Annotated in this window: 794 protein-coding genes, 1 tRNA gene, 24 pseudogenes and 2 riboswitches (2 of these 821 running past the window's edge); of the genes and pseudogenes, 386 read left to right on the forward strand and 433 right to left on the reverse strand. The window is 60.1% G+C overall.

Annotated elements, in window-relative coordinates; all coding sequences use genetic code 11:
• Positions 1–487: the end of an efflux RND transporter periplasmic adaptor subunit gene (locus P2T68_RS17390; RefSeq protein WP_277379717.1), read on the forward strand. 635 nt of this gene lie to the left of the window's left edge; only the last 487 of its 1,122 coding nucleotides appear in the window; its start codon lies beyond the left edge, outside the window; it ends in the stop codon at positions 485–487.
• Positions 484–3,570 (forward strand): efflux RND transporter permease subunit, encoded by a 3,087-nt coding sequence (locus P2T68_RS17395; RefSeq protein WP_024075689.1) that lies wholly within the window; start codon positions 484–486, stop codon positions 3,568–3,570. The genes P2T68_RS17390 and P2T68_RS17395 overlap by 4 nt, the downstream gene beginning before the upstream one ends.
• Positions 3,571–3,918: 348 nt before the next feature.
• Here the strand turns inward: P2T68_RS17395 and P2T68_RS17400 are convergent, their stop codons facing one another.
• The 5 genes from P2T68_RS17400 to P2T68_RS17420 all read right to left on the reverse strand — a co-directional run bounded on the left by P2T68_RS17400 (position 3,919) and on the right by P2T68_RS17420 (position 8,217).
• Positions 3,919–4,407, reverse strand: a complete 489-nt coding sequence (locus tag P2T68_RS17400) for a PaaI family thioesterase (protein WP_024075688.1) — start codon at positions 4,405–4,407, stop codon at positions 3,919–3,921.
• Positions 4,408–4,486: 79 nt separating this feature from the next.
• Positions 4,487–6,052, reverse strand: a complete 1,566-nt coding sequence (locus tag P2T68_RS17405; RefSeq protein WP_277379718.1) for a DHA2 family efflux MFS transporter permease subunit — start codon at positions 6,050–6,052, stop codon at positions 4,487–4,489.
• Positions 6,049–7,158, reverse strand: a complete 1,110-nt coding sequence (locus P2T68_RS17410; RefSeq protein ID WP_277379719.1) for an HlyD family secretion protein — start codon at positions 7,156–7,158, stop codon at positions 6,049–6,051. The genes P2T68_RS17405 and P2T68_RS17410 overlap by 4 nt, the downstream gene beginning before the upstream one ends.
• 22 nt (positions 7,159–7,180) lie before the next feature.
• On the reverse strand, positions 7,181–7,702 hold the full coding sequence (locus P2T68_RS17415; protein ID WP_024075685.1) for a helix-turn-helix domain-containing protein: 522 nt from the start codon (positions 7,700–7,702) through the stop codon (positions 7,181–7,183).
• A gap of 428 nt (positions 7,703–8,130) precedes the next feature.
• Positions 8,131–8,217 (reverse strand) — tRNA-Leu (locus tag P2T68_RS17420).
• A 224-nt stretch (positions 8,218–8,441) separates the two neighbouring features.
• Between P2T68_RS17420 and P2T68_RS17425 the strand changes: the two genes are divergently transcribed.
• The gene (locus tag P2T68_RS17425; RefSeq protein WP_069076046.1) at positions 8,442–8,918 is read left to right on the forward strand and encodes a hypothetical protein; all 477 of its coding nucleotides are present in this window, start codon (positions 8,442–8,444) and stop codon (positions 8,916–8,918) included.
• Positions 8,919–8,966: 48 nt separating this feature from the next.
• On the opposite strand, the gene deoC is transcribed toward P2T68_RS17425, so the two are convergent.
• Positions 8,967–9,647, reverse strand: coding sequence for a deoxyribose-phosphate aldolase (gene deoC / locus P2T68_RS17430; RefSeq protein ID WP_024075684.1), 681 nt, complete (start codon positions 9,645–9,647; stop codon positions 8,967–8,969).
• A gap of 142 nt (positions 9,648–9,789) precedes the next feature.
• Here deoC and deoR point away from each other — a divergent pair, with 142 nt between their 5' ends.
• The 10 genes from deoR (at position 9,790) to P2T68_RS17480 (ending at position 19,589) form a co-directional block, all read left to right on the forward strand.
• Entirely contained in the window at positions 9,790–10,548 is a 759-nt protein-coding gene (deoR, locus tag P2T68_RS17435) for a DNA-binding transcriptional repressor DeoR (RefSeq protein ID WP_277379720.1), read from the forward strand.
• Between the two features lie 154 nt (positions 10,549–10,702).
• Positions 10,703–11,677: a substrate-binding domain-containing protein gene (locus tag P2T68_RS17440; protein ID WP_024075682.1), complete on the forward strand. Its 975-nt coding sequence runs from the start codon at positions 10,703–10,705 to the stop codon at positions 11,675–11,677.
• 42 nt (positions 11,678–11,719) lie between these two features.
• Positions 11,720–12,736, forward strand: coding sequence for a galactitol-1-phosphate 5-dehydrogenase (locus tag P2T68_RS17445; RefSeq protein WP_024075681.1), 1,017 nt, complete (start codon positions 11,720–11,722; stop codon positions 12,734–12,736).
• A gap of 99 nt (positions 12,737–12,835) precedes the next feature.
• Complete coding sequence (locus tag P2T68_RS17450; protein WP_024075680.1) at positions 12,836–14,356, forward strand: FGGY-family carbohydrate kinase; 1,521 nt, start codon at positions 12,836–12,838, stop codon at positions 14,354–14,356.
• Complete coding sequence (locus P2T68_RS17455; RefSeq protein WP_277379721.1) at positions 14,353–15,339, forward strand: sugar-binding domain-containing protein; 987 nt, start codon at positions 14,353–14,355, stop codon at positions 15,337–15,339. Before P2T68_RS17450 ends, P2T68_RS17455 begins: the two co-directional genes overlap by 4 nt.
• A complete protein-coding gene (locus P2T68_RS17460) occupies positions 15,332–16,819 on the forward strand; it encodes a sugar ABC transporter ATP-binding protein (RefSeq protein ID WP_102624644.1) in 1,488 nt (495 codons plus the stop codon). The genes P2T68_RS17455 and P2T68_RS17460 overlap by 8 nt, the downstream gene beginning before the upstream one ends.
• Before the next feature lie 20 nt (positions 16,820–16,839).
• Positions 16,840–17,868, forward strand: a complete 1,029-nt coding sequence (locus P2T68_RS17465; protein WP_024075677.1) for an ABC transporter permease — start codon at positions 16,840–16,842, stop codon at positions 17,866–17,868.
• An 11-nt stretch (positions 17,869–17,879) separates the two neighbouring features.
• Entirely contained in the window at positions 17,880–18,554 is a 675-nt protein-coding gene (locus P2T68_RS17470; RefSeq protein WP_024075676.1) for an HAD-IA family hydrolase, read from the forward strand.
• A 93-nt stretch (positions 18,555–18,647) separates the two neighbouring features.
• Positions 18,648–18,839, forward strand: coding sequence for a hypothetical protein (locus tag P2T68_RS17475; protein ID WP_041160947.1), 192 nt, complete (start codon positions 18,648–18,650; stop codon positions 18,837–18,839).
• Between the two features lie 291 nt (positions 18,840–19,130).
• Complete coding sequence (locus P2T68_RS17480; RefSeq protein ID WP_102624642.1) at positions 19,131–19,589, forward strand: GFA family protein; 459 nt, start codon at positions 19,131–19,133, stop codon at positions 19,587–19,589.
• Between the two features lie 2 nt (positions 19,590–19,591).
• On the opposite strand, the gene P2T68_RS17485 is transcribed toward P2T68_RS17480, so the two are convergent.
• From P2T68_RS17485 to P2T68_RS17535, 11 genes are all read right to left on the reverse strand, one after another.
• Positions 19,592–20,119: a DinB family protein gene (locus P2T68_RS17485; RefSeq protein ID WP_277379722.1), complete on the reverse strand. Its 528-nt coding sequence runs from the start codon at positions 20,117–20,119 to the stop codon at positions 19,592–19,594.
• Between the two features lie 102 nt (positions 20,120–20,221).
• A complete protein-coding gene (locus P2T68_RS17490) occupies positions 20,222–21,043 on the reverse strand; it encodes a hypothetical protein (RefSeq protein ID WP_193689360.1) in 822 nt (273 codons plus the stop codon).
• Positions 21,044–21,061: 18 nt separating this feature from the next.
• A complete protein-coding gene (locus P2T68_RS17495) occupies positions 21,062–21,409 on the reverse strand; it encodes a DUF2493 domain-containing protein (protein WP_024075671.1) in 348 nt (115 codons plus the stop codon).
• Between the two features lie 77 nt (positions 21,410–21,486).
• Positions 21,487–24,201 carry a magnesium-translocating P-type ATPase gene (gene mgtA, locus P2T68_RS17500; protein WP_041160946.1) on the reverse strand — a complete coding sequence of 905 codons (2,715 nt, stop codon included), beginning with the start codon at positions 24,199–24,201 and terminating at the stop codon, positions 21,487–21,489.
• Positions 24,202–24,436: 235 nt separating this feature from the next.
• The gene (locus tag P2T68_RS17505; RefSeq protein WP_081329196.1) at positions 24,437–24,730 is read right to left on the reverse strand and encodes a hypothetical protein; all 294 of its coding nucleotides are present in this window, start codon (positions 24,728–24,730) and stop codon (positions 24,437–24,439) included.
• Positions 24,731–25,048: 318 nt separating this feature from the next.
• Positions 25,049–25,660 carry a LysE family transporter gene (locus tag P2T68_RS17510; protein ID WP_024075668.1) on the reverse strand — a complete coding sequence of 204 codons (612 nt, stop codon included), beginning with the start codon at positions 25,658–25,660 and terminating at the stop codon, positions 25,049–25,051.
• A 76-nt stretch (positions 25,661–25,736) separates the two neighbouring features.
• A complete protein-coding gene (locus P2T68_RS17515; protein ID WP_069076042.1) occupies positions 25,737–26,528 on the reverse strand; it encodes an AraC family transcriptional regulator in 792 nt (263 codons plus the stop codon).
• 50 nt (positions 26,529–26,578) lie between these two features.
• Positions 26,579–27,265: an arsenical resistance protein ArsH gene (gene arsH / locus P2T68_RS17520; protein ID WP_024075666.1), complete on the reverse strand. Its 687-nt coding sequence runs from the start codon at positions 27,263–27,265 to the stop codon at positions 26,579–26,581.
• Between the two features lie 12 nt (positions 27,266–27,277).
• The gene (locus P2T68_RS17525; protein ID WP_024075665.1) at positions 27,278–27,748 is read right to left on the reverse strand and encodes an arsenate reductase ArsC; all 471 of its coding nucleotides are present in this window, start codon (positions 27,746–27,748) and stop codon (positions 27,278–27,280) included.
• Positions 27,749–27,760: 12 nt separating this feature from the next.
• The gene (locus tag P2T68_RS17530) at positions 27,761–29,044 is read right to left on the reverse strand and encodes an arsenic transporter (RefSeq protein ID WP_024075664.1); all 1,284 of its coding nucleotides are present in this window, start codon (positions 29,042–29,044) and stop codon (positions 27,761–27,763) included.
• Between the two features lie 19 nt (positions 29,045–29,063).
• Entirely contained in the window at positions 29,064–29,420 is a 357-nt protein-coding gene (locus tag P2T68_RS17535) for a metalloregulator ArsR/SmtB family transcription factor (RefSeq protein ID WP_024075663.1), read from the reverse strand.
• Between the two features lie 174 nt (positions 29,421–29,594).
• Here P2T68_RS17535 and P2T68_RS17540 point away from each other — a divergent pair, with 174 nt between their 5' ends.
• The 4 genes from P2T68_RS17540 to P2T68_RS17555 all read left to right on the forward strand — a co-directional run bounded on the left by P2T68_RS17540 (position 29,595) and on the right by P2T68_RS17555 (position 33,415).
• Positions 29,595–29,810 (forward strand): hypothetical protein, encoded by a 216-nt coding sequence (locus P2T68_RS17540; RefSeq protein ID WP_024075662.1) that lies wholly within the window; start codon positions 29,595–29,597, stop codon positions 29,808–29,810.
• A 145-nt stretch (positions 29,811–29,955) separates the two neighbouring features.
• A complete protein-coding gene (locus P2T68_RS17545) occupies positions 29,956–32,307 on the forward strand; it encodes a DUF6543 domain-containing protein (protein ID WP_277379723.1) in 2,352 nt (783 codons plus the stop codon).
• A gap of 104 nt (positions 32,308–32,411) precedes the next feature.
• Positions 32,412–33,107, forward strand: coding sequence for an AzlC family ABC transporter permease (locus P2T68_RS17550; protein ID WP_277379724.1), 696 nt, complete (start codon positions 32,412–32,414; stop codon positions 33,105–33,107).
• A complete protein-coding gene (locus P2T68_RS17555) occupies positions 33,104–33,415 on the forward strand; it encodes an AzlD domain-containing protein (protein WP_024075659.1) in 312 nt (103 codons plus the stop codon). Before P2T68_RS17550 ends, P2T68_RS17555 begins: the two co-directional genes overlap by 4 nt.
• 274 nt (positions 33,416–33,689) lie before the next feature.
• On the opposite strand, the gene P2T68_RS17560 is transcribed toward P2T68_RS17555, so the two are convergent.
• Together P2T68_RS17560 and P2T68_RS17565 are read right to left on the reverse strand one after the other, a co-directional pair.
• On the reverse strand, positions 33,690–34,715 hold the full coding sequence (locus tag P2T68_RS17560) for an IS110 family transposase (RefSeq protein ID WP_024074122.1): 1,026 nt from the start codon (positions 34,713–34,715) through the stop codon (positions 33,690–33,692).
• Positions 34,716–34,948: 233 nt separating this feature from the next.
• Positions 34,949–35,188 carry a hypothetical protein gene (locus P2T68_RS17565; protein ID WP_024075658.1) on the reverse strand — a complete coding sequence of 80 codons (240 nt, stop codon included), beginning with the start codon at positions 35,186–35,188 and terminating at the stop codon, positions 34,949–34,951.
• 109 nt (positions 35,189–35,297) lie between these two features.
• On the opposite strand from P2T68_RS17565, the gene P2T68_RS17570 reads away from it, so the two are divergent.
• Positions 35,298–35,651 carry a hypothetical protein gene (locus tag P2T68_RS17570; RefSeq protein ID WP_024075657.1) on the forward strand — a complete coding sequence of 118 codons (354 nt, stop codon included), beginning with the start codon at positions 35,298–35,300 and terminating at the stop codon, positions 35,649–35,651.
• A 154-nt stretch (positions 35,652–35,805) separates the two neighbouring features.
• Here the strand turns inward: P2T68_RS17570 and P2T68_RS17575 are convergent, their stop codons facing one another.
• The 11 genes from P2T68_RS17575 to P2T68_RS17625 all read right to left on the reverse strand — a co-directional run bounded on the left by P2T68_RS17575 (position 35,806) and on the right by P2T68_RS17625 (position 45,658).
• Positions 35,806–36,510, reverse strand: coding sequence for a YoaK family protein (locus P2T68_RS17575; RefSeq protein WP_024075656.1), 705 nt, complete (start codon positions 36,508–36,510; stop codon positions 35,806–35,808).
• A gap of 69 nt (positions 36,511–36,579) precedes the next feature.
• Positions 36,580–38,202: an ABC-F family ATP-binding cassette domain-containing protein gene (locus P2T68_RS17580; RefSeq protein WP_277379725.1), complete on the reverse strand. Its 1,623-nt coding sequence runs from the start codon at positions 38,200–38,202 to the stop codon at positions 36,580–36,582.
• Between the two features lie 123 nt (positions 38,203–38,325).
• Positions 38,326–39,375 carry a DNA topoisomerase IB gene (locus P2T68_RS17585; protein ID WP_024075654.1) on the reverse strand — a complete coding sequence of 350 codons (1,050 nt, stop codon included), beginning with the start codon at positions 39,373–39,375 and terminating at the stop codon, positions 38,326–38,328.
• A gap of 79 nt (positions 39,376–39,454) precedes the next feature.
• On the reverse strand, positions 39,455–40,534 hold the full coding sequence (modC, locus tag P2T68_RS17590; RefSeq protein WP_069077399.1) for a molybdenum ABC transporter ATP-binding protein: 1,080 nt from the start codon (positions 40,532–40,534) through the stop codon (positions 39,455–39,457).
• Between the two features lie 5 nt (positions 40,535–40,539).
• Complete coding sequence (gene modB / locus P2T68_RS17595; RefSeq protein ID WP_069076039.1) at positions 40,540–41,220, reverse strand: molybdate ABC transporter permease subunit; 681 nt, start codon at positions 41,218–41,220, stop codon at positions 40,540–40,542.
• Complete coding sequence (modA, locus tag P2T68_RS17600) at positions 41,221–41,988, reverse strand: molybdate ABC transporter substrate-binding protein (protein ID WP_024075651.1); 768 nt, start codon at positions 41,986–41,988, stop codon at positions 41,221–41,223. It lies immediately after the preceding gene.
• Positions 41,989–42,106: 118 nt separating this feature from the next.
• A complete protein-coding gene (locus P2T68_RS17605) occupies positions 42,107–43,165 on the reverse strand; it encodes a nitronate monooxygenase (protein ID WP_069076038.1) in 1,059 nt (352 codons plus the stop codon).
• A gap of 201 nt (positions 43,166–43,366) precedes the next feature.
• Positions 43,367–44,419, reverse strand: a complete 1,053-nt coding sequence (gene ada / locus P2T68_RS17610; protein WP_277379726.1) for a bifunctional DNA-binding transcriptional regulator/O6-methylguanine-DNA methyltransferase Ada — start codon at positions 44,417–44,419, stop codon at positions 43,367–43,369.
• Positions 44,420–44,494: 75 nt separating this feature from the next.
• Entirely contained in the window at positions 44,495–45,160 is a 666-nt protein-coding gene (gene alkB, locus P2T68_RS17615) for a DNA oxidative demethylase AlkB (protein ID WP_069076037.1), read from the reverse strand.
• A 4-nt stretch (positions 45,161–45,164) separates the two neighbouring features.
• Positions 45,165–45,329 carry a hypothetical protein gene (locus P2T68_RS17620; protein WP_168232635.1) on the reverse strand — a complete coding sequence of 55 codons (165 nt, stop codon included), beginning with the start codon at positions 45,327–45,329 and terminating at the stop codon, positions 45,165–45,167.
• 26 nt (positions 45,330–45,355) lie between these two features.
• Positions 45,356–45,658 carry a DUF1883 domain-containing protein gene (locus P2T68_RS17625; protein ID WP_024075646.1) on the reverse strand — a complete coding sequence of 101 codons (303 nt, stop codon included), beginning with the start codon at positions 45,656–45,658 and terminating at the stop codon, positions 45,356–45,358.
• Positions 45,659–45,870: 212 nt separating this feature from the next.
• On the opposite strand from P2T68_RS17625, the gene P2T68_RS17630 reads away from it, so the two are divergent.
• On the forward strand, positions 45,871–46,221 hold the full coding sequence (locus tag P2T68_RS17630; protein WP_024075645.1) for a hypothetical protein: 351 nt from the start codon (positions 45,871–45,873) through the stop codon (positions 46,219–46,221).
• A 304-nt stretch (positions 46,222–46,525) separates the two neighbouring features.
• Positions 46,526–46,756 (forward strand): hypothetical protein, encoded by a 231-nt coding sequence (locus P2T68_RS17635; RefSeq protein ID WP_069076036.1) that lies wholly within the window; start codon positions 46,526–46,528, stop codon positions 46,754–46,756.
• An 11-nt stretch (positions 46,757–46,767) separates the two neighbouring features.
• Here the strand turns inward: P2T68_RS17635 and P2T68_RS17640 are convergent, their stop codons facing one another.
• Together P2T68_RS17640 and P2T68_RS17645 are read right to left on the reverse strand one after the other, a co-directional pair.
• The gene (locus P2T68_RS17640; RefSeq protein ID WP_024075349.1) at positions 46,768–47,049 is read right to left on the reverse strand and encodes a hypothetical protein; all 282 of its coding nucleotides are present in this window, start codon (positions 47,047–47,049) and stop codon (positions 46,768–46,770) included.
• Between the two features lie 143 nt (positions 47,050–47,192).
• Positions 47,193–47,378 (reverse strand): hypothetical protein, encoded by a 186-nt coding sequence (locus P2T68_RS17645; RefSeq protein WP_016969599.1) that lies wholly within the window; start codon positions 47,376–47,378, stop codon positions 47,193–47,195.
• Positions 47,379–47,687: 309 nt separating this feature from the next.
• Between P2T68_RS17645 and galU the strand changes: the two genes are divergently transcribed.
• On the forward strand, positions 47,688–48,527 hold the full coding sequence (gene galU, locus P2T68_RS17650) for a UTP--glucose-1-phosphate uridylyltransferase GalU (RefSeq protein ID WP_003212579.1): 840 nt from the start codon (positions 47,688–47,690) through the stop codon (positions 48,525–48,527).
• Positions 48,528–48,645: 118 nt separating this feature from the next.
• Entirely contained in the window at positions 48,646–50,004 is a 1,359-nt protein-coding gene (gorA, locus tag P2T68_RS17655) for a glutathione-disulfide reductase (protein WP_277377949.1), read from the forward strand.
• On the opposite strand, the gene P2T68_RS17660 is transcribed toward gorA, so the two are convergent.
• Positions 50,005–51,012 (reverse strand): DNA-binding protein, encoded by a 1,008-nt coding sequence (locus P2T68_RS17660; RefSeq protein ID WP_024075351.1) that lies wholly within the window; start codon positions 51,010–51,012, stop codon positions 50,005–50,007.
• 170 nt (positions 51,013–51,182) lie between these two features.
• Here P2T68_RS17660 and P2T68_RS17665 point away from each other — a divergent pair, with 170 nt between their 5' ends.
• The 3 genes from P2T68_RS17665 (at position 51,183) to ahpF (ending at position 54,504) form a co-directional block, all read left to right on the forward strand.
• Positions 51,183–52,115: a site-specific integrase gene (locus P2T68_RS17665; RefSeq protein WP_024075352.1), complete on the forward strand. Its 933-nt coding sequence runs from the start codon at positions 51,183–51,185 to the stop codon at positions 52,113–52,115.
• Between the two features lie 133 nt (positions 52,116–52,248).
• Positions 52,249–52,812, forward strand: a complete 564-nt coding sequence (gene ahpC / locus P2T68_RS17670; protein WP_003173835.1) for an alkyl hydroperoxide reductase subunit C — start codon at positions 52,249–52,251, stop codon at positions 52,810–52,812.
• Positions 52,813–52,938: 126 nt separating this feature from the next.
• Positions 52,939–54,504 (forward strand): alkyl hydroperoxide reductase subunit F, encoded by a 1,566-nt coding sequence (ahpF, locus tag P2T68_RS17675; protein WP_069076033.1) that lies wholly within the window; start codon positions 52,939–52,941, stop codon positions 54,502–54,504.
• 51 nt (positions 54,505–54,555) lie between these two features.
• Here ahpF and gloA read toward each other — a convergent pair whose 3' ends face one another.
• Positions 54,556–55,077 carry a lactoylglutathione lyase gene (gene gloA, locus P2T68_RS17680; protein WP_024075354.1) on the reverse strand — a complete coding sequence of 174 codons (522 nt, stop codon included), beginning with the start codon at positions 55,075–55,077 and terminating at the stop codon, positions 54,556–54,558.
• Positions 55,078–55,276: 199 nt separating this feature from the next.
• Between gloA and P2T68_RS17685 the strand changes: the two genes are divergently transcribed.
• Positions 55,277–55,813 (forward strand): DUF4946 domain-containing protein, encoded by a 537-nt coding sequence (locus P2T68_RS17685; RefSeq protein WP_069076032.1) that lies wholly within the window; start codon positions 55,277–55,279, stop codon positions 55,811–55,813.
• 109 nt (positions 55,814–55,922) lie between these two features.
• On the opposite strand, the gene P2T68_RS17690 is transcribed toward P2T68_RS17685, so the two are convergent.
• From P2T68_RS17690 to P2T68_RS17700, 3 genes are all read right to left on the reverse strand, one after another.
• Positions 55,923–56,288: a histone-like nucleoid-structuring protein, MvaT/MvaU family gene (locus P2T68_RS17690; protein WP_024075356.1), complete on the reverse strand. Its 366-nt coding sequence runs from the start codon at positions 56,286–56,288 to the stop codon at positions 55,923–55,925.
• Positions 56,289–56,486: 198 nt separating this feature from the next.
• Complete coding sequence (locus P2T68_RS17695; RefSeq protein WP_277377951.1) at positions 56,487–58,028, reverse strand: EAL domain-containing protein; 1,542 nt, start codon at positions 58,026–58,028, stop codon at positions 56,487–56,489.
• Positions 58,029–58,075: 47 nt separating this feature from the next.
• Entirely contained in the window at positions 58,076–58,987 is a 912-nt protein-coding gene (locus P2T68_RS17700) for a LysR family transcriptional regulator (protein ID WP_024075358.1), read from the reverse strand.
• Positions 58,988–59,064: 77 nt separating this feature from the next.
• On the opposite strand from P2T68_RS17700, the gene P2T68_RS17705 reads away from it, so the two are divergent.
• Both P2T68_RS17705 and hppD read left to right on the forward strand, forming a co-directional pair.
• Positions 59,065–59,988, forward strand: a complete 924-nt coding sequence (locus P2T68_RS17705) for a DMT family transporter (protein WP_277377952.1) — start codon at positions 59,065–59,067, stop codon at positions 59,986–59,988.
• 245 nt (positions 59,989–60,233) lie between these two features.
• The gene (hppD, locus tag P2T68_RS17710) at positions 60,234–61,310 is read left to right on the forward strand and encodes a 4-hydroxyphenylpyruvate dioxygenase (RefSeq protein ID WP_024075360.1); all 1,077 of its coding nucleotides are present in this window, start codon (positions 60,234–60,236) and stop codon (positions 61,308–61,310) included.
• 55 nt (positions 61,311–61,365) lie between these two features.
• On the opposite strand, the gene rarD is transcribed toward hppD, so the two are convergent.
• Positions 61,366–62,247 carry an EamA family transporter RarD gene (gene rarD, locus P2T68_RS17715; protein ID WP_102623395.1) on the reverse strand — a complete coding sequence of 294 codons (882 nt, stop codon included), beginning with the start codon at positions 62,245–62,247 and terminating at the stop codon, positions 61,366–61,368.
• 134 nt (positions 62,248–62,381) lie between these two features.
• Between rarD and P2T68_RS17720 the strand changes: the two genes are divergently transcribed.
• Positions 62,382–62,858 (forward strand): Lrp/AsnC family transcriptional regulator, encoded by a 477-nt coding sequence (locus P2T68_RS17720; RefSeq protein ID WP_024075362.1) that lies wholly within the window; start codon positions 62,382–62,384, stop codon positions 62,856–62,858.
• 34 nt (positions 62,859–62,892) lie between these two features.
• Here P2T68_RS17720 and P2T68_RS17725 read toward each other — a convergent pair whose 3' ends face one another.
• Positions 62,893–63,903, reverse strand: a complete 1,011-nt coding sequence (locus tag P2T68_RS17725; RefSeq protein ID WP_168232640.1) for an aldo/keto reductase — start codon at positions 63,901–63,903, stop codon at positions 62,893–62,895.
• A gap of 81 nt (positions 63,904–63,984) precedes the next feature.
• Positions 63,985–64,887 carry a LysR family transcriptional regulator gene (locus P2T68_RS17730; protein WP_024075364.1) on the reverse strand — a complete coding sequence of 301 codons (903 nt, stop codon included), beginning with the start codon at positions 64,885–64,887 and terminating at the stop codon, positions 63,985–63,987.
• Positions 64,888–64,988: 101 nt separating this feature from the next.
• On the opposite strand from P2T68_RS17730, the gene P2T68_RS17735 reads away from it, so the two are divergent.
• On the forward strand, positions 64,989–65,693 hold the full coding sequence (locus P2T68_RS17735) for an SDR family oxidoreductase (RefSeq protein ID WP_069076028.1): 705 nt from the start codon (positions 64,989–64,991) through the stop codon (positions 65,691–65,693).
• Between the two features lie 157 nt (positions 65,694–65,850).
• Here the strand turns inward: P2T68_RS17735 and P2T68_RS17740 are convergent, their stop codons facing one another.
• The gene (locus tag P2T68_RS17740; protein ID WP_024075366.1) at positions 65,851–67,161 is read right to left on the reverse strand and encodes an MFS transporter; all 1,311 of its coding nucleotides are present in this window, start codon (positions 67,159–67,161) and stop codon (positions 65,851–65,853) included.
• 173 nt (positions 67,162–67,334) lie between these two features.
• Between P2T68_RS17740 and P2T68_RS17745 the strand changes: the two genes are divergently transcribed.
• From P2T68_RS17745 to P2T68_RS17755, 3 genes are all read left to right on the forward strand, one after another.
• The gene (locus P2T68_RS17745; protein WP_024075367.1) at positions 67,335–68,441 is read left to right on the forward strand and encodes a sugar diacid recognition domain-containing protein; all 1,107 of its coding nucleotides are present in this window, start codon (positions 67,335–67,337) and stop codon (positions 68,439–68,441) included.
• Positions 68,442–68,532: 91 nt separating this feature from the next.
• Positions 68,533–69,678: a glycerate kinase gene (locus P2T68_RS17750; protein WP_277377953.1), complete on the forward strand. Its 1,146-nt coding sequence runs from the start codon at positions 68,533–68,535 to the stop codon at positions 69,676–69,678.
• Positions 69,679–69,727: 49 nt separating this feature from the next.
• Positions 69,728–70,240, forward strand: coding sequence for a GNAT family N-acetyltransferase (locus P2T68_RS17755; protein WP_277377954.1), 513 nt, complete (start codon positions 69,728–69,730; stop codon positions 70,238–70,240).
• On the opposite strand, the gene P2T68_RS17760 is transcribed toward P2T68_RS17755, so the two are convergent.
• The 3 genes from P2T68_RS17760 to ccoN form a co-directional block, all read right to left on the reverse strand.
• Positions 70,237–70,929 carry an aspartate/glutamate racemase family protein gene (locus P2T68_RS17760; protein ID WP_069076026.1) on the reverse strand — a complete coding sequence of 231 codons (693 nt, stop codon included), beginning with the start codon at positions 70,927–70,929 and terminating at the stop codon, positions 70,237–70,239. The genes P2T68_RS17755 and P2T68_RS17760 overlap by 4 nt on opposite strands.
• A gap of 90 nt (positions 70,930–71,019) precedes the next feature.
• Positions 71,020–71,229: a cbb3-type cytochrome c oxidase subunit 3 gene (locus tag P2T68_RS17765; RefSeq protein ID WP_277377955.1), complete on the reverse strand. Its 210-nt coding sequence runs from the start codon at positions 71,227–71,229 to the stop codon at positions 71,020–71,022.
• Between the two features lies 1 nt (position 71,230).
• Positions 71,231–72,658: a cytochrome-c oxidase, cbb3-type subunit I gene (ccoN, locus tag P2T68_RS17770; protein ID WP_193689353.1), complete on the reverse strand. Its 1,428-nt coding sequence runs from the start codon at positions 72,656–72,658 to the stop codon at positions 71,231–71,233.
• Positions 72,659–72,895: 237 nt separating this feature from the next.
• On the opposite strand from ccoN, the gene P2T68_RS17775 reads away from it, so the two are divergent.
• The 4 genes from P2T68_RS17775 to P2T68_RS17790 all read left to right on the forward strand — a co-directional run bounded on the left by P2T68_RS17775 (position 72,896) and on the right by P2T68_RS17790 (position 76,343).
• The gene (locus P2T68_RS17775) at positions 72,896–74,560 is read left to right on the forward strand and encodes a nitrite/sulfite reductase (protein WP_150055673.1); all 1,665 of its coding nucleotides are present in this window, start codon (positions 72,896–72,898) and stop codon (positions 74,558–74,560) included.
• A complete protein-coding gene (locus P2T68_RS17780) occupies positions 74,557–75,021 on the forward strand; it encodes a DUF934 domain-containing protein (RefSeq protein ID WP_024075374.1) in 465 nt (154 codons plus the stop codon). Before P2T68_RS17775 ends, P2T68_RS17780 begins: the two co-directional genes overlap by 4 nt.
• Positions 75,022–75,104: 83 nt before the next feature.
• On the forward strand, positions 75,105–75,599 hold the full coding sequence (locus P2T68_RS17785; protein WP_024075375.1) for a hypothetical protein: 495 nt from the start codon (positions 75,105–75,107) through the stop codon (positions 75,597–75,599).
• Positions 75,600–75,671: 72 nt separating this feature from the next.
• A complete protein-coding gene (locus P2T68_RS17790; protein WP_024075376.1) occupies positions 75,672–76,343 on the forward strand; it encodes a DUF3313 domain-containing protein in 672 nt (223 codons plus the stop codon).
• A gap of 12 nt (positions 76,344–76,355) precedes the next feature.
• Here the strand turns inward: P2T68_RS17790 and P2T68_RS17795 are convergent, their stop codons facing one another.
• Both P2T68_RS17795 and P2T68_RS17800 read right to left on the reverse strand, forming a co-directional pair.
• On the reverse strand, positions 76,356–77,756 hold the full coding sequence (locus P2T68_RS17795) for a DUF1254 domain-containing protein (RefSeq protein WP_024075377.1): 1,401 nt from the start codon (positions 77,754–77,756) through the stop codon (positions 76,356–76,358).
• A 229-nt stretch (positions 77,757–77,985) separates the two neighbouring features.
• Positions 77,986–78,351, reverse strand: coding sequence for a response regulator (locus P2T68_RS17800; protein WP_155766399.1), 366 nt, complete (start codon positions 78,349–78,351; stop codon positions 77,986–77,988).
• Positions 78,352–78,648: 297 nt separating this feature from the next.
• Here P2T68_RS17800 and P2T68_RS17805 point away from each other — a divergent pair, with 297 nt between their 5' ends.
• The 5 genes from P2T68_RS17805 to P2T68_RS17825 all read left to right on the forward strand — a co-directional run bounded on the left by P2T68_RS17805 (position 78,649) and on the right by P2T68_RS17825 (position 85,216).
• Positions 78,649–82,146 carry a response regulator gene (locus tag P2T68_RS17805; protein ID WP_069076022.1) on the forward strand — a complete coding sequence of 1,166 codons (3,498 nt, stop codon included), beginning with the start codon at positions 78,649–78,651 and terminating at the stop codon, positions 82,144–82,146.
• 15 nt (positions 82,147–82,161) lie between these two features.
• Positions 82,162–82,977 carry a protein-glutamate O-methyltransferase CheR gene (locus P2T68_RS17810; protein ID WP_041161203.1) on the forward strand — a complete coding sequence of 272 codons (816 nt, stop codon included), beginning with the start codon at positions 82,162–82,164 and terminating at the stop codon, positions 82,975–82,977.
• On the forward strand, positions 82,974–83,573 hold the full coding sequence (locus P2T68_RS17815) for a chemotaxis protein CheB (protein ID WP_150055676.1): 600 nt from the start codon (positions 82,974–82,976) through the stop codon (positions 83,571–83,573). The genes P2T68_RS17810 and P2T68_RS17815 overlap by 4 nt, the downstream gene beginning before the upstream one ends.
• Positions 83,567–84,760, forward strand: a complete 1,194-nt coding sequence (locus P2T68_RS17820) for a hybrid sensor histidine kinase/response regulator (RefSeq protein ID WP_024075382.1) — start codon at positions 83,567–83,569, stop codon at positions 84,758–84,760. The genes P2T68_RS17815 and P2T68_RS17820 overlap by 7 nt, the downstream gene beginning before the upstream one ends.
• 78 nt (positions 84,761–84,838) lie before the next feature.
• Positions 84,839–85,216 carry a response regulator gene (locus P2T68_RS17825; protein WP_003217591.1) on the forward strand — a complete coding sequence of 126 codons (378 nt, stop codon included), beginning with the start codon at positions 84,839–84,841 and terminating at the stop codon, positions 85,214–85,216.
• 89 nt (positions 85,217–85,305) lie between these two features.
• Here the strand turns inward: P2T68_RS17825 and P2T68_RS17830 are convergent, their stop codons facing one another.
• From P2T68_RS17830 to P2T68_RS17845, 4 genes are all read right to left on the reverse strand, one after another.
• On the reverse strand, positions 85,306–86,976 hold the full coding sequence (locus P2T68_RS17830; RefSeq protein WP_024075383.1) for an ATP-binding protein: 1,671 nt from the start codon (positions 86,974–86,976) through the stop codon (positions 85,306–85,308).
• Positions 86,976–88,475: an ATPase domain-containing protein gene (locus P2T68_RS17835; protein WP_041161204.1), complete on the reverse strand. Its 1,500-nt coding sequence runs from the start codon at positions 88,473–88,475 to the stop codon at positions 86,976–86,978. Before P2T68_RS17835 ends, P2T68_RS17830 begins: the two co-directional genes overlap by 1 nt.
• Positions 88,476–88,611: 136 nt before the next feature.
• A complete protein-coding gene (locus tag P2T68_RS17840) occupies positions 88,612–89,670 on the reverse strand; it encodes a tetratricopeptide repeat protein (RefSeq protein WP_024075385.1) in 1,059 nt (352 codons plus the stop codon).
• 76 nt (positions 89,671–89,746) lie between these two features.
• Entirely contained in the window at positions 89,747–90,640 is an 894-nt protein-coding gene (locus P2T68_RS17845; protein ID WP_168232647.1) for a bestrophin family protein, read from the reverse strand.
• 230 nt (positions 90,641–90,870) lie between these two features.
• Here P2T68_RS17845 and P2T68_RS17850 point away from each other — a divergent pair, with 230 nt between their 5' ends.
• The 5 genes from P2T68_RS17850 to P2T68_RS17870 are packed head-to-tail and all read left to right on the forward strand — an operon-like array spanning position 90,871 to position 96,432.
• On the forward strand, positions 90,871–92,520 hold the full coding sequence (locus P2T68_RS17850; protein WP_168232648.1) for an AMP-binding protein: 1,650 nt from the start codon (positions 90,871–90,873) through the stop codon (positions 92,518–92,520).
• A 22-nt stretch (positions 92,521–92,542) separates the two neighbouring features.
• Positions 92,543–93,310 (forward strand): SDR family NAD(P)-dependent oxidoreductase, encoded by a 768-nt coding sequence (locus P2T68_RS17855; RefSeq protein ID WP_150055681.1) that lies wholly within the window; start codon positions 92,543–92,545, stop codon positions 93,308–93,310.
• A 12-nt stretch (positions 93,311–93,322) separates the two neighbouring features.
• Complete coding sequence (locus P2T68_RS17860) at positions 93,323–94,507, forward strand: acetyl-CoA C-acyltransferase (protein WP_168232649.1); 1,185 nt, start codon at positions 93,323–93,325, stop codon at positions 94,505–94,507.
• A gap of 12 nt (positions 94,508–94,519) precedes the next feature.
• On the forward strand, positions 94,520–95,647 hold the full coding sequence (locus tag P2T68_RS17865; protein ID WP_168232650.1) for an acyl-CoA dehydrogenase: 1,128 nt from the start codon (positions 94,520–94,522) through the stop codon (positions 95,645–95,647).
• 11 nt (positions 95,648–95,658) lie between these two features.
• Positions 95,659–96,432, forward strand: a complete 774-nt coding sequence (locus tag P2T68_RS17870; RefSeq protein WP_069076019.1) for an enoyl-CoA hydratase — start codon at positions 95,659–95,661, stop codon at positions 96,430–96,432.
• Positions 96,433–96,770: 338 nt separating this feature from the next.
• Here the strand turns inward: P2T68_RS17870 and P2T68_RS17875 are convergent, their stop codons facing one another.
• The 16 genes from P2T68_RS17875 to arnC form a co-directional block, all read right to left on the reverse strand.
• On the reverse strand, positions 96,771–97,922 hold the full coding sequence (locus P2T68_RS17875) for an acyl-CoA dehydrogenase family protein (RefSeq protein WP_024075393.1): 1,152 nt from the start codon (positions 97,920–97,922) through the stop codon (positions 96,771–96,773).
• A gap of 3 nt (positions 97,923–97,925) precedes the next feature.
• Positions 97,926–99,029 (reverse strand): enoyl-CoA hydratase/isomerase family protein, encoded by a 1,104-nt coding sequence (locus tag P2T68_RS17880; RefSeq protein WP_024075394.1) that lies wholly within the window; start codon positions 99,027–99,029, stop codon positions 97,926–97,928.
• 134 nt (positions 99,030–99,163) lie between these two features.
• Positions 99,164–100,009, reverse strand: coding sequence for an alpha/beta hydrolase (locus P2T68_RS17885; RefSeq protein ID WP_024075395.1), 846 nt, complete (start codon positions 100,007–100,009; stop codon positions 99,164–99,166).
• On the reverse strand, positions 100,006–100,407 hold the full coding sequence (locus P2T68_RS17890) for a RidA family protein (protein ID WP_024075396.1): 402 nt from the start codon (positions 100,405–100,407) through the stop codon (positions 100,006–100,008). The genes P2T68_RS17885 and P2T68_RS17890 overlap by 4 nt, the downstream gene beginning before the upstream one ends.
• Before the next feature lie 2 nt (positions 100,408–100,409).
• On the reverse strand, positions 100,410–101,627 hold the full coding sequence (locus P2T68_RS17895; RefSeq protein WP_277377957.1) for a cytochrome P450: 1,218 nt from the start codon (positions 101,625–101,627) through the stop codon (positions 100,410–100,412).
• Positions 101,628–101,629: 2 nt separating this feature from the next.
• A complete protein-coding gene (locus P2T68_RS17900) occupies positions 101,630–103,231 on the reverse strand; it encodes an acyl-CoA dehydrogenase family protein (protein WP_277377959.1) in 1,602 nt (533 codons plus the stop codon).
• 263 nt (positions 103,232–103,494) lie between these two features.
• Positions 103,495–104,205 (reverse strand): HPP family protein, encoded by a 711-nt coding sequence (locus P2T68_RS17905; RefSeq protein ID WP_024075399.1) that lies wholly within the window; start codon positions 104,203–104,205, stop codon positions 103,495–103,497.
• Between the two features lie 165 nt (positions 104,206–104,370).
• A complete protein-coding gene (locus P2T68_RS17910) occupies positions 104,371–104,622 on the reverse strand; it encodes a type VI secretion system contractile sheath small subunit (protein WP_081329281.1) in 252 nt (83 codons plus the stop codon).
• Between the two features lie 213 nt (positions 104,623–104,835).
• Positions 104,836–106,458, reverse strand: a complete 1,623-nt coding sequence (locus tag P2T68_RS17915; protein WP_168232652.1) for a glycosyltransferase family 39 protein — start codon at positions 106,456–106,458, stop codon at positions 104,836–104,838.
• A gap of 3 nt (positions 106,459–106,461) precedes the next feature.
• A complete protein-coding gene (locus tag P2T68_RS17920; RefSeq protein WP_024075402.1) occupies positions 106,462–107,841 on the reverse strand; it encodes a UDP-glucose/GDP-mannose dehydrogenase family protein in 1,380 nt (459 codons plus the stop codon).
• A complete protein-coding gene (arnF, locus tag P2T68_RS17925; protein WP_024075403.1) occupies positions 107,838–108,239 on the reverse strand; it encodes a 4-amino-4-deoxy-L-arabinose-phosphoundecaprenol flippase subunit ArnF in 402 nt (133 codons plus the stop codon). Before arnF ends, P2T68_RS17920 begins: the two co-directional genes overlap by 4 nt.
• Positions 108,236–108,583, reverse strand: coding sequence for a 4-amino-4-deoxy-L-arabinose-phosphoundecaprenol flippase subunit ArnE (arnE, locus tag P2T68_RS17930; protein WP_024075404.1), 348 nt, complete (start codon positions 108,581–108,583; stop codon positions 108,236–108,238). The genes arnF and arnE overlap by 4 nt, the downstream gene beginning before the upstream one ends.
• Positions 108,580–110,235 (reverse strand): lipid IV(A) 4-amino-4-deoxy-L-arabinosyltransferase, encoded by a 1,656-nt coding sequence (gene arnT / locus P2T68_RS17935; protein WP_277377960.1) that lies wholly within the window; start codon positions 110,233–110,235, stop codon positions 108,580–108,582. The genes arnE and arnT overlap by 4 nt, the downstream gene beginning before the upstream one ends.
• Positions 110,232–111,116 carry a 4-deoxy-4-formamido-L-arabinose-phosphoundecaprenol deformylase gene (gene arnD, locus P2T68_RS17940; protein WP_024075406.1) on the reverse strand — a complete coding sequence of 295 codons (885 nt, stop codon included), beginning with the start codon at positions 111,114–111,116 and terminating at the stop codon, positions 110,232–110,234. Before arnD ends, arnT begins: the two co-directional genes overlap by 4 nt.
• Positions 111,116–113,107: a bifunctional UDP-4-amino-4-deoxy-L-arabinose formyltransferase/UDP-glucuronic acid oxidase ArnA gene (gene arnA, locus P2T68_RS17945; RefSeq protein ID WP_024075407.1), complete on the reverse strand. Its 1,992-nt coding sequence runs from the start codon at positions 113,105–113,107 to the stop codon at positions 111,116–111,118. Before arnA ends, arnD begins: the two co-directional genes overlap by 1 nt.
• Entirely contained in the window at positions 113,104–114,141 is a 1,038-nt protein-coding gene (gene arnC / locus P2T68_RS17950) for an undecaprenyl-phosphate 4-deoxy-4-formamido-L-arabinose transferase (protein WP_024075408.1), read from the reverse strand. The genes arnA and arnC overlap by 4 nt, the downstream gene beginning before the upstream one ends.
• A 493-nt stretch (positions 114,142–114,634) precedes the next feature.
• On the opposite strand from arnC, the gene P2T68_RS17955 reads away from it, so the two are divergent.
• Both P2T68_RS17955 and P2T68_RS17960 read left to right on the forward strand, forming a co-directional pair.
• A complete protein-coding gene (locus P2T68_RS17955; protein ID WP_024075409.1) occupies positions 114,635–115,453 on the forward strand; it encodes a hypothetical protein in 819 nt (272 codons plus the stop codon).
• A gap of 107 nt (positions 115,454–115,560) precedes the next feature.
• Positions 115,561–116,475, forward strand: a complete 915-nt coding sequence (locus P2T68_RS17960; protein ID WP_024075410.1) for a tyrosine-type recombinase/integrase — start codon at positions 115,561–115,563, stop codon at positions 116,473–116,475.
• Positions 116,476–116,540: 65 nt separating this feature from the next.
• On the opposite strand, the gene P2T68_RS17965 is transcribed toward P2T68_RS17960, so the two are convergent.
• Positions 116,541–117,398: an SDR family oxidoreductase gene (locus P2T68_RS17965; protein WP_277377961.1), complete on the reverse strand. Its 858-nt coding sequence runs from the start codon at positions 117,396–117,398 to the stop codon at positions 116,541–116,543.
• 93 nt (positions 117,399–117,491) lie between these two features.
• A complete protein-coding gene (locus tag P2T68_RS17970) occupies positions 117,492–118,703 on the reverse strand; it encodes a multidrug effflux MFS transporter (RefSeq protein WP_168232655.1) in 1,212 nt (403 codons plus the stop codon).
• A 200-nt stretch (positions 118,704–118,903) separates the two neighbouring features.
• Here P2T68_RS17970 and P2T68_RS17975 point away from each other — a divergent pair, with 200 nt between their 5' ends.
• Positions 118,904–120,517, forward strand: a complete 1,614-nt coding sequence (locus tag P2T68_RS17975) for a methyl-accepting chemotaxis protein (RefSeq protein ID WP_041161205.1) — start codon at positions 118,904–118,906, stop codon at positions 120,515–120,517.
• Positions 120,518–120,581: 64 nt separating this feature from the next.
• Here the strand turns inward: P2T68_RS17975 and P2T68_RS17980 are convergent, their stop codons facing one another.
• Positions 120,582–120,950 (reverse strand): helix-turn-helix domain-containing protein, encoded by a 369-nt coding sequence (locus P2T68_RS17980; protein WP_024075414.1) that lies wholly within the window; start codon positions 120,948–120,950, stop codon positions 120,582–120,584.
• A gap of 98 nt (positions 120,951–121,048) precedes the next feature.
• On the opposite strand from P2T68_RS17980, the gene P2T68_RS17985 reads away from it, so the two are divergent.
• The 3 genes from P2T68_RS17985 (at position 121,049) to P2T68_RS17995 (ending at position 124,924) form a co-directional block, all read left to right on the forward strand.
• Positions 121,049–121,798: a glucose 1-dehydrogenase gene (locus P2T68_RS17985; RefSeq protein ID WP_041161206.1), complete on the forward strand. Its 750-nt coding sequence runs from the start codon at positions 121,049–121,051 to the stop codon at positions 121,796–121,798.
• A 428-nt stretch (positions 121,799–122,226) separates the two neighbouring features.
• Entirely contained in the window at positions 122,227–123,354 is a 1,128-nt protein-coding gene (locus tag P2T68_RS17990) for an integrase (protein ID WP_073663301.1), read from the forward strand.
• A 277-nt stretch (positions 123,355–123,631) separates the two neighbouring features.
• Positions 123,632–124,924: an integrase gene (locus tag P2T68_RS17995; protein ID WP_028688854.1), complete on the forward strand. Its 1,293-nt coding sequence runs from the start codon at positions 123,632–123,634 to the stop codon at positions 124,922–124,924.
• A gap of 778 nt (positions 124,925–125,702) precedes the next feature.
• Here the strand turns inward: P2T68_RS17995 and P2T68_RS18000 are convergent.
• Together P2T68_RS18000 and salA are read right to left on the reverse strand one after the other, a co-directional pair.
• Positions 125,703–127,049 carry an aromatic acid/H+ symport family MFS transporter gene (locus P2T68_RS18000; protein ID WP_023629719.1) on the reverse strand — a complete coding sequence of 449 codons (1,347 nt, stop codon included), beginning with the start codon at positions 127,047–127,049 and terminating at the stop codon, positions 125,703–125,705.
• 73 nt (positions 127,050–127,122) lie between these two features.
• Positions 127,123–128,412, reverse strand: coding sequence for a salicylate 1-monooxygenase (gene salA / locus P2T68_RS18005; RefSeq protein ID WP_024075419.1), 1,290 nt, complete (start codon positions 128,410–128,412; stop codon positions 127,123–127,125).
• Between the two features lie 127 nt (positions 128,413–128,539).
• Here salA and P2T68_RS18010 point away from each other — a divergent pair, with 127 nt between their 5' ends.
• Positions 128,540–129,442: a LysR family transcriptional regulator gene (locus P2T68_RS18010; RefSeq protein WP_023629248.1), complete on the forward strand. Its 903-nt coding sequence runs from the start codon at positions 128,540–128,542 to the stop codon at positions 129,440–129,442.
• Between the two features lie 73 nt (positions 129,443–129,515).
• On the opposite strand, the gene P2T68_RS18015 is transcribed toward P2T68_RS18010, so the two are convergent.
• Together P2T68_RS18015 and P2T68_RS18020 are read right to left on the reverse strand one after the other, a co-directional pair.
• Positions 129,516–129,743 carry a DUF2790 domain-containing protein gene (locus P2T68_RS18015; RefSeq protein ID WP_023629249.1) on the reverse strand — a complete coding sequence of 76 codons (228 nt, stop codon included), beginning with the start codon at positions 129,741–129,743 and terminating at the stop codon, positions 129,516–129,518.
• A 156-nt stretch (positions 129,744–129,899) separates the two neighbouring features.
• Positions 129,900–130,835 (reverse strand): LysR family transcriptional regulator, encoded by a 936-nt coding sequence (locus P2T68_RS18020; RefSeq protein ID WP_023629250.1) that lies wholly within the window; start codon positions 130,833–130,835, stop codon positions 129,900–129,902.
• Between the two features lie 147 nt (positions 130,836–130,982).
• Here P2T68_RS18020 and P2T68_RS18025 point away from each other — a divergent pair, with 147 nt between their 5' ends.
• The gene (locus tag P2T68_RS18025) at positions 130,983–132,044 is read left to right on the forward strand and encodes an HlyD family secretion protein (RefSeq protein WP_023663266.1); all 1,062 of its coding nucleotides are present in this window, start codon (positions 130,983–130,985) and stop codon (positions 132,042–132,044) included.
• Positions 132,034–133,110, forward strand: coding sequence for a DUF2955 domain-containing protein (locus tag P2T68_RS18030; protein ID WP_078451698.1), 1,077 nt, complete (start codon positions 132,034–132,036; stop codon positions 133,108–133,110). Before P2T68_RS18025 ends, P2T68_RS18030 begins: the two co-directional genes overlap by 11 nt.
• Positions 133,111–133,332: 222 nt before the next feature.
• On the opposite strand, the gene P2T68_RS18035 is transcribed toward P2T68_RS18030, so the two are convergent.
• From P2T68_RS18035 to glaH, 10 genes and pseudogenes are all read right to left on the reverse strand, one after another.
• A complete protein-coding gene (locus P2T68_RS18035) occupies positions 133,333–134,784 on the reverse strand; it encodes an aldehyde dehydrogenase (protein WP_023630205.1) in 1,452 nt (483 codons plus the stop codon).
• A gap of 368 nt (positions 134,785–135,152) precedes the next feature.
• Positions 135,153–136,067, reverse strand: coding sequence for a methyl-accepting chemotaxis protein (locus P2T68_RS18040; protein ID WP_024075420.1), 915 nt, complete (start codon positions 136,065–136,067; stop codon positions 135,153–135,155).
• Positions 136,068–136,084: 17 nt separating this feature from the next.
• Positions 136,085–136,801 (reverse strand): ABC transporter ATP-binding protein, encoded by a 717-nt coding sequence (locus P2T68_RS18045; RefSeq protein ID WP_024075421.1) that lies wholly within the window; start codon positions 136,799–136,801, stop codon positions 136,085–136,087.
• The gene (locus P2T68_RS18050; RefSeq protein WP_023048108.1) at positions 136,801–137,559 is read right to left on the reverse strand and encodes an ABC transporter ATP-binding protein; all 759 of its coding nucleotides are present in this window, start codon (positions 137,557–137,559) and stop codon (positions 136,801–136,803) included. The genes P2T68_RS18045 and P2T68_RS18050 overlap by 1 nt, the downstream gene beginning before the upstream one ends.
• Entirely contained in the window at positions 137,556–138,464 is a 909-nt protein-coding gene (locus P2T68_RS18055) for a branched-chain amino acid ABC transporter permease (RefSeq protein ID WP_023048107.1), read from the reverse strand. The genes P2T68_RS18050 and P2T68_RS18055 overlap by 4 nt, the downstream gene beginning before the upstream one ends.
• A gap of 26 nt (positions 138,465–138,490) precedes the next feature.
• Positions 138,491–138,802: pseudogene (locus P2T68_RS18060) on the reverse strand (endonuclease); the annotation flags it as partial.
• 786 nt (positions 138,803–139,588) lie between these two features.
• Entirely contained in the window at positions 139,589–141,040 is a 1,452-nt protein-coding gene (gene gabD / locus P2T68_RS18065) for an NADP-dependent succinate-semialdehyde dehydrogenase (RefSeq protein WP_024075423.1), read from the reverse strand.
• A 109-nt stretch (positions 141,041–141,149) separates the two neighbouring features.
• On the reverse strand, positions 141,150–142,517 hold the full coding sequence (locus P2T68_RS18070) for an aspartate aminotransferase family protein (RefSeq protein WP_023048105.1): 1,368 nt from the start codon (positions 142,515–142,517) through the stop codon (positions 141,150–141,152).
• A gap of 238 nt (positions 142,518–142,755) precedes the next feature.
• Positions 142,756–143,985 (reverse strand): L-2-hydroxyglutarate oxidase, encoded by a 1,230-nt coding sequence (lhgO, locus tag P2T68_RS18075; RefSeq protein ID WP_023048104.1) that lies wholly within the window; start codon positions 143,983–143,985, stop codon positions 142,756–142,758.
• An 84-nt stretch (positions 143,986–144,069) separates the two neighbouring features.
• Positions 144,070–145,047 (reverse strand): glutarate dioxygenase GlaH, encoded by a 978-nt coding sequence (gene glaH, locus P2T68_RS18080; protein ID WP_023628647.1) that lies wholly within the window; start codon positions 145,045–145,047, stop codon positions 144,070–144,072.
• A 192-nt stretch (positions 145,048–145,239) separates the two neighbouring features.
• On the opposite strand from glaH, the gene csiR reads away from it, so the two are divergent.
• Positions 145,240–145,959 carry a DNA-binding transcriptional regulator CsiR gene (gene csiR / locus P2T68_RS18085; protein ID WP_023048102.1) on the forward strand — a complete coding sequence of 240 codons (720 nt, stop codon included), beginning with the start codon at positions 145,240–145,242 and terminating at the stop codon, positions 145,957–145,959.
• 377 nt (positions 145,960–146,336) lie between these two features.
• Here csiR and P2T68_RS18090 read toward each other — a convergent pair whose 3' ends face one another.
• The 12 genes from P2T68_RS18090 to P2T68_RS18145 all read right to left on the reverse strand — a co-directional run bounded on the left by P2T68_RS18090 (position 146,337) and on the right by P2T68_RS18145 (position 163,346).
• The gene (locus P2T68_RS18090) at positions 146,337–147,296 is read right to left on the reverse strand and encodes a helix-turn-helix domain-containing protein (RefSeq protein WP_033902870.1); all 960 of its coding nucleotides are present in this window, start codon (positions 147,294–147,296) and stop codon (positions 146,337–146,339) included.
• Between the two features lie 97 nt (positions 147,297–147,393).
• Positions 147,394–149,484, reverse strand: a complete 2,091-nt coding sequence (locus P2T68_RS18095) for a hydantoinase/oxoprolinase family protein (protein WP_033902869.1) — start codon at positions 149,482–149,484, stop codon at positions 147,394–147,396.
• A 35-nt stretch (positions 149,485–149,519) separates the two neighbouring features.
• Complete coding sequence (locus P2T68_RS18100; protein WP_033902868.1) at positions 149,520–151,265, reverse strand: hydantoinase B/oxoprolinase family protein; 1,746 nt, start codon at positions 151,263–151,265, stop codon at positions 149,520–149,522.
• A 300-nt stretch (positions 151,266–151,565) separates the two neighbouring features.
• On the reverse strand, positions 151,566–152,939 hold the full coding sequence (gene ltrA / locus P2T68_RS18105) for a group II intron reverse transcriptase/maturase (protein WP_049950174.1): 1,374 nt from the start codon (positions 152,937–152,939) through the stop codon (positions 151,566–151,568).
• 499 nt (positions 152,940–153,438) lie between these two features.
• Entirely contained in the window at positions 153,439–154,611 is a 1,173-nt protein-coding gene (locus P2T68_RS18110; RefSeq protein ID WP_031637015.1) for a porin, read from the reverse strand.
• A gap of 153 nt (positions 154,612–154,764) precedes the next feature.
• Complete coding sequence (locus P2T68_RS18115) at positions 154,765–156,126, reverse strand: allantoin permease (RefSeq protein ID WP_033902867.1); 1,362 nt, start codon at positions 156,124–156,126, stop codon at positions 154,765–154,767.
• 646 nt (positions 156,127–156,772) lie between these two features.
• Positions 156,773–157,717 (reverse strand): FAD-binding protein, encoded by a 945-nt coding sequence (locus tag P2T68_RS18120; protein WP_023662939.1) that lies wholly within the window; start codon positions 157,715–157,717, stop codon positions 156,773–156,775.
• Positions 157,718–158,482 (reverse strand): electron transfer flavoprotein subunit beta/FixA family protein, encoded by a 765-nt coding sequence (locus P2T68_RS18125; RefSeq protein ID WP_023048095.1) that lies wholly within the window; start codon positions 158,480–158,482, stop codon positions 157,718–157,720.
• Positions 158,483–158,538: 56 nt separating this feature from the next.
• Positions 158,539–159,777 (reverse strand): CaiB/BaiF CoA-transferase family protein, encoded by a 1,239-nt coding sequence (locus tag P2T68_RS18130; protein WP_023048094.1) that lies wholly within the window; start codon positions 159,775–159,777, stop codon positions 158,539–158,541.
• 26 nt (positions 159,778–159,803) lie between these two features.
• The gene (locus P2T68_RS18135; RefSeq protein WP_023048093.1) at positions 159,804–161,006 is read right to left on the reverse strand and encodes a 3-oxoadipyl-CoA thiolase; all 1,203 of its coding nucleotides are present in this window, start codon (positions 161,004–161,006) and stop codon (positions 159,804–159,806) included.
• 9 nt (positions 161,007–161,015) lie between these two features.
• Positions 161,016–162,557 (reverse strand): 3-hydroxyacyl-CoA dehydrogenase, encoded by a 1,542-nt coding sequence (locus P2T68_RS18140; protein WP_023048092.1) that lies wholly within the window; start codon positions 162,555–162,557, stop codon positions 161,016–161,018.
• 3 nt (positions 162,558–162,560) lie between these two features.
• Positions 162,561–163,346: an enoyl-CoA hydratase gene (locus P2T68_RS18145; protein ID WP_023628973.1), complete on the reverse strand. Its 786-nt coding sequence runs from the start codon at positions 163,344–163,346 to the stop codon at positions 162,561–162,563.
• A 236-nt stretch (positions 163,347–163,582) separates the two neighbouring features.
• Here P2T68_RS18145 and P2T68_RS18150 point away from each other — a divergent pair, with 236 nt between their 5' ends.
• From P2T68_RS18150 to P2T68_RS18165, 4 genes and pseudogenes are all read left to right on the forward strand, one after another.
• On the forward strand, positions 163,583–164,449 hold the full coding sequence (locus P2T68_RS18150; protein WP_023048090.1) for an IclR family transcriptional regulator: 867 nt from the start codon (positions 163,583–163,585) through the stop codon (positions 164,447–164,449).
• 61 nt (positions 164,450–164,510) lie between these two features.
• The gene (locus P2T68_RS18155; RefSeq protein WP_023048089.1) at positions 164,511–165,665 is read left to right on the forward strand and encodes an acyl-CoA dehydrogenase family protein; all 1,155 of its coding nucleotides are present in this window, start codon (positions 164,511–164,513) and stop codon (positions 165,663–165,665) included.
• 214 nt (positions 165,666–165,879) lie between these two features.
• Positions 165,880–166,335, forward strand: a pseudogene (locus P2T68_RS18160) (IS5 family transposase); the annotation flags it as partial.
• A gap of 233 nt (positions 166,336–166,568) precedes the next feature.
• On the forward strand, positions 166,569–166,766 hold the full coding sequence (locus P2T68_RS18165) for a 4-oxalocrotonate tautomerase family protein (protein ID WP_023048087.1): 198 nt from the start codon (positions 166,569–166,571) through the stop codon (positions 166,764–166,766).
• Between the two features lie 39 nt (positions 166,767–166,805).
• Here P2T68_RS18165 and P2T68_RS18170 read toward each other — a convergent pair whose 3' ends face one another.
• Positions 166,806–167,750, reverse strand: a complete 945-nt coding sequence (locus tag P2T68_RS18170; RefSeq protein ID WP_023048086.1) for a LysR family transcriptional regulator — start codon at positions 167,748–167,750, stop codon at positions 166,806–166,808.
• A gap of 88 nt (positions 167,751–167,838) precedes the next feature.
• On the opposite strand from P2T68_RS18170, the pseudogene P2T68_RS18175 reads away from it, so the two are divergent.
• From P2T68_RS18175 to P2T68_RS18185, 3 genes and pseudogenes are all read left to right on the forward strand, one after another.
• Positions 167,839–168,483 (forward strand): annotated as a pseudogene (locus P2T68_RS18175) (NAD(P)-binding domain-containing protein); the annotation flags it as partial.
• Positions 168,484–168,566: 83 nt separating this feature from the next.
• Entirely contained in the window at positions 168,567–168,971 is a 405-nt protein-coding gene (locus P2T68_RS18180) for a DoxX family protein (protein ID WP_023048084.1), read from the forward strand.
• Between the two features lie 291 nt (positions 168,972–169,262).
• Positions 169,263–169,437: pseudogene (locus P2T68_RS18185) on the forward strand (transposase); the annotation flags it as partial.
• Between the two features lie 308 nt (positions 169,438–169,745).
• Here the strand turns inward: P2T68_RS18185 and P2T68_RS18190 are convergent.
• Positions 169,746–170,540 (reverse strand): SDR family NAD(P)-dependent oxidoreductase, encoded by a 795-nt coding sequence (locus P2T68_RS18190; protein ID WP_023628975.1) that lies wholly within the window; start codon positions 170,538–170,540, stop codon positions 169,746–169,748.
• Positions 170,541–170,634: 94 nt separating this feature from the next.
• On the reverse strand, positions 170,635–170,991 hold the full coding sequence (locus P2T68_RS18195) for an antibiotic biosynthesis monooxygenase (RefSeq protein WP_023048080.1): 357 nt from the start codon (positions 170,989–170,991) through the stop codon (positions 170,635–170,637).
• Positions 170,992–171,153: 162 nt separating this feature from the next.
• Here P2T68_RS18195 and P2T68_RS18200 point away from each other — a divergent pair, with 162 nt between their 5' ends.
• The 5 genes from P2T68_RS18200 (at position 171,154) to P2T68_RS18220 (ending at position 174,636) form a co-directional block, all read left to right on the forward strand.
• A complete protein-coding gene (locus P2T68_RS18200) occupies positions 171,154–172,053 on the forward strand; it encodes a LysR substrate-binding domain-containing protein (RefSeq protein ID WP_023048079.1) in 900 nt (299 codons plus the stop codon).
• A gap of 462 nt (positions 172,054–172,515) precedes the next feature.
• Positions 172,516–173,331: a class III extradiol ring-cleavage dioxygenase gene (locus tag P2T68_RS18205; protein ID WP_023048078.1), complete on the forward strand. Its 816-nt coding sequence runs from the start codon at positions 172,516–172,518 to the stop codon at positions 173,329–173,331.
• Positions 173,328–173,999, forward strand: a complete 672-nt coding sequence (locus P2T68_RS18210; protein ID WP_023048077.1) for a hypothetical protein — start codon at positions 173,328–173,330, stop codon at positions 173,997–173,999. Before P2T68_RS18205 ends, P2T68_RS18210 begins: the two co-directional genes overlap by 4 nt.
• Positions 174,000–174,008: 9 nt before the next feature.
• Positions 174,009–174,341 carry an ArsR family transcriptional regulator gene (locus P2T68_RS18215; protein ID WP_223194054.1) on the forward strand — a complete coding sequence of 111 codons (333 nt, stop codon included), beginning with the start codon at positions 174,009–174,011 and terminating at the stop codon, positions 174,339–174,341.
• A gap of 10 nt (positions 174,342–174,351) precedes the next feature.
• Entirely contained in the window at positions 174,352–174,636 is a 285-nt protein-coding gene (locus P2T68_RS18220) for a LysR family transcriptional regulator (RefSeq protein WP_071576115.1), read from the forward strand.
• A gap of 298 nt (positions 174,637–174,934) precedes the next feature.
• Here the strand turns inward: P2T68_RS18220 and P2T68_RS18225 are convergent, their stop codons facing one another.
• Positions 174,935–175,924: a tyrosine-type recombinase/integrase gene (locus P2T68_RS18225; RefSeq protein WP_023628979.1), complete on the reverse strand. Its 990-nt coding sequence runs from the start codon at positions 175,922–175,924 to the stop codon at positions 174,935–174,937.
• Positions 175,925–176,041: 117 nt separating this feature from the next.
• On the opposite strand from P2T68_RS18225, the gene P2T68_RS18230 reads away from it, so the two are divergent.
• Positions 176,042–177,160: a site-specific integrase gene (locus P2T68_RS18230; protein ID WP_028688847.1), complete on the forward strand. Its 1,119-nt coding sequence runs from the start codon at positions 176,042–176,044 to the stop codon at positions 177,158–177,160.
• Between the two features lie 329 nt (positions 177,161–177,489).
• Here P2T68_RS18230 and P2T68_RS18235 read toward each other — a convergent pair whose 3' ends face one another.
• From P2T68_RS18235 to P2T68_RS18250, 4 genes and pseudogenes are all read right to left on the reverse strand, one after another.
• A complete protein-coding gene (locus P2T68_RS18235) occupies positions 177,490–177,723 on the reverse strand; it encodes a hypothetical protein (RefSeq protein WP_023048074.1) in 234 nt (77 codons plus the stop codon).
• 232 nt (positions 177,724–177,955) lie between these two features.
• On the reverse strand, positions 177,956–179,200 hold the full coding sequence (locus P2T68_RS18240) for an ATP-binding protein (protein WP_023628980.1): 1,245 nt from the start codon (positions 179,198–179,200) through the stop codon (positions 177,956–177,958).
• 148 nt (positions 179,201–179,348) lie between these two features.
• Positions 179,349–179,641 (reverse strand): annotated as a pseudogene (locus P2T68_RS18245) (hypothetical protein).
• 401 nt (positions 179,642–180,042) lie between these two features.
• On the reverse strand, positions 180,043–180,480 hold the full coding sequence (locus P2T68_RS18250; RefSeq protein WP_023628983.1) for a hypothetical protein: 438 nt from the start codon (positions 180,478–180,480) through the stop codon (positions 180,043–180,045).
• A gap of 82 nt (positions 180,481–180,562) precedes the next feature.
• Between P2T68_RS18250 and P2T68_RS18255 the strand changes: the two genes are divergently transcribed.
• On the forward strand, positions 180,563–180,853 hold the full coding sequence (locus P2T68_RS18255; RefSeq protein WP_023628984.1) for a helix-turn-helix transcriptional regulator: 291 nt from the start codon (positions 180,563–180,565) through the stop codon (positions 180,851–180,853).
• 897 nt (positions 180,854–181,750) lie between these two features.
• Here the strand turns inward: P2T68_RS18255 and P2T68_RS18260 are convergent.
• The 10 genes and pseudogenes from P2T68_RS18260 to P2T68_RS18305 all read right to left on the reverse strand — a co-directional run bounded on the left by P2T68_RS18260 (position 181,751) and on the right by P2T68_RS18305 (position 190,488).
• Positions 181,751–182,068, reverse strand: coding sequence for a DUF3325 family protein (locus P2T68_RS18260; RefSeq protein WP_024075430.1), 318 nt, complete (start codon positions 182,066–182,068; stop codon positions 181,751–181,753).
• A 72-nt stretch (positions 182,069–182,140) separates the two neighbouring features.
• Positions 182,141–183,676: an IS66 family transposase gene (locus P2T68_RS18265; protein WP_033902866.1), complete on the reverse strand. Its 1,536-nt coding sequence runs from the start codon at positions 183,674–183,676 to the stop codon at positions 182,141–182,143.
• 63 nt (positions 183,677–183,739) lie between these two features.
• Positions 183,740–184,075 (reverse strand): IS66 family insertion sequence element accessory protein TnpB, encoded by a 336-nt coding sequence (gene tnpB, locus P2T68_RS18270; RefSeq protein ID WP_033902865.1) that lies wholly within the window; start codon positions 184,073–184,075, stop codon positions 183,740–183,742.
• Positions 184,072–184,392 carry a transposase gene (locus tag P2T68_RS18275; RefSeq protein ID WP_071576116.1) on the reverse strand — a complete coding sequence of 107 codons (321 nt, stop codon included), beginning with the start codon at positions 184,390–184,392 and terminating at the stop codon, positions 184,072–184,074. Before P2T68_RS18275 ends, tnpB begins: the two co-directional genes overlap by 4 nt.
• Before the next feature lie 163 nt (positions 184,393–184,555).
• Positions 184,556–185,386: a PepSY-associated TM helix domain-containing protein gene (locus P2T68_RS18280; RefSeq protein ID WP_196448527.1), complete on the reverse strand. Its 831-nt coding sequence runs from the start codon at positions 185,384–185,386 to the stop codon at positions 184,556–184,558.
• A 38-nt stretch (positions 185,387–185,424) separates the two neighbouring features.
• Positions 185,425–185,532, reverse strand: a pseudogene (locus P2T68_RS18285) (PepSY-associated TM helix domain-containing protein); the annotation flags it as partial.
• Positions 185,525–185,914 carry a PepSY-associated TM helix domain-containing protein gene (locus P2T68_RS18290; RefSeq protein ID WP_090515957.1) on the reverse strand — a complete coding sequence of 130 codons (390 nt, stop codon included), beginning with the start codon at positions 185,912–185,914 and terminating at the stop codon, positions 185,525–185,527. The pseudogene P2T68_RS18285 and the gene P2T68_RS18290, both read right to left, overlap by 8 nt.
• Positions 185,915–186,192: 278 nt before the next feature.
• Positions 186,193–186,369: pseudogene (locus tag P2T68_RS18295) on the reverse strand (TonB-dependent receptor); the annotation flags it as partial.
• 1,444 nt (positions 186,370–187,813) lie between these two features.
• Positions 187,814–188,674 carry a TniB family NTP-binding protein gene (locus tag P2T68_RS18300; protein ID WP_024075431.1) on the reverse strand — a complete coding sequence of 287 codons (861 nt, stop codon included), beginning with the start codon at positions 188,672–188,674 and terminating at the stop codon, positions 187,814–187,816.
• Positions 188,671–190,488, reverse strand: coding sequence for a Mu transposase C-terminal domain-containing protein (locus P2T68_RS18305; protein ID WP_024075432.1), 1,818 nt, complete (start codon positions 190,486–190,488; stop codon positions 188,671–188,673). Before P2T68_RS18305 ends, P2T68_RS18300 begins: the two co-directional genes overlap by 4 nt.
• A 324-nt stretch (positions 190,489–190,812) precedes the next feature.
• On the opposite strand from P2T68_RS18305, the gene P2T68_RS18310 reads away from it, so the two are divergent.
• Both P2T68_RS18310 and P2T68_RS18315 read left to right on the forward strand, forming a co-directional pair.
• Positions 190,813–191,793 (forward strand): site-specific integrase, encoded by a 981-nt coding sequence (locus P2T68_RS18310; RefSeq protein ID WP_277377965.1) that lies wholly within the window; start codon positions 190,813–190,815, stop codon positions 191,791–191,793.
• 76 nt (positions 191,794–191,869) lie between these two features.
• A complete protein-coding gene (locus tag P2T68_RS18315; RefSeq protein ID WP_277377967.1) occupies positions 191,870–192,598 on the forward strand; it encodes a hypothetical protein in 729 nt (242 codons plus the stop codon).
• A gap of 97 nt (positions 192,599–192,695) precedes the next feature.
• On the opposite strand, the gene P2T68_RS18320 is transcribed toward P2T68_RS18315, so the two are convergent.
• From P2T68_RS18320 to P2T68_RS18345, 6 genes are all read right to left on the reverse strand, one after another.
• Positions 192,696–194,777, reverse strand: a complete 2,082-nt coding sequence (locus tag P2T68_RS18320; RefSeq protein WP_277377969.1) for a hypothetical protein — start codon at positions 194,775–194,777, stop codon at positions 192,696–192,698.
• 251 nt (positions 194,778–195,028) lie between these two features.
• Positions 195,029–196,447, reverse strand: coding sequence for an aldehyde dehydrogenase family protein (locus P2T68_RS18325; protein ID WP_277377970.1), 1,419 nt, complete (start codon positions 196,445–196,447; stop codon positions 195,029–195,031).
• 248 nt (positions 196,448–196,695) lie between these two features.
• Positions 196,696–197,472: an alpha/beta hydrolase gene (locus P2T68_RS18330; protein ID WP_024075434.1), complete on the reverse strand. Its 777-nt coding sequence runs from the start codon at positions 197,470–197,472 to the stop codon at positions 196,696–196,698.
• 24 nt (positions 197,473–197,496) lie between these two features.
• Positions 197,497–198,006 (reverse strand): cytochrome P460 family protein, encoded by a 510-nt coding sequence (locus P2T68_RS18335; RefSeq protein ID WP_024075435.1) that lies wholly within the window; start codon positions 198,004–198,006, stop codon positions 197,497–197,499.
• A 24-nt stretch (positions 198,007–198,030) separates the two neighbouring features.
• The gene (locus tag P2T68_RS18340) at positions 198,031–199,104 is read right to left on the reverse strand and encodes an alpha/beta hydrolase (protein WP_024075436.1); all 1,074 of its coding nucleotides are present in this window, start codon (positions 199,102–199,104) and stop codon (positions 198,031–198,033) included.
• A gap of 63 nt (positions 199,105–199,167) precedes the next feature.
• Positions 199,168–200,535 (reverse strand): epoxide hydrolase family protein, encoded by a 1,368-nt coding sequence (locus tag P2T68_RS18345; RefSeq protein ID WP_024075437.1) that lies wholly within the window; start codon positions 200,533–200,535, stop codon positions 199,168–199,170.
• 676 nt (positions 200,536–201,211) lie between these two features.
• On the opposite strand from P2T68_RS18345, the gene P2T68_RS18350 reads away from it, so the two are divergent.
• Positions 201,212–201,400, forward strand: coding sequence for a ribbon-helix-helix domain-containing protein (locus P2T68_RS18350; RefSeq protein ID WP_024075438.1), 189 nt, complete (start codon positions 201,212–201,214; stop codon positions 201,398–201,400).
• Between the two features lie 14 nt (positions 201,401–201,414).
• Here the strand turns inward: P2T68_RS18350 and P2T68_RS18355 are convergent, their stop codons facing one another.
• Positions 201,415–203,082: a SulP family inorganic anion transporter gene (locus tag P2T68_RS18355; RefSeq protein WP_277377971.1), complete on the reverse strand. Its 1,668-nt coding sequence runs from the start codon at positions 203,080–203,082 to the stop codon at positions 201,415–201,417.
• A gap of 176 nt (positions 203,083–203,258) precedes the next feature.
• On the opposite strand from P2T68_RS18355, the gene P2T68_RS18360 reads away from it, so the two are divergent.
• Positions 203,259–203,489 carry a hypothetical protein gene (locus tag P2T68_RS18360; RefSeq protein ID WP_041160937.1) on the forward strand — a complete coding sequence of 77 codons (231 nt, stop codon included), beginning with the start codon at positions 203,259–203,261 and terminating at the stop codon, positions 203,487–203,489.
• Positions 203,490–203,628: 139 nt separating this feature from the next.
• On the opposite strand, the gene valS is transcribed toward P2T68_RS18360, so the two are convergent.
• The 6 genes from valS to P2T68_RS18390 form a co-directional block, all read right to left on the reverse strand.
• On the reverse strand, positions 203,629–206,196 hold the full coding sequence (valS, locus tag P2T68_RS18365) for a valine--tRNA ligase (RefSeq protein ID WP_277377972.1): 2,568 nt from the start codon (positions 206,194–206,196) through the stop codon (positions 203,629–203,631).
• A gap of 121 nt (positions 206,197–206,317) precedes the next feature.
• Positions 206,318–207,139, reverse strand: a complete 822-nt coding sequence (gene nfsA / locus P2T68_RS18370; protein ID WP_277377973.1) for an oxygen-insensitive NADPH nitroreductase — start codon at positions 207,137–207,139, stop codon at positions 206,318–206,320.
• A 130-nt stretch (positions 207,140–207,269) separates the two neighbouring features.
• Positions 207,270–208,118 (reverse strand): alpha/beta hydrolase, encoded by an 849-nt coding sequence (locus tag P2T68_RS18375; protein ID WP_069075961.1) that lies wholly within the window; start codon positions 208,116–208,118, stop codon positions 207,270–207,272.
• Between the two features lie 12 nt (positions 208,119–208,130).
• The gene (locus P2T68_RS18380; protein WP_069075960.1) at positions 208,131–209,423 is read right to left on the reverse strand and encodes an FAD-binding oxidoreductase; all 1,293 of its coding nucleotides are present in this window, start codon (positions 209,421–209,423) and stop codon (positions 208,131–208,133) included.
• Between the two features lie 57 nt (positions 209,424–209,480).
• Complete coding sequence (locus P2T68_RS18385; protein ID WP_024075444.1) at positions 209,481–209,903, reverse strand: RidA family protein; 423 nt, start codon at positions 209,901–209,903, stop codon at positions 209,481–209,483.
• Positions 209,904–209,938: 35 nt separating this feature from the next.
• Positions 209,939–211,078: a tyramine oxidase subunit B gene (locus P2T68_RS18390; RefSeq protein ID WP_024075445.1), complete on the reverse strand. Its 1,140-nt coding sequence runs from the start codon at positions 211,076–211,078 to the stop codon at positions 209,939–209,941.
• A 186-nt stretch (positions 211,079–211,264) separates the two neighbouring features.
• Here P2T68_RS18390 and P2T68_RS18395 point away from each other — a divergent pair, with 186 nt between their 5' ends.
• The 6 genes from P2T68_RS18395 to P2T68_RS18420 all read left to right on the forward strand — a co-directional run bounded on the left by P2T68_RS18395 (position 211,265) and on the right by P2T68_RS18420 (position 215,604).
• Entirely contained in the window at positions 211,265–212,092 is an 828-nt protein-coding gene (locus tag P2T68_RS18395) for a helix-turn-helix domain-containing protein (RefSeq protein WP_024075446.1), read from the forward strand.
• Positions 212,093–212,238: 146 nt separating this feature from the next.
• Positions 212,239–212,985 (forward strand): response regulator, encoded by a 747-nt coding sequence (locus P2T68_RS18400; protein ID WP_024075447.1) that lies wholly within the window; start codon positions 212,239–212,241, stop codon positions 212,983–212,985.
• The gene (locus P2T68_RS18405) at positions 212,982–214,058 is read left to right on the forward strand and encodes an ATP-binding protein (protein WP_277377974.1); all 1,077 of its coding nucleotides are present in this window, start codon (positions 212,982–212,984) and stop codon (positions 214,056–214,058) included. The genes P2T68_RS18400 and P2T68_RS18405 overlap by 4 nt, the downstream gene beginning before the upstream one ends.
• A gap of 24 nt (positions 214,059–214,082) precedes the next feature.
• Positions 214,083–214,292: a hypothetical protein gene (locus P2T68_RS18410; RefSeq protein WP_240968681.1), complete on the forward strand. Its 210-nt coding sequence runs from the start codon at positions 214,083–214,085 to the stop codon at positions 214,290–214,292.
• Between the two features lie 20 nt (positions 214,293–214,312).
• A complete protein-coding gene (locus P2T68_RS18415; protein WP_024075450.1) occupies positions 214,313–214,711 on the forward strand; it encodes a hypothetical protein in 399 nt (132 codons plus the stop codon).
• Positions 214,684–215,604 (forward strand): ABC transporter six-transmembrane domain-containing protein, encoded by a 921-nt coding sequence (locus tag P2T68_RS18420; RefSeq protein ID WP_024075451.1) that lies wholly within the window; start codon positions 214,684–214,686, stop codon positions 215,602–215,604. The genes P2T68_RS18415 and P2T68_RS18420 overlap by 28 nt, the downstream gene beginning before the upstream one ends.
• Positions 215,605–215,616: 12 nt before the next feature.
• Here the strand turns inward: P2T68_RS18420 and P2T68_RS18425 are convergent, their stop codons facing one another.
• The 9 genes from P2T68_RS18425 to P2T68_RS18465 form a co-directional block, all read right to left on the reverse strand.
• On the reverse strand, positions 215,617–216,558 hold the full coding sequence (locus P2T68_RS18425) for a helix-turn-helix domain-containing protein (RefSeq protein ID WP_069075958.1): 942 nt from the start codon (positions 216,556–216,558) through the stop codon (positions 215,617–215,619).
• A gap of 77 nt (positions 216,559–216,635) precedes the next feature.
• The gene (locus P2T68_RS18430; RefSeq protein WP_277377975.1) at positions 216,636–217,415 is read right to left on the reverse strand and encodes a fumarylacetoacetate hydrolase family protein; all 780 of its coding nucleotides are present in this window, start codon (positions 217,413–217,415) and stop codon (positions 216,636–216,638) included.
• Positions 217,412–219,019: a bifunctional 3-(3-hydroxy-phenyl)propionate/3-hydroxycinnamic acid hydroxylase gene (locus P2T68_RS18435; RefSeq protein WP_024075454.1), complete on the reverse strand. Its 1,608-nt coding sequence runs from the start codon at positions 219,017–219,019 to the stop codon at positions 217,412–217,414. Before P2T68_RS18435 ends, P2T68_RS18430 begins: the two co-directional genes overlap by 4 nt.
• A gap of 61 nt (positions 219,020–219,080) precedes the next feature.
• Entirely contained in the window at positions 219,081–219,683 is a 603-nt protein-coding gene (locus P2T68_RS18440; RefSeq protein ID WP_024075455.1) for an amino acid synthesis family protein, read from the reverse strand.
• Between the two features lie 14 nt (positions 219,684–219,697).
• The gene (locus P2T68_RS18445) at positions 219,698–220,156 is read right to left on the reverse strand and encodes a VOC family protein (RefSeq protein WP_024075456.1); all 459 of its coding nucleotides are present in this window, start codon (positions 220,154–220,156) and stop codon (positions 219,698–219,700) included.
• An 11-nt stretch (positions 220,157–220,167) separates the two neighbouring features.
• Positions 220,168–221,208 (reverse strand): YCF48-related protein, encoded by a 1,041-nt coding sequence (locus P2T68_RS18450; RefSeq protein WP_277377976.1) that lies wholly within the window; start codon positions 221,206–221,208, stop codon positions 220,168–220,170.
• Positions 221,209–221,220: 12 nt separating this feature from the next.
• Complete coding sequence (locus P2T68_RS18455; protein WP_024075458.1) at positions 221,221–222,015, reverse strand: SDR family oxidoreductase; 795 nt, start codon at positions 222,013–222,015, stop codon at positions 221,221–221,223.
• Positions 222,016–222,042: 27 nt separating this feature from the next.
• Positions 222,043–223,533: an aldehyde dehydrogenase family protein gene (locus tag P2T68_RS18460; protein ID WP_024075459.1), complete on the reverse strand. Its 1,491-nt coding sequence runs from the start codon at positions 223,531–223,533 to the stop codon at positions 222,043–222,045.
• Positions 223,534–223,544: 11 nt separating this feature from the next.
• Positions 223,545–225,086, reverse strand: coding sequence for an acetolactate synthase large subunit (locus tag P2T68_RS18465; RefSeq protein WP_024075460.1), 1,542 nt, complete (start codon positions 225,084–225,086; stop codon positions 223,545–223,547).
• A 248-nt stretch (positions 225,087–225,334) separates the two neighbouring features.
• On the opposite strand from P2T68_RS18465, the gene P2T68_RS18470 reads away from it, so the two are divergent.
• The gene (locus P2T68_RS18470; protein WP_024075461.1) at positions 225,335–226,093 is read left to right on the forward strand and encodes an IclR family transcriptional regulator; all 759 of its coding nucleotides are present in this window, start codon (positions 225,335–225,337) and stop codon (positions 226,091–226,093) included.
• A gap of 10 nt (positions 226,094–226,103) precedes the next feature.
• Here the strand turns inward: P2T68_RS18470 and P2T68_RS18475 are convergent, their stop codons facing one another.
• The 3 genes from P2T68_RS18475 to P2T68_RS18485 all read right to left on the reverse strand — a co-directional run bounded on the left by P2T68_RS18475 (position 226,104) and on the right by P2T68_RS18485 (position 230,390).
• Positions 226,104–227,429, reverse strand: a complete 1,326-nt coding sequence (locus P2T68_RS18475) for a hypothetical protein (RefSeq protein ID WP_024075462.1) — start codon at positions 227,427–227,429, stop codon at positions 226,104–226,106.
• A 3-nt stretch (positions 227,430–227,432) separates the two neighbouring features.
• Entirely contained in the window at positions 227,433–228,863 is a 1,431-nt protein-coding gene (locus tag P2T68_RS18480) for an aldehyde dehydrogenase family protein (RefSeq protein WP_277377979.1), read from the reverse strand.
• Between the two features lie 78 nt (positions 228,864–228,941).
• Complete coding sequence (locus P2T68_RS18485; protein WP_193689332.1) at positions 228,942–230,390, reverse strand: APC family permease; 1,449 nt, start codon at positions 230,388–230,390, stop codon at positions 228,942–228,944.
• A 343-nt stretch (positions 230,391–230,733) separates the two neighbouring features.
• Between P2T68_RS18485 and P2T68_RS18490 the strand changes: the two genes are divergently transcribed.
• Positions 230,734–232,785 (forward strand): methyl-accepting chemotaxis protein, encoded by a 2,052-nt coding sequence (locus tag P2T68_RS18490; protein ID WP_277377980.1) that lies wholly within the window; start codon positions 230,734–230,736, stop codon positions 232,783–232,785.
• 64 nt (positions 232,786–232,849) lie between these two features.
• The gene (locus P2T68_RS18495) at positions 232,850–234,343 is read left to right on the forward strand and encodes an MFS transporter (RefSeq protein ID WP_069076068.1); all 1,494 of its coding nucleotides are present in this window, start codon (positions 232,850–232,852) and stop codon (positions 234,341–234,343) included.
• Here P2T68_RS18495 and P2T68_RS18500 read toward each other — a convergent pair.
• Both P2T68_RS18500 and P2T68_RS18505 read right to left on the reverse strand, forming a co-directional pair.
• Positions 234,340–235,788 (reverse strand): APC family permease, encoded by a 1,449-nt coding sequence (locus P2T68_RS18500; RefSeq protein ID WP_024075467.1) that lies wholly within the window; start codon positions 235,786–235,788, stop codon positions 234,340–234,342. The genes P2T68_RS18495 and P2T68_RS18500 overlap by 4 nt on opposite strands.
• A gap of 222 nt (positions 235,789–236,010) precedes the next feature.
• Complete coding sequence (locus P2T68_RS18505) at positions 236,011–236,985, reverse strand: helix-turn-helix domain-containing protein (protein WP_024075468.1); 975 nt, start codon at positions 236,983–236,985, stop codon at positions 236,011–236,013.
• Between the two features lie 192 nt (positions 236,986–237,177).
• Here P2T68_RS18505 and P2T68_RS18510 point away from each other — a divergent pair, with 192 nt between their 5' ends.
• From P2T68_RS18510 to P2T68_RS18520, 3 genes are all read left to right on the forward strand, one after another.
• Complete coding sequence (locus P2T68_RS18510; RefSeq protein WP_069076116.1) at positions 237,178–238,554, forward strand: aspartate aminotransferase family protein; 1,377 nt, start codon at positions 237,178–237,180, stop codon at positions 238,552–238,554.
• Positions 238,555–238,581: 27 nt separating this feature from the next.
• Complete coding sequence (locus tag P2T68_RS18515) at positions 238,582–240,036, forward strand: aldehyde dehydrogenase family protein (RefSeq protein WP_024075470.1); 1,455 nt, start codon at positions 238,582–238,584, stop codon at positions 240,034–240,036.
• 82 nt (positions 240,037–240,118) lie between these two features.
• Positions 240,119–240,682 (forward strand): cytochrome b, encoded by a 564-nt coding sequence (locus P2T68_RS18520; protein ID WP_024075471.1) that lies wholly within the window; start codon positions 240,119–240,121, stop codon positions 240,680–240,682.
• 65 nt (positions 240,683–240,747) lie between these two features.
• On the opposite strand, the gene P2T68_RS18525 is transcribed toward P2T68_RS18520, so the two are convergent.
• A complete protein-coding gene (locus tag P2T68_RS18525) occupies positions 240,748–242,085 on the reverse strand; it encodes a hypothetical protein (protein WP_069076114.1) in 1,338 nt (445 codons plus the stop codon).
• Between the two features lie 237 nt (positions 242,086–242,322).
• Here P2T68_RS18525 and P2T68_RS18530 point away from each other — a divergent pair, with 237 nt between their 5' ends.
• The 12 genes from P2T68_RS18530 to P2T68_RS18585 all read left to right on the forward strand — a co-directional run bounded on the left by P2T68_RS18530 (position 242,323) and on the right by P2T68_RS18585 (position 251,524).
• Positions 242,323–242,715, forward strand: a complete 393-nt coding sequence (locus P2T68_RS18530; protein ID WP_069076113.1) for a DUF6152 family protein — start codon at positions 242,323–242,325, stop codon at positions 242,713–242,715.
• Between the two features lie 64 nt (positions 242,716–242,779).
• Positions 242,780–243,562 (forward strand): hypothetical protein, encoded by a 783-nt coding sequence (locus tag P2T68_RS18535; RefSeq protein ID WP_069076112.1) that lies wholly within the window; start codon positions 242,780–242,782, stop codon positions 243,560–243,562.
• A 35-nt stretch (positions 243,563–243,597) separates the two neighbouring features.
• Positions 243,598–245,088 carry an alpha/beta hydrolase domain-containing protein gene (locus P2T68_RS18540; protein ID WP_081329199.1) on the forward strand — a complete coding sequence of 497 codons (1,491 nt, stop codon included), beginning with the start codon at positions 243,598–243,600 and terminating at the stop codon, positions 245,086–245,088.
• A 21-nt stretch (positions 245,089–245,109) separates the two neighbouring features.
• Entirely contained in the window at positions 245,110–245,601 is a 492-nt protein-coding gene (locus tag P2T68_RS18545) for a DUF6644 family protein (RefSeq protein WP_277377983.1), read from the forward strand.
• A gap of 32 nt (positions 245,602–245,633) precedes the next feature.
• Positions 245,634–246,122, forward strand: a complete 489-nt coding sequence (locus P2T68_RS18550; protein WP_069076110.1) for a DUF6644 family protein — start codon at positions 245,634–245,636, stop codon at positions 246,120–246,122.
• On the forward strand, positions 246,122–246,826 hold the full coding sequence (locus tag P2T68_RS18555; protein ID WP_150294557.1) for a hypothetical protein: 705 nt from the start codon (positions 246,122–246,124) through the stop codon (positions 246,824–246,826). Before P2T68_RS18550 ends, P2T68_RS18555 begins: the two co-directional genes overlap by 1 nt.
• Positions 246,823–247,755 (forward strand): zinc ABC transporter substrate-binding protein, encoded by a 933-nt coding sequence (locus P2T68_RS18560; protein WP_277377984.1) that lies wholly within the window; start codon positions 246,823–246,825, stop codon positions 247,753–247,755. Before P2T68_RS18555 ends, P2T68_RS18560 begins: the two co-directional genes overlap by 4 nt.
• 23 nt (positions 247,756–247,778) lie before the next feature.
• Positions 247,779–248,459, forward strand: a complete 681-nt coding sequence (locus P2T68_RS18565) for a metal ABC transporter ATP-binding protein (protein ID WP_223817865.1) — start codon at positions 247,779–247,781, stop codon at positions 248,457–248,459.
• Positions 248,456–249,361, forward strand: coding sequence for a metal ABC transporter permease (locus tag P2T68_RS18570; protein ID WP_069076106.1), 906 nt, complete (start codon positions 248,456–248,458; stop codon positions 249,359–249,361). Before P2T68_RS18565 ends, P2T68_RS18570 begins: the two co-directional genes overlap by 4 nt.
• On the forward strand, positions 249,358–250,338 hold the full coding sequence (locus tag P2T68_RS18575) for a metal ABC transporter substrate-binding protein (protein WP_223817866.1): 981 nt from the start codon (positions 249,358–249,360) through the stop codon (positions 250,336–250,338). The genes P2T68_RS18570 and P2T68_RS18575 overlap by 4 nt, the downstream gene beginning before the upstream one ends.
• A 29-nt stretch (positions 250,339–250,367) precedes the next feature.
• Positions 250,368–250,691 (forward strand): hypothetical protein, encoded by a 324-nt coding sequence (locus P2T68_RS18580; protein WP_277377985.1) that lies wholly within the window; start codon positions 250,368–250,370, stop codon positions 250,689–250,691.
• Positions 250,692–250,699: 8 nt separating this feature from the next.
• Positions 250,700–251,524 (forward strand): DUF4198 domain-containing protein, encoded by an 825-nt coding sequence (locus P2T68_RS18585; RefSeq protein WP_069077404.1) that lies wholly within the window; start codon positions 250,700–250,702, stop codon positions 251,522–251,524.
• Between the two features lie 112 nt (positions 251,525–251,636).
• Here the strand turns inward: P2T68_RS18585 and flgG are convergent, their stop codons facing one another.
• The 3 genes from flgG to P2T68_RS18600 form a co-directional block, all read right to left on the reverse strand.
• Positions 251,637–252,422, reverse strand: a complete 786-nt coding sequence (gene flgG, locus P2T68_RS18590; protein ID WP_024075475.1) for a flagellar basal-body rod protein FlgG — start codon at positions 252,420–252,422, stop codon at positions 251,637–251,639.
• 80 nt (positions 252,423–252,502) lie between these two features.
• Positions 252,503–253,819 carry a flagellar hook protein FlgE gene (flgE, locus tag P2T68_RS18595; RefSeq protein ID WP_277377986.1) on the reverse strand — a complete coding sequence of 439 codons (1,317 nt, stop codon included), beginning with the start codon at positions 253,817–253,819 and terminating at the stop codon, positions 252,503–252,505.
• Between the two features lie 169 nt (positions 253,820–253,988).
• Entirely contained in the window at positions 253,989–254,615 is a 627-nt protein-coding gene (locus tag P2T68_RS18600; RefSeq protein ID WP_277377987.1) for a dTMP kinase, read from the reverse strand.
• A 297-nt stretch (positions 254,616–254,912) separates the two neighbouring features.
• Between P2T68_RS18600 and P2T68_RS18605 the strand changes: the two genes are divergently transcribed.
• The 6 genes from P2T68_RS18605 to P2T68_RS18630 all read left to right on the forward strand — a co-directional run bounded on the left by P2T68_RS18605 (position 254,913) and on the right by P2T68_RS18630 (position 261,669).
• Entirely contained in the window at positions 254,913–255,764 is an 852-nt protein-coding gene (locus tag P2T68_RS18605; protein ID WP_193689328.1) for a TIM barrel protein, read from the forward strand.
• Between the two features lie 13 nt (positions 255,765–255,777).
• Positions 255,778–256,830: a 2-oxoglutarate and iron-dependent oxygenase domain-containing protein gene (locus tag P2T68_RS18610; RefSeq protein WP_277377988.1), complete on the forward strand. Its 1,053-nt coding sequence runs from the start codon at positions 255,778–255,780 to the stop codon at positions 256,828–256,830.
• Between the two features lie 77 nt (positions 256,831–256,907).
• The gene (locus tag P2T68_RS18615; protein WP_102623401.1) at positions 256,908–257,711 is read left to right on the forward strand and encodes an ABC transporter substrate-binding protein; all 804 of its coding nucleotides are present in this window, start codon (positions 256,908–256,910) and stop codon (positions 257,709–257,711) included.
• Positions 257,712–257,826: 115 nt separating this feature from the next.
• Positions 257,827–259,335, forward strand: coding sequence for an amino acid ABC transporter permease/ATP-binding protein (locus P2T68_RS18620; protein ID WP_277377989.1), 1,509 nt, complete (start codon positions 257,827–257,829; stop codon positions 259,333–259,335).
• Between the two features lie 224 nt (positions 259,336–259,559).
• Positions 259,560–261,050, forward strand: coding sequence for an arginine-ornithine antiporter (gene arcD, locus P2T68_RS18625; RefSeq protein ID WP_168232674.1), 1,491 nt, complete (start codon positions 259,560–259,562; stop codon positions 261,048–261,050).
• Positions 261,051–261,126: 76 nt separating this feature from the next.
• Entirely contained in the window at positions 261,127–261,669 is a 543-nt protein-coding gene (locus tag P2T68_RS18630; RefSeq protein WP_024075483.1) for an Hsp20/alpha crystallin family protein, read from the forward strand.
• 87 nt (positions 261,670–261,756) lie between these two features.
• On the opposite strand, the gene P2T68_RS18635 is transcribed toward P2T68_RS18630, so the two are convergent.
• The 7 genes from P2T68_RS18635 to P2T68_RS18665 all read right to left on the reverse strand — a co-directional run bounded on the left by P2T68_RS18635 (position 261,757) and on the right by P2T68_RS18665 (position 268,914).
• Complete coding sequence (locus tag P2T68_RS18635) at positions 261,757–262,938, reverse strand: ABC transporter permease (RefSeq protein WP_256581233.1); 1,182 nt, start codon at positions 262,936–262,938, stop codon at positions 261,757–261,759.
• Positions 262,896–264,383 carry an efflux transporter outer membrane subunit gene (locus P2T68_RS18640; protein ID WP_277377990.1) on the reverse strand — a complete coding sequence of 496 codons (1,488 nt, stop codon included), beginning with the start codon at positions 264,381–264,383 and terminating at the stop codon, positions 262,896–262,898. The genes P2T68_RS18635 and P2T68_RS18640 overlap by 43 nt, the downstream gene beginning before the upstream one ends.
• Positions 264,383–265,270: a biotin/lipoyl-binding protein gene (locus tag P2T68_RS18645; protein WP_024075486.1), complete on the reverse strand. Its 888-nt coding sequence runs from the start codon at positions 265,268–265,270 to the stop codon at positions 264,383–264,385. The genes P2T68_RS18640 and P2T68_RS18645 overlap by 1 nt, the downstream gene beginning before the upstream one ends.
• Entirely contained in the window at positions 265,267–265,986 is a 720-nt protein-coding gene (locus P2T68_RS18650) for an ABC transporter ATP-binding protein (RefSeq protein ID WP_024075487.1), read from the reverse strand. Before P2T68_RS18650 ends, P2T68_RS18645 begins: the two co-directional genes overlap by 4 nt.
• Before the next feature lie 115 nt (positions 265,987–266,101).
• Complete coding sequence (locus tag P2T68_RS18655) at positions 266,102–266,356, reverse strand: Lpp/OprI family alanine-zipper lipoprotein (RefSeq protein WP_024075488.1); 255 nt, start codon at positions 266,354–266,356, stop codon at positions 266,102–266,104.
• A gap of 102 nt (positions 266,357–266,458) precedes the next feature.
• Complete coding sequence (polX, locus tag P2T68_RS18660; protein ID WP_277377991.1) at positions 266,459–268,279, reverse strand: DNA polymerase/3'-5' exonuclease PolX; 1,821 nt, start codon at positions 268,277–268,279, stop codon at positions 266,459–266,461.
• Positions 268,276–268,914, reverse strand: a complete 639-nt coding sequence (locus P2T68_RS18665) for a c-type cytochrome (protein WP_277377992.1) — start codon at positions 268,912–268,914, stop codon at positions 268,276–268,278. Before P2T68_RS18665 ends, polX begins: the two co-directional genes overlap by 4 nt.
• Before the next feature lie 141 nt (positions 268,915–269,055).
• Here P2T68_RS18665 and P2T68_RS18670 point away from each other — a divergent pair, with 141 nt between their 5' ends.
• Complete coding sequence (locus P2T68_RS18670; protein ID WP_081329198.1) at positions 269,056–270,423, forward strand: erythromycin esterase family protein; 1,368 nt, start codon at positions 269,056–269,058, stop codon at positions 270,421–270,423.
• Between the two features lie 17 nt (positions 270,424–270,440).
• Here P2T68_RS18670 and P2T68_RS18675 read toward each other — a convergent pair whose 3' ends face one another.
• From P2T68_RS18675 to groL, 5 genes are all read right to left on the reverse strand, one after another.
• Positions 270,441–271,148 (reverse strand): phosphoribosyltransferase, encoded by a 708-nt coding sequence (locus tag P2T68_RS18675; protein ID WP_277377993.1) that lies wholly within the window; start codon positions 271,146–271,148, stop codon positions 270,441–270,443.
• Between the two features lie 57 nt (positions 271,149–271,205).
• On the reverse strand, positions 271,206–272,090 hold the full coding sequence (locus tag P2T68_RS18680) for a universal stress protein (RefSeq protein ID WP_069076095.1): 885 nt from the start codon (positions 272,088–272,090) through the stop codon (positions 271,206–271,208).
• Between the two features lie 114 nt (positions 272,091–272,204).
• Positions 272,205–272,744 (reverse strand): Spy/CpxP family protein refolding chaperone, encoded by a 540-nt coding sequence (locus tag P2T68_RS18685; protein ID WP_306661580.1) that lies wholly within the window; start codon positions 272,742–272,744, stop codon positions 272,205–272,207.
• A 191-nt stretch (positions 272,745–272,935) separates the two neighbouring features.
• Positions 272,936–273,493 carry a nitroreductase gene (locus tag P2T68_RS18690; protein WP_069076093.1) on the reverse strand — a complete coding sequence of 186 codons (558 nt, stop codon included), beginning with the start codon at positions 273,491–273,493 and terminating at the stop codon, positions 272,936–272,938.
• Between the two features lie 92 nt (positions 273,494–273,585).
• Positions 273,586–275,205: a chaperonin GroEL gene (gene groL / locus P2T68_RS18695; RefSeq protein WP_168232679.1), complete on the reverse strand. Its 1,620-nt coding sequence runs from the start codon at positions 275,203–275,205 to the stop codon at positions 273,586–273,588.
• 244 nt (positions 275,206–275,449) lie between these two features.
• On the opposite strand from groL, the gene P2T68_RS18700 reads away from it, so the two are divergent.
• Positions 275,450–275,947 (forward strand): BCAM0308 family protein, encoded by a 498-nt coding sequence (locus tag P2T68_RS18700; RefSeq protein WP_024075497.1) that lies wholly within the window; start codon positions 275,450–275,452, stop codon positions 275,945–275,947.
• Between the two features lie 11 nt (positions 275,948–275,958).
• Here the strand turns inward: P2T68_RS18700 and mgtA (P2T68_RS18705) are convergent, their stop codons facing one another.
• The gene (mgtA, locus tag P2T68_RS18705) at positions 275,959–279,546 is read right to left on the reverse strand and encodes a magnesium-translocating P-type ATPase (protein ID WP_024075498.1); all 3,588 of its coding nucleotides are present in this window, start codon (positions 279,544–279,546) and stop codon (positions 275,959–275,961) included.
• Between the two features lie 232 nt (positions 279,547–279,778).
• On the opposite strand from mgtA (P2T68_RS18705), the gene P2T68_RS18710 reads away from it, so the two are divergent.
• Positions 279,779–280,348: a GNAT family N-acetyltransferase gene (locus P2T68_RS18710; RefSeq protein ID WP_024075499.1), complete on the forward strand. Its 570-nt coding sequence runs from the start codon at positions 279,779–279,781 to the stop codon at positions 280,346–280,348.
• On the opposite strand, the gene P2T68_RS18715 is transcribed toward P2T68_RS18710, so the two are convergent.
• From P2T68_RS18715 to P2T68_RS18750, 8 genes are all read right to left on the reverse strand, one after another.
• On the reverse strand, positions 280,326–282,056 hold the full coding sequence (locus P2T68_RS18715; protein WP_277377994.1) for an HAD-IIB family hydrolase: 1,731 nt from the start codon (positions 282,054–282,056) through the stop codon (positions 280,326–280,328). The genes P2T68_RS18710 and P2T68_RS18715 overlap by 23 nt on opposite strands.
• 76 nt (positions 282,057–282,132) lie before the next feature.
• Positions 282,133–282,831 carry a dienelactone hydrolase family protein gene (locus P2T68_RS18720; protein ID WP_277377995.1) on the reverse strand — a complete coding sequence of 233 codons (699 nt, stop codon included), beginning with the start codon at positions 282,829–282,831 and terminating at the stop codon, positions 282,133–282,135.
• A gap of 178 nt (positions 282,832–283,009) precedes the next feature.
• Complete coding sequence (locus P2T68_RS18725; protein WP_168232682.1) at positions 283,010–284,116, reverse strand: NAD(P)H-hydrate epimerase; 1,107 nt, start codon at positions 284,114–284,116, stop codon at positions 283,010–283,012.
• A gap of 14 nt (positions 284,117–284,130) precedes the next feature.
• Positions 284,131–285,165, reverse strand: coding sequence for an alcohol dehydrogenase AdhP (gene adhP, locus P2T68_RS18730; protein ID WP_024075503.1), 1,035 nt, complete (start codon positions 285,163–285,165; stop codon positions 284,131–284,133).
• 64 nt (positions 285,166–285,229) lie between these two features.
• The gene (locus P2T68_RS18735; RefSeq protein WP_277377996.1) at positions 285,230–286,666 is read right to left on the reverse strand and encodes an NAD(P)(+) transhydrogenase (Re/Si-specific) subunit beta; all 1,437 of its coding nucleotides are present in this window, start codon (positions 286,664–286,666) and stop codon (positions 285,230–285,232) included.
• 9 nt (positions 286,667–286,675) lie between these two features.
• Positions 286,676–287,017 carry an NAD(P) transhydrogenase subunit alpha gene (locus P2T68_RS18740; protein ID WP_024075505.1) on the reverse strand — a complete coding sequence of 114 codons (342 nt, stop codon included), beginning with the start codon at positions 287,015–287,017 and terminating at the stop codon, positions 286,676–286,678.
• Positions 287,014–288,150 carry an NAD(P) transhydrogenase subunit alpha gene (locus P2T68_RS18745; RefSeq protein ID WP_024075506.1) on the reverse strand — a complete coding sequence of 379 codons (1,137 nt, stop codon included), beginning with the start codon at positions 288,148–288,150 and terminating at the stop codon, positions 287,014–287,016. Before P2T68_RS18745 ends, P2T68_RS18740 begins: the two co-directional genes overlap by 4 nt.
• 63 nt (positions 288,151–288,213) lie before the next feature.
• Positions 288,214–289,596 (reverse strand): NAD-dependent succinate-semialdehyde dehydrogenase, encoded by a 1,383-nt coding sequence (locus P2T68_RS18750; RefSeq protein ID WP_277377997.1) that lies wholly within the window; start codon positions 289,594–289,596, stop codon positions 288,214–288,216.
• A gap of 398 nt (positions 289,597–289,994) precedes the next feature.
• Here P2T68_RS18750 and P2T68_RS18755 point away from each other — a divergent pair, with 398 nt between their 5' ends.
• Positions 289,995–291,848, forward strand: coding sequence for a response regulator (locus tag P2T68_RS18755; RefSeq protein ID WP_277377998.1), 1,854 nt, complete (start codon positions 289,995–289,997; stop codon positions 291,846–291,848).
• A 411-nt stretch (positions 291,849–292,259) separates the two neighbouring features.
• Here the strand turns inward: P2T68_RS18755 and P2T68_RS18760 are convergent, their stop codons facing one another.
• The 3 genes from P2T68_RS18760 to P2T68_RS18770 form a co-directional block, all read right to left on the reverse strand.
• Complete coding sequence (locus P2T68_RS18760) at positions 292,260–292,949, reverse strand: BON domain-containing protein (RefSeq protein ID WP_024075509.1); 690 nt, start codon at positions 292,947–292,949, stop codon at positions 292,260–292,262.
• A 121-nt stretch (positions 292,950–293,070) separates the two neighbouring features.
• The gene (locus P2T68_RS18765) at positions 293,071–294,453 is read right to left on the reverse strand and encodes an MBL fold metallo-hydrolase (protein ID WP_069076084.1); all 1,383 of its coding nucleotides are present in this window, start codon (positions 294,451–294,453) and stop codon (positions 293,071–293,073) included.
• 35 nt (positions 294,454–294,488) lie between these two features.
• The gene (locus P2T68_RS18770; protein ID WP_024075511.1) at positions 294,489–295,409 is read right to left on the reverse strand and encodes a universal stress protein; all 921 of its coding nucleotides are present in this window, start codon (positions 295,407–295,409) and stop codon (positions 294,489–294,491) included.
• Positions 295,410–295,704: 295 nt separating this feature from the next.
• Between P2T68_RS18770 and P2T68_RS18775 the strand changes: the two genes are divergently transcribed.
• From P2T68_RS18775 to P2T68_RS18785, 3 genes are all read left to right on the forward strand, one after another.
• A complete protein-coding gene (locus tag P2T68_RS18775) occupies positions 295,705–296,352 on the forward strand; it encodes a BON domain-containing protein (protein ID WP_024075512.1) in 648 nt (215 codons plus the stop codon).
• A gap of 79 nt (positions 296,353–296,431) precedes the next feature.
• Positions 296,432–298,273 (forward strand): ATP-dependent zinc metalloprotease FtsH, encoded by a 1,842-nt coding sequence (gene ftsH, locus P2T68_RS18780; RefSeq protein ID WP_193689314.1) that lies wholly within the window; start codon positions 296,432–296,434, stop codon positions 298,271–298,273.
• A gap of 8 nt (positions 298,274–298,281) precedes the next feature.
• Positions 298,282–298,707: a potassium channel family protein gene (locus tag P2T68_RS18785; RefSeq protein ID WP_024075514.1), complete on the forward strand. Its 426-nt coding sequence runs from the start codon at positions 298,282–298,284 to the stop codon at positions 298,705–298,707.
• A gap of 11 nt (positions 298,708–298,718) precedes the next feature.
• Here P2T68_RS18785 and P2T68_RS18790 read toward each other — a convergent pair whose 3' ends face one another.
• On the reverse strand, positions 298,719–301,088 hold the full coding sequence (locus P2T68_RS18790) for a phosphoketolase family protein (RefSeq protein WP_069076081.1): 2,370 nt from the start codon (positions 301,086–301,088) through the stop codon (positions 298,719–298,721).
• 261 nt (positions 301,089–301,349) lie between these two features.
• On the opposite strand from P2T68_RS18790, the gene fnr (P2T68_RS18795) reads away from it, so the two are divergent.
• Together fnr (P2T68_RS18795) and P2T68_RS18800 are read left to right on the forward strand one after the other, a co-directional pair.
• On the forward strand, positions 301,350–302,090 hold the full coding sequence (gene fnr / locus P2T68_RS18795; protein WP_041161215.1) for a fumarate/nitrate reduction transcriptional regulator Fnr: 741 nt from the start codon (positions 301,350–301,352) through the stop codon (positions 302,088–302,090).
• 15 nt (positions 302,091–302,105) lie between these two features.
• Positions 302,106–303,089: a zinc-dependent alcohol dehydrogenase family protein gene (locus P2T68_RS18800; RefSeq protein WP_024075517.1), complete on the forward strand. Its 984-nt coding sequence runs from the start codon at positions 302,106–302,108 to the stop codon at positions 303,087–303,089.
• 38 nt (positions 303,090–303,127) lie between these two features.
• Here P2T68_RS18800 and P2T68_RS18805 read toward each other — a convergent pair whose 3' ends face one another.
• The 3 genes from P2T68_RS18805 to P2T68_RS18815 form a co-directional block, all read right to left on the reverse strand.
• Entirely contained in the window at positions 303,128–303,382 is a 255-nt protein-coding gene (locus P2T68_RS18805; RefSeq protein ID WP_277377999.1) for an Lpp/OprI family alanine-zipper lipoprotein, read from the reverse strand.
• 106 nt (positions 303,383–303,488) lie between these two features.
• Complete coding sequence (locus tag P2T68_RS18810; protein ID WP_069076078.1) at positions 303,489–304,409, reverse strand: universal stress protein; 921 nt, start codon at positions 304,407–304,409, stop codon at positions 303,489–303,491.
• A gap of 47 nt (positions 304,410–304,456) precedes the next feature.
• The gene (locus P2T68_RS18815; protein WP_277378001.1) at positions 304,457–305,371 is read right to left on the reverse strand and encodes a universal stress protein; all 915 of its coding nucleotides are present in this window, start codon (positions 305,369–305,371) and stop codon (positions 304,457–304,459) included.
• A 210-nt stretch (positions 305,372–305,581) separates the two neighbouring features.
• On the opposite strand from P2T68_RS18815, the gene P2T68_RS18820 reads away from it, so the two are divergent.
• Positions 305,582–306,484: a GGDEF domain-containing protein gene (locus P2T68_RS18820; protein ID WP_024075521.1), complete on the forward strand. Its 903-nt coding sequence runs from the start codon at positions 305,582–305,584 to the stop codon at positions 306,482–306,484.
• A gap of 9 nt (positions 306,485–306,493) precedes the next feature.
• Here the strand turns inward: P2T68_RS18820 and P2T68_RS18825 are convergent, their stop codons facing one another.
• Positions 306,494–307,450: a class I SAM-dependent methyltransferase gene (locus tag P2T68_RS18825; RefSeq protein WP_069076077.1), complete on the reverse strand. Its 957-nt coding sequence runs from the start codon at positions 307,448–307,450 to the stop codon at positions 306,494–306,496.
• Between the two features lie 113 nt (positions 307,451–307,563).
• Here P2T68_RS18825 and P2T68_RS18830 point away from each other — a divergent pair, with 113 nt between their 5' ends.
• The 10 genes from P2T68_RS18830 (at position 307,564) to P2T68_RS18875 (ending at position 319,456) form a co-directional block, all read left to right on the forward strand.
• Positions 307,564–308,373 (forward strand): ABC transporter permease, encoded by an 810-nt coding sequence (locus P2T68_RS18830; protein ID WP_223817893.1) that lies wholly within the window; start codon positions 307,564–307,566, stop codon positions 308,371–308,373.
• Complete coding sequence (locus P2T68_RS18835; protein ID WP_277378003.1) at positions 308,363–309,619, forward strand: ABC transporter ATP-binding protein; 1,257 nt, start codon at positions 308,363–308,365, stop codon at positions 309,617–309,619. Before P2T68_RS18830 ends, P2T68_RS18835 begins: the two co-directional genes overlap by 11 nt.
• A gap of 17 nt (positions 309,620–309,636) precedes the next feature.
• Positions 309,637–310,923, forward strand: coding sequence for a polysaccharide pyruvyl transferase family protein (locus P2T68_RS18840; protein ID WP_277378004.1), 1,287 nt, complete (start codon positions 309,637–309,639; stop codon positions 310,921–310,923).
• A complete protein-coding gene (locus P2T68_RS18845) occupies positions 310,920–311,645 on the forward strand; it encodes a 2OG-Fe(II) oxygenase (protein WP_277378005.1) in 726 nt (241 codons plus the stop codon). The genes P2T68_RS18840 and P2T68_RS18845 overlap by 4 nt, the downstream gene beginning before the upstream one ends.
• Complete coding sequence (locus P2T68_RS18850) at positions 311,587–313,686, forward strand: glycosyltransferase (protein ID WP_277378006.1); 2,100 nt, start codon at positions 311,587–311,589, stop codon at positions 313,684–313,686. Before P2T68_RS18845 ends, P2T68_RS18850 begins: the two co-directional genes overlap by 59 nt.
• 4 nt (positions 313,687–313,690) lie before the next feature.
• Positions 313,691–314,803 carry a UDP-N-acetylglucosamine 2-epimerase (non-hydrolyzing) gene (gene wecB, locus P2T68_RS18855; RefSeq protein ID WP_277378007.1) on the forward strand — a complete coding sequence of 371 codons (1,113 nt, stop codon included), beginning with the start codon at positions 313,691–313,693 and terminating at the stop codon, positions 314,801–314,803.
• Positions 314,794–315,888, forward strand: coding sequence for a glycosyltransferase (locus P2T68_RS18860; RefSeq protein ID WP_277378008.1), 1,095 nt, complete (start codon positions 314,794–314,796; stop codon positions 315,886–315,888). Before wecB ends, P2T68_RS18860 begins: the two co-directional genes overlap by 10 nt.
• 48 nt (positions 315,889–315,936) lie before the next feature.
• The gene (locus P2T68_RS18865; RefSeq protein ID WP_277378009.1) at positions 315,937–316,902 is read left to right on the forward strand and encodes a glycosyltransferase family 2 protein; all 966 of its coding nucleotides are present in this window, start codon (positions 315,937–315,939) and stop codon (positions 316,900–316,902) included.
• A gap of 1 nt (position 316,903) precedes the next feature.
• Positions 316,904–317,758: an NAD(P)-dependent oxidoreductase gene (locus P2T68_RS18870; RefSeq protein ID WP_277378010.1), complete on the forward strand. Its 855-nt coding sequence runs from the start codon at positions 316,904–316,906 to the stop codon at positions 317,756–317,758.
• 375 nt (positions 317,759–318,133) lie between these two features.
• A complete protein-coding gene (locus P2T68_RS18875; protein WP_024075532.1) occupies positions 318,134–319,456 on the forward strand; it encodes an OprD family porin in 1,323 nt (440 codons plus the stop codon).
• A gap of 48 nt (positions 319,457–319,504) precedes the next feature.
• Here P2T68_RS18875 and P2T68_RS18880 read toward each other — a convergent pair whose 3' ends face one another.
• Together P2T68_RS18880 and P2T68_RS18885 are read right to left on the reverse strand one after the other, a co-directional pair.
• Positions 319,505–320,860, reverse strand: coding sequence for a PAS domain-containing methyl-accepting chemotaxis protein (locus P2T68_RS18880; RefSeq protein WP_024075533.1), 1,356 nt, complete (start codon positions 320,858–320,860; stop codon positions 319,505–319,507).
• Positions 320,861–320,984: 124 nt separating this feature from the next.
• A complete protein-coding gene (locus tag P2T68_RS18885; RefSeq protein WP_024075534.1) occupies positions 320,985–321,473 on the reverse strand; it encodes a helix-turn-helix domain-containing protein in 489 nt (162 codons plus the stop codon).
• A gap of 107 nt (positions 321,474–321,580) precedes the next feature.
• On the opposite strand from P2T68_RS18885, the gene fabF reads away from it, so the two are divergent.
• The 3 genes from fabF (at position 321,581) to P2T68_RS18900 (ending at position 325,362) form a co-directional block, all read left to right on the forward strand.
• Complete coding sequence (gene fabF / locus P2T68_RS18890; RefSeq protein WP_277378011.1) at positions 321,581–322,849, forward strand: beta-ketoacyl-ACP synthase II; 1,269 nt, start codon at positions 321,581–321,583, stop codon at positions 322,847–322,849.
• A gap of 72 nt (positions 322,850–322,921) precedes the next feature.
• Complete coding sequence (locus P2T68_RS18895) at positions 322,922–323,302, forward strand: RidA family protein (RefSeq protein ID WP_024075536.1); 381 nt, start codon at positions 322,922–322,924, stop codon at positions 323,300–323,302.
• An 80-nt stretch (positions 323,303–323,382) separates the two neighbouring features.
• A complete protein-coding gene (locus P2T68_RS18900) occupies positions 323,383–325,362 on the forward strand; it encodes a U32 family peptidase (protein WP_024075537.1) in 1,980 nt (659 codons plus the stop codon).
• On the opposite strand, the gene P2T68_RS18905 is transcribed toward P2T68_RS18900, so the two are convergent.
• Positions 325,340–326,242 carry a DMT family transporter gene (locus P2T68_RS18905; RefSeq protein ID WP_102623324.1) on the reverse strand — a complete coding sequence of 301 codons (903 nt, stop codon included), beginning with the start codon at positions 326,240–326,242 and terminating at the stop codon, positions 325,340–325,342. The two genes, P2T68_RS18900 and P2T68_RS18905, sit on opposite strands and share 23 nt — an antisense overlap.
• A 109-nt stretch (positions 326,243–326,351) precedes the next feature.
• Here P2T68_RS18905 and P2T68_RS18910 point away from each other — a divergent pair, with 109 nt between their 5' ends.
• Both P2T68_RS18910 and P2T68_RS18915 read left to right on the forward strand, forming a co-directional pair.
• Positions 326,352–326,795: an Lrp/AsnC family transcriptional regulator gene (locus tag P2T68_RS18910; protein WP_024075539.1), complete on the forward strand. Its 444-nt coding sequence runs from the start codon at positions 326,352–326,354 to the stop codon at positions 326,793–326,795.
• Positions 326,796–327,201: 406 nt separating this feature from the next.
• Complete coding sequence (locus P2T68_RS18915; protein ID WP_024075540.1) at positions 327,202–327,660, forward strand: transposase; 459 nt, start codon at positions 327,202–327,204, stop codon at positions 327,658–327,660.
• A gap of 209 nt (positions 327,661–327,869) precedes the next feature.
• On the opposite strand, the gene xylB (P2T68_RS18920) is transcribed toward P2T68_RS18915, so the two are convergent.
• The 6 genes from xylB (P2T68_RS18920) to P2T68_RS18945 form a co-directional block, all read right to left on the reverse strand.
• Positions 327,870–329,330 carry a xylulokinase gene (xylB, locus tag P2T68_RS18920; protein ID WP_277378013.1) on the reverse strand — a complete coding sequence of 487 codons (1,461 nt, stop codon included), beginning with the start codon at positions 329,328–329,330 and terminating at the stop codon, positions 327,870–327,872.
• 16 nt (positions 329,331–329,346) lie between these two features.
• Positions 329,347–330,339, reverse strand: coding sequence for a LacI family DNA-binding transcriptional regulator (locus P2T68_RS18925; RefSeq protein WP_024075542.1), 993 nt, complete (start codon positions 330,337–330,339; stop codon positions 329,347–329,349).
• A gap of 21 nt (positions 330,340–330,360) precedes the next feature.
• On the reverse strand, positions 330,361–331,293 hold the full coding sequence (locus P2T68_RS18930) for an ABC transporter substrate-binding protein (protein ID WP_024075543.1): 933 nt from the start codon (positions 331,291–331,293) through the stop codon (positions 330,361–330,363).
• Between the two features lie 34 nt (positions 331,294–331,327).
• Positions 331,328–332,296, reverse strand: a complete 969-nt coding sequence (locus tag P2T68_RS18935; RefSeq protein ID WP_093235470.1) for a hypothetical protein — start codon at positions 332,294–332,296, stop codon at positions 331,328–331,330.
• Positions 332,297–332,309: 13 nt separating this feature from the next.
• The gene (locus P2T68_RS18940) at positions 332,310–333,842 is read right to left on the reverse strand and encodes a sugar ABC transporter ATP-binding protein (protein WP_024075545.1); all 1,533 of its coding nucleotides are present in this window, start codon (positions 333,840–333,842) and stop codon (positions 332,310–332,312) included.
• A gap of 154 nt (positions 333,843–333,996) precedes the next feature.
• Complete coding sequence (locus P2T68_RS18945) at positions 333,997–334,548, reverse strand: cytochrome b (RefSeq protein WP_024075546.1); 552 nt, start codon at positions 334,546–334,548, stop codon at positions 333,997–333,999.
• A gap of 181 nt (positions 334,549–334,729) precedes the next feature.
• On the opposite strand from P2T68_RS18945, the gene P2T68_RS18950 reads away from it, so the two are divergent.
• From P2T68_RS18950 to P2T68_RS18980, 7 genes are read left to right on the forward strand one after another with little or no spacing between them, the layout of a single operon-like run.
• Positions 334,730–335,407 (forward strand): thermostable hemolysin, encoded by a 678-nt coding sequence (locus P2T68_RS18950; RefSeq protein ID WP_024075547.1) that lies wholly within the window; start codon positions 334,730–334,732, stop codon positions 335,405–335,407.
• Entirely contained in the window at positions 335,397–336,875 is a 1,479-nt protein-coding gene (locus P2T68_RS18955; protein ID WP_277378014.1) for an AMP-binding protein, read from the forward strand. The genes P2T68_RS18950 and P2T68_RS18955 overlap by 11 nt, the downstream gene beginning before the upstream one ends.
• Positions 336,872–337,546 (forward strand): iron-containing redox enzyme family protein, encoded by a 675-nt coding sequence (locus tag P2T68_RS18960; RefSeq protein ID WP_024075549.1) that lies wholly within the window; start codon positions 336,872–336,874, stop codon positions 337,544–337,546. Before P2T68_RS18955 ends, P2T68_RS18960 begins: the two co-directional genes overlap by 4 nt.
• Positions 337,533–338,342 carry an SDR family oxidoreductase gene (locus P2T68_RS18965; protein WP_069076123.1) on the forward strand — a complete coding sequence of 270 codons (810 nt, stop codon included), beginning with the start codon at positions 337,533–337,535 and terminating at the stop codon, positions 338,340–338,342. Before P2T68_RS18960 ends, P2T68_RS18965 begins: the two co-directional genes overlap by 14 nt.
• Positions 338,339–338,983 carry a tetratricopeptide repeat protein gene (locus P2T68_RS18970; RefSeq protein ID WP_069076122.1) on the forward strand — a complete coding sequence of 215 codons (645 nt, stop codon included), beginning with the start codon at positions 338,339–338,341 and terminating at the stop codon, positions 338,981–338,983. Before P2T68_RS18965 ends, P2T68_RS18970 begins: the two co-directional genes overlap by 4 nt.
• An 11-nt stretch (positions 338,984–338,994) precedes the next feature.
• The gene (locus P2T68_RS18975) at positions 338,995–339,657 is read left to right on the forward strand and encodes a response regulator (RefSeq protein WP_024075552.1); all 663 of its coding nucleotides are present in this window, start codon (positions 338,995–338,997) and stop codon (positions 339,655–339,657) included.
• Positions 339,654–341,033, forward strand: coding sequence for an ATP-binding protein (locus P2T68_RS18980; RefSeq protein WP_277378015.1), 1,380 nt, complete (start codon positions 339,654–339,656; stop codon positions 341,031–341,033). Before P2T68_RS18975 ends, P2T68_RS18980 begins: the two co-directional genes overlap by 4 nt.
• Here the strand turns inward: P2T68_RS18980 and P2T68_RS18985 are convergent.
• The 3 genes from P2T68_RS18985 to P2T68_RS18995 are packed head-to-tail and all read right to left on the reverse strand — an operon-like array spanning position 341,026 to position 343,581.
• On the reverse strand, positions 341,026–342,264 hold the full coding sequence (locus tag P2T68_RS18985) for an MgtC/SapB family protein (protein ID WP_168232704.1): 1,239 nt from the start codon (positions 342,262–342,264) through the stop codon (positions 341,026–341,028). The two genes, P2T68_RS18980 and P2T68_RS18985, sit on opposite strands and share 8 nt — an antisense overlap.
• A complete protein-coding gene (locus tag P2T68_RS18990) occupies positions 342,261–342,476 on the reverse strand; it encodes a hypothetical protein (protein ID WP_069076120.1) in 216 nt (71 codons plus the stop codon). Before P2T68_RS18990 ends, P2T68_RS18985 begins: the two co-directional genes overlap by 4 nt.
• Before the next feature lie 31 nt (positions 342,477–342,507).
• The gene (locus P2T68_RS18995; protein WP_277378016.1) at positions 342,508–343,581 is read right to left on the reverse strand and encodes an NAD(P)-dependent alcohol dehydrogenase; all 1,074 of its coding nucleotides are present in this window, start codon (positions 343,579–343,581) and stop codon (positions 342,508–342,510) included.
• 242 nt (positions 343,582–343,823) lie between these two features.
• Between P2T68_RS18995 and P2T68_RS19000 the strand changes: the two genes are divergently transcribed.
• The 3 genes from P2T68_RS19000 to P2T68_RS19010 all read left to right on the forward strand — a co-directional run bounded on the left by P2T68_RS19000 (position 343,824) and on the right by P2T68_RS19010 (position 346,368).
• A complete protein-coding gene (locus tag P2T68_RS19000; RefSeq protein WP_069076119.1) occupies positions 343,824–344,747 on the forward strand; it encodes a universal stress protein in 924 nt (307 codons plus the stop codon).
• A gap of 205 nt (positions 344,748–344,952) precedes the next feature.
• Entirely contained in the window at positions 344,953–345,702 is a 750-nt protein-coding gene (fnr, locus tag P2T68_RS19005) for a fumarate/nitrate reduction transcriptional regulator Fnr (RefSeq protein WP_277378017.1), read from the forward strand.
• A 99-nt stretch (positions 345,703–345,801) separates the two neighbouring features.
• On the forward strand, positions 345,802–346,368 hold the full coding sequence (locus P2T68_RS19010; protein WP_168232705.1) for a GNAT family N-acetyltransferase: 567 nt from the start codon (positions 345,802–345,804) through the stop codon (positions 346,366–346,368).
• A 71-nt stretch (positions 346,369–346,439) separates the two neighbouring features.
• On the opposite strand, the gene P2T68_RS19015 is transcribed toward P2T68_RS19010, so the two are convergent.
• Positions 346,440–347,438 carry a succinylglutamate desuccinylase/aspartoacylase family protein gene (locus P2T68_RS19015; RefSeq protein WP_168232706.1) on the reverse strand — a complete coding sequence of 333 codons (999 nt, stop codon included), beginning with the start codon at positions 347,436–347,438 and terminating at the stop codon, positions 346,440–346,442.
• 518 nt (positions 347,439–347,956) lie between these two features.
• Here P2T68_RS19015 and P2T68_RS19020 point away from each other — a divergent pair.
• A pseudogene (locus P2T68_RS19020) lies at positions 347,957–348,496 on the forward strand (TetR family transcriptional regulator C-terminal domain-containing protein); the annotation flags it as partial.
• Here P2T68_RS19020 and P2T68_RS19025 read toward each other — a convergent pair.
• From P2T68_RS19025 to P2T68_RS19055, 7 genes are all read right to left on the reverse strand, one after another.
• A complete protein-coding gene (locus tag P2T68_RS19025; protein WP_277378018.1) occupies positions 348,452–349,450 on the reverse strand; it encodes a DMT family transporter in 999 nt (332 codons plus the stop codon). The pseudogene P2T68_RS19020 and the gene P2T68_RS19025 sit on opposite strands and share 45 nt — an antisense overlap.
• Positions 349,447–350,145, reverse strand: coding sequence for an ABC transporter permease subunit (locus P2T68_RS19030; protein WP_024075563.1), 699 nt, complete (start codon positions 350,143–350,145; stop codon positions 349,447–349,449). The genes P2T68_RS19025 and P2T68_RS19030 overlap by 4 nt, the downstream gene beginning before the upstream one ends.
• 7 nt (positions 350,146–350,152) lie before the next feature.
• Positions 350,153–350,857, reverse strand: a complete 705-nt coding sequence (locus tag P2T68_RS19035) for an ABC transporter permease subunit (protein WP_024075564.1) — start codon at positions 350,855–350,857, stop codon at positions 350,153–350,155.
• Positions 350,857–351,711 carry a transporter substrate-binding domain-containing protein gene (locus tag P2T68_RS19040; protein ID WP_277378019.1) on the reverse strand — a complete coding sequence of 285 codons (855 nt, stop codon included), beginning with the start codon at positions 351,709–351,711 and terminating at the stop codon, positions 350,857–350,859. The genes P2T68_RS19035 and P2T68_RS19040 overlap by 1 nt, the downstream gene beginning before the upstream one ends.
• A gap of 22 nt (positions 351,712–351,733) precedes the next feature.
• Positions 351,734–353,728, reverse strand: a complete 1,995-nt coding sequence (locus P2T68_RS19045; protein WP_277378020.1) for an aminotransferase class I/II-fold pyridoxal phosphate-dependent enzyme — start codon at positions 353,726–353,728, stop codon at positions 351,734–351,736.
• Between the two features lie 242 nt (positions 353,729–353,970).
• Positions 353,971–354,135 (reverse strand): hypothetical protein, encoded by a 165-nt coding sequence (locus P2T68_RS19050; RefSeq protein ID WP_193689294.1) that lies wholly within the window; start codon positions 354,133–354,135, stop codon positions 353,971–353,973.
• Positions 354,136–354,269: 134 nt separating this feature from the next.
• A complete protein-coding gene (locus P2T68_RS19055) occupies positions 354,270–354,815 on the reverse strand; it encodes a hypothetical protein (protein WP_024075569.1) in 546 nt (181 codons plus the stop codon).
• 676 nt (positions 354,816–355,491) lie between these two features.
• On the opposite strand from P2T68_RS19055, the gene P2T68_RS19060 reads away from it, so the two are divergent.
• Entirely contained in the window at positions 355,492–356,901 is a 1,410-nt protein-coding gene (locus P2T68_RS19060; RefSeq protein WP_024075570.1) for a circularly permuted type 2 ATP-grasp protein, read from the forward strand.
• 2 nt (positions 356,902–356,903) lie between these two features.
• Complete coding sequence (locus P2T68_RS19065) at positions 356,904–357,854, forward strand: alpha-E domain-containing protein (protein WP_065941447.1); 951 nt, start codon at positions 356,904–356,906, stop codon at positions 357,852–357,854.
• Positions 357,855–358,173: 319 nt separating this feature from the next.
• On the opposite strand, the gene P2T68_RS19070 is transcribed toward P2T68_RS19065, so the two are convergent.
• Positions 358,174–361,071 (reverse strand): hypothetical protein, encoded by a 2,898-nt coding sequence (locus P2T68_RS19070; RefSeq protein ID WP_277378021.1) that lies wholly within the window; start codon positions 361,069–361,071, stop codon positions 358,174–358,176.
• Positions 361,072–361,339: 268 nt separating this feature from the next.
• Here P2T68_RS19070 and P2T68_RS19075 point away from each other — a divergent pair, with 268 nt between their 5' ends.
• Complete coding sequence (locus tag P2T68_RS19075) at positions 361,340–361,486, forward strand: hypothetical protein (protein WP_024075573.1); 147 nt, start codon at positions 361,340–361,342, stop codon at positions 361,484–361,486.
• 320 nt (positions 361,487–361,806) lie between these two features.
• Here the strand turns inward: P2T68_RS19075 and P2T68_RS19080 are convergent, their stop codons facing one another.
• A complete protein-coding gene (locus P2T68_RS19080; protein WP_277378022.1) occupies positions 361,807–365,472 on the reverse strand; it encodes a hypothetical protein in 3,666 nt (1,221 codons plus the stop codon).
• Positions 365,473–365,740: 268 nt separating this feature from the next.
• Between P2T68_RS19080 and P2T68_RS19085 the strand changes: the two genes are divergently transcribed.
• Entirely contained in the window at positions 365,741–367,252 is a 1,512-nt protein-coding gene (locus P2T68_RS19085) for a hypothetical protein (RefSeq protein WP_277378023.1), read from the forward strand.
• Between the two features lie 139 nt (positions 367,253–367,391).
• On the opposite strand, the gene P2T68_RS19090 is transcribed toward P2T68_RS19085, so the two are convergent.
• The gene (locus P2T68_RS19090) at positions 367,392–369,644 is read right to left on the reverse strand and encodes an ATP-dependent DNA helicase (protein ID WP_277378024.1); all 2,253 of its coding nucleotides are present in this window, start codon (positions 369,642–369,644) and stop codon (positions 367,392–367,394) included.
• Positions 369,641–371,290: a VRR-NUC domain-containing protein gene (locus P2T68_RS19095; RefSeq protein WP_277378025.1), complete on the reverse strand. Its 1,650-nt coding sequence runs from the start codon at positions 371,288–371,290 to the stop codon at positions 369,641–369,643. The genes P2T68_RS19090 and P2T68_RS19095 overlap by 4 nt, the downstream gene beginning before the upstream one ends.
• 187 nt (positions 371,291–371,477) lie before the next feature.
• On the opposite strand from P2T68_RS19095, the gene P2T68_RS19100 reads away from it, so the two are divergent.
• Entirely contained in the window at positions 371,478–371,702 is a 225-nt protein-coding gene (locus P2T68_RS19100; RefSeq protein ID WP_024075578.1) for a YgdI/YgdR family lipoprotein, read from the forward strand.
• A 513-nt stretch (positions 371,703–372,215) separates the two neighbouring features.
• On the opposite strand, the gene P2T68_RS19105 is transcribed toward P2T68_RS19100, so the two are convergent.
• The 8 genes from P2T68_RS19105 to P2T68_RS19140 all read right to left on the reverse strand — a co-directional run bounded on the left by P2T68_RS19105 (position 372,216) and on the right by P2T68_RS19140 (position 382,943).
• A complete protein-coding gene (locus P2T68_RS19105) occupies positions 372,216–373,640 on the reverse strand; it encodes a lipase (protein ID WP_277378026.1) in 1,425 nt (474 codons plus the stop codon).
• Between the two features lie 40 nt (positions 373,641–373,680).
• Positions 373,681–375,018 carry a TolC family outer membrane protein gene (locus P2T68_RS19110; protein ID WP_069076144.1) on the reverse strand — a complete coding sequence of 446 codons (1,338 nt, stop codon included), beginning with the start codon at positions 375,016–375,018 and terminating at the stop codon, positions 373,681–373,683.
• A gap of 2 nt (positions 375,019–375,020) precedes the next feature.
• A complete protein-coding gene (locus tag P2T68_RS19115) occupies positions 375,021–376,313 on the reverse strand; it encodes an HlyD family type I secretion periplasmic adaptor subunit (RefSeq protein ID WP_277378027.1) in 1,293 nt (430 codons plus the stop codon).
• A 97-nt stretch (positions 376,314–376,410) separates the two neighbouring features.
• Positions 376,411–378,138, reverse strand: coding sequence for a type I secretion system permease/ATPase (locus P2T68_RS19120; protein WP_150294456.1), 1,728 nt, complete (start codon positions 378,136–378,138; stop codon positions 376,411–376,413).
• 103 nt (positions 378,139–378,241) lie between these two features.
• Positions 378,242–378,610, reverse strand: a complete 369-nt coding sequence (locus P2T68_RS19125; protein ID WP_024075584.1) for a protease inhibitor Inh/omp19 family protein — start codon at positions 378,608–378,610, stop codon at positions 378,242–378,244.
• 49 nt (positions 378,611–378,659) lie between these two features.
• Entirely contained in the window at positions 378,660–380,093 is a 1,434-nt protein-coding gene (locus P2T68_RS19130) for a serralysin family metalloprotease (RefSeq protein ID WP_024075585.1), read from the reverse strand.
• 372 nt (positions 380,094–380,465) lie between these two features.
• Positions 380,466–381,569 (reverse strand): P1 family peptidase, encoded by a 1,104-nt coding sequence (locus P2T68_RS19135; protein WP_102625458.1) that lies wholly within the window; start codon positions 381,567–381,569, stop codon positions 380,466–380,468.
• 9 nt (positions 381,570–381,578) lie between these two features.
• On the reverse strand, positions 381,579–382,943 hold the full coding sequence (locus tag P2T68_RS19140; RefSeq protein ID WP_102625457.1) for an APC family permease: 1,365 nt from the start codon (positions 382,941–382,943) through the stop codon (positions 381,579–381,581).
• Positions 382,944–383,143: 200 nt separating this feature from the next.
• Between P2T68_RS19140 and P2T68_RS19145 the strand changes: the two genes are divergently transcribed.
• The gene (locus tag P2T68_RS19145; RefSeq protein ID WP_069076140.1) at positions 383,144–383,929 is read left to right on the forward strand and encodes a helix-turn-helix transcriptional regulator; all 786 of its coding nucleotides are present in this window, start codon (positions 383,144–383,146) and stop codon (positions 383,927–383,929) included.
• A gap of 483 nt (positions 383,930–384,412) precedes the next feature.
• Here P2T68_RS19145 and P2T68_RS19150 read toward each other — a convergent pair whose 3' ends face one another.
• Genes P2T68_RS19150 through P2T68_RS19165 form a run of 4 tightly spaced genes read right to left on the reverse strand, consistent with a single transcriptional unit; the run spans position 384,413 to position 388,186 of the window.
• Positions 384,413–385,492: a polyamine ABC transporter substrate-binding protein gene (locus P2T68_RS19150; protein ID WP_277378029.1), complete on the reverse strand. Its 1,080-nt coding sequence runs from the start codon at positions 385,490–385,492 to the stop codon at positions 384,413–384,415.
• Positions 385,493–385,552: 60 nt separating this feature from the next.
• Positions 385,553–385,894, reverse strand: coding sequence for a cupin domain-containing protein (locus P2T68_RS19155; RefSeq protein WP_193689287.1), 342 nt, complete (start codon positions 385,892–385,894; stop codon positions 385,553–385,555).
• Positions 385,895–385,920: 26 nt separating this feature from the next.
• The gene (locus P2T68_RS19160; protein WP_193689286.1) at positions 385,921–387,327 is read right to left on the reverse strand and encodes an FAD-binding oxidoreductase; all 1,407 of its coding nucleotides are present in this window, start codon (positions 387,325–387,327) and stop codon (positions 385,921–385,923) included.
• A 49-nt stretch (positions 387,328–387,376) separates the two neighbouring features.
• Positions 387,377–388,186, reverse strand: coding sequence for a helix-turn-helix domain-containing protein (locus tag P2T68_RS19165; protein ID WP_024075592.1), 810 nt, complete (start codon positions 388,184–388,186; stop codon positions 387,377–387,379).
• Positions 388,187–388,442: 256 nt separating this feature from the next.
• Between P2T68_RS19165 and P2T68_RS19170 the strand changes: the two genes are divergently transcribed.
• Positions 388,443–388,715, forward strand: a complete 273-nt coding sequence (locus P2T68_RS19170; protein WP_024075593.1) for a DUF1652 domain-containing protein — start codon at positions 388,443–388,445, stop codon at positions 388,713–388,715.
• A gap of 72 nt (positions 388,716–388,787) precedes the next feature.
• Here the strand turns inward: P2T68_RS19170 and P2T68_RS19175 are convergent, their stop codons facing one another.
• Complete coding sequence (locus P2T68_RS19175) at positions 388,788–391,235, reverse strand: UvrD-helicase domain-containing protein (protein ID WP_277378030.1); 2,448 nt, start codon at positions 391,233–391,235, stop codon at positions 388,788–388,790.
• A 218-nt stretch (positions 391,236–391,453) separates the two neighbouring features.
• On the opposite strand from P2T68_RS19175, the gene P2T68_RS19180 reads away from it, so the two are divergent.
• A complete protein-coding gene (locus P2T68_RS19180) occupies positions 391,454–392,149 on the forward strand; it encodes a pirin family protein (protein ID WP_069076137.1) in 696 nt (231 codons plus the stop codon).
• 480 nt (positions 392,150–392,629) lie between these two features.
• Here the strand turns inward: P2T68_RS19180 and pgm are convergent, their stop codons facing one another.
• The 4 genes from pgm to P2T68_RS19200 all read right to left on the reverse strand — a co-directional run bounded on the left by pgm (position 392,630) and on the right by P2T68_RS19200 (position 398,965).
• Positions 392,630–394,273, reverse strand: a complete 1,644-nt coding sequence (gene pgm, locus P2T68_RS19185) for a phosphoglucomutase (alpha-D-glucose-1,6-bisphosphate-dependent) (RefSeq protein WP_168232723.1) — start codon at positions 394,271–394,273, stop codon at positions 392,630–392,632.
• Between the two features lie 106 nt (positions 394,274–394,379).
• Positions 394,380–395,786 carry a PLP-dependent aminotransferase family protein gene (locus P2T68_RS19190; protein ID WP_277378031.1) on the reverse strand — a complete coding sequence of 469 codons (1,407 nt, stop codon included), beginning with the start codon at positions 395,784–395,786 and terminating at the stop codon, positions 394,380–394,382.
• 36 nt (positions 395,787–395,822) lie between these two features.
• On the reverse strand, positions 395,823–397,238 hold the full coding sequence (locus P2T68_RS19195; RefSeq protein ID WP_277378032.1) for a hypothetical protein: 1,416 nt from the start codon (positions 397,236–397,238) through the stop codon (positions 395,823–395,825).
• Between the two features lie 713 nt (positions 397,239–397,951).
• Entirely contained in the window at positions 397,952–398,965 is a 1,014-nt protein-coding gene (locus P2T68_RS19200; protein ID WP_024075599.1) for a zinc-dependent alcohol dehydrogenase family protein, read from the reverse strand.
• Positions 398,966–399,231: 266 nt separating this feature from the next.
• Between P2T68_RS19200 and P2T68_RS19205 the strand changes: the two genes are divergently transcribed.
• The 3 genes and pseudogenes from P2T68_RS19205 to P2T68_RS19215 all read left to right on the forward strand — a co-directional run.
• Positions 399,232–400,146, forward strand: a complete 915-nt coding sequence (locus P2T68_RS19205; RefSeq protein WP_276193086.1) for a LysR substrate-binding domain-containing protein — start codon at positions 399,232–399,234, stop codon at positions 400,144–400,146.
• Positions 400,147–400,299: 153 nt separating this feature from the next.
• Positions 400,300–401,568, forward strand: a complete 1,269-nt coding sequence (locus P2T68_RS19210) for an integrase arm-type DNA-binding domain-containing protein (RefSeq protein WP_277378033.1) — start codon at positions 400,300–400,302, stop codon at positions 401,566–401,568.
• Positions 401,569–401,595: 27 nt separating this feature from the next.
• Positions 401,596–401,835 (forward strand): annotated as a pseudogene (locus tag P2T68_RS19215) (integrase); the annotation flags it as partial.
• Between the two features lie 528 nt (positions 401,836–402,363).
• Here the strand turns inward: P2T68_RS19215 and P2T68_RS19220 are convergent.
• The 10 genes from P2T68_RS19220 to P2T68_RS19265 all read right to left on the reverse strand — a co-directional run bounded on the left by P2T68_RS19220 (position 402,364) and on the right by P2T68_RS19265 (position 412,775).
• Positions 402,364–403,347 (reverse strand): GlxA family transcriptional regulator, encoded by a 984-nt coding sequence (locus P2T68_RS19220; protein ID WP_277379759.1) that lies wholly within the window; start codon positions 403,345–403,347, stop codon positions 402,364–402,366.
• A 135-nt stretch (positions 403,348–403,482) separates the two neighbouring features.
• Positions 403,483–404,481 carry a 4-hydroxyproline epimerase gene (locus P2T68_RS19225; protein WP_277378034.1) on the reverse strand — a complete coding sequence of 333 codons (999 nt, stop codon included), beginning with the start codon at positions 404,479–404,481 and terminating at the stop codon, positions 403,483–403,485.
• 12 nt (positions 404,482–404,493) lie between these two features.
• Positions 404,494–405,345, reverse strand: coding sequence for an ABC transporter permease subunit (locus P2T68_RS19230; protein WP_277378035.1), 852 nt, complete (start codon positions 405,343–405,345; stop codon positions 404,494–404,496).
• Positions 405,342–406,190, reverse strand: coding sequence for an ABC transporter permease subunit (locus P2T68_RS19235; protein WP_277378036.1), 849 nt, complete (start codon positions 406,188–406,190; stop codon positions 405,342–405,344). Before P2T68_RS19235 ends, P2T68_RS19230 begins: the two co-directional genes overlap by 4 nt.
• Positions 406,187–407,305, reverse strand: a complete 1,119-nt coding sequence (locus P2T68_RS19240) for a glycine betaine/L-proline ABC transporter ATP-binding protein (protein WP_277378037.1) — start codon at positions 407,303–407,305, stop codon at positions 406,187–406,189. Before P2T68_RS19240 ends, P2T68_RS19235 begins: the two co-directional genes overlap by 4 nt.
• Positions 407,306–407,379: 74 nt before the next feature.
• Positions 407,380–408,228, reverse strand: a complete 849-nt coding sequence (locus P2T68_RS19245) for a glycine betaine ABC transporter substrate-binding protein (protein WP_277378038.1) — start codon at positions 408,226–408,228, stop codon at positions 407,380–407,382.
• A gap of 72 nt (positions 408,229–408,300) precedes the next feature.
• Entirely contained in the window at positions 408,301–409,647 is a 1,347-nt protein-coding gene (locus P2T68_RS19250) for an FAD-binding oxidoreductase (protein WP_277378039.1), read from the reverse strand.
• Positions 409,644–411,161, reverse strand: a complete 1,518-nt coding sequence (locus P2T68_RS19255) for an aldehyde dehydrogenase (protein WP_277378040.1) — start codon at positions 411,159–411,161, stop codon at positions 409,644–409,646. The genes P2T68_RS19250 and P2T68_RS19255 overlap by 4 nt, the downstream gene beginning before the upstream one ends.
• Positions 411,154–412,065 (reverse strand): dihydrodipicolinate synthase family protein, encoded by a 912-nt coding sequence (locus tag P2T68_RS19260; protein WP_277378041.1) that lies wholly within the window; start codon positions 412,063–412,065, stop codon positions 411,154–411,156. Before P2T68_RS19260 ends, P2T68_RS19255 begins: the two co-directional genes overlap by 8 nt.
• Complete coding sequence (locus P2T68_RS19265) at positions 412,062–412,775, reverse strand: GntR family transcriptional regulator (RefSeq protein WP_277378042.1); 714 nt, start codon at positions 412,773–412,775, stop codon at positions 412,062–412,064. The genes P2T68_RS19260 and P2T68_RS19265 overlap by 4 nt, the downstream gene beginning before the upstream one ends.
• Before the next feature lie 428 nt (positions 412,776–413,203).
• Here P2T68_RS19265 and P2T68_RS19270 point away from each other — a divergent pair, with 428 nt between their 5' ends.
• Complete coding sequence (locus P2T68_RS19270; protein WP_277378043.1) at positions 413,204–413,350, forward strand: hypothetical protein; 147 nt, start codon at positions 413,204–413,206, stop codon at positions 413,348–413,350.
• Positions 413,287–413,853: pseudogene (locus tag P2T68_RS19275) on the forward strand (MFS transporter); the annotation flags it as partial. The gene P2T68_RS19270 and the pseudogene P2T68_RS19275, both read left to right, overlap by 64 nt.
• A 297-nt stretch (positions 413,854–414,150) precedes the next feature.
• Here P2T68_RS19275 and P2T68_RS19280 read toward each other — a convergent pair.
• From P2T68_RS19280 to P2T68_RS19330, 11 genes are all read right to left on the reverse strand, one after another.
• On the reverse strand, positions 414,151–414,453 hold the full coding sequence (locus P2T68_RS19280; protein ID WP_277378044.1) for a Dabb family protein: 303 nt from the start codon (positions 414,451–414,453) through the stop codon (positions 414,151–414,153).
• A 36-nt stretch (positions 414,454–414,489) separates the two neighbouring features.
• Positions 414,490–415,680: a multiple monosaccharide ABC transporter permease gene (mmsB, locus tag P2T68_RS19285; RefSeq protein WP_277378045.1), complete on the reverse strand. Its 1,191-nt coding sequence runs from the start codon at positions 415,678–415,680 to the stop codon at positions 414,490–414,492.
• Positions 415,677–417,212, reverse strand: coding sequence for a multiple monosaccharide ABC transporter ATP-binding protein (mmsA, locus tag P2T68_RS19290; protein ID WP_277378046.1), 1,536 nt, complete (start codon positions 417,210–417,212; stop codon positions 415,677–415,679). Before mmsA ends, mmsB begins: the two co-directional genes overlap by 4 nt.
• A 39-nt stretch (positions 417,213–417,251) precedes the next feature.
• Positions 417,252–418,322 carry a multiple monosaccharide ABC transporter substrate-binding protein gene (gene chvE / locus P2T68_RS19295; protein WP_277378047.1) on the reverse strand — a complete coding sequence of 357 codons (1,071 nt, stop codon included), beginning with the start codon at positions 418,320–418,322 and terminating at the stop codon, positions 417,252–417,254.
• A 105-nt stretch (positions 418,323–418,427) separates the two neighbouring features.
• The gene (locus tag P2T68_RS19300; protein ID WP_277379760.1) at positions 418,428–419,555 is read right to left on the reverse strand and encodes a Gfo/Idh/MocA family oxidoreductase; all 1,128 of its coding nucleotides are present in this window, start codon (positions 419,553–419,555) and stop codon (positions 418,428–418,430) included.
• 12 nt (positions 419,556–419,567) lie between these two features.
• Positions 419,568–420,563 carry an inositol 2-dehydrogenase gene (iolG, locus tag P2T68_RS19305; protein ID WP_277378048.1) on the reverse strand — a complete coding sequence of 332 codons (996 nt, stop codon included), beginning with the start codon at positions 420,561–420,563 and terminating at the stop codon, positions 419,568–419,570.
• 68 nt (positions 420,564–420,631) lie between these two features.
• Positions 420,632–421,504 (reverse strand): sugar phosphate isomerase/epimerase, encoded by an 873-nt coding sequence (locus P2T68_RS19310; RefSeq protein ID WP_277378049.1) that lies wholly within the window; start codon positions 421,502–421,504, stop codon positions 420,632–420,634.
• Positions 421,505–421,555: 51 nt separating this feature from the next.
• Positions 421,556–422,452, reverse strand: a complete 897-nt coding sequence (locus P2T68_RS19315; RefSeq protein WP_277378050.1) for an intradiol ring-cleavage dioxygenase — start codon at positions 422,450–422,452, stop codon at positions 421,556–421,558.
• A 78-nt stretch (positions 422,453–422,530) separates the two neighbouring features.
• Positions 422,531–423,964 (reverse strand): sugar porter family MFS transporter, encoded by a 1,434-nt coding sequence (locus P2T68_RS19320; RefSeq protein ID WP_277378051.1) that lies wholly within the window; start codon positions 423,962–423,964, stop codon positions 422,531–422,533.
• Between the two features lie 167 nt (positions 423,965–424,131).
• Positions 424,132–425,469, reverse strand: coding sequence for a carbohydrate porin (locus P2T68_RS19325; protein ID WP_277378052.1), 1,338 nt, complete (start codon positions 425,467–425,469; stop codon positions 424,132–424,134).
• Between the two features lie 219 nt (positions 425,470–425,688).
• Positions 425,689–426,603, reverse strand: coding sequence for a LysR family transcriptional regulator (locus P2T68_RS19330; RefSeq protein WP_277378053.1), 915 nt, complete (start codon positions 426,601–426,603; stop codon positions 425,689–425,691).
• A 171-nt stretch (positions 426,604–426,774) separates the two neighbouring features.
• On the opposite strand from P2T68_RS19330, the gene P2T68_RS19335 reads away from it, so the two are divergent.
• From P2T68_RS19335 to P2T68_RS19345, 3 genes are read left to right on the forward strand one after another with little or no spacing between them, the layout of a single operon-like run.
• A complete protein-coding gene (locus P2T68_RS19335) occupies positions 426,775–427,620 on the forward strand; it encodes a dioxygenase (RefSeq protein ID WP_277378054.1) in 846 nt (281 codons plus the stop codon).
• A gap of 39 nt (positions 427,621–427,659) precedes the next feature.
• Positions 427,660–428,046: a nuclear transport factor 2 family protein gene (locus tag P2T68_RS19340; protein ID WP_277378055.1), complete on the forward strand. Its 387-nt coding sequence runs from the start codon at positions 427,660–427,662 to the stop codon at positions 428,044–428,046.
• A gap of 31 nt (positions 428,047–428,077) precedes the next feature.
• On the forward strand, positions 428,078–429,145 hold the full coding sequence (locus P2T68_RS19345) for a maleylacetate reductase (protein WP_277378056.1): 1,068 nt from the start codon (positions 428,078–428,080) through the stop codon (positions 429,143–429,145).
• Positions 429,146–429,171: 26 nt separating this feature from the next.
• Here P2T68_RS19345 and P2T68_RS19350 read toward each other — a convergent pair whose 3' ends face one another.
• Entirely contained in the window at positions 429,172–430,197 is a 1,026-nt protein-coding gene (locus tag P2T68_RS19350; protein ID WP_277378057.1) for a LacI family DNA-binding transcriptional regulator, read from the reverse strand.
• A 122-nt stretch (positions 430,198–430,319) separates the two neighbouring features.
• Here P2T68_RS19350 and P2T68_RS19355 point away from each other — a divergent pair, with 122 nt between their 5' ends.
• From P2T68_RS19355 to P2T68_RS19365, 3 genes are read left to right on the forward strand one after another with little or no spacing between them, the layout of a single operon-like run.
• Positions 430,320–431,168, forward strand: coding sequence for an SDR family oxidoreductase (locus P2T68_RS19355; RefSeq protein ID WP_277378058.1), 849 nt, complete (start codon positions 430,320–430,322; stop codon positions 431,166–431,168).
• A complete protein-coding gene (locus tag P2T68_RS19360) occupies positions 431,165–432,322 on the forward strand; it encodes a phytanoyl-CoA dioxygenase family protein (RefSeq protein WP_277378059.1) in 1,158 nt (385 codons plus the stop codon). The genes P2T68_RS19355 and P2T68_RS19360 overlap by 4 nt, the downstream gene beginning before the upstream one ends.
• 48 nt (positions 432,323–432,370) lie before the next feature.
• Positions 432,371–433,294, forward strand: a complete 924-nt coding sequence (locus tag P2T68_RS19365) for a sugar ABC transporter substrate-binding protein (protein WP_277378060.1) — start codon at positions 432,371–432,373, stop codon at positions 433,292–433,294.
• A gap of 177 nt (positions 433,295–433,471) precedes the next feature.
• On the opposite strand, the gene P2T68_RS19370 is transcribed toward P2T68_RS19365, so the two are convergent.
• From P2T68_RS19370 to P2T68_RS19380, 3 genes are all read right to left on the reverse strand, one after another.
• Complete coding sequence (locus P2T68_RS19370) at positions 433,472–434,128, reverse strand: hypothetical protein (protein ID WP_277378061.1); 657 nt, start codon at positions 434,126–434,128, stop codon at positions 433,472–433,474.
• A gap of 341 nt (positions 434,129–434,469) precedes the next feature.
• Complete coding sequence (locus tag P2T68_RS19375; protein ID WP_277378062.1) at positions 434,470–435,792, reverse strand: MFS transporter; 1,323 nt, start codon at positions 435,790–435,792, stop codon at positions 434,470–434,472.
• 87 nt (positions 435,793–435,879) lie between these two features.
• Positions 435,880–437,379 (reverse strand): CoA-acylating methylmalonate-semialdehyde dehydrogenase, encoded by a 1,500-nt coding sequence (locus P2T68_RS19380; RefSeq protein WP_277378063.1) that lies wholly within the window; start codon positions 437,377–437,379, stop codon positions 435,880–435,882.
• A 133-nt stretch (positions 437,380–437,512) separates the two neighbouring features.
• Here P2T68_RS19380 and P2T68_RS19385 point away from each other — a divergent pair, with 133 nt between their 5' ends.
• Positions 437,513–438,457 carry a LysR family transcriptional regulator gene (locus tag P2T68_RS19385; RefSeq protein ID WP_177103698.1) on the forward strand — a complete coding sequence of 315 codons (945 nt, stop codon included), beginning with the start codon at positions 437,513–437,515 and terminating at the stop codon, positions 438,455–438,457.
• A 95-nt stretch (positions 438,458–438,552) separates the two neighbouring features.
• Here P2T68_RS19385 and P2T68_RS19390 read toward each other — a convergent pair whose 3' ends face one another.
• The 3 genes from P2T68_RS19390 to iolD all read right to left on the reverse strand — a co-directional run bounded on the left by P2T68_RS19390 (position 438,553) and on the right by iolD (position 442,851).
• The gene (locus P2T68_RS19390; RefSeq protein ID WP_277378064.1) at positions 438,553–439,914 is read right to left on the reverse strand and encodes a carbohydrate porin; all 1,362 of its coding nucleotides are present in this window, start codon (positions 439,912–439,914) and stop codon (positions 438,553–438,555) included.
• A gap of 170 nt (positions 439,915–440,084) precedes the next feature.
• The gene (iolE, locus tag P2T68_RS19395) at positions 440,085–440,978 is read right to left on the reverse strand and encodes a myo-inosose-2 dehydratase (protein WP_277378065.1); all 894 of its coding nucleotides are present in this window, start codon (positions 440,976–440,978) and stop codon (positions 440,085–440,087) included.
• Position 440,979: 1 nt separating this feature from the next.
• Complete coding sequence (iolD, locus tag P2T68_RS19400; protein ID WP_277378066.1) at positions 440,980–442,851, reverse strand: 3D-(3,5/4)-trihydroxycyclohexane-1,2-dione acylhydrolase (decyclizing); 1,872 nt, start codon at positions 442,849–442,851, stop codon at positions 440,980–440,982.
• A gap of 261 nt (positions 442,852–443,112) precedes the next feature.
• Between iolD and P2T68_RS19405 the strand changes: the two genes are divergently transcribed.
• From P2T68_RS19405 to P2T68_RS19420, 4 genes are all read left to right on the forward strand, one after another.
• Positions 443,113–444,543, forward strand: coding sequence for an NAD-dependent succinate-semialdehyde dehydrogenase (locus P2T68_RS19405; protein ID WP_277378067.1), 1,431 nt, complete (start codon positions 443,113–443,115; stop codon positions 444,541–444,543).
• Between the two features lie 12 nt (positions 444,544–444,555).
• The gene (locus P2T68_RS19410) at positions 444,556–445,368 is read left to right on the forward strand and encodes an aldolase/citrate lyase family protein (RefSeq protein WP_277378068.1); all 813 of its coding nucleotides are present in this window, start codon (positions 444,556–444,558) and stop codon (positions 445,366–445,368) included.
• Positions 445,368–446,357, forward strand: coding sequence for a hydroxyacid dehydrogenase (locus P2T68_RS19415; protein ID WP_277378069.1), 990 nt, complete (start codon positions 445,368–445,370; stop codon positions 446,355–446,357). The genes P2T68_RS19410 and P2T68_RS19415 overlap by 1 nt, the downstream gene beginning before the upstream one ends.
• A 159-nt stretch (positions 446,358–446,516) precedes the next feature.
• Positions 446,517–447,386, forward strand: coding sequence for a MurR/RpiR family transcriptional regulator (locus tag P2T68_RS19420; protein ID WP_277378070.1), 870 nt, complete (start codon positions 446,517–446,519; stop codon positions 447,384–447,386).
• A 99-nt stretch (positions 447,387–447,485) separates the two neighbouring features.
• Here P2T68_RS19420 and P2T68_RS19425 read toward each other — a convergent pair whose 3' ends face one another.
• The 4 genes from P2T68_RS19425 to iolG (P2T68_RS19440) all read right to left on the reverse strand — a co-directional run bounded on the left by P2T68_RS19425 (position 447,486) and on the right by iolG (P2T68_RS19440) (position 452,223).
• Entirely contained in the window at positions 447,486–448,532 is a 1,047-nt protein-coding gene (locus P2T68_RS19425; RefSeq protein ID WP_277378071.1) for an ABC transporter permease, read from the reverse strand.
• Positions 448,529–450,028 (reverse strand): sugar ABC transporter ATP-binding protein, encoded by a 1,500-nt coding sequence (locus tag P2T68_RS19430; RefSeq protein WP_277378072.1) that lies wholly within the window; start codon positions 450,026–450,028, stop codon positions 448,529–448,531. The genes P2T68_RS19425 and P2T68_RS19430 overlap by 4 nt, the downstream gene beginning before the upstream one ends.
• A 21-nt stretch (positions 450,029–450,049) precedes the next feature.
• Complete coding sequence (locus tag P2T68_RS19435; protein WP_177103708.1) at positions 450,050–451,102, reverse strand: sugar ABC transporter substrate-binding protein; 1,053 nt, start codon at positions 451,100–451,102, stop codon at positions 450,050–450,052.
• A gap of 110 nt (positions 451,103–451,212) precedes the next feature.
• Complete coding sequence (iolG, locus tag P2T68_RS19440) at positions 451,213–452,223, reverse strand: inositol 2-dehydrogenase (RefSeq protein WP_152739849.1); 1,011 nt, start codon at positions 452,221–452,223, stop codon at positions 451,213–451,215.
• A 140-nt stretch (positions 452,224–452,363) separates the two neighbouring features.
• Here iolG (P2T68_RS19440) and P2T68_RS19445 point away from each other — a divergent pair, with 140 nt between their 5' ends.
• Entirely contained in the window at positions 452,364–453,182 is an 819-nt protein-coding gene (locus P2T68_RS19445; RefSeq protein ID WP_277378073.1) for an SDR family oxidoreductase, read from the forward strand.
• Between the two features lie 73 nt (positions 453,183–453,255).
• On the opposite strand, the gene P2T68_RS19450 is transcribed toward P2T68_RS19445, so the two are convergent.
• Positions 453,256–454,281 (reverse strand): LacI family DNA-binding transcriptional regulator, encoded by a 1,026-nt coding sequence (locus P2T68_RS19450; RefSeq protein ID WP_277378074.1) that lies wholly within the window; start codon positions 454,279–454,281, stop codon positions 453,256–453,258.
• A gap of 197 nt (positions 454,282–454,478) precedes the next feature.
• On the opposite strand from P2T68_RS19450, the gene P2T68_RS19455 reads away from it, so the two are divergent.
• Together P2T68_RS19455 and P2T68_RS19460 are read left to right on the forward strand one after the other, a co-directional pair.
• On the forward strand, positions 454,479–455,507 hold the full coding sequence (locus tag P2T68_RS19455) for a Gfo/Idh/MocA family oxidoreductase (protein ID WP_277378075.1): 1,029 nt from the start codon (positions 454,479–454,481) through the stop codon (positions 455,505–455,507).
• Positions 455,504–456,358, forward strand: a pseudogene (locus P2T68_RS19460) (sugar phosphate isomerase/epimerase); the annotation flags it as partial. The gene P2T68_RS19455 and the pseudogene P2T68_RS19460, both read left to right, overlap by 4 nt.
• Here P2T68_RS19460 and P2T68_RS19465 read toward each other — a convergent pair.
• From P2T68_RS19465 to P2T68_RS19475, 3 genes are all read right to left on the reverse strand, one after another.
• Complete coding sequence (locus P2T68_RS19465) at positions 456,269–457,564, reverse strand: aromatic acid/H+ symport family MFS transporter (RefSeq protein ID WP_277378076.1); 1,296 nt, start codon at positions 457,562–457,564, stop codon at positions 456,269–456,271. The pseudogene P2T68_RS19460 and the gene P2T68_RS19465 sit on opposite strands and share 90 nt — an antisense overlap.
• Positions 457,565–458,234: 670 nt before the next feature.
• Positions 458,235–458,750, reverse strand: a complete 516-nt coding sequence (locus P2T68_RS19470; RefSeq protein WP_277378077.1) for a DUF4405 domain-containing protein — start codon at positions 458,748–458,750, stop codon at positions 458,235–458,237.
• A 182-nt stretch (positions 458,751–458,932) separates the two neighbouring features.
• Positions 458,933–459,829, reverse strand: coding sequence for a LysR substrate-binding domain-containing protein (locus tag P2T68_RS19475; protein ID WP_277378078.1), 897 nt, complete (start codon positions 459,827–459,829; stop codon positions 458,933–458,935).
• Between the two features lie 148 nt (positions 459,830–459,977).
• On the opposite strand from P2T68_RS19475, the gene P2T68_RS19480 reads away from it, so the two are divergent.
• From P2T68_RS19480 to P2T68_RS19520, 9 genes are all read left to right on the forward strand, one after another.
• Positions 459,978–460,763: a fumarylacetoacetate hydrolase family protein gene (locus P2T68_RS19480; protein ID WP_277379761.1), complete on the forward strand. Its 786-nt coding sequence runs from the start codon at positions 459,978–459,980 to the stop codon at positions 460,761–460,763.
• 13 nt (positions 460,764–460,776) lie between these two features.
• Positions 460,777–461,565 carry a 2-oxo-3-hexenedioate decarboxylase gene (gene dmpH / locus P2T68_RS19485; protein WP_010562994.1) on the forward strand — a complete coding sequence of 263 codons (789 nt, stop codon included), beginning with the start codon at positions 460,777–460,779 and terminating at the stop codon, positions 461,563–461,565.
• Positions 461,566–461,583: 18 nt separating this feature from the next.
• Positions 461,584–461,775: a 2-hydroxymuconate tautomerase family protein gene (locus P2T68_RS19490; RefSeq protein WP_010562995.1), complete on the forward strand. Its 192-nt coding sequence runs from the start codon at positions 461,584–461,586 to the stop codon at positions 461,773–461,775.
• A gap of 45 nt (positions 461,776–461,820) precedes the next feature.
• Positions 461,821–462,768: an acetaldehyde dehydrogenase (acetylating) gene (locus P2T68_RS19495; protein ID WP_277378079.1), complete on the forward strand. Its 948-nt coding sequence runs from the start codon at positions 461,821–461,823 to the stop codon at positions 462,766–462,768.
• On the forward strand, positions 462,768–463,064 hold the full coding sequence (locus P2T68_RS19500) for a 2Fe-2S iron-sulfur cluster-binding protein (protein ID WP_010562997.1): 297 nt from the start codon (positions 462,768–462,770) through the stop codon (positions 463,062–463,064). Before P2T68_RS19495 ends, P2T68_RS19500 begins: the two co-directional genes overlap by 1 nt.
• A 49-nt stretch (positions 463,065–463,113) precedes the next feature.
• Positions 463,114–464,037 (forward strand): catechol 2,3-dioxygenase, encoded by a 924-nt coding sequence (locus P2T68_RS19505; RefSeq protein ID WP_010562998.1) that lies wholly within the window; start codon positions 463,114–463,116, stop codon positions 464,035–464,037.
• A gap of 19 nt (positions 464,038–464,056) precedes the next feature.
• Complete coding sequence (gene dmpG / locus P2T68_RS19510) at positions 464,057–465,082, forward strand: 4-hydroxy-2-oxovalerate aldolase (protein ID WP_042946414.1); 1,026 nt, start codon at positions 464,057–464,059, stop codon at positions 465,080–465,082.
• A gap of 20 nt (positions 465,083–465,102) precedes the next feature.
• Entirely contained in the window at positions 465,103–466,227 is a 1,125-nt protein-coding gene (locus tag P2T68_RS19515) for a hypothetical protein (protein ID WP_010563000.1), read from the forward strand.
• Positions 466,228–466,319: 92 nt separating this feature from the next.
• Positions 466,320–467,207 carry a transporter gene (locus P2T68_RS19520; protein ID WP_277378080.1) on the forward strand — a complete coding sequence of 296 codons (888 nt, stop codon included), beginning with the start codon at positions 466,320–466,322 and terminating at the stop codon, positions 467,205–467,207.
• A 729-nt stretch (positions 467,208–467,936) separates the two neighbouring features.
• Here the strand turns inward: P2T68_RS19520 and P2T68_RS19525 are convergent.
• From P2T68_RS19525 to P2T68_RS19585, 13 genes and pseudogenes are all read right to left on the reverse strand, one after another.
• Positions 467,937–469,860, reverse strand: a pseudogene (locus tag P2T68_RS19525) (methyl-accepting chemotaxis protein).
• Between the two features lie 33 nt (positions 469,861–469,893).
• On the reverse strand, positions 469,894–470,979 hold the full coding sequence (locus P2T68_RS19530; protein ID WP_277378081.1) for an aromatic ring-hydroxylating dioxygenase subunit alpha: 1,086 nt from the start codon (positions 470,977–470,979) through the stop codon (positions 469,894–469,896).
• An 11-nt stretch (positions 470,980–470,990) separates the two neighbouring features.
• Entirely contained in the window at positions 470,991–471,941 is a 951-nt protein-coding gene (locus P2T68_RS19535; protein WP_277378082.1) for a PDR/VanB family oxidoreductase, read from the reverse strand.
• Between the two features lie 10 nt (positions 471,942–471,951).
• Positions 471,952–473,304, reverse strand: coding sequence for an OprD family porin (locus P2T68_RS19540; RefSeq protein WP_277378083.1), 1,353 nt, complete (start codon positions 473,302–473,304; stop codon positions 471,952–471,954).
• Positions 473,305–473,425: 121 nt separating this feature from the next.
• Entirely contained in the window at positions 473,426–474,778 is a 1,353-nt protein-coding gene (locus P2T68_RS19545; protein WP_277378084.1) for an aromatic acid/H+ symport family MFS transporter, read from the reverse strand.
• Between the two features lie 54 nt (positions 474,779–474,832).
• On the reverse strand, positions 474,833–475,870 hold the full coding sequence (gene dmpG / locus P2T68_RS19550; RefSeq protein WP_277378085.1) for a 4-hydroxy-2-oxovalerate aldolase: 1,038 nt from the start codon (positions 475,868–475,870) through the stop codon (positions 474,833–474,835).
• Between the two features lie 10 nt (positions 475,871–475,880).
• Positions 475,881–476,813 (reverse strand): acetaldehyde dehydrogenase (acetylating), encoded by a 933-nt coding sequence (locus P2T68_RS19555; RefSeq protein ID WP_277378086.1) that lies wholly within the window; start codon positions 476,811–476,813, stop codon positions 475,881–475,883.
• Position 476,814: 1 nt separating this feature from the next.
• Complete coding sequence (locus P2T68_RS19560) at positions 476,815–477,006, reverse strand: 2-hydroxymuconate tautomerase (RefSeq protein ID WP_277378087.1); 192 nt, start codon at positions 477,004–477,006, stop codon at positions 476,815–476,817.
• A gap of 10 nt (positions 477,007–477,016) precedes the next feature.
• Complete coding sequence (dmpH, locus tag P2T68_RS19565) at positions 477,017–477,817, reverse strand: 2-oxo-3-hexenedioate decarboxylase (protein ID WP_277378088.1); 801 nt, start codon at positions 477,815–477,817, stop codon at positions 477,017–477,019.
• Positions 477,818–477,829: 12 nt separating this feature from the next.
• On the reverse strand, positions 477,830–478,606 hold the full coding sequence (gene dmpE, locus P2T68_RS19570) for a 2-oxopent-4-enoate hydratase (protein WP_277378089.1): 777 nt from the start codon (positions 478,604–478,606) through the stop codon (positions 477,830–477,832).
• A gap of 8 nt (positions 478,607–478,614) precedes the next feature.
• Positions 478,615–480,072, reverse strand: a complete 1,458-nt coding sequence (locus P2T68_RS19575) for a 2-hydroxymuconic semialdehyde dehydrogenase (RefSeq protein WP_277378090.1) — start codon at positions 480,070–480,072, stop codon at positions 478,615–478,617.
• Positions 480,073–480,074: 2 nt separating this feature from the next.
• On the reverse strand, positions 480,075–480,773 hold the full coding sequence (locus P2T68_RS19580; protein ID WP_277378091.1) for a class II aldolase/adducin family protein: 699 nt from the start codon (positions 480,771–480,773) through the stop codon (positions 480,075–480,077).
• Positions 480,770–481,633 carry a VOC family protein gene (locus tag P2T68_RS19585; protein WP_277378092.1) on the reverse strand — a complete coding sequence of 288 codons (864 nt, stop codon included), beginning with the start codon at positions 481,631–481,633 and terminating at the stop codon, positions 480,770–480,772. Before P2T68_RS19585 ends, P2T68_RS19580 begins: the two co-directional genes overlap by 4 nt.
• Positions 481,634–481,739: 106 nt before the next feature.
• Here P2T68_RS19585 and P2T68_RS19590 point away from each other — a divergent pair, with 106 nt between their 5' ends.
• The gene (locus P2T68_RS19590; protein ID WP_277378093.1) at positions 481,740–482,636 is read left to right on the forward strand and encodes a LysR family transcriptional regulator; all 897 of its coding nucleotides are present in this window, start codon (positions 481,740–481,742) and stop codon (positions 482,634–482,636) included.
• A gap of 221 nt (positions 482,637–482,857) precedes the next feature.
• Here P2T68_RS19590 and P2T68_RS19595 read toward each other — a convergent pair whose 3' ends face one another.
• Positions 482,858–483,157: a hypothetical protein gene (locus tag P2T68_RS19595; protein ID WP_277378094.1), complete on the reverse strand. Its 300-nt coding sequence runs from the start codon at positions 483,155–483,157 to the stop codon at positions 482,858–482,860.
• A gap of 16 nt (positions 483,158–483,173) precedes the next feature.
• Entirely contained in the window at positions 483,174–483,941 is a 768-nt protein-coding gene (locus P2T68_RS19600) for a hypothetical protein (protein WP_277378095.1), read from the reverse strand.
• A gap of 583 nt (positions 483,942–484,524) precedes the next feature.
• Here P2T68_RS19600 and P2T68_RS19605 point away from each other — a divergent pair.
• The 11 genes from P2T68_RS19605 to P2T68_RS19655 all read left to right on the forward strand — a co-directional run bounded on the left by P2T68_RS19605 (position 484,525) and on the right by P2T68_RS19655 (position 494,260).
• Positions 484,525–485,274, forward strand: a complete 750-nt coding sequence (locus P2T68_RS19605; protein ID WP_277378096.1) for a hypothetical protein — start codon at positions 484,525–484,527, stop codon at positions 485,272–485,274.
• A 112-nt stretch (positions 485,275–485,386) separates the two neighbouring features.
• Positions 485,387–485,617 (forward strand): AlpA family phage regulatory protein, encoded by a 231-nt coding sequence (locus P2T68_RS19610; RefSeq protein WP_277378097.1) that lies wholly within the window; start codon positions 485,387–485,389, stop codon positions 485,615–485,617.
• A 4-nt stretch (positions 485,618–485,621) separates the two neighbouring features.
• Positions 485,622–486,464 (forward strand): ParA family protein, encoded by an 843-nt coding sequence (locus tag P2T68_RS19615; RefSeq protein WP_277378098.1) that lies wholly within the window; start codon positions 485,622–485,624, stop codon positions 486,462–486,464.
• A gap of 82 nt (positions 486,465–486,546) precedes the next feature.
• The gene (locus P2T68_RS19620) at positions 486,547–486,756 is read left to right on the forward strand and encodes a hypothetical protein (RefSeq protein WP_277378099.1); all 210 of its coding nucleotides are present in this window, start codon (positions 486,547–486,549) and stop codon (positions 486,754–486,756) included.
• A 14-nt stretch (positions 486,757–486,770) separates the two neighbouring features.
• Positions 486,771–488,357: a ParB family protein gene (locus P2T68_RS19625; protein ID WP_277378100.1), complete on the forward strand. Its 1,587-nt coding sequence runs from the start codon at positions 486,771–486,773 to the stop codon at positions 488,355–488,357.
• Positions 488,354–488,902, forward strand: a complete 549-nt coding sequence (locus tag P2T68_RS19630; protein WP_277378101.1) for a DUF2857 domain-containing protein — start codon at positions 488,354–488,356, stop codon at positions 488,900–488,902. The genes P2T68_RS19625 and P2T68_RS19630 overlap by 4 nt, the downstream gene beginning before the upstream one ends.
• Positions 488,899–490,089, forward strand: a complete 1,191-nt coding sequence (locus P2T68_RS19635) for an STY4528 family pathogenicity island replication protein (RefSeq protein ID WP_277378102.1) — start codon at positions 488,899–488,901, stop codon at positions 490,087–490,089. The genes P2T68_RS19630 and P2T68_RS19635 overlap by 4 nt, the downstream gene beginning before the upstream one ends.
• 241 nt (positions 490,090–490,330) lie before the next feature.
• A complete protein-coding gene (locus tag P2T68_RS19640) occupies positions 490,331–491,086 on the forward strand; it encodes a PFL_4669 family integrating conjugative element protein (protein ID WP_277378103.1) in 756 nt (251 codons plus the stop codon).
• Entirely contained in the window at positions 491,083–491,601 is a 519-nt protein-coding gene (locus tag P2T68_RS19645) for a DUF3158 family protein (protein ID WP_277378104.1), read from the forward strand. Before P2T68_RS19640 ends, P2T68_RS19645 begins: the two co-directional genes overlap by 4 nt.
• Positions 491,598–492,047, forward strand: a complete 450-nt coding sequence (locus tag P2T68_RS19650; RefSeq protein ID WP_277378105.1) for a single-stranded DNA-binding protein — start codon at positions 491,598–491,600, stop codon at positions 492,045–492,047. The genes P2T68_RS19645 and P2T68_RS19650 overlap by 4 nt, the downstream gene beginning before the upstream one ends.
• A 245-nt stretch (positions 492,048–492,292) precedes the next feature.
• Complete coding sequence (locus P2T68_RS19655) at positions 492,293–494,260, forward strand: DNA topoisomerase III (RefSeq protein WP_277378106.1); 1,968 nt, start codon at positions 492,293–492,295, stop codon at positions 494,258–494,260.
• A gap of 44 nt (positions 494,261–494,304) precedes the next feature.
• Here P2T68_RS19655 and P2T68_RS19660 read toward each other — a convergent pair whose 3' ends face one another.
• On the reverse strand, positions 494,305–494,562 hold the full coding sequence (locus P2T68_RS19660; protein ID WP_133076199.1) for a hypothetical protein: 258 nt from the start codon (positions 494,560–494,562) through the stop codon (positions 494,305–494,307).
• A gap of 209 nt (positions 494,563–494,771) precedes the next feature.
• Here P2T68_RS19660 and P2T68_RS19665 point away from each other — a divergent pair, with 209 nt between their 5' ends.
• The 12 genes from P2T68_RS19665 (at position 494,772) to P2T68_RS19720 (ending at position 504,346) form a co-directional block, all read left to right on the forward strand.
• Complete coding sequence (locus P2T68_RS19665; protein WP_277378107.1) at positions 494,772–495,113, forward strand: helix-turn-helix transcriptional regulator; 342 nt, start codon at positions 494,772–494,774, stop codon at positions 495,111–495,113.
• Between the two features lie 904 nt (positions 495,114–496,017).
• On the forward strand, positions 496,018–496,599 hold the full coding sequence (locus P2T68_RS19670) for an STY4534 family ICE replication protein (protein WP_277378108.1): 582 nt from the start codon (positions 496,018–496,020) through the stop codon (positions 496,597–496,599).
• A gap of 71 nt (positions 496,600–496,670) precedes the next feature.
• Positions 496,671–496,928, forward strand: coding sequence for a hypothetical protein (locus P2T68_RS19675; RefSeq protein WP_277378109.1), 258 nt, complete (start codon positions 496,671–496,673; stop codon positions 496,926–496,928).
• A 100-nt stretch (positions 496,929–497,028) separates the two neighbouring features.
• A complete protein-coding gene (gene radC, locus P2T68_RS19680; RefSeq protein WP_277378110.1) occupies positions 497,029–497,523 on the forward strand; it encodes a DNA repair protein RadC in 495 nt (164 codons plus the stop codon).
• A gap of 52 nt (positions 497,524–497,575) precedes the next feature.
• On the forward strand, positions 497,576–498,322 hold the full coding sequence (locus P2T68_RS19685) for an ABC transporter substrate-binding protein (protein WP_277378111.1): 747 nt from the start codon (positions 497,576–497,578) through the stop codon (positions 498,320–498,322).
• 106 nt (positions 498,323–498,428) lie between these two features.
• On the forward strand, positions 498,429–498,971 hold the full coding sequence (locus P2T68_RS19690) for a PilL N-terminal domain-containing protein (protein ID WP_277378112.1): 543 nt from the start codon (positions 498,429–498,431) through the stop codon (positions 498,969–498,971).
• A complete protein-coding gene (locus P2T68_RS19695; protein WP_277378113.1) occupies positions 498,968–499,639 on the forward strand; it encodes a chemotaxis protein in 672 nt (223 codons plus the stop codon). The genes P2T68_RS19690 and P2T68_RS19695 overlap by 4 nt, the downstream gene beginning before the upstream one ends.
• A 9-nt stretch (positions 499,640–499,648) precedes the next feature.
• A complete protein-coding gene (locus P2T68_RS19700) occupies positions 499,649–500,368 on the forward strand; it encodes a TIGR03759 family integrating conjugative element protein (RefSeq protein ID WP_277378114.1) in 720 nt (239 codons plus the stop codon).
• Positions 500,350–500,898 carry a lytic transglycosylase gene (locus tag P2T68_RS19705; RefSeq protein WP_277378115.1) on the forward strand — a complete coding sequence of 183 codons (549 nt, stop codon included), beginning with the start codon at positions 500,350–500,352 and terminating at the stop codon, positions 500,896–500,898. The genes P2T68_RS19700 and P2T68_RS19705 overlap by 19 nt, the downstream gene beginning before the upstream one ends.
• On the forward strand, positions 500,895–501,410 hold the full coding sequence (locus P2T68_RS19710; protein WP_277378116.1) for an integrating conjugative element protein: 516 nt from the start codon (positions 500,895–500,897) through the stop codon (positions 501,408–501,410). The genes P2T68_RS19705 and P2T68_RS19710 overlap by 4 nt, the downstream gene beginning before the upstream one ends.
• 8 nt (positions 501,411–501,418) lie before the next feature.
• The gene (gene traD, locus P2T68_RS19715) at positions 501,419–503,524 is read left to right on the forward strand and encodes a type IV conjugative transfer system coupling protein TraD (protein WP_277378117.1); all 2,106 of its coding nucleotides are present in this window, start codon (positions 501,419–501,421) and stop codon (positions 503,522–503,524) included.
• Positions 503,525–503,614: 90 nt separating this feature from the next.
• A complete protein-coding gene (locus P2T68_RS19720; RefSeq protein WP_277378118.1) occupies positions 503,615–504,346 on the forward strand; it encodes a TIGR03747 family integrating conjugative element membrane protein in 732 nt (243 codons plus the stop codon).
• 272 nt (positions 504,347–504,618) lie between these two features.
• On the opposite strand, the gene P2T68_RS19725 is transcribed toward P2T68_RS19720, so the two are convergent.
• The 12 genes from P2T68_RS19725 to nac all read right to left on the reverse strand — a co-directional run bounded on the left by P2T68_RS19725 (position 504,619) and on the right by nac (position 514,273).
• A complete protein-coding gene (locus P2T68_RS19725) occupies positions 504,619–505,452 on the reverse strand; it encodes an ABC transporter substrate-binding protein (protein ID WP_277378119.1) in 834 nt (277 codons plus the stop codon).
• A 59-nt stretch (positions 505,453–505,511) separates the two neighbouring features.
• On the reverse strand, positions 505,512–506,240 hold the full coding sequence (locus P2T68_RS19730; RefSeq protein WP_169899070.1) for an amino acid ABC transporter ATP-binding protein: 729 nt from the start codon (positions 506,238–506,240) through the stop codon (positions 505,512–505,514).
• A 23-nt stretch (positions 506,241–506,263) separates the two neighbouring features.
• On the reverse strand, positions 506,264–507,007 hold the full coding sequence (locus tag P2T68_RS19735) for an amino acid ABC transporter permease (RefSeq protein WP_053138766.1): 744 nt from the start codon (positions 507,005–507,007) through the stop codon (positions 506,264–506,266).
• A gap of 6 nt (positions 507,008–507,013) precedes the next feature.
• A complete protein-coding gene (locus P2T68_RS19740) occupies positions 507,014–507,715 on the reverse strand; it encodes an amino acid ABC transporter permease (RefSeq protein ID WP_065940245.1) in 702 nt (233 codons plus the stop codon).
• Positions 507,716–507,824: 109 nt separating this feature from the next.
• On the reverse strand, positions 507,825–508,577 hold the full coding sequence (locus P2T68_RS19745) for an SDR family oxidoreductase (protein ID WP_053138772.1): 753 nt from the start codon (positions 508,575–508,577) through the stop codon (positions 507,825–507,827).
• A 93-nt stretch (positions 508,578–508,670) separates the two neighbouring features.
• A complete protein-coding gene (locus P2T68_RS19750; RefSeq protein WP_277378120.1) occupies positions 508,671–509,444 on the reverse strand; it encodes a 5-oxoprolinase subunit PxpA in 774 nt (257 codons plus the stop codon).
• The gene (locus P2T68_RS19755; RefSeq protein ID WP_277378121.1) at positions 509,441–509,833 is read right to left on the reverse strand and encodes a hypothetical protein; all 393 of its coding nucleotides are present in this window, start codon (positions 509,831–509,833) and stop codon (positions 509,441–509,443) included. Before P2T68_RS19755 ends, P2T68_RS19750 begins: the two co-directional genes overlap by 4 nt.
• Positions 509,830–510,804, reverse strand: a complete 975-nt coding sequence (locus tag P2T68_RS19760) for a biotin-dependent carboxyltransferase family protein (RefSeq protein WP_277378122.1) — start codon at positions 510,802–510,804, stop codon at positions 509,830–509,832. The genes P2T68_RS19755 and P2T68_RS19760 overlap by 4 nt, the downstream gene beginning before the upstream one ends.
• Complete coding sequence (pxpB, locus tag P2T68_RS19765; RefSeq protein ID WP_277378123.1) at positions 510,801–511,457, reverse strand: 5-oxoprolinase subunit PxpB; 657 nt, start codon at positions 511,455–511,457, stop codon at positions 510,801–510,803. Before pxpB ends, P2T68_RS19760 begins: the two co-directional genes overlap by 4 nt.
• Complete coding sequence (gene accC / locus P2T68_RS19770; protein WP_277378124.1) at positions 511,454–512,806, reverse strand: acetyl-CoA carboxylase biotin carboxylase subunit; 1,353 nt, start codon at positions 512,804–512,806, stop codon at positions 511,454–511,456. The genes pxpB and accC overlap by 4 nt, the downstream gene beginning before the upstream one ends.
• 33 nt (positions 512,807–512,839) lie before the next feature.
• Positions 512,840–513,253, reverse strand: coding sequence for an acetyl-CoA carboxylase biotin carboxyl carrier protein subunit (locus P2T68_RS19775; RefSeq protein WP_223013657.1), 414 nt, complete (start codon positions 513,251–513,253; stop codon positions 512,840–512,842).
• 114 nt (positions 513,254–513,367) lie between these two features.
• Positions 513,368–514,273 (reverse strand): nitrogen assimilation transcriptional regulator NAC, encoded by a 906-nt coding sequence (nac, locus tag P2T68_RS19780; RefSeq protein WP_277378125.1) that lies wholly within the window; start codon positions 514,271–514,273, stop codon positions 513,368–513,370.
• Between the two features lie 294 nt (positions 514,274–514,567).
• On the opposite strand from nac, the gene P2T68_RS19785 reads away from it, so the two are divergent.
• The 12 genes from P2T68_RS19785 (at position 514,568) to P2T68_RS19840 (ending at position 526,485) form a co-directional block, all read left to right on the forward strand.
• Entirely contained in the window at positions 514,568–515,776 is a 1,209-nt protein-coding gene (locus tag P2T68_RS19785; protein ID WP_277378126.1) for an aspartate transaminase, read from the forward strand.
• Positions 515,777–515,785: 9 nt separating this feature from the next.
• Positions 515,786–517,336, forward strand: coding sequence for an MFS transporter (locus tag P2T68_RS19790; RefSeq protein WP_277378127.1), 1,551 nt, complete (start codon positions 515,786–515,788; stop codon positions 517,334–517,336).
• Between the two features lie 63 nt (positions 517,337–517,399).
• Positions 517,400–518,731 carry an OprD family porin gene (locus tag P2T68_RS19795; RefSeq protein WP_277378128.1) on the forward strand — a complete coding sequence of 444 codons (1,332 nt, stop codon included), beginning with the start codon at positions 517,400–517,402 and terminating at the stop codon, positions 518,729–518,731.
• A gap of 286 nt (positions 518,732–519,017) precedes the next feature.
• A complete protein-coding gene (locus tag P2T68_RS19800) occupies positions 519,018–519,353 on the forward strand; it encodes an RAQPRD family integrative conjugative element protein (RefSeq protein WP_277378129.1) in 336 nt (111 codons plus the stop codon).
• Positions 519,350–519,589 carry a TIGR03758 family integrating conjugative element protein gene (locus P2T68_RS19805; RefSeq protein ID WP_277378130.1) on the forward strand — a complete coding sequence of 80 codons (240 nt, stop codon included), beginning with the start codon at positions 519,350–519,352 and terminating at the stop codon, positions 519,587–519,589. Before P2T68_RS19800 ends, P2T68_RS19805 begins: the two co-directional genes overlap by 4 nt.
• Positions 519,590–519,606: 17 nt before the next feature.
• Positions 519,607–519,978, forward strand: a complete 372-nt coding sequence (locus P2T68_RS19810; protein WP_277378131.1) for a TIGR03745 family integrating conjugative element membrane protein — start codon at positions 519,607–519,609, stop codon at positions 519,976–519,978.
• 7 nt (positions 519,979–519,985) lie between these two features.
• Positions 519,986–520,399, forward strand: coding sequence for a TIGR03750 family conjugal transfer protein (locus tag P2T68_RS19815; RefSeq protein ID WP_277378133.1), 414 nt, complete (start codon positions 519,986–519,988; stop codon positions 520,397–520,399).
• Positions 520,396–521,037, forward strand: coding sequence for a PFL_4703 family integrating conjugative element protein (locus P2T68_RS19820; RefSeq protein ID WP_277378134.1), 642 nt, complete (start codon positions 520,396–520,398; stop codon positions 521,035–521,037). Before P2T68_RS19815 ends, P2T68_RS19820 begins: the two co-directional genes overlap by 4 nt.
• Positions 521,034–521,846, forward strand: a complete 813-nt coding sequence (locus P2T68_RS19825) for a TIGR03749 family integrating conjugative element protein (RefSeq protein WP_277378136.1) — start codon at positions 521,034–521,036, stop codon at positions 521,844–521,846. Before P2T68_RS19820 ends, P2T68_RS19825 begins: the two co-directional genes overlap by 4 nt.
• Positions 521,836–523,353, forward strand: coding sequence for a TIGR03752 family integrating conjugative element protein (locus tag P2T68_RS19830; RefSeq protein WP_277378137.1), 1,518 nt, complete (start codon positions 521,836–521,838; stop codon positions 523,351–523,353). The genes P2T68_RS19825 and P2T68_RS19830 overlap by 11 nt, the downstream gene beginning before the upstream one ends.
• Positions 523,316–523,732: a TIGR03751 family conjugal transfer lipoprotein gene (locus P2T68_RS19835; RefSeq protein WP_277378138.1), complete on the forward strand. Its 417-nt coding sequence runs from the start codon at positions 523,316–523,318 to the stop codon at positions 523,730–523,732. Before P2T68_RS19830 ends, P2T68_RS19835 begins: the two co-directional genes overlap by 38 nt.
• Positions 523,732–526,485, forward strand: a complete 2,754-nt coding sequence (locus tag P2T68_RS19840; RefSeq protein WP_277378139.1) for a conjugative transfer ATPase — start codon at positions 523,732–523,734, stop codon at positions 526,483–526,485. Before P2T68_RS19835 ends, P2T68_RS19840 begins: the two co-directional genes overlap by 1 nt.
• A gap of 35 nt (positions 526,486–526,520) precedes the next feature.
• Here P2T68_RS19840 and P2T68_RS19845 read toward each other — a convergent pair whose 3' ends face one another.
• The 3 genes from P2T68_RS19845 to P2T68_RS19855 form a co-directional block, all read right to left on the reverse strand.
• The gene (locus P2T68_RS19845) at positions 526,521–527,255 is read right to left on the reverse strand and encodes a zeta toxin family protein (RefSeq protein ID WP_277378140.1); all 735 of its coding nucleotides are present in this window, start codon (positions 527,253–527,255) and stop codon (positions 526,521–526,523) included.
• On the reverse strand, positions 527,252–527,500 hold the full coding sequence (locus P2T68_RS19850; RefSeq protein ID WP_277378141.1) for a hypothetical protein: 249 nt from the start codon (positions 527,498–527,500) through the stop codon (positions 527,252–527,254). Before P2T68_RS19850 ends, P2T68_RS19845 begins: the two co-directional genes overlap by 4 nt.
• Positions 527,501–527,773: 273 nt before the next feature.
• Positions 527,774–528,031 (reverse strand): LasR-specific antiactivator QslA, encoded by a 258-nt coding sequence (locus P2T68_RS19855; protein WP_277378142.1) that lies wholly within the window; start codon positions 528,029–528,031, stop codon positions 527,774–527,776.
• Positions 528,032–528,200: 169 nt separating this feature from the next.
• Between P2T68_RS19855 and P2T68_RS19860 the strand changes: the two genes are divergently transcribed.
• From P2T68_RS19860 to P2T68_RS19880, 5 genes are all read left to right on the forward strand, one after another.
• A complete protein-coding gene (locus tag P2T68_RS19860; RefSeq protein WP_277378143.1) occupies positions 528,201–528,455 on the forward strand; it encodes a helix-turn-helix transcriptional regulator in 255 nt (84 codons plus the stop codon).
• Between the two features lie 105 nt (positions 528,456–528,560).
• On the forward strand, positions 528,561–529,517 hold the full coding sequence (locus P2T68_RS19865) for a TIGR03756 family integrating conjugative element protein (protein WP_277378144.1): 957 nt from the start codon (positions 528,561–528,563) through the stop codon (positions 529,515–529,517).
• Entirely contained in the window at positions 529,514–530,896 is a 1,383-nt protein-coding gene (locus tag P2T68_RS19870; protein ID WP_277378145.1) for an integrating conjugative element protein, read from the forward strand. The genes P2T68_RS19865 and P2T68_RS19870 overlap by 4 nt, the downstream gene beginning before the upstream one ends.
• A gap of 3 nt (positions 530,897–530,899) precedes the next feature.
• Complete coding sequence (locus P2T68_RS19875; protein ID WP_277378146.1) at positions 530,900–531,208, forward strand: hypothetical protein; 309 nt, start codon at positions 530,900–530,902, stop codon at positions 531,206–531,208.
• Between the two features lie 10 nt (positions 531,209–531,218).
• Positions 531,219–532,760 (forward strand): conjugal transfer protein TraG N-terminal domain-containing protein, encoded by a 1,542-nt coding sequence (locus tag P2T68_RS19880; RefSeq protein WP_277378147.1) that lies wholly within the window; start codon positions 531,219–531,221, stop codon positions 532,758–532,760.
• Here the strand turns inward: P2T68_RS19880 and P2T68_RS19885 are convergent.
• A complete protein-coding gene (locus P2T68_RS19885) occupies positions 532,749–533,147 on the reverse strand; it encodes a DUF3742 family protein (RefSeq protein WP_277378148.1) in 399 nt (132 codons plus the stop codon). The genes P2T68_RS19880 and P2T68_RS19885 overlap by 12 nt on opposite strands.
• Positions 533,148–533,602: 455 nt before the next feature.
• Between P2T68_RS19885 and P2T68_RS19890 the strand changes: the two genes are divergently transcribed.
• Together P2T68_RS19890 and P2T68_RS19895 are read left to right on the forward strand one after the other, a co-directional pair.
• Positions 533,603–533,932, forward strand: coding sequence for a hypothetical protein (locus tag P2T68_RS19890; protein ID WP_277378149.1), 330 nt, complete (start codon positions 533,603–533,605; stop codon positions 533,930–533,932).
• A gap of 131 nt (positions 533,933–534,063) precedes the next feature.
• Positions 534,064–535,023: pseudogene (locus P2T68_RS19895) on the forward strand (zincin-like metallopeptidase domain-containing protein).
• A 129-nt stretch (positions 535,024–535,152) separates the two neighbouring features.
• On the opposite strand, the gene P2T68_RS19900 reads toward P2T68_RS19895, so the two are convergent.
• Entirely contained in the window at positions 535,153–535,350 is a 198-nt protein-coding gene (locus tag P2T68_RS19900) for a hypothetical protein (protein ID WP_007901093.1), read from the reverse strand.
• Positions 535,351–535,571: 221 nt separating this feature from the next.
• Here P2T68_RS19900 and mobH point away from each other — a divergent pair, with 221 nt between their 5' ends.
• Together mobH and P2T68_RS19910 are read left to right on the forward strand one after the other, a co-directional pair.
• Positions 535,572–537,296 (forward strand): MobH family relaxase, encoded by a 1,725-nt coding sequence (gene mobH / locus P2T68_RS19905; RefSeq protein ID WP_277379762.1) that lies wholly within the window; start codon positions 535,572–535,574, stop codon positions 537,294–537,296.
• A 34-nt stretch (positions 537,297–537,330) separates the two neighbouring features.
• Positions 537,331–537,447: pseudogene (locus tag P2T68_RS19910) on the forward strand (integrase); the annotation flags it as partial.
• A 295-nt stretch (positions 537,448–537,742) separates the two neighbouring features.
• Here P2T68_RS19910 and P2T68_RS19915 read toward each other — a convergent pair.
• Positions 537,743–538,695, reverse strand: a pseudogene (locus tag P2T68_RS19915) (IS630 family transposase); the annotation flags it as partial.
• A gap of 634 nt (positions 538,696–539,329) precedes the next feature.
• On the opposite strand from P2T68_RS19915, the gene P2T68_RS19920 reads away from it, so the two are divergent.
• Positions 539,330–539,635: a hypothetical protein gene (locus tag P2T68_RS19920; protein ID WP_262050565.1), complete on the forward strand. Its 306-nt coding sequence runs from the start codon at positions 539,330–539,332 to the stop codon at positions 539,633–539,635.
• Positions 539,636–539,830: 195 nt separating this feature from the next.
• Positions 539,831–540,175, forward strand: a complete 345-nt coding sequence (locus tag P2T68_RS19925) for a hypothetical protein (RefSeq protein WP_277378151.1) — start codon at positions 539,831–539,833, stop codon at positions 540,173–540,175.
• 91 nt (positions 540,176–540,266) lie between these two features.
• Here the strand turns inward: P2T68_RS19925 and P2T68_RS19930 are convergent, their stop codons facing one another.
• The 5 genes from P2T68_RS19930 to P2T68_RS19950 all read right to left on the reverse strand — a co-directional run bounded on the left by P2T68_RS19930 (position 540,267) and on the right by P2T68_RS19950 (position 551,098).
• Positions 540,267–543,017: a fimbria/pilus outer membrane usher protein gene (locus P2T68_RS19930; RefSeq protein WP_277378152.1), complete on the reverse strand. Its 2,751-nt coding sequence runs from the start codon at positions 543,015–543,017 to the stop codon at positions 540,267–540,269.
• Between the two features lie 117 nt (positions 543,018–543,134).
• Complete coding sequence (locus P2T68_RS19935) at positions 543,135–543,896, reverse strand: molecular chaperone (protein WP_277378153.1); 762 nt, start codon at positions 543,894–543,896, stop codon at positions 543,135–543,137.
• 66 nt (positions 543,897–543,962) lie between these two features.
• Positions 543,963–544,580: a fimbrial protein gene (locus tag P2T68_RS19940; RefSeq protein WP_262050561.1), complete on the reverse strand. Its 618-nt coding sequence runs from the start codon at positions 544,578–544,580 to the stop codon at positions 543,963–543,965.
• A gap of 227 nt (positions 544,581–544,807) precedes the next feature.
• Complete coding sequence (locus P2T68_RS19945) at positions 544,808–548,251, reverse strand: hybrid sensor histidine kinase/response regulator (protein ID WP_277378154.1); 3,444 nt, start codon at positions 548,249–548,251, stop codon at positions 544,808–544,810.
• Positions 548,252–548,326: 75 nt separating this feature from the next.
• Positions 548,327–551,098, reverse strand: a complete 2,772-nt coding sequence (locus P2T68_RS19950) for a hybrid sensor histidine kinase/response regulator (RefSeq protein WP_277378155.1) — start codon at positions 551,096–551,098, stop codon at positions 548,327–548,329.
• Between the two features lie 246 nt (positions 551,099–551,344).
• On the opposite strand from P2T68_RS19950, the gene P2T68_RS19955 reads away from it, so the two are divergent.
• Complete coding sequence (locus P2T68_RS19955) at positions 551,345–552,022, forward strand: response regulator transcription factor (protein ID WP_277378156.1); 678 nt, start codon at positions 551,345–551,347, stop codon at positions 552,020–552,022.
• On the opposite strand, the gene P2T68_RS19960 is transcribed toward P2T68_RS19955, so the two are convergent.
• From P2T68_RS19960 to P2T68_RS19970, 3 genes are all read right to left on the reverse strand, one after another.
• On the reverse strand, positions 551,959–552,963 hold the full coding sequence (locus P2T68_RS19960) for an EAL domain-containing protein (protein ID WP_277378157.1): 1,005 nt from the start codon (positions 552,961–552,963) through the stop codon (positions 551,959–551,961). The genes P2T68_RS19955 and P2T68_RS19960 overlap by 64 nt on opposite strands.
• A gap of 68 nt (positions 552,964–553,031) precedes the next feature.
• The gene (locus P2T68_RS19965; protein WP_019818564.1) at positions 553,032–554,060 is read right to left on the reverse strand and encodes an IS30 family transposase; all 1,029 of its coding nucleotides are present in this window, start codon (positions 554,058–554,060) and stop codon (positions 553,032–553,034) included.
• Between the two features lie 85 nt (positions 554,061–554,145).
• The gene (locus P2T68_RS19970) at positions 554,146–554,820 is read right to left on the reverse strand and encodes a response regulator transcription factor (protein WP_277378158.1); all 675 of its coding nucleotides are present in this window, start codon (positions 554,818–554,820) and stop codon (positions 554,146–554,148) included.
• A 279-nt stretch (positions 554,821–555,099) separates the two neighbouring features.
• Between P2T68_RS19970 and P2T68_RS19975 the strand changes: the two genes are divergently transcribed.
• The 3 genes from P2T68_RS19975 (at position 555,100) to P2T68_RS19985 (ending at position 558,446) form a co-directional block, all read left to right on the forward strand.
• Positions 555,100–555,930 (forward strand): hypothetical protein, encoded by an 831-nt coding sequence (locus tag P2T68_RS19975; RefSeq protein WP_277378159.1) that lies wholly within the window; start codon positions 555,100–555,102, stop codon positions 555,928–555,930.
• 22 nt (positions 555,931–555,952) lie between these two features.
• The gene (locus P2T68_RS19980) at positions 555,953–557,023 is read left to right on the forward strand and encodes a linear amide C-N hydrolase (RefSeq protein WP_277378160.1); all 1,071 of its coding nucleotides are present in this window, start codon (positions 555,953–555,955) and stop codon (positions 557,021–557,023) included.
• A 184-nt stretch (positions 557,024–557,207) separates the two neighbouring features.
• Entirely contained in the window at positions 557,208–558,446 is a 1,239-nt protein-coding gene (locus tag P2T68_RS19985) for a fimbrial protein (RefSeq protein ID WP_277378161.1), read from the forward strand.
• A gap of 197 nt (positions 558,447–558,643) precedes the next feature.
• On the opposite strand, the pseudogene P2T68_RS19990 reads toward P2T68_RS19985, so the two are convergent.
• A pseudogene (locus P2T68_RS19990) lies at positions 558,644–559,710 on the reverse strand (HAMP domain-containing methyl-accepting chemotaxis protein); the annotation flags it as partial.
• 21 nt (positions 559,711–559,731) lie between these two features.
• On the opposite strand from P2T68_RS19990, the pseudogene P2T68_RS19995 reads away from it, so the two are divergent.
• Positions 559,732–559,896: pseudogene (locus P2T68_RS19995) on the forward strand (transposase domain-containing protein); the annotation flags it as partial.
• A gap of 456 nt (positions 559,897–560,352) precedes the next feature.
• Here P2T68_RS19995 and P2T68_RS20000 read toward each other — a convergent pair.
• Entirely contained in the window at positions 560,353–560,628 is a 276-nt protein-coding gene (locus tag P2T68_RS20000) for a hypothetical protein (RefSeq protein WP_003397615.1), read from the reverse strand.
• Between the two features lie 185 nt (positions 560,629–560,813).
• Between P2T68_RS20000 and P2T68_RS20005 the strand changes: the two are divergent.
• Positions 560,814–560,930, forward strand: a pseudogene (locus P2T68_RS20005) (transposase domain-containing protein); the annotation flags it as partial.
• A 47-nt stretch (positions 560,931–560,977) separates the two neighbouring features.
• The gene (locus P2T68_RS20010) at positions 560,978–561,331 is read left to right on the forward strand and encodes a gamma-glutamylcyclotransferase family protein (protein WP_277378162.1); all 354 of its coding nucleotides are present in this window, start codon (positions 560,978–560,980) and stop codon (positions 561,329–561,331) included.
• A 314-nt stretch (positions 561,332–561,645) separates the two neighbouring features.
• Here the strand turns inward: P2T68_RS20010 and P2T68_RS20015 are convergent, their stop codons facing one another.
• Genes P2T68_RS20015 through galB form a run of 3 tightly spaced genes read right to left on the reverse strand, consistent with a single transcriptional unit; the run spans position 561,646 to position 564,184 of the window.
• A complete protein-coding gene (locus P2T68_RS20015; RefSeq protein WP_277378163.1) occupies positions 561,646–562,734 on the reverse strand; it encodes a 4-oxalomesaconate tautomerase in 1,089 nt (362 codons plus the stop codon).
• Between the two features lie 2 nt (positions 562,735–562,736).
• Positions 562,737–563,453 carry a 4-carboxy-4-hydroxy-2-oxoadipate aldolase/oxaloacetate decarboxylase gene (locus P2T68_RS20020; protein ID WP_277378164.1) on the reverse strand — a complete coding sequence of 239 codons (717 nt, stop codon included), beginning with the start codon at positions 563,451–563,453 and terminating at the stop codon, positions 562,737–562,739.
• Positions 563,450–564,184: a 4-oxalmesaconate hydratase gene (gene galB / locus P2T68_RS20025; protein ID WP_277378165.1), complete on the reverse strand. Its 735-nt coding sequence runs from the start codon at positions 564,182–564,184 to the stop codon at positions 563,450–563,452. Before galB ends, P2T68_RS20020 begins: the two co-directional genes overlap by 4 nt.
• A gap of 156 nt (positions 564,185–564,340) precedes the next feature.
• Between galB and P2T68_RS20030 the strand changes: the two genes are divergently transcribed.
• Positions 564,341–565,576, forward strand: coding sequence for a LysR family transcriptional regulator (locus tag P2T68_RS20030; RefSeq protein WP_277378166.1), 1,236 nt, complete (start codon positions 564,341–564,343; stop codon positions 565,574–565,576).
• Here P2T68_RS20030 and P2T68_RS20035 read toward each other — a convergent pair.
• From P2T68_RS20035 to P2T68_RS20065, 7 genes are all read right to left on the reverse strand, one after another.
• On the reverse strand, positions 565,551–566,798 hold the full coding sequence (locus tag P2T68_RS20035; protein ID WP_277378167.1) for an OprD family porin: 1,248 nt from the start codon (positions 566,796–566,798) through the stop codon (positions 565,551–565,553). The two genes, P2T68_RS20030 and P2T68_RS20035, sit on opposite strands and share 26 nt — an antisense overlap.
• A gap of 121 nt (positions 566,799–566,919) precedes the next feature.
• Positions 566,920–568,182: a gallate dioxygenase gene (locus P2T68_RS20040; protein ID WP_277378168.1), complete on the reverse strand. Its 1,263-nt coding sequence runs from the start codon at positions 568,180–568,182 to the stop codon at positions 566,920–566,922.
• A gap of 23 nt (positions 568,183–568,205) precedes the next feature.
• Positions 568,206–569,543 carry an aromatic acid/H+ symport family MFS transporter gene (locus P2T68_RS20045; protein ID WP_277378169.1) on the reverse strand — a complete coding sequence of 446 codons (1,338 nt, stop codon included), beginning with the start codon at positions 569,541–569,543 and terminating at the stop codon, positions 568,206–568,208.
• A gap of 281 nt (positions 569,544–569,824) precedes the next feature.
• Positions 569,825–571,105 carry an ABC transporter substrate-binding protein gene (locus P2T68_RS20050; protein WP_277378170.1) on the reverse strand — a complete coding sequence of 427 codons (1,281 nt, stop codon included), beginning with the start codon at positions 571,103–571,105 and terminating at the stop codon, positions 569,825–569,827.
• 58 nt (positions 571,106–571,163) lie between these two features.
• Positions 571,164–572,432, reverse strand: a complete 1,269-nt coding sequence (locus P2T68_RS20055) for a DUF1479 domain-containing protein (RefSeq protein WP_277378171.1) — start codon at positions 572,430–572,432, stop codon at positions 571,164–571,166.
• A 148-nt stretch (positions 572,433–572,580) separates the two neighbouring features.
• Positions 572,581–573,453, reverse strand: a complete 873-nt coding sequence (locus tag P2T68_RS20060) for an AraC family transcriptional regulator (protein ID WP_277378172.1) — start codon at positions 573,451–573,453, stop codon at positions 572,581–572,583.
• A gap of 79 nt (positions 573,454–573,532) precedes the next feature.
• Entirely contained in the window at positions 573,533–574,318 is a 786-nt protein-coding gene (locus tag P2T68_RS20065; RefSeq protein WP_277378173.1) for an NAD(P)H-dependent oxidoreductase, read from the reverse strand.
• Between the two features lie 137 nt (positions 574,319–574,455).
• Here P2T68_RS20065 and P2T68_RS20070 point away from each other — a divergent pair, with 137 nt between their 5' ends.
• The 9 genes from P2T68_RS20070 to P2T68_RS20110 all read left to right on the forward strand — a co-directional run bounded on the left by P2T68_RS20070 (position 574,456) and on the right by P2T68_RS20110 (position 582,908).
• Positions 574,456–575,427: a LysR substrate-binding domain-containing protein gene (locus P2T68_RS20070; protein WP_277378175.1), complete on the forward strand. Its 972-nt coding sequence runs from the start codon at positions 574,456–574,458 to the stop codon at positions 575,425–575,427.
• 213 nt (positions 575,428–575,640) lie between these two features.
• The gene (locus P2T68_RS20075; RefSeq protein ID WP_277378176.1) at positions 575,641–576,630 is read left to right on the forward strand and encodes an aldo/keto reductase; all 990 of its coding nucleotides are present in this window, start codon (positions 575,641–575,643) and stop codon (positions 576,628–576,630) included.
• A complete protein-coding gene (locus P2T68_RS20080; RefSeq protein ID WP_277378177.1) occupies positions 576,627–577,217 on the forward strand; it encodes a flavodoxin in 591 nt (196 codons plus the stop codon). Before P2T68_RS20075 ends, P2T68_RS20080 begins: the two co-directional genes overlap by 4 nt.
• 24 nt (positions 577,218–577,241) lie before the next feature.
• Positions 577,242–578,234: an aldo/keto reductase gene (locus tag P2T68_RS20085; RefSeq protein ID WP_277378178.1), complete on the forward strand. Its 993-nt coding sequence runs from the start codon at positions 577,242–577,244 to the stop codon at positions 578,232–578,234.
• A gap of 60 nt (positions 578,235–578,294) precedes the next feature.
• Positions 578,295–578,762 (forward strand): cupin domain-containing protein, encoded by a 468-nt coding sequence (locus P2T68_RS20090; RefSeq protein WP_277378179.1) that lies wholly within the window; start codon positions 578,295–578,297, stop codon positions 578,760–578,762.
• A gap of 226 nt (positions 578,763–578,988) precedes the next feature.
• On the forward strand, positions 578,989–579,765 hold the full coding sequence (locus P2T68_RS20095) for a carboxymuconolactone decarboxylase family protein (protein ID WP_277378180.1): 777 nt from the start codon (positions 578,989–578,991) through the stop codon (positions 579,763–579,765).
• Positions 579,766–579,886: 121 nt separating this feature from the next.
• Positions 579,887–580,831, forward strand: coding sequence for an alpha/beta fold hydrolase (locus P2T68_RS20100; RefSeq protein WP_277379763.1), 945 nt, complete (start codon positions 579,887–579,889; stop codon positions 580,829–580,831).
• 50 nt (positions 580,832–580,881) lie between these two features.
• Positions 580,882–581,934 (forward strand): alpha/beta hydrolase, encoded by a 1,053-nt coding sequence (locus P2T68_RS20105; protein WP_277378181.1) that lies wholly within the window; start codon positions 580,882–580,884, stop codon positions 581,932–581,934.
• Between the two features lie 80 nt (positions 581,935–582,014).
• The gene (locus P2T68_RS20110; protein WP_277378182.1) at positions 582,015–582,908 is read left to right on the forward strand and encodes a LysR family transcriptional regulator; all 894 of its coding nucleotides are present in this window, start codon (positions 582,015–582,017) and stop codon (positions 582,906–582,908) included.
• Between the two features lie 293 nt (positions 582,909–583,201).
• Here the strand turns inward: P2T68_RS20110 and P2T68_RS20115 are convergent, their stop codons facing one another.
• Positions 583,202–583,657 (reverse strand): Lrp/AsnC family transcriptional regulator, encoded by a 456-nt coding sequence (locus P2T68_RS20115; RefSeq protein ID WP_277378183.1) that lies wholly within the window; start codon positions 583,655–583,657, stop codon positions 583,202–583,204.
• 139 nt (positions 583,658–583,796) lie between these two features.
• Between P2T68_RS20115 and P2T68_RS20120 the strand changes: the two genes are divergently transcribed.
• The 3 genes from P2T68_RS20120 to P2T68_RS20130 are packed head-to-tail and all read left to right on the forward strand — an operon-like array spanning position 583,797 to position 585,731.
• Positions 583,797–584,411, forward strand: a complete 615-nt coding sequence (locus P2T68_RS20120) for a LysE family translocator (protein WP_277378184.1) — start codon at positions 583,797–583,799, stop codon at positions 584,409–584,411.
• A gap of 14 nt (positions 584,412–584,425) precedes the next feature.
• On the forward strand, positions 584,426–585,259 hold the full coding sequence (panB, locus tag P2T68_RS20125) for a 3-methyl-2-oxobutanoate hydroxymethyltransferase (protein WP_277378185.1): 834 nt from the start codon (positions 584,426–584,428) through the stop codon (positions 585,257–585,259).
• A gap of 16 nt (positions 585,260–585,275) precedes the next feature.
• Positions 585,276–585,731 (forward strand): MaoC family dehydratase, encoded by a 456-nt coding sequence (locus P2T68_RS20130; protein ID WP_277378186.1) that lies wholly within the window; start codon positions 585,276–585,278, stop codon positions 585,729–585,731.
• A 375-nt stretch (positions 585,732–586,106) separates the two neighbouring features.
• On the opposite strand, the gene P2T68_RS20135 is transcribed toward P2T68_RS20130, so the two are convergent.
• Both P2T68_RS20135 and P2T68_RS20140 read right to left on the reverse strand, forming a co-directional pair.
• Positions 586,107–588,029: an ATP-binding protein gene (locus P2T68_RS20135; RefSeq protein WP_277378187.1), complete on the reverse strand. Its 1,923-nt coding sequence runs from the start codon at positions 588,027–588,029 to the stop codon at positions 586,107–586,109.
• A 343-nt stretch (positions 588,030–588,372) separates the two neighbouring features.
• Positions 588,373–589,647 (reverse strand): hypothetical protein, encoded by a 1,275-nt coding sequence (locus P2T68_RS20140; protein ID WP_277378188.1) that lies wholly within the window; start codon positions 589,645–589,647, stop codon positions 588,373–588,375.
• On the opposite strand from P2T68_RS20140, the gene P2T68_RS20145 reads away from it, so the two are divergent.
• From P2T68_RS20145 to P2T68_RS20155, 3 genes and pseudogenes are all read left to right on the forward strand, one after another.
• Positions 589,646–590,796, forward strand: a protein-coding gene (locus P2T68_RS20145) for an IS3 family transposase (protein ID WP_277378190.1) whose coding sequence is annotated in 2 segments (ribosomal slippage) — positions 589,646–589,880 and positions 589,880–590,796 — 1,152 coding nt in all. Because the reading frame shifts where the segments join, the coding sequence is not laid out codon by codon here. The genes P2T68_RS20140 and P2T68_RS20145 overlap by 2 nt on opposite strands.
• A 21-nt stretch (positions 590,797–590,817) precedes the next feature.
• Positions 590,818–591,417, forward strand: a pseudogene (locus P2T68_RS20150) (DEAD/DEAH box helicase); the annotation flags it as partial.
• Between the two features lie 345 nt (positions 591,418–591,762).
• Positions 591,763–592,370, forward strand: a pseudogene (locus P2T68_RS20155) (IS21 family transposase); the annotation flags it as partial.
• Between the two features lie 53 nt (positions 592,371–592,423).
• Here P2T68_RS20155 and P2T68_RS20160 read toward each other — a convergent pair.
• Positions 592,424–593,230 carry a helix-turn-helix domain-containing protein gene (locus P2T68_RS20160; protein ID WP_277378192.1) on the reverse strand — a complete coding sequence of 269 codons (807 nt, stop codon included), beginning with the start codon at positions 593,228–593,230 and terminating at the stop codon, positions 592,424–592,426.
• Between the two features lie 118 nt (positions 593,231–593,348).
• On the opposite strand from P2T68_RS20160, the gene P2T68_RS20165 reads away from it, so the two are divergent.
• The gene (locus tag P2T68_RS20165) at positions 593,349–593,708 is read left to right on the forward strand and encodes a hypothetical protein (RefSeq protein WP_055137773.1); all 360 of its coding nucleotides are present in this window, start codon (positions 593,349–593,351) and stop codon (positions 593,706–593,708) included.
• Positions 593,709–593,754: 46 nt separating this feature from the next.
• On the opposite strand, the pseudogene P2T68_RS20170 reads toward P2T68_RS20165, so the two are convergent.
• Positions 593,755–593,949: pseudogene (locus P2T68_RS20170) on the reverse strand (transposase domain-containing protein); the annotation flags it as partial.
• A 74-nt stretch (positions 593,950–594,023) separates the two neighbouring features.
• Positions 594,024–594,974 carry a DUF6516 family protein gene (locus P2T68_RS20175; RefSeq protein ID WP_277378193.1) on the reverse strand — a complete coding sequence of 317 codons (951 nt, stop codon included), beginning with the start codon at positions 594,972–594,974 and terminating at the stop codon, positions 594,024–594,026.
• Between the two features lie 592 nt (positions 594,975–595,566).
• Here P2T68_RS20175 and P2T68_RS20180 point away from each other — a divergent pair.
• Positions 595,567–595,857 carry a type II toxin-antitoxin system ParD family antitoxin gene (locus P2T68_RS20180; protein ID WP_027605753.1) on the forward strand — a complete coding sequence of 97 codons (291 nt, stop codon included), beginning with the start codon at positions 595,567–595,569 and terminating at the stop codon, positions 595,855–595,857.
• A gap of 2 nt (positions 595,858–595,859) precedes the next feature.
• Positions 595,860–596,216: a type II toxin-antitoxin system RelE/ParE family toxin gene (locus P2T68_RS20185; protein WP_277378194.1), complete on the forward strand. Its 357-nt coding sequence runs from the start codon at positions 595,860–595,862 to the stop codon at positions 596,214–596,216.
• 599 nt (positions 596,217–596,815) lie between these two features.
• On the opposite strand, the gene P2T68_RS20190 is transcribed toward P2T68_RS20185, so the two are convergent.
• The 3 genes from P2T68_RS20190 to P2T68_RS20200 are packed head-to-tail and all read right to left on the reverse strand — an operon-like array spanning position 596,816 to position 598,403.
• Positions 596,816–597,883 (reverse strand): SAVED domain-containing protein, encoded by a 1,068-nt coding sequence (locus P2T68_RS20190; protein WP_024075601.1) that lies wholly within the window; start codon positions 597,881–597,883, stop codon positions 596,816–596,818.
• Positions 597,883–598,146, reverse strand: a complete 264-nt coding sequence (locus P2T68_RS20195; RefSeq protein WP_227496797.1) for a Mov34/MPN/PAD-1 family protein — start codon at positions 598,144–598,146, stop codon at positions 597,883–597,885. Before P2T68_RS20195 ends, P2T68_RS20190 begins: the two co-directional genes overlap by 1 nt.
• Positions 598,143–598,403 carry a hypothetical protein gene (locus P2T68_RS20200; protein WP_236645983.1) on the reverse strand — a complete coding sequence of 87 codons (261 nt, stop codon included), beginning with the start codon at positions 598,401–598,403 and terminating at the stop codon, positions 598,143–598,145. The genes P2T68_RS20195 and P2T68_RS20200 overlap by 4 nt, the downstream gene beginning before the upstream one ends.
• A gap of 353 nt (positions 598,404–598,756) precedes the next feature.
• Here P2T68_RS20200 and P2T68_RS20205 point away from each other — a divergent pair, with 353 nt between their 5' ends.
• From P2T68_RS20205 to P2T68_RS20220, 4 genes are read left to right on the forward strand one after another with little or no spacing between them, the layout of a single operon-like run.
• Positions 598,757–600,013, forward strand: a complete 1,257-nt coding sequence (locus tag P2T68_RS20205) for a hypothetical protein (RefSeq protein WP_017530618.1) — start codon at positions 598,757–598,759, stop codon at positions 600,011–600,013.
• On the forward strand, positions 600,010–601,926 hold the full coding sequence (locus P2T68_RS20210; RefSeq protein ID WP_017530617.1) for a caspase family protein: 1,917 nt from the start codon (positions 600,010–600,012) through the stop codon (positions 601,924–601,926). The genes P2T68_RS20205 and P2T68_RS20210 overlap by 4 nt, the downstream gene beginning before the upstream one ends.
• Before the next feature lie 11 nt (positions 601,927–601,937).
• Positions 601,938–602,918 carry a MoxR family ATPase gene (locus tag P2T68_RS20215; protein ID WP_017530616.1) on the forward strand — a complete coding sequence of 327 codons (981 nt, stop codon included), beginning with the start codon at positions 601,938–601,940 and terminating at the stop codon, positions 602,916–602,918.
• Positions 602,919–602,925: 7 nt separating this feature from the next.
• On the forward strand, positions 602,926–606,534 hold the full coding sequence (locus P2T68_RS20220) for a response regulator (protein WP_024075602.1): 3,609 nt from the start codon (positions 602,926–602,928) through the stop codon (positions 606,532–606,534).
• A gap of 872 nt (positions 606,535–607,406) precedes the next feature.
• Here the strand turns inward: P2T68_RS20220 and P2T68_RS20225 are convergent.
• Positions 607,407–607,517 (reverse strand): annotated as a pseudogene (locus tag P2T68_RS20225) (glutathione S-transferase); the annotation flags it as partial.
• A gap of 278 nt (positions 607,518–607,795) precedes the next feature.
• Between P2T68_RS20225 and P2T68_RS20230 the strand changes: the two are divergent.
• The 3 genes from P2T68_RS20230 to P2T68_RS20240 are packed head-to-tail and all read left to right on the forward strand — an operon-like array spanning position 607,796 to position 613,723.
• Positions 607,796–610,216 (forward strand): TerB N-terminal domain-containing protein, encoded by a 2,421-nt coding sequence (locus P2T68_RS20230; RefSeq protein WP_277378196.1) that lies wholly within the window; start codon positions 607,796–607,798, stop codon positions 610,214–610,216.
• Positions 610,213–611,508 (forward strand): ATP-binding protein, encoded by a 1,296-nt coding sequence (locus tag P2T68_RS20235; RefSeq protein ID WP_277378197.1) that lies wholly within the window; start codon positions 610,213–610,215, stop codon positions 611,506–611,508. The genes P2T68_RS20230 and P2T68_RS20235 overlap by 4 nt, the downstream gene beginning before the upstream one ends.
• Before the next feature lie 43 nt (positions 611,509–611,551).
• Positions 611,552–613,723, forward strand: coding sequence for a DEAD/DEAH box helicase (locus tag P2T68_RS20240; RefSeq protein ID WP_277379764.1), 2,172 nt, complete (start codon positions 611,552–611,554; stop codon positions 613,721–613,723).
• 77 nt (positions 613,724–613,800) lie between these two features.
• On the opposite strand, the gene P2T68_RS20245 is transcribed toward P2T68_RS20240, so the two are convergent.
• From P2T68_RS20245 to P2T68_RS20265, 5 genes are all read right to left on the reverse strand, one after another.
• A complete protein-coding gene (locus tag P2T68_RS20245; protein ID WP_277378198.1) occupies positions 613,801–614,841 on the reverse strand; it encodes a hypothetical protein in 1,041 nt (346 codons plus the stop codon).
• Positions 614,841–616,325, reverse strand: coding sequence for a hypothetical protein (locus tag P2T68_RS20250; protein ID WP_277378199.1), 1,485 nt, complete (start codon positions 616,323–616,325; stop codon positions 614,841–614,843). The genes P2T68_RS20245 and P2T68_RS20250 overlap by 1 nt, the downstream gene beginning before the upstream one ends.
• The gene (locus P2T68_RS20255; RefSeq protein WP_024075608.1) at positions 616,326–617,132 is read right to left on the reverse strand and encodes a hypothetical protein; all 807 of its coding nucleotides are present in this window, start codon (positions 617,130–617,132) and stop codon (positions 616,326–616,328) included. It abuts the gene before it with no gap.
• 10 nt (positions 617,133–617,142) lie between these two features.
• Entirely contained in the window at positions 617,143–618,576 is a 1,434-nt protein-coding gene (locus tag P2T68_RS20260) for a hypothetical protein (RefSeq protein WP_277378201.1), read from the reverse strand.
• A gap of 855 nt (positions 618,577–619,431) precedes the next feature.
• Positions 619,432–619,872: a hotdog fold domain-containing protein gene (locus P2T68_RS20265; RefSeq protein ID WP_024075610.1), complete on the reverse strand. Its 441-nt coding sequence runs from the start codon at positions 619,870–619,872 to the stop codon at positions 619,432–619,434.
• A 162-nt stretch (positions 619,873–620,034) separates the two neighbouring features.
• Here P2T68_RS20265 and P2T68_RS20270 point away from each other — a divergent pair, with 162 nt between their 5' ends.
• Positions 620,035–620,655 (forward strand): TetR/AcrR family transcriptional regulator, encoded by a 621-nt coding sequence (locus P2T68_RS20270; protein WP_069075952.1) that lies wholly within the window; start codon positions 620,035–620,037, stop codon positions 620,653–620,655.
• Between the two features lie 6 nt (positions 620,656–620,661).
• Here the strand turns inward: P2T68_RS20270 and P2T68_RS20275 are convergent, their stop codons facing one another.
• On the reverse strand, positions 620,662–621,456 hold the full coding sequence (locus tag P2T68_RS20275) for an SDR family oxidoreductase (protein ID WP_069075951.1): 795 nt from the start codon (positions 621,454–621,456) through the stop codon (positions 620,662–620,664).
• A 394-nt stretch (positions 621,457–621,850) separates the two neighbouring features.
• On the opposite strand from P2T68_RS20275, the gene P2T68_RS20280 reads away from it, so the two are divergent.
• From P2T68_RS20280 to P2T68_RS20295, 4 genes are all read left to right on the forward strand, one after another.
• The gene (locus P2T68_RS20280; RefSeq protein ID WP_024075613.1) at positions 621,851–622,786 is read left to right on the forward strand and encodes a LysR family transcriptional regulator; all 936 of its coding nucleotides are present in this window, start codon (positions 621,851–621,853) and stop codon (positions 622,784–622,786) included.
• A gap of 171 nt (positions 622,787–622,957) precedes the next feature.
• Entirely contained in the window at positions 622,958–624,409 is a 1,452-nt protein-coding gene (gene tcuA / locus P2T68_RS20285) for an FAD-dependent tricarballylate dehydrogenase TcuA (protein ID WP_277378202.1), read from the forward strand.
• A complete protein-coding gene (gene tcuB / locus P2T68_RS20290; protein ID WP_277378203.1) occupies positions 624,396–625,553 on the forward strand; it encodes a tricarballylate utilization 4Fe-4S protein TcuB in 1,158 nt (385 codons plus the stop codon). The genes tcuA and tcuB overlap by 14 nt, the downstream gene beginning before the upstream one ends.
• A 47-nt stretch (positions 625,554–625,600) precedes the next feature.
• Positions 625,601–626,899 (forward strand): MFS transporter, encoded by a 1,299-nt coding sequence (locus P2T68_RS20295; protein ID WP_041160944.1) that lies wholly within the window; start codon positions 625,601–625,603, stop codon positions 626,897–626,899.
• 96 nt (positions 626,900–626,995) lie between these two features.
• On the opposite strand, the gene P2T68_RS20300 is transcribed toward P2T68_RS20295, so the two are convergent.
• The 5 genes from P2T68_RS20300 to P2T68_RS20320 form a co-directional block, all read right to left on the reverse strand.
• The gene (locus P2T68_RS20300; protein ID WP_024075617.1) at positions 626,996–628,669 is read right to left on the reverse strand and encodes a methyl-accepting chemotaxis protein; all 1,674 of its coding nucleotides are present in this window, start codon (positions 628,667–628,669) and stop codon (positions 626,996–626,998) included.
• A gap of 81 nt (positions 628,670–628,750) precedes the next feature.
• A complete protein-coding gene (locus P2T68_RS20305) occupies positions 628,751–630,004 on the reverse strand; it encodes an OprD family porin (protein WP_024075618.1) in 1,254 nt (417 codons plus the stop codon).
• A 93-nt stretch (positions 630,005–630,097) separates the two neighbouring features.
• A complete protein-coding gene (locus P2T68_RS20310; protein ID WP_024075619.1) occupies positions 630,098–631,402 on the reverse strand; it encodes a citrate:proton symporter in 1,305 nt (434 codons plus the stop codon).
• 141 nt (positions 631,403–631,543) lie between these two features.
• Entirely contained in the window at positions 631,544–632,869 is a 1,326-nt protein-coding gene (locus P2T68_RS20315) for a dicarboxylate/amino acid:cation symporter (RefSeq protein WP_069075946.1), read from the reverse strand.
• A gap of 43 nt (positions 632,870–632,912) precedes the next feature.
• Positions 632,913–633,995, reverse strand: coding sequence for a 4-oxalomesaconate tautomerase (locus P2T68_RS20320; protein WP_024075621.1), 1,083 nt, complete (start codon positions 633,993–633,995; stop codon positions 632,913–632,915).
• A gap of 167 nt (positions 633,996–634,162) precedes the next feature.
• On the opposite strand from P2T68_RS20320, the gene P2T68_RS20325 reads away from it, so the two are divergent.
• Positions 634,163–635,053, forward strand: a complete 891-nt coding sequence (locus tag P2T68_RS20325; protein ID WP_024075622.1) for a LysR family transcriptional regulator — start codon at positions 634,163–634,165, stop codon at positions 635,051–635,053.
• A 135-nt stretch (positions 635,054–635,188) separates the two neighbouring features.
• On the opposite strand, the gene P2T68_RS20330 is transcribed toward P2T68_RS20325, so the two are convergent.
• From P2T68_RS20330 to P2T68_RS20345, 4 genes are read right to left on the reverse strand one after another with little or no spacing between them, the layout of a single operon-like run.
• Complete coding sequence (locus tag P2T68_RS20330; protein ID WP_277378204.1) at positions 635,189–637,561, reverse strand: hypothetical protein; 2,373 nt, start codon at positions 637,559–637,561, stop codon at positions 635,189–635,191.
• A gap of 51 nt (positions 637,562–637,612) precedes the next feature.
• The gene (locus P2T68_RS20335; RefSeq protein WP_069075944.1) at positions 637,613–638,362 is read right to left on the reverse strand and encodes an ABC transporter permease; all 750 of its coding nucleotides are present in this window, start codon (positions 638,360–638,362) and stop codon (positions 637,613–637,615) included.
• A 13-nt stretch (positions 638,363–638,375) separates the two neighbouring features.
• Positions 638,376–639,377 (reverse strand): ABC transporter substrate-binding protein, encoded by a 1,002-nt coding sequence (locus tag P2T68_RS20340; RefSeq protein WP_069075943.1) that lies wholly within the window; start codon positions 639,375–639,377, stop codon positions 638,376–638,378.
• Complete coding sequence (locus P2T68_RS20345; protein ID WP_150054803.1) at positions 639,374–640,216, reverse strand: ABC transporter ATP-binding protein; 843 nt, start codon at positions 640,214–640,216, stop codon at positions 639,374–639,376. The genes P2T68_RS20340 and P2T68_RS20345 overlap by 4 nt, the downstream gene beginning before the upstream one ends.
• A 136-nt stretch (positions 640,217–640,352) precedes the next feature.
• Here P2T68_RS20345 and P2T68_RS20350 point away from each other — a divergent pair, with 136 nt between their 5' ends.
• A complete protein-coding gene (locus P2T68_RS20350; RefSeq protein ID WP_102624524.1) occupies positions 640,353–641,096 on the forward strand; it encodes a GntR family transcriptional regulator in 744 nt (247 codons plus the stop codon).
• A gap of 56 nt (positions 641,097–641,152) precedes the next feature.
• Here P2T68_RS20350 and pqqA read toward each other — a convergent pair whose 3' ends face one another.
• Together pqqA and hpaR (P2T68_RS20360) are read right to left on the reverse strand one after the other, a co-directional pair.
• Entirely contained in the window at positions 641,153–641,224 is a 72-nt protein-coding gene (gene pqqA, locus P2T68_RS20355) for a pyrroloquinoline quinone precursor peptide PqqA (protein WP_081329280.1), read from the reverse strand.
• Positions 641,225–641,338: 114 nt separating this feature from the next.
• Complete coding sequence (gene hpaR / locus P2T68_RS20360; protein WP_024075628.1) at positions 641,339–641,761, reverse strand: homoprotocatechuate degradation operon regulator HpaR; 423 nt, start codon at positions 641,759–641,761, stop codon at positions 641,339–641,341.
• A gap of 212 nt (positions 641,762–641,973) precedes the next feature.
• Here hpaR (P2T68_RS20360) and P2T68_RS20365 point away from each other — a divergent pair, with 212 nt between their 5' ends.
• Positions 641,974–643,230: an OprD family porin gene (locus P2T68_RS20365; RefSeq protein ID WP_024075629.1), complete on the forward strand. Its 1,257-nt coding sequence runs from the start codon at positions 641,974–641,976 to the stop codon at positions 643,228–643,230.
• Between the two features lie 111 nt (positions 643,231–643,341).
• On the opposite strand, the gene hpaA is transcribed toward P2T68_RS20365, so the two are convergent.
• Entirely contained in the window at positions 643,342–644,232 is an 891-nt protein-coding gene (gene hpaA, locus P2T68_RS20370; RefSeq protein ID WP_024075630.1) for a 4-hydroxyphenylacetate catabolism regulatory protein HpaA, read from the reverse strand.
• A 193-nt stretch (positions 644,233–644,425) separates the two neighbouring features.
• Between hpaA and P2T68_RS20375 the strand changes: the two genes are divergently transcribed.
• The 8 genes from P2T68_RS20375 (at position 644,426) to hpaI (ending at position 651,723) form a co-directional block, all read left to right on the forward strand.
• The gene (locus P2T68_RS20375; RefSeq protein WP_069075941.1) at positions 644,426–645,091 is read left to right on the forward strand and encodes a fumarylacetoacetate hydrolase family protein; all 666 of its coding nucleotides are present in this window, start codon (positions 644,426–644,428) and stop codon (positions 645,089–645,091) included.
• Positions 645,088–645,858 (forward strand): fumarylacetoacetate hydrolase family protein, encoded by a 771-nt coding sequence (locus P2T68_RS20380; RefSeq protein ID WP_150056290.1) that lies wholly within the window; start codon positions 645,088–645,090, stop codon positions 645,856–645,858. The genes P2T68_RS20375 and P2T68_RS20380 overlap by 4 nt, the downstream gene beginning before the upstream one ends.
• Positions 645,859–645,863: 5 nt before the next feature.
• Entirely contained in the window at positions 645,864–647,324 is a 1,461-nt protein-coding gene (gene hpaE, locus P2T68_RS20385; protein WP_150056289.1) for a 5-carboxymethyl-2-hydroxymuconate semialdehyde dehydrogenase, read from the forward strand.
• 148 nt (positions 647,325–647,472) lie between these two features.
• A complete protein-coding gene (hpaD, locus tag P2T68_RS20390; RefSeq protein WP_024075634.1) occupies positions 647,473–648,330 on the forward strand; it encodes a 3,4-dihydroxyphenylacetate 2,3-dioxygenase in 858 nt (285 codons plus the stop codon).
• Between the two features lie 14 nt (positions 648,331–648,344).
• On the forward strand, positions 648,345–648,737 hold the full coding sequence (locus P2T68_RS20395) for a 5-carboxymethyl-2-hydroxymuconate Delta-isomerase (protein WP_024075635.1): 393 nt from the start codon (positions 648,345–648,347) through the stop codon (positions 648,735–648,737).
• 48 nt (positions 648,738–648,785) lie between these two features.
• Positions 648,786–650,090 carry an MFS transporter gene (locus P2T68_RS20400; protein WP_024075636.1) on the forward strand — a complete coding sequence of 435 codons (1,305 nt, stop codon included), beginning with the start codon at positions 648,786–648,788 and terminating at the stop codon, positions 650,088–650,090.
• A gap of 12 nt (positions 650,091–650,102) precedes the next feature.
• Positions 650,103–650,906, forward strand: coding sequence for a 2-oxo-hept-4-ene-1,7-dioate hydratase (hpaH, locus tag P2T68_RS20405; protein ID WP_024075637.1), 804 nt, complete (start codon positions 650,103–650,105; stop codon positions 650,904–650,906).
• Positions 650,907–650,922: 16 nt separating this feature from the next.
• Positions 650,923–651,723 (forward strand): 4-hydroxy-2-oxoheptanedioate aldolase, encoded by an 801-nt coding sequence (gene hpaI / locus P2T68_RS20410; protein WP_102624519.1) that lies wholly within the window; start codon positions 650,923–650,925, stop codon positions 651,721–651,723.
• Positions 651,724–651,776: 53 nt separating this feature from the next.
• Here the strand turns inward: hpaI and hpaR (P2T68_RS20415) are convergent, their stop codons facing one another.
• From hpaR (P2T68_RS20415) to P2T68_RS20430, 4 genes are all read right to left on the reverse strand, one after another.
• Positions 651,777–652,199, reverse strand: coding sequence for a homoprotocatechuate degradation operon regulator HpaR (gene hpaR / locus P2T68_RS20415; protein WP_024075639.1), 423 nt, complete (start codon positions 652,197–652,199; stop codon positions 651,777–651,779).
• A 439-nt stretch (positions 652,200–652,638) separates the two neighbouring features.
• Positions 652,639–653,601, reverse strand: coding sequence for a transcriptional regulator FeaR (gene feaR / locus P2T68_RS20420; RefSeq protein ID WP_277378206.1), 963 nt, complete (start codon positions 653,599–653,601; stop codon positions 652,639–652,641).
• A 119-nt stretch (positions 653,602–653,720) separates the two neighbouring features.
• Complete coding sequence (locus tag P2T68_RS20425; protein ID WP_193690701.1) at positions 653,721–654,293, reverse strand: DUF3156 family protein; 573 nt, start codon at positions 654,291–654,293, stop codon at positions 653,721–653,723.
• Positions 654,274–655,773: an APC family permease gene (locus P2T68_RS20430; RefSeq protein ID WP_102625746.1), complete on the reverse strand. Its 1,500-nt coding sequence runs from the start codon at positions 655,771–655,773 to the stop codon at positions 654,274–654,276. Before P2T68_RS20430 ends, P2T68_RS20425 begins: the two co-directional genes overlap by 20 nt.
• Before the next feature lie 293 nt (positions 655,774–656,066).
• On the opposite strand from P2T68_RS20430, the gene P2T68_RS20435 reads away from it, so the two are divergent.
• Entirely contained in the window at positions 656,067–657,395 is a 1,329-nt protein-coding gene (locus tag P2T68_RS20435; protein ID WP_069075935.1) for a hypothetical protein, read from the forward strand.
• Between the two features lie 39 nt (positions 657,396–657,434).
• Here P2T68_RS20435 and P2T68_RS20440 read toward each other — a convergent pair whose 3' ends face one another.
• The gene (locus tag P2T68_RS20440; RefSeq protein WP_277378207.1) at positions 657,435–658,406 is read right to left on the reverse strand and encodes a methyl-accepting chemotaxis protein; all 972 of its coding nucleotides are present in this window, start codon (positions 658,404–658,406) and stop codon (positions 657,435–657,437) included.
• A gap of 364 nt (positions 658,407–658,770) precedes the next feature.
• Complete coding sequence (locus tag P2T68_RS20445; protein WP_024074122.1) at positions 658,771–659,796, reverse strand: IS110 family transposase; 1,026 nt, start codon at positions 659,794–659,796, stop codon at positions 658,771–658,773.
• A gap of 267 nt (positions 659,797–660,063) precedes the next feature.
• On the opposite strand from P2T68_RS20445, the gene P2T68_RS20450 reads away from it, so the two are divergent.
• The 4 genes from P2T68_RS20450 to P2T68_RS20465 all read left to right on the forward strand — a co-directional run bounded on the left by P2T68_RS20450 (position 660,064) and on the right by P2T68_RS20465 (position 664,381).
• Entirely contained in the window at positions 660,064–661,041 is a 978-nt protein-coding gene (locus P2T68_RS20450) for a helix-turn-helix transcriptional regulator (RefSeq protein ID WP_024075347.1), read from the forward strand.
• 132 nt (positions 661,042–661,173) lie between these two features.
• The gene (locus tag P2T68_RS20455; protein ID WP_173903841.1) at positions 661,174–662,055 is read left to right on the forward strand and encodes a transporter; all 882 of its coding nucleotides are present in this window, start codon (positions 661,174–661,176) and stop codon (positions 662,053–662,055) included.
• Between the two features lie 22 nt (positions 662,056–662,077).
• The gene (locus P2T68_RS20460; RefSeq protein WP_277378208.1) at positions 662,078–663,241 is read left to right on the forward strand and encodes an MFS transporter; all 1,164 of its coding nucleotides are present in this window, start codon (positions 662,078–662,080) and stop codon (positions 663,239–663,241) included.
• A 33-nt stretch (positions 663,242–663,274) separates the two neighbouring features.
• Positions 663,275–664,381 carry a class II histone deacetylase gene (locus P2T68_RS20465; RefSeq protein ID WP_277378209.1) on the forward strand — a complete coding sequence of 369 codons (1,107 nt, stop codon included), beginning with the start codon at positions 663,275–663,277 and terminating at the stop codon, positions 664,379–664,381.
• A gap of 128 nt (positions 664,382–664,509) precedes the next feature.
• On the opposite strand, the gene P2T68_RS20470 is transcribed toward P2T68_RS20465, so the two are convergent.
• Entirely contained in the window at positions 664,510–665,451 is a 942-nt protein-coding gene (locus tag P2T68_RS20470; protein WP_024075343.1) for a p-hydroxyphenylacetate 3-hydroxylase reductase component, read from the reverse strand.
• Between the two features lie 65 nt (positions 665,452–665,516).
• A complete protein-coding gene (locus tag P2T68_RS20475) occupies positions 665,517–666,686 on the reverse strand; it encodes a p-hydroxyphenylacetate 3-hydroxylase oxygenase component (RefSeq protein WP_069075902.1) in 1,170 nt (389 codons plus the stop codon).
• A 272-nt stretch (positions 666,687–666,958) separates the two neighbouring features.
• Between P2T68_RS20475 and P2T68_RS20480 the strand changes: the two genes are divergently transcribed.
• Positions 666,959–668,446, forward strand: a complete 1,488-nt coding sequence (locus tag P2T68_RS20480) for an aldehyde dehydrogenase family protein (protein WP_277378210.1) — start codon at positions 666,959–666,961, stop codon at positions 668,444–668,446.
• 44 nt (positions 668,447–668,490) lie between these two features.
• On the opposite strand, the gene P2T68_RS20485 is transcribed toward P2T68_RS20480, so the two are convergent.
• The 3 genes from P2T68_RS20485 to feaR (P2T68_RS20495) form a co-directional block, all read right to left on the reverse strand.
• A complete protein-coding gene (locus tag P2T68_RS20485; protein WP_277378211.1) occupies positions 668,491–669,345 on the reverse strand; it encodes a transporter in 855 nt (284 codons plus the stop codon).
• Positions 669,346–669,432: 87 nt separating this feature from the next.
• On the reverse strand, positions 669,433–671,547 hold the full coding sequence (locus P2T68_RS20490) for a PQQ-dependent dehydrogenase, methanol/ethanol family (protein WP_277378212.1): 2,115 nt from the start codon (positions 671,545–671,547) through the stop codon (positions 669,433–669,435).
• Positions 671,548–671,677: 130 nt separating this feature from the next.
• Positions 671,678–672,619 carry a transcriptional regulator FeaR gene (gene feaR, locus P2T68_RS20495; protein WP_024075338.1) on the reverse strand — a complete coding sequence of 314 codons (942 nt, stop codon included), beginning with the start codon at positions 672,617–672,619 and terminating at the stop codon, positions 671,678–671,680.
• Between the two features lie 333 nt (positions 672,620–672,952).
• Here feaR (P2T68_RS20495) and P2T68_RS20500 point away from each other — a divergent pair, with 333 nt between their 5' ends.
• The 5 genes from P2T68_RS20500 to P2T68_RS20520 all read left to right on the forward strand — a co-directional run bounded on the left by P2T68_RS20500 (position 672,953) and on the right by P2T68_RS20520 (position 680,533).
• A complete protein-coding gene (locus P2T68_RS20500; RefSeq protein ID WP_168233236.1) occupies positions 672,953–675,385 on the forward strand; it encodes a TonB-dependent receptor in 2,433 nt (810 codons plus the stop codon).
• A gap of 62 nt (positions 675,386–675,447) precedes the next feature.
• A complete protein-coding gene (locus P2T68_RS20505) occupies positions 675,448–677,061 on the forward strand; it encodes an ABC transporter substrate-binding protein (protein ID WP_069075904.1) in 1,614 nt (537 codons plus the stop codon).
• Positions 677,058–678,008 carry an ABC transporter permease gene (locus P2T68_RS20510; RefSeq protein WP_024075335.1) on the forward strand — a complete coding sequence of 317 codons (951 nt, stop codon included), beginning with the start codon at positions 677,058–677,060 and terminating at the stop codon, positions 678,006–678,008. Before P2T68_RS20505 ends, P2T68_RS20510 begins: the two co-directional genes overlap by 4 nt.
• 3 nt (positions 678,009–678,011) lie before the next feature.
• Positions 678,012–678,905 carry an ABC transporter permease gene (locus P2T68_RS20515; protein ID WP_024075334.1) on the forward strand — a complete coding sequence of 298 codons (894 nt, stop codon included), beginning with the start codon at positions 678,012–678,014 and terminating at the stop codon, positions 678,903–678,905.
• A complete protein-coding gene (locus P2T68_RS20520) occupies positions 678,902–680,533 on the forward strand; it encodes an ABC transporter ATP-binding protein (protein ID WP_277378213.1) in 1,632 nt (543 codons plus the stop codon). Before P2T68_RS20515 ends, P2T68_RS20520 begins: the two co-directional genes overlap by 4 nt.
• Positions 680,534–680,542: 9 nt before the next feature.
• Here P2T68_RS20520 and P2T68_RS20525 read toward each other — a convergent pair whose 3' ends face one another.
• Complete coding sequence (locus P2T68_RS20525) at positions 680,543–681,883, reverse strand: ABC transporter substrate-binding protein (RefSeq protein ID WP_173903842.1); 1,341 nt, start codon at positions 681,881–681,883, stop codon at positions 680,543–680,545.
• A 324-nt stretch (positions 681,884–682,207) separates the two neighbouring features.
• Here P2T68_RS20525 and P2T68_RS20530 point away from each other — a divergent pair, with 324 nt between their 5' ends.
• Positions 682,208–682,726: a sterol desaturase family protein gene (locus P2T68_RS20530; RefSeq protein ID WP_024075331.1), complete on the forward strand. Its 519-nt coding sequence runs from the start codon at positions 682,208–682,210 to the stop codon at positions 682,724–682,726.
• A 260-nt stretch (positions 682,727–682,986) separates the two neighbouring features.
• On the opposite strand, the gene P2T68_RS20535 is transcribed toward P2T68_RS20530, so the two are convergent.
• The 6 genes from P2T68_RS20535 to P2T68_RS20560 all read right to left on the reverse strand — a co-directional run bounded on the left by P2T68_RS20535 (position 682,987) and on the right by P2T68_RS20560 (position 690,047).
• On the reverse strand, positions 682,987–684,126 hold the full coding sequence (locus tag P2T68_RS20535; protein WP_024075330.1) for an FAD-binding oxidoreductase: 1,140 nt from the start codon (positions 684,124–684,126) through the stop codon (positions 682,987–682,989).
• The gene (locus P2T68_RS20540; protein WP_277378214.1) at positions 684,119–685,741 is read right to left on the reverse strand and encodes a methionine--tRNA ligase; all 1,623 of its coding nucleotides are present in this window, start codon (positions 685,739–685,741) and stop codon (positions 684,119–684,121) included. The genes P2T68_RS20535 and P2T68_RS20540 overlap by 8 nt, the downstream gene beginning before the upstream one ends.
• Positions 685,742–685,745: 4 nt before the next feature.
• Positions 685,746–686,870 (reverse strand): FAD-binding oxidoreductase, encoded by a 1,125-nt coding sequence (locus tag P2T68_RS20545; RefSeq protein ID WP_227496877.1) that lies wholly within the window; start codon positions 686,868–686,870, stop codon positions 685,746–685,748.
• Positions 686,867–687,220 (reverse strand): cupin domain-containing protein, encoded by a 354-nt coding sequence (locus P2T68_RS20550; protein WP_041160931.1) that lies wholly within the window; start codon positions 687,218–687,220, stop codon positions 686,867–686,869. Before P2T68_RS20550 ends, P2T68_RS20545 begins: the two co-directional genes overlap by 4 nt.
• 16 nt (positions 687,221–687,236) lie before the next feature.
• Positions 687,237–688,577 carry a SidA/IucD/PvdA family monooxygenase gene (locus P2T68_RS20555; RefSeq protein WP_206379763.1) on the reverse strand — a complete coding sequence of 447 codons (1,341 nt, stop codon included), beginning with the start codon at positions 688,575–688,577 and terminating at the stop codon, positions 687,237–687,239.
• 96 nt (positions 688,578–688,673) lie between these two features.
• The gene (locus tag P2T68_RS20560) at positions 688,674–690,047 is read right to left on the reverse strand and encodes an MFS transporter (RefSeq protein ID WP_024075326.1); all 1,374 of its coding nucleotides are present in this window, start codon (positions 690,045–690,047) and stop codon (positions 688,674–688,676) included.
• A gap of 139 nt (positions 690,048–690,186) precedes the next feature.
• Between P2T68_RS20560 and P2T68_RS20565 the strand changes: the two genes are divergently transcribed.
• A complete protein-coding gene (locus P2T68_RS20565; protein WP_024075325.1) occupies positions 690,187–690,948 on the forward strand; it encodes a helix-turn-helix transcriptional regulator in 762 nt (253 codons plus the stop codon).
• Here the strand turns inward: P2T68_RS20565 and P2T68_RS20570 are convergent.
• The 5 genes from P2T68_RS20570 to P2T68_RS20590 form a co-directional block, all read right to left on the reverse strand.
• Positions 690,923–691,588: a glutathione S-transferase family protein gene (locus P2T68_RS20570; protein WP_024075324.1), complete on the reverse strand. Its 666-nt coding sequence runs from the start codon at positions 691,586–691,588 to the stop codon at positions 690,923–690,925. The genes P2T68_RS20565 and P2T68_RS20570 overlap by 26 nt on opposite strands.
• On the reverse strand, positions 691,585–693,054 hold the full coding sequence (locus P2T68_RS20575; RefSeq protein ID WP_277378215.1) for an FAD/NAD(P)-binding protein: 1,470 nt from the start codon (positions 693,052–693,054) through the stop codon (positions 691,585–691,587). The genes P2T68_RS20570 and P2T68_RS20575 overlap by 4 nt, the downstream gene beginning before the upstream one ends.
• Positions 693,051–693,485, reverse strand: coding sequence for a nuclear transport factor 2 family protein (locus P2T68_RS20580; RefSeq protein ID WP_024075322.1), 435 nt, complete (start codon positions 693,483–693,485; stop codon positions 693,051–693,053). The genes P2T68_RS20575 and P2T68_RS20580 overlap by 4 nt, the downstream gene beginning before the upstream one ends.
• Positions 693,486–693,596: 111 nt before the next feature.
• Positions 693,597–694,139: an ester cyclase gene (locus tag P2T68_RS20585; RefSeq protein WP_193690660.1), complete on the reverse strand. Its 543-nt coding sequence runs from the start codon at positions 694,137–694,139 to the stop codon at positions 693,597–693,599.
• 28 nt (positions 694,140–694,167) lie between these two features.
• A complete protein-coding gene (locus P2T68_RS20590) occupies positions 694,168–695,172 on the reverse strand; it encodes a polysaccharide deacetylase family protein (RefSeq protein WP_150053776.1) in 1,005 nt (334 codons plus the stop codon).
• Positions 695,173–695,273: 101 nt separating this feature from the next.
• On the opposite strand from P2T68_RS20590, the gene P2T68_RS20595 reads away from it, so the two are divergent.
• The 5 genes from P2T68_RS20595 (at position 695,274) to P2T68_RS20615 (ending at position 702,891) form a co-directional block, all read left to right on the forward strand.
• Positions 695,274–696,170: a LysR family transcriptional regulator gene (locus P2T68_RS20595; protein WP_069075913.1), complete on the forward strand. Its 897-nt coding sequence runs from the start codon at positions 695,274–695,276 to the stop codon at positions 696,168–696,170.
• A gap of 204 nt (positions 696,171–696,374) precedes the next feature.
• On the forward strand, positions 696,375–697,616 hold the full coding sequence (gene mexE, locus P2T68_RS20600; RefSeq protein WP_024075318.1) for a multidrug efflux RND transporter periplasmic adaptor subunit MexE: 1,242 nt from the start codon (positions 696,375–696,377) through the stop codon (positions 697,614–697,616).
• Between the two features lie 15 nt (positions 697,617–697,631).
• Entirely contained in the window at positions 697,632–700,811 is a 3,180-nt protein-coding gene (locus P2T68_RS20605; RefSeq protein WP_024075317.1) for an efflux RND transporter permease subunit, read from the forward strand.
• A complete protein-coding gene (locus P2T68_RS20610) occupies positions 700,808–702,223 on the forward strand; it encodes a TolC family protein (RefSeq protein WP_024075316.1) in 1,416 nt (471 codons plus the stop codon). The genes P2T68_RS20605 and P2T68_RS20610 overlap by 4 nt, the downstream gene beginning before the upstream one ends.
• A 140-nt stretch (positions 702,224–702,363) precedes the next feature.
• Positions 702,364–702,891, forward strand: a complete 528-nt coding sequence (locus P2T68_RS20615; protein ID WP_041160930.1) for a hypothetical protein — start codon at positions 702,364–702,366, stop codon at positions 702,889–702,891.
• A 323-nt stretch (positions 702,892–703,214) separates the two neighbouring features.
• Here the strand turns inward: P2T68_RS20615 and P2T68_RS20620 are convergent, their stop codons facing one another.
• The gene (locus tag P2T68_RS20620; RefSeq protein WP_277378217.1) at positions 703,215–704,237 is read right to left on the reverse strand and encodes an AraC family transcriptional regulator; all 1,023 of its coding nucleotides are present in this window, start codon (positions 704,235–704,237) and stop codon (positions 703,215–703,217) included.
• Positions 704,238–704,404: 167 nt separating this feature from the next.
• Here P2T68_RS20620 and efeU point away from each other — a divergent pair, with 167 nt between their 5' ends.
• Genes efeU through efeO (P2T68_RS20640) form a run of 4 tightly spaced genes read left to right on the forward strand, consistent with a single transcriptional unit; the run spans position 704,405 to position 708,631 of the window.
• Positions 704,405–705,250 carry an iron uptake transporter permease EfeU gene (gene efeU / locus P2T68_RS20625; RefSeq protein WP_024075313.1) on the forward strand — a complete coding sequence of 282 codons (846 nt, stop codon included), beginning with the start codon at positions 704,405–704,407 and terminating at the stop codon, positions 705,248–705,250.
• Positions 705,251–705,260: 10 nt separating this feature from the next.
• Entirely contained in the window at positions 705,261–706,463 is a 1,203-nt protein-coding gene (efeO, locus tag P2T68_RS20630) for an iron uptake system protein EfeO (RefSeq protein ID WP_277378221.1), read from the forward strand.
• A 14-nt stretch (positions 706,464–706,477) separates the two neighbouring features.
• Positions 706,478–707,785 (forward strand): iron uptake transporter deferrochelatase/peroxidase subunit, encoded by a 1,308-nt coding sequence (gene efeB, locus P2T68_RS20635; RefSeq protein ID WP_150294139.1) that lies wholly within the window; start codon positions 706,478–706,480, stop codon positions 707,783–707,785.
• Between the two features lie 27 nt (positions 707,786–707,812).
• Entirely contained in the window at positions 707,813–708,631 is an 819-nt protein-coding gene (efeO, locus tag P2T68_RS20640; protein ID WP_277378222.1) for an iron uptake system protein EfeO, read from the forward strand.
• A 55-nt stretch (positions 708,632–708,686) separates the two neighbouring features.
• On the opposite strand, the gene P2T68_RS20645 is transcribed toward efeO (P2T68_RS20640), so the two are convergent.
• Together P2T68_RS20645 and pssA are read right to left on the reverse strand one after the other, a co-directional pair.
• Complete coding sequence (locus P2T68_RS20645; RefSeq protein WP_277378223.1) at positions 708,687–712,079, reverse strand: hypothetical protein; 3,393 nt, start codon at positions 712,077–712,079, stop codon at positions 708,687–708,689.
• Positions 712,080–712,175: 96 nt separating this feature from the next.
• Positions 712,176–713,519 carry a CDP-diacylglycerol--serine O-phosphatidyltransferase gene (pssA, locus tag P2T68_RS20650; protein WP_277378224.1) on the reverse strand — a complete coding sequence of 448 codons (1,344 nt, stop codon included), beginning with the start codon at positions 713,517–713,519 and terminating at the stop codon, positions 712,176–712,178.
• A 124-nt stretch (positions 713,520–713,643) separates the two neighbouring features.
• Between pssA and P2T68_RS20655 the strand changes: the two genes are divergently transcribed.
• Together P2T68_RS20655 and P2T68_RS20660 are read left to right on the forward strand one after the other, a co-directional pair.
• The gene (locus tag P2T68_RS20655; protein WP_024075307.1) at positions 713,644–714,207 is read left to right on the forward strand and encodes a TetR/AcrR family transcriptional regulator; all 564 of its coding nucleotides are present in this window, start codon (positions 713,644–713,646) and stop codon (positions 714,205–714,207) included.
• A 42-nt stretch (positions 714,208–714,249) separates the two neighbouring features.
• A complete protein-coding gene (locus P2T68_RS20660; protein ID WP_168233222.1) occupies positions 714,250–714,729 on the forward strand; it encodes a nuclear transport factor 2 family protein in 480 nt (159 codons plus the stop codon).
• 202 nt (positions 714,730–714,931) lie between these two features.
• Here P2T68_RS20660 and P2T68_RS20665 read toward each other — a convergent pair whose 3' ends face one another.
• A complete protein-coding gene (locus tag P2T68_RS20665) occupies positions 714,932–716,089 on the reverse strand; it encodes a PQQ-dependent sugar dehydrogenase (protein ID WP_102623846.1) in 1,158 nt (385 codons plus the stop codon).
• Positions 716,090–716,111: 22 nt separating this feature from the next.
• Positions 716,112–716,429 carry a hypothetical protein gene (locus tag P2T68_RS20670; protein WP_024075304.1) on the reverse strand — a complete coding sequence of 106 codons (318 nt, stop codon included), beginning with the start codon at positions 716,427–716,429 and terminating at the stop codon, positions 716,112–716,114.
• Positions 716,430–716,612: 183 nt separating this feature from the next.
• Between P2T68_RS20670 and P2T68_RS20675 the strand changes: the two genes are divergently transcribed.
• Positions 716,613–717,464 (forward strand): Ku protein, encoded by an 852-nt coding sequence (locus tag P2T68_RS20675; protein ID WP_024075303.1) that lies wholly within the window; start codon positions 716,613–716,615, stop codon positions 717,462–717,464.
• A gap of 26 nt (positions 717,465–717,490) precedes the next feature.
• On the forward strand, positions 717,491–719,995 hold the full coding sequence (ligD, locus tag P2T68_RS20680; RefSeq protein ID WP_277378225.1) for a DNA ligase D: 2,505 nt from the start codon (positions 717,491–717,493) through the stop codon (positions 719,993–719,995).
• Positions 719,996–720,012: 17 nt separating this feature from the next.
• On the opposite strand, the gene lpxO is transcribed toward ligD, so the two are convergent.
• A complete protein-coding gene (gene lpxO, locus P2T68_RS20685) occupies positions 720,013–720,912 on the reverse strand; it encodes a lipid A hydroxylase LpxO (protein WP_024075301.1) in 900 nt (299 codons plus the stop codon).
• A 341-nt stretch (positions 720,913–721,253) separates the two neighbouring features.
• Between lpxO and P2T68_RS20690 the strand changes: the two genes are divergently transcribed.
• Entirely contained in the window at positions 721,254–721,640 is a 387-nt protein-coding gene (locus P2T68_RS20690; RefSeq protein WP_277378226.1) for a TIGR03067 domain-containing protein, read from the forward strand.
• Between the two features lie 138 nt (positions 721,641–721,778).
• Here the strand turns inward: P2T68_RS20690 and P2T68_RS20695 are convergent, their stop codons facing one another.
• Positions 721,779–722,591: a class I SAM-dependent methyltransferase gene (locus P2T68_RS20695; protein ID WP_024075298.1), complete on the reverse strand. Its 813-nt coding sequence runs from the start codon at positions 722,589–722,591 to the stop codon at positions 721,779–721,781.
• A gap of 155 nt (positions 722,592–722,746) precedes the next feature.
• On the opposite strand from P2T68_RS20695, the gene P2T68_RS20700 reads away from it, so the two are divergent.
• From P2T68_RS20700 to P2T68_RS20710, 3 genes are all read left to right on the forward strand, one after another.
• Positions 722,747–723,985 (forward strand): MFS transporter, encoded by a 1,239-nt coding sequence (locus tag P2T68_RS20700; protein ID WP_150294121.1) that lies wholly within the window; start codon positions 722,747–722,749, stop codon positions 723,983–723,985.
• Between the two features lie 142 nt (positions 723,986–724,127).
• On the forward strand, positions 724,128–725,714 hold the full coding sequence (locus P2T68_RS20705; RefSeq protein WP_024075225.1) for an ABC-F family ATPase: 1,587 nt from the start codon (positions 724,128–724,130) through the stop codon (positions 725,712–725,714).
• A 318-nt stretch (positions 725,715–726,032) separates the two neighbouring features.
• Positions 726,033–727,208 (forward strand): MFS transporter, encoded by a 1,176-nt coding sequence (locus tag P2T68_RS20710; protein ID WP_277378227.1) that lies wholly within the window; start codon positions 726,033–726,035, stop codon positions 727,206–727,208.
• On the opposite strand, the gene P2T68_RS20715 is transcribed toward P2T68_RS20710, so the two are convergent.
• Positions 727,202–728,239 carry a dienelactone hydrolase gene (locus P2T68_RS20715; RefSeq protein ID WP_024075223.1) on the reverse strand — a complete coding sequence of 346 codons (1,038 nt, stop codon included), beginning with the start codon at positions 728,237–728,239 and terminating at the stop codon, positions 727,202–727,204. The genes P2T68_RS20710 and P2T68_RS20715 overlap by 7 nt on opposite strands.
• Before the next feature lie 241 nt (positions 728,240–728,480).
• Entirely contained in the window at positions 728,481–729,092 is a 612-nt protein-coding gene (locus P2T68_RS20720) for an FMN-dependent NADH-azoreductase (RefSeq protein ID WP_024075222.1), read from the reverse strand.
• 124 nt (positions 729,093–729,216) lie between these two features.
• Between P2T68_RS20720 and P2T68_RS20725 the strand changes: the two genes are divergently transcribed.
• Both P2T68_RS20725 and P2T68_RS20730 read left to right on the forward strand, forming a co-directional pair.
• Entirely contained in the window at positions 729,217–730,125 is a 909-nt protein-coding gene (locus P2T68_RS20725; RefSeq protein WP_168233227.1) for a LysR substrate-binding domain-containing protein, read from the forward strand.
• A complete protein-coding gene (locus P2T68_RS20730; protein WP_024075220.1) occupies positions 730,122–730,478 on the forward strand; it encodes an MmcQ/YjbR family DNA-binding protein in 357 nt (118 codons plus the stop codon). Before P2T68_RS20725 ends, P2T68_RS20730 begins: the two co-directional genes overlap by 4 nt.
• Here the strand turns inward: P2T68_RS20730 and P2T68_RS20735 are convergent.
• Positions 730,467–730,850 carry a DUF1294 domain-containing protein gene (locus P2T68_RS20735; RefSeq protein ID WP_024075219.1) on the reverse strand — a complete coding sequence of 128 codons (384 nt, stop codon included), beginning with the start codon at positions 730,848–730,850 and terminating at the stop codon, positions 730,467–730,469. The two genes, P2T68_RS20730 and P2T68_RS20735, sit on opposite strands and share 12 nt — an antisense overlap.
• Positions 730,847–731,677, reverse strand: a complete 831-nt coding sequence (locus tag P2T68_RS20740; protein WP_024075218.1) for an undecaprenyl-diphosphate phosphatase — start codon at positions 731,675–731,677, stop codon at positions 730,847–730,849. The genes P2T68_RS20735 and P2T68_RS20740 overlap by 4 nt, the downstream gene beginning before the upstream one ends.
• A 230-nt stretch (positions 731,678–731,907) precedes the next feature.
• On the opposite strand from P2T68_RS20740, the gene P2T68_RS20745 reads away from it, so the two are divergent.
• From P2T68_RS20745 to P2T68_RS20755, 3 genes are all read left to right on the forward strand, one after another.
• A complete protein-coding gene (locus P2T68_RS20745; RefSeq protein ID WP_024075217.1) occupies positions 731,908–733,542 on the forward strand; it encodes a methyl-accepting chemotaxis protein in 1,635 nt (544 codons plus the stop codon).
• 132 nt (positions 733,543–733,674) lie between these two features.
• Positions 733,675–734,238 (forward strand): nicotinamide riboside transporter PnuC, encoded by a 564-nt coding sequence (pnuC, locus tag P2T68_RS20750; protein WP_024075216.1) that lies wholly within the window; start codon positions 733,675–733,677, stop codon positions 734,236–734,238.
• A complete protein-coding gene (locus tag P2T68_RS20755) occupies positions 734,235–734,753 on the forward strand; it encodes an AAA family ATPase (protein WP_277378228.1) in 519 nt (172 codons plus the stop codon). The genes pnuC and P2T68_RS20755 overlap by 4 nt, the downstream gene beginning before the upstream one ends.
• A 109-nt stretch (positions 734,754–734,862) precedes the next feature.
• Here the strand turns inward: P2T68_RS20755 and ggt are convergent, their stop codons facing one another.
• Positions 734,863–736,587, reverse strand: coding sequence for a gamma-glutamyltransferase (gene ggt, locus P2T68_RS20760; RefSeq protein ID WP_024075214.1), 1,725 nt, complete (start codon positions 736,585–736,587; stop codon positions 734,863–734,865).
• A gap of 160 nt (positions 736,588–736,747) precedes the next feature.
• Here ggt and P2T68_RS20765 point away from each other — a divergent pair, with 160 nt between their 5' ends.
• Complete coding sequence (locus tag P2T68_RS20765) at positions 736,748–737,395, forward strand: TetR/AcrR family transcriptional regulator (RefSeq protein ID WP_069075925.1); 648 nt, start codon at positions 736,748–736,750, stop codon at positions 737,393–737,395.
• Between the two features lie 45 nt (positions 737,396–737,440).
• Here the strand turns inward: P2T68_RS20765 and P2T68_RS20770 are convergent, their stop codons facing one another.
• The 4 genes from P2T68_RS20770 to P2T68_RS20785 form a co-directional block, all read right to left on the reverse strand.
• The gene (locus P2T68_RS20770; RefSeq protein ID WP_277378229.1) at positions 737,441–740,962 is read right to left on the reverse strand and encodes a molybdopterin cofactor-binding domain-containing protein; all 3,522 of its coding nucleotides are present in this window, start codon (positions 740,960–740,962) and stop codon (positions 737,441–737,443) included.
• 2 nt (positions 740,963–740,964) lie between these two features.
• A complete protein-coding gene (locus P2T68_RS20775) occupies positions 740,965–741,450 on the reverse strand; it encodes a (2Fe-2S)-binding protein (RefSeq protein ID WP_024075211.1) in 486 nt (161 codons plus the stop codon).
• A 481-nt stretch (positions 741,451–741,931) separates the two neighbouring features.
• Positions 741,932–742,366: a MarR family transcriptional regulator gene (locus P2T68_RS20780; RefSeq protein ID WP_081329278.1), complete on the reverse strand. Its 435-nt coding sequence runs from the start codon at positions 742,364–742,366 to the stop codon at positions 741,932–741,934.
• A gap of 129 nt (positions 742,367–742,495) precedes the next feature.
• Positions 742,496–743,548 carry a 2,5-dihydroxypyridine 5,6-dioxygenase gene (locus P2T68_RS20785; RefSeq protein ID WP_024075209.1) on the reverse strand — a complete coding sequence of 351 codons (1,053 nt, stop codon included), beginning with the start codon at positions 743,546–743,548 and terminating at the stop codon, positions 742,496–742,498.
• 308 nt (positions 743,549–743,856) lie between these two features.
• Here P2T68_RS20785 and P2T68_RS20790 point away from each other — a divergent pair, with 308 nt between their 5' ends.
• From P2T68_RS20790 to P2T68_RS20820, 7 genes are all read left to right on the forward strand, one after another.
• Positions 743,857–744,990 (forward strand): FAD-dependent monooxygenase, encoded by a 1,134-nt coding sequence (locus P2T68_RS20790; RefSeq protein ID WP_024075208.1) that lies wholly within the window; start codon positions 743,857–743,859, stop codon positions 744,988–744,990.
• Positions 744,987–745,787: an alpha/beta hydrolase gene (locus P2T68_RS20795; RefSeq protein WP_277378230.1), complete on the forward strand. Its 801-nt coding sequence runs from the start codon at positions 744,987–744,989 to the stop codon at positions 745,785–745,787. The genes P2T68_RS20790 and P2T68_RS20795 overlap by 4 nt, the downstream gene beginning before the upstream one ends.
• Positions 745,788–745,797: 10 nt before the next feature.
• Positions 745,798–746,550 carry an Asp/Glu racemase gene (locus tag P2T68_RS20800; RefSeq protein WP_024075206.1) on the forward strand — a complete coding sequence of 251 codons (753 nt, stop codon included), beginning with the start codon at positions 745,798–745,800 and terminating at the stop codon, positions 746,548–746,550.
• Between the two features lie 294 nt (positions 746,551–746,844).
• Complete coding sequence (locus P2T68_RS20805; RefSeq protein ID WP_024075205.1) at positions 746,845–747,477, forward strand: N-carbamoylsarcosine amidohydrolase; 633 nt, start codon at positions 746,845–746,847, stop codon at positions 747,475–747,477.
• A 282-nt stretch (positions 747,478–747,759) separates the two neighbouring features.
• Positions 747,760–749,070, forward strand: a complete 1,311-nt coding sequence (locus P2T68_RS20810; protein ID WP_024075204.1) for an MFS transporter — start codon at positions 747,760–747,762, stop codon at positions 749,068–749,070.
• 153 nt (positions 749,071–749,223) lie between these two features.
• Entirely contained in the window at positions 749,224–750,369 is a 1,146-nt protein-coding gene (locus P2T68_RS20815; protein WP_277378231.1) for a PatB family C-S lyase, read from the forward strand.
• 101 nt (positions 750,370–750,470) lie between these two features.
• Positions 750,471–755,018, forward strand: coding sequence for a DUF6543 domain-containing protein (locus tag P2T68_RS20820; RefSeq protein ID WP_277378232.1), 4,548 nt, complete (start codon positions 750,471–750,473; stop codon positions 755,016–755,018).
• A 71-nt stretch (positions 755,019–755,089) separates the two neighbouring features.
• On the opposite strand, the gene P2T68_RS20825 is transcribed toward P2T68_RS20820, so the two are convergent.
• Entirely contained in the window at positions 755,090–755,305 is a 216-nt protein-coding gene (locus P2T68_RS20825) for a TOBE domain-containing protein (RefSeq protein WP_003173733.1), read from the reverse strand.
• 317 nt (positions 755,306–755,622) lie between these two features.
• Between P2T68_RS20825 and P2T68_RS20830 the strand changes: the two genes are divergently transcribed.
• The 3 genes from P2T68_RS20830 to P2T68_RS20840 are packed head-to-tail and all read left to right on the forward strand — an operon-like array spanning position 755,623 to position 758,130.
• Positions 755,623–756,579, forward strand: coding sequence for an aliphatic sulfonate ABC transporter substrate-binding protein (locus tag P2T68_RS20830; protein WP_069075930.1), 957 nt, complete (start codon positions 755,623–755,625; stop codon positions 756,577–756,579).
• Between the two features lie 10 nt (positions 756,580–756,589).
• Entirely contained in the window at positions 756,590–757,417 is an 828-nt protein-coding gene (locus tag P2T68_RS20835; RefSeq protein ID WP_102623859.1) for an ABC transporter permease, read from the forward strand.
• 2 nt (positions 757,418–757,419) lie between these two features.
• Positions 757,420–758,130, forward strand: coding sequence for an ABC transporter ATP-binding protein (locus tag P2T68_RS20840; protein ID WP_150055330.1), 711 nt, complete (start codon positions 757,420–757,422; stop codon positions 758,128–758,130).
• On the opposite strand, the gene P2T68_RS20845 is transcribed toward P2T68_RS20840, so the two are convergent.
• Positions 758,127–759,044, reverse strand: a complete 918-nt coding sequence (locus P2T68_RS20845; RefSeq protein WP_277378233.1) for a FecR domain-containing protein — start codon at positions 759,042–759,044, stop codon at positions 758,127–758,129. The two genes, P2T68_RS20840 and P2T68_RS20845, sit on opposite strands and share 4 nt — an antisense overlap.
• The gene (locus P2T68_RS20850) at positions 759,041–759,559 is read right to left on the reverse strand and encodes a sigma-70 family RNA polymerase sigma factor (protein ID WP_102623861.1); all 519 of its coding nucleotides are present in this window, start codon (positions 759,557–759,559) and stop codon (positions 759,041–759,043) included. The genes P2T68_RS20845 and P2T68_RS20850 overlap by 4 nt, the downstream gene beginning before the upstream one ends.
• 266 nt (positions 759,560–759,825) lie before the next feature.
• On the opposite strand from P2T68_RS20850, the gene P2T68_RS20855 reads away from it, so the two are divergent.
• Together P2T68_RS20855 and P2T68_RS20860 are read left to right on the forward strand one after the other, a co-directional pair.
• Positions 759,826–760,791, forward strand: a complete 966-nt coding sequence (locus tag P2T68_RS20855; RefSeq protein ID WP_277378234.1) for a threo-3-hydroxy-L-aspartate ammonia-lyase — start codon at positions 759,826–759,828, stop codon at positions 760,789–760,791.
• Complete coding sequence (locus P2T68_RS20860) at positions 760,788–761,168, forward strand: Rid family hydrolase (RefSeq protein ID WP_024075195.1); 381 nt, start codon at positions 760,788–760,790, stop codon at positions 761,166–761,168. The genes P2T68_RS20855 and P2T68_RS20860 overlap by 4 nt, the downstream gene beginning before the upstream one ends.
• Here the strand turns inward: P2T68_RS20860 and P2T68_RS20865 are convergent.
• Positions 761,156–761,782: a PAS domain-containing protein gene (locus P2T68_RS20865; RefSeq protein ID WP_024075194.1), complete on the reverse strand. Its 627-nt coding sequence runs from the start codon at positions 761,780–761,782 to the stop codon at positions 761,156–761,158. The genes P2T68_RS20860 and P2T68_RS20865 overlap by 13 nt on opposite strands.
• A 298-nt stretch (positions 761,783–762,080) precedes the next feature.
• Here P2T68_RS20865 and P2T68_RS20870 point away from each other — a divergent pair, with 298 nt between their 5' ends.
• Positions 762,081–763,331 carry a ribonucleotide-diphosphate reductase subunit beta gene (locus P2T68_RS20870; RefSeq protein WP_024075193.1) on the forward strand — a complete coding sequence of 417 codons (1,251 nt, stop codon included), beginning with the start codon at positions 762,081–762,083 and terminating at the stop codon, positions 763,329–763,331.
• A 94-nt stretch (positions 763,332–763,425) separates the two neighbouring features.
• Here the strand turns inward: P2T68_RS20870 and P2T68_RS20875 are convergent.
• The 5 genes and pseudogenes from P2T68_RS20875 to mdeB all read right to left on the reverse strand — a co-directional run.
• Positions 763,426–763,833 (reverse strand): annotated as a pseudogene (locus P2T68_RS20875) (response regulator); the annotation flags it as partial.
• A 2-nt stretch (positions 763,834–763,835) separates the two neighbouring features.
• Positions 763,836–765,164 carry an ATP-binding protein gene (locus tag P2T68_RS20880; RefSeq protein ID WP_024075191.1) on the reverse strand — a complete coding sequence of 443 codons (1,329 nt, stop codon included), beginning with the start codon at positions 765,162–765,164 and terminating at the stop codon, positions 763,836–763,838.
• Between the two features lie 11 nt (positions 765,165–765,175).
• Positions 765,176–765,787 carry a chemotaxis protein CheC gene (locus P2T68_RS20885; protein ID WP_024075190.1) on the reverse strand — a complete coding sequence of 204 codons (612 nt, stop codon included), beginning with the start codon at positions 765,785–765,787 and terminating at the stop codon, positions 765,176–765,178.
• Entirely contained in the window at positions 765,787–766,146 is a 360-nt protein-coding gene (locus P2T68_RS20890; protein ID WP_024075189.1) for a response regulator, read from the reverse strand. The genes P2T68_RS20885 and P2T68_RS20890 overlap by 1 nt, the downstream gene beginning before the upstream one ends.
• A 413-nt stretch (positions 766,147–766,559) precedes the next feature.
• Positions 766,560–769,238: an alpha-ketoglutarate dehydrogenase gene (gene mdeB, locus P2T68_RS20895; protein ID WP_024075188.1), complete on the reverse strand. Its 2,679-nt coding sequence runs from the start codon at positions 769,236–769,238 to the stop codon at positions 766,560–766,562.
• A gap of 204 nt (positions 769,239–769,442) precedes the next feature.
• Between mdeB and P2T68_RS20900 the strand changes: the two genes are divergently transcribed.
• The 3 genes from P2T68_RS20900 (at position 769,443) to P2T68_RS20910 (ending at position 772,772) form a co-directional block, all read left to right on the forward strand.
• A complete protein-coding gene (locus P2T68_RS20900) occupies positions 769,443–770,369 on the forward strand; it encodes a class I SAM-dependent methyltransferase (RefSeq protein WP_069075890.1) in 927 nt (308 codons plus the stop codon).
• 148 nt (positions 770,370–770,517) lie between these two features.
• Positions 770,518–771,234, forward strand: coding sequence for a phosphatidylcholine synthase (gene pcsA, locus P2T68_RS20905; RefSeq protein ID WP_024075186.1), 717 nt, complete (start codon positions 770,518–770,520; stop codon positions 771,232–771,234).
• A gap of 758 nt (positions 771,235–771,992) precedes the next feature.
• Positions 771,993–772,772: a TSUP family transporter gene (locus P2T68_RS20910; protein WP_041161192.1), complete on the forward strand. Its 780-nt coding sequence runs from the start codon at positions 771,993–771,995 to the stop codon at positions 772,770–772,772.
• On the opposite strand, the gene nudC is transcribed toward P2T68_RS20910, so the two are convergent.
• Positions 772,740–773,573, reverse strand: a complete 834-nt coding sequence (gene nudC, locus P2T68_RS20915; protein ID WP_069075891.1) for an NAD(+) diphosphatase — start codon at positions 773,571–773,573, stop codon at positions 772,740–772,742. The genes P2T68_RS20910 and nudC overlap by 33 nt on opposite strands.
• Before the next feature lie 5 nt (positions 773,574–773,578).
• Complete coding sequence (locus P2T68_RS20920) at positions 773,579–774,391, reverse strand: crotonase/enoyl-CoA hydratase family protein (protein WP_024075183.1); 813 nt, start codon at positions 774,389–774,391, stop codon at positions 773,579–773,581.
• Between the two features lie 191 nt (positions 774,392–774,582).
• On the opposite strand from P2T68_RS20920, the gene P2T68_RS20925 reads away from it, so the two are divergent.
• The 4 genes from P2T68_RS20925 to P2T68_RS20940 all read left to right on the forward strand — a co-directional run bounded on the left by P2T68_RS20925 (position 774,583) and on the right by P2T68_RS20940 (position 778,237).
• On the forward strand, positions 774,583–775,872 hold the full coding sequence (locus P2T68_RS20925) for a chloride channel protein (protein ID WP_277378235.1): 1,290 nt from the start codon (positions 774,583–774,585) through the stop codon (positions 775,870–775,872).
• Positions 775,873–775,912: 40 nt separating this feature from the next.
• The gene (locus tag P2T68_RS20930; protein ID WP_024075181.1) at positions 775,913–776,467 is read left to right on the forward strand and encodes a UPF0149 family protein; all 555 of its coding nucleotides are present in this window, start codon (positions 775,913–775,915) and stop codon (positions 776,465–776,467) included.
• Between the two features lie 91 nt (positions 776,468–776,558).
• Positions 776,559–777,815 carry a 3-phosphoshikimate 1-carboxyvinyltransferase gene (aroA, locus tag P2T68_RS20935; protein ID WP_024075180.1) on the forward strand — a complete coding sequence of 419 codons (1,257 nt, stop codon included), beginning with the start codon at positions 776,559–776,561 and terminating at the stop codon, positions 777,813–777,815.
• 32 nt (positions 777,816–777,847) lie between these two features.
• Positions 777,848–778,237, forward strand: a complete 390-nt coding sequence (locus P2T68_RS20940; protein WP_041161191.1) for a hypothetical protein — start codon at positions 777,848–777,850, stop codon at positions 778,235–778,237.
• 1 nt (position 778,238) lies between these two features.
• Here P2T68_RS20940 and P2T68_RS20945 read toward each other — a convergent pair whose 3' ends face one another.
• Positions 778,239–778,838, reverse strand: coding sequence for an NAD(P)H-dependent oxidoreductase (locus P2T68_RS20945; RefSeq protein ID WP_277378236.1), 600 nt, complete (start codon positions 778,836–778,838; stop codon positions 778,239–778,241).
• Between the two features lie 72 nt (positions 778,839–778,910).
• Between P2T68_RS20945 and P2T68_RS20950 the strand changes: the two genes are divergently transcribed.
• The gene (locus P2T68_RS20950; RefSeq protein ID WP_277378237.1) at positions 778,911–779,504 is read left to right on the forward strand and encodes a TetR/AcrR family transcriptional regulator; all 594 of its coding nucleotides are present in this window, start codon (positions 778,911–778,913) and stop codon (positions 779,502–779,504) included.
• A gap of 223 nt (positions 779,505–779,727) precedes the next feature.
• Here the strand turns inward: P2T68_RS20950 and P2T68_RS20955 are convergent, their stop codons facing one another.
• Positions 779,728–780,393, reverse strand: coding sequence for a GNAT family N-acetyltransferase (locus P2T68_RS20955; protein WP_277378238.1), 666 nt, complete (start codon positions 780,391–780,393; stop codon positions 779,728–779,730).
• 20 nt (positions 780,394–780,413) lie between these two features.
• The gene (locus P2T68_RS20960; protein WP_024075175.1) at positions 780,414–781,316 is read right to left on the reverse strand and encodes a LysR family transcriptional regulator; all 903 of its coding nucleotides are present in this window, start codon (positions 781,314–781,316) and stop codon (positions 780,414–780,416) included.
• Positions 781,317–781,428: 112 nt separating this feature from the next.
• Here P2T68_RS20960 and P2T68_RS20965 point away from each other — a divergent pair, with 112 nt between their 5' ends.
• From P2T68_RS20965 to P2T68_RS20990, 6 genes are all read left to right on the forward strand, one after another.
• Positions 781,429–782,634 (forward strand): MFS transporter, encoded by a 1,206-nt coding sequence (locus tag P2T68_RS20965; protein WP_277378239.1) that lies wholly within the window; start codon positions 781,429–781,431, stop codon positions 782,632–782,634.
• Positions 782,635–782,680: 46 nt separating this feature from the next.
• The gene (locus P2T68_RS20970) at positions 782,681–783,391 is read left to right on the forward strand and encodes an FCD domain-containing protein (RefSeq protein WP_024075173.1); all 711 of its coding nucleotides are present in this window, start codon (positions 782,681–782,683) and stop codon (positions 783,389–783,391) included.
• Positions 783,392–783,503: 112 nt separating this feature from the next.
• Positions 783,504–784,697: an L-2-hydroxyglutarate oxidase gene (lhgO, locus tag P2T68_RS20975; protein WP_024075172.1), complete on the forward strand. Its 1,194-nt coding sequence runs from the start codon at positions 783,504–783,506 to the stop codon at positions 784,695–784,697.
• 57 nt (positions 784,698–784,754) lie between these two features.
• Entirely contained in the window at positions 784,755–786,080 is a 1,326-nt protein-coding gene (locus P2T68_RS20980) for an MFS transporter (protein WP_102624222.1), read from the forward strand.
• An 81-nt stretch (positions 786,081–786,161) separates the two neighbouring features.
• Positions 786,162–787,013: a CAP domain-containing protein gene (locus P2T68_RS20985; protein ID WP_024075170.1), complete on the forward strand. Its 852-nt coding sequence runs from the start codon at positions 786,162–786,164 to the stop codon at positions 787,011–787,013.
• A 172-nt stretch (positions 787,014–787,185) separates the two neighbouring features.
• Positions 787,186–789,372 carry a GAF domain-containing protein gene (locus P2T68_RS20990; protein ID WP_102624223.1) on the forward strand — a complete coding sequence of 729 codons (2,187 nt, stop codon included), beginning with the start codon at positions 787,186–787,188 and terminating at the stop codon, positions 789,370–789,372.
• Positions 789,373–789,375: 3 nt separating this feature from the next.
• On the opposite strand, the gene P2T68_RS20995 is transcribed toward P2T68_RS20990, so the two are convergent.
• From P2T68_RS20995 to P2T68_RS21010, 4 genes are all read right to left on the reverse strand, one after another.
• Positions 789,376–790,542, reverse strand: coding sequence for a GGDEF domain-containing protein (locus P2T68_RS20995; protein WP_024075168.1), 1,167 nt, complete (start codon positions 790,540–790,542; stop codon positions 789,376–789,378).
• Positions 790,543–790,593: 51 nt separating this feature from the next.
• Complete coding sequence (glgB, locus tag P2T68_RS21000; protein WP_102624225.1) at positions 790,594–792,831, reverse strand: 1,4-alpha-glucan branching protein GlgB; 2,238 nt, start codon at positions 792,829–792,831, stop codon at positions 790,594–790,596.
• Positions 792,828–796,175 carry a maltose alpha-D-glucosyltransferase gene (gene treS / locus P2T68_RS21005; protein WP_150294061.1) on the reverse strand — a complete coding sequence of 1,116 codons (3,348 nt, stop codon included), beginning with the start codon at positions 796,173–796,175 and terminating at the stop codon, positions 792,828–792,830. The genes glgB and treS overlap by 4 nt, the downstream gene beginning before the upstream one ends.
• Before the next feature lie 92 nt (positions 796,176–796,267).
• Positions 796,268–798,256, reverse strand: coding sequence for an alpha-1,4-glucan--maltose-1-phosphate maltosyltransferase (locus P2T68_RS21010; RefSeq protein ID WP_024075165.1), 1,989 nt, complete (start codon positions 798,254–798,256; stop codon positions 796,268–796,270).
• Between the two features lie 204 nt (positions 798,257–798,460).
• Between P2T68_RS21010 and P2T68_RS21015 the strand changes: the two genes are divergently transcribed.
• Entirely contained in the window at positions 798,461–798,634 is a 174-nt protein-coding gene (locus P2T68_RS21015; protein ID WP_168233082.1) for a hypothetical protein, read from the forward strand.
• Positions 798,635–798,967: 333 nt separating this feature from the next.
• Positions 798,968–799,798 carry a M10 family metallopeptidase C-terminal domain-containing protein gene (locus tag P2T68_RS21020; protein ID WP_051448884.1) on the forward strand — a complete coding sequence of 277 codons (831 nt, stop codon included), beginning with the start codon at positions 798,968–798,970 and terminating at the stop codon, positions 799,796–799,798.
• A 7-nt stretch (positions 799,799–799,805) separates the two neighbouring features.
• On the opposite strand, the gene P2T68_RS21025 is transcribed toward P2T68_RS21020, so the two are convergent.
• Entirely contained in the window at positions 799,806–800,303 is a 498-nt protein-coding gene (locus P2T68_RS21025) for an MgtC/SapB family protein (protein ID WP_168233084.1), read from the reverse strand.
• A gap of 120 nt (positions 800,304–800,423) precedes the next feature.
• On the opposite strand from P2T68_RS21025, the gene P2T68_RS21030 reads away from it, so the two are divergent.
• The 3 genes from P2T68_RS21030 to mapR all read left to right on the forward strand — a co-directional run bounded on the left by P2T68_RS21030 (position 800,424) and on the right by mapR (position 803,909).
• The gene (locus P2T68_RS21030) at positions 800,424–800,663 is read left to right on the forward strand and encodes a DUF3203 family protein (RefSeq protein WP_024075162.1); all 240 of its coding nucleotides are present in this window, start codon (positions 800,424–800,426) and stop codon (positions 800,661–800,663) included.
• Between the two features lie 184 nt (positions 800,664–800,847).
• Positions 800,848–802,263: a cytochrome c oxidase accessory protein CcoG gene (ccoG, locus tag P2T68_RS21035; protein WP_277378240.1), complete on the forward strand. Its 1,416-nt coding sequence runs from the start codon at positions 800,848–800,850 to the stop codon at positions 802,261–802,263.
• Positions 802,264–802,499: 236 nt separating this feature from the next.
• On the forward strand, positions 802,500–803,909 hold the full coding sequence (gene mapR / locus P2T68_RS21040) for a GntR family transcriptional regulator MpaR (RefSeq protein ID WP_024075160.1): 1,410 nt from the start codon (positions 802,500–802,502) through the stop codon (positions 803,907–803,909).
• Positions 803,910–803,967: 58 nt separating this feature from the next.
• Here mapR and P2T68_RS21045 read toward each other — a convergent pair whose 3' ends face one another.
• The 7 genes from P2T68_RS21045 to tpx form a co-directional block, all read right to left on the reverse strand.
• Positions 803,968–804,714, reverse strand: coding sequence for an SDR family oxidoreductase (locus tag P2T68_RS21045; protein WP_024075159.1), 747 nt, complete (start codon positions 804,712–804,714; stop codon positions 803,968–803,970).
• A 54-nt stretch (positions 804,715–804,768) separates the two neighbouring features.
• Positions 804,769–806,865: an EAL domain-containing protein gene (locus P2T68_RS21050; RefSeq protein WP_024075158.1), complete on the reverse strand. Its 2,097-nt coding sequence runs from the start codon at positions 806,863–806,865 to the stop codon at positions 804,769–804,771.
• Positions 806,866–807,090: 225 nt separating this feature from the next.
• A complete protein-coding gene (locus P2T68_RS21055) occupies positions 807,091–808,656 on the reverse strand; it encodes an efflux transporter outer membrane subunit (RefSeq protein ID WP_024075157.1) in 1,566 nt (521 codons plus the stop codon).
• Positions 808,653–811,760, reverse strand: coding sequence for an efflux RND transporter permease subunit (locus P2T68_RS21060; protein ID WP_102624227.1), 3,108 nt, complete (start codon positions 811,758–811,760; stop codon positions 808,653–808,655). Before P2T68_RS21060 ends, P2T68_RS21055 begins: the two co-directional genes overlap by 4 nt.
• The gene (locus tag P2T68_RS21065) at positions 811,757–814,858 is read right to left on the reverse strand and encodes an MdtB/MuxB family multidrug efflux RND transporter permease subunit (protein WP_102624228.1); all 3,102 of its coding nucleotides are present in this window, start codon (positions 814,856–814,858) and stop codon (positions 811,757–811,759) included. Before P2T68_RS21065 ends, P2T68_RS21060 begins: the two co-directional genes overlap by 4 nt.
• Positions 814,855–816,153 carry an MdtA/MuxA family multidrug efflux RND transporter periplasmic adaptor subunit gene (locus P2T68_RS21070; RefSeq protein ID WP_069075878.1) on the reverse strand — a complete coding sequence of 433 codons (1,299 nt, stop codon included), beginning with the start codon at positions 816,151–816,153 and terminating at the stop codon, positions 814,855–814,857. The genes P2T68_RS21065 and P2T68_RS21070 overlap by 4 nt, the downstream gene beginning before the upstream one ends.
• Before the next feature lie 231 nt (positions 816,154–816,384).
• Entirely contained in the window at positions 816,385–816,885 is a 501-nt protein-coding gene (gene tpx, locus P2T68_RS21075) for a thiol peroxidase (protein ID WP_024075153.1), read from the reverse strand.
• 158 nt (positions 816,886–817,043) lie between these two features.
• Here tpx and P2T68_RS21080 point away from each other — a divergent pair, with 158 nt between their 5' ends.
• Positions 817,044–818,333, forward strand: coding sequence for a glycosyltransferase (locus P2T68_RS21080; RefSeq protein ID WP_024075152.1), 1,290 nt, complete (start codon positions 817,044–817,046; stop codon positions 818,331–818,333).
• 85 nt (positions 818,334–818,418) lie between these two features.
• On the opposite strand, the gene P2T68_RS21085 is transcribed toward P2T68_RS21080, so the two are convergent.
• A complete protein-coding gene (locus tag P2T68_RS21085; RefSeq protein WP_277379765.1) occupies positions 818,419–818,931 on the reverse strand; it encodes a GNAT family N-acetyltransferase in 513 nt (170 codons plus the stop codon).
• 245 nt (positions 818,932–819,176) lie between these two features.
• Here P2T68_RS21085 and P2T68_RS21090 point away from each other — a divergent pair, with 245 nt between their 5' ends.
• The 10 genes from P2T68_RS21090 (at position 819,177) to P2T68_RS21135 (ending at position 835,667) form a co-directional block, all read left to right on the forward strand.
• Positions 819,177–820,082 (forward strand): AraC family transcriptional regulator, encoded by a 906-nt coding sequence (locus P2T68_RS21090; RefSeq protein ID WP_024075150.1) that lies wholly within the window; start codon positions 819,177–819,179, stop codon positions 820,080–820,082.
• A 167-nt stretch (positions 820,083–820,249) separates the two neighbouring features.
• Positions 820,250–826,654 carry a hypothetical protein gene (locus tag P2T68_RS21095; protein ID WP_277378243.1) on the forward strand — a complete coding sequence of 2,135 codons (6,405 nt, stop codon included), beginning with the start codon at positions 820,250–820,252 and terminating at the stop codon, positions 826,652–826,654.
• 284 nt (positions 826,655–826,938) lie between these two features.
• On the forward strand, positions 826,939–828,222 hold the full coding sequence (locus P2T68_RS21100) for a sugar ABC transporter substrate-binding protein (RefSeq protein ID WP_168233115.1): 1,284 nt from the start codon (positions 826,939–826,941) through the stop codon (positions 828,220–828,222).
• Between the two features lie 134 nt (positions 828,223–828,356).
• Positions 828,357–829,247, forward strand: a complete 891-nt coding sequence (locus P2T68_RS21105; RefSeq protein WP_024075147.1) for a sugar ABC transporter permease — start codon at positions 828,357–828,359, stop codon at positions 829,245–829,247.
• Positions 829,248–829,257: 10 nt separating this feature from the next.
• Positions 829,258–830,088 carry a carbohydrate ABC transporter permease gene (locus tag P2T68_RS21110; protein ID WP_005788583.1) on the forward strand — a complete coding sequence of 277 codons (831 nt, stop codon included), beginning with the start codon at positions 829,258–829,260 and terminating at the stop codon, positions 830,086–830,088.
• Between the two features lie 36 nt (positions 830,089–830,124).
• Positions 830,125–831,228, forward strand: a complete 1,104-nt coding sequence (gene ugpC, locus P2T68_RS21115; RefSeq protein ID WP_024075146.1) for a sn-glycerol-3-phosphate ABC transporter ATP-binding protein UgpC — start codon at positions 830,125–830,127, stop codon at positions 831,226–831,228.
• Positions 831,229–831,246: 18 nt separating this feature from the next.
• On the forward strand, positions 831,247–832,728 hold the full coding sequence (locus P2T68_RS21120) for a mannitol dehydrogenase family protein (RefSeq protein ID WP_277378244.1): 1,482 nt from the start codon (positions 831,247–831,249) through the stop codon (positions 832,726–832,728).
• A gap of 137 nt (positions 832,729–832,865) precedes the next feature.
• Positions 832,866–834,347 (forward strand): xylulokinase, encoded by a 1,482-nt coding sequence (gene xylB / locus P2T68_RS21125; RefSeq protein WP_024075144.1) that lies wholly within the window; start codon positions 832,866–832,868, stop codon positions 834,345–834,347.
• 12 nt (positions 834,348–834,359) lie between these two features.
• A complete protein-coding gene (locus tag P2T68_RS21130) occupies positions 834,360–835,298 on the forward strand; it encodes a carbohydrate kinase (protein ID WP_024075143.1) in 939 nt (312 codons plus the stop codon).
• A gap of 99 nt (positions 835,299–835,397) precedes the next feature.
• Positions 835,398–835,667 (forward strand): DUF2790 domain-containing protein, encoded by a 270-nt coding sequence (locus tag P2T68_RS21135; RefSeq protein WP_024075142.1) that lies wholly within the window; start codon positions 835,398–835,400, stop codon positions 835,665–835,667.
• A gap of 61 nt (positions 835,668–835,728) precedes the next feature.
• On the opposite strand, the gene P2T68_RS21140 is transcribed toward P2T68_RS21135, so the two are convergent.
• Together P2T68_RS21140 and ilvA are read right to left on the reverse strand one after the other, a co-directional pair.
• Entirely contained in the window at positions 835,729–835,998 is a 270-nt protein-coding gene (locus P2T68_RS21140) for a DUF1652 domain-containing protein (protein WP_024075141.1), read from the reverse strand.
• A 245-nt stretch (positions 835,999–836,243) separates the two neighbouring features.
• On the reverse strand, positions 836,244–837,266 hold the full coding sequence (ilvA, locus tag P2T68_RS21145) for a threonine ammonia-lyase, biosynthetic (protein ID WP_024075140.1): 1,023 nt from the start codon (positions 837,264–837,266) through the stop codon (positions 836,244–836,246).
• Positions 837,267–837,538: 272 nt separating this feature from the next.
• Between ilvA and P2T68_RS21150 the strand changes: the two genes are divergently transcribed.
• Positions 837,539–837,742 carry a ParD-like family protein gene (locus P2T68_RS21150; protein ID WP_024075139.1) on the forward strand — a complete coding sequence of 68 codons (204 nt, stop codon included), beginning with the start codon at positions 837,539–837,541 and terminating at the stop codon, positions 837,740–837,742.
• Entirely contained in the window at positions 837,739–838,494 is a 756-nt protein-coding gene (map, locus tag P2T68_RS21155) for a type I methionyl aminopeptidase (protein ID WP_024075138.1), read from the forward strand. The genes P2T68_RS21150 and map overlap by 4 nt, the downstream gene beginning before the upstream one ends.
• Before the next feature lie 151 nt (positions 838,495–838,645).
• Here map and pepN read toward each other — a convergent pair whose 3' ends face one another.
• The 6 genes from pepN to P2T68_RS21185 are packed head-to-tail and all read right to left on the reverse strand — an operon-like array spanning position 838,646 to position 845,145.
• Complete coding sequence (gene pepN, locus P2T68_RS21160) at positions 838,646–841,303, reverse strand: aminopeptidase N (protein WP_277378245.1); 2,658 nt, start codon at positions 841,301–841,303, stop codon at positions 838,646–838,648.
• Positions 841,304–841,315: 12 nt separating this feature from the next.
• Positions 841,316–842,146: a DUF2797 domain-containing protein gene (locus P2T68_RS21165; protein WP_024075136.1), complete on the reverse strand. Its 831-nt coding sequence runs from the start codon at positions 842,144–842,146 to the stop codon at positions 841,316–841,318.
• The gene (locus P2T68_RS21170) at positions 842,143–842,403 is read right to left on the reverse strand and encodes a DUF1315 family protein (RefSeq protein WP_017528545.1); all 261 of its coding nucleotides are present in this window, start codon (positions 842,401–842,403) and stop codon (positions 842,143–842,145) included. Before P2T68_RS21170 ends, P2T68_RS21165 begins: the two co-directional genes overlap by 4 nt.
• A gap of 14 nt (positions 842,404–842,417) precedes the next feature.
• Complete coding sequence (locus P2T68_RS21175; protein ID WP_024075135.1) at positions 842,418–843,287, reverse strand: rhomboid family intramembrane serine protease; 870 nt, start codon at positions 843,285–843,287, stop codon at positions 842,418–842,420.
• On the reverse strand, positions 843,284–844,258 hold the full coding sequence (locus P2T68_RS21180) for a metallophosphoesterase (protein ID WP_162163607.1): 975 nt from the start codon (positions 844,256–844,258) through the stop codon (positions 843,284–843,286). The genes P2T68_RS21175 and P2T68_RS21180 overlap by 4 nt, the downstream gene beginning before the upstream one ends.
• Positions 844,255–845,145 (reverse strand): NAD(+) kinase, encoded by an 891-nt coding sequence (locus P2T68_RS21185; protein WP_003217892.1) that lies wholly within the window; start codon positions 845,143–845,145, stop codon positions 844,255–844,257. The genes P2T68_RS21180 and P2T68_RS21185 overlap by 4 nt, the downstream gene beginning before the upstream one ends.
• Positions 845,146–845,288: 143 nt before the next feature.
• Here P2T68_RS21185 and P2T68_RS21190 point away from each other — a divergent pair, with 143 nt between their 5' ends.
• Positions 845,289–846,239: a DUF1853 family protein gene (locus tag P2T68_RS21190; protein ID WP_277378246.1), complete on the forward strand. Its 951-nt coding sequence runs from the start codon at positions 845,289–845,291 to the stop codon at positions 846,237–846,239.
• Between the two features lie 123 nt (positions 846,240–846,362).
• Here P2T68_RS21190 and P2T68_RS21195 read toward each other — a convergent pair whose 3' ends face one another.
• The 4 genes from P2T68_RS21195 to cobW form a co-directional block, all read right to left on the reverse strand.
• Positions 846,363–846,965 carry a VWA domain-containing protein gene (locus P2T68_RS21195; protein WP_277379766.1) on the reverse strand — a complete coding sequence of 201 codons (603 nt, stop codon included), beginning with the start codon at positions 846,963–846,965 and terminating at the stop codon, positions 846,363–846,365.
• Positions 846,966–847,018: 53 nt separating this feature from the next.
• Positions 847,019–848,017, reverse strand: coding sequence for an AAA family ATPase (locus P2T68_RS21200; RefSeq protein ID WP_102624234.1), 999 nt, complete (start codon positions 848,015–848,017; stop codon positions 847,019–847,021).
• 226 nt (positions 848,018–848,243) lie between these two features.
• Positions 848,244–852,005, reverse strand: a complete 3,762-nt coding sequence (gene cobN, locus P2T68_RS21205) for a cobaltochelatase subunit CobN (protein ID WP_024075130.1) — start codon at positions 852,003–852,005, stop codon at positions 848,244–848,246.
• 3 nt (positions 852,006–852,008) lie between these two features.
• Positions 852,009–853,070, reverse strand: a complete 1,062-nt coding sequence (gene cobW, locus P2T68_RS21210; protein WP_024075129.1) for a cobalamin biosynthesis protein CobW — start codon at positions 853,068–853,070, stop codon at positions 852,009–852,011.
• A 91-nt stretch (positions 853,071–853,161) separates the two neighbouring features.
• Positions 853,162–853,362: riboswitch (cobalamin riboswitch) on the reverse strand.
• 41 nt (positions 853,363–853,403) lie between these two features.
• Positions 853,404–853,609: riboswitch (cobalamin riboswitch) on the forward strand.
• Positions 853,610–853,704: 95 nt separating this feature from the next.
• Between cobW and P2T68_RS21215 the strand changes: the two genes are divergently transcribed.
• From P2T68_RS21215 to cobM, 4 genes are all read left to right on the forward strand, one after another.
• A complete protein-coding gene (locus P2T68_RS21215) occupies positions 853,705–853,893 on the forward strand; it encodes a CbtB-domain containing protein (protein WP_024075128.1) in 189 nt (62 codons plus the stop codon).
• Positions 853,894–853,904: 11 nt separating this feature from the next.
• Entirely contained in the window at positions 853,905–854,609 is a 705-nt protein-coding gene (locus P2T68_RS21220) for a CbtA family protein (RefSeq protein ID WP_041160918.1), read from the forward strand.
• Entirely contained in the window at positions 854,606–854,998 is a 393-nt protein-coding gene (locus P2T68_RS21225; protein WP_024075126.1) for a cobalamin biosynthesis protein, read from the forward strand. The genes P2T68_RS21220 and P2T68_RS21225 overlap by 4 nt, the downstream gene beginning before the upstream one ends.
• A 70-nt stretch (positions 854,999–855,068) precedes the next feature.
• The gene (gene cobM, locus P2T68_RS21230; RefSeq protein WP_102624235.1) at positions 855,069–855,815 is read left to right on the forward strand and encodes a precorrin-4 C(11)-methyltransferase; all 747 of its coding nucleotides are present in this window, start codon (positions 855,069–855,071) and stop codon (positions 855,813–855,815) included.
• 442 nt (positions 855,816–856,257) lie between these two features.
• Here the strand turns inward: cobM and nfuA are convergent, their stop codons facing one another.
• Entirely contained in the window at positions 856,258–856,842 is a 585-nt protein-coding gene (nfuA, locus tag P2T68_RS21235) for a Fe-S biogenesis protein NfuA (protein ID WP_003190728.1), read from the reverse strand.
• Positions 856,843–856,936: 94 nt separating this feature from the next.
• Positions 856,937–859,231, reverse strand: coding sequence for a fatty acid cis/trans isomerase (locus P2T68_RS21240; protein ID WP_102625397.1), 2,295 nt, complete (start codon positions 859,229–859,231; stop codon positions 856,937–856,939).
• 164 nt (positions 859,232–859,395) lie between these two features.
• On the opposite strand from P2T68_RS21240, the gene metH reads away from it, so the two are divergent.
• Positions 859,396–863,106 carry a methionine synthase gene (gene metH / locus P2T68_RS21245; RefSeq protein ID WP_069075865.1) on the forward strand — a complete coding sequence of 1,237 codons (3,711 nt, stop codon included), beginning with the start codon at positions 859,396–859,398 and terminating at the stop codon, positions 863,104–863,106.
• Between the two features lie 24 nt (positions 863,107–863,130).
• Here the strand turns inward: metH and P2T68_RS21250 are convergent, their stop codons facing one another.
• Complete coding sequence (locus P2T68_RS21250; protein ID WP_277378248.1) at positions 863,131–870,168, reverse strand: NEL-type E3 ubiquitin ligase domain-containing protein; 7,038 nt, start codon at positions 870,166–870,168, stop codon at positions 863,131–863,133.
• 141 nt (positions 870,169–870,309) lie between these two features.
• Between P2T68_RS21250 and P2T68_RS21255 the strand changes: the two genes are divergently transcribed.
• Positions 870,310–870,525, forward strand: a complete 216-nt coding sequence (locus P2T68_RS21255; protein WP_024075121.1) for a DUF2970 domain-containing protein — start codon at positions 870,310–870,312, stop codon at positions 870,523–870,525.
• Here the strand turns inward: P2T68_RS21255 and P2T68_RS21260 are convergent.
• Positions 870,522–871,589 carry an ABC transporter substrate-binding protein gene (locus tag P2T68_RS21260; RefSeq protein ID WP_069075863.1) on the reverse strand — a complete coding sequence of 356 codons (1,068 nt, stop codon included), beginning with the start codon at positions 871,587–871,589 and terminating at the stop codon, positions 870,522–870,524. The genes P2T68_RS21255 and P2T68_RS21260 overlap by 4 nt on opposite strands.
• 422 nt (positions 871,590–872,011) lie before the next feature.
• Here P2T68_RS21260 and P2T68_RS21265 point away from each other — a divergent pair, with 422 nt between their 5' ends.
• Positions 872,012–873,670 carry a nitrite/sulfite reductase gene (locus tag P2T68_RS21265; protein WP_024075119.1) on the forward strand — a complete coding sequence of 553 codons (1,659 nt, stop codon included), beginning with the start codon at positions 872,012–872,014 and terminating at the stop codon, positions 873,668–873,670.
• Positions 873,654–874,148 carry a DUF934 domain-containing protein gene (locus P2T68_RS21270; protein ID WP_024075118.1) on the forward strand — a complete coding sequence of 165 codons (495 nt, stop codon included), beginning with the start codon at positions 873,654–873,656 and terminating at the stop codon, positions 874,146–874,148. Before P2T68_RS21265 ends, P2T68_RS21270 begins: the two co-directional genes overlap by 17 nt.
• 319 nt (positions 874,149–874,467) lie before the next feature.
• On the opposite strand, the gene P2T68_RS21275 is transcribed toward P2T68_RS21270, so the two are convergent.
• Positions 874,468–874,872 (reverse strand): MerR family transcriptional regulator, encoded by a 405-nt coding sequence (locus tag P2T68_RS21275; protein WP_024075117.1) that lies wholly within the window; start codon positions 874,870–874,872, stop codon positions 874,468–874,470.
• Positions 874,873–874,943: 71 nt separating this feature from the next.
• Here P2T68_RS21275 and P2T68_RS21280 point away from each other — a divergent pair, with 71 nt between their 5' ends.
• On the forward strand, positions 874,944–876,176 hold the full coding sequence (locus P2T68_RS21280) for an NADH:flavin oxidoreductase/NADH oxidase family protein (RefSeq protein ID WP_193690565.1): 1,233 nt from the start codon (positions 874,944–874,946) through the stop codon (positions 876,174–876,176).
• Between the two features lie 77 nt (positions 876,177–876,253).
• Positions 876,254–877,978 carry a ubiquinone-dependent pyruvate dehydrogenase gene (poxB, locus tag P2T68_RS21285; protein WP_277378249.1) on the forward strand — a complete coding sequence of 575 codons (1,725 nt, stop codon included), beginning with the start codon at positions 876,254–876,256 and terminating at the stop codon, positions 877,976–877,978.
• A 55-nt stretch (positions 877,979–878,033) separates the two neighbouring features.
• Here the strand turns inward: poxB and P2T68_RS21290 are convergent, their stop codons facing one another.
• A complete protein-coding gene (locus P2T68_RS21290; protein WP_024075114.1) occupies positions 878,034–878,591 on the reverse strand; it encodes an NAD(P)H-dependent oxidoreductase in 558 nt (185 codons plus the stop codon).
• Between the two features lie 227 nt (positions 878,592–878,818).
• On the opposite strand from P2T68_RS21290, the gene P2T68_RS21295 reads away from it, so the two are divergent.
• Positions 878,819–879,055, forward strand: coding sequence for a hypothetical protein (locus tag P2T68_RS21295; protein ID WP_027606489.1), 237 nt, complete (start codon positions 878,819–878,821; stop codon positions 879,053–879,055).
• Positions 879,056–879,118: 63 nt separating this feature from the next.
• On the opposite strand, the gene P2T68_RS21300 is transcribed toward P2T68_RS21295, so the two are convergent.
• The gene (locus P2T68_RS21300) at positions 879,119–879,463 is read right to left on the reverse strand and encodes a hypothetical protein (protein ID WP_041161183.1); all 345 of its coding nucleotides are present in this window, start codon (positions 879,461–879,463) and stop codon (positions 879,119–879,121) included.
• A 103-nt stretch (positions 879,464–879,566) separates the two neighbouring features.
• The gene (gene gspG, locus P2T68_RS21305) at positions 879,567–880,013 is read right to left on the reverse strand and encodes a type II secretion system major pseudopilin GspG (RefSeq protein ID WP_024075111.1); all 447 of its coding nucleotides are present in this window, start codon (positions 880,011–880,013) and stop codon (positions 879,567–879,569) included.
• 153 nt (positions 880,014–880,166) lie between these two features.
• Between gspG and P2T68_RS21310 the strand changes: the two genes are divergently transcribed.
• Positions 880,167–881,075, forward strand: coding sequence for a LysR substrate-binding domain-containing protein (locus P2T68_RS21310; RefSeq protein ID WP_069075858.1), 909 nt, complete (start codon positions 880,167–880,169; stop codon positions 881,073–881,075).
• Positions 881,076–881,165: 90 nt separating this feature from the next.
• Here P2T68_RS21310 and P2T68_RS21315 read toward each other — a convergent pair whose 3' ends face one another.
• The 5 genes from P2T68_RS21315 to P2T68_RS21335 form a co-directional block, all read right to left on the reverse strand.
• Entirely contained in the window at positions 881,166–881,720 is a 555-nt protein-coding gene (locus P2T68_RS21315; protein ID WP_041160917.1) for a GNAT family N-acetyltransferase, read from the reverse strand.
• 20 nt (positions 881,721–881,740) lie between these two features.
• Entirely contained in the window at positions 881,741–883,996 is a 2,256-nt protein-coding gene (locus P2T68_RS21320; RefSeq protein WP_024075108.1) for an Orn/Lys/Arg decarboxylase N-terminal domain-containing protein, read from the reverse strand.
• Between the two features lie 92 nt (positions 883,997–884,088).
• Positions 884,089–884,823, reverse strand: coding sequence for a DNA polymerase III subunit epsilon (dnaQ, locus tag P2T68_RS21325; RefSeq protein ID WP_168233117.1), 735 nt, complete (start codon positions 884,821–884,823; stop codon positions 884,089–884,091).
• Between the two features lie 82 nt (positions 884,824–884,905).
• The gene (rnhA, locus tag P2T68_RS21330; protein WP_069075857.1) at positions 884,906–885,358 is read right to left on the reverse strand and encodes a ribonuclease HI; all 453 of its coding nucleotides are present in this window, start codon (positions 885,356–885,358) and stop codon (positions 884,906–884,908) included.
• Between the two features lie 86 nt (positions 885,359–885,444).
• Positions 885,445–886,203, reverse strand: a complete 759-nt coding sequence (locus tag P2T68_RS21335) for a methyltransferase domain-containing protein (protein WP_024075105.1) — start codon at positions 886,201–886,203, stop codon at positions 885,445–885,447.
• Positions 886,204–886,268: 65 nt separating this feature from the next.
• Between P2T68_RS21335 and gloB the strand changes: the two genes are divergently transcribed.
• The 18 genes from gloB (at position 886,269) to P2T68_RS21425 (ending at position 912,205) form a co-directional block, all read left to right on the forward strand.
• The gene (gloB, locus tag P2T68_RS21340) at positions 886,269–887,036 is read left to right on the forward strand and encodes a hydroxyacylglutathione hydrolase (protein ID WP_024075104.1); all 768 of its coding nucleotides are present in this window, start codon (positions 886,269–886,271) and stop codon (positions 887,034–887,036) included.
• A gap of 98 nt (positions 887,037–887,134) precedes the next feature.
• Positions 887,135–888,547, forward strand: coding sequence for a lytic transglycosylase domain-containing protein (locus P2T68_RS21345; protein WP_069075856.1), 1,413 nt, complete (start codon positions 887,135–887,137; stop codon positions 888,545–888,547).
• 211 nt (positions 888,548–888,758) lie between these two features.
• Positions 888,759–890,588: an extracellular solute-binding protein gene (locus P2T68_RS21350; protein ID WP_024075102.1), complete on the forward strand. Its 1,830-nt coding sequence runs from the start codon at positions 888,759–888,761 to the stop codon at positions 890,586–890,588.
• A complete protein-coding gene (locus P2T68_RS21355) occupies positions 890,585–892,417 on the forward strand; it encodes an extracellular solute-binding protein (protein WP_277378250.1) in 1,833 nt (610 codons plus the stop codon). Before P2T68_RS21350 ends, P2T68_RS21355 begins: the two co-directional genes overlap by 4 nt.
• Complete coding sequence (locus P2T68_RS21360) at positions 892,418–893,494, forward strand: microcin C ABC transporter permease YejB (RefSeq protein WP_024075100.1); 1,077 nt, start codon at positions 892,418–892,420, stop codon at positions 893,492–893,494.
• A 1-nt stretch (position 893,495) separates the two neighbouring features.
• Entirely contained in the window at positions 893,496–894,515 is a 1,020-nt protein-coding gene (locus P2T68_RS21365; protein ID WP_024075099.1) for an ABC transporter permease, read from the forward strand.
• Position 894,516: 1 nt separating this feature from the next.
• Positions 894,517–896,112 (forward strand): ABC transporter ATP-binding protein, encoded by a 1,596-nt coding sequence (locus tag P2T68_RS21370; protein ID WP_150294002.1) that lies wholly within the window; start codon positions 894,517–894,519, stop codon positions 896,110–896,112.
• A 1,151-nt stretch (positions 896,113–897,263) separates the two neighbouring features.
• Positions 897,264–897,545 carry a peptidylprolyl isomerase gene (locus P2T68_RS21375; RefSeq protein ID WP_069075821.1) on the forward strand — a complete coding sequence of 94 codons (282 nt, stop codon included), beginning with the start codon at positions 897,264–897,266 and terminating at the stop codon, positions 897,543–897,545.
• Positions 897,546–897,676: 131 nt separating this feature from the next.
• Positions 897,677–899,536 (forward strand): extracellular solute-binding protein, encoded by a 1,860-nt coding sequence (locus P2T68_RS21380; RefSeq protein ID WP_168233101.1) that lies wholly within the window; start codon positions 897,677–897,679, stop codon positions 899,534–899,536.
• On the forward strand, positions 899,536–900,597 hold the full coding sequence (locus P2T68_RS21385; RefSeq protein ID WP_024075094.1) for a microcin C ABC transporter permease YejB: 1,062 nt from the start codon (positions 899,536–899,538) through the stop codon (positions 900,595–900,597). The genes P2T68_RS21380 and P2T68_RS21385 overlap by 1 nt, the downstream gene beginning before the upstream one ends.
• Entirely contained in the window at positions 900,597–901,619 is a 1,023-nt protein-coding gene (locus tag P2T68_RS21390; protein WP_024075093.1) for an ABC transporter permease, read from the forward strand. Before P2T68_RS21385 ends, P2T68_RS21390 begins: the two co-directional genes overlap by 1 nt.
• A 10-nt stretch (positions 901,620–901,629) precedes the next feature.
• Positions 901,630–903,201, forward strand: coding sequence for an ABC transporter ATP-binding protein (locus tag P2T68_RS21395; protein ID WP_024075092.1), 1,572 nt, complete (start codon positions 901,630–901,632; stop codon positions 903,199–903,201).
• Between the two features lie 122 nt (positions 903,202–903,323).
• Positions 903,324–904,721, forward strand: coding sequence for a sigma 54-interacting transcriptional regulator (locus P2T68_RS21400; protein ID WP_102625545.1), 1,398 nt, complete (start codon positions 903,324–903,326; stop codon positions 904,719–904,721).
• Positions 904,722–905,013: 292 nt separating this feature from the next.
• Positions 905,014–906,405: a GntP family permease gene (locus P2T68_RS21405; RefSeq protein WP_024075090.1), complete on the forward strand. Its 1,392-nt coding sequence runs from the start codon at positions 905,014–905,016 to the stop codon at positions 906,403–906,405.
• Positions 906,406–906,412: 7 nt separating this feature from the next.
• Positions 906,413–907,186 carry a 3-hydroxybutyrate dehydrogenase gene (locus P2T68_RS21410; RefSeq protein ID WP_024075089.1) on the forward strand — a complete coding sequence of 258 codons (774 nt, stop codon included), beginning with the start codon at positions 906,413–906,415 and terminating at the stop codon, positions 907,184–907,186.
• Positions 907,187–907,252: 66 nt separating this feature from the next.
• Positions 907,253–909,205, forward strand: a complete 1,953-nt coding sequence (locus tag P2T68_RS21415) for an acetoacetate--CoA ligase (RefSeq protein WP_024075088.1) — start codon at positions 907,253–907,255, stop codon at positions 909,203–909,205.
• A gap of 143 nt (positions 909,206–909,348) precedes the next feature.
• Positions 909,349–911,886, forward strand: a complete 2,538-nt coding sequence (locus tag P2T68_RS21420; protein WP_193690559.1) for a PAS domain-containing sensor histidine kinase — start codon at positions 909,349–909,351, stop codon at positions 911,884–911,886.
• A 43-nt stretch (positions 911,887–911,929) separates the two neighbouring features.
• A complete protein-coding gene (locus P2T68_RS21425; protein ID WP_010564624.1) occupies positions 911,930–912,205 on the forward strand; it encodes a peptidylprolyl isomerase in 276 nt (91 codons plus the stop codon).
• A gap of 305 nt (positions 912,206–912,510) precedes the next feature.
• Here the strand turns inward: P2T68_RS21425 and P2T68_RS21430 are convergent, their stop codons facing one another.
• The 8 genes from P2T68_RS21430 to P2T68_RS21465 all read right to left on the reverse strand — a co-directional run bounded on the left by P2T68_RS21430 (position 912,511) and on the right by P2T68_RS21465 (position 919,225).
• A complete protein-coding gene (locus P2T68_RS21430) occupies positions 912,511–913,419 on the reverse strand; it encodes a sugar kinase (protein ID WP_069075816.1) in 909 nt (302 codons plus the stop codon).
• Between the two features lie 100 nt (positions 913,420–913,519).
• Positions 913,520–914,728 (reverse strand): amino acid deaminase, encoded by a 1,209-nt coding sequence (locus P2T68_RS21435; RefSeq protein WP_277378251.1) that lies wholly within the window; start codon positions 914,726–914,728, stop codon positions 913,520–913,522.
• A gap of 9 nt (positions 914,729–914,737) precedes the next feature.
• Entirely contained in the window at positions 914,738–915,502 is a 765-nt protein-coding gene (locus tag P2T68_RS21440; protein WP_069075814.1) for an IclR family transcriptional regulator, read from the reverse strand.
• A gap of 290 nt (positions 915,503–915,792) precedes the next feature.
• Positions 915,793–916,182: a RidA family protein gene (locus P2T68_RS21445; protein WP_010210958.1), complete on the reverse strand. Its 390-nt coding sequence runs from the start codon at positions 916,180–916,182 to the stop codon at positions 915,793–915,795.
• 26 nt (positions 916,183–916,208) lie between these two features.
• Positions 916,209–916,991 (reverse strand): amino acid ABC transporter ATP-binding protein, encoded by a 783-nt coding sequence (locus P2T68_RS21450; RefSeq protein ID WP_024075083.1) that lies wholly within the window; start codon positions 916,989–916,991, stop codon positions 916,209–916,211.
• Positions 916,988–917,650 (reverse strand): amino acid ABC transporter permease, encoded by a 663-nt coding sequence (locus P2T68_RS21455; protein ID WP_069076372.1) that lies wholly within the window; start codon positions 917,648–917,650, stop codon positions 916,988–916,990. The genes P2T68_RS21450 and P2T68_RS21455 overlap by 4 nt, the downstream gene beginning before the upstream one ends.
• Positions 917,651–917,661: 11 nt before the next feature.
• On the reverse strand, positions 917,662–918,324 hold the full coding sequence (locus P2T68_RS21460; RefSeq protein WP_010564617.1) for an amino acid ABC transporter permease: 663 nt from the start codon (positions 918,322–918,324) through the stop codon (positions 917,662–917,664).
• A 52-nt stretch (positions 918,325–918,376) separates the two neighbouring features.
• A complete protein-coding gene (locus tag P2T68_RS21465; protein ID WP_024075081.1) occupies positions 918,377–919,225 on the reverse strand; it encodes a transporter substrate-binding domain-containing protein in 849 nt (282 codons plus the stop codon).
• Positions 919,226–919,675: 450 nt separating this feature from the next.
• Between P2T68_RS21465 and P2T68_RS21470 the strand changes: the two are divergent.
• Positions 919,676–919,966: pseudogene (locus tag P2T68_RS21470) on the forward strand (thioredoxin family protein); the annotation flags it as partial.
• 19 nt (positions 919,967–919,985) lie between these two features.
• Here P2T68_RS21470 and P2T68_RS21475 read toward each other — a convergent pair.
• Complete coding sequence (locus P2T68_RS21475; protein WP_069076371.1) at positions 919,986–921,554, reverse strand: TerC family protein; 1,569 nt, start codon at positions 921,552–921,554, stop codon at positions 919,986–919,988.
• Positions 921,555–921,828: 274 nt separating this feature from the next.
• Positions 921,829–922,746, reverse strand: partial view of a sugar-binding transcriptional regulator gene (locus P2T68_RS21480; protein WP_024075078.1) — the 3' portion only. The gene runs 63 nt beyond the window's last position; the window shows 918 of its 981 coding nt (coding positions 64–981); its start codon lies off the right edge, out of view; its stop codon occupies positions 921,829–921,831.

Genomic DNA, 922,746 nt, shown 5'->3' on the forward strand with positions numbered 1-922,746 from the left:
ACCTGAAACGCTACGTCCTGCTCTGGGCTCTTCGGCGACGGCGCAGCTTTATGGATTGGACCAGCATGAAGGGAAGGCGCATCTGCGCCAACTGTCCGATTCGGCTGACAGGTTGACCCGCACATTTGAGGCGCGTTACGTGCTGGAGGGCGCACTTGCCAATGCCACACTGGGGGCGACCATTTCGGTTGCCATCGGCGGCAGGCCAACAGCCATCAATAGTGAAGTCCAGGTGCCAGTCGCCTCTCTCTATGACGCGGGTAAAGGTCCGGGTGTATGGGTGGTGAGTCGGGAGCCTGAGCAGGTGACCTGGCGCCCTGTAACGTTTCTCGGTTTGAGTGATGCTGAAACTGCACGTGTGACAGGTCATCTCAATGTCAATGATCGTATTGTGGCGTTGGGCGTTCACCTTTTAAGCGAGGGCGAGCAGGTCAGGGCTCAGGTGGCAGGCAACGCTCAGGCAGCGGTGGCTGAGGTGCGCCGATGAGCGGGTTCAACCTGTCCGCATTGGCCGTGCGTGAGCGTTCGATCACGCTGTTCTTGATCCTGCTGATATCCATAGGCGGGCTGTATGCGTTCTTCAAGCTAGGGCGCGCGGAAGATCCTGCCTTCACCATCAAACAGATGACGGTGGTAACGGTATGGCCTGGTGCGACGGCTCAGGAGATGCAGGATCAGGTGATTGAAAAGCTGGAAAAACGCATGCAGGAATTGCGTTGGTATGACCGGACCGAGACCTTCACACGTCCGGGAGTGGCTCTCACTACCGTCTATTTGCTCGATAGCACGCCACCTTCCGCTGTTCCCGAGGAGTTTTACCAAGCTCGCAAGAAGCTCCGTGATGAAGAGGCGGGTTTGCCGCCTGGAGTCATCGGCCCGATCGTCAACGACGAATATGCCGATGTCACCTTTGCCCTTTATGCGCTCAAGGCGAAGGGCGAGCCACAACGACTGCTGGTTCGCGAGGCCGAGTCCTTGCGTCAGCGCCTGCTGCACGTGGCGGGTGTGAAAAAGGTCAATATCATTGGTGAGCAGTCCGAGCGCATTTATGTCGAGCTGTCATACGAGCGTCTGGCGACATTGGGCATTTCCGCCCGAGACATATTTAGCGCGTTGAACGCGCAAAACATGATGACGTCGGCCGGTTCAGTCGAGGCCAAGGGACCACAGGTGTTCATCCGGCTCGATGGTGCGTTTGATGACCTCCAGAAGATTCGCGACACGCCGCTGGCCGTGCAGGGTAGAACCCTCAAATTGTCCGATGTGGCCGAGGTCAAGCGCGGTTACGAGGAGCCCTCCACGTTCATGGTGCGCAACAATGGTGAGCCCGCTTTGCTGCTCGGTATTGTGATGCGCGACGGCTGGAACGGTCTCGATTTGGGTAAGGCGCTTGAAGCCGAGACAACGTCGATCAACGAGCAACTGCCGCTAGGTATGACATTGAGCAAGGTCACCGATCAGGCGGTGAACATAGATGCATCGGTCACCGAATTCATGATCAAGTTTTTCGCGGCGCTGGGTGTGGTTCTGCTGGTATGTTTTCTCAGCATGGGTTGGCGTGTCGGCATCGTCGTCGCTGCGGCGGTGCCGTTGACCCTGGCGGCAGTTTTCATTGTCATGGCCGCAACAGGTAAGGACTTTGACCGCATAACGCTAGGGTCGCTGATTCTGGCACTGGGGCTACTGGTGGACGATGCGATCATTGCCATTGAAATGATGGTGGTGAAGATGGAGGAGGGGTATGACCGCATCAAAGCCTCCGCCTATGCTTGGAGTCACACCGCCGCCCCTATGTTGTCAGGCACGTTGGTCACTGCAATCGGCTTTATGCCTAACGGTTTCGCCAAATCAACTGCAGGTGAGTACACCGCCAACATGTTTTGGATTGTCGGCATTGCGCTGATCACTTCCTGGGTGGTGGCAGTGGTGTTCACACCTTACCTGGGGGTGAAACTGCTACCGCAGATCAAGGTGCCTGAAGGCGGCCATGCCGCGATTTACGGGACGCCCAATTACTTGCGTTTCAGGCGCGTACTGGGTGTGGTGATTCGCCGTAAAGGGCTCGTAGCGATCTCAGTGGTTGGTTTGTTCATTGTCGCTATTCTCGGCATGAGCGTGGTGAAGAAGCAATTTTTCCCAACATCAGACCGCCCCGAGGTACTCGTTGAGGTGCAGATGCCTTATGGCACATCCATCGAGCAAACTGATGCAGCGGCATCCGAAGTCGAGGCGTGGGTTGCGAAACAGCCTGAAGCACGGATAGTCACCGCCTACATTGGGCAGGGCGCCCCACGGTTCTATTTGGCGATGGCGCCAGAGTTGCCCGATCCTTCCTTTGCCAAAATTGTCGTGCTAACGGCAAATCAGGAAGAGCGTGAGGCGCTCAAGATCCGGCTGAGGCAAGCCGTTGCTGATGGCCTGGCTCCTCAAGCACGCGTACGTGTGACCCAGTTGGTGTTTGGTCCTTATTCGCCTTATCCGGTAGCCTTCCGCGTCATGGGGCCGGACCTGAAAGTGCTACGCGATATCGCCGGCCAAGTGCGCGAGGTGATGAAAGCCAGCCCCATGATGAGAACCGTCAATACGGACATGGGCGAGCGTGCCCCGGCACTTCACCTGGCACTGAATCAGGATCGTCTGCAGGCATTTGGTTTGACCTCCGCAGATGTTGCTCAGCAGCTTCAGTTTCTGCTGACCGGAGCACCAGTGACCCAGGTGCGCGAGGACATTCGCTCGGTCCAGGTGATTGCACGCTCAGCGGGTGACACGCGTTTGGACCCCTCGAAAATCGACGCCTTCACCTTGACCGGAGCGCAGGGCCAAAGGGTGTCGTTGTCTCAAGTCGGGACAGTGGAGATCCGAATGGAAGAGCCCATCCTGCGGCGTCGTGATCGAACCCCAACCATCACTGTACGTGGCGATGTGGCTGAAGGTCTTCAGCCTCCAGATGTTTCCAGCGCCGTGATGAAGCAACTGCAACCGCTTATTGAACAGTTGCCTAAGGGTTATCGCATTGAGTTGGCAGGGGCGATCGAGGAGTCGGGGAAGGCTAACAGGGCGTTGCTGCCGTTGTTCCCCATCATGATCGCACTGACGTTGCTCACCATCATTCTTCAGGTGCGTTCGATGTCGGCAATGATGATGGTGTTCGCTACCGCACCTCTGGGACTGATTGGCGTGGTACCCATTCTGTTGCTGTTCCAGCAACCGTTCGGGATCAACGCGTTGGTAGGGCTGATTGCCCTGTCTGGAATTCTCATGCGCAACACCTTGATCCTCATTGGTCAGATTCACTCCAATAAGCAGGCCGGTCTGTCTCCCTATGACGCCGTGGTAGAAGCCACTGTGCAGCGTGCACGGCCGGTGATTCTCACCGCACTGGCAGCCATGCTGGCGTTCATTCCGCTGACCCATTCGGTGTTCTGGGGAACGCTTGCCTACACCCTGATTGGCGGTACGTTCGCCGGGACTGTACTGACCCTGGTGTTCCTGCCAGCGATGTATGCCCTTTGGTTCAAGATCAAGCCAGACACTTCAGGGGAACCCTCGATACCCGCACATCCTGCCTGAATGAGGGGGACATGAATTCGCCAGGGTGAGCGTGCCCTTCTCTCAAGTCTGGCGAAGACAACAGCCAATCATGGCCCCGATTAACGGGGCCATGACGAAGATCGCATAAGGTGAGTCAATGTCATTGGAAAGCAAACGTATCGTAGTCACTGGCATGGGAGTTGTTTCTCCCTTGGGTTGTGGTGTTGCTCGGTATCCAGTTCCACTTCGCAGCCATGGCGAATGCCGGGCCAGTGGAACCTGTCCTGGTTCAATCGGCGCGGCGCCAGCCATATCCCGAAGCCGTCATGCGAAATTTAGGGCAGCACTACGGCCCGGGGGGATTTCACCCCCGATTTCCCGATTAGATTAATTGCGCCGTGATGATGGTGTACGTTCTGTACTTTGTGGGCGTTCCATCACTAACAACGTGGAGGTCGCGCTTGCGTAGATGCGCTCGTCGGCACCTTTTAATGTCGCCTCGGCAAACGCTGCGCGCCGACCCACCGAGATGACACGACCCTCGGCCCGGAGCGGGCCTGTTTCAGTGGTAATGGGGCGCAAATATGAAACTTTCAGTTCAAGGGTTGTGTAGGCCTGGGTTGCTGAAAGCTTGGAGTGAACGGCGCACCCACATGCGGAGTCGAGTAGCGTTGCAGCATACCCTCCGTGGATCGTGCCGATCGGGTTGTAGGCATGCAGGCCGGGCGTGCCTGTGAAGACCGCCCAGCCGTCACCGGCTTCGACAAAAGTGAAGTCCAGAGATTCGCCAATCGGTGGCCGTCCCCCGGCAGAAATCAGCGCCTGCAGGGTCTCAAGTCCGGATAGGCCGGGTGCAACTTCATCGACTAGATTCATTGATATTTCTCCATTTATGCCGGAACGCTATCGCTGGTCGGCTAGGGTAAAAATGGGGGGCGGCTGTTGTGGGTAAAATTCAATGGGCATCCGCGGATGGCTGTTTCGGCGGTTGTACCTTGCGCATCAACGGCACCAGTAACACGGCGACGACGAAGCACGCCATGATCATCAGGAACGAATCGGCATAGGTCAGCGTCTGCGCCTCACGCCACGTCAGCGCCCATAGCTGACGCAGTGCAAACTGGTTGGCATCCAGGCTGTTTTGCCCGAGCAGTTGGGCATTGCCTGAAAGCTGGTCAAGCCAGACATTCATGGATTCGTTCTGGATATTCAGGTGCTCGGCCAGGCGCAGGAAGTGCAGGTTGGTGCGGTCGTTGAGCACCGTGGCGCAGGCGGCGATGCCGATGGCGCCGCCGAGGTTGCGCATCAGGTTGAACAGGCCGGAGGCGAGTTTCAGCCGGTCGGGGGCCAGTGCGCCGAGGGTCAGGGTTACCACCGGTGGCACTGCCATTTGTTGGGCAAACCCGCGTATGGCCTGGGGCAGCAGCAATTCCTTGGCACCCCAGTCGTGGGTGATGGGGGAGAAGTCCCACATCGACAGGGCGAACAGCGACAAGCCAAACATCAAGATCCAGCGCAGGTCGAAGCGGTTGGCCAGCAGCGCGTACACCGGGATCGCCAGCAACTGGAACACCCCCGTGGAAAAAACCGCCAGGCCGATATCCAGCGAGCCATACCCGCGCACCCGGCCGAGGAACAGCGGCGTGAGGTAGATGGTGGCGAAAATGCCGATGCCGGTGATAAATGAAAACAGGCAGCCCAGGGCGAAGTTCCGGTCCTGCAGGGCGCGCAGGTCGACAATCGGTTCCTTGATTTCCAGGCAGCGCCAGATAAACAGTCCGCCACTGATAGCGGCGATCCAGGCGGTGGTGGAGATGGTGCTGTCACTGAACCAGTTCCAGCGCGGGCCTTCTTCGAGGGTGTATTCCAGGCAGCCGAGAAACACCGCCATCAGGCCCATGCCGATGTAGTCGGCGCCCTTGAGCAACGATGGGTTGGGGCGGTCGACTTTCACCAGCATCGGCACCGCGAATGTCACGAACAGGCCAGGCACCAGGTTGATGTAGAACAGCCAGTGCCACGAAGAAATATCAGTGATCCAGCCGCCCACGGCGGGGCCCAGGGTGGGCGCAAGGGACGCGATGGCGCCGATGGTGGACGCGGCGATCACCCGCTGTTTGCCGTTGAAGTACATGAACGCGGTGGTGAACACCAACGGGATCATCGAGCCTCCCAGGAACCCCTGCAAGGCACGAAACGCGATCATGCTCTGGATGTTCCAGGCCATGGCACACAACAGGCTGGTCAAGGTAAACCCGGCCGCCGACGCCGCGAACAGCCAGCGCGTGCTCATTACCCGCGAGAGCCATCCCGACATGGGGATCACGATGATCTCCGCGATCAGATAAGCGGTCTGCACCCACGCCGTATCGTCCGCGCCGGCAGACAGCCCGCCGCCGATGTCCTTGAGGGAAGCGGACACGATCTGGATATCGATCAAGGCGATGAACATGCCCACGCACATGGTGGCGAAGGCTGCGACCTTTTGCGCAGTGCTGAGGGCGGGCAGCGGGTTGTTCATAGCTGGGCCTTGAGGGCGCTGGCCTGGTCTTCGAACGCCTCACGGGTGTTGACCTTTGCCATCACCGACAGGCCTGGGCGCAGGGCGCCAAAGTCGGCGTCATTGCTGTCGAGCCGCACGCGCACCGGCACGCGCTGCACGATCTTGGTGAAGTTGCCGGTGGCGTTTTCCGGCGGCAGCACACTGAATTGTGCGCCGGTGGCGGGGGCGAGGCTCTCGATGTGCCCGTGGAATTCGCGGCCGGGGAGGATATCGGCGCGGATGCTCACGCTTTGCCCAATCTGCAGGCGGCCCAGTTGGTCTTCCTTGAAATTGGCGTCCACCCACAGCCCTTTTGCCGGCACCACCGAGATCAACTGGCTGCCGGCCGCGGCGTAGGCACCGACCCGGGCGCGGCGATTGCCCACGTAGCCGTCCACCGGGGCCCGCAGTTCGGTGTAGCTGATGTTCAGTTGTGCCTGGTCGCGTTCGGCTTGGGCCTGCTGCAGTGCGGCGCGGGCCTGACCGCGTTGGGTTTCGATCACGTCGATCTGCCGGCGTGCCGCCATCAGCCCGGCTTGCGCCCGGGAGTGATCGGCGCGGGCGGTCTTCCACACGGCGTTGACCCGTTGCGCACTTTCCACCGACACGGCCTGGCTGCGTACCAGGTGCTGGTAGCGCGTCTGATCGTCGCCGGCCCGTTGGGCTTCGGCGTCGGTAGCGTCGATCTGCGCCCTGGCCTGGTTGATCACTGCCAGTTGCAATTGTTCGGTGGCGTCGAGGTTGGCGAGCGCGGCCTGTTGCGCTGCCACGGCGCCATCGGCCTTGGCCAGGGCGGTGCGGTAGTCGCGTACATCAATGCGGGCCAGTACGTCGCTGGCGTGCACGAACTGGTTGTCCTGCACGGCCACTTCGCTGATATAGCCCGGCACTTTGGCGCTGATCACCGTCACGTCCGCACCCACGTAGGCATCGTCGGTGTCCTCGATAAATCGGCTGACCAGCCACCAGTGGCTGGCGTACCAGACGCCGCCCACCACGGCCAGGGTCAGCAGCCCCACGCGCAGTACGTGTTTGCGCCGGGAAGTTTTCGTGGGTTCGGGCACAGCGCTGACTTGAGCGTCCATGACGAAATGACCTCATTGCGTATTAGTGGGGAAAGGGGCTGACCAGTTGATCTTTTGCGGTGTAGGCCCTACCGGTTCGCGCGCGCCACAGGCTCAATGGTTCGGCGTCGGCGGCGACATGCACGCGGTGGTCTTCGCGGGTGATGGGCTTGCCGGTGTTGGCATCCATCAACGCGAGTTTCACGGGGCGCCCGGTGTCCTCATCGGCGAGAAACACCTTGGATGACCCCTCGGCATGCCGCGCGCCCCAGGCCATCAGCGTGAGAATCACCTGGCGCAAGTCCCGGCCGGCTTCGGTGAGGTGGTATTCGTGGCGCGGCGGGTTGTCCTGGTAGGGGCGCCGCTCCAGCAAACCGTTGGCCACCAGCGTGTTCAGGCGGCGAGTCAGCGTGTTAGAGGCGATCCCCAGGCTCGTGAGAAATTCGTCGAAACGACGCAGCCCATAGAACGCATCGCGCAAGATCAAAAGGCTCCAGCCATCACCGATGTGCTCCAGGGCACGGGCGACCGGGCAGGGCATGGACTGGAAGCTGGCTTTCTTCATGACGATCTCCGGGATTTGTTGCTAAGTATTACGATAATAATATTGCACAGTGAATTTCATAATGAAAGTGACTCGCGCGAATTTATTATTGTGTTCGGAGTGCGCCCCCTCGTGCACCCGCTCGCTTCGCTCGATACGGATGGTGCGTTGGCCTCGAATGGCTCACTGGTTGTTTCTACGCGGATGCAGCCTTGATGAGATGGGGAAAAACGGGGAGGGGAAGATCAATCCATGAGACAGAGGGGTATTCGACCGCTCCAGGAACGCCTTGCCTGCAGCGATTCCGTTAGCGTACGGGTGAAGAACAGAAACTGTTGATTTGAGTCGGCAGAACGCCAGGGAAGGGAACTGCGGGACAGATCCTGAAATTGAGGAACACAAAAGATAAGGGCCTGCATGAAGTTCATCATGCAAGCCCTTGATATCGATGGTGCCCGAACCCGGAATCGAACCGGGACGCCCTTACGAGCGGGGGATTTTAAGTCCCATGCGTCTACCAGTTTCGCCATTCGGGCGGTAGCGCGGTGCAACAGGGTTGGGAATATATAGATCCAGGCGCCTGGGCGCAAGGTGGCCGGGCACCTTTCTTGTGCAAAGGGCTGGATGAAAAAGCTTGATAGATCAGTGATCTACATAGGCTTCACGAACAACGCAAAAGGCGTGCGAGACCCGGGAACAAGGCTCATAAATGACAGTCATAGCGATATGCCATCCCGGCAGTTCGGAAAGGAATCAATTGATGCTCCGTGTTCGTAAGCGTTCTTGGATGATGACAATAGGCGCCGTGGCGGTATTGGCGGGTGGTGTGGTCGGCCCGGTGCAGGCGGGGAGTGCGGTGAAGTGGGGGGATTTCAGTGCGTCGGCCGGTGACCGGTTGACGGCGACTTCGATGGAGGCGGGTAACCAATATGTGTTGAAGTCGTCGAGCCTTTCGGTGGGCGATATCGAAGCGTTGCAAGCGGAGCAGAAGCGTAGCACCAGCGCACTGCAAAGCCTGACCAGCAAAGTCGAGGGCCAGGGCCGCGAGCTCGACGAGCTCAAGCGTAAGGGCGGTTCCGCCGCCAGCGCCGGTGATAGCCAACTGTCCAGCCTCAAGAGCACGATCCAGGATCAGAAAAGCACGATTGACCGGCAGAAAAGTGACATCGACGCCTTGAAGCGTAGCCTGGACGATTTGAAACGCAGCGTTGAAAGCCTGAGCAGCAAAGTGAAGTAACCGACGCGTTACCGCAGGCGCGAGAATGTTCGCGCTTGCGGGTCTTGCTTAATAGGCGTCGGCCACTGCACTGGCGCCATTGACAATCGCTATCCCGGAGCTGCTGCCCAGGCGCGTAGCGCCCGCCTCGATCATTGCCTGGGCCGTTGCCAGGTCGCGTACGCCCCCTGAGGCTTTCACCCCGATCGCCGCGCCGACCACTTTGCGCATCAAGCGCACATCCTCCAAGGTGGCGCCCCCGTGGCCGAAGCCGGTGGAGGTCTTGACGAAGCCAACATTGAGTTCACGGCACACTTCGCATGCCTTGATCTTCTGTTCGTCATTGAGCAAACCGGTTTCCAGGATCACTTTCAATGGCACCTCTCCACAGGCCTCGAGCACCTGGGCAATATCGTCACGCACCTGGTCGAGCAAGCCATCTTTCAACCAGCCGATGTTCAGCACCATGTCGATTTCCCGCGCACCCGCCTGGATCGCCAGTTGTGCCTCGCAGGCCTTGGCCGCACTCAGCCCGGCGCCCAGTGGAAAGCCGACCACCGCGCACACCAGGGCAGCTGACCCGCGCAGGCATTCGGCCGCCAGCGGTACGTTGGCGCTGTTGACGCATACCGACTTGAAGCCGTACAGGCGAGCTTCGTCGCACAATTGGCGCAGGCTGGTCTGGGAAGCGTCTGCGGTCAGCAAGGTATGGTCGATGTAGGCAGCGAGGGACAGGGGGGCTTGGGGCATGGTCGGAGTCCTGTGGGGGAGGGTGCTGAGAAAAGCCTGTTTGTGTTAAGTTGGATGCATTAAATGTTAAATAAATAACATTGTAAATGGGATTTGTGAGCCTTGTTATCTATCGGCCACGTTCAAACCGAGTGAAAACGCAGTGGATTCAAAGAAAAGCGAACGATTCAAAGCCATGCACAGGGCCTTGCAAGGCGAGGCCGCCGTGCATTTACGCGAGATGGCGGCATTGCTCGGCGTGTCGGAAATGACGGTGCGCCGCGACCTGGTGGACAGCCTCCAGGGCCTGCGCCTGCTGGGCGGGCATGTCACCCGCAGCGGTGCGCCGGAGCCGGATTACCAGGTGGCCGAACAAGACCAGCGCAACCTCGTCGAGAAGCGTCGCATCGGCAGCGTGGCCGCCAGCCTGGTGCGCCCGGGCGATACCGTTTTCATCGATTGCGGCACCACCACGCCGTTTATCATCGACGCGTTGCCCGATGACCTGGAGTTCACCGCCCTGTGCAACTCCCTCAATGTCCTGCTCAAACTCCAGCAAAAGCCCCACTGCACGGTGATCCTGTGCGGAGGCATGCTGGATCGGCGCAACCTGGTCTTCGAGAGTCGCGCCGAGCTGGGCATCCTTGAGGGGATCCGCGTGGCCTGGGCATTTATCTCCGCCGCCGGGGTGAGCGCCGTGCATGGCGTGACCTGTTACAACCTCAATGAAGTGGAGGTCAAGCGCCGGGTCATGGCACGGGCGCAGCGTTGTGTGCTGGTGGCCGACCACACCAAGTTCGAGCAGGTACGTGCAGCGCATTTTGCTGAACTGGCCGACTTCCAGCGGGTGATCAGTGACGTTGGCCTGCCAGTGGCGCAGCGGCAGCTCATCGAGGAGGCCGGGGCGATTCTGATGCTGTGATTTATTTATCGTATGTTTGGATTCTAACAAAATTGCCTTGACACCCTGGCGGGCAAGGCATAGTTTTTCAAATGTGATCGCTGTTCACATTTGTGAGCACTGCCTCGCTGAAGGCAGTGCCCGAATCCAGACAACAATAAAAATAGGAATCACCATGCTACAGATCGCCCGTAAACCTGTTCAGGTGCTGTCCCTTGCACTGGCTGTCGCGGCCTCGGTACTGGCGTTGAATGCCCAGGCCAAGGATCTGAAGATCGGTTTCAGCCAGGTCACCCTCCAATCGCCTTTCTATGTGCAACTGCGTGACGGTGCCAAGGCGGCCGCCGCGAAAGATGGCGACGAGTTGATCTTCCTCGACGCCAATGGCGACATCAGCAAGCAAAACAACGATATCCAGGACCTGCTGACCCGCAAGATCGACGTCCTGATCATCAATGCAGTCAACCCCGACGCCGTCGGCGCCTCGCTGGATGCCGCCAAGCGCGCCAAGGTCCCGGTGATCGCCGTGGACCGCGCGATCAACGCGCCTGTCGCCGCCACCATCGGTCGCAACAATGCTGAGATGGGCGAGCTGTCCGGCAAAGCCCTGGTGGCCGCGCTGAAACAAAAAGGCGTGGTCAGCGGCAAGGTCATCGAGATCCAGGGCGATGCCGGCGGTACCGTGATGCAAGAGCGGCGCAAGGGCTTTCATACCGCGCTGGCCGGCACCGACTTCAAGATTATCGAAGGCCCCTACAGCGAATACATGCGCGCCAATGCGGTGACGGCGATGCAGGATCTGTTACAGGCCCACCCTGACCTCAAGGCCGTGATCGCGCACAACGACGATATGGCCATGGGCGCCCTGCAAGTGCTCAATGAAAGCGGCAAGAAAAACGTACTGGTCGCGGGCGTCGATGGCCTGTCGGAAGCGATCAATGCCATTCAGAACGGTGACCAATACGTCGCCACCGCCCTCAACGATCCGCGTTACCTAGGCGAAGTCGCGATTGAAGCGGCGCGTGGCCTGGTCACCGGCAAGACCATCCCGGCCTTCGTCGACGCCGGCACCAAAGTCGTGACCCAGGCCGATGCGGCCCAGATCAAGCACGACGCCACCTTCGGCGAATACCGTCCCGGCGCACTCTGAAGCGCTCACCGCTGCATTGCCTATCCAACAGGGGATTTCACTGTGAAAGCTGCCGTCATGTACAAACCGGGTGATATCCGGGTCGAAGATGTTCCAAAACCTGCCGTCAAGGCCGGCCACGCCTTGGTTCGAGTAGCGGCCTGTGGGGTCTGCGGCTCGGATATCCCGCGGATGCTGAGCAAGGGCGCCCATGTGATGCCGCTGATCTGCGGCCATGAGTTTGCTGGTTTCATCGAAGAAATCGGCAGTGGCGTCGAAGGCTACGCCATTGGCGAATTGGTCACTGTGCCGCCGATGATCCCGGACGTGACCAGCGACCAGTATGCCCGTGGCTTTCCGTCGCGCTCCGAACAGTACGACTACTTTGGCAGCCGCCGCGATGGCGCTTATGCCGAGTACGTCAATGTGCCGCTGAGCAACCTGATCAAAGTGCCCAAGGGCATGGACCCGATTGCCGCGTCCCTGGTCGACCCGGCGGCGATTGCGCTGCACGCCATCTGGAAAGCCGATTTCAAGGCCGGGCAGAGTGGCGCGGTGGTGGGGTGCGGGCCGATCGGGCTGTTTGTGATCCAGTGGCTGCGCATCATGGGCGCCAAGGACATCGTCGCCATCGATATCGCCGAAGAGAAACTCGCCATGGCCCGCCAGGCCGGTGCGACCCACACCTTGCTCAGCGGTGCCTCGGATGTCGAGTTGCCGCGCTGCCAACTGGTCGTTGAAGCCGCGGGTCATCCGAGCTCGATCAACCAGGCGGTACAACTGACCAAGGCCGGCGGGCACGTGGTATTTATCGGCATTCCAACGGGCGAAGTGCCGATCAGCACCGCGACTTTTTCGCACTTCCTGCGCCAGGAAATTTCCTTGCATGGCGCGTGGAACTCCTTCTCGGCGCCGTTCCCCGGTGACGAGTGGACCGCGTCGATCGACAAGCTGGCGTCGGGTGAATTGCAGTGGCAATTCATGATCACCCACGACTTGCCGTTGGAAGAGTTGCCCACCATGTTCAAGCGTTACGCCGACCGCAGCGAAGTGGCCGCCAAGGTGATTTTCCGCCCCTGATCCAAGGCTTAGGCTGTGATTCGCCCAGCCCTGCAATGCAGGTGGTTGCAGGGCTCAAAACAAAAAGCGTCGGCGGCACAAGACGCAGGAGGACTACCGATGACGTTGTTGTTGGGACTGGATTTCGGAACAGGTGGGGTGCGTGCCGGGCTATATGACTTGCACAGCCATAAACTGATACAGGTGGCCGAGGCCGCCTACGCCACGCAGTACCCGCAATTGGGTTGGGCTGAACAAGCGCCGGCTGACTGGTGGACCGCGCTGGGCAAAGCCTGTCGGCAATTGATGGCCCAGGCCGGGCATCTACCGGTGGCCGCGGTGTGTGTCGCGACCACTGCGTCCACGGTGGTGGCCGCCCAGGCGGACGGCGAACCGTTGGCCCCGGCCTTGTTATGGATGGATTGCCGCGCGGCCGTTGAGTCGGCGCGCAGCGCCCGGATCAGCCACCCGATGATGAACCAAGGGGGGGACGCCGTGGAGTGGCTGGTGCCCAAGGCCATGTGGCTGGCTGAGCACGAACCCGAGGTGTACCGCCGCGCGGCGCGAATCTGCGAAGCGGTGGACTGGATCAATTACCAACTGACCGGGCGCTGGGTTGCCTCTCAACTCAACGCCAGTTGTAAGTGGAACTACGACACGTTGCAGCAGCGTTTCCCCGTGGAACTGTACGCCGACCTGGGCATTCCCGAACTCGCACAGAAGCTGCCGCCGGAAGTGATCAAGGTCGGTGGGCGAATCGGTCCGTTGACCGCAGAGGCCGCCAATCACCTGGGCCTGAGCCGCGACACCCTGGTGGCCCAGGGCGGTATCGATGCGCACATGGCCATGCTCAGCGCCGGTACCACGGGCGCGGGTGAAGTGCTGTTTATCGGCGGCACCTCCGTGGTGCAACTGATGCATACCCCCAAGCGTATCGACGTGCCGGGTATCTGGGGGCCTTACCCCGGCGCCTTGCTCGACGGCCAATGGCTGATGGAAGGCGGGCAAGTCTCGGCTGGCTCGATTCTCAACTGGCTCGCGCAAAAAATGTTCGGCCTGGACGATGCCGGCCACCAGCAATTGATCCGCCAGGCCGCTGCCCTGCAACCGGGCTCCACCGGCCTGCTGGTGCTCGATTACTGGATGGGCAACCGCACGCCGTATCGCTCGCCGGACATGCGCGGGGCGATCATGGGCCTGTCGCTCAATCACGACCGCCACGACCTCTATCGCGCCTCGGTGGAAGCCATTGCCCTGGGCTCGGCGAACATCTTCCACACCTGGCGCAGTGAAGGCATTGAGATCACCCGCGTGGTCGCTGCCGGCGGTTTCCAGAAAAACCCGCTGTGGTTGCAAGCCACTGTCGATGCCACCGGCGTACCGTTCGAGATGGTCCCCCATGACAACCTGACGTTGATCGGGACTGCGGCGGCGGCGGCCTGCGCCCTCGGTGAATTCAGTGACTTGCAGCAAGCCGCCACGGCCTTCACCACCGTCGGCCGCCTGATCGAGCCCGACCCTTACGCCCATGAGCAGTACATCGAATTGCTTGGCCGTTACCGCGCCGCCACGGACAGCGTGGCGCCCATCAGTTGCAAACCGCCGGCGAACCGCACGCTCGGCGTAAGGCCGGCCGCATGAGCACCCAAACCTGCACCGATTCATTGCCGCCCAAGCTCACCGCGGACTCCCAACGTGATGACCTGATGGTGCAAGTCGCCAAGCTGTACTACGACCTGGAAAAGACCCAGAGCGACATCTCCCGTGAAACCGGCCTGACCCGCTGGCAAGTCAGCCGCCTGCTGCGCGAGGCCCGCGACTGCGGCGTCGTACGCATTGACATTGTGGCCCGCTCGGCCCGCGTGCCGGCGCTGGAAGTGGCGTTGCAAAAGCGTTTTGGCCTGCGCGAGGCGCTGGTGTTGGAGGTCGACGATGACGATGCACTCAATGTCGTGACCCAGGCTGCTGCGCGCTACCTGTGCACCCTGCAACCGATGCCTGCCCTGATCGGCGTGTCGTGGGGCCGCACCCTGACCAAGATGGCCCAATGGTTGGTGCCGCGCTGGAACGAAGGGGTCAATGTGGTGCTGCTCAATGGCGCGATCAACACGCGCTCGGTCGGCGAACCCAGCCATAACGTGGCCGAACGCTTCGCCCAGGCGGCGCGTGGCCAGGCCACCTTGCTGCCCGTGCCGGCCATCCTGGGGCACGCCCATACCCGGGAAGCGCTGGAACAAGACCCGGTGATCGCCCAGGTCATGCACTTGGGCGAGCAGGCGCCAGTTGCCTGCTTCAGCCTGGGCGAGTTGTCCGACCATTCGGTGCTGATGGAGTCGGGCTACATCGACCGTCCCTTGCTCCAGGAACTTGAGCGCCTCGGTGCGGTGGGCGACATCATGGGCCGGTTTATCGGCATGGACGGCGAACCGGTCATGCCCGAACTGGATGCCCGTACCCTTGGCCTGCGCCTGTCGGCGCTGCGCGACAAAGCCTGGTCGATAGCCGTGTGCGTGGGGGCCCACAAACATCGCATCGTGCACGCCAGCGTCAAGGCCGGTTACGTCAATGTGCTGGCGACCGACGCTGGTACCGCGCGCTATTTGCTGGAGCAGGATCATGAATGATTTGGCGCTGGAGATTCAGCATGTCAGCAAACGCTTTCCACCCAATGTCATCGCGTTGACCGACGCGTCCCTCGATGTGCGCCCCGGTGAAGTGCATTGCCTGCTGGGCGCCAACGGCGCGGGCAAGAGCACCCTGCTGAAGATCGTCGCCGGCGCCCATCGGCCGGACGCTGGCGAGATGTTCATCGGCGGCCGGCGCGTCGAGTTGAAAAACCCGCAGCAGGCGCGCCAGGCCGGGATCGCCATGATCTACCAGGAACTGGACCTGATCGCGCAGATGACCGTGGAAGAAAACCTGATGCTCGGCTACGCGCCACGGCGCTTCGGCATGATCGACCGTGGCAAGCGCAGTGCCTTGGCCAAGGCTGCGCTGGTGCGGGTCGGCGCCACGTTCTCCAGCACTGACTGCGTGGGCAGCTTGTCGATTGCCAACCAGCAACTGGCGGCCATTGCCCGGGCGCTGACCTGTGAGGCCAAGGTCGTGGTGATGGATGAGCCGTCCGCCGCGCTGAACGAAACCGAACTCAAGCAGGTATTCCGGGTGATCCGCGAGATCACTGCCGCCGGGGTCGCGGTGTTGTACGTGAGCCATCGCTTGAATGAGATTCGCGAGATCGGCGACCGGGTCACCGTGCTGCGTGCCGGGCGCACGTTGCGCACCTATGAATTGGCTCAGATCGATGACCAGGCGCTGGTGGCCGCGGTGGTCGGCGAACATCGCGACCTGCTGGAGCGCAGCCCGCGCCAGCCGCCGCGCGAGGCGCTGGCCCTGGATATTCGTCGCTTGCAGGGTGCCCAGGGCTTGGATGTGCGTGGATTGCAGGTGCGCCAAGGTGAAATTGTCGGCCTGGCGGGGCTCAACGGCGCAGGGCGCAGCACCTTGCTCAAGGCGTTGTTCGGTGTGGGTCGTACCGACAGCGATGTCGAACTGTTCGGTGAGCCCTACCGCCCATTGACCTCACGCCAGGCTATTCGCCAGGGCGTCGGCCTGGTCCCGGAAAACCGCAAGACCGAAGGCCTGCTGCTGGACGCGCCGATCTACCGCAACGCCTGCCTGGTGCATGCGCGGCATCTGGGCTGGTTCTCCCATCGCCAGGCCAAGGACCGTGCGGGCCCGGTGCTGCAACGCCTGCAAACCAAGCTCGACAACCTGGAGCAACCGGTACGCCAGTTGTCCGGCGGCAATCAGCAAAAAGTGGTCATGGCCAAGTGGGTGATCGACGGTGCGCGGTTGTTGCTGCTCGACGAGCCCAGCCGTGGCCTGGATGTCGGCGCCAAGGCCGACCTCTACGCCCTGGCCCGCAGCCTCGCGCAGGAGGGGGCGGCCGTGTTGGTCGCCAGCAGTGAGCTGGATGAGTTGTACGTCAATTGTGACCGGATCTGGGTCATGCACGAAGGGCGTAACGCGGTGTGTTTCGACCCGTTGAGCGCCAGCCGTGACCAGATCGACCAGGCCATCCTTATTGGTCGACATCCTTGAACGGTAAAGAGTGCAGAACCATGACTATTGCCAGCAACCCGACACCCGTTTTCGACAAGCCCATGGCCCTGACGCCCAGCCGACGCAGTGCGGTGCTGGAATGGGTGATGCGCTACAACTTCGTGTTCATTTTCCTGTTCGCCGTGACAGTGGCGACGTTTTTGTCCGATGACTTCCTGACCTTCGGCAATATCGCCAACCTGTTCCAGCAAGGGGCGATCGTGGGGATCGTGGCCATCGGCATGACCTTCGTCATCCTGACCGCGAACATCGATTTGTCCGTCGGCAGCTTGTGCGCCTTTGGCGGCATCCTGGTGGCGGTGCTGTTGCAGCAACAGGTCAGCGGTTGGCTGGCAGTGCCGGCGACGTTGCTGGTGGGCCTGGCGATAGGCACCTTGATGGGCAGCCTGACGGTATTTGGCAAGGTGCCGAGTTTTATCATCACCCTGGCCGGCCTGGTGTCGTTGCGCGGTGCGACCTTCCTGGCCTCCGATGGCGCACCGATTGGCGGGCTGCCGGCAAGCTTCACCGGGTTTGGTTCATCGATGATCGACATCCTGCCGAGTGCCGGCATCGCGTTTCCGGTGCTGGGCCTGATCTTCATCCTGATCACGCTCATCGCCTGGCTGGTGCTGCGCTACACGGTGTTTGGCGAGTATGTGCTTGCCACGGGCGGTAACCTGGAAGCGGCGCGCTTGTCCGGTGTCCCGGTGCGGGCGGTGACCATTGCGGTGTTCGCCATTTGCGGGGGGCTGGCTGCGTTCGCCGGGCTGTTGATGACCTCGCGCCTGCATGTCGGCCAACCCACGGCGGCCCAGGGCCTGGAATTGGACGCCATCGCTGCCGTGGTGCTGGGCGGCACCAGTCTGTTCGGAGGGCGCGGTAGCGTGGTCGGCACGGCGGTGGCGGTGATGCTGCTGCAAGTGCTGCGCAATATCTTCAATTTGCTCGGGCTGGGTTCGTTCTATCAGATGGCGATCACCGGGGTGATCATTGTGCTGGCGATTCTGCTCAACCGCCTGATCGACCACTACGCTGGCCGAACGTGAGGAAAGCCCTGATGACTGCACCACAGATCAAGGCGGTGATTTTCGATATGGACGGCTTGCTGCTCGATACCGAAGGCATCTACACCGAAGTCACCCAATTGATTGCCGACCGCTTCGGTGGCCGGCGGTTTGACTGGAGTATCAAGCAGCACACCATCGGTCTGGGCGCATACGCGCTGGCGAGCTATATCGTGCAGGCGCTGGAACTGCCGATCAGCGCGCAAGCGTTCCTGGAACTGCGCACGCCCCTGATGAATGAGCGTTTCCCCCAGGCTGCGGCCATGGCCGGCGCTGAAGCCTTGGTGCGTCACCTGTCGGCCAAGGGCATTCCGATTGCGGTGGGGACCAGTTCGTCGCGGCATTATTTCGACCTGAAAATTGCCCGGCATCGTGAGTGGTTCGAGTTGTTCGATGCGGTCGTCACGGCGGATGACCCGCAGGTCGGCGCTGCCAAGCCGGCACCGGATATCTTCCTGGTCGCCGCCCAACGCCTGGGGGTTGCGCCGGCCGATTGCCTGGTATTCGAGGACTCACCGTTTGGTATCAGCGCGGCGAAAGCGGCGGGCATGTACGCGGTGGCCATCCCGGACCCGGCGATGGCCGACGACAAGTTCCTCCACGCCGACCGGCGCCTGCACAGCCTGGAGGCCGTCGACTTGAAGGCATGGGGTTTGCCCACGGACTAGCCGGGCGCTGCGACATGCGGTCGGCCACGCCCGGGGATGTGGGTGTAAGGTAGGGCGCGTACTGCGTGGAAATCTCAGGAAAGCGAGGTGACTATGAGCGCTCCAATGCTGAATAAGCTGCATCTGAATGGCTACGATATCGTGCAGGTGAACTTCGGGCCGTGGCGGGTCTGTACCCATAAGGACCGGTTGGCGTCCTTCAATTCCCGCGAACAGGCACTGGCGTATGCCGCTGCGCTGCCGGTGTACAAGGCACGCACCAGGCGGGTGTCCAACGATCATTGAGGGCGGGCTTGTTGTGGCGAGCGGGCTTGCCCCGCGTTGGGCTGCGCAGCGGCCCCAATAAGGCCACCGCGTTTATCCAGGCATATTAAATCGCCAGGTTTTGGGGCTGCTACGCAGCCCAACGCGGGGCAAGCCCGCTCGCCACAACAGCCCGATCGGCCGGGCGTTCAGCGTTGAGCCATGAGGGACACGCGAGCGCGCGCAACAGCGTTCGTTTTACGCCGCGCACCTGTTCAACCCTATGGTGGGACGCTACCCTGGCGCGGTCCCAATCATAAAAAGGAATGAGTGATGAGCATCAACAACCTGCCCCAGGAAGGCAGTTGCCGGTGTAACCAGGTGCGCTTCAGCGTGAGCCAGCCACCGGTGATCACCATGGCGTGCCATTGCACCGGGTGCCAGAAAATGACCGCCAGCGCGTTCTCCCTCAGTGCATTGATTCCCGCCAGCGCATTCACCGTGACCCAGGGTTGCCCGGTGATCGGCGGCTTGCATGGCGTGGATCGCCATTACTTTTGCCCCCATTGCATGAGCTGGTTGTTTACCCGGCCCCACGGCATCGATGAGTTCGTCAATGTGCGTGCCAGCTTGCTGGATAACGCCCGGGAATACGTACCCTTCATGGAGACCTGGACCAGCGAAAAGCTGCCGTGGGCGTCCACCCCGGCGCGTGAGAGTTTCGCGCAACTGCCGGCCCCGCAAGACTTCCCCCGACTGTTGCAAGCCTATGCCGAGTTCAGCGCCCGCTGAGTTCAGTCGATCAGCGCCAGCAGGTCCGTATCGCCCACATCGTGCCCCGCCTGGGTCAGCAGTGTCGTCACCTGGCCCCGGTGATGGGTCTGGTGATTGAAAAAGTGCACCAGCAGGCCAAAAAACGGCTTGTCGGCGGCGGTGCCACGCATGTTGTGGTAGCGCAGGCGCTGGTCAAGCTCGCTTTCTTTCAGGGTGCCGGCCCAATCGATGATCAGTTGATCCAGCCAGGCGCGGTGCGTCCAGAGTTCACCCAGGTTGGCGAAGGCCAGTTGCTTGAGGTCGGTGGGGGTGGCGATGGCGGTTAACGGTGCCAGCGCCCCATAGCCTGCCGGGTGCTGGGCGAAGCGCTTGAGCCACACGGTGTCGCCCAACATCAGGTGGTTCAGCGTGCCCAGGATCGAACCAAAAAATGCCCGACGATCTTCCATCAGCGCGGCAGGGCTGAGCTGGTGGGCGGTGTCATACACCTTGCGGTTCATCCACTGGTTGTAGGTCGCCATCAGGGCAATCTGTTCGATACGGTCCACGGGGTGATTCCTCCTCGGCGCGGTGGCGCCATCATAAGGCGTGCCCGCCCGACGGTCATGGTGTTCCGGCAGGCGGGTGGACAGCAGCGCCGCTGCCAGCGACTAGAAGCGCACTGTGGCGCCGGTGGTCAGCCATTGGTCACGCTCACCGATCAGGCTGCGCCCGAGCACCAGGTCGACATCGACCCACGGCCCGACATGCAACCGCGGCCCCGCCTGCCAGGCCTGGTCACCGCCTGCCTGGCCGTAGCGTTCGGCGATCAGCGTCAGGGACTGCGCCAGCGGGTATTCGAAGCCTGCGCCCCAGGTCAGGCGGTGGGTTTGATCGCCGTCGTTGTAGGCATGGCTCCAGCCAGCATTCAGGTTCAGGCGCAGGGGCAGCGAAGATTGCCAGGTCAGCGGCACGTTGAAGTCCGCGCCGTCAAACCCGTGTCGCCGATCCAGGGCAAAGTGCGCCCCGGCGGCAATCGCCATTTCCAGGCCCAACGCTTCGCTCGACAACAGCTGCGCCTTGAGTTGCGGGTTGACCTGGGTTTCACCCGGGCCACCAGTGGTGGCCCGGGACAGTGCCGCGCCCCATTGCACCGAAGGCAGTGCGCTGAACGTGCAGGCGGGTGACAGGGTCGCGTTGTGGGTGCCGCCATCGTGGCGGTTGGCGGTGTACCAGGCGTCGACGTTGCATTCGCCCGGCGCATTGATCGCGCCATCGTCGACCGTATAAGACCCGCCTGCCGCCTGGGCTTTGGAGAGCACGGCGATGAGCAACAGGATCGCCAGGGTTATGCCGATAAAGATCAGGTTGCGTTGCAACGCGCGGCGTTTTGCCGGGGGCAGCAGCAACAGCGTGGCCCGAGGGCCGCGATGGTTGCGCGCGCGGTATTTGGCAAACCCGTCCGGGCGTCGAGGGATGTGTTTTTTGTGCATGAGGCACCTCGCTTGAATTCAGCTTTCTACGGTCAGCACCGAAATGCCGCTGGCTTTGGCCTGGCAGACCAGCTCCGAGGTGTCATCACCACCCGGCAGGGCGATGACCACGTCGGGGCGGCTGTCGGTGAGCATGAAATGGTTGCGCTGGCGTTCCGCCTGTTTGCCGTGGTGTTGCCAGTTGGGCGGGTAGCGCACCACGTCGATGCCGAGTTCCCGCGCCCATTCCTCGATATCGCTGCCCAGGAACTGGTTGCCGCCGTGGATCAACACCTGCACCGGGCGCAGGCGGTGGTAGGCATCCAGTACTTGGCGGGACAGCTTGGTGTCGGCGTAATGACGACCTGCACAGATCAAGACGCGCATAGGCCCTTTTTCCTTGTAGTAGCGCTTGTATTGCACGGTAGCGGTCTGGCGACCGCCACCGGTTAAACGGCGGGGGATCAGTACCACTGCTTGAAGCGGCGGATGTAGATCGTCTTCATCAGTTGAGCCACGCAGCAGTAGGCGAGCAGGGTGCCCACCAGCCAGGGGAAGTACGCCAGCGGCAGCGGTTGCAGGCCCACCAGTGTGCCCAGCGGCGAGAACGGCACGTAGATGCCCAGGGCGATGACCACGCCGGTCATCAGCAGTACCGGCCAGGCGGCGGTGCTCTGGAAGAACGGGATCTTGCGGGTGCGCAACATATGCACCACCAGGGTTTGTGAGAGCAGGCCCTCGATAAACCAGCCGGACTGGAACAAGGTCTGCATTTCCACACTGTTGGCGGCGAATACGTACCACATCAGCGCAAAGGTGGTGATGTCGAAGATCGACGAGGTTGGCCCGATCCAGATCATGAAGCGGCCAATGTTCTTCGCGTCCCACTTGCGGGGCTTGGCCAGGTATTCCTTGTCCATCTTGTCCCACGGCAGGGCCAACTGGGAGATGTCGTACATCAGGTTCTGCAGCAGCAGGTGGATCGACAGCATCGGCAGGAACGGGATGAACGCACTGGCCACCAGCACCGAGAACACGTTGCCGAAGTTGGAACTGGCGGTCATGTTCAGGTACTTCATGATATTGCCGAAGGTTTCGCGGCCCTTGAGCACGCCTTCTTCCAGCACCATCAGGCTTTTTTCCAGGAGGATGATGTCGGCCGATTCCTTGGCAATGTCCGTGCCGCTGTCCACCGAGATGCCCACGTCGGCATCGCGCAGGGCCGGCGCATCATTGATGCCGTCCCCCAGGAAACCCACGGTGTGGCCGTTGGCTTGCAGCGCCTTGAGCACCCGTGATTTCTGCAGCGGTGTCAGCTTGGCGAACACCGTGCGTTCTTCCACGCGGCGTTGCAGGGTGGCGTCGTCCATCGCTTCGATGTCCATGCCCAGCAGCGGCTCGCCAGGCTCGAGGCCGACCTGGCGGCAGATCTTGCTGGTGACCACCGCGTTGTCGCCGGTCAGCACTTTCACCGCCACGCCAATTTGTTGCAGTGCGGCAATCGCCGGGCCTGCGGTTTCCTTGGGTGGATCGAGGAAGGTCAGGAACCCCTGGATCACCAGATTGCGCTCATCGGCCGTGGTGTACTGCTGGCGGGCCAAGGCCTTGGGAATATTACGCGTCGCCACCACCAGGACGCGGAAACCGTCCTCGTTATAGTCGTTGGCAAGCGCCAGCAGTTCAGTACGGCGACGCTCATCCAATGGCACGGCGGCCCCGCCTTCCATCACATGGGTGGAAATGCCGAGCATTTCTTCCACGGCACCTTTGCACACCAGCAAGTGGTCGGCGGCGGTGTCCTTGACCACGATCGACAGGCGACGGCGGACAAAATCGAACGGTAATTCATCGACCTTGCTGTAGGCAAAGGGCTGCTGGAACTTCGGGTTCTGTTCCGAGAACTGCACCACGGCCTGGTCCATCAGGTTCTTCATGCCGCTCTGGTGATGGCTGTTGAGCCAGGCCAGGGACAACACCGCGTCATCCCGCTGGCCGAAAGCGTTGACGTGGTGCTCGAGGATGATCTTGTCCTGGGTCAGGGTGCCGGTCTTGTCGGTGCACAGCACATCCATCGAGCCGAAGTTCTGGATTGCGTTGAGGCGCTTGACCACCACTTTGCGCTTGGCCATCGCCGTGGCGCCCTTGGCCAGGTTGGCGCTGACGATCATCGGCAGCATTTCGGGGGTGAGGCCCACCGCGACCGCCAGGGCAAACAGGAAGGCATCGCCCCAGTCACCCTTGGAGAAACCGTTGAGGAAGAACACGATCGGCACCATCACCAACATAAAGCGAATCAGCAGCCAGCTGACGCTGTTCACCCCGCGATCAAAGGCGGTTTGCACCCGCGAGCCGACAATGGCCTTGGCCAGGGAGCCAAAGTAGGTGCGCGCGCCGGTGGCCACGACCACGGCTTTGGCCCGGCCGCTGACCACGTTGGTGCCCATGAAGCAGATGTTCGGCAGGTCGAGCAAATTGCCCTGGTCAGCGGCCGGGGAGTGGGCGGACTTTTGCGTCACATCCCCCAGCGTGTCGTACTTCTCCACCGGCAAGGCTTCACCGGTCAGCACGGCCTGGCTGATAAACAGGTCGCGGGATTCGATCAGGCGGATGTCGGCCGGAATCATGTCGCCCGCCGACAGTTGCACAATGTCGCCGGCCACCAGGTCGCGCATCGGCACTTCGCGCAGGGTTGGCTGGCTGCCCACTTGTTCGCGGCGCAGCACCGTCGCGGTGGTGCGCACCATGGCTTTGAGGGCCTCGGCGGATTTGGCCGAACGGTGTTCCTGCCAGAAACGCAGCAAGCTGCTGAGCAGGACCATGGTCATGATAATGATGACTTTGGTCGGGTCGACCTCTTCTCCTGCCTGCATCGGCAACCAGCAGTCGGTGAAGAAGCTGATGGCGCCCAAGGTCAGCAGTACGTAGATAAACGGGTTGTTCAATGCCTGCAGGAACTGGACGATGGCGTGAGGCGGCTTGTCGTGGGCGACTTCGTTATAGCCTTCGCGTTGCAGACGCGCGGCGGCGTCGAGTTCGGTCAGGCCATCCTGGGTGGCGCGTACGTTGGCCAGGGTGGCCGACAGGCCGTTGTGGGCTTCGCGGGCGGCACGCATCGACAGTTTGGTGTCGGCGTCGCTGCGCGCTTTTTGCTTCAATGGGGCGTTTTTTACGGCGCTCATGGTGTGTGCTCCTGTCGCCAATTCTCGACAAAACATACCCGTTACTGGCCTGATGACAGGCGAGCGAAAGCATGCCGAGTCGCTAACTTCGCGATCGGTTTAAATAAGGTCTCGATATAACTTTTACTGCGCCCGCCAATAGCGCGTTAGTTAACTAACGCGCAGCGGGTTACGACTGGGCTTGTTCATAAAGAACACCAGGTTATTAATCAGGAAGTTGCTGTTTCCAAACGGTTCAGGCAGCGCGAGTGCTCAGGTAAAGATCGAGCATCAGGCTGGCTTGAGCCAGGCTGGAAACGAGAGGTCTCTGAGGGTCCAGCGGGTCGGCGTGATCCCAGTGCAGCACGCGTTGGCCGCTGGCTGGGCAGATACGCCAGCGCGCCAGCGGGTGAGCCGGGCGCACCGGGGGGGCGGCGGTGGTACAGGCAGGGCGGGCAGGGCAAACGCCCGCGGGCCCACGGCATAGCTTGGCGCGCAAGGCCGCGGCCAGCATGCGTGCATCGGGTAGAGCAATGAGTTGGAAGGTCATAACACACCTCGGGACCGGACGGGCGACCGGTGAGGCAGTTACGGTGGAGCATCAAGCTCTAGCGCAGCTTACCGGACCGGGGAGGCGAGTCCTGTCATATTCTGGGTTGGGCGCCCGATGCCCGCGTTCGCGGTGCTCGGACAGCGACTAGATACTGTGTCCATTGGCTTCTTTTGTGAGGTTTAAAAAAGGCCCCAGTTGCGGGCAGGGGCAATCTACTTAGGCAGTTACAAAATGTCAACGCATAATTAATTAAAGTATCCGGCGTTCAGAGTTCATTCAGGCAAGCCGCGCTCGGAAGTTGCTGGATATATAACTTCATATACCGCGTGCGGCCAAAGCCGCCAGGTAGATCAATACCAAACCGCAGGCGCCGTAACTGATACGTTGCCAGGTCGGTGAGGCGTTCTGGCGCAACAGATTCACCAGCGCCGCAATCAGAAAACACGACAGCACCGAAGCCAGCATGAACCCTGCAAAAAACATCAGCGTTTGCCCATGGCTGGGCGTGGCCCCGACGATGCCCGACAAGGCGCTGCCCAGCGCCCCCCAGTAAACAATGTTCTTCGGGTTGGCCAGGGAAATCGCCGCGCCCACGGCCAACGCATTGGGCCCGGAGCGGGCTGGTGCGCTGTCTGCTTCGGGCAGGTGCCAGGCATCGATCAGGCTGCGTATGCCGAGCCAGGCCAGGTACAGCGCGCAGATAATCGTCAGCGGTACGCGCACCGCATCATGCTGGATCAACAGGGCAATACCCGTCAGGCCGATCACCGCCCACACGGCATCGCCCACCAGTGAACCTATCTGTACCAGCAGCGCCGGCATGAAGCCGTGGAGCAACCCGCGGCGCAAGGTCTCTGCCAATACCGCGCCGGGAGAAAGGCAAAACACAAAACCGAATACCAGTGCGTAGAAAAAGATCGTCAGCATGCCCGCGTTCCTTCAAATGTGGGTGGGCAGTGTGAGGGGGTGTGCGGGGGGGGCGTCTTGAACCAGATTGCGCTGTTCAGCGATTCAGGAGGCGTTGGTAGTGCCCCGGCGTCATGCCGTAGGCCGCGCGGAAATGCCGGTTGAGGTGGCTTTGGTCGGCGAACCCGACGTGATGGGCGACCTCGCAGGCCGCCACGCCGTTGCGCAATAGACCTTTGGCCCGCCGAGTGCGCAGTTGCATGGCCCATTGCCGGGGGCTGAGCCCGGTTTCTTTCTGGAAGGCGCGCAGCAGGTGGAATTTGGACAGGCCCAGCTCATCCCCGAGAAGGTCCAGGGACACTGAGCGATGCAGTTGTGCGGCGAGCACTTCCTGGGCGCGACCGATCAGGTTGTGGCCGAGTGTCGTGCTGCCGGGCAGGCGCACGCCACTGGCGTTGACCACTTCCCCCAGCATCAGCACCAGCGCTTCTTCTTGCAGTTCACGGACCAGGGTGTCATCGCCTAAAGCCGCTTTCACCGCGCCGGCCAATCGTTGCGCAAGGTCGGGCTGAAAGCACAGCGAACGATCGAACTCCATGTGCGCCAGCCCCAGGTCAGCCGCCAGTTGATCGGCCGTGGCGTACAGGCTGACGAACTGCCAGGGAGCCCCGTCCGCCGCACCGCCGCCTTGAATCTGCCCTGGGTTGTACAAGGTAATGCTGCCCGGGCCGGCCTCGAACTCACGGCGGTCCAGCCAGACTTTTTCTTCGCCCACCAGGTTCACGCCGATCACGCATTCATCATGGCTGTGGCGGGCAAACGTCAGGCCGGTGCAGGACGTGGAACTGACTTCGTAGTTGCCCAACCAGGCGTGTTGCATGACGCTCATCGACTCGACTCGGTAAGAGATTGGGCACGAGCATACGCTGGCACAGGGGCTCAGATCGACCGTTGATTGACACGTTGTGACAGCTCATCGGCGCTTTCCTTGCGCTCCGAGTAACGGTCCACGAGGTCCGGGCGTTCACGCAGCAGTACGGTGAACTTGACCAGTTCTTCCATCACATCCACGACGCGGTCATAGAGGGCCGACGGCTTCATGCGGTCGTGCTCATCGAACTCCATGAACGCCTTGGGCACCGAGGATTGGTTGGGGATAGTGAACATGCGCATCCAACGGCCCAGCACGCGAAGCTGGTTCACCGTGTTAAAGGATTGAGAGCCCCCGGAGACTTGCATCACCGCCAGCGTCTTGCCCTGGGTCGGGCGAACGGCACCGAGGGCCAGCGGCACCCAGTCGATCTGCGCCTTGAACACTGCCGACATCGAACCGTGGCGTTCGGGAGAGCACCAGACCTGGCCTTCCGACCACTGCATCAGCGCCAACAGCTCTTGAACCTTGGGGTGGTCGTTGGGTGCATCGTCAGGCAATGGCAAGCCGCTGGGGTTGAAGATTTGCGTGTCGGCGCCGAAGTGGCGCAGCAAGCGCGCGCACTCCTCAACCAGCAACCGGCTGAACGAGCGGGGTCGGTTGGAGCCATAGAGCAGCAGGATACGCGGAGGGTGAGCCAGCCCGGTCTGCCGGGGCGGTGCGAGGCGGGTGTCCAGGTTGGGCAGGGTGGTCATGACGCTCTCCGGTTATAACAGCGCAATGCGCTCGAGTTCAGCCTTCAGCTCAGCGGCGCTGAGGCGGTCGAACGGCAGGGCGAAAAAGGCACGACAGCGGGTCTCGATGGTCTCCAGCGTGGCCTTGAATGCTGCATCGACAAGTGCCTCGTCACCTTGCACATCCGAGGGGTCTTCCAGCCCCCAGTGCGCCTTCAGCGCAGGCCCGAAATACACCGGGCAGGCTTCGCCGGCGGCCTTGTCGCAGACCGTGATCACCACGTCTGGCGGGCTGCCTTCAAAGGCGTCATTGCCCTTGCTGTACAAACCCTCGGTACTGATGCCCGCCGCCTGCAACGTGCTCAGGCTACGGGGCAGGACCTGGCCCTTGGGGAAGCTGCCGGAGCTGATCGCCACGAAACCGGGCGGCGCAAGGTGGTTGAACATGGCTTCTGACAGGATGCTGCGGCAGCTATTGGCGGTGCACATGAACAGGACTTTCATCACAGAGTTCCTTCAGAACGTGAGGCGCAAGGCGAGGGCGGCGAGGGTGATCAGCAGCACCGGCAAGGTCAGTACGATGCCGACCTTGAAGTAGTAGCCCCAGGTAATGTTGATGCCCTTGCGCGCCAGGATATGCAGCCACAGCAACGTGGCCAGGCTGCCGATAGGGGTGATTTTCGGACCCAGGTCGCTGCCGATGACGTTGGCGTAGATCATCGCGTCCTTGACCACGCCCACGGCATGGCTGGACTCGATGGACAGCGCACCGATCAATACGGTCGGCAGGTTGTTCATCGCTGACGACAGCAGCGCGGTGAGCACCCCGGTGCCCATCGCCGCGCCCCATACGCCATAGGTGGCGAAGCTGTCGAGCCAGGTCGCCAGGTAGGTGGTCAAGCCGGCGTTACGCAGGCCATAGACCACCAGGTACATGCCCAGGGAAAAGACCACGATCTGCCAGGGGGCTTCCTTGAGTACTTTGCGTGTGGAGATCTTGTGGCCTTTGGCTGCGATCACCAACAGCAGCACGGCGCACACCGCGGAAATCGCGCTGATGGGAATGCCCAGTGGCTCCAGGGCAAAACAGCCCACCAGCAGGATGCCCAGCACCCACCAACCGGCGCGAAAGGTGGCGCGGTCATGGATCGCACTGGCGGGGTCTGCCAGGTCGGCCGGGTCGTAGGTACCGGGAATATCGCGGCGGAAAAACCACAGCAGCACCGCGAGGGTCGCGGCGACGCTGACCAGGTTCACCGGCACCATGACTGCCGCGTATTCGTTGAAGCCGATCTTGAAATAGTCTGCCGAAACAATGTTCACCAGGTTGGAGACCACCAGCGGCAGGCTGGCGGTATCGGCGATAAACCCAGCACCCATGACAAATGCCAGGGTCGCGGCAGGGGAAAAACGCAGGGCCAGCAGCATCGACATCACGATAGGGGTGAGGATCAATGCGGCGCCGTCATTGGCAAACAGCGCCGAGACCAGCGCCCCCAGCAGCACCATATAGGCGAACAACCGACGGCCCCGGCCGCGTCCCCAGCGCGCCACGTGCAGGGCGGCCCAGGCAAAGAAGCCGGCTTCGTCCAGCAACAGGCTGATGATGATCAAGGCGACAAAGGTACCGGTGGCATTCCAGATGATGTGCCACACCACCGGGATGTCCGTCAGGCTGATAACGCCACACGCCAGGGCCAGGATCGCGCCCAGGCTGGCGCTCCAGCCGACGCCCAGGCCCTTGGGCTGCCAGATGACCAGAATGATGGTGAACAGGAAAATCGCACTAGCGACAAGCATGAATAAAAGCTCCGATGGCTCAGCAGCAGGTGCCGGCCCGTTGTGGTCTGTCGCCCATTGCATCAAGACGCAGCGCGTCGTTTTGCAACCATGGCTGATTGGCTTGCAAGGTGGTGTCCAGCACGTGACGCACCCAGTCGGGCAGTGCCGGATTGATGCGGTAATAAATCCATTGCCCTTGGCGACGATCCAGCAGCAGCCCGCCACTGCGCAGTTGTGCCAGGTGGCGGGAGATCTTTGGCTGGCTGTCGTCCAAGGCATGGATCAATTCGCACACACAAAGTTCGCCTTCGCGCAGGATCAACAGCGTCAAGCGCACCCGGGTTGGGTCGGCGAGGCATTTGAACAGGGCTGGAGGGGAGAAAAGATCCGACATGACTGATGCACATATATATGGATATACGAATATACGTATTTCCATATGTTTCAGTCAAATCCTGTTTCGATTGATATGGATCAAGTCAGCGCAAATGCGCCACAAGTGTTTGAAATTAAAATGAAACATGAATGTCCTAAAGTGCCTGCTATTGCTGATGAAGGAATACCTCGCGTGACCCGTGCCACTCGCAACCTGCGCAAGACCCTGGATTCCGTCGCGGAAAATAACGAAACCGCGGCATTCGACCTGATGCGCGCGGTCGAAAAACTCAGCGATGAAGTGCTGCGCCAGCGCCTGCTCAATACGATCCATCGGCTCAACCAGGACGCCCACGAACTGCGTGAAGCGCGGGATTCGGTGGAGCAGGTATCGGTCAGACTGGCTTGAGCCGACGATCACATGAGGAAAACAACTCAAAGGAACGCCTGAAGGGGGAATCTCTACTCAGGGTCAGGAAGCAATCATAGACCTGACAACCTGAGGCCCTAATATGATACCGCCGAGAGTCATAGGCTCGTATTTTGACGCAACGGTGCGTCGCAACGAAGTCAACAGCCCTGCGCAACAACTGCCAGGGCCTGCATCAGGTTCGATACCCCGTACTGAAGGTGTTAAAAAAACCGTCCGCTTGCAATCTCCTCTTGTTACGCCTGAACTCAGGGATTATGTGAAGGCGATAACGTCGAGTTTTCTTACCCCCGCACAAAACACTTCGGCTCTTATCGCGGCCGCACTCAAGAGTCAGTGGAAAATAGAGATAGACCCCGATGTCGCGCGTATCGCAACGTTCAATTATCACCTCGGTCAGCCCAAGCCGGCGGGGGGTAAGTTACTGAACAGCATCACGCTGACAGAGGCTGCCCTTACAAACATGCGCGACAAAAATCCGGACGATGAAACGGCCAAGGTGCAAAAGCCATGGTGGCGTAAAGTTATCGACCTGGTAGAAGAGAATTCGCCGTTGGCGATGGCCATCCAGCAGCGCCAGCATGTTGCGGATTACGCGGGCGCTCACGAATATATTATTCCGCTGTTCGATCCCAACGCTCAGCACACTTATCATGCGAATGAAACGCTGCACCATACGCCGCAGGCATTCCGGGACTTGTTGCGGCAGACCGAACTCAGTGAGCCCTACAAGGCCCACCTGGATAAGTTTTGGCCTGCCCATGAAGATAAATATACGCAATGCAGCAAGTTTGCTTTTGCCGCGGCGGCACAGATCCAGCATAAAGAAGGCAGCCTCAGTAACTATGAAGCAAGCCTCGCCATGCGCGCCGCAGGGTTTGGTGTCGGCAGCCGTCTGAGCGATATGACGGCGGCTGACCTGAAGGCGCCGTTTCGCCAGGACGCCACGCTTGAAACCGGCCTGTTGTCCATTGACGGCAGTCCTTCCACCGATCTCGTCTACGTCACTGACAAGCGCCCGCGCATGAATGGCAAAGGCCAGAAAATCAATCACACGCTGCTGTATATCCCCGGAAACTCCTCACCGATTCATCGATTTGACAGCGTTGCGCAGATGAAAGGCTGGTTGGCGGATCAGGCGGCCGATCCGAACAAACGAGTGCAGTTGAGTACGCATTTCAAAGAAAACGATCAAGACGACAAGGTGTTTTCGGACGGTGTCAAACAAGCGCTTAAGGGGCTGGGCGGCTGGTCCGAGGCAAAAACGCCCAATAAGTGGGGGTTTGAAGCACCCAATGGATGGGACCCGCAGGCCTATATCACCACAGAACCTGTGAGCGATGATCCGTTCCGCGCCATGACGCTGCGACAAAAGGCACGCTCCTATGCAGACGCCGACCATGAGATTGTCACCAACGCCGATGTGCTCAAGCGCCGGCTGACCACGCTTGCCGAGGCCGCGACCACGGCCGCGCTCATGCTGACGCCACTGGCAATGGTCGTTCCAGAAGTAGCGATTGCCGCTGAGGCCGTTTACGTCGCCGCTGGAGCCACTGAAATCGGCGTAGGTATTGATGATGCGGTGCATGGCAAATCAACGGCCACGGATCGCACAGTGTTCGGTCTGCTCAATGCCGTGCCGAGCGTTTTTCATGCTTCTGCGCGCTTGCCTGGCCTTTCCGTCAGCGGCCTTGGAAAGTTACCGGATGCGATTGAAAAAGCGGCTGGCGAGAACAAGAAACTCTTGGCGTTCGAGGCGGTATTTGACAGCGATGAAGTCGCGCAGACCACCGATGTTGTCGAGTTGTCCGGGGATGCGCCATCCACCAGCGATAATAAACGGGTACGCCTTGATGAATCGCACCCTTCGGAGGACGCCAAACGTATCAAGCTGAATGAGCAGCCCAGGGACCTGAATAAATTAAACGACCTGATTTTTACCTTTGTGGACACTTATAACGGAGCGGAGCGACTGAATATCGTGGCCCATGGCATGCTCGCAGACGACGGCGCAGAGCCGGTGGCGAATATGGTGCTCAATGACGTGAGTTATGACGCCGACGAGTTGACGGAGATGCTGTGGGATAACAACGTGCCCACCGATAAATACGCAAATATACGTTTGTTGATGTGCCATTCGGGGGCCGGCGGAGAGCGTTCTTTTGCTGCGCAGTTTCAGGCGAACGTCGGGGTTCCGGTTAAGGCTTATGCAAACAGAGTCAATGCTGAGTTCACGCTGGACGATATCGAGGCTGTTTTTGCATCGTCGGATCGAAGCAAAAAATTAGTGCAGTTCGATGATGTACTGCCTGTCGAGCGCCGGCATCGAGTGATCAAAAAAAATCCCTATGCTTCCGACGTTGACAGTAAGGATTACGAAAAATACAAAAATTTCAGTTATGAACCTGTGCATTTTCCTCCACGGTCGGAAAACCCTAAACAGCCTGTGGCCGCAGCTTCGATGCCGGCACTCTAGGGCCGCCGTAGAGGCAATGACGGCAGGGCCCGTGCAATATCGTTCAAGACAACCTGATTAGTACGCTGGCATGCTTGTCGACTGTCTGTCGATGAGCTGCCTTCATGCCTACTGCCTTGCCTCATTACGCGTTCGCCCGTGGCGCGATCGCCGTCATTCCATTATCCCTGGCCTGTGCGCCGTGGGGACTGCTCGCCGGTTCCATGGCCATTGATGCGCAATTTACGCCGCTGCAAGCCCAGGGTTTATCCGCCATTGTCTTTGCGGGGGCCGCGCAGTTGGTGGCCATCGGCATGGTCAAGAGCGGCGCCAGCCTGGTGTCGATCGTGCTGACGACGCTGTTGCTGACCTCCCAGCATTTGCTCTACGGCATGCACATGCGCCCGACGTTATCCGCGCTGAACGCGCGCTGGCGCATGAGCCTGGGTTTTTTGCTGACCGATGAGTTCTTCGCGCTGGTCAACCACTATGACCGTGAGACGTTCAACCGCTGGTACGCCCTGGGGGTGGGCCTGACGTTCTATATCGTCTGGAACCTGTTCACCCTGGTCGGCATCGTGCTCGGCAAGAGCATTCCCGGGCTTGATCAGCTCGGGCTCGAATTTTCTATCGCCGCCACCTTCATCGCCTTGATTACACCGGTGGTTCGTGACGTGCCGACGGTGGTGTGTGTCGCGGTTGCGCTGCTGTGCTCGGTGTGGCTGAGTTACTTGCACTGGGAGTCGGCGGTGGTGGTTTCCGGTGTGTTGGGTATGAGTGCAGGGTTTGCCTGCAAGCGATTGGGGGTAGGGCAGCGATGATCTACCTCATGATTGTGGCGATGGGGCTGGTGGTGTTTCTCAACCGCTACCTGTTTCTCGAGCCGCGGCTGCCAGTACGGCTCAACCGTGGCGCACGGGAGTTTCTCGGTTTTGCCGTGCCGGGCATGCTCACGGCGATCTGCGGGCCGATTATTTTCCTCGCCGACCACCAACTCAACCTGAGCCCGGCCAATCCTTACCTGTTGGCCGGAGTCTGCGCGGTCGCACTGATGTTCTGGACGCGTAACGTGCTGCTCACGGTGCTGCTGAGCATGGCGTTGTTCTATCTGTTTCGCTGGTGGCTCTGATACGCAGGCAAAAAAAATCTATGGTCCCCCCCATTTTTGCAATACTGATTAACGGGCGATGTGGTTGGCTTGCTTAAATCTATCCGGCGTCTGTTTGGGGCTTGCCCCAGCGCCACGATGAGAGTCGCGCCTGACGATCCTTAAAAGCCCGTCGGCTTCTGAAGCCGATTTTTATGTCAGGATCTTCGCCAGGCCGGTAGGCCGTTCACGTCATCCGTTGTTCAGCTATCGCAAAACCTGAAGGGTGAATTGTGGTACTGCAACAACCGCAGGGTCAGGCGTTCAAGGCGTCTGGCCCTGCTTCATATTGCGCATGGTGAGCCGCTATCGCCCAAGCGATACGCGCCAGTTTGTTGGCCAGGGCACAGGCCACCACATTCGAGTGTCGTCGGCGCAGCAGCGCTCGCACCCAGTCGGCCAAAGCCCCCTTCTGATGATCCAGCCTCTGCATGTAAACCCTGGAGCATTGCACCAGCAGTTGCCGCAGGTGCTTGTCACCCCGCTTGCTGATCCCCAACAAATTGGCTTTGCCGCCCGTGCTGTACTGTCGCGGCACCAAGCCCACTGAAGCCGCAAAATCGCGACTGCATCGGTATTGCTTGCCATCGCCCATTTCTACAGCCAGAAGGCTGGCGGTGATCGGACCGACACACGGCATGCTAAGCAAACGGCTCCCCAGATCATCGTCGGCCAGCTGGCAAGCCAGTTGTTTGTCCAGTTCCTTGATCTGTTCATCCAGGTAAACGAAGTGATCGTGCAGGCGTTGCAACAGCACTGTCAGCCGCACAGGCAGCTCATGCTCGGCCAAAACAGCTGCCAAACGCTTCATGATGGCTGAGCCTTTGGGCAGGCTGATGCCAAATTCCAGCAGGAAACCGTGCATCTGATTGGCTGTCTTGGTGCGGTCATGCACCAACGACTCGCGCATGCGATGCAGGACAGACAGGGTTTGCTGAGACTCGGTTTTAGGCGTAACGAAGCGCATGGACGGACGGGAAGCCGCCTCGCAAATGGCCTCTGCGTCGATAAAGTCATTTTTGTTGCCCTTGACGAAAGGGCGGACAAACTGCGGTGAAATCAACTTGGTCGTATGCCCCATCGCCGCAAGCTGACGGGCGATGAAGTGAGAGCCGGCACAGGCTTCCGTTACCACGACGCAGCTCGGCAAGTTGCCGAAGAACCGCATCATCTGCGCTCGCGAGAGCTTTTTGCGAAACACCTCGCGGCCCGATTTGTCTTGGCCCAGAAGGTGGAAATTATGTTTGCCGAGATCGATCCCGATCAGTGCTGACTCGCTCATGATGATGGCCTCCAAAAACAAAACACCCTGCGAAAGCGTAGCCCTCGCAGGGTGTGGGGGGGACCATCTCATTAGCCCGCGGGAGGGCGGGCAGAAGGGAGACTTCTAAAAATGAGCTTGGCCAGTATGGGTGGCACGGTCTTCCTTCACAGTGAAACTAAATTCATACGGCTGACAGCAAAGCAGCCCTGGGCGGGGCTGCGACGGCGCTTGAGGCTAAAGCCGGCGCCTGGTCATTTCTTCCTGGACTGCGCCTCGGCAGCCAGGCACTCCAGGGCGAATTGCTCGGTGTAAGTCATCTGGATTGGCGTGCTTTCGCCTTTGACCGTGCGCTCGCCATCGAGAATGTAGCGAATGCGCTTGTCGGTGACACCAATGCGCTTGGCGATCCAGGTGGGTGTCTGGCCGATGCGGCTGATCAGCTTGTCGGCGTAATCGGTGGACGGGTTGTAGTGTTCGGCGTTGGGTGTCATCGGTTTTCCAGGTAGAAGCGAACTCGCAAGTAGGCGACAGGGTGACGTAATAATCCTTGGGTGTCGCCTGCTAATGGTAGAGTCGCGTTTTTTTCAAGGAGGCAATGGCATGCGGAAGGTAGTAGTGGGCGCATTGGTGCTGGCGATGCTCGGCGGTTGCGCAGGTTCGAAGATGAACACGGCGCGCGCCGGTACACCCTACAAGACCCTGGCTTCGGACAAGGCCGCCCTGGTGGTTGCTCAATGCATCCAGTTCGGCTGGCAGGACGAGAGCGTGTTCGGCGTCGATGCCGGCGGGTTCAAGGAGCCGACCGAGGCCGGTGGTTTCACGGTCTACACCACCGGCGGCGATTACTTTGTGGATGTGCGCACTGCCGGTGCCGGCTCCACCATCAATTACTTCGCCGCCCAGGACGATATGCCAGCCAAGCGCCGGTTGGCCGCTCTCGCGACCTGTCTGTAATCCGTTGCCTTAGCCGTTTTCGGAAATGCCCGGCGGGACAGCCACTGGGCATTGCCTTATGATTCACTCGCTCGCTCGACGTGATGGCTCTTTACCAGTACACGGATGTCGAGGCCCAACGTCGGGCGGGCACCCTTTGCATCGGCGCGTACCTTCAACGAGGCATATAGCCCAGGTGCCAGCGGCGGGGGATCTTCAACGTCACCACCCCCAGGAATGCCGCCAGGGCACCGCTGATCAACAGCGCACGCAGGCCCAGCTGGTGCTCCAGCAGCGCCCCGAGCACCGCGCCGACAAACATCCCCGTCCACGGGATCAATTGCACACGCCAGCCACTGCGCCGTTCTCCCATCATCCAGCGGCCCAGCCCGCGCCCGAAGCGTGAAAGCGCCCCGGTGACATAGGTGAGACCCACCGGCAAGCCGTTGACCTCCTCGACCGCCGCATTGAGCATGCCCATGGCCACGATCGCCGCCAGCAACGCTGGCAACATTTCCGCAAACGGCCATAGCGCACCGCCGCAGAGCAGGGCCGCGATGCACAACAGCAAAGGCAGGGCATGGCGTTGACTGACGCGACTGACGACCACCCCCAACGCGTTGCCAGCGATAAAGGTAGCAACCAGCAACAGCAGGCGCCCGGTCAGGCCGAGGTCACCCTCGCTGATCGCTACCGCCAGGCGCGTGGTGTTACCGCTCATGAACGAAACAAAGTCGCCGCTGGCCATGAAGCCAATGGCGTCCGTCATACCCGCCAGCACCGAAAGGCTGGCGACCAGCATCAAGCCGACTCGGCCACGCCATCGCTCTCGGTGAGCGAGTGCGGCGTTGGTGTAAGGCTTGCGGGATGAAGGCAGCATGGGGCCGGGTTCCTCGGTGAGATTATCCGGCCACTACCGTAGGACGCTTTGTGCGTCCGCGCAATGATCTCAGACACCCTCCAGTCGCCAACCCTCGTTTCGCCAGGTCAAGTAGTGGGTGGGCTCGATGGCCTGCAGAAAGGCTGCGTCGTGTGACACCGCGACGATCGCCCCATTAAAACCTTTCAACGCCTGTTCGAAGGCGAGCACCGACTCCAGGTCCAGGTGATTGGTCGGCTCGTCCAATAACAGCAGTTGCGCCGGGACTTGCCGCCACAGGGCGACCGCCATCGCGGCCTTCAAGCGTTCGCCGCCGCTGAGTTGCCCCGTCGGTCGTGTCACCCGCACTGCATCCAGTTGCAGCAGGGCCAGGCGGGTGCGCACGTCGGCTTCCGCCAGCGGTGTGTCGAGCAGGTTGAGTTGCTCGATGATGGAGCGCTGGTCGTCCAGCAATGCCAGGTGCTGATCGATGTAGGCACACGGGACCGGCACTGAGCATTCGCCACTGACCGGCTGCGATTGGGCCGCCAGCAGCTTGAGCAAGGTGGATTTACCGCAACCGTTCGGCCCACGCACGGCGACGCGCACGGGGCCCGCCAGGCTGAACGTGATCGACGGCTGATCCACCCACGGCAGGCGGGCCTCGACCAGGGCCACGACTTGCCGGCCATTGGGGACTGCCGAATCCGGCAAGGCCAGCAACGTTGGTGTCTGTTGCGCCACCCGTTCGTAGGCGTGGCGCACCTGCGCATCCAGCTCGTTCTTGCAGGCCTGATGGGCACTGCGCAGCGTGCTGACGATTTGCGTCGCCGCGCCTTTCCAGCGGGCCTTGGTGAAGCGGTCGACGTTGGCGGTCTCGGCATGCTTGCGTGAACGGGCGGCGCTGCGCTGCAGGCTGTCATGGTCATTTTGCAGGCGCCGACGCTCGCGGCTGCGTTCCAGGCGGGCGTGTTCCCAGGCCGAGACGGCGGCGTGTTGCTCGGTGTCGCGCTGTTTACGATAGGCCTGGTAATTGCCGCCATACACACGAGCGCCGAGGGGCGACAGTTCGATGATGCGGCCCAGGCTGTCGAGCAGTTGCCGATCATGGCTGACCACCACCAGGCCGCCGCGCCAGTCGTGCAGCGCTTGCAGCAGCCACTCGCGACCGGCGCTGTCGAGGTGGTTGGTCGGTTCGTCCAGTACCAGCAACTGCGGCGCCGCCAGGAGGGCGCCGATCACCGCGACTCTGGCCAACTGGCCACCGCTGAGTCGATCGGCTGCGGCGTTGAAGTCGAGGCCGTGCAGTCCGGCTGCATCCAGGGCTGTACGCAGGCGTTCGGCAAGGTCCCAGCGCTCGTCAATCAGTTCCAGGTCATCGCTTTGCCCCTGGCCTTGGGTCATGCGTGCAAGCGCGGCCAATACTGGAGCGGTGCCCGTGACATCGGCCACGGTTGTTCCAGCCTGGATGGCCAGGGCCTGCGGGACGTAGGCCACGCTGGCGTATGCCTTGAGTGTCCCGGAGGAGGGGCGCAGAACCCCGGCGATCAATTGCGCCAGGATGCTTTTGCCGCAGCCATTTCGGCCGACTATCCCGGTGGGGGTGTGATCGATGGACAGGTTCAGGTCTTCCAGCAAGGTTTCGCCATGGGCGAACTGGAAGGACAGGTGTTGCAGGGATACAAGCACGGGCAGCCGGTTGACGTCAGTCATCAGCACCTCCAAAAAAATGTCGACAGGCCAACAAGCGCGCCAGGCGGCTCGTTGCAGATACATTTTGGAAGGCTTAGTGATTCACGTCGGCGGTCGTCCCATGAGTTGGAAGGGAGGCAGAGGCTAGCCTACCTTGGCCTTGTCCGGCAAGTCGGCAGCCAGTTGTTCCAGGAACATCGCCAGCGCGACTTCCTCGGCTTTCAGGCCCTTGCGTACCCGCGGCCTGGGCAGTTTCGATAGCTGGCCGAGGCTGAAATGCTCAAGCACCGCCGGGTGGATATAACACTTGCGGCATACCGCCGGCGTGTTGCCCAGTTGCTTGGCGACGTCCTTGACCATCGCCACCACATGGCGTTTGGCGTCGGACTCCGGTTGCCACTCCAGTTCGCGCAGGACCGCCAGCGCCATGGCGGTGCCGGCCCAGGTGCGGTAGTCCTTGGCGGTGAAGTCGGCGCCGGTGAGGCTGTGCAGGTAAGCGTTGACGTCATGGGAGCTGACCGTGCGGCGTTCACCGTCTTCGTCCAGGTACTGGAACAGGTTCTGCCCCGGCAACTCCAGGCAGCGCTTGACCACGCTGGCCAGGCGTCGGTCCTTGACGCTGACTTGATGCTCGACACCACTCTTGCCGCGAAACTGGAACTGGATCTCGCTGCCCTTGATGTCCACATGCCGGTTGCGCAGGGTGGTCAGCCCGTAGGATTTGTTGGCACGGGCGTATTGGGTGTTGCCGACCCGAATCAATGTGGCATCCAGCAGCATGACCACGGTGGCCAGCACCTTTTCCCGAGTGAACCCCGGTTCGGCGAGTTGCGCTTGCAGCTGCTTGCGCAGTTTGGGCAGGGCTTCGCCGAACGCTTGCAGGCGTGCGTATTTGTCAGTGTCGCGTACTTCACGCCAGCGTGCGTGGTAGCGGTACTGCTTGCGTCCGCGCGCGTCGCGGCCGGTGGCTTGCAGATGGCCGCGCGGGTCGGCGCAGATCCATACATCGGTATAGGCGGGCGGTACGGCCAGGGCGTTCAGGCGCTTGATGTCTTCGGGATCGGTGATGCGCTTGCCCTGGGGATCAAAGTACTGAAATTTGCCACGCAGCTTTTTACGGCGAATGCCTGGCTGCGTGTCATCAACATAATGCAGGTCGTGGGGCAGGTCGGCGGGCAAGGCAGAATCGGGCATGGCGCAGGGTCCTTGGCAATCAGTCAGGCCGGTATGTCTGATTGACCGCAGGGTTTTGCGGTCGTGCCAAAAAGGTTTGTCATGCCAATACGGCAACCGCCTTGATCTGCGCCCATAGCATCTGCCCAGGGTGCAGTTGCAATTGGTCGCGGGAGAAACGGGTGATCCGCGCCAGCAACGGCGTGCCGCCAGCATCCAGGCGCACCAACACGTGGGCGCTGTTATCCGCTGAAATTTCCTGGGTAACCGTCACCGGCAGGCGGTTGAGGATGCTGCTGGGTTCTTCGCCTTGCAGGCTGAGGCTGACATCCCGCGCCTGCACCTTGATCCGCAGGGCCTTGCCCAGTGCGAGCGGTGCATGGGCCACACGCATGCGCAAGGCGCTGCCGGGCAATTGCAGGGTGAGCAATTGGTAATGTTCATCGTAGGCGCTGATGGTGCCGCTGATCACCACGCCGGCGTCGTCGCCCAACGCCAGGGGCAAGTCCAGGCGAGCCAGGGTTTCACCGATGGGGCCACTGGCCAAGGCTTTGCCTTCGCTGAGTAATACGATGTGATCGGCCAGGCGTGCCACCTCGTCCTGGGCGTGGCTGACATAGAGCACCGGGATATCCAGTTCGTCATGCAGGCGCTCCAGGTACGGCAGGATCTCGCCCTTGCGTTTGCTGTCGAGCGCCGCGAGCGGTTCATCCATCAGCAGTAACTTGGGGCTGGTCAGTAATGCCCGGGCGATGCCAATGCGCTGGCGTTCCCCCCCGGACAGGTGCTGGGGATGACGTTCGAGCAAATGCCCGATCCCCAATAAGTCCGTGGCCTGGGCCATGTCAACGCGCCGCGCCTGGCGAGGGATGCGCTTGAGGCCGAACTCCAGGTTGGCCCGCACGGACAAATGCGCAAACAGGCTCGCCTCCTGGAACACATAACCCAGCGCGCGCTTATGCGGCGGCACGAACAGCCCGCTGCGGCTGTCCTGCCAGATTTCATCGTTGACCTGGACAAACCCGTCCTTGGCGCGCTCCAGCCCGGCGATGCAACGCAGGCAGGTGGTCTTGCCGGAACCCGAATGCCCGTACAGGGCTGTCACGCCGCGACCGGGCAAATGCAGGTCCACCTCCAGCGCAAACGCGGCGTACTTGAGATGCAGGCGCACATTAATCATCGACATCAACTCCAGCCCATCTTGGTTTTACGGCTGGAGTAGAGCGCCAGCAATACAAGGAACGCGAAGATCACCATGGAACCGGCCAGCCAATGGGCCTGGGCATACTCCATCGCTTCGACATGGTCGTAGATCTGCACTGAGACCACCCGGGTCTTGTCCGGGATATTGCCGCCGATCATCAGCACCACGCCGAACTCACCGACGGTATGGGCAAAACCGAGAATCGACGCGGTGATGAATCCTGGGCGTGCCAGGGGCAGGATCACCGTGAAAAACGTGTCCCAGGGATTGGCGCGCAAGGTCGCAGCCACTTCCAGCGGGCGTGTGCCGATGGCGGAGAAGGCGTTTTGCAACGGCTGCACCACAAACGGCATGGAATAGATCACTGAACCGATCACCAACCCGGCGAAACTGAAGGTCAGGGTGCCCAGGCCCAGCCATTGGGTGAACTGGCCGAAATAGCCATTGGGCCCCATGGTTAACAGCAGGTAGAAGCCAATGACCGTGGGCGGCAGCACCAGCGGCAGGGCGACGATCGCACCAATGGGGCCGCGCCACCAGGATCGGGTGCGCGACAGCCACAGGGCAATCGGAGTGCCGATGACCAGCAGGATCACGGTGGTCAGTGAGGCCAGCTTGACGGTCAACCAGATAGCGGAAAAATCGGCACTCGAAAGTGGCATTTAGAGCTCATAACCGTAGGATTTGATAACGGCAGCGGCTTTTGGCCCTTTCAGGTACTCCACCAGTGCCTTGGCTGCGACGCTGTCTTTGCCTTTGTTGAGGATCACCGCGTCCTGCTTGATTGGGTCGTGCAGCGACGCGGGGACAATCCACGCCGACCCGCTGGTGACTTTGCCGTCTTTATAGATCTGCGACAAGGCGACGAATCCCAGCTCGGCGTTGCCGGTGGAGACAAACTGGTAGGCCTGGGTGATGTTTTGGCCTTCAACGATCTTGTCCTTGACCTTCTCGGTCAAGCCTTCTTTGGCCAGCACCTGGGTGGCAGCGAGACCGTACGGCGCGGCTTTCGGGTTGGCAATGGAGAGGTGCTTGAAGTCGTTCTTGTTCAGGACCTCGCCCTTGGCGTCCACATAGCCTGCTTTGGCCGACCACAGCGCCAGGGTGCCCACCGCGTAGGTGAAGCGCGAGCCCTTGACGGTGGCGCCTTCGTCTTCGAGTTTTTTCGGGGTGGTGTCGTCGGCGCTCAGGAACACCTCGAACGGCGCGCCGTTCTTGATCTGGGTGTAGAACTGCCCGGTGGCGCCATAGGCCGCGACCAGTTTATGGCCGGTGTCTTTTTCGAAGTCAGCGGCAATTGCCTGGATCGGTGCGGTGAAGTTGGCGGCCACGGCCACCTGCACTTCATCGGCATGGGCCGAACCCACGGCGAAGGCAGCCATCAGGGTGGCCAGGGCGGTTGGGGCCAGGCGTGCGGCGCGAATCATCATGAAGCAGCTCCTTGGGACGTGTACGGCTTGTTATAGGTTGAAGGCTTAACCGCTATGTATGGGAATATATAGCGGTTGGCCATTGCCGGTACAGTGCAAAGTTGCCACAGGCCTGCTTCTACTTAAGCTTCGCCAGGGTTTGCCTGGCCAGTTCGCGGGTCAGCTCAAAGGTTCCGATATCCTTGCCCAGCCGCAGCGCTTGGCCTGACCACAGGTTGCTGAAGCCCGCTTCGTCCTTGGCCTTGAGTGGCATCAAGGCCCCACCAGCCCGCGGAAACGCCGGAGCCAGCGGGTTGATCGCCCCCAGTTCACGCATGACGCGGTTGACAATGCCTCGCGCCGGCCGGCCGGTGAACAAGTTGGTCAGTGCAGTTTCGCTGGCCTGGGCATGACGTAACGCATGATGGTGGGACGCACTGACGTTCGCTTCGGGCGTGAACAGGTAGGCGGTACCCATTTGCACGGCAGAAGCACCCAGGGCGAACGCCGCCACAATGCCACGCGCGTCACCAATACCCCCGGCCGCAATCACCGGCACGCTGACCGCGTCGACAATCTGCGGCACCAGTGCCATCAAGCCAATCTGGGTGTTGAGGTCGTCGCTCAGGAAAATCCCCCGGTGCCCGCCCGCTTCAAGGCCCATGGCAATGATTGCATCGCAGCCCTGCTGTTCCAGCCACACGGCTTCTTCGACGGTGGTGGCCGAGGAAAGCACCTTGGCCCCCGTGGCTTTTACCCGGTCAAGCAACGCTTTTTCCGGCAGGCCGAAGTGAAAACTCACCACCTCGGGGCGAAATGCTTCCACGACCTGGCACGCCGCGTCGTCGAACGGCGCACGGTTGGACACGGGAGTCGGCGCATCGAAGTCGGCGCCCAGTTCGCGGTAGTAGGGTTCCAGCAGATGCTTCCATTGACGGTCACGCTCGTCGTCGACCAATGGCGGCTGATGGCAGAAAAAGTTCACGTTGATCGGCCGCGTGCTGCCCTGCCGGATAGTGGCCAAAGCTTCGCGCAGTTGCTCGGTGCTCAGCGCCGCGGCAGGCATCGAGCCCAGCGCACCGGCTTGGTTGGCGGCAATGACCATGGCCGGGGTGGTGGCACCGGCCATGGGTGCCTGGATGATGGGCACGTCAATGCCCAACAGGTCGAGAATACGGGTGTCTGGCCAGGTGCTCATAGGATGCGTCTCCAGCGTTAGTAAGACTGTGCGCTGTTTTAGCAGGGCCCTTGGCACCCGGCCAGTCTGTTTTATTCACTGGACGAAGCGGGTATTTCGTGCGCGGTCATCAGTCGATGGCGTAGATCTGCGGGGCGAAGTGGCCGGCAAGGTCGAGGCTTGCCTGGCGCAGGACCTGGCGTTGACCTACATCGGCATCCGTCAGGCTTTTGTCGGGCTTTCCCGTTCCAGCAGTTGCCGCTTGCGCTCCACGCCCCAGCGGTAGCCCGACAGTTCGCCATCACTGCGCACCACGCGGTGGCAGGGAATGGCCACCGCGAGGCTGTTGGCCCCACAGGCCTGGGCCACCGCCCGAAACGACTGGGGCGCGCCAATCCGCTGGGCGATCTGCGCGTAGCTGGCGGTACTGCCCGGCGGAATGTCGCGCAAGGCCCGCCATACCCGTTCCTGGAACGCCGTGCCGCGCAGGTCCAATGGCAGGTCGAGGCCCAGGGCCGGCGCTTCGATAAAACCCACTACTTGCGCGATCAATTGTTCGAAATCGCGATCGGCGCCGATGATGTCGGCTTTAGGAAATTGATCCTGCAGGTCGCGTACCAGCTTGTCTGGGTCGTCGCCCAGCAGGATCGCGCAGACGCCGCGATGACTCTGCGCAACCAGAATCGCGCCCAGCGAACATTGGCCAACGGCAAAACGAATCGTGTTGTTGGTGCCGCCGCCCTTGTAGTCGCTTGGCGTCATGCCGAGTAACTGATTGGCCGATTCATAGAAGCGGCTGTTGGAGTTGAAGCCGGCGTCATACAGGGCGTCGGTGACCGAACGCTGATCCTTGAGCCCATCGCGGATTTTGCGCGAGCGATGGGCACTGGCGTAGCCCTTCGGGGTCAGGCCGGTGACGGACTTGAATACCCGGTGGAAGTGAAAGGGGCTCAACCCGGCGTGCTGGGCCAGTTGCTGCAGGCCTGGCGCGGTGTCGGCCTGCTCGATCTGCCGGCAGGCGTCGGCCACCAGGCGGGCGTGATGCGCGGCCCGTTGCGTCTGATCGCCGGCGGCACGCTTGCTGGGCCGGTAGCCTGCCGCTTCGGCCTGTTGCGCGGTGTCAAAGAATTCGACGTTTTCCGGGCGCGGCAAACGCGAAGCGCTGCTGGGGCGGCAATACACGCCGGTGGTCTTCACGCCGTAGACAAACAGCGCGTCGGTCTCGGGGTCACGGGCCAGGATGGCTGCCCAGCGGGGGTCTTGTGGATTGATCATTGCCTGCACTCCTGACGGGTCACCGCCAGATTAGTCGGGACGCCTCGGCCTGGCACTCTGAAGCTTGCGGTCAAATCAGCCGGCGGTGCGAAAGGTCAGGTTGATACGTTGCGGGCCCATGATGGGATGCACGCCATCCTTGATCGGCATCACCCCATGGAAACGCAAGCGATCGACACCGCCCCACACCACCACATCGCCGTGGAACAACGAGACTTTTTGCGCCTTGTCGCTGCGTTCATGGCCACCAAACAGGAAGATCGCCGGTAGCCCCAGGGACACACTCACGACGGGCGCCGAGTAGCGGCGCTCGTTTTTGTCCTGATGCAATGACATCTTTGCCCCTGGCACGTAACGGTTGATCAGGCAGGCGTCGGGCACAAAGTCGTTGAACCCGGCTTGCGCGGCCGCCTGCACCGCCAGTTGGCGCATCGCGTCGGGCAGTGCCGGCCAAGGCTGCTGGTTGCGCGGGTCCAGCGCGCTGTAGCGGTAGCCGTTGGCATCCGTGTTCCAGCCCAATTCGCCGCAGCTGCTCAAGGCCGCCGACATGGTAAATCCGCCTGGGGTGACCATCTTGCGAAATGGCGATTGCGCCAGTACACGGCGCAATTCGGGTAGGAGGCGCTCAATCCAGGGCAGGGCATAACCTCTGAGGACGTAGGACTGTTCGCCAATCTGCTCGCGCTTCTGCGGTTGTTGCAGCGCATCATCGGCAAACAGGTCAGCGGTAGGGCCGGTCATGTCCTTACAGCGCCTTGCTCACATTGATGTCGGTGATTTCGTCGTTGGCATCGTGAATTTTTGCCAGGGCTTGCTTGGCTTCTTCAACGCTGTTGGTGTGCAACTGGGCAAATTCAAAACGACGCTCGCCGTTGAGCTTGTACTTGATGACGTATTTGGTGGTGGTCACAGCTTTTTTCCTGTCGAGAGTCCGGATCAGCTCAGTTTGGAGCTGGTGCGACGAACGATGCGGATCTTGTGGGACAAGGTGGGTTTACGGGTGACGCTGATGGCGCGGCGGGTCACGACGTCCAGGGTGATGTTCCAGAACCCGGTGCTCGGCGCGGTGATTTTTGCCGGGAATTTGTCGAAAGCGCCGCCGTGGTAGGTGTGGCGCCCGCCATTTTTGAAGCTGCGAAAGTTGGCGTCGCTCATCAGGCGAATGTTGCAGGTTTGCGAGCATTCGATAACAACGATGTCTCCTTCGTTGAGGTGCTCGCGCTGGTGGATGAATTTCATGGGGGTGTCTCCAGAAGGGCTTTTTCTGAAAAATCAGAACGATACGTAGGTTAAGATGGAGTTTATCAGCCCCAGCGCGTTTATTATCGGGCCGTCGTCGACGACTTTGACAATTTAAAACAGTTATCTACCGAGTTATCAGGGATAAATCCTACTTTGGCGGGAGAAAATTACCATCCCCGCTGTCGTAGGGTCTTTATCGGAGGTTTTTTATGAAGTGGAGTGTGTTGGTTCTGGCCCTGGCGCTAGGTGGGTGTGCTTCGGTTGCAGACATCAAGCAGACCCCGCCGACGTTGGCGGTTATATCCGGGAAGAAACCACAGGAATATGCTGCCTGTGTGGTGCGCAAACTGTCCACGACGCGCCGGCCGCCGCAGATCGAACCTCATAAGGAGGGGGTACAAGTCATCGTGCCACAGAAGTTCTCCGCCGACCCTTCTGCGATTTTCGAGATCGAAGAGCGTTCCAGTGGCAGCAGCATCAAGCTCTACGAGAGCATGTCCAACGTGCCTATCCGTCCGGGTGACGTTAAGAAGGCCGGTGAAGAGTGCATTTCCGGCTAAGTCGCGTGAACCCGCCGCCCCTTGAATCCGATAAAAGAAGCCTGGCCCTGTCGTAACAGCGCCAGGCTTTTTTATGAGTTGTCGCCACCCGCCAAGCGTTACAACCTGAGCCAGGACGCCGGCCTGGGAGGTGGCCGCCGACGTCAGCAGCCACGAGCGGCCACTCGGGGGTCAATCTTTACGCTCAAACCGCAGAGGGCGTGCTGATCGGGCAGGGCATCCGTTAAACTGTCGGTCATTCAATGCAAAAATGCCGCTCAAGCCTTGGGTTTGCGCGGCATTTGTCTTTATGTGGAAACCTGTCATGAAACGCGAACACGTCAGAGCCCAACATGCCGAGGGTCAGATTTCGGCCACCCATGTCATCCAGAACCCCGCCGATCCAGGCGAGTGGATCGTATTCTTCAAGAAAAGCGGTGGGCGCAGTTTTTTCCTGGTGGATGATCAGGATGAGGTGGAGTCGTTCCAGCGCCTGGACGACCTGATCGAGACCATTCGCGGCCTCGGCATCAAGTTTGCGGAAATTCACATGTAGGGCACTTGCGCCTACTTGCAGACCACTACCACGCTGCGGCTTTTGAAGTTGCCGACATCCTTGCCCAGGGTCTTGTCATCTTCACTCAACGCCGGCGTACCCTCGGTACCGACGATGCGATAACCGGTGCCCGCGCAGGAGGCGTCAGCCTTTTCGTAGCAACTGGCCCAGGAGTTGGCTTCGCCCGAGCAATCGATGGTCAGCCCCTGTTCGCCGTTTTTCAGATAGACGTCAGAGGTGGTGGTGCAACCGGTAAGCGCCAGTACCGCAGTCAGGGCCAGAATCTTGTTCATGTGTGTTCGTCGTCAAAGGTGTTGGAAGGAGCGCGGACACTGTCGTGGGGCGTTTGCGGAAGATTATAGCGAACTGCCATGTAGGTACAGACAAACACAAAAAAGCCCCGTTGAACGGGGCTTTATGCGCTGGGCGGCGAGGTTTACTTGCCCTTCGGGCGCTTGCTCGACGCGTGGCCTGCTTCATCCACGAACACTTCGGCAACCGCAATCGCTTCACGTTCGGTCGCGAATGTGCCGGCGACGCTGTCTCCGTGGAAGTTGATCAGGTGCCAGCCGTCCGCACGCTGGGTGATCAGGTAGCCATTTACGCCTTTGGGTTCTGACATCTATTAACAATCTCGTGGTCGGATTCAAAGGCGTAATGATAGCGCCAAATGTCGCAGGCTCGCCGAAGTTATTCCATGTCAATGTCTGGCGCCGAAAAGCGTGCTAAAAAGGTTGGGTCCCTTTTAAATCGGAGGAAAAATCTGATTTGGAGGTGTCGTTAGTGAAGCGCTTCGTAGGATTAGCGGAACTTACGACGACATTTTTTCTCTATGTTGACATCGCAACGCCAGCAGGACCCATTGTAAGGTGACTGCGGCCTGATTAGACTGCGCCGAATTCCGTACGCACAGCCCTTTGTAAGGACTCATATGATCAAGAAATGCTTGTTCCCAGCAGCCGGTTACGGCACTCGCTTCTTGCCAGCGACCAAGGCCATGCCCAAAGAGATGCTGCCGGTGGTGAACAAGCCACTGATTCAGTACGGCGTCGAAGAGGCACTGGATGCCGGCTTGAACGAAATCTCTATCGTTACTGGCCGCGGTAAGCGCGCGCTGGAAGACCACTTCGACATCAGCTACGAGCTGGAAAACCAGATCAAGGGCACCGACAAGGAAAAATACCTGGTCGGCATCCGTAAACTGCTCGACGAGTGCTCGTTCTCCTACACCCGCCAGACCCAGATGAAAGGCCTCGGCCACGCCATCCTCACCGGCCGCCCACTGATCGGTGACGAACCGTTCGCCGTGGTCCTGGCGGATGACCTGTGTGTAAACCTGGAAGGCGACGGCGTCCTGACCCAAATGGTCAAGCTGTACCAGAAATACCGTTGCACCATCGTCGCGGTTCAAGAGGTTGACCCTCAGGAAACCAACAAGTACGGCGTGATCGCTGGCGACGACATTGGCGACGGTCTGATCCGCGTACGCGACATGGTCGAGAAGCCAGCACCGGAAGATGCACCGTCGAACCTGGCGATCATCGGTCGTTACATCCTGACCCCGGACATCTTCAAGCTGATCGAAGAAACCGAGCCAGGCAAGGGTGGCGAGATCCAGATCACCGACGCCCTGTTGAAGCAGGCCAAAGACGGTTGCGTGATTGCCTACAAGTTCAAAGGTCGCCGCTTTGACTGCGGTGGTGCCGAAGGCTACATCGAAGCGACCAACTTCTGCTACGAGCACTTCTACAAGACTGGCAAGGCTTACTGATTCACGGTTGCCCGCCTGATTTAAAGTACGAACGCTAGAGAAAGCCACCTTCGGGTGGCTTTTTCGTTTTTCAGCCCCATGTAAGTCGGTATGCTGATGGCCTGCCGAGGAGAGTGAAATGGCCTACGATTTTGACCTGTATGTAATTGGCGCCGGTTCCGGTGGCGTTCGTGCGGCGCGCTTTGCCGCCGGTTTTGGTGCCAAGGTGGCTGTCGCAGAAAGCCGCTACCTGGGAGGTACCTGCGTGAACGTCGGCTGCGTGCCGAAGAAGCTGTTGGTGTACGGCGCGCATTTTGCCGAAGATTTCCAGCAATCCAGTGGCTTTGGCTGGTCCCTGGGGGAGGCGAACTTTGATTGGGCGACCCTGATCGCCAACAAGGATCGCGAGATCAACCGTCTCAATGGCATCTATCGCAACCTGCTGGTCAATAGCGGCGTCACCCTGCATGAGGGGCACGCACGGCTGGTCGACCCGCATCAGGTGGAGATCAATGGTGAGCGCTTCACCGCCAAGCATATCCTGATCGCCACGGGCGGCTGGCCGCAGATCCCTGAGATTCCGGGGCGCGAGCATGCGATCGGTTCGAATGAGGCGTTTTTCCTGAAAGAGCTGCCCAAGCGTGTGCTGGTGGTGGGGGGCGGTTATATCGCCGTCGAGTTCGCCGGGATATTCCATGGCTTGGGGGCCCACACTTCCTTGTTGTATCGCGGCGACCTGTTCCTGCGTGGTTTCGACGGTTCGGTGCGTACGCATTTGAAGGAAGAGCTGACCAAGCGCGGCCTCGACCTGCAGTTCAACGCCGATATCGAGCGCATCGACAAGCAGGCCGATGGCAGCCTCAAGGCAACGCTGAAAGATGGTCGAGTGCTGGAAGCCGATTGTGTGTTCTACGCCACTGGCCGTCGTCCGATGCTGGATAACCTGGGGTTGGAAAACACTGGCGTCAAACTCGACAAGCGCGGCTTTGTCGAAGTGGATGACCTGTACCAGACCACCGAATCGTCGATCCTGGCCATTGGCGATGTGATAGGGCGCGTGCAATTGACCCCGGTCGCCCTGGCCGAGGGCATGGCTGTGGCGCGTCGCTTGTTCAAACCTGAGCAATATCGCCCGGTGGACTACGCGATGATCCCGACGGCGGTGTTCAGCTTGCCGAACATCGGCACCGTCGGCCTGACGGAAGAAGAAGCGAAAGAAAAGGGCCATGCGGTGCAGGTCTTTGAAAGCCGGTTCCGGCCGATGAAGCTGACGCTGACAGACTGTCAGGAGAAAACCTTGATGAAGCTGGTGGTCGATGCCGACACCGACAAAGTGCTGGGTTGCCATATGGTTGGCCCAGACGCCGGCGAAATCGTGCAGGGCCTGGCGATCGCGCTCAAGGCGGGCGCGACCAAGCAGCATTTCGATGAAACCATCGGCGTGCACCCCACGGCGGCGGAAGAGTTCGTCACCATGCGCACGCCCGTGGCTGGCTGATCAGGCTTTAGGCGTGGCCTCTGGCGCCGTTGCAATGACGGCCGCCAGGCGCAACGCGTCGATGGTGGCCTGGGCCTTGATCAGGTCCAGTTCCAGCGCCTTGTTCGTCTGCTGGTGGGCGATCAGCGCTTCCTGGCGTGATTGACTGTCCAGTACTGCGACGCGCAGGCGCTCCTGAAGCACGGTGCGTTCGTTGTCGATCTGATTGACCTGCTCGCTCAGCTTGAGCTGGTGAGCCTGATCCTTGCGGATTTGCTCCTGCAATGCACTGAGTTCCTTCGTTGTTACCCGTTGCTCGATCAGCAACCGCTCGTTGTCGCGGTGCAGTTGAGTGATCTCGTCCTGGCGCACCATGGCGCTTTGCTGGGCCTGGCGCAGTTCCGCCTGGACCTGCTGCAGCTGGCCTTCATGGCGACGCTGTTCCTGCTCGCGCTGCTCCTTGATTGCAGTGCGGTAATGCTCCAGCGCATCCCTGGCATGCAGGTGCTTTTCTTCCAGGGAGCGAATCTGTTCGTCCTTGTCACTGATCCGCAGCTCGTAGTCACTGCACGCCTGGCTGAGGCCGGCGTTGCGGGTTTGCTCGGTCTGCAGGCTGGTGCTGGCGGTTTGCAGGGCGGCACTTTCTTCGGCGAGGGCCGCGGCCTGGATATCGAATTGCTGCTGCAGCTGGCTGTGGGCCTCTTCCAGCGCATTGATCTGGGCGAGCAGGGCGGTCTTCTGCTGTTCAAACTGCGCCAAGGCCAGGTCAATCGGCTCCTGGGCTTTCTCTTTCAGGCGCTGGGCCAAGCGCGCCACCAGTTCGCCAAGCTCCTCGTCGATGGGGGCTTCGGTAATGGTCAGGCGGGTTTCACTCTCATCCAATTCTTTCAAATAACGATGAATCGTGGTTTTCGAGCCGGTATTGCCCATTTCGATGCGCACGGCGTCGATGCTGGGGTTCTCGCCGCGGGCAAGGATCGCCAGGCGTGCCGTTTGAACTACTGCTTTGTTTATGCCGCCGCGAGCCATGGGGTCTCCGTCGATTTAGTACTGTGGTACGTATTATGTAGATACATACTGTATCACGAATAAAATAGGGTTCAAATTCATGATTTAACAGATGGGATATTGGCGTATTATCCCGTGTCAAACAGGTTTCAGCCGCCGATACCCCCGATAGCAGTACGAATAGGCCTTTCATGAGCGATCTGGATCGTTACCTCAACGCCGCCACCCGCGATAACACGCGCCGCAGCTATCGCGCGGCCATCGAGCACTTCGAAGTGAGCTGGGGCGGATTCCTGCCGGCGACGAGCGACAGCGTGGCGCGTTATCTGGTGGCGCACGCTGGGGTATTGGCGGTCAACACCTTGAAACTGCGGCTCTCGGCGCTGGCGCAATGGCACACCAGCCAGGGGTTCCCCGACCCGACCAAGGCGCCGGTCGTGCGCAAGGTGCTCAAGGGCATTCGCGCCGTGCACCCTGCGCAGGAAAAACAGGCCGAGCCGTTGCAGCTCAAGCATCTGGAGCAAGTGGTGGCGTCCCTTGAGGTTGAGGCGATCGAGGCGGGCAAGGCTCAGGATCAAGCTCGATGGTTGCGCGCCAAGCGCGACACTGCACTGATCCTGCTGGGCTTCTGGCGGGGGTTTCGCAGCGATGAGTTATGTCGGCTGAGCATCGAGCATGTCCAGGCCGTGCCCGGAGCCGGCATCAGCCTGTATCTGCCACGCAGCAAAAGCGATCGCGACAACCTCGGCAAGACCTACCAAACCCCCGCTTTACTAAGGTTGTGCCCGGTGCAGGCCTACAGCGAGTGGCTCAGCGCGTCGGCCCTGGTGCGCGGTCCGGTATTTCGCGGTATCGACCGCTGGGGCAACGTGGGCGAGCAGGGGTTGCACCCCAACAGTGTGATTCCGCTGCTGCGCCAGGCCCTTGAGCGTGCGGGCATTGCTGCCGAGCACTACACCAGTCACTCCCTGCGCCGCGGCTTTGCGACCTGGGCCCATCGCAGCGGCTGGGATTTGAAGTCGCTGATGAGTTACGTCGGCTGGAGCGACATGAAATCGGCCATGCGCTATGTTGAAGCAACACCCTTTCTCGGCATGACCTTGGCCACTCCCGCGCTGATTTGATGTTTCTTCTATTAATACGGTTGCCTGATAGAGAAAGCCAATCGTCAGCATCAGGTTTGCCAATGAGCCATCGTCCAGAAGAGTGGGTAGGATTCACTTCATCAACTTCTTAACCCCTGACGGAGAGTCAACGATGCCTATCATCAACAGCCAAGTAAAACCGTTCAAAGCTACCGCATACAAAAACGGCAACTTCGTAGACGTGACCGACGCTGACCTGAAAGGCAAATGGTCTGTAGTGTTCTTCTACCCAGCCGACTTCACCTTCGTTTGCCCTACCGAGCTGGAAGACCTGGCTGACAACTACGCCGAGTTTCAGAAACTGGGCGTGGAAATCTACAGTGTTTCCACCGACACCCACTTCGCTCACGCTGCCTGGCACAACACTTCGCCAGCCATCGGCAAGATCCAGTACACCATGATCGGCGACCCGACCCTGACCATCTCCCGCAACTTCGACGTACTGATCGAAGAAGCTGGCCTGGCAGACCGCGGCACCTTCGTCATCAACCCTGAAGGTCAGATCAAGATCGTTGAGCTGAACGACGGTGGTGTTGGCCGTGACGCTTCCGAGCTGCTGCGCAAAATCAAGGCAGCCCAGTACGTCGCTGCTCACCCAGGTGAAGTGTGCCCAGCCAAGTGGAAAGAAGGCGAGGCCACCCTGGCGCCGTCCCTGGACCTGGTCGGCAAGATCTAAGTCTGTGAAGTATCAAGGGCGGATTACCGCACCTAAGTAAGCAACACCGCCCTCGAAACGCCCGGGCGAGATTCGCTCGGGCGTTTTTTTGTCTGCAATAAACCGAATGAACAGGAAATCGCCCGTATGTTGGACGCCAATCTTAAAGCTCAGTTGAAGTCATACCTGGAACGGGTCACCCAGCCGATCGAGATCGTCGCCTCCCTCGACGACGGCGCGAAATCCCAGGAAATGCTTGCCCTTTTGCAGGACGTAACCAGCCTCACCACGCTGATTACCCTGAAAACCGATGGCGATGATGCGCGCAAGCCGTCGTTCTCCATCAACCGCCCGGGTGCCGATATCAGCCTGCGTTTCGCCGGTATCCCCATGGGCCATGAATTCACTTCGTTGGTGTTGGCCCTGCTGCAAGTCGGTGGCCACCCGTCGAAGGCCAGTGTCGAAGTGATTGAACAGATTCGCGCCCTTAAAGGCGAGTTCAGCTTCGAGACATACTTCTCGCTGTCCTGCCAGAACTGCCCGGACGTGGTCCAGGCGCTGAACCTGATGGCTGTGCTGAACCCGAACATACGCCACGTCGCCATCGACGGCGCGCTGTTCCAGGCGGAAGTCGATGAGCGCCAGATCATGGCGGTGCCCAGTGTCTACCTCAACGGGGTGAACTTCGGCCAAGGCCGCATGGGCCTGGAAGAAATCCTCGCCAAGCTCGACACCAGCGGCATCGAAAAAGCCGCTGAGAAAATCAGCGCCAAGGACGCCTTTGATGTACTCGTCGTCGGTGGTGGCCCGGCCGGTTCGGCAGCCGCCATCTACGCAGCGCGCAAAGGCATCCGTACCGGCGTGGCAGCCGAACGTTTCGGCGGTCAGGTGCTGGACACCATGTCCATCGAGAACTTTATTTCGGTACAGGAAACCGAAGGGCCGAAACTGGCCAGCGCGCTCGAAGCCCATGTGCGCCAGTACGACGTCGACATCATGAACCTGCAGCGCGCCAGCAGCCTGATCCCGGCGAAAAATGCCGGTGAGCTGCACGAAATTCGCTTTGAAAGCGGTGCGACGCTCAAGTCCAAGACAGTGATCCTGGCCACTGGCGCCCGCTGGCGCGAAATGGGTGTGCCGGGGGAGCAGGAATACAAGGCCAAGGGCGTGTGTTTTTGCCCGCACTGCGATGGCCCGCTGTTCAAAGGCAAGCGCGTGGCCGTGATTGGCGGCGGTAACTCCGGCGTCGAAGCCGCCATTGACCTGGCAGGTATCGTCAGCCACGTCACGCTGCTCGAGTTTGACAGCAAGCTGCGCGCCGATGCGGTGCTGCAACGCAAGTTGTACAGCCTGCCCAACGTTGACGTGATCACCAGCGCGTTGACCAGTGAAGTCAAGGGGGATGGCCAGAAAGTCACCGGCCTGGCATACAAGGATCGCGACAGCGGCGAGTTCAAGACCCTCGAGTTGGAAGGCATCTTTGTGCAGATCGGCTTGCTGCCCAACACCGACTGGCTCAAAGGCACCGTGGAGCTGACGCCCCGTGGCGAGATCATTGTCGACGCCCGTGGCGAAACCTCATTGCCCGGTGTATTCGCTGCCGGTGACGTGACCACGGTGCCGTACAAGCAGATTGTGATCGCGGTTGGAGAGGGCGCCAAGGCTTCCCTGAGTGCGTTCGATCACCTGATTCGGACGTCCGCTCCGGCGTAAATCCGGGCCCGGAAATGAAAAACCCCATGAGCGATCATGGGGTTTTTTCGTTTACAGCGGCGCTGGCTGAATGATCTCAACCCAGTACGCATCCGGGTCCTTGATGAACGCCAGGCTTTTCATGCGACCATCGGTCAGGCGCTTCTGGAAATCGCAACCCAAGGCTTCGAAACGTTCGCATGCCGCCACGATATCCGGCACCGAAATGCAGATATGGCCAAAGCCGCGCGGATCGGTGTTGCCGTTGTGGTAGGCAAAGTCGGCATCGTTTTCGGTGCCATGGTTGTGGGTCAGTTCCAGGATGCCTGGGATCGACTTCATCCACTGGGTGCGCTCGGCAGCGTCGGCCGGGATCTGGGCCTTATCCACCAACGCCAGGAAGTACAGGCTGAATTCGGCTTCCGGGAAGTCGCGTTTTTCAACCAGGGAGAAACCCAGTACGCGGGTGTAGAAATCCAGCGATTTGGTGATGTCCTTGACCCGCAGCATGGTGTGGTTGAACACGAAGTTCGCGGTGGCGGTGTCAGGTTGGGCGGTGACGCCCGGGAAAGTGTTCAGATCGTGCAGGCTCATGGGCCCTCCAGGAAAAAATCGGGCAAATGCGGCTCGATGTGAGATGAGCGGTCCCTTGGCTTGCGGCTGGCATCCGTGCAGCCGAACCATGATACGCAAGGCCTGCGCGCAGCGCCAAATGAAAAAGCCCACACGGACCTTGCGGCCCGTGGGTGCCGAGGCTCAAACTTTGTCGCTTGAACCTTGGGCGTTTTTTGCAATGATCGAATTTCGTAGACCGCTGTTGAGTTCCTTGTGTTTGCTGATGGGCAGCCCCTTTGTGCTGGCGGCCGACCCGGAAATTCATTGGCCCAGTGGCTGGCAGGTGGAGGAGGTGGTGCCCGACGACCAGGCACCCGCCAACCCTGCCGCCGTGTCACGCCAACGGGCCATCAAGAACGATGAAAACGGCAGCACCCTGATGGTCATGGAGTTGACTGGTACGCCGATCGAGGCCGGACATAAAGTTAATCTTCAGGGGGTATTGCTGGAAATGCGTAAATCCATCCAGAAGGATTTTGCCCAAGGCGGTTATCAAAGCGTTTGCACCAAGATGCACCCCACGACGTTGAGTCGCCTCGATGCGCTCGAAACTACTTGCGTGATTACCGAAAACGGGCGGCATGTGCTGTCGCAAACATTGGTGGGCGCTGTTGATGTCGATAAAGCCTATGTATTTTCATACGCGGGCCAAGCGCAAGCTTACGAAGCGAGCAAGGATGAAGTCAGTTCGGTGCGTGACAGCTTGAAACTTTGATGGCGTTACATCAATCGTTTTTGAACCGAATGAAATGTTATTTAAGTTCGTTTTCGAACTCGAAAATAAAAAGCCTCGCTTATGCGAGGCTTTTTGTTAGTGCGGTGGATCAGCCGCGAAGCCAGGAGTCTACAGTGGCGGCGCCATACTGTTCTTTCCAGGCTTTCAGGCCGCGGTGATTGCCGCCCTTGGTTTCGATCAGTTCGCCGGTGTGCGGGTTTTGGTAAACCTTGACCACGCGTGCGCGGCGCTGTTTTGGTGCGGCGACAACCGACGCACCGGCCTTGCCCAGGTTGGGATCGAGGATCGAGATGATATCGCGCAGCCCTTTGCCATAGCTCTTCATGAGCGCTTGAAGCTTTTCTTCGAATTCGATTTCTTTCTTCAGGCCGGCATCGTTCTTCAAGGACTCCAGCTGGGCAAGCTGTTCTTGAAGGGCTTTTTCTGCTGCGCGAAATTCGGCGAGTCTGGACAAAATCTGTACTCCAATAGTGTATTTGACTGATATCAACTGCAGACAAAGCTACAAGCCAAGCGCGTTAAGGCGACTCGAGGAAAAAGCCGTCCTGCGGACTTCTGCACAGGCAAGAAAAATTGTAGTAGTTAATCCGTCATGAGTAAATCATGTCTTTTGTCTGAACAACATTATTTCATCGTATTAGTCGCTGGCTATTCAATGGCGGGCCAGGGATTTAATGAATTCATCACAAGGTAAAGGACGACCAAACAGATAACCCTGTAGGAAGTGCACACCGTGTGCGGCAAGGTATTCACATTGCTCTGCTGTTTCCACGCCTTCGGCAACGATGCCCAGGTCGAGCTTGACGGACAGTTCTATGATGCTGTCCAGGATGTGCCGCGAGAGCGCGTCCACACCGATCATGGCGACAAAACTTTGATCGATCTTCAAGTAGTCCACATTGAAGTTACGCAAGTAACCCAGGCTGGAATGACCCGTGCCGAAGTCGTCGATGGCGATCATGACGCCCAGCGCATGCAAGGCGTCGAACAGGCGGCGGGTGATGTCCGTGGGCTCGATCAACTCACGTTCGGTCAGCTCCAGTACCAGTGTGACCTGGCCAGGCGTGAAGGCCGCCAGAAACTCCCGGCAGTCTTCCACGAGCGCCAGGTCCTCGCAGTGGCGGGCGGTAATATTCACGCCGATATGAAAGCCTGGGCTGAAGCGCGCGGCATGGGGCGCCAGTTGCGCGGCTGTTTGGCGTAGCAGCGCGCGGGTCATCGGTACGATCAGGCCGCAATCCTCGGCCAGCGGAATGAACAGGTCGGGGCGCACCAGGCCTTCCTTGGGGTGTTTCCAGCGCATCAGCACTTCACAGCCCGCCCACTGGCGGGTATCGCCGCGGACCACGGGTTGAAAATAAGGCATGAACTCGTTGGCCCCCAACGCGCGCTGTAACTCATGGGAGGGGGCCGACACGCGTTTTTGCAGCCAGTGCGCAAGCAGGCCCGCCAGGATGCCGAAGAACACGACCAGGCTGAACATCGCCGGGTAGCGCGCTTGCATATAACGCCAGGTTTCGCCCGCCGGCATACCGGCTTCGACACTGTAGTGATAGCGCGGCGAGACCAGGTGGTGATGGGCCACCGCGAACTGCGGCACGGCCGTGTCATGCACGTTGCCCTCAGCGTCCAGCCAATGGGGGCCCACTTGCAGGACCAATTGCGCATAGCGGCTGATCAGGCGCAGGGCGTTGGTCAGGTGGTAGCCATCGATCGAGGCAAAGGCACCTTGGTCGCCTTCGACCAGGCGATAGACCAGCAGCGCGGTATCCGGTGTGACCGGGTTGCCATTCATCAACCACAGGCGACCGTCCACATAATCATCCGGATTGACCTGCGATGCGTAGTGGCTGCCGAACAATGAGCTGCAATAGATGTTTTCCTGCCAGGACAAGGTGGTGGCGCGTACGAACGGTCGGCGCGTGACCTGTTCGCGCAAGGCCAATTGCGTAGCGGCGTCGCAGGGTTGGCCGGCCAGCGGGAGCAAGGCTTGGGCCGCCAGTGCGGTGTTGTCGAGCATCAGGTCGAACTGGCGCACGGCCTCCTGGGCCGTCTGGGCCGTGCTCTGTTCAAGCGTGCGTTCGGCTTGCCAGTACAGGATGACGACACCCATCAGGATCGGCAGCAGCCCGGACAATGCACTGATCGAGTAGCGTGTGAAGGGCTTTCGAGGACCTTGGACGGTGAGCGGCATGAGTTCTACGGCCTGTTACACAGTGGGGGAATGTACCGGTAGGCCGGTCAGGGATGCGTCGATGATAGATGGCCGGCTGGAAATATGCTCGCCATTCCCGGGGCCTGTGCCATCGCGATAAAGGCCAGCGTGGCAGGAGACGACTGACGCCGGTCCAGCACGGCCAGGCCGATCTGGCGCGGCACGCGGGGTGACAACGCGCGTTTGACATAACGCGGGTCGCTTGCCTGCGGTAACGAGGCTTCTGCCACGATGCTCAGGCCATCGCCACGACTGACCGCTTCCAGGGTGCTGAGCAGTTGGGCGCAGCGATAGCGTACCTTCGGCTGCAACCGGGCCGCGCTGAACAGGCGAGTGACCAACTCCGAGGAGCCGGCCTCGGTGAGAATGAACGGATCGTCACACAGGTCTCGCAGGGTCAAGGCCTCTCGTGCGGCCAGGGGATGATCGGCGGGCAACAGCGCCACCAACTGGTCTTCGAACACCGCAAAGGTGTCGAGGCGCTCTTGTTCCAGTACCACGAAACCGACGTCGATACGCCGCTCATCCAGCCACTGGAGTACTTGCCGATCAGGCCCCTCGTCCACGTGCACTTCGATGCCGGGATGCGCTGCGCGAAACCGCCTGAGAATGCTCGGCAGCAAGCGATTCGACGCAGTGGGCCCAAACGAACCGATGCGCAAGGTGCCGCGCTTCATGCCTCGAGCATCGGCGGCCTCCTGTTGCAGGGTGTTGGCCAGGCCCAGCATGGCACGGGCGCGCCCGAGTAATTGCTGGCCAATATCGCTCGGCTCCACCAGGGTCTGGTGACGTCGAAACAGTTCCACGCCCAACTCCTGCTCCAGCGCCTTGATGGCGTGGGATACCGCAGATTGGCTGATGCCCAGCCGGTGGGCCGCACTGGTAAAGCCTTGCAGCTCGGCAACCAGGGCAAAAATTTCCAATTGAGTCAGTGTCATGAGCAAACACTCATTTTACGATGAGGAAGTATTAGCAAAAGAATAACTGCATTCTTTCGTCCCTCGAGCAACTTTCTATGAGCCCCACCCCGGATCGCCTGACTTACTGCAAACTCGCCGCCGTCACCATGGTCTGGGGCGGCACCTTCGTCGCCGGGCGTTACCTGGCCGATCAGATCAATCCATTGCTGGCCGCCAGCCTGCGTTTTCTCCTGGCGAGCTTGGCGCTGCTGCTGTACCTGGCTTGCGCGCGCATTGCGCTGGTACGCCCAAGCCCCCGCCAACTGGCACGGTTGGCGGTATTGGGGTTTTTTGGGATCTTTTTCTACAACCTGTGCTTCTTCTATGGGCTGCAGTACATCAATGCTTCGCGGGCATCACTGATCGTCGCGCTGAACCCGGCGGTGATCGGCCTGGCGTCCTGGCTGTGGTTCAAGGAGCGCCTGGGTCGCGCCCAGTGGCTGGGCATCGTGTTGTGCCTGGTTGGCGCGGCGGCGGTGATCGTCAGCCGCAACCCGCACGTGTTGCAGGGGGCCAGCCACGCCTGGATCGGCGACCTGCTCATTCTCGGCTGCGTGGCGGGGTGGGGCGTCTACTCGCTGCTGTCTCGTGGACTCAACCAAAGCCTGGGCCCCTTGCAGACGGTGACCTGGTCGATATTGCTGGGGACGTCGATGCTGGGCACTGCCACGTTGGCCACGGGAAGCTTCACCACCGCAGCACTCGGCAACGTTCATCTGCCACAACTCTTGAGCTTACTGTACCTGGGTGTGCTGGGCTCGGCCCTGGCGTATATCGGCTACTACGAGGGTATCCGGCGCATTGGCGCGACACGTTCCGGGGTATTTATCGCGCTCAATCCGCTGACGGCCGTGATCTGTGGCGCGTTGCTGCTGGGAGAGCCTCTGACTGCGCCGATGCTGATGGGGGGCGCGGTCATCCTGCTGGGGATCTACCTGTGCAACAAACCCCTTGCGCGGGTCAGGGCAATGGGGATTTGATAAGAGTACGGACAAACTCGGTTACGCTGTGTAGAATCGATTTACGCATACAAGAATATGGACTTGCGCTCACGCAAGCCTCGGCCGTCAGAGACTGATGTAACCATGAAGCTACTCGGCTCCCCCCTCATCTTTGGTGATTTCCTCGCCCGCAGCGTGCGGGGCCTCTCGTGTGCACCGCCCTCGCGCTTCATCCTTGCTGGCAATTGATATCCGTTAATCATAAGCATGATGAGGCGCCGAACATGGCAGACCAATACGAAAACCCGATGGGCCTGATGGGCTTTGAATTTATTGAATTCGCATCGCCCACCCCCGGCACCCTGGAACCGATCTTCGAGATCATGGGCTTCACCAAGGTCGCGACCCACCGTTCCAAGAACGTGGAGCTGTATCGCCAGGGCGAGATCAACCTGATCCTCAACAACGAGCCCCACAGCATCGCCTCGTATTTCGCCGCCGAACACGGCCCGTCGGTGTGTGGCATGGCGTTTCGCGTCAAGGATTCACAAAAAGCCTACAACCGTGCCCTGGAGTTGGGCGCGCAACCGATCCATATCGAAACCGGGCCGATGGAACTGAACCTGCCGGCCATCAAGGGGATTGGCGGAGCACCGCTGTACCTGATCGACCGGTTCGGTGAGGGCAGCTCGATCTATGACATCGATTTCGTGTACCTCGAAGGCGTGGAGCGCAACCCGGTAGGCGCCGGCCTCAAGGTCATCGATCACTTGACCCACAACGTGTACCGCGGGCGCATGGCTTACTGGGCCAACTTCTACGAGAAGCTGTTCAATTTCCGTGAAGCCCGCTACTTCGACATCAAGGGTGAATACACCGGCCTGACTTCCAAGGCCATGAGCGCCCCGGATGGCATGATCCGCATCCCGTTGAACGAAGAGTCGTCCAAGGGCGCAGGGCAGATCGAAGAGTTCCTGATGCAGTTCAACGGCGAGGGCATCCAGCACGTGGCGTTCCTCACCGACGACCTGGTCAAGACCTGGGACGCGTTGAAGCGCATGGGCATGCGCTTCATGACGGCACCGCCGGATACCTACTACGAAATGCTCGAAGGCCGCCTGCCGAACCACGGCGAACCCGTGGACCAACTGCAAGCGCGTGGCATTCTGTTGGACGGCTCGTCCATTGAAGGTGACAAGCGCCTGTTGCTGCAGATTTTCTCGGAAACCCTGATGGGCCCGGTGTTCTTCGAATTCATCCAGCGTAAGGGCGACGATGGGTTCGGGGAGGGCAACTTCAAGGCGTTGTTCGAGTCGATCGAGCGTGACCAGGTACGTCGCGGTGTATTGACCGCCGACTGAACAAAAAACCGCCCGGTCGAGGTCTGCCTCGGCCGGGCGATTTTTTTGCCTGGCGTCAGGCTTTTCGCTGGCGCACCAGGTGCTTGAAGCCTTCATATACCAGCACCATCACCGCCAGCCAGATCGGAATGTACGTCAGCCATTGCCCGGCCTTGATCCCTTCACCCAGCAGTAACGCCACGCCGAGCAGCAACACCGGCTCCACATAGCTGAGCAGGCCGAACAGGCTGAACGCCAGCAAGCGGCTGGCAATGATATAGCTCACCAGCGCCGAAGCGCTGATCAAGCCCAGCATCGGGATCAGTGCGTACAGCTTCGGATAGGCATCCAGCACCGCGAAGCCTTGTTCGCCGCTTTGCACGAACCACCAGGCCACCGGCAGCATCAACGCCATGTCCAGCCACAACCCGCCCAAGTGGTCGGTTGCCAGGTATTTGCGCACCACGAAATACACCGGGTAGCCGATGATCACCACCAGCGTGGCCCAGGAAAAACCGCCCGCCTGATACAACTCGTTCAGCACCCCCAGGGCGGCGAAGACCACGGCAATCTGTTGCAGGCGCGAAAGGCGTTCGCCATACACCAGGCGCCCGGTCAGCACCATGGTCAGCGGCAGCAGGAAGTACCCCACCGACACATCCAGGCTGCGCCCGTTGAGCGGCGCCCACATAAACAGCCACAGTTGCACCCCGAGCAAAGCCGAGGACACCACCACCCCGGCAATCAGCCGTGGCTGGGCCGCCAACCTGCGCAACAGTTCCCACACCCGTCGCCATTCGCCAGTGACCAGCATGAACACCGTCATGCACGGCACGGTCAGCAACATGCGCCAGCCAAAAATCTCCAGGCCGCTCAATGGCGTGAGCAATGACGTGAAGTAATACATCACGGCAAATAACACCGAGGCCGATACCGATAACACAACACCTTTAGACACGCTGTCCTCGCGAAAACCGATAGCTAAAAAAGAGGGGGGATTTCAGGCTGGGAATATATTGCTTTTGAGCTGAGACGTTTGCTCTGTTTTGGGGCATCTTATGGGAAATTTTCTCACGCCCAGGATTCGTACGGATGTCCATCCCCCCGCAGCCACCCCTCGACGCATTCGATGTGGCGATTCTCAAGCACCTGCAACATGACAACACCACCGCCCTGCGGGTGATTGGCGAGCAGGTCAACTTGTCGACGGCTGCCGTGCAGCGGCGAATCAAACGCATGCAGCAGAGCGGGGTGATCACGGCTAATACGGCGGTGGTCAACCAGGAGGCGCTGGGCAAGCCGATCACGATCCTGGTGGAGGTGCACGCCGAACGCACGCACATCGAAGACCTTGATGTACTCAAGGCGCAGATGTCGATTCCCCAGGTGCAGCAGTGCTATTACGTCACTGGCGATGCGGATTTCATGCTGGTGATCGTGGTGGAGACCATGAAGGCATACGAGACCCTGGCCCGGCAGTTGTTCTACGAGAACCGCAATATCAAGTGGTTCCGCAGCATCGTGGTGATGGACCGGGTCAAGGTCAGCCTGGATGTGCCGCTGGACTGAGCCAGCGGCGCACATCCAACCGATGGCCGCCGGCTCAAGGTCGCGCGATTCGCCCGGAGACGAAGTGGCCCACGTCATTGAACCCCGGCGTCGACGAATGCCCCGGTGTCACCAGTGAGTCAATGAACGCTTCATCCTCAGCGCTGATGTGCACATCCAGCGCTCCGGTGTAGGCGTCCCACTGGGCTTCGGTACGAGGCCCGACGATCGCCGAACTCACTGCCGAGTTGTTCAGCACCCAGGCAATCGCAAATTCGACCATCCCCACACCGCGCCCTTGGGTGTAGTGCTGGATCTGCTGGGCAATACGCAGTGACTCTACGCGCCATTCGGTTTCCAGGATGCGTTTGTCCTGGCGCGCGGCGCGGCTGCCCGGTTCAGGGGTGACGTCGGGCGCATACTTGCCGCTGAGCACGCCCCGGGCCAATGGGCTGTAAGGCACCACGCCCAGTCCGTACGCGGCGGCGGCGGTGAGCTGTTCGACCTCGGCCTGGCGATTGACGATGTTGTACAGCGGTTGGCTGATGATCGGCTTGTCGACACCCAGGCGCTCGGCCACGCGGATCACCTCGGCAATGCGCCAGCCGCGGTAGTTGGACAGGCCCCAATAGCGGATCTTGCCTTGGCGAATCAGGTCGCCGATCGCCGACACGGTCACCTCCAGCGGCGTGCCGTGGTCTTCGCGGTGCAGGTAGTAGATGTCCAGGTAATCCGTGTCCAGGCGCCTCAGGCTGGCTTCCAGCGCGTTGAAAATCCGCTTGCGGCTCAAACCGCTGCGGTTGGGTACGCCGTCGACGGGGCCGATGCCGACTTTCGAGGCCACCACCCAGTCCTCGCGATGACGCACGATGGCCTCACCGACGATTTCTTCGGAGCGCCCGCCGGTGTAGACGTCGGCCGTGTCGATAAAGTTGATGCCCTGGTCCCAGGCCTTGTCGATGATGCGCAGCGAGTCCTCGGTGCTGGTCTGTTCGCCAAACATCATGGTGCCCAGGGTCAGCGCGCTGACCTTCAAGCCGGACTGGCCCAGTGTGCGGTAAATCATGGAAAGCTCCTCGAAACGCGCAAATGTACGTTATGCAATACCAGACTCGCAGGCTCTGGAACAAGCCCTGCGCGCGTTTCTTCATTCGTTCAGCAAGGCCTGGCAGCGCACCTGTAAAAAACGGTGCAACACCTTCACCCGCTCCGACACTTGCAGGCGGTGGGGGCACATCAGGTTGAACGGCGTCGGTTCGCCCTGCCAGTCCGGCAGCAGTTGCACCAGGCGTCCGGCCTTGAGGTCGCGGGCGATATCCAGGTTGGCCTTATAGGCGATGCCATGGCCGGCCAATGCCCAGCGCCGCACGATTTCACCGTCATCGCTCAGGTAATCGCCCGTCACCTCGACTTCCTGGAGCACGGCGCCTTGGCGAAAGTACCAGGTGTTGTTGGCGCGCCCCTGGCGCATGTAGCGCAGCGTGTTGTGTTGCGCCAGCTCCGTCGGGGTGCGCGGCGTGCCATGGCGCGCCAGGTAGTCGGGGCTGGCGCAGGGGATGCGTCGATGATCGGGCACCACCGGCAGCGCCACCAGGCTGGAGTCCCGGGGGACACCGAAACGCAGGGCGATGTCGACGGTTTCGCGGAACAGGTCGGCATTGCTGTCGTTGAGCATCAATTGCAAACGGATGTTGGGGTGCTCGAGCTTGAACGCATCCAGCCAGCCCAGTACCACGTTGCGCCCGAAATCCGACGGCGCCGCCAACTGCAACAACCCGGTCAAGCCGTGGCTTTGCTGCCTGAGCGCTTGCTCACCCTCGGCCAGCGTCGCCAGCGCCTCGCGCACGCTGTCGAGGTAACGCCGACCCTCTTCGGTCAGGCGCATGCTGCGTGTGGAGCGGGCCAGCAGGCGACTGCCCAGGCGGGTTTCCAGGCGCTTGAGGGCGATGCTGGCGGCGGCCGGGCTCAGCCCCAGGCTGCGCGCGGCGGCAGACAGGCTGCCGGTGTCGGCGGTGCGAACAAAGACTTCCAGGTCGAGAATCGAGCTCATTTATAAAAATCCTTTAAAGATCCTGTCGTTTTACCGGGATTTTTCGTCGATTGCCAAGCTGGGAAGATGAACGCTCACTTTCTAACCCAGGACATTTCCCCATGACATCCTCCCTCAGCGGTCAAACCGTGATCGTAATCGGCGGCAGCAGCGGTATCGGTGCCGCCGTGGCCAAGGCGGCGACCGCACGTGGTGCGCAGGTGGTGTTGGCCGGCCGACGCCTGTCCTCCGGCGTCGATAACGGCGTGCGCAGCGAACCGGTGGACGTGACCGACGCCAACTCCCTCCAGCAACTGTTCGAACGCGTGGGGCGCTTTGACCACCTGGTCTATACCTCGGGCCCTTCGGTACGGGCCAAACCCCTGGTCGAAACGGACCTGGACGAAGCCCAGGACAATTTCAACGTGAAGCTCTGGGGTTCACTGCGCGCCATCCAGTTGGCCCTGCCTTTTATGCATGAGCGCGGCAGCATCAGCCTGACCTCTGGCCAGTTGGGGAGAAAATTGGCACCGGGGCAGTTCATCAAGACCGGTATCAACGCCGCCACTGAAGCATTGGGCAAGCAACTGGCCAAGGAGCTGGCACCGCGTCGGGTCAATGTGATCAGCCCAGGCGTGATCGACACACCGGCATATGCCGGGCTGGCTGAAGAACAACGGCTGGCGATGTTTGCCAAGGCGGGCGGTGCGTTGCCGGTAGGGCGCGTGGGGCAAGCGGAGGAGGTGGCGGCCGGGTATGTGCTGGCCATGGAGAATGGCTTTATGACCGGTGCCGTGATCGATATCGACGGCGGCGGTCTGCTGTAGCGCTGTCGCCCGGCAAACTGGTCTCCCAGTTAAGCGAACCTCGCCTTCTGTAGGAGCGAGCTTGCTCGCGAAAAACTCACAGGCACCGCGTTGATTCAGGAAACACGCGTTATCGTTGAGGTTTTTCGCGAGCAAGCTCGCTCCTACATAAGCGGCGTCAGGCCTTCAAGGTCCGCGTCATGCGTAACGCCAGCACACTACCCGCGACAATCACCGCTGCCAGCAAGTACAGCGCCATATCCGTCGACCCGGTGGCATCCTTCACAAAGCCGACGATATACGGGCTGAGGAAGCCGGCCATCTGGCCCATGGAGTTGATCAGCGCCAAGCCACCGGCTGCTGCGCCTGCGCTGAGCATGGCGGTCGGCACCGGCCAGAACATCGGCAGGCCGGTGAGGGCGCCCATGGTCGCGATGGTCAGGCCAAGAATCGCAATGGCCGGCGTGGTGGCGAAATTCACCGCGATGACCAGGCCGATTGCGCCCATCAGCATCGGCACCACCAAGTGCCAGCGCCGTTCCTTGCGCAGGTCGGCGGAGCGGCCCACCAGCAACATGAACACCGCGGCCAGCAGATAGGGAATCGCGCTGAGCCAGCCAATCACCAGGTTATCGCTGAACCCCAGGTTCTTGATGATCGACGGCAGCCAGAAGTTGATCGCGTACACGCCGCTCTGGATGCAGAAGTAGATCAGGCCGAAAGCCCAGATCGCCGGATTCTTGAACACTTCTCCCAGGGAGTCCGTGGTGGTTTTCGGCTTGTTCGCCAAATCCGTCGCTTGGTCGGCCTCCAGCACCGCGCGCTCATGGGGTTTGAGCCACTTGGCGTTGGCGAAGCTGTCACTGAGCAGGAAGTAGGCGAGGGCGCCGAGGATCACGGTCGGGATGCCTTGCAGCAGGAACATCCACTGCCAGCCCGCGAGGCCGCCTTGGCCGGCAGCGAAGTGGTTGAGAATCCAGCCGGAGAACGGGCTGCCGAGCAAGCCGGAGACCGGGATCGCCGACATGAACAAGGCCATGATGCGACCACGGCGGAACGTCGGGAACCACTGCGAGAGGTACAACACCACGCCGGGAAAGAAGCCCGCTTCTGCGGCACCGGTAAACAGGCGCAAGGTATAGAAGTGCGTCGGCGTGGTGACAAACAGCAGGCAGGTCGACAGCGTGCCCCAGACGATCATCATCAATGCAATCCAGCGTCGTGGGCCGAACCTGGTCAACGCCAGGTTGCTCGGCACGCCGCACAGCACGTAGCCGATAAAGAAAATCCCGGCGCCAAGGCCGTAGACGGTTTCGCTGAACTTCAAGGCATCGAGCATCTGCAACTTGGCAAAGCCAACGTTTACCCGGTCGAGGTAGTTGAACAGATAGCAGATGAAGATGAAGGGAATCAGGCGCAGGGTGATGCGCTTGTAGATGGCGTTTTTATCGTCATCGGTGGCCAGTGTGGCAGCGGCGCTCTGTGACATGGGGATCTCTCTTTATTATGATTTTTCGCGATGCGCAGGTAACGTTGATCGCCCAACGAGTCTCGGCCACCTGGCGGGGTGCTGTCTTTGTGCTCGCGCACAGTGAAGCATCGTTTGCGCTGTGCCGATGAACAACCCTCCCTTTCAACGACTTCTTTCCAGGAGATGGCCCCATGTTCGAGCTGGATCATGACTTGGCGCAGGATATCGTCGACCGCACCATGGCGATCCTGCCCCACAACGTCAACGTCATGGACAGCCAGGGCCTGATCCTCGGCAGCGGTGAGCCCGAACGCATCAACACCCGCCACGAAGGGGCGCAACTGGTATTGGCCAATGGCCGCGTGGTCGAAATCGATGGGCAGACTGCCAAGCACCTCAAAGGCGTACAGCCCGGTATCAACCTGCCGTTGATGCATGACCAACGTCTGATCGGCGTGCTGGGCATCACCGGCGAGCCGGAAGGGCTGCGCACCTATGCCGAGCTGGTGCGCATGACCGCCGAAATGTTGGTCAGCCAACGTCACCAGCAGGTTGAACAACAATGGCGGCGCCAGCGCTGCGACGATCTGCTCGCCTTGTTGCTGGCTGACAGCGGCGACTCTCCCCGCCTGGTGGACGAAGCCCAACAACTGGGGCTCAAACCGCAGATGGCACGCACGCCTTACCTGTTCGAATTGGGGGTGGGGCAATCGGCGGAGGCCTTGAGTGCCTGGCTGACATCGCGCTACCCGGACAGCTGGTGTGTGAGCTCGGCGCAGTTTTCCCTGCTGTGGTGCCGACCGGCAGCCGTGCCGGTGGACAACCTCCGCCTGCTGGAGAAGCTTCAGGGCCTGGGCTGGAACATCCTGCGCGTCGCCGTTGGCGGGCAGGCCGATGGGCTGGCGGGATTGCGTCGATGCTACCGCAGGGTCGGCGATTTGTTGGCCTATGGGCGCGATATCTTGCCCCAGTCGCGCCTGTTGACCCTCAACCGTTACCGTCTGCCGGTGATGCTGTGGCGCCATCGCAACGACGATGCGCTGGACGAGCTGCTCAACCCCTTGCGCAAAGTGCTGGCCAAAGACAGTAACGGCCAACTCCTGGCCACGTTGCGCAGCTGGTGCGATCACGATGGGCAAAGCCAGGCTTGCGCCGATGCCTTGGGTATCCACCGTAACAGCCTGCGCTACCGCATGGAACGCATCGCCGAGCTGAGCGGCGTCGACCCGCTGACCCTCGATGGCATGCTCGCGCTGTACCTTGGCGTGCAGCTATTGCCCCAGCCTTTGTCCGAATGAACAACAAACCCCACCCGTACTTGTGCATCGGACCGGCGTTATTCCCGGAGCCAACTGGCAGCATGGGCGTCATAAAAACCGGAGAAAGCCCATGAAAATCATCATCGCCCCCGACTCGTTCAAGGACAGCCTGAGTGCCGACGGCGTCGCCCAGGCCATTGCCGAAGGCTTGGCCCAGGTCTGGCCGGATGCACAGTTGATCCAGTGCCCGATGGCGGATGGCGGTGAAGGTACGGTGGATTCGGTGCTTGCGGCGTGCAATGGCGAGCTGCGTCACCAGCGCGTACGCGGCCCGCTCGGCGCGACGGTTGACGCGCGTTGGGGCTGGTTGGCCGACAGCCACACCGCCATCATCGAAATGGCCGAGGCCAGCGGCCTGCAACGGGTGCCGCCAGGCCAGCGCGATGCATGCCGGACCACCACCTATGGCACCGGCGAACTGATCCGCGCGGCCCTGGATGCTGGCGCCCAACGCATCATCCTGGCGATTGGTGGCAGCGCGACCAACGACGGCGGCGCGGGGGCCATGCAGGCCCTTGGTGTGCAACTGTTCGACGCCGAAGATCAGGCCCTGGCACCGGGTGGCCTGGCGTTGGGCCAACTGGCACGTATCAGCCTCGAGCAACTGGACCCGCGCCTGGCCCAAGTGCGTTTCGATATCGCCGCCGACGTGAACAATCCGTTATGCGGTCCCCACGGCGCCTCGGCGATTTTCGGCCCGCAGAAAGGCGCCAACCCCGAGCAAGTCCAACAGCTGGACGCCGCCCTTGGCCACTTTGCCGACCATTGCGCCCAGGTCCTGCCCAGGGACGTGCGCGACGAGCCCGGCAGCGGTGCCGCCGGTGGCCTGGGCTTCGCCGCCAAGGCCTTTCTGGGCGCACAGTTCCGCGCCGGTGTGGAGGTGGTGGCCGAACTGGTGGGCCTCGACGAAGCCGTACGCGGCGCCGACCTGGTGATCACCGGCGAAGGCCGCTTCGACGCCCAGACCCTGCGGGGCAAAACCCCGTTTGGTGTGGCGCGTATCGCTCACCGGCACAACGTCCCTGTCATCGTGATCGCCGGCACCCTGGGCGAGGGCTACGAGCAGATGTACGCCCATGGGGTGGCGGCGGCTTTTGCTTTGCCCTCCGGGCCGATGAGCCTGGAGCAGGCGTGCAGTGAGGCACCGCGCTTGTTGCGGCAGAGGTCGGCGGATATTGCGCGGGTGTGGCGGTTGGCGGCGTTGCACCGCCGATAGAGCCACCCCTACACTGGGCGGCCACTTGTTTTTCAAAGGATGAAACACAATGCACCCGCCTGAACCCCATATCGTGATCCAGCGCTTTACCGAAGCTCACCTTGAAGGCGTCGCCGCGCTCTACAACGAGCCGGCCGTGTGCCGTCAGGTGCTGCAGATGCCTTTCCAATCCGCTGAAACCTGGCGCAAACGCCTGGTGATGGACAACGAGCGGCGGCTCCAACTGGTGGCGCTGCATGGGGGGGAAGTGATTGGCCAGCTTGGCCTGGAACAGTACCTGCGCGTACGCCAGGCCCATGCGGGATCGTTCGGCATGGGCGTGGCCACGGCTTGGCAAGGCAAGGGTGTGGGCTCGCGGTTGTTGGCCGCTGCGCTGGACGTGGCCGACAACTGGATGAACCTGCACCGTGTCGAACTCACGGTGTATGCCGACAACGAAGCCGCGCATAACCTGTATCGCAAGTTCGGCTTCGAAGTCGAAGGGCGGCTGCGCGATTACGCCCTGCGTGATGGTGTGTTCGTCGACACCCTGAGCATGGCGCGCCTGCGTCGGTCGGCTTAATCCTGCAAGGCAAACGCCACCGCAGCCTGCGCATGCAGCTCGGTGGTGTCCAGCAGCGGCAGGTCGCTGTGTTCCGGCTTGATCAGCAGGCTGATTTCCGTACACCCGAGGATGATGGCCTGGGCGCCGCGTGCGCCCAGGGACTCGATCACCCGCTGGTACACCTGGCGTGACGCCTCGCTGATCACCCCCACACACAACTCCTCATAGATGATCCGGTGTACCGCCTGGCGTTCATGCGCCTCGGGCACCAGCACGGTCAAGCCCTGGGCGGCCAGGCGTGATTTGAGAAAGTCCTGCTCCATGGTGAACGCCGTGCCGAGCAAGCCGACCGTCAAGGTGCCCGCTTCGACGGCCGCCGCACTGGCGGCATCGGCGATATGCAGGAATGGGATCGACACCGCCGCCTCAATACGCGGCGCCACCAGGTGCATGGTATTGGTACACAGCACTACGCACTCGGCTCCCCCGGCCTGCAAGCGGCGCGCGGCATCTTCCAGGATCAGCGCGGCGTCGTCCCAACGCCCGGCATGCTGGGCCTGTTCCACCGGGCCGAAGTCCACGCTGTACATCAACAATTGCGCCGAGCGCAGCGGGCCGAGCTGGTCGCGCACGTGCTGGTTGATGATGCGGTAGTACTCGGCGCTGGACTCCCAGCTCATGCCGCCGATAAGGCCGATGGTGCGCATGCGATGCTCCTGACAAGGAATGTCGCCCCACCTTACTCATCGGTCGCCGAATAGTCATACGCAGTTGCCGAGCAAATGACCGGAGCAGTTTCACATGTCCAGGTTGATCCAGCCCGGCCGGGCGGTTTCCGGTGCCACCGCGTGGACCGGTTTTCCCGTGGCCAGCTCCACCCGCCGTGCCACTTCCGGGTCGTCGGCAAAGGGAATCAGACTGGCCTCATCCAGGCTCTCGTTGGTCTGTCCGCGCAGGCAGTACTCCACCGCGCCATACAGGCATATCAGTATGAGGACACTCCACATATCAAGCGATCCGCGCATCGAGTTGGGCCACATGCAAGTCGGCGACCCGCACCGTGCGCCAGGTGTTGTAGGCCATCAGCAGCATGCCGCTGAGAAAGAACAAGCCGCCGGCAAAACGCACCACAAAGCCGGGGTGGCTGGCCTGCAAGGCTTCGACAAACGAGTAGGTGAGCGTGCCGTCATCGTTCACCGCCCGCCACATCAAGCCCTGGGTGATACCGTTGACCCACATCGAGGCGATGTACAACACCGTGCCGATGGTCGCCAACCAGAAGTGCAGGTTGATCAGGGGCACGCTGTGCATTTGTTCACGCCCGAATACCTTGGGGATCATGTGGTAGAGCGCGCCAAAGGTAATCATCGCCACCCAGCCCAAGGCTCCGGCGTGGACGTGGCCGATGGTCCAGTCGGTGTAGTGGGAGAGGGCGTTGACCGTCTTGATCGCCATCATCGGGCCCTCGAAGGTCGACATGCCGTAGAACGCAAGCGACAACACCAAAAAGCGCAGGATGGGGTCGGTGCGTAACTTATGCCAGGCGCCGGACAAGGTCATCATGCCGTTGATCATGCCGCCCCAGCTTGGCGCCAGCAGGATCAATGACATCGCCATGCCCAGCGACTGTGCCCAGTCCGGCAGCGCGGTGTAGTGCAGGTGGTGTGGGCCGGCCCAGATATACAGGGTGATCAACGCCCAGAAGTGCACGATGGACAGGCGATAGGAATACACCGGACGCCCGACTTGTTTGGGCACGAAGTAGTACATCATCCCGAGAAAACCGGTAGTCAGGAAAAAGCCTACGGCGTTATGTCCGTACCACCATTGCACCATCGCGTCGGTGGCCCCGGCGTAGACCGGATATGACTTGAACCAGTCCACCGGGATCGCCAGGTGATTGACCACGTGCAGCATCGCGATCACCAGGATAAACGCGCCGAAGAACCAGTTGCCCACGTAGATATGCGCGGTCTTGCGCCGCACCACGGTGGTGAAAAACACAATGGCATAGGCCACCCACACCACGGTCATCCACACCGCGCCGGAGAACTCGATCTCGGCGTATTCCTTGGTGGTGGTGTAGCCCAGTGGCAGGCTGACCAGCATGATCACGATCACTGACTGCCAGCCCCAGAAGGTGAATGCGGCCAGCGTGTCGGAAAACAGCCGAACCTGGCAGGTGCGTTGTACCGCGTAGTAACTGGCGGCAAATTGCGCACTGCCGGCAAAACCGAAGATCACCAGGCTGGTGTGCAGCGGTCGCAGGCGACCAAAGGTGGTCCAGGGCAGGTCAAGGTTCATCTCGGGCCAGACCAGTTGCGAGGCGATCCAGACGCCCATGGCCATGCCCACCACGCCCCACACGAGGGTGGCGATCACGAATTGGCGGACGACTTTATAGTTATAGGCCTGTCCGGTTGCTGCTGTAGTCATGCTCAGTCCTCCCACGGTTCCAAGTGGCGGCACTGTAGGAAGCGTGGGCAAAACAAAACAGACTCAGAAAAACCTCATTACTGCGGATCAGTTTATCCAGCCTGAAAACGCTGCTCTAAGGCCATCTGATCCGCTTTTTATCGCTGGATGTGAATCTATAACGCGCTGCGCCGCAGGTGCATAGTCGTGCCATAGAAGCCGCACCGTGGATGCGGCCCACCCTGATGAGGCAGTGATATGTACCAATACGACGCATACGACCGGGCGTTGGTGTTCGAGCGCGTGGCGCAATTTCGTGACCAGGTGGAACGCTTTATCGCCGGCGACCTGAGCGAGGAGGAGTTCCTGCCGCTGCGCCTGCAAAACGGCCTGTACCTGCAAAAGCATGCCTACATGCTGCGTGTGGCAATCCCCTACGGCACCTTGAGTGCCGGGCAATTGCGCACGCTGGCTGGCATTGCACGGGATTACGACCGTGGCTACGGCCATTTCACTACGCGGCAGAACCTGCAATTCAACTGGATCGAACTGCACCAGGTGCCCGACATCCTCGAACGCCTGGCCCAGGTCGACATGCATGCGATCCAGACCTCCGGTAACTGCGTGCGCAATATCACCACGGAGGCCTTTGCCGGGGTCGCCGCCGATGAGATTCTGGACCCGCGCCCGCTGGCGGAGATCCTGCGGCAGTGGTCGACCATCAACCCGGAGTTCCTGTTCCTGCCCCGCAAGTTCAAGATCGCCATCTGCTCGGCCGACGAAGACCGCGCCGCGATCATGATGCATGACATCGGCCTGTACCTTTACCGTGACCGCCAGGGCGACATGCTGTTGCGCGTGATGGTGGGCGGTGGGCTGGGGCGCACGCCAATCCTGGGGCTGATGATTCGCGAGGGGTTGCCGTGGCAGCACCTGTTGTCCTATGTCGAGGCGATATTGCGCGTGTACAACCGCCACGGTCGGCGGGATAACAAATACAAGGCGCGCATCAAGATCCTGGTCAAGGCCCTGGGGATCGAAGCGTTTTCCCGCGAGGTGGAAGAAGAGTGGCAGTACTTGCGTGACGGCCCGGCGCAGTTGACCGACGCCGAATATACCCGTGTGGCGTCGGCCTTCGTCCCACCGGCCTATGCGCACCTGGCCGACACCAGCCTGGCTTATGGCACCGCCCTGGCGGACAACCCGCACTTTGCACGCTGGGTCAGCCGTAATGTGATGCCACATAAAGTACCGGGCTACACCAGCGTGGTGCTTTCCACCAAGCCGGGAATCAGCGCGCCGCCGGGCGATGTGACCGCCCGGCAAATGGATGCCGTGGCGCAGTGGTCAGAGCGTTTCGGCTTTGGGGAAATACGCATCGCCCATGAGCAGAACATCGTGCTGCCGGACGTGCCCAAGGAACAGCTGCATGCCCTGTGGACACTGGCCTGCGAACACGACCTGGGTGCGGCCAATATCGGCTTGTTGACCGATATCATTGCCTGCCCGGGCGGCGATTTCTGCGCCTTGGCCAACGCCAAGTCGATCCCCATCGCCCAGGCGATCCAGCAGCGTTTCGATAACCTGGACTACCTGCATGACCTGGGTGATATCAGCTTGAATATTTCCGGCTGCATCAATGCCTGCGGCCATCACCACATCGGCAATATCGGCATTCTTGGCGTCGACAAGAATGGCAGCGAGTGGTACCAGATCACCCTCGGTGGCGCCCAGGGCAAGCACAGCGCCTTGGGCAAAGTGATCGGGCCATCGTTCAGCGCCGCCGAAATTCCCGATGTGATCGAGCGAGTCATCAGCACCTTCGTGCGCTACCGCGAAAGCGAGGAGCGTTTTGTCGACACGCTGCAGCGCATTGGCCTGGAGCCGTTCAAGGAACGGGTCTACGCGGGGCAGCCGGCATGATCAACCTATTGAGGCTGGAACAGGGTGTGGCGCGGATCGTCGAGGATGACCCCTGGGTATTGGTGCGCGACGAGGTGCGAGCGCCTGGCCCGTTGATCCTGCCGCTGGCGGCCTATGAGGCGGGGCAGGGCGTGTGGTTGGGGCCGGATGATGAGGTCGAGCACCTGCAACCCTGGCTCGCCACCTTGCCGCTGATCGCCCTGGACTTCCCCAGCTTTCGCGATGGACGTGCCTACAGCCAAGCCTATCTGTTGCGCACGCGACTGGGCTGGCAAGGTGAGTTGCGCGCAATTGGCGATGTATTGCGCGACCAACTCAGCCATATGCGTCAATGCGGGTTCGATGCGTTTGCGCTGCGCGCCGACAAGTCCGCCGAGGATGCCCTCAAGGGCCTGGCGGGGATGAGCGTGCTGTATGGCCGCAGCGCCATCGAGCCACGGCCGTTGTTTCGCAGGCGATAGCCTGGCGGGCGTTAATCGTACGGCCAGGCGCCGCATCTGCCATGATCGGGTTTCGCAAATGGGCTCACCCAAGGAAATCCGCAATGGACGATGTACAGCAACTGGGCGAGATGCTTCGTCATTACGCCGATAGCGAAGCGCATAAAAAACAGCAGTTCGATGTGCAATCAGCCCGCTGGGCGCAAAAGCTCGGCGAGTTGTTCCAGCAGATCGAGCAGTGGCTGGAACCGGTCAAGACCCATGGCTTGCTGGAGGTTCACCGCGAAGCCTACGTGGCCAGCGGCCCGAGCATGCCGGTGGAGACATCGCCTTTCAACACGGAAAAACTCACGGTGCAGATCACCGGCAAAAACGTCGAGTTCGTGCCCGAGGTCATGGGCGCCGGCGGGTTGATCTGCGTGTCGGTCATGGGCCTTACCGCCGCGCGGCATGGCAGTGTCTCGCTGGTATTGCCCGCTGATAAGAACGACTGGCTCTGGAAGAAGACCAACGGCCTGAAAGACCCGGACACCTTCGGCTTCGACGCCAACTTCCTCGCGGCGCAGTTACAGAGCCTGATTCCCCGCGAACGCGGCTAAGCGCGCGATTTTTCCGTGATTGGCTATACCTACAGCTCAACGTTCTGATGATGGTTGCCAAGGAGTTCAAGCATGAAGCTAAGGCGAATGATCAGCACGCTCTGCATCGCTTCGATCGGGATGGTGGGCTGTGCCAGCAAAGTTACACAACCGGATGAATATTCGGGGTTCCTTTCCGACTACAGTCGCCTTAAGGAGGCCAAGTCGCCCTCGGGGGCCGAAGTGATGCGCTGGGTCGACCCCAAGCTGGACGTGAGTCGCTACAACGCGGTGTATATCGAACCCACCCAGTTCTACCCCAAGCCCCACGCCACGACGAAAATCCCCGAAAGCACGTTGCGCGGCATCAACGACTACTTCAACCAGGCGCTCAAGCGCGAGCTCGGCAAGTCATTGCCCCTGGCGCAAGGGCCAGGCAACGGGGTATTGGTGGTGCGGGCAGCGATCACGGCGGTCAGCACCAAGACCCAGGGGCTCAAGCCCTATGAGTATGTGCCTGTTGCGTTAGTCGCGGCGGCGGTCAGCGCTGGCAGCGGCATTCGCGACCAGGACACGATCCTGGGTACCGAGGCACAGTTTCTCGATGGGGCCAACGGCAACGTCGTCGCCCAGGTCGTGCGCAAAGGCACCGGCAAACCCCTGGAAAACGACGCACAAGCGATGACGCCCAATGATGTAAAAGGCGTCATCGATGGCTGGGCGTCGGACCTGCATCAGTCCTCCCTGAAGTTCAGAAAGCCTTAGGCCCGCCAGCGTCTACTTGAGAGGGGTCAGCGGTGGCAGTTTCCATTCACCGTTGCCCACCTCAGGTTTGGGCAGGTAAATCCGCAGTACCGCGTAGAACGGACCAGGAGGGGCAGGTAGCCAATTGCTTTGTTCTTCTTTCGGCGGTTCGTGGTGCTGCAGCGCCAGGGTCAAGCCGCCGTCGGCGTCCAGCTTGAGGTTGGGCAGCATCCGCGAGTTGATCTGGTAACGCTTCTTGTGATTGGGCACCAGCAGCTTGGTCTTGGCGTCGTACATGGTCAGCGACCAGAATGCATCGGCCGGCGGCAGCTGGCCCTTGGCAAAGTGGACGGTGTAGCTGTGACGAGCGCCGTTGGCGGGTTTACCCTCGCTGTCGATGAGGTAGCTCAGGGAGGCCGCCTCATCGGCCGAGTTGCGGAAAATCCCGATGTTGGCGCCAGCGTAGCGGTACAGGTAGTTGTTCTTCAGGCGGTCACGGCTGCCGAACAGGTCGGCGCTGGCGACCTGATGGGTGTCGAGCTTGTCCTTTTTAAAGGCTGCGAATTCCGCCCTGGCGTCGCTAATGCCGTCTTCGAGGGCCTTGCGCTGTTCAGCCGTCAACTGGTTGACCTTGAACGGGGCGCCAGGGGCAATGCCGATCTTGGCAAAGCGCGCCAGCAGGTCTTTTTCGCTGTCCTGGGGCGCGGCGAAGGCCAGCATGAAGTTCAGGTAGCGAAACAACTGCGGTCCTTCGGTCATGGTCGCCAATGGCTTGGGCCATTGGATCTTGGCTGCCTTGGCCGGGGCGGCTTGCTTCACGTAATTGCTCAGCGACTGCACTTTGTAGCCGTTCTGAATCTGCTTGACCTTGTTCAGGTCCTTTTCATCAAACAACTGAGTGCGGTAGAGGGCGTAGGCAATATTGCTCTCGCTGTACACCACACGGTCCACGTTGACTGGCTGCTGACCTTTCCAGTCCGGGCCGGCGACCATGTAGTGGCCGCCATTGTTGCCGGTGCTGCGGGTGCCCAGGTAAGCGAAATTCTGCGTATAGAGGTCGATCAGTTGCACCGAGTAGTAACGGTCGTCTTCGATCTTGGGCAGGGTGAGCACCAGCGGCTCGCTGCGCAGGTCCATCCACACGAATGAATAGGGTGTGTCGATGTTCGGGGTCGCGAATGCGGTGTCCTTTGGCGTGAGCGCCTGGGCGGTATTGCCGATATGGTTGAACGGTGCCTTGAAGTTGGCCCCGCCTTTATCAACGGCCTGGGTGTAGAGCGTCTTGTACATCTCAACGACTGGATAGCCATACAAGTAGGCTTCCTTGGCAATGGCCCGCGCTTCGCTCGGCGTCGCCGTGAAATCGGCCCAGGCACCGGTACTCATGAGTATCGAGAGGCTCGCCAACAGCAGGCGCGTCGGTTTTCCAATCATGTTGTTGCGTCCTTCCAGGGGGGCTTGGTGGGGAGAGTTATGGTACATGGCGCGGATGCGCCATGAGTTTCCATTTTTATTGGCCGAACGTCACGTTAAAAGCACGAAATCAGGCGTGCAGCCGCCGTTGCCTTGGCCGATCGAGTCAACAAATGAGAAATTCAACGTCAGAGGCTGCGCAGGCGCTGACAGCCGTCCAGGGTGGGCAGCATGCGCTGACAGTGGGCGGTCATGCGGCAGGCGGCAACATCGCTTTGACCTTGTCGCGCAACTGATCGATCGAGAACGGCTTGGCGATCACCTGCATACCGGTAGACACATCGATATTTTCGGCATAGCCGCTGGCGAACAATATCGGCAAGGTCGGACGCAACTCACGGACCTTGGCCGCCAGTTGCTTGCCGTCCATACCCGGCAGGCCCATGTCGGTCATCATCAGATCAATCGTCTGGTGGGTGTCTTCAACCACTTCGAGCGCCTTTTCGGCATCAGCGGCCTCCAGCACTGCGAACTCCAACTCTTCGAGTACATCGACGATCAGCATGCGCACGATGGCGTCATCTTCGACTACAAGGATGGTGGAGGCGGTGGGCATAGTAGACATTCCTGAAAGGTGAGGGGCTGAGCGTGAAAGGCAAAAAGACAACTTAGTAATGAGTGGAAGCAACGCCAGCAAGTTCCAAAGTAATTGCTGGCATTGTGACGTTCGTGGAGCAGAATGTCCCGTCGGCTTGTTCTGTTCCCCTTGCTTCTTTGGGTGAGGAAGAAAGCGCGAGGAGTTCCGGAGCCAAGCAGCCTGATATTTAAGCAGCCGAATCAATACAGAAAAATAGCGTTCGCGCGCAACTTTGGGGCAAACTCCTCGTTTTTCTGAATTGGCCAAGGCATGCCCATGACTCCCGCGTCGACTGTCGATGAAAAGAGCTTTCGTACACTGCTGGGCCGAAACGTCGCGCTGCCCCTGGGCGTGGGCGTGCTCAGCGCGGTATTTTTCGTCTGCCTGATCACTTATTTGCTGTCGGTAATCCAGTGGGTGGAGCACACCGACCGGGTCATCAACAACCTCAATGAGACGTCAAAGCTGACCGTCGACCTGGAAACCGGCATGCGCGGTTTCCTGATCACCGGTGACGAGCATTTCCTCGACCCGTATGAAGTGGCCAAGCCCCGCATCATTGCCGATTTGCGCAATTTGCAGGACCTGGTGGCGGACAACCCCCAGCAGGTGGACCGCCTCAAGCGCTTGGAAGCCTTGCAGATCGAGTGGAACAAGTACGCCCAATCGATGATTGATATGCAGCGTGAGAGCGGTGATTACCGTAGCGCTGTGAAGGCCGGCCGCGGCAAGCGCCTGACCGATGAAATTCGCAAGGAATACGACGATGCGGTGGCGATGGAGCAGCAGTTCCGTATCGCCCGCAACGAAGACGTCACCCGTACCACGGTCATCAGCGTCAGCTTGTACCTGGCATTTGTACTCGGGTTGAGTGGCTTTCTGGCCTACATCGGTCGTAAGAATTTACTTTCCTTATCCGATAGTTACAGCGCAAACCTCGCGTCACAACAGAAGATCGCGCAGCGCCTCGAGCGGCAAGCCTGGTTGCGTAATGGCCAGACCGAGTTGGCCGAACAGGTCCTCGGCCAACTGACCTTGAACATGCTGGGCCGCAATATCTTGCAGTTCTTCGCCCAGTACATGGGCTCGGCCGTCGCGGCGCTGTATGTGCGCGAAGAACACGGCGGCCTCAAGCGCGTGGCCACGTACGGCTTCTCCCGCGAGCAGGAGCAGCAGGAACAGTCGATCTACAGTGACGAAGGTATCGTCGGGCAGGCTGCCCAACTGGATCGCCTGATTCGCCTCGACGACGTGCCAGTGGACTACTTCAAGGTCAGCTCCGGCCTGGGCGAAGGCGCCACGCGCAGCGTGATGGTGATGCCGACGAGCGACGATGACCGGGTCAACGGCGTGATCGAACTGGGTTTCCTGCGCCCTCTGGAAGAGCGTGACGTTGATTTGCTGGAGCTGATCGCCGGGAATATCGGCACTTCCATCGAAGCCGCGCGTTATCGCCAGCGCCTGCAGGAAGTGCTGGCCGAGACCCAGCAGCTCAACGAAGAGCTGCAAGTGCAACAGGAAGAGCTCAAGACCGCCAACGAAGAACTCGAAGAGCAGTCGCGCATCCTCAAGGAGTCCCAGGCCCACCTTGAGACCCAACAGGCGGAACTGGAGCAGACCAACGAGCAGTTGGCCGAGCAGACCCAGACCCTGGCGGAGCAGCGCGACGCCATGGACCGCAAGAACGTCGAACTCAACCAGGCCCAGCTCGAACTCGAGGACCGCGCCGAAGAGTTGCAGCGCTCCAGCAAGTACAAGTCCGAGTTCCTCGCCAACATGTCCCACGAGCTGCGTACGCCGTTGAACAGCTCGTTGATTCTGGCCAAGCTTTTGGCCGAGAACCCCCAGGAAAACCTCAGTGCCGAGCAGGTCAAGTTCGCCGAGTCGATCTATTCGGCGGGTAATGACCTGCTCAATCTGATCAACGACATCCTGGATATTTCCAAGGTGGAAGCCGGCAAACTGGAGGTGCGCCCGGAAAACTCCAGTGTGGCGCGCCTGGTCGACGGCCTGCGCGGGATGTTCGAACCGCTCGCCGCCGATCGCAAGCTGGCGTTCCAGGTCGAAGTGCTGGAAGGCTCGCCGACCATGCTGTTCACCGACCGCCAACGCCTGGAGCAGATCCTCAAGAACCTGCTGTCCAACGCCATCAAGTTCACCGAGCAAGGTGAAGTCAGCCTGTCGGTCTCCCGGGCGCCGGGTGAGGGCATTGCCTTTACCGTGCGTGATTCGGGCATCGGTATTGCCCCGGACCAGCAGGAAAGTATCTTCGAAGCCTTCCGCCAGGCCGACGGCACCACCAACCGCCGTTACGGCGGTACGGGCCTGGGGCTGTCGATTTCCCGCGACCTGGCCACCTTGCTCGGCGGCTATATCAGCGTGACCAGCGAGCCGGGTAAGGGCAGCGTATTTACCCTGGTGTTGCCGGAGCAGTACATCGAGCGTGAGGAAGACGCGGCGCCTATCGAGCCGCCACGCCAGGTGGTTGCGGTCCCGGCGCCCAAGCCGATCGCGGTATCACCCTTGCCGATCGCGGACGCCAAACAGATCCCACGGTTTGCCGACGATCGCGAGAAAGCCCCGTTTACCACCCGTTGCATCCTGGTGGTGGAAGACGAGCCGAACTTCGCCCGCATCCTGTTCGACCTGGCCCATGAGTTGGGTTACCACTGCCTGGTGGCCCATGGCGCAGACGAAGGCTACAGCCTGGCCGAGGAATATATCCCCGATGCCATCCTGCTCGACATGCGCCTGCCGGATCATTCGGGCCTGACTGTGTTGCAGCGCCTCAAGGAACATGCCAATACCCGGCATATCCCGGTGCATGTGATTTCCGTGGAAGACCGCGTCGAAGCCGCCATGCATATGGGCGCCATCGGCTATGCGGTCAAGCCCACCACCCGCGAAGAGCTCAAGGACGTGTTTGCACGCCTGGAAGCCAAGCTGACCCAGAAGGTCAAGCGCGTGCTGCTGGTGGAGGACGATGACCTGCAACGCGACAGCATTGCCCGCCTGATCGGCGACGATGACATCGAAATCACCGCCGTCGGCTTTGCCCAGGAGGCCCTCGACCTGCTGCGCGCCAACGTCTATGACTGCATGATCATCGACCTCAAGCTGCCCGACATGCTCGGCAACGAGTTGCTCAAGCGCATGGCCACCGAGGATATCTGCTCGTTCCCGCCGGTGATTGTCTACACCGGGCGCAACCTGACCCGCGATGAAGAGACCGAACTGCGCAAGTATTCGCGCTCGATCATCATCAAGGGTGCCCGTTCCCCGGAGCGCCTGCTGGACGAGGTGACACTCTTTCTGCACAAAGTCGAATCCCAGCTGTCCCATGAACGCCAGACGATGCTCAAGACTGCCCGCAGCCGCGACAAGGTGTTCGAAGGCCGCAAGATTCTGTTGGTGGACGACGATGTGCGCAACATTTTCGCCCTGACCAGTGCCTTGGAGCACAAGGGGGCTGTGGTGGTCATCGGGCGTAACGGTCGTGAAGCCATCGATAGACTCAATGAGATCGACGATATCGACCTGGTGCTGATGGATGTGATGATGCCCGAGATGGACGGTTACGAAGCCACCACCTTGATTCGCCAGGACCCGCGCTGGAAAAAACTGCCGATCATTGCCGTCACCGCCAAGGCCATGAAGGACGATCAGGAGCGCTGCCTTGCGGCGGGTTCCAACGATTACCTGGCCAAGCCGATTGACCTGGATCGCCTGTTCTCGCTGATCCGCGTATGGCTACCGAAGATGGAACGCATTTAAGTGGAGCGAAGTTTTTTGGAAAAAAGCAGCGATATTGAGCTGCGCCTGCTGATCGAGGCGATTTACCTCAAGTACAGCTATGACTTTCGCGACTATTCCGGTGCGTCGGTAAAACGCCGCGTGGCTCACGCCCTGCGCCAGTTCGACTGCGCAACCATTTCGGCGTTGCAGGAGCGGGTGCTGCACGACCCGGCGGCGTTCATGCAGTTGCTGCAATTCCTGACGATTCCGGTCAGCGAGATGTTTCGCGACCCGTCGCACTTCCTCGCGATCCGCCAGGAAGTGGTGCCGCTGCTCAAGACCTACCCGTCGATCAAGATCTGGATCGCCGGCTGCAGCACGGGGGAGGAGGTGTACTCCATGGCGATCCTGCTGCGTGAAGAGGGGTTGCTGGAGCGCACCATCATCTACGCCACCGATATCAACCCGGCGTCCCTGGACAAAGCCAAGCAGGGGATCTTTTCTCTGGAGAATGTCCGCGCCTACACTGCCAACTACCAGCAGGCTGGCGGGCAGCGTTCATTTGCCGACTACTACACCGCGGCTTACGATTACGCGATCTTCGACAAGACGCTGCGTGAGAATGTGACCTTCGCTGACCATAGCCTGGCGACCGATAGCGTGTTCTCAGAAACTCAATTAATTTCATGCCGTAATGTTCTGATTTATTTCAATAAAAAGTTGCAAGACAGGGCGTTTGGATTGTTTCATGAGTCGCTGTGCCATCGCGGCTTCCTGGTGCTGGGCAGCAAGGAAACCCTGGAATTTTCCGGCTACAGCAAGCAATTCGAACCCCTGGTCAAGCAGGAACGGATCTACCGAAAATCATGAACGACGCCGCCGCCAACCCGATTCGCGGGATTGAAGCCATCGTCGTCGGCGCTTCCGCTGGCGGGGTCGAGGCGTTGCTGAGTATTTTCAGTGACTTGCCCGACACCTTCGGTCTGCCGATCGTCGCCGTGCTGCACCTGCCGGATGAGCGCCGCAGCCAGTTGGCCGAGGTTTTTTCGCGGCGCCTGCGCATCCCGGTACGGGAAGGCCAGGACAAAGAAGCGATCGAGCCGGGCACCTTGTATTTCGCCGGCCCTGGCTATCACTTGTCGGTGGAGCATGATCGCAGCCTGTCCCTGAGCCAGGAAGACCGGGTACATCATTCCCGGCCTGCCATCGACTACCTGTTCGCCTCCGCCGCCGATACCTATGGCAAGGGCCTGCTCGCGATTCTGTTGACCGGCGCCAACCATGACGGCGCCCATGGCCTGATGCAGGTCAAGCACAGCGGTGGCACCACGGTTGTACAGGACCCCGACGAAGCACGCATTGCGGTGATGCCACGGGCAGCCCTGGCCCTGCACACACCCGACCATATTCTGACCTTGAGCCGCATTGCCTCCTTGCTGGCTTCCCTGGAATCTTCCCCATGTTAAGTACTGTCCAGGCCAAACTGCTGATCGTCGACGATCTGCCGGAAAACCTGCTGGCCCTCGAGGCGCTGATCAAGCGCGAGGATCGCCAGGTCTTCAAGGCCTTGAGCGCCGACGAGGCCTTGTCGTTGTTGCTGGAGCATGAGTTCGCCATGGCGATCCTCGATGTACAGATGCCCGGCATGAACGGTTTCGAGCTGGCCGAACTGATGCGCGGTACCGAGAAAACCAAGAACATCCCGATTGTGTTCGTCAGCGCCGCGGGCCGCGAACTGAATTACGCCTTCAAGGGCTACGAAAGTGGCGCCGTGGACTTCCTGCACAAACCCCTGGACATCCATGCGGTGAAGAGCAAAGTCAATGTGTTCGTCGACCTCTACCGCCAGAGCAAGGCGATGAAACTGCAGGTCGAAGCCCTTGAGCGCAGTCGCCGCGAACAGGAACTGCTGTTGACGCGCCTGCAGGCCACCCAGGCTGAACTGGAACAGGCCGTGCGCATGCGCGATGACTTTATGTCGATCGTTGCCCATGAGGTTCGTACACCGCTCAACGGGCTGATCCTCGAAACCCAACTGCGCAAGATGCACCTGGCGCGGGATAACGCCGCCGCGTTTACCCTGGACAAGATGCACGCGATGGTCGACCGCGATGAGCGCCAGATCCAGAGCCTGATCCGCTTGATAGAAGACATGCTCGATGTGTCGCGTATCCGCACCGGCAAGCTGTCGATTCGCCCGGCACGCTTTGACTTGACGCAATTGGTACGCAACCTGCTGGAGAACTTTGCCCCCCAGGTGGCGGCCGCCGAGTCGTCGATGCAACTGGACGCCGAAGGGCCGGTGGAGGGCAACTGGGACGAGTTCCGTATCGAGCAGGTGGTCTCCAACCTGCTGACCAATGCGTTGCGCTACGGGGCCAAGAGCCCGGTGGAGGTGCGCGTCTATGCCGTGCACGGCGAGGCGCGGGTGGAAGTGCGTGATCATGGTATCGGGATCAGCGAAGACAACCAGAAGCGGATTTTCCAGCAGTTCGAGCGCGTATCCGCCAGCCATGTAGCCGCGGGCCTGGGCCTGGGGCTGTTTATTTCCGAGCAGATCGTGGCGGCCCACGGCGGCACCATCGAAGTCGAGAGCCAGATAGGCGAGGGCGCGCTGTTCCGGGTGTGCCTGCCCCTGGATGCGCCGGTGTGAAATCAATCGTCACCTCGACGCAACCTCTGCATGACCCTATGGTCGTATTTGCAGCAAATGACCGAACAAAGGCTTCCCATGAGTGAAGATGCACAAGATGTCGTACTGATCGTCGAAGACGACGAATCCATTATGTTCGTGCTGGGTGAATACCTGGCCGGCCTGGGTTACCGGGTATTGAAGGCCATCGATGGGGAGCAGGCGTTTGAAATCCTCGCAACCAAGCCACACTTGGACCTGATGGTCACAGATTATCGCCTGCCTGGGGGAATCTCCGGGGTGCAGATCGCCGAGCCGGCGATCAAATTGCGGCCGGAGTTGAAAGTCATCTTTATCAGCGGCTACCCGCAGGAAATCCTCGACTGTAATAGCCCGATCACGCGTAATGCGCCGATTTTGGCCAAGCCGTTTGACCTGGATACGCTGCAAGAGCATATCCAGCGACTTTTAGCTTGAAACAGCCCAAGGCGACAGTGTCCGCATGAGGGGACACTGCTTTAAATCGAACCAACGGATTGCCGCCTAGATCGGTCCGTTTACCCGCGTCACGCCTGAATCATCTCCCTGACCTTCGCCGTTAACAGATCAAAGGTGAATGGCTTGGTGATCAACTGCATTCCCGGGTCGAGGAAACCACCGCGCACGGCGGCGTGTTCGGCATAACCGGTGATGAACAGCACTTTGAGATCCGGGCGTATCTGGCGACCGATTTCTGCCAACTGCCGCCCGTTCATACCGGGCAGGCCGACGTCGCTGATCATCAGGTCAATGCGTTGTTCGGACTCGATAATCGGCAGCGCCGCGTCGGCATCTCCCGCTTCGACAAAGCCGTAGCCCAGCTCCTTCAGTACCGCGCAGACCAATACGCGTACGGCGGGGTCGTCCTCAACGATCAATACCGTTTCACCCGCATTGGCAAAGGGCAGCAACGTCGGGTTGTCGGCCTCCAGCGCGGTGAGCTCGCCCACAAAGCGCGGCAGGAACAGGCTGACGGTGGTGCCTTTGCCCACTTCGCTGTGGATCGTCACATGGCCGTGGGACTGACGGGCAAAGCCGTAGATCATCGATAGCCCCAGGCCTGTGCCCTGGCCAATGGGCTTGGTGGTGAAGAACGGATCGAAGACTCGGCCCATCAAGTGTTCCGGAATACCGCAGCCGGTATCACTGATGCTGAGTTCTACATAGTCGCCGGGCTTCAAGGTGCCGTAGGCCGCCGTGAAAACGCTGTCCAGATGGCGGTTGGTGGTGTCAACCAGCAGTTTGCCGCCGCCGGGCATGGCATCCCGCGCGTTGATCACCAGGTTGAGCAGGGCACTTTCCAGTTGATTGGGGTCGGCTTCGGCGGTCCATAAGCCATCAGTCAGGTGCATGTCGAGGTCGATGCTTTCGTTGATGCTGCGTTGCAATAACTCTCCCATGGAAGCGACCAGTTGGTTGATATCCACCGGTTTGGAATCCAGCGATTGGCGACGCGAGAACGCCAGCAAACGATGGGTGAGGCCGGCAGCGCGGTTGGCGGACGTCACCCCCAAATCAATCAGGCTATCGAGGTCATCCAGCTTGCCCCGCGATACGCGCCTTCGCAGCAGCTCCAGGCTGCCGATGATCCCCGTCAGCATGTTGTTGAAGTCATGGGCGATACCGCCGGTCAACTGTCCGACCGCTTCCATTTTCTGCGATTGGCGTAATGCCTCTTCGTTGCTGCGCAGTTGGGCCGTGCGTTCCTCGACTTGTTGTTCGAGGGTTTCCAGGGTGCGTTGCAGGCGCAGTTCGCTTTCGCTCAGGTCCACCAGGCGGTCGCGGGCTTCGTATTGCCGGCGTCGACCACGCAGGGCGGCGCTGACCAGGCTGATCAGCGTCACCGGATGGAAAGGCCGCTCCAGGAAGGTCACGTTGCCCAGCAACCCGCTCAGGTGCGAGGAGCCATTCTGTTCGCTGCCGCCGTGGTGGGTCATCAGCACAATCGGCAGGTCTGACCAGGCCGGCTGCTGATGCAGGTGATCCAGCAGCGGTTCGAGGTCGACCCCGCGCAAGGCTTCAGCGGCGATCACCAGCAGGCCGGCACCGTGCTCCAAGGCGTCGCAGAGCATGTTCAGGTTGCTGGCTACCATACCGCTGTAGCCGGCTTCGTTGAGCATCATCAGCGCCAGAGAACCATCGCGCCCCAAGGGTGCGAGGATGATTGCGCGCTCGGAGAGGGGGGAAAAACCGCTCACTATCCCTCTTCCTTGAGCAAGGGTGAGCCGGAGCCTGTGAAGATCGGAATACCGCGCAATACACCCTGGAAGTTGTCGAGGGGCTCGCCCACGGTCATGCCGCCGCTGCCGATACGGTATTCGCGGATCGTCGATTCATGGGAGCCGGTACGTTTCTTGATGATCGAGATGGCCCGACGCACTTTGCCCAATGCTTCGAAGTAACGCAGCAGAATGACCGTATCGGCCAGGTAGGTGATGTCCACGGGGGTCTGCATATCGCCGACCAGCCCGTGTTGAGCGACGGTCATGAACGTGGCAGCGCCCCGGCGGTTGAGGTACAGCAGCAGTTCATGCATATGCAGGATCAGCGCGTTTTCTTCCGGCATGGCGGCCTGATAGCCGTTGATGCTGTCGATGACCACGGTTTTGATACCCCGCTCATCCACGCAGCGGCGCACGCGGTGCGAAAACTCGCCCGGCGACAGCTCCGCAGCGTCGACCTGCTCGATCAGCAGGTTGCCGGTGGCTTGCATCGCGGCGAGGTCGATGCCCATGTTTTTCATGCGCTCGAACAATAGCCCCAGCTCTTCATCGAAAATGAACAGCGCGGCTTTTTCGCCACGGGCGACCGCCGCGGCGGCGAAGATCATCGAGATCAATGACTTGCCGGTCCCCGCAGGGCCGAGGATCAAGCTGCTGGAGCCGGTCTCCACACCGCCGCCCATCAACGCATCCATCTCCGCAATACCGCTGCTCAATGTCTCGCGGATGTAGACGCCGCGATGTTCGGCTGCCACCAGGCGGGGGAATACGTGGATGCCATCGCCCATGATGGTGAAATCGTGGAAGCCGCCTCGGTATTTCTGGCCACGGTACTTCACCACGCGTATACGGCGCCGCTCAGCGCCATAGGTGGGCGTCAGCTCTTCCAGGCGAATCACGCCGTGGGCCACGCTGTGTACGGTTTTATCCAGGGATTCGGTGGTCAGGTCATCCAGCAGCAGCACCGTGGCGTCATAGCGTACGAAGTAATGCTTGATCGCCAGGATCTGCCGGCGATAGCGCAGCGAGCTTTGTGCCAGGAGCCGGATCTCCGACAGGCTGTCGATGACTACGCGGGTCGGCTTGACTCGCTCGACCACTTCAAAAATCTGCCGGGTGGCTTCCCCCAGTTCAAGGTCGGAGGAATACAGCAGGCTCTGCTGGTGCTCGGCGTTGAGCAGGCTTTCCGGCGGGGTCAGTTCGAAGATATGGATATGGTCGTCGAGTTCCCACCCATGGGATTTGGCGCCCTGGCGCAGCTCGCGCTCGGTCTCTGACAGGGTGATATACAAACACCGCTCGCCGTTGTGTGCCCCCGCCTGCAGGAAGTGCAGCGCCACGGTGGTTTTGCCGGTGCCGGGTTCGCCTTCCAGCAAGAACAGATGGCTGCGTGAGAGCCCCCCGGAAAGAATGTCATCAAGACCTTCGATACCGGTGGCCGCCTTTTCACTGAACAGCTCTTTGGATGTAGACAAGAAGTGCCCTCGGGTCACGTACAAGTAGAAGGGGCGCCGCCTCAGGGCGCGCCATAAACTCTTGACCGTGGTGGCGTGTGGCGGTTCAACCCATTGTATTAGTTTGTCCGTTTCGCAGGTTTATGCAGGCCTGGTATCAAAGACCTTGTTGCAAGGCCGGGTCGTCTGGGTTCTGTTGCTCAAGTTGGGCCAGCAGTACCTGCACATTTTGCAATTGGCCGCTTTCCTTCCAGTAATTGACCAGCAACACCCGCGCCTTGCGGTTGGCAGGGTGGCGCTGGATGATTTCTTCCAACTGGCGCTGGGCGGCCTCGAGTTCCTGCTGGGCATGCAGGGTGGTGGCGAGGTCGTAGCGGTAATCCTGATTGTCCGGTTCCAGCTCCACGGCCTTGGACAGGCCGAGCAGCGCATAAGGGCGCTCGCCGTGGTGCAGCAGCCACATGCCCAGGGCGTGTTGCAGGTAGGCGGACTCAGGGTGCGCCGCCAATTGGCGAGCCAGCAACTGGCGCGATTCGTCGGTCTTGCCTTGTTTGTCCAGCAGCTCAATTTGCGCGACTACGGCCTGCAGGTTGTCCGGCTGCAAGCGCATCGCCTGTTCCAGGGCGTTTTGTGCCTCCGGCAGCAACGCGCTGTGGATGTACAGCCGCGCCAGTTGAATCCAGCTTTCAGCCGTTTCAGGCTGAGCCTTGAGCGTTTTCACGAATTCATCGAGCACTTGCTGCAATGGCCCGAAATACAGGCCCAGGGTGTCCGGCGAGAGCCCCAGCAAGGCGTTGGCGGCGGCAAAGCGCACGCTTTGCTCGGCGTCCTCCAGGAGTGGCCCGAGCAACAGGGTGCGCTGGCCGGTGGGCACCAGGCCGACAATGCTGCGAATCGCCGCCTCACGAACCCGTGGCGATTCATTGGCCAGGTCCTTGTCGGCCAATTTCAAGGCCTGGGGGCTGGGGTAGTTGGGCAACTCGGCATGCAGCGCGGCGCGACGTTCGTCGGACAGGTCTGGCCGGGCCAACTGCTGATACAGCACGCGGGCCGCCCCCGGTTCGCCGTTGTGCGCCTGTTTCAGGGCCTTGGAATAACCGTGGGCGATGGCAGGGGGCACCGCGACCGGGGTGGCGCGTGAGAAATACCAGGTGATCAGCACAATCAACAACAGGGCGCACAGGCCGACGATGGAGTAACGGCGTGACTTTGACATGCAGGCGTCCGAAAGCTTGGGCAGCTATTACAAAGCGCTCAGCTTCGGTCAGACCAGGGCGAGTGTCAAACCGGCATCAGGTCAGCACGTAGTCCACCGGCTCCAGGGCAGGGGGAAGGTCGGTTGCACCGAGGGCGGCGAGGACCTCTCGTTCCAGGGTGCGCACGATGGCGTTGCAGGGCAGGTCGTTCTCGTCGAAGCCGAACGGGTCTTCCAGGTCGTCACCGATTTCATCCAGGCCGAAGAAGGTGTAGCTGACGATGGCGGTGAACACCGGCGTCAGCCAGCCCAGCGGCTCGGCCATGGCGAATGGCAAGAGAATGCAGAACAGGTAAATGGTGCGATGCAGCAGCAGCGTGTAGGGAAAGGGCAGGGGCGTGGCCTTGATCCGCTCGCAGGAAGCCTGTACCTGGCAGAGGCTGACCAGGCGGGTTTCGAGCTGGGTGTAGCGCCATTCACTGATCACGCCGTGTTCGGCCAGCGTGGAAAACCGCGCGCCCAGCTGTTGCAGGACCAGGTCGGGAAGATTGGGATGGGCCGTCGGCACCCCGATCCAGGGCTTGATCGCCTGGGCTTCATCCTCCAGGCGCAGGCGCGCGATCAAACCGTGGGCAAAACCGCACAAGCCGCGCAACAGGCTTGCCCGTTCCAGTGGGTCGCCGAGCACCTGGGTTTCACGTATCAACGAGCGCACATCAATGAGCATCTGCCCCAACTGCTTGCGACCTTCCCACCAGCGGTCGTAGCAGGCGTTGTTGCGAAAGCTCATGAAGATCGACAGCGACAGCCCCAGCAGCGTGAACGGCGTGGCGTTGACCTTGGAGAAATAGGCGGGGTGCAGGGTTTCCACCAGCACGATCACCGAGGCCAGCAATGTCACCAGCAGGCTGCGCAGGGCGATGCGCTTGGCAATCGAGCCCTTGAGGGAAAACAGGATGCCCAGGAGGTTGGGTTTGGGGCGAACGATCATCGCAAGGGGGCTTCTTCGGTGGCGCAGGCCATCAGGTTAGAAGCTGGCGGGCGAACCGTCCAATCGCTTGGGCCGACCGGCTGATCGGTGGGGTCTATGATGAGAAGGCATTGGCCAAACCAGTCAGCCAGGTTGATGGCTTTGACCATTGCTGCTGCAACGCTCTAGAGCGACTATTTCACGGGTTCCGTTTACGTCCTGAAAATAAAAATACAGAAGGATTTAAAGCGATGCGTGAGTATTTGGCTGCCACCACCGAGTTTGATTACCAGCACACCGTAGATGCCGCCTTGGCTGGCAACCTGCAGGGCCTGAATGCCTGTGTTGAATGTTGCGACCGCCATGCCTTGCCTGGGCGTATCGCGTTGTTCTGGGAGGGCAAGGACGGGCGTAGCGCCACGTCCACCTTCAGCGAGTTGCAGGACCAGGCGGCACGCTTCGCCAACTTCCTGCTGGCTCAGGGCGTCAAGCGTGGCGACAAGGTCGCCGGTCTGTTGCCACGCACCGCCGAGTTGCTGGTGGTGGTGTTTGCCACCTGGCGTATCGGTGCGGTCTATCAACCACTGTTTACCGCCTTTGGCCCCAAGGCCATTGAACACCGCTTGAACAGTTCCGGCGCAGCCCTGGTGGTCACCGATGCGGTGAATCGGCCCAAGCTCGCGGAGGTTCAGGGCTGCCCGACCATCGTCACGGTCACCGGCGCTAAAGGTGAAGGCCTGGTACGGGGCGATTTCAGCTTCTGGGCCGAGTTGCCCAACTATTCCAAGCTCTGCGAGCCGGTGCTGCTGGACGCCGAAGAGCCGTTCCTGCTGATGTTCACCTCGGGCACCACCGGGCCATCGAAAGCCTTGTCGGTACCGCTCAAGGCCATCGTTGCGTTCCAGAGCTATACCCGTGATGCGGTCGACCTGCGTCCTGAAGACGCGTTCTGGAACGTCGCCGACCCGGGCTGGGCCTACGGCATCTATTTCGGCGTGACCGGGCCGTTGTCCATGGGCCATCCGATCACCTTCTACGACGGCCCGTTCACCCTGGAAAGCACCTGCCGGGTCATCAATAAATACGGGATCACCAACCTCACCGGTTCGCCGACGGCCTATCGCCTGTTGATTGCCGGGGGCGAGCAGTTCGCCCGTTCGATCAAGGGCAAGCTGCGTATTGTCAGCAGCGCCGGCGAGCCGTTGAACCCGGAAGTGATCCGCTGGTTTGCCGACAACCTGGGCGTCACCATCCACGACCACTACGGCCAGACCGAACTGGGCATGGTGCTGTGCAACCATCATGGCCTGGCGCATCCGGTACACATCGGCTCGGCTGGGTTTGCTTCGCCGGGGCATCGCATCGTGGTGCTGGATGACGATTACCAGGAGCTGCCTGCCGGCCAACCGGGCATTCTCGCCATTGATCGCGAGCAATCGCCGATGTGCTGGTTCGCCGGCTACGACGGGGTGAAGACCAAGGCGTTCGTCGGTAAGTACTACCTCAGTGGCGACACGGTCGAATTGAACCCGGACGGCAGCATCAGCTTTGTGGGGCGCAGTGATGATGTGATCACCACCTCCGGCTATCGGGTCGGCCCCTTCGACGTGGAAAGCGCGCTGGTTGAACACCCGGCCGTGGTCGAAGCCGCCGTGGTCGGCAAGCCCGACCCGGAGCGCACCGAGCTGGTGAAAGCCTTTGTGGTGATCAACGAGCAATACCGAGCGACCCCGGAGCTGGCCGAAGAGCTGCGCCTGCATGTGCGCAAGCGCCTGGCCGCGCATGCCTACCCGCGGGAAATCGAATTTGTCAGCGACTTGCCCAAGACTCCGAGCGGCAAGCTGCAACGTTTTATCTTGCGTAACCAGGAAATCGCCAAGGCCCAAGCGGCGTTGGCGTGATCCACCTTTCAAGGAAACAATGATGCAGATTGAAAACAAGGTTTTTCTGGTCAGCGGCGGCGCTTCGGGCCTCGGCGCGGCCACGGCCGAGATGCTGATCGCGGCCGGTGCCAAGGTCATGCTGGTGGACCTGAACGCCGAAGCCGTCGCCGCCAAGGCCCGGCAACTGGGTGACAACGCCCGCAGCGCCGTGGCGGATATCAGCCAGGAAGCCGCCGCCGAAGCCGCCGTAAAGGCCGCCGTGGCTGCCTTTGGTGGTCTGCATGGCCTGGTTAACTGCGCCGGCGTGGTGCGTGGCGAGAAAATCCTCGGCAAGAACGGTCCCCACGCGTTGGCCAGCTTCGCCCAGGTGATCAACGTCAACCTGATCGGCAGCTTCAACCTGCTGCGCCTGGCCGCGGCGGCCATCGCCGAAACCGAAGCCAATGCCGAGGGCGAACGCGGGGTGATCATCAACACCGCGTCGGTCGCAGCGTTTGACGGGCAGATCGGCCAGGCGGCGTATGCGGCTTCCAAAGGCGCGATCGCCAGCCTGACCCTGCCGGCGGCACGGGAGCTGGCGCGATTCGGCATTCGCGTGATGACCATCGCCCCGGGCATCTTCGAAACGCCAATGATGGCGGGCATGGCCCCGGAAGTCCGCGATTCTCTCGCCGCCGGTGTGCCATTCCCGCCACGCCTGGGCAAACCTGCCGAGTACGCCGCGTTGGTGCGGCACATCATCGAAAACAGCATGCTCAATGGCGAGGTGATCCGTCTCGACGGTGCCTTGCGCATGGCAGCCAAGTGAGGAGGATGCGTCATGAATGATCCCATCGTGATTGTCAGTGCCGCGCGTACGCCCATGGGCGGGTTCCAGGGCGACCTTAAGGGCCTGACCGCGCCGCAACTGGGCGCTGCCGCGATTCGCGCGGTGGTCGAGCGCGCCGGTATCGCCAACGATGCCGTGGATGAGGTGTTGTTCGGCTGTGTACTGCCGGCCGGCCTCGGGCAGGCACCTGCGCGCCAGGCGGCCCTCGGCGCCGGGCTGGACAAGGCCACGCGCTGTACCACCCTCAACAAGATGTGTGGTTCGGGCATGGAAGCGACCATCCTGGCCCATGACTCGCTGTTGGCGGGCAGCGTCGACGTGGTGGTTGCCGGCGGCATGGAAAGCATGTCCAACGCACCGTACCTGCTGGACCGCGCCCGCAGCGGCTACCGTATGGGCCACGGCAAGGTGCTCGACCATATGTTCCTCGACGGCCTGGAAGACGCCTACGACAAGGGCCGCCTGATGGGCACCTTTGCCGAAGATTGCGCCGAGCACAACGGCTTTACCCGTGAAGCCCAGGACGCCTTCGCCATTGCCTCCCTGACCCGTGCGCAGCAGGCCATCACCCAAGGCTGCTTCACCGCCGAGATCGTCCCGGTGCAGGTCACCGTGGGCAAAGAGCAGAAGACCATCCTGCACGACGAGCAACCCCCCAAGGCCAAGCTGGACAAGATCGCCAGCCTGAAGCCGGCCTTCCGCGAAGGCGGCACCGTCACTGCGGCCAACTCCAGTTCGATTTCCGATGGCGCGGCGGCGTTGCTGCTGATGCGTGAGTCCGAGGCGCACAAGCGCGGGCTCACGCCGTTGGCGGTGATCCACGGGCATGCGGCGTTTGCCGACGAGCCGGGCCTGTTCCCGGTGGCGCCAGTGGGGGCGATTCGCAAGCTGATGAGCAAGACCGGCTGGAACCTGGGCGACGTGGACCTGTTTGAAATCAACGAGGCCTTTGCCGTGGTCAGCCTGGTCACCATGAGCAAGCTGGAGATTCCCCACGACAAGGTCAATATCCATGGCGGCGCCTGCGCCCTGGGCCACCCGATTGGTGCCTCCGGCGCGCGGATCCTGGTGACGCTGCTTTCGGCCCTGCGCCAAAAAGGCCTCAAGCGTGGCGTTGCCGCCATTTGCATCGGCGGTGGTGAAGCCACGGCCATGGCCGTCGAATGCCTGTATTAAGGACTCTGTACCATGCTCCCGAATGACGAACAGCTGCAAATCAGTGACGCGGCCCGGCAATTTGCCCAGGAACGCCTGAAACCGTTCGCCGCCGAATGGGACCGCGAGCATCGCTTTCCCAAGGAAGCCATCGGCGAAATGGCCGAATTGGGCTTTTTCGGCATGCTGGTGCCGGAACAATGGGGCGGTTGCGACACCGGCTACCTGGCCTATGCCATGGCCCTGGAAGAAATCGCCGCAGGTGACGGCGCGTGCTCGACCATCATGAGCGTGCACAACTCCGTCGGTTGCGTGCCGATTCTCACGTTCGGCAACGATCAGCAGAAAGAACAATTCCTCAAACCCCTGGCCAGCGGCGCCATGCTCGGCGCCTTTGCCCTCACCGAGCCCCAAGCGGGCTCCGATGCCAGCAGCCTGAAAACCCGGGCGCGCCTGGAAGGCGACCATTACGTGTTGAACGGCTGCAAACAGTTCATCACCTCCGGGCAAAACGCCGGGATCGTGATCGTGTTTGCGGTCACCGACCCCGCCGCGGGCAAGCGCGGGATCAGCGCATTCATCGTGCCGACGAATTCACCGGGCTACACCGTGGCGCGGGTTGAAGACAAGTTGGGGCAGCATGCCTCCGACACCTGCCAGATCCTGTTTGAGGATGTGAAGGTGCCGGTGGCGAATCGCCTGGGCGAGGAGGGCGAAGGCTACCGTATCGCCCTGGCCAACCTTGAGGGCGGTCGCGTCGGTATTGCCTCGCAATCGGTGGGCATGGCCCGCGCAGCGTTCGAAGCGGCGCGCGATTACGCCCGTGAACGCGAAAGCTTTGGCAAAGCCTTGATCGACCACCAGGCCGTGGCGTTCCGCCTGGCGGACATGGCCACGCAAATCGCGGTTGCCCGTCAGATGGTGCATTACGCCGCAGCCCTGCGTGACAGCGGCAAACCGGCCTTGGTCGAGGCGTCCATGGCCAAGCTGTTCGCTTCGGAAATGGCCGAGAAAGTCTGTTCGGCCGCCTTGCAAACCTTGGGCGGTTACGGTTACCTGAGCGACTTCCCCCTGGAGCGGATCTACCGCGATGTGCGGGTCTGCCAGATCTACGAAGGCACCAGCGATATCCAGCGCATGGTCATTTCACGCAATCTTTAAGGAGCCGAAACATGAGTTACGAAACCATCCTGCTCGAAGTCCAGGGCCGTGTCGGACTGATCACCCTCAACCGCCCGCAAGCCCTGAACGCGCTGAACGCGCAACTGGTCAGTGAGCTGAACCTGGCGCTCGACAGCCTGGAAGCCAACCCGGAAATCGGCTGCATCGTGCTCACCGGCTCGAAGAAAGCCTTCGCGGCCGGCGCCGACATCAAGGAAATGGCCGAGCTGACTTACCCCCGGATCTACCTCGACGACCTGTTCAGCGACAGCGACCGCGTGGCCAACCGCCGCAAGCCGATCATCGCCGCAGTCAACGGCTTCGCCCTCGGCGGCGGCTGTGAGCTGGCGCTGATGTGCGACTTTATCCTCGCCGGCGACACTGCCAAGTTCGGCCAGCCGGAAATCAACCTTGGCGTCCTGCCGGGCATGGGCGGCACCCAGCGCCTGACCCGCGCGGTGGGCAAGGCCAAGGCCATGGAAATGTGCCTGACCGGGCGCTTCATCGACGCGGTGGAAGCGGAACGCTGCGGGATTGTCGCGCGTATCGTGCCAGCCGATGAACTGCTGGACGAAGCGCTGAAAGTCGCCACCCTGATCGCCAGCAAGTCGGTACCGATCAGCATGATGGTCAAGGAAAGCGTGAACCGCGCGTTTGAAGTCAGCCTGTCGGAAGGCGTGCGCTTTGAGCGTCGGGTGTTCCACGCAGCGTTCGCCACCCAGGATCAGAAGGAAGGGATGGCGGCGTTCGTGGCCAAGCGCGCGCCAGCGTTCAAGGATAAATAACCCGGTATCCAGAACACCGGGGTTCAAATGGACTTGTTGTGACGAGTGGGCCTAGTGGCAAGTGGGCTTGGTGGCAAGTGGGCCTGTTGTGGCGAGCGGGCTTGTTGTGGCGAGCGGGCTTGCCCCGCGTTGGGCTGCGAAGCAGCCCCAATAAGGTCCCCGCGTTTATCCAGGCCTATTAAATCGTCAGGTTTTGGGGCCGCTTCGCGCCCCAACGCGGGGCAAGCCCGCTCGCCACAACAAGCCTGCTCGCCACAACAAGCCCGCTCACCATATCAAGTCCACTTGCCGCATTAAGTCCACTCACCACAACAAGCCCCCTCCCACAGCCGTTTCAATCAAAGCTGGTAATTCTTGAGCTCTCGGGCAATCACCATCCGCTGGATCTCGCTGGTGCCTTCGTAAATCTGCGTGATCCGCGCATCCCGGTAGTAACGCTCCACCGGGTAATCCTCCAGGTACCCATACCCTCCATGAATCTGCATGGCCGAGGAGCAGACCTTTTCAGCCATTTCCGAGGCGAACAGCTTGGCCTGGGACGCCTCAGACAAGCAGGGCTTGCCGGCACTGCGCAGGCGCGCGGCGTGCAGGATCAGCAGGCGCGCGGCATTCAGCCGGGTTTGCATATCGGCCAACAGGTTGGCGACGCTCTGGTGCTCGATGATTGCCTTATCGAACTGCACGCGGTCACGGGCATAGGCCAGCGCCGCTTCAAAGGCGGCACGGGCTATGCCCAAGGCCTGGGCGGCGATGCCAATACGGCCACCTTCGAGGTTGGACAGGGCAATTGCCAGGCCTTTGCCGCGCTCACCCAGCAGGTTGGCCTCGGGGACCGTGCATTGGTTGAGGGTGACGGCGCAGGTGTCGGAGGCGCGAATGCCCATCTTGTGTTCGGTACGGTCCACCACGAACCCGGGCGTATCGGTGGGCACCAGGAAGGCGGAGATGCCTTTCTTGCCCAGTTCAGGGTCGGTGACGGCGAACACAATGGCCAGCTTGGCGCGCTTGCCGTTGCTGACAAACTGCTTGGCGCCGTTGATCACCCACTGGCCGTCGCGCAATTCGGCGCGGGTACGCAGGTTATGGGCTTCGGACCCCGCCTGGGGTTCGGTCAGGCAAAAGCAGCCGATGGCCTGGCCGCTGGCGAGGTCCGCCAGCCAGGTTTGTTTCTGTTCGGTGGTGCCGTAGTTGAGGATAGGCCCGCAACCCACTGAATTATGGATACTCATCAGTGCGCCCGTGGCGCCGTCACCGGCGGAAATTTCTTCCACCGCCAAGGCATAGGCGACGTAATCGACGTAGGTGCCGCCCCATTCTTCCGGCACGACCATGCCCAGCAGGCCCAGCTCGCCCATCTTGGCGACCAGGGCATCATCGATCCAGCCGGCTTTTTCCCAGGCCTGGGCGTGTGGGGCGATTTCGCCACGGGCAAAGTCGCGTGCCATGTCACGAATCATGACTTGTTCTTCAGTGTATTCAATATCTTGCATGGCTTAGTTCGCAACCTGCTTGAAGGTGTGGAAGAAGCTCTCGACATGGTTGGCATCCAACTCATGGAGCGTCGGCGGATTCCAACGTGGGGTTTTGTCCTTGTCGATAATCAGGGCGCGCACGCCTTCGATCAGGTCGCCACGCTCGAACCATTGGCGGTCCAGGTGCAGCTCCAGGGCAAAGCACTGTTCCAGGGGGAGACGGCGACCGCGCCGCAGCATTTGCAAGGTCACCGCCATGGCCAGCGGCGAGCGGGTTTTCATCAGGTTGGCGGTGGTCATGGCCCATTCATGGCTGTCAGCCACGGTGACTTCCTGCAACTGTTCGACCATGCTCGGTACGTCCGGCAGTGCAAAGAAATGATCGATAGGCGAGCGTAAGGCCGCGAGCGGCGCGTCGGGCAGTTGCTGTACGGCCAGTTTGGCAAGTACGCCTTGCAGGTCCTTGAGTGGGGAGTCCTGCCATGCCAGGCGATCGAGTTTCTGGTCGAGGTCGGCCAGCCTGGTGCTGTCCAGGTACCAATCCGCCAGCCCGCAGTACAGCGCGTCAGCCGCGCGAATCTGCACGCCGGTGACGCCCAGGTAGATACCCAGCTCGCCTGGGATGCGCGGCAGGAAATAACTGCCGCCCACGTCAGGGAAATAACCGATAGCCACTTCCGGCATCGCCAGGCGACTGCGTTCGGTGACGACGCGCAGATCCGCGCCTTGCACCAGGCCCATGCCGCCGCCAAGGACAAACCCGTCCATCAGGGCCAGTACGGGTTTGCGGTAATGGTGGATGGCCAGGTCGAGGGCGTATTCCTCGACGAAAAAATCCTCGTGCAGCGTGTCGCCGTTCTTGAAGCTGTCGTAGAGGGAACGGATATCGCCACCGGCGCAGAAGGCTTTTTCGCCGGCACCGCGCAGTACCACGGCGTAGACCTGAGGGTCATCGGCCCAGGCCTGCAGCTGGCGAGACAGGCTGCGGACCATGTCCAGGGTGATGGCGTTTAAGCCGGCAGGGCGATTGAGGGTGAGGTGGCCAATATGGTTGCGCACTTGGGCCAGTACTTCGTGCTGCAGATTATCGGTATGGCTTGCTTCGGATGAAACCTGAGCAGTCATCTGTAACTCCCTGCTTTTATTGTTCTTTATCTAGATGTTTGCGGATGAACCATCTCGCGATCCTACCAGTGCAAATTTGCCCAGTACAACCCGGAATCCTGCAGGTCGTTTTTGCATTTATGCAGAAGTGCCGCTCAGGCTGGGGGCGGGTCGAAAAAGCCTGCCAGAGCCTCGGCACAGAGCAGCACGGCACGCCGGGCACTGGCCTCAGTGGCAGGATAGTTGATAAAACCATGAGGCATGCCGGTGTACTCCTTGTGTTGCACCGGCACGCCTGCCCGTTTCAAGCCACGTGCAAAGGCGCGCCCTTCATCGCGCAAGAGGTCGCAGCCGGCGGTAATGATCAGGGCTGCGGGCAACCCTTGCAGCGAGGTATCGCGCGCCGGCGAAAGCCAGGGATGCCCCAGGGGAATACCGGGCGGTACGTACTGGTCGAGGTACCAGTCCATCAGCTCGGCTGTCAGGCCAAACCCGTTGGCAAAGTTCCTGCGGGAGCGGTTGCGCGCCAGGCAGTCGAGCACTGGGTACAGCAACAGTTGGAAACCGATGGGCGGGGCGCCCAGGTCCCTGGCCATTTGGCAGATCACCGCCGCCAACCCACCACCCGATCCGCCCCCGGCGACCGCGATGCGCTGCGGATCCAGCCCAAGGGACGCACCGTTGCGGGCGATCCAGGAAGTGGCGGTATAGCAGCTCTTCACCGCCGCGGGAAAGCGGTGTTCCGGTGGGCGGGGGTAATCCACCGCCACCACGGCGCAACCTGCCCACTCACTCATGACCCGGCAAAAGCTGTCGTGGGTGTCCAGGTCCCCGGTGACCCAACCGCCACCGTGGAAGTACATCAGCACCGGCGCCGGGGCAGGGCGCGCGGGGCGGTACAGGCGCACCCCCACTGGTCGTCCCTCGGTCGCCAAGGTCAGGTCGCTGACGTCCATGACCACGGCATCGCGCACCTCCTTGCGTGCTTGTTCCGGGGTCATGGTGTCGCGGCCTGTGCCTGGGCTTCGATTTCCACCAGATATTCCGGACCGATCAGCGCGCAGACGCCCAGCAACATGGTGGTCGGTTCGCAGCCATCAAAAAACGCTTTATGGGCCTTGGCTATTTCCGGCCACCAATTCACGTTGGTGGTGTACATGCGCGTGGCAATTATTCGGGTACGGTCCGTGCCCAACTGCTGGAGCGCCGCTTCGATGATCTCCAGGCAGCGCCGGGTCTGCAGGTACACGTCGTTTGGGGCGTAGGGGTTGCCGTCTTCGTCAAAGGCCACTGTGCCACTGGTGACAATGATGTTACCGGCCCGCAACGCGCGGCAGTAGCCACCGGCCTTTTCCCATTTCGCCGCTGAGAAGCAGCGCTGAATCGGATCGTTGTTCATGATCAGTGGAGCTCCACATGAATGGTTTTCAGGCCTCGAAACTGCAAGTTGTTGGTGCGCCAAACCGGTGGCTTCCCATCGATCAAGCGCAGGTTGGGGAACCGCATCAGCAGGCTGGTGAACACGATATGGGCCTCCAGCCGAAACAGCGCGGTCCCCATGCAGAAGTGTTCGCCGCGCCCAAAGGCCAGGTGGTCGTTCTTTTCGCGTCGGATATCAAAACGGTCCGGGTCCAGGAAGTGCGCGGCGTCGCGGTTGGCGGCGGCGCGGACCAGAAATACCAGCTCGCCCTTGCGCATCATGCGGCCCTTGAGTTCGATGTCCTCCCGCAGCACGCGGTGGCTGAATTGACCCGAGGGGTCGATCCGCAGCATTTCTTCGATGGCGCACGCCATGAGTGAAAGGTCGGCCCGCAGCGCCTGCAACTGATCGGGATTGAGCAGCAAGTGCAGCAGGCCAATACCCAGCATGTCGGCGCTGGTTGTGTTGCCGGCCACCAGCACGAACGCCAGTTGCGCGAGTAAATTGCCCTTGGTGATGGCAGCTGCCTCGCCCGCGGCGATCACACGGCTGACAAGGTCGTCTTCGGGCGCCTGGCGGCGCTGATCGATCAGGTCGCCGAAATACTCATACATTTCTTCCAGCCCTTGCAGGGCTTCGCGGGGGCCATACGCCGGGTCCAGGCTGCCCACCAGAAACACCAGAATGTCATCAGTCCAGCGCCGCAGCCTCAGCGCGTCTTTTTGCGGGATCCCATAGAGTTTGGCCAGGATACGCGCCGGCACCTGGTTGAACAGCTCGGCCATCAGCTCCGGTTCGTCGCTCAATTGCGACAGCAGCTCATCGACAATCGCCTGGATATCTGCGCGCAATGCGTCGATGGCGCGCGGGGTAAAGGCCCGGCTCAACAATTGGCGACTGGCCTGGTGTGCCTGGCCGTCCTGGGCACACATCCACCGCGAGGCTTTTTCCACAAAAGGCTCGACCATCGCGCGTTTGTCCTCTGGCAATTGGGCATTCACCAATTGGCGTATCCGGTCGGAGGAGTAGCGCCTGGCATCACCCTGCGCTGCGTAGACGTCATCAAAACGGGTCAGCATCCAGGCGTGGAAATGGGGGCACCAGTACACCGGATAATGTTCGCGCAGACAGGCAAACGCCGGATAGGGATCACGAACGGTGTCTGGGTTGGAAAAGTCGGGCGGTGATGGACGGGCCATGTTCATTGCTCCCTATACAGTGCACGGGTGAATTGATGGATGTAGTCGGCTTTGGCGATCGGTGCGTTGACCAACACCGAAGGTGGCTTCAACCAAGCGGCCAATTGGGCGAGGCGTGCCACGCTGGGCCGCTGTTCCGCGGGGCTGGCGAGCAGGCCCCAGTGGTGCAGGTACGCAACAAATACGTGGGTCAGGTCGTGCAGGATGGGCGGCTGGAGGCGTGCGGATTCGGCGGCCTGGATGATCAGGTCGAGTGCGCGGGCGTACGCCAGCCCGACCGCCTGTCGATGGGAAAAGTCGTTGCCCGGTCGGCACTCCTGGACAATGGTTTGCTCGATCTGCTGGCCAAGGTTGCACGGCGGTACGTGGTCGAAGCGTGGGCGCGCCAGGGCATCCTTGATTACCTGATAGGCCATCACGCTGTTGTCACCGGCGAACGTAATGCTGATTTCTAAGTCCATGCGCAGGGTGACGATCTGGTTGTAGTGATGGAACCCCTGGGAGCCGCAGAGTTCGCGGCACTGGGCGATCACTTCCAGTCCCATCCAGGTACCGACGCATTTGCTCAGGGCCGCGAGGATATGCAGCGCCTTGCGCTGCTCGGTATGCGGCCAGTGTGCTTCGAAGCGGGTGAGGATGGCCTGCTCGAGGTACTTGAGCGCCAGTGCCTTGAGCTGGGCGTTATAGAGGCGCTGCCGGAACAGCGGGTTGCCGAGCAACGGGCCGGCCGCTAACAGCCGGTGGCGGCCAAATCGATACGTCAGGTATGCGCACAGCCCGGCGCCGTGGCGCGAGGCGGCCATCAACAACAGGCGCTCTTGCAGGAACGTTTCCAGTGCATTGATGAAGCGCTCGCCTTTGGGCAAGTCGCTGATGAACTGTCCATTGGCGGTAAACCGTGCGTAGCGCTGCAACAGCGCATCGGTACCCAGTTGCATCTGGCAAAAACGCAAGGCGCCGACTTCATTGGCATGAATACCGCCCTTGGGGTCACAGGCAATGACCTTCAGCCCTGGGCGCAGAGGGCCGTTTTCCTGGTCGCGAATCACCACGCGAAACCAGTGGTGCCCCTGGTCTTGGCTGTCGACCAGCAAGCGCGCGAGCACCATTACCACCTGCGCCGCGTGCAGGCTGTTGCCGATCCAATACTTGCAGGCCTCTGCGCAGGGCGAATCGAGCACCAGGCAGTGCCGTTCAGGATCATAGGTGACGGTGGTCTTGAGGTTACGGACGTCGGTGCCACTGGCGATTTCAGTACAGCCAAACGCATACACCGCACGCATCTGGATGACTTCATCACGGTAGCGCGCCACCTGCTCGGGGCTGCCCTGGGTCAGCAGGGCGTTGGCGGCGATCATGTGATCCACCAGCGAGGAATACAGAGCGTAGTCGTAGGCGCCGATCAGGCCGATGCGTTCGCACAGGTCTCGAAAATGTGAAGCGTCGGGTTGGCCGAGCCACATGTCGTTGTTGATCAGCCCCGCATCGAAAATCGCATGCATGCGCCTGATCGTCAGGTCCATGTAGGCTCTAAGGGGCAGGTGATAACGCTGTCGGGGGTCGAAAAGCGGCGCGCGCAGCACCTTCTGCAAGTGGTCGTCCACGATGGATCCTCACCAGGTTTGAATGGAGCATTCAAAACACTTGAGCAGGAGGGCCAGCATGTGGAACGACGATGAGAGCGGAACCGGGAAAGCCTTGACCTGTATCACCGCTCTGTGAGCACCCATTGATAGCCAGACGATCCAATGTCTTCGCTACTGGTTTACGGCGATCCAGAATTCAGAGAAAAGCAGACAACAACAAGTGGTTTGTACAACCTTAGCCCATCACACACGGGCGTAAACACCATTCGTCGTGAATGCGCCTACTCCACGCGACTCGCCAACACTTGGCCGATACTTCTGCGCCGCGCATGGCTTTCGGCAGCGTGGATCAGCTGTTCCAGCTCGGAGGGCTCGATGTCGTAGAACTGCTCCATGTCGGCTAACGCCAACTTGAGGTCGGCGGCGGTGATCGATGGGTCTCTTGCTGCCTGAGACTTATTCGTGAAGATACCCGGTACCTCGGTCGCGCCCTTGGGATAGCGCGTGCGTGTGGCGTTGTTGTAGGCCAGCGCGCACATGAGTAAGGCCGCGGCGCCGAGCATGACCGCCGGCAGTTCCTGCCAGCCGAGGGCCGCCGAGCTGGGGTCGGCCAGTACCAGGGTCATCGCCAGTCCGCCCGCCGGCGGGTGCAGGCAGCGCAGCCAGCAGATCAGGATGACGGTCATGCCCGCCGCCAGGCAGGCGCTGCCCAGGGTGCGCCCCAGTACCCGAGCAACCAACAGCGCGACCACTGCGGCACACAGGTAGCTGCCAATGATCGACCACGGCTGCGCCAGCGCACCGGATGAGACGGCGAACAGCAGCACTGCCGAAGCGCCCAGAGGCCCCAGCAAGTGCAGGGCGACTTCCATGCCAAATACTTGGGCGCATACCCAGACACTGAGCAGAGTGCCCAGGGCCATGCCAATCGCGGCACGGCTCCATTCGGCGGGGCGGGTATTGATAGCAGCAGGTAACCAGCGAGCAAGCATTGAGAAAGGGTCCGTCAACAGCAGGCGAAAAAAAAGGCTTGCCTGGTTGCCCGGAAAAGCCCTTTGAACGTTCCAACATTTGGGGGAGGAACCTGCGTAGTGTGCCGGCCCTGATGCAAGGTCGCCAATGCATATTAATGAAGGTTAAGTTCAATAATGATGAACTCAGTTGAGCTGCGGCGAAGGAGTGGGGGCCTGGCAGACCTGGCCGAGGATGCGATTATGCAGTTCATCGCTCAAGAGCCGTTCCTGCAGGTTTTCGCGCACCTTGGGGTCGTTGGACAATGGACCTTTCAGCGCCACCAGGGCGTTACGCAATTCCATGAGGCGTTCCAGCCTGGGGATGGGGATGTAGCCGAGATGGACGTGCTCATGCGTCAACGGAAAAGGAGCATCAAGCAATAAGTCATCGCGCACGGCATCATCCTTTTTAATGAGGTACGCCACTGGGTTGCCTGCGGCTGATAGCGTCCTTGTCGTTATCCATTCGATCAAGGCGTGGCAAATAGTTACCGCCTTTGACGAGCGAGTTTACCGCTGGGCTTCGAGCACGGGGAAGGGGAGCGCCACGCGCCATTACCCATAGTTGTGTAGGAGTTTTCCGGGAAGTGCCGGCCGAAGCCGGCAGCGTCACGGTTGGATGGTTTTGGACAGGTGCAGCAGCACGTAGGGGTTCTTGTCGAACTCGCCGGTGAGCGTTGGCGTGATCGAACGAAAACGCGGGTCTTGCAGCTCTTCAAAGTCAGCTTTGCTCATCACCAGCCATGCTGGCCCCTGGATCGTCGCCAGTTCGGCAGGCAGTTGGGTAAACAGCGGTACCCGGTCGCAATCAAGGTTGACGATCAATTTGATCGCCTTGGCGTCCTTGCCCAGGGCATGCAGCACGACAGGCGCCGGTTGCTGCTTGAACTGCGCCTGAACAGCAAGGCTGAAGGTGCGGGTGTCGTAGAGGCTGCGCTCCAGCGGTTCGACCACCAGAATGTAAGTGCTCCATACCGCCAGCACCGCGGTCAAGGCAGGCGCTATTGAGCGCAGCCGTGACTTGAATAGCGCCAGCAGCGCCAGTACCTGCAGCACGCCAAGTATGCCGAAGACGCCGCCAAGATGACTCAATTGCTCGGGATAGCGTGGGCGCGCCAGCCACAGGCCGACGATCAGCAGCCCCGGCAGCAGCGTCCACAGCCCCAGCATCAGGCCGCGCAACCAGCCAAACAGGCGGCCCTGCGTCACCTGGAACGGATACGCCGCAATTATTGCCGCCATCGGCAGCATCGGCAGCACATACCGCGCCTTCTTGGCCTGGGGAACCGACAAGCCGAGCATCACCAGCAGGCCCGCCGCCGCGCAATACAGCACCAACTGCAGGGCTGGATCCGGCGCGCGCCGTCCTCCTATCGCCACCGCGAGCAGCACCAGCAAGGCCAACGGGTAGGCCAGCGCGTAATTGCCCATGGAACTGGTGAAGTAATACAGCACACCGCTGGAGCCTTCACTGCCATCCATGCGCCCCATGAACTGCATGCGGATCACGTCTTGCATGAACACTTCGCCGCCACTGAGCTTGGCCAGCAGCAACAGCAGGCCGACACACGCCACCAGCAGGGCCAGGGCCAGGAAGCCAAAGCTGAACAGCTGGCGCCATTGCCGGTTGATCAGGTAGTAGCTGCACAGCACGCCCGTAGGGATCACCAGGCCGATCGGCCCGCGAATCGCAAACCCCATGAGCAAAAGCAGATACAGCCAGTGCAGGCGCTTGCCCGCACCGAAGTGATCATGGGCATAACCCAGGTAGAACACGGCCAGGGCGACAGCCGCGAGCATCTGGTCCAAGGAAACGGCGCGGGTTTCGCTGATGAAGGTGCTGCTGAGCAGCAACATCGCTACGCTCAACAGGCCCCAGCGCTGGGAGTACGGCGCCGTCAGGCGGTACACCAGCATGACAATCAGCGCCGAAGCAATGGACGTTGGCAACCAGGCCGTGAAGCTGTTGACCTGGCCCAAGGGCAAGGACAGCAGCCAGGTCATCAGTGTCGAGGTCGCCAGGTAGTCGGCGTAGGGTTGCCCGTAGGTCGTGGGGAAGAAGCTTGGCCCATGGCGCAGCATCTCCTGGGCGAACACTACGAAGCGCGAGTCAAAGCCGATGATAGCCTGGTGCCAGTTGCCGGCAATGAACAACAGCAACGCCAGCAGCCCCAAGCCAAGGGACTGTCGGCGAATCGTTGCAGTAAGCAGGGGCGCTTGAGCTTTGTTCACGTCTCAGGCTTCCACAACCTGCGGTACCCACTGCTGCTGGGGAATCGGCAACTGGCAGGAGTCACCACGGCCCATTGGGAAATACTGGAAGCCTTTGCGTGCCAGGCGCTCGCCGTCGTACAAGTTGCGGCCGTCGAAGATCACTGGGGTTTTCAGGCGCTGGTGGATCAGGTCGAAGTCCGGTGCCTTGAACTGCTGCCATTCGGTGCAGACAATCAGCGCATCGGCGCCACTCAGGGTGGATTCGGGGGTGCCCATCAGCATCAGGCGCGGGTCATCGCCGTAGATACGTTGGGTTTCCTGCATGGCTTCCGGGTCAAAGGCGCGCACATTGGCGCCAGCGGCCCACAGTGCTTCCATCAGCACGCGGCTTGGGGCGTCACGCATGTCGTCGGTGTTGGGCTTGAAGGCCAGGCCCCACAGCGCGAAGGTCTTGCCACGCAGGTTGCCCTTGAAGAAGGCATTGACGCGCTCGTACAGCTTGCTCTTCTGGCGCTGGTTGATGGCTTCCACGGCTTCCAGCAGGTCGCTGGAGCAGTTGGCCTGCTTGGCGCTGTGGATCAGAGCACGCATGTCCTTGGGGAAGCACGAGCCGCCGTAGCCGCACCCCGGGTAGATGAAGTGGTAGCCAATCCGTGAGTCGGCGCCAATGCCCAGGCGCACGGCTTCGATGTCCGCCCCCAGGTGTTCGGCCAGCTCGGCGATCTGGTTGATAAAGCTGATCTTGGTGGCCAGCATGCAGTTGGCGGCGTACTTGGTCAGTTCGGCGCTGCGCAGGTCCATGAAGATGATGCGGTCGTGGTTGCGGTTGAACGGCGCGTACAGGTCGCGCATGACATCGCGCACTTCTTCGCGCTCGCAACCGATGATGATCCGGTCCGGGCGGCGGCAGTCGGCAACCGCCGAGCCTTCCTTGAGGAATTCCGGGTTGGAGACGATATCGAACTCCAGGTGCCGGCCAGCCAGGTGCAGGGCTTTCTCGATATGGGCGCGCAAGGTGTCGCCGGTGCCGACGGGAACGGTGGATTTTTCCACCAGGATCACCGGTTCGATACGATGACGGGCAACTGCGTCACCCACCGACAGCACGTACTTCAAATCGGCAGAACCGTCTTCATCCGACGGCGTACCCACGGCGATAAACAGCACTTCACCATGTTCGACGGCGAGTTTTTCGTCATAGGTGAAGTTCAGTCGACCGCTTTCCAGGTTCTCCTTGACCATCGCTGCCAACCCTGGCTCGAAAATGCTCACATGGCCCTGCTGCAGCAGCTTGACCTTGTTCTGATCAACGTCCATGCAGATGACATCGTGACCGACTTCGGCTAATACGGTGGCCTGCACCAGACCGACGTAACCACTACCAAATACACTGATTTTCATGGGGCATTCCTGGGGCTTGCAGCGCTAGCACGGCGAGAGTTGATAACCAGTACTCCGAGGATGACCAAGGCCACCCCCAGGGTTTTTGAAAGCGAAAAATGTTCGTTGAACACCGGCAGGCTGGCTGCCAGCAGGTACACCAGCGCGTAGCTGATGCTGAGCAGCGAATAGGCGCGGCCCAGGGGCAGGTGTTTAAGCGCGCCGAGCCAGCAGAGCATCGATAGCGCATAGGCGATGATCGCCAGGATCACTACGCCGAGGGCAGACAGGTCGATGGTGGTGGTGAGCCATTCGTTGGGCAGGGGCAGGCGCGTCATGCTCCAGCGCATGCCCAACTGGGCGGCGCTGACCAGGCCGACACTGCCCAGGGCCAGGGCAAAACCTTGCGCCCGGCTCATACCTGACGCCCCAGCAGCACGACACCGGCAATCACCAATGCCACGCCCAGCCAATGGCGGCTGTCGATGTGCTCTTTGAACACAAAGCGCGCCATCAGTGTGACCAGCACAAAGTTCAGGCTCAGCATCGGGTAAGCCACTCCGACCTCCAGGCGCTGCAGCACCAGCAACCACACCAGCAGGCCGAAGCCGAGGCACAGCAGGGCAGCCCACAGCCAGGGTGAACGCAGTTTCAGCGCCCAGCCGTCGGGCTGGTCGCGCCAGCTTTCCACGGCAAACTTCTGCGAGACCTGGCCCATGCAGGTGAGCAGGCAGGCGCTCAACAACAGCAGCAGGGTGATCATGGCGCAACCTGCGGGAAGATCAGAATCACAAGATTGCCTTGCTCAAAGCGCTGGCCGTCTTCAGGCAGTAACGCAACCTCGGCTATTTCATCCTCGCCTTTAACGCGCATCACCACGCCGACTACGCCTTTTTTACGCGCATCGCTCATCCATTGCTTGACCTGGGTCATGTCGACCTTGTGATGGGTGGCGTCCGGGTAGGCGAGGCCGTATTTCACTTCGCCGACGGTGTTATAGAGGGTGACGTCGGGGCGTTGCAGGCGCCATGCCAGGGCCGATGCCGCTCCCAGGTCATTGCTCAGCAACGCGGCAGACGGTTGAAGGGCCGGCAGGTGATCGATGATGAACTGGTCCGGGGTCTTGTTGTACACCACCGAATGGGGCAGCGCAGCCGGGGCCAACGCCACCAGCAGCCAGCTGCCAAGCACCGGTGCCGCCCACCATTTCAGCGGGCGCGCGGCTTGCAGCAGGTTGACGATGATCCAACCGAACAGGAAAACGAATACCAGCACCAGGCTCAGGGTTTCCTGGCCGTGCTCGTACACCGGTTTTTTCAGTTGAAGCCAGGTCAACGCCAGCAGCGCCACGACCCCGATCACCAGGTTCAGCCAGCCATTGATGCGCAAGGCGCGGTCGCGACCCTGAGCCAGTTTATCGGCCAGGGCGTTGCCCATCAGCAAGGCCAGCGGCAGCAGGCACGGCATGATGTAGGACGGCAGCTTGCCCTTGGCCAGGCTGAAGAACGCCAGCGGCATCAGCAACCACAACAACAGGAAGGCGATCCTGGGGGTGCGTTTTTCCAGCCAGGCCTGCTTGAGCGTAGCCGGCAGCAATGCCACCCACGGCAACGAGAAGGCTACCAGCAGCGGCAGGTAGTACCAGAATGGCTCGGCGTGCTGGGCGTCCTCGCCGGCGAAGCGCTGGATATGCTCGTGCCAGAAGAAGAAGTTCCAGTAATCCGGCTCCTGCGAGTGTACGGCCAACGCCCAGGGCAAGCTGACGACGATGGCCACGACCACGGCGACCACGCCGTAGCCGAGCAGCTCGCGAAAGCGTTTTTGCCAGATTGCGTAGGGCAGGGCGATCAGCACGGGCAGCAGCCACGCCAGAAAACCCTTGGTCATAAAACCCATGCCGCAGGCCAGGCCCAGCAATGCCCAGGCGCCCAGGCGACCGTTACGCGTGGTGCTATCGAAGCAGAACCACAGCGCCACGCCTGTCAGGTTGACCCAGAAGGTGAACTGCGGGTCCAGGTTGGCGTAACCGCCCAGGGCGGCGACGCTGACAAAGCTCATGTAGAGCACGGTACTGACCAGGCTCTTGTGCGGGTCATTCCACAGCCGGCGCGACACCAGGTACACCAGCAGGATGCTCAAGCCGGTGCTAAACGCTGAGGCAAAGCGTACGCCGAACAGGTTCTGCCCAAAGATCGCCTGGCCCAGCGCGATCATCCAGTAACCGGCGGCCGGCTTTTCGAAATAGCGAATGCCCATGAAGTGCGGCGAGGCCCACTTGCCGGTCAGCAGCATTTCCTGGCTGATCTGCGCGTAGCGGGTTTCATCCGGAATCCACAGGCCATGGGTGGCCAGCGGCAGCAGATAAAACACACCGAACGCCAACAGTAGCAGGGGCAGCGCCCAACGGCGGATCATGCCTGTTGCACTCCAAGCCAGCCCTCACGCCCACTCAGGGCGCCACGCACCAGGTGTTGCTGGGGCAGGGTGGTCAGGTCCGCGGGCAACAAGTCGCCCAGGGGTTTGAAGTCGATGCCGCGCTGCCCTGCCTGGGCCAGCAACTGGCGAAAATCATTGGCCATCAGAATCCCTTCTACTTCTGCGTGGATCGTGTAGACGTTCAGCTTCGACTCGGCAAAGCGGTCGAGGATGAAGCGGTTGAAGTCCTTGGCAGCCACCACCGGCCCGACGACTTCGTCGAAGGTCGGCAGGTCTACCGGAATTTGTGGGGTGCCCGCGCTGCCATCGGCCAATGTCGGTCGAAACAGGCTGGTGCCCCGGCAATCGCTGTTGTAGCGAAAGTTGAAGCCTTGCTTGGCTTGCACCACGCGTTCATCGGCACGCCAACCGGCCGCCGCTGAACAGTCGATGCGTTCACCGAGGATATCGCTGAGGGTGTCGACGCCACGGCGGATCTGCTCCACCAGTTGTGCCTCACTCCAGCGCCCGGTGTTGGCTTGCCAACCGTGGTGATCCCAGGCGTGCAGGCCGACTTCGTGCCCGGCGGCCTTGGCCTGGCGCATCAAGTGCCCCAGGTCACGACCGATCGGCTTGCCCGGCCAGGCGGTGCCGGCCAGCAAGATATCCAGGCCATACAGGCCTACGGCATTGGAACGCAGCATCTTCCACAGGAACTGCGGGCGGATGAGGCGCCACAAGTGGCGCCCCATGTTGTCCGGCCCAACACTGAAGAAGAACGTCGCTTTCACCCCGGCTTCATCCAGGGATTCGAGCAACCGCGGCACACCTTCACGGGTGCCACGGTAGGTGTCGACATCAATGCGAAGACCTGCCTGCATTACTTCTTGTCCGCGATTTCGAGCATGGCTTCTTTCAGGAAGAAGTCGAGGGTGTTGCCGATGGTCTCGCTCATCTCAACGGTTGGCTCCCAGTTCAACAGGCGCTTGGCGTTTTCGATGCTTGGCTTGCGGTGCGCCACGTCCTGGTAACCGGTGCCGTAGAACGCCTTGCTCTCTACGTCGCGGAAACCGGCGAACGGAGGGAAGTTGCTGCGCAGCGGGTGAGCTTCGAACTGACGCAGCAGTTCTTCGCCCAGTTGACGGATGCTGGCTTCGTTTTCCGGGTTGCCGATGTTGATGATTTGGCTATCGCAGACACCGTTGTCGTTATCAATGATACGGGCCAGGGCTTCGATACCGTCGGCGATGTCAGTGAAGCAACGTTTTTGCTCGCCACCGTCGAACAGACGGATCGGGGTGCCTTCCACCAGGTTCAGGATCAACTGGGTGATCGCACGGGAGCTGCCGATACGCGCCGAATCCAGGCGGTCCAGGCGTGGCCCCATCCAGTTGAACGGACGGAACAGGGTGAATTTCAGGCCCTTGTCGCCGTAGGCCCAGATGACGCGGTCGAGCAGTTGCTTGGAGACCGAGTAGATCCAGCGTTGCTTGTTGACCGGGCCGACCACCAGGTTGGAGGTGTCTTCGTCGAAGTACTGGTCCTGGCACATGCCATAGACTTCGGAGGTCGATGGGAAGATCACGCGCTTGTTGTACTTGACGCAGTAGCGCACCAGCTTGAGGTTTTCTTCGAAGTCCAGCTCGAACACGCGCAGCGGGTTGCGGGTGTATTCGATCGGAGTGGCGATGGCCACGAGCGGCAGGACGACGTCGCACTTCTTGATGTGGTACTCGATCCACTCGGTGTGGATGCTGATATCGCCTTCCACGTAATGGAAGTTCGGGTGGCTGCGCAGACGCTCGATGGCGTCGGAGCCGATATCCAGGCCGTACACCTCGTAGCGGTCGTCACGCAGCAGGCGCTCGGACAGGTGGTTACCGATAAAGCCGTTCACGCCCAGGATCAGTACACGGGTACGACGTGGCTTGCGGCCGGATTCGGCGCCGCGCAGGACGGAGCCGTCGACCAGGCCCAATTCGTTGGCCAGGGACGGGCCGGCCAGGTACAGGCCGTTGTCATTGCGCTGGCCGAACTTGACCACCAGGGAGTCTTCGCCGCAGGCGATGCGCAGCGGGTTGACGCTGATCACGCGGCCGGGCGCCAGGCCTTCGTTGCCCTTGACGACTTCGGCTTGCCACACGATCAGCTTGTGCTCGCCCACGGCGCAGAAGGCGCCTGGGTAAGGCTGGGTCACGGCACGCACCAGGTTGAACAGTTCTTCAGCCGGCTTTTTCCACTCCAGCTTGCCATCAGCGGCGGTACGGCGGCCAAAATAGGTAGCCTGGCTTTCGTCCTGGGCGGTTTCAGTCAGCTTGCCCGCGGCCAGTTGTGGCAGGGCATCGCGCAGCAGGTTGGTGGCGGCGTCACGCAGTTTGGCGTGCAGGGTCAGGCCGGTGTCGGTGCGCTCGATCGTGACTTTCTGCTGGGCGAGGATCGCGCCAGCGTCGGCACGCTTGACCATGCGGTGCAGGGTCACGCCGGTTTCGGTTTCGCCCTTGACCAGTACCCAGTTGGCCGGTGCGCGGCCACGGTATTTCGGCAACAGCGAACCGTGCAGGTTGAACGCGCCTTTGCTGGCGGTGGCCAACAGGGCTTCGCTGAGCAGGTTGCGGTAGTAGAACGAGAAGATGAAGTCCGGGTTGAGCTTGGCGATGCGCTCGATCCACAGCGGGTGGTTGGCGTCTTCCGGTGCATGCACCGGGATGCCGTTGCGGGCGCACAGTTGCGCGACGGAACCGTAGAAATTGTTTTCCTTGGGGTCATCGGCATGGGTGAACACGGCAGCAATGTCGTAGCCAGCCGTCAGCAAGGCTTCAATGCCAGCACAGCCAATATCGTGATAAGCGAATACAACGGCTTTTGAATTCATGACGAAACCTGATCGGAAGGAGAAGTAGTGGTGGTATGGGAGGACGCCAGGCCGTCGACGACGACCACGGGTGCCGGTGCTGCCGGTTGGTTGCGCAGCACTTTTTCAATAAAGAACCGAGGGCGGGCGCGCACATCGCTGTACATGCGGCCCAGGTATTCACCCAAGAGGCCCATGCCGATGAACTGGCCGCCGGTGAACACGAAGAGCACCGCAAACAGCACGAAGGTGCCATCACCGGCCCATTGGGCACCGAAGGCCAGGCGCAGGATGATCAGCGCAAATGCGAACAGCCCGCCCAGGCCCGCCAGGCAGAAGCCGACAATAGACAGCAGGCGCAGCGGGGTGGTGGTCATGCACGTCAGCAGATCGAACATCAGGCTGATCAGGCGCATGGCACTGTATTTGGATTCGCCGTGCTCGCGCTCGGCGTGGTTTACGAGGATTTCCGTGGTGTGGCGGGCAAACCCGTTGGCCAGGATCGGGATAAAGGTGCTGCGCTCGCGGCAGGCAAGCATGGCGTCGACGATGGTGCGGCGGTACGCGCGCAGCATGCAGCCGTAGTCGGTCATAGCCACACCGGTGGAGCGTTGCACGGCCAGGTTGATCAGGCGCGAAGGCCAGCGGCGGAAGGCCGAGTCCTGGCGATTGTTGCGCACGGTGGCGACCACGTCGTAACCCAGGGCGGCTTGTTCCACCAGGCGCGGGATTTCTTCCGGCGGGTTCTGCAGGTCGGCGTCGAGGGTAATCACCACGTCGCCGCGGCACTGCTCGAAACCAGCCATGATCGCCGCATGCTGGCCGTAGTTGCGGTTAAGGATCACCGCCACCACGTTGCTACCGTCTTCTTCGGCGGCGTTTTCCAGCAACTGGGCGGATTTGTCACGGCTACCGTCATCCACCAGGATGATTTCGTATTCGTAGGCCAGTTGCTTGCAGGCTGCGGTGGTGCGACGCAGCAATTCAGGCAGGCTCTCTTGTTCGTTGTAGACCGGAATAACGATCGACACACAATGAATAGGGTAGGGTTTCAAAGATTCATGACCTCGGGGTTAGATCAGCTTGGTGCGTGAAAACAGCAGCAATCAGTGGGCGAAAATGCAGGCAACTGATCAAAAGGCAGTGGGGTGCGTGGTGTTCATTCAACGTCCTGAAGGCTGACCGTGTGTTCTTCCTAAGTGAACTGGAGTAAAGACCATTTCGCGCAAAGGTAAAGGGTAATCAACTAGTTAGTCCGTAAAGCGCGGTTTGCTCTCAAGTCCGTGAACCCAAGATTAAGCGTAAAAATGTTGTACGAATATGAAAGCCTGATGAAAAACTCGTTTATTTGACAGGTAGACAGCTAGGGTTCAGCTAGGTACCTAACGTGTTGAGCCGTGCGGTAAATCCGCGAAATAGACGCGTGTTGGCCGCTGATGGGAGCCTGCAGGCAAACAACGGCTTCTACCGCGGAATTTATTCAACAATCTTCTCTGCATTGCCGCTCAAGTGCCGGTAAAGTAAGCCATCTCTTGCCAGGGTACTCGGATGAATAGCGTGCAGCTTTTGCGTGGCCAGTTGCGGCCCGCGTTGATGGGCTTGTTGATGACGATGGCGTGTATCACGACCGTGCGGGCCGATGAGGGGGTGGCGCTGACCCCGGTCACCCAGGTGCCGGAGGGCGTTGAAGTCCGTGGTAAGCAGGTTGCCGCCTATACATGGGACGACCGTCAGGGCAAGAACCTGCTGGTGCTCGCCGAACAACTCAATGAACGCGAGGACGATGGCACCCAATCGGCATTTGTCTATGCAGCCCAATACCTGATCGATGGCGACCGCCCCAAACGCATGTGGATGCTCTACGACGATGTACAGCATTGTGAGTTCGACGCGGCGTTGCACTTCGACATGGCTGCGACCAAGGTCACCGACCTGGCCGGCGACGGCCTCACCCAGGCTACCGTGGGTTACTCGCGCACCTGCACCAGCGATGTCAGCCCTAACGAATTCAAGCTGATCATGCATGTGGGCAAGTCGCAGAAGTACCGTTTGCGCGGTGTCGACCGCTACGGCGCCAGCTGGTGGGACGAAGAGGCCGGCGCACTGCGCGGCATGCCGTTGCCCAAGGACTGCAGCGTAGCCGGGCAACAGGCGCTGGTCAGCCAGTATAAGGAGCAGGGTACCGAACTGCCGTTGCCGGGTTGCTATACCGACGAGAAGGATTTTGCCAAGGCGCCGGAGAACTACCTGACGTTCATGCGCCAGCACTGGTTTGCGCTGATGCAGAAGCAGGATGCCGAGTGGAGCCAGTCCCAGACCCTACCTCAGCCTCAGGAACCCACCGAGGATGACGAAACGGCCCCGTGATGTGGCAGGCGGGCGGGTCCTGCGTTAGACTCGCCCCTCGCCATTCACTAAATACCTCGATTTAACAATGACTTGATCGAGGTATTTAATCCAAAGGCTGATCTACCTTGACTGAGTCTATCCGCAATCCACTGACCCTCTATCTCACTCGCCTGGCCCCCTCCAGCCAATTGACCATGCGCTATGTGCTGCAAGACGCAGCCGACCGCCTGGGGTACGAGGACATCAACCTCGAAGACATTGACTGGCACCTGCTGCAACCTGAACACGTGATCGCGCTCGTCGCTGCCTTGCGCGAGGACGGCTATGCCCCCAATACCTCATCGTTGTATGTGAACGCGGTGCGGGGGGTGATGAACGAAGCCTGGCGCATCAGCCTGATCAGCCAGGAGCATCTGTTGAAGATGCGTTCGGTCAAGGCGACTCCTGGCAGCCGCCTGGGCCAGGGGCGCAACCTGCGACGCACGCTGATCCGCGAAATGATGGAAGTCTGCGCCGCCGACCCGCGCCCCCAGGGCCTGCGCGATGCCGCTGTGATCGGCATCCTCTACGGTTCAGGTATGCGCAAGTCGGAATCGGTCAACCTCGACCTGGGGCAGATCAATTTCCAGGAACGCAGCTTGCGGGTGATCGGCAAGGGCAACAAGGAGCTGGTCAAGTACGCGCCAGACTGGGCTTTCGCCAAGTTGCAGGCCTGGCTGGCGTTTCGCCGCGAACAGCTCAAGGAAGGTGAACAAGACGATACCTTTCTCTTCAACCGCATCCGTCGGGGCAGCCATATCACACGCGAGCGCATCACCAAGCACGCGATTTACTACATTGCCCGTCAGCGCGGTGAGCAGGTCGGCGTGAAGATCATGCCCCACGATTTCCGCCGCTCGTTTATCACGCGGGTGATCGAAGAGCACGACCTGTCGATCGCACAGAAACTGGCGCACCACACCAATATCCAGACCACCGCCAGTTATGACGTGCGTGACGACAACGAGCGGCGGCGGGCGGTGGACCGGTTTGATTTGTAAACGATCAGCGCACTGTTCAACCGTGTGGGAGGGAGCAAGCCTCTCCCACCGGGTAATGTGCAGGATCAGAGGATCGGTTTACCGCCGGTGACGGCGTAACGGGAGCCCGATATGTAGCTGGCTTCGTCCGAGGCCAGCAGCACATAGATCGGCGCCACCTCTACCGGCTGCCCAGGACGGCCCAGCGGCGTTTCGCTGCCAAAACTCTGCACATCTTCATCGGGCATGGTCGCCACGATCAACGGCGTCCAGATTGGGCCGGGTGCGACGCTGTTGACGCGAATACCCTTGCTGCCCATCAACTGCGCCAGGCCACCGGTGAAGTTGGCTATCGCGCCTTTGGTGGCGGCATAGGCCAGCAACGTCGGCTTGGGCATGTCGGAATTGACTGAACTGGTGTTGATGATCGAACTGCCGGCCTTCATATGGGGCAGGGCAGCCTTGCAGATACGAAACATCGCGGTGATGTTGATATCGAAGGTCTTGACCCATTCTTCATCCTCGATTTCTTCGAGGGTTTCGTGGGTCATCTGGAAGGCAGCATTGTTCACCAGCACATCGATGCGACCGAACTGTTCGACAGTCTTGTCGACCAGCGCCTGGCAGTTGGCCTTTTGCGCGATGTCGCCGGGCAACAACAGGCACTGGCGACCGGCTTCCTTGACCCAGCGTGCGGTTTCACGGGCATCTTCATGTTCGTCCAGGTAGGCGATCGCCACATCGGCGCCTTCGCGGGCAAATGCGATGGCCACGGCGCGGCCAATACCGCTGTCGGCACCGGTAATCAGGGCGATTTTATTCGCCAGCCGGCCTGAGCCCTTGTAGCTCTGCTCGCCGCAGTCGGGGTACGGGTCCATTTTTTTCTGGGAGCCGGGTACCGATTGGGCTTGAGGGGCGAAAGGCGGGCGAGGGTAGTCGGTCATTTCAAACTCCGTAGCTGTTTAAGGGTGCTATGGAATTAGGTGTTTGCCCGCCCGCGATAGTTGTAATGGATGCCTTCCAGGCCCGACGAATGGTTACGGCGAAGGCAGGCCACTGGAGCGCAAGTGTGCCGGCAGACGGCGCAAGGTCCATAAAGTGGTGAGCATTGCGGCCACGGCACACAGCGCGATACCGAGTAGCATGGGGGCCGGGGTGTGGTCTGCAAACAACCCGACCAGGGTCATGGACGCGGCCGCGGTGATCATCTGAATGGCACCGAGCAGGGCTGACGCAGAACCGGCCACCGCGCCATGATCCTCCAGGGACAGCACCCCGGCGGCCGGCAACAGCAAGCCGAGAAAGCCAAAACCGATAAACAGCAGCGTCATCATCAAGGCCAAGTGGCTGCCCCACAGCGTGGTGGCGGCCAACACGAGCATGACCGCCGCTACCGCCACCACCGACCAGCGAATCAACGGCGCCAGGCCAAAGCGTGCGCTCAGGCGTGCGGTGAGTTGGCTCATGGCAAAGAACGAGGCCGCGTTCAGCGCAAAGCACAGGCTGAATTGGGTCGGCGTCAGGCCGAAATACTCGATATATACGAACGGTGCGCTGCCGATAAACACGAAGAACGTCGCCAGGCCAAACCCGCACACCACCGACAACCCGGTGAACACCGGGTCGCGCAGCAGGGCGCCGTAGCTGCCGAACGCGCTGCCCAGGGTCTTGCCCAGCCGGCGTTCGGCGGGGTGGGTTTCGGGCAGTTGCACGATGGTCATCACCAGGCAGAGCAGTGCCACCACGGCAAGTACCACGAATACCTCGCGCCAACTCCAGAGCGAGATGACCAGGCTACCGGCCAGCGGGGCCAGGATCGGCGACACACTCATCACCAGCATCAGCAATGCCATCAGGCGCGCGGCCTCATGGCCGGTGTACAGGTCGCGCACAATCGCCCGGGGAATCACCATCCCGGCACACGCACCAAAGGCCTGAACCGCGCGAAAACCAATCAATACTTCAATGCTCGGCGCCAAGGCACAACCGATACTGCCCACGGCGAAGATCAACAGGCCGGCGTAGATCGGCAGCTTGCGCCCGAATACGTCGCTGATCGGGCCATAGAACAACTGGCACACACCAATGATCATGAAGAACACCGTGAGGCTCATCTGCACTGCCGAAGGCGAAGCGCTCAGGCTGGCACCCAAGGTCGGTAGCGCGGGCAGGTAGATATCGATGGCGAAGGGGCCGACGGCGGTGATCAGGCCCAACAGCACGGCGAGGTGGGCGATACGTTTGGGCATGGCAGTTCCGGGCGAAGCAAAGGCCGATCAGCTTAAAGAACCGCTTCCCTGCAAACAAGCCGCTGCACCGGCTTTGAGGTAAACCGCGCAGTTGCTCGAACTTAGGCTTCAATAACATAGAGCTTCAGCCGATAACGTGTTCAGTGATGTTCAAGCGGTAGGGCTACCAACCGGCGGTCCAGGCTATGGGGAAAACCAGCATGACGATCAAACTACGCTTGATGTTGTTGATTGCGACCGGGTTGATCACCGCCCTGATCATGAGCCTGGCCAGTTATCTGGGGAATAACCAGATGAGCGATGCCGTGCGGGACAACGAGGTCAGCATGACGGTGCTGCGCAACCATATGGAAGCCGACATGATGCACGACGCCCTGCGCGCCGACGTGTTGTCGGCCATGTTGGTGGGGTTGGGCAAAAGCACCAGCACCAAAGCCGAGGTCACTGCCTCGCTGAACGAGCATGCCGAACACTTCCGGCAGGTATTGGGAGATAACCTCAAGCTGCCGCTGGATGACACGCTCAAGGCCGCCCTGGAAAAAATCAAACCGAGTCTCGACACCTATATCAGCGCCAGCGAGCGTATCGTCGCGCTGGCCTTGGAGAATCCAGAGGCTGCTCGTGCCGATCTGGGCGCGTTCAACAGCATTTTCAGCCAGTTGGAAGAACAGATGGCGACCTTGAGTGGCCTGATCGAAAACAACACCCAACAAACCGGCAGCGAGACGCGCCAGACTATCAGCAACGCCAACTTCACCCTGGGCGCGGTATTGATTGCCAGTCTTTTGCTGCTCCTGGCGCAAGGGCGCTGGGTCACCCTGAGCATTATGGGGCCGTTGCAGGCCGCCAGCCGTATCGCCGACAGTATTGCCCATGGCAACTTGAGCGAGCCGATTATCGAGCCCAAACGCAAGGACGAAGCCAGCGCGCTGATCCGTAGCCTCGCCACAATGCAGCGGGATTTGCGCGGCATGATCGAAGTGGTGCGCAGCAATGCCCAAGGCGTCAATGGCATGAGCGAGCAACTGAGCCATGGCTGCCATCAGGTGTCAGGCAGTAGCCAACAGCAAAGCGCCGCCGCCAGTACCATGGCCGCAGCGGCGAGTGAAATGACCGCCAGTATTGAGGAAATCACCCGCCATGCCGGACGAGCCCTGACCATGGCCAACCAGGCGCAAGCCTTGGCCACCGATGGTGGGCGGGTGATTCACCAGGTCGTCAGTGACATGGACGGCATTGCCCGTTCAGCGCAGCAGTCGGCCTTGGTGATCCGTACACTGGACAAGGAATCCGAAGCGATCTTCAGCATTATCCAGGTCATCAAGGGGATCGCCGACCAAACCAACCTATTGGCCCTGAACGCCGCGATTGAGGCCGCTCGCGCCGGTGAGCAGGGGCGTGGTTTTGCGGTGGTCGCCGATGAAGTGCGCAGCCTGGCCGGACGCACCAGTGCATCCACCCAGGAAATCGCCAGCATGGTCGGGCGTATCCAGCAAAGCACCCGGGAGGCGGTGACCAGCATGGAGGAGGGCGTCGCCCAAGTCGATAAAGGCATGGCGGTGACCGCTGACGTCGAGCGCGCCATCCGCGAAATTCTGCAGGCCACCCTCAATACCACGGAACTGGTGAACGATATTTCCCGCACCATCAGCGAGCAGAGCCTGGCCAGTAATGAAATTGCCCATCAAGTGGAGATGATCGCGGGCATGTCGGAAAACAATACTCGGGTGATAACACAAACGGCCTCGACGACGGATGAGTTGTCCTTGCTGGCAGGTGAGCTCTCACAGTCAGTCGATCGTTTTCGCCTTTGATGGTTTTTAATGTAACTTATTGATTTAACTCAACTAAATAGTCATTTAGTTGAGTTGGGTAACGTCAGGAAACTGAAGGCTGGGCGAGGGCGGTTGTTCTTCGCTCGCTGATGCGCTCGACCGTTTCCATATGCTCCGTCCCCCAGGCGCACAGCGCGCCCAGCGCAGTGGCCAGGGATTGCCCGAAAGGCGTGAGGGAATACTCGACCTTGGGCGGTATCTCCTGAAAGTCCATACGCGCAATGATTTCGTCGCGCTCCAGTTCTTTCAATTGCTGGATCAATACCTTATCGGTCACACCGCCAATGGCGCGTCTCAATTCGCCGTAACGGTGAACATCCTTCGCCAGATGATAAAGAACCAGCGGTTTCCACTTCCCGCCGATGACTGCAAGGGCCGCGTCGAGCCCGCAACTGAAAGCGTTATTGGCCATGATCGTGCTCACTGATGGGTACTTACCAAAAGGTGCATACTATTCAAATTAAAAGCGCGGATCTACAGTTGGGCCACAACTTTTCTTGGGAAACCATCATGAACAGGCTCATCGGAAAAATTGCAGTCATTACCGGCGGGAACAGCGGCATCGGACTGGCCGCTGCCATACGTTTCGCTGATGAAGGTGCACAGGTCGTTGTCGTGGGACGCCGTCAGGCGGAACTGGACAAGGCGTTGCAGCTCATCGGCCACGACGCCGTTGCGATCCAGGGCGACATTTCCAGGCTGGACGACCTTGAGCGTATTTTCACGCAAATCAAGGCAGACAAGGGGCGGATCGACATCCTGTTCGCCAATGCAGGGCTTGGGGATTTCCAGCCCATTGGATCGATCACTGAAGAGTCTTTTGACCGCACGTTTGGTATCAACGTCAAAGGTACATTGTTCACCGTGCAAAAGGCCTTGCCGCTGATGAGCGCGGGCGGCTCGGTGATCCTGACCGGCTCGACGACGGCAAGCATGGGGACACCGGCATTCAGCGTGTATAGCGCCACCAAGGCGGCGCTGCGTAATTTCGCCAGGAGCTGGGCGCTGGATTTGAAAGGCACGGGCATACGCATCAACGTGCTTTCGCCAGGACCGATCTCGACACCTGGCCTGGATTCGGCATTGGCCACAACGGGCCAGGCTGATGCGATCGTCGACGGTATGATCACGCAGTTGCCACTGGGCCGCATCGGCAAGCCGGAAGAAGTTGCCGCCGCGGCATTGTTCCTGGCTTCGGAAGAAAGCAGCTTTATGACCGGGAGCGAAATGTTCGTGGATGGCGGTTTCGCTCAGGTTTGAGACGACGCAGTTTTGGCCGATGGCCAAGAGGGGTTTTGCCTGCTGAAATCCGGTGGGCATTGTCCCTCAATACGTAACATCGTATTACGCATAATGTATATTATGTTAAACTAGATGCTATGTTAGAAATGTTCATGAGGCTCATAAGGTGTGACGCCTGATGAAAAAGTAGAAAATGACTGATTAAAAAAAATACCAAGATATCAGTGAGATGCAGCATTCTCCGCTGTCAAGGTTTCCCTTGCCCCCCCTCGTTAACGGTTAAAAAAGGAGAATCCTGATGAGGCTTTTGCCTGTTTAAAAAGCCTAAAAAGAAGACTAAATACTGTGCTATTTTTCAAGAGTACTCGTGACTTCCTTTTAGACCAATGGGATCGTCAATGTCAAAAGTCATAGACCCTCGGCCTGTCCTTGCTGGTCCCGAAAGTATGTCTCTCGATCTCGGGCTGTACTACGCTCGCTACCCCTGCATCGAAGCCTTCCTCAGTAGTCTCTCCGCTAATCTTGATGTAGAAACGGACTTAAAATGCGCTATCCGCTTTCTTGCATATCATAGTCACCCGCTTGGAACCTTTAATAATTACCGAACATTCGTTGAACGTTTGCTCCTATGGAGCTGGATTGTCGCCGAAAAAACTGTACTGACACTAGATAAAGAGACGTTTACGAATTTTATTACTTTTTGCAAGATGCCACCTTCAAATTGGGTTGGATTTTCTACAACCGCTAGATTCGCTCAAGTCGATGGTAATTCGGTTTTCAATGAATCATGGCGGCCTTTCAATATTCGAGCATCTAAAGATGTAGGGGCGCGCAGCCCTAAAGTGGAAACCTTGCGTTTCATTCGTAGCGTTTGTAGTTCATTTTATGGTTTTCTCTGCGAGGAAGATGTGATAGCGATAAATCCAGCTATATCATCACGAACTTTCTATGGAAGAGGAATGCGCGCTACTTACCCTGTGGAACGATATTTAACTTCCGAGCAATTAGGTCAGGTTCTGCAAGCGCTAGAATTTCATGCGCTGGGTGATCCTGCTGGTGAGCGTGCTCTTTTTATAATAGCAGCAACGACTCTTATGTGTTTGCATGCTGCAGACCTTGCAAATGCTGATAACTACTGCCCATGCATGAATTGCTTTGTTCTAGACGATGCCAGATGGTGGTTGATACTAGAGGCGCCAGGTCGGCTGCTAAGGAAAGTTGAAGTCACTCCAGAGTTCCTGCCCTACTTGAGACGCTATCGAAAAAGCCGAGGACTACCCCCGTTCCCAGAGCAGAACGAAGAAATCCCTATCTTGGAGGCTAGTCACGGGCGCCCCGGTCTTTCCGTGCGACAAATACGAAGCATTGTTAAAGAAGCGCTTATGAAAGCTCATGCAAGCATTACTTCTACAGACAAAGGCGGTGAGCACTGGAATATCCTGCTTGGTGGCAGTATGCGTTTTTTGAAAGAAAGCGGCGCAAAGATTCGTGCGCAAAGCTTCCGCCCTGCCGAGTTGCAGAAATATCTAGGCATTTTCAGCTTGGCTTATACCTATGGAAGGTATTATGGTTGATAGAGCGTTCCCCGCTAGCTTAAATTCCTGGCCTATAAGCTTCTCTGGCGGGACGCCCGGCAGACTCATTTCTCCCATTTAAAAATCCGACTCCAATCGTAACTGCATGTTATTAAACGTATTATTTGTAAGGATCATGGGGTTACAGATTTTAAGAAGGACAGCGAGGATTGATCGGAGAAATCTAAGCAATATCCGATAATCACCAGACCCGGATATTGCTCTATACTACGCTGAAAGACCGATATAGACGCATTCGCCCAGGTTGAACCACTTCATGTCGCAGCATCCCCAGCCGCTTTTCGAGACCTTTGATCGCTTCCACGAACTCAACTTTCTTCACCTCAATGGCGAGCTTCCAGCGGTTCGGGACTTCCTCCATGGTTGTGCCGATGAGCTCCAGGCCGTCGAGGGCTATCGCGCCGTTCGGGGATTTCTGAAGTCCTACGCCGGCAACGAAGCCACGTTCAACTCCTATCGAACCCACGTCGAGCGGCTGCTGCTCTGGTCCCTACTGGTGGCTGTCAAGCCCCTTGTTGAACTGCGTCGCCGGGACGCCGAGGCCTTCATGGAGTTCTGCCTCAACCCGCCCGCCGACTGGATAGGTCCGGTCGTAAAGTCCCGCTTCCTGCGCGTGGGTGGTCGCAAGAAGCTCGACACGGACACCTACATCGTCAATTTGCAATGGCGACCTTTCAGTCACACTGTGGCCAAGCGCGAACGCAAGATTGCCGAAGAGGCCGTTGCCGCCCTTCCCTCCCGTCCCTACCGCTTGTCCCAGGGATCGGTGGCTCAGGTATTCGCAGTCTGCGGCAGCTTCTTCCAACACGCGATTGATGAGGGTCTCACCGAGGTGAACCCCTTCCGGGCGGTAAAACAGAAATCCATCTACAAGCAACGCAACACCTTGGATGTGGCGTCACGTTCCCTGACTCCGCTGCAGTGGAGCTACGTGATCGAGACTGCCGAGCAGATGGCCGCGACCGACCCGACACACGAACGCACTCTGTTCATCGTTGCGACTCTGTTCTCCATGTACCTGCGAGTCTCCGATCTGGTCGGGCGTGACAACTGGACGCCTACCATGGGCGACATCCGCCGCGATAGCATGGGCAACTGGTGGTTTCATGTGGTGGGCAAAGGCAACAAGGCCGCCAAGATCAGCATCCGCGACGAATACATCCAGAACTACCTGATACGCTATCGCCAGCATTTACAGCTCTCCCCCCAGCCATCTGCCCACGAGAAAACACCGTTGATCAGTTCCCTGAAGGGGCGTGGTGGGCTATCTGATCGACATATTCGCCTGCTGCTCCAAGGGCTATTTGATCGCGCTATGGGGCGTATGGCTGAGGAAGGCTGGAGCGATGACGAAATAGACCAGTTGCGTTCAGCTTCACTGCATTGGTTACGCCACACCTCCGCAACCTTTGATGCACCATATCGAGAGATGAAGGACCTCCAGGCTGACCTTCGTCACAATAGTCTCAGCACTACCCAAAATACGTACTACAACTCGCTGGACGAACAACGGGCACACTCGGTGAAAAGCCTTCCAATCAGACGTTAGACGCCCATTAAACACACACTTGTTTAGCCATCGCGCATAGCTTGAGAACGAGAAAATTTTCCTTGGCTCAGGTGATGGGTGAGTTATGCAACCAGCGCATGCTCGACCTCGACTCGCGGACATGCCATCTGCTTGCTGGCGCGTTTCTGCGCCAGCAAGAAATCAGGAGGTCGCGCTTCCGTCGTCATTGAAAAAGTCATCACGGGAGATGCGTCCGAAATCGCTGAGGTCTTGGTCTTACTGGTCTTCAGCGACCGTCTCGAAGATCGTCGATCATTGCAGCCTTCGTGCTGTACTTGGCTCCGAGATGTACCAGCCTCTCGATGTTCGCGGCAGTGAAGAACTGGTGGCCGGCAGCGATGACTCTCTGTGCTTTGATAATCCCGTGCAGGACTTCACCCACCCATTTCGCAGGCTGCGATCTTCAGGCGTTGGGGTTCGACAAGGCCCGGTCTCATCGTACGGGGCGTCCTGATTATGATCCGGCTAATCTGCTCAAGATCTGTCAGTACGGCTACGTGCAGCGCAACCGTCACGTTCATTGAAAAGTATGGATGTGATGACCGGCGCCTCAGCACCTGCTAACCATCGAGTTGGCAGCCGCTTCGAGTCTCAAGGCTTTCTCATGATCCAACGCCTAGCCTAGGATCCGACTACGCACAGCGGATCGGCATCTATAGCAGCCGAGACCATGGTGGTTCCATATGCCGGTTGCGAGCGGTCAACCAGAGCACCACACCCGACATGGGTGCGGTGCTCAGTTCCTGATAGCAGTGGATCAGCCGGCAGTCGATTCCAGAGGTTTCTCCATCAGCGTGCAGACCTGACCCGGCCGGTGCCAGAGAAAACCCATAATGGCGGCGGCGCCCACCAGCCCCGGCAGCGCGAACGCCAGAAAGCTCGCCTGCAACGGCAGTTGCGCGGCGTGCAAAGCTCCGCCCAGCAACGGGCCGATGATGGCGCCAATACGGCCAATTCCCATCGCCCAGCCCAGACCAGTGGAGCGGATATGCGCGGGGTAAAATTGCACGGCGCAGGCATTGGCGAGGATCTGCGTACCGATAGTGCAGGCCCCGGCCACGCCGATCAGCAGGTAGAGCACCGGCAGCGGTGACTTCAGCGCCAATAGACTCAGCGACAGCGCACCGGTGGCGAAGAACGCCAGGAGTACCCGACCCAGGCCTATGCGATCTCCCAGCCAGCCGCCGCCGATTGCCCCGAAGATGGCGCCGAAGTTCAGCACCAGCAGGAACGCCAGGCTGGAGTTGAGGCCGTAGCCGGCAGCGTTCATAAGCTTCGGCAGCCAGGAACTCAGGGCGTAGACCATCAGCAGGCAGCAGAAGAAGGCCACCCAGAGCATCAGCGTTTTCAGTGCGCGACCATCCTGGAACAACTGGGAGATGGCCACCTTGCCCGCCTGCCCCTTTGCCAGATTGAGCCGGTCGTGCATTTTGGGCACGTAGTCGGGCTCTGCCCTGGCCAGCAGCTCTTTGGCGCGTTCGACCTCCCCCTGGCGCAGCAGGAAGTTCAACGACTCCGGCAGCTGGCGCACCAGCAACGGCAGCACCAGCAGCGGTACAACCGCCACGAAGAACACCGATTGCCAGCCCCAGCTGGGCATCAACGCCATGCCCAGACCCGCAGAGAGCATGCCCCCCACCGAGTAACCGCTGAACATGATCGCCACCAGGGTGCTGCGGATTTTCTTCGGCGCGTACTCGTTCATCAGCGCCACCACATTGGGCATCACCCCACCGATACCAAGCCCGGCGAAAAAGCGGCAAATGGCAAACTCCTCGGGAGTGCGCGCGAATCCGTTGATCACGGTAAAACCGCTGAACAGGACCACACAGGTCATGATGGTCTTGCGGCGCCCGATCCGGTCCGACAGTGGGCCGAAGAACAGTGCACCGAGCATCATGCCCACCAATGCGCAGCTGCCTAGCAGACCGGCCTGCAGCGCAGAGAGGTTCCAGGCTTGCATCAGCGACGGCAGCACCACGCCGTAGATAACCAGATCATAGCCATCGAAGATAATGATCAGCGCGCACCAGAACAGCACGCGCCCGTGAAAGGTATTGAAGCGGGCCCCGTCAAGCAGGGCGGAAACGTCGATATCACGCATGGCATAGCTCTTCTTGTCATTGTTATAGAGCCGGAACCGGCATCGAGGCCGATTCCGGTAGAACGACGCGCAACTAGGCGCAGTGGCTCAGGGCTGTCCAACCTAGTCGAGCGCGGGCATCTCGCACGTCAGCGTCGAGGTCGTGGTTCCACAACCAGTCGAAGCGGCTAGCCAAGGTAGCTCCCAGCGCCTGTTTGTCATCACCCACTGCCGGGTCACGCAGTTCGTAAAGTTCACCGGCTTCCCAGGAGGTACGCTGCACGCGGCAGGCACGCGGGCGGCGCAAGGCGTCGTAGGCAGCCAGCAACTCATCGAGGTTGCCGCGACTCACCTGAACATCTCCCAGCAGGCGGGCGAGGAAGTAGGCGTCCTCGAGCCCCTGCCCTGCCCCGGCGCCCTGGTGCGGCAGCATCGCGTGGGCGGCATCGCCGATCAGCGCCACACGGCCGTGGACATAACCAGGTAGCTCGGCGAGGTCGTGCAGAGCCCAGTAGGTTGGCGAGGGAATGCACTCCAGCAGGATTCGCGCAGCATCGCCCCAGCCGACGAAGGCGTCGAGCATCTCACGCTGGCTGGCCTGACGAACCCAGGGCGAATTCTCGGGCCAGGTGGGCGCGGGCTGACTGCGGTCAGATACGAAGGCCACCACGTTGATGATGCGCCCCCGCTTAACCGGAAAGGTAAGGATGTGGCCATCCAGGCCCAGGTACATCTGCGGCACGTCCACCAAGTGCTCGTCAACGCCAGCGGCACGGTAGGCCTCGCGCAGGTGCAGGCTATCGATCATGCCACGGTAGGCGCAGGTACCACTGAAGCGCGGCACGGCGGGCGGGGCCCCGATACCCTCGAGGACATGGCCACGAATAGCCGATTTGATGCCATCGGCGGCGATCAGCAAGTCACCGCGATATTCACTACCGTCGGTAAAGCGCACACAGGCCTCATCGCCGTGCTGCTCCACGCCCACGGCGCGCTTATTGAATCGGGCAATGCCCTCCGGCAGTCGGCTGGCGAGCACGTCGAGGAAATCCGCCCGGTGCACCGAAGACTGCCCCACGCCAGGAGCCACGCTCGCGCCAATGTAACCGGCGTCGACGCTGCGGCGCCATTCGAACCACACGTCCTGCCAGGGCTCGGGGGTGCGATCGGCAACCTGGGCGTAAGGCTCTGCAATGCCGAGACCGGCAATGGCTCGCACCGCGTTAGCACCGAAGGAAACGCCCGCTCCCACCTCACCGAAGGCCGGTGCGGATTCGAAGAGCTGGACGTCGAGATGGGAATGGCGGCACAGATCCAGTGCCAGGGCGACGCCGGAAATACCGCCGCCGATGATGCCGATACGCAGGGCAGGCTTGGTGATCATGTTTGTACCCATGATGTTGTTGTTGGAGTGAAGTCATCATGGGCGCACGAGAAATATTGATAAATACCGCAGCCTGCATACAAACTATTTCAAACCTGAATATTCCTACCAACCTATGAGGCAGACCATGGACCTGCGCGACCTGGATCTGAACCTGCTAGTGGTGTTCAACCAGTTGCTGATCGACCGCCGCGTCTCCACCGCCGCGGAAAGCCTGGGTCTGACCCAGCCCACCGTGAGCAACGCCCTCAGGCGCCTGCGTACAGCCCTGCAGGACGACCTGTTCGTGCGTACCTATCAGGGTATGGAGCCTACCCCCTACGCCCAGCAACTTGCTGAGCCAGTGTCGCTGGCCATCCATACCCTGCGCGAGGCGCTGAGTCGCCAAGACAGTTTCGACCCGCTAACCAGCGAACGCACCTTCACCATCGCGATGACCGATATCGGTGAAATCTACTTCACCCCGCGCCTGATGGATGCCCTCTCCCGCCTGGCACCAGGCTGCCGCATCAGTACCGTGCGCAACACCTCCGTATCCCTGATCGAGGCGCTGCAGAGCGGCACCGTCGACCTCGCCGTAGGCCTGCTGCCACACCTGCAGGCAGGCTTCTTCACTCGCCGTCTGTTCCATCATCGTTACGTATGCATGTGTCGCAAGGACCACCCCGTCACCAGCGAGCCGCTCACGCTGGAGCGCTTCTGCGCTCACGGTCATGTGCGGGTCATCGCCGCCACCACCGGCCACGGCGAAGTGGACGCACACATGGCGCGTCTGGGGATAGAGCGGGACATCCGTCTCGAAGTGCCGCACTTCGTCGCTGTGGGCCATATTCTCCAGCGCACCGATCTGCTGGCCACGGTACCCGAGCGCTTTGCCGAGTGCTGCGTCCAGCCCTTCGGTTTGGTGGCCCTGCCCCACCCCGTGCAGCTACCGGAAATCGATATCAACCTGTTCTGGCACGCCAAGTATCACCGAGACTCCGCCAACCGCTGGCTCAGGCAACTGATGTTCGAGCTATTTGCGGACTGACGGCGCCCGAAGTGCCTGACAGCCCATTGCCTGCCATGAGGGATCGGGCTGACTGCCGAGTCCTGCGACGGACTCAATACACGCAGCTCTCGCCCTGGCGCAGATACACCAGGGTATGGATCTCGCCGTGTGAATCCTCATAGACCATGGTCGCCTCGCCCACCTCACAGCCCTGAGGCATCTCGATCGAAATGACCCTGGCGACATCCATGGCCTGGCCATAATGGTATGGCTGCGCATCGTCGGCGACTGCCCACTGAGCGACAAGTGTCACGCCGATCATCCAGTATCTTGCTTTCATGCTGCACCTCGTAATGACTCGATGAGCATCAGCTTAAGGAGTGGTTCCGGCAAGAAACAGCGAACTCCAGGCAAGGTAGTTTTGCCTTTAGCGTAATAATCGAAGAGCGCTAAGCGACAGGGCATCAACCCTGGCCACACCGGTTTGCTCCCAGGGTCACGCCCAATAGGTGGGGTTTTCCACCAGGGTTCGATTACCGCGGAATACCAGGGGTAATTGCTCCTTGAGGAACTCCACCCAGGTTCTCACCTTGGCATCGAGAAAGCGCCGCGACGGGTACAGCGCATAGATACCCCGCTCGTGCAGGCGATGTTCGGCCAGCAGGCGTACCAGTCGGCCCTGTGCGAAGGCCTTGGCCGCTATCAGGTCCGGCAGTACGCAAATACCCATACCCTCTCCTGCCGCCTGGGCCATCGCCTCGGCGACGTTGACCTGAAATGTTTCTCCCAGACGGATCGCCCGCTCGACGCCGTTGTCGGTAAAGGTCCAGCTGTCGCCAAAAACCGGGTCGAGCAGGCGCAGGCAGCGATGCTGGCTCAGCTCGTCGAGAGTCATCGGAATACCGTGCTGCCCCAGGTAGCTCGGCGCCGCACAGACCACGCTGTAGGTAGTGCCGAGCAGTTGAGCGACCAGTTCGGAGTCGGGCAACTCCCGGGCCAGAGTAATGACCACATCCTGCCCCTCCTCGAGCAGGTCAGGGTGGCGCTGGGAGAGCGTCAGCTCAAGGTTCACTTCCGGGTAGAGCTCGCTATAGCGGGCGGCCAAGGGTGCAAGTAGATGGGTGCCCAAACCGGTGATCGCGTGCACCCGCAGGCGCCCCCTGGGCATCAGGTAGGCACCACCGGCCTCGGCGCCAGCGTCTTCCAGCTCGCTGAGAATATGCCGACAGCGCTCCAGGTAACGGCTGCCTACCTCGGTCAGCCCCAGCCGGCGGGTGGTACGTTGCAGTAGGCGTGCCTGCAGATGACTTTCGAGTTCGGACACCTGCCGCGACACCTGCGCGGTGGACAAGCCCAGCGTCTGTGCAGCAGCCGTGAAGGTGCCCGCGTCCACCACGCGAGTAAACACCCGCATTGCCTGAAAAACATCCATCTGACTGTTACCTATTTAGTAAGTGTTCTTTGCATAAGACGGCTATTTTTGCATGAAAGCATGGGAAATATACTGCCGCCTTCGCGGGCCGGCCCGGACTTTCCAGCGTGCGCCCGTCCCCCGACGCTTTGCTTAACCGAGGTATTCATGACTCCCGATCAACGATTTGCCCGCTGGGTTCAAATCGCTATCTCGGCCCTAGCCTGTTGCTTCATCTACTTCCTAACCGCCGACCTGAGCATGCCGTTGACACCACAGGCGCAGTTGACCCGACCGGTACTGAAGGTCGCGCCGCGGGTCGCAGGCCAGGTCAGTGAGCTGGCGGTGAGCAATAACCAGTACGTACAACCTGGCCAGTTACTGTTTCGCCTCGATCCGCAGCCATTCGAGCTGGAGGTGCAGCGGGCCGAGTTGGCGCTCGAACAGGCACACCAGGACAACACTGAACTCGATGCCCTGCTGGCCGCCGCCCGTGCCGAGGTCAGCGCGGCCCAAGCCAAGTCGAACGAGTCGGGCGCTCAGGCCCTACGCCTGTCGCGCCTGCTCGAACGCCAGCATGTCTCGCGCCAGGCCTACGATGCGGCCGAAGCGCAGCATCTGATGGCCCAGGCCCAACTGCGTACGGCGCAGGCCAGAGTCCGTGAACTGCAGGCCCGTCGCGGCGGCGCCGACGGTGCCAATCTACGGCTACGCCAAGCCCGCAATGCACTGCTCCGGGCGCACCTGCAGCGGGACTACAGCGAGGTTCGCGCCGAACGTGGCGGCGTGCTCAGCAACCTGCAGCTCACCCCCGGCACCTTCGTCGCGGCAGGAACGCCGGTGGCCGCTCTGGTCGAGGACCGCCTGGACATCATCGCCGACTTCCGCGAGAAGTCCCTGCGCTACATCGGCGTCGACACCCCAGCCGTGGTCGTATTCGACGCCCGTCCAGGCGAGCTGTTCAGCGCCCGGGTCAGTCATTTCGACGCCGGAGTCCGGGAAGGCCAGATCGATGCCAACGGCGAGCTGGCAACGCCCGCGCAATCCGAGCGCTGGGTTCGCGACGCGCAACGACAACGCGTGCACCTGGCACTCGATGAAGAGCTGCCGTTCCTGCTGCCCACCGGGGCTAAGGCCACGGTTCAGCTGAAGCCCTTCGACAACCCGCTGGTGAACCTCGCCGCTACGCTGCAGATCCGCCTGATCAGTTGGTTGCACTATGTCTACTGAACCCTCCGCGGCGGCACACACACTTGCCGAAAGGGCCACAGCGCCCCGTTTGTCACTGGGCAAGAACGACCTGCGCCAGTGTCTGCGCATCGCCACTGGCGGCAGTCTGGCCTTTGTCCTGTGCAAGCTGTTCGACCTGCAGTACGGTGCCTTCTTCTGCGTCTATCCGATGCTACTGCTCGGCCTGGTGCCGCGCCTGACTGCCCACCTGATGCGCCAGTTCTTCACCCAGGGACTGGTCGTCAGCCTGGAGGTCGCGTTGCTCTACGGTCTGTTCGGCGGCCGACCGCTGCTGATGATTCCGCTGGTGTTCTTGCTGTTTCTCTACCGTTTCGCGCTGATGGCCAGCGGCCCGAACTTCCTGTTCGGCGCCCTCGGCGCAGTATTTCTGTCGATCCAGCTGAACTTCGCCAGCTACCCGCACACCGACGTCATCGCCATGCTTGGGAGCAATGGCCTGGCCATCGTGCTGGCCGCAGCGATCGCCGTGCTGATGTTCTACCTGTTTCCCGACTGCGAGCCGCGCCCCGCACGCACGCCGCCGCCCAAAGACCGCGCCAGTCGGCGCCACGAGGCACTGCTCGGGGCAACGGTGGCGACGCTGTCGTTCAGCGTATTCCAGTGCCTGGATCTGCAGGACTCGCTGTCGGCTCAGGTCGCCAGCATCCTGCTGTTGTTTCCCATGCACTGGAACGGCTCACGCTTCGCCGGCCGTACCCGTGCGCATGGCACCCTGCTCGGCTGCGTGATTGCCCTGCTGATCATGCTGCTGCTCTATGATCACCACGACCTACTGCCGCTGGTCGCCCTGCTGCTATGGATCGCCGCCATGGTCTGCGCGCGCTGGCACATGCTGGAAAAGGGGGTGCCCGGCGTCGGCTTCGGCGCTTTGACCACCCTGGCCATCCTGTTCGGCCAGTCGCTTACGCCCAGCCACGACATCATATTTGCGACCCTCTACCGGCTGAGTTCGGTGTGTGTCTCGGTGCTGTTGACCCTGTTCGTCGTGTTCATGGTGCACCGCTTGCTCAACCGCTTTGTCACTACTCGCCACAGCAGCCATTGAAGCCAACAGCTGCGGCCACGGCGATTGTCAGATCAGCGCGCGTTTTTCCTGCTCGTACACAAAGCCGGCGACCGCGCACCGCTACAATTTGTTATCACGCGTGCAACACTTTCGCGGCAAGACGCGCTTGGCCGTGGATCCGAGCGTTTTACGATCATCTGGGAGAAATGATGCGAACGCGCGTGAACCGGCGAATCCACTTGCTCCGCCGGCCCCGAAACATCAGAAGGGATAAGGCTGATCAGATGGCTCAACAGTGACCCACTTGATTTCTGTGAACTCGTCAATCACAGCGCTTCCATCGAAACGGCCGTATCCACTCTGCTTCATACCACCATAGGGGGCCTGCGCTTCGTTTTGTACGGTGGCGCCGTTGATGTGGACACAACCTGCATCCAACCGACTTGCCAGCTCAAGCGCTTTGGAGACATTGGCGCTGAAAATTGCAGATGAGAGGCCATAAGCCGTGTCATTGGCCACTTCCAACGCCTCCTCTGCCCCGTCGACACGAACGATCGTGGTAATAGGACCAAAGGTTTCCTCGTCGTAGATTTCCATGTCCTTGGTCACGCGGTCGACTAGCGTGGGCTGCATCAAGGCACTGTCGGCGATACCGCCCGCGGCGATGACAGCCCCTTTGCCGAGCGCATCTTCGATCAGATGGTTGATCCGCTTTACCGAGCCCTGGGCGATGACCGGTCCGACTACGCAGGTCGGAGATGCGGTGGGGTCGCCAAGCTCCAGTTTGCCGATTCGCTCGGAAAACTTACTCACGAATTCGTCGGCAACACGCTGATCGACCACGAAACGCTCGGTCGACATGCAGATTTGCCCTTGATACAGGAACGAGCCGAATACTGCGGCATTCACTGCGCCGTCGATATCGGCATCCTCCAGCACTACGAAAGGAGCCTTGCCACCCAACTCCAACAAACAGCGCTTGAGATGGGACGCACAGGTTTCGGCGATCATGCGGCCGACCTTGGTGGAGCCCGTGAAGTTGACCCGGCGCACGGTATCGTGGGCCACCAACGCTTCGGTGACAGCCGATGCGTCTTCGGGCGCGGTAATCAGGAAATTGAGCACACCCGCCGGCAGGCCTGCCTCAATGAAGGCATCGGCCACAAGGGCATGAGTGCGAGGACTGTTTTCCGAGCCTTTGAAGATCACGGTATTGCCGCACGCCAGCGGATACGCGATAGCGCGAGCCCCCAGGATCACCGGCCCATTCCACGGCACAATGCTCAGCACGGTGCCCACCGGCTGGCGAAGCGTCAACGAGAAAGCGCCAAGCTTATCGGTTGGAATCGTCTCACCCTTGATTTGAGTAGTGAGCGCTGCAGCCTCGCGCAGCAGATTCGCCGATGCACCTACGTTGAACTGCGCCCAGAGCTGCGATGCGCCAATTTCCTCAGCCATGATCCGGCAGAATTCCGACATCTTGGCCTCGAGGACATCCGCTGCTGCGAGCAGGAGACGACGCCGCTCGGTCGGTCCGGTCTTGGACCATTTGCGGAATGCTCGCTCGGATGAGGCCGCGAGCCGTTTTGCGTCTTCCAGGGTGCAGGCAGCCGCAGTGCTGACCAGTTTGGCGGACACAGGGTCAAGCCGTTGGATCGTCTTGCCTCCGGTAGCGTCCAGCTTGATATTGTCGATTACCAGTTGTGCACTCATTTCTAGACCTTTTAGACAGTAGGAAAATTGTGTGACGCGACCGCATTCAGTCGGCAGCTCCGGGCATACGCAGAATGGGACTGCGCTGCGCAGCTGCGTCAGTGATTGCGCGACTACGCGTAGCCGGATCTGCTACCCGGCTATTGAAGATGGGCGTTGTGCCCACCCTGCGAGCCAACTCCAGGCGAGAAGGCATCACGTCCACGGCAATGGCGGAGTCATGCGGCCAGGGCCGCTTTCCAGCCTAAACGGCTGTAGGCCAAGTTCAGGTCTTGCTGCAGATCGTGATTCCACAGCCAGTCGAATCGGCTGACGAAGACTGCGTCACAACGATGGGGTCGCAAGGTGCCCACTTCAGCGATAGCCCGCTAACCCAGCAGCTCGACCATGTCCTGGGTCAAGGTGCGCTGCTCATTCAGGCGCCGAACGATGCGCTCGACCGTCTCCAGCCGCACCGCGGCGCCGGCACGCATCTCTGCCATGGCGCCCAGGGCCGCGGCGGACTTCTCCAGGCCGGTGCTGGTGGACTGGCCGATGTGTTCGACTCCCGTCCGCGCCTCCTGCGCCGACTTCTGCAGGCTGCCGGCGATCTGCTGGATCTCGCCGCTGGACTCGTTGGCGCGCTGGGCCAGGTGACGCACTTCGTCGGCGACTACGGCGAAGCCGCGGCCATGCTCACCGGCGCGGGCCGCCTCGATGGCCGCGTTGAGCGCCAGCAGGTTGGTCTGCTTGGCGATGTCCTGGATGCTGCCGACGATGGCGCCGATGCGCATCGACTGTTGCGACAGTTCGTCGAATACCTGATCGATGGTGCCCATGTAGCCGGCCAGCTCGCGGATCGCCGCCTCGCAGGCCTGGATGCTGGCGGCGCTGAACTGCACCTTTTCTCCGCCCGCGCGCGCCAGTTCAGTGGCGAAGAGCATGTCCTGCTCGGTGCGCAGGATGCTCTCGAGCAACTTCGCCAGGGGTGCGCGTAGCGGCAGGCCAGGGTCGGAAGGCGGCTCGGGAGCAGGCGCCGCCAGCAGCACCGGCGGTTCAGGCTCAGGCGCCGGTGGCGGCGCTGGCGCTGGCGCTGGTGGCGGCAACTCGACCAGGATCGGCGGCAACCTGTGGTAGAGCAGGCCGGCCAGGGCGACGCCGGCCAGCGCCAGGGCCGCCAGTGGGCCGTGCAGGCCGCTGTCCAACAGCAGCAGGCCGGCTGCGGCCAGCGCCGCCGTCGCTTGCAGCAACGCCGCCAGCGGCTTCTGCCAGTTTCGGGCAGGGGCGTCGGTCTTCTCGTTCATCGTCAGTCTCCCCGGCGTCACAGGCCAATATGTTCCTGGAGGATCTGCGGCTGGCACTTCAGCTCGACGCTGGGCCCGTCGAACACCACCCGTCCCTTGACCATGATCATGCTGCGGTCGGTCAGGTCGAGCAGCACGTTGACGTTCTTGTCCACCACCAGAGTGGCGATACCGCTGGCCTTGATCAGGCGGATCACGTCCCAGATCTCCTTGCGGATCAAGGGCGCCAGGCCCTCGGTGGCCTCGTCGAGGATCATCAGTTCGGGGTTGGTCAGCAACGCGCGGCCGATGGCGACCATCTGCTGCTCGCCGCCGGAAAGGTTGCCGCTCAGGTGGGAGAAGCGCTCGGCCAGGCGCGGGAAGGTCGCCAGCACCCGCTCCAGGTTCCAGTCGCGGCGCCCGTCCAGGCCCGGGCGGGCGGCCATGATCAGGCTCTCGCGCACGCTCAGGTTGGGGAACATGCCGCGGCCCTCTGGCACATAGCCGATACCGCGGCGGATGATCTGGTGGGTGGCGCGGCCGCTGCAGCGCTCGCCGCGGATCAGCACCTCGCCGCGGCGCGCCGGCGTCAGGCCGAGCAACGAGCGAATGGTGGTGCTCTTGCCCATGCCGTTGCGGCCCATCAGCGCCAGGGTCTCGCCCGGCTGGATCTGCAGGTCGACGCCATGCAGCACATGACTGTTGCCGTAATAGGTGTGCAGGCCGGTGGCCTGCACCAGGGCTTGTGCGCTCATCAGAATTGCTCCTCGCCGTCGCCCAGATAGGCCTGCTGTACCGCCGGATCGTTGCGCACCTGGTCCAGCGGGCCACTGGCCAGCAGCTCGCCGTTGACCATCACGGTGAGACGGTGGGCGATGCTGAACACCGCATCCATGTCGTGCTCGACCAGGACCATGGCGTACTGCTGCGACAGTCTGGCGAGCAGTTCGACCACCCGCGCCGATTCGTCCTTGCCCATGCCGGCCATGGGTTCGTCGAGCAGCAGGAAGCTCGGCTCGGTGGCCAGTACCATGCCGATCTCCAGTTGGCGTTGCTCGCCATAACTCAGGGCATCGGCCAGGGTGTCGCGGTGGGCGGCCAGGCCGCAAAGCTCCAGCGCCCGTTCGGCGCGCTCGCGTACCTCGACATAGGCCTCGCAGCGGCGGAAGAAACGAAAGGAGTTCTTCAGCCGCGACTGCGCCGCCAGCCAGCAGTTTTCCAGGCAGGTGAAGCTGGGAAAGATGTTGGTGCGCTGGAAGCTGCGGCCGATGCCCAGGTGCGACACCCGGTTGGGCGCCAAGCCGGTGATGTCGCGGCCGTGAAAGAGGATCTGCCCGGCGCTGGGCTGAAGATGGCCGGACAGCAGATTGACCATGGTGCTCTTGCCGGCGCCGTTGGGGCCGATGATCGCGTGTACCTCGCAGGGCGCCACGCTCAGGGAAATGTCGTTGACCGCACGCAGGCCGCCGAAGGCCTTGCTCAGTCCGCGGGTTTCTAGAACATGGGCGGTCATACGCCGGCCTCCTTCTTCATCGCGTCGGGGGTGGATACCGTACTTGCGTCGCAGGCCGTGGCTGTGCGCCGGTCGCAGAGCTGCAGCAGCAACCCGGCGAGACCGCGCGGCAGCAACAGAACCATGGCGATGACCACCAGCCCCATGGGCAGCTCCCAGTGCGGGGTCAGGCCGGCGAACAGATGGTGCAGGCCCTCGAAGGCGAAGGCGCCGAAGATGGCGCCGAACAGGCTGCCCATGCCACCGAGGATGACCATCACCAGGGCGTGGGCCGAGAGCTGCCAGCCGACCTGGTCGGGGCTGACGAAACCGTATTGGGTGGCCGAGAGCATGCCGGCGTAGCCGGCGATGGTGCCGGCAATGACGAAGGCCGCCAGCTTGTAGAACAGCGGGTTGTAGCCCATGGAACGGACCCGTTCCTCGTTGTGCTTGATGCCCAGCAGCACCCGGCCGAACGGCGCGCGCAGGAAGGTGCGCAGCAGCAGATAGACCAGCACCAGGGAGCCGAGCACCAGGTAGAACAGGCTGCGCGGGTTCTCCAGGTCGAGCAGATGCACCCCGGCGATGGCCACCTCGGGCTTGAGGAACAGGTAGATGCCGTCCGAGCCGCCGGCGAAGGCCGAGTCGTGGAACAGGTAATAGAGCATCTGCGAGAAGGCGATGGTCGCCATGATGAAGAAGATGCCCGAGGTGCGGATGATCAGCAGGCCCATCAGCAGCGCAGCTGCGGCGCTGACGCCCAGGCACAGCAGCAGCGCCAGCCAGAAGTTCACCGCCTCGAACTCCGGGGCGAACAACACCAGGCTGTAGCCGGCGATGCCGAAGAAGGCCGCCTGGGCCAGGCTGACCATGCCGGTCACGCCCACCAACAGGTCGAGGCTGAGAGCGACCAGGGCGAGAATCATGATGTGGGTCAGTTGCTGCAGGTGGAAGGATACTGTCGATCCCAAGCCATAAGCAATTGCTGTTGCTGTTGCTGTTGCTGTTGCTGACAGGACATGGACATGCCATAGCGATCCTACGTGTAGAAGGTCGGGCAAGCGACCAAGCCTTTCACTTCATCACGCGGCACTGCTGCTCGCCCTACGAAATCAATGCGGGTACTACACGTTCCGTAATAAGGGACTGTGGCACCATGCCATAAAGGAAGTTGCTTCGCCTCACCGACTGACGGATAGCGGTTGGTCAGGTCAACTTTCATGGCACGGAAGACGGGGTCACCAGCTACGCAGTTCTTACGACCTTATGTGCCTCTGCTTGAAGATTTCTGCCAGTGGCTATTACGACTGGAGGGATCGTGATCCAAGCCCCGAATGCTCGCCTGATTGCGACCGAGCGAATTCAATGATGGTAAGTACGCCAACGGCCTGCTTTGCCAACTGCCCTACCCGACCGATGACACGCGTTTGATCATTGCAGCGGCACAGGAGGGAATCAAAAGGCTGTAACGAGAGGGTTTCAGCTATGCCAAAGCCCAAGTGTTGCTGCTAGACCTGTGTAAGCGTGATGAGTACACACAGGATCTATTCGCACAGGAACAGCCAGCTCGAACAGAAAAGCTAATGAGCACATTGGATGCAATCAACGGTCGCTGGGGCGCCTTAAATCATCGCACCAAACCATCTTAGAGAGAGTTCACCGTCGCCCCTAACATGGCATAGGTGATGGATATCACCTTTATCCATACCAGCAGGACTGGCTGTGAAGGCAGCATTACTTCGCCTAATCTAGCGCGGCGGGATTAAAAAGGCGCAGAGCCTAGGTGTAGGACTCCGCGCAACGCTCAATCGTTAGAAATGTTAGGCACCTAGCTCGAACAGGGGGCGCTGTCGACGCGGATACAGGCCTCCAGACTCTGGTTGCGCGGCAACAGCCGTGAGAAGTAGACGGTGACGTAGAAATAGCCCGCGTCAATCTTTGTCTGCGCCACAACCGATGTAGCATGCCCGGGTTTTATAGACCGGGCCAAGATTAATGATGCTCGCCAAGTGGGGCCTGAGCGAGAATCACGTGCCTATTCGCCGGGCTCTTAGATACCACCCAGGCAGAGGTACTTGATCTCCAGGTAATCCTCAATGCCGTACTTGGATCCTTCGCGACCCAGGCCGGATGCCTTGATACCACCGAAAGGCGCAACTTCATTGGAGATCAGCCCAGTATTGACGCCGACCATACCGTATTCTAGGGCTTCGGCCACACGGAACACGCGCCCCATATCGCGGGCATAGAAGTACGAGGCCAGGCCGAACTCGGTGTCATTGGACATCGCGATCACGTCGGCCTCGTCCTTAAAACGGAACAGCGGCGCCAGCGGACCGAAGGTTTCTTCCTTGGCTACGGCGGCGTTATTCGGTACGTCAATGAGGATGCTCGGCTCGAAGAAAGTGCCACCGAGGGCGTGCGGCTTACCACCAGCGAGTAGCTTGGCACCCTTGCTAATGGCGTCGGCAATGTGCTCCTGGACCTTGGCCACCGCCTTGGCATCGATCAGAGGGCCGGTGGTGATACCTTCGTCCAAACCGTTACCAATCTGCAACTTAGCTACCGCGATTTTCAGCTTCTCGGCGAAGGCATCGTATACGCCGTCTTGGATATACAGGCGGTTGGCGCACACGCAGGTCTGGCCATTGTTGCGGTATTTGGAGATCAGTGCGCCTTCCACTGCCTTATCAAGGTCGGCATCATCGAATACGATGAACGGCGCGTTTCCGCCCAGTTCTAGCGACACCTTTTTAATGTCCTTGGCACATTCGGCCATTAGCTGGCGACCAATTTCGGTGGAGCCAGTAAAGCTCAACTTGCGCACGATCGGGTTGCTAGTCAGTTCGCTGCCGACTTCGCCAGCACTGCCAGTGATTACACTGAACACGCCTTTGGGGATCCCGGCACGCTCGGCCAGCACTGCCAACGCCAGCGCCGAATAAGGCGTTTGCGACGCTGGCTTGAGCACCATGGTACAACCGGCGGCCAGGGCCGGGCCGGCTTTACGGGTGATCATGGCTGCCGGGAAGTTCCAGGGTGTAATCGCTGCCGTTACGCCGATGGGCTGTTTGATCACGATCAGGCGTTTGTCCGGTTGGTGGCCGGGAATTACGTCGCCATACACGCGCTTGGCTTCTTCGGCGAACCACTCAAGGAAGGACGCCGCGAAAGCAATTTCGCCCTTGGCTTCGGCAAGTGGCTTACCTTGCTCCATGGTCATGAGACGACCCAGGTCGTCCTGGTTTTCAATCATCAGTTCAAACCAGCGGCGCAGTTTGTTGGCGCGGTCTTTAGCTGTCAGTGCACGCCAGGCTGGCAGGGCATGATCTGCTGCTTCGATGGCTCGACGGGTTTCCGCTGCCCCCATCTTCGGCACACTACCCATAACTTCGTTGGTGGCCGGATTGGTGACCTGAATGGTCTGGCCGCTGTCCGCGTCCAACCAGGTTCCGTCGATATAAGCCTGTTGGCGGAACAATTGGGTATCTTTGAGTTGCATGGCGTGCTCCTTCGCAGACTGCATTCAGTGCTGCTCAGCTATTTTCCAAGCTATGAATTTAAGCCGAGGAGAGCCACATAAAAGCAATTCTCTCCTCCCCCGGATTGATCTAACCAACCCACTGAGTGGTGTCGTCCAGCGCCCTGGCAAAGCGCTCTACAATCATTCCGACTTCCTGTTCGTTGACGATTAACGGCGGGCAGAAGGCCACGGCATCACCCATGGCGCGAGTAATCATGCCGTGTTCCTGGGCTCTGCCGGCCATGTAGCGTCCGAGGGTGCCTAGCGCCTGATACGGCGCCTTGCTCACGCGATCGCCAACTAGTTCTACCGCAGCGATCAGTCCACAACCGCGAATTTCGCCCACCAAGGGATGATCGATGAAATGCTGTAGGCCGCTGCGCAACAACTGGCCCATTTGCGCCGCATGCTCGACCAGGCTCTCCTCTTCAATAATCTTCAGGTTCTCCAAGGCCACGGCAGTAGCTACCGGATGACCGCTGCCGGTGAACCCATGCCCAAGCGCGCCAAGCGCTTGGCTCTGATCAGCGATGCCCTCAAATACTGGGGCATTGATCAGAATCGCCGCTATCGGCTGATAAGAAGATGACAGTTGCTTGGATAACACCATGATGTCCGGCTGGATACCAAAGGTCTGGCTGCCAAACATCTGCCCGGTACGCCCAAATCCACAGATTACCTCATCGGCGATAACCAGGATGTCGTACTTACGGCAAACTTTCTGGATCTTCTCCCAGTAGGTACGAGGCGGCACTATGACACCGCCAGCGCCCATCAATGGCTCGCCAATGAACGCTGCGATAGTCTCCGGGCCTTCGGCGAGAATCTTCTGCTCGAGCTCGACGGCAAGGCGGTCAGCGAAATGCTCTTCACTTTCACCGGCAAGGGCGAAACGATAATGGTGCGGGCAGCCGACATGCAGGAAGCCTGGAAGCGGCAGGTCGAAACCGCGCTGGTTGCCTGGAAGGCCAGTCAAGCTTGCGCTGGCGACGGTGATGCCGTGGTAGCCGTTGACCCGACTGATGAACTTCTTCTTGGCTGGTTTGCCTAGAGCGTTATTGAGGTACCAGACCATCTTCACTACAGTATCGTTAGCCTCGGAACCGGAGTTGGTGAAGAACACCTTACTCATAGGCACCGGCGCCATCTCGATCAGCTTTTCGGCTAACTCGATACTCGGGCGATGCGATTTGTGACTGAACAGGTGATAAAACGGCAGGGTGTTGAATTGCTGCTCAGCTGCCTTGATCAGACGTTGATTGCTAAAGCCAAGCGCGGCGCTCCACAACCCAGCCATCGCCTCGATATAACCCTTGCCCTGATCGTCATAAACATAGATACCCTCCCCGCGCTCGATGATCAGCGGGCCAAGCTCCTGATGAAGGCGAGCATTGGTGTAGGGGTGCAGTTGATACTGAATGTCTTTTTCTGGCAGCGAGGATACTGACTGGTTCATGGGGCGCTCTCAATATGACTAACAAGCATGGTTTCTGGGAGTAGCCTTATAAGTAGGCATCCGGCTTTTGATCACAATCACACACTTCAATTCGGTAACGAGTTCAGTAACGATGACTTGGCTCGGGGACGTTAAGTGCACTAGCCGATAGCCTATTAGACTGAGCCGGTGCGGGGCTTGTCGTCTTGCGCACAGTCTTGTTCGTTCCAGTGCACTGCCGAATTCGCCCCGCACTGCCTCATGCGGGATGTTGGTTTTTTACAAACCTGGGTAGCCCCTGCAGCTGTGCATCAATCTGCTTGATGATGTAGGCGCCTATGGGAATTGCAGAGGTAGCCGCCGGCGATGGTGCATTGCAGACGTTGACGCTACGGCGGGTATTGCGGAACAGGAAGTCCTCGATCAACTTGCCGTCCGCTGAAACCGCTTGGGCGCGGACGCCGGCCGGGTAAGGCTTGAGATCCTGCAGCGTTAAGCTGGGGCAGTACTTGCGTACTTGCTGTAGATAACCACGCTTGAACAGCGAGTTTTTCATCTCGATCAGGCCGGGCCGCAGATTGTCCTTGAGCACTTTAAGAATGCCCGGATTGGTGAGCATTGCGAACGTGTCGGACAAAGATATGTCACGCTTGCGATAGCCCTCACGCTTGAGTGCCAGCACAGCATTGGGACCGACTGTCACACTGCCGTCGATCATTCGCGTCAGGTGCACGCCGAGGAACGGCATGGAGGGATCGGGAATCGGGTAGATCAGGTGATTGACGATCCGGTTGTGCTGCTCAGGCAGCAAATAGTATTCGCCACGGAACGGGCAAATGCTAAAGCCAGGATCTAAGCCCAGTAGACATACAATGCGGTCGGCCATCAGACCCGAGCAGGTCACCAAAAAGCGTGCAATGACTTCTTCATGCTGGGTTTTAACCCGCATCTCCGTGGCGCGCTCTTCCAGGCCGATGACTTCGCTGTCGTAGCGAATCTCGCCACCGTGCCTCTGGAACTCGCGAGCCATGGCAGCGGTGACCTCGGCATAGTTAACGATACCACTGGAGGGCACGAAGATCCCGCCGATTCCGGTGATGTTCGGTTCGCGTTCCTTCAGTTGCTCCGCAGACAGCCACTCGCGCTCCAGACCATTGGCTGCAGTGCGCTCCCAAAGCGCGCGCATGCGCTGCATTTCCACCTCATTGGTGGCGACCAGCAACTTACCGCACTCATCGTAGATAATGCCGTGCTCGTTACAGAACGATTTGGTAGCACGGTTGCCTTCCAGGCAGAACTTCGCCTTCAAGCTACCCGGCGTGTAGTAGACGCCGGCGTGGATGACCCCGCTATTGTGCCCCGTCTGATGCTTAGCTGGCCCGGACTCTTTCTCGAGCAACAAGATTTTCGACTCTGGGTAGGCCTTGATTAATTGCATGGCAGTCGACATGCCGATAATGCCGCCCCCGATGATCACAAAATCGTACACCGCTATCACCTCTACTCGATCTGTTTTGCCCCGTGGACAAACGACAAGGGCTAAACCGCGCAGCCCCTGTTCAATTAATGGCAATTATTGGCCTTGCTGATGGCCGAGTTTGGGGTAACTGAAGTAACCGCGCTGGCGCATCAGTTCACGGCGCAGCCCAGGGTGAGGGGTGAAACGATCGCGGCCATGCAGCCAATACAGGTTATTAATCAGCAGGAAGCAGCCAACTGGCACCGGCACGGAAAGCTTCTGTTTACTGCCCTCCAGGGAGATAGACAGGTCGGTCAGCCAGTTGCCCTCGTCGAAGTCTTTGGGCTGAACAAATTGATCGATATAGCGAATAGTCGGCCGCCCTTCGGCGTCGACATCAAAGATCGAATGGAACACGTCCGTATCGACCCTTTTACTCGGCGGCGCGGTCCAGCGCATGACGCGCCGTGCTAGCGGATGATGGAAGAAAGCATGGCGATCCTCCCAGTCGTCCAGATGCAGGATCAGCGAGTTGCCACCTTCGATATTCTGCTCATCGATCTTCATCATCAGCACGTAGTCGGTGATCTGATCGACGAAAGTACCATCGTTGTGCAACTCCATTACCCGGTGAGGTTGGCGCAGGTAGCTGTCCGAATTATCGACGTTCTCGACCACGAAGCGTGCGTAGAACTGGCCGCTCATCGCATCAAAGTTCGACCGCCCCAGCAGGTGGGCCACAGCAGTCGAGAATTTGACCATATCATCAGCTTGTGCCACATCATTCAGGGCCTCCTGCTTGATTAACAGCCCTCCGGTGGCACGATCCATTAGGGCGTTGAGTAGCACCGGGCGCAGGCTGTTACCGCAGAGATCGTCAAGAATTTTGGCGAAGCGAAATCGCAAGAAGGACTTGTATTCCAGCGCCTGCACCGGCCACTCGGCCACTGCTACACAGAAAGCCTCTATCGTCGCCTTAGTGAAGGTCAGCTCGAACAAACGGGGCGACTGAGCGGAGGGTGAAAGAGAAAACCCCTTAACGGCGGTCGGTAGCGGCATCACAAGATCTTTGAGCTGGGTAAAGGCATTCATGGCAGAGTCCTGACGAAAAAATTGTCTGTACGCCGCCCCGAGATTTACCAGAACAGCCGGACTAAAAATATAGCTATTTTATAAAAATGTCTACGCTTTTATAAAATAGCGACACTCGGCAACTGCATCTCCACTTAGTAAATATTTCTGCAGTTGCGTATGATGGATAAAACCCGTTGAGGAGCATGGTTTATGGATACGCTCGCCCCCCGCCAAAACTCAGCAGTCAGCGGCTATGAGTGGCTCAAGCGGGACATAATTCAGGGCATGTTCAAGCCCGGAGAAAAACTGCGAATGACTGCGCTTAAGGAGCGCTACGACCTAGGCGTAGGCCCTCTGCGTGAAGCGCTATCGCATCTGATTGCGGAAAATCTGGTAGTAGCTATCAGTCAGCGTGGCTACCGCGTCGCTCCTATGTCGCTGAGCGAAATGCAGGACATCTATGACGCACGGGCCAATCTCGAAGCGCTGGTACTTAAGCTCGCCATCGAACGCGGCGATGACGCCTGGGAGGCCCAGGTGTTGGCCTATTCGCATACATTGGCCAAGGTAATGGAGGTCAAGACCCAGGAGCAGATGCTGGAAATATGGGATGCCCGACACAAGGCCTTCCATACAGCTATAGCCTCCGGCTGTGGGTCTAGACACCTGCTGCAGGCGCGCGCCTATCTGTTCGATCAGGCCGAGCGCTATCGCCAGCTGTGGCTGCGGCGCACGGTGCTATCCGAGGAGGCCTTGTCCCTGAAACGTCAAGAGCACAGCGAACTGGTAGAAGCTATCCTTGCCCGTGACGCAACGCGAGCAAGCGCCATGATGCAGGCTCATCTGATGACACCAGTACCGATCATCGAAGGGATCATGCGCAACAGCAACCTGAGAGCATCCCAGTCCGCCCCTGAAATCATGGGATAGTTACCGTGTCTCGCCCTTAGAGGGGGTGCCTGCGGAATTTCAGCATGTTTTTTGCAGGACAGACCTGAAGCAATTACTACCCAACACCATAGCTTTGCACCTAGCATGGTTCCGTCTTACGCTTGTGAAGCCTGCGCCGCTCTCAGCCCGCTCGCGTGAACCTAAAACAATAAGCTTGGCTTGATCAGCAACACCAGCTACGCATGAGTTTGCCAATGCAGACGACAAAGGCTTACCCAAGTTAGCGCCCGTATGGAATATCAGACGCCGATATATAACTGGTACTCCCGCAACGGTGAAAAGGCGTGGAGCCTTTATGGGGAGCTACGCCGAGTGACTTCTAATCCCCCAGAGCACATTGACAATAAAGTAACCGGCTACGGCTTTAACGAAACGGCTCGGGCTTCACTGGCAGTACAACTAAAGTGCTGGCGAAAATGCCGGGAAAATTGTGCCTGATCACTGAACCCCCAACGATATGCCAGCTCACCGATTGATAGGTGGCAGTGGGGATCACGTAGGCGTTGATATACAGCCTCCAATCGTTTCAGGCGAATCCATTCACCGAGACTGTAGGGCGTACTGAAAAATAATTTATGCAAATAGCGAACCGATAAGCCGCAGGCCTGAGCAATATGCTGCGGGTTTAGTTCAGCTGAACACAAGTTTCGGTCGATGTAGTGCTCGATACGCTGCAAATGCAGGGCAGCTAGACTCGAACTCTCACTATTAAGGACGCGCTCATCTTGGCGCAGAGCCATTAACAACGTCGAAAGCACCTGTTCCAGCAGCATATGACGGGCATCCGCATCGCATTCGTCGAAGCGCGCGGCACACATCGCCAGTTGATCAACAAAAATTCGTCCCAATCCACGCCGAGCCTCGAAACAGAAACGGGTGTAGCGCTCGGCTCCACGTATCTGTCCATGTAGCGCGCGCTCAGGCAGCTTGAATACCCAAAGGTCGTTGTCGCAGGAGTAGTGAAAACGATAAGGCGCATCGCCTCGCTCGAAGATGAACCCACCTGGCTTACAATGGAGCTCACGACCGTCTTGCTCGAAGTGTACTTCGGTAAGGCGCGGCACTGTTACAAGGTAACAGGGTTCAGTATCTTCGCTAACCTGGCTCTCGCTGCGCGAATAGCCTAGCTGACTGGAGCGCAGGCGCGATAACGCCAACGGCGTACTGCCCGTTTTCCAAATTTTCAGGCTGCCTTGGAAAATGGCGCTGGAATTGAACTCCAACGACAATGGAAAATATGTATTGCCGATGGCTTCGGCCCAACGCGATTGCCTTTCTCCCTCAGGCCAATACCGCGTAGACAATTGATCTGTCATGAAAGGTCCTCAATTTGTAGTTATTATGAGGGCGGCACCAACGGTGAATGCCGTCGGTGCCGTTGTTACACAATCCTTTGTTAAAAATCCCTGACGGTCAATGACCGGGAGTCAGTTCATATGTGGCCGAGGGATCCAGACTGACCCGCCAGCCCGGTGGAACAACGATGTTTGTGGTCGCTTCCTCAATCACACAGGGACCTTGAATAATCTGCCCTACTTCTATGCGGTCGCCGTTGTACACAGGCGTGTCCTGCCAATCGTCTTGCGCATTGAACAGCATCGGACGATGACCAGCCGGAATCGCGGCCGTTGCCTTGAGCGGGGTTGCAAGTTCAGGCATTGGTGGACGCTGTAACCGCGCGATCACCGAGCACTCTAGATTAACTAGTTCGACCGGGCTGTTAGGCTCACTGAAGGAAAACAGCGCCTTGTGCCGCTGGTGGAAGGATTCGCGCAGGGCCGCCAGGCTGCTACGGTCGAGCCGGTCGCAGCTCAGTTCGACGCTGCACTCGTGGATCTGTCCGAGGTAACGAATCTCCAGGCTGTACTGGCATTCAATACGATTGTCACCACCGAAACCATCGTCTCGCAGGTTCGTCATACCACGCTCGCGTAACTGCTGCAGGGCCTGGTTTAGTTGCTCCAAATCGACGAACTCGTCATCCAAACGCATCGGCAAAGTAGTCAGCTGATCATAGCGGATGTCAGAGAGAATCTGGCCGAAGGCGCACAGCCCCGAAGCCACCTTGGGAATCAGCACAACCTTGCTGCCGATTTCCTCAGCTAGTCGCATCACGTGCATGCCCGCTGCACCACCGGCACCGATCAGGGCGAAGTCACGGGGATCATAACCACGCTCAATGGACACGCGGCGGATACCACTAACCATGCTCAGGTTAACCAGGGTAATGATACCGACGGCCGCGCGCTCGACACTGATACCCAGCGGTTCGGCAATTTTACTGCGGATCGCATCGATCGCGGCTTGTCGATTTAGACGGATGCTGCCACCGAGCAGTGCACCATCAGCCAGATAACCGAGCGCCAGGTTAGCATCGGTTACAGTCGGCTCGACCCCACCCTTTCCATAACACACAGGCCCGGGGTTAGCCCCGGCACTGCGTGGACCGACCTGGAGCATGCCGAAGTCGTCAAGGTGGGCGATCGAGCCACCGCCGGCGCCAAGGGATTCCACCTGAATCATTGGCACGCCGATACGGTAACGGAGGAAGTCGCTGTCTTTGCTGAAGTTGGTGCGACCGCCTTTGCTAAGAGTGATGTCGAACGAGGTACCACCCATATCGACGGTGATTACGTTGTCGATACCGAATGGCTGGGCCACGCACAAGCCGGCTTGCGGGGCAGATGCCGGACCGGAGTTGATCGCGTTGACCGCCCGCTCACGCATTACCACGCCAGGAGCCAGACCTCCGTTGGACTGGAAATAGCGGGTAGGCTGCTGCGCGCCCAGCTCCTCGAACAGCGCGTCGATGCGTTCGATATAACGACCCATCACTGGGCTAAGGTAGGCGTTGACCACGGTTGTCGAGGTGCGTGTGTATTCGCGAATCTGCGGGAACACCTCGTGGCCGCTGCAGACAAATACGTCAGGTAAAGCCGCACGCACCATAGCCATAGCGCGCTGCTCGTGACTAGGGTTGCGCACCGACCAGACGAAGGAGATCGCCACCGCCTGCACCTGTTGTTCGCGGAAGTAGTCGATGGCGGCATGAATCGCCGCCTCGTCTAGCGGGCTGAACTCGCTGCCGTCACTGATAATACGCCCGCCGATTGGACGGCGCAGGTGGCGCGGCACTAACATATGCGCCGGTGGATAAGTGGCGTCATAGCGATGGCCATCTTCTTTGTGGCCAAGGCGAATTTCCAGGCTGTCTTCATGGCCATCGGTACACAGCAGGCCCACCTTGACCCCGGTCTTTTCGATCAGTGCGTTGAGCGCCACAGTCGTCCCGTTGATGCACAGATCGCAGTCGGCAATGATCTCGGCTGGTGTACGGCCGAGGGCATCGGCGATTTGCGCCAGACCGTTGCGTATGGCCAGGGTGCCGTCATGTGGGGTGGACGGCGCCTTGAACAACTGCACGTTGCCCTGATGGTCGGCGAGGATGAAATCAGTGAAGGTGCCGCCGGCATCGATGCCCAGGCGATATTGTTGTTTGCTCATTTTCGAATTCTCTGCATTGCTCAAAGGGGCTGTGCTCAGTGCGCGGCTCGGTGTGCGTGGGTTGCGGCTTCATCGAGTTGGCCGTTGCCGTCAATCACTACGCCGTATTCAAGGCGCGCGCCGTCAATCGAGACCAAGCCGTTGCGCACATCGGCTAGAACCGTGGCCAGCGGACGACGTAGTGGGTCGCCATAGCCACCACCGCCCGGGTTGACGTTGATTACGCGCTCACCTGGTTGTGCGGTCAGCAGAGTGTTCTGGATGTAATGGTCTTCCTCACCGTCGACATGTCTATGGATCAAGCGGCCGAGCTTGGGCTCGAGCAGAACATTCTTCGCCCCTGCCGCACCGGCGGTAGGCAGCTGCCGGCCCTCACCGAAACCGACCACGGTCATGGCGTGCTTCAGCGGCTCGAGCTCCAGGCGAGTACCAGAGCCACCGCGGAATTCACCGGCGCCACCACTGTCGGTCATCAGGCTGTAGCGGTGTATCAGTACCGGATAGGAGTACTCAAGCAGTTCGATATCGCCGGACGTCAGCGCGCCGAAGCAGCACAGCGGGCCGCAAGCAGGCCAACCATCCATAGCCTTGTTAGCGCCAGCGCCGGAGATGACCGAGGCCAGCACCATGGTCACATATTCATCGTTGTTGTTGCGTGGGTCGTGCCCAGCGATATTGATCCCGCTGGCATGCCCCCAGGAGGCGGTCACACGCTCCGGAGCCGCCTGTTCAAGGGCCAGACGCACGGCATCGGCGAGGGTTTCCATCGGAGTAGTGGTGCAGTTGACGTGCGGTGCCGGCTCCTGGGCGTTGCACAGAGTACCGGACGGGCCAAGGTCTACACTCACGCAGCGATAGAGGCCTTCATTGTAGGGCGGTGGCACCTGGGCGAACATCATCAGTCCGAGGTAAACCCCGGAGATCGAATTGCCCGCGTAGGAGTTGATGAAGTAAGGCACCTGCGGCGGGCTCTCTATCAGAACGTGCGCCTCGTCGCCGCGAATTTCCACCTGGGCAGTGATCGACAATTCTCCCAGACCATGACCGGAGTCTTCGAGAATGGCAGTGCCGCTGTAGAAACCGTCTGGCACATCACGCAACAATGCGCGCATATGACGGTCTGCCATATCTTTCAGCTCGGTAATGCACGCTCGGACCTGGTCGACGCCATAGCGATCGAGCAACTCGATCAGGTGACGCTCGCCCACGCTGCAAGCACCGTACTGGGCATTCAGATCGCCTTCTTGATAGGCGCGGGCGCGCATGTTGGTCAGCAGCAGGTTGATTACGTCTTCCCGGCGCTGGCCCTGGGCCCACAACTTGACAGGCGGGATGCGCAGGCCCTCTGCGTAGATTTCTTTTGCGTCCGGGTTGTAGCCGGCCGGTACCGGGCCGCCAATATCGGTCAGGTGGCCCTTGCAGACCGTCCAGAACACCAGCTCGCCCTTATAGAACACCGGTTTGTACATGCAGCAGTCGAGGATATGACTGCCCATGTAGGCTGGATCGTTATGATAAATAACATCGCCCTCGGCAATCTCATCACCGAAGAAGCCAGCAACGCATTTCATCGCTGGGATAAGCGAACCGAGATGAATAGGAAGGTCCTGGCCTTGCAGGATCATTTCCGGGAGGTGATCGAAGAGTGCGTTGGAATAGTCGTGGGCGAGGTTGAACACGCTCGAGCGACTGGTCTTTTCCAGCGTCAGGGTCATTTCTCGCTGGGCTGTTTCGAGCGCACCGCGCACGACTGCCAGGGTGATCGGGTCTACTATGTTCATGGGTCACCACAAATCTTGTTTTTGTCTGGGGAGGCGTGACGGATGTCTTGCCCACATCGCTAAGCTACGCGCGGGCCTAGCGGCTGGCTTGTCTTCAAGCGCACCGTTTTTTGGCCTGAAGTGAACTGTTTCTACTGGTGCATCTACTCAAGATCTAATGCCGGGAGGCCGGAACGCTGCGATCGGGTAGGAGGCGGCCTCACGGCCGCCGTCCTCCCACACCACCGTGCGTACGGTTCCGTACACGGCGGTTCAGGCCATGCGGTTAAGCCGATTGATCGTATCCAGTATCGAGACCAGTCAAAGTCTGTCCCATAGCTTCTTCGGCAGCGCCTGATTCATATGCGGCGCTCCTGAGTTCCACCACGGGCCTCGGCCATTGAAGGCCGACTTGCAGGCACGCTCCTCGCTCAATCCCAGGCGCATCAGGTTGCGCGCCCTCGTAGAGGGCTGCTTCCATTGCCGCCAGATGACACAGCGAAGTTTGTGCCTGACCCAGCCATCCAGCTCTTCCAGTGGACGCTTGCTCTGGCTGAGCTTGAAGTAGCCTGCCCAGCCTCGCAGCACCGGGTTTACCCGCTCGATGACATTCGCCATCTTGTGGCCCCGCACCCCTCGCAGCAGTTCCCTGAGACGGTCGCGCACACGGCGCAGGCTCATGGTTGCCACTCGCAGTCTAGGCTGCGAGTGCCAACTCATCCCATACCCCAGGTAGTCGCATTTCCACGACCCAGCCACGCGACTCTTGTCCCGATTCAGTCTCAGTTTCAGACGGTGATTCAGGAACCGCTCGACACTGGCCAGCACTCGTTCGCCAGCACGCGGACTACGGACATAAATGTTCGCGTCATCGGCATAGCGCACGAAGCGATGGCCTCGCCGCTCCAACTCACGGTCGAGTTCATCGAGCAGGATGTTCGACAGCAGCGGCGAAAGCGGGCCGCCTTGCGGCGCCCCCTCCTGCCGATGGCTGACAACCCCGCCCGACATGACGCCCGCTTCGAGGTAACGGCGGATGAGTCTGAGCACCTGTTTGTCTTCGACATGGCGCTCAACACAGAACATCAGGATGTCGTGGTTGACCCGATCAAAGAACTTCTCCAGATCGAGTTCCACGCAACACCTATGACCCGCCGCCACATGGGTGCGGGCCATCTCGACAGCCTGGTGAGCGCTTCTGCCCGGACGGAAGCCGTAGCTATAGTCCGAGAACAGCGGATCGAAGATCGGCGTGAGCTGTTGCAGCAGGGCTTGCTGGATCAGGCGATCCACGACACTGGGAATGCCCAGTTGCCGCATACCGCCCTGCGGTTTGGGAATTTCGACCGCCCGCACTGCCTGGGGATGGTATTCACCTGCCAGCAGCCTGACCTTCAGGATGGGCCAATACTGTTTCACGTAGCCTGCCAAGTCGGCGACCGTCATGCCATCGGCACCCGGCGCCCCCTTGTTGCTGACCACGCGCTGATACGCACGCTTGAGATTGAGCGGCGCAAGCACCCGCTCCATCAGCGTGTCCGGCTCCGCGTTCATCCACGTCACCGACGCCGCCGATACCTCTGCGCTGTCAGGCGTCATCCTCGGCCTCTGGCCGGGACTCGGGGTGACAGTCTTCTCTTGGAGAAATTTCTGCATTTCGGTTATCGACGAGACGCTGACGCCTACTGGCGGCATGACCTGTTCGGCCCTTGATGGCGTGGTTGACCGCCACTTACTACGGCCTCGGCTGACTTCTGCACGCCCATCCCGTCGCCTCTCGACAATCGGTAGCACAATGGCAAGCGTACAGATCTCCCAGGGTAATTCGCGCGACCTTCCTGCTTATGCCTGTCGGATCTACGTCGCAGCGTTCCGTGCAAGTATCGGGCTTTGGCGATTATGGCCACCTCACCCCGCTGCGCCGCCTCATCCGCTTCCTGTTCGTCAGGCCAGCATTTTGTCTCGGGCTTCCTTCAGATTCGCAGTCGCCCGCGACACCCTTGCCTTCAGCTAACACTTCCCCTTGCCGGGTGTGTAGAGGACTTTCACCTCCAAGTCGCCAGGCTCACCACCACAGTGAACCCGACAGCGCCAGTCACGGCGCTACGCGCCATGCCTGGCGCACCATAAAAAAACGCCAGCACATGGCTGGCGAAAATAGGAGCGTGAGTGGTTGCTAGGGGCGCTTATTGCCTCAGAAGTAGTAACCGATATTGGTATACAACTGGTTTTCCCAGCGTTCGCTACCGCCGGCGCCCAGGCTCTGGGTGTAGCTACCGCCACCGATGTAGGGATCGTGCTTGCCGTGCAACCACTCGACGGCGATCCATAGGTCTTTCAGCGAGAAAGATGTGCCAAGGATGAAGCGCTGGGAATCCTCGAAGCTGGACTCATCCTTGTCGAACAGGCTGTAGTTACCGTAAACCTTGACACCAGAGAGCCACCCGAGTGAGCCAGGAATGTCATAGCTGAGGTCGGCTACATAGAGGTTACCCTTGGCGGCAACGTTAAAGGTGCCGTCGAAGCTGCCGAAGCTAACCAGCTTGTCTCTGCCGGGATTCTCCGGGCTCATGTCCTGGCGAGTGGCTTGCAGTTGCACGCCCCAGGGGCCATTCTTGCCCGAGTAGTGGACTGCTAGGGCATTTCGGCGGCCGCTATCACGACTGTCCTGGTTCTGCAGCGTCGAGGTCAATGCCGAGGCGCCGATCTCCGACTGCCAGCTCCCAAGCTTTAGGTTGCGGGCCAGACGCCCGACTAAGATGTCGCGCTCGTGGTTATCGCTGCCGTCGACGACGTAGTCATCTGCCGTAGCAACACTGGTTGCATAGGTCCGCCCGCCGCGGCTTGTACCTTGACCCTGATCAGCCGGGCTTAGGTAGTAAGCGAGTTGGAAGTTCCAGTCATCCTGCTGCTGGATGTATTTAACACCAAGGTTCGCAATGTCTTCCAGGCCGATCACGCTGCCCAAGGTCAAGAAGAAAGTGCTGCCGGCATAGGGCAGCAGGCCGAACGGAATCTTGTTTAGTCCCACCTGAATCTGACGCGACTCATCGAACTTGTAGCCGATCCATGCATATTCGGCGAAGGCGATGTCACCGATCTTGTCGGTATAGTCGAAAGGGTAAGCGTCGCCATAGAAACGGTATTTAGCCGCGCCGATCCAACTATCGGAGTTGTAGGTAGCGGTGAGAAAGGCAGTATCGAAACTCAGCTTCTCGATATCCCGGTCGGGGTCGTAGTCGATACGCGCACGCACGGCGCCGCCAATGTCCAAGTTGTCATTGATAGCCACCGCACCTGCGGGTAGCGCGAGCGATGCCAACAATGGAAGTAATATGAGAGTTGCTTGTGGGTGCAGGTTGATCATTTTCATGAATTGGCTCTTAGCATTGTTAGTCTTTTTTTCAGCTACGCAGCACTAAGCCGCTGCGGTGTTGCGGCTTAGTTTTGGATCGGGTTTGGTAGCTGCAGCAAGTTGCCGGAGCCGAATACATCGGCCCGGTGGGCGCCGATATTGGTTTCAGCTGCAGCTGGTGCGGACAAACCAGCTGCGTTTGGCGCTGTTGAGTAGCAGCCAGTAGCTGGCGAACGCGCAGACAAAGGTCACCGGCGCTGAGAAGGTCGCCAGCGTTGCTCCGCCGAAATTCAGCAGCACTATCCCCAGGCCAGCGGCAAAGAACCAGGCGATCAAGCCGCACGGGTTGAAGGCGTTGACTCGTTCGAGAGCGAATTCAATATTGCCCTCGAACAGCTGGGTATATTTCGGCGAGAAAATATGCGCCAAAGCGATCGCTACCCAAGCCACTACAAAGATGCTCTGGTATGCCAGGGCTTGCAGAATGTAGCTGAACACATTGAGCAACATCATTGTGTAGACCACGATGCCAACTACTACGGCCCATGCCATATAAGGCACAGCCGCCAAGCCAAAACGGCCGAAGAACGCATGCATGTTGCTAGCGGCCATGAAGAAATTTGCGGTATTGATACGGGTCTGGCTGACCCAAACGAACAACAACCCCCAGATACCCATCAGCTCGACAATGGCCAGCACCACCGAGACCTCAGACAGGCCGCCCTCTGCGGGAATGGTGGCGGCGAGAAAGATGCCGACCAGACCGTTAATAAGAAAGGTGAAGATATAGAATGGTAGGCCGAAGTTAAATTTAGCGTGGTAGCTGGCGTCCTGCTTACGACCGAAGCGTGCGTAGTCCCAGGTGTACATCATGAGAATCCACACTCCCATGAAATAGGTGAAACAGTCCCACCAGCCATTACTTACTGGCCCGCTCTCAGGCCCCATTTCCAACCAGGCAGAACTGTAGCCGTATTCACCGACGGCCATCGCTACTACGGCAATCAGACCAATCAGGTAGAGCGGCAGCAGCACGCCATTGAACTTATCCAGCCAGGTCTGCACGCTACCGAACACCAGTGGCACGCTGTATAGCACCACTATTAGGTAGGCTTGATTGAGCGTGATGTCGGACACGTAGTGTTGGATAGCAATGGCGATCACCGAGCCTTCAAACACGCTGTAGTAGATCGCCGTGGCGAAGAAAATCAGGGTGGCCAGTGCTGCGCCGGCGCGTCCGAATAGCACCCGGGAGAAGAGTGCGACCGATAATCCGGTCTTAATGGCGTAGCGGGCAATGACCCCGTTGATGGCCGCATAAGTTACGACCGACAAGAGTAAGCCGATTATGGCATTCATCGTACCAAAGCTCATTGCCAGGGTGGCGGACACCACCAGCCAAAACATAGCACTGCAGATGGCCCACCAAGCCATCGTCAGTGAGCCTTTGCTCATGCGGTGTTCTTCCGGAACCGCGACGGTGCTGTAGTCGATACTATCGACCTGTTTTTTGATGTTTCCGGCCATGGCTCTTCTCTTGTTTTTGTAATGAGTGGAGTCATGATCATAAGTACTTCAGGCGGGCGACCACTTGCTGCTGAGCGCACTCTCTTTTGTCATACCTGAAGCTTCTTGCTCTCTGGAAGATGGCCCACCCAGACGAAACTCCTCCAGCGGAAAGCGATGAGAAAATCTCTCAGGCTGTCCAAGTCAGAATAAAAGACCTCAATGACGCTATGGCTTACATCTCTTTCCGAGAGAGCGTTATTAGCGAGCGAGTCACCTAACAACACCTACACTCAGCGTGATAGCCAGACAGACAACATAGCGCTTAAACGTTTCAAGCCAGTAGGACTACAAGCAAAGCACTCAATGACGGGCTCGAGGCCGATTCAATCTCGGCACAACCACCCTAAGCCAGCAACCAGCACTACATGCTACAAGAAGTCAAAACCGGGTACAAAACCGGGTACAAAGAATAACGAAAACAACCAGAATGCCTAAGCTCAAACGCTCAAGCATCAGACTTACCGCATAACGTGTAAGTCAAAAAATTGTCTTTCCCGCACGTCAACTCTATGTTTCAAATGCATTAGCCCTGAAACCCGCACGCCACTTGAGTATGCACGCATAGCACAATTCTATAGGTATTGCAACACATTCCTTTAGGGCTTCAGATCACTTGCTGCAACTGCGGCACGACCTCGAACAAGTCACCCACTAGACCGTAATCCGCCACCTGAAAAATCGGCGCCTCTTCGTCCTTGTTGATTGCCACGATGACCTTGGAGTCTTTCATCCCGGCCAGGTGCTGGATGGCACCGCTGATGCCGACGGCGATGTACAGCTGCGGCGCGACGATCTTGCCGGTCTGGCCAACCTGCATGTCGTTGGGCACGAAACCGGCGTCGACCGCAGCGCGCGAAGCACCGACGGCGGCGCCGAGCTTGTCGGCCAGGGCATACAGGTGCTTGAAGTTGTCGCCGTTCTGCATGCCGCGACCGCCGGAGACGACGATCTTGGCCGCGGTCAGTTCCGGACGATCGGACTTGGCCAGCGCCTCAAAGACGAAGGCCGAGATGCCGGCGTCGCCGCCAACGGCCACGGCTTCCACGACAGCACTGCCGCCTTCGCCGGCCACCGGATCGAAACCGGTGGCACGCACGGTGATCACCTTCACCGCCGCCGAAGACTGCACGGTGGCGATGGCGTTACCGGCGTAGATCGGCCGCTTGAAAGTGTCGGCGCTTTCCACGGCGATGATTTCGGAGATCTGGTCGACGTCCAGCTGGGCGGCGACGCGCGGCAGGATGTTCTTGCCGTTGCTGGTGGCGGCGGCGAGGATGTGGCTGTAACCCTTGCCCCCTGCTTCTTGAACAAGAGCAGCTACCAGCGGCGCAACGTTTTCCGGCAGCTGATGGGCGAAGGCGGCGTTGTCGGCCACCAGCACCTTGGCCACGCCGGCGAGCTTGGCAGCCGCTTCGGCGGCGGCGCCACAGGCGGCACCGGCAACCAGGAGGTGGATGTCGCCACCGATCTTCTGCGCAGCGGCCACGGTGTTGAGAGTGGCCGGCGCCAGGGCGGCATTGGTGTGTTCAGCGATAACCAGGATAGTCATTTAGATTACCTTCGCCTCGTTCTTCAGTTTCTCGACCAGTTCCGCCACCGACTTGACCTTGATGCCGGCCTGGCGGGCAGCCGGCGCTTCGACTTTCAGGGTCTTCACGGTGGACGCGGTGGCAACGCCCAGGGCGTCCGGGGTGAGCACCTCCAGCGGCTTCTTCTTGGCCTTCATGATGTTCGGCAAGGAGGCGTAGCGCGGCTCGTTCAGACGCAGGTCGGTGGTGACGATCGCCGGCAGGTTCAACGCCACGGTCTGCAGGCCGCCGTCGATCTCGCGGGTCACGTTGACCTTGTCGCCCGCCACTTCGACCTTGGAGGCGAAGGTGCCTTGGCCGAAGCCGGTCAGCGCGCCGAGCATCTGGCCGGTCTGGTTGTTGTCGCTGTCGATGGCCTGCTTGCCGAGGATCACCAGCTGCGGCTGCTCCTTGTCGACCACGGCCTTGAGCAGCTTGGCCACGGCCAGGGAGTTCAGCTCGTCAGCACCCTCTTCCTTGACAGCCTCGACCAGGATGGCGCGGTCGGCACCGAGGGCCAAAGCAGTACGCAGCTGCTCTTGCGCCGCCGTCGGGCCGATCGACACCACGACGATTTCACTGGCAACGCCCTTCTCTTTCAGGCGTACGGCTTCTTCCACGGCGATTTCGCAGAAGGGGTTCATCGACATCTTAACGTTGGCGAGATCGACGCCGCTGTTGTCCGCCTTGACGCGAACCTTGACGTTGTAATCGACCACACGCTTGATCGCTACGAGGACTTTCATAAAGGCTCCATGGGAAAAATTGCCCCGGCAAGCTGGCTGGCCGGGGCATGGCAGGTTCAGCGTTCACCAAGCTGTTCGATGATGCCTTGTGCCTTCAACTCGGCCAGGCGCTCATCATCGAGACCCAACTGGCGCTTGAGCACCTCATCGGTATGCTCACCCAGCATCGGCGCGGGGCGCAGGTACTCGACCGGTGTGCGAGACAACTTGATCGGACTGCCGACCGTGACGAAGTCGGCTTTCAAGGGATGGGGAATGTTGACCAGCATGTTGCGCGCCAGTATCTGTGGTTCGTCCAGCGCCTGGGCAATGCTGTTGATGGCCCCTACCGGTACGCCCTGCGGGTGAATGCGCCCTACCCACTCATCGGCGAGCCCTCCGAGAAAGTGACGCGACAGGATGGCAACGATCTCCTCGCGGTTGCTGACTCGGTCGGCGTTGCGCGCGAAACGCGGATCTTTCGGCAGCTCTGGCAGGCCGATGGCGTCGCACAGTGCGACGAACTGTGAGTCGTTGCCGCAGGCAATGATGAAGTCGCGATCACTGGCGCGAAACACCTGGTACGGCACAATGTTGGCGTGGGCGTTGCCATAACGCCCGGGCGGCTTGCCGGAAGCCAGATAGTTCTGGCTCTGGTTGCACAGTGTGGCGACCTGAACATCCAGCAACGCCATATCGATATGTTGACCAAGCCCGGTCTTTTCTCGGCTGAGCAGCGCAGCTTGGATAGCCACCGTCGAGTACAGGCCGGTCATCAGGTCCGCGAAGGCAACGCCTACCTTTTGCGGGCCGCCACCGGGCAGATCGTCGCGCTCGCCGGTGATGCTCATCATTCCACCCATACCCTGAATGATGAAGTCGTAACCCGGTTCTGCGGCGCGCGGCCCGGTCTGGCCGAAACCCGTCACCGAGCAATACACCAGGCGTGGATTGAGCGCAGCGAGGCTAGCGTAATCCAGCCCGTACTTGGCCAAGGAACCGGCCTTGTAGTTCTCGATCAGTACGTCGCAACTGGTAGCCAGGGCCCGCACCATTTCCTGCCCCTCGGGGCTGGCGATGTTTAGCGCCACCGACAACTTGCCGCGATTGGTGGACTGGTAATAAGAAGCCTCGCCGGTGGACTCGGCGTTCTGCCCCTTCATCCATGGCGGCCCCCAGCCACGGGTGTCATCACCCGCGCCCGGCCGTTCGATTTTGATCACTTCGGCACCCAGATCGGCCAGAGTTTGGCCGCACCAGGGACCAGCCAGAATGCGGCTCAAGTCGAGCACGCGATACCCAGTCAAAGCACCCATTTCATTTCACCTTTGCTTGCGCGCACTTACACACGCTCCATCACCATGGCGAGGCCTTGGCCCACGCCGATGCATAGGCTCACCACAGCGTAGCGTTTGCCGCTCTGTTGCAGCGCGCGAGCGGTGCTCAGGGCCAGGCGCGCACCGGATGCACCTAATGGGTGGCCGACGGCGATGGCGCCACCGTGTGGGTTTACCCGCGGGTCGTTGAACGCAACACCCAGACCTTTCAGGCAGCCCAGCACCTGGCTGGCGAACGCTTCGTTGATCTCGATAATGTCCATATCCGCCAGGCTGAGCTGCGCGCGAGCCAATGCCTTATGAATAGCCTCCACCGGGCCGACGCCCATAATGCGCGGGGCCACACCCACGGCGGCGGCCGACAGAATGCGCGCCATCGGAACCAAGCCGTGCCGTTCGCCCGCCGCGGCCGAGCCAATCAGCAATGCCGCCGCGCCATCGTTGACGCCTGATGCGTTGCCGGCGGTAACCACACCACCTTCGGAGAGAGGATTCAGGCGAGCCAAAGCGATCAGGTCCGATTGCGGGCGCGGGTGCTCGTCCTGCTCCACCACATTGGGTGGCGTCTTGCGCCCGGTGGGCACGCTGACCGCGAGCAGTTCTTCCTGAAAGAAACCTGCGCTACGTGCGGCTTCATAACGGGCCTGAGAGCCGGCAGCAAAGACGTCGGCCTCAGCACGGGAGATGCCGTACTCCTGAGCCACGTTATCGCCCGTTTGCGGCATGCTGTCGTTGCCAAACTCGGCGACGATCTTCGGGTTGGGAAAACGGGCGCCAATGGTACTGTCGAACACCGTCAGTTCGCGGCTATAGGCCGCTTCTGCTTTAGCCATGACAAAGGGTGCACGGGACATACTCTCCACCCCGCCGGCGACAAACAGTTCGCCTTCGTTACAGGTCACTGCGCGGGCGGCATCGATCACCGCCGCCAGACCACTGGCGCACAGGCGGTTAACTGTCTGCCCAGGTACGGTCACGGGCAAGCCTGCAAGCAGTGCGGCGTGACGCGCGATGTTGCGGCTGTCCTCCCCTGCCTGGTTGGTATTGCCCAGAATCACGTCCTCGATGGCTTCGCCAGGGATGGCGTGGCGAGCGAGCAATTCGTGGATCACATGGGCGGCGAGGTCGTCTGGGCGTACCGAAGCGAGTGCGCCGCCGTGGCGGCCAAATGGCGTGCGCAGTCCCGCGAAGATGTAGGCGTCGAGCATGGGAAAATCCTAGCGTTGAGGTTCAGTCGGGAGTGGTTCGTTGTGACGCAATGAAAGGCCCAAGGCGGCCCGTCGCCGCAGCCAGGGACCCGGCCGATAACGGGGATCGCCCGTCAGTTCGGTCATGCGTTCAAGAGTGGTGAGCAAACGCTTGGGCCCGACACTATCGCCCCAGGCCAGCGGACCTTGCGGATAACCAAGACCACGGCGCACGCCTTCATCCAGGTCATCGACACTGGCGATACGCTGCTGAACGATATCGCCCGCCAGGTTGACGATCATGGCCAGTACCCTTTGGGCCACAAAGCCGACACTGTCATTGATCACACTGACGCCCACGCCATCGCGGCCCAACAGCGCATGGGCGGCATCGCGCATGTCGGCATGGGTAGCGGGATTTAGCATCAGCGTGCGGTAGCGGGCGATATCCAGCAGCGGGTCGATGCACACCGTGCGCTCAGGATCGGTGCCAAACAGGCCGACGGCGCCGGTGGCATCCAGACCGTAAGGTGCCAGCAAACACAGGGCCTCGCTGCTTGGGACCGTGCCCTCTTCGACCCGCGCGCCCACCTGCTGAAGAAGCTCGGTGAAACGTGCACGATCCTCGGGGTTTTCAGTGCCAAGCCAAACCGGCGGAAATGCTTCCAGCGCAGGTACTGCCTGTGCGGCGGGTGGATCGATCATCTGGCCGTCGGCGTATCGGTAAAACCCACGCCCGACCTTGCGCCCGACGTAGCCGGCATCCAGCATCTGGCGTGTTAGCGCTGCAGGCCGATACCGCGGTTCCTGGTAGAACTGGTTGTAGATCGACTCAATGACTGGATGGGAAACATCAAGAGCCGTCAGATCAAACAGCTCCAAGGGCCCCATGCGAAAACCCAGACCCTCGCGCAGGATACGGTCTACCTCGGCGGGTTCGGCTACGCCTTCCTTGAGAATTTGCAAAGCCTCAGTGCTATATGCACGGCCGGCGTGATTGATGATGAACCCTGGTGTGTCCTTCGCCCGAATACCCCTATGCCCCATGCGGGCAGCCAGGGCTCGGAGGCTGTCGCCTACCTGCGGGTCAGTCGCCAGACCATCGATGACTTCCACCACTTTCATCAGCGGCACAGGGTTAAAAAAATGAAAGCCAGCGATGCGTTGGGGAAGTCGGCAATTGCGAGCAATGCTGGTGACGGAGAGCGATGAGGTGTTGGTAGCCAGAATGCAGTCATCGGCAACCACGGCTTCCAACTCGGCGAGCAAGCCCTGCTTGGCGTCGAGGCGCTCGATAATGGCTTCCACTACCAGGTCGACGTCGCTCAGTTCCGTAAGGGCGCTCGCCACTTGCACGCGGGAGAGCGTGGCCAGCGCATCGGCGTTGGCAATCTTGCCTTTGTCGACCAGCTTGTCCAACGTGCCTTTCAAGCTTTCGCGGGCGCCCTGCGCAGCGCCTTCGCGACTATCAAACAGCGTGACGCGAATGCCCGCCTGAGCGGCGATCTGAGCAATACCTGTACCCATGACTCCGGCGCCAACAACCGCCATCCGGTTAATTTCACGTGTCATCGCTCATTCTCCTGAGAAGATCGCTTTGCGTTTTTCCAGGAAGGCTTGAGCGCCCTCTTTCTGGTCGCTCGAATCGAATAGCAATTGGAAGGCCTTGCGCTCCAACACCAGCGCGCTCTCCAGCGGCAGGTCAGCACCGGCCAGCATCACTTCTTTGATCTGCGCGACGGCTAGCGGCGGCAAGGCGGCGATTTCAGTGGCCAGCTCTAGTGCACGGACAATGGTCTGCTCGTCGCCCACCACTTCACTCAGCATGCCCATGGCCAAGGCTTGCTGGGCCGAGACCAAGCACCCGGTAAGGGCAATGCGCATTGCCTGGAACTTGCCGACCGCGCGGATCAGACGCTGAGTACCGCCGGCGCCCGGCATCAGGCCGAGTTTGACTTCTGGCTGGCCAAAGCGCGCCGACTCGCCGGCGACGATGATGTCGCAGTGCATGGCCAGCTCACAGCCGCCGCCAAGGGCGAAACCATTCACTGCAGCGATGACCGGCTTGGGGCAGCGGGAGATGGCTTCCCACAGCAGCTCGGTATGGCGCAGGTACATTTCAATCGGGCGCGCTTGGGCAAACTCGCGGATATCGGCTCCGGCCACAAAACAGGTGTCACCGCCGGTAAGTACAATCGCCCGCACCTGCCCATTGCGAGCCAGTGCCCGAAAGTGCTCGGCGAGTTGTTCACGCACCGCGCTATTGAGCGCGTTCTTGGCTTCTGGCCGGTCGATGCGTACGACGGCAACGCCGTCTTCTCGAATTTCCAGGTTCACTACAGATTCAGGTTCGTGACTCATACCCACCTCTAAACACGTTTCGCTATACGAAATTGCATTTCGTATTTACGAGATATCATAGGTAGGGTCGCGAATTCATGTAAATCAGAAATCTGAACTATTTTATTATTTCTTTATTAATCAATATATTATCTATCTAAAAATGAGCGTTTTGCATTTCATCTCGGCTCAAATATAATTTCGCCTGACGAAACGTACTTTTATTTGCTTGCAATTTCCAAAAATGAGGTTCTACCATGGCACGCAACAAAGCGGATCAGCAGAAGGCTGAGAGCAGCACTGGAGCGGATGAAATCGCTTTACTGAAGATGGGCATGCTCGACCCGGCCAGTGCGTCGAGTGAGGACGAAACCAGCGGCCAGTTCGTGACTGCGCTGGCACGTGGGCTGGAGCTGATGCGGTGCTTTACCCCGCGCGACAACGTGCTGGGCAATCAGGAACTGGCGCGGATGACCGGGCTACCCAAGCCGACCGTGACGCGCTTGACCAACACCCTGATGCGCCTTGGCTGCCTCAAGCGTGAGGTGCACTCGGGCAAGTACCAGCTGGATGTCGGTGTGCTGGGGTTCGGCTACGCCATGCTGTCGAATCTGTCGATTCGCTCGGTGGCGCACCCGCTGATGGAAGAGCTGGCCAATCACGCTCAAGCCGCAGTGGCAATGGCGGCCCGGGATCGCCTGCAGATGGTTTACCTGGACGTCGTTCAGGGCCAAGGCAATACCACGATGCGGCGGCAGATCGGCAGCTACTTGCCACTGGCGCAAAGCTCGGCGGGACGCGCATGCCTGGCGGCGATGCCAGAGAGCGAGCGAGAGTTTCTCCTCGACCACATGCGCCAACGCGAAGCAGCACAGTGGCCGGTGATCCGCAAGGGCCTGGATCGCGCGTTTCGCGATTACACCGATTACGGCTTTTGCCTATCGATCGGCGAGTGGCACCGCGACGTCAACTCAGTCGCCGTGCCGCTGTTACACCCGCAGTTCGGGTTACTGACCTTCAACTGCGGTGGACCGAGCTTCCAGCTTCCACGGGACAAGCTCACTGACGATATCGGGCCTCGCCTGATCAACATGGTTAACAACATCGGCGCCGCCGCTCGGTAACCCTTCAGGGTGACGGTGCACCGTACTACATCGGCCCACTTCCGGGCCCAGAGGAGCGCACATGATCCGTGATACCGAAACCCTGCAGATTCTGCTGGATTCTCTTCGCCAGTTCGTCGGTGAGGTACTGATTCCTCGGGAAAACGAGGTGGCTGAAACGGATGCGATCCCTAAGGACATCGTCGATCAGATGCGCGAGATGGGCCTGTTCGGGTTAACGATTCCGGAAGCCTATGGCGGCCTGGGCGTGACTATGGAGGAAGAGGTAAACATCGCCTTCGAGTTGGGTCGCACCTCACCGGCTTTCCGTTCCTACATCGGCACCAACAACGGCATTGGCTCAATCGGCATTTTGCTTGACGGTACAGAGGAGCAGCGCAACCAGTACCTGCCGCAACTGGCAAGCGGCGAGCTGCTCAGCTCGTTCTGCCTGACCGAGCCAGATGCCGGCTCCGATGCGGGCTCGTTGAAAACCAATGCTGTGCGTGACGCTGACAGCTACATCCTCAACGGTACCAAACGTTACATCACCAACGCGCCACACGCGGGCATTTACACGGTGATGGCCCGTACCAACCCGGAAATCAAAGGCGCCTCCGGTATCAGCGCCTTTATCGTTGAGCGCGGCACACCCGGCGTGTCGCTGGGCAAGACGGACCACAAGATGGGCCACAAAGGCGCCCATACCTGCGACGTGATCTTTGAAAATGCGCGAGTGCCCGCCAGCCAGTTGATAGGCGGCGTCGAAGGCGTTGGTTTCAAGACCGCGATGAAGGTGCTGGATAAGGGCCGCCTGCATATCGCTGCACTGAGTGTCGGCGCAGCCGAACGCATGCTGGACGATGCCCTGCACTATGCGCTGGACCGCAAACAGTTCGGCCAGCCCATCGCGGAGTTCCAACTGATCCAGGCGATGCTGGCTGATAGCAAAGCCGAAATCTACGCGGCCCGCTGCATGGTGCTGGATGCCGCGCGCAAGCGCGACGAGGGCAAGAACGTCAGTACCGAAGCCTCCTGCGCGAAGATGTTCTCCACCGAGATGTGCGGTCGTGTCGCCGACCGCTGCGTGCAGATCCACGGTGGCGCCGGCTACGTCAGCGAGTACGCCATTGAGCGCTTCTACCGTGACGTGCGGCTGTTCCGTATCTACGAAGGCACCACACAGATTCAGCAGGTGGTTATCGCCCGTAACATGATCCGCGAAGCGCAGCGGTGACACGGCACCTGCTCTGACACCAGTTGGGCTCCAGTCGCGCCGAGACTCAATAGCGCCACATCCTGGCTTCAAGGTAGTTGTTCGACATGAGTGCGTGTTCCACTGGTGTGGTCCCGAAAGCCTCAGCCTGCGAGCTTCCCGTCAACCTACCCCCAGATGAACTGCGGGGTAGCTGCACGAAACTGGAATTCCAACTACGCCACAGTAGGTCGCACAGCACAGTGCAGGCGCTGCCAGCGGCAACGATGAGGCTATAGGGAAAAGTCGAGCTGGCAATACCAGCAAGATTCACCTGGCGGTGGACGCCCACGGCTTGCCCATCGAGTTTGAAATCACAGGTGGCCAAATCAATGACTGCACTCAGGCACCCGCGTTGATTTCCAAGCTCCCGGCGGCAGAAACCATCGTCGCGGATAAGGGCTATGACAGCGAGAGAATCCGGGAGCAGGTTGAGCTACAAGGGGCCAAGGCCGTGATCCCGAGAAAGCGTAACTCCGTGAAAGGCAACGCGGATCTGGACAGAGGTCTTTACCGCAATCGGCACCTGGTGGAAAACGCCTTTGCCCGGCTGAAGCATTACCGGGCGGTGGCATCTCGATTCGACAAGCTCAAGAGAAATTACGAGAGCGTGGTGGCCATGGCCTGTGCCTTCCTATGGCTACCCATGTGAAATGGCAACAGCCCCTAGCGGTACTTAGCAACTGTTGATCGCCGGTGCGCCGGTAAATGGCGGGCTGATTGGAGAAATAATTTCTACATATAGGCGATTTACAGCGTGTTTATCGCCTTCTGTATCTCTCCTATTCTCTCTCGACTGCTCTGCTGCATTGATTGGCTGAGCCCGGACTGACCGCATGGTTAGCCCTAATCGCGCTAAACCCAACCTGAATAGAGGATCACTCCATGCCCGTTGTACGAGTCAGCTGGTTCGAAGGAAAAGACCACGCCGCGAAGGAAGCTGTCGCTGCAGAAATCACCCAGAGCATCGTGAAAAACACCGGTACCGATGCCAATTACATCTACGTCATTTTTGAAGACGTGGCGCCATCGGATTGGGCCGGTGCAGGCAAGCTGTTCGGCGACGATCCGAAGAAGACCTAAGGTCATTCGGCGTTAATGGCCAGTGGGCTGCAAGGAGTGTTACATCTTCTTTGCAGCCCGGGCTTGGCTCTTTTGTGCTGGGTAGCCGGACTCCCAGTCGACCTGCTCAAACTGTTCGACCAGAAAATTGATAAATGCCCGCACCTTGGATGCCAGGTGTTTGCGGGTTGGGTAGACGGCATAAATACCCAGTTCTACCGAGCGATACTCCGGTAGCAACTCCACCAGATCACCCCGCCGAAGATCCTCACTTACCATAAAGCTTGGCTGCAGCAAAATGCCGCCAGCAGTCAACGCAATAGATCGGCATGTATCACCGTTATTGCAGCGAATGACCGAACGCGTGTTGACCTTATGCTCGCCATCGGGCCCGGTAAAACTCCATTCGTTCCCACTGGAAAAGTTGCTATAGGCAATCACCCGGTGCTCGGCCAGGTCTTGCGGCACTTCTACTGGTGCATGGCTTTTGATGTAGCTCGGGGCTGCACACAGGCGCATCCGCGTGCTGGCAAACCGGCGCCCCACCAGTGAAGAGCTTTCCAACCGGGCGATGCGCACCGCGACGTCATACCCCTCCTCCACCAAATCGACCTGGCGATCGTTCAGGCTGATATCCAGCTCAATCTTCGGGTTTTGCTCCAAAAAGGCAGTCCACAGCGGCGCCAGGTGCAACACACCAAAACTCACCGGCGCATTGACCCGCAGCACGCCGGCAGGCTCATGGTTGCCCGAAGAAACAGCGCTTTCCGCCTCCCCCATCAACGCCAGCACTTCCCGCGCTTGCTGGTAGAAAACCCGTCCTTCTTCGGTCAGTGATAAGCGTCGCGTGGTGCGTTGCAGCAGGCGTACGCCCAGGCGTTCCTCCAGCGCATTTACATGCCTGGAAACGGCGGCCTTGGACATTTCCAGCGCATCGACGGCACCGACAAAGCTGCCCTTGTCGACCACGGCGCAAAACACCTGCATCTCCAACGCGCGATCCATTATTGCCTCACTTATCGGAACTATAAGTCACATTAAATCATGTTTATCTCGTAAATCGAATCTTTAAACTGGATCCCATCACACACAGCACGAGGCAAAAGACATGAACATTACCCTTATCGGTACCGGCAACATGGGCTCGGCTTTCGCTCAACAGTTGTCCCAGTTTGGACACCATGTTCGTATCACCGGCCGTGATCTGGACAAGGCGCACGCCCTCGCCGCGCAGCATCAAAACGTCGAAGCATTCGCCGCTGATCAGGCCCTTGGCCAGAACGAAGTGGTGATCGTCGCCACTGCTTACCAGGACGCCTTAACCGCGCTGAAAAGTCTGGGCAGTCTCGAAGGCAAAGTGGTCATCGACATCACCAACCCGCTGACAGCCGACTACATGGGTCTGACCATCGGCCACAGCACCAGTGCAGCGGAGGAAATCGCCAAGGCGCTGCCAGGTGTGGAGCTGGTCAAGGGCTTCAACACCCTGTTCGCCCAAGTGCTGGCCAGCGGTCCCACATTTGCCAACGAGCAGCAAGGCAGCGTGTTCCTGGCCAGCGATAGCGCACGAGCCAAACAAACCGCCGTTGCTCTTGCGCAAAGCCTGGGTTGGAAAACCGTGGATGCCGGCGGTTTGGTAAACGCGCGTTATCTGGAAGCGTTGGCCGGGTTGAACATCTACCTCGGCTATGGCGCAGGGCTCGGCACGCAGATCGCGCCGGTCTGGCTCAATCGTTAATTCCCACTTACCCAATGCCTGGCGCCACGGCCGAAACAGCTGTGGCCCCGGGCAACCCACACTCCCCGTATTGGAAAACACCCATGACCGCCGCTAGCCGCACCCTCCCCTATGCCGCCCTGGTACTACGCCTAATCCTTGGCGTGATGTTTCTCGCTCATGGCCTGACCAAGCTGCTGGTGTTCACCCCGGCCGGCACAGCAGGTTTCTTTGAGTCCGTTGGCTTCTCCGGCTTTCTTGCCTATCCGGTCATTGCCTTTGAAGTGGTCGGCGGCCTGTTCCTGATCCTTGGTGTACTCGCTCGCTGGGTAGCGGCCCTAGCCACCGTGCAACTGCTGGTGGCAGCAAGCGTGCACTTCGGTAATGGCTGGAGCTTCACCAACGCCAATGGTGGCTGGGAATACCCGGTCTTTCTGGCATTCACTGCACTGGCCTTGGCGCTGCTGGATGACGGAGCCTTCGCCTTGAAACGTTCAGCACGTAACTAACCGCTCGCTGCTTTCGGCCAGGTTGCCTTTGCCGGGTTCTCGCCAAACTTGGCAAGGGTAAAATCCAGAAAGCTTTTCAGCCTTGGTGTCATGCCCCGGTCCGGCGTACGCAGCACATGAAAGGGTCGAGTGGGCATGGGATATCGAGGCAGTTGGACGATCTATCCGCTTGGCTTTCAAGTCTTAAATAAACAAGGTAATCCCCCGGCTTAGCCGAGGGACTCCTTGAGGTTGACCGTGTGATGCGGTCATCAGGAACCTTCTATCTCGACCAAGAGATAGGGGTACCCAATGAGAGATTACCAAAGCCTTGCTCACACGAAGTGGGACTGTAAGTACCACGTTGTATTCATCCCGAAGAGGCGTAAGAAGGCGATCTTCGGAGCGATCCGCAAGCACCTGGGGGGAGGTGCTACATGAGTTGGCGAGGCAGCGTGAGTGCCGGATCGTGGAGGGTCACTTGATGCCAGAGCCGAGCCCGAACGATAATTTCAAGATGGAGCCGGACTAATGCGACGCGTCGTTCAGCCGACGCGTATCCGGACTTTCAATCCGTAATTCACTAACCCACCGACTTCAGTCGGTGGTTGTTTAGTGCTACCACCGGCGTAGACGAACTGATGATTGATGCGCGCATCTACGACCCGACGGCGCGTTGCCGTTCGTATCAACTGGCAGCGGAATCGATTGGAGATCTGCTCACTCACTGACAGCGTGCGCGCCGGTGACCTTCAGGTCACCCGTGCGGAACACACGTGCCAGGTAGTCAAGGGTTCAGAGGATATCGTCCACCACGCCGCCATCGACCCGCAGCGCAGCGCCGCTGGTGGCTGACGCCTGGGTGGAGCAGATATAGACGACCATATTGGCGACCTCATCGACCGTGGCCGCACGTTGAATCAACGAGGTGGGACGGTGGGTCATGACGAATTCGGCAGCGACGGCCTCCAAGGATTTGCCGGAGCGGGCAGACTCTCCTTTGAGCAGCTCAGCCAAGCCATCAGACAGTGTCGGGCCTGGCAGCACGCTGTTAACGGTTACGCCGCTGCCGGCCACACGTTTGGCCAAGCCACGCGACAACGCCAGTTGCGCCGTCTTGGTTACGCCGTAATGAACCATATCGGCCGGGATATTTCGGGCTGACTCCGAGGAGATAAACACCACCCTACCCCAACCTCGTTGGACCATGGCTGGAACCAACGCGCGGCTCAGGCGAACACCGGACATTACGTTAGTTTGCCAATAGTCTTCCCAGCAGTCGTCATCGGCCTCGAAGAAATCGGCCAAACCATAGATGCCGGCGTTGTTGACCAGAATGTCGATGGTGGGAAGCGCAGCTGTAAGAACGCCAACGCCGTCGGCATTGCCCAGATCAGCCGCGACTCCGCTGAAGGTGGCCTGCGGTACCGCTTCGCTCAAACGTGCCAGGGCTTTTTCGACCGAGCTGTCACTCCGCCCGTTGATGATCACGATAGCGCCGGTGAGCGCCAGGCCATGGGCAATGGCGAAGCCGATGCCGCCTGTGGAGGCAGTAACCAAAGCGGTCTTGCCGGCAAGATTGATGTGCATGCGTATTGACCCTCTAGCGCCAGGTAGTACCCGGCAGGTTAGATCGGTTGCTGAATAGTCAGCGGTCTTGTCCGCCGGCTACTGACTGGCGGTGTCAGGTCCGGGTAAACCCATCAAACGGATTCATGTACACCGCGCCAAAGGCATCCAGGTGCTTGCGCGTCGGCGCGTCTGGGTTGCCATAAACTAGCAGGCTGGTGATTTTCACCAGCTCGAGAAACTTTTCGCCGAACGGCGCGAAGGTTTCTTCAATATGGTTAACGACAGCATCGGCACGGTAACGCTCGATAATGTGCACCTCAGTGCGAGCCTCGTTGACGCTGTATTCGTACATCAAGGTGCCAGGCTCTTCGCTCGTAGCGGCGACAATCTTGGCAACCAGCGTTTTAAATTCAGGGAAGTCTTCCGGAGCCAGGCTTAGGGTAAAAATGCTGATGACTTCGTCTTTCATGGGGCGTCCTCACAGAAGTAAATGACCAACCCCATGCGATAGATGCAGAGGGTTGCTGAGTCAGCAGCCATGCTAAGGTAGAGCAGCAAGCTGATAAACAACCTTGAAATCACAGATAGGTAGCGTAATTTGCTACCAACTCTTGCGCCTAGGAAAACGGCAATGACCTCCGAAGATTCCTTCAGCGGCATCCATATTTTTCTCGCCACCGCCCGCTCTGCGACCTTCACAGAGGCAGCCGAGCGCCTGGGGCTGTCCAAGTCGGCCGTAGGTAAGGCGATTGCACGGCTGGAGGCACGGGTGGGTACCAGCCTGTTTTATCGCTCGACCCGCCGCTTGTCCCTGTCTCCGGATGGCGAGGCCTACTTCACCGTGTGGTCCAATGCGCTGGAGGAGATCAAGGCCACCGAGAGCAACCTCGGCAACAAGTTAGGCGTGCCCACAGGGCGCTTGCGGGTGGACATGCCGGTCGCGTTCGGTAAACAGGTGGTACTGCCGGTGCTACTGGAGATGAGCAAACGCTTCCCGCAGTTGCAACTGACCTTGACCTTTAGCGACCAACTGGTGGACCTGACGGAAGAAGGTATCGACCTGGCCATTCGTTTTGGCAGCGTCGACAACGTCCCCGGCCTGGTGGCCAGACGCCTGACGTCACACCGCTGGGTAACCTGTGCAGCGCCGGGTTATCTGGAAGAATATGGTACGCCGTTGACGCTCGAGGACATGGGCCAGCACCGCAGCATCGTCGGCTATCGCCGCGGCAGCCTAATGCCCTGGAAAATGGCCCAGGCCGGGCAATCCTTGAAGTTCTCGCCACCACCGACCTATCAGTTTGACGATGCCGAAGCGATGATTGAAGCCACGCGAGCCGGCCTCGGTATTTGCCAGATGCCGCTCTGTCTATTTGAAAAGGACATCGCCCAGCAGGTTGTTGTTACGGTACTCGAGCCCTTTGAACCGGCGCCTGTCGAGGTCCACGCACTATGGTCGAAGAGCAATCATCTGCGGCCCAAAATTCGTTACCTGGTCGACGAGTTATTGAAGCTGTATGGCCACAGCTAACGGCAGAACGGACAGCTACTGCGCGACCTTGGCGCGGGGTTGATCAACGCCAGCCCCATTAACTCAGGGTGCCACTCAGCAGCCATAGCGATGAGCGCGGACTGATCTGTAACAAAGCCAGGGAGCCCCCAAATACTAGAGCCCGCCGACCAGGGATCTACTCACCAACCTGCGTTCTGGCCAGGCGCAGGGGGCAATATTGGCACCTTGATGTGTAGCTCAGCGCTCCGGCTGGCAGCGGCCTGAAGAGTCGACAAGTGACCGCCAATTATCCCGGTTTTCGAGATAGTTATTCACCAATATCTGAGTTTATCTCCAAAATCGAATCTATAAACTTTGAGCCATCCCCAGCCAATCAGTGCGCTGTGGGTAGGCAGGTCAGTGAGCGGCGCACACGCTTTGCAACGCCGATCAGTCCACCTCTTGCTGCTGCGGCCCCAATATCTAAGCAGGATTTCAACCATGAGTCTGGCCTATCCAGTGTTGTTCGTGTCCCACGGAGCACCAACCTTTGCCATCGAACCCGGCCAGGCCGGGGCACGCCTGGCTGAGCTAGGCCGAGCGCTGCCACGGCCTAGCGCCATCGTAATCGTCTCTCCTCACTGGATGACCCGTGGGAGCGTGCGTGTAGGCAGCAGCAAGGCGCCGGAAACCATTCACGACTTCGGAGGCTTTCCGCAAGCACTGTATCGCCTGCAATACCCTGCAACCGGCAATCCTGCATTGGCCGAGCAAATCTGCAACCTGCTTTCCCGCAATGGGATTGCCGCAACTACCGAATCGAATCGAGGCCTGGACCACGGCGCCTGGGTGCCGTTGCTGCACCTATTGCCCACTGCGGATATCCCGGTGGTCCAAGTGTCCATGCCCCACCCGCTCAATCCATTGGGTGCCTGGCAGCTTGGCCAGGCACTCAAGCCGCTGCGCGATCAGGGCGTGCTGATCATTGGCTCCGGCAGTCTGACCCATAACCTTTATGAGTTCCGTAGCAACTACGGCGACCCGGCTGAGTACGTAGCGCGTTTTTCCGACTGGATCCGTGACGCCCTGCAAGCCGGTGACCTGCCAGCGCTGCTCGCCTACCGCCGCAATGCCCCGGAGGCCGAGCGTGCGCACCCCAGTGAAGAACATTTGTTGCCGCTATTTCTGGCGCTCGGTGCCGCAGGCGAGCACTACGCCGTGGATGTGCTAGAGGGCGGTGTCGCCGACGGCGTACTGGCTATGGACAGCTACCTGTTCAAAAGCCCAACCGCCACTCAGGAGATTACTCAAGCATGAACCTGCCACTAGCCATTTCAGAACTGCAGCAAGAACCGCAATCCGGCCTTGTCTATCGTCGGGTAATCCGTGCTGCTGCCCCTCGTGCACGTCTCCTGCTATTGCATGGTGTAGGCGGTAATGAAACCAATCTGGCAGGCCTTTCCGGCTTTATCCCAGAAGGAATTGAAATATTGCTGGTACGCAGCCGCCTGCAAATCGCAGCTGAGGGCTTTGCCTGGTTTCAGGTAAATTTCACCAACGAAGGCCCGGTGATCGTTGAAGAGCAAGCGGAAACCAGCCGCCAGAAACTAGTGGAGCTTGTAACTGCCTTACCACAAATGCCTACAGTGATAGCTGGCTTTAGCCAGGGCGGTATTCTCAGTGCAAGCGTCGGGCTTAGCGCCCCTCATTGCGTGCTAGGCTTTGGCTTGTTCAGCGGCAGAATTCTCCCTGAGCTGGCACCACACATTGCCAGCGCTCAAGCATTGAGTTCGCTATCGGCGTTTATTGCTCATGGCTATGGTGATAACAAGCTCCCCGTGTCTTGGGCACAAAAAGCGGATGCCTGGTTGCACCAACTGAACGTGCATCATGAAACATACCTGTACGACATGGGCCACGAAATCACCAATGAAGAAGTGGAAGATTTCATTCAGTGGCTGAAGCCTGTATTGAACATCGCCTGAGCGACCTTGATGGTGAACTCCCGCAGTAAACTTACGGAAGTGGATCTACTTCTTAAAGCGTTAGCCAGCCCCCAGCGCCGGTTGATCCTTGAGTGGCTCCGTGACCCAGAGAAACACTTTCCGCAGCAGGAACATGCATTCCTGCTCGGTGTGTGTGCCGGCCAGATTGAGCGCAAGTGCAAGTTGGCCCAATCGACCGTGTCCGATCACTTGCGCACGCTGCATCGCACAGGATTGATTACTTGCCAAAAGCTCGGCCCGATCCATTTTTTTCAAACGCTGCGAATACACCATCGAAATGCTGGTGAAAACATTGAAAGCGATGCTGTAAAGGGGATTTGAGAGCTCTGCCATGACTATTCGCGAGGACACATTTGCATCCATCGATCTCAATTTATTGGTGGTTTTTATGTGTATTTACAAGGAACAAAGTATAACGTTAGCAGCCAAGAGTCTTGGCGTAACACAGCCAGCCGTAAGCAATTCGCTGGTCAAGCTACGTGACAAATTTAATGATCCGCTCTTTACTCGTTCGGGCAGGGGTATTGTGGCAACACCGAAAGCGAAAAAAATTGCTTCTGAATTATGTCCAGCGATGAGACTGATTACAGCCACACTAGCATCGAACTTTAGATAATCCTCTTTGCAGCAGAGCACTATTGGCCTGCTCTAACCTCTCATGACTGGCGGTGTCAGGTGGACTGACAGATGACTGGAGTCTATGTCGCTGGTGGCATCATGTTATGCCGACGCAAGCTGAACATTCCTGTCTGTAATTGAGCAATCATCTGATGGCGAACTCTCATGGTTTACCGTCGCCCTTTCGATACGTATCAATAACACCAGCCACATCAAGGCCAAAGCCCAGCATTGGGTGTAATTGCTCCGCGGAAACAAAGCAGCCATCACCGGAAGTGCTGAATGGCTTGAGGCGGTCAACTGCCCGGCAGTGCAATTGGACGAGGCAAACTCGACAAAGCCTCCGCCTCCAGGCCTGGCACCATCGGCCGCAGTTGCCCGGGGAAAAAGCCGGTGCTGTCCACATAGAGCAGTACCGACTTGGCATCGCGCCAACCGACATAGCCCATCAACGCCTTCTGGTCCCAGCCACTGCGCGTGGCCCAGGTGGCAAAGCCACGGCGTAGGGAGTGGCTGCTATACAACTCGGCGGGCAATCCGGCCGCTTTCAGTACCGCCCGCAGCAGCGGGATGACGCTGTGCGGGTGCAGGCCCTGCTCGCGCAGGTGACCCCAGCGGTCAATGCCGCGGAACACCGGACCGCGGGCGATGCCGGCGACACAGATCCAGTCGTTGTAGGCCTGCACCGGGCAGAGGCGGGCCAGCGCCGGCGCACTGTAGGTCTGTCCCTGGTTGTCACGGTCGCCCTTGCTCCACGGCAGGAACAGCTGCATGCCCTCCCCCGGCCGTACCTGGATGTGCTCGACCTGCAGGCGGCACAGTTCGTCGCTGCGAAAGGCGCGCCAGAAGCCGATCAGCAGCAATGCGCGATTACGCCAGCAGCGCAACAGCTGCGGCAGGTCGCCCTCGTCCAGTGCTTTCTCGCCCGCCCGCTCCAGCCACGCCACGCACTGCTCCAGTTCGCGCAGCTGCAGCGGTTCGGCCTGCTTCTCCGGCTTCGGGTGCAAGGTACGAATGCCCTTGAGGATCTGACGAACCAGCGGGGTCTTGGTCGGATCCGGGAAGCCCTGGCTGACATGCCACTGCGCCAAGGCCGCCAGGCGCAGCTTGAGGGTGTTGCTGGACAACGTGGCGGCGTGATCGACCAAGTAACGCACGATGGCATCGCTGGTCGCCGGCAGAAAGCCGCCCCAGGCGACCTCGAAGTGCTCGAGCGCTTGCCGGTAGCTGCGCCGGGTGTTGGGGCGGGTACCGGCCTGCAGGTACCGCTCGATCTCGTGGCTCATCGACGCACATCCCCTTGATGTACTGGTGAGCGACTGCCAAACGACGAAAAAATCGCCTCACCTTGGATAATTAAAGATTATCCGACCTTATTTATTGGATAGTGGAAATATAATACGTTGGACGTATCATATATTACTGATCAGATGCCGTTGATCGACGAGCCCACCCTAGACCCCAGTAGATTGGCGTTGAAGGCTCAGGAGGCGGCCGCAGGCTTTGTTGCCAGCGGCACCGCCGAAAACACGGTACGGAGCTATCGCAGCGCCCTCGCCTACTGGTCGGCTTGGCTGCACCTGCGCTACGGCGTTGCGATGGGCGATGCGCCTGTACAGTCGACTGTAGTCATTCAGTTCGTGGTGGATCACCTGGCGCGCCCACTGGCAAATGGTGCATGGACCTATCTGCTACCGCCGACCATCGATGCCGCGTTAGTCGCGGCACGTGTGAAGGCAAAGCCGGGACCTCTGAGCTACAACACGGTATGTCATCGGCTTTCGGCACTGGGCAGGTGGCATCGCTTCAACAACTGGGAAAGCCCAACTGAAGCACTGGCAGTGAAAACGCTGCTGCGAGATGCGCGAAAAGCCCAGGCGCGCCAGGGGGTAGTTGTCCGCAAAAAGACGGCAGCTGTGGTGGAGGCTCTGGAGGCCATGTTGGCGACCTGTACGGATGGCATTCGCGGTACTCGTGATAGCGCCCTCCTCCTGATGGCGTGGAGTGGCGGCGGGCGTCGTCGATCCGAGGTGACCGGCCTGCAGGTCGACGATGTGCGCAAACTGGATGAAGACACTTGGCTCTATACGCTGGGCGTCACCAAAACAGACACCACGGGATCCCGTCGCGAAAAACCTCTGCTGGGTCGCGCTGCACACGCGTTGACGGCTTGGCTCATCGCCGCGCCCGCCGATACCGGTCCGCTTTTTCGGCGCCTCTACAAGGGCGGCAAAGTCAGCCCGTTCGGACTATCGTCTGATCAGGTAGCACGGATCGTTCAGCGCCGCGCCAAATTGGCTGGCCTCGACGGCGACTGGGCCGCGCACAGCTTACGCTCGGGCTTTGTAACGGAAGCGGGTCGCCAGGGGGCCCCATTGGGTGAAGTGATGGCCATGACTGAACATCGCAGTGTCGAAACCGTTATGGGCTACTTCCAAGCCGGAGTGCTGCTGAGCAGCCGCGCCTCGATGTTGCTTCAACCCCTGCCCGCCCCATCAGGCCCAACCAACCAGCCTGACTAGCGGTCGACGCACCGCGTCGGAAAATGCCGCGCACGCGTGTCCTATTGAGAGGTGGAGCTCCTGGTTATGAGTCCATTGCACGGTAGCGGAATTGATGCGCAACCCCAGCTGGGCACTCGCAACTCCGGGTGTAACCAATACATGACCGCATGGCGACGCCCAAGCAGCCAGCATCTCAGCATGCTTCGTCTACTCGGGTAGTTAAGCAAACAGCTGGCGGCCCTGCGCTAGACAGCGAAGGCTCCGTCGCAGGGGCAAGATAGTCAAGTGCTTACCAGTCGCTGTGGCCTGCGCTCGCCTTATGAATACGCCTGGTCGGCAGGTGCGCTTCAAATACCCACACTGAAAGTCTTACCAGACTCGACCCTGTGCTTGCTGCACAAGTCGCGAAGCTTTTTTTCCGAACCGTCAGGATGAATTTGTACGAGCACGCCATCCTTCGCCATTATCAGTGAATGCCCTGCGGCAACCGCACGCAGATACGCAGCATTAGTGGCGACGGCGGCCAGCTTAGGAATCATTGCCTCTAGTCGGTCTATTTCATCATCACTGAGTTCGCTCATGCTCTGTTCTCTGCTCCTGCCAGCCTGATGTCGATGCTGCCCGTAGAAAAGATATCCATGAGCGACCCTACGCCCCGATCACAGGTAAGTCGATCCCATTTTTGACGCACACAGTGAAGCCTCGACTTAGCCGCTCAGCACTCCACAGCGTACGTGCAAATTCGAGTCGATGTGACAGCAGCCTTGATGTGAACAAACCATCGTAGCCGTAGCAAGATGAGTGCATTCGCTTCTAAGCATCTGAGCCCTCTTCAGGTGGACAAAAAATGCCGTCAGCCCTTGGAAGGCTAGACCGCCAGCTGTCACCGGGCATGATCCGGCACATGTACAGATCGAACAGCGGCGCGGTAAAAGCGGCGCCGTTGTGGGGCGGCGACCAGATCATCCCTTTGCTAATCAGGGAGTTGCGAATTGAGGTGAGAGATCGGCTTGTACGGCCCAGGGATGCCGCAATGTCGCCCGAACGATGAGGCCCCTCCCCAAGCGAAGCCATGGCGCGCAAATAAATGTGTTCTGCCACGGTCATTCGGTCGAGTCTTACCCTAAAAAAACCTTCGTCCAGAGCAGCAATAACGTGCCCGGACGCCTTCTGGACGTCTGCAAGCGTGATGTGGTTATTCTGCCCTGCGTCCCAGACATGACTGCCCCACTCTTGAATGAAATAAGGGTAGCCGCGTGTGAGGTGAGCAACCATGTCGGCCGCTTCTGAGTCTACAGTCACGCCCTCGGCCTCCGCTGGTTTTACAAAGGCCAGACGCGTCTGGTGTGGCTCCAGCGAACCGACCTCTAGGTAGTCGAAGAGGCGCTTCGCGTGGTTTTTCACATGTCCAGCAGGGTGTCGGAGTTGTGGGAGGCCTGCACCGACGAGGGCAACCGGCAAGATCAATCGCGAGACGCGATGCAGCGCTGCGATAAGCGCGGCGAGCTGTTCTTCTGCTACGTTTTGCAGCTCATCCACGAAAATAACAAGGACGGTGTGAGCTGCTTTGGCGGCTTCACCGAGTTTAGTCAGCAGGGTTGTAAATTCCTCCTCGAGATCACCTTTGCCCGCCAGAGCTGCCTCGGCTTCGTAGTCAATACCGACCTTGAGATCGCTGAACTTCGGCTCCAAAGCCTTGGCAAAACCGGCTAAGGCTCGCAGTCCAGTTATCGCTGCGTTCTTGGCAGGTACGATACAGCTCAGCCGCAGCAAGGCGAGACGGAGCTGTGGCGCGAGTATCGCTGGCAGAGAGCGATACTCGGATGACTCAACGTAGACGGCGAGATTGCCCGAGGCTTCGGCATCTCGCAGCATCTGGTTCAACAGTACTGTTTTGCCGACACCCCGCACCCCAACCAGGATTACGCTTTTGGCAGGTCGGCCCACGCGAATTCCCCCGATCGACTGACGGACCCGCTCGCGCAGTTGATCGCGACCTGCCAGCTCAGGTGGAGGCGTACCAGCGCCAGGGGAGTACGGATTGCAGACGGGGTCCATATGCACCCGCGTTAATAGGAATAGCGAACAGCGGGAATGGGCCGATAAACAGCTAAATCCAAGCTTTTCACCCCGCCATCACCTGCATACCCGAGACTCGGCAAATGTTGGTCCAGCTGGAGTTACCTATCAAGCCAAGCTGCCTCCGTCATTGAAAAAAATCATCGCGAGCGACCCGTCCGAAATTGCCTAAGTCTTCGTCGACGTCGATGAACATGGTATTCACCATCCGCGCGCTCTTCAGGTCGGCCATTGTTCTGAAAAAAAGGGTTCGCAGAGATGGACCTCATAACGCTCACCATCATGAACCGAGCCGAATCCCCAACTGCCCTGAAGGGTCCCAAATTGCAACCCATATCCTTCAACACGCGTACTATCGCCGCAAACATCACAAAGGACGTCACTGACGCATTCGAACTGTTCCGCCGCTGTGATTTTCATTGAGAGGCTCCTTTGGGTCCAGTGAATCAGCTTGCTGCAGCGAGCCTGCGACCCGCCAGCATCACTCCGGTAACCGCCTGTACGGTCAGGCGTCGCCAACGCCTGGCACAGGCGGACCACAATGAGCCCGGATCCCGCCCTATCTCGCCATGCGTACCTTTCGGCATGGCCTGTTGTACGGTCGGCAGATCGAGTTAATGGCGGACGCCATTTTGTGCAGCATTTGCGGCGCAGATAAGACCGCACTTGGGGCAGTGCTGATCGGCGACAGACGATCCAAGCTATCCGTTCTGGACGAACTAGCAAATTGCATGTGCGCGATGCGCGCCACTGATGCCATGGCGCTGACGTGGGCGTCTTTAGCACTCCTTCAAGGCTTGCTCCAGTCAGCGACCCCTCCTTCAAACAAGACGCATCGAAGAGCAGTAAATTTGTTGCTTTGCTGCAGCCAAGGTGTGGCGGCAGTCTCTTTGAGAGTAGGTATGGCCCGAGGCCGTCTTAAAGTCGTAACCCATGACTCGCTCGTCCTGATCATAGACCCTAACGAGCTCTATGAGCATCTCCATCGTCCAATTACCGGATCCATTCAGCCGCGATGGCAACACCACCTGAACTGCCTCAATCAGTGTTCCTTCAGCGCGTTTCACTAGCATCTGCTCGAACTCATCCTCCGTTGGAATCAAGAGCATCGTCCTCCATGCGGCTGCCTTCTGGCGGCGGTTAATCATCACGTAAAACCAAGGGCGATGATCATCGAGCTCGACGAATCGCCACATCTGGGAGTCGTCTCCAAACAGCGCTGGATACATGATTTCAGCGCGCTTGTACGTAATAAACATCAGCACACCCTCTTTTAAGCTGTATATAGCATAGCTCCAGAAGCACTAAAAAGGCTTCATCGTTCCTTTTGCGAGACAGCAAATGGAACTGAATGAAGCGCTTGGTTTGGTGATCAGGAATCTACGTATTTCGAAGGATATGCCTCAGGAAGGGCTTGGGCCTAGTCAGAGCTATATCAGTGCGATCGAGCGCGGCAAATGGAAACCATCGATTGAAAAGGTTGAGCAGATTGCTGAGATCATTGGCATTCATCCCCTAACGCTTCTGTTCCTGGCTTATCAAAGGCAAACACCCGAACTAAAACCCGAAGACTTACTGAAAAAAATCCATCGAGAAATCACGAGCTTGAAGGGTTGCCTGAGACTTGAGTAGGTTCGACATGGAATCGAATCGGCAACCGATCCCAAAAAGCATTTGATCGCAACGTCGCCAGTTGCTCTGCTGCCCGGCGCGCGGGCTTTCTTGCTCGCAATCAACAGCGAGCATGAATTCAGTCGCGAATAGCCACTGCATGAATTCGAGTGATAGACCTCGCCCATCGCAACAAACATCGATGACACGTGCTTAGCGTGACGCAAGCCTTGAAGAGTCACGCCTCCACTGATCCGGCAAGGCTACTCCCCAAGGGACCTTCGGCAGGCGTTCCATGCTGTTCCGGAGGGCCTGTGCACATGCGATGTCTAACCCTTCGAGGGCGCCTGAGATAGCGACACGCCGACCATCTGCTCTTGATATGGGAAGTGTTCGGTACCGCCGTTCTGAATGGTAAGGTGTGATGTCGGCCATTTTGCCGCAGGGAACAGGGTATTGAACGGAACATTCTTTCCCGATTGCGGCGGGTGCTCCAGCAGGCAGATCTGCCCAAGGGACGCTCTGACGCCTACGAACACTTTTCACCGTAACAGTGATCCTACTGTCGGGCTAAATACCTCTAGCTTCCGCAAACGGCCAGAAGCGGACGGTACAACCCGGATTGCGACTTCAACACAGTTCCTGCCAGAATGTCGTTCGGCTCGACCTGCATCGCGTCTAGCGCCTTTAAACGTTGGGGGCGGGTGTTAGCCGGAAACGAACCGAGGTCAGCCAACTGTTGCCGACGCTAGAGCGCAAATACGTTGGTAAGAGTTCGCGTCGCTCGATCCTGCAAGCATCCCACAACGAGGTGACATGGGATGGTCGGCGTATCCAGTGTGAACAAGCTCGCCCGGTTTGAGGTGAGCAGTACGATCGGATCAACCACAATGTTGCAGATACAGAAGCCGCGCACTCTTATCGAGTGCGCAGAAATAACGGGCAAAACAGGCGCAGCAGCCCCAGCCGGTAGCTCAGCGTTATGGCCGTTGCTACGGCGGCGACCGGCAACAGGGTGAGCCAGACCAGCACCGCCATCGACGGATGGTCAGCCTTGAAGCAGCACACAGCCGATACCATCAGCGCCAGCCAGCCCAGGCTGCGTAGATAGTCCGGCGCAACCTCGTCGGCGCTGAACACCTGGCGCCAGTGCGCCGGCAGGGACAACGCCAACCAACTGGTCGCCAAGCCCATGCTGGCGGCGGCACCCAGCAACCACAGACCTGCATTACTCATAGGCCACCCCACCGATGCGAGTCCGGTCCGCGACCTCAACCGTAAGCGTCCGCCCAACTCACCTTGCGTAAGTTAGGCAGGCACCCACTGATGTGGCAGCAGCTGCCCGATCTCACTGGCCCTCTGTGTTGGCAACCGAGTCAGCACATCTTTGAGATAGGCATACGGATCATGCCCATTCATACGCGCCGACTGGATCAGGCTCATGATTGCCGCAGCCCGTTTACCACTGCGTAGCGACCCGGCAAACAGCCAGTTCGAGCGCCCGAGTGCCCAGGGCCGTATCTGGTTCTCGACTTGATTGTTGTCGATCGGCACAGCTCCATCGTCCAGGTAGCGCGTCAGCGCTACCCAGCGTTTCAGGCTGTAGTCGAGGGCTTTGGCCGTGGCTGATCCGTTGGGCACCAGGTCGCGCTGGGCCAACATCCAGTCATGCAGTTTTTTGAGGATCGGTACCGCCAGTTCCTGACGTATTCGCCACCGATCTTCATCACTCATTTCCCGCGCTTGGCGTTCGACTTCGTACAAGCCGCTGATCGAGTGCAGCGCTTGTTCGGCCAGCTGACTTTTGTTCGCCACGTGCAGATCGAAAAACTTGCGACGGGCGTGAGCCATGCAGCCGATTTCAGTGATGCCTTGCTCAAATCCGGCCTTGTAGCCAGCGAAGTCATCGCAAACCAGCTTACCGTTCCAGTCGCCCAGGAAGTTGCGTGCATGTTGTCCGGCACGGCTTGGGCTGAAGTCGTAAACCACCGCGTTGAGCGCCGAAAACGGCGTCGTGCTGTAGGCCCAGACGTAGGCCCGGTGGGTTTTCTTCTCGCCTGGCGCAAGCATTTGCACCGGTGTTTCATCGGCGTGAATCACACGCTGGTTCAACACCGCCTCACGCAGAGCATCAACTAGCGGTTGAAGTCTCACGCCAGTTTCTCCGACCCATTGCGCCAAGGTCGAGCGCGCAATTGCCAGTCCGGCGCGACCAAAGATTTTCTCCTGCCGGTACAGCGGCAAGTGATCGGCAAACTTGGCCACCATCACGTGGGCCAGTAGGCCTGCGGTCGGTATACCTTTGTCGATAACCTGCGCCGGCACCGGCGCCTGGATCAGGGTTTCGCACTGGCGACAGGCCCATTTGCCCCGCACATGTTGCTCGACGGTAAACACGCCCGGCGTGTAATCCAGCTTCTCGCTGACGTCTTCGCCGATGCGTTGAAGTTGACAGCCACAGGCGCACTGGGTGTTTTCGGGTTCGTGACGAATCACCGTGCGTGGAAACTGTGGCGGCAATGGCGCACGTTTCGGCGATTGCCGTGGTTCGACCTGTGGCGCAGCGGGAAGAAGCTGTTTCAGCTCGGCCTCGATAGCCTCAAGGTCGGTGTCGAGCAGGTCATCCAGCAAGCTGCTTTGCGCCGGGCTGATTTGTTCGCTGCGCTTGGCGAACTTGTGCCGTTTGAGCAGGGCGATTTCGAACATGAACTGTTCGATGAGGATTTCATCGTTCTGAATCTTCCTGCTCATCGCCTCGACCTGGGACTGCAACTGCAACGCCTGTGCCGCCAAGGCACGAAGCTGTTCCGGGGTCATCTGGTCGAGGCTGGGCGAGAAAGTCATGCCGCCAATTGTGCCAGAGCAGGCACGGGGCGACGACAAGCAGACCGGCCAAATGGCCGGCGTTTACAGCACGCTAATCACACCGCCTGCACCGACGCGCTGCCACGGCAGGCCCAGCACCAATGCCTGGAGTTGTTCGCTGTCGAGTTCGACCTCGCCGCCGTGGCGAATGCCGGGCCAATGGAACTTGCCTTGGTTCAGTCGTCTCGCTGCGAGCCAGACGCCGACGCCATCGTGCACCAGCACTTTCATTCGATTAGCCCGGCGATTGGCGAACAGATAAGCGCAGTGCGGCTTCGCCGCACCGAACACCGCAATCACCCGGGCTAATGCCGTCTCGGTGCCAGCGCGCATGTCCATCGGCTCGGTGGCCAGCCAGATGGCATCGATGCGGATCATTGAGCGACAGCCCGAATAAATTGCGCACAACCCTCGGGATCCGAGGCTGGCCATTTCACCGTAATCACTTGCCCGGCCACGGGCAACTCGATGATCACTGACGTTTCGACTGACCGTTTAGGTGGGGCTTTTAGCGGGACGAAAGCCGGTAGTGAAGCCGCTGCGGGCTGATCTCGATAGAGCGGCAGCCATTTGCGGATGACGTTGGCATTGATGCCGTGGCTGATGGCGACACTGGACACGGTTGCGCCAGGTTGCAGGCATTCCTGAACGACCTGGGCTTTGAATGGTTTGGGATAAGAGCTTCGTTGGCGCATGGAAATCCTGGCGATAAGGGTGATCGCGTCCGCTTAAAAATACGCGGACACCATCGCCCTTAATGCTGGAGTTCGGAAGGTGAGTTCGCCGGACGCTTACCCTCAACCGGCCTTGCCAGACGACGCGCGGTGAGTAGCGCTATCAGCGCGCAGGCCAACAGGCTCAGATCGACGCCGGCCACGGCCCAGTAGGGTTCAAGCAGCATCCTTTTGACCAGGTGGTCCCCCGTGGTGATCCAGTTGAGCAGCACCGCAGCGACGCAGAGCAGCGCCAGGCCGGATTGTGCCGCGCCTGGGCCACTGGTGCACTACGCAACAGCGCATGCAGCAAACTCAGCAGCCAGGCACCCCAGAACACCCACTTTTCCCATTCGCCACGGCCAGGCATGGGCTCAGGCAGCAGCCGGTTGGCCGCCAGCATGGCGACCGCTGCCAGCAGCATGCCGGTAACCGTGGTGACTGCCATGGCGTCAACCAACCGACAGCCCTGCAGCCCGAGTCGGGCGTGCTCCTGCTTGCGTATCTCGACGAAGAACACAAAACCGCTGGCGATGCACACACAGCCGAGCAGACCGCCCGCCACGTACAGCCAGCGCAGCGCCCAGTGTTCGAAGTGCTGCAGGTGCAAGCCGGTGAGAAATTGATTGACGGAACCAACCGGGTCACTCGGCGGGTCGTTGCGCAGTAGCTCGCCGGTACTGGCCTTGAAGTGAATGCCCTCCCCGACCAGCGCCACACGATCACTGCCGGCGCGGTAGATGCTGACGTAGCCGTTGGCGTCATTTAGATGCTCGATAGTCAGCAGCCCGACCTCTCCCGGCATATCGCGCGTAGCCCAGATGCGCTTGGCCTCGGCCACCATGGCATTGGCGGAGGCCATCTTCGCGGGCACACCGGCCTCATCATGGGGCAAGCCGGTATGCGCCGCCTCGATCACCTCATGCCGATTATGCAGCGGTTTGAGCAAGGTCCCGGAGACCGGGAAGTAGTACATCGACGCGAAGATCACCAACCGGTGAAGGCAAAAAAGAAGTGGAACGGCAACGCCACCACGCCAGTCATGTTATGCAGGTCCAGCGCGCTGCGCTGGGTCCGCTTGCGCGGACGGAAGGTGAAAAACTCCTTGAAGATCTTACGATTGATCATCCGCTGGGTCCTTTGGCTGGTTGGGGATACCAAACTCGCCACCAATGCTCAGCACGGGATCTCGGTGGGTGGTGTAGGCATAGAGCGAGACCATGGGCATGGTTTCCGGCGCCGGCAGGTCGCCGATTACCCGCCCTTTGGTTGCCGCCATATCCACCGGATGCGGTTTGAGATCGGCAAATACCTGTTTCAGCAGGTTGTTGTAGGACGGCATAGGCTGCGGCTCGAAGCGCGTATCGGGGATCGCCCAACGATCGATCTCGCGGTCGAACACCGACAGTGCACCGAAAAAGAAGACGACCATCAGCACGAAGCCCAGCACCAAACCGAACCAGGTGTGTACCCAGGCCATGGATTGGCGAAAGTTGTTCAGCATGGCTCTGCTCCTATCCGATGATCATGCGCTGCAGCTGCCAGGCAACAGCCAGCATCAAGACGCTGCCGAGCGCCAGTACCATCGAGACCCGCCACAGACTGGCTGCGGAAACAGCGCGAGATACAGGACGAAGGCCAGCATCATCATCGCCTGCTCGGCGGCATGGTAATCGACCCCAACCCCATTCAGCGCCGCCACGCCCTAGACGAATGCATAGCAGCCGAAGATCGCGGCCAGAACACGAGATACCACCACAACAGGAGCCATTACTGACAGGCTCACCAGCTGTAGCTCAGCTTGGCGGTGAGTTCTCGGCCCGGATTGTAGTAATCCGCAGTTCCGGAGCCCACGACATGCTGCTCATCCAAAAGATTACTGACATTGACCGCCAGATCCGTGTCCTTGGCAATCTGGTAATTGAAGGCTGCATCAAACAAGGTCGTCGCCTCGCTCTCGCCGGTGTCATTGAAATACCTTGAACTGAACCGTCAGCCCAAGCGAAAGAGCAGGATTGCGCTGTTCTGGAAATCCAGCCAAGCTCTTCTGAGGAAACGAATAGCTGCGGAGTCGTGGGTATGCCGTTCTCTCCAAAGCAGCCATCGCTTAGCACCCAAGCATGCAAAAAGATCAGCATAGACGCTCGCAGGTATGACGCAGGAGGGGCAAGGCGCAAATATATAAACTGCTTTATATCAATAATATACAGGTCTTATGTCCTGATTTTCCTTAATCTCGGCATAATCCTTACATTAACTAGCAGGAAATTAAATGTTAAAAGCCCTGCGTGCATCTAGCATGTGGAGTTTTTCTCCTTGCAGCCAGCCGGCAACGATAGGCATGCGCATTTAATAGCTCATTGTGAGTATCCGAATAGACGCTTGCCAAGGACACCATCTTGAACATACGAATGTTCTTGAAGTTGAAGATGGCGATCTAGCAACGGAAAATCTTTCCTAGGGAAACCCCCTAAAAAACGGTACAAGGTTTCATAGCCTGCCCTGTTGATATATGGAAAAATCGCTGCCTTATGCAGGTCTCTTGGGATCAGCATCCCGCCCCTTCTTTTCTCACACAGTTTAGTAAATATCAAAAACCTTGAGTAGGGGATAATCTCCAGTAGTGATGCGGTTAAGACCAAACTACCAAATCTACTTGATGGATCGGCCGTGGACGCCCCCAATAATATACTCTGCTCAAAAGAGCTTGCGTCGGGTGCTCGTGCATCTTTCCTCGTTTGCAAGTGGATTCTAGCGATTCCGCCTCTACTACCACGAAAGGGACATTGAAGGAAAATATTGAATAGCCTATAAAATAAATCGTGCAATGTAGGTTGTTGATTGTCTCTACTGATCAGAGCATGCTCAATCTTTGTGAAGGTACTTGAGCAAAAACGAAAGAATAGAGTTTCCTCTATGGAGGCATTGTTTGATATCGAATTGCAGCTTTGGACAAACGCATCCCATGCCCTTGAGTAACGCGGTGTATCAACTAGTCTCACCAACTCTCGATCATGGGCAGCGCAGACACAAGAATAAATGTAACACCAGTCCTTCCGCCATATAGGCAAACGACCATTCGCCACATCATCGCGTAAGCAATCAGGGCAAAAAAAACGGCGATACCTCCATTCGACTAATTTATCGCCTCGAAGGCAAAAAAAATTTCGTAATAGTTCAGGGGTAATGTCCCCGGCTACACAACTTAATCGCTGGCTGGCGGATAAGAATTCTGAGTCTGGGTCCGAATATTTGATCTCCACACCCTCCCACCAATACGCTGGGCGTTCTGTTGATGATAATCGAGGGAAGCCAGCGGCGTTTGGATTAATGCTGCATCGAAACAACCAAGATGAAAGTGTTTCTTCAGAACTTGGTGTTGGCAAGCCAGAGAAACTCACTACTAATAGCCCCAAGGATTCTTGTTTGCTCGCCGCAGCATATCAACATCCACCTTCTCCCCCCCCATTTTTATGGCATAACAGGCAGCCGCCCTTATCAATTCGAGTGTTTTGTCCATGCGCCCATTCGACATAGATAAAATAGTGCCTACCATCTCCTCAGAGTACAAATGTGATGGCTGTTTTAGCGGTAGGGACTCCTCTACCTCCAAGAGGAATGACCTGAACTCCTCACTCTCTATCCAGTCATCAAGAGCAACTTCGTGAAAACGTCTCTTAAATTCATAATTGGATTTAAGTGCGTTGCGCGCACTAGCAGTGCCAAAGCAAAATAGTTTCAATCCATATTCAGGGCCGAGCAGCTTTTTAAGAATAGACATGTTAAAACGCTGCTCTTGCTTCGAGCGTAGCAGTGCATCATGAAACTCGTCGATCACCAGCCCCCAAATTTGCCTCAGCCTAATAACCTCTCTAATCTCGCTTGGCAGGTCAGAGCTACTTCGGCGACTTGAGCCAGAGCCAACTGGTATTCCGAGCGCTAAAGCTATCTCATCTTTAAGGCTTTTTTTGGTATCTATTTCTGGGGATGCAGCCAAGGAGACAAAAATCAACCCTGCACTCCTTTTTACATGGTTTGGAATCTTAGATATTATAGCCGTCTTTCCAGAGCCACCTGGGCCAACCACAAGCAAAGCAGGCGCACTCATACGATCTGGTACATCCGCGATATTATTCATCATGCGAAAAACAGCTGCACTAGAGTTATTGTTCACCCATATTTCTTGATGAATTAAGGCTATTCGCGTATCAATATTAGAAGACAAATATTTTCTGATGTCCGACCGGACGTGCTCATCACTCATGACTCATCCCCAGGTCGAAATTTTTTTGGAGAGGCTGAATAATTTGGCTTGATATGTTCCCTGTCAGCGTTAAAGCTACTACTTCTAGGATTTGGATTTGCCTCAGTATAGACTTTTTCAGCGGCCTCTCGGCGTCTTTCCTTCTGCGTTAACTTTTTACTTTCCTCTTCAATTTTTTGCTTCCCTCTGTAGGCTTTTAACCCGCCATCACTATCTATGGCTCCGATGCGGACTGGGTGACGATAGAGCTTGCCGGCACGATATTCCTCATAGGTAGGAGCCTCAACGGTTACGTCAGACAGGTGTATTGGGCAAAATTGGCCATCCAATTTCACCCATACAACATTCATATCGTACGGGTCATATTTGACTATGACATTTCTAGTCCCCACATGAGACCCCAATATAGGATCCCAATAAACTTGGCCATGCAAATTAATGCCACCAGGATTAATTTTTCGGTCTTCTTGAGGCATGAACCAAATCTTTAATTGCTCGGAATTCAAGCCTGCCGGGGGGTAAGGAAGCCCTCCGTTGGGCGCGAAATAGTTTGTCCACGCTTGTCGCGGGCTACACTTTAATGCGCTATGAACTGTTGAGTGATAGACAACTACTTCGCGAGAGAACCAGCGAAAAAAATCAGAGAAGGTCATGGTTGCATTTCTTTCGCTGTTAAGTCCTCTGCGCGCAACAGAATTTGACATTGTAGTCCCCGGCAAGAAATGCACCTTAGTAGTCATGAACGTGCCTATCAGCCGTTCAACATGACCGCCAAAATGTTTTCTTCCTACAGGTCGGTATTCGGGGGAAATCCCAAAAGATTCACACCCTACTTTAAATTTTGGGCTGGTGAACTCTGCGGCATTGTCCATATGAAGGACTTCAGGCTTTCCATAGTAGGGGTAGTCTTCTGGATCCAAGCCAACACTTGCCGAAAAGTTTACTTTAGGAAGGACAGAATGACTAAGAGCGCAAGCCACTGAAACAGTAGACGGGACGTAAAGGCTAAGATAGTAACCAAGAATAACCCTGGTATAGACATCAATTACAATTGTCAGCCACGGGCGTCCAATAATATTTATGCGATCATCAGCCAACAGAATTATATCGACGAGGGTGTGATCCATCTGTACCCATTGCAGCGGCCTTTCAAGATTTTTTTTACCCGGGCGAGCTGAAAATTCTTGCGTCGCGGCATCAGGACCTTCTTTAATTCTCATTCTTGTTTTTTCTGAGAGGATTAAGCGTACACGCCTCAATACCGTATCTTTGGAAGGGCATGAAAAACCTTGCTCCTTACATGCAACATCCACCTCGCTCCACACTTTGCTGTAGCTGGCTCCTTTCGACTTGAATTTTTTAGCAGCCTTGAAAATTATGACCTCAACCGACTCATCCAGTCTCGTAACGCCTTTCTTGACACCCCGTGTCTGCGCAATTAAAGATAGTGGGCCTACGTCAGCGTCAAAAATTTTAGCCAAACGATAGAAGTAACTCTTTGATACACCCAGTAAAGAACAGTACTTAGTGACTACCCCTCCCTCAACCTTCCACTTTCTGATAATTTCAAAACGCTCAGCTGCCAATGAAAGTTGATCAACGGTGTAATCATTGACATTCAAACCCTCCCCATGATCACTACCATTAATTGCCGTAACACTAGGGATTCGCTGAATGTCGCGCGCCGACACCAGTATTACTTCACCAGAGTCGACAATTGTTACCCTTATCGTTTTGTCACTAAATACCTGTTTGACTTTCGCAACTTTTCCCTTGGCGACAATGAGTTCCCCAGGGGTTAGCTGATTTGCCATGGATGTACTCTCCACAACGCTAATCTAGGCGAAGTCTGCCGAGCGGCGACTTACATCAGTCTCTATCAACGATCGAAATTGGCTGCCGAACACGATACGACGTCACGTTCAAAAAATAGACTATTGCTAGCTTTTCTGCCGCGTCAGTCTATTTTTTAAAAGTTAATCAAGGTATGTGATTGATTATTAGAGATAAATGATATTCTTTTTTTTGATCGGGCATCACATAAGGTACTGATTCGACAAACCCGCTTCTGACGTCCAACCTCTCAACGGGCCATGTCCTTCGTGTTCATGGCGAGTCCTTGAATGAGGTGGCTGCCGATGAAGCTGATTCAGTGCCGTTTCTCTTCAGGTCAGCGTGTGCCGCTGCTCGTGCAAGCTGGTAATGCGGCGCCGTTGCCCATACTCGTTCCGTTCATCTACGTCCAACTCAAACTCAGGCACCGCGCTTACAATACTGCTGCGGCGCATCTGCGAGCGATCCAGGCTTTCTATAGCTATGCCAAAAGCCGAGATCTGGATATCGATGAGGCCATCTTGGCCTGCCACTTCGAGGCGATTCTGGCTTTGCTGGACGGTTACGCCATCTGGCTCCAAAGCGGCCGTCAAGCCGACAACCTGGTCGCCCGAATGGGCCAAGCTGAAACGGCACCTTTTCCGCAGATCGATCCGCGTACCCGTGACCAGTACCTGCGGTTGCTGAAGCAGTACCTGTCCTGGTGCGTTACCCGTTACATTCCGCGCGCCCGTCAGAACTCAACCACCCTGGCTAACATTGAAGTTGTATTTGCAGATGTCGCCGACGTCATTGAGCGGCGGTTTGAGAGCCATATCATCAATGCTCGGCCAGACCGCACTCGTTACCGAAGCCTGACAGATACACAACTCCAGATCATTCGCACACTGATTCGCCCGGGCGATGCAGAGAATCCGTTTCCGGAGCGACTGCAGTTGCGCAATTGGCTAATGATTGAATTGCTGCTGGAGACTGGTATCCGTCGCGGAGAGCTTCTGAAACTCTACACCACGGATATCAATCAGGGCTCTCAGCACGCCTATGTCAGCATCAATGATCGCGAACATGATCCCGGGGACCCACGTGCTGAAGAGCCCGCGCTGAAAACACACGGACGGACAGTAGGTATTTCCGCGCAGTTGTATGAGGTCTACGAGCGTTATATCCAGGGCGAGCGACGTCCCCTGCGTGACGGCAACCCGATGAAATTGCCGTACCGCTATGACGAGTCTGCGGTTGGTCTGACACCTCGACTATGCCACGCCGTTATGCAAGTCGTTATCTAGCCGAGTCGGCCAACATCCACAACGCCCAGCGTGCCTCGGCAGCCTGGAGTCGATTTGACAGTTAAGGAGGTTCGCCGTGACTAAATCAGCCGATCAAGAACACGCTTCACCCTCCTCCTCTTTTCCGGCCTACGTGTTCGAGGGCCCAGCACAGGTCGCGATTCGAGCTAGGACTAATGACCAGCCAAGGTACGTCGATACTCGGTTGAGCGTCTGGACGTGGTACGACGGTGGTATGGCAATGAATATTGATTGGTCTGGCCTAAAGCTGAATTCAGAATTTATCGAAATAGCCAAATCATTTATGGTCCATACGTTAGAGAAATACTCCCCTTCAACTGCATATAGGGCCGCGAGAATGCTCCATCGGGTTTCGGAAAGTGATATTTCCTTGAAATTCCCTTGGGCAGCCAATGAAATTATCAGCGCATTCAACAGTTGGAACTGCTCTAGAGAGTATGTAGTCGTCTTTCGTACGCTTTATCGCTGGGCAAGGGATAGAGGAATCACAGGATTCAGCAACGATATTTATCTAAGGATCAAGGATTTCAAAACCGAACGCTCAGCCCCCTACTCTCGAATTTTTCTCTCTCAGTCCGGCTTGGAGCTCGATGAGGAAATTCGCCTGCTCAAGCGTATAGAGCGGAAGGTTCCTTCAGATAATTGGGTGGATGCTCAGTTCAATATGATGCTTCACCTGAGTTTTGAATTGGGGCCGCGTTCGATTCAATTTCATTCGCTGGAGATTGCGGATTTTGAGGTGCCCCGATCGGGTGGTTCGTTAGGCCGAGTGGGCCCAGGCTAGCTAGGCGAAACGAGTTAGGTAGCTGAACGCATTAATATTCCGATGCGCTAGCCTCATCCTAACCCTTAGTAATTTAACTTCACATTGCCAGACTGCTTTAATGAGAAGTCGGATTGCTCAAAGCATCAATGAAGTCATCCCGATTTGAAAAATTATGGGTATTCAGCAGTGAGATCCTTAATGCTGTGTGCACTGCGATTGTGCACATGCGTATCGCCGTTAATTCAGCAGAGGAATAATTTTCCTTGTACTCATTCCTCAAAAAATAAGATTTCGCGATGCTTTCCTTGATAATTTTCCGCTCAGAAGGATCAGCACTTACCAAGTCAGAAATTCGCTGCGAGATCAGTGAGCCTGCATACTCAAAACTATGTCGTAGATATACGGACTCAGCAGCAACCAATGTATAGCGAAGTCTATCCGCCGTGCCTGCCAGCGTACTTCCTTTGCTAAACAGTATTACGCCAGACCTAACCGACCTAGAGAAACTATTAAGCCCGGACAAATCGATCAAGCCGCTAGCCGCAGATAGTTCATTTAATGCCATATTTTTCAAACCAGACTCCGAAAGCTTCCATGACCCTCGGAACATCTCGCTGAGGCCCTCATGCCTCATAAAGCCATTTTTGACAAAGGCAAATACATTCTTTACCGGCAGAAACTCTGAGCCCTTTAACGCCATTGGGCACCTTGAATCAGAAATGGGAGCCGTCGGAGAAAAAAATCTGAGTATATCGACAGCATCATATGCCATCGCGTAACCACTTTCAGTGATAACCGAATGATGAGCCTCAATATTAATTTCAACCGCGGCAAGGCCTTGGACGCTTTTCCTAAGCGTTTGAATATGAGCTTTAAAGCTGTCAAGCTCTTGTCCTAGCGGTAGCGCTATGCCCCCTTCGATCGAATCAAAAATATCTCCTGTTATAGGAGTTATAATGACTGGGCCGAACTGAAATGCAGTCTCGATTTCAAAATGTGCTATTGGGTAGTAAACATCCAATGAGCCTATCTCGTTTTCAGCCTCGCCTCGAACGAAATCGTAGTAAGAGCATTTCTCCTCTACTCTCCATGATTTCCTAGCCCATGAGAAAAATAATGCACTTAAAAACTCAATCCCAATTTTTTGCCGTGCCCAGTTTTCGGTACCGAGAATAGCTAAAACCTCTCGCAACTGACCCAACCTCTGTTCGATCAGACCATAATGACCTTCAGAGTCCCTGATGAACAATATGATCTGATTTCCATCTTCGTCTGATGAATATATGAAGAGATCTGCGCCTGAGCCATCATCAAAAATATGCAGTGCAGGCCGTTGACTGTTAAATTCTTTATCGCTACTTTGGGGGAGCAAATGCTTTTTAATTGAAGAGTAAATATCCATGACTATGGCATCCACCCGATCCCTGATAGACCCTTCAGGCGTTTTCCCCTCTGACTCCGACTTACGGGAATCAACCTCTGAATATCTCAAGCGCTGTTGTGACTCTAGGCCTTCAAGCTCAAGCAAGTCTGCCGCGTGGTAGTCCTCTAATCGCAATTTCAGCCACTCGTTTAGCTTTCTGATTTGAGCTAAATAGTCTGCGACCAGATCACGAATATCAATGTAATCACCAGCCTGTTCAATATAAGCTTTAGCTGGCGCCGTCCAGGACTTGTAATCCAGCAAGTCTGAGGTTGGAATTTGCACGCCAACCTTCAACTCAAACACATCATTCCCAGTATTTACAAAACTTTTGTATATCTGAGAATTTGGCAGCCCTCTGTGTACGATATAGTTTCTCATATCCTGAACGAACTTGCATGTCGGTGATTTGGCTACGGTATTAGAAATCTGACTAATAATCTCGGCATGAACGCTTTCATCACCATAGCGCTCCTTCATCATAACCCGAGTATGATCAACCAGAGTCATTGCTGACGCGACAAAATTATGAAGGTGTCGCTTAAACTCCCTATGCGCTTGATCACCTGCCTCACGACTCGCTCCATCCAACAAAGCAGCCCCTACATCGGGATCATGCAATCGCTCAGTTGCAGCCAGCAGTTCTTCACCGTTAATGTATAAAATATTTAACGAGAACGTCCTTCGTTTCTGATCATTCTTAAATCGCATCCCGCGAGAGCCGTAGAGTGCCCTAAGATCATCCGGCAAGCTTTCCATGTCTTTTTCACGCATAAATAATTGCAAGCTCCACTTTGGTTATGCACTTTTGTGCAGGAATGGATCAATATATTTATTGACTCAAATTCCAGCGCCGAACTTGACGCAGCACTCCAGCACTCTTTGCAAATCTCACAAATACTATAACCCGATTTATCGACAACTAAAACTCTAAGCCCATCAGCTGCTTATGAACATCTGACATCGCCCACTTGTTAAATTGTGTGTCATGCCAGGTTACTGGCCAATCTCCCGCCACCCCCAGGCTAATCGGACACGATGCTTTTGGCCTCAAGAAATGCTTCCAGCCCAAAGACTCCAAACTCCCGACCGACACCGGACTGCTTTACCCCGCCGAACGGCGCCAGTAGCTCTGGCGAAATTCTGTTGATCAACACCGAGCCGGCCTGCAGTTGGGTTGCCAGGCGTTGGGCACGTTCCAGTTGCCGGGAAAACACATAAGCTTGCAAACCGTAGATACTGGCATTGGCAATAGCGATCGCTTGTTCTTGCGAGTCATACGCAATGATCGATAGCACCGGGCCGAAAATCTCCTCTTGCGCGATGTCCATGTCACTGCTGACCTCGGCAAAGACCGTAGGCCTGACGAAATAGCCCTTATCCAAGCCGGTTGGTCTGCCCTCCCCGCCGATAATCAACGTCGCGCCTTGCGCCTGCCCGCGGCGGATGAAAGCTTGTACGCGGTCGAATTGGGCGCGATTGACCAGCGGCCCGAGCGCAGTGGCCGGATCCTGCGGATTGCCGACGACCATCGCTCCAACCAGGCTTTTGACGCGGTTGATAATGTCCTCGGCATGCGTGCGTGGCACCAGCAGACGTGTGCCGGCGACACATGCCTGACCGTTGTTCATGAACGCAGCATTCAGAGCCAGGGGAATGGCGATGTCGAGATCGGCGTCATCCAGGATGATAGAGGCCGACTTCCCCGTGAGCGACAGACTCACTCGCTTCATGGTCTCGATTCCGGCGCGTGCAATGAGCTTTCCGGTGGCGGTGGACCCGGTGAATGAAACTTTCGCGATGAGTGGGCTGGCGCTGATTTCGTCACCCACATCACTGCCGCGTCCCAACAGAATGTTGAAAACCCCTTTGGGCAACTCTGCGCGATGCAACGCTTGGGCGAGCACGGTGCTCTGCAAGGGGCTCAACTCGCTCGGTTTGATGACCGAGGCACAGCCAGCCGCAATGGCCGATGCCAGTTTGCTGCATATCGTCCCGGCGGTGCTGTTCCAGGGGGTAAACAGCGCCGCGACTCCTACCGGCTCCATCACCACGGTAGCGTCACCGACCGAACGACTCAGGTCGAAGTGTTTCAACACCTGCGCCGCATTGGTAAATGACTGCGAGGCGTAGCGACTGACCCATTGCGCACGGGCAAACGGCGCACCGTACTCTTCGATGGCGGTATCGCGAATTTCATTCGTGCTCGCCAGCACGGCAGCCTGCAACTGCTCGAGCATGTCGATACGCTCGGCCTTGGAGGTGCGGCCCATCGCGACTTGAGCACGCGAAGCCGCCGCGATAGCGCGCTTGGCATCTTCACGATCAGCCAGGGTGAGCGTACCGATGACCTCCTCGGTAGCCGGATTGATGCATTGCACCGTTTCATTGCCCTGAACGGGAACGAATGCTCCATCAATGTAACTGTGATTGATCTTCCACATCGTGGCGTACCTGATTGATTGCGGTTGCCCGCGATAAGCACAACGCCCGGTATGCCCAGGCGTTGGCCTCGTCGTCGCCCCACCCTCTCCTGCTTTTCAGCCGGGCATCGGCTCACGTGCGCCCCTCCGGATGACGGGCGCGGAAATCTGCAGCCTCCCGAATGGGCCCACTTTGGAAAGGTTACTTACGAAACACGGAGGGTGATGATCAGAGCGATGTCTCCCACTGCCGCTTCGCCCTTGGCGTGTTACTTCGCCGTGGCGGCTTTTTCGATTAGGCGGGCAACCGGTTCCGGGTTCGATACCATCACGACATGTGAAGCGCCCTTGACCACTTCCACGGCTTTGGCAGCGGCGCGCTTGGCCATGAACGCCATGGCTTGTGGTGGAATGTTCTTGTCCTTGTCGCCGTAGATGTACCAGGACGGAATATGCTTCCAGGCAGGGCTGCCGGACGCTTCGTTGAGCGCCGCTTCCGTTACCGGACGTTGGGTGGCGGCCATCAATGCCGCCTCTTTCGCGGGGACGTCCGCGGCGAACTGGTTGTGAAATTTGTCCTGCTGGATGTACAAGTCCTTGCCCCCATCGGCCAGTGGTACAGGCGCAGCCAGCGTTGGGCCCAGCGTGCTGCCTGGGAATTTGCCGGCCAGCCCGGCGACGGTTTCCCCGGCCTCAGGTGCAAACGCACTGACGTAAACCAGGGCTTTGACGTTGACATGATCGTTGGCCGCATCACTGATAACGTTGCCGCCATAGGAGTGGCCGACCAACACCACCGGCGAATGAATGCTCGTCAGCAATGCCGAGATTGCCGAACCATCGCTCTTTACACCGCGCAATGGGTTGGCAGCGGCAACCACCGGGTAACCGTCCTTCTCGAGAATCTTCACGACGCCATTCCAACTCGACGCATCGGCAAAGGCGCCATGTACGAGCACAATCGTGGGTTTTTCAGTTTGCGACCAGGCGTGTGTCGCCATGCTCAGGCTGACGGCGACGGCCAGTGCGGTTAATACTTTTTTCATTGCTAACTCCGGGGTTGACGGGAATCAGGGGGCGAAGCGAGTGAAGACAAAGTCGTGATTCCGCACTCGCGCCTGGTGACAGGCGAAGCAGGTTTCGTGTTGGGCTTCATCGGCCGGTTTACCGTTGATAAACCGCCCGAATCCCCAACCACCGGTTGCTGCATATTTTTTCGAGTCCTTGACCATCACCTGCACGGTCGTGGCCGGCCCCGGGATGGACGCCGGCTCGAATTCCGGGGACTGCACATGTTTCCAGGCCAGCTTTACCAGCACCGTGCCATCGGGGAATGGCAGCGTTGAGTCCTGATAAGCCTTGATGGCCGAGTCATTGCCCAGCACGGCTCGCAGTTCATTCAGGGGGGCTGCTTCCTGCGCCGGCGCAATCAGCGGCCATAGGCGGTAGTTTTCAGGCAATTTCACGCCATAGATCGGTGAGGCGTCGCCAGTACTGGCGTCGCCCGAGGCAACACCGGTAGCGGTCAACGCTGCGATTGCAATGGCAGCCGACATCGCGGCAAGAAATTTCAGCTTCATCATCGCCATCCTCTCAGCCGGTGTTCAAAGATGATCGGCATCGATCACCGCCTGGGCGAAGGCTTTCGGCGCTTCCTGCGGCAAGTTGTGACCAACACCGCCGGTGAGCAATCGGTACTCATACTTGCCAGTGAAGCGCTTGGCGTACGCTTCGGCAGGTGGGTGCGGTGCGCCGTTCGCATCACCTTCCAGGGTGATGGTGGGCACGCTGATGGATGGAAATACCGCGAGTTTCTTCTCCAGCGCGTCGTATCTGGCCTCGCCCTTGACCAACCCCAGGCGCCAGCGATAGTTGAAAATCGACACGGCCACGTGATCAGGGTTTTGCAAGGACGCCGCGCTGCGCTCATAAGTGGCGTCGTCGAAATTCCACTGTGGCGACGCCAGCTTCCAGATGAGCTTGGCGAAGTCATGGGTGTTTTTCTCGTAGCCCAGGCGCCCGCGCTCGGTCGCAAAGTAGAACTGGTACCACCACTGTAGTTCGGCGGCTGGCGGCAATGGCGCCTTGCCCGCCTCTTGGCTGCCTATCAGGTAACCGCTCACAGCGACCAGGGCTTTCACTCTTTCCGGCCACAGTGCGGCAACGATATCTGCAGTGCGGGCGCCCCAGTCAAACCCACCCAGCACCGCCGTCTTGATCTTCAGCGCGTCCATAAAGTCGATCAGGTCAGTCGCCAGCGCAGCAGGTTGACCATTGCGAACTGTCTTGGCCGAGAGAAAATGCGTATCGCCATAACCCCGCGCAGAAGGGATCAACACTCGATATCCCTTGTCCGCCAAAGCAGGAGCGACATCAGCGTATGCGTTGATATCGTAGGGCCAGCCGTGCAACAAAATGACCACAGGGCCATCGGCTGGGCCGAGTTCCGCGTAAGAAATGTCCAGCAGCCCCGCTTTCACATGCTTAAGAGCACCGAGAGAGGTGTGGGCTCCCGGCGTGATAGCCCCAATGGTGGACGCGGGTACATCAGCCGCGCTGGCTTGGGAAAAACCGACAACCACCGCTGCGAATTGCAGCGCCGCTGCTGCCAACAGCGATGGGGCAAGACCCCGCAGGCGGCTGGATTTATTTTGGTTGTTCAGCAAGGTCATCTCCATGGTGCTTCTCCGTAGCGAGCCGCCGAATAGCGGCCCGGTTGTGTTGACTGGATTGTGTGTGAGCTACTGGGCTGTCTTCGTTGCGCTCAGCTTGGCGCGCAGCGGCCGGAAGGCCTCCCGCAACTCTTCGCTGAACAATTGAGGTTGCTCCCAGGAAGCGAAGTGGCCGCCCTTGTTAACCTGGCTGTAGTAGGAAAGTGATGGGTAAGCGCGTTGCGCCCAGCTTTTTGGCGCCTGATAGATCTCGTGCGGGAAGACCGTGATCGCCACCGGCACCTTGATGCTTGCGGTGTTCTGCGCGGCAGCGCTGAAATTGTTGTTGTTGTTTTCCCAGTAGAAACGCGATGACGATGCGCCTGCGTTCGTCAGCCAGTACAGGCTGATATCGTCCAGCATCTCGTCACGGGTCAATACCCGTTCAGGCTGACCATCACTGTCCGTCCACGCGGCGATTTTTTCGTACATCCACGCCGCAGTACCGGTAGGCGAATCGGCCAGCAGGTAACCGATAGTCTGCGGGCGCGTAACCATCATCGCGCCGTATGCTGCATTGCGGCCGAAGAAGGTGCTCAAGGAATCAAACGCCTTGCGTTCAGGCTCAGTGAGCCCGACAGGGGCCGGGTCACCACTATTGATCGGCTTGACCAATTCGGGCGGGATGGTGGCCGGCATGTTCAAGTGAATGCCCAACAGACCCGGCGGATTCAGGCGGCCTAATGCATCCGATATCACCGAACCGTGATCTCCGCCCTGGGAAACATAGTGGGTATAACCCAGACGCTTGATGAGCACATCCCAAGCCTTCGCGACTCGATCCGGCCCCCAGCCCAATTCAGTTGGCTTACCGGAAAAACCGTGTCCCGGAATCGATGGAATGATCACGTCGAACGAATCTTCAACCTTACCGCCGTAAGCAACGGGATCCGTCAGCGGGCCGATAGTCTTCAGGAACTCAAACTGTGAGCCTGGCCATCCGTGTGTCAGAAGCAGCGGCATCGCGTTGGGGTTTCGCGAGCGAACATGGATGAATTGAATATCGACGCCGTCGATAGTCGTGATGAATTCAGGCAGTGCATTGAGCTTTGCTTCGGCCTTGCGCCAGTCATAGCCGCTGCCCCAATACTTCACCAGCGCCTGGACCTGAGCCAACTGCACGCCTTGGGAAACGTCATTGACGGTCTCTTTGTCCGGCCAGCGGGTCGCCGCAATGCGCTTTTTCAGATCGGTCAATTGAGCTTCATCGACGTGAATTCGATAAGGTCGAATCGATTCGGGATTGGTCGAGGCCGAGCTGGCAACTGACGCATCGGCGGCCGGGCCAGCAGCCCAGGCACCCCCGCTGCCGGCTATCAGGGCCAACCCCAAAACGCCCATTCTCACGGAAGAAGCCAGACAATGGCGCCAGGTGAAACCGAACGTAGCTGCAGGCATTTTGAATTTCCTATAAGTCATTGGTCGACAACGTCGCGAAACGCGCAGAGATAGCCGCGAGTTAAATGAGTCATCCATTGGAGAAGGTTTGCGCCTTCTCGATGGGTTCATTTAAAGCCCCGCAGGTATCCCGTATGTGTCATCAACCGACTTAAAAGAATCGCTGTGTATCTATCCAAAGCGCAGATACAAAACAATACAAACCGACCACTCGCTCATCAGAAAAACCAATGCCCCGACTTGTCGGGGCATTGGTTTTTCTGGGATGTGGAAAACATAAGGGCTTTTCAGCCCATCAAGCCCGGCAAAGGGCATCGAGACCGCGTCGATTGCCAGGCGGCATGACTACCCAAGGAACGGGCAGATACCCCGCTCAACATTCGTAAAGCGCTAAGAGTCACTAAACGTTAGCCGAAGAAAATCCAGTGCGCGCGGTCGATGAACTCGATCTGGGCGTACTGGGTTTTGAGGGTATCGATCCTGCCACAACCGGTCGTCCGGTCTACAACCGATCCGCTGCGCCAGGCGCTCGACAGAGATAGCTCTGGAGTCTTTCCAGTCGCATATGACCGATCACAATCGACCTGCCGAACGCCCCTCAGTCGTAACAGTGACAGCACCGGACAAGGCAATTACAATTTGATTAACATCCAGCGATTGAGTGATTGAATACCCCATGGAAAGCAAGACTGCGCGCCTCACTGTGCTCATCGATCCCATCAAGAAAAAGGCGTTCGAGGAGCTCTGTGCAGCACAGGATTTGACGCCTTCGCAGGTGGTCCGTCAGTTGGTTCGTGACTACCTGGACACCCACGGTGCCAGCTATTCGACCAAAAGCAAGTACGCCACCAGCAACAAGTCATAACCGAACACGGGCAGTTAGCCTCTAGGGGTCGATGTGTCCTCCACGAGACTGACAGCTTTCGCCAGCGCGGTGTTGAAGTCGGTGTGGTAATGCTCCGCGCCGATTTCTTGCAAGATGCCCACCCTATTGAGCTTGTTGAGTACCTTCGTATTCGCCTCGCAGAGTTTCACCACGATATGCCGCTTGTGCAGTTGCTGGATGACTTCTTCCAACACCTGTAAGCCCGTGATATCCATAAACGGTACGCGCTTCAAACGGATAATCAGCAGGCGCGGGTCGGTATGAGTCTGTGCAAGGACACGCTCGAACGTCTCGGCCGCCCCAAAGAACAGCGGCCCCTCAATCGTATAGATCAATACCCCCGGCGGCAGTTGAGCATGACCATTAGCTTTCAGCTCTTCTTCAAGCTCGTACTCGACGACCTGTTGCACCTCCACGGATGAGGCCATGCGGCGTATGAAGTGCAGCATCGCCAGAATGACGCCGATATTCACGGCGATCACCAAATCACTGAACACGGTGAGGCCGAAGGTGATGAGCAGGATCGATACGTCCGCGCGCGGGGCTCGCTGGACCATGCGCTTGAAATGCTTTAGCTCGCTCATGTTGTACGCGACCACAAAAAGTATCGCGGCCAGTGCGCACAGCGGGATGTTTGAGGCCAGAGGGGCCAGAAACAGAATAATCAGCACCAAGGTGACTGCGTGCGTAATGCCGGCCAGCGGGCTTGTGCCGCCGTTACGGATATTGGTGGCCGTGCGGGCAATGGCCCCGGTAGCGGCGAAGCCGCCGAACAAAGGCGTGACCAGATTGGCCACCCCCTGACCGATCAGCTCCTGATTGGAGTCGTGCTTGGTACCTGCCATGCCATCGGCCACCGTCGCGGACAACAGTGATTCGATTGCCCCAAGCATGGCGATAGTGAACGCCGGACCAATCAGATCGATGACCCGCGACAGCGTGATTTCAGGCAGGCTCAACGCTGGCAAACCTTGAGGTATGCCACCAAATGCACTGCCAATCGTGGCGACCCCGTCGAAGTGAAAGGTGGACTGGATCGCTGTCGCGACCGCCATGGCGATCAGTGGGCCAGGCACTTGTTTGAGACCGGGAATTCTGGGCGCAGTGATGACCAGTAAAAGGCTGAGTACCGCCAGCAGGGTCGTGGCCATATGAAGATTCGGCAGGGCCTGGAGCAGATGCCAGAGCTTTTCATGGAAGTGCTCTCCTCCGACCTTCGGTAATCCGAAAAAGTCTCTCCACTGCCCGACCCAGATGATCACGCCGATGCCCGCAGTGAATCCGACGATCACCGGGTCGGGGATAAACTTGATGATTGCACCGAGCCGGGCCATCCCCAGCAGTAACAACATGGCCCCCGCCATCATCGTGGCGATCTGCAGGCCGTCAACACCATGCTCGGCCGTGACGCCCGCAAGAATCACGATGAACGCACCTGTCGGCCCGGCAATCTGCAAGCGGCTTCCGCCAAAGAGCGAAACCAGCAGGCCACCGATGATGGCGGTGTAGATGCCTTGCTCAGGTTTGACGCCAGATGCAATGGCAAACGCCATGGCCAGCGGGAGTGCCACGATCCCGACGATCACGCCAGACATCACATTGCGAAGCCAGTGTCCTCGTCTCAACAACCCCGCCTTCCATGCCTCACCTATCGCAATCATGGCTAGCTCCTCAGTGGATGCATGTGCATAATATTAACATCCAGTGATAATTGAAATCCCCTGGCGCCACTGCTTCGTGCGGCTGGAGATGTCTAGGGTGGAAGCTCAGAGGGAGCTGAGCGAGCATGCACTGCCAATAGAGAATTTTTGAAAACGCGCGTAGCGTGGTGACAGACATGAATCGTCAAGCTGTGAAAACCAAACATGCCGAAGGCGTGACCTTCGACACGCATGTGATCGCAAACCCAACCAACCCCAAGGAGTGGATTGTGTTCTTCAAGAAGGACGCCGGGAGAAGTTATTTTTTGGTTGATGACAACGAGGAGGTCGAGTCTTTCGGGCATCTGGATGACTTGGTCGCAGAACTTCGCGACTTGGGCCTCAAGGCGGCTGAAATCCACTTTTAACCCTGGGTACTTCATGCAGCCAACACGCCGTCCCTGTTCCAAGCCTTTCAAAGCCCAAGTGTTTGCTGGACGACTATAGACGTGCTCGCGAAGCGATCTCCTTGATCGCTCCGCGAATTGACTTGCCCTTAGGTCTACGTCACTTCAGCCATACATCGACCCGCTGCTCAGTTCCCTCTATAAACACCAAAGCCTCAACCTGACCTGCTTCGATCAAGTCCTGGCGAACGCCTTTTATCCTTTCAAGCTGCGCAGCCCCGTCAACCAGTTCAACACGTGCTACCGAAGCCTTCATGGATTGGCGGGCGTCAGATTTTGCTTTGCGAATCGCAGATAGCACGGCACTGACACTCATCAATAAGCTTTCAATAGACGCGTCAGGACAAGTATCCCCTTGCGGCCAAGGCGCATTGTGCACTGAGCCGCAATTCCAGGATTGCCAGACTTCCTCACACACAAATGGCAGAAATGGCGCAAACAGTCGCTGCTGCACGCTCAGTGCATGTGCAAAAGCATTACGGGCCGAATGGCCTTCTGGTCGATAGGCGCGACGCTTGACCAATTCGACGTAGTCATCGCAAAACCACCAGAAGAACCCTTCGATACGCGACAACGCCACGCTATAGTCGTACGCCTCCAGCGCGCACGTAGCATCATGGACTACGCCGCCCAGGCGTTTGAGCATGGCCTGATCCAGCGGCTGGTCGATATCCCCGTTGTCATCCTTTGCAAAGCCTTGAACCAACCTCGATAGATTGAACAGCTTGACGGCCAAACGGCGGCCGATCTTCATCTGCTGTTCTTCAAAGGCTGTATCACTGCCGAGCCGCGCTGAGGCTGCCCAGTAGCGCACACCGTCACTTCCATACTGGTCGAGCAAGGCTTGTGGGGTTACCACGTTACCCTTGGATTTAGACATTTTCTTACGGTCGGGATCAAGGATCCACCCAGAGAGCGCGACATTACGCCATGGCACGCAACCGTGTTCAAAATGGCTGCGTACCAGTGTCGAAAATAGCCAGGTGCGGATGATGTCGTGACCTTGAGGCCTGAGATCCATGGGGTATATTTTGGCGAACAACGCGTCGTCCTCTCCCCAGCCTCCGGCGATCTGAGGCGTCAGCGAACTGGTGGCCCACGTATCCATGATGTCCTGTTCGCCGACAAAACCATTCGGTTGACCACGTTGCTCGGGGCGATACCCTGGCGGAGTATCCAGGCTCGGATCAACGGGCAGGCTTTCCTCACCGGCAATAATCGGCGCGCTGTAGTCTGCTTCGCCTTGTGCATCCAGCCTATACCAGAACGGAATCGGTACGCCGAACGTACGCTGGCGACTGATGAGCCAATCTCCGTTCAAACCGCCTACCCAATGCTCGTAACGCCTGAGCATGTGCGGCGGATGCCAGTCCAGCGTCTGGCCTGAGGCACGCAACAAGTCCCGCAGGCTTGCGTCGCGTCCGCCATTACGCAAGTACCATTGCCGAGTGGCAAGAATTTCCAAAGGCCGGTCGCCTTTCTCGAAAAACTTTACCGCGTGTTGAATCGGTCGGGGTTCATCCTGCATGGCGCCGCAGTCGCGCAACATCGACACGAGCTGTGTGCGAACCTGGGACAAATTACGGCCAGCCAGGCCTGCATAGGCCTGTTGGCTGCGGGGTGTCGTCAACCAGGGGGGCGTCTCAAGCAACAGGCGCCCATCTTTTCCCAGTATTGACCGCGTTGGCAACTGCAACTCCCGCCACCAGATCACATCGGTAAGATCGCCAAAGGTGCAGACCACCACCAAGCCGGTGCCCTTGTCAGGATCGCCCAAAGGGTGTGCCAGCAGCGGTACGTCCACGTCAAAAATCGGCGAGCGCACGGATTGTCCGAACCGCGCCTTATAACGAACGTCGTCCGGGTGAGCCACCAGCGCCACGCATGCCATCAGTAGCTCAGGCCGAGTGGTAGCCACCCACAATGGGGCGCCATCAGCCGTCTCGAAACGGAGTTCGTGATACGCACCCGCGACCTCACGCTCTTCAAGCTCTGCTTGAGCCACGGCTGTCTGGAACGTTACGTCCCACAGGCACGGGGCTTCCTGGCTATAAAGTTCGCCACGCTGATAGTTACGAAGCAAAGCGCGCTGACTCGCTCGTTGGGAGCGCTCATCAATGGTGGCATATGAAAGGCTCCAATCAACGGACAAGCCCAGTTGCACGAAGAGTGCACGGAACGCTTGCTCATCAATGGCCGTCAGTTCGTGGCACAACTCGATGAAGTTGCGCCTACTGATGACAGTAAAGTCACCTCGCTTTAATGGAGTGGGCTCAGGTGGCCTGAAACCAGGCTGATAAGCTGCCAGCGAGTCGCAACGTACGCCATAGAAATTCTCGACCCTGCGTTCGGTCGGCAAGCCGTTGTCGTCCCACCCCATGGGGTAGAACACAGCCTTACCTCGCATGCGCTGGTATCGAGCGATGATATCTGTATGGGTATAGCTGAAGACATGACCGACATGCAGCGAGCCTGAGGCCGTCGGCGGGGGTGTATCGATGGAGAACACAGCGTCGCGTTGGGCTGTGTGGTCAAAGGCATACGTGCCTTCGAGCTGCCAACGTTGAGACCAGCGTGTTTCAAGGTTTTCGAGCGAGGGGGTGACAGTTTGATCGTTTAGAACTTCATCACGTTTAACGGTGACATAGCATCCTCCTGTTAATATCAAAGGGCACGACAGTGAGTCGTGCGCCGGGCTGAATTTTATATTGAATCGCCTTTGAAAAGTAAACCCCCTAATCCAGTGAGATCAGTCTGAACAAGGACATCCCTGGTTTTGTTTTAATGGCTCAGCGAAGCCCAAATCCCATTCGTTTCAGCTCTTCCACCAGCTCTTCTCGCCCATGGAGGTTTGCGACACTGCGAAGCCTATTGACCACCTGCTCCGACCACCCGGAAGCCTTCATGCCCTCACGTTGGTAGAAGGCGCCCAAGCGCTCATCGTATTGAGCGACCGCAGCCACATCTGTCGCTGCCGAATAGGTCTCATGGTGCAGCACGGCGCGTTGCGGGAGCCTTGGCTTCACTTCCGCTGGCCGTTCGGTAGAGGGGTGGCCGACACAAAGGCCGAAAACGGGATAGACCTGCGCAGGGAGACCAAGCTCCTTGGCCACGCCTTCAATGTCGTTTCGGATGGCGCCAATGTACACACTGCCCAGCCCCAGCGATTCCAGGGCAACCACGGCGTTCTGAGCCGCCAAGGCGGCGTCGATCGTGCCGAGCAACAGGCTCTCGAGGTAAGGGACGGCTTCCAGCTCCACCTCTTGCTGCTCAGCCACTCGAGCGATCCGGGAAAGGTCAGCAAGCCAGACCATAAACAGAGGCGCCTGGCGGATATAGGCCTGGTTTCCCGCCAGGGACGAGAGACGCGCCTTGCGGTCGCTGTCCTGAACAGCGACGACGCTCCAGACCTGCAGGTTTGACGAGGTTGAGGCTGATTGCGCCGCGGCGACCAGGGTCTCGAGGGTGCCGTCAGGCAGTGGCTGATCAGTAAAGGCACGAACGCTGCGATGGTCGAGCAGCAGGTCGATCGTCTCGTTCCAGGGCTTGAGGGGCGAGATGTCCGCCGCGCCATAGCGGGCAGCCAGTTTCGATTGGGCGTTGGCTGTCATTCGATATCTCCAAATAGAAATCGAGGCTACCAAATCCCCGGCAGCGCAGCACGCCTCCCGGGGGAAGTTTCATCTACCACGCAAACCAAACCGATCCACACAGGTACGTTCAGTGTGTCAGTAAAACCGCTCACTGACCTGCATGCACCAGGCCGCTCAAAAAGCCGGCGACCAAACGATTGAACACTTCGCCTTGATCATCATGAACATAGTGACTGGCATCCGCCACTTCCACGGCTTGGACGTGCGGGTTGCTGGCGCACATGGCCTGCAGCATCACAGGGGGTAGAAAGTCCGAGCGGCCACCGCGAATGAACAGGCTTGGGCAATCCAATGAGCGCACCGCCGGCCACAAATCAGTGGGTTCGATACTCAGTCGTGCCTCGGCAATCCCTTGCTGATCATGGCGCCAGCCAATCACTCCGTCGCGCTCCTGCATCGAATGCGCCAGCCTTGATTCCACGCCCTCCTCCGACAAACCTGGACGTGAGGCCTTCCAGAATGCACGGGCCGCGTCCCAGCTTTCGAACTGCAATGGCGTCTGGGCCATCTCGCGACGAATACGCGCGGCGCCATCGCCTTGGGTTGAAGATCCGGGGCCGATATCCTCGATCAGCAAGCCCATCAAGCGTCCCGGGTGTTGCCGCGCATACTCGAGGGCGTTGGCGCCGCCCAATGAGTGGCCCAGCAATACAAAACGCTGTAGGCCAACATGCTCGATCAAATCCTCCAGATCCTCGACATACGATTGAGTGTGGTAACTGGCGGGTTCGGCCCAGTCGCTCAGCCCCCGGCCGCGCTGGTCCAGGGCATAGACGCAGTAGCCCTCCCCCAGGGCCTGTACCAGCGACTCCCAGGTCTGTGCATAGGCTCGCAAGCCGTGCAATAGCACCAGGGGCACGCCTGTCGAGGCGCCCCAGCGCAAATAATGCAGGCGCAAGCCCGAACGATTGGTGAAGAAACAGCTCTCAGCAGGCATGGCCTTGCTCCTTTAGAAACGGTCGAAGCGATAAGGGCTCGGGTCAATGATCGGCGTATGCCCACTGACCAGATCCGCCGCGAGATGGCCCGCCGCAGGCGACGTACCGAACCCGTGCCCCGAGAAGCCGGTGGCCACGGTCAAGCCTGGGATCTGCGCTACCGGTCCGATCACCGGATTGGAATCGGGTGTCACGTCGATAGTGCCCGCCCAGGCATGCGCGATCCGGGCCTGTTCGAACACCGGCCAGGCGGCAATCAGATTGTTCAGCGCGTCGTTATTGAGCTGCGGATTGGCGGCCGGATCCTGCACCCTGATGCGCTCGAACGGGCTGACACTGTCGGCGTGCCAACGACGTGCCAGCATCAGGTCGTTAATAAACGGCTTGCCCAACGACACATTCAGCACGCTGCGTTGCGCACGAAACTGCGGCATATATTGCTTGGCAAGCAACAGGTGGTCGAGGGTCAGGAAAGCATCCAACTTGCCGCGCTGGGTAATGATGAAACCGCCGTCCTTGTGCTTGCGAAACGAAAAATCCGGGGCGCCGACGGCAATCTGCGTCGGCCCTTCCATCGGTTGGGTACGCAGCACAGAGCAGGTCAAGGGCAAGGTCGGCAACGACACCCCCAGATTGCCCAGAAAGCGACGGGACCACATGCCGCCTGCGAGCAATACGTGATCACAGCGAATTTCACCTTTTTCCGTGACCACGCCACTGACCGCACCTGCGGACATCTGCAGCGTACGCACCGCGCACTGCTCGATGATCACTACGCCCATGGCCATGGCGGCGTTGGCGATGGCGCTGCTGGCCAGCGTCGGTTCCGCACGTGCATCGGAGGGTGTAAAAATACCGCCGGCCCAGTCACCCACGCCGCCCGGCACCAGCGCATCAATCTCACGCTTGCTGAGCAACCGCGAATCCAGCGACAAATGCTCTACCGACTTGAGCCAGCCCTCATGCATTGCCATTTGCGCCGGGGTACGGCCTAAAAACATGATGCCTTCCTGGCGATACCCCACATCCGCCCCTACCCGCTCAGGCATCTGCGCCCACAAGCGGTCAGCGGCCAGGGCCAGCGGTATGTCGGCCGCGTGACGGCTGGTTTTGCGCACCCATCCCAAGTTACGAGATGACTGCTCGGCGGCGATCCGGCCTTTTTCCAGGACCACCACCGCGATATTGCGCTCAGCCAAGGCGAGCGCAGCCGTCAGGCCGATGATCCCGCCGCCAATGATGACGACGGACGTCGCGCTGGGAAACACGGTGGAGGTTGTGACGGGCGCTATTATCGGTGCCATGGTCAAGACTCGGTTAGCGAATTAGGGAAGCCACGCATGCACATCGCCACGTGACGATTATTGCGACAGGCGAATGACGTCGACCTGCGCCTTCGAGGCGTTGCGATACGCAGTCACTTCCAGCTCAACCTTGTAGACCGTCGAGCCCAGTGGCGGGCAGGTAACGGTGCTGGCCGGATCGACACCGCGAAACTTTTCGCCGATCAACCCCATCACGGCCGGCACGTCCTTGGGGTCCTGGATAAACACCCGCGAACACACCACATCGGCCAGGCTCGCATCGACTGCCTTCAGGGCTGACTCAATGTTGGCAAACACCTGGAGAGTCTGCTCCAGGACATCTTCGGGAATCAGCTTGGTCTGCGGGTTACGGCCCGCGGTGTTGGAAACGTAGATCCAGTTGTCCACGGCGACCAGGCGCGAATAGCTGGCCTGGTCTTCGAATGGGGAACCGGTCTTGAGCTTGGTGATTTTTGTCATGTCGGATATCTCGTCAAATGGGATGAAGATGAGGCTTAGCGCAGTACCGGGGTTTCCCACAGGTTCAACGTCACGCCGATGCCTTTTTCGATGGCGTTGCGATACACGACCGTGCCCCAGGCCACGTCTTCGACGGGCATGCCGCCCACCGACATGATGATGATTTCTTCATCGTTTTTGCGGCCTGGTGCGGCCCCGGCGATGATCTTGCCGATGTCCTCGACTTCATCGAGTTGCATCTTGCCCTCGGCAATCATGTCCATGAAGCGCACGCCAATCACCGGCACGTTGTGATGCGCAGGCTTGGGTAACTCTTCGAACCAGGCCTGGTACAGACCGGTGTTGTCCAGCACCTTGCGCACGTCGGGTTCTTCCATTCCTGCGTCCAGCGAGCAGGCCGCCGGCATCGCGAGGAACGCACCTGGCTTGACCCATTCACGCCGCACAATTGGGTAGGTCGACGGGTCACCCGTTTCCCCGGAGCTACAATAAGTAACAAGGTCCGAGTCGCGGACCACCGCTTCAAGGGTATCGACCACGGTAATCGTGGTGATCTGCGGATAAGTTTCTTTGACCCACGCGATAAAGTTGTCGAGGCTCTTCTGGCCACGCCCCTTGATCTTCAGGGTGTCGATATGCGGGCATACCGCGATGAATGCCGCCAGCGTGGTCTTGCCCATGACACCCGGGCCAAGCAGCCCGACGACTTTCGAGTCCTTGCGTGCCAGGTGGCGTGCGCCCACGCCAGGAATCGCACCGGTGCGGTATGCGGACAACAGGTTGGCCGACATGTGCGCCAACGGCGCGCCAGTGTCGGGATCATTGAGCGTGAACATCAGGATGGAACGCGGCAGGCCTTTTTCGCGGTTGGCGATATTGGAGCCGTACCATTTCACGCCGGCAGTGCAGAAGCTGCCGCCCAGGTAGGCCGGCATCGCCATCATGCGCCGGTCAGCCGTGGGCTTGGGCATGTTCGGGAACGGCGAATCCTGCGGGAAAATCACCATCGCACCATGGGAATCATTGTTCGGGCCGGCCATGCGGTAGTCACCGGCATACAGCAAGCCGAACATCTCCTCCATGGTATTCACGCAGGCCAGCATGTCGGTCACTCCCGCGCGGATCATGTCCTGCTCGGAGAGGTAGATAAAGTCGATTTTTGTAGTTGTAGACATAGTTATTCTCGGACTGAAGGTGATATCACTGCGGTAGGCGCAGCTCCACGCTGTCGAGATCGAGTATCAGGCGGGAGATGTTGGCGGTATTGTAAATTTCGGACATGCCGCTCAGTCTGGTAGGACGATAGTTGGCGCGATAAATGCGTTAAACTTCCCGTAGCGCTGCCTTCCCAAGGTGCAACCATGATCAAACAGAACGTGCCGACTCCCCGGCACCACACCGCGAACGAACAGCCTTGGTTCGTGCTCAACTCTTCACGCTATTCGGTGATGCCTTGCGCACATCCGGCGATTTCGCACTTCTATGCCTTCGATGTGGCGCAATCGGCCAACCTGCTGGCCGTCCCGGACGGCTGCGTAGATATCTTGTTCGACTGTGATGCGACGCGCCCTACCGCGCGGATCTGTGGCACGCCGTTGGTTGCCCAGGCGGTCGAGTTGCACCAGCACCACCATTACTTCGGCGTACGCTTCTCACCGGGCGTTATTCCGGGCTTCGTCAATGTGCTCGCAGAAGAGTTGACCGAACGCGAACTGGACCTGCTGGAGGTCTCCGAGTTCGCCCAACGCATCTTCGAAAGCATCGTCCAGACACCGCTGCTGGGCGATCAGATGCGACTGTTCAACGACTACCTGACCCCACGCCTGATGGGCAAGACCTCGAAACTCACCGCCATGATCATCCAGCAGGCGATGCGCCATCGCGGCGATATTCGCGTCCAGCAACTCGAAGACCTCAGCGGCTACACCAGCCGCACCTTGCACCGCCAGTTCAACCAGGACACCGGTATGTCACCCAAGACGTTTTGCCGGATCATCCGCTGCCAGGCGGCCCTGGACACCCTCAATACCCAGCACGATGTGTCGTTTTCGCAGTTGGCCCTCGACCTGGGCTTTTCCGATCAATCTCACTTCCTGCGCGACTTCAAGAAACTGGTCAGCACCACCCCCTGCGACTACCAACGCAAGATGACGCAAAACGCCTACAGCGACAGGATCAGCTACGCCTGACCAGGCTGTTGGCAAATAAACCCGCGTCTCCATCGTTTCTCCATAAAACCTCCCATGAAAGCGCATGCTCGTGGTGCACAGTAGCCTTCGTCGTTACAGGGTAATTCGCCATACTGTAATGACCGAACAGCACGACCGAGCCAACCATGACTGAATCGCACCTTGAATCGACGCCAACGGACTTCGCGGATAAACGCCAGGCGTTGATATTGATCGCTGAAGACGAGCCCGAAATCGCCGACATCCTGACGGCCTATCTCAAGCGCAGTGGCTTCCAGATCGCCCATGCCCTGGATGGGCGCCGTGCCCTTGAACTGCATCAATCGCTCAAGCCCGACCTGGTGTTGCTGGACGTGCTGATGCCGAAACTGGACGGTTGGATGGTACTGGCCGAGATCCGCCACCGGGGTACCACGCCGGTGATCATGCTGACCGCCCAGGACCAGGACGTGGACAAGTTGATGGGGCTGCGTATCGGTGCCGACGACTACATTGTCAAGCCGTTCAACCCCGCCGAAGTCGTCGCCAGGACCCAGGCGGTGCTGCGTCGTTCGCTCGATCACGGCTACGGTGCGCGCCAGAGTGTGCTGCGGGTAAATGCCTTTGAAATCGATATCGACAGCCATGAAGTCAATGTGCAGATCGGGGCACACAAGCATTCGCTCAACCTGACCGTGACGGAGTTCAGGCTATTGGCACAGCTGGCCAAGGCGCCCAAGCGCGTCTTCAGTCGCGCTGAATTGCTGGCCCTGTGTTCGCCCGAGAGTGACAGCCTGGAGCGTACGGTGGACAGCCATATCAGCAAGTTGCGGCGCAAAATCGAAGACCTGGGTCTACAGGGCGTACCGACCAGTATCCGTGGGGTCGGCTACCGGTTCGGGAACAACCCATGAAGATCGCCAACAGTTTGAGCCGACAGATCATCTTGTCGATGTCTACCGTGGTGCTCTGCGTGATCGCACTGTCGGTGGTCGGTTCCTACGTGTTTTACGCGCTGCTCTGGATGTTCTGGCCGCCGTCGGATCTGGACATGGACGAATGGCTGCCCTCCGGCATGGAGTGGGCATGGATGGCACTGATCACCTGCATCAGCCTGGCGGTGGGGGCCGTAGTGGCGATCAAACTGTCCCGACGCATTCTGATGCCCTTGAACTCGGTCGCGGCCAGCCTGCGCCGCCTCGCCGACGGTGACCTCGATGCCCGGGCGACGGCCTCCGACCGCTCATTGGCTGAGGCCTCCCTGTTAGTGGATGACTTCAACAGTATGGCTAAACGCTTGAAACGCATGGCTGAAGAACAATCTTTCTGGAACGCCGCGATTGCGCATGAACTGCGCACCCCGCTGACCATCCTGCGTGGCCGCTTGCAAGGGTTGGCAGAAGGCGTGTTCACGCCGGACCAGGCGCAGTTCTACAGCCTGCTGAACCAGGTGGAAGGCCTGACGCGCCTGATCGAAGACCTGCGGGTCGTGGGCCTGGCGGACAACGGCTACCTCGAAATCCAGACCCAAAGTGCCAACCTGGCCGAGGAAATCGAGGCAGACGCCCGCCTGTTCGAACCAGGCCTTCTTGCCGCCGGGTTCGTGCTGCATCTGGACCTGCTCGAACGGCCCATCCAGTGTGATCCGGCCAGGATCCGCCAAGCGTTGCTGGCCATGCTGGACAACCTGAAACGGCATGCAACCCCAGGCAATGTCACGGTGCGCCTGAGCAGCCAGGATGGCCTGAATGCCCTGAGTGTCGAGGACGAAGGCCCAGGGATTGAAGAAGCGTTTGCAGCGCACATCTTTGAGCCGTTCCAGCGCGGGGAAAGCTCGCGATCCCGCGCCCAGGGCGGCAGCGGCCTGGGGCTCGCCGTCGTGCGCGCAATTGCCCTGTCCCATGGGGGCAGCGTGACCTGCCGGAACCTGGACAACGGCGGCACCTTATTCGAACTGAGCTGGCCCGACCAACTGGTCGCCATCTAAACCCCAACCGTCCCGGGTGACGACATGCGCTTGTCTATTTTTAGAGTCAATAGCGTTCAGCAGTACCGCCACTTTGCCTTACTCGACACACAGGGACGCTGTATCGCTTTCAAGAGCTGCGAAGGGACTCCACAGAACGGCGAATGGGTGCAAGTCAACGAAGTCAACCTGGCCTGGTTGTACAAGGCACTGCCTGCGCACGCCTTGGCCAGGTCAAACACCCGCCCCTTGTAGTTCAGCCTGGGATTGCATGTATGTCGACTAACTATCGCGATCGAAACTTGATTGACGTGACCCTGCTTGAAGACTCCGTACGGCTCTATAGCGCGAAGCTCAGGAGGCTGCAACGTTTCTGGATTCCCCTGCAGAAACAGGCGCCCCGGCTGGTGCTGTCACTGTGGATCCTCGGTGTTATCGCCTCGCTGGTCAGCCAGTCCTATTACCACTGGCTGTTTACCGCGCCTGCCATTTGCCTGCTGATCATCCTGGAAATCGTTATCGAAGAAGTGCAGATCGACTTGTTACTGATGACCGAGGAGACGCGTTATCTGCTCGACGTCACCCACGGTCTGTATGCCGGAACCCTGAGTTCCCACCCCCGTACTTTGCACAAACCAGGTGGCCCATGCCCTCCGTCACACCTCCACTACTGATTGAGCACAGCCGCAAGCTCGGTCAACAGTCCGCCAGCCAGACGCTCAAGGCGATCGCCAAGGCCTATCCCGGTAAGTTGTTTTGTACCCTGTCGCTGGTGGCGTTGGAAAACGCGCTGCTGCTGGCCTACCCGTTGTTTGCTGGGTTTGCCGTAGACGCCATGCTCCGTGGCGACGCCGGCAACGCCTTGTTCTATGCCGCCGTGGTGTTGGGCTTCTGGGTAGTGGGCGCGGCCCGACGCGCCCTCGACACCCGCACCTTTACGCGTATCTACGCTGACCTTGCGGTACCGGTGATTCTTAACCAGCGCCTGCAACGTCATAGCACCTCGAAGGCCGCCGCACGGGTGGTATTGGCACGGGAATTCGTCGATTTTTTCGAAAAACACGTGCCCACGATTGCCACGGCGCTGGTCTCGATCATCGGCGCGGCCGCGATGTTGCTGGTGATTGAGCCTTGGGTCGGCCTGGCGTGCCTGGTGGCGCTGGGGCTGTGTCTCGCGGTGGTGCCAGGCTTTGCGCGGCGCAACCAGCGCTTGCATGAGCGCTTGAACAACCGCCTGGAAAAGGAAATCAGCCTGGTGGAAAAGGTCGGTGCCCACACCTTGCGCCGTCACTATCAGGTGCTGTCACGGCTGCGTATCTGGCTGTCGGACCGTGAGGCCATCGCCTTCCTCACCATCGGTATCCTCGCGGCCTTGCTGTTTGTGGTCGCCATCAGCCAACTGGCCCTGGCGCCTGCGGTGAAGGCCGGGCATATCTATTCGGTGATGACTTACCTGTGGACGTTCGTCAGTTGCCTGGATGAAGCCCCCAGCGTGGTCGACCAATTGGCTCGGCTCAAGGACATCGGCAAACGCGTGGATCCGGGGTTGGATGAGGCGTCTACCTGATCCTTCGTCTGTTCAGATGATCGCCCGCTGGGTTTCCGACGGTGACTGGCCAAACAGTGCGCGGTAATGCGCGGCAAAGTGGCTCAGGTGGAAAAAGCCCATCGTCACCGCTACGTCGCCGACGTTTTGGCTGCAGGCCGGCGTAGCGATCAGGCGTCGACGCACCGCATTCAGGCGCAGGTTTCGCAGGTACTCAACCGGGCGCATGCCGGTCACCGCCTGGAAACTGTTCTGCAGGGTCCGCCGGCTCACCCGCAGCTGTTCGCACAGGTCGAGAATGCTCAATGGCGTATCGCCGCTGGCATCGATCAACTCCTGGCTACGCTTGACCAGGTAGGCACTCACGGCGAAATTGCCGCGCCGGCAACGCACCTCATCGGTGGCGTTGCTGAACAGGTCCAGGAAGGCGCCAAGCAGTTCGTCTTCGAGCATCTTTTCGGCGCTCGTGCTGATAGCCTCCGTCTGTTGCAATAGGTGACGAAACAGTGGGTAGATACGCCGCCGTATCCGCAGCAGTAACGCATCGTCCACGCAAATCTGAGAACGGGTGGTTATGCGTTTGAGCTGGTCACTGGACAACTCGAAGGCCGCCAGTTTGGCAAAGCGTACGGTGTCGACGTTAAGCGCGAAGAAATCTGTGCCTTCGGGCGCATGCAACACAAACTCCTCGCCGTCGCGCAACAGCACCACGTTGTGCGCCCCCACCTGCTGCCCCTGGACGACCGGCGCACTGCCCAACGACATGGCCACGCACAGTCGCCCTGCGGGGGCAAAACCGCGCTGCACCACGCGTTTGTCCAGCACTTCCTGGAAGATCTGAAAGCGCTCGGCAGACAACTGGCGCAGCCCGCTCGTCAGGCAACCACGCCCCAGTTGGTCATACACTTGCCGCCAGCCCTGGATGGAGCCGGCATGCAGTTGAGGGTCATTGAAGGTTCGAACTTCAGCAAGCATGGTCGTCGTTCCTCGGGGGCCCCGTTGTCGTCATTGGCCTGAAGGGGACTGAAGTCATCCTTGACGGCAGCGATGGTTCACACCGCGGTTTTGTCCGTGGTGAAAAGCAAAGCCAGTTCCGTGCCAAACATATGCAGGCGGTACGTGGCAGGCTGGATATCCATCGGCGCCAGCAACGCACCGGACAGCACCACCTGCCCGGCCTCCACCGGCTGACGGTCGGCCAGCAGGCGGCGAATCAGCCAGCAAAGGTTGGTCAGCGGCGGGTCCTCGCGGCCCTCGGTATCGCCTTCGCCACAGAGCGCGCCGGTACATTCGAGGCGGTACGCCACATTGGCGTGCTTGACAGGGTCGAACGCGATTCTGGGGCCCAGGCAATAAAGGCCCGCCGCCGCGTTATCGGCGAGAAAGGCCCCCACCCCGAACGCCCAACCCTGCCAACGGCAGTCGGCAATCTCGAACGCCGGTGCCACCTCGGCAATCGCGTCCAGGATCTCCTCATCGCTGTACTCGCCCGGCGCCAGGCTGCGCCCCAACACAATCGCCACCTCGATCTCCAGCTTGGGCTGGATCAACCGCGACAGCGCCACCGCTGTGTTCGGCTGTACGCACATCTGGTCGGTCAGGCCGCCATACACCGGTTCGTCAATGCCGAAGCGCCGTTGCGCGGCGCTGCCGGCGAAGGCGATCTTCCAACCGCTCAGTTGTTCGCCCAAGGCCTGGCGCAAAGCCAGCCCCTGGCGTTGCAGCGCGTACCCGGCGTTCAGGTCCAGCGCCTCGGGGGGGAGCGGCGCAATGGCTTGCACCCTGCGCGTGGCCTGGTCCAACTGGTTCAATACGCGATGATCGGCAGTCATGACAGCTGCTCCGCTAACTTGCGCAACACCGATTCAAGCCGCTCAGGCGTGGTAATGGCGGCGACAAACCGATCCGGACGCACCACAACGACGCAATCGCGCACCCTCGAGAACCATTCGCCGAGGCGGTTATCCACGTCCTCCACGCTGATGGCATCCGTGGCCGTCAATGGCTGGTTGCGCCCCATACCACTGCGCGAACGGTTGACCTGGATAAAGCGCGTGTCCCAGCGTGCCCAGAACGTGGCCATTTCTTCGCTCAGTTGCGCGCGCGGATTGACCCGATAACCCAGCACCGCATAGGAATTGCCAAGCACATCATCAAGACGCCGACGCTGCCCCTGGGCATCTTCGATATACGGCTGCACAAACAGCTGGCCGACCAGGTCGTCTTCGCGCAGTTCGGCACGCTCGTGATAGACCAACCCTTTGGTGATGGTGGCCTTGGGTTTGAACTTGAACTCCAACAGGTGCGAGCGCAGGTTATCTACGCTGTTCACCGCCTGGAACAACCAGTCACGCACGCCGGCCATCAACGGGTTGGTCAGCCCCAGTACCGTGCCCATATTGTCGGCCAGGGCGACCAGTTCGGTGGCGTGCCCACGACGTTCCTGGTCATAGGTGGCGAGGATCCCATGGGCAGCGCGCCCGTGGATGATCGCCGCCAGTTTCCAGGCCACGTTGGCCACGTCACGCAGCCCGGAATTGAGGCCCTGCCCGGCCCACGGTGGCGAAATATGTGCGGCATCGCCCACCAGCGCCACGCGCCCTTGGACGAACCGCGCCGCCACGCGGGAATGGTGGGTGTAGGCGCGGATACGGATGATGTTCAACGTGTCCACCGCGTCGCCGATATGCCCACGAATCAGGTCGCGGATGGTGCTCTCTTCGCACATCTTTGCCTCGTCTTCGCCCTCCATCAGCATGAACTCCCAGCGCCGCTGCTGGTACGGCAGATAGATGCATACGAATGGCCGCTGCGGGTCAGCGTGCAGCGCGGTATAAGGCGCATCCAAGGTGTCATTGGCGGTGTCGACCACTACCCATTTTCGCGCATGGGTCAGACCGATCAGTTCAACACCGAGCTTTTTGCGTACGGTGGAGCGCCCGCCATCGGCGCCGATCACATAATCGGCGCGCAGTTGGTAGACCTCGCCCTGGGCATCGCGCACCTGCAAGGTCACGCCCTCCCCATCCTGCTCCAGCTCGAGCATTTCATGGCCTTGGCGCAACACCACACTGCTGCGCTGCCCGAGCGTTTCGCGCAGCGTGCCTTCGAGCAACTGCTGCATGAAGATGTTGCGCATCGGCCAGCCGTAATGGGCGGTACTCGGCTTGACCTCGGCAAAACACACGCCGCGTGCGTTGTAATAGCGCAGCGGCACATCGCAGATCATGTCGCGCACCGCCAGTTCAGCGATGCCGATTGCCTGGAGAACGCGCAGCGCTTCATCATCCATGCCCACCGCGCGGGGGTAAGGCAATATGCAGTCGGCAAGCTCAAGGACGACGCAGTCGACACCGTACATTCCCATATAGTGCGCGGCCGTAATGCCGTTGGGGCCACCGCCCACGATGACAACTTGGGTCTTCTCCTGCTTCATCGCTATTCACCGCTTTTTTTGTTGTGGTTTGAGTCCAGCACCGCTTGATCCTGCGCGCTTATCAGTGCAGACCGTCAAGGCCTTTTACGTCTTCGGCTTTCAGCCCGCCCAAGCGTGCATGCAGGCGTCCGCGCGTGGCGAAGGCCCAGATCACGACGATCTCATCCGGCGAAGGACCGTCGCCGAAGGTCAGCGAGAAACTGTCGTAGTGCGAGCGCACGTACAACGCGTCCTTGTGCGCCAACGGCACGTCGATGGTCGAACCTGGGCCACCACGCTTGCCGGTGGACGGCACCCACGATTTGCCGCCGCCCAGCGCGACGCGAATCGGATCGGCGGCCGGGTTGGTCAGGAACGCATTACCGTGCTCGTACTCGCCTGCGCTGCCCACCAGGATAGCCTTGCCATAGCTTTGAATCTGGCGCGAACCGGCCAGTGCCTGGATGCGCCGGCCAAACTCTTGACCCAACAGCGGCGACGGCTCGATCAATTGCGACAGGTCTTCGCTGTAGCGGCCGGCATATGGGTTGGCGATCACAGCAGCGACGGCGTATTTGAACACCGGCTCGCCATCGGCCAACTGCCCGGTTTCATTGGCCAGGGTCTCTTCAACGAAGCTGTACCATTTGCGGATGTGATAGCTGGCGAAATTTGCGGTTTTCATCAGTGTGCCTCTGTTCAAAGGGGTTCGAGTGGATCAAGCGTGATGTTGCGACTCGGCGCACCGGCGGCCTTGAAGCGGGCCTTGCCACACGCATCGTCATGCTCGGTTTCAAGAAAGAATTCCATGCGATTGCAATCGGGGTCGTTGAAATACAGGCCGTTGCCGATTTCGTGATCGGTGATCTTCACCACCTCGACGCCCTTGCTCAGCAACATCCCGTACAGCTGACGCAAGGTTGTCATGTCCCCGGCGATTTCCAGGCCATAGTGTTGCAACCCGAGCCCACCTTGATGGGCACCCGGTTCGGCACGAATCAAGGCGATATCGTGGTGCTTGCCCCCAAATGCCATCATGACCCAGCTCTCGCCTCGGGCACTTTCGTGCATGCCCAGGATGTCGGCGTACCAGCGTGCCGATACGTCAGGGTCACTGACCCAGAGCGATAAGTGAGTACGCAGGATCTCGACCTTCATGGCGGTATTCCTCAGTGTTTTTTGACGATGGATTGGTGCCCGGACTTGATCTGCGCAACCGCAGGCGTCCAGAGCACATCAGCGATCTCGCTGAATTCCCGCCAATGCTTCTGCCAGCCGTCACCGCCGTTGTCGGAGGTGAACAAATGCCCGTACTTGGTGCCCGCCACGATCTGGCGCGGGGTGGCCGGGTTGAAGGCAATCGCCCAGACGCAGGAGTTGGGCTGCTGGGGCAGCGGCAGCACGGTCCAACTGAGCGCGGCATCACGGGAGACCAGAATCTTGCTGGTGGTGCCCGGCGTACCGTCGGAAATACTCAGGTACAGCTCGTTCTGTGTGCCCAACGGCGCGTTCATGGCGCGTATGTAGTACAGGCCGAAGGCTTCCCGGCCGATAATGCCGGTCCAGGTCAGTCCTTCATCCAGGCTGCGATAAACCGCATTGACACAGACCACCACGATGACTTTCTCGCCGTGGTTGGGCAGTACCAGGATGTTGTGGATGTCCGAGTTGTAGTCCCACAGCAGCCGGTCATCGATGCGTGCCCAACTGTCACCGCCGTCGCGGGAATGAAACAACCCGCCCTCCTCCAGGCCGAACCACACCTGGTTGCGGTCGGTGGGGTCATAGGCGAAGGCCAGCAGGCGTGGACGGCTGACGCCGTCGCAGAACTCGGGAATCTCCACCGGGGCGCGATCCCAGCTGGTGCCGCCGTCCAGGGTGCGCCAGAGCACAGCGCGCGAAGGCGCACCCGTGCCGACGAAAATCCGCTGTGCATCCTGGGGATCCACCGCCACCTTCCAGACGGTCTCGCCGTTGAACGGTGAGTCGACCTGCTGCCAGTGCCCGCCGGTGTCATGGCTGACGCACAAACCGATATCGGTGCCGGCATAGATCACTTCCGGCGCGTCGGGGTGCATGCTCAACGAACGGGTGATCGCGTCGAACTCCAGGTCCTGCCCCAGGCCCAGGCGATGCCAGCTCTTGCCGTCGTCGGCACTGCGGATCACCGCTTGGCCGACGGTGGCGACTAAAAGGGTTCCGTTACTCATCACAGATGCTCCTCAGATATAGATGCCACGGGTCAAACCACCGTCGATACCGATGGACTCGCCCGTCACAGCGGCGGCCTTGGGCGACGCGAGGAAACCAATCAACCAGCCCATTTCAATCGGTGCCAGGGTGCGGCGAATCGGCGTTGCGTCGATGTAGGCCTGTTCGACCTGCTCCGCAGTCTTGCCTTGCTTGACCGCTTCGCGCTCGTACAGCTCTTGGATATGCGGGGTGTCCACCACGCCAGGGTGAATCAGATTGACCGTGATGCCCGAAGGGCCGAGCTGGTCGGACAAGGTTTTAGTCATATGCGCGATCGCCAGGTTGCGCATGCCCGACAACACCTTGCTGCTGCGCCCGGTGAGCCCGCCGATGTTGATGATGCGACCGAAGCCGCCCGCCTTCATGTGTGGGGTCACGGCCTTGGCGCAACGGAAGTAACCGATCACCTTGGTGTTGAGATCCGACAGCAGCTCATCGTCGCCGGCATGCTCGATGTCATTGCGCACGACACCGGACGGCGCCGCGGCACCGTTGACCAGGATGTCGATACGGCCGAAATGCGCGTACGCCGCCTCGACCATCTCCGACACAGCCTTCATGTCATTGGTGTCGCAGAACAGCGGCAGTACTTCATTGCCGGTCTGTGCGCTGATTTCTTCGGCCGCCAGTTGCAGGAACGCCATGCGCCGCGCGCAGATCACCACCTTGCAGCCTTCCTCGGAGAGAAAACGTGCGACTTCCTTGCCGATGCCCATACCACCACCGGTGACAATGGCCACGCGGCCTTTCAATTCCAGATCCATAGCAATTACCTCTTGTGATTATTCAGTTCAGGCCAGATCGACAAACACACTCTTGGTCTCGGTGTAGGCATCGATCACGTTTTTACCCATCTCCCGGCCCCAGCCGGATTGCTTGTAGCCGCCGAACGGCGATGCCGCGTCGACCACGTTCCAGCAGTTGATCCACACTGAGCCAGCCTTGAGCTGCGCCGCCACGCGGTGTGCCGAGCGCAGGTCGCGGGTCCACAGGCCGGCCGCCAGGCCATATGGCGAATCATTGGCGCGCAGCACCAGGTCGTCGATTTCGGTCCAGCTCATGACGGTCAGCACCGGCCCGAAGATCTCTTCGCGGGCGACACAGGCACGCTCGGCGCGGTCAAGAAAAACGCTGGGCGCAATGAAGTGGCCGCGCTCCAGGTGGGCTGGGCGATCGCCACCGCAGATCAGTTCGGCGCCCTCCTCCTGGCCGCGTTGCAGGTAGCCCTTGACCGTACTCAGTTGGCGCCCCGACACCAGCGGCCCCATGCTGCTGGCCGGGTCCAGGCCGTTGCCGAGCACATGGGCGGCGGCATGCCGCTCAAGCTCTTCCAACACCTGGTCCAGCACGCTGGCGTGCACGTACAACCGCGAGGCCGCGGTGCAGACCTGGCCCTGGTTGTAGAAAATCCCATCGGCGGCACCTTTGGCGGCGCGCACGATATCGGCATCCGGCAAGATGATGTTCGGCGACTTGCCGCCCAGTTCCAGCGAGACTTTTTTCATGTTGCTGGTGGCCGCTTGCGCGATCAGCCGGCCGACCTGGGTCGAGCCGGTAAAGGCAATCTTGTCGATGTCGGGATGCTGGGCCAGCGGCGCGCCTGTTTCGGCGCCAAGGCCGGTGATCAGGTTGACCACCCCGGCCGGGAACCCGGCGGTCTCGATCAACTGCACCAAGCGAATCGCCACCAGCGGAGTCTGTTCGGCAGGCTTGAGCACCGCCACGCAACCGGTCGCCAACGCTGGGCCGAGCTTCCATACACACATGTTCAGCGGGAAGTTCCACGGCACGATCAGCGCACAGACCCCTACCGGCTCACGCAAGGTGTAGTTGAGCATCGGCGCGCCGCTGGCCGGCGATACCGGCAGCGTGCTGCCTTCGATCTTGGTCGGCCAACCGGCGAAGTAACGCAGGATGGTTGCCGCACTGGCGGCTTCACCGCGAGCGGCAGCGATAGGCTTGCCGTTCTCCAGGGTGATCAACTGCGCCAACTCCTCGCGGTGCTGGTCCAGCAGGTCCGCCAGGCGGAACAGCAACAGGCCGCGCTGGGCGGGAGACTGCAGCGCCCAGGCGCCGGTGAATGCGGCGCGAGCCGCGGCGACCGCTGCATCCACGTCACGCGCATCGCCTTGGGCGACTTCGGTCAGGGTTTCTTCAGTCGCCGGGTTTTCCACGGCAAACCGTCGGCCAGCGGCCGCGTCCTGCCAACTGCCGCCGATAAACAAGCGGCCCGGTTGGGACAGAAAGGCCTGGACAGCGGGTAGCACTTCGAACTGTTTCATCATCGACTCCTTCACAGCGCCATTTCGATCAGGCAAGGACCACCGTCGGCCTTGGCATTGGCCAGTGCCCGTTGCAGTTCGGCATTGGTTTGCACCGTGCAGGCCGGTACGCCGTAGCCTTTTGCCAGGGCTTTCCAGTCAATGCGCGGGCTGTCGAGCACGGTCAGGCGCAGGGCTTGCGGGTCCATTTCGGTCATGCCGAAACGACGCAACTCGTTCTGCAAAATCGCGTAGCGATGGTTAGCGGCAATCAGGATCACCACCGGCAACTGCTCGCGGGCGATGCTCCACAGGGTTTGGATGGTGTACTGCGCACTGCCGTCCGATTGCAGGCAGAACACGCTATTGCCGCGTTCCGCCAAGGCGGCGCCGAACCCCACCGGAATACCCTGGCCAATCGCGCCACCGGTATTGGTCAATACCCGATGCCGCGCGGCACGGGCGGAGGCGGTGAAGAAGGGATAACCGCAGGTGCCGCCTTCAACCGAGACAATGCTGTCGTGGGGCAGTGACGCGGCCAGCACTTGGCCGATGGACTGCGGCGTCAACTCGGCGTGGCCGGGCGGCAGTTCGATACCCTCCGGGGTCGGTACGTAGGCGGGTGCATCGAGGGCATCGGCCAACGCCGTCAGGGCGCCGGCGACATCGTCACCGACTTCGGCCAACGTCAGCAGGCGCTCACGTTCGGCGAGGCGCGACGGGATGCCTTCGTAGCCAAAGTAACTGATGGGCTCGGGCACGCCAGCACACACGACCAGGTCGTACTGCTCAAGAATTTCAATCGCCACTTCCGGGAAATACGGCAGGCGATCCAGATCCGGCAAACCACCGCCACGGTAGCTCAGGCGCGGAAAGGTCTCGGCAAACAGGCGTACACCCGGCAGTTGCGCCAGGCGCCCCGCCGCTTCCAGGCCCGCAACCGACAAACCCTCATCGCCGACGATAAACACCAGCCGCTTGCCGTCACGCAATGCCTGCGCCACGGACTCGACCCGGTCACCGGCAAATCGGCGAACCGGCGCGCGCAACGGTGCGAACACACCGTTGTGCGTCACCGCGTGAGCTTGCAGGTCCATGGGCAAAATCAAACTGGCGATCTGACCTTTGGCCTGCCACGCCGCGCGTACCGCTTCCTGCAAATCCTCACCGATACCTGCCGCCGTGCGCGAGGTGCGCACCCAGCCCGAGACAGTGCCGGCCAAGGCCTGGATGTCACTCGCCAACGGTGGGTCGTAGTTCACATGCCATGAGGCGTGATCGCCGATGACGTTAACGATGGGCGTATTGGCCCGACGTGCGTTGTGCAGGTTGGCGATGCCATTGGCAAAGCCGGGGCCCAAGTGCGTCAGGGTCATCGCCGGCTTGCCGGCGATACGGCCATAGCCGTCCGCGGCGCCCGTGCAGACCCCTTCGAAAAGCGACAGCACCGGCTTGAGAGCAGGTGCGCTGGCCATGGCGGCCACCAGGGGAATCTCGGTGGTCCCGGGGTTGGCGAAGCAGTACTCGATACCGCTTGCCGCTGCCGCATTCACTATCAGTTGCGCACCATTCATTTTCAGCCCTCTTGCTTGAGCATTTGCAGTGATGAGATTTATCACACAAAAGCCTGCGAGCAACAAGCATTTTATTAGTGTATTTCTCAATAATTGAGATAAATGCAATTTTAATCAGGGAAAACACCTGCCCAAGATTGCGTTTTTCTCTCACTGAGGTAGTGTTGCTCCAGCGCTTGGGGCTCGCGTGGGTGGCCGGATCCCTGCCGGTACGCAACAACCGCCCTTCCCTTTCTTTTAGGAACACAATGAGCAGCCTGAGCAAATTGCTGAGTATCCTGGACCTGTTTGGTCCACAGACGCTGAAGATCGAACCCGACACCATCGCCGAACGCATGGGCCTGTCACGAGCAACCGTGTACCGCTACGTCAAGGACTTATGTGACGCCGGTATGCTCACCCGCGTGGACGCCGGCAGCTACGGCCTGGGGCCGCGTGTGATTGAGCTGGATTGGATGATGCGTCAGTACGACCCGATCCTTATTGCCGGACGCGAGTTGATGCACGAGCTGTCCGCACAAACGGGCCTGGCGGTGTTTGCCAGCGTGTTTTACGACGGGCGCATCATCAACACCTATATCGCCGAACCCACCGACACCTATCACTTTGCGTTCGGGCGCGGGCAACCGTTGCCGTTTTTCCGCGGGGCGCAATCGAAGGTTCTGATCGCCTTCCAGAAAGGCCGCCGCCTGCAACGCTTGTTCGACGAGCACATGGCCAACGACCCGGACAGCCCGTATGACTGGGCAAGCTTCTCCAAGGCCGCGAAAAAAATCCGCAAGGACGGTTACTGCCTGACCCATGACGAACTCAACCTGGGCCTGACCGGTATCGCCGCGCCGATCATCCAGGCGGACCTGGACGAAGTGGTCGGCAGCCTGTCCGCCGTCGGCAGCAGCCAGAGCTTCAAGCTGCTGCGCCAGGAAACCGTGATCGAAATGGTCATGGATACCACCCGGCGCATTGCCGAAAACATGCGCAACCCGCCGAGCAGCACCACGGCCTAGCCCGTCACGCTCAGAACGGTACGGCCACCGACAACTGGCTATACAGGTTGGTGCCATTGCCGCCGACTTGATTGCCACCGGTGGTCGAGTCCTGGTTGGGTTTGTAGAGCCCCACCAGCGGGGTGATGATCAAGTGCGGGTTGACGGCCCACTCGGCATACACGTCCAACTCGCGGCCATCCAGGTTCAGCGCATTGCTTTTACGCACGGTGGCGTAATCGAAATACAGCGCGCCCAGGCTCAGGTTTTCCAGTGGGGTTGCCTTCAACCCGACATGGTGGATGCGCGTATTGGTGTTGAACGGCCCGGCGTAATTACCGGCCACTTCGCCCTGGAACCAGGTGCCGTAGCCTGTGCTCAAACCGGTGAACAGCGCATCCCAGTTCTGCGAATAGCGGGTGTAGCGATAAGTCACCTTGGGGGCCCAGGCGGTATCCGCGAAGGTGTAGCCGGCTTCGCCGTACCAAGCCTTCTCAGGCCCCGTATCCTTGTCCTGCCAGGCGTACTCGAACGCCAGGCTGACGTTCTTGATACCTGCATCGCCTTCACCGCGCACGCTGTAGATGTTCATGCCCTTGCGCTGGCGCTGAAAGTCGCTGGCCCATTGATCGTTCACGTCGAGGCCATGCACCCAGGTCAAGCCGAGCGTCCCCGGTTGGGCGGTGTAATCCAGGGTGCCGGCGGCCAATTCGGTCTCGGCCTGGATGCGGTTGTCCGACTTGAGCCACAACACGCTGCCATGCAGGCCATCCTGGCCACCCAGGCGCAACACGGCGGTCTGATCGAACGAGTGCCGGGCCGCCAGGTAGTAAGCGCCACCACGGTTCAAGCTGCCATCGGCCGGGCCCTTGCCCGGATTCAGGCCGTCATCGTTGATCAGGAACCCTCGACCGACCTTGACCACTTGGCGTCCGCCGGAAATATCCACGCCGTCTTTGCCCAACAGCGGAAACAGATCACCGGAGCGCCAGCCCAGGTAGGCGTCTTCAATCTTTGTTGTACGCTCGGTACCGACGCTATTGCCCCCCGAATCACCATCACCCCACGTGGCGGAGCTGACCAGGGCGAAAGCCCCATAGGCAGTGCCATTGCCGGCCAGGGACTGGTCGCCGCTCAATCCATACTTGATGAAACCTTCGCGCCAGGTGGAACCGCCCGATGTGCCGTCATAGTTCTTGCGGCTGTTGAACATGCCGAACACGGCGGTCATGTCGGCATTGAGATGCCGGCCCTCATCGCTGTACAACTCATAGGCGTGCACTGGATGGATGACGCCAAGTGCCAAGGTGCACACCAGCGTGCAACCGAATACGGGATAACGTGTTGGAGTGTGCATGGTTCAAACGCCTTGTTCAGTGGCGCGCTTGCGCACAAACAACAGTTGCTGGCCGGTGAACTCCAGCAGCCCCTCAAGGCCGAACTCGACGCCAAACCCCGACATCTTGCTGCCGCCAAACGGCGTGTTCGGCTGGATCTGTGCGTGGCAATTGACCCACGCAACCCCGCTTTCCAGGCGACTGGCCAAGGCCTGGGCCTGCTCGGTATCTGGTCCCCAGACCGATCCGCCGAGCCCCATGTCACCGGCATTGGCGCGGCGCAGCACATCCTCCACGTCCCGGTAAGCAATCAAGGGCAGCACGGGGCCAAACTGTTCCTCGTCCACCAGGCGATGCCCGTCGGTAACGTCCGCAACCAGCGTGGGCGGATAGAAAAACCCAGGCTTATCCAGGCGCGCACCGCCGCACAACACCCGTGCACCGTTTGCCCGCGCGTCGGCGACCAACGCCTCCACCAGTTCCAGTTGCTCAAGGTTCTGCACGGGCCCGAAGGTCACACCGGCCTCCAGACCATCCCCCACCACCTGGCGCGCGGCAATGTGCGTCAGCGCATCGGCAAAGGCCTGGTACTGCGACTCGTGGATATACAGGCGCTTGAGGGCCGCGCAGGTCTGGCCCATGTTGAGAAAGGCCGCCTGGAAGATTTCCTCGGCCACCGCCTCCACCGACGTTCCTGGCAATACGATTGCCGCATCGTTCCCGCCCAGCTCCAGGGTCAGGCGCTTGAGGTTGCTGGCGGCGCCACGCATCACGCTCTGCCCGGTAGCGGTAGAACCGGTAAAGACAATCTTCTGGATACCGGGGTGCGAGGTGATCGCACTGCCGAAGCCCTGCTCACCGGTCACGCAGTTGATCACGCCCTGGGGCACGTGACGGGCAATGATTTGCGCCAGACGCAAGGTGCTCAGCGGCGTCAGGCTCGACGGTTTGCTGATCACGCAGTTACCGGCACGCAGCGCCGGCATGATGTGCCACACGGCGATCATGAACGGCCAGTTCCAAGGGGTGATCGACGCCACGACACCCAAGGGTTTACGGTGCAGTTCGACGCGTTGCGTGGGGGTTTCCTCCACCAGTTCCACCGCGATCTCCTGAGCGGCCGCGTAGCGGGTCCAGGCAGCGGCCCCCATGACCTCGGAAAACGCCAGCTCCAGCGGTTTACCTTGCTCCAGCACAATCAGCCGGGCCAGTGAATCGGCCTCCTGCTCGATATCCGCCGCAATCGCCAACAAACGCTCACAGCGGTCAGGGTGGCTGCTGTGGCGCCAGCTTTTGAATGCCTGCTGCGCGGCGTCGACTGCCTGGTCGAGTTGCCCCAGGGATCCTGCCGGGCATTGGGCAAATGCGACACCCGTGGCCGGGTTGATCACGTCAAACTGACCTTGTTCGCCGGCCACTTGAGCACCATCGATGAGCATCTTGTAGTTGTGCATTTGAAACCTTCCTTTCACGTGCAGACCCACCCTGTCGAGCAACGACAGGCGGTAATTGTCTGATTAACTGGAGCGTTCTTAGAGCTTGTGGCTGCCCAAGGCGAGAAACCGTTGCGGGGAGATCCTTCGCAGCCGCGCGGCGAGCACGATGCCGATGATCAGGGCCGCGGGAATAATCGCGCAGAGGCTGTATGACAGCAGTTGGCTGGCACCGGTCAGTACATCGAAATGCACCACCGCCAGCACCAGTACCAGGAACAACGCCAGGCAGGAGAAACCGGGCAGGATACGTCCGCGCAAGAGCCCGACGTTAAGCTCGGGATGGCGATGGAAGTAGACGCACACCGCCACAGAGGTCAGTGCCATCAGCAAAATCACGCACAGCGTGGCCAGGTTGGACAGCCAGGCAAACAGTTGCAGGATCGGATCGGCATCCATCGCGGCGAAAATCAGCACCACCACCGCTGCGATCAGGCTCTGCAACGCCGAGCCCATATGCGGGCTCTGGTGCACGCGGTGGGTCGTGCCCAGCAGGCTGTGCAACAAGCCATCACGGCCGATGGCATAGAAGTAACGCGCTGCTGCGTTGTGAAAGGCCAACAGCCCGGCGTAGATACTGACCATGAACAGCACGCGAATGATCTGGGTCAGTTGCGGCCCGACAAAGTGGTCGGACATGCCGTAGATAAACGTGGTCGGGTCCTGCAAGGATTGCAGCAGCGGCACGATCTTGTCTGAACCCACGCCCACCACCATTGACCACACCGACAACGCGTAGAAACCACCGATCAGCAACACCGAACAGTAGGTGGCAATCGGAATACTGCGCTTGGGGTCCTTGGCCTCTTCGCCGTAGATGGTCGTGGCCTCGAAGCCGATAAAGGCAGCGAAACAGAACAACAGGCCGATTGACGGCGTGCCACTGAACACATGGCTGCTGCTGAACGAGTCCAAGTTGATGCCGTTGTCGCCGCCAGACTTGAGAATGGCGAAGTCCAGGACCAGGATCGCCAGGTACTCGGCGATCACCACCACCGACAGCACCCGCGCCGACAGGTCAATCTTGCGATAGCCCAGGATCGCGATGCTCGCCATCGCCATCAGCGAGTAAGCCCACCAGGGCAACACCAGGCCGAAGGCGGCTTCCATGGTGCCGCTGACCACCCCGCCGAACATCCCGTACAACCCGACCTGCAGGATGTTGTAGGCAAACATCGCCAGCACCCCGGCGGCACCGCCCGCCAGGCCACCCAGGCCTCGGGACGTGAACGCGTAAAAACCACCGGCATTGGTCACGTGGCGCGACATGGTGGTGTAGCCCACTGAGAACGCCAGCAGCACCAGCAAGGCGAGGATCAGCAAGGCCGGGGTACCGGCACCGTTGCCCAGCATGATGCCGATGGGGAAACCACCGGCGATCACACTCAGCGGGCTCGCCGCCGAAATCACGAAAAAGATAATGAAGCCCACACCCAGGGCACCACGCTTGAGCTCCGTGGAGCTGTTGACCGGGATAGATACACTCATGTTGTTGACCTTATTCTATGAGGCAGTCGCTTTAGGGTTGGCCCGACCACACCGCATCGGCACCGGTTAGCGTTTTGTTTTAGTTGCGCGCTGAATTTGATCCTATGCCCGCCCTTGAGCCGCTCGCTATCCCAAATCGGTAGCATCCGAAGCCACGCCCCAAAACAGGTCGAGGCGGCACGCTCAATCCCGGCGCAGTTGCCGATTTGGGATAGCCGCCTGGCCTGTCATGCCTGCAACCTAGCCTCAGCCGTGCTATGCCCGGATGCCGGCAACCAGAATAAGAATGAGGGCTCGCCCCCCAGCCCATCATCGCGAAGCCCACTTGTAGGACGCCCCGACCATGCATCTAGCTCACCTCACCATTCAATGGCGTATCACCCTGCTCAGCGGACTCTGCCTGCTGACAGTAGTGGCGGCCCTGATTGGCGCCAGCGCATATCAGAATCAAGCCAGTGCAAAGCTGCTTAAAGAGCAGAGCAGCGAGTTGCTCGCCCACGCTGCGCTGGAGCGCTTGCAGGCCCAGGCCATGGCGCATGGCCAACAGGTGGAGCGTTTTTTCAGTGAAACCGCGCTATATGGCGAAGGGTTTGCGCAACAGGTTCTGCAACTGCGCGAGCAAACGCTCAACGGTCGCCTGACGGTCGCGCAATTGCGCGAAGCCCTGATCAGCAGCGCCCGCGAAGCCCTGAAACAGCGCGAAAAAGTGCTCGGCCTGTACGTCATCATGCTGCCGGATGCGTTGGCCGGCACTGACGCCGCCTGGCGCGACCAACGCGCCATGGCAGGCAATGAAACCGGGCGCTTCGCGCTGTATTGGTCACAGAGTCAGCCGGGGCAACTGGTGCAAGAGGTACTGAGCGAGGCACAAATCGCCGCGAACACCGCGCCCCCCGGCAGCGAACCGGGAAACGCCTGGTACGCTTGCCCTCAAGCACAAAGACGGGTGTGTGTGGTCGAGCCGTACACCATCGAAGTGGAAGGCCAGAAATCCCTGATGAGCAGCATTTCCATCCCCTTGATCGTCAACGGCAAAGTGCTCGGCGTGGTGGGCATGGATATTAGCCTCGACACCCTACAGAAGCTGGCCGCCGACCTCGGTCAGGACCTGTACCAGGGCAACAACGAAGTCACCATTATGTCGGCCGCGGGCCAAGTGGCAGGACGCAGCGGCAACGTCTCGGGGGACACGCTCGATATACGCCAGCCCCTTCAGCCCGTGGCGGGCAACCCGGCCTGGCAACTGGAGATCAAGGTTGCGCAAGCACGGGTGCAGGCGTCTGCCCGACTGATGCAAAGCGAACTGGACGCTAAAAGCCGCGAGGCCAACTGGCTCAACCTGGGCTTGGGCATTTTTGCCAGCATCCTGGGTATGCTGCTGATCTGGCTCGCCGCTTACGGCGTGACACGTCCATTGATCAAAATGGCCGAGCTGCTCGATGCCATTGTCGAAGGTGACGGCGACCTCACCCAGCGCCTGCCCGCCGGCAGGCGCGACGAGTTGGGGCATTTGGCCACTGGGGTCAATCGCTTCCTGGACACGTTGCAGCCCATTATTCGCGATATCCAGACCGCGTCGATGGATACCCGAAACAGCGCCGATACATCGTCAGGCATTGCCCGCGAAGTCAGTGTTGGCATGCAGCGTCAGTACCGCGAAGTCGAGCTGGCGGCGACCGCTTTGCACGAAATGAGCGCCAGCGCCCAGGAAGTGGCACGTCACTCCCACAGCGCCGCCAACGCAGCTACCACCGCAGAAAGCGCGAGCCGATCAGGCCAGGCGGTGTTCTCAACCGCCGAGCGCGGCATTGAGGCCCTTGATCAGCGCCTGGAAACCACCCTCCAACAAGTCAACGCGCTGGCCCATAGCAGCGCCCAGATCGGCCAGGTACTGGACGTCATCAGCGCCATCGCGCAGCAGACCAATCTGCTGGCGTTGAATGCAGCCATCGAAGCGGCCAGGGCCGGCGAACAGGGCCGTGGTTTCGCGGTGGTGGCCGACGAAGTCAGGCACCTGGCGAGTAACACCCAGAGCTCGGTCGAACAGGTACGCACGGTGATCGAAACCTTGCAACAGCTGAGCCAGGCTGTGGTGCACAGCACCCAACTAAGCCGCGAACAAGCCGGCGGCAGCGTGATCCAGGTACAACAAACCCGGGTGGCGCTGGAGAGCATTTCGAAGGCCGTGGATGTGATCGAACAGATGAATCAGCAGATCGCCAGCGCGGCACTGGAGCAAAGTGGCGTGATAGACGATATCAGCCATCGGGTCAGTGACATTCGTGGCATCAGCGAAACACTCGCCGGCCGGATGAACGAGGCGTCGGAGGCCAGTGATTTACTGCATCAAATGGCCAATCACCAGCAGCAACTGGTCAGGCATTTCCGCGTGTAAAGGGTATGCCGCCTGACTGAGCTACAGTGGCCGCCCTCCCATTCGCCTTCAATGAGCACCACCCATGACTTTTTCACGCCGCTGGCTGATCCTCGCGATTATTTCCAGCGCATTGCTGCTTATCGTCATCGACATGACGGTGCTCTACACCGCCCTGCCCACGCTGACCCGAGAGCTGAATGCTTCAGCCTCGGAAAAGCTCTGGATCGTCAACATCTATGCGTTGATCGCCGCTGGCCTGCTGCTGGGCATGGGGACACTCGGTGACCGTCTCGGGCACAAACGCCTGTTCATCGGCGGGCTTGGTGTGTTTGGCCTGTTCTCGCTGATGGCGGCGTTTTCAACCTCCGCCGCTGTATTGATCGGTGCACGTGGTTTCCTCGCAGTCGGCGCGTCGATGATGATGCCCGCCACGCTGGCGATCGTGCGGGTGACGTTCACCGACCCGCGTGAACAGGCCATGGCGTTCGGCATCTGGGCCTCGGTGGCGTCAGGCGGCGCGGCGTTCGGCCCGGTGATCGGCGGCCTGCTGCTGGAGCACTTCTGGTGGGGCTCGGTGTTCCTGATCAACGTGCCGATTGTGCTGGTCGCGTTGGTCGTCGGCGCGCTATTGATCCCGAATAACCCCGGGGATGCGAGCAAACGCTGGGACTGGCTGGGGTCGCTGCAGGTGATGATCGGCTTGATCAGCGTGGCGTATGCGGTGAAGGAGCTCGGCAAGCGCACGCCTTCTTTCGAAGGCATGCTGATCGCACTGGTGCTGGGCGCGCTGTTCCTGACGCTATTCATTCGGCGCCAGCGCCGCGCGACCCAACCGATGCTCGACCTGGCGCTGTTCAGTTCCTCCGGTTTCAGGAACGCGGTGATTGCGGCGGTTGTGTCGGCTGCTGCGTTGATCGGCATGGAGCTGGTGTTCAGCCAACGCCTGCAACTGGTGCTGGGCCTGTCGCCACTGGAAGCGGCATTGTTCATCCTCCCGCTACCGCTGGGCTCGTTTATCTCCGGGCCGCTTGCCGGTTACTACCTGCCTCGCCTGGGGAACCAGCGGATGCTGTTCTGGACGCTGCTGCTATCCGCGGCGTCGATGCTGGCTTACCTGCTGTTGTATGAGGCGGCGGTGTACCTGCAACTGATCGTTCTTGGGCTGCTGGGGCTTACCATTGGCGCAGCACTGACGGCGTCGTCCAGCACCATCATGCTCAGCGTACCGGCCGATCAGGCCGGCATGGCCGCCTCCGTCGAGGAGGTGTCGTTTGAATTGGGCGGTGCCGTCGGTGTGACGCTGTCGGGCAGCCTGTTGTCGGCGATTTATGCGTACTCGGCGGGCCTGGCGATTCCAGCGTGGCTGAGCCGCAATCCCGCGACATTCGACAGTCTGGACGATGCGCTGGTGGTCGCCGAAACCTTGTCGCCCGAAGGCGCCGCGATGCTGCGCGCATTCGCCCGCTCGGCCTTCGATGCGGGCTTTGTTGCGGTGCTGGTGGCGTCGGCAGCGCTGCTTTTGATCGCAGCGCTGCTGGTCAAGCTGGGCCATCAACCACCGCGGGCCGCGCCTTAGAGCTTGTGGCTGCCCAAGGCCAGGAACCGCTCTGGCGATGCCTTGCGCAGCCGCGCCGCGAGGAATACGCCGCCCAGCAAGGCCAATGGAATAATCGCGCAGAGACTGTAGGACAGCAATCGGCTGGCGCCGGTGAGCACGTCGAAATGCACCACGGCAAGGATCAGCACTGCCAACAGGGCCAAGCAAGAGAAACCGGGGAAAATCTGCCCACGCCAAACCCCGACCTTGAGCTGCGGTTGACCTCGGAAATACATCAGCACCGCTGCCGAAGTGAGCGCCATCAGCAAAATCACGCAGAGCGTGGCCAGGTTGGACAGCCAGGCAAACAGTTGCAGGATCGGATCGGCATCCAGCGCAGCGAAAATCAGCACCACCACGGCCGAGATCAGGCTCTGCAACGCCGAGCCCATATGCGGGCTCTGGTGCACGCGGTGGGTCGTGCCTAACTGGCTGTGCAGCAAACCGTCACGGCCGATCGCATAGAAGTAGCGCGCGGCGGCGTTATGAAAGGCCAACAGCCCGGCGTAAATACTGACCATGAACAGGACGCGGATAATCTTTGTCAGGTGCGGGCCGACAAAGTGGTCGGACATGCCATAGATAAAGGTGGTCGGGTCCTGCAAGGCCTGCAGCATCGGCACGATTTTATCCGCGCCGACGCCCACCACCATCGACCACACCGACAATGCGTAGAACGCCCCAATCAGCAACACCGAGCAGTAAGTCGCAATCGGAATGGTGCGCTTGGGGTCCTTGGCCTCTTCGCCGTAGATGGTCGTGGCCTCGAAGCCGATAAAGGCGGCGAAACAGAACAGCAGGCCGATTGACGGCGTGCCACTGAACACATGGCTGCTGCTGAACGAGTCAAGGTTGATGCCGCTGTCGCCGCCGGACTTGAGGATGGCGAAGTCCAGGACCAGGATCGCCAGGTATTCGGCGATCACCATCACCGACAGCACCCGCGCTGACAGGTCAATCTTGCGATAGCCCAGGATCGCGATGCTCGCCATCGCCATCAGCGAGTAAGCCCACCAGGGCAACGCCAAGCCGAAGGCAGCCTCCATGGTGCCGCTGACCACCCCGCCGAACATCCCGTACAACCCGACCTGCAGGATGTTGTAGGCAAACATCGCCAGCACCCCGGCGGCACCGCCCGCCAGGCCACCCAGGCCTCGGGACGTGAACGCGTAAAAACCACCGGCATTGGTCACGTGGCGCGACATGGTGGTGTAACCCACCGAGAACGCCAGCAGCACCAGCAAGGCGAGGATCAGCAAGGCCGGGGTACCGGCGCCATTGCCCAGCATGATGCCAATGGGGAAGCCGCCGGCGATCACGCTCAGCGGGCTTGCCGCCGACACCACGAAGAAGATAATGAAGCCCACACCCAGGGCACCACGCTTGAGCTCCGTGGAGCTGTTGACCGGGTTAAATACACTCATGTTGTTGACCTTATTGTATGAGGCAGTCGCTTTAGGATCGGTGCAGCCGGCTACGCAGCGTCACCAAACAGCTTGTCGTTCTTATTGCACGCTGGCACTGATCCTATGCCTGCGCTGCAACGCCCCGATATCCCAAATCGGTAACTCAAGCACCCACAGCGAAGCTCCTGCGCATTCAGAGCTGATGACGCAGGCTATTTCAGGTCTTTCTAGCGTTGTTTGTCAGGCCCGCACACAACTCGTGATGGCGGCTCGGGCAGTCTGGGATGGCAATTCCGCGAACAGCTCTTGGTATTCCGCGGCAAAATGGCTCAGGTGATAAAAGCCCCACTGGGCCGCGGCATCGCCAATCGACAGCTCGCAGGCGCGGGTAGACATCAAGGCTCGACGGACACCGTTAAGCCTCACGGAGCGCAAGTAATTCAGTGGAGTGGTCTCGGCGACCGAGCGGAAGCTGTTCTGCACCGTGCGTCGGCTCACCTGAAGGCGTTGGCATAAATCGATCACGCTGGGCACGTTGATCATTTCGCCGGTCGCCAGGCGGTGGCATTTCTCTACGATAAAACTGCGCGTGGAGCTGGGACTGCGCTGTTGCTTGTCGCAGGCTGGGTCGATCATCAGTTGCAACAACTCGCTGAGCATCGCCTGCTCCAACGCCGCCTCGCGCTCTTGATCCAGCGTGCTATCGAGATCTTCGTACACCAGTGCCTGGGAGAAAAGCGCCAGCAATCGGCGCCGGGCCTGTGCAAATCGCTGGGGGGAAACCCTGATCACCGGCTGGCGCAGCAACCGGTTGAGTTCCTTGGCCGAAGCGGTCTGCTCCAACGCCTCATCGAATAATTCACGCTCGAAGGTGATGGAAAGCAGCTCCATGCCCATCGGCATATGGAACATGAATTCCTCGCCGCCATGGAGAAAGAACAGGCTGCTGTCATCTACCTCGCGCCCCTGCATGCGAATCGATCCTGGGACGTTGATCGGCACGGCAAAGCACATCTTGCCTTTAGGCGCCACGCCGTTCTGTACCACGCGCTGGTTGATCTGTTCGAGAAACAGGTGGCAACCCGAGGTTGTCAGTTGCATGAGCGTGCTCTCGGCGCAGCCCGAGGTTAACTGGCTGTAGTCCTGGTTCCACTGCTGGATGGTGGCTGCATGGACATGGATATCGCGAAAATGGCTGATCGTTTGGTTTTTCATTGGGGCATGCCTCTACCAATATTTTTGTTTTTTTTAGATCGGCGATCCAATTGATAGTCGCACATCGCAAAAGTCCTGCAAATTGTTTATGTGCTGGAATGCAAGCAAACCATGTGCCGATTCGGGATACCGGCCTGGAACGCGCGCCGGAGATGATCGGCACACTTAAATAGACATTCCAGAGAGACCGTCATGAGTGAAGCCAAATTTCAATCCCTGCACTTTGCAGATGCCCCGCAGATTATTTCCGGCGAACTGCCCGGCCCCAAGACCCGCGAAGCCCTGGCGCTGTCGGCGCGCACCGAGTCGATGGCGCGCGGCGGCGGACGTATGCCGGTGGCCATGGACCGTGCCTTCGGTGCGACCTTCAAAGACCCCGACGGCAACACCTACATCGACCTGTCCGCAGGCGTCGGTGTCAGCAGCGTGGGCCGCTGCCACCCCAAAGTGGTGCAAGCGATTCGCGAACAGTCCGAAGTGCTGATGCATGCCCTGGAAATCAACAGCACCCGGCGTACCGAGTTGGCTGCCAAGCTTTCCGAAATCGCGCCCGAGGGTTTGCGTGGCGACTGCGTTACCTTCTTCACGCAAAGCGGCAGTGATGCGTTGGAGGCGGCGATCAAGTTCGCCAAGCGCGTCACCGGGCGGCACCAGATCATCGCCTTCCACGGCGGCTACCACGGCGTGTGGCACGCTTCCGGTTCGCTGACCACCGGCACGGCCTACCGCAAGGGCTTTGGTGCCCAGATGGGTGGCGTGATTCACGCGCCCTACCCTTACGCCTACCGCTTCCCTTTCGACACCACCCACAAGAGCGCCGAGCAGATCGCCGGTGAGTACATCGACTATCTGTTGAACACCCCCTACACCGCGGCCGATGACGTGGCTGCCGTGATCGTGGAGCCGGTACAGGGCGAAGGCGGCTACGTGCCACCCTCTCCGGAGTTCCTGCAACTGCTGCGCAAGGCCTGCGACCGCAGCGGCACATTACTGATTGTCGATGAAGTGCAATCGGGTGCCGGTCGCACCGGCAAGATGTGGGCGGTCGAACATTCCGGCGTGAAGCCCGACATGCTCACCTTCGGCAAAGGCATCGGCAGCGACCTGCCCATGGCCGGCCTGATCATGCGCTCGGACCTGGCGGCGCAGATTCCCGACGGCTCCATGCCCAACACGTTCGCCGCCAACTCGTTGTCGGCCGCGGTGGCACTGACCAACATCAGCATCCTCCAGGACCCGGACCTTGACCTCCTCAACCGCGCCCACACCCTGGGCCTGGAGGCACAGGCGCATATTCGCGCCTTCAACAGCCCGTTGGTCGGCGAAGTGCGCGGGCGCGGCCTGATGATCGGTATCGAACTGATCGAAGACCCACTCACCAAGGCGCCCCTGGCGGGCGAGAAGATCGGCCAACTGATGGGCTACCTGCTCAACCACGGTGTGCTGATGATTCCGTGTGGCCGCTACAGCAACGTCATGCGCGTCATGCCTTCGCTGACCATATCTCGCGAGCTGTTCTTCAAGGCCCTGGATATCTTCGGCGACGCCCTGGCTTCTCTCAAAGCATGACCTTGCCCATTACTCGAGGACCGCAATATGACTGAGCACTTGAATCATTTCATCGAAGGTGTGTCCTGCGAAGCCTTCGACCGTCGTCGTATCAACCTGGTCAACCCCGTGAATGAACAGGTGTACGGCAGCTCCGCGCGAGGCACCCGCGAGGATGTCGACCGTGCGGTGGCCGCTGCACGCCAGCAACTGGAACGCGGCGAGTGGAGCCAACTCGACGGCGCCGCGCGTGGCCGACTGTTGTCGAAACTGGCCGACCTGGTTGAGCGCGACACTGAACTGCTGGCCGATCTGGACGCCAACGCTATCGGCCGCTCCCCCATCGAGCCGCGCCGGATGGACCTGCCCAACGCGATCGCCAACCTGCGCGCCGCCGCGGGCTGGGCCAACCAGCTTGAAGGTCGCACCATTCCCACCGGGGGTTACTTCGGCACCAAAACCCTGTCGTACACGGTGCGCGAGCCGGTCGGCGTGGTGGGTGCCATCGTGCCCTGGAACTCGCCGCTGATGATCACGGTGTGGAAACTCGCTGCGTTGCTGGCGGCGGGCTGTACCGTCGTGGTCAAGCCATCGGAAGAAACCCCGCAGTCGGCCCTGCACCTGGCGCTGCTGGCGCAGGAAGCGGGCTTCCCGGACGGCGTGATCAACGTGGTCACCGGCTACGGCAATGAAGTGGGGCGCGCCCTGTGCGAACACCCGGATATTGCCAAGATCAGCTTCACCGGTAGCCCCGAGGCTGGGCGTGAAATCCAGCGCACCGCCGGTGTGTTGTTCAAGCGCGTGGCCTTGGAGTTGGGCGGCAAGAGCCCGCAGATTGTGTTCGATGATGCGTCCTTCGACGACGCCCTGCGCGGCTGTACCCTCGGCCTGTTCGCCAACCAGGGCCAGGTGTGTGCGGCCGGTTCGCGGATCCTGGTGCAACGCAGCCTCGCCGACCGTTTTGGTGCAGCGCTGGCCGAAGCCGCACAGGCAGTGAGCGTGGGCGACCCTCGCGAGCCCGGCGTACAGATGGGGCCGGTGGCCAAGAAGGCTCAATTCGATCGCGTCAACCGCTACATCCAACTGGGCATCGACCAAGGCGCCACGCTGCTGGCCGGCGGCGTCTCGGCACCCAAGCAGGGCTGGTTCGTGCGTCCGACGATCTTCGCCAACGCCCGCAACGACATGGAAATCGCCCGGGATGAGATCTTCGGCCCCGTCGGCACGCTGATTACGTTCGACAGCGAAGACGAAGCGGTCGCCCTGGCCAACGACAGCAGCTACGGCCTGGCGGCCACGGTCTGGACCAGCGACCTGGTACGAGCGCACCGCGTTGCTGCGGCAGTGAAAGCTGGCGCCGTGGGCATCAACTGCTGGAGCCCATTGGACGCCAACCTGCCTTGGGGCGGCGTCAAGACCAGCGGTATCGGACGTGAAGGTGGGTTCAGCGGCGCGCTGGCCTACACCGAGGAGAAAGTCATCACCGTCCTCCTGCCCGCCTGAGCCTATTCGTTGTCCTGACCGAGCCACCCTCCAACGTTGAGGGTGGCCATTCAACCGTGCATCGATCCGTGGAGAACCTGACATGAACCCAATAGATCAACCGACAATCGATCGGTACCCGACCTCCCTGCGCGTGTTGCACTGGGTGCGTGCCGTGCTCGTGCTGGGCCTGCTCTGGGCCGGCTGGCATATGACTGGAATGAATGATGAGGTGGCGAGCAAATTCGAGCTGTATTACCCCTGGCACAAGTCCTTCGGGGTGTTGACGTTCCTGGTGGTCCTGACTCAGCTCGCCGTGCGCTTTCGCACCCCCAATTTGCCGCAGCCGCTGGAAACCCTGGCGGGGTATGAACGGTTCCTGTCACGCCTGATTCAGCGCGCCATGTATGTGCTGTTGGTGATCGTGCCGTTGATGGGGTACTCCATGTCGAGCACGTTCACCATGAGCGACGGCGTGTTCTTTTTTGGGGTTAACCTGCCCGAGCTGTTGCCAAAGAATGACGATTGGTTCGTCGTGTTCCAATGGCTGCACAAAGTCCTCGCCTATAGCTTGCTTGTCCTGATCGTGCTGCATGTGGCGGGCGCCCTCAAGCATCGCTTCTACGACCGCGACCCGCGCAACGATGTGCTGCGCCGCATGCTCTGAATGGATGAGGCGTTGACGCAAAACGTCAACGCCTGCCTGGCCCCGCAACAGCCCTCAATGACAACTCAGAACGTCGCCCACACAATGAACTGCATGTACGTGTTGGTCGACGCGCTGCCGCTCTGCCCGCCCCCGTTGCCTAACCACTTCTCAGGCTTATAGAGGCCGATCAACGGCGAAAGCGTGATGTTATCCGTGACCATCCAATCCAGAAACAGGTCGACCTCCCGCGCCGCGAAGTCCCGTTCATTGCGACGGGACAGTTGGTGGTAGTCGAAGGCCATCGCGTTCAGGGTCAATTTCTCGGTGGGCCGGACAGAGAGCAGCACGTCGTTGATCTGCATATTCGACGTCACTGAACCGGCGTAGTTGGACGCGACTTCACCCTGGTAGCGTTTGCGAAAGCCGCCCTGGAACAGGAAGTCCCACCCTTCGGAATAGCGCGAATAGCGATAACTGACCGTCGGCTGCCATCGCACATCGGTGAAGGTGTAGCCCGCGTCGAAGAACATCGCCCGCTGTGAACCGGAACGTTTTTCCTGGCGCGCCACCTCGAATGCGAAGTCGGCGTTCTCAATCCCGGCGTTGCCCTGCCCGCGAATGCTGTAGACATTCATGCCCTTGCGTTCAAGCCGATCTGCGAAGGCATATTTCTCATCCACATCCAGGCCGTGTATGTAGGTCGAACCGATCGAACCGATGGCGGTTGTGTAGTCGATAGTGCCCACTGCCAGTTCGGTCTTGGACTGCCCGGGGTTATCGGATTTCAACCATATCAAGCTGCCGTGCAGCCCTTCCTTGCCGCCCAGCTTCAGCACCGCCGTGTTGCCAAACGCCAGGCGTTGGCCAAGGTAAAAGGCGCCCCCCCTGTCGAACCGGCCATCGCGCACGCCCTCGATGGGGTTGAACGCCTTGCCTGGGTTGTAGCCATCATCGGTGATCAGGAAACCGTCCACCGTCACCAACTGGCGACCGAAAGAGAAATCCACACCGTCCTTGCCGAGGGCGGGCAGCAGGTCGCCTGATCTCCAGCCGAGGAAAGCATCTTCCACGTCGGTACGGCGCTCATTGCCCGCGGTGATCGCCCCTGCGTCCCCGTCGCCCCAGGTGCCGCTGCTGAGCAGGCTGAAACCGCCATAGACGGAGCCCGCGATGATCTTGTCGGTCGTGCCGTTGAGACCATATTTGGCGTAGCCCTCCTGCCAGCGCATGCTGCCGGGCTCTTTCTCCGGGTCACCGATGTAGTTACGAGTACTGCCAAACCAACCAAATGCGGCGCCCAGGTCGGCGTTCAAGACGGTTGCACCATCATCTTCGGTGTAGAGCGTGTAGGCATGTGCCTGCACGCCGACCGCACAGAGTGCAACCATCGACAATAAGGGTGCGTAGGGGGGAATGCGCATAACGTCTCTCCTGTTTTTATAGTTCTGAGGTAAAGCCCAAGTGTTTCGGCTTGGGCCGCCAACGCGGTAACCCAAATCAGCATCTGCAAGGGCCTGCGCGCCAATCTGTCGTTACGGGATACCTCATCCGCGCCAAGCGCCTGAAAACCTTCAACGGTTGCCGTTTTGGGATACGCCTCTGCACGCGAGCTCCCTATGCTCGGTTCATAAGAACCATAAAAAACGAGGCCCCCCGCCATGTCCCCTTTGTCACGCTTCCCGTTGCTCCGTCAGGGGCTTTGTCTTCTAACCCTGATCGGCTGCAGTGCCTTACCGCCTGTTGCCAGTGCCCACCATTCATTTGCGCTGTTCGACCAGACCCAGACGATCACGATCAAGGGTGTCGTCGAGCGCTTCGCCTGGACCAACCCCCACATCACGATTTACCTCGACGTTCCCGGCCCGCCGGCACAGCGCTACAAGATCGAGACGGGCAGCGTCAACGCGCTGCAACGCACGGGCTGGACGTCCAGCTCGGTCAAGGCTGGCGAAAGCGCCGAGGTGTCGTTCAAGCCGTTGAAAAGCGGCGAGCCGGGCGGGTTGCTGGTGGAGATCAAGATGGGTGACGTGGTGCTCTCGGGCGGCGGCTGAACGCAGCCCTTTGCGAATGCGGCAACACCAGAACTGGGCAAACCAGCAACGCGGAGACATTTCAATGAAACGAGCACGTTCTTCCAACACAGCCATGATCGTTCTGGGGGTGGTCCTCATGACGCTCTCCGGGATGAGCAGCGCCGCGACAGCCTCGAAAACCCAAGCCGACAAGCACAGCTCGGCCGCCCGGCCTGACATCAGCGGTACTTGGGAAAGAACCCCGGACGACTGGTTCGGCGAAAACCCGGACGATCCGGTACACCCCGGCGGTCCGATGGACCTCAAGGCACCCTATGACGCCGAGTACGTCGAGCTCAAGAAGAAACAAGCCGTGGCCAACGCAGCCGGGAAGCCGATCGCCACCACCAGTTCAAGGTGCCTGCCCGAGGGTATGCCGACCATGATGGCGGCGCTCTTCCCGATCCAGATCATTCGCGATGACAAGCAAGTGATCATCCTCGGCGAGTACCTCCAGCAAGTGCGACGGATTCTCTTGAACCAGGCCATGCCGCCAACAGACAAGCTCGACCCCCTGTACCAAGGCCATTCGCGCGGCCACTGGGAGGGCGACACGCTGGTGGTCGAGACACAAAGCGTACGCACCGACGTGCGCTTCTATGACGTGCCCCACGGGCCGGCCATGAAGATCACCGAACGCATCCGGCTGCGCGGGCCGGATCGCTTGGAAAACCAGGTCCTGATCGAAGACCCGCAAGTACTCAACACCCCGTATCGCTTTACGTTTGAGTACAAGCGCTCCAACTACGCCATTCAAGAGTACGTGTGCGAGAACAACCAGATCGTGATCGACAGCGAGGGCAAAGCATCTCTGAGCCTTGAGTGATGACGCCTATCCAACCCCCTGCTGGAGCTTTACGAATGGAACGCCTGACCCCTATCAGCATCAGCGTCGTGCTATGGCTGTGCATCGCGGCGAACACGTTCGCCGAGGTGCCCCGCATGCCCACGGCGATCGCGGTGCCGCCTTCCGACAAGGCGCCGCTGTCGTCGGCGACGCGCCCTGGCACCGAATACAGCGACCTCAACCACTACGGCTACATCGAGCAAGAGTACTACCTGCAAGGCGTCGCCCCGGCCATCACCGCCGCTGGCAAAACCCTGTTGGAAGCGCCTTACACCACGCGCATTCTGGTGCGAAAACCGGCGGACCCGGCACGTTTCAATGGCACGGTAGTGATCGAACCATTCAGTTGGTTCGGCGAACGTGCCGCCGGTTGGATCCTGACCCGCGACTATCTGCTGCGCCGCGGCTACGCATACGTCGGGTACACGCTGAATGTGAACAAGCCGGCGGTGGACCCCAAGTTCATCTCCGACACCCCAGAGGCCGAAGCCGAACAGATCGCCCAGTACGGACCGATCGTGAACTTCGAGTTCATGCGCCGCTTCGACTTTGCCCGCTACGCGCCGCTGGGCACCTATTACGACCCGGCACACTTCACGCGGGGCGCCGCGCCCGATCCGTTTGCGCCCCAGTCCCAGGGCATCGGTGCGCAACTGGCGCTGCTGCTTAAAACCAAAGGGGCACAGAGCCCTTTGGCGGGCCTGGATGTGCAGCGCGTCTATGTGAATAGCTGGGCCGTCACTGCGCAAGTCTGGATGGACTATCTCGACCAGGGCCGTCACCAGCAATGGCGCATGCCCGACGAAACACCGCTGATCGACGCCTACATGACCGGCCGCATGGCCTACGGGGAAGTGGGCGGCGACGTGATCCGCGTGCCCCGGCAGATGCCCGAAGGCGTGCCGTTCGTCACCGTCTACAGCCAGTCCGAATTGATGCATGACGTGATCGAAGGCATCCCCCTGCCCCCGGACACCGACTCCCCGCAGGTGCGCTACTACGAAGTCACCGGCATGCCCCACCTGCGTCTGGCCGACCTCGGCACGGAGCACACCGAGAAGCTCGCGGCCGATGTCGGCAAGGGCGACGACCCGCGCTGCCAGACGCTGTATGACGAACCGGTGGAACTGGTGGTCTCGGCGCTGCTGGATGGCATGGACCAGTGGGTACGCGACGGCAAGCCGATGCCCAACGCCCCGCGGGTGATACGCGACGGCAAGGCCGCTGCCCGTGCGCCCGCCACCGGCAACCTGCAAGGCGGCGTGCGCCCGCCGTGGATCCAAGTGCCAAGCGCCACCTACCTCACCGACCAAGAGACCGGCTGCGGGCTGATCTACGACACCAAGGTGCCTTACTCGAAGGAAGTGCTCGGCCGGCGTTATGGAAACTTCAGCCGCTATGCACAGAAGTTCGAAGACGCCAAAGCCGTTTCGATCCAGCAAGGGTACTTGCTACCGGAGGATGCGGCGGGTCTGCATCCGATCGCAAACCCTCAAGACTTCTAACCCATTGCAGGAGAAAAGCCGATGTCCTCTTCACTCATCATTGCCTGGATCTACGGGTCTCCCTTAAGCACCGCCATCCGCGACATCCTGTGGGTCATCCCCACGGTGCAGAGCATTCATATCATCGCCATCACCGTGCTCTTCGGCTCGGCGCTGATTTCCGATCTGCGCCTGGCGGGCGTGTTCGCCAGCGATGAGCCCTTGCGCGGCATCGTCCGCCGTTACTACCCCTGGATGCGCAATGCACTGATCGTCCTGTTGTGCACCGGGCTGGTGATGATCATCGCCGAGCCTGATCGGGTGCTCGTCAACTCGACGTTCTGGCTGAAGATGGTCCTCGTGGTGGCCGCGTTCAGCTTGACCTGGCTGCTTCGTCGCCCGCTGCTGCGGCGCCCCGCCGGCAACATAGACAGTGACGACGCGCCGGGTTCCGTCAAGGCCTGTGCGTGGCTGTCGATCGGTTTGTGGTGCGTCGTGATCATCTGCGGCCGCTGGATCGCCTACACGATCTAAGCGTTTTCAACCAAAGTTCTCAGGTATTCTCCATGGATATTCAACCTCTGCTGCAAGCCGTCCAGGACACTCAGCTCGCGACGTTCATTCGCGAGTCAGGCTCGGTGTTCCCGATGCTGGAATCGGTGCATGTGATCGGCATCGCCATCGTCTACGGCACCATCGCTGTCGTGGACTTACGCCTGCTTGGCGTGACCGCCCACCGGCGCGGCGCGCTGAAACTGATCCAGGATCTGCTGCCGTACACCTGGGTCGCGTTCATGACCTGTGTGATCACTGGCCTGCTGATGTTCTGCGCCAATGGCACGACCTATGTGCAGAACACCGCGTTCCTTTTCAAAATGGGCCTGTTGATACTGGCGGGGATCAACATGGCAGTCTTCCATCTCGGGGCCTTTCGCCGAATTGCCGAATGGGACACGACACTGCCGCCTCCCCGCCAGGCGCGCGTGGCCGGCTTCAGCTCGTTGCTGTTGTGGGCGGGCGTGGTCTTCCTGGGCCGCTGGATCGCGTTCCTCTGATGGCGCGCCGCGACGCTGCAATCACGCAGGTGCGCCCACGCTCCAGCGGATGGGAGTCGCTGGCGTTGGTGCTGGCGACCCTGGCCGTCATCGCCGGCGTGGCAGGCTATGTGCTGCTGCGCCCTGAAAGAGTTGGCCCGCCCACCCCGTTGAGCTGGCAGGTGCGCTCCTTCGATGGCTTGGGCGCGGTCGATCAGGCCATACACAGCGCGTTGTTACCGGCCGGTGAAGAAATCATCTGGAACAACAACGATACCGGCGGCTGGGTCACCCTGGAGCAGGCGCAGACGCTGTTGCTGCCGCCCTTCTACCGGGATGCCTTCTGGAAAACCAATGGCGAGGTGCACTGGCAATTGATCCTGCCTGGCTCCCACCTGGCCCATACAGGTGGCCATGACGATGATGCCGCTGAGGTGAACCCGCCCGTCAACGCTGTGTCCCAGGCCACCCTGGGGCAAGGTGCAACGGTGTACTACGGCTCTGGCGGCCATGCACCGGGCCAGAGCGCCTACCTGCTGGTCATCGGTCACGCCCATGCGGGGGTGATGTGGGCCAACCAAGCGACGATCTGGGTCCACCGTGATCCGAACGCGCCCTACCCCGCCATCGTCAAGCCCGAATCCCTGGTCGGCGAGGGTTGGCGCCAAGTCATCCCGTACGACGGTGCCAGTGAAATCGAACGCGTAAAAGGAACCCAGCCATGACTGTTTCTACGAAACACCGCGCCTTGTGGCGCCGTTGTATCGCGCTGCTGGTGTTGATACCCGCCATCGCGCTTGCCGGCCCTGCCTTCGCCTCGGCAAAGAAGCTCAAGATCGGCATCACCCTGCATCCCTACTACAGCTTCGTGAGCAATATCGTCGGTGATCGGGCCGAGGTCGTTGCGCTGATCCCCGCAGAGGCTAACCCGCACAACTACCAGCCGCAGCCCGACGACATTACCCGCGCGATGAATATCGATGTGCTGGTGGTCAACGGCATCGGTCACGATGAATGGGCCTTCCAGATCATCAAGGCTGCCGGCCGCACGCAAACGCTGCCGATTATCCAGGCGAATGCCACGGTGGCGCTGATTCCCATCGGTGGCGACCAGGAAGGGGTCAAGGTGGTCAACCCGCACACCTTCGTGTCCACCACGGCAGCGATACAGCAGGTGTTCGAGATCGCTCGCCGGCTGGGAGAGCTGGACCCGGACAACGCTGCGGTGTATCGAAAAAATGCCCTGGCGTATGCGGGCCGTATCCGCGCGCTACGCGCAGGCTTCATGACGCGCTTCGCCGCGCTGGACCTGTCTTCGTTCCGCTGTGCGACGACCCATGCGGGCTACGACTACATGATGCAGGAGTTCGGCCTGTTCGTAAGCGCCGTGATCGAGCCGCGCCACGGCGTCGCGCCGACGGCACGCCAGTTGGCCAACACCATCGAGGCGATCAAGAAGGCCAACGTCAAAGTGCTGTTCGCCGAGAAAAACTTCTCCCTCGACTTGGCCAAACCCATCGAAGCCGCCACCGGCGTGAAGGTGTTCGCCCTGTCCCACATCACCGGCGATACCTACAGCGCGGACGAGTTTGAGGTGGCGATGCGCGAAAACCTCGAAACCCTGGCGCAAGCCGTCGAGTTTACGAAGCAATGAATGCGCTAAAGGAGGAATACGCGATGCGCGGCCCCGCCATTGTGTTCGACAACGTCTCCCTGCAACTGGGAGGTACACAGGTGCTCGATCAGGTGAGCTTGCGCATAGAAGCCGGCGCCTTGCATTGCCTGGTAGGCCCCAACGGCGGAGGCAAGACCTCACTGGTGCGTGCGCTGCTGGGCCAGATGCCGCATTCGGGGACGATCCGCTTCGAGGGTGAATGCGTCACGCCCCTGGGGTATGTCCCGCAACTGCCGGACTTCGACCGCAACGTGCCGATGACGGTCAACGATCTCATGGCCCTGTTGGGCCAACGTCGACCCGCCTTCTTCGGCGCAAGCCGCGCCGCCAAGGCGGCCCATGTCGAGGCCCTGGCGCGTACCGGTATGGCGGGGATGGGGAAAAAGCCGTTTGGCAGCCTGTCCGGCGGCCAGCGTCAGCGCGTGCTGCTGGCCCAGGCCATAAGCCCGATGCCCTGGCTGTTGATCCTCGATGAACCCACCGCCGGGATCGACGAGGCCGGCGTGCGCCTGGTGGAGACACTGGTAGCGGAGCTGAACAGCCGTGGGGTGACCATCCTGTGGATCAACCACGACCTCGAACAGGTCAAGCGTATCGCGCAGTCCGTCACCCTTATCAACCAGCGGGTGCTGTTTCACGGCCCCGCCGATCAGATCGACAGCCGACTGGAGGCCATTCGATGAATGCCTTTTACGATTTCATTCGCGACCATCTCCAGGCGCTCGCCGCGACTCACGTGTTGCCGCAGCCGTTCGAATACGAGTTCGTGATCAATGCGTTGATGTGCTCAGTGCTGATCGGACCGTTGCTGGGTGTGCTGGGCTCGATGGTGATGATCAAGCGGATGGCGTTCTTCAGTCAGTCCGTGGGCAATGCGGCGATGACCGGCGTGGCCATTGGCGTGCTGATCGGTGAGTCCTATACCTCGCCCTACTTCTCGATGTTCGGCTTCTGCCTGCTGTTCGCGCTGACCCTCAAGTACACCCAACACCGCACCACCCTGGCGAATGACACGCTGATCGGTGTGTTCCTCTCCATCTCCCTGGCGGTCGGCGCTTCATTGCTGCTGTTCGTGTCGGCAAAAATCAACACACACGTCATGGAAGGTGTGCTGTTCGGCTCGATCCTGGCCGTCGACCACACCGACATGAACGTACTGCTGGGCGTGACAGTGATTTGCACGCTGATCGGCCTGCCGCTGTACAACGGCATGTTGCTCTCCAGCCTGAATCCGAGCCTGGCCCACGCACGCGGCGTAAAGGTGCGCAGCGTCGAATACCTGTTCGTGGTGCTGGTCACCCTGGTAACGGTCGCCTGCTTGAAGATCATCGGCGCCGTACTGGTAGAGGCCTTGCTGCTGATACCGGCAGCAGCGGCCCGCAACATCAGCCACTCACTGCCAGGCCTGGTCAGCTGGACCGTGGTCATTGCGACCTTTTCCTGTGTGGTCGGCATTCTGGCACCGATGCAGTTCCATATCCCCGTACCCACGGGCGGCGCCATTGTGATCGTCGCGGCCTTGGTGTTTGCGTTCACCACCCTCATCCGAGGCACCGCGCCGCAGTTCAAAGGGGCCAGCGTATGACACGGTTCAACTCATCCATGCGCCGTGGGCTGGCGCTGCTGGCATTGCTGTTGGGCGGCGCGCCGTCGGCGTTTGCGCAGGTCGGCCAGCAACAAGTGCTGGTCGCCCTGCCGGCGGTGTATGCGCTCACCGCTGCACTCGGTGAAGGCACACACATCGAGGTCGTGCGTGTGCCGATGGACGCCGCCGTGCCCATGGAAAGCCAGGCCAACGCGCTGTCACGCCTGGAGCCGGCCGTCTTCGAGAAGGCCGTCGCCGTGGTCACCCTGAGCAGCCTGTGGCGTGCTGATCCGCTGTATGCGACGGCCCGGCGCCACAACCTGCGCATCGTCGAGATCGATGCGTCGCACTCATGGGACAGCTTCAAGCCCGGCGTGGCCGTAACCCGCGTGCCTTCGAACGATGTGCCCTGGGCGGGTGCCCGCGATGGAGACGGCGGCCCGTCACCCTACGCCTGGCTGGGCCCGGTCAATGCCATGCGCATGTCGGCGTTGATTGCGGCTGACCTGGCACGCCTTTCCCCCCCTGATGCGCCGCAGATCGAGCGCAACCTCGCCGCACTCGACGACCGCTTGCGCCAGCTGAAGGCCGACTACGGTGACCGCCTGTTGAAGGTGCCGGACCTGCGCGTGCTGTCGCTGGCCAGCGAGCCGGTCTACCTGTTCGGCGAGTTTGGCGTGTATGTGGACGGTTGGTTCGTGCGCCAGGACATCGACTGGACCGACGCCGACCTTGCGGCCCTGACCCGCTACCTGCGCGAGCGGGATATCCACGTGGTGGTCCATAAGTGGGCGCCTGACGCCAGGATTGCCCAGGCCATCAAGGACGGCGGCGCACGCCTGCTGATCCTGGATATCGGCAACCCGGGCATGCTTGCCAACGCAGCCAACGGCTACGAAGCGCTGCTGAGTTCCAACCTGGACGCCTTGCTGGCGGCCTTCACATCGGCCGGCGTTCAAGCCGCGACGCCGCAGTGATCAACGTCGACCCTGGAGACTCAAGCCTGATGAAAACCCGAGATCTGGCCCACCCGCTACTGCTGGCAGGTGCCCTGCTGTTCTGCCAGGCCGCCTTGGCCCACGGCCCCGTTTTCGACTGCTATATCGATCACGACGACTGGGTGAAGTGTGAAGCCGGCTACACCGACGGCAGTTCCGCCGTGGGCCGCAAAATCCATGTCCAGGACACCAGCAACAAGGTGTTGATAGAAGGCACTGTCGGTAACGACAATAGCTTTACGTTCCAGGCCCCCACCGGCGTCTACTCCGTGGAGTTTCTCGGGGGGGAGAACCATGGCGCCACGATCCAATCCTCTGACATAACCAAGTGAAAACCACCATGCCCATCAAACGACTCCTGCTTCACACCCTCGCCGCCGCGACCCTCGGTTGCATGGCCGGTGCCGCACAAGCCCATTTCCAGATGCTGTACGTGGACGAAACGGCGCTGCCGCGCGCGGACAACCTGGAATTCGCCATCGTATTCACCCACCCGTTCTCTGCCGGGCCGACGATGAACATGGGGCAGCCCCTCGTCTTCAGCCAGGTCAGCGCTCACGGCGGGGAGAAAATCGACCTGCGTAAATACCTGCGACCCGTGCAGTGGCAGAGCCGCGATAATCAGGCGAACGCCTATCGTGCATCGATTCCACGGGAATTGGTGCGCTCCCTGGGGGACCATGTCTTTGTACTTGAACCCGAGCCCTACCTGGAAACCGCCGAAGACGTGTATATCCAGCAGTTCACCAAGCTGATCGTGAACGTCGGTGGCGTACCCGGCAACTGGTCGGAACCGCAAGGCCTGCCGGTTGAAATCCAACCCTTGAACAAGCCCTATGCCAACTGGACCGGCGGCGTGTTCCGCGCCTTGGTGCTGGCCGACGGCGAGCCCGTGCCGTTCGCCGAGATCGAAATCGAATACCTCAACCATGCGGTCGATATCAAAGGCAACGCCTTCGGCCAGCAGGACTATGTCACGGCCCCCCAAGCCTCGTTCAAATCCCTGAGTACCTATTCGGATGCCCAGGGCGTCGTCACCATCGGCCTTCCCCGTGCCGGCTGGTGGGGAATTGCAGCGCTGAACATTGGTAAGACTAAAACCTATAAAGGCAAGCACCTCTCCCAGGACGCGGTGCTGTGGGTGCAGGCCAAGGATATGAAATAACCTGCTCCAGGGCAGGGCTCCTTGACGGCGCCCTGTCCTGCCTGCCACCCATGATGCACCTCCAGCATCGCCCCTCGTATTGCGCTGCAACCGTGCTCAAATCCAACGACCATCAGAGCTTCTGGGTAAGGTTGCTCAGCATCCCGTCAGCCGCCTTGATCACCTTGGCGTTCATTTCGTATGCACGCTGCGTCGTGATCATGTTGACCATTTCTTCAACCGTGCTGACGTTGGACGTTTCCAGGCTGTTTTGCAAAAGGGTGCCCAACCCCGCCAGGCCAGGCGTACCGACCTGCGGGGCCGAGCTGGCCGCTGTTTCGAGAAACAGATTGCCGCCGATCGCCTGCAGCCCCGCCGGATTGATGAAGTCAGCCGTTTGAATATTGCCGATGACCTGGGTCGCCGGGTTCCCGGCCACACTGATGGAGACCGTGCCATCGCGGCCAACCGTGAAGGTCTGGGCGTTGGCTGGAACCACAATGGCAGGCTCAAGCGCAAAGCCGTTCGCATTCACGATGCGGCCATTGGCGTCCAGGTGAAACGTGCCGTCGCGCGTATAGGAAGTCGTGCCATCCGGTTGCTGGATCTGGAAAAAACCGCGACCGTTGATCGCCATATCCAAGGGTTGCCCGGTGGCCTGCAGACCGCCCGCCGAGAAGTTTTTCTGCGTGCCCACAATGCGTACGCCGGTGCCCGTTTGCAGGCCGGAGGGCAATTCGCTGTTTTGTGTGGACGCTGCACCGGGCTGTCGATGAGTCTGGTACAGCAGGTCCTGAAACTCAGCGCGGTCACGCTTGAAACCGGTTGTCGAGACATTCGCAAGGTTATTGGAAATTGTAGTGAGGTTGGTGTCTTGGGCGGACAGACCCGTCTTGGCTACGTAAAGGGCTGGAAGCATGTTGACTCCTGAGCGCGCGACTCAGCGCACACTACCTGGCTGATTGATGGGGATTGAGAACGGCACGACGGGTGAGCGAGTTACTTCATCTGGATAACGGTCTGGAGCAATTTGTTCTGGGTCGTCAGGGTCTTTGCATTCGCCTGATAATTGCGTTGCGCTTGGATCAGGTTGACCAACTCATTGGTCAAATCGACGTTGGACGCCTCCAGCGAGTTGGACACGATTACCCCCGCAGAGCCCGCCCCAGGCGCGTCGATTCCGGGAAGGCCCGAAGCGAATGTCTCCTTCCATCGCGTTCCACCCGCAGGTTGCAAGCCCTGCTCATTGGTGAAACTGGCCAGTGCCACTTGGCCAATCGCCTTGGTTTGCCCGTTGCTGAAATTCGCATTCATGATGCCGGTGGCATCGATCGTCAGGCCGCTGATCTGCCCGCTGGGATAACCGTCCTGCGCCGGCGCCGTATGAGTAGACGCGGCCGCGAACGAAGTGGTCTTGCCAAAATCAAGCACTATGCCCGGCACGGCCCCGCGAGCGCCGTTAAGGCTCCAGCTCGGTGGATGACCGCTGGCGTTGTTCATCACGCCGGGTCGCCACCCCGTCAACGTCAGCGTGTTTCCGGTTTTGCTCCAGCCTGCTCCCGCCGTCAGCGAGCCGAGGGTGCCGTTGGCGTTAAACGTGAGGTCGGCTTTGAGGCCCACGGGGGGGTGCTGAACAGGATCTGCCGGGCTGCGCCCGTCGATGAAGGTGTGTACCGTCCATGAGTTGGCGAGCGGAAGTTTGACGTAATACTGTTCCATGGCGTGCCTGTTGCCTTGTGAGTCATAGACAGGCGTGGCGACCATGTGGTTGTAGCTGTTGGGATCTGCGGGATTAAATGTCGCCACGCTGGGGAGGCGTTGCGCTGAGTTCAGATTCACGGTCTGTTCGATACGCGTGGTGGCGTGAGGTGCAAGGTGGGACTTGTCGATCTTCAGATCAGCCAGCGCACCCTTGGCGATATTGCCGTTGAGATCCGCGCCATAGCCTTGAAGACGGTGGCCGGTGTTGTCGACCACAACGTTCTCGGCATTGACTTTGAACGCACCCGCCCGTGAGTAACTCAGTGATCCATTGTCGCCCAGCACAAAAAAACCGCTCCCTCGAATGCTGAGATCAAGGGCGTTACCGGTATTTTTGAGGTCACCTTGGTTGAACTGCTGGGAGACATTCGCCAGGCGCACGCCCCGGCCTATCGCACTGCTGACCGTCCCCAGCAGTGTTGTTGAATAGACATCGGCGAATTCAGCACGGGACGATTTGAACCCCGTGGTTGCCACGTTCGCGATGTTGTTGCCAGCCACGTCCAGTTGCTTATTGGCTGCGTTAATACCGCTAAGACCGTTAGTGAAAGACATGAGCCACTCCTCTGTGTAAGGAGCGATTGTACGGATGGGGTGTGGAGACTCGGCTGAGTGCGTGTGGAGGAACGGTGGAGATCAGACGCCGAGCCAGATCATCCAGAAGCCAGCGACCGCCTTTGCCCAAGGCACGATGTGCAGGTGTGCGGTGTAGGTCTGCACGCCGTTATCCGCCTGGCCCCAGCCCTATCAAAGGGTAAATCCTGGAAATCACCCGCCTCGTGGCCTCTTCGATCGTTCCTTCATTGCGGCATAAAACCCAGTCGTTATCGGCCATCGCGCGTTCAAACGCCTGGGTACAGGCACTATGTTCTTCCAGTGTCTGGGTCACTGTACCGCCCAGCCCACGCCGTCGCGCGGCTGCCCTGCCCCATGAAATCTCGGGGGCGGTGACAACGCCGACATGCAGGTCTGGCACTCGCACGTTTCGATCGATGTTCAATTGCAGGATATGTGCAAACGGGATTATCCGGCGAAACGCGGCATCGGAGGGGTACCAGCGGTCTATCAAAATGATGCTGCCTGGCGGCTGTTTATCCAGCACGTGCCGGGAGATCCAGGCACGGCTATCAGCAAAGCGCTCACACACCTCCCATTCCAGATCCCGGTTGGGGTCCCTGACGAGTTGGTTGACGAGGGCCATTGTTTCACCCCTGGAGGGATCGCTTTTTTTCTCGCACAGGCGGATGACCTTTTGGTTGTCTGCCCTCAGTACTTTCGTCACGGCCTCCAGCAACGTGGTTTTGCCGGCGCCCTTGGGGCCATCGAGAGAAACAAACAGCGGACGATTCATTCTTCACATATCGATAGCGGCATGGATGACCACTCTAACCTTGTTTCCGGCGAAGGGGTCTCAAATCAAGCTGGAGCTGCGCGCAATAGTTTAGAAATCTCTGAACTATCTTTTTGCGCTGCCCTATTCTTTTCGCTCCTCGCCCTTCCCTATCATCGACGCCAATAAAGGAGCCCTCCCCTAGAGATGCGGCCCGAAGTTTGCCTTTTCTGATAGTCACTGCCGTTTGTCGTGCGTTTCGGTTTGCGCCGCAACGCCGCTGTGTCAATCACACGAAGGATTCTTTGGGGCACATCGATGAAACTGGAAATATTCCGCACGCTGTGGGGCTACACCGCAAGCAAGGCGCAAGCGCTCGAGGAGTTGCTTGAGGCCGGTTTCGATGGCATGGAAGCTCGCCTGCCCATGACCGCCAGCGAGCGTGCCGAGTTCGCAGCCTTTCTACGCGCTAACCATGTCAGCTATATCAGCACCGTCTTCAGCGCCTACGACGTCCTGCCGGAACAATCGGCGAGTGTCGACGAACACCTCCTGGACCTGGATAAGAAACTCAGTTGGGCCGCCGAGTTGTCGCCGCGCTTCGTCAACCTCCTGGCGGGCAACGACCGCTGGCCACTGGCACAGCAAGTCGACTTCTTTGGCCGCGCCATGGACCTCGCACGCAAGCACGACCAGGTGTGCGCCTTTGAAACCCATCGCGCTCGCTCGTTGTTCAACCCGTGGGTCACCCTCGAGCTGATTCGTCAACTGCCGGACCTGCGCTTCACCAGTGACATCAGTCATTGGATCGTTACCTGCGAGCGCCTGCTCAATGATCCGTTCGACGACCTCAGCGCCTTCGTCGAACGCGTTCACCACATTCAGGCCCGGGTCGGTTATGACCAAGGGCCGCAAGTGCCCCACCCCGCCGCCCCCGAGTACGGCCCAGCGCTGGCCTTCCATCAGCAACATTGGGAGGCCGTCTGGCGCGCCCAGGAACTCCGCGGCTATCAAATCAGCACGCTGACACCCGAGTTCGGTGCCGACGGCTATCTGCATCACCTGCCCTTCACCAATGTACCGGTAGCCGATCTGTGGTCGCTGAACGTGTGGATGGCAAACACCGAGCGCGAGCATTTCCGGCGTTTCACCTGCGCCTCAACCCGATAAGGAGCGTTCCCTCATGCCTGACAAAACGCCCAAGAGCGCCAACTTCAGCCGCATTCCGGTGGTGGACATCGCCGGGCTTTACAGCGACGACATCACACAACGCCAGGCGGTCGCCGAACAACTCGGTAACGCCGCCCGCGCGGTGGGTTTTCTGTACATCAAGAACCACGGCATCGCGTCGTCACTGATCGACGGCTTGCGCCACGCGGCGAAGGCGCTGTTTGCGCAATCGCTTGAGTACAAGATGCAGCATTACATCGGCACTTCCCGCAGCCACAAGGGGTTTGTGCCTGAAGGTGAAGAGGTCTATGCCAAAGGCAAACCGGATCACAAGGAGGCCTTCGATATCGGTTTTGAAGTGGGCGAAGACGATCCGCTGGTCATTGCCGGAACGCCGTTGATCGGCGCCAATGAATGGCCCGACCTGCCGGGTTTCCGCCCCGCGGTCGAAGCGTATTACGCAGCGGTGTTCGCATTAGGTCGTCGCCTGTTCAAGGGTTTTGCACTCGCATTGGGCCTGGAAGAAGACTATTTCGACGCGTTGGTCACGCGCCCACCGTCGAAGCTGCGACTGATTCATTACCCATTTGATACGGCGGCACAAGACGCGCCAGGCATTGGTGCGCATACCGACTATGAGTGTTTCACCATTTTGCTCGCCGACAAGCCAGGCCTCGAAGTGATGAACGATCAGGGGCAATGGATTGATGCGCCGCCCGTAGACGGTGCGTTTGTGGTCAATATCGGCGACATGCTGGAGGTCATGACCGCGGGGACGTTCGTCGCCACGGCTCACCGAGTGCGCAGCGTCAGCGAGGAGCGCTACTCCTTTCCACTGTTCTACGCGTGCGACTTCCACACCCAGATCAAGCCGCTGCCGCAATTTCTGGCGGGGGGTGAGGATTACGAGGAAATCACCATCGGCGAACACATGTTCGGCCAAGCGTTGCAGACCTATCAGTACCTGCGCCGCAAAGTCGAACGCGGCGAACTCAAGCTGTATGAGAAGGCACGCAAGCCCTCCAGCTTCGGCCACCTGAAGAACCAGGCGCAGAACGCGTCCTGATGCAACCCTCGACCGGTTCCAACAACCCTGTTTTAAAACCCGCCCAGTCCTACTTTACCGACGTGGAGTCATCGATGATGCGCAATCCAATGAATAATGTTGTTCGCTTGACCCTGCTTGCCGTCGCAATCCTGGGTTCGACTGGCGCCCATGCGGCGACCACGGTGACGCCCGGCGTACTCAAGGTCGGCATGGAGATCACCTATCCGCCCTTCGAGTCCTACGACGAACATAAAAACGTCGTCGGCTCCGACCCCGAACTTGCGCACTTGCTCGCCAAGCACCTGGACCTCAAGGCTGACTTCGTTGACACCAAGTTTTCCAACCTGATCCTCAGCCTGAACGCCGGTCACTACGATGCGATCATCTCCGGCATGTACATCACTCCCCAGCGGCAGACTCAAGCGCAAACCATCGCATACGCCAAGACCGGTGCCGCAATCATGGTGCTGAAGGACAGCCCACTGAAACCGAAAGTACCGGAAGACCTTTGTGGTCTGAAAGTCGGCCTGGAAAAAGGCACCACGTGGGTGGCGCAGTTCAACACACTCTCGACTGACTACTGCACCCCGAATAACAAGGGCGCGATTATGGTCAGCGAATTCCCGTCCGCCCCTGAAGTGACCCAAGCACTGCTCTCCGGCAATGTGCAGGCTCAGGTAGAGATCGACGGCGCCGCCGGCATGATCGCAGAACGTACCAAGGGCCGCGTGGTCGTCAGCACCGAGCACTCGATCTACCAACAGACGCTGGGTATCTACGTCAAGAAAGGCAACGACGCGCTCTATCAGGCACTGCTCAAGGCCTTTGACGCGACGAAAGCGTCGGGGGAATACGCCGCCCTGTTGAAGAAATACAACCTGGAAGCACCGACTAACTGACTCAGTACAGCCATGGCCTTCTGTAGGAGCGAGGGGGACGCCTAGTTCCTACAAAAAGCCTTACCTGACTGGCATTGGGGTAAAGCCCCGTCGGCGCGAGCAGTTGGAGATACACATGCAATTTGAATGGCCCTACTTTTTTTCTCTGTTTTCAGTCTCCGACTTCTGGAGCGCCTGCGTTACCGTGGTGCAGCTCAGCACGCTGGCCTGGTTCATCGGCATGCTATTGGGGTTCCTGCTGGCCTCGGCCAAACTCTCGGCCACGCGTTGGGTCAGCGTGCCGGCGTCGATTTATATCTGGTTCTTTCGCAGCGTGCCGCTGCTTGTCCTGGTGGTGTTCGTCTATAACCTGCCGCAGATGTTCCCGGTCACCCGTGAAGTACTCTCCAACCCCTTCTATTCCGGCCTGTTGGCCCTGGTGGTCACCGAAGCGGCGTACATGGCGGAAATTCACCGTGGCGGCTTGATATCCGTTGCCAAAGGCCAGAAAGAAGCCGGCCGCGCGCTGGGCATCGGTCTGATCGGGCTACAGCGCCTGATCGTGATCCCGCAGGCGTTTCGCATTTCCCTGCCGACGCTGATCAACGAATACATCACCGTGGTGAAACTGACCTCGCTGGTCTCGGTGATTTCCTTGACCGAACTACTGACCGTAGGCCAGCGCCTGTACGCGCAAAACTTCCTGGTCATGGAAACCCTGTCGGCGGTGGCGGTGTATTACGTGCTGATCGTGACCGTGCTCGGCTGGCTGTTTCATTGGCTGGAACAACACCTGGAACTCAACAACCGCAAACCACACACCCTGGATGACATCAGCGTGCAGCGCCTGCGTGCGTCACAGGTGGCCCCGCCTTCCACGGGCGCTCGTACCGCGTTGGGAGCCGGCTCGGCGCCCGCCCTGCAACTGGTCGATATTCACAAGCGCTACGGCCAGCACGCGGTGCTCAAGGGCATCAACCTGAGCATTGATGTGGGTCAGGTGATTTCCATCATCGGCCCGTCGGGATCGGGAAAAACCTCGCTGATTCGAACGATCAACGCCCTGGAGAGCATCGACCAAGGCGAGATCATTCTGTTCGGCGAAAGTTATATCCACGCCGGTGACAACCCCCATGCGCAACAAGTCCGCCGTGGGGTGAAGCGCATCGGTATGGTGTTCCAGAGCTTCAACCTGTTTCCACATCGCACCATTCTCGACAACGTCACGCTTGCACCGCGCTATCACGGCGTCGACACGTTCGTCAGTGAGCAGCGTGCCTACGCCCTGCTGGACAAGGTCGGGCTGCTGGCGCACGCGCAAAAATACCCGCACCAATTGTCTGGAGGCCAGCAACAACGGGTAGCAATTGCCCGCGCATTGGCCATGGATCCCCACATCATGCTGTTTGATGAGCCAACGTCAGCCCTCGACCCGGAACTGGTGGGCGATGTGCTCAAGGTGATCGGCGACTTGGCCAAAGACGGCATGACCCTGTTGATAGTGACCCATGAGATGGACTTCGCCCTGTCAATTTCCGACCGGGTGATTTTCATGGAAAACGGTTTGGTTGCGCTGGATGCGGCGCCCGAGAGCATTCGTGCCGATCAGTGCGGGGACAGAATCAGGCAATTCATGCAGGTTTGAACGCGAGACGGTGTGTGGCTTGCACCCTGCGCAAGCCATCGGGCTCCGGATCAACGCGATTTTTTTTATAAACCCATTCAATCAGTTAGGTATTCCCACTGACCCGACGACACCTACATCTGATTTAAATCAACCAGGCCCTGGCCCTTCACGCAGAAATTAAGCGCAGCAGTCGCACCTTCGTACTCGCTGGTGCAGAAACGCTAGTTTCCTGGAGGTTCGTCATGGCTACGCATCTACAAGGCTCCCAACCGATCGCCCCGCCGTCTGCCCAACCCGTTGCGAGCAGTCTGCACAAGGTTGAACCCAAGCGCCTGTCGTTGAGTCTGTTGATCGCCCTGGTGGTCGGCTCGATGATCGGCAGCGGCATTTTCAGCCTGCCACAAAACATGGCGGCCGGTGCGGGCGCTGGCGCGATCCTGATTGGGTGGTTGATCACCGGCGTCGGCATGCTGTCGCTGGCCCTGGTCTATCAGACCCTGTCCAACCGTCAACCGGCGCTGGACAACGGCGTATTTGCCTATGCCCGTGCGCTGGGCGGTGAATACCTGAGTTTCAATTCCGCCTGGGGTTACTGGATCAGTGCCTGGATCGGTAACGTCAGTTACCTGGTGATCCTGTTCGCGGCCCTGAGCTACTTCTTCCCGCTGTTCGGCGATGGCAATAACAAAGCCGCGATCGCCGGTGCATCCGTGGTGCTGTGGGCGTTGCACTGGATGATCCTGCGGGGGGTGCGCACCGCTGCCCGCGCCAACGCGTTGACGACCCTCGCCAAGATCGTGCCGTTGCTGCTGTTCATCGGCCTGGTGATCGCGGCGTTCCAGCGTGAGACCTTCAGCGTCGACTTCTGGGGCGCGCCCGCCTTGGGCAGTACGTTGGATCAAGTCAAAAGCACCATGCTGGTGACTGTCTGGGTGTTTATCGGGATCGAAGGCGCCAACGTGTTTTCTGCCCGGGCGGCGGAGCGCGCGAATGTCGGGCGCGCCACGGTGATCGGTTTTGTTATCACGCTGTTGCTGCTGATCGCGGTGTCGTTGCTGTCGCTGGGGGTTCTCAAACAACCGGAACTCGCTGCCCTCAAGAACCCATCGATGGCGGGTGTACTGCAGGTAGCGGCCGGGCCATGGGGGGCGGTGCTGATCAGTATCGGCTTGATCATTTCGGTGGGCGGCGCCCTGCTCGCCTGGACGCTGCTGGCCGCCGAGTCGGTATTTACGCCGGCCAAGGAAAAGGTCATGCCGGGCGCGCTGGCCACGGAAAATACCCAGGGCGTGCCCGCCAATGCGCTGTGGCTGACCAACGGCTGCATCCAGGTATTCCTGCTGTTGACCCTGTATTCGAGCGCCAGTTATCTCGCGCTGATCTCCCTGGCCACGTCGATGATCCTGGTGCCCTACCTGTTCAGCGGCCTCTATGCATTGAAACTGACCTGGCAGGGCACCACCTACGCCGGCCACCGCGCCCTGCAACTGCGCGACATGGCCATCGCGGCGGTCGCCACGCTGTATTGCGTATGGCTGCTCTACGCCGCCGGGCCTAAATACCTGCTGCTCAGCGCCCTCCTCTACGCCCCTGGCTCGTTGATCTACCTGGGCAGCATGAAAGCCCGTCAGGGGCAACCGCTCAGCGGCCCTGAAACCGGGCTGTTGATCATCATCTGGGCGGCCGCTGCCTACGCCGGCTGGATGCTGTGGTCGGGGACACTGACCTTGTAAGAGACCCCGTGTTCTGTCCTGGCAGGCCACGCCATGGATCTGCGTTGCCTGCCTTCTATCTGAGAGGAGTATCAAGATGAGCAATTCCGCAAAAAAAATGCCGGTCACGACCGAACATAAATCCGACCGGCTCCCCATGACGACAGACCTGTGGCGGCCACTGGAAAAACTGCGGCAACAGGTCGACCATCTGTTTGAGGACTTTAATCTCGGTACCAGCCTGTCGCCCTTCAGCCGGGGCCTGTTCGACGTTGAACCGTTCTGGCGTCGCGAGCTGATAGGCCATGGCATGCCCGCCGTGGACATCACCGAGAAAGACAAAAGCTACGAAATTACCGCCGAAGTGCCCGGTATGGACCAGAAAGACATTGAGGTCAAACTGTCCAATGGCAGCCTGATCATCAAAGGTGAGAAGCAGGAGGACAAGGAAGAAAAACGCAAAGGCTACCACCTTAGCGAGCGTCACTACGGTTCCTTCGAACGGGTGTTCAACCTGCCTAAGGGAATTGACGCCGATAAGATCGACGCGAGTTTCAGCAAGGGTGTGCTGAGCATCTCGTTGCCGAAAAAGCCTGAAGCCATGAAAGCGGATAAGGTCGTGCCGATCAAGGGCGAGTGAATCCCAGGCCATCTTGCCCCTCGCCGGGAAACCGGCCAGGGGCTTTTTTTGTGTACGCTCCGGCGTGGCCACCGCGCTGCATGCGCCTCAGCCGCGAAAGATATCGTACGGCTCAATCCTCAGGACCTTGCGGATCCCCAGGTAACTGGAAAATCCCGCGATCAACAACACCATGCCAAACGCCAACCCGAGGTTCCAGAAGGTGATGATCGCCGCGTAGTTAGGCAAGTAAGTCCGCGTGACGCTGATCAGCAGGGTCACCAGGGCGATGCCCAGGCCGTAACCGGTCATGGCGGTAAACAGTGCCATGAACAGGATCATGTACACCAACTCCCGGCTCTTGGCGCCAATGGCTTTGAGGGCGGCGAACTTGTCCAGGTTCTCCAGGATGAAGGTGTAGAACGTCTGGCCGGAAATCGAGAGGCCTACCAGAAAGCTGATGACAGTCATCAGCAGGATGTTGGTACCCACCCCGGTCTGGTAGATATAGAAATCGGCAATGCGCTGGTTGAATGCCTCCTTGGTCAAGGCGACATAACCCAGGCGGGCCACTTGCTGCTCGATCGCGGCTTCAGCCGCACGGCTCCTGGGCTTGAGCAAAATGTAGGAGACCGTAAAACGGGTGGTCGGAATGTACTCGATGGCTCGCCGGTAGGTGGTGTACAGCGTCGGCACGCCAGTCAACCCGCCGACCAGGACTTTAGCGATGCCCACGATAGTGCCGCGGTGATCGTTGAGTTCGAACGAGGTGCCGATACGGGGGTTGCCCAGCTTCGAAAACTCGGCATCGTGGACCATGATGAAGGCATTCTCGGCGTAGATGTCCTCGATGGCCCCCTGCTCCAACGCCGGGCGGCCAAACAGGCTCGTATCATCCAGGCCGATCACGCTGACGCCCTGGTACGTCCCGTCGGCCAGCCGCACCTGTGCACTGCCAATGAAAATCGGCACGGCATATTCAACCTCGTCCATGCTGCGCACCGCATCCAGCAAATAGTCCGGCAGAGGAATGACGATGGTGGGCGTGTTGACCGACGGATCGATGATCCACATGGGCGCCCCGATGTTGGTGACCGTCGAATACGCCCGATTCAGAATGCCGGCGAACATCGCGGTCATTTGCATCATCAGGAACACCGAAAAGGTGATCCCGACCAGCAGCGCAGAGAACTTGGCGCGATCATTCACCAGCAGCTTGTAGCCGATGCGCAGGATGCCGGCGTACTTCATGGCGCCGGCCTTTTCGTTGCCGCGTCCGGACGGTTCCACCACCCGCCTCCCAGGGCGACGAACAACCCCACCGTGTCCTGGTGACGTTGGGCCAACGCCTGCAAGTAAGCGATGTTCACCTGGTGCAGTTGCACGTCGGCGGCCAACAGCTCCAGGTAGGTCACCAGGCCCGCCCGGTAGTTGGCTTGCAATAAGCGCAATGCCTCCTGCGCCGTGGCTTGTGCCTCGGCTTGTTTTTGCACGGCCTGGGCATCGAACTCCAAGGCCTTGAGGGCATCGGCGACTTGCGCGAAAGACTCCAGCACCACCTGCCGATAATTCGCCGCCGCTTGCTGATACGCATCGATGGCGGCCTGGCGTCCGTACCACAGGCGCCCGCCCTGGAACACGGGGATATCCATCGAAGGCCCGACACTCCAGAAGCGTCCGGCGCCGGCAAACAGGGAACCGGCGGAAGCCCCGGCGGTACCGTAGGTACCCGTCAGGCTGAAGCTGGGGAACATCGCCGCCGTCGCTACCCCGATATTGGCGCTGGCCTGGTGCAGCTGCGCTTCAGCGGCGAGGATATCCGGGCGCTGGCGCACCAGCACGGAAGGCAGGCTGACGGGCAGGTCCTTGGGCAGGGAAAGTCCGCTCAGCGGGATGTCGGGAAGGAACAGTTGGCTGGGCATCGCGCCTTCAAGCGTGGCGAGTAGATGCTCGGCCTGACTGACTTTCTGCTTCAACGCCGGCAATGACGCCTCATTGCTGGCGATCAGGCTTTGCACGCTCAAGCTCGAGGAATACGGCGCCGTACCACTGCGTACCTGGGCCTGGGTCGATTGAAGTTGCTGCTTTTGCAACTCAATCAGTTGCTGCGTGGCTTCGATTTGCGCGGTATAGGCCGCACGTGCGATGGCCGTGTTGACCACATTGGCCGTCAACGTCAGGTAGGCCGCCTGCATCAGCCACTGTTGCTGGTCGACCTGCGCTTGCAGGCCCTCAACGGTGCGCCGCTCACCGCCGAACACATCCAGCGTGTAGCTGATGGTGCCGCTCAAAGTCAGCACATTGAAGACCGAGCCGGGCGTCGACTGGCCTTGCTGAATGGGCGCACTGCGTTCCCGGCCGGCACCGAAGTGGGCATCCAGCTGCGGGTAGAACACCCCATATCCGGCCATCAGCGTGTCCTGGCTTCGGCGCAGACTGGCCTCGGCGCCCTGCAAGGTCATGTTGTGAGCAATCGCCTGGTCCACCAGTGCGTCCAGCGGCGCGGACTGAAACAAACGCCACCAGTACGGTGACACCTCACTGCCCGGCAAAAACCGTTGTTCCTGCCCCTGCGCCGCGACCGACCTCGGCAGCGCATCGCGCAGGTAGCCGGATGGCGTGGGAGCCGGCGGGCGTGAAAAGTCCGGGCCAACCGTACAGGCGCTGCCCAGCATCAGCAGGCTCAGGGCGAGCCAACCGGCGCATACGCGGCCAAACCAAGCGAGCCTGTGCATTATTTCTGACCTATGAAGACATCCACCAACTGTCCTGGATACACCCTCGGCAGGTCTTTTTTATCAAACCGGAAAATCACCGCTAGCACCCTCAGGTCGACTTTTTCCTGGCGCTGATTGGACAACTCGATCTTCGGCGATACGTAAGGCTGCAAGCGCACGAACTCCAACGGAACCTTGATATCCGTGCCGTGGATCAGCATCTGCGCACGCATGTGTTCGGGGGCCGGCAGCCGGGCAATCAGGATCTCGTCCACGTAGCAGCGAACGGCCAGATACGCCTGGTCGGCACTCATGACCACCAGCGGGCTGAACCCTTGGGTGTAGGTGTCGTAGGCACCTTGGGACGACACATAACTGCCAACGGTGCTGTTGATCGCCAGGATGACCCCGCTCCTGGGGGCCTTGATCACGTATTGCGCCAATGCCGCGGCGGCCACGTTGAGCGATGCCTGCGCCTGGGCCGCCGTGCCCTTCGCGGTATCGAGGGTGTCCTTGCTGATCGACTTGGGATCCAGCGCATATGAGGCCAGGCGTTTGTTGTACTGATCCCGCGCCGTGCTCATATTGGCTTGCGCCAGTTCGAAATTGGCGCGGGGCAATGCGTCATCGATCATCACCAACGGTGTGCCGCGCGTGACCGTCTGCCCCTCGCGCACCAGCACTTGCGTGACCGGCCCGGCGACCTGCGGATAGATCACGATATTGCTGCCACCGGACTGCTCGCTTTCGATGATGCCGTTGGCATAGATGGCGCTCTCGTAGCTGCTGCTCGCCGGCGCAAAGGCCGGCGGCAGCGTTTGAGGGGTGCGTCCGAACAGGTAGGCAGCGACCAGCCCGGCGAGCACGCCGAGTATCGCCAGCGCAAACAGGATCGGCTTTTTCACAGCGCAGCCCTGGTGGGCTCGGAGATACGGCCGTCTTCCATATAGATGATACGATCGGCGTACTCGTTGATCCGCGCATCGTGGGTAACGATCAGGATGCAGCGCTGCTGATTGAGGATTTTTTCCTTGACGAAAGCGATGATCATTTTCCCGGTGTCGCCATCCAGGGACGCCGTGGGCTCATCCAGGATCAATATCTGCGGGGCGCCGACAATCGCTCGGGCGATGGCGACACGCTGCTGCTCGCCGCCCGACAGTTTGACCGGCAGGATGTCCCCGCGGTCCTTGAGCCCGACGACCTCCAGGCTTTGCCTGGCCTGCGCAATTGCGTCATTCCAGTCGTGGTGCTGGAGAATCAAGGGAATGGCCACATTTTCAGCGGCGGTCAGCCGCGCGAAGAGATGATAGTCCTGGAACACGAAGCCAATGCTGTTGAGCCGCAACTCGGCCAACTGGTCGGTGCTCAGGCTCCAGATATCCTGCCCATTGATCGTCACTGTGCCGGCGTCGGGGCGCAATATCCCGGAGATCATGCTTAACAGGGTGGTTTTGCCACTGCCGGAAGGCCCGACGATAAAGACCATTTCGCCAAACTGCGCGACCAGCGCCACCTGATCGACCGCCGTCATGCGCGCACTGCCCTCGCCAAACCATTTACTCAGACCGTTCGACGCGATGGCCGGGTGTGCGGCGGCAGTGGTGGGGACGCTACTCATGACTTCTCCTGCCCTGCCCGGCACCGGTCGGAATACCCAAGCCTGTGTCGCTGCCGCCCGCGTTGGAGCGGCCTTGCAGCAAGCCCGACGAGGCGTCGGGTGCTGCAACCGTTCACTACTTGCGGCTCGCCTTTTCGAGTACCCGGCTGGCACGCTCATTGGCTTGGTCGGCGGTCTGTTGCGCTTGATTGGCGGCTGCCGCCGCCTGCTCGGCTTTGGAGTAGGCTTCATCGGCCCTGGCTTTCGCCGACAGCGCATTGCTTTGGGCCGACTCCAGGCGCGCATCCAGCTCTTTGGCGGACTTACTACTGCAACCGGCCGACAGCGCCAACAGGATGCTGAGCAACACAACGGGTAAACGCATATTCATGGGAATCTCCTTGAAGGTCATGGCAGGAAAGCACCTGCTGCGGTTCAAGTATCCGGCGCTGTGGTGGTGGCACTCTGATTTTTGTCAACTATCGACCAACAATCATTCCCTGGCAGCGTCGGCGCGCCCTCCCCGCGCCTTGGCCAATAAAGACTTCAGCGCCCTCAGTGAGCGGGTATTGAGTACGTCATCCTTACCAAGCCAGGCACGCCGGGCTTGAGCGACGCCGTAGCGCAAATACGAAAAATCCGTGGCGCGATGGGCATCCGAATTGATGCTGATAAGCACGCCCTGGTCTTTGGCGTATTGGCATTGCAGATCGAACAGGTCCATGCGCTGGGGTTGCGCGTTGAGCTCCAGGCAGCAGCCGCGTGCGGCGGCGGCCCTGATGATGGCCGACAGGTCCATATTCAACGGCGCGCGTTCATTGATCAGGCGACACAACGGGTGCGCCAGAATCGTGAAATAACGATGATCCATGGCCCTGAGCAGGCGTTGAGTCTGTTGGCGCAGTGTCAGGCCGAAATGGGAGTGGACCGCCCCCACCACAAGATCCAGGCGCCCCAGGATCGTATCCGGTAGATCCAGGGTGCCATCTTCGAGAATCTCGACTTCCACGCCCTTGAGCACGGTGATGCCCTGAAGGCGGGCGTTGAGTGCATCGATCTGGTCGATCTGCTTCAACAACCGCTCGCCAGCCAGACCATGGGCCACTGCGAGTGCGCGGGAATGGTCGGTGATCGCCAGGTATTCCAACCCGGCTTGCTGCGCGGCCAATGCCATCTGCTCCAGGCTATTGCCGCCATCGGAGTCAAGGCTGTGCACGTGCAAATCACCCTTGAGGTCACTCACCTCCACGAGCCTCGGCAAACGCCCGCTGAGTGCCGCCGCCACTTCACCGCGATCTTCACGCAACTCCGGCGTGATCCAGCGCAACCCGAGCGCCTGATAAACAGACACCTCCGTGGCCCCCGCCAGCCGCTCCTGCCCCTTGAACACCCCATATTCATTGAGCTTGAGCCCTAGGTCCCGCGCCTGCTTGCGGATCGCGATGTTATGCGCCTTGCTGCCGGTGAAATACACCAGCGCGGCACCCAAGTCCGCGGGTTTGACGACCCGCACATCCACTTGCAGACCGGAGTCCAGCACGACGCTGGCCCGTGTACGACCTTTCACCAATACGGTGGAAACCTCCGGGTGCTTGACCAAGTGCGCCGTGACACCCACCGAGGGCGCAGCGGTCACCAGGATGTCGATATCCCCCACGGTGTCGCGCATACGCCGCAGACTGCCAGCCAACTGGGCATCCTCGACCCCGGGCAGTTGGCGCAAGTATTCGATCAACCGCAGCGCCACGGGCTCGACAACCGCCAGCGGCAATCGGCGATCCTTTCCGAGCCCCTTCTGCGCGGCGCTCAATAAGCGCGCCTCCAGCCGTTCGCCAAAACCGGGAACGTGACGGATATGACCCTGCTGGGCGGCCTCGCACAGTTGCTGCGCGGTGGCGATGCCCAGGTCATGGTAAAGGTGCTTGATGCGTTTGGGCCCCAGGCCGGCGATGGACAGCAATTCCACCAGCCCAGGCGGCAATGTCGAACGCAAGCGCTGACGCAGGGCACAATTGCCGGTCGTGGCGATTTCACTGATCTTGCCCGCCAGGTCCACGCCAATCCCCGGCAGTTTTGGCAAGGGTTCGCCACGTGCGATGAGCGGCGCCAGTTCGACCGTCAGCGCCCTCACGGTGCGCGCCGCCACCCGGTAAGCACGGATGCGAAACGGGTTGGCGTCATCGATCTCGAGCAGGTCGGCGATATCGTCAAACACCGCGGCAATCTCATCGTTACTGATCGCCTGCGAGCGTTCGGCCGTGGGGGGCGGCGCGCCGAGCAACGCTTCCCGAGGCGGTACAGCCGTGAGTTTCATGGCCCCAGCCTCGCCATGTAATGCGCGACCGCCTCGGCATCGGCGTCCGACAGCGTATGCGCAATCTGGCTCTCCAGGTCCCCCCGCTCGCGCAGGTCAGCCTGTTGAAACACCTTGATCTGGCTGATCAGGTAGGCGGCATGCTGGCCGGCCACGCGCGGTGTCCGACCTTGGCCCTGCCCCTCGCTGCCATGGCAGGCGCTGCACTGGGCGATACCGGCTGCCGGCACGCCGTGGCGAAAGATCCATTCGCCCCTGGCATCCGGCGTTTCGCTTTCTGCCTGCATGGGCCGCTGCTTTGAAAAATAGTCCGCCAGGTCAGCGATCTGGACGTCGGTCAAATGGGTGAAGCCCCACATGTACTGAGTCGCGGCCTTATCCATGCGCACATGGCCTTTGAAATCGGTCAACTGGGCCTTGAGGTAGTCTTTTTGCTGACCGGCCAACTTGGGAAACGACGGCGACACCGACTCCCCCGTCAGCCCGTGGCACAGGGAACACACGTCGTTCACCAAGGCAAGCGCGGGCATGGACGCGGTTTTTTGCGATGCCCGATCACGGGTGCCGGAACAGCCCACAAGCACCACCACGCAGACGGCAAGCGCCAGGTGTGATCGGTTGATAGAGCACCTCATGGCACATGCCTCCATGATCAGCGTCGGTCGTCGGCGCGTAGCGGGTTCAAACACCTTCGCTCAAGGTCGTGCAGGCTTTATTGACAAAACTCAATGATTCGCCTGGGTCAGGGTATAGGAATAGACAAACCCTGGATGAGGATGACGGCCGTGAACACACCCGCCCAACGCCTGCTGGATAAACACTATGGCGCGGCCGACAGGGCGGCCATCGTGCCGGTTCTGCGTCAATTTGCCGAGCCACTGCCGGCACTCGATGCGGTGGCGTTTGGTGAACTGTTCGATCGCTATGGGGAGGCGCGGCTGGTGCTGATTGGCGAGGCCAGCCATGGCACCAGCGATTTCTATCGAACCCGGGCCGCCATCACTCAACGGTTGATCGAGCGGCACGGCTTCACCATCGTCGCCGTGGAGGCCGACTGGCCCGATGCCGGCCATGTCGACCGGTATGTCCGAGGGTTGGCCCCGTCGGCGTGGACCCGCCACATCTTCAGCCGCTTCCCGACCTGGATGTGGCGCAACGCTGAGGTCAAGGCCTTTGCCCATTGGCTGCATCGCTACAATCATCAACGCGCCAGCGAAGATCGCGTCGAATTCCGTGGCCTGGATGTGTACAGCATGCGCAACTCGATTCATGAGGTGCTGCACTATCTGGACAAGGTTGATCCGCCATTGGCCGTGGAAGCACGACGGCGCTATGGCTGCCTGACGCCCTGGCAGGATGATCCCGCGTTGTACGGTCACTTCGTCGAACGCAACGGCCTGATGCCCTGTGAACCTCAGGTGGTCGAACAACTCAACGTGATGCTGGCCAAACAATTGGCCGGGCTTATCCAGGATGACGAAGGGTTTTTCAATGCCGCGCAAAATGCCCGGGTGGTGCGGGCAGCCGAGCAGTATTACCGTGCCGTTTATCGTGGTTCGACCGCTTCCTGGAACCTGCGTGACCGCCACATGTTCGACACCCTTCGCGCCCTGCTTGAGCATCGTGGGCCACACGCCAAAGCCGTGGTCTGGGCGCACAACTCCCATATCGGCAATGCCGCGGCGACGGAAATGGGCTGGAAGGGCCAGTTCAACATCGGCCAGCTCTGCCGCAGCGCCTATGGGCGCAATGCGGTGTTGATCGGCATGAGCACCGACCGTGGCCAAGTGGCGGCGGCCGATGACTGGGACGCCGACATGCTCATCAAGGAGGTGCGGCCCTCTCGTCCCGACAGTTGGGAGCATCAGTTCCTCAAGGCCGGTGTGCCGGCGTCGCTGACCGACTGGCGCGACCCGCAGCGCAGCGAGCTGCGCACCGCGTTGTCCAATACCCTTCTGGAACGTGCCATTGGGGTGATTTACCGCCCCGACACCGAACGTGACAGCCACTACTTCGAAGCGGTACTGGCCGAACAGTTCGACGCCATGATCTGGATCGAGCAAACGCAAGCGGTGAAGGCCCTGGCACTGCCCAAAAGCGAACACCTGGAACCGGAGGACGAAACCTTTCCGTTCGGTGTATAGGGTTCGCTCCTCGCGGTTCAGGTTTCGAGGCGGTTCTCCCCCGAGTGCGCTTCAGTCGATTCGCGTTGCCAGGCCAGCTGCAATAACTCGATGACCTCTTGATCGGTGAGCTGCGGGAAATTCGCGTACCAGTAACCGATGGACATCATCCGCTCAGGCGTCAGCGGGCAGATCACTTCATTGACGATACAGCGCAGGGTCTCCACCGTCTCCAGCGGCGCTACCGGCACCGCCACGACGATACGCGCCGGGTGCTGCAACTGCACCGCCTGGACCGCGGCGAGCATCGAGGCCCCCGTCGCCAGGCCGTCGTCGATCAGGATGACCACCTGATCCTTCAGTTGCAGCGGCGCTCGGGCGCCCCGGTAAACCTGCTCACGGCGCGATAACTCGCGTGTTTCGCGGGCGACTACGGCGTCGTAACGGTCTTGATCAATCGGATGATCGCGCAGCATCTCTTCGTTGCGTATATGGATACCGCCACTGGCAATGGCGCCCATGGCGAATTCCGGATGGGACGGCAAGCCGAGCTTGCGTACCACGAGGAGGTCCAGGCGCACCTGCAGGGCGGTAGCCACCTCATATGCCACGGGGACTCCGCCACGGGGTAAGGCGAGGATGATGACGTCGGCTCGACCTGCGTATTTGAGCAACGGCTCCACCAGGCCTTGACCGGCCACCGACCGATCGGGCCAGAGGGTTTGCAGTGAAGGGCTATGAATCATGGGGCACCTCATCAGACGCTAGCGCCTGTTGGTTGATTACACCGGGCCTTCGCCGCGCTAGACCGCCAGTACGCTGCAAGGCACTTGGTAGAGGATGTGTTCAGTGGTACTGCCGAGCAGCTTCTCGATGCCGCGGTACTGGACCCGGCCCATCACGATCACATCCACCTGGTGTTCCTTGGCGAATTGACTCAGCACCGCAACCGGGTTGCCCGACACGAAGTGATGACGGTCCGACGGCACGCCATAACGTTTGGCCAGTTCGAGGAATCTTTTTTCCTCGTTGCTCGCCAGCTCCTTGCTGAGGTTGGAAAGCGCCATACCGCCCATGTCGCCCATGTACAGCGCGGACATATCGCAGGCATACAGCATGTGCAGCTCAGCATTGCATTGCAGGGCCAGGTTGATGGCCTGATCAATGATGCGCGCGTTCAGCTCGCTGTTCGCCTGCTGGATATCCGACACGTCAACCGCAGCCACGACAATACGCGGCAAGGCATGGTCCCGGCCGCCGACCAGGTACACAGGAATCGGGCACTCGCGCAGCAACTGCCAGTCCAGCGGGGTGAAAAACGCGCGCCTGAGCGCAGACTCGTGCTGCACCTGTTTGATCAACAGGTCGGGCTGCATCTCGCTGACGTAATCCAGGATGTCTCGCTTGATGTCAGTGGCCCATGCCACCTGCGTGGTCACGTTCAGGCCAAGCGCGTGGAGACTCTTGACCTGGGCTTCCAGCCAGTGGTGGTGATCCTCGAGGTAGCTTTCGCGGGCTCGGTCGCGCACGTCGCCTTCCAGCAACGCCAATATTTCCAGCGGTTTTGCCAACGCGGCAATGTGCAGGCTCGCGCCACTGGCCTTGGCCAGGGCACCGGCATGGGTAATCGCCGAGGCATCCCGCAGGGCGGGGTTGATGATCAGTAACAAGCAGGTGTATTGGCTCATGATCGATCTCCAGACAGGAAGGAAAAACCACCCCGGCGCTTCAACGTATCGGGCCAGGCGGTATCGCGGGAACCCTGCGCAATGTTCATGATGTTCACCCCATGGCGCCGCGCATTACTCTAGGGGCTGGCTTATCTGGCAGGGCATGTCGTTGGTTGTCGGCCATGACATCTGCATGGGCATGTGCATGGGCATCTGCCACGCAGCCTGACCGGCCATTCTGCGGTGCATCACGCGCCAGAACAGGTCGAAAATGGTTTTTTGCTGCGCGTCCAAGGCGTCATAAAAGGTCTGGGTCCGAGCCTGGGCGGCATCCAGGCGCACCAATTGCGCCTGCATCCAGTTGGTTTGCACACGCAGGCGCTCGATGCCGTTTGCCATCCGTTCAGGCGTCGTTTGATTGTTCGAAGCCTGCCTGGCCGGCGCTTGGTCACTGTCGGCGGCCCTGCCCTTGTCGGCTTGCTGATTGGCATCGGTGATGACGCCCGATGCCCAGGTTTCCCACGCGGGCATTTGTTCCGGCTTGAGCATCAGCTTGCCCTTGAGGTCGTCCAGGGTCCGCTGCGTGTGCTTGACCCAATCGAAACCGGCGGCGTGATGAAACATCGGACCAGGACCGGGGCCCGGCATCACCGGGTTGGCGAAGACGCTCATGGACGGTAACAGCAGAATGCTTGCCGTGATCAACAAACACTGGCCAATCAAGCGCGGTCTGTTCATTTCAGTTCATCTCGACGTTATGGGGCATTTCAAGCATAGGAGCCGCCCTGGCAACGGAGCTGATCCACATCAGAAAACCCATAGACAAACCCGACGCAGGATCGACCGTGGCTGCCGCCCTCTGATCAGCCTATCCAGTGAATGGACGGCGCCTTGTGCGCGATAGGCGCGGGCGCAGACTTTGGATGACCGACGATGATTGGGGCCACAGGCGTCCATTCGGCGGGAAGCCCCAATGCGTGCTTACCCTGCGGCGTATTCAGATAGCCCTGGGCGAAACCGATCCAACAGGTTCCAAGCCCCTCGGCATAAGCCGCCAGCATCAGGTTCTCGGCAGCCAGGGCGCAGTTTTCAATACACTGGTTGGGCTCGTTACCGGAGATCAGTATCAATACCGGTGCGTGGTAGAAAAGCTGAAAGTCTTCATCACTGAGCAACGTTTGGAAGTGACTGGAGTGCTCTCCCACCGGAGTCGTGGCAAGCACCCAGGCCTTGGCTTCCTGGGAAATCCGCTCCAGCAGCGCCTGGTCACGGATCACCGTGAACGTCCAGGGTTGTTGGTTCATCGAGCTGGGCGCCTGGACGGCGGCGTCGATCAAACGAAGAATGAGTTTTTCATCGACGGCTTCTGTCGTGTAGTCACGTGTCGAGCGCCGGCCGGCAATGGCTTTGGTCAGGTTCATGTGTGCGGGCCTCCATGAGGGGGGTTCACCACGGTGTCCGCCTGGACGAACGCTCGGGTGACTCGAATAAAAAACCAGGCGCGCCCCGGCGTTCAAGCGTCCGGGAACGACGGTTGGGCTGGCGCTTCTTTTTCTGGGATATCGGTGATGGTGGCCTCGGTCAACAGCAGGATACTGGCCACTGACACCGCGTTCTCCAAGGCAATACGCACGACTTTGGTCGGGTCGATAATGCCGGCTTCATACATGTCGACATACGCATTGGCGGAGGCATCAAAACCAATGTTTCCGGGCTCCGCCAGCATGCGCGCAACGACCACGCCGGCGTCTACCGCCGAGTTTTCCGCAATGCGCCGCGCCGGCGCTTCCAAAGCCCGGCGCAGTATCTGCAGGCCGGTGCGCACATCGCCCTCCACCTGGGTTTCATCGGCGGCGATCAGCGGCACGGCCTTGAGCAGCGCGAGGCCGCCGCCGGGGACAATCCCTTCGGTGATGGCTGCACGGGTCGCCGAAATCGCATCGTCCAGGGCGTCCTTGCGCGCTTTCATTTCAGCCTCGGACGGCGCGCCGACGCGGATCACCGCGACGCCGCCGGATAGCCTGGCCAGCCGCTCCTGCAGCTTTTCACGGTCATATTCGCTGCTGGTCGCCGCCATTTGCCCGCGAATCTGTTGCAGGCGTGCGTCGATGGCTTTGCGGGTACCGGCGCCGCCGATCAGCGCGGTGCTGTCCTTCGAGACCACAACCCGATGCGCGCGGCCCAACTGTTGCAGTTGGACCTGCTCGAGGCTGATCCCCAGTTCGTTGGAGATCACCGTGGCGCCCGTCAATACGGCCATGTCCTGCAGCATGTCCTTGCGTCGATCGCCAAAGCCAGGGGCCTTGATCGCCACGGCTTTAAGCACGCCGCGAATGTGGTTGACGACCAGGGTGGTCAGGGCTTCACCTTCGATGTCATCGGCGATCAATACCAGGGGCTGACCGCTTTTGGCGACCTGTTCCAACAACGGCAGCAAGTCTTTGAGTACGCCGATCTTGTGGTCACAGAGCAGCAGGCAGGCATCTTCGAGTTCGACCTGCATCTTTTCGGTGTCGGTGACGAAATACGGCGAGACATACCCCCGATCAAAGCGCATGCCTTCCATGACCTCGACCACCGTTTCAGTGGTCTTGGACTCTTCGACGCTGACCACGCCCTCGACCCCGACCTTTTCCAGGGCGTCAGCCACCAGTTGCCCGATGACGGGATCGTTATGGGCTGACAGCGTCGCGACCTGGGCCTTCTCCTTGGGCGTACTGACGGGGCGAGACTGCGCGGCAAGTGATTCCACGACCAGCAACAGGCCACGGTCCAGGCCGCGCTTGAGGTCGATCGCGCTGGCCCCGGCCACCACGTTGCGGATGCCATCGGCCAGGATGGCATGGGCCAGCACCGTTGACGTGCTGGTCCCGTCGCCGACTGCCTCACCCGTGCGCTCCGCGGCCTGGCGCAGCATCTGCGCGCCGAGGTTCTCCTCGGGGTCTTGCAGGTCAACGCGTTTGGCGATCGTGACCCCATCATTGCAGACCGTCGGGTTTCCCCATTTATTCTGCATCAACACCGACTTGGACTTCGGCCCCAGCGTTACGCGCACTGCGTCCGCCAATTGGGTGGCACCACTGAGGATTTTTTCGCGAGCAGGCGCGCGAAACACGATTTTACTGTGAGCCATCAGGGGGGCTCCTCTCATGTCGACGGAGCCTGCATGCTTGTCTGAAGCGCCGGCAACCAAGTTGACTTTTATCAACAAAGTCACACGCCTTGCCGACACGGGTCGCGAAGCGCTCACCGACTGTCGCCGGGCGCTCCCCGAGTTGATAAAAATCAACGCGCTCGATGGCAAACAGCGTCCAAATCAACCCGTGAAATCCACGCGGCCTTCATTACTTTTTCCTCGATGCGCCAGGAGAAACGCCATGGACAAATATCAGCAGAGTCAGAAAAACAAACTGTTCAAAACCCAGGCCCATGATCCCTATTGCCTGCAGCGGGTTGAAGGGGCGGCTATGTGCCCGCAGTGCGACGCGGTGTATGAAGCCGGTAACTGGCATTGGAACCGAGCTGAAAATACCGGGGTCCACAACGCCCAATCCGTGACCTGCCCTGCCTGCCGCCGCATTGCGGAGAATGCCCCCGCCGGCACTGTGACGCTGTCGGGCAGCTTCTTGCGAAAGCACTATGACGAAATCATCCACCTGATCAAAAACACCGAAAAAATGGAAGCAACGGAGCACGCGCTGGAGCGCATCATCCACCTGACGGATAGTGAGGACGACCTGGTGGTGACCACCACCGGGATTCATCTCGCGAATCGCCTGGGGCATGCGCTGGAGGCTGCGTTCAAAGGCAAGGCCCAATATCGCTACGGCGACACTCAGTACGGCCTGAGTGTTACGTGGACACGCAATGAATAGTCCCGACGCGGTTAACGCAACGCCGTATCGCGAGCGCGACTCAACCGCTGGCGATGGTAAAACAGCCGCTTGACCCACTCAGCCGCACCCATGTAGACCAGGCTGATTGCCAGCACTGTCAGCAGGATCGGCAGTGGCAAAGGCACCAGCCCGAACCACGGCGCTATCGGGCTGTAGGGTAACCCGACAGCCAGCAGGCCGATGGCCGCGGCGCTGCCCAGCAGCAGGGGCGCCGGGCGGCTTTGGTAGAACGGCCTGTAGGTGCGCACGATGAATATGGTCAGCAGTTGGGTCAGCAGCGACTCCACGAACCAGCCACTGCGAAATACCTCGGGGCCCTTCTGCGCCATCAGGTACAGGGCCACGAAGGTGAGGACATCGAACAGCGAGCTGACCAGCCCGAACACCACCATGAAGCTGCGGATCTCGCTGATGTTCCAGCGGTGCGGGGTGCTTTCCCATTCACGGTCAACGTTGTCGCTGGCGATGCCCATGGACGGAATATCGGACAGGAAGTTGTTGAGCAGTATTTGCTTGGCCAGCATCGGCAGGAACGGCAATACCAGGGATGCCAGGGCCATGCTGATCATGTTGCCGAAGTTGGCGCTGGAGACGATCGAGATGTACTTCAAGGTATTGGCAAAGGTATGCCGGCCCTCCTCGATGCCTTCGCGCAATACGTCAAGGTTGTGCTCCAGCAACACAAAGTCGGCGGCTTGCTTGGCCACGTCGGCGGCGTTGTCCACGGAAATGCCGATGTCGGCCACTTGCAGTGCCGGCGCATCATTGATGCCATCGCCCATATAGCCGACCACATGCCCGGTCTTTTGCAGGGCGCGGATGATGCGTTCCTTCTGGTTGGGGTCGACCTCGGCAAAGAGCATGGTCAGCGGCGCCAGGTGCATCAACGCTTCGTCCTTCATGCTGGACAGTTCGGCGCCGGTGATGATGCGTTCCACCGGCAGGCCCACTGCCGTGGCCACATGCCGGGCGACCAGATGACTGTCGCCGCTGATGATCTTGACCTGCACCCCCAACCTGTCGAGGCTGGCGAGGGTGTCCTTGACCCCCGGCTCCGGCGGGTCGAAGAACAACAGAAAGCCGCGAAAGGTCATCTCGGTTTCCACCTCCCGGCCATAGTGCGGCTGGTCCGGCACGGCCCGCGTGGCCAGGCCCAGCACCCGGAACCCCTGCTCGCTCCACGCCGCGAAGCGCTGGGCGATCGTCGCCCGTTCGGCCTCGGTCAGCGCCAGGTCCTGCGCGCCGTGACGCACCTGGGTGCAGACTTCGAGCACGTTATCCAGCGCGCCCTTGGTCACCACCAACCGCTCGGCCTCAGGTGCATGGGCGACCACCACGCTCAGGCGCTTGCGCACGAAGTCATACGGCACTTCATCGAGCTTGCTGGCCGCGGGGCACGGCGCCAGGGTTTTACCGGCCAGGGTAATGGCCTCGTCCATCGCGTTGCGCATGCCGGTCTGCAGGCTGGCGTTGAACACCGCCAATTGCAGCACAGGGGTGGCGGGATGGCCCTCGACATCCATGGCGCCGTCCAGCACCACGACACCGCGGGTCAAGGTGCCGGTCTTGTCGGTACACAGGATGTCCATTGCGCCAAGGTTTTCAATGGCATTGAGGTGACGCACGATCACGCCCTTGGCCGCCATGCGCTGCGCGCCCTTGGCCAGCGTAATGCTCAGGATCGCCGGCAACAGTTCCGGTGACAGGCCGATGGATAACGCAATCGCAAACAACAGGGTGTCGAGGGTCGGACGGTGCAGCAGGATATTGATGCCGAACACCACGATGGTGATCACCAGCATCACCCGCAACAGCAGGCCGCCGAAGCGTCGCAGGCCGCGCTCGAACTCGGTCTCGGGCGGGCGCAGCGCCAGGGTCTTGGCGATACGGCCGATTTCACTCTGCGCGGCATAACGCGTGACGAGTACCTCGGCGGTACCGCTGCGCACCGAGGTGCCCATGAACACGCAATTGTGGCGCTGCCCCAAGGTGGCATCCGGCGCGCAGTCCCCCGCCAGTTTTTCCACCGGGAAGGTTTCGCCCGTCAGCAGGCTTTCGCCGATAAAACAGTCGAGTGCCTGCAAGATTCGCCCGTCCGCCGCGATCAGGCTGCCCGCGCTGAGCAGCAGAATGTCCCCTGGCACCACCTCGCTGGCGGCAACGTCCACGGGTTTGCCCGCGCGCCGCACCGTGGCGCGTAGCGCGATCTTGCTGCGCAGTTGTTCCACCGCGTGGCTGGCGCGGCTTTCATACCAGGCGCTGAGTACCGCGCTGATCAGCACAATGCAGCCAACAATCGCCGCATCCAGCCAGTCCCCCACCACCACGGCCACCAGCGCACCCACCATCAGAATCAACACCAAGGGCGTGCGCATTTGCTCCAGCACCAGCCTGCCCAGGCCTTGCGGGCGGTCCTTGGCCTGGGGCGGGGCCCTGCGCAGGCGGGCGCGGGCCTGGGCATGGCTCAAGCCTTGGGGCGTGCTGTGCAGGCTGCTCAATACCTGGCTGAGCGCTGGGCTCCAGTAATCGGCGTCGACCAAGTGCACGGGTTGCCTGGCGGAGGACTGCCATTCCCGATGGGCCAGCCAGAGGCCCGGCAACATCGGTAACCAGAAGGTCAGGCCCCGGAATAACAAGGTGGCGGACAGCGCCACGGCAACATTCACCCCCACCCAATGCAGCGTCACTACCGCCGCGGCTTCGAACGCGCCAAGACCGCCCGGCACAATGCCGATACTGCGCAGCACACTGGCAAGCATAAAGCCGGCAAACAACCCCAACGGCGGTGCGGACACCCCCAGCGCACGCACCAAAACCCACAAGGTGGCGCTGTCCAACAGGATGATTGCCAGTTCCAGCACGGTAATGCGCCACAGCAACCCTCGGCTGCGCACCAACTGGCGGTCGGCGCCCGTGAGCAATGAAACGATCCTGGCAACCATCGCAAAGCGTTGCCCCGGTAAACGCGCCGCCAGGTGAGTACTACCGGCCAGCCTGGGCGTGACGACGGCCAATACCAGGCTGACGGCGACAAACACCAGGCACGTCGTCATCACCGTGGGTGTCGCATGCCCCTGCAAGACCACCACCGGCAACGCCACGCCGACCGACAGCGCATACGCGAGGAAATAGCCGGATAAATCCAGCACCAGGCTGGCCAGCACCACCGGTTTGGCAAACCCCAGGCGCACAAACGACGCCACCACTGCAAAAGCGCCACTGATACCGGAGGACGGCAGGGCTTGATCGACAAACAGCTTCATCAGGCTGAGCTTGCCCGCGTCCCACAGCGACAGACGGTGTGCCCCGGCCTTGAGCACCAGCCGAAACACCTGCCCCTGCGCCATATACGTCAAGGCTTGCAAACCCAGCGCAGCCAGCAGCCACAACGGTTCGGCCTGGGTCAGTAACTGGGTGAAGGATTCAACGTCGGTGAACTGCAACGCCACGCCGACCACGGTCGCAAACATCGCCGCGCCCAACAGCCAGGTCAGCCACAGCGCAGAGCGGCTGTAAGGCTGTTTTTCTTCACGCACGGGGGGATGGGTGACACCTGGAATGGACGGTTTGACAGACATGCCGTGCCCCGGATCGAACCAGCGGAGTGTCCGATTCTGCCGCGGCGACCAGACGTGCGTTTGATTCAGGTCAAACACCCCGGATTGACCGTGCCGCTATCGGGATGGCCGGGCCCTTTGCACCGGGCTTTGTGACTTTAATCAATAAGCCCGCGCTGCCGAAGCCGCACTGTGATGCAGGTCGTTCCGCGAGGCCACCGACTTCACTACCTGCCCTGCACTGGAGCCCCCCATGCTGACCAACCCGCACACTGCCGCGCTCATCGCCGAGATGGATAAAGCGTCACCCGAAGAGCACTGGCTGGAGAAACTGCGCGACGGAACGCATGTGCTGATCCGTCCGCTGTCGACCGACGATCACGCACGCCTGCTGCGCTTCTTCCAGCGTTTGTCGCCGCTGTCACTGCGCTTCCGTTTCCTGGGGGCGGTGACCCATGTCGACGAGCGCATCATCGACTCGCTGCTGAGCGTCCCGGGGGATATCAGCCGGGGTTATCTCGCCTTGATCCACCATGACGGCGAATTGCAGGTCATTGGCGTCAGCCGCTACAGGCAAGCCATGGATAGAGACGACTGCTGCGAATGCGCGGTCGCCGTCGCCGACCCCTGGCTACGCAAGGGGCTGGGGCATTTATTGCTGGGGCACCTGATTGATGCGGCCAGGCGCAACGGCTTCAGCGTGATGCGCTCGACGGATTTATCGACCGATTACCCGATTCATGGTTTGTATAAGCAGTCGGGGTTTACCTCGGTGTACCAGGGGCGTGATTTCGATCGCATTATTCATGAGTTGGCGCTGTGACCGGGGCGGCTCCCGGCGCATCAACCTGCTCAAGGTGGTAGCGCGATTGCACGAGGCGGCTGATCTGTTCCAACGCCACCTGGATGGATACCGCGTCGTCGTTTTCAATCAGGCGGGTTTTGTTGGCCAGGACATCGTCGCGAATCACCTCGCGGAACCAGTTGGAAAAATCCCCAGCCCTTCGATGTTCGCCAAACGCCCGAGCGTCCAGCTGCGCCAGCGCGGATAGAAACTCCGTCAGGTTGGACGCGTGCTTGCCCAGCGCGGGAAAGTAAAACGCGCGCCATGCGCCGACATTGCCGGCAGCGTATTTGCCGCTGTGGCGGTGATGCTTTTGATGCGGCTGCAACTGCTCCAGAAGCACAACCGCTTCACCATGATGAAGGTCCCAGAGGCATACCGGTTCAAGCCCCGGTGGGTGTGCCGGGAACGCGGGGCACGTTCGCTGCGTGTGATGGGCGAAGCGTTGGACCAATTCCCTCGCGGTGCTGCCCAGGGTCACCAGCATATCGACCCCTTCGAGCAACGCCGGGCAGACTTGGTCGAAGTCCAGGGCCACGATGATCGCCCCCATATTGGCGAGAAACCCCAAGGGCCACACCGCGCGCTGAGGCAGCATGTAGTGGGCTTCGTCCACGATCAGCCAGTAGGGTCGACCGGATGTGCTCCGTAGACGCTGGATAAACGGCAGCAGTTCGCCAAACAGTTGCACCCGGGCGGGCGGGTCCAGGGCGAGCGTGCTCACTACTACGTTGAGCCGGGCCTGTAACAGAAGGCGCAGTGATTCTTCTGTCGTGGGGGGCGTGGTGAGGCCGCCCACGGTAACCGCGTCCTCCAGGCACAGGTAATCGCCCTCGGGATCGATGATGCAGAAATCCTGGCGCGCCTGGACCATGCGTTCTGTCAGCCAGGTCACGTAGCTCGATTTGCCGCACCCCGAATTACCAATGATCAGCAACACCGAGCCTGGCGGTAGCCAGACCGGACGCTCATCGTCGGTCTGGCCCAACTGCAAGCCGATGCGTTCGATCTTGCCCAGCGCCGCGTCTTGTTGCAGCAGCCTTTCTATCAGCTCGCAGACACCCCGACCATGATCCTGTGTCAGGCAGATATCAGCGCGCGCCTTGATCGATTCAATGGCATTGCTCACCGCCGCCGCACAGCCGCAGAGTGCCAGAAACGCGTGGTCATTTTCAGCATCGCCCACCCCCACCACGTTCAGCTCGCAGATCCCCAGCCTCGACAACGCGGCACTCAGGCCCGAGGCTTTGTTCACACAGGACGGCAAGATCATGATCGCATCCTTGTTGAAACTGATCTGCAGCTCCAGGCCAAGCTCGCGGATGGTACTGATCACCGCCTCTTCGAACGGGTGCCAGGTGGCGACCACGGACCGGCCGACGGACAAGGGCGACACCCCCTTTTCGCGCAGGCGCCCCACCAGTTCGGTCGAGGCGGGATCTGCGATGAGTTCCTCGGTATCGGTAGTAGGGTCATACAAGAGCGCGCCATTTTCCGCGACGACCAGGTCGAACAGCGACAGTTGCGCAAAGTGGTGCTTGAGCGCTTGCAACTCGCGGCCGGTAATCAACAGCAGCTTGCGACCGCTGTGTTTCAGGGCGGCGAGCGAGGCACAGACTTCCGGTGGGACGCTGCCGTTTTCGGCAATAGTGCCGTCATAGTCGACCGCCAAGGCTAAGAAGTGCATGGGTGCTCCTTGAGGGGTTGACCTCGACGAAAACCGGCCGATTGGTGGGCCATCGCTCAGGGCGCGAACTTCACGTTCAGGGCCTATGGAGGGGTGGGCAAGGGTTCGGGTGCAGGTACTTTTCAAACCAATTGCCGGTCAACCTCGCCACGTCCGCCAGGGCGCCTGGTTCTTTGAACAGATGGGTGGCCCCTTTCACGACCTCCAGGTGTTGCGTGCAGTGCAACGCCCGGCAGGTCTGTTCATTCACGTGCAGGGTCACCGGGTCCTGCGCGCCGACCACTTGCAAGGTGGGCGCCCTGACCCGGCGCAACACCTGCGACGCGAGATCGGTGCGCCCTCCTCGGCTGACGACCGCCTGGACCGTGGCCGCACGGGTGGCGGCGACCAAGACGGCGGCCGCGGCCGTACTGGCGCCGAACAACCCCAGGGCGAGCGGGCGTAACTCGGCATCGTGGGCAATCGCCTCGATGACCCTGGTCAGTCGATCGGCGAGCAAGGAAATGTCGAAGCGCAGCACGCCGGTCAGGTTATCCCAGCGTTGCTCGGTCCGCGTCAGCAGGTCGAGCATCAAGGTCCCCATGCCGTGGCGAGCCAGGTACTCCGCAATATAGTGGTTGCGCGGGTTGGAATGGCCCCCGCCGCTCCCATGCACCAGAATGACCAGGCGCTCGGTGCCTGGCGGCAATCGCAAATCACCTGCCAGCTCAAAGCCGGAAAAGTTGAACTTCCTGTATTGGAGCCCAGAGACCGTAACGCCAGCGGGAGAAGCCATTGGTTGAATACCTTCGTATGTAATCTTTTGGGGGGCAAGGTACTTCAGACGTGGCTTCATCTTTGTTCTTTCATCAAGTCGATCACCCTGCTGACCTGGAGCCGCTGCGGGCTAACTTGCCTTTTTTTGGCAAGCGCTCCTTGATAAAAATCAAACCCGCGCTGATCGAGGGGCCAAATCAATTGACCAGGCTACGCAACAGCACGGGCAGCACGGCCGGCCAGTCTTGTGCCGAGAACCCCGGACCGAACTCGGCAATGGCCGCGCCGTGCAGCCACATGCCCGCCGCTGCCGCCGACAACGCCGGCATCCCCTGGGCCTGCAGGCCATGAATGATCGAGCGCGATACGACGCTGGCACCCGCCCGGTTCGAGGGTGTATTGCTGTTGATGATGGCTTGGCCATCCGGCGCAGCAATGACCGTGTCACCACCTTCAAGGACCACCACCCTTGAGCAGGACTGGGCAGCGGCTCGAGTGCGGGTCAGCGAGTCGCCTGAAAACGCGAATTTCTGTCGGAATTCGTCCTCGTCGAGGGGCAGCACGCCGGCGCATCGGGGGGTACGATCCTGGGTGGCGATGGGCGGCAAGTCGCTCAGCCACAACCGGGGATGGTTCTCATAGGTCTGGGGGACGAGGGTGTCGAGCACCGTTTCGGGGGTACCGATATCGGCAACGACGACATCGCCACACAGTGCCCGCCCAGGTTGCAACAGATGGCCCGGTTTCTTGCGAAAAAACGTCACGGTCAGCACGGCCGCGACCGCGCCCAGGCTTTCACCGGTATCGCCCATGACCCCGCTGGGTATATCGATCGCGATAATCGGAGCATTGCCACGGCCCGCGGCGGTCAGCGTCTCGAGGACCGGCCCTTGCAGGGCGCGGGCAAGGCCGGCGCCGAACACCGCGTCAACGATCAGTTCGGCCCCCTCGAGCACCGCTGGGCTCAGCGTGTGAACCGCGCCCTGCCAGCGTTGTGCGTGCTGCTTGGCTTCGCCCTTCAGGGCCGATGGATCGCCCCACATGGCCAGCGTCACCGGCCAGCCTGCCTCGGCCAGACGATGCGCGGTGACAAAGCCATCCCCTCCGTTGTTGCCCGGTCCGCAGAGGACCACCAGCGGCCTGGGCGTCCAGCGGCGCTGGATTTCGCGCGCCACGGCCGCACCGGCATTGCTCATCAACGCGAAAGACGACACGCCAGCGACAACCGAGAGCCGGTCGGCTTCCGCCATCTGACTCACCGTCAGCAACACGCTCTGGCGCCGATCTCTGTCAAACGTATGCATGCTTTTTCACGCTCTCAACGGCCACTGAAATCGATCACCACCCGCGCGGGGACATCGCCATGCTCAAGGCGCTCGAACACCTGGTTGATCGCAGACAACGGCTGCAGTTCAATGTCGGCCTTGACCTTGCCCGCGGCGGCGAACGCCAGCGCCTCCGCCATGTCCTGGCGATTGCCGACGAACGAGCCGCGCACCGTAATGCAGTTGGCGACCACGTCGAACAATGCCATGGGAAACTCGCCAGGGGGCAAGCCGACGAGCACGCAGGTCCCCAGTTTGCGGGTCATCGCGACGCCTTGCTTGAACGCGCCGAGCGAAGGCGCGGTAATGAGCACCCCATGGGCACCGCCCTGGGTGGCGGCAATGACCGCGGCCACCGGGTCCGCACCTTTGGCGTTCACCACTGCTTCAGCCCCCAGTTGCGTGGCATGGGCCAGCTTGCGCTCGTCGATGTCGACGGCACACACCCGCAGCCCCATGGCCTTGGCGTACTGAACCGCGAGATGGCCCAGGCCGCCCACCCCGGAAATGACGATCCACTGCCCCGGCCGCACATCCGCCTCCTTGATGCCTTTGTAGGTGGTCACCCCGGCGCAAATGATCGGCGCGGCCTCACACGGTGTCAGGCCGGCGGGGATATGCGCCACATACTCAGGGTCTGCCAGTATGTATTCGGCAAAGCCACCGTTGCGCGTGTAGCCGCCAAACTCGGCCTGGGCGCAAACGGTTTCCCAGGCTTGCAGGCAGTATTCGCAATGGCCGCACGCCGAATACAGCCATGGCACCCCCACGCGCTCGCCCTTCTGTACGGCCGTCACGCCTTCGCCCAGCGCCACCACGATGCCGATGCCCTCGTGTCCAGGGGTAAAGGGTAAGGAAGGCTTGAGTGGCCAATCCCCCCGCGCCGCGTGCAGGTCGGTGTGACACACCCCGCAGGCTTCCACTTTAATCAGGATCATCCCCGGCCCCGGTACCGGAATATCCACCTGGCGCATGACCAATGGTTGTCCAAATGACTCGACGACGGCGGCTAACATCTTACTGTTCATCTCGCGACCCTCTTCCAGAGTGGTGTTTGCCGGCCCGGCGAGTGCCCGGCCAGCCCGAAAAGCCTTAACCCAAACCTCTGACCGCCTCGATCATCTTGACCAGGACAGCCTGTGCATCGCCGTACACCATGTTGCAGTTTTCTGCGTAAAACAGCGGGTTCTGAATACCCGCGTAGCCCTTGCCTTCCCCGCGCTTGACCACATACACGTGATGCGCCTTGTCCACGTCCAGGATCGGCATGCCATAGATGGGCGATGCCTTGTCATTGCGTGCCGCGGGGTTGACCACGTCGTTGGCGCCGATGACCAGCACCATATCGGTGTCGGGGAAGTCGGTATTGATGTCTTCGAGCTGGAAAATCAGGTCGTAGGGCACCCCCGCTTCTGCCAGTAACACGTCCATTTGCCCCGGCATGCGCCCCGCCACCGGGTGTACCGCGAAACGCACAAGGACACCGTGGGCCTGCAACAGCTTCACGAACTCATAGAGCTTTTGCTGGCCCTGGGCGACGGCCAAACCATAACCCGGCACGATGATGACTTTAGCGGCGTAGCGCATGGCGACCCCGGCATCACTGGCGGCGGTCGGCTTCAGCTCGCCCGTGATCACCGCGCCTTTGCGAACGGGCTGATCACCAAAACGGGCAAACAACACATGCGCCACCGTGCGATTCATGGCGTTGGCCATCAACAATGTAAGCAACACACCGGCGGCGCCCACCAGCATGCCCGCGATCATCATGGCCGGAACCTGCAACACAAACCCTTCGAGGCCGACCGCCAGGCCGGTAAAGGCATTGTAGATGGAGATCACCACCGGCATGTCGGCACCGCCGATGGGCAACGTCATCAACACGCCAAACAGCAACGCCCCCGCGAAGAACCCGGCGATCAACCAGGGCACATGGCCAGGCACGCCGTCTGCCGCCTGCATGGTGAGTATCAGCCAGGCGCCGGCAGCCAGGGTCAGCAGCATCACCGCCGCGTTGATCAGTTGCAGGCCCTTGAGGCGCAGGGGTTTATCGAGGCGACCATCGAGCTTGGCCCAGGCGATCAACGAACCCGATAGCGAAACCGCGCCGATCAGTGCGCCAAACAATGTGCCGGCCAAGGTGGGCAGGTCGAGCGCCCGCGCGCCGAACAGTTCCATGGCCGCGATGGCGGCGGCGGCGCCACCGCCCATACCGTTGTAGATCGCGACCATCTGCGGCATGGCGGTCATTGCCGCCTTGCGCCCACTCCACCAGGCAGCGCCACCGCCCAGCAACAAGGCCACCAGCGCCAGGCCGATGTTGGTGGGCAGATGCGGTCGTGCCGCCTCGCTCACGGAAAACACATAGAGGAAACTCACGATCACCGCGCCCGCCATGCCCCACCCGGCCACATGGATACCGCCGGGGGCCGTGACAGGCGACGACATGCGCCACAACCCGAAGATCAGTAAAAACGCGGCGAAGAAGTACACCAGCCCTATCAGCCATTGCGACGTCATCATCAACATGATCAAACCTCAGGCCTTCTCAGCCTTGCGGGTGGCGGAGTGATGGGCTTTGCGCCGCTTGGGCTCCGGTGCGCTGGTCTGGAACATGGCGAGCATCCGGCCGGTGACGGCGTACCCGCCCGCTGCATTCCCCGCCCCGAGCAGCACCGCGACGAACCCGGCCACTTGCTCTGGCAGTGTCGCGGCGTCGAGCAAGCCGATCAGGCCACCGATCACCACGATGCCGTGGATAAAGTTCGAGCCCGACATCAACGGTGTATGCAGGATCGCCGGGACCCGGCCAATGATGACCCAGCCGGCAAACGCGGCGAGCATGAAAATATACAGGCCGATAAAACCAACGTTGCTCATGAGGTTTTCTCCTTGGGCGCATCTGTCGGGCTCAGCGGTGGCATGAGTTTGCCGGCGTGGGTGAGCGCCGTTTGCGCCAGTAACGGATCGTCCCAATCAATGTGGATGACGTTGTTTTTCAACATCAGCGCCAAGAGGTTGAACTGGTTTTTCGCATACAGCAGGCTGGCGTCCTGGCTCAAGGACGAAGGCAGGTTCAACGGCGCCAACAGCGTGACCTGACCGACCTTGACGGTCTGGCCGGGGACGCAGCCCTCGCAGTTGCCCCCGCCTTCGGCGCCCAGGTCGACGATCACGGCGCCAGGCTTCATCCCGGCGAGCTGTGCGGCGCTGATCAGGCGTGGTGAAGGCCGCCCCGGTACGGCCGCCGTGGTAATCACCAGGTCTGCCCGTTGGATATGCTCAGTCAGCACGAGCGCGACCTGGTGTTTTTCCGCGTCACTCAACTCCCGTGCATAACCGCCTTTGCCCCGCGCATCGACCCCCACGTCGACAAAACTGGCGCCCAGGGAGCGCGCCTGCTCGGCGGTTTCCGGGCGCACGTCGTACCCTTCGACCACCGCGCCCAACCGATGCGCGGTGGCGATGGCCTCCAGCCCCGCGACACCCAGGCCCAGCACCAGCACCCGAGCAGGCCCGACGATGCCGGCCGCGGTGGTGACCTTTGGCAGTATGCGAGACAGATGCACCGACCCCAGTTGCACGGCGTAGTACCCCGACAATGCCGATTGGCTGGACAACGCGTCCATCGACTGGGCCCGCGTGGTCCGCGGCAGCCGCTCCATGGCAAAACACGTGATTTGGCGCTCCAGCAAGCGTTGCACCAGGGCCGGGTTGTTCTGCGCATACACAAAACACAGGAGCAGCGAGCCCGGCTTCATTTTGCCGACCACCTCCTGCGAAGGTGCCTGCACGGCGAGGACCACATCGGCCTCATGCAGCCACTGCCCGTTGCCGGAGACGAACACCACGTCCGTATAAGCCGCGTCGGGCAGGAAGCTCGCGTCCCCTGCCCCCGTTTGCATATGCAGCTTGGCGCCCAATGCACATAACTTCGCACACAGGCTCGGTACCAGGGCCACCCGCCGTTCGTGCGGGTGGGTTTCTTTCATCACAGCCACATTGACGTACATCGCGCGCTCCATGGGGGGCGCCCGCCTGTGTGCGGGCGCCCGGGATAGGGACGGGATAAGGCTTCAGACCGGTGCCTGGGCCGACACGTAACGCACGAGTTTCTTATTGACGAACTGTTGGATGCCCATGTCGCCCAGTTCGCGGCCATAGCCCGAATCCTTGATACCGCCAAAGGGCAGTTCGGCATCGCTCCAACTGATGTTGTTGATAAACATCATGCCGGTCTCGATCCGGCTGGCCACCCGACGTCCCCGCTCCACATCACGGGTGAACACCGACCCGCCGAGGCCAAAGTCGGAATCGTTTGCCAGGGCGATCGCGGCTTCTTCGTCCTTGACGCGGAAAAACAGCGCCACGGGGCCGAAGAACTCGTCGCGGAATGCCGGATTGTCGGGGGCGATATCGGTAAGGATGGTCGGGGTCATGAATGAACCGGCGCGATCGATACGCCCGCCCCCCAGCAGCACCCGTGCCCCGTGGGCCGTCGCCGTGTGCACCTGGCCAAGTAACTGCAACAAGGCTGCTTCCGAAGACAGCGGGCCCAGGGTGGTGCTTTCCTCCATGGGGTCACCGGGTTTCAAGGCCGCAAGCCCGGCCTTGAAGCCTTCCAGGAAGGCATCGGCCATGGATTCGACGACAATGAAGCGTTTTGCCGCGCAGCAGGTCTGCCCGCAGTTATACATCCGCCCCCAGATCGCCCATTTGATCGCCAGGTCCAGGTCAGCGTCCTCAAGCACAATGAACGCATCGCTGCCCCCCAGCTCCATGGAGGACGGCTTCAGGCTCTGTCCCGCCCACGACGCCAGGCTGCGGCCAGCGGCGACACTCCCGGTCAATGCCACCCCACGCACACGCGGGTCGTCCACCACCTGCCTGGACTGCTCGTGGGATATCAGCAGGTTGGTATAGAGCCCCGCCGGTGCGCCGGCTTCGAGCAGGACCTGCTCAAAGGCAATCGCACATTGCGGCACACAACCGGCATGCTTGATCACCAGCACGTTACCGGCCATCAAGTGCGGGCCCGCCACGCGCGCCAACTGATAGAAGGGAAAGTTCCACGGTTCGACGCCGAAGACCACGCCGATGGGGCTGCTCTCCATATGCGCCTCGCCCGCACTCGGCTCCAGCGCCTGCGGCGCCAGGAAGCGCTCGGCGTTCTTGGCGTAGTACGCCATGATATCGGCGCTGAACTTGACTTCGCCGCGGGCCTCGTTGATTCGCTTGCCCATCTCCAATGTGATCTTACGGGCCAGGGTGTCGAAGCGCTGATGCATCAATTCAGCCGCTTTGGCGATGACCGAAGCGCGTTGGGCATACGTCTTGGTTTTCCACGTCGCGTAGCACTGCGCCGCGACGGCCAGTTTGCGCTCCAGTTGCTCAGCCGTCAGCGTATCGAATTGTGCGAGCAACTCGCCGTTGTATGGATTGATCGTCGTGTAAGCCATAACGGTTGCCTTCCCCTCAAATTGAGTCATTCAACGCAGAGCGCACGGCCTGCATCCGCCCTGCCCATAAGCCTGGATTACGATGGTCGCTATGGGGGCAGGTGACTAGCGTCGGAATCTACCCATAAGCCTTTATCAAGGGCTGCTGGCGGGTGATGGCCGAGCACCTTAACGGTGCCGGGGGCGCACTTCGGTGGTGCGCAGACGAGCGAGTTGACGTCTCGCACAGGCTGGTGTCGCGCTTCGTCTTTACGCGCTGTTGATTGGCGCCAGGCAGAAGGCCCTGGTAGAGGTGGGAGCTCGGAAAATACTTACATAGATCAATTAAAGCGTCGGACAAACCGCATAGGATTGCGCGGCAGGCAACGCACCATCGGGTCTTGTCAGGAGGGTTAGTCATGCACGTCAACCAATCCATGTCGGAGGACGCCTTACCGCACACGGTATCTGGGAGTGCACCGCCTGCGGCTCAACAACCCTTGGCCCTCAAGACCACGCCCAGCGTCGAACGCTTGCGCGGTATCGACCAGACACTTCGCCAGACAGCACAGTTGGTCTCACTGATCACGGGGCAGCTCGAGGCGAATGAGCTGAATCCGGCGACACCTGCCCAAGGGCTGCTTGAACAGTTGGATGCCACGGTGGAGCACTTGTTGAGCCGGTTCAACACCCCGCTCGACCTGCCCTCCTCCCTCACCGAGAGAGATCGGCACGATGCCGTGGACTTCCCCGTGCAAACCCTGTTCAAGGCACTGGCCCAAGACTGTTTACCGTTGGCCGTCGCCCGGCGCATCAAACTGCGGATCGTGCCGTGTTCGGCATGGGTCAGGAGCCTTCCCGAGGGCCTCAGGCAAGTACTGAGCAGCCTGATGTACAACCTCATGCACGCGAACCGCAACAGTCGCCTGACGCTGGGCGCCCGGCGCCATCGGCAATGGCTGAGCCTGGAACTGTGGTGTTCGGGCTGTGAAAGCCGCGAGGCCGCCTTGCGCATCGTGTCGATGCCTGTGCATGCGCCCTTCCTGCCGGATGCCTATGGCCGCGCGGGCGCGCTTTCAACCTATGAGTTGAGCGCAATGCTGGGGGCGCAGTTGCAGGTCCGGTACTCGCCCGGAAAAGCCACGCTCATTTCCATCAGCGTGCCGTCAGCGCGGTCGTCGGTACGCCCAAAAAACGCGATCAAACCGCCGATCACGGCGTCCCATCGGCTGTTGCTGGTTGTCGAGCCGCAGGCCCTGCTCCGCGAGATGCTGTGCTGCGGCTTAGGTTCGTTGGGCTATCAAACGGCTGCGGTCAGTGATGGTGCCGCCGCGTTGGCGTGGCTGGCACGCTCAGGTCTCCAGCCTGACCTGGTCTTGACCGAACATGCGCTGGCCCCCGCCATGGACGGTGTGCAGTTGGTGCAGCGACTGCGCGATCAATTCAACCGAACCACGCCGGCTATCGTACTGACCGCCGACACCCAGCGGCAGGTTGCCCACGCGGTCCTCGCCGCCGATTGCATGCTGCTGCGCAAACCCGTGAGCTTGAATACGCTGCGCGCAACCCTCGGTACCGCACTGAGCGCGGCAGCCACAGGCCATGCGCCAGGTGCCCTGCCGGCGTCTTCGGGCGCGGTGATCTACGTCGTGGACGAGGACGAGGCGTTGCGCAACAACTTGCGCAGGGTATTGGAGGCCCAAGGTTACCCCGTGCGTGACGCTGCTGGCGCCGAGCAGTTTTTCGAGCGCTATCCCGGCGATCAACGGGGCTGCCTGGTGATTGAAGCACGCCCCTCCGGCATCAGCGGGCTGGAGGTGGTTGGGCGTCTGAGGGCACGGGGGGACGAGTTGCCCATCATCATGATCAGTGGCAACAGCCGCGTCGCGGATGTCGTGGATGCGATGAAGGCCGGCGTGTGCGACTTCATCGAAAAGCCGTTCCGTTACCAGCAGCTATTGACCAGCCTGACAAACGCCTTGGCCAACCAAGCGGATACCCAGGGCTTCAAGGCGCTTCGCCAGGCCGCCATTGACCATATCAGTCACCTGACTCCCCGCCAGCGCCAAATCATGGAGATGGTCCTGGACGGCCACCCCAGCAAGAACATTGCATTTGAGCTGGGTATCAGCCAAAGGACGGTTGAGAAGCATCGCGCGTCGATCATGAGCCGGACCGAAGCCAAATCGATTCCCGAACTGGCTCGCATCGCCCTGGCGGCCGGTGAAAAAGCCCTTTCAGCCGCGGTTCATGGTAAGGGGCTCACCCCGTGAGCATGATTTTCAGGCCCTGACAAATTCCCCAGTGGTGAGCGGGCTTGCCCCGCGTTGGGCTGCGCAGCAGCCCCAAAGCCAGGCACTGCGGTGCGTCAGTTAAAAACCCATCGCCGGTAATAGGGCCGCTTCGCGCCCCAACGCGGGGCAAGCCCTAATGCCGTTCAGTTAAGGGTACATCGCCTTCTGTAGGAGCGAGCTTGCTCGCGAAAAACGTCAACGATAACGCGTGTTTCCTGAGTGAACGCGGCGCCTGTGAGTTCTTCGCGAGCAAGCTCGCTCCTACAAAAAAGCCTTAACTGAACGGCATTAGGGCAAGCCCGCTCACCACAACAAGCCCGCTCGCCACAGACAAGCCCGCGCGCCACAGTAAGCGCCCTCGCCACGGAGGGAGATCCGCTGCCCCGTGAGTCAAGCCGCGCCACCTGGGCCATTCGTTTGTTGGGCGGTGGGCGCGACCACCAGGTTGTCGACAACCTTCTGCACCCCGGCCGTGCTCGAGGCCGTCAAACGCGCCATGTCGCGTTCGGGAAGCGACCCGACAACGCCCGAAAGCGTGACGTCCCCGCCGTCCACGCGCACATCGATACCGTGGGCGTCAATAATCGCTCTGCGGCGAAACGCTGATTCGATATCGGTCTTGATGGTTTGCGCAGAGGCATGGGTCTTGACCACGATATCGTTGCTGATCCCCTTGATCCCCGGCAGATAGCGCACTGCATATCCTGCCGCCTGGCGCTGATGCTCCGAATCGACTTCACCGCTGAGTACCAGCCAGCCATCCGTCACACTGATGTTGACGCGGTGTTCCGCCAGCGAGGTGTTCCCTTGCAACGCTGAAGCGACCGCGGCGACCAGATCGCTGTCGGTACGCACATGGCTGGAAGGCAGAACCACGTCGATGCGGTTGATCAGGTCCACGACGCCAGCCACATGCGCCACAGCCTGTTCGGCGTGCCAGCGCTCGGCATGACTGGTGACATTGCCAGAGAGCGTGACGATACCATCGGACACCTGGACCAGAATCTGATCGGCTTTCAGCGCCAGGTCCCAGTTCAGTTCGTCGATCACCTGCTGCCTCAGCTTTTCATCGCTATTCATAAAAAAGCTCCGGAATGTTTGCAAACGTCTCAAGCCGCCCAAGCGTAGCGCGTTGCCACCCGCCCGAGCAGGTCGGAAAGTACCTATTCCAAGCACTACCCCGACGCCGCACGTACGTGCGCTAAGCGCTCAATTGCCGCTCCACGGCGGGCAGTTCCACACAGTCCCGATACTCAGGTACCGACACCGACCAGCCCAGCTCCTGGCTGATGCGCCGACGCAGCACATCCGAGGCGTTGGGTTCACCGTGGACGACATAGGTATGTTTCGGCGCGCGCTTGAAGCCGCGCAGCCATTGCATGATTTCATCGGCATCGGCGTGGGCAGAGAGGGTTTGCATGGGCACGACCTCTGCGCGGATCGGCACGTCCTGGCCATGGATACGGACCGACGGCGCGCCGGCGACAATCTGTGCGCCGCGTGTGCCGCCGGCCTGGAAGCCGGGGACCAACAGGGTGTTGAGCGGGTTGGGCGCCAGCGCCTTGAGGTGGTGCAGCACACGCCCACCGGTGGCCATGCCACTGGCGGCAATGATGATCGCCGGGGTGCGTTGCTGGTCCAGGTCAATCGACTGTTGCACGGAACACACGAAGTGCGTGCCATCGCACATGCCCTGGCACTCTTCCAGCGACAACCGATGCTCCGACCGAAAGCGCTGGTACAAACGGGTGACGTCCGTTGCCATCGGGCTATTGAGGTAGATCGGCAGGTCCGGGATCGCATGCCGTTGTTTCAGGCGATACAAGTGATACATCAGCAGTTGCGCGCGCCCGACGGCAAACGACGGTACCAGGGTGATACCGTGGCGCAGCGCGGTGCGGGTGATTACTTGCGCCAATTGTTCCTCGGGCGGCTCCACGGGGTGTTGACGATCGCCATAGGTCGACTCCACCAGCAGATAGTCGGTTTGCTCGATGGTTTGCGGGGCGAACATCAAGGGATCGTTCGGGCGCCCCAGGTCACCGGAACACACCAGCGTGACGCCATCGGCAACGATTTCGATCGTCGCCGCACCAAGAATATGCCCGGCATCACGCAGCAGGATGCTCAAGCCTGGGGCAATCGCGACGCGGTGCTGCAGTTCGATCGGCCGCAGCAGTTTCAATGCCCGCTCGGCGTCCTGTTCGGTGTAGAGCGGCAAGGCCGGAGTGTGCTTGGAGAACCCGTGGCGGTTGGCGAACTCGGCCTCTTCTTCCTGCAAGCGGCCGCTGTCGCGCAGCAGGATTTTGGCCAGTTCACAGGTGGCGGGTGTGGCGTATACGGGGCCGCGATAGCCATTGCGTACCAGCAGCGGCAGGTAGCCGCTGTGGTCCAGGTGGGCATGTGTCAGCACGATAGCGTGCAGGTCGCGCGCCGGCAGCTGGAACGCATCCCAGTTGTGCAGGCGCAGTTGCTTGTAGCCCTGGAACAGGCCGCAATCGACCAGGATGTGCAGGTCTCGATGCTCCAGCAGGTATTTGCTGCCGGTGACCGTGCCAGCGGCCCCCAGAAATGTCATGCGCATGCTTGTCTCCTTGATCGTTTAAAAAATGGGCCGTTTCAATCAGACCGGGGCAGCGGCTTGACGATCATCAAACTGCAGGACGTGCGGTTCAGCACGCTTTCGGCGGTGCTGCCCAGCATCCGATCGAGCCGGTCGCGATAGACCGTGCCGAGCACGACCACATCGAAGGCATGCTGGCGGGCGAACTGGCTGATCACTTTGTGGGGCATGCCGCTGAGCACATGTTGGCGTTTTTTTTCGATGCCATGGCGTTCGGCAAGCTCATCAAAGGCTTCCGCCTGGGCGTCGTTGACGGCTTCGCTCAAACTGCTTTCCAGGCTGTGGGTAGGCACGCTCAGGGCCGTATCGCCCACCACCGCCCAGTTGCTGACATTCAACAGATGCAGTTGCGCTTCGCAGGCCCGCGCCCAGGTGGACGCCATTTCGACGACGCGCTCGTTCAGCCCGAAGGTCAGCTCTTCCAGGTGTGACAGATCAACGGCGGCGAGCACTTTCAACGGCTTTGGGCGCTTGGCGTTGGTCACCAGGTGCAGGCAGGCCGGGCAGTCGCGCAGCAACAGCCAATCCAGGGGGCGGTGGAAGGTGCGCTCGAGCGCCGAAACATGTTCCACATCCTTGACCACCAGGTCCGGGTGGAAGTCGTTCACGTAGTCCAGCACCTGCGACAGGCTTGGCTTGGCCCATACCACCTCACTGGTCATCTGCAACCCGGTGCGCCGCAGGAAACGTATCTGCTGTTCCAGCCAGTGACGGTGGACCTGCAGGTAGCCTTCCCTGGCCTGGGCCATCGCGTCATGGTCAAACACGCCAGCCAGCGCCAGCGGCGTGACATAGTCGAACGCCACAATATGCAGCAATGCCCCGCTGGCAGTGGCCAGTGCCTGAGCCCGATCAAAGGCAGGGGTGCGCGTCATCTCGGAGGGTGCGATCAATAAGATACGTTTGAGTTTGAGCATCACATACCTCAATCCGGGCCGGCGTTACCGCCTGACTGCCACTCAACTGCCTGTCGAGCCCCATGCCCCCTTCATCCAGATTGAAAAAGTCGTGGTTGAAGTATCAGACCCGGAAAGGTACGCACTCTGATTTTTGTCAAATAATGGCTGGCTTTCACGTAAACCGTGGATCGACCTGCGGCTCACTCACCCCTTGTTGATATAGCTCAATGATTTCCCGCGGCGCGGGCGTAGAAACCAGTGACTGGCCACTGACGGCCCGTCATGAGCCACGAACTGGACGGAGGACACCATCATGAGCGACTTGAGTTTGCGCAAAGCCATTTTGGAAGAGCTGGAGTTCCAACCACAGATCGATGCAGCCAACATCGGTGTTGCCGTGGAAAAAGGCGTAGTCACGCTGACCGGACATGTCAGCAGTTATGATCAAAAAGTCCGCGCCGAACGCGCGGTCAAAGCCGTCAAAGGCGTGCGCGCCGTCGCCGAGGAGATCCAGGTCCGGCTGAACAAAGGCGCCGGCACTGCGGACGACACCATCGCCGCCCGCGCCCTGAGCATCATCAGTTGGAGCGCCGACGTGCCTCCCAATGCCGTTAAAGTCATCGTTCAACACGGCTGGATCACCCTTGAAGGGGAAGTTGACTGGCAATACCAGAAGGAAACCGTAGAAAAAGCGGTGCGCAAGCTATCCGGCGTACTCGGCGTAGACAATCGGCTGACCCTGAGCCCCCGAGTGGACATCGTCGATATCCGCAAACGCATCGAAGAAGCGCTCAAGCGCAATGCCGAAGTGGACGCCAAGGATATTCACGTCAGGGTCGACGGTGATGTGGTCAGGCTCGACGGCAAGGTGCACCTGTGGCGTGAGCGCAAGCTCGTGGAGCGGGCGGCCTGGTCGGTGCCTGGCGTCAGGCGGGTGGAAGATCACTTGCTGCTTGCATGAGGTGAGGAATGCCCCAGGGTATCAACCGGGGCATTCAACGGTTGTGTCTGCTTTGCGTGCCTTTTTTTGAGTCAAGGTCATGAAAAAGAACCATCAATGGAACCTGTCTTACTTTCTGACCGCGTTTGTCGTGTTCACCGTTGCGCAGTTTCTGTGGATGGAACATCGGGTGGTGCAAAGCATCCCCTACAGTCAGTTTCTGCAATTGTTGAACGAGCAGAAAGTCAGCGACCTGCTGGTCGAAAAAGACCAGATCAGCGGCAAGCTGCAGGTACCGATCGATGGCCACAACCTGTTCTCCACCGTGCGGGTCGACCCCGCGCTGGCCGCGAACCTGGCGCAATCGGGGGCGAGCTTTACCGGGGTCAATGACAATACCTTTTTGAACGGCCTGCTGGGCTGGCTGCTGCCTTTTGTCCTGATCATGGTGGTCTGGCACTTCCTGTTTCGTGGCGTCGCGGAAAAACAGGGCCTTGGCGGGCTGATGAACATCGGCAAGTCGAGGGCCAAGGTGTTTGTCCAACGGGACACCGGGGTCACCTTCGCGGATGTCGCCGGCATCGACGAGGCCAAGGCCGAACTGGTGGAAATCGTCTCGTTCCTCAAGGACAAGGACAAGTACGCACGGTTGGGGGCGCATATTCCCAAAGGCACGCTGCTGGTCGGCCCGCCAGGCACCGGCAAGACCCTGGTGGCCAAGGCCATTGCGGGCGAGGCCGGGGTGCCGTTTTTCTCGATCTCGGGTTCGGAGTTCGTCGAAATGTTCGTGGGCGTCGGCGCCGCGCGGGTCCATGACCTGTTCGAACAGGCGCGGGGGGCCGCCCCCTGCATCATTTTCATCGATGAACTGGATGCCTTGGGCAAGATGCGCGGCGTCGGGGTCCTGGGCGGCAATGACGAAAAAGAGCAGACCCTTAACCAGCTGTTGGCCGAACTGGACGGCTTCGACCCCCGTGAAGGCGTGGTGCTGCTGGCCGCGACCAATCGCCCGGAAGTGCTCGACCCGGCGCTGTTGCGCGCCGGCCGGATCGACCGCCAGGTCCTGATCGATCGACCCGACCGCAAAGGTCGACAGGCGATCCTCAAGGTCCACTTGCAAAAAATCACCGTGGACCCCGCGCTCGACAGCGAACAGATTGCCGACATCACCACCGGTTTCACCGGCGCCGACCTGGCCAACCTGGTCAACGAGGCGGCGATTGTGGCCACCCGCCGTGGCGCCAACACGGTCGGCCTGGAGGATTTCACCGCGGCCGTGGAACGTCTGGTCGCCGGCCTCGAACGCAAGAGCAGCGTGTTACGCCCGGAAGAACGCCAGGTCGTGGCCTACCACGAGATGGGCCATGCCCTGGCGGCGAGTCACCTGCCGGACATGGACCCGGTGCACAAGGTCTCCATCGTGCCGCGGGCCATTGGCTCCCTGGGCTACACCTTGCAACGCCCGACCGAAGACCACTTCCTGATCAGTTGCCAGATGCTCAAGGACCGCATGGTCGTGCTGATGGCCGGGCGTGCCGCCGAGTTTCTGATTTACGGTCAGATCTCCACCGGGGCCGCCGATGACCTGGCCCACGCGACGGATATCGCCCGGCAGTTGGCGACCCGCTTCGGCATGAGTGCCGAACTGGGTCAAGCAGTGCTGGAGCGCCAGAATATGACGTACCTGGGTGAGCGCATGCAGGGCAGCGGCGAGAAGGATTATTCGGAGCAGACCGCCAGGGAAGTCGACCTGTGTATTCGTGCCCTGCTCGATGAAGCCTATGGGCGCGCCAAGGTCCTGCTCCAAGCGCACCGCGCCGACCTGGATGCCGGTGCGCACTTGTTGATGCAAAAGGAAAGCCTGACCCCGGAGGACTTCGCGCCGCTCATGCCGCAGCAGCAACGGGCACCGCTGAGCATCGGTTCCGACGCCCCCCACTGAGGCTTGCCATGCTGGCTGTCACCCTGATCAACATGCTGGTGGTCATCCTGGCCGTGGTCATTCACTACGAATGCCTGTTGCGGCTGAACGACTGGCTGCCGCGGCTCAGGGTCTGGAGCCGCTTCAGGATGGTCATCGGGGTCTTTGGTGCCCTGCTGGCGCACGCTATCGAAGTGTGGTGCTTTGCGCTGGCTTATTACCTGATGACGCGCTATGGCGAATGGGGCCGCCTGTCGGGGCGCTTCGACGGCTCGTTCATGGACTGTGTGTACTTTTCCTTTACCACCTACACCACGATCGGTTTCGGTGACATCACCCCCGTGGGCCATCTCAAGTACTTGACCGGCCTGCAAGCGCTGACCGGTCTGGTGCTGATCACCTGGACAGCTTCGTTTCTGTTTCTCGAAATGCAGAAGTACTGGAAACGCAAGTAGCGGCCCCTCCACTAGGTGGCCGGCGTCCATTGCCAGTTGAGGACTTCGGGCAGGTCTTCGCCATGCTCGATCAGGTGCAACTTGTGTTTCTCCATCATCGACCAATAGCGCGATTGTGCGGCGTGGCGTTGTTCCTGCAGGCGAGGTACACGCTCGACGACGTCCAGCGCCAATCGGTAGCGATCCAGGTCGTTGATCACCGCCATGTCGAACGGCGTGGTGGTGGCGCCCTCCTCCTTGAAGCCACGCACATGGAAGTTGTCATGGTTGGTGCGTTTGTACAGCAACCGGTGTACCAGCGCCGGGTAGCCGTGGAAGGCAAAGATCACCGGTTTGTCGGGGGTGAACAACTCATCGAACGCGGTATCCGACAGGCCATGGGGGTGCTGGGACGGCGATTGCAATACCATCAGGTCCACCACATTGACGACCCGTACCCGCAGGTCCGGGACGTACTCGCGCAACAAGGTCACGGCGGCCAGGGTTTCCAGGGTCGGCACGTCTCCGGCACAGGCCATGACCACATCCGGGTCCTGATCGTCACGGCAGGCCCAGCCCCAGCGACCGATCCCCGCCAGGCAATGACGCACGGCCGCGTCGATATCCAGCCACTGCCACTCCGGTTGCTTGCCCACCACAATGACATTGATGTAATTGCGGCTGCGCAGGCAGTGATCGGCCACCGACAACAGGCAGTTGGCGTCGGGAGGCAGGTAGATACGCGCCACGTCGGACTTCTTGTTGGCGACCAGGTCGATAAACCCGGGGTCCTGGTGGGAGAAGCCGTTATGGTCCTGGCGCCACACATGGGAGGTCAGCAACAGGTTGAGCGAGGCCACCGGCTTGCGCCAGGGCACGCCGGCGGCGGTTTTCAGCCATTTGGCATGCTGGTTGACCATGGAATCGACGATATGGATAAACGCCTCATAGCACGACAGCAAGCCATGGCGCCCGGTCAGCAGATAGCCCTCAAGCCAGCCTTCACAGACGTGCTCGCTGAGGATCTCCATGACCCGGCCCGAAATCGCCAGGTTCTGGTCGTCCGCCTCCAACGGGTCCATCCACGCCTTGGCGGTGACCTCGTAGACCGCGTCCAGGCGATTGGAGGCGGTTTCATCCGGGCCAAACAAGCGGAAGTTGCCGGCACCCTGGGCGTTTTTCATCACGTCGCGTAGAAAAAACCCCAGGACCCGAGTGGCCTCGGCGCGCCGGCAACCGGGCACTGGCAGTTCGACGGCGTAATCGGCAAAACGTGGCAAGTCGAGCGGGCGCAATAACAGCCCGCCGTTGGCGTGGGGGTTGGCGCTCATGCGGCGGTGTCCGGTGGGCGCCAGGGCCGCGATTTCCGGCAGCAAGGCCCCATCGGCATCAAACAGTTCGTTGGGGCGATAGCTGTTCAGCCACTCCTCCAGTTGCTGCACATGGCCCGGCACCTGGAAGTTGGCCAAGGGGACCTGGTGGGCGCGCCATGTGCCTTCGACCCGGCAGCCATCGACAAATGCCGGCCCGGTCCAGCCTTTGGGCGTGCGTAATACCAACATGGGCCACAGCTGGCGCTCCGGCGCCGCGTTGCGCCGTGGCTGGCGAGCCGCGTGCTGGATCTCGCGGATCTTCAGCAGCAGGGTGTGCAAGGTGCGGGCCAGTGCTTGATGGACCTGCGCCGGTTCATCGCCTTCTACGAAGTAGGCATCGTAGCCATACCCATACAGCAGGGCTGACAGCTCTTCTTCGCTGATCCTGGACAGGACGGTGGGGTTGGCAATCTTGTAGCCGTTGAGGTGCAGGATCGGCAGCACCGCGCCATCACGCGCCGGGTTGATGAATTTATTGGCGTGCCAACTGGCGGCCAGCGGGCCGGTTTCGGCCTCGCCGTCACCGATCACGCAAGCGACGATCAGGTCCGGGTTATCAAACACCGCGCCATAGGCGTGGGCCAGGCAGTAACCCAGTTCACCGCCTTCATGGATCGAGCCTGGGATCTGTGCCGAGACATGGCTGGAAATGCCATAGGGCCAGGAAAACTGTCGAAACAGGCGCAGCAACCCGTTGGTATTGCGCTCCACGGACGGATAGCACTCGGTGTAGGTGCCCTCCAGGTAGGTCTGCGCGACGACCGCCGGCCCGCCATGGCCGGGCCCGGCGACGAACAGCAGGTTGACATCGTACTGGGTGATCAGGCGGTTGAGGTGCGTGTAGAGCAGATTGAGCCCCGGCGTCGTGCCCCAATGCCCCAGCAAGCGCGGCTTGATGTGCGCCTGGGTCAAGGGAACCTGGAGCAAGGGGTTGCTCTTCAGGTAGATCTGCCCCACCGCCAGGTAATTGGACGCGCGCCAATACGCGTCCAGCCCTTCCAGTTCCTCGGCACTCAAGAAATCGCTCATAACCCCCTCCCTCCGCCCAGGCTCGAAACATGGATTGTCATTCGTCGATTCTGTGGGCCTCGAATGCGCGAGACTTGATGTACGTCAAGTCTTGAAGCCGGGGCTCAAGCTCAATGAACGTGGGAAGCGGGCAGACCGAACAAAGGGTGCAGACAGTGCCATTTCCCTTTCGTCCCTACACTCAGGCTCAGGCCTGGACGGAGTGCATGTATGACAGTCCATCATTTGTTTGTGGTCGACAATCCGACGGCCTTACGTTCCATGCCTCAAGTGCGCCCGCAGCCACTTCGCCCCCTCAAGACGAAGTGCTCCGACTGCGCCCTGTCGGCGCTGTGCCTGCCGATCGGCCTTGGGGGGCACGAGGTGGCGCAACTGGACACGCTGGTCGCGCAACGCTTTAAGGTAAAAAAAGGCGCAGCCCTGTTCCGTACAGGCGATCCGCTGCGCTCGCTGTACGCGGTGCGTATCGGTTCATTCAAGACCGGCATGGTCTCGGTCGACGGCCGTGAACAGGTCACCGGCTTTCACATTGCCGGCGACATGCTCGGCCTGGACGCGATCAGTGCCGACGCGCATGCCTGCACAGCGGTGGCTCTGGAGGACAGTGAGGTCTGCCCCATCCACTATACCCACCTGGAAAACCTCGCCCGCCAGTTGCCTTCGCTGCAGCACAACCTCACCCGGCTGTTGAGCCGTGAAATCGTGCAGGATCACACCCTGCTGATGCTGATTGGCAAGATGAACTCAGATGAGCGCCTGGCGGCGTTCCTGCTGAGCCTGTCGCAACGCTTGAGTGCTCGCGGGTATTCCGCCCGGCACTTCGTGTTGAAGATGCGCCGCGAGGAAATCGGCTCCTACCTGGGCCTGCGCCTGGAAACCATCTGCCGTGGCATCGCGCACCTGCGCGATCAGGGCTTGGCCCATGTCGAGGGGCGAAATGTCACGATCCAGGACCCGGAGGGCCTCAAGCACCTGGTGGCAGGCTGTCATCGCCCCCTCTAACGCTGGAGATGCGTCATGCGTGCCATGGTTCTGCACACCCCCGGCCAGCCGTTGCAACTTGAGCAACGGCCGATCCCGACGCCTGCCGCCGGGCAACTGTTGATCAAGGTGCTGGCCTGTGGCGTGTGCCGTACCGACCTGCACCTGGTGGACGGTGAGTTGCCGCAAGCGCAACTGCCACGGGTGCCGGGCCATGAAATTGTCGGAGAAGTGACCGCCGTGGGCGCTGCTGTTGACGCGGGTTGGATCGGCCGGCGCGTGGGGGTGCCCTGGCTAGGCTGGACCTGTGGCACCTGTGACTTCTGTCGCAGCGGTCGCGAAAACCTTTGCGACCGGGCACAGTTCACCGGTTGCCAGCTGGACGGCGGTTACGCCGAATACACGCTGGCTGACCCACGCTTTTGCCTGCCGATTCCCGCCGACCTTTCCGATGTTCAAGCCGCGCCGTTGTTGTGTGCCGGGCTGATTGGCTTTCGCGCCTTGCAGATGGCTGCCGACGCCCGCCACCTGGGGCTTTACGGCTTCGGTGCGGCGGCGCACCTGGCGATTCAGGTCGCCCTGGGCCGTGGGCAAACCGTGTACGCGTTCACCCGCCCGGATGACAGCGCCGGCCAGGCGTATGCCCGCTCCCTGGGCGCGGTGTGGGCCGGCCCTTCGGACCAGGCCCCTCCTCACCTGCTGGATGCCAGCCTGATTTTCGCCCCCGTCGGCGCCTTGGTCCCGCTGGCGTTGGCGGCCACCGTGAAAGGCGGCTGTGTGATTTGCGCCGGGATCCACATGAGCGATATTCCGGCCTTTCCCTATCGGTTGCTGTGGGGCGAGCGCAGCGTTCGTTCGGTGGCCAACCTGACGCGGCACGACGGTGCGGCATTTTTCGAAACCTTGCAGCACACGCCCGTGCATTGCGACATCACCCGCTTTGCCCTGGAGGAGGCCAATCAAGCCTTGGCGCATTTGCGTTCGGGGCAGTTCAACGGCGCGATCGTGCTGACGCCATGAACGGCGGCGCGCCGGCCGCCGAACACAGGCCGCGCCGGCTATTTCCTGGTGGCGGTCGTCAGCATGCGGATCGCCCGTTCATTGGCTTCGTCCGCAGTGCGCTGGGCCTGGCTGGCCAACGCCGCCGCCTGTTCGGCCTTGAGGTAGGCTTCATCCGCGCGCAGGCGCGCCGTGGCGGCCGTGTTTTCCGCGGCTTCCAGGCGCGCATCCAACGTTTTGGCGGCTTGATGACTGCAGCCGGCGGAGGTTGCCAGCAATACTGCCAGCAGTGAAATGGACAGGTATTTGTTCACGGTGCATCCCTCGTTTCAGGTCATTGATCGATCAGCGGCATTCGTTTCCAGTATCTGGCGCTGGGCCTGTGTCCCTCTGATCTTCGTCAACAAGTGGACAGTCGCCCTACCCGTCGATGCTGGCTGGCGGCTGCCTGATCGCCAGAATGCTGCCCGGTACCGAATACAAAGCGCGTTCGGTGTTGCTGCCCATCAGTCGGTCGAGCCCGACCCGGTGAACGGTGCCCATGACCACTACATCCGCCAGGTACTGTTCGACAAACTCCTGGATCACCGGCACCGGTTGGCCCATGACAAAGTGCCGCCGCTCCGGTGGCACCCCATAGCGGTCGGCCAACGACACGAACGCCTGATGCAGGGACTGGCGCAACTCTTCGACGAAGTCCACGCTCCAGCCGCCCATCACCAGCGGCGCGTCACCATTGAACGCGGGCGACAGGTCGTAGGCGTACAACAGGTGCAACGGCGCATCGCATTGCAGGGCCAGGGCGTAGGCGCACTGAATGATGGTGTCATTCAAGCCGCTGATCTGCGTGTCGGGATCGAACGGATCAACCGCTGCCACTACGCGGTGGGGCAAGCCATAGCGGGCCTCGCTCACCAGGTGCAGCGGCGTTGCGCACTCACGCAGCAGTTGGCAGTCAAGGGGGGTGATAAACACGCGTTTGAGCAGGGGTTCGAGCTTCACATCCTTGATCACCAGGTCCGGGTTCAAGTCAGCGACGGTGCGCAGGATGTCGAGCAAGGGGTGGGTGGTGAATACCAGTTCCACCGAGACCTTCAGCGCTGTGCCGCCCAGGCGCTGGATTTCTTCGACCAACCAGTGGCGATAGCGGCTCAGGTAGTCCTGATACACCGACTCGTCCACGCGCTCCTCCCACAAGTGGATAATCGGCGCGGGTTCGATGAACGCCCGCACATCGAGGGTCGCGTTACACGCCTTGGCCAGTGACACCGCCCGGAGCAGCGCCGGGGAGTGATACAGCGTGCGATCAGTGATCAGCAGCAGACGTTGGTACTGGCTCATTTCACACCTCTTCGGGCGCCGGCCACGTTGGCGGCGGGTTCAATGGCTCAACCCCGTGCGGGTTTAATCGCCCACACACTGCAGGGCGCGCGTTGCAGCAGGCTCTCGGCGGTGGTGCCGAGCAGTTTGTCCAACCCCCAGTGCTGCACGGTCCCCATCACGATAATGTCGCTCTGATGCGTGTGGGCGAAGTCGCAGATGTTGAACAGCGGTACGCCTTCGATAAAGTGGCGCCGTTCAACCGGAATGCCCTGGCGCTCGGCCAGGGACAAGAAGGCTTCGTGCTGCGCTTCGTTGAGCGCCTCATAGAGCCCGGCCGCCAGGGGAACCGCGCCAAAGCCCATGTCCTTGGCGTACACCGCGGCCCAGTCATACACATGCAGCAATTCCAACTGCGCCTCACACTGGGCCGCCAGCTTGACCGCGGCTTCAACGATCTGGTCGTTAAACACCTGGTCCTGTTCCTCACTGCGCAACACGTCGACAATCGCCAGCACCTTGCGTGGCAGCGGATGGCGTGAATCGGTGACCAGGTGCACGGGCACCGGGCAGTCGCGCAGCAGTTGCCAGTCCAGCGGGGTAAAGAACACCCGTTTCAACGCCGGCACTTGCTCGGCATCCTTGATGATCAGGGCCAGCGACATTTCGTTGACGAAGTGCAGGATTTCCTCATAGGGATGCTGCACCCACACCACCTCGCTGGTGACCACCACCCCGTGCTTGCTCATCTGCCCGGCTTGCTCGGCCAGCCAGTGACGGTGTGCGTCCAGGTAGCCTTCGCGGGCCTTGCTGATCTGTTCGGGGGCGAACAGTCCCGCGACCGCCAGGGCCTGCAAATAGTCGAATGCCACGATGTGCAACGGCAGGTGCATCGCGCGCGCCAGTGCGGCGGCACGATCGAACGCCGGTGTGTGCGTCATGGCGGAAGGGGCAATCAACAGTAAACGTTGGGGCTGCAACATGGGGCACCTCGGCGCGCGGTCATTTCACGACGTGACTAGACCTACAGAGTGAGCGTTTCGAGGCGCCATCGATTGATCTTTGTCAGTTTCACGCCGGCTTTTTCGCTGGGCAGGGGCCGATAAAAGTTGATGTTGATCAACCGCAGCCCGGTGCTTTGCCCCTAGCCTGAATCAGGGCCTACGGCATCATTGGCGGTATCGGAGGGGGCAATGAACCACGAAGATCAGCAAGTATTGGTCAGGGCATTGGACGCTGCGACGAACCCGGTATTGATCACCGAGCGCACAGGTTGCATCGTCTGGATCAATAAGGCGTTCTGCCTGCTCAGCGGCTACTCCAAGCCGGAACTGGTGGGGAAAACCCCTCACCTGTTGACCTCCGGCCGGCACACCACCACGTTCTATCGAGAACTGTGGATGACCATCCTCGCCGGCGTGACCTGGCAAGGCGAGATGGTCGAGCGCCGCAAGGATGGCGGCAGTTGTACGGTCAACCAGGTCATTACCCCGGTCCTCGATCCCCACGGGGTGGTGACGCATTTCATCGCCATCCTGCACAACTTCAACGTCATGGACGAAGAGCGTGCCTACATGCAACACCTGGCGTTCCACGACGCCCTCACCGGCTTGCCTAACCGCAACCTGTTCACGAACCTGCTCGATCAAGCGATCAAGCATGCGGCAAAGCAGCGTCGGGCCCTGGCGTTGATGTTCATCGATGTGGACCATTTCAAATCGGTCAATGACACGTTGGGCCATGTCTGCGGCGACAAACTGTTGATTGCCGTGGCCGAACGCCTCGGCCAGACCGTACGCCGGTCTGACGTGGTGTGCCGGCTGAGTGGCGACGAGTTCGCGGTGCTGATCAATGGCATGGACCAGGCCGAACAGGTCGAAGGGTTGGCCGGCAAGCTGATCGCCGCGATCGACCAGCCGTTCATGATCGACAGCCATCGGGTGAGCACCCACATCAGCGTGGGCATCAGCCGCTACCCGGCGGATGGCGCGTGTGTCGAACAGCTGCTGGCGCGGGCGGACGACGCGATGTATCAGGCCAAGAAAGGTGGGGGTAATGCCTGTCGCTTGAGTTGGCTGCAAGGGCCTGTTGAATAGGCGGCCGGCTCAGGGCGTCGTGTCGGCGGCACGCTGACTGCGCCCGTCGTACTCGAACCAGAAACTGGCGCCGCCGCTTTCGCAGCGACCCCGCATCAATTCCGTGAGCAGTTGGTCATTGAAATGCTTGTGGTAGGCGCTGCCGAACAGCAGCTTGGTCCGCGGGTTATCGATCAGCAGCGCAAGCAGCAGATACTGTTCGGTCCAATAGATCTGATGATCGATCGCCCAGTGCTGCGGCAGGCCGAACGGCAGGAAGATGTCATGGACATGCACCGTGATTTTGCGCGTGATCCGCGGCAATAAGCGCAGGTAGATGTGCGCACAATCGCTGCCGGTCTTGACCGTATGCGTGGAGTCGATGAACAGGATATCGCCGTCTTCGAGCATCGCATTCAGGGTGTCGGCGGTCACGTCTTGAGCGCGTTGTGTGTGCAGGTCCAGCGCGCCCTCCTGGCCGAGTGCAGTGATGAAGGGACGCGGAAACGGTTCGATACAGCGCAAGCGGCCCATGCCGTTATGACCCAAGGCTTCCAAGGCAATCAGCGAGGAAAAGCCACTGCCGATCTCGACAATGTTCTTCGGGCGTATACGCCGGATATACGCGTAGTAAGACATGGCATCGCTGTACATGAACTGGCCGTTTTCCCAGAAGTACGAACGACAGGTGTCCATATTCCCGGCATGGGCCGGCGTGAAGTCCTGTGAGTAAGGCAACAGTTCGAGCAGTTCAGCCCGCAGGTTTTCCGGCTCGAATATCCCGCAGTTCAAATAAGGCGGTGTTGACTCCGTGTACTCGTAGGCGCTCAGCGTCTCGGCGATAGAGGGCGTATTCGAATAGAAATTAACCGGAATCAGGTTAATCCCGAGCGCTTGCAGTCGTTCTCGGTCTTGCTGGTGTCCCCACAGCAGTTTCTGCATCACCGGTAGAGCGGCATTGAATTCCCTATCGGTTACGCGCGTCATCTTGTGTATTTCCTTTTATGAACTACTTTTAGTCGATTACCGCCCTCTCTCCAGGCCATACCTTTGATGACCCCGAACAACGCACGCCATATTAGGGACACGACTTGCCAGCTATGATCAAGGCGTCAGGCGGTTTTTTTTCCAGCCCATGGAGGTACCGTGAGCTGCTGATATCGATGATCAGGCGCGATGTGCTCGGCCGTTACCGGGGCTCGGTACTGGGAGTGCTGTGGTCTTTCCTCAACCCCCTGCTGATGCTGCTGGTGTACACCCTGGTTTTCAGTGTGATGTTCAAGCAGCAGTGGCAAGGCGGCAGCGGATCGCGTACGGAGTTCGCACTGCTGGTGTTTGCAGGGTTGCTGGTCTTCAACATCTTCGCGGAATGCGTGCAGCGCGCGCCCAGTTTGATCCTGCATAACACCAACTACGTCAAGAAAGTGATATTCCCCCTGGAGATACTGCCTTGGATGTCCCTCGGCTCGGTCCTGTTGCACGCGACGGCGAGCCTGCTCATCTGGTTGTTGTTCCATTTCCTGTTGATCGGCACTCCGCCCGTGACCGCGTTGTTGCTGCCGCTGGTGTTGTTGCCGTTGATACTGTTTTCCATGGGTATTTCATGGCTGCTGGCCGGCCTCGGGGTGTACCTGCGAGACGTCGGTCAAGTGGTGAGTGCCTTCACCACCGCCCTGTTGTTCGTGTCGGCGGTGTTCTACCCGGTCAACGTATTGCCTGAAGCGTACCGCTCGCTGTTGTTGCTCAATCCGCTGGCGATGCTCATCGAGCAGGCGCGCGACGTGCTGTTCTGGGGTGTGCCCATTGAACCGCAGTCCTGGGCGATCAGCCTGGTGACATCGTGTGCGGTGGCGTGGGTGGGCTTCCAGTGTTTCCAGTGGATGAGAAATGGATTTGCCGATGTCCTCTGAGGTTGCCGTACAGATAACAGGTTTGGGTAAGTGCTTCCGGATATACGACAAACCCCGAGACCGGCTGAAGCAATTGCTGTTGCCCGGCGGTAAACCGCTTTACCGCCCGTTATGGGCTGTCAAAGACGTCGACCTGACCATCCTGAAGGGGGAGACGATCGGCATCATTGGCCGCAATGGCAGCGGTAAATCCACCCTGTTGCAACTGATCTGCGGGACGCTCGGCGCGACCACCGGATCCGTGGTGTGCCACGGCCGTATTGCTGCGCTGCTTGAGCTGGGCTCCGGGTTCAATCCCGATTTCACGGGGCGTGAGAACGTCTTTCTTAACGGGGCGATATTGGGGCTCAGCCGCGCCGAGGTCGAAAAACGTTTCGACGAAATCACCCACTTCGCCGCCATTGGCGACGTTATCGACCAGCCGACCCGGACGTACTCCAGCGGGATGCTCATGCGCCTGGCGTTCGCGGTCTCCGTATGGGTGGACCCCGATATCCTGATCGTCGACGAAGCCCTCGCCGTTGGCGACGCTTCCTTTCAGTTCAAGTGCTTGCAGCGCCTTGAAGTGCTGGCCGAGCGCGGCACGACATTACTGTTCGTTTCCCACGACATGAGCATGGTCAAGCGCTTCTGCAAGCGGGCGCTCTACCTTCGTGGCGGCGAAGTCCGCGCCAACGGGCGGCCCGAGGACGTTGCCGAGCGCTACCTGCTGGATATGCGTGATGAGCAGCGCCGCGGCGCCAGCGAGGATACCGTGGCCGTCGTGCCCAAGGTGCATTTGAGCAAGGCGGACGGCATCGCATTCGGCACCGACGAAGGCGGCATTCTGAGCGCCTGCTTCACCAACACCGGCAGCCTGCACTCCACCTTTGTGCATGATGAAGTGATTGAGTTGAGGGTCGAGGCTCGGGTGCGGGAGTCGATCACGCTGCCCAGCCTGAGTATCACCATCCAGGAACCGCGCTTGCTGGTGATTGGCGGTGCCAACCTGGCCCTTGTGCTCGAGCAGCCCTGTGACGGTTGGTGCAAGGCCCACCTCACCGCCAGGTTCCGCTCGCGCTTTGCCGCCGGCAAGTACCACATCACGTTGAAACTCATGAATGGCCATACCGAGGAAAGCGCTCACTTGATCGAGAAACAGGTCGCGCTCCTGACCTTCGACACCCTGACGCTCGACAGCGATTTTCTCGGCATCGTCGACCTCGGTATCGAGGCGATAGCCCCTACAGAGCCCACAGCCCAGTGAACAAGGACACCACTCGCGTGCATAACGATAAAGACAACGTCTGGCAGATAGCGATTCACGGCACATTTGACGTGGAGAACTACGGCGACCTGTTGTTCCCGATCATCGCCGAGGCAGAGCTGGCCCGGCGCCTGGGCGCGGTGAATATGCACCGGTTTTCCTATCACCGGAAGTCCGCACGCAAATGGCCCTATGCCGTGACCTCGTTGACCGAACTGCCTGCGCTTGCCCACCAGATGGATGCGACGCTGATCGGCGGTGGCTTTATCATCCGATTCGACAAGTGTGTCGCCGACGGTTACCTGCCCCCCGATCCGTCTATCCATCACCCCACCGGGTATTGGCTGGTACCCGCGCTGATGGCGTTGCAAAACGGCGTGCCACTGATCTGGAATGCCCCCGGCATGCACTGCAATGAAATCCCCGAATGGGGCCGGCCGCTGTTGGCGCTTGCTGTCGAGCACAGCCCCCATGTCAGGGTACGGGATGCTTTGACACAAAAGGCCCTGCAAACATTGAGCGCGCATGCCGATATCAAGGTACTGCCCGACACGGCCTTCGGTCTGGCCCAGGTACTGGATGTACACACCCCGTCGGCTGAATTGCGCGATATTTTCAGGCGCTACGACCTGGCAGGCCCCTACGTGGTCGTACACGCCACCCAAGGCTTGCAGAGCTTTCTCGCGCTTTGGCGCAGCAACAGTGATGTGTTGGCCGGGGTGAAATTACTGGTCCTGCCCATTGGACCGGTCCTGGGCGATCACCCGTCAGCCCTCGGGGCACCGCTGGACCGCGCAGTCACCCTACCGTTCTGGCCGTCGCCGTTGCTGCTGGCCGAACTGATTGCGCACTCGGCAGGCGTGGTGGGCCACAGTTACCACCTGGCAATCAGCGCAATCGCTTTCGGCCTGCCGGTCTTCTGCTCCGCAGACCTGGAAGTCGGCAAATTCACGGCCTTGCCTGCCTACGGGCGGGTCTTCCAGCTGCGTCATGACCAGACGTTGGACCCGCAGTGGCTGGTCGATCAACTTGGCAGGCGGCCCCTCTCCGCTGCCACTTGCCAAGCCGTCGAGCAGTTGCGTGAACACTGGGACCAGGTGGCGCGGCTCATCGTTTCCCGACGGGCGGCCGCCCCGGAAGTCATCAACCGCCTCTGGCAATTCCTGCCCGCACTGCTCGAAAACATGCAAGGGCCACAGCAGGCGACGGTGGAAACCCCGCGCCCGTTGGCGCAGGCCACGCAGCCCGATTGGCGCAGCGCCTACCACCGCTTTAAACGACTGATTTCAAGGAGCACGTCATGATCAACCTGGAGAAGATCGCCCGTCATCGCCTGCAACACCAACCGTTCCGTTGGGCCCAGGTCGACGGTTTATACAGCCCGCAGGACGCCGCGGCACTGGCCGAGACCTACCCCTGCGATCATTTCAAAGTGGTCAAGGGCTACGGCGGAGAAAAGGACTACGAGTACGAAGCCAGGCAATTGATCGCCATGACCACCGGCCAAGTGGTCAACCCTCAGGCCCTCAGCCCGCATTGGATGGCACTGGCGCAGGATCTGCGCTCATCGGCCTACCGCCAGGCATTGAGCGCATTGACGGGGCTGGACCTCAGTGTCGCGCCCATGGAAGTCAACCTGTTCCATTACGGTCCCGGCGCCAACCTTGGCCCGCATCCGGACCTGGCAGACAAGGTCGTCACCCATATCCTCTATTTCAATGACAGCTGGAACCCGGCGCGCGGCGGTTGCCTGCAAATTCTCGGTTCCAGGGACCCCGACAGCGTCTTCGAGCAGATTCCTCCCGTGGTCGGCAACTCGGCCGTGCTGGTGCGTAGCGACACCTCCTGGCATGCCGTGTCACGGGTGGTCGATGACAGCCCGGTTTCCCGGCGCAGTATTACCGTAACGTTCTATCACCCGGGCTCGACCAGTTCCATGTGGCCAGAGGGGGACGACACCCCGCTGCATGACTACTCGCCCCATCGCCAAGGCGTTACGCATGGCGGAGCAGGTTGGTATGCGTAAGGTGGCGACAGCGCTGATGACGGGTCTGCTCACGTGGCTGCGTGGGTTGCCGTTGCCCCCTTGGCTGCGCAGGCGTCTGAGCGTGATCTACCGTGGCGCCTGGTTCCGGCCGGTGCGTCGGTTAAGCCAGTGGCCGCAGGTGCGCGAAACACCCCCGGTCAAGCAGTTGCAACTGCTCGCCGACACCCAGTACCCGGACTACATCATCTGGGGGGTGATCGACTGGAGCTTCCGCCATCAGCGGCCGCAACAACTCGCCCAGGTACTGAGTGCCAGTGGGCGGCGGGTGTTTTATGTCTCCAGCACGCTCAAGGCCTCGAATCAGCCGGGTTTCTCCATCTATCCGCTCAATGAGAGGGGGAACCTGTTCGAAGTCCAATTGCACCTGAGCGACCCGCCTTCCATTTACTCCACGGTCCCCTCATCGATCCAGGTGGCGCAGCTGCGCTATGGGTTGGGCGAACTCTTGCTGTGTACCCGGCCCCGCGCGGTGGTCGGGATCGTGCACCACCCTTTCTGGCTGGACGTGGCCAAGGCCGCGCCGAATAGCCGCATGGTCTATGACTGCATCGATCATCACCAAGGTTTCAGCAACACCGATGCCGGCATTCTGAAGCTTGAGCAGCAGTTGGTGCTGGAGGCCCAGGCAACCGTGTTCACTTCCGACCGGCTCGCCCAGCAATGGGGGCAGACGCCCTCCGCGCAGCGCACGGTGATTCGAAACGCGGCGGACTTCGGTTTTTTTTCAAGGCGCCCCGTCTCGCTGTTCAACGACCCGCAAGGGCGCAAGATCATCGGCTATTACGGCGCGATTGCCGAATGGTTCGATACCGAACTGGTTTCAGCCATTGCCGATGCCTTTGCGCACCACCTGGTGCTCCTGGTCGGTGAGGACACCACCAACGCCCGGCATAAGCTGCGCCACCATCCCAATGTGCAATTCACTGGCGAGGTCAGCTACAGCACCCTCCCCAGCTACTTGTATGCGATGGACGTGTGCCTCCTGCCGTTCCAGGTCATACCGTTGACCCTGGCGACCAACCCGGTGAAAGTCTACGAATACCTCAGCGCCGGCAAGCCGGTGGTGGCCATCGATTTGCCAGAAACCCACCAGTTTGGCGCGCTGATACGTCGGGCCCAAAACCCGGCTGAATTTATCGACGGTATTGCCCACGCGCTGGCCGAACCACCTGACGAACACCGTGCGGCGCGCCAGGCGTTCGCCGCCGCCCAATCCTGGGAACAGCGCCGTGACGCCTTGCTCAGCGTCACCGAACCCCAGCACGTGCCGCGCGAGATCAGTGTGATTGTGGTGACCTACAACAATCTGGCCCTGACCCAGGCATGCCTGGCCAGCCTGACCGCCAATGCCCAGGCCGCCGCGCTGGAAATCATTGTGGTCGACAACGGCTCCAGCGATAGCACACCGGCGTTTCTCGATCAGTGGGCCAAGGCCAATGGACAGGTCGTCATCCTCAATGCCGACAACCGTGGTTTTGCCGCCGCCAACAATCAGGGGCTGGCAGTGGCTACCGGGGACTACTTCGTACTGCTCAACAACGATACCCAGGTGACCCCAGGCTGGGCAGACACCCTGCGCAGGCATCTGGACCGCAACCCCGGTATCGGCCTGGTCGGCCCCGTCACCAACAATATCGGCAACCAGGCCAAGATCGATCTTACGTACTCACTGGCAGACATGCCTGATCGGGCCTGCGGGTATACCTACAGGCACCTGGGAGAGTGGTTCGTACTGTCGACCCTGGCTTTTTTCTGTGTGATGTTGCGACGCAGCACCTATGCTCAAGTGGGACCGCTGGACGAAGCGTTCGGCTGTGGCTTCTTCGAAGACGACGACTACTGCCGGCGCGTCGAGCAAGCGGGTTTTTTCAATGCCTGTGCTCGGGATGTGTTTATCCACCATCACCTGTCGGCGAGCTTCAACCTTATGGATATTGACCAACGCCAGGCCCTGTTTGATCGGAACAAAGCGATCTACGAGAAAAAATGGGGCACCTGGATACCCCACCGTTATGGATAACGACATGCCCGTAAGCAAGATAGTTGTAGTAGTGGGCACGCGACCGGAAGTCATCAAGATGGCCCCGGTCATCCATGCCCTCAAGCGTTCGCCCCAGTTCGCCTGCCACGTCGTCGCCACCGCGCAACACCGCGAACTGATGGACCAGGCATTGCGCGAGTTCAATATCGAGCCCGACCTGGACCTGGACCTGATGCAGCCCCAACAGTCGCTCAGTGCCCTCACCTGCCGCCTGCTGACGCAGGTCGAGCGACTGCTGCTGGAGTGGCGTCCGGATGCCGTGCTAGCACAGGGCGATACCTCGACGGTATTCGCCACCGCCCTGTCGTGTTTCTACCAGCAGGTTCCTTTTGGCCACGTGGAAGCCGGGTTACGCACTGGCGATCTGGGCAATCCGTTTCCTGAGGAACTGAACCGGACAGTCACCAGCCGCATTGCCAAATGGCACTTCGCACCGACCCCTAGGGCTCGCGGCAATTTGTTGGGCGAAGGCATTGCCCCCCAGGCCATCCACCTCACGGGCAATACCGTGATCGACGCGCTGCACCAGAGCCTTCGCCGGGGTGACGAACCGACCGAGGGCGCCCTCGACGGTGAACGCCGCCTGCTGGTGACCTTGCATCGCCGGGAGAGCTTCGGCGCGCCCCTGCTCGACATCTGTACCGCGATTCGCCACCTGGTCGACCGCAATGAAGATTTGCGCGTGATTTTCCCGGTGCATCCGAACCCCAGCGTCAAAGTGCCTGTCGAGGCGGCGCTGGGAGGACATCCACGGATCGAGCTTTGCCCGTCCCTGGGCTACCACCACTTTATTCGCGTCATGAAGAGCGCCTTCCTGGTACTCAGCGATTCGGGCGGCATCCAGGAAGAGGCGCCGGCCCTGGGCGTGCCCGTGCTGGTGTTGCGCAACGAGACCGAACGCCAGGAAGCCATAGAGCATGGCATGGTGAAGCTGGTGGGTACCCAAACTGCCGATATCGTCCAGGCAGTGCAGCATCTGCTCGACGACGAGGGGCTCTACTCGAGCATGATCAAGGATCAATCCCCCTATGGGGATGGCATGGCCGCAGAACGGATCGTGCAGGTATTGACGGCGCATTTCTCCACATGCGCCTGATCTATCTCTCACCGATGCGCTGGCATAGCTTCAGCCAGCGACCCCATGAACTGGTGCGCTGCTTCCATGAAAAAACCGGCGCCCCCGTCCTTTGGATAGACCCCTACCCCACGCGTTTTCCCACACTCAGCGATTTCAGAAGGCTGCGGCCTGCACCTGCCGTCGCACAGGCGCCCTTGCCGGCATGGTTGACCGTGCTCGAGCCTCGCGCCTTGCCAATCGAGCCGATGCCTGGCTCAGGCTGGATCAACCGCCCGCTCTGGCAATCGCTGATTGTGAAAGCGCGGGAGTTTGCGCAACAGCCCACGGTGCTGGGAATTGGCAAGCCTTCGCACCTGGCGTCGAGACTGCTGCAGGAGCCTGTTTTCGAAGCCAGCTTTTACGATGCCATGGATAATTTTTCCGAGTTCTATACAGGGCTGTCACGCCGGGCCATGGAACGCCGCCAACGCCACACGGCTCAATCGGTGTCCACGGTACTGGCTTCTTCCTCGGCGCTGCTGACGCAAATGCTGGCCTGCTCGGACAACGTCAAGCTGCTCGGCAATGCCTGCGCCATCGAGCGCCTGCCCAGCCGCCAGCATTCGCATGCAGGCCGAGGGAATACACCCGTCCTGGGCTACGTCGGCACCATCGCCAAGTGGTTTGCCTGGGATGTCGTGATTGCCCTCGCCGAGGCGTTTCCGCATGCCGACATACGCCTGGTCGGCCCGCTGCACACCCCTGTGCCTGCTGGTCTGCCCGGCAACATCCACTTGAGTGGCGAGGTATCCCACGAGGACGCCTTGAAAGCCATGGCGGCGTTCGATGTCGGGTTGATTCCCTTCACCTGCGACGCGCTGACACGGTATGTCGACCCGATCAAGTACTACGAATATCGGGCGCTTGGCCTGCCAGTGATCAGTACGGTATTTGGCGAGATGGCCCACCGAGGGACGTGCCCGGGCACTTTTCTCGTGGAGGGGCCCGGGGACATCCGGCAGGCCATGGACAAGGCGCTGAACTTCAATGAATCAGATGCATACACGCGCAGGTTTCGCCACGAAAACTCCTGGACGACTCGATTTTCCGTGGCGATACCTTGAGCGACCGGGCGTGTACGTGAATCGATAACCAGACGGGACGAACAGGGAGTGACACCGTTGGAAGTACAGGAAGTACAGGTTTTCGATACGCAGGCCAACGCGCCGCCAACGCGCGAATGCGATGTGATCATCGTCAATTACAACGCGGGGGCCCTATTGCAGGCATGTGTGAAGTCGGTGCTTGACGCCGGTGCAACCCGAGTCATCGTGGTGGATAACCACTCCCATGATGACAGCCTGGCCAGGTTGCTGAGCACCTGTGCGGTGGGCGATGCCCTGCACATCATTCGTAACGACGCGAACCTGGGCTTCGCCGTTGCCTGTAACCAGGGCGCACGGCTTGCAAGTGCACCCAACCTGCTGTTCCTGAACCCGGACACGGTTATTGCTCCGCAAGCCATCGAGCGCTTGCTGACGGCCTTGCACGGGGCGGCCGACATAGGTGCGGTAGGCGGCCTGCTGTGCAATCTCGATGGTACTGAGCAGGCCGGTGGCCGACGCGTATTTCCCACGCCCAGGCGCGCATTCATGCGGGCGTTCGGGCTGTCGCGTCTGGCCAGGTTCTGGCCAGCGCTGTTTTCCGACTTCCTGCTGCATCAGGAAGCCCTGCCCCCGCAACCCATTGCTGTCGAAGCCATTTCCGGGGCGTGCATGTTGGTCAAGCGCGAGGCGATCGAACACATTGGTTTATGGGACGAAGACTATTTTCTGCACTGCGAAGACCTGGACTGGTGCATGCGTTTTCACCATGGTGGCTGGAACGTCCTGTTTGTACCGGATGCCCAGGTGACGCATGTGTTCGGAGGCTGCAGTCGGAACCGTCCGTATTTTGTGGAGTGGCACAAGCACCGTGGAATCCTGCGGTTTTACCGCAAATTCTTCCGCCGGCAATATTCAGTGTTCTTGTGGGTGTTCGTGGTGATTGGCGTCTGGTTTCGATTCGGCCTGATGGTCGGGCGTCACGCGTTCACCCGGTGTCTGGCGGCGTTGAACAACCGCCTCAGGGAGCAATGAGGTGCGCATCGGCCTGCTCGGTGGCTCCAGCTTCCTCGGTGAGCATCTGTTGCGGGCCCTGGCGCGGGAAGGCCATCAGGTCGTCGCGTTCAGCCGTCAAGGCGGCAGACTCTGCCAGGAACACGTGACCTGGCTGCCGGCCGAGACCTGGCCGGAGCTATGCCTGGACGCGTTTGTTTCGCTGGCCCCGGCCTGGGTGTTACCTGACTACCTGGAGCGTTTGGCCAGCGCTCACGTAAAGTGCGTCGTGGTCCTGTCTTCGACAAGTCGCTTTACCAAGCAAGCCTCGCCTGATCCTCGCGAGCGTGCCCTGGCGCAACGCCTGGTCGATGCCGAGCAGCGCTTGCAGCAGTGGGCGGACGAACACAACACGCAGTGGGCTGTTCTACGCCCGACCCTGATCTACGGGCATGGGAAGGACAAAAGCATTTGCGAGATAGCCCGGTTCATTCAGCGCTACGGTTTCTTCCCGTTGATCGGTAACAGCGTGGGCCTGCGTCAACCGGTCCACTGTGACGATATTGTCCAGGTGTGCGTTGCCGCCCTGGAAACCAGGGGCTGGCCAAGTGGCAGCTACAACCTGTCAGGCGCACAAACCTTGCCCTACCACGCCATGGTCAGGCGAGTGTTCCAGGCCGTAGGGCGGCCGGAACGGACGCTCAACGTTCCGGCCTGGCTATTGCGCCAGGTGATCGCGCTCGCACGCTGCCTGCCGCGTTATCGCCACCTTTCAAGCGCCATGGCGCAGCGCATGAGCCAGGACCTGACCTTTGATCATTCAGCGGCGCGTGAACAATTCGGCTTTGCGCCGAGGGCGTTTGATTTGAGCGCTGAAGACTTGCCCCCCGTCGGCTAAAAAACCTGCGCCTTGAACTTGGCAGCGAGCTGCCCGACATAAAGGCCGCAGAACTTATCGACCAACCAAGCACAGAAAAAATCCGCCGTAGCGACTACGGCGGCAACCAAAGGTTTTTGTCGAAGCAGAGCGGCTAAGACAGCTTCAACGCTACACCCATGACCGATTAAAAAACGTGAAGTTTAATTAATCGAGTTTAATCAAATGCCGGCTGCAGGCCGCGGAAACTGTGCTTAGAATCGGCTTCGACAAACACGTCGAGCACAATAAAAACCAGTCTCTCTTACCTGAAACATCTGCCCAATAAAACTTCATGCGCCCTGTAAAAAGTGCGGTGTTTCTGTGCGCGTCAATCATTTCGGGGAAGTAAATAACATGGTCAAACAGTGGAGCCTGTTAACACTGGCGATATGCGCCAGTATCAGCCAGGTGGCCCTCGCCGAGTCCGTGACGGACCAGGCCGACGCCAAAGGTTTTATCGACGGCAGCAGCGTCACCGGGCTGTTGCGCAATTACTACATGAACCGCAACCGCGAAGGTGGCCGGGCCGACAACCGGGACTGGACTCAAGGCGCCATGCTCAATTACGCCTCGGGCTTCACCCAGGGCACCATTGGTTTTGGCGTGGATGCCTACGCCTTTGGCGGGTTGAAACTGGACGCCACGCACCAGGATGCCGGTACCGGTAACTTGCCGACCGACCGCCACGGCGATCCGGAAGACGCCTATGGTTCCGTGGGGGCTGCGGTGAAGGTGAAAATATCCAAGACCCAACTGAAATTCGGCGACATGCAACCCACCGCGCCCGTCTTCGCCACCGGTGGCACTCGCCTGTTACCGCAGACGGCCACCGGCTTTGACCTGACCAGCAGTGAAATCGCGGGGCTGGACCTGGAGGCCGGGCACTTCACCAGCACCAACAGTGGCATGACCAGCAACCATGACCACGACATCTACGCCACCTACGCCAACGTGCCGGCTTCCAGTGCGAGCTTTGTCGGTGGCAAATACACCTTCAGCCCGTCGCTGAGTGCAACCGTGTATGCCGGTGAACTGGAAGATATCTGGCGCCAGTACTACACCAACCTCAACTATGTGCTGCCGTTGGGGCATGACCAGTCGCTGGCGTTGGATGGCAACCTGTATCGCACCCTCGATACGGGCAGCGCCAAGGCCGGAGCGATCAACAACACCACCTATTCGCTGGCGGCGGCCTATTCGTTCCTGACGGCCCATACCCTGACGCTGTCGTTCCAGAAAGTGCATGGCGACACGCCGTTCGATTACATCGGTACCGGCAACAACGGCGCGGGTGAAGGCGGCGATTCGGTGTACCTGGCCAACTCGGTGCAATGGGGTGACTTCAACGGCCCAGGCGAGCAATCCTGGGGGATTCGCTATGACCTGAACCTGGCCAGCTACGGCGTGCCGGGCTTGAGCTTCATGGCCCGCTACATCAACGGTTCGGACATCGATGGCACCCACACGCCGGCCAACAGCGCCTATGCCGGTGATTACGGTGCCGATGGCGCGCACCACGAAACAGATGTGGAAGCCAAATACGTCGTCCAGAGCGGCCCGGCGAAAAACCTGTCGCTGCGCGTGCGCGATGCCATCGTGGCGTCGAATGCCGACCAAGGTGACGGCAACTTGAACGAACTGCGGCTGATCGTCGACTACCCGTTCACCCTGTTGTAAGCGGCGGCTGCGCGCCGGCCAGCGTCATCGCTGGCCGGCGCACAGCGGCTAACCCACCCAGCCGACCGCTGTTTTCGGAATCACTTCCGACTCATCCATCTTGGACGCAAACATACTCACGGCTTTCACCGCGTCACTGGTGCTGGTGCGGATCTGCAGGATCACCGAACCCGCCTGGTCAGCCAGGCTGACCCCACGCTGCGCGCCTTCCTGGGTGGCATTCATGCTGGTGACTGCATCTCGGGTCTCCGACAGGATCATGCCGATCATCTCGGCGATCTCCGCCGTGGAGCGGCTGGTGCGTCCCGCCAGCTGCCTGACCTCGTCGGCCACCACGGCAAACCCGCGGCCCTGGTCGCCGGCCCGTGCCGCCTCGATGGCGGCGTTGAGCGCCAGCAGGTTGGTCTGGTCGGCGATGCCGCGAATGGTGTTGACGATAGCGGTGATCTGCTCGGAACGATCGCCCAGTTGCCCCACCAGTCGCGCCGAGGCACCAATGTGCTCGGCAATCCGGCGCATTTCCGTGGCCGTGTCGTGGATCACCTGGGTACCGTGCTCGGCGAAGCGTTCGGTTTCGGACGAGATATGGTAGGCACGGGAAGCGCCACGCGAGTCTTCCTCGAACTTCTCCACCCGTTCAGTGATGTCACTGGCAAACTTGACGATCTTGACCAGTGTGCCGTCGCCGTCGTAGACCGGGTTGTAACTGGCCTCCAGCCACGCGACACGGCCATGCTTGCCGAGGCGCTTGAATTGCCCAGTGAAGAATTCACCGTTGTTCAAGCGGCGCCAGAAATCGGTGTACTCGCTGCTGTTGATCAGGCTGGGCTCGCAAAACAGGCGGTGGTGTTTGCCTTTGATTTCGGCCAGCGTATAGCCCATGACGTGCAGAAAGTTCTCGTTGGCGTCCAGTACCTGACCGTTCAAGTCGAACTCGATCACTGCCATTGCCCGGTCCACTGCGGCCAGTTTGCTGCGGGTCGCCGCCTCCTGTTCGACTTTGCTCGTGACATCCAGGGCGTACTTGACCACTTTCAGCACTTGGCCACGCTCATCCAGCACCGGGTTGTAGCTGGCTTCCAGCCAGACGGTCTTGCCGTGGGCATCCACCCGCTTAAAAGTGCCCGACACGAACTTACCGGCCTTGAGCTCACCCCAGAACTGGCTGTAGGCCGGGCTGTTGGTCAGCGCTGGCAAGCAAAAGTCACGGTGGGATTTCCCCGCCAACTGGTCGCGGCTGTAACCCAGGGTTTTCAGAAAGTTGTCGTTGGCACGCAGTACCTTGCCGTTGAGGTCGAATTCGACCACTGCCATGGAGCGTTCCAGGGCGCTGATCAGTCCTTTGAACTCGGTGACTTCGGCCGTCCTGGCCGCCAGTTCGGTTTTGAGCGTTGTGTTGAACATGACGTACCTCAGCCGTGCGGAAAAAACCTATGTCTTCATTCGCTATCGGCTGGGAAATACGCGACTTAACCGCGCAAAAATGATTATTTTCTGACGTCAAGTTTTTTGCGCGAGCCGGCATGATTCAAGGCTTTGCGGCGAGCGAAGCCAACCGCTCACGCATGCCGGTGCTGGCCGCCGGGCCGGCCTGCAACACACAGCGATCCAAGGGCACGATGTGGCCCTCGGCGCTCGCCAGCATAGGCTGTAGCGGTCGCCCGGTGTCCCGCTCGACCAACTCGACACTGGTGCCCTCTTCGGCGTAATGCCGGTTGCCCCACGCCACCAGCGACATCAGCACCATGCGGAAATCCTCACCCTTGGCGGTCGGTACATATTCGTAGCGCGGCGGCCGCTCGCTGTAGGCCCTGCGTTCCAACATCCCCGCCTCCACCAACGCAGTCAGGCGGCGCGTGAGCATGTTGGGAGCGATGCCCAAGCTGCGCGAAAACTCATCGAAGCGGCGCAGCCCCTGCAGCGCGTCGCGCATGATCAAAATGCTCCACCACTCCCCTACCCGGTCGAGGCTGCGGGCGATGGGGCATTCGTCGCGGGTCAGGGACTTGCGTTGCATAAAGGTTCCTAGGGGCCGGTGCAAAGTTGTGTGACGCCATGTTACTTTCATCATGATAGTGACGTCCATAGGGTCTTAACCCTCAATGCAACCGGAGTCGATTGATCATGAGTAAACGTATCGTTGTGACAGGCATGGGTGCGCTGACACCGTTGGGCGCTGACGTGGAGTCAACCTGGAAACGCCTGTTGAACGGGCAGTCGGGCATTCGTCGCCTGCCTGAAGACCTGATCGGCGACCTGGCCATCAGCATCGGCGGCCAAGTGCAGAGTGTGTTGCAGGACCCCGAAGCCGGGTTCGATCCTGATCGCCTGTTGGCTGCAAAAGAGCAGCGCAAGATGGATCGTTTTATCCTGTTCGCACTGGCGGCCGCCGATGAAGCGTTGAAGCAGGCCGGCTGGGCACCGAAGACCGTGCAGGAGCAGGAACGCACCGCAACCATCATCGCCTCGGGCGTCGGCGGCTTTCCGGCCATCGCGGAGGCGGTACGTACCACCGACAGCAAGGGGCCGCGACGCTTGTCGCCGTTCACCATCCCATCGTTCCTGAGCAACATGGCCGCCGGGCATGTGTCGATCAACTATGGCTTGAAAGGCCCGTTGGGCGCACCGGTCACTGCCTGTGCGGCGGGTGTGCAGGCCATTGGCGACGCCGCGCGGATGATCCGTGCGGGCGAAGTGGACGTGGCAGTGTGCGGGGGAGCCGAAGCGGCGATCCACCGGGTCAGCCTGGCCGGCTTTGCGGCGGCACGGGCCTTGTCCAGCGACTTCAACGACGCCCCCGAGCGCGCCTCGCGCCCGTTCGATCAGGCACGCGACGGCTTTGTCATGGGCGAAGGCGCCGGCCTCCTGGTGATCGAAGAGCTGGAACACGCCCTTGCACGCGGTGCCCAGCCGATTGCCGAACTGGTGGGCTACGGCACCAGTGCCGATGCGTACCACATGACGGCTGGCCCGGAAGACGGTGACGGCGCGCGCCGGGCGATGACCCAGGCGCTGCGTCAGGCGGGCATCGAGGCGTCCGAGGTGCAGTACCTGAATGCCCACGCCACCTCGACGCCGGTGGGCGATAAAGGCGAATTGGCAGCCATCAGGACCGTGTTCGGTGACGGTGGCCGCCTGGCAATCAGCTCGACCAAGTCCGCCACCGGCCACTTGCTGGGGGCTGCGGGCGGCATCGAGGCCATCTTCACCGTGCTTGCCCTGCGCGATCAGGTAGCCCCGGTGACCCTCAACCTGGAAAACCCGGATGAACTGGCCGCCGGGTTGGACATGGTGCGCGGAGATGCGCGGCCAATGGCGATTGAATACGCGCTGTCCAACGGCTTCGGCTTTGGTGGCGTGAATGCCAGCGTGCTGTTCCGCCGCTGGGTATAAGCCGGCGGTTTGCCCCTGGGATTATTTTCGGGGACCATGGCGCCTTTCTGTCACTGCCAACAAGAGGCGCCCATGGCTAACCACGACCTGTCCTACACCCCCGATCCGGATGCCGACTCGATTTCCTCAGATGTCGTCGGCTTCAACGGCATCCTGGTCTCCACCCAGATCCCGACCCGCGCCGACGGCAGCCTGGAACTGGGGGATATCACCCTGCAAAGCGAATGCACCCTGCAAGCGTTGAAAGTCGCCCTGGAAAAGGCCGGCAGTTCCATGGACCGAGTCATGCACCTGACCATCTACCTCACGGACATGGCCGATCGCGGTGCATTCAATGAGGTCTACAAGCGCTTTTTCGCCAAGCCATGGCCCGTGCGCGCGGCGGTTGGGGTGGCTGCACTGGCGGTTGAAGGGATGCGCGTGGAAGTCACGGCGATGGCTGCCAAAGCCTGACAGCCCTGTGGTAGATGCCGGTCAGGCGTTTCGCAGCTACAATGCCCGCCTCGACCGTGACAAGCCTGACTAAAAAAACTATGTCCTTGCCCAAGCATCACCTGGAATTGCTCAGCCCTGCCCGCGATGTCGCCATCGCACGCGAGGCCATCCTGCATGGCGCCGACGCCATCTACATCGGCGGGCCCAGCTTCGGCGCCCGCCACAATGCCTGTAACGACGTGAGCGATATCGCTCACTTGGTCGAATTCGCCCGGCGCTACCACGCCCGTGTCTTCACCACCCTCAACACCATCCTGCATGACAACGAACTGGAACCCGCGCGCAAGCTGATCCATCAGCTCTACGACGCCGGCGTCGATGCGTTGATCGTGCAAGACCTGGGCGTGATGGAGCTGGATATTCCGCCCATCGAACTGCACGCCAGTACCCAGACCGATATCCGTACCCTCGGGCGCGCCAGGTTTCTTGACCAGGCGGGTTTCTCGCAGCTGGTCCTGGCCCGTGAGCTGAACCTGCAGGAAATCCGCGCCATCGCCGATGAAACCGATGCCGCCATCGAGTTCTTTATCCACGGCGCGCTGTGCGTGGCGTTCTCCGGGCAGTGCAATATTTCCCACGCGCAGAATGGCCGCAGTGCCAACCGTGGCGACTGCTCCCAGGCCTGCCGCCTGCCATACACCTTGAAAGACGACCAGGGCCGCGTCGTGGCCTTTGAAAAGCATCTGCTGTCGATGAAAGACAACAACCAGAGCGCCAACCTGCGCGCCTTGGTGGAAGCCGGTGTGCGTTCGTTCAAGATCGAAGGCCGCTACAAGGACATGGGCTACGTGAAGAACATCACGGCCTATTACCGCCAGCGTCTCGACGAGATCCTCGAAGACCGTCCGGACCTGGCCCGCGCGTCCAGCGGCCGTACCGCACACTTCTTCCTGCCCGACCCGGAAAAAACCTTCCACCGTGGCAGCACCGACTACTTTGTCAGCGACCGCAAGATCGACATTGGCGCCTTCGACACCCCGACCTTTACCGGCCTGCCGGTGGGTGTGGTGGAAAAAGCCGGCAAGCGCGACTTGCAAGTGGTCACCCACGAGCCGCTGTCCAACGGCGATGGCCTCAATGTGCTGGTCAAGCGTGAGGTGGTCGGGTTCCGCGCCAATATCGCCGAGCCCAAGGGTGAATTCGAGGAAGACGGCGAGAAGCGCTACCGCTACCGCGTCGAGCCGAATGAAATGCCGGCCGGCCTGCATCAGTTGCGCCCGAACCACCCGTTGAACCGCAACCTGGACCATAACTGGCAGCAGGCGTTGCTCAAGACCTCGGCCGAACGCCGTATCGGCCTGTCATGGGTCGCACGTTTGCGCGAAGAACAGCTGGAAGTCACCGCCACCAGCGAAGAAGGCATCCGTGCCAGCGTCACCCTGCCCGGCCCGTTTGGCGTGGCCAACAAACCGGAACAGGCGCTGGATACCCTGCGCGACCTGCTTGGCCAACTGGGTACCACCGAGTATCACGCCACCCGTATCGAGCTGGATGCACCCCAGGCGTTCTTCATTCCCAACTCGCAGCTCAAGGCATTGCGCCGCGAAGTGATCGAAGCGCTGACCGCCGCCCGTGTTGCCGCACACCCGCGTGGCGGGCGCAAGGCCGAGGCCACGCCGCCGCCGGTGTACCCGGAAGCGCACCTGTCGTTCCTGGCCAACGTGTACAACCAGAAGGCTCGCGACTTCTACCACCGTCACGGCGTGAAGCTGATCGACGCGGCCTTCGAAGCCCATGAAGAGACCGGCGAAGTGCCGGTGATGATCACCAAGCACTGCCTGCGTTTCTCGTTCAACCTGTGCCCTAAACAGGCCAAGGGTGTCACGGGCGTGAAGACCAAGGTTGCGCCGATGCAGTTGATTCATGGCGACGAAGTGCTGACCCTGAAGTTCGACTGCAAACCCTGCGAGATGCACGTGGTGGGCAAGATCAAGGGGCACATCCTTGGACTGCCGCAACCGGGCAGCGTGGTGGAGCATTTCAACCCGGAAAACCTCATCTATCAGGGCACACACTGACCCTGTGGGAGCGGGGCCACCACCAGCCCCGCTGCAACCCCGCCGCTGCCAGCAGAATGGCCGCTACCCCGAGCCATTGCAGCCAGCCCAGGCGATGCCCGAAGGCAATCCAATCGACGAAGATCGCCGCAATCGGGTAGATAAACGACAGTGCGCCGGTGATGGCGGTGGGCAGTTTCTGGATCGCGCCATACAGCAACACATACATCAACCCGGTGTGCACCACGCCGAGCGTCGCCAGTGCCGCCCAGGCGTTGGTGGTGACCGGCAAGCTATGCCAAGGCACCAGCGGCGCCAGCAGCAGTGCGCCCGTCGTCACCTGGATCAACGCCATCAAATGCGGCGGTACGTCCTTCAAACGCTTGATGATCAGCGCGGCAATCGCGTACAGCAATGCCGCGCCCAGCGCCAAGGCGATGCCTGCCAGGTAATCGTCGCCGGTTGGCTGGTCGCCATGGGCGGTGACAATCGCCAGCATTCCCAGGAACGCCACGCTCAGCCACGCCAGTTTCTGCACGGTGATTTTTTCACCTAGAAACACGGCCGCCAGCATCACCAGCATGAACGGCTGCACGTTGTACACCGCCGTGCTGATGGCGATCGATGCGCGGGAATAGGATTCGAACAACAGCAACCAGTTGCCGACGATGGCCACGCCACTGAGCATCGCCAAGCCCAGCTTGGTCCAACTGAGCAGGTCCAGCCGCAGGTAACCCAGCAGCGCGCACACCAGCAGCAGCGTCAGCCCACCGATCAAACAGCGCCAGAACACCACTTCGATGACCGACACGCCCGACACCAGCACAAACCAGCCGATGGTCCCCGAGATCAGCATGGCGGCGACCATTTCCCACGACCCGCGACGGATGGATGTATCCATGATTGAAGCTCCTCAAGTGAGGCTCAATTATGGCAATCTGCTCGTGATCGGCTCCAGCGACTAAAAAAGGCAAAAAACCGAAATTACCTTTTCTTATTAGGCGAACTCCATGATCGACACCATCGACCAGCAACTCATCGCCGCCTTGATGGATGACTCGCGGTTGTCCCTCAAAGCCCTGGCGGGCATCACCGGCCTGTCGTCGCCCAGCGTCGGCGAACGCCTGCGTCGCCTCGAAGAGCGTGGCGTACTGACCCACTACACGGTCGATATCGACCCCAGGCATTTTGGCTACCTGCTGCAAGCCATCGTGCGCATCCGCCCCCTGCCCGGCAAATTGCAGGAGGTGGAGCGCCAGATCCAGGCGATCCCGGAATTCACCGAATGCGATAAGGTCACGGGCGAAGATTGTTTTATTGCCCGCTTGCATGTGCGCACCATGGACCATCTCGACAACCTGCTGGACCGGATCAACGCCTACGCGGAAACCAATACCGCCATCGTCAAGAAAACCCCGGTGAAACGGCGCCTGCCGCCGCTGGGCAACGACTGAACCGTAACAAGCCGATTCCTGCACCTGGGGGGCTGTGGCAAGCGGGCCTGTTGTGGCGAGCGGGCTTGTTGTGGCAAGTGAGTCTGTTATGGCGAGCGTGCTTCCTGTGGCGAGCGGGCTTGCCCCGCGTTGGGCTGCGAAGCAGCCCCAATAAGGCCACCGCGCTTATCCAGGTACATTAAATCGCCAGGTTTTGGGGCCGCTTCGCGCCCCAACGCGGGGCAAGCCCGCTCGCCACAGGAAGCCCGCTCGCCACAACAGGCCCGGCCCACTCACAACAGACCCGCTTGCCAGAATAAGTCGTGTCCGCCTGTTGCAATGCAATAAAGGGATACGCAACTCAAGTCAGCTATTTCGCCTCCGCTGCTAGCGTGAAAGCTTCTTATCTACGCGAAGGAGCAACGGATTGCCTCGTCAGCCAAACTCTCACCTATTGCGACGTGGTCGCTATTCAGAAACCGGCCGGGCCTATCTGGTCACCGCTGTCGTGCATCACCGCCACCCATTGTTTCGCGACTTTCACCTGGGGCGGTTATTAGTCGCCGAACTCAAGAGAGTTCATGATTCAGGACAGGTCAATTCCCTGGCGTGGGTGATCATGCCGGACCACTTTCATTGGCTGTTCGACCTCAACGGTACGACGTTGCCTGATGTGATGCGCCAGACCAAGTCGCGCAGCACCTTAAGCATCAACAAAGCCCGTGGCAGTCGGGAGAAATTCTGGCAGCGTGGCTACCACGACCGGGCGGTGCGGGCTGAAGATGATATTCGGAAAATGGCACGCTATATCGTCGCCAACCCCCTGCGCGCAAGGTTGGTGGAGCGGATTGGCGATTATCCGCTTTGGGATGCAACCTGGTTATGACCCCGCTCGTTGTAATAACGGGACTGGTGTGGCGAGCGGGCTTGCCCCGCGTTGGGCTGCGAAGCAGCCCCAATAAGGCCACCGCGTTTATCCAGGTACATTAAATCGCCAGGTTTTGGGGCCGCTTCGCAGCCCAACGCGGGGCAAGCCCGCTCGCCACAACAGGCCCGCTCGCCACAGGAAGCCCCCTCGCCACAACAAGCGCCGTATTAGTCGTGAAGGGCTTTTGCCGCGTTCAGCAGCCCCTGGAACTTGCGATAACGGGCTTCCAGCATCGGCTGCTGTGTCAGGTCAGGCGCGTACCGCGTTTTTACCGGCATGCCCGCTTCCAACAGCGCGGCGCCTTGCCCTATCGCCAGGAATCCCAGCTTCGCCGCGCCTACGCAAGCGCTCAATTCGCTGCCGTGCAAGGTGTAGATTTCACGCCGCAGGATATTGGCCAGCAACTGCGCCCAGTACTCACTGCGCGCACCGCCGCCCACCAGGGCGCAGGAGGTCACGCCGGCGCCGGTCGATTGCACCGCGTGCAACGCGTCCAGCAAGCCGAAACCCACCCCTTCCATCACTGCGTAGCCGAGCATCGCCGGGGTGCAGTCATGGCCCAGGTTCATGAAGCCGCCACGCAGCAGCGGATCGTTATGGGGGGTGCGTTCACCCGCGAGGTACGGCAAAAACAACGGTGTGTCCAAAGGCACCGGCTGCCCGATGGGCAACTGCGCCTGCACCTGGTCCAATAATGTTTGTTCATCTGAATGCCCCGTCAGTCGCGTCACCCAGCGCAGGCAACTGGCGCCAGCCAGCATCGCGCCCATGGTGTACCAGCGATTGGGCAGCGCATGGCAGAAGCTATGCACGGCGCTGGCCGGGTTGCCGGCCGCATGGTCGGTGATGGCGACAATCGCTGCGCTGGTGCCCAGGGTAATGAAGCCATCACCGGCGTTGATCGCGCCAATGCCGACCGCTGCGACAGGGTTATCGCCACCGCCCCCGGCAATCACCACGTCAGTGGATAAGCCCAGCCCCGTGGCCGTCAACAAAGCGCTCGCCGCGCCCCCCTCCACCAGCCTGGGCAGTTGCTCAGGCGTAAGGCCGGTCGCCCGCACCATCGGGGAAAACCATTCCCGCCGTGCCACATCCAGCCATAACGTACCCGCCGCATCGGACATCTCGCTGATGCGCTCGCCACTCAGGCGCAGGCGCAGGTAATCCTTGGGCGACAGCACGCAATCAATCGCCTGGAACACCTCGGGTTCATGCTGTTGCAGCCACAGCAGTTTCGGCGCGGTCAGCCCGGCCATCGGCAGGCTGCCGGTGACGTCGGCAAAGCCGCTCCCGAGTTGCGCGGCTTCGGCCACGGCGCGGGAGTCGTCCCACAGGATCGCCGGGTACAGCACGCGGTTGTCCGCCCCCAGCAACACCGCGCCGTGCATCTGCCCCGACAGGCCGATACAGGCCACGCGTGTAAACGCCTCGTGTCCGCGCAGTTGCGCCAACGCCTGCAAACAGGCTTGCCACCAGTCTTCCGGCGCCTGTTCAGACCAGCCGCTGTGCCGCCGCGACACGTTCAAGCGCACGCCGGCATGGGCCAGCACCGCACCACTGGCGTCCATCAGGATGGCTTTGAGTTCCGAGGTGCCCAGGTCGATGCCGAGGGAAACAGGACGGTTCATGCGTGTGTTATTCCAATCAATGACAGCCACAGGAGTTACGTAACTGCAGGGTCGGCGCCAGGCGCACACTCTGGAGGGGTGCGTCAGGCGACGCCATACGTTGCAGCAACAGGTCGACCGCGCGGGCGCCGAGGGCCTTGACCGGCTGCGCGATCAGGCTCAGGCGCGGCACGAAAAAGTCCGCCCAGTCAAAATCATCAAAGCCCACCAGGGCCATTTGTCTCGGCACTTCGAGCTGCGCGTCACGCAAGGCGTGCATCGCGCCGAGGGTCATCAGGTTATTGCCGGCCATGATCGCGGTGGGTGGCGCAGCCAGGCCCAGCAACTGCACGGTGGCCTGGCGCGCCGGCTCGCTGTTGGAACCGCCATTGACCAGCAGCTGCGGATCAAACGCCAGCCCTGCCGCGTGCAAGGCGGCGCGGTAACCGGCGACCCGTTCATCCGTGGTGCTGAACCCCGTACGCCCGGCAATAAACCCAATCCGGCGATGCCCATGGGCGATCAAGTGCTCAATCAGCGCCTGAGTGGGTTGGGTATTCTCGACCCCGACCTGGTCAAAGTGCTCGCTCATCATCCGATCCACCAGCACCGCCGGTATCTCGTTGGCCTTCAGGTACTCCAGGGCCAGCGAGCCGTTCGACGGCGCCAGCACAATGCCGTCGACGCGTCGGTGATGCAGCGCCGTGACCACCCGCAGCTCCTGCTCGGGGTCATCATGGGTGTCGACGAACAGCATCATGTAGCCGTGTTTAGCGCACTCGGTTTCAATCGCGTGCACCGTCTCGCTGAAGTAATGGTTGGACAGCGCCGAGATCGCCACGCCGATCGTGCTGGTGCTCGAGCGTGCCAGCGAGCGCGCCAGGGTGTTGGGGATGTACCCCAACTCCTGGATCGCGCGCTGTACCGCCTGCACCGTGGCCGGGCTGACTTTACGGGTGCCGTTCAACACATGTGACACGGTCGATGTCGACACCCCCGCCCTGCTTGCGACGTCATCCATGGTGACCACGGCGCCGTTCCTCTCAATGAATCAATGTTTGCTCGACCAGCCGCTGTAGGTGCCGACGTTGTCACGGGTGATCAGTTTGGGCGTGAGCAGGGTCACCGCTTCGGCCGGGGCCTTGTCATTGAGCAGGTCATTGCCGATGTTCACCGCTGTCTGCGCCATGGCCCACGGGTCCTGGCTGGCGGACGCCTGGATCTGTGTGTCGGTCTTGAGCGCATGTTCGATATCCGGCGCGCCGTCCACCGACGTAATGATGATGCCGCTGCGCTTGAGCTGCTTGGCCGCCAGGTCGCTGCCGATGGCTTGCGGGTCGTTGATCGCGAACAGGCCGTCGATGCTCGGGAAGCGGGTCAGGTAACCCTGCATGGCGTTCAGGCCGCCTTCGCGCGAGCCCTTGCCGTCCTGGTCGTCGGACAGCACCTTGATGTCGGGTGCCGCGGCCAGGGCGGCCTTGCAGCCTTTGACGCGATCGGTCACCGCCGTGACTTGCGGGCCGTTCTGGATAATCACGTTGCCCTTGCCCTTGAGCTTGTCCACCAGGAACTGGCAGGCCAGCTTGCCGGCTTCGACGTTGTCGGTCTGCACGGTGGCGTTCACGCCCTTGGCGTCCACATCCACGGCCACCACGACAATCCCGGCGTCGCGCGCTTTCTTGATCGCCGAGGCCATGGCAGAAGGGTCGACGGCGTTGATCAGGATCAGGTCGACCTTGGACGAGATGAAGTTGTCGATCTGCGAGAACTGCTTGCTCAGGTCATAGTCGGCCGACACCGAGGTTACCTTGACGTCGGGGTTCAGGGCCTTGGCCCTTGCGGTTGCGCCGTCGGCCAGGGTCACGAAATACGGGTTGCCGAGCGAGCCCATGCTGATGCCGAGGGCTTTGAGCTCGCGGGCTTCAACGGCTTGGGACATCAGGGCGGCCAAGGCCATGACGGGGAACAGATGTTTAAGGTTCATGCGGGTCTCTCTTGTGATTGTTGTATGAGTGAATTCAGGTGCGCGCACCGGATTGGCGATAACGATCCAGCGCCACTGCGCCGATGATCACGATGCCCTTGATGATGTACTGCCAGATATCCGACACCCCCAGCAGCACCAGGCCATTGGTGAGTACCGCAATGATCAGGGCGCCGATCAACGTGCCGCCGATGGTGCCGACCCCGCCGGTAAAGCTGGTGCCGCCGAGGATCACGGCGGCAATCGCGTCCAGTTCATAGGATTGCCCCAGTTGCAGGCCGTTGGCGGCGAACAGGCGCGAGGCGCTCATCACCGCACCGAGCCCGGCCAGCGCACCGGACATGGCATAGACAAACAGCAGCACTTTCCACACCTTGATTCCGGAGAGCCGCGCCGCTTCGGGGTTGCCGCCCACCGAATAGATCTGCACGCCCATCACGGTGCGACGCAGGATGAACCACGACAGGGCCACCACCGCCACGGCGATCACCACCAGCCACGGCACGCCGAGGATCGAGTCATTGCCGATAAAGGCAAAAGGCAGGTCGGGGTTGAACACCGTCTTGTCATCGGCGAGCAAGCGCGCCAGGCCGCGCATGGCGGTCAAGGCCCCGAGGGTGACGATAAACGGCGGCAGGCGCATGAAGGCAATCAGCCCGCCGTTGACCAGGCCCAGCAACAGGCCAAAGCCGATACCGGCGGCGATACCGAACATGCCGAACTGCGGCGACATCGACGCCTGCAACGCCACCACGGCCGACGCCGCCAGGATCGCCCCCACCGACAGGTCGATGCCCGCCGTGAGGATCACAAAGGTCATGCCCGCTGCCAGCACCACATTGACCGACGCCTGCTGGGTGATGATCGACAGGTTCTGCATCGTCAGGAAGTTTTCACTGGCCAGGGCAAAGCCCACCAGCAGCAGGATCAGCACCGGCAGCATGCCGACCGTGCGCATCAGCCCTCGGACGCGTTCGGCCTTGCCGACAGCCGGGAGGGTCATCGTGTTGTGTGAATCAGCCATGGGCAACCACCTGATCGCCACCAGTGGCGAGGTCAATAATACGTTCCTGGGAAATGACGTGGCCGGAAGCCCCGCCGACTTCGGCCACCAACTGGCCTTCGCGCATGATCAGCACACGGTCGCAGGTGCCGATGATTTCCGGCAATTCGCTGGAGATCACCACGATGCCGACGCCCGCCTGGGCCAGTTGGTTGATGATGCGGTAGATCTCGGACTTGGAGCCGATGTCCACGCCCCGCGTCGGTTCATCGAGGATCAGCACATGCGGCTTGACCTCCAGCAGCCGCGCCAGCAAGACCTTTTGCTGGTTGCCACCGGACAACGCCCCCACATTGACCTTGCCCGAGGCCACGCGGATCGACAGTGACTTGATCGCGTCATTCGAGCGTTGCGCGGCATGCCGACGATCGAGTACGCCACCGGCATGGGCGTCGGGCACACAGGCACAGACATTGATGTTGTCGGCCACGCTCATGTCGAGGAACAGGCCCTGGGCCTTGCGGTCTTCGGTGAGGTAGACCACGCCGGCCCGAATCGCGTCGGCCGGGTTGCGCAGTTGGGTCACGCGCTCGCCCACCACTTCCAGGGTGCCGGAGGTGCGCGGGTCGGCGGCGAAAATCAGTCGCGCCAGTTCGGTGCGCCCTGCCCCGACCAAACCGGCAATGCCCAGCACTTCACCGGCATGCAGGTCGAAACTGCAATTGCGCACGCGCTTGCCATCGGCCATGTCACGCACGCGCATCACCACGTTGCCGGGGTTATAGGCGGCGTGTTCCTTTTTGTAGAAACCGGAGAGGTCGCGGCCCACCATCATTTTCACCAACACCTCGGCCGACAGCGCGTCGCGGGTCAATTCGCCGATGTATTGGCCGTCGCGCAGCACCGAGACGCGGTCCGACAGCTCGTAGATCTCGGCCATACGGTGGCTGATATAGATGATCGCCAGGCCCTGGCTACGCAGTTGCTTGATCAGCGCGAACAGGCGGTCGGTCTCGCGGGACGACAGCGGCGTGGTCGGCTCGTCCATCACCAGCAACTTGGCATGGGCATGCAAGGCGCGGGCGATTTCCACCAATTGGCGCTCGGCGATCGACAGGCTGCTGACCTGGGTTGCCGGGGTGAACTCGGCGCCCAGGCGTTGCAGCACCTCGACGCAACCGGCCTGCATGCCCTGGCGGTCGATGGTCCAGCCACGACGCAGTTCCCGGCCCAGGTAGATATTCTCGGCCACGCTCAGGTTCGGGCACAGGCTCAGTTCCTGATAGATCACGGCGATGCCGAGGGCTTTGGCGGTGGCGGGCGTGAAGGTGGCGACACGCTGGCCGGCGATGCGGATTTCGCCGCCGGGATCGGCCTGGTAGGCGCCGGAGAGGATTTTCATCAGGGTCGATTTGCCGGCGCCGTTCTCCCCCATCAAGGCGTGGATTTCGCCGGGGTAGACCTTCAGGCCGACATTCTTGAGCACACGCAAACCGTTGAAGGTTTTGCTGATGCCCTGCATCTCAAGCAAGGGTTCAAGGCTCATGACTGAGCTCCTGGTTTTATTATTTTTGTCTATCGACCCCTTGGATCAGAGCCGATTGCCACCGACTCTAATCAGATACATTTACTTACGCAAGCGCTTGCGTGCGCCGTTTGTCGCTAGAAGAAACGTTTCATCAAGCGCTTTAATCGCAATTTCAGCCTTTGTAGCGTTTCGGCAGCATGCGCACCAGGGTGTTATCACGCACCCAGTAATGGTGGAACAGCCCCGCCGCCGCGTGCAGGCCGATCAACCAATAGCCGGCGCTACCCAGCCACTCATGCCAGTGCTTGAACTGCCGGGCCAGGTCCGGGTCCGGTGCGACCAGCGAGGGTAAGCCGAACTCGAAATACGGCACCGGCTTGCCTGCGGCATTGAGCATCAGCCAGGCCAGCAGTGGCGTGATGATCATCAGGCCGTACAACGCCAGGTGCATCAGGTGCGATGCAGCCGTTTGCCAGGCGGGCGGTCGCGGCACAATCGCCGGGCGTGGCGCCAGGCGTCCCAGCAGACGCAGCCAGACCAGCACGAATATGCCAATCCCGAACAGCGCATGGCCACCGAGGAACACGCCCTTGAGCGCATGCCCGCGGGGCAGCAGGCCTTTGATTTCGATACAGGCGTACACGCCAACGAACAGCGCGAGCATCAGCCAGTGCAGGCTCATCGACAGCCTTGCGTAGCGCGTTGTCATCTGGTTTTCGGTCATGGGAAAGGAGCCTTATGCAGGAAGGGTGGCCGGTCTCGGCCTCGAAGCGTCGGCGTCACCCTGCCTGCGAAGTCTTAAGGCAGTCTGAAGATCGGCCGATCGATCATTTTCACCACCTTCAGACTTCGTTAAGAAATGCCTCCGATACTCCACCCAACTTCACTTGGGAGACGTATCGCCAATGCCCGACATCGATTGGAGCGATCGCTTGCCGCTGCTGTTTGGCCAGGCCGACAGTACGCCGCTATGCCTCGCCCGTGCCCTGCCCCAAGACCCTCAGCGCGCGGAATTCGAGGCGTTTATCCAACAGCGTTTTCGCATTGCCCACGGCGCCGATATCCGCCACTTCATGCCGCAGTTGTTTGGCGTGAGCCAGGCCAACGGTGAACTGTGTGCCGTCGCCGGGGTGCGCCTGGCGAACGCAGAACCGTTGTTCCTGGAACGTTACCTGGACCATCCGATCGAGCCACTGATCAGTGCCGCCGCCGACCAACCGGTGGAGCGCGGGGCCATTGCCGAAGTCGGCAACCTGGCCGCCAGCGATACCGGCAGTGCCCGCCTGAGCATCATCGCCATCACCTGGCTGCTGGCCATGGGCGGCCTGGAGTGGGTGGCGTTCACCGGCAATATCGGCCTGGTCAACAGCTTCCACCGCCTCGGCTTGAAGCCGGTCACCCTGTGCGCCGCCGACCCGCAGCGCCTGGGCGATGACCGCCATCACTGGGGCAGTTACTACGAAAGCCAACCTTGGGTGCATGTCGGCAATATCCGCGCCGGCTTTATCCATTTGCGCAACATGGGCCTGTTCTCACGCCTGGGGTTGCCTACCACGATTGAGGACGCCAGCCATGTCGCCTGAAACCCGCCGCTTCCACGCCGTGCTTCGCGGTTACGCCGAGCGCAATGACGGTGCTATCGCCTTGTGGGGCGACACCTTGACGATGGATTACACCTCACTGTTCGCCGAAGTCGAGTACCGCCGCGAACGCCTGCGCGACGAAGGTGTGAAAGTGGTCGCCCTGGCCTTGGACAATGGCGTCGAGGCCATGCTGTGGGACCTTGCGGTGCTGTTCGAGGGGCTGACCTGCCTGACCCTGCCGCCGTTCTTCAGCCCAGCACAGCGCGCCCACTGCCTGCAACAAAGCCACGCTGAGCGGGTGCTCGCCGAGCCCCACCTGGAGGCTGAACTGCTCGCCAGTGGCTACCGTCAATCCGGCGAATTCTGGTGCCGTACGTTTGAAGGCCGCCCTTCGATGCCATCGGCTACCGCCAAGCTGACCTTCACCTCCGGCACCACCGGGGCGCCCAAGGGCGTGTGCCTGAGCGCCGACAGCCTGTTGCGGGTGGCCCGTGAGTTGTACCAGGCCAGCCACGTCACCGACCCACGCCATCACCTGGCCTTGTTGCCCATTGCGATTTTGCTGGAGAACCTCGGTTGCTACGCCGCGTTGTATGCCGGCGCCACCTTGAGCCTGCCCAGCCAGAAGAGCCTGGGTATCCAGGGCGCCAGCGCGGTGGACGCAGCGCAATTGCTCGGTTGCCTCGCGGCACGCCAGCCCCACAGCCTGATCCTGGTGCCGCAGTTACTGTTGATGTTGGTCATCGCCGCCGAGCAAAAGGCATTCAGCCCCCTGGGGCTGCGCTTCGCCGCGGTCGGCGGTGCGCGTGTGTCCAAGGCCTTGTTGCAACGGGCGCACCACTTGGGCATGCCGGTGTACGAAGGCTACGGGCTCTCGGAATGCGCTTCGGTGGTGTGCCTGAACCGCCCTGAGGCCAACCGGCCGGGGAGTGTCGGCCGGCCCCTGCCCCACGTGGAAATCCGCCTGGCCGAAGACGGTGAAGTGCTGATCAAGGGATCGACCCTGCTCGGCTACCTGGGCCAGCCCGGCCAGCCCGAACAATGGTGGCCCAGCGGCGACCTGGGCGCCTTCGACGAAGACGGTTTTCTCTACCTCAAGGGCCGCAAGAAACATCAGTTCGTCACCAGTTACGGGCGCAACGTCAACCCGGACTGGGTCGAGGCCGAGCTGACCCAGGGCGGGGTCATCGCCCAGGCGTTCGTGTACGGCGAAGCACTGCCGCAGAACCATGCCCTGCTGTGGCCCCATCGCGCCGACTGCAGCGACGCCCAACTGGCCGCCGCCGTGGCCGAGGCCAATAGCATCCTGCCGGACTACGCCCAGGTGCATCGCTGGACGCGCCTGGCAGAACCCTTCACCGCCGCCAATGGCTTGCTCACCGCCAATGGCCGGCCACGGCGCGACGCCATCGTCGCCCGTTATCAAACCCAGCTTGCCCCTGCACTCAACGAGGAAACCTCATCGTGAATTTTTTCGACTCGCTGCAAGAAGCCACCCAACAGGAACGCAACGCACTGTTCAACCTGCCGATCATCCGCGATGCCATGGAAGGCAAGGTCAGCCTGGAAAGCTATCGCGCATTCCTGGCCCAGGCCTACTACCACGTACGGCATACCGTGCCGTTGATGATGGCTTGCGGCGCGCGCTTGCCCTCGCGCCTGGAATGGCTGCGCAAGGCCGTTTGCGACTACATCGAAGATGAATATGGTCATGAGCAATGGGTGCTGGATGACATCGCCGCCTGTGGCGGCGACAAGGCGGCGGTACGCGATGGGCGCCCTGGGTTGCCCATCGAATTGATGGTCAGCTACCTCTATGACCTGATCGCCCGTGACAACCCGGTTGGCCTGTTCGGCATGGTCAATGTGCTGGAAGGCACCAGTATCGCCCTGGCCACCCATGCCGCCGATAGCATCCGCGATCGCTTGCAACTGCCGGCCACCGCGTTCAGCTACCTGAGTTCCCACGGTTCCCTGGACATCGGCCACATGGAAACCTACCGCCGCTTGATGAACAGCCTGGATGATCCTGAAGACCAGGCTGCCGTGATCCGCGCATCCAAGGTGGTGTACGCGCTCTACACCGATATGTTCCGCAGCCTGCCGCGCCTTGGGGAGGCTTCCCATGCGCCTGTCTGACGCCCGCGTGGTGCTGACCGGCGCCAGCGGTGGGATTGGCCTGGCGATTGTGTCCGCCCTCTGCGCCAGTGGCGCGCGGGTGCTGGCCGTGGCCCGTCATCGTGGGCCGTTGGAAGGTTTGCTTGAACGCTATCCGCAGCAATTGTGCTGGGTAAGCGCCGACCTGACCTTTCTCGCCGACCGACGCAAAGTGCTGGCCGCCGCCGAAGCCATCGGCGGCGTGAACCTGTTGATCAACGCCGCCGGGATCAATCACTTCGCGATGCTGGAGCAACTGGACGACAACGAAATCAATGGGATGCTGGCGCTGAACATCACGGCGCCCATCTGCCTGACCAAGCTGCTGTTACCCATGCTCAAGCAGGCGCCAAGCGCCATGGTGGTGAACGTCGGCTCTACCTACGGCTCCATCGGCTACCCCGGCTATGCCACCTACTGCGCCACCAAGTTCGCCTTGCGCGGCTTTTCTGAAGCGCTGCGCCGGGAACTGGCCGATACCCGCGTCGGGGTGCTGTACGTCGCCCCGCGCGCCACCCATACCAAGATGAACAGCCCCGCCGCGCAAGCCTTGAACGATGCGCTCAAGTCCAACGTCGACGACCCGCACACCGTGGCTTCAGCCGTGATCCAGGCGATTGCCAACGAGCGTCGCGATCTGTACCTGGGCTGGCCGGAGCGTTTCTTTGTGCGCCTTAACAGCCTGCTGCCCAACCTGGTCGACCGAGGCTTGCGCAAACAACTGCCGTTGGTACGCCGCTTGAGCGACAAACCCGAGAATGAGGACCTGAAACCATGAAACGACTTTTCGTTGCGCTGCTGCTCACCGCCCTGAGCCCCTTGACCTGGGCGCTGGAGGCCGCTGACCAGCAACGCCTGAACGACATCCAGACGCGCTGGGCCCATATCCAATACAACCTGCCTGAAGAGCAGCGAACCCAGGCGTTCGAACAATTGGCCACCCAGGCAACGGCCTTCACCCAGGCCCGCCCCCAGGCCGCCGAGGCGTGGATCTGGTCGGGGATTGTCACCAGCAGTTGGGCCGGTGCCCAGGGCGGGCTGGGCGCGTTGAGCAAGGTCAAGGCGGCCAAGGTCGACCTGGAAAAAGCGCTGGCCCTGGACCCCAAGGCCCTGCAAGGCTCGGCCTATACCAGCCTGGCGGCCCTGTATGATCGCGTCCCCGGTTGGCCCATTGGCTTCGGCGATGCCGACAAGGCCGAACAGTTGCTCAAACAGGCCTTGCAACTGAACCCGGCGGGCATTGATAGTCTGTACTTCTGGGGTGACCACCTGTACCGGCAAAAACGCTATGGCGAAGCCCGTGATGCCCTGCAAAAAGCCCTGCTGGCCGCCCCCCGGCCGGGTCGGGAAACCGCCGATGCCGGGCGGCGCAAAGAGATCGAAAGCGTGCTGGCCGACATCAACAAAAAACTCAACTGACAGGAGTCTGCGTGCGCCTATTACTGATCGAGGATGACGTGGCATTGGGTGAAGGTATTCACCAGGCGCTGGTGCGTGAGGGCTACACCGTCGATTGGCTGCAAGACGGCAGCAGTGCCTTGCATGCCTTGCTCAGCGAAACCTTTGACGTGGTGGTGCTCGATCTCGGCCTGCCGCGCATGGATGGCTTGGAGGTGCTGCGACGCCTGCGTGACAGCGGCTCGAACCTGCCGGTGCTGATCCTCACGGCGCGGGACGCCACCGAAGACCGCATCGCCGGGTTGGATGCCGGGGCCGACGATTACCTGGTCAAGCCCTTCGACCTGGCCGAACTCAAGGCGCGCCTGCGTGCCCTGCTACGGCGCAGCGCCGGACGTGCGCGGGTGATGATCGAACACGCGGGCATTTGCCTGGACCCGAGCACACAACAGGTCAGCTACCACGGTGAACCGGTGCTGCTCACGCCCAAGGAATATCAACTGCTGCACGAACTACTGTCGCCGCCAGGCCGCGTGATGACCCGTGACCAGCTGATGCAACTGCTCTACGGCTGGAACGAAGAAGCCGAAAGCAACACCCTGGAGGTGCATATCCATCACCTGCGCAAGAAGTTCTCCAGCGAACTGATCCGCACCGTTCGCGGCGTCGGCTACCTGGTGGAGGAGCGCGGATGACCTCGATTCGGCGGCGCACCCTGACCCTGATCATCGGCCTGATGCTCGCCGGATTGCTGGTGATCAGCGTGCTGAACCTGCACGACAGCAATCACGAAATCGCCGAAGTCTACGATGCGCAACTGGCGCAGAACGCACGCCTGCTCCAGGGCGTCATGAGCATGCCGCTGGCGAGCAAAGACCAGACGGAGCTGTATCGCGCCTTCAACAAAGCCTTGGGCGAAGCCATGCCCAAGGTGGATGGGCACCCTTACGAAAGCAAGATTGCCTTCCAGGTGTGGAACCCCCAGGGCGAACTGCTGGTGTTTACCGCCAGTTCACCGTCATTCGCCACGCCCCCGGAACAACCGGGCTACAGCAATATCGACGACCTCAATGGCCGGCAATGGCGCGGCTTCGTGCTCAAAGACAAGGACAATGGCCTGCGCATTTGGGTGGGCGAGCGCGACGATGTGCGCTCCGACCTGGTCCAGCGCATCGTGCGGCATACCTTGTGGCCGAATGTGCTGGGCAGCCTGATCCTTGCCGCCATGGTCTGGCTGGCGATTGGCTGGGGGCTCAAGCCCTTGGCCGACATGGCGGCCACCTTGCGTGCACGGCATTCCGGTTCCCTGGAACCGATGCAACTGACGCCCTTGCCCATGGAGCTGGAACCGATGCAGGCGGCGTTGAACCGTATGCTCGCGCAAATCCAGGACATGCTGGGCCGCGAGCGCCGCTTTATTGCCGACGCCGCCCACGAAATGCGCACGCCCCTGGCGGTATTGCGGGTGCATGCGCAAAACCTGCTGGAAGCCGGCACCGAAACCGAGCGGCGCGAGTCCCTGGCCTTCCTGATCGCCGGTGTCGACCGCACCAGCCGCCTGGTCAACCAGTTGCTGACCATGGCACGCCTGGAACCGAGCGCCGGGCAGCCAGCGGTACAGGCGATCGACCTGGCGACAACGGTGCGTGAAACCCTGATCCAGTTGACCCCCTGGTTGCTGAACAAGGACTTGGAACTGGTGTTCGAGGTCGACGATGCGCCGTACCAGGTGACGACCGACGCCGGCGCGGTCGATATCGCCTTGACCAACCTGGTGACCAACGCGGCGAATTTCTCCCCGGAACATGGGGTGATCACCGTGGGTTTGTGCAAAAACGCCGAGTATTTCGCCCTGACCATCGACGACCAGGGCCCCGGCATCGATGAGGCCCAGCGCGACCGGCTCTTCGAGCGGTTTTACAGCCGCGGCAATGCCAAGGGGGCGGGCCTGGGCCTGACGATCGTACAAACCATCGCCCAGCGCCTGGGGGGGCGGGTGCGCCTTGAAAACCGGGAAACCGGTGGCCTGCGAGCGACCCTGGAGATCCCGGTGCGCGCGCACGTTACCTGAGCAGTGTGCCCAGCCACATTGCGCCGGTCAGCAGCACTTGCCCGGCGATCACGTAGGCGGCGAATGTGCGGCCGCCGCTGACCCAGGCCACCAGGCACTTGCTCAGCGCGTTGCAACTGACCACCAGCAATATCGGAATGGACGCAGCCTCCAGGGACAACTGGCCGCTGGTGGCCAGGGCGGCAATCGAGGCGATGGACGCGTGAGCGTCGGCGAAACCACTCAAGGTCGCGGTCAACATCACCCCCACCTGGCCGAAGTAATGGAGCATCACTGACGACAGGAAGGTAATGCCGGTCAGGGTCAAGACCATGATCAGCGCCAGCTTGAGGTCGAATGCACCGCCGACCTTGATGATTTGGCTGGCCGCTGTCGTCGGCGCGCGCAGCATCAGGGCTGCCCCATACAACGCGGTGGTGGCAAACCCGGCGAGCAGCGGCCAGGCCATCTGCGAAAGCAGCCTCGGCTCCACGGCGCCGAGGATCAGCGCCATTTGGGTCACGGTGGCAATATTCGAAAAAATCGCCGCTGCCGCGAGGGTGCGCAGGTGCTGCGGCTCCTTGCCGACGATCTGGCCCATGGCGGCCACGGTCACCGTGCTGGAAGCGAACCCCGAAGCAATGGCGCCCACGACGTAGCCATACCGCGGCCCAAGCGCGCGCACCGCCACATGGCCCACCGCCCCTACCGCCATCAACAACACCGTCAAGGTACAGATAGTGCGCGGGTTAAGCGCACCATAGGGGCCAATAAAGCGATCCGGCGCCAGCGGCAACACCACCAGCGCCACGATCAGCAGCAACAGCCCGTCACGCATTTCGATGTCGGTCAATTGGATGCGGGCAAAGTTATGCAGTTTGTCGCGGTAGGCCAGCAAACCGGCGACGACGACGCCGATGGCGATAGCCCGTTCGGGGGCGTCCCCACACCCTGCGCCCAATACCAGCACCATGAGCAAGGTGACTTCGCTGGTGATGCCCGGGTCTTTATCCTGGCTCTTCCAGTACGCCGTGCTGGCGATCACCGCCAGGCAGCCGGCGATCAGCCCCAACAACAGGCCGCCACCGACTTGCTGCGTCACATAGCCTAATAACGCGGTGATGGAATAAGTGCGCAAACCGGCAAAAGCGCGCAGTTCGCCCTGCCCCTTGCGACGTTCGCGCTCAAGCCCGATCAGCATGCCGATACCCAGCGCCGCAGCGGCACCGGCCAGGTCGAGGGTGTGCGTCATCCATACCCGCCGGTGCGAATCAAAGCCGGTGCAGAACCTGTGGTGCCCCTTGGCGCGGCGACGCTTGGCCAGGGATGAGGTGCGTCCAGCCGTGCCCGCAGGCGGTGCACGAAGTCTTCGGCTGCGGCCAGGCTGGTGAAATGCACGAACCAGGCGTCCATATGTACTGTCCAGCGCAGCGGCGCCTGTTGTTGTGTGATGGTGATCAGCATCCTTGGCCTCGGCTGGCGCCCCCAGGCGCCTTCAGGGAGTAATCGCGACCTTCATGACGCCATCGCGTTGATGGGCAAACAGCTCATAGGCCGCCTCGATATCGTCGAGCTTGAAGCGGTGGGTCACCAGGGGCGACAGGTCCACCCCGCCGCTGGCAACCACGGCCATCAAGCGGCGCATGCGCTCCTTGCCGCCGGGGCACAGGGTCGACACGATGCTGTAATCCCCCAGCCCCGCACTGAAGGCGTCATAGGGAATGTGCAGGTCACTGGAATACACCCCCAGGCTGGACAGGCGCCCACCGGGGCGCAGCACGCGCAAGGCCGACTCGAACGTGCCCTGGGTGCCCAGGGCTTCGATCGCCACGTCGACCCCACGGCCGTCCGTGAGCGCCATGATTTGCTCGACCACATTGCCTTTCTTGAAATCGACGATATGGGTAGCGCCGAGGCTGCGGGCGACGTTCATGCGTTCACTGACCCCGTCGACCCCGATAATCATCGAGGCGCCTTTAAGGCGTGCCCCCGCCACCGCGCACAAGCCGATCGGCCCCAGGGCGAATACCACCACCGTATCGCCGATGTTCACCTCGCCGCGCTCGGCCCCGGAAAACCCGGTGGACATGATGTCCGGGCACATCAGCACCTGTTCGTCACTTAAACCGTCGGGGATCGGGCACAGGTTGGCCAGCGCATCGGGGACCAGCACGTATTCGGCCTGGCAGCCGTCGAGGGTATTGCCGAATTTCCAGCCCCCCGCCGCGCGAAAGCCATGCCGTGTATCGGGGCCGTCCTGGGAGCCACACCCGCACAGGCAGGCGTAGCTTTGCCCGCTGGGGGTGATGGCGCCGGCGATCACCCGCTGGCCTTCGACAAACCCGCGAACCTGGGACCCCAGCCGCTCAATCACGCCCACCGGTTCATGGCCCACGGTCAGGCCTTTGGCGACCGGGTACTCGCCGCGCAGGATATGCACGTCGGTGCCGCAGATGGTGGTGGTGGTAATGCGCACCAAGGCGTCCAACGGACCGACTTCGGGAATGGGTTTGTCGTCCAGGACGATACGGTTTTTTTCAACGAAGACAGCTGCTCTCATGGTTGCCATGCTGTGACCTCCTGGGCCGGAAAAGCCTGATTGGCGACCAGACTGCGCCGCGAACGCACGGCACAAGTTGATCATGATCAACAATCCCCGGATTGATCATAGCCCCTGACCGCGCATCGTTGACCTGGCTCCCGCTCAAGGCGACTTGATGCAAGTCAAACCGCCACCGGCGCCCGGCGCGATGATGTCAGGCAGGCACCATTGCCCGCTGCTATCCGCCGCTTACCCAAGGGAGATTGCCCATGTCCACTCAAGCCCGTTACTTGTTGCTGGTTTCACCATTGATGGAGCACAGTCCGGCCTTCGACAGGGCCGCTGCCCTGGCCAAGGCCGAAGGCGCCGCGCTGCATATCCTGGCCTTTGATTACCTGGAAGGCCTGGCCACCGCCGGCCTGGTCAATGAACAGGCGCTGGAACAGATGCGCCTGGGCTATGTCGAGCGTCATCATCAATGGCTGGAGGACCAGGCCCGGCCGTTACGCAATCTCGGGCTGACGGTCACCACCGAGGTGGCCTGGGTGGAACGCCCGCTGCAGGAGATATTGGTGCGCCTGCGGGAAGAGCCGATGGCCGTGGTGATCAAGGCGCTGGAGCATGAGTCGCTGCTGTCGCGGCTGATGTTCACGCCACTGGATGTGCACCTGATTCGCGAATGCCCGGTGCCACTGCATTTTGTCAGCGGTGCGCAACATGCCTTGCCGCGCAAGATCGTGGCCGCCGTGGACCCGTTCCATCGCAATGAGCACTATGACGACCTTAACGACCGCATCCTGCATGAAGCGGTCAAGTTGGCCACCGCCTGCGATGCCGAGGTGGAAGTGGTGTACGCCCATGACCTGTCCGACCTGGGCGCCCAGGAGTACGGGTTTGGCAGCGGCGCCGGCTTCTTCTCGTCGGTCGCCGCCAAGCGCTTGTTCGACGAACAGGGGCAGGCCTTCAATGACCTGGCCGCGCGCAACGGGATCCCGCCAGCACAGCGCCATATGATCCTGGGCAACCCGGCGAAAGTGCTGTCCAGCTACGCCGATGCCTACAATGTCGATGTGATTGTCATGGGGCGGGTCGGCCATCACGGGCTGTCGCGCTTACTGGGTAGTACAGCCGAATCGCTGTTGTACAAGATGCCGTGCAGCGTCTGGATGGTGAAGCCCGAAATCGTTGATTGATCACACGCACTTTGCTCGCCCCGCGGCACTATTCGTCGCGGGGGTACTTCGCGCCAAAACAATTCATTTGGATACCTCAGTCTGACGCCAGGCATTCGGAACCCTCCAGCCGTCTAAATATATAAGTCCGCACCTAGCTTTTTTCATCACGTGTTGTTTAGTGTTATCTAGGCAACCGGCAAGTGTGCAAGAGGCTTATTTTAAAATGAAGTCGACACCAATAGTTGTACAAACGCAAAATTTAAGGACAGCTTGCGCCAATTGCAGTGTTCTAGAGTTGTGTCTACCCATCGGTCTGAACGATAGCGAAGTGAGCCGCCTGGATACACTTATTCCCCAACGGGTCAAAGTTAAAAAAGGCGCCTCGCTGTATCGCACCGCAGACCCGCTGCGCTCGCTCTACGCCGTGCGAACCGGCTTTTTCAAGACCTGCATTGTCTCCCTGGACGGTCGCGAACAAGTCACCGGCTTCCAGATGGCCGGGGAAATGCTCGGCCTGGACGCCATCAGCGCCGAGCAGCATGCCTGCCATGCCGTGGCCCTGGAAGACAGCGAAGTGTGTCCGATTCACTTCCACCAACTTGAACGGCTGGCCAGCCAGATTCCATCGCTGCAACATAACTTGAATAAGATCATGAGCCGCGAAATAGTGCGTGATCACAGTATGTTATTACAAATGGGCAATATGAATGCCGATGAGCGACTGGCCGCGTTTGTATTGAATCTATCGGCGCGCATGAGTACGCGCGGTTATTCATCCCGCTCTTTTGTATTACGGATGAGACGCGAAGAAATCGGCTCTTACTTGGGCCTGCGCCTGGAGACGGTATGCCGCAGTATCGCGCAACTGCGCAAACTGGGCCTGGTGCATATCAGCGCTCGCAATGTCGACATTCTCGATATGCCGCAACTCAAGATGTTTATTGCCGGCTGTCATCGGCATGGGCCGGAGTGATGCTGATCTGATCCAGGTCAGCTTTAACGGTCGGTAAAGGCGTACAAACCAATGGAAAAGACGCTGTTTCAATCCCGTCCAACCTTCGGAGGTCATGCCATGCCCACCCTCGCAGAACACAACAGGCAAGCCGATGCCGCCTATAAGGAGGCAGCCCCCCACGAACACTGGATCGACGAACTCAAAGACGGCCGCCACGTGCTGATACGTCCGTTGACCGCCGCCGATCGAGAGCGCGAATACGATTTCATCAAGAACCTGTCCCCCGAGTCGCGGCACGCGCGCTTCCTGGGTGAAATCAACGAGCCCGGCAAGCGCCTCATGGATCAGTTGATGAATGTCGATAATCAGCACCGTATGGCCTTTATCGCCCTGGTGCACGACAACGGCAAGCTGATCGAAATCGGCGTGGCTCGCTACGCCGAAGCCAAGGAGCACGAATGCGAATGCGCGGTGACCGTGGCCGATAACTGGCAACAACAGGGCCTGGGGTACATCCTGATGCAGCACCTGATAAAGGCGGCGCGCGCCAACGGGTTCAAACGCATGTACACGATCGACGGGGCCACCAACTCCCGGCTGCGTGACCTGACCCGTGACTTGGGATTCCATAGCGTGATCGATCCGAATGACAGTACCCAGGTGATCAGCAGCATCGAACTCTGAACCGCATGGCCCGCTGACGGGGCGGTTTGCCGCCCCGTCTGCCAATACGCTCGTTGGAGGGCATTCGTTGTCTAAGGGTCCAGCACGCCGCCGCTGTAGCTGTCGGATAAGCGTGTGCCGGTGAATTTGGCCACCACCGCACCCTGGGCCACCAGGCGTTCACGATGGCGGGTGACCATTCGCCCGGTTTGTGCGGCATGCAGCGTTACCTCCGTATCCGGGTCACCAGGGCGCCCGATGATCCTGGCAAAACGCTCCCCCTCCTCGACCGGATCACCCAGGCTTTTTTCGAACACCAGCACACCGGCGCGAGGGGCGAGGACGGTTTCCATGCAGCCCATGTCCACTGCGTCGCCCTGCCATTCGCTGATCGCCGCCAGCTCGTCGACCACGCCATTGATGCACAGCCAGGCCCACAGCCCATCGGCATCCTGTTGTGCCAGGGCATCGCTGACATCCGCTTGCCCACGCAACTCGACGGTCGCGGCCAACTGCGGCGCGGCGTGGTTGATGAGGGTTTCTTCAAAGGAGCCATCACCGCCGTCCTCCCAGACGATCACCACGTCCACCTGCAACGCGGCCGCCAGTGCCAGGCCTTGCTCGGGCCAGAAGCTGCGGTGGATGTAGAGGTAGGGCAGTGCTTCGTCATCGGTGTGCAGGTCCAGCACCAGGTCGGCATCAGCGGCCAGTTGCACCAGGCTCTTTTGCCATTGCGCCAGGTTGCTCGCCGGGCGCTCCATGGCCAGGGAGTGGTCAAATGCGCGGTTGAAATTCTGCCCACTGGCTTCGTGAAAACGCCCCAATAATTTGCCCTGGCGAAACTGGCCGATGCCGAACGGGTTGGCCTGCGGTACCAGCGTCACGCAGCCCTTCAGGCGGCCTTGCTGCTGACAGCGTTGCAAGCGCGGCAGCAGGTGGTGCAGCACCAGCATCCCGGCGATTTCATCGGCGTGAACGCCGGCTTGCAAGTGGACCCTGGGCCCGCTGCCGTCGCCTTCGAAACGCCAGGCGTTGATAGACAGCAGGTTGCCAGCGTCGCCGGGCACCTGCCACGAAAGATCGATTGCCATGCCTTGCCCTCCTCTTATCCAACACGAATAAACGACCGTATTTTTGTGGCCAGTGGGCTTGCCTGTGGCCAGCAGGCTTGTTGTGGCGAGCGGGCTTGCCCCGCGTTGGGCTGCAAAGCAGCCCCAAAACCAGGCACCGCGGTGTATCAGTTAAAAACACATCGCCTGTAATGGGGCTGCTGCGCAGCCCAACGCGGGGCAAGCCCTAATGCCGTTCAGTTAAGCGTACATCGCCTTCTGTAGGAGCGAGCTTGCTCGCGAAAAACGTCAACGATCACGCGTGTTTCCTGAATCAACGCGGCGCCTGTGAGTTCTTCGCGAGCAAGCTCGCTCCTACAAAAAAGCCTTAACTGAACGGCATTAGGGCAAGCCCGCTCGCCACAACAAGCCTGCTGGCCAGAACAAGCCTGCTCACCACAACAGCCAGTTTTAGCAGGACCTCTTATCATTTAACCGGTAGAGATTGAACGGCCGTTCAACTAACCTTGACACTCCGGTGTTTGATCAAAGGCCTTTCCATGACCGTCGTCCCTCCCAAACTGCGCCGTGCCGACCCCGATGAACGCCGCGACCTGCTGGTTGCCGCCACCCTCACCTGCCTCGCCCGCGACGGCCATGCCGGGATTTCGGTGCGGCGTATCGCGGCGCAGGCCGGGGTTTCCGTGGGCTTGCTCAATCATCATTTCGGCAGCATCGATGCACTGATCGCCGAGACCTACCACAAGCTGGCCAACGAGCTGACCACGGCCCTGTGGGCGCAAGTCGAAGCGGTCGAAGGCGCCGCCGCACGCCTGGACGCCTTTCTCAGCGCATCGTTTTCGCCACGGGTCATGGACCCCGATCTGCTCGGGGTGTGGGTGGTGTTCTGGAGCCTGATCCGTCATTCACCCCACGTAAACCAGTCCCACGAAAACAGCTACCGCGCCTACCTGGGCTTGATCCAGCGATTGCTGGATGATCTGGCGCGCAGCGAAAACCTGCAGATTCACGACACCCACCTGGCCGCTATTGGTCTATCGGCGATGCTTGACGGACTCTGGCTCGAGGGCTGCCTCAACCCCGGCACCTTCAGCCCCGCCAACGGGCTGCACATCTGCCGCTGCTGGGTACAAGGGTTGCGTCACGGCGCATTCGGCGCCAACCACGCCCTGTGACACCGGGCGCCGTGCGCTGAGCATGGCCAGGGTGCCGCTGACGGCGATCAGTACCGCGCCGATGATCAGCGAGACGTCCATCGACACGCCCCAGATCAGGCTCGACAGCAGGAACGCCCAAACCAGCCCGGTGTACTCGAACGGCGCAAGCAAGGTCGCGGTAGCGCGACGGAAACTGGCAAACAGCAGGAACTGGCCGATACCGCCCACGCACCCTGCCGCCAACATCCCCAGCCAGGCCGGCGTCGATGACGGCGTATGGGGCCAGGGCAGCGTCACGGCCATACAGATCACGAACACGACATTGGTGATCAGCATCTGCTCCAGCACCGAAGTGGTCAGGTCGACCTGGCGCAGTTGGATATAGGTGAACGCCCAGCATAGGGCCGCCGCCAGGGTCAGGGCGATCGGCAGCGGCTCGACCCGGTGGCTCGGGCGGCAGGCAATGACCACGCCGATAAAGCCGATGATCAACGAAACCCACTGGCCCCGGCTGGCGCGCTCCTTGAGGATCAGCGCCGCGAGCAAGGTCACCATGATCGGCGCGGAGAAATACAGGGTGGTCATTTCCGCCAGGGTCAGGTCCCTGGCGGCGGTGTAGTACAGCAACCAGGCAAGCAGCGACAACAGCCCGCGAACGATCAACAGCCTACGGCTGAGCGAGCGCCAGGCGCGGCGCAACAGCCCCATGCGCCCGGCGATCACACACGCGGCGACCACCACCAGGCTGCGCCAGAACAGGATAGTGAATACCGAATAATCGGCCACCAGCCATTTGATCGCAGCGTCCTGCAACCCCAGGAACGCGTAGGCCAGGGCGCACAGGGCAATCCCTTGCAGCGAGCGGTCCTGGCTCATCCGGCAGCCCTGCGCAGCGGAGTACCGCGTCGCTCGGCGATGGCGTACAGCGCTTCAATCAAAAAGGTCAGGCACAGGTAGACCCCGGCCACCAGCAGCAACGGCTGGTAGATCTGCAAGGTCTGCGCGCGCACCACGTTGGCCGCGCCCAGCAGGTCGACCACGGCAATGGTCGAGGCCAGCGCGGTGGACTTGAGCAACATCACCGTTTCCCCCGCCAACGTCGGCAACAGCAGGCGCATCGCCCTGGGCAGACGTACGCGCCACAGCGCCTGGCGCGGGGTCATGCCAAACGCCGAGGCCGCTTCCATCTCCCCCTTGGGCACGGCCAGCAAGCCGCCGCGAATCACTTCCCCCACATAGGCGCCCACCGAGAGCACCAGGGCGAACACGATGTACCAGTAGCCGTCGCGCAAAAACGGCCAGAGGACACTGCCCCGGATCACCGGAAACTGGGCGAACAGGCTGCCCAGCCCATAGTAGAAGATGTAGATCTGGATCAGCAGCGGCGTACCGCGCAACACACTGGTGTAGGCCAATGCACTGCGTGCCAGCCACTTGCGCCGCGACAACCGCGCCAACGCCACCAGCACCGCCAGGGCAAACCCCAGCACCGCGCTGATCAGCAACAATGACAAACTGGTCTGCAAGCCCTTGGCGATCAGCCCCGCGTAATAACTTATCCACTCAGGCATGTGGCCCTCACTCGACACTCGGCATCCAGCGACGAATACGTCGCTCCAGGCGCCCCGACAGGTGGTTGGAAGCCAGCGTCACCAGGTAATACAAGGCGGCGGCCGTGAGGTAGAACAGCAGGTATTGCCGGGTCGAGCCCGCCGCCTGCTTGGCGGTGTACAGCAACTCATTGGTACCGACCACGCTGATCAAGGCGCTGTCCTTGATCAGGTTGATCCAGAGGTTGGACATGCCCGCCAAGGCATACGGGGCCATGATCGGTAACGTCACCCGGCGAAACAGGCCCAGGCCGCTCAAGCCAAAGGCCCGTGCCGCTTCGATCTGGCCGTGGGGAATCGCCAGGATCGCGGCGCGGAAAATCTCCGAGGCATAGGCGCCCTGCACCAGCCCCAGCACCAGGATCGCCACCAACGGCCCGCTGATATTGACCTGCGCGCCGCCCAGCCACAGCATCAGCGCATTCAGGCCCATGGACCCCGCGTAATACAGCAGCAGGATCAGCAGCAGTTCCGGCACCGCGCGAAACACCGTGGTGTAACCGCGCATCAGCAGGGCAATCGGACGGGGTGCACTGAGCTTGGCGCAGGCCACCAGCAGGCCGATCAACACGCCCACGGCAAAGGCTCCCGCGGAGATCTGCAGGGTCATCCATAACCCCTTGAGCAACGCCTGGCCCCACCCGTGTTCGCTGAAACTGAGAAGGTCGAACATTATTCAGACTTCTGGGCAACGGATGGGTACGGGCTGTCGCAGGTCTTGCTGACAAACGCCGGGGTATCGCCGCGCTTGCACGGGCTCACCGACAGGCCAAAGTAATGCTGGGACAGGTCGTCATAGTCCTGGCTGACCAACAGCTCGCCGATGGCCTTGTCCAAGCGCGCTTTCAACGCGGTGTCTTCCTTGCGTAGCCCGGCGCCGACACCCCGCCCGATAATCGGGTCGTACGGCACGCTGGCGATATGTGCCAGGCCACTGGCTTCCGGGGTCTTGACCATCATCGCGATGGCCGTGTCGTCGGCCATCATGTAGTCGATGCGCCCGGCAATCAGGTCGGCATTCGCCGATTCCTGGGTGTCGTAGTACTTCAGGTCGGCGATATTTTCGTAGTACTTCTTCAGGTAGTTGGCACTGACGGTGGAGATCTGCACACCGATCAACTTGCCCTTGAGGCCCGCCGGGGAGATCTCCACTTCGCTGCCTTTGGGCCCGGCGACGCCCAGCAGGGAATCGTAGTAGGCGCGGCTGAAGGCGATTCGTTTTTCGCGCTCCTCGGTGACTGACATCGAGGAGAAGATCACGTCGATTTTCTTCGCCAACAGCGAAGGAATGATGCCATCCCACGCCACCTCCTGGATCTGGCACTCGGCTTTCATGCCTTGGCAAAGCTTGTGGATCAGGTCCACTTCAAAACCAGACCATTGGCCATTGCCGCCTTTTACGGTGAACGGCGGGTAAGGTTCGGCTGCGACCGCAAACACGATGGGTTTCTCTGCCGCCAGGGTAAAACCTGCGGCCACCATCAACACTGCACTGCTCAACCACCTTGCCATGGGTTTGAAAGTCATGATTTGCCCCGTCTTTTTGGAGTTAGCGCGTTTGGTGTGCGTTGACGAACTGTCGGCAACGTTCACTGCGTGGGTCGATGAACACCGAATCCGGCGAACCGGCTTCTTCGATCAAGCCTTGATGCAGAAAAGCCACTTTGGACGACACATCCCGGGCGAAGGCCATTTCATGGGTGACCAGGATCATGGTGCGGCCTTCTTCGGCCAGGGAGCGGATAACGCGCAGCACTTCGCCCACCAGCTCCGGGTCGAGGGCCGAGGTGGGTTCGTCGAACAACATCACTTTGGGGCGCATGGCCAGTGCGCGGGCAATCGCCACCCGTTGCTGCTGGCCACCGGAGAGAAACGCCGGGTACTCGTTGCGCTTGGCGGCCAGGCCGACGCGGTCGAGCAAGGCTTCGGCGCGTTCGATGGCCTCGGCACGGCTTTCACGCAGTACCTGGGTCGGGGCTTCGATCAGGTTCTCCAACACCGTGCGGTGCGGCCACAGGTTGAAGTTCTGGAAGACCATGCCCAGGGTCGAGCGGATGCGCACCAGTTGCCGGGCGTCGGCCACCAGCGGCGCACCGGGGCGGCCATAGTTGAGCTTGATGCTTTCACCGTCCACGTGAATGCTGCCCTGGTCCGGGACTTCAAGCATATTGATACAGCGCAGCAAGGTGCTCTTGCCCGAGCCGCTGGCGCCGATCAGCGAGATCACCTCGCCTTCGCGAGCGGTAAGGGAAATACCCTTGAGCACTTCGATATTGCCGAAGCGCTTATGCAGGTCAATCACTTCGATCATCTTTTTCGCCTGCGCAGGCTGCACCACTTCGACCCTGGGCGCCGCCGCGACACGCGGTTCGCCGGCCAGCTTGTCGACAAACTGCACGATGCGCCGGCAGGCTTCGGCCAGGCGCTCTTCACTTAAGGTGAAAGACAGGCGCACAAACCCTTGGGCGGGCTCGCCGAATGCTGCGGCGTCGAGCACCGATACACCCGCCTCGCGGAACAGCCGCCAGGCAAAGTCCAGCGAACTGAGGCCCGTGCCGCGCACATCGACCAGTACGAACATCCCGGCCTGCGGCGTCAGGACCTCGATCCCCGGGCACGCGCCGAGGCCCGCCACCACCAGGTCACGGCGCCGGCGATAGATGTCGCGCATGCCCACGGTGACTTCATCAAAGGCCAACACCGCTGCGGTCGCCGCCTCCATCACGAAGCCGGGCAGACCATAGAGCATGCTCAGCACCAGGGTTTGCGCGTGGGCGATCAGCGTGGGGTCGGCGACGATCCAGCCGATACGCCAGCCGGTCATTGCGTGGGACTTGGACAAGCTGCCAATCACCACGCAACGCTCGGCCATGCCCGGCAGCGCGGCCAGGCTGTGGTATTGGCCTTCGAACACCAGGCTTTCGTAGACCTCGTCGACCACCACCCACAGGTCATGGGCTATGGCCAGGTCGGCGATGGCTTGCAGTTCCTGCGGGTTGAGCACCACGCCGGTGGGGTTGTTCGGGTTGGAAAAAAACAACGCCCGGGTGCGTGGGGTAACTGCGGCGGCGAGCTGTTGTGCGTCGAGGCGAAAGCCTGACTCGGGTGAACACGCCACCCGTACCAATGTCGCGCCGCTGGCCTTGAGCGTGGCCTCGTAGGTGACGTACATCGGGTCGAGCACCAGCACTTCGTCCCCCGCCTGCAACAGGCACAGCGAGGTGACGAACAAGGCGTTCTGCGCGCCGGCCACGCTGATCACGTTGTGGGCGTTAACGGGCCGCGCCAGGGTCTTGCTGTAGCGTGCGGCGATTGCGTCACGCAGGGCCGGGCGACCGGGAATTTCCGTGTAGTGAGTGTCGCCTTGGCGCAACGCGTCGATAGCCGCGTCGGTGATGAAGGACGGCGTGGCGAAATCGGGGTCGCCGACGCTGAGGATGATGATGTCTTCGCCCTGGCTGGCGGCCTGGTAGGCGGCGTGATGGATATCCCAGGCGGCGACGCCTTGCCCTGCAATACGCTCAACGAAGGGGGAAAACCGCATGCCAAAGCCTCTCGTTCAAGAAGAAACAGCGCAAACCCGCGGAGCCGCAAACGGGTGGATACGGTCAACATAGTTGAAACTGAACAGTCGTTCAATGGATGGGATTGGGCCGATGTCGTTTATCGGTCAAATGGGTCGCGAATGACCTGCGGCCAGTGGCGTCCTGACCATGGGCTGGTCGGCACCGACAGCGAAGTGGCGGTGAACCTGACGGTGTCGGCGGGTGTGGTATGAACGACGTGTCAGGGCGCAGGATCAGTCTTGGGGCTCACTGCCCCCCTATTCTCCGCTTCATCGACATCGCTCAGCGGCACTTCGGCATCATCCATCAGCGACCCTGGGTCTTCATTGCCCGGGTCATTGAGTTCTTCTTCCTCTTCATCTGCTTCTTCGCGTTCTTTGGACATGACCGTCTCCTCTAACCGCCTTGGGTGTCGATATCGGCATCAGTTTCAGGCTTGGGCTCGCGCTCGGGCTTGAAGTCTGGACTGTAGTCGTTTTCCTTGGCCTTGGGGTCGACGGCGGGCGAAGTTCCAATGCCTTAAGAAACGGGATTATCGATCTGGATATAAAAGGCGTAGGCGCCGAGCAACACCCAGAACACCATGAACAGCCATGGCGCGCGCATGGAGAACAGCAGCGACTTGCGATAGCCCTTGTGGGAGGACTCCATCTCCGAGAACAGCGGCGATTCATCGTAGGCCATGCCCATCACCGGTTCGCTGCGCAGCAATTCGCTCTGCTTGTAGTGCCAGTGGTCGATGATCTCGTACGCGGCACGGATCCCCGGCCAGGCATTCAGGGAACTGAGGATGCCGAGGAAAGCCAGGAACACCGGCACCACCAGGGTGAACAACTTGCCCCACTCCGGGTTGAGGTTGCCCATGCCGGAGACGAAGGCAATGACCAGGAACGATTGCGCGGTGAGGTAGGCGTCGGTGCGGTTGGCCAGGATGCTGGTTTCGTACTGGATCTCGCGGCGGTAGAAATCCAGGCGGTCCTTGGGCGAGCCGAAGATCTTGGCGTTGTGTTCGCTGTGATCGATCAGGCTCGATTCGGGGGTGTCGGGTGAAATGATTCTGGGCACATCGGTGCTCCATGCCGGGGCTGAGCCCCTTAGAAGAAGGTAGTGGGGGTGAAGTTCAAGTTTGTTCATGCACCAATCCAGGGCGCCGCATGCCCTTGTGGCGAGCGGGCTAGCCCTAATGCCGTTCAGTTAAGGCTTTTTTGTAGGAGCGAGCTTGCTCGCGAAAAACTCACAGGCGCCGCGTTCATTCAGGAAACACGCGTTATCGTTGACGTTTTTCGCGAGCAAGAACTAGGCGTCCCCCTCGCTCCTACAGAAGGCGATGTACGCTTAACTGAATGGCATTAGGGCTAGCCCCGCGTTGGGCCGCGAAGCGGCCCCAATCAGGCCACCGCATTTATCCAGGCCGATTAAATCGCCAGGTTTTAGGGCTGCTGCGCAACCCAACGCGGGGCCAGCCCGCTCGCCACCGTTACAGTGTGCCTCCTTGACTGACTGGCATCAGGGCTTGCCACCAGGGTAAATCAGCGCGGTATGCGCGTTCCGGCACAAGCATTGCTTTATCCATTCATCTGCCCCGATACAGGAACATTCGTTACCCCCTGACCCAGAGCCGACCCCATAAGAAAGTAAGGACCAGGCCTGTTGGCACCCTCTGCCACGGGCTCATAAAAAATGCGTTTTTTTAAGCGGCAGTGCCACCCAAGGTTGTCCTCGGCACTGACAAGGTACTGGAATGGCTCGATCTTTCTTCGATGAAATGAATGACGCAAACGGCGTGTGCCGTGCGCACTATCAGGATTTCTCCCGCTGGCTGGCCAATACGCCGCCGGAATTGCTGGCCCAGCGTCGCCGCGAAGCCGATTTGCTGTTCCATCGCGCGGGGATCACCTTCACCTTGTATGGCGACGAACAAGACACCGAACGCCTGATTCCCTTCGACATCATCCCCCGCAGCATCCCCGCCAGTGAATGGAGCGTGATCGAACGCGGCTGCATCCAGCGCGTCAAGGCGCTGAACATGTTCCTTGCCGACATCTACCATGACCAGCGCATCATCAAGGCCGGGATCATTCCGGCCGACCAGGTGCTGGGCAACGAGGGTTATCAAAAGGCCATGGTCGGCCTGGACCTGCACCGCGACATTTACTCGCATATCTCCGGTGTGGACCTGGTGCGCGACGGCGACGGCACTTACTACGTGCTCGAAGACAACCTGCGCACCCCCAGCGGCGTGAGCTACATGCTCGAAGACCGCAAGATGATGATGCGCCTGTTCCCCGAAGTGTTCGCCAAGCAGCGCATCGCACCGGTGGACCACTACCCCAACCTGCTGCTCAAGACCCTGAAAAGCGCCAGCCGCCTGGACAACCCCAATGTGGTGGTGCTGACGCCTGGGCGCTTTAACAGCGCGTTCTTCGAACATGCGTTCCTGGCGCGGGAAATGGGCGTGGAACTGGTGGAAGGCGCCGACCTGTTCGTGCACGACCTCAAGGTGTTCATGCGCACCACCGACGGGCCCAAGGCGGTGGATGTGATCTACCGGCGTATCGACGATGCGTTCCTCGATCCGCAGGCGTTCAACCCGGACTCGATGCTCGGCGTGCCCGGCCTGGTCGCCGCCTACTGCGCCGGCAACGTCGTGCTGGCCAACGCCATCGGCACCGGCGTGGCCGACGATAAATCGATCTATCCCTATGTGCCGGCCATGATCAAGTTTTACCTGGATGAAGAGCCCATCCTGCAAAACGTGCCGACCTTCCAATGCCGCAAGCCGGATGAACTGTCCCACGTGCTGGCCCACCTGGGCGAACTGGTGGTCAAGGAAACCCAGGGCTCGGGCGGCTACGGCATGCTGGTCGGCCCGGCGTCCACCGCGGCCGAGATCGAGGACTTCCGCCAACGCATCAAGGCCCGTCCCCACGCGTATATCGCCCAACCGACCCTGAGCCTGTCCACGTGCCCCACTTTTGTCGAAAACGGCATCGCACCACGGCATATCGACCTGCGGCCCTTTGTGCTGTCCGGCAAGGAAACGCGCCTGGTGCCGGGTGGCCTGACGCGGGTGGCCCTGCGTGAAGGCTCGTTGATCGTCAACTCGTCGCAAGGCGGCGGAACCAAGGACACCTGGGTGGTGGAGGGCTGACCATGCTGAGTAGAACCGCCGCGGATTTGTATTGGATGTCCCGTTACCTGGAGCGCGCCGAGAACCTCGCGCGCATGCTTGAAGTCAGTTATTCGCTGTCGCTGATGCCCCAGGCCGGGCGCAGTGATGGCCTGGATGAACTGGCGATGTCGTTGCTCAGCAGCGGCACCCTGGACAGTTACCTGGAGCGCCACCAAACCCTGGATGCCGAGCGCATGCTGCACTTCTTCGCCCTCGACGAAGAGAACCCCGCCAGCATCTACAACTGCCTGCGCGCAGCCCGTGGCAATGCCCACGCGGTACGCGGGCGCATCACCGCCGACATGTGGGAGAACCTCAACGCCACCTGGCTGGAAATGCGCAGCATCGCCGCCGGCGGCCTGGCGCGGCATGGCATCAGCCACTTCTGCGATTGGGTCAAGCAACGTTCGCACCTGTTTCGTGGGGCCACATCCGGCACCATCATGCGCAATGACGCCTATCGGTTTATTCGCCTGGGCACCTTTGTCGAACGCGCGGACAACACCTTGCGCCTGCTGGATGCGCGCTATGAGATGTTTGGCGAGGAATCGGAAGAAGTCAGCGACTTGTCGGCCCGCGGTTATTACCAGTGGAGCGCCCTGCTCCGCGCGTTGTCGTCGTTCGAAGCGTATACCGAGCTGTATCCGAATGCGTTGAATGCGCGCTCGGTGTCAGAGTTGCTGCTGTTGCGCAGCGATGTGCCGCGTTCGCTGCATGCGTGTATTGAGGAATTGAGCCATATCCTCGCGGACCTGCCCGGCAGTTATGGGCGTACCGCGCAGCGGTTGGCGGCAGAGTTCGAGGCGCGGCTGAGGTATACGGGGATTGATGAGATTCTGGAGGACGGTTTGCATAGCCGGTTGACGGAGTTTATTGACACGGTGAGGGAGTTGGCGCGGGCGATTCATAGTTCTTATCTGGAGGTCGTGTAAACGGTGGGAGGGGGCGTGCTCCCGATTGCGTCAGTTAAGCAAATCACCGTAAACACATCAGCTACATTCTGGACCAGGATCCGCTCGGTATTGGCGGTGCTACGCCGAGATCAATCTTGGTAGCTTGACACTCTGCTCCGTTTGAGGTCGGCAGCGAGAGAGAGTGGCAGGCGTTTTTACACATTCAGGGCTAAAAGCAGCGAGTACCTATCCGTTTGAGGCAGTGGATAGGTACTCGGTTGTTTTATTAACTCAGTCTGCTCCGGTTATTCCGCAATTATTCCGTCCCGGCTGTTTCGTTGTTAAGCGATACGCGCCATTATAGTATTGTTACGACTATATTGTCTATGGATGTAGAAATTCCTTCGGAGTTCTTAATATAGACATCCACAGTAAGCAATCCATTAACTAAAGGGCCACTTACGGTATATTTCATATTCCTCCAGGTGGGTGAATATGGGAATGTAGGGCTCTCATAAGTACCGCGACTGGGAAATGTTAGCACCCGAAAAACCGTATCGTTCGCGCCAACCTCATGTCTATAATCGCAAGATATTTCAATGGTCTTTATGCTTATAGGGCTGAAATAGCCATATCGCTTTGAAAGCCTTGGGAATCCGCTTGCTACTTGTATGCTCCGCCAATATATATTTGCGCCCTCTTTTATAAGAGCTCCATTCTCAATAACGTTGATCCACTCATTCCAGTCATAGTTGCTGAAGTCAGTCCTATCTACTGTAGGCACCCTTTTTACCTTATAAGTAGTAGGCGCAAAACTAACCGCTCTCGAAACATCAGCACTGCCATCAAGTGTCACCTTAATTTCTACGGAGATGGGATCATCAGGCAGTATTTTCTGTAACCAATCACGTGACACTGGCTTGTTCGTCAGTCCGTTCAACTCCGATGAGAGAATTGGATAATTGGTCAATACCGGCAACGGTTCATGTCCGCTGGCGTTGAGTGTTATCCACACGCGTTGTCCGGTGGCAATAAATGGCCACTTGAGCACGGCGGCCAAGGGGTTGCCGACGATAGTGTTCAAGTCCAGCAGGCCGTTATGGGGCACACGGTTGATGATCACCTGTGGCAAAGCCGACAGCGGTATCGGCTTCACCTTCACCGTCAGCTTCGCCGAGTGCTTCGTGTCGTCACCCCGGGTCACGGCATACGTGAAAACCACCGTGGTATCACGGTCCCGAATGTTGGCTCTAATCGCGTCCCGCGTAATATCGAACACCACCTCCTGCAACACCCGATTACCCGGCTTGGCCGGAATATCCGGCGAGCCCGCCATATAAGGCTTGATCCAATCGTCGTCACGCATGCCCACATAACGCACCACCAACTGGGCGCCCTGCTCCACTCGCAGCGGCTCCAGGTCGGCGGTGTCGGGGCCGGTTATCTGCGCCTCAAGCAATGTCGGCGCCAGCAGTTCACCCAGGTTGCGGCTGATCAGCACCTCAGTGACTTGCGAATAACGCGGCAGCTCGTCGCCACGTGTCAAGGTGTAGAAGACCGCCACGGTTTCATTGAGGTTGTTGTTGACATAGAACTCATCGATATGGTGCTCGGTGATGCTGTTATCGACCGCCACCTGCACCGGCACATTGGTGCGGACAAGCGGGCCGTTCCAGTACATGCGCACCCAGTCTCCACGCTTCGTATCGCCGGCCGGTGCAAACACCTTGGCGTAGCCCTCGATATCGTCCGGGTTCAACTGGCTTCCAATGATCTTTTCAATGATCGGCGCAGGCAGTGTGCGTTGAATCTCACCCACGAGGATTTTCAGCCGCAGCGACTCTTGGGGCCGCCCGCCTGGCCGTGTGTGCGCGTAAAACACTTCCACCAGGTGACCGTCGAAACGCTGCAGCTCGGCGGGGTACACCGTGAACAGCATGTCGCCTTCCGGTGTGGGGTCCACATCGTCGACCTCGCGGCCAACACGGTGCTCGATCGTGTTATCGGGGCTGCTGACGAGGAAGATAACCTCCAGATAACCATCGGGCGGCCAGCTCCCTTGCAGAGGAAACCGCACAGTCGCCTCTTTACTCGGCTCAATCTTGCCGCCCTTATCCTCGTCAATCGTGGGCGGCGGCCATCTTACGACCTTGCCGACGATCTCGAGGTAGAGTTTTTCCGAGGGCTGCTCCACCACGCCTTTCTGGAACAGCATATGCACGCTGACGGTCCCCTCGGCAATGGCGACGACCAGCGCGTTGGGGACCTCGAAGGAGTGCACCCCCGCTCTGTTCAACGGTTTGATCGGCGTATGGGGGAACGGGTTGCCCTCACTGTCGACACCGGCCCAGATCAAGCTTACGTAGTCATAGGCGGCGGCTTCCGCGTTAGTCACCCAGGTTTCGATTTCCACGTCCCAACCGCCCAGTTCGGCCAGGTCGACCACCCTGTCAGTGTCGGGGAACGCCAGCCACGGCGCCTCTGGCCGCACCTGGTGCAGATGCACATCGATCAGCGATACCGCCGACCAGCGCGCCCATTCATCCGGCAGAGTGCCGACGGCGTTCTTGACCTGATAAGCCACGCGCGTCAGGGGGTTGTTGCCGGCGGCGCTGATCGTGGCGTAGTCAACGGTCAGGGTGATATCGCGCCCCACCTCCCCAGGCTGAACCCGATGCAGCACCTGCTGCGACCCCCAGGCCAGAATGATCAGGTCGTAAGCATGCATGTGCAGCCAATGGTGGATAAGAATCTTGATCCCGGCCAGCGCCCTGGTTTCGTTGACACCATCGAGCAACACTTCCGGCGGTACTACGTAGGACAGGCCCTGGTGCCCGGGGAGCGCGTCGTCGGGGTCGCGCCCTGCGGGGCGTGTCAGCATGACCCGGTACTTGCGCTCTTCGGTGAAGGTTTCATTACCGCTGGCGCGCCGCAGCTTGCCCAACACCGGGTTGGCCCAGAACTCGACAATCCGGTGCGCAGGCACCGTCAGCGGGATAAGGTCCAGGTTCTCCTCGCCTTCGCGAATGGGCGTAGACGCCACTGGCACATTCCGGTTCCCCCAGTAGAGCGAGGCGATGCTGCCGGCACTGACACCGTCTTTGGGATTGACGAGATACACCACCAGCGCCGACTCGGTGTGACGCAAGCCGATGCCGCCGTCGGCAGCGTCAATATCCCCGGCGATAGGTGGCTCCGTCAGCGGCACCACGATGGCAGGCAGGAGAGCAGCTTTCGACTTATCTTTTTTGGACATGGTGAGAGTCCTTGCAAGCGGGCGGGAGTGGTTTGCCTCCATCAAACGCCCCCTGCGATGGCTTGCCTACTGTCAGAGTTAACAGGTGGCGACGGGCGGTCAATGATCGCTGATCGATTCATCGCAAACCGCCATGACGCTGACAGGACCGTTGGTCGCTACCTGTCAACTCTGACAGTAGCGCGCGCATTTATTCCGGTATCTGATGACGTCAAACGCACCGTTTGACGTGCGATCACGTGCACTGATGCCTATCAGGAGATCAATCATGCCCGCCAAGAAGACTCAGCCTGCAGCCGCACTCGAAGAAGCGCCAAGTGCGACTGAAAGTTTGCATAGCCGGTTGACGGAGTTTATTGACACGGTGAGGGAGTTGGCGCGGGCGATTCATAGTTCTTATCTGGAGGTCGTGTAAACGGTGGGAGGGGGCGTGCTCCCGATTGCGTCAGTTAAGCAAATCACCGTAAACACATCAGCTACATTCTGGACCAGGATACCGCTCGGTATTGGCGGTGCTACGCCGAGATCAATCTTGGTAGCTTGACACTCTGCTCCGCTTGAGGTCGGCAGCGAGAGAGAGTGGCAGGCGTTTTTACACATTCAGGGCTAAAAGCAGCGAGTACCTATCCGTTTGAGGCGGTGGATAGGTACTCGGTTGTTTTGTTAACTCAGTCTGCTCCGGTTATTCCGCAATTATTCCGTCCCGACTGTTTCGTTGTTAAGCGATACGCGCCGTTATAGTATTGTTACGACTATATTGTCTATGGATGTAGAATTTCCTGTTAAGTTTTGAATATAGACATCCACAGAAAACGATCCATTAATTGAAGGGCCACTTACGGTAAATTTCATATTCCTCCAGGTGGGTGAATATGGGAATGTAGGGCTGTCATAAGTAGCGCGACCGGGAAATGTTATCACCCGAAAAACCGTATCGTTCGCGAAAAACTCATGTCTATAATCGCAAGATATTTCAATGGTCTTTATGCTTATATGGTTGAAATAGCCATATCGCTTTGAAAGCCTTGGCAATCTGTTTGGTACACTTATGCTCCGCCAATATATATTTGTGCCCTCTTTTATAAGAGCTCCATCCGCACCAACGTTGCGCCACTCATTCCAGTCATAGTTGCTGAAGTCAGTCCTATCTACTGTAGGCACCCTTTTTACCTTATAAGTAGTAGGTGCAAAACTAACCGCTCTCGAAACATCAGCGCTGCCATCAAGTGTCACCTTAATTTCTACGGAGATGGGATCATCAGGCGGTATTTTTTGCAACCAATCACGTGACACTGGCTTGTTCGTCAGTCCGTTCAACTCCGATGAGAGAATTGGATAATTGGTCAATACCGGCAACGGTTCATGTCCGCTGGCGTTGAGTGTTATCCACACGCGTTGTCCGGTGGCAATAAATGGCCACTTGAGCACGGCGGCCAAGGGGTTGCCGGTGATAGTGTTCAAATCCAGCAGGCCGTTATGGGGCACACGGTTGATGATCACCTGTGGCAAAGCCGACACCGGTATCGGCGTCACCGTCACCGTTAATATCAGCGAGCTTCGCGTTACCCCGGCACGAGTAACCTCATACTTAAGGGTAAACGTCTTGTTTGCCTTACCGATGTTGGCGGCTATCGCTGTCTTGGGGATATCAAAAGTCACCACGCCGCTGGCCAAGCCATTTTTCTCGGGAATCACCGGCGAACCGAGTCCCGATGTCCCGACCATCGTGACCTTGATCCTGTCGGTGGTATACATCGGTGAGAACTCTACCCTGAGCTTGCCACCCTCCAGCGCATTCAAGGGCGCAAGGGTCACCGGAGAGCCGGTACCGGTGGCCTCGGTCAGTATGGGCAGCGGGTATTGATCCGGTATCTCGATGGTATTGACGATGTACTCCACCAGCGGGAAAGACAGGGCCTTGGCTTCAACCTTGCTCAGGCTCACTGCGGCCTTGAACTCCATCTTCAGCGTGGTGCCATTCCCCAACCCGTCCAGGTACGTCCGAGGGAGCGGATATTCGATTTTTCCGGTGGAAATCCAGGTCGGGTTGACCTTCGACTGGCCCGCACCGTTGAACAACAAATGTTCATGACTGACGTTGTCCTTTGTTCTCCCCAGAAACCTCAACCAGACGGGGTAAGGTGCTGTGATGAACGCCCAGACGCCTACATGAGCGGTGGCGTCGCCAGTAAAGCGCGTCAAGTCCAGGACCCTGGTCGCCTCATTGGCTTCATTGAGCTTGAGCACGGTCTGCGCCAACTCATCCAGCGGAATCGGCTTCACCGTCACCGTCAGCTTCGCCGAGTGCTTCGTGTCGTCACCCCGGGTCACGGCATACGTGAAAACCACTGTGGTATCACGGTCCCGAATGTTGGCGTGAATCGCGTCACGCGTAATATCGAACACCACCTCCTGCAACACCCGATTACCCGGCTTGGCCGGAATATCCGGCGAGCCGCCATCGCCCTCGCCCTCCATATAAGGCTTGATCCAATCGTCGTCACGCATGCCCACATAACTCACCACTAACTGGGTGCCCTGCTGCACTCGCAGCGGCTCCAGGTCGGCGGTGTCGGGGCCGGTTATCTGCGCCTCAAGCAATGTCGGCGCCAGCAGTTCACCCAGGTTGCGGCTGATCAGCACCTCAGTGACTTGCGAATAACGCGGCAGCTCGTCGCCACGTGTCAAGGTGTAGAAGACCGCCACGGTTTCATTGAGGTTGTTATTGACATAGAACTCATCGATATGGTGCTCGGTGATGCTGTTATCGACCGCCACCTGCACCGGCACATTGGTGCGGACAAGCGGGCCGTTCCAGTACATGCGCACCCAGTCTCCACGCTTCGTATCGCCGGCCGGTGCAAACACCTTGGCGTAGCCCTCGATATCGTCCGGGTTCAACTGGCTTCCAATGATCTTTTCAATGATCGGCGCAGGCAGTGTGCGTTGAATCTCACCCACGAGGATTTTCAGCCGCAGCGACTCTTGGGGCCGCCCGCCTGGCCGTGTGTGCGCGTAAAACACTTCCACCAGGTGACCGTCGAAACGCTGCAGCTCGGCGGGGTACACCGTGAACAGCATGTCGCCTTCCGGTGTGGGGTCCACATCGTCGACCTCGCGGCCAACACGGTGCTCGATCGTGTTATCGGGGCTGCTGACGAGGAAGATAACCTCCAGATAACCATCGGGCGGCCAGCTCCCTTGCAGAGGAAACCGCACAGTCGCCTCTTTACTCGGCTCAATCTTGCCGCCCTTATCCTCGTCAATCGTGGGCGGCGGCCATCTTACGACCTTGCCGACGATCTCGAGGTAGAGTTTTTCCGAGGGCTGCTCCACCACGCCTTTCTGGAACAGCATATGCACGCTGACGGTCCCCTCGGCAATGGCGACGACCAGCGCGTTGGGGACCTCGAAGGAGTGCACCCCCGCTCTGTTCAACGGTTTGATCGGCGTATGGGGGAACGGGTTGCCCTCACTGTCGACACCGGCCCAGATCAAGCTTACGTAGTCATAGGCGGCGGCTTCCGCGTTAGTCACCCAGGTTTCGATTTCCACGTCCCAACCGCCCAGTTCGGCCAGGTCGACCACCCTGTCAGTGTCGGGGAACGCCAGCCACGGCGCCTCTGGCCGCACCTGGTGCAGATGCACATCGATCAGCGATACCGCCGACCAGCGCGCCCATTCATCCGGCAGAGTGCCGACGGCGTTCTTGACCTGGTAAGCCACGCGCGTCAGGGGGTTGTTGCCGGCGGCGCTGATCGTGGCGTAGTCAACGGTCAGGGTGATATCGCGCCCCACCTCCCCAGGCTGGACCCGATGCAGCACCTGCTGCGACCCCCAGGCCAGAATGATCAGGTCGTAAGCATGCATGTGCAGCCAATGGTGGATAAGAATCTTGATCCCGGCCAGCGCCCTGGTTTCGTTGACACCATCGAGCAACACTTCCGGCGGTACTACATAGGACAGGCCCTGGTGCCCGGGGAGCGCGTCGTCGGGGTCGCGCCCTGCGGGGCGTGTCAGCATGACCCGGTACTTGCGCTCTTCGGTGAAGGTTTCATTACCGCTGGCGCGCCGCAGCTTGCCCAACACCGGGTTGGCCCAGAACTCGACGATCCGGTGCGCAGGCACCGTCAGCGGGATAAGGTCCAGGTTCTCCTCGCCTTCGCGAATGGGCGTAGACGCCACTGGCACATTCCGGTTCCCCCAGTAGAGCGAGGCGATGCTGCCGGCACTGACACCATCTTTGGGATTGACGAGATACACCACCAGCGCCGATTCGGTGTGACGCAAGCCGATGCCGCCGTCGGCAGCGTCAATATCCCCGGCGATAGGTGGCTCCGTCAGCGGCACCACGATGGCAGGCAGGAGAGCAGCAGCTTCCAACTTATCTTTTTTGGACATGGTGAGAGTCCTTGCAAGCGGGCGGGAGTGGTTTGCCTCCATCAAACGCCCCCTGCGATGGCTTGCCTACTGTCAGAGTTAACAGGTGGCGACGGGCGGTCAATGATCGCTGATCGATTCATCGCAAACCGCCATGACGCTGACAGGACCATTGGTCGCTACCTGTCAACTCTGACAGTAGCGCGCGCATTTATTCCGGTATCTGATGACGGCAAACGCACCGTTTGACGTGCGATCACGTGCACTGATGCCTATCAGGAGATCAATCATGCCCGCCAAGAAGACTCAGCCTGCAGCCGCACTCGAAGAAGCGCCAAGTGCGACTGAAAACAACACCCTGACGCTGGAAAAAAAGGACAACCCGAAGCATCTGGATCGACTCTACGTCCCCGGCATGGTCGATAACGTCGATGGCGAGGACGCAGGCATCGCAGCATGGTTGTTTGAGTCCGGCCTGACCCTCGAGGTGCAACGCAATTGGAACGCGAGTCCCGGGGATGTCATCACCGTGGGCTATCTGATCGGCGAAACGAATGTGGTGATCCTGGGTACAAAGATCCTGGAGCCCGGCGAGGAAACCCGTAACAGTTACTTCTTTGCCGCCCAGCAAAAAGACCTGCCGGACGGTCGATATGCCCTGGTCTACCTCGTTCACTATAAGGGTGGCGCCGACTACGATATGTCCTATCCGTTGCTGACATTGGTCAAGACCGACCTCCCGGCCGGCGATGACAACAATCAAGTCGAACCGGGGCACTCAGAGCTGAAGGTCAGTCTGTCCGAGAAAGTGATCGTGCCAGGGAACGCCACGAAAGGGGTGGTGGTCACTCTTCAGCCCTACCCCAATCACCACCCGAAGGACACTGTCATTCTCCACTGGGGGAACGTCATCATCAGCCAGACAGCGGCTGGCCCCCTCGAGCCGACCGTGATCGACGTGACCTACCAGCACCTTATCGACGCCGGCGACAGTCCCAATATGGCTGTGTGGCTTGAGGTCATTGACCTGGTGGGCAACATTTCTACACCAGGGTCAGCCACCATTCGCGTGTCGGTCGACCTGGACGCGAATGCACCTGATGGTCCGGTTTTTTCAGACGCTGGCCCAGTTGGCTATATCGATTTGGAACTGGTGGATGAAAAACCGGTGGAGCTGCAAATGTACACCCCGGCCAATGTCGGCCTGAAAGATGAAATATACGATGTCATGATTCGTATCTATCCTCCCAAAGGTGGGGTGAAGGTCATCCACAAGTTTGTCCCTATCACCAGGCCAGGGCGAGTGCATTCGACCTTCATCGATTACGTTGACGTGCGCGCCGCCGCCGAGGGCCACATAGAAGTCAGTTTTGTCTTGAGGAAGTCCGTCCCCCCTTTCGAGGTCTACTCCAAGAAAAACACCGCCGAAGTCCGCGGGTACATTGCCCGGCTGGAAGCGCCCTCCGTAGAGGGCTACCCCAACGATCACATCGCGGATGACCCGGCGCATGTGATTGTGTCCATCCCCTATTATGCGTGGCGCCAGGCGACCGACCAGATTGCCGTGATCTTGCGTTATGTGCGGTCATTGAACGATGTGATCCTGCATATCGAAACAAAAGAGGTCGGGCTCTCCTGGCCTGCGGGCGCCCCCGTCAAACGCCTGATTTACCGCGAGCAGTTGCAGCAATTCAAAGGCTACCGTCCTGAGTTTTATTACGTGATATTGGCGACGGGGTTCACCCGCGCACGCGCGGTGAACCTGAACGAATCCCTTCGGCGGGTGTTGACCATCAGTTGAATGACGGTCAATCGGTGCGGTCGGCGGTTCAACTGACGGTACATTCCCCTGGCTCTGGGGCAAGGATCCTGTCCCGGACGCGTCGGTCAGTTATGCGGGCGCGCGTCTCTATCCTCTGAGCGGGGTAGAGACCGCCGTCCTATACGAACGCCCACCAGCGCGGCAATAACTGGCGCACCTGGGGTTGGCCAAACCGATCATCGATCAGCATCACCACGCCCCGGTCGTGTTCGCTGCGGATCACCCTGCCCGCCGCCTGCACGACTTTTTGAATGCCGGGGTACAGGTAGGTGTAGTCGTAACCCGCACCGAAAATCGCGCCCATCCTGAGCTTCATCTGCTCGTTGACCGGGTTCAGCTGCGGCAGCCCCAGGGTGGCAATAAAGGCGCCGATCAAACGGCTGCCGGGCAAGTCGATGCCTTCGCCAAACGCTCCCCCCAGCACCGCAAACCCGATGCCTTGGCTGTGCTGGGTGAACTGGTCGAGAAAGGCCTGGCGTTCAGCTTCGGCCATGCCTCGCGCTTGCAGCCACAGGGTAATCGCCGGGTGCCGTTGCGCCAGTAACTGAGCCACTTGTTGCAGGTAATCAAAGCTTGAAAAAAACGCCAGGTAGTTCCCCGGTTGTTGCGCGAACTGGCTCGCGATCAAATCGACGATGGGTTCCAGCGAGGCTTGGCGATGCACGAACCGAGTGGAGATTTCATCGACAATGCGCACCCGCAACTGCTCGGCCTTGAACGGTGATTCCACATCGACCCACGCCGTGTCTGCCGGCAGGCCCAGCAGGTCGGCGTAGTAGTGGCGTGGGCTGAGCGTGGCGGAAAACAGCACGCTGCTGCGTGCCGCCGTCAAGCGCGGCCGAATGAATTCGGCGGGCACCACATTGCGCAGGCACAAGGTCGAGCGGCTGCGTTTGCCGCCGAGCGAATGCTTGCTGATGTCGAAGATAAAGTGCTCGTTGAACAGCTCTGCCACTTTGGCAAATTGCAGCGCTTCGAAGTAGAAGGCTTGCAGCTCGCCCGCCAGGGATTCGGGGTGGTCATTGAAGTGGTCGCCCATGGCGCTGATGCACAGGCTCAGGGCCTGGAGCAGTTTGTCGGGCCGGGTCGCATAGGCCTGGTACGGTACGACCTGTTCCTTGTGCAACGCATTCCACTCACGGTTGAGGCGCTGCAAGGGTTTCTTCAGTGGCTCGGGGGCGCTGTCGCGCAGGGCCTGGAGGCTGAACTGGCTGAGGCTTGCGCTGTACATCGAGCGGGCGCGTTCCACCAGGTTGTGGGCTTCATCCACCAGCACCGCCGCGCGCCATTGGTTGAGCTGGGCGAGGCCAAACAGCATCGCGCCGAAGTCGAAATAGTAGTTGTAGTCGGCCACGACCAGGTCGGCCCAGCGCGCCATTTCCTGGCTCAAGTAATACGGACATACATGGTGGGCCAGGGCGACTTCGCGCAGGTTGCGCTGGTCCAGCAGACGCACGCTTGATGCCGCCTCACGGGCGGCGGGCAGGCGATCGTAAAACCCCTTGGCCAGCGGGCACGAATCGCCGTGGCAGGCTTTGTCCAGGTGTTCGCAGGCTTTGTCCCGCGCGACCAGTTCAAGGACGCGCAGGGGCAAATCGCTGCTGGCGTGCAGCACCTTGGCCGCATCCAGAGCAAGTTTGCGGCCGGGGGTCTTGGCGGTGAGGAAGAACACCTTGTCCAACTGCTGCGGCGCCAGGGCCTTGAGCAGCGGGAAGATCGTGCCCACGGTCTTGCCGATACCGGTGGGCGCCTGGGCCATCAGGCAGCGGCCAGTGCTGACGGCCTTGTACACCGACTCCGCGAGGATTCGCTGGCCGGGGCGGAACTCGGCATGGGGGAACCCGAGGGTTTGTGCGGCGTGGTTGCGCGCTTCGCGGTGCTGCATTTCCTGATGGGCCCACTCCAGGAACCGCGTGCATTGCTGGTTGAAGAACGCTTCCAGGTCCGCCGCCTGGAAGCGTTGATTGAGCAGGGTCTCACCCTCGCCGACGATGTCGAAATACACCAGCGCCAGGTCGATCTGCGTCAACCCGAGCTTCTGGCACATCAACCAGCCGTAGACTTTGGCCTGGGCCCAATGCAGTTGCCGATGGTTGGCGGGCTGGGCGTCGAGGTCGCCGCGATAGGTCTTCACCTCTTCCAGGCGGTTGTTGTCCGGGTCGTAGCCGTCCGCCCTGCCCCGCACCTTGAGCTGCTGGTATTCGCCCTCCAGCGCCACTTCGCTCTGGTAGTGCGCACTGCGCCGCGCGGCAACGGTGCGGTGCCCGGCAATGCCTTCCTGGGCACTGGGCGACGGGGTGAAACGCAGGTCCAGGTCGCCGACCTTGGCGGTGAACTCACACAGCGCCCGCACGGCCACGCTGTAGCTCAAGGGGTTGGCTCCGCCCAGCGCACGTAGCAAACCGTGACTGGCATCTGGTATTGGCCACAGAACTCCAGCCAACGCAGCTGGTTGTCTTGCAAGCGGTCGCCGGGGCCTTTGACTTCGATCATGCGGTAGGTTTTTTCGGCGGGCCAGAACTGGATCAGGTCCGGCATCCCCGCACGGTTGGCGCGGATATCCAGCAGCAGCCGCTCGAACCAGTGCCGCAGGTGTTCGGCGGGTAAGCAGGCCAGGGCCTGTTCGAGCAATGCCTCGCTGAGCAGGTTCCAGAACACGAACGGCGACTGGATCCCCCACTTGTCCACGTAGCGCTGGCGAATGGTTGCCTTGTAGCGCTCATCCTGCAATTGCGCGAAGGCAGCCGCAAACAGCGGCGCACGCCGTGAATGGAAATCCTCGCTGTGCAGGTCCGCCGGCCCGCGCTGGAACGGGTGGAAAAACGCCCCCGGCAACGGTGCGAAGATCGCGTCCCAGCACAACAGGCCGAACAGTGAATTGATCAGGCCGTTCTCGACGTAATGCACGGGTGCGTCGGGTTCGCTCAGGTGCGCCTGGACGCAGTACTCCACCGACATCAAGGGCTCCGGCGGGGCCAGTGCCAGGTCCAGGCGCGGGACGTCGCTCGGCTTGGCCTTGGGCAAGCGCGGTTGCCCCAGCTTACGTTGCAGGCGCGGCAAGACGCGCAGCAGGTGTTGCTGTTCGGCGGCACTTTCCGGCGCCTGTTGGGCGGCGCAGGCCAGCGCCAGCGCTTGAGCATAAGCCTCCTGGCGCTCCAGCACGCGGATCAGTCGCGCGCGTGCGCCGGGGTAGGCACACGCGCGGTAGATCTGCTCGGCCATGGCCAACTCGGCATTGCGTTCGCAATACTGGCCGACCTGGAACAGCAATTTGGCCCGGCGCTTTTGCAGCCAAGGGTTGTCGGTGTGCAGCGTGGCGACCTGCGCCAGTAGCGTGTCCAGCGCCTCGCCGGCTTCAAATGCCTGTTGGCACTGGTGCAGGAACAGAAAACCGAGCACATCGTCGCGCGTGCGCAAACCACGGGACTCGGCGCAGAACTCGACCTTCTCATAGGTGTAGATGCCCAGGTCCGCCAGCACGAATTCCGACCAGTCCTGGTGCAGGTTGCCGAAGAACATCAGACGCAGGCGGTCACACAGGTCCATCACGGTCAGGCTGTACAGCCTGTCGGCCAACTCGGGGCACCAGTGGGCGAAGCTGCGGCTTTCGGTGAATTGCGCCGCCAGGGGTTCACGCCAGTCGGCCTTGTTGCCTTTGGGCTGGTCGATCCACGCCTGGAACACCGCGAGCATTTCGCTTTTTTGCAGCAACGCAAACAACTCGTGGAAGGCCAGCGGGCACTGGTCGTCGACCCAACCCAGTTCCAGCAAGGGGCGTACAGCGGCATGGGGGCAGCCGATCTCCTGGTAGGTGAGCTTGCCCGCGCGAAAATGCACACCCTTGCGCATCACCATGCGCACCAACAACGCTTGGGACGCCTGGGGCAACCTGTCAAATTGCTGAATGAAATGCTGTTCATCCGTATCGAGTAAATCAGCGTAGCGATGCCCCAGCCAATCCAGCACTTGGCGGAAGTTATGCAGGTAATACAGGGGATCGTCGAGGGGATTGGCCATGGCGCGCAGTGATCAAATACTGGTTATGCATACAGAGTGCCGTCGCAAACGCGTTGTTGCAATCGGTAATAGATAAATGGCCCACGCAACTTTTTGCATAAAAGTGATCAGATGGAGAAGTTGATGGCGTACCATTTATTGCCCGCAGCCACAGGCGCGGGACTTTTTCAGGGTTAAGGTAAGGGTTATGAACATGAAGAATTTGAGTCTGCCACTGGTTGCACTCACTTTTCTGGTATTGGCCGGTTGCGCGACGCAAACCGTAGTGACGCTGCAAAATGGCACGCAGTATTTGACCAAGGACATTCCAAAAACCAAGACCGCCGACGGGTTTTATGAGTTCACCGATATTGCCGGCAAGCACATCCGCGTCAAGGCCGACGATGTGGCAACGGTGCGCAAGGAAGACTGATTTCCAGCGCCAACACTGATCAAATATGGGAGGTCCTTAGCGCTGTCGCACAGCAAACTGGCCGCCCTGTGGCGAGTGGGCCTGCTGTGCTGAGCAGGTTTGTTGTGGCAAGCAGGTTTGTTGTGCTGAGCAGGCTTGTGTGGTGAGCAGGCTTGTTGTGGCGAGCGGGCTTGTTGTGGCGAGCGGGCTTGCCCCGCGTTGGGGCGCGAAGCGGCCCTAACCCCAGGCACCGCGGTTTTTCAGAAAGAACTTGGCGACTTTGTTGGGGGCTGCTTCGCAGCCCAACGCGGGGCAAGCCCTAATGCCGTTCAGTTAAGCGTACATCGCCTTCTGTAGGAGCGAGCTTGCTCGCGAAAAACGTCAACGATAACGCGTGTTTCCTGAATGAACGCGGCGCCTGTGAGTTTTTCGCGAGCAAGCTCGCTCCTACAAAAAAGCCTTAACTGAACGGCATTAGGGCAAGCCCGCTCGCCACAACAAACCTGCTCGCCACAACAGCCCCCTCCCACAGTTTCAAACGATAACAATCCCCTCCCCCGACAGCCCGACCACCCCCACCAACGTCACCGAATCCGCGCCAAAACTGATCACCGTATCCGCGCCTACCACCTTGGCGTGATCACGATAATCCGCACTGCCCTGCACATCAGTGAACACCAGCTTGTCGGTGGCTTGATAGCCGATAATCCGGTCCTGGCCGAAATGCCCGTTGAACAGAAACGTGTTGTGGCCGCTGCTGTCGCGGATCGTGTCATTGCCCTTGCCGCCCTCGATAAAGTCCGCGCCCTTGCCGCCCTGGATCAGGTCATCGCCGTCGCTGCCAATAATGAATGTGTTGCCCTTGTGCGCCTCGGCATTGCGGTTAAGGTCCTGCACCCAGGTGTTGGCCCGCGCCGGGTCGGACAGGTTGGCGACGATGATCGTCGAATCGCGGCTCATCTGCGCATAGAAACCCGATTCCACGATGCGCGTCATCCCATCGCCATACCCCGTGGGCAAATGCGAGATCCAAGTCGGCAGGTTGGTGATGGAAAACGGCAGCACATTCCACAGCGTCGAGGCGTAGTGGTCGTTGAAGCTGACGATATTGTCGGTGGTCGATTCATGGGGTTGGTCATGCACGCCCAACGACGACCAATTGAAGGAGGAGCCGTCCAGCGCACGGAATACCGGGTCGTTTTCATAACCGATATTGAGCACCTTGTCGCCGGCGCTCTGGGTCGGTGAGGCGTAGGCCACGTAGTTGGCGTCCTGGTAGAAACCCGCCCATTTGCCGCTGCTCAAGTCGGCCATGCTGTTGACCGCCAGGCCGCCCAGGCTGTGGCCGCTGACCACCACGTCGTGGCCGCTGAGGCCGTGGGCGCTGGCATAGTCGGCGACGTTCTTGAGCAGGCCGCCAAAGGCTTCGCCGGCATAGTTCTTCGCGTAATCCTTGGGGCCCAGAGCGGCGAGCAGATCGCTGACCAGATCCCCTATGGAGTCGCTGATCAACGTTTCCCGAGGGCCTGAAGTACCGCGAAAACCGATACCGATTTCCAGCAACTTGCCGGCGTCATCGTACTTGCCCAGTACCTCGACCTGGGCCGTGGTGTAGCCGGCCTTTTCGCCGAAGAACGTGCCTCGGGCGTCGACCTTGCCGGTATAGCCCAGGGCGCTCGCGCTGATGGGTGTCCAACCGGCCTGTTGCACAGCGTCCAGGGCGGCTTTTTCCGCGTCCGGGTTCCAGGGAATGCCGGGGATCACGCCCTGGGAATCCGTACTGCCCAGCAGAGCACCGACCAGCGTGGCCGGCAAGCCGAGCCCCAGGCCGTTGTGCTGGTAGCCCACGGCAAAGCCGTTATCCAGGTTGTGGTAGGTATACAGCGTGATCGCCATGGCATCGGCGAACAACGCTTTGGAGCCTTCGGCCCCGAGGTTTTTATAGTCAAACACGCCCATGGTCTTGCCTCTCTGTTGTTGGAATTGTCGAGAAAGTCAATTACTGCGGTGCCGGCCCGAACGCCTCATCCACCTTGGCCAGGTCGGTGTCGCGCAGGTTGCCGGCGTAGTAATGCAATTTGGTCCAGGCCATCAGGTAGTCATAACGCGCCTGGGCCAAGTCGCGCCGCGTGCTGTAGAGCTGTTGCTCAGCGTTCAACGCATCGAGGTTGACCCGCTCGCCACCGAGGATGCTTTGCCGGGTCGACACCACCAGCGCTTGCGCCGAGGTCAGGGCCTTTTGGTAAGCGCGCAGTTTGCTGACCCCGGACAGGCAGGCACTGAACTGCCGACGCAGCTCGATCAGGGTTTCGCGGGTCTTGCCTTCCAGTTCGTACTCGGCCTGCTCCATGGCGCGGCTGGCCTGGCGGGTGGACGCCGAAATACCGCCACCGGCATACAACGGCAGGCTGACTTCGACGCCGATGGTGTTGGTGTCGTAGCGCTGGTTGTAGGTGTTGCCGCTGTCGGACTCCTGCTGGCGCGAGCTGGCATACGCCATGACCTTCGGCAAATGCCCGGCGCGGTTGCGCTCCACTTCGTAACGCGCCACTTCCAGGGCCTGACGCTGGGACGCGAGTGTGGGGTTGTTGCTCACCGCCAGTTCATGCCAGCTGTCGTAGTTGGCCGGCGTCAGCGTGAAGGCGGCGAAGCTTGGGTTCAGGGGCGCCAAATCGGTGATATTGACGCTCTGTACGCCGATCAAGGCGCCCAGCTCTCTCAACGAGGCGTCCTGCTCATCCAGCGCCTGGATTTCTTCAGCGGTGGCCAGTTCATAGCGCGATTCGGCTTCGAGGATATCGGTCCGCGTGCCTTCGCCTTGCTGGAACAGGTGCCGGTTCTGCTGGAACTGCTGCTCGAAGGCTTTTTTCTTGGCGCGGGCGATATCGATCTGGTCCTGGGCAAACAGTGCCTGGGTGTAATAACTCAGCACCCGCACCAGCAGCGCCTGGCTCTTGTCACGAAAACTCTCATCGGCAAACAACGCTTGGGCCACGCCCTTGCGGTAGTTGGCGTAAGCCTCGTAGTCGAACAACGGCTGTTGCAGGCTGAACGTGGAGCCGTAACTGTTGTAGTTGCGGTCATCGTGATAATTGCCGCCACGCCCATCGGGCAAGGTGGCCTGGGAGTTGTTGCGGCCCTTGTTGTAGGTGTACGACAGCTTGGGCAGCAGGCCGGCGCGGCCGATGGTGCGGTTTTCCAGCCCGGCATCGCGCTCCTTGATGGCGCCGAGAAACACCGGATCGTTGCGCAGCGCCTGTTCATACACATCGAACGGGCCCATGGCGGCCTGGGCATTGGCGCAGGCCAGCAGCAAGGTGATGAACACTGGCTTCATGCTCATTCCTCGATCAACGCTGAGCCGGCGCGATCGAGCAACGGCTTGAACAGGTAATTGAGCAACGAGCGTTCGCCGGTGCGCACGAACATCTCGGCAGGCATGCCAGGTTTGATCACCAGGCCGTGGAGTTTCTCCAGGGCCGCCTCGCTGACGGCTGTGCGCAGCACGTAATACGGGGCGCCGGTTTTTTCGTCGAGCATCTGGTCGGCGGAAATCAGGCTCACTTCCCCCGGCACGCGGGGGGTACGGCTCTGGTTGAAGGCGGTGAACAGGATATCGACCGGCAAGTGGGTGCCGACCTTGTCCACCAGGTGCACCGGCAAATGCCCTTCGACTTCCAGGCGCGTGCCCTGGGGCACGATTTCCAGCAGGGTTTCACCGGCACGCACCACGGCGCCCTCGGTGTGCACGCTGAGGTTGACCGCGATGCCGTCGGCCGGTGCGTTGATCTCGCTGTGTTGCAGATCGAAGCCGGCGGAGGTGAGTTGCTGCTCCAGGGTCAGGCTGCGCAACTGTGCGTCGGCCAGTTGGCTGCGGACTTCCTTCTGGTATTCCTCGCTGTGCTGCTGCAGCTTAAGGCGCGATTCAAGGATGCCCTGCTCCACCCGGCCGCTTTCGCCGGTGTTCTGCGCCAGGTCCTGTTGCACCTGGGACAACTGGCGCTGGTACTCCATCAAGCGGTTGCGCGGGATATAACCGTTGTCGGCCAAGGGTTGCAGGTTGCTCAGTTGGTCGCGCAGGGACTGGGCCTGGGCGGTCAGGTCGCTGCGCGCACGGCGCATGCCGTTCAGTTGCGCGCTGGCACCCTCGATATTCGCGCGAATGCCCGCCTGTTCACGGGCAAAGGCTTCGCGGCGGCTGCTGAACAATTGGCGCTGGCCTTCGAGGACCAGCGCCAGTGCCGGGTCGGGGCTGTTGCTCAGCTCAGCGGGAAAGGTGATGGCCGATTGATTGTCGCGTTCGCTCTGCCACCGCGCGACGCTGGCCCAGGCCATGCGGTACTGGGCTTGCAGGGACTGCACGTCGGCCTGGTGCTGGGTCTGGTCGAGACGGAACAGCGGCTGGCCTTGCTTCACCCACTGCCCTTCCTGCACCAGAATCCGACTGACCACGCCGGGGCTGAAGGTTTGCACCGCCTTGCGTTTGCCCGACACCACCACCGTACCCTGCACAGGGATGCCCTGGTCCAGGGGCGCCAGGCTGGCCCAGAGGAAAAAGCCACCGGCACCGACCACGCTCAGCAGCCAGCCCATGCGCGCGAAGAACCGGGCGTCGCGTTGTTCATGAATCATGCTGACATCCTTACTGCTTGACGCAAAACCTGTAGGCGCGAGCTTGCTCGCGAAAAACTCACCGTTACCGCGTGTATCCAATCAGGGCGCGTCATCGTTAACGCCCTTCGCGAGCAAGCTCGCTCCTGCCTTGGGGCGGTTGCTCCCTGTGGCCGGACAACGCCCGCAGTACTTCCTGGCTTGGCCCGAATGCCTGCAAACGCCCTTCGTTAAGCACCAGCAACTTGTCAGCCTGGGCCAGCGCCGAGGACCGATGGGTGACCAGGATCACACTGCTGCCCTGGGCCTTCATCTGCACAATGGCGCTGGCCAGGGCGGCTTCGCCGACGGTGTCGAGGTTGGAGTTGGGTTCATCGAGCACAATCAGGCGCGGCTCGCCATACAGTGCACGGGCCAGGGCCACCCGTTGTTTCTGGCCACCGGACAGGCCGCCGCCGTTGTCGCCCAGGACCGTGTCATACCCGTGGGGCAAGCGCAGGATCAATTCATGCACACCGGCTTGTTGCGCAGCCTTCACCACACGCTCGGGGTCGGCATCGCGAAAGCGCGCGATGTTGTCGGCAATGCTGCCGCTGAATAGCTCAATGTCCTGGGGCAAATAGCCGATATGCGGGCCCAGGTCGCCGCGGTCCCAGCGATGGATATCCGCGCCATCCAGGCGCACCGTACCGGCCAGGGTCGGCCACACGCCCACCAGCACGCGGGCCAGGGTCGACTTGCCAGAGCCCGAGGCGCCGAGCACCCCCAGCACGTCACCGGCGCCCAGGTTGAAACTGACTTGATGCAAGGTGGCGATGCGTCGCCCTGGCGGCCCAGCACTGACCTGCTCAAAACTCAACTGGCCCTTGGGTGCGGGCAACGCCATGTGCTCGACTTCAGGCGGGAATTCGCGCAGCAATTCATCCAGGCGCTGATAGGCCAGCTTGGCCGAACTCCATTGCTTCCACACCGCAATCAGCTGGTCGATGGGGCTGAGCACGCGGCCCATCAGGATAGAACCGGCGATCATCATCCCGGCGGTCATGTCCCCGCGGATCACCAGCAGCGCACCCAGGCCCAGCACCAGGGATTGCAGGCACAGGCGCAGGGATTTGCTCACTGAGGTGACCACCGAGCCGGTGTCACTGGCCTGGTTCTGCAAGCCGAGGAACTGCGAGTGCACGGCAAACCAGCGCTGGCGCAGGGCACCGAGCATGCCCATGGCCTGGATGGTCTCGGCGTTGTGTAAATGGCTGGTGGCCAGTTGGGTGGATTGCTGGGAGAAACCACTGGCCTCCCCCAGCGGCTTTTTGGTCAGGTATTCGTTAAGGCACGCTAATGCAATCAGCAACACTGCGCCGGCCGTCGCCAAGACGCCCAACCACACGTTGAACAGGAAGATCACAAACAGGTAGATGGGAAACCACGGCGCATCGAAAAAAGCGAACAGCGCCGGCCCGGTAATGAATTGGCGGATATGGGTCAGGTCGCCCAGGGCTTGCCCGGCATGCCCTTGGCCACGTTGCAGGTTGCGTTCGAACGCGGCTTTATAAACGCGCAAGTTGAAACGTCGTTCTAACTGGCTGCCGATGCGGATCACGATAAAACTGCGGATGACTTCCAGTGTGCCAATAAACGCAAAGAACCCCACGACCATCAGCGTCAACATCACCAGGGTCGTTTCATTCTGGGAAGACAACACGCGGTCATACACTTGCAGCATATAAATGGACGGCACCAGCATCAGCAGGTTAATCAAGGCGGTAAAACAACCCACGCTGATCAAAATGCTCTTGTATTCACCCAGCGCCTTGAATAAGGGCGCAACGCCTTGGGGTTTGGCCATATCTCTTGTTCTTCCCTGAATCAAATTACGCGCATAAGTTGCCCGAGCCCCTGGTCGGGGCCAGTCAACTAATAACATCGAGTGATCGCGTTATAACCCATAACTAAGGGGCGCGTTGCAATACCACTTCCGTTCCGGATGGCGTACGGCCTTTGTATTCGCCTTCCTTCTGGCGATTCAAATGGGTGATCCCGGTGCCTTCGGCATTCATCAGCCAGATACCGTCGGGCGTCGGCGACCAGCTCAGGGGTTTGTCACCCAGCCATTGCGTCACACAAGCCACATCACCGCCCAGGGCATTGGCCGGTTCCAGCAGGTCGAGGGCACACACCTGGTCCTGCTGGTGCAACTGCCAATGCCCGGCCAATTGGGCGCTCGTGGGTAAAACAAGACTGCTCGCCATTGCGTGGGCTCCTGCCGACATGACCATCGCCTGCAACACGCAGGCGATCAAGTTGAAAAAACGCTGCATCTTCACGCTCCATCCAACAGGCGCGGCGCCGAAACGCCGCGCCCTTGTATCACGCGACGATATCGCTGACCGCTGCCTGGCCGACCGTGGTGACGAGGAAGTCCGCCACGCCGTGCCCGGAGAAGTCCACCGCCAAGGTACCCAGGTTGGTGCCCGAGGCATAGGTCAATACCGCATCGCCGGCATGCCCGGTGAACGCGTTGACGAAGGTCAGGCCCGCGCCTTTGGTGATGCCGGACAGGTCGATCTTGTCCGAACCCGAGGTGAAGTCAAAGATCTTGTCCGCCGCCCCAGGCTTGGAATCGGAACTGGCACCGAACACAAACGTGTCGTTGCCGGCGCCGCCCCACAGTTGGTCGGCACCGCCGCCGCCGTAGATGAGGTCGTTGCCGGCCCCGCCCTTGATCACGTTGGCGGCGTTGTTGCCGATGATCAAGTCGTTGCCCGCGCCACCGAAGGCGTTCTCGATGGTCACGCCCTTGGCGATCGAAACGTTACCCACCAGGCCGCCCACATCGGAGAACGAGGCTTCATTGAGGTTGATCTTCTGGTTCTGGGTAAAACCGGAGAAATCCAGGGTGTCGTTGCCACCACCGTCCCATACCGAAAACACCAGTTTGTCGGCGTTGGAGGTGGCGCTGAGGAAGTCACGCCCGGTGTTGGAGTTGAACCCGTAGGTGGTGTCGCCGGCGCGGGTGTTGTAGTTGGCACCGTAGAGCTTCTGGATCGCGGCGATGTCGTCGATCAGCGGGCCGGAGGCATAGGCTTCAACCCCGCCTTTACTGAAGTTCTGGTTGGTGTTGCTTTCGCTCCAGTAGCTCATGAGGCTGTAGCCGCGCGTGTCCTGTCCATAGGTCGCGTCGTTGTAGGTCGGGTTGCCGTTCCCGGCGTTGTAGTCGCCAGGGTGCGCCAGGCCCAGGGTGTGGCCGATCTCGTGGGTCAGGGTCTGCCGGCCGTAGTTGTTCAGGTCCGGGGTCTTGTTCGGCGTGTAGCTGTTGTTGGTCAGGTACCACGACGTGCCGTCATAGCCCGCACCGGTGCCAGGCAGGTAGGCAAAGGCTGCCGCGCCATCCTGGCCGCTGCTGTAGTTGCCGAACGTCATATGCGCGTCACCGCCGCTGGCCTTCTCGGTGAAGGTCACGTTGGCCACGTCCGACCAGGATTGCATGGCCAGGGCGGCCTGGGCTTTCTGCTGGGCGTTGAACTGGCTGAAGCCCGAGATACCGTGTTTGTTCAGGGTGCTCGAGGAGGCCGAGGTCAGGAAGGTGTAGGTCAGGTCGATCTTGCCGTTGCCGTCAACGTCCCGGTACGCGGCGCCGTCGCGCAGCAATTGGGTGGCTGCCTGGTCAACGGTATAGGAGGGTTTGCCATTGATCGTGAGGTTGCCGCCACGGTCATACAAATGGCTGAAGCTATCGATTTGCGAGTAGGCGGTGCTGGCTTGCGCCGCCGACACAATAGCCTTGTCTTTTACTTTTGACATAAACGTACTTCCTTGTTTGCAAGTGCATCAGTTTTTATCGATAGGAACCCCGCGGGCGAGATCGTCCTATCACTCGCCTCTTTTGAAGGCGTATCGAAACTGACACAATTTGAAAACTTTCGTCTACCTCTATTTACACAGTGGAAAAATCATAGAGGAGCAACTTAGAGAAGTCATAAGCCGTGTTTGTTGGGGGCCGATTGCTTTTGTCCGACAAAATAACCAGGGCTGTTATTTAAATATTAAATACGGGTAAAGCCGCTCAAGTAGAGCGGCAAACCCCTTTAAGGGATCCACTGTATTGTCACGGTGTCATTGGCACTATTCATCTAGCCCGTTATTACACTTACATCATTAAGTACATGCCCCCTATTACCGGGACACACTCCAGCCGGCTTTGCCCAATGCCTGTAACAGTGTTTCGCCGTTCAAGCCCGGCACTTGCACACCGTCGTCCGTCGTCATGTCTTCGCCAGCCAGCATGGCGTTGATGATCGCCTCCTCCACTGCCTCCGCCGCCGCGAGGAACAACGGTGAAATATGGTCGTTATTGACCATCTGCAACGCGGTGCTGAACGGCAGGCCCTTGCGCCCGTAATCCGCGGGCGGCAAATCCTGGTTGCCAGTGGCGAAGGCCAGGAACAGGTCGCCGCTGGAGTCCTCGGTACCCCCGCCGGTACGGGCGATGCCAATGGAGGCGCGCTGTGCCAGGCGCTGGCATTGATGCGGCAACAACGGCGCATCGGTGGCCAGGATCACCACAATCGAGCCCATGCCCGGCGTGCCACGCTCGGCAAACGGTGACGGGATGTCCATCAAATGGCGGCCTGCCGGGTAGCCGTCGACCCGCAGTTCCTGGCGCTTGCCGTGGTTAGCCTGCACCAGCACGCCGACGGTCCAGCCACCCTGCTCCACTGGCAAGCGGCGCGACGCCGTGCCGATGCCCCCCTTGAACTCATGGCAGATCATCCCGGTGCCGCCGCCCACAGCGCCCTCCTGTACCGGGCCCGGTTCGGCGTTGTTCACCGCCTCGCGCACATGCGCAGGCTTGATGTGCTGGCCCCAGATATCGTTGAGCAGGCCGTCATAGGTTTCCATCACCACCGGCATGCACCAATACACCGCCGGGTCCGCCAGGCGTTCGCGCTCCAGGGCGATCAACGTATCGCGCACGATGCCGATGCTGTGGGTATTGGTGATCGCCAGCGGCGTCGTCAACAGACCGGCTTCGTTGATCCATTCCAGACCGGTGGCGTCACCGTTGCCGTTTAGCACGTGGTAACCGGCAAAACACGGCTGTTGCCGCGCCTCCCCGGCGCGCGGCTGGATCACGCTGACGCCGGTGCGCACCTGCTTGCCGTCGATGCGGGTCTTGAGCGTACTGTGGCCGACGCGAACGCCGGGAACATCGGTGATGGCATTCAATTCGCCGGGCGTGCCCAGCCCCAACGTAATGCCCAATTGACGTGCACGCATACCCACTCCTTACAATTTCTGAAACGCCGGACTCAGCCGGCCACTGATGCAATACAGGATCACCGACACCGCCAGCAAACCGATGATGATCATGATGTCGCGAACCGAGGACGCCACCAGCAAGGTCACCAGCAGGTACCCCGCGCCCAGCACCGCGAGCAACGCCGGCAGCGGCCACAAAGGCATGCGATAGGGATGCTCGCGGTCGCGCAGCAGCACCCGGCTCATCAGCGCGCTCAAGGCCACCACCAGGTACACCAGCATGATCAGCAGCACGCTGAACGACGTGAGGTCCGCCAGGTTGGAGCTGAAACTCAACAACGCCGAGGGGATCGCCAGGAACAGCGTAGCCAACCACGGCGAGTCCCAGCGTGGATGGATGCGCGTGAACAACTGGTTGATGCGCGGCGTCCACAGCGCATCGCGACCACTGCTGAAGACCACGCGGCCGATCTGGATGACGATGGCGACAATGGCGTTGAACACCGACAGGAAGATCCCCGCGCTGACCAGGCGTGACAGGGTTTCATTGCCGTGGCTGGTGAGCAGGTAGCCGATGGGATCAGGGCTGCTGATCATCGCGCTCAGGGACGGTGCGCCAATCAACAGCGCGGTGATCGGCACAATCTCGATCACCACCACCAGCCCGAGGGACCACAGCACAGCCTTGTGTACGCCCTTGCCGCCGCATTTCATGTCTTCGGCGAGTAACACCGCCGGGCCATAGCCATTGAACGAGAACAGGCCAATGCCCACCGCACCGATCACCAGGGCCCAGGGCGCCAGGTGCAACACACCGTTTTCGACGATCTGCGGCTGGAACAACACACTGGCCGGTTGCACCGGGTGGCCGAAGCCGATAAACACGATGACCAGCAAGGCCGCCACTTCCAACAGCAGGCAGGTGCCGGTGATCCAGGCGTTGAGCTTGATATTGAGGATGCCCAGGGCGTAGCTGCCGACCACGATGACCAGGGCGACGGTTTGCGCGTCGAATTTCGTGCCCAGGGCGTTGTTGAGGTAAGTCGCTGCGCCTGTGGCCAGCACCGGCGGAATAAACAGCAACATCACCAGCACCGTCAGAAACGTCGCGTAGCCGGCCATGCCACCGAATACGCGCTTGGCGTACACGTACTCACCGCCGGCACTGTTGTGCGCCCGACCCAGTTCGGCGTAACAGAAGGCGAACATCAGCGCGAGCAAACCGGCCATCACAAACGCCAGGAACACACCACTGCCCGCCTGCTGGATGGCAAACGGTGCGATGACAAATACGGAACTGGCCGGGGTCACCGCCGAAACGGTGATGGCAACCACATCGAAGACGCTCAGGGTGGGCTTGAGCACGCCGTCTGGCGCGGGAGAAGTACTCATATCGTTATCCTCTGTCGTTGTTTTTGGTGTGAGGCAGAAACGAAAAATGATGATCGTCCGGGATATGTTCCCCGTTGACTGATGGCGACGTTATCGGCTGGAGGCTTGTCAGCCAATTCCCCTATTGGCGTACTCCCCTTGACGACACCCGGTAAAAAGCCGAACCCTTGGCCGATCTTTTGATGGCGGGAGCCTGACTCATGAGCCTGTTCAGGGAAATCGGCATGCATGCGGGGCTGGGGCGCACGCTGGCACACATCGGCACCGAGCGCTTCTGGAAACAGCTGGTGCTGTTGTTGCACCAATGCCTGCCCTTCGATAACGCCCTGGCGATTTTCTACCCCCTGGAGGGCCCGCCCCAGGCGCTGGAGGAGTACGACGCACAGCCCAGCAGCAAGCCGGCGTCGATGCTGGTGTACCTCAATGGCCTGTACCTGCTTGATCCGTTCTTCCAGGCCTGTCGCGAAGGCTACGCCAGTGGGGTGTATCGCCTGGAAGAGGTGGCGCCGGATCATTTTCGCCAGAGTGAATACTTCCTCAATTACTTCCACGACAACGTGCTGGAAGACGAGGTGCAATTTATTCTGCAACTGCCCGGTGCGGGAACGTTGTCGCTGTCGTTGGGCATGCAGCGGCGGTTCAGTGGTGACGAAACCGGGCTGATGACCACCCTGGCGGCATGGGTATTGCCATTGATGCAGCAGCATTGGCAACAAAGCACCCAGCGTGCGCCGGCGATGGACAGCCAGATCAGGGATGCATTGAGCCAGTTCGGCTGCGGCGTGCTCTCGGACCGCGAACTGGAAATCGCCCGCCTGGTGCTGCGTGGGTTCTCCTCCAAGGCCATGGCCGAGCGCCTGAATATCTCGCCGGATACGGTGAAAGTGCACCGTCGGCATTTGTACGCGAAGCTGGACATCTCGTCACAGCCGGAGCTGTTCTCGTTGTTTATCCAGTCGTTGGGGCATGACCTGGAAAACCCGTGAGACCGAGGTTGTACTCAATCCAAATGTGGGGGGGGCCTCAGATAGCTGTGGGTCAGTTGCAGATGCATCAACTGACACCCCCTCATCGGGGGCAAGCCCCCTCCCACATTTTTAATCGAGTACACCAGCACAACTCCCGTTGGTTCCAAGACCGCAAAAGCCAACTGAGGCCTACCTGATGGATGCAGATCAAACTGTGGGAGGGGGCTTGCCCCCGATGGCGGTGGGTCAGCCACACATGCATCAACTGACACGCCCTCATCGGGGGCAAGCCCCCTCCCACATTTTTAACTGAGTACACCAGCCCAACTCCCGTTGGCTCCAAGACCGCAAAAGCCAACTGAGGCCTACCTGATGGATGCAGATCAAACTGTGGGAGGGGGCTTGCCCCCGATGGCGGTGGGTCAGCCACAAATGCATCAACTGACACCCCCTCATCGGGGGCAAATCGAATCGTCGCACTGCCCCTCCCACATTAGTTCTTCAGCGGCCCGTGCGAATGGTGTTCCACACCCGCGTGCGAATCCGGTCGATATTCAGTGGCATGGCCTCCAGCGCGAATAACTTGCCCATCATTTCGTCGCTCGGGTAGATCTTGGTGTCCGCCTTGATCTCAGGGTCTACCAGGCTATCCGCTGCGCTGTTGCCGTTGGCGTAGTGCACCGAGTTGGTGATGTCCGCCATTACCTGGGGTTCCAACAGGTAATTCATGAAGGCGTAGCCGGCTTTTTCATCGGGCGCATCGGCGGGCATGGCCACCATGTCGAACCAGATCGCCGCGCCTTCCTTGGGAATCTGATAACCGATATTCACACCATTCTTGGCTTCCTTGGCCCGGCTTTCGGCTTGCAGCACGTCGCCGGAGAAGCCCACTGCGACGCAGATGTCGCCATTGGCCAGGTCGCCGGTGTACTTCGAAGAGTGGAAGTACGCCACATAAGGCCGCACTTTCATCAACAGCGCCTCGGCTTTCTTATAGTCCTCAGGGTTCTTGCTGTGCGGCGCCAGCCCCAGGTAATTGAGGGCGATCGGCAACAGTTCCGGGCCGTTATCCAGGATTGCCACCCCGCACTTGCTGAGTTTTTCCATGTATTCGGGCTTGAAGATCAGGTCCCAGGAGTTCACCGGCGCGTTGTCACCGAGCACGACCTTGACCTTGTCGATGTTGTAGCCAATGCCAGTGCTGCCCCACAGGTACGGAAAACCGTGGGCGTTGCCGGGGTCGTTGTTTTCCAGGGCCTTGAGCAGTACCGGGTTGAGGTTCTTCCAGTTCGGCAACTGGCTCCTGTCGAGCTTTTTCAACGCGCCACCCTGGATCTGCCGCGCCATGAAGTGGTTGGACGGGAACACCACGTCGTAGCCGGAATTACCCGTCATCAACTTGCCATCGAGGGTCTCGTTGCTGTCATACACGTCGTAGCTGAAACCGATGCCGGTTTGTTTCTGGAAGTTCTTCGTGGTGTCCGGCGCGATGTAGCTCGACCAGTTGTAGATCTTCACCGTTTCGGCGGCCTGGCTGATAGAGGCCACCAACATCAAGGGCAACAGGGCAATGGCTTTCATGGTTCGATTTCCTGGCGGTTTTAGGGCTGTTTTTATGGCAGGCGATCAAGGATCAAAGCGTTACAGGATCAATACGTAGGTTTTGCGCACGGTTTCCTGGATATCCCAGACTCCGGTGCTGTTGGCCGGCAACATCAGTGCATCGCCGGCTTCTATATGCAGGACTTCACCGTCGTCCGGGGTGAAGGTGCAGCGGCCCTGGATAAAGTGACAAAACTCCTGGGATTTGATCTGGCGGCGCCAGCGGCCCGGGGTGCAGGCCCAGATGCCGGTTTCGACGCCATCGCTGCGTTCCACGCTCAAGGTCGACGCCACCGCGATGGGCTCCCCCAGGGGTACGGCGACCGGTGACGAGTCCGGCAGGTGGGTGTTCAGCGCGTCTTTGAATTGAGTAATGCTCATGGGTGTACCTGTGTGAGTGAAACGGCTCATTGCATGAAACCTTCCATGAAGCCCGCCACGCCGGTCGCCAGCTTACGGCGCCAGGGCGCGGTATTGGGGTTGGCCAATACCTGGTCTTCATGGACAAAACTACGAATGATCGCGTTGTAGCCCAGCCACCGGCACGGTTCGGGCTCCCAGGCCCTGAGCGCCTCCAGGCCGCGGTCGCGGATCACCCAGGGTTGATGGGTCAGCGGGGTGTCGCGGCCCAGGATCAAGTCGGCCAGGGTGCGACCACCCAGGTTGGTGGCGCCGACGCCCTCCCCGCCATAACCGCCGGACAGCGCGATACCGGTCTTGTGATCGCACAGCATGTGCGGCTGAAAACGTCGCGACATGCCAAGGTTGCCGCCCCAGGAATGGGTAATCCGCACATTCTTCAACTGCGGGAACAGTTCACCGAACAGATAGCGACGCAGCTCGACTTCGCTGTCGGTCAAATCGAAGTTGTGGCGCAATTTGCCGGCAAACTGATAACCGCCGCGCGCGCCGAACACCAGGCGGTTGTCGGCCGAACGCTGGCCGTAGGTAACCTGCCGGCTGCTCTCGCCGAAGGCCTGGCCGTGATTCAGGCCGATCTCATCCCAGGTGCTGGCGGGCAAGGGTTCGGTCGCGACGATCAGGCTTTGCACCGGCAGCTGATAACGCCCCAGGGGCGGCAACGTCGGTGCGTAGCCCTCGATGGCCGGCACCACCCAGCCGGCGCGCACGCTGGCTTGGGCCGTGCGCAGGCTGCCGGACTGCCAATGGGTCACCGGGCTGTTTTCATAGAGGGTCACCCCCAGGCTTTCAACGACGCGCGCAAGGCCACGTACCAGCTTGGCCGGGTTGATCGTCGCGACATGGGGGGCGTAGATGCCGCCATAAGGCTTGGCGATGCGTATCTGCTCGGCCAGCTGTTGCGGGCTCAACCACCGGTAATCGGCTTCGGTGAGGCCTTGGGCGTAGAGCTTTTCCAGGTAGCGGCGCAGGCTGCCTTCCTGCTCCGGGTAACGCGCCGCGCAATACAGCGCACCGCCCTTGCGGTAGTCACACTCGATGCCTTCGCGGGCCACTACCTGGGCCACTTCATCGGGGATGCCATGCAACAGGTCAAACGCGGCGCGGCGTTGCTGCGGCGCCAGGCCCGCCAGCAGGCGGTCTTCGCCCAACAGGTTGCCCATCAGCCAGCCGCCATTGCGCCCGGACGCACCGAAACCGGCGGTTTGCGCCTCGATGATCGCAATTTTCAGCTCGGGCGCCTGGCGCTTCAGGTAATAGGCGGTCCACAGGCCGGTGTAACCGGCGCCGATGATGGCAACGTTGACGTCCAGGTCATGGACCAGGGGCGGCCGCGCCTGCAGCGGGTCGTCCAGTTGATCCATCCATAAACTGATATTGCGCCATGCCGGCATGCCAGGTTCCCCTACCTCGTTTCGATAGGCTGGATCCTAGAGCGCGGTGTCAGGGGCTGTCTTGCGCGCGTGCACGCAGGGAAATTTGTTTGACGTAGGCCTTCGGCGATTGGCCCGTGTGCTGGCGAAAAGCACTGTAGAACGCCGAGAGCGAATTGAAGCCGGCGGCAAACGCCAGGTCGTCCACTTTGATCGGCGGCGCGGCCTGTTCCAGCGCGACGAGCAAATGCTGGAGCCGCGCCTGGTTGACATAGCGATAGAAGCTTTGCCCCAGCACCTGGTTCAACAGGTAGGAAATCTGATTGCGGCTATAGCCACATTCCTTGGCGACCCGTTGCAGGTCCAGCTCGGGGTCCAGGTAGGGTTGCTGCTGCTGGAAGTATTGCTGCAGGTCATTGGCCATATGCCCCAGTTGCTGAGGTGACAGGCCCAGGCGGCTGACGGTTGGGCGCGTGGCTTGGGGCGTCTGTTCGTGGACCAGCGAAGCGTACTCATTGACCCGCCAGATCAGCCCATCGCGCACGGTGATCGCCTCGCTGGTACGAAAGGACACCAGGCCCTGGCCGCCGCGCAAGGTAATTCGGTACTGGATAAACGCGGTATCGCCATCGGCGCGAATACGGTCCATGTGCTCAATGGCTTCATCCGGGCCGCGGGGCATGCTGGCTTGCAGGTACTCACGCAACTGCGCGTAATCGACGACACGGTTCTGGAAGAAATCGTGGTACTGGATGTGCGGGTGATAGTAGGACATCACCCCGTCCAGGTCCCGATGACGCCAGCATAGGTGGTGACGCAGCACTAACGCCCTCGTGGCTTGGGTGTGCTGGCAATCATCGTCAGGGGCGTTGTCGGGCATGAACGGCTCTGTGGCGGGAAAACCGTGGAGATTGCCGAATTTCGACACAGCCTTCAATGGGCAGCCGCCACTTCAGACTAATGGCCTTTTGCCCAGACTCAAGTACGACATGACCCACGTCAAACAATGGGAAAAGAACCGCCGAACGGATCGAAAAAACTCACATTGTGGGTGTGAACGGATGCTACTTTTAAGCTCTCACGTGCCATGACCAGTGACGGTCCTGGCCCTTGCCGCGAGCTAAAGGAAGCGCTCAATGAACAAGGTGCGCAACATGAGCAAAGTGACGTTCCCCAACGCTTGCCAGCTGATGCGCTGGCATTTTCATCCAATGGGCTTCGAGGGCAGCATGGACGCGCCCGGCAGCATGGTCGCGCGCCTGTTCGATCGGGCCAGCGGCGAGACGTTGATCGCCATCGCCGGCATCCCCTGTGCCACGGTGATGAATGCCGCCGATGTCGAACGCATCATCGAGGCGGTGGAAGATGAACTGGCCTCGTTTGTGCCGCCGCAGTCGCTGAGGGCCTGAGGCCCATCCAGCACACGGCAAACCCCTGTGGGAGGGAGCCAGTCCCCCCCACATCTGAGGTGCATTTACCGGCTAATTGCGTTGATCATCGAAAAACGCTTTCTTGCCATCCACCCGCTCCGACGCCTTGGGCACATTCACCGCTTGGCCCTCGGGTTGTTCCACGTACCAGTAGCAGTGGCTCACCGCCCGGGTGATGCCCACATAGGCCAGGCGCAGTACCTCATCCTTTTGTGCCGTGTCATAGGGCTCGCTGTCACCGTCCTTGCCCAGGCCCGCCATGCGATACACCTGGTTCTTGTAGGGCGAGCTGGTCACGTGCTGGCAATCGCCAAGCAGGAAAACCGTATCCGCCTGCAACCCCTTGGCACTGTGATACGTCAGTTGCTTGAGGCGTCGCGCGGCGCGCGGCAAGCTGGAATCCAGATTAACTACAGACTGAATATGCTCTTGAATCAGTAGCTTATCGCTGCTTTTTCGATACAGCATTAATACCGACTCGCCCTTTTCATAATGCGCCTGCAACTGGCGTCCGAGTGCGGCATCATCCCGCGCCAGCACGGTGACCGGCACCAACGCCCTCGGCGCCCCGCTGGCCTTGGCCCTCTTGCCCGGAATGGCCGGCGCGGCCCGCACGATATGTTCAGCCGCATCAATGATGTGCTGGTGACTGCGGAAGTTCTCGCCGAGCATCACGCGGGTGGTACTCGGTGACGGGAATTCCTGGTTGAACGCCATGAAGTACTTGGGCGAACTGCCGCGCCAGCCGTAGATCGATTGCCAGTCATCGCCCACGCATAGCAACGAGGAATGCTGAGCCGCACGCCCCACGTGCATGGCCGGTCCACGGCTGCGGATTTCTCGCAGGCTGGCACGGATCCAAGACACGATCTGCGGCGATACGTCCTGGAACTCGTCGATCATCAGGTGCGACAACGGCCGCAACAGCGGATCACTCAGCAGCTTGAGGTTTTCCGGGGTGTTTTCGCCGAACAGCGAGAACATCCGGTTATAGGTCATGATCGGTGGCGTCTGGTCCAGCAGGTGATCTTCCAGGGCTTTCCAGAAGATGCTCAAGGCCTCGAAAAACAAGCGGTCCGGATCGTCCTTGGCGAAGCTCATCTGGCCGACAGCGGTGGGCACGTCCAGACCGAGGTTCTCGATAAAGCCCGCCGCCATGACAAAACTGTCCAGCAGCGGTGCCGACGACAACTCACCTTTGACCTTGTAATCAAAGCCGGGCCCGGCGCTGGCATCACCGGCGAGGCTACTCAGAAGTCGCTCGGATGATTGGTAACTATCCAGCCATATCAATGGCTTACGGCAGAAAGCTTGAAACAGCGTGCGCTTCACTGCCCACTCTGCGCGTACCGACAACTTGGCATTGGGGCGGCTGACCTGAGCGTTTTCCCGCGCGTCGAAGCCCAGCACCACCCAGGCATCCAGCTGCGGGATATAGCCATGGCAATGAAACTGCGCACCATTGATCTCAACGGTCTGACGGTTGGGTTCAATGCCTTTGATCGGCCACGCGCCCGCGCGAAACCACAGGTCCTCGATCACATCGCACAGCTCTTCATCGCGCTTGGCTGCCAGCTCGGTCACCGCCATACGCTTTTGTACATCCGGGTGATCGCGCTCCAGCTCCTTGAGCTGCAGACCATGGCGCGCCAGCGGTGCGATCAGCTCGCGGAAACGTGAATGCCGCCCCTGCAACTGGTGATAACAGGCGTTCAACTGATGGCGCTGTGCTGGGTTGATGCGCAGGTCGAACGGGTTACTGTCGGCGTCCTCGACGCTGGCCCCGAGGTTCTCGAATGCCTGCAGCCGCTCGAAGCCCGGCAGGCTGCGCACCATGGGTAGGATGCGCGAATGAAAGGTACGCACCACCGCTTGGGCTTCTTTCATTTCAATAGGTTGGCCCCATAAGCTGAGAATCTCCATCAGCTTTTGAATGAAGTCCTTGCGCGACTCACGGGTAAAGGTCACCACGGTCATCGAGCTCAATTCATAGCCCAGGTAATGGGTGAGCAACAGGATACGCAGCACCAACGAGGTGGATTTTCCCGCGCCGGCGCCGGCAATCACCGAGGTGGACGGCGTGTCGCTGAAGATCATCTTCCACTGGGCAGTGCTGGGTTGGGCATGGGCCGACAGCAATCGCGCCACGTCGGCCTTGATGCGCTTCTTCAACTCGGCGGTGAGGGGCAGGCGCCAATCGTCGAACAGGTTGTCATCCACGCCGGGGGCACGGTGTTCGTCCGGGCGGAAATCACGGATCAACAGGACCTGGCGGCCTTCCTCAAGGCCATCGGCCTTACCCTCGCGATACCCATACTCCACACCCGCCTCATGCCCGCTGCGAAAGCCATCGGCCTGCCCATGCAACCAGGAAAACCGGTGCTGCGCGCGCAGGCGCGTCAAACCGTGGCCGAACAAACGGGCCGCCAGGCGTTTCAGCAGCGGCATTTCAGCCAAAGGGCGAAGTTCTGGGGGCAGTTCAGGCTGTTGTTGCGGCACGCGGACTCCTGGGGTGAGCTTGGCTTTGACGAGTGCGCCATGGTCGCCGGAATCGGCGCGCAGTTCCAGCCAATTGCTTTGCGCTCATGCAGTTAGGCGATGAAGTGAAAGTCAAAACGCCACTAATCAATCGGATTTACAGATAGGAATAAGGCAGTTTTTACGCTTTTTATCGATCATGTGCTCAGGGAAGATAGGCTCATCAATAGGAGACCGTCATGCTTGAACTTCGACCTTTCAACACTCTGGGTGGCGCCCATCATGGTTGGCTTGACGCCCATCATCACTTTTCCTTCGCCGAGTACCACGACCCCAAGCGCATGCACTGGGGCAACCTGCGGGTGTGGAACGATGACATCATCGCCCCAGGTACCGGTTTCCCGCAGCACCCGCACCGCGATATGGAAATCATCACCTATGTGCGTGAGGGGGCCATCAGCCATGCAGACAACCTCGGCAACAAGGGCCGTACCGAAGCCGGCGACGTACAGGTCATGAGCGCGGGCACCGGGATCGCTCACAGCGAATACAACCTGGAAGCCACGCCGACCAAGATTTTCCAAATCTGGATTATCCCGAACGAGGCCGGATTGCCGCCGTCATGGGGGGCCAAACCGTTTCCCAAGGGCGATCGCGAGGGGTTTGTCACGTTGGCCAGCGGCAAGGCCGGTGACAGCGAAAGCCTGCGTATTCGGGCTGATGCACGGCTGGTGGCGGCGACCCTGAAGGCTGGGGAAAGTGCCGAATACCGGCTGGACAGCGGGCGTCGCGCCTACCTGGTACCGGCAACGGGAGTGATTGAGATCAATGGCTTGCGGGCGCAAGCTCGAGATGGTGTAGCGGTAGAGGATGAGCAGGTATTGCGCGTGACCGCGATAGAAGACAGCGAAATCGTGCTGGTCGACCTGGCCTGATCTGACGCCCCGCCTGAATCAAACCTGGGGGGGCAAGCCCCAATGCCCGTCAGTCAAGAGATAGAACGGGCAAATGGCGAGCCTGCTTGTTGTGGCAAGCAGGCTTGTTGTGGCGAGCGGGCTTGCCCCGCGTTGGGGCGCGAAGCGGCCCCAAAACCAGCCAATGAGTTCTGCCTGAAGGAACGCGGCGCCTGGGTCAGGGCTGCTACGCAGCCCAACGCGGGGCAAGCCCTAATGCCGTTCAGTTAAGCGTACATCGCCTTCTGTAGGAGCGAGGGGGACGCCTAGTTCTTGCTCGCGAAAAACGTCAACGATAACGCGTGTTTCCTGAATCAACGCGGCGCCTGTAAGTTTTTCGCGAGCAAGCTCGCTCCTACAAAAAAGCCTTAACTGAACGGCATTAGGGCAAGCCCGCTCGCCACAGTTACAGCGTGCCGCCTTGACTGGCTGGCATTGGGGCTTGCCCCCTCCCACCTGGCGTTATTGAGTAATGGCGCCGTCTACCAGCACCTGCGCCTCTTCCACCAACTGCTTGAGGTGATCTTCGCCAATGAAACTCTCGGCGTAGATCTTGTAGATGTCCTCGGTGCCCGATGGGCGCGCGGCGAACCAGCCGTTTTCGGTCATGACCTTCAAGCCGCCAATCGCCTGGTTGTTGCCGGGTGCATGGCTGAGGATCTGCTGGATGCTTTCCCCGGCCAACTGGGTAGAGGTCACTTGCTGCGGCGACAGCTTGCCCAGCAGGGCTTTCTGCGCCGGCGTGGCCTTGGCGTCGACGCGGATGGCGAAGGGTTCGCCCAGGGCGTCCGTCAGGCCACGGTAGATCTGGCTTGGATCCTGGCCTTTGCGCGAGGTCATTTCTGCCGCGAGCAACGCTGGGATCAGGCCGTCCTTGTCGGTGCTCCACACCGTGCCGTCCTTGCGCAGGAACGACGCGCCGGCGCTTTCTTCGCCGCCAAAGCCCAGCGAGCCGTCGAACAGGCCGTCGGCAAACCACTTGAAGCCCACCGGCACTTCGTACAGGCGACGGCCGATGCGTGCGGCCACGCGATCAATCAAGCCGCTGCTGACCACGGTCTTACCCACGGCGGCGTCGGCGCGCCAGTCAGGCCGATTCTGGAACAGGTAGTCGATGGACACCGCCAGGTAATTGTTCGGCGCCAACAGCCCACCGGACGGGGTGACGATGCCATGGCGATCGTGGTCCGGGTCACACGCGAAGGCCACGTCGAAACGTTCCTTCAGGCCGATCAGGCCCTGCATGGCGTAGCTGGAGGACGGGTCCATGCGAATCTGGCCGTCCCAGTCGACGCTCATGAAGCGGAACGTGGCATCGACCTCGGTGTTCACCACGTCCAGCTTCAGGCGGTAATGCTCGGCGATGGCCGACCAGTAGCGCACCCCTGCTCCGCCCAACGGATCGACACCCAGACGCAGATCGGCACTGCGAATCGCGTCCATGTCGATCACGTTGATCAGGTCGGCCACATAGCTGTTGAGGTAGTCATGGCGATGGGTGGTGTCGGCCTTGAGCGCCTGGGCGTGGGTGATGCGCTTGACCCCGGCCAGTTTGGCGGCCAGCAGTTCGTTGGCCTTGGCTTCGATCCACTTGGTGACGTGGGTATCGGCCGGGCCACCGTTGGGCGGGTTGTACTTGTAGCCACCACTTTGCGGCGGGTTGTGGGACGGGGTAATGACAATCCCGTCGGCCAGGCCATGGGTGCGGCCCCGGTTGTAGCAGATGATCGCGTGGGAAATCGCCGGGGTTGGCGTGTATTCATCGCCTTCGGCCAGCATCACATGGACGCCATTGGCAGCCAGCACTTCCAGGGCGCTGGCACCCGCGGGCGTCGACAGCGCATGGGTGTCCAGGCCGACAAACAGCGGGCCGTCGATGCCTTGGGCTTCGCGGTACAGGCAAATGGCCTGGCTGATGGCGAGTACATGCCATTCGTTGAAGCTCAGGTCGAACGAGCTGCCACGGTGACCGGAAGTGCCAAAGGCCACGCGCTGGGTGGAGATCGCTGCATCAGGCTGGCCGGTGTAATAGGCCGTGACCAGTCGCGGGATATCCACCAGCAACTGGGCTGGCGCCGGCTTGCCCGCAAAAGGACTGATTGTCATGCATAAACCTCAGAGAGATGGATTCGGAAAAAATGACAGTTTACTGAGAGTTGGACTACTGCGCGACGGTATCGATCCTACAAGCCTAAGAGAATTTTTTAACATCCTAGCCGGTCTGTGCCTGCAACAGCGCCTGCGCCAGGGTATCCAGGGCAATGTCCAGGTTGGGCTGCCCATTGAACGTGTGGCTCAGTCGCAGATGCTGGTGATGCAGGCCACTGAGGCTGAACAATTCACCAGGGGCGATCACGACCTGCTGGGCCACTGCACGCTGGAATACCTGGCGCATGTCCACCGCCGCCACCGACTGCAACCAGAAACTGGCCCCGGCGACGGGCATTCGATAGGTCACGCGCCCTTCCAGGCGCATATCCAGGCGTTCGCTCATGGCCGCGGCCTGTTCCCGCAAGCGTTGGCGCAATGCCTCCAGGTGCTGGTCCAGCCGCCCGCTTTGGTACAGGCGCGCAATCGCATGCTGGCGCATCGACGACAGGCGAAACGCGCGCAACAGGAACTGGCGCTGCAACTCGCTGGCCAGATGACGAGACAGCACATACCCGAAGGGCGCCTCCGGGCCGAGCATTTTCTCGAACGACGAGAACACGATCAGCCGCTCAGGGTTGATCAGGTCACGCATTGCTCTCTGGCGTGGCGCGAAGCACAGCTCACCAAAACAATCATTCTCCAGCAACCAACAGCCAGATTGGTCCAACAGGCTCGCCAGTCGTAGCTGATCATAGGCAGGCAAGGCGTGGCCCGAAGGCATGCTGACCACCGACGACAGCAGCACCAGGTGCACCGATTCGTGGCGCAGCCAGTGCTCGAACAACGCCAGGTCCGGGCTGCCATCGGCCTGCCAGGGCCATTCGACGACCCGTACGCCAGCAGCCTGCAACAAGCGCAGGATCAAGTAATCGCAGGGGGATTCGACCACGACCGTCTTACCCTTCAGGCCCAGCACCTCGATCAGGATCTCCAGTACCCCGCGCAGGTCCGCACCGATATAGACGTCATCCGCCTGCCAGCAGCGCGTCGGCGACGAGGTATAACGGGCCGCCAGCGCCGCGCGCAGCTCCCACACCCCGCACGGTTGCGACCAGGGTTGCAGGTGGCGCGGATGCAGGCGCACCAGTTGGCGCTCGAGCGTCAGCAAGACGCTATCCAGCGAGCCCAGCAGCGTCGGCTCATCGCCGCTGAGCACGCTCATCCCCGGTCGCCGCGCGGCGGCATATAAGCGCTCGAGCAGGTCGCCTCCCACCGCCATCAGCGGGTTAGCCGTTACGGGCCAGGCGAAATAGCCCGATTTGGCCACCGAGTAGACCCGGCCCTCCTTTTCCAGCAGCGAGTAGGCGTACTGGATCGTCGAGATCGACACATTCAGGCGCGTCGACAATTGCCGCAGGGACGGCAGTTTGGCCGGGGTATCCAGGCTGACTTCGTTGATAAGGTTGATCATGTAGCGGTACACCGCCTGGTAGGCAAAGTCCGCCTGCCGCTCACCACGCAGGGTCATTGCCACGCACCCGGACCAATACGCCAGCGCACGGACTCAACGCCCGGACAACTGAAAGGCTTGCGCCTCGGCATGCGTACCGCGCCGCACCCGCGCATGCCCGGCCTCCAGGGGCCGCTTGCGGTACAGATGCTGCAACAAGGACAACGGCAAGCCACTGGCGTCAATGACCCACTGCAACAGCATATCGGCGACGGGTTTGCCTTGAAGCGCCTTGTGCAATTCGGGGAGCGCCACCAGCATGCCCGGATGGCATTGGCGCAGGTAACCTTCCAATCGCTCGCCATGGTGAATGAAGGGCGAAAACAGCAGGCAGGTCAATTGGCTCTCATCCAGGCCAAAGAACGCCTGGGCATAGGCCGTTGACAGGGCACGACCGTCCCCCGTCGGCGCTTGCGCGATCAAGTGTTCGGGAATCTGCCGGCTACACATGTAATCCTGCGCCTGCCGGAGAAACGCCTCCACCCCATCCTCATAGGCAAGATCGCGCAGACACTCGGCCTGCAAGCCTCGCAGATGGGCCATCAGCAAAGGGTTCGGGTAAGTGGGATGGCTGAAGTGGACACCGAATGGATCAGGCCTATAGCTCAAAAACTCGGTAAGCAACGGCGCTGTGGCCGGGTTCATGCCATTGAGCAAGTCGGCAATCCCGATATACGCCAGATGGCGGTGCCCACCCCGACCGGGACTTTCCGGGGGCGTGTATTGGTCGCCGTAGAGATCCTGGTAACAGCCGGTGCTCCACTCTTCCATGCAGGCAAACAGACGGTTGAGCGACGAGGGGCTGCCGGGGGGAATGACGACACCCGCCGCCAGCGCGTTCTTTTTCAGCCAGGCCAGGTACTGGCCCTGCTTGCGCGGGGAGTCGCCGCTGACCAAGGCATGCACGCCTGCGTTCCAACTGGTGACGCGCGGGTAGAAATCCGCCAGGGCCAGGTAAGTGTCATTGCACAACGTGGCGCGAACATCCCCGGAGGTCATGTGCCCCACCATCACCCTATTGCGCTGACTTACGGCGGTGCCAGCACTGGAGGGCGGGCGTTGGTGGTTGAAAGGCAGCACTTCCTGATTTTCCACCATCAACAACTCCACCCGGGGGTCGTCATGGAAAAACAACATGCCGTAGCCATGATGCAAGGTATCGAGCGTGGCCTGGGTCATGCCCGTATGCCGCAAGGTGGCAACCCGTAGCTGGAACGTCCCGGGCGCGCGAACGGCGATACTCAGTTGCGCCGCACGCAACAGCGCCAGGGTGTAGCTGCTGACCTCGCCACCCCCATGGGCCACCATGATCTTGTATTGCCCCACTTGCTCCATGCCGCCGGCCGCCACGACGATTCGCTGAATAAGCAATTGAAGTGCTGTACGTTCGGCACGCGTAAAGTGCCCGATTAAACGTTGCAGAACTTGATGATAAACATAGTTCATGGCTTGTTCGTGAATAGAGCTCATCGTTCTACTACCTGAGTTGAAGTATCAGTTTCAAGCAACTATTGAGCATATTTGCTCGACTTATTACATATGTAGACGCGTGGTCCATCGCGCGGTATGACGTTGGATAAACTTTAGCACGCTGCAACAAAGTCCCAGGGCTTGCCAATTACGCACCCGTCGCGCCCTTCTTCCCTGAAACCCTTGTACCAAGGCCCTGATTAGGCCCTAGGAACGCTCTGACAGCGTCCTACACTGGCTTATCCGGAAAACTAAAGAAGTTTCCGACAACTATAATTTATCCGACTAAATGAATTGTTCTTGAAAGAGCGGGCATCGCCTGCCGGGACACCCACGATCTTCCTCATCGGTAACCGTCGAGAAGTTCCAGTTTCATACATTTGAAGCGCAAATGTCAGATATTCAATCATTGCTCAATCCTTGAGATGACAGTGAAGACACAATTATCAGTGCTGGAATAATGATTAACAGATACAGAACAGGACGAGAAATCCGTTCAGATGGTAAATGGGTACGGCGAAGCTGACGCAAACGTAAAGATGCCGCACTGGGATTCAGGGCGGCATTGGGGAGAAAGGTCGGGTTTTGCGGGACGATGTGCCTGAACGATGGCTCAACCCTCGCGCGGGTTAAGCCCTGACAAATGGCACATTTGCCTCATTCATCCAGACGACCGAGCATTCATTTGCGAATACTCCTACAGCTCAAACAGCTTAAACCTGCAATGCAACACGCTCTCGGCACGGGCATTCGTCCATATAGCGGTGCGCTTCGACGAACTGGTTGAACGGAAACACCGTGGTTTTGAGGGGCACCAGCACACGGTCGGCGGTCAACTGGTTGATATCACGCAACGCTCGTTGCAGCGCAACCTGGTCCTGGATGATGCCCAGCTCCGGTTTACCCGTGAAGTTGCCGATGCAATGTACAAAGAACTGAATGTTCTTCTGGAACGCGGCACACGCTGGGAAGGGTGTCTGGTTGCCACCTTGCAAGCCGTACAGCACCAGGCTGCCACGCGGAGCCAGTACATCGCCGAGCAGCGACATTTGTGGGCCACCCAAGCCATCGAACACAACGTCGACACCGCGGTTGTCGGTGATCTTGTTGACCTGCATGAGCAGGTCCTGTTCTTCGGTGACGATGACCTTTTCGGCGCCGAGGGACAGCAGGTACTCGCGCTCAGCGCTGTCCTTGGTCGCGGCAATCACCCGAACACCCAAGGCTTTGCCCAGTTGCACGAAGGACGGACCGGCACAGTGGCTGGCGTCAGTCACCAGTGCAAACTGGCCGGGTTTGACCCGCGCCAGGTCGACATAGGCAAAGTAGGCAATCAACAGCGGCGTGTAGTGCACGCTGGCTTCGATCGGGCTCAAGACATCCGGATAACGGGTCAGGGCGGTGCGTGGCAAGACGATCTGTTCGCCATACACCGGATAATCATTGGGGCTCTCGGCCGGAAAACTGGCCACCTTATCGCCCACGGCCAAATCATCCACGCCGTCACCAAGCGCCACCACAACACCCGCCATTTCATGGCCAAGGCCAGACGGCAGGCGTGCATGGGAGGATGCCAGGTTCTGGCGCCACAAAATGTCATACCAACTGATGCCAATCGCCTCGACACGCACCTGCACTTCGCCCGGTGCAGGCTGCGCGGCTGCATGCTCTTCGCATTTGAGCACCTCGGCCGGACCAAACTTGTGAAAACGGATCGTGCGGGACATCGCAAACCTCGTCAAAGTAACCTCTATTGCCACGAACTCTATCTGGGCTTTCCGGGTAAGACCACCGGTCGCCGTTAATAGTCGACATGTCTGCCATTGATTCCGCATCTGAGGAATAACCCTCAAGTATCGTAGGAAAACTCAATTAGCCGGTGCAGAGTACCAGCCTTTCCCCGTAAGATTCATGCCGGTCATGCTTCCAAATAGAACCCAAGGGCTCTATATGGCCGCTCTCGTCAAGTTTGCTGACTCTTCCAGGACACAAGATGAACCGTAACGACCTGCGTCGTGTCGACCTGAACCTCTTGATCGTATTCGAAACCTTGATGCACGAGCGCAGTGTGACCCGCGCGGCCGAGAAATTGTTCCTGGGCCAACCGGCCATCAGCGCAGCATTATCGCGCCTGCGCGGCCTGTTCGACGACCCGCTGTTCGTGCGTACCGGGCGCAGCATGGAGCCATCGGCCCGCGCCGTGGAAATCTTCGCCCTGCTCTCCCCGGCCCTGGACTCTATTTCCACCGCCGTCAGCCGCGCCGCCGAGTTCGACCCGGCCACCAGCACCGCCGTGTTCCGCATCGGCCTGTCCGACGACGTCGAGTTCGCCCTGCTTCCGCAATTGCTCAAGCGCCTGCGTGCCGAAGCCCCTGGCATCGTGCTGGTGGTACGCCGCGTCAACTACATCCTGATGCCAGGCCTGCTGGCTTCCGGAGAAATCTCCATCGGCGTCAGCTACACCGCCGACTTGCCGGCCAACGCCAAGCGCAAGGTGCTGCGCCGCAGCCTGCCCAAACTGCTGCGCGCTGACAGCGTACCCGGCGCCCTCAGCCTGGACGACTTCTGCGCCCGCCCCCATGCGCTGGTGTCGTTTGCCGGCGACTTGAGCGGGTTTATCGATGAAGAGCTGGAGAAGCTCGATCGCAAACGCCATGTGGTGCTGGCCGTACCGCAGTTCAATGGCTTGGGTACGTTGCTGGCGGGGACCGATATTGTCGCCATCGTGCCGGACTACGCCGCCGAAGCACTGACCGCCGCGGGCGGCTTGCGGGCTGAGGAACCGCCGTTGCCGGTGCGCTCGTTTGAGTTGCATATGGCCTGGCGGGGATCGCAGGACAATGATCCGGGGGAGCGGTGGTTGCGGTCGAGGATTCAGATGTTCTTTGGGGACCCCGATAGCCTGTAATGGAGTTCCAGTAAATTCCATAAAACCGTTTTATAACAATAGGTTATTGGTAATTTTAGTCCATTGCCGCCTGTCTAAATCCAGTGGATTCCACGACTCATGGGGGCATAATTGGGGGCAAATTTCGGTTCCTTAAAAAGGATGCCCCCACCGATGCCCCCAGATAATGTGGTCGTTTTCAAACGAAAACTCAGCGATGCCTTGATCCGCTCGCTGACCGAACCTGGCAAACACGCCGATGGCGAAGTTCCTGGCCTCTACTTGGAGGTGAGGGCGTCGAGTAAGGTCGGCAAATCCCCTTCCAAGGTTTGGCGATTGAAGTATCGGCTGCATGGGAAGGAAAACCGCTTCTCCATCGGCGCTTACCCCGACATTGGTCTCAAGGAGGCGCGCGACATTGCCCGCGGCGCGCGCCGCGACGTGGCTAACAACACCGCTCCGCTGAAGGCCAAGACCGCCAAAATCGAGGCGCAACTTCTTAACGAGATGCACACCTTCGAGTATGTAGCCAAGCAATGGTTGGCATTCAAGTCTGCCGAACTGGTGACTAAATCCATCTCAGGGTTTAGCGGAGCGCTGAACAACCACATCTTGCCTGCCATTGGTAAAAAACCGGTCACCGAGATCAAGCTGGAGCACATCACCACGATCATTACCGAGCTGCGCCGCCAGCGCACAATGGCGATGGCCCGGCGCGTGCGCACCATCATCCGTGCCGTCCTGGGGTTTGCTGAAGGACGCGGCTGGGTTGAGCGCAACGTAGCGCTCAGCAACATTGAGGAACTGAAGATCCGTCATGTCGTCACCAGCAACCCGGCGATCGAAAGGCCAGTAGATCTAGGCAGGTTTCTTCTGCGTCTGGATAACTGCAACGACGGCAGCGTTGCCTCCGCGATGCGCCTGCTGATTATGTTACCGGTCCGCCCAGGCGAACTGGTGCAGATGCGCTGGGAAGATGTCGACCTGGTGGGCGCGGATTGGCGTTATGTGGTGAGCAAGACCAAGCACCTGGACAAGAGCAAACACATCGTGCCGTTTCCTGAGCAAGCCTTGGTTCTGCTACGCGAACTGCATAAAACCCGCGTGGTGGACGAAGAAGGCAAAGGCTGGGTATTCGTCTCGCCGGTCTATCCGGGACGCCCCATAAATCCGACCTCCATGCTCAAGTCCTTTCAGCGCATCTGGCCAGAGTACGACATCACAGCCCATGGCTTTCGCGCGACCTACAGAACCATTGCCCACGAGCACTTGGGCATCGATCCAATCGTGCTCGAACTTTCGTTATCTCACCGAATGCCGGGGGCACTAGGGGCTGTATACGCGCGCGCTCAACTGCTGGTACAGCGCCGGGAGGCGGCTCAGCAATGGGCGAACTACTTAGACCAACTGCGGCAAAACGCGGCGCGAGCGATGGCAGATTGACGATACAGCGAATACAAATCAGGAGATTGGCCAGAGTATGACATCACAGCCCACGGTTTTCGCGCGACCTACAGAACCATTGCCCACGAGCACTTGGGTATTGATCCAATTGTGCTCGAACTGTCGTTATCCCACCGGATGCCGGGGGCGCTAGGGGCTGCATACGCGCGCGCCCAACTACTGGTACAACGCCGGGAAGCGGCTCAACAATGGGCTGACTATTTAGATCAGTTGCGGCAAAACGCTGCGCGAATAACCACAGATTGACGATACAGCGAATACAAATCAGGAGATTGGAGCTGGAAACGAGACTCGCATCTGGCGCCCAACCCATTGAACTACAAGGTATTTATTTTATCCACGAAGCAGGAACGGACTCAATTCTGGACTTGTTTTTTGGGTGTAGCAAGAGCAAGAAAGGGAGTTATTCCAAGGTACGCTACTGAGTTCTGCCCATAGCCAATCGGAGGAATATCATCACGCTGACGGTATCAATTACGAAAGATCAACTCGCGATGAACCGCCGCCATGAAGGGCACATTCGAAAAAGTGAGCTATCCGAGCTGCGTCTGCAAACAGGTCGCACTGTCGTTGAACTCAAGGTGTCGGCGCATCGGGCTGCGCCATGAAGTCACGGAAAAACGTTTGGTCGTATTTAATTTCGGCAGTGAGTGCCGCATCTGATGCATTGAGACACAGCTTTTCCGACCGCTACCTTGCCCAGAATCAAAGTGGTCTAGCCAATCCACCGTTGCGATGGATCATTCCTGAACGTTACTGATTCACGGGTACTTTTTACTTTACTAGCCGCGTTTCTTTGGAAGGTCGGTATCCAAAATACGAGCTATAGCACTTGCTGAAATGACTAGGCGAAACAAAACCACAGGCAACTAGCACATCGACCTGGGATAGCTCCGTGTGCTGAAGCAGTCGACGCGCCTCGGTGATACGCAACTCCATGTAATACCGTTGTGGCGTTGTGCCCAGTTGCTCCTTGAACAAACGCTCGAGTTGTCGACGCGAACGTCCAGCGTAAACAGCCAACTGCTCCAACTCCAAAGGCTCTTCGAGGTTGGCATCCATCAGCTTCACCACCTCGCGTAACGGCGCGCTCACACAGATACTTTCAGTTGGTTTTATGCGCCGGTAGCGAGACTCCTCGAAAGCCAGGATGTCCTCAACACCCTCGACGAGGGCTTTATCGTGCAGTCCTTTGATCCAGTCCAACGCCATATGAAATGCCCCAGAGGGACTAGAAGCCGTGAGCCGGTCTCGATCAATAATATAGGGCTCACTGCTGACTTGTGTCGCCTTGCAGAACTCTGCGAGTGCGGGGCGATGTTCGGGGTGAATGGCGCAACGGTAACCGTCAAGCAATCCTGCGCGTCCCAGAAACCATGCGCCATTCCACAACCCGGCCAGACTGATGCCCAGGTCAGAAGTAGCTCTCAGCACATGGATGAACTCATCCGTTGCCTTGAGCTCAGTCCTGTAGCCGCCGCAAATGACTAGCAAATCCAGGTCTTTAATCATTGAACAATCGATACGGGCATCTGGCCGAATGACCAGGCCCAGATCGCTGACGACCTCCCCATCGTTCAAACCAAACGTTTGGGAAGAGAACGACTTGGGTCGCAGAAGATTCGCGGTGACAATTGTATCCAACGCTTGGGTGAACGCGGGCAGCGAGAAATGCTCAAGCAGCAGAAATCCTGCCCGAACCGTTTGATTAGTCTCGCTGGAGTTCTCATTCAGATAGCGAAGGTTTTTTCCCTTCATACCTCCGCTAAATTGGCGTCGTTCGATCAATATTCGACCACTCTGTTGCGTTAACGAACATGTAGTTTGATGCATTTCCAATGCGTACCACAGGAAGCGAATAAAGCCCTCTTTCCTGGCGCATCACTTTACTGATCAGGCAAGCTGAAAGCCATGACGAAGCGGGTCTGTATCATCGACAAAGATGGTGTTGTGTCCGGTGATCTGCGCCCAGCCACCGATACTTGGCCGGATGCCGTCGAACGTTCCGACTTTGACCGACTCTTCGACTTTCCCTTCGAAGATTGTCCCTATCAAGCTTTCGTTGCGGTACGTATCCCCCACTTTTAAACGGCCCTTGCTAAACAGTTGAGCCATTCGCGCAGAAGTACCGGTGCCACCGGGAGAACGATCAATGGCCTTGTCGCCGTAGAACACGGCACCACGTCCATCGGCTGCCGTAGTGTGTCCATCGTCGCACCAGATGACATGGTGAACGCCGCTGATTCTGCTGTTCTCGGGATGGACAGGGTCACTTACTTCAGCCAAAGCCGAGCGCAGCTTCTGACTCAGGCTAACGATGTCTGCGGTGGTCAATCTTTCCAATCGGGCCCAGTTTTCCTGCGGCTCGACGACCGCATAGAAATTGCCGCCGTAAGCAATGTCCACGATGAGTTCGCCAACGCCAAGCACCTCCACCACCACATCGGCACTGTGCAGATAACTGGCCACGTTGAACCGGCGAATGGAATCAACAGATTCACCGTTCATGGTGTAGTCGACATCGACTCGCCCGGCCGGCGTCTCGATGGCCAACTTGCCAGGCTCGCGTGGTGTGATCAGGCCTTCCTCGATCACGACGGTAGACAGGCCGATAGTGCCTGCCCCACACATCGGCAGGCAGCCGCTGACCTCAATGAACAATGCACCAAAGTCACAGTCATCACGGGTGGACGGATAGATGATGACGCCAGACATGATGTCGTGCCCCCGGGGTTCGAACATCAACGCGGTTCGAACCCAGTCGTGATCACGGACGAAAATCTCACGTCGCTCGGCCATCGACACCGACGGCAACAACGGACCGCCACCTGCCACCACCCGAACCGGATTGCCGCACGCATGTGAGTCAATGCAAAAAAAGCTGCGTCTCATACTGGAACCCTTTCAAACGAGGCTGCGGGGGGAATGACGCTGCAATGCGCCGCGTGACAGACGATCCAGAAGCAGTGCCACAGCGACAATCGCCAGGCCGGCACGAAGCCCCAGGCCCATCTCCATCCTCGAGAGGCCTCGAGTCACTTCAGCGCCGAGGCCACCCGCACCTACAAGGCCTGCCAGCACCACCATCGCCAGGGACATGAGGATGCATTGGTTGAGACCTACTAACAGCGTTGGAGCGGCAGTCGGCAATTCGATCTTGAACAAAATGTCCCTGGGTGAAGCACCGGACGCCTGCCCCAGTTCAAGCAAATCTTTCGGCAACTGCTTGAACGCCAGAGTGGTCAGCCTGAGCATCGGCGGAATGCCGTAAACGATGGTCGCGATGATTGCCGGCACCCGCCCCAGGCTGAACAGCATCACGGCGGGGATCAGGTAAACCCATGGCGGCACCGTCTGCATGATGTTGAGGATCGGCAGGAACGCTTCATCAACCCGCTTCACACGTGCCGCCAGAACACCGAGCGGAAAGGCGATTGCCACCGATATCAGAACCGCGACCGAGACTAGGGCGATCGTTTGCATGGAGGCGACCCAAAGGCCGGAGAACAAGCAAAAAGCCAACATCAAGGCAGCGAATACGGCGACGCGTTTGTTGGCGAGAAAAAACGCGCCTACGACGACTATGCCAATGAACACATAAGGGTGAGGAGCCAGCAGCACGGCCTCCACGGCACCCAGCACCGCCTCGATGACCTGGCTGATCCCTTTGAACAACCCATGCAGATTGGCGTTCAGCCAGTCAACGGCAGGGGCCAGGAACTCGCCCGGGGAAAATTGAATGTCAGGGGTACTCATTGGCTTTCTCCCATCCGCGATTGTGCAGCGTGCTGCGCCAACCGATCCAGAATCATGGTCAGAATGACGATGGCGATAGCCGCATTGATCGACTTGGCGATATCCAGTGTACGAACAGCGCCATAAATCGACTCACCCAGTCCGCCGGAACCGACGATGCCGGCAATGACGACCATACCGAAGGCCATCATCAGGCTCTGATTCACCCCTGCCATGATGCTTGGCTTGGCGAACGGCAGGCGAGTCTTGAAAAACATCTGCCAGCCGGTGACGCCACTGGCATCGCCCAGCTCGATGAACTCCCGTGGGGTCATGCGAATCCCCAAGGAGGTCAGGCGTATGGCCGGTGGTACGGCAACGATGAAGGTGGCCAACAGTGCCGTGGCCGGGCCGTAGCCGAGCAGCGCGATGGCCGGCAACAGATAGATATAGGGTGGCATGGTCTGGATCAGATCCAGAACAGGGTCCACGACTCGATCAACGGACGGCGCCAGACCGGCCAGCACCCCCAATGGAATCGCTACCACCAGCGCGAGCACGGTGGCCGTCAGCACCAGGGCGAGCGTACTGACCGTCTCCGGCCACAAGCCAATCACGTTGCAAAACACCAACGCCAGGCCTGTGAGAATGGCGAATCGAACGCCGACAACCCGCCAGCCGATAAGGGCAATGGCGATGGCGACAACGTAATACGGGGGGTAGGCAATACACCAGAGAACGCTTTCGTAAACGCCGGTCAGCAGCGCATTGACGCCGTCGAACAAAAACTCGCCGTGATCCGAGAGCCATTCCAGGCCCGAGTCGACGACTGAGTCGAACTGATTGGAAAAGTCCGGGGTGCTCATGTCGATGTCTCCAGAACAGTAGCGGCTGACGAAGCCGCGAACTCATTCGAAATGCCTTGTACGCCACGAAGCAGATCACGCGTCGTAATGATTCCGACCACTTCACCGTTATCGATGACAGCCAGTGCGTCGCGCTCGGACTTCATCGTCAATCCGATCAGTTCGTTGATATCAGCTTCGCGAGACGTTTTAGTCAGCCTGGAGATATCACAACTTGGGTTCGCAGCCTTATAAGCCTCGACGGGCGTCATGACCGAATGGGCTTTGACCAGATGCAGTCTGGAAATCCCCGCCACGAATTCTGCGACGTAATCGTCAGCCGGATTGAGGACGATCTCCTCCGCAGTGCCCACCTGAATGATCACACCATCTTTCATGATCGCAATCCGATCACCAATGCGGATGGCCTCGTCCAGGTCGTGAGTAATAAATACAGCGGACTTGCCAAGCTCCTTGGTCAGTTGACGGAATTCATCCTGCAGTTGCCTGCGAATCAACGGGTCAAGCGCACTGAACGGCTCATCCATCAAAATCACTTCAGGGTCCGCCGTAATGGCACGCGCCAGCCCTACACGTTGCTGCATACCGCCAGACAACTCGCTGGGATAACGCGATGACCATTCGCTCAAACCAACCTTAGCCAACGCCTGCTCGGCTACTTTGTAACGCTCGACCTTGCCCACGCCTTGCACTTCGAGGCCAAACGCCGTGTTCTCCAGCACCGTCCGATTTGGCAATAAAGCGACGCTCTGAAAGACCATGCCAATGTGACGCGCCCGAACCTCACGAAGCTGTGCAGCTGTAAGGGAAGACAGATCTTTTCCTTTAACCAGGACTTTCCCTGAGCTCGGTGTGATCAGCTTATTGAGTAGCCTGATCAGTGTGGATTTGCCACTGCCGGACAATCCCATGATGCAAAAGATTTCGCCTCGGCGAACCTGAAGACTGACGTCGGAGACTCCGACCACACAGCCGTAGTTTTGCAGGATCTGAGTCTTGGTTAGCCCCTGAGTGACCACGGCATTCATGGCTGCAGGTGCGGCTTTTCCGAAGATTTTCCAGACTGACTGGCAATCTATCAGCACTTCGTTAGTGTCTATTTTGGCCGTTGTCATTTTCGTAACCCGTGAACCAGTTTTCTGGTTTCTCTAATGAATCAAAGGGCGGCAGTGGCTTTAAGCAAAAGTCATTACTTCTTGATATTTTCCCAACGCTTGAGCAAGTCAGCGTGGCTGTCGGTCCAGCCCTTGATCGCCTCTTCCATGGTCTTGCCATCTTTGACTTCGGCGTTCATCGCGGTGATGTCCGTGATGGGCACATACACGCTCGCCATCAACTCACGAGCATGTGGATTTTCTGCAGCAAAGCCTTTGTGACCGATCCAGTAATAGCCTTGCAGTGGCGGGAAAATGCCTTTTGGATCTTTCAGGAATTTGAGATCGAACTTCTTGGTCATCCAGGAAGGGTCCCAGACGGTGACGACTACCGGCTCTTTACGGTCGAACGCTGATTTCAACGCCGCCGTCATCGCCGTGGTACTGCCTTCGACCAGCTTGAGTTTGAGGTCATAGGCTTTAACCACATTGGTGGCATCGCTCATCAACCCCGAACCCGGTTCGATACCGATGATCTTGCCGCCCAGTTTTTCCGAATTGGCATTCAGTTGATCAATAGAATCAATGTCGACATAACTTGGCACTGCAAAGCCTTGATAAAGGCCAAACGAAACGGGAGATAGTTTCTCGATTTTGTTCTTGTTTTTGTTCCAGTAATCGTTCGCCGCATAGTCCGTTTGGGACGCCAAGACCTGAACATCACCCTTGCTTAACGCAGCGTAAGCGATGCCCCACTCGGAAAACTCGACAACTTTTACGGTATAACCAGAATCTTCAAGCACACTCTTGGTTATACCGGTAATTGGCGTCAAGTCTTCCCAGGTCATAGTACCCATGACAATTGTTTTTTCTTCCGCGTGGACTGGCAAACTAAATAAGCCGGCCACAGCGACAGCGCAGATTGCCTTCCAAATCTTTTTCATGGCGAACTCCGATCTACGGTTAAAACTAGAGATTAGACTTTTATGAAATAAAAGCCGGATGTTTAAAGCACTTCAGCCCTCTCGCCCTGCCCTCAATGCCTGCCAACGAATAACCGAGTTGACACCCAACTTCGTTATTAACTTGGGTGGCAGCCTGCTTGGCCCTGGCATTTGACTGAAACTGTCTAGAACCCTTGAGTGTGTGCCGCTGGCCAGTTCGGCAGCCATCACGCCGGCCAAGGTACTTTTAACCGTCCCCAGGCCGTTTTCGCAGCAGGCCGAGTAGAGGTTTTCTTCTATTTCTCCAAACGCTGGCGCGCTGTTACGACTCAAGCAAAGGCGCCCGGCCCAGCTGAACTCCAACGGCGTTGATTTCAACTCGGGGAACCGTGCATCCAGCGAATGACGTTGTTCTTCGGCCACTGCAGCAACACGCATAGGCGTTACTTGAATACTGGGGTCATAGGTAAACTTGGTACGGATAACAATGCGCGAAAGCCCGTTTAAAGTAATCTTGCGAAGCGTCGCCCCCATTGGATCAGCGGGTAACAAAGCCCATCGATCCTTGCCTGTCACTGACCGGTCAAACTCATCATGGCTGTAGGCAGCGGTCATCGAAGCGTAAGTAAAAACGTGTAACAGACGACCCTGAAAATGGCCGAAGTCTTCGACGTGACCATTGACGGCCAAAATCACTTTCGGCGCATTCACAACGCCACGATGAGATTTCGCCTTCCAGTTGTTACCCGATCTGGCCAACTCAATAATCGGTGACCGTTCGTACAGGCTGACGTTCTTATCCAGCCCGAACGCAAGATCCCTAATGTATTGGGCGGGCTGAATCATCACCGCTCCGGGCGTATACAGCCCACCGTGGTAATAACGGGAACCGGTGATCTCCTGCATGTTCGCGGCATCCAGCAACTCAAACTGTTCGCCGATGTTTTTCAGTGACTTGGCATAATTGTCATTAAGCTTCATCCCGCGCTCGGTTGCCGCCGCGTTGATCTTTCCGGACGGGTCAAAGGTGGCAGCAGACATGCCGTACTCCCGTGCGGCGTCAGCGGCAAAAGCAATGGCAAAGCGGTTCTGCGCAATTTCCAGTGCCGTTGCAGACTCACCGGCAACTGAATATTCCCCCGATGAAAGACTGTGCGGCACGTCGATCATGAAGCCAGAGTTTCTGCCTGCAGGCCCCTTCGCAACTTCATGGGCGTCAATGATCGCAATGCTATCGCCGGGGTGCAGCTGGGATAGCCTACGAGCGGCGGAAAGACCGGCAAAGCCCGCACCGATAATCAGCCAGTCCGCCGTCACATTTCCATCAAGCATACGGACAGGCGCAGTGCGGGTGGAAATGGCCTCCCAACCTGAAACCCCGGTGTCGACCGGTAGGCGCTTGATGGTATGGGTGCTCATTTTACGGTCTCATCATCCGACCGATCAGACACATCGATCCAGATGGTTTTGATTTCGGTGTACTGATCATGGGCAAAAATGGATTTGTCCCGACCACCGAAGCCCGACTCTTTGTAGCCGCCGAATGGCGTAGACGCATCGCCCTCACCAAAGCAGTTCACCGTGACGATGCCGGCGCGAATTTCCCGCGACAACTTGATCGCCCGACGCAGGCTGGCGGTGTAAACCGAGGCGGCCAGGCCGTACACGGTGTCATTGGCCAGGGCAATGGCTTCAGAGAGGGTGTTGAAGGTGGTGACCGAAAGAATCGGGCCGAAGATCTCTTCCTGGAACAATCGATTGTCCCGACCTACGCCGTCAATCACGGTCGGCTCTACGAAGGCACCGTCTTTGGTCGCGCCGCCGTACACGACCTCAAGCTTTCCAGCGGTAGCATGCTCGAGGTACGACTTCACTTTGGCGAAATGCTCCGGGCTGACCAGCGACCCTACGCGGTTTTGCGGATCCAGGGGGTCGCCCATCTTCCATTCGCGGATGTAGGCACCCATGCGCTGGAGCAACTCATCTTTCACGGACTCGTGGACGATCAGGCGCGAGGTCGCGGAGCAGTTTTCGCCCATGTTCCAGAACGCACCGTTGACGACATGCTCGGCCACACGATCCAGGTCTTCGGCATCGTCCATCACCACGGCAGGATTTTTCCCGCCACATTCGAGCACGATGCGTTTCAGGTTCGAATCGGCTGCGTAATGCAAGAAACGGCGACCGGTCGTGGTGGAGCCGGTAAAGCTCACCATGTCGACATCGTTATGCAAGCCAATCGGCTCTCCGACATCCTTGCCTGTACCCGTAACGATGTTGAGCACGCCTGCGGGAACACCGGCTTCAAACGCGAACTGCGCAACACGCAACGTCGTCAGCGAGGTCTGCTCGGCAGGTTTGACGATCACCGAGCATCCTGCTGCGAGCGCCGGGCCGATCTTCCAGGCCAGCATCAGCAGGGGGAAGTTCCAGGGTAATACGCAGCCCACCACTCCAATCGGCTCGCGGACAACCATGCTCAGTGCGTCACTGCCCACCGGGGCAGTGTTGTCATAAATCTTGTCGATCAACTCCGCGTGCCAGCGCAGGGTGTGGATAGTGTCCGGTACGTCAACCAACTGGCATTCACTGACGGGCTTACCGCTGTCTAGACTTTCGAGGACAGCCAGTTCGTGCTGATGGCTTTCAAGCAGGTTCGCGAAGTTCAGCAGAACAGCTTTGCGCTCCCTGGGAGAAATTGATCTCCAGCGACCATCCTCAAAAGCCTCTTTGGCATTACTCACCGCAACATCGACATCCTCGGATGAACAGGCGGCGACATCAGTCAAAAACTCGCCCGTCGCCGGGTTATTCGTGGCGAAGGTTTTGCCAGAGATGGCGGGTTTGAACGCTCCGTTGATAAAAGCGTTGGAAGGGAACGACATATTTTTAGCGATGGCGGCGTATTCGGCCTTGCTCAGAAAATCACCCATGGCTGGCTCCCGAAGTGATGTTGGCAACGTTGCGTTTCACATCGTTGATGATCGCTTTAAGGCTTTTCTTCTCTTCTGAATCAAGCGGCTGAAGCGGCAGGCGCACGTCCCCTACTTTCAGTCCAGCCAGCTCGCAACCAAATTTGATCGACTGCACGAACTTGCCGCCGTCCAAAGCATCCATCAGAGGCATCATCGCCGACATGATCAGACGGCCTTTGTCGAAGTTCTTTTCAATGACGCAGGCTTCGTAAAGCGCCACGTGCTCTTTCGGCAAGAAGTTGGAACCTGCACACACCCAACTTCTGGCACCCCAGGCAAAAAACTCCAGCGCTTGATCGTCCCAGCCACATGACAGTGCGATGTTGGGGAACTTACGCGCGAGGAGATGCACCTGCCCCATGTCGCCGGAACTTTCCTTGATGGCAATGACGTTTTTCGATTTGCTTACACGGGTGAAGTAATCCTCGTCCATCGAAACGCACATGCGACCCGGGTAGTTGTAAAGCATGATCGGCAGGTCGGCAGCGCGATCAATGGTCAATGCATGTATCGCGTTTTCCTCGGAGGTCGGGAGCGCGTACGGCGGACTGGTGACGAGAATGGCGTCCGCCTTGATCGCTTTGGCATCCTTCGCATACTGCACCGCATCTTCAGTGCGAATGGCCCCGGTGCTAACGATCAGTTGCCCCCGAGTGCCGATCACATCTTTCGCATAAGCGGCAAGCTCAGTACGTTCTTCTGAAGTCTGCGCATAATATTCGCCGGTCGACCCGCCGATAATAATACCGTGTACTTTCGCTTCGATCAGCGACTCCAATACATCCGAGTACACGTTCCAGTCGATTTCCCTATCAGGCTTATAAGGAGTCACCGCAGGTGTATAGATGCCTTCAAATTTCAAGATGATTTCTCCGAAGATGAGTGACGTGGAAGGTCAATGAGTGCGTCCGCCTTGATGCCTTGGGGCGCAATAAAAATCTCCATGTTTTCTCGGGACAGTTCCCAATGCTCAAACACGAGATCAACGACGGCTTCTTCATCGCGACGTTCAATAGCCTCGATAAAAAAATCATGGTGCCCCGCAGACAGTTCAAGGCGTTCTTCCATGTCCTCATTTTGAGGTCGGAAAAATGTATTACCGATGCGAGAGTGATCAATGAGCAACCTTTCCAGACTGGGCTGGAGATACTGATTGCCGGCCATTTCGCCCATGATCGCGTGAAAGCGATTGTTCTCGACGACCATTGCCAGCGCATCTCTTGTGGTGGTGGCAATGCGGAAGCGGTTCTGCGTGTCTTTCAAATCGATCAGTTGGCGTGGCTTGAAGTTTTGAACCGCCAGGCGGCCAATGGCTGCATACATCATCGGTGCAACCAGGAAGAAATTTCGCAGTGTCGAGTGATTCATTGGAATAACCCGAGCGCCCCGATTTTCTCGAATATCGACATAACCTTCACCGGCCAAGCGGCGAAAAACTTCTCGGACGGGCGTTCGGGACAAGCCATAACGCTCGCTGAGAATGACTTCATCCAGCGCGTCGTCAGGGTCCAGTTCCATCGTCAAAATTTGACGTTTCAGGTCTTCGTAGAGACAAGTTTTGCCGTTTTTCACAAACGACCTCCAGAGCTAGTTTCGCTGTCAGGTGCGGCTGACTGATGAGTCGAGATTCGCATGGGTTTTGGGGATGGTCAATAGATTGTATTTCTTATGTATACATAGACAAAACATAAAAAATACACTGCGAATTAATTATTTTTCTTTTTAATTCATATAATTATGCAGCTTCTCAATAAGCGGCCAGGTCGGTTATAGGAAAGAATGTCGTCGTTTTTGGATAGACCAATCTCTAATAAGGTTTATTACCGAGCGCACGCATGGTGAGTACGGTTGGCCTGGTGCGACATTCCAGGAATCGTTTGCGACACTTCGTTGAGGCAGTGGAAAGGCTTTGGCGAATACGGATTGAAGCTCCTTGTCGGAAAACGCTTCAACGGAGGGGGTTCCAGTGCTTCTTGGCGCTGAGCGGAACAGGTCAGGGCATGTCGCTCCAGAACAACCGTACCGGCATTCATGACCGTATTGTCAACGTCACCAAGCATCACTACGCAATGGACGATGGAGGCCTGGGCTGGTATTGGCTGTGCTGGCCTTCGGTGCAAGCATGGACATGCTTGATTGCGCCATGAACATACAGTCGGTCATCGTCGAGAAAAATAGTGGGCAGGCACTTCAGTCCGGCTTCCACGGGCTTTACAGCGTCGGTGGCATAGTGGGCGTCGGAGCGATGACCGCTTTGCTCAGCCTCGGCCTAACTCCGCTGTTCTCTATGCTTTGCATAGTTGCAACAGTATTAGGAGCGCTCTACAGAGCTGTGCCCACCTTGCTGTTGTAGGGGACTGAAAAGGAAGAGCCCCTTTTTGCGGTGCCGCGAGGTATCGTTCTTCTCTTAGGGGCGCTCTGCTTCATCGTGTTTCTCACTGAAGGCGCAATTCTCGATTGGAGCGCGATCTTCTTAGTCTCGAGCCGGGGAATGGAACCTAGCTATGGCGGGTTGGGCTATGCATGCTTCGCCGCAACAATGACGCTGGGACGACTGACAGGCGACACCATCGTAAACAAGCTTGGCGGTGTGCGCGTGGTAATGCTTGGCGGACTTTGTGCGGCAACAGGCTTCGTCGTATCGCTCGGTTAAGCGTTTGCTCCGGGTTGATTCCGGCCCGTCATAACGGGCAGAAATCGCCCAATAGCGGTCCATAGCAATAAATTTCCAACTCGCCTGCTCGACGCCTTATCGTCGATATGAAAATCGGGTTTAAGACAGCGAGCATGCTCGTCATTAGGGTTCACATGACCTGCCCTCTTTAAACAGCAGGGATCCGTTTATATCCCTCGAATCAACGTATCAGGATAGATGGATGCAAGGCGAATCTGATTCTTGTAGATGAAGACCATGCTAAACAGGCAGTTCTTCGGGATCTGCGCATATCTATGAGGGCACGTAGTCGACCTGGTGCCGCGCAATACGTGAATTACCCAACTCACCTCTCACCCGCAAATGCTCCGGGTGAGAGGCGTAGGCATCCAGCGTCTCCTGTGAATCAAACTCGGTATAAAGCACCACGTCGCATGCATAATCGATACGACTGATATCCACGCCGACCTCGATCTTCAACAGCCCGGGAATCAACCCGGCAAGCCCTTCAAAACGTTCTTTGAGGAACAGGCAAGCCTGCCTGTTCTCTTCAGGCGTCTCACCTTCCAGGTTCCACATAACAATGTGCTTGATCATCGATGTCTCCCTGCGGTGTCAGTCATGCCTGCCATATCAACCCTTGCTCTTCTGATATACGTCTACAAATACCGCCGCCAGCAACACAGCGCCTTTGATCATCTGTTGGTAGTCGATGCCGATACCCATGATCGACATGCCGTTGTTCAGCACACCCATGATGAAGGCGCCGATCACCACGCCGACCACCTTGCCAACCCCGCCGGACGCCGAAGCGCCACCGATAAACACCGCAGCGATAACATCCAGCTCGAATCCGGTGCCGCCCCGCGGCGTCGCGCTGTTAAGGCGAGCGACGAAAATCAGCCCCGCCACTGCCGCCAGCACGCCCATGTTGACGAAAGCGAAGAACGTCACCCGCGAGGCGTTGATCCCCGACAGCTTGGCGGCTTTGAGATTGCCACCCACCGCATAGATCCAGCGGCCGATAACGGTGCGGTTCATGATGAAGGTGTACACGCCGATCAACACACTCATGATTACCAGCACCGTAGGGATGCCGCGGTAAGTCGAGAGCAGGTAGCAGAAGTACACGATGAGCGCCGCGACCAGGCCATTCTTCAGCGCGAACAGGGTCATGGGGGCGACATTGCCGCCGCTCTTGAGGGTGCGTTTGCGACTGCGATATTCGACAACCCAGAACGCCGCTGCGACGGCAATACCCAACAGCAAGGAGGTAATGCGCAGGTTTTCGTTGGCAAAGACATCGGGAATGAAGCCCGAACTGATCGCCGAAAAAGCTGGCGGAAACGGGCCGATCGATTGCCCTTGGGAAATCGCGATGGTCGCGCCGCGAAAGATCAACATGCCGGCCAGGGTGACAATGAACGACGGCATGCCCCACACCGCCACCCAGTAACCCTGCGCCGCGCCAATCAGTGCACCCGCCGCCACACAGATCACCGTTACAGTGAAGAAGTCCAATCGATACTGGACCATCAGCACGGCGGCCAGCGCGCCGATCACGCCGACCACCGAACCGACCGAGAGGTCGATGTGGCCGCAGACGATCACCATCAGCATGCCCAGCGCCATGACCACGATATAGCTGTTCTGCAACAACAGGTTGGTCAGGTTGAGCGGCTGCATCAGCGCCCCGCCGGTGGCCACCTGGAAGAACACCATGATGACAATCAACGATGCCAGCAGACCGTATTCACGCGCGCCGCGCTTGAATGATGTGAGCGCCGTTGGTTTGGATGTGAGAGGTACGCTGACTTCGCTCACTGGATCACCTCATTTTTCATGATTGCGTGCATGATTTTTTCCTGCGATGCCTCTGCGATCGGAAACTCGCCGACAAAGCGCCCTTCATTCATCACATAGATTCGGTCACAGGTACCCAGCAGCTCAGGCATTTCCGAGGAGATCATGACGACGCCCCTGCCCTCGCTGACGACCTGATTGACCACCGCGTAAATCTCGTACTTGGCCCCGACATCGATGCCGCGAGTGGGCTCGTCCAGGATCAAGACCTTGGGATCGGAGAACAGCCATTTGCCCAGTACGACCTTCTGTTGGTTGCCCCCCGAGAGCTTGTCCACCGTCTGCAAAACGTCCGGGCTGCGAATGCGCAGGCGCGTCTGGAAATCGACCGCCACCGCAGTCTCCGCCAGTTCGTTCATCACCCAGCGTTTGGACACGGCGGCCAGGTTGGCCATGCTGGTGTTGCGGGTGATGCTTTCACCCAATACCAGGCCGGCGCCCTTGCGGTCTTCGGTGGCGTAGGCCAAACCGTGATGAATGGCCTTGCGCACGGTGCCGAGGTCGACTTCTCGCCCTTCCAGACGCGCCTTGCCGCGGATGTTCGAGCCATAGGAGCGGCCAAATACGCTCATGGCAAATTCGGTACGGCCAGCGCCCATCAACCCGGCAATGCCCACCACCTCGCCCCGACGCACGTGGAAATTGATGTTGCGGATGCGGTCACGTCCAGAGTGCTCCGGGTCGCCGACGGACCAGCCTTCAACCTCGAACAGCTTTTCGCCAATGGCAGGAACGCGCTTCGGATACCGGTCCGAGAGTTCACGGCCGACCATGGAGCGAATCACCCGGCCTTCATCGATAGGTTCGGCACGACAGTCGATGACGTCGACGGTACTGCCATCACGGATCACGGTGATCTCGTCTGCCACCCGCCCAATCTCGTTGAGCTTGTGCGAGATGATAATCGAGGTGATGCCACGCCCTTTTAGCTCGAGCATCAGCTTGAGCAAGGTGTCGCTGTCCTTTTCGTTGAGGCTCGCGGTCGGCTCGTCAAGAATAAGCAGGCGCACGTCCTTGGCCAGCGCCTTGGCGATTTCCACCATCTGCTGCTGGCCGATGCCGAGGTTGCCCACGAGGGTTTGCGGCCGGGCATCGAGGCCGACCCGCGCGAGCAACTCGCGGGCCCGCTGGTGCGCTTGATCCCAGTCGATCACGCCATGACGGGCGATCTCGTTACCGAGGAACAGGTTCTCGGTGATCGACAGCATGGGCACTAAGGCCAATTCCTGGTGAATGATGCAGATGCCCAGCGCCTCACTGTCGCGCAATCCCTGGAACGTTCGCGGCGCGCCATCGAAGACAATTTCGCCGGTGAAACTGCCATGCGGATAGACGCCGCTGAGGATCTTCATCAGGGTCGATTTGCCAGCGCCATTCTCACCGCAGATCGCATGGATTTCGCCATCGCCGACCTTGAGGTTGACCCGGCTGAGTGCCTTCACCGGGCCGAAGCACTTCTGGATATCACGCATATCGAGAATTGTTTTTGTCATTTTTTCTCTCCTGCCAGCACGCACCGAACTCGGGTTGCCTCAGCGCAACTGCTCAGGCGTGTAGAACTTGGTGTCATCGACAAGGATTTTCTGCCAGTTATTGCCATCGACCAGTTGTGGAGTCAGCAGCTGGGTCGGCACGATCATCGAGCCGTTGTCGTAGGACGTGGAGTCGTTGACCACGACGGTCTTGCCACTCAAGGTCGCGTCCATCATCTGCGCGGCGGCTTCGGCGAGGGCGCGGGTGTCCTTGAAAATGGTCGAGCTCTGGTCGCCGCGAATGATCGATTTGATGCTGGAAATCTCGGCATCCTGGCCAGTCACGATCGGCATTGTTTGCTTGCCCGTGCCATAGCCCACACCCCGCAATGAAGACACCACGCCATTGGCGATCTGATCGTTCATGGCCAGCACCGCGTCCAGGTGGGCGGTGCCGTAGAAGGCGCTGAGCAGGTTATCCATGCGCGCCTGGGCCTGGGCACCGTCCCAGTTCGGCGTAGCCACTTTGTCCAGGTCCTGCTGGCCGCTGCGAATAACCAACTTGCCACTATCGATGAAGGGCTTGAGTTGCGACATCACCCCCGCGTACACCACATGGGCGTTGTTGTCGTCCGTGGAGCCGGCGAAGATTTCCAGGTTGAACGGGCCTTTGCCCTGTTTGAGCTGCAGCTTGTCGACGATGGACTGCCCCTGCAGAACGCCGGTGCGGTAGTTGTCGAAGGTGACGTAATAATCGAAGTCTTTGGTGTTGCGGATCAGGCGGTCATAGGAAATGACCTTGATGCCTTTTTCCTTGGCCTGCTTGAGTACATCGGCCATGGTCGTGCCATCGATCGGCGCGACTATCAGGCCCTTGATGCCCTTGACCATCATGTTTTCGATTTGCGACAGCTGGGTCGGCGCTTCGTACTGCGCGTACTGCAAGTCGGTGTCGTAACCGAGTTTCTTCAATGAATCGACGATGCTGCTACCGTCTGAAACCCATCGCGCTTCGGTTTTCGAGGGCATGGCAATGCCAATCGTGCCCTTGGTGCTGGTTGCGCTTTTCTCGCAGGCACTGACGGCCAGTCCCAACAATACTACCGCGGCAATCTTGATGAACTTGTGCATGGTGTCCTCTTCTTTTTGTTGTTGGCATTTCTCGGGGGTGCAACTTCCCTTCCGGCTCTGTTTACAGAGCCGGCGGGGTCATTTCACGTACGGGACTACACGTCGCTATTTAGCCAGGATGACTTCCTGGCCATTCAACTCAGCGGACTCGAACAGCGCTTCGAGTATCACGTTGATGTTATGCGCCTGGCTGGCCGGCACCGTCGAAGGGCTGCCGGTGCGCAACGACTGGACGAAGGCAGCGGCTTCTCGATCGAAATACACCGGGTTACCGATCTCGGCGATTTCCGGGGAATAGACGGTTTTACGCACCGCCCAGATCTCCGGAAAGCTGTTCTCGTTCCAATGCGTCCAGCCTTGCTGATGGCCGTTCTTGCCATCGTGGTAAAGCTTGTACGACGCCGGCATCGGCGTGGAATGCATCACCCCGTGAGTACCGTAGGCGGTAATGTCCCAACTCTCGGTCCAGGGCATCGGGTCCCAGGACATGAAATCGATGGTGATCAACTTATCGTCGTAGTTGAGCACCGCGCCCACAGCGTCCTCGCGCGCCGAATCGCTCATCTGCCCGGCGAACTTAGTAATCCGCGCATTGACCGATTGGGGCATGCCGAAGTGCAGCAGCAAACGGTCAATGGTGTGGCAGCCGATCACATAAAAGGCGCCACCACGGTCACCCGGTTGCTTCATGTGATTGGTGTCGGCCTCGTCGTGGGAGCAACCAGCATGCGCACGAACCTGTAGCACCTTGCCGATTTCACCGCTCTGCAAAACCTGCTGCATTTTTTCCACCGACGGCGCGTAGCGCCAGCAGTAGCCGACCTGGAACAACCCGCCGGTACGCTCGACCGCGTCAACGATGCGAGTGGTGTCGATGGTGCCGCGGCCCGCGGGTTTCTCGCAGAGAACTGCCTTGCCCGCCTCCAGCGCTTCAATGGCCCAGTCGGCCATCAGGTAGCTCTTGGGGTGTACGAGCACCACATGCACGTTCGGGTCAGCGAGGATTTCTTCCTTGCTGCGGGCCTGCAAGTCCAGCGCATCGCAGAACGGCTCCAGCAAAGGGCTGTCGTCGTAGGCGCCAAGAAACTGCACGCCGGGTATGCGCTTGAAGGCTTTGACGCGGCCCGACGTGTGTGGGTGGGTAATCCCCAGGCAGGCCACACCAATGGTGGTGCCACTCTCAAGCTTGTAAGACATGATGTTCTCCAGGTGTTCTTGTCCGAGATAGCCAATGACCGTTCAAGCTCAGAGCCTGACCGCGCGCCCGGTCTTGACCGATTCGACCGCGGCATCGGCCAGCTGCAAAGCCTTGAGGCCGTCCTGCACGGTGGTCGGCATCGGAGTGCCCTTCACCAGCGCTTCGATATAGGCATCGAGTTCGGCTTTGTAGGCTTGCTGATAACGCTCAAGGAAGAAGTTCAGCAGCGGTTCTCGCGCATCGGTGACGTCCTGGTTCCAGCGACGGATTGTCGTCGGCCGCAAGTTGTCCATCTGCAGCATGCCCTTGGAGCCGAACACTTCGATGCGCTGGTCGTAGCCATAGACCGCCTGGCGGCAGTTGTTGATATGGCACTGTTTGCCCGAGGCCGTTTGCATCTGCACCATGGCGGTGTCGTAGTCGTCGTACTTTTCCATCATCTGCGGATCGATCAGGCGGCTGCCGATAGCGGTCAGCTCAACGGGTTCTTCGCCCAGCAACCAGCGACCGATGTCCAGGTCGTGGATGGTCATGTCGCGGAAGATACCACCCGAATGCTGGATGTAGTCTTCAGGTGCCAGACCAGGATCGCGGCTGCTGATAATCACTTGGCGCACTTCGCCGATATCGCCGGCGTCGATGGCTGCACGCATTTCAGCGAACGTGGACTCGAAGCGGCGGTTGAACGCCAGCATGACCCGACCATTGAGGCGCTCCACTTCCTCTACCGCGGCCAGGCTCTTGGCCATGTCCAGGTCGATCGGCTTCTCGCACAGCACCGCTTTGCCCTGGCGCACGGCACGCTGCATCAGGCTGATATGGGTGTGGGTCGGGGTGCCGATGACAATCGCCTGGACGTCGTCGCGGTCGATGGCCGCTTCACAGTCGAGCATGGCGTCGGCACCGAATGCATCGGCCAACTCTTGTGCGGCATTGCCGAACGGATCAGCCACCACCACCAGCTTGGCGAACTTGCTCGCAGCGACGTTGGCTGCGTGGATCTTGCCGATGCGACCGGCGCCGAGAACTGCGATACCTACCATTTTTTATCTCCTGGAAACTCTATTGTTCGTTGTTGTAGACGAGCAAAACTTCAATGGACTTCAACGCATCAATTCGGGAACTTGATCCCTTCGAATTGCGCGATGGTTGTTTCAAAGGCTTTCTTCGCCGCCACTTCCAGCGGCAGCTTGCGCAGCTCAGCGGAAATCAGTTCGACGCCCCAAGGCCCGTTGTAGCCGACATTGACCACTTGCTGAATAAAGTCCGGCACGTCGAGCTGGCCTTCGCCGCAGCATTTACGGTGGTGCGTGGAGTCGTTGAACAGCGTTTCCACGATGGCGTGGTTGGCGTCATCCAGCTCGATCGACTTGATCAGCTCCAGGGGAATCTTGGCGATTTCATCAAAACGCATGCCGCCACGCGCCACGTGCCAGGTGTCAACCAACAGGCCGCCGTTAGGGCGAACGCCCTCAGCCACGGCAATGGCACGGTCGATGGTGCAAACGCTGGAAAATGGCAGGAACTCGATCACCACGTTCACGCCAAAGGGTTGAGCCCGATCGCATAACAGGGCGAAGGTTTCGCGCATGCGCGGCACATCCGGAGGCCCGTCTTCGAATAGTCCGCCGGCAACTTTGAGACTGCGTGCGCCCAGTTCGCCGGCAATTTCCAGCAGCTCGTCGCGCGTTTTGTCCGACGCCGCGCGGCGCTCTCCGTCCAGGTGCCAGTCGGTCAGGAACTCGACTTCCACGTGTTTGATGCCGTTGTCTTGGAGAATGTTGCGCACCGTTGAAATGCCCAGCTTGTCGACGTTATGCAGCAGGTCGGCATGGACGAACCCCATGCCGCGCCAGCCGGCTTTCGAGGCAGCTTGCGCTCGATCCTGCAGGGAGAACGGGCTGATTTCGCTGGGAGCGCCTGGATAGGTATCGCCAGCGAGGGTCCAATAGGCAGCAAGGAGTTCGATATTTTTAGTGGGCATGACGATCACTTATGAGTGGTTTGAGAACGGTCAAAGACAGTTGTCGGTTAATCAGAGCGGGGTCAGAACAAAATCCCAGTTGACCGCCAGGAACGGCACAGGCAGGTCGTAACGTTCGGCGACAGCCGGGTCGCTTTGAGTGGTGAACTCGGCGATCAATTCTTTCTTCACGCCAAACACGGTGTCCTCGTGCAAGTACTGGCAGTCGGGCGTGAAGATATGTGTGATGACCTGGTCGTATCCGTTGGCGGTTACGATGAAATGCAGATGTGCTGCGCGATTCGGGTGCCGGCCCAGATCACCCAACAGCTTGCCTACGGGACCGTCGGCAGGGATCGGGTAATGGCGCGGCTTGACGGTGCGGAACGCGTAATAGCCATCGGCATCGGTGGTGAACAGCCCGCGCAGGTTGTAGTCCGGTTGCACACCTTTCTGCTGCACGTCGTAGAAGCCATCGTCGTTGGTCTGCCAGATATCCAGGGTGGCACCGGCGATCGGCCGGCCGGCCGTATCCAGCACCCGTCCGCTGACAAGCGTCGGTTCACCCTTGCCGTCCAGGCAGATGTTCGCGCCATTCTCGTAGTGCGGCGCATTGGCCACATAGAACGGACCGAGAATGGTATTGGGCGTGGCCCCCTTGGGCCGGCGATGGTTGATCGCGTCGACCAACATGGTCACACCCAGCACGTCCGACAGCAGGATGTACTCCTGGCGCCAGTCAGTGCACATCTGACCGGTCTGAGTCAGGAACTCGATGGCCTTGAACCACTCCTCGTGGCTGGGTTCGATTTCCTTGATGGCTGCATGCAAATGCCGGGTCAGCACCGCCATGACTTCTGCCAGGCGCGGGTTGGCGTTGGCAGAGATGCGGGCATTGACGATTTCGGCGGAATGTTCCTCTTCGAAAAGGCCGCCAATGGCGATGTCGGTGTCCAGGTGAGCAGTCATGATTCGAGATCCTTGATCGTTATTCTTGAAGGCCGGCCGGCTTTTAAGGTTGGGCGCCGGCATGCGCAATGGCAGTTTTCAATACGCTTGTACTTCGGGAGCACGCCATTTACGGCCGTTGAAGCGCTGCTTCATTTGCTGTTCGATTTCTTCCAGGGTCAGCCCCTTGGTTTCCGGCAACCACAGCGTGCAGAAGACGATCGAGCCGATGTTCACCACGGCGAACAGGAAGAAGGTCATGCCCCCCATCACACTCAGCAGAACCGGGAAGACGAAGGCGACGATGGCATTGAAAATCCAGAATACGCTCACTGAAATGCCATTCATCAAGCCCCGGGCATGGGTCGGAAACAGCTCCGACATCAACAGCCAGTACACTGGGCCGATGCACATCTGCATGAAGAACAGGAACACCAGTACGCCGGACAGCGCCAGGTAACTTTGCACGAGCGAATGCGGCATGAAGTTGAGGACGACACCAAGGAAGATTTGCGCCAGCACCACGACGGTCAGCCCCAGTAGCAGCATTGAGCGCCGGCCCATGCGGTTGATCACCCACATGCCGATCAAGGTGGCAATCACCGAAACCACGCCATTGCCGATGGTTGCGATCAGTGCGGCATTAGTACCCATGCCAGTCTCTTTGAGAATCATCGGCGTGTAGTACATGAACGCATTGACGCCGGTGAACTGGATAACGAAACCCAGGCCGATACCAATGGCAAGCAGCTTGAGCAACCAGGGTTCGTTGAGCTTGCCGAGCACGCCGCTGTGGTGCCGTTCGACGTTGCACTGGGCAATGATTTCCTTCAGCTCACGGTCCGCCTCGCGCTGGGTATCGCGGATACCGGCCAAGGTTGTTTTTGCTTCTGCGATACGCCCTTTGCTGACCAGCCAACGGGGTGAGGTCGGCACAAAATGCATTCCGACGTACAGCAGCACCGCCGGGATTAGCGCAATGGCGAGCATGTAGCGCCAGATGAACGGACTGTCGAACAAGTGCGCCAGGCCGGCGCTGGTGATGTAGGCCAGACACTGTCCAGAGACAATCATCAACTCGCTCTGACACACCAGCCGACCGCGGTGTTTGGGGGCCGCCAACTCGGCGATCAATACCGGAACGGTCGATGACGCACCACCGACGGCAATGCCCAGAATGAAACGGGTGATGACCATGGTCCAGATATCCGGCGCTATAGCCGTACCCAGCGCACCCAGTGCAAACAAAATGGCCAGGGCCTTGAGCACACCGAGGCGGCCATAGCGATCAGATAATTGACCCGCGAACAGTGCGCCAAAAGCGCCACCGAATATCAGTGAGGAAGCCACCAGCCCTTCCGTCATGGGCGTCAGGCCCAAGCCACCTTGACTGACATCAAGCGTCATGAACGGCAGCGCCCCGGAGATCACTCCAGTGTCGTAACCAAATCCCAGCGACCCCATGGTGGTGATGGCTGCGATACGCCAAAGAATCTTTGACGAAGCACGGGAGGCATTTTGATTGTTGGACATGAGGTCAACCTTATTGAAATTATTTGTACGCTCAGTGGAATTGAGACTACTGCCATTGAAACGGAAAAAAAATGTCTCTACGGCAAATGTGTTTTCCGCTGAGTGGAAAACTGTAGTCAACCCCCGCCACGGTTCGAATCCATTGATCGTGGCAGGGCAGTACCGGGCTAGAACTTCGCCTGGACCTTGAGACCGGCGATCACTGCTGCATCGATTTCACGCACACCACCGGGATACTTCACGTACTGCAGATTGGGCCGTACGGTGAGCCAGTTGGTGACGTGGAACCCGTAATAGATCTCGCTGCTCACTTCGTTGTACTGCAGGGGCAGATAGGCGGGATCTTCGTAATCGGCAATGCCGTTCTGTTCATTCTGCAAGCGGGCACGCCGGCGGTAGTCCGAGTTGGTGTGGACCTGCGCGATCCCCACGCCCAGATCATCTTTAGGCCGGCCATCGAACGGCCCCTTGTAAACGATGCCTGCCTGAATGAAATGATCGACCCGGCTGGTAGCCTTGTCGTGTGCAGTGAAGTTGGCGAACACCGAAAGCCCGCGCTGGCTATCGCCGTCGCGAGCGGTCAATTGCTGCTGGGCGACAAACCAGTAACCGTGACGACTGGAGTGCTGTTTGAACTGATCGCCGGTGGCGGGTTGGGGGTTGCCATTGCGATCTTCCAGAACATCATCGTCGTTGGCCGTGCTCTTGTAATAGCCCAGCCGATATTCTCCGGGCAGCGCGTTGACCGTGGGACTCCAGACCAGCTCAACCGGTATTAGCGCGCCTTTGGTGCCGCTGCCACTGAGCTTGAAGCCGTTACCGGTTTCCAGATACGAGGGGTTCTGCTCGAATACCCCGATCTGTGCATACCACTCGGGAGCGAACTGGTAGCGTGCGCGCAGGGCCCATTGGCTGACCGGCCAATTGTACCAAATGTCGCCAATCCAGTTCGCCGCCTGGGCGCCACAGAACGGCGTACTCTGGAAGTCGCACGGGAAACTGTTGAAGTCCGAGCCTTCGTCGAAGCGGCCAAACTTCAGGTCCAGCGCGCCGTCCAGCCAGCCTTTACTGAGCCACATTTGCGTCAGGCGCCAGGTTTGCCCACGACCGTAAACTTCCTGGCTCGAGGAATAGCCTCCCACTCGCGGATCAGCGATGCGATCGTTGGTCAGGTTGCGTCCGTCACGCTCGGTGACGGTGAACTGGAACTGCGAATTTTCCCAACCGAGGATTTTTTGCAGGTCGGCCTTGAAGCCCAGCGCATATTGCTCGGTCCAGCGCGCCGTATGATCTTTGTCATAACCGCCGCGCATGTTGGCGGCCATTTCCCCGGCGTAACCCAACTCGATATCAAATCCCTTGTCCAGCCAGTCGCTGCGCACGCCATCCCAGTCACCGGTCATCCAGCGCGAATCACTGGAAAAGGCTTCATTGGCGGCATTTGATAAATTGGGAATCAGCAGGCAAAAGCTGACCGCAACCGTGCACTTGGCAAAGTTTTTCATGGGCTTAACGTTTCCTTATTATTAGATTTGTTTTTAAACGCGCAGGCGAACGCAGACGCCTTTATTGTCGTGTTGTTGAGCACTATTCAAACGGAGGGAGCCACTTCTCTTTGAACAAGAGAAGTTCAACTGATCAAGCGGAACCGAGCATAGTTTGCACTCGCCGCACTGAATACCCTCAAAAAAATAAATGTGTATTCCGTCCAGCGAGAAACTGCGTCAGCGCGTCCAGTAGCGTTCGTACTCGTGCTCGACAAAGTCCGCGAGCAGAAAATCGATAAATACGCGCAGCTTGGTTGGCATGTAACGACGACTTTGAAAAGCCATGTTAATGGTCAGGCGCGGCAAGTCCCAATCATCCAGCACCGGGATCAGGCGCCCTGCTACCAGGTCGGCATTGATGATGTACTTCGGTTGCACCAGGATGCCGCCATGGGCCAAGGCCGCTGCGCGGACAATCTGACCGTCGTTGGTTTCCAGGATCGGGTCGACCTTGACCACGCGTTCTTCATCGCCTTTGGTAAAGCGCATGACCCGGGGCTGGTTGGCGTGGCTGTAGATCAATAGATCGTGATTGGCCAGATCGTCGATGCTCTGCGGCGTGCCCTTGCGCTGCAGGTAACCGGGTGAAGCGGCCAGCACCCGACGCGTTTCGGCAAGACGGCGAATGGTGATGTTGGAGTCCGGCTCGTATTCCTTGGTCCTGATCGCCAGGTCGATTTCGCTGTCGATAATGTCGTAATAGCGGTTTTCACCCAGCACTTTGACCGTGATATGCGGGTACTTCTTGCGAAACGCCGGAATCAGCGGCGCGATATGCAGCATGCAAAACGAGATTGAAGAGGTAATCGTCAGCGTGCCAACCGCCTGCACGAGCGAGTCGCTGAGCGAAGCCTCGGCTTCCTTCAACTCGCCGAGCAGGCTCTTGCAGCTCGCATAAAATTGATGACCAGAGTTGGTCAGGGCCAAGCGCCGCGTGTTGCGATCAATCAACCTGACATTGAGCCGTTGCTCCAACGCCACCAGGTGTCGGCTTGCAGCGGCATTCGACAGCCCGAGTATTTCCGCCGCCTTGGTCAGGGTGCCGACTTCCGCCGTCGTTACAAAAAGTTCCAGTTCGGTCAGCCGATCCATTCAGTGCTCCGTTTTTATTTTTTCATATATGAAATAAAGAATTTCGCAGGCGGCCTTTTTCAACGCTGTGCGGAACTATAACGTGCAGTGCTATGACCTGAAAAGAGCGGCCCAAGACGTTTCTCGCAATCGCCAAGCGTGCTTCGGGCTTAAGAAAATCAAGGAGTCAAGATGCGAAATCTGGACGAAGCGACCATTACACAAGCCGTATTGGCGCGTAATAGCAGCACCGCTGATGCGCGCTTGTGCGAGGTAATGACCAGCCTCGTGCAACATCTTCATGCCTTCGCTCGCGATATCAAACTGACGGAAGAAGAGTGGCGAAGCGGCATCGGGTTTCTCGAACAAGTAGGCAAAGCCTGCGCCCCCGATCGCCAGGAGTTTGTGCTCCTGTCGCACACCTTGGGCCTGTCGACCCTGGTGCTGGCTCAGAACGACAGGAAGCCAGCGCGTTGCACCGAGGCGACAGCCTTCGACGTGCCGCAGGCTCACAACACCACGGTGTATGACCTGGGCGCCGACATCAGTGCCGGGCTCCACGGCGCCAAAGGGTATCTGCGGGGCACCATTCGCGACGCCAAAGGCAATCCGGTGCCGTCCGCGACCCTTCAGGTCTGCCAGGCAGGTGGCGACTTGAATAACCCTGTGGTGAGCGACACCGAGCGTGCCTTGTTACAAGCCGACCCGCTTGGTCGATACTTTTTTTCAACTGTTGTGCCGCAAAGCCACCGCATACGCCATGACGGTCCTGTCGGCACGATGCTCACCGCACTCAATCGCCACGCCTGGCGCCCGGCGCACCTGGAATTCGTGATCAGTGCACCCGGATACAAACGGTTGGTCACCCAGGTTTTCCGCGAAGGTGATCCCTACCTGGATTCCGACGCTGTGTTCGGCGTGCGCTCTTCACTGATCACCCCGTGGGTTCAACAACCTCCCGGCGAGACGCCGGACGGGGCTGTCAGCAGCGATCCGTTTTATACCCTGGAATTCGACTTCTTCCTGGCGAAGGCATAGTCGTCGATCCCATTGTTAATGCCCAATCTCGAGAGTCCCATGAGCAACGAGTCGTCCATCACTGCGTTGATTTCAGCGCTGGAAGAACAACGTTATCAAGCGATGCAACGTAATGACCTGGAGAACATTCAGCGTTTACTTCATCCCCAACTCAGTTATGTCCATTCCAGTGGCAAAGTGGACAACCGCGACAGCTTTATGAAGAACTTGCATGATGGACTTTCCATCTATCACCGAATTCAACACGTTGTTCATAACGTTTATCAATTAGGCAACACCGCCATCGTCTTTGGCGAAATGGTCGCCGATATCACCTCCCATGGCGTGGCTAAAACAATCCAGAACCGAACATTAAATGTCTGGCTGAGGACTGGAATGAATTGGCAATTGTTTGCCTATCAACCGACCCCTATCGCCACCCATTAATCATCCCTACCAGTTTGCGGAGAATTGACGTATGTCCACGTCCCCCTTTATTTATAACGGCCAGCCCTCGCGCGTCATCTTCGGCCAAAGTTCGCTGCAACAGTTGGAAGCGGAAATCGATCGACTGGGTGCCAAGCGTGCGCTAGTCCTCTGCACGCCGGAACAACGCGCCCAAGCCGAAAATATTGCCCAGTTACTCGGCAACCGTGCCGCGGACATTTTCGACAAGGCCGTCATGCACGTGCCCATCGAAACAGCTCGTGAAGCCCGCGAACTGGCACGCAAGCTGGGCGCCGATTGCGCCGTGGCGATTGGCGGCGGTTCAACCACAGGACTCGGCAAGGCCATCGCGATGGATTCCGGCTTGCCTATCCTGGCGATCCCGACCACCTATGCCGGATCTGAAATGACGCCCGTATTCGGCCTGACCGAAAACGGCCTCAAGCGCACCGGCAAAGATCCGCGCGTACTGCCCAAAACCGTGATCTACGACTCGCAGCTGACCGTCAGCCTGCCAGTCGATATGTCCATCACCAGCGGCATGAACGCCATTGCCCACGCCGCCGAAGGTTTGTATGCCCAGGACGGCAATCCGGTGATGTCGCTGATGGCCGAGGAAGGCATTCGGGCGCTCGCCGCCGGCATGAAAACCATCCGTCACAACCCAAGCGATCTCGACGCCCGCGATGACTGCCTGTATGGCGCCTGGCTCTGCGGTACCGTGCTCGGCAACGTCGGCATGGCCCTGCATCACAAGCTTTGTCACACCCTGGGCGGCAGCTTCAACCTGCCGCATGCGCAGACCCATACGATCGTGCTTCCCCACGCCATCGCCTACAACCAGTCTGCGGCGCCAGGCTTGTCGCGTATCTGCCGGGCGTTGAGCGTCGAGGATTGCAGCCCCGCGGCCGCCCTGTTCGACCTCTCCAGCTCTCTGGGGGCGCCGACACGCCTCAAGGATCTGGGCCTGACCGAGGCCGACCTGGATCGCGCCACGGACATTGCCCTCGCCAATCCTTACTGGAACCCACGGCCCATCGAGGCAGCAGCGATCAGGCAACTGCTGCAGGATGCTTTCGATGGGGTTCGCCCACAGTAAGCCCCCGTGGGCGGCATGGATGCGGCTCAGTAAGGCAGGTTGAACGGCGTGACGATCTGCACCTGGGAGGGTGCGATCGGCCCGTCCTTCCACAGCCGATGAAATTGAAGGATGTGCAGGAACACATGGCGAGCATCGATCTGCAGATTGTGGTCGATGATCGCGGCGATTTTTTCCTCGACCAGCAACTGACGATTTTCCTCATCCAGGTCATGGCCGATAAACACCTCCAGCGGCCGCGCCAATGCGGCGAACGCATCGACGATCGCCCGGTTACCGCCCCCCACGCTGTAGACCGCCTTGAGGTCGGGATGCTGCTTCAGCGCCTCGGTCACTCGTTCAAGGGTGCGTTCGTACACACCGTAGCCACCGCTGATGTCCAGCACACGCAAATGCGCGGCGCGGCCACGCAGCCACATGCGAAAGCCCATTTCGCGCTCTTCCTCCCCGCGAAACATCTCGCTGCCGATCACCACCGCCACCTCCTGCGACTGCGGCCCCAGCCAGCGTGACAACAGGTACGCGGCGGTCTGTCCGGCGGTGCGGTTGTCCATGCCGACATAGCCGATGCGCTCGCTGTGGGGCAGGTCGGTCACCAGGGTCACCACCGGAATCCCGGCCGCGGCCAACTGCTTGACCGCCAGGTTCACCGCCGGCTCGTCGGCGGCCTTGAGCACCACGCCCTGACTGCCCATATCGAGGCAGCGCAACAACTGGTCGTGCATCGCCTGGGGTTCGATTTCTTCGAACAGGTGAAAACGTGGGGCAATGCGAAACGGCGCCAGGCTCGCCAGTTGGGTGATGATCGCCGCCCGCACCGCCGCACTGAAGCGGCGCGGCGTGTGCATGATCACATCGATATGAAAGGTGCGCCCCACCGCCAGGCCGTTCTTTTCCTGGGCTTCGAGCTCACTCAAGGCCTGCTCGATACGGCGCTGGGTCTGGTAATGCACGCAGCCACGCTGGTGCAGTACGCGATCGACCGTAGCCTTGCTGACCCCCGCCTGGGTGGCCAGTTGCTTGATGGAGAAGTGTTTGGCGCGTTCGATCATGGTTTCGGCCTGAGGTTTTTTTGAGGTCTTTTCGGGCGTTATCGAGGTCAGCACGATGCTAGTCTCAATTTCGCCGAGCGTCGAGCCGGTACCTTGATAACAACAAAAACCAGGAGAAGCGCATGTCTGAAAGTAACCTCGCCACCTCGTTCAATGGCCAGTACTTTGTCGTCACCGGCAGTACCCAGGGCCTCGGTGCCGCAGTGGCCCACACCCTGGCGCGCCGCGGTGCCGCCGGCCTGATCATTTGCGGGCGCCGCCCCGAGCAGGGCCAAGCCCAGGTACGTCAGTTGACCGAACTCGGTTGCCAGGCGTTTTTTGTCCAGGCGGATCTGGAACAGATCGACGACTGCCGCGCGGTCATCGACGCCGCCCACACCCACTTCGGCACCCTGCACGGGCTGGTCAACTGCGCAGGCATGTCGGATCGCGGGAGCATCCTGGACACCGCCCCGGAACTGTTCGATCGCCTCTTCGCGGTCAACGTGCGGGCGCCATTCTTCCTGATGCAAGAAGCGCTGAAGCTGATGATCAGCCAGGGCGTGGAAGGCGCCATCGTCAATATCCAGAGCATCGTCGGCCACGGCGGCCAGTCGTACCTGAGCGCCTACTCGGCGTCCAAGGGCGCCCTGGCGATCCTGACCAAAAACGTGGCCTTCAGCGCCCTGCGCAACCGCATCCGGGTCAATGGCCTGAACATCGGCTGGATGGACACCCCCCATGAGGATGAGATCCAGCGCCGCTACCACGGTGCCCAGGACGGCTGGTTGGCGAAGGCCGAGCACGCCCAGCCCTTCGGCCGCCTGCTCAAGCCCGAGGAAGTCGCGCAAAGCGTCGCGTTCCTGCTGTCCCGCGAGTCGGGGATGATGACCGGCACAGTGATCGATCTGGAGCAAGGCGTGATCGGCTGCGGCGATGACAGCGCGCCGCGCCCGGGGCAGCCATTGAGCTTGCCGGAGAACGCCCGATGAATCAGACCCTGTCATCAGCCTTTGTCCGGGCAGACTCAGTGCAACTGCACGATTTCGCGCGGCTGTGCGAGCAACAGGCCCGCCCCGAGGACTACCCCCACTGCAGCGAGGTGCGGGGCAATGTACCGATCTATCAGGCGCAGGCCTTGCGCGACGCTGACCGCCACGCGCTGCTGAACGAGTTGCACCGGCTGTTTCGCGACGGCCCGGGAGTCATGGTGGTCCGCCAGGGCTATAGCGACCTGGGGGTGGTTGATCGCCACAGCCAGGTGTTTGAGGCGATCTTCGCCCAGGAAGCCGCCGAGGGCGTGGCCGCCGACCACTTCGCCAAGGCCGGCAGCAACGGGAGGATCTGGAATTCATTGCAGAAAGCCGCCCTGCACTCGCCATCGTCGTTTATCGAGTACTACGCCAACCCGCTGCTGGGGCTGATTGCCGAAGCGTGGCTGGGCCCGCACTTCCAAGTCACGGCCCAGGTCAACGTGGTGCATACCGGCGGCCAGGCCCAGCAGCCCCACCGTGATTACCACCTGGGGTTCCAGAAGGTCGCTGAAGTCGAGCGTTTTCCTCTGCCCTTGCAGGTGCTGTCCCAGTACCTGACATTGCAGGGCGCTGTGGCCCACTCCGACATGCCGCTGGAAACCGGACCGACCCTGCTGTTGCCGTTTTCCCAGCAGTACGCGCTGGGTTACCTGGCCTGGCGCCGCCCCGAGTTTATCGATTACTTCCAGGAGCATGCGGTGCAGCTACCGCTGGGCAAGGGTGACCTGCTGTTCTTCAACCCGGCGCTGTTCCACGCCGCTGGCAGCAACCACACACCGGACCGCCAGCGCATGGCCAACCTGCTGCAAATCTCCTCGGCCTTCGGCAAACCCATGGAGGCTATAGACCGTGAACGCATGATGTTGGCGCTCTACCCTTGCCTGCTGCAGCGCTTGCAGGATCAAGTACTCGACGCACAAGGACTGGCTGCGGTGATTGCCTGTACTGCCGACGGTTATTCCTTCCCCACCAACCTGGACACCGACCCGCCCCTGCACGGCCTGGCCCCGCAAACCGGGCAACAACTGATGTGGCAAGCGCTGAACGAACGCTGGCCCTACCCGGCCTTTGCCGAGCGCGTGGCGCAAATGCATGCCAAACGCCAGGCCTGACCCTGTTTCCAAACGATCCAAAAACAACAACAAAACCGGAGTGCGACCATGAAAAAACGACTTCTGACCCTCCTGCTTGCCACTGTCTTCACACCGCTGGCACTGGCCGATATCCGTATCGGCGTCAGCATTGCCCAGGTCGATGATGTATTCCTGGCGCAGATGCGCGACTACATGGCCGCCCACGCCAAGGAACTGCCCGGCGTCACCCTGCAATTCGAAGACGCCCAGGGCGATGTGGTACGCCAGCTCAATCAGGTACAGAACTTCACCGCCCAGAGCATGGACGCGATCATTGTCAATCCGGTGGATACCGCCGCCACACAAAAAATAACCGACGAGGCGCGCAAGACCAGTGTCCCCCTGGTCTATGTCAACCGCCGCCCCGACCTGGCTGAACTGCCGCCCGGCGTCGGCTATGTGGGCTCGGATGAAATCAAGGCCGGCGAAATACAAATGCGCTACCTGGCGGAAAAAATGGGCGGCAAAGGCAATCTGGCGATCATGCTCGGCCTGCTCTCCAATGACGCCACCCATAGCCGCACGCAAGGCGTAAAGGAGGTGCTTAAAAGCTATCCGGACATCCACGTGGTCGAGGAACAAAGCGCCGAATGGCAGCGTGGCAAGGCCATGGACCTGATGAATAACTGGATTCTGTCGGGGAAAAAAATAGATGCCGTGGCCGCCAATGCCGACGAAATGGCCATTGGCGCGGCGATGGCCATCAAACAAGCCGGCATGCGCCCGGGCAAGGACATCCTGGTGGGTGGTAGCGATGGCGGCCCCGCCGGCCTCGATGCAATCAAGAGGGATCAACTGGTGGTAACCGTCTACCAGGACAACAAACGCCAGGCCGTCGGATCCATTGATTTAGCACTGAAGATGGTCCGCAAAGAACCCTATACAGCACAGTTGACCATTCCTTATCAGCTCATTACCAAGGCCAATTATCAGGACTTCCTCAGCCCTTGAACGACTGAAACTCAACGACCGACAGGCAAAGTTGCCCCCGCATGAGCGCCATCGGCACACCACAACTACGTGCCGATCTGGCCGCGCGCCACAAAGCAGCAAGCCACCGGGGTCCGATTGGCTCTCGCAAGGTTTGGTTGCCATTTGGGCGGGGGGCTGCCATGGCGCTGATCGTGTTTAATCAAGAACCTGGACATAACCATCTGCTCTGTTGTGGGCGTTACCCTCGTCGCCAGACGCCACACTACAACACAGGCAAATCGCCAACACGTCCGAGTACTTGTCCATTTTCAGCGCTACGCCGAGAAGCCTTAATACGTCATCTAATTTTTCATCTTTTTTAAGGCAGACAATACCGACGTCCTCCGTCCCACCATCCAGATAATACTTCAACAACATTTTTTCGCAAAAAACCGGTGTGAGATCCTTTGGCGTCAAATTAATATTAGGTACTTCACAGATCGTTCTTGTCAGCAAGGGTTCTTCCCATGAGGCACGAACAGATGTCTTTGTCGGCAAAATGCCTGACAATAAGATGTCGAGTGGACTTTGAGTCGGTGCCAGCTCCGACTTTAAACTCAGGTTCGGTGTTAGCCCCTGCGGCCGACCTTGACGCAGATTTCTATAGATCTCTTGCAAGGGGAACCCATTGTCCGTGTCATACCAGCCAAAATTATCAACCCCCCATGGAAAGTAAATACTGAAATTACTGATAAACTTTCCTTCAACTTTTATGCCGTGGGCAATAATAAAAAATATTGAGACGTCCTCAAAAACAACGTCATCCTTTACCAATGCCACCGCGTGACTGCCGCTTGCTTTTACTTGAGGCATCTGAAATCTCCTTGATCGTTAACCGGCATCATTGCAATAACCCATCCACGTTAAACCGCTCAGAGTAAAAACAAATGCAGCCCGTCAAGCAGCCGATTCTATTAGACAGATTTGCCCACCTTCGGTAGGAACCGCAACGCTAAGAAGACCGAGCGTGGTAGAGCTGTCCTCATACGGTGGCATCAAGAGGTTAGATCAAATAGCTGCTCAGCGCGGTGATCCAGTAAATATTTCAGAGTCCTGTTGCCCATATCTGCGGGGCTGGCCGGCGCTGACCTGACCGCCAAATGAGGCCTACACCGCGCTTATTGGGTATTTCTCCACCCGCATCGCCGCCACACTCACGGCTTGGGCAAGACCAACTCGGCAGAGGCCTTCTGTCGCGCTACTTCATCAGGGTCCGAGACAAAAACAACGGTCAGAAACAAGGCGCACAGCGCCAGCCCCGCCAGCAGGTAGAGCCCGCTCTCGAAATTACCCGTCATGTCCTTGGCCATGCCGACCAGCCCGGGGCCGAAGAAACCACCGAGGTTGCCCACGGAGTTGATCAATGCGATACCGGCTGCCGCGCTGCTGCCACTCAGGTACAGCGACGGCAACGGCCAGAACGGTCCTTTGAAGCCCATCATGCCAATGGTTGCGGCACACATGCCGAGGATTGCCAGATAGGTGCCGGGCATCCACCCCGCCATTGCCAGGCCACCGGCTAGGAACAGCAGCGCGATGATCAGGAACCGTTTGCGTTTGTTGATACGGTCGGAAAGCAGGCCGATGGTGACCATGCCGATGCAGCCCACGACATAAGGAATGGCCGCGACGAAACCAATCGCCATGCCGTTGTAGCCTTGCTGTTTGATGATCTGCGGCAAAAACATCGAAAGCCCGAGGTTGGTTGCGGCGACGCAAAAATACAGGGCGCACAACACCAGGATGGCGGGACTGCGAAACACCTCCCACAGTGAACTCTTACTATCGAGCCTGGGGGGATTGGCCTTGATATCGTTTGCCAGTTCACCGGCCAGCCATTCACGCTGCGTATCATTCAACCAATGCACCTGCCGTGGCGAATCCGGTAGGTACTTGAGCACTACACCCACCAGCAGAATGCCTGGGGCCCCCTCGACGATATACAACCACTGCCAGCCCTTGAGGCCCTGGAGGCCATCGAGCTCCAGCAGCAAGGTTGAAATCGGCGCGCCGACTGCCAGGGAAATCGGGATCGACAACATGAAGGTCGAGATAATGCGGGCTCGATAACGTGCCGGGAACCACAAGGTCAGGTAAAGAATGACCGCAGGGAAGAATCCGGCTTCCGCCACCCCCAGCAAAAACCTCAGTGTCAGGAAGCTTCTGGGCCCCTCGACAAACACCATGCAGGTGGCAATCAGCCCCCAGGTAAAAAGGATACGGGCAATCCAGCGCCGCGCACCGACCCTGATCATCATCAGGTTGCTGGGCACTTCGAACAGGCAATAGCCAATGAAAAACAACCCGGCCCCCCATCCAAAGACCGCGCTGCTCAGACCGATATCGGTGTTCATGGTCAGCGCCGCGAATCCGACGTTGACACGGTCGAGATACGAAACGATGTAGAGCAAAATCAGCAACGGCAACAGCCGCCAGAAGATTTTGTTCGTCACTTGTTTTTCAATGTCAGCGCTCATGGCACGTCCTTTTTTATTCTTGTTTTACCCTGCGCCGAGAAGGGCAAAGCCCACTCCCGGCGCAGGCGGTAACGCTTGAGACTCAGGTTATTTGGAGACAGGCATCGCGAACTCGGCCCCCTGTTCAATGCTCTCCGACCAGCGCTGCATGATCGATTTCTGCTTGGTGTAGAAGCGCACGCCCTCCTCCCCATAGGCATGCATGTCACCGAACAGGCTTTTCTTCCAGCCGCCGAAACCATGCCAGGCCATCGGCACTGGAATTGGCACGTTGATGCCGACCATGCCCACTTCGATACGACGGGCAAATTCGCGGGCGACATTACCATCGCGGGTGAAACAACTGACGCCATTGCCAAACTCATGCTCGTTGACCAGTTTCAACGCTGCGGCGAAGTCAGGTACGCGCACGCAGGCCAGGACCGGGCCAAAGATCTCTTCGCGGTAGATGCTCATCTCGGCGGTGACATGGTCGAACAGTGTCGCCCCCAACCAGAACCCGTTCTCCAGGCCTGGCTCGGCCGGTACAAAGTCACGACCATCGAGCAGCAACTGCGCACCCGCCTCCACGCCTTGAGCGATGTAACCGCTGATTCGCTCACGGGCGGCCCGCGAAACGATCGGTCCCATCTCCGCCTTCAGGTCGCGGCCGTCGGTGATGTTCAACTCACGACCGCGCCGGGTCAGTGCCGCGACCACCTGGTCCGCCACGTCACCGACCAGGACCGCCACCGAGATGGCCATGCAACGTTCGCCGGCGCTGCCAAACGCGGCACCGATCAGCGCATCGACGGTACGCTCGATATCCGTATCGGGCATGACGACCATATGGTTTTTCGCGCCGCCCAGGCCTTGCACACGTTTACCGTGGCGCGCACCGGTTTCGTAGATGTATTGGGCGATGGGCGTGGAGCCCACGAAGCTGATCGCCTTGACGTCGGGGTGCTCGATCAGTGCATCAACCGATTCCTTGTCGCCCTGAACAACGTTGAATACACCTTTGGGCAGCCCGGCTTCGCGAAGCAGCTCAGCCATGAACAGGGCCGCGCTCGGATCAGTCGGGCTCGGTTTGAGAATGAAGGTATTACCGGCAGCGATGGCGACCGGGTACATCCACATGGGCACCATCACCGGGAAGTTGAAGGGCGTGATGCCGGCGACAACACCCAGAGGCTGGCGCATGGTCCAGTTATCCATGCCTCGGGATACCTGGTCGGAATGATCACCTTTGAGCAGGTTCGGAATACCACAGGCGAATTCCAGAATATCGATGCCACGGTCCACTTCACCCTGGGCGTCAGTGAAGACCTTGCCGTGCTCAGCGACGATAATGCGTGCCAGATCGTCCTTGCGCATGCGCAGCAGGTGCAGATACTGAAAAAGCACCCGCGCACGGCGGATGGGTGGAGTATCGCTCCAGGCGGGGAACGCGGTCTTGGCCGCCTCGACAGCTTCGGAAACGGTCTGGCGGCTCGCCAGCGCAACGCGCCCAGTCACCTCACCCGTGGCAGGGTTGTAGACGTCCTGATAGCGATCATCGCGGGAAACGCGTTGGTCATTGATGAAATGCTCGATCGAGGTGGTCATGGCAGTTGATCCAGGTTGAGAGTTGGGCTGGCAGCGTTGCAAGCCAGCGGTGAAACTCACGATAGGCTTTCAGTTTGTTCCAAACCAGAGCAGAATCCAGAACTGATTGTGCATTTATGAGAACAATAAACTCGTGGAAAAATCTGAAATCGAAGGACTCTGGAGCCATATCCACTGGCTATCGGTGCTAGAGGAACAAGGCACCTATACTGCGGCCGCGGCACGCCTGGGTGTCAGTAAATCCGCAGTCAGCCAACGCATCAGCGATCTTGAAAAGGCCACCGGCACGCGTCTGGTGACCCGCACCACACGCAGCGTGCGGCTTACCGATGCCGGGCTGTCATTGACCCGCGAAGTGCGCAGCGCCTATGAGCACATTGCCCGCAGTTTTTCCTCGGTGCGGGACTCGGCGGGGGAAATCCGCGGCCTGGTGCGCCTGACCGCGCCCGTTGCCTTCGCCCGGCAGCAACTGGTGCCTCACCTCGCTGAATTCCTCCAGCAGTATCCGCAGGTGCGCATTCAACTGGATGTTTCCGATGCCCTGAGTTCACTGGCCGCCGAGGGATATGACCTGGCAGTCAGGCATGGTTTCCAGGTGCCGGAAACACACGTGGCCTGGAAACTCTGCGACACCGCTTCCGTACTCGTCGCCACCCGGCAATACCTGCAGCGCGAGGGTGAACCCCGAGAGCCTGGAGAGCTCCCCACCCACAATTGTCTTTATTACCCGCGCGGCACTGATCAACCCGCCTGGACCTTCGAACGAACCAAACGAGGCGCAAAAAATGTAGAACGCATCACGGTGCCCATCGCCGGCAGCTTTGCCACCAACAACAGCGAAGCGTTGCGCGACTCGGCGCTCAGCCATCTGGGCATTGCCCTGCTACCTGACTTCAGCGCCCATGCCGCGCTTGCCAGCGGCAAGCTGGTGCAGGTGCTCAAGGACTGGACGTTGACGGGGGCCTTCGCCGACGAGATTTATCTCATTCGCCCCTACTCGCCCCATGTCCCTAAATCGGTGACGGCATTGGTCAGTTATTTGAAGCAGAAGCTGTCAGGCGGATTTCAAACCGCGTGATCGCGTCGGCGATTGGGCACCTGTGGAACCGGACCAAGCCCGGCTCCACAGGGCCAAACGCGCACATATTGTCACTTCGACGCAAATGGCAGATGTCAGAACTTGGTGATGAACTTCACCCCCGCAATCAGGGCGTTGTCCACTTCATCCACGCCGCCTGGGTGAACGACATACTGAAGGTTGGGACGGATGGTAAACCACGGCGCCAAGGCAAACCCATAGTGAATCTCGGCGTCCCATTCGCTGTGGCGCACGGGCATGTAGGCGGGGTTGTCATAATCATTGATGCCTGCCAATTCATTGGTCAGCTGTGCCTCTTTGGTCACATTTTCGTTGACGTGGATCCTGGCTACGCCAACACCAAAGTCATCGTTTGGCCGAGTGTCGAAAAACCCCTTATAGACGAAGCCCGCTTGGAGGAAATTGTCCACCAGGTTGGTCGCCTTATCGTGCACCGTGGCGTTGAAGAACACACTCAGCCCCCGCGCCGGGTCCCCACCACGGCTGGTGAGTTGTTGCTGGGCCACCACCCAGGCCCCGTGTTTGTTGCTACGGCGGCGGAAAGCGCCACCTGACACCGGCTGCGGCTGCCCATCCGCGCCCTCGTAGACATCATCGGCCTTGGCCGAGCTGTAGTAACCACCCAACCGGTATTCGCCCGGCAGCCCATTGACCTTAGGCGACCAGACCACTTCCGCCGGTATGAGTGCACCTTTGCTGCCACTGCCGCTGAGCTTGAAGCCGTTGCCGACCTCAAGGTTCGATGGATTGACTTCGAAGGCGCCAATCTGCGCGTAGACTTCAGACGACAGCGCGTACTTCACGCGCAACCCCCATTGCGAGACCGGCCAGTTGTACCAGACCGATCCCGCCCAGTTAGCGGCCTGTGGACCACAGAAAGCGTTGTTCTGGAAGTCACAAGGGAAGGTATTGAAGTCCTCCCCTTCACCAAACCGACCCGCCTTGACGTTCAGCGCACCATCCAGCAGCCCTTTGCTCAACCACATCTGCGTCAACCGCCAGGTCTGGCCACGGCCATAGACTTCCTGAGGCGTACTGAGCATCCCGGCGCGGGGATCGCTGATGCGATCATTGGCCAGGTTGCGGCCACTGCGTTCGGTGACAGTCAGCTGGAATAAAGCGTCGTCCCAACCGGCGATTTTCTGCAGGTCGAGCTTGGTCCCCAGCGCCAGTTGATCGGCATAACGTGCCGTATGGTCTTTATCGTATCCACCACGCAGGTTGGCGGCGGCTTCGCCCACATATTCGACGGAAAAGTCATAGCCTTTCTGGTATAGCCCGGAACGCACTCCGCCCCAATCGCCCAATGCGTATTGCGACGGGCCGAAGGTATCGGCAGCCGATGCTACTTGCACACCGAAGCCGCTGACCAGACAAAGCGCAAGGCTGATTTTTGGACGAACGAAGGGGTCCCGCTTGACTAGGGATTTCAACATCAACTGCACTCCAGATTATTGTTATTTTCATGCCTGATTTATTGAATGACTGTCGGATCGGTCTTTTTAGAGATGCACGCTCCTGGAGACATTGAAATGTCCCTGTTGAAAAATGAGGTGTTTGTTCGCAAGCGATCCGCCACCCGCTGCGAGTGGCGGATTGGCAACGCTTACTTCACGACTTGATAACCCGCCGCCGCCATGACCCTGAGCAATTCGGCGTGGCCTTTGCGGGCCATTTCCAGTGGCGGGTTGAGGCGAGGATCCTGTTCGGCCTCCACCACGAACCAGCCTTCGTAACCCTTGCTGGCCAGGGCCTTGACGAGGGCTTCGAAGTCCAGACTGCCGTCACCTGGCACAGTGAACGCGCCCTGGATCACCGCATCGAGGAAGCTCTCCCGAGTGCGATTGAGGCCGTTCACCACCGGACTACGAACATCCTTGGTGTGCACGTGGATAATCCGCGCATGGTGGTTTTCGATCACGCGCAGCAAGTCACCGCCGGCGAAAGACATATGTCCCGCGTCGAACAGCAACGCAACCGTGGAATGCTTCATCAGCAGGTCCAATTCCGCCTCTGTTTCGACCACGGCGCCCATGTGGTGGTGGTACGCCAGCGGCATGCCCTGCCTGGCGCACCAGTCGGCAAAGTCGGAAACCTTGCGGCCATAGGCGGCCATCTCGACCTCGGAAATTTTCGGTTTTGTCACCAGCGGCGCGCTGCGCACGCCCTGGATCGAACTGGCGGTCTCGCCATACACCAGGCAGGGCGCCTGCGCGGCAACAAAGAAGTCCAACTGCTCAGAGATACGATCCTTCTCCGCCTCGAGGTCGCCGTCCAGCAGCAGGCCCGAGAACCAGCCGCCACACACCGACATCCCATGGCGCGACAGGATCGGACCCAGCTCCGTCATGTTCATCGGAAAACGACGCCCGGTTTCCATGCCGGTGAAACCGGCCACGGAGGCCTGGCGCAGGCACTCTTCGAGGCTGACGTCATCGGAAAGTTCTTCGAGGTCGTCGTTCCACCAGGCAATTGGCGCAATACCAAGTTTTGCTTTCATCTCACACACCCAACCGTTGAGCTTCACGAATTTTTTCCTGCGCGGCACGAGCAGCGCGGACACTTTCAAAGGTCGAGACCTCGGGGACACCCACATCCCAATCAGCATCACCAGGCACCCACTTCCAGGCGTCGGAGACGATGGAAATCAAGGTCACGCCCTCGTTGCCCCGGGCCCAGATCATGGTTTGCTCGAGCTCTGCAAGATCAGCCACGTGACGCGCCTTGGCGCCCATGGATTCGGCATGTTTGACGAAGTCGACGTGCAACGGATCATGGCGATTCTGGATTCGACAATCGGTAAGCAGGTTATTGAAGCCCGGTACGCCCTTGGCCTGTTGCAGGCGATTGATAACGGCATAACCGCCGTTGTCGCAGACCACCACGATCATCTTGTGGCCGGTAAGAGCCGCGGAGTAGATATCTGAGTTCATCATCATGTAGGTGCCGTCGCCGAGCATCACGATCGGCGTGCCACCGGCGGCGCCCGGACCATCCTGCGCCATGGCGCAGCCCCAGCCGGCGGCGATCTCGTAGCCCATGCAGGAGAAACCAAACTCGCAATCGAAGGTGTGCGGGTTCTTCACCCGCCAGCCCTTGGTGACTTCGCCCGGCGTACCGCCAGCCGCGGCAATCAAGGTATCGCCCGGAGCCGCGACCTTGTTCAACACCCCAACCACCTGGGCATAGGACGGCACCGGTGCGTCACTGGCCTGCTGGTAGTGGTCGAGCAGCGCGTTCCATTCAACGAACAGCGCACGGGCACGCGCCATCAATTGGGCATCAGCCTTGTAGCCTCCCAAGGCGGCATCCAGCTCGCCAACGCTTTCCAGCGCATCACCGACGACCGAGAGCGCACGATGCTTGATCGCGTCGTAGCGCGCGGCGTTGATCGAGATGAACTGCGCGTCATGGGCAAAGGCGGTCCACGAGCCGGTGGTGAAATCCTGCAACCGCGTGCCGATGGCCAGGATCACATCCGCCTCTTTCGCCAGGCTGTTGGCCGAGGTCGACCCCACGATCCCGATCGGGCCGGCATGCACCGGATGGTCATGGGTCAGTGCGCCCTTGCCGGCGATGGTTTCGACCACGGGAATACCGCGTTTGGCCGCGAACTCCGCCAACGCCTCCTCGGCACCGGAGTAACGCACGCCGCCACCGGAGATGATCAAGGGACGCTTGGCGGTTTTCAGCAAGGCCGCCGCGGCAGCAATAGCGTCGCGATCAGCGCGCGGGCGAGGGATCTTCCACACCTTGGGTTCGAAGAACACCTCAGGGTAATCGTAGGCGATCTCCTGGGTGTCCTGCGCCAGGCCGATGAAGGCCGGCCCGCAATCGGCCGGGTCGAGCAAGGCTGCCACGGCCTGCGGCAGGGATTGCAAGAGTTGCTCCGGCAACACGATGCGGTCCCAGTAACGCACCACGGCTTTAAAGCAGTCATTGGCGGTCAGCGACGGATCGTTGAAGTGTTCGACCTGCTGAAGGACCGGGTCGGGCAGACGGCTGGCGAAGGTATCGCCGGCAATCAGCAAGACCGGTAGCCGGTTGGCCATCGCTACACCCGCGGCGGTCACCATGTTCAGCGCGCCCGGGCCGATGGACGTCGCCGCCACCATGATCTGGCGCCGGCGCTTGGCTTTGGCGAAGCCGATGGCCGCCAGCGCCATCGATTGCTCGTTCTGCCCCCGCCATGTGGGCAACACGTCCTGGACCGTCTCCAGTGCCTCCGAAAGACAGGTTACGTTGCCGTGCCCAAAGATCCCGAATACACCAGCGAACAGCGGTACGCGCTGCCCGTCGATCTCGGTGAACTGATTGCAAAGATAGCGAACCAGGGCTTGCGCCATGGTCATGCGCACAGTTTTGCGGGTCATTTTATTTCCTCCGGAAGCACTGCCATTGTTGTTTTAGGAATATATATTGACAATATGATCATTTCGCAATGATTATTGCAAACAGATATTCAACAGGGAATACCGATGCTGGAATCTTTTCCAGGGCTGGCATCGGCGCCGCCGGGGTCAATGAACGAGGGGACGCTGCAAGCGCTGCGCTCAACCTCGTTCATCCTGTTTGGCAACACGGGTCCCTTACTGAGGGGCGTACCACGAAACCAGCAAAGTCGAATAAAAACCATGTACGAACAATACGGACTTTTCATCAATGGGCGCTGGATCCCCGGCTCCGCGAGCGCCGAGGTCATCTCACCGGTCACCGAGCGGCCTCTGGGACGTGTACCCATGGCGACGGCGGCCGAAACCGGCGAAGCACTCGACGCGGCCCACGGCGCCCTGGCAAAAATGCGTGAACTGGGCGGTTTTGGTCGCGCTGAGGCGCTGCATAAAGCCGCCGACGAAATGATCAGGCGCAGCGACGAGGCGGCACGCATGATCTGCGCGGAGACGGGCAAACCCATCGCGCAGGCCGGGCGTGAATGGATGCTCGCCTGTGAACAGTTTCGTTGGTGCGCGGAAGAAGCCCGACGCATCTATGGGCGCATCGTCGACAGTCGCGTGCCGGGCGGACGCTTTGAGATCACCCACGAGCCCGTCGGGGTTGTCGGGGCTTTTTCAGCCTGGAATTTTCCGGCGGCGTTGCCGGCCCGCAAACTGGCCCCGGCACTGGCGGCCGGCTGCCCGGTGGTGCTGCGCCCGTCGTCGCAGACCCCGGGCGTGGCCATGGTGATGGTCGACTGCCTGCGGGCCGGCGGCCTGCCCGATGGCGCGGTGAACCTGGTCATTGGTTCGACGGGCAATACCTATGCTCCCATCATGGCCGATTCGCGGGTGCGCAAAGTCTCCCTTACCGGCTCCACCCGCATCGGCCAGCAGATGATTCGCGATGCGGCTGACACGGTGAAAAAGGTCTCGATGGAGCTGGGCGGCAACGCACCGCTGATCATCTTCGAGGATGCCGACATCGAAGCTGCCCTGGACCTGACGGTCGGGACCAAATTCGCCAACTGCGGCCAGGTCTGCGTCACGCCCGACCGGATTTTCGTGCATGACAGCCTGTACGACGCCTTCGTCCAGGGCTTCGTCAGCCGCGCGGCCAGGATCAAGCTCGGCGACGGGCTGCAAGCCGACACCGGTATGGGCCCGCTGATCAATGCCAGCCGCCTGGACGAGATCGAATCCATCGTCGCCGCGGCGGTGAACGACGGTGCCAAAGTCGTCCACGGCGGCAAGCGCCCTGCCCATCTGCAGAGCGGATTTTTCTTCGAGCCCACCGTGCTGGTGGATGTGCGTGATGACATGCGTGTATTCAGCGAAGAAAACTTCGGCCCCATTGCCGCCATCAGCCGCTTCTCCACCGAGGAAGAAGTATTCGCCCGCGCCAATGCCTCGAACATGGGCCTGTCGGCTTACGCCTTCACCCGCTCGCCTGACCGCGCACGGCGCACCGTGGCGGCCTTGAACGCCGGCATGGTCGGCATCAACAGCTTTGCCCTCGCCGCTGCGGAAGCCCCCTTTGGCGGCACCAACCACTCCGGCATGGGTCGCGAAGGCGGCAGCGAAGGCATCGCCGACTACCTCGATACCAAGCTTGCTCAACTGGTTTTCTAAGAGAGGCCCTAAATGAAAAAAAATAAATTGCACCAGATCTGGGCTCAAGGAAAACCTGTGCTGCATGGCTGGTTGTCGCTTCCTTGCAGTTTCAGCGCCGAGATCATGGCGGCCCAGGATTACGATGCCATCTCCATCGACATCCAGCACGGAGCGGTGGACTACAAGGACGTGCTCGGTATGTTCCAGGCGATGCGCGCCTCCGACGCGGTGATCATGGCCCGAGTGCCATGGCTGGATCCCAGCTGGATCATGAAAATCCTGGATGCCGGGGCCTACGGCATCATCTGCCCGATGATCAACAGCCGCGCCCAGGCCGAACAGTTCGTACGCTACATGCGTTATCCGCCGCTGGGCGAGCGCAGCTTCGGCCCTACCCGTGCCGCCTACCCCGCCGGTGCGAACTACGCCGCCGAGGCCAACGGCGAAATCCTCGCCTTCGCCATGATCGAGACCGCCGAGGCCATGGGCAACCTTGAGGAAATCGTCTCCACTCCAGGGCTCGACGGTATCTACGTGGGGCCGGCCGACCTGGCCTTTTCGCTCTCGCGGGGCGAGTTGACACCTGCGTTTGATCGCGAAGAACCCGAGGTCATCGAGGCCATCAAAACCATCCTCGCCACCTGCAAGCGTCACGGCAAGAAAGCCGCGCTGCACTGCGGCACGGCTGAATATGCCGCGCGGGCCGTTGAATGGGGCTTTGACATGACCACCGTTTCGGGCGACACCCGGTTGCTGGCCGCGGCCAGTGCGCAATCCGTGGCCTCCTGGCGCAAGCTGACAGCCGGGCAAACCGAACAGAACGTTAAAAAGGAGAGCTACTGATGGCTCGTCTTCTGGTCGCTGGAAAACTCCATCCTACCGGCGTGGCATTACTCAAAGAGTACGAGCGGCGCGGGGTGATCGTAGATTATGTCGAGGAAGTTTCCGAAGCATCCTGCGCGCAACTGATTGGCGAGGCCGACGCCCTGGTGATCCGCACTCAACCGTTGTCGGCGGCTACCATCGCCAAAGCCAAAAAGCTCAAGGTGGTGTCACGGCACGGGGTTGGCTACGACTCGGTCGATCTGCAGGCGTTGAACGCCCGGGGGATCGGTCTGACCGTGGTCGGTGACGTGAACTCCATCTCCGTGGCCGAGCACGCCATGATGCAATTGCTGGCGGGCGCCAAACGCGCCGTCCGAGCCGATCGCTCGGTGCGCAAGATCGGCGATTGGGGGTGGCGCAATGGCCTGGAACAGCAGGAGATTTCCGGCAAGAACCTGTTGATCATCGGTTACGGGCGCATCGGCCGTCACCTGGCAAACATGTCCAGCGGATTCAACATGCAAGTACGCGCCTTCGATCCGTTCCTGGAGCGCGCCGGCTGGCCTGAGGGGACCGTGCGCCCGATATCGCTGGAAGAAGGCTTGGCATGGGCTGACTTCATCTCGGTCCATACGCCACGGGGCGAGCGGCCGACACTTGGTCCGCAAGAGTTTGCGCTCATGAAACCAGGGGTCATCATCGCCAACACCGCGCGTGGTGGGGTGGTCTGTGAACAGGCCCTGGCCGAGGGACTGGCCAGCGGCCACGTGGGGGCCGCGGGCGTGGACGTATTCGACGATGAGCCACCGACACGGCAATCGGTCCTGCTCACTCAAGATACCGCGATCCTGTCCCCTCACATCGCCGGCCTGACCGCTGAGTGCAGCGAACGCATGGCAATCTCGTCCATCGAGAACGCGATGAACTTCCTCGCCGGCACGGTGGACCCGACACTGGTCATCAATAGTGCTCACCTCGCCCCGCTCCAGCCGCCCTTGTCGGCCTGACGCAACGGGAAATTCGGCTTCCTCGACGAGGCCTGCTCGCGACTCGCCCGGTGCTGCTGCCGGGCGTTCGTCGTTGTGGGCAAACAGGTTGCCGCACTTGAATTTCAGGGCGCACGCTATAATGTGAGCGCCGTGTACGAACCAGGAATGAGGCAACACATGCAACCCACCGATCCACCCAGGGATTATGAAGATCTGATTCGCCTGATCCATGAACGTCATGATCAGATGAGCAAGACCTATCAGCGCATTTCCGTATACCTGACGCAGAATCCAAATGAAGTGGCCGTGCATTCGGTCAACAACATTGCCGAGCGCTGCAATATTCACGCATCCAGCTTCGTACGCTTCGCGCAGGCATTGGGTTACACGGGTTTCAAAGATCTCCAGGTGCTGTTTCAGCGCCGCCTGGAAACCGCCGCCCCAGGGTTCGAAGCACGCCTGCGGGCGCTGAGCAGCGAATTGCAGAACCGCCAGGACACCTCTGAATATGGTTTCCTGCACGAGCTGGTGCTGCGCGATATCGCTTCACTGCAGGACATGCTGGAACGCACCCCCACTGCGGATCTGTCCGACGCAGTAGACCTGATCGAAAAAGCCGACACCGTCTATCTTATCGGCCAGCTGCGCTCCTCGCCGGTGGTTGAGCTATTGCGCTATGGCCTCACCATGCTGGGCAAGCGCTGCCTGCTGTTGGACGCTGGCGGTGGGCTGGCCACGCACATTGCCCGCACGATGCGCGCGCACGATCTGCTGATTGCCGTGTCTTTCCGCTTCTACGCGACGGAGGTGGTCAACGTCGCCGAGGAAGCCAAAGCGGCGGGCGTGCCGATCGTGGCCATCTCCGACAGCACCTTGTCGCCCATCGCCAAGAGCGCCTCGGTGCTGTTCGCCGTGCCCGAGCCGGACTACACCTTCTCCCGCTCGCTGGCGGCGCCCATGTGCCTGGTCCAGGCGCTGACCGTGGCGGTCGCATCACGCCTGAAAAAATCCGTCCCACCGCGCATTCCCACCGTCACAGAGGCGTGACCAGCCATCGGTTTGGTCTGGCCGTTAACAAGAGAGCCCCTGCCCTGAAACCTGAATGAAGCAGGCTGCATGGCAGGGGCTTTTGCATGGGTTAAACCATCAAGTCCTGGTCTTGACTCCGCTGGAACGCCGGCTGGCGATGGTGGTCAGTACGGCGGCAATGATGATCACCGCCCCCGTGGAAGCCTGTACATAAAACGAAGGCACCTGGGCCAGGGTCAGCAAGTTATTGATGACGCCAATCAGCAACACGCCGCTGACCACACCGACGATGGTCCCCCGCCCTCCCCCAAGGCTCACCCCACCGATCACCGCCGCCGCGAACGCCGAGAAGATGATGCCCTGCCCCTGGGTGGTGACCGCCGAATCCAGGCGTCCGGTCATCATCACCCCGGCCAGCCCGGCCAGCAGTGCGGCAAAGATAAACGCCGACCAGATGACTTTATCGACATTGATACCCGCAGCCCTGGCCGCTTCTTCATTACCGCCAATGGCGTACAGCGCCCGGCCGTAGCGATGGTATTTGAAGATCACCCCAACCACCGCCGCGATGGCAATAAACACCAGCACCGACAATGGAACGCCAAGGACTTTTTCCGAGCCCAGGAACGTCAGTGCCTTGCCTGGGGAGTAGATCGAGCGACCATTGGAGATGATCAATACGCCGCCGCGCAGCAGTACCAGCAGACCCAAAGTCGAAATGAACGGGTTCAGTCCGACCTTGACCACCATGAAACCGTTGAACCAACCGATCGCACCGGCGACCCCGAGCGCCACCACCAGGCCCATCCACGCCGGCAGTTCCAGGCCCAATCCGCCGACCGCGGCAGGCACCAGCGTCACGGCGGCAAACATCGGGGCGAAACCGACCACGCCTTCCAGCGACAGATCCAGACGACCGATGAGGACCACGAATGTCAGGCCAATGGTGGTCAGCCCCAGCACACTGATCTGCTCGAGAATGTTCACCAGGTTGGTGGCGGTCGCGAAGCGCGGCGCGACGATCGCACCGATGATCACCAACAGCAGGATGACGGGGTACATCGTATAACCGTCGGCAACAAAAGACGTGCCGAATGCCGCCAACCTGGAACGGCCTTCGGCCGGCTTTGTGAGTTTGGAGTTGCTAACCATATCTGTGCTCATAGGACACCTTCCATCCGTAATACCAGATCTTTTATTGTGTAGTCGCCCACGAGCTGGTCTTTGACCTCGTCGTCAAAGACGATGACGACTCGATTCGCCAACTGGGCGATTTCATCTTCTTCGTCCGACACCACCACGACACCCAGCCCCTCGCGAGCCAGGTTCCGGAGCAGCGCATAGAGTTGCTCCTTGGCACCGACGTCAACACCGCGCGTGGGGCTCAGCGCCACGACGATGTCAGGGCTGCGGCACAGCGCTCGGGCAAAGACGACCTTCTGCTGGTTGCCGCCGCTCAGTTGGCTGACAGGCTGCTCGAGGGTCGAGGCAACTACGTGGGTCTGTTGCGCCAACCGCTCGACGTGTTCGGTTTCGCCCTGCTTGCTGATAAAGCCGAAGCGGTTGGACAAGATGTCCAGCCCACCGATCACCACGTTTTCGCGCACCCCCAGCAGCCCCACGTACCCGCTCACATGCCGGTCGGTGGGCACCAGCCCGATCTTGGGCAATGGACCGCGTGGATTACTGATGTGTCCCTGCTCGGGTTTGCGCTGGCCTGCCAGAATCATCGCCAACGCCTCCTTGCCGCCACCAACCGGCCCGACCAGGGCGACAATCTCACCGGCGCGCACTTCAAAATCGATGACATTTTCCGAGCGAGGACCGATACGAATGCCCTTGGCCTCGATCAGGCTCGGCTGCCGCTCGCGGGTGTAGTCTTTGCGAATGCTGCGTAGCGTCTTCTTGCCCATCATCAAATCAGCGATGGTGTCCACATCGAGGCAGCCCACAGGCTCACGCTCGCGCACGACCTGGCCGTCACGAAGAATGGTAACGACGTCGGCGATCTCGAAAATCTCATCCAGGTGATGGGAAATATAGATGAACGACACCCCTTGGGCCTTGAGTGCCCGCACCTGTTCGAAGAGGATCTTTTTCTCGGCGTTGCTCAGTGCCGCGGTTGGCTCGTCGAGAATCATCACCGGCACACCACGGCTGAGCGCCTTGATGATTTCCAGCAATTGCCGGGTGCCTGCGTCCAACTCGCCTACAAGCGCATCGGCACGAATGTCGATGGCCCAGTTATTCAGCAGTTCCTCGGCCAATGCCAGCGTGCGGGCACGGCTGACCGTGCCGAACTTGCCGCGGACCCTGGGGTTTTCCAGAAACAGGTTTTCGGCCACCGTCAGCAGGTTGAACAGCTGCGGCGTCTGCTGCACATGGGCGATGCCCTCGCGGATTTTTGCCGCGTAATTCTGGGCGTTGGCCGTGACCTGGGTACCGGCGATTCTGATGGTGCCCGAGTCCGCGGGCGTGAACCCGCTCATCGTGGAAACCAGCGTGCTTTTTCCTGCGCCATTACGCCCCAGCAGCGCATGGACTTCTCCGCGCATGAGAGTGAAGTCCACCCCGCGCAAAGCGCGGGTAGAGCCAAAGGTCTTGGCGATATTGCGCATTTCGACGATGGCGCGCGGGGCGTCGTTGCTATTCAGATTCATGGTTTCAACCCTGTGTGCGGCTTACTTGTTGACCATGTTGGCCCACAACTGGGGCGACTCCACGTTGGCCAACGTCACCAGCGTGGCCTTGAGCTGATACTGAGGCCCCACGGGGGTATCAACGATTTGGCCATCGTCACGCGGCCCGATTTCGATCTTGCCACCCTTGGAGACCAGGTCGATCAACTCGGCGGTTTTCGTCGCATAGGCATTGAGCGGCTGTGAGATCGTCGCATCCAGTGCCTTGCCGCGGATCAACTGCAGGCCCTGAGGAGTGCCATCCACGGCGATGCGAATAATCGAATCAGGGCTACCCACCGACGCGCCTTTGCCGGCGGCATTGACCTGCGCGTTGACCGCCGTGGCCATCAACTCGGAAGCCATGAAAATGCCGCTCAGGGAAGGAACCTGGGTCAAGACGTTCTGGGTGGCATCGGCAGCCATGTCGGCCGTCCAGTCGGTGGGCCGCTGGATCAGTTTCACCGCGGGCGCCAGCCCTTGCATTGTCTGCGCGAAGCCTTTGGAGCGATCCAGGCCATTGGGCGTGGTCAACCCGCCTTGCAACTCAAGAACCGTGCAGGTGTGGGCCGCCCAGCACTTTTTGCTGCTCAGGCGGTTGACCATTTCCTTGGCCGCCTGGGCACCGGCATCGACGTTATCGGCACGGATCGAAGCGGTGACTTTGCCCCCCGATGGCACATCGTCGATGGAGAACACCAGCACATTCGCGGCATTGGCCTGCTTGATCACCGGCACAATGCCAGCGGCGTCGATCGGCGCAAAGACAATGGCGTTGGCGCCGTTGGCAATCAGGTTTTGCAAGGCATCCACCTGGGCGGTCACATCGCCGTTCGGATCAGGGGCGCCCAACAGCGTGAACCCTTTGGCCTGGAACGCCTTCTTGGAAAGGTCCAGCATCAGCGTCTGGAAGTCGTCTTTGAGGAATTTCGGGGTAAAACCTACCCTGACTTCAGGATTGCTTTGGGCTTGGCTCGTGCCTACCCCCATGGCCAGTACCAATGCACTGGCGACCAGTGTAGATACCGCGTGCTTATGCTTCGTGGACAATTTCATATTCTTCCTACTCTTTATTGTTATTGGAAGCCGCCGCGACGCGCACCCGGTTTTCCCGGTTGGCATCGCCAGCGTTTTATCGTGAAAGTGAACGCAGACTGACGTCCTGATCAATCCGATATTTCGGCCACTCGCACCAAGCGACGCTCGTGCAACGAGAGATACGCCGCTTCAGCAAGGATCAACGCCTTGCGACCGTCCTCGAAGCTGGCCAGCGGTGCAGCGCCTTTCTCCACGCAGTCGACAAAGCCGTCGATCTCAGCCATGAACGCCTCGTGGTAGCGCTCCAGGAAGAAGAACTGGTAAGGCTCGCTGGTTTCCACCGTGGTGCTGGTGAAGCGGCGCAGTTCATGGGGCTTGCGGTTATCGGAAATCAGCATGCCCTTGTTGCCCAACAGCTCTACGCGCTGGTCGTAGCCATACACCGCGGCGCGCGAATTGTTGATGATGCATTGCTTGCCCGAGTCGGTGCGCAGGATGAACATCGCGCTGTCCACTTCATTGAGCTCTGCACCCAACGCCGGATCGACCAGCGCATTGGCCAGCGCAAAGACTTCGGTCGGCTCTTCGCCGAGCATGAAGCGGGCAAGGTCGAAGTCATGGATGGTCATGTCGCGGAACAGGCCACCCGCCGCTTCCAGATAGGCACGCGGTGGCAGGCCTGGGTCACGGGAGGTAATGATGACCTGGTGCAGGTCGCCGATTTCGCCGTTGAGCAAGGCAGTACGAGCGGCACTGTGACCTGGGTCGTAACGGCGGTTGAAACCGATCTGGATCGGCAGCCGGGTATTGCCGATTTTCGCGGCACAGGCATTTACCCGCTCAAGGCTCAAATCGATAGGTTTTTCGCACAGCACAGCCTTGCCCGCGGCGATGGCTTTCTCGATGTAATCAGCGTGGGTAGGGGTGGCGGTGGCAATCAGTACCGCGTCCACCTCCGAGGAGGAGAAGATTTCCTCGGCCGTTTGTGCAGCAGGAACGCCAAGCGCCAGCGCGACCTTTTCGGCCGAAGGGCGATGAACGTCATAGACAGCGACCAATTGAGCTCGGGGGTGTTTGGCAACGTTATCAGCGTGCATCTGGCCAATACGACCACAACCCAAAACGGCAATGCGTAGCATAGGTTTCTCCTGACGTGATGCATCTCTGCATCTGTTTTTTGTTCTTGAGTGAAGCGAAATATCTTGCATCCTCACATCGATGTCAATATAAATTCCATACCAACAAAAAACGCAATTTTCATTGCACAGGAGAATTTCAGATGAAACGATTTGAAGGCAAGATCGTTGTCGTGACCGGCGGGACTCAGGGGCTGGGGGCTGCCGTCGCCAAGTATCTGGCTAACGAAGGCGCTGCCGGTATCGTGACCTGCGGCCGTAGCACCACTAAAGGTGAGGCCGTCGCCCGCAGCATTCGCGAGCAAACAGGTTGCGCGGTGCATTTCGTCCAGGCCGACCTCGCAAAGGTGGCCGATTGCCGCAACGTCATCAAAACCGCAGACGAGATCTTTCAGCGCATCGATGTGCTGGTCAACGCAGCAGGCCTGACCGAGCGCGGGGACATCCTGAGCACCGATGAAGACTTGTTCGACCGCATGTTCGCGGTGAACACCCGAGCACCGTTCTTCCTGATGCAGGAAGTGATCAAGCGCATGATCCGCGACGACATCGAAGGCTCAATCATTAACATCGGTTCGATCGTTGCCCACGCGGGCCAACCCTTCAATGCCTCGTACTGCGGTTCCAAGGCGGCGCTAGCCACCCTGACCCGCAATACGGCGTTCGCCGCCATGCGCAACCGGATTCGCGTGAACCAGCTGAACATCGGCTGGATGGCGTCCGATGGCGAAGATCGTATCCAGCGTGAATTCCACGGTGCCGATGATAATTGGCTGGCCGAAGTCGCGGCGCAGCAACCGTTCGGGCGTCTGCTCGCCCCTGAGGAAGTGGCCAAAGCAGTGGCGTTCCTGGGCTGCGAAGAGTCGGGGATGATGACCGGATCGGTGGTCAACTTCGACCAGTCGGTGTGGGGCGCTTACCAGTACGGGCCGCCCACGCCCGAAGCGAAGCTGGCTCTCTAAGCGACGCGCGATGAGTCAATACCCGTTCCGGCCAAGCCGACCCCATATCGTTCCGCCGCCGTGACGGGTAGCCTCAACCAGCGCAATTGAACTTGGTGTGGACCAGAATGGGTGTCGGGGCCGGCACTGCCGCCACGCCTTCGGTCGCCCCTTTTATCCAGCGCACCGCCGCTGCGGTCTCGCCCACGAAATCGTGGGAAATCACGTAATTCATGACACCTGCCTCCAGCATCGCCCGCGTGTGAACGGTCAGTTCGTGGCCGACGAACATGGGCCGCTGTTCCCCCGCAAGACTATCGATGGCCTGGGCAACCCCTCGGTTGGCGCCCGCAACGTTGTAGATGGCCGCCGGATAACCATACTTGTTGAAATAGCGCGTGAGCTGATCGCGGGTGGTTTGCGGGCGATCATCAGACATCACCCGCTCATCGATCTTGAGGTAGGCAAACTCGCCGCGAAGCACCCGCCTGAAGCCCATCTCCCGCTCTTGCTGGCAGCGAAACGGCACACTGGTAACCAGCAGTATCTTGGCAGGTTCCTTGGGCAGGGCATTGCCGATCAACAGGCCGGCGACACTGCCTGCCGCGTATTGGTCGTTTCCCACGTAGGCGCTGCGCCCCGAATTGGGAAGGTCGGTAGTCAGACAGACCACCGGAATGCCCAGACTGCAAAGCTTGCGAATGGCCCGATTGATCGCCGGGTGTTCGCGTGACACCACAATCACGCCATCGGCCGACGCGCCCTGCGCCTGGACCTGATCGGCAAACGCGCCGGGGTCGACCTGATTGGTCGGCACATAATGACCGTGCACCACGACCCCTGGCGTAGAGCTGTTCACCTGCGCCTCGGCGCTGGCCAGGGTGGCATTGAAGGTTTCCCCCGAGTCGCAGAACAGGCTGATGTGCAACGTCCCCTTGCCATCGGCCAGGTCCCGCTTGAGCTTGTCCAGTGCCGCCAGCACTTTCAGGCGGGTGCCGTCGCGCACCCCGGGACGGTTGTTCAGCACCCGGTCGACCGTGGCTGGCCCCACCCTTGCGATCCTGGCTATCTCGTTGACGGTAGGCCCCTTCCATACATGTCCCAGTGCTTCACGAGCCATACCAGTCACTCCTGACAATGATGGAATTCCAATCAAAGATAACCAAGATACGCCGTTTATATCCAGATCCAGCATCAGGCTCATTTGATTGGAATCACATCAGAAACAGGCGGTGGTAGTCGTTGAAGGATGATTTCGCGCTGCAGATAATCGCCCCACAACAACCAAAACAAACTTTGCAAGGATCGCCCCACATCATGAGCATACGAATTGCCGTCATCGGCGCCGGCATCATGGGGGCGGATCACGCCCGTATCATCGCCCAGGACCTGCCGGGCGCCACCTTGCAGGTGATCTGTGACGCGTCCCCGGAGCGCGCCCGGGAAATCGCCGAGCGTTATGGCTCCGCAGACGTTTCCAGCGACCCGATGCAGACCCTGGCGCGGGCCGATGTGGATGCGATCATCATTGCCAGCCCCGACGAGACCCATGCCGTACTGTCGATGGCCGCGATCAATGCCGGCAAGCCCGCCCTGTGTGAAAAGCCACTGTCGCAAAGTCCGGAAGAATGCCTGGCCGTGATCGACAAGGAGACATCCCTGGGCCGCCAGTTCGTGCAACTGGGCTTTATGCGCCGCTTTGACCCGGCTTACCGGGAAATGAAAAGCGCCTTGCAGGACGGTGTTATCGGCCGCGCGGTGATGATGCACAACTTCCATCGCAACGTCGAAGCGCCAGCCAACTTCAGCGGGCAGATGGCAATCAGCAATTCCGCCCCCCATGAATTCGACGTGGTGCGCCATGTGCTCGACACCGAGTACAGCGCCATTTCGGTGTTCCAACCCGCGCGGCGGTCGACTCTCGGCGTGGACGCCCCGGTGTTCATGGTGCTGGAAACTCGCGACGGCCACTTGGTGAACATCGAAATCAACAACAACGCCCGTTACGGCTACGACGTACGCGGCGAGTTGGTGGGCGAGCAAGGTTCGGTGCAACTGGCCTGCCCCGTTCACACCCGGGTCAACACCCAGAGGCAGGCCGCAGAGCGCTATGCCGCTGACTGGCGCCCGCGCTTCGCCGAGGCCTACCGCCTGCAAGACAAGGCGTTCCTGGCGTTCGTCAATACCGGTGTGTTCCCGGCCCATGCCGCCAATACCTGGGATGGCTACTGCGCCGCCCTGGTCGCCCAGGCAGGGATTCAGGCCTTGAGCGAAGGCCGCCGCGTCAGCTTACGCGCCCTAGACACCCCCGCCCTGTACTTGTCACGCGAAGGAGCCTTGTCATGAAACTGGGATTTGTCACCGACAGCCTGGGCGCGCTGCCCTTTCGGGACGTGCTCAGGCACGCAGAACGACTGGGCGTCTCTGGCCTTGAAGTGAACACCGGCGGCTGGTCCACCGCACCACATTTCAACCTAGCGCAGATGCTCGACAGTGCCGCGAATCGGCGCGAATTCAAGCGCGCTTTTGAAGAACACAACCTGGAAATCATTTCCCTCAACGCCAACGGCAACCCACTGCATCCCACCCAACCGGAACAGGGCCAGTGCCTGAAGGACACCATTCGCGTGGCAGGTGAACTGGGGATCAAGACCGTCTGCGCTATGTCCGGTTTGCCCGAAGGCCAGATCGGCGACCGCATGCCCAACTGGGTGGTGGCGTCCTGGCCGCCGGAGACCCAGACCATTCTGCGCTACCAATGGGAAGAGCGGCTGCTGCCATTCTGGAGCGAAATCGCCGACCTGGCCCAGGCACATGGAGTGGAGCGCATCGCCCTAGAGTTGCATGGCAACCAGTGTGTGTACAACGTGCGGGCGCTGCTGAAATTGCGCGAGGCCATCGGCCCGATGATCGGCGCCAACCTCGACCCTTCGCACTTGTTCTGGATGGGCGCCGACCCGTTGGTGGCTGCCGAGGCACTGGGCGAGGCGATCTATCACGTGCACGCCAAGGACACCTTGCTCAACGCCCCACTGCAGGCCGTTGATTCACTGCTGGAAAACGGCTCGCTGATGGATATCCCGGCACGCAGCTGGTCCTACATCACCCTAGGTTTTGGCCACGGCGAGCAATGGTGGCGGCAGTTCTGCTACCGCCTGAAAATGGCCGGCTACGATGGCTGGCTGTCGGTTGAACACGAGGATGTGCTGCTCAACAGCCTTGAGGGCCTGGAAAAATCCGTGGCCCTGCTCAAGGACGTGATGCCGGTTGCCGTCGGCGACTTCAAACCCCAGGCCATCTGACCCTGGCCGAGAAAATAATACCGTCGTCCAGACACGAAAAAGCCCTTGTTCCCGGCACCAGCGCTTTACCGACTCCAAGCTGAAGGCCCCAAGCAACAGAATAAACGCACCGCCCAATGCATAAGAAGTGGCGATGACTGCGTTCGGATTGCGTCGGTCCATGGCCCAGCCGACCACGATGGCGCCAAGCGTGCTGCCGATCTGGAACAGCCCGGTAATGGTCGCTGCGCGCTCGATGGACAAGCCGCCATCACGCAGCAGGGTCGGCATCCAGCCCATGGTCAAGTAGATCACCAGCAGGCCCATGAAGTAGGTCAGCCACAACGCCAGCGTTCCAAAACGATACTGCTCAGTGAACAGCATGCGCACCGGCGCTTTGCGCTGGACCTGAGGTTCGGACATGACAAATCTGGTTGCCGTACTGAAAGTCCCTCCCAACTTGTTCAGGACCTTAGCAATCTGAGTGGCAGGCACATTGTGCGCAGCCAGAAAACGTGCCGACTCAGGCAGCAGCAACCACAGGAAAGGCAACAATAGCAGCGGCATTATGCCGCCAAACAGCAACACCGACTGCCAGCCGTGACTAGGGATTAACCAGGCGGCAACAAAGCCACCCAACCCCGAACCCATGTTGAAACCGGTGAACATGATAGTGATAAACAGCGAGCGATTACGCTCCGGTAGGTACTCGGCCAGCAGCGTCGTGGTGTTGGGCAAGGCGGCGCCCAGCGCAATGCCGGTCAACAAGCGCAAAGTGGCCAATTCGTAGGGGTTGCGGGCGAAGGCGCAAGCCAGGCTCAACACGCTGAAACCGGTCACGGCAAACAGCATTATTTTTTTGCGGCCCAGACGGTCTGCGTAGGGGCCAGCAGTCAAGGCGCCGATGGCCAGACCGACCATGCCTGCACTCATCACCGGCCCAAAGGCTGCCCGTGACAGCCCCCACTCCTGAATCAGTGACGGCGCAACAAAGCCCATCACCGCTACATCAAAACCATCGAACAATACAACGAAAAAACACAAGGCAAGGATCAACCACTGGTATTTGGCCACAGGCCGATTGTCGATCCAGGCTTTGATATCGACCGGTTCGTGAGTCATATTTTTTCACCTTATTATTTTTGTAGAAATTCCAACCGCGCTTGCGTAAGCACAGGCTTCAAACTCCAGTCCGACGATCGAACGATGGGCGTGACTCTAAAGCCGCAGATGCCTGCTCCGCCTCTGGGAAATCCTTAAGCGGGTATCGGTTTTTCTTATCGGATGAAAAGTGATTCGTTGAATGTCCTCAGGCTGGCGACCCCACTTCTCCGGTGGAGGCTGAGGCGTGAAGAAGTATGCGTGTTACCGCCAATGCGTTTTTGCCCCAGATACTTTACTGTGCTGACCCAATCCAGCAGCCTAGAAGCAAAGTTCAACAACGAGCTTGGTATTCAAAACTGGATCAATGAAATTCCGGCATGTGGTTGAAAAATGCGTCCGCGACAAACAATAGGTTGCGTTCACCGGCTGACGGGCGTGCTCTGTATACGGAGGCATCCTAAATTCCTGAAGGTGCTACTAACTGGAGTTTCTTGACGCCAGCGCCGGTTGAGACCCACAGCCAGGTCTCCACCGCGTGGTTCGGGATAATTTCCCTGAGGGGGCTCACAGTGGTCTTTGTACTGCCTTATGCGCCAGGCTTGGCAGTGGGCGTGGCAGAGTTGAGCCAGCCTCTGCAGGGACTCTCGGCACAGCTCTGAGCAGAGGCTTCAGTCAACATCAAATGAGGTTACTGTCGCTCATTCATCAACTCAGTGACCAAGAGCGCAGGCTGCATGTTTGCAGACTGCGCAATCTGCTCGAGGCTTTCACTGGAGGACGCAACTACCAGACCGCGTCCACGCAGCCTCGTGATCAACTCGTCAGGCGTATTCTTGAAGAGTGGTGCACTGTCGGTCAAAGGTGCCTTAGTCACCAGTTGTACTGCGGCGAATGCCGGGTTTCCACCACGATTGTTTCCCATGCCTGAAACAGCAAAAGGCACCGCGACTACAAGCGAAAGCAGCAACGGCAGAAACAATGTCTTGCGCTTGATATAACCCATCAAGGGACCCCAGTTTTTCCACATATGCAAGGTAAATGGAACGAGTAGTACCATACTCAGCCATTCATGCATGCTATGGAAAAATCCAGATGCCCAGTGGAAGAACAGCGCCACGCCCGAAATCAGAGACACTAGAAAAAAGCCCGTCGTCAAGGGAGTCGCATAACGGTTGATCACGTTTTTCAAAGGAAAGGCGTCCATGGTTGCTCGCTCTTGATGTCCAATTGTTCGGGCAAATAAGTGTGTCCACGCGAGATGTTATTTGATGTTGACAACCCATTGATAATATCGCTCCGGGCGTAAATAGTTTGTAAACCAAGGTAAAGTTTCGAGATACATTCAATACGACGGATCAATTATTCATAGCATATTGCAGATCAGACCTAGCTATCTGTCTCGCCAATAAACGCCCGTATCGTCTGCAGAAAAGCCTGCAGAACGGGTGATTTGTCACCTTTGCGATACAAGCAAATCAATTCTATTGATGAGTCTCCCCGACATTTCAGCGGCTTATAAACCACGCCAGGCAAACGCAAGTTTTTCGCCGCATTAGGCACAATGCTCAACCCTCCTCCGGCGGCCACTAACGCGATACTGGTGGTTACGTCTGTGACTTCCTGGGCAACCACGGGCACCGCTCCATACTCGGAATACAACTTGCGTACCTGAACCATCAAGCTGCCCCGAACACCTCGCGGGTACAGGATCAAAGGCTCGTCCAGCACATCCCCTAATTCAACCTCCTTTCGTTTTGCCAGCGGATGCGTGGCCGGAATCGCGATGATCAGGGGTTCCGTTCGTACCCGTTCCTGTTCGATATCCGGCTCTGCCGGGACCAATCGATTGAAACCGATGGTGAGGCGGCGTTCGCGCAATGCCTGGATCTGGGCATCTTTGTCCATGGGGTGCAGCGAGACATTCACATTGGGATAAATCGTAGAAAACCGGTGCAGGACTTGGGGGATCAAATCCAGGATCGCCGAACCGAATATCCCCACACTCAGATTCCCCCTCTGGCCCACTGACAACATGCGCGACTCATCCGCCGCATGCTGCAATTGCTCCAGAATCCTGATCCCGTGCTCATAGAACGACTTGCCAGCGTCGGTGAGCGTCACCCGCTTAGAGTTCCTTTCCAGCAGCACTGCTGGGATAGCTTCTTCAAGCTGTTGGATCTGTCGACTCAACGCGGGTTGAGTGATGTGCAATCGCTCAGCGGCGCGATTGAAGTTCAACTCTTCCGCAACGGCAATGAAGTAACGCAGCTGCCTGATTTCCATGGGGGTACCTGAGGGCTCGTCAACGATGCCTGATCGGCATCAGTTAGTAATTATATGGCATTGGACGGCATCGTCTAACTTTTACACCATGAGCTGCCTAAAGGTCTTGCGCATCAGGACCAGGACTAAACCAATAAAAGGCCTTCTTATGCAGCCCATGTTTATCGAGCAGTTAAGTGATGAGCTTTATCGCGCGCTCAAGGATAGCCAACCCATCGCCCCGCTCACCGAACGCGTCCCTAGCCTGACTTTGCAAGATGCTTACGCCATTCAAATGCGTGTGTTGGCGCATCGCGTCGAAATCGACGGCGAGCGCGTCATTGGCAAAAAAATCGGCGTGACCAGCCAGGTAGTCATGGACTTGCTAAAAGTCGATCAGCCGGATTTCGGCCACCTGACCAGCGCAATGCTGCGCGAAGACGGAGCGGCTATCGCGATCAATGAGTTGATCGCACCTAAGGCAGAGGGCGAAATTGCGTTCATCCTCAAACACGGATTGGCCGGCCCGGGGGTTACCGTTGCCGATGTATTGCGGGCCACTGAATACGTAATGCCTTGCTTCGAAATCGTCGACTCGCGCATCCGTGACTGGAAGATTCAGATTCAGGACACCGTGGCGGATAACGCCTCTTCAAGCCTGTTTATCCTTGGCGATTGCGCCGTCGACCCGCGTGAACTCGACCTCTCATTGGTCGGCATGACCCTTGAGCTCAACGGCGAGATCGTTTCGACGGGCGCGGGTGCCGCAGCACTGGGCCACCCCGCGAATGCCGTAGCTTGGCTGGCCAATACGCTGGGCACGCTGGACATGACCCTTAAACCCGGCGAAGTGATTTTGTCCGGCTCGCTGGGCGCCATGGTTGCCGTGAAAGCCGGTGACAATCTGCGTATGAGCATCGGCGGCATCGGCTCGGCCGGCGTACGTTTTATTTGAAGGGAAATGCCTGATGAACCTGACACAAGACGTTATCGAGCAACTGGCGGTGCACCTGGACGCAGCGGAAATGCAAAACCGAGCCGTCCATAAAATTACGGACGACTATCCCGAAATGGATTGGGAAGACGCCTACGCGATTCAGGACGCAATTCGTGCCCTTAAAATCGGCCGGGGCGTGCGGATTGCCGGCTTGAAAATGGGCCTGACTTCACACGCCAAGATGCGCCAGATGGGCGTTATCGACCCGATCCACGGTTTTATCACTGACTACGGCTCGGTTGCCGACGGCGGTGTTATCGAAACTGCCGGGCTGATTCACCCCAAGGTCGAAGCCGAAATTGCCTTTGTCACTCGCAAGCCCCTGCGTGGCCCAGGTTGCAACGTCGGCAGCGTCTTGGCAGCGACCGATTTCATTCTGCCTGCCGTCGAAGTCATCGACTCTCGCTACGAGAACTTCCGCTTCGATCTGAAAAGCGTGATCGCCGACAACACCTCGTCTGCACGCTACGTACTGGGAGGCCGCCATCGCAACGTGCAGGGACTGGACCTGAAAAACCTCGGCGTGGTGATGGAGAAAAACGGCGAGATCGTAGCCCTTGCCTCCGCCGCAGCCGTGCTGGGTAACCCAGCGCAAAGCGTCGCAATGCTCGCCAACATGCTGGGCGCCCAAGGACGTGAAATCCCCGCAGGCACCCTGATTTTGACCGGCGGCGCCACAGAAGCGATCGCAGTCCAGGCCGGAGACAACATCACTGTGCGCTATCAGCATTTGGGCTCCGTCTCAATGCGTTTCGTCTAACTCGTCTGGAGTAATGCTATGCCCATCATGCAAGTCCACCTGATCCAGGGTCGCAGCGAAGCACAGAAAGCGCGCCTAATCGAAGCACTGACACGCGCTGCAGTTGAGGCCCTGGACGCACCGATCGAATCGGTGCGCGTGATCATCAACGAAGTGCCCAATACCGACTTCGGTATTGCCGGTCAGACCGCCAAGCAACGCGGTCGCTAGCCAGTGCTGTACGCAAGACCAAAACAATAAGTGTCTGGGGTTCACATGAAGACGACAACAGCTCGTTGCAAAGTTGCAATCATCGGCTCGGGAAACATCGGCACCGACCTGATGATCAAGGTATTGCGCCACGGCGAACACATCGCCATGGGTACAATGGTCGGTATCGACCCCGCTTCGGATGGCCTGGCTCGAGCCAAACGCATGGGCGTCGCCATTACCGCCGACGGCGTCGAGGGTTTGCTACAGCTACCCGAATTCAAAGATATTGGCATCGTGTTCGATGCTACGTCCGCACAGGCCCATGCGCACCACAACACCGTATTGCAGGCACACGGCATTCGAGTAATTGACCTCACACCCGCGGCCATCGGTCCTTACGTGATACCGGCAATCAATCTGGATGACGAACTGGAGGCCACCAACATCAATATGGTGACCTGCGGTGGCCAGGCGACCATACCGATAGTCAAGGCCATCTCCCAGGTGACCCAGGTGCATTACGCCGAAATCGTAGCTTCGATCTCCAGCCATTCGGCAGGCCCGGGCACACGGGCCAATATCGATGAGTTCACCGAAACCACAGCCAAAGCCATTGAAGTGCTGGGCGGTGCAACACGTGGCAAGGCAATCATCATCCTCAACCCGGCGGAGCCTCCACCCATCATGCGCGACAGCGTGTTTGTACTGTGTGACCCCGCCGACCGCGAAGCGATAACCGCCAGTGTCGAAGCAATGGTGGCCCGAGTACATGCATATGTGCCGGGTTATAGGCTCAAGCAGGCGGTACAGTTCGAGCAGATCGACACGCCGGTCAATGTGCCTGGCCTGGGCCTGACACGCGGATTGAAGGTCTCGGTGTTTCTCGAAGTGGAAGGTGCAGCGCATTACCTGCCCGCCTATGCAGGCAATCTGGACATCATGACCTCGGCAGCACTGGCCTGTGCCGAACGGTTGGCGGCAACCACGGCATTGCCTGGCAACCTGGACTGATGGGCGCGCGAACACACTGCATCCGCGAACGCGTAAGCGGCGAGGTGTTCCAGGTGCTGGACGGAGCCCCACTGTTGCGCGCCATGGAATTGGCAGGTTGCCGTGCCATTGCTGTGGGCTGTCGCGGTGGCGGCTGCGGAGTTTGCAAGGTGCGAATCCTGTCAGGGGACTACAAATGCGGGCGAATGAGCCGCCAACATATTGCTGACGGAGAACAGGAGCAAGGCTTCGTATTGGCGTGCCGCGTTATCCCCCAGAGCGATCTGGAAATCGAGCGATTGAAAGAACCTATATAGGCGCCCCTTCGGGCAGCCGAAAAAACAAATACAACAGACAGGTGAAATCATGAAAAAAGGCATATTGCGTCCTGGCCACGTGCAAATCCGTGTGCTGGACATGGAAGCCTCAGTCAAACATTACGTTGAACTGGTGGGGTTGATTCTGACCCACCGTGACAGCCAAGGCAGGGTTTACCTCAAGGGCTGGACAGAGGTGGAACGCTTTTCAGTGGTGCTGGTTGAAGCGGATAAACCGGGCATGGATTTCATGGGTTACAAGGTCATCGACGATCAGTCGCTGGTGCAGTTGACCCAAGACCTGCTGGCCTACGGCTGCCAGGTCGAACATATCCCTGCCGGCGAGCTGGATTTTTGCGGACGCCGCGTGCGTTTCTTCGGCCCCTCCGGGCACTGGTTCGAGCTGTATGCAGAGAAGGAATACACCGGCCGCTGGGGTATTGCCGAGAAGAATCCGGAAGCCTGGCCTCGCGGGCTCAAAGGCATGCGCGCCATGCGCTTCGACCATTGCCAACTGCACGGCGGCGACCTGCACCTGACCCGTGAACTGTTTATCGACGTCCTGGGTTTTCACCTTGCCGAACAGGTCGTCAACGAAGAGGGGCATGCCGTGGCCAACTTCCTCTCACTGTCGACCAAGGCCCATGACGTCGCATTCATCGAGGACGGGAACATCGGCGGATTCCACCATGCCTCGTTCCTGATCGACACCTGGGAAGGCCTGTTGCGCGCGGGAGACTTGATCTCCATGAGCGACACCTCGCTGGACTTTGGCCCAACCCGCCACGGTATCACTCATGGCCAGACCATTTACTTCTTCGACCCCTCGGGCAACCGAAACGAAGTATTTGCCGGCGGAGACTTCCACTACCCGGATCAGAAGCCCATCACCTGGGATGAAAAACACTTGGGCAAGGCGATTTTCTATCACAGCCGCGTACTCAACGAACGCTTCCTGACTGTGATGACCTGATCATTTATTCAGATGCTCAATGGGACCCCCAATGAACAAAAAACTCTATATCTCCGACGTGACCTTGCGCGATGGCAGCCACGCCGTGCGCCATCAGTACTCGATAAAGAATGTGCAGGACATCGCTCGCGAACTGGACAAGGCCCGAGTCGACAGCATTGAAGTCGCTCACGGCGACGGTCTGCAGGGCTCCAGTTTCAACTACGGCTTTGGCGCCCATAGCGATATTGAATGGATCGAGGCAGTGGCGGATGTTATCAGCCACGCCAAGATCGCAACGTTGCTGTTACCCGGCATTGGCACTACTCACGATCTCGACAACGCACACAAGGCAGGGGCCAGCATCGTTCGCGTAGCGACCCATTGCACAGAGGCCGATATCTCTCAGCAACACATCGAACATGCCCGCGGCCTGGGCATGGACACGGTGGGCTTCCTGATGATGAGTCATATGATCGAACCGGCTGCGTTCGCCCAGCAGGCGAAGAAGATGGAGCGGTATGGCGCGACTTGTATCTACGTCGTCGATTCTGGCGGAGCGATGAACATGCAGGATATTCGTGAGCGCTTCCGAGCCCTCAAGGACGTGCTCGAACCGACCACGCAAACCGGTATTCACGCGCACCACAACCTGAGTCTGGGGGTGGCCAACTCCATCGTCGCCGTGGAGGAAGGTTGCGACCGGATCGATGCCAGCCTGGCCGGCATGGGGGCCGGTGCGGGCAATGCACCACTGGAAGTATTTATCGCGGCGGCCGAGCGTCTGGGCTGGAACCATGGCACCGATCTGTACACGCTGATGGATGCCGCCGATGACATCGTGCGCCCGTTGCAAACCCGTCCCGTGCGGGTCGATCGGGAAACCCTGGCCCTAGGCTATGCCGGTGTGTACTCAAGCTTCTTGCGCCATGCCGAAGTCGCTGCCGAGCATTACGGACTCAAGACGTTGGACATTCTCGTCGAACTGGGCCGCCGGCAAATGGTCGGCGGCCAGGAAGACATGATTGTCGATGTCGCCCTCGACCTGCTGAAAAAAGCAGGCTGACCCTACCAGGAGCACTGAGCATGAATAATAAAAACAATAGCGTTACTCAGGACAACCCCACCCCACTGCGCCAGCCGAGCCGGGTTGCGCTAGCTCCGCTGGCGCGACAACCGGTGCTTGGCAGCCTCATGTTGCTGGTGGTCATGGCACTGTCACTGTTGATCATCGGTGGCTTCAAAGGTGATTTCTTCGCCAGTTGGGTGACCTTTGTGGTTGTCGTCGGCGTGCCCGTGGAGATCGTGCTGTCCATGCTCTGGCGCAGCCAATACCCTGGCTGGGTCGCGGCATTACCCCAGCCGGCCAAGGGGCTGGTAATGCTGGTTTTGACGCTGGCCGTGGCGTGTGCGGTCAGTGCGGTGATCTTCTATACCCAGGCCCAGCAAGTCGGGCCACCTACGCCCTTCACACTGATGTATGTGATCTTCTGCGTGCTGCTGACGTTCTGGTTCGTGATTGTCTGGCGCTGCTGGCCACTCTCGTCATTTACCGAGAATCCGGCGATCCTCGGCATCGGGACACTGCTGGTAGCTTATGGCCTGGGCTATCTGTTGTTCTGTGTGCTGTTCGATTTCTCCGCGATGGCCGAGGCGCCGTTCTACCTTGCAAGTCTTGACCCCCACGGTCTGTTCGCAGCGTTTGAAATACTGGCCTTTGCAGTCACCAGTGTGAGTGTCGTGTTTTCCGGCGTGCTGCTGGACTTCTGGCCACTGAACACTGCGACACTGGCACGCAAACCACGGTTGCTGGCGGTTGCCATCACCGTTCAGACGATGGCTGTGACTGCGCTGCTCTATTGGCTGGGCACTCGCGTGCTGGGAATCGAACCGGTGAAGTTCATGGTGCATGGCGCCATCGCCCTACTGTTTGGCGCACTGGTACCGTTACTGATGTTTGAAGACCAGTTGTTTGAACACCGAACTCAACCCGTCAGGGGTTTGTTGCAACTGGGTATCGCCTGCCTGGCAGGTGCCGTTTTGCCGCGCCTCTACTGGGCCCTGGGGCCGCTCCTAAGTGGGCCAATGAGCGAGGGCGCGCCCACTTATACCCACGAACTTTGGCTCGCCTCTGCGTTACTGGCCATGACCTTCCCGCTGCTGGTTGTGTCCAGTCAGTACTTTGATTTCTGGCCATTGCGCAAAGCCTGATCTCAACGCATTCAACGTCTTTCGTTAAACACGGTAGCGCTTTACCGCTCGGGCGGCTGGGCGCTCTATTGCCTCGAATCCTGGATAACCACATGAATAACAAGAAACGGTTTTTCCTCATTGGCGTGTTGAGTTGCACGCTTGGCACCGCATGGGCCTCTGAAGGGGGCGGCTCGTCCTACCCCATGGGTGCCGAGAACTACTTGTCCGGCGCCTTGCCGCCACCGGGCTGGTACGCACAGGTCTATAGCGAGCACTATGCCGCGAACGACCTGAAGAACAATGGCGGGCACTCTCAGGCCATTGACTTTCGCTTGCGTGCCAATGTCATCGCACCGCGAGTGGTATGGGTAACGCAACAGACAGTACTGGGAGGCGACTTGGCGTTCCAAGCTATCGCCCCGCTGGTCGACCTCACCGTAACCGTCAACGGCAACCGCGATCATCGCACCGGTCTAGGCGACATCATCTTCGGCCCTGCGCTGGGCTATCACTACAGCGACAAGTTTCATGCCGTCTACGCACTGGACATAATCGCGCCCACAGGTCAGTACGATAAAGATAACCAGGCCAATATCGGACGCAATTACTGGGCCGCAGAGCCAGTGGCAGCGTTCTCTTACATCGACCCCGTTGGTCCGAACATGGATATCAAATTGATGTATGACTTCAACGCGAAAAACCCCACCACCCATTACCGTTCAGGCCAGGAAGCCCATGCTGATTACGACTTGGGCTGGGGCATGGGCAATGGCTGGGTCGTGGGCATTGGGGGGTATATCTATCACCAGGTCACAGACGACCGGCAAGACGGTGATCGCGTTACCGACAACAAGGGACGTGCCTTTGCCATTGGCCCTTCAATTAAATACAACAGCGCCTCGGGCTGGTTTGTAACCGCCAAGTGGCAGCAGGAAAGCGATGTGCGTAACAGGCCGGAGGGGAGTGCCTACTGGCTGAAATTGACTTATCCACTTTGACCTGGGAAATCACCTTCCGTCATCCATTTAGATTTCTTATAGAAGATAACTAGATCCTGGCGAGAAGACCGCAGAACCTGCAGCCAAGGGAAAGGGCTTCAGGCTTCTGCGGCATCCAACTATGCCGATGTCTTTGAGAGTTTATTGCGCTCGCAGCAGCCTGACACATATTATCTTATCGGGGACAAGTACCATATTGCAAATGTTGCTGATCAAGAGTAACAGCTACATCTAACTGAATCTTAATATCTCATAAATAGGATATCAATTTGCCGTCACGCAAAACCGAATCAAGGAACAGTCACCGCACGGATGCTCAGGCTAGTACGAGCCTTTAAAACGTACCTAGCGGTTCTGTTCCCTCAGACATGAAGAGGCTGCTATGTACACACCCCAAAGCTACAATCCAGTGACAAAAGTATTTTATCGTCCCATCGATGCTGCCATACGCTGGTGCAATCTTATGGCTCATGAATCTCAGATTCTTGAGTCCGCCTGGGATTGCCCCGCTCTGCTGTCCACGACCTTCCCCCAATGGCCATGCCTCCACATCAACACGGAAAAAATATTCGACGCGGTGCGCAACCATGAGCTACCGTTTGGCTTTTTCGGTGTAACGGTTGCACCAGGAACATCCATCGACTACCGACTACTCACGGTCAGGCACATAGACCTCAAGTGGTGGATGTTTCACGCACCCCATTCAATACCTGAGAGCGATCTCGCTCATCAGATCTTGAAATAATTGATCAGTTGTTGCAACTGGTTACCCAGGCGTGCCAACTCCACGCTGGAGGCAGCGGTTTCATCACTCGCAGTAGCAGATTGTTCGGAAACATTGCGCACGTTGATGACGCTGCGGTTGATACCTTCGGCCACGGCATATTGTTGTACTGCAGCCGCCGCGATCTGTTGATTCATCGATTGGATGCTCGATACGATGCGCGTAATGTTGCCCAGTGAGACACCTGCCTTACGAGCCAGTCCGACACTATTGTCGGTCAGGGTACGGCTTTTGCTCATGACAGTGGCCACCTGCTCGGTGCCACTCTGTAAACCGGCGACCAGACCTTCGATTTCCTCGGTGGATTTCCTGGTGCGTTGAGCCAGAGCACGAACTTCGTCGGCGACCACAGCAAAACCTCGACCTGCCTCCCCGGCTCGTGCAGCTTCAATCGCGGCGTTGAGTGCCAACAGGTTCGTCTGTTCTGCCACGGCCTTAATAACGTCCATGACGCTACCGATTTTGGCGCTTTCCTTCTGCAGGACGCTCATCGCTTCTGTAGAGCTCACGACTTGTGCAGCCAGGTGCTCGATCTGTGCGATGGTCTCGGCAACCACGTTGTAACCTTCGCGGGCTTGATCGTCAGCCTCTAAAGCTACTTGCGAAGCTTGCTCGGCATTGTGCGCGACATCCTGCACGGGTGGCAGTCATTTCGTGCATGGCGGTGGCGACCTGATCGGCTTCAATTTTTTGTTTGTTAACCCCGCTGCTCGTTTGTTCGGTCACCGTTGACAGCTCTTCGGCAGCGCCGGCTATCTGAGTCACGCCGTCGCGAATGCCGCTGATGAGATTGCGCAAGGTTTCTCCCATCCGCTGGATACCTTGTTGCAACACCCCTAATTCATCGCTGCGAGTGACCACAAGATTCTGCGTGAGATCGCCCGTGGCGATGCGTTCGACTATGTCGAGGGTTTCACGGATCGGACGGGTAATTTGAACAGTGATGGCGACTGCCGCGAGGATGCCGAACAGCAAGATCAACAGTGTGCACACCAACTGCAGGCTACGCATCAGGGCGGTTTCACTGTCGCGGCTATCCAACTGATTTTGATAAAGAGCTTCGCTACGAGCCCACATCTCGCTTCCTTGGCTGACCATTTCTTTGCCCGTCAGGGTTATGAGGTTGTTCGCCGTTTTGTAGGCCAGTAAGGCAGTACGGTAGCTCGCTAGCGCACCTTGCAACTGATGCAGTACGTCCTGCTGGCTGATACTCAAGTTTTCACCGAGTTGTTTCAATCCTTCAATGGTTTCATACAACTGGTTGACGGCTCTCTGCTCCGTATCCGGAGAGCTGTTGGCGATGTAACCATTCACTTCATTAAGGGTCAACAGGAACTGTTCTTTAACGCGGCTGACGTCCTGCAGCTGTTCGAAACGATCCGCATTGCCTGGATTCATTTGAAGCACACTGCTATAGATTGTGGCGATCAGCCTATTAGCGACCTCGGCGTTACTGCCCATGGCCGTGCGTGCACCGTGCCCGGCTTGAAACGCATCGCGCATTTTATTCAACGACTGTTGGAAGCTGCCAATGCCGGCCACTTGTTCTTTGAGCAGCTTGAGGTTTTCCGGTTGACTGAAAGTGCCAAGCAGTTTCTGTTGTTGGGTGGTGAACGCCCCCACGCTCACTTGCACCTTCTGGGCAGCGGTCTCATCACCACTAGTCAGCATGTATTGCAAACGGGACACTCGGACATTATTCAGCAGTAGGTTCAACTGCGCGATATCGCCCATTCGGTCGCTCCGCCAGGTCAGCCTTTCCAGACTGGTCCAGCCCATCAGGGCAAGAAGCAGGGTCAGTGCCAGTACAAGGCCGAAGCCCAGCGCCAACTTAAGGTTGACGCTGATATTACTGAGCCAATTATTCATTTAATCCCTCATAGGGCTTTTGTTATAGGTTCTTCAAATGGCTGGAGCGCTGCTCTCGATAATTGGCTTTTCAAATCGGGTACCCGTCATTTCTTGTTCTTGCTTGATCATCTTCTCCAAAAGGCGTCGGGCACGTACCGCACCGCCATCGCTAGCCAGCAATACCGGTTTGAGCGCCCAAAAATCCTCATCACCAATCACTTCCTGCTGAGCCTGAAGCATGGGCATGTCTTCGGTGGTGAAGGGTTGAAGCAGCCACTGGATATTCTCTTCAGCGAGCCGTCTGCCTTCCTCACCTAGTTTTTTAGGGAAGGCAATGCCAAACCAGTAATGCGTAGTGGCGGTAGTTTCTGGAGTAAATACGTGGGCGACGTAAACTGAACGGCCCTGATCGCGGGGTTCTCCACTTAGGGTATAACCACTGTTGAGCAGCATGTTGGAGGGAGCATTCCATCGCACATCGAGCCAGCGATCGACCCGTTTCCCGGTGGGAATACCACGTAGGCGCTCCAGATCTGGAGTCAGTAGTTCGTTGTGAGTGGTGCGTTTGGAATGCACGGTTTCGCCGTGCTGCTCAACCTCAATGACACCTTGAGCCACGGCAGAACTGCCCAGGGAGTTACCGTGCAAAAACTCAATGTGGCTCAGATCAAGAATATTATCGGTCTCAAGCACGTAGTTGGCCTTAACGTGCAAGTAGCTTTTGCCGATGTAAGCGGTTTGCGGGTCTACGGGACTGAAGTCAGTGATCAATGCCGGATCGGCGCGGTCCGCCTCACCCATCCAGATCCAGGCAAATCCGTGACGCTCCTGTATGGGATAGGCCCGTACATGCGCAGCCTTGGGAATAGCACCGTTGCCATGAGGGTTGTGCACACAGGCGCCGCTGCAATCGAAACTCAGGCCGTGATAGGCGCATTGGATCCTGTCATTTTCAAGGCGCCCTAAGTGCAGTGGGACAAAGCGGTGGGGGCAGCGATCCTGCAGCGCCTGCAAGGAACCTTTGCTGTCACGAAACAGCACAATCTTTTCGTTGAGAAACGTCCGGGGCAGCAACTGACCTTCAATGAACTCGTCGGCCCAACCGGCGATATACCAGCAATTACGCAAAAAACTCATGATCGTCTCCTTCAAATATCCAGTCGCAAAAACGAACCGCTGGCCCGAGAACAACACAGCAGCATCTGATCGTTGGCGGCTTTTTCCTCCTCGGTGAGAAACAGATCACGGTGGTCAGGAATACCTTCCAGCACCCGGGTCAGGCAGGTACCGCATACGCCCTGCTCACAGGACAGCGGAACTTCGACCCCGGCCTCCAGCAGTACCTGGGCGATGCTGCGGTCCTCGGGCACCTGGAGGATCAAACCGGAGCGCTCGGCATGCAGGGTGAAGCCCTCTCCCGTGGTATCGATGTCGGCAGCGAAATATTCGTAATGCACATTCGACGCCGGCCATCCTTGCTGGCGGGCGGTGCTTATCACCACATCCATGAACCCTCCGGGACCACAGACGTAGACATGCCGCTTAACGTCCGGCTCTTGTAGCAGTCCGGAAATATCCAGGCGTTGCCCGTCATCGTCGATATGCAACGTCACCTTGTCCGCAAACGGTGCCTGCTCCAACAACTTCAGAAAGGCAGCGCGGGCCCGATTACGCACGCAGTAATGCACTTCAAACGATGCGCCAATCCGGTGTAACTGCCAGGCCATCGCCAGTATCGGCGTTATGCCGATACCGCCACCCACCAACAGCGAATGCCCCGCGCCCTCCTCCAACCGAAACTGATTACTCGGAGGGCTAATCGCAATCAGAGCACCTTCATGGAAATGCTCATGAATCCGCGCCGAGCCGCCCCTTGAGGCAGGCTCGCGCAAGATTCCCAAGCGGTAACAGTGGCGATCTTCGGGCGAGCCGCACAACGAATAATGGCGGCTAAGGCCTGGAGCGACCTGGACTTCGATATGAGCACCTGCCTCAAACGCCGGCAGCCACTTGCCTGCTGGATCCACCAGTTCCAGGGAGATGATGCCCTCGGCTTCTTCCTTTCGCCGGGCAATACTTACTTCCAGTAAATGGCTCATAAACCATTCCTCAAAAAAGTTCGTGGGTGTAGGTCAGGTAAACGCGGTTTTCGTCCAGATCCCTTTGAGTGGCGACGCTGCTGCGTAGCATTGCGTTGCGCCATTGCATGCCAAAACCCCGCAATGTCTGGCTCTGGAACGTATAGCCGATCATGAAGTCACGCTCCCATTCGTGCTGGGGCCCCTGATCGGACTTGATGTCACCACCACGCTGATAGGTGACCTGGCTGGTCAGACCGGGCACCCCAACACTGGCAAAGTTGTAGCCGTATTGTGCGACCCAGGTGTTCTCCCCGGCGCGCTGGAAGCGTGCGCCGGTCTGGCGGTCGGTGATCAGGTAAGTCGCCGAACCATCACCCTGGTTGAGAAACGGAAAATCACTAGAGCCATTGAGGTGCTGATAGCCCAGGCTCACTGCATGCCCGCCCAGGCTGTAGGTGAATAACCCGGCCAGGGCCCGGTTATCCACTTCGCCGTTGTTGTGATAACCGCTGCTCACATAGCCTTCCTGGCGCCCGGCCAGACTCCCATTCAAACCGGCCGATGAGCTATCGAAGAAACGCAGGTCAGTCTTGAGGCTACCCACCGGTAACTGTTGAGTCTGCACCAACCCAAGGAAATGCTGCTGATAGAAGTCTTCCAGATTGCCGTAGTAGTACTGCAACAACAGGCTCGGATCGACCTGGTAGTCGACTCCGGCGAAATTGAATTTGTTGCTGCGGCGTCCGGCCGGCCCACCAGCCCCGGCAATCGCCAGGTCTTCATTGTTCGACGAGTTGCGGCTCTTGACCTCGTTGACCTGCCCGCCCGTTAGGGTGAAGTGATCGAAATCCCGTGACGTCACCTGCACACCCTGGAAGGTTTCCGGCAACAGGCGTCCGTCGTTGTATATCAGGATCGGCATCTTCGGCAGCAAGGTGCCGGCCTTGAGTTCGGTCTTGGCGATGCGGATCTTGCCGGTCAGGCCGAGGGTGGCGAAGTCATCAACGGCCCGGCCGCTGGCGTCGCTGGGAAATACAAAGCCCCCCTGGGTCACCGCATTGGGATTGCCATGGGTGCCCTTGCCCGAATCCAGGCGCACCCCGAGCATGCCCAGCGCATCCACGCCAAAGCCCACCGGGCCATGGGTGTAGCCGGAGGTGAAGTTGAGTATAAAGCCCTGACCCCACTCCTGCAGTTTCGACGGCGCCGCCGCGCCGCTGCGGTTGTCCTGGTTGAAGTAGACGTTGCGCAGGTCGATCTTGGCCTTGGCATCGTCGATAAAACCATCAGCGCGGCTCTGCTGCGCGATGACCAGGGTCAGCAGCGAGAGGCCAAACACGGCAGGTTTGAAAGCACACGAGATCATATTGAATTGACGCATGGTAGTTACACCCTTGGTTTTTTTATTGTTGGGAACCCAGGGCCGAACGCGGGCAAAGCGCGGCCCCTCCTGCCGCGAACGACAAGATTTGGTGGTGTGTCAGTGAATCGGTATCAATATTTCAGTGCGCGGTGGATACCTGTGGGCCGCTCAGGTCTTCCCGCACCGCAAAGCGCTGCAACGAGAAGATCGCGATGGAGCCGAGCAAGGCCGGCACCGCCAGGGCGATAAAGAACAGCGTGGGTTGGCCCAGTTGGGCGATCAGCCAGGCGCCGAGCATCGAGCCGATGATCGATCCGACCCGGCCGTTGGCCATGGCCCAGCTCACCCCGGTGGCCCGTGCCGTGGTCGGATAGATGCTTGCGGAGAGCAGGTTCAGTCCGTTCTGTGCCCCAGCCACGCCGAAGCCGACGAAGAACACTGCCACCGTCAGCCAGGTCGCCTGGCCCAAGGCGAAGCCCACCAACGCGATCACTAGCGCCGCGCCAAGGTAAGCCAGGCCCAGCACCTTGTACTGGCTGACCCGGTCCATCAGCAGCGCCATGAAAATCGCCCCGAGGGTCCCGCCTAGGGGCACCATGGCACCGATCCGTGCAGAACTGGCGATGTCATAGCCGGCGTCCTTGAGGATGCTCGGCAACCAACTGGTCAGGAGGTAGAAGACAAACAGCGAGCAGAAGAACGTGCCCCACAGCAGCAGCGTGCGCAGCGCACGGCCCTCGATGAACAGTTGCGAGATCGGCGAGCGTTCGACTGCCGGTCGCTGGTCCTCGACGAAGGTCACTTCATCCCAGTCACGACGACCGCTGATCTTCTCCACCACCTTGCGCAAGGCCACGGCATAACGCGGATGCGCGGCCATATAGCGCACAGACTCCGGCAGGTACCAGGCCAGCAGCGGCAGCAACAGCAGCGGTGCCAGCCCGCCGATCAGCAACACGCCGCGCCAGCCGAAGGCCGGGATGATCTGGCTCGCCACCGCCCCACCCAGGGCCAGGCCGGTGGTGAAACCGCTGTAGCTCAAGGTCACCATGATCATCCGCCGCCGCAACGGCGAGTACTCGGCACTCAAGGTGATGCAGGTCGGCATCGCCCCGCCCAGGCCGATCCCGGTGAGGAAGCGCAAGGCCGTGAGGCTGTCGATGGAGTGGGCCCAGGCCGAGGCCAGGGTGCCGAGGCTGAAGATCAGCACCGACACCAGCAGCACCTTCTTGCGCCCGTACCTGTCGGCGATGGGCCCGAAAAGGAAGGCCCCGCACATCAGGCCGAACAGGCCGGCGCCAAAGGCCGGCGAAAGTTGACTGGGTTGCAATCCCCATTCCTGGCGCAGGGACGGTGCGATATAGCCGATCACGGCCGTATCGAAACCATCCACCAGCACCACCAGGAAACACAGCAGCAGGACAATGATCTGGTAACGAGATATCCCGCAGGAATCGATGATTTCGCCAATGGAGGCGGTCTTGTGGTTCATGGTGTTTCCCCTGTTATTGGATTTGTCAGTGGGGTGAAATGGGTTTCAGCACGCTCAGGTCGGGTAGATGTTCGACCTCTGCAACAGGTCCAATGCGACGTCGACGATCATGTCTTCCTGGCCGCCGACCATGCGTCGTGCGCCCAGTTCGACGAGGATGTCCACGGTCTTGAGCCCGTAGCGTCTCGCGGCGATTTCGGCATGGCGCAGGAAGCTCGAGTAGACCCCGGCGTAACCCAGGGCCAGGGTTTCGCGGTCGACCCGCACCGGCCGATCCTGCAACGGCCGGACGATATCGTCGGCCGCATCCATCAGGGTGTAGAGGTCGGTGCCGTGGTTCCAGCCGAGGCGTTCGGCGGCGGCGATAAACACTTCCAGCGGCGCGTTACCGGCACCGGCGCCCATGCCGGCGAGGCTGGCATCGATACGGTCGCAGCCCTCCTCCACGGCAACAATCGAATTGGCCACCCCCAGCGACAGGTTGTGGTGCGCATGCATGCCGGTTTCGGTCTCGGGCTTGAGCACAGCCTTGACCGCACGGAAGCGCTCGCGAATGTCCTGCATGCTCATGGCACCGCCAGAGTCCACCACGTAGATGCAGGTGGCGCCGTAGCTTTCCATTTTCTTTGCTTCGACAGCCAGGTTCTGCGGGCTGGTGAGATGGCTCATCATCAGGAAGCCCACCGTATCCATGCCCAGGGTGCACGCATATTCGATGTGCTGGCGGGCACAGTCGGCCTCGGTGCAATGGGTGGCAACACGCACCACCCGGGCCCCGGCGCTGTAGGCAGCCTTGAGGTCGTGCACGGTGCCAATGCCCGGCAGCAACAGGGTGGCGACCTTGGCGTGGCTGATCACATCGCTCACCGCCTCGATCCACTCCAGGTCCGTGTGGGCACCGAAACCGTAGTTGAAGCTGGAACCTTGCAGCCCGTCGCCGTGGGCCACTTCGATGGAATCGACGCGGGCCTTGTCCAGGGCGCGCGCGATGTTTTGCACATTGTCGATGGAGTACTGGTGACGTACCGCATGGCTGCCGTCACGCAGGGTCACATCGCTGATATACAGCTTCTTGCCAGGATTGAAGGTCATGGTGTCTGCCTCACAAGGACTGCGCCATGCGCTCGGCCGTGGCCAGCGCAGCGGAAGTCATGATGTCGAGATTGCCGGCGTAGGCTGGCAGGTAATGGGCGGCGCCTTCGACTTCCAGGAACACCGTAGTCTTCAAGCCGCTGAAGCGACCCAGGCCCGGAATGTTCAGTGGCGTCTCGGGAGCGATCACTTCGAATTGCACCTTTTGCTTCAAGCGATAGCCCGGCACATAGCCAGTGACCGCATTGGCCATGTCTTCGATGGATGCTTCGACCTCAGCCTGGTCCGCCGCTTCCGACAGCACATACACCGTGTCCCGCATCATCAATGGCGGCTCGGCCGGGTTAAGCACGATGATCGCCTTACCTTTGCCTGCCCCTCCCACGACCTCGATGGCCTGCGCGGTGGTTTCGGTGAACTCGTCTATATTGGCGCGGGTGCCGGGGCCAGCGGATTTACTGCTGATCGAAGCGATGATTTCGGCGTAATGCACCTTGGCCACGCGGGACACCGCCGCCACCATCGGAATCGTTGCCTGCCCACCGCAGGTCACCATATTGACGTTGAGGGCCGACAGGTTGGCGTCCAGGTTGACCACTGGCACGCAGTACGGGCCAATGGCTGCTGGGGTCAGATCGATCACGCGGATGCCGGGTTTGTGCAGGCGCAGCAATGCATCGTTGAGTACGTGGGCTGTAGCTGACGTCGCGTCAAACACAAAATCGATCTCGGCAAACTCCGGCATTTTCACCAGGCCTTCCACCCCCTCGTGGGTGGTGGCCACTCCCATACGCCGCGCTCTGTCCAGACCGTCGGAACCCGCATCGATACCGACCATCACCGCCATCTGCAACTGCTTGCCGTGGCGCAGGATCTTGATCATCAGGTCGGTGCCAATATTGCCGGAGCCGATGATCGCAACTTTCTTCTTATCTGTGCTCATCTCAGCGCCCCAATGCCTTGGCAGTTTTACCGGCGATCCCAAACTGGATTTTCGGCACTTCGGTAATAATCACCCGCACAGATTCCGGCGGTGCCTGGATCGACTCGACGGCAGCGTTGGTCAACGCCTCGATCAACCGCGCCTTCTGTTCCTCGTCGCGGCCTTCAATCAGAAAAACCTGCATGATCGGCATGGTCGATTCCTCAAGCGGATTTGGAGGCAAAGCGCATGGAGACGCTGCCTAGGTGCTGGTAGCGCACGGTGATCTGGTCACCCGCCTCTACCGCGATGGCTTCGGTCACACCACCGGTCATGATGAAGGTGCCGGCGGGCAACTCCTTGCCCTGGGTGGCGAGCATATTGGCGAGCATCGCCACGCTCTGCGCCGGGTGACCGAGCACGGCGGCCCCAGCGGCAGTGGCAACCACTTCACCGTTTTTCTCCATCACCACACCCAGGCATTTGAGGTCGATGCCCAGAGCGCTGCGGGCCTGGCCACCGGTTACGAAACGCGCCGATGATGTGTTGTCGGCGATCACGCTCTTGAGGTCGAAGCGGAAGTTTTCGTAGCGCGAGTCGATCACCTCGACCGCCGGTAGGATAAAGTCGGTCGCCGCCAGAACATCACCCACATGCACGCCAGGACCTTTGAGCGGGTGCTTGAGCACGAAGGCAATCTCGGCTTCGACCTTAGGGTGGATCAGCGAATCGACGTCGATCACCGCTCCATCCGCACAGGAACCGTAGTCCGTAAGAAAACCGTGGATCGGCTCGGTCACGCCCATCTGCTTCATCTTGGCGAAGGACGTCAGACCCATTTTCAGGCCGACAACGCGCACGCCGCGAGCTTCCTTGTTGGCCCGAATCGTATCTTGGACCGCGTAGGCATCTTCCCAGTCCATTTCCGGATGAGTATCGGTGATCTTTGCCACTGCCTCGCGGTTCAGCTCGGCGTTTTCCAGGTGGGTGGCCAGTTCGGCGATGGTTGCTGCTGAGAGATTCATGGGGGATGTCCTTCAAACAAATCGGATGGAAGCCGAGCCGATACCACCCAGGCTCATGCGTAATTGATCACCGGGCTGTACCGGAACCATGGCGGCCAGAGATCCGGACAGGATCACTTCGCCTTTTTTCAAGGCAATGCCCAGCTCACCCAGGGTGTTGGCCAGCCATACCACCGCATTGGCCGGGTGACCGAGGGCAGCGGCACCGGCGCCGGTAGCGACGATCTCGCCGTTCTTTTCCAAGGTCATGCCGACGCAAGCCAGCTCGATTTCACGGGGGTCGGCCACGCCGTCACCAAGTACAAACGCCGCAGCGGAGGCGTTATCGGCCACAGTGTCCTGAATACGAATCTTCCAGTCCTTGATCCGCGAATCGACAATCTCGAAGCACGGCATCACATACGCCGTGGCGCGTATCACATCGGCCAGGGTCACGCCGGGACCGATCAGGTCCTCCTTAAGTACAAAGGCGATCTCGCCTTCGGCCTTGGGCGCGATGAAATCGGTGCAAGACAAGGCCGCGCCATCGCTGACCAGCATGCCGCTGAGCAAATGACCGAAGTCCGGCTGGTCGACACCGAGCATGTCCATCACCACTTGACTGGTGACCCCGATTTTCTTGCCGATCACGGTTTGCCCGGCGTCCAGGCGTGGTTGCAGCATGGCCAGTTGGATCTGGTAGGCATCGGCTACCGTCAATTCAGGGAATTGCTCGGTCAACGGTGCCAGCGGTTGCTTGTCGGTAAGCGCCTGGTGCAGCTGCGCGCCAAGATGGTTGAAGTTAGTCATGGCAGTACTCACAGGCGGATGCATACGTTGCGCAGTTCGGTGTAGAACTCCAGGGAATGCACACCGCCTTCGCGGCCGATGCCCGATTGCTTGGCGCCGCCGAAGGCAGTGCGCAGGTCACGCAGGAACCAGGAATTGATCCAGCAAATCCCCACGTCCAGCGCCGCGCCCATGCGGTGGGCGACTTGCAGGTTGCTGGTCCACACACTGGCGGCCAGGCCGTACGGCGTGTCGTTGACCAGGCGCACCACTTCGTCTTCATCATCAAACGGCGCGATATGGCAGCACGGACCAAAGATTTCTTCGCGTACCACTGCAGAGTCTTCCGACAGACCGGTCCAGATGGTCGGCTGTACCCAGGCGCCTTCGGCCAACTCTGCAGGCATGTTCGGGATACCGCCGCCGGTGACCACGGTGGCGCCGTCACGCGCGGCTTGTTGGTAGTAGCTCAGAACTTTCTGGCGGTGGCCCACGGAAACCAGCGGGCCCATGGTCACACCCGACTCATTCGGCGGGCCGACCTTGATGGCTTCGGCGCGCACCTTGAGGGCCGCGACAAACGCGTCAAACAGCGGGCGTTGGACGTAGACACGCTCGGTACCGAGGCACACCTGGCCACTGTTTTCGAACACCGCACGGGCGATGCCTGCCACTGCCTTGTCCAGGTCAGCATCGGCAAAAATCACCCCGGCGTTCTTGCCGCCCAGCTCCAGCGACACCGGGCGCACGCCCTTGGACGCGGCTTTCATGATTGCCTCGCCAGTGCCGGTTTCACCAGTGAAGGTGATGCCGTCGACGTCTTTATGTTCGGTCAAGAATGCACCGGCCGAGTTCTCACCAAAGCCATGCACCACGTTGTACACGCCCGCCGGCACACCGGCGTCGCGCATCACTTCGCCAAGCAAGGTGGCGGTGGCCGGAGTTTCTTCCGAGGGCTTGACCACCACGGTGTTGCCACAGGCCAGGGCCGGGCCGACTTTCCAGGTCATCAGCAGCAGCGGCAGGTTCCACGGGCAAATCACGCCGATCACACCGCGCGGGTTACGCACCGCATAGTTGACCGCCTTACCGCCGTCGGGGGTGTCCATGGTGAAGCTTTCGGTGGGCACATTGCGGATCAGGTCGGCGAAGACTTTGAAGTTGGCGGCGCCGCGCGGGATGTCCAGGTGACTGGCGAGCGCATGGGGCTTACCGGTATCAGCCACTTCGGCGGCGACGAATTCTTCGGCGCGCTGCTCGATGCCGTCAGCCACTTTGTGCAGCAAGGCGGTGCGCTGGGCAATGGTCATCTTGCCCCACGGGCCATTCAGGGCGGCGCGTGCGGCTTTGACCGCAGAATCGACTTGCTCGCGACCGGCTTCGTGGACCTGGCCAATCACGCTGTTGTCGGCAGGGTTACGGTTATCGAAGGTGCGCACGCCTTCAACCCATTGGTTATCGATAAAGTTATAAAAATGCTTAGTCATGGTTAGCGCTCTTCTCTTGTTATCAGGTTCAACTCGGCGTCGCCGGCGGTGAGGTAGTCCCACATGCGCTCGAAGATTCGGCCGCTGTTGGTGGCACGCTGCTGGGCTTCGGCCTGGCGCAGCAGTGGCGCGTGGTCGGCGACACCGGCGGCCAGCAGTTGCAGTTCGATGCGCGCGGCGTCCTCCAGGTAGAAGTTGAGGGTCAGCACTTCCACCAGGGAGCCGCCGACTACGATGGCGCCGTTGCCGCGCATCACCAGAGCCTGGGACCGCCCCAGCAGTTCAGCGAGTGCGGCGGCCTGGGCGTCATCGCGGAGCAATTGCGGGTCATCCCACAGCGGCACGCCAGCGTGGAAATACGCACCCATACCATGGCGCAACTTGGGTGTGAGCCCGGCGCACGACAAGCTCATCACCTGCATCGGCATGCTGCGAATCACCGCGTTGACCTCAGGCCGACGCTGGTAAATCTGCTGATGAATGCGCACTTCGCCCAATACCCCTTCCGGTAGCGGGCCATGAATCGGCACCACCGTGCCGGGCTCGCCGGGCGGGATCAGCCCCATGGGCTTGGCGGCACACACCAGGAAATGTTCGGCATCCAGGCGCAGGCTGCAATGGCCATAGGCGTGGACAAAACCGGCCTTGGCCAACGCGCGAGCGGCGACCCGAACTTCAGCTTGCTGGCTCAATGTGCTCATAATTTGAACTCCGGAATATCCGGCTTCGAGCCCCAGGCGCAGAACGAGGTGGTGGCCAGTGGAAACTGGCGAGGCTGGTGGTTGGCATCATCTTCCGGGGCTATATGACTAACCCCTGTGGAGTACTCGTAGGTCATGCCGTCCGGCCCTTCGAAGTACAGGAACATTGCCCCCGATGTCGGGTGGCGGCCTGGTCCGAACAGAATCTTGATCCCGCGTTCCTTTAGGAAGTACCAGGCGCGCATCACGTCATCGATGCTTTCCACCTGGTGGTTGATGTGCTGCACGCCGGCATGGCTGGAGGGGAATAACGCGATCTTGTGATGCACCTCGTCAATGCGTAGCAAGGGCGCTTCGCCGATGCGATCACTGACCCGAGCGTTGGCCAGGGTGGTCCAGAACGCTTCATCGCGCTTGGCATCGGTGGTGCGCAGGCCGATATGGCTGAAACCGGTGACACCGGCGTCGCGGGCGGCAAAGTATCGGGCGCCGCAGACATGAGGGCGCAACACCAGTTCGATGTTATTGCCGCTGGGGTCGCGAAATTGGATCAGCTCGTTGACGTAGCGCACCTCGGCGGCTTCACGGCTGCCATGGCGCACGGCAAAGCCGTTGTCTTCGAGCAGTTGCGCAGCGTGATCGAGATCGTTCCAACTGGTGACTTCAAAAGCTGTAGTGGTTTCCCGTGGATCGCCTTCGTAGTAGCAGAGGGTGTGGTCGCGGCTGTCGGAGCGGAAATAGATCGCACCGTTAGCCTCGCGCGCCACTTGCAGACCGAGCATCTGCGTTGCGTACAACTTGGCCTGGGCAAGGTCCGCAGTGCCCAGACGCACGTAGCGGATGTCATGCAGATTGATCATGAAGGTGCCTCTTGGTTTTATTCTTGTCTGGACAAGATCCTCTCCCGCGGGCTCAAATAGCAGAAGCAAATTCTAGTTATTCAATCTATTTGATTTGGTTATAGTCATGCGCACAGACCTGAATCTATTGCGAGTCCTACTGGCTATTCATGATTGCGGCAACGTCACCATTGCCGCTAAACGCCTGGGCATCAGCCAGCCCGCTGCCAGCGCCGCGTTATCACGCTTGCGCCACTCTCTCGGCGATCCTCTGTTTGTGCGCAGCGGCACAACCATGGAGCCCACTCCGCGAGCCCGCAGCATCGTCGAGCGGACCCGCGAAGTCATCACCACCATTGACCAGGAAATACTCCCCAGTCCCACCTTCGACCCCGCACGGAGCACTGAAGAATTCACTTTTTGCCTTAGTGAAATCGGTGAAGTGGTCTTTCTCCCCTCGCTCTTCGATCGCCTCCGCACAGAAGCTCCCAACGCCAGAATCCGCTGCCTGAGCCTCGCCCCTAAAGACCTGCTCGAAGCCCTGCGTGAAGGTAAAGTCGACTCGGTGCTCGGATACTTTCCTGATCTTGACGCTCCCAATATCTACCAGCAACGCCTGTTCTCCCATGACCTTGTCTGCCTCATTCGCAGCGACCATCGCATCACTAACTCGCAACTTTCCATTGAAGATTTCTGCAGCCTCGAACACCTTCAAGTGAAAGATGGCAGCCGTAGCCAGGAAATGTACGAGGCCTACTTAGCCGATAGAGGAATTAAACGTAACATCGTGCTCCAGATGTCCCACTACATGAGCATGGCTGCGATTATCGAGCGTTCGGATTTGGTAGTCGTGCTGCCACGGACCGTAGCGAATTTGTATGCTAGGCATTCGGCGGTCAGGCTGATTGAGCCACCGGTTGAGATACCACCCTATAGCCTTAAACATCATTGGCATGCCAGGAACCAGAAGGATCCAAGGCATCTGTGGTTGAGAAGTCAGGTTTTGGAGATATTTGGCGAATGAACGGACGCACGAATTGCTCCTTTGAGGAATCTGGAGTCAAAGTTCCATTGCCTGCACGAAGGTAGGCGTAGGAAAATCGGAGTTTTCGCCTCTTCAAAAAATAAATACATTCAATGCCGGTGAATTTTATTTTCGACAATCTAACTACTGAGAAGTACAGCTCAAGATTTTCACTCACTGCCCCCACACACTCATACTCAATGGAAGTGTGGGGGCATTTATCACCCAGCTAACTTTCCTTTAATCCACACTGCGCTTAAAAAATCGGCCACACGCCAGAAAGATTTTTTTGCTTCCCAAGGCGGTATTTGTTTTGACCTTTGATCTTGATCAGGAAATGTCTTAACCAACGAAAAACTCATCATATCCAAATCCTTTTCCCCCTCACCAGTGGGATAGGTAGGAAACGAAAAAACATAGATGAAAACCCCATCAACGCCAGCGGCAGAAAGTAATTCAAGCTGCTCCCCAACATAATCAGCTTGCTCTTGCTCGCTCCTCGTAGGAACGATATCGTTCAAGAACTTTCCAGTTCCGTCAGGGTTCACCCCCTGCAAGAGCATGAACCCGCCAGCTCCACGTGCTGCGGCTCCCTCGTAACTGCAAGAACCAACCTCCATGACCACCAGAGGTTTTTTTTAAGCGAAACTTGTCCAAGCCGTCTATATATTCCTGGGCGGGCTCGCCGTTTCGGTAATAGTCCACACCTACAATATCAAATATGCTCCAATCAACCGCTTCCCATGTCCCGGCGGAATAAGTGATAGAGCCTTTAAATTTGGAGCGAACTGCATCAACCACCTTGGTAAGCGTGGAGTTCAGTAAACCAAACTGCTTGGCAAAAGCCGCAGGAGAACTTGATAAAACAGAATTGCTGCCACTCGACGTCATCCAGGTGAGTCGTAGTCGGAGAGTCTCTGCGATCTCCGCAGCACTGGAAAAATACTCGATCAACTCACTAACATGGACATTCATTTTCCAGGGGTTGAAGAAAATCTTCAATCCAGCCGCATGAGCTTCTCGTGCGGCGAAAGCCAAACGACTAAGTTCTTCACCTTCAATTCTTACCGTATTAGCATGCAAATCGTTGGCTATCACTTTGAGATCATGCTTAACCAGATTTGAATTAAAAGGTTCAACCGAATATGGTTGACCGGCAGTAAACCTCAATCCTACATCGTAAACCACACCTCGATATTTCATAGATTTCGGAACCCTATCATCTGCAAATGGTGCTCGCGATGCCAATATAGCCAACGCGGCTGCACTTTTAGCGATCATACCTATAAAGGATCGTCGTTTCATATCACTAATCATACTCTATATGGTAGCGTGGAGTTTTCTCCTTTTATCCTCCTCATGGAACAACAAAAACCTCACCAGATTTGGCCAAGGCTTCCCTCCCTAGACCAGCGTAGCTCGTCCGATACGTGTACGCCGGCAAACACAAGTAAACCCGGCGTGAACGCTCCCTGATAGAGCTCGTATCATGCCGCAGGGTGTGCTGATCACTTTGATCGAACCGCACTTTTCAAAGCCTCCGGCGGAAGAAACCGTAACAGCTAGGCACCCTATTGCGCAGCAGCCTGTTGAAAAACAGTTTTCCACTGAGCGACATGGTAATCGGGCGAAGAATTATGTAAAAATTACGTAGACACAGGAAGGACTTCGCGATTATCGCCAAGAGAATTCGCAGCTTGCCACTCGTACCATTCAATGCATCCAGCAGATGACCGACATGCTGGGCGCACTAAGTGCCATCACTAAACCTCGAGTGATAGCGCAGAATCTTCACCCAAGTCGTCGCTCGAAAGCTGAATGATCGTGTAAATAGCTATAGGTGCGTAGCGGGAAGCCCATTCATGGAAAGGGGGAGGCGATCACCTGCATGTATATACCTAAAAATCACAATCCATACGCGAAAGTATATTATCGCCCCATCGAAGTAGCCTTGCGATGGTGCAATCTAATGGCCCATGAGGCAGAAGTTCTAGACGCATCCTGGCATAGCTCCGCCATGCTCAGCGAGATCTTTCCGCAATGGCCATGCCTACATGCCAACGCCGAAAGAATCCGCGACGCTATCCACCATAGAGAACTCCCTTGCGGCTGCTTCGGTATGCCGGCCAGCATTAATGCTACTGACGACTACAACCATGTAACAATCCGCCATACTGACCTCAGACTTTGGATGTCACGCTACTACCCCGACGAGAGACCAGCATTTCTTTTCGGACAGTCTCACGATCAGCAAGGAGCTATCAGTATCGGCAGCTATCTGGCCTTACAAGCGGACCGGGATACCTTGCAACTACAGGTAAAGAATCTGGAAGCATCCTATAAGCAGATATTGGATAAACTTAAAGTTGCTGGGCTGGAGAAGGAAAGTATCCATGATTTACTCAAGGCTAATAGTAAAGTCAGCGACCGCAGCGAAACCGCTTACCTTCATATCATTGGTGCAATGGTCAGTCTATTCCTAGACCACTCCCCTTCGGGAAAACCTCACTCGGTCTTCCGATCCCAAGCCGCCATTGTCGACGCCCTAACCGCTCATTTTAAAAACCTATCTGGCATTACCAAGCGCACCTTGGACGAGAAGTTTGCGGCAGCAAAGCGCAGCCTCAATAACAGTTGAGACGCATTGCACTGCAATTCCGTCGATTGCAGTGCAATGACTCTCACCCTCTTCTGCTATTCAATTCAGGTCATTTCCCACTACGCGCCAATCGGCGCCAGGAGTGACCAGCATGTCCAGCCAATCCGCCTCCATTGTTGAAATACGTCAACCGCAGGTCGAGCGCCACATCATGCGGCGCGAAGAAGTGGAGCGGAAAACCGGCTTCAAGCGGGCGCACATCTACAACTTGATGAAGGAAGGTAAATTCCCTCGGGCCAAACGCATTGGACTGCGCGCCGTCGGCTGGGACTCGCTGGAGATCGAACAGTGGATCACTGAGCGTTTGGCGCAGCAGGCCTGACGCCATGCGTGTGGTATCAGTGGTGTCCACCAAAGGTGGAGTAGGCAAAACCACAGTGGCTGCCAATCTCGGCGGTCTGCTGGCGGATGCTGGCCTACGCGTCCTGCTGCTCGACCTGGATAGTCAGCCCACCCTCTCCAGCTATTACGCCTTGAGCCACGAGGCCATCGCCGGTGCGTACGAACTCATTGCGCTCAATCTGACAGATCCTGCGCAGATCATTTCCACAACCACGATTGTTGGCCTCGACCTGATCCTCTCCAATGACGATCAAGGTCGACTGAGCACCTTGTTGCTGCATGCCCCTGATGGGCGACTGCGTCTGCGTAATCTGCTGGATGCCTTTCGCCCCAGTTACGACCTGTTTTTGATCGACACCCAAGGCGCACGCAGCGTGCTACTGGAGATGGCCATCCTGGCATCCGATCTCGCCCTCTCTCCCATCACGCCAGAAATGCTCGCCGCTCGCGAAGTGCGCCGCGGCACCTTGAAACTGCTCAGTGAGCTCGAACCGTTCCGCCACCTGGGCATTATACCGCCACCCTTGCGATTGCTCCTGAACCAAGTGAATGCCATTCGGGTGGACACTCGGATGATCATCCGTGGCCTGCGCGAAACCATCGCCGAGGCTACCAACATCTCGGTTCTAGACACCGTCCTTCCAGACCGAGTGGCGTATCTCAACGCCGCCTCCCTCGGTCTGCCGGTCCACCGAATCGAGACACGCCGGTCACGGGAACGACGCTCGCCATCAGCGCTGGAAACCATGCAAGCGCTGGCCATCGAGTTGTTTCCGGAATGGCGCGAAGCGATCTCTACGGTGAGCAGATGCGCGGAGATTCGATGAGACGAACCACCGAGCCGGCATTTCTCGCCAAGTCATTTTTTATCGACCTTGATGTCAACAGCGTTTGGCAAGGAGTCTTGTGATGTTGGATCAGCTTCCCATCATCGTTCAGCCATCCATTCGAATACACCATCCACCTTGCGAGGAATACTGCACCGTGGTCTTTCGCCTGCAGGGTGGGCGCTCGGCCATGGGGTGGTTCCTCGCAGAGCTTTCCCGACATTTCGAAGGTTCGGGGACTGCCGAGATCGTCAAGTTCGAGATCGGTGACCATCTGTGTAAACGGCGTTAACTGAGGTTGTTCAGATGAAGAAGCTCAGTCAGGAGGAGATCACCGACAAGTTGCACCAGGACCATTTCCCTCGGGGTCCACAACTGGAGCGGCTGTCCGATCCAGTCATCGATACACCCATGCTGGTCACGCTGGAACAGTTACGGCCCTATGAACACAATCCGCGCTTCATCCGTAATCCGCTGTATGACGATATCAAGGCCTCGATCCGTGAGCGTGGACTGGATCAACCTCCGCCGATTACCCGCCGCCCGGGTGAAACCTATTTCATCATCCGCAACGGCGGTAATACGCGCTTGGCAATTCTCGGTGAGCTGTGGCAGGAAACCCGAGACGAGCGTTTCTTTCGGATTCATTGCCTGTTCCGACCCTGGACCAATGAGATCACTGCCCTACTCGGCCATCTGGCCGAAAGCGATCTACATGGCCAGCTCACCTTCATCGAGCGTGCGCTGGCCGTGGCCAAACTCAAAACCATGCTAGATGCAGATGGAGCTGTGCTCTCGCAACGGGAGCTGGCACGACGTCTTGCCGCTGGGGGTTATCCCATTTCGCAGTCGCACATTAGCCGAATGCTCGACACCCTTGAACACTTACTGCCCGCCATTCCACAAACCCTGTATGCCGGATTGGGTAAACCGCAGATTGAACGCCTGATCGCTCTGCGCAGTCAGGCTGAGCGAACCTGGAACCGTTATCCAACCGACAGCATTGCGTTCGCCGATTTCTGGCTCGATACCCTGGGCCACTTCGACGCCGAACCCGAGGCCTTCGATCTTGAAAAAATCCAGGATGAACTGCTCGAACGTATGAGCCGCTTGCTCGGGCAGTCCTACCGCATGTTGGCCCTGGAGCTGAGCGATACCCATCGGGTCATCTCGACGCCAGGCGATGTCGTCACCACGCCCTTGGAGGACAGCCATCTGCCGAGCATTGATGAAGCCACGGCAGGACCTCCCTCCTCCGAGTCCCGTCCCAAATCAACTGAGACTAGGCCCCAGACCGAACCAACGCGAGAAGAACCGCTCACACCACCAGAAACGAATATCGCATCGGCGGTCAGTCCTCCGTCACGCGTTCAACAGATTCGCGAGCAGATCGATCGCGAGACCGCCACCGAAACAGCACCGAGTGTCGAGGGTTGCACGACCAACGACATCTGGACCATTGCACCAGCACTGGATTGCCCCGAACAACTGCGTTTAGCCATCGCCGGACTGGCACGGGAAATGGCGGCTTATGCCGGGCATCCCGAGAGCATCATCGATCAGAAGCTTGGCTTGGGCTTCGTCCTCAACATAGAGCGAGTTGATCTTACAGCGCCTCGCGCAGCCGGCGTTCACCTACTGCTCATGGCCCTGCTGCGCGCTCAAGATGAAGTGAACTGGGAGGATCGCAAGCAACTGCCCTCCGCCCTGTTCGGCCAGCTGTTGCTGGGGGTTTACCAACTTCCGCTCACAGATCGTCCCGCCATGGATGTGGGACTGGAGCGACTGCCCGACAGTCTGTTAATCAAACTGTATCGCCTCATCCGACTGGCCCGTCGCCTGATCGACTTAACGCTCCCCCCTGAAGATGACTCACCGAAGGAGCTGCCATGAACCTGTCCTTCAATGTGCTCAACCAGGCCATGCTGACTCAGGTACTGCATGAGCTACGCCTGGGTAATCTGCAACGCTGCAAAGCACTCGGACTGGGTGAGGACGACATCTACCTGTTGCAATCCTTACCGCCCACCACACTGTCGCGCCTGGCCCATGCCACAGTGTCTTGGGTCGAGGTCAAGATCGACTCGCCGGTGCTGCATCGGTTGATCGAGCAAGCCGAACGCGACGAGCAGAACGAGCGCTTGATCAACCGCGCGCTCAAGCTCGGCGCCAGCAGCACTATCATGTACCAATGCTTCGGCTTGGCGCATTCGGAAACCGCCCTGCGCCGACGGCTACTCAAGATAGAAACCCGTAAGGGCCGCCCTCAGCATTTGAGCGAAGCGCAGGAACATGCGCTCTGGCAGCGTTGGTGCCAGCTACGCTCTCAGGACGGTACCGGGGATCAGCTCGACGCCATGATGATGCTGGCGGAGGAGCAACAGATCAGCTTGACCATTGTTTGGCAGCAGATCGACCAGTACAGCAACGAAACATGAACACTCCCCCCTCCAGTCGCTGGCAGCGTGTACTACAGCAATGCACCCAGCAGCTGAGTGAACGCTGGCCCGCACGCCCTACCACTGAACAACCGTCCAACCAGGCTCTGCAGGCTGGCTTTCTGTTCAGTGGCCAATCACACGAAGTCGTGCCGCGTCGCCTGCTGTTGGATCATCGGCTGACACCATTGGAACGTAATGCCTGGCAGGTGTTTCGACTTATGCTGCAAGGCCAGGGCGTGGTCACACCGCGCTATGAGGATTTGCAGCCTTACCTCTCGAGCGTGCCCTACGGTGCGTCAGCCTCCCGTGAAACCATTGCTCGGGTGTTGACGATGCTCAGGCTCACTCGCTGGCTCAGCTTGGTGAGTCGCGGACGCGATCAGCTCAGCGGACGCCTTCAAGGTTCTCTGTACGTTCTGCACGATGAGCCGTTAACCCCCGCCGAAGCCATGGAACTGGATCAGGATTACCTGGCGCTGGTCGGACATGCCCTCCGTCATGCGACCAAGGCGGTGCGTATTGTCGCGCAGCACATTGTGGAAGAAATCCGCCAGGACACGAATATTGATCGGGATCGGTTACCGACGCGACTAGACAGTTGGGGGGATCATTGGACGCAGCAAGGATTGGATCAGGCAACCGATGCCACTCTGCACGATTCCGAACTGAGGGAAGATGCCCTCGTTCGGAATCGTGCAGGCCCTCGTTCGGATTCCGAACCGAGTCTGGACGCCAGTGTTTCTGGCACCGTTCGGAATCCGAACGCCGCCTGTACTGTATTAAAAGAAAGTATTTGTACAGTACCGCGCACGACCCCGGCGGTGGATAACCTGCACTGGCCCGAGCCGCTGCACCTGAGTCCGAACGAGCGTCAGGCCGTCACCGTGGCGCTGAACAAGCTCAAACCCTCGGATCGTCAAGCGGTACTCAACGAAGCCGGGGCACGCTGTGCGGCCGGTGGTATCCGCAAGCCAGCGGCCTATCTGATGGGACTGATCCAGCGAGCACTGAACGGCGATTTTCGTCCTTGGGCAGGTCAGACAGCGCCCTCACCCGTTGCAGAACCGCCCCCCACAGCACCGTCACGTCCGTCCCGAAAACAGGGCGAACCCGTCTCCACTCTCGCCCAAGCGTGCCTGAATGAGTTACGCCAACTGCGCAGAAAACGCCCTGGACCTCGGTAGATTTGATGCCAGTGGCATCAAATCTACTGAGGTCTACTTTGAGATTGCAAAGGGCCGAACCTGCGCAATCCGACCGATACGGCCATCGCCGTCCTGAAAAGGATGCCACTGGCATCACTCACGAACGTCCCCGAAATGAACCCTCTCACACCAAACCGAACAGACCGCATTCAGCTTTTTGGCTGCCCTTGACCCTTATCTGTCGCAACGTTTCCGTCCAAGCCTATGCGAGGACAACATTGTGGCCGACCACTATCAACTCAACCTGGGTTCATTGCGCAGCAGCATCACCCTGACCCTGCACACTCACCACGCCGCCCGTATCTGGCAAGGTCGGGCCGCACGCGAAGGCGTCCACTCGATCATGGGCATGGCCGGCTACATCAGTGTCACCAACCTGATCAAACAAACCGCGGCCCAGGACGATCCCTATGCCGACTGGGCCATGGTGCAACTCGAAGAAAAACTGATGCAGGCCAAGGCTGGGATGCTGGAACTGACCCAACAGCTGGATCGGATCAGGCAGGACCTACCGACACAGATCGACATGGGCGACAACCTCAACATCCACCCCGTCACCTTGCCGTTGTACATCGGCAGCCAGTTGGGTTTTCTGGCGGTCTACCTGCTGACCGACTACGACACCCTGGTGCGCCGGACTCTATTGGCTCATCACACCGCCCTGATCGGCCGCATCGACATGGAAGCTTGGATCGACGACGGTGCCCATCTGCTGCGCAGCCTGTTCGGCCAGGCACAGCGCTATCGGCATGCCGGCGTCACGCGTGATGACATGGCGGCGAACAACGCTCGTGCCCTGGCGGCCATCGAGAAGTTGGGTTTGCCCCCGATGGACATCCTTGAGGGGCATCGCCGCTCCCAGTTCGCGCCGCCGATCATTCGTCGTGGTGCTGTGGCAGTGGATGACGCTGACGCGTTGGCAGAGGAAGCAGAAGCCCCATCTGCGACAGTGGATGAACCGGAGGACGAAGTATGAATCCCATAATCTGGGCGCAACCAATGCTCTTTGCAGCGTTGACACCGGATGCCTATCGACAACTCGAACACGCAGCCTCCCTAAAAGGCCTTTTAAAACCCTTTAAGGGTAAGGGGGATTTGGAGCACCTGGCGCAGGTGGCGAGGAAAACCGAGGCGCAGCTATGTCACCTGATGGAGGCTGTCGTGCAGCAAGCCGGACAGCCCCCTTACTCACTGCTGGACATTCGATTGGTGTTGCAGAACACCAGCGCTGGCAGCACTTTTTTGCGTTGGCGCACCCGCGACTTCGCCCGTATGGGGGCTGCAGTCTGGGAACGCCAGGTCCGCAGCAAACCCCTGCCGCAGTTCGTACGCAAGGGATTGCACCGTTTCGAATGCGATCGCATTGCACTGAACCTGCAGATGAGCGTGGTGCATTCGCTCTACCGCCAGGCCACAACCTGTGCAATCAAAATGGCCAGTGCCGAACAGCTGCTGCGCCAGTTCACACCAGCAGTGGAGGTATCACGATGAGTACTTTTTTCGTCGGCGAAGGCAACATCGGCAGTGCGCCAGAGTTCCAAGAATTCGCCTCAGGCAATGACGAGCCACGGCGTTTACTGCGGCTGAATGTGTACTTCGACAACCCCGTACCACGCGAGGGCAGCTATGAAGATCGAGGCGGCTATTGGGCGCCGGTTGAGCTCTGGCACCGCGAGGCTGAACACTGGAGCACGCTGTACCAGAAAGGCATGCGCGTGCTCGTCGAAGGTCGTACGGTGCGCGATGAATGGGAGGACAGCGAAGATAACGCGCGGGTGACCTTCAAGATCGAGGCCCGTCGCGTCGGCATCCTGCCTCACCGCGTGCACAGCGTAGTCATGCGGGAACGCTCTAGTGAACCGGCGGCATCGGTGACACACGTCGGGCAAAACACAGAGCAAGCCAGTTCTCCTGCGTCGAAATCCAGAAAGCGCTGAGGGCAACCACCGACGGACTGACAGACTTCAGGCACAAAAATTGCGCCTTTGCGCGAAGTTGCTGAGCCATTTTTACTCTCTGCTCGTGAATACGCACACTGTCGTCGGGATGCGACGGGGTACAACCTCGTCCCCTACCTGGCTGCCCTGACTAAAAAATATGAGGATCCTTCGATTCAGGTTTCTCATATCCCTCACCTGCGGTTTCCAACAACGCTGCTCCGAACTCAATCCGGAGCAGTTCTATGCGCCTCTTCCTCTGCGAGAAACCGTCCCAGGGTCGGGACATTGCCAGGGTACTCGGGGCCACTCGGCGTGGTGATGGTTGCCTGATAGGCACAGAGACAACCGTCACCTGGTGTATCGGCCACCTGCTGGAAACAGCACCGCCTGAAGCTTATGGTGAACAATTCAAGAGCTTGTCGTTGGATCATCTACCGATCATTCCCGCGCAGTGGCAGGTTGAGGTCAAACCCAAGACTGCGGCACAGTTCAAAGTCATCAAGCGCCTGCTCAGTGAAGCGGCTACCGTCGTCATCGCGACCGACGCCGATCGAGAAGGTGAAATGATTGCCCGCGAGCTACTGGAACTCTGCAAGTATCGAGGTCCCGTTCAACGTCTTTGGTTGTCCGCACTCAACGAGGCGTCGATTCGCAAGGCACTTTCCTCACTAAAGTCTGGTCAGGAGACCTTCCTGCTTTACCACTCAGCCCTCGCCCGCAGCCGAGCCGACTGGCTGATCGGCATGAACCTGAGTCGTTTGTTTACCCTTCTTGGTCGGCGGGCGGGCTACGATGGGGTGTTGTCAGTGGGACGCGTCCAGACACCCACTTTACGTCTGGTAGTCGATCGGGATCGTGCGATTGCCAGTTTCGTCTCGGTGCCCTACTGGGAAGTGGAGGTGCACCTGTCCTCAATGGGGCAACCATTCATCGCGTCGTGGTTACCACCCAGTTCAGGGCAGGACGAGGCAGGTCGTTGCCTGCAACAAGCGCTGGCCATTCAGGCGACCCAAGAGATTTCTAGCGGTAAGACCGCCACAGTACTCGCGCTGCAGACTGAGCATTCCCGAGAAACACCGCCCCTGCCCTTCGACCTGAGTACCCTGCAGGAAATCTGCTCGCGCAAGCTGGGGCTCGGCGTTCAGGAAACCCTAAACATCGCCCAAGCCCTGTATGAAACCCACAAAGCCACCACCTACCCGCGCAGCGATTGCCGCTATTTGCCAGAGAGTATGTTCGACGAGGTACCCGCGGTATTCGATGCCCTGCTCAAAACGGATCCCGCGCTTCAGCCCGCATTGGGAAGACTCGATCGATCACTGCACTCCCGCGTGTGGAACGATGCCAAGGTCACCGCGCACCAAGCCATCATCCCCACCTCCGAGCCGGCGAACCTGGCGCGGATGTCCGAACAAGAACGCCAAGTCTACGAACTGATCCGTAGCCACTACCTCGCACAATTTCTTCCGCATCATGAGTTTGATCGGACCCAGGTCGAACTGAAGTGTGGCGAAGAACGATTGACCGCCGTGGGCAAACAGATCCTGGTCCAGGGCTGGAAAGTCTTGCTCTGCGAAAATACCGAAGAGGATGAGCCCAGTCACAAGTCCCAAGTATTGCCCGACTTGCAACAGGGGACTCAGTGCGCCGTGGACGACGTCGAACTCAAGTCCATGCGCACTGCCGCTCCCAAACCACTCACTGAGGGCGATCTGATCAAGGCGATGAAAAATGTGGCCAAGCTGGTCAATGACCCACGCCTGAAACAGAAGCTTCGGGACACCACCGGTATCGGCACCGAAGCCACGCGAGCCAGTATCATCAAGGGGTTGATTGATCGCGGTTATTTGCTGAAGAAAAAACGCGCCTTGATGGCCTCCGCGGCGGCCCATACCCTGATCGAGGCGGTACCCGCTGTAATCGCAGATCCAGGTATGACCGCGATCTGGGAACAGGCTTTGGACGAAATCGAAGCGGGACGTCTGACTCTTGATGCGTTCGTCGCCAAGCAGGCGAACTGGATTGCACAATTGGTCGAACACTGTGGCGCACTCACCTTGACGATACCTGTCGAAGCCGGCCCGAACTGCCCCATTTGCAACGCCTCAATGCTCAGGAGAAATGGGAAATCAGGGCCGTTCTGGTCATGCTCCCTCTACCCCGGCTGTAAGGGTACAGTGCCGATCAGAAAAGATACGCGTCGCCCATGACGCACTTACTGGAAATCGACATGAGTATTGGGGCCATGTTCTGCTCAGTGCATCATCAACGGCGGCTGATCCCTCTCTAAGTCGCTTAGCGGTTGTCCGATTTCACGGGCCAAGGCGATGCCGGTCGAAATCCATATCTGCCCTAGTTCGTTGAACGCTTTCAGGTGCGCAGGATTTTCGTTGAGCCAATGAACAAGGCTGTCGAAGTGTTCGGGGTTCTCAGGGTAATCATGGATCCTGATGAACAGCTCCAGTGTTCGATCCCAGATCAGATCCATGACGTTCTTGCTCTCCTCTTCCATGCTCAACCGTTCCTCCATTGGGTCCTATCGGACCGTTCATTTTCACTGGTCACTTCGGGCTCTGATTCCTGGAGGAATAAAACCCACGTCGCGATACACAGCGATTTAAGTCAATATATCAACCTACAAAGTTGATACTCAACCGTTAAGGATGTTCATGTCAATGGGTCTTTGCTCAACCATTCGGGTTGAACTGGAGAACTCATCACTTGGCACATAAACATCCAACCCAAGCCCAAATAGGGCGCATGATCGCGAAGCACCGGACCGAGCGTAATCTGACTCAGGAAGAGGTGGCTGAACGCCTGGGGATCGGTAGTGAAGCCATCTCGCGCCTGGAACGGGGTGTAGTGGAGCTTTCCGTGGTCAAGCTGATGCAACTGGCGGACATTTTCGACTGCCGGATGGATGAATTGCTGACGGAGTCGAGCAATCGCCCCCATGACCAAGGCCAGATGATCGCGGGCTTGCTGAGCGGACTGAAAGAAAACGACCGTGCCTTTATCTTGGCAACCGTCGAACAATTGGCGGCTCATCTCGGCAGCAAGTAACCTCTTTCATCGCGCTCGACGTAGGGTCTTATGAAGGAGCACCCACGGGCTTGACGTCGTGTTTCCCTCTCTGTTGTAGTAACTTCGGATCACCGCCAACGGCGACCCGAGACCGATTCGCTCCGGGCAGCTCGGTCGAACTTTTAGAGTTCGGAGCCTTCTCTTCTGCGGAATTTCATTCCTGAATTGTGCTCGACCTGATCGTGGTGGCGGATGACCACTGTTGCCTCTGCCAGGCAATAGCGGTCATCCGCTTCGGCGATCGTATTCAGTCCCGGAGCCCGCCGGGGAAACACGGGGCACCCTTTGTGCGCGGATGCGTGCCAGCATGTTCCGACCCAGGCCACGACAAGGGTCGGTTGGCGAATCATGGCGCAGTCAAGCCAAGTTTTGCGAGGAGCTTGTCGATTGCGTCAGACCGCCAAAGGTGGCTTTTCTCTTCCTCGCCTGGCACCCCGCCAGGCCCACTCTTCACTTTCTTCAGTCCAGTGACTGCCACCGTATTCCGGCGATAAAAAATTGGGTTGCAGCGTCTTGACGCTCCCCTGTGACAGGCTTATACAAAGGGCGTGGTTCGCTGTCGTTGACAGCCCAGCCCAGGTAGCTAGAACCTTCAAGGCTACGCCACGCTCGTGGTGGTTTACCCAAGTGCGATCAGCGTTCGGAAGCTCGCACGGTTACCGCTTCAGCGGTGATGAATGCCCACTACCCCATGTTTGCGGACCACCACCGCAGACGTTCCTCAGCTACACCGCTATTCCTCCAGACGCATCGTCTTGCTTGCCATCGGCTTGCCGGTGGCGAGTCGTTCATCGCTCGCCCTCACCTTACCCACCCTGACGGGGGCTCACTTTCCCGTCAGGGATTGTGCGTCGCCGTTTTCCCTTGAAACAGGAGAACCACCATGGCCCACGCCAACCACTCCCAAGAAGCGACCACTTACTTCAACCTGCACACCGTCGGTATCGGCTACCTCAACCGTGTTCGTGAAGTCGAAGTTCGCCGCGGCCAGCCATTCATGGCCTGCGTTATTGCAGCCCTGCACGGCGCCACCGATGCGGTCGAGTACACCCGCATCGACTGCAAAGTCGCTGGGGGTGAAGCTGAACGTTTGATTCGTCTTTATATGGACGCCGTCAACGCCGAGAAAAAGGTCTTGCTGTCGTTCCGTATCGGCGACCTGTGGATCGATCCGTTTCTCTACGAGAAAGGCGATAAACAAGGCCAACCGGGCGCCAGCCTGAAAGGTCGTTTGCTGTTCATCGACTGGATCAAGGTCAACGGCACGTTCGAGTACAAAGCGTCCGCCAGGCAGGAAGCAACAGCACCTGCTGAGCAAGCGCCAAACAGTGAGCCATCCCCACCATCGGCTGATGCCGAAGCTGAGGAGACCGACAGTCCACTGGAGGCCAGGATTGAACCTGAATCTCCACCCACTCCCCGCACGGCCCGCCGTGTCGCTCCCCGTACCGTTCAGTCCGTCTGAACAGTCCACGATGTCACTCATCAAGGCGCTCCTTCGAGCGCCTTTTCTCCAATCGGCACAGGAGAGCCAACATGGAATCCTTCTGGCTTTGTGACGACTGTCTGTTCGCTGCTGCTTACGAGGACTACAGCATGTTATCGCTCTACTACACGACGGATGAAATCGAGGAACGCATCGCCGGCATCCATCGTGGACAGGTTCGCTTAATGCCCATCAGTGCCGACTTTGATCCCGAAGCCGGTTGGGGAATAAGAGCCTTTTCCCCGTTGCCCTGCGACGGCTGTGGTTCACCCCTACACGGTCAACGCCACCGATTCACTCGGCTGTAAACAGCGCGCCAACGACTAACACCCGCGACTCTATATCCACCTCGGGGACACCACTCCTCTCGGGTGTGTACCCCTGATTGTTCCCTTCGGAGGTATCGCCATGAGCACCCAACTCACACTGATTGAGCCCTCGGATTTCGAGGCTGATCGCATTGTCCACGAGAACCAGCTGATCGACGAAGCGCTGCATATTCTGGATCGTCGGCTGTTCGCCCGCGGCCCTATCCTAACGTCGCCTGACACTGTGGCCTCATACTTAAAACTGCACCTTGCGCAACAAGAGCATGAAGTCTTCGGTGTGATCTTTCTCGATGCCAGGCACCGGGTGCTGGCGTTCGAAGTCCTCTTTCACGGCAGCATTGATGGCGCCAGCGTTTACCCCCGCCAAGTCGTTAAGCGTTCCCTCGCGCATAACGCTGCGGCCGCCATTTTTGTTCACAACCACCCCTCAGGGTGTACGGAACCCAGCCAGACGGATCGCGTCTTGACCGCACGGTTGAAAGAGGCCTTGGCCTTGATCGAAGTGCGCGTACTGGATCACTTCATCGTGGGTGAACGTCGTCCACTTTCCCTGGCCGAACATGGCTGGCTGTAACCCTCACAGGCGTCTTCGGACGCCTTGTTCATTTTCATTCTGGAGAACCCTCATGAACCCCACACACCAAGCCCCAGCCCTGCTGACGGCCCCCAACCCATTTGCTCGCGGCTACGACAACCTTCGTATCAAACGACTGCTAATGATCACCTACGAAGACGACTGCCCTCCCTGCTTTCGACCACTACACGACTCACAGCCCCATCTACCCGACGATGAACTGCAACTGTTCCCCTGCCTGTTCAATGACGATTTCGCCTTGATCAGCGAAGGCCAATCCATTCCGGTTGAGTTGCATGAACGCTGCCAATCCGCCGGCCTGGTGCGCCAAGTGATTTACGCCGTGATGGGAGAAGTGCTCAACGAGCGGTATCACGTCGGCGACCTGTACTCCCTGGAAGAAGCCCAAGCCATGGTCCATCGCTTGAGCTTCGAAACGGGACACTACAGTCGAGCCTGGGAGATCAGCACCGCACATCTTCCCGAAGAAGCGATGCTTTATCTGGAGGAGTGGGTCAGTCACTCCGCTCCGCGGCAAACCGGTCTTTTGTTTGAGCTTTTCGCGTTGCCGGATTGCTGCGGCATCGGTTGCAAACTGATCGGCACACCATGGACCGACGCTAACCTGGTGAAGATCGAGGGCCGTCCTTATTCATCGCTGAGACAAGAGCAGCTCGACGCCGGCACACCGGAAGCCCTGGTCAACGTACTGTATCTAGCGGCATTGGCGGATGTGCGATTGTTGATCTTCGACCCCGAGGCTGCCGTCTTGGATGGGCTCGCCATTTTTTATGAATAGCAACGCGTTCAGCGTTAACACGACCCGCCTTGAATCAACTTTCTCACTGAATCGCTCCTTCACCTCATGTCAGGTTCTGCACTGAATCTGACATGAGGTTTTTTCCATGGAGCGTTTTCTCACGCCTGTCTGCCTGCTGGGTTTGTTGAGCGCCTGCACCGCGACAATCCCCAACCCGTTGCCGACCCATCCAGAGATCGACAGTGGCTCCAATCGAGCCCAGCTCTCGAAGGGCGCAGCCGAAGGAAGCCATGCGGGAGAGCTCCGCTATGGCCGCTATACGCTGGTCAGCACCGAGCCCACGACGGAACAACGCGATCTTCTTGCCCAAATCATTGACGTGAGCATCCCGTCCAGTCTGAGTCCTTCGGTGCAGGATGCGCTGCAGTACGTATTGCAGCGCTCAGGCTATGCGCTCTGCCCCGTTACCGCGTCGGTGAGGGTGCTGTTTAGCCGCCCCCTACCCGCGGCCCATTACCGGCTTGGGCCAATCCCTTTGCGCAGCGCGCTACAAGTGTTGGCTGGCCCCGCCTGGCAACTCACGACCGATGAAATCAACCGGTCGGTCTGCTTCGAACAGCAGAAAACGGATCCCGGTGTCACGCTGATCACAACCGTCTCGTCCCATCAGTCGGAGGCGCGACCATGAAAGCCTCGACGTTTCAAACCCTCATCATTGGATTGCTTTGTCTGGCAGTCTCCGGTCTGAGCGGTGGTTTGTACAACCAGTTTCAACGCGTGGCCGAGCTACAGAGTACGAACACTCAGCACCTACACACTTTGGACACCCTGCAACGTGATTCAAACGCCCTCAAGGACGCCCAGGAGAAGCTGCAGTACGCGCTGAAAGACCTGAAGCAGATGGTCGATACCGGCGAGCAACAGGCCAATACCCTCGATCCGATGCTGGATCAGTGGGCGCAAGAAATACAGGAACTGCGCGACGGTCTGGCAGCCCGCGCCACCGTGGCAGACCTGACAGCGCTACGCGCACGCCTTGAGCACGTCGAGCAGCAGCTCCTGGGGCTCAAAACTCTGTCATCAACTCCACCGTCGACGCCTTCCGCAACCAAACCGAAAAAGACCGCTCGCCCCAAACCCACCCCGCTCTCGCCACCGTTTTCAGTATTGAGTGTCGAGTCCCGCGGTGGTGAGCGCTTTCTGGCGGTCGCACCTCATGACAGTCGCTCGCTCACGGATGTCCGGCTGCTACATAGCGGTGAGCAGCAAGGGGCTTGGCGCCTGAAAATACTGAAGCCGAACTCAGCCATCTTCGCGGTGACCGCTCAGCCAGATCAGACCGTGCACCTCCCTTGAGAAGTGATCATGAACAGAGCGCTACTGCCCACCGTTGTCTGTCTCGCTTCGTTACTGGCCATGGGCGCTGCGATGGGCAACCCCATCACGGCACAGTCACGGACCCAGGACACGCAGTCTGCTCCGCTGGGGCGCTCTGACTCTGAACAGGCCGCGAACTGGGGTCTGACGGAGCAGGAGTGGACGCGCTTCGAACAGATCCAAGCCGGCCCGCGCGGTTTCTGGAGCCCGAACCTCGATCCGTTGACCGCACTCGGGGTCGAGGCCCAGACCGACCAAGAGCGCCAGCGCTATGCCGAATTGCAGGTAGCGCTGGAAGCCAAACGCGCCGAGCGCGAGTTGGCCTACCAAAATGCTTACACCGCGGCCTGGACCAAGCTGTTTCCAGGGCTGCTGCCAATCCAGGGCATGGCATCTTCGTCCCCTACCAGCTCATCGGTCGCCCCGCGCCCAGCCCTATTTGTGGAGGAGCACTGCCCTGCCTGCATCGCTGAAGCACAACGTTTGCAAATCAGTGACACGGCGTTCGATATCTACCTGTTGGGCAGCCAAGGCGAGGATGAACGCGTCCGTCGCTGGGCTCGGCAAGCGGGCATCGATCCGGCCAAGGTTCAACGCCGGAAAATCACCCTAAACCATGACCGTGGTCGCTGGTTCAGCCTGGGTGCCTCAGGGCCATTGCCTGCCACATTTCAACAGGTGAATGGACAATGGCAACGCCTCGACTGAGTGGTATTGCGCTCCTGCTGACGATGCTCGCCGTCCAGGCTGACGAACTGCCGCCTCCTGCCTACCAACTGGCGGCGCATGACGCCGACATCCCTTCTACGGTGCTGTTCGCGATTGCCCTGCAGGAGAGTGGTATCCGCGTTCGTGGTCGGCTGCTGCCCTGGCCTTGGACACTGAACGTCGCCGGAACACCCTATCGCTTCGCCACTCGCCGGGCCGCCTGTTACGCCTTACTTCAGGCACTCGCCCGACATGATGCCAAGCGGGTCGATGCCGGACTCGGACAAACCAACCTGGGTTACCACGGGCAACGTTTTTCCAGCCCCTGCGAAGCCCTTGATCCCTACCGAAATCTCGCCGTGACCGCCGTGCTGTTGCAGGAGCATCACGCCGCTGCCGGTGATTGGGTGTCAGCTGCCGGCCTCTATCACCGCCCGGCAGGAGGAACGCCGGCCGCGCGTTACCGTGCAGGTTTTTCCCGGCAACTCGAAAGACTGCAGTTTTCCTTCAAACAGGGCACACCACCATGAAGCGAATATCCCTTATCGGCTATTTCATCCTGCTCTTGGCTCCTTTCGCCCAGCCGGAACTGACCGTAGCCGGGGATCAGCTTAGCGACTTCACCCGACCCCATTTTCAGGTCGCCAGGCCGCCAATAAACAACAAGACCCAGCCTGATCGGGCCATGCATGCGGACTTGTCCACCTTTGCCGATGAAGCCTGGATACTACCCGTCCGCAGCTCTCACTTGAGCCCCGGCCAAGTCACGTCTCGCGCCCTGAACATGCCGGGCTTACGGCCATTTTTCCTGGTCGGTGAGGATCCCCAGTCACTGGCTTGGTTGCGTCAACGCGCGACTGACCTGCAGGAAATGGGCGCGGCCGGTCTAGCGGTTGAAGTAACCGATCCCGAAGCTTTGGCCCGAATTCGAGCAGCCGCTCCGGACATCACCATCCTGCCGGTCAACGGCAACGACATCGCCACTCGCCTGCAGATAGAGCACTACCCCGTCTTGATCACCGCCACCTCATTGGAAGAGTGAGTCAGGTCATGGCCGAGCATGCGATGGAGTCCAAGCTCCGGCCAGCAGTGGAGCTGTACACCGTAGCGATCTGCATCGCCGCCGCGGTGTTGTGCGTGTACTCGCCCTGGGCTGTGGCCCTCTCACCCGAGATTGGGCTGGCTGCGGCGCTGGCCTATACCCTGTTCGGCCTTATCCGCCTGCGACAAGCCTGGGATGTGCTGCGCTATCGGCGCAATATCCGCCGGCTGCCCCGCTACGAACTGACCAGTCGACAGATTCCGGTCAGCCGTAAGCGTTTGTTTATGGGGCGCGGCTTTCGCTGGACCCGCCTGCACACCCAGCGCTTGGTCGAGGCTCAGGATCCGGCGGTCGCCCACTATGTCGACCAACCGACCAGCTGTCGCCTAGCCCGAGAACTCGAACGACGCCTGGAACATGCACCGTTTCCGCTCTCGACATTGGCCCGAGTCACGGCTTGGGACACTGCCTTCAATCCGTTGCGCCCTTTGCCCCCAGTCGGTGGCTCGTCACTGTTGCATGGGGTCGAGCCCGATGAAACGGAAGTCAGTCTGCCGCTGGGCGAACGGGTCGGACACACCCTGGTGCTCGGCACTACCCGTGTCGGCAAGACCCGGCTCGCCGAGGTGTACATCACCCAGGACATTCATCGCATCGAACATGAGGTGGTCATCGTCTTCGATCCGAAGGGCGATGCCGACTTGCTCAAGCGCGTGTACGTCGAAGCCAAACGCGCCGGTCGGGAGAAGGAGTTTTATGTCTTCCATCTGGGCTGGCCGGAGATCTCCGCACGCTACAACGCCGTGGGACGTTTCGGGCGCATCTCGGAGGTAGCATCGCGTATCGCTGGACAGCTCAGCGGTGAAGGCAACTCTGCGGCCTTTCGCGAGTTTGCCTGGCGATTCGTCAACATCATCGCCCGTGCTTTGATCGAGCTGGGCCGACGTCCAGACTACCTGCAGATCCAGCGACATGTGGTCAACATCGACGCACTGTTCATCGAATACGCTCAGCAGTATTTCGCCAAGACCGACCAGAAGGCGTGGGAAGTGATCGTCCAGCTTGAAGGCAAGCTCACCGAGAAGAACATTCCCCGGCATATGGTTGGACGCGATAAACGCGTGGTGGCCATCGAACAATACCTGGCGGTGAAACGGGTATTCGATCCGGTACTGGATGGACTGCGCTCGGCGGTGCGTTATGACCGCACCTACTTCGACAAAATCGTTGCCTCGCTGCTGCCGCTGCTGGAGAAACTCACCACCGGCAAGACTGCCCAGTTGCTGGCCCCCAACTACACCGACCTGAATGACCCTCGGCCAATCTTCGACTGGATGCAGATCATCCGTAAGCGTGGCATCGTCTATGTCGGCCTGGACGCACTGACCGATGCCGAGGTCGCCGCCGCCGTGGGCAATTCCATGTTCGCCGATCTGGTCTCGGTCGCGGGTCACATTTACAAACATGGCATCGACCATGGCCTACCCCAGTCGGGCAGCAGCAGTGGCAAGTTGCCGATCAACCTGCACGCCGATGAGTTCAACGAGTTGATGGGTGATGAATTCATCCCACTGATCAACAAGGGCGGCGGTGCCGGTATCCAGGTAACCGCCTACACCCAGACCCTCAGCGATATCGAAGCACGTATCGGCAACCGGGCGAAGGCCGGCCAGGTCATCGGTAACTTCAATACCTTGCAGATGCTCCGAGTGCGCGAAACCGCCACTGCTGAACTGCTCACCCAGCAGTTGCCCAAGGTTAACGTGCTGACCAAGACCCTGGTCTCCGGCGCCACCGACACCTCCGATCCTGAGGCCAAGACGGATTTCACCTCGTCCTCACAGGACCGTGTCAGCAGCACCAGTGTGCCGCTGATCGAGCCTGCTCACATCGTCAGTTTGCCCAAGGGGCAAATGTTCTCCTTCCAGGCCGGTGGGCAGCTTTGGAAAGTCCGCATGCCTTTGCCTAAACCTTCCAACGACGATGCCATGCCCAAGGACCTGCAGGAACTCACTCAGCGGATGCGGGCCACCTACAACGAGCAGGCGGGACAATGGTGGAGCGCAAGCGGTGGCGGCCCAACAACAAACTTCGATCTGGATCAGGTGGGGTAGCCCTACTCGGACCCAAGTTTCGATTTAGTAGAAAACGATCCAGAAGGCGTCGTGCCCACATCAACTCTGCAGCGCGCAATGGAGTGAACGATGGCGACTTCCGCCCAGAACACGCCGCCACAACCGATCCAACGTCCGGGAGTGATCATCTCAGCGATCAGCCTGGTCCTGCGCATCATCGGTTTGCTGATTGCCTCGTTGCTGTTCTCGATTCTGATTGAGTTCGCCGGCTTGCTGCTGTTCTGGGGCGATCAGGGTTGGCGACACAGCCAGGCCATGTTGAATAGCGAATTGGGATGGCTCAGCGAGCACTTCAAAGCTTCTCTCATCCTCCAACAACCTGGACAGACGATTGTCCAATGGCTGGATTTTCTTAATCAGTGGTTATTGGTCAAGACAGGCTTTGCGGATTTTACCCAGCTGGCTTGGGTGTCGAACCAGGGCAACGGTTTCTGGAGTTGGATCAATCAGCTCTACGTAAGCATTGAGGATTTCGTGCTGGCGGCGGTGTATGTGATCTTTTCCTTCGTGGTGCGCCTGGCCATTCTGGGACTGAGCACGCCCTTGTTTCTATTGGCCATATTCACTGGTTTTGTGGATGGTTTGATGCGCCGTGACCTACGCAAATTTGGCGCTGGACGAGAAAGCAGCTTTGTTTATCACCGCGTCAAGCGATTAGTAATGCCACTGTTAGTCGGACCTTGGATAATTTACTTATCTCTCCCCTTTTCACTTAACCCTATGGCTTTGTTTTTGCCCTGCGCCGTGTTACTTGGAGTGACTATGGCGACTACCGCAGCAACATTCAAAAAATATCTTTGAGGACTTCTAACCGCGTTCCGACGTATCAAAACTAAGCAGTTTTTTACAAGCGACCCGGGATTTGCTTGGCTATCTCTGCGCACGAATAAAAGCTATACCGATCAGCAATCGTCGAGCCTAATTAGAGGAAATTTTTCAAAGGCAAACGGAGGCGTAAAAAAAACCGGAACCCATATCAGATCCCGGCCTTCCCTGATGCGCAGGGATTACTCATATTTCTAGCTGGACAAGACATTCGCCGAATTGAGTGTTCAACTGGACACTCAACACGCTCAAGGCAAGGGATCGAACTTCAAAGCGCTCAAGCTCTGCACCTTGTCCTCGCGGACCATCTTGTATTCGGTGTTCGGGCCGATCCAGCGGTCCCAGATCGCATCAATCTCCCCTGCCTTCTCCATCGCCATCAACGACTCGTTGACCTTGGCCAGAAACGCCGGCTCATCGCGGCGCATGCCGGCGCCGATCGGCTCGAGGGCCATCGGCTCCTTGGCCAGGGCCAGTTCGACACCACTGGCCTTGGCCTGGTTGACCAGTTTCAGCGCGGTCATGGTGTTGGTCACCAGGCCCACCACCTTGTTCTGTTGCAACGCCATGTAGGCCGAGCCGGTGTCCTGGAAGGTCACCGGGGTGGCCCCGGCAAGGCGGATAGACTGCTCGGAGGTGGAGCCCTTGGTGGAGCTGATGCGCTTGTCCTTGAAGAAGCTTTTCGGCTGGTCGGCATTCGCCGCGCGCACCACCAGGGTTTCCTTGGCGATGTAGTACGGATCGCTGAACTGGATCTGTTCGGCGCGGGTCTTGGTGTAGGCTAGGTTGGCGAAGATCACGTCGACGCGGCCCATTTTCACTTCGGGAATCCGCGCTTCAACCGACAGCGGCTTGAGTTCCAGGGCCACGCCCATGGTCTTGGCCAGGGCCTTGCACAGGTCCACGTCCATGCCCACCAGCTCGCGGGTTTTCGGGTCCGGCGCGGAGAATGGCGGCACGTCGGCGTAGACGCCGCAGCTCAGGGACTGCTTGGCCATAATGTCGCTCAACTGGTCGGCCTGTGCGACGGCGATCGCCAATGGCCCCAATGCCAGTGCGGTAAACAGATGCTTCATACCCATGGGAAATCTCCAGAAAGTTGGACCAGCAAAAATGGCAGAGGGAGCAAAGCCGCCGCAGCTCAATGGGCCCGCAGGTCGGCGATAAAACGTTGCGCTCGCGGGTGCGAAGGCTGGGTGAAGAACGCATCGGGGCTGCTCTTTTCCAGAATCTGCCCCGCGTCCATAAACCAGATGGTGTCGGCCACTTCGCGGGCGAAGTTCATCTCGTGGGTCACGCACATCATGGTCATGCCGTCCTTGGCCAGGCCCTTCATCACGCTCAGCACTTCACCGACCATTTCCGGGTCGAGGGCGCTGGTGGGCTCGTCGAACAGCATCACCGGCGGTTCCATCGCCAATGCCCGGGCAATCGCCACGCGCTGCTGTTGGCCGCCGGACAACTGCGCCGGGTAAGCACCGGCCTTATGGGCCAGGCCGACGCGGTCGAGCAACTCCATGGCCTTTTGTTTGGCAGCGGCGCCCTTGAGGTTGCGCAGCTTGTTCGGCGCCAGGGTGATGTTTTCCAGCACCGACAGGTGCGGGAACAGGTTGAAACTCTGGAACACAAACCCCACGCGGCTGCGCAGGCGGTTGATCTGCGCGTCGGTGCCGTGCACGTCCTGCCCGTCGAACAGGATCTGGCCGGCCTGGATGTCTTCCAGGCGGTTTACCGTGCGGATCAGCGTCGACTTGCCAGAACCCGAGGGGCCGCACAGCACCACCACTTCACCGGGTTGCACCTCGGCGGTGATGTCGGTGAGCGCCTGGTACTCGCCGTACCATTTATTGATTTTCGAAAACATGATCATTGGATGCATGAGCGCAGCCCTCTTCAATTATCGGTGGTCAGCAACGGACCGCCCGCCACGGTTTGCCCGCCATCGCCCAGGCGCTTGCGGGCAATGCGTTGCTCCACCCAACCGGCCAGGCGGGTCAGGCCGAAACACAGCAGGTAGTAGATGATCGCCAGGATGAAAAACACCTGGAACGGCTTGGTCAGCAGCTGGTTATTGACCTGGTTGGCGGCGAAGGTCACTTCCTGCACGTTGATCACGTAGCCCAGGGAGGTTTCCTTGATGATCGAGATGAACTGGCTGATCAGGCTCGGCAGCGCGTTGTACAGCGCCTGGGGCAGGATCACCCAGACCGTGGTGCGCACATAGCCCAGGCCCAGGGCGCGGGACGCCTCGTACTGCCCGGCCGGCAGCGCCTGGATGCCGCCGCGAATGATTTCGCACAGGTAGGCGCTCTGGTAGATCACTAGGGTGCAGAGCATGGTCATGAAGCCGGTGATGTTATGGCCGATCAGCAACGGCACCAGAAAGTAGGTCCAGAAGATCACCATCAGCAACGGGATGCCACGCAGCACGTAGACCCACACTGTCGCGACCCAGTACAACCCCTTCCACGGCGACACCCGCGCCAAGGCCAGCAGCAGGCCGAACGGGAACGCCAGCAGCAACGCTAGCGCCGCCAGGATCAGGGTACTCGCCAGGCCGCCCAGCGGGCCGTGGGGGTATTGGCCGATCAGGAACAGCGTCCAGTTCTGCTGCACGATTGAAAACATATCGAACATCGCGGTCTACCTCGCCAGGGCTTTGCTGAAGTGGCGGGCGAGCAACGCCCCGGCCCCCATCAGCAGCAGTGAAAACACCAGGTAGAAAACCGTGGCCACCAGGTACGACTCAAAGGTGCGGAACGTGTAGTTCTCCACTTCGCGGCTGGCGTAGGTCAGTTCCATCACGCCGATCGCCATCGCCAGGCTGGTGTTCTTGAACAGCAGCACGGTGTGGTTGATCAGCGACGGCAAGCAGTTACGCACGCCCTGGGGCAGGATCACGTAGCGCATCGAACGCACGTAGCCCAGGCCCAGGGCCCTGGACGCTTCGGTCTGCCCGGCGGGAATGGCGCGCAGGCCGCTGCGCATGTCTTCACAGAAATACGCAGCCTGGCACAGGCCCAGGGCGATCACCGAGAACAGGTATTCAGTGTTGTGGTTGGCCAGCCACAGTTGCGTGGACTCGCCAAGCAGCGTCGGCACGCCGAAGTACCACAGCATCAGTTGCACCAGGGTCGGCACATTGCGGTGGTACGACACATACCCCGCCACCAGGCGGTCGGCCAGCTTGTTACCGGTCAGGCGCACCGTGACCAGTGTCAGCGCCAGCAGCATCGCCAGCAGCCAGGCGAACAGCGCCAGCTGCAAGGTCATTTCGATGCCCTTGACGATCAGCTCGGCGTACTCGCCTTGCAGAATCGCGGCCAAATCGAAGTCTTGCTTCATGGTCAATCCCTATCGGCATTGGGCTAGGGCAGAAATCAAAATCACCCGGCGTGGCCGTGGCGGGATGCAGCGCTGACGGATCGATCCGTTCTTTTGCCGGGGCTCGGATTCAGCCCTGGTAGTCCTGGGGCCGCGCGGTGGAAAGCCCGCCCGGCACCTGCAAGGTCGGGGTGATTTCCATGTGCCCGATGTTGACCGCAATCGGCGCGGCAATCGCGAAGGCGATGGCATTGGCGATGTCCTCGGCCTGGGGCAATTCAAAGCCCTCGACGAAGCGCTTGTAGGTGGCTTCGGAATCGCCGTGCACGTGGGCAAAAATATCCGTGGCGACCCGACCCGGGCAAATCTCGGTGACCCGCACGCGCTTGCCGAACGCATCGATGCGCAACTGGCGCGAAAGCATGCTCACGGCGGCCTTGGTCGCGTGATAGGTGGAGTTGCCGCCAAAGTTGTAGGCCGCCGCAATCGAACTGATGTTGATGATGTGCCCGCAGTCACGCTCGACCATGCCCGGCAGCGCCAGCCGTGCCAGGTGCAGCACGGCGCGCAGGTTGACGTCGATCAGCAGGTCGATGCCGTCGGCGTCGGCCTTGAGCAGGGAACCGGGTTTGTCGACGCCGGCGTTGTTGACCAGGATGTCGAAGGTGTTCTCGGCGAACAATTGGGTCAACCCGGCAAGGTCGGTCACGTCGATGGCGTGGGCGATGCAGCCGGTCCTGGCCGCCAGTTCCTGCAACTTGTCGGCGCTGCGGGCAAGGGCATGCACCTGCACGCCTTCCTGGCACAGACGCTCGACAACGGCGGCGCCGATGCCGGAGGAAGCCCCGGTGACCAGCGCGGTTTTGTAGTCGGAAAATGGCATGGGGTGGTCCTTGTGCTACGGGTTATGGTTCGACTCTATCCAGCCTTCGGGCGCTGGACCAAGACGCAATGATTGTGTGGCGATAAGGCCTGCTTATGACGCGGCCAGCAGCTGGGAAATCGGCGTGATCCGGCCGCCCAGTTGCTCGATTTCGGCGCGAATGGTGCGCGCCAGTTCGACCGCGCCGGGGGTGTCGCCATGCAGCAGGATCGAATGGGCCGGCACCCGCAGCACCTTGCCGCTGAGGGCGGTCACGGTGCCCTCCTCCAGCAACTGCCGCACCCGGCGCAGCACCACTGCCGGCTCCTTGATCACCGAACCGTCGACCTTGCGCGGCACCAGCAGGCAATCATCGTCATAGGCACGGTCGGCGAGAAATGTGGTGGCGACGCGCAGGCCGCACTTCTCGGCAGCGCACTCGATAGCGCGGCTGCTGGAGGAGCTGATGATCAGCGTCGGGTCAAACGCCGCCACCGCCCGCACCAACGGCTCGGCCAACGCCGCATCGGCGGCGGCCATATTGCCCAGGGCGCCGTGGAAGCTCATGTGGGTCATGCGATGGCCGTTGACCGCCGCGATCCCGGCGAGCGCGCCGAGCTGGTAGATCACATGGGTGGCGAGCTCCTTGATCTCGATGTTCATCTGCCGACGGCCAAAGCCCATCAGGTCCGGGAAGCCCACATGTGCCCCCAGGTCGATGCCACCAGCCTTGGCCAGGCGCACCGTGTTGTCCATGATCAGCGGGTCGCCGGCATGGAAACCGCAGGCGACATTGGCCGATGAAATCAGGCGCATCAGCGCTTCATCCTCGCCCATGCGCCACGGGCCGAAGCCTTCGCCCAGGTCGGAGTTCAAATCAATCTTCATGCGGGGTACTCCACACCAAGGAAGGCTTCGCCGTAGCCGACGGTGGTGCCGCACGGCACGCGCACATCGACGACCCGTGCGGCGCGGGGCGCGCGCAAGGGCAACAGCAACTCACCCACTTGCAGCAGCGCGACCAGTTGCCCGGCGCTGAGCTGATCGCCCACCGCCACGAACGGTTGATCCAGTTGGGGATGGGTCAGCAGCAAGCGCCCCAGGCCGGTAGCGCGCAGCACCTGGTCTTCAACCACGGCAACGGCAGGCGCCGCAACAGTGACGGCCGAGGCACCGCGCTTGAGCGTCAAGTGCACACCGGGGCGGCTCATTTCGGCACCGGCCAGGTGGTGCTCCTTGAGCCACAGCGCCAATTGGCGAATTTCCTCAAGGGTCATGCTTTCACTCCTTCACGGTGCAGTTCCAGCAGGCGGCTGACTTCACGCAGATACGCGCGATTGGTTTCCAGGGCCTCGACGGCCTCCAGGTAGCTGCACTCGATAAAGCGCACCTTGCCGCCGATGGGCGCCTGGCCCAGGCGCCAAAGGTCGGCCTCGATCACACTGCCGAACTTGGGGTAGCCGCCGCTGGGCTGGGCGTCACGCATCTGGATGATGGGCTGGCCGCCGTGGGGTACCTGGATCACCCCCGGCACGATGCCGTGGGAGCGAATTTCCATCGGGGCGATGGGCAGCAGCGGCTGGCCTTCCATCCGGTAGCCGTAGCGATTGCTCTGGGTGGTGATCTTCCATTCACCGGCCCAGAACGCTGCGCGGGAAGCCTCCTGGAAGCGCTCGTATTCGGCGGCGGGCAACACGCGCATGGCAGGCACCCCATCAACCTGCAACGGCAGCGCCAGGCTTGGCGCCAACACCCCAACATCCAGCGACAACGGGCTGATACCGGGGCGCAGTGCCCCCAGCCGATCACCCTGTTGCAGGGCGCGGCCGTCGAGGCCGCCGAACTCGCCGCGCAATTGAGTGCTGCGTGAACCCAGCACCGACGGCACATCCACCCCGCCCGCCAAACACAGATAAGCACGGCTGCCAGACGTCGGATAGCCCAGGCTCAAGACCTGGCCTTCGCGGCCCTGACACACCCAGTTCGGTGGCAAGGGCTGGCCGTCCAGGGTGGCATCGCAAGCGGCACCGGTCACCGCAAAGGCACAGTCCTGCAGCAACCGTACCTCGAACGGGAACAGCGGTATTTCAATCGCGGCGGCCTCTTCGGGATTGCCCAGCAACAGGTTGCCCAGGGCCAGGGCCAGGTGGTCCATGGCGCCCGATGTGCCCACGCCGTAACCCAGGCTGCCGAAGCGGCCGAAGTCCTGCACGGTGGCCAGGGCGGTGGCCGATAAAATCTCGATCATCGAATGATCCTCTCGATGCGCAAGCGCAGGAAATCACCCGGCCGCAAGATCGCGGGCGGGGTTTGGGTGGGGTCGAAAAACGCCATTTCAGTGCGGCCGATGGTGTTCCAGCCGCTGGGGCCGGCCGAGGCGGACACCCCGGTCTGCACCCCGCCGATGGACACCGAGCCCGCCCCGATATTCAGCACTGGCACCTGGCGCCGTGGCGTGGCCAGGCGCGGGTCCATGCCACCGAGGTAGCAATAACCTGGGTGGCTGCCCAGGGCGTACACCGGGTACAGCGGTTCGCAGTGCAGGTTGGCGATGGTCTCGATATCCAGTCCGGTGTGGGCAATCACGTCCGCCATGTGCGGGCCGAACTCGCCGCCGTACACCACCGACAATTCGACGATGCGCCCCTCCAGGGGCAGCGGCTGGCTCTGTTCCCAGGCCTCCAGCAGGCGCTGGCATAGGCCGTTCAGTTCACGGGGCGGCGTGAGGAAGGTGAGCATCAGGTTGTTCATGCCGGGCACGGCTTCGTGGATCTCGGGCCACTCCCCGGCTTGCAGGGCCAGGCGCCAGATACGCTGCTGCAGGGCCAGGTCCAATTCGCCCGGCGCCTCGAAGAGCAAGGCGCTGGAGCCCAGCAGGCTGATGACAGGGGCGGTGTTCATGTCGGACTCCTTTGCTGCAACCAGCGCTCCAGGTGATGAATATCGACGCCGCCGGCGCAGAACGCCGGGTCATCCAGAATCTCGCGGTGCAACGAAATGTTGGTGCTGATGCCGTCCACAATCATCTCGCTCAGCGCCAGGCGCATGCGTGCCATGGCTTCTTCACGCGTGGCGCCGTGGGTGATGACCTTGGCCACCATCGAGTCGTAGTACGGCGGCACGCGGTAGCCGGTGGTGACATGGGAATCGACCCGCACACCAAAGCCGCCGGGCACTTCCCAACGCTGGATCAGGCCGGGGGTCGGCATAAAGGTCAGCGGGTCCTCGGCGTTGATGCGGCACTCCAGGGAGTGGCCGTTCAGTTGAACGTCCTCCTGGCGCACGCTGAGCACTTCACCGCGGGCCATGCGCAGTTGCTGCTGGACGATGTCGATGCCGGTGGTCATCTCGGTGACCGGATGCTCCACTTGCAGGCGCGTGTTCATCTCGATGAAGAAGAACTCGCCGTCCTCATACAGAAACTCGAAAGTGCCCACGCCGCGATAGCCGATGCGGCGGCAGGCCTCGGCGCAGCGTTTGCCGACCGTGGCGATCAGCGCGGCATCGATGCCCGGCGCCGGCGCCTCTTCCAGGACTTTCTGGTGGCGGCGTTGCAGGGAACAGTCGCGGCAGCCGAGCCAGATCGCATGGCCATGGGCATCACACAGCACCTGGATTTCCACGTGCCGGGGGTGGCCGAGGAATTTCTCGATATACAGTTCAGGGTTGCCGAACGCCAACCGCGCTTCTTCGCGAGTGAGACCGATGGCGGCCAACAACTCGGCCTCTGCCTGCACCACGCGCATGCCGCGACCACCGCCACCACCGGCCGCCTTGACGATCACCGGGTAGCCGATTTCGGCGGCAATGGCGAGGATGCTCGCGTCATCGCTCGGCATGCTCGAATCCGGCCCCGGCACGCACGGCACACCGGCTTCACGCATGGCGCGCTTGGCTGCCACCTTATCGCCCATGGTGCGAATGCATGCGGCGCTCGGCCCAATAAAGGTCAACCCGGCCGCTTCGATGCGCTCGGCAAACCCAGCGTTTTCCGACAGGAACCCATAACCGGGGTGGATCGCCTGGGCACCACGGACCTTGGCGGCAAACAGCAGCGCCGTCTGGTTCAAGTAGCTCAGGCCCGGTGCGGCCGGGCCGATGCACAGCGACTCATCGGCGTTTTGCACATACTGCGCATGACGGTCCGCTTCGGAGTGCACCGCCACAGTCTTGATGCCCAGGCCATGGCAGGCACGCTGAATGCGCAGGGCGATTTCGCCACGGTTGGCGATCAGCACTTTGTCGAACATTGAATTCACCTGAATAACGAATACGCGTGGGGGTCAACCGAGCCGGAACAGGGCCTGGCCCGCTTCGACTTCGACGCCGGCCTGGGCAAGAATCTCAACCAACTTGCCGGCAACCTTGGCCTTGACCGGATGGAACATCTTCATCGCCTCGATCACCGCCACGGTCTGGCCGGCTTCGATCGCTTGGCCCACGGTGACGAACGGCGCTTCACCGACGGCGGGCGTCAGGTGCAGGACGCCATAGAGGCTGGCCTTGATCTCCACGGCGGAGCTGGCCACGGGGGTTGCGGGTGTTGGCGCTGCGGTCACGGCCGGCGCGACGCTGGTGATCACCTGACCTGCCTGCTTGAACAGCCGCAGCGTGCTGTCGCCTTCGGTCAGGCTCAGTTCCAGCAGATCGGATTCGGCCAGCAAATCCATCAACCCCTTGATACGTGCTGAATCCATGTATGGCCCCTGCCTGTCGAGCGTGTCTTGAGTGGATGGGCCCAATCTACCGAACCCCTCGAAAAGCAGCCAAGACGCTTTGGCTTTGGGGTGATAAGCCGACCTTATGACCGCTCAAATCAGGCTGCCACGCATCTTCGCCACCAGCTCCAGCAGGATCGCCTTGACCGCCTGGGCCGGCACCGACAACGGCAAATGCCCCGACAGGCACAGCGCCAGCGGCGCCTCCACCTCGGGTTCGACGATGCGGCACATGTGCACCGAAGTAGCCGCCACCATCACCCGCGCCGACGACTCCGGCAGGATGGTCGAGCCGAAATGGTCGGCCACGGCGGCGGTCAGCGTGGTCGAGGATTCAATTTCGGCCACCACCCGCGCACTCAGGCCGATGCGCAGAAAGGATTCATCCATCAACCGACGCATCACGTTGTAGGGGCGCGGCAGCAGCATGTCCATGTCGGCCAGTTCGGCCAGGGGCACTTCTTCGCGTGTGGCAATCGCCGGGTCGGCACTCACCAGGTACAGCGGCTCGCGCAACAACGAGACAAAACTCAGGCCATGCACCTCGCGCCCGCCATACAGCACGGCCATGTCCATGCGGCCGTTCATGATCAGCTCGCTCAAGGTGGTACCGAAGTTTTCATTGAGGTACAGCAGGATGCCTGGGTGGCGCTCACGCACGGTGCGCAGCAGCGGCAATGACAACGCCGACGCCGCAGTACCCGGCGCCAGCCCCACCGAAACCTGCCCGGACAACGCCTGGCCGGTGGCATTGATATCGCTCTGCGCCTGTTCACACTGGCGCAAAATAATCTGCGCATGGGCATACAACACCTTGCCCGCCTCGGTCGGCGTGACGCCACGCTTGGTGCGAATCAACAGCTGCTGTTGCAGCTCGGCTTCCAGGGTTGCCAGTTGTTGGCTCAACGCCGGTTGCGCCACATGCAGCACATCGGCAGCCTGGGTCATGCTGCCGATGTCGACCAGTTTCACGAAGTACTTCAGGCGGCGCAGGTTCAAGTCGGCGGTGCTCGTGTGAGGGGAGATTGCGGCTTTAACACTTTAAATGTGGGAGGGCGCGGTGATGTTCTGCAAAAGGTAGGCCAGCCCGACTATCAGCCATAAGGCTTTGCTATGGCTGTCCCCGATCCCCGACCCAAAGCACCCGCTCGGAGCAGCCAGGACTGGATGCACCACAACAGCGCAGCGCCAGCCATAAGCACTTCCTATCAAACCAGAACAAACTCATCTTATGGCGCCCTCCCCCACCCCTCGTACTGTGACCCCCGTCAACACCATCAACGAGGAACGCCCGTGACTGCCTCCCGCATCGCCGCCCGTGTGCAACGCATCAAACCATCGCCCAGCAGCGCCGCGTCCGACCGCGCCAACGAGCTGCGTCGCCAGGGCCAGTCCATCATCAACCTGGTGGTGGGCGAGCCGGACTTCGATACGCCACCCAATATTCGCCAAGCCGCCAGTGCCGCCATTGAGCGCGGTGAAACCCGCTACACCCAGAACGCCGGTACTCCGGAGCTGCGCCAGGCCATCGTCGACAAGCTGGCACGGGAAAACGCCCTGATCTACACCGCCCAGCAAGTGCTGGTGACCAGCGGCGCCAAGAGCGCGATCTTCAACGCCTTCGCCGCCACCCTCGGCGCCGGCGATGAGGTGCTGATCCCGGCGCCGTACTGGGTGTCGTACCCGGACATGGTGCTGGCCTGCGAAGGCGAGCCCGTGCCCCTCGCCTGCCCTGAACACAACGGCTTCAAGCTGACCCCAGGCCAGCTGCGCGCGGCGATCACCCCGCGTACCCGCTGGCTGCTGCTCAATTCCCCCAGCAACCCCACCGGCGCCAGCTACAGCTACAGCGAATTGCGCGCCCTGGCCGATGTACTGCTGGACTATCCGCATGTGCTGCTGATGACCGATGACATCTACGAGCACATCCGTTTCGACGGCCTGGACAACCCGCATATCCTCGCCATCGAGCCGGCCTTGAGCGAGCGCAGCCTGGTGGTCAACGGCGTGTCCAAGACCTACGCCATGACCGGCTGGCGCATCGGTTACGCCGCAGGCCCCACCGACCTGATCGGCGCCATGGCCACCCTGCAATCGCAGTCCACCAGCAACGCCTGCTCGATCAGCCAGGCGGCGGCGGTGGAAGCGCTCAACGGCGACCAGAGCTTCGTCCAGCAAAGCGTGCGGGTCTACCAGCAACGCCGCGACCGCTGCCTGGAGCTGCTCAATGCCATTCCCGGTCTCAGTTGCCGCAAGCCCGATGGTGCGTTCTACCTGTATGTGAATTGCGCTGGCCTGCTGGGTAAAACCACGCCCGAGGGCAAGGTGCTGCACACCGACAGCGACGTCGTGATGTACCTGCTGGAAAGCCAGGGCGTGGCAGTTGTGGCGGGCACGGCGTATGGCCTGGCGCCGTTTTTCCGCATGTCGATCGCTACCGCGATCACCACCCTCGACCAAGGCTGTGCGCGCATCAAAGCCGCCGTCGCCGCGTTGCGCTGAGGGCCGACCATGACCGTGGCCGCCCACCCGCCCCTGAGTTTCCAGCAGGCCTTGTTGGCCATGCTCGGCATCTCCCTGGTGCTGATGCTCTCGGCACTCGACCAGACGGTGATCGGCAACGCCTTGCCGAGCATCGTCGCCGAGCTCAATGGCTTTGAACTCTACGCGTGGGTTGCCACCGGCTACCTGTTGGCGTCCATCGTCACCATTCCGATTTTCGGACGGCTGGGGGATTACTACGGGCGCAAGCCGTTCGTGCTCGCCGCCACGTTGATTTTCACCCTGGCCTCGCTGGCCTGCGCCGTGGCCAATGACATGCGGGTGCTGGTGATCGGCCGTGCCTTGCAAGGCGTGGGCTGCGGCATGTTGATCGGCACCGCGTTCGCCTGCATTCCCGAACTGTTTCCCGATACCCGTCAACGCCTGCGCTGGCAAATGCTCTTGAGTGCGCTGTTCAGCGTGGTCAATGCCATCGGCCCGGGCCTGGGGGGTTACCTGACCGGCGCCTTTGGCTGGCGCTCGGTGTTCTACCTCAACCTGCCCCTGGGGTGCCTGGCGCTGTTGATCGCCTGGCGCTTTCTGCCCTGGTACCGCCCGCAGCAGCGCAGCGGCATTCGCCTGGACTGGCCCGGCGCGCTATTGATCGCACTGGCCCTGGGCAGCCTGCAGCTATTTGTGGAGTGGCTGGGGCATTCGAGCCTGGCGTTGAGCGCCGCCCTGGGCCTGGGCTGCATGGCCGCAATCATCGCGCTGTGGCATTGGGAGCGGCGTTACCCGCATGCGCTGTTGCCGGCGGCGCTGTTCAGTTTGCCGAGCCTGCGATTGTTGTTCGTACTGTCGGTGGCGGCCGGCGCGATCATGTTTTCGCTGCTGTTCTACCTGCCGCTGTTGCTGCAAGGCGCCTACGGCTACTCGCCCCAGGACGCCGGCCTGTTGATCACGCCGCTGGCGTTGAGCATCACCTTGGGGGCCATCGTCAACAGCCGCATCGTGACCCGTTTGCGCAACCCCAACCATTTGCCGCTGGCGGGCTTTGTCGCACTGCTGCTGGCGTGCCTGGGCCTGGCGGTGGTCGGGCGCGGGGCCGCGTTCAACCTGTTGCTCGGTTTGATCCTGCTGGCCGGCCTGGGGCTGGGATTTATCCTGCTCAACCTCACGGTCTTCACCCAGACCCTGGCCGAACGGCAGTTCTTGGGGATTGCCACGGCGCTCACCCAGTCCCTGCGCCTGGTCGGTGGGCTGCTCGGCACAGCAGGCATGGGGGTGCTGGTCAACCTGCTGTACAGCGCCAACGTGCAGCGGGTGTTTCTCGCGGCAAATCACGCCGAGGGCATTGCCGTGTATGCCGACCCGCAAACGCTGTTGCATGCCAACCTCGACGCCTCGCCCTGGCTGAACCTGGCCCGGGATGCCCTGGCGCAGTCCGTGGGCGTCGGCCTGTTGCTGTGCGCCGGGATCGGCGTGCTGGCGCTGTTCATCCTGTACCGCTTGCCGCCGGTGCGACTGCATGTCGTGCCGGCCACCGTTGCTCCTGAAAAACCTGCTCCTGAAAACAAATAGAAAACCTTCACTGCCGCTTTTGACTGCCCTCAAAAAAACCAAACACAGATGGGGATGACACCGATGGAGCTTTTCAATCGCGCACCGACAGTACTCGCCGGCCTTTGTGGCCTGCTGATCGCCCAACAGGGCTACGCCGCCGGCCTGGTGGAAGACAGCAAGCTCAATGTGCTGGCCCGCAACTTCTTCAGTAACGCCGACAACCGCAGCGGTGCCGCCGACCCCAACTACACCCAGGAATGGGGCCAGGGGTTTATCGCCAACTTCGAGTCGGGTTTCACCCAAGGCACGGTGGGCTTCGGCATCGACGCTATCGGCATGTTCGGCGTGCGCCTGGACTCTGGCAAAGGCCGTCACTACAACCCGCAACACACTGCGTTCAATGGCAACGTGTTCCCCACCGACAACGATGGCCGCGCGGTGGACGAGTTCGGCAGCCTCGGCCTGACCGCCAAGGCGCGCTTTGCCCAGACCGAGCTGAAATACGGGACCCTGGTGCCGATGCTGCCGGTGGTGATGTCCACCGACCGCATGCTGCAACAGACCTTCAACGGCGGGCAGGTACAGTCCAAGGACCTGGACCATTTCACCTTCACCCTCGGCCAGTTGGAACACGTGAAAGGCCGTGGTTCGAGCAACCAGATGGGCATGTCGATCCCGGGCGCCAACAACGCGGTCACCGGTGAGTTCGTCAACAAGTTCTACTACGGTGGCGTCGACTACAAACCCACCAAAGACCTGACGTTGCAGTACTACTACGGCAACCTGCAGGACTTCTACAAGCAGAACTTCCTGGGCCTCAAGTACGACTGGCAGATCGGCCCGGGCACCCTGCGCACCGACCTGCGCCACTTTGACAACCGCTCCGACGGCGCCAACGGCAACGACCCGGCGTTCTACACCTTCGGCTACTACGGCGATGGCGTGACCAAGGGCAAGGTCGACAGCCGTCTGAGCAGCGCCCTGTTCACCTACATGGTCAACGGCCACACGATTGCCGCCGGCCTGCAACAGGTCAGCGGCGACAGCGATGCGGTGTGGCTGAACCAGGGTGACGGTTCCACGGCCTACTTCATGACCGAGTCGATGATCGGCAAATTCCAGCGCGCCGGGGAAACCACCTGGCAGGTGCGTTACGGCTATGACTTCGCCACGGTCGGCGTGCCAGGCCTGAGCTTTATGGGCATGTACGAAAGCGGCTCGAACATCCGCACGCCAACGGGTGACAAGAGCGAGTGGGAACGCAACCTGACGGTGAGCTATGTGTTCCAGCAAGGCCCGCTGAAGAACCTGAGCATCGCCTTGCGCCATGCCTCATTGCGCACCGAAGTGACCACCCAGCGTGACAGCGATGAGCATCGGGTCATCGTGAGTTACCCGCTGAATATCCTATAAGGCACTGAGACCCGACGTAATGTCGGGTTTCAGCAATTTTGTATTGTTCTATCCTCCCGCAAACGCTCACGTAGATTCGAACGTCGTTACCACTCCATAGCTAAGTGCTTCAAAACCGCCTGGTACGATTGGAGTCCCCCAGATCCTTGAAATCCAGATTCGACCTGCTCCGCCTCAGCTTCCCTGTGTACCCAACAAGAAAAACGATTCCACATATTTCGTTTTTCTTACTGATCTGCCCCGAATTTCACTTGATTCTGGTGCCATATGACTATGGTGCAGCATCATGCAGACTATCGCTCATTGCTACCTATTCCTGATCCCGCTAGTACTGGTACATAGCAGTGGCTATGCCGCTTCTGCTCATGAGCAGGAACAGCTCAGCCTAATCCAACAACAACTCGACACTATCGAACGCCTCGCGACGCGAGCGGAGCCAGCCCGTACCTTCGAACCAAACGAACGCTATCGCTTCGACTATCCCCGTCTGACTGAGGACATTCAGCGCATCCGTAACGGAGTACAGGGCTACATGTCCCCCTCTCGCGCTCAACCCCGCGATGCTACTGAATTGGTCAGCGATTACCGCCTCGACGCACTGCCCGTGGAGCCGTCGCCATGAGCATGACTGACGCTCAGATCGCAGCGTTCCAAAACGCCTCCGGCTTTTCGGCACAGAGCAGTTCGACGCTCTGGCTATCCCTGGTTCTGGTCCTGGCTTTGCTCTGGTGTGTCTGGGTGATGTGGACGGCTTACCGGGGATGGGCGATAGGCAGTGTGCGCTTCGGCGCGTTTGGCGGCAGCGCCGCGCGCGTGCTGCTCGCATTGTTGGTCCTGATGTTCTTCACCCTGTCCTAACACCGGAGATCACCGTCATGGTCAAGTATCTTGTTCCCCTTAAAAACAACCTGCGTGATCGTGCGAGCCAGCGCTTGATCGGTCTGCTGTTGGTGCTCGGTCCAAGCCTAGCTTTCGCCGAACTTCCCACCATGGAGGCACCTTCACGTGGTGAAGGTTCCGGGTTGATCGAGACGATCAAAAACTACGCCTACGACGGCGGCATCCTGCTCGGCTTGCTGATCGCCCTGCTCGCTTTCTTGGGTGTGGCGTGGCATTCCCTGACCGTGTATGCCGACGTGCAGAACCAACGCAAGACCTGGAAAGACCTCGGCGCCGTCGTCGGTATCGGTGCCCTGCTGGTGGTGATCATCATCTGGTTCCTGACCAAGGCCGCCGCAATTCTGTGAGGTCGACATGAACGATATGATCGAACGCCTTGCCGACGGCACCTTGGTCTTTCTGCCGGAGCGACTCAATCGTGATCCCGCCGTATTGCGTGGTTTGACCAATGATGAGATGTGGGTAGCGCTCGGCACCGGTGCCGTTATTGGCCTGCTGCTGGGCGTTCCTCTGGCGATCGCCACCGCCTCCATTGCCGTGGCACCGACCAGCATGATCGCCAGCATGGCGGTGGTGTTATTTGCCGGTGGCACACTACTGCGTCGGGCCAAACGGGCTCGCCCCGAGACCTGGTTGTACCGCAAGCTCGAATGGATACTCGCCAGCCGTTGGCGCCTCGGGCGCGGAAATTTGATTCTCCATTCCGGCGCCTGGACGGTTCGCCGTTCGCGTCGACTGCGCCCTGCCCTGTCCCGGTGGCAACCATGAGTCGTTTTCGGAACAAGGTGGATGCCCAACAGGCCCACATCTTCAGCCTGCGTCTGGCGGTAGTGATTCTGGCCCTGGTCTGTGCCGGGCTCTGGTATGGCTGGCGCTCGGCACCGACCGACCTGACCGTGCATGTTCCCCCGGATCTGCGCTCGGGCAGCACCCGCAAGTGGTGGGATATCCCCTCAGAGAATGTGTATGCCTTTGCCCTGTACATCTTTGGTCAGCTCAACCGCTGGCCCTCAGATGGCGAGCAGGACTATCGCCGCGCCATCTATGGCTTGCAGTCCTACCTGACCCCCGCCTGCAAGGCCTTCCTCGATGGCGACTACGAGTACCGCAAGGCCGCCGGCGAGCTGCGCCAGCGGGTACGTGGCGTCTACGAAATTCTGGGCCGAGGCTACAGCGAAGATCCGGAACTCAGGGTCAAGCAACTCGATCGCGACAGCTGGCTGGTCAAGCTCGACCTCAACGCCGATGAGTATTACGCCGCCGAACCGGTGAAACGGGTGGTGGTGCGTTATCCACTACGCGTGGTGCGTTTTGACCTGGATCCCGAGCGTAATAAGTGGGGGCTGGCACTGGATTGTTATCAGGGCACTCCGCAAAAAATCTCCCTGCCTGGAGGTGAACCATGAAGCGGATGTCTACCCTGAGACTCACCGTCGTACTGATGTTATGGGGAGCTGCAGCGCAGGCCGTCGAGTTGATGTACTGGGAACGCCTCCCCCTTGCAGTCCCATTGGTGATCAATCAAGAACGGGTGATCTTTGTCGATGAGGCTGTTCGCGTCGGCGTGCCCTCAACGCTGACAGGCAAGCTGCGCGTGCAATCAACCGGCGGCACGCTGTACCTGCGCGCGTCGGAAGCCATTGCACCGACCCGACTGCAACTGCAATCGGTCACGACGGGCGAGATCATCCTCCTGGACATCGCGGCCACGCCTGGTGATCGACCGCTGGAGCCCGTGCGTATTCTCAAGAATGCCCAGGTGCAGGCTACCGAGACGGAATCGAGCACCGTCCCTGTCCCAGAACGTACGCCGATCCCGGTCGCGTTGACGCGCTACGCCGCACAGAGCCTGTACGCTCCGCTGCGCACCGTAGAGTCCCTGCCCGGCGTACGCCGCGTCCCGCTCAAGCGGCGCATCGAACTGCCGACCCTGCTGCCCACCGAAAACGTGTCCAGCACACCCGTCGCCGGATGGCGACTCGGTGATTACTGGGTGACGGCGGTGAAGTTGCGCAATCGTGGTCCAGAGACGGTGCAACTCGATCCGCGTCGGCTTCAGGCCAAGCTGTTCGCCGCGACCTTCCAGCATGCTTTCCTCGGGCCTGTCGGCAGCGCTGAAGACACCACGATTGCCTACCTCGTCACCCGCGGAGCCGGCCTCGAACAAGCCGTGCTGCTCCCGCCCGTTGCACGAGGTGCTGACGATGAAAGCTAACGCCTTGCTCAAATGGCTGGTGCCGGCTGCGCTGCTAGCCGTGGTGCTGATCATCCTGAAAAGCTGGATCGCGGGTGGCAGCACGCCCCCTCCAGCGAGCTCAGTTGATCAGAGCAGTATTCAGTTATCCGCCGAGCAAGCCAAATCCTTAGGTATTGCTGGCGATACCCCACGCGACACGGTCGCCACCCTGGTCGGACAGGTGAAAGCCATGCGCAGCGACATGCTCGGTTTGAAGAAACACAACGATTCGCTGCAGACGGAGAACAACCGCCTGCGCGAGCGGGAAAACAGCGTCGACTCGCGTATCCAGACGGCGCTTGGCAGCGTGACCCAGCAGGTCGACGAAGGCCGCCGACAAGCCAACGAGGCCCGACTCAAAGCGGAACAAGACAGTCGTCAGGCTCGCGGTCTGCTGACACAATTGCAGGATCAGTTGTCGGGGCTGACCGGCAAAGGCAAGGATATGCCAATCGGATTGGGGCTTGAGCCCGGCGACGGTGCTCAGTTCGAAGGGCAACACTCTGCCAATGATTCGCTGCAGTGGATTGAACCCTCGGATGCGCCGTCCACCGACGCCAGAGGCAAAACCAAGACCTCCTCCGCAATAAGTCTGCCTACCGCCTTCAACTCACTGGAAGGTTTGAACGATAACGCGATTGATCGCAGCCAGAAACAGCTACGTGCAGTCACCCAGGGCGAGCGTGACCCGACGCGATCCGTTGATCGTACCGAAGGCGCAAAGCCGGTCTACACCATTCCCGAAAACGCGACATTGATGGGCTCGGTCGCCATGACCGCGCTGATCGGCCGAGTCCCCGTGGACGGCACCGTGAATGATCCCTATCCCTTCAAAGTGCTGGTTGGCCCCGAGAACCTGACTGCCAACGGCATCGACCTGCCGGACGTCGCGGGTGCCGTGATGTCCGGCACAGCCTCCGGTGACTGGACGCTGTCTTGCGTACGCGGACAGGTCGAGTCGATCACCTTTGTGTTTACCGATGGCACCATCCGCACGGTACCTCAGCCGAAGGCGGTAGCCAGCCGCACTGCCTCCACCACCCAGAGTTCGAACACCGACAAGATCCGTGGCGGACTCGGTTACCTATCCGATCCGTATGGCATTCCTTGCATCGCCGGCGAGCGCCGCTCGAACGCCCAACAGTACCTCGGCAGCCAGAGCCTGATCACCGCGGCTGGCGCCGGTGTCGCTGCCTTGCTCGGGGATGAAAAGAATAACAGCAGCGTGATCAATTCGGGCGGCAGTACCCTCGGGGTCACCAGCAGCAGTGGCAACAGCGCACTGAATTCAATTCTCAGTGGTGGGGTCAGCGACGTCCGCGAGTGGGTCAACAAACTGTATGGCGAGGCCTTTGCTGCCGTGTACGTGCCACCGGCCGCACAAGTCGCCCTGCACCTCGACCATGAGATCACCATCGACTACGAGCCCAAAGGCCGGAGCGTTCGCCATGAAAAAGACCATGCCTCCCTATCTGACCTGGATTAGCTTGCTCTGCTGGGTCCTGACGGGGTGTTCCACCGACAAGGACACGCTTTTGCCCCATGGCGAGCAAACCATGCTGGACATCTGGAACGGTGCCGGTTCGCAAGGCACTCAGCAGCAACTGCTGGATGCTCGGCAGCAGCTACGCCGTCCGCTGGCACAGGCAGATTTCTCCGCCTCTCTCCAAGAACCGTACACTCGCACGGCGACGAACGAGATCCACAATCTGTTCCCTCGCCTGCCCAATCCCGATCTGGTGCTATACGTGTATCCGCATTTAAGTGGTACCGAGCAGGCACCAGTTCCGGGGTACTCGACTGTCTTTCCGTTCTACCAACGGGTGCAGTACGCATTGCCTGGTGAACGTCAGGAAGACTTGTAGTGCGTACCGGCGATTCGGGCAACCGCACTGCCACGTGGAAAGCCTGGCGCAACCCATTGCGCCCTCGCGCGACCTTGGCCGATGAAGCCGCACTCTATGCGCACAACCCCAGCTTCACCGATCACCTGCCTTGGGTCGAATACCTCGACACCGAGCAGTGTTTTCTTCTGGATGACAATCGCTCGGTGGGTGCGGTGTTCGAGTTGCTGCCCATCGGCACTGAAGGGCGCGAACCCGATTGGTTGATGGCGGCCCGCGATGCCCTTGAGGATGCCCTGCAGGACAGCTTTGACGAGCTGGATCAAGCGCCTTGGGTGACGCAGTTTTTCTGCCAGGACGACAACGACTTCACCCCCTACCTGACCCGGCTCATCGATTATGTTCAGGACCGCGCGCGAGGCACGGTCTTCACCGAGGCGTACCTGGAACTTACTCGCCGACATCTGAAAGCCATCGCCAAGCCCGGCGGTCTGTTCGAGGACAAGGCCGTCACGCGCCTGCCCTGGCGCGGAAACAACCGCCGGGTGCGCCTGGTGGTCTATCGCTGGCTTGAGTCTGACGGAGAGGAGACGGGACTCACCCCGGTGCACTCCCTGCAACAGGCTTGCGAACGGGTCACGGCTTCATTGCAAGCGTGCGGGGTGCAATCGACGCGAGTCGATGGCCGAGGTTTGTATGCCTGGTTAGTGCCCTGGTTCAATCCGGCACCCAAACTCACCAATGAAGCACCCGAGGAGTTCTACCAACGCGTGGCCTATCCGGAGTCGGGCGACGGTGAGTCGCTGGATCTGCCCTTCGATCATGACTTTACCGAGCGGCTGTTCTTCAACGAACCGCGTTCGGATGTGCAGCATGGACTCTGGTTTTTTGACGATCAGCCCCACCGAGTCATGGTAGTGGACAAGCTGCGCCGAGCGCCCTTGATTGGTCAACTCACCGGAGAAACCCGTAAGGGCGATGCAGTGAACGCGTTTTTCGACCAGTTGCCTGAAGGTACGGTGATGAGCCTGACCCTGGTGGTCAAACCGCAGGATGTGCTCGAGGACCAGTTAAACCGACTGGCGCGCAAAGCCATCGGTGAAAATCTGGCCTCGACCCAGACCCGTCAGGATGTTGAAGAAGCCCGCGCGATCATCGGTCGTCAGCACAAGCTGTACCGGGGAGCGCTGGCGTTCTATGTTCGCAGTCGTGATGAACAGCAGTTGCACCAGCGCTCGGTCAGCCTGGCTAACGCACTGTTGGGTGCGGGTCTGCAGCCGGTGCGCGAAGGCGACGAGGTCGCGGCCTGCAATAGCTACCTGCGGTGGTTGCCGATGGTTTACAACCCGGCCCGCGACACGCACAACTGGTACACCCGCCTGATGTTTGCCCAGCACCTGGCGAATCTGGTTCCGGTCTGGGGTCGCAGCACGGGCACCGGCCACCCGGGCATCACCCTGTTTAACCGTGGCGGCTCGCCGTTGAGTTTTGATCCGTTGTCACGCCTGGACCGGGCCATGAATGGTCATCTGCTGTTGTTTGGCCCCACCGGCGCCGGCAAATCGGCGACCCTGGTCACCTTACTGATGCAGGTCATGGCCGTGTACCGCCCTCGCCTATTTATCGTCGAGGCCGGCAACTCATTCGGGTTGCAGGGCGACTACTTCGCGACACAAGGCCTGTCGGTCAACAAGGTCCAATTGAAACCTGGCGCCTCGGTCAGTCTCGCCCCCTTTGCTGATGCTTGGCGCCTGGTCGAGCAGCCGGACCAGGTCGCGAGTCTGTCGATCGATGAGCTGGACGATGAGGCGGTAGCAAGTCGCGAAGACCAACGCGATGTTCTTGGCGAATTGGAAATTACCGCTCGACTGATGATCACCGGCGGCGAGGCCAAGGAAGAGGTGCGCCTGAGTCGAGCCGATCGCAGCTTGATCCGCGAGTGCATTCTCGATGCAGGGCAGACCTGCGTCGCCGCGGGCCGGCAGGTGCTGACCCGCGACGTGCGCGACGCGTTACTGCGCGTCGCCGCTGACCCGCACTTGCCGGAGAAACGTCGCGAGCGTGCCCAAGAAATGGGCGAGTCCATCGACCTATTTTGCCAGGGTTTCGAGGGTGAACTGTTCGATCGCGAGGGGACGCCTTGGCCCGAGAGCGATGTGACCATTGTCGATCTGGCCACCTACGCTCGCGAAGGCTACGAGGCACAGATGTCCATCAGCTACATCAGCCTGATGAACACTGTGAACAACCTGGCCGAGCGCGACCAGTATCTGGGGCGGCCGATCATCATGGTCACCGACGAAGGTCATATCATCACCAAGAACCCGCTGTTAGCACCGTTCGTGGTCAAGGGCACGAAGATGTGGCGCAAGCTCGGCGCTTGGTTCTGGCTGGCGACGCAAAACCTTGCCGACTTTCCCACTGCTGCGCAGACCATGCTCAACATGATCGAATGGTGGATTTGTTTGAACATACCGCCGGCGGAGATTGAGGAAATCGCACGATTCAAGAAGCTCACGCCGGCGCAGAAAGCCTTGCTGCTCTCCGCCAGCAAGGAACCAGGTAAATACACTGAGGGGGTCGTGCTATCGAAGAAGCTCGAGACGCTGTTTCGAGCCGTGCCGCCCAGTCTTCATCTTGCCCTGGCCATGACGGAGCCCGAGGAAAAAGCCGAGCGCTGGACACTCATGCAGAACAACGGCTGCTCGGAGTTGGAAGCGGCCTACCAGATAGCAGAGCGGATCGATAGAACGCGAGGAATAGAGCCGATATAAGGGGGAGTGGTCCCCGGTGTTGGCCAATCCAGCAGCTAGCCGTTGAACACTTTTTCAACGTAGGCATCCATGAACCAGTCAGGGACTTCTTCAACCTTGAATTCAAGGTCAGTCCCATCCGTAACTTCGGCAAGTAGCACCAGGTCGGCACCGGAGTTATCAAAGATGTAGGCCCGGTTCGAAGCTGCAATAGCGGCAGGCAACAGACTCAAGCAACGGCCATAGCGTTGGACAATTTTCTCTGTTGGAACTGGGTGCCCACCTGCCGCGACACGGTTCCTGACCCTGTTGATATTGATATCAGGGTCTTCAGTTGCCACGAAGTAGAGGTAGGTTCGGTATCCCGACTCTCTTGCCTTGAGCATAAAAGCGATTTTGTCCTCGCTGGACATCACCGTTTCGAAGGTGAAAGACAGCTGGGCTTCGAGGAGCTTGTGCCGGATGAAGTCAGAGAGCACGGAGGCAAAATAGGAGTTCATCGCGACCGTCTGGAAATTCAGACCGTTGCTGCTAAAGCCTATTTTGGCCGACTCTTCATCGAGCTGGGCGGACTTGACCAGCCGATGCTCCCTGAGGAAACGGAGGACCTCATCACCCTCAGCGTCCAGTTGAAAATCACTGAATTCCAGACGACCGTTCTCTTTGACAGCCTTCTCGATTTCATCCGGGTTAATGTAGATACCGATCAGGTGGGAAGGGATGGCACCTTTCATCGTGCTCTTGCCGGAGCCGTTGGGTCCAGCAAAGACCCTCAACCGAGGGACCGTCATGAGCAGCGGCGCACCTTGATGATGCCACCCAGGGTCACTTTGTGCTTGGGCTTAGCCACCCGAATGACCTTGTGCTTACCGTCGGCAGTCGTTTCAACAAGCATGCCGTTCATGACTTCCATCACACTGCGGCCGGCAGCCAGCGCGTTGATATATGCGGTATTGATGGCGCCTTCAGCCATGACCGGGATCTTATCCTCCAGTCGGCTCACCAGATCGTCACTCAACACTCGGTTGGCTTTCATATCGCGCTCCACGTTCTCAGAGCGTGCAAAATCTGCACTTAATCAGAATCTTAGCTACGTAAACCTGTTTATAACAGGGCGAAAGCTACTTCTGTCAGCCCCCATTCTAGAGGAATGGCGTCTGGAACCATACCTTTCAAGAGATTTTCACGCTTGATGCGTGACCGGCGCCATTTGAGGCAAGTACCACCTTTGGCGCAGCTCCCAAATAAGGGAAGGGTAGCCCCCGCTGACGAACGGTCAAGACGATGCAATCGCCTATGAGCAACAGGGTTACTGTGACACGCTCCGAAGCCGCTGCTGAATCCTCAACAGGAATCCGGCTTCAAAAGCATCTTGGCAGTCACCGACAGGAAAGGTCTTGCGTGTTTGCGCCAGCTCCCACCACAGTGGAATCTCCCCGGGCGTATCAAGCCAAGCCTGAGCGCATTGCACGCCACGCTCAATCGTCGGTGCAAATTCACGGCCCCACGGCGTCAGAATGCTTGAGCAACCATCTGCAGCCGGGATTGAAATGTAGTTTTCGTCCATACACACCTTAGATTTCTAATTTTATTGTTAGACGCTGGACCCAGCCTCGAAATTTTAACGAAACCAAATGAACGCTCGATAACAGGCATGAACATCAAATGACCTAGATCAATGCCAATGTAGACTATATCCCGTGGATTGAGAGTCCCTCAAGGCGCAATTTGCGCGCATGACTCAAGACTACGAACAGCTTCGTCTGCATCTGTCGGAAAACATCCGCTTGATGAGACGCGTGAAAAACCTGACCCAAGAGCAACTGGCGCTCATGGCCGAGGTGGATCGCACCTACGTCAGTCAAATCGAACGATGCACGGGCAATCCGTCGCTGTTAGTCCTGTGCAAGCTCGCCAATATTTTCGAAATTACCGCAGATCAGTTACTTGTGGAACCCGATAGCCTGCGCAGCGCCCTTCACGTCAAATAATAGTCTCACGTCTCACAAACCCGATAGATCCACCTTCATAATTTCCACTGACAGTCTTCAGTCCCTAACCGAACCTGCCCAGGCCATACACCGAGAGCCTGGATCATGCCTGTTGCCTGCTCGTCAATCCCGTCCACAAAGCTACGGCCCTTGGCGCTAAGCATCCTGCTGGCGTGTGGCCCAAGCATGGCGCTGGACACCGCCAGCATCACCTCTTCCGTGCTTTCGCCAAACTGTCTCGAATACAGGGTCGTCGGCATTTGTTTCTGGCTCCTCTGCACGCCCTTCGGCTGCACAGTCAAAACCTCGACCAAGGTTCGTCATTTCATTCCTGAACTCGTGGTCTCGAGCTACGCCACCACCGGCGGCAACCCCTGGACCGAGATGGCTGCCCTCTCCTCTCCCATCAGTGGCGCGGAGGGTGGCGGCAACCTGATCACGCCGAACACCCGCCGCGACAACCTGCCCCGCTTCAAGAACGTTGATGGCATCGGCCACCCTGGTGGCTGGGCCGCAACGCAACTGGCGTCTCAATCCGGCTATGCCTGCGCAAGCGGTGCAACTGCGTTCATGCCCTACTACCTGAGCACCCTGGACTCACTGGCCTGGCGCCATGGCATACCGGAAAGTTTCTACCCCGAGTCGCGCATGCCGGGGATCCGTGAAATCGGTAGTCAGGCCTCGGGAAACATGTGGGGCAACGTTTATCCCCGGCAGGGCTTTCTGGTACAGCCCGACGATTTCAAGGCGGCTGCAGTCATGGCGCAACGGGCCGGCGATGTGATTACCCGCAACTGGCAGCCGCATGTGTACTTACCACTCACGCCCGCCAAACGCGACGGCTACTGGCCGCCTGGCCCGATCGTTGAAAACGACGCTTCGACCCACAAATGGCAATTGCTCTACCCCCAGATGCAGCCCACGTGCGCCATCTTCCCCAGCGATCCGGTACAGAGCGCAGATGGCGGCTACACCTGGTCGTTGTGGCGTCCGTATAGCTGCTGCAAACGTGAGGGGCAGACCTTCCTGTTCAGCGTCGACTTCGAAGGCGGTGCTTCATGAGTCGGCTTTGCGCGCGATCATGGTTGGGCGTGATGAGTCTGTTGCTCTGCGGACTGCTCGCCATGGCCACTCATGCCCACGCCGCCGAGGGCGATTACCGCCTGGGTACTCAAGGCGAAGTACTCGACGACCGAGTGATGTACACCATTGGTGGCGGCTCGGCAGTCGGCTCACCGAGTTCGCTTTACCGACCCAGTGGACTCGGCGTCGGCGGGTCATGGCGAGCGAACATGATGTGCGGAAACATGAGTCTCACCAATACCCTGCAAAACCAGCTTAACGGCGTCACCGAAGGTTTCCAGCAGATCATGGGCAGCATTGTGCAGAACGCGACCCAAGCGGTGATGTCGCTGCCGGCGTTGATCATCCAGCGCGCCAACCCCGGCCTCTATGAGTTGCTCAGTAACGGGGTGATGCAGGGGCGTATCGACTTCGACCGCTCCAAGCTGACCTGCCAGGCCATGGCCGAAAAGATGGCGGACAAGGTCGGTCAAGCCGGTTGGGGCGCGCTGGCCAAGAACCAAGAAATGCAGGGCAATCTGGAGCAAACCGGCGGTGATGCGGTGGCCGCGGTGAAAAACACCGATACCCATAACGGCAACAATGGGGTGTCCTGGGTCGGCGGGCAGATGGCTGGAGGTAGCGCGCAGACGCCCATCCGGGTGACCTCCGACGTAGTGCTAGCAGGCTACAACCTGCTGCATAACCGTACGGTGGATGACAGCGCCTCGATCAGTAGCAACGACTGCCTGGGTGGGGCTATTTGCCAGACTTGGACCTCGCCCCAGGAAGAGTCCGAATGGGCCGTTCGCGTATTGGGCGAGAGCGAAGTCTCGACCTGCGACACCTGCGAAACCCTCCGTGCGACCGCTGGTAGCGGATTGACGCCGCTGATCCAGGAGGCCTACACCGAACGCCTCAAGGCCCTGCAAGGGTTGCTGTCTGGCTCTCTGCCGCCTACCCCTGACAATCTGGCTAAAGCCTCCAGCCCGATGCTGCCGGTGACCCGTGGTGTGATTGAAGCCCTGCGCGACGATCCCGATCAGGATCTGTTGGCGCGGCGCCTGGCCAGTGAGACGGCCTTGTCCAGTGTACTCGACAAAGCGCTGCTGCTACTGCGCACCCTGCTGGCGGGCAGTCACGAACCGAACATTGCCTCCGCCGAGCCGGCCCAAACCGCCTTGACGAAAAACATCGACGCTCTGGAGCGCGAAATACGCCTGCTGCAGACCGAACTGCAGGTCCGGCAAATGCTGGCCACCAACACCGCCAGCCTGGTGCTCGACCGGCATGCAGGTGGTGCCGATGCTTCGCGCACCGTCGAGCAAGGCGACCCAGAGCCCGGTCGACTCAATGATGCTGACGCCAGGCGCAAGTGAGCCATGAAACGCTCACCGCTGTTCACTTTGCTTTCAAGTCTGGGGATTGCCGCGGTGATGATCCTGACCGCCGCACTGGTCGCCTGGATCGGCCGCACTGCGCTGGGTAGTTTCGAGGTCTGGCAGCAGGCATTCGAATCCGCACGACCTTATCTGCGGGGGTGGCGCGCCCTGCTCTACGCCGCCCTCTTTGCGTTCTGGTGGCATCTGCTTCGGCGCCACCGACATCGACCACAGGATCGACTGCGCGTGAAACGCATCGGAGCATTAGGGCTCGTGCTCTTTACCTGCGTCGAACTCACCCGACTGTGAGGTCACCACCATGCTCATGAGCACCAACAGCTACCTGGAGTTTTACCTCTCCCTGCTGGCCTGGATCATTAACAACGGCCTCTGGAGCGTCCTGTCCGACACCGGGCTATTCGCCGCGCCCTTTGGCGCAATCATTTTGCAAGAATGGTTGTCGGCCCGTCAGCAAGGCGCGGATGAAGGCAACAAGGGACTGCTCTCGGTGCCGCGGATCGAGAACCGGTTGTGGCTGGCCTACATCGTCGTGTTGTTCGGCTGCGCGCCGGTCTTTCCGTTGAACCTCTCGTCAATGGCGTTCGATGATGCGGCGAGTCAGCGCTGCGGCGTGAGTGTGGCCAAGCCAGCGGAAACCGCCTGGGGGACGACCTTCAATACGATCGGCGAACGCTCCGCCAACGTACCGATCTGGTGGTTTCTGGTGCATGCCCTGAGCAAAGGCGTCACCGCCGCGGCCACCGCCTCCATTCCGTGCGCACCGGATATCCGGCAGATGCGCATGGAGATCGACAGTTCGCGCATCGACAGCCAGGTACTGCTGCAGGAAGTCGCCGACTTCACCCGCGACTGCTATGGCTATTCTCGTTCCCGGCTGTTCACCAACCGTCCGCAGCTGGACAAGGCACAAAGTCACGACGCGTCCTGGATCGGCTCAAGCTATCTTCTCGACACGCCCGGCTACTACGATAGGGATCGCTCACGTACTCCACGAGTTAGCTGGCCGTATGACGAAAGCCGTGATGTTTCCTTGCCGCGGTTAGAGAATGGCGCAGGCTACCCCACCTGCAAGCAGTGGTGGAGTGATCGCGGTGTTGGCTTGCGCGAGCGCTTGATCCAGCAGGTCGATCCCTCGCTGCTGACTCAGCTAAAAGGTTGGTTGACTGGCCGTTCGAGCAACGAGATCGAGGATGCCACCCTGCGTGAGCTGGTCAGCCCACGCCAGCAATCGATGTCCATGTCGCCCGGACAGGTGTACCAGGACTATGGCTCCAGCGCCCGTGGCGGCTCGATCAATCAGGGGATCAATAACCTGGCCACCAACACCGGGCTGGCCCTCGGTTCCTTCAGCAACTTCCCGGCGATGAATGCACTACGCGCCGCCCTGCCGATGGTGCAGGCTTTCCTGATCATGGGCGTCATCATCAGCTTGCCGTTAATTCTGTTGGTCAGTACCTACCAGTTGAAAACTGTCATGACCGTGACGTTCGCGCTGTTCACCTTACACATGCTGAGCTTCTGGTGGGAACTCGCTCGCTGGGTCGACTCCAGCATGCTCGATACGCTGTACAACCAGGTTTCGGCTTCCAATCAAGTGCTGTTATCGCTGCCCACATCCGGCTTCATGGATGGAACCGTCACGGCACAGGTGATCGAGTATGTGATGGGGGCGATGTTCATCGTGCTACCAATGCTGTTTCTAGGGGCCATGAGCTGGGCAGGATATTCAGTCGGCAACGGGATTCAAGGCATGTTGGCGAACGGTAGCAAAGCCGCAAGTGATTCAGCGAGCAAAGGTACGGATCAAATATTGGGTGCTGCTAAGCGTTCAATTAGATGACTTGCTGTCGCCTATATAATGCCCATTGTCGTCGAAGTCACCGATGTAGAGATCAGCACCGAGGTAGTCTGGCCCTGGACTTTCCTCTTGATGATCGGAACCAACAAAAGCCCTGAACCATAGCAAAGTGATGACAGCCAGCATCATCACAAAAAAAGTAACCAGCCAAACACTGACAAAGAGCAATCCTCCGATCAATGCCAGTTTGGCAATCAGAAAGCTCCCGCGAACAATTAATTTACCTGCGGGCATACCTGCCGTCACCGCACGCTCAGCCAGGCGGGACTCAAACGCTTTCAATTTGCGATAACCACGCTTTACCGACATGCCACAGGCGTACGCCCAGCGGTGGGCACGTGAATTTTGAACAGGTTGCTGAGTCGGCATGGTCTCGCCCTCTTCTGTCCGTTTTCATGGTTGAGACAGGAGTAACAGCCTACTACTGAAAACGGTCCGTGCCTGACCGTTTATCAGTTTGCCCAGCCGAATAATCTTCACTGGAAGACAGAAGACTAGCCGCGTGAAACAGCTTCTCTACAGCGATTGACCCATATAAATCGTCCGGCTAAATACAAGGTACGGATCGCTGTTATCGACAGCATCTTCCCAGGTAGCCAGAGCCTTCAAGACTACGTCACTTCGGTGATGGTTCTCCCCAAGTGCGATTAGCGTTCGGTAGCTCGCACGGTCACCGTTTCTACGGTGATGAACGCCTACTGCTCTCCGGAGCGCCTTTCGAGCTCTGCTCGTCAGGCAAACTTTCTTGTTTTTCTTCAACCCACCGCGGGGAAATTCTTTCCCCCACGGGACAGGTTTCTTCGCGTTTTCAACGGAGACATACCATGCCCGACTCACTTACACCGGAAACACTGAACACCCTTCGGTTGCCCATCGTGTTCACCCCTGGCGCGTGGCAACGCGCAGTACTGCTCGAGCAATCCGATCACGCTGAGAAGCTGCAGGTCGATCGGTTGAGCCACGTATTGCGCGCAGCCTTCGAAGCTCACCTCGCCTCTCCACACGAGCCCTATGTACTGTTCGAGGTAGTACACATTCAACCAACCGATCACTTAGACCACGACCCGTTGCTGCAATTGAGTCTGAGCCTACTCCAAGAACCGGGTCAGCCTGGCGCCTTGCTGATAGCGCTTGCAGGAGAGCACCAGCGCTAAGCGCAATTGGCGGCGCCCACCTCCACATTCGGACGGCATGCAAGACCTGCATCAATCCAGCCCATCACCCACCGGGGAACCCTCCCCCGGCGGGCAAGGCGTTCCTTCGTTTTTCTTTCGAGGAAATTGCCATGCGCGATATCTACCAAGACGTAACTGACAAGATCGTTACCGCGTTAGACCAAGGCGTTGCTCCCTGGATCAAACCCTGGTCCTCAAGTGGCTCAGCTTACATCGGTCATCAACCCTACCCCATAAATGCCATCACACGACGTCCGTATTCGGGCATCAATTTACCGCTGCTCTGGGCCGAGGCCAGGTTGCAGGGGTTCACTCAAGATCGTTGGCTGACCTTCAACCAAGCTAAAAAGGCCGGTGGGCACATCCGTAAGGGTGAGCACAGCACCCTGGCTGTGCTCTACAAGCCGATGGAGCGCGAGGAACAGACCGAGTCAGGCCAACCCGTACTCGATGAAAACGATCAGCCCAAGGTCGCTCACTTCGGCATTCTCAGGACGCATTTTCTGTTCAACATCGAGCAAACGGAGGGGCTCGAAATGCTCAATGACACCCTGCTCAAGACGGAACAGAGTGATCCCTTTCATCCCAACAGCGTTGCGGAAAATCTGCTGTTAAGTTCAGGCGCTCGCATCGTTCATCGGCCTGCCGACGAAGCCTTTTACCACCCGATCAGGGATCTCATCCTACTGCCGACAAAAGCACAATTTCACGATGAAGGCGGGTACTACGCCACTGCACTTCATGAGCTGACGCACTGGACCGGGCATCACGCTCGGTTGCAGCGCGAAGGCGTGACCTCTGCCTGTCCGTTCGGGTCGCCAGGCTACGCGTTTGAGGAGTTGATCGCAGAGATGGGCGCTGCTTTTTTATGTGCCTACGCCGGTATACAGGGGGAGCTGCGGCACGAGGGCTATATCGATTCGTGGCTCGGCCTGCTCAAGGCTGACAAACGCTCGATCTTTCGCGACAGTGGTCAGGCCCGAAGCGCCTCGGAGTAAGTACTCAACCTGGAGCAGCAACTGAAGCAGATGGTAATGGATGACTCACGATGCATGAACGATGGAGTTTGATCGTTACCTCACCGTTGCAATCGCATCACAGGGCCCAACGCGAGTTGGGCCCTGTGATGCGCCCAGAAAAATCCCCATGCCGCGGGGCTCTGATGCAAAGAGTCAGCGATGGCACACACCCGCAGGCTGTCATTCCGCATCCAGGTTCTGCGCCAGAAAATCCACCAACTCGAGCGGACTCCGGCTGTCGATCACCTTGTAGATCAGATCGCGTTTACTGCGCGGCAACTTCTTGACCACGCTCTTCGCCGAGGCCCTGACGGCTTCGTCGGTCCCATGGATACGTGCCGCAAGCAGCAGTACGAGCGTGGCATCAGTGAGGTTCATGGCAGGACCCAAAAAAATATCCACCGCAGTGTAACGACTCTCGTCTTTTCCATACTACCTCCAACAAAACGATGTCTAGCCGTATCAATATTCCGATTGCCGCGCAAAGGGACACGCGCCAAAAGGACGGTAAGGGTTGGAAAGGAATGGGGGGGCAAGGGTAAGAGCCCTATCCGAAAAGGCTAAAAGGCCACTGGCCCAGCCACCTCCCGGGGACCATGATGCTCAGTCTGTTTCGCCACAAAAGGCAGAATCCCCCTCCGCCGCCGACCGTGAGCGTCGCCGAAGGCTACCTGCCCATTGAGTCGGCTCACAGCTTGTTAGCCGCAGAGCACCGCCGCCAGTTGCTCGATCGCATCTGGCAGTACACCGCCCTCTCCCACGCGCAGTTCATCCAACTCTATTTGAATCCGATCCATCGCTACGCCGAACAGGTCCAGCAACTCCCGGCCAGCGAGACGCACCACCATGCGTATCTCGGCGGCATGCTCGACCATGGACTGGAACTGGTCGCCTGCAGTTTGAAACTGCGCCAATCCTATCTGCTGCCCACCGGCGCCGCACCCGAAGACCAAGCCGCCCAGACCGATGCCTGGTCGGCTGGCATAGCCTATGGCGCCCTGCTGCATGACATTGGCAAGATCGCCGTGGACCTGCTGGTCGAACGCCAGGATGGTCGTGTTTGGCATCCTTGGCAGGGCACCCTGGATCAGCCCTACCGTTTTCGTTACATCAAGGGTCGCGATTACCACCTGCACGGCGCCGCCGCAGGCTTGCTCTACACCCAGATTCTCGATCGCCCCATCCTCGATTGGCTCAGTGGATTTCCGTCGCTGTGGGCCAGTCTGCTGTATGTCCTGGCGGGCCAGTACGAACGTGCCGGCGTGCTCGGTGAGTTGGTGATGCAGGCCGACCGCGTCTCCACCGCGCAGAACATCGGTGGCAACCCGAGCAAGGCGCTGCAAGCGCCGATTCATTCGCTGCAACATCACTTGATCAGCGGACTGCGTCATCTGGTTCAGCACGAGCTGAAACTCAACCAGCCGGGTGCCGTGGGTTGGTTGACTCAAGACGCGCTGTGGCTGGTCAGCAAGACGGTCACCGACAAGCTGCGAGCCTATTTGCTGTCGCAATCAATTGAGGGCATTCCCTCATCTAATATCACTGTGTTCGACGAGCTGCAATCGCACGGACTGGTCGAGTCGACCCCAGAAGGCAAAGCCATCTGGACTGCGCAAGTGACACAAGGAGACTGGCAGCAGAGCTTTACCTTTCTGCGCCTTCGACCGGCGTTGATTTGGGGGAACGAAGACCGGCCCGAGGTTTTCAGCGGAACGGTGAGCATTGCGACCCATGACCACTCAACTGACACGCCGGTACCAACACCAACGCCCGAGACAGCCAGTACAAGATCAGGTCAAAGTCAACCGCAGCCGGATCCCATGGCGCTAGAGGATGCCGATTACCTCGGTACGCTGCTGGATATGTTCGAGTTGGAAGAGCCAAAGGCCAATGACGCGCTGTCAGAAAGAGCCGTCAAAACTTCAACGTTTCAATTGGATAACCCAGGCCAGGCATTCCTGAATTGGGTCAAGGAAGGCATTCTGAGCCACAAGCTGATCATCAATGACAGCAAGGCCAAAATCCACACGGTGAGTGGCAGCATATTTCTGGTCACGCCTGGTCTCTTCCAACGTTATGTACAGGAGTTTCCTGGTATCTCACAGGGTGCCGATCAAGGGATTGAAGAATGGCGTTGGGTGCAGAAGCAGTTCGAGAAACTGAAGGTCCACAGGAAGCGAGACAACGGTCTGAATATCTGGGCATGCCAAGTGCAAGGCCCTAGGAAGAAAACCACCCTGAAGGGATACTTGATTGAGGATCCGAAGCTTTTTTTTGAATTGATGCCACTCGATAATCCGTTTCTTGAAATCGAAAAAGATTAAATTTCACTGGCACTCCATTGGTGAGGGATCGAAACGCAGAGTTGACTCTGTCCAACTCCTGCTTGGTTATACGAAGCTTGAAAGCACCGTCAGATACCTGGGAATCGAGGTCGATGATGCCCTGGAAATGGCGGAACAGACGGAAGTCTGAGCATCTATAGCGACGGTCGATACTAGACCGTCGCTATCCGACCCAAAGCTGCCCTTCACGAAGGGCAGGAATCGACCCTGGCTGTGTGAAAACGCATGCCCCGTTTTGAAGTCTGCGTTGCTACGTAAAATCTGGCCGCGTTTGGCTGGTCAGCAGACCTAAAAGTTGCGTAGGAATGCGATTTCCGTTGCGGTTCTGAGTGTCAAACTCACTCCAAAACGTTTTCACACAGCCTGTACCAGAAGCTGCCGCTCGATGGTGGACAAAGAGGTGTCTACGAAACCCGGGGCGATTCAGTGATTGAGCTTTCCAGTTCGCAAACCGAACTGAAACTGCCGTCACGCAGGTACACCGTGATATCGCGAAAGAAGCGTTCAACCATGTTCATCCACGAACTTGAGGTCGGGGTGAAATGCATGTGGAAGCGTTTGTGTTTCTCAAGCCAGGCCTTCACTTTTGGATGCTTGTGCGTGGCATAGTTGTCGACGATCAAATGCAGTTGAAGATGCTTGGGCGTTTCTCGATTGATCTTTTTGAGAAACTCCGGCCACTCCTGATGCCGATGTTGGCGCTCAATGCTGCTGATCAAATGCCCCTGAAGATAATCCAGCGCGGTGAACAAGGTAACGGTGCCGTGGCGGACATAATCGTGCGATTGCGTGCGGATATGCCCGATTCCCAAAGGCAGTCCAGGCTGCGTGCGCTCTAGGGCCTGAACCTGGCTTTTTTCATCGCAACAGAGCACCAGTGCCTTATCCGGCGGATCCAGATACAACCCAATGACGTCCCAAAATTTCTCTTCGAAGTTTGGATCGTTGGACAGTTTGAAGGTGCGTGTCAGGTGCGGTTTTATGTCGTTGGCGGCCCATATGCGCTGGACGCTGGCCGGTGAGATGCCGGCGACTCGCGCCATACTTCGACAGCTCCAGCGAGACTGACCGATACGCGGCTGAGTGACTTGCTCAAGGGGCCGTTTCAACGCTTCGGCCGGCAGGGATGGCTTGCGACCTCGTCCGGGCAGATCCACCAGGCCTTGTAGACGCAACTCTTGAAAACGCTTGCACCAGCGGGTGATTGAAACAACGGAGAGACCGGTCAACTGGGCAATCTCATTACGAGAACAACCTCGAGCGGCTAGCAAAATCACCCGCGCCGACGATCGTCGCGCTGACTGATCGTGGCTGATCTTATGCGCCGACTCAGTTCAATTTGTTCGTCTTCACTGAGCACGATGCCCTGAGAGTTCATGTGATACACCCCGAGCACTGACTGACCACAGAAGCATAGCTTAGGTTAGAACCTTGTTTCAGAGACAGCATACTAGACCCGAAGCTGTCCTCATCATGTTCCAAGATTATCATGCCGATGTCCGAGCTGTTCATAGGTAGGTTGATATATGGCCACTCCTGTAAAGCCCAACATTTTTTGCGCACAATTAGAATCTCTAATGTCATCGCCGATTAAGGGGTGGGCTCTTGGATGACTAACTGACGCCCTCAAAAAGATGCTCCAAGGATGTCTCAGCAAACCCATGCTTCAATCTCGGCCAGATCAGCCCCCTGCTTCAAATTCAAACTGAAATGGCAAAATGATGACGTGAGGCTCGTTCGGAAGTCAATTGTGTTTGCCCTCCCCGACAAATCCTAACGACGTCGCTACCGCATGTGCGCTGTTTTTAATACCCGTCCCATATAATAAAAATTACAGCATCGTTAGGCTAAGCGGTTGTAGGAGTAAGTTTAATCTACTTCATACCTTACCGCGCAGGGCTGTAAAAATGATACATAAGTCATCACGGATTCTCATCGCCGATGAACAGCATTTCTTTCGCTTGCGAATCGAAAGGGTATTGAACCAATTGGGCTATCACAGGATTGCACCAGTGCAGTCCATTACGGAATTACGGCGCTTGGTAGATTATGCATATGCGCCGTTTGATGTGCTGATTATCAACGAGAAATTCAGTGGCCAGAGCAGCTTTGCCCCCCTGGCTTTCTGCCTCGACTCCCCGCAGATTCTCTCTGCATTGATCTATGGCAGCGAAAAGCTGATCGCCGGGTCGATCATTCGTTGCGGTAAAGTCACCATTTGCGATGCGGCTTTTGTCGATCGTGCGGAACTGCAATGGATAATCTCATCAACAGATAACCCTATTCCAGTGCAGGACACGGTCCGATATCCGTATTGAGCGAAATCATGCAGGAATCACGCAAACCAATTCAGGATAAGACCTCTCTCAGAACACATCAGATCGCATCAATGCTCCGCTGCTACTGCGCACTAAATTTAATCAGCCAACCCTAAAGTTTATGAAAAAGGTGCCGTTGAATTAGATAGCAGTAGCCTGGTTCGATTCTCGACCCAGCACTAGCAGGAGAAGGCCATGAATACCATAAAACCCGGTCTAATGGTGTTACTTACATTGCTTATTAGTCCTCTCGTGATTACTCAGGCCAACGCAGAGGCCTTCACGACAGGCAAGATTAAGTTCAGCGGAGCAATCGTAGAAGCGGCGCAATGCCAACCAATCCACTCCCACGTTCACACCGCCCTCCCCTCCTCCGCGCTCGCCATCCAATGCGAGCGCAGTGAAATGACGTCGCTGGTCACTGCAAGCATGGATGCTGATGTGGTTGTCTGGCGGTACCTGAGCTCAACGGGAAAAGGTATTGTTCTCAGCCAAGATGCTTCGCATGACGCTTACCGAATTACCTTGAGTTACTTCTGAGCCTCGCGCTCTGGTGTAGGCAGCGCCGCCCTCAAGGGCGGTGCGCAATTGAGGTCCATGACGCTCATGGACATGGCGAAGTCGATGGTTATTACCGAGGCTGATAGAACGCAATGCTCGGCGCTGCACTCTTGATCTTTTTCGGTGCAGGTACAGGCTTGTCCGGCGCCGGAGTCACTGCGTTGCACTTCAGAGAAATGCTCTGATAGTTCTCCCCGGCTTTTTTCTCCGGCAAAGCAAACCTTACGCGACACTGATTGTTATCCCAGCTAATCAGCAGCTCGCCCGAAGTCTGCTCATCGCTCAGCAACGCGAGCACCCGTCCGCGTGGATCGGCAATACCCAGGCGCTGGCCGTCGTCGTGATCTACCGTCGCACCGAAGGGCATCAGCTTGCCATCCGGGCGGAACAGTTCGAACTGCACCCGGCGTCCACTGCTGGACTTGAACGTAGCCAATGCCGCAGCACCACGACGCGGCACTACTTGTTGCATGGCCGTGTCGATCTCGACGTCAGGATTCATCCCATTTGCGCTTAGGCCCAGCCAGTTCGCCCGGTATGGCGTAGCGTTGGGGACAACTGCGTAACCGTTGGCGCCCGTTTTCACCCCGGAGTAGCTCGCCACCGGTACGTCCGCCATGCACGGTTCGACCTTGACCAAAGCAAAGGTCTCGCTCAGCGGCTGGGCGAGGTTGACGCCTCCGGCATGGGCGACGATAGCGCCGTTGGCTTGCAGAGAAGTCGAGTGGTATTGATTACCATAGCTGTAACCCACCGTCATGTTGCCGACTGACGTGTTACTGCCAACCGATGCCGAACCACTGCCGGTTCCGTCCGTTCCCCTGCCGGCGACCACCGAATAGTTCACGTCACGGTCACTGGGCAAAGTCCCCGTGACGCCCGTCTGCAGGCTGGTATCGCCCCCCTGCTGACGACTGCTGTTCATGAACACTTGCGGCGGCCTTTCCCCTCCACCTAACGGGAAGGATAGTGAAAGCGTGAGCGTGGTGTCGCTGTAGCGACTGCTATACACGGACGAGCTGACGTTCTGCGCGTGGGTCACACCGACGTTGTAGCTCAGGCTGCGCCAGGAGTTGCTATAGCCCGCAGAGTAGCTGCGTGAGCTTGAACTGCTCCAATAACGTTCGTCCGACCCGTTGATATACACACTGCCAAAGCGATTGTCCTTGCCCAGGTTCTGCGCCAGATAGACGTCCAGGCGCGTTCGCGAGTACGCAGAAGAATTCGACGAATAATCAGGAAACTCACTCGAATACCACGTATGACCCTGTGCAGCGCTGCTGGCATAGACGTGGTCAGAGAGGCTTCGGAAGTTTTCATTGAGGCTGCGCTGAGCATTGACCGACACGTTAGTGTTGGTGCTCTCGATGAATTTTGCATAGCGCAGGCGCAAGCGCTGGCCAGACTTGCTCGCGCCATCAATGCTGCTGTGGGACTGGGTTCCGTCCAGGGACACTGCGCCGATACGCGTATTGATACCTGCGCCCATGCTATAGGCCTGAAAGCCGGAAGCTGCCTGCAGACCGCTGGCCAAGGTCAGGTCACTGGTCAAGCCATACATCATCGAGCCATTCGCAAATACCGGACGCTCACTGGAACCGTAATCCTGCTGGAACTCCCCCAACGTCACGTCATACCGCTGCCGGCCCTCACGCACCATCAAGGGTGGGCTGGAAAATGCCTGGCGCATCACCCGCCGGCGTCCGTCCGCCTCGATGATAGTCACCTCCAGGTCGCCGTTGGAACCGGACGGCGAGAGGTCGGTGATTTCAAAAGGCCCGGGCGAGACGTTGGCGCTGTAGATCAGATAGTTGTTCTGGCGCACTTCAACGGTGGCGTTGGACTCGGCATTCCCACGAATGACTGGCGCGTATCCCTGCTCGCTATCCGGGCTCATGCCTTCGTCCGAGGCCATCTGCACGCCGCGAAAACGTACCCCGTCGAACAGCGGCGAATTAGTGTAGGTCTCACCTAGCCATAGTTGGCTTTTCAGCCCCGTGATATCCCGCTGCAGATAGGTGTTCTGGCTGGTGAACTTCGACGGTTGCCCAGTGCTGGAAGTCTGGGACGAGTTGTTGCGCAGACGCCAGTCACCCACGTTTAGTCCCATGCGCAACCCCAGGTTGGTCGATTGCCGACTTTCATTGCTGGAGCTGTAGTCATAGCGACTATTGAGGTTGTAGTTGACGAAGCCCAACGTGACCCCGGAATCCCACACTGAAGGATCGACGTAACCGCGACGCTCACGGGTCATCGAGACTTGGGGCACGCTCAGGTTCAAGCGCAACCGCGGCGAATCGTAGACTGCGCTGGCTTGATCAATCAGATCAGGCAGACGATAGCAGCTAGTATCGGCCTTGAGCTTACCCTCGCTGTGCAACGCTAAGGTATTGATGCCGACTTGTTTGAGCAGATCTTCGCTGAAACAGGCCTCGACCTCGCCGGACTTGGGGTTCTCGGAAAAGACCACATCCTGGCGTCCGACCAGCGTGTTATTTGCATAGATGTCGACCCGATAGATGCCCGGGAGCACATCGTTACCCATCAACAACGTTTTTACATCAGCAGACTGGCCCACTCCATACAGGAACGCGACGTTGTAACCCTCGTGCTCCCGGCCAGGGATACGGGTGATATCCACCGCAGTAGCTTTGGCAACAAGCTGCGTGTCGGCCCCCGGTACGGCCTTAACAAGGCCATCGGCCGCTATAGCGTCGACCCAGAAAAACAGACATGTGCTCAATAGCATCAGCTGCGCAGTGCTGATGCGAAGCCAGGAGCGGTTCATCTGTAATGTGAAAAGCAGGCTAGGTGTCGACATGATGAGTACGAGGGATTCTGCTCAAAAAAAGGAACGCGCAGCCTTATGGCTTCGGCAGTCAGCGCAGGCCATAGCGCTATGTATTAAAGAGATGCTTGGGAAAACTCGGGGGTGTGGCTAAGGCGTTGCGCGTTGAGCTTGAACAGAGGAGCCGCTGACGAGTTGTGCGTTGAAGGTGTCCACGCCACCGAAATCGTTCACGGCCTTGAAGCTGAGGCGCGCCTGGGACGAAATGCCGGCGTTCTTCAGCGTTAGGTAGCGAGTCTCTCCCGGTGCGATCATGAAGGGCGTGGTGAGTTTTTCCTGCTGTGCCGTGGCGCTCAGATCGACGGTATTGATCGGAACATGAAAAGCACTGGAATTGACGACTCTTAGTGCCGGTTTTCCGGCTTGCCGAACCAATTGCCAGGTCAAACTGGTAGCCGCATCGGCCGACGTTCCGCTGATGCCCGCTGGACGATAGAACAGCTTGATGCGCTGACGAATCGCCAACTGCAGCGTGTTCTCGCCTTCGACTTGCTCCGGAACTTCCTGAACATTGAGCCAGAGCACGGTTTCTTTATCGGTCGGCAAATCGCTCTTGCCTGCATAGAGTACGCGCAACAGTTGTTGGCCATTAGGCTGCATCTTGGCCAACGGTGGTGTTACTGCAAATGGTAGTTCACCACTATCACCGGGCGTATTGCTCTCGATCCAAGATTGGACCAACACTTTTGAACCTTCATTGCGAACAATGATAGAGGCTTCTTTATTCTTACCCTCAAAGATTAGTCGAGTACCACTAAGGGAAATGGCAGCCTGCGCGGACAAACTGAAACCCAGGCACGCTGTCGCCAGCATGATGTGAGCCGCGAGGCTACGAAATATGAAAGTGGTCAAAAAACAATCCTCCGAAAAAAGACCTCAAGCAAGGTTCCGCAACCTCGCTTGAGGCAAGCCGAGGGCTTAGTTGTAAGACAGGGTGTAAGCCACGGTTGCGTTGGCCGGACCCGCAGTTGCCGTGCCCGAGGACGTGTGGGTGTAGTAAGCCTTCAATGGGATACTGCTGCTGCCACCGCTGATCGCTCCAGTCAAGGTTGCGCTGCCGGAGGTGAAATCAAGTGGTGCCGGAGTATTACTGCGAGTATCCACCAACATAATCTGAACGTTGGTCGCGCCACCGCTCACAGCAATACCTTTGCCGGAGACCGCAGTTGGGGTAAGTTTCAGTTCAACGGTGGTTGCCGCCGAACCGCACTCCACACTCAAGTTCAGGTCTGTTGGCAGCGCGGTCAGGGTACCGCCACCACTTGGATTGGCTTCAGTCCCCAGGGCGCTGACTGGAACAGTCCCGAGATTGTAAGTCAGGTTGCCGCCCGCAGTGCCAGGGCCATCACTATGAACAACACAACTATCGGCACTGATAGTGCCATTGAAAGTGATAGTGCCTGAAGCACCAACAGTAGGAGTAGAAGCCGCATTGACCATGGTCGAGAGCCCCATCGCCGAAATAACTGCAACGCTTAGAAAGAGCCTTTTCATATTCAGTGTCTGCTTTAATGGAGTATAGATATCGCCCGCCAATGGAAGTCTCCATAGGCCTTTGCATACCTGTTGATAGCCGTTACCGGCACCAACGAATACTAAGTAAAAGCAGAAAAATTTTATGTAGGACCAGTACGGAAGTTAAACTTACGGCGTAAAATTCCAGCGGACCAACAGTGTTATTGATCCAGGTCAAGTTCCGGGCCCGTGGGGCCTGAAAAAGGCAACTAGCGTCGAGAGCGACCCACAGCAGTCCATCACCGCGATCAACCATCGCGCAAACGTTGTTGGGCTTGACGTACCAGCACGGCGATTTGAGCCATGGCGCCTTCGGGAGCCTTGGCATTCGCGAGGGATAACATCCGTTCCAGTAGATCATGCAATGATTCAGGGGGGCTGATCACACTGGTTTGCAGCGCATCGCACAATTGCTTCACGCCGGTGTTGCAAGCCCTTATACCGTTGGCGCGCACATCCTGTTCCAGGTCCATGCACAGTGCGGCCATGTGTTGCATATTGAATACCCCCAAGGCGCCACGCAACGAATGCAGTTCTGCGAGGATCGCTGCGACATCGCTCGCATCCTGAGCCCGACGCAGGATTGCCACGGATGCTTTGCAGGATTCGCGAAACACCCGCTGGATATCATCGGGAACTGCATCGCCAGCCAGGACTCCGCTCCCTGACCAGGCCTTGCCCCCCCACTCGGTGCCGGTCACTTCGGCCAAGGTTTGGCCTAGGTCCCTTAGTGAAAGCGGCTTGCTAAGCACGCGAGTCATGCCGACTGCTTCGCAGCGTGCGCGCTCCTGCGATGTCACGTGGGCGGTGACCGCCAACACCGGGACTGCCGGCCATCGCTGGCGAACCTGCAAGGCAAGATCATAGCCGTCCATATCCGGCATCGACAGATCAGTCAGCAAAACATCGAATGATTCCTGCGCCAGACAGGCAAGCGCTTTTGCCCCGCCCTCCACCGTGGTGGCAAGGCATCCCAGCAGTTCGAGCTGCTCCTCGAACAGACGGCGGTTGACCACGTTGTCCTCCGCAATCAATACCTTCAGCGGTTTGGCCAGTACCAACAAGCCCCGCTCCGCCTTTGCCAACGGCTTACCTTGCAGGCAGTAGCGCAACGTCGCTGCCAGCCCGCGAAGACCGAACACCGACGCACTGAGGACGCGCCCGGCGGCCACGGGTTCGGCCGGGCCGTCCTCCGTGCAATCGACGACCCAAGAGGACTTTTCCACCAGGCGGTTTTCGTCATCGGCATGCCAGGTCTGTCGTGAGCCCCAGAGAATCAGGGTGTCGGCGCCCTCAAGCTGGTCATCTTGCAATTGTGCCGGGTGACCATAGGACTGGACCTGCAATCCCCAACTGCGCAGAGCCCGGGTCAAATAGCTGCGGCAATCAGCCGAGGCCGCCACCAACAGTAAGCGTTCAGACTCGAAGCGCGGAAGATCCGGGTGACCGGTCGCCGCGCCCAGAGGCAAGCGCAGGGTAAATCGACTGCCGTGACCGTGCTCGCTTTGCACCACAAGGCTGCCGCCCATGGCCTGGGTCAAGCGCGAGCACAGCGCCAACCCCAGCCCGGTGCCGCCATACCGACGGTTGATACTGACGTCGGCCTGACTGAACGCACTGAACAGCCGCGCCTGTTGCTCGGCGGTCAAACCGATCCCACTGTCCTCGACCTCGATAGTCACGGCGCGAGCGACTTTATCCGCCGTCAGGCGCAGCAGTATCTGGCCCTTGTCGGTAAACTTGATGGCGTTGGACAGCAGGTTATGGATCACCTGCCCCATGCGCGTAGGATCACCACGCATCGGCAACGAAACGCTCTCCTCTAACTCGCCTAGCAACGTCAGGCCCTTGGCCCGCGCGACGGGTGCAAATATCATCAGCGCCCGAGACGCGATCTCCAGGGCATCGAACTCAAGGTCTTCCAGGCGCAACTCATTGGCTTCGATTCTGGAAAAGTCCAGAACGTCACTGATGATACCCAGCAACGCATCGGAAGTTGCCTGGATGGTCTTGAGGCGGTCGCGTTGGCGCGAGTTGAGCGGCGAGTAGGCAAGCAACTCGAGGTTGCCCAGGATGGCGTTCAACGGCGTGCGGATTTCGTGGCTCATGGTCGCCAGGAACCCTGACTTGGCCGCATTGGCGGCGTCTGCGGCCTGGCGAGCTTCACGTAGTTGCTGCTCAAGGCGTTTTTTTGCGGTCACGTCGGTGAACGCTGTCACCAGCACATCGCGACCTTGGTAACGAGCCTGAGCGATGCTCACCGACAGGTCGATGTGTTGGCCATCGAGGGTGGAAACACCGAGGTCTTCCTGGCGAATGGTGTACACCGGTGGCGTATCCGGCAGTGTCAGCCGTTGTTTGAAATGCCGGGCAAACAGTGCTGACAAGCTGGTTCCAGGGCGGGAGATCTGCCGGGCCATGTCGATCATCGCCGGGCTGCGCAGCAACGGCTGTTCGTTGTCGACAGCGATCAGGCCTAATCCTATCGGTGCGGTTTCCACCAGAATCCGGCTGAGTTGCTCGTTTTCAAATACCCGGCGCGACTGCGCCACGGCCGGCGCCAGCAACCGCCACTTGACCAGCAGCAATACCAGCCAGGTGACCAGGATGATCAGGGCCGAGGTCAGTGCGGTGACGGCGATCTGCGGTGCAACACCTTTAGCGATCTGCTGCCACGACTGGGCGTATACCAGCGTCCAGGAGGTGTCTCCCAGCGGCCAGCCGCTGAGGACATGGCCTTGCAGATAAGTCGTTTGGCGACTGCGTCCCAAGCCGTCAGCCAATGCCTGCTGGGCCTCGCTCAAGGTTTGAGGCCCACCCGCCTGCTCACAGGAAAAGATCGGCGAGCCATCGGCGCCCAGAATCATGCAACTGCCTTGCAGGCCGGTGTCCGGCAACTTGGCTGCCAGGCTGGCCAGCGGCAGCTCGAACACCAGGGTGCCGAAAGAGTGCTGATCACGGCCGATCAGCGGTGCCGCCACCCGAATCGCCGGAGTGCCGGTGAGCGGGCTGTCATAGGGCGCCAGCCATTGAAATGCCGGCAACCCCTTTGCTCTATTCCGCGCAGGGTTGTCCGCTGCGAGCAGTGCGCGTCCGTTCTGGCGGGTCAGGGTTTCGAACAGGCTGTCGCGGGACGCCGCGATACGCGCCTGCCACTCTGCTCCGGGCCAGGCTGCAACCGCGAGGATGAGAACACTACGTTCGGGGCTGTAGACATAGGCGCTAAGATCACCGGCGTTTCGGGCCGCTATCACTGCAGTGGCGGGTGCCATCTGCTGCGCCAGTTCGATGTAGCGCCAGGCCTGGTCGGGATCGTCCTGATGGGTGCTGCCGAGCACCAGCAACGAAGGCGTGGTAGCGGGCGCACTTACGCGCACCAGCTTGCCAGCTTCGATGTAGGCCTGCAGACGCTTGCTGTCCGGTGCGTCGGCACGCTCCCAGGCAAGCTCCATGTTCTGCACATTGTTTCGTAAAGTCGCCGTGGCACGCGCAGTGAAGTCCATTACGTGACGCACATCGACGGAGACTTCTTCGTTGGTCCGGGCAACGTAGGTCATCACCGAGGCAACCACTTCCAGTACCCCGGCCAGCAGCACCAACACGGTGATGGCAATGCCACCGCCCATGACCAACATAGTCTGATAGCGATGCAAGCGGGCCAGCACACCATCCTGGTCAAAGGTTGTGGTCATCGCTCGAACGTTCTCCCACTGCGCACTCATTTGCTGAAATATGGATCGCTGCGTTCAGACGCGGTAAAGGCAAGCTCACGCGATAGCCGCGGTGCGCGCCAGATTGATCTCTGCTTCCAGCTCTGCCATCAGCTTGTCCACCTTCGCCAGCGCGGAGCCGGCCCCACACTTCAGCCCGTTCTCCGCATCGATCAGCTTGCGGCTCACCCCGCGCATCCGATACACCGCGAGTATGCCGCTCAGGGAGTGTAACTCTGCGAGCATTTGCTGCACATCACCGTCGCGCCTGGCCTGGCGCAGCACTGTCAACGAGGCTTCACAGGACTCCCAGAACATCTCGCGAATACTGTCTGGCAGCACCTGCCCGCCCAGCAGCCCACTGCCCTGACCGACCTCGTAGTAAGTGCATTCGGTGCCCGTCACTTCTGACAAAGCCTGGGCCAGTACATTCAACGACAAGGGTTTGCCCAGCACGCGGAGCATGCCCGCCTTTTCGCAACACCTGCGGTCCTGCAGCGTGACATGGGCAGTGACCGCCAACACTGGCAGATCGGGCCAGCGCTGCCGTACCCGACGTGCCAATTCGTAGCCATCGAGCAAGGGCATGGCCAGGTCGGTGAGCAGTGCGTCAAACGGTTGATCATCCAGCCATGCCAGCGCCTGCTCGCCATTTGCAACCACCAACGGAGCACAGCCCAGCAGCTTGAGTTGCTCCCTGAACAGCTCGCGGTTCAATAGAGTGTCTTCGACGACCAGCACCCGCAATGGCTTGACCAGCACTTTTCTGGCGTTTTGTGGCGCGGCCAACGCTTTGCCTTGCAGCACATGACGCAAGCCTGCGACCAGACCGCGCAGCACGAACATCGAAACACTCAATAGACGCCCAGCAACCAAGGGTTCCCGGGTTCCATCGAGAGCACAATCGATGACCCACGACGACTCGTCCACAAGTCGATTTTCCTCAGCGGCTTGCCAGCTGTGCCGCTCCCCCCAGAGAATCAATATCGACGCCGTCGAAATTGCCTCTGATCCGACCTGGGAGGGATGGCTGTAGCAAGTGACGCGCAGGCCCCAGGCTTGCAACATGCCGCAGACATAGTCACAGGCGGAATGCGCGGCCACCACCAGCAATACGTGCTGGCCATTGAAACGCGGCACCAACGGCACTTGCGTACACGCCCCCAGGGGCAGGCTCAGGATGAAACGGCTGCCCTCCCCCAGTTCGCTGACGACGGACAATGTGCCGTCCATGGCCTGCACCAGCCGCGAGCACAACGCCAGCCCCAACCCGGTACCGCCAAAGCGGCGATTGATAGAAGCATCCGCTTGGCTAAAGGCCTGGAACATGCGCGCCAACTGCCCCGATGACAAGCCGATGCCGGTATCCTGGACCTCGATCAGCAACCGCGACCTGGGCTCGTCCGTCAGCATGCGCAACAGCACCTGCCCGGACTCAGTGAACTTGATGGCATTGGATAGCAGGTTATAGATCACCTGCCCGAGGCGGGCCGGGTCTCCGCGCATCGGCTGCGTTGATGCATGGCCCAATTCGCCCATCAATCGCAGGCCCTTGGCCGCCGCCACCGGAGCGAACATCATCAGCGCGCGGGATACCACTTCCAGCACATCGAACTCGATGTGCTCCAGACGCAGCTCGCCAGCCTCGATTTTAGAGAAATCCAATACATCGCTGATAGTTGCCAGCAGGCCATCGGAGGCGGAGCGGATCACGTTCAGCCGATCGCGCTGCACGCAATCGAGGGCGGAATGGGACAGCAGCTCCAGATTGCCGAGGATAGCGTTGAGGGGGGTGCGGATCTCATGGCTCATGGCCGCGAGGAACGCCGATTTCGCGGCATTGGCCGAATCGGCGAGCTGGTGCGCTTCGCGCATCTGTTCTGTCACCCGGATCTTCGCCGTGATATCAGCAAACGCCGTCACCAGCACCTCCCGCCCTTTGTGGCGTGCTCGCGCCATTCTCACCGACAAGTCGAGCCTGGAGTTATCGCGCAGTGTGAAGCTCAACTCTTCATGGAAGGCCTCAGGCGGTTTCCCTGGTTGCCTGCGGTATTCAAGCATCAACTCGTCATACCGTTTGATAAAGGCCGCCGACAAGGAGGCGCCCACAGGGGCTAAGCGCCCACCCGTTTCCAGCATCGTGGGGCTGCATAGCAGTACCTCGCCACTATCCAGGGCAATCACCCCCAATCCCACCGGCACGGTGTCGATCAAGATACGGTTGAGTTTTTCACTCTCGTGGACACTCCGTGCCCATTTCAATAACGGAGAAAAGACCCCTAGCCTAAGAGCAATAAGTAACAGCCACATCAATATCAGCGTTATCAGGGTCAACACGCCCTCCAGGCTCACCTGCCGGCCGATGATGATGCCGATACTGCGCGAGCTATAAGCATGCAAGAGGACCCAATCGCTGTCCGCGACGATACCCGTGAGGCTGAATACCCCGTCGCCGTATCGCTCTTGCAGAGGCAAGTAGGTGTTATCGACCAGATCATGCAGGTAGTCAGGCTCCAGGTCGCGAGAGTCATCGCACGGGTTGGTGGCACTGACCAGTACTTCGCCGTTGCGCGGCAGAATCAGCACAGTGCTGCACATGCCATAAAAGTTGAATGGCGTGACCAGCACGCTCATGTCCTGTGTCGCCAGAATATTGCGGTTAACGATAAAGACCTGGCGTAACACTTCCAGATGCGTGCGCCAGCGCTCATGCACCCCCAATGAAAAAGTCAACAGCACCATCAGCGTGGTGAACAGACCTCCTCCAAACAGCAGCAGTCGCTGAAAACGGCGATAGCGAGTCAAGACGTTCATTTGGGCGTTGGTCACAGCACTGGGCTCATCCTTTAGTAGGGGCATACTATGAACCGAGTCAGACTTTTTCAGGACGGCTGGAAATCCATTGCAGACAAGTACTAGCCCCATTACGCAACTTTTAGTACTTTGATGAATGAGGGCTTAGTGTCTTCCATCCAAGAACAATCGAGTGCTACCGTGCCGGACTGGCGTTGTTATAAATTCTCGACAGTTTTAATCGATTGTTTCTCCACCCTCCAAGAGTAAAGCGCGCGCATCATGAAGATCCGTATTCTGCTGGCCGATGATCACCCAGCCCTGCTGTCGGGTATCCAACATGATCTCGCAGCGATTCCGACCCTTGAGGTCGTCGGTGTCGCCCGGGACTCTGGCGAACTGGTTGGATTGTTGCAGCATCAATCCTGCGATGTCCTGGTCACCGACTACGCGATGCCTGGAGGTGCCTACGGCGACGGGTTAACCTTCATTTCTTATTTGCGCCGTTGTTTTCCCACCTTGAAGATTGTCGTATTCACCACATTGGATAGCCCCGCCATCGTTCAAGAACTGGCCAAGCTCGGGGTGGAATCGGTACTGGGCAAGGTCAACGAAACCCGTCATCTGATATCAGCCATTCATGCTGTGCATGCAGGCACTCGTTATTTCCCCTCCGAGATTTCACGGACAGGCTCTGCCGGTCACCATCGGAACGCGGATGAAGGCTTGGATCTGACAAAGCGCGAATTGGAAGTGGTCAGGCTGTACGTCGGCGGTCAGTCGATCAACGAAATCGCGGAACAATTGCACCGTTCAAAACAAACCATCAGCTCACAAAAAACCAGCGCCATGCGCAAGTTGGGCATAGAGCGCGATGCCGACCTGTTTCGCTTCGCCTACGAAACCGGTATCGCCACGGCATCCACCCCCTCCAGCGGGGCAGATTCGTCCCCGGAGTGATGTCTTGCTTTTGCTAAAGAGCCGGTGATTCCGCAGAGGGGCGATCGGCGCTCACAACGCCCAGCCGCAGCCAGCGCGTAGGCGATGAAGGTCTCGACTTCCATGGGCGCACCAAGTCCATAACCTTGCCCCACCCGCCCGCCGAATTCTCGCAGTAAAAGGATCTGCTCGGCGCACTCTATGCCTTCTGCTACCACATCCATCTCCAGGACATTGCCCAAGTCTAAAGCCGCCCGTACCACGGCGCCCGCCGCCGGTTCATCGAGCATGCGGAGGACGAACGAGCGGTCTATCTTGAGCTCGGTGAAAGGCAACTGTGTCAGTCTCTCCAGCGTGGAGGTGCCGATACCGAAATCATCCATGCTTATCCCGAAGCCTTGAGCACGCATCCAGTGGAGTTCATCGGCAAGGCCTTTCAGATCATCGATAGCCAGATCTTCAGTGATTTCGATTTTCATCAAGCGAGGTGGAATCCGGCTTTCGCTCAGGCTGGACTCTAGCTGGCGCAATAGTCCTGGGATCGACAGCGTCGCCACCGAGGTATTAACTGAAATCGGGCACGCCGCATCCGCTTCAAGCAGCACCCACAATACCGCCTGGATCTGCCTGACCATCTGTTTGAACAGCCAGGGCTCGCCCCCTAGCCGGGTCAAGGCCGGTATGAACACCGAGGGCGCAATTTCGCCGTATTGTCGATGATCCCAGCGGGCCAGGGCTTCAGCGCCAACCAGGGCACCGGTCAGCAGATCATGCTGGGGTTGCAAGACCACACGAAAAGCCTCGCCACCAGCCATGGCATGGATGAAGTCCTGGTCATTCAACCCAGGCTCAAGACTGTCTTTAATAAACATAGGGAAATACCGACTGCAGTCACGCGTATAAAAAAACCATAAAACCTTTTGTATGAACAAGAAAAGTTGGATGGCAGCGAAGCGAGCCATTATTCAGGCCGCCATATACTCGAACAATAAGACAAGTATGGCGGTTGCAGAAGCTGAGTGCAACACGGTTATTGATTTGAAGCTGGAGCATGATGCCGCATAGCCATGGCTTCCTGCATCACCTCGCCCATGACTTCGATCGGGCACTTGAAATCGAAGCGTTTACGGGGGCGCATATTCAGCTCCAAGGCGATGGCATTCAATTGCTCTTGACTGTGTACCGACAAGTCAGTCCCCTTGGGCAGGTACTGGCGGATCAGGCCGTTGATGTTTTCGTTGCTACCGCGCTGCCAGGGGCTGTGCGGGTCGCAGAAGTAAATAGCGACCCCTGTCTGCTGGGTGATTTCAGCATGCCGCGCCATCTCCCGGCCCTGGTCGTAGGTCATGCTCTTGCGCATCGCCAGCGGCATGCTGTTGAGCGCTGCACTGAAGCCCTCCATCGCCGAGGTCGCCGTTGCGTCGTTCATCTTCATCAGCATCAGGTAGCCACTGGTGCGCTCCACCAACGTGCCTACCGACGAGGCGTTGGCCTTACCCTTGATCAGGTCGCCCTCCCAATGCCCCGGCATCAGCCGGTCTTCGATCTCTGGCGGGCGAACATGAATGCTGACCATCTCAGGGATCTGGCCGCGCCGATCCACGCCACCAGAGCGCGGCCGGCGCGTCGTCTTGCCTTGGCGCAGGCAGACGATCAGCTCCTTGCGCAACTCGCCGACCGGCAAGGCATAGATCGCGTTATAGATCGTCTCACGACAGACGTAGGCATCTCTGAGGTTGGGTATGGTCATGCTGCGCAGCTTGCCGGCAATCTGCTCGGGAGACAAACGCTTACGCAGCATGTGGGCCACCAGTTCGAAGCGCTCGCTGCCCGGCACAAGCTTGCGCTTGGGGCGACAAACCTGGCGCCGAATGTTCATCTGTTGCTGGGCGCAGCGGGCCGAGTAAGCACCACTACTGCCTCGATTGCGCTTCAGCTCTCGGCTGATGGTCGAGGGCGACCTGTCAATCAGGCGAGCAATGCCGCGCAGGCTGAAGCCTTGAGCTTGACTGAGTTGAATGATGGCGCGCTCTTCGACGCTGAGTTCGGAATAGGACATAGGGGCAGCACCGTACCGGAAAGGTCAGGTGTTGCACTCAGTTTTCGCGGCCGCCTATCAAAAAACATCGCCATTATATTTTTAACTAATCAAGTTTTTCCTCAAGACCGTCGTCTGAGCGCATGGTGGTAACTAATCCCATCTCACGGGCAAAGCGAATCAATTCAACGTCACGCTTGATGCCCAGTTTGCGCATGGCGCTGGTCTTTTGCGAACTGATGGTCTGCTTGCTTCGATTGAATTCGCTGGCAATTTCATTGACCGAACGTCCAGACACATACAAGCGAATGACTTCTGCCTCGCGCCTGGATAAACGCCGCGTCGTGCGAGTCTGTGCAGGATTGAGATCGTTGCCAGGATGGGGTTTCGGCGAGAAATAAGTGGCCCCAGCGTAGAGTGCATGAATGGCAAATATCAGGTGACTGATATGCTCCGATTTGTTTAATACCGAGTGTACGCCGAGCTTGATCAACTCGGTCAGTATGATCTGGCTGTCGATCATGGTGAACACGATGATCTTCAGGTTCGGGTAGCGACGGCGCAGAAACGAAAGCATGGTCATCCCATCACCAAACTCACCGCCAGGCATCACATAATCCGTGATCAGAATGTCGCATTGTTCCTTGGCGAGCAGTTCCATTATTTCAGTAGAGTTGTTGGCAGTTCCCACCACCTGCAGCGTATGAATGCTGGACAACTCATGTTGTATACCCGAGATTAATACCGGGTGGTCGTCAGCAATAATGAGATTGATTTTCATGACGTTCGCAATTAGTTGATGATTAGGCCCATTCGTTATCAGAGTACTAATATAGTGACCTATCACCTTGCAGACTCTCGTACTCGTCTGCTTTTTCAGTGAAAACAAATAAGACTGGAACGAATACAAGTCCGTCTATCTTCTGCTGCCAGTAAATTAACGATAAAGTTCAGGTTCGCTTCATATCTTTCTCTTATTCATCTTGCAAACCGCCGACAAGCCTTGGTTTGGCGATGACGTTGCGGAGCGACCCCATTGTGCAAAGTGGAAAAACCGGCCATGACATTCAAGTGCGCTAAAACAAAAGTGATCTATATCCTGATTGCCATCAGTTGTTTCTCCATGCAATGGCAGCAGGCCCAGGCGGCCGACTCGAGCGCCGCATCCGCACGTGGCGATGCGCCCTGGCGCGTGCTTGTCAGCCCATTTTCTTGGGCGCCTTCGATGTCTGGCCAGGCGACGCTCGGGGGTGTAAGCACCCATGTCGACGTGCCGTTTTCTGAAACCTTGAACAACTTGCGCTCGGTCTTCATGGGTAATCTCGACGTCACCAACCGCAGCCTCGGCTTCTATGTCGATGGAGTCCATGCCGATACTCATGAGTCCCACCGGGTGTTGGGCCAAAAGGCCGGACTCAACATCACGCAGACCACCATCGCGGCAGGGATCTATTACCTCGCCTATGAGCAAGCGCTCGGCGGCACGACGATTTTCGGCAACCCGCGCGCCTGGCGCGTGGAACCGACTGCCGGGGTACGCTGGACCCGCCTAGCGAGCAAACTGGAGATCGACAGCATCGGCTTTGCCACCCGCAAGAAAGCGCAATGGAGCGATCCGTTCTTGGGCGTGCGGATGCTGAGGGATCTTGATGATAGTTGGACAGCCTCCGGCGAAGTGAACGTCGGCGGCTTCGATACCGCGACGAAGAGTAGTTACGGCGCCCAGGGGTATTTGGGTTATCGGACCCACCTATTCCAATACCCAACTATTCTGCGAGCGGGCTATCGAGTGTTATCACAGAAATATCAGACTCACGATTTCACCGGTAATACGTTCAAGTACGACGTTACCCAGCGCGGCCCGGCAATCGGCCTGTCCGTGCGTTTCTGACCAGCCGTTGAGGAGTCATACAATGAAGGGAGCACAGTTGCGTAAACCTTTCACCCACGCGCTAGTCCTTGGTCTGGCGGGTTTCATCCTTTCCCTGCCGGTCGCCCAGGCCTGCACACGCCTGACCTACCTGGGGGACAACCAGACGGTAATAACGGCGCGCTCCATGGACTGGAAAATCGACGTAGCGACCAATCTGTGGATATTCCCTCAGGGCATGCAGCGCAATGGCGAAGTGGGCGCAGGTTCGATCAAGTGGACTTCGCGTTATGGGAGCGTGATCGCTTCGGGTTATGACATCGCCACCACCGACGGGGTCAACGAGGCCGGTTTGGTCGCCAACCTGCTGTGGCTGGTGGAGTCGGAATACCCAACGGCAAAAAGCACTAAGCCCGGCCTGAGCATCGCCGCCTGGGCGCAATACGTGCTGGACAACTATGCCACGGTGGCTGAGGCCGTGGAGGCCCTGAAGAAAGAACCGTTCACCTTGGTGACGTCCAAGGTTCCCGGGGACACTCGCCTGGCGACCCTGCATCTGTCCCTTTCCGATGCGTCAGGCGACAGTGCGATCATCGAATACATCAAGGGAAAACCGGTGATTCATCATGGTCGGGAGTTCCAGGTCATGACCAACTCGCCGACCTTTGATGAACAACTGGCCCTCAATGCCTATTGGAAATCCATCGGCGGGACAGTCATGTTGCCGGGCACCAACCGCGCAGCCGACCGCTTTGCCCGGGCCTCTTTTTATGTCAACGCGATTCCCAAGGCCGAGAACCCGCAGGTGTCGCTGGCCAGTGTGTTCAGCGTGATCAGAAACGTCTCTGTGCCCTATGGTATCTCCACGCCAGGGGAGCCGAACATCTCCTCCACCCGCTGGCGTTCGGTGGTGGATCATCAACGCAAGTTGTATTTCTTCGAATCGACCCTGACGCCCAATACCTTCTGGGTAGATTTGAAAAAGATCGATTTCTCCCCCGGCACGGGCAACGTCATGAAACTGGATCTGGGCCAGAATCAATCGAATATCTTTTCCGGCGAAGTGTCGCGCGACTTCAAAGTGACGCCCCCGTTCAAGTTCGAGGGGGGCTAATCCCATCGTGCAGGACTGACTTTCCAGCACAGTTGGTTTTCCAGCGTTTTTAATACTCGTCCGATATACAGCGGGCAGATACACTTTTAAACTAACTTGAACTTGCGTTCTCGCGTGGAGTTTTCAGCCAAACTTTATTTAACCCACACCACGCATATCAGGCCGATTCCAGAGGGCATTTTTGATGAAATATTCTGAGCCTAGGCAAGCCAACCCTTTGAACTTTTGGGGTATCCGTCTAGCTAAGTTGTGCAGTGCAGTCGCGTTGATTCTGGGTGCGCTCTGGGTTTCCCCGGTATACGCGGTGATAGGATCTTGTTCCGCATCGAACTTTCAAGCGTCGGGGGGCTGGGATATCAAGCAGCCGGCGACATTTGGCAATGGGACGGTATTAGCTTCCATCACCATGGAATTGCCAATAACCTTGACGAATATCCGCGGCGGCGGCGACAGCAGCACCACCGGTGCGGACTCTGTGTATTCATGGGGGATACAGACAAACAACGGGGGCAGCTACCCGAATTACGACACAACTACTAATTCGGTGCCACTTTCCACCACGTCCGGTATTGGCGGCAGGATGACGATAACCTCATTAACGTCCAACATACTCACGAGAATAGTTAGTTATACACCAGTCATACTTGCACCCAATACGCTCGACGTCGCCTATGCTTCTCTGCCAACCTCCACTAGCTTCATTCGTTATAATGGCAGTGTTACCTATTATGCGCAGTATGAACTAGTCATCGTGGACGCGGCCAAATATGCGGCAAATGATACAACGACAACACTTCTGTCGCAGTACATGGCCGCCCAGCGCGGGCCACAACTTCTTGTGGGCATGTATGTTTACCCAGACTCGACGGCGTCACAGAGCACAATCAATTGTTTTAGAGGCTCCAACTACGCGTTGAACTTGCCTCAGTTGCAATCAGCACTGCCCAAGGACCTGCCCACCTGCAAGTTCAGCGCCGGCGAGCTGAATCAAACGGTCAAACTCAACTCCGCCACACAGTCGCAGATAGCCTCGCAAGGCAGTCTGCGCAGCGCTGGCACGGTGGGCGAAATGGCGTTTTCCATCACGGCCTCGGCTTGCGGCAAAGGCGCGGTTTATTCCGCCTATTTCACCGATGCTCTTCACACCGGTAGCCAGCAGAATTATCTGGAGCCAAGTTCAGGCAATAAAGTGGGGGTACGCCTCTACTATAGCAACGAGACAACACCGATCACATTCGGCCCTACGCCAACGGGCAGTACGCTGCCTTCGCAGGCGCCGATTAAATATGGCAATTCCTCAGCCGCTGCGGGGGCCTCATATACCATGCCCTTTACGGCACAGTACGTGCGAATGCCGGGTGTCGATACCGCACCCGCCGGAGCGGTCACTACAATAGCGACTGTCACGATCGTATATCCCTAGCCGCCACGGCTAATGATCGCGTAACGAATAGCCAAACCTCATCCCTCAGCTATCACGAATTACCGATGGCTGGAGGCTGGGGCTGATCTACCTGCTCTTGGCCAGCCTAAGGCGCCGCGGACATTCCGCATGTAGCGCTCTATTGTTTATCCATTGATGTTTGGATTGAGTCAAGTTGTCTAAATCAGCTGTGATGCTCAAAGCCGAAATCGATCCACCGACTGCACCAACTTCCCCGCCAACGCAGACAACTCGTCCGTCGTGGACGCCGTCGTGCCGATCACCTGGCTATTACGCTCCGACATACTGGCAATCATCTCCACTTGATGGGCAATTTCGTTGCTGGCCAGGCTTTGCTCGCTGATGGTGCGGGAGATGTCGTTGACCAACTCGGCGGTGTTGAGGGTGCCCTGGAGAAGCTCGCGAATGGCGCGCTCGACTTCGGCGGTCACGGCCATGCCCTTGTCCACTTGAGTGACGCCCTCCTCCATGCTGGTCACCGCTTCCCGGGTGTTTTGCTGGATGCGGCTGACCATGCTGGCAATCTCCTGGGTCGACGCGCTGGCGCGTCCGGCCAGGCTGCGCACCTCATCGGCGACCACCGCAAAGCCGCGCCCCTGTTCACCGGCGCGGGCGGCTTCTATCGCGGCATTCAGGGCCAGCAGGTTGGTTTGATCGGCAATGCCCTTGATAACCTGAATAATGCTGTAATCGCCTCGGATTTCTTGTCGAGCGCGCGGATCACCTGGGCTGATTGCTGCGCCGAGCGGGCAATGCCGGCCATGTCACTGACCACCTGGTAGATCCCCCCGACCGCCGTCCTTGGACAAGGCTTCTGCCTGGTTGGCCATATTCAGTGCGTGCGCCGCATGTTGGGTGATTTCCTCGATACTGGCGGTCATTTTACTGGCGGCGGCCACCATGGTGCTAGCGGCGGTACTTTGCTGCTGACTGCTAACCCTGGCTCAGTTGTTCGCTCATGCCATTGACGCCGTGGGCATTGCTGCGTACCACTTCGATCATGCCGCGCAAGTCCCGCTGCATGGTGGCGAGGCTGCGTATCAGCGCGCTGGCCTCGTCCTTGCGCTGGGGCTCGACAATCGGTTCGCTCAAATTGCCACGGGCGATACTGTCAGCGATTCGGCTCGCGGCCTGCAACGGTCCCATGATGCTCCGGGTAACCCAGCAGCAGGCTCGCAATCAACACCACGCCCAAGGTGAAGTTGGCGTTGCTGATGGTTTGTCGGGTGCCGGTGCTGCGAGAAGCGTTAGGCTTCAAAAGAAACTGCGCAGCGGCAAACGGGCGGCGACGATCATGAGCTTGATCCAGTCTGCGCGGGTCAATGGTCATGATCCCTATGCATATCTGAAAGACGTTCTCACGCGCCTGCCGACGCAGCGGGCGAGTGAAATCGATCAATTGCTGCCGCATAAATGGTCGCCGATTTAATTACGCGAGGCGTGATAGCCGGACATATAAAAGGGAATGCCGATGCCAAATGGATTACAAGATGGGAGCCCGCAGCAATGAGCTTTGACATTATTATTTTGAAGCCTACTGACCTCAGTGAAAACGATCTGTCCAACGTCGAGGACGTGCTAGATATTGGATGCTCTGAGGCCGTAATCACATTTCTGGAGTTGGTGTTCCCTGGATGTGCCCAAGGTGCATTTTCGGATGGTGAACGCTACTCGCTCGAGTCTGCTCAGAATGGAGACCCAGTGACCACCATACACCTTACTCTCAGATACGGGGGAGCCTGGTCTGAGGCAACCAATGCTGAGTTCCTGACCCTGCTCTTGAGGCTCTGCCAATTGCTCCAGTCAGTAGCTTTTGCGGTCTCCGATAACTCAAGGATCACACCTCCCTGCTAAAGACGGCCCATCTTGCTCGCCATAGAGCGGCTCACCTAGCGAATTGGTGCGTGTACTTGATCACATGGGCAGGAAAAAACTCTTCATAAAAAGCAGTGGGAATGCCGAGGATACTTATCTCGATGCAATCGGGCAGAAGCTCTTCAGCGTAATCCAGAATGGCGACTCCCATAGATGGAATAACCAAGCCTGCTTCGGTTTTTACTGAAAGGGCCAAACCGGACTGGTCGAAGTGATTTGTGCGGCACTCGTTTTGAATAGCAGGATACCCAGTGGTTGGCTCGAACTGGCCGAAAGCAACGCCCATGGGAGGATCTCCACTCTCCAGCGACGAGTAGCCAACCAAAATCAATCCGCTATAAATCGAAAATCGCGCCATCTGATCGCCTATTGCTTGCCGTGGCATTGGATATATATGGTGTTTATCACTTGATTAGCTTGGATGCGAGAGCGCCATGGAGGTTCGGAAGATGACTTGGCCGGACGCTTACGAATGGGCATGATCCGTATGCCTATCTCAAGGAGATTCTGACTCGTTTGCCGACACACCGTGCGACTGATATAAGCCTGCTTCTGCCACACTGCTGGGCGCCGGATTTAGCGTCCTAACCAAGCGGACGTTTTGCCTTTGTGATGGATAACCGAAAGGAAGGAATATGACGTTGCATCAGGATTTTAAAATTTTGCTGTTTTCTTATGGCACCTTGCAGGACAAGGCCGTTCAGGTCGCCAACTTTGGCCGAGAGCTAGCCGGGCAGCCGGATCACATGGCCGGTTACAAAGAGTCCTACATTGAAATTACTGACCCGGAGGTGCTTGCCACTAGCGGGAAAACACACCATCCAATTATCATCCCTAGTGCAAACCCTGAGGAGACTGTTCCAGGCATGGTCTTCCAGATAACCCCACAAGAGCTACGTGCAGCGGATGCCTACGAGGTTTCTGACTACAAGCGCGTTGCAGTGGGGCTTGTCTCCGGGTTGACGGCATGGGTGTATGTAAAAGCCTAACAACTTCAAGAAGTTCGTTGGCGCATAGTGAGCCCGGCATTCCCGGTGAAGTCGACCGCTTAAGCAGTCGGCACTGACCACCTGAATGCTGGGATTTGCAATGTGTGTTCTCGGAACGCTTACGATACAGCTTCGCACCCTCCATGATTTTTAGAGAGCAGACAGTCTGCACGGAGCTGGCAAAAATCAGGACAAAGTTGCCCACCTGATACGAGCTGCCCGGGGATACGAGAGTCGAGCGCCTCTCAAGTGGCATATCTACCGAGATCCAAGATATCCGTGGGAGTAAATGTGGGAGTATTTTTTAGTCAAAACTAATGAGTTGGCATATCACGCCAAAGACCTGACGGAACGAATACGACGCCGCTGATTAAAAGTCTGGCGGTGCGCATCAACCCGCAGCCCACTATTTTCCCATCCTTTAACCGTACTTCAACAGTAAACTCGCCCGTCGGGTGTTCGATCGACAAGCGCTTCATATCACCTTCCTCCACAACTGCCATGCCCTTCGCAACACTGCCGTCAATCAGGCTGGCAGCAGCTACACTGACGGCACCAAACACCCCAATGCTGGTGTGGCATCGATGGGGAATGAAACTGCGTGTGCTGATGGCCCCACCTATTTGCGGCGGTGCAATCAGGCACATCTTCGGCACGTTGCGCTGGCTCACATCTCCCAGGTTCATACGTTGCCCCGCTTGCAGTCGAATGGACTCTAGACGCTGTTTCAGTGAAGCATTGACGTCGAGATGCGCGGGACTCTCATAGCCACTGCAACCAAGCTCGTGCGAGTTGATCAGCACTACGGGCATGCCGTTATCGATGCAGGTCACTTCAACGCCGTCGATCACGTCCCGGGCGTTGCCGGTCGGCAACATGGCGCCGCAACTGGCGCCAGCGATATCCTCGAATTCGACAATCAATGGCGCGGCCTGCCCCGGCACGCCGTCGATACGCGCGTCGCCGTCGTAGCACACCTCACCATCAGACGTTGGCACATGGGCGATGGCGATCTGTCCGGTGTTTTCCATGTAGATCCGCACTGGGGTGACGTCGGCTGTCGCCGCCACCAACCCGCGCTCGATGGCGAACGGGCCGACACCGGCGAGGATGTTTCCGCAGTTCTGACCGTAATCGACGCGCGGCTCATCCACCAGCACCTGGGCGAAAAGGTAATCGACATCTGCATCAGCGCGGCTTGACGGTCTGATGATCGCCACTTTGCTGGTCAGTGAATCAGCGCCGCCAATGCCGTCAATCTGCCGCGCATCCGGCGAGCCCATCACCGCCAGCAGCACGCGGTCTCGCAGCGCGGGCTCTTGCGGTAAATCGTCGGCCAGAAAGTAAGCACCTTTCGACGTACCACCGCGCATCAGCAGACAGGGAATGCGAGTCTGCGCCATGCTCAGTCTCCCAGCTCTTCAAGGCTGTCGACATAACGCAAACCCTTTTCCGCCAGGCGCGCGCGCATGTTGTAGATGTCCAGACCCAGTTCGCCCTTGGCCAGGCGCAGGGCCTTCTGTTCCTCCAGGTCGGCGCGGGCGCGACTGGCTTCGACGACTTGTAGCAGCTCGGTGCGTCGCACGACCACCACACCATCGTCATCAGCAACCACCACATCACCCGGGTGCACCAGTTGCCCACCGCACACCAGCGGCAGGTTGACCGAGCCTAGGGTTTCTTTAATTGTGCCTTGCGCACTGATGGCGCGGGACCAGACCGGGAAGCCCATTTCGCGCAGAGTATGGGTGTCGCGCACGCCTGCCTCAATCACCAGCGCCCGGACGCCGTGAGCCTTGAGCGAGGTGGCCAAGAGGTCACCGAAGTAGCCGTCGGTACACGGTGAACTCGGCGCGACCACCAGAATATCGCCGGGCCGGCATTGTTCGACGGCCACATGGAACATCCAGTTGTCACCCGGCGCAACCAGCACCGTGACGGCTGAACCACTGATCACAGTGCCCTGCTGAATGGGTCTGATCGAAGTCGCGAACAGCCCTTTGCGACCCTGCGCTTCATGAATGGTCGCCACGCCGAAGCGTTTCAACTCATCGATTAGCGCTGCTTCGGCGCGCTGAATATTGCGCACGACAACGCCTGTCTTGCCGATATGTTCGCTCATCCCAGATTCTCCGTGACACGCGGAAAAATACTCTGGTAACCCTCGCCATAGACGATGTTGCGGGTTGAAGTAATCCCGACATTACGTTTGGCTTGCACTCCGCGTTGCAGGGCGACGCGCGTGTAGTACTCCCACAAATGCTCCTGACCGGCCATGCACTGGATCGCCGCGTACTTCTTGTCCCAGACATCAGTGATGTCGAGCAATACATCGGGGCGCCATTCGCATTGCTCGGGCTGATGCGGCTCGAAACTGTAGACCGGCGGTGCGCCGACGATTTTCTCACCCGGTTTATAGCCTTCGGCCTGGGCGATGATGCGCGCCTCCTGTGTGAGGTTCATGGCCAGCGGGTGATCGTAGTTGTACGGGTCCTTGAGCGAGTGACTGAGAACGAACTCCGGTTGCACCCGGCGAAAAACATCGGCTAGACGGAACAAGGTTTCCTTGTCGGCGCGCATCGGGTAATCGCCGATATCGAAGAACTCGACACTGGCCCCGAGAATGTCGGCGGCGGCCTGAGCCTCTTCGCGACGTGCGACTTTGACCTTGTCTTCGCTCATCTCGCCCTTGCGCCACAACTTAGCGGATTCGCCGCGCTCGCCGAACGACAGGCAGACGATGTGAACGTGGTAACCCTGCTGTGCATGCAGGGCGATGGCGCCACCGGCACGCCAGACAAAATCGGCTGAGTGGGCGCTGACAACCAGCGCGTTTTTGGTTGAATTGATCATTGCGGATTCTCCTCTTGCGTTGCGAAAGAGCATCGCATCGCACCCCGCCGACGGAGTAATGCGTTCGAGTGTTCGAGGTATGCATTTTTTTTATTGCCACTCAAACATGCCGGCGGCATAGTCGCCTGAACCGCCGATCCGCAGAGTCCTCGCCCGATGGAAAATCCCGAACTGCCAAATCTGATGCACCTACGTGCCTTCGTCCGCGTAGCTGATCACGGCAGCGTCTCCAAGGCATCAGTCGCGCTGTACCGAGCGCAATCAGTGGTCACCCGCTCCATATCGGAATTTGAAGCCCGCCTGGGCGTGACACTGTTCGAGCGACACGCCAACGGTATGCGTCTGACCAATTTCGGAGAGCGTTTGCTGCCCCGAGCGCGACGGGTGCTGGCGGAGCTTGGGAGCGTGCCTACATTGCTCGGCCTAGGCGAAAAAGCCGCGATTGAACCGCTTTATCTGTTCCAGGCGCGACGCCTGCAAGTGTTCATCAAACTCTGTGAAACCCACCATATGCAGACCGTGGCCAGTCTGCTGGGCCTGAGCCAACCGGCCGTCAGTTCGACGCTGAAAGTGCTGGAAAACGGCTGCGGCCAATCGCTGTTCGAGCGCACGCCACGCGGCTTGCAGCCGACCCGCGCCAGTCATGACATCCTGCTTGCAATCCGCCGTGCGCTGAACGAGTTGCGCCATATCGACACCGACATCACCGCCCTTCGCGGCGCCTTGCACGGTGTTGTGCACGTCGGTGCCCTGCCTCTCGGCCGCACGCGCATCCTGCCCGAGGCCATCGTGCGCCTGATGGCAGAGCATCCCCGCATTCAAGTGATCACCAATGAAAGTCCCTTCGAACTGCTGGCGACCGAGTTGCGTGCCGGCGATGTGGATTTCATTTTGGGTGCGCTGCGTTCATCGACCTATGCCAGCGACCTGGTCGGCGAGTCACTGCTGACGGAAGAAATGGTCGTGCTTGCGCGGCGTGATCATCCGCTCTGCGGCAACGGCGATTTGCAGAATCATCTGGGCAACGCGCGCTGGGTATTGCCTCGTGCCGGCTCACCGGCGCGGACGATGCTCGAGGAATGCTTCGCCGGTTTCGGCATTCCGGCGCCTTCCCCGGTGGTGGAAAGCGCCGACATGGCGATCATTCGCGGACTGTTGTTACGCTCGGACATGCTCGCGGCCGTTTCAGCGCATCAACTGGAACAGGAAATCACTAGCGGCGAGTTGTGCATTTTGCCGCTGGAGTTGAAACAGACCGCCAGAGCCATTGGCCTGACCTACCGCAGCGGCTGCCTGCACTCACCGGTGGCGCAGGCGTTGATGAAAATGATCCGCCAGGTGATCCAGGCACAGGCCTCTGAGGCGCTTAAAGCAGGTTCAACGGATAGCTGATGATCAAGCGATTCTCGTCGAACTCATTGCTGCTGTAATCGCGGCGAATGCTCGAGTTGCGCCAGCGCAGGTTGAGGTTCTTGAACGTACCGCTTTGCAGCGTATAACCCAACTCGGATTCGCGCCCCCATTCCTTGCCGTCGGTGACGGCACCGCTATGCACATCGTCGCCGCTGATGTAACGGTTCATCAGGGTCAGACCGGGCACGCCGAGTACGGCGAAATTGTAGTCATGGCGTAGTTGCCAGGATTTCTCCCGCGCATTGTCGTAGCTGTTGTTGTAGCTGTCGTTGGCCAAGGTTCCGCCGCTGGTGCCGTTGACTCTCATCCAGGCATCGTCGCCGCTGAGCTTTTGAAAGCCGACGTAAAACGTGTTACCGCCGTAGCGTGCCGACAGCAATGCCGAGAACGTGCGGTTGTCCAGATCGCCTGCGCGGGCACTGCCATCCTCGCGCCCCCAGAAGTAGCCAAGATTGGCGCCCAGCGTCCAGTCACCCAGTGGTTGGCTATGAACCAATTGCAGATATTGTTGCTGGTAGATGTCCTTTAGCTGAGCATTCCACACGCCGATCATTGTGCGCTTTTCGTTGAACGCATATTCGCCGCCGACGAAGTTGAAACGGTTAGAGGTAAACACGGTTTTGCCCTGCATGAACATATCTTCCATGCTTGAATCGTTGCGCGGACTGTTCTGCCGGAACTGACCGCCATACAAGGTCAACCCGGCGATATCCTGAGAAGTGATCTGGCCGCCACGAAAGGTTTGTGGCAACGAGCGACCGTCGTCGGAACGCAATATAGGCAACACCGGCATCCACTCGCCGAGCTTGATTTCGGTCTTGCCGACTTTCATTTTCCCGGCGACAGCCAGGCGACCAAATTGATCGGCAGGTCGGCCATCACTGTCCAGCGGTAGTAATTGCGTACCACCCGTGCCTTGCCCGCCGTCAAGCTTCAGCGAATACAGGCCCAGCACATCCACACCGAAGCCGACGGTGCCTTGGGTGAACCCCGAGCGGAAATCGAGAATGAAATTCTGCGTCCATTCCTCGGCTTTGCCCTGCGCATTGGCCGGGTTGGTGAAGTTGCGATTGATGTAGAAGTTGCGCAGGTTGAGATTGGCGCTGGCGTCTTCCACAAAGCCTGCGGCGCTCGCCTCGACAGGCAGAGCACATACGGCGGAAAGCGTGAAGACTACGCGTGTATTAGTAGTGATTTTCATTGTTATTGTTATCCATTTTTTAGATGAAGCAGTCCGCTACGCCCGCATGAGCCGGGCGCAGTGAAGTCATTCAAGGGTGTTGTGAAGCGGCCCGAAGCGAGCCGCCGATGACGCCGTGTCGTTAGCGTGGGGCCTTGCCCGCTACCGAATAGAGCACCTGCTGATTACGGGTTTTCATGAACGTCTCCAGGCTTTCTCCGCGCATCGCCGCGTAGATCCGCAGATTCGGCACCCCGACCACGGCAGCGAGTTTTTCCAGTACGAAAAAAATCGCTCCGTAGTGAATCAATCCGCGCCAGTCGCGGCGTCGCAGCAGATCCCGCTCTTCATCGCTCAGCCCTGCTTCATCGAACAGCGCTTCGGGTTGGTCGAGGAAACGCTGACGCCAGTGCGGCTCGATCATGCGATGCAAAAACTTGTTCAACCGATACCCCTTGGCACTGCGTTCCAGGGTGAACGGATAGGTACCTTCGAGCTTCTCGATACCCGCCAACTGATGCTGCATGTGCTGCAAGTGCCGCGCGATGACGTCGACGGGAACGGATCGATCCTGGTTTTCCAGCAGCAGTGTGGCGATGCCGGTCATCGACGGCAGGTAGTAATCCTGATGCAGGTTTTTCACCGTGGCCGACAGCGCTCCGCGCATGATCAGCCAGGTGATCACTTCCGAACCTTCCATGCCCCCCAGCGCGGCGTACTCGGCATGGGTCATTTCTGTCAGGCGCTCGGGATCGTTGACCAACAGATCAATGAACTGCTGATCCCACTCCGGGTTGTTGAAGCCACAACGTTCGCCGTGCACCTGGTGGGAAACGCCGCCGGTCGCGACGATGGCCACTTTCAAATCCGCGGGGTAGCTTTCAATCGCCCGACGCAGCGCCTGCCCCAACTTGTAGCAACGCCGCGCACTCGGCACCGGGAACTGCAACACGCCAACCTGCAGTGGCACGATCTCCACCGGCCAGTCCGGCTCGCACGGCAACAGCGCCGACATCGGCGAGAAGAAGCCATGATCGAGCGGCTTGTCACGGAAGAAACTCATGTCGAATTCATCCGCCACCAGGCTCTCGCCGATGTGCCGCGACAGCGCCGCATGGCCAGTGATCCCCGGCAACTGGCGTGGATTACCGCCCTCATCAGCGACTTCGTAACGCTCATCGACACCGAGGGAAAATGCACCATAGTGATCAAAGAAAAACGACGTCACGTGGTCATTGAATATATAGAACAGCACATCCGGCTGCTGCTCCTTCAGCCACACCTTGATCGGCTCAAAGCCACGGAAGATCGGCGCCCAGGCGGCCTCATGCTGCTTGTCGTGATCGACCGCAAAGCCGATAGTCGGGGTGTGAGATACAGCAAGGCCACCAATGATGCGTGCCATAACGAGTTCCTTTGTCGAAAAGATTAATGCGTCAGCAAGGCCCGATTGACTCGGCGCCGTGCATGACCGTTGGCCATGATCGCCAGTGCAGCGATAAAGGCAGGCACGCTCAACAGGGCAAACAGCAGCGGCAACCCCAGCCCGAGGCTGAGCACCGCGCCACCGATGAGAGAACCAAAGATAGCCCCGAAGCGGCCGATACCCAGCATCCAGCTGACGCCCGTGGCGCGGCAATCTGTCGGGTAGTACCCCGGTGCGAAAGCATTGAGGCCGGTTTGCGCCCCACTCATGCAGAAACCTGCCGCCACAACGCCGAACGCCAGCAGACTGGATTCGAGGCTGAATGCGCCCAGCAGCAGAATGAAAGCACCACCCAGTGCGTAGGACGTGGCAATTACGGCGTTCGGATTACGCCGGTCCATCGCCCAACCAACCACGATGGCGCCGACGGTACCGCCAATCTGAAACAGGCCGGTAATGGTCGCGGCTCGTTCGATGGACAGCCCACCTTCACGCAGCAGGGTCGGCATCCAGCCCATGGTCAGGTAGATCACCAGCAACCCCATGAAGTAAGTCGCCCACAAAGCGAGCGTGCCGAAGCGATAGTTTTCGGTGAACAACAAGCGCATCGGAGTCTTTTGCTGGGTTTGAGGCTCGGCGATGACGAACTTCGTCGCTGCGCTAAACGTGCCGCCGAGCTTGTTCAGCACCTTGGCGATCTGGACGGCAGGCGCATTGCGCGCAGCAAGAAAACGAGCGGACTCAGGCAACAGCAGCCACATCAATGGCAGCAGCAGCAACGGCAGAATCCCGCCGGCGAGCAACACCGACTGCCAGCCGTAATGGGGAATCAACCACGCAGCGAGAAATCCGCCCAACCCCGACCCCATATTGAATCCGGTGAACATGATCGTGATGAACAGTGACCGATTGCGTTCCGGCAAATACTCGGAAAGCAGTGTGGTGGTGTTTGGCAATGCTGCGCCCAGCGCCACACCGGTCAGCAGACGCAAGGCAGCCAGCTCGTAGGGATTACGTGCAAAGGCGCATGCAAGGCTTAGCACGCTGAAGCCAGTCACCGCCGTCAGTAGTACTTTTTTGCGGCCGATTCGGTCGGCGTAAGGGCCAGCGGTCAGCGCACCGATCGCCAGCCCAATCATGCCCGCGCTCATCACCGGGCCAAACGCCGCTTTCGAAAGCCCCCACTCTTGAATCAGCGAGGGGGCAATAAACCCCATCACCGCGACGTCGAAGCCATCGAAAAGCACTATGAAAAAACATAAACCCATAATCAGCCACTGGTACGACACCACTTTTCGGTTGTCGATCCACGCTTTGATATCCACCGTTTCACTACTCATGCTCTCACCTTCTTATTTTTGTAGAAGTCCCGACGGACAAGGCCTGTAATTGGACCGTCCACGCTAAACGATGGAGGTGACTGTAAAGCCGCAGGTATACCGCCCGCCTCTGGGAAATTATTAACCGGGTATCGATTTTTCTTATCGGGGAATCAACAGAGATAAACAGAGCGTGGTAAAGCGGGGGGTGATGATTGCGGCACGAGCAGCCGCTAGTAGGAGATGCATCGTCAATAGCTGCTCCGTATTCGGTATACGGAGCAGCTCAAAACTAAAGCAATTTATTGTGCGGCCTTGATCGCCGCCAGCAACTGCCTGCCAGCCTTACCAGCATCGGCGGACTTGTCATTCATGAAGTGGGTCACGACATCGAACACAGCGCCCTGCACCGCCTGAGAAGTCGACATGTTGAATGCCATGCTCGGAGCGAGTGAACCAGTCTTCTCGGCAGCAGCGAAATCCTTTGCAGAGGCTTGTGCACAGCTATCGAATCGACTCATGTCCAAACCCTTGATGACGGGTATTGACCCCTTGTTTTGATTGAAAACATATTGAAACGACGGCTCCAGCGCTACTTTGGCCAGGTCGTTGCGGGCTGCAATATTGCCAGGGCTGTCATTCTTCGAGGCAAGTTTGAACATCGCCAGTGAATCAATTGTATAGCTGTAAGCACCCTGTGAGCCGGGGAATGGCACACAAATGTAATCTGTATCGGCAAGCTTGCCCGCCGCGCGCCACTCACTTTTCGCCCAGTCCCCCATGATTTGCATGCCTGCTTTGCCATTGATGACCTTGGCTGTTTCCAGATTCCAGTCTTGACCGTTGCCATCGGGATCCAGATAACTCTGTATTCTTCGCATCGCATTGAATACTTCAATCATTTTCGGCCCGGTGAAAACACTGTCGTCGACATCAATAAAGGCCTTCTTGAAACCATCAGCGCCCATCACGCTCAAAACGAGGTTTTCGAAGATTGTCGTGTCCTGCCAGGCCTGACCGCCATGTGCGATAGCGATGAACCCTGCCGCCTTGAGCTTATCCCCAGCGGCATAAAGCTCATCAAGAGTGGTCGGCACATCGGAGATGCCCGCCTGCTTCAGAACGACAGGGTTAAGCCAAAGCCAATTGATGCGATGAATATTCACCGGTACCGCAACGTAATGCCCCTCGTACTTCATTATTTGGGCGACGGACTCGGGAAGCAGGCTGTCCCAGTTATTCGCCTTGGCGACATCGTCAATGCTGGCAAGAAGATCGAGGCGACCCCATTCCTGAATATCTGGCGCTTTTATCTGCGCGGCGGTGGGAGGATTGCCCGATACAGCACGGGTTTTCAGCACAGTCATGGCCGCACTGCCTCCGCCGCCGGCGACTGCACTGTCCTGCCAAGTGAATCCATCTTTCTCGATGATTTTCTTCAGAACTTCCACCGACTTGGCCTCGCCCCCGGAGGTCCAATAGTGAACGACTTCAACATTTCCCTTGGTTTCAGCGGCCTGAATCACAAGAGGAAATAAAGCGGCAAGAGAAACCATGGCTGCAAGGCGGTTCATTGAGTTCATGTCAGTACCTTATTGTTTTTTTATCGAGGTAGTGGGCTATTCGCTCAGTCTCACGCAATCATTCGAGCCCCAGACCGGCACGTCCGAGCGCGTTCAGACGCTCCAAGGTGAAACGACCTTCCCAAGTTGTTTCATAGTCTTCCCGAGGAAAATCGTCGGGTGATGCACCCTGCGCGAATGCCCTGAACACATCCTTGGCGTAACGCAGGTTTTTTTGACACATAGGTGCGGCCGGAACGTACATGACATTGCCCCAGCCTTGTTGATTTGCCACGGGCGCGACACTGTGAATTACATCGCAATGCCACCACACCGAATCGCCCGCACGGACATCCGGAATAGGACTCAGCCCTTCGAACAGCAGTGGATGCCATTGTCGGGACACCGGAAGTACCTTGCCCGGCGCAACCCCGCACAGCTCATCCTCAGGTACATCGTCCAGCAGTGGCCGCAGCAGCATGTAAGCCATCGCCTTGGGGATCGGTAAGGTATGTAGTACCCCCTGATCGGCGTTCATATCCGATAAAGCGGTCCAGCCTTGAAACGTGCGGAACGCAGAGCACTTGACCGTATCTTTGTAGGCGTACTCATCGACTTCAGTACGGAAGGCTGCGTCCCAAGGGTCGTAGGCGCTGAAATCGTTGCTGTAAATTTTGTCGAATACCTTCAGGTAGGCTGGGTGCAGCCATCGCTCTAAGGCGCCCGAGTCGGTGTGTGGTCCGAGACCTTTTGAATGTGTTCCCGGAGGCCGACGCCGTACCCGATCCGGGTATAGGGCATTGATGTCAGGGTTGAACCATTGCTGCCCTTGAGAATGGATCTTCCAAAGACGATTCAGAAAAGATTGTGCGGCCCCCATGCGCTCATCCTGACGCAACTGCATCTGCGACTCCGACCAATAGATCGGAAAAATTTCTGGACGCGATGCCTCCAGGCTTCCGAAGAACTGGTCCGCTGGACCACGATAAATTGCATCGAAGTGATTGCGGTCAAGGTAATCCAAAAGCCTCTCGTCCAACCCCAAAACCTGCTCTCGAGGAAAATGGTTTCTGAGCACGACGCAACCACGCCGCTTGATTAGCGCCAACTGCTCCGCACTCACTTTCCCGACCGCGATATCCTCGAACTCAAGGATCGGCCAAGCCGAACCGGTGAGCGCCTCCTGCGCCTTGATTGAGTCGATTTCAGCAACGATGAATTCGCTAACTTGTTCAAACAAAGATTCAACGTCGCCGATCTGCGCGCGCAAGGCGCGCTTCATTTTGACGATGCTGTCTCGATAATCTTGCGGAAGCGTTTCGCTTTCGAAGGCACGGTATTTACTCATGGGAACTACCTGCTGTTTTTGTTATTCATGCAGGTATGGAACCACTTTTAAATAAGCACGCGGCAGCCTCATTTGAAGCGTCGACTAGTACGATAATGGCGTTTTGAGCCAATACGATCGGAGTATCAACCCACTAGATTTCTGACCTTCACTGAAAATGATGGCTGTGCGTTTGACGAAACGCGGAAGGTGTCAGCCCTTTCAACGCCTTGAACTGGCGGTTGAATAATGCCAGCGACGAGTAGCCTACCTGCCCCGCTATTATCGATACCGGCGAGTTGCCCTGCATCAGCAACGCACATGCATGGCCGATGCGCAGTCGAACGATATAGTCCAAGGCGGTACAGCGTGTATGCCGGCGAAACATTCGATGGAAAGCAGACAGACTGACGCAGGCCAGCTCTGCTAACTCGGCAACATTGATTGCCCGGGCGTAGTTACCATGTAGGTAATGCAGAACTCGATGAATACGCGCGTCTTCGACAATCTGATCACCCGCCAGACCGCCTAGCGTCGGCAGGATCCGAGTAGCATCAGCGTCTCTTGCCAGCCTGTCGAGCACCGTTAGTAATGCGATCAAGCGCTGGGGCGGCGTCTGATTGACCATTGCCTCGATGGAGGAGCGTACTTCACTGGAGGTCCTACCACTGAAACTCACCGCGTGTCGAGCTGCCGCCAGCAATGGGCGAACCGCAGCCATTTCCGGAAACAATGTCACCAGCGAGTCGGCCCAAGCAGCGGAAAACCAGATAACCAAGGCAACATGCGGCTGATCCTCATCAATACGCTCCGCTGAAGACCAGCTATGAGGAATATTCGGCCCTACAAGAATCAGGTCTCCATCGTCATAGCGCGCTACGTCATTACTGATGTAGCGATGGCCGCGACTATTGAGCGTGAGTGTCAATTCATATTCGGGATGATGATGCCACTCGAATGGAATCGCATCCGGCAAACGCCTGTTCAATAGGGTCCAAGAGGTTGCAGCCTCTGTGGGTACTTTCTCGAAGCTGGGTTTCATGGCATCGACTCGGCCTAGCAAGGGACTTGTATCGCCATAATCGTAACACCCACTACTTCCGCCGTGAGCTGGCGAGGTCTCAACGCGTAAAATCGTTGGCCGCCTGATCATGACATTGACCTGCACGAGGGTTCCATTGAAAACCGGAGCGCGCCAGCACGCTTGGTTTCAATCTCTGGTCGCTACCGTAATCCTCGTGTGGGTGGAAGAATAGTGTTTGCGTCGCTGGAAGTACTCGCAACCTGATTTCGTAAGCAGCCAGGTAATTGTTGCGCACCTCAAGTGAAACGCTGCCAGGCATCCATGCGACAAAAGGAGGAAGCACATCGAATCCGAGGTAGCGAAATATCCCATTGTGGATGGGCCATAGAATGTGATTCATACACCCATCAATGCCATCGGGTTGATATAGGCTTTCCGCGGTGCCGGTGGTAATGCACAGCATTGCGCGGCGGCCCTTGAACTTCCCACTGTCGTATTTCTCACCCGAGGCATAGGCAAAGCCTCGGGTCATCGTGCGATCAACCCATCCTTTCAGTATCGCAGGCATCGAAAACCACCAGACGGGGAACTGAAAAATCAACAGATCACACCACAGTACTTTCGCCTGCTCTTGCTCGACATCCAGCGTTGAGCGTCCGTTGGCAGACATGTTTTCCTGTTCGGCTGGAAGATTCAAATAGTCAGGATTGAGACGGGGAGTCGCTATGTCCGATGCATCGAGCGAAGTTTTCCAATCAAGGGCATACAGATCCGATACCTGAACCTCGTGTCCCTGTTCCGAGAGCACCGCGACTGCCCGGTCTTTCAATGCACCATTAAATGACCCGGGTTCCGGATGTGCATAAACGATGAGAACATTCATAGATTTCTCCTCTATGGTCGCGTCAGGAATCAATCCCGGTATGCTTTCGGTACATAAACAATCACTACGGAGGTATTTACCTGGCGAATCTGGTGACGTTACGAGTTGACACGCGGTTCTACGTACTCAACCCAACCATGGGCAATACCAACTGCGGGTTATCGGATTTTCACGTGGTCAAGGCGGCACGACAAATCATCGTTTTTCGATGTATAGAAGAGAAAAACTACGCTATGAAATTCGACATCCTGTTAAAGGCAATCGTCTATTTCGACGCCGTAATGCGCAATGGCAGCGCGACCGTTGCGGCCGAACAATTGTTCGTGACGCCAGGCGCCGTTGCTCAACAGATTAGAAAACTGGAGGCATCGCTGGGAGTAACCTTGTTCACAAGGGCGATACGAAAATTGCATCCAACCCAAGTAGCCTTCAGCTACTGGGAGCAGGTGCGTCCGGCATTGCTACAACTGGATACTGCCAGTCTTACGCTGCGTAATCGAACAAACGATGAAATCCGGGTCAGCCTCCCCCCCGCGCTGGCCAATTCATGGTTCGCCAGGCGCATACCAGCGTTGACCCGTGATGATCCGCAACTCAAATTGCATTTGAATGCGAGCACAGACCTCCTAGACGGCGAGCAGGATACTTTTGACATTGCGGTGCGTCATTGCGATGGCCATGCCCCAGGGCTTACTGCCGAATTACTGCTGCCCGGAGAAGTCATGGTGTATTGCAGCCCGTCCTATCGCAGCGCACTGCGGCTATTTGAAGTTTCGGACTTGGTGAAGGCAACGTTGTTGTATACAACTTCACATGCAAACTGGCCTAAATGGTTTGCCCACGCCGGTTTGCCGCATACAGATTTGAAGATCGGTATGCGCTTTGATCAATCGGAACTCGCCATTGACGCGGCGCGGCGCAGTCAAGGCGTGGTGCTCACAAGTCCATGGCTTGTCGAAGATGCCTTGGAGCAAAACCAACTTGTGCAGCTATTCGATACTTCCTTATCAGTGGGCAAAGACTATTACCTCGTTCATCGCCAGAATGCTCCGCTGCATGAGTCCGCAGACCGACTGAGGCAATGGCTTCTGAAAACCTCACATCTGTAGCAAGCGCATTACCGGCAACCAATGTGAGATCTCACGCCTGAAGCAATTAAATCGATGCGGAGATGGATGATGCTCACTGCGTACGACATGACAGCGCCATTCTCTTTTTCTGGGATTGATGAGCAAATTTCATGAACCCTTGCCGATTTAAGAGTCTAGTCCCCATTCGTTAGCTCGCTTACTGTTCTCCAACGCCATTTTCGGGAGAACGAAATGCACAAGCGCACACTCGGCAACAGCTCACTTGAAGTCTCGGCACTCGGTTTCGGCTGCATGGGCCTGAGCCATGGCTACGGTCCAGCGACAGAAACGCAGCAAGCGATCTCGCTGATTCGCAAGGCAGTTGATCGAGGCGTCACGCTCTTCGATACCGCCGAGTTCTATGGCCCCTATCTCAATGAGCAAGTAGTCGGCGAGGCGCTGTCCCCGGTTCGTGACCAGGTCGTGATCGCCACCAAATTCGGCTTCGCCGTCGGTACCGACAACACAAAGCAGACTCTGGACAGCCGCCCCGAACGTATTCGGGTCGCCGTCGAAGGTTCGCTGCGCCGATTGAAAACCGACTACATCGATTTGCTTTACCAACATCGGGTTGATCCGGATGTGCCGATCGAAGACGTCGCCGGGACGGTGAAAGACCTCATTGAAGAAGGCAAGGTCAAGCATTTCGGCCTGTCGGAGGCCGGCGCGCAGACCATTCGCCGTGCGCACGCGGTGCAGCCGGTCACAGCGCTGCAAAGCGAATACTCGCTGTGGTGGCGCGAGCCCGAACGGGAAATCCTGCCGACGCTTTGGGAGTTGGGCATCGGCTTCGTGCCGTTCAGCCCTTTGGGCAAGGGCTTTCTCACCGGCACGGTGTCGGCGGAGGCCACTTACGGCAGCGACGATTTTCGCAGCATCGTGCCGCGCTTCAGCCAGTCGGCGCTGCAAGCCAATCAGGGGCTGGTGGTATTGATTCGTCAGATCGCCGCGCAGAAACAAGCCACGCCGGCGCAGATCGCTTTGGCTTGGCTGCTGGCGCAGGCACCGTGGATCGTACCGATTCCGGGCACGACCAAACTGCATCGCCTGGAAGAAAACCTCGGTGGCGCTGACATCACGCTCGATGCAGCGGAGCTGAAGGCGATTGATGTTGCGCTGGCGCAGATCCGCATCGAAGGCGAGCGCTATCCCGAGGCCCTTAAAGCGCGTGTCGGTCGATGAGCAACGATCACGATCCGCTGCGGCGCACGGTTATCGCCGCACTGGCCAGCGCTCCGCTGCTGTCGCTCGCCGACACGCAAGGCGCCAGTGAAACACCGCGCTCAGGCTCGCGGATTCTGGTCGCGTACTTTTCGCGCTCGGGCAATACCCGCGTGGTTGCCGGGCTGATCCAGCGTGGGCTGGGTGCCGATCTGTTCGAGATTCGCCCGGCCCACGCCTACCCCGAGGACTATCTGCAAACCGTCGAGCAGGCGCGTCAGGAGCGTGACAGCGGCTTCGAACCCGAACTGCAAAACAAGGTTCACGCCCTCAGCGACTACGACACGATTTATCTCGGCTTTCCGATCTGGGGTGAAACCGCGCCGTCGATCGTGCGCACCTTCCTCAGCGCCCACGATCTGACCGGCAAGACCCTCATCCCCTTCAACACCCACGGCGGTTATGGCGTGGGCAACAGTCGCAGCGTGCTCGTCAAGCACGCGCCGAAGACCAAGGTTCTTGAAGGTTTTGTAATGGAGGGTGAGCAAGAGCGCAAGACCATGGAGCGCGTGAATGGCTGGCTGAGCGATCACCCCCTCACGCGTTAATCGAATTCTGTACGGAGTGACATCATGAAAATCCGCACGTTGGGCAATGGCCTGAAAGTGTCCGCACTGGGCCTTGGTTGCATGAGCATGACGTCGGCCTACGGGCCGGCTGCCGACAAAACCAGCATGATCAAGCTGATTCGTTCGGCCCACGAGCAAGGCGTCACCTTGTTCGACACCGCTGAAGCGTATGGCCCGTTCGCCAATGAAGAACTGCTGGGCGAGGCCTTGCAGCCGATCCGCGAGCAAGTCGTCATTGCTACCAAATTCGGCTTCGATATCGACCTGATCACCGGCGCACGCGGCGGCGGCACCAACAGCCGCCCGGCGCATATCCGCGCCGTGGCCGAAGCGGCGTTGAAGCGTCTGCGCACCGATTGCATCGACCTGTTTTATCAGCACCGCGTTGATCCGCAGGTACCCATCGAAGACGTCGCCGGCACGGTCAAGGAGCTGATCACCGAGGGCAAGGTCAAGCATTTTGGCCTGTCTGAGGCGGGTGTGGAGACCATACGCCGGGCTCACGCGGTGCAACCGGTCACGGCGGTACAGAGCGAATATTCGCTGTTCTGGCGCGGCCCGGAGCTGGAACTGCTGTCGGTGTTGGAAGAATTGGGGATCGGTTTCGTTCCGTTCAGCCCGCTGGGTGCCGGTTTCCTCACCGGTCAGATCGACGAGCACACGCAGTTCGACGCGAGCGATTTCCGCAATTTCGTCCCGCGCTTTTCCCCTGAAGCGCGCAGGGCCAATCTGGCGTTGGTCGATGTGGTGAAAGCCGTCGCGCAACGCAAACAAGCCACGCTGGCCCAAGTGGCCCTGGCCTGGTTGCTCGCACAGAAACCGTGGATCGTGCCGATCCCGGGTACGACGAAACCGCATCGCCTGGAAGAAAATCTGGGCGCGGTCGAGCTGCAATTGAGCGGAGATGATCTGCGCGTGATCAACGAGCAGATGGCGCAAATTCAGGTGCACGGTGAACGCCTGCCGGAATCGGCACTGAAAATGACCGGACTTTGAGTCTGCCCAACGCGGCGCTGTGTGGGGCGCCGCTTTCATTGCCTGACCGGAGTTGATCCGATGAACCGATTGATCGCGCCACTCGTGGCTTTCTCACTCATGACCGCAGAAGCCCAAGCTGCCAGTGAAATCCGCATTACCCCGAACGGAGCCCAGCCCTCGATCAAGGGCGCGGCGCTAAACTTTACCGGCGCTGTGCGCGTCGATGGCTTGTTCAAAGGTGACGCACCCGCGCGCATCGCCGGCGGCACGGTGACCTTCGAACCTGGCGCACGCACGGCGTGGCACACCCATCCGCTGGGGCAAACGCTGATCGTCACCGCTGGCGTTGGCTATGTGCAGCAAGAGGGCGGCCCGCGTCAGGAAATCCGTCCGGGCGACACTGTCTGGATTCCGCCGAACACCCGGCACTGGCACGGCGCCACGGCCAACAGTGGCATGACCCACATCGCCATCGCTGAAGCTGAGGACGGCCAGACCGTCACCTGGGCTGAGCAAGTCTCGGAGGCGCAATACGCCGGCCAATGAGGTTACAGAATGTGTCGAAGTTGTTCGCTCGGTACTCTTCCGGCAAACCATCATCTGACCTCCGGGCCCCGTAACAGCGGGGCCGAGTCAGGACTCCAGCGGTTATGGCAACGTTGACTCATGAGTTTTGCTCAGGAGTCCATGCGCCTTTTCGGGGTTAATCGCCACAACCATCCTCCGTACGATCCAGCAACACCGCAGCGACCTGCAATGGATGGAGCCTTTCATGATGACCACTGACGCACGCAAGTGCACCGCCCTCCCCGCACTCATGGCGCTTTGTCTGGGCGTTGCGGCGATCTTCAGCGTTACCACTCAAGCAGCCGAGGCAGCGCAAACCATGACCAACACACCCGCCAGCGCAACGGCATTGTCGAGCCAACAACAAGCGATTCCACTGATCGCGGCTTTCATGGCGACCAGTGACATGCCTCACCTCAACACGGCGCTCAACCAAGGACTCGATGCCGGCCTGACCATCAGCGAAAGCCGCGAAATTCTGGTGCAGCTCTACGCTTATGTCGGCTTCCCGCGCAGCCTCAACGCCTTGAACGAGCTGATGACGGTGGTCCAGGCGCGCAAACAGCGCGGCATCGATGATGCGCCGGGACGCGATCCGGGCCGCGCTATTCCGACCGGTGACGAACTGCTTGCAGCCGGCACCGCGAATCAAACCAGGGTCTCCGGCGGCCCAGTCAAAGGCCCGGTGTTCGAGTTCGCTCCGGTGATCAACCGGTTCCTGCAAACGCACTTGTTCGGCGACATCTTCGAGCGCGACAACCTCGACTGGCAAAGCCGCGAACTGGCGACCGTTGGCGCGCTGGCAGCGACGCCGGGGGTGGAATCGCAGCTGCGCTCGCACATGGCGGCGAGCCTGCGCGTCGGTCTCAGCGCGGCACAGTTGCGCCAAGTCACCGAGCTGCTGAAAAAACACGGCGATGCGCAGACGGCTGAACGGGCCAGCGCAGCGCTGACCCAAGCCATCGCGGTCTCGGGGAAATGACATGAAAGCTGCAAAGCATTTGCTGTGTATCTCGCTATTGAGCTTGTTGGCGGCCTGCGCGAACCATTCCGAAGGCCCGCTGCTGATCCAGAAGCAAGGCAGCTTCGCTGCCGGCGGAACGATGACTAAGGCACCGGGCACCTTCAACCCGCGCCAACCGATGACGCCCAGCGGCCAGACTTACCACGGTGACCACGCCTACGCGTTCTATCAGATCCCGGTCGATGCGCGAAAACTGCCCATCGTCATGTGGCACGGCGCGGGTCAATTTTCCAAGACCTGGGAAACCACTGCCGATGGCCGCGAGGGTTTTCAGAACATCTTTCTGCGCCGTCACTACGGCGTCTATCTGATCGATCAGCCTCGGCGTGGCGATGCCGGACGCAGCATGGTCGAGACCACAGTCAAGCCTGTGCCTGACGAACAACTATGGTTCAACCAGTTCCGCATCGGCCTGTGGCCCAACTACTTCAAAGGCGTGCAAGTGGCACAGGACGCTCAAACCCGCGAGCAGTTTTTCCGGGCGATGACGCCAAACACCGGGCCGTTCGACATGGGCGTGGTCTCCGATGGCGTGTCGGCGCTGTTCGACAAAATCGGCCCGGGGATTTTGTTCACCCATTCGCAAGGTGGCGGGCCGGGCTGGTTGACGGCGATCAAGAACGACAAGGTCAAAGCCATCGTGGCATTCGAACCGGGCAGCAGTTTCGTGTTTGCTGACGGTGAAGTGCCGGCGCCGATTCCCAGCGCGTTCGACACGGTGCAAGGCGCAGCGGTGCCGATGGAGCAATTCATGGCGCTGACGCGCATTCCGATTCTGATCCTCTACGGCGATAACATCCCGGAACAGGCCGTCGACCTGCCTGCTCAGGACAGTTGGCGCGCACGCTTGAAGATGGCCCGGCTCTGGCGTGACGCGGCCAATCGACATGGCGGTGATGTGCGACTGATCCACCTGCCGGAGATTGGCATCCACGGTAACACCCACTTCCCCATGTCGGATCTGAACAACGTGCAGATCGCTGACCTGGTCGCGCAATTCCTCAAAGAAAAACAGCTGGACTGACCCCAATACTTTTGCAACTGCCGCCCTAATTGATTGCTCAGGAGCTTCACGTGAAGAACACTCTCAAAGCCACGCTCATGTCGGCATTGGTCGGCCTCTCGGCGGGCGAGGCCTTGGCCGCCGACTACAAAAAGAATCCTTTCACCCTCGCCTACGACGGCGCGATCAGCAAGAACGAACCGGGCAAGGTCAATATCCACCCGGTCAAGTACTCGCTCAATGGTCTGGACATCGCCGCTAACGTGTACACCCCGGCCAACTACGAGGCGAAAAAGACTTACCCGACCGTGGTCGTTGCACACCCCAATGGCGGCGTCAAAGAACAGGTTGCCGGTCTGTATGCCCAGCGTCTGGCGGAACAGGGTTACATCACCATCACGGCCGATGCGGCCTATCAGGGCGCCAGCGGTGGTCAGCCGCGCAGCATCGATAAACCCGCGTATCGCATCGAAGACATTCACGGCATGGCCGACTTCATCAGCCAGTTTGCCGGCGTCGATGAAAAACGCCTGGGCCTGCTCGGCATCTGTGGTGGTGGCGGTTACTCGTTGGCGGCGGCGCAAACCGACAAGCGCTTCAAATCGCTGGCGACCGTCAGCATGTTCAACTCGGGCCGGGTGCGCCGTAACGGCTACAACGACTCGCAAATGGACAGCATTCAGCAACGTCTGCAACAGGCTTCGGCGGCCCGCGCACAGGAAGCCGCCGGTGGCGCGGTGTTGTATTCGGGTGATGCCAACCTGACGGATGAGCAGATCGCCAAATTGCCGTTCGAACTCTATCGCCAAGGCTACGAGTATTACTGGAAGACCCATGCGCACCCGAACTCGACGTTCAAATACACCACCAGCAGCCTCATCGACCTGATGCGTTTTGACGCCACCAACCAGATCGAGCTGATCAACCAACCCTTGCTGATGATCGCCGGCAGCAAGGCCGACAGCCTGTACATGACTCAGGACGCCTTCCCCAAAGCCACTGGCACCACGGACAAGGAAGTGTTCATCCTCGAGGGCGCCACCCACATCGAAACCTATTGGGTGCCGCGCTATGTCGACGCCGCCATCGGCAAGCTGAGCGCGTTTTACGCCCGCACCCTGTAATGAACTCTGTGGGGGTCGCGCATCCGTGCGCAACCTGCTTTCATGGATTAATCCGCGCCCTTCATGAGAGGTTCTCATCAATGTCCCGCGCCAATCTCAACGACCTGCAAGCCTTCGTGGTCATCACCCGCGAAGGCAGCTTCACCCGCGCGGCCGCACAACTGGGCGTCTCGCAATCAGCGCTGAGCCACACCATGCGCACTCTGGAAACACGGCTGGGCGTGCGCCTGCTGACGCGAACCACGCGCAGCGTGTCGCCGACCGAAGCAGGTCAACGCCTGTATCAATCGATGGCGCCACGCTTCGATGAGATCGAACTGGAACTGGCCGCGGTCAGCGAGTTTCGCGACACCCCGGCCGGCAATGTTCGGATCTCGGCCTCCGAACATGCGGCGAACAATATTCTCTGGCCCAAGCTGTCGAAGGTGTTGCCTGACTACCCGGACATCAGGGTCGAGATTACCGTCGACTACGCCCTCACCGACATCGTTGCGCAACGCTATGACGCCGGTGTTCGCCTGGGTGAACAGGTGGCCAAAGACATGATCGCCGTGCCCATCGGCCCCTCTTTGCGCATCGCCGTTGTGGGCTCGCCCCATTACTTCAAAGACCGCTCGATTCCCATGACGCCGGGCGATCTGGCCGCGCACAACTGCATCAATCTGCGCCTGCCCACCCACGGCAGCTTGATGCAATGGGATTTTGAAAAGGACGGCCACGAACTGAAAGCTCGGGTCGAGGGGCAATGGACGTTCAACAGCAGCGTGCCGATCCTGCGCGCGGCGGTGGCTGGATGTGGTTTGGGGTTCCTGCCAGAGGACATGGTGGCGAAGGAGCTTGCCGACGGTAGCCTTGTACGGGTGTTGGAAGATTGGTGCCAACCCTTTGCCGGTTACCATCTTTACTACCCGAATCGCCGTGAACATTCATCAGCGTTTGGTGTTGTAGTTGAAGCGTTACTCTACAAGCGCTGAGTCATCGACCTTCAAGGCGCATGAGCTTCATCCGCCCCATAAACCCGTAAATGAGCAAATGCTTTTGATCGGTTGCAGCCGGAAGCGACCGACTGCAATGGGGCGATTACTGCTGACTTTGAGTGATAGCTATTGGCTGTGGATTCAACCAGTCGTTCAACAGCAGCAGCTATCAGCCATAGACGAACCTATGCAACAGTCTTTGTTCGCGCCAAGCAGTCGTATATCAACATCGGGCGATTCGACAAACGTATGACTGCTTCCCCCCTGACTCTCCCGTAATGCTTGAGCTCTTATTCTAAAGGCAGAGGACGGTCTGTGATGACGTGCTTCATCACTAACGTCGATGTGAGACGCTGTACGTTAGGTAGCCTAGACAGTTCTTCATCGTAAAGCTTCTGAAAGGCTGGAAGATCTGCTGTCACCACCATCAGCAGATAATCAGGATCGCCAAAAAGTCTTTGTGCTTGGACTATATAGGGAACTCGTGGTAGAGCATTTTCGAAATCCGCTACCGCCTTTTGGTGCCCCTCTCGAAGGGTTACGAATACCAGGGACGAGAAATTCAGACCTATCTCGGTCGCCGATAGCTGAGCACGGTACCCTTTGATAACGCCTGCATCCTCCATCGCCCGAACGCGCCGATGGCATGGAGACAAACTGAGACCCACGCGGTCGGCCAATTCTGTCAGCGACTGGCGACCATCTTGCTGTAGCTGCGCAAGAATCTTCTTATCAATTCGATCCATTCAGAAAAACCTTCTAATGCAGTCCGCCTTGGCGGGTTTCTTCGAAAGATAATACCACTTGGCTTTCTTTATCCTTCCACCACAGTGTTTCAGGGCGGTAAACGGCGCACTGAACTGATGAAAAAAGAAGGATTTGAACGTGACAGTGTCTCTGATGATGGCCTTCTGGGCCGTATCATTTTTGTTTGTTATCACGCCTGGGGTCGACTGGGCCTATTCGATATCGGCAGGTTTGCGAGGCCGTGTCCTACCCGCCGTAGTCGGCATGCTTTCCGGTCACCTTGTGGCCACGTTGATCGTCGCTGCAGGCGTAGGTGGGGTGTTGGTCAAAATACCCCATGCGTTGCTGACATTAACGCTGATGGGGGCGGCCTATCTCCTATGGCTCGGCTTCAACATGGTGCTAAAGCCTTCGTTGCCTCCTCAAGGAGCATCCAGCGGTGACAGTAGCTGGATGGCCTGGGCGATAAAAGGACTGTGCGTCAGCGGTCTCAACCCGAAGGTTCTTTTGTTGTTCCTGGCGCTGCTACCTCAGTTCACTGATGCGTCGGCGGTATGGCCAGTAGGGACTCAGATTGTCGCGTTAGGTTTGATCCACGGTTTCAGTTGCGGCATCGTCTATCTCGCGGTTGGCTATGGCGCTGGAGCGGTGCTTGCTTCACGTCCAGCAGCGGCTATCTATGTGAGCCGGATATCGGGAGCCGCGATGATCGTCATTGCTGTGGTTCTTGCTGCCGAACGGCTGACCATTTGAATTAAGGAAGCAAAATGTCTGATCAAATCACTGCCCCCTATAACAGCCCTTGTCGCGGGAGGGTAAGAATTCCTCATTTACAAGACATGAAGGCACGGGGTCAAAAATGGGCCATGTTGACTGCTTATGACATGTACGCCGCGTCGGTGTTTGAGGCAGCAGGAATTCCGGTACTGCTCGTAGGCGATTCCGCCGCCAACAACGTATTTGGGCACGACTCAACGTTGCCAGTAACAGTTGACGAGATGCTGCCTCTGGTCAGGGCGGTTTCTCGCGCTACTGAGCGGGCGTTGGTCATTGCGGATTTGCCTTTTGGCTCTTATCAGGGATCGCCTGAGCAATGTTTTCATACCGCAGCCCGTTTCATGAAGGAAGGCGGCGCTCATGCCGTAAAGCTCGAAGGTGGGATCGAAATGCTTGCGCAGGTAGAGAAGTTGGTAGCCGCAGGCATTCCGGTTATGGCTCATATAGGTTTTACCCCGCAGGCAGAACACCAGCTGGGCGGATACCGTATTCAAGGCAAGGGCGAGGATGCGCAGAGGTTGATTAATTTGAGCGTTGCCTTCGAGCGTGCAGGGGCGTTTGGCCTGCTTATTGAAATGGTGCCAGGAGACGTGGCGACGAGGATCACCGAGATAGTCTCCATCCCTACCGTCGGAATCGGTGCAGGAGGTGGCTGCGATGCCCAGGTACTCGTCTGGCAGGACATGGTAGGGCTCCATCATGGTCAATTGCCACGATTCGTCAAACAGTATGCGGATATGAGAAAGGTGATGAGTGACGCTGCACAAGCCTTTGCTAAAGACGTCGAGTCGGGCTCATTCCCTGGGATTGACCATACGTTTTAAATCGTCGGAGATGCCAATGAACGCAATACGCCAGAGAGCAATCGAAGGACTTGAGAAAGGCGATACTTTCGAAATCAAACGCACTTTTTCGCACGCAGATATCGTTCAGTTTGAGGTGATATCGCGCGACCACAACCCGGTGCATTCCGACGCTATGTACGCAGAAGCAAAAGGCTTTGATGGTGTCATCGCTCATGGCTTGCTGACTGCAACGCTGATTACGGAAATCGGAGGGCAATTGGGATGGCTGGCCACCTCTATGAATTTTCGCTTCAAGCGCCCCGTTTACATTGGCGATGAGCTGACTTGCGTGTGGAAAATCATGGGGATCGATGACGGTAATCGAGCGCGAGCCGAAGTAACCGTGAACAACATTAACGGCCAGGTTGTCTTGCTCGCCGAAACAACAGGGCTGATCCCCAATGACACCGAGAGAAATCTACTCGCATCAATAACAATTGATGAAACTTAGATTTATAACGGCGGCCAAGACATGCCAAAAACACCTCTTGTATCGGAACCACGCATGCAGGACTTAATAAATTTTATTGTTAGACCAGGAAGGGGAATTGAAGACGCCTACTTTCTCCTGCTAGCTGCTTTCGTTGGTGGCGCAGCGGGAGTATTACTGGCCTACAAGGTATCGCTATCGGTGGGATTGCCCTTTGCACTAGGCGCGACCCTGATGCTTTATTTCACGTGGCGAACCCCAAGCTTGATGCCTCTACCCTCTAAGAGGCCAACGCCTATTGAGCCGTAGTACGAGGTGATAGATGCGATCAAACTGGAATAATCACCTAAAACCTGCGAAAGGCTTGCTGCTTAACTCGCACTTTATAAAACGCAGTTACCGTTTTTGGCTGATAGCAAAGGACACTTTAACCATCATGCCGGCCGAATGACCTCGGTATACTTTTAGCGTTCGTCTAATACAAATCCAAAATCGTCGTTGGACACTTGCGCCGCCTCGTTGAGCCGTTGACGTAGTGCAACGGTCAGCTGTCGTTCCAGAGAGATAGCCGGTACCGGCAACTACCATCTCTTCCATGAGCGCCGTGAGGACCGCCTCTATACGCTTTAGCCGTGGCGCCAAGCCCATCCGCAAATTGAGCGTCTCGACCACCGCGTTGAAATAAAAATCGAAAACCTTCGACACGCCAGCCAGTCCACGCGGAAGTTCGCTTTCATTACGACGTTCAAGCATGTCACAGCAAGTACGCAGGAACAGCGGGTTCTCAAACTCTGGCGCGAAATGCGGGGCTGCCATTCGAACGATGCCACGCTGGTCGAGGTAACGACGCGCAGCTTCAGCCGCCCTTCCTGCGAAACCTGGGTGTTCCAAACTGGGTAACGTGGTCGTATCAAGGTCGCGCACGATATAAGGGGTGAAGGTCGAGCGACAGGAAACGAGGACCGCTATATGTTCAAAACGGTCGGCCACAGCGAGGAACGCGGCAAGACGCTCGGACCAAACCGCTACACCATTACGCTCGTTGATCGCATCAATCATCACTAACGCGCGGGTGCCAGCTGCTTCGGCAGCGGAGTCAAACGCACCGAGAATTGCGTCCGGAGGAGCATTTGTCAGCCCCAACTGCTCGGCGATCTGTCGCCAAGGTTCCGCATCACTGAACGCTCCACCAAGCATTAGGACGGCGGGAAAGCCCTGCGCAACATGATGCTCGGCGACATCGGCCAGCAAGTGTGACTTACCAACGCCCGCCTCTCCGCTCAGCAGCAGGCGGTGTGAATTAGCGAAGTTGGTCGAGGGGGCATTGATTTCCTCGACAACGCGATCGATCACTTCGCGCAAATGTTCGGCAAAATGAAGACCGTCGCGACCACTGTCCTGACCCGCGCCGGGTTGCCGACGTAGCTCCCAGATTCCGCTGCGACAGCGGTTGAGCGCCGCAGCTGCAATCGCCAATAAAGCACTCCATTCCCCGAATGGAATGAGATTCGCGGGGCCAAGTGGTACGCCGCGAATTGCTGAAGATATCGCAGCCATTTGGTCGCCGAGCGCAGTGAAATCAATATCACATATTCCTCCCAGCGCCGCGCCGATGCTGCGTAGCGAACGATGTCTCGCCTCGTCGAGATCATCAGCCCAACCAATGATCTTGCACGCGAAATCGGGATCTCGTGCGAATGCGACTAATGCCTGACGAATAGGCAGTTCGATATTAAGTTCTGGCGTGTAGCGGCGACCGAGAGCGGCACGGCTGATCGCAAACCGGTCTTTAAACCATTCGCACCCAAAATGAGGGAGATCGAACCAATAGGTACGACGCCCCACATACAGTGGATCATTCCGTGAGAGTCGTTCTGTGAGCTGGAAACCGCCCCAGAGTTGGATTTCAACTACACGAGGCGCGATGGAAGCTTGACGCGCAATCACCCAGTCATCCCAGCGATTGCGCTCAGACTTACGGCCTTCAACACGGCCATCAGACAAGTCGAAAGGTATGCATACGATGAAGGTGGCGAGTGCGGGGTGTTTGGCTACGGCGTTTTCAAAGGAGTCTTTGAGCTGCCCCGCTTCGCCGCTACCGAGCTCGAAGAAAAACTTGGCCTGCCATCCAGTTTCAGATCCGTTGGGCTCGACTCGATAACATTCAAGTCCTGCGTCGGCACCCGCTCCCTTGCGGTGGAACGGTACGCCACCCTGAGACTCGAGCGCGGCAAATTGGCAGACGAGCTCCTCGAAACCGGCGTGCTGGCTGCCGTGATGTGTGCGGATGGCTCGGAAATCGATCACTGATGTTGCCATCGGCGGTCCTCAGGTCAGTTACGGAACTCTACTAAGCCGCGATAGTTACGCATATTCAGTGGCTGTAGCAATGATCTCCGAAAGCGCACTCGATACCGGCATCATTCAACAGCTTTCATTTCAAAATATTTGGACCTCCAGTGTCCAAGGCCGGCGTAAAACCAGCTTACTCAACGGTTATCTGATTCGAGACGACAAACTAATTTGTAGCCCCCTCCAGCTAACAACAACTTCCTTAATTTGGTTGATTAGCAGATACCGCGCCATGTCAGACCGCCTAAATATTCCGTCGTCGGGCGGTGTATCACGGAAGGGGCGAATTAATCCCTTCCGAGATAACGTGCTAATTTAGGAATGGCTCGACAGGCACTACCACTCCAAATTTTTCCAACTGCAGGAACTTTGCTCCCAGAATCTCAGCTGGAATCTTGCGCTGCAGAAGGCCGAAGAAGTTTTCATCGTGCGTAGAGATAATAACTTGTTTATCAAACTGTAGGCAGATACTGCGCAAAAGATCAATAGTTGAGAGAATATTGATGGAGTCCATCGACTGGATAGGATCATCGATCATCACGACATCAATCGGATTACCCTTATCATCCTTGGCATGAAGCGCGCCGGCCAGAAACACACTGAGACTGAGAATATTGGACTGAGCAGCGCTGAAGTACAAGATTGGCGAAATCAAAACCCCATCTTCGTCACTCACGACAATGTTCAAACCTGGTTTATCAGAGTCAAAATCCGGCTTGAATTCTACTTTCTTAAAGGATGGATGCGGGTCAATTTTTTTGTAGATAACGTTGATGAGATCTTCATAGAAGAAATTGTTAATCAAAGTCTTCAGCTGCTCGATCACAGCCAACCGTTCCGTACTCAGAAGCATGTCAACCTGGCTTCGCTGATCTAGCTCCACTTCCAGTTCAGCCAACTCATTTTGAAGGGATAAGCGCTTGATGTAGGGTTTAAAGGACGCCATCAGCTCCAACAGCAGTTTGAAACTGTTTTCAGCGGTTTCAAGTTGCTCGGTGCGCAAGCGGCGGGTCTGGAGTTCACTGGTGATCAGTGCTTTGACTTGGTCTAAACGATCCTCTGAGCGAACAACAATCAACGTGGCAAGGCTTTCATAGAAAGCGTTGATTGCGGACTGAGCGCGAGCCAATTCCAGATCAAGCCCATCTTTCTGAGATCGTAGCTGGACAAAACTCACCCACGTCCCATCGGACAGCATCTTCTGCTGGAGTGCACTGCACTGAGTCGTCAGCTCATCAGTAACGGCCTTGGCGTTAGCAAGTTGAGATTCAAATTTACTCTTCTCGACCTGACAATGTTCAGCCAACTGGGCTGAATTGATACCATTATTCATCAGGTACTGAGAGACAAGCAGATAGGACGCTTGAGACTTAAGGGTATCGCCTTCCGTTGTCAGAACATGCAAATCTGCATCAATCTGTGAAATCTCTCGATTGAGCTGTGCAATTTCTTCAGACAACTCAGTTTGACGATTTACAAGTCCGGAACGTTTGAGTGAAAGCTGAACGATCTCGCCTTGAGTGAATCGCCCCGGGTTTCGTAGACACCTCCATGCCTTAAACTGAGGCCAATCAGGAGGTGCCATGAGCAACCCACGTTATCCCGAAGAGTTCAAAATCCAAGCGGTCAATCAAGTGACCGAAAAGAAGCTGCCTGTCGCTGATGTGGCGGCGCGTCTTGGCGTGTCGACGCATAGCCTCTATGCCTGGATAAAGCGCTACAGCAAACCTCAGGCAGAACGGCAGCAAGACGACGATCAGCACGCTGAACTGCGTCGTCTGCGAGCCGAACTCAAGCGCGTCACCGAAGAGCGAGACATCTTAAAAAAGGCCGCCGCGTACTTTGCCAAGGAGTGCGGTTGAAGTACGCCTTTATCAAGCAGCGAGCGGGCGATTATTCCATTCGACGGCTTTGCCTGACGCTGAAAGTCCATCCCAGCGGTTATTACGCCTGGCTGTCTGAGCCGCAATCTGTACGCGCCAAAGACGACCAGCGACTGCTGGGTTTGATCAAGCATTCCTGGCTGGAGAGCGGCGGCGTTTATGGCTATCGCAAAGTCCATGACGATCTGCGCGAAGTCGGTGAGGATTGTGGTCGGCATCGTGTGGCGAGGCTGATGCGTCTTGAAGGTCTGCGCTCTCAGACAGGGTATCGACGCCGTCCTGGCAAATACGGCGGTAAGCCAGCGGTCGCCTCACCCAATTTACTGAAGCGCCAGTTCGATGTCGTAGAACCCAACAAAGTTTGGGTCACCGACATCACTTACATTCGTACGTATGAAGGCTGGCTGTATTTGGCAGTGGTGCTGGATCTGTTTTCTCGTCAGGTCGTTGGCTGGTCAATGAAGTCGCAGATGACCAGTGATTTGGCCATTGATGCGTTATTGATGGCGGTCTGGAGGCGTAAACCGAAGCAGGAGGTGATGGTTCACTCCGACCAGGGCAGCCAGTACAGCAGCGCCGATTGGCGCAGTTTTTTGAAGGCGAACAATTTGGTTGCCAGCATGAGCCGCCGAGGCAATTGTCATGACAACGCCGTGGCTGAGAGCTTTTTCCAGCTTCTAAAGCGGGAACGGATCAAGCGGAAAATCTATTCCACGCGCGAAGATGCTCGTAGTGATGTGTTTGATTACATCGAGATGTTCTACAACGCAAAACGCCGCCATGGTTTCAACAATCACCTGTCACCGGTAGAGTTTGAAAAGCGTTATGCAATGAGCTTGCAAGGTGTCTAGAGAATCCGGGGCGATTCAGACCAACGCATTATCTTCGGTGGCCGTCGATGGCAGGTGCGTGATGTTGACCTGCAGGCCAAGGTCATCATCGTCTCAGCGGCACGCGGCGGTGCTCCTCCACAGTTCGATGGCTTGGGCGCAATGGTACATGACGCCGTACGCGCGGAGATGCGAGCAGTCTTGGCGGACTCCAGCCCCTGCCCTTTTATCGATCATGGTGCCAAAGCTTTACTCGACGAGGCCCGGAAAACGTTTGCCTTATTGGGGCTTGGCGAGCGGTATCTTATCGAGTCTGGAGGGAAATGTTATTTGATTAGTTGGTTGGGTGATTACGCCAATGACGCGCTAAGGCTGCTGCTTAATCATGCGGGCCTTTCTTGTGATAACTCGGGTCTGGCTATAGAGATCGATGCGAATATCGATCAGGTAAGAGAGGCGCTCACAGTTGTTGGGGACTTAGACCCAAGTGACCTCAATTCGATTTTAGAGGACGTACAGAATATGTTGCGCGAAAAGTGGGATTGGGCGTTGCCGGAGTCGTTGCTGGTGAAGTCTTTTGCTTCCATATCGCTCGATATCTCAACCGCTGTTTGTTTTGCCCAGAGACAGTCGATGATCTGAATCTAAACCTTGAGAGGTTGATGTGTTCGGGCAATCACCTGTGCGAACAATACCAAGGCATTTCCAGACGAATCCCCTACCGCCTAGCGCCACAAATGGCAAGGCATGGCCTACGTGGTCCAAGAGCTAGCGGAGCGCGAATTGCGCCCAGCTTTCGACCAAGAAGCGGATGTATTTTCCGGCATCCGCTGGGGATTCCATGACCATCCGGACACTCATTCCACGAGCATCCGGACACCGATTCCACGGCCATCCGGACACTTTCAGGCAGGCAGCAACGCAGGACTATTCACTACCATCGACCTCTTTTATCGCAGCGAAGAGGTCGTCGTAGAGCGTTTATCCATGCGTAAAATCCGAGAGGTACTACGCCTAAAGTTCGACGCCGGCCTGTCCGTGCGCAAGATCGCCGCCAGCTTATCCATCGGCCATTCAAGTGCGGGGGATTATCTTTGCCGATTCGCAGCCAGTGGGCTACAGTGGCCCATCGATATTTCTGATGCTGAGCTGAATCGACGGCTGTTTCCACCCGCAGTGCCGGTGCCCAGCGCCCGATGCCCGACTGGGCGTGGGTACACGCCGAGTTGCGCCGTCCCGGCGTCACCCTGGCGCTGCTCTGGCAGGAATATCGGCTCGCTCAACCGCAGGGCTTCCAGTACAGCTGGTTCTGCGAGCACTACCGCCTCTGGGCCGCCAAGGTCGATGTGGTCATGCGCCAGGAACATCGGGCCGGTGAGAAGCTGTTCGTCGATTACGCCGGCCAGACCGTGCCAGTCATTGACCGTCGAACCGGTGAGATCCGCCAAGCGCAGATCTTCGTCGCCGTGCTTGGCGCTTCCAGCTACACCTTTGCCGAGGCTACTTGGTCGCAAAAGCTACCAGACTGGCTGGGCTCGTACGCCCGCCGTTTTGCTTTTTTCGGCGGCACCGCACAGATCCTGGTGTCCGACAATCGTAAGCGTCTGGCGAACACACCTATGAATGTGTTGAACCGAAGATAACGGCATCAGCATTTCAATTGTCCATAGGCTCGGGCCATGACTTCCCAGGTTCTCGCGTCGGCAGGAATCAGATGCTCAATACGCAGCGACTCCATCGTAATGTCGAGAGGCATGCCAAATGTTGTAAAAGTTGACATGAATTTCAGTTCCCCGTGCCTTGAGTCGAGCCGCGTCAGTACCAACGGAGGCAGTTCGTTTGTCAACGTGGAAGCCTCTTGAGGCATGGGGAGGCTTTTCAGAAGCGTAGCGAGCCCCGGGTTGCTCAGGGCCTCTCTAGCTGCCCTTTGCCAAGCAATCAATCTGATTTCCTCGACGTTGTTCAGATGATCGCCCAACCCTCCAGGCTCCAGCAGCGTTACCAACAGATTTAGGCCTTCTGCCGCATCGGCACTCAGGCCGACCAGATCGAACAGCACTCCAGTGCTGGCGTTGGCTGCCAATATCTCCCACTGACTCCCCAAGACAATCGCTGGTGCGGGGTTGTTGGCATGAAGCAGGTGAGTTATAGCATCACGAACAGCCTCCATGCTTGGCGAGGTAAGAGGTGTTGCTTCGTAGCGCGGTGCATAACCACTGGCGAGAAAGACACTGTTGCAATGCTCTAGAGGCGCATCGAGTGCCATGAGTAGGTTATGCAGAGTTCCTGGGCTTGGCTTGGCGCGCCCTGTCTCGATGCAGCTGAGGTGGCGCTGAGAAATACCTGACATCAAGGCTAGGTCGAGTTGGCTCAATTTTGCCTGACGTCGCAGTTGACGCAACTGCTCACTTGCAGTGATGGCGGGTGTCGTTCGAGGAAAAGGTCGGGTGCTCATTGTTCGACTCTGACGGCGCGAATTGGCTGAGTCCATGACCTGTGAGGTCATTGATCTCGTCGTGACAATATCACTACCTTGTCAGCGTTGATCATCGCTTCTTGCTCAAGGAGGACTAATGAAAAGACCCTACCTCTCACTTGCCACATTGGTGATTTTTTCCTTGTATACGGTGGGTACCATGTTCGTTGCCGATCAATCGCTCATCGACTTCGGCCTGGAGTTAATATCCAGCCCGGACACTGCCCAAGTAGTTATTGACCTTTACCTGCTCGGCGTCCTCGCTTGCATCTGGATGTATCGGGACGCTCGCTCCAAAGGCCGATCTGCGGTCTCTCTTGTGCCTTACTTTCTGATAACAGCAGTCTTCGTATCGATTGGCCCATTGCTTTACCTCGTTATCAACGGATTCGCCAAGAAGAAGCTGCCTACGGATACCACCGGTTACAGCATCAATATTTCGCGCAATCTCGACTAAAAGGAATGAAGAGGATGTCCGTTGGCGTTTGGCAATTCCTTTGTTTCTAGATGTCCGGCCAACACGCCTTGCGTGATTGAATGGGCGCCCATCGATGCGACAGCAACTCCGTAATCTCACTCGCCCGCTGCGTCGGCAGGCGAGTCAGAACATCCTTCAAGTAAGCATACGGATCATGCCCGTTCATGCGCGCAGACTGGATCAAACTCATGATTGCTGCCGCCCGTTTGCCGCTGCGCAATCATCCTAAAACTAATCGGTGATTGACGCCGCTGGGGAGGGCTGCTTGATTCGCGCATGAGGCCAGCGTACAGATCATTCACTCGTAACCATCAATTTAGTTTCGGCGTCCAGGATCATCTTTCTGATCAGCTTCACATCCATCCCAACGTTCCCATAGGTAAAGCTCGACTCGACGATCTTCTTCTTGGACTTTCTCAGGTCAGGATGGTGATGGTCAGGACCGTAGGGCACCTTATGATGGTTCGCCGAGTCGACTCGCGATAAATTCGTTCCGTCGGGCGCTTGAACGTTGTAAGCGTAATTCATGGGCGATACGTACCTGACGATAACGGCCACCCCGGAAGGCCTTCGGGCCGTGATCGCTTGGTCTTGCACTTTCTCAACGGTGCAGTCGAGCTCCGTTTTGAGGGCTTCGCACGCCAGTTCCAGTGCCTCACTCGCGCTTACTTGCTGGAAATTGTCGAACATTACCATCCCACCCAGATGCTTGGCGACGTAGTTCAGCAACGTTGATTGCTCTTGCGCCTCTGCTTCATGTGTCGAGCAAAGTTGCAATCCGATTAACAGACCTGAGCCTCCCTGTACCGTAGTCGTTGACACCCGATCTGTTTCTGCTCCGCACACCAAACACTTGCCATCGGATGAAAGCCAGATCGCTCCGTCCACCGCCGTATTTTTGCGCCGGCCATTAAAAAGCCCTTCAAATGAGCGGGCCTCACTGTCACGCTCCTGGCGCCAGGTGCTGAAGCGCTGAGGATAGTCAAGATCGTCGATAAGCTTGGAGAAACCAGCGTCGTTGATCGGCTTGAGGGTTAATCCGTTTCTCTCAAGAAACACGCCCACGCTGCCGAGGGCTAGCAAGTTTTCGGTCTTTAGGTAATAGATTCTCGCCGCAGGAAACCTGTCGGCCGGTTTGTAGAGGGCGTTGAAATGAAACACTCCCGAGGCCACATAAATATGAACGTCGTCTGCCCCTTGCATCATCCACAGCAACGTTTCCTTGTCCCGAACCTCAATCGGCAATACCGGTTTTTGTTCGGAAAGGAAATTGCCGCCGAAGATTTATATCGCGCCATCAGTCGCGCGGCCATCGAGCTTGAGAGTTATGCAGTCTTTAATTACATCGTTGAGCTTCAACGTTAGATTCCACGCCTGTGATTGTCTTGCACTCAAGATGGGGACAGCCAGGCGACTTCACAAGCCGTCATCATCAACAGAGCTTCGTCGCCGCGACAACGCATGAATCGCCTCTGATTTTCTATACTTTTTCTAAGGTCTGCTTCTGGTCGCTGTCACCCACACCAAGCCAGTTCGTACACTTACATCGCGCGTGCCTTGGGACGTCCGCCCTCCCACCGTTGCACTGCAAATGATCGGGGAGCCTGCCCGTCCCATCAAACAAGGCTTGGTCAAACTGAAGGCCCAATTCCACACTAATCAAGATGTCTACTACGCCCCCCTGCGCCAGCTTTTTTGACGTTGTGCGCATGGAGCAAAGAACGACCCCGTACGACGCAGTTCGTCAGATCCAAACCTCAAACCATGTGCTCGCAAGCAAAATGGCATAATATGCCAATGATCGGAAGAAACTGTTCACCGAAAGCTGGAGCTCATTATGGCAACGAGAAACGTTGTGCTCACCCCTCACCAGGAACAGGTTATCCAGGACCTAGTGCAGTCTGGCCGGTATCAGAATGCCAGCGAAGTGATGCGAGAAGGTTTGCGGCTATTGGAACAACGCGTCGCCGAAGACACCGCCAAAATTGAGGCACTGCGTCAGGCGACCTCAATCGGCATCATGGATCTTGAGCACGGGCGCTTTACTCAGGTGAACGAAGGGGATCTGGAGCACTACCTCGAGGGCTTGAGCCTGGAGGCAACCCTCCCCGCGAGAGAGAAACACTGAGCATGCCGCAGTATCGGATTTCCAACCCGGCGCGCGCCGACATTGTCGACATCCTTAGACTCTCCCAGACGCAGTTCGGCGATCAAGCACGCCAGCGCTACCAGGCGCTTATCCTCGCGGCGCTGCAAGCGCTTGCCGACACGCCTTATCGCATTGGCAGCCACGACCGCGATGAGCTTGCACCGGGCCTTCGCAGCTATCACCTCATCTATTCACGCCAACAGGCCAAACCAACCCATGGAACGGTCAAAAGCCCACGCCATATCGTGTTCTATCGTGTGGCAAACGACGACGTGATCGAGGTCGTCAGACTCCTTCATGACGCCATGGAAGTGCAGTTGCACTTGCCGAACGACTGATCAGCGACCTGACCCAACGGCTTAACAGGCCAGGAATAGCGAAGGTAAGGCGCCGCCTCCACATTGCAATCCGAGCGTCCTCGCTGCCGGCCGACTCGGCCGTCAATTGAAGTGGTGGGTTCTGGGTCTGACCGGACTATCCGCTTGGATATCGACTCATTACCCAACCTTCTTCCGAACAACCAAGGATTTGCCAGATACGGGTTGCTCATCCAGTATACGGAGGCGCACTGAATACCAGCCACTGCCATACTGGAGCCCGTCGGAGATCGCCATTCGCGATCACTCGCACACTCGGTGCGAATGGGGGCAAAAATGGGGGCAAACAAAAGCGTTATCGACCTGAAAACACTATTCTAGAGCCTAGTCAAAATGTTTTTTGGCGACCCTGAGAGTCTTTAGGCGTCGTCGGGCAGGCTGTTCATCTGATCATTTTTGCCTTTCCACAAACCATGGAGCTCCATTCACTTCCGGTGGATTGCTACATTGGGGGCACATCTGAGGGCATGCTTTGGATGGTTTGAAAAGGATGCCCCCACTGCCCGCAATCCTGCCTAAGCATCAGTGTGTCGCTAAGCGCCAAGAGAACTTTAGCGACATCATCGGTGCACTATTTCCGGCTGGAGCACCCCCGCTACAGGCATGCGCACTACCCAAGGGAATCGTTTGGGATCGGCCTGTTCGTACTGATTGACCTCCAGGCGAGGGAGATTCCGCTTGTCATACAGCATGCCTAGCCGCAATGCCAGGCTTGCAGGGGCAGCCAGAAACAAAGTTATTTCTGTAACGCCTTTTCGAACCAAGGAAATCACTGTATCGAGAAACAGCTGAGCGAGTTGTTGTTTCAACTCGGACCAATGCGTGTCGGTACCACGGCCTTCCAGATCCATCCGGATAATGGGCGTTACTGCCTCAGTGATCTGCACATCAACATCCAAAACATCGTACGAAGCGGACACACAGAGCGCCACGCGGGTCGCCCCTGCTTGCAAGGTATCCAAGCCTGCCACCACAAAGCGTTTACCGTCATCATCAACGGTCAACCCACGCCTGGCACGCAGTAGCCGATCCCAGTCCATGATGACCGTGTTTGACTCGTCGACGACGATCACTCCGAGGAGAAAAAGCAATGGCACCGGTGCAAGCCCACCGAGCACAAACGATATATCGGATCGATCCAACCCATCGCAACGTCGTGCAATGTCATCAGGCAGGCTTGAAATTCGACGTACTGCAGCCTCTGGGCTCACGATCTGTCCGTCTACAATTCCTTGCCTCAAGTCGATGATCACCTGCTCACGGCGACCGAGTATTGATGAGGGAACTGCTGAAGCCAGAGGTTGACCTTGCCAATCTCTCAACCCTCTGGCCTTGATCACGATGACCTTCTTACGGCTCTCTCGGCGGATATCACGAACGACCAGCCATCCACCTAGCAATACAATCACACAAGCTCTCGCGAACACACCCCAACTCAATGCACCGGAGCTTCCAGAGGTATCCCAGCTAAAGTTAAACGGCACCTGGGAAGTTGGAATCGTAATGCCGACTGTCAGTCCTACGAGCACCAGACCAAAGAGGGGCACGCCTACTCGAATCAGTGTGACGCCCGGCAAACATCGCCTGAAGACCCAATCGATAAGCGATTTAATGAAGTAATTTATCACTATCTATGCTCCAGAATGACAACCGGTGATGGGCTAAAATGGCGACGAAACAAGGTGCAAGAACATGAGATCTTCCGCCACCATTGCAGCCGAACGATCAGCAGTACCGCAAAATCGATACCGCGCTCACCGTTGACAAGATCGACCATAGACTCAACGTCCTGAGCACTAGGCGTCACCGGGAATCGAGGGTGCGAATGCCACTCACCCAAGTAGTTGAAGCGATCATATTGATGCCCGGTTTCGCAGAAGAACGCATTCATGCCTCGGCATGGGCTTCCGAGCTCCGGACGAAATGCGCTTGCCCTCCCGTCTGGCTGTCAATCATCAAGTCAACAACTCGGAAATGACCGGGCTCAATCTGCTCCCCCATCAACACACTGCCAATCTCTCGACTACCCGCCGCTCTGAGCGCCTTTCGCAACTGCTCCTTGACGCTATCCGCAAATTCAACTTGCATCGTTGGCTTTTGGTAGAAGGTCTGCGAAGAATTCCTTGAAGGCCTCAACGTCGCCATCATGTACCTCCATGCTCCGACCATCGGTTGGGCCAAGATCGATCGGCCTAACATCGAATGGCGCCGTAAAGAGCCATCTTCCAGACAGGCCAATCAAATAAGCGGAGTATGGGAAGATCGTCGCTTCGGGACGAGCAAGTAGGTCAGTGGCAAAGCGAGACGGGTGCGCAGCAATCACAGTGACGTCTTCTTGGACTTCTAAGGCCGGGATGGAGATGGTCTGGACCTTAGAGCATCTTATGATTGTTCGCCGAAATGGCTTTCTGCCACTTCTCTTTTCCCCTAATTGCTAAGATTATGGGCGGCGTGGCGATATGCCATCCGATTTAACGCTGCCAGCATCCAGAGGACGGACGATGAAAATCATATTCGTGCACGGCACGGGCGTTCGTTTGCCCGCATTCGAAGCCACCTTCAATACGGTCAAGGCTCATGTGGCGCACTTTCTGCCCGCTGCATCCGTGACGGGTTGTTATTGGGGCGACCATGGCAGTGATATCGGCAAGGGCTTGTCGGTGCCGCTGTATGACCAGGCCAGGGCCATCAACCAGCAAACGCCCGAAGACGAAGCCCTCGCCGAATGGGCACTGTTGTACGACGATCCGCTGGTCGAGTTGCGGTTGCTGGCCGCCAGGACGAGTGGTGACATAGCCTTCGACGGCTTCGGCGACAGCCCGGTGATTAAAGTGCGCAAGGCACTGGCCGAACTGCGGAATGCAATCGACACTGGCACCTGGCCCCCCGTGCCCGGCAAGGTCGACGGTAGCGCCGTCGCTGCGATAGAAGCGATCGATAACTTACCGGAACTCGATAGCGCAATCGCCGAGGGCGTCCAGTTCGGCAAGAACAGCGGCAAGGGGCTCGACCCTCTCATCGAGTTGCTGGCCCGGGCCGTGACAGCAGGTTGGGTGCAGGCGCAAATGACTACGGGGTCACCCGTGGTTCCGTCCACCACCCGCGACGCGCTGCAACTGGCGGCCTTCCACCTCATGGGAGGAAGCGGCGCTCAGGTCAGAGGAGTGGTCGGCGATATCGTCAGCTTCGTGACCAAGCCGTTACGCACCTTCCTTGGCGCAGTTGTTGCCGACCCGGTGCTTCAGGTCGCCGCTTGGGGCGGACGGACCTATCGCCACAGCATCGCCAATGCAGCGACGCCTGCCGTTGGCGACATCCTGCTCTACCAGGCCCGGGGCGAAACAATTCGCTCGATCATCGCCAAGGCGGTTGCAGACGCGGGTGAGACGCCAGTGGTGCTGCTAGCCCACAGCCTGGGTGGCATCGCTTGCATCGATCTGTTGATCTCGTCGCCGCCACCTCAGGTCAAGGCCGTGATCACCGCCGGCTCCCAAGCACCGTTTCTGTACGAGATCGGCGCGTTAACCCAACTCCAGCAACCCGCCGCATTGCCGGGCCATATGCCCAGTTGGCTGAACATCTACGATCGTGACGACCTGCTGTCCTTCAAGGCAGAGGCCATCTTGGGCAACGGCGCCAGGGTCAGTGACTGCGAAATCCGCAGCCATCAACCCTTCCCTGCATCGCATAGCACCTACTGGGACAACGTCGAGGTCTGGAAGCGGATCGCCGGATTCCTGGAAACCCTTGGCACATGAAGCTCGGCTCGGCAGCGAATACCTACGCTATCGTGGTCGGTATCGAGTGCTACCGACAAGCCGGCTGGACGCTCAACGGCCCGGCGATGGATGCGCTGCGCATGGCCAACTGGCTGCTGGAAAAAGGCGTCCTCCCAGGCAACATGAAGGTCTTGATCAACGAGGACACCGACATCAGCGAAGCGCTGGGCGAGCAACGCGAGCAGTTGAAGGCCTGTTTGCGCGACGCAGGCGTCGAACTGCGACAGAACCCCACACGCCAAGAACTGGACGACATCCTGGAGCCCCAGAACCTGCTCACACCGGACGGTGTCGGCGTGAAAACCTTGGTCCTTTACCTGGGCGGTCATGGCCTGTGGGAAGGTGGAGAAGCACCAAAGCGCTACCTGGTTACTGCCGATGCCTCCGAGCGCCAATGCCACGTGGTGAACCTGACAGGGATTGCCAACCGGTTCGCCTACTACACCGGCGCGAACCGCTTCCACCGCCAGTGGATCATCCAGGACATCTGCGCGACCCTGCCGGGAGGCCTCCCCCTGAAATGCCTGGCCATTCAAGATTCACCAAGGACGGTGCCTGATAGCCATCAATATATCTTCAACGCCGCACGTCCCGGCCAATCGGCCGGCAACGATCAAGTACGACAGACCGGGGGGTTTTCCTCCGCCCTCATGAAGGCCCTTGCAGGCCAGGACACATTGGAAGGGCTGAATATCGAAGAGGTGCGCAAGGCGATGGACGCCTCTCCCTGGGCTCTCAACAACCGGATGTCCGTCTCCTATCGCGATCACAACATGGAGGAGCAGTCGCAAGTCTTGGGTTCCCTCGCCACCGACCAAGGCGCTCTGGCGGAACTGGAACGGATACTCGGCACAAGCCAAGGGATGACCACGGATTTTATCCAGGCCATCTCCCGACGGTTCCGGCGCGGAACATCAGAGCGCCCGACCCGCCCCCTGTCGCTGCTGCAGTTGCTGGACGGACTGGTCGCCCCCGAGGATTGCGGGCTGACGAACATTGAACAGTTCGCGATCCACCTGCATTCGGTGATGGTCCAGCTCAAGGAGAACTGCGGCAGCACGAATTGGGACGCCGACATCGAGAAGGTCTTTAACTGGATCCTCAAATGGCCCGGCGCTCACGACAGGCCCGCTGTAAACCAGTTGAAGGGCCATTTCGAGAACGAGGCGATGGCAAGAGCAGACCTCATCATCATCGACCTGCGCGGTAGCCAAAACCCAAACGAAACTCGGGTGTGGACGTACTCTAATGACGAGCCCACCGACATGGAGCCCTTCACGACGCCTCAGTCCAGCCTGACCGAACGCCTGCGTAGTGTGCTGGAGCAACTCTGCGCCAGTCCATGCGTGTATCGCACCACCCTGTTCGAAGTCGTGGTGCCGGCGGCGGATCTTTTCCAGCCCTATACCGGCCTTGAGTTCATCCGGGATGAGGTACCCGCGTACCTGGGCCATGGCGAGTCGCTGCTGGCGTTGCGCATTCTGGAGCGCTGGACCGACGAGCGCTGGAATCGTGTGTGGAAACGCCACTGGAAGGACGCCAAGGTCAACAGCGGGCGACCGCCGAAAATGGCCTGGCTCTCCTCCGGCACCGCGATGCCCCGCAGTGACTGGCTTTGGCACGGCACAGCGCACCTAGACACCCAGAGGGCCGACCTCGAGCGGTTGCTCAAGCAAGGCGCAGCCTGTGCCACATGGTGCGAGCCTGCGCATATGGAGCAGGTCACTGCGATCGTGGAAAGCGGGCTGTTTGCCTACCTGCACCAGACCCGCACCGAGTTGGCCACACTCAACGCCCAAGGGCAGCATGGCATTACCTGCATATTTGACAACCCCGACCAGATTCCAGACGGTGCTGGCGGCTTTTCCAGTCGCTTCAAGCAACCCTCCTAAAGGACATGAACATGACCCAGTGGCACATTTTTTCGGGTGAGCGCAAACCTGCGACCGTTACCCTGCCTCCCGCACCACCGTGGCGCACTTTCGTCGAACCGGCCGCCGATCAACTGTACGACTGCGGATCAGTCGAGGATGACGACCGCTACTGGGATCATGCTAGGGCCTACCAGACGCCGCCCGCAATCATCGATGCGATCAACGCCGCCCTGATTCTCCGTCGTCCATTATTGGTCACCGGCCCTCCAGGCACCGGAAAAAGCTCGCTGATCTACCGTATCGCCTACGAACTGAAACTGGGCCCGGTGCTGGTCTGGCCGGTGAATTCGCGCACGACCCTGGAAAATGGCCTGTACGACTACGATGCCATCGGCCGCCTGCGCGACCAGAGCCTGAGCGGCGGCTCGGCGCCGGACATTGGCAAGTACATTCGCCTGCAAGCCCTCGGTACAGCGTTGCTGCCGTCGAAGCGCCCGCGGGCGCTGCTGATCGATGAACTCGACAAGGCAGACCCTGACCTGCCCAACGACCTGCTCAACGCGCTGGAAGAGGGCTGGTTCGAGATCCCAGAGTTGCAGCGAGATGAATGCGAAGAGGTGGAGGTACGGGTCGCATCGTCCGCCAAGGTCATGACAGCACAGGTTGAGAAAGCCAGGATCAGGGGCGGACGGGTGCAGTGCCATGAGTTTCCGTTCATCGTCTTCACCAGCAACGACGAACGGGAGTTCCCTGCGGCATTCTTGCGCCGCTGCATTCGCATCGAATTGCAGGCACCGGATGACAAGGCGCTGACGAAGATCGTCGAAGCACAGATGGGGAGCGAGGCCGCCGCCAAGGTGCAGAAGTACATCTCGGAATTTGCCGAGAACGATACGGTCAGCGCCACCGACCAGCTGCTGAACGCTGCCTACCTGATCCACAAGGTCAACCAGGGCACGCCTGACGAAGCGCAGAAGTTTTACGACCTGCTGACCCGCCCACTGAGCTGACACGACCATGCTCGACACGTTGATAAAGGCGTTGCGCGAAAGTGGCGCGTCGGTGGACAGCGACAGTATCGCCAACACACTGTGGCTGCGAATGGCCATGGGCGCGCATAACGCCGCAGAGAAGCCGCTCGCGCAGCGCCCCAGCGAGCCTGCATGGCAGGAAGACGTGGAGGCGCCCATCGACACGTCTACTAGCACGCCCGCCCTGCCGGCCACGGTCGAGAGCCCGCCTCCAACCTCGCCAGTCGTCGATGACATCCCGCTCGTCCCGACTGCCGCAAGCCCGGTCGCGGGACAGACGGCAGCGCTTGGCGTTCTTCCCTCGCTGCCCGAGCGCGCCGCGTTCAAGCGCGCAGTGAAGCAACTGCGCTCACAACACCGCCAACCTTCGCAACGGCTCGACGAACGGGCGATGGTCCGAAGCGTCGCCGAGGACAGCCTGCAAGCACTGAAGCCGGTGTTCATGCCAGGTTCGCGCCGCTCGCTGCGTCTGAGCCTGATCAGGGAACGCAGCGGCACCAACGCCCTGTGGACGCAGCCGTTAGATGAGCTGGCGGCATTGTTCCATGGCCAGGGCACCTTCAAGTTGCAGCGCGAGTGGTCGCTGGGCGAGCGCGAAGCCGGCGCAGAAGCGCCCATGGCGGTGCTTAGTGAACTCGACCGGCAAGGCCAGCCCATCGGCGTCGAGCGGTCGGCAGAGCGCATCAAATGGTGGCCTGGGGAGATCATCCTGATCGCCAGCGACTTCACCAGCAACGGATGGTGGGACGGCACCTACCTGAAACTGCTGCGCGGCCTGGCGGCGCGCCAGCCGGTTGCGCTGCTGCACACCCTGCCCGGCCGCTTATGGTCACGGACCTGGACCGGCACCCCGGACGCCTCAGTCAGCAGCGCACGGGCATTGGTTCCTGCACGCGCGCTGGATGTCCGCGTACTCCACCTCAGCAACGCTGCGGTACGCGACGATGCCCGGCTGGCCATTCCCTTGGTCGAACTGGCGGTTCAGCCCTTGAGTGCTTGGGCCAGGCTGCTGATGGGGCGCGCAGGGTCGATGGCCGCCATCCTGCTGGATGAGCGTGAACCGGAAGTGCCAGCGGCGGATGAGGTGCAAGAGCAGACGTCGCCTCCTGTGGACGCCAAGCGCCTGGCCATGCAATACCGCATGGCGTCGTCCCCCCTTGCCCGACTACTTGCCCAGCACCTGTCGGTGACCGCACCGCTGAGCTTCCCGGTGATGCGCTGGGTACAGCAGGCGATGCTGCCACACTCGGATACCTCGCATTTGGCCGAATTTGTCCTCGGTGGCTTGCTGAAAGTACAGCCCTCATCCGCTGACACCCCAGCCGATACCCTGACCTACGATTTCATCGAAGGCGTGCGCCCCCTGTTGCAGCAAGGCATGCCCAAGGTCTTGGGGCTGGAGACGCAGTTGCTCGTCGGACGCTATCTGGAACGCATGCATGACAGCACCCTGGACATGCGTGCGGTGGTAGAGACCTGGAGTGACGAACAGTTGCACGAGCTGTCGTCCGAGCACCAAGCATTCGCCATGGTTTCCCGGGGGTTTCTCGAACGGATCGGCCTGCGGCCGCGCGCGACCAGCAGCACAGCGCAAAAACCCGGAAAGCCGACACCAGTACATTCTACGGAGCCCGACCCGGACCAAGGATCACCTGCGCCCAAACCAGCTCCACCCTTGCAGTCCGCACAGAACCAGTGGACACGCACGTTGCGTGAACCGGTCCAGGAACTGCAATGGTCGCCTTTCGATGAAGAACGCCTGGCGATTCGCACCTTCAGCGGGATCGATCTCTGGCGACCGGCCCACGAAACCGACAGCAGGACCCTGCGCCAGCAGAAAAACGTCGCCAGCATCAGAAAACCGACCTTGGTCCTGTACTGGTGGGTGCCGGCAGGGCCTGAGGACGAAGGCGGAAAGCTCGAAGCCATCAAGATGATCGTTCGTCGCCTCAGCGAAGCACTGATGGCGCGCCTGCCGGGTCGTGTCCGGATCAAGCGGCTGCGCAATCCCATCGTGTTGAACAACCGGCGAAATCCGGCTCAGGCCTTGTTGATATTCCAGACGAGCGAGTATTCACGCTGGGCCCATGCCCAACCGCTGCAGTTTACCGCGATAGAACGTTTCATCGCGCGCAAGAACATCCTCTCCTCTTGCGTGGAGATGGGCGCAAAGCGTTCCGCCCATCCTCTGATCCACAAAACCATTCACCTGAAAGAGCGTGATCTGCAGGCATCTGGGTACCTATCGACTTCTGAGTTCTGGGCGAAGCTGAGTTGGCTGACCAATACACTTTGCAAACGAATACAGCGGTTGTTACCTACGGAGAACGAGCCGATAACGGCCATGACGTGGCTCTCGGAGAACCAGATCGGCATCGCAAGCCATGATGGTGCGGCAACGACAGTGGCCGCATTGAATGTGGGTCGCAAAAGCCTGAGTGGCGACATCGACAGCGGGCTGCTGGCCTTCCATCGTTCGTCAATTCCGTTGACTCACCTGTTCGTCCGTCCCGCACTCGAAACACCTCGCGGGTCTCGAAACGAGCAGCCCGGTGCGGAGCAATTGGTCTGCATGGATGCGCAAGGCTCGACCTACATCAAGCGCGACCGAGAGGATCAAAACGCCCCTCTGAAAGAGGTGATTTCAGGTGAAGGCATCCCACGACGACCGGTCTTTTCACCCTTGGACCGGCGCTGGTGGATCGCAGGAGAGGAACCCCGCTTGCTGTCCCCCAGCACTGCCAGAAAACTCCACCCCCCCGAAGTCCCCCTGCTGTCCATCTGCGACCTGCGCAAGGAGGACAACGTGCATACCTTGTTGCATGACCAGATATTTGCCGGCTGGACGCTGGATGACTCCGTCTTCGCCATTACCGCGGCAGGCTTCCTGCACCAGGGTTCGATCCATGATATGCGGGTTTCCAACCGCACGTCGCAGCCGTTGCTCGACCGGCAACCCCGGTACCTTAACGGCATCTTGCGAGAGGCGGCGGCAAGCGCCGATGGCCATCGCTTCGCCACGTTGACTGCGTATGGACGTCTGGACCTATGGGACACCCTGAGCATGACCCGACTGAACAGCTGGCAGGTCATCACCGCGCTCGCCGAGGTCAGGCATGTGAGGCTGGGACTTTCGGCGACCGGGCAACGCATCGCGTTCAGCGATGGCAGGACGGTGAGGGTGTTCGAGGAGCCACTGTCGGCCATTAGCGACAGTCGCTGGATGCGTCAGGTCCTGTGGGTCGACGATCGGCCGGGTAACAACGAGTGGGAGCGCCACGCTCTGGCCTCCCAACAAGTGCGCTGCACCTTGGCGCTGTCCACCGACGAGGCCTTGGAGACGCTTGAGAAGCGCCGTTTTGCCGTGATCATTTCCGATATGGGCCGTAGGGAGGGATCGGCTGAAGGCTATGTCTTGCTCAAGGCCCTGCGCGAAGCAGGCAACCTGACCCCTTATTTCATCTACGCCAGCTCAGATCTGCCTGAACACCACGATCTGGCGCTGCAGAATGGCGCTCAAGGGTCCACGAGCAAGTCGGACAAACTGCTGCGGTGGGTCATGGAGTGCATCGATGGCCCCAGCGTCAAAGCGTAAGTGCCCTGATGCCCACAGCGCTGTCAGCTACTAGCTCTCGATCAGCCCTCCAGCCCCGCGTTTAACTGCTCGCTATGAAGGGTGAAGTTCATTTCGTTCAACAGTATCGGCTCAGGCGGATTTCACGCCGGCTTCGGCGCGCCCAGCAAGTGCCGTGGCCGTTGCAGGCCAGCGCGACATAAACGTTCGGTCGTAACTCGCAGAAGAACGGAATCACGCTCCAGAAGTACGATACTCGCCTGTTCAGCTGCGGCCATCGGCAGGTCAGGGTGCCGTAGGGGAAAATCGACAGCATGCGCCCCAGAAGTAAGTTGAAATAAGCACCGGGTGGATAGTTGGCGAGAATCAGCTGGTTGATAAAGGGGGCAAAACTGGGGGCACGATTCGATTTTTTCGGGTGATAACTACCGTCCTAGAGCCCAGTCAAAATGTTTTTCGGCGATCCTGAGAGTCTCTAGGCGTCGTCGGGCAGGCTGTTCATCTGATCATTTTTGCCTTTCCACAAACCATGGAGCTCCATCCACTTCCAGTGGATTGGTACATTGGGGGCACATCTGAGGGCATGCTTTGGATGTTTTGAAAAGGATGCCCTCAGTCTAAGGCTCAACAGTTCCGTTCTCGAAAAGTCTCCCCGGCGTCGTTCCCAGCCGCCGTGAGCGCTAGTCGATAACTTCAGTTAATAGCTGAGAACCTCCATACGAGAAGAAGTGAGGAGTCGTGTGATCGACAATGATGGTAGCGCACCATCATTCGGCCAAGACGACAGCGGCACGTGATCGTTTCCAACGATGCCGAGGGCCAGCAGGACACTGCATCAGGGCGCCCCTACGCCACCCCGTGGCACCTATGCCCTGCAGGAGGGATCCGGCAAGTTCGCTCAAGCGCTGGAAATAATCCGCCACTGCCGGCAACCACGGATGCTCGAACGGCGTGTCGAACCAGCGATTAACCGAGCGTCCCACAGGAATATCCGCCTGGGTATATGGTCCGTATCTACTAATGGGGGCGGAAGGCTTCGTTAGACTCAAGTTGTTGTCAGGCAGGTCTCACTACTGATGCTTGAAATTACTGAGGATGGCTCACGTAAACGCCGTGACGTTCAGATGAAATGCGTTAAGCATCAAATCTTGAGCTGAAATGACCTACATCCAAGATCGTTCAACTTTCCGATCATCTGCTCAGCCAAGCCATTGGCTCAAGCGTTAGAAATATTGGATACTGCCATTGCGCCAGCACCCATTTTTCAAGGTTGAAATGACACATGGCAAGGAAGAAAGCAAAAAACTCCGGTGGCACCGGCATACTTATTATTTTTGCTCTGGCATTCAGTGCTCTCGCTGCTATCCCAAAAAATGCCTGGATAGCGATCGGTGTCATAGCGGGTATCGGCACCATTATGTGGCTGCTGGCCGAACGCGGAAAACGCCGGCTCAATCAGCTTCAAGCATCCGCTGCAAAGAATGTACGCCCGCAACAGCCACAAAGCTTGGGCGTAACGTTTTCCATGCGTGAAGTCTCGACGAGCAATAGGGACAATGAGGAAAGCCCCGAGTTTTATACGGTGCAACTCGGCTCTCCCCCTGCCAATACCTTTAAAATTCCAAGTATCAGCTCACAGAAGGCCGACGCCCGCTGGGTGCCTGCTGGCGAAATCATCGAAGTTGCCGGCTTCTCCCTGCCTGGCGGCATGTTTTATATCGGGAGCACACTCGGTAGCACACATGATGCTCAAGAGCCTTCACTGATCAACCCAAAGCTTCGGATTGCCAAGAACTACGTCGACCTCAATGAGCGACTGATGTCTTATTGGCCGAGCTTTCACTCCATTACACCGCAAGCGCGACGCGGATACCTGCAATGGCTCGCAGGTGGGCGTAGTGATCCGTTGGCGGATACCGGCTATGTATTTTTGTTTTTCTACGGTTTAGAACGTCGAGCCCTCATTGATCCCATTTACGATTCAAAGGTCATTAATGAGGTTCCTCTAATAGTCGACGAGGTCCGGCGTCTACTGAGTATTTATAGAGGAAATGGGTCATTCCGAGGCTATGCAGAAGGCTTCCTTGACTACCTAGGCAACCGCGCTGTTGACGCGAATCTCTACCTTGGCCTGCCACCCAATGTTGCCGAACACAGCTACGAAATGCCTTTGCCGCTGCGCATTGGTTTAGGTCAGCACGCAGCCAATAAGCATCCGCTGAATGCCGATTGGGCACTGGCATGGGCGTTGGCTGACCCCAACATCAGTAAACGCACGCCAGTCATACGCTGCAAAGATGTGTTTTCACGCTTGTTCAAGCTCAAGTACGAAAACACTTATCCTGCGGGCCTGACATTGGCGCAGAACAAAACCAAGCTGAAGGCCAGCTATCGCCCTGCCTCTGCCGTAATAAAGGCCCCCACGCTTACCCTGGGGGATCTACCTGACATCATGGCAACCTCGGGCACACGTAAAATTTTGCAACTGCTGGTCGAGCAATGCACCAGCGAAGTTGAGCCCTACAGCCGTTATTTGGGAAGAAACCCTGAAAGCGCAGAGGCACTTGAGGGGCTCCTGCAGCTTCCTGTCGCGCTCTGGCCGAAGGCAGCCCACGATGAATTGGATGAGTTGCGGTCTAGGATTGGTAACGACCTGATCGTCATGAGTTTTGGAGAGCTCGCAGGACGCTTTAAAAGCGCGGGCGCGTTGTCTCGAGACAAAGTACTCGCTCTGGCCCGCGCATTGGAGTCGCTGCATATTGGAATGGAACCCGACGTACTGGGTGGTAGCAAGACGCCAAAAGCCGAGGACCGGATCGCGTTGTTTGTAACCCAGCCTGAAGATGGATCACTCCGTGCGTCTGCTGCATACAACGCTGCATCGGTAACCCTTGATTTGGCCAGTGCGGTGGCTTCGGCCGACGGTGATACCTCCAACGAAGAAATCACACTGCTTGCTCAGCATATCGATTCATGGAGTCACTTGAGCGGTGCTCATCACAAACGCCTCAAAGCGCATCTGCAAATCCAACTCCAACAACCGCCCACGCTTGCCAGCCTTAAGAAAAAGCTCGATCCCTTGCCCGTCGATGCAAAACGCACCATTGCCGCCTTCCTCGCTCATCTGGCGCAGGCCGATGGCATCGTCAGCCCTGCGGAAGTGAAGTTGCTGGAGCGTGTGTATAAGGTACTGCAATTGGATAGCCAGTTGCTTTACAGCGACCTCCATGGGGCGGCAGCCGGTGCGGGTATTGCCGCGACGCCTGCCACCACTTCCCCATCCGCCGAACCCGGCGCGCAGCCTGCCTCATCTTCGAAACAAGGTTTCGTCCTTGATCATGATCGGATTGCACAGCTTCAGCGGGAGACGGCGGAGGTCTCCGCCCTCCTCGCCAAGGTGTTCACTGAGGATCAGGTTGAGGAGGCGGAGAGGCCGACTGAAAGCGCTGAACCGAATTCTGAGTCGAGCGCGGACGTGCCTGGGCTTGACCTAGAACACTCGGCCTTCCTCCGCCTGTTGATCTCTCGCCTGGAATGGAGCCGCGCAGAACTGGAAACCGCTGCCAGCGACATGGAGCTGATGCTCGATGGCGCTCTGGAACAAATCAACGACATGGCTTTTGAACGATTCGACATGCCCGTCACAGAAGGCGACGACCCGGTCGAGATAAACACAGACATCCTGGAAGAATTAGCCCTATGAGCACTATCAGAGCCAAGGATCGCGATGCGGTCATTCAATCGTTACGCGCGGGCGTAGTGCCACGTGTTGGTCAGCACCTGATTCAGGTTGGCCGTGTAGGTGAGCTTGATGCTCTGATCAAGGATGTCGAACGCCTGGTGGAAAGCGGATCAGCGTTTCGGGTGGTGATAGGCGAGTACGGCGCAGGTAAAACGTTCTTTCTGAACCTGGTTCGTGCTATCGCCATGGAACGAAAACTCGTGACCATGCATGCCGACTTGAACCCTGACCGCCGGTTACACGCCACTGGGGGGCAAGCTCGCTCGCTTTACTCCGAACTGGCCAAGAATATGTCAACGCGCACAAAGCCTGACGGTGGTGCCATGCAAGGCATCGTGGAGAAATTCATCTCCCAGGCCAAAACAGAAGCCAAGGCAGCGGGTACCGACAGCGAGACAGTAATTCGTAAACACTTGGCCGAATTGACCGAAATGGTTAATGGCTATGACTTTGCCGAGGTGATCGCTGCCTACTGCCGCGGCTTTGAGGAAGGCAATGAGCAACTGAAGGCGGACGCCATTCGTTGGCTACGCGGAGAATTCACCACCAAAACCGATGCCCGCGCTGCCCTGGGCGTGCGGACGATCATTGACGACGCCTCCGTCTACGACCAGCTCAAATTGCTTTCCAGGTTCGTCAGACTCGCAGGGTTCGGTGGCCTGATGATATGCCTCGACGAACTGGTTAACCTCTACAAACTGGCGAATACGCAGGCTCGTAATGCCAACTACGAACAGATCCTCCGCATCCTCAACGACTCATTGCAAGGGTCATCCGAAGGATTGGGTTTCGTGCTAGGTGGCACGCCCGAGTTTTTGATGGACACTCGTCGAGGGTTATTCAGCTACCCCGCCCTGCAGTCGCGATTGGCTGAGAACTCGTTTGCCAAAACCGGACTGGTGGATCTCTCGGGGCCGGTCATTCGCCTTACCAGTCTTACCCCTGAAGACTTCTACGTACTGCTTCAAAAACTCCGCCACGTATATGCCGGCGGCGATGCCGAAAAGTATTTGCTGCCTGACGAGGCGCTTCCTCTGTTTATGGCTCACTGCAACCAACGCCTAGGGGAAGCCTACTTCCGCACACCGCGCACCACAATCACAGCGTTCATCAATCTACTGGCCATCCTGGAGCAAAACCCAGGGGCCGATTGGCGAACACTGCTAGGGGCGGTCGAGGTCGCCAAGGATTCCGGCGGTGAGGATGATATGAAGGTCGATGCGGACGATGAACTTGCCACCTTCACACTCTGATTCATCAGGCTTCGAACAGCTAGAGCCCCGAATCCAGCGCTGGATTTGGGCTGAAGGTTGGACCTCCCTTCGCGACGCTCAGGAATGGGCCGTGCCTGTTTTGGTGCACGCCGATCAGGACGTCATCATCGCCGCAGCAACAGCCGCTGGCAAAACCGAAGCCGCCTTCTTGCCCATCCTGACGAATCTGCTCAATAACGATGATCCGCCTGGCGCGGTGCTGTATATCAGTCCGCTCAAGGCCTTGATTAACGATCAATGGGACAGGTTAAGCCGACTCTGTGAGCAGCTTGAGATCCCTGTTGTCGCTTGGCACGGAGATGTTTCATCCAGCAAAAAACACCGTTTTCTCAAATCATCTGAAGGCGTGCTGCTGATCACTCCCGAATCTCTTGAAGCATTGTTCGTCAACCGTGGCTCAAGTCTCGGCGGGGTATTCCAACACCTGCGCTATATCGTCGTGGACGAACTACACGCTTTCATCGGCAGTGAGCGAGGCAAACAACTTCAGTCATTGATGCACAGGGTTGAACTTGCTGCGGGGAGGCGCCTTCCTAGGGTTGGGCTTTCAGCCACCCTCGGCGATATGAAGATGGCGTCAGCGTTTTTGCGCCCAGCCAATGCCGATAACGTTACCGTTATTGAATCGAAAAACGCTAACCAGACACTTCAGGTGCAAGTTCGCGGCTACATTCAGCCGCCAATGAGCGAGCTTAAAAAGAAACCTGCTCAACCCAATGAGCAGGAGGGGAATGAAGACGAAACGGAAAATGAGGCAAGCCCCGACTTCGCGATTGCTGAGCATCTCTACCAGGTACTACGCGGCAGCAATAACTTGATATTCCCGAATAGTCGGTCCCAGGTTGAATGGTACGCAGACCAACTTCGCCGACGATGCGAGAAAGACGGCGTGCCCAACGAGTTCTGGCCTCATCACGGCAGTCTCTCGAAAGACTTGCGGGAGCAGGCTGAACATGCGCTGAAAGCCGGAGACCGGCCAGCATCGGCGATTTGCACTACAACCCTTGAACTCGGAATAGACATCGGCAGTATCAAAACGGTGGTGCAAATTGGTGCCCCACCTTCCGTGGCAAGTCTGCGTCAACGTTTAGGGCGTTCCGGCAGACGCCCAGGAGAGAAAGCAACGTTACGCGCTTACTGTAAAGAATCACCGCTCACGGATAAATCTGGCTTATCCGACCAATTACGCCAAGGGTTGGTACAAACAATTGCCATGGTTCGACTGCTGACCAGAGGTTGGTTTGAACCTCCCAGAGCGCAGGGCATTCATGCCTCCACCTTGGTTCAGCAATGCCTTTCTATCATTGCTCAATGCGGCGGCGCTTCGGCTGCCGACCTATGGAAAAACTTGATTACTGAAGGCGCATTTCAAGGTATTGAAAAACCGGACTTTGTGAAACTACTCAAATCTCTTGGGGAGCACGAATTGATTGTCCAGGACAGCTCAGGATTGCTGCTGCCTGGAACAGTTGGTGAGCGCATGATCAATCACTATGAGTTCTACAGCGCATTCACTAGCGATGAAGAATTCCGTCTGGTATGCGACGGTAAAGCCTTGGGCTCGGTCCCCGTTAGCCGTCCGCTGACCAAAGACCAACGCATTATCTTCGGTGGCCGTCGATGGCAGGTGCGTGATGTTGACCTGCAGGCCAAGGTCATCATCGTCTCAGCGGCACGCGGCGGTGCTCCTCCACAGTTCGATGGCTTGGGCGCAATGGTACATGACGCCGTACGCGCGGAGATGCGAGCAGTCTTAGCGGACTCCAGCCCCTGCCCTTTTATCGATCATGGTGCCAAAGCTTTACTCGAAGAGGCCCGGAAAACTTTTGCCTTATTGGGGCTTGGTGAGCGTTACCTTATCGAGTCGGGTGGGAAATGTTATTTGATTAGTTGGTTGGGTGATTACGCTAATGATGCATTAAGGCTGTTGCTTAATCATGCGGGCCTTTTTTGTGATAACTCGGGTCTGGCTATAGAAATCGATGCGAATATCGATCAGGCAAAAGAGGCACTTGCGGTTGTTGGAGGCCTGGACCCAAGTGACCTCAATTCGATTTTGGAGGACGTACAGAACATGTTGCGCGAAAAGTGGGATTGGGCGTTGCCGGAATCGTTGCTCGTGAAGTCTTTTGCTTCCATATCGCTCGATATCTCAACCGCTGTTTGCTTTGCCCAAAGACAGTCGATGAGCTGAATCTAAACCTTGAGAGTTTGGTGTTGTTCGGACAATCTCCTGTCCGAACAACACCACGGTATTTCAAGACGAATCCCTTACCGCCTGACTTCCACTTTGTAAAATAAATTCTCAACTGTCAGCCGGCGCCGATCAGACGTAACTGCATCCTGAATCTGGCTAGCCAAACGCACGTAGTACTTACACTCTTTTTGTGAACCCAAATCCGATACCGGTTTAGCCGCTTGAATAAAGCTTTCATAGGTGCGGGTGGTAGAGGACATCAACTCGCCAATACCTGGCAGCGCCATCGCGTCCTCCTGACGGGCAGGCGGCCAGGCAGGTTCGAATGTGAGATTGTTCTCACTGAGTTTGACCGTGAGGAACATCTCCGGCTTGCCCGTGACCTCATTCACCCAACACGGTGGAAGGTCGCCGCCGCGCCCCTTATTTAAGCGGTTCTGCAGAAACTGAACTTGGCCCCGTAAGTCTTTATTCGCTCTCTGCAACTCAACCGGATTTACGCCACTTTTTTCTGCCTGAATCAAGGCCACAGCATGCTTGATTGTTTGCTGGAGTTGATCATTTGTTGTCCCGAAAGCTGCCCCTAGCATGTCTTCCTGAGCCTTTAACGCCGCGACACGCTTCACCACATCGGTAGGCTGCGCGTCGCTTTCGTCATCAGGATCGACAACCAGCTTTTTCAACTGCTCAAACGACATCATGGTTTCTAGTATCAGTTGCTTGGCGTCATCACCTTTCTTCTGGCCAGCCACTTCCATCAACGCTTTTTCGATGGCTGCAAGAGCAGTCAGCTCTTGATCTTTTTGGGTCAAGAGCACTTTCAAGCGATCCAGCTCTGCATTGGCTTTGGAGGCATCTATCAGTTTGCTGATGATCTCATCAGGCTTACGCACACCTAATGCGGTCATACGTGCCTTCAAGGCCTCGGCTACTGTACTGATCGCCTTTTCACGTATATCCAGATCTTGGAAGGCGGCCATTTTCTCATTCAACGCCTGATTTTTATGGGTTAACTTAAAAATCTGGTACCCCATTAGCAACAACAAAATAAAGCAGACGATGATAAAGATTTCGGTAAGTGAGAGCTGAAAAACCTGATCGTTCTTTCCGCTCATCAGGCGGTTCTCGCATCAGCCGGGCGGGCAGGCTCAGCATGTTGATTGGCCGACTCCCCAATCGATACGTCGCCGATCTTAGTGATCAGGGCATCCATCTGGCTGTGAACGGTTTCGATCACACGATTGTGCTGCTCCATACGTGCAGCGATCCCCTGATTCCTTTCATTACTCTCAACCAGTGCCTGGATCAGCGGCGCCAGGCTGAGCTCAAGACGCTCAGCCAAAACGTCTCGGTTGGTCTGAGTGACCTCACGTACACCCTTCAGGGTATCAGTGACTTCAGTACTCAGTCGCTCTACCGTATCGGCGTTTTCGATTCGAATGCTCAGGGCCTCCAGCTTGTCTGCAATGCGCTCAACCGATTGCTGGCGAGTCTTGATTTCGTTGAGGTACTCCTCTTGTTGGTCGTCCAGCGAATCCAGGTACTCTTTCTGCACACGCTCAACGCTGTCCATGACCTCTTTGCTCTGCTGTTTCATCGCATCCACCAGACGCTCCTGGCTGGTCACAATGGCACCTACAGCAACCAGATTCTCATCCAGCGTCTGAGTTTTGGCGTTCAGATTGCGTATGGCCGTGGTGACTTGGCGGGTGGCAGTTTTGACATCTTCGGCGAGGCATGCAACACCTTCACTGACACTGTCCGTTGTGCCTGCCAAGGTATCGATTGAACCACCCAATTTGCGGGTGAACAGGTCATCTGGAAAGATCATTTGCTCTACACGATCACGCGCCATCGTGCCGAAATCCAACGCGTTATCTTCCATCTGACGCAACGTGATGGTGCTCTTTTCGGCCAGTTCATTGATAGTGATCAACAATTTGTCACTGGCTTGCCGAGTGTTTTCCAGGATGAGCGAGAAGGCTTCATTGCTCTGCTGCGTAGCATTGGCAAAGTAAGCATCGGTGGCGGTGATGTTGTGCTCATACAGCGCCTTGACCTGCTCCTTGACACTCTGCACCGCCTCTCGGGAAGCGACACCGACTTTATCCCGGAACACTTCGAGCTGCTGAAAGCTATTGTCAAAGGAGATCGCGAGGTTTTCGGCCGCGTGAATCGCCCGCTCTTCGACACTTCTGACCGCGTCGTTAGCGTCGATACGAAATCCGGTATGAGTAACCCGCGCCAACATACCCAGCGCGGTACTGACCATTGCGGCGCCAAACCGAGTAGCCATTCCATTCAGGTTATCGCCTAGGCTCTCAATATCCAGCAAGCAGATGATGATGCTGGCCACAGTGAATAGAAAGCCCAGGTAGTAAACCGAGTCGGCAAATTTTGCCAGGGTGAGTTGCTTGTCCCATTTTTGTCGAACCGTATAGCCAATGGCCCAATAGCCCACCATCACCGAAAGTGGAAAAACAAACCCTAGCCACTTAGGGTCTTTTAGCAACAGACTGGCAATCGACAGGCTGATTTTCAGTACTACGGCGATCGCAAAGCAGGTGCTGACGCGCCTGATCCATTTATTGACGTCCATTTACAGCCCCTCAACCCGGGAAAACCCTTCCACGGATACACCGTTATCTTGAAAATATTGCTCCCAGAATACGGCCAACTTGTTGCTCTGCAGCGCTTTTTGATCAGCCGCCAACAAATTGATCGCCACACTGCTACCGTTCAGGCCCGGCGCTGCAGCATTTTGCCCATAAGCAGTCTTGCGAAACTCCGCGTACTGCGGCAAGGAGGCCTTATACATGCTGAACTCCGGCATGTTTGCCAGCATGTCCGAGTAAATCACCAGCCTGCGCTCACCTGACACATGCGCACGCTCAAATCCATTGATGCCTACCAGCTGCAGCATCTGGAAAATGGGCGAGTTTTTGCTGCGTTCTTCCAGCGAGATCTTGTGCACGATGTCATCGAACGGCTTTACGAATTTCTGGTTAAAGTCACGATCAACAAACTTTTTGTTATTGGTCTGTTGGTTTCTATCCTTCCACTGCCCAGGATTGCAGCGTTCAAATAACGGTTTTTCATTGCTTTTGAAGTCTTCACCGAGCAGAAACACCGAGAGCAGGTAGCCTTCGGGCAGCTCCTCAGTGACCATTGTTTTCAGCCGTTGGCCTAAAGCAACTTTCTGAGTAAACGGGAACGGCGAGGTGTTGTCGATCAACACCACGTATTGCCCTTTAGGCCCTGTAGACGGGCAAAGAGTCTCCTTATCGAAGGTTTCACGGGTGAAGTTGATATAAATCATCGCGCTGGCCGCAATCAGGGCGACACCACCGAACATTACGCCGACAACTTTACCGGAAAGCCCTTTTTTCTGGGCATAAATTGCCATTCTGCTCTCCTTAAAATAGCTGCTGCAGCGGCTGTACTTGATCGTATTTCTGGTTAAAGGACGATTGGATTCGGGCTCTGATCGTCTCGAGACTGGAGATCATTTCGTGCATCAAGCGTTCTTGTTCGGCCAGTTTTAGCTCGTCCTTTTCGGTGCCAAAGTCGGGCATCTCAGCCTTAACAAAAGTCACCGGCTCGTCGAAATAGGCCGGCGGTGGATTATCGCGAGGGCGGGCCATTTCGTTTTCAATTCGGTATGTCCGAACCAGACTGGTCAGTGTTTCGTCAGCCAGCACCATGCGCTCATCCACAACTTTCTTGATGACCGCTTTTTGGCTCATACTTCGCTTGAAGTTTTGGATGGCGGATGAGGCACGATCAACGTTCTGGTCGATCAGCAGCAAGGATTCGACCTTGCGCTGTTCAAGCACTTGTCGTAACGCCTCAATTACAAAAACATAACTCCGTTGCGCGTCTTCGTAAGCCAGGTAAACCCTCGCGTACCCTGGATAACGATCTGTCCAAGTATAACCTTTATAAACAGCCATCAGCCCGAAAATAACCGTCAGGGCAAATAACGCGCACGTGCTGATGTCCTGAAATGGAAGGACCGACGTGTGGACATAGCCGAGAATCAGCGCAATCGCTGATTGCGATTCATCTTCCAGTTGAGGCAACACAAAACGGAAATACGCAGTTCCTAGACCAACAGTGACCATGCTCAGCAAGGAGGCAACGAACGCGAAATATCCTGCAAAAGCCAGAGAGGGTTTTATATGGTTTTTATAAGTACTGGCCCTACCGAGAAAGAAGCATACAAATACGTTAAATGCCGAAAGCATCAATGCAGTTACAAATCCGCCGACATAACCGCTGGCGATGCCCTCTGAAAACAAAAAGGCGTTTCCCGCCCCCTCAATGACAATCATCGCGATCAGCAGGCCGCCATTCTTCCATTTCGCATCTCCATCGGACGCCTCTGCAAGCCGACCTTGCAACTTGTGCTGCTCGCGAAACGCCTCCAGCGCACGGGCCTTATCCTCAGCTACCTGCTGAAGCTCCGTTAGCTCGCCGTCCATTTTTGAAATGTCTTGATCAGCGTTTCGCTCAAACTCCTCACCCAATGCAATCGTGCGCTTGATCTCCCGGGTCACATCAATCGAGTCCAAGCGGTTATCCAGAATTTTGAGCGACCGCTCGCCGTACTTGAGTATCTGCTCGCGCATTCTTCCGAGCGTCCCTCGAATACTGTGCTCAACATCTGACAACTGGGTCGCTGTACTAGACGGCACACCCGCTGCTCCACGCAGCTTTGCTAGCTCAACAACACGAAGTTCCCGTTGGATTTTCTCAGGATCAATGTTCGGCAGTACATCGCTATCCGGCTCATCCTTCCGACTGAATAGTTGGACGATGAAAGCCAGCAGCTTTCGAAAAAAACTCATTTATGTGAACCACAAAAATCAGAAATGGAGGGGATGCAGAGATAGGAAGGCACTAGGCTGACGCCCAAGAGGACGCACAGAAATAGGTGAGTGTCGCGGCCATCCCTGCGCCAGCGTCGAGTAATGGCCAAATAATGCCAAGCGCTACAGATAAGGGCAACAAATCAGCACAAAAATGTTTAATTTTGGACAAATGGTCAGTGCTGTTCTGGGAATACCAGCCGGCCTGTTCTAGCAAGCCTCGCTTAACAGGCGATCCGCTGGATATTGCCGCATTAACCCCATACTGTCCCGCAGCAGAGAGGCCTCAGCCAATCGCCATACAGCCCTTTGGGCAGGATGACGACTTATGCGTTTTCCATCCTCGGGCCGATGAAAACTGCGCATTAGCGCGTTTGCGTATGCCTTTCTGAAGGGCGTCCTCACTCGCCTGCCGATGCAGCGGGCGAGTGAGCAAGGAGTTAACTTATACGCAAGACGAGATACCCGTCTGCTTACAACGTGTCTAGAAAATCCGGGACGATTCACGTGATGGATGGACGCACACTGAAAGCCACCCAGCTGCACCTTGGTTTTCGGTCAGAAATTGCCATTCGTAATCGCTCGCATATTGGCTGTGATTGGGGGCATAGCCAGGGACAAATTTCGACTTTAAAAAAACGCTGCCCCGCTAATTTGAGGTCCTCATCCCGGAACGGCCCGTCAGGACGTTCCAAACGAAAAGCCGCAATTGACTGCACATTCGATCACACCGCAAGTGACCCCTTATTGGTACGACCGCCCGATGTCGTTCACATCGCGTTGCCTAACCCCGACCCGCCGCTCCTGCCTGGAACGGCGGGTAACCCAGGCGATCTAGCCGACTTTCACATTCATGGTGATGCGTGCCGTAAAGACCTTCACCCCGGCCTCGTCGAAGATATCGACCGGAACAATCTTGTCGCCCGAGGTCTGCCAGTCGATTTCACTACCGTCGGCAATCGCGTGGATGGACGTTTTGGCCTTGGCCAAATATTCGACGCTCATGCCTTTAGGAATCCAGCGAGCGCCGCTGGGGATGGACACTTCGGTCATCATGCCGCCCGCCAGTTCTGCCGCGTTGCACAGCGCGATAGCGTGAACGGACGCCAGGTGATTGGTGATTTCCTTGCGAAACGGCACCTTCACTTCACCGCGGCCGGGGGCCAATACAGAAATTTCCGGGTTGATGGTGCCGAAGTACGGTGCCATCTGGCAGGCCATATTGCTGAAAGCGGACGGACCAACGCTTTGGTACATGCTGAGAGTCTGGCTCATGGGATATCTCGGGTCAGGTGGCTGGAGTCGTGGACAGAACATTACTCAATTACAGAATATTGCTCTGTTACAGAACGATATTCTGTAAATGCTCAGCCTGTCAATCTCTCGTGCCAAGCCTCGGTTTCAATTACCATGGCCCCTTTTTGCCTGGGCCGAAAAATGGAACCTGTCGATCTCCTCGAACGCTGCTACCCAGGCCGTCGTGCCGAGTCCAAGCGGCACATCCTTCGATGTGCCCTGGCGCTGTTCAACCAGCAGGGCATTGAAGCGACCACCATCGACATCATCCGTGCCGAAAGCCAGATGAGCGTGGGGGCCATTTATCATCATTTCGAGAACAAGGAAGGCTTGGTCGCGGCGTTGTACATGACCGCCCTGGACGATCAGGCGCGCCTCAGGGACAGCTACCTTGCCGCTGTGACGTCGACCAAGGAATGGGTGCATGCTCTGGTGTTCAGCTACGTGGATTGGGTGGTCAGCCAACCCGATTGGGCGCGCTTCCAGTACCAGGCGCGCTTTGCGGTTGCACGCAGCAGCTTCAACGAGCGGCTCGCCGAGGCGAATCTCGCCAGGAACGCCGCACTCAAGAAGTGGTTCAGCGACCCGGCCCACCGGCAGAATTTGCAGGCCCTGCCCTCCGAGCTGATACCGTCACTGATCATCGGTTCGGCGGAGAGCTACTGCCGCGCCTGGCTCTCTGGCCGCGTCCAACGCAACCCTGGGCTCTTGCGGCAGCAGCTTGCAGATGCGGCCTGGCGCGCAGTAGGACGTGAGGACTAAAGGCCGTCAGACAATATCGTCTACCACACCACCGTCGACTCTGAGCGCAGCGCCAGTGGTGGCTGATGCTTGCGTCGAGCAGACATAAACGATCATGTTGGCCACTTCTTCCACGCTGGATGCGCGCTGGATGATCGAGCTTGGGCGATGTTGCATGACGAACTCGGTGACCACCGACTCAAGGGATTTCCCGCTGCGTTCGACCTGGCCCTTCATCATTTCAGCGACGCCGTCGGACAGCGTTGGCCCAGGCAGCACGCTATTGACGGTCACGCCACTGCCCGCGACACGTTTGGCCAAGCCACGCGCCAATGCCAATTGGGCGGTCTTGGAGACGCCGTAGTGGATCATGTCTGCGGGAATATTGCGGGCGGACTCGGAAGCAACGAACACCACCCGCCCCCACCCGCGCGCAACCATGGCCGGCAGCAGCGCACGGCTCAAGCGCACGCCCGACATCACGTTGGTGTGCCAATAGTGGTCCCAAACGTCATCGCCGGTCTCAAAGAAGTCCTGAGGCCCATAGATGCCTGCATTGTTCACCAGGATGTCGATATCACTGACACCGGCCAGCAAGGTGGCGACACCTTCGGCGGTGCTCAGGTCTGCGGCCACACCGCTGACACTCGCATCGGGCACTGCCAACAGCAAACGCACTACCGCCTCGTTCACCGAACGCTCACTGCGGCCGTTGATAACAACGGCAGCGCCCGCTTCGGCAAGCCCTTTGACCACTGCAAAACCAATGCCGCCCGTCGAGGCGGTAACCAGTGCGCGTTTAGCCTTCAACTGAATATTCATGATTTCTCCGTCAGGCATGGACGGGCTTTTATGCCCGCCATCAGTTCCAACCGTTGTGTGAAACAAAGCGACCCTGTATGGCTTAGCCGCTCTTGGATAAATGTCAATTCAGGTGGGTGAGCCACGAAACTCGGGGGTGAGGGGCTGCGAGGGAAACTATTACTTTGCCATCAGTGGCCGCGAGCATAGTCTGAACGTGCCCGCTTCGCGCTCGGTCGTGGAGGATGTCAGCCAACTGAGCGACCGGCAGGCTCACGCCGCGAGCCGCGCCCACTCCATACCGCCAATTCCAGAAACGCCCCGTCACCTTTATCATCGCGCGGCGCGGAGTGGTTGGATGTCTCTTCCCCACCGTCACTTGGACCGGTATCAATTTGAAATGGAGCCGTAACGCTTGGAACTAAGACAACTGCGCTATTTCGTAAAAATTGTCGAGCACGGCAGCCTGGGGCGTGCAGCCCTTGAATTGGACGTGGGGGTATCGGCGCTGAGCCAGCAAATCGCCAAACTTGAAAGCGAACTCTCGACTCGCCTGCTGAACCGCTCGACCACCGGTGTCACACCGACCCCTGCCGGAATGGCCTTCCTGCACCCTGCCCAGCTGTGCCTGCGGCAAGCAGACAATGCGATCCTGGCCGCGCACCGTGGGCGGATGAGTGGCTACGTGACCGTTGGATTACCGCCCACGACGGCCACGGTACTTGCCCTGCCATTGATCAGTGCGATGCGGGCGCGATATCCAGATATTCAATTGCACCTGATTGAGATGCTCTCCGGGCACCTGGCCACACAGCTGAATGCCCGCCAAATCGATCTGGCCGTTCTGTTTCAACTCGAAGGCGGCAAGCGCTGGAGCGTGACGCCTTTGCTTGACGAGAAACTATTTGTCATCTGCTCGCCACACCTCCCTGATGCGCCCCAAGGCCCCCGTGTGCAAATGGCCGACCTGGGGCAACTTCCCCTGGTGATGCCCAGCGCACAACACGGTTTGCGCTCAACGCTGATGGCGGCCTTTGAACGGTCGGGGTTGACGCCCAACATCATCATGGAAGTGGATGGCCTGGCCGTGTTGATGAACGCTGTACGCGCGGGTCACGCCGCGACCATCCAGCCCGGTGCCGCGGTGGCGCTCAAAGGTGAATCGGGGCTTTCGGTGGTGGAAATCGCCGATGCTCACGTGGGTCGACGAAACCTGTTGGCGACACTGCCGGATGATGAGCTGGCGCCCGCCGCACTGGCCGCGCGACGGGTCATCACCGACGTGGCGCGACAGCTGGTCATGGATCGGCAATGGCCCGGCGCCTCGTGGATCGAAGACATCACACCCTGATCTCAAGCGTCCCCCTCTTATCTTTCACGGCATGCGCTAACCCGCAAAGCCTTTACGAAAACTAAACACCCCAACCGATAACGCGCCTTTCGACCCCACGCTCGCTGCCCTAAGGTCTCGCCACTCGCGAGGAGCCCTTCGTTCATGCCTCCTCGCGATCGAGGAGTGATGATGATCGACGTATTAGTCATTGGCGGCGGCAATGCCGCCTTGTGCGCGGCGTTAATGGCCCGAGAGGCCGGCGCCAGCGTTATGTTGCTTGAAGGTGCGCCCAAGGCCTGGCGCGGCGGCAATTCGCAACACACCCGCAACCTGCGCTGCATGCACGACGCACCGCAGGATGTATTGGTCGACGCCTACCCCGAAGAGGAGTATTGGCAGGACCTGTTGAAGGTCACCGGCGGGATGACCGACGAAAAGCTCGCGCGCCTGGTCATCCGCGCCTCATCGAACTGCCGTGACTGGATGCGCGCCCATGGTGTGCATTTTCAGCCGTCGCTGTCCGGTGCGCTGCACGTCGCGCGCACCAATGCGTTTTTCATGGGTGGCGGCAAGGCCTTGGTCAATGCGTATTACCGCAGCGCCGAGCGGTTGGGCGTGACCATCCGCTACAACGCTCAAGTGACCGACATTGAATTGAAGGATGGAACCTTCGTCGCGGCCCACTTGGGTGAACGTGAAGTGGATGGGCAACGCGTGCCCGCCGAACGTATCCAGGCCAGGACCTGCGTGCTGGCGGCGGGAGGGTTCGAATCCAACCGCGAATGGCTGCGTGAAGCATGGGGGCAAAACGCGCGCGGCGAGTGGCCTTCGGACAATTTCCTGATTCGCGGCACGCGCTTCAACACCGGCGTACTGCTTCGGCGCATGCAGCAACTGGGCGCCGACTTTATCGGTGACCCCACCCAAGCGCACATGGTGGCCATCGACGCCCGCGCGCCCTTGTATGACGGTGGCATCTGCACCCGCATCGACTGCGTGTCGCTGGGCGTAGTGGTCAATCGCGACGGCGAACGTTTCTATGATGAAGGCGAGGATTTCTGGCCCAAGCGCTATGCGATCTGGGGTCGCCTGGTAGCGGGTCAACCCGGCCAACAAGCCTATTCGATCATCGACCAGCAGGCCGTCGGCCGTTTTATGCCGCCGGTATTTTCAGGGACCACCGCCCACTCTCTGGAAGCGTTGGCCCGCCAGTTAAACCTGCCCGTCGGGCCGTTCGTTAAAACCATCGAGGCCTACAACGCGGCCTGCCGCGTCGGCACGTTCGACCACACCGCCCTGGACGATTGCCACACCGAAGGGTTGACGCCCGCCAAAACCCATTGGGCTCGCCCCTTGATGAAACCGCCTTTCTGCGCCTACCCGCTCAAGCCAGGCGTGACGTTCACCTATTTAGGCCTCGCGACCGACGAAACGGCCGCCGTTCACTTCAACGGCAAGGCCAGCCCGAACCTGTTTGTCGCCGGAGAAATGATGGCAGGCAACGTATTGGGCAAGGGCTATACCGCCGGTATCGGCATGGCTATTGGTACCGCATTCGGTCGCATCGCCGGTGCGCAAGCCGCAGCCGCGGCCGGCTTCATGTCCCCTTCATTCCAGGAGCCGCACCATGCAGCTGTTTGATCCCCAGGCGCCGGGCACGCTGATTCCCGTCCTCAACCTTGATGAAAGCGAAGTCCAGCGACAAATGACCGTGTGCAATGCCTGCCGCTATTGCGAGGGCTTCTGCGCGGTCTTCCCGGCCATGACCCGACGCCTGGCGTTTTCGGCGGCGGACATCCACTACCTGGCAAACCTCTGCCACAACTGCGGCGCCTGCCTGCATGCCTGCCAGTACGCCGCCCCTCATGAATTTGCTATCAACGTGCCCAAAGCCATGGCCAAAGTCCGCCTCGACACCTACGCCGAGTACGCCTGGCCGCAGGTGATGGGCACCTTATACCGGCGCAACGGGCTGACCCTGGCGCTGTCATCCGGCGCGGGGCTAGCCCTGTTTCTCTGCCTGACGCTGATGGTGATGGGCAATCTGTTCACGCCAATGCCCGGGGGGAATTTCTACGGGATCTTCCCGCATAACACCCTGGCCCTGATGTTCGGCGCAGTGTTTGGTTTCGCGGTCCTCGCGTTGACGATCGGCGTGCGGCGCTTCTGGCGCAATGTCTCGCCGGTCGACGCCTCACCCCGGCAAACAACGTCGGCGGCGCTGGAAGCGACCGCCAATGTTGCCACGCTCAAGTACCTGGATGGCGGCCATGGCGAGGGCTGCAATAACGCCGACGATCAATTCACCTTGTGGCGGCGGCGCATGCACCACTTCACCTTCTACGGCTTCATGCTGTGCTTCGCCGCTACCGGTGTGGCCACGCTCTACCATTTCCTGCTGGGCTGGTCGGCGCCCTACCCCGTCCTGAGCATGCCGGTGATGCTCGGCATCGCCGGCGGGCTCGGGTTGCTGGTTGGCCCGGCGGGGCTCTTGTGGTTGAACCTGCGTCGCAACGCCGAACAGGGCGACGAACAGCAGAAACCCATGGACCGCGGCTTTATCGCGCTGCTGTTTCTTATCAGCGCCAGCGGCCTGGCGCTCCTGGCGTTTCGCGAAACCGTTGCCCTGGGCCTGTTGCTGGCGATCCATCTCGGCCTGGTCATGGCTTTCTTCCTGACCATGCCCTACAGCAAGTTCGCCCACGGCATCTTCCGCAGCGCCGCGCTGCTCAAATATTCCATCGAAAAACGCCAACCCAACCCGATTAACGCCGCAAGCGACTGATCGCTAACACCGTCATTCCAAAAACAAGACTGATCACCACGGTAGCCATGATGAAAACAACAACGCAAGACACCCCGTCCAAGGGTTCAAAACTGGGCGCCATCCTGCGGGTCACCAGCGGCAATTTTCTCGAACAGTTCGACTTCTTTCTGTTCGGCTTCTACGCGACCTACATTTCCCAGACGTTCTTTCCTGCCACCAGCGAGTTCGCTTCGCTGATGATGACCTTCGCCGTATTCGGTTCCGGGTTCTTGATGCGTCCACTGGGCGCTATCGTGCTCGGGGCTTACATCGACAAGGTTGGACGGCGCAAGGGCCTGATTGTGACGCTCTCGATCATGGCCGCCGGAACGGTCCTGATCGCCTTGGTACCCGGCTATGCCAGCATCGGTATCGCGGCGCCCATATTGGTGTTGTTGGGGCGGCTGTTGCAGGGCTTCTCCGCCGGCGCGGAAATGGGCGGCGTTTCAGTGTATCTGGCTGAAATCGCCACACCGGGGCGATGCGGTTTCTACACCAGTTGGCAGTCGGCCAGCCAACAGGTGGCGATCATTCTTGCGGCAGCGCTGGGTTACACCATCAACGCCTCCATGGCAGCTGCCGAGGTCGCTGCCTGGGGATGGAGGATCCCGTTCTTCATCGGTTGCGTGATTATTCCGTTCATCTTCATCATCCGCCGCTCCCTGCAGGAAACCGAGGCGTTCAAAGCGCGCCGGCATCACCCAAGTGCCAATGAAGTGTTTCGCTCCATGCGCGACAACTGGCGCACGGTGCTGGCAGGCGGTCTATTGGCGTCCATGACGACCACCACGTTCTACCTGATTACGGTCTACACCCCCACCTATGGCCGCTCCGTACTCAACCTGAGCACCACCGACAGCCTGGTCGTCACGCTCTTCGTCGGCCTGAGCAACTTCATCTGGTTGCCCATCGGCGGCACACTCTCGGACCGCATCGGCCGTCGCCCCCTATTGTTGGCGATTTCCCTGCTGTGCATATTCACCGCGTATCCGGCCATGCACTGGCTGGCCGCAGCGGCAAGTTTCGAACGGCTGCTCTGCGTACTGCTGTACTTCTCTTTCTTCTTCGGTATTTACAACGGCGCGATGGTCGCTGCGCTGACAGAGGTGATGCCGCAAAACGTACGGGTTGTGGGGTTTTCCCTGGCCTTCAGTTTGGCGACGGCTGTATTTGGAGGGTTTACGCCTGCCGTGTCGACCATGCTCGTGCAGGCGACAGGCGATAAGGCATCGCCGGCCTACTGGCTGATGTTTGCTGCGCTGTGCGGGTTCACCGCGACGACAATCCTGTATCGCAAACAACGCACAGTGGCCGTCAACGCGTGATGAAGGAGCGTTTTCGTTTACCCGGATAGCGCATGAAAGCAATCATCGCCTTGGCCTGCATTGACGCGCGCTGCGTGTCAACGCAGGCCCAGGCCATCAAATTTTGAACTGCCCCAGCAAACCTTGCATACGACTGCCGATGGTATACAACTCATCGACCGTCTTGACCCCCAGTTGAGTCTGGTTGGCCACCGAATCAATGGCTCGCGCGATCTGATGGACCCCACGGTTGATCTCCTCAGCCACCGAGGTCTGCTCCTCGGCGGCACTGGCGATCTGTGCGTTCATCGCATTGATCGTCGCAATCAGCTCGACAGCATTGCCCAGGAACTCACCCGCCTGATCAGCCTGCGCACTCGCGCCTTGCGCGGCTTCGGTCGATTGGTGCATCGCCTTGACCACACCGCCGGTTGCGCTATTGAGACGCTCAACCATCACCTGGATTTCCTGGGTGCTGCGTTGAGTACGACTGGCCAACGCGCGCACTTCGTCAGCAACCACCGCAAAACCGCGCCCCGCCTCACCGGCACGGGCCGCTTCAATGGCCGCATTCAGCGCAAGAAGGTTGGTCTGCTCGGCGATCGAGCGAATAACATCCAGCACAGTGACGATCGACGTCACATCGTTTTGCAGACTCGCCATGGAGACCCCACTCTCATCCAGCTCCCCCCTGAGTGCCTGCATCCGAGTAATGCTGCCATTGACGATTTGCCGCGCGTGCTGGGACTGCTTGTCGGTCTCGACGGCAGCTTCTGCAGCATTTTGCGCGCTGAGCGACACTTCCTGCGCCGCCGATGACATCTGGTTTATCGCCGCCGCCACCTGGTCGGTTTCCTGGCGCTGCTGGTCCATGGCCCGATCAATCTGCCTGCTCTGCTCGGCCACACGACTGACCGACCCCGTCAACTGTTCGCTCATGGCGACGATCTGGCTGACGAGGCTGTGGATTTTTTCGATAAAGGCATTGAACGAACCGGCCAGTTGCCCCAGTTCGTCTCGACTGACCTGCGGTAGCCGCCGCGTCAGGTCCCCCTCCCCCGCGGCGATTTCGTCAAGGTGCGCCCGAATCAAGGTCAAGGGGCCTAGACTGCGTTTGACCAGCACGAGCGCCAGCGCCCCGATAATGCCAATCAGCGCGACGGCGATAAGCACAATGCTGTACATCAGGTTGCTGATGCGCTGGTCAACGGCGGCGCGCACCTTGGCCACCTGAACTTCAATACTGTCCAGGTTGATCGCGGTGACGACGACCATGTCCCACTTGGGCAAATAAAAACTGTAAGCGAGCTTGGGCACGACTTTATCGGTGTTGACGACCCCACCTGAATACGTGACGAAGTGGGTGTCGTTTTTTCCCGCTTCGACCATTTCACGGTTCAAGAACTTCCCGTTGATGTCTTTGCGATCACTCATATTGGTGCCGACGCCTTCGCTGCTGTCACCGCGAAACAGGCGCACAACCTGACTGTCGTAGCCGATGAAATAACCGTCGTCGCCATACTTCACTTTGGACAAGCGGCTGATTGCCAAGGCGCGGCTGGCGAGGTCCCCGGTCGCGGCCCGATCATAGAGTTCGGCGATGGAAGTACGAGCGATGCTCGCGTAGTCCGTGAGTCGAGTGCGGCTTTCCTCGAGCAGCCGCTCGCGAGTCTGTGCGACTTCCTGCTCGGCCTGGGACTGCAACGTGCCACGGGCGCTCAAACCTAAAACAAGCGCAAACAACATCACCGGTAATAAGGTCAGCAGCAGTATTTTAGTTTTGAACGACATCATTTATTTCCTTCGTCTTATCCGATGAAGCCGCCAATAAAAACGCGGCCTGCGAACGTCGCAGAGCCGCGATCGGCGATTTCACCAGAGTGCGATGTCGTAGGTAAAGTAAATACGGTTGCTGTCCCGGCCACGGGAGTAGTCGGCACGGTACACGTAGTTACGCAACCGCACGCCCAACCCCTTGAAGGTGCCTTGTTGCACCACGTAGGCCACTTCGGCGTCCCGCTCCCATTCCTTGACCTTGGTCGAGGACTTGCCGTCGTTACCGCTCAAGTAGCGGGTGGAGAACGTCAGGCCCGGCACGCCGAGGGCGGCAAAGTTATAGCCGTAGCTCAGCATCCAGGTCTTTTCATCTTCCTCGATGAACTTGCCTATCCCGGCATTGCTGAACGAATAAACGGTGGCGCCACTGATATAGGGCAAACCGGCGTCGCCCCTGAGGGCCTGGTACCCGCCGCCGAAGGTGTGACCTGAAATGGCGTAAGACAGTTGGCCGCTGAACATGTCGTTGTCGATCTTGCCCGCGTAGGCAGAACCGCTATCGACACTGTTGAAGTAGCGCAGGTCGCTGGTCAGCACGCCGCCGCCCAACGGCAGATCGTGCTGGATACCGGCGAAGTTCTGGCGGTAGAAATTCTCCAATTCGCCGTAGAAGTAACTCAACCGGATGTTTTTCCCCAGTTTGTATTCGGCACCGGCGTAGCTGAAGTCGCCGGATTTATCGCCACTGTAGCCATCGGGCACGATCGGCATGCTGTTGCTGGAGTCACGCAACTTGAAGCGATCCAGGCGGCCCCCGGTGAGGCTCAGATTCTGGATGTCGAGGCTGCTGATCTGCGCGCCCTGGTAGGTTTGCGGTATCAGGCGTGCATCGTTGTAGATCAGTACCGGTGTCTTGGGTAACAAGGTGCCGTATTTGACGGTGGTCTTGGCCAGTTGGGCTTTGGCCGTCACACCCAGGCTTGCAAATTCGTCAGCCGCACGCCCGTCGTCATGGACGGGCAACAACCCGGTACCGCTGCGACCACGGCCGGAGTCGAGCTTGACCCCGAGCAGGCCAAGGGCATCGACCCCGAACCCGAGGGTGCCTGGGGTGTATCCCGATTGGTAGTCCAACAGAAACCCCTGGGCCCATTCAGTCCGCTCGCTCTTCGCCGTCCTCGCGGCTCGGGCACTCATGCCATGCTCGTCACGGAAGTTTTCATTGAAATAGACGTTGCGTAATTGCAGCTTGAGTTTGCTGTCGTCGATAAATCCTTCTGCACTGGCAGTGGCCAGCGGCAACAAACCAATAACTGAAAACAGCGCGCGTCGGGAATGCAAAGTGCTCATGGCAAACTACTCATTGTTGTTATTTGAAGTGCAGGAAGTCGCGCGCCTCGCGGGTGAGGCGCGTCAGAAGAAGAACCCAGTGACCTGGTTGAATCAGGTGAAGAGGCTGATCGCTCCGGTCAACAGCGCCAGCGCCGTGATGACCAAGGAGGTGAGGACAGCCCATTTGACGGTGGCTTTCTGGAAGTCGCCGATATCGCGATCGACCATGCCGACCAACAACAAGGTTGAAGCGACCAACGGGCTCATCAGGTGGACCGGTTGACCCAGAATCGACGCGCGGGCGATCTCCACCGGATCGATGCCATAGGCGGCAGCAGCGTTAGCCAGGATCGGCACGACCCCGAAGTAATAAGCATCGTTGGACAGCACGAATGTCAGCGGCATGCTGGTAACTGCCACCACCAGCGGAAACAGATGCCCCCAGGAGGGTGGGATCCAGTCAACCAGGGTTTGCGCAAGGGCATCGACCATTTTGGTACCGGAGAAAATCCCGGCGAAAATACCCGCGGCGAACACCAGCAGCACGACGGTCATGGCGTTGCCCGAATGGGCCAGGATGCGTTCCTTCTGAATGTCCAGTTGCGGATAGTTGATCATCAATGCCAGCACGAACCCGATCAGGAACAGGATCGCCGAATGCATGATCCCCATGACCAGGGCAACCATCACCGCGATCACCAGCAACAGGTTGATGTAGGCCAGTTTCGGGCGTTTGTACGGCGTGTCCTCGAGGATCGCTTCGATGTAGCAGTTACCGCCGCCGCTTTGCAATTGCACGTTACCGATGCGCTTGCGCTCGGCACGCCCCAGCAGGAATGCGGTGAACACCACCCACATCGCGCCGCCAATCATGGTCGGCAGCAAGGGCACGAAGTAAGCACCGGCGTCCAGGCCCAACGCTGCGATCGCTCGGGTGGCGGGGCCTCCCCAAGGGGTCATGCCGCTCATGATGCTCAGGGAAAGCATGGCAATGGTGGCCAGAATCATCGGGTTCATGCCGATACGTTTATACAGCGGCAGCATGGCCGCACAGGTAATCATGTAGGTGGTAGTGCCGTCGCCGTCCAATGCCACCACCAGCGAGAGCAACGCGGTGCCGACAGCGATTTTCATCGGGTCGCCGTTGACGCGCTTGAGGATCTTGCGAATCAGCGGGTCAAACAAACCGGCGTCAATCATCAAGCCGAAAAACAGGATCGCGAACAGCAACAGCGCCGCTGAAGGCGCGACCATTTTCAAGCCATCGAGCATCATCTTGCCGGTTGTGCCACCGAACCCACCGATGACGGCGAACACGATAGGCACCACCGTCAGGGCGACAATCGGCGACAAGCGTTTGGTCATTATCAGGAAGGTGAAGACCACCACCATGGCCAAGCCAAGCAATGCGAGCATAGGTAAGTTCTCTTGTTCTTATGAGTAGCGTGGCCGACGCACAGGCGCGCGACCCCGTTCCCGCCAGATGGCACGACCAACGGTGCCTGGCGGGGGGTATTCATTGATTTAATTGGGGGGGCAGGCCTGAGCCGTGACCGGTCAGACGTGTTTGGTGACCTTCACATCATCCCAGTGTGGCGTCAGGACCGGGGGCACGTCAGGCGAAGGCTTGCCTTCCAAGGTCCGCATCAAGACTTCGCGGTCACAGGCATTCTCCGAGAGCGATATCACCACGGTCGCCACCGCGTTGCTGGCCAGGCTGGTCAACGCCCGGGCTTCCGACATGAAGCGGTCGATACCGATCAGCAAGGCAAGGCCGGCCAAGGGAATGTCATGGATCACCGTCAGGGTCGACGCCAGTGCGACAAAACCCGAGCCGGTGACACCCGCCGCGCCCTTCGAGGACAACAGCATGATTGCCAGCATGGTCACGATCTGTGTCAGGCTCAGGTCGATGTTGCAGGCCTGGGCAATGAACACGGCGGCCAGCGAGAGGTAGATCGCCGTGCCGTCGAGGTTGAACGAGTAGCCCGTGGGCAACACCAGCCCCACCACGCTTTTCTTGCAACCCAGGGCCTGGAGCTTTTCCAGCATCCGCGGCATCACCGGCTCGGTAGAAGACGTCCCGAGCACCACCAGGAACTCTTCGCGCAAGTAGCGCAGCAACTTCCAAAGGCTGAAGCCATGGGCGCGGCAGATACTGCCCAGCACCACAAAGACAAAGAACGCACAGGCGATATACAACGTCATGATCAGCTTGGCCAACGAGCCCAGCGAGGTGATGCCGTACTGCCCTACCGTGAACGCCAGGGCACCAAAGGCGCCGATGGGAGCGAAGCGCATCAGGTAGGAGAAGATCTTGAACACCATGTGTGAAGCCGATTCCAGTACATCCAATACCGGCTTGCCACGCTCGCCAATCGACGAAAGCGCAAAACCGCACAGCACCGCAATGAACAGCACCGGCAGCACTTCACCCTTGTTGAAAGCGCCGATGAACGTCTCCGGGATGATGTGCATGAAAAACTCGACCACGCCCAGCTTCGCCGCGGACTCGGTGTACTGCGACAGCCCCTTGGTACTTAATTGCGCAGGGTCGATGTTCATGCCCACGCCGGGCTTGAACAGGTAGACCGACACCAGGCCGATGATCAGGCTGATCACGGTCAGGCCCAGGAACAGCAGCAGGGTCTTGCTCAACAAACGCCCGAGGGAGCGTTTGTCGCTCATGCCGGCGATACCGGTGACGATCGTGCAGAACACCACTGGCGCGATCATCATCTTGATCAGCTTGATAAAGGCATCACCCAGCGGCTTCAAGGCAACAGCCTGTTGCGACCAAAAATGCCCGACCAGCACGCCCAACACAACGGCGAAGAGAATCTGGACGTAGAGCGATTTTACAAACTTCATGGCATCACCCATTTTTAGAATTGTTCTGATGCAGAAACGGTACGACTAGGGGGAGTTACCCGGCGAGTCGTCGGGAAGCCGCAGCGTATACATAACCGGAGAACAGCCTGCGCGACGTACGCACGACCGAGGCACGAATTGTCTCACCCTGAGCACCGGTGTAGGACAAAACAACGTCTATTCCACCACTTGGATGTTCAATCCGCACGTGTTTCAAGCGCGGCTCACTCACCCCGCCCAGCAATTGCGCAATCACACTGCCGTCGGTCACACATGCGGTCGCCAGGCCAATGGAGCCTGTAATCGCCAGTGCGCGGTGGCAATTATGCGGCATGAAATAACGCACCTGAATGGTTCCGCCCGCCTTGGCCGTAGACACCAGGACAGGCTTGGGAATCACTTTGTCACTCACATCGCCAAGGCCCATTGCCAGGCCGGCCTGCAGTCGCAGGGACTCCAGACGCCCCAGGAACGCCTTGTCGGCATCCAGTTCAGCCGGGCTTTCATCACCGCGCTTACCCAATTGGCCCGCCTCGATGATCATCATTGGCATGGCCATGTCGATGCACGTCATCGGGATGCCGTCAATCACGTCCTGTGTCTGCCCCGTCGGGAAAAGCTTGCCGGTTTTGCTGCCCGCGGCATCGAGGAAGGTCAGTTGCACCGGAGCGGCAGTCCCCGGTACGCCGTCAATGGCGGTGTCGCCCTCATAGCTGACGGTTCCTTCGGGGGTGTAGACCTCGGCGTTCACGAACGTCCCGGTGTTGAGGTTGCGAATACGCACGAGCGTGCGGCCTTTAGAGGCCTTGACCAGCCCTTGCTCAACGGCAAACGGGCCTACGGCGCACAGCATATTGCCGCAATTGGGCGCTGTATCGACTCGACGCTGGGACACCATAACCTGAACGAACAAATAGTCGACATCGGCATCCGGGTGCAGGGATGGGCTGACGATCGCGACCTTGCTTGTCTGGGGGCTGCCACCGCCGATCCCGTCAATCTCCAGCTCGTGGCCAGAGCCCATCAGGTTGAGCAACAGCTCATCACGCTGCTCGATCGAATCAGGGAGGTCCCAGGCGAGAAATACCGGCCCCTTGGACGTACCACCGCGCATAAGCACACAAGGAATTCGTTGCATGAAAACTAACTCTTATTGATCAATCGGGGTGATTAATGCTCTTGAAGCAAGAGTCGCAGGCTTTGAAAAATGTTTCCAATGCAAAAATCGGCCGGATTATTGCGTTTGGCGAATGATAAAATTAGGATGAGCGAGCGCCGCCGCCCCCTCTGGTTGAGGTATAAAAAATGCAATATGAGCTAAACGACATCCGATCTTTCGTGAAAATCGCAGAACTCGGCAGCTTCCACGAAGCGGCTGAAGCCTTGCACCTGTCCCAGCCCGCGCTGAGCAGACGCATGAAAAAACTTGAGGAAGGCTTGGGTACAGCCCTACTCGACCGCACCACAAGAAGAGTGAGCCTCACCAGCGTGGGGCGGGACTTTCTACCCAAGGCTCGCCGCCTGCTGGACGACTTCGACGACTCCATACTCAATATCCGCGAGTTGGCCGAACGCCAAAGCGGGCGCGTGACCCTGGCCTGTATCCCCACCGCAGCCTTTTATTTCCTGCCTTCGGTCATACGCCTCTACAACGAGCGCTATCCACAGATCCGGATCCGCCTGCTTGATCTGAGCGCGAACGAAGGGCTGGAGGCGGTACTGCGCGGCGAAGCCGACTTCGGCATCAACATGATGAGCGGCCAGCACCCCGACATAGAGTTCGTCCCCTTGGTCGACGAGCCTTTTGTCTTAGCGTGTCGACGCGATCATGAATTGGCCGAACGCAGTGCGGTGACCTGGTCGGAACTCAGCAATTATCGTCTGATCGGTGTCGGACGCCTGAGCGGCAACCGGATGTTGCTCGATCATGCCTTGTCGGGGTTGAGTTGGCGCCCGCAGTGGTTCTATGAGGTGCAGCATCTTTCGACGTCCCTAGGCCTGGTGGAAGCGGGCCTCGGGGTATCAGCCGTCCCCAGCCTGGCGATGCCGGCCGTGGATCACCCAACGTTGGTCAGCATCCCGTTGGTAGAGCCCGTGGTGAACCGCTCACTGGGGCTGGTTTACCGACGCGGCGCTTCGTTATCTCCAGCCGCAGAGAAGTTTGTTTCGATTCTGCTTGAACAATGGGAGAAGTGAGTTCGTCCCGTTTACCCTTCACTGGGCATGGCCCTCATGAGAGGGCGCTCGGTCCGCGAATGCCGGCCAACTGACGTAGCGGACTTCCCTGTCCAGTCATCAAACGTGCTGACGTACGGTCTGAACGCGACGGCCTCAAGTCAGTGTCAGGAACAGCGCCGAGGTCCAGACCCGGGACTGATCGCGCTGGCGCGCACAGATGAACAACGGATGCTCACGGCCCGCTTGCAGGTTGAGTCGGGCCAGCTCGATCGTGCCTTGCAGCTCGCGCGGCAGCGGCGCAGCGGTGGTTCGTTCAAGTGAGACTTTCAATTCGGCGCCCGGCAACTCTTCGATCACCTGGGACTGCGCCAGCAGTTCTTCGCCGGACAGCTCCATCAGCACCGTCGGCGCATGCACGTAGGGTTGCGGTTCAGACGGATCGCCGACCTTGATGTAGTTGTCGATGCGGCTACGCACCTGCAACCTCGCGCCGACCAACTGCGACAGGTCGATTTCGATACTGTCGGTGTCGCCGTTGGTGTCGGTGCGAAAGGCCAGGGTCGTGGCGTCCTTGCGCCACACGGTTTGCTCCGGATGATCCAGGCCCAAGGCGCGAAAGCCGTTGATCACCGCCCCGGTTACCCGAACCTCGCCGGTCCAATAGGCACCGCGATAACGATCCTTGATCCGCGCGCCGCCCAGGCGCAGGCGAATACGTTGGGTGGAAAAGCCCAGCTCCTGATGCAGGTTGCGCGACCAGATCCGTTGATCGCCATCGAACAAATCCACCTGCTCCCAGCCCGCCTCGCCCAGCAATCGATAGTCCAACGTTGCGTTCGAATCCGCCGTGAACACCTCGCCCATGAAGTGCCGGCCCTGACGCAGGCTGGCAAACGAACGCTCGCCGGTGGTGGCAAACGTGCGCCGGGCACGCAGCGCCTTGCCGACACTCGCGCGGTCGAAGCCGTCGGCGACTACGCCGGTCAGCCCGCCGCGCGAACCGAACACCGCCGTGGCCGGTACACCGCCGCCGCAACGGCCCTGATGCTCATCACTGTTCGCCGCGGCGCCGACCCGATAGCCGCGCTGCAGGGCTTCGGAGTAGACCCAATGGAACTGGCCCCAGGCCGAGCCGACTTCGATCAAGCGCTCCAGCTCCGGGTGGTGCCAGTCGAGGTTGCAGCGGCGCCCGCCGACATGGGGCATCATCAGGTGACCTTCCGGGTCTTTCGCATAGGCCGCGTATAACTCATCCACCGGCCAGGCGCCCGGCTTGATGGTACCGGCAGTGAACTCGTTCCATTCAAAGGAGCGCACCAACCGCCCTTGGTTGTCGAACGGAAACTCGGACTTGCGATCATGCAGGAATACGACATTGCGGTCGCCGCCCGCACAGGAGTTGCCGCACCACTCGGTGCCGGGGTAGCAGACGAAACGGCCGGGCTCGTTGAGTTCATGAATCAGCTTCACCGCCTGATCCCAGCGTTGCTCGGTGATATTGAAGTCGTTGGCGGTATAGCCGAGTACATCGAGGCCGGCGACATCGCGACCGTAGCTGAGGTTATACAGCGTGTCGTTGGTGCCCACAGTGTCATCGGAGTGCACATGCAGGTCGGCGTACAGCGGACGCAATGCGCTGCCGGCCGGGTCGACGCTGACGAAAGCCTGGGCGCCGCGCACGCCAGGCGTTTCCAGCTCGGCGGACAATCGCCACTCGCCCACCGCCCCGAGGTCAAACCCCTCGAGCCGCGCCGTCGCCCACCCTTCATTGGCCAGGGTAAACGCTTGTTGGCGCTCGCCGCCTTCAGGGTCGAGCAGGGTCAGCACACCCTTGAGCGGCAGGTTGCGGCACGTGTTGCCCCAGGCATCATCGACCCGCAGCAGCACGTCGAACGCCTCGCCAGCGCTGACCAGCCGCGGCACGATCAACTGCACGCTCTGCGCTGGCCCCGGCACGATGTTCAGCAACGGATCGCCTGGCACCTCGGCAAACTTCGAGCTGCCCAACGGGTCGATAAACAGCCGGAAACGGAAGTCTTTCTCGACGAAACTCTGCACCCGCGTGCCCGCCCCGCCCTGGCGACGGTCGCCCAGGCGAATGGTGATTTTGTCACCGGGGTTCAGGTAGCCGTCGATGATGTCGATGATGATCGCTTTCTGGAACGGCCGCTCATGCCCCTTCTGGTCGAAGCGCACTTTCAAATGCTGCACCGTGGCCTGGCTCTGGCCGGGGACCAACTCGCCCGCCTGATACTCGGCGCTGACGTAGTTGGGCCCGGCCGGATTCGAGGTCTGGAACAGCGCCCAGTCGGAGTAGAACTTGAAGGCCAGTTTCAACCACGCGCCGTCGGCCAGGCCGCTGCCTCCCACCTCGTAGACCAGGGTGATTTCATCCCATTGGCCAGCGACCAGCGTGTCGCGATCACAGTGGATGCTGCCCAGGAACGGGCGTTTCTTGTTGCGTTCGTAGAGGCCTTGCGGGGCAATGTAGTGCCCGGCTTCGCGGGGATCGAAAACGTTACTCACATGACACCTCGTGCAGTGGTCCACTGAAGGTTTGAAGACACATGGCGATGCTCACTGCACACGCCATTTCTGGTAGTGACGCTCGATGCGCCGGAACACAAAACTCTCCATCAGCCAGGCAATCAGGCCGATCAGCACGATGCCCAGCAGCACCTGGCTGCTGTTGCCGATCTGCCCGCCCGTAGAGACCATCCAGCCAATGCCTTGGGAAGCGCCGATCATTTCCGCCGCAACCAATGCCCGCCACCCCTGGCTGAAGCCGATGCGCAAGGCTGCGGTCACGAACGGCAATGAAGCAGGTAGATAAACGTGGGCCAGCAGTTGCCCGGCATTGGCGCCCAAGGTGCGTGCGGCGCGGACTTCGCCACCGCGAATGCTCTGTACGCCCTCTTGGATCGTGACCGCCATGGGGAACACCGCTGCGATGAAAATCACCAGCACAATCGAGACATAGCCCAGGCCGAAAATGATCATGATCAGCGGCGCCCAGGCGATGGGTGGGATCGCCATGAACAGGCTGTTGAGCGGCGAGATGAAATCGCGAAAGCGCGAAGACAGGCCACCGGCGGTGCCCAACCCAATCGCCACGAGCACTGCGGCGCAGAAGCCGCCGACTTCTTCCAGGACACTCGCCCTGAGGTGCTGCCACAGCGAAGCGTCGCTGAGCCAGCGCACGGCTTCGCGCGCCACATCCCAGGGCTGCGGCAGGATGTAGGTGGGAAAGCGGCTGGCCAGGGCCATCCAGATCAACAGCAGGAATGGCAGCGAAGCCCATCCCCAATTCGGTTTTGGCAAGGACATGACAGGCTCAGACTCAGCGCGAGGCTTTTTCCAGGTAGGAGGTATCCACGATCTGCTCGGTCTTGAGCGTGGTGTCGATAAAGCCCAGCGCGTGGGAGTAATTCATCAGCCGCTGGATGAATTGGATGTCCGCAGCCTGCAAGTCCGCCGACCAGCCCAATCGCGTCCGTGCCTGGGCGACGATGGCCTGCGGGGCAATGGTCTGGCCGTCGGGCCCTTGTACCGCTTCAAGCTTGAACGCCTCGGCGATGATCCGGTTCGACTCGTCAGGATGCTCATTGAGGAACGCGATGGCCTTGCGGTGCGCGCGCAGCAACTTGACCACATCGTCTGGACGTTCCTGCAAGGTTTTCGGCAGCGCGATCACCACGTACCACGGGTAATTCGGCAGCGCCTGGTTGACGTCGAGCAGAATCCGGCTCGACCCGCGCAGCAACGATTGGCTGACAAAGGGTTCCCAGGAAAACGCCGCATCGACAATCCCGCGCTCCAGCGCCGCGTTCATGTTGCCCGGTGGCATGTCGATGATGTCCAGGTCCTTGTCCGGGTTGAGCCCGGCTTTTTCTTTCAGCACATAGCCGCGCAACAGCACGTCCATGCCACTGCCCTTCTTGACCCCGGCGAGTTTTTTTCCCTTGAGCTGCTCCAGGCTGTTGATCGGGCTCTTGGCGTCGACAATGACCGCGGCTTGCCCGTAGTTGACCTTGGCCAGGATCCGGCTTTGCAGGCCGCGGGAAAACCATTGGTACACCGGCGGTGTGCCGACATAGGCCACGTCCAATTCACCGGCCGCCAACGCCTGCTGGATCACGGGGCCATCGCCCAGGGCCTTGAGGTCGACATTCAAGCCTTCCTCGCGGTAGTAACCCTGCTTGTCGGCGATCAGCGCCGGGGCGTTGGCCATGGCGAACACATACCCCACGCGCAGGGGTTTCTCTTCGGCAGCCACGGCAAATGTGCTGCTTGCCAAGGCGGCAACAGACAAGGAAAGAGCAAGCAGCGAACGTTTGATCATGCGGTTAACTCAGGTTGACGGGGGGTGGGATCAGCGATGGCGTCGGCCGCTTCCATGACGTGGGAAATGCGCTCCATCAGCTCATTGCGGTAATCAAGAAAGGCCGGCAGGCGACGGGTTTTCAGGTTGGAACGCGGACGTGGCAGATGAATGTCCAATTCGCTGTGGATGCCGCCCGGGGCGATGTTGAGCACGATGACCCGGTCGGCCAGGAACACCGCCTCGTCGATGTCGTGGGTGATGAACAGCACCGTCTGGCCCAGTTCGGCCCAGATCCGCAGCGTCTCTTCATTCATGCTGTTGCGGCTGATCGCATCCAGCGCGGCGAAGGGTTCGTCCATCAGCAATACACTGGGCTCCAACGCCAAGGTCCTGGCCAGGGAGACGCGCTGCTGCATGCCCCCCGACAGTTGATGGGGCAAGCGTTGCGCCGCGCTTTCCAGACCGACCAGACGCAAGTACTGCAACGCCTGCGCGCGCTGTTGATCCTCGTTGAGCTGTGCCGTCATCCGCAGGCCGAAACGCACGTTTTCCAGCGCGCTCAGCCAGGGAAACAACTGCGGTGCCTGAAACACATAGCCCAACTCCGAGCGCTCCGGCCGCACGGCGGTCTGGTTGATGCTGATCTGGCCGCTCTGGGGTTGTTGAAAACCCGACAACAGATTCAACAACGTGGTTTTCCCGCAGCCGGACGGCCCGAGGATCGCGACGAATTCGCCCGGCTTGGCGTTCAGGCTGAAAGCGTTGAACACCCGATGCCCGTTGGGGTAGCTGAAACTGATGGCATCGACCGTCAGGGCGTCGGCTTGCAGCGGTGCGTAAGGCAAGGAGTCGGGCATGGCAAGTATCGTCAGGTCGTTTACAATGGGAATGCCTGACATAATACGTATTAATACAAGTTGTCCCAATAACCTATTTTTATAACCTTAGAAGTGAAGGCGCACCGCCCCACTCCGAGGCCCCTGGAAGCCGACCGTGTCTACGTCCATTCTTCGCGACAGCACCACCTCGCTCTACGAACAGATCGCCCATCGTTTGCTGGAGGAGATTCAGCGCGGTGATTTCGAACCCTCCGGCAAACTGCCTTCAGAAGCCGAACTGGGCGAACGCTTTGGGGTCAGCCGCGTCACGGTGCGCCTGGCGGTGGGCAAGCTCAGCGACGACGGCGTGGTAGAGCGCAAGCAAGGCAAAGGCACGTTCGTCGCGGCGAAACAGGTTCGACATGGCCTGGATGCGTTGCGCAGTTTCCATGAAGCCTTGTTATTGCAAGGACTCAAACCGAGCATGCAGGTGATCAGCCACACGCTGCAGCCTGTTCCGGAAGCCTTGAAGGGATTGTTTGAAGCCGCGCACGATTGCCTGCTGTTGGAGCGCCTGCATTTCGTGGATGACGAACCCATCGCCCTGGGCCGCAGCCACCTGCCGGCCGAGTTGGCCAGTGTGGTCTGGGCCGACGTTGAGCATCAACCGATCTATTCGATCCTGGAATCGATCACCGGCCAGGCCGTCACCCGTGCCGACCTGGCCATTCGTGCGCAAGCCGCCGATGCAAGCCTGGCCAGCACCTTGCACGTCAAACGCGGCGCGGCGCTGCTGGTGATGGAGCGCACCTCGTACTTTGCCGACGGCCGCTGCTGCGACCGCACCACGTTCTTTATCCGTCCGGAACGCTACGCCTTTGTCCTCAGCGGCGTGTTCAAGTCCAGCCCGGCGAAATAGTCGATGTACAGCGCACACCTAGGGCTGGCGCGCCGTTTCCAGGCGTATCGGGGGGCTCATCGAGTGGCGAAGTACATCGTCACTTCAAAGCCAATGCGCATATCGGTATAGGCGGGTTTGGTCCACATGATCATGTCCTCTTATGGGGGGGGCGGTAAGTCAGCTTATTAGAGGCCAGGCCAGAGCGCGGCACTTGACTGGACGTGACAAACCTTCTTGTCATTGCCTGCCAGGCAAGACCACTAAGGCTTCAGGCTCTTGAGCTTGTTAAGCAGCTCGAGCAATTGCGCCAACGACTCTTCACCAAACTGCTCCTGAATCTTCAGGTAGTTGCTTTCCATCCCTGCGCTCATGTCGACGAAGCACTGCTGCCCCTGTTCAGTGAGGGCGATGAACACGCGGCGCTGATCTTCGGATGACTTCCTGCGCCGGACGATACCGTCCCGCTCCAGACGGCTCAGCACGCCGGTCAGACTGGGTTTGAGGATGCACGCCAGGTGCGCCAGTTGATGGCTCTCCAACTCGCCCTGCTGGCGCAGGATCCGAATGACTCGCCACTGCTGTTCGGTCAGGTCATGTTCATTGAGCAACGGCCGAAAGAACGCCATGGTCGCCTCGCGGGCCTGGAGCAAAGTCAGCGTAAGGGACGGTCTAGGGGTTGACATGGTTCCACGCACAGTTGAGGTCGAAGCGTCGAAGCTTAGAGTCGGCGCTACGCCCATGCAATAAGGCCGCCCCGAAAAAACGTTAACCTAGAAACATTTTTTTCAAAATATTGCAAAACCACCTACCGCGCACAACGATAACATGTTAACAATATGCCAGCCCTGAGCTGACAGGGGCCATACCCACAAAAACAACAAAAGGAACGTCCCTCATGCATTCGTGCTTCTTACGCACGGCGGCAAGCGCTGGCCTGTGCGCCGCGTTTACCCCTCTGGTTGCCCACGCCGACTTTATCCAGGACAGCAAGGCCAACCTGGACCTGCGCAACTTCTATATGAACCGCGACTTTCGCCAGAGCAACGCGCCGCAGAACCAGGCGCAAGAATGGGCACAGGGCTTTGTGTTGCGCCTGGAGTCAGGCTACACCCAGGGCGTGGTCGGTTTTGGCGTGGATGCCTTGGGTGAGCTTGGGCTCAAACTCGACTCCAGCCGTGACCGTCGAGGTACCGGCCTGCTGCCGGCGGGTGCCAGCGGCGAGCCGGCCGACAGCTACAGCGAACTCGGCCTGACCGGCAAACTACGCGTCTCCAAAACCGTCCTTAAGCTCGGCACCCTGCAACCGTTGTTGCCGGTGGCCGCCTACAACGACACCCGCTTGCTACCGTCGACCTATAACGGTGAGCTGGTGACCTCCCAGGAGATCGACGGCCTGACCCTCAACGTCGGCCGCCTGGAGAAACAGAACCTGCGCGACTCCTCCAACAATGAATCGATGAGTTACGGCGGCGTCACCAGCAGCCACCTGGACCTGGCCGGTGGCACCTACGCCATCAACCCTCATCTGGCGGCGACCTACTACTACGCGCAAATGCAGGACATTTACCGGCAGAATTTTATCGGCCTGGTGCATGACCTGCCGCTGGCCGAAGGCGTGAGCCTGCGCAGCGACCTGCGTTATTTCGACACCCGTGAACAAGGCAGCGCACGGCTGCGCAGCCCTTCCAGGGTCGATGGCGGGCGAATCGACAACCGCTTTTTCAACGGCATGTTCAGCCTGTCGGTGGGGGCCCACAAATTCGGCCTGGGCTATCAGAACCTGTCCGGTGACGGCGACTTTGCCTTCCCGGGCCAAGACCCCTATTCGGTCAACCTGGTGACCATCAACATCTTCACCAAGGCCAACACCGATGCCTGGCAGGCGCGATACGACTACAACTTCGCCGCCCTCGGCGTGCCTGGGCTGACCTTCATGACGCGCTATGTCGACGGCTCGCATGCGCAAACCGCCACCGTGCGCAATGGCCGCGAATGGGAGCGCGACACCGACCTGGTCTACACCGTACAAAGCGGGCCGTTGAAGAACGTCAACGTGCGGCTGCGCAATGCCACCCTGCGATCGAGCAATGGCTTGACCAGCGACATCGACGAAAGCCGCATCATCGTCGGCTACAGCGTGGCGCTGTGGTGATCCCAGGGCTGTGAAATGTGCAAGCCGTTCGCCGTAAAAGCCATTTTTCGGCGACAGCGCTGCAATGATCATGAGTGCAATGACGCCCTGGGAGAAGTCACGATGACGGCCTCACCGCAAACCCGATTGCCGCTGGCGATATTCCCCCGGCGTCATCTGCGCGTAACGCTGAAAGAACCGGCTGAAATAGGCTGGGTCCTTGAAGCCCAGTTGGTAGCAGATTTCGCTGGCGGAACTGCCCGTGAACAGCAGGAGCCGCTTGGCCTCCTGCATCACCCGCTCCAGGATCAAGCGCTTGGACGGCAAATCGGCGATCCGTCGACACACGTCATTGAGGCGTGCCTCCGTGACGCCGATACGGTCAGCGTAATGCGACAGCGGCCAATGTTGCAGGTAATGGTCCTCGATCAACTCATTGAAGCGATGGAAGATCCGCAGGTCTTCATGACGCGCAGGCCGGGCTTGCAGCGAGTTGGCGCAGAGCCGCAGCAGGCTGATCATGATCAAGCGGGTCAAGCTGTCCAACGCCGCACTGCGCCCGGCGCCGGCCATGTTGATTTCATTGCTCAGTTCCTCGAACAGAAACTCCAGCCGCCTGACTTCAGGCGGGAACTGGGCCAGCGCAACGCAGGCCGCCGGCAATTGCGAACCGGGCACCAGCGTCGGGTCAGCATCGACCAGGCCCCAGACCAGTTGCTGGCGCACCGTCAGCACATGCCCGTCAGCGTCCGCTTCGGTGACAAAAGCGTGGGCTACCGTCGGTGGTGTCAGGAAAAACATTGGCCCCGACTCCAGGTATTGCTGGTCATCCAGGTAAACGCGCACCGCGCCGCTCTTGACGTAATGCACCTGGAAAAAACGGTCGTGCCGATGCACGGGCATGTTGCGGCCGAAAAACTCCGCCAGGTTGCCCAGCTTGTCGTAATGCACTTCGGCATCGCTGTAGCGCTGGTCGTACACCTGGCCGATGTTGATGTTGGGGATCGGCTTACGATCGATCATCGCGACGTTCTCTTTTTTATTGGGGGCTCAGCCGGCCTGAAACGCTCATCCTGCGCCGGATTCTAGCCCTGCACCACGCTCGGAAGAGTTTGCCACGCTTGACGATAGTTAACATATTAATTATAACGTTAACAGGTTAACAATAATTCCAGGAGCCGGCCTTGATCCGCTCCGTCACTGCCAGGAGAAAAGCATGAGCCGTGCCCTGCACGATGTTGCGAACGGCACCCTGTTCGGCGTTGCGCTGAACTACCAGGGGTTGCTGAACCAACGTCTCGCCGAATTCGAACAAGCGCCTTACCAGAAGCCACCGGTCAAGCCGGTGCTGTTCATCAAGACGCCCAACACCCGTAATGGCCATGACGGCAGCGTTGTGTATCCCACCGGTGAACGCCTGCAGGCCGGCCCTGCGCTTGGCGTGGTGATCGGTAAAAGCGCCAGTCGCGTCAGCGTTGAGAACGCCATGGCGCATGTGGCCGGCTACACCATCGTCAATGAGTTCAGCCTGCCCGAAGACAGCTACTACCGCCCGGCCGTGAAGGCCAAATGTCGCGACGGCTTCTGTGCGCTCGGCCCGGAACTGGTCGGCCGCGACCAGATCGGCAATCCCAACCAATTGAGCCTGAAACTGTTCGTCAACGGCGAACTGCGCCAGCAGAACTCTACCGCCAATTGGGTGCGCGACATTCCCCAACTGATCGCCGAAATCAGCGAGTTCATGACCCTGCATGAAGGCGATGTGCTGATCACCGGCACGCCCGAAGGCCGCGTGGATGTGCAACCCGGCGACACGGTTGAAGTCGAGATCAGCGGCCTGGGCCGGCTGGTCAACCACATCAAGGCAGAGGAGCTGTCATGAAACATGCCCGTATTCGCTTTGAAGGCGCCACGCACCAGGTGCAGGTCGAAGCCCAAAACGCCGTGCGCCTGGCAGACGGTCGCCTGCTCGCCGAAGACCAGGTCGAGTGGCTGCCACCGGCCACCGGCAGCATGTTCGCCCTCGGCCTGAACTACGCCGACCACGCCGCCGAACTGGCCTTCAAGCCGCCGACCGAACCGCTGGCCTTCATCAAGTCCCCCGGCACCTACACCGGCCACAACCAGGTGACCTGGCGCCCGGACAACGTCGCCTACATGCACTACGAGTGCGAGCTGGTAGCGGTGATCGGCAAGCCGGCGCGCAACGTCAAGCGCGCAGACGCGCTGGAATACCTGGCCGGCTACACGGTGTGCAACGACTACGCGATCCGCGACTACCTGGAAAACTACTACCGCCCCAACCTGCGGGTGAAGAACCGCGATGCGACCACGCCGGTGGGCCCGTGGATCGTCGATGTCGCCGACGTGCCAGACCCCAGCAACCTGAAACTGCGCACCTGGATCAACGGCGAACTGCGTCAGGAAGGCAGCACGAAAGACATGATTTTCGACATCCCGTACTTGATCGAATACCTGTCCAGCTTCATGACCCTGCAACCCGGCGACATGATCGCCACCGGTACGCCCGAAGGCCTGGCCGATGTGGTGCCAGGGGACGAAGTGATCGTGGAAGTGGAAGGCGTGGGTCGCCTGGTTAATCGAATTGTCAGCGAGGCGGACTTTTTCGCCGCCCGTAAAGAGGCTTGAGCAATATGATCAAACACTGGATCAACGGCCGTGAGGTCGAAAGCAAAGACACCTTCATCAACTACAACCCGGCCACCGGCGAAGCCATCGGTGAAGTCGCCAGCGGCGGCGCCGAGGAAGTCGCGCAAGCGGTCGCGGCGGCCAAGGAAGCCTTTCCGAAGTGGGCAGGCACACCGGCCAAGGAACGTGCGCGCTTGATGCGCAAGCTTGGTGAACTGATCGAACAGAACGTGCCGCACCTGGCCGAGCTGGAAACCCTCGACACCGGCCTGCCGATCCATCAGACCAAGAATGTGTTGATTCCCCGGGCGTCCCATAACTTCGATTTCTTCGCCGAAGTCTGCACCCGCATGGACGGCCACAGTTACCCGGTGGACGACCAGATGCTCAACTACACCCTGTACCAGCCGGTGGGTGTCTGCGCGCTGGTATCGCCCTGGAATGTGCCGTTCATGACGGCCACCTGGAAGACCGCGCCATGCCTGGCACTGGGCAATACCGCGGTGCTGAAGATGTCCGAGCTGTCGCCGCTGACGGCCAATGAACTGGGGCGCCTGGCGCTCGAGGCCGGCATTCCCAAGGGGGTGCTGAACGTGATCCAGGGCTACGGCGCCACCGCCGGTGATGCGCTGGTGCGTCACCCGGACGTGCGGGCGATTTCGTTCACCGGCGGCACCGCCACCGGCAAGAAAATCATGCAGACCGCCGGCCTGAAAAAATACTCGATGGAACTGGGCGGCAAGTCGCCGGTGCTGATCTTCGAAGATGCCGACCTGGAGCGCGCCCTCGACGCCGCGCTGTTCACGATCTTCTCGCTCAACGGTGAACGCTGCACCGCCGGCAGCCGGATCTTCATTCAGGAGAGCGTGTATCCACAGTTCGTCGCCGAGTTTGCCGCACGCGCCAAGCGCCTGATCGTCGGCGACCCGCAAGACCCGAAAACCCAGGTCGGCTCGATGATCACCCAGGCCCACTACGACAAGGTCACCGGCTACATCAAGATTGGGATCGAGGAAGGCGCCACCCTCCTCGCCGGCGGCCTGGAGCGTCCGGCCAACCTGCCGGCGCACTTGAGCCGCGGGCAGTTCATCCAGCCGACAGTGTTTGCCGATGTGAACAACCAGATGCGCATCGCCCAGGAAGAGATCTTTGGCCCGGTGGTATGCCTGATCCCATTCAAGGACGAAGCCGAAGCCTTGCAACTGGCCAACGAGACCGAGTACGGCCTGGCGTCCTACATCTGGACCCAGGACATCGGCAAGGCGCATCGTCTGGCCTACGGCATCGAAGCCGGCATGGTGTTCATCAACAGCCAGAACGTGCGGGACTTGCGCCAGCCATTTGGTGGGGTAAAAGGTTCCGGCACCGGCCGTGAAGGCGGCCAGTACAGCTTCGAAGTGTTCGCCGAGATCAAGAACGTGTGCATTTCCATGGGCAGTCATCACATTCCACGCTGGGGTGTGTGACCCGGATACAACACCGCTTCCGGTAGGAGCGAGCTTGCTCGCGAAGAATCCGCAGGCGCCGCTGGCTAACAGAAGTGCTGCGTTATCGTTGACGTTTTTCGCGAGCAAGCTCGCTCCTACAAAAGAATAAATATTCAGGAGAATCATCATGGGCGAAGTCGTCCTGGCCGCAAAGATCTGCCACGTCCCCTCGATGTACCTGTCGGAACTGCCCGGCAAGCACCATGGTTGCCGCGAAGCGGCCATCGCCGGGCACAAGGAAATCGGGCGCCGCGCCCGTGAACTGGGGGCCGACACGGCGGTGGTGTTTGACGTGCATTGGTTGGTCAACAGTGGTTACCACGTCAATTGCGGCGAGCACTTCAAGGGGACGTACACCAGCAACGAGCTGCCGCACTTCATCAAGAACATGGCATACGACTACCCCGGCTGCCCCGAGCTGGGCGAGTTGATCGCCGCCGAAGCCAACCTGGCGGGCGTGCGCACCATGGCCCACAACATCCCGAGCCTGGAACTCGAATACGGCACCCTGGTACCGATGCGCTACATGCACATGGACGTGCCGGACGCGCAGAAATTCGACGTCATCTCGATTGCCGCCTGGTGCGCCTGGCACCGCCTGGAAGACAGCTTCACGTTTGGCGCCGCGGTGCGCCGGGCCATCGAGAAGAGCGACCGCAAAGTCCTGGTGCTGGCCTCGGGTTCCCTCTCCCACCGCTTCTCGGACGACCGCGAAGCCGAAGCCAATATCCACAATTGGACCCGTGAATTCGACAAGCAGATGGACCTGCACGTCGTAGAGATGTGGAAGCAAGGCCGCTTCAAGGAGTTCTGCGCGATGCTCCCGGACTACGCCGAACACTGTTTCGGCGAAGGCAAGATGCACGATACCGCGATGCTCCTGGGCCTGCTGGGCGGGCCGGACTACCACCAGCCGGCAGAGATCATCACCCAGCCGTTCGGCAGTTCCGGCACCGGCCAGATCAATGCCATTTTCCCCCTCTGAACCGGGAGCCGCACATGCCGCACTTCATTGCTGAATACACCGACAACATCGAGCAGCACGCCGACCTGCCCGCCCTGTTCCAGAAGGTCCACACCGTGCTGGGCGACAGCGGCGTATTTCCCCTCGGCGGCATCCGCAGCCGTGGCGTGCGCCTGGACACCTGGCGCATGGCCGACGGCAAGCACGACTACGCCTTCGTCCACATGACCCTCAAGGTCGGCCACGGACGCGACCTGGCGACGCGCAAGGCGGTCGCCGAAAGCCTGTTCGAGGTGATCACCCAGCACTTCGCCGAGCTGCAATCACAACGCTTGCTGGCGTTGTCGTTCGAGATGATCGAGCTGCACCCCGAGCTCAACTTCAAGCAAAACAACGTGCATGCCTTCTTGAAAAACCAGGCGAGCTGAACAGCGCTCGCCTTCCGCCAACGGCCACTCAAAAAAAAGTACAACATCATGAGCACAGCCAATACCGCCGACAGCACCACCCTGCTCGAACACCAGCGCACCCACAGCGTCGTCACCTGGCGCCTGATGCCGTTGTTGCTGATCTGTTATCTGTTTGCCCATTTGGACCGGATCAACATCGGCTTCGCCAAGATGCAGATGAGCGCCGACCTGCATTTCAGCGACACCGTGTACGGCCTCGGGGCCGGACTGTTCTTCATCGCTTACGCGCTGTTTGGCGTGCCCAGCAACATCGCCCTCGACCGGGTCGGGCCACGGCGCTGGATCGCCTGCCTGATGGTGGTCTGGGGGGTGCTCTCCACCAGCATGCTGTGGATCGAAAGCTCCACCGGTTTCTACGTGCTGCGCTTTTTGCTGGGGGTGGCCGAAGCGGGCTTCTTCCCAGGGATTCTGGTGTTTCTCAACCGTTGGTACCCGGCGCGTCGTCGGGCGCAAGTCACCGCGCTGTTTGCGATTGCGGTGCCCATGGCCGGTGTCATCGGCGGGCCATTGTCGGGGGCGATCCTGGAGCACTTCCATGACTTCGGCGGCTTGCGCGGCTGGCAGTGGATGTTCCTGATCGAAGGCGCCCCCGTGATCCTCCTCGGCCTGGTGGTGCTCAAGTGCCTGCCGGACACCTTCGAGACGGTGACGTGGCTCAATCCGCTGCAAAAGCAGCAACTGCGCACGCAACTGAGCAGTGAGGAGCAGCGTAAGTCGATCACCTCGTTTGGCGGCATTCTGCGCGACCCGCAGGTCTGGTTGCTGGTGGCGATCTATTTCGCCGTGATGCTCGCAGTCAACACCCTCGCGTTCTGGATGCCGACCCTGATCCACGGCGCCGGTATCGGCCGCGACAGCCAGGTCGGCCTGCTCAGTGCGGTGCCCTACCTGGCCGGGTGTTTCTTCATGATCGGGTGCGGACGCTCATCCGACCGCAACCGTGAACGGCGCTGGCACCTGTGCGTGCCCCTGCTGATGTCGGCGATCGGTATCGCCGTGGCCGGGCTGTCGCCGACCAATCCGACCTGGGTACTGAGCGGCCTGGTGATCGCCGGCATGGGGGCCAGCGCCGCCCTGCCGATGTTCTGGCAGTTGCCGCCGGCCTTCCTGTCCAACAGCACCCAGGCGGCGGGGATTGCCCTGATCAGTTCGTTTGGCAGCATCGCCTCGTTCCTCGCGCCCTACCTGATCGGCTGGATGCGGGACACCACCCAGAGCGCCAGTCTGGCCTTGTATGTGCTGGCCCTGTTTATCGCCCTGGGCGGTTTTTTGGTCCTGCGCACCGACGCGGCCATCGTCAATCCACAGTAAGAGAACTTCGTCATGCTCGATCAACAGCAGATTCTGCAAGCCGCCGCACAACTGGACCGGGCCGAGCGCTCCAGGGAACAGGTGCGGCAATTTTCGCTGGATTACCCGGCGATCACGATTGACGACGCCTACGCGATACAACGCGCCTGGGTCGCGCAGAAGATCAAGGACGGACGCAAGCTGGTCGGGCACAAGATCGGCTTGACCTCCCGCGCGATGCAAGTGTCGTCGAACATCACCGAGCCGGATTACGGCGCCCTGCTCGACGACATGTTCTTCGACGAAGGCACCGACATTCCCTTCGAACGCTTTATCGTGCCGCGCGTCGAGGTGGAGCTGGCGTTCATTCTCGGCAAGCCGCTCAAGGGCCCGAACTGCACGATTTTCGATGTGCTCGACGCCACCGAATGGGTCATCCCGGCGCTGGAAATCATCGATGCGCGCATCCAGCAGGTCGACCCGCAGACCCAGGCCACGCGCAAGGTGTTCGACACCATTTCCGACAACGCCGCCAATGCCGGTGTGGTCATGGGGGGCCGCGCCGTGCGCCCGACCGAGATCGACCTGCGCAAGGTGCCTGCGGTGCTGTACCGCAACGGCGTGATCGAAGAATCCGGCGTATCCGCCGCCGTGCTCAACCACCCGGCCAAGGGGGTGGCCTGGCTGGCGAACAAGCTGGCGCCCTATGACGTGACCTTGCAGCCTGGGCAGATCATCCTCGGCGGCTCATTTACCCGTCCGGTGGCGGCCAACCCCGGCGACACCTTCCATGTCGACTACGACATGCTGGGCTCGATTGCCTGCCGATTTGTCTGACCCTGGAGGACCGTTCATGGAGATGCCCATCAACCGCTTCAAGCAGCGCCTGTGCAGCGGCGAAACCCAGATCGGCCTGTGGCTCGGCCTGGCCGATGCCTATTGCGCGGAGCTGGCAGCCAATGCCGGGTTTGACTGGCTGCTGATCGACGGCGAACACGCCCCCAATGACCTGCGTGGCATGCTCGGCCAGTTGCAAGCCATTGCGCCTTACGCCAGCCAAGCGATCATTCGCCCGGTGGTCGGCGATAGCGCACTGATCAAGCAACTGCTGGATATCGGCGCGCAAACGCTGCTGGTGCCGATGGTCGAAAGCGCCGACCAGGCACGGGAGCTGGTACGCGCGATGCACTATCCGCCCCAGGGTATTCGTGGGGTGGGCAGCGCCCTCGCCCGTGCGTCGCGCTGGAACAGCATTCCCGGCTACCTGGACCAGGCCGACGCACAGATGTGCCTGCTGGTACAAATCGAGAACCTCGAAGGCCTGGCCAACCTGGACGCGATTGCGCAGGTCGACGGCGTCGACGGGGTGTTCATTGGCCCGGCGGATTTGAGTGCGTCGATGGGTTACCGCGGCAACCCAGGGCATCCCGCCGTGCAGGCGGCGATCGAAGACGCCATCGCGCGAGTTCGCCAGGCGGGCAAGGCCGCGGGTATTCTCAGTGCGGACCCGACCCTGGCCAGGCGCTATATCGAACTGGGCGCTGCGTTCGTGGCGGTGGGGGTCGACACCACCGTGCTGATGCGCGGCCTGCAAAGCCTGGCAGCCACGTTCAAGGATAGCGTGGCGCCGCTCAAGGCCGGCGGTGTGTACTGACCCCGCGTCGTCGTTTCAACACGCCCACCCGGACGCAACAGGTGGGCTGACACTCAACGCTTGATGGTCTTCAACTCATCGAGCAACCCCAGCAGCGTCTGCAATTTCTCTTCGCCGAACTGCGCTTGCAGGCGCTGGTAGTTCTCTTCCATGCACTGGCTCATGGAGTCGAAGCTGGCCCAGCCTTTGTCTGCCAGGGTCACCAGCACCCGCCGCTGGTCCTGCTCGGCCTTGCGACGATGAACCAGGCCGGCGGCCTCCATGCGTACCAACACACCGGTCATGCTCGGCTTGAGAATGCAGGCCAACTCGGCCAATTGGTAGATTTCCAGTTCCTCGTGCTGGCTGAGAATGCGGATAACCCGCCATTGTTGCTCGGTCAGGCCGTGCTCATTGAGCGAGGGGCGGAAAAAACTCATGGCCGCTTCGCGGGCCTGCAACAGGGTCAATGTCAGGGATTGTCGAGGTTTGAGCATGGGTCTGGGCATCAGGCTTCAGTTAGTTAATGTTTTAACGAAACTCTACCACTGTCCTCTTCGCCACGCGCGATAACTTGTTTCACTGCCCCCGCCACTGGCGCGCCGGGCCAACCCGTAATTTTGTAGGAGCGAGCTTGCTCGCGAAAAACTCACAGGCGCCGCGTTGATTCAGGAAACACGCGCTTGTTGTGGCGAGCGGGCTTGCCCCGCGTTGGGCTGCGAAGCAGCCCCAGAACCAACCGCTGAGGAGTGCCTGATACTCCGCGTTCCGATTGAGTGGGGCTGCTGCGCAGCCCAACGCGGGGCAAGCCCGCTCGCCACAACAAGCCCCTCACCACAACAAGCCCGCTCGCCACAGTTATCGTGTTCTTCCTTAACTGACTGGCATCACCAGGATGCAGGCTCGACGACCACTGCTTCCCTGCCCGTTGCGCACTCACACCACCTCGGCCATCTGCTGCAAATGGCTGGAGCGAAAATCCTTGGGCGACACCTCGAACTGCTTCTTGAACGAGCGGCTGAAGTGGGCTGAATCGGTGAAACCCCACTTGTAGGCAATCGAGGTGATCGACTCGCCACGCAGGAACGGATTGGCCAGGTCATCGGCACTGCGCTTAAGCCGTGCCCGCTGGATGTAGCGGCACACACTGTCGTCCTCGGCTTCGAACAATCGGTACAAATGCCGCACCGAGATATTCAGGCGATTGGCCAGGCCCACCGGGCTCAACCCCGGCTGGTTGAGCGACTCATCAATGACCTTCTGCACGTAGCTGCGCAGGTTCACGCCCTGTAAGGCGCCGCAGTCGTCACTCGCCTCCTCCTGCTGCGCAAAGGCCGAACCCAGCAGCGCGACCAACGCCGACTGCAATGCCAGGCCCTCTGCCTCTGCCGCCTCGCCTTCCAGGGCGTCCGTACACAGTTGGTCCATCAGCACATGCAGCATGCGCCCGCAGGCTTTGCTCGATGAGATCTTGCCGAAGGTGCGCGGCCTCGCGCCAAGTTGCTTGCACACTTCATGACGGGACAGGCACAGGGAGGCGTGCTCGATCAGCCCGAACGGGGTGATCTCGATGGAGCCCACCGAGTCCATCAACAGCAATTCGCCTGGGCCCAGGCGAATGACCTGGCCGTCCTGGGCAATCTGGCTATAGCCGCTGCGTTGGCTGACCAGAAAACATTGCTGGTCGTCATCGTGGTCAGCGTGGACCTTGGGGCGCTTGATCAGGCCCGCGTTGGTGCGCAAGTGAGCCAGGGGCAGCCCGCCACGGTAACCGGACGAGATACTGCCGATAAACAGCGAGCGATTGAAGGCCAGTTCGGTATTGAAGTGACCGCAGATCGCGCGCAGATCGCGGGTCCAGGTGTCGAGCCCCTCTTGTCCAGCCGACTGCATGATCATGGTTATGTCCACCTTGGTTTTTGTTGTTGTTGTCGCGCAATAGTTAACATGTTATCTAAGTGCGCGCAACACATCCGTCTTAACCAAAGCGATTGCACTAATGGTGCCAAAACCAGCGATCAGAGCGTGGCCAGCACGCGTTGGAAATGCAGCAAGGTCGCCACTAACCCATTGCGCTGATCGGCGCTCAGCGGGATGTAGCGACGAAACGCGGGCATGCGGTTGACCACCTCGCTGCCGCCCATATGCTCCAGGCGTACGCACCACTGGCCGGCCCGCAACTCGATGCGCAGGCGCTTGAAATCCAGAGGCATCAACGCCCGCAGCAAGTCCCCGTCAGGCTGCATCAGCGCCAGCAGCGCCGGGTCGCCGCTGCGTTGCCGACAACGAATACCGGTACGCCGGACGGCCCCGGTGTGGTGCAGCTCAAAACTCGCGGTGCCCTCTCGCGAAGCAGGCACGCGCAGCAGGAACTCGGTCATCACCAGGTGCATCAGCAACTGGGACTCGGTGCGTTCGACAATCTCCACGTGCAACTGGCCATCCTGCAACACGGCCTCGGCCGTGGCCGACGCGGTGTGCTGGAAATGCGCCAGGCCGAGGTTACGGCGCAGGTGCTCCAGGGTCACCCCAGGGCGATACCCCGCCGGGGTATGCCGGGCGCTGAACCGCTCAAACAGTTTTTGCAGCATGGCGCTGATACTCGGCATGAGGCTGGGTCGGTTCGTGGGCGAACTCGTTGGTCAACACCTCTTCCACCGAGGCCGGTTTGAACGGATTGACCTTCTGCACCACCAGGGTCCAGAACAAGGCATACGCCGCGGTGCCGGCCAGCATTACGCCAAACGGAATGTAGATGTCCGCCGGGTTCATCCCCGGTGGCGTGATAAACCACATGCCCAGCAGGATGCCGAGGCTGGACAGGATCTGCGGCAACGGAAACCACGGCGAACGATAGGCGCGCGGCAGATCCGGGCGGCGGATACGCAGGCTCACCACCGAGATCGTCACCAACAGGTAGGCAAAGCTCCAGGCACACACGGCGGCCAGCACCAGGTGCATGATGTTGTCGGTGTTGCCGCCCAGGTACAGCGCGTGCAGGCAAGGAATCAGCATCGCCACCAGGATGCACAACAGCGGGGTCTTGAAGCGTGGGTGCAGGTAGGTGAAGACCTTGGGCAACGCACCATCCACCGCCATGCCGTAGAGAATGCGCGGGACCCCGGCCATCAAGGTGTTGATGGTCGCGGCCCCGGCAAACAGAAAGCCGATCCCCAGCCACATCGGGCCGATGCTGCCCATCACCTGCTCCGCGAATTTCGGGATCGCCATCGGTGTATCCAACAGGTGCACGCCCGTGGTGGCGTCGAGCAGCACGTTCTCCACCTGGCGCTTCATCGCCGCGCCATAAATGAACATGCAACTGGCGACGCCGAGCAGCCCCAGCATCATCGCCTTGGGCATGACCCTGGCCGAATTGCGCAGGTCCGGCGCCAACGGCGTGACGAACTCGCAGCCGACGAACATGAACATGGCCATGCCCACCAACGACAGGATGGTGGTCATGTCGGTGCCCACCTGCGATACCCCGAACCAGCCCTCCAGTGGCACCACCGGCGCCGCGATCAGCCCCAGCACACCAAACACCATCAAGGTGGTCCACATGCCGAAGGTGAGGATGATCTCGGCCTTGCCAAACACACTCACGCCAAAGGCATTGAGAATACCGAACACCAGCACGAACCCCACCCCGAGCAACCACGAACCGCCGGCCGACTCCGCCAGGGTATTGAGGTGTTCGAAGTTCACCAGCGCCATGACCCCGGAAAGGATGGTTTCCGCCGTGCCGGCAAACACATGCACGATCAGATACGCCGACAAGGTGCCGGTGATGGCGAAGAACCGGCCCATGCCGCAATTGATGTAGTCGTAGACCGAACCGGTGGTCGGCAGGATCGACGCCGCTTCAGCGAAGGTCGTCGCCTGGGCCAGCATCATGACCACCGCAATCAGCATGGCCACCGCAAAAGCGCTGCCGCCGATACCAAACCCCATGGTGGCGGTGAGAATCACCGGACTGGCCATGATCAGGCCGATGGTACTGGCGAGCGCCGTGGGAAAGCCCACCGTGCCCTGTTTCAAATGCTGTGTGAGCCGGTCATTGATCGACATGGTGCGGATCCTCGAAAGCGGATTTCTTAGTGGATGTATCGAACCGTTCAAGGCGCCGGCGATGAAGCCTTCCCCAGCCAGTCCCTGATCGAAACGGGATCGAGTACACCATCACTGTGCGCCCCTCCCATCCTGGTCGTCTTGCCCATGTCTGCCTTTGGTTTTGTTGCTGTCTGCCAAGGTGCACGGCTTGGCTGGCAGGGTCAATTGCGTGGCACGCAGGTGAAAGACTTGCCCCGCTCGCGGTTGCCCTAATGCGCCATCGCTGTCCAACCCTGCAGGGGAACGTAACAATGGAGCAAACGCTGAAAACTCGCTCACTGTCCAAGGCCGTTGGTCTGGGTATAGCCCTTTTGATCGCTGATTCATCGGCCCAGGCCTATGAGCTGTATGCCGATGACGACACCCATCTGAATGCTGATTTCCTTTCGGTATACGGGATGTTCAACAGCCGTAACAACTACGACGGTACGCCCGGAGGTTCAACCTGGCGGGAGGGTTTCATCAAGTATGGCGTGAGCGGCGACCAAGGCCTGGCCGGGTTCGGCACCGGCTACGGCGCACTCAACTGGGTCAGTTCCGGCACCTGGGGTGACGGCGATGCGGCGGGGAATACCGACGGTTCGGAACGCACGACCAAAATCGAAGATGCGTACCTCGGATGGCGCTCCGCCGACCTGTTCCCGGCGCTTGGCAAGGACGGCATCGATTTTTCCGCCGGTCGCCAGGTGGTCAAGGTCGGCAGAGGGTTCCTGATCAACGACGACGGTCCTAATCTGGGGAAAGGCCCGGCCGACGGCGCGTTGAATCGCGGAGGCGCCTACTACCTCGCGGCGCGGCACGCCTTCGATCGCACCGCAGTCCTGCGCCTGGGCGGGCAGGAAGGCCTGCATGGCTCGGTGTTGTGGCTCAAGTCCGATAACCGCGCCCAGGCGGAAACCGAGCTGGCGGCGGGCACCCTCGACTACACGGCTGCCGCCGGTACGCTCGGCCTGACCTGGGTCCACGGCATTGATGTCACGGACCAATGGGCCAGCGACTTCCAGAAACAACGCGAAGGCCTGAATACCTACAGTCTGCGCGGCGAAGGCAACGCGGGCATGGAAAACGCCAGTTTCGCGTTTGAATACGCCTGGCAAGACAAGGATGCCGGCCCTCAAAAAGCCTGGTATGCCGAAGCCGGCTATACCTTCGCGGACGTGACCTGGTCACCGAAACTGACCTACCGCTACACCCGTTACTCGCAAAAATGGGACCCACTGTTCACTGGGCTAAGCAGCGGTTACGGCACCTGGTTCCAGGGTGAAGTGGCCTCCAATTACGCAGGTCCCTTCAACAGCAACACCGGTATCCAGCATGTCGGCCTGAAGGCGACCCCATTGGAAAACCTGACGGTCGGCGCGTTGTACTTCGACTTCAATACCCTACGCAAAAGCGATGCACTGAATCTCGATGCGAGGGAGCTGGATCTGTATGTGGAATGGGCGGTCAACAGCCACCTGATCATCAGCCCTTTGGTCGGCATTTATCAGCCAAAAAAGGATGAGACCACGGGTGGGAACCAGGTGGGCGGCAACGCTACCAACGTCTACAGCCAGCTAACGGTGGCCGTACCGTTCTGATCCCATTCAGGCGCTGCCGGGTGCAGCGCCTGAACAGGCTTACTGTTTGTGCTGATGCAACATCGTCTGAATCTGATGCGTCGCCTGACGGGTATTTTCCGCCAGTTTGCGGACTTCATCGGCCACCACTGAAAACCCGCGTCCGACCTCTCCTGCCCTGGCCGCTTCGATAGCGGCATTCAAGGCCAACAGGTTGGTCTGGTCGGCGATGCCCTTGATGACGCTGACCACCGTCGCAATCTGGCCATAAGTCGCCTGACTCTGCTCAAGCAACTGGTGATGGGTGGCCTTGGCTGACTGCTCATCGCTGATATCCCGTACTGCGCCGATCACCCGGGTCAAGCGTCCCTGCTGATCGCGCACCGCTCGACCCCGCTCTCGACACCAGATGTAGCCACGCGTCTTGTGGCGCATCCGGTATTCAAACACGTACTCACCACTGCCGTGCATGCCGAGAATCTCACGGTCAAAGATCGCCATGATCTTCGGCAAATCGTCAGGATGAGTGATGCTGACTTGAGCATCCCAGCCGTCGGGCAACTCATGCGGGGAATACCCCATGAGGAGGCGAAATTGATTGAAAATCCGCATCCGGCTGCCGGGGTCCTGAACGTCACCGTTGACCACGGTGATGTCCCAGCAGCCCTCGGTGAGGGTTGACTGCAACAGTTCCCAGATTTGCGCCTCCTGCTGATGCTGACGTGACAGCTGAATGTGCTGTTTCAGCTCGGCCTCCAGTGCCTCCTCGCGTTGCCGGCTTTGCTCGACTTGCTGGCGAAAGGCTTCAAGCGCTTGTTCACCGCATTCCAATCGAGCGGCCTGATCCATGGCTCGTTCATCGGCCGCAAGAAGCCGTTGGTTGGCATGGGCTCTCTGCTGCGCGAGCTGTTCCAGACATGCCTGCACGCTCGGATAAGCGGCCAGCGCCTGCATCTCATCCGCCTCACCGGCAAGCAACCGGTTGAGGGTTTCAGCGAGCGCCTGCATCGGTTTACTTTTCTTGAAGAACATCAGTCTGTCCCTTGCCAATCGAGTCGATACTCAGAATCTGATAGCAAACCGATGCGGATTACTTGTACGAGACTGCTAAGGCATTTGCTCCTGTCTGCCATAAAAAATCTATGGTCCCCCCCATTTTTGCAATACTGATTAACGGGCGATGTGGTTGGCTTGCTTAAATCTATCCGGCGTCTGTTTGGGGCTTGCCCCAGCGCCACGATGAGAGTCGCGCCTGACGATCCTTAAAAGCCCGTCGGCTTCTGAAGCCGATTTTTATGTCAGGATCTTCGCCAGGCCGGTAGGCCGTTCACGTCATCCGTTGTTCAGCTATCGCAAAACCTGAAGGGTGAATTGTGGTACTGCAACAACCGCAGGGTCAGGCGTTCAAGGCGTCTGGCCCTGCTTCATATTGCGCATGGTGAGCCGCTATCGCCCAAGCGATACGCGCCAGTTTGTTGGCCAGGGCACAGGCCACCACATTCGAGTGTCGTCGGCGCAGCAGCGCTCGCACCCAGTCGGCCAAAGCCCCCTTCTGATGATCCAGCCTCTGCATGTAAACCCTGGAGCATTGCACCAGCAGTTGCCGCAGGTGCTTGTCACCCCGCTTGCTGATCCCCAACAAATTGGCTTTGCCGCCCGTGCTGTACTGTCGCGGCACCAAGCCCACTGAAGCCGCAAAATCGCGACTGCATCGGTATTGCTTGCCATCGCCCATTTCTACAGCCAGAAGGCTGGCGGTGATCGGACCGACACACGGCATGCTAAGCAAACGGCTCCCCAGATCATCGTCGGCCAGCTGGCAAGCCAGTTGTTTGTCCAGTTCCTTGATCTGTTCATCCAGGTAAACGAAGTGATCGTGCAGGCGTTGCAACAGCACTGTCAGCCGCACAGGCAGCTCATGCTCGGCCAAAACAGCTGCCAAACGCTTCATGATGGCTGAGCCTTTGGGCAGGCTGATGCCAAATTCCAGCAGGAAACCGTGCATCTGATTGGCTGTCTTGGTGCGGTCATGCACCAACGACTCGCGCATGCGATGCAGGACAGACAGGGTTTGCTGAGACTCGGTTTTAGGCGTAACGAAGCGCATGGACGGACGGGAAGCCGCCTCGCAAATGGCCTCTGCGTCGATAAAGTCATTTTTGTTGCCCTTGACGAAAGGGCGGACAAACTGCGGTGAAATCAACTTGGTCGTATGCCCCATCGCCGCAAGCTGACGGGCGATGAAGTGAGAGCCGGCACAGGCTTCCGTTACCACGACGCAGCTCGGCAAGTTGCCGAAGAACCGCATCATCTGCGCTCGCGAGAGCTTTTTGCGAAACACCTCGCGGCCCGATTTGTCTTGGCCCAGAAGGTGGAAATTATGTTTGCCGAGATCGATCCCGATCAGTGCTGACTCGCTCATGATGATGGCCTCCAAAAACAAAACACCCTGCGAAAGCGTAGCCCTCGCAGGGTGTGGGGGGGACCATCTCATTAGCCCGGTTGCGTTTGCGCGACAGCCGATGCCCGCAGCCGTCAGTCATACGATCCATCGTGCATCTGTAGGATAGCGATCCTCTTTCAAACCGCTGATACTCATCCCCAGGCCCTGCCCACGTCCAGACGACGTTCCGGTCCTTAATGACTTCGTGACGAAAACAATAAGAATGTCGCACAGAGGTACCTACGAATGAGCCGTCATGACCATGGACATGCCAGCCTCCTGGAAGCGTTCAGCGCGATAACACTGGAGCTTCAGCGCCTGGCGCAGAACAAAGATATCGAGCATTTCCATCACGCCGCGCTGAGCTGCATCAGCCAACTGTTGCCCTTCGACAGTGCCTGGTGGGGCCGTGCGGCACTGATTGACGGATTGCCTGAAGAACACCACTCCTACCTCTACAAATTGCCCCGCAGCTACCTGCCGGACTGGCAATCGATTCGTCATATCGACGTGACCGTCGGCAAGGTCCACGACAACCTGGGACAAGCGGTCATCGTCGACATGCGCAACCCCGCCAGCGGTCCTGGGCTCAACTGGCTCGGCGAGCTGTATGGCATTGGCCAATTGCTGTGCGTTGCGTACGTCGACCCGCAGACCCACCTCAGTGATCACCTCACGGTGTATCGCGCTCCCGACGCACCGTGCTTTACCGGTCAGGATTGCCTGTTGCTGAACAACCTCATGCTGCATCTGGTAGCGGCGGTATCGGCCAATCAGATCCGCACCCTGGTGGCCATGCGCGAAACCCTCACCAGCCCGCGCAATCTGGCGCTCGCCGTATGCGACCAGCGCGGCACACTGCACTGCGCGGAACGTGGCTTCGTCGACTTGCTGCTGAGCGAATGGCCGGACTGGACCGGCCCTTGCCTGCCGGTGGCGATGGACGCCCAGGGGTATGAAGGCAAGCACTTGCAGGTCGAGGCTTCGACGGTCGGTGACCTGTTCCTGCTGGCAGCCCGCAGCCGCACGGTGCTGGTGCAACTGAGCCCACGGGAAAACGATGTGGCCCAGGGCTTCGGCGAAGGCAAGACCTACAAGGAAGTCGCCCGCGATCTGGGCATGTCACCCAATACCGTGCGCCACCACATCCGCGCCATCTACAGCAAACTCGGGGTCAAGGACAAAGCCCGAATAGCTCATCTGCTGCACGCCCCGCCTGACTGATCTGCACCGCTGACTCGCGCTGACTTTTTCGCGGTCCTTTTGACCGCCACGGGGCGCTTTTGCGCTTTTTTTTGCCCCTCTGCCAATGACGGGCGATCCGTTCGCCGCACAACAACTCAAAGAAGAGATGCAATGCCCATGACCAGGACCTTCACCCGCAACACCGCACTGGCCCTCATCAGTGGTCTGTCGAGCCTGCACGCTGGCGCTGCCGACCTCAACGCCCGGGATTTTTTTGGCGCGCCCTCGGGCACCACCCTGGGCGTACTGTATTTGCCGGCAAGCCGCGCCGGCGATTTCCACGGCCCGGCCGACAGCACCGGCAAGGCCGACCTGAAGGTCAACGCTGTGGCTTATCGCCAGGTCTTTTTCACCGACATCTGCGGCACGCTCTGCACGCCACAGTTCATCGTGCCCTTCGCCGACATCAACGCCCGCCTGCCGGGTGCCAGCCAGCACACTGGAGAAAGCGGATTCGGTGATCCTCAGGTCGGCGGCACAGTGTTCTTCATCAACGACCCCGCCTCGCGCACCTACAGCGGACTGCTGAGCCTGATTACCCTGCCGGTGGGTGAGTACCACAGCAACCATCCAGATGTGTCGCCCGGCGCCAATCGCTGGGGCGCCACCTTCGTTTACAACTACACCCAGGGCATCGGTGAAAAATGGGTGCTGGAAGCCAACCTCGAAGCCCAGCTCTATGGCAAGAACGACGACTACTTCGGCAGTGACCTGAAACAGGACCCGCTGTATCGACTGCAAGCCTTTGCCTCCTACGACTTCACCCCAAGCACCTATGGCGCGTTGCGACTGATCCACGCCGACGGCGGCGAGCTGCGCATCAATGACCAGCGCATCGACGACACCCACAAGCGCTACACCCAGGTGGGTTTCGAAGTCGGTCATTGGCTCGATCAACAGAATCAATTGATGTTCAGCCTCTCGCAGAACGTCGCCACCGACAACGGCTATCACGGCACCGACGCGCTGCTGCGCCTGGTCCATGTGTTCTGAATTCATTCATCGGAGCTTGACCATGAACACCCAGACCAAACCGCTGCCCCATCAGCGTTCCCTCGCTTCATCGCAACTGGCATTGCTGGCCGCCATTGTGCTGTTTGCCGCCATCACCCCGACCATCCTCATGACCGCACCGGCAGTGGCGGCGCAACTGGCGACTCAATGGCAGTTGAGCGCCTCACAGATCGGCGATCTGTTCTCCACTGAACTGGGCGCCATGAGCCTGGCCACCCTGCCCGCTCTCTGGTGGCTCAAACGTGTCGACTGGCGCCGCGCCGCATTGGCGGCCGGGGTTGTGTTTATTGCAGCCAACCTGTTGTCGATACTGGCCCACGATTACCCGATGCTTCTGGCATTGCGCTTCTGCAGCGCCCTGGCCGGCGGTTCATTGATGATTATCTGCCTGTCCAGCGCGGCCTCGACGTCCAACCCCGGACGCGTCTATGGCTTATGGGTGATGGGGCAACTGGTGGTCGGGGCGCTGGGTTTGAGCATCCTGCCACGCCTGTTCGAACACTACGGGCTGTCAGCCTGTTACTTGATCCTCGCCGGACTGATGACCGTTTTTCTGCCACTGGCTCGTTATTTCCCCCAGGGCAGCCCGCCGGCTGAAAAAGCCGCCGAGCGAGTAGCCCTCGCCTCGAAGTGGAAGGCCGCACTGGGCATTCTTGGCATCCTGAGTTTTTACATCAGCCTGAGCGGCGTCTGGACCTTTATCGGTTCCATCAGCACACGCGCCGGCCTCTCTGCCGAGTCCAGCGGCGAGATCCTTGCCATCGCCACGATGACAGGCATTGTCGGCGCCGGTTGTGCCTCGCTGATCGGCAATCGTCTGCCACGCCTGCTGTTGCTGCTGCTCGGTTACGCGGTGATGGCAGGCTCGGTGCTGTTGTTGCTGGGCCAACCCGACATGCTGCGTTTTGCATTGGCCGCGCTGCTGTTCAAGTTCACCTGGACCTTCATCCTGCCGTTGATTCTGGCCTGCCTGGCCGACCTCGACCGCTCCGGAAAACTGATGAACGCATCCAACCTGGTGATCGGTGGCGGCCTGGCCATCGGCCCGAGTGTGGCTGGGCGGCTGATCGAAGCCAGTGGCGACTTTCAATCGCTGCTGATCGGCGGGGCCTGCATCACCTTGCTGTCCCTGGTGTTGATTCTGAGCTGCCGCCCTAGCGCATGAGCAGCCCTTTTACCCTAAAAAATGGAAACGACGATGAGCCGAAAAAGTGCATTTTTCTTCGACGAACTCAGCCTTTGGCACAGCGCCGGACTGCACGCCTTGACCTTGCCAGTGGGAGGTTGGGTGCAACCGCCTGCCGCTGCCGGCCACGCCGAATCGCCGGAAACCAAACGCCGGTTGAAGAGCCTGCTGGACGTTTCCGGCCTGACCCGACACCTGCAGGTACAAAGCGCCAATCCGGCAACGCATGAGGACCTGCTGCGGGTGCATACGCCTGGCTACCTGCACCGTTTCAAGGCCATGAGCGATGCCGGGGGCGGCGAATTGGGGCCGAACGCGCCCATCGGGCCCGGCAGTTATGAAATAGCCAGACTCTCCGCCGGCCTGGCCATGGCCGCGGTGGACGCGGTGCTGTCCGGCGAGGTCGACAATGCCTATTCCCTGTCACGCCCACCGGGCCACCACTGCCTCGCCGACAGCGCCATGGGCTTCTGCTTCCTGGCCAATATCGCCATCGCCATCGAGGCCGCCAAAGCGCAGCGTGGATTGGGCAAAGTCGCGGTGATCGACTGGGACGTGCACCACGGCAACGGTACGCAATCCATCTTCGAAGAGCGTGCCGACGTGCTGACCATTTCGCTGCATCAAGACGGCTGCTTTCCTGCGGGTTACAGCGGTGAAGCCGATCGCGGCCGTGGCGCGGGATTGGGAGCGAATATCAATATTCCGTTGCCCCCCGGCAGCGGTCATGAGGCTTACCTCTATGCAATGCAGCGCATCGTGATGCCGGCGTTGGAGCGTTTTGAGCCAGAGTTGATCATCGTCGCCTGCGGTTACGACGCCAACGCCGTCGACCCGCTGGCCCGGATGCTGTTGCACAGCGACTCGTTCCGGCAAATGACCCGCTGCGTGCGCAAAGCCGCCGAACGCCTGTGTCAAGGCCGTCTCGTGCTGGTTCATGAAGGCGGGTATTCCGAAGCGTATGTGCCGTTTTGCGGATTAGCCGCCATTGAGGAACTGGCGGGCGTCCGGACTGAAGTGGCCGATCCCATGCTGGAATTTGTGCAGTTGCAGCAACCGAAGGAAGCGCTTGCGGCGTTTCAGCGGCACTGGGTCGATGCGCTGGCCGAAGCACGCTGAGCCTGGATGCTGACAACGTTGCGGGTCAGTTCGCGGGGCCGAACCTGACGCAAAAAAAATCCGATGCCATCACAGGCATCGGATTTTTATTGGTTGCCGCTAAAGATCAAACGCGCTTGGGCTGGCAGTCAGCAGTGGCTGATCAGTCGTTTCAACACGGTCTTGAACGTTTCGATCTGCGCTTCGCTGAATTCGGCAAAGACTTTCTCTTGTTGCGCCTGCGCGATCGCCCAAAGGTCTTCGGTCTGCTCGATACCGGCCGCCGTCAGACGTACGCCGTTGTCATCGTCGTTTACCAGCCCCTTGCGCTTGAGGTTGGCGACGGCCTCATCGATTTCCCGAACAGGCATCGCCACCTCACGCAACAGATCATTGGGGCTCAGCCTGGCGTCGTTTTCCAGCACCATCAGCATGCGCGCCTCGCTGGTACGCAGGCCAGTGGACAGTTGCCGAGGCTGGTAGCTGGACTGGTAGGCGCGCACCGCCTGGGTCATCAAGTAATACAGGTTATGGCTGAGGCGCCCCTGGAAATGGCTGCTCGGGGCCTGGTTTTCATCGCGCTGGGTCATTCGGGTATGGGGCAAGACCATGGAGTAAGCCCCCTGGTGATACAGCAACGGCGAGCGACCGAAATCGTCGAAAGCCACCACCTTGCCAATCATGATCCAATGGTCACCACCGTCGACCTGCTGGTACTTCTCGCAATGAAAACGAGCCGCGCAGTCGGCGAACACTGGCGAGCCGCCCTCCCCCGATTCGTACTCGATCTCGGCGAAGCGATTCTCCTTGGGTCGGGCGAAGTTATTGGAGAGGTCGATCTGGTCCGCCGCCAGCACGTTGACGGCAAAATGACTGGCCTCCTCGAACACCTCATGGCTGTTGGAACGTTTGTCGATACTCCACAGCACCAACGGGGGGTCAAGGGACACCGAGTTGAAACTGTTGGCCGTCACACCGACCTTGCGCCCGCTGGCGTCGGCCGCCGTCACCACGGTGACGCCAGTGGCAAAGTTGCCCAGGGCGCGGCGAAAGGCGCGAGGGTCGAAAGACGCAGAACATTTATCAGACATGCAAGACTCCCGGACTGCTTGCACAAGCAGCCCTGATTATTGTTATGGCGCGTAGGGCGAATGACTCAGATCATGCTGGGATCGGGCTCGAGGCCCATCAACTCACGACCCAGGATCTGCGCGCAGACGTCGTAGTCGGTGTAGGCATGGGCACCGGTCATGTGCGAGTCACGGAACAGGCGCTGCATCTCGTTGTGCTCGAACCAGGCATTGCCGCCAGCGGCCTCGAACAGACGGTCCACGGCCTGGATGCACATTTTGGTCGCATAGGCCTGGTTGGTGCGCCAGAACGCCAGGGTTTCACGGCTCGGATAGCGCTGCTGCTCACTGTGTTCGGCGTGTTCCTGCCAGGTCTTTTCGAGAAAGGCCCGGGCCGCGGCGACCTGGTGCGTCGACTCGGCCAGGCGCATCAGTGCGGGTGTAGCCGCACCCACCGCGGCCCCGGTGTAAGCGCGCACGCGCGTTTTGGTTTTTTCGCGGAAGACCTCCAGCATGCGCTCGGCAACCCCCAGGCTGACGGTGGAGAAACCGCTGGCAAAGTAAGGACGGTATGGCGAGTAGAAAATCTTGCTGTCCGGGTACAAGCCGAAGCCTGCCGACTTGCCTTCCATCATGTCCTTGGCTTTTTGGATGCGGTGCTCCGGCACCCAGGCGTTGTCGATGATCAGGGTCTTGGTGCCACTGCCTTTCATGCCGGCGGCAAACCAGTCATCGCGAATCTGATAGTCGCTGCGCGGCAGCACGGCAAAGCAATAGTCCTGGGTGCCTTCGGCATTCTTGCGCCGGAAACCGACAATCGCCCACTCGGCATGGTCACAGCCACTGCTCCAGCCCATCTCGCCGCTGAACAACACGCCCCCGTCGACCTCTTCGGTGCGGCCGAACGGCGCGATGCTGCTGCTCGCGGTTGCATTGGGGTCCTCGCCCCAGACTTCCTGCTGTAACTGCGCGGAAAACATTGCCAGTTGATGACTGTGGGTGCACAGCAGGCTCATCGCCCAGGCCGTGCTGGCGCAGGCTCCGGCGAGCAAGGCAATGCAATCGGCAAATTGCGGCAGGGAGATCTCCATGCCACCGAAGGCACGGGGCTGAAAAGCACGGTGCAGGCCGATGCCTTTGAGCAGCGCGATGTTTTCGTCGGGGACCCTGCGGTCTTGCTCCGCCTTGAACGCATTGGCGGCAATGGTCGGCAGAATGGACTTGAGGTCTTCGAGGAGCGGGTTTGGCTTTTTCATGGAGGGCCCTGCTTATTATTGGATGTCCGGCGGCCTTCCATTATCGAGGGACGGCGCCGGCTGCAGGCTCAGTATGCGGTGAGCGGCATGTCCGGAAAATGCACCTTCCAGATGCAAAATTGTACTTTTCATGGGCGCTGGCCGCGCCCCGCCAACACGACTGGCGCGCCGATGGCAGGCACAGGCATGGCGCCAGGCAGTCACAGTCAAGCCGACGTGGCAGCGGTTGATTAACCTCCCCGTTTGCCCTTGTTCGCCACCAGGAAAACCCCATGACCGACATCCCCCTCCTGCCCCAAGTCGAAGCCTTCCTGCGTCGTCGCCATACGCTGTTTATCGATGGCGGCTACGTGCAGAGCCATTCCAGCCAGACCCTGGAAGTCATCAACCCCGCCACCGACCAGGTGATCGCCCACGTCGCCGACGCGGACACCGCCGACGTCGACGCGGCGGTGGAGTCCGCTCGTCGTGGCTTCCAGCAATGGTCCCAAATGGCCCCGGCCGTGCGCGGCAACGTGCTGCTCAAGCTTGCCGACCTGCTGGAACGCAACCGCGAGGAACTGGCCCAGATCGAGACGTGCCAGTCCGGCAAGATCATCCAGGTCTCCCGCGCCTTCGAAGTGGACCAGGCCGCGCACTTCCTGCGTTACTACGCCGGCTGGGCCACCAAGATCAGCGGCCAGACCCTCACCCCGTCCCTGCCCTCCTTTGCCGGCGAACGCTATACCGCGTTCACTCTGCGCGAACCGGTTGGCGTGGTGGTGGGCATCGTGCCGTGGAATTTTTCGACCATGATCGCCATCTGGAAACTCGCCTCGGCGTTGGTCACCGGCTGCAGCATTATCATCAAGCCCAGTGAATTCACCCCGCTGACCATCCTGCGCATCGCCGAACTGGCAGTCGACGCGGGCTTGCCTGCCGGGGCCCTGAACGTGTTGACCGGAAGCGGTCGGGTCGGCCAGGCACTGGTTGAACACCCAGGGACCGATAAGGTGTCATTCACCGGCTCGGTGCCGACCGGCATCGCCGTAGGCCGCAGTGCGGCCAGCGCAGGATTGACCCGCGCGACCCTGGAACTGGGCGGGAAAAACTCGGCGGGGTTCCTGCGCGATGTGGACCTCGACACGGCAGTCAACGGCATCATCGAGGCGGGTTTCCTGCACTCCGGGCAGATCTGCGCCGCGGCTGAACGCTTTTTCGCCCATCGCTCGCAGATCGAGCCGCTCATGGCTCGGCTGTCCGAGCGTCTGGGCAAACTGCACATCGGTTCGCCGCTGGATGAACGCACTGAATTCGGCCCGGTCACCAACCGCCAGCACCAACGCAAGCTCGAAGGTTTTTTTGCCAAGGCCCGTGCCGAAAACAATACGATCATTCACGGCGGCAAGCCCATGGATCGTCCCGGCTGCTATGTCGAGCCGACCGTGATCCTCGCCAACAGCCTCAACGACAGCTTGCTCAACGAGGAAACCTTCGGCCCGATTGCCACGTTCTTGCCCTACGACACCGAAGAAGAGTTGCTGGCGCTGATGAACCACACGCCCTATGGCTTGAGTGCCAGCCTCTGGACCAATGACCTGAGCAAGGCGCTGCGCATGGTACCGGCCATCCATGCTGGGACGGTGTGGGTGAACATGCACACCCTGCTGGACCCGGCCGTACCCTTTGGCGGCGTCAAGTCATCGGGGATCGGGCGCGAATTCGGCTCAGCATTTATCGACGATTACACCGAACTCAAATCGGTGATGATTCGCTATTGATCCGGCACCGGCATGGACCGTGTCCATGCCGGGCAACCCTTGGCTCAGTAGAAGTACGCCAGGCGAAATTGCAGCGAATTATCAATCTTCACGCCCTCGCGCACCGACGTGTCATGCATCAACTGCCCCATCACCTGCACCTGCTTGCCCAGCATGGTCGCCACGGTGAAGCCCAGCGTGCCGTTGCTGCGGCTGGTGGCCAGGGTTTCACGGTCAAGGGTTTCGCGCGCGCCCCAGTTATGCCGGTAGGAGACCGCAGCGTAAGTGTCCGGGGTGAAGTTGTAGCGCAGGTGGTTGTGCAATTGCAGCAAGGGATCCTTTTTCGCATCGGTGGAGCGCTGCTCATCGTAGAACTCGGTTTCGGCGATCACATCCCAGGTGATTTTATCGGTAAGCCCCTTGATGTAACCGACCTGGAAGTCCAGGGCCCAGCGGTTGCTGCTCAAGGCAAAGCCCTGGTTCTTCTCGCTGCCGGTCGGCGCGGTGACGAATACCGACCAGCCCAGGTGTTCGTTCTTGGCCAGGTCGGCGATGGTCCACACCGTGCCACCGAAAGTGATATCCCCCAGCCCCGAATGCTTGCTGTCGGTGGCGCCGGTCTTCTGGTAGCCGAAGGGGATGACGATCTGCGGGTCCCAGGTCAGCCCGGTATTGAAGAACTCGGTGAAGTGAATCAGCCGCAACACCCCGACGGTGAGGTCAAGGTCGAGGTTGTCGGCGACTTTCTTGCCGCCGGAATACACCTTATCCCCGCGCGGATTCTGCTGGTACAACACCACCACGTCCGTGCCTTGGGGCAGCGCCGTGTAGTCGCCCGGATCGGGTTTGACATCGGCCTGGGCCAAAGGGGCCAGGCTGGCGAGAAGTGTGCTCAGTGTCAGGGTATTGAGTGCTTTCATGGCGGGTCTCTTTATTGTTATTGGGGGTATGGCTTCGCCATGACGACTCCGTGGGGAGTCGCCAGGCGCAGGTGAAACAACGGGGAATCAGTGGGCGTCGACGTGCCCGGCAGCCTTGAGGTCGGCTTGCAGATCCTGGGTGCGCTTGACCAGGTATTGACGGATCAATTCCATGTCTTCGCGCTTGAGAATGTCGGAGAAGTTCGGCATCCCGCGGGTGATCAGCGCGCCGCTGACAAACGCCGGGAACGCCGCGTGCTTGTTGTCGTCCAGGTAGCGCAGGTCCGGCACCACACCGCCACTGATCGCGTTGAGGCCATGGCAACCTGCACACAACCCGTTGAACAGGCCGCGCGCCTGCGCCAGTTGCTCAGGGGTTGCCGTGAGTGCCTGGTGGGTGGTCGGCAATACCGGGGCAACCTTGGGGGGCGGCAGTTCGCCGTGGGCGCCCAGCTTGAAGGCTATCACCCGTGATTCGGCGCGCACCTTGCCCTTATTGGTCAACGGTCCGGTCAGCAAGGGGATGATCCCGCCCCATCCCACCGAGAACGCCACGTATTGCTCCCCCTTGACGGTATAGGTGACAGGCCCGGCCATCACCCCGGAGTTGGCGCGATGCTCCCACAATGGCTTGCCGGTGTCGGCGCGGTAGGCGACCACGCGGCCATCGGCCGTGCCCTGGAACACCAGGTTGCCCGCCGTGGCCAGTGTGCCGCCGTTGCCGGCGCTGATATAAGGCTGCTTCCAGGCGGCCTGCTGCTTGACCGGGTCCCAGGCGATCAGCTCACCGCTCCAGGCGTCACGGATTTTATTCAAGGCTTTCGGGTCTTCAGGCAGGTCCGGCACATCCAGCCCGAAGTTCACCACTGACTTGTTCGACAAGAACATCGGTGCCTTCGCGGCCTTGAGTTCGGCCAAGGTGTACTGGGCCGGGATGTAGACGTAGCCGGTCTTAGGGCTGAACGACATGGGGTGCCAGTTGTGCCCACCGAGAAAGCTGGGCTGCACCACTTTCGGCGCTTTGGAATAGTCGGCCGCACCGGTCAGGATCGGGCGTCCGGTTTTCATGTCGATACCGCTGGCCCAGTTGACCGGGACGAAATTCTTCGCCGACAGCAGTTGGCCGTTAGTGCGATCCAGAACGTAGAAAAAGCCGTTTTTCGGCGCCTGCATGATCACCTTGCGCAGGGTGCCGTCGATCTTGATGTCAGCGAGGATCATGTGCTGGGTCGCGGTGAAATCCCACTGGTCTTGCGGGGTGATCTGGTAGTGCCACACGTATTCGCCGGTGTCTGGCCGCAGCGCCAGGATTGACGAGACGTAGAGGTTGTCGCCCTTGCCATTGGTACGGAACTGGTAGTTCCAGGGTGAACCGTTGCCCGTGCCCACATAAAGAAGATCAAGCTCGGGGTCGTAGGCCATGGAGTCCCAGACGGTACCGCCGCCGCCCCATTTGACCCAGCCATCGCCGTCCCAGGTCTTCATCGCCTTGGCCATGGCCGGGTTTTCCGGCGGCAGTTTCGGATCACCCGGCACCGTGTAGAAACGCCATACCTGTTGACCGGTCTCGGCGTCGTAAGCCGTGACGTAGCCGCGTACGCCAAACTCGGCGCCGCCATTGCCGATCAGCACCTTGCCCTTGACGATGCGCGGCGCGCCTGTGATCGAGTAGCTCTTGGTGCGATCGATGATGGTGTCGACGCTCCACACCGGCTGACCATTCGCCGCATCCAGGGCAATCAAGCGTCCATCAAAACTGCCCACATAGACCTTGCCCTGCCACACCGCCACGCCCCGATTGACCGGGCCGCAGCAGCCCTGGCTAAGGTTTTCGGGCGGGACTTTAGGGTCATATTTCCAGAGCAACTCGCCGGTGGCGGCATTGATCGCATAGACAATGCTGAAAGCCCCGGTGGTGTACATCACCCCATCGACCACCAGCGGCGTGGCTTCGGTGCCGCTGTCGATATCCAGTTTCGTCGTCCAGGCCATGCCCAACTGCCCGACGTTGTCGGCATTGACGCTATCGAGCGGGCTGTAGCGTTGCTCGTCGTAGGTGCGGCCGTGGCTCATCCAGTTGCCTGGCTCCTGGTCGGCGGCGATGATGCGCCGACCGTCGACCTGCGCCGGACCCGCCCACACACCCGGGCACAACGCAGCCATCAGTAAAGGGCTGCCGATCAGCAAGCTCCGTGTTCTCATTTTTATTTTTCTCCAGCAATAATCGGCTCGGTATCAACCCCAGCCCAGGCAATCTTATTAGAGTGCCTGCCACGTCCGAGGACTTGACTGAGTCTGCCAAACCGCTTGGCATTCCCTGCCAGGCCGGCATTTATAGGGCGTGTTGGCGATAGTCCCGAGGGGCATGCTGGAAATGGCGCTTGAAGACGCGACTGAAATGCGCCGCGTCGACAAACCCCCATTTAAACGCGATCTGGGTGATTGATTCATGGCGCAGGTCTTGCGCGCACAGGTCTTGCGCCACCCGTTCCAAGCGGCGTTGCTGGATGTAGCGGGAGATACTCTCGTGGCGTTGCTCAAACAGCCGGTAAAGCTGGCGCACCGAGACGTTCAGGTGTCGGGCCAGGTATTCAGGGCCCAGTTCCGTCTCTTGCAGAGAGGTTTCCACCAGTCGCGTGGCCAGTCCGTAAATATCATCCTGGCCCACGCAGGCAAAACCGGGCTGGCGTTCGTCACGCTCGCGCAGGCCGGCGGCGGCCAAGCCGATCAATGCTTGCGCCAGTGCCGGGCCATCGCTGCGGCCACCTTCGTCCTTGCGCAACTCCACATCCCCCAGCGAGCGCGCCAACGTGCGAATCATGTGAGTGGCGACGCTATTGCGCGCAAGCTTGCCGAACAACTGTTCGGGGCGAAGCTGGTGGCTGACTTCGTCACGTGACAGATGGATCGAGATGTTGTGCACCAGGCCCTGGGGTTCGATCTCAAATGCCTGCGCCGAGTCGACCAGGGCAATGTCGTCAGGCCCCAACTCGATCACCCGGTTTTGCTGGCGAATGCGCTGATGGCCCGCGCCCTGGAGAATCAGAAAGCAGTAGCGATCATCGTCCCCATCCCCCGAGGTGCGCTGGCGGCTGATCAGCCCTGCGTTGGTACGGATATGCGCCACCCCCAGGCCGCAGACATCCTGGCCATGGACACTGCCGATAAACAGGCTGTGCTGGTTTGACAGCGTCGTGTTGAAGTTACCGCAGACTGCACGCAAGTCGCGGTTCCAGTTGGCGAATGCATCGCAAGCGTGAAGCAAGGCAGGCATACCCCCCTCCCACTGATTCTTTTTAGTTATTCCGTTAACATATTATCTATCTGCGGCATATGCAAGCCGAGGGGCCCGCGATGCTGGGGCCTATGGAGCGTGCACCGAGGACTTTGCGCAGCGTTGAGCCGCTCACGGGCAACATAATAAAAATAGATGATCTTATAAATTATTAAGATAACAATATCTAATAATTAGCTTATTCCAAAAAAGACTTTCACTCCCGTTTCTTATAGTAATACCTTCACATCACAGACCGACCCCATGCCTGGCGGAGGACGTACCCCCACGACCACCAGGAGCCTTCAGCAGGCTTACATGGACCTTTCCAACATGCCAGACATCACCGCCCCGCTCCCCCTCAACAAGTTCCACCTGTCACTCTTGACCAGCTCGTTGCTGCTGGCCAGCGCGCCCTCCTTCGCCGAGACCACGACGGATGACGCCCAACTGGGCACGGTCACGGTGATTTCCACCGGCATGCGCGGCCAACAGCGCACCGTGGCCGACAGCCCGGCACCGATTGACGTGATCAACAGCGAACAACTGCTCAAGACCGGCCGCGCCGAACTGTCCGAGGCCATTGCCAAGCTGCTGCCCTCGTTCAACTTCGGCACCAACATTGCCGGCTACAACTCAGTGACCCGCCCCCTCAGCAACCGCAGCCTGGGCCCGGCCTACACCCTGGTGCTGGTCAACGGCAAGCGCCGGCACAACGGCGCGACCGGCCAGCGCGGTTCGATCGATAACAGCGGCGCGAACGCGGTGGACATCGACCTGATCCCGGTCAGCGCCGTCGACCATATCGAGGTACTCAAAGACAGCGCTGCCGCCCAGTACGGCTCGGATGCGGTGGCGGGCGTGATCAACGTGATCCTCAAGAAAGACAACAGCGGCGGCCACCTGGAGACCAGTTACGGCCAGTTGTTTTCCGGCCAGGGCGAAACCATCAAGGTGGCGGGCGACGAGGGGTTCAAGCTCGGCGAACGCGGCTTTTTCCACTTCTCCGCCGATGCCCGCAAACGCGGGACCGCCGCCTGGAACGACAAGGCCGACAGCACGGTCAGGGCGTTCAGCGACCCCGCCAAGGAAGCCGCCTGGAACCGGGTGGCGATCAAGAACGGCGACCCTGACCTCAAGGCATTCAACCTGGCCTACAACGCCGAATTGCCCCTGGAAGACCTGACGCTGTACTCCTTCTCCACCTATGGCGAGCGTGACGCCGAGGCCGCCAACTACTTTCGCCTGCCCACCGGCAGGGCCGCGGTGCCCGAGGTATTTCCGGACGGTTACTACCCGCTGAACAACATCAAGGACCGCGACTACCAACTGCTGTTTGGCGGCAAGGGGCAAGTGGCCGAGTGGAACTGGGACCTGAGCACCACTTATGGGCGCAACAACGTCCACCACTCCAGCGACCTGAATATCAACCCGTCGCTGGGCACTGCCTCACCGACGCGGTTCGACAACCTGGCGACCTTTCGCTTTGAGCAGTGGGTCAACAACCTGGACATCACTCGCCGCTACGACAGCCTGTTCAACCTGACCTCGCCTGTGCAGGTGTCCGCCGGCCTGGAACACCGCTGGGAACATTTCAGCACCTTCGCCGGAGATCCCGAGGCCTATATCACCGGCACTTACCCGGCGGCGTCGGGGGCGCAGGCGGCCGTCACGATTCGCCCGGAGGATGAAGTCAGCCTGATCCGCAATAACTACGCCGGTTACCTCGACCTGGGCTTTGACCTGACCGAACGCTGGTTCCTCGACGTGGCCGGCCGTGTCGAACATTACGACGATGACTCTGGCAATACCTTCGGGCTGAAGGTGAACTCACGCTACGAGCTGACCGACACGGTGGCGGTACGCGGTACGGTCGGCACCGGCTTTCGTGCGCCGTCCCTGACGCAGATCGGCTACACGGTGGCAGACAACCGAGTGGCCACCGATGTGAACGGTAACGTGGTGCCCGCCGTGACCCGCTTGACCCCTTCCGGCAGCAACCTGGCCAAGGCGTTGGGTGGCGACGACCTCAAGCCGGAGAAATCGCGCAACCTGGGGCTGGGCCTGACCTGGCAGCCAGCGCCACGCACCAGCATCACCGCCGATGCCTACCTGATCGACATTGATGACCGCATCGCCCTGACCAGCAATATCTACGACCAGGGCAATGGCGCCATCAATGCCATCCTCGCCGCCCAGGGTGTGCCCACCGGTACCTGGGTCAACTACTACACCAACGCCTTCGACACCCGCACCCGCGGCCTGGACATCGTTGCCGACCACACCACGCCGCTGGATGCCTGGGGCGATGTGCGCTGGAGCCTGGGCTTCAACTGGAACAAGACCACCATTGAAGACAGTCGCGGCACACCCGCCGCCCTCGCCAATTCCGGCGTGACCCTGGTGGGCCGCGACCGCGAGGGCGACCTCACCGAAGCGTCGCCCAAGACCAAATGGATCCTCGGCGCCAACTGGAAGGTCGCGGACCTGGCGGTCAACCTGCAAACCAGCCGCTATGGCGCGGTCAAGACCCTGGCGGTGAACCCCACGGGCGACCGCAGCTTCGGCGCCAAATGGATCACCGACCTGGACGTCAGCTACACCTTCGTCGACCACCTGACCGTCAGCGTCGGCGGCACCAATATCTTCGACGTGCGCCCTGACCGGCACGCCGTCTACAGCAACCTGGGCCTGGCGCCCTATGGCAACCCGCCGTTCTATCCGGGCGGCGGCTACTGGTACACCAAGCTGGCCTACGACTTCTGACCCACCCCTTGCATACACCGCAATCGCCACCTGAGGGCACTCCATTGAATACCTCCAACTTGATGAGCCGTCTGCTGGCCCCCTGCGCATTGGCGTTAAGCCTTGCCGCTTGCTCACCGTCGGGTAACGACACCCAGGCCGGCAAGACCCTCAACATCGCCTTTTTCGGCGACAACACCACCCTGGTCAGCGTCGATCCGTTCCAGGTCTACTGGCTTGAACACCGGGTGTTGCTGCGCAATGTCGCCGAGTCGCTGACCGACCAGGACCCGGAAACCGGCACGATCATTCCCTGGCTGGCCAAAAGCTGGGAAGTGAGCGACGACGCCCTCACCTACACCTTCCACCTGCGCGATAACGTCACCTTCAGCAACGGCGAGCGCTTCGATGCCCAGGCGGTCAAGACGGCCTTCGACAGCAACAAGGCGCTGGCCACCGAGTTGCCGGCCACCTTCGGCGCCACTTACCTGGCGGGGTTCGATCACGCCGAAGTGGTCGACGACTTCACCGTCAAGCTGGTGCTCGCCAAGCCGAATGCGGGCTTCCTGCAGGCCACATCCACCACCAACCTGTCGATCCTCGCCCCGGCCTCCTACGCGCTCAGCGCCAAGGAACGCTCGTTGGGCAAGATCATCGGCACCGGCCCGTTCATCCTGGCCAGCTATACCCCGGAAGTCGGCGCGCACCTGACCAAGCGCAAGGGTTATGCCTGGGCGTCGGCCAATATGAAGAACCAGGGCGAGGCCCACCTGGACGCGGTGGACATCAGCTATATCCCCGAGGAAAGCGTGCGCAACGGCCTTTTCCTGCAAGGCAAGGCCGACATCCTGTGGCCGCGCAACCCGTTCTCCGAGGTGGACCTGAAACTGTTCCAGTCCAGGGGCGCAACCATTCAAAGCCGCTCGCTGCCGGGCCCGGCGCTGAACCTGTACCCCAATACCCGTGGCGGGCGTGCCTTGGCCGACAAACAGGTGCGCCTGGCCGTACAGAAAGCCATCGACCGCAAGAGCTACGCAAGCACGGTGTACAACGCCGCGTTCCCGGTGGTGGACGGCATCTTCGATGTGACCACGCCCTACTTCAAGAGCCAGGGCGCCAAACTGGTCTACGACCCGGCCGCCGCCGAGCGCCTGCTGGATCAAGCCGGCTGGGCCAAGGGCGCGGACGGTTATCGGCAGAAAAACGGCAAGCGCCTGAGCCTGAGCTACAACATCAGCCCGGCAGAAACCGCCGGCGATGTGTTGATCCAGGATCAGCTGCGCAAGGTCGGCATCGAGCTCAAACTCAGCGTGGTCACCCGCGCCGAATGGGTCGCCAACAACACCGCCGGCAATTATGACCTGACCATCAACTATATGACCCGTGCTGATCCGATCATCCTGCAAACCATCCTCGATCCGCGCACCGCCAACAGCTCGACCCTGGCCACCAACCTCTATGAGCCGGCCGTGCTGGACACCGCCAAGGGCCTGTTCGATGCCGGCATCACCGCCACCCAGGGCGCACAACGCGCCACGGCCTATGGCGATTTGCAAGACCTGTTGATCGATGAGGGTTCGGCGTTCCCGGTGTATGAACGCGTGTGGCAGGCAGCGACCTCGCCACGGGTGAAACACTTTCGCTGGACCGCCGAGGGCTTCGCATTGCTGGGTGATATCGAGGTCGGTACGCCATGAGCCGTTACCTGATCGGCCGGATTGGCCAGGCGCTGCTGGTGCTCTGGGGCGCCTATAGCATCACCTATTTCATTTTGTACCTGCTGCCAGGCGACACCCTGTCCATCATGCTCAGCGCCTCGGGCATGGAGGCCGACGCGCTGTCGGTCGAAGACCTGGCCAAGGCCCGCGCTTATTACGGCCTCGACCAGGGCGTGTTCGAGCAGTATTTCAACCTGCTGCTCGGCGCGCTGCACGGTGACTTCGGCCAGTCGCTGTCGCTGAATCGACCGGTGGCCGAGCTGCTCGCCGAGCGATTGCCGCAGACCTTGTCCCTGGCCGGGCTGGCGATTGTGTTGTCGCTGCTCGGCGGTGTCGGCCTGGCCTACCTGACTGCGTACCTGCGCTGGCGGCCGTTAAAAATCGCGTTGACCCGGTTGCCGTCGCTGGGCTTTTCAGTGCCGGTGTTCTGGATGGGCCTGCTGCTGATCCAGGTATTCGCGTTCGGCCTCGGCTGGTTTCCCGCCACCGGCAGCCGTGGGGTTGAAAGCCTGGTGCTGCCGGCGATCACCCTGGCGATCCCCAGCGCGGCGGTGTACGCCCAGGTGTTGCAACGCAGTTTCCAAGGGGTGTGGCAGGAGCCCTACATCGTCACGGCCTATGCCAAGGGCTTGAGCCGTGGCCAGGTGCAGGCGCGTCACGGCTTTCGCAACGCGGCCCTGCCGATTCTCACCCTGATCGGGCTGCAAGTGGGCAATACGGTGTCCGGCGCGGTGCTGGTGGAAACCATCTTTGCCCGCTCCGGCATCGGCCGCCTGGCGCAGGAAGCGGTGCTGCGCCAGGACATTCCAGTGGTGCTGGCCATCGTTGCCGTCTCGGCGGCGGCATTTGTGCTGGTGAACCTGCTGGTCGACCTGCTCTATCCCTGGCTCGACCCGCGCATCTCCCATACGCCAAAGGTGTCCTAGACCATGACCACGATTGACCGGCGTCTTGCGCCAACCACCCTGGCTCCCCCCCTCTGGCGCCGTCGCAGCCGACTGCAACGCGCCGCCTCGGCGGTGCTGCCCCTGCTGCGCCGTGCCGGTTTCAGCCTGGCGCTGCTGGTGGTGCTGTTTGCCCTGGTCGCGGCGGTGTCGCCGTCATTGCTGAGCAGTTTCGACCCCTACGCCACCGCACCGGCCGCCAAACTCAGCGCGCCCAGCCTGGGCCACTGGTTCGGCACCGATGAACTGGGGCGCGACCTCTACACCCGCGTGGTCTACGGCGCCAGCCTGTCGGTGCTGGCGGCGTTCCTCGCGGTTGGGATCGCCCTGGTCGGCGGGCTGGGGCTCGGCATCCTGTCCGGCTTTGCCGGCGGTCGCATCGATGCGGTGCTCATGCGTTTTATCGATGTCTTGCTGGCCCTGCCCGGCCTGCTGCTGGCCCTGGCGATCGTCACCGCTATCGGCTTCGGTACCGTGCCGGTGGCCATCGCCGTGGGCGTCGGCATCATTCCGGGGTTCGCCCGCACCACCCGCGCCGAAGTGCTGCGCGTCAAGACCTTGCCCTACGTCGAAGCCGCGCGCCTGGGCGGCGCCAGCTGGCGGCGCACCTTGCTGCGGCACATCCTGCCGAACGCGTGGGGCCCGGTGGCGGTGCTCGCCACCCTGGATTTCGGCGCCGCGATCCTGGCGACAGCGGGCTTGAGCTTTCTCGGTTTCGGTGCTGCGCCACCGGCAGCGGAATGGGGCACCTTGATCGCCAACGGTCGGCACTTCCTGATCACCGCTCCGTGGGTCTCGTTGCTGCCAGGCCTGTTCCTGGTGGCCGTGGTGTTCAGCCTCAACCATATCGCCCGCACCTTCGAGGAGATCCAGCGGTGACCGCCGATAACAACCTGTTGATCGATGTGCGCCAACTCAGTGTCGGCTACCGCTCCGGCGGCCAGACCCTGCTGGCGGTACAACGCCTGTCATTGTCGATGGCCCAGGGCGAAACCGTCGCGATTGTCGGCGAGTCGGGCTCGGGCAAATCAACCCTGGCCAACGCGATTCTCGGCCTGCTGCCCGACCACGCGCAGATCAGCGCGGGTCAACTGTGGGTGGGCGGCAACGACCTGTCCCATGCCAGCGAACGCCAGAAACGCTTGCAGCGTGGGCGCACCGTCGGGCTGGTGCCCCAGGACCCGATGGTCAGCCTCAACCCGACCCTGCGCATCGGCCAGCAAATCGCCGAGGCGCTGATCCTGGCCAAGGGCAAGCGCTACCCCGGCGTCGATGCCGATATTGTCGAGCTGCTGCAACAGGTGGGTATCGACAAGCCGGTCCTGCGGGCCCGCCAGTACCCCCATGAACTCTCCGGCGGCATGCGCCAGCGCGTGCTGATCGCCATCGCCCTGGCCGGCAACCCCCGCCTGATCATTGCCGACGAGCCGACCAGCGCCCTCGACGTCACCGTACAACGCAAGATTCTCGACCACCTGCAACGGCTGGTCAGTGAACGGGGCATTTCCCTGCTGATCATCACCCATGACCTGGGCGTGGCCATCGACCGCGCCGACCGCATCCTGGTGATGAAGCAAGGCGAAGTGGTCGAACAGGGCCCGCCCCGGCAGATACTGGCGAACCCGCGCCACGACTACACCCGCGCGCTGATCGCCGCCGCTCCCGCGTTCGCCAGGCGCCGAGAGCCACACGCCAGGTCCGATGCAACGCGCGCACCGATCCTGCGCCTGCACAACGTCGGCAAGACCTTCAGCCTGCCCAAGGTGAAGGGCGAAGACCCCACCTTCGTGGCCCTGCAAGACCTCAGCCTGCAGGTCTACCCCGGCCAGACCCTGGCTATCGTCGGCGAATCCGGCTCAGGCAAGAGCACTGCGTTGCGCATCGCCCTGGGCCTGGAGAAACCGACCCAGGGCCAGGTCTGGTTCGAGCAGCAAGACGTCACCACCCTGAGCTGGCGCGAATTCCGCCCGCTGCGTCAACGCCTGCAACTGGTCCAGCAAAACCCGTTCGCCGCGCTCGACCCACGCTTCACGGTGTTTGACAGTATTGTCGAACCCCTGGTGTCGTTCGGGCGGCTCAAGGGGGCGGCGCTGGAACACGCGGCGCGCGAGCTGATCGGTCGCGTGCACCTGCCGGTCAGCTTCCTCGATCGCCTGCCGCGCGAGCTGTCCGGTGGCCAGTGCCAGCGTGTCGCGATCGCCCGTGCGCTGGCGTTGAAGCCGGACCTGTTGCTGCTCGACGAGCCGGTCAGCGCCCTCGATGTGTCGGTGCAGGCGCACATCCTCGACCTGCTCGAAGAGCTGCAGCGGGAAATGGGGATTGCCTATGTGCTGGTGTCCCACGACTTGTCGGTGGTGGCCAACTTTGCGCATGAGGTGTTGGTGCTGCGCAATGGCAAGGTGGTCGAACAGGGAACGGTGGAACAGATCTTCAACCGGCCGGGCAGCGATTACACCCGTGAGTTGATTGCCGCCATCCCTGGCAGCGTGGCGGCCTCCGCCGCCTGAGCCGGTGGCCTACTCGGCCGCGCAGTCACGCGCTGCGATGCCTTTTTCCTGGGCATACGCAGCGGATTTGGCTTCGATCAACGGACGCAAGGTGGCGCGGTCGGCCTGGACCCAGTCGGTCACCAACACCCACTTTTGCCCGTCCCACTGCTGCACCCGCGCCGCGCCGCCGCCTTCATGGTCGGCGCAGGACAGTTTCAACGGCGCCAGCAACCCTTCGAGCCCCAACGCTTTGATGCGCGCTGCGTCGATGTCCAGGTGCTCGAACGCCCAGCGCGTTTCTTCGCCGTTCAACCCACGGTGGCCGAACTTGGCCTGGCCGGTGCGCAGGGCCTCGACCGCAATGGCCGCGTTGATCAGGCCGATGTTGTAGTAGACCTTGCCGAAGTAACTGGGGTCCTTGAGGTTGCTTTTGCCCGGATCAAGGATGAACTGCTTGAGCCTGCGGTGAATTTCAAAGGTGTCGCCACCCGGGAACGGCGCCAGTGCCTGGTAGCCTTTGGCAGCGGTGCCCGCGGGAATCACGTCGGCTTCGGAGCCGGCCCAGACATCCCCGATCAGGCGATCCACCGGGATGCCGAAACGTACGGCGGTCTTGATACCGACCGGCGTGGATACGCCCCAGGTACGCAGAAAGACCCAGTCCGGATTGATCTGGCGCACTTGCCGCCATTGGGTGGACTGTTCATTGCCAGGGTCGGCCACGGGGATCTGGATGTTCTCGAAGCCGTACTTTTCTGCGAGCAATTGCATGGCGGCCTGGGTTTCACGGCCATAGGCGGAGTCGTGGTAGACCGTCACGATCTTCTTGCCCTTGAGCTTGTCCAGCCCCCCCTCACGCTGGGCGATGTAGTTGATGCCCACCGACGCCTGGCCGTAGTAGTTGAGCAGCAACGGGAAGGCATAGGGGAACACGCGGCCATCGGTCGACTCGGTACGCCCGCCGGCGCCATCGATCAACGGGATATGGTCGACGGCGGCACGGTCCATCAGCGCATAGGACGCCGGCGTGCTATGGGTGAAGAAGAAGCCGGTGGGCGCGCCGTCCAGGCCGGCCTTGTAGCGCTCGTAGCATTCGATGATGCGATCGGTCTTCCACTCGGTCTCGCACTCCTGCCACACCAGCTTGACGCCGTTCACACCGCCCTCGACCTCGTTGATGTAGCGAAAGTAGTCAATCTCCCCCGCCCACCACGGAATGCCGCTGGAGGCGTAGGCGCCGACCCGATAGGTCGCCAACGGGATGAACTGTTGATCATTGGCCGCCTGGGCCACGGCAGGCAACAGCCCGCCAAATGTGCCGATGGCCAGCAGGCCGGCGATTAACGTGCGCTTGAAGGGGATGTGCATGGGTGTGGCTTCTTATGAAAGGTGAGGGTTAACCCTCCCGTTGTCGGGTCAGTGCCAACCCACTGACAACACAAATCATGCCAAAGCATAAGCCTCGTAGATTCAACGAGTTACCCCCATTCGCGCGAAGCGTAGAGCCCATGAAATCGCACAGTTTATTGAACCGGTGTTGCGCCACCAACAGCGCCTCGGCCGCTTTACGCGGTGTGGATGGGAGGATTTATTTGCGGCCGCGCATTCAAACGGCACACACCTTCGGGTACATTCAGCGCCCCTACGGACAGCACGCCCGCCCCTTATCGGGCATTCAAGGACACCCTGCGCATGGCTGCATCAAACAAATGGCTGATGTCATCGGTCGCGTACTACCTCGACTTTTTCAGCGTTCCGCTGTTCGTGATCCTCGCACTTTACCTTGCACCGTTTGATCCCGGCCTGGCGCTTGCGGGGTTGTTGGGATGGACGTTGGTGGAATATGGGGTACACCGTTTTCTGTTCCACTCCCTGTATCGCCACGAGCATTGGACCCACCATGTCGATGTGCTCGCCTTTATCGGTGTATCCAGCTGGAAAACCAGTTCGGCGCTGGCGGTCCTGTTACTGCTGGCCTGGTATGGGCAACTGACCTCGGTATTCGTCGGTGCGGTGGTGGGCTATTTCTATTACATCTCGGTGCACTACGTGATGCACCGCCCCAACCATTGGGCTTATCGGTTCATTCCAGGGCTGATCGCCAATCACGATCTGCACCATCGCAAAGGTATCGAGAAGAACTTCGGGGTCTCTTCGCCGCTGTGGGATCATGTGTTTCGCACCTTCATTCGAAATGAAGCGCGCGGCTGAGCCCCCCGGTAGATAGGGCCGTTGTGGCGAGCGGGCTTGCCCCGCGTTGGGGCGCGAAGCGGCCCCATTCCAGGCGATGTGTTTTTAACTGACACACCGCGGTGCCTGGTTTTGGGGCTGCTGCGCAGCCCAACGCGGGGCAAGCCCGCTCGCCACAGTTACATTCCTTACAGTCCTTACAGTCCTAACAGTCCTTACAGGCATTCGGCCTTGTCGAATCGTCGACACCGGCTGATCGCCGGCTCGGACGTCAGGATCAACTAGGTTGACTGAACGCTCCCGAGAAATCGCTCTACCGCAAACACCCCCATCTGCGCCGGCATCTCGCCCTGCAATACCCACTGCGCAATCGCCTGCCCAAACAACGGCGCAAACTTGAAGCCATGCCCGCACAACCCCGCCGCGACGAACAGCCCCGGCACCCGAGGGTCGGGGCCGACAATCGGGTTGCCATCCGGTGTGTTGTCGAAGAACGACACGCGGCGGCCGGTGGCCCGTGCGCCGGTCAGGCGCTTCAAGCGCAGGGCGGCGCGGTCGCGGTAGGCCAGCACGTTGGCGTCGCAGAAGCTGCGGTCGAAGCTATCCGGGTCGATCGCTACGCCTTCGGCGGCCATCAGCGAGCCGATGAAATAGCCGCCGGGCTGGTCCGGGCGCAGGTAGAAGCCCGCCTCCCGGTCGCAATAGCCTGGCATCGGCGAGTCAACGCCCTCCACCTGGACAATGCCGACGCTTTGCCGGGTGGCGTGGATCGGCAATGGCGCCTGGCAATCGTCAGCCAGGGTGGCAGCCCACGGCCCGGCGGCATTGACCACATGGGCGCAGGCGATAAAGCCGGTGTCGGTCTGCACGCCGATGGCGCGCCCGGCCTGGCGCACGATCCGTCGTGCCGCCCGCCCCTCGTCGATCACCGCGCCGAGGTCCCGTGCACCGGCTGCAAAACTGCGCGCGGTCAGGCGCGGATCGCAATAGCCCGCGTCGGGCTCGAACACCGCGCCCGCCAGGCCGTCGATAATCAGGTCAGGCACCTGCGCCTGCATTTGCTCGGCAGACAACCACTCAAGCGCCGCGCCCGTCGCGCGCAAATGCTCGACGTTGGCCTGGGTGGCCGCTTGTTCGCGGGCGGGAATACCGGTCAAGAACCCCGTGCGCTGGTAGCCGCAAGTGCCGGGATAGTGCTGCCGCCAATCGCGATAGGCCCGCACGCCCCGTGCCGCCAGTTGGCTGAGGGCGGGGTCGGCGTAATATTCGCGCACGATCCCCGGCGACGCGCCCGACGAGCCACTGGCAATCGCGCCTTTGTCCAGCAGCCGTACCGACGCGCCGGCGCGCGCCAGGTGCCAGGCGGCGCTGGTACCGGTGGTGCCGGCACCGATCACGATGACGTCAGCGTATTCATGCATCGCTGGATGCACCCGCCAGCACCACGCTGGCCGGCAAGCATGGCGCCAGCGCCAGCGGGGACAAGGCCGCAAAACGCGGGCGCGCCACGGTCTCCGGCCTCGGCAGCGAGGCGGCATACAGCGCCTGGACCACCGGCAAACCGTCATGGCCCAGGCGGTGCCACAGGTGCTCGGCCAGGCGCGGCATGATCGGCGCGGCCAGGTACGCCAGGCCCTTGAGCCACAAATAAGCGTGCCCAGGCTGTGTCACGTCCAGGTCCGGCCGTTGCATCCACTGGTGCAAGACCTCCCAGGCGTCGCGCACCGAGACAGCGTCGAGCCGGAACGCCTGGCCCAGGCGCGCAACGGCCATTTCGAGGCCCGGCAACAAGTCTGGCTCGATGGACTGCAACCGGGCCTGATCGAGGCTGCCGAGGGCCAGGTCGACACGCCGGTCGAGGGCACCGGCCAGGTCCACATTGACCACCTCGACAAACTCCTCCACGGCGAAATTGGTTTCGCCCAATTCGGGGCTTTCGCGGCAGAGGAAATAACGCACGCCATCGCTGGTGGCCGGGGTTTTTTCGACGATATCGGCGGCCCAGACCACATGCAGGCGGCTGGTGGAAAACTTCGCGCCTTGCAGGTTGTAGAAGTAGTTGGTCAGCACGTAGTCAAACGACTGGTGATCCTGCAGGGCATCCATCACCGCCACGCTGCCCGCCAGCAGCAACACCGCGTTATCGATACCAAAGCTGACCAGCGTGGTCACCTCGCTGCTGCGCAGCATGGCGTGGCCGTGCTCCGGGGAGTGCTCGCGGGCACGGTCGGCGCAGGTCAGTGCGTATTCCCAGCCGGACTCGAACAACACGCGTGGGTTGTCAAATCGATCCGGGCTCCAGGCCACGCCCCAGTCGCCGGGTGCAGTCAGCCGCACGCGGCCATTTTCGCGTTCCAGGAAGCGCGCGATCACCTCGATGATCGACGCCGGCGCACCGGACGCCGCCATGCGCCGCAGCAACTGGTCGGGGTGGGCCACTTTCAGGAACAGACTTTCGACCTCGACCCACTGCAACGGGCTGTCGCCCATGCGCGGCTGGGGATTGAGCATGGTTTCCGGGCGGAACAAGGCACCGCAGGCTTCACAGAAGTAGCCGCCAGCCCCGGCCTGGCAATACGGGCACTGCCCCACCAGCCAGGCGCCGGCCATGTAGCGACGGGTATGCGGGCAATACAGCACACGTTCGACCACGGTTTCGGTCACGCCCAACGCCACCAGGCGCTCGACCGTGCGCCGGGCATTGTCTGCATGCTGCGCGGCGTACGGGCCTTGCACCAGGTCGAGGATGTCATCGACCTCGACATCCAGCGCGCGCAGGTCGTTGGCGATCTGCCCGTGGTAGTCACGCACCACCTCTTCGGGCTCGCGCTGCTCCTGCACGCCTTTCCACAGGACGTAGGAGTCGAAGCCGTCTACCGCCGAGACCACATCGACACTGTGCCCCTGGGTGCGCAGGTAGCGCCCGAGCATGTCCATGCGCAAGTAAGGACCGGCAATGTGGCCCAGGTGCAACCTGCCGTTGGGCGTGGGAGGAATCGGCATCAGGAAGAATTTTTGCGCGGTGATAGCAGTCATCTTTTCAATCCATCGAGGCAGCGGAAAGTGTGGGTTCGGCGATGGCCGCCGTATCGGGCCGATGAGCCACGATCAAATCGAGGGCCTCGCGGGCAATGCCGGGTGCCAGGCGGAAACCCGCACCACTGCCGGCACCGGCAAATACCAGGTGGTGCACCGGGTCGAAGCTCACCCGCGATTCGCCGCTGGGGCTGTAGCTGTCGCAGAACACCCGGCCGCCGCGACACCGCGCCACCAACGCCGGCAGGTAGTGCGCCAGCGTGCGGTTGGCGACGTCCCGGTCGTGGGGAGTGATTTCCAGCGCGTGCTTGCGCGGCGCCACATCCCATTCATCACAACGAAAGCTGAACAGCCATTGGTTGCGCGCGGCCAGTGGCATCAGGTACGCATCCGATTGCGGCAGGAACAACGCCGCGGCATTCGCCGGCGGTACGCCATCGATATGCAAGGCCACCACCTTCTTGACCCGTAGCCCGTGCTCGGTAGCGAGTGCGCCAAACGGCGACTCGCTGACCCATGGCCCGGTGGCAACCAGGGTGCGTCGGGCGCGCACGCTGGCGCCATCGGCCAGGGTGATACGCGAACCGCTGCCCTGCGCATCGATACGCTGCACACCCACGCCCTCGATGCAACGCACCTGGGCGCTGGCCAGGCTCTGGCTGATCAGCAACCGCGCCACCCAAGGCGGCTCGTAGCTTTCGGCGGTGCCGCCGCGCAACAGGCACTCGCCCGTGCCCACCGTGAGCGGCGCACCCAGGCGTTCACCGAGGTCGGCGGCCGACAGGTCGGCGGGCTCGACCGTGGCCTCGACCACGGCCTGCTGAATCTCGGGCGTCAGGCTGCGATCCGCCAGCCAGTACACCGGCGCCTGGCTGGTGCGGATGCCCAGCCGATCACGCAGCGCGCGGTACAGCCCGGCACTCTCCCCGGCCAGGCGCCGTTCGCGTGCCGAGCGCCCGGTGGCCAGCAGCACCCCCGCCGAGTGCGAGGTCGCCCCATCGCCGATGCGGTAGCGGTCGATCAACAGAATCCGCCAGTGCGGGTAACGCTGTACCGCGTGGTGCAAGGCCCAGGCGCCGATAATGCCGCCGCCGACAATCACCAGGTCGAAATCCTGCTGCATGCTCATGCCCACCACACCGAAAACACCTGGACCTGCGCGGTGCCGGCGTTGCGCGCTAAATGTGGGCGCCAGGGGGCAAAATACAAACTGTCGCCATTTTTTACCGCGTGCCAGGTACCGTCGTAGAACACGTTGAGGTCGCCGCCGCTGATAAACCAGATCTCGTTGACTGCGTGCCTGTCTTCATCCGTTGCGCAGTCGGGATCGATGGTGAAACGCGAGGACTGGATCGGGGCGTTGACCAATTTGCCGGAAAAGTGGTGCAGGTACAGGTGCACGCCTTGCAGCGCCACCGGTTCCTCGGTTTCGCGAATGACCGGGGCGTTGCCGTTGGGCGGTAGTGTGATGGGCTCCATGGCCGGGCTCCTGGGTCTAGTTGGCGAGGGCGGTCAGGCGATCGAAACGCGCGTCGCTGACCTCGTCGAAGGCAGCGCTGGGGCCCCATTGGACGAACGCGTCGGGTTCGTCCAGGTCGTACAGGGCTTGCCCGCTGACGCTGTTGAGGATGTTTGCGCAGCGCCAGGGAATCAGGCCCAGGTTCGGGTCGGCGATGCCTTTCTGGCTGCGCGCGGCGTTTTGCACGTAGATGGCCGACCCCTGCGGGCCGTCCCACTGCACGGAGTAGTCCTGGTTGAACACGTATTCGCCGTTGCGCCGGGTGATGCGTGGCTCGATCGCCCCCAGGCATTCCGGCATCTGGTAGGCGTACCCGGTGCACAGCACCGCCATGTCGGCACTCAGCTCTTCCTGCACATGGCTGTGCCCATGCACCAGCGACAGGCTCCAGTGATGGGGACGCTGCTGGACTGCGGTCAACTCGCGGCCCGGCAACAGGCGGACTTTGCAAGGGTGATGCAGCACGTGCTTGAGCTCGTACAGGCGGCGGTAAATCGATTGCAACAACGATTGGGAGATGCCGTCGCTCGCCAGTTTCTGTTCGACCAGCAGCGACTGGCGCACGGCCTCGGGTTGGGCAAAGAAGTGGTCGCTGTATTGCGGGGTATACAGCTCGTTGGTAAAGGGCGACTCATCCAGCGGCGAGAAATTCCAGCGCCGCGACACCCAGGTCACGCTGGCCGGTAGCGCGCTGGTGTCGGACAGCAGGTGCTGAATGATCTCGGCGCCGGTCTGGCCGCCGCCGATCACCACCACGCGTTTGTCTTTCAGGCTGCGCTTGCGGGTCATGTACTGGGAGGAATGGAACAGCGTGTCGCCCAGGTGTGGGCGCGCGAATGCCGGGATCGAAGGCTGTTGCCCGGTGCCCAGCACCAGGTTGCGCGCCGGCTGGACCCAGGTATCCCCCTTGAGCAGGAACAGCCCGTTCTCGAACTCCACCGAACGCACTTCGCTGTTGAAATGCAGGTTGGGCAGCTGGGTACAGGCCCAGCGGTAGTACTGGTTGAATTCGCGGCGCAGCACTTGATCGAAATTGGCGTTGATAAAGCTCAACAACTGTTTTTGCTTGGCCAGGTAGGCGAGGAACGACAGTGGATTGGACGGGTCCACCAGGCTGACCAGGTCCTTGAGGTAGTGCACCTGCAACATGGCGTCGGGCACCATCATCCCCGCATGCCATTGAAATTCGCTGCTGCGCTCGAAAAACGTCGCGGTAAGGCCGGGTTTGGGCTGGGCCAGCGCCGCCAGGCTCAAATTAGCCGGGCCAATGCCGATTCCCGCTATATCTACAACGGCTGCCGCAGAGAGCACATTCATGATCATTATCCCTAGTGATGATGTTTTTCAGGTGCAGCGGCGCCTCGCGGCATTCACGAAGGCGTGCTGGGCAATGGTTTTACAAATGCAAACGCATCAGTTTTTCACGGGGTGCGCAGCTGGCACCTTGAGCACCAGGGCGGACAGCATCATGGCCAGCAATGACAAGCCGATCGCAACGCTGACAGCGAGGTAGATGGCATCGCTACGCGGTTGGATCGAGGTCAGCAGGGCCCCGAAGATCGCCACGCCAAAGGCTGAACCACTTTGTCGACTGGCATTGAGCGTGCCTGCGGCCACCCCGGCCTTGGCACGATCAACCACACTCATGAGCACGGAGGTGGCGGCCGGCGTAATGATCCCCGCACCGAACCCCACCGCCGGGTAACACAGCGCGATGCGCCAGTACGGCGCATCGACGGCCAACGCGAACAGGCCGATAAACCCCAGGGTGTACAGGCCGAACCCCGCACACAGCACGGCGCGGGCGCCATAGGCCCGGGTCAACCGGCCGCAGGTGAAGCTGCCGAGGGTGACCATGGCGGTCAATGGCAGGAACGCCAGGCCCGTCTCCAACGGTGACCAGCCCCGGTCGGTCTGGAAGTACAGGCTGAGCAGGAAAAACAACCCGTAGAACACCAGGGCCGAGACCAGCGACAGGAACGTTGCCCCGGAAAACACCGGGTTACGGAAGTAATGCAGCGGCAGCATCGGGTCCTTGTGCCGGCTCTCGGTCACCAGGAACGCGCACCAGGCGATACACGCGACAAACACCCCGACGTAGACCCACTCGGAATTCCACCCCAGTTTGGCCCCTTCGATCAGCACGGCCACCGAGGTCGCCAGCGCAATAATGGCGGTGATTTGCCCCGTGACATCCAAGTGGCGGTTGGGCGCCAGGGGCGCTGAAGATGGGATGCGCGACGTCAGCCAGACGCCGACCAGGGCAATCGGCACGTTGATCAGGAAAATACTGCGCCAGCCGAACAGTTCGATCAGCACCCCACCCACCAAGGGGCCGGCCGCCATGGCAATACCACCGCAGCCTGCCCACACGCCGATGGCACTGGCACGCTGGTGGGTCTGTGGGTAGGCGCTGTTGATCAGCATCAAGGAGCATGGCACCAGCAGCGCGGCCCCTACCCCTTGCAGGACGCGTGCGCCCACCAGTTCAGGCAGATCGTTGGCCAGCCCGCATAAGCCCGAGGCCAGCGCAAACAGGCCGAGGCCGACGGCGTAGATTTTCTTTGCTCCGTAGCGGTCGCCGAGCAAGCCGCCCGTCAGCAGCAGGCTGGCAAAAGTCAGGGTGTAAGCGTTGATCACCCATTGCAGGCCGGTGATATCCGAGCCGAACGTCTGGGAGATGGACTCCAGTGCCACGTTGACGATGGAGGTATCCAGAATGACGACCACATAGCTGAGGCTGGTGGCGATCAGTACCTGTCGTTGGTAGCGCGTGTTGAGTTCCATAACCCCGTCTTTCCTATCCATAATGGCGCTTTGACTATAAGCAGCTTTTCAATTGAAACGCTTCGGGCTGTGTCGAAGTGTTAGTGTTTATGTCATCCTGAAACCCGACATCACCTGGCAAAGCGCGGAGTTCAATGGAATGACCCAGCCCAAAATTTCATCCATCGCCTACCTGATCGCCGAGCCTGTACGCGCCGTGATCCTCATCACCCTGGCCGATGGCAGTTCCATGTCCGCCAGTGCCCTGGCCGATGCTGCTGGGGTGACACCGCAGACAGCCAGTTCACACCTGGCGAAGTTGCTCGATGGCGGTTTGCTCACGGTCGAGACCAAGGGCCGCAACCGCTTCTATCAGTTGGCCGGCCCTGATGTATCCCATGTATTGGAAAGCCTGGCGGCGGTGTCGCCGCAGACCAGTACCTGGCGCAGCCTGCCCAACCGTGCCGCCCATGAGCTGCGCTTTGCCCGTTGCTGCTACGACCACCTGGCCGGCCAGGTCGGCGTTGCGGTGACCCAGGGCATGCTCGACCGTGGCTACATCCTCGATCGCAACGAACGCGAATATGTGCTGACGCTGCGCGGCATTGAATGGCTGCAATCGCTTAACCCGGACAGTGGCGAGCCGTGCTTCCAGGACCACGTCCAGGCCCGTCGTTGCCTGGACTGGACCGAACGCGAGCACCACATCGCCGGCCCGCTTGGGGCCCATCTGCTGGAGACCTTTTGCCAGCTGGGCTGGCTAAGGCGAACCACCGGCACGCGCGCCGTGCACGTCACCGGCGCCGGCTGGCGCGCGTTCAAAATGCATTTGGGGATTGAACACTTGCGGCATCTGGAGGCGCCCTTGCATGCGATGGCGCCGGCCCGCAAAAGGCTTATGCCGGCTCCCGCCGCGGGCTGAACAGCCCTTCGATTTCGCGGATCCTGCGCTCCTGGGCAACCCCGCTCTGCTGCCAGGCGGCAATCGCGTTGATCCGCTCATACCAGGCCGCCACATGGGGATACTCCAGGAACGGCGCCTGGGTACGCGGGATATGGCTCAAGGGCGCCGCCAGGTCGATGTCGGCCAAGGTCAGCCCATCGCCAACCATAAACCGGCGGGTACTCAGGTGCCCCTCGAGCACGGCGGTGTAGCGGTGGATGGCGTGCAGGGCTTCCGCAACCAGGGTCGGGTTTTCGGCATGCCCCTTCAGGCGCTCCATGAAACGCTGTTCGATCAGCACCGTGGGCCCGCGGCGAAAATGCTCGGCGGCCCAGAACATCCACTTGAGGGTTTCGTACTTGGCCTTGCCCGAGGGCAACAACGACGAACCGGCCTGTTCCGCCAGGTAAATCATGATGGCCGACGCCTCGAACAGCACCACGTCGCCGTCGACAAAGGTCGGGATCGTGCCGTTCGGGTTGAGCGCCAGGTACTCCGGCGTACGGTTCTGGCCGCTGAACAGGTCGAGGAACACGAATTCCACGTCCAGCCCCAGGTAAGCGGCCGTGGTCAGCACACGCCGGGTATTGCTCGAACCTCTGTCGCCATACACTTTCATGCCACTGCCTCGGTTGCCTGTTCGTCCATTAATGAAAAGTGCTCGCCGAGCATCACCACCACCTCGCCCGCCTGACGCACCGATTGGTACACCGAATTGACCATCGGCGCCGCCAGGTAGGAGGCCACGCCCAGCAGCCAGATGTTTTCCGGCGCCCCAGCGCCCGGCAAGCTGACCTGCAATTGCGCTGACACCTCGGGGGGCGTGCAGGCCATGGCGGGCGTCACGTGCAGGGCCAGGCCGTCCGGGGTGGCATGGAACGGTTGCTTGTGAAAGCCGGTGGCGCAGACCACGGCATCGACCACTTCGACACGGCCATGGCGGTCGCGGGCCTGCCATCTGCCCTGCCACTCCAGCGTCGTCGGCAACTGGGGCGCCAATTGCAGCTGCCCTTGATCGATCAGGCGCAACAGGGTGGTCGCGGTCTGCAACGGCACCGCGAACAGGTAGCGCCCAACCGCTTCCCAGCAGTTTTGCAGCGCCGCCAGCCTGACTGCCGGCGGCGCGGCGCGCAGCTTGATGTCGGCCAGGTCCATGCACTGCACCAGCAGGTTTTGCCAGTCTGTCGCGCCCCCCTCAGCCAGGGCGATTTCACCGCGCAGGCGCTGGACAGGCTCGGCACTGCGATCGATCTGTGCGCGCAATGAGCGGCCACTGATGGCCTTGGCCGAACGCGCGACGATGCGCAGCAAATGCCAGTACAACTTGGGGCTTTCCAGGTCCAGTCGGGCAAACCGCGCTTCATCCAGGCTCGCCGTGCACCGTCGGGGAGTGCCCGTGCGCACGCCCGGCAAACGCCCGGACGGCGAAGCCATCAGCACCTGGTGCCCCGCGCCGCACAACAGCAGCACGCTATCGATGGCCGACAACCGACTGCCCAGCACCAATACCCGCGAAGGCCGGGTCAGGCTCGCCAACCACGACCGGGTCGGGTACGGCGTCGCGAAAATCCCCGGTGCGCCCAGGTGCGGGGTCACCAGCGGCGGCACAAACGGCGCCGCGCTGCCGGTGCATACCAGCACCGCCGAGGCTGAACGATGGCTGCCATCCTCCAGTTCCAAGCGGTATTCACCGTGGGCGACCGGCTTGATATGGCGCACCGCCGCACGCACCACCCGGTGCTCGATGCCCCGGGCCTCGGCCAGGTCGCGATACTCGGCATACCGCTGTTTGAGGTAGCCCGACACCCAGGCCCGCGGCACAAACGCCTGTTCACCGACATCGATGCCTTGGGCCCGCAGGTAGTGCTGGAAGTCATGCATGTCGTCGTCCAGCACCGACATGGTCTGCACCGAGGTATTGCACAACAGCGCGTCCTGGGAGGCCGTGAAGGCGATTGAATCCGCCAGCCCTTCGGGATCGATGATCTCGATGCAACCCGCCACGCCCGTGCGCACCAGCTTGATAAAGGCCGCAACGCCGGTGACTGAGCCACCAATGATGGCGACCGTCGCCCGCCGCGTCACAACGTATGCGCCTTGGCCAGGACAGGCGCCAGCAACCGTACGCCGTACCAGCCCCAATACACGCGGTGATAGGTGATCAGGCCGTTTTCGATCTCCATCATTTCCATCAGGTCGACCTGTTCGCCTTTGGGCGTCTTGCGCGGGTACTCCCAGGTCAGGTTGCGACCATTGATGAACGCTTTGTCGCTGCGATACCACTCGGCCAAGTCACTGGGGAACTTGCGCTTGCTGTCTTCCATGAACCGTTGGATCACGTCGCGCCCCACCAGTACCCCGCTGCCGTGGTCGGGGTAGATCGCCAGCACCAGGGGTGTCTCGAACACCGCGTGTTCTGCGTACAGCGCTGCAGTGGCCGCGAGGTCGCCCGCACAGACGGTGGTGTGCCAAGCTTCATAAATACCCAACAGGCCAGGATCGATAGACGAAGTCATGGAGTTTCCTCAGGGGGCAACACTGCAATAATAGAAGCCCCAACTATAGGGAATTGCCACCCCAGGATGCTTCGACCTGGCCCGAAGTGTCTGCCCTGCCCCTCTCAGGCGTCAGAGCGCGCCCAGCTGTTTCATCACACTCAGGTTGTCTTCGATGTGCCAGTTGGCGGCGATCTTGCCGTTTTCGATCTGGTAGATATCGGTGGCGATAAAATCCACCGGTTGCCCGGCCCCCTTGATCTGGCCGAATGTACCGGTGAAATGCCCGCGAAAATGCAGGTGCACCACCACCCGGTCACCGGCAAGGATCATCTGTTCGACCTCGCAACGCAGGTCCGGCACCGCACCGCGAAAGGTCCGCGACGCCAGCAACGCGCCCTGCGGGCCGGGTTGACGACCGGGCGGCGGGGTTTTGTCGACGAAATCATCGGCCAGGGCCTGCAGCGCCAGGCGTTCGTCACCGGTATTCCAGAAGGTGTCATAGCGCAGGGCGGCCGTTTCCATGCTGGCCCGCTGTGCGGCCGACAGGCTGTTGTCGATCACCCGCACGCCCGGCTTCACCAGCTCGGGGGTTGCCGCCATGGCCGCGCTGCAAAACGACGAGGCCAGGAGCGTAGTGACAATGCCAAAGCGCGATATCGCTGAGTGTTTCATGCTGCAGTTTCCTTGTGTGGGGGACGGTTCAAATCGTCTCGCCTTCCCTGACGCTGAGGGGGCTCTTGAGGGTGTATTGCGCGATCGCGTCCTTGCGCATGAAGGCGACGCCGGGGTGGCTGTTGGCGTAGCGCAGGAACTCATCCCAGACCCTGACCATTTGCGGCGTACCGCTGATGCGGTCGTGGGCACTGATCGACATCATGCGGCGCCGGCTGCCAGCCTCTTCGTACAGCTGGTCGAAATCCAGCTTCACCTGTTCCAGGAACTGCGACGGTGAGTAGTTGCGGCCTTCGATCAGGACAATGTCGTTGTTGCGCAAGGTGTACGGCACCACCACAAAGTCCTTGCCGTTGACCTGTTCGATAAACGGCTCGTCACGGCTCACATCATCGATGTGATAGACGTAGCCCAGCTCTTGCAGCAACGACAAGGTATTGGGGCCGCGGCGCAACCAATTGCAGTTGTAGCCGCTGACCGGTTGGCCGGTGACGTCTTGCAGCATGCGGGCGGCCTGGCGCAGGAACGTGCGTTCTTCATCACGGCTCATGGCAAATTGCGAACTCCAGCGCGGGCCATGGCCGGAGGCTTCATGGCCGCGCGCGACGATCTCGCGGGCCAATTCAGGGTGGCGCTTTACCGCGTCCCCGATCATGTGGCTGGTGACCTTGACGCCATGCCGGTCCCAGAGGTCGAGCAGCCTGGGAATACCTTCGCGGTAGCCGTAGGCGAACCAGGTATTGGTGGCCGGGTCGGCGGGCACGTTGTCGGGAAAATCCACAGGGGGAAACGGGCTGTCGGTGCCCTTGAGCGGTTGCCCGCCGGCTTCGAATTGCATCGACACTGACACCACCAGGCGCGTATTGCCCGGCCAGAAGCCGCCCTTGGCCCGGCGTACGCTTGCCGCTGGGGCAGCGTCCGTTGGCGCCGTGGCCGCGTTGGCCGTGCCGAGCAACGATCCGGCGGTTAGTACCGCGGCACCGGCGCCCGCCTGGGCCAGGAAAGTACGCCGTTGCAGGTTCACGTATGACATGAGCGTCACTCCGTTGGATAAACACGGATGCAACCCTAAGCCTTTAGGTTTATTTTGATAATTGAGCGCAAATCAAAAATCACTTTCGGAAAAACCGAATAATGCTACTGAAGAACCTTGAGCTGTTTTTGCTGATTGTCGAGAAAGGCGGGTTATCCGCGGCCGGCCGGGAACTGGGTTTATCCCCGGCCTCCGTGTCGGAACGGCTGGCGCAGCTGGAGAGTTTCTACGGTGCCAGCCTGCTCAACCGCACCACCCGCGCGATCAACCTCACGGATGAAGGCCGCCTGCTGGTCGATGGCGCCCGGCGCCTGCTGGCGGAGGCGGATGAGTTGCACAGCAGCATTCGCCTGGGCACCCAGAGAATTTCCGGGCCGATCCGCCTCAGCGCCCCGGAAGACCTGGGCCGCCAATACATCGAGCCGATCCTTGCGCAGTTTATGCAGGAGTACCCGCAGGTCAGCATCGACCTGAATCTCAGCGACGGCTACGTCGATCCCGTCAGCCAGGGAATCGATTTCGCCGTGCGCTTCGGCGCGTTGGCCGACAGCACGCTGCATGCGCGGCTGATCGGTGAAAACCGACGTGTCGTGTGTGCGTCACCGCTGTACCTGGCCCGGCATGGCACCCCGCAACACCCCGAGGACTTGACCCGACATGAATGCCTGGTCATGCGCTTCGGTATCAATATCGCGCGGGAATGGACCTTCAAGCTGCACGGCAAGACACACCGCATCCTGGTGAGTGGCCGCCGCGTGGCGAATGACGGCGCGCTGGTCCGGCAATGGTGCCTGGCCGGCCATGGCCTGTGCTTGAAATCGGTGTGGGATGTGCGCGCCGACCTCGATGCCGGGCGCTTGGTCGAAGTACTCAAGGACTACGACCTGGGTGGCACCGCACTGAACATCGTCTACCCGCCCTCGCGGGTCCAGCCCCGGCGCGTGCGCCTGCTGATAGAGCGGATCGCCGCGCAGTTGACGGCTGAGGGCACACCGTAAGCCTGGATAAGTTCCTTGCAGCCTGCGCAACACACCTTTGCTATCAATCACATTGATAGCTGCCTAATGAAACCTGCATGCTAGAGGGCTGACAACGCGCTTATATCATTCCGAATGATAGTTACCTTTGCTTCATTCGATTCGTGACATACCGCCTCGCCGCGCATGATCCGCCCATCTCAAATACATTGGCGGATGCACCTCATGGAACAGTCACTCAAACACTTACGCTTTCCCTTGGCGATTTTGGCCGTGGTAGTGATGAGCGCGTGCGGCAAGGCCCCGGAACAAGCGGCCGCCATGCCTGCTGCGAAAGTCAGCGTGGCCAAGGTACTCGAACAACCGGTCAACGAGTGGGACGAGTTCACCGGTCGCCTGGAAGCGCCTGAGACCGTACAGATTCGTCCACGGGTTTCTGGCCAGATTGACCAAGTCGCTTTCACCGAAGGCGCTTTGGTCAAGAAAGGCGACCTGCTGTTCCAGATCGACCCGCGTCCATTCCAGGCCGAAGTGCGCCGCCTCGAAGCCCAACTGGCGCAAACCAAAGCCGCTGCCACCCGCAGCGATAACGAAGCCCAACGCGGCGAGCGCCTGCGCCAGAGCAATGCGATCTCCGCCGAACTGGCCGACTCGCGCACCACCGCCGCCCAGGAAGCCCGCGCGGCTGTCGCCGGGATCCAGGCGCAGTTGGACCTGGCCAAGCTGAACCTGAGCTTTACCCGCGTCACCTCGCCGATCAGCGGCCGCGTCAGCCGTGCCGAAATCACCGCCGGCAACCTGGTGACCGCCGATGTCACCACGCTGACCAGCGTGGTCTCCACCGACAAGGTCTACGCCTACTTCGACGCCGATGAGCGCGTGTACCTCAAGTACACCGAGCTGGCTCGCCAGGGCCGTCGCGGGGCGACCACCCCGGTGTACCTGGGCCTGTCGAATGAAACCGGCAACCCGCACCTGGGCCAGATGAACTTTGTCGACAACCAGGTCAACCCGGCCACCGGCACCATCCGTGGCCGCGCCGTGTTCGATAACAGCAAAGGCGAATACACCCCTGGCCTGTACGCACGCCTGAAACTGGTCGGCAGCGGCACCTACTCCGCCGTACTGATCAACGACGAGGCCGTGGGTACCGACCTGGGCAAGAAGTTCGTGCTGGTGATGGAAGGCGACAAGCCGGCTTATCGCGCGGTGGAGCTGGGGCCGAAGATCGAAGGCTTGCGTATTGTGCGCAGCGGCCTGAACAAGGACGACACCATTATCGTCAAGGGCCTGCAACGCGCGCGCCCCGGCTCGCCGGTCGCCCCGGAAACCATTCCGATGGCCAGCAAGGAAACCCTCGCCGCCTTGGCCCAACAACGACAAGCGCTTGAAGCCAGCAACCTGGAACAAGTGGCGCCGGACAAAACCGCGCCCAAACTTGCCAGCGCTGCGACTCCACGCGGTTAAGGGATACGACTCAAGATGAATTTTTCCAAGTTCTTCATTTCGCGGCCGATCTTCGCAGCGGTGCTGTCGCTGCTGATCCTGATCGCCGGTGCGATCTCGCTGTTCCAGTTGCCGATCAGCGAATACCCGGAAGTGGTGCCGCCCACCGTGGTGGTACGCGCCAACTTCCCGGGCGCCAACCCCAAGGTCATCGGTGAAACCGTGGCCGCGCCGTTGGAGCAAGCCATCACCGGCGTCGAGAACATGCTGTACATGTCCTCGCAGTCGACCGCCGACGGCAAGCTGACCCTGACCATCACCTTCGCCCTGGGCACCGACCTGGACAACGCGCAGGTGCAGGTGCAAAACCGTGTGACGCGGACTCAGCCAAAATTGCCTGAGGAAGTGACGCGCATCGGTATTACCGTGGACAAGGCCTCCCCCGACCTGACCATGGTGGTGCACTTGACCTCGCCGGATCAGCGTTACGACATGCTGTACCTGTCCAACTACGCGATCCTCAATATCAAGGATGAGCTGGCCCGCTTGGGTGGCGTGGGCGACGTGCAGTTGTTCGGCATGGGCGACTACTCCCTGCGTGTCTGGCTGGATCCGAACAAGACCGCCTCGCGCAACCTGACCGCGACCGATGTGGTCACCGCGATCCGCGAGCAGAACCGCCAGGTAGCAGCCGGTGCCCTGGGCGCCCAGCCTGCTCCAACGGATACCAGCTTCCAGTTGTCGGTCAATACCCAGGGTCGCCTGGTCACCGAGGAAGAGTTCGAGAACATTGTGATCCGCGCCGGCGCCAACGGTGAAATCACGCGCCTCAAGGACATCGCCCGCGTCGAGCTGGGGTCCAGCCAATACGCGCTGCGCTCGCTGATCGATAACCAGCCGGCCGTCGCGATTCCGATTTTCCAGCGCCCCGGCTCGAACGCCATCGACATCTCCAACGATGTGCGCGCCAAGATGGCCGAGTTGAAAAAGAGCTTTCCGGCGGGCATGGATTACCGCATCGCCTATGACCCGACGATCTTTGTGCGCGGTTCCATCGAAGCGGTCGTGCATACCCTGTTCGAAGCACTGATCCTCGTGGTGCTGGTGGTGATCCTGTTCCTGCAGACTTGGCGCGCCTCGATCATTCCGTTGGTGGCAGTACCGGTATCGTTGATCGGTACGTTTGCGGTGATGCACCTGTTCGGGTTCTCGCTCAACGCCCTGTCATTGTTCGGCCTGGTACTGGCCATCGGCATCGTGGTGGACGACGCCATCGTGGTGGTGGAGAACGTCGAACGTAATATCGAGCTGGGCCTGGCGCCGTTCCCGGCAACTGAAAAAGCCATGAGTGAAGTGACCGGCCCGATCATCGCCACGGCGCTGGTGCTGTGTGCGGTGTTCATTCCAGCCGCCTTTATCAGTGGCTTGACCGGCCAGTTCTACAAACAGTTCGCCTTGACCATTGCGATCTCGACGGTGATCTCGGCGTTCAACTCGCTGACCCTGTCCCCTGCCCTGGCCGCCGTGTTGCTGCGCGGTCACGATGCGCCGAAGGATCGCTTCTCGAAGTTCCTCGACAAGCTCTTTGGCGGCTGGTTGTTCCGTCCCTTCAACCGCTTTTTCGAGAAAGCCAGCCATGGCTACGTGGGTACCGTACGCCGGGTGATTCGCGGCACGGGCATTGCCCTGTTCGTGTACGCCGGCCTGATGGTGCTGACCTTCTTCGGGTTTGCCCACACCCCGACCGGTTTCGTACCGGCCCAGGACAAGCAATACCTGGTGGCCTTCGCCCAACTGCCCGACGCTGCGAGCCTGGACCGCACCGAAAACGTGATGAAGCGCATGTCGGACATCGCCCTGAAGCAACCCGGTGTGGAAGCCGCGATTGCCTTCCCCGGCCTGTCGATCAACGGATTCACCAACAGCCCGAACAGCGGCATCGTGTTCGTGACCTTGAAACCGTTCGATGAGCGCAAAGACCCGAGCATGTCCGCCGGGGCAATTGCCGGTGCATTGAACGGCAAGTACAGCGGCATCGAAGAAGCCTACATGGCGATCTTCCCACCGCCGCCGGTACAGGGGCTGGGCACCATCGGCGGATTCCGCCTGCAGATCGAAGACCGTGGCAACCTCGGCTATGACGAGCTGTACAAAGAAGTGCAGAACGTCATCACCAAGAGCCGTGGCGTGCCGGAGTTGTTCGGCCTGTTCACCAGCTACACGGTCAACGTGCCACAGGTCGACGCGGCCATCGACCGTGAAAAGGCCAAGACCCACGGCGTGGCAATCAGTGACATCTTCGACACCCTGCAGGTGTACCTGGGTTCGTTGTATGCCAACGACTTCAACCGCTTCGGGCGTACCTATCAGGTCAACGTGCAGGCTGAACAACAGTTCCGTCAGGACTCCGACCAGATCGGCCAGCTGAAAGTGCGTAACAACAAAGGCGAGATGATCCCACTGGCCACCTTCATCAAGGTCAGCGACACCTCAGGGCCAGACCGTGTGATGCACTACAACGGCTTTATCACCGCTGAAATCAACGGCAACGCGGCACCGGGCTACAGCTCCGGCCAGGCCCAGGCGGCGATTGAAAAACTGTTGAAGGATGAACTGCCCAACGGCATGACGTACGAGTGGACCGACCTGACCTATCAGCAGATCCTCTCGGGCAACACCGCGCTGTTCGTATTCCCGCTCTGCGTACTGCTGGCGTTCCTGGTACTGGCCGCCCAATACGAAAGCTGGAGCCTGCCACTGGCGGTGATCCTGATCGTACCGATGACGCTGCTGTCGGCCATCACCGGGGTGATCATCTCGGGCGGCGACAACAACATCTTCACCCAGATCGGCCTGATCGTACTGGTGGGCCTGGCCTGTAAGAACGCGATTCTGATCGTCGAGTTTGCCAAGGACAAACAGCAGGAAGGCCTCGACCCGCTCGCTGCGGTGCTGGAAGCCTGCCGTCTGCGTCTGCGGCCGATCCTGATGACCTCGTTCGCCTTCATCATGGGCGTGGTGCCCTTGGTGCTGTCCACCGGTGCCGGTGCCGAGATGCGGCATGCCATGGGTGTGGCGGTGTTCTCCGGGATGATCGGTGTGACCTTCTTCGGTCTGTTGCTGACGCCAGTGTTCTACGTACTGATCCGTCGCTATGTGGAGCGCAGCGAAGCGCGCAAAGCGGCCAAGGCCTTGAAGCTGGAGACACAGCAATGAGTGTGAAAGTCTTTCTGCCGAGCTTGCTGGTCCTGGCGCTGAGCGCCTGTGCCGTGGGCCCGGACTACAAAACCCAGACCCCGGAGGCGGCGAATATCACCGCCGCCGCGGATGCCAAACAGTATGACCACGCCAAGTTCGAAGGCATCTGGTGGCAACAGTTCGACGATCCGACCCTCAACCAGTTGGTCACGCAATCGCTGCAAGGCAACCGTGACCTGCGCGTCGCCTTTGCCCGCCTGCGCGCTGCACGGGCGATCCGCGACGACGCCAGCAACGACGCCATGCCGACGATTACCAGCCGCGCCAGCAGTGACCTGGCCAAGGGGCAAATCCCTGGCCAGACCACACGGCGGGTGAACAGCGAGCGGTATGACCTGGGCCTGGACATGGCCTGGGAACTGGACCTGTTCGGGCGCATCCAGCGTAACCTGGAAGCCACCGACGCCGACCAGCAGGCCGCCGAAGCCGACCTCTACCAACTGCAAGTCACGATGATTGCCGAACTGGTGGACGCCTACGGTCAACTGCGTGGCGCGCAGTTGCGTGAACGCATCGCCTTGGACAACCTGAAGAACCAACAGGAGTCACGCACCATCACCGTCAGCCTGCGCGACGCCGGTGTGGGCGATCAACTCGACGTGGAGCGTGCCGACGCACGCCTGGCGGCGGTGGAAGCCAGCGTGCCGCAACTGCAAGCCGAGCAAGTGCGCGAGCGTAACCGCATCGCCACCCTCCTCGGCCAGCGCCCCGACAAGCTGACCGTGGACCTGAGCCCGAAAGACTTGCCGGCGATTGCCAAGGCGCTGCCGATCGGCGATCCAGGGCAACTGCTGCAACGACGCCCGGACATCCTCAGCGCCGAACGCAAACTCGCCGCCGCCACCGCGCGCATCGGCGTGGCCAAGGCCGACCTGTTCCCACGGGTCAGCCTCAGCGGCTTCCTCGGTTTTACCGCCGGGCGGGGTTCGCAGATCGGCTCATCGGCCGCGAATGCCTGGGCCCTCGGCCCAAGCATTACCTGGGCCGCCTTTGACCTGGGCAGCGTGCGTGCCCGCCTGCGCGGCGCAGACGCCGAAGCCGATGGCGCCCTGGCGACCTACGAGCAGCAAGTGTTGCTGGCCTTGGAAGAGTCCGAGAATGCTTTCAGTGATTACGGCAAACGCCAGCAACGCCTGGTCTCGCTGATCCGTCAAAGCGAATCCAGCCGCGCCGCCGCCGACCTCGCCGCGATCCGCTACCGCGAAGGCACCGTGGACTTCCTGGTCCTGCTCGACGCCCAACGCGAACGCCTGGCCGCCGAAGACTCCCAGGCCCAGGCCGAAGTCGACCTGTATCGCGGGATTGTGGCGATCTACAAGGCGCTAGGGGGTGGCTGGAAACCAGACACCGTCGTGGCGACTGCCCAGTAACGTAAAGAGCTCCTTTGGTTGGTCGCATCCAGCCAATTTTTTGCCCCGCGGTCCATTCGGTCGCGGGGCTTTTTTTTTAAAGTGACATTTAGGATGGCCGATAAATTAAGTGTAGTTTTCAACTAATGGAGGATTTCACGATGGCCGTTTTGTTGACTGCGGAACAAATGAGGCACACGAAAGCGTCGAACCCGTTTCAAATACAACATCCGGAACAGGTGACGAACAAATTCACAATAACGGAAGAATCAAAAGCCGCGGAAACGCTGAAACTTGGCAAGCAGCAATCGATTGATGAGTTGAAAGTATTCTTGAAAGACTATGACATGACGTCGATCACCACCAACGAACTAAAAAAAGTCGGCAGCCGACTCTATAACAGTGGCGTCATTGATGGCGAAGCTTTTCATATGTTCATCTCTGGCCTGGGTGCTTTTGATGCCAACGGCCAGCAAGCCGAAACCGACGTAAAATACAATGCAATCGCGTTATTCAATGAAAAGCTAGAAGACTATCTGTCGTTTGTTGAAAGTCATCCAAACGTCAAGCGCTCCCAAGGCATACCCGAATATATCCAGGGCATGGTCGCTGCCAATCACGCAATCAATGCACTGACATTTTTCGTCAATTCATCCAAAAACGAACTTTCGATAGAAGAGCATGCTTGAAATGAGCCCCATGCAGGGCGCCAACGACATCCTCGGCGCCCTGCTGCTTCAGGACATTACCGACCGAACCTGACCGTTCCCCAATAGGACTTGGAGACCGTTTCGCGGTTCTCTAGCATTACCCGATAAGTACCCAGCGGACCGAGCCATGAGGCATAGGCTGACAAGGGGTTACCGGCCACTGTTTTCCAGGAACCGCCCACCTGTTGTTGAATGTAAATCTGTGGCGCTCTGCCCCCAACTTCCTAAAATCTCGAAAGACCCTTCTGTCGTCCGCAAGAAGAACTAAGTCAGTTATTTCCTAATCCCGCACACCCCTGCGGTTACAGCCTATTTGTCTCATTCAAAATCAAACTCCGATAATGCCCCGGATTCGACCCCGCCCATTTACGAAACGCCTTATAAAACGAACTGGTGTCGGCAAACCCCAGTCGCGCCGCGATCTCGGCAAAGCTGATGTGGGGTTCCGCCAGCCAGACAATCGCCAGCTCTTTGCGCACGCTGTCCTTGAGGCCCTGATAGGTCTGCCCTTCTTCCGCCAGGCGGCGGCGCAAGGTTGAGGCGGAGATGCACAGGCTGGCGGCCAGGCCGTCGGTTTCCGGCCAGATGTCGGGTGGCATCTGGCGCAGGTCGTGCTTGATGCGGGTGGCCAGGCTGTCGGGGTCACGGTACTTGACCAGGATGTTCGCCGGCGCATGGGCGAGGAAGCGCTTGAGCTCCTCGGGGCTGCGCTTGATGGGCAGGTCGAGGCAGTCGGCGGAGAAGATCATGCGGGTGCGAGGTCGATCAAAGCGCAGGTTGTCAGAGAACATCACCTGGTAGTCATCGCAGAAATCCGGCTGGGGGCAGCGCAGCTCGATGGCGAGGATCGGTATACGCCGCCCCGCCAACCAGCAGGCAACACCGTGGACGATCATCCAGTACGTGAAATAGGTAAACGCCCGGCGTGGCTCTGCCTCGGTTTCCAACAGCACGATTTCCGCCAGGCTTTGCTGGCGCACCAGTTGCGCGGGCAGATGGTCGAGCATCAATGACAGGAACCCCAGCCCGGTTTCCAACCCATCGACCACGGTGGGTTGGGCCAGGGCGGCCCGGCACAGAAACGCCAGGCTGCCGGATTTGAGCTTGCGCGGGTCCATGCCAAAGAACTCATCGTCCAGGCGCCGCGCCAGCAGGCGCCACAACCGCGCGTAGGCGGTGGCCGACACACGTGCGCCGGGCTGCAGCAACAGCTCGGGGTCGATGCCCACCTTGTTCAACGCTTCAACGGTGGCGGCCCCCGGCGCACAGCTCTGCGCCAGCGCTTCGCGCACAAGATGGATGGAAATGGTGTCTTTTTCCGACATGGGGGCGGGGCAATCCAACGGCTCAAAAGGTGGTGTGCATCATAAGGGCGGTTGCGCTTCCCCACCACCGTTCAGCCGGCGTTCAGTAAAGGTCAATATTTCTTGTTTAGCAATGAGTATCATTATGTTACAAATTAGCTTCCTATCTAGTTACCCTGCGGTGCCGAATGCTTGTCCCCTTTCTCATCATGTTGCGCGAAGGAATTGAAGCAGCCCTGATCGTTGGCATCATCGCCAGTTACCTGCAACAGACCGGCCGCGGCCAGTGGATGCCAGCGGTATGGATCGGCGTGTTTCTCGCTGCCGCGCTGGCCTTGCTGGTGGGCGGCGGTCTGGAATTGGTCAGCGCCGAGTTCCCACAAAAGCAACAGGAGTTGTTTGAAGGCGTGGTTGGCCTGGTGGCTGTGGGCATCCTCAGTTCCATGGTGTTCTGGATGCGCAAGGTGGCGCGCTCCATCAAGCATTCCCTGCACGCCTCCCTCGATCATGCACTGGCCGGTTCCAGACATCAGGTCATCGCGTTGATCCTCATGGTGTTTTTCGCCGTGGCGCGCGAAGGCCTGGAAACCGTATTTTTCCTGCTGGCGGTGTTCCAGCAAAGCGAAGGCCCCGGTGCACCGTTGGGCGCCCTGCTCGGCCTGGTCCTGGCGGTCATCGTCGGTTTCCTGATCTACACCGGCAGCATGCGCTTGAACCTCGGGGCGTTCTTCCGCTGGACCGGTCTGTTCATCCTGGTGGTGGCCGCGGGCATTCTCGCCAACTCAGTGCAGGCCTTGCATGAAGCCGGCCTGTGGAACCACCTGCAAACCGTGCTGTTCGATTTCAGCGCCGTGCTGCCGATGGACAGCCCGTTGGGCTCGGTACTGGCCGGGATGTTCGGGTATCAAGAAGCGCCGACCGTCAGCACCCTGGGCGCCTACCTGATTTACCTGGTCGTGGCCCTGGTGATGTTCTTCCTGCCCGCAGCACCGGCCAAGCCGGCCGTCACCTCTTCTTCCGTTTCCAGCCAGTAAGGACCGTCCCTTGTCCAACCCAACGCCTCAACCCGCCTCCCCGCACCGCGCCTTGCGCTGGGCGGTAGCCGGCTCGGTGGTCGTGATGATCGCCGCCGCAGGCCTGTTCTATTACGCCTCGCAAATGGCCGCCGCCAAGCGCCAGACCAACCACAATGAAATTGCCGTGACCATTCATGGCCACGCCTGCGAGCCGAACGCGCTGACCGTACCGGCTGGCCGCGCAAGCTTTCGCATCATCAACCGCTCGGATCGCGCGGTGGAGTGGGAAATCCTCGATGGCGTGCTGGTGGTCGAAGAACGTGAAAATATCGCCCCCGGCCTGAGCCAGGTGATCAATGCCAACCTGCTGCCCGGCGACTATGCGATCACCTGCGGCCTGCTGAGCAACCCGCGCGGCACCCTGCATGTGACCGCGACGGCGGAGTCCGACGCCCAGGCCAAGGCCAAACCGTCGATGGTGGCGTTTATCGGCCCGCTGTCGGAGTTCCGCGTGTACCTGAGCAGCCAGGGCAGTGCACTGGCCAAGGCCGTGAGCGCCTTGCAGCAAGCGATCGACGCCGGTGACCTGGCCCAGGCCCAGGCGTTGTACGTGCCGGCCCGTGAGGCTTACCAGCGATTGGCCCCGGCGTCGCAACGCCTGGCGGAGCTGGACAATGCCATCAACGCCCGCGCGGATTACTTTGAAAAACGCGAACAAGACCCGGCCTTCAGCGGCTTCCACCGCCTCGAATACAGCCTGTTCCAACAGCGCAGCCTCGATGGCCTGGCGCCGATTGCCCAGCGCCTGGTTGCCGACGTGACCACCCTCAAGCAACAACTGCTGGCGCAGTCGCTGCCACCGGAGCAGTTGGTGAGCATCGTGGTGCGCAACCTCAACAGCCTGGCCGATGTACGCGCCGTCAGCGGTGAAGAAGAACGCTACAGCCATATCGACCTCAACGGTTTTGCCGCCAACCTGGATGCCGCCCACAAGGTCGTGGACCTGATGCGCCCGTTGCTGAGCAAATCCGCCGCTGACTTGCTGCCCAAGATCGACAGCGCGCTCGATGCGTTCGATGCCCAGCTCAGTGGCTTGAAGGTCGACGGCCAGTACCGCCGCTATGACAGTGTTACCGCCGATCAGCGCAAGCAGATCGCCGACAAGGCCAAGGCTCTGGCCAATGTACTCGATGGAATCGACCCCGCCCTTGGCCTTTCCGGCCTGCAGTGAAGACGACCGCACACATGAGTGACTCACAATTGTTTGACCTTCAGCGCCGCCGTGTCCTGCTGGGCATGGCCGCCACCGGCGCCGCGATTGCCGGCAGCACCTTGAGCTGCCCGGCCATGGCGGCCGCCGCGCAAGCCCAAGTCACCACCGCCCCCAGCAGCGACAAGACCCAGGACCACCACGACTTTATCGGCCAACACCAGAGCGGCATCGTCACGCCGCGCCCGGCCTGCGGCATGCTGGTGGCGTTCGACGTACTGGCCAACGACCGCCAGGACCTGGAGCGCTTGTTCCGTACCCTCAACGAGCGCATCCGCTTCCTGATGAGCGGCGGTACCGTGCCGCAAGTCGACCCGAAGCTGCCGCCCACCGATTCCGGGATTCTCGGCCCGGTGGTGACGCCGGACAACCTGACCATCACCGTGTCCGTGGGTGAATCCCTGTTCGACGAACGCTTCGGCCTTGGCAGCGTCAAGCCTAAGCGCCTGAGCCGCATGGTCGGCTTTCCCAACGATGCCCTGGAGCCGGCGCAGTGCCACGGCGACCTGAGCCTGCAGTTTTGCTCCAACACCCCGGACACCAATATCCACGCCCTGCGCGACATCGTGAAAAACCTGCCCGACCTGCTGCTGGTGCGCTGGAAACAAGAAGGCAGCGTCCCGCCCCAGGCCCCTGCCCGCCCTGGCGAGCCGGCACAGAGCGCGCGCAACTTCCTCGGTTTTCGTGACGGTTCGGCCAACCCGAACTCCAACGACAACCAGGCGATGGACCAGATCGTCTGGGTCCAGCCCGGCAGCGATGAGCCCGCCTGGGCCGCCTATGGCAGCTACCAGGCCGTGCGGATTATCCGCAACTTTGTCGAACGTTGGGACCGTACCCCCCTGCAAGAGCAGGAAAGCATCATCGGCCGTGTCAAGACCACGGGCGCGCCCATGGGTGGCCAGCAGGAAACCCAGGTTCCCGACTACAGCAAGGACCCGGAAGGCAAGTTGACCAAGCTCGATGCCCACATCCGCCTGGCCAACCCGCGCACCCCGCAGACCCAGGCCAACCTGATCCTGCGCCGGCCGTTCAACTACTCCAACGGCGTCAATAAAAACGGTCAGCTTGACATGGGGCTGTTGTTCATCTGCTACCAGGCTGACCTGGAGAAAGGCTTCATCAGCGTGCAAACCCGGCTCAACGGCGAGCCTCTGGAGGAATACCTCAAGCCGGTCGGCGGTGGGTATTTCTTCACCTTGCCGGGGGTCACGGGCCCTAAGGATTTCATCGGGCGCACGCTCCTCGCGGCAACGCACCCGCACACCCCTGCCAACACCTAAAACACACACCAGAGCGGAAATCGTCCCATGAAGAAGTCGTCTATCGCATTGTCGTTGTTAATCACCCTTTCGCCGCTGGCAGCGTTCGCCGCTACCGCGCCGCTGGACCTGGTAGGCCCGGTGTCGGACTACAAGATCTACGTCACTGAGGAAATCGGTGAGCTGGTGACCCAGACCCAGGCGTTCACCGATGCGATCAACAAAGGCGACCTGGCCACGGCCAAGAAGCTCTACGCACCAACCCGCGTGCACTACGAGTCGATCGAGCCGATCGCCGAACTGTTCAGCGACCTGGATGCGTCGATCGATTCGCGTGTGGATGACCATGAAAAAGGCGTGACCGCCGAAGACTTCACCGGCTTCCACCGTATCGAATACGCGCTGTTCTCGCAGAACTCGACCAAAGGCCTGGAAGCGCTGACCACCAAGCTCAATGCCGATGTCAACGACCTCAAGACCCGTGTCGACGGCCTGACCTTCCCGCCTGAGAAAGTCGTCGGCGGTGCCGCGGCGCTGCTCGAGGAAGTCGCGGCCACCAAGATCTCCGGTGAAGAAGACCGCTACAGCCATACCGACCTGTATGACTTCAAGGGCAACATCGACGGCGCGAAGAAAATCGTCGACCTGTTCCGTGGCCAGATCGAGAAGCAGGACAAAGCCTTCCTGGCCAAGGTCGACAAAAACTTCGCCACCGTAGACAAGGTCCTCGCCAAGTACAAAACCAAGGATGGCGGTTTCGAGACCTATGACAAGGTCAAGGAAAACGACCGCAAGGCCCTGGTGGGTCCGGTCAACACCCTGGCGGAAGACCTGTCCACCTTACGCGGCAAACTGGGTTTGAACTGACACAACGCGCCAATGGCCGCTCACCCTCCCGCGCCCGGCGCGGGAGTTCGTCGGCTCAGCGTGCCTGCTGGAACCCGCTCAATGGCGTGCCGAACGGCCGGCCGCTGCGCGGATCAATCGCATACCAACGTCCGTTGTTGCCCGTGGCGTGCACGTCAATGCCCTGGCTCGTTCCCGCAACGCCCGCCGCTGGAGGCCGCGAGGGTGCTGCTTGACCGGCCGCCGCCATCAGATAGCACCTCATCTTCTCCTCGGCCGTTATCAAATGCGGCACAGACTTACCCAGCCGGGTCGCGCCGCCTGCAACCAACGCAGGTAACTTGACCAGGCCCTTCGTGGCTGCGCTGACCATTTGCGGGTAGCCATCGAACGGGTTGAGTGCGGCGCTGGTGAACAATACGCCTTCCCTGACGAAATCGAAGGCCTTGTCGCTGAAGGACGCTACCGGTTTTACCCAGGCCGTTTTCGGTACAAGGGGACTGAGCGTCGGCGCCAGCCGCCGGATAACCCCGGCCACGGGGGCCTGCGCCAGTGCCCTTCCCGCACGTATCAACGAGCGTGCCCGGCCAGCGGCCGACAGTGCCACCCCGCCCACATCCAATGCCAGGCTGAACAAGCCGCTGCCAATATTGCCTGCCGCAAACTCTTGATAAGCCCCCACGAAAGGCACCAACCCGAGCAGGATCCCATGATCGCGCGCAACGGCCTCGCGGTGTTGTTCAAGGGGCAACACCCCCTTCGCCCTGGCGAGCATAGTCTCTTGCGATTCATAAAAATTGCCTTGGGTGATTCGCGTCACGATGTCGGCTGTCTTCGACGATGAGTAGCTGTCAGGGACGAAATCATCGGGTGCGAAACCCTCCGGGCGGGGAACGCCGGGCAGCGTTGCGCCAAGCTTTTCAACAATGACCTTGGAAGGCTCCCGCGTTGACCGAGGATCCGATCCCTTGGCGTAGGCGTCGACGTCGATGGCCAGGGCAGTGCCGCGGACAATCGGCACGGAGGTAACGCCCCACGGCGCGGGGACGCGCTTTCTCTCCACCACGCCCCCCAACACCAACTGCGACGGCAGGTCTGTGCGCTTGACGATTGGCCCTTTGGCGAACACCTCGTAATAACTCACGGTGGCGCCGTGCTCCGCACGTATCAGGGTGCCTTGCCGGTACTTGGCCGCGTCACGATGCGCATCAGTCTCCTTGGCCTGAATCTCCCCGGTTTCGCCGCGCAGGGTAAAGAGCTCGACATTGCCCAGTTCCAGCAGCTTGCGATCCGCCAATGGCAACTCGGCGATTCTGAGTTTGAGCTGGGTAGCATAAGCGCTCTTGAGGGCGCTGCGATGCTCATCGACAGCCTTTTTCAGCAGGCCGTCCAACGCCGGTAGACGGCGAATGCGGGCATCCAGTTCGTTGCGTTTCTCGACGGGCGCTATCACCTCACTGCGTGGCTGGTAGGGCGAACTCGCCGCGCGCGCTGGTGCTTGTGGCAGGTCACTGGTGAGCACCCACTTGCCGGGGGTCAGATCACCGGTCATATAGGTCTCCACCAGCGAACGCGTACGGGGTTCGGAGACCCGCATGTTACGACGCGCCCCGGCATCGGCGAGCTGTACCGTCATGCCTTCCAGGCGGCTCGCGGCGACGCCTGGGAAAACCTTGAGCAACTCGGCAATGGCGACCGACCTGCGCGTCGGCAACCCGGACGCGCACTGCGTGAATGCGCGGCTGACATCTTCGCGCTGGCCCTGAAATGCCGCAGACGCGGCCTGAATCATGTGCGCGGAGTACTCGCCGTCGGGTGCGCGAGGAATCACCCCGTTGAGCACGGCCCAATCGGTGATGATACGCAGGCCGAGCAAGCGCATCAGGGTCGCCTGCGCTTCACTGGTGGGGCCCAGGACAGTGATGGCGCTGATCTGCTCTTCGTCCATCGCCCGCGAAGTACCCGGGGCTAAGTTGTCGACCATGCCGCATCCCAGGCGCAGTTCCATCCATGCCGGGGTTCCCATGTGGATCGCATCAGGCACATCGCGTACAAGGAACTCCGGCGCAGCCTGTGCCAGGCCGATATGCGCGGCCAGTACCGCCAGTTTCGAGTCCAGGCCTTTTTGGTGGATCAGATGGTTTTCCAGGTCGCGGCGTATGGCGGTAAACGTGCGCCCCATGTTGGCGGGCTGGTAGAGGTCATAACCGGCCACCTGCCCCGGTTTTCCCGGTGCCTGTGGATCGGCGTGCAGTTTGATTGCCGCAATGACCATCTGTTGGCATACCGCCTTTGGCACTGTCGTGCCGATATCGAACGTACCGTACCAATTCACACTGCGGGCCCAGCGCTCGCCCAGATCCAATGCCTCGGGACTGTCGAGCAGGCGGTGCAGATGCCCGGCCGGATCCGCTTGCAGTGCCTCTATGCCATGGCCCTTCAGGTAGTCGAAGCCCTCGGCGCTCGTACCGCCCAACTGTGCGTTGGCCAATGCCGCCAGCGTGGCTTTGTCTGACACCGATAACTGGCCCGGAGCCCACGTCCAATCCATGAAACCGGCGTAATTGCCCAAGGGCGGCGCCGGAGGCAAGGTGGTGCGCAGCCATTGGATGACGTTACGCACTTCTCCCACGGTGTGTGGGGTACCCAGGCCCTTTTGCTCAACGATCTGGCGCAGCGTAGGGGAACCGTCTGCTGGCTGCACCCCGTCCCAGGGCGTGGTGTCCGGCAAATCCGTGATGAGTCGCTCAAGCTGGTCCGCCAAGCGGGGACGTTCTTCAAGTTCGCCAAGGGTCATCTGCACCTGGGCCAGATCGGCGGCCATTGATCGGGCCCGCGCAGGCGGCATCGACAGGCCCTGGGTGCGCAATTGCCGCTCCAATTGATTGGCCTGCTCGATGCCCATCGGAAGCTCAATGCCAAACGCCTGTAGAACCAGGTGCCGAGGCACCCACTGCTCACCGTCTGCCAGGTGGGTGAGACCTCGGTCCCGTGGGTCCAGAACCTCGCGAAGAGCACGCAACGGCGCTGAAACTTGCCACCATCCCGACGCATCGCTGGTGGAGAACCTCACAGGCGTGCGCACGCCATCGCGGACGACGTAGCCTTGGATGAAATCTTTATGCAGTCTCAAGGTCCCCGTCTCCAGGCCCTTGCTGGTCAGCCAGGCCTGCAGGGGCGGCTGGCTCCAAAGCTGGCGGTAGAGCGCCAGCGCTGGCGCCAGGCTGCTGTTGGCGGGCACCTCGACCATGGCGTAACCGCTCTCCATTGCCGCACCCAACCGTTGCCCCAGCCTCACATCGGCAGCGGGGCGTTGATCACCCTGCCCCTCTGCGGCGCGGCGCCCCCGCGATGCCGGCCGTGAGTGCTCAACCGGCACGCGTGGGTGATCGGGGGTAAGCACAGTGAGCCCGACGGGGATCGGGTTATCCGGGATAAATCGCTGGCGGTTTTGCAAGGAAATGGACATGGGCACGTTCTCTTGAGGTTATTCCGTCAGAGAAGTGGTCCCAGGCCCGTCATCGGTTCACGGTTAATCATGAGAAATGTCGTGGCGAGGCCACATTCAGAGAATCCGATACAACAACCGCTCAATCCGCACCCGGCTGACGCGACGCAAGAATTTGCCGACCGCTTGCGGGTAGTCCACCAGGCTCTGCAAATCCTGATAGCGTTCGATGCGTGTGGTGTGCTGGAAGATCTGCGCCAGTTCGGCCCCCCTCGGCTCCAGCCACTCATGCTTGGGATCATCGATCAGCAAGGCGTTTTCGAGGTCGAGGCGGAATGCCCGCGGGTTGAGGTTGTTACCGGTCAGCAACGTGTAGCGCTGGTCGATCCACATGCCCTTGAGGTGGTAAGTGTTATCGCCGTCGCGCCACAGGTGCAGGTTCAGTTGGCCGCTGTCGATCATCGGCTGATGACGCTTGGCAAAGCGGCGCAGGCTGATTTCGTATAGATACGGCAGCGCGGCGATGACCTTGAACGGTTCGCTGGGCGGGATGTAGAAATCGTTGGCGGTCTTGTCGCCGACGATGATGTCGATGTTCACCCCGCGCGCCAGGGCGCGGTTGATCTCGCGGGTCACCGGCAGCGGCAGGTTGAAATACGGCGTACAGATGGTCAGTTGGTGCTGGGCGCTGGCAATCAGCTCCAGGATGACCCGGCTCAGTGGGTTGTTCTTGCCCACACCAAGCAACGGGCTGACCGAGAGGTTGCCAGTGGGCAACTGGCCCGCCGAGGTGTCGTAGGCCGCATGCTTGAGGCGGCTGCGCAGGTCACCAATGTCATTGCGCAGGCTGCGCGTGGTCGGCGGGTTGGGCAAGTCGAGTCGATGCACCGCCTTGGAGGCCACCAACCCGTGCTCCACCAGATGCTGCATCGAATCGGCCAGCGCTTGGCTGTGGATCAAGTGGTAACGGTCGAAGCGGTATTTGTCGAACTTGTGCAGGTACACGTTGTTCAGGCTGGCACCGCTGTAGAGCACAGTGTCGTCGATCACAAACCCCTTGAGGTGCAACACGCCGAACAGTTCGCGGGTTTGCACCGGCACGCCATACACCGGCACTTCACTGGCATGGCTCTGGGTCATGGCCTGGTACCAGGCGCTGTTGCCCGGCTGCTTGCCGGCGCCGATCAACCCGCGCTGGGCGCGCAGCCAGTCGACCACCACGACGATGTCCAGTTCCGGTCGCGCGGCCTTGGCCGCGTGCAAGGCGTCGTAGATCTCCTGCCCCGCTTCGTCCTGCTGCAAGTACAGCGCGACGATGTAGATGCGTCGCGTGGCCTTGTGGATTTGTTCCAGCAGGCAGCGACGAAACGCATCGGCGCCGGACAACACGTCGATGGCATCGGTAGTCAGAGGAAAACCGCGCAGTTTGGGCAACAGGGAACGTTTGAAGAACGACGGCATAAGGCTCGCAATGGGTCGAATCCGAAGAGGCCCCGAGCTTACACCATGGGGTTGCTCAGGTCTCGCTGCCCGGCATGGAAAAAGCCTATTGACCAAGAAGAACGATCGTTCTACTTTATGCAGCATGAACGACATGACCCACAATGAAACTCGCGACATCATCCTCGACGTCACCGAAAAGTTGATCTATCGCCATGGCATCGCCGCCACCGGCATGGACTTCCTGGTGAAAACCGCCGGGGTCTCGCGCAAAAGCATTTACCGTTACTTCGCCAACAAGGACGAGTTGGTGGTCGCCGCCCTGCAACGCCGTGATGAGCGTTGGATGCAGTGGCTGCGCGACGAAGTGGAGCGCGTCGACGATAGCGGCGAACGCTTGCTTGCGCTGTTCAGCGCACTCAAGGCCTGGTTCGGCTCGGCGGACTTTCGCGGTTGCGCCTTCATCAACACCAGCGGTGAAACCGGCAACCCTCAAGACCCCGTGCGCCTGCTGGCCAAGGCGCACAAACAGAAACTGTTCGAATACACACGCCAACTGTGTCAAGCACATGGCACCCCCGACCCCGAACGGCAGGCCGCGCAACTGCTGATCCTGATCGATGGCGCCATTACCGTTGCCCTGGTGATGGGCGATTCAACCGCTGCTGATAATGCGCAATGCATGGCGCGAACGTTATTGGGGCTTTGAACGCATCACCCGCGCAACTTTCTTTAGCCCAGGAGCCATGACATGCCATCCACCTCGCAAATCCGTCCACCGCTGCCGCCCTTCACCCGTGAATCGGCGATCGAAAAAGTCCGCCTGGCCGAAGACGGCTGGAACTCCCGCGACCCGCAACGGGTGTCCCTGGCCTACACCTTGGATACCAAGTGGCGTAACCGCGCCGAATTCGCCTACAACCGCGAAGAAGCCAAGGGCTTCCTGACCCGTAAATGGGCCAAGGAGCTGGACTATCGGCTGATCAAGGAGCTGTGGGCGTTCACCGATAACCGTATTGCCGTGCGCTATGCCTATGAGTGGCACGACGACTCCGGTAACTGGTTTCGTTCCTACGGCAACGAGAACTGGGAGTTTGACGAGAATGGCCTGATGGCCAACCGCTTTGCCTGCATCAACGATTTGCCGATCAATGAAAGTGAACGCAAGTTCCACTGGCCCCTGGGCCGGCGCCCGGATGATCACCCGGGGCTGTCCGAACTCGCCCTTTAGGGCTTGCACGCTTCCAGAAGGCGGGAGCCCCCCGGCACCTATAAGATAATTTATTGATTATCCAAGATTAAATGCCGGCTTAAACGACTGCACTTTGTGGTGAGGGCGCTTGCTCCCTCACCACAGGGGTTCCAGTTTGCTGTGCGGCAGCGCTAAGTTGCAGAGTCAGCGGGCTATCCCACCGTTTGGAAACCCGTAAGTGTCAGTCCTGATTCAGACCGACGCGATACAACACCCCATCGTCTTCATCCGTCAGCACGTACAGAAACCCATCCGGCCCCTGGCGCACGTCACGAATCCGCGCTTTCAAGCCCCCCAGCAAGCGTTCCTCATGGATCACCTTGTCGCCATCGAACTGCAGGCGAATCAACTCCTGACTGGACAGCGCCCCAATGAACAGGTTGTGCTGCCAGGCCTTGAAGCGGTCGGCGTCGTAGAACGCCATGCCGCTGATAGCTGGAGACTTCTCCCACACATGGTGCGGCGCGACTGTGCCTTCCACCGTCTTGCCCTGGGCTTCGGGAATCGGCGTCAGGGAGTAGTTGATGCCATGGGTCGCCAGCGGCCAGCCATAGTTCTTGCCACGCTCGATGATGTTGACTTCATCGCCGCCACGCGGCCCATGCTCGTTTTCCCAGATCGTGCCGCTCCAGGGGTTCAGTGCCAGGCCCTGGGGGTTGCGCTGGCCATAGGACCAGATTTCCGGACGTACGCCTGGCTGCCCCACGAATGGGTTGTCATCGGGGATGCGGCCATCGGGGTAAATCCGCACCACCTTGCCTTGCAACTTGTCCAGGTCCTGGGCCGTGGACCGGTCGTTGTTTTCGCCCAACGTCACGAACAGGTAGCCATCACGGTCGAAGGCCAGGCGTGAGCCAAAGTGATTACCGGTGGACAGCTTGGGTTCCTGGCGCAGGATCACCTTGAAGTCCTTCAAGCCACTCAAGTCGTCCGACAAACGCCCGCGCCCTACCACCGTACCGGCCGTACCGCCCTGGCCACCGCCCTCAGCGTACGACAGGTACACCATGCGGTCCTGCTTGAAATCGGGTGAGAGCACTACGTCAAGCAAGCCGCCCTGCCCCTTGGCCCAGACCTCAGGCACACCGCTCAGCGGCGCCGACAGCTTGCCGTCCGGGCTGACAAAGCGCAGGTGCCCAGGCCGCTCGGTCACCAGGAAGCCCTGCCTGTCGGGCAAAAAAGCCACCGCCCACGGGTGGTCCAGGCCCTTGGCGATCGGGGTGACGGTGATGCTGCCCTGCTCACTTGGGAATTGCTGCACATCGGCTGCGTAAACCGCCGTCAGCGGCAGCAAGGTCGTGGCACAAAAGGCGGCAAGAAACGTTTTGCGTAGAAACATAAGGCGGGGTCCTTACCGGCGCTCAAGGCCGGCGATTGCCGTTGGCATCAACAGTGGGGGCTTTGGTTTCGGTCGCGGGGCGGCTGGGTGCTGCGTCGCGCTGCGGATAACGATTGCCGATGCCGCCGTTTTCCAGGGTGGGTGTACGCGGGGTCGGAGCGGTCTGGATGCCGCGTATCAGCGACGGATTGGGCTGGGTGCCCTGCATGCTGTTGGGGTTGGCCCGGTGGATCGGGCCATTGTCCGAGTTGTTGCTGCCAGGCAGGTTTTGCGCCTGGGCAGCGGTGGCCAGCGCCAAGCCCAATGCCAACGCTGCAAGATGACGCACACAGATGTTCATGACAAAGCCTCTCTGGGCGAGGAGTACGTGCTTTCGATAACACGCTACGCGCTGGGTTCGAATTTCGACACTAAATAGTTTCTCATCAGGTGTAACACGATCTGTCCGCGCATCCGCTGATCGAAACTTTTGCCAACGCCCACGAGTCAGCCGCACATAGCCTCTTCTCAAGGAACTGCACGCATGCCTAGGGCAATCTGGAAAGGTGCCATCAGTTTTGGCTTGGTCCATATCCCGGTGTCGCTGGTTTCGGCCACGGCTTCCCAGGGGGTCGACTTCGACTGGTTGGATAAACGCAGCATGGACCCGGTGGGCTACAAGCGCATCAACAAGACCAGCGGCAAGGAAGTCACCAAGGACAACATCGTCAAGGGCGTGGCGTTCAAGAAAGGCCGCTACGTGGTGCTCAGCGAAGAGGAAATCCGCTCGGCCCACCCCAAGTCGACCCAGACCATCGAGATTATCGCCTTCGTGGCCAGCGACCAGATCCCCCTGCAAAACATCGATACGCCCTACTTCCTGGCCCCGGACAAACGCGGCGGCAAGGTGTATGCATTACTGCGCGAAACCCTGAAGAAAACCAACAAGGTCGCCCTGGCCAATGTGGTGTTGCACACCAAGCAGCACCTGGCTGCGCTGATGCCGCTGGAGTCGGCCCTGGTGCTGGTGATGCTGCGTTGGCCCGCTGAGGTGCGCAGCCTCGATGAACTGGAGCTGGGCAGCGATGTGACCCGGCCCAGCCTGGCCAAGGGCGAGCTGGACATGGCCAGGCGCCTGGTGGAAGACATGAGCGCCGACTGGCAGCCCGATGCCTACCGTGACAGTTTTCAGGAGAAGATCATGGCGTTGGTGGCGAAGAAGGCCAAGGCCGGCAAGATCGAGGACGTGGAAAGCCAGGCCGGCAGCGAAGAACGCAAGTCGGCTGACGTGATCGACCTCACCGAACTGCTCAAGCGCAGTCTGGCCGGCAAATCCGCCGCCAAGCGCCCGGCGAAAAAACCAGCCGCGAAAAAAACCAGCAAAAAGGCCTCTTGAGTCCGCCATAGAAGGGAGAAAACGACATGGCAAAACCCTTGAGCGAATACCACCGAAAGCGCGATTTCGAGATCACTGGCGAACCTGCGGGTGACTCGAAACCCAACAAGCGCCAGGCATCGGCGTTGGCGTTCGTGATTCAAAAGCACGATGCGCGCAGCCTGCATTACGACTTTCGCCTGGAACTCGACGGGGTACTCAAGAGCTGGGCAATACCCAAGGGCCCCAGCCTGGACCCCAGCCAGAAACGCCTGGCCGTGCATGTCGAGGATCACCCCTTGAGCTACGGCAGTTTCGAGGGCAGCATCCCGGCGGGCCAATATGGAGCCGGCGATGTGATCGTATGGGATCGCGGCGTCTGGCAACCCCATGGCGATCCGCAAAAAGCCTACGCCGCCGGCAAGCTGAAATTCACCCTGGTCGGGGAGAAACTCGCCGGCGACTGGACCCTGGTGCGTACCCGCCTCAAAGGCAGCGGCGATAAGCAACAATGGCTGCTGATCAAGGAACAGGATCAGCAGGCACGCCCGAGCAGCGACTACGATATCGTCCAGGCACAGCCCCGGAGCGTGCTCAGTGATGCATCGGTGGGCACGCCGACGACCGCCGCCAAACCCTCCGCGAAAAAAGCCTCACGCAAGAAAACGCTCGCCCTGCCCGATCAATTCGCGCCTCAACTGGCCACCTTGGTCGACCGTGCACCGGAGGGTAACTGGCTCTACGAAATCAAGTTCGACGGCTACCGCATGTTGGCGCGTATTCGTGACGGCGAAGTGCGCCTGTTCACGCGCAACGGCCATGATTGGACTGACCGCTTGCCGCGCCAGGCCAAGGCCCTGCAAGCCCTGAAACTCAAGGACAGCTGGCTCGACGGCGAAGTGGTCAGCCTCAATGGCAATGGCTTGCCGGATTTCCAGGCCCTGCAAAACGCCTTCGATATCGGACGCAGCCTGGACATTGTCTATTACCTGTTCGACGCGCCGTTTCTGGAAGGCCGCGATCAACGGCAAGACCCGCTGGAAAAACGCCGCGCTGCGCTCAAGGCGGCCTTGGCCCGTAGCAAGAGCAAACTGTTGCGTTTCTCCGAGGCGTTTGCCGCCAACCAACACGATATCTTCGAAAGCGCCCGCGACCTGGCATTGGAAGGCGTGATCGGCAAGCGTGCGGGTAGCCCCTATGTATCCAGTCGCAACACCGACTGGATCAAGCTCAAATGCCGCCTGCGCCAGGAGTTCGTGATTGTCGGGTACACCCGCCCCCAGGGTTCGCGCAGCGGGTTTGGCGCGCTGTTACTGGCGGTCAACGGCGATGCCGGGCTGGTCTATGCCGGGCGTGTCGGCACCGGGTTTGATCGGGCCGCGCTGCAGGACATCTACGCCCGGCTTACGCCGCTGCAGCGCAAGACTTCATCCCTGGACAAGCCACTGACCCGCGCCCAGGCCCGCGGCGTGCATTGGGTGGAGCCGCAATTGGTCGGCGAGGTGCGATTTGCCGAGTGGACCCGTGAAGGCGTGGTACGCCAGGCCGCGTTTGTCGCGCTGCGTTCTGATAAACCGGTGCAACAGATCATTCATGAGCAGCCACGCGCGGCCAAATCGCTGCAATCACCAACGGCCCGGAAGTCCGGCGCGCCCAGCACCGTCGCCGGGGTGAAGATTACCCACCCGGAGCGGATCATCGATCAGCACAGCGGCACGCAAAAACTGCAACTGGCGCAGTTCTACGACAGCATCAGCCGTTGGATCCTGCCCTTCCTGCGCCATCGCCCTGTGGCATTGCTTCGTGCCCCGGAAGGTGTGGGGGGCGAGCAGTTCTTCCAGAAGCACACAGAGCGCCTGGCGATCCCGCATCTCCAGCAACTGGACCCGGCGTTGGACCCAGGTCACGCCCGCCTGATGGAAATCGACAGCACCGCCGCCCTGGTGGGCGCGGTGCAGATGGGCACCGTGGAGCTGCACACCTGGGGCGCCACCTCGGACAAGATCGAGACCCCAGACCTGTTTGTGCTCGATCTCGACCCGGACCCCGCACTGCCGTGGAAAACCATGCTGGAAGCGGCGCAACTGACCTTATCGGTGCTGGATGAATTGGGGCTGCAGGCCTTTATCAAGACCAGTGGCGGCAAGGGTTTGCACTTGGTTGTCCCATTGGCACGCCGCGACGATTGGGACACCGTAAAAGCCTTCGCCAAGGCCATCGCCCAGTTCATGACCCAGCAACTGCCGGAGCGCTTTACCGCCACGTCAGGGCCGAAAAACCGCGTCGGCAAGATTTTCATCGATTACCTGCGTAATGCCCGTGGCGCCAGCACGGTCGCGGCCTACTCGGTTCGGGCACGACCCGGCCTGCCGGTATCGGTGCCGGTCAGCCGTGACGAATTGAAAGGGTTGCGCGGTGCCCAGCAGTGGACGGTGGCCAACCTGCACGAACGCTTGCAGGGTTTGAAGGACAACCCGTGGGCGGGTTATGCCAATCGACAGAAGATCAGCAAGAAGATGTGGGACAAGCTGGGCGCGACTCCACCTGAGTGAGTCGCGCCGGCCCAGGCTCAGATCAGGATGAAGATCAACGCCAGCACTGCGAAAATCGCCCACTTCTCCAGGTAGTAGCGCGTGCGATTGCGCTTTTTCAGCTCTTTGCCACGCAGGCGAATCTTGTACAGGCGGTTAAAGGCGCGGTTCAGGCCACCGGTTTTGTCGCCGTCATCATTGGGCGAGCCGGCTGCCGCCATGACCGTGCGGCTGAACCAGCGGTTGAACGCCGCCGCCCAGCGGTATTTCATCGGTCGTTCAATATCACAGAACAAGATAAGACGGTTCTGCGCGGTGGTGTTTTCCGCGTAGTGAATATAGGTCTCGTCGAACATCACCGGCTCGCCATCACGCCAGGAATAGCTTTCGCCATCCACATTGATGTAGCAGCCGGGATCGTTAGGGGTGTCCAGACCCAAGTGATAGCGGTAGGAACCGGCATAGGGGTCGCGGTGCCGCACCAACCGGGAACCTGGTGGCAGCTCGGCAAACATGGCCGCCTTGATCGAACCGATGCTCTGCACCAGCTCAGTGGTACGCGGGCACAGCTTCATCGCCGAAGGATGACTGTCGCCGTACCATTTCAAATAGAAGCGCTTCCAACCTGACTTGAAGAACGAGTTGAAACCCACATCGTTGTACTGATCCGAGCGCTTGATCGCCCCTTCCCGCATCAGGTTCTCGCCTTCCTCGCGGATTTCCTGCCAATGCTCCTGTAACGGGCTCAGGTCCGGAAAATCGCTGGGCGACAGGAAGGGCCGGCTGGGCAGCTTGGAGAACAGGTAGAGAAAGCAGTTGACCGGCGCCAGGAAAGTCGAGTGATCGCTGAGCTGGCGGCCCAACTTATGCCGCACCCGGCCACGCAGGTGGACATACGCAATAGAGGCAACGTAGAGAGCAACAATGATGAGTTTCAAGAGATTTCGTCACAAGTCAGAAGAAGACAGGCTGCTCCTGCGTGCCCACGACGGCCGAGGATTGGATAGCAGCACCTGAAATCACAATTCACATAGACGCAGCATGATCGGCCGGGTGACAGACCGGTCATGCGCATTGGCCGTTATTTAGCCACATCTTGTAACCAAAAGTTAACTAAGATTTGTGAAAAGCTGTCTAGTGAGTGTGCTTTTGAGGGTGTGGAAGATGACGGTCGGGCATCGATCAGATCCATCCCACATCTGATAGCGTCTCAGGTGATTTAATCGTCCTCCCTTCCCAAGACCGCCTGCAATTAGCCCTTCAACAAAAAGGAATTTGTATGTCATCCATTTCAGACCCGGACTACCAAGCCCTTCAAGGTGCCTGGGAGCAAACTTCGCTCGAAGACAGCGGCGTGCTTAACCCGGTGGATGCCCATAGCGCGCCTGGTGCTATGACCACCATTACAGGCGACCAGTTCACCGTGACTACCACCACTGGAGCAATATTACTGGCTGGCCGATTCTTCCTGGACAGCAGCGCAGTGCCCAAGCGCATTACCTGGGTGGACGCCATGGGCGAAGATGCGGGTAAGCAACTGCCTGCGAGCTACCGCCTCGAAGGGGATGATTTTGTGTTCATTGCCGCAGATGAAGGCATGCCCAGGCCAACCGTCTTCACTACTGGCCCAGGTCAGACCATGAGGACCTTTGTACGCCGGCGCTAAGCGTATACACCGCGCAAACTTGCGACCGCATTTTCACGAAGCGTTCACTTCGCGGTCTATAGAGTGAAACTTACATACTCCAGTGAATCCCTTAGCCCGCCTCTACGTGCGGGCTTTTTTTGCGTGCCGAAAAGGTCGTTATACGCAGCGCTTGGTCGCTGTCAGGGTAAAGCACAAGGGCAATTGCGCCGGCTGATCCTCGTACTGATCGTAGAGTTCCTCACGATTGCAATGCGGGTATTCCTGCAAGTGGCCGATCTGCAGGCCCGCCGCAATCGCTCCGTTGACCAGGCTGCCCAGGGTATGCACGAACCAATAGGAGGTTGGACCGGTAGTTTCAGCCAGCCCTTCGTACACGATGGATTCCTGCAGCACAAAGGGCTCACGCTGAAAATAGGCGCTGGCGGGCCGCAGCGGGTCGCTCGCCCGCGGGTCGAACACCTCGAGGAACGGATGGGTTTCATACATCACCAGGGTGCCACCCGGTTTCAAGGTACTGGCAACGTGCCGCATGAACAACGCCACATCGGGCATCCAGCCCAGTACACCGATCGTCACTAAGGCGACATCGAAGCGTTCGTGCAAGCGCTCGGGTAGTTGATGGATATCGGTTTCGATGAATTCGGGGCAATGGGGCGACACGGCGGCCAGCTCTTCGGCCTGTTGCAGGAAGGCCCGGGATTGATCGACCCCGACGACCGAGCGCGCGCCCAGGCCGAACAGCGACAGGCTTTCGCGGCCGTTGTTACAACACAGTTGCACCACATCCTTGCCCTCTACGCCGACCGCTTGCAGCAGCGCGGTGATGGTCGGGTCCAGGCACGAAAACCTCGGGTTGACCACCGCGCCCAACAACGCTTTCCAGGTTGGCGTGTCTTTGTGCAGCCTGGCGGATGCATCCCAGGCGTCCTTATTGCTGGCAATTGCTTGTTGAGCCGAGGGCATGTCCATTGCATCTCCTAAGAATCAGTGCGGCAAGCTTGGGAAAATAAGCCAATTGCCTGTCAGATAAAACCCTCTGCGCTGGGGAAACTTCCCGGCAAGCCCGAAGGTCATTAAGCCAACGGGTGTCCAGTCCTTGAACACCGCTCCTCGAAGATCGCACCGTGGCCCATCACAACGACCTGCGCACCACCTTGTCCCTGGACAGCCTGAATTTCTTCCTGGCCGATGTGCGTGACGGCCTGGGACCGTACCTGGCGATTTACTTGTTGGCCGTGCACCAATGGGACCCGGCCAGCATTGGCGTGGTCATGACCCTGGCCGGGATCGCCGCCTTGATCACTCAAGGCCCGGCAGGCGCGCTGATCGATCGCACTCGCAGCAAACGCGCGGTGATCGCGGTTGCGGCGCTTTTGGTCACCGCCAGTTGCCTGATGCTGCCCTTTGTCAGTTCGTTCAGCCTGGTGGCGCTGACCCAGGCCGCCAGCGCCGTTGCAGCCTCGGTGTTTGCCCCGGCGATCTCCGCGATTTCCCTCGGCATCACCGGGCCACGGGCCTTTACCCGCCGCACCGGACGTAATGAAACCTTCAACCACGCCGGCAATGCCGTGGCTGCGCTGCTGGCCGGTGGCCTCGCCTATCTGTTCGGGCCGGTGGTGGTGTTCTACCTGATGGCGTTTATGGCAGTCGCCAGTATCGTCGCGGTCAGTTGCGTGTCGGCCAAGACGATCGACCATGAGGTCGCCCGGGGCTTCGATCCTGCCCATCACACCGCGCATGAGCAGCCATCCGGCGTGGCCGTTTTGCTGGCCAACCGGCCGTTGCTGCTGTTCGCGATCTGCTGCGCGCTGTTTCACTTGGCCAATGCGGCCATGCTGCCACTGGTCAGCCAGAAGCTGTCGCAGATCAACTTGCACATGGCCACGCCACTGACCTCGGCCTGCATCGTCGCCGCACAACTGGTAATGGTGCCGATGGCCTGGCTGGTGGGCGCCAAGGCCGACCTGTGGGGGCGCAAACCGCTGCTGCTGATCGGCTTCATGATTCTGCCGTTGCGGGGCGTGCTGTATACCTTGTCCAACGATCCCTATTGGCTGGTCGCGGTGCAGATGCTCGACGGCATCGGCGCGGGCATTTTCGGCGCGCTGTTCCCGGTGATCGTCAAGGACCTGACCCAGGGCACCGGGCGTTTCAACGTCAGCCTGGGCGCGCTGTCCACTGTGTTTGGCCTGGGGGCGGCATTGAGCAACAGCCTGGCCGGTTTCGTGGTGCAACAAGCCGGCTATAACGCCGCGTTCCTGACCCTGGCCGGTGTTGCAGCCTTGGCCTTGGCGCTGTTGTGGCTGGCCATGCCGGAGACGCTGGAAAAACCATCTTTCGCGTGCCATACAACTGTCGCCTGACATATGCGACAATGCGCGCCAAATTCCAACACACATCCCCCATTTTTTGCTCAGCGACCGGGTTTCGCGCCTTGATGTCGCTGTTGACGCATGCCTGGAGGCTCACGCCGCCACGCTCGCAACCCATTGATAGGTAAAGTAATTGATCTCCACAGCTAACATCACCATGCAGTTCGGCGCCAAGCCGCTCTTCGAGAACGTCTCGGTCAAGTTCGGCGCCGGCAACCGGTATGGTCTGATCGGTGCCAACGGTTGCGGCAAGTCGACCTTCATGAAAATCCTCGGCGGCGATCTCGATCCGTCCGGCGGCCAGGTCATGCTGGAACCAAATGTTCGCCTGGGTAAACTGCGCCAGGACCAGTTCGCCTACGAAGAATTCACCGTGCTCGACACCGTGATCATGGGCCACGAGGAGCTGTGGAAGGTCAAGGCCGAGCGCGACCGCATCTACTCGCTGCCGGAAATGAGCGAAGACGACGGCATGGCCGTGGCCGAGCTGGAAACCGAATTCGCCGAGATGGACGGCTACACCGCCGAATCCCGTGCCGGTGAGCTGCTGCTGGGCCTGGGCATTCCCCTGGAACAGCATTTCGGCCCGATGAGCGAAGTGTCCCCTGGCTGGAAACTGCGCGTATTGCTGGCCCAGGCGCTGTTCTCCGATCCTGAAGTGCTGTTGCTCGACGAACCGACCAACCACTTGGACATCAACACCATCCGCTGGTTGGAAAACATCCTGACCCAGCGCTCCAGCCTGATGATCATCATCTCTCACGACCGTCACTTCCTGAACAGCGTGTGCACCCACATGGCTGACCTGGACTACGGCGAGCTGCGCCTGTTCCCGGGCAACTACGACGAGTACATGACCGTGGCGACCCAGTCCCGCGAGCAATTGCTGTCGGACAACGCCAAGAAGAAAGCGCAGATCTCCGAACTGCAATCCTTCGTCAGCCGCTTCTCGGCCAACGCCTCGAAAGCCAAGCAGGCGACTTCCCGTGCCAAGGCGATCGACAAGATCCAGCTGGCCGAGGTCAAGCCTTCGAGCCGCGTGAGCCCGTTCATCCGTTTCGAACAGACCAAAAAGCTGCACCGCCAGGCAGTCATCGTCGATCGCATGGCCAAAGGCTTCGACGGCAAGCCGCTGTTCAAGGACTTCAGCTTCCAGGTCGAAGCCGGCGAGCGCGTGGCGATCATCGGCCCGAACGGTATCGGCAAGACCACCCTGCTGCGTACCCTGGTCAACGAACTGACCCCGGATGCCGGTAGCGTCAAGTGGACCGACGCCGCAGAACTGGGCTACTACGCCCAGGATCACGCGAGTGACTTCGAAAACGACATGAGCCTGTTCGACTGGATGGGCCAGTGGACCCAAGGCGAGCAAGTGATCCGTGGCACCCTGGGTCGCATGCTGTTCTCCAACGATGAGATCCTCAAGTCGGTCAAGGTCATCTCCGGTGGTGAGCAAGGCCGCATGCTGTTCGGCAAGCTGATCCTGCAAAAGCCGAACGTGCTGATCATGGATGAACCGACCAACCACTTGGACATGGAATCCATCGAGGCGCTGAACCTGGCCCTGGAAAACTACCCCGGCACGTTGATCTTCGTCAGCCACGACCGTGAGTTCGTATCGTCCCTGGCCACCCGCATCATCGAGTTGAGCGCCAATGGCGTGATCGACTTCAGCGGCACCTACGACGACTACCTGCGCAGCCAAGGCGTGGTGTTCTAAAAGCAGCGACCTGAAGTGGCGAGCGGGCTTGCCCCGCGTTGGGCTGCGAAGCGGCCCTAAAACCAAACACCGTGTTTTGCCTGGCAGAACGCGGTGTTTTTTATTGGGGCTGCTTCGCAGCCCAACGCGGGGCAAGCCCGCTCGCCACAACAAGCCCGCTCGCCACAGCGAACCGTCTCACTACAGCAAGCCCGCTCGACACAGCAAACTCACGCTGCCCCCGGCAAGCCTATTCATCAGCCAAATTAGTTAGGCTGCTTCCTTTTCCCCCAAGCCCTTGCCATGATGCGCTCACCGCCCGCCCGCGAACGAGCACCCATGCCTGCCGCCACCCCCAGCTCATTGTCGATCACCCTGCAGATCGTCTCCATCGTCTTCTACACCTTCATTGCCTTTATCTGCATCGGCCTGCCAATTGCGGTGATTCCAGGCTATGTGCATGAGCAATTGGGCTTCAGTGCCGTGGTGGCCGGGGTCACCATCGGCTCGCAGTACCTGGCCACCCTGCTCAGCCGCCCCATGGCTGGGCGCATGTCCGACACCGCGGGCACCAAGCGTGCGATCGTGCTGGGCTTGGCCGGTATCCTGGTCAGTGGCGTGCTGACGTTTGTCGCGACACTGATGGAAAGCCTGCCGGCGCTGAGCCTGGGCGTCCTGATTGCCGGGCGCTTGTTGCTCGGCGTGGCCCAGGGCCTGATCGGCGTGGGCACCATCAGTTGGTGCATGGGCCAGGTTGGCGCCGAGCACACCGCACGCTCGATTTCCTGGAATGGCATCGCCTCCTATGGCGCCATTGCCATCGGTGCGCCGCTGGGCGTGGTGATGGTTGCCGAGTACGGCTATACCAGCCTCGGGGTCGCGCTGTCGGCGCTGGCAGCCCTGGGCCTGGTGCTGATCCGCAACAAACCTTCGGTGCCGGTGGTACGTGGCGAGCGCCTGCCGTTCTGGGCAGTATTCGGGCGCATCGCACCGTTTGGCGCCAGCCTGTGCCTGGCCTCGATCGGCTACGGCACCCTGACCACTTTTATCACCCTGTATTACCTCAATCGCGGCTGGCAAGGCGCGGCCTACTGCCTGACGGTATTCGGTGTGTGCTTTATTGTCTCGCGCCTGGTGTTTATCTCGGCCATCAGCCGGTTTGGCGGCTTCAGGGCAGCGATCGCCTGCATGATCATCGAGACCCTGGGCCTGACCCTGCTGTGGCTTGCGCCGTCCACTGGCGTGGCACTGATCGGTGCGGGGCTGACCGGCTTCGGTCTGTCGCTGGTGTACCCCGCGCTGGGTGTGGAAGCCATCAAGCAGGTGCCCAACAGCAGCCGTGGCGCGGGGCTGAGTGCCTATGCGGTGTTTTTCGACCTGGCCCTGGCGATTGCCGGGCCGTTGATGGGCGCCGTGGCGCTGAACCTGGGTTACGGCTGGATCTTCTTCTGCGCGGCGCTGTTGTCAGTCACGGCGCTGGGCGTGACCGTGCTGCTCAAGCGCCGCGCTTACTGATCGGCCGTCTGCAAACCGGCGCGGGTGGACTGCCCCAGGGTGTGACTGAAAAAGCGCCCGGCCTCGGAGATCAGGTCGCGGTGAATGCCTTCGCGGTCGACCCCATCGGCGTCGGTGCAGATCGCCGGCATCAACGCCAGTTGATCGCTGTCGCACGGCGCCATGAATACGAAGTGCCCTGCCCCGGCCAGCAGCTTGAAGTCCGGCGGTTCCGGCAACTTGCGCGCCAGGGCGGCGGCATTCTTGTCCACCGCCACCAGCTTGTCGCCGTCGCCGCTGTAGAGCAGCACCGGCACATGCACATCGGCCAGGGTGTGGCGGCCGAACATCAAGCTCAGCGGCGCCATCAACATCAAGGCATGGATACGCGGATCGGATTGCGGCTGCAGGTCATCGCGGTCTACCACCAGTTCACCCTTGGTGGTGCAGGCATCGCGGTCTTCCGGGCGCTCCTGGCAATAGCGGCGCAGGCGGTCGAAATCAGGCTTGGCGCCCGCCAGGATCAAAGCGGTTTCGCCACCGGCCGAGTAACCAATGACCCCCACCTGATCGACGTTGACGAACGGTGACAGCATGGGGTCCGCCAGGGTCGCGGTGATCGCTTCGGAAATCTGGATCGGCCGCCCATACAGGTTGCTGACCGTGCCCAGGCGACTGTGATCCTTGTAGTTGTCGCCGGGGTGCAACACCGCCACCACCACAAAGCCCTTGCGCGCCAGCGAGGTGGCCAGGTCATGCAGGGCCAGCGGCGTGCCGGTGTTGCCGTGGGACAGCATCAACATCGGGAAGCGGCCGATGGCAATCTTGGAATCTTCGGTGGCGGCGACGCGATAAGGCCCCAGCTGCGTGCTGTGCTCGTCGTCGGTGGAGGGGTAGAACGCAACGGCTTTCATCGGCTGCAGATCCAGCGGATCGAGAAACGTCATGCGATGGAAGCCCACGCTCCAATGCGGGTGCGGTGCGGGTGCGGCGTGCACTGAAACCAGGCCGCCGAGCAGGGAAAGAACCAAAACAGCACAAAGACGCATCATGAGGATGTCCACCTTTGCTGTGCAACCACGCTCAACACCCGCGGCATGTCTGATTGAAAAGTCCATGGTTCAAGGTACTCGCACCGAGTGATATACCCATGCTGCATAACCTGGGCCAAAGTAAAGACTGCGCGCAAACGAAAAAACTCCGTACTCCGATCACTTTTCAGGCGATCAGAATACAGAGTTTAGGCGCCCGGCTTCGGATTGAAACCGGTCAACGGCGAAATTTACACAAGCCTTACGCGGCGGCGAACAATTGTTCGTTGATGAGTACGTTGGCGTCGTTCAGGGCTTTGCTGCGAGCGTCGTCGCCGTACGCCAGGCCGTGGGCACGGACGAATTCGATGTCGGTGATACCGAGGAAGCCCAGCATGACTTTGAGGTATTCCTCATGGGCTACACCCGTTGCCTGGCCAACATGCAAGCCACCGGACGTGGAGACGATGATGACTTTCTTGTTGCCGCACAGGCCTTCCGGGCCGGCTTCGGTGTAACGGAAGGTCTGGCCGGCAACCGCGATGCGGTCGATCCAGGCCTTGAGCTGGGTCGGAATGGTGAAGTTGTACATCGGCGCACCGATCACAACAGCATCGGCGGCGAGGAATTCAGCCAGGGTCGATGCGCTCAGGTCAGCCTCGTGTTTTTGCGCAGCATCACGCAGGTCAGCGGCAGTCCCCAGGGCCCCCAGGGTCGCGCCGGAGAAGTGGCTGATACCTTCGTTGGCCAGGTCGCGATAGGTGACTTCCACACCCGGCTCAGCCGCTTGCCAGGCTTTGACCACACCGGCAGTGAGCTGACGGGAAGCCGAGTTGTCACCGAGGATGCTGGAATCGATATGCAACAGTTTCATGGGAAAGCTCCAAATAAGGTCAGCGGTAAGGATTAGATGGTGTTAAGCCTACGCATGAAACCAATAGCCGATAAGGTGGTTGAAATGCGATAGTTCGTCCCACTGACAGGACAATAGGCCCATCATGCAAGACCTCAATGACCTCTACTATTTCGCCAAAGTCGTCGAATCCGGCGGCTTTGCGGCGGCCGGACGCCTGCTGGGGATTCCCAAATCGCGCCTGTCGCGGCGCATTGCCGAGCTGGAAGAACGCTTGGGCGCGCGCCTGTTGCAACGCACCACCCGGCAATTGACCCTCACCGCCGTCGGCGAGCGCTACCTGCGCCATTGCCAGGCGATGCTGCTGGAAGCGGAAATGGCCGATGAGGCCGTGGCCAGCATGTCCAGCGAACCCCGCGGGCGCCTGCGTGTCAGCTGCCCGGTAGGCATGGCCCAACACATCCTGCCGGAACTGGTCGCCGGGTTTCTCGCCGCCCACCCGTTGGTGCAACTGGAAATGACCCTGGTCAACCGTCGCGTGGACCTGGTAGCCGAAGGCATTGACGTGGCCCTGCGCGTGCGCGAGCTGGGCGATGAAGACCCGCTGCTGGTGACCAAGCGCCTGCGCCAGGCCCAGACCGTGCTGGTTGCCAGCCCCGAGTTCATGCGCAGCCGGCAGGTCAACAACCTTGATGACCTCAAGCAACTGCCGGTACTCGGCGCCCTGGAAGCCGACCGCATGGTGCACCTGCGCGTTCTCGACCCCCAGGGCAATCCCCAGGACCTGGTGATGGAGGCGCGGCTGGGCATCGACGACTTTATCGTGCGCAAGGCCAGCGCGATCATGGGGCTCGGCTTTACCGTACTGCCGATGATGTATTGCGAAGAGGAATTGGCCAGCGGCCGATTGGTACAGCTGTTGCCGCAGTGGTCGCTGCCAGGCGGCTGGCTGCAGGCCGTGTACCCGCATCGGCGCGGCGTACTGCCGGCCATTCGTGCCTGGATCGACTACCTGGAAGAAGGCTTCAAAGACTGTGGAGACCGCTTGCTATGAACATGACCGAAGCACAAGTCGCACACTTCTGCCTGAGCCTGCCGGGCGCGCGGGAAGACTACAAATGGGGCGGCGTACGGGTGTTCTCGATCGCCGGCAACAAGATGTTCGCCGTGCAGCACCTGCGCGGTGACTCGTTGGCATTCAAGGTCGACAAAGACCTGTTCCTCGGCCACGTGGATCGCCCAGGCATCCACCCGGCGCCGTACCTGGCACGCGCGCAGTGGATCATCATGAACACGCCCTACCCGTTGGGCGCCGAGGAGTTGCGTGGCTTGTTGCAGCGCTCCCACCAGCTGGTGGTGAGCAAGCTGCCCAAGCGCACGCAGATCGGGTTGTTGCTAGAGGATTGAACCCAAGGTGCCGCCCAGGAATAACTGATCCAGCCAGAACACCTGGTGCAACAGCACGATTGCCCAGAACAGCACCTGGTAAGACACCTTGCGCGTCTTGTGGCGGAACACCTGTTGGGCAATCAACGCCCCCGGCCAGCCACCCGCCAGCTCGACGGCGTGCAGGATGTTTTCCGGGGTGCGCCAGCTGTCGGTGCGCGCCTTGCGCTTGTCGTTCCAGTACAAAAAGAACGCCACTACGCTGACCACGCCATAGGCCACCAGCGGGATCACCGTTTCACCGCGCTGCCACACCAGCACCGACCCCAACAGCGGCGCCGCGCACAACAACGCGAAGATCAGCGCCTTCAGGCGCGGGTGTTGAATCGTCATGCCTTGGCCGCTGCCCAGTCGATCCAACCGAACTGCCAGGTTGCCAGGATCAGCAGGCCGAAGGCAATCCGATACCAGGCAAACACCGCATAGCTATGGCTGGCGATGAACTTGAGCAGGCCCTTGACCGCGATCATCGCGAAGATGAACGAGGTGACAAAGCCGATGGCGAACACCGGCAGGTCGGCCGGCTGGAACAGGTCACGGTACTTGTAGCCCGAATACACCGCCGCACCGACCATGGTCGGCATGGCCAGGAAGAACGAGAACTCGGTGGCGGCCTTGCGCGACAGGCCGAACAGCAGGCCACCGATAATGGTCGAGCCGGAACGCGAGGTGCCGGGGATCATTGCCAGGCACTGGGCAAAGCCCACCTTCAGCGCGTCTTTCCAGGTGATGTCATCGACGGTCTCGGCATGCACTTCGTGTTGGCGGCGCTCGGCCCACAACATGACGATGCCGCCCACTACCAGCGCCGTGGCCACGGTGATCGGGTTGAACAGGTAATGGTGGATCAGGTTGGCGAAAATCACCCCCAGTACCACCGCCGGCAGGAACGCGATCAACAGGTTGAGCGTGAATCGCTGGGCGTTGCGCTGGGTCGGCAGGCCGGTGACCACGTCGAGAATCTTGCGCCGAAACTCCCAGACCACCGCGAGGATCGCGCCGAGCTGGATGATGATATTGAACGCCATGGCACGTTCGCCGCCGAAGTCGAGCAAGTCGGCGACGATAATCTGGTGGCCTGTGCTGGAGATGGGCAGGAACTCTGTCAGTCCTTCCACCACGCCGAGTATCAATGCCTGTGCGGCGGTCCACAAATCCATACTTCCCCCAAAGGTCTTGCGCTACGGCAAGCCTCGCTAGTCTTTTTAATGGTTCACTGACAACGAGCGCACTAACGTGCCCGGTGTTGAGATTCAACGCCGGTCTGCAAAAATTCTGTGAAAAATCAGGCAGTACTCAGGTTTTCCAATTTCAGGCCGAAAGCCTATCAGACAAGCCGGAAATGTCGATGCGACGGCCACAATTATAAAAAGCACGGAGTGACAGGACGATGAACAGTTTGCGCAATATGTCGATCAGCCGGCGCCTCTGGCTGATCCTGATAGTCGCCGTGCTGATGCTGCTGACCCTGGGTTTGCTGATGCTCAAGCAGATCCATGGCGACCTTTATCAGGCCAAGCGCCAACAGACCCAGAACGTGGTACAGACCGCCAGCGGAATCCTGACTTTTTATCACAGCCTCGAAACCACCGGCGTCATGACCCGCGAAGCTGCGCAAAAACAAGCCCTGAGCGCGGTGCGCGGTTTGCGCTATGGCCATGACGATTATTTCTGGATCAACGACCTGACGCCGGTGATGATCATGCACCCGGCCAACCCCAAGCTCGATGGCCAGAACCTCTCGGCGATCCGCGACCCGGACGGCTTTGCCGTGTTCAACGAGTTCGTCAGCCTGGCCAAGACCAAGGGCGCCGGGATCATCAGCTACCGTTGGCCGAAGCCGGGGTCCGACGCACCGGTTGAGAAGACCTCGTATATCCAACTGTTCGAGCCCTGGGGCTGGATCATCGGCTCCGGCGTGTATGTGGATGATGTCCAGGCCGAGTTCAATGTGCAGGTGTGGAAAGCGTCGGGGATCGGCCTGGCCATCGCCGTGGTCATGGCCCTGCTGGTCTCGCTGATCGTGCGCAGCATCGTGCGGCCATTGCAGGAAGCCGTGAACGCCATGGGCAATATCGCCAGCGGCGAAAGCGACCTGACCCGCAGCCTCGACACCCACGGCCGGGACGAAGTCACCCAGTTGTCCCAGCATTTCAACAGTTTTACCGCCAAGCTGCGCCAGGTCGTCAGCCAATTGCAGGTCTGCGCCAATGCCCTGGGACAGTCGTCCACCGAGCTGGGCAACAACGCCTCCCAGGCCCATGACCGCAGCCAGCAACAGTCGCAGCAGATGGAGCTGGTGGCCACCGCGATCAATGAAGTCACCTACGGCGTGCAGGACGTGGCGAAAAACGCCGAGCACGCCGCCAGTGAAATGCGCGACGCCCAGGCCCAGGCACAGCAGGGCCAGGTCAATATCGACAGCAGCCTGCAACAGATCGACCAACTGTCCACCACCATCAGCCAGGCCGTGGAAGTGATCCGTACCCTGTCCAGTGAAAGCACCCAGATCGGCGGCGTGCTCGAAGTGATCCGCTCGATCGCCGACCAGACCAACCTGCTCGCCTTGAACGCCGCGATCGAAGCCGCGCGGGCCGGCGAGCAAGGGCGCGGGTTTGCCGTGGTCGCGGATGAAGTGCGCCTGCTGGCCCAGCGCACGCAAAAATCCACGGCTGAAATCCAGGCGATGATCGAGCGCCTGCAAGGTCACTCGGAAGCTGCGGTCAAGGTCATCAGCGATAGCCACAGCGCCTCGCAACTGACCATCGAACAGGCCGGCCAGGCCGGTGCCAGCCTCACCGCCATCGGTCAGGCGCTGCAAAACCTCAACGGCCTCAACGCCTCGATTGCCAGCGCCACCCTGCAACAGGCGCACGTAGTGGAAGACATCAACCAGAACGTGACCCAGGCCGCCGGGCTGTCCCACAGCACGGCGCTGGCGGCAGAACAGTCCAGCGTGGCCAGTGCGCACCTGCGTAGCCTGAGCGAGCAACTCGAAGGCTTGCTGCGCCAATTCAAGGTCTAGCGCCGTTCAACCTGTGGGAGGGGGCAAGTCGAATCGTCGCACCGCCCCTCCCACATTTGCCCTCCGGTGTTTTGAAGATTGCCTGCCTCTGGTTACAATCCCGGCCCTCTCCCACTCTCCCAAGGAACCACCATGTCCGGGCTTGAACTGTTCGCCGCCGCCCTGGGGGTGATCGCTGTCTGGCTGACAGTCAAGCAAAACCCCTGGTGCTGGCCCATCGGGCTGGTGATGGTGCTGCTCTACACTTGGGTGTTCTATGACGTGAAACTCTACTCCGACATGCTGCTGCAGGTGGTCTACGCCGCCTTGCAGGTGTACGGCTGGTGGCAGTGGACCCGCGCCGGCGAGGTCAGGCAAGGCCGCCAGGTCACCCGCCTGGGCTGGCCTGCAATCATGACCAGCCTGGCCATCGGTGCGGTCGGCAGCCTGCTGCTCGGCGCTGCCATGGCCCACTGGACCGACGCCGCCCAACCCTGGCTCGATGCCGCCCTGACTGGCTTCAGCCTGGTGGCGCAGATGTGGATGGCGCAGAAGCGCGTGCAGTGCTGGCCGCTGTGGGTCGCCCTCGATGTGATCTTCGTCGGGCTGTTTCTCTACAAAGGCCTCTACCTCACCGCCGCGCTTTACGCCTTGTTCACGGTGATCGCCGTGCAAGGCTGGCGTGAATGGCGCGCCGACCCGGCGTTGCACGCATGAAAGTAGTGGTACTGGCCGGCCCCGAATCCAGCGGTAAAAGCTGGCTGGCGAGCGAACTGCAAGCCCATTTGGGCGGGCTGATGGTGGGGGAATACGTGCGCTATTTCATCGACCAGCATCAGCGTGACACCCGCCTGGCCGACATTCCGGCCATCGCTCGTGGCCAACTGGCCTGGGAAGATGCCGCCCGCGCCGAACAACCGCACCTGCTGATCCTCGACACGCACCTGCTGACCAACAAGCTGTGGAGCCAGACCCTGTTCGGCGACTACCCGGCGTGGCTCGACGACGAACTGCTGGCCCGGCACTACGACCTGCACCTGCTGCTATCCCCGGAGGATGTGGAATGGACTGCGGATGGCCAGCGCTGCCAACCGCAATTGGCCGACCGCCAGGCGTTTTTCCAGGCTGGCCTGGAGTGGATGCAGCAGCATCGACAGGCGGTGGTGGTGATTCGAGGGGATTGGGAAGCGCGCCGCGCCAAAGCCTTCGCGGCAGTCAAACAGATACTGTAGGAGCGAGCTTGCGCGCGAAGAACGCAGGGGCACCGGATCAATCCAGAATGCCCGCGTTATCGTTGACGTTCTTCGCGAGCAAGCTCGCTCCTACAGGGAGTTGCAGCGGTTAGTAGCCCAGCGACAGCCCGGTATTACGACGCGGGTCATTGGCCCCATAGAAGCGGTTATTCCCCACTGGCTTGCCCTCCAGCGACGGTGCGCCCACCAGGATCGCGGCCAGGTGGTTGGCATCCTGAGGCCCGGCAAACTTGTGGCCCCAACTTTCGAGGATCTTCTGGGTGTCGGGGCTCACCGCGAAGGTTTCGAGGTTGGTGGTGTCTGGCATCCACTGTTGGTGGAAACGCGGCGCGTCGACGGCTTCCTGGATGTTCATCTTGTAGTCGATGACATTGAGGATGGTCAGCAAGGTGGCGGTGATGATGCGGCTGCCACCCGGCGTACCGACGACCATCACGGCCTTGCCGTCCTTGGTCACGATGGTCGGGCTCATCGACGACAACGGCGCCTTGCCCGGTGCGATGGCGTTGGCTTCACCCTGCACCAGCCCATACATGTTCGGCACGCCGACCTTGACGGTAAAGTCGTCCATTTCATCGTTGAGGATCACCCCGGTCTTGCTCGCCATCACGCCGGCACCGAACCAGTCGTTGAGGGTGTAGGTCACCGACACCGCGTTGCCCCACTTGTCGACGATGGAGTAGTGAGTGGTGTTGTTACCTTCATGGGGCGATACGCCGGGCTTGATCGCCTGGGAGTCGCCGGCCTTGTTCGGCTCGATCGCGTCACGCAGTTTCGTGGCGTAGTTTTTGTCGAGCAGATGCTCGATCGGGTTCTTCACGAAGTCCGGATCGCCGAGGTAGCTGTTGCGGTCCACATAGGCATGGCGCATCGCTTCGATCTGGTAGTGCAGGCCCTGGGCCGAGTGATAGCCCAGGTCGGCCATCGGGTAGCCTTCGAGGATGTTCATGATCTGGCAGATCACCACGCCCCCGGAGCTCGGTGGCGGCGCCGAGACCACGTGGTAGCCACGATAGTCGCACTCGATAGGCGCCAGTTCGCGGGTCTTGTACTTGTCGAGGTCAGCCTGGGTGATGATGCCTTTGCCGGCCTGGCTGGAATCCACCAACGCCTTGGCCACCCAGCCTTTATAGAAGCCGTCGCTGCCCTTGGCAGAGATTTCTTTCAACGTCTTGGCCAGGTCTTTCTGGACCAGCTTCTGGCCCACCTGCATCGGTTGGCCGTTGTGCAGGAAGATCGCGCGCAGGTCCTTGTCTTTTTCGAACTCGCCAGTGGCGGTGTGCAGCAGGTCGATATCGCCCTGTTCCAGTTCGAAGCCGTTTTCCGCCAGCTTGATCGCCGGGGCAATCACCTGGGCGCGCTTGAGGGTGCCGTATTTGCTCAAGGCCAGCTCCATGCCCGACACCGTGCCGGGAACGCCGACCGCCAGATGGCCCTTGGCGCTGAGGCCGTCAACGACGTTGCCGTCCTTGTCCAGGTACATGTCGGCGGTGGCCGCCAAGGGGGCTTTTTCGCGGAAGTCGAGGAAGGTCTTGCGCCCGTCGGCCAGTTGCACGGTCATAAAGCCGCCGCCGCCGAGGTTACCCGCCGCCGGATACACCACCGCCAACGCGTAGCCGACGGCCACGGCCGCATCCACCGCATTGCCGCCAGCCTTGAGTACATCCACGCCCACATGAGTGGCCAAATGCTGGGCGGTCACCACCATGCCATTTTCACCGGCCACCGGGGCCTGGGAGGCGGCGTGCACGCCGCTGACCGTCAACACCAGCGCAGTGGCAATTAATGTGCGGCTGAAAGGTTGGTATTTCATCCATGACTACTCTAGTTATTGAGATGCACCAAAATAGCCCGGCGCGGATTGAATCCCCAGCGCAATGGCGTTTTTATTACAGAACTTGTCGGTCACAGAACGGAGCGGAAAATCCCCATGCTATATTCCGCGCCCAAACTGTCGTGCGAGGCACTTTGACATGGTGATCAAGAAGACCGGCATTCGGGCACAACAGGCCGACCAGACCCGCGCGCGCATCCTCCAGGCGGCGGTCAAGGTGTTCACCCGCGACGGCTATTCCGGCGGGCGCGTCGATACCATCTCCAAGGAGGCCGACTCCAACGACCGCATGCTCTATTACTATTTCGGCAGCAAGGAACACCTGTTCGTCTGCGTGCTGGAACACACCTACGAGCAATTCAACCAAGCCGAAGGCAAACTCAAGCTGAACCTCGACACACCCGTGCAGGCCCTGCGCGACCTGGTGGGGTTTATCTGGAACTACTACGTCAAGCACCCGGAGTTCGTGGCGATCCTGAGCATCGAGAACCTGCACCAGGGCAAGCACGCCCGGCAGTCGGGTGAGATGCGACGGCTGTCAGGCGAAGCGGTTGGCGTATTGCGGCCGATTATCGAAGCCGGCCAGGCCCAGGGCGTGTTCCGCGAGGATGTCGACCTCAAGCACGTGTACTTGATGATCGCCTCGCTGTGCTACTTCTATAACTCCAACCGCCATACCCTCAGCTCGTTCCTGGGGGAGGATTTGTCGAACAAGGGGCCGCAGCAGGATTGGCTGGGATTTATCAGTGACCTGGTGGTCCGGGGCGTCACACCGCCCCCCTTGTAGAAACCGGACCCACCTGTGGGCGCAAGCCCGCTCGCCATAATAGTGTCAGTGCGTACCAGGGTTGGCGCGTAGGTGAGCGACCTTCTGTTCCAGCCCTTCCCAGCCTGGCGCGTTCGGCGCAAATCGCCCGCGCAGATAGGCCACCAGATCCGCCACCTGAGTGTTCGACAGGCTGTCCTTGAAGCCCGGCATATAGCCCAGATCCTGTGTGGCCGGGTTGTTGATGCCTTGCAGGATCACCTTGATCAAATTGTCCGGCCGATCGCTGTGCACATTGGTATTGGTCGCCAGTGACGGGCTGACCCCAAACAATTTCGGCCCCAGGCCATCGGCATGGCAGGCTTTGCACGCGCCCTCGAACACACGTCGGCCATTGGGATTTGGCACCCTGGTCGCCACCTGCACGTCAGCAACGGCCTCGCCCTTCAGCGACGCCAGGTACACCGCCATCGCACGGATATCCGCCCTGGGCAATTTCGACAACTCACTGACCACCGGCCCCATCGGGCCTGCCGCCACGCCATGGGCATCGGCATAACCGGTACTCAAATACGTGAACAACTGATCTTCGGTCCACGGCGTCGGCGCCTTCGACAGCCCCGTCAGCGCCGGGGCCTCCCAGCCGTCCACGATGCCACCGGCCAGGAACGCCTTGCCGCCCTTCTCTGCCCCCATCAGATTGCGCGGCGAATGGCACGCCGCGCAGTGCCCCAAGCCGTTCACCAGATAATTGCCGCGATTCCATTGCTCACTGCGTTCAGGCTGCGGGGTGATTTCACCGCGACGCAGATTGAGTGCATTCCACCCCGCCATCAGGGGCCGGAGATTGAACGGAAACCTCATGGCATTCGGCGTCGGCGCCTGGCTAACCGGCGCCTGGGCCATCAGGTAGGCGTACAGCGCCTGCATGTCGGCATCGTTGATGTTGCGAAACGCCGTGTAGGGAAACGCCGGGTACAGGTTGCGTCCGTCACGGCCAATCCCATCGCGCATCGCCCGCTCGAACGCGGGGTATGACCAGGCGCCAATGCCGGTCTCGACATCCGGGGTGATATTGCTGCTGTACAGCGTGCCGAACGGCGTCTGCATCGCCAGGCCACCAGCATTGGCCGCTCCACCAGGCGCCGTATGGCACACCGCGCAATCCCCTGCCGCCGCCAGCAAACGCCCGCGCTCCAGCGTGGCCTTGGACCAGGTGCCGGCGCTGGGCGGCGCAATGGGTGCAATCTCGCTGTGAAACGGCCAGGCCGTGGCCAGCACCGCGCCCAGGGTGGCGAACAGCGCACCGAACCACCACTTGCGGCGTTTTTCCGGCGACTTGGCGGGCTCCCCCAAGGTGCCGGCATTCAACGCCGCCAGCACACGTTCCGGGGTGATCGGCAACTCGCGAAAGCGAATCCCGGTGGCGTCGTAGATCGCATTGGCAATCGCCGCCGCGCTGGGCACCGACGCCGACTCACCAGCGCCCATGGGCGGCTGATCCTGGCGCGGCATCATCATCACATCGATCTGCGGCACTTCGGGAAAGGTCAGGATCGGGTAACCGCCCCACTCCTTGCTCGCCACCGTCGACTCTTCAAACGTCACGCGCTCTTTGAGTACGCGGCTGGTGGACTGGATCACGTTGCCGTGGATCTGATGTTGCACGCCCGCCGGGTTGATCATCATCCCTGCGTCATGGCCGATCACTACCCGCGTCACCGACACATCGCCGGTCTGCTTGTCGATCGCCACGTCCGCCACCCACGCCGCCCAGGCCGCACCGAAACCTGGGAATTTGCTATGGATGTAGCGCGCGTAGGCAAAGCCGCGGCCGCGCAGCAAGTGGTCTTCGCTGGCGGTCTGCATCGGCGCAGTGCGCGGCGACCAGTTGGCGCGTTCAGCGGTGGATTTGACCAGATCGATGGCGCGCTCATCCTTGAGATAACGCAGGCGGTATTCCACCGGGTCCACGCCGGCAGCGAACGCCAGTTCGTCGATATAGGATTCGTGGGCGAAGGTGTTGGGCAAGGCCGATACGCCGCGCATCCACGAAGCCCGCACGATGGGTGCCATGTCGTTGATGGTCACGCGCATGGACTCGATGTCATAGGGTGGAATCGAGGTGCGGTCGCCCATCTCGAACATCGCCGCCACCGGCTCGACACGACCGGTCAACAACAGCGCCAGGGTCGGCGCGCCATTCGAGGGGTAGCTGGTTTCAAAATCGTAGGCGGCAATGCTGCCGTCGGCGTTGAGGCCGCCATCCACTTCCATCAGCTGCGCGGTGCCCTTGGGCTCCCACAGGTGTTCCTGTTCACGGCTCAGTTGCACGCGCACCGGCTTGCCCACCGCGCGCGACAGCAGCAGCGCGTCGGCACACACATCGTCGGCACAATTGCGCCCGTAACAGCCGGCAGCCTCCATGCGGATCACCTCGATCAGCGCTTCATCGCAGGCCAACAACCACGCGAGGTCAGCGCGCAGCAGGTGCGGGTTCTGGCTGCCGGACCATACGCGGCTGCCGGCCGGCGTGTAATCCGCCACGCCGCAGGATGGGCCGATGGAGCCGTGCATCTGGTATGGCCACAGGTAACTGCGCGGCATGCGCTGGCTGGCATTGGCGAGCGCTTCGTCGACATTGCCCTGGTCGAGCACCGTGCGGCGAACGCGAGGATTGTCGCGGATCGCCTGCTCGACATCGCTCATATCCGGCAACCCATTGTTCCACGGTTTCCAGTGCACCTGCAGCGCCTCGGCGGCCTTGATCGCCTGCTCCTCGCGCAGCGCCACCACCCCGACAAAATCACGGATCACCACCACCGCGACGATGCCGGGGATATGCGCGATGGAGGACTCATCCACGCTCAACAGGCTGTTGCCGACAAAGTCGCCGCAATCCAGCCCTGCATACGGCGGGCGCACCACCCGACCATGGAGCATGCCGGGCACACGCATGTCATGGACATAGGTCAACTCGCCAGTGGCCTTGCCGGGGATGTCTACCCGTTCGGCGCCCTTGCCCACCAGGCGATAATCCTCAAGGGCCTTCAAGGGGGCATCACCGCTGACGCGCAACTGATCGCGCTGGCCGCAGACCAGCTCGCCATAGGTGAGGGTTCGCCCGTCTGACGCATGAATCACGCCCGCTTCCACCTTGAGGCTCGCCGTACTGACGCCCCAACGCCCGGCGGCCCGCGCCAGCAGAAAGCGCCGCGCTTCGGCCGCCGCGTTACGCAGCGGCACTGCGGAAATCTGCAAGGTCGCGCTGGCAATCGTCGCGCCCTGATTTGGCACGCGCTCCGTGTCGCCGAGCACCATCCTCACCTGGTCCAGGTCCAGATCGAGCTCTTCGGCGACGATCTGCGCCAGCGCGGTGCGGATACCGGTGCCCAGGTCCACATGGCCGTTGAAGGCGTACACCAGACCGTCATCGTTCACGGCGATAAACAATCCCAGTTCCTTGGGCTTCACGGTGGGCGTCCCGCCCTTGGCCACCGGGCCGGAAGGCGGTAGCACATCATCGACGATCAGCAGCACGCCGGCCTTGGCCAGCCACTGGTCACGGGAAAGCGGAGTATCGGTCATGGTCATCGATCCACGGTCATAAGGCGGGCGGCACGCAGCACCGCGCGGAGGATTTCGAGATGGGTGCCACAGCGGCAGAGGTTGCCCGACAACTCATTGCGCACCTCGGCTTCGCTGGGGTTGGGATTGCGGTCAAGCAAAGCCTTGGTGGTCATGATCATGCCGTTGAGGCAGTAACCGCATTGGGCGGCCTGCTCATCAATAAAGGCCTGCTGCACCGGGTGCGGCGCCTGGCGCGTGCCGAGGCCTTCAAGGGTGACGATCTTGCGCCCTGCCGCCCCCGACAGCGGGAATACACAGGAGCGCGCGGCCACGCCATCGATGATCACGGTACATGCGCCGCACTCCCCCAAACCGCAGCCGTACTTGGGGCCGTTGAGTTGCAGGTCATTGCGCAACACCAGTAGCAGCGAGGTGTCTGCCATGGCGCTGACTTCGCTGGGTTGGCCGTTGACCTCAAGCGCTACCGTGATGTGGGGGCTGATCATTCGCTTCGCCTGTCTCCATTGATGAAGTAGTCACTACATTAAACAGTCAAAAAAAAAGCGTCACGGACCTGGGGCCTCGCGACACACTTGACTCATGAAGTGGCTGCTACATCAATTCAGAGCAAAAACGATGCCAAGGGGGTGGACGCATCCTCTGTGGCAAGTGGGCTGGTTGTGCTGTGGCAAGGGGACTTGTTGTGGTGAGCAGGTTTGTTGTGGTGAGCCGGCTTGTTGTGGCGAGCGGGCTTGCCCCGCGTTGGGGCGCGAAGCGGCCCCAACCCCAGGCGCCACGGTTTTTTCAGAAAGAACTCGGCGACTTTATTGGGGCGGCTTCGCCACCCAACGCGGGGCAAGCCCGCTCGCCACAACAAGCCGGCTCGCCACAACAGGTCCCCTTGCCAGAACAGGCCCACTTGCCACAACAAGGTCCCCTTGCCACTACGGGCCCGCTAACCAAACCAAGCCCGGCTCCAGGCCGCTATCAGTCCTGGGGATCGTCGATCATCTTGCGCAGCAGGAACAGCACCGCCACCCGTTCGGCGGGGTTGAGGTTGCTCATGGTCAACTCGCTGATCTGTGCCGCGCGCGGCGTAGTATGTGCGACCAGTTCGGCGCCCGCGCCAGACAGGTTGACCACCACCTTGCGCTTGTCTTGCGGGTCGGGCTCCAGGGTAATCAGTTCCTTCGCCTTGAGCCGTTCGACAATCCCGCGAATGGTCGCCTGGTCCACAGCCGTGGCCTTGACCAGCTCAGTCAGGGAACTTGCACCGTGATCGCGCAGCGCACACAGGGTGACGAACTGCACAGCAGTGAGCTGCGAATCGCCGACATTCTGCTGAAAGATCGCCAGGTGGCGCTGGTAGGCCTTGCGCAACAGGTGGCCAACTTGTTCAGAAAAGACGTAGGAATCAGGCACGGCGGACTCGGTGGGTGGTTGGCGATGGGAAGGCATGATGGCGGGGATGCCGAAATGACTCAAGGCACTCATCGCCTGAAAGCACTCAAAAATGCGGGAGGGGACTTGCCCCCTGCCCACACGGGATTTTCAGCGAGCCAAGGACGCTGCGGGGGCCACCACATCCCCCGCAATCACCACCGCCTCATCATCCAGGTACACGTCGCAATTGCGCAGCGGAATATCCATATGGCACGGCGTCTTGCGCGTGCCGCCCACCTCGGTATTCGGCCCGGTGGAAAACAGGAAGTTGCCATAGAACGCCCGCGCATCCATGCACATGCCGTCGTTCTTGTCATGCAGGCCCATGGCGGTCCATTGCGCCCGCGGCTGCAAGCCCCAGCCGATATGGGAGATGCCGTACACCTCAGGGTCGTTGAAGTACTTCATGTAGTCGCGCAGGTATTCGGCCTCGAAACCACCATGAATCCCGGTGATAAAGCCTTTCTCGATCTCCAGGGTGATCTTCTCGCGGGTGTAGGTCTTGAACGGCAGGAGGATGTCGCCAATGTCCAGCACCAGCACGCCCTCGGCGGTTTCTTCGTTAGGCCAGGAGAACAGAAAACCACTCGGCCAGTGGTCCCAGCGCCCAGGTTCATCGGCAAAACCGTATTCAGTCACTGACGGGTACTGCCCCAAGGCGGCGCGGAAATCGCTGCCGGCGCGGGATTTGACGTGGATCGAACGCGCTTTCTTCAACATCTGTTCGGCCGCCAGTACGCGCACCTTGTCGTCTTCGCTGGGCAGCATGCGCGCCAGCACTTCCGGCGGCTCCACAGCCAGCAGGATGCGCGTGCCGGTCTTGAGGATCTGCTCCTGCTCCGGCGAGTGCAGCAGCATCATGGTATCGACGATCAGGTCGGCGGCTTCAAGCGCACGCTGGGCGGCGATATTGCCGGTGAGTGCGGTGTCACCGCAGTAGGCGGTCATGTCATTGCCCATCGCCCGTGGATGGTTGAACGACGGCAATTCCACTGCGTACACCTTGGCGCCCAAGCGCTGCGCCGCGTCCATTGCGGCACGCACGGTACGCGCGTCGGAATAATGGCTCTTGAGCACGGCCACGCTCTGGGTCGCATCGACCTTCGACAACCTCAGCACATGTTCAAACATCTGGGTCAGTTCGCAATCGCTTACCGGCATTTTCCTGTCTCCTGTTGGGTTGCACCAAGTTCAGGCATTGCGCTTCACTCTAGTGCACTTTTATAGCGTATACGCCATTTAATAACGATAAGACCTGAATTGCAGGCCGACTGCAAGCGCCGCGCCAAACCGTTACCAACCCACACAAACCTAATATTTAATGGCTACCAAGCGTTACACAGGCCGATTGACGCCCAAAAATAAATTTTCAACGATGGACTTCCCATTTCAAAAAATGAGCGTATACACTTTAAAAACCTTGCGGAAAGATACCGCCGAAAAATCAAAAAGAGAGAGGAACACGCCCCATGGGAAGCACACAAAAAATCGCCATCGTCGGTGCCGGCCTGGGTGGCGCGGCGGCAGCCACCCTGTTGCAACAAGCCGGCTTCGACGTGGACGTTTTTGAGCAGGCACCGGAATTTTCCCGGTTGGGCGCGGGCATCCACATGGGCCCCAACATCATGAAAATCTTCCGCCGCATGGGCATCGAGAAGCAGTTGGACTTGATGGGCTCGCACCCCGAGCACTGGTTCAGCCGTTGCGGCGAAACCGGCGACTACCTCTCGCGCATCCCCCTCACCGGCTACGGTGCTTCCTATATCACCGTGCACCGCGGCGACCTGCACGCCTTGCAGATGTCCACCCTCAAGCCCGGCACCCTGCACTTCAACAAGCGCCTGGAAACCCTTGAAGAAACCGATACCCAGGTGCGCCTGACCTTTGCCGACGGCGAAGTGACCTACGCCGATATCGTGATCGGCGCCGACGGCATCAACTCAAAGATCCGCGAAGAACTGCTCGGCGTGGAAAAACCGCTGTACAGCGGCTGGGTCGCGCACCGCGCGCTGATCCGTGGCGACCAGTTGGCCAAGTACGACCTCACGTTCGAGGACTGCATCAAGTGGTGGACCGAAGACCGTCACATGATGGTCTACTACACCACCGGCAAGCGCGACGAGTACTACTACGTGACCGGTGTGCCCCATGCCGAATGGGACTTCCAGGGTGCCTTCGTCGACAGCAGCCGCGAAGAGATGTTCGAGGCGTTCAAGGGTTACCACCCCACCGTGCAGGCGCTGATCGAATCCACCGAAAGCGTGACCAAATGGCCGCTGCGCAACCGCAACCCGTTGCCGCTGTGGAGCCGCGGCCGCCTTGTGCTGTTGGGCGATGCCTGCCACCCGATGAAACCACACATGGCCCAAGGCGCGGGCATGGCCATCGAAGACGCCGCCATGCTCACCCGCTGCCTGCAGGAAACCGGGATCAGCGACTACCGCACCGCCTTCCAGCTCTACGAAGCCAACCGCAAGGAACGTGCGTCCCGCGTGCAGGCCGTGTCCAACGCCAACACCTGGCTGCGCACCCAGGAAGATCCGGCCTGGGTCTACGGCTATGACCTGTACGCCCAGGAGCTGAAATCGGGGGTGGCCGCGTGAGCACCTTCCTCTATGGCGGCAACGTGCAGGCCAATGGCATTCGCCAGCATTACCTGCGCTACGGCGGCAAAGGGCCGGCGCTGATCCTGATCCCGGGCATCACCAGCCCTGCAATCACCTGGGGGTTCGTCGCCGAACGCCTGGGCGAACACTTCGACACCTACGTGCTGGACGTGCGCGGACGTGGGCTGTCCTCCACCGGACCTGGGCTGGACTACAGCGCAGACACCTGCGCCGAGGACATTGGCGCCTTTGCCGACGCACTCCACCTGGACAGCTACCACTTGGTCGGCCATTCCATGGGCGCGCGCTTTGCCGTACGCAGCGCGGTCAAGCACCCCAGGGGCGTCAACCGTGTGGTGCTGATCGACCCACCAGTGTCCGGCCCCGGCCGGCGTGAATACCCGAGCAAACTGCCGTGGTACGTCGACTCGATCCGCCAATCCCTGATCGGCATGGACGCAGAGGCCATGCGCGCCTTCTGCGCCACCTGGACCGACGCGCAACTGCAACTGCGCGCCGAGTGGCTGCACACCTGCTTTGAACCGGCCATCGTGCGTGCCTTCAATGACTTCCACACGGTGGACTTCCACCAAGACCTGCCGCACCTCAAGGCCCCGGCCCTGTTGATGGTGGCCGGGCGTGGTGGCGTGATCCTGGATGACGACATCGCGGAAATCCAGGCCCTGCAACCGAGCATCCAGGTCGCCCGCGTACCGAATGCCGGGCACATGATTCCGTGGGACGACCTCGAAGGCTTCTTCCACGCCCTTGGCGACTTCCTCGTACAACAATAAGGACACCACCATGCAGAAGCTTTACCGCATTGGCCAGATTGTGCCGAGCTCCAACACCACCATGGAAACCGAGATCCCGGCGATGCTCACCGCGCGCCAGGCGATCCGCCCCGAGCGCTTTACCTTTCACTCCAGCCGCATGCGCATGAAGCAAGTGCGCAAGGAAGAACTGGCGGCGATGGACGGCGAATCCGATCGTTGCGCCGTCGAACTGTCCGACGCCAAGGTCGACGTGCTGGGCTATGCGTGCCTGGTGGCGATCATGGCCATGGGCCTGGGCTATCACCGCAACTCCGAACAGCGCCTGCGCAAGGCCACTGCCGATAACGACGCCAACGCCCCGGTGATCACCAGTGCCGGGGCGCTGATCGAAGGCTTGAAAGTCATGGGCGCCAAGCGCATCGCGATTGTCGCGCCCTATATGAAGCCGCTGACCGAACTGGTGGTGAACTACATCCGCGAAGAAGGCTTCGAGGTGGTGGACTGGCGCGCCCTGGAGATCCCCGACAACCTCGACGTGGCCCGTCACGATCCGGCCAACCTGCCGGCCATTGTCGCCGGAATGAACCTGCAAGGCGTCGATGTGATCGTGCTGTCGGCCTGCGTGCAGATGCAGTCGCTGCCGGTGGTGGCCAAGGTCGAAGCACAAACCGGCAAGCCAGTGCTCACCGCCGCCATCGCCACCACCTACGCCATGCTCAAGGCCCTGGACTTGGAACCCATCGTTCCCGGCGCCGGCGCCTTGCTCTCCGGCGCGTACTGAAGCGCAGATGGAGAAGTGGCGAGCTGACCTGTCGTGGCTAGCGGGCTTGTTGTGGCGAGCGGGCTTGCCCCGCGTTGGGCTGCGTAGCAGCCCCAATAAAGTCGCCGAGTTCTTTCTGAAAAAACCGTGGCGCCTGGGGTTAGGGCCGCTTCGCGCCCCAACGCGGGGCAAGCCCGCTCGCCACAACAGGTCCACTTGCCACTACAGGCTGGCTCACCACACCAGGCGAGCTGACCCCAACAAACTCCATCACCACAGGGTAAGTGCATTGTCCAAATATGAGGGATTGAAACGATGAGCGAACAATCCGCCAACGCCAACTACCAGGGCGTCTGGGGCAACCGCATCGGCTTCGGTAAAAAAGCCGCCTTGCTGATGATCGACTTCATGCAGGGCTACACCACCGAAGGCGCACCGTTGTTCGCGCCGGGCGTGGTGACTGCCGTGGCTGAGAGCGTCGAGCTGCTGGCCACCGCGCGCAAGCACGGGATTGCGGTGGTGCACACCAATATCCGCTACCATCCCGGCCATTTCGTCGACGGCGGTATCTGGGTAAAAAAGGCCCCAGTGATGAAGGACATGGTCGAAGGCAACCCCCTCGCCGCGTTCTGCGCCGAGGTCGTGCCCCAGGCCGATGAAGTGGTGATCACCAAACAATACGCCAGCGCGTTTTTCGGCAGCAGCCTGGCCCCGATGCTGCACGCCCAGGGCATCGACACAGTGGTACTGGCCGGCTGCTCCACCAGTGGCTGCATTCGTGCAACGGCGGTGGACGCGGTGCAACACGGGTTTCGCACCATCGTCGTGCGCGAGTGCGTCGGCGATCGACACCCCGCGCCCCATGAAGCCAACTTGTTCGATATCGACAGCAAGTACGGCGACGTGGTGAGCAAGCAGGAGGCGATGAGCAAATTCAGGGAGCAATAAGACGTTACTAAGAACTGCGCCGTAGAGCGCGGTCTTGAAAAAACTGAGGCCTGAAGCCAGGCACCTTACCGGTTGCGAGCGAGCTTGCTCGCGTTGGAGTGCGCAGCGCTCCCAGCACTCTGGGGCTGCTCGACGGGAGCAGGCTCCCTCGCCACCGGTAAAGGCCAACCCGACCCCCTCAGTCTTCTGACACTGCCTTTGGACGTCGCTTGTACAGCACGCCGAAGTGCTGGAACAAAGCGGCAGCATAAAAACCATAAGTCACCGCCAGGAGACACCCCAATGCCCATTGCGAATGCAGCACCCGCGACCACGGTCGCCGATCCCGTCAACACGCTCTACCACAAGATCACCTGGAAGCTGATCCCGTTCCTGTGCTTCTGCTATCTGGCCGCGTACCTCGACCGGATCAACATCGGCTTCGCCAAACTGCAGATGCTCGACCAGTTGCAGTTCAGCGAAACCGCGTTCGGCCTCGGGGCCGGCCTGTTCTTCGTGGGCTACATCATCTTTGAAGTACCGAGTAACCTGGTGCTGGAGCGGGTCGGCGCAAAGATCTGGATCGCGCGCATCATGATCACCTGGGGCCTGCTCTCGGCCTGCACCATGCTGGTCACCTCGACCACCCAGTTCTACATCCTGCGCTTTTTGCTCGGTGCCGCCGAAGCCGGCTTTTTGCCTGGGGTGCTGTACTACCTGACCACCTGGTTTCCCACGCACCGGCGCGGACGCATCATTGCGTTGTTCATGATCGGCCTGCCGCTGTCCAGCGTGATCGGCGGCCCGCTGTCCGGCTGGATCATGGGGCACTTCGACCATATGGCGGGCCTGCGTGGCTGGCAGTGGCTGTTCCTGATCGAAGCAGTGCCCAGCGTGCTGCTCGGCGTCCTGACGTTCTGGGCGTTGCCCAACAGCTACCAACAAGCCAAATGGCTGTCGATCGAGGAAAAGACCCTGCTCGAACGCGAGCTGCGCAAGGATGACGCCGACGGTGCCGGCAGCAAGCACAGCTTCCGTGACGGGTTCTTCAACCTCAAGGTGTGGATGCTCGGCGGGATCGACTTTTCGATCCTGCTCAGCGCCTACGCCATGGGGTTCTGGATGCCAACGTTTATCCGCAACGCCGGGGTCACCGACACCTTCCATATCGGCATCCTCACCGCGCTGCCGAGTGTCGCCGCGCTGCTGGGCATGCTGCTGATTGGCGCCAGCTCGGACAAGCACCGCGAACGCCGCTGGCACATCATCGTGCCGTTTTTCATTGGCGCAGCCGCGATGGCCACCAGCACCTTCTTCACCCATAACGTGGCTGCCACCGTGGTGCTGTTCGCGATTGCCTCGGCGGCGATCATCGGCGCGGTGCCGGTGTTCTTCAGCCTGCCGGCGACCTTTCTCAAAGGCACCGCGGCGGCCACCGGCTTCGCCCTGGCCTGCTCGGTGGCGAACATCGCGGGCCTGGTGAGCAACTCCTTGATGGGCGTGGCGATCGACGTCACCGGCAGCAGCGCGGGTGCGTTGTGGTTCTTCGCCGGTTGCCTGATCCTCAGCAGCTTCCTGGTCATCGCCTTGCCGGCGAAACTGGTGAATCGCTGATACCCCAACTTTCTCGGATGAATCACCCTGCAAGTTTTTCTGAAACGCTGGGGACTGACCGACTGAACACCTGCGGCAAGTTGCGCATCGGCAAATGAATGGCGCTAGAATCAGCGCCATTCTTGCCCCCGCCTTTTCCGACACGAGCCCCCCATGAGTTTTGATTTCGACACGATCCACCCCCGCCTCGGCACCGGCAGCACCAAGTGGAACCGTTACCCGCCAGATGTCTTGCCAATGTGGATCGCCGACATGGACATCGCCGCGCCGCCGGCGGTGTTGCAAGCCCTGCGCGAGCGTCTCGACCAGCAGATCCTCGGCTACAGCGTGGCCGGCCCGGATGTGCGCGAGGCGATTGTCAACGACCTGTGGGCCAAGTACGCGTGGCGCGTGCAACCCGAAGAGCTGCTGTTCCTGCCCGGCGTCGAACCGGGGTTCAACATGGCCCTGCACGCCTTCGTGCAACCCGGCCAACCGGTGGTGCTGCAAACCCCCAACTATCGGCCGATTCGCCTGGCCCCCGGGCACTGGAACCTGCCCCGTATCGAAGTGCCGTTCGACTGCATCGACGGCGAATACCTCACGCCCCTGCCCGCCTTGCGCCAGGCGCTGAGCGGCGCTGGCGCGCTGCTGCTGAGCAACCCGCACAACCCCGTGGGCAAGGTTTTCCCCCGCGCAGAACTGCTGGCCGTGGCCACCGCGTGCCTGGAACAGGGCGCACTGATCATCAGCGACGAGATCCACGCCGAGCTGTGTTTCGATGGGCGTCGCCATATCCCCACCGCCAGCCTCAGCCCGGAGATCGCGCAGCGCACGATCACCCTGATGTCGGCGAGCAAGGCCTACAACGTGGCCGGCCTGAAGACCTGCTTTGCCGTGGTGCAGAACGCCGAGATTCGCGAACGCTTCAACCACGCGCGTTGCGGCATGGTCGATAGTGTCAGCCCCCTGGGCCTGGAAGCCACCCGCGCGGCCTACAGCCAATGCAGCGACTGGCTGGCGGCGCTGGTGCACTACCTGCAAGGCAACCGCGACTACTTGCTTGAGGCGGTGCGAACCCGCTTGCCCGGCGTGGTGATGCATGCACCGCAAGGCACCTTCCTGGCCTGGCTGGATTGCAGCGCCCTGGGGCTGGACGACCCGCAGCAGTTCTTCCTCGAACAGGCCAAGGTCGGTCTGAGCGCCGGTATCGAATTCGGCGATGACAGCCAGCAGTTCGTGCGCCTGAACTTCGGCTGCCCCCGAGCGATGCTCGAAGAGGGTATTCAACGCCTGGAGCGCAGCTTACAAAACCGCTGAAATCGGCTGGAACCGCAACACCGACGTTTCCCACACAGATCAGGTCCACGCCTTGGCGGGGCCAGTCCAGTTGTAGAAACGTTCGCGGAGCCAGCCATCCCATGACGCAATCAATCCAGAACACCGCCCTGCCCCCTGTGCTCGTCCTTAACTCCTACACAGGGGAGGCTCCCCGCAATCAACCGGCCTACACCATTTCGCCGCCGTCGAGCCGCGAAACGCTCAGGCACCAGGGCGACAGCCAACTGGTGCAAAGCCTCGGCCCCGCGCCGTTCGACCATCCGCTTTCGGGCCCGGACTCACTGTTCAACGTCCCGCCCCATTCCACCCTGGGGCTCTGGTTGAAGCAATTGGACGATGCCCTGCGCACGCCAGATTTCAAGCAGTGGATGAAGGCCAATAACATTTCAACGTCAAACGTACAGTTCCACCCCGGGCCCAATACCCTGGAAGTCACCGTCGATGGCCAAGCCAAGACCTTCAGCCTGGACGACCACTCCGGCTTTGCGGCAGTGGCCGGGCCGCTGATCCAGGCGGTACAAGCCCTGGGTTTCTGGCCGCCCTCCAGCGGACGACTGCTCGACTACCCGTCCAAGCCGTACGACGTGGCCAGCGCCCAGGATGTGCTGCGCTTCTATGGCATCAGCCAAGCTGACTCGAATGCGCTGAACACCACGGCCCGCAAACAGACATTTGCGCCCATCACCGACACTGACCCCCTGCGCGGCGCGGCCGCCCTGGCCGCACAACAGCGCGTGGTCGGTGACAGCCATGACCGACATCACCTGATCGCCGGCCTGGCCCGACTGCTGGCTGGCCTGCCCGCGCCGCCAGAAACCCTGCTGGCCTTGGCGCGAGGCCTGAACAGCAGCCAGATCAGCGTGCATCCAGGCTCCTCCTACAGCCAGGAGCACCACAACGGCATGGCCGCTCGCGCCAGCCTGGCACAGGTGCTCCAGGCGTCGGGCAGGCGCCCACCCAAAACATCCGGTCAGTTGAAGCGCCTGCTACGCGACCTGAAAGCAGCCGGGCCGCCAAACCCTGTGGACCTGCGCGAAAAATCCCGCTACGCGCAGCGCTTGCAGTCCATGCAGAACGCGCTCCCCAACGTGCGCAACGAGGCGAAGAAGTGGGCCGAAGAGATCATCTTCACCTTGACTGGGCGCAAGGTCGATGCTGACACCGTGTTCCTCAATCGCTTCTACAACGCGGATTCGGCGCCCACCGTCACCGGCTGGGAACACCTGGGCACAGAGCCGTTACGCTCCCAGCGCCTGCCGGACGCGCTGCTGAGCAACTTCGGCGAGCAGGATTGGACACCGGGCGTGCTCGACCAGGATGCCGGGCTCTATACGGTGGGTACCGGCGAGAGCAAAAAACGCGGTTATGGCGTGCATAATCAGTTCCCGCTCACCCCTTCAAGGCTGATGCATGAGAGTTGGAAAACCGACTTTCAGGAACTCACGGCGACCCGGCAGGCGCGCTTCTGGAAAGACCATGGCGACGACTACCGCATGGCCTTGAAGGGCAATTTTGTCGCCCAGGCGCGCCAGCAACGCATGGCGTACGAAAAGGCTTCGCCGGCCGAACGTGAGAAAATGCCGCCTGAGCAGCGGTTTACCCATGACGACTATCAGTGGGTGATGGGAGCCGCGTCCAACCTGCCACTGAAGGAGCATCGGCCCCTGACCGTCGAGCAGCTGAAGGCGACGGCTCCGGTCAAGGTGTCGACCCACGTGTTTGATATCAACGGCTTTCAATCCAGCGATATCCTGCGCTTTACCGGCCACGACGAGGCGTATCGATCGGTGCGCGACCGTCGCGACGGCGTGCAGATCCTCTACATTCCAGGCCATCAACCGGCCTTTCTTCGCTTCGATTCCCTGGAAAAAATGGACCAATGGGTCGCCGAGCAAGGCAAGGATCCCGATAAGCTCAAGGCGCTGGCATCACATTTTTCGCTCAGGGATCGGCAGGACAACGACAACGGTTTCTGGACAGGCTTGAAGACGTTTTTCACCGGCGACGATCAATCGAACAAAGGCGTGGACCGCGCCTTGAAGTACCTGGGCAGCGGGTACTGGGACAATCTCGAAGGCACCGTGATCGATCAAGCCAATGTGCGCATTCAGGGCGATGTATTCAGCGCCATGACGGACGCGGCCCGCAAACGCATGACCAGCGATACGGACATCGCGATCAAATCCAACAGCGAGGTGACCCGTGATACCTGGCTGAACGATGTGACCGCAGCGGCGGGCCTGGTGACCAAGTTGGCGGTGATTGGCGAGCCGGTGGTCGTGGGCATCGCCGCCGCCACCGGTCTTGCAGAAACGGCGTTGGGCGCAGAGAAAGCCTATTCCGGCGATACCCAGGCGGAACGCAGGCAGGGCGCATCCGCGGCGCTGGACGGTGTGCTCAATACGCTGTTCGCTGTCGCGGGCGGCACGGACCCGGTGGCCAGCGACCCGTTTGAGCTGCCGCGCGAACGCCCCGCCGTCCTCCCGCTGCGCAACGAAGTGTTTTCAGACGGCCAGCGCGCCCAGGTGATTGACCACGCCCTGACGCCGAATGCCTACACCCTGCCCCGAACCAACGGCTACGACCTGGTCGACGGTGACAGGATCTATCGCTATCGAGACTCCCGGCCTGGGGAGCTGACCGACCTCCAAGCGCAGGAGCCTGCCCAGCCCCTGGACGATTTCGAGGCGATTTGCCCGGCCCCCGCGGCGGGGCGGCGTGTCCGGCGCGGCGCCAACGACGAATGCTTCGCCAAAATCCTTAACGACCTGCCCGAGCCCAAGGCACAGCTGCAGGCCCTGGAGCATGTGCGGCTGTTCCCCTCCAAGCCCAGTTTGTTCAGCAAGGACCGCTGGGTGATCCACGAAAAACGCCTGCATAAAATGCTTGAAACCGACATCGGCTCACAACTGGTGCCGGTCAACGACGCCAAGCGCATCACCTATAAACGCCAGGTCCGCGGCAAGCTCGTGGCCGACCCGGGCTTTGGGTTCTATCCAGGCAACACCTTGGGGCCACTCGCGGAACAGACGCGGGTGGTCAAGCTGAACAAGATCAGCGAAGCCGTTGACGACCAGCGTCAACTGAGGGCCGTGGTCGTCACCAGCGGTACCCAGCCCTACCTGGTCGTGGAAGCGGACACCGCCGAGTTCTACTATGCCCCGCTGGACAAAAAACAGACCGGCGATATCACGTTCAAAAAGTGCAGCCCCACCGAATTGAACCTGGTGCAAGGCTACCGACAGTTCCTGGGCTTGAACCACAGCACCCAGGCCCTGGATGCCGATTTCATCGCACTGCCCAAGCTCAAGGGCGTGTACCCGCAGCTCGAAGCGGCGGGCTATGCAAAAGCCGATGTGGATGAACTCAAACAGCTGTGCAAAGCGTTGACCGATGAGCAGCAGCGGGAAGTGGTCTACCAGCTGCAGCGGGCCAAAGCCATCACCCCGCCTGATGTTGCACTGCGGCCACAGCAGGTTTCAGCGCTGGAAAAACCGGCGGACTTTGCCCGCTGGCCCGCCGCCCGGCAGAACCGGTTTTACGCCGAGAACGCCAAGGCCCAGGTCCAGCAAGCGCTCAAGGCCACCGGGCTCGGCCCTGGCAACCAGCTGCGTTCGGCGAATGACCTGGCCCGGGCGGATGCGGCTGACATGACGCTCAACTGGCTGCGCCGTACCGCCGACTTGCGCGCGCCGAACGGCCCCGACCTGATCATGAAGACCGGTGCCGGCAACTGCGGCGAAATGGCGCTGCTGTCCAGGGACATCATCGGCAAGAGTGGCGGCAAGGCGGCAGAATGGCGCGCGGGCGACGCGCACGCGTTCACCGTGATCGGCGGCCCACCCGGCCCGGTCAGCGCGACAACCGACTTCGTCGGACCAGCCTGGGCCGATGCCTGGGTCGTCGACCCTTGGGCGGACATCGCCTGCCCTGCGTCTGAGTACACGCAGCAACTGCAGGCCACCATGGCCAAATGGGACGCCGCCGGCTTGAAGATTCGTCAAGGCGGCCAAGCCAATATGAGCCCCCTCGACCCGGACTGGATCGACACCCTGGTCAAGCAACCGAAGCGCCCTTACGAGCTGTCGCGCCCCCGGAACGCGAAGGCCCCGGCAGTACGCCCGCCATCATTGCAATCGGCCGCCCCTGTCCACGTGGCCATGGGCGAATCGACCACCCTCAGCAATAACCACGCTCCCCTGTCGACCCGCAGCCTGAGCGACTGCTCGGCGCTGGCGGTACTCAGCGACTGGAATGGCAGCACCTACCAGACCCGTACGCTGATGCACCTGACCGGCAGCAACCTGGAACTGGGCCTGCGCGATGGCAACGCCCAGCAACTGCTGGACAACCTGTTGGCGTCATTGAACAAGGGGGGGCGCGTGATACTGGTCGGCGGGGTCAACACCCAATCCACTCAGGGGTTGGCCACGGTTATCGGACAAACGCTCAATGGGCAACAGCCGCTCAACGCGTTGCTCAAGGAGCGGCCGGGGGTCACGGTGACGATTGCCAGCTCAGCGGGCATTACTGTCAACGCCGATGGCACCTTCGAGCTGATCGAAGGCACCGGCAAGGGGGTACTGCCCCCCGAAGAGCTGCGCGCCATCTTCGACCGCATCGATTGAGAGGTTCAGTCACACGCCTTTCACCGGCGATGGTGGCCAGCACCGCCGGCTACCGTCACCGGTGCAGTCGCTCAAAGCTTGGCGATGGACACTTCGGTCGACTTCACAAACGCGATCACTTCACTGCCGACCTTCAATTCCAGGTCCCGCACCGAGCGAGTGGTGATGACTGAGGTGACAATCCCGGACGCGGTTTGCACGTCAATTTCAGAGACCACCTCCCCGAGCAGAATTTCCTTGATTACGCCCTTGAACTGGTTGCGCACGTTGATCGCTTTAATGGTCATGTCGGCTTTCCTTTTGGCTGTTGGGTCAATCCGCACGAATGCGCAGGCCCTCAAAATGCGCCAACCGCAAAGACATTAAAAGGAATATATAACTCTTTATTTATTCTATTTGGATATATACAAGCTGTTGCACCACCGACACTTGATCAACAGTTTGCCCCTCTCACAACAGCCTTGGCCCTTCGAAGCCCCGTAAATACGCGTGCAAACGAGATGGCACAGAGACTGCATATTCCTGAAAAGCATCATGGAACATGCCATTTCATTTTTATGAATATAAGAAAAGCCCTCTCTCAACGCCTTGCCGGAGCTGTTCCATGAAACCCTTCACTCAACGCTTACTCGGCGCCTGCGCGCTGGTCCTGTGCCTGCAACCCCTGGCCCAGGCCGCCGAAGCCGACCCTGTCGAAGTCAACCTGGACTATGCCTACTATTCGCCCGTCAGCCTGGTGCTCAAGCATTTCGGCTGGCTGGAACAAGCCTTGCCGCACTCCAAGGTGGGCTGGGTATTGAGCCAGGGCAGCAACCGGTCCCTGGAATACCTCAACAGCGGCGGCGTGGACTTTGCCTCCTCCGCCAGCCTGTCAGCGGTATTGAGCCGGGCCAACGGCAGCCCGATCAAATCGGTGTACGTCTACAGTCGCGCCGAATGGACCGCCCTGGTGGTGCGTAAGGACTCGCCATTCAAGAGCGTCACCGACCTCAAGGGCAAGAAAATCGCCGCCACCAAAGGCACCGACCCTTACCTGTTCACGCTGCGCAGCCTGCAACAAGCCGGGTTGAAGAAGGACGATGTGGAGCTGGTGCACCTGCAGCACCCCGACGGCCGCACGGCCCTGGAGAAAGGTGACGTGGACGCCTGGGCCGGTCTCGACCCGCACATGGCCGCCAGCGAAATCCAGGCCGGTTCGCGCCTGCTGTACCGCAACAAGGCGTTCAACAGTTACGGCGTCGTCAGCGTGACCGAGAAGTTCGCCAAGGAGCATCCACAGACCATCACCAAAGTGCTCGGCGCTTATGAAAAGGCCCGGGATTGGGCGGTGAAGCACCCGGATGAGTTCGCCAAGCTGCTCGCCGACGAGTCCGGCCTGCCGTTGGAAGTGGCCAAGCTGCAACTGTCGCGTACGGATCTGAGCACGCCGTTCTTGAGCAGCAAGGATGTGCTGTCGTCCAAGGCTGCCGCACCGATCCTGGTGTCCGAAGCGTTGGTGCGCAAAGGCGTGAATGTGGACGAGGTGATCGACCAGTTGATCGACACCTCGTTCGGCCACTGAGGAACCCGTGATGACCAGCAAAACCCAAGCACTCCCCCTGGCCACGCCCGTGGCGATCAACCGCAGTGCCTGGCCAAGGCGGCTCAAGGGCCTGGTGTTGCCGGTGCTGATCCTACTGGTGCTGGAGGCGGTGGTACGCGTGGGTTGGCTGCCGTCCTACCAGATGCCGGCGCCCAGCGAGATTGCCGTGACCCTGACGGACCTGGCCGAAGGCGCACTGTGGAAACACATCAGCGCCAGCCTCGGCCGGGTGTTGCTCGGGTTTGCCATCGGCGCCAGCCTGGCCCTGGGATTCGCCGCCTGGGTCGGGTTGAGCCGTGAGGCCGAAGCCTATCTGGAACCGACCTTTGCCGGCTTGCGCTCGATCCCCAGCCTGGCCTGGGTGCCGCTGTTGTTGCTGTGGCTGGGCATCGATGAAACCTCGAAAATCGTACTGATCGCGATCGGCGCGTTTTTCCCGGTGTACCTCAATGGCGTCGCAGCGATACGCGATATCGACCGCAAGCTGGTGGAGGTCGGGCAAATGTATGGGTTCAGCCGACGGCGCCTGGTACGCCGCATCCTGTTGCCTGCCGCCCTGCCCGGCCTGTTCACCGGGTTGCGCAGCGGCTTGAGCCTGGCGTGGATGTTCCTGGTGGCAGCCGAGTTGATCGCGGCCACCAAGGGCCTGGGTTACCTGCTCAGCGATGGGCGGGAAACCTCACGGCCAGACATCGTGCTCGCAGCGATCATCGTATTGGCGCTATTGGGCAAGGTCAGCGATGGCTTGCTCGCCACCCTGGAGAAACGCTGCCTGGCCTGGCGTGACACCTTCAACGGCCAAGGCACGGAGCGATAGGCATGCAACCTTTATTGGATATTCGCGTGGCGCGTAAAAACTTCGCCAGCACCACGGTCTTGAGAGATGTGCACCTGGCCCTGCAGCCGCGTGAAGCCGTGAGCCTGCTCGGCCCCAGCGGTTGCGGCAAAAGTACCTTGCTGCGCATCGTCGCCGGGCTGGAAACCGACTTCCAGGGCGAGTTGCGCAGCCCTGAAGGTGAAGTGGCGTTTGTGTTCCAGGAACCCCGGCTGATGCCCTGGCTCACGGTGGAACAGAACATCGGCTTGCGCGACGACCAGCACTACGACCGGGCCTGGGTGACGCAGTTGATCGAGGAAGTCGGCCTCACGGGCTTTGCCCAGGCGCTGCCCAAGGCACTGTCCGGGGGCATGGCGCAACGGGTGGCGATCGCACGCGGCTTGTATTCGCGACCGCAGGTGCTCTTGCTGGATGAGCCGTTCAGCGCGGTGGATGCGTTTACCCGCATGAAGCTGCAAGACCTGTTGCTGCAACTGGCTGCGCACCATGCCATTGCTTTGTTGCTGGTGACCCATGATGTGGATGAGGCGCTCTACCTGAGTGATCGGGTATTGGTGATGGACAACCGGCCGAGCAGCATTCGCCAGGAACTGGCGGTGGACTTGCCGCACCCAAGGGACCGGCGTGATCCGTTGTTGGCGCAGCTCAAGGCGTTGTCGCTGACGCACCTGCAGCGCGCTCATGTGATCTAGGCGTTCTTGCGCAACGTTACCCAATACCGTGTCCGCGCCTGCACCTCAAGCCCCAGGGTCGAGGCCAGCAGGTTGAGGACGCGGTCGGTGTCATCCAGGCGAAAACTCCCCGTGACCCGCAACGTCTCCAGGCTCGGATCCCAGCGCAACACACCTGGCCGATAACGTGCCAGTTCGCGCAAAAAGTCCCCCAGCGCCTGGTTCTGGGCGGTCAGTACACCGTCGCGCCATCCCAATTGCAGCACGTCAAACGGCGCCCATGCCCCCAGTCCGCCGGCGTTCAACGGCGCCTGCTGGCCACCCGGCAACGTCGCCAACCTGCCGCTCAAGTCGCGCACCTGCACCGCGCCCTTCAGGACCGACACCCGGCAGCCAGCGGCCAGTTGCCGCACACACACCTCGGCCTGGCTGACCCGCAGTTGCCCGTAGCCTGTATCCAGCGTGAGGGCGGCCGCGCCGGGCACGTTCAAGGCCAGTTCCCCTTCCACCAAGGTGATACGCCGTTGCGCCAGGTCCACGTCCACCGCGGTGGCGGTATTGAGCTGCAGGCTGGCGCCGTCGGCCAGGGACAGGCGCTTGCGCTCGCCGGTGGCGGTGTGCAGGTCGGCACGCCAGACCTCGATAGGCAACTGGCGGCTGATCAACCAGGCGGTCGGCAGCAGCGCCGCCACGCCCAACGCACGCTTGAGCAACGCGCGTCGCCCCGGTTGCGGGCGGTCGAGGCTGGCCATCGCCAATGCCTGGGGCAACTCACTGAAGCGCTGGCGCAGGGATTGGGCTTTTTGCCAGGTCTGTTCATGCTGGGGGTGGCTGTCACGCCAGTGCTGCAGCGCGGCGTGATCGCGCTCGGTGGCGGCGCCGGATTCCAGCAGCGCCAGCCACTGGGCAGCGGCGCGCGCAATCTCACGGTTCACAGGTCCACCAACAGGCAATGCTCATACGCCTGCGCCATGTAGCGTTTCACCGTGCGCTCCGACACCTCCAGCCGCTCGGCGATCTCGCGATAACCCAAACCTTCGAGCTGACTCCAGAGAAACGCGCGGCGCACCAGCACCGGCAAACCGTCGAGCAGTTCATCCAGGGCTTGCAAGGTTTCCAGCACCAGCCAGCGCTGCTCGGGCGACGGCACACAGGCTTCGGGCAGGTTCGCCAGGGCGTTCAGGTAAGCCTGTTCCAGGCTGCGCCGCTGATGAAAATTGACCAGCAGGCGCTTGCCCACCGTCACCAGATAAGCCCGTGGCTCCTGCATCTGCGCAATCGGCTGGGCACTGGCGAGCACCCGCAAAAAGGTGTCCTGACTCAGGTCCGCTGCATCCCAGGCATTGCCCAGGCGCCGCCGCAGCCAGCTTTCCAGCCAGCCGCGATGGTCACGGTACAGGCTCGACAGGGTCAGTTCGGGGGCGTGCGTCGGGACAACAGCATCATTCATGGCAACCACCTGCACGGCGCGATTGAGTCTCAAATGAGATTCATTCTATTTAATATCCTGCCGTGACACCATGATCTTTTCAACATTGGGTTTAGAGCGTTACAGCGTTCTGGCGCGGCAAGTCACGTTTTGGCGCCCTGTGCGCCATGCCGATCCTCCAAAGATCAGGGAAGCCCGAGCGCGAACACGCCGGTGCGCACAATCGAAACTTTACTCTTTGTCTTGTTATGGATATTTTATCCAGACACTCCAACAAGGCCCGTCTCATGCCCACGTCCACTTACCAAGACGTCATCGCCGCCGCTGAACGCCTGGAAGGCTTCGCCCATCGCACCCCGGTATTCACCTCACGCACCCTCGACGCCGAGACCGGCGCCCAGGTCTTCATCAAGTGCGAGAACCTGCAACGGGGTGGCTCGTTCAAGTTTCGCGGCGCGTTCAATGCCCTTTCGCAGTTTGACCCGCAGCAGCGCAAGGCCGGGGTGGTGGCGTTTTCTTCGGGTAACCATGCCCAGGGCATTGCCTTGGCGGCGAGCTTGCTCGGCATACCAGCGACCCTCGTGATGCCTACCGATGCGCCCGCCGCCAAGGTCGCGGCCACTCGGGGCTATGGCGCCAGCGTGGTGCTGTATGACCGTTTCAGCGAGGACCGCGAGCAGATCGGCCGTACCCTGGCCGCAGAGCACGGCCTGACCCTGATCCCACCCTATGACCATCCTGATGTACTCGCGGGGCAAGGCACCGCGGCCAAGGAGTTGCTGGAATTCACCGGCCCGCTGGATGCGTTGTTCGTGGGCCTGGGCGGTGGCGGCATGCTCTCGGGCACCGCCCTGAGTACCCGCGCCCTGGCACCCGATTGCCTGCTCTACGGTGTCGAGCCCGAGGCCGGGAATGACGGCCAACGCTCGTTTCGCAGCGGCAGCATCGTGCATATCGACACCCCCGCGACCATCGCCGACGGTGCCCAGACCCAGCACCTGGGCAACTGCACCTTCCCAATCATCCGCGACAAGGTGGACGACATTCTTACCGTCACCGACGCGCAACTGGTGGCAGAAATGAAGTTCTTCATGCAGCGCATGAAGATGGTGGTGGAGCCCACCGGCTGCCTGGGCCTGGCGGCGTTGCGCCAACTGGGCAAGCGGTTCAAGGGCCAGCGCGTGGGCATTATCGTCACCGGCGGCAACGTGGATATCGAGCGATACGCCGCCCTGCTCCGCGAGGCCCCATGAAGATCATCCAGACATCGAGTGCGGCCAAACCGGCCGGCCATTACGCCCAGGCGATCGGTCACGCCGGCACCCTGTATATCTCCGGGCAACTGCCGGTGAGCGCCGATGGGCGCCATCACCCCGAGGCGTCGTTCGCCGCACAGGCCCAGGTGGCGCTGGAGAACCTGTTGGCCATCTTGAAGGCAGCGGGCGGCTCGCCACAGGACCTGGTGAAAGTCACGGTGTATGTGGTCGGGGTCCAGCACTGGGCTGAATTCGACCAGCTCTACGCCGCCGCATTGGGCGAGCACCGCCCTGCCCGCGCCGTGGTGCCGGTACCTCAATTGCACCACGGTTATCAGGTCGAGATCGAAGCGCTGGCGCGCTACTTGGCGTAGGTATAGACCGCCGCGCGCGACACACCCAGGTGCGAGGCCACGGTCTCCATGGCCCGGCGAATGTCGAGGCAACCCGAGTCTTTCAACTCCTGCATCAACACGCGTCGATCTGCGGTCTTCAATGCGCGCGGCGTGGTTGCCAGGCGGGCGGCGAACTGGTCGATGCGTGCACGGATCGCATCGGCGCCGGAGGGATCGAGAGACTCGCCGAGCTTGTCGCCACTGACCGAACCGAACTGCTCCAGCAGGCCCTGCAAACCACGAAACAACGTGAGGTCGACATTCAGGCACAGGGCGGCGACGTACTGGCCGCGAGCGTCCTTGATGCCGATCGACGTGCTTTTGACCTGGCGCCCATCGGCGAACTGGTTCTGGTAATTGGCAATGACCTGCGGGTAGTCCGGGTCGGCGATACGTGCCAGACCCAACTCGGTGGCCGGGTCACCGGGGGCACGCCCGGAGAGGTTGTTATGGATGGCCAGGATCGCGTGCTGCGGGTCGCGCAAGTCGTGCAGCACCACTTCGCAGAACGGGCTGAAGGTTTTGCTCAAGCCTTCGGCAATCTGTTCGAGCTGGCTGATCAGGGTGGTGTCTTGGAGAGAGGTCTTTTTCATGCAAGACAACATATCCAGTCCTGGACAGGGCGTCAATTTGCACCCTGCCCTTCACTTCACAGCCCGCGACATCCAATGGGCACCGGGCAGCGACCGAAAACCGCGCATCTTGTCCGTTGACCACTGGGACCACACCCCATATAGTGTGCCCACAAACAAAACAGACCACTACATAGTGTGCAGCATCGGTATTTATCGACCACACTACGCGCAGTATTTCAATGCCTAGTAGCCTGCAAATCACCTATTTTTGGACGGGTTCACATGCCGTCAGAACAGACCAGGAAGGAGTATTTCGATGCTGAGTTGGGATGAAGTCGACAACGAGGACACCGGTGCAGCGGTGATCAAGGGCGCCAACGCCGGCCACGCCAGCGAAGCCAACATGGACCGCCTCGACGGTGCCGGCGCCGCTGCCGCCATCGAAGCCCGCGCCGTCACCGCCAGTGACTCCGCCGCCATCGTGCGCGCCAAGGCGGCCCTGGACAAACTCGACATCGCCGAAGGCCTCGCCGAACTCGAAGGCGCCTCCGCCCGCGTCGCCGTTGACGAAAAACGCATGATCAACTGCCGCGCAGACCTCAACCAACTCGTGCCCTTCAAGTACGACTGGGCCTGGCAGAAGTACCTCGACGGCTGCGCCAACCACTGGATGCCGCAAGAGGTCAACATGACCGCCGACATCGCCCTGTGGAAAAACCCCGAAGGCCTGACCGACGACGAGCGCCGTATCGTCATGCGCAACCTCGGCTTCTTCTCCACTGCCGACTCCCTGGTTGCGAACAACCTGGTCCTGGCCGTGTACCGCCTGATCACCAACCCGGAGTGCCGCCAGTACATCCTGCGCCAGGCCTTCGAAGAAGCGATCCACACCCACGCTTACCAGTACTGCATCGAATCGTTGGCCATGGATGAAGGCGAGATCTTCAACATGTACCACGAGATCCCATCGGTGGCGAAAAAAGCCGCCTGGGGCCTGAAGTACACCCGTTCGATCTCCGATCCGAAGTTCGAAACCGGCACCGTCGACACCGACAAGGAACTGCTGCGCAACCTGGTCGCCTACTACTGCGTGCTGGAAGGCATCTTCTTCTACTGCGGCTTCACCCAGATCCTGTCCATGGGCCGCCGCAACAAAATGACCGGCGTCGCCGAACAGTTCCAATACATCCTGCGCGACGAGTCGATGCACCTGAACTTCGGTATCGATGTGATCAACCAGATCAAAATCGAAAACCCACATTTGTGGGATGCCGAGATGAAGGAAGAAGCGACCCAGATGATCCTGCAAGGGACGCAGCTGGAGATCGAATATGCGCGCGATACCATGCCGCGCGGCGTGCTGGGTATGAACGCGGCGATGATGGAGGATTACCTCAAGTTCATCGCTAACCGTCGCCTGTCGCAGATTGGTTTGAAGGAAGAGTATCCAGGGACCACTAACCCGTTCCCGTGGATGAGCGAGATCATGGACTTGAAGAAAGAGAAGAATTTCTTTGAGACCCGGGTAATCGAGTACCAGACCGGCGGCGCGCTGAGCTGGGACTAAGCCCTACCCTGGGCCATGTTCAACTTGACGGAAACGCTGTCAAGAACCGTGAAATGTCGCACTCCAGTGGTGCGACATTTCACGCCAGGCTGTCGCGGTTACGAAGCGCATTCTGCATCTCGAGAGCCTGGTCGAGCGTGCGCTGCAGCTCGTCATCATTCCAGGGTTTGCTGATATAGCGGTAAACGTACCCATCGCTGATTGCCTGAGTAATCATGCTCATGTCGGCATAGCCGGTGAGCAGGATATTCACGCATTCTGGATTGCGCCTATACACCTCGCGGAGCAGCGTCGGACCGTCCATCAACGGCATGCGCGCATCGCAAACGATCAAGTCGATAGAGTGCTGTTCGAAAAGACTCAGTGCCTGCGCGCCATTAGTCGCCAACAGCAAGTCATAAGGTTTGCCACGCAACAGGCGCCGGAGGCTGTTGAGGATACTTTCTTCATCATCCACCAGCATGACGGTGTAGCGTTTTACGCAGGAAGTGGGGGCGTTCATGATCAGCGTCCTTCGGCGGCAGAAGTAGCGAGGGCCTGCACCTGGGGCTGGCGTAATGGTAACCACGCCCGGAAGCAACTTCCCCTACCCGGCTCACTCTCGACGGTGAGCCGTCCATGGTGCTTGACGATGATGCTATACGACAACGACAGGCCCAGGCCCGAGCCCATGCCCACCGGCTTGGTGGTGAAGAACGGTTCGAATATCCGGTTCTGGATCTCAAGGGGGATACCATGGCCATTGTCGGCGATCTCAACGAACACACCGCCGTCCTCCCTGCCACTCCTGATGGTGATTTGGCCGTCGGCACCCACAGCATGGCTTGCGTTGATGAGCAAGTTCAGAAAGACCTGATTGATCTGTGAGCCCATGCATTCAATAGGCTCGATATCGCCGTAGCACTTGATCACCTGGGCCTTGAACTTGATCTCGTTCCAGATAACGTTAAGGGTGCTATCGAGCCCTTTGTGCAGATCGGCCAACTGCCATTCATAACTGTCGACATGGGAGAACTCGCGCAGGTCCTTGACGATGCGAGTGACCCGGTCGAGACCGTCGACCGATTCCACAAGCAGTTCGTCGATGTCCTGACGCATGAAGTCGTAATCCACCTTGTCACGCATCGCCGCCAGCTCGGGATGAGCATCGGCATGGCTTTCGTCACTCGCCTGCTCATAAGCCTCGAGCAGCGCGAAAATGTCCACGAGGTAACGACGCAGGCTGTTGACGTTGGAGCAGACAAAGCCGATCGGGTTATTGATCTCGTGGGCCACCCCCGCAGCCAGTTGCCCTATCGCCGCCATCTTCTCGGACTGCAGCAACTGCGCCTGCGCATCTTCGAGCCGCGCGATCAGCAGCGCCTGGGCGCCCTTTTCCTCTTCCAGCAGCTTGTTCAGGTGCGTCAGCTCGAGTTGACGGGCAGCGGTGTCGGTCGTATCACTGATGGCTAAGCCCACGCCCAGGCTGCTGCCATCGGCGTCTTGCACCGGGAAGAAAGTGCAGTTCTGGTACATGTGCCGAACCAGTCCACTGATGGGCCGGGTGCTTTCGAAATTGAACAGGTGCGGCCGTTGCTGCCACGAAGTGAAAGCAAAGTTTTGCAGAGTGAGGACGCTGTTGATCTTCTGCCGGGTCCAGACCTCCGGTAGCTCAGGAAAGGCTTCGAACAGCGTACGGCCAACAAGTTCTTCGGCGCTGCGGCCGCTGTTGATGGACATGAAGTGGTTCGAGAACAGCACTTTGCAGTCCTTATCGACGAGCAGCACACCCATGTTGATGGCCGTGAGCATCGACTCAAGGGTTTCCCGGGAGATTGCCTTGCTGTCTGTCATGAGAGGTCCCTTCAAAGCTCGTCCAGCAAACGATCAATGGCCCGAACGACAACGCCTGCTGTACGTTCAGTGATGCAGATCAGCAAGTCGCAGGAGAATTGATGAGCCTCAACCTCGAAGCGGATTTCCAACACCATCGCAAGGTGTTCATTCAGGTTCAACTCATCCAGTGCGTTCGCTTCCTGATCCCTGTGGACGAGAATGGATGGCGCGTCATAGCTCACTTGAGTCGCCACCTGTTTTGCCAGGCCACTGATGCAGGCGCCGGTCAGAATGTTGGTGACATCGAGCATCAGCTCGTCCTGCTGGTCCAGACCGCCGCCCTTGTAGCCCAGCAGTTCGGCCAGTTCATCTGCCCCCATGCAGCCAAAGCACACGAACACTTCTCCGCGTAACTCCCCGAGGAAAGACTGGCGGGTGACGATCATGAAGCTTCGGCGCAGATGCTCCGGAATCGCCAGGTTATTCTGTTCCCGGATCAGCGGGTGAATAAAAGGAACCGAAAGCGTGACCATGGTATTGGTCAGCAGGGCCAGTCGCTCGGCCGCCTGCCCCATGGCGATATTCATCAGTTCCTGCAGGGCATCGCGTTGGTCTTCGGTGAGCTCGGCCAAGGTTTCCATCAAAGCACTCCTATGAGGTGTAAAGCTTCGAGTAGAGCTTCAGCCGTAACAGGCTTGGCCACGAAGGCAGCAGCGCCCAGGTTGAATACGAGTTGCCTGGCCCGGGGCTGGATGTCTGCGCTGATCACGACGACCACCACATTGGCGTCTTCGCGCTTGAGCGCCTCCAGGGTCTGGAAACCGTCCATGACGGGCATGGTGAGGTCGAGAAAAAGCAAATCGACCAAGCCCGCGTGATAGGCCTCCATCACCTCGGAGCCGTTACAGGCTTGGCGGACATCTTCGGTCAGTGATTCTGGCAGGGCACGCAAGACCAACTTGCGGGACATGGATGAGTCATCGGCGATTAGAACTTTCATGGTGCACTCCACATTTATGAAGTGTCCTACGGCTTCAGTCGCGGCCGAAGAAACTACAATTTCTTTTATTCTTTCAAACACTCTAGCGTGACAAATAGCAAAGAGCCATCAGGAAATCCTGATATTGCGTGAGTGTTTTGCGATATAGCGTCGGCGATCAGTGATCTGGGACGCCCACCTTATAGTGGCGAGCGGGCTTGCCCCGCGTTGGGCTGCGAAGCGGCCCCATTACAGGCGATGTGTTTTTAGCTGACACACCGCAGTGCCCTGGTTTTGGGGGCCGCTTCGCAGCCCAACGCGGGGCAAGCCCGCTCGCCACAACAAGCCCGCTCGCCACAGCAAGCCCGCTCGCCACAACAGCCCGCTCGCCACAGGTGACTGTTTGCTCAGCCTTCCCACTTGCTCTGCGTTGTTCAGGAGGCCCAGGAGGCGACGCGCTCCGGCAGCAGGCCATACTGCTCAATCGCCCGCTGGCACACCCGCGGCTCCAGACTGCCCTGCTCTACCAACGCAGTGAGTGCAGCCAGCACAATGTGATGACGATCCACCTCAAAGAAATCGCGCAACGCCGCCCGTGTATCACTGCGTCCGAAACCATCGGTGCCGAGCACGGTGTAGCTGGAGTCAAGGTACGAACCGATCATCTGCGGCACCGCCCGCACGTAGTCAGATACTGCCACCACCGGCGCGCCCGTGGGCAAGCAGTCTGCCAGGTGACTGGTGCGTGCGGCCTGCAGCGGATGCAGGCGATTCCAGCGTTCCACCTCGCGCGCCTCGCGGGCCAGTTCGCTGAAGCTGGTGACGCTGAACACCTCGCTCGCCACCTGCCAATCATCTGCCAGCAACTGCGCCGCCGCCTGGGCTTCGCGCAACAACGTGCCGGAGCCCAGCAGGCGTACTTGAGCGGCGCTGGCGCCTTCCAGGCGATACAAGCCCTTGATAATTGCGCCCTCCACGCCCTGGGGCAGAGTCGGTTGCGGGTAGTTTTCGTTCATCAGGGTCACGTAGTAGAACTCGTCTACGTCGTGTTCGAGCATCTGGCGCATGCCATGGTCGAGGATCACCGCAAACTCGCCGGCAAAGGCCGGATCGTAGGCGCGGCAATTGGGCACCGTGGCGGCGGTCAGGTGACTGCTGCCGTCCTGGTGCTGCAAGCCTTCACCGCCCAGGGTGGTACGCCCGGCGGTGGCGCCGAGCAGGAAGCCGCGGGCACGCTGGTCAGCGGCGGCCCAGATCAGGTCCCCCACACGCTGAAAGCCAAACATCGAGTAATAGATGTAGAAGGGCAACATGCGCAGGCCGTGAACAGAGTAGCTGGTGGCTGCCGCGACCCAGGAACTGATGGCACTGGCCTCGCTGATGCCCTCTTCGAGGATTTGCCCGTCGGTGGCTTCGCGGTAACTGAGGATCGAGCCAATGTCTTCCGGCTCGTAGCGCTGGCCGACGCTGGAATAGATACCAATCTGCTTGAACAGGTTGGCCATGCCGAACGTCCGCGCCTCATCGGCAACGATGGGCACGATGCGCGGGCCGAGGGCCTTGTCCTTGAGCAGGTTGGTCAGCATGCGCACGAAGGCCATGGTGGTGGACATTTCCTTGCCGTCGGCGGCCGTGGCAAAACCGGCGTACCCCGTCACGGGAGGCACGGTAACCGGCGCGGCAAGCTGGCGGCGGCTGGGCACATAACCGCCCAGGGCCTGGCGCCGCTGGTGCAGGTAGCGCAGTTCAAGGCTGTCATCCGCCGGCTTGAAGAAACTCAGGGATTCGGCCTGCGCATCCGACAGGGGCAGTTGGAAGCGATTGCGAAAGGCGATCAGTGCTTCGCGATCAAGCTTCTTCTGTTGGTGGGTGGTCATCTTGCCCTGCCCGGCCTCGCCCATGCCGAAGCCCTTTTTGGTCTGGGCCAGGATCACCGTGGGCTTGCCCTTGACCCGACGCGCGGCGTGGTAGGCGGCGTGGATCTTGACCATGTCATGGCCGCCACGCTTGAGCCGGTCGATCTGTTCATCACTCATGCCCTCGACCAGAGCGGCCAGGGATGGGCTTTGGCCAAAAAAATGTTCGCGATTATAGGCGCCGTCCTTGGCCGCGAAGGTCTGGAATTGCCCGTCCACGGTGTGCGACAGGGTATCGACCAGCGCACCGTCGGCGTCGTTGGCGAGCAAGGCATCCCAGTCCGAGCCCCACACCAGCTTGATCACGTTCCAGCCCGCGCCACCGAACAAGGCCTCCAGCTCATCGATGATCCGCCCATTGCCGCGCACCGGGCCGTCGAGACGTTGCAGGTTGCAATTGACCACCCAGGTCAGGTTGTCGAGGCCTTCGCGGGCGGCCAGGGTCAGGGCCGACATGCTTTCCGGTTCGTCCATCTCGCCGTCGCCGAACACGCCCCACACATGGCGGTCGGTGGTGTCCTGCAAGCCGCGATGCTGCAGGTAGCGCATAAAGCGCGCCTGGAAAATCGAGCTGATCGGGCCAATGCCCATGGAACCGGTGGGAAATTGCCAGAAGTCCGGCATCAACCACGGATGAGGGTAACTGGAGAGCCCCCGCGCACCGGCCTTGGCCCCGCCGATTTCCTGGCGATAGTGAGCCAGGTCCTGTTCGCTCAGGCGCCCTTCAAGGAAAGCGCGCGCATAGATACCGGGAGCGGAATGAGGTTGATAGAACACCAGGTCGCCGCCAAACCCGTCGTTGCGTGCGCGGAAAAAGTGGTTGAAGCCCACTTCGAACAAATCCGCCGCACTGGCGTAGCTGGCGATATGGCCGCCGAGCTCGCCATAGGCCTGGTTGGCGCGCACGACCATGGCCAAGGCATTCCAGCGCACCAACGAGGCCAGGCGCTCCTCGGTGGCCAGGTCACCGGGAAATGCCGGCTGCTGGTCGACGCTGATGCTGTTGACATAGGGCGTGCCGTGGCGCGGTTTCCAATCGATGTGGGGGGCACGGCCTTCGCGGGCCAGCAGGTCAAGGATCTGCCGTGCACGCGCGGGGCCGGCGTTGGCCACCAGTGAGGCCAGGGCATCGCGCCATTCGCTCAGTTCTTCGTCGTCCACTGCGGTGTGATTCACTGCACTCGCGAAACCATTCATGGGCACCTCCGGGCTTTTTTCCAGTTTATGTCGGTGACGGAGGATTTTTTGCCTATTTTCAGGCGCTGCAGAGCGCATTTTGAGCATGAATCACTTCCAATCAGATTTTTCCCAGCACGTTGTGCTCCAGCGCCGTGTCCATCCCTCACAAAAAAACCGCAACTGTGTTTAAAATGCCGCCCGCTCAATGAATGACGCACAACGATGAACCCAGACGCACTCGCCACGCTGCATGCCCACCTGCTCACGGCCCTGGCCGATGCGCCCACGGAAACCCGCCGCCTGTTCCACGGCCGTGGCCGCTGCTGGCCGGGCCTGGAGCAACTGACGGTCGATTGGTTGCAAGGGGTGGTGCTGGTCGCGCTGTTCAAGGAACCGGAAACGGCGCAGCTGGATGCCTTGAAGCAGTGGTTGAGCACTTTCGAATGGGCGCGGTACGGCGTGCGCAGCGTCGCCTTGCAACACCGTTACCTGCCGCAAAGCACCACCGAATGGTTGTTCGGCGAAGCCGTCGACGCGTTGACGATCACCGAAGGCGGCCTGCGCTATTTGATCGACCTGGGGAAAAAACAGAACAGCGGCCTGTTCCTCGATATGCGCTACGGTCGCAATTGGGTGCGTGAACAGGCCAAGGGCCAGCGGGTACTCAATCTGTTCGCCTACACCTGCGGTTTCTCCGTGGCCGCCATCGAAGGCGGTGCCGAGCATGTGGTGAACCTGGACATGGCCCGTGGCGCCCTCAGCCGTGGCCGCGACAACCATCGGCTGAACGGTCATGACCTGGGCAAAGTGACCTTCCTCGGCCACGACCTGTTCAAGTCCTGGGCCAAGGTGACGAATAGCGGCCCCTACGACCTGGTGATCATCGACCCGCCGTCCTTCCAGAAAGGCAGCTTCCTGTTGACCAAGGACTACCAGCGTGTGCTGCGCCGCCTGCCGGACTTGCTCACGGCACAGGGCACTGTGCTGGCATGCATGAACGATCCGGCGTTCGGCGAAGACTTCCTGATCGACAGCGTCACGCGCGAAGCACCGGGCCTGCGCTTTATCGAACGGCTGCAAAACCCGCCGGAATTTCCGGATATCGACGCGCAAAGTGGCCTGAAAGCGCTGGTGTTCCGCCAGGGCTGATGCTGAATCGTCCTACGCTTGCTACGCTAGGCAATACACCGGGGCGGTGAACCTTATCCCCCCCTTCCCGGTCGATACCTGCATTCCCTGGCCAGACTCGACGGTGTCACATCGTCGGCTGCCCCGTTTCACCTTTGGAGAACCGCCCGTGATATCGACCCTGCATGTAGCCAGACTGAAAGCCTGGGGCGCCCACGGCTTTACCGCCACCGGTGTGGTATTGGCCTTCCTGGCCACCCTGGCGCTGCTGGAAAACTCACCCAAGGCTTGCCTGCTATGGCTGGGCCTGGCGCTGGTGGTCGATGGCGTGGATGGCTCGCTGGCTCGCCGGGTGAATGTCAGCACGGTACTGCCCAGCTTTGACGGTTCGGTGTTGGACCTGGTGATCGACTACCTGACCTACGTATTTATCCCGGCACTGTTTATCTATCGCTATATCGACCTGCCGGACTTCACCCACTTGTTCACGGTGTCGGTGATCCTGGTGTCGTCGTTGTTCTGCTTCTGCAACGTGAACATGAAGAGCAAGGACAACTACTTCGTCGGCTTCCCGGCCGCGTGGAATGTGGTTGCCCTCTGCGTGTATATCATCCAGCCAGACGCCTGGGTGACCTTGTTGACCGTGATCGGCCTGGCGCTGCTGACCGTGACGCCGATGAAGTTTTTGCATCCGTTCCGGGTCAAGCGCTTCATGCCGATCAACATCGCGGTGACCACGATCTGGTTGCTGTGCAGCTTTTTGATGGTGGTGGATTACCCCAATACCAACCCGTGGACATTCGGCTTGTGGTCGCTGATGTCGGCGTATTTCCTCGGGATTTGCATCTGGCGCACGGCGCTGGAGTGGCTGGGCACGCACAAATAGCCAAGCGGGCACGGTAAAACATGTGGGAGGGGGCTTGCCCCGATGAGCATGGGTATCTACACAACCGTGTAGCAACCAACGCTAACCACGATGCGAAGCGAGCCGCTCTTGATCTTGCTTTAGATCTTGATCTTGATCTTGATCTCAGGCGCCCCGTTAAACCACGCTGGCCGCAATTCGACAGTGATTTGGGGGGTAAACCGGCAGGGATGCCGGTTTAGCCGCCCCGCGCCATGGATGGCGCGTGGCGGCGGCCCCCCAAATCAATGTCGGATTGCGGGCACACCGAGCCTGGGCGAGGTGCCGAGTGGTGGGGCAAGAGCCCTTTTGGTTACTTTTGGCTGGGCCGGCATCCCGGGCTCTTTTCCAAAAGTGACCCGCTGTAAGAGCGGAACCCGAAGTTGCCGTTACCGCAGCAATGGATATGTACCTGATCCAATCCAAAAAAATGGTCGGCCCAGAGCCCGCCATCGGGGGCAAGCCCCCTCCCACATTTAGGTCGCGGTGCATCCGTTAGATAGCCGTCGCCCCCCGAGCAGTCACGGGAGCAAGCTCCCTCGCCACAGGTTCAGGGCCATGCCAAAGTTGTGTAGATACCCATGCCCCGATGAGGGTGTGTCAGTCAGCTTATCTGTCACTGATACACCCTCATCGGGAAAGCCACCTCCCACATTTGGTTCTGCGTACCTCAGGCAGGTAAGATGGCGGCCCTTCGCACAGCGCTTTTGCTGCGCCCTGCCACCATTAAGCCCTGCCCAATGCCTTTCGAACTCAGCGTAGACCTCACCACCCTCGCCATTCTGGCCGTCGTGGCCTTTATCGCCGGCTTCATCGACGCCATCGCCGGCGGCGGTGGGTTGCTCACCACCCCGGCCCTGCTCACCGCGGGCATGCCGCCTCACCTGGTGTTGGGCACCAACAAGCTCAGTTCCACCTTCGGCTCGGCCACCGCCAGCTTCACCTTCTACCGACGCAAGCTGTTCCACCCGCGCCAATGGGTGCACGCCATCGTCGGCACCTTGGTCGGCGCACTGGCCGGGGCCGTGGTCGCCCACTACCTGCCCGCCGAAACCCTGAACAAGATGCTGCCGGTCATTGTCTTTGGCTGTGGCCTGTACCTGTTATTCGGTGGCACACCCAAGGCTGCGCTGGATGCCGATGCACCGATCAAGAAGAAATGGCAAAGCACCCAAGGCTTTGGCCTGGGTTTCTATGATGGCGTAGCCGGGCCAGGTACGGGCGCGTTCTGGACCGTGAGCACAATGCTGCTGCACCCCATCGACCTGGTGAAGGCCAGCGGCGTGGCGCGCAGCATGAACTTCGTCAGCAACGCGGCGGCGCTGTCGGTGTTTATCTTCAACGGCTCGGTGGATTGGATCGTCGGCCTGGCCATGGGCATCTCGGTGATGTGCGGCGCATTCTTTGGCGCACGCAGCGCAATCAGCGGCGGCGCCAAATTCATTCGCCCGGTGTTTATCACCGTGGTCCTTGGCCTGACTGTACGCCTAGCCTGGCAGCACTGGTTCAGCGTGGCCTAAGCGACGCGCGACGTACAGGTCGATCAGGTAGCGCGCAATCGAGCGTGACGCCGGCAACGGCGGCAGGTCGTGGATGTTGAACCACTGCGCGTCCTCGATTTCGTCAGCCTGGGGCACGATATCGCCGCCGGCGTACTCGGCATGGAAGCCCAGCATCATCGAGTGAGGGAACGGCCAGCACTGGCTGCCCATGTACTGGATGTTGCGCACCTCCACCTGCACTTCTTCGCGCACTTCACGGATCAAGCAGTCTTCGGCCGACTCACCCGGTTCGGCAAACCCCGCCAACGTGCTGTACACCCCAGGCACAAAGCGTGGCGAACGCGCCAGCAGGATCTCATCACCGCGGGTCACCAGCACGATCATGCTTGGCGAGATACGCGGGTAGCTGCGCAGGTCACAGGCCTCACAGAACATCGCTCGCTCACGGGGCACCTGGACCATGGCCTGCCCGCAACTCCCGCAGAACCGGTGTTCCCGGGCCCAGGTACCGATCTGCGCGGCATAGCCCAACACTTTGTAAAGCCGGTGATCACCTTGCAACATGAAGCCGCGCAGGCCCTGCCAACTGCAGCCGGGGACCTCGCTGGCGGCGTTGAGCTCCAGCAGGTACACCGGCTCGCCGTCGAGGTGGCCGATACCGTGTTCGGCGAACACCGAAAGGTCTTGGCGCTTGAGCCATTCCCGTGGGAACAGCGGGCCGTTGGTATCATGCAAAAAGCCGTCGCGGCTGCGGGCGACAGCCCAGCCGCCAGGGGTTTGGTTGTCCAGCAGCGTAGTGGTAATCCAGCCTGGGGTCATGTCAGTCAATCCACGAATTCGGGTTTCTGCTTGCTCATATGGGCCGCGATGGCCACGCGCAGGTCGTTGGATTGCAACATAGCCGAGTTCCAGGTGGCAACGTATTCCAGGCCGTCATTGACCGTATGGTCACGCATGTAGCTGATCATGGCCTTGGTACCGGTCACGGCGATCGGCGATTTGGCGGCGATTTCATGGGCGATTTCCAGGACGCCGGCCAACAGGCTTTGCTGGTCGGCATACACGCGATTGACCAGGCCGATGCTGCGCGCTTCCTCGGCACCGAACGCGCGGCCGGTATAGGCCAGCTCACGCAGCATGCCGTCGCCGATAATGCGCGGCAGGCGTTGCAGGGTGCCGACGTCAGCGGCCATGCCGATGTCGATTTCCTTGATGGAGAATTGCGCGTCCTCGGCGGCGTAACGCATGTCGCAGGCGCTGATCAGGTCGATGGCCCCCCCAATGCAGTAACCCTGGATCGCCGCCAGCACCGGCTTGCGGCAGTTGTCGACGGCGTTGAACGAGGCTTGCAACTCAAGGATCTTGCGGCGCAGCAGGCGTGCGTTACGGCCCACGTCCTTGCCGAACGCATTGGCCACCGAGGCCAGCATCATCAGGTCGATACCGGACGAAAAATGCTTGCCGGCACCGCTGAGTACCACGGCGCGCACGGCGTCGGTGTCTTCCACCCATTGGAAGATATCGATGATCTCGGTCCAGAACGCCGCGTTCATCGCGTTGATCTTTTCCGGGCGGTTGATCTGCACATGGGCAACGTTACCGATGAGTTCGACGACGAAAGCTTGGTATTCGGACATGGCAGTGATCCCTGGCTGGCGATTGAGAAAGGCCAGACTATAACAAGGGTGCACAAGGGCGCATCGGCCAAAAACAGGACTGGTAAAAGCCATTGAATGCAGTGGCGCAGGGTTGACGGCACGCCGATACATTTCATCCAGGCCCGACGGTTTATCGGCTATACACTCTGGGGCACTGTCTGGAGTCGTTTATGCCGTCCACGTTTCGCTCATCGTTGATTCTGGCCCTGGTGGTCGTGTTCACCGGCATTGGCGCCGGCCTGGGCGGGATGCTCCTGGCGTTGCTGCTGCATGGCATCCAACACCTGGCCTACGGCTACAGCCTCGACAGCCTGGTCGGGCATGAAACCTTTCTGCGGGGTGTCACTGCCGCGCCCCCCGAGCGGCGCTTGCAGGTGTTGGTGGTGTGCGGCCTGGTCGCCGGCCTGGGTTGGTGGGCCGTGTATCGCTATGGTCGCCCGCTGGTGAGCATCAAGCAGGCGGTATCACCCACGATGCCGATCATGCCGCCCAAGACCACCCTCGCCCACGCCCTGTTGCAGATCGTCACCGTGGCGCTGGGCTCGCCCCTGGGCCGTGAAGTGGCGCCGCGCGAGGTCGGCGCACTGGCCGGCAGTTGGTTGTCGCAACGCGCGCGGCTGACCCCGGATATGCACCGTTTGATCGTTGCCTGTGGCGCGGGCGCGGGCCTGGCGGCGGTGTACAACGTGCCGCTGGGCGGCGCGGTGTTTGTGCTGGAGGTGCTGGTGGGCGCGTTCAGTTGGCCCGCGGCGCTGATCGCCCTGGCGACCTCGGCCATTGGTGCGGCCGTGGCCTGGATCGGGTTGGGAGCGGAGGCGCAGTACGTGGTGCCGCATTTTGTCCTGAGCCCGGCATTGATCGCCTGGGCCGTGGTCTGCGGGCCGCTGTTTGGCATGGCCGCCTACGGTTTCACGCGCCTGACCGGCGCCGCGCGGGCGAAGGCCGCGCGCGGCTGGCGCCTGCCGGTGCTGTGCTTGATTAATTTCACACTCATCGGCGGCCTGGCGATGCTGCTGCCGCAAATCCTCGGCAATGGCAAAGGCCCGGCGCAATTGGGCTTCGACAATGAACTGACGATCGGACTGGCCGCACTGTTGCTGCTGGTCAAGGTGCTGATCACCACCAGCAGCCTGCGCGCCGGAGCCGAGGGCGGGCTGTTGACGCCCGGCCTGGCCAACGGCGCGCTACTGGCGATTATCCTCGGCGGCGCCTGGAGCCTGGCGTGGCCGGGGGTACCGTTGGGGGCTTTCGCGATCATCGGCGCGGCCGCTTTCCTGGCCGCCAGCATGAGCATGCCGCTGACAGCGATCGTGCTGGTGGCGGAATTCACCCGTATCGAGCATGACTTCCTGGTACCGATTATTCTCGCGGTGGTGGGTGCGGTCTGCGTGAGCAAGCTGTGCCAACGCTGGGAAAGTGCTGGAAAAAAGCCGGCCCAAGCGCCATCCTGCGCGCTTTAAGCCGCCCCATCAGCGGCGCTCGACGTTTAAGGACATGCCCATGCTCACCCAACCCCTCACCCCCGCCGATTTCGAATTTATCGAAGACACCCTGCTCCAGTACGGCGATGACCATTCGGTGCTGAACCTGGCTGAGCTCGACGGCTACTTCACGGCCTTGGTGTCCAGCCCGGCGCAGGTGGATATCGCCGAATGGTTCCCGGCGATCTGGGGTGGGCAAAACCCGGACTGGGAAAGCGCCGAGCAAGCCAAGCAGTTCCTCGAACTGTGCGTACGCCATATGAACGCCCTCGCCACACAGCTGGCCACCGATGCCCAGGGTTTCAAGGCGCGCTTCGATGACACCGAGCATCAGGGGCAAACCGTGACCCTCGCCGAAGAATGGTGCTTTGGTTATATCCGTGGTGCCGCGATCGGCAACTGGCCGGACCTGCCCGCTGAACAGGCCGCGAACCTGGAGAAAATCTCCTGGTGCGCCGAACAGGACAACTTCGAGTTGCCGGCCGACCTCGATGTACAGGCCCATCAGCAGCGCGCCAGCGCAATCGAACCGGCCGCCCGGGCGCTGCACGATTACTGGCTCGCCCAGCGCTAAGCCTCGACAAGCGTGGCGTCTATGCCCGATTATTCGGGTCCGCCCGTCGGCCACTCCGTACCACCTTGCCTTGAATCAGGAGCCTTGTACCTTGAGTTCGCAGAAAACCGTGACCGTTACACCGCCCAATTTCCCCCTCACTGGCAAGGTCGCGCCCCCCGGCTCCAAATCCATTACCAACCGCGCCCTGCTGCTGGCGGCCCTGGCCACCGGCACCAGCCGCCTGAGCGGCGCACTGAAGAGTGATGACACCCGGCACATGTCGGTGGCCCTGCGCCAGATGGGCGTGATCATCGATGAGCCGGACGACACCACCTTCGTGGTCACCGGTTCAGGCAAGCTGCAATTGCCGGCGCAACCGCTGTTCCTCGGCAACGCCGGCACCGCCATGCGCTTCCTCACCGCCGCCGTGGCCACCGTGCAAGGCACCGTGGTGCTGGACGGCGACGACTACATGCAAAAACGCCCGATCGGCCCGCTGCTGGCGACCCTGCGTGAGAACGGCATCCAGGTCGAGAGCCCGACCGGCTGCCCCCCGGTGACCGTGCACGGCGTCGGCAAGGTCCAGGCCAAGCGCTTCGAGATCGATGGCGGCTTGTCCAGCCAGTACGTCTCGGCCCTGCTGATGCTCGCAGCCTGCGGCGAAGCGCCGATTGAAGTGGCGCTGACCGGCAAGGATATCGGCGCCCGTGGGTATGTGGACCTGACCCTGGACTGCATGCGTGCGTTCGGCGCGCAGGTCGAGGTGGTCGACGACACGACCTGGCGCGTGGCCCCCACCGGCTACACCGCCCATGACTACCTGATCGAGCCCGACGCTTCCGCCGCCACGTACCTGTGGGCTGCCGAAGTGTTGACCGGCGGCCGCATCGACATCGGCGTGGCCGCGCAGGACTTCACCCAGCCGGACGCCAAGGCCCAGGCCGTGATTGCCCAGTTCCCGCACATGCAGGCCACGGTGGTCGGTTCGCAGATGCAGGATGCGATCCCCACCCTGGCCGTGCTGGCCGCGTTCAACAACACCCCGGTACGCTTCACCGAACTGGCCAACCTGCGGGTCAAGGAATGTGATCGGGTGCAGGCGCTGCATGACGGCCTGAACGAGATTCGTCCGGGCCTGGCGAGCATTGAAGGCGACGACTTGCTGGTCGCCGCCGACCCGGCGTTGGCCGGCACGTCGTGCAACGCCCTGATCGACACCCACGCCGACCATCGCATTGCCATGTGCTTTGCCCTCGCCGGGCTGAAGGTCTCGGGCATCAGGATTCAAGACCCGGACTGCGTGGCCAAGACCTATCCTGAGTACTGGAAGGCCTTGGGCAGCCTCGGTGTGGCGCTGACTTACTGAGGAAAACGCGTCGGAATGGGGAGGGAATGAACATGACGATTCGCCAACCCTGCCCACCCGGCGCCTGCGTCTGCGATCGCGAACAATTGCTGCAAGCCCCCGGCGCCGACCTGCGCATTCTCAGCCTGACCCGCCAGGAAGAAAAACGCCTGCTCGAACGCCTTGAAAACCTGCAGAACCTGCAAGACCTGGAACGTATGCAGCAGCGGATGTACGAGCTGTTGGGGATTCGCGTGCACATCGCGCCGGGGCACACCGAGGTCAAGAGCATGCGCGGGATTCAGATCGTGATCGACGAACTGCCCGGCATGTGCCGCAAGACCCGACAATCGATCCCGGCGGCGATTCGTCGGGGCCTGGAGAAAAACCCGGAAATTGCCTACCGCCTGCTGGACGCCCACGATCTGTTTCGCGAAGGTTGAATCAACCGGCAACCGTCTCGGCCTCGAACAGTCTCTGCCCCACCGCCTTGGCCGTTTGCAGATGCGCGGTCGCCGCGCCATCTTCCGACTCCAGCAACAGCTCCGACGTCACCACCTGGGCCCCGCAGTAATCAAAGATCCCGTAGTCGATTTGCGTGCGCATCGCCTTGGCATAGCCATGTCGATCAAAGGCGCTTTCATCGGCGGCGCCCAGGGCCAGCAGGTGCACACGCAAGTGGCGCAGCTTTTTCACCACGGGCGTGGCGGGGCCGTAGTCGATTGCCCAGCCGTTGACGAAAACGCGGTCGACCCAGCCCTTGAGCAACGCCGGCATGGACCACCAGTAGATTGGGAACGCTATCACCAGCGCATCGGCACGGTCGATGCGCGCTTGTTCGGCCAATACGTCGGCCGGCGGCGTAGCGCGGATACGGTGCACCAGGTGATCGGCGGCGGTGTAGCGCGGGTCGAAGCCTTCGGCGGCGAGGTTGGCGATTTCGAAGCTGTGGCCCGCCGCAGTCAGCCCGGCAGCCACCTGCGCGGCCACGGCGTGGGTGAGCGATTGTGGGTCGTGATGGGCAACGACGATGAGTGCGTGCATGACTTTGACTCCCTTTCGGTTTAATCTACTTTTAGTAAGTTAATGCGGACAAGTTACTTTTGGTATATAAGCATGTCAAGCCTTGAATCCCCTGCCCCACGTCGTCGCCTGTCCCGTGAAGATCGCCTGCGCCAATTATTGGATGTGGCCTGGCAACTGGTGCGCGAGGAAGGCACCGAAGCGCTGACCCTGGGCCGCCTGGCGGAACTGGCGGGCGTGACCAAGCCGGTGGTCTACGACCATTTCGTCACCCGCGCCGGGTTGCTCGCCGCGCTGTATGAAGACTTCGACGGGCGTCAGACCCAGGTGTTTGCCGAGGCCCTCGACGCCAGCAGCGCGACCTTGGAAGAGCGCGCAGGGGTGATTGCCTCGTGCTATGTCGATTGCGTGTTATTGCAGGGCCGGGAAATTCCGGGGGTGATTGCGGCACTGAGCAGCTCGCCGGAGCTGGAAGCGCTCAAGCGCAAATACGAGGCGATCTTTCTCGACAAATGCCGCGCCGCGCTGGCGCCCTTTGGCCAGGTATCACAGGCAGGATTGCGGGCGATGCTGGGTGCCGCGGAAGCGTTGTCCCACGCAGCCGCCAGTGGCGAAATCCGCCGTGAAGAGGCGCAACAGGAGTTGCTGGCGACGATTCTGGCGATGGTCAATCGCTCACGGAGCTGAAGACTGGACGGGCTTGCCCTGATGCCGTCCAGTTAAGGCTTTTTTGTAGGAGCGAGCTTGCTCGCGAAGAACTCACAGGCGCCGCGTTGATTCAGGAAACACGCGTTATCGTTGAGGTTCTTCGCGAGCAAGCTTGCTCCTACAGAAAGAAGGCGATGTACGCTCAATTGAACGGCATTAGCGCAAACCCGCTCGCCACAAAAAATAGCCAACCCGGCCCAGGCTAGCGCCCCGCAACAAACAACTGGACCTTGCGCGCCAGTTGATCCAGGTGCCGATCGCGCTGTTTCTCGGCATCCACCATTGCGCGCTTGCCGTGCTTTTGCAGCAGGTAGGTATGGATCTGCCGCACCTCCAGCGAGCTGTAGATAGACGCTACATCCAGCACGCCCATCAGCCCATCGCTGGCGTAGCTGCGGGTGTTCATCAGCACCTGGGTGTCACGCGCGGCTCGCACTTGAAAACCCATGGCTTCGAACACCGGTACCTTCTCCACCGCACATGCCAGTTCGGCATGGGGGTAGCGCGCCAGCACGTCCTGAAGCATTCCGCGCGCCACGCCCTGGCGCCGAAAACCGGCTTGCACCGCCATGAACGCGATACCACACGCTTGAGGGTCATCTTTCATCGGTAGGTACAGGCAAAAGCCAATCACCTGTTCGTCTTCCATCGCCACGACCAGCTCGACCGCAATCCCCTTCGATCCACCCAACGCCTCCAGGTACAGGTGCACCTCAAAGCCAACGGCGTACTGGTAGATGGTGTAGAGCAGGTTGCTCGGCGGCAGTGCCACACTGCTGATATCGGTGAGGTTGTCCACCACCATCTGCAGGATCTGGCTGTTGATCGGCTCGGGGCACGGCGCGGTGTAGCGGGTAAGGCTGAACATGCAAATTCCTGGGTTTCACGTCAAGGCAGCGCGGATTGTACCTGCTGGGCACACACCTCGCGCAAACAGCTGCGCAACCAGCGATGGGCCAGGTCGGCGTCCAGGCGGGGGTGCCAGAGCATCGCGACAGTGAACGTCGGCAGCGCCAGTGGCAGTGGGAAACAGAACAGGTCGCGCCGGTCGGCGGTGTAGCGCTCGGGAACGGCGGCGATCAGGTCGGTGCTGCGGGCCAGGGCAATCGCGGTGGAAAAACCGGCGACGATGCTGGTGATCTGCCGAGCCAGGCCCAGCGCTTCGAGGGCATCGTCGATCTGGCCGCGCGCCTGACCGCGCCGGGACACATACACATGGCGGCCCTGGGCAAAACGTGCGGCGCTGACGTCGCCCTGACTGAGGGCATGACCGCTGCGCACCACGCCGATCAGGCGATCGCGAAACAGCGCCTGGGTCAGCACTTCGGGGCTGGCGGTGGGGTCGACCACACCGGTTTCCAGGTCGACGCTGCCTTCACGCAGCAAGAGGTTGTCTTTATCGGTCTTGTTGACGAAGCGCAGGCGCACACCCGGGGCTTGCTGATCGAGACGGGCCAGCAGCGCCGGACCAAAGCTTTCAACAAACTCCTCGCTGGTGCGCAAGGTAAACGTACGTGTCACCTGGCCCATGTCCAGGGATTGCACGGGGCGCAACACGGCCTGGGCGTCCTGCACCAGGCGGCCGACCTGTTCACGCAACTCCAGCGCCCGTGGCGTCGGCACCAGGCTTCGGCCCGCGCGGACCAGCAACGGGTCGCCCGTGGTTTGCCGCAGGCGTGCCAAGGCGCGGCTCATCGCCGAAGGACTCAGGCCCAGGCGCTGGGCCGCGCGGGCGACGCTGCCTTCGGCCAGCAGCACATCCAGGGTGACCAGCAAGTTGAGGTCGGGCATCAGCGCTCCTATCAGGCGTTTGACGCAGGTATTCAGTGCAACTCATGCGTCTTCCGCCATGTTAGGCCACGCCGTAGATTTGTGACAGTTGCGTTCATTCAAGGAATCTCCCATGCACACTTCCTCACGTGGCGGTCTTACCAGCCTGTCCCTGTCCATGTTGCTCGCGTCCCTTGGCACCAGCATTGCCAATGTCGGCCTGCCGCGCCTGGCGCAAATGTTCGATGCGTCATTCCATGCCGTGCAATGGGTGGTGCTGGCCTACCTGATGGCGATCACCGCGGTGATTGTCAGCGCCGGACGCCTGGGCGATCGCCTGGGCCGCAAGCGGTTGTTGCTCGCCGGGTTATTGTTGTTTGCGCTCGCCTGCGGGCTGTGCGGTGTCGCGCCCGACCTGCATGGGTTGATTGCCGCGCGGGTCGCGCAGGGGCTGGGCGCGGCGATCATGATGGCGATGACCCTGGGCCTGGTCGGCGATACGGTGCCCGCGGAACGCACCGGACGCGCGATGGGTTTGCTCGGCACGATGTCGGCGGTGGGCACGGCCATGGGCCCCAGCGTCGGCGGCATGTTGCTCAGCGTGTGGGGCTGGCAGGCCCTGTTCCTGGTGGGTGCGCCCCTGGGGTTACTGGCGGCCGCCCTCGCCTGGCGCTACTTGCCGGCTGATCAGCAACGGGCGCGCCCAGCCGCCAGCGCAGGGTCGTCATTGAAAGCCGGGGCGTTGTGTGCCGGCCTGGCGATGAGTGCGTTGGTCGCCGCGGTGATCATGGCGACCTTTGTGGTCGGCCCTTTTTACCTGTCCCTTGGCCTGGGGCTGGCCCCTGAATGGATGGGCCTGGCCATGGCCGTCGGCCCCTGTGTCGCAGCGCTCACCGGTGTACCGGCAGGCCAACTCACCGACCGCCTGGGCAGCCAGCGCATGACGCTCGCGGGGCTGGGCACTCTGCTCGGTGGCGCCCTGCTGCTGTCACTGGCGTCGGGACTGGTCGCCTACCTGGGCTCACTGGTGATTTTGACGGCGGGCTACAGCCTGTTCCAGGCCGCCAACAACACCGCAGTGATGAGCGGTGTGGAAAGCGCGCGCCGCGGTACGGTCTCGGGCCTGCTCAACCTGTCACGCAACCTCGGGCTGATCTTCGGTGCCTCGGCCCTGGGCGCGGTATTCGCGCGGGCGACCCCCGACGTTGTCCATGGGACCGTGCAATCGGTGACGGAGGGCCTGCATGCGACCTTTTTCGTCGCCGCCGGCCTCATGCTGCTGGCCTGTGCGATTGCAGGGTGGCGCGGTGTCGACCGCGCTCACCTGTTGACAAGATAAAATCGTAACGACTATTGTCTGACAACCTGACTACCAAGGTTGTCCCATGCTTGAGCTCCAGCGCCCCGATTCGCTTGTCGTACGGGTTGTCAGCGCGATCCGCGCAGAAATCGATTCCGGCCAATTGCCGCCCGAATCGCGCTTGCCCACCGAACAGCAATTGGCGGAGCAACTCAACGTCAGCCGCTCGGTGGTGCGCGAGGCTATCGCCCAGCTCAAGGCCGACGGCGTCATCACCGCGCGCCGCGGGCTGGGCTCGTTCATTTCGCAAACCCCGGCCGGCACGGTGTTCCGTTTTCCGCAGCCGAATGGCCGTCTTCCCGACCTGGCGCAGATGTTCGAGGTGCGCCTGTGGATCGAGACCCAGGCCGCCGCAATTGCCGCCCGGCGCCGCGACGACGCCGACCTGCAACGTATGCAACGCGCCTTGCAGGCCATGCAGGAGCATCGCGACAACTTCGAAGCCGCCGCCCTGGCCGACGTGGAATTCCACCGCGCCATCGCCGACGCCAGCAAGAATGACTACTTCGTGGCCTTCCATGACTTTTTGCGCAGCCAGTTGGCCAGCGCACGCAAGACAGCCTGGGAAAACTCGGCCTCGCGTTTTGTCACCGGCTCCGCGGATGCGACCCAGGAACACCAGTTGCTCTATCAAGCCATTGCCGACGGTGACGCTCAACGCGCCGCCGCCAGTGCCGAGGCCCACCTACGCGCTGCGGCCGGGCGCCTGAGCCTGGAATTGCCCACCACCAACTGACCGATTCCACCCCGTTTATAGCGTGTCCTCGACACGCCATTTTTTTAACAAAAACATTAGTCTGACAACCTGATAAGCAGACTGAAATGTGCACTGTGAGGTCCCCCACGCAATGATTCACGACTTTTGCATCATCGGCGGCGGCATCGTCGGCCTGGCCACGGCAATGGAGCTGCTCAAGCGCCAGCCCGGCGCGTCTTTGGTGATCCTGGAAAAAGAGCCCGTGCTGGCCAAACACCAGACCGGCCATAACAGCGGCGTGATCCACGCAGGCATTTACTACGCGCCAGGCAGCCTCAAGGCTGACCTGTGCAAGCGCGGCGCCGAAGCCACCAAACAGTTCTGCACCGAACACGGGATCAAGTTCGAGGTATGCGGCAAGCTGCTGGTGGCGTCCAGCCCGTTGGAAATGCAGCGGATGGAAGCCTTGTATGCCCGCGCCCAACTCAATGGCATGAAGGTCGAGCGCCTGGACGCGGACCAGTTGCGCCAACGCGAACCGAACATCGTCGGCCTGGGGGGGCTGTTTCTTGACGCCACCGGCATCGTCGATTACCGCCAGGTATGCGAAACCATGGCCCAGGTCATCCGCCGCAGCGGGGGGGAGATCTGCCTGGAGCGCACCGTGACGGCCATCCACGAGGACAGCGACAAAGTCACCGTCAGCACCCGCGGCGAAACCTGGCAAGCACGCCATCTGGTGGTGTGCGCAGGCTTGCAGTCAGACCGCCTGGCGCGCCTGGCCGGGGTCAGGATCGACCACCAGATCATCCCGTTTCGCGGCGAATACTTTCGTCTGCCGGCGGCGAAAAACAACATCGTCAACCACCTGATCTACCCGATTCCCGACCCGGAGCTGCCGTTCCTCGGTGTGCACCTGACGCGCATGATCGACGGCAGTGTGACCGTCGGCCCCAATGCGGTGCTGGGCCTGGGCCGTGAGAACTACCGCAAGTTCTCGGTGAACTGGCGTGACGTGGCGCAGTACGCCAGCTTCCCCGGTTTCTGGAAAACCCTCTGGCAAAACCTCGGTTCAGGCACCGCCGAGATGAAGAATTCTTTGTTCAAGTCCGGCTACCTGGAGCAGTGCCGCAAGTACTGCCCATCGCTGACCCTCGACGACCTGCTGCCCTACGAGGCCGGCATCCGCGCCCAGGCAGTGATGCGCGACGGCAGCCTGGTGCACGACTTCCTGTTCGCCCAGACCCCACGAATGCTCCACGTCTGCAACGCGCCCTCGCCGGCCGCCACGTCAGCCATGCCAATCGGCGCCATGATCGCCGACCGCCTGTTCAAGCCCGAGTAACCCCTGCAATACACGTCCATTTGACAATAACTACAAAGACCCAGAAGGAAGTCCAGCATGACGGCATCTGCCTCCATCCCCGGCACCGAAACGCCCGCACAAACCCGCAAGCGCCTGCGCAAAGTCGCCGCCGCCACCATCTTTGGCTCGATGCTGGAGTGGTACGACTTTTACCTATACGCCACCATGGCGGCGATTGTGTTCTCGAAGATCTTCTTCGATAACAGCGACCCTAAAGCCGCCGCGCTGATGGCCTTCTCCACCTTTGCCATCGGCTTCATCGCTCGCCCGTTTGGCGGCATCCTGTTTGGCTACCTGGGCGACAAGTTCGGCCGCAAGCAAGTGCTGGTGCTGACCTTCTGCCTGATGGGCGTGTGCACCACGCTGATCGGCCTGATTCCCAGCTATGCCTCCATCGGCATCTGGGCGCCGATCGTGCTGGTGTTTATCCGCATCATCCAGGGCCTGGGCGCAGGCGCCGAGCTGTCAGGGGCGGCGGTCACCTCCTATGAACACGCGGCGCAGGGTAAACGCGGCAGCCAGGGCGCCTGGCCGGCCCTGGGCCTGAACCTCGGTTTGTTGCTGTCGTCGCTCACCGTGTACCTGCTGACGATCAACGGCAACGAGTTCCTGTTGGCCGGCGGTTGGCGCATTCCGTTCATCTGCAGCATCGTCCTGGTGGGTGTGGGCCTGTGGGTGCGTAACAGCATTCCGGAAACCCCGCAGTTCAAGGAACTGAGCCAGGAAGCGAGCAAGGCCAAGGCGTCGCCTCTCAAAGCCTTGTTCAAGAACGACCTGAAGGGCCTGGCCGTGGTGTTTTTCGTGGCCATTGGCTACAACGCCCTGAGCTACATCTTCAAGACCTTCTCCCTGGCGTACCTGACCCAGTTCAAGGGCGTGGATGTCCACGTCACCTCGCTGTCGGTGACCATTGCCAGCCTGATTGCCATCGTCGCCGTGCCCTGCTTCGGCTGGCTGTGCGACAAGTGGAGCAGCAAGACCGTGCTGATACTGGGCGGGTTGCTCTCGCTGCTGTTCGCCTACCCGTTCCTGGCCCTGCTCAACACAGGTGAAAACCTGATGATCTACATCGCCATCGGCGTCGGTACCGGCCTCCTCGCGCCCATGATGTTTGCACCTCAGGGCTCGTTCCTGAGCCGACAGTTCCCCACCCAGACCCGCTCTTCGGGTTTCGGTACCGGGCGCGAAATCGGCACCGCCATCGCGGGCGGCCTGGCCCCGCTGGGCGCACTGTCGATGGTGGCAGCATCAGCGACCCACTCCACCGATGGCGTGGTGATTATCCTCGCCATTTCCGCGCTGCTGGTGGTGGTGTTTGCCTTGTGCGACCAGGGTCGTAAACACTCGGCATTCAAAAACTGAGGAAAAAAGTTCGGACCAACGGGTGCATGGACGCCCCCACATCGCGCATCATGGGCACTTTCAAGTTCAAGGGTAACGTCCATGCGCGTTCTGTCATTGATGATGGGTCTTACGACGCTGGCCGCCAGTGTAGTGTTCTGCGCCAGCGCGATGGCGAATGAAGAAAGTCAGTTGGTACAACAGATCAACGCGTACCGCAGCCAGGTGCAACGCTGCGGTGACCAGGGTTCCCAGGAACTGCCGCCGCTGGCCAACGATACGCGGCTGGTGTTGCCCGCCAGCAATGTCGGCGACCTGCAACAGGCGCTGGCACGGGCGGCGTACCCGATGGTGAATGTGCAAGCCATCAGCCTGTCCGGCCCCAAGGATGCCCAGGCGGCCATGAAGGCTGTGCGTGAAAGCTTCTGCCGCGTGGTCCTGGACCCGCAGTTCGTCGACATCGGCGTGAGCAACAACGGCCAGGATTGGCGCATCGTACTCGCCCGCCCCCTGCTGTCCAGCGGCCGGGGCGATTGGCAGACCGAGGGCAAGCAACTGCTGAACCTGATCAACGCCGCCCGTGAACAACCGCGCCAGTGTGGCACCCAGGCCTTTAACGCGACCACCCCGTTGTCGTGGAACGCCAACCTCGCCGATGCGGCCAACAGCCATGCACGCAACATGGCCAACGGCAATTTCTTCGATCACCTCGACCCTGACGGCCGCACCCCAGGCGACCGCGCCGAACTGGCCGGGTATATCGCGAAGAACATCGGGGAAAACATCGCCGCCGGCCTCGACACGCCGCGCAAGGTGGTGGATGGCTGGCTCGCCAGCCCCGGCCATTGCGCCAACCTGATGAACCCGCAGTTTCGCGAACTGGGCGCCGCCTATGCGATGGATCCGAAGAGCGATGCCGGGATTTACTGGACCGGTTTATTCGGCTCGCAATAAGGTTTGGGCAGCGGCCCCCGCCGACGCTCGTGCCGCGTTCAAACAGGGGCAGCATCAAATCGCCATCTAAGGGATACTTGCGCTGAACTGGCGGCGATTAACCGGGTCAGTAGCTTGGCGCCTGTCACGTTCGGGCGCGCTATAAGACTCTGGCAGACAAGGTGTTTTCCCAATGATGAATTGGCTGCAAAGCAGCAGCGACATGGCTGAGCGGATTCGCCAGCATGATTGGGCCAGTACGACCCTCGGGCCAATTGAGCTGTGGCCGGATGTATTGAAGACCACCGTTGCCCTGTGCCTCGCTTCCAGCTTCCCCCAAGCCATCATTTGGGGGCCTCGGTTGATCACGCTCTATAACGACGCGTTTGTCCCCATACTCGGCAATAAACCCTATGCCTTGGGCCGCCCGTTCAGCCAAATCTGGAGCGAAGCCTGGGATGAGATCGGTCCCATCGCCGACGCCGCCTTCGAGGGCCATGCCACCTATATCGAAAACTTCCCCTTGGTGATCGAGCGCAGCGCCACGCCGGAACAGGCCTATTTCACGTTCTGCTACAGCCCGATCCGTGACCCTAAGGGGCGGGTCGTGGGGATGCTCGACACCGTGACGGAAACCACCGCAACGGTGTTCCTCTCTCGCCGCCTGACGGTGCTGGATGCCATCGGCAACGCGGTGGCCAACGCCACCGACGCCGAAACCATCATGACGGCCACCACCCGCCTGCTGGCGCAGCACCTGCAGGTGTCCATTTGTGCCTACGCCGATATGGACGCCGACGAAGACGGCTTCACCATCCGCGACAACTGGACCGCACCCGGTTCGCCCAGCATCACCGGGCACTACAGCCTCAAGGCGTTCGGGCACACGGCGGTCAAGCATCTGCGCGCCGGTGAGCCGCTGGTGATCCGCAATCACCTGGTCGAACTGCCCGCCCATGAATCCCTGAGTTTCCAGGCGCTGGGCGTAGCGGCCACGATCTGCATGCCGCTGATCAAGAACGGTCGCTTGACCGCCCTGATGGCCGTGCACAACAAGACCGAGCGGGACTGGTCAGCCTATGACCTGGCGTTGTTGGGCGAGGTAACCGAGCGTTCGTGGGCGCATATCGAACGCGTACGCGCCAACGCCGCCGTGCGCGAAGGCCTGGCCGCGTTCACAGAGCTCAACGCCACCCTGGAACAACGGGTGGAAGAACGTACACGGCTGTTGACGCAAACCGAAGCCGCCCTGCGTCAGTCGCAAAAACTCGAAGCCATCGGCCAATTGACGGGGGGTGTCGCTCATGACTTCAACAATCTATTGACCATCATTCGTTCGTCGGTGGACTTTCTGCGCCAACCCGGGCTCTCCGAGGAACGCCGCCAACGCTATATGAGCGCGGTTTCCGACACGGTGGAACGCGCCAGCAAGCTGACCAGCCAGCTGCTCGCCTTTGCCCGCCGCCAACCGTTGAATCCGGAAGTCTTCGACGTAGGCCAGCGTGTGCAGAACATCGCTGAAATGCTGGAAAGCGTGACCGGCGCGCGCATTCAGGTTCGCGTCAACCTGCCCGAGCAGCCTTGCCATGTGCGGGTGGACTCCAGCCAGTTTGAAGCGGCATTGATCAATATCGCCCTCAACGCCCGCGATGCCATGGACAGCCAAGGCACCCTGACCCTGAGCGTCGCGCGCCTGCCCGCCTTGCCGCGTATCCGCGGCGATGCCGAATCGCGCCAGCCGTTTGTGGCGGTGTCCCTGGCCGACACGGGCAGCGGTATTGCCGGCGACACTCTGGAGCGCATTTTCGAGCCGTTTTTTACCACCAAGGCCGTCGGCAAAGGCACCGGCCTCGGTTTGTCACAGGTGTTCGGTTTCGCCAAGCAGTCCGGCGGTAACGTCGATGTGGCCAGCACCCTTGGCGAGGGCACGGTATTTACGCTTTACCTGCCCGAAGCGGAACCGCAGCTGACCGGGAACGAGCCCGCCCCCGCCGAGCCGACACCCTTCGACACCAGCACCCTGCGCAATATCCTGATTGTCGAGGACAACCTGGAGGTTGGCCGTTTCGCCAACCAGATCCTTCAGGACCTGGGTTACCAGACCACCTGGGTCACCGATGCCGAACAGGCACTGGCCCTGGCCGGCCCGGATGCCAGGGCATTCGATGCGATTTTCTCGGATGTGGTCATGCCCGGCATGACCGGCGTGGCGATGGCCAAGGTCTTGCGTCAGCGCCGCGCGGACTTGCCCGTGGTGCTGACCTCTGGCTACAGCGACGAGCTGGCAGACAACGGCTATGAAGGGTTTGCATTCCTGGCCAAGCCCTACTCCGCCGACCAAGTGGCGCAAGTGCTGGCCAAGGCAATGCTCAAGGACTGAGCCCTACTCCGCCACGGCCACTTGATTGCGGCCCAGGGCCTTGGCGCGGTACAGCGCCTTGTCAGCGGTATTCATCAGGCCGTGCAGGTCCTGATCCTGGTTGTGGGTCGACGCCACCCCGAGGCTGGCGGTCAAGCCCTGGACCGGGTCCGATGCCAGGCCGGCGATCGCCTTGATCAACTGCTCGGCGATATCCAGCGCGGTTTCCAATGACGTGTTGGGCAGCAGCACCGCAAACTCTTCCCCGCCCAGCCGACCATAGACGTCGGCCTGGCGAAACGAGGCGCTGATCACCCCACCGATCTGGCGCAACACTTGGTCCCCCGCCTGGTGGCCATAGGTGTCGTTGATTTGCTTGAAGTGATCCATGTCCAGCATCAGCGCACACAGGGGCTGCTGGTGATACCGGCACTGCGCGTACAACTGTTGGGCATGTTCGAAAAATGCGCGGCGGTTCATCAGGCCGGTCAATTCGTCGGTCTGTGCGGCGTGGGTGGAAATCGTGTGGGCGCGCTCCATCTCGCGGGTGAGACGAAAGGCTTTCTCCAGGGCGTCGGACATTTTACGCGTGGCGCTGACCACAAACGATGAGAACACCAGCACGGCCAGCGCCATCCCCACCTGCATCGGCGATGGCTGGAACAGCAGCCACAGCGTCGACGGCAACAGTACCAGGCCAACCGAGGCCATGGTCATGTAGCGATAGGCCGAGTAACAGGACACGGCGCTGACGGACATGCCCACGGTAAACAGGATGACCAGGGTCTGGGACAGCCGATCGTCGGTGGGCATCACCGCAAAGGCTCCAACGCCCCAGACGCCGGCAGACAGGCACAGGGTGATCCAATAACGCCGCTCCCAGCGGTCCGGGGTGCGTTCGCTGCCGGGGCAGCGAAACCAGTCCATGAACATCTTGACCCGCAGCAGCGACGAAGCCGCCAACACCAGCAGCCAGACCATCATGACCTGATGATCGAAGCGATCCCAGCACACCCAGCAGAGCATGACGGCAGCGAAGTAACTGCCGAAAATCGCAGCAAAAGATTGGCGAAACAGCTGGTGCAAACGGTCAGTTCGCACCTGCTCTTCTATAAAGCAATCCTCGTCCTGACTACGCCCAAGGCCATTCATGAAACCCGCCCGATTCGACTGCCGCAACAAAGATGCCATTGTGGCATCCTGCCACTAGCGCGGACAACTGAATCCAGTGCGGTAGAGCCTTTAACTGGCTTGCGGACGCAAAATCAGCACCCCCAACGGCGGCAGATTCAACGACAACGACACCGGTTGTCCGTGGCGCGGTTCATCTTCGGTAAACACGCCACCGCCATTGCCGTAATTGGAGCCGGCGTAAGTGTCGGCATCGCTGTTGATCACTTCGCTCCAACGCCCGGCAAACGGCACGCCCACCTTGTATCCCTCACGTGGCACCGGGGTGAAGTTGGCCACCACCAGCACAGGCTTGCCGTCTTTGCTCCAGCGCAGCCAGGCGTACACACTGTTGATCGCGTCATCGCCGATCAGCCACTGGAACCCCTGGGGCGCGTCATCCTGCTCGTGCAGCGCGGGCTCCTCGCGGTACAGGCGGTTCAAGTCGCCCACCAACTTCTGTACCCCCCGGTGTTCCGGGTATTGCAGCAGGTACCAATCCAGTTGCTGATCGTGGTTCCACTCGCGCCACTGGCCGAATTCGCAGCCCATGAACAACAGCTTCTTGCCTGGGTGCATCCACATGAAACTCAGGTAGGCGCGCAGGTTGGCGAATTTCTGCCAGCGGTCGCCGGGCATCTTGTCGATCAGCGAGTGCTTGCCGTGTACCACCTCATCATGGGAGATCGGCAGGATGAAGCGTTCGGACCAGGCGTAGACCAGGCCGAAGCTCAGCTCGTTGTGATGATGGGCGCGGTACACCGGGTCCTGCTGAATGTAATGCAGGGAGTCATGCATCCAGCCCATGTTCCATTTGTAATTGAACCCCAGGCCGCCCTGTTGGGTGGGCTGGCTGACACCGGGCCAGGCGGTGGACTCTTCGGCAATCACCAGTGCCCCCGGAGCTTCCAGGGCCACCACGTCGTTGAGGTGGCGCAGGAAGTCGATGGCTTCCAGGTTCTCGCGGCCGCCATGGCGGTTGGGCACCCACTCGCCGGCCTTGCGCGAATAGTCGCGGTAGAGCATCGAGGCCACCGCATCCACGCGCAGGCCATCGACGTGGAAATGCTTGAGCCAGTGCAGCGCCGACGCCAGCATATAGCCGTGGACTTCGGTGCGGCCCAGGTTATAGATCAGCGTGTCCCAATCCTGGTGGAAGCCTTCCAGCGGGTTGGCGTACTCGTACAGGGCGGTGCCGTCGAACTGCGCCAGGCCATGGGTATCGGTCGGAAAATGCGCCGGCACCCAATCGAGGATCACGCCGATATCGGCCTGGTGACAGGCGTTGACGAAATACGCGAAATCTTCCGGCGAACCAAATCGGGCACTCGGTGCGAACTGCGACAACGCCTGGTAGCCCCAGGAACCGCCAAACGGGTGCTCCATGATCGGCATCAGTTCGATATGGGTAAACCCCAGTTGCTGCACATACGGAATCAAACGCTCGACCAGCTCGCGCCAACCGTACTGACGCGCCACTTCACCGGCTTCGTCCAGCTCGCACTGCCAGGAGCCCACATGCAATTCGTAGATCGACAGCGGCGCGGTGGGCTGCTGCTTCTCTGTGCGCGCCTGCATCCACTCATGGTCCTGCCAATCCACCTGCAACGGCGGGGCGACCTTGGACGCGGTGTCGGGCGGCAGTTGGGTGGCCAGGGCCATCGGGTCAGCCTTGAGCGGCAAGATACCGTGGGCGCCGAGGATCTCGTACTTGTACGCCGCACCCGCTTGCAGGCGCGGGATAAAAATCTCCCACACGCCCGACGGATGACGCAGGCGCATCGGGTGGCGGCGACCGTCCCAGATATTGAAGTCGCCCACCACCGAGACACGCCGCGCGTTCGGTGCCCATACGGCGAAGCGCACGCCCGGCACGCCATCGACCGTGGTCACCTGGGCGCCCAGGCAACTGCTGAGGTCGCGGTGATTACCTTCGGCAAACAGGTACAGGTCCATTTCCCCCAGCAGCAATTGCTGGAAGCTGTACGGGTCTTCGGTGATCTGCTCACCGCCGGCCCACTGGATCTTCAGCACATAAGGCTGGCGTGTCGCGAGATGCCCGACGAACAACCCAGGCACCTGGTTCGCCTCCAGAGTGGCGAGGGGCTCGCCGCCCTCTTTGCTCAACACTTGGACGCTCAAGGCGTCCGGCAGGAACGCGCGGATAAACTGCCCGCCCTGCTCGTCATCATGGGGCCCCAGAATGGAAAAGGGGTCGTGGTGCTCGGCGCGCACCAGCGCTTCGACGTCCTTGGACGCCGGCATTGCTGTCAACTTCGGTTGCAGCGGTTCTTTACTCGTAAAGCTCATGACGTCTCCCCACCGCGTGCAGTTTTCGATTTAGGTGTAAGCCCACTCAGCAGGCCATGCAAGCCCTGCAAGGGCACCGGCAACCAGGTCGGGCGGTTTTCCGCTTCGTAGGCCACTTCGTACGCGGCCTTCTCCAGGCTGAACAACGTCAGCGCCGCGTCCTGGCCTTTGGCATCCTGCCAGTCATGGCCCAGTGTAGCCGTGGCTGCCTGATAAGCCTGGATAAATGCCTGGCGCGCCTCGTTCAGGTAACGGTCGGTCACCCGCTTGCGGGCGGTATCCGCTTCGGGCGAGTGATCGACCCCCTGTCCATTCAGGGCCATGGCCGCTGCGTAATCAAACGACCGCAGTACGCCACTCACATCCTTATAGGGGCTGTGCTTGCCGCGGCGTTCATGCAGCGGCCGCGCCGGCTCCCCTTCAAAGTCAATCAAGTAGGCATCGCCTTTGACCACCAGCACCTGGCCCAGGTGCAAGTCACCATGCACGCGGATCCGCAGGCCACCCACCGTGGCCTTGGCCAGGGTCAGTACGTGGCTGGCGATGGCTTTTTTGTGGTCCAGCAAAGCACTGACCAGCGCCTGATCGGCCGGGTTCAATTGGTGTTGATGCAGCTTGAGCAATTGCAGGGCGCGGTCGATCTGCGCCCCCACATCCTTGGCCCAGGCTTGGGTGTCCTTGACCGTGGTGGCTTCGGGCTTGAAGTCCTTGTTCGTGGTGGGCGCTCCCAGTACCAGGTGCATTTCCCCCAGGCGCTTGCCGAGCAACCCGGCGAAGTCCGCCAGTTCACCCAGGGCGTTGTAGTGCTGCTCCTGTTCGGAGATGGCCTCGGCGAGTTCGTCGCGAATCGCGCGCTCCAGATTATTCTGGGTCCAGCTCCACGCATCGCCCTGATTGCTCAGGTAACCCTGGGCAATCATCAGCAGGTTGTCGTCACCGGCCGCATCGCGGCGAATCACCGACCCCAGCAGCGGCGAGATATTCGGGTATCCAGCGGCGGTCAGGTAGGCACTCATCTCCAGCTCCGGGTGTACCCCGGCGCTGACTTTACGGATCAGCTTGAGCACCAGGCTCTCGCCGACCACCACCGAGCTGTTGGACTGCTCGGCGGCCAGGTAGCGTACCTGGGCGTCCTCGGCCAACTGCAAGGGTGCCAGATGGGAAGTGGCCTCGAAGCGCAGGTCGCCCTCGCTGGAGTTGAGCACGCTGCCGGCCTGCAGGCCCTGGATCACCGCGCGAATAAAGTGCTCTAGGCTGAAGGCATCGGTGACCAGTCCCACCTGGCGCACCCGGCGTACACGGGCCAGGGCCAATTGCTGCGGCAAGGCGCTGGTGAACTGGTCTTCGCCGAGGAAGCCGAAGGGCAACTGGTAACGGCTGACCTGGCCGCCACTGGTCACATCGATCTCGCTGAGCAACACCGGGTGCTCCGGGTCGCCGAAACGCACGCCGTAGGCGATGTGCACGCTGTCGATGGCCGTGTCCTTGCCGGCGAACCAACGCCGTTTCGGCAGCCACGCCGGCAGCACCTGTTGTTCAAGGCTGGCGCGGCAAGGGGCGTCCAGCAATTCTTCCATGCGTTTTTTCAGCACCAGGGTGGTGAAGTCCGGCATGCTCTGCGCCGGTTCCACGTGCCAGCTGGGCATCTGGTTTTCCGCTGCCAGCACAAACCAGTAGAAGCCATACGGCGCCAGGGTCAGCAGGAAATTAAGCTGGCCGATCGGAGGGAAGGCATTCCCGCCGAGCATCTCCACCGGCACCATGCCGGCAAAGGCCGACAGGTCCAGCTCCGCGGCCTGGGCGCTACGCGATACGTTGGCCACGCACAGGATGATTTCCGTGCGGCCATCGTCGCCGGTGAATTCACGGGTATAGGCGAGGATGCGGCGGTTGCTCGGCGAGAGCATCTTCAAGCTGCCGCGGCCAAACGCCTTGGACTGCTTGCGCACCGCCAACATGCGCCGGGTCCAGTTGAGCAATGAGTGGGGGTCCTGGGCCTGGGTTTCGACGTTGACCGACAGGTAGCCGTATTGCGGGTCCATGATCGGCGGCAGCACCAGGCTGGCCGGGTCGGCGCGCGAGAAGCCGCCATTGCGGTCGATGGACCACTGCATCGGCGTGCGCACGCCATCGCGGTCACCGAGGTAGATGTTGTCACCCATGCCGATTTCATCGCCGTAATACAGGGTCGGCGTGCCGGGCATCGACAACAGCAGGCTGTTGAGCAACTCGACACGACGGCGATCGCGCTCCATCAAGGGCGCCAGGCGCCGGCGAATGCCCAGGTTGATCCGCGCACGCCGGTCGGCTGCGTAGTAGTTCCACAGGTAGTCGCGCTCTTTGTCGGTGACCATCTCCAGCGTCAGCTCATCGTGGTTGCGCAGGAAGATCGCCCATTGGCAGTTGGCGGGGATCTCTGGGGTCTGGCGCAGGATGTCGGTGATCGGGAAGCGGTCTTCCTGGGCCAGGGCCATGTACATGCGCGGCATCAATGGAAAGTGAAAGGCCATATGGCATTCATCACCGTCATCGCCCTTTTTGTCACCGAAGTACAGTTGGGTGTCTTCCGGCCACTGGTTGGCTTCGGCGAGCAGCATGCGGTCAGGGTAATGGGCGTCGATTTCGGCTCGGATCTGCTTGAGGACGTCGTGGGTCTCCGGCAGGTTTTCATTGTTGGTGCCGTCACGCTCGATCAGGTACGGGATGGCGTCCAGGCGCAGGCCGTCGATCCCCATGTCCAGCCAGTAACGCATCACCGACAGCACGGCCTTCATGACCTGCGGGTTGTCGAAGTTGAGGTCCGGCTGATGGGAATAGAAGCGGTGCCAGAAGTACTGGCCGGCGACCGGGTCCCAGGTCCAGTTGGACTTTTCGGTGTCGAGGAAGATGATGCGCGTGCCATCGTATTTCTGGTCGTCATCGGACCATACGTAGAAGTCGCGAGCCGCCGAGCCGGGCTTGGCCTTGCGCGCGCGCTGGAACCAGGGGTGCTGGTCGGAGGTGTGGTTGATCACCAGCTCGGTGATCACCCGCAGCCCGCGCTTATGGGCTTCGGCGATAAAGCGCTTGGCGTCGGCCATGGTCCCGTAGTCGCTGTGCACGCCACGGTATTCAGCGATGTCATAGCCGTCATCACGGCGTGGCGAAGGGTAGAACGGCAGCAGCCAGATGGTGTTCACACCGAGGTCGGCGATGTAGTCGAGCTTGGCGATCAGCCCGGGAAAGTCACCGATGCCGTCGTTATTGGAGTCGAAATAGGATTTGACGTGAACCTGGTAAATCACCGCGTCCTTGTACCAGAGCGGGTCTTTGATAAAGGTGGCAGCCTTGGGTTTCTTCGCCATTGGAAACTCCTGAAATACTGAAATTCTTGCAAACTGAACGCGGTCAAGGTGGGAGGGGCTTGCCCCCTCCCAGCTGTTGATCTTCGCCAGGCTCAGGAGGTGGTGATACGCCAGATCCCGAACGGCATCTGCGGCTCCAGCCGCGTCCACTGGTTCTTGCCGTACCAGGTCCAGCGATGGCCGTTCATCAAGTCTTCACCCTGGATCTGCGCATCGTCCGGCAGGCCCAGCTCCCAGAGCGGTAACTCGAAATGGGCTTCCTGCGCGTTGAAGGGGTCGAGGTTGACTGCCACCAGGATGAAGTTGCTGCCGTCCTCGCTGCGCTTGCCGAAGTACAGGATGTTGTCGTTCCAGGCGTTGTACAGCTTCAGGCCCAAGTGGGTCTGCAACGCCGGATTCTGTCGGCGGATGCGATTGAGCTGGGCGATCTCGGCAATGATGTTGCCCGGCGCGGTGAAGTCCCGTGGGCGGATCTCGTACTTCTCCGAGTCCAGGTATTCTTCCTTGCCCGGTACCGGCGCGGCTTCGCACAGTTCAAAACCTGAATACATGCCCCACAGCCCCGAGCCCATGCTGGCCAACACGGCGCGGATCAAGAAGCCCGGACGCCCGGACTCATGCAGGAAGCCTGGGTTGATGTCCGGCGTATTGACGAAGAAGTTCGGCCGGTAGCATTCGCGCCACGGTGACTGGTTCAACTGCGTCAGGTACTCGCTCAGTTCGGCCTTGGTGTTACGCCAGGTGAAATAGGTGTAGCTCTGGGAGTATCCGACCTTGCCCAGGCGCGCCATCATCGCGGGGGTGGTGAAGGCTTCGGCGAGGAAGATCACTTCCGGGTGCTTGGCCCTGACATCACTGATCAGCCATTGCCAGAACGGCAGCGGCTTGGTGTGAGGGTTGTCGACGCGAAAGGTCTTCACGCCCTCTTCCACCCAACCGACCACGATGTCCCGCAGCTCGGTCCATAGGCCGGGGATGGCATCGGCGGCGTAAAAGTCGACGTTGACGATGTCCTGGTATTTTTTCGGCGGGTTTTCCGCGTATTTGATCGTGCCGTCCGGGCGCCAGTTGAACCAGCCTGGGTGCTGCTTGAGCCAGGGGTGGTCCTGGGAGCACTGGATGGCAAAGTCCAGGGCGATTTCCAAACCATGCTCGGCGGCGGCCTTGACCAGGCGGCGAAAGTCATCGCGGCTGCCCAGTTGCGGGTGGATGGCTTCGTGGCCGCCCTCCTCGCTGCCGATCGCGTAGGGGCTACCTGGATCATCCGGGCCGGCCGTGAGCGCGTTGTTCTTGCCCTTGCGGTGGCTGCGGCCGATGGGGTGGATCGGCGGGAAGTACAGCACATCGAAGCCCATGTCATGGATCATCGACAGCCGCGAGTGCACATCATTGAAGGTGCCGTGGCGTGCGGGATCGTCGGTGATCGAACGGGGAAACAGTTCGTACCAACTGGCAAATTGTGCGGCTTCGCGCTCCACATCGATCGGGTATACGGTGCTGATGCTCAAGTAGGCGCGGTGGTCGGCCTGGGTCATGAGATGCGCACTGTCTTCGTGCAAAAACAGCGCGACCTGCTCGGTTTCCAGCAGGCCGGAGAGTTCGTGGTGCAGCAGCATCAGGCGGTCGCGCAGCTCGTTGTCACTGCGTTCGGCGGCCTGCAACACCAGGCTGCGGCCTTCCTGCAACTCCAGGCTGACCGGCACCCCGGCCTCGTGTTTCTTGCGCAGTTCGTAGCAGAAGCTGGCGAAGGTATCGATCCAGGCTTCGATGCAATACTCGTGGGGCCCCTGCTGGACGACGCTAAAAGCACCCTCCCAGCCATCGTTGCCCACATCGGCCATGACCACGCTGTGCCAGCTTTCTTCGTGCAACGCACGCCAGCGGATCAGCACGGCGAGCTTGTCGTGCCCATCGGCGAACACCTTGCTGGTGACATTGACACGCTGGCCCACCACGGCCTTTACGGCAAATTCGCCGCCATCAATCACGGGGGTGGTGCTTTCAATCGCGATCCTGGGCAACAACAGCGCCTGGGACAACGGCAATAAGGATTCCTTTGGAGCCAGTGTTTCAGCAGTCATCGAGCATCTTCCCCTTACGCCCTGTGGACGCTCTTTGCTTGATCCGAATTCTGATACGGCGCCGCTCTCCCTGAGCAGGGCCGTATAAGGTCCGAGCCTGCACCCTGGTTAAAAGTTCAGGCGGATATGCCGCCATTGGGCGGGGAATCAATTCCCTCCACCCGATGTCCACCGCTAGAGCAAAGCACAAACGAGGCCATACCGATGAATATCCCGATCCCGGCTGAAACACCCGACCCGAATATCGATAACCCGACGCTGCCGCCCACAGAGCCTGAGCCCATTCCAGAACAAGAACCACCTGAAAACGAGCCACCGCCGGTGGAGGAGCCACCGACGACGATCGCCCCCGTGATGTCGAGTACCTCTGGGAACTGACCTTAACAAGCGAAATACCCTACTGGCTCGAACGGTGAAGTCCTTACTTCGTCTGAATGGACATTGGTGATACTGACCGCGCATAGACGTCATCCCAAGACGACTCGCTTACCCAAGCACTCGCGAGGACACATTATGTCAGCCATCCATCAAATACCGACGCCCCACTCCGCACGCCCTCCAAGCCAGCATCGTGCGGAACGGGGCCTCCCTCCCGCGTCTTCAGTCGTAACCACACAAGCCCTGGAGGCCCTGCTCCGCTCAGGCCCGAACCACGCCAGGCAACCCAAGCGACCCGAAAACCCCGAGCCGGCCCCTTCAAGCACGGCAACGATGAAGCAAAGCCTCACTGACCTGGGTGCCCAGGTAAACCGAAGCACGGTTGAACACATGCTGCGTGATCCAACATCCAGAGGGTCTATAGACACCTTCAACAAAATTGGCACGCTATTGACGACCGACAAGATCAGCACCTTATTGTCCGGGCCCGATGCAAACGACAACGTCAAGGTCCTCGAGAAGGTCGAATCTCAATTGAGCAAAGATGCGATCGACACTGTCCTGTCTCCCTTCGAGGCTGAGCAGGTCGACAGCTATCGGAACCATGTCGAGTCGGCCCTGTTCGACCTGAAGTACAGATTAATGACCGCCCCGCTTGAAAGCCGATTTGATCTCGTGCGCCGCTTTGCCAGTAAAAAGCATGAGCCTTTGCTGGATATCCAGGACAACCTTGCTCAAGCAAATGCCAGGGCGACGTCCCTGTGTTCCATTTCCGCGCTGGTGAGAAAAGCAATCGGGTCGTTGAAGTTCCCACACCCCACTGATCTGGAGAATCGCATACCCACTGACACACCCCACAAACCGTGCACGGTTCGGCCCAATATCTACCGTTACACCAGCATCCAGGAGTCTTCCCTCGACGCCCCCAGCGAAGTCCGGGATTTCGTGCACGGTCAAGACAAACTGGATGTTTCAGGTATTCGCAGACAACTCAATAAACCATTGCAATGGGTCCACCAACTATCCGGGGCCAGTGGGGAAATGCAGCTGAAGTACTCCCCCACCACCAACACGAGCGTTCTGGTGATTTCAGGTAACCCGTCGGAGCCAGCGTTTGTCGCAAAGATATTTGGGCAATTGAAGGAAACCGACCTGTTGAGCTGAGCGGTGGTCATTGATCCTTCTCAAAGACCTTGACGATCCTCGGCATCACGCTGAACACCGCCAGGGCCAGTAACGTACTGAGCACCGCCGTCGACTCGCGCCCCATCCCCGCCGCCACCCCAATGGCGGCGGTCATCCACAACCCGGCGGCGGTGGTCAGGCCCTTGACGTGCTGGCCCTCCTCGTCCTCCTTGCCTTTGAGGATAGTGCCCGCCCCCAGGAACCCAATCCCGGCAATCACCCCCTGCACCACCCGGCTCATGGCATCCGCCTGGTTGCCGGACATCTGTGGCACCAACACGAACAGCGCGGCGCCCAGGGCCACCAGCATGTGCGTACGCACCCCGGCCGCCTTGCCCTTGTGCTCACGTTCAAAACCGAGGACCCCGCCCAGGAGCGCGGCGATCAACAAGCGTACGGTGATCTGGGTGAGTTGCTTCGCATCGGTAATATCGGCGAATTCGGCTTGCAGGGTTTGCCAGACTTCGTGCCACCAAGCGTCCATGGAACCTGTCCTGTATAGGGGTCGATAAAGCATGGACCGCAGCGACCGCCAGTCAGTTGCCTGGAACCACTGCCGATGGCATGCCCCTAACCTTCATAGCCTATGAAAAGGGAGATCAGCATGACCGTACGTATCGAAAACCATCTGTGCTATTTCATGCTCGATGAAAACGGCCAGGAACAAAGCGTGCCGGCTACCCGAGTCAAGGTCCTCACCGACAACGACAAAGCCATGTCTTACGTGGACCTGGCCGGCCAGCGGATCTATATCACCGAAGCCGAGGCCGACGCCCTGACGGTCGAGGGTGCAACGGATGCACGCAACCACGTCAAGGCCGAAGAGCCTGGTTCGCTGATTTAATTGATCTGCGTCAGCATCGCCAAATCAAGCCTGCACCCCAGGCGCTACGGGGTGCAGCACATTGTCGCAGCGCTAGGCCACCAACGCATCTGATCCGCTTTTTATCGCCATACCTGAGTCTGTTATGCAAACAGAGCGACGGGCATAGTTCATCCGCCTGATGGAGGCTGATGAGCGAACGACCATGAGCGAAATAATCCCCGTCCGAACCGTGGAACCCCATGCACCTGCGCACCCAAAGAAGGTGAAGGCCGCATCCAGCGACAACCTGATTCACACCCGCAGCTTTACCGGCCTGTTTCGTACCTTGCGCGTGAGCGGTGCAGGCTTTCTGTTCCTGGCCTTCTTCGGCACCGTGTGGCTGAACTGGGGCGGTCGCCAGGCCGTGCTGTGGGACCTGGCTGAAAGCAAATTCCATATCTTTGGCGCGACCTTCTGGCCCCAGGACTTCATCCTGCTGTCGGCGCTGCTGATCATCTGCGCCTTCGGCCTGTTTGCGATCACTGTGTTTGCTGGCCGCGTATGGTGCGGCTACACCTGCCCGCAAAGCTCCTTTACCTGGTTGTTCATGTGGTGCGAAAAAATCACCGAAGGCGAACGCAACCAGCGCATCAAGCTGCAAGCGGCCCCCTGGAGCCTGAATAAACTGGCGCGGCGCTCGGCCAAACATACGTTGTGGCTGGGCATCAGTGTGCTGACCGGGCTGACTTTTGTCGGCTACTTCACCCCCATTCGCCCGCTGGCCACCGAACTGCTGACCTGGCAGATGGGGGGCGTGAGCCTGTTCTGGGTCCTGTTTTTCACCGCAGCCACCTATATCAATGCCGGCTGGCTGCGCGAAGCCGTGTGCATGCACATGTGCCCCTACGCCCGGTTCCAGAGCGTGATGTTCGACAAAGACACCCTGACCATCTCCTACGATGTGGCCCGTGGCGAAAGCCGCGGCCCGCGCAAACGCGAGGTGAAACCGGCGGATGTCGGCCTGGGCGACTGTATCGACTGCCAGTTGTGCGTGCAGGTCTGCCCCACCGGCATCGATATCCGCGACGGCCTGCAAATGGAGTGCATCGGCTGCGCGGCGTGCATCGACGCCTGCGATTCGATCATGGACAAAATGGGCTATGCCCGTGGCCTGGTGAGCTATACCTCCGAACATCAACTGCAAGGTGGCAAGACTCACCTGCTGCGGCCGCGCCTGATCGGCTACAGTGCCGTGCTGCTGGTGATGATCGCGGCGCTGGTGGTGGCGTTGGTGCAACGGCCGATGGTGTCGCTGGACGTTACCAAGGACCGTGGCATGTTCCGCGAGAACGCCCAGGGCTTGATCGAAAACATCTACAGCCTCAAGGTCATCAACAAGACGCAGCAGCGCCAGGATTACCGCCTGGAGCTGGTGGACGCCGAAGGCTTCCAACTGCAGGGCAAGACCGAGATCAGCCTGGCACCCGGGGAAATCAGCGATGTGCCGGTATCGGTGGCATTGCTGGCCGACAAGCCGGCGAGCAGCTCGCAGACGTTGCGGTTCAAGGTGTCGGATGTGGATGAACCCTGGATCTACAGTGCGGCCGATAGCCGCTTCGTGGCGCCGCTCAACCGCTGAGACCTCGGTACCGAGAATGATAAAGATCAAATGTGGGAGGTGGGCTTTTTTGTAGGAGCGAGGGGGACGCCTAGTTCTTGCTCGCGAAGAACTCAAAGGCGCCGCGTTGATTCAGGAAGTACGCGTTATCGTTGACGTTTTTCGCGAGCGAGCTCGCTCCTACAGAAGGCGATGTACGGCATCAGGGCTCTCCCAATCGGATCTCCACTCATATAAAACACGTGTTTAAGGCCAAAATGAAACGCTACGAAAAATTCGCCGATGACATTGCCGAACTGATCCGCTCCGGCGTCCTCGGCCCCGGCCAACGGGTGCCCTCGGTGCGCTATGCCAGCCAGACCTACGGCGTCAGCCCATCCACCGTCTTCCAGGCCTACTACCTGCTGGAGCGCCGGGGCCTGATCCGTGCGCGTCCGCGCTCCGGCTACTTCGTCAATACCCATGCACCCAGCCCGTTTTCCGAGCCGGTGGTGAGCGAGCAGGTCCACGAGTCCACCGAGGTCGATGTGAGCGAACTGGTGTTCTCGGTACTCGACTCCATCAAGGACCCGAACACCGTGCCCTTCGGTTCGGCCTTCCCCAGCCCGATGCTGTTCCCGCTGCCACGCCTGGCCCGCTCCCTGGCCAGCGCCAGCCGTGAGATGGACCCGCGCCTGGTGGTCACCGACATGTCGCCGGGCAACCCGCAATTGCGACGCCAGATTGCCCTGCGCTACATGGTCGGCGGGCTGATGCTGCCCATGGAAGAACTGCTGATCACCAACGGGGCGCTGGAGGCCCTGAACCTGTGCCTGCAGGCCGTCACCGAGCCGGGTGACCTGGTGGCCATTGAAGCCCCCGCGTTCTATGCCTGCCTGCAAGTACTGGAACGCCTGAAGCTCAAGGCGGTGGAGATCCCGGTGCATCCACGCGATGGCATTGACCTTAACGCGTTGTCGCAAAGCCTTGAGCGCTACCCGATCAAGGCCTGCTGGACCATGACCAGCTTCCAGAACCCCATGGGCGCCACACTGCCAGAGTCGAAGAAACAGGAACTGGTGGAGCTGTTGCGCCGTCACCAGGTGCCGCTGATCGAAGACGACGTCTACGCCGAGCTGTACTACGGGCAACAGGCACCGAAACCGGCCAAGGCCTTCGACACCGAGGGCCTGGTGATGCACTGCGGTTCATTCGCCAAGAGCCTGGCCCCGGGTTACCGGGTTGGCTGGGTCGCGGCCGGGCGTTATGCGCAGAAGGTCGAGCGCTTGAAGCTGATGACCTCGCTCTGCCCGTCGATGCCGGCCCAGGCAGCCATCGCCGACTACCTGCAACACGGCGGCTATGATCGGCACCTGCGCAAATTGCGCTATGCCCTGGAAGAACAGCAAAGCGCCATGCTTGCCGCCATTGCACGCTACTTTCCGGCGCAGACACGGGTCAGCCAGCCGGCCGGCGGCTACTTCCTGTGGTTGGAACTGCCAGAGCAGACAGACTCGTTGAAATTGTTCCAGATGGCTTTGGCCCAGGGCATCAGCATTGCGCCGGGACCGATTTTCTCGGCAACCCAGCGTTTCCGCAATTGCATTCGCTTGAACTATGGCAGCCCATGGACCGAGGCGTCGGAAAAGGCGATGGAGACGTTGGGCCGGATCGTAAGGTCATTCTGAGCTGGAACCCGGCGGAGTAATGAACCTGCGCCGACTTCCGAGCTGATTGCGCTGACGCTTAACGGCCACCGCCCAGGTCGACAAATGTGCCCGTGGCATAAGAAGCCTTATCCGACAACAACCAGATAATCGCTTCCGCCACTTCATCCGGGCGCCCGCCCCGGGCCATGGGGATGCCAGACTCCAGCTTGCTGACCCGATTCGGGTCACCGCTCAAGGCATGGAAGTCGGTAAAGATATAGCCGGGGCGCACCGCGTTGACACGAATGCCTTCGCCCGCGACTTCCTTCGACAAGCCAATGGTGAAGGTATCGAGCGCGCCCTTGGAGGCTGCGTAATCGACATACTCGCCCGGTGAGCCGAGCCGCGCGGCCACCGACGACACGTTGACGATACTGCCGCCCTGCCCGCCATGCTTGGGCGACATGCGCAGCACGGCATGCTTGGCACACAGGATCGGGCCAAGCACATTGGTCTTCATGACTTTCAGGATGCGAAACTCGGACATTTCGTCCACCCGCGATTTATGCCCCACGGTGCCAGCATTGTTGACCAACGCCGTGACCCGGCCCAGTTCAGCATCGACGCGATGAAACAGTGCGATCACTTCATCTTCGATGCTGACATCCGCCCGCACGGCAATCGCCTGGGCGCCCAGGGCCCGAACCTGTTCAAGCACGCGGTGCGCGGCGTCTTCGTCGGACTGGTAATTGATGCAGATGCGATAGCCCTCGCGAGCGGCCAGCAATGCCGTCTCGGCGCCAATCCCACGGCTGCCCCCGGTGATGATGACGACTTTGTCCATGCGTGCGGTCCCCTGTTTCAACCTGATGTTTATGCATGAATCCAATACTAACTGTCACCTACGGCTTTTGTCAGGCGCCAACGCGTCTTCGACGCGCTGGATGCCGACCATGAAGCCGTCAGCCGGCAGCGGGTGTCCGAGCAGATAACCTTGCAGGGAATCACAGCCCAGGCGGGTCAGGAAACGCTGCTGCGCATCGGTTTCCACGCCTTCGGCGACGATTCGCAGGCCCAGGGCCTGGCCCAGGGCGACAATGGCCGAGACGATGGCGGCATCGTCGCTGTCGTGCTCCAGGTCGCGTACAAACCCACGGTCGATCTTCAGTTCGTTGGCCGGCAGGCGCTTGAGGTACATCAGGCTGGAATAGCCGGTGCCAAAGTCATCGATGGACAGATCGACCCCCATGTCGGAAAGCTGCTGCAACACCGTCATGCTCGCATCGGCATCGCGCATGGCGGTGGTCTCGGTGATCTCCAGGGTCAGGCTGTTGGCCGGCAACTGGTGACGCTCCAAGGCCGCCGCCACACTCTGGACCAGCCCCCCATGGCAGAACTGCAACGCCGAGAGGTTAACGGCAATGCGCCACCCCTCGTAGCCCTGGCCGTACCACTCGCGCATCTGGCGGCAGGCTTCATTGAGCACCCATTCCCCCATCGGGATGATCAGCCCAGTCTTTTCCGCCAATTCGATAAACGTGTCGGGCAACAGCAAACCGTGCTGCGGATGCTCCCAGCGCAGCAACGCTTCGGCCCCTACCGGGAGACCACTGACGGCGTCGAATTTGGGCTGGTAATACAACCGGAACTGCTGGTGTTCGAGGGCATTGCGCAGGTCCTGCAACAACTGCAGCTGCTTGCGCGCGTTAGTGTTCATCGACACATCGAAGAAGCTGTAGCCGTTCTTGCCCATGCCCTTGGCGTGGTACATCGCGGCATCGGCGTTCATCAGCAGCTCCTGGGGGTTACCGCCGTTGCCGGGGTACAGGGCAATGCCGACGCTGGCGGAGATTTTCAACGCATGCTCGGCCACCTGGAACGCGCGATTGATCAACGACACCTGGCGTTCAGCCAGGCCGAGGGCATCATCCGGCTGCGTCAGTTGCACCAGCAGCACGAACTCATCCCCGCCGATACGCGCCAGGGTGTCCTGGCTGCGCAGGTCTTCACGCAGGCGCTGGCCGACCTCGCGCAGCAACTGATCCCCCAGGTGGTGGCCGAAGGCATCGTTGACCGGTTTGAAGCCATCCAGGTCGATAAACATCAGGGCGAAGCAACCGCCCTGCTCCTTAACGGCCTGCATCGCCTGCTGAATACGGTCTGCGAGCAAGGTGCGATTGGGCAGGCCGGTGAGCATGTCGTGCAGGGCCAGGTGGGTCAGTTCCTGGTTCGCCAGGGTCAGGGAGTCGGCGAGTATGGCGGTGCGGGCTTCCAGGCGCGCATCAAGCAGCGAGGTCAGCAATGCAATGGCAAGCACGGCCAAGGTCGTCACCAGCACCAGGTTATCCAGGCCCTTGCCACTTAAGCCGGTCAAGGCGGCGCCGCAAAAACTGTCATCGGCAAAGCGTGCCGCGGCCATACCGGTGTAATGCATGCCAACAATGGCAAACCCCATTACCACCGCCGCCCCGCCACGTACCAGGCGTACGTAGGGAGTATTGCGCCGAAGGTTAAAGGCGATCCAAAGTGCCGCGCCGGACGCCACCACCGCTATCAGCAACGACACGCCAAACAAGCCGGGGTCGTAGTCGATGCCGGGCGTCATGCGCATCGCGGCCATGCCGGTGTAATGCATGCTGGCGATGCCCATCCCCATGACCAGCGCGCCAAACACCAGCTGCCAGGCGGGCAGGTGCTGCTGGCTCACCAGCCATAAGGCAAAACCGCTGGACAACACCGCGATCAACAGCGACAGCGCGGTAATGCCCAGGTCAAATCCCAGGGCAAACGGCAGGCGCAGCGCCAACATGCCGATAAAGTGCATGGACCACACCCCCACGCCCATGGCCAGCGCCCCGCCTGCTATCCATAGATAAACCGCGCGCCCGCTGGCCGTGGCGATGCGGCCACTGAGGTCCAGCGCGGTATAGGACGCGAGGATCGCAACGAACAGGGAGATCACGACCAGGGAGGGAGAATAACTACCGACAAGCATGCAATTTCTCGTGCGCAACGGGCCGGAGAGGCCCGTGCCAAGTGGCAAAGCGGGCGATTGTAGCGAGAATAATTCTTGGGCACTCGATTAATTATCAGAGAGCCATCAGTGGCATTTTGACGCCAATCTACCGGCTCAACGCCGATCGATTCTTGCCGTCATGCCTACTGCTTAGCCTCCACATTATCGCTGCCAAAATGCGGCTCACTGTCCTGCCTTGCGCACTCACTCCTTCTCGGCAATCGACGTCTGCCCATCCCAGCCACCGCCCAGTGCGGCGATCAGTTGCACGCTCGCCACCAATCGCGACTGCAGCAAGGTCAACACAGTGCGCTCGTTACTCAAAGCGGTGGCCTGCACAGTGACCACATCCAGATAGGCAATCAGCCCCGCCTTGTATTGGTTCTGGGTCAAGCGCAACGATTCCCGCGCGGCTTCCAGGGCTTCGTTGCTGACCACGGCCTCGTCTTCCAGCACCTTGAGCTGGACCATGTAGTTTTCCACTTCGCGGAACCCGTCCAGTACGGTCTGGCGGTACTTGGCCACGGTTTCGTCGTAGGAAGCCACTGTGCGGTCCACTTCCGCCGAGCGCTGGCCGCCGTCGAACAGGGTCATGGCGAGTTTCGGCCCGACCGACCAGAAGCGGTTCGGCAGGCTGATCCAATCGGCATAGGTGCTGCTGGAGTACCCCCCGGCCAGGCTGAGGCTCAGGTCCGGGTAATAGGCGGCCTTGGCCACGCCGATATTGGCGTTGGCAGCGATCACTGAACGCTCGGCCGAAGCGATGTCCGGGCGACGCTCGAGCAATTGCGAAGGCAGGCTGACCGGGATCTGCGGCAATGCCGGGATGTCCTTGCTCACCGCCAGGTTGAAGTTGGCGGGTGCCTCACCGATCAACACGGCGATGGCGTTTTCCAGTTGCGCGCGCTGCCAGATCAGGTCGATCAGGCTGGCTTGGGTCGTCTTGAGCTGGGTTTGCGCCTGGGCCACCGCTTCCTTGCCGGAGACACCGGCGCGGTATTGGTTTTCGGTCATTTGCAGGGAGCGTTGGTACGTGTCCAGGGTGGCTTGCAGCAGACGGGTCTGCTCGTCCATGACCCGCAATTGCAGGTAGCTTTGCACCAGTTCCGACTGTTGGCTCAAGCGCATCGCGGCCAGGTCGGCCGAGCTGGCTTCGGCGCTGGCTTCGTTGGCCTCCAGGCCGCGGCGCAACTTGCCCCAGATGTCGGCTTCCCAGCTCACGCCCAGCTGGGCGTTGAGGGTGTTGCGGATGCCGCTGCTGGAACTGCTGAGGCTCGCGCTGCTGCTACCAGAGCCCTGGCTCGCGCGGGTTTTTCCGACGCTCAGGTCAACGGTGGGGTAAAACGCGCCACGGGAACTGCGCACCAGGGCCTGGGCCTGGCGAAAACGTGCTTCGGCCTGGGCCACGGTCTGGTTGGAGCTGTTCAGGCGCTGCACCAGGTCATTGAGTTGACGATCACCGTACAGCTCCCACCAGGCGCCACGGGCCAGGGAGTCGCTCGGCGTGGCCTGGCGCCAGCCCTGGGCCTCCTTGAACTGCGCCGGCTCGATGACTTCCGGGCGATGGTAGTCAGGCCCGACGGCGCAGGCGCTGAGCAACAACGCCAACCCCACTGTAGGAGCGAGCTTGCTCGCGAAGGTCGTTAACGATAACGCGCCGAGCCTGAATGAACGCGGGGCCTGCCGTTTTTTCGCGAGCAAGCTCGCTCCTACAGGGGTGGGTGCCGTGTCGGAAACCCGCCGTGCATGGGTGTGGGTTGAATCGGTCATAGCGCAGTGTCCAGGGCAGCATCGGTACGCACGCCACGCCAGGCGTTGAAACGGTGGCGCGCGCGGTCTAGATAAAGGTAAACCACCGGGGTGGTGTAGAGGGTCAGGATCTGGCTGAAGGCCAGGCCGCCGATGATGGTCAAGCCCAGTGGGTGGCGCATTTCCGCGCCATCACCAGCGCCCAGCAGCAAGGGCAAGGCGCCGAGAATGGCGGCCAGGGTGGTCATCAGGATCGGCCGCAAGCGCAGCAGGCAGGCACTGCGAATCGACTCCAGCGGGTCCATGCCGTCGTTACGCTCCAACTGCAAGGCCAGGTCGATCATCAAGATGGCGTTCTTCTTCACCACGCCGATCAGCAGGAACAGGCCCAGCAAGGAAATCAGGCTGAACTCGCCGCCCGTCAGGTAGATGGCGAGCATCGCACCGACCCCGGCCGACGGCAGGGTCGAGAGGATCGTCAGCGGGTGGATATAGCTTTCATAGAGGATGCCCAGCACCAGGTACACCGCCACCAGCGCGCCGAGAATCATGAACGGCTGGCCCTTCTGCGTCGCCGCGAAGGCGTCGGCGGTGCCGGCCATCTTGGCAATCACATCCTCAGGCAAGCCGAGCTTGGCGATCGCTCGCTCGATGGCGGCCGTCCCCTGCTCCACCGTGACACCGGGCGCCATGTCGAAGGCAATGTTTTCCGAGGCGAACTGGCCTTCATGGCTGACGCGATCGTCCGCCAGGCTGTTTTCATAGTGGGCAATGGTCGACAACGGCACCCGCGCGCCACTGGACGTGATCACCTGCATCTGGTTCAGGGTAATCGGGTCCTGGGCGTATTTCGGGTTGACCTCCATCACCACCTGGTACTGGTTGAGGCTGTCGTAGATGGTGGAAATCTGCCGCTGGCTGTAGGCATTGTTCAAGACTGCCGTAACCATGTTCATGTCGATGCCCAGGCGCTTGGCCTGGTCGCGGTCAACGATCAGCGTGACCTGGGCAGCGCCGCGGCCTTCGCGGGCATCGATGGCGGTCAGCTCGGGCAGCTCACGCAGGGCGGCCACGACTTTCGGGTACCACAGGCGCAGCGCGGCCAAGTCACCGCTTTGCAGGATGTAGGAATACTGTGCAGTGGTCTGGTCACGGCTGCCGCCGAATTGCAGGTCCTGGTCAGCCATGAGGAACAGGCGCCCACCCGGCACCAGCGGCACATCCTTGCGCAAGCGCTCGATCACCGCTTGCGCCGAGACCTTGCGTTCGCTGATAGGCTTGAGCCGCACCAGCATCACCGCGTTGTTGGTGCCGTTGCTCCCGCCGATAAACCCGGCCACGCTGAGTACCGCCGGGTCCTTGAGCACCGCCTTGCGGAAGGTCTCCATCTTCGGCTGCATCACGCTGAACGACAGCCCGTCATCCCCGCGCACGAAGCCGATCAACTGGCCGGTGTCCTGCTGCGGCATAAAGGTTTTCGGCACCACGACATACAACGCCACGTTCATGCCGATGGTCAGCAACAGGCTGAGCAGGGTCAGTCGGCGGTGGCGCAGCACCCAGTCGAGGCTGGTGGCGTAGCCGGCGACCATGCGGTCGTTGATCTTCTGGCTCCAGCGCTGCAAACCGGTCATCTGGCCTTTGACATGGGGCTTGAGCCAGCGGGCGCAGAGCATCGGCGTCAGGGTCAGCGAGACAATCAGCGACACAATGATCGCCGCCGACAAAGTGATGGAAAACTCGCGGAACAGGTTGGTGACGATGCCGCCCATGAACAGGATGGACAGGAACACCGCCACCAGCGACACGTTCATCGACAACAAGGTAAAGCCGACTTCCTGGGCGCCCAGGTACGCCGCCTTCATCGGTGGCACCCCTTCGTCGATATGTCGGGAAATGTTCTCCAGTACCACGATGGCATCGTCCACCACCAGGCCGGTCGCCAGGATCAGCGCCATCAGCGAGAAGTTGTTCAACGAAAACCCGTACAGGTACATCACCGCGAACGTTCCCACCAGCGACACCGGCACCGCCAGGGTCGGAATCAACGAGGCGCGGAAGTTACCGAGGAACAGGTACACCACCAGGATGACCAGGCCCACGGCAATCAGCAGGGTCATCTCGGCTTCATGCAAGGTCGCGGTGATCACCGGCGAGCGGTCCATCGCCAGGCTCAGCTTGACGCTGGACGGCAGCACCGCCTGCAATGCCGGCAGCTGGGCCTTGATCTGCCTCACGGTCTCGATGATGTTGGCGCCGGACTGGCGATTGATCACCAGCAGCACCGCGGAATCGTTGTTGAAGAAACCACTGTTGTAGCGGTCTTCCACGCCATCAGTGATCGTGGCCACATCCTTCAGGCGCAGGGCCGCGCCGTTCTGGTAGCGAATCAGCAGCGGTTCATAGTCCTTGGCCTTTTCCAACTGGTCATTGGCCTGGATCTGCCAATTGCGCTCGCTGTCTTCCAGGGAGCCCTTGGGGCGCCGCTGGTTCGCGTTGGCAATGGTGTTGCGCACATCGTCCAGGGCCACGCCGTACTGGTCGAGAGCCTTGGGTTCAAGTTCGATACGCACCGCCGGCAGGGAGCTGCCGCCGATCTGCACTTCGCCCACGCCGGGCACCTGGGACAGGCTTTGCGAGAGGATGGTCGAGGCCAGGTCGTACAACTGGCCTTTCTGCAACACGTCCGAGGTCAGCGACAGCACCATGATCGGTGCCTGGGACGGGTTGATTTTCTTGTAGGTGGGCATGCTGCGCATGCCGCTGGGCAGCAGGTTGCGCGAAGCGTTGATGGCCGCCTGCACTTCCCGCGCCGCGCCGTTGATGTCACGGTCGGAGTCGAACGCCAGGATCACCCGGGTGGAGCCCTGGCTCGACGAACTGCTCATGGTGGTAATGCCGGCAATCGCGCCAAAGGAGCGCTCCAACGGCGTGGCCACGGTCGACGCCATCACCTCGGGGCTCGCGCCGGGCAAGCTGGCCGAGACCACGATCACCGGGAAATCGATCTGCGGCAGCGGCGACACCGGCAGCAGGTTAAAGCTGACACCGCCCAGCAACAGGATCGCCAGGCTCAGCAGCATGGTGGCGACCGGCCGGCGAATGAAAGGTCCGGACAGGTTCATGACTCAACCGGCTCCAGGCTTTGCGGCTCTTTACGCCAGCGACGACCGAGGCGGTCGAAGTACAGGTAGATCACCGGGGTGGTGAACAGGGTCAACACCTGGCTCACCAGCAAACCGCCAACCATCACCAGGCCCAGGGGCTGGCGCAGTTCTGCGCCGGAGCCGGTGGCCAGCATCAACGGCACCGCACCGAACAGCGCCGCCAGGGTGGTCATCAGGATCGGCCGGAAGCGCAACAGCGCCGCCTGGTAGATCGCGGTCTGCGGGTCCAGCCCCTGGTTGCGTTCGGCATCCAGGGCGAAGTCGATCATCATGATCGCGTTCTTTTTCACGATGCCGATCAGCAGGATGATGCCGATGATCGCGATCATGCCCAGGTCATTGCCACTGAGCAGCAACGCGAGCAAGGCCCCCACCGCTGCCGACGGCAGGGTCGAAAGGATGGTGATCGGGTGGATGTAGCTCTCGTAGAGCACGCCGAGCACGATATACATGGTGACCACCGCCGCCAGGATCAGCAGCAAGGTGCTCGACAACGACGCCTCGAACGCCTGGGCGGCGCCCTGGAACTGGGTCTGCACGCCCACCGGCATGCCGATGTCCTTCTGCACCTGGTTGATCAGCTCGACGCCTTTGCCCAGCGCCACGCCGGGCGCCAGGTTGAATGACATCATCACCGCCGGGAACTGGCCGATATGCGCAATCGCCAACTGGGCCTGGCGCTGTTCGACCCGGGCCAGGCTCGACAGGCGGACCTGGCCGCCGTCGGTGGTCTTCACATGGATCTGGTTCAGCGCATCCGGCCCCAGGGTTTCGCCCGACTGGGCCTGCAAGACCACGCGGTATTGGCTGGCCTGGGTGTAGATGGTGGAAATCTGCCGCTGGCCGAAGGCGTCGTACAGCGCATCGGTAATGGTCGACACGCTGACACCCAGGCGCGAGGCCGCATCACGATCGATCACCAGGTACACCTGCAGGCCCTTGTCCTGGAGGTCGCTGGCGACGTCGGTCAGCTCCGGCAACTGGCGGAGGGCATGCACCAGCTTGCCGCTCCACAGGGCCAGCAACTCCGCATCCGGCGAGGACATGCTGAACTGGTACTGGGTTCGACTGACGCGGTCTTCAATGGTCAGGTCCTGCACCGGCTGCATGAACAGGCGGATGCCCACCAGCTTGTCGATTTCCGGTTGCAGGCGGGTGATCACCTGGGCGGCACTCAGGTCGCGCTGGCCGTGGGGCTTGAGGTTGATCAGCAAGCGGCCGCTGTTGAGGGTGGCGTTATCGCCATCCACGCCAATGTAGGACGACAGGCTTTGCACCGCCGGGTCGGCCAGGATGATCTTGGCCAGCTCCTGCTGGCGCTGGCTCATGGCCGCAAAGGATATCGACTGCGGCGCTTCGGAAATGCCCTGGATCACCCCGGTGTCCTGCACCGGGAAAAAGCCCTTGGGCACCACCAGGTACAGCACTACCGTAAGGCCCAGGGTGGCGATGGCCACCAGCAGGGTCAGCGGCTGGTGCTTGAGCACCCACTGCAATTTGCGCCCGTAGGCGCCGATCAGCCAGTCGATCCAGGCGCCGCTGGCCTTGTAGAAACGGCTTTGTTCTTCTTCCTTGGGTTCCCGCTTGAGCAGCCGCGCGCACATCATCGGCGTCAGGGTCAGGGACACCACCAGGGAAATCAGGATCGCCACCGCCAGGGTAATCGCGAATTCGCGGAACAGGCGCCCGACCACGTCAGCCATGAACAGCAACGGAATCAATACGGCGATCAGCGACAGGGTCAGGGAAATCAGGGTGAACCCGATCTGCTTGGCGCCCTTGAGCGCGGCTACCAGCGGGGTCTCGCCTTCCTCGATGTAGCGGGAAATGTTCTCCAGCATCACGATGGCATCGTCCACCACGAAGCCGGTGGCGATGGTCAGGGCCATCAGCGTGAGGTTGTTGATGGAGAAACCGGCCAGGTACATCACCCCAAAGGTGCCAACCAGCGATAGCGGCACGGCAATGGAGGGAATGATCGTGGCGCTGACCCGGCGCAAGAACAGGAAGGTCACCATCACCACCAGGGCAATGGCGATCAGCAGTTCGTGCTGCACGTCGGTGACCGACGCGCGGATGGTCTGGGTGCGGTCGGTCAGGACCGTGACGTCCAGGCCGGCCGGCAGGTTATCGGTGATACTCGGCAGCAGGGCCTTGATACGGTCCACCACCTCGATCACGTTGGCGCCCGGCTGGCGCTGGATGTTCAGCAACACGGCCTGGTTTTCATTGGCCCAGGCAGCAAGGCGTTCGTTTTCCGCACCATCGACGATCTGCGCCACATCCTTGAGGCGCAGCGGTGCGCCATTGTTGTAGGCCAGGATCAGTTCGGCGTATTGCTGGGGCGAGACCAACTGGTCGTTGGCATCGAGCATCGACACCCGGGTCGGGCCGTCGAAGTTGCCCTTGGGCTGGTTGACGTTGGACGCGGCGATCAGGGTACGCACGTCCGACAGGTTCAAGCCGTTGGCGGCCAGGGCCTCGGGGTTGACCTTGATCCGCACCGCCTGGCGCTGGCCGCCGGCGATGCTGACCATGCCAACGCCGCTGATCTGCGCGATCTTCTGCGCCATGCGCGTATCGACCAGGTCATTGAGCTTGGGCAGCAGCATGGTCTTGGAGGTGATCGCCAAGGTCAACACCGGGGTGTCCGCCGGGTTGACCTTGTTGTACACCGGCGGTGCCGGCAAATCCTTGGGCAGCAGGTTGGTGGCGGCGTTGATCGCGGCCTGCACCTGTTGCTCGGCGACATCCATATTGATGTCGAGGTTGAAACGCAGGGTCAGCACCGAGGCGCCGCCGGAGCTGGTGGACGCCATCTGGGTCAGGCCGGGCATTTGCCCGAACTGGCGCTCCAGGGGCGCGGTGACGGCGCTGGTCATCACGTCCGGGCTGGCGCCAGGGTACAGGGTCATCACGCGGATGGTCGGGTAATCCACCTGGGGCAAGGCCGAGACGGGTAGCAGGCGGTACGAGATGATGCCGGCCAGGACAATGGCCAGCATGCTCAGCGTGGTGGCGACCGGGCGAAGGATAAACAGCCGCGAGAGGTTCATGAACCGACCTTTTGCGCCTTGCCGGCGTCAGCGCCGGTCTCCCCTTTCGCAGCAGGCTTGCCTTGCAGGTGCTCGGTCGGCGTGGTCGGTACCTGGCTGCTGTCGTTGACCACTTCGACTTCGCTGCCGTCCTTCAGGCGGTCGGTGCCTTCAAGCACCACCCGGTCGCCGGCGACCAGGCCCTCCTTGATCACGGTGTTATCGCCATCGCTGTCACCCACCACCAACGGCTGGACCTTGACCTTCTTATCGCCATCGAGCTTGTAGACAAAGGTGCCGTTGTTGCCGAACTGAATCGCGGCCGACGGCGCCAGTACCACGTTGTGCAGGGTATCGGCGAGCAGATGCACATTCACGAATTGGTTGGGGAACAGTACCTGGTCCTTGTTATCGAAACGTGCCTTGAACTTCAGGGTACCGGTGGTGACGTCGATCTGGTTGTCCAGGCTCTGTAGCACGCCGGTGGCCTGGCGCTTCGCATCGCCACGGTCCCAGGCCTCCACGGGCAGCTTGTTGCCGGCGTGGTAACGGGCGAGCACGGTTTCCAGGGTGCTCTCCGGCAGGGTGAAGGCCACGCTGATCGGTTGGGTCTGGGTGATCACCGCCAGCGCCGTGGTGTCGTTGGCGGCCACCAGGTTACCGACGTCGAGCTGACGCAGGCCGACGCGCCCGCTGATCGGCGCGCGGATCCTGGTGAATTCGAGGTTGAGCTTGGCGTCGTCCACCGCGCCCTGGTTGGTCTTGACCGTGCCCTGGTATTGCAGGACCAGCGCTTCGGCTGTGTCGAGGGTCTGCTTGGCGATGCTGTCCTGGGCGTAGAGGTCGCGGTAACGCTGGACGTCGACCTGGGCGTTCTTCAACTGGGCCTGGTTCTGCATCAGCGTGCCCTGGGCCTGGAGCAAGGCGTTCTGATAGCTGCGCGGGTCGATTTCCGCCAACAGGTCGCCGGCCTTGACCATCTGCCCTTCTTCAAAGGCGATCTTCACCAACTGGCCGCCCACCTGGCTGCGTACATTGATGGTGTTGAGCGCGGTGACCGTACCCAATGCCTTGTAGTACACCGGGAATTCCCCCAGCACCGCCGGTGCCACGCGCACCGGCACCGGCCCAGTGGAACCACCGAAGCCTGGGCGTGCCATGCCCGTCTTGCTGGTGCGCGCGGCCGGCGCATCTTTATGGGCAGCGCCACCCGGCCAGAATTTCCAGCACAGGCCGGCGATAACCAGCAGCACAAGCAGGCCGAACAGCCAGCGTCGGGAGTTACGGGGGGTGGATTGCATGGAGTGATCAACCATTGGGCGCGAGAGCTTCTTCTTTGGGAGGCTGAAAGATAAGCACTGGGGCGCGTTAAGAAAAGCGCCTTTACCGGCTATTTACCTTGGGCTTACATCTTTTAACTTTTGAGCTTAGTCCGCCGGCTATTTCCCTAAGCATCTGACGTGCAAATAAAAACGGCCTGGACTAGGCCAGGCCGCAATTATGTGCCGCGCGTGTTACTGCGTAACGACAGTAATGCGCCGAAACAGTTACTTCAAAACAGCCAGGGCTGCTTCGTAGTTTGGCTCCTGGCCGATTTCAGGGACCAGTTCGCTGTGCAGCACAGTGTCGTTTTCATCCAACACGACGACGGCACGGGCGGTCAGGGCCCGGAGGGGGCCGTCAGCAATCGAAACGCCGTAGTCAACGGCGAAATCAGCGTTGCGGAAGTCCGACAGGTTCTGCACGTTGTCCAGGCCTTCGGTGCCGCAAAAACGCTTCTGGGCAAACGGCAGGTCGGAGGAGATGCACAGCACGACAGTGTTGTTCAGCTCGTTGGCCTGGGCGTTGAACTTGCGTACCGAGGTGGCGCAGGTCGGGGTGTCGACGCTTGGGAAGATGTTCAGCACTTTGCGTTTGCCGGCGAAGGTGGCCAGGGTCGCATCCGACAGATCGCCGGCGGTCAGGGTGAAGTCTGGCGCCTTGGAGCCGGTTTGCGGCAGTTCGCCTTCAACTTGGACGGGGTTACCACGAAGGGTGACTTGAGCCATGGACGGAATCCTTATGCTGGGTTTGATTAAACGAATTCGAGAGGCGGAAGTTAACCACAAAGTACTGTGGCTACCTACCGCCAGACACAAATTGTCATGTCTCGCGGTTGTGGTTTAATTGCGCGCTTTGCGCCTGCCCTCCAAGGAAACCGTTGTTAATGAATCAGCCCGCCACCAAAGTCCTGGTCATTGGTTATGTCTGGCCGGAGCCACGCTCCTCGGCAGCGGGCGGGCATATGATGCAGATCCTCGAGACTTTTCTTACGCAAGGTTGGGACATAACCTTCAGCAGCCCCGCAGCGCTGGGCGAGCACAAAGCCGACCTGGCTGCGCTGGGCATCGCCGAATGCGCGATTGAGCTCAATAACAGCAGCTTCGACGATTTTATTTGCGAATTGGCCCCGGACATCGTGCTGTTCGACCGTTTCATGATGGAAGAACAGTTTGGTTGGCGCGTGGAGAAGTGCTGCCCCCACGCCCTGCGCGTGCTGGAGACCTCCGACCTGCAAAGCCTGCGCGACGCGCGCCACCAGCGCCTCAGGGACCACCTCAAGGCCCATCCCGACGGCGAAGACTTCAGTGCACTGTTTACCCCGGCGCTGAAACAGGAATTCCAGTTGATGGCCGACACCGACCTGGCCAAGCGTGAAATCGCGGCGATTTACCGCTGCGATATCAGCCTGATGATTTCCGACGTGGAAATCCGCCTGCTCATCGAACAGTTCAAGGTGCCCGCCGCCCTGCTCCACTGGTGCCCGTTGATGATGCAGCCACCGACCGCAGCCTTCGCGCCCTTTGAAGACCGCGCGCACTTCCTCAGTATCGGTAACTTCCGTCACGCGCCGAACTGGGATGCGGTGTTGTGGATGAAAAACAGCGTGTGGCCGCTGATCCGCCAGCAACTGCCGGGCGCCCAACTGCATATCTACGGGGCCTACACCCCGCCCAAGGCCACCGCCCTGCACAACGCGGCCCAGGGGTTTCATGTGATGAACTGGGCCGAAGATGCGTTGCAGGTGATGAGTGCCGCACGTATCTGCCTGGCCCCCCTGCGCTTTGGCGCCGGGATCAAGGGCAAGCTGGCGGATGCGATGCTGTGTGGCACGCCGAATGTCACCACACCGATCGGCGCCGAAGCGATGGGCGACGATCAGCCCTGGCCCGGCGCGATCGAGCAGAACGCCCCGGCCCTGGCCGCCGCCGCCGTGGCCCTTTATCAGGACCGCGAGCGTTGGACCCAGGCCCAGGAACAGGGGCGCCAGCTCCTGGCCCGGCGCTATGACCAGGCCCTCCACGGACCGGCCTTGGTGGCATGCCTGGAGCAATGCCGCCGCAACCTTGCGGCCCATCGCCGCGACAACTTTACCGGCAGCATGCTGCGCCATCACGCGCATAAAAGTACGCAGTACATGTCCCAGTGGATCGAGGCGAAGAACCGCAACCTCTAGGGAATCGAGCAGCGCAAAGAACATGAACATCGTGATTCTGACTTGCCGCCGCTGCGCGGCAAGTTGAATCGGGCATCCCTGCCCCCTAACGCGCCCAGACGTACCTCACCTCCTCCAGGGACACCCCGCCACGGACGAGCGTGCGACGGCTGTCAAGCTCCTCCTGCCCTCCGAGCCCTTGATAGAAGCGCACAGCCCTTTCGTTTTCAGCTAAAACCCATAAGGTAACAAGCTTGTAACCCTGATCAACCAAACGCTTTAAACCTGACGCCCATAATTGGGCGCCTATACCCTTGCCCCAGTATTCTGCCAAGACGTAGATAGCCATGACCTCTCCCGCTTCGGCGCCAGACTTATCTTCATCACGGCAAGGCCCCACTGAAATCCAACCAATAACGTTCCCATCCACCTCTGAAACTAAAACGTCAGACTCTTTGCTTTCAATTGCATGAGCCCAATAAGCTTCCCTCTTAGGCAACGTTGCAGTAAGCGAGGACAAAAAATCAGCCGGCATCAGACTGAGATAAGCGTGTTGCCAGCTACTGACATGAACATTGGCGATGCTCTTCGCGTCCTTGGGTAGTGCATCACGAATCATAACCACACCCTCACTCGTGCTCTGTTTCACATAAAAATCTTCTTTGATCCCAGCGGCCATGCCGCTCTCGATCAGCACAACGGCTGCCTGCAAACGCTTTTGTTAATATCACAGCCCAGTTAAATATATTAAGTAGCCAATCACCAAAAACGGCATTCAGAGATGCTCCGATCAACTTGCCGCTGGCAGCGACAACACACAAGGGGGCATTATTCGAATCGCAACCACAATAAAGCGACGGCAGCATGACCCGAGCAACGCGAATCACCGACCCTTCCTACGAGCTGATGGACGATCACAACGGCCTGTCCATCATCTATCGCCAGCATGGTTTCCCCTGCCCGTTGGTACGCTGGCACTTCCATAAGGAGTACGAGCTGCACTTGATTATCGCCAGCTCCGGCAAAGTGTTCATCGGCGACTACATCGGCAATTTCTACCCGGAAAGCCTGTTCCTCACCGGCCCCAACCTGCCCCACAACTGGATCAGCCAGGTGGAGGAAGACGAGGTGGTGCCCAAGCGCGACATGCTGGTGAACTTCACCGATGAACTGTTTGAGAACGGCAGCCCTATTTTCGCCGAACTCAAGACCCTGGCACCGCTGCTGGAACGGGCGCAGTCCGGCATCGAGTTTCGTTGCAAAAAAACCATCGCCCAGGCCATGACCCTGATGCAACGCATTGAGGACGCCCAAGGCATGGCGCGCCTGGGGCACTTCTTTATTCTGCTGGACGTGCTGAGCGCGTGCGAGGACTACCAGTTGTTGTCCGGCGTGACCACGCCGCAACTGGCCGATGAGCACAGCATCGACCGCACCAACCGCGCGGTGGACTACATCTTTGCCCACTACGCGCGGGAGTTGCCGCTGGAAGAAGTGGCGGAACACCTGGGCATGAAGCCGACGTATTTTTCCCGGGTGTTCAAGCAGGCCACCGGTCGCACGTTTATCGAGTTCGTCAATCGCTTGCGTATCAGCAAGTCCTGCGAGTTACTGGCCGATGGCGATAAAGCCGTCACGGATGTGTGTTTCGAATCCGGCTTCAATAACATCTCCAACTTCAATCGACGCTTCCAACAGCTCAAGGGCATGACCCCCTCCCACTACCGTCGCCTGGCGGTGCAGCGGCTCACCGAACAAAACCTGGCTTGAGCTCTTTGCGCATCGACAAACGATTACACAGCAATCCCTTGAAGTAATCCCTCCACACCCTGTCACTGGAACTGGACCAAGCCCCTGGCCACTTAGCGAAGACATCGCTCCTCTTTCACTCGATGGGTGATGCCTTGTCTATCAACGCAAAGGTAAAAGGGCTACTCATGATCAACGTTCAGCGGTTACCTGCTCCCGCCACCATCACCAGCTCAAACGACATGAGCGCCGCCGCAAAACCTGCGTACTCAATGGCCTCGCAAGTCATCCCGCTGTTTAATAATCAGATGAACAACCACCAGGCTCTCCTCGCGCCCGTGCAGGCCGGCGATATACCGCCACACGCCCGGCAGCGCATCGTGCACCTGCTCAGCTACGCGATGACAGAAGAACGACCGAGCCTGGCCGCGCAGATCAGCCAGTTGATAAACAACAGCCGTCCGCCCCTCACAGGCGAAATACTGCACGATGAAGTCGAGCGACACCTGAACCAGCCCAGCGCACTGAATCCGCAGAAAACCTACGCCCAGCTCATTCACGACATACTCCAAACCCCATCGCAACCCGCCTCGCTCCCTTCCCCTGTGGTGTCACGAGCACGTCGGGAACTGCAGAACCCAGATCCCGCGCAACACACCGACAACACCTCAACCACTCAGTTCGCCAATGCCCTGGTTGAAGACGGCGACCGGCAATTGTCGATCAATTTCGCCAATCATTTGATCCGCCGATGGGTCGATGCAACCCGAAGCTCCGGCTTTGGAGAGGAAAAGATTGCCGTCCCGCCCGGTTCAACATTCGGCCTGGCCTGGAACGCGTTGGCTGACGCGCTCGACGCGCAACCGTTCAAGACCTTTGCCCAAGCCAAGGGTATTGATGTTTCCAGCCTGGTCATCAACACCAACGGAGACCTGAGCGGGTTACAGAACAAGCAAACCGTCAGCTTTTCTTTGGCGCAAGATCCCGATTGGGCCGCCGCTTCATCGGCCGTTTTAGCCGCGGCCAAAAAACTGGGCGGGGACATCCGTTTCCACGACCGCGGGCATGCACCCGCGGAGGATGTCGCGGCCTTTTATTTAGTGCGCAAAAGCCGCTTCAACAGTGACGACCGATTATTCACGATCGACCAATTGCTCAAAGAGCAAAACTTCAGTTCGATCAGTAACACCGACAGTTACTACGCGGCGCAATTCGCCCCGGTTCAGCAGCGCCAAAGAGAGGCCAAGCAACAGGTTGCGGAGCTGCCCACGCCACAGTTGAACCGGCTGCTGGCAGGCTTCATACCCGCGTCGGTGCCGGCGATACAAAAGGTCAAGGACGCCGATCAGGCCCTGGCCCGCCTGTGCAGCCAGGCACTGGGGCAGGCGTTTGCGTACACGATAGACGAACTGCCCGAGTACTCGACCTTTAACCTGGCCCGCAATAACCTCAAGGACGCACTGAACAGCAGCGCCTTTACCACGTTTGTACGCGCGAACAGCCTTGACCTGTCGAGCATCCAAATCAACTCGGACGACGGGACCTTGAAGGGTAAAGTCAAGGGTGTCGACACCACCTTCCCTGTCAACGCCATTTCAGATTGGGCCTCTGTCTGGCAAGACGTGGAACCCGCGGTAAAGCAGATGGCGACAGGCTCGGGCGACTACGTTGATTACCCCGGTGCGAACCCTGTAACGCTGCCGGAAGTACTGCGTTTCTACGGCGAAGAACCACTGCCACCCCATGGCTTCCCTCAGGATGGCTGGCAACAACGATCACGTGCAGCCAATCTGAGCAGAAGTGCGCAAATCATCCGAGACAACGGCTTCAAGGCGCTGGTCTCCCCCTCGGCTGACGATGCTCGCTCGCGTAGCGTGCGGGAGAAGCAGCAGGCAGTCGCCCTACCGCTCAGCGCAAAGACGCTGAACCTTTCGCCACTTGAAACCCTGGCGGTCGAGGTCAAGTCCCGCCTGCAGGAAAACGACAGCGCTACGCCCCTCGCGCCCCCCGCACACAGCCCGGACACGCCCGAAGACGCCTTGGCCAGCACCGAAAGAGCACTGGCTGTCGCGGTGCATGGCGTAATGCTTGAGCTCAAGAGCGACTCGAGCCAAGCAGAGTCGAAAATGCTTGAATCGATCCCGGCCAACAGCCTGATCGGACAGTGGCGGGCTTACTTGGACAAGGCCCTGAAGGGACGTGGGTTTACCGAATGGGTCCAAAAACAGAACATCGACCTGACCTCCCTGCGCTTTGACCCCACGGACAACGCCTTGATCGGTAAGGTCAATGGCCTTGAGCAGCGCTTTACCGCCACTGACTTCGCGCAAAAGTACCCTGAGCATTTCGATGTGCTTGCACCGGTATTGAACGCTGCGGCCGCATTCAGCCCCCCTGGAAAAACCATCGCGCTGAACCAGCCCGACAACAGCATGCCCTTCGAATGGGTGGGCAGTTTTTATGGCATCAGCAACGACTACAGCAGCCAGGCGTTCGCACGACACACGGAGCTGATGGGCCGCACGCAGCAATTTCCAACACCGGTTGAAAACCCGCAGAAAGTCGTGAACTGGCTGAACCGCCAGAGAACCGCACTGGGCGACAGTAACGATCGATATGCGCTGATCCATCAGCTCAAACACGGGAATGTCGATAACGACCAGACCACGGGCTTCACGGTGGACCCGGACTCCTCCCACCAGCCCAAGGGCACCACGACCGTCCAGGCGTTTCTTTCGGACCAAGGCTGGTACGGCGCCATATCGGCCGCACAGGTCGATAACTTGTTGCGGGCCTTGCAGACCGAAATTCCGCAGGCGCCGTCCTTTGGCAATCTATGGGGTTTCCTGTCCACAGACATACCGTTGAGTACTGAGCAGCGTGTGGCGGTAACCGAGTTCGTGAAAAAGTCCATTGGCAGCCATGGTTCCCTGGCCGGTTTCTTGAGTGCCAGTGTCCCGAACCTGAGCAGCGACCCTGACCAAGCGCGGGAACAGCTGCTTTCCAGTGACACCGCCCTCGAGTTTGCCACCCGCCTGCAAACCGAGATGAAAAGCGCTGAAACCTCTACCAGCCTGAAGCAATGGCTATTGACTGCGCTGGTGCTGGAGCTTGACCCCACGGCCGGCACCCAGCGCAATAGCGTGGCGGGTTTCGACCTCATGGCCTCTGGGAACTGGGGGCATGGCACCGACACCATTGTCGAGCAGTTCAAGCAACACTTGATTGACACCAAGCAGGTCCCGGCCAACCTCGCACCGGCCATGGCTAAGGTGTTGTTAGCGGGGGCAGCACCGCACCTGCTGGTAAAAGACGTGCCGCAGACCCTCACCCTGGGCTCCCCCGAGTGGGTCGGCTTTAACACAGCCGTCAACCGGATCGAACGGATCGCCGCGGGCGCTACCGCGAGCATGACCTTCCAGAAAGTCATGGAGCTCCACAAGATCAATCCTATTTCACCGTCTGAAACCCAGTTGCAGGCCATTGCCCAACTGAACCCGATAATTGATTGGGCAATCATCAATAATCACCTGGTGAAAAATGACAGCGACCAATACAGCCTCGAACAGCTGAACGACAGCCAAGAAAAACTCAACGCACAGATCAACGAAACCTCGCAAGCCAAGCGTTATCTGCGAACCTTCACGCCGCCGAGCAGAAGGGCCATGGCCCTGGCGGCATTGAGAGAAACGTTTGGCTCAGCCATCGACTTTGAGAGCCCGGTCCTATGGGAAAAGGTGGCTGGCGGGCTCTTTTCCGGAATTAACGCGAGCATCGTCGAGGTCTATGAGGCGGGCCGTCTGGGTGAAAGCTGGAGTACCTACAAAACAGGCCTGAACGTTGACGACCTGCGCAACAGAGCCCACGAGTTGCCGGACATCAACGCGCAATTCGACAAAGCCATCCAGGAAGACTTTACCCCGCGCAGGCTCAATACGATTTCCCTGTTCAAAGACATGCTCAGCAAGCTGCCTTTTGACGAGCGCAATAGCCTCCAATTCGGCACATTGGACTTCTTGAAGGTGGAAGGCGTCGGCAACGGCGTGGTGATAACGTCCGACCACAAGGGCGTAAGAAGGTATTTCGCGGTCTATCCGGCAACAGGGCAAATCGTCAAGATTCCAAACATCAATCCTTCAACGAAACAGGGCCACACAGTTGAACTTGGCATTGATGTGGACGCGTTAAAAAACGGCACCGCCCCCAAACCAGGTGCCACCGCCAACGTTGCACTGACGGCCATTAAACCCTTCATCCAGGTGGTTCCTGGCGACACCGATAAGAACCCCTTGTTGCGTGAAATCACGTTCGACGAGGAGAGCCCCAGCCAGGAATCATCTCCCCCCTACAGCAACAGAAGAATGGAGGCCGTGGCCACGGCGTTGACTGACGCGGTGTACCTGCACAAAAGTGATTTCATCAGCTTCCACCGAGGATTTAACAATCCCGTTGAGAACGGCGTAGAACCCAGTGACTTCTTCAAGGGCATTTTACGTGCCCTGCCTGGCGGCTCCAGCCTGGAAGACCTTTACCACGGTGAATTTGTAAAAGCCGCAGGTGACCTGGCTGTTGATGTCGCCCTCTACGCAGCCACTGAAGGTACCGGGAAATTGTGGCGCGTCGCTAAATCCGGCGCGGCGTGGGCGGCGGCCAAAACCTCTGCCAAGTTCATTGGGAAGTTTGGCGCTGAAGGCGCCGAAAGCATCGCACTCAAGGACATGACCGCCGCCAACACCTCGGCATCCCTCAGCGCACTCGCCCGCATGCAGGGCAGCCACCTTGCCGAGGCCTCGGCCGGGATGTCTGGCAGAGCGGCCAACCTGGCCGATGGCGCAGTAACGCGAACCAGCACCGCAGAACAACAGATCAAGGCGACTGCGCTATTCCAGGATGGCCAATGGCATGCCTACGACCCCAAAACCCTGTCAGCCTACGGGCCAGCACTATCAGATTTCCGCTCGGACACATCCATCGTACTGAAGCGCGAGACTTCGCCTGACGGCGAAAGCATCTTGATGCCTGAAGCGCTCTTTTCAGAAAACCCACAGGTGATTAACAGAGCGACCCACACCGACCTGAGGGTTGGGGACAGGGTGTATCGCTTTGACCCCAAGAAACCTGATGTCATTACCGATCTTGAATCAGCAGATCATTTCAACACCCCACAAGACATGGAAGCCTTTTGCCCGGCAGGGCCAAGAGTCAAACGTGGGACAAATGATCTGTGTTTTTCAAACATCGTCTCGGACTTCAGCGGCAACACCGCCAAGTTGGTTCAAGCCCTTGAACACAAACGTCTCTACCCTTCACCCGCTATCGCCGGAAAAAGCCCAACGATCGTTTTTGAACGCCGTTTATTCGACGTAGTAGAACAAGACGGTGTCCATTCCCTGACGCCACGAACATTGCAAGTACCTGTCGATTATCTACCAGTGACACGCGGCACAATCATCAAGGACCCGCACTTTGGTTTTCCCGGAACCAGCACCCTGGCGAACCTTGAGCAAAATACGCGAATTGTCAAACTCGGCCCGATCAGCAGCCTGAGCAACGACCAGCGCGAGCTGCGTGGAACGATTTCCCTGCTGCCAACGCAGTCGGGAGGACCCAAGCGTTACCTCACTGTAGAAGCGGATCCTCTAACGTTTTACTACAGCGAATTTGATGCAACCTCGACGGTGCTCAACTTCAAAAAAATCGGCCAACAGGCATCGGCTTTTGAAAACGTGCTGATCAAGGCACACACTGCGGAAACCGAAAATTTGCTCAAACTGACTGGCGCGCCCTTGAATAAAGCGTTCGTCGCGTTACCCACCCTGGACTCGGCTTTCGCAAAACTCGAAGCCGCCGGCTATACACACGCCGAAGCCACAAAACTGAGAACGACTATTGCGACGTTCAGCGCGGAGAAAAAACGCGAATTTGTCTATCAACTCATCAATAGGCTGAAAAACGCCAACGACACGGTCGTGCTCAAAGCGACGAGCATCGAACCATTAACCAAAGCGGAGAATTTTGCGAACCTGCCTGTCGAGGAGCAAAACCGGTTTTATGCCGAAAACGCAAAAAAAACCGTGGACTCACATTTCAACGCCACAGCCATCGGCTCCGCTAACAAGCACACGCCCAACGACCTTAATGATCGGTACCGAGAAGACGTCGCCAATACCATCATCTCTTGGATGCGCGACAACCATCGGCCAGCGGTTGAATCCAGTCTGAAGTTCGGCGCTGGAAACTGTCACGAAATGGCTGAATCGGCAGCTCAAATCATCAAAAAAAGCGGAGGTACAGCACAAGCGTGGTATGTCGAGGGTGGGGACCATGTGTTTACGGTAGTCGGAGGCCCCCCTTCAGCAGGCAAAAGCACCGTCAATTTTTCACAGGCCGAATGGAAAGATGCCTGGATCGTAGACCCTTGGGCCGACATTTCATGCAAGGCGTCCGAGTACACCGGGCGGCTGAGGAAAAAGATGTCCGAGTGGCACGCAAACGGTCTGAAAATCTACACCAACAAAGGTTGGCGTAACCCAACGTACCCACAATGGATCTACGAGCTGACCACGCTCCAAAAACGCCCGCTGCGAGCTTGACCTCTTAATGCCCAGTACCTGGCACTGTTGCGCAATGCGCAGTGCCAGGACTCCGTAAAAGTGTCCGGCTCAACGGCCAGGCCGAGATCGAGTGCAAAAAAGTATCAGTCCCAGTGTTCCCAAGGATTTGTCACCACCCCGTTTGAGGGCTGTAATCAACGCACACTCTTCCTGGCTCCTTGCGGGAAGACACAACAACAATAACTGTCCTTCTGTAGCCCCTGGGCGCAGAAATGGAGTGCGCGATGAAGTTCCCAGCAAAAGCACTGCTTGTCTCCACTTGCATGACTACCTGCATGACCCTCAGCGCCGTCAGCCTCGGCGCGCAAACCCTGACCATTGCCACCGTCAACAACAGCGACATGATCCGCATGCAAAAGCTCTCGAAAACCTTCGAGACCGCGCACCCGGAGATCAAGCTGAATTGGGTCGTGCTGGAAGAAAACGTGTTGCGCCAACGCCTGACCACCGACATCGCCACCCAAGGCGGGCAGTTCGATGTATTGACCATTGGCATGTACGAAGCTGCACTGTGGGGCGCCAAGGGTTGGCTGGAACCGATGAAAGACCTTCCGGCCTCCTACAACCTGGACGATGTGTTCCCTTCCGTGCGTGACGGGTTGTCCGTCAAGGGCTCGCTGTATGCCCTGCCGTTCTATGCCGAAAGTTCGATCACCTATTACCGCACCGACCTGTTCAAAAATGCCGGGCTGAGCATGCCTGAGCATCCGACCTGGACCCAGATCGGCGAATACGCGGCCAAACTCACCGACAAGAGCAAAGAGCAATACGGCCTGTGCCTGCGCGGCAAAGCCGGCTGGGGCGAGAACATGGCGCTGATCACCACGCTGGCCAACGGTTACGGCGCGCGCTGGTTCGATGAGAAGTGGCAGCCGGAATTCAATGGCCCTGAGTGGAAGGAGGCGCTGACCTTCTACGTCGACAACATGAAAAAATCCGGCCCGCCGGGTGCTTCCAGCAACGGTTTCAACGAAAACCTGGCGCTGTTCAACAGCGGCAAGTGTGCAATCTGGGTCGACGCCAGCGTCGCCGGCTCGTTCGTGACCGACAAGACCCAAAGCAAAGTGGCCGATCATGTGGGCTTCACCTTTGCCCCGCACGAAAAAACCGACAAAGGCACCTCATGGCTGTACTCCTGGTCCTTGGCCATCCCGACCAGTTCCAAGGCCAAGGACGCCGCCAAGACCTTCACCACCTGGGCGACTTCCGAGGAATACAGCCAACTGGTGGCCAAGACCGACGGCATCGCCAACGTACCGCCAGGTACCCGCAAGTCGACCTACAGCGACGAGTACATGAAGGCCGCGCCGTTCGCCAAGGTGACCCTGGAGTCGCTGAAAGTCGCCGACCCGACCAAGCCGACCCTCAAGCCGGTGCCGTATATCGGTATCCAACTGGTGACCATTCCTGAGTTCCAGGCGATCGGTACCCAGGTCGGCAAGTTCTTCTCGGGCGCGTTGACCGGCCAGCAAACGGTCGATGCCGCACTGACCGCCGCGCAGACCACCACCGAGCGTGAAATGAAGCGGGCCGGTTACCCCAAGTAACCCCCGATCCTGTAGGAGCGAGCTTGCTCGCGAAAAAGGTACATCCGACGCCGCAATGCGCCTGAAATACCTTCGCGAGCAAGCTCGCTCCTACAGGGGTTTTGCGCCCCCGTCTCTAATCGGTCCTGATCACCATGAATACACCCACCAAAAACCGCCTGGCCAACCCCGGCTGGTTTCTCGTCAGCCCCTCGGTGGCCTTGCTGCTGCTGTGGATGATCGTGCCGCTGGGCATGACCCTGTACTTTTCGCTGATCCGCTACAACCTGCTCTACCCTGGCGAAAACCAGTTCGTGGGGCTGGAAAACTTCACTTACTTCATCACCGACTCGGGCTTCCTGCCCGGCGCCACCAATACGTTGTTGCTGGTAGGCAGCGTGCTGCTGATCAGCGTGGTATTCGGCGTGCTGATCAGTGCCCTGCTGGAGGCCAGTGAGTTCCTGGGGCGTGGCATTGTCCGGGTGCTGCTGATTTCGCCGTTTTTCATCATGCCCACCGTCGGTGCGCTGATCTGGAAGAACCTGATTTTCCACCCGGTGTCGGGGATTCTCGCGGCCGTGTGGAAGTTCTTCGGCGCCGAGCCGGTGGACTGGCTGGCGCACTATCCGCTGCTGTCGATCATCATCATTGTGTCGTGGCAATGGCTGCCCTTCGCGATCCTGCTGCTGATGACCGCCATGCAGTCCCTCGACCAGGAACAAAAGGAAGCGGCGCGCCTGGACGGGGCCGGCGCCATCGCGATCTTCTGGCACCTGACCCTGCCCCACCTGGCCCGCCCGATTGCGGTGGTGGTGATGATCGAGACCATCTTCCTGCTTTCGGTATTCGCCGAAATCTTCACCACCACCAACGGTGGGCCCGGCTACGCCTCGACCAACCTCGCCTACCTGATCTACAACCAGGCGCTGGTGCAGTTCGACGTCGGCATGGCCTCGGCCGGCGGCTTGATTGCCGTGGTCATCGCCAATATCGCGGCGATCATCCTGGTGCGGATGATCGGCAAAAACCTGACTGACAAGCCTTGAGGGCCGCGCCATGACACTCCAACAATCCCGCCGCCTGCAAAGCCTGTTGCTCGGCACCCTGGCCTGGGCCATCGCGATCCTGATTTTCTTCCCGATCTTCTGGATGGTGCTGACCAGCTTCAAGACCGAAATCGACGCGTTCGCCACGCCGCCGCAGTTCATCTTCACGCCGACGCTGGAGAACTACCTGCACATCAACGAACGCAGCAACTACTTCGCCTACGCCTGGAACTCAGTGGTGATCTCATTCAGCGCCACGGCCCTGTGCCTGCTGATCTCGGTACCGGCCGCCTACTCCATGGCGTTCTATGAAACCCAGCGCACCAAAGGCACCCTGCTGTGGATGCTGTCGACCAAAATGCTGCCCCCGGTAGGCGTACTGATGCCGATCTACCTGCTGGCCAAGAGCTTTGGCCTGTTGGATACGCGCATCGCGCTGATCATCATCTACACCCTGATCAACCTGCCGATCGTGGTGTGGATGGTTTACACCTACTTCAAGGACATCCCGAAAGACATCCTCGAAGCCGCCCGCCTCGATGGCGCCACCCTGTGGCAGGAAATGGTGCGGGTGCTGCTGCCGATCGCCAAGGGCGGGCTGGCCTCCACCGTGCTGCTGTCGCTGATCCTGTGCTGGAACGAGGCGTTCTGGTCGTTGAACCTGACCTCGTCGAGTGCCGCGCCGCTGACCGCGCTGATTGCCTCCTACTCCAGCCCCGAAGGCTTGTTCTGGGCCAAATTGTCTGCCGTGTCGACCCTGGCCTGCGCGCCGATCCTGATCTTCGGCTGGATCAGCCAGAAACAGCTGGTGCGCGGCCTGTCCTTCGGCGCCGTGAAATAACGGTTTCCATAAAAATTAAAAGAGGAGGCCCATCCCATGGCCAACCTGAAAATCAAGAATCTGCAAAAAGGCTTCGAAGGCTTCTCCATCATCAAGGGCATCGACCTGGAAGTGCACGACAAGGAATTCGTGGTCTTCGTCGGCCCCTCGGGCTGCGGTAAATCGACCCTGCTGCGCCTGATCGCCGGCCTGGAAGAAGTCAGCGAAGGCACCATCGAACTCGATGGCCGCGACATCACCGAAGTCACCCCCGCCAAGCGCGACCTGGCGATGGTGTTCCAGACCTACGCGCTGTACCCGCACATGAGCGTGCGCAAGAACATGTCGTTTGCCCTGGATTTGGCCGGCGTCGACAAGAAGCTGGTGGAGAGCAAGGTCAACGAAGCGGCGCGCATCCTGGAGCTGGGCCCGTTGCTGGAGCGCAAGCCCAAGCAACTGTCCGGCGGCCAGCGCCAGCGCGTGGCGATTGGCCGGGCGATTGTGCGTAACCCGAAGATCTTCCTGTTCGACGAACCGCTGTCCAACCTCGACGCCGCGCTGCGCGTACAGATGCGCCTGGAACTGGCGCGCCTGCATAAAGAACTGCAAGCGACCATGATCTACGTGACCCACGACCAGGTCGAGGCCATGACCCTGGCCGACAAGGTCGTGGTGCTCAACAGTGGCCGCATCGAACAGGTCGGCTCGCCGCTGGAGCTCTACCACCAGCCGGCCAACCTGTTTGTGGCGGGCTTTCTCGGCACACCGAAGATGGGCTTTCTCAAGGGCAAGGTCACTCGCGTCGACGGCCAGGGCTGCGACGTGCAACTGGATGCCGGCACCCTGATCAGCCTGCCCCTGAGCGGCGCCAGCCTGAGCGTAGGCAGTGCGGTGACCCTGGGTATTCGTCCGGAGCACCTGGAAATCGCCACGCAAGGGCAGACCAGCCTGACCGTCACCGCCGATGTCGGGGAACGCCTAGGCAGTGACACCTTCTGCCACGTCAACACCACCAACGGCGAACCGCTGACCATGCGGATTCGCGGTGACATGGCCAGCCAATATGGCGAGACCCTGCACCTTCACCTCGACCCGGCGCACTGCCACCTGTTCGACACCGATGGCGTGGCCGTGGCCCGCCCACTGCGCGCTGCCGCCTGATTTCGCGAGTATTTCGTTATGAAGCTGAACAAACAGAACCTCAACCGGCTGGCGCCGCACGTGAAACTGCCGACCTACGACATTGCCAGCACCACCCAGGGCATCGCGCACATTGGCGTCGGCGGCTTCCACCGCGCGCACCAGGCGTATTACACCGATGCGCTGATGAACACCGGGGTTGGCCTGGACTGGAGCATCTGCGGTGTCGGCCTGCGCGCCGAGGACCGCAAGGCGCGCGACGACCTGGCCGGCCAGGACTACCTGTTCACCCTGTATGAACTGGGCGATACCGACGACACCGAAGTGCGTGTGATCGGTTCCCTCAGCGACATGCTGCTGGCCGAAGACGGTGCCCAGGCGCTGATCGACAAACTGGCCAGCCCAGCCATTCGTATCGTGTCGCTGACCATCACCGAGGGCGGCTACTGCATTGACGACAGCAACGGCGAGTTCATGGCCCACTTGCCGCAGATCCAGCACGACCTGGCCCACCCGACAGCGCCGAAAACCGTGTTCGGCTTTATCTGCGCCGCGCTGACCCAACGCCGTGCCAGCGGCACGCCAGCCTTCACGGTGATGTCCTGCGATAACCTGCCGCACAACGGCGCCGTGACGCGCAAGGCCCTGCTGGCGTTCGCCGCCCTGCACGACGCCGAACTGCATGACTGGATCAAGGCCAACGTAAGCTTCCCGAATGCCATGGTCGACCGCATCACGCCAATGACCAGCACCGCCCACCGCCTGCAACTGCACGACGAGCACGGCATCGACGATGCCTGGCCAGTGGTGTGCGAACCCTTTGTGCAGTGGGTGCTGGAAGACAAGTTCGTCAACGGCCGCCCGGCCTGGGAACAGGTCGGCGTCCAGTTCACCGACGACGTGACGCCCTATGAGGAAATGAAGATCGGCCTGCTCAATGGCAGCCACCTGGCCTTGACCTACCTGGGTTTTCTCAAAGGCTATCGGTTTGTGCACGAGACCATGAATGACCCGCTGTTCGTCGCGTATATGCGCACGTACATGGACCTCGACGTCACGCCGAACCTGGCGCCGGTGCCGGGGATCGACCTGACCGAGTACAAGCAGACCCTGGTGGATCGTTTCTCCAACCAGGCGATTGCCGATCAGCTGGAACGGGTGTGCTCGGACGGCTCGTCGAAATTTCCCAAGTTCACCGTGCCGACCATCAACCGCCTGATTGCCGATGGGCGCGAGACGGAGCGCGCGGCGCTGGTCGTCGCTGCCTGGGCCTTGTATTTGAAGGGCGTGGATGAGAATGGGGTGAGCTACAAGATCCCGGATCCGCGCGCGGAGTTCTGCCAAGGCCTGGTGAGTGACGAGGGGCTGATCAGTCAGCGGTTGCTGGGCGTGGAGGAGATTTTCGGCAAGGCTATTCCCAACTCGCCTGAATTTGTGGCAGCGTTCGAGCGGTGCTATGGGAGCCTGCGCGACCACGGCGTCACCGCGACCCTGCGACAGCTTCTGAAGCAACCGGCTTAAAACTGTGGGAGGGGGCTTGCCCCCGATAGCGCTGGGTCAGTAAAGAACATTTACACTGAAACACCGCCATCGGGGGCAAGCCCCCTCCCATATTTAAAGCGCATTTACAATCCAACAATAATGCTGAGCAAACCATCATGACCCAGCAAAACCTGTTCCTCGGCATCGACTGCGGCACCCAAGGCACCAAGGCGATCGTCCTCGACGCCTCCAGCGGTAAGGTCCTGGGCCTGGGCGCCGCCGCACATACGCTGATCAGCGGCGCCAATGGCCGTCGCGAACAGCACACCCAGGAGTGGCTCGACGCCTTTACCGAGGCCACCCACCGCGCCCTGCAACAGGCCGGCGTGGACGGCCAGGACATCCTCGGCATCGGCGTGTCCGGCCAGCAGCACGGCCTGGTGCTGCTGGATGACAGCGGCCAGGTGCTGCGCCCGGCCAAGCTGTGGTGCGACACCGAAACCGCGCCGGAGAACCAGCGCCTGCTGGCCTACCTGGGCGGCGAGAGCGGCTCGCTGGAACGCCTGGGCGTGGCGATTGCGCCGGGCTACACCGTGTCGAAACTGCTGTGGACCCTTGAGCAGCACCCGCACATCTTCGCGCGCATCGCCCACGTCCTGCTGCCCCACGACTACCTCAACTACTGGCTCACCGGCCGCGCCGTCGCGGAATACGGCGACGCCTCGGGCACCGGTTACTTCAACGTGCGCACCCGTGAATGGGATGTGGCGTTGCTCAAGCACATCGACCCCAGCGGGCGCCTGGAAGCGGCCTTGCCGGAACTGATCGAGGCCGACCACACCATTGGCACGATCCTCCCCGCCATCGCCGAACGCCTGGGCATCAACCCCGAGGCCATCGTTTCGAGCGGCGGCGGCGACAACATGATGGGCGCCATCGGCACCGGCAATATCGCGCCCGGCGTGATCACCATGAGCCTGGGCTCCTCGGGCACCGTGTATGCCTTTGCCGACCAGCCCAATGTGAGCCCGCAGGCGTCGGTCGCAACCTTCTGTTCATCCAGCGGCGGCTGGTTGCCATTGATCTGCACCATGAACCTGACCAATGCCACCGGGGTGATTCGCGAACTGTTCGATCTCGACCTGGCCACGTTCAACGCCCTGGTCGAACAGGCGCCCATCGGCGCCGACGGCGTCAGCATGCTGCCGTTCCTCAACGGCGAACGCGTGCCCGCCCTGCCCCATGCCACGGGCAGCCTGCACGGCCTGACCATGACCAACCTGACCCGCGCCAACCTGTGCCGCGCCGTCGTCGAGGGCACCACCTTCGGCCTGCGCTACGGCCTCGACCTGCTGCGTCAGACCGGCCTGCAAAGCCAAAGCATCCGCCTGATCGGCGGTGGTTCGAAAAGTCCGGTGTGGCGGCAGATGGTCGCCGATATCATGAACACCGAAGTCATCTGCACCGAACAAAGCGAAGCCGCCGCCCTGGGCGCGGCGATCCAGGCGGCGTGGAGCCAGTCCGGCGAATCCCTGGCCAGCCTGTGCGACAAATGCGTGAGTGTCGATCCGGCCAGCCGTACCCTGCCGGTGGCCGCCAGTGTCAGCGCCTACCAACAGGCTTACGAACGCTATCAACAGCATGTGGCAACCCTTTAAGAGCGAACGACTATGTATCTGGTGTGCGGTGAGGCGCTGTTTGATTTTTTCAGTGAGGAGGATGCCAGCGGGCAGGCTTCCAGGGTCAATTACCAGGCGATTGCTGGCGGTTCGCCGTTCAACGTGGCGGTGGGTTTGCGCCGCCTGGGCATCGAGGCCGGGCTGTTTGGCGGGCTGTCCACCGACTTCCTCGGCCGGCGCTTATTGCAGGTGCTGAAAGACGAAGGCGTAAGCGAACAGTTCCTGGTGGAATTCGCCGCGCCGACCACCCTGTCGATGGTCGCGGTGGGCGCCAATGGCTCACCGCAGTACAACTTCCGGGGTGAAGGCTGCGCGGACCGGCTGTTGGAAGTCGCGCATTTGCCGGTCCTCGGTGATGAGGTACGCGGCCTGCATATCGGCTCGTTCTCCCTGGTGGTACAGCCGATTGGCGACACCCTGCTGAGCCTGGTCAAGCGCGAAAGCGGCAAGCGCCTGATCAGCCTCGACCCGAATGTGCGGCTTAACCCGCAGCCCGACATCCAGCTCTGGCGCGAACGCGTGGCGGAACTGGTCAAGTACGCCGACCTGATCAAGGTCAGCGATGAAGACCTGCACCTGCTCTACCCCGACCAATCGCCGGAAAGCGTGCTGCAAGGCTGGCTGCAACACCGTTGCCAGTTGGTGTTCCTGACCCGTGGCGGCGATGGCGCCAGCGTGTTCAGCCGCCAGCATGGCAACTGGTCCGCGCCGGCGGTCAAGGTGGTGATGGCCGATACCGTGGGGGCTGGCGATACCTTCCAGGCCGCGCTGATTGCCTGGCTGACCGAACAGCAATTGGATTCGGTCGAGGGCTTGCAACAGCTGACCCGCGCGCAGATCGACGCCATGCTCGGCTTCGCCATCCGCGCCGCAGCGTTGACCTGCGGCAAGACCGGGCCGGACCTGCCGTATCGCCACCAACTGGGCTGAACCACGCATTCATGAAGGTTTTGTCAGCGAAGTAGAAATTAATCGATGGTTAATCCCGCAAGCCGAGGGTAACGGTGTATCCACTTGCGGAGAACCACCATGAAACTGCGTACCTTCATGCTCGGCGGCGCACTGGCGCTGGCAGCGGTGTCGGGTCTGGCCCAGGCCGACGATCAAGACGCCGCGGCCAAACCCGTGCCTTACCATTACGGCATGCCGATGAACATCGCCAAGGTCCTGGCCATGAACGAAGCCCCGACCGATGACTGCAAGGTCATCGACGCGGATATCAAGTTCGTGGACAAGGCGGGCAAAGTCGAAGATGTCAGCTATCGGAAACTGTCCGAAGCCTGCGACTTCCAGAATTGATGGGCGGGCATAAACAGCGTTGGGCCTGGCAATCACCAGGCCCAGCGTTCATGTCCAACTATCAGAAGTGACTGCGCCCAGCGGCTCTTTGCAGGACCGGTGCCTGTGACTGCTTCAGGTCTTCGCGTAATCCAGTAATCAGATTGCAAATTGCGCGACTGCTGTCGAGTTTGTCGGCGTTTATACCTTTGACCTCCAAGTCCACGCGGTCGCGGTCACGGTCGTCATAGACCTTGATCGTCAACGAAGCATCTTCGGCTTTGATACATTCACACCGTTTAGGCAGAAAACTTCCTTCAATAATGCTGCGAAGTTCTAAATCTGAAAGCATGGCCAACCTCTCCTTTTTATGAGACTGCCAACAATTGTTATAGGCCTGGCAGGCGCGTGCCTGCCACGTCTTGCCAACCCTGGCAGACGCTTACAACTTCCAAGCGTACTCGGCAAAATCCAATGCCGTTGTAACCTTTCCTCATAAGCAAGGCGCCATTTTGTATAACTTTGTGCAAGTCCGGATCGCACGAGTTAGATCATCGCCGAACAGCTTCGATTAAACGTTTAACCCTGGCCTTCGGATTAAACAGCCGCCTGCGCAGCCACTCTTTCAGCAACATATCGCAAACTATCAAAGTTGATATTGGCGCCCGAGTTGATTGCCACCAGCGTCTGCCCACGCACGCCGTTTTGGCCGACATAGTGACGAATACCCGCCACGGCCAACGCGCCGGAGGGTTCGGTGATGGACCGGGTATCGTCATAGATCAACTTGATCGCACTGCACAGTTCATCGTTGCTGACAGTGATGACTTCATCCACCCAATCCCGGCAGATTTCATAGCCATATGCGCCGATCTGCGCCACGGCAGTGCCGTCGGCAAACCCGTCGACACTGGGCAGCACCACCCGCTCGCCCGCGCGCAGGGCGGCCAACAGGCAACTCGAACCTTCCGGCTCGACGCCGATGATGCGCACCTGTGGCCGCAGGTATTTGACGTATGCCGCGATCCCGGCGATCAGGCCACCGCCGCCCACCGGCACGAAGATCGCGTCCAACGCGCCCTGCTGCTGGCGCAGGATCTCCATGGCCACGGTGCCCTGGCCAGCGATGACGTCCGGGTCATCGAACGGTGAGACAAAGGTGCAACCGGACGTCTCGGCCAGTTGCAGCGCATGGGCCAGGGCCAATGGAAAGCTCGCACCATGCAGCACCGCTTCGCTGCCCCGGGAGCGCACACCCAGCACTTTCAATTCCGGCGTACTGCACGGCATGACGATGCGTGCCTGGATCCCCAGCTCGCGCGCTGCCAGGGCGACACCCTGGGCGTGGTTGCCCGCCGAAGCGGTCACCACGCCGCGAGCCTTCTGCTCATCGCTCAGTTGCACCAACTTGTTGTAGGCACCGCGAATCTTGAAGGAAAAGGTCGGCTGCAAGTCTTCGCGCTTGAGCAGCACCTGGTTGCCCAGCAATGCCGACAACGCCGGGGCGGCTTGCAGCGGCGTGCGCAGCGCCAGGTTATAGACCGGGGCGGCGAGGATCTTCTTCACATAGTGCTCAAGCAATCCCGTGTCGGCAGTGTGGGGCGCTGTGCAGGTGCTCATGGGTGTCTCCTGGCTTGCTTAAAGGGCCCTGGAGACGGAAAAACAAAACCCGCCTCTAGGGCGGGTTTGGGTACAGCCGTGCGCTATCCCGCCAAATGAGGAATGGCGGTAATAATGCTTGGCTGGCTGCGGAAAGTTTGAAATGTCATGTATCGAAATTACCCGGCGGGTGCAGGGCAAGTCAATGGCCCAACACCATTTAGCGCGTGGGGGTTTACTCAGAATATACGAAACGTATACGCTTCATATATTCAATCAACACAGTGAACACCATGGGCATCGTCAAGATCACCGACCAATTGCACGAACAACTGCGCCTGGCCAGCGCCGCGATGGATCGTTCCATCAACGCCCAGGCCGAGTTCTGGATCAAGATCGGCCTGCTGGCCGAGCTCAACCCCAGCCTGCCGTACAACGAGCTGATCAACAAACTGTTGCTGGACAAGCCCGACCTGATCCGAGGCCGCAGCCAATGATCAAGACCCCTGCCCAACTGACCGTGATGCGCGAAGCCGGTCGCCTGCTGGCCCAGGTGTTCAGCATGCTCGATGGTTTTGTCATCGCCGGCCGTTCCACCCTAGAGCTGGACGCGGCAGTCGAAGCCTTCATCCGCAACGACTTGAAGGCCCGCCCGGCCAGCCTCGGACAATACGACTACCCCTTCTCCATCAACACCTCGATCAACGAAGTGGTGTGCCACGGCATGCCCAGTGCCAAGGACATCCTCAAGGACGGCGACATCATCAACATCGACATCACCCTGGAAAAAGGCGGCTTCATCGCCGACTCCAGCAAGATGTACATGATTGGCAACGTCCCCCCCAAGGCTCGGCGCCTGGTTGAAATGACCTTCGAAGCCATGTGGGCCGGCATCCGCCAAGTCAAGCCAGGCGCGCGCCTGGGCGATATCGGCCATGCGATCCAAAGCCACGCGCAAGCCAACGGCTACAGCGTGGTGCGTGAATACTGCGGCCACGGCATTGGCCGGCAGATGCATGAAGAGCCGCAGGTCCTGCACTTCGGCCGCCCCGGCACCGGGCTGGAACTGCGAGAAGGCATGGTGTTTACCATCGAGCCGATGCTCAACCAGGGCAGCGCCAAAGTGCGCAGCCTGAAAGACGGCTGGACGGTGGTGACCAAGGACAACAGCCTGTCGGCGCAGTGGGAACATACCGTCGCCGTGACACGGGACGGGTTCGAAGTGCTGACCCTGCAAAAAACCGACTGACCCATAAGCTGTGGGGCGGCCTGGACAGCGTGTGTCAGCCAATACTCAGTGCCCACATTCAAACCAACAGCCCTTCAGCCCACTCGACCGCACGCAAAAAAAACGGCCCACCGAGCAATCGGTGGGCCGTTTTCGTCAACCAACCCGCGCGTTACGCCAGGCTCTTGCTGACCACCTCAAACACATCACTGGACAATTCACCCGAACCACGAATACGTTCCAGCTCCGCCTTCATCAGCGCCTGCCGCGCGCTGTCGTATTTACGCCAGCGAGTCAACGGCGCCAACTGGCGCGAAGCGATTTGTGGGTTGAACGCATTCAGCTGGATCACCAGGTCCGCCAGGAAGCGATAGCCCGACCCATCCGCCGCATGGAAGTTGATCAGGTTCTGCCCGGCAAACGCGCCAATCAGTGCACGCACCTTGTTCGGGTTCTTGATCGTGAACGCCGGGTGCTCCATCAACGCCTTGACCCGCGCCAACCCGCCGGGCAAGACGCTGGCGGCCTGCACACTGAACCATTGATCCATGACCAGCGGGTTGTCCTTGAAGTTCTCAGCGAATACCGCCAACGCCTTGGCTTTTTCCGCCTCGAATGGCGAATTCACCAGCACCGCCAGCGCGGTCAAGCGTTCGGTCATGTTGTCGCTGGTATCAAACTGGTCCAGCGTCGCCGCCAGCACTTCGGGCTTGCCGCTGAGCATCAGGTACGACAGCGCGATGTTCTGCAAGGCGCGACGGGCAAAATGCTCGGCCGCGGGCACGTACGGGGTTTGCTTGGACTGCTCACGGTTGGCCTGGTAACGCAGCCACAGCCCTTCGAACAGTTGGTCGGCCAGTTGCTTGCGGGCAAACTCGCGGGCGGCGTGGATGGCGTCGACATCGGCCACTTCACTGATTTCGGTCAAGTAGGCTTCACCCGGCAGCGAGAGCATCTCCGCGACCATGGCCTGGTCCAGGCTGTCATCGCTCAACACGCTGCGCAGTGCATCGATCAGGCGTTGATCCAGCTTCAGCGGTTGCCCGGCCTGATGTTGGCCGATCAGTTCCTGCAACACCTGCACCGACAGTTGCTGGCCGGCATCCCAGCGGTTGAAGCCGTCGCTGTCGTGCTGCATCAGGAACATCAGTTGATCGCGGGTGTACGGGAAGCTCAGTTTCACCGGCGCCGAGAAGCCACGCAACAACGACGGCAACGGCTGTTCGGCGATATCGACGAAGGTGAAGGTCTGCTCGGCTTCGGTCACCGAAATCACACGCGAAGTACCGCCCGCCGCCGCCTCACCGGCCAGGCGCAACGCGATACCGGCGCCCTGCCCGTCCAGCAGGCCCAATTCCACGGGAATCACAAACGGCAGTTTCTCCACCTTGTCTGGGGTGGCCGGGCAGCTCTGACGGAAGGTCAGGCTGTAGGTTTTTGCCGCGGCGTCGTAAGACTCGCTGACCGCCAGGCGTGGCGTGCCGGCCTGGCTGTACCAGCGTTTGAACTGGCTGAGGTCGGCACCGTTGGCGTCTTCCATGGCCTTGACGAAATCGTCGCAGGTCACGGCCTGGCCGTCATGGCGCTCGAAGTACAGGTCGCTGCCTTTACGGAAGCCTTCGGCGCCGAGCAAGGTATGGATCATGCCGACCACTTCCGAGCCTTTTTCGTACACGGTCAAGGTGTAGAAGTTGGAGATCTCGATAAAGCTGTCCGGGCGCACGGCATGGGCCATGGGGCCGGCGTCTTCAGCGAACTGGTGGGTACGCAGGTAAGCCACGTCCTGGATGCGCTTGACCGTGGCCGAGTTCATGTCGGCGGAAAAGCACGAATCACGGAATACGGTAAAGCCTTCTTTCAGCGACAGCTGGAACCAGTCGCGACAGGTCACGCGGTTGCCCGACCAGTTGTGGAAATATTCGTGGGCGACGATTGCCTCGACCCGCTGGTGCGCGGCGTCGGTGGCGGTTTCGGCGCGCGCCAGCACGGCGCTGGAGTTGAAGATATTGAGGCCCTTGTTCTCCATGGCGCCCATGTTGAAGTCGTTGACCGCCACGATCATGAAGATGTCGAGGTCATACTCACGGCCGTAGGTTTCTTCATCCCAGCGCATGGACTTTTTCAGGCTGGTCATGGCGTGCTGGCACTTGTCGATATTTTCCGGCTCGACGTAGATACGCAGCGCCACGGTGCGGTCAGTCATGGTGGTGAAGGTGTCTTCGACACACCATAGGTCACCGGCTACCAGCGCGAACAGGTAGGCCGGCTTCTTGAACGGGTCTTCCCAGGTCGCCCAGTGGCGGCCATCCTCGCCGGGGCCGCTGGCGATGGGGTTACCGTTGGACAGCAGGATCGGATAGCGATGTTGCTCGGCGATCACCGTGGTGGTGAAGGTGCTCATCACGTCCGGACGGTCGAGGTAGTAGGTGATCTTGCGGAACCCTTCGGCCTCGCACTGGGTGCAGAACATGCTGCCGGATTTGTACAGGCCTTCCAGCGCGGTGTTGGTTTCCGGGTGGATGCGCACGCTGGTGTCGACCGTGAACGTCTCGGCGGTCGGCTGCAGGGTCAGGTGGCTATCGGTCAGTTGGTAGTCGGCCGCGGTCAGTTCACGGTCGCCCAGATTCACGCTCAGCAGCTCCAACTGCTGGCCATCGAGTACCAGCGGCGGCAAGCCGGCGCCGCGCTCGGGGTTACGGCGCATCACCAGTTGCGCGTGAACCAGGCTGTGGTCCTCGAACAACTCGAAGGTCAGGTGCGTCTCTTCGATCAGGTAATCCGGCGCCTGATAGTCCTTCAGGTAAATCATCTTCGGTTGTTCGGTGCGCATGAGGGGATCCTTTTACTGATGCACGGCGAGCTGGTAGGCCGTGTACTTACGAATATTGATGACGCCGGTGTCGAAGATCAGGTACTGACCCTTGATCCCCAGCAGCGTACCTTCGGCAATCGGGTTCTTGTCCAGGTTGAAGCTGACGATCTTGGTCGGATACTGCTCGATCGGGTAGCGAATTTCGATCGGTTCGATGTCGGCAATGGTCTGGATGGCGTGCAAACCAAAGCGTTCCTGCAAACCCAGCAGGCCTTCGGCGCAGGACGCAAACAGCTCGTCGCGTACCTGCTTGAGGTCGACCGATTGCGCATCGCCCTTGAGCAACGCACGCCAGTTGGTCTTGTCGGCGACCTGGCTGCGGAACAGGTCCTCGACGAAACCGGACTGCTGGCGTGTTGCAACCCGCATGATCGGCAGCGCCTGGCTGGCGCCCTGGTCGAGCCAACGGGTGGGCAGTTGGGTGGCGCGGGTGATGCCGACCTTGATCCCCGACGAATTGGCCAGGTACACCACATGGTCGGTCATGCAGAACTGTTCGCCCCAGCTGGGATCACGGCAGGTGCCGGCGTCGTAATGGCAACGCTCGGGGCTCATGATGCACAGGTCGCACTGGGCCAGCTTGGTCATGCACGGGTAGCAATAACCCTGGCTGAAGCTGGTCTTGGTCTTGCGGCCGCAATGGCTGCAATGGATGGCGCCGAGATACTCCAGGCGTACATGGGTGCCGATCAACGGGTTGACCGGCACCTCGGTATCGCCTAGCCGAAACGCATATTGAACGGTCGGCTCACCGAGTTGCGCCGACATTTTGCTGACTGCACCGCGACCGATTTCAATCAATGGATCGCATCCGACTTGAACAGGATGTTCGGCACGGTGGTCGACTTCGACTGGCATTCCTGCGGGCCCATGTAGCCGGTGCGCTGGTCTTCGGGCAGGTTCTGGATTTCCCAGGCGATCACCGCTTGCAGGGACAGCTCACGCTGTTCTGCAGTGAGCTTGCGGCCATCGGACCATTTACCGATTTCCACGGCGAGCTTGAGGCTCTCGTAGATATCCGGGGTGATGTTTTCGATCATTTCAGCAAAAGAGGACATGAGGCTCTTCCTTATCAAATAGAAGATTTGCGACGGCTGTACAAGCCGCCCAGCAAACCCGTCAGGCAACCGATAACCAGGCCGCCAACATGGGCAGCATTGGCGATTTCACCGAAACCGATCATCGAGACCAGCCCCGACAGGCACAGAACCAGCCACACCAGCATCATCACCAGCACCCCACGGGGCAAGCGATAAGCCGGGTTGGGCGACAGCAATTGAAAGATCCAGCAATGCCCGAGCAGACCATACAACACGCCGGACAACCCACCAAACAGGCCAGGGCCGCCATAGGCGTATTGCGCGTAGTTGGAGACCAGGCTGAACAACAGGGTCAGGCCCAGCAGGTTGATGCCGCCCTGGCGCACTTCGATGCGCCGCCCCAGTTCCCAGTACCACATGCCGTTCATGGCCAGGTGCAGGATGCCGAAGTGGATCAGCATTGGCGTGATCAACCGCCACCACTGGCCGGAAGCCAATGAATCGGCCAATGGCGTGAACTGGATGTACTCGCCCGTCACCCGGAAAGGCAGGAACGTCAGCCAGCTCATGGCTTGCAGGTTTTCACCGAGCAAGGTCACCGCGCCGACAATGATGCTTGCCAGCAGCACCAAGGCGGTGACCGGGCTATGCCGCAATTGCTGGACAAAGCCCGGGCGCGAAACGGGCGCCTGCTCTGGAATATCCAATTGCTGGTCCGGGTCGCCCGCAGGAAAGCGTTCGTAGAGCACGCGCACGTCGTCGCTGATGGTCTCGGGCACCCACAACACCTGCTCGCCGGCTTCTTCGCTGACGCGATGGGGCACCTGCATGCGTTGCAGCAGTTTGACGAAACCGCCCAGGTCGACGCTCAGGGGCAAGCGCAATACGGGCACGGCACTCATACAATCACCTCGGGTCGCTCAACGTCCACCCATACGAATTTACCTGGATCCAGGCGGGTTTCCTGGTCCAGGCGGTAGGCCACCAGCTTGCCGTACAGCACCGCGCTGTAGTCCAGGCAAGCCAGGTTCGGGCGGATCGGCGCCGGTTTGCCGCTGCGCCAGTAATGGCCGACGAACAGCAAGGGTTCGTCGACGCCGTAGCGCAGCAGGGAATTCTTTTGGCTGGACGATAACGGTGTGCGTGCCACCGGCTCTGGCAAGGCATCGGGTTGGAACACGATGTCGCCATAGGTCTTAGGGTCGTCCTCCCAGAATTTGGTGCGGAAGAAGGAACGTGTCAGCCCGTCGCCGCCGGTCAGGGTCAAGCCATCCGGCAGGCGCATGTCGGTACCGCGCAGCAGGCGGTCGAACGCGTTGCAGGCAAAACTGCCCGGCACGGCCGCGGCCTGCAGGAAGTGCTGGTCGATGCAGCCGTCGGGGAAGGTCGCGCGCAGCGGCTGGATAAACCCATCGTCCCAGCACGCATGCACCACGCGGAAACGCCCGGCGTCGACAAACAGCGGCATGTCATAGAACCAGCCGAGGAAGTCATGCCAGTCGGCGGGGTGATGCTCGAATTGGGTCAGGGTCTCGTGGATCAACCGCTCGTGCCGTGGGTTGTGCTCGCGCACGAACTGTTTGCCACTGCCGGGTGGCGCCGGCGTGGTCCAGCCCAGCGCATTGAATTCGTGGTTGCCCATGATGCACAACGCCTGGCCGGCCTCGGTCATGTCATGGACGATATGCAACGCCTCGCGAATGCGTGGGCCACGGTCGATGATATCGCCGAGGAACACCGCCATACGCGACGGATGGCGCCAGGTGCCAGCCTGTTTGTGGTAGCCCAACAGGTCGAGCAAGTGCTCAAGGGTATGAGCGCAACCGTGCACGTCACCAATCAGGTCGTAGCTACGCGCGGGATCGAGCATCAGTCGCCTCCACCCCCCAAGCGGCTGCCCCAGCCCAACTTGGTACGGCACACTTCATAGTAGTTGTGGTCCAGCGGGTGGATCAGCCGCAGCTTTTGCGCCTTTTTGCTCACGGTGATGGTGTCACCGGGGGCGCAGGTGAAATGGTTCTGCCCGTCACAGGAGACTTGCGGGTAAATCTGCATGTCTTTGGAAACCACGATTTTCAGCTCACTGTTGCCGTCGACCACAATCGGCCTGCTGGACAACATATGGGGGTACATCGGCACGATCACAATGGCGTCGAGCTTGGGATGCATGATCGGGCCGCCCGCCGACAGTGCATAGGCGGTAGAACCGGTGGGCGTGGCGACGATCAGGCCGTCGGCCTTCTGGCTGCAGACGAACTGGCCGTCGATATACAGCTCGAACTCGATCATCCGCGTGGACTTGCCGGGGTGCAGCACCACATCATTGAGGGCATCGCCCTGGCCGATGGCTTCGCCGTGGCGGCGCACTTCGGCTTGCAGCAGGAAGCGGTTTTCCACCAGGTAATGGCCATCGAGCACCTTGGCCACTTCCACTTCCAGTTCATCGGGGCGGATATCGGTCAGGAAACCCAGGCTGCCACGGTTGATCCCCAGCACCGGCACGTTATGCCGCGCCAACGCCCGGGCGGCACCGAGCAAGCTGCCGTCGCCGCCGACCACGATGACCATGTCGCACACTTCGCCAAGCATCTTGCGCGACGAGGTCTGCAGGCCGTGGCCGGGGAGGATTTCAGCGATGGTGTCTTCGAGGATCACATGCAGGTGGCGTTCCAGCAGGAATTTTTTCAGCCGGCGGACGGTGTCCAACACCTGGGTACTGCCCAGGCGACCGATAATGCCGATATTGCGAAATTGCTCCATGGGGCTCCTGCGGGCTTGGGGTGTGGCAAAAAAGAACGATTATGGGCGAAAGGCTGCTTCAGGCAAAATCCTTTGTCGCCGTGAAGCCTTGATGACAACGCTTCTCAGCCACCTGACCCAGCGTAAAAGGCTATGCTCGGACCATGACTCTGTTCCCCGACTTGCACAACCTGCCCCGCCAGCTGCGCCACCCCGAGGTGCGCGACCTGGCATGGGTGATGCTCGCCCCGCCGATGCTCGCGCAAACGCCTTGGCCGCAACGCCATCCGCTGGCGGGCAGTGACTGGGTGCAGGCGCCCGACCGCCTCGAACAGTGGCTGCGGCAATTGGACCAGGACAGCAGCGCCTTGCAGCATTGGTTGAACCTGTCACGCACCCGGCGCCTGGGCTTGTACTACGAGCGTCTGTGGCAGTTCGCCGTGCAGCATGCGCCGGGCGTGGAACTGCTCGCCGCCAACCTGCCGATCCGCCGCGCCGGGCATACCCTGGGCGAACTGGACATGCTGCTGCGCGACCGCGAAGGCGTGCACCACTTGGAACTGGCGATCAAGCTCTACCTCGGCCCGCAGGACGGCGATGGCCTGGACACCGCGCAATGGTTGGGCCCAGGCTGTCATGATCGGCTGGACCGCAAGCTGGCGCACCTGGCCCAGCATCAATTGCCGATCTCGGCACGGCCGGAAAGTCGCCAAGCGTTGTCGGCGTTGGATATCCAGCAGTTCGATGCGCATTTATGGCTCGGCGGCTACCTGCTGTATCCCTGGCCGGGCCAGGCCGAACCGCCCCGCGGCGCCCACCCCCAGCATCTGCGTGGGCGTTGGCTGCACCAGCGCGATTGGCGCGACTTTGTCAGCACCCGCCCACCCGGCCGCTGGCAACCCCTGCCCCGGCACGCGTGGCTGGCGCCGGCGCATTACCCTGGAAGTGAGGTATGGAGCAAGGAACAGATGCAGGGATGGCTGACGGACCTCAACCCGATGGCACCGGCGCAGTTGCTGGTACGGCTGGTGCAGAGCGGAGAGGATTGGGAGGAAGCCGAGCGCTTGTTTCTGGTGGCGGATCTTTGGCCGAATGTGCCGGGGGCTGGCGGATAGATTGGGGGGTGTCTGTGAGAGCCTCATCGGGGGCAAGCCCCCTCCCACACTGACCGCATTCCAAATGCCTGTACTCGGTCAAATGTGGGAGGGGGCTTGCCCCCGATAGCGGCGACCCAGGCACTACAACCTATCGATATGCCGATACTCCAACTGCAACCCCACCGCCAACTCCTGGGCGCGCCCCAACCTGATCGGCCCGCGCTCGATATCCACCAGCAACCCCGCACACGCCAATAACGGCAACCCAGCAATGTCCTTGAGTCGCCCATCCGTGATCACCAGCACACGCTGCTGCTCAGCCGGATAACGCTTGCGCCGCGCCATCAGCCAATGCCCGGCCTCGGTCAACGCCGCCAGCAACGGCGTCCCCCCGCCTGCCCCCAATTGCTCCAACCAACCTGCCAGGCTTTTCGCCGCCTTGAGCCCCTGCACCTGCCATTTGGGCGACTGCCCGCTGGCCGTCAGCAATGCCATGCGTGCGCGCTGTCGATAAGCGTCATCAAACAGTTGCGCCAGCACGCCCTTGGCATCGGTCAACGCGCGGTGCCGCCGAGTGGAGGCCGATGCATCGACGATCACCAGCCACAACTCATGGGCCGAACGGCTGCGCAGGTGAAACAGCAGGTCGTCACGGCACTGCGGCCGACCACCGAGCAAGGTGCCCGGCCAGTTGATCGTGCCCTGCCTGGCGGCGCGCGCCTTGCCGTGCCGGCCTTTCTCCAGTCGCCCCGCCTTGGGTCGCGCATCCGCCCCCGTGCCAGGTCGAGGGCGGATGCCTAGGGCTTTTTTGGCCAGGTGGGCACTTCTCGGCGAGCGCCTGTGGGCAGGGCCGGTGCAGGCATGTCGCCCCATTGACCTTGGCCGGGTGCGGTGTCCGTGTGGCTTGCTGACGGACCTTCATGGGGTGGGCTGGCCGGTGCGGATGGCCCCTGGCGACGATGGCGCAAGGCAAATTCGGCCACGGCGTCGATATCTTCCTCGGCGATGGCGGAGGCCCCACGCCACGCCGCATGGGCCCGTGCGCCACGCAGCCACACCAGGTCGGCGCGCAGGCCATCGACCCCGGCGGCAAAACAGCGCTCGGTAATCTGCGCCAACGCCTGGTCATCCAGTGGGATACTGTCGAGCCGCGCCCGCGCCTGGGTGCAACGCTCGCGCAAGGCTGCCTGCGGTTCAGCCCACTGTGCGCAGAACGCAGCGGGGTCGCTGTCGAAATCCAGGCGACGGCGGATGATCTGCCCGCGCTCGGCCGGCAAGGTGTGCCCGCTCAGCGCCACGTTGAAACCGAAGCGGTCGAGCAACTGCGGACGCAGCTCGCCCTCCTCCGGGTTCATGGTGCCGATCAGTACAAAGCGCGCCGAATGCCGGTGGGAAATACCATCGCGTTCGATCAGGTTGGTGCCGCTGGCCGCCACATCCAACAGCAGGTCGACCAGATGATCAGCCAACAAGTTGACTTCATCGACATACAGCACACCGCCATCGGCCTTGGCCAGCACGCCAGGGGAAAACTGCGCGCGACCTTCGCCCAGTGCGGCGTCCAGGTCCAGGGTGCCCACCAGCCGTTCTTCGGTGGCGCCCAGGGGCAAGGTGACAAACTGACCGCTGGCCAACAGGTCTGCCAGGCCACGGGCCAGGGTGGACTTGGCCATGCCACGCGGGCCTTCGATCAGCACGCCGCCAATCCTGGGGTCGATGGCGGTCAGGCACAGCGCCAGTTTCAGGTTTTCGGCGCCGACCACGGCGGACAGCGGGAAATGGGGAATATCAGTCATCCGGGCTCTCTATTAATTCTGCTGTGCAGGCATCTTGTGGCGAGTGGGCTTGCCCCGCGTTGGGCCGGCAAAGCCGCCCCCATCTAAATAACACGGCGTTATCCCTGGCAGGGCGCGGCGAACCTGTCAGGGCCGCTTCGCGCCCCAACGCGGGGCAAGCCCGCTCGCCACAACAAGCCCGATTGCCACAACAGCCTGGCTTGCCACAGCAAGGGCATCTCGTGTTCTAACTGTCTTCTTCTATATCCAGCAACAGGTTTTCCAGGGCTTCACGGTACGCCCCCGGCGCCTGCCACATGCCCCGCTGCTGGGCTTCGAGCATGCGCTCGGTCATGTCGCGCAGGGCATCCGGGTTGTGCTGCTGCACAAACGCCCGGGTATCGGGGTCGAGCAGGTAGGCGTCGGCGAGCAAGGCGTATTGGTGATCGTCGATCAACGCGGTGGTGGCGTCGAAGGCAAACAGGTTGTCCACGGTCGCCGCCATCTCGAACGCACCTTTATAGCCGTGGCGCTTCACGCCTTCGATCCACTTGGGGTTGGCGGCGCGGGAACGGATCACCCGGTTCAGCTCTTCCTTCAAGGTACGCACCCTGGGCAAATCCGGCTGGCTGTGGTCGCCATGGTAGCTGGCGGCCTTGTCGCCGCTCAGGGTTTCCACGGCGGCAAGCATGCCACCCTGGAACTGGTAGTAGTCATTTGAATCGAGCAGGTCATGCTCGCGGTTGTCCTGGTTCTGCAACACCGCCTGCACCTGGCTCAGGCGCTGGGCGAACTGCTCGCGGGCGGCGGTGCCTTCATCGCCAGCGCCGTAGGCATAGCCGCCCCAGTTCAGGTAGACCTCGGCCAGGTCCTCGCGGCTTTGCCACAGGCGGCCGTCGATCGCACCCTGCACACCCGCGCCATAGGCACCGGGCTTGGCGCCAAAGATGCGCCAGCCAGCCTGCTTCGCCGCCGCCTCTTCGTCCAGGCCCGACTCAAGCAACGCCGCACGCTCGCTGCGCACCTTGGCCGCCAGCGGGTTCATGTCGTCCGGCTCATCCAGTGCCGCCACCGCCTGCACCGCTGCATCAAACAGGCGGATCAGGTTAGCGAAGGCATCGCGAAAGAACCCGGAGACCCGCAGCGTGACGTCGACGCGCGGGCGATCCAGCAGGCTGATCGGCAGGATTTCAAAATCATCCACGCGCTGGCTGCCCGTGGCCCACACCGGGCGCACGCCCATCAGCGCCATGGCCTGGGCGATATCGTCGCCGCCGGTACGCATGGTGGCGGTGCCCCACACCGACAGGCCAAGCTGGCGCAGGTGGTCGCCATGGTCCTGCAAATGCCGCTCGAGAATCAGGTTGGCCGATTGAAAACCGATGCGCCAGGCTGTGGTGGTCGGCAGGTTGCGCACGTCCACGGTAAAAAAGTTACGCCCGGTGGGCAGCACATCCAGGCGCCCCCGGCTCGGCGCGCCACTGGGCCCGGCGGGCACAAAGCGACCACTCAAGGCATCCAGCAGGCCACGCATTTCGGCGGGGCCACAAGCATCCAGGCGCGGCGCCACGACGATGCGCAGGCTTTCGATGACCGCTTTCACAGCCTCCCAACCCGGTTCTTCCAACTGTTCGAGCGGGCCTTCCAGCGCCTGCTCGATCAAGCGCGCTGCGTAGCGCTCCAGGCGCTCGCGGGTGTCGCCGGCGGTACGCCATGACTGTGGATCGATCGTTTGCAGGACCTGGGGCCGGCGACCGGTCCACGGCTCGGCCAAGGCGCAGTCCAGCGGATCGAAACCCAGCTCGAACGCCTTGGCCAATACGCGCAGCAAACTCGATTGCGGGCCACGCCCGTCGCCACGCGGGATGCGCAGCAACGCCAATAAGGTATCGATACGCAAGCGGCCTGCGGGCGACTCGCCAAACACATGCAGACCATCGCGTATCTGCGATTCCTTCAAGTCACACAGGTAGGTATCCAGGCGCGGCAACCAGATCGCCGCGTCGGCGTCGCTGTCCAGTTCCAGTTCCTGGTCGATGCGGGTTTCGCGCACCAGCTTGAGGATGTCTTTTTGCAGCTCACGGGCGCGGCGCGGGTCGAGCAATTGCGCCTCGTAGTATTCGTCGGCCAACAGCTCCAGGTCGCGCAACGGCCCATAGGTTTCGGCACGGGTCAGCGGCGGCATCAGGTGATCGATGATCACTGCCTGGGTGCGGCGCTTGGCTTGGGCGCCCTCGCCCGGGTCGTTGACGATAAACGGGTAGATATTCGGCAGCGGGCCCAGTAACGCGTCGGGCCAGCAGTTTTCCGACAGCCCCACGCCCTTGCCCGGCAGCCATTCCAGGTTGCCGTGCTTGCCGACATGGATCACGCCGTGGGCGCCGTAGGTGTGGCGCAACCAGAAGTAAAACGCCAGGTAAGCATGCGGCGGTACCAGGTCCGGGTCGTGATACACCGCGCTGGCGTCCACCTGGTAGCCGCGTGCGGGCTGGATACCGACGAACGTCTGGCCCAGGCGCAGGCCGGCAATCATCAGGCGGCCGTCGCGACACATCGGGTCGTTGTCGGGCGAGCCCCAGCGCGCCAGTACCGCTTGGCGGTTGGCCTCGGGCAAGCGGCTGAACATCACCGCGTAGTCGTCCAGCCCCAGGCTTTGGTGGCAGGGGCGCAGGTCGAGGCTGTCCAGGTCGTTGGTGACACCGCCGAGCAGTTCATGGATCAGCGCCGTGCCGCTGTCGGGAAGCGTCTCCGGCACCGGGTAACCTTCGCTGTGCAGGGCGCGCAGGATATTCAGCGCGGCGGCCGGGGTATCCAGGCCCACGCCGTTGCCGATGCGGCCATCCCGGGTCGGGTAGTTGGCCAGGATCAGCGCGATACGCTTATCCCCATTCGGCACCCGCGCCAGTTCGACCCAGCGCCGCGCCAGTTCGGCAACAAAGTCCATACGCTCCGGCGCGGCGCGGTAGCACACCACGTCCGACTGGCTGCGCTCACTGCGCCAGGCCAGGTCCTTGAAGCTGATCGGCCGGCTGATAATCCGCCCGTCCAGCTCCGGCAAGGCAATGTGCATCGCCAGGTCGCGCGGGCCGAGGCCTTGTTCGCTGGCTTGCCAGCCGGGTTGGTTGTCCTGGGCGCAGATCGCCTGGATCACCGGGATATTGCGGCGAAACGGGCGTAGATGGGGGGCTTCGGGGCTGGATTGGGCAAAGCCGGTGGTGTTCAGAATCACCGCCGCATTGACTTCATCCAGCCAATCCTCGACCACCGCCAGGCAGCCGGGCTCTTTCAAACTGGCCACCGCCACCGGCAACGGGTTAAGGCCCGCTGCCTGCAAACGCTGGCAGAACACATCGATAAAGCCGGTATTGGCCGCCTGCAAATGAGAGCGATAGAACAGCACCGCCGCCACCGGAAACTCCGGGTGCCACTCCATTTGCCAGTCATTGAGGCGGGCATTGGCTTGATGCGGGTGATAAATCGCAGTGCGCGGCAGAGTGTGTGGCTCGGCCCAGGCGTAGTCACGCTGCAGATAAGCGCTGGCCAGGCAGCGATAAAAATCCAGGGCATTGCCCAGGCCACCCTGGCGCAGGTACTGCCACAAGCGGTCGCGTGCCTCAGCGGCCACGGTGCTGAGGCCACTGAGTTCCGGGTCCGGGCGATCATCACCGGGCACCAGGATCAACGTGACGCCGCGCTCGGCCAGCGCCACCAGGCGCTCGATACCGTAGCGCCAATACCCGATGCCACCATGCAGCGAAATCAGGATGACCTTGGCATGGCGCAGCACTTCATCGACATACAGATCGACCGAGGCGTGGTTCTGCACCTGCATGGGGTTGGCCAGGCGCAGGCTCGGGTAGTCCTCGGGCAACTGCTGGGCGGCTTCGGCCAGCAGCGCCAGGCTGGAATCGCCGCTGCACAGAATCACCAGCTCGGCGGGGGTTTGCCCCAGGTCGGCGATATTGTCGTCCGCGACGAAGCCGCCGGGTTGAGTCCTGAGCAGGTGCATGGGTTAAACGTTGAGCGCTGCGCGCAATTGCGCTTCGAGGCCGGCCGCGTCCAGCGCCTGGCCGATCAGCACCAGGCGCGTGATACGCGCCTCGTCGGCCCCCCAGGCGCGGTCGAAGTGCTTGTCGAAACGCGTGCCCACGCCCTGGATCAGCAGGCGCATCGGCTTGTTCGGAATCGCCGCGAAGCCTTTGACACGCAGGATGCCGTGCTGCACCACCAACTGGGTCAGCGCGTCGAGCAACAGTGCCTCATCGGCCTGGGGCAGGTCGATGGAGATGGAGTCGAACGCGTCGTGGTCGTGGTCGTCTTCACCGTCGTGGTGATGATCGTGATGGCTGTGGCGGCCGTCGATATGCTCTTCGGAGCCGGCGCCCAGGCCAATCAGCACGTCCAGGGGCAGGCGACCGCTGCTGGCTTCGACGATCTTCACCGCGGGTGGCAGCTCTTCGGCCACTTCCAGGCGCACGCGGGCCAGGTCCTCGGGGCTGATCATGTCGCACTTGTTGAGGATCACCAGGTCGGCGCTGGCCAACTGGTCGGCGAACAGTTCATGCAACGGCGATTCGTGGTCCAGGTTCGGATCAAGCTTGCGCTGGGCATCGACCTGGTCCGGGAAGGCGGCGAAGGTGCCGGCGGCCACCGCCGGGCTGTCGACCACGGTGATCACCGCGTCGACGGTGCAGGCGCTGCGGATTTCCGGCCATTGGAAGGCTTGCACCAGGGGCTTGGGCAAGGCCAGGCCCGAGGTTTCGATGAGGATATGGTCGAGGTCGCCGCGACGGGCCACCAGTTCGCGCATCACCGGAAAGAACTCTTCCTGGACGGTGCAGCACAGGCAGCCGTTCGCCAGTTCATACACGCGGCCGTTGGCTTCTTCCTCGGTGCAACCGATCGAGCATTGCTTGAGGATCTCACCGTCAATGCCCAACTCGCCGAATTCGTTGACGATCACCGCAATGCGACGGCCCTGGGCGTTATCGAGCATGTGGCGCAGCAAGGTGGTTTTGCCCGAGCCGAGAAAGCCGGTAACGATAGTGACGGGAAGTTTGGCCAGTGTTTTCATCGGATGCCCTTGGGGGCGGGCATACGGGACGATAGGCCCTGCGTGGCGCGCAGCAGCAGATTTCGTCACCGGATCACCCCGCCCGGTTGAATTGGAAAATCGGTTGCGAGGCAGGTCTCCTGGCTTGGGGCTTGCGGGTCTTGCGACCGGCGCTGGCTGCGCCTTCCCGCCGCAATGGCAGTGGCGTGGCAGTCAGATAAACCCTTCACAGTTGCGGGGGCAGCCGCGGCTTGAACCGCGTTCCCTTCTTAGCTTCGGCCTGGGCCGAAGAACCTCGAAGGTGCAAGGCTACAGGGGCTCGGTCAATTTGACTACCGTCGCTCTGCATGCTTTCCTACACGCCTTGTTTCGGGTGCCCTTCACAGGGTGAAACGGGAAACCGGTGAGTCATAGCCTTATGACCAGTCCGGTGCTGCCCCCGCAACGGTAAGCGAGTGAAGCGTCAGATCCACTGTGCCTGTACGGCATGGGAAGGCGACGCTTTATAGACCCAGTGTCCCTCGCAAGCCCGGAGACCGGCCCGAATAACATCAGATAACAAACCCGCGGTGGGCGGGCGCTGTTAAAACCCTGCGTGCCCGGCTCGCGGGGTTTGCATGCGCTCGTTTCACCCTGAACACGATAGGGACGCGCCATGTCGATCATCAGCAGCACTTCGCACACCGCCAGCAGTACCGCCACCCTCAGCCAACGCCTGACCGCCGCCATCGGCGCCTCGATCCTGGGCGCGTGCCTGGTGTATTTCGCCGGGTTCTCGCATATCGAGGCGGTGCACAACGCAGCCCACGATACTCGCCACAGCGCCGCGTTCCCGTGCCACTGAGACCTGCCGACATGATCAAACGTATTGCGCAAACCGCAGGGTTCACCGGCTTGCTGGCCGCCCTGCTGCTGACCCTGCTGCAAAGCTTCTGGGTCGCTCCGCTGATTCTGCAGGCGGAAACCTTCGAAAAGGCCCCGGCCGCGACTGAAGTCGTGCACGAGCATGCCGCTGGCGCCGCTGCGCACACCCACGACGCCGAAGCCTGGGAGCCGGAAGACGGCTGGCAGCGTGTGCTGTCGACCACCGGCGGCAACCTGGTGGTCGCCGTCGGCTTCGCCCTGATGCTGGCCGGCCTCTATACCCTGCGCGCACCGACCCGCACGGCCCAAGGCTTGCTGTGGGGCCTGGCCGGCTACGCGACCTTTGTGTTGGCGCCGACCCTGGGCCTGCCGCCCGAGCTGCCGGGCACGGCCGCCGCCGACCTGGCGCAACGCCAGATCTGGTGGATCGGCACGGCCGCCTCCACTGCGGCCGGTATTGCGCTGTTGGTGTTCGGTGGCAACTGGCTGCTTAAAGGGCTGGGCGTGGCGATCCTCGTGGTGCCTCACGTAATCGGCGCCCCGCAGCCGCAAGTGCATTCGATGCTGGCGCCAGAGGCACTGGAAGCACAATTCAAGATCGCCTCGCAGTTGACCAACGTCGCCTTCTGGCTGGCCCTCGGCCTGATCAGCGCCTGGTTGTTTCGCCGCAACCGCGACGATCAATACTCGGCATGAAACTCGCGGTCGGCCTCGGTTGCCAGCGGGGCTGCGAATTGCACGCCCTGCTGGCGCTGTTTGACACGGCCCTCGCCGAAGCGGGTATCGAGCGCCAGCACATCACCGCACTGGCGAGTCTCGACCGCAAACAGGACGAGCCGGGGTTACTGGCCCTGGCGCATAGGTTGAACCTGCCATTGCAGTGCTTCAGCGCCGAACAGTTGGCCGCGTATGAAGGCCGTCTGAGCCATAAATCAGCGGTCGCCTTTGCCCACACCGGCTGTTACGGCATCGCCGAAAGCGCCGCCCTGGCCCTGGCCGAACAGCTCTCCCCAGGCCCTGCCCGCTTGCTGATCACCCGCAAGAAAACCGCCCAGGCCACCTTTGCATTGGCCTGCGCCGGCTGAAAAATCGATAATTGCGTCTTCCGATCATGAGCAATCTTCATGCTCGCCCGTTTTTCGACAGGAATCCTCCATGACCGTCTACTTCATCGGTGCCGGCCCCGGCGACCCGGAATTGATCACTGTCAAAGGCCAACGGCTGATCCGCAGTTGCCCGGTGATCATCTATGCCGGTTCGCTGGTACCGGCGGCCGTGCTGGAGGGGCATCAAGCGCAACTGGTGGTCAACAGCGCCGAACTGCACCTGGCGCAGATCATCGAGCTGATCAAGACCGCCCACGCCAACGGCCAGGATGTGGCGCGGGTGCATTCCGGCGATCCGAGCCTGTATGGGGCGATCGGCGAGCAGATTCGTCATCTGCGCGAGCTGGGCATCCCGTTCCAGATCATTCCGGGCGTGACCGCAGTCGCCGCCTGTGCCGCGCTGCTGGAGGCCGAACTGACCTTGCCGGACATCGCCCAGAGCGTAATCCTGACCCGTTACGCCGATAAAACCCGCATGCCGGCCGGCGAGGACTTCGACAGCCTGGCCCGCCACGGCACCACCATGGCGATCCACCTGGGGGTCAACCACCTGGAGAAGATCGTCGCAGAGCTGCTGCCGCACTATGGCGCGGATTGCCCGATTGCCGTGGTGCACCGGGCAACCTGGCCGGATCAGGATTGGGCGGTGGGCACACTCAGCGATATTGCCGACAAAGTCGCCGCCAAGGGCTTTCGGCGTACGGCGCTGATCGTGGTGGGCCGGGTGCTGGCGAGTGACAGTTTCAGTGAGTCGTCGTTGTATCGGGCGGGGCATGCGCACCTATATCGACCTTGACTATTAACTTCATAAAACCAAAGCAATACATTGATTTAACTGGATAAATAAAAAATAAATGTGGGAAGGAACTTGCCCCCGATGGCGGTGCATCAGCCTACTCACGAGGCGACTGACATGCCGCTATCGGGGGCAAGCCCCCTCCCACATTTGACCCTCCTTGTCAGGGAGATAGCGTCAGCATTCGAATTTGATTTTTTAATTCACAAATCATCAACAACACACTGATTTAACTGAATAAATGTAAAAAATGTGGGAGGGGGCTTGCCCCCGATGGCAGTGTGTCAGCCTGCTCATGAGGCAACTGAGGCACCGCTATCGGGGCAAGCCCCCTCCCACACTTGATATTCAGCGTTAGATAGATTGCGTAAATAGCTGAATTTTAAGAATAAAAAACGGCGCTCACGGGGCGCCGTTTTTTTGTTCGCAGTGAACGCCTTACTCAGTAGTAGGCATTTTCTTTCTGCGTGTGGTCGGTCACGTCGCGTACGCCCTTGAGCTCCGGAATCCGCTCCAGCAGGGTGCGCTCGATGCCTTCGCGCAACGTCACGTCGGCCTGGCCGCAGCCCTGACAGCCGCCACCAAACTTGAGCACGGCAATGCCGTCATCTACTACGTCGATCAAGCTGACCTGACCGCCGTGGCTGGCCAGCCCTGGGTTGATCTCGGTTTGCAGGTAGTAGTTGATACGCTCGTTGACCGGGCTGTCGGCGTTGACGTTCGGCACCTTGGCGTTCGGAGCCTTGATGGTCAATTGGCCGCCCATGCGGTCGGTGGCGTAATCCACCACGGCATCGTCAAGGAAGGCTTCGCTGAAGGCATCGATATACGCGGTGAAGCTTTTCAGCCCCAGGGCGGTGTCTTCCGGCTTTTCTTCACCGGGCTTGCAGTAGGCAATGCACGTCTCGGCATACTGGGTGCCAGGCTGGGTGATAAAGACGCGGATACCGATACCTGGGGTGTTCTGCTTGGACAGCAGGTCGGCCAGGTAATCGTGGGCGGCGTCGGTAATGGTTATGGCAGTCATGGAAACTCCTCACAGGCTTGCCGGCAGTTTACGCCAAAATATTACGCAGGTACAAAGTCCCAGTAATTTTGTCGGAAAAGACTCAACAGCCACGTCAGAGGTTTTCATAGCGGTTCATATCCAGCACCCCTTCTTCCACCGGCGTGGTTTCGCGGATGTAGGTCGACAGGTCATGGAAGTACTGCCAGAACTGCGGATGACTGCGACGTATGCCCCAGCGGTCGACAATCTTCTCGAAACCCTGGGCGTCCCTGGCGTCCTCCATGGCCGCGACGAACTCCGGCACTTGCTCGGCTGGCACGTTGAACATGAAGTTCGGGTAGCTGCCGAGCACCCCTGGGTAGATCGTCAGCGTATCCAGGCCCGGCTGATAGCGATAAGCCTCACCCAGCATGAACGCCACATTACTGTGGGCACGGTTGCGCAGCAGGCTGTAGACCTCCCGCTGGCCGCTGCGGGTTTCGACGCGCAGCATCGTCGCTTCAGGCAGTTGCCCAATGACCTTGAGCCCCGCCGCCGGGCGCGATGTCAGGCGACTCAGGGCCTGCTCGGCGTCGCGCAACGCCGGGTCGATCCCCGGCCGTGAGCAGTACGCGCCGGCACAACGATTGATCGGGTCCGGGGCGGCATTGAGGTCGCCATAGCGGGCCAGCAGCTGGTTGGCGAAGTCGCGCTTGGGGTCCTTTTCATCAAGCTTCAGGCCGGTGGGCTTATCGTCGTCGATCGACTCATAGTCCAGCCACAGCTTGACCTTGCCGCTGTTCTGGTACCAATCGTCGAGGAAATCATCCCGCGAGTTCGCCGGCATCAGGCGCAGGAAGTTCTGCTCGGCGCCATTGCGGATCAGGTCGAAGTACAGGCGAGTCTGGGCCTGGTGCGACACATTACCGAACACGTCAAAGTTGACCACCAGTTGGTAATAGGTGCGTTCGAGCAACGGATAGTCGAATAGCCACAGCGTCTGCGGCACCTCACCGATCAGGCCCTTGTTGACCGAGGCGCTGTCGAAGTGGCGGAAGATGCTCAACAGCGCATTGTCGTTGCCAGCCCACAGCGTCGACCAACTCGGTGCTGGCAGTTCGGCATAGCTGTCGCGACGCAGGGCTTCGTACTGGTTGCGCTTGTCGCGGTACTTGAGCCATAGGCTGAGCACACTGCCCACGTCGTCATTTTGCCCAGGCATCGCCAACAATGGCGTGGCCTGGCCGCGATAGCGAGCATCGGTGATGTACAGGTCATGATCGGGCGCCTGGAACAATGCCCAGAAATTGTCGCGGATCACATCCGTGGCAATCTGCCCCCGGCATACGGGCCCGCGGATGAAGGTGCGGACAAAATACTCGGCGTTATCCAGCATGAACTGGTAACGCGCCTGCGCCGGGATCGCCTCGAACGTCTCGAACGGGTTGGCGCGGCGGCCAGGGCCGTAGCCCGGCAACGCACTGACCTGCCAGTCGCCGCTGTAGAACAGGGCTTTGACCCGCGCCATTTTCTGCGCGCTCAACGGGTACGTGATGTGGGTCTTATGGACGATCACCCCTTGTATTGGCCACAGGCGGTAGTAAACACGAGTGCCGGGGTCGTCATTGGGGCGACGGGTGTTGATCAGGTCAATCGGCTGGCCGCTGGGCGTCCGTGAGCGCACCCACTGGAAGAAGTGCCCTGGCTCACCGCCTTCGAAATACAGATGCGCAATAAACAGGTGCTCAAACAACCAGCGGGCCACCAGGCTTTCCCGGGCGCCGGGGGCATTGAGCAGGTTCTCCCATTGCAGCACCTGCGCCGCTTCCTGGGCACTGGGCGCCACGCCTTGCTGGTCGATCGGCGCACCCGAGGCCAGCCAGCGTTGCAGGGTGTGGTATTGCTGGTCGCTCAAGCCGGTCACGGCCAGGGGCATGCCTTCGTTGGGGTGCGCGCCGGCATAAGCGTCGAACTCTCCGGGCAAGGGGCACATGTTCTCGCGGTTCAGCCCCAGCACGATGTCATCCGGCAGCTTGCCATTGGGTGCAAGCGGCGCGCGGTGCTGGCCGAGTTCGAGCATGCGCGCCATCAGGGCCGCCTGGCTGCCCTGGGCGTCGAGCACCGAACTGAAGCCTTCGCGCTGCCAGGCGGCCTTGCCAAAGGCGTCGTAGAACAGCCGCGTCGGCTTGGTCGCCTGGCTGCGCTCACCGTCGTAGACCAGCACCTTGGTCGCGCCACGGGCGGCCCCCTCGCCACTGCCCAGGTTCAACTGGCAGGCCGAGTCATAGCAGGCATGGCACGCCACACATTTCTCAGTAAAAATCGGTTGGATATCACGGGTGTAGGAAATCGCCGGGGCGGGATCCTGGGCCTGGGTGGTAGTGGCAAGCAGCATCAATGCAATGCTGATGAGGAAACGATACGGCATGAGCCTGGTCCCGATCTGAAGCCAAAATAAAAAAACCTGGGGATTCTACCGATCCGCCACCCGCGCCAACATGAACGATATTCATGCAAAACCTTGGCATGCTCCAAATCCGCACAGGTTTGTTATGATCCACGCCCTCCGTAATGCCTGACCAGAGTAGTCCCATGTCCGATCGTAGCGCTCGCCTGCAAGCCCTTCACCAAGCCCTCAAGGAACGCATCCTGATCCTCGACGGTGGCATGGGCACGATGATCCAGAGCTATAAGCTGGAGGAGCAAGACTATCGGGGTAAACGTTTCGCCGATTGGCCGAGCGACGTCAAGGGCAACAATGACCTGCTGGTGCTCACCCGCCCGGATGTGATCGGCGGGATCGAGAAGGCTTACCTGGATGCCGGTGCCGACATCCTCGAAACCAACACCTTCAACGCCACCCGCATCTCCATGGCCGACTACGGCATGGAAGCGCTGGCCTATGAACTGAACGTCGAAGGCGCACGCCTGGCGCGCAAGATCGCCGATGCCAAGACCGCCGAGAACCCGGCCAAGCCGCGTTTCGTTGCCGGTGTACTCGGCCCGACCAGCCGCACCTGCTCGCTGTCGCCCGATGTGAACAACCCCGGCTACCGCAACGTCACCTTCGATGAACTGGTGGAGAACTACACCGAGGCCACCAAGGGCCTGATCGAAGGCGGCGCCGACCTGATCCTGATCGAGACCATTTTCGACACCCTCAACGCCAAGGCCGCGATCTTCGCCGTGCAGGGGGTGTTCGAAGCGCTCGGCATCGAATTGCCGATCATGATCTCCGGCACCATCACCGACGCTTCCGGCCGCACCTTGTCGGGCCAGACCACCGAAGCGTTCTGGAACTCCGTCAGCCACGCCAAGCCGATTTCCGTGGGCCTGAACTGTGCCCTCGGCGCCAGCGAGCTGCGCCCGTACCTGGAAGAGTTGTCCAACAAGGCCAACACCCACGTTTCCGCGCACCCCAACGCCGGCCTGCCCAATGAATTCGGCGAGTACGACGAGCTGCCGTCACAAACCGCCAAGGTCATCGAGGAGTTCGCCCAGAGCGGTTTCCTCAACATCGTCGGCGGCTGCTGCGGCACCACGCCGGGGCATATCGAAGCCATTGCCAAGGCGGTGGCCGGCTACCCGCCACGGCAGATCCCGGACATCCCCAAGGCCTGCCGCCTGTCGGGCCTGGAGCCGTTCACCATCGACCGCCAGTCGTTGTTCGTCAACGTCGGCGAGCGCACCAACATCACTGGTTCCGCACGTTTTGCCCGCCTGATCCGTGAAGACAACTACACCGAAGCCCTGGAAGTCGCCCTGCAACAGGTGGAAGCCGGCGCCCAGGTGATCGACATCAACATGGACGAGGGCATGCTCGATTCGAAGAAGGCCATGGTGACCTTCCTCAACCTGATTGCCGGCGAGCCGGATATCTCCCGCGTACCGATCATGATCGACTCCTCCAAGTGGGAAGTGATCGAGGCCGGCCTCAAGTGCATCCAGGGCAAGGGCATCGTCAACTCCATCAGCATGAAGGAAGGCGTCGAGCAGTTCATTCACCACGCCAAGCTGTGCAAGCGCTACGGCGCGGCGGTGGTGGTGATGGCGTTCGACGAAGCCGGCCAGGCCGACACCGAAGCGCGCAAGAAGGAAATCTGCAAACGCTCCTACGACATCCTGGTCGATGAAGTCGGCTTCCCGCCGGAAGACATCATCTTCGACCCGAACATCTTCGCGGTCGCCACCGGTATCGAAGAACACAACAACTACGCCGTCGACTTTATCAACGCCTGTGCGTATATCCGCGACGAGCTGCCGTACGCGCTGACCTCGGGTGGCGTGTCCAACGTGTCGTTCTCGTTCCGTGGCAATAACCCGGTGCGCGAGGCGATCCACTCGGTATTCCTGCTGCATGCGATCCGCAACGGCCTGACCATGGGGATCGTCAACGCCGGCCAGTTGGAGATCTACGACCAGATCCCCACCGAACTGCGCGACGCCGTGGAAGACGTTGTACTTAACCGCACGCCGGACGGCACCGACGCCCTGCTGGCCATTGCCGACAAATACAAAGGCGACGGCAGCGTCAAGGAAGCCGAGACCGAGGAATGGCGCGGCTGGGACGTGAACAAGCGCCTGGAACATGCGCTGGTCAAGGGCATTACCACCCACATCGTCGAAGACACCGAGGAATCCCGGCAGTCGTTCGCGCGCCCGATCGAAGTGATCGAAGGCCCGCTGATGTCAGGCATGAACATCGTCGGCGACCTGTTCGGCGCCGGTAAAATGTTCCTGCCCCAGGTCGTGAAGTCCGCCCGCGTGATGAAGCAGGCCGTGGCGCACTTGATCCCGTTCATCGAACTGGAAAAAGGCGACAAGCCGGAAGCCAAGGGCAAGATCCTGATGGCGACCGTAAAGGGTGACGTGCACGACATCGGCAAGAACATCGTCGGCGTGGTGCTCGGTTGCAACGGCTATGACATCGTCGACCTCGGCGTGATGGTGCCGGCAGAGAAGATCCTGCAGGTGGCCAAGGAGCAGAAGTGCGACATTATCGGGCTGTCCGGCCTGATCACGCCGTCCCTGGACGAGATGGTGCATGTGGCCCGCGAGATGCAGCGCCAGGACTTCCACCTGCCCCTGATGATCGGCGGCGCGACCACCTCCAAGGCGCACACGGCGGTGAAGATCGAGCCCAAGTACAGCAACGATGCCGTGATCTACGTGACCGACGCCTCCCGCGCGGTGGGCGTGGCCACGCAACTGCTGTCCAAGGAGTTGAAGGCCGGCTTTGTCGAGAAGACCCGCCTGGAATACATCGACGTACGTGAACGCACCTCGAACCGCAGCGCGCGCACCGAACGCCTGAGCTACCCGGCGGCCATCGCCAAGAAGCCACAGTTCGACTGGAGCAGTTACACACCGGTCAAGCCAACCTTCACCGGCACCAAGGTGCTGGACAATATCGACCTCAACGTCCTGGCCGAGTACATCGACTGGACGCCGTTCTTTATCTCCTGGGACCTGGCTGGCAAATTCCCACGCATACTCGAGGACGAAGTGGTCGGTGAAGCCGCCACTGCGCTGTACGCCGATGCCCGGGAAATGCTCAGGAAGCTGATCGACGAGAAGCTCATCAGCGCCCGCGCGGTGTTCGGTTTCTGGCCGACCAACCAGGTGCAGGACGACGACCTGGAAGTCTACGGCGACGATGGCCAGCCGATTGCGAAGCTGCACCACCTGCGCCAGCAGATCATCAAGACCGACGGCAAGCCGAATTTCTCCCTGGCCGACTTCGTCGCGCCCAAGGACAGCGGCGTGACCGACTACATCGGTGGCTTCATCACCACCGCCGGCATCGGCGCCGAAGAAGTCGCCAAGGCTTATCAGGACGCCGGCGACGACTACAACTCGATCATGGTCAAGGCCCTGGCCGACCGCCTGGCCGAGGCCTGCGCCGAGTGGCTGCACCAGCAGGTACGTAAGGAACACTGGGGCTACGCCAAGGACGAGCAACTGGACAACGACGCGTTGATCAAGGAGCAGTACAGCGGTATCCGCCCTGCCCCAGGCTACCCGGCGTGCCCGGACCACACCGAGAAGGCCCAGTTGTTCCAATTGCTCGACCCTGAAGCCCGCGAAATGCACGCCGGCCGCAGCGGCGTATTCCTCACCGAGCACTACGCAATGTTCCCGGCGGCGGCGGTCAGCGGCTGGTACTTCGCCCACCCGCAGGCGCAGTACTTTGCGGTGGGCAAGATCGACAAGGACCAGGTGGCGAGCTACACCGCGCGCAAAGGCCAGGACCTTGCCGTGACCGAACGCTGGCTGGCACCGAACCTGGGGTATGACAACTGACCCGGCCCGGTGCCTGACGACCAGTTAGTCGCCCAAATCGGCTATTTCGCCGGTTGAAAGCTCGTTCAACAGTTTGCGCCGGGCCGACTCATTGGTTTTTTGCAGGGCCTGCAACGCCTCGAAATACGCCGGATTGAATTCGGCGTATTGATCCTCCAAGGTCGAGAGGGCGTCATCCAGCGTCTGTTGCACCGCCGAGAACTTATCCGGGTACTTTTCCTGCAGGTAATTGACCCAGTATTGACGCACGGTCAGTTGCTCGATGAACGCCGGGGTTTGTTCCTGGGCGATTATCGCCGTATAGGCCGCATCCAAGTCTGCCGCCATTACACGGGACAGGTTGTTGTAGAGCATGCTCCTGGGCTGGGTCGGCAACTCCAGGCGCTGGGCCAGGCCAATACGATAAGCCAGGCGAATTTCCGCGGGATCTATGCCTGGGTTCTGCTGGATGCGCGCTTCGGCCTGGGCTTCCACCTGAGCCAGACGAAACAGCTTTCTGGACAGTTTCAGCAGGACCCGGCCCTTGTCGGCGGGGTCGATGGCGCGCAAGGCATTGAACTCAAACACCTCGACCTCCAGCGCATTGAACAATAAGATCCGGCCATCGCCACATGTCGCACCATGCCTTGACGCCCGGGCGATCCCCAACAGACGCTCGCGCAGCGCTTGATCGCCATACGCCGCTTCCAGGACGTTCCACACCCGCTCCGTGAGATTGGCGCGGTCCAGCTGAAAATCCCGGGTATGGCGCAGTTGTCCCAATATAGTCGCCAAGTCACCTGGCGTGCCCTCGGGCGCCCCCTCCTCCTGAACCATCCTCGCGTCCTGTGCCATTACCGTGTCCCACACCGCCTGCCTTTCGGAGTCGGCGGCGCCGCCGGTAAACCACCGGGCCTTGGCCTGTTCCGGCGTCTCGTTCTCCGGGTGAAGCGCAAGACCAGGCTCATCGTCCTCGGCTTCGGAATGGAAGCCTGCAAGCAACTCGTCGATGTCGTGGGGGGTAAAACCCAAGCCCCGGCCCGTTTCGCGCTGATACTCCTGCAACCGCAGGAACTCTCTCTCCTCCAACATGTTGTCGGACAGGTCCGTTCCAGCCATCAACGCATTATGTTCCGGCAAGAATGCCCCCACCGGAATGGTCTCTATGTTGTAGTTGCTGCGCAGGCCCAGCGTGGTCAGCGCGGGCGCCTCCAGCACACCTGCGGGCCAGTCGCTGAGCCTGTTGTAATTCAGGTTGAGGACCTGCAACCGGTCCAGGCCGGCCACATCGAAACTATCCAGGTGGTTGGTTTCCAGGTCGACCTGTTGCAGTTGCGGCAAGGCGCGCAATTGGCGCTGCAGCAACGGGGCATCGCTCAGTTCATTGTGGTGGGCACTCAGCCGGGTCAGCCGCTCAAGCCCCGTCACCGCGTCGGGCAGCGCGCCCAGGCCATTGCCGTTGAGCATCAGGCTCTCCAGCCTGGGGAACGCGCGCAAAAACGCATCCGAAGCGGTCGTGAGCCCGACATTGCTCAGATCCAGCGTTCCCACATGCCTGAATGTGATCGGCAGGGCCGGTAGGTCGCCCACCGTCAAACCGCTCAAATCAAGGGCATAATCGTTCGCGACCGCCTCTGCGCTGCGCACCTCGCGCAGGGTCTCGCGCCAGCACGCCAGCAAACGCTCAGCGGCACGACGACGATCAGGCGCGTTGACCCACCCATCACGACTGCGCACCGCAGGGTTATCAATCCAGCGATTCAAGCCTTGGATCATTTGCACCTGCTGCTCCTGCCACAGCCGCAATGCATCCTCGATTTGCGTCGCGCTCACCCCCTGCCCCAACCAGGCGTCCAGCCGCTCAACGGCTTGGCCCGCGCCAAGCTGGGGATCAAGACGTTGCAGCCGTTCGGCCGACGTCAACGGTAACTGCCCTGGCACGTCTACAGGCAGTGGCACTAACAAATCCGGTTGTTCCGACACTTCTTCCGGGAAAAACTCCGGGTCGCCTCCGGTTCTGCCGGCAGCGAGCACGGGCCGGTCGATGCCCAGCGGGCTTCTATAGAGGAACGCCGACGGCGTGCCCGGGGCGGTACGCTCAGCAAACGCCTGCACCGCAGTGATGGCTTGCGGGCTCAATCGGCAACCGCGCAAGGAGGTGTGCGCCAAGAGGATATCGTGGTCCGTCCACAGCGCATTGGGCACCTCCGTGATAGCGCTGTAACTCAAATCCAGAAAGCGCAGTTTCGACAGGTCCAGCACCCCTTCCGGCCATGCCCGGAGCTGGGTGCGGCTGACATTCAGAGACTGCAACTCCATCAGCGCATTCACACTAAGCCCGGTGAGGCGATTGCCCGCCAGGTCGAGCCCCTGCAGGGACGTCAGGCGATTGAGCCGTGCTTGTATCGAGGGGGTGATCGTCAGTTCGTTGCCAGACAGGTTCACCTTGGTGAGCCGCTGCTGCGTCTCCAGGGCCTGGGGTAGATCGGTCAGCCGGTTGCCACTCAGATCGAGTTCTTCCAGGTTGGGAAAATGCAGAAGCAAATCATTGGCTTGCGCCGTGGAAAGGTTGGCCCTTGCCAGGCTCAGGACACGTATCTGGGTGAACTGAACATCGCCCAGCGCAGGCAGGTCTCCCAGCCCACTGGTATCGCCCAAGCTCCATCGATCGGTGCGACGCGGCTCGTCAAAGAGTCGGGAGGGCCCCGCCTCAGGCTCCCCGCCCCCGTAGCGAGCAACCAGCGCGTCACGCCACAGGGCGCGCACCCTGTCAGCCCACGCCCTGCGCCCCTGCACCGATGCTGACCGCCCGTCGACGCGTACCGGCGTGGCCTGCCATTGTTCCAGCGCCCCATCCAGAGCGCTGTGTTCTTGCTCCAATGCCACAACCTTATCCAGCAGCCCTCGCCCTTCCAGCCCTTCACGGCGTAAAGCGGCCAAAGCGTCGCCAGCAAAGCGCCAATGATTGGGCACCAACGCCCCAAGGCGCTGGTGACAGTGGTGTGCAATAACCTGCGACTCCTCGACCAAATGGCCGGGGTTATCGTGCACGTAGTCAAACACCCGCGTGAATTGTTCTGGCTCCAATGCCCCCCAGTTCAACTGCAATCGGCGCCATAACGCCTCGTGCCCGCTGAACAGTTCGTTCGGCAAAGACTGAACAGCGACACCGGACAAATCCAGCGACTCCAGGGCCGGCAGGGCTAGAACCCCGGTCGGCCATTGGCCCATGGGCCCCGCCAGCGTCAGGGCTCGCAAACGAGGCAGCGTGCTGTAATCGAGCTCAGGAATATTGCCAACCAGATGCAACCACTCCAGTTGCGTCATCCCCTGCAAGGCTTGCGACAACGCGAGCGAATCGCCCACGCCCTGGGCAGAAAAGGTGAGTTTGAGCTCAGTCAGGGTCTGGAGCGACGAAAGTTGATCGGCCAACATCGGTATGTGCAGGGGTATGACGTTGAGTTCAAGGCTTTTCAGCGCAGGAAACATCCGCTCAAGGTCGCTGCCGGCAAGCTGTAGACTGGTCAATCGCAGCCTGCGCACATGGGAAAAGTCGGCGGCCAGCCTCGGCACGGACAATGTACTCGCGATGTCCAGCTCGAACGCTGGCGCCAGTCCGCGGTACAGACCGCTTCTCCAGCAGTCAATGATCCGATCGGCGATCCCCCGCAGGTGTGTCCGTATCGAACCACGTGGATCAGGCGACAAGACACCTTCAACCCAGGTATCCAATGTGAAACACAAGCCTTCGAACTCCCTGCGCCGGTTTTCCAACAGATGAAAAACCTGTTGGTCCGTATCACCCGCGCTGAGGCGGCTCCTGACAAACTGCAAGGCTTGTTGATCCGTGACATTGGGATAGATCGCCCGCACCCTGGCGACAAGGGCTTCATCGGCGAAACCGGCAACATCGCCGCTGGCCGCATAACCGAACCGGCCGGATGGGCGGCGCAACAATCGCCCGCCGCCGCGTTTGAGCGGGTCGCGCTTGATGATCCGAGACATGTCGTCACGATGGCTGAGCGCGTAGTCGACCACCTGCTTGCGCAGTGCCTCGCTCGGCTTGCCTTGTAATGACTCTCGTACTGGCGCGGGCACGACCTCCAGCAGCGATTCAAACAGATTGCGCCCGGACGCCGGCACGCTGTTCAACGCCTTGCCCTGGGCATCGAACGCTTGAATGAAATCGCCGCCCTTTACCAGGCAGTAGCGCGTGGCGGCCTGCTCGCCGCCGATGCTGTCCACCAGCGGCCCCCTCACCCCGTGCAACCGCACCTCCACCCGTGTATCCGCCGACCAACCGGGCAGGTGTTCCAGGCAGTGCAGTGCCAGGCGATCGCTGGCCGAGGACGCCAGGCTCTCCACGGACAGGCCGATCAACGCCCGGCTTACGCCGCTTTCATGCAAATGCACACGTATTTGCGTGGCCAGTCGCAGGGGAACCCGCTGGGTGCTGCGCAATTGCCCCAGCACCTCGTCGCTGGCATGGCTCAACACCTGCCGCGCTGCTTCGGGCGACAGCGTTGGAAAGCTGCGCTGAAGGATCTGCGTGTCAGCGTCCGGGGCGGCTTGCCGGCTCATCAGGTTATCGAATACTGCCTTCCTGCGGCGCTGCGCATGGTCGGCCAAACGATCCCTGAACACCTGGACGCGATCAGCATCCGGCTGCTGGTTTTCGCTACCCAGCAAGCGTGCAATTTGCCCGTCGTCCAGGTTTTCCAGCACGCGCTCTGGCAGTTTTCCGGCATCGACTTCGGCCCGAGTGATCTTGATGGTGGGCCTTGCCGTATCGGCTGCATCCGCCGCAGAGAAACGTTGCGAGGCCCCCCAGGGCTCCGGCCCGCTGAAGACTTCCAACACTTCATCCACCGGCCAATTCGGCAACTCCAACGTCAGCGGCACCATGAACTGGCACAGGCCCTCCCGGCACGCACCTTGGCGGATATCCCGGATCACCTCGTCCGTCTGGCGATCCAGCTCGAACAGCCGGACGGTCTCGGCCAGTACCGGTGGCGGCGGCTGATGATCGGTATGTAACCGGCGCAGGTGATCGTCATTGACGCCGCTGACGTCGGCGATCTGCTCCAGTTGCGCGTCGGTGAAGGGCTCCATATGCGGCCCCATCCGCCGCATCAACGCGACGCGATCCCACCCCAACGGATGCTCCAAGGTGTGGCGCCAGGCCCCGAAGCCGTTGTGTCTCAGAATGGGCTGGTAGGTATCGTGCACCGTAGGGTGCTGGATTCTCCATAGCTTGATCTCGGGATCGAAGGTCTTTTCGAAGACATTGCCCTCCATGCGGATATAGGTCTTGCTCCCCAGCTGATACTGCCCCAACGCATTGGGGGTGAGCCCCTCAAGCGAGGCACTGCTTTTGTAGGCCGCAAGGTCCGGGTGCCATAGACGCACCTTGCCGAATGGCGTCGTCACCTTCGACATGCTGTTGACAAAGCGGGACGGCAGCACCGCTGGCCCCTTGCTCGCGACAGCCCCCAATGCAGCCATGTAAGCCACGTTCTGCAACACCGACTTGAAGTGCTGCCAGGCTTCGTCGGCGTCGCCCGCGCTCCAGGCCTCCACGCCCTCGAAGACTTCGTAGCCCAGTTGCACGGCCGTGACGCCCATCATCATCTCGCCCAGCCCCGGAACGAAGAAGGCCGCCACGTTCAGCAGGTTCATGCCCCATTCAGCGTAGTGCTGGAGCCGCTCTATCCATGCCTCGCGGTCTACGACACCGGTCGGCCGGGCCAGCAACCCGGCGTTGGATTTGATTCGGGCAAGGTGGAAATCATAACGGGCCCCGAACACCTCACCGTCGATGACCGATTCCTCCAGGGCCAGGTTCATCTCGGTGTTCCAGACTTGCTCATAGACCCCGTTGGCATAGGTTTCGGGATTGTACGGCGGGCCCGGATAGACCGGATTCGGGTTCCAGCGATAAATCGTCAGCTGGTTCTTGAGGCGGCGCAGGAATCCTGGCGACTCCCCATGAGGCACCAGACTTGCGAACAAGCGTTGATAAGGGGGCTGCCGCAGCTTGACCCCGAGTTCGCTGGCGAACGCACTGACCGACGCGTAAGTCTTGAGGGGACTGACCGGGTCTCCAGGGATATACACCACGAATCGGGGCTCGGGAGGCAGTCTTCCTTTGGCGACCCACACGCCGGGAATCAGGTTGTACCAAGGGTTTTGCAACTCGATTCGTGCCTGGCGTGAGTCGTTACCGATAATGAACACGTCGCTCAAGGTCGAACCGAGAATACTCAAGCGACTGAAAACCATGGGTTTCCCATCAAATCGGCCTTGCCCTGTGCCATCGAGGAACGCCAACAGCGAAACGTACACGCTCTCGTCAATGTCCAACTTCATCCTGGCAATGTGCGCTTGTACGCGCAGCCGGTCCTTGCTTGCCGTCATTGTCCGCTGACGCACGACGGCGGCCGTACCAGGGGTTTGGAACACCGCACGCAGATGGTTCTGATAGTGCTTGCCCAAATCCAGCTCTCGGCACAGGCCAGCGAAATCCGCGGGCTTGATTGATAACTTGTTACGGATGAGGTAGCGGGTTTTGCCAAACGGGTACCTATCGGTCTCGTCATAGCGTTCACTTTCCAACGAACCCTCTGGAGCCAGTGCACTGGTTTCCTGCAGGGAAACTTCGTCAAATGATTCGTTCGCCTCGAAGTTTCGCATCGCGGCTTGCAACAGGGGCTGCGCATCGACCGGGCTCGACGTGCGCAGATGGTATAGATGGGTCTTGACGACATACGGCGTCTGGCCGAATTTCTTGCGCATGGCCTCGATCAACAGCGGCTTGCAGAACTCGGTGATGCCTTTGAAGTCCTTGAGGGTCCTGGCCAATTGCTGGATCGAGGTGTTGCTGCGGGCCTGGCTGTCGAGCAAACGCTGGCGCAGCATGGGCGACGCCTGGTCGAACAGGTCTGGGTAGACGCTGATAAAGCGTTGCGCGAGATCGCGCGTGTCGGTCATGTCCTCCAGGTGGGCGCTATGAAGGTGCTGCGTCCAGTCAGGCAAACGACGCTTGATAAACGGGACATGAAGCCCCTTGGAACGGTCCGGCATGGTGTCACTCCTGATACCTCATTAAGAGCACATCAGAAGATCACGGCCGTTCGGCGGCCTGGGGGTAGATACTTAACCGCCAATACAGAGCCGAGCTATGCTCTGGCAATGGCTTATTCAACCCAGTGCGTGAGGCAGCTCATGGACGATTCGAACAATAAACCACCGACGTTTCTACAGATGCTTCACAGCGTCCTGGCCGCCGCCTTTGGCGTACAGAGCGGCAAGAATCGCGCCCGCGACTTTACCCACGGCAAGCCCAGCCACTTTGTGATTCTGGGCATCCTGTTCACGGTGGTGTTTGCCTTGACCTTGTTTGGGATCGTCAAGCTGGTGCTGCACCTGGCCGGCGTCTAGCGCAGCAACAGACGCAGGCTGAAGGGGTAGCGATAGGACACCGGCTTGCCCTGGGCAGACAGCGCGCGAAAATTCACCGACGGTGTCGGCCCCAACAAGCGCCGCGCCTGGCCGGCATCGATCAATTGGAATAACGCCAACTGACGGTCACGCCCGCCGTATGCGCCAATATCCACGCCCTTTGCATCATCATGGATCAGCACCATGGCCCAGCCGCCCACGGTGAAATGCCCGGCGACCAGGGACGACAAACGCCCGTCCAGGCGCGCCTGCAAGATCTCCGGCGAGCTGTTGACGGCACTGAACAGCGTGTCCTTTCCCGGTAAACGCCCACTGGCCTGGAGCGCCTGCATCGCGCCCAGCGCCATCTGATCGCTGGCCGACCACACCAATGCCGTCTGCGGGTAGCGCTTGAACAACTGCGTCGCTTGCTCGAAGGCGCGCTCGCGGTTCCATTCCCCGTAGACCAACTGACGCAGGCGCACCTCGGGATGCTCGGCCAGCGCTCGGCGCATGCCTTGTTCACGCAACTGCGCGACCGGCGTGGTCTTGACGCCGGAAAAGGCCAACAGGTCGAGGGATTGACCGGGCGCAACCGGGCCATGCTGGCGCAACAGGTCGCGAAGCATCAGGTAGCCAGCCTCTTCATCGTCAGCGACCAGGCTGCCGATCAAACGGATGCTACTGCGGGTTCCCAGCAATTGCACCTGGTCGGGGGTCAGCGCGCTGTTCACCACCAGCAGCTTCACGCCGCTGCCCTCAGCCATGCGCAGGATCTGCGGTGCAACGTATTGCTCATTCACCAGCACCAGGTAATCGGGCGGCTGGCTGCCTTGCAGTACCTCACGCGCCTGGAGCAGCGTGTTGTCGGCATTACGCTCGCCATAACGCACGCGCAATTCCAGGCCGAGGTCCTTGGCGGCGGCCTGCATGAATTGCGTGTAGCTGACCCAGAAGGTTTCCGTGGACATGCCCGGATTGAGAAACACCACCGACGTTGCATGAGCCATCACCCCATACGTCGATCCCAGCAACCAGACACACGTAATCAACACCTTCAACATGAATGTTTGAGCCTCGAAAATAGGCCGCCATGATAGTGGCAATGCCCAAACCAATCGAGGCTCAATCAAGGTCCTTTATTGGTGGCTGACCCAGAACACGGCAGTTCCCACCACCAGAATGATCAAAAACAGAATGGCCCAGGCATCAACGGTACTGTCAGGTTTACGGGCTTTTGTCGGATTGCTCATTGCATCGCCTCTTGTCAGTTTTATAGGTGATTGCACTCAAACACGATCACAGTAAAGTTCATGATTGCCCGCATGACAAATGTGGGTATCTCGATAACGGTTCTCATTAGTCAATTTGGTTATTTGCATATACTCAAACATCACTTTTGCGCATAAACGCAAACTGGTATCGTGCGCCGGCTCCGTTGGGAGTGCGCGGCCGTGCGCGCAGATTTGCCGAGAACAGGACCTATATGTACGTATACGACGAATACGATCAGCGCATCATCGAGGACCGCGTCAAGCAGTTCCGTGATCAGACCCGACGCTACCTAGCAGGTGAACTGAGCGAAGAAGAGTTCCGCCCTCTGCGCCTGCAAAATGGCCTTTATGTTCAGCGCTTTGCGCCGATGCTGCGGGTGGCCGTGCCCTATGGCCAACTGACTTCGCGCCAGACCCGCATGATGGCCAAGATTGCCCGCGACTACGACAAAGGCTATGCCCACATCAGTACCCGCCAGAACGTGCAGTTCAACTGGCCGGCGCTGGAAGATGTGCCGGATATCCTGGCTGAGCTGGCCACCGTGCAGATGCACGCCATTCAGACCAGCGGTAACTGCCTGCGCAACGTGACCACCGACCAATTCGCCGGGGTTGCCGCCGACGAGCTGATCGACCCACGCCCGTGGTGCGAAATCGTCCGTCAATGGACCACCTTCCACCCGGAATTCGCCTACCTGCCACGCAAGTTCAAGATCGCCATCAATGGCTCGACCTCGGACCGTGCAGCCATCGAAGTACACGATATCGGCCTGGAGCCGGTGTACAACGCGGCCGGCGAGCTGGGTTTCCGTGTACTGGTGGGTGGCGGCCTGGGCCGTACCCCGGTGGTGGGCGCGTTCATCAACGAGTTCCTGCCGTGGCAGGACCTGTTGAGCTACCTCGACGCTATCCTGCGGGTCTACAACCGCTACGGCCGTCGTGACAACAAATACAAGGCCCGGATCAAGATCCTGGTCAAGGCGCTGACCCCTGAGGTGTTCGCCCAGAAAGTCGATGCCGAGATGGAGCACCTGCGCGGTGGCCAGACCACCTTGACCGACGCCGAAGTGCACCGTGTGGCCAAGCACTTTGTCGACCCCGAGTACAAGGCCCTGAGCAATCAGGACGCCGAGCTCGCAGCGCTCGACCAGCAGCACCCAGGCTTTGCCCGCTGGCGCACCCGCAACACCCTGGCGCACAAAAAGCCGGGCTATGTGGCGGTGACCCTGTCGCTGAAACCGACCGGCGTTGCACCGGGCGATATCACCGACAAGCAGCTGGACGCCGTGGCCGACCTGGCCGAGCGCTACAGCTTCGGCCAACTGCGCACCTCCCACGAGCAGAACATCATTCTCGCGGACGTTGAGCAAAGCCAGTTGTTCACCCTGTGGGGCGAGCTGCGCGAAAGCGGTTTTGCCACGCCGAACATCGGCCTGTTGACCGACATCATCTGCTGCCCGGGCGGCGACTTCTGCTCCCTGGCCAACGCCAAGTCGATCCCGATTGCCGAATCGATCCAGCGCCGTTTCGACGACCTGGACTACCTGTTCGACATCGGCGAGCTGGACCTGAACATCTCCGGTTGCATGAACGCCTGTGGTCACCACCACGTCGGCCACATCGGCATCCTGGGCGTGGACAAGAAAGGCGAAGAATTCTACCAAGTGTCCCTGGGTGGCAGCGCCAGCCGCGATGCGAGCCTGGGCAAGATCCTCGGCCCGTCCTTCGCCCAGGAAGCCATGCCCGAGGTGATCGGCAAGCTGATCGACGTCTACATCGAACAGCGCACCGAAGATGAGCGTTTCATCGACACCTACCAGCGCATCGGCATTGACCTGTTCAAGGAGCGCGTCTATGCAGCGAATCATTAAGAACAACGAAGTCATCGATGAAACCTGGCACCTGCTGCCCAAGGACACGAGCTTCGACAGCATTTCCAATTGCGACGACCTGATCGTGCCTTTGGCCCTGTGGCGCGAACACGGCCACGCCCTCAAGGCCCGTGATGGCGGCCTGGGCGTGTGGCTGGACGCCGATGAAGAAGCCGAGGAAATCGGTGACGACGTGGAGCATTTCCAGGTCATCGCCCTGAACTTCCCGGCCTTTACCGATGGACGCAACTACTCCAACGCACGCTTGCTGCGTGACCGTTACGGTTACAAAGGCGAACTGCGGGCGATTGGCGACGTGTTGCGCGACCAGTTGTTCTACCTGCACCGCTGCGGGTTCGATGCCTTCGCCTTGCGCGCCGACAAAGACCCGTACGCGGCGCTGGAAAGCCTCAAGGACTTCTCGGTGACGTACCAGGCTGCAACGGATGAGCCGCTGCCGCTGTTCCGGCGGCGCTGAGCTTCAAATGTGGGATTGCCGTGAGCTGACGACTCTCTAACGGATGCCCCGCGCTGAATGTGGGAGGGGGCTTGCCCCACCACTCGGCACCTCACCCAGGCTCGGTGTGCCCGCACTCTTGTGGCTGTGGCTGTGGCTGTGGCGAGCGGGCTTGCCCCGCGTTGGGCTGCGAAGCAGCCCCAAAACACAGGCCCGGAGCTGCCTGGCACACTGCAGCGCTCTTATTGGGGCTGCTGCGCAGCCCAACGCGGGGCAAGCCCGCTCGCCACGGGGGATTTTTCACATTTGGGTCTGCCTGGCGGTGCAAATCGGAGTTTTTTCAGGCACCGATCTTGATCGACGCCAGCACCTGCTTCTGTCCCATGGAGCACGGCACGCCTTCCGGCTGCGCCCGTACCGCCTCGATTACGCCCAGCAACTGCGCCTTGCTATGAGCCAACTGCGCCTGCATCACCTCGATCTGCGCCACCTTGCGCTCCAGCGCCTCTATTAACTCCTCACGCTTGTGCTCCCCCGGCGCAGGCATCAATGCCTTGAGTTCCTGCAGGGTAAACCCGGCCTGTTGTGCACTCTGGATCAGTTGCAGCGTTTGCAAGGCATCGGGCGCATAGCGTCGATAACCATTGGCCTGGCGCCCCACTTGGCTGATCAGACCTTCGGACTCGTAAAAGCGGATACGCGACGCCGCCAACCCACTCCGCTTTGCCAGCTCACCAATATTCATCAAAACACCCGCTTGACATTAAAGTTAACTTTAAGCTTAGCCTGAGGCCTCCCCCACTCCGGAGTCAACTCATGTCACCCTTTGAGCCCTTGCAACTGCCCAATGGCCAGGTCCTCGCCAACCGCATCGCCAAGGCGGCGATGGAAGAGAATATGGCGGACGCCGATCAAGCACCTTCCCGTGAACTCAAGCAGCTTTACACTACCTGGGCGGACGGTGAGCCCGGCCTGCTGCTGACCGGCAATGTGATGATCGACCGCCGCGCCATGACCGGCCCCGGCGGCGTTGCCCTCGAAGACGAACAACACCTGGACAGCTTTCGTGAATGGGCCGACGTGGCCCGCGACAAGGGCGTGCACTTTTGGGTACAGCTCAGTCATCCGGGTCGCCAGACCATGGCCAACCTCGGTCAGCAAGCCCTGGCGCCCTCCGCGATTGCACTGGACCTGGGCAGCTTTTCGAAGATGTTTGCCAAGCCCAAGGCGATGACCGAGGACGACATTCAGGACGTGATCAAACGCTTCGCCACCAGCGCACGCCTGGCCGAGAAAGCCGGGTTCACCGGGGTGCAGATCCACGGCGCGCACGGCTACCTGCTCAGTCAGTTTCTCTCGCCGTTGAGCAACCAGCGCACTGACCGCTGGGGTGGCTCGCTGGAGAACCGCGCGCGCCTGCTGCTGGAGGTGATCCACGCGGTTCGTGCCAGCGTCAGCCCGTCCTTTTGCGTCGGGCTAAAGCTCAACTCGGCGGATTTCCAGCGCGGCGGATTCGCAGAGGCCGATGCTCGCGCAGTGGTGGAAATGCTCAACCCCCTGCCCATCGACCTGCTGGAATTGTCCGGAGGCAGCTACGAAGCGCCGGCCATGCAAGGCGAAGCGCGGGACGGTCGCACCCTGGCCCGTGAAGCCTACTTCCTGGAGTTTGCCAAAGAGCTGGCGACCATCGCCAAGATGCCGCTGATGGTCACCGGCGGCATTCGCCGCCTGCCCATCGTGCAACAGGTGCTGGACAGCGGTATCGCCATGGCCGGCATCGCTACCGCCCTGACCCTGGAACCGCAACTGATCAAACACTGGCACGAGGGGCGCGACCTCAACCCGCAACTCAAACCCGTCAGTTGGCAGCGCAAACCCTTGGCCGCCCTCGCCACCCTGGCCGTGGTGCGTGACCAGATGCGCCGCCTGAGCCGTGGCCGCCTGCCCGATGCCAAGGTCGCCCCCTGGCTGGCGCTGCTGCGCGACCAGTGGTTTATCGCGCGGCGCACCCGGCAATACCGCGCGACCATGACGCAATCTTCACATTAAAGGCGGAGCATTCACCGTGATCGAACTGTCCTCTACTGATCAGCAGCTTTTACCCTCACTGACGATTGGAGTTCTTCATGGCGAAAATCAACCTGGCCCAACAACTGGCGACCACCCTTGAGCAGGCGGGCATCAAGCGCATCTGGGGCCTGACCGGCGACAGCCTCAACGGCCTCACCGATGCGTTGCGCACCATGGACAGCATCGAGTGGATGCACGTTCGCCACGAGGAAGTCGCCGCATTCGCCGCCGGTGCCGAAGCGGCGGCCACCGGTGAATTGACGGTGTGCGCTGGCAGTTGCGGGCCGGGCAACCTGCATTTGATCAATGGCCTGTTCGACTGTCATCGCAACCATGTACCGGTGCTGGCGATCGCGGCCCAGATCCCGTCTTCCGAGATTGGCCTGAACTACTTCCAGGAAACCCACCCCCAGGAGCTGTTCAAGGAGTGCAGCCACTTTATCGAGCTGGTGACCAACCCTGAGCAAATGCCGCACGTGCTGCACCGTGCCATGCGCTCGGCGATCCTCAATCGCGGCGTGGCCGTGGTGGTGATTCCGGGGGATGTGTCATTGCTGGAAGTCGAGAACACGCTCAAGCCCTGGCCGGCCCTGCATGCACCCCGCACCTTGCCAGCGGAACAAGACCTGCAGCGCCTCGGCGAAATCCTCGCCAGCAGCCAGAAAGTCACCCTGCTGTGCGGCAGCGGTTGTGACGGCGCCCATGACCAAGTGGTGGCGCTCGCCGACGCCCTGGGCGCACCGGTCGTACACGCCCTGCGCGGCAAGGAACATGTGGAATGGGACAACCCATTCGACGTGGGCATGACCGGCCTGATCGGTTTCAGCTCCGGCTACCACGCCATGCTCGACTGCGACACGCTGATCATGCTCGGCACTGACTTTCCGTACCGCCAGTTCTACCCCACTGACGCGAAAATCATCCAGATCGACCGCAACCCGCAGGCGCTGGGGCGTCGCGCCACCCTGGACCTGGGCATCGCGGCGGATGTGAGCGAGACCATCGGCGCGCTCCTGCCGCGCCTGACCCGCAAGACCGATCGCAGCTTCCTCGAGACCTCCTTGAAGCACTACGAGAAAGCTCGCCAGGGCCTGGATGACCTGGCGCAACCGTCCAAGGCCGGCCGGCCGATTCACCCGCAATACGTCGCGCGCTTGCTCAGCGAGCTGGCCGACGACGATGCGATCTTCACCGCCGATGTCGGTTCTCCGACCGTGTGGGCGGCGCGCTACCTGAAAATGAACGGCAAGCGCCGCCTGATCGGCTCGTTCAACCACGGCTCGATGGCCAACGCCATGCCCCAGGCCATCGGCGCCCAGGCCGCTTTCCCCGGCCGGCAAGTGATCTCGATGTCGGGCGACGGGGGTTTTGCCATGCTGATGGGCGATTTCATTTCATTGGCGCAACTGAAGTTGCCAGTGAAAGTCATCGTGTTCGATAACTCGTCGCTGGGTTTTGTCGCCATGGAAATGAAAGCGGCCGGCTATCTGGATGCCGGTACCGAGCTGAAAAACCCGGACTTCGCGGCCATGTCCAATGCCATGGGCATCCTGGGGATTCGCGTGGAGCAATCCGAAGACCTGGAACCGGCCCTGCGCCGCGCCCTGGCCCATGATGGCCCGGTGCTGGTGGACGTGGTCACAGCCACGCAAGAGCTGGTGATGCCGCCGAGCATCAAGCTGGAACAGGCCAAGGGCTTCAGCCTGTACATGCTCAAGGCGGTCATGAGTGGACGGGGGGATGAGGTGATCGAGTTGGCGCGGACCAACTGGTTGCGCTGATCCAGTACTGTGAGAGGGGGCAAGCCCCCTCCCACATTGGATAATCAGTGCCGATTCAAGCGCTCTGTTTTTCTACCCATTTGCCGTAGGCATCGATAAACGCCTGCAGGAACGGCTTGGTCTTTTCCGATACCGCGCCAGCGTCATCGAACACATTGCCAGCCCCACCCAGATAGGCTTCCGGCTGCTGCATGCACGGCACATCGAGAAACACCAGGGACTGGCGCAGATGGTGGTTGGCGCCAAACCCGCCAATTGCCCCTGGCGAGACGCTGATGATCGCCCCCGGCTTGCCGCTCCAGGCACTTTGCCCGTAAGGGCGCGAACCCACGTCAATCGCATTCTTCAACGGGGCGGGCACGGAACGGTTGTATTCCGGGGTTACGAACAGCACCGCGTCGGATGAACGTACCTGTTGACGGAAAGTACTGTAGGCTGCGGGCGGTGATGCCCCGTCGATGTCCTCGTTGTAGAGCGGCAAATCGCCAATTTCGACAATTTTCAATGTGAGGTTGGCTGGGGCCAGTTCGGCCAAGGCCAAGGCGACCTTGCGGTTGATCGACTCTTTTCTCAAGCTGCCAACCAGGACGGCAATCGTGTAGACCTTGCTCATTGAGGTTTTCCCGACGTCTGACTAAAGGAGCTTGTAGTTATAGAGTCTTCGCGGCGGGTTCACCAGAGGGTTTTGATAATCCCCAGGCGTTTGCCTCGTAGCTCCTTACGTAGGACGCATCTGAAAACATCAGCGAATAGTATTTTTTTTCAATAGGTAAACTACCCCGCTCTACGACGGTCTACAGAACCGAAAATCGAGTGTTTATCTCCAGAGGTTCTAAACAGATGGCAGCAGTATTAGTCGGACAGTTTCATGCCAGAGACGCAGAAGGACGTGTGTATTCGGTGCATGAGTTCCAGGAATCCAACCCGGCGCAAGGCGACCTGGCTGGCTCGGCACCCACCACCACCTACAAGCTGGCCATTGGCGACCGTGTAGAGAAACTGGAAGGCGATGAATTCAAACTGATCCAGTCGGGGACCATTATCGTCCGCGAATCGCAAACCACCCTCGCCTCATAAGATTGATCACCCGAGCGTACCTGCTCAGTCCTGGCCATTGACGGCATTGACTGGGCCGGGCGATCACGGACGGCGAATCTCCGTCACTTCAATCCCCTGATCCCCCTCGATCTGCTTGAGCGTCACCATCAGTTGCCCTTTCTCGCCCTCAACGGCATACATCAAGCGCTGGTAGCCCGGCGAGCCGTACGCGGGATACGCCACCACCTGCCGCACCAGCGTGACGCCCAATATCGCCCCGACTTGTTCGCTCACCTGTTCCTGGGAACGGATAAAGGCAACCCGTGCAAGGCTTTCGGGCGTGGCGTCATCGTGATTACTGAAAAGATAAGCGGCCACGCACCCCACGGTCACCAGGACCAGCAGTTGCCTGGCCGTTACCCCGAGGAATTTCGTGGGCATCGGCATTTGAGACCAGACCTGTTTTTGTTGTAAGTACCGGGTAACCGGCATTGGTCGTTAGTGATCAGACGAGCCATTCTAATCAGGTCGATGGGTAATGCCAGATGAATCAGTTGTCTCCGTAGGTAATATCCTTGTTATCCCCGACACCGCCCAATGTCCGGTCCTTGCCGAATGAGAACAGATCGAACGAGACCTGGGGCTGGCTCGGCGGAAAGTGGTACTGATAGGCAACCCCCCAGGGATCGTTCAGCAGATCCTCGTCGATGTAAGGGCCCTTCCACTTCACCTCGCCTGCAGGCTGCTGGACAAGCACCTCCAGGCCTTCCTTATCCGTCGGGTAGCGCCCCGTGTCGTTATGAAACTGTTCGACAGCCTTGCCCAACTCGGCGACCTGGGCCTTGGCCGTGGCAATTTCCATCAGGGTCACCTCCCCAAACAGCCGCGGCCCCAACGCCAGGGCCAGCAAGCCGATGATGACCAGTACTACCAGCACCGCCCACCGCGTAAAGCCGCGATGGGTGCGCAAATTGCCGACTGCGATTGCTACAGGCATCGTGAGCCCCCCCTTGTCTCTCGGTTGATACGCTCGTTATATGACCTGCTTGTTGCAGTTGCGCAAGGCCAACGTTAGTCGACGCGAATCAACGTTCACGCTGTTTTTTGACAGGCCATTGAATCCCTGCACGGCTGACCCTAGACTCCGGCCATGCGTTTACGTCATATCGAAGTGATTCAGGCTATCTTGCAGACCGGACACCTCGGCACGGCCGCCGAATGGTTGCAACTCCCCGTGGGCGATGTGGACGCCACGCTCAAGGATGCCGAGCAGCAAATGGGTTTCATGCTGTTTGCCAGTGTACGCGGGCGTCTGCAGGCAACCCGGGAAACCCTGGAACTGCAGGCCGAAATCGCCCACCTCTATGAAGCGCTGGAGCCCATACAACGCCTGGCCAGCCGCCTGAAGCACCATCACGCCCCCACACTGCGCGCCCTGTGCACTCCGCCGCTGGCCAACCAACTGTTGCCGCAAAGCATCGCGGTGCTGCGCCGCCGCTTCCAGGACACGCCGTGCAACCTCTCGAGCCAGCCGACTCGGGAGATTGTCAGGAGCCTGTTGCTGCATGAAGCCGATGTGGGCCTGAGCCTGCATGACCCGGAACACCCACAAATCCAAAGCACCGTATTGGCCCAGGGCAAGCTGCAACTGCTCGCGCCCCATGGCTGGCTGAAACCCAAGCAGAAGTACATTGCGCTACAGGACCTGGCCGGGCAGTCGATGATCGGGCTGGAAGGCCAGGACCCGCTGAGCCGCCTGCTGGACGCCAAGCTGCAAGCCTTGCGCCCGCTGCCGGTGGTGCAGACGCGGGTACAGACCTACCAGATGATGCGCAGCATGGTGGAGGCCGGTGAAGGCCTGGCGATTGTCGATCCGTTCACCGCATTCGGTGCGCGGGAGGCCGGGCTCGATACCTGCCCGGTGTCGCCGCCGATCCTGGTCAACCTGTACGCACTGACACTCAGGGATGGCGCAACCTCACCGGCGTTGAATGCATTGCTGGAGATTGTCACGCAGAAAGCCGAAGGCCTTCTCTCTGGCGAGGCAAAACCCCTGTAGGCGCGAGCTTGCGCGCGAAGACCTGCAACGCTGGCGCAGGCAGTCAGGCTTAACGCGACGCCGGTGTGTTTTTCGCGAGCACGTTCGCGCCTACTGCTTGAACAACCGGTACCAGAAAATCGCCACCTCCCGGGTTTGTGGGTCGATGCCGCGATAACGCAGGTGGTCGATTCCGCCCATCACGTACCCACAGCGCTCGTACAGCCGGCAGGCACCGAGGTTGTTGTTCTGGGTTTCGAGCATCATGCCCGGCAGGTTTTTCTTGCGGCTCCAGAACTGCGCCACGTCCAGCAGGGCCTTGGCCACCCCATGACGGCGGGCGGGCAAGGCCACCGCCAACTCGTCGACATGGGCAAAGCCATTCCAATTGGTACTGACCACGATATGCCCCACCGCACGGTCATCCAGGAAGGCCATGAAGATCGCGCTGTCCGGCGCATCGCGAAAGCTGGCGAACTCTTCCGGGTCGATGCCATAGCACTTGCGGTACGGCAAGATACGCTCCACGGCCCATTGATCGACCCGCTTGCCCATCTCGGGCACACCATAGGCGCTGACCTCAAAACTGAAATCATTGCCCCATACGTAGGCATCGAAGCCTTCGTCGGCGACCCGCACACTGAGCCCTGGATACTTCGGGTTCATTACAGCTTGCATAAACATCCTTAACCCTTGATGCAATCGACGGTGTAACAACGGCCGTTGCCGTCATCTTCGTGTTGCAATCCATGAACATCCGCGACAAACCCAGGGAAACTGCTATCAAATGTCCGGGCAAACGCCAGGTAGTCGATGATCGATCGCGTCGATTCGGTAAAACGCTCGCCCGGCATAATCAATGGAATACCCGGCGGATAAGGCACCAGCATCACGGCTGCGATGCGCCCTGGCAAGGCATCAATGGAAACCGCCTCCACTTCCCCCTTCACCAATTGGTCGTAGGCGTCGGCCGGTTTCATCGCGATTTCCGGCAACACCGTGTACATCCTCTTGAGGTGCCTGGCAGTGGCATTGCTACGGTAACAGGCGTGCAATTGATCGCACAGGTCGCGCAAACCCAGGCCTTGATAACGGGCGGGGCCTTGGGCAAACACCGAGGGCAGGCAACTGGCCAGGCTGATGTTGGCGTCGTAGCTGCGCTTGAACTCCAACAATTCGGTGAGCAAGGTACTCCATTTGCCTTTGGTGATCCCCATGGAAAACAGGACCAGGAACGAATACAAACCGGTCTTCTCCACCACCAGCCCACGCTCCCAGAGAAACTTGCTGACCACGGCTGCCGGGATCCCGCAGTCGCTCAACGCGCCACCGGCGTTGAGGCCGGGCATGACCAATGTCACTTTGATCGGGTCCAGCAATACGTAATCTTCAGCCACGTCACCAAAACCGTGCCAATCATCCTCAGGCTGCAACAGCCAATCCGCCGTGGCGACGCGATCGATACCCGCTACCGAGGGCGGCTGCCAGATGGAAAACCACCAGTCCTCGGCTGCAATATGCTGGCGCAGGTTGGCCAGGGCACGTCGGAAGCTCAGGGCCTCGTCAAACATTTCCTGCAACAGCGAGCGCCCTGCGGGCCCCTCCATCATCGCCGACGCCACGTCCAGCGAGGCGATGATGCTGTACTGCGGCGAAGTGGAGATATGCATCATGAACGCTTCATTGAAACGGTCGCGGTCCAACTGCCGTGCGCCGCCGTCCTGCACATGAATCATCGAGGCCTGGCTGAACGCCGCCAGCAATTTATGCGTGGAGTGAGTGGTAAACACCAGCGGGCTGTCGGGGGTTCGCGAAGTGCCCATGCCGTAGCGCCCGGCGAAAAACTCGTGAAACGCCGCGTAGGCGTACCAGGCTTCGTCAAAGTGCAGCACCTCGACACTCCCGCCCAATTGCTGCTTGATCAGCTCGGCGTTGTAGCACAGGCCGTCGTAGGTGGAGTTGGTGACCACAGCCAGCTTCACTTTCGCTGGGCGGCCACGGGTCAGCGGGCTGGCGTCGATCTTGGCGCGGATCGACGCGGGGCTGAATTCGCTGAGGGGGATCGGGCCGATGATGCCCAGTTCGTTGCGCTCCGGGCACAGGTATAGAGGGATGGCACCGGTCATGATGATCGAATGCAACACCGACTTGTGGCAGTTGCGATCCACCAGCACCAGGTCATCGCGACCGACCATCGAATGCCAGACGATCTTGTTGGCGGTCGACGTGCCGTTAATCACGAAGAACGTGTGATCGGCGCCAAAGTTGCGCGCGGCGCGGGCTTCGGCTTCGGCCAAGGGCCCGGTGTGATCCAGCAGCGAACCCAGCTCCGGCACCGAGACAGAAAGGTCCGAACGCAGGGTGTTTTCCCCAAAGAACTGATGGAACGCCTGCCCTACAGGGCTCTTGCGATAGGCCACGCCGCCGCCATGGCCTGGCGTGTGCCAGGAGTAATTGGAGTCGGCGGTGTGCTGCACCAGGGCTTTGAAGAACGGCGGCAACAGGCCATCCAGGTAAGTACGCGCCGCGCGCGCGACCTGACGGGCCAGAAACGGCACGGTGTCTTCAAACAGGTAAAGGATGCCGCGCAGTTGATTGAGCTCACTCATCGCATCGGCCGGTGCATTTTCCAGGGTGACTTGCTCGCCCAGGGCAAAGATCGGCAGGTTGGGCGCCCTCACCCGCGCCAGGCGGATCAGCTCGACCATGTTTTGCAGCAAGTGGGTATTTTCCCCGGCGCCTTCGGCAGCAATCAGCATGCATGCCAGGCCGTGATGGGTAGACGCCACCAGCCGGCCTTCGGCGTAGTCCACCGCGGAAAAGATACTGAACCCCTCTTGTTCCAACTCTCTGGCGATGCCTCGAACCCGGTCACCGGCAACGGTGTCGGCCTTGATGTCGCGGTGCACGATAAGGACGGGAAACTTCAGGTCTTTATACATGAGGGCTTGTAGTCCTGAGGGCTATGCACTCAAGGGTAGAAGCTCGGGGACGATCTTGCGAACGTCCTGTGCGGGAGCGAGCAAGCCCGCGCCTACATCAGCTGGGTCCACAACGCCGGCGCACCCGCCGACTTTGCAATCGCTTCCAGCCGCGCCGCGTGCTCGGCCAGGTCCTGCTCGCTGGCGCGGATGATTGGGGTTGGCTTGCGATCGGCCGGCAGACGGCGGATTTCCGAAGGGCGGTTGCCCGAGCCTTCCGCCGAACCGGCACCATCGGAGGCGTTGCCAGCCAGGGACAGGCTGGTCTGCCCGCCGGTCATGGTCAGGTAAACGTCGGCGAGAATCTCGGAGTCGAGCAACGCGCCGTGCAGTTCACGGCCGGAGTTGTCGACGCCATAGCGTTTGCACAAGGCATCGAGGCTGTTGCGCTGCCCAGGATGACGCTCACGGGCCATCATCAAGGTGTCGAGGATCGTGCAATGCCGGGAAATATCCGCACGGTCCGTCTGCCCCATCAGGGCAAATTCGTTATTGATGAAGCCGATGTCGAACGCCGCGTTATGGATGATCAGCTGTGCGCCGTTGATGAACTCGAAGAATTCATCGGCCACTTCGGCGAAACGCGGCTTGCCCTTGAGGAATTCATCGGTGATGCCGTGGACGCCAATCGCGCCTTCGTCACTTTCCCGGTCCGGTTGCAGGTACACATGGAAGTGGCGACCGGTGAGGCGACGACCCATGAGTTCGACACAGCCGATTTCAATGATCCGGTGGCCGTCGGTCACCGGCATGCCGGTGGTTTCGGTATCGAGTACAACAGATCGGATGGCCATCAGGGTTCAGCTCTCAACGGTGTGGTATGCAGTGTGGTGTGAGTCAACGTGGGCGATGTTAACACGTCAGCCAGCCTCAACTCTGCTTGTAGCCGCGCACTTCATCGACACCACGGTTGGCCAGTTGGTCGGCGCGTTCGTTGCCATGATGGCCGATGTGCCCACGCACCCATTTCCAGGTAATGTTATGGCGATTGCATTGCTCATCCAGCAATTGCCAGAGGTCGGCATTTTTCACCGGCTCCTTGGCGGCGGTCTTCCAGCCACGCTTCTTCCAGTTGACCATCCATTCGTTGATGCCCTTCATAACGTATTGCGAGTCGGTCACCAGCAGCACGTCGCAACGACGCTTGAGTTCTTCCAGCCCACGGATGGCGCCCATCAGCTCCATGCGGTTATTGGTGGTGTTGGCTTCGCCGCCCCACAGTTCCTTCTCCACGCCCTTGCACACCAGCAAGGCGCCCCAGCCACCGGGACCGGGGTTGCCCTTGCAGGCGCCATCGGTGAAGAGTTCTACGCTATCGGTCATCGGTTGCATCCATCAAGACGGGCTGCCGGCCATCGGCCGACAGTATCCCGAGGCCGAGTGACCCGGCCTGAAATCAAAAAAGAGTTTTACGGTTCGCTTTGCTTGCGATTGACCTTGGCCATCGGCATCGGCACCAGCTTGCCCATGGGCTGGCGTAGCACCTGGCGTACCGGGCGCAGCCCCACCACGATCTTGCGCGCCACCAATAAATAGAAGCCGCCACCCGACAATTGCCAGGCACCCGCCCGACGTTCCCAGCCGGCCAGGCGGCCCTGCCACTTGGTCGACGCCAGCGGCGGACGATAGCACCCGAAGCGGCGTTTCTCCAGCGCAAAGCCCAGCAGGTTCAGCCAGTCACCCACCCGTGACGGCGAGATACAGCGTGCCTGGCGCAGCCCGTCATGGGCGAATACATGCCGCAGGCCCCAGCTGCTCCAGGGGTTGATCCCGATAATCAGCAAATGGCCGCCTGGACGCACGGCGCTGGCGGCTTCACGCAGCAGGCCGTGGGGCGACAGGCAGAAATCCAGGCCATGCTGCAACACCACCACATCGGCGGCGTGCTCGCTCAACGGCCAGGCCTGTTCCTCGCAGACAATCTCCACCCCCGGCAACGGCGCGCCCAGGCGTACATTGCGTTGCACCTGCGGCGCGGCAGGCGGCGTCTGGGCCGAGGGACCGTAATGCACCAGGTAACCACCAAAGAACCGCCCCAGCTCGTCCTCGAGCATGCGCCGTTCCTCGTCCAGCAAAAATTGCCCGATCGGACCCGACAGCCACTCCCGGGCTGCGCTGATCAGGGCCAGCCATTCAGGATCGGCCTGGGCGAACGCTTTATCAGTCATTGCATTCTCCAACTCGCCTAGACGTTCTAAGATGCACCAATGTGTTCAGCTTGGCGAATCAAAGAATGATACAGATCAGTGCCCTACCCGCCTTCACCGACAACTACATCTGGCTGTTGCAGGACCCACATACCCACCGTTGCGCCGTGGTCGACCCCGGCGATGCCGCTCCCGTACTGGCCTGGCTCAAGCAGAACCCCGAGTGGCACCTCAGCGATATCCTGGTCACCCACCATCACCATGATCATGTCGGCGGCGTGGAGCAGATCAAACGTGTGACCGGCGCCAAGGTCTATGGCCCGGCCAACGAGCAGATCCCGGCGCGGGACGTCGACCTGCACGATAACGACCGCATCAGCGTACTGGGCTGGGATTTCGACGTGTATGCCGTGCCTGGCCATACCCTGGGGCACATCGCGTTTTATCACCCGGGCGTGCTGCTGTGTGGCGATACCCTGTTCGCCGCCGGCTGCGGTCGCCTGTTCGAAGGCACACCCGAGCAGATGCACGCCTCGCTTGAGCGCCTGGCGGCCCTGCCCGCCGACACGTTGGTGTACTGCACCCACGAATACACACAAAGCAACCTCAAGTTTGCCCAGGCCGTGGAACCGCACAACCGCGATATCGCCGAACGAGTGGAAAGCGTCAACCAACTGCGCGCCCGTGGCGAGATCACACTGCCTTCCAACCTGGCCCTGGAAAAGCGTACCAACCCCTTCCTGCGCACCTCTGAAACATCCGTTAAACAAAAAGCGGACGAACGGAATGGTCGCGACAACCGCTCTGGGGCCGAGGTATTTGCTAGCTTGAGGGCATGGAAAGATAAGTTCTAAGCCAACGCAATCTGATACGTAATTTCTGAATGGTTGACCGGAACCAAAGCGCTTTCTAGAATCGCCCGACATTTTTGCCCGGAACTTACTTCCAGCCAATGTCGTCATCTACTCGTAAATCCAACCATTCAGACGCATTGACCCGCCTGGCTCAAGCCGTGGCGGTGGCTGTCTCCGCAACTCTGGCGGGCTGCCAATCGACAAATTTCGCTGCACAATCCACCGTGCAACCCAAACCGAATCTTGCTGCCAAGATCAAGCAAAAACCTATCTGGCTTTCAGAGAAGCCCAGCCCCGAAGCCCCCCAGGATGTCTGGGAGCGCATGCGCCGGGGCTTTCAATTGCAGGACGGCCTGGGCGTCAACCCGCGCATCGAACAGCAACGCCTGTGGTTCGCGAGCAACCCTTCCTTCCTGGAGAACGCCGGCGAACGCGGCAGTCTCTACATTCACTACATCGTCGAACGCCTTGAAGAACGCAACATGCCCCTGGAACTGGCGTTGCTGCCAGTGATTGAAAGTGCCTACAACCCAATGGCCTATTCGCGCAGCGATGCGGTTGGCTTGTGGCAGTTCATTCCCTCCACCGGGCGCTACTTCAACCTGCGCCAGACCCGCGCCTACGACGGCCGCCGCGACATCACCGCCTCCACCACCGCCGCCCTGGACTACCTGACGCGCCTGCATGACATGTTCAACGGCGACTGGCTGCTGGCCCTGGCGGCGTATAACGCCGGCGAAGGCACGGTAAGCCGGGCCATCGAGCGCAACGAAAAGCTCGGTTTGCCGACGGACTACTGGAACCTGCCCCTGCCCCAGGAAACCAAGGACTACGTGCCCAAGTTCCTGGCGCTGTCCCAGGTGGTGCTGGCCCCGGAGGCCTACGGCGTCAACCTGAACCCGATCGCCAACACGCCGTATTTCGAAGTGGTTGAGGTCAAGCAAAGCATGGACCTGTCCCGGGTCGCGGCACTGGCCGAGATCGACGAAGACGAACTGTTCCAGCTCAACCCGGCGCTCAAGCAACGCACCACCCTGGATGGCCCGCAGCATCTGCTGGTACCCAGTTCGAAGGCACAATTGCTCACCAGCACGCTTTCGACGATGAAGCCGGAAGAATTGCTGGCGATGCGCCCTAAGAAGCAGGTGTTCGACGAAGTCGAGAGCACACGGGTGGCCGGCCGTACCCGCACCTACAAGGTACGCACGGGCGACAACCTGACGCTGATCGCCAAGGCCAACAAGGTCGACGTACACGACCTGCAACGCTGGAACAAGCTCAATGGCCAGCAGCTCAAGGTCGGCCAGACCCTGGTGATGCAGGACACCCGCAAGCTGGTGGCCAAGGCCGACAGCAAGAAGCCCGTGCAATACAAGGTCAAGAAAGGCGACTCGCTGTACATCGTCGCCAAGCGCTTCAACGTCGAGATGCAACATCTCAAGCGCTGGAACCCACGCACTGGCCAGGCGCTGAAGCCGGGGCAGATGCTGGTGGTTTCCGGGCCGCGCTGATACCTCAAGAACACTGTAGAACCAATGTGGGAGGGGGCTTGCCCCCGATAGCAGTGTGTCAGCCACCAGATTCATTGGCTGATCCACCGATATCGGAGGCAAGCCCCCTCCCACATTGGTTCTCCAGTGTTTCCAACCGGCTTTTTCCAACCGGAACAAGCTGTTACTGTACCGAGCTTAAAGCCCAAGCCGCCTGGATCGGATCTCTGACTTGAAGCGACCCCTCCTTCTACTAATAAGTCTGGCCTTGAGCTTTGCTGCGAATGCGACGATTACCGAGAGTCACGGTTACACGCAGTTCGGCACGCTCAAGTACCCAGCAAAATTCACCCACTTCGATTGGGTAAACCCCGCAGCGCCGAAAGGCGGGACGTTGCGGGTCATGGCTTTTGGTACGTTCGATACCCTCAACCCCTACACCTTCAAGGGCTCAAGCCCGGTCTCCACGCCCAACTTCCTGCAATACGGCGTCAATGAGCTGAACGAGCCATTGATGGTCGGCACTGGCCAATACGCGCCATCCGGCGATGAGCCCACCTCCAGCTACGGCCTGATTGCCCAATCGGTGGAGTACAGCGAGGACCGCAGTTGGGTGGTGTTCAACCTGCGCCCCCAGGCACGCTTCCACGATGGCAAGCCAATCACTGCCTATGACGTGGCGTTTTCCTATCGCACCCTGCTGACCGAAGGCCACCCGCAGTACCGCACCAACCTGCAGGAAGTGGCGCGGGTCGACATCCTCAATCGTCACCGCATCCGCTTCGTGTTCAAGCGCGCCGGCAACCCATTGCTGATCCTGCGCCTGGGCGAGTTACCGGTGCTGCCCCAGCACTACTGGAAAAATCGGGATTTCAAGGCCACCACCTTCGAGCCACCGCTGGGCAGCGGGCCGTACCGCATCAGCAAGGTCACCCCCGGGCGACAACTGGTGTTCGAGCGGGTCAAGGACTACTGGGGCAAGGACCTGCCGGTCAACCAGGGCTTCTATAACTTCGACAAGGTCGAAGTCGAGTTCTACCGCGACAGCGACGTGGCCTTCGAAGCGTTCAAGGCCGGCGAGTTCGATATCTATATCGAACACCAGGCCAAGAACTGGGCGAATGGCTACAACTTCCCGGCTGTCAACCGCGGCGACGTGATCAAGGCGCAGATCGCCCACCAGATCCCGACCCAAAGCCAGGGCCTGTTCATGAACACCCGGCGCCAGACCTTCAGCCAGACCAAGGTGCGCGAAGCCCTGGGGCTGATGTTCGACTTCGAATGGACCAACCGAACGTTGTTCAGCAGTGCCTACAAACGCACCTTGAGTTACTACCCCAACAGCGAATTCTCGGCCACCGGCGTTCCGGTCGGGCATGAATGGCTGATGCTCTCGCCCTACCGCGACCAGTTGCCAGCCAACCTGTTGACCCAACCGTTCAGCCTGCCCCAGACCGATGGTCGCGGGATCCCGCGCGAGACCCTGCGCCGTGCCCTGGCCCTGCTCGGCGAAGCCGGCTGGAAGCTGTCCGGCCAACGATTGCTCAACAAGGACGGCCAACCGCTGCGCTTTGAAATCCTGCTGGTCAACCCGAACCTGGAGCGCATCCTGCAGCCCTATGTCGAGAACCTGATCAGTGTCGGCATCGATGCACGCCTGCGCACGGTTGACCGAGCGCAATACAAGCAACGCCTCGATCAGTTCGACTTCGACATGATCCTGATCACCCTCAACCAGACCCTCAGCCCCGGCCTCGAACAGTGGCAGTACTTCCACTCCAGCCAGGCGACGATCAAGGGCAGCAAGAACTACGCAGGCATCGCCAACCCGGTGGTCGACCATCTGCTGGAACAACTGCTGGCCGCGCAGACCCGCGAAGAACAACTGGCCGCCGGCCGGGCCCTGGACCGGGTCCTGCTCTGGCAGCACTACAGCATTCCCAACTGGTACCTCAACTATCATCGCTTGGCGTACCGCAACCGGTTCGCCTTTGTCACCACGCCGCCCTATACCCTGGGCCTGAGCGCGTGGTGGCTGAAAGCTTCGGAGAAAGCCCAATGATGTCTTTGCGTACTGCACTGCTCGGCAGCCTGTTGCTGTGCACTGCGGCCAATGCCGCCCCGCAACATGCGCTGACCCTCTACAACGAACCACCCAAATACCCCGCCGACTTCAAGCACTTCGACTACGTCAACCCGGATGCGCCCAAAGGCGGTACTTTCCGCGAGTCCGCGATGGGCGGTTTCGACAGCCTCAACCCCTACATCAGCAAGGGCGTGCCAGCGGACAACCTGCCGCTGATCTACGACACCCTGGCCATGCAAAGCCTGGATGAGCCCATCACCGAATACGGCCTGGTGGCCGGCAAGATCGAGAAGGCCCCGGACAACAGCTGGGTACGTTTCTACCTGCGCCCGGAAGCGCGCTTCCACGATGGCCACCCGATCCGCGCCGAAGACGTGGTGTTCACCTTCCAGGCCCTGATAAAAGACGGCTCGCCGCTCTACCGCACCTACTACGCCGATGTCGACGAAGTGGTCGCCGAAGACCCGCTGCGCGTGCTGTTCAAGTTCAAGCGCACCAACAACCGCGAATTGCCGCTGATCCTCGGCCAATTGCCGGTATTGCCCAAACATTGGTGGGCGACCCGCGACTTCACCAAGGGCAACCTGGAAATTCCGCTGGGCAGCGGGCCGTACAAGGTGGCAGAGGTCAAGGCCGGGCGCATGATTCGCTATGAGCGGGTCAAGGACTACTGGGCCAAGGACCTGCCGGTCACCAAAGGCTTCTACAACTTCGATAACCGCATCACCGACTATTACCGCGACAGCACGGTATCCCTGGAAGCGTTGAAGGCCGGGCAGTTCGACTACTGGCTGGAGTTCAGCGCAAAGAACTGGGCCAACGCCTACAACATTCCCGCAGTGGCCGAGGGTCGGTTGATCAAGGAAGAAATCCCCAACGGCAACCCCACCGGCATGCAGGGCTTCGTGTTCAACACGCGCAAGCCCATGTTCCAGGACGTGCGCGTACGCAAGGCCATCAGCCTGTTGCTGGACTTCGAGTGGAGCAACAAACAGCTGTTCAATGGGGCTTACACCCGTACCCGCAGCTACTTCGAAAACTCGGAAATGGCGGCCACCGGCTTGCCCGGCCCGGACGAACTGGCGATCCTCGAACCGCTGCGCGGCAAGATCCCAGCCGAAGTCTTCACCCAGGCGTTCGAACCGCCCAAAACCGACGGCAGCGGCATGATCCGCGCCCAACAGCGCGAGGCTTACCAGCTGTTGCAGGAGGCCGGCTGGCGTATCGTCGACGACAAGATGGTCGACACCACGGGCAAACCGGTGACCATCGAGTTCCTGCTGGCCCAGACTGAATTCGAGCGTATCCTGCTGCCGTTCAAGCGCAACCTGGCAGACCTGGGCATCGACCTGGTGATCCGCCGGGTCGACGTCTCCCAGTTCGTCAACCGTATCCGCTCGCGGGATTTCGACATGCTGGTGGGCAGCTTTCCGCAGTCCACTTCACCTGGCAACGAACAGCGCGAATTCTGGAAATCCTCCAGCGCCGACAAGCCCGGCAGCCGCAACTACATGGGACTCAAGGACCCGGCCGTCGACCAACTGGTGGAAGCGTTGATCGACGCCGACTCGCGCAAAAGCCTGATCGCCCACGCCAAGGCGTTGGATCGCGTGCTCCAGTTCGGCTACTACGTGATCCCCAATTGGCACATCAAGACCTTCCGCGTGGCGTACTGGGACCATCTTGGCCACCCGAAAGTCTCGCCGCGCTATGACGTCGGCACCTCGACCTGGTGGGCCAAACCCGACAAAAAACCTGCGATCCCCCTGAATACGAGCGCCGATCCGGCGAGCGGAGGCGATTAAATGCTGGCCTACATTGTTCGCCGCCTGTTGCTGATTATCCCCACGCTGTTCGGGATCCTGCTGATCAACTTCATCATTATCCAGGCCGCCCCAGGCGGCCCGGTGGAGCAGATGATCGCCAAGCTCGAAGGCTTTGAAGGCGCTACCAGCCGCATTGCCGGCGGTGGTGCGGAGGTGTCGGTTGCCGGCTCCAGCAGCTACCGCGGCGCCCAGGGCCTGGACCCGGCGCTGATCAAGGAAATCGAAAAGATGTACGGCTTCGACAAGTCGGCGCCGGAACGCTTGTGGATCATGGTCAAGAACTACGCCCGGCTGGACTTTGGCGACAGTTTCTTCCGTGACGCCAAGGTCATCGACCTGATCAAGGAAAAAATGCCGGTGTCCATCTCCCTCGGGTTGTGGAGCACGCTGATCATGTACCTGGTGTCGATCCCCCTGGGGATCGCCAAGGCCACGCGCCATGGCAGCCACTTCGACGTGTGGACCAGCTCGGCCATCATCGTCGGCTACGCGATCCCGGCGTTCCTGTTTGCGATCCTGCTGATCGTGGTGTTTGCCGGCGGCAGTTACTTCGACTGGTTCCCCCTGCGCGGGCTGACCTCCAACAACTTTGACGAACTGAGCTGGGGCGGCAAGATCCTCGATTATTTCTGGCACCTGGCATTGCCGATTACGGCCCTGGTGATCGGCAACTTCGCCACCATGACCCTGCTGACCAAGAACAGTTTCCTCGACGAAATCAACAAACAGTACGTGGTCACCGCCAAGGCCAAGGGGCTGACCAACCACCGTGTGCTCTATGGCCACGTGTTCCGTAACGCCATGCTGCTGGTGATCGCCGGCTTCCCGTCGGCGTTTATCGGGATTTTCTTCACCGGCTCCTTGCTGGTGGAAGTGATCTTCTCCCTCGACGGCCTGGGCCTGATGAGTTTTGAAGCGGCGATCAATCGCGATTACCCGGTGGTCTTCGGCACGCTGTTTATCTTCACCCTGCTCGGGCTGGTGGTGAAACTGATCGGCGACCTCACCTACACCCTGGTCGATCCGCGCATCGACTTCGCCAGCCGGGAGCATTGAGATGAACCTATCCCCCCTCAATCGCCGCCGGTTCGAGCGGTTCAAGGCCAATAAACGTGGCTGGTGGTCGCTGTGGCTGTTCCTGATCCTGTTCGTGTTGAGCCTGGGCGCCGAGTTGATCGCCAACGACAAACCGCTGGCGGTCCATTACGACGGCGACTGGTACTTCCCGGCACTCAAGCGCTACCCGGAGACCACCTTCGGCGGTGAATTCCCCCTGGAGGCCAACTACAAGAGCCCGTATATCCAGGAACTGCTCAAGACCAAGGACGCCTGGACACTGTGGGCGCCAATCCCCTTCAGTTACCAGAGCATCAACTACGACCTGAAAGTCCCCGCCCCCGCGCCCCCCTCGTCGATGAACCTGTTGGGCACCGATGACCAGGGCCGCGACGTGCTGGCGCGGGTGATCTACGGCTTCCGCGTGTCGGTGCTGTTCGCCCTGACCCTCACCGTGCTCAGCTCGATCATCGGCGTGATCGCCGGGGCCCTGCAGGGCTTCTATGGCGGCTGGGTCGACCTGGCCGGGCAACGCTTCCTGGAGATATGGTCCGGCTTGCCGGTGCTGTACCTGCTGATCATCCTCGCCAGCTTCGTGCAGCCGAACTTCTGGTGGCTGTTGGGGATCATGCTGCTGTTCTCCTGGATGAGCCTGGTGGACGTGGTACGCGCCGAGTTCCTGCGTGGGCGCAACCTCGAATACGTACGCGCGGCCCGAGCGCTGGGCATGCAGAATGGCGCGATCATGTTCCGCCATATCCTGCCCAATGCCATGGTCTCGACCATGACCTTCATGCCGTTCATCCTCACCGGCGCCATCGGCACCCTCACCGCCCTGGACTTCCTCGGGTTCGGCCTGCCGGCCGGTTCGCCGTCCCTGGGGGAACTGGTGGCCCAGGGCAAGTCCAACCTGCAGGCACCGTGGCTGGGCATGAGCGCGTTTGCCGTGCTGGCAATCATGCTGAGTTTGCTGGTGTTTATCGGCGAGTCCGCTCGCGATGCCTTCGACCCGAGGAAATGAGATGAATCAGGACAATCTGATCGAAATCCGCGACCTCTCCGTCGAGTTCGTCACGGGCGAGCATCACCACCGCGTGGTCAACAACGTCAGCTTCGATATCAAGCGCGGCGAGACCCTGGCGCTGGTCGGCGAAAGCGGCTCCGGCAAATCGGTGACCGCCCACTCGATCCTGCGCCTGCTGCCCTACCCGCTGGCACGGCATCCGTCCGGCACCATCAAGTATTCCGACCAGGACCTGCTGACCCTCAAGGAAAAAACCATCCGGCACATTCGCGGTAACCGTATCGCGATGATCTTCCAGGAGCCGATGACCTCGCTCAACCCCCTGCATTGCATCGAGAAACAGATCAACGAAGTGCTCGGCCTGCACAAGGGGCTGACCGGCAAGGTCGCCACCCGACGCACCCTGGAACTGCTCGAACTGGTGGGCATCCCCGAGCCGCACAAGCGCCTCAAGGCCCTGCCCCATGAACTCTCCGGCGGCCAGCGCCAACGGGTGATGATCGCCATGGCCCTGGCCAATGAACCGGAGTTGTTGATTGCGGACGAGCCGACCACGGCCCTCGACGTCACGGTGCAGTTGAAGATCCTTGAACTGCTCAAGGAGTTGCAGGCACGGCTGGGCATGGCCTTGCTGCTGATCAGCCACGACTTGAACCTGGTGCGGCGCATCGCCCATCGCGTGTGTGTGATGCAGCAGGGTTGTATTGTCGAGCAGGCCGATTGCGAGACGCTGTTCCAATCGCCCCAGCACCCCTACACCCAGGAATTGCTCGCCGCCGAACCCAGCGGCGGACCGGCCAGCACGGCGATCGGGCCACCCTTGCTGGAGGTCGACGACCTCAAGGTGTGGTTCCCGATCAAGAAAGGCTTTTTGCGCAACACCGTCGATTACGTCAAGGCGGTGGACGGCATCAACTTCAGCCTGCCCCAGGGCCAGACCCTGGGCATCGTCGGCGAAAGCGGCTCGGGCAAATCCACCCTGGGCCTGGCGATTCTGCGCTTGATCGCCAGCAAAGGCGGGATTCGCTTCGAAGGCCAGCAACTGGACACGCTCAGCCAACAGCAAGTGCGCCCATTGCGCCGGGAAATGCAGGTGGTGTTCCAGGACCCATTCGGCAGCCTGAGCCCGCGCATGTGCGTCAGCGAGATCGTCGGCGAAGGCTTGCGCATCCACAAGATGGGCACGCCTGCGGAGCAGGAGGCGGCGATTATCGCGGCGCTCAAGGAAGTCGGGTTGGACCCGGACTCTCGGCATCGGTATCCCCATGAATTCTCGGGGGGCCAGCGTCAACGCATCGCCATCGCCCGCGCATTGGTGCTCAAGCCACGCCTGATTTTGCTGGATGAGCCGACGTCGGCACTGGACCGAACGGTGCAGCGGCAGGTGGTGGAGTTGTTGCGTAGTTTGCAGGCCAAGTACAACCTGACGTATCTGTTTATCAGCCATGACTTGGCGGTGGTGAAAGCGCTGAGCCATCAGTTGATGGTGGTCAAGCATGGGCAGGTGGTGGAACAGGGGGAGGCGTCGGCGATTTTTGCTGAGCCGCAGCATGCTTATACGCGGCAGCTTTTGGAGGCGGCGTTTTTGGTTTGACTGGGGGGGGGATTGCGGTTGCTGTGGTAATGGTTACTGGCGGGTTGGTGTACATATCCGTTGCTGCGGTAACGGCGGCTGGCGGTTCCGCCCTTACGGCGGGTCACTTTTGGAAAAGAGCCCCAAAAGTAACCAAAAGGGCTCCTGCCCCACCACTCGGTGCCTCGCCTAGGCTCGGCATGCCCTCACTCCGGCTTGAATCCGTGGGCCGCCGTCATGGGCCATCCCTGGCCCAGGACGGCTAACCCGGCGTCCTGCCGGGTTACCCACGGATTCAAGCCTGCGTTCGGCCAGCGTGGTTTAACGGGGCGCCTAAGATCAAGATCAAAAGCCAGAGCAAAAGCAGAGCAAAGCCAGAGCAAAAGCAGGATGAAGTCTACCTACCCCATGGAGATCTCTGACCTATACAGATCCAAATGTGAGAGGGGGCTTGCCCCCGATGGCGCCGGGTCAGTCAACAAATAAGTGACTGACACTCCCTCATCGGGGGCAAGCCCCCTCCCACACTTAACCGAGTACACCAGGCACAACTCCGGTCGGTTCCAAGACAGCAAAAGACAGAGCAAAACCAGGCCGAGGTCTACCTGACCTATGGAGATCTCTGACCTGTGGAGATCCAAATGTGGGAGGGGGCTTGCCCCCGATAGCGCCGGGTCAGTCAAACAAATAAGTGGCTGACACTCCCTCATCGGGGGCAAGCCCCCTCCCACATTTTTGACCGAGTACACCCGGCACAACACCGGTCGGCTATAAGGCCGCCGCGCTTTGGCTTTTGATCTTCGGCGCCCCGTTAAACCACGCTGGCCGAACGCAGGCTTTGGAGCGTGGGTAACCCGGCAGGACGCCGGGTTAGCCGTCCTGGGCCAGGGATGGCCCATGACGGCGGCCCACGCTCCAAAGCCGGAGTGAGGGCACACCGAGCCTAAGCGAGGTGCCGAGTGGTGGGGCACAGACCTTTTGGTTACTTTTGGGGCGTTTGCCAAAAGTGACCCGCTGTAAGAGCGGAACCATAGGTGGCCGTTACCGCAGCAACGGATATGCCCCCAAACCTCCAACCCACCCACCAAGAGAACACCACCCCAAGGGAACTTTGCCAACAAATAACCACCTGAATCCGGTACGCTCACCTTTTTATTCAAGGAGTTACTCCCATGGCCAAAGCCACTGCCCGTCACATCCTGGTTGCCACTGAAGACAAGTGCAACGAACTCAAGGCCCAAATCGAAGGCGGCGCCGATTTCGCAGAAATCGCCAAAGCCAACTCCACCTGCCCGTCCAGCCGCCAAGGCGGCGACCTGGGTTCGTTCGGTCCAGGCCAGATGGTCAAGGAATTCGACACCGTCGTGTTCAGCGCCCCGGTCAACACCGTGCAAGGCCCGGTGAAAACCCAGTTCGGTTATCACCTGCTGGAAGTGACCAGCCGTCAGGACTGATCCCGTCCGCGCTGATGCTTGAAACAACGGCCCGCCTTTTTGGTGGGCCGTTGTGCATGGGATGACTGGCGATGCCCTGGCCGTTAGCGTACAAATCCCTATTCTTCTTCACCCGGCGCTCAAGGCTGATAATGCGACTGGCTTTTTCGACTCTGTTTGGCTCCGCCCTGGCCCTGCTGCTGGCCAGCACGGCCGTGATCGCGGCCCCGCAAACCTACCTGACGGTGTACGGCGAACCGGCCAAGTACGCTGCCGGCTTCACCCATTTCGACTACGCCAACCCCAACGCGCCCAAGGGCGGCAGCCTGCGGCGCTCGGCGATCGAGATCGGGCGTTTCGACCATGTGCTGCCCTATATCGACAAAGGTATCGGCGTGTCCCAGATCGACGGCTGGCTGTATTCGCCCCTGGCCCTGCGCTCCCTCGACGAGCCCTACACGGTCTATGGCCTGGTGGCCGAAAAGATGGAACGGGCCGACGACGGCCTGTCGTTGCGTTTCTACCTCAACCCCAAGGCGCGCTTTGCCGATGGCAAGCCGATCACCGCCGAAGACGTGCGCTACAGCTTCGATTTGCTGATGACCCAGGGCAGCCTGCGCTTTCGCACCCTGTTCGCAGACGTGAAACATGTCGAAGTCGAAGGCGAGCGCCAGGTGCGTTTCGATTTTTCCAGCAATGAAAACCGCACCCTGCCCCTGGATATCGCCACCCTGCCGGTGTTCCCCGAGCACTGGTGGAAGACCCGCGACTTCGCCAATGGCGGCGGCTACGAAGCGCCACTGGGCAGCGGCCCGTACAAGGTCGGCAAGATCGACTCGGGCAGCACCATTACCTTTACCCGTAACCCAGACTGGTGGGGCAAGGACCTGCCCGTCAGCCGCGGCCTGTACAACTTCGATCACCTGAGCCTGGAATACTTCGGCGACACCGAAGTGGCGCGCCAGGTATTGCGCGGCGGCGCCTATGACTTCAACCGCGAATTCTCCGCCACCGGTTACTCCATCGGCTACAACGGCCCGGCCCTGGATGACGGGCGCCTGCAACGTGCACACCTGGCCAAGGAAATGCCGCAACCGGCCCAGGGCTATGTGTTCAACGTGCAGAAACCGATGTTCAAGGACCGCCGCGTGCGCCAGGCCCTGGCGATGCTCTGGGATTTCGAATGGGCCAACCGGCAGATGATGCGCAACCTGTACATCCGCCAGCAGAGCTACTTTTCCAATAGCCCGCTGGCTGCCAGCCAGTTGCCCACCCAGGAAGAACTGAAAATCCTCGAACCGCTGCGCGGCCAGGTGCCCGACGAAGTGTTCACCCAGGTGTTCAAGGCGCCGGTCACCGACGGCAGCGGCATGATCCGCGACAAGCAACTGCAAGCCCTGGCCCTGTTGGAAGAGGCCGGCTGGAAGCCCGAAGGCGACAAATTGGTCAACGCCGAAGGCGAGCCGCTGGAGTTCACCTTCCTCAATGCCCAGGCCGGCCTGGAACGCCTGTTGCTGCCCTACAAGCGCAACCTGGCGCAGATCGGCATCACCCTGAATATCCGCCGCATCGACTCCTCGCAGTACGTCAACCGCCTGATGACCCGCGACTACGACATGATCGTCACCGGTTTCCCGGTCACCACCTCGCCGGGGATGGAGCTGTACAACTACTTCGGCTCCAGCGCTGCGTTCGACCCGGGCGCGAACAACTACATGGTGCTCAAGGACCCGGCCGTCGACACGCTGATCAAGGGCCTGGTCAAGGCCGACACCCAGGCGCAGATGCTCACGTATGCCCACGCCCTGGACCGCGTGCTGCAATGGAATTACCTGTGGATTCCCAACTACTACCCGCCCGGCACCTCTGCCGCGTGGTGGAACCGCTTCGGGCGCCCGGCCATCGAGGCCAAGAACGACGAGGCCTTGGAAACCTGGTGGGAAATCAGCCCCACGCCACTGACGAATGAACAGATGAATGCCGAGCTGAAAAAACGCGGGGGGACGCGCTGATGTTTGCCTATATCGTGCGGCGCCTGCTGCTGATCATCCCAACCCTGGTGATCATCCTGTTGGTGAATTTCGTGATCGTACAGGCGGCGCCCGGTGGCCCGGTGGAACAGGCCATTGCCCACCTGCAAGGCATCGGCGGCGGTGCCGTCGGGGGTTCCTCCGGCGAAGGCCTCAGCAGCGGCTCGCGGGCCAGCCGTGGCCTGGACCCGAAACTGATCAAGGACATCGAGAAACAGTACGGCTTCGACAAGCCAGCCCCGGAACGCCTGTGGTTGATGCTCAAGAGCTACGCCCAGCTGGATTTCGGCAACAGCTTCTTCCGGGGTTCAACGGTGATCGACCTGATCCTAGAAAAGATGCCGGTGACCATCTCCCTCGGCCTATGGGCCACGCTGATCACCTACCTGGTGTCGATCCCCCTGGGCATTCGCAAGGCGGTGCGCCATGGCAGCAACTTCGATGTGTGGAGCAGCACCGCCATCGTCATCGGCTATGCCATGCCCGCGTTCCTGTTTGCCATGTTCCTGATCGTGGTCTTCGCCGGCGGCACGTCGCTGAACTGGTTCCCGGTACGGGGCCTGGTCTCGGAAAACTTCGACGAGCTGAGCACCGTGGGCAAGATCGCCGACTACTTCTGGCACCTGGTATTGCCGGTCACGTCACTGGTGATCGGCGGGTTTGCCACCTTGACCATCCTGACCAAGAACTCGTTTCTCAATGAAATCACACGCCAGTATGTGGTCACCGCCCGTGCCAAGGGCCTGAGCGAACGCCGCGTGCTGTACGGCCATGTGTTTCGCAATGCGATGCTGCTGGTGATCTCCGGGATTCCCCAGGCGTTTATCAGCGTGTTCTTTGCCGGCTCGCTGCTGATCGAGGTGATTTTTTCCCTCGACGGGCTCGGGCGCATGAGCTACGAAGCCGCCGTGTCCCGCGACTATCCGGTGGTGTTCGGTTCGCTGTTCATCTTCACCCTGTTCGGTCTCTTGATAAAACTGATCGGCGACCTCTGCTACACCCTGGTGGACCCGCGTATCGACTTCGCCGCGAGGAACGCCTGATGCTCAACCTGTCTCCCGTGGCCCGTCGACGCTTCGAGCGGTTCAAGCAGAACCGGCGCGGCTGGTGGTCGCTGTGGCTGTTCATCGGCCTGTTTATCCTGACCCTGGGCGGCGAGTTGATCGCCAACGACAAGCCCCTGGTGCTCAGCTACAAAAACGAGCTGTATTTCCCGGTGTTCAAACGCTACACCGAGCAGCAGTTCGGTGGCCAACTGCCGTTCCAGGCCGACTACCGCAGCGACTACGTACAGAAGCTGATCAAGCAGGACGGCGGCTGGATGCTGTTCCCACCGATCCCGTTCAGCGACGACACGCCCAACTACGAGCTGACCCGCCCTGCCCCGAGCCCGCCCTCGGCGGTGAACTGGCTGGGCACCGACGATCAATCGCGCGATGTGCTGGCTCGGGTGATCTTTGGCGCACGGGTGTCGATCCTGTTTGCCCTGGCGCTCACGGCGATCAGCGCGAGCATCGGCATCGCCGCCGGCGCCTTGCAGGGTTACTACGGCGGCTGGGTCGACTTGCTTGGCCAGCGCATCCTCGAAGTCTGGTCCGGGCTGCCGGTGCTGTACCTGCTGATCATCCTGTCGGGCTTTGTCGAACCGAATTTCTGGTGGCTGCTGGGGATCATGGCGCTGTTTTCCTGGCTGGCCCTGGTGGACGTGGTGCGCGCCGAGTTCCTGCGCGGGCGCAACCTGGAGTACGTCAAGGCCGCACGGGCATTGGGCCTGGGCGACGGCAAGATCATCCGCCGGCATATCCTGCCCAACGCGATGACCGCCACCCTGAGCTACCTGCCGTTTATCTTGACCGGGGCGATCTCCACCTTGAGCGCCCTGGACTTCCTCGGCTTCGGCATGCCGGCCGGCAGCGCGTCGCTGGGTGAGTTGATCGCCCAGGGCAAGCAGAACCTGCAAGCGCCGTGGCTCGGCTTGACGGCGTTTTTCACCTTGGCGCTGATCCTGTCGCTGCTGGTCTTTATCGGCGAGGCATTACGTGATGCCTTCGACCCCCGTTCATGAGTGACTGCAGATGAACCTGATCGAAATTCGTGACCTGTGCGTCGCCTTCAGTGGCCAGACCGTGGTGCACAACCTGAGCCTGGACGTGCGCCCCGGCGAGTGCCTGGCGCTGGTGGGCGAGTCGGGCTCGGGCAAGTCGGTGACCGCTCACTCGATCCTGCAACTGTTGCCCGAGGCCGGTACGCAAACCACCGGGTCGGTGAAATATCGCGGCCAGGAACTGATCGGCGCGCCGGCGACCACCCTGCAAAAGCTGCGCGGCAATCGCATCGCGATGATCTTCCAGGAGCCGATGACCTCGCTCAATCCACTGCACAGCATCGAAAAGCAGATCGGCGAAACCCTGCTGCTGCACAAGGGCCTGGGCGGCAAGGCGGCGCAGGCGCGCATCCTGGAACTGTTGGGCCTGGTGGGCATCCAGAAACCCCAGGAACGCCTCAAGGCGTATCCGCACCAACTGTCCGGCGGCCAGCGCCAACGGGTGATGATCGCCATGGCCCTGGCCTGCGAGCCACAACTGCTGATTGCCGACGAACCCACCACCGCGCTGGACGTCACCGTGCAGCGCAAGATCCTGCTGCTGCTCAAGTCCCTGCAACAACGCCTGGGCATGTCGATGCTGCTGATCAGCCACGACCTCAACCTGGTGCGCAGCATCGCCCAGCGGGTGTGCGTGATGCATGCCGGCGAGATTGTCGAGCAGGCCGCCTGCGAGACCTTGTTCACCGCGCCGCAGCATCCCTACAGCCGCCTGCTGCTGGATGCGGAGCCGGCGGGCGACGTGTTGTGCGGCGAGGAGCGCGAGACCGTGTTGCAGGTGGACGACCTGACCGTGCAATTTCCTCTCGGCGGTGGGTTGTTCCAGCGCAAGACCTACCTGCGCGCCGTGGACGGCATCAGCCTCAGCGTGCAGCGCGGCAAGACCCTGGGCATCGTCGGTGAGTCGGGCTCGGGTAAATCCACCCTGGGCCAGGCGATCCTGCGCCTGCTCGACTCCACCGGCAGCATCCGCTTCCAGGGTAAAGCCCTCGACCCGCTCAACCACCACCAGATGCGCCCGTGGCGCAAGCAGATGCAGGTGGTGTTCCAGGACCCCTACGGCAGCCTCAGCCCACGCATGTCGGTGCAGCAGATCATCAGCGAAGGCCTGGAAGTGCATGCACCGTGCAGCCTGGCCGACCGCGAAGCGCAGGTGATCCAGGTGCTCAAGGAGGTCGGCCTCGACCCCGCCAGCCGGCATCGCTACCCACACGAGTTTTCCGGCGGCCAGCGCCAACGTATCGCCATCGCCCGCGCGCTGGTGCTCAAGCCGGCGCTGATACTGCTCGACGAACCCACCTCGGCCCTGGACCGCACGGTGCAGAAGCAAGTGGTGGCATTGCTGCGCGAGTTGCAGGAAAAATACGGCCTGACCTACCTGTTTATCAGCCATGACCTGGCGGTGGTGCGCGCCATGGCCCATGACATGATCGTGATCAAGGATGGCAAGGTGGTGGAGCGCGGGCCGAGCCATGCGGTATTTGAATCGCCACAACATCCCTATACCAAGGAACTGCTGGCCGCCGCGCACATCCCCTTGTAGGAGCGAGCTTGCTCGCGAAGAATCCAAGTACGCCACGTTCTTCCAGATGTACCGCGTTATCGTTGACGACCTTCGCGAGCAAGGACTAGCCGTCCGCCTCGCTCCTACAGGATTCTGCCGGCATGAACATCACCGAAAACCTCAAGGATTACGAACAGGTTCGCGGCCTGGCGATCCAGTCGCTGTTCGAGATCATCGAGCAGTCCAGCGAAGGCACGGTGATTGTCGATCGCGACGCGAATATCGTGTGGATGAACGAGCGCTACGCCAAGCGCTTCGGCCTCAAAAGCGCTGACGAAGCCATCGGCCAGCCCTGCGAACAGGTGATCTCCAACAGCCTGTTGCGCCAGGTGGTGCGCAACGACCAACCGATTCTGCTGGATATCCAGGACACGCCCAAAGGCCCGCTGGTGGTGATGCGCCTGCCGATCCACAACAATGCCGGCACGGTGATTGGCGCGATTGGCTTTGCGCTGTTCGATGAGCTGCGCAACCTGTCGCCGCTGATCGAGCGCTACCTGAGCATGCAGGCGGAACTGGCCTCCACCCGCTCGCTGCTGCGTTCGCGGCAGAGCAAGTACAACTTTGCACACTTTATCGGCACCAGCGCCGCCAGCCTCGACGTCAAACGCCGGGCGCGGCGCAGTGCGAGTGCCGAGTCGCCGGTGTTGCTGCTCGGCGAAACCGGCACCGGCAAAGAGCTGCTGGCCCAGGCGATCCACGGCGCATCCAAGCGTGCGCACAAGGCGTTTGTCAGCATCAACAGCGCGGCCGTCCCCCACGACCTGCTGGAAGCCGAGTTCTTCGGCACCGCCCCCGGCGCGTTTACCGGTGCCGACCGCAAGGGCCGGCCCGGCAAATTCCAGATCGCCCAGGGCGGCACGCTGTTCCTCGATGAAATTGGTGACATGCCCCTGCCCCTGCAAAGCAAGCTGCTGCGGGTGTTGCAGGAAAAAGAATTCGAACCGGTGGGCTCCAACGAGATGCTGCACAGTGATGTACGGGTCATCGCCGCCACCTCCATGGACCTGGAGGCGGCGATCAAGCGCGGTGAGTTTCGCGCGGATTTGTACTACCGCCTGAATGTGCTGCCCATTCAGGTGCCGCCATTGCGTGAGCGCCTGGAGGATATTCCCGCGCTGAGCGAAGCGATCCTCGAAGAACTGCACAGCCAGCATGAACTGGACCGTGAAGCCCTCGTGTTGTTGGCGCAGCATGCGTGGCCGGGGAATATCCGTGAACTGCGCAATGTGCTGGAGCGGGCAGCCTTGTTGAGCGATGACCTGGTATTGAATGCCGCCGAGATTCGCGCGGCGATCGGCACGTTCAGCCCGGTAGCCCGCAACGAAGTGAAAACGGTCGAAGGCGAGACGTTCGCGGCGGCGCGAGCGCGGTTCGATCGGCAGCTGATTGCGGCGACGCTCGAGGCCTGTGAAGGGAATGTGGTGGAGGCGGCCAAGCGATTGGGGCTTGGGCGGTCGACGTTGTACAAGAAGATGGTGGCACTGGGCATCGCCTAGTCTCAAAGTAGAGACTTGATTCTCCAGAAAAAGACAATCCCTGTGGGAGGGGGCTTGCCCCGATAGCGCCGGATCAGTTAACAAATAAGTGACTGACAACTCCCTCATCGGGGGCAAGCCCCCTCCCACATTTGAGCTGTGTTTGTCTCCAGATTGAGACAGAATCTGGGGCCCCGCCCGAAAAATTAAAAAATGCCCATATATTTCAACAAGTTAAATAATTGGCATACATCTCGCTATAGCCCTCCCCACAGCTTTACCCACAACAATAACAATCCGATGGAGACACACCATGAGTGTGATCATTGCCCTGGCAGCCCTCGCGCTGCTGATGCTGGCTGCCTACCGTGGCTATAGCGTTATCCTGTTTGCCCCCATCGCCGCCCTCGGCGCTGTCCTGCTCACCGACCCGTCCGCTGTCGCCCCTGCGTTTACCGGGGTGTTCATGGAAAAAATGGTTGGCTTTATCAAACTGTACTTCCCGGTATTCCTGCTCGGTGCGGTGTTCGGCAAGCTGATCGAGCTGTCGGGCTTCTCGCGCTCGATCGTGGCCGCGGCGATCCGCTTGCTCGGTACGCGCCAGGCGATGCTGGTGATCGTGCTGGTCTGCGCCCTGCTCACCTACGGCGGCGTGTCGCTGTTTGTGGTGGTGTTTGCGGTGTACCCGTTCGCGGCAGAGATGTTCCGCCAGAGCAATATCCCCAAGCGCTTGATCCCGGCGACCATCGCCCTCGGTGCGTTCTCATTCACCATGGACGCCCTGCCCGGCACGCCGCAGATCCAGAACATCATCCCCAGCACCTTCTTCAACACCACCGCCTGGGCGGCCCCCTGGCTGGGGCTGATCGGTACGATCTTCGTGTTCTGCGCCGGCATGCTCTACCTCGCCCGCCAACGCAACAAAGCGCAACGGGCCGGCGAAGGCTACGGCACCGAGCTGCGCAACGAGCCGGAAACCGCCGAGAACCTGACCCTGCCCAACCCATGGATCGCGCTGTCGCCGCTGATCCTGGTGGGGGTGATGAACCTGCTGTTCACCCATTGGATTCCACTGTGGTACGGCAAGACCCACAGCCTCAGCCTGCCGGGCATGAGTACGCCAGTGACGACCGAAATCGCCAAGCTCACCGCGATCTGGGCGGTGCAGGCGGCATTGCTGGTGGGCATCGTGATCGTGCTGGTGTTTGGCTGGTCGGCAATCAAAAGCAAGCTGGCCGAAGGCAGTAAAAGCGCGGTCAGCGGTGCGCTGCTGGCGGCGATGAACACCGCCTCGGAATACGGCTTTGGCGCGGTGATCGCCTCGCTGCCGGGCTTTCTGGTGCTGGCGGACTGGCTCAAGGGCATCCCCAACCCGCTGGTCAACGAAGCGATTACCGTGACCCTGCTGGCGGGGATCACCGGCTCCGCGTCCGGCGGCATGAGCATCGCCCTGGCGGCCATGTCCGAGAGCTTTATTTCAGCGGCCCATGCGGCCAATATCCCCCTTGAAGTGCTGCACCGGGTCGCGGCCATGGCCAGCGGCGGCATGGACACCCTGCCCCACAACGGCGCGGTGATCACGCTGCTGGCGGTCACCGGGCTGACCCACCGCGAAGCCTACAAGGACATTTTCGGCATCACGATTATCAAGACCCTCGCGGTGTTCGTGGTGATCGGTACTTTCTATGCCACCGGCATTGTGTGAGGTTTTCATGACGACATTGAACGGCAAGACCGCCCTGGTCACCGGCTCCACCAGCGGTATCGGCTTGGGCATCGCCTTGAGCCTGGCCAAGGCCGGCGCCAACCTGATCCTCAACGGCTTTGGCGACGCCAGCGCGGTGATCGCCCAGGTGCAGGCGTTCGGCGGCAAGGTCGGGCATCACCCCGCCGACGTCAGCGACCCGGCGCAGATCGCCGACATGATCGCCTATGCCGAGCGCGAATTCGGCGGCGTGGACATTCTGGTGAACAACGCCGGCATCCAGCATGTGGCGGCGGTGGAAGACTTCCCGGTGGAACGCTGGGACGCGATCATTGCGATCAACCTGTCTTCGGTGTTCCACAGCACGCGCTTGAGCCTGCCGGGCATGAAGGCCAAGGGCTGGGGGCGTATCGTCAATATCGCCTCGGTGCACGGCCTGGTCGGTTCGGTGGGCAAGGCCGCGTATGTGGCGGCCAAACATGGCGTGATCGGCCTGACCAAGGTGGTGGGCCTGGAGACCGCGACCGGTAACGTGACCTGCAACGCAATCTGCCCAGGCTGGGTGCTGACCCCGCTGGTGCAGAAGCAGATCGATGACCGCGCGGCCAGTGGCGTCGACCCGCAACAGGCGCAGCATGATTTGCTGGCCGAGAAGCAGCCGTCGCTGGAGTTCGTGACACCGCCGCAGTTGGGCGAACTGGTGCTGTTTTTGTGCAGTGAGGCCGGCGCCCAGGTGCGGGGCGCGGCGTGGAATATCGATGGTGGTTGGCTGGCTCAATAAAACCTGACACTGGAGATCTAAACTCTATCGTTTGGAAGACCTGTACAAGAACAAGAGACCTTGCTGATGTCCGAGATCCTCTGGCAACCCTCCCCCGAACGCATCCGTAACACCCGGATGGACCAGTTCCGGCGCTTTATCAATGATCGCCACGGCGTGCAGCTCAGCGACTACCCGGCCCTGCACCAGTGGAGCATCGACCAGCGCCCGGACTTCTGGCAGGCGATCGTGGCCTTTTTCGACGTGCAGTTTCGCAGCCCGCCCAGCGCGGCGCTGATCGAAGGCGCCGAGATGCCCAGCGCCCAGTGGTTCCCCGGCGCGACCCTGAACTTTGCCGAACACCTGCTGCGCCGTCGCGACGATCACCCCGCCGTGGTCGCCATCAGCGAAGACGGCCAGCGCGAACAACTGACCTACGCCGAACTGGCCGCCCACGTCGCCGGCCTGCAAAAAAGCCTGCGCGCGGCCGGCGTCGGGGTGGGCGACCGGGTGGCGGCATGCATGCCCAACACCTGGCAAACCCTGGTCGGCATGCTTGCCACCACCAGCCTGGGCGCGATCTGGTCGTGTTCATCGCCGGACTTCGGCACCCAAGGCGTGATCGACCGCTTCGGCCAGATCGAGCCCAAGGTGCTGATCACCTGCGCCGGTTACCGCTACGCCGGCAAGGACATCGACCAGAGCGCCAAACTCAACGAGATCCTCGCACGCCTGCCGTCCCTGCAGCAGTTGATCATCGTGCCGTATGCCCGGCCCCAGGCGCGGGTCGAGGACTATCGGACCGAGGCCCGCGTCGCGCTGTGGAGTGACTTCTACCAACCCGGCGGCGCACCTGAATTCGTCGCGGTGCCGTTCGACCATCCGCTGTACATCCTCTATTCCAGCGGCACCACCGGCGTGCCCAAGTGCATCATCCACGGCACCGGCGGCGTGCTGCTCACCCACCTCAAGGAGCACGGCCTGCATGCTGACCTGTCCGGCGAGGACTGCTTGTTTTACTACACCACCTGCGGCTGGATGATGTGGAACTGGCTGGTCTCGGTATTGGCCTTGGGTGCGACGGCGGTGCTGTATGACGGCTCGCCCTTCCACCCCGGCCCCGAGCGCTTGATTGACCTGATCGACGTAGAAAAAATCAGCGTGTTCGGCACCAGCCCCAAGTTCCTCGTCACCCTGGAAAAGGCCGGGTTGCAACCGCGCCTGAGCCATGACCTGGGCAGCCTCAAAGGGCTGATTTCCACCGGCTCGCCGCTGTCGCCCCAGAGCTACGACTATGTGTACCGCGAGATCAAGGCAGAGCTGTGCCTGTCGTCGATGTCCGGCGGCACCGATATCGTCTCCTGCTTTGTGATCGGCAACCCGGTACTGCCTGTGCGCCGCGGCGAAATGCAATGCAAGAGCCTGGCGATGGCGATCGAAGTGTGGGACGACCAGGGCCGACCGTTAATCGGTGAAAAAGGCGAACTGGTGTGTACCCGGCACTTCCCGGCCATGCCCATCGGCCTGTGGAATGACCCGCAGCAGCAAAAACTGCGCGCCTCGTATTTCAGCCAGTTCCCCGGCGTCTGGGCCCAGGGCGACTATGCCGAGCAACGCCCCAATGGCAGCCTGCTGATCCACGGACGCTCCGACGCAGTGCTCAACCCCGGCGGCGTGCGCATCGGCACCGCCGAGATTTATCGCCAGGTGGAAAAAGTCCCGCAGGTGCTGGAGAGCCTGGCCATCGGGCAACGCTGGCAGGACGACGTGCGCGTGGTGCTGTTCGTGCGCCTCAACGATGGCGTTGAACTGGATGCGGCCCTGGAGCAGCAAATCCGCCAGGTGATCCGCGCCAACACCACGCCACGCCATGTGCCGGCGAAGATCCTCGCCGTCACCGATATCCCCCGCACCATCAGCGGCAAGATCGTGGAATTGGCGGTACGTAACGTGGTGCATGGCGAGCCGGTGAAAAACACCGACGCCCTGGCCAACCCCCAGGCCCTGGCGCAATTTCGCGACCGTCCTGAGCTGGCTTGAGGTGGAACGGTTTCAGCCCTGAGACACTCATTTGAAGACAACGCCCAAATGCATGCTACTTTTCGAGGGGTAGCCAGCCGTTCCCGACTCACGGGATAATCTGTTCTTTGTCATTTTCAAAGCGTTACGCTCAGGGCATTGTCATGAAGGGAACATCCACCGACAGCGAAGCCGCTGCATTGATTGCGCGGCTGGACTGGGCGCGCAGCCCTCTCGGTGAGGCCAATGATTGGCCGCAGAGCTTGCGTACCGCCGTGGATATCGTCGTCAACTCGCCGATGCCGATGCTCCTGCTGTGGGGCGACCAACTTATCCAGCTCTACAATGATGGCTTCGCGCGCCTGGCGGGCAACAAACACCCCGGCGCCCTGGGCCAGCCGGCACACGCGACCTGGCCGGAGCTGCAAGACTTCACCGCACCGATCTATGACGCCGTGCTCGGCGGCCAGGTGCGCACGTTCACCGAGCAGCGTTTCGTACTGCAACGCGATCATCGCGACACTGAAATCTGGCTCGACCTGACCTACAGCCCGATCCGCGACGAAAGCGGCGCCGTGGCCGGCATCCTGGTCACCGCCATCGAGACCAACGAACGCCGCCGCAAGGCCCTCGAACTGCAACAGCGTTCCGAAGACAGCCTCAAGGCCCAGCACAACACTGAACAACGCCTGCAACTGGCGCTGGCCGCCACCGATGCAGTGGGCACCTGGGACTGGGACATCGGCGAAGACCGCTTTATCGCCGACGCGCACTTCGCCTTCCTGCATGGCGTCGACCCCAACGAAGCGAGTCTCCTGCCCATCAGCGATTACCTGCAAGGCGTGCACCCGGAAGACCGTGGCACGGTGGCGCGCAGCATCAAGCATTGCATCACCCATGGCACCGAATACGCCGAGGAATACCGCCTGCTGCAAGCCGATGGCCAGGTGCGCTGGGTATTCGCGCGCGGGCGCTGCTATAAGGACCCGCAGGGCCGCCCGGCACGCTTCCTCGGTGCCGCGCTGGACCTTACCGAACGCAAGCATACCGAACAGGCCTTGCGCCAAAGCCAGACCGAACTGCAACTGATCATCAACGCCATGCCGGTGCTGATCGGCTACGTTGACCATGAGCAACGCTTTCGCCTGAACAACAGTGCCTACCTCGATTGGTACGGCATGACGCCCCAGGAGCTGTATGGCAAGAGCATCCGCGAAGTGCTCGGCGATGAGGTGTATGCCGGGCGCGAGGACATGATCACCGCCGCGCTGGGGGGCAAGGCGTGCAGTTTCACCACCATTACCCCCCATCACGATGGCCGGCCGCGCCATGCGTTGATGAAGTACCTGCCGCGCTTCAGCAATGACGGCTCGGTCAACGGTTTCTACATCTTTGTGATCGATGAAACCGAACGCAAGCTCACCGAAGAAGCCCTGCGCAACCTCAATGAGAACCTCGAAGAACGCGTCGCCCAGCGCACCCAGGCACTGGCGGAGGCCAACCAGCGCCTGCAAAACGAGATGTTCGAGCGTGAACGCGCCGAAGACGCCCTGCGCCACGCGCAGAAAATGGAAGCGGTGGGCCAGCTCACCGGCGGCATTGCCCATGACTTCAACAATATGCTCACCGGCATTATCGGCAGCCTGGACTTGATGCAACGCTATATCGCCGCCGGGCGCAGCGACGATATCGGCCGCTTTGCCGACGCCGCCGTAGCCTCGGCCCATCGTGCCGCCGCCCTCACCCACCGCTTGCTGGCGTTCTCGCGGCGCCAGTCGCTGGACCGGCGCCCGACCGACCCCAATCAACTGGTGGCCTCCCTGGAGGACCTGTTCCGCCGCACCAAGGGCGCGCATATCACCCTGAAAGTACAGCTGGGCCGCGATATCTGGCCGGTGAACACCGATGCCAGCCAGCTGGAAAACGCCCTGCTCAACCTGGTGATCAACGCCCGCGACGCCATGCCCGACGGCGGCGAGCTGCTGATCGAAACCGCCAACAGCTACCTGGACGGCACCGACATCACCACCCTCGAACCGGTCAAGGCCGGTGACTACGTGATGCTCGGCGTGAGCGACAACGGCTCCGGGATGGCGCCGAAGATCCTTGCCAAGGCGTTCGATCCGTTCTTCACCACCAAGCCGATCGGCCAGGGCACCGGCCTGGGCCTGTCGATGATCTATGGCTTTGCCCAACAGTCCGGCGGCCATGTGACCATTCAAAGCGAACCGGGCCAGGGCACCTGCGTGCGCCTGTACCTGCCGCGGCTGCACGGCACCGCCCTGGAAAGCAGCCTGCCGCCGCACTCGAGCGAAGCGCCAGTGGCCCTGGCCGGTGAAGCGGTCGTGGTCGTCGAGGACGACCCCGCCGTGCGCATGCTGGTGGTCAATGTGCTCGACGAGCTGGGCTACACCGCCCACCAGGCGGCGGACGCCCGTGCTGCGCTGCCGCTGCTGGAGTCGGACCTGCGTGTGGACCTGCTGGTGACCGACGTTGGCCTGCCCGGCATGAACGGCCGGCAACTGGCGGAAATCGCCCGCCAGCATCGCCCGGGCCTGCGCGTGCTGTTCATGACCGGTTACGCCGAGAAAGCCGCCGAACGCCAGGGGTTCCTGGAGGACGGCATGGACATGGTGGCCAAACCGTTTTCCATCGACCTGTTGGCGACCAAGATCCGCAGCATGATCAGCGTGGTCGAATGAGTTCAGGCATAATCGCGCGCCGTCGCACACCTGGTAGAGAACCATGAAAGCCCAAGCCCGTCATATCCTGGTGAAAACCAGCGAAGAAGCCGAACAACTCAAGCAGCGCATCGCCAAGGGCGAAGCCTTTGATGTGCTGGCCAAGAAATACTCCACCTGCCCGTCCGGCAAGCGCGGCGGCGACTTGGGCGAAGTGCGGCCGGGGCAGATGGTGGGGGTGATCGATGCGGTGATCTTCAAGAAGCCGGTGAAGGTGGTTCACGGGCCGATCAAGAGCAAGTTTGGCTATCACCTGGTGCAGGTGTTTTACCGCGATTGAGGCTATGACTTAAGACCCCCATCGGGGGCATGGGTATCTACACAACGTTGGCTCAACGCTGAACGCGCGGCAGACAGGGCTGTTGTGGCGAGCGGGCTTGCCCCGCGTTGGGCTGCGTAGCAGCCCCAAAACCAACCTCTACAGAGTGTCTGATGCACCGCGTTCTTCTTTACTGGGGCTGCTACGCAGCCCAACGCGGGGCAAGCCCGCTCGCCACAGGGAGATTTGTCGGGGGGCAGAAAAGTTACGTAGATACCCATGCCCATCGGGGGCAAGCCCCCGATCCGCCGCAGGCGGCCATTCACTTACTCCCTGGGGATCAGTGCCCCCGGCACCTGGATAACCCGGCTCGCCAACCGATGCCCGGCCAACGCCGCCGCCTCCGGCGAGCCCCCCTTGAGCCGACTGGCCAGGTACGCCGCACTGAATGAATCCCCCGCCGCCGTGGTATCCACCACCGTCTCCACCTTCAGCGCCGGCACGGCAAAGCGCTTACCGTCGCAACGGATCAAACAGGCCTGCGCACCACGCTTGAGTACCACTTCGGCAATCGCCGGATACGCCGCGAACACCTGTTCGCTGTCGGCGTACCCAAACAATGCAAGCTCGTCATCTTCGGTCAGCAAGGCGATATCCACCTCGGCCAGTACTGTGCGATACGCCTCACGGGCAACGTCCACCGTGGCCCACAGCCGCGGCCGGTAGTTGTTGTCGAACACCACTTTGCCGCCACGCCGACGGGTTTCGATCAGGGCCTTGAGCAAACGCGCGCGCCCGATATCACCGATTACCGCCAGGGTAATGCCGCTGAAATACACCACGTCATAACCGGGTAATGCCGCCAGGATCGGCGCGGCGGCCGGCGTGGTAAAGCAGTCACGTACCGCCGCTTCATTACGCCAATAGAGAAACTTGCGCTCGCCGTGCGCATCCGTCTGGATGCAGTACAACCCCGGCAAACGCCCAGGCAGGCGCTGGACCCGGCCCAGGCCAAGCCCCTCTTCCTGCCATTGCGCACACATCGCATCGCTGAAGCTGTCGTCGCCCAGGGCAGTGACATAGTCGACGCTGCCGATGTCGCCCAGCTCACGGCGCAGGTACACCGCCGTGTTGAGGGTGTCGCCGCCGAAACTTTGTTGCAGGCTGCCGTCGGCGCGGTGTTGCAGTTCGATCATGCATTCGCCGATCAAGGCGATGCGGGGATGGGTGGTCATGGTTGCTGTCTCGGGGGGCTGATGGCCTCATCGGGGGCAAGCCCCCTCCCACACCTTTCAAATGTGGGAGGGGGCTTGCCCCCGATAGGCGCGACACGGTCTAGAAGCAGGTATGCAGCGACTCGATCACCTGCAACTGCTCATCCACCAGGCAACCGACCTGCCACTTGTCAAAGGTCAAGCAAGGGTGGGAGGTGCCAAAGGAAATGATGTCGCCAATGCGCAGTTCAACGTCCGGGGCCACGGTCATGAACGCGTGCTGATCCATCACTGCCGTGACGTTGCAGGCGCTCACATCCTCCCCTTCCGCTGGCAGGATCCCCGCTCGGTAGCGCTTGAGCGGCACCGGCAGGCCGGCGTCGTAGGCCACATCGCGCTTGCCCAGGGCGATCACCGCGAAGCCTGGCTCGGGCAGCGATTGCACATGGGCCCAGACTTCCATCGCCGGGCGCAGGCCCTCGCTGAGGTCGCTGCGGCGCTCAAGTACACAGCACTGCGCCGCTTTGTAGATACCGTGGTCATGGGCCACATAGCTGCCAGGGCGCAACACGCTGAGGAAACGACCGGCAGCGTTCTGCACCTCGAACGACTCGGCGATCAGGTCGTACCAGGCCGAGCCCGAGGCGGTGATGATAGGTTTGGCCAAGTCGAACGCACCGTTGTTTTGCAAGTCCACGGCCAGGCGTACCAGGCTGGCGGCGAAGTCACGGATGCCGCTGATGGCGTGCTCGCCATGGATCACGCCTTCATAGCCTTCGATACCGGTGAGGGCCAGGGCCGGCTGGGCCTTGATCGCCTTGGCCAGGTCTCGCACGGCCTGCTCGCTGCGGCAGCCACAACGGCCGCCGACCACGCCGTACTCGATCATCACGTTCAGGCGCAGGCCACGGGCGGCGAAGAACAGCCCCAGGTCGGCGACGTTGTCCGGGTGATCGACCAGGCAGTGGAAGTCGAAATCCCCATCGGCCAGCAGGTCGGCGATCAACGCCATGTTCGGCGCGCCCACCAGTTGGTTGGCCATCAGTACACGCCGCACGCCACCTGCATAAGCCGCGCGAGTCTGCACCGCGGTGGCCAGGGTAATGCCCCAGGCACCGGCCGCCAGCTGGCGCTGGAACAGCGCCGGCATCATGCTGGTCTTGCCGTGTGGCGCAAGCTGCGCGCCGCTGTGGCTGACGAAATCCTGCATCCAGCGGATGTTGTGCTCCAGGGCATCGCGGTGCAGGACCAGCGCCGGCAGGCTGACGTCACGGACCAGGTGGGCGCCGACTGCAGCGGCGCCCTTTTCAACGGCATTGATGGCAGACATGGAAAGCTCCTATTCGTTGATGCGACGGGCCAGGTTGTTGGCGCTTTCGATCAACACCCGGCGATAGTCGTTGTAATGAGTGCTGGCATCGGCCCTCGGGGCGACGATGCACAAGGTCGCAATGCTGATGCCTTGCGCGTCCCGAACCGGGGCGGCAAAACAATGGGTGAAGGTGTCGGCCACACTGTCGAAGGAAAAGAAGCCATCGACCGTGGCCTGGCGGATTTGTGCGAGGAAGGTCTCCAGCGGCAGGCGCTGACCGTCCGGCAGGATGAAATCCTCAGGGTCGATCAGGTCGACGATCTGCTGATCGCTCAAGTGCCCCAGCAGCAGGCGCCCGGACGCGGTCCACGGGATCGGCGCGTTCTCACCGATATCCGAAGAAATACGGAAATGCCGCTCGCCTTCGCGCATCAGCGCCACCGTGTATTTACGCCCGTTGAGCAGGCACATCTGTGCGGTTTCGTGGGTCTGGCTGACGATCTCCTGCAAGGCGTGGTCAGCCTCGCGGGTCAGGTCGAAATGACGCAAATGCGCCTGGCCGAGAAAGTACAACTGGCGGCCGAGGTAGACGTGACCGTCCTTGCCCACGGTTTCGAGAATGCGCCGTTCCAGCAAGGAAGCGACCAGTTCGTAGACGGTGGACTTGGGGCTGCCGATACCGTTGGCAATATCATTCGGGCGCAGGGGCTGCCCGATTTCCTTGAGAAAGTCGAGGATATCGAACGCACGGTCCAGGCCTTTGGCGCGACGTTTGATGGTGTCTTCGGTCATGGCAATTTTCGATCCGGTCGAAAGGGTGGGGCTGGCGCAGGTCCATTGTGGGAGGGGGGGCAAGCCCTAATGCCGTTCAGTTAAGCGTACATCGCCTTCTGTAGGAGCGAGCTTGCTCGCGAAAAACTCACAGGCGCCGCGTTCACTCAGGAAACACGCGTTATCGTTGACGTTTTTCGCGAGCAAGAACTAGGCGTCCCCCTCGCTCCTACAAAAAAGCCTTAACTGAACGGCATTAGGGCAAGCCCCCTCCCACATTGGATTTCCTGTGGTCTCAAGAGTGGGGCAATTTAGCCTTTTTTCTTGTAGGCCACGCAATCAATCTCGACCTTGCAATCAACCATCATGTTGGCCTGCACACAGGCCCGCGCCGGGGCGTGTTCGGGGGTGAAGTATTCGCCGAACACTTTGTTGAAACTCCAGAAGTCCCGGGGGTCTTCCAGCCACACGCCCACCCGTACCACGTCTTTCAATTCGTAGCCGGCTTCTTCAAGGATCGCCACCACGTTGCGCATGGTCTGCCGGGTTTGCTCGATGATCCCGCCCGTGATGATTTCACCGTCCACCGCTGGCACCTGGCCCGAGACGTAGAGCCAGCCGTCCGCTTCCACCGCGCGGGCGAAAGGACGCGGCTGACCACCGCCGGCGGTGCTGCCGGCGCCGTAACGAGTAATGCTCATAACTGTTTCTCCTGCTGACTGACCATTTAAAAACGAATGTTTTTCAGAAATTCCGCCAGGCGCGGCGATTGCGGCCGTTCGAAGATGTCCTTCGCCGAGCCCTGCTCTTCAATACGCCCCTGGTTCATGAAGACGATCTTGTCCGACACCTCATAGGCAAAGCGCATTTCGTGGGTGACCAGCAACATGGTCATGCCCTCCTCCGCCAGGCCCTTGATCACACTGAGCACCTCGCCCACCAATTCCGGGTCGAGGGCCGAAGTGACTTCGTCGAACAGCATCAAGCTCGGGTTCATCGCAATCGCGCGGGCAATCGCCACACGCTGCTGCTGGCCGCCTGAGAGCTGACCGGGAAAGTGATTGCGGCGTTCCAGCAAGCCAACGCGATCCAGCCATTTTTCGGCCAGGGCCACCGCTTCGTCCTTACCCATCTTCTTGACCTTGAGCAGGCCAAGGGTGACGTTCTGCAACGCGGTCAGGTGCGGGAACAGGTTGAACTGCTGGAACGCCATGCCGGTCATCGCGCGGTGCTGGGCAATCACCCGTTCAGGGTGACGCACACGCTTGCCGGCGATTTCGCTGTAGCCGATGGACTCACCGTCGAGGGTAATCTGCCCGCCCTGGAATTCTTCCAGCAGGTTGACGCAACGCAACAACGTGGTCTTGCCCGAGCCGCTGGAGCCGATCAACGTCACCACGTTGCCGCGCTGCATGGACAGGTCGACGCCCTTGAGCACTTCGACCTGCCCGTATTGTTTACGCAGGCCGCGAATGTTCAGCAGCGGTTCGGTTGTTTGAGGTTGGTTCATGGCAAGGCCACCCGCTTTTCAATGTAGCGCCCGAATAACTCGATGGCGTAGTTGATGACAAAGAACATAAAGCCTGCGAACAGGTAGAACTCCAGGGTCATGAAGGTGCGCGCGATCACCTGCTGGGTACTCAACAGCAGTTCGGCCACGCCGATCACCGACAACAGGGTCGAGGCCTTGACGATTTCCGTGGAGGAATTGACCCAGGTCGGCAGGATCTGCCGCAGCGCCTGGGGCAACAGCACGTAGCCCAGGGACTGGTAGAACGTCAGGCCAATCGCCTTGCCCGCTTCCAGTTGCCCACGGGGAATGGCTTGCAGCGCGCCGCGCACGATTTCCGAGACGTGGGAACCGCAGAACAGCGTCAACCCGACGGCACCGGCCTGGAACGCGGTGATTTGCCAGCCGAGCGCCGGCAGCATGTAGAAACACGCCAGCACCAGCACAAACACCGGCGTGCCACGGATCAAGTCGACATACACGCGAAACGGCGCCCGCATCCAGAATTTGCCGTAGGTCAGGATCAACCCGGCGACGATGCCGATCAGGGTGCCGAAGATAATTGCCAGCGCCGACACGTACACACTGGTCTGGAAACCCGCCCAGAGGGTGTCCCGGGCGATCCACAACTCATGCAACCAGCTGGGGGATTCGTACATGGAAACCTTCCTTAACGACGGATCGCCAGACGCTGTTCCAGGTAACGGAGCAGCATGGCAATGAGGTAACAGGCAGCCACATAGAGCGCGGTCGTGACCAGCCAGGTTTCAATCACCCGGTAGCTTTCGACGTTGATCTTGCGGGCGTAATAGGTCAGCTCCGGCACCGCGATCGCGGCCGCCAGGGAGGTGTCCTTGAACAGCGAGATAAAGTTGTTGGACAGCGCGGGCAGCACGTTGCGCAGCATCACTGGCACGGTGATGTAGGCACGGATTCGCCACTCGCCCAGGCCAATCGCCAGCCCGGCTTCACGCAACCCCTTGGGAATATTCAACAACCCGGCACGGAACACTTCGGTCAGGTAAGCACCGGCGTACAGCGACAAGGTAATGATGAACGAGGGGATCTTGTCCAGGCGGATGCCCAGGCTGGGCAAGGCGAAGTAGATCAACAGGATCAGCACCAGGATCGGCGTGTTGCGTACTACCGTCACGTACACCGAGGCGAGGATACGCAACGCCCGGTGCCTGGACAGCATGGCAAACGCCATCAACAGGCCGATCACGCAGCCGATGGCGATCGACAGCAGTGCCAGCTCAAGGCCCAGCCACAACCCCGCGAGCAAGGTGTCGAAATCACGCCACACGGCGGCAAAGTTCAACTGATAGTTCATGGTCAACGGTACCTGATGGGGGCGCCAGGCGCGGCGCCCCGGTTTTCACGAATCACTTGAACTCGACGGGGAAACCAATGGCAGGTTCTGGCAGGTCCACACCGAACCACTGCTTGAACGAAGCCTTGTAGGTGGGGAACTCCACACCGGTCATGGCTTCATGCAGCGCGGTGTTGACGAAGTTCAGCCAGTCCTGGTCGCCACGCTTGACCGCGCACGCATAGGTCTGCGGGCTCCAGGCATAGGCCGGGCTGCGATAGCGGCCAGGGTTCTGCACCATCAGGTATTTGACCGAAGACTGGTCGGTGGCGGCGGCATCGGCGCGACCGGAGTTCACGGCCTGGTACATCAGGTCGACGCTGTCGTACTGGTCGACCTTGGCCTTGGGCAGTGCCTGGTGCACCAGTTCTTCGGCGTAGACGTTTTGCAACACCGCCACGGTGACGCCATCGCCGGCGGCTTGCAGGTCTTCGATTTCCTTGTACTTGCTGTTGTTGGGCAGCAGCAGGCCCACGCCTTCGCGGTAGTACGGCAAGGTAAAGGCCACTTGCTGCGCGCGGCTGGCGGTAACGGTAATGAACTGGCAACTCATGTCGACCTTGTCGGTCAGCAGGTTGGGAATCCGGGCGTCGGACGACTGCACCACAAACTCGACCTTGCTCGGGTCGTTGAACAGCCCCTTGGCCACGATGCGGCCAATATCAATATCAAACCCCTGCAACTTGCCATCCGCTCCTTGGAAGTGCCACGGCGCATTGGTACTGCCTGTACCCACGATCAGGTGCCCACGCTTGAGCACGTTATCGAGCTTGCTGTCCGCCGCCTGCACGAGGCCTGCGAGGGATGCCGATGCGGCGAAAAGAAAAACACACGCTTTAAACACGGAAGGTCGGTGATGCATGACAAGCACTCCAGGAGTTGTGTATTCCGCTATACCGGAACTTAGTATGTAACAACGGAATAGACAGCAGAAAGTGTGCCACAGGCAGTAACGGAAAAATATGCGGGGAATAAATGGTTTATAAATCAGACGGATAAACAGCCTTCTGGCTAACGGCGTTACGCCAGCAGCTGAAATCAGCTTGCTACCCAGGGCCCCATCCGACCGCGACGGCCCCCTGCACATGCGCCACAACGGTGTTACCGCGCACCAACACCGGGCACGTTTCAATCATGGGAAAACCACCGTGCTGTGGCCAGCGTTGGCACATCACCGCCGACCAGGCGCGCAAATGGGGGGAGCGTGCGGACGACGCTTGCCCCCTGGCTACCTGTGAAGGTTGACAGTAGACGACACTGATTCCTGGTCGTAGCGTTGGCAAAAACCCGCATCATCCAAAGGGAGGCCCTCATGGGAATTGCCACCGCAACCATCGCCAATGCCAAGGATTACCGGCGCGCGTTGAGCACCTCGCGCCCGGTATTCATGCTGTTTGTTTCCGATCACTGCCCAGCCTGTGCGTGCTCAGGGCCATTATTTGAGCTGATCGCTGGCAAGTACCGCTCCGTTGTCAGCCTGGTGCTCGATTGCGCCAAGACGCCGAGGCACCCCGACGTTACGGGCACCCCGACGCTGCTGATCTTCCTCAACGGCACGCTGATGGAAAAGTTCAAAGGCTTTGGCCCCGAAGACCAGCAAGCGCAGTTTCTCGAGGACACCTTCAAGCGCTATGCCCGTCGCAAGGGCGCAAGAGCACCTGCGTCACCCGCCGCTCCTCCACCGTCGCCACCGTCAGGCGCCAGCCCGCATGCTCCAGGCTATCGCCCACCATCGGCAGGCGGTCGAGCAGACTCATTACCAGACCGGCCAGGGTCTGGTAATCCTCGGTCGCCGCAGCATTGAAGCCGGTGCGCTGACGAATCTGGTTGAGGTTCAAGGCACCGTTGACGCAGAAGCCATCCCCCTGCGCGACGATGTCCGGCCCCTCGATTTCACTCGCGTCCGGCAATTCACCGGCGATGGATTCGAGGATGTCGGTCATGCTCAGCACCCCCATGAAGTCACCAAATTCGTTGATCACGAAGGCGATGTGGGTCGACTCTTGACGCATCTGCTCCAGGGCGTTGAGGATCGAAAAGCTCTCCAGCAGGTTGATCGCCCGGCGAGCCAGGTGCTCCAGGTTCGGCTCGTTGCCGGCCAGGTATTCCTTGAGCAATTCCTTCTTGTGCACAAAGCCTAAGGGCTCATCAACGGCACCGTCGCGGATCAACGGCAGCCGCGAATAGGACGAATGCATCAATTTCAGGCGAATCGTGTCGGGATCATCCGCCAAGTCGATAAAGTCGACCTTGGCCCGCGGCGTCATCAAGGTGCGGATCGGCCGTTCGGCCAACTGCAGCACACCACTGATCATCACGCGCTCGCGCCGATCAAACAACGGGCCCTGGCTGGCATCCGGTTCGCCCAGCAGGTCAGCCACGTCTTCGCCCACCTCCTCCACCGCCAGGCTGCGCCCGCCCAGCAAGCGCATCACCGCATGGGCCGTACGCTCACGCACCGGCAACGCACCCTGCGCCGACTTCTTGCGCCGGGCCCGGGCAATCTGGTTGAACACCTCGATCAGGATCGAAAAACCAATGGCCGCGTACAGGTAACCTTTGGGAATGTGGAAGCCCAGGCCTTCGGCGGTCAGGGCGAAACCGATCATCATCAAAAAGCCCAGGCACAGCATGATCACCGTCGGGTGCGCGTTGACGAAACGGGTCAACGGTTTGCTCGCGACGATCATCAAACCGATGGAAATGATCACCGCGATCATCATCACCGCCAGCTCATCCACCATGCCGACTGCAGTGATCACCGCGTCGAGGGAGAACACCGCGTCGAGGACGACGATCTGCGCCACGATCGGCCAGAACATCGCATAGGCCACATTCCCCGTGCGCTGCGCCACATGCCCTTCCAGGCGCTCATGCAATTCCATGGTGGCCTTGAACAACAGGAACACACCACCAAACAGCATGATCAGGTCACGCCCGGAGAAGCTCTTGTCGAACACCTCAAACAGCGGCTGGGTGAGCGTCACCAGCCAGGAAATACTCGCCAGCAAGCCCAGGCGCATCAGTAGCGCCAAGGACAAACCGATCAACCGCGCACGGTCGCGCTGCTCCGGCGGCAGCTTGTCCGCCAGGATCGCGATAAACACCAGGTTGTCGATGCCCAGCACCAGTTCCAGCACAATCAAGGTCAACAGGCCGAGCCAGGCCGTTGGATCCGCTAACCATTCCATTTATTAAAGTCTCTATCTAGATGTCAGGATGCCGGGCACGGCAAAGCGCGGTCGGTGGACCGGAACACGGTTAGCAATCGAAATACGGGGTGCTTGAAAGGGAACAGCGGCAGCGGTTGTCTTGGGGAAAGACGACTGGGGGGCTCCGAGAGGGTGTTCATGCAAGTCCTGAAGTCACAAAAGGACTTGAATCCTACAATTGAAATACAAATTTCCCACAACACAAAACTATTACAAAACCTGTCCCCCCTCCCACATTTTGACCTGTGTTGAATCAGGACTTTCTGGTCGCATCATCCAACGCCAGGATGGTGTGGGCATTCGTCACCGTAGTCGCCAACGTATTGATCACCCCCGACCGCAACGCGCCCAGCGTCGCCGCCGCCTTGGTGTTCTCACTCGCGATCGCGACCACATCCGGAATCCGGAACAACTCCTGCACCGTCAACCCGATCACTCGCCCTTGAATGGCGTTGACCGCCGGCTGGCCATGAATATCGATAAAGTCATAGCCCATCATGTCGCCCACCGTACCGGACAACCGCGCCTGCGCGATCTCCTGGGGCGAGAACCAGCCCATGCGCACCATATTGCTGTTTTCGCTCATATCGCCGATGCCAATCAATGCAATATCGGCCCGCCGCGCTCGATCCAGGGTCGAGCGCACCGTGTCGTTATTGATCAGCACGCCGCGCAGTTCCGGGTTGGCCACCAGGGCCGGGGCATACAGACTTTCACTCTCGCCGCCAAAGCGCAGGGCCAGGCGCCGGCAGATATGGTCCGGGTTCATATATTCGCCAGCCTTGAGCGAACCGCCGATGGCGCAGACAAATGTGCAATTGCGCGTCACCGGTAAAAATACATTATCGGCCACCGCTCCCACGTTGCGCCCCATGCCCACGGCGACGATCATGCCGTCGCTCAGGGTTTTGTTCAGGTAATTGGCCACCAGGCTGGCAACCGCCGAGCGCTGGGTGTCGGGGTCGCTGTGGTCGACGGCGATCAAGGCCCGGTCGAGCTTGAAGCGTTCCACCAGCGCTCGCTCCAGCTCGCTGTTCATCGCCGGGTGCTGCAACACGCGCACCTCGACAATCCCTTCATCCCGCGCGCGCTTGAGCAAGCGACTGACTTTTGCGCGGGACAGGTCGAGGCGCTTGGCAATCGCCTCCTGAGTGACGTTCTCGAGGTAATA

It is taken from the genome of Pseudomonas sp. G11 (assembly GCF_029457515.1).
In the GTDB taxonomy this organism is placed as follows: domain Bacteria; phylum Pseudomonadota; class Gammaproteobacteria; order Pseudomonadales; family Pseudomonadaceae; genus Aquipseudomonas; species Aquipseudomonas gorinensis.

What these genes read in the sequence shown, in the direction of transcription:
- P2T68_RS17395 (WP_024075689.1), top strand. Translation starts at nt 484, where the DNA reads ATGAGCGGGTTCAACCTGTCCGCATTGGCCGTGCGTGAGCGTTCGATC.
- P2T68_RS17400 (WP_024075688.1), bottom strand. Translation starts at nt 4,407, where the DNA reads ATGAATCTAGTCGATGAAGTTGCACCCGGCCTATCCGGACTTGAGACC.
- P2T68_RS17405 (WP_277379718.1), bottom strand. Translation starts at nt 6,052, where the DNA reads ATGAACAACCCGCTGCCCGCCCTCAGCACTGCGCAAAAGGTCGCAGCC.
- P2T68_RS17410 (WP_277379719.1), bottom strand. Translation starts at nt 7,158, where the DNA reads ATGGACGCTCAAGTCAGCGCTGTGCCCGAACCCACGAAAACTTCCCGG.
- P2T68_RS17415 (WP_024075685.1), bottom strand. Translation starts at nt 7,702, where the DNA reads ATGAAGAAAGCCAGCTTCCAGTCCATGCCCTGCCCGGTCGCCCGTGCC.
- P2T68_RS17425 (WP_069076046.1), top strand. Translation starts at nt 8,442, where the DNA reads ATGCTCCGTGTTCGTAAGCGTTCTTGGATGATGACAATAGGCGCCGTG.
- deoC (WP_024075684.1), bottom strand. Translation starts at nt 9,647, where the DNA reads ATGCCCCAAGCCCCCCTGTCCCTCGCTGCCTACATCGACCATACCTTG.
- P2T68_RS17440 (WP_024075682.1), top strand. Translation starts at nt 10,703, where the DNA reads ATGCTACAGATCGCCCGTAAACCTGTTCAGGTGCTGTCCCTTGCACTG.
- P2T68_RS17450 (WP_024075680.1), top strand. Translation starts at nt 12,836, where the DNA reads ATGACGTTGTTGTTGGGACTGGATTTCGGAACAGGTGGGGTGCGTGCC.
- P2T68_RS17455 (WP_277379721.1), top strand. Translation starts at nt 14,353, where the DNA reads ATGAGCACCCAAACCTGCACCGATTCATTGCCGCCCAAGCTCACCGCG.
- P2T68_RS17460 (WP_102624644.1), top strand. Translation starts at nt 15,332, where the DNA reads ATGAATGATTTGGCGCTGGAGATTCAGCATGTCAGCAAACGCTTTCCA.
- P2T68_RS17465 (WP_024075677.1), top strand. Translation starts at nt 16,840, where the DNA reads ATGACTATTGCCAGCAACCCGACACCCGTTTTCGACAAGCCCATGGCC.
- P2T68_RS17470 (WP_024075676.1), top strand. Translation starts at nt 17,880, where the DNA reads ATGACTGCACCACAGATCAAGGCGGTGATTTTCGATATGGACGGCTTG.
- P2T68_RS17475 (WP_041160947.1), top strand. Translation starts at nt 18,648, where the DNA reads ATGAGCGCTCCAATGCTGAATAAGCTGCATCTGAATGGCTACGATATC.
- P2T68_RS17480 (WP_102624642.1), top strand. Translation starts at nt 19,131, where the DNA reads ATGAGCATCAACAACCTGCCCCAGGAAGGCAGTTGCCGGTGTAACCAG.
- P2T68_RS17490 (WP_193689360.1), bottom strand. Translation starts at nt 21,043, where the DNA reads ATGCACAAAAAACACATCCCTCGACGCCCGGACGGGTTTGCCAAATAC.
- P2T68_RS17495 (WP_024075671.1), bottom strand. Translation starts at nt 21,409, where the DNA reads ATGCGCGTCTTGATCTGTGCAGGTCGTCATTACGCCGACACCAAGCTG.
- mgtA (WP_041160946.1), bottom strand. Translation starts at nt 24,201, where the DNA reads ATGAGCGCCGTAAAAAACGCCCCATTGAAGCAAAAAGCGCGCAGCGAC.
- P2T68_RS17505 (WP_081329196.1), bottom strand. Translation starts at nt 24,730, where the DNA reads ATGACCTTCCAACTCATTGCTCTACCCGATGCACGCATGCTGGCCGCG.
- P2T68_RS17510 (WP_024075668.1), bottom strand. Translation starts at nt 25,660, where the DNA reads ATGCTGACGATCTTTTTCTACGCACTGGTATTCGGTTTTGTGTTTTGC.
- P2T68_RS17515 (WP_069076042.1), bottom strand. Translation starts at nt 26,528, where the DNA reads ATGAGCGTCATGCAACACGCCTGGTTGGGCAACTACGAAGTCAGTTCC.
- arsH (WP_024075666.1), bottom strand. Translation starts at nt 27,265, where the DNA reads ATGACCACCCTGCCCAACCTGGACACCCGCCTCGCACCGCCCCGGCAG.
- P2T68_RS17525 (WP_024075665.1), bottom strand. Translation starts at nt 27,748, where the DNA reads ATGAAAGTCCTGTTCATGTGCACCGCCAATAGCTGCCGCAGCATCCTG.
- P2T68_RS17530 (WP_024075664.1), bottom strand. Translation starts at nt 29,044, where the DNA reads ATGCTTGTCGCTAGTGCGATTTTCCTGTTCACCATCATTCTGGTCATC.
- P2T68_RS17535 (WP_024075663.1), bottom strand. Translation starts at nt 29,420, where the DNA reads ATGTCGGATCTTTTCTCCCCTCCAGCCCTGTTCAAATGCCTCGCCGAC.
- P2T68_RS17550 (WP_277379724.1), top strand. Translation starts at nt 32,412, where the DNA reads ATGCCTACTGCCTTGCCTCATTACGCGTTCGCCCGTGGCGCGATCGCC.
- P2T68_RS17555 (WP_024075659.1), top strand. Translation starts at nt 33,104, where the DNA reads ATGATCTACCTCATGATTGTGGCGATGGGGCTGGTGGTGTTTCTCAAC.
- P2T68_RS17560 (WP_024074122.1), bottom strand. Translation starts at nt 34,715, where the DNA reads ATGAGCGAGTCAGCACTGATCGGGATCGATCTCGGCAAACATAATTTC.
- P2T68_RS17565 (WP_024075658.1), bottom strand. Translation starts at nt 35,188, where the DNA reads ATGACACCCAACGCCGAACACTACAACCCGTCCACCGATTACGCCGAC.
- P2T68_RS17570 (WP_024075657.1), top strand. Translation starts at nt 35,298, where the DNA reads ATGCGGAAGGTAGTAGTGGGCGCATTGGTGCTGGCGATGCTCGGCGGT.
- P2T68_RS17575 (WP_024075656.1), bottom strand. Translation starts at nt 36,510, where the DNA reads ATGCTGCCTTCATCCCGCAAGCCTTACACCAACGCCGCACTCGCTCAC.
- P2T68_RS17580 (WP_277379725.1), bottom strand. Translation starts at nt 38,202, where the DNA reads ATGACTGACGTCAACCGGCTGCCCGTGCTTGTATCCCTGCAACACCTG.
- P2T68_RS17585 (WP_024075654.1), bottom strand. Translation starts at nt 39,375, where the DNA reads ATGCCCGATTCTGCCTTGCCCGCCGACCTGCCCCACGACCTGCATTAT.
- modC (WP_069077399.1), bottom strand. Translation starts at nt 40,534, where the DNA reads ATGATTAATGTGCGCCTGCATCTCAAGTACGCCGCGTTTGCGCTGGAG.
- modB (WP_069076039.1), bottom strand. Translation starts at nt 41,220, where the DNA reads ATGCCACTTTCGAGTGCCGATTTTTCCGCTATCTGGTTGACCGTCAAG.
- modA (WP_024075651.1), bottom strand. Translation starts at nt 41,988, where the DNA reads ATGATGATTCGCGCCGCACGCCTGGCCCCAACCGCCCTGGCCACCCTG.
- P2T68_RS17605 (WP_069076038.1), bottom strand. Translation starts at nt 43,165, where the DNA reads ATGAGCACCTGGCCAGACACCCGTATTCTCGACCTGTTGGGCATTGAC.
- ada (WP_277379726.1), bottom strand. Translation starts at nt 44,419, where the DNA reads ATGATCAATCCACAAGACCCCCGCTGGGCAGCCATCCTGGCCCGTGAC.
- alkB (WP_069076037.1), bottom strand. Translation starts at nt 45,160, where the DNA reads ATGACCGGCCCTACCGCTGACCTGTTTGCCGATGATGCGCTGCAACAA.
- P2T68_RS17625 (WP_024075646.1), bottom strand. Translation starts at nt 45,658, where the DNA reads ATGAAATTCATCCACCAGCGCGAGCACCTCAACGAAGGAGACATCGTT.
- P2T68_RS17630 (WP_024075645.1), top strand. Translation starts at nt 45,871, where the DNA reads ATGAAGTGGAGTGTGTTGGTTCTGGCCCTGGCGCTAGGTGGGTGTGCT.
- P2T68_RS17635 (WP_069076036.1), top strand. Translation starts at nt 46,526, where the DNA reads ATGAAACGCGAACACGTCAGAGCCCAACATGCCGAGGGTCAGATTTCG.
- P2T68_RS17640 (WP_024075349.1), bottom strand. Translation starts at nt 47,049, where the DNA reads ATGAACAAGATTCTGGCCCTGACTGCGGTACTGGCGCTTACCGGTTGC.
- P2T68_RS17645 (WP_016969599.1), bottom strand. Translation starts at nt 47,378, where the DNA reads ATGTCAGAACCCAAAGGCGTAAATGGCTACCTGATCACCCAGCGTGCG.
- galU (WP_003212579.1), top strand. Translation starts at nt 47,688, where the DNA reads ATGATCAAGAAATGCTTGTTCCCAGCAGCCGGTTACGGCACTCGCTTC.
- gorA (WP_277377949.1), top strand. Translation starts at nt 48,646, where the DNA reads ATGGCCTACGATTTTGACCTGTATGTAATTGGCGCCGGTTCCGGTGGC.
- P2T68_RS17660 (WP_024075351.1), bottom strand. Translation starts at nt 51,012, where the DNA reads ATGGCTCGCGGCGGCATAAACAAAGCAGTAGTTCAAACGGCACGCCTG.
- P2T68_RS17665 (WP_024075352.1), top strand. Translation starts at nt 51,183, where the DNA reads ATGAGCGATCTGGATCGTTACCTCAACGCCGCCACCCGCGATAACACG.
- ahpC (WP_003173835.1), top strand. Translation starts at nt 52,249, where the DNA reads ATGCCTATCATCAACAGCCAAGTAAAACCGTTCAAAGCTACCGCATAC.
- ahpF (WP_069076033.1), top strand. Translation starts at nt 52,939, where the DNA reads ATGTTGGACGCCAATCTTAAAGCTCAGTTGAAGTCATACCTGGAACGG.
- gloA (WP_024075354.1), bottom strand. Translation starts at nt 55,077, where the DNA reads ATGAGCCTGCACGATCTGAACACTTTCCCGGGCGTCACCGCCCAACCT.
- P2T68_RS17685 (WP_069076032.1), top strand. Translation starts at nt 55,277, where the DNA reads ATGATCGAATTTCGTAGACCGCTGTTGAGTTCCTTGTGTTTGCTGATG.
- P2T68_RS17695 (WP_277377951.1), bottom strand. Translation starts at nt 58,028, where the DNA reads ATGCCGCTCACCGTCCAAGGTCCTCGAAAGCCCTTCACACGCTACTCG.
- P2T68_RS17700 (WP_024075358.1), bottom strand. Translation starts at nt 58,987, where the DNA reads ATGACACTGACTCAATTGGAAATTTTTGCCCTGGTTGCCGAGCTGCAA.
- P2T68_RS17705 (WP_277377952.1), top strand. Translation starts at nt 59,065, where the DNA reads ATGAGCCCCACCCCGGATCGCCTGACTTACTGCAAACTCGCCGCCGTC.
- hppD (WP_024075360.1), top strand. Translation starts at nt 60,234, where the DNA reads ATGGCAGACCAATACGAAAACCCGATGGGCCTGATGGGCTTTGAATTT.
- P2T68_RS17720 (WP_024075362.1), top strand. Translation starts at nt 62,382, where the DNA reads ATGTCCATCCCCCCGCAGCCACCCCTCGACGCATTCGATGTGGCGATT.
- P2T68_RS17725 (WP_168232640.1), bottom strand. Translation starts at nt 63,903, where the DNA reads ATGATTTACCGCACACTGGGCCAGTCCGGCTTGAAGGTCAGCGCGCTG.
- P2T68_RS17730 (WP_024075364.1), bottom strand. Translation starts at nt 64,887, where the DNA reads ATGAGCTCGATTCTCGACCTGGAAGTCTTTGTTCGCACCGCCGACACC.
- P2T68_RS17735 (WP_069076028.1), top strand. Translation starts at nt 64,989, where the DNA reads ATGACATCCTCCCTCAGCGGTCAAACCGTGATCGTAATCGGCGGCAGC.
- P2T68_RS17740 (WP_024075366.1), bottom strand. Translation starts at nt 67,161, where the DNA reads ATGTCACAGAGCGCCGCTGCCACACTGGCCACCGATGACGATAAAAAC.
- P2T68_RS17745 (WP_024075367.1), top strand. Translation starts at nt 67,335, where the DNA reads ATGTTCGAGCTGGATCATGACTTGGCGCAGGATATCGTCGACCGCACC.
- P2T68_RS17750 (WP_277377953.1), top strand. Translation starts at nt 68,533, where the DNA reads ATGAAAATCATCATCGCCCCCGACTCGTTCAAGGACAGCCTGAGTGCC.
- P2T68_RS17755 (WP_277377954.1), top strand. Translation starts at nt 69,728, where the DNA reads ATGCACCCGCCTGAACCCCATATCGTGATCCAGCGCTTTACCGAAGCT.
- P2T68_RS17760 (WP_069076026.1), bottom strand. Translation starts at nt 70,929, where the DNA reads ATGCGCACCATCGGCCTTATCGGCGGCATGAGCTGGGAGTCCAGCGCC.
- P2T68_RS17765 (WP_277377955.1), bottom strand. Translation starts at nt 71,229, where the DNA reads ATGTGGAGTGTCCTCATACTGATATGCCTGTATGGCGCGGTGGAGTAC.
- ccoN (WP_193689353.1), bottom strand. Translation starts at nt 72,658, where the DNA reads ATGACTACAGCAGCAACCGGACAGGCCTATAACTATAAAGTCGTCCGC.
- P2T68_RS17775 (WP_150055673.1), top strand. Translation starts at nt 72,896, where the DNA reads ATGTACCAATACGACGCATACGACCGGGCGTTGGTGTTCGAGCGCGTG.
- P2T68_RS17780 (WP_024075374.1), top strand. Translation starts at nt 74,557, where the DNA reads ATGATCAACCTATTGAGGCTGGAACAGGGTGTGGCGCGGATCGTCGAG.
- P2T68_RS17785 (WP_024075375.1), top strand. Translation starts at nt 75,105, where the DNA reads ATGGACGATGTACAGCAACTGGGCGAGATGCTTCGTCATTACGCCGAT.
- P2T68_RS17790 (WP_024075376.1), top strand. Translation starts at nt 75,672, where the DNA reads ATGAAGCTAAGGCGAATGATCAGCACGCTCTGCATCGCTTCGATCGGG.
- P2T68_RS17795 (WP_024075377.1), bottom strand. Translation starts at nt 77,756, where the DNA reads ATGATTGGAAAACCGACGCGCCTGCTGTTGGCGAGCCTCTCGATACTC.
- P2T68_RS17800 (WP_155766399.1), bottom strand. Translation starts at nt 78,351, where the DNA reads ATGCCCACCGCCTCCACCATCCTTGTAGTCGAAGATGACGCCATCGTG.
- P2T68_RS17805 (WP_069076022.1), top strand. Translation starts at nt 78,649, where the DNA reads ATGACTCCCGCGTCGACTGTCGATGAAAAGAGCTTTCGTACACTGCTG.
- P2T68_RS17815 (WP_150055676.1), top strand. Translation starts at nt 82,974, where the DNA reads ATGAACGACGCCGCCGCCAACCCGATTCGCGGGATTGAAGCCATCGTC.
- P2T68_RS17820 (WP_024075382.1), top strand. Translation starts at nt 83,567, where the DNA reads ATGTTAAGTACTGTCCAGGCCAAACTGCTGATCGTCGACGATCTGCCG.
- P2T68_RS17825 (WP_003217591.1), top strand. Translation starts at nt 84,839, where the DNA reads ATGAGTGAAGATGCACAAGATGTCGTACTGATCGTCGAAGACGACGAA.
- P2T68_RS17840 (WP_024075385.1), bottom strand. Translation starts at nt 89,670, where the DNA reads ATGTCAAAGTCACGCCGTTACTCCATCGTCGGCCTGTGCGCCCTGTTG.
- P2T68_RS17845 (WP_168232647.1), bottom strand. Translation starts at nt 90,640, where the DNA reads ATGATCGTTCGCCCCAAACCCAACCTCCTGGGCATCCTGTTTTCCCTC.
- P2T68_RS17850 (WP_168232648.1), top strand. Translation starts at nt 90,871, where the DNA reads ATGCGTGAGTATTTGGCTGCCACCACCGAGTTTGATTACCAGCACACC.
- P2T68_RS17855 (WP_150055681.1), top strand. Translation starts at nt 92,543, where the DNA reads ATGCAGATTGAAAACAAGGTTTTTCTGGTCAGCGGCGGCGCTTCGGGC.
- P2T68_RS17860 (WP_168232649.1), top strand. Translation starts at nt 93,323, where the DNA reads ATGAATGATCCCATCGTGATTGTCAGTGCCGCGCGTACGCCCATGGGC.
- P2T68_RS17865 (WP_168232650.1), top strand. Translation starts at nt 94,520, where the DNA reads ATGCTCCCGAATGACGAACAGCTGCAAATCAGTGACGCGGCCCGGCAA.
- P2T68_RS17870 (WP_069076019.1), top strand. Translation starts at nt 95,659, where the DNA reads ATGAGTTACGAAACCATCCTGCTCGAAGTCCAGGGCCGTGTCGGACTG.
- P2T68_RS17875 (WP_024075393.1), bottom strand. Translation starts at nt 97,922, where the DNA reads ATGCAAGATATTGAATACACTGAAGAACAAGTCATGATTCGTGACATG.
- P2T68_RS17880 (WP_024075394.1), bottom strand. Translation starts at nt 99,029, where the DNA reads ATGACTGCTCAGGTTTCATCCGAAGCAAGCCATACCGATAATCTGCAG.
- P2T68_RS17885 (WP_024075395.1), bottom strand. Translation starts at nt 100,009, where the DNA reads ATGACCCCGGAACAAGCACGCAAGGAGGTGCGCGATGCCGTGGTCATG.
- P2T68_RS17890 (WP_024075396.1), bottom strand. Translation starts at nt 100,407, where the DNA reads ATGAACAACGATCCGATTCAGCGCTGCTTCTCAGCGGCGAAATGGGAA.
- P2T68_RS17895 (WP_277377957.1), bottom strand. Translation starts at nt 101,627, where the DNA reads ATGGCCCGTCCATCACCGCCCGACTTTTCCAACCCAGACACCGTTCGT.
- P2T68_RS17905 (WP_024075399.1), bottom strand. Translation starts at nt 104,205, where the DNA reads ATGCTTGCTCGCTGGTTACCTGCTGCTATCAATACCCGCCCCGCCGAA.
- P2T68_RS17920 (WP_024075402.1), bottom strand. Translation starts at nt 107,841, where the DNA reads ATGAAAATCAGTGTATTTGGTAGTGGTTACGTCGGTCTGGTGCAGGCC.
- arnF (WP_024075403.1), bottom strand. Translation starts at nt 108,239, where the DNA reads ATGAGCCGGGCGCAAGGTTTTGCCCTGGCCCTGGGCAGTGTCGGCCTG.
- arnE (WP_024075404.1), bottom strand. Translation starts at nt 108,583, where the DNA reads ATGATCACCCTGCTGCTGTTGTTGAGCGCCTGCCTGCTCACCTGCATG.
- arnT (WP_277377960.1), bottom strand. Translation starts at nt 110,235, where the DNA reads ATGATCCGCCGTTGGGCGCTGCCCCTGCTACTGTTGGCGTTCGGTGTG.
- arnD (WP_024075406.1), bottom strand. Translation starts at nt 111,116, where the DNA reads ATGCAGGCAGGTCTTCGCATTGATGTCGACACCTACCGTGGCACCCGT.
- arnA (WP_024075407.1), bottom strand. Translation starts at nt 113,107, where the DNA reads ATGAATTCAAAAGCCGTTGTATTCGCTTATCACGATATTGGCTGTGCT.
- P2T68_RS17955 (WP_024075409.1), top strand. Translation starts at nt 114,635, where the DNA reads ATGAATAGCGTGCAGCTTTTGCGTGGCCAGTTGCGGCCCGCGTTGATG.
- P2T68_RS17965 (WP_277377961.1), bottom strand. Translation starts at nt 117,398, where the DNA reads ATGACCGACTACCCTCGCCCGCCTTTCGCCCCTCAAGCCCAATCGGTA.
- P2T68_RS17970 (WP_168232655.1), bottom strand. Translation starts at nt 118,703, where the DNA reads ATGCCCAAACGTATCGCCCACCTCGCCGTGCTGTTGGGCCTGATCACC.
- P2T68_RS17975 (WP_041161205.1), top strand. Translation starts at nt 118,904, where the DNA reads ATGACGATCAAACTACGCTTGATGTTGTTGATTGCGACCGGGTTGATC.
- P2T68_RS17980 (WP_024075414.1), bottom strand. Translation starts at nt 120,950, where the DNA reads ATGGCCAATAACGCTTTCAGTTGCGGGCTCGACGCGGCCCTTGCAGTC.
- P2T68_RS17985 (WP_041161206.1), top strand. Translation starts at nt 121,049, where the DNA reads ATGAACAGGCTCATCGGAAAAATTGCAGTCATTACCGGCGGGAACAGC.
- P2T68_RS17990 (WP_073663301.1), top strand. Translation starts at nt 122,227, where the DNA reads ATGTCTCTCGATCTCGGGCTGTACTACGCTCGCTACCCCTGCATCGAA.
- P2T68_RS17995 (WP_028688854.1), top strand. Translation starts at nt 123,632, where the DNA reads ATGTCGCAGCATCCCCAGCCGCTTTTCGAGACCTTTGATCGCTTCCAC.
- P2T68_RS18000 (WP_023629719.1), bottom strand. Translation starts at nt 127,049, where the DNA reads ATGCGTGATATCGACGTTTCCGCCCTGCTTGACGGGGCCCGCTTCAAT.
- salA (WP_024075419.1), bottom strand. Translation starts at nt 128,412, where the DNA reads ATGATCACCAAGCCTGCCCTGCGTATCGGCATCATCGGCGGCGGTATT.
- P2T68_RS18010 (WP_023629248.1), top strand. Translation starts at nt 128,540, where the DNA reads ATGGACCTGCGCGACCTGGATCTGAACCTGCTAGTGGTGTTCAACCAG.
- P2T68_RS18015 (WP_023629249.1), bottom strand. Translation starts at nt 129,743, where the DNA reads ATGAAAGCAAGATACTGGATGATCGGCGTGACACTTGTCGCTCAGTGG.
- P2T68_RS18020 (WP_023629250.1), bottom strand. Translation starts at nt 130,835, where the DNA reads ATGGATGTTTTTCAGGCAATGCGGGTGTTTACTCGCGTGGTGGACGCG.
- P2T68_RS18025 (WP_023663266.1), top strand. Translation starts at nt 130,983, where the DNA reads ATGACTCCCGATCAACGATTTGCCCGCTGGGTTCAAATCGCTATCTCG.
- P2T68_RS18030 (WP_078451698.1), top strand. Translation starts at nt 132,034, where the DNA reads ATGTCTACTGAACCCTCCGCGGCGGCACACACACTTGCCGAAAGGGCC.
- P2T68_RS18035 (WP_023630205.1), bottom strand. Translation starts at nt 134,784, where the DNA reads ATGAGTGCACAACTGGTAATCGACAATATCAAGCTGGACGCTACCGGA.
- P2T68_RS18040 (WP_024075420.1), bottom strand. Translation starts at nt 136,067, where the DNA reads ATGAACGAGAAGACCGACGCCCCTGCCCGAAACTGGCAGAAGCCGCTG.
- P2T68_RS18045 (WP_024075421.1), bottom strand. Translation starts at nt 136,801, where the DNA reads ATGAGCGCACAAGCCCTGGTGCAGGCCACCGGCCTGCACACCTATTAC.
- P2T68_RS18050 (WP_023048108.1), bottom strand. Translation starts at nt 137,559, where the DNA reads ATGACCGCCCATGTTCTAGAAACCCGCGGACTGAGCAAGGCCTTCGGC.
- P2T68_RS18055 (WP_023048107.1), bottom strand. Translation starts at nt 138,464, where the DNA reads ATGATTCTCGCCCTGGTCGCTCTCAGCCTCGACCTGTTGGTGGGCGTG.
- gabD (WP_024075423.1), bottom strand. Translation starts at nt 141,040, where the DNA reads ATGCAACTCAAAGATACCCAATTGTTCCGCCAACAGGCTTATATCGAC.
- P2T68_RS18070 (WP_023048105.1), bottom strand. Translation starts at nt 142,517, where the DNA reads ATGAACCAGTCAGTATCCTCGCTGCCAGAAAAAGACATTCAGTATCAA.
- glaH (WP_023628647.1), bottom strand. Translation starts at nt 145,047, where the DNA reads ATGAATGCCTTTACCCAGCTCAAAGATCTTGTGATGCCGCTACCGACC.
- csiR (WP_023048102.1), top strand. Translation starts at nt 145,240, where the DNA reads ATGGATACGCTCGCCCCCCGCCAAAACTCAGCAGTCAGCGGCTATGAG.
- P2T68_RS18090 (WP_033902870.1), bottom strand. Translation starts at nt 147,296, where the DNA reads ATGACAGATCAATTGTCTACGCGGTATTGGCCTGAGGGAGAAAGGCAA.
- P2T68_RS18095 (WP_033902869.1), bottom strand. Translation starts at nt 149,484, where the DNA reads ATGAGCAAACAACAATATCGCCTGGGCATCGATGCCGGCGGCACCTTC.
- P2T68_RS18100 (WP_033902868.1), bottom strand. Translation starts at nt 151,265, where the DNA reads ATGAACATAGTAGACCCGATCACCCTGGCAGTCGTGCGCGGTGCGCTC.
- ltrA (WP_049950174.1), bottom strand. Translation starts at nt 152,939, where the DNA reads ATGCCGCCAGTAGGCGTCAGCGTCTCGTCGATAACCGAAATGCAGAAA.
- P2T68_RS18110 (WP_031637015.1), bottom strand. Translation starts at nt 154,611, where the DNA reads ATGATCAACCTGCACCCACAAGCAACTCTCATATTACTTCCATTGTTG.
- P2T68_RS18115 (WP_033902867.1), bottom strand. Translation starts at nt 156,126, where the DNA reads ATGGCCGGAAACATCAAAAAACAGGTCGATAGTATCGACTACAGCACC.
- P2T68_RS18120 (WP_023662939.1), bottom strand. Translation starts at nt 157,717, where the DNA reads ATGACTATCCTGGTTATCGCTGAACACACCAATGCCGCCCTGGCGCCG.
- P2T68_RS18125 (WP_023048095.1), bottom strand. Translation starts at nt 158,482, where the DNA reads ATGAAAGTCCTCGTAGCGATCAAGCGTGTGGTCGATTACAACGTCAAG.
- P2T68_RS18130 (WP_023048094.1), bottom strand. Translation starts at nt 159,777, where the DNA reads ATGGGTGCTTTGACTGGGTATCGCGTGCTCGACTTGAGCCGCATTCTG.
- P2T68_RS18135 (WP_023048093.1), bottom strand. Translation starts at nt 161,006, where the DNA reads ATGCTCGACGCCTACATCTTCGCGGGACTGCGCACGCCATTTGGCCGC.
- P2T68_RS18140 (WP_023048092.1), bottom strand. Translation starts at nt 162,557, where the DNA reads ATGACACGTGAAATTAACCGGATGGCGGTTGTTGGCGCCGGAGTCATG.
- P2T68_RS18145 (WP_023628973.1), bottom strand. Translation starts at nt 163,346, where the DNA reads ATGAGTCACGAACCTGAATCTGTAGTGAACCTGGAAATTCGAGAAGAC.
- P2T68_RS18150 (WP_023048090.1), top strand. Translation starts at nt 163,583, where the DNA reads ATGGCACGCAACAAAGCGGATCAGCAGAAGGCTGAGAGCAGCACTGGA.
- P2T68_RS18155 (WP_023048089.1), top strand. Translation starts at nt 164,511, where the DNA reads ATGATCCGTGATACCGAAACCCTGCAGATTCTGCTGGATTCTCTTCGC.
- P2T68_RS18165 (WP_023048087.1), top strand. Translation starts at nt 166,569, where the DNA reads ATGCCCGTTGTACGAGTCAGCTGGTTCGAAGGAAAAGACCACGCCGCG.
- P2T68_RS18170 (WP_023048086.1), bottom strand. Translation starts at nt 167,750, where the DNA reads ATGGATCGCGCGTTGGAGATGCAGGTGTTTTGCGCCGTGGTCGACAAG.
- P2T68_RS18180 (WP_023048084.1), top strand. Translation starts at nt 168,567, where the DNA reads ATGACCGCCGCTAGCCGCACCCTCCCCTATGCCGCCCTGGTACTACGC.
- P2T68_RS18190 (WP_023628975.1), bottom strand. Translation starts at nt 170,540, where the DNA reads ATGCACATCAATCTTGCCGGCAAGACCGCTTTGGTTACTGCCTCCACA.
- P2T68_RS18195 (WP_023048080.1), bottom strand. Translation starts at nt 170,991, where the DNA reads ATGAAAGACGAAGTCATCAGCATTTTTACCCTAAGCCTGGCTCCGGAA.
- P2T68_RS18200 (WP_023048079.1), top strand. Translation starts at nt 171,154, where the DNA reads ATGACCTCCGAAGATTCCTTCAGCGGCATCCATATTTTTCTCGCCACC.
- P2T68_RS18205 (WP_023048078.1), top strand. Translation starts at nt 172,516, where the DNA reads ATGAGTCTGGCCTATCCAGTGTTGTTCGTGTCCCACGGAGCACCAACC.
- P2T68_RS18210 (WP_023048077.1), top strand. Translation starts at nt 173,328, where the DNA reads ATGAACCTGCCACTAGCCATTTCAGAACTGCAGCAAGAACCGCAATCC.
- P2T68_RS18215 (WP_223194054.1), top strand. Translation starts at nt 174,009, where the DNA reads ATGGTGAACTCCCGCAGTAAACTTACGGAAGTGGATCTACTTCTTAAA.
- P2T68_RS18220 (WP_071576115.1), top strand. Translation starts at nt 174,352, where the DNA reads ATGACTATTCGCGAGGACACATTTGCATCCATCGATCTCAATTTATTG.
- P2T68_RS18225 (WP_023628979.1), bottom strand. Translation starts at nt 175,924, where the DNA reads ATGAGCCACGAGATCGAGCGGTACCTGCAGGCCGGTACCCGCCCCAAC.
- P2T68_RS18235 (WP_023048074.1), bottom strand. Translation starts at nt 177,723, where the DNA reads ATGAGCGAACTCAGTGATGATGAAATAGACCGACTAGAGGCAATGATT.
- P2T68_RS18240 (WP_023628980.1), bottom strand. Translation starts at nt 179,200, where the DNA reads ATGGACCCCGTCTGCAATCCGTACTCCCCTGGCGCTGGTACGCCTCCA.
- P2T68_RS18250 (WP_023628983.1), bottom strand. Translation starts at nt 180,480, where the DNA reads ATGTTTATTACGTACAAGCGCGCTGAAATCATGTATCCAGCGCTGTTT.
- P2T68_RS18255 (WP_023628984.1), top strand. Translation starts at nt 180,563, where the DNA reads ATGGAACTGAATGAAGCGCTTGGTTTGGTGATCAGGAATCTACGTATT.
- P2T68_RS18260 (WP_024075430.1), bottom strand. Translation starts at nt 182,068, where the DNA reads ATGAGTAATGCAGGTCTGTGGTTGCTGGGTGCCGCCGCCAGCATGGGC.
- P2T68_RS18265 (WP_033902866.1), bottom strand. Translation starts at nt 183,676, where the DNA reads ATGACTTTCTCGCCCAGCCTCGACCAGATGACCCCGGAACAGCTTCGT.
- tnpB (WP_033902865.1), bottom strand. Translation starts at nt 184,075, where the DNA reads ATGATCCGCATCGATGCCATCTGGCTGGCCACCGAGCCGATGGACATG.
- P2T68_RS18275 (WP_071576116.1), bottom strand. Translation starts at nt 184,392, where the DNA reads ATGCGCCAACGAAGCTCTTATCCCAAACCATTCAAAGCCCAGGTCGTT.
- P2T68_RS18280 (WP_196448527.1), bottom strand. Translation starts at nt 185,386, where the DNA reads ATGTACTACTTCCCGGTCTCCGGGACCTTGCTCAAACCGCTGCATAAT.
- P2T68_RS18290 (WP_090515957.1), bottom strand. Translation starts at nt 185,914, where the DNA reads ATGCTGAACAACTTTCGCCAATCCATGGCCTGGGTACACACCTGGTTC.
- P2T68_RS18300 (WP_024075431.1), bottom strand. Translation starts at nt 188,674, where the DNA reads ATGAGTGATGAGCACGTCCGGTCGGACATCAGAAAATATTTGTCTTCT.
- P2T68_RS18305 (WP_024075432.1), bottom strand. Translation starts at nt 190,488, where the DNA reads ATGGCAAATCAGCTAACCCCTGGGGAACTCATTGTCGCCAAGGGAAAA.
- P2T68_RS18310 (WP_277377965.1), top strand. Translation starts at nt 190,813, where the DNA reads ATGAAGCTGATTCAGTGCCGTTTCTCTTCAGGTCAGCGTGTGCCGCTG.
- P2T68_RS18320 (WP_277377969.1), bottom strand. Translation starts at nt 194,777, where the DNA reads ATGCGTGAAAAAGACATGGAAAGCTTGCCGGATGATCTTAGGGCACTC.
- P2T68_RS18325 (WP_277377970.1), bottom strand. Translation starts at nt 196,447, where the DNA reads ATGTGGAAGATCAATCACAGTTACATTGATGGAGCATTCGTTCCCGTT.
- P2T68_RS18330 (WP_024075434.1), bottom strand. Translation starts at nt 197,472, where the DNA reads ATGAAAAAAGTATTAACCGCACTGGCCGTCGCCGTCAGCCTGAGCATG.
- P2T68_RS18335 (WP_024075435.1), bottom strand. Translation starts at nt 198,006, where the DNA reads ATGAAGCTGAAATTTCTTGCCGCGATGTCGGCTGCCATTGCAATCGCA.
- P2T68_RS18340 (WP_024075436.1), bottom strand. Translation starts at nt 199,104, where the DNA reads ATGGAGATGACCTTGCTGAACAACCAAAATAAATCCAGCCGCCTGCGG.
- P2T68_RS18345 (WP_024075437.1), bottom strand. Translation starts at nt 200,535, where the DNA reads ATGCCTGCAGCTACGTTCGGTTTCACCTGGCGCCATTGTCTGGCTTCT.
- P2T68_RS18350 (WP_024075438.1), top strand. Translation starts at nt 201,212, where the DNA reads ATGGAAAGCAAGACTGCGCGCCTCACTGTGCTCATCGATCCCATCAAG.
- P2T68_RS18355 (WP_277377971.1), bottom strand. Translation starts at nt 203,082, where the DNA reads ATGATTGCGATAGGTGAGGCATGGAAGGCGGGGTTGTTGAGACGAGGA.
- P2T68_RS18360 (WP_041160937.1), top strand. Translation starts at nt 203,259, where the DNA reads ATGAATCGTCAAGCTGTGAAAACCAAACATGCCGAAGGCGTGACCTTC.
- nfsA (WP_277377973.1), bottom strand. Translation starts at nt 207,139, where the DNA reads ATGACAGCCAACGCCCAATCGAAACTGGCTGCCCGCTATGGCGCGGCG.
- P2T68_RS18375 (WP_069075961.1), bottom strand. Translation starts at nt 208,118, where the DNA reads ATGCCTGCTGAGAGCTGTTTCTTCACCAATCGTTCGGGCTTGCGCCTG.
- P2T68_RS18380 (WP_069075960.1), bottom strand. Translation starts at nt 209,423, where the DNA reads ATGGCACCGATAATAGCGCCCGTCACAACCTCCACCGTGTTTCCCAGC.
- P2T68_RS18385 (WP_024075444.1), bottom strand. Translation starts at nt 209,903, where the DNA reads ATGACAAAAATCACCAAGCTCAAGACCGGTTCCCCATTCGAAGACCAG.
- P2T68_RS18390 (WP_024075445.1), bottom strand. Translation starts at nt 211,078, where the DNA reads ATGTCTACAACTACAAAAATCGACTTTATCTACCTCTCCGAGCAGGAC.
- P2T68_RS18395 (WP_024075446.1), top strand. Translation starts at nt 211,265, where the DNA reads ATGATCAAACAGAACGTGCCGACTCCCCGGCACCACACCGCGAACGAA.
- P2T68_RS18400 (WP_024075447.1), top strand. Translation starts at nt 212,239, where the DNA reads ATGACTGAATCGCACCTTGAATCGACGCCAACGGACTTCGCGGATAAA.
- P2T68_RS18405 (WP_277377974.1), top strand. Translation starts at nt 212,982, where the DNA reads ATGAAGATCGCCAACAGTTTGAGCCGACAGATCATCTTGTCGATGTCT.
- P2T68_RS18410 (WP_240968681.1), top strand. Translation starts at nt 214,083, where the DNA reads ATGCGCTTGTCTATTTTTAGAGTCAATAGCGTTCAGCAGTACCGCCAC.
- P2T68_RS18415 (WP_024075450.1), top strand. Translation starts at nt 214,313, where the DNA reads ATGTCGACTAACTATCGCGATCGAAACTTGATTGACGTGACCCTGCTT.
- P2T68_RS18420 (WP_024075451.1), top strand. Translation starts at nt 214,684, where the DNA reads ATGCCCTCCGTCACACCTCCACTACTGATTGAGCACAGCCGCAAGCTC.
- P2T68_RS18425 (WP_069075958.1), bottom strand. Translation starts at nt 216,558, where the DNA reads ATGCTTGCTGAAGTTCGAACCTTCAATGACCCTCAACTGCATGCCGGC.
- P2T68_RS18430 (WP_277377975.1), bottom strand. Translation starts at nt 217,415, where the DNA reads ATGACTGCCGATCATCGCGTATTGAACCAGTTGGACCAGGCCACGCGC.
- P2T68_RS18435 (WP_024075454.1), bottom strand. Translation starts at nt 219,019, where the DNA reads ATGAAGCAGGAGAAGACCCAAGTTGTCATCGTGGGCGGTGGCCCCAAC.
- P2T68_RS18440 (WP_024075455.1), bottom strand. Translation starts at nt 219,683, where the DNA reads ATGAAAACCGCAAATTTCGCCAGCTATCACATCCGCAAATGGTACAGC.
- P2T68_RS18445 (WP_024075456.1), bottom strand. Translation starts at nt 220,156, where the DNA reads ATGAAGGTCGAGATCCTGCGTACTCACTTATCGCTCTGGGTCAGTGAC.
- P2T68_RS18450 (WP_277377976.1), bottom strand. Translation starts at nt 221,208, where the DNA reads ATGAGTAACGGAACCCTTTTAGTCGCCACCGTCGGCCAAGCGGTGATC.
- P2T68_RS18455 (WP_024075458.1), bottom strand. Translation starts at nt 222,015, where the DNA reads ATGGATCTGGAATTGAAAGGCCGCGTGGCCATTGTCACCGGTGGTGGT.
- P2T68_RS18460 (WP_024075459.1), bottom strand. Translation starts at nt 223,533, where the DNA reads ATGAAACAGTTCGAAGTGCTACCCGCTGTCCAGGCCTTTCTGTCCCAA.
- P2T68_RS18465 (WP_024075460.1), bottom strand. Translation starts at nt 225,086, where the DNA reads ATGAATGGTGCGCAACTGATAGTGAATGCGGCAGCGGCAAGCGGTATC.
- P2T68_RS18470 (WP_024075461.1), top strand. Translation starts at nt 225,335, where the DNA reads ATGAGCAGCCTGAGCAAATTGCTGAGTATCCTGGACCTGTTTGGTCCA.
- P2T68_RS18475 (WP_024075462.1), bottom strand. Translation starts at nt 227,429, where the DNA reads ATGCACACTCCAACACGTTATCCCGTATTCGGTTGCACGCTGGTGTGC.
- P2T68_RS18480 (WP_277377979.1), bottom strand. Translation starts at nt 228,863, where the DNA reads ATGCACAACTACAAGATGCTCATCGATGGTGCTCAAGTGGCCGGCGAA.
- P2T68_RS18485 (WP_193689332.1), bottom strand. Translation starts at nt 230,390, where the DNA reads ATGAGTGTATCTATCCCGGTCAACAGCTCCACGGAGCTCAAGCGTGGT.
- P2T68_RS18490 (WP_277377980.1), top strand. Translation starts at nt 230,734, where the DNA reads ATGCATCTAGCTCACCTCACCATTCAATGGCGTATCACCCTGCTCAGC.
- P2T68_RS18495 (WP_069076068.1), top strand. Translation starts at nt 232,850, where the DNA reads ATGACTTTTTCACGCCGCTGGCTGATCCTCGCGATTATTTCCAGCGCA.
- P2T68_RS18500 (WP_024075467.1), bottom strand. Translation starts at nt 235,788, where the DNA reads ATGAGTGTATTTAACCCGGTCAACAGCTCCACGGAGCTCAAGCGTGGT.
- P2T68_RS18505 (WP_024075468.1), bottom strand. Translation starts at nt 236,985, where the DNA reads ATGAAAAACCAAACGATCAGCCATTTTCGCGATATCCATGTCCATGCA.
- P2T68_RS18510 (WP_069076116.1), top strand. Translation starts at nt 237,178, where the DNA reads ATGAGTGAAGCCAAATTTCAATCCCTGCACTTTGCAGATGCCCCGCAG.
- P2T68_RS18515 (WP_024075470.1), top strand. Translation starts at nt 238,582, where the DNA reads ATGACTGAGCACTTGAATCATTTCATCGAAGGTGTGTCCTGCGAAGCC.
- P2T68_RS18520 (WP_024075471.1), top strand. Translation starts at nt 240,119, where the DNA reads ATGAACCCAATAGATCAACCGACAATCGATCGGTACCCGACCTCCCTG.
- P2T68_RS18525 (WP_069076114.1), bottom strand. Translation starts at nt 242,085, where the DNA reads ATGCGCATTCCCCCCTACGCACCCTTATTGTCGATGGTTGCACTCTGT.
- P2T68_RS18530 (WP_069076113.1), top strand. Translation starts at nt 242,323, where the DNA reads ATGTCCCCTTTGTCACGCTTCCCGTTGCTCCGTCAGGGGCTTTGTCTT.
- P2T68_RS18535 (WP_069076112.1), top strand. Translation starts at nt 242,780, where the DNA reads ATGAAACGAGCACGTTCTTCCAACACAGCCATGATCGTTCTGGGGGTG.
- P2T68_RS18540 (WP_081329199.1), top strand. Translation starts at nt 243,598, where the DNA reads ATGGAACGCCTGACCCCTATCAGCATCAGCGTCGTGCTATGGCTGTGC.
- P2T68_RS18545 (WP_277377983.1), top strand. Translation starts at nt 245,110, where the DNA reads ATGTCCTCTTCACTCATCATTGCCTGGATCTACGGGTCTCCCTTAAGC.
- P2T68_RS18550 (WP_069076110.1), top strand. Translation starts at nt 245,634, where the DNA reads ATGGATATTCAACCTCTGCTGCAAGCCGTCCAGGACACTCAGCTCGCG.
- P2T68_RS18555 (WP_150294557.1), top strand. Translation starts at nt 246,122, where the DNA reads ATGGCGCGCCGCGACGCTGCAATCACGCAGGTGCGCCCACGCTCCAGC.
- P2T68_RS18560 (WP_277377984.1), top strand. Translation starts at nt 246,823, where the DNA reads ATGACTGTTTCTACGAAACACCGCGCCTTGTGGCGCCGTTGTATCGCG.
- P2T68_RS18565 (WP_223817865.1), top strand. Translation starts at nt 247,779, where the DNA reads ATGCGCGGCCCCGCCATTGTGTTCGACAACGTCTCCCTGCAACTGGGA.
- P2T68_RS18570 (WP_069076106.1), top strand. Translation starts at nt 248,456, where the DNA reads ATGAATGCCTTTTACGATTTCATTCGCGACCATCTCCAGGCGCTCGCC.
- P2T68_RS18575 (WP_223817866.1), top strand. Translation starts at nt 249,358, where the DNA reads ATGACACGGTTCAACTCATCCATGCGCCGTGGGCTGGCGCTGCTGGCA.
- P2T68_RS18580 (WP_277377985.1), top strand. Translation starts at nt 250,368, where the DNA reads ATGAAAACCCGAGATCTGGCCCACCCGCTACTGCTGGCAGGTGCCCTG.
- P2T68_RS18585 (WP_069077404.1), top strand. Translation starts at nt 250,700, where the DNA reads ATGCCCATCAAACGACTCCTGCTTCACACCCTCGCCGCCGCGACCCTC.
- flgG (WP_024075475.1), bottom strand. Translation starts at nt 252,422, where the DNA reads ATGCTTCCAGCCCTTTACGTAGCCAAGACGGGTCTGTCCGCCCAAGAC.
- flgE (WP_277377986.1), bottom strand. Translation starts at nt 253,819, where the DNA reads ATGTCTTTCACTAACGGTCTTAGCGGTATTAACGCAGCCAATAAGCAA.
- P2T68_RS18600 (WP_277377987.1), bottom strand. Translation starts at nt 254,615, where the DNA reads ATGAATCGTCCGCTGTTTGTTTCTCTCGATGGCCCCAAGGGCGCCGGC.
- P2T68_RS18605 (WP_193689328.1), top strand. Translation starts at nt 254,913, where the DNA reads ATGAAACTGGAAATATTCCGCACGCTGTGGGGCTACACCGCAAGCAAG.
- P2T68_RS18610 (WP_277377988.1), top strand. Translation starts at nt 255,778, where the DNA reads ATGCCTGACAAAACGCCCAAGAGCGCCAACTTCAGCCGCATTCCGGTG.
- P2T68_RS18615 (WP_102623401.1), top strand. Translation starts at nt 256,908, where the DNA reads ATGCGCAATCCAATGAATAATGTTGTTCGCTTGACCCTGCTTGCCGTC.
- P2T68_RS18620 (WP_277377989.1), top strand. Translation starts at nt 257,827, where the DNA reads ATGCAATTTGAATGGCCCTACTTTTTTTCTCTGTTTTCAGTCTCCGAC.
- arcD (WP_168232674.1), top strand. Translation starts at nt 259,560, where the DNA reads ATGGCTACGCATCTACAAGGCTCCCAACCGATCGCCCCGCCGTCTGCC.
- P2T68_RS18630 (WP_024075483.1), top strand. Translation starts at nt 261,127, where the DNA reads ATGAGCAATTCCGCAAAAAAAATGCCGGTCACGACCGAACATAAATCC.
- P2T68_RS18640 (WP_277377990.1), bottom strand. Translation starts at nt 264,383, where the DNA reads ATGCACAGGCTCGCTTGGTTTGGCCGCGTATGCGCCGGTTGGCTCGCC.
- P2T68_RS18650 (WP_024075487.1), bottom strand. Translation starts at nt 265,986, where the DNA reads ATGAGTAGCGTCCCCACCACTGCCGCCGCACACCCGGCCATCGCGTCG.
- P2T68_RS18655 (WP_024075488.1), bottom strand. Translation starts at nt 266,356, where the DNA reads ATGAATATGCGTTTACCCGTTGTGTTGCTCAGCATCCTGTTGGCGCTG.
- polX (WP_277377991.1), bottom strand. Translation starts at nt 268,279, where the DNA reads ATGAAACTCACGGCTGTACCGCCTCGGGAAGCGTTGCTCGGCGCGCCG.
- P2T68_RS18665 (WP_277377992.1), bottom strand. Translation starts at nt 268,914, where the DNA reads ATGAGGTGCTCTATCAACCGATCACACCTGGCGCTTGCCGTCTGCGTG.
- P2T68_RS18670 (WP_081329198.1), top strand. Translation starts at nt 269,056, where the DNA reads ATGACGGCCGTGAACACACCCGCCCAACGCCTGCTGGATAAACACTAT.
- P2T68_RS18675 (WP_277377993.1), bottom strand. Translation starts at nt 271,148, where the DNA reads ATGATTCATAGCCCTTCACTGCAAACCCTCTGGCCCGATCGGTCGGTG.
- P2T68_RS18680 (WP_069076095.1), bottom strand. Translation starts at nt 272,090, where the DNA reads ATGAGCCAATACACCTGCTTGTTACTGATCATCAACCCCGCCCTGCGG.
- P2T68_RS18685 (WP_306661580.1), bottom strand. Translation starts at nt 272,744, where the DNA reads ATGAGCGTCTTCGCCAACCCGGTGATGCCGGGCCCCGGTCCTGGTCCG.
- P2T68_RS18690 (WP_069076093.1), bottom strand. Translation starts at nt 273,493, where the DNA reads ATGAACCTGACCAAAGCCATTGCCGGCCGGCGCTCGACACGTGACTAC.
- groL (WP_168232679.1), bottom strand. Translation starts at nt 275,205, where the DNA reads ATGGCTCACAGTAAAATCGTGTTTCGCGCGCCTGCTCGCGAAAAAATC.
- P2T68_RS18700 (WP_024075497.1), top strand. Translation starts at nt 275,450, where the DNA reads ATGGACAAATATCAGCAGAGTCAGAAAAACAAACTGTTCAAAACCCAG.
- mgtA (WP_024075498.1), bottom strand. Translation starts at nt 279,546, where the DNA reads ATGTCTGTCAAACCGTCCATTCCAGGTGTCACCCATCCCCCCGTGCGT.
- P2T68_RS18710 (WP_024075499.1), top strand. Translation starts at nt 279,779, where the DNA reads ATGCTGACCAACCCGCACACTGCCGCGCTCATCGCCGAGATGGATAAA.
- P2T68_RS18715 (WP_277377994.1), bottom strand. Translation starts at nt 282,056, where the DNA reads ATGCACTTCTTAGCCTTGGCGGTCGACTATGACGGCACTATTGCCGAA.
- P2T68_RS18720 (WP_277377995.1), bottom strand. Translation starts at nt 282,831, where the DNA reads ATGGCTTCTCCCGCTGGCGTTACGGTCTCTGGGCTCCAATACAGGAAG.
- P2T68_RS18725 (WP_168232682.1), bottom strand. Translation starts at nt 284,116, where the DNA reads ATGCATACGTTTGACAGAGATCGGCGCCAGAGCGTGTTGCTGACGGTG.
- adhP (WP_024075503.1), bottom strand. Translation starts at nt 285,165, where the DNA reads ATGAACAGTAAGATGTTAGCCGCCGTCGTCGAGTCATTTGGACAACCA.
- P2T68_RS18735 (WP_277377996.1), bottom strand. Translation starts at nt 286,666, where the DNA reads ATGTTGATGATGACGTCGCAATGGCTGATAGGGCTGGTGTACTTCTTC.
- P2T68_RS18740 (WP_024075505.1), bottom strand. Translation starts at nt 287,017, where the DNA reads ATGAGCAACGTTGGTTTTATCGGCCTGTATATTTTCATGCTCGCCGCG.
- P2T68_RS18745 (WP_024075506.1), bottom strand. Translation starts at nt 288,150, where the DNA reads ATGTACGTCAATGTGGCTGTGATGAAAGAAACCCACCCGCACGAACGG.
- P2T68_RS18750 (WP_277377997.1), bottom strand. Translation starts at nt 289,596, where the DNA reads ATGGCTTACACGACGATCAATCCATACAACGGCGAGTTGCTCGCACAA.
- P2T68_RS18755 (WP_277377998.1), top strand. Translation starts at nt 289,995, where the DNA reads ATGCACGTCAACCAATCCATGTCGGAGGACGCCTTACCGCACACGGTA.
- P2T68_RS18760 (WP_024075509.1), bottom strand. Translation starts at nt 292,949, where the DNA reads ATGAATAGCGATGAAAAGCTGAGGCAGCAGGTGATCGACGAACTGAAC.
- P2T68_RS18765 (WP_069076084.1), bottom strand. Translation starts at nt 294,453, where the DNA reads ATGCGCATGACATTTCTGGGGGCCGCTGGCACGGTCACCGGCAGCAAA.
- P2T68_RS18770 (WP_024075511.1), bottom strand. Translation starts at nt 295,409, where the DNA reads ATGCTCAAACTCAAACGTATCTTATTGATCGCACCCTCCGAGATGACG.
- P2T68_RS18775 (WP_024075512.1), top strand. Translation starts at nt 295,705, where the DNA reads ATGAGCGACTTGAGTTTGCGCAAAGCCATTTTGGAAGAGCTGGAGTTC.
- ftsH (WP_193689314.1), top strand. Translation starts at nt 296,432, where the DNA reads ATGAAAAAGAACCATCAATGGAACCTGTCTTACTTTCTGACCGCGTTT.
- P2T68_RS18785 (WP_024075514.1), top strand. Translation starts at nt 298,282, where the DNA reads ATGCTGGCTGTCACCCTGATCAACATGCTGGTGGTCATCCTGGCCGTG.
- P2T68_RS18790 (WP_069076081.1), bottom strand. Translation starts at nt 301,088, where the DNA reads ATGAGCGATTTCTTGAGTGCCGAGGAACTGGAAGGGCTGGACGCGTAT.
- fnr (WP_041161215.1), top strand. Translation starts at nt 301,350, where the DNA reads ATGCCTCAAGTGCGCCCGCAGCCACTTCGCCCCCTCAAGACGAAGTGC.
- P2T68_RS18800 (WP_024075517.1), top strand. Translation starts at nt 302,106, where the DNA reads ATGCGTGCCATGGTTCTGCACACCCCCGGCCAGCCGTTGCAACTTGAG.
- P2T68_RS18810 (WP_069076078.1), bottom strand. Translation starts at nt 304,409, where the DNA reads ATGAGCCAGTACCAACGTCTGCTGCTGATCACTGATCGCACGCTGTAT.
- P2T68_RS18815 (WP_277378001.1), bottom strand. Translation starts at nt 305,371, where the DNA reads ATGTTGCAGCCCCAACGTTTACTGTTGATTGCCCCTTCCGCCATGACG.
- P2T68_RS18820 (WP_024075521.1), top strand. Translation starts at nt 305,582, where the DNA reads ATGAACCACGAAGATCAGCAAGTATTGGTCAGGGCATTGGACGCTGCG.
- P2T68_RS18825 (WP_069076077.1), bottom strand. Translation starts at nt 307,450, where the DNA reads ATGACGCGCGTAACCGATAGGGAATTCAATGCCGCTCTACCGGTGATG.
- P2T68_RS18830 (WP_223817893.1), top strand. Translation starts at nt 307,564, where the DNA reads ATGATCAAGGCGTCAGGCGGTTTTTTTTCCAGCCCATGGAGGTACCGT.
- P2T68_RS18835 (WP_277378003.1), top strand. Translation starts at nt 308,363, where the DNA reads ATGTCCTCTGAGGTTGCCGTACAGATAACAGGTTTGGGTAAGTGCTTC.
- P2T68_RS18845 (WP_277378005.1), top strand. Translation starts at nt 310,920, where the DNA reads ATGATCAACCTGGAGAAGATCGCCCGTCATCGCCTGCAACACCAACCG.
- P2T68_RS18850 (WP_277378006.1), top strand. Translation starts at nt 311,587, where the DNA reads ATGACTACTCGCCCCATCGCCAAGGCGTTACGCATGGCGGAGCAGGTT.
- wecB (WP_277378007.1), top strand. Translation starts at nt 313,691, where the DNA reads ATGCCCGTAAGCAAGATAGTTGTAGTAGTGGGCACGCGACCGGAAGTC.
- P2T68_RS18860 (WP_277378008.1), top strand. Translation starts at nt 314,794, where the DNA reads ATGCGCCTGATCTATCTCTCACCGATGCGCTGGCATAGCTTCAGCCAG.
- P2T68_RS18875 (WP_024075532.1), top strand. Translation starts at nt 318,134, where the DNA reads ATGGTCAAACAGTGGAGCCTGTTAACACTGGCGATATGCGCCAGTATC.
- P2T68_RS18880 (WP_024075533.1), bottom strand. Translation starts at nt 320,860, where the DNA reads ATGTTCAACACAACGCTCAAAACCGAACTGGCGGCCAGGACGGCCGAA.
- P2T68_RS18885 (WP_024075534.1), bottom strand. Translation starts at nt 321,473, where the DNA reads ATGCAACGCAAGTCCCTGACCCGCGACGAATGCCCCATCGCCCGCAGC.
- fabF (WP_277378011.1), top strand. Translation starts at nt 321,581, where the DNA reads ATGAGTAAACGTATCGTTGTGACAGGCATGGGTGCGCTGACACCGTTG.
- P2T68_RS18895 (WP_024075536.1), top strand. Translation starts at nt 322,922, where the DNA reads ATGGCTAACCACGACCTGTCCTACACCCCCGATCCGGATGCCGACTCG.
- P2T68_RS18900 (WP_024075537.1), top strand. Translation starts at nt 323,383, where the DNA reads ATGTCCTTGCCCAAGCATCACCTGGAATTGCTCAGCCCTGCCCGCGAT.
- P2T68_RS18905 (WP_102623324.1), bottom strand. Translation starts at nt 326,242, where the DNA reads ATGGATACATCCATCCGTCGCGGGTCGTGGGAAATGGTCGCCGCCATG.
- P2T68_RS18910 (WP_024075539.1), top strand. Translation starts at nt 326,352, where the DNA reads ATGATCGACACCATCGACCAGCAACTCATCGCCGCCTTGATGGATGAC.
- xylB (WP_277378013.1), bottom strand. Translation starts at nt 329,330, where the DNA reads ATGAACCGTCCTGTTTCCCTCGGCATCGACCTGGGCACCTCGGAACTC.
- P2T68_RS18930 (WP_024075543.1), bottom strand. Translation starts at nt 331,293, where the DNA reads ATGAACCTTAAACATCTGTTCCCCGTCATGGCCTTGGCCGCCCTGATG.
- P2T68_RS18935 (WP_093235470.1), bottom strand. Translation starts at nt 332,296, where the DNA reads ATGACCCTCCCGGCTGTCGGCAAGGCCGAACGCGTCCGAGGGCTGATG.
- P2T68_RS18940 (WP_024075545.1), bottom strand. Translation starts at nt 333,842, where the DNA reads ATGAGCCTTGAACCCTTGCTTGAGATGCAGGGCATCAGCAAAACCTTC.
- P2T68_RS18945 (WP_024075546.1), bottom strand. Translation starts at nt 334,548, where the DNA reads ATGACCGAAAACCAGATGACAACGCGCTACGCAAGGCTGTCGATGAGC.
- P2T68_RS18950 (WP_024075547.1), top strand. Translation starts at nt 334,730, where the DNA reads ATGCCCGACATCGATTGGAGCGATCGCTTGCCGCTGCTGTTTGGCCAG.
- P2T68_RS18955 (WP_277378014.1), top strand. Translation starts at nt 335,397, where the DNA reads ATGTCGCCTGAAACCCGCCGCTTCCACGCCGTGCTTCGCGGTTACGCC.
- P2T68_RS18965 (WP_069076123.1), top strand. Translation starts at nt 337,533, where the DNA reads ATGCGCCTGTCTGACGCCCGCGTGGTGCTGACCGGCGCCAGCGGTGGG.
- P2T68_RS18970 (WP_069076122.1), top strand. Translation starts at nt 338,339, where the DNA reads ATGAAACGACTTTTCGTTGCGCTGCTGCTCACCGCCCTGAGCCCCTTG.
- P2T68_RS18980 (WP_277378015.1), top strand. Translation starts at nt 339,654, where the DNA reads ATGACCTCGATTCGGCGGCGCACCCTGACCCTGATCATCGGCCTGATG.
- P2T68_RS18985 (WP_168232704.1), bottom strand. Translation starts at nt 342,264, where the DNA reads ATGACGCACACCCTCGACCTGGCCGGTGCCGCTGCGGCGCTGGGTATC.
- P2T68_RS18990 (WP_069076120.1), bottom strand. Translation starts at nt 342,476, where the DNA reads ATGCTGATCACCATCACACAACAACAGGCGCCGCTGCGCTGGACAGTA.
- P2T68_RS18995 (WP_277378016.1), bottom strand. Translation starts at nt 343,581, where the DNA reads ATGGCAACCATGAGAGCAGCTGTCTTCGTTGAAAAAAACCGTATCGTC.
- P2T68_RS19000 (WP_069076119.1), top strand. Translation starts at nt 343,824, where the DNA reads ATGTCCACTCAAGCCCGTTACTTGTTGCTGGTTTCACCATTGATGGAG.
- fnr (WP_277378017.1), top strand. Translation starts at nt 344,953, where the DNA reads ATGAAGTCGACACCAATAGTTGTACAAACGCAAAATTTAAGGACAGCT.
- P2T68_RS19010 (WP_168232705.1), top strand. Translation starts at nt 345,802, where the DNA reads ATGCCCACCCTCGCAGAACACAACAGGCAAGCCGATGCCGCCTATAAG.
- P2T68_RS19015 (WP_168232706.1), bottom strand. Translation starts at nt 347,438, where the DNA reads ATGGCAATCGATCTTTCGTGGCAGGTGCCCGGCGACGCTGGCAACCTG.
- P2T68_RS19025 (WP_277378018.1), bottom strand. Translation starts at nt 349,450, where the DNA reads ATGAGCCAGGACCGCTCGCTGCAAGGGATTGCCCTGTGCGCCCTGGCC.
- P2T68_RS19030 (WP_024075563.1), bottom strand. Translation starts at nt 350,145, where the DNA reads ATGCCTGAGTGGATAAGTTATTACGCGGGGCTGATCGCCAAGGGCTTG.
- P2T68_RS19035 (WP_024075564.1), bottom strand. Translation starts at nt 350,857, where the DNA reads ATGTTCGACCTTCTCAGTTTCAGCGAACACGGGTGGGGCCAGGCGTTG.
- P2T68_RS19040 (WP_277378019.1), bottom strand. Translation starts at nt 351,711, where the DNA reads ATGACTTTCAAACCCATGGCAAGGTGGTTGAGCAGTGCAGTGTTGATG.
- P2T68_RS19045 (WP_277378020.1), bottom strand. Translation starts at nt 353,728, where the DNA reads ATGCGGTTTTCCCCCTTCGTTGAGCGTATTGCAGGGCAAGGCGTCGCC.
- P2T68_RS19050 (WP_193689294.1), bottom strand. Translation starts at nt 354,135, where the DNA reads ATGTCCAAAGAACGCGAAGAAGCAGATGAAGAGGAAGAAGAACTCAAT.
- P2T68_RS19060 (WP_024075570.1), top strand. Translation starts at nt 355,492, where the DNA reads ATGGCTCGATCTTTCTTCGATGAAATGAATGACGCAAACGGCGTGTGC.
- P2T68_RS19065 (WP_065941447.1), top strand. Translation starts at nt 356,904, where the DNA reads ATGCTGAGTAGAACCGCCGCGGATTTGTATTGGATGTCCCGTTACCTG.
- P2T68_RS19070 (WP_277378021.1), bottom strand. Translation starts at nt 361,071, where the DNA reads ATGTCCAAAAAAGATAAGTCGAAAGCTGCTCTCCTGCCTGCCATCGTG.
- P2T68_RS19075 (WP_024075573.1), top strand. Translation starts at nt 361,340, where the DNA reads ATGCCCGCCAAGAAGACTCAGCCTGCAGCCGCACTCGAAGAAGCGCCA.
- P2T68_RS19080 (WP_277378022.1), bottom strand. Translation starts at nt 365,472, where the DNA reads ATGTCCAAAAAAGATAAGTTGGAAGCTGCTGCTCTCCTGCCTGCCATC.
- P2T68_RS19085 (WP_277378023.1), top strand. Translation starts at nt 365,741, where the DNA reads ATGCCCGCCAAGAAGACTCAGCCTGCAGCCGCACTCGAAGAAGCGCCA.
- P2T68_RS19095 (WP_277378025.1), bottom strand. Translation starts at nt 371,290, where the DNA reads ATGGCCAATCCCCTCGACGATCCCCTGTATTACCTGCATAACTTCCGC.
- P2T68_RS19100 (WP_024075578.1), top strand. Translation starts at nt 371,478, where the DNA reads ATGAACATGAAGAATTTGAGTCTGCCACTGGTTGCACTCACTTTTCTG.
- P2T68_RS19105 (WP_277378026.1), bottom strand. Translation starts at nt 373,640, where the DNA reads ATGGGCGTGTTTGACTATAAAAACCTCGGGGCCGAAGGCTCCAAAGCG.
- P2T68_RS19110 (WP_069076144.1), bottom strand. Translation starts at nt 375,018, where the DNA reads ATGAAGCCAGTGTTCATCACCTTGCTGCTGGCCTGCGCCAATGCCCAG.
- P2T68_RS19115 (WP_277378027.1), bottom strand. Translation starts at nt 376,313, where the DNA reads ATGATTCATGAACAACGCGACGCCCGGTTCTTCGCGCGCATGGGCTGG.
- P2T68_RS19120 (WP_150294456.1), bottom strand. Translation starts at nt 378,138, where the DNA reads ATGGCCAAACCCCAAGGCGTTGCGCCCTTATTCAAGGCGCTGGGTGAA.
- P2T68_RS19125 (WP_024075584.1), bottom strand. Translation starts at nt 378,610, where the DNA reads ATGCAGCGTTTTTTCAACTTGATCGCCTGCGTGTTGCAGGCGATGGTC.
- P2T68_RS19130 (WP_024075585.1), bottom strand. Translation starts at nt 380,093, where the DNA reads ATGTCAAAAGTAAAAGACAAGGCTATTGTGTCGGCGGCGCAAGCCAGC.
- P2T68_RS19135 (WP_102625458.1), bottom strand. Translation starts at nt 381,569, where the DNA reads ATGCGTGCACGTCAATTGGGCATTACGTTGGGGCTGGGCACGCCCGGC.
- P2T68_RS19140 (WP_102625457.1), bottom strand. Translation starts at nt 382,943, where the DNA reads ATGAGTACTTCTCCCGCGCCAGACGGCGTGCTCAAGCCCACCCTGAGC.
- P2T68_RS19145 (WP_069076140.1), top strand. Translation starts at nt 383,144, where the DNA reads ATGAGCCTGTTCAGGGAAATCGGCATGCATGCGGGGCTGGGGCGCACG.
- P2T68_RS19150 (WP_277378029.1), bottom strand. Translation starts at nt 385,492, where the DNA reads ATGAAAGCCATTGCCCTGTTGCCCTTGATGTTGGTGGCCTCTATCAGC.
- P2T68_RS19155 (WP_193689287.1), bottom strand. Translation starts at nt 385,894, where the DNA reads ATGAGCATTACTCAATTCAAAGACGCGCTGAACACCCACCTGCCGGAC.
- P2T68_RS19160 (WP_193689286.1), bottom strand. Translation starts at nt 387,327, where the DNA reads ATGCCGGCATGGCGCAATATCAGTTTATGGATGGATCAACTGGACGAC.
- P2T68_RS19165 (WP_024075592.1), bottom strand. Translation starts at nt 388,186, where the DNA reads ATGCCCGACAACGCCCCTGACGATGATTGCCAGCACACCCAAGCCACG.
- P2T68_RS19170 (WP_024075593.1), top strand. Translation starts at nt 388,443, where the DNA reads ATGAACAAGGTGCGCAACATGAGCAAAGTGACGTTCCCCAACGCTTGC.
- P2T68_RS19180 (WP_069076137.1), top strand. Translation starts at nt 391,454, where the DNA reads ATGCTTGAACTTCGACCTTTCAACACTCTGGGTGGCGCCCATCATGGT.
- pgm (WP_168232723.1), bottom strand. Translation starts at nt 394,273, where the DNA reads ATGACAATCAGTCCTTTTGCGGGCAAGCCGGCGCCAGCCCAGTTGCTG.
- P2T68_RS19190 (WP_277378031.1), bottom strand. Translation starts at nt 395,786, where the DNA reads ATGACCCTGCGTGGTGAGCGGCAGGCGGACTTTGCCTACCAGGCGGTG.
- P2T68_RS19195 (WP_277378032.1), bottom strand. Translation starts at nt 397,238, where the DNA reads ATGAGCTCTATTCACGAACAAGCCATGAACTATGTTTATCATCAAGTT.
- P2T68_RS19200 (WP_024075599.1), bottom strand. Translation starts at nt 398,965, where the DNA reads ATGTCCCGCACGATCCGTTTTCACAAGTTTGGTCCGGCCGAGGTGCTC.
- P2T68_RS19205 (WP_276193086.1), top strand. Translation starts at nt 399,232, where the DNA reads ATGAACCGTAACGACCTGCGTCGTGTCGACCTGAACCTCTTGATCGTA.
- P2T68_RS19210 (WP_277378033.1), top strand. Translation starts at nt 400,300, where the DNA reads ATGCCCCCAGATAATGTGGTCGTTTTCAAACGAAAACTCAGCGATGCC.
- P2T68_RS19220 (WP_277379759.1), bottom strand. Translation starts at nt 403,347, where the DNA reads ATGAAGGGAAAAAACCTTCGCTATCTGAATGAGAACTCCAGCGAGACT.
- P2T68_RS19225 (WP_277378034.1), bottom strand. Translation starts at nt 404,481, where the DNA reads ATGAGACGCAGCTTTTTTTGCATTGACTCACATGCGTGCGGCAATCCG.
- P2T68_RS19230 (WP_277378035.1), bottom strand. Translation starts at nt 405,345, where the DNA reads ATGAGTACCCCTGACATTCAATTTTCCCCGGGCGAGTTCCTGGCCCCT.
- P2T68_RS19235 (WP_277378036.1), bottom strand. Translation starts at nt 406,190, where the DNA reads ATGAGCACCCCGGACTTTTCCAATCAGTTCGACTCAGTCGTCGACTCG.
- P2T68_RS19240 (WP_277378037.1), bottom strand. Translation starts at nt 407,305, where the DNA reads ATGACAACGGCCAAAATAGACACTAACGAAGTGCTGATAGATTGCCAG.
- P2T68_RS19245 (WP_277378038.1), bottom strand. Translation starts at nt 408,228, where the DNA reads ATGAAAAAGATTTGGAAGGCAATCTGCGCTGTCGCTGTGGCCGGCTTA.
- P2T68_RS19250 (WP_277378039.1), bottom strand. Translation starts at nt 409,647, where the DNA reads ATGAGCACCCATACCATCAAGCGCCTACCGGTCGACACCGGGGTTTCA.
- P2T68_RS19255 (WP_277378040.1), bottom strand. Translation starts at nt 411,161, where the DNA reads ATGGGTGATTTTCTGAGCAAGGCCGAATACGCCGCCATCGCTAAAAAT.
- P2T68_RS19270 (WP_277378043.1), top strand. Translation starts at nt 413,204, where the DNA reads ATGTCGCTCCAGAACAACCGTACCGGCATTCATGACCGTATTGTCAAC.
- P2T68_RS19280 (WP_277378044.1), bottom strand. Translation starts at nt 414,453, where the DNA reads ATGATCAAGCACATTGTTATGTGGAACCTGGAAGGTGAGACGCCTGAA.
- mmsA (WP_277378046.1), bottom strand. Translation starts at nt 417,212, where the DNA reads ATGACAAAAACAATTCTCGATATGCGTGATATCCAGAAGTGCTTCGGC.
- chvE (WP_277378047.1), bottom strand. Translation starts at nt 418,322, where the DNA reads ATGCACAAGTTCATCAAGATTGCCGCGGTAGTATTGTTGGGACTGGCC.
- iolG (WP_277378048.1), bottom strand. Translation starts at nt 420,563, where the DNA reads ATGGTAGGTATCGCAGTTCTCGGCGCCGGTCGCATCGGCAAGATCCAC.
- P2T68_RS19310 (WP_277378049.1), bottom strand. Translation starts at nt 421,504, where the DNA reads ATGCCCACTAAAAATATCGAACTCCTTGCTGCCTATTGGACCCTCGCT.
- P2T68_RS19315 (WP_277378050.1), bottom strand. Translation starts at nt 422,452, where the DNA reads ATGACTGCTCACCTGGACACCGACATCGCCATTGGCGGCCTTTTCGAA.
- P2T68_RS19320 (WP_277378051.1), bottom strand. Translation starts at nt 423,964, where the DNA reads ATGTCCAACAATCAAAATGCCTCCCGTGCTTCGTCAAAGATTCTTTGG.
- P2T68_RS19325 (WP_277378052.1), bottom strand. Translation starts at nt 425,469, where the DNA reads ATGAAAAACTTTGCCAAGTGCACGGTTGCGGTCAGCTTTTGCCTGCTG.
- P2T68_RS19330 (WP_277378053.1), bottom strand. Translation starts at nt 426,603, where the DNA reads ATGGATCGGCTGACCGAACTGGAACTTTTTGTAACGACGGCGGAAGTC.
- P2T68_RS19335 (WP_277378054.1), top strand. Translation starts at nt 426,775, where the DNA reads ATGCGAAATCTGGACGAAGCGACCATTACACAAGCCGTATTGGCGCGT.
- P2T68_RS19340 (WP_277378055.1), top strand. Translation starts at nt 427,660, where the DNA reads ATGAGCAACGAGTCGTCCATCACTGCGTTGATTTCAGCGCTGGAAGAA.
- P2T68_RS19345 (WP_277378056.1), top strand. Translation starts at nt 428,078, where the DNA reads ATGTCCACGTCCCCCTTTATTTATAACGGCCAGCCCTCGCGCGTCATC.
- P2T68_RS19350 (WP_277378057.1), bottom strand. Translation starts at nt 430,197, where the DNA reads ATGATCGAACGCGCCAAACACTTCTCCATCAAGCAACTGGCCACCCAG.
- P2T68_RS19355 (WP_277378058.1), top strand. Translation starts at nt 430,320, where the DNA reads ATGTCTGAAAGTAACCTCGCCACCTCGTTCAATGGCCAGTACTTTGTC.
- P2T68_RS19360 (WP_277378059.1), top strand. Translation starts at nt 431,165, where the DNA reads ATGAATCAGACCCTGTCATCAGCCTTTGTCCGGGCAGACTCAGTGCAA.
- P2T68_RS19365 (WP_277378060.1), top strand. Translation starts at nt 432,371, where the DNA reads ATGAAAAAACGACTTCTGACCCTCCTGCTTGCCACTGTCTTCACACCG.
- P2T68_RS19370 (WP_277378061.1), bottom strand. Translation starts at nt 434,128, where the DNA reads ATGCCTCAAGTAAAAGCAAGCGGCAGTCACGCGGTGGCATTGGTAAAG.
- P2T68_RS19375 (WP_277378062.1), bottom strand. Translation starts at nt 435,792, where the DNA reads ATGAGCGCTGACATTGAAAAACAAGTGACGAACAAAATCTTCTGGCGG.
- P2T68_RS19380 (WP_277378063.1), bottom strand. Translation starts at nt 437,379, where the DNA reads ATGACCACCTCGATCGAGCATTTCATCAATGACCAACGCGTTTCCCGC.
- P2T68_RS19390 (WP_277378064.1), bottom strand. Translation starts at nt 439,914, where the DNA reads ATGTTGAAATCCCTAGTCAAGCGGGACCCCTTCGTTCGTCCAAAAATC.
- iolE (WP_277378065.1), bottom strand. Translation starts at nt 440,978, where the DNA reads ATGAAAGCAAAACTTGGTATTGCGCCAATTGCCTGGTGGAACGACGAC.
- iolD (WP_277378066.1), bottom strand. Translation starts at nt 442,851, where the DNA reads ATGACCCGCAAAACTGTGCGCATGACCATGGCGCAAGCCCTGGTTCGC.
- P2T68_RS19405 (WP_277378067.1), top strand. Translation starts at nt 443,113, where the DNA reads ATGTACGAACAATACGGACTTTTCATCAATGGGCGCTGGATCCCCGGC.
- P2T68_RS19410 (WP_277378068.1), top strand. Translation starts at nt 444,556, where the DNA reads ATGAAAAAAAATAAATTGCACCAGATCTGGGCTCAAGGAAAACCTGTG.
- P2T68_RS19415 (WP_277378069.1), top strand. Translation starts at nt 445,368, where the DNA reads ATGGCTCGTCTTCTGGTCGCTGGAAAACTCCATCCTACCGGCGTGGCA.
- P2T68_RS19420 (WP_277378070.1), top strand. Translation starts at nt 446,517, where the DNA reads ATGCAACCCACCGATCCACCCAGGGATTATGAAGATCTGATTCGCCTG.
- P2T68_RS19425 (WP_277378071.1), bottom strand. Translation starts at nt 448,532, where the DNA reads ATGAGCACAGATATGGTTAGCAACTCCAAACTCACAAAGCCGGCCGAA.
- P2T68_RS19430 (WP_277378072.1), bottom strand. Translation starts at nt 450,028, where the DNA reads ATGAATCTGAATAGCAACGACGCCCCGCGCGCCATCGTCGAAATGCGC.
- P2T68_RS19435 (WP_177103708.1), bottom strand. Translation starts at nt 451,102, where the DNA reads ATGAAATTGTCCACGAAGCATAAGCACGCGGTATCTACACTGGTCGCC.
- iolG (WP_152739849.1), bottom strand. Translation starts at nt 452,223, where the DNA reads ATGCTACGCATTGCCGTTTTGGGTTGTGGTCGTATTGGCCAGATGCAC.
- P2T68_RS19445 (WP_277378073.1), top strand. Translation starts at nt 452,364, where the DNA reads ATGAAACGATTTGAAGGCAAGATCGTTGTCGTGACCGGCGGGACTCAG.
- P2T68_RS19450 (WP_277378074.1), bottom strand. Translation starts at nt 454,281, where the DNA reads ATGGCTCGTGAAGCACTGGGACATGTATGGAAGGGGCCTACCGTCAAC.
- P2T68_RS19455 (WP_277378075.1), top strand. Translation starts at nt 454,479, where the DNA reads ATGAGCATACGAATTGCCGTCATCGGCGCCGGCATCATGGGGGCGGAT.
- P2T68_RS19465 (WP_277378076.1), bottom strand. Translation starts at nt 457,564, where the DNA reads ATGACTCACGAACCGGTCGATATCAAAGCCTGGATCGACAATCGGCCT.
- P2T68_RS19470 (WP_277378077.1), bottom strand. Translation starts at nt 458,750, where the DNA reads ATGGACGCCTTTCCTTTGAAAAACGTGATCAACCGTTATGCGACTCCC.
- P2T68_RS19475 (WP_277378078.1), bottom strand. Translation starts at nt 459,829, where the DNA reads ATGGAAATCAGGCAGCTGCGTTACTTCATTGCCGTTGCGGAAGAGTTG.
- P2T68_RS19480 (WP_277379761.1), top strand. Translation starts at nt 459,978, where the DNA reads ATGCAGCCCATGTTTATCGAGCAGTTAAGTGATGAGCTTTATCGCGCG.
- dmpH (WP_010562994.1), top strand. Translation starts at nt 460,777, where the DNA reads ATGAACCTGACACAAGACGTTATCGAGCAACTGGCGGTGCACCTGGAC.
- P2T68_RS19490 (WP_010562995.1), top strand. Translation starts at nt 461,584, where the DNA reads ATGCCCATCATGCAAGTCCACCTGATCCAGGGTCGCAGCGAAGCACAG.
- P2T68_RS19495 (WP_277378079.1), top strand. Translation starts at nt 461,821, where the DNA reads ATGAAGACGACAACAGCTCGTTGCAAAGTTGCAATCATCGGCTCGGGA.
- P2T68_RS19500 (WP_010562997.1), top strand. Translation starts at nt 462,768, where the DNA reads ATGGGCGCGCGAACACACTGCATCCGCGAACGCGTAAGCGGCGAGGTG.
- P2T68_RS19505 (WP_010562998.1), top strand. Translation starts at nt 463,114, where the DNA reads ATGAAAAAAGGCATATTGCGTCCTGGCCACGTGCAAATCCGTGTGCTG.
- dmpG (WP_042946414.1), top strand. Translation starts at nt 464,057, where the DNA reads ATGGGACCCCCAATGAACAAAAAACTCTATATCTCCGACGTGACCTTG.
- P2T68_RS19515 (WP_010563000.1), top strand. Translation starts at nt 465,103, where the DNA reads ATGAATAATAAAAACAATAGCGTTACTCAGGACAACCCCACCCCACTG.
- P2T68_RS19520 (WP_277378080.1), top strand. Translation starts at nt 466,320, where the DNA reads ATGAATAACAAGAAACGGTTTTTCCTCATTGGCGTGTTGAGTTGCACG.
- P2T68_RS19530 (WP_277378081.1), bottom strand. Translation starts at nt 470,979, where the DNA reads ATGAGTTTTTTGCGTAATTGCTGGTATATCGCCGGTTGGGCCGACGAG.
- P2T68_RS19535 (WP_277378082.1), bottom strand. Translation starts at nt 471,941, where the DNA reads ATGAGCCATTTACTGGAAGTAAGTATTGCCCGGCGAAAGGAAGAAGCC.
- P2T68_RS19540 (WP_277378083.1), bottom strand. Translation starts at nt 473,304, where the DNA reads ATGCGTCAATTCAATATGATCTCGTGTGCTTTCAAACCTGCCGTGTTT.
- P2T68_RS19545 (WP_277378084.1), bottom strand. Translation starts at nt 474,778, where the DNA reads ATGAACCACAAGACCGCCTCCATTGGCGAAATCATCGATTCCTGCGGG.
- dmpG (WP_277378085.1), bottom strand. Translation starts at nt 475,870, where the DNA reads ATGACCTTCAATCCTGGCAAGAAGCTGTATATCAGCGATGTGACCCTG.
- P2T68_RS19555 (WP_277378086.1), bottom strand. Translation starts at nt 476,813, where the DNA reads ATGAGCACAGATAAGAAGAAAGTTGCGATCATCGGCTCCGGCAATATT.
- P2T68_RS19560 (WP_277378087.1), bottom strand. Translation starts at nt 477,006, where the DNA reads ATGCCGATCATGCAGGTTTTTCTGATTGAAGGCCGCGACGAGGAACAG.
- dmpH (WP_277378088.1), bottom strand. Translation starts at nt 477,817, where the DNA reads ATGAATCTCTCAGCAGCAACCATCGCCGAACTGGCCACCCACCTGGAA.
- dmpE (WP_277378089.1), bottom strand. Translation starts at nt 478,606, where the DNA reads ATGACTAACTTCAACCATCTTGGCGCGCAGCTGCACCAGGCGCTTACC.
- P2T68_RS19575 (WP_277378090.1), bottom strand. Translation starts at nt 480,072, where the DNA reads ATGACTAAGCATTTTTATAACTTTATCGATAACCAATGGGTTGAAGGC.
- P2T68_RS19580 (WP_277378091.1), bottom strand. Translation starts at nt 480,773, where the DNA reads ATGAGCACATTGAGCCAGCAAGCTGAAGTTCGGGTCGCCGCTCGCGCG.
- P2T68_RS19585 (WP_277378092.1), bottom strand. Translation starts at nt 481,633, where the DNA reads ATGATCAATCTGCATGACATCCGCTACGTGCGTCTGGGCACTGCGGAC.
- P2T68_RS19590 (WP_277378093.1), top strand. Translation starts at nt 481,740, where the DNA reads ATGCGCACAGACCTGAATCTATTGCGAGTCCTACTGGCTATTCATGAT.
- P2T68_RS19600 (WP_277378095.1), bottom strand. Translation starts at nt 483,941, where the DNA reads ATGAAACGACGATCCTTTATAGGTATGATCGCTAAAAGTGCAGCCGCG.
- P2T68_RS19605 (WP_277378096.1), top strand. Translation starts at nt 484,525, where the DNA reads ATGTATATACCTAAAAATCACAATCCATACGCGAAAGTATATTATCGC.
- P2T68_RS19610 (WP_277378097.1), top strand. Translation starts at nt 485,387, where the DNA reads ATGTCCAGCCAATCCGCCTCCATTGTTGAAATACGTCAACCGCAGGTC.
- P2T68_RS19615 (WP_277378098.1), top strand. Translation starts at nt 485,622, where the DNA reads ATGCGTGTGGTATCAGTGGTGTCCACCAAAGGTGGAGTAGGCAAAACC.
- P2T68_RS19620 (WP_277378099.1), top strand. Translation starts at nt 486,547, where the DNA reads ATGTTGGATCAGCTTCCCATCATCGTTCAGCCATCCATTCGAATACAC.
- P2T68_RS19625 (WP_277378100.1), top strand. Translation starts at nt 486,771, where the DNA reads ATGAAGAAGCTCAGTCAGGAGGAGATCACCGACAAGTTGCACCAGGAC.
- P2T68_RS19630 (WP_277378101.1), top strand. Translation starts at nt 488,354, where the DNA reads ATGAACCTGTCCTTCAATGTGCTCAACCAGGCCATGCTGACTCAGGTA.
- P2T68_RS19635 (WP_277378102.1), top strand. Translation starts at nt 488,899, where the DNA reads ATGAACACTCCCCCCTCCAGTCGCTGGCAGCGTGTACTACAGCAATGC.
- P2T68_RS19645 (WP_277378104.1), top strand. Translation starts at nt 491,083, where the DNA reads ATGAATCCCATAATCTGGGCGCAACCAATGCTCTTTGCAGCGTTGACA.
- P2T68_RS19650 (WP_277378105.1), top strand. Translation starts at nt 491,598, where the DNA reads ATGAGTACTTTTTTCGTCGGCGAAGGCAACATCGGCAGTGCGCCAGAG.
- P2T68_RS19655 (WP_277378106.1), top strand. Translation starts at nt 492,293, where the DNA reads ATGCGCCTCTTCCTCTGCGAGAAACCGTCCCAGGGTCGGGACATTGCC.
- P2T68_RS19660 (WP_133076199.1), bottom strand. Translation starts at nt 494,562, where the DNA reads ATGGAAGAGGAGAGCAAGAACGTCATGGATCTGATCTGGGATCGAACA.
- P2T68_RS19670 (WP_277378108.1), top strand. Translation starts at nt 496,018, where the DNA reads ATGGCCCACGCCAACCACTCCCAAGAAGCGACCACTTACTTCAACCTG.
- P2T68_RS19675 (WP_277378109.1), top strand. Translation starts at nt 496,671, where the DNA reads ATGGAATCCTTCTGGCTTTGTGACGACTGTCTGTTCGCTGCTGCTTAC.
- radC (WP_277378110.1), top strand. Translation starts at nt 497,029, where the DNA reads ATGAGCACCCAACTCACACTGATTGAGCCCTCGGATTTCGAGGCTGAT.
- P2T68_RS19685 (WP_277378111.1), top strand. Translation starts at nt 497,576, where the DNA reads ATGAACCCCACACACCAAGCCCCAGCCCTGCTGACGGCCCCCAACCCA.
- P2T68_RS19690 (WP_277378112.1), top strand. Translation starts at nt 498,429, where the DNA reads ATGGAGCGTTTTCTCACGCCTGTCTGCCTGCTGGGTTTGTTGAGCGCC.
- P2T68_RS19695 (WP_277378113.1), top strand. Translation starts at nt 498,968, where the DNA reads ATGAAAGCCTCGACGTTTCAAACCCTCATCATTGGATTGCTTTGTCTG.
- P2T68_RS19700 (WP_277378114.1), top strand. Translation starts at nt 499,649, where the DNA reads ATGAACAGAGCGCTACTGCCCACCGTTGTCTGTCTCGCTTCGTTACTG.
- P2T68_RS19705 (WP_277378115.1), top strand. Translation starts at nt 500,350, where the DNA reads ATGGCAACGCCTCGACTGAGTGGTATTGCGCTCCTGCTGACGATGCTC.
- P2T68_RS19710 (WP_277378116.1), top strand. Translation starts at nt 500,895, where the DNA reads ATGAAGCGAATATCCCTTATCGGCTATTTCATCCTGCTCTTGGCTCCT.
- traD (WP_277378117.1), top strand. Translation starts at nt 501,419, where the DNA reads ATGGCCGAGCATGCGATGGAGTCCAAGCTCCGGCCAGCAGTGGAGCTG.
- P2T68_RS19720 (WP_277378118.1), top strand. Translation starts at nt 503,615, where the DNA reads ATGGCGACTTCCGCCCAGAACACGCCGCCACAACCGATCCAACGTCCG.
- P2T68_RS19725 (WP_277378119.1), bottom strand. Translation starts at nt 505,452, where the DNA reads ATGGGTATGAAGCATCTGTTTACCGCACTGGCATTGGGGCCATTGGCG.
- P2T68_RS19730 (WP_169899070.1), bottom strand. Translation starts at nt 506,240, where the DNA reads ATGATCATGTTTTCGAAAATCAATAAATGGTACGGCGAGTACCAGGCG.
- P2T68_RS19735 (WP_053138766.1), bottom strand. Translation starts at nt 507,007, where the DNA reads ATGTTCGATATGTTTTCAATCGTGCAGCAGAACTGGACGCTGTTCCTG.
- P2T68_RS19740 (WP_065940245.1), bottom strand. Translation starts at nt 507,715, where the DNA reads ATGAAGCAAGACTTCGATTTGGCCGCGATTCTGCAAGGCGAGTACGCC.
- P2T68_RS19745 (WP_053138772.1), bottom strand. Translation starts at nt 508,577, where the DNA reads ATGCCATTTTCCGACTACAAAACCGCGCTGGTCACCGGGGCTTCCTCC.
- P2T68_RS19750 (WP_277378120.1), bottom strand. Translation starts at nt 509,444, where the DNA reads ATGAAGATTGATTTGAACTCCGACCTGGGCGAAGGCTTCGGCCCGTGG.
- P2T68_RS19755 (WP_277378121.1), bottom strand. Translation starts at nt 509,833, where the DNA reads ATGACCCTTGAGGAAATTCGCCAATTGGCGCTGTGGCTCAAGGAGCAC.
- P2T68_RS19760 (WP_277378122.1), bottom strand. Translation starts at nt 510,804, where the DNA reads ATGATCGAGATTTTATCGGCCACCGCCCTGGCCACCGTGCAGGACTTC.
- pxpB (WP_277378123.1), bottom strand. Translation starts at nt 511,457, where the DNA reads ATGAACACCGCCCCTGTCATCAGCCTGCTGGGCTCCAGCGCCTTGCTC.
- accC (WP_277378124.1), bottom strand. Translation starts at nt 512,806, where the DNA reads ATGTTCGACAAAGTGCTGATCGCCAACCGTGGCGAAATCGCCCTGCGC.
- P2T68_RS19775 (WP_223013657.1), bottom strand. Translation starts at nt 513,253, where the DNA reads ATGGATTCAGCACGTATCAAGGGGTTGATGGATTTGCTGGCCGAATCC.
- P2T68_RS19790 (WP_277378127.1), top strand. Translation starts at nt 515,786, where the DNA reads ATGACCGTGGCCGCCCACCCGCCCCTGAGTTTCCAGCAGGCCTTGTTG.
- P2T68_RS19795 (WP_277378128.1), top strand. Translation starts at nt 517,400, where the DNA reads ATGGAGCTTTTCAATCGCGCACCGACAGTACTCGCCGGCCTTTGTGGC.
- P2T68_RS19800 (WP_277378129.1), top strand. Translation starts at nt 519,018, where the DNA reads ATGCAGACTATCGCTCATTGCTACCTATTCCTGATCCCGCTAGTACTG.
- P2T68_RS19805 (WP_277378130.1), top strand. Translation starts at nt 519,350, where the DNA reads ATGAGCATGACTGACGCTCAGATCGCAGCGTTCCAAAACGCCTCCGGC.
- P2T68_RS19810 (WP_277378131.1), top strand. Translation starts at nt 519,607, where the DNA reads ATGGTCAAGTATCTTGTTCCCCTTAAAAACAACCTGCGTGATCGTGCG.
- P2T68_RS19815 (WP_277378133.1), top strand. Translation starts at nt 519,986, where the DNA reads ATGAACGATATGATCGAACGCCTTGCCGACGGCACCTTGGTCTTTCTG.
- P2T68_RS19820 (WP_277378134.1), top strand. Translation starts at nt 520,396, where the DNA reads ATGAGTCGTTTTCGGAACAAGGTGGATGCCCAACAGGCCCACATCTTC.
- P2T68_RS19825 (WP_277378136.1), top strand. Translation starts at nt 521,034, where the DNA reads ATGAAGCGGATGTCTACCCTGAGACTCACCGTCGTACTGATGTTATGG.
- P2T68_RS19830 (WP_277378137.1), top strand. Translation starts at nt 521,836, where the DNA reads ATGAAAGCTAACGCCTTGCTCAAATGGCTGGTGCCGGCTGCGCTGCTA.
- P2T68_RS19835 (WP_277378138.1), top strand. Translation starts at nt 523,316, where the DNA reads ATGAAAAAGACCATGCCTCCCTATCTGACCTGGATTAGCTTGCTCTGC.
- P2T68_RS19845 (WP_277378140.1), bottom strand. Translation starts at nt 527,255, where the DNA reads ATGACGGTCCCTCGGTTGAGGGTCTTTGCTGGACCCAACGGCTCCGGC.
- P2T68_RS19850 (WP_277378141.1), bottom strand. Translation starts at nt 527,500, where the DNA reads ATGAAAGCCAACCGAGTGTTGAGTGACGATCTGGTGAGCCGACTGGAG.
- P2T68_RS19855 (WP_277378142.1), bottom strand. Translation starts at nt 528,031, where the DNA reads ATGGACGAAAACTACATTTCAATCCCGGCTGCAGATGGTTGCTCAAGC.
- P2T68_RS19860 (WP_277378143.1), top strand. Translation starts at nt 528,201, where the DNA reads ATGACTCAAGACTACGAACAGCTTCGTCTGCATCTGTCGGAAAACATC.
- P2T68_RS19865 (WP_277378144.1), top strand. Translation starts at nt 528,561, where the DNA reads ATGCCTGTTGCCTGCTCGTCAATCCCGTCCACAAAGCTACGGCCCTTG.
- P2T68_RS19870 (WP_277378145.1), top strand. Translation starts at nt 529,514, where the DNA reads ATGAGTCGGCTTTGCGCGCGATCATGGTTGGGCGTGATGAGTCTGTTG.
- P2T68_RS19875 (WP_277378146.1), top strand. Translation starts at nt 530,900, where the DNA reads ATGAAACGCTCACCGCTGTTCACTTTGCTTTCAAGTCTGGGGATTGCC.
- P2T68_RS19880 (WP_277378147.1), top strand. Translation starts at nt 531,219, where the DNA reads ATGCTCATGAGCACCAACAGCTACCTGGAGTTTTACCTCTCCCTGCTG.
- P2T68_RS19885 (WP_277378148.1), bottom strand. Translation starts at nt 533,147, where the DNA reads ATGCCGACTCAGCAACCTGTTCAAAATTCACGTGCCCACCGCTGGGCG.
- P2T68_RS19890 (WP_277378149.1), top strand. Translation starts at nt 533,603, where the DNA reads ATGCCCGACTCACTTACACCGGAAACACTGAACACCCTTCGGTTGCCC.
- P2T68_RS19900 (WP_007901093.1), bottom strand. Translation starts at nt 535,350, where the DNA reads ATGAACCTCACTGATGCCACGCTCGTACTGCTGCTTGCGGCACGTATC.
- mobH (WP_277379762.1), top strand. Translation starts at nt 535,572, where the DNA reads ATGCTCAGTCTGTTTCGCCACAAAAGGCAGAATCCCCCTCCGCCGCCG.
- P2T68_RS19925 (WP_277378151.1), top strand. Translation starts at nt 539,831, where the DNA reads ATGAATACCATAAAACCCGGTCTAATGGTGTTACTTACATTGCTTATT.
- P2T68_RS19930 (WP_277378152.1), bottom strand. Translation starts at nt 543,017, where the DNA reads ATGTCGACACCTAGCCTGCTTTTCACATTACAGATGAACCGCTCCTGG.
- P2T68_RS19945 (WP_277378154.1), bottom strand. Translation starts at nt 548,251, where the DNA reads ATGACCACAACCTTTGACCAGGATGGTGTGCTGGCCCGCTTGCATCGC.
- P2T68_RS19955 (WP_277378156.1), top strand. Translation starts at nt 551,345, where the DNA reads ATGAAGATCCGTATTCTGCTGGCCGATGATCACCCAGCCCTGCTGTCG.
- P2T68_RS19960 (WP_277378157.1), bottom strand. Translation starts at nt 552,963, where the DNA reads ATGGCTCGCTTCGCTGCCATCCAACTTTTCTTGTTCATACAAAAGGTT.
- P2T68_RS19965 (WP_019818564.1), bottom strand. Translation starts at nt 554,060, where the DNA reads ATGTCCTATTCCGAACTCAGCGTCGAAGAGCGCGCCATCATTCAACTC.
- P2T68_RS19970 (WP_277378158.1), bottom strand. Translation starts at nt 554,820, where the DNA reads ATGAAAATCAATCTCATTATTGCTGACGACCACCCGGTATTAATCTCG.
- P2T68_RS19975 (WP_277378159.1), top strand. Translation starts at nt 555,100, where the DNA reads ATGACATTCAAGTGCGCTAAAACAAAAGTGATCTATATCCTGATTGCC.
- P2T68_RS19980 (WP_277378160.1), top strand. Translation starts at nt 555,953, where the DNA reads ATGAAGGGAGCACAGTTGCGTAAACCTTTCACCCACGCGCTAGTCCTT.
- P2T68_RS19985 (WP_277378161.1), top strand. Translation starts at nt 557,208, where the DNA reads ATGAAATATTCTGAGCCTAGGCAAGCCAACCCTTTGAACTTTTGGGGT.
- P2T68_RS20000 (WP_003397615.1), bottom strand. Translation starts at nt 560,628, where the DNA reads ATGGGCGTTGCTTTCGGCCAGTTCGAGCCAACCACTGGGTATCCTGCT.
- P2T68_RS20010 (WP_277378162.1), top strand. Translation starts at nt 560,978, where the DNA reads ATGACGTTGCATCAGGATTTTAAAATTTTGCTGTTTTCTTATGGCACC.
- P2T68_RS20015 (WP_277378163.1), bottom strand. Translation starts at nt 562,734, where the DNA reads ATGGCGCAGACTCGCATTCCCTGTCTGCTGATGCGCGGTGGTACGTCG.
- P2T68_RS20020 (WP_277378164.1), bottom strand. Translation starts at nt 563,453, where the DNA reads ATGAGCGAACATATCGGCAAGACAGGCGTTGTCGTGCGCAATATTCAG.
- galB (WP_277378165.1), bottom strand. Translation starts at nt 564,184, where the DNA reads ATGATCAATTCAACCAAAAACGCGCTGGTTGTCAGCGCCCACTCAGCC.
- P2T68_RS20030 (WP_277378166.1), top strand. Translation starts at nt 564,341, where the DNA reads ATGGAAAATCCCGAACTGCCAAATCTGATGCACCTACGTGCCTTCGTC.
- P2T68_RS20035 (WP_277378167.1), bottom strand. Translation starts at nt 566,798, where the DNA reads ATGAAAATCACTACTAATACACGCGTAGTCTTCACGCTTTCCGCCGTA.
- P2T68_RS20040 (WP_277378168.1), bottom strand. Translation starts at nt 568,182, where the DNA reads ATGGCACGCATCATTGGTGGCCTTGCTGTATCTCACACCCCGACTATC.
- P2T68_RS20045 (WP_277378169.1), bottom strand. Translation starts at nt 569,543, where the DNA reads ATGAGTAGTGAAACGGTGGATATCAAAGCGTGGATCGACAACCGAAAA.
- P2T68_RS20050 (WP_277378170.1), bottom strand. Translation starts at nt 571,105, where the DNA reads ATGAACTCAATGAACCGCCTTGCAGCCATGGTTTCTCTTGCCGCTTTA.
- P2T68_RS20055 (WP_277378171.1), bottom strand. Translation starts at nt 572,432, where the DNA reads ATGAGTAAATACCGTGCCTTCGAAAGCGAAACGCTTCCGCAAGATTAT.
- P2T68_RS20060 (WP_277378172.1), bottom strand. Translation starts at nt 573,453, where the DNA reads ATGAAACCCAGCTTCGAGAAAGTACCCACAGAGGCTGCAACCTCTTGG.
- P2T68_RS20065 (WP_277378173.1), bottom strand. Translation starts at nt 574,318, where the DNA reads ATGAATGTTCTCATCGTTTATGCACATCCGGAACCCGGGTCATTTAAT.
- P2T68_RS20070 (WP_277378175.1), top strand. Translation starts at nt 574,456, where the DNA reads ATGGGCAATACCAACTGCGGGTTATCGGATTTTCACGTGGTCAAGGCG.
- P2T68_RS20075 (WP_277378176.1), top strand. Translation starts at nt 575,641, where the DNA reads ATGCACAAGCGCACACTCGGCAACAGCTCACTTGAAGTCTCGGCACTC.
- P2T68_RS20080 (WP_277378177.1), top strand. Translation starts at nt 576,627, where the DNA reads ATGAGCAACGATCACGATCCGCTGCGGCGCACGGTTATCGCCGCACTG.
- P2T68_RS20085 (WP_277378178.1), top strand. Translation starts at nt 577,242, where the DNA reads ATGAAAATCCGCACGTTGGGCAATGGCCTGAAAGTGTCCGCACTGGGC.
- P2T68_RS20090 (WP_277378179.1), top strand. Translation starts at nt 578,295, where the DNA reads ATGAACCGATTGATCGCGCCACTCGTGGCTTTCTCACTCATGACCGCA.
- P2T68_RS20095 (WP_277378180.1), top strand. Translation starts at nt 578,989, where the DNA reads ATGATGACCACTGACGCACGCAAGTGCACCGCCCTCCCCGCACTCATG.
- P2T68_RS20100 (WP_277379763.1), top strand. Translation starts at nt 579,887, where the DNA reads ATGACTAAGGCACCGGGCACCTTCAACCCGCGCCAACCGATGACGCCC.
- P2T68_RS20110 (WP_277378182.1), top strand. Translation starts at nt 582,015, where the DNA reads ATGTCCCGCGCCAATCTCAACGACCTGCAAGCCTTCGTGGTCATCACC.
- P2T68_RS20115 (WP_277378183.1), bottom strand. Translation starts at nt 583,657, where the DNA reads ATGGATCGAATTGATAAGAAGATTCTTGCGCAGCTACAGCAAGATGGT.
- panB (WP_277378185.1), top strand. Translation starts at nt 584,426, where the DNA reads ATGTCTGATCAAATCACTGCCCCCTATAACAGCCCTTGTCGCGGGAGG.
- P2T68_RS20130 (WP_277378186.1), top strand. Translation starts at nt 585,276, where the DNA reads ATGAACGCAATACGCCAGAGAGCAATCGAAGGACTTGAGAAAGGCGAT.
- P2T68_RS20135 (WP_277378187.1), bottom strand. Translation starts at nt 588,029, where the DNA reads ATGGCAACATCAGTGATCGATTTCCGAGCCATCCGCACACATCACGGC.
- P2T68_RS20140 (WP_277378188.1), bottom strand. Translation starts at nt 589,647, where the DNA reads ATGGCACCTCCTGATTGGCCTCAGTTTAAGGCATGGAGGTGTCTACGA.
- P2T68_RS20160 (WP_277378192.1), bottom strand. Translation starts at nt 593,230, where the DNA reads ATGAGCACCCGACCTTTTCCTCGAACGACACCCGCCATCACTGCAAGT.
- P2T68_RS20165 (WP_055137773.1), top strand. Translation starts at nt 593,349, where the DNA reads ATGAAAAGACCCTACCTCTCACTTGCCACATTGGTGATTTTTTCCTTG.
- P2T68_RS20180 (WP_027605753.1), top strand. Translation starts at nt 595,567, where the DNA reads ATGGCAACGAGAAACGTTGTGCTCACCCCTCACCAGGAACAGGTTATC.
- P2T68_RS20185 (WP_277378194.1), top strand. Translation starts at nt 595,860, where the DNA reads ATGCCGCAGTATCGGATTTCCAACCCGGCGCGCGCCGACATTGTCGAC.
- P2T68_RS20195 (WP_227496797.1), bottom strand. Translation starts at nt 598,146, where the DNA reads ATGAATGCGTTCTTCTGCGAAACCGGGCATCAATATGATCGCTTCAAC.
- P2T68_RS20200 (WP_236645983.1), bottom strand. Translation starts at nt 598,403, where the DNA reads ATGATGGCGACGTTGAGGCCTTCAAGGAATTCTTCGCAGACCTTCTAC.
- P2T68_RS20205 (WP_017530618.1), top strand. Translation starts at nt 598,757, where the DNA reads ATGAAAATCATATTCGTGCACGGCACGGGCGTTCGTTTGCCCGCATTC.
- P2T68_RS20210 (WP_017530617.1), top strand. Translation starts at nt 600,010, where the DNA reads ATGAAGCTCGGCTCGGCAGCGAATACCTACGCTATCGTGGTCGGTATC.
- P2T68_RS20215 (WP_017530616.1), top strand. Translation starts at nt 601,938, where the DNA reads ATGACCCAGTGGCACATTTTTTCGGGTGAGCGCAAACCTGCGACCGTT.
- P2T68_RS20220 (WP_024075602.1), top strand. Translation starts at nt 602,926, where the DNA reads ATGCTCGACACGTTGATAAAGGCGTTGCGCGAAAGTGGCGCGTCGGTG.
- P2T68_RS20230 (WP_277378196.1), top strand. Translation starts at nt 607,796, where the DNA reads ATGGCAAGGAAGAAAGCAAAAAACTCCGGTGGCACCGGCATACTTATT.
- P2T68_RS20235 (WP_277378197.1), top strand. Translation starts at nt 610,213, where the DNA reads ATGAGCACTATCAGAGCCAAGGATCGCGATGCGGTCATTCAATCGTTA.
- P2T68_RS20245 (WP_277378198.1), bottom strand. Translation starts at nt 614,841, where the DNA reads ATGAGCGGAAAGAACGATCAGGTTTTTCAGCTCTCACTTACCGAAATC.
- P2T68_RS20250 (WP_277378199.1), bottom strand. Translation starts at nt 616,325, where the DNA reads ATGGACGTCAATAAATGGATCAGGCGCGTCAGCACCTGCTTTGCGATC.
- P2T68_RS20255 (WP_024075608.1), bottom strand. Translation starts at nt 617,132, where the DNA reads ATGGCAATTTATGCCCAGAAAAAAGGGCTTTCCGGTAAAGTTGTCGGC.
- P2T68_RS20260 (WP_277378201.1), bottom strand. Translation starts at nt 618,576, where the DNA reads ATGAGTTTTTTTCGAAAGCTGCTGGCTTTCATCGTCCAACTATTCAGT.
- P2T68_RS20265 (WP_024075610.1), bottom strand. Translation starts at nt 619,872, where the DNA reads ATGAGCCAGACTCTCAGCATGTACCAAAGCGTTGGTCCGTCCGCTTTC.
- P2T68_RS20270 (WP_069075952.1), top strand. Translation starts at nt 620,035, where the DNA reads ATGGAACCTGTCGATCTCCTCGAACGCTGCTACCCAGGCCGTCGTGCC.
- P2T68_RS20275 (WP_069075951.1), bottom strand. Translation starts at nt 621,456, where the DNA reads ATGAATATTCAGTTGAAGGCTAAACGCGCACTGGTTACCGCCTCGACG.
- tcuA (WP_277378202.1), top strand. Translation starts at nt 622,958, where the DNA reads ATGATCGACGTATTAGTCATTGGCGGCGGCAATGCCGCCTTGTGCGCG.
- tcuB (WP_277378203.1), top strand. Translation starts at nt 624,396, where the DNA reads ATGCAGCTGTTTGATCCCCAGGCGCCGGGCACGCTGATTCCCGTCCTC.
- P2T68_RS20295 (WP_041160944.1), top strand. Translation starts at nt 625,601, where the DNA reads ATGATGAAAACAACAACGCAAGACACCCCGTCCAAGGGTTCAAAACTG.
- P2T68_RS20300 (WP_024075617.1), bottom strand. Translation starts at nt 628,669, where the DNA reads ATGTCGTTCAAAACTAAAATACTGCTGCTGACCTTATTACCGGTGATG.
- P2T68_RS20305 (WP_024075618.1), bottom strand. Translation starts at nt 630,004, where the DNA reads ATGAGCACTTTGCATTCCCGACGCGCGCTGTTTTCAGTTATTGGTTTG.
- P2T68_RS20310 (WP_024075619.1), bottom strand. Translation starts at nt 631,402, where the DNA reads ATGCTCGCATTGCTTGGCTTGGCCATGGTGGTGGTCTTCACCTTCCTG.
- P2T68_RS20315 (WP_069075946.1), bottom strand. Translation starts at nt 632,869, where the DNA reads ATGGGTGATGCCATGAAGTTTGTAAAATCGCTCTACGTCCAGATTCTC.
- P2T68_RS20320 (WP_024075621.1), bottom strand. Translation starts at nt 633,995, where the DNA reads ATGCAACGAATTCCTTGTGTGCTTATGCGCGGTGGTACGTCCAAGGGG.
- P2T68_RS20325 (WP_024075622.1), top strand. Translation starts at nt 634,163, where the DNA reads ATGCAATATGAGCTAAACGACATCCGATCTTTCGTGAAAATCGCAGAA.
- P2T68_RS20335 (WP_069075944.1), bottom strand. Translation starts at nt 638,362, where the DNA reads ATGTCCTTGCCAAAACCGAATTGGGGATGGGCTTCGCTGCCATTCCTG.
- P2T68_RS20340 (WP_069075943.1), bottom strand. Translation starts at nt 639,377, where the DNA reads ATGATCAAACGTTCGCTGCTTGCTCTTTCCTTGTCTGTTGCCGCCTTG.
- P2T68_RS20345 (WP_150054803.1), bottom strand. Translation starts at nt 640,216, where the DNA reads ATGCCCGACTCCTTGCCTTACGCACCGCTGCAAGCCGACGCCCTGACG.
- hpaR (WP_024075628.1), bottom strand. Translation starts at nt 641,761, where the DNA reads ATGTCAACCCCTAGACCGTCCCTTACGCTGACTTTGCTCCAGGCCCGC.
- P2T68_RS20365 (WP_024075629.1), top strand. Translation starts at nt 641,974, where the DNA reads ATGCATTCGTGCTTCTTACGCACGGCGGCAAGCGCTGGCCTGTGCGCC.
- hpaA (WP_024075630.1), bottom strand. Translation starts at nt 644,232, where the DNA reads ATGATCGATCGTAAGCCGATCCCCAACATCAACATCGGCCAGGTGTAC.
- P2T68_RS20375 (WP_069075941.1), top strand. Translation starts at nt 644,426, where the DNA reads ATGAGCCGTGCCCTGCACGATGTTGCGAACGGCACCCTGTTCGGCGTT.
- P2T68_RS20380 (WP_150056290.1), top strand. Translation starts at nt 645,088, where the DNA reads ATGAAACATGCCCGTATTCGCTTTGAAGGCGCCACGCACCAGGTGCAG.
- hpaE (WP_150056289.1), top strand. Translation starts at nt 645,864, where the DNA reads ATGATCAAACACTGGATCAACGGCCGTGAGGTCGAAAGCAAAGACACC.
- hpaD (WP_024075634.1), top strand. Translation starts at nt 647,473, where the DNA reads ATGGGCGAAGTCGTCCTGGCCGCAAAGATCTGCCACGTCCCCTCGATG.
- P2T68_RS20395 (WP_024075635.1), top strand. Translation starts at nt 648,345, where the DNA reads ATGCCGCACTTCATTGCTGAATACACCGACAACATCGAGCAGCACGCC.
- P2T68_RS20400 (WP_024075636.1), top strand. Translation starts at nt 648,786, where the DNA reads ATGAGCACAGCCAATACCGCCGACAGCACCACCCTGCTCGAACACCAG.
- hpaH (WP_024075637.1), top strand. Translation starts at nt 650,103, where the DNA reads ATGCTCGATCAACAGCAGATTCTGCAAGCCGCCGCACAACTGGACCGG.
- hpaI (WP_102624519.1), top strand. Translation starts at nt 650,923, where the DNA reads ATGGAGATGCCCATCAACCGCTTCAAGCAGCGCCTGTGCAGCGGCGAA.
- hpaR (WP_024075639.1), bottom strand. Translation starts at nt 652,199, where the DNA reads ATGCTCAAACCTCGACAATCCCTGACATTGACCCTGTTGCAGGCCCGC.
- feaR (WP_277378206.1), bottom strand. Translation starts at nt 653,601, where the DNA reads ATGATCATGCAGTCGGCTGGACAAGAGGGGCTCGACACCTGGACCCGC.
- P2T68_RS20425 (WP_193690701.1), bottom strand. Translation starts at nt 654,293, where the DNA reads ATGCTGCAAAAACTGTTTGAGCGGTTCAGCGCCCGGCATACCCCGGCG.
- P2T68_RS20430 (WP_102625746.1), bottom strand. Translation starts at nt 655,773, where the DNA reads ATGTCGATCAATGACCGGCTCACACAGCATTTGAAACAGGGCACGGTG.
- P2T68_RS20435 (WP_069075935.1), top strand. Translation starts at nt 656,067, where the DNA reads ATGGAGCAAACGCTGAAAACTCGCTCACTGTCCAAGGCCGTTGGTCTG.
- P2T68_RS20440 (WP_277378207.1), bottom strand. Translation starts at nt 658,406, where the DNA reads ATGTTCTTCAAGAAAAGTAAACCGATGCAGGCGCTCGCTGAAACCCTC.
- P2T68_RS20445 (WP_024074122.1), bottom strand. Translation starts at nt 659,796, where the DNA reads ATGAGCGAGTCAGCACTGATCGGGATCGATCTCGGCAAACATAATTTC.
- P2T68_RS20450 (WP_024075347.1), top strand. Translation starts at nt 660,064, where the DNA reads ATGAGCCGTCATGACCATGGACATGCCAGCCTCCTGGAAGCGTTCAGC.
- P2T68_RS20455 (WP_173903841.1), top strand. Translation starts at nt 661,174, where the DNA reads ATGCCCATGACCAGGACCTTCACCCGCAACACCGCACTGGCCCTCATC.
- P2T68_RS20460 (WP_277378208.1), top strand. Translation starts at nt 662,078, where the DNA reads ATGAACACCCAGACCAAACCGCTGCCCCATCAGCGTTCCCTCGCTTCA.
- P2T68_RS20465 (WP_277378209.1), top strand. Translation starts at nt 663,275, where the DNA reads ATGAGCCGAAAAAGTGCATTTTTCTTCGACGAACTCAGCCTTTGGCAC.
- P2T68_RS20470 (WP_024075343.1), bottom strand. Translation starts at nt 665,451, where the DNA reads ATGTCTGATAAATGTTCTGCGTCTTTCGACCCTCGCGCCTTTCGCCGC.
- P2T68_RS20475 (WP_069075902.1), bottom strand. Translation starts at nt 666,686, where the DNA reads ATGAAAAAGCCAAACCCGCTCCTCGAAGACCTCAAGTCCATTCTGCCG.
- P2T68_RS20480 (WP_277378210.1), top strand. Translation starts at nt 666,959, where the DNA reads ATGACCGACATCCCCCTCCTGCCCCAAGTCGAAGCCTTCCTGCGTCGT.
- P2T68_RS20485 (WP_277378211.1), bottom strand. Translation starts at nt 669,345, where the DNA reads ATGAAAGCACTCAATACCCTGACACTGAGCACACTTCTCGCCAGCCTG.
- P2T68_RS20490 (WP_277378212.1), bottom strand. Translation starts at nt 671,547, where the DNA reads ATGAGAACACGGAGCTTGCTGATCGGCAGCCCTTTACTGATGGCTGCG.
- feaR (WP_024075338.1), bottom strand. Translation starts at nt 672,619, where the DNA reads ATGCCTGCCTTGCTTCACGCTTGCGATGCATTCGCCAACTGGAACCGC.
- P2T68_RS20500 (WP_168233236.1), top strand. Translation starts at nt 672,953, where the DNA reads ATGCCAGACATCACCGCCCCGCTCCCCCTCAACAAGTTCCACCTGTCA.
- P2T68_RS20505 (WP_069075904.1), top strand. Translation starts at nt 675,448, where the DNA reads ATGAGCCGTCTGCTGGCCCCCTGCGCATTGGCGTTAAGCCTTGCCGCT.
- P2T68_RS20510 (WP_024075335.1), top strand. Translation starts at nt 677,058, where the DNA reads ATGAGCCGTTACCTGATCGGCCGGATTGGCCAGGCGCTGCTGGTGCTC.
- P2T68_RS20515 (WP_024075334.1), top strand. Translation starts at nt 678,012, where the DNA reads ATGACCACGATTGACCGGCGTCTTGCGCCAACCACCCTGGCTCCCCCC.
- P2T68_RS20525 (WP_173903842.1), bottom strand. Translation starts at nt 681,883, where the DNA reads ATGCACATCCCCTTCAAGCGCACGTTAATCGCCGGCCTGCTGGCCATC.
- P2T68_RS20530 (WP_024075331.1), top strand. Translation starts at nt 682,208, where the DNA reads ATGGCTGCATCAAACAAATGGCTGATGTCATCGGTCGCGTACTACCTC.
- P2T68_RS20535 (WP_024075330.1), bottom strand. Translation starts at nt 684,126, where the DNA reads ATGCATGAATACGCTGACGTCATCGTGATCGGTGCCGGCACCACCGGT.
- P2T68_RS20540 (WP_277378214.1), bottom strand. Translation starts at nt 685,741, where the DNA reads ATGACTGCTATCACCGCGCAAAAATTCTTCCTGATGCCGATTCCTCCC.
- P2T68_RS20545 (WP_227496877.1), bottom strand. Translation starts at nt 686,870, where the DNA reads ATGAGCATGCAGCAGGATTTCGACCTGGTGATTGTCGGCGGCGGCATT.
- P2T68_RS20550 (WP_041160931.1), bottom strand. Translation starts at nt 687,220, where the DNA reads ATGGAGCCCATCACACTACCGCCCAACGGCAACGCCCCGGTCATTCGC.
- P2T68_RS20555 (WP_206379763.1), bottom strand. Translation starts at nt 688,577, where the DNA reads ATGAATGTGCTCTCTGCGGCAGCCGTTGTAGATATAGCGGGAATCGGC.
- P2T68_RS20560 (WP_024075326.1), bottom strand. Translation starts at nt 690,047, where the DNA reads ATGGAACTCAACACGCGCTACCAACGACAGGTACTGATCGCCACCAGC.
- P2T68_RS20565 (WP_024075325.1), top strand. Translation starts at nt 690,187, where the DNA reads ATGACCCAGCCCAAAATTTCATCCATCGCCTACCTGATCGCCGAGCCT.
- P2T68_RS20570 (WP_024075324.1), bottom strand. Translation starts at nt 691,588, where the DNA reads ATGAAAGTGTATGGCGACAGAGGTTCGAGCAATACCCGGCGTGTGCTG.
- P2T68_RS20580 (WP_024075322.1), bottom strand. Translation starts at nt 693,485, where the DNA reads ATGACTTCGTCTATCGATCCTGGCCTGTTGGGTATTTATGAAGCTTGG.
- P2T68_RS20585 (WP_193690660.1), bottom strand. Translation starts at nt 694,139, where the DNA reads ATGAAACACTCAGCGATATCGCGCTTTGGCATTGTCACTACGCTCCTG.
- P2T68_RS20590 (WP_150053776.1), bottom strand. Translation starts at nt 695,172, where the DNA reads ATGTCATACGTGAACCTGCAACGGCGTACTTTCCTGGCCCAGGCGGGC.
- P2T68_RS20595 (WP_069075913.1), top strand. Translation starts at nt 695,274, where the DNA reads ATGCTACTGAAGAACCTTGAGCTGTTTTTGCTGATTGTCGAGAAAGGC.
- mexE (WP_024075318.1), top strand. Translation starts at nt 696,375, where the DNA reads ATGGAACAGTCACTCAAACACTTACGCTTTCCCTTGGCGATTTTGGCC.
- P2T68_RS20605 (WP_024075317.1), top strand. Translation starts at nt 697,632, where the DNA reads ATGAATTTTTCCAAGTTCTTCATTTCGCGGCCGATCTTCGCAGCGGTG.
- P2T68_RS20610 (WP_024075316.1), top strand. Translation starts at nt 700,808, where the DNA reads ATGAGTGTGAAAGTCTTTCTGCCGAGCTTGCTGGTCCTGGCGCTGAGC.
- P2T68_RS20615 (WP_041160930.1), top strand. Translation starts at nt 702,364, where the DNA reads ATGGCCGTTTTGTTGACTGCGGAACAAATGAGGCACACGAAAGCGTCG.
- P2T68_RS20620 (WP_277378217.1), bottom strand. Translation starts at nt 704,237, where the DNA reads ATGTCGGAAAAAGACACCATTTCCATCCATCTTGTGCGCGAAGCGCTG.
- efeU (WP_024075313.1), top strand. Translation starts at nt 704,405, where the DNA reads ATGCTTGTCCCCTTTCTCATCATGTTGCGCGAAGGAATTGAAGCAGCC.
- efeB (WP_150294139.1), top strand. Translation starts at nt 706,478, where the DNA reads ATGAGTGACTCACAATTGTTTGACCTTCAGCGCCGCCGTGTCCTGCTG.
- efeO (WP_277378222.1), top strand. Translation starts at nt 707,813, where the DNA reads ATGAAGAAGTCGTCTATCGCATTGTCGTTGTTAATCACCCTTTCGCCG.
- P2T68_RS20645 (WP_277378223.1), bottom strand. Translation starts at nt 712,079, where the DNA reads ATGTCCATTTCCTTGCAAAACCGCCAGCGATTTATCCCGGATAACCCG.
- pssA (WP_277378224.1), bottom strand. Translation starts at nt 713,519, where the DNA reads ATGCCGTCGTTCTTCAAACGTTCCCTGTTGCCCAAACTGCGCGGTTTT.
- P2T68_RS20655 (WP_024075307.1), top strand. Translation starts at nt 713,644, where the DNA reads ATGAACGACATGACCCACAATGAAACTCGCGACATCATCCTCGACGTC.
- P2T68_RS20660 (WP_168233222.1), top strand. Translation starts at nt 714,250, where the DNA reads ATGCCATCCACCTCGCAAATCCGTCCACCGCTGCCGCCCTTCACCCGT.
- P2T68_RS20665 (WP_102623846.1), bottom strand. Translation starts at nt 716,089, where the DNA reads ATGTTTCTACGCAAAACGTTTCTTGCCGCCTTTTGTGCCACGACCTTG.
- P2T68_RS20670 (WP_024075304.1), bottom strand. Translation starts at nt 716,429, where the DNA reads ATGAACATCTGTGTGCGTCATCTTGCAGCGTTGGCATTGGGCTTGGCG.
- P2T68_RS20675 (WP_024075303.1), top strand. Translation starts at nt 716,613, where the DNA reads ATGCCTAGGGCAATCTGGAAAGGTGCCATCAGTTTTGGCTTGGTCCAT.
- ligD (WP_277378225.1), top strand. Translation starts at nt 717,491, where the DNA reads ATGGCAAAACCCTTGAGCGAATACCACCGAAAGCGCGATTTCGAGATC.
- P2T68_RS20690 (WP_277378226.1), top strand. Translation starts at nt 721,254, where the DNA reads ATGTCATCCATTTCAGACCCGGACTACCAAGCCCTTCAAGGTGCCTGG.
- P2T68_RS20695 (WP_024075298.1), bottom strand. Translation starts at nt 722,591, where the DNA reads ATGGACATGCCCTCGGCTCAACAAGCAATTGCCAGCAATAAGGACGCC.
- P2T68_RS20710 (WP_277378227.1), top strand. Translation starts at nt 726,033, where the DNA reads ATGCCTGCCGCCACCCCCAGCTCATTGTCGATCACCCTGCAGATCGTC.
- P2T68_RS20715 (WP_024075223.1), bottom strand. Translation starts at nt 728,239, where the DNA reads ATGATGCGTCTTTGTGCTGTTTTGGTTCTTTCCCTGCTCGGCGGCCTG.
- P2T68_RS20720 (WP_024075222.1), bottom strand. Translation starts at nt 729,092, where the DNA reads ATGAAACTGTTGCATATCGATTCCAGCATCCTCGGTGACAACTCGGCT.
- P2T68_RS20725 (WP_168233227.1), top strand. Translation starts at nt 729,217, where the DNA reads ATGCAAGACCTCAATGACCTCTACTATTTCGCCAAAGTCGTCGAATCC.
- P2T68_RS20730 (WP_024075220.1), top strand. Translation starts at nt 730,122, where the DNA reads ATGAACATGACCGAAGCACAAGTCGCACACTTCTGCCTGAGCCTGCCG.
- P2T68_RS20735 (WP_024075219.1), bottom strand. Translation starts at nt 730,850, where the DNA reads ATGACGATTCAACACCCGCGCCTGAAGGCGCTGATCTTCGCGTTGTTG.
- P2T68_RS20740 (WP_024075218.1), bottom strand. Translation starts at nt 731,677, where the DNA reads ATGGATTTGTGGACCGCCGCACAGGCATTGATACTCGGCGTGGTGGAA.
- P2T68_RS20745 (WP_024075217.1), top strand. Translation starts at nt 731,908, where the DNA reads ATGAACAGTTTGCGCAATATGTCGATCAGCCGGCGCCTCTGGCTGATC.
- pnuC (WP_024075216.1), top strand. Translation starts at nt 733,675, where the DNA reads ATGTCCGGGCTTGAACTGTTCGCCGCCGCCCTGGGGGTGATCGCTGTC.
- P2T68_RS20755 (WP_277378228.1), top strand. Translation starts at nt 734,235, where the DNA reads ATGAAAGTAGTGGTACTGGCCGGCCCCGAATCCAGCGGTAAAAGCTGG.
- ggt (WP_024075214.1), bottom strand. Translation starts at nt 736,587, where the DNA reads ATGAAATACCAACCTTTCAGCCGCACATTAATTGCCACTGCGCTGGTG.
- P2T68_RS20765 (WP_069075925.1), top strand. Translation starts at nt 736,748, where the DNA reads ATGGTGATCAAGAAGACCGGCATTCGGGCACAACAGGCCGACCAGACC.
- P2T68_RS20770 (WP_277378229.1), bottom strand. Translation starts at nt 740,962, where the DNA reads ATGACCGATACTCCGCTTTCCCGTGACCAGTGGCTGGCCAAGGCCGGC.
- P2T68_RS20775 (WP_024075211.1), bottom strand. Translation starts at nt 741,450, where the DNA reads ATGATCAGCCCCCACATCACGGTAGCGCTTGAGGTCAACGGCCAACCC.
- P2T68_RS20785 (WP_024075209.1), bottom strand. Translation starts at nt 743,548, where the DNA reads ATGCCGGTAAGCGATTGCGAACTGACCCAGATGTTTGAACATGTGCTG.
- P2T68_RS20790 (WP_024075208.1), top strand. Translation starts at nt 743,857, where the DNA reads ATGGGAAGCACACAAAAAATCGCCATCGTCGGTGCCGGCCTGGGTGGC.
- P2T68_RS20800 (WP_024075206.1), top strand. Translation starts at nt 745,798, where the DNA reads ATGCAGAAGCTTTACCGCATTGGCCAGATTGTGCCGAGCTCCAACACC.
- P2T68_RS20805 (WP_024075205.1), top strand. Translation starts at nt 746,845, where the DNA reads ATGAGCGAACAATCCGCCAACGCCAACTACCAGGGCGTCTGGGGCAAC.
- P2T68_RS20810 (WP_024075204.1), top strand. Translation starts at nt 747,760, where the DNA reads ATGCCCATTGCGAATGCAGCACCCGCGACCACGGTCGCCGATCCCGTC.
- P2T68_RS20815 (WP_277378231.1), top strand. Translation starts at nt 749,224, where the DNA reads ATGAGTTTTGATTTCGACACGATCCACCCCCGCCTCGGCACCGGCAGC.
- P2T68_RS20820 (WP_277378232.1), top strand. Translation starts at nt 750,471, where the DNA reads ATGACGCAATCAATCCAGAACACCGCCCTGCCCCCTGTGCTCGTCCTT.
- P2T68_RS20825 (WP_003173733.1), bottom strand. Translation starts at nt 755,305, where the DNA reads ATGACCATTAAAGCGATCAACGTGCGCAACCAGTTCAAGGGCGTAATC.
- P2T68_RS20830 (WP_069075930.1), top strand. Translation starts at nt 755,623, where the DNA reads ATGAAACCCTTCACTCAACGCTTACTCGGCGCCTGCGCGCTGGTCCTG.
- P2T68_RS20835 (WP_102623859.1), top strand. Translation starts at nt 756,590, where the DNA reads ATGACCAGCAAAACCCAAGCACTCCCCCTGGCCACGCCCGTGGCGATC.
- P2T68_RS20840 (WP_150055330.1), top strand. Translation starts at nt 757,420, where the DNA reads ATGCAACCTTTATTGGATATTCGCGTGGCGCGTAAAAACTTCGCCAGC.
- P2T68_RS20850 (WP_102623861.1), bottom strand. Translation starts at nt 759,559, where the DNA reads ATGAATGATGCTGTTGTCCCGACGCACGCCCCCGAACTGACCCTGTCG.
- P2T68_RS20855 (WP_277378234.1), top strand. Translation starts at nt 759,826, where the DNA reads ATGCCCACGTCCACTTACCAAGACGTCATCGCCGCCGCTGAACGCCTG.
- P2T68_RS20860 (WP_024075195.1), top strand. Translation starts at nt 760,788, where the DNA reads ATGAAGATCATCCAGACATCGAGTGCGGCCAAACCGGCCGGCCATTAC.
- P2T68_RS20865 (WP_024075194.1), bottom strand. Translation starts at nt 761,782, where the DNA reads ATGAAAAAGACCTCTCTCCAAGACACCACCCTGATCAGCCAGCTCGAA.
- P2T68_RS20870 (WP_024075193.1), top strand. Translation starts at nt 762,081, where the DNA reads ATGCTGAGTTGGGATGAAGTCGACAACGAGGACACCGGTGCAGCGGTG.
- P2T68_RS20880 (WP_024075191.1), bottom strand. Translation starts at nt 765,164, where the DNA reads ATGACAGACAGCAAGGCAATCTCCCGGGAAACCCTTGAGTCGATGCTC.
- P2T68_RS20885 (WP_024075190.1), bottom strand. Translation starts at nt 765,787, where the DNA reads ATGGAAACCTTGGCCGAGCTCACCGAAGACCAACGCGATGCCCTGCAG.
- P2T68_RS20890 (WP_024075189.1), bottom strand. Translation starts at nt 766,146, where the DNA reads ATGAAAGTTCTAATCGCCGATGACTCATCCATGTCCCGCAAGTTGGTC.
- mdeB (WP_024075188.1), bottom strand. Translation starts at nt 769,238, where the DNA reads ATGAATGGTTTCGCGAGTGCAGTGAATCACACCGCAGTGGACGACGAA.
- P2T68_RS20900 (WP_069075890.1), top strand. Translation starts at nt 769,443, where the DNA reads ATGAACCCAGACGCACTCGCCACGCTGCATGCCCACCTGCTCACGGCC.
- P2T68_RS20910 (WP_041161192.1), top strand. Translation starts at nt 771,993, where the DNA reads ATGCCTTTCGAACTCAGCGTAGACCTCACCACCCTCGCCATTCTGGCC.
- nudC (WP_069075891.1), bottom strand. Translation starts at nt 773,573, where the DNA reads ATGACCCCAGGCTGGATTACCACTACGCTGCTGGACAACCAAACCCCT.
- P2T68_RS20920 (WP_024075183.1), bottom strand. Translation starts at nt 774,391, where the DNA reads ATGTCCGAATACCAAGCTTTCGTCGTCGAACTCATCGGTAACGTTGCC.
- P2T68_RS20925 (WP_277378235.1), top strand. Translation starts at nt 774,583, where the DNA reads ATGCCGTCCACGTTTCGCTCATCGTTGATTCTGGCCCTGGTGGTCGTG.
- P2T68_RS20930 (WP_024075181.1), top strand. Translation starts at nt 775,913, where the DNA reads ATGCTCACCCAACCCCTCACCCCCGCCGATTTCGAATTTATCGAAGAC.
- P2T68_RS20940 (WP_041161191.1), top strand. Translation starts at nt 777,848, where the DNA reads ATGACGATTCGCCAACCCTGCCCACCCGGCGCCTGCGTCTGCGATCGC.
- P2T68_RS20945 (WP_277378236.1), bottom strand. Translation starts at nt 778,838, where the DNA reads ATGCACGCACTCATCGTCGTTGCCCATCACGACCCACAATCGCTCACC.
- P2T68_RS20950 (WP_277378237.1), top strand. Translation starts at nt 778,911, where the DNA reads ATGTCAAGCCTTGAATCCCCTGCCCCACGTCGTCGCCTGTCCCGTGAA.
- P2T68_RS20955 (WP_277378238.1), bottom strand. Translation starts at nt 780,393, where the DNA reads ATGTTCAGCCTTACCCGCTACACCGCGCCGTGCCCCGAGCCGATCAAC.
- P2T68_RS20960 (WP_024075175.1), bottom strand. Translation starts at nt 781,316, where the DNA reads ATGCCCGACCTCAACTTGCTGGTCACCCTGGATGTGCTGCTGGCCGAA.
- P2T68_RS20965 (WP_277378239.1), top strand. Translation starts at nt 781,429, where the DNA reads ATGCACACTTCCTCACGTGGCGGTCTTACCAGCCTGTCCCTGTCCATG.
- P2T68_RS20970 (WP_024075173.1), top strand. Translation starts at nt 782,681, where the DNA reads ATGCTTGAGCTCCAGCGCCCCGATTCGCTTGTCGTACGGGTTGTCAGC.
- lhgO (WP_024075172.1), top strand. Translation starts at nt 783,504, where the DNA reads ATGATTCACGACTTTTGCATCATCGGCGGCGGCATCGTCGGCCTGGCC.
- P2T68_RS20980 (WP_102624222.1), top strand. Translation starts at nt 784,755, where the DNA reads ATGACGGCATCTGCCTCCATCCCCGGCACCGAAACGCCCGCACAAACC.
- P2T68_RS20985 (WP_024075170.1), top strand. Translation starts at nt 786,162, where the DNA reads ATGCGCGTTCTGTCATTGATGATGGGTCTTACGACGCTGGCCGCCAGT.
- P2T68_RS20990 (WP_102624223.1), top strand. Translation starts at nt 787,186, where the DNA reads ATGATGAATTGGCTGCAAAGCAGCAGCGACATGGCTGAGCGGATTCGC.
- P2T68_RS20995 (WP_024075168.1), bottom strand. Translation starts at nt 790,542, where the DNA reads ATGGCATCTTTGTTGCGGCAGTCGAATCGGGCGGGTTTCATGAATGGC.
- glgB (WP_102624225.1), bottom strand. Translation starts at nt 792,831, where the DNA reads ATGAGCTTTACGAGTAAAGAACCGCTGCAACCGAAGTTGACAGCAATG.
- treS (WP_150294061.1), bottom strand. Translation starts at nt 796,175, where the DNA reads ATGGCGAAGAAACCCAAGGCTGCCACCTTTATCAAAGACCCGCTCTGG.
- P2T68_RS21010 (WP_024075165.1), bottom strand. Translation starts at nt 798,256, where the DNA reads ATGACTGCTGAAACACTGGCTCCAAAGGAATCCTTATTGCCGTTGTCC.
- P2T68_RS21015 (WP_168233082.1), top strand. Translation starts at nt 798,461, where the DNA reads ATGAATATCCCGATCCCGGCTGAAACACCCGACCCGAATATCGATAAC.
- P2T68_RS21020 (WP_051448884.1), top strand. Translation starts at nt 798,968, where the DNA reads ATGAAGCAAAGCCTCACTGACCTGGGTGCCCAGGTAAACCGAAGCACG.
- P2T68_RS21025 (WP_168233084.1), bottom strand. Translation starts at nt 800,303, where the DNA reads ATGGACGCTTGGTGGCACGAAGTCTGGCAAACCCTGCAAGCCGAATTC.
- P2T68_RS21030 (WP_024075162.1), top strand. Translation starts at nt 800,424, where the DNA reads ATGACCGTACGTATCGAAAACCATCTGTGCTATTTCATGCTCGATGAA.
- ccoG (WP_277378240.1), top strand. Translation starts at nt 800,848, where the DNA reads ATGAGCGAAATAATCCCCGTCCGAACCGTGGAACCCCATGCACCTGCG.
- mapR (WP_024075160.1), top strand. Translation starts at nt 802,500, where the DNA reads ATGAAACGCTACGAAAAATTCGCCGATGACATTGCCGAACTGATCCGC.
- P2T68_RS21045 (WP_024075159.1), bottom strand. Translation starts at nt 804,714, where the DNA reads ATGGACAAAGTCGTCATCATCACCGGGGGCAGCCGTGGGATTGGCGCC.
- P2T68_RS21050 (WP_024075158.1), bottom strand. Translation starts at nt 806,865, where the DNA reads ATGCTTGTCGGTAGTTATTCTCCCTCCCTGGTCGTGATCTCCCTGTTC.
- P2T68_RS21055 (WP_024075157.1), bottom strand. Translation starts at nt 808,656, where the DNA reads ATGACCGATTCAACCCACACCCATGCACGGCGGGTTTCCGACACGGCA.
- P2T68_RS21060 (WP_102624227.1), bottom strand. Translation starts at nt 811,760, where the DNA reads ATGAACCTGTCCGGACCTTTCATTCGCCGGCCGGTCGCCACCATGCTG.
- P2T68_RS21065 (WP_102624228.1), bottom strand. Translation starts at nt 814,858, where the DNA reads ATGAACCTCTCGCGGCTGTTTATCCTTCGCCCGGTCGCCACCACGCTG.
- P2T68_RS21070 (WP_069075878.1), bottom strand. Translation starts at nt 816,153, where the DNA reads ATGGTTGATCACTCCATGCAATCCACCCCCCGTAACTCCCGACGCTGG.
- tpx (WP_024075153.1), bottom strand. Translation starts at nt 816,885, where the DNA reads ATGGCTCAAGTCACCCTTCGTGGTAACCCCGTCCAAGTTGAAGGCGAA.
- P2T68_RS21080 (WP_024075152.1), top strand. Translation starts at nt 817,044, where the DNA reads ATGAATCAGCCCGCCACCAAAGTCCTGGTCATTGGTTATGTCTGGCCG.
- P2T68_RS21085 (WP_277379765.1), bottom strand. Translation starts at nt 818,931, where the DNA reads ATGATTCGTGATGCACTACCCAAGGACGCGAAGAGCATCGCCAATGTT.
- P2T68_RS21090 (WP_024075150.1), top strand. Translation starts at nt 819,177, where the DNA reads ATGACCCGAGCAACGCGAATCACCGACCCTTCCTACGAGCTGATGGAC.
- P2T68_RS21095 (WP_277378243.1), top strand. Translation starts at nt 820,250, where the DNA reads ATGATCAACGTTCAGCGGTTACCTGCTCCCGCCACCATCACCAGCTCA.
- P2T68_RS21100 (WP_168233115.1), top strand. Translation starts at nt 826,939, where the DNA reads ATGACTACCTGCATGACCCTCAGCGCCGTCAGCCTCGGCGCGCAAACC.
- P2T68_RS21105 (WP_024075147.1), top strand. Translation starts at nt 828,357, where the DNA reads ATGAATACACCCACCAAAAACCGCCTGGCCAACCCCGGCTGGTTTCTC.
- P2T68_RS21110 (WP_005788583.1), top strand. Translation starts at nt 829,258, where the DNA reads ATGACACTCCAACAATCCCGCCGCCTGCAAAGCCTGTTGCTCGGCACC.
- ugpC (WP_024075146.1), top strand. Translation starts at nt 830,125, where the DNA reads ATGGCCAACCTGAAAATCAAGAATCTGCAAAAAGGCTTCGAAGGCTTC.
- P2T68_RS21120 (WP_277378244.1), top strand. Translation starts at nt 831,247, where the DNA reads ATGAAGCTGAACAAACAGAACCTCAACCGGCTGGCGCCGCACGTGAAA.
- xylB (WP_024075144.1), top strand. Translation starts at nt 832,866, where the DNA reads ATGACCCAGCAAAACCTGTTCCTCGGCATCGACTGCGGCACCCAAGGC.
- P2T68_RS21130 (WP_024075143.1), top strand. Translation starts at nt 834,360, where the DNA reads ATGTATCTGGTGTGCGGTGAGGCGCTGTTTGATTTTTTCAGTGAGGAG.
- P2T68_RS21135 (WP_024075142.1), top strand. Translation starts at nt 835,398, where the DNA reads ATGAAACTGCGTACCTTCATGCTCGGCGGCGCACTGGCGCTGGCAGCG.
- P2T68_RS21140 (WP_024075141.1), bottom strand. Translation starts at nt 835,998, where the DNA reads ATGCTTTCAGATTTAGAACTTCGCAGCATTATTGAAGGAAGTTTTCTG.
- ilvA (WP_024075140.1), bottom strand. Translation starts at nt 837,266, where the DNA reads ATGAGCACCTGCACAGCGCCCCACACTGCCGACACGGGATTGCTTGAG.
- P2T68_RS21150 (WP_024075139.1), top strand. Translation starts at nt 837,539, where the DNA reads ATGGGCATCGTCAAGATCACCGACCAATTGCACGAACAACTGCGCCTG.
- map (WP_024075138.1), top strand. Translation starts at nt 837,739, where the DNA reads ATGATCAAGACCCCTGCCCAACTGACCGTGATGCGCGAAGCCGGTCGC.
- pepN (WP_277378245.1), bottom strand. Translation starts at nt 841,303, where the DNA reads ATGCGCACCGAACAACCGAAGATGATTTACCTGAAGGACTATCAGGCG.
- P2T68_RS21170 (WP_017528545.1), bottom strand. Translation starts at nt 842,403, where the DNA reads ATGTCCTCTTTTGCTGAAATGATCGAAAACATCACCCCGGATATCTAC.
- P2T68_RS21175 (WP_024075135.1), bottom strand. Translation starts at nt 843,287, where the DNA reads ATGAGTGCCGTGCCCGTATTGCGCTTGCCCCTGAGCGTCGACCTGGGC.
- P2T68_RS21185 (WP_003217892.1), bottom strand. Translation starts at nt 845,145, where the DNA reads ATGGAGCAATTTCGCAATATCGGCATTATCGGTCGCCTGGGCAGTACC.
- P2T68_RS21190 (WP_277378246.1), top strand. Translation starts at nt 845,289, where the DNA reads ATGACTCTGTTCCCCGACTTGCACAACCTGCCCCGCCAGCTGCGCCAC.
- P2T68_RS21200 (WP_102624234.1), bottom strand. Translation starts at nt 848,017, where the DNA reads ATGACTGATATTCCCCATTTCCCGCTGTCCGCCGTGGTCGGCGCCGAA.
- cobN (WP_024075130.1), bottom strand. Translation starts at nt 852,005, where the DNA reads ATGCACCTGCTCAGGACTCAACCCGGCGGCTTCGTCGCGGACGACAAT.
- cobW (WP_024075129.1), bottom strand. Translation starts at nt 853,070, where the DNA reads ATGAAAACACTGGCCAAACTTCCCGTCACTATCGTTACCGGCTTTCTC.
- P2T68_RS21215 (WP_024075128.1), top strand. Translation starts at nt 853,705, where the DNA reads ATGTCGATCATCAGCAGCACTTCGCACACCGCCAGCAGTACCGCCACC.
- P2T68_RS21220 (WP_041160918.1), top strand. Translation starts at nt 853,905, where the DNA reads ATGATCAAACGTATTGCGCAAACCGCAGGGTTCACCGGCTTGCTGGCC.
- P2T68_RS21225 (WP_024075126.1), top strand. Translation starts at nt 854,606, where the DNA reads ATGAAACTCGCGGTCGGCCTCGGTTGCCAGCGGGGCTGCGAATTGCAC.
- cobM (WP_102624235.1), top strand. Translation starts at nt 855,069, where the DNA reads ATGACCGTCTACTTCATCGGTGCCGGCCCCGGCGACCCGGAATTGATC.
- nfuA (WP_003190728.1), bottom strand. Translation starts at nt 856,842, where the DNA reads ATGACTGCCATAACCATTACCGACGCCGCCCACGATTACCTGGCCGAC.
- P2T68_RS21240 (WP_102625397.1), bottom strand. Translation starts at nt 859,231, where the DNA reads ATGCCGTATCGTTTCCTCATCAGCATTGCATTGATGCTGCTTGCCACT.
- metH (WP_069075865.1), top strand. Translation starts at nt 859,396, where the DNA reads ATGTCCGATCGTAGCGCTCGCCTGCAAGCCCTTCACCAAGCCCTCAAG.
- P2T68_RS21250 (WP_277378248.1), bottom strand. Translation starts at nt 870,168, where the DNA reads ATGCCGGACCGTTCCAAGGGGCTTCATGTCCCGTTTATCAAGCGTCGT.
- P2T68_RS21255 (WP_024075121.1), top strand. Translation starts at nt 870,310, where the DNA reads ATGGACGATTCGAACAATAAACCACCGACGTTTCTACAGATGCTTCAC.
- P2T68_RS21260 (WP_069075863.1), bottom strand. Translation starts at nt 871,589, where the DNA reads ATGTTGAAGGTGTTGATTACGTGTGTCTGGTTGCTGGGATCGACGTAT.
- P2T68_RS21265 (WP_024075119.1), top strand. Translation starts at nt 872,012, where the DNA reads ATGTACGTATACGACGAATACGATCAGCGCATCATCGAGGACCGCGTC.
- P2T68_RS21270 (WP_024075118.1), top strand. Translation starts at nt 873,654, where the DNA reads ATGCAGCGAATCATTAAGAACAACGAAGTCATCGATGAAACCTGGCAC.
- P2T68_RS21275 (WP_024075117.1), bottom strand. Translation starts at nt 874,872, where the DNA reads ATGAATATTGGTGAGCTGGCAAAGCGGAGTGGGTTGGCGGCGTCGCGT.
- P2T68_RS21280 (WP_193690565.1), top strand. Translation starts at nt 874,944, where the DNA reads ATGTCACCCTTTGAGCCCTTGCAACTGCCCAATGGCCAGGTCCTCGCC.
- poxB (WP_277378249.1), top strand. Translation starts at nt 876,254, where the DNA reads ATGGCGAAAATCAACCTGGCCCAACAACTGGCGACCACCCTTGAGCAG.
- P2T68_RS21290 (WP_024075114.1), bottom strand. Translation starts at nt 878,591, where the DNA reads ATGAGCAAGGTCTACACGATTGCCGTCCTGGTTGGCAGCTTGAGAAAA.
- P2T68_RS21295 (WP_027606489.1), top strand. Translation starts at nt 878,819, where the DNA reads ATGGCAGCAGTATTAGTCGGACAGTTTCATGCCAGAGACGCAGAAGGA.
- P2T68_RS21300 (WP_041161183.1), bottom strand. Translation starts at nt 879,463, where the DNA reads ATGCCGATGCCCACGAAATTCCTCGGGGTAACGGCCAGGCAACTGCTG.
- gspG (WP_024075111.1), bottom strand. Translation starts at nt 880,013, where the DNA reads ATGCCTGTAGCAATCGCAGTCGGCAATTTGCGCACCCATCGCGGCTTT.
- P2T68_RS21310 (WP_069075858.1), top strand. Translation starts at nt 880,167, where the DNA reads ATGCGTTTACGTCATATCGAAGTGATTCAGGCTATCTTGCAGACCGGA.
- P2T68_RS21315 (WP_041160917.1), bottom strand. Translation starts at nt 881,720, where the DNA reads ATGAACCCGAAGTATCCAGGGCTCAGTGTGCGGGTCGCCGACGAAGGC.
- P2T68_RS21320 (WP_024075108.1), bottom strand. Translation starts at nt 883,996, where the DNA reads ATGTATAAAGACCTGAAGTTTCCCGTCCTTATCGTGCACCGCGACATC.
- rnhA (WP_069075857.1), bottom strand. Translation starts at nt 885,358, where the DNA reads ATGACCGATAGCGTAGAACTCTTCACCGATGGCGCCTGCAAGGGCAAC.
- P2T68_RS21335 (WP_024075105.1), bottom strand. Translation starts at nt 886,203, where the DNA reads ATGACTGATAAAGCGTTCGCCCAGGCCGATCCTGAATGGCTGGCCCTG.
- gloB (WP_024075104.1), top strand. Translation starts at nt 886,269, where the DNA reads ATGATACAGATCAGTGCCCTACCCGCCTTCACCGACAACTACATCTGG.
- P2T68_RS21345 (WP_069075856.1), top strand. Translation starts at nt 887,135, where the DNA reads ATGTCGTCATCTACTCGTAAATCCAACCATTCAGACGCATTGACCCGC.
- P2T68_RS21355 (WP_277378250.1), top strand. Translation starts at nt 890,585, where the DNA reads ATGATGTCTTTGCGTACTGCACTGCTCGGCAGCCTGTTGCTGTGCACT.
- P2T68_RS21360 (WP_024075100.1), top strand. Translation starts at nt 892,418, where the DNA reads ATGCTGGCCTACATTGTTCGCCGCCTGTTGCTGATTATCCCCACGCTG.
- P2T68_RS21365 (WP_024075099.1), top strand. Translation starts at nt 893,496, where the DNA reads ATGAACCTATCCCCCCTCAATCGCCGCCGGTTCGAGCGGTTCAAGGCC.
- P2T68_RS21370 (WP_150294002.1), top strand. Translation starts at nt 894,517, where the DNA reads ATGAATCAGGACAATCTGATCGAAATCCGCGACCTCTCCGTCGAGTTC.
- P2T68_RS21375 (WP_069075821.1), top strand. Translation starts at nt 897,264, where the DNA reads ATGGCCAAAGCCACTGCCCGTCACATCCTGGTTGCCACTGAAGACAAG.
- P2T68_RS21380 (WP_168233101.1), top strand. Translation starts at nt 897,677, where the DNA reads ATGCGACTGGCTTTTTCGACTCTGTTTGGCTCCGCCCTGGCCCTGCTG.
- P2T68_RS21385 (WP_024075094.1), top strand. Translation starts at nt 899,536, where the DNA reads ATGTTTGCCTATATCGTGCGGCGCCTGCTGCTGATCATCCCAACCCTG.
- P2T68_RS21390 (WP_024075093.1), top strand. Translation starts at nt 900,597, where the DNA reads ATGCTCAACCTGTCTCCCGTGGCCCGTCGACGCTTCGAGCGGTTCAAG.
- P2T68_RS21395 (WP_024075092.1), top strand. Translation starts at nt 901,630, where the DNA reads ATGAACCTGATCGAAATTCGTGACCTGTGCGTCGCCTTCAGTGGCCAG.
- P2T68_RS21400 (WP_102625545.1), top strand. Translation starts at nt 903,324, where the DNA reads ATGAACATCACCGAAAACCTCAAGGATTACGAACAGGTTCGCGGCCTG.
- P2T68_RS21405 (WP_024075090.1), top strand. Translation starts at nt 905,014, where the DNA reads ATGAGTGTGATCATTGCCCTGGCAGCCCTCGCGCTGCTGATGCTGGCT.
- P2T68_RS21410 (WP_024075089.1), top strand. Translation starts at nt 906,413, where the DNA reads ATGACGACATTGAACGGCAAGACCGCCCTGGTCACCGGCTCCACCAGC.
- P2T68_RS21415 (WP_024075088.1), top strand. Translation starts at nt 907,253, where the DNA reads ATGTCCGAGATCCTCTGGCAACCCTCCCCCGAACGCATCCGTAACACC.
- P2T68_RS21420 (WP_193690559.1), top strand. Translation starts at nt 909,349, where the DNA reads ATGAAGGGAACATCCACCGACAGCGAAGCCGCTGCATTGATTGCGCGG.
- P2T68_RS21425 (WP_010564624.1), top strand. Translation starts at nt 911,930, where the DNA reads ATGAAAGCCCAAGCCCGTCATATCCTGGTGAAAACCAGCGAAGAAGCC.
- P2T68_RS21430 (WP_069075816.1), bottom strand. Translation starts at nt 913,419, where the DNA reads ATGACCACCCATCCCCGCATCGCCTTGATCGGCGAATGCATGATCGAA.
- P2T68_RS21435 (WP_277378251.1), bottom strand. Translation starts at nt 914,728, where the DNA reads ATGTCTGCCATCAATGCCGTTGAAAAGGGCGCCGCTGCAGTCGGCGCC.
- P2T68_RS21440 (WP_069075814.1), bottom strand. Translation starts at nt 915,502, where the DNA reads ATGACCGAAGACACCATCAAACGTCGCGCCAAAGGCCTGGACCGTGCG.
- P2T68_RS21445 (WP_010210958.1), bottom strand. Translation starts at nt 916,182, where the DNA reads ATGAGCATTACTCGTTACGGCGCCGGCAGCACCGCCGGCGGTGGTCAG.
- P2T68_RS21450 (WP_024075083.1), bottom strand. Translation starts at nt 916,991, where the DNA reads ATGAACCAACCTCAAACAACCGAACCGCTGCTGAACATTCGCGGCCTG.
- P2T68_RS21455 (WP_069076372.1), bottom strand. Translation starts at nt 917,650, where the DNA reads ATGTACGAATCCCCCAGCTGGTTGCATGAGTTGTGGATCGCCCGGGAC.
- P2T68_RS21460 (WP_010564617.1), bottom strand. Translation starts at nt 918,324, where the DNA reads ATGAACTATCAGTTGAACTTTGCCGCCGTGTGGCGTGATTTCGACACC.
- P2T68_RS21465 (WP_024075081.1), bottom strand. Translation starts at nt 919,225, where the DNA reads ATGCATCACCGACCTTCCGTGTTTAAAGCGTGTGTTTTTCTTTTCGCC.
- P2T68_RS21475 (WP_069076371.1), bottom strand. Translation starts at nt 921,554, where the DNA reads ATGGAATGGTTAGCGGATCCAACGGCCTGGCTCGGCCTGTTGACCTTG.